The following is a 906088-nucleotide window of genomic DNA, read 5'->3' as shown; positions in this document are numbered from 1 at the left end:
GCGCGATTACCGCGTCTTCGTCTGCGAGGGCCGGGCCATCGCCGCCATGATCCGCGAAGGCGACGGCTGGATCACCAACGTCCATCGCGGGGGCCGGCCATTGCCCTGGGCGATGCCGGAGAAGGCTGCCGAGCTCGCCGAGCGGGCCGCCGCCGCCATCGGCGTCGACTATACCGGTATCGACCTCGTGGAAGACGGGGAGGGCGGATACCTCGTCCTCGAAGTCAATTCCATGCCGGCCTGGTCGGGCCTGCAGCAGGTCACCGAGGTCGACGTCGCGGCCGCCGTAGCCCGAGGCTTCCTCAACGCCGTACGGGCAGCGAGGCCCCCCCGGCTCCTCGCGGCATCGGGATGAGCGGGCTCTTGCCGGAGGCGATCGCCACGGCCTACCAGGCGTGCTGCTTGGCCGAGCTCGATGCCCTGAAACCCGGAAACGTCCACGTCTTCGGCGACGGCCACCGCATGGCGGTGGCCGATTTCGTCACGAGCGCCGAAATTTCCGCTCCCCATCTCGCGGAACCCGGCGCGCGGATCGGCCGGCGCGTCCGCACCGCCATGGAGGCGACCCTCGGCGCGGTGGGCCAGAACACCAATCTCGGCATCCTGCTCCTCTGCGCGCCCCTGGCGCTCGCCGCCGAACGCGGCGGCCCTCTGCGCGAGGCGTTGAGCCACGTTCTCGTTACCCTCGACGCTGCCGATGCGACCGACGTCTTCGCGGCGATTCGCGCCGCCAATCCGGGCGGCCTCGGCCGAGTCGAACGGCACGACGTGACCGAATCGGTAGCGCCCGCCAGCCTCGTCGCTGCCATGGCGGAAGCGGCCCCGCGCGATCGGATCGCCCGCGCCTACGTCACCGATTTCGCCGACATCTTCGGCATCGGCCTGCCCGCATTGGCGGCAGCGCGCGCCAAGGGTCTCACGCCCCCCTGGAGCACGACCGCGGTCTTCCTCGGCTACCTCGCGGCCGTCCCCGACAGCCATGTGGCGCGCAAGCACGGGACAGGCCGCGCCGACGCCCTGCGCGCCGAGGCAGCGGAGCTTCTCTCTCTCGATCTCGCCACGCACCCCGTCACCGAACTCCTGGCACGGGACCGCTCGTGGAAAGGCCAGAACCTCAATCCGGGCACCAGCGCGGACATGACGGTAGCCACCCTCTTCGCCGACCGATTGCTGGCGGCCGGGATGGAACAGCCGTGACACCGGCCACCCGGTGCCGGCGGAGTGCGCCATAATTCATGAAACGGCGCGTTCAACCCCCCGTTAGACAAAGATTTTGCTCGAATCCGCCCCCCCTGCAGGGTTGTTCCGGCAGAGCCCCCAGAGTAGGGTCCGCGCCGCGATCCGGGCAAACCGGTCCGGTCCTCATGGGACTGGACGCCGTGAACAAGGATGGCTTTCGGCCGCGCCAAACTACGGGGCGGTCATGCTTTTTCAAGACTCCTGGGAGAAACCCCACATGGCGAAGATCAACAAAGTTCTGGTCGGCGAGGCTCTCGTCGGCGATGGCAACGAGGTCGCCCACATCGATCTCATCATCGGACCGCGCGGTTCGCCGGCCGAGACGGCTTTCTGCAACGGCCTCGTGAACAACAAGCACGGCTTCACCAGCCTGCTCGCGGTCATCGCGCCGAACCTGCCCTGCAAGCCGAACACCCTGATGTTCAACAAGGTCACCATCAACGACGCCCGTCAGGCCGTCCAGATGTTCGGCCCCGCCCAGTACGGCGTTGCCAAGGCCGTGCAGGACGCCGTTGCCGAAGGCATCATCCCCGCTGACGAAGCCGACGACCTGTTCATCCTGGTCGGCGTGTTCATTCACTGGGAAGCTGCCGACGACGCCAAGATCCAGAAGTACAACTACGACGCCGTGAAGCTGTCGATCCAGCGCGCCGTCAAGGGCGAGCCCACCGCTGCCTACGCCACCGAGCAGCGCAACTCCGCTTCGCATCCCTTCGCGTCGAACGCTTAGATCGGGGACAGTCCTGGGCAGAGCGCGCCTCCGCCCGCACCGCGGGGCCTGCTCCAGCGACTGGCTTCCATCTTCCTCGGACGATGAAACATGAAACGAGGCGGCTCCGGCCGCCTCGTTTTTTTATGGCCTCGACACTCTTGGATCGCCCCTCTACCGCCGCAGCGTCCCGTCGTGGATCGCGGTGGCCACCAGGGCGCCCGTGACGCCGATCTCCTCTAACGCGGCGACATCCCCCGGTCCGCGCACGCCGCCCGCCGCGTAGAGCCGCGTCGCGGGGCTGGTCCTGCGGATCTCGGACAGGCGGTCGAGATCCGGCCCGGTCCCCGCGCCGACACGGCTCAGGGTCATCACGATGACCTCGGAAGGCCAGTGCGCCGGCTCGTCATGGAGTTCCGCCGGCCCCATCCTCTCGGCCCCCCGGCTATCGAGGGAGAAGACCGCGCGGTCTCCCAGCGCCTGCACCAAGCCGGCATCGTGCTGGCTCTCGCTGCCGATCACCGGGCGGCCCACCCCCTCCGCCAGGAACGCATCGACGCCGGCGGCCCCTGAGAATCCCGCATCGACCCAAAGCTGTACGCCCGGACAGGCGAGAGCGACCTGCGTGAGACTGCCGAGATCGGGAGGCCTGCCATCGATGATCGCATCGAGATCGGCGACATAGAGGATGCGCGCGGCGATCGCGTCCGAGAGACCCCGCGCGACCTCCCCGGGCGACGATCCCTTTGCCAAGGGCGTCACGATCGGGGCATAGGAGTCGCGATCCCCGGCCCTGGCCCGCACCACCTCTCCGTGGCGCAGGTCGATCACTGGAACGATCCGAAACCCATCCTTCATCGCGTTCCTCCCTGTACGGACTTGCCCGTGACATCTGCCGCATCCACGCACAACCCGGTGATCGGCTGGGATCTCGGAGGGGTCCATGTCAAGGCGGCCCTGGTTCGGGGCGGCCGGGTCGAGGCGGTGGTGCAGGCGCCCTGCCGTCTCTGGCGCGGCCTTCCCGCCCTCGACGAGACGTTTTCGCAGCTGCCGGATTGGGCGCGCGGCGAGGCCGAACACGTCGTCACCATGACGGGCGAACTCACCGACTGCTTCTCCGACCGCACCGATGGCGTGGCGCAGCTCTCCGCCTGGGCGAGCGCGAATCTCGCCGGTTCGGTGCGGATTTATGGTGGCCGGGCCGGGCTCCTCGCGCCCGGCGAGGCGACGGGCGCCGCCATCGACGTGGCCTCGGCGAACTGGCATGCCACGGCGGCCCTGGCTGGCCGCCACGCGGCGAACGCGCTCCTCGTCGATATCGGCTCCACCACGGCCGACCTGATCCCCATCGTGGACGGCCGCCCCGCCGCCACCGGTTACAGTGATGCCGAGCGCCTGGAGACGGGCGAGCTGGTCTATTCCGGCGTGGTGCGCACGCCCGTCCTCGCCTTCACTGCCTCCGCGCCGTTCAAGGGCCGACGCACCGGCCTGATGGCCGAGACCTTCGCCACCACGGCCGACGTCTACCGGCTCACCGGCGACCTACCCGAGGGGGCCGACCAGCAGCACAGCGCCGACATGAAGGGCAAATCGATCCCGGAGACCGAGATCCGCCTCGCCAGGATGATCGGCCGCGACCATGCGGAGGGAAGCTCAGCGGATTGGCGCGCTCTCGCGGCGCATTTCGCCGAATGCCAGTTGCGGCCCCTCCACGATGCGGCGGCGATCCTGCTCTCGCGCCCCGACATCGCGGCGGATGCGCCCCTGATCGTCTGCGGGGCGGGGCGATTCCTGGCAAAGCGGCTGGCCCGTCGCCTGGGACGCCCAGCCGTGGCGCTCACCGACCTCATCGCGCCGTCGCTCGCGGAGGAGGGCGCCGACTGGGCCTCCACCTGCGGCCCGGCCGTGGCGGTGGCCCTGCTGGCCGCCGAAACCATCCAACACTGAACCGAACGGGAGACCCGCATGAGCGCCACGCACAAACTCGCCCGTATCCTCGCCACGCGCTCCGGCGCGGGAATCGAGCTCGCCCTCGCCACCGAGAGCGGCCAGACCCTCAAGGTGCTGGCGAGCCAGGACCAGATCGACATGCTGGTGGACGAGTTGGAGGACATCCTCAATTCGCCGGTCGAGCCCGGAGACGACGAGCCGCCGGCGGCGGCGTGACGCGCCGCTCCCCTCAGTAGGCGTCGCGCTCCTCGCGCTCCTCGTCCCCTAGCAGACCCCGGATCTGGTCGAGGCAGCCCTGGAGGATGTAGGCGGCCGCCAGCATATCGACGACCTCGCCGCGCTTGGCCCGCGAGGCATCCGCCGCGATCAAGGCCCGCGTCACTGCCGCCGTGGACAGGCGCTCGTCGCAGAAGAGCACCGGCAGGTCGAGCAGGGGCTTCATGTTGCGCACGAAGGAGCGCGTGGCCTGGACGCGCGGCCCTTCGCTACCGTCCATGTTGAGGGGCAGCCCCATGACGAGGCCGCCGACCTGGTGAGCCTCGCACAGGAGGCGCAGGCGCGCGACGTCGGGGGTGAACTTCACCCGGCGGATGGTCTCGAGCGGCGAGGCGATCTGCCGGCCCACATCCGAGAGGGCGAGCCCGATCGTCTTGGTGCCGAGGTCGATCCCGATGAGGCGTCGGCCGCCTGCAGACGCCGCGACGAACGCCCGGACCTCGTCTTCCGTCACGAGACCTGGCCCAGGAAGGTGGAGGGCAGGGGCTCCGCGCCCATGCCGAGGATGCCGCGCACGGCGGGGCCCTGAACCCGTCGCATGAGGTCGGGAAGGTCGCTCCCCCCGAACCGCACCGATTCGAGATCGGCACCCATCACCCAGATCTCGTATTCCCGGAGCCCGGCCTCGTCGGCGCCGACGGCCACGTCCCAGAACAGGAACTCGCCCGCTTCGGTCTCACCGAAGAAACAGGCGCGCTCGACCACGCTCGGATCGTCCCCCTCGATATCGAAACGATGGCCCTCCCGCATCTCGATCACGGAGGCGATGCTGTGCGCGATCAGTTCCGAGCGGGTCACGAGGTCCGCGCTCTCGGTGGAACTCGGAATCGCGATGCGGATGGAACCGCAGGCGAGCCCTGCGCCGCATTCGAGGCAGAAGCTACGGTAGCTTTCCGGCAGCGGGAAACCGAGTTCGGCCTCGGCACGGTCGAGATCGGCCGGATCGGCTTTCGGCCCGGCAATGAATTCGGTGAACACCGTCTGCCACATGATGTCTGTCCTCGACGCGCTAGACCCTACTCCGGAGGGAATAGCCGCGTGGGACGCAAATGCGCCAGACGTCCACGAAGGATTCCTCGACGTGACGCCGCTGGGTTCGCTCGATCCCGTTCCCCGGCTCGACGCCATGCGTTGCCCGGGCCGCAACCGGGAACCCAGCGCGTCCTCTCATGCGCCCCGAGGCGAGATCGCGATAGTCAGCCACAGATTCCATCCCGCCGGGCGGTTCTCCGCTTCGAACTCGCGGTAGAATTTGAGGTTGAGGTACCCTTGGGCGTCGCCCACCGGAAACAGGTAGCCGGCCTGGGGTCCCGCCGCGAAGACCCTGCCCTTGAACGGGCCAAATGTAGCGCCGCGTCCGCGATCGCCGGTCACCTGCTGATAGACGTAGCCGACCAGCCCGAGCTGGTATTGGTCGCCGATGAACTTCGACGCCGAGAAGTCGATATGTGCGTCGATACCGTTCTGATACTGTGTCTTGGTATTCTCGAAATTATACGTCATGCCGGCGACGGCCGAGAGTTCGTAGCCCAAGTCCTTATCGTAATAGGTGTAGCCGAAACCTGCGTCCTGGCCCCAATGCCCGATGCCGAAATTGGCCAGGCGTGATGAGTTGTAGGTGCCGGACGGGACGTTCGTGAGGGTATAGACGAGGTAGTTGTGATTTCCGGCGCTCCAGCGCATCGAAGCGGCTGGCGTCAGGTCCATGATTCCAACCCGGGAATCGTTCCTCACATCGGTGATGGCGACGGCCATCCCGCCGAATGCGCCGAACAGGCTGAGGGACAATTGCCCGTCGAGCACCGGCGTTGGGAGGGAATAGGTGATCCCCGCATAGGCGAGGTCAGCCCTCTCGGAGACGTTCTGAACCCTTGCGGTCGAGTGGTAGTAGGTCAGGCTCGTCGACCATCCCGGCATGCCCGGCACCGCCGCCATGCTGGCGAAGGAGCCGGCCAGATACAGGTTCGCTCCCCCTTCATCCGCCCGTGCCGGAGCGGTGAGGAAGGTCGCCGTGATGGAGGCCAGCAACGCAGCCAGCGCGTGCATGGTCCCGATTCTGGTCGCTGACTTTGCCACGGCGCTCACTTTTTGGTTGTCCCGAAGCGAAAGAGTCGCCGGACGCACATCTCGGTCGGTCGGTTGTGGCGTCACGATGTGGGCAGCGAGACCGTGGGCAGAGTGGCCGTGGGCGGTTCGACCTGAAGGACCGTGCGATTGAACCTGAGAAGGTAGAGAAAATAGACGCCGCCCGTGACGAGCAGCCCCACCACGATCAAGTCGGGGACCAAAGCTGCATCGGGCGTGACCAGCACGAACAGCGCGCCCATCAGCCAGACGAGGGCGATGACGGCGACGGGTACCTCGAAAGCGCCCAGGTCGAAGGCGCCGACCCGTCGGTCGAGCTGCTTTCGCACGGCCAAATAGAGAATGACCGTGACGCCGTAGCTGAGGATCGGCAGGATCGTGGACGCCGTGATCAATTGCAGAAGCGCCTCGCCCGGAAGCGCAAGCATGAGAAGTATGCCCCCGACGAGGACCAGGATCGTCGCCGGAATCGGCGTCTGCGTCCGCGGGTGGACCTGGCTCATCAGACCCGACGCGGGAAAGCGGCCGTCCCGCGACATCGCGTAGACCAGCCGTGCCGCGGTCGCCATCACGACCATTCCGCAGGCGAAGAAGGCGAATGTCACCGCGGCCATCATGATCGTCTTCATCATGGGGCCGAACTGATCGTGGAGGATCTCGGCCACCGGCGAGTCGCTCAGGGTGATCCGCCGGACATCCGGAATGGCGACGGTGAGCGCGATCAGGAAAAGCAGCCCCAGTACTCCCGCGGCGACGACGGATCCGACGATGGCGCGAGGAACGCTGCGAAACGGGTCCTTGGCCTCCTCGGCGACATTGGCCGCGGCGTCGAAGCCCACGAGGGTGGAGAGGCCCATCAGCATGGCGAGCATCAGGCCCCCGCCGACCTTGAAATAATCGGGGTCGGCGGCGGCCGTCCCGCGGGAGGTCAAGTTGGCGAAGGAGCCCATCCCGTTCATTGCGATCGCGATCGGCAGAAGGATCACGAGCAGGATGACGATCATCACCTCGATGCCGACGGCGGTCCCGTTGATCAGGCCGACGAGGCGCGTGGACACGATGGTCAGCACGGCCTGGACCAGCAGGATAGCCAAGGTGATCCACCGGGCCGTCTGCTCGTCGGGCGCCATGCCGAGCAAGGGCATGAGCGCCTGACTGGCGAGTGCGTTGTCCACCGCCACCACGCCGATGCCGAGGTAACAGAAGCTCAAGAGACCGAACCACCAGCCGATTGCCGGATTGGCGAGCCGCGACGCCCATTGATAGGACGAGCCCGTCAGGGGAATGCGGGCCGCGAACTGTGCGATGACGAGGGCGACGAAGGTCTGCCCAATGGCCACGATCGCCCAGAGCCAGATCCCGACCGGGCCTGCACTGCGAAGGACGTCGTCGAAGGTACCGAAGATCCCGACGGCTACCGAAATGAAGGCAAAGGAAACGGCGAAGACTTGAAACGAACCCAAAGTTCGCTTCAGTTCCTGGCGGTAGCCCCCAAGCTCTGCGGAGGCTTCCTCCCCCCGCAGCCCATGCGGAAACTGTTTCATGATCACCTGCCGCCCCTCGCAGCGATGATTTGCCCCCACCGCATGCTTTGGCGTTAAGCGAAAAAGCGTCCCTCAACAATTGAGAAATTGGCGCGGTCACAGTGTTGGTGAGTGCTTCGCAGCCCACAGCTTTGATAGAAACGACAAACACGGCATTCGATCTCTGAATATTCAGACACACCGAATCTCAGAACGGCAGCTTTTCCCGATTAAATCGCCACCGCACAAAGACCATCCATGACTTACAGGACGGAGTCTGAGCTCTATCTGGCAGCACAGGTCGTCTGGTTCTCACCAGAAGAGTCATATCCGACCGGATATGGTCTGGCCCGATACGACTCCCGGTTGTTGTCGTGACGCGTCTTGTTTCGACGAGCCGGTTTCCGCGTCGTGGGAATGCGCTCTTGTTGGCAGAGGCTAGGAGGCTGTGCCGACCGTCCCATGAGACGGAGCGTCAAGACAATCCGATGGGCCGCGTATCGCCCGGCCTCGGCGACGGCATCGCCGGGGCGAACATGCAGTTGCTTGCCGGCTCGCTCATCCGACGATTCGTGTCGAGCCGGCACCCTCGTTCGAATCCGTTTGGATTGAATGTGCCGGGCGGCTCAAGCGGGGAAGCCGTTGGCGTGAGGAATATGTGCTGACAGCAGCAGGGCGCGACTTCCTCCCCGTCCTGATGATGGGAGCCTGGGCGCAGCGGAACCGCGGCGTCGATCTCGCTCGCTTCGTCGACGATACGACGGGCCTGGAGATCGAGCCCATTGCCGTCGATGCGCCGGGTCACGAAGCCGATCGATCTCCACGGTAAGTTTGGGCGGCACGCGGACGGCATCCGCAAGGCCATAGGTATAGCGCTCCTGCTACGGCCCCCGCCTATTGGCTCAGGGATGTCGAGCGCCGCTTGGTATTCGCAACACCAATGGGTGTTCGTTTAACGATTTCCAATGATGATCCCTACACGGCTGCCTATGGATTCTTGAGTGGCAGCGTTCGGAGATCATCGTGTCTTTCCAAAATCTTTCCATCCGCACGAAGCTGGTTGCGGCTTTCTTGATCCTGACCCTCCTTACCGTCGGGCTGGGCGTGCTTGGCCTGCTCGGGACACAACGCATGCGCGAGCAGGCGCTCAAGATCGAGACCAACTGGCTGCCGAGCGTACGTATTCTCGGTGAGATCGATACGCTCACAGCGCGGACGAGCGCGCTCGTTCTCCGGCACACGCAGGCCACCGACCCGGCACTGGTCGCCAGTATCGAGAAGGATATGGAGCGTTTCGGCAAGAAGCTCGACGAGAAGAAGGCCGCCTACGAACCGATGATCGCCTCACCGGAGGAGAAGACCCTTTACGAAACGTTCACCCGTGAAGCCGGAAACTTCGAGGCGGTGCGCCGGTCCATTCTCGATCTCTCGCGCGCCGGTCAGAAGGCACAGGCCTACGACCTGTATGAGCAGAAAGGCATCATTCCGCGCCGCGCGGCCTCGGCGGCTCTCGATAAGCTGGTCGCGATGAATAACGAAGGGGCCAGCGCCGCCGAGACGGACAGCAAGGCCGTGTTCGAGACGACGCGTGCCTGGGGGATCGGTGCCATCGCGCTCAGTCTCGTCATCTCCGCGCTCTCGGCGGCATTGATCGTTCGCGGGGTCACGCGCGGCATCGGATCGGTGGTTCAGCCGATGCAGGCCCTCGCGGCCGGCGACCTCTCGGTGACGATCCCGCATCAGGGCGCCCGGACCGAGATCGGCACCATCGCCGACGCGGTGCAGGTGTTCAAGGACGGGTTGATCAGGATGCGGGCCCTCGAGGAGGAGACGGTCCTGGCGCGGGCCGGAGCGGAGGCACAGCGCAAGGCGGCCATGAAGGCCATGGCCGACGGTTTCGAGGACGCGGTCGGGGGCATCATCTCCATGGTCACGAGTTCGGCCACCGAGTTGCAGGCAACCGCGCAGAGCATGGCCGGCACCGCGACCCAGACCGCCAACCAGACCACGAGCGTCGCGGCGGCGGCGGAAGAGGCCGCCTCCAACGTCAACACCGTCGCGGCGGCGGCCGAGGAACTCGGCTCGTCTGTTCTCGAGATCGGGCGCCAGGTGAGCACCTCCGCCACGATGGCGCAGAGTGCCGTTCAGGAAGCGGCCGAGACCGCGGAACTGGTCCAGCAACTGAACACGGCGGTGTCCCGCATCGGCGACGTCGTGACGATGATCACCTCGATCGCCGGCCAGACCAACCTGCTGGCGCTCAACGCCACCATCGAAGCAGCACGAGCCGGCGAGGCGGGGCGAGGGTTCGCGGTCGTGGCGGCCGAGGTCAAGGAACTGGCCAACCAGACGGCGCGGGCTACGCAGGAGATCGGGGAGCACATCAACCAGATCCAGGGCTCCACTGACCGTGCCGTGTCGGCGATCGGCAGCATCGCCGCACGCATCCAGGACATCAGCGGCGTCGCGACGACGATTGCGGCCGCGGTCGAGGAACAAGGAGCGGCGACCCAGGAGATCGTGCGCAATGTGGCCCAGGCCGCGATGGGCACGAGCGAGGTGACGAGCAACATCTCGGGCGTGGCGGGAGCGGCCGAAGAGACAGGAGCGGCAGCAAGCCAGGTTCTCGGCGCCGCTTCGGATCTGTCGCGTCAATCCGAACACCTGAACGCCGAGGTCGACAGGTTCCTGGCCACCGTGCGCGCGGCCTGACGCAACCGATCACGAGGGTGGGGCGACGTTCCGGAGCCCCACCCGGAGAGCGGGGTACCCAGGCGGACTTCAAGTCCACCTCTGCATCAGGTGGCCATCCGAACTGCCGGACGAAGAGGAGGCATCGCCTCGACCAGCACCACCTGCGCTGCGGTTTGTAACCGCACCGGCCCCGAACCGCATCGTCGTTCCGCCGACAGGCCACCGCAAGACGAACCGGCAACGGGTGGTAACCCGCTTTGGCAATTGCAACGCGTTCATGCCCTCCGTAGTTAAGGATTTCTTTAGGCTAAGTCCTTGATTTCGTAGGCAGTCGTTCCCGCGTGCGACTCGCCTCCAGGGTGATGCGTTCCTGGCACCGAGAACAAAAAAGCCCGGCACGCCATGACGGCGGCCGGGCTTGAGGTGCCAACCGAGATCGCCCTCGAGCTACAGCGCCCGCTGCCGGACGCCATGATGAGGATAGTCGCGACCGGGGCGCGGCAGGACCCTGCAGAATGAGGATCGCATCGCGGCCGGCCTGGTGCTGAAACCAAGCTGGCCGGGAAGCTGTCTTATCTGGCCGAGGCGTCAGCGTCGGCAACTAGGCGCCGGGTCGCGGGGGCACGCGGGGTCAGGGACGGCGTGGTCGTCAGCTCGGAGGCCGGACGAACCGATGCCGTAACGCGAGCCTGCTCACGGTAGAGCGTCGGCGTGATGTTGACGCGATCCTCAGCCATCGCTGTACCGGTCAGGGTGGCGGCGGCGAGAGCGGCGAGCACGATTTTACAAACGGTCATGGTACTTATCCCACTGGTATTTCGGGGACTGCGCCCCGGCTGATGAGAGGGATATGCGCTGCGGTGCACCATCATTCCAACAGATCAAATCGATAGCCGGTATTGATGAAATCGATGTGCTTTCCCGCCCTGGTCTTCGTCGGCGTTCTGTCGCTGGCTCCTGCGTTTGCCGCCGAGCCGATCACCGGCCGGGCTACGGTGGTCGACGGCGACACCCTCGACATCGGCGGCACCCGTATCCGGCTCCACGGGATCGATGCGCCAGAGAGCGGTCAGCTTTGCCATAGAAGGGCAGGGGAGGCCTTCCGATGCGGACAGGCCGCTGCTCTAGCGTTAGCCGACCGGATCGGCTCTGCGCCTGTCTCCTGCGATCCTAGGGATACCGACAAATACGGGCGCACCGTCGCGGTCTGCCGGAAGGGCGTGGAGGACCTGAACGGCTGGCTGGTGGCGCAGGGGCATGCCATCGCCTACCGCCGATACTCCGAGGACTATGTCCCGGCCGAGGACACCGCGAAGGCAGGGAAGCTCGGGATATGGGCCGGCTCCTTCACGGCGCCGGGCGACTGGCGCAAGGGCGAACGGGCGATGACGATGGGGTTTGCGGCGCCGGGCGGCCCGGATGGCCCCAGACCCTCGCCAGCGCCTCCGAAGCCGGCCATCCAGGCCGGCGGTTGCGTGATCAAGGGCAACATCAGTCAGAAGGGCGAGAAAGTCTTCCACGTCCCTGGATCGCGCGACTACGACCGGACCCGGATCAGCGAGCAGGACGGCGAGCGCATGTTCTGCTCTGAGGACGAAGCGAAGGCGGCTGGGAGGCGTGCGCCTCGCTAGTCCCTTCCGTTGCAGGCTACGACCCGCCCGAGCGATGCGCGGCTAGATATGGCTGCTGGCCGGGGCGGTTAAGTCAACGTTAGGGATGCGCGATGTGGTGGCGCGTGAGGCGCGGGGCGCTATGGACGCTCTCGGTGCTGATGGTATCGGCCGGCGGTGCAATGCTGCACTCAGCCTGCGAATTGGCCGGGCGGGGACCAGCTTCCTAAGAGTGCCCTAGATGTCCCCCTAGAGATCTTCAGGAAGAAGCCGTCTGGCCATGCCGGCTCACCGCCGAAAGCCTGCTTTGGTGACGTTCTGCTAGGCGCTCTTAGGCGTTGGCCCGCATCCGGATAGAGATCGACCCGCAAGCATATTCGAATGCCTCGACACGCGGTCCAGTCGTCCGTGCCTGGTCCTCCCACTCATCGAGGGCGACGTTCACGCGGTCGCGCCAATCGCCAATTGGGAGGAGGTGCACGACGGCAGCAAGCCGGTGGGTGAGGTAATTGATAAGAATACGCTGGCCAGCCTCGGATATCGCTGGAACGGCGGCTGCAGCGTAGCGCTTGGCGACATGTTCTGCCCAGGGCTGAGCGGCGGCTTCAAGCTGATCCTGGCTCACCCCCCCCGCTCCTTTTCGAGCCTTTCAGGCCAGGTTGGCCGCACATCCATCAATGCGTGCTCTGATGGATGCACCGTGGATGCCCTTCTCGTGCATCCGAATGTTGGTGCTCTGTCCCAGCAAACTGCCTCTTCAGCAACCTGGACATCAGCTTCCCCTCCCGGCGCGTGGATCACGCGAAAACATGAGCGCGGTCGTGCCCGAGCTAGCCAGTATCGCGAGAGCACTAAAAGGAATGAGGTCCGTCTCCCATTCCAGCACAAGTTCGTTCGCCGTCATTACCGGCCAGAGCTGAGTAACGAAGCCTCCGTAGACGGGCAGGAAAATCAGCGTGCAGAGAACAAATTGGATTGGGCGGGCCATTCAGAGGTCGTCAAGCTTGGCAGTAGATACGGGTTCAGTACCACCACCGCGCGCACTTGCAACCGCAACTGGCGCATAGCTGCCCTCGCTTCTCACCGTCCTCAGTTCGTCGATCTCGGCATCGAGCACGCGCAAATTTGTGCATGCATTCACTTCACCGAAGCTTGGCTGTATGATATCATACAAATGTTCCGGCCGCTGGGTGATGGATCCAGGGCTCACGTCAGTGAGCATGCTGAGTCAGATTTTCATTGAGGTACCCATCAATGGAACATAATATTGTTAGTTTTGTGAAGCCTATATCACTCGCTGCAATATGCTTTGTTGCAACGATCTATCTGACAAAGAGCATTGGAACCGCCTTAATTATAAGTTTAATTCCGTTATTTCTTGGCTGGTTGGGCATTATGCAGTCCTTTGCCTATAGCTTTGCTGCTATAGCATTCCTGACTGCAGTTAGTTGGGCGGTGATCCCCCCTAGTATTAAGCAAATCATCGCTGAGAAAACCGATGAGGCGGCCCTCGAAGTCAATCAGCAAATGAAGACGCCCTAAGGGCTAGCCCCGTTGACCGAATGGGCAATCCGCTGCTGAAGGGCTTGCGAGTGTTTTTCTATCTGCTCTCGCTAAGCTGTACATGACATAGCCGTGGTTGCTTCGGCTCGCATCACAAGATTTGAACGGCGTGCAGCCTAATTGCACTATAGGCACTCCCTAGTCCACAGAGAAGATGCTATGACCGATGTCACTCAAGACATTAAGCCAAATTACATCGAACTCACGGCTGACATCGTCGCCGCCTACGTCTCCAATAACTCGGTTCCAGTAAGCGCCTTGGGCGAGTTGCTGAGCAACGTGCATGCTGCCTTCAGCACCCTTAGCAACGGGGGATCTGGTGCGCCGAAGGCGGACAAGGTCGAGAAGCTTACGCCGGCCCAGATCAGAAAATCGATCACCCCGGACGGGCTGATCAGCTTCGAGGACGGCAGGTCCTACAAGACGATGCGTCGGCACCTGACCACCCACGGTCTAACTCCGGAGGCCTATCGCACGAAGCATGGCCTGCCTGCCGACTACCCCATGGTTTCCGCAAGCTACTCAGCTCAGCGCTCGGAGCTTGCCCGAGCTATCGGCCTTGGGCAGGCACGGAGTAAGACCGCACGGGCGGCATCGGCTGCTCCGAAGGAGACGGTTGCAGAAGAGGCTCCCCAGGCTCCTGCGAAACCCAAAAAGGCCGGTCGGCCGCGGAAGCCTGCATCAGCCGCCTGACCGGCGCCGAGCGCCTTCAAGACGCCACTACGGTCTGTACGGTGGCGAGCTCAGCCCTGCCGCCCCGATCTGATCACGGAGCCGGCGGGGTGGGTCGTGTCGTGTCCACACGACGAGAGCCGGTACGCAACTTGGCTCGACCGGAGGATGCGGGCGAGGCGGTTAGCGGAGAGAAAACCGGCCAAACAGCCATCGCCTCTCGAGGCGACAAAACGATTTAGTTCCAGTCTCCGCTATCGAGCGTGCAGGCGCCCGCAGTGACGCGGGCAATGGCTGACATGGCGTCGCCTAGGGAGGCATGCTCCCTCTTCACACTCTTCAATATGCTCGAAGCGTCCGGCTGAATTTGAACTTCAGGAGTGTCACCGGTCTTTGAGATGTTGCCGAGGCTTCGCCCAAGGCGATCTTTCAAGACCCATGCTTGGCCGACAGATCCTACAGGAGTGAGGACGACGTCCATGGCTGGATGACCTTCAAGGAAGAATAGGCGTCACCATAACACGGATCCTGAGCCTGCAGCGTGCCGGAAGCGGCGCGAGGGCAATTGGCCTGCTTACGTTCCAACGGGAGCGAGCCGGCATTGTTGAGGATTGGCCAGCGTGGCATGACATGAACATGCACATTCCCTCGTTGCCCGATCATAGCGTGGCCGTCTCGGCCTGCCGGCGCGAAAGGGGCCGGTTCCGATGGTCGGTCACGACAGCCGGCTACCACCCGTACCGATCCACGGGTTCCTACCCCTCCGCCTCCGTAGCACTCGCCGCTGGGATAGCCCACGCTCATGTTCTAGCGGAGCGGCAAACAATTAGGAGACGGATCAACGAAGGGAGTTGGATGTAAGCCCGGTTCTGGGGTCGCTTCCCGATCTGCGAGGCAATCCGCAGGTATTAGCTTAGTTTGAAATCTGAAGGAATTTATCTGGCCTAGGAGCAGTCACGCGGCCGTGGCATGGTGCGACGATGAACGAGACGTCGATCCACCCATACACTATCGAGATCCTTCCACCGAAGGCGGAGGATGGTTCGTATCAATGGGCACTTCGCAAGAATGGGAAGCTTGTCCAACGCTCAGATCGCAGCCTGCCAACGGAAGCCAAGGCTCACGAGAACGCCCTGGCAACTGTCGAGAAATTGCTCTTAGGAATCAGCGATCGATGACCCCGTCGGCCTTATCGAGCGCAATGCTAAAAGGGCCGGCAAAAACCTCTGTGCAAAATCATACGGTACGGCTAAGGTTGGTCATCGTCGGCCACGACCCTATGGCGCCGATGACTGAGAGAGACGTGCGCTCCCGCCTCCAAGAGGAGAGCGCAGCCGTGCCCAGTCGCCCGCCCGTCTTGCTGATGTCGGAACCACGTTTTTATAGCGCTCGGTTGCTCGACCACGGCGGGAGGACCCTTCGCACTCGGGTCTTCTCTGCCATCAACGATCAGAAAGCGTCTGTCCTCGCACGTCATATGGTAGATGGACGGGAAGTCGAGTTGTGGGAAGGCCTGCGCTTCATCGAACGCTTCTTGCCGGTTGATTGAGGCTGGCGCTAGTCGAAGTTCGGCCTTCGATCCGGCATTTTGCGGAGGCTTTACTTCGTTTCGCTCAGAAGGGCACGGCTTCGGGCGACCTCAGCCCGCATTTCCAGAACCAGTCGAACCGAATGACGGACGTGCTCGGGATCTCGCGGGAGAACATGCTCCCTGTTTGGGCTAATAATCTTTGTCATCAACTTGGCATGACCAAGTAAAGGCGAGGGCTGCTGCCTTCTGGGCAGCGAGAGCCGGCTACAAGGATCAGTCTTATGGGACGGCTTTAGAAAAGCCGCACTCACTTGAGTTGCATTTTTCAAAACTTCCGTAGCCCTAACCGAAACGGCGGCAGATGAAATGCCGCCGTGCCAAGAATTTTCAAACTGACCCGCTGCCCTCTACGCCGAGGCCTTGCGCACTGTCCGAGAAGCGGGAGAGGGAGGGCAAGTAGCCATTCGCCGCATGCGTCATCCCGGTCGTAGCGACTCGGGTTGCTCTCCCCTATCCCGCGCCGATGTCATCCTCACCCGTTCGCGGTCGTGCCCTTGAAGCTCTCCGCTCCGTCGGCCTGTCCCCACGTGGCCTCCGGCTCTCGGCCTATCCCAAAGCCATGCCGGCGCTGATCGAACTCGGATACGTCGAGAAGCGTCAAGTCCGATGGGAAGGGGCGAAGGAAGGCGACATGGGGTTGTTCCTCACGCCATCCGGTAGCGATCTGCTGAACGTGCTGGGGCGTGGAGACTTTAGGGAACGCTGAAACAAGAGATGCGGTTGGCGAGCCCTAACGCGAGCCATCAGCCCAGGTGACGGACGAGCCTGGCGCAGCGCGCTCCATGGCGTTGAGCAGGTCAACGAGGTCTTCAGCTTCGTCCAGTGGCAGCTGTGTCTGGCGGACACCCTTCCAAAGCGCAGGCACTCCGGTTGCCACGTTGTAGACGGTCCAACCGTCCGGTTCAGGACGCATGTCGTACTCAATGACAACGCCATCATCTTCCATGGCCTAGCCCTCCGAGTCGGGAGGGCAGCATAGACCTGCGCTGGCGGTTGCCTACCCCTCCGCACCGGGCTTCGGCTTGCGCTCGCGAACTCAGCAAAAAGCCCCGCGTTAAAGTGAACCGCGTCGGGCCAAGACAGGAACCTCCATTTTCCTGGAAGTCTCACGTATGACCACGGGGGAGTGCAACAATCACCCGTAGGCCAGGGTGTCCATCCAATAGCGCGACACGGCCTCCGTGAAGATCTGCAACCGCTGCCACTAAGCTCAGGCCTAGGCCGTGCCCCGGACTCGTTCGGCTCCGTTCCAGCCTGTAGAAGCGGCGGAACACCTTTTGTATCTCCTGCGCGGGAATACCTGGGCCGTCGTCGCTGATCGAAGCGACCGCCATCTCACCCTGGACTTCAAGTTCAAGGCTAACGATGCTGCCCTCTTGCGTATGCTGCAATGCATTCTCGACAAGATTAACAAAGAGCTGAGAGAGTAGGTCTTGGTCGGCTTCGATCCAGACGCCCGGACAGATATGAGAATGTAGCAGGCGGCCAGTATCAGCCGCGGGAGCGGCATAGGCATCAGCCACGGTCTGTAGGAGTTCTGACAGGTCGACGGTGCGAAATTTTGATCGGAGTGAGGTCGCCTCGATTTGCGCGATGCGCAGCAGCGCGGAGAAGATGTCTAAGATCCTATCCGTCTCCTCGACAGATCGATCCACGGCCACTCTATAATGCTCTATCGTCATCGCACGACGGTTCGTTGCCTCAAGGCCCTGTCGCAAGCGTGAAAGTGGCGTGCGCAAATCGTGCGCGATGTCGGTCGAGACTTGGCGGAGATTGACCATGAGCCCGTCGATCCGATCCAGCATCCGGTTGAGGGTCGAAGCGAGGCGATCGAACTCATCCTCGGACCCAGTCCGCGTGATGCGCTGCGTGAGATCTCCCCCGACCACCGCCTCGGCGGTACGCGTGATGGCGTCGAGGCGACGCAGCAGGGCGCTGGAGAGCAGAATGCCTATGCCGAGCCCTAGCGCGCCGGCCGTCGCAAGCGCAGCCAGGAAGGCCCGCATCAGCACACGTTCAACATCTCGAACATCAACAAGGTCGTCGGCGACTACAACACGGCGCCCATCGTCCAGCTTGCGCATTGCGGTGCGGGGACCGACACCGTTCGACGTCCCGTCCCGCGCAGGGTCGCTCGCGTATGGTAGAAGCGATGCGTCTCCCAGGCCGACGCGGCCGTCGGGTCTCGATGACGGCATAGCGGGTGTGGACCATACGGTTGGCGAAGCGCCCCGCTAGCGCAGCCTCAAAGTCATGCCGCCCGCCTACCTTGAACTCGTCCAACAGGGCGGAAGCTTCGTTTTCGACACCCCGTTGCGCCTGCTGCTCCAGTGCGGTCGAAACTGTTAGGACGGTGATCGCCCCAATGATGCAGACCGAGACCATGAACGCGGAAGTGTACAGCAGTGCGAAGCGCGGCCCTATGCTTCGCAAGAGGTTACTAGGCGTCCGCATGCAGGATGTACCCTGCGCCGCGCACCGTCTCGATCGGGTCTGCATCAGCGTTCTTGTTGAGTTTGGCTCTCAGACGGCTCATGTGTGTCTCGACAATGTTCGTTCTCGGTTCGAAGTGGAAGCCCCAGACGTTCTCCAGCAGTTGCCGACGGGTCACTACCTGTCCTGCATTGCGCATCAGGAATTCAAGCAGCCTGAACTCTCGCGGCTGTAAATCTACGCTTTGTTCAGCGCGGCGCACGCGCCGCGCGACTAGATCAAGTTCGATACCTGCGACCCGAAGGACCGTCTCGACGCGGCCAAGCGGTGGGCGGCGCGCAAGCGCGTGCAAGCGGGCGAGCAGTTCGGCAAATGCGAAAGGCTTGACGAGGTAGTCGTCGCCTCCCGCTTCCAAGCCATCCACCCTATCGCTGATGCCGCCCATCGTTGTGAGGACCAAGACAGGTGTCTGAACGCCGGATCTGCGCAGCATCCGCACAAGTTCAAGACCGTCAAGGCCCGGCAGCATACGGTCGATGATCGCCACGTCGTAGGCCGCTTCACGGGCAAGCAGAAGCCCTGCAGGTCCGCTCACCGCCTGCTCAACTTCATGCCCGGCGTCCAAAAGGCTCGACACGAGCAACGCGAGGGTCACGGCGTCGTCCTCCACGGCTAATATCTTCATGCGGGTTCGGTCCTTCGGGCCGAGGTGGGCGGAGCATGTCAGCCAACCACATTGGGAAATCGTAATTTGACGTGTGGCGCGTGATCCCGCTTGCTCATCAACAGACGATTAGGCGGTTGATATTCGCAGAAGTCATGTGGCACTTGAAGATGCATATAGCCTAAAGCGAGCACTTATTTGCAAGATCTTGTCAGTATAAACGCTCCATCCGTTGGGGCGTTAAAAGCTATGCCTTGGCTGCATTTATCTGGGCGCCCAGCCTCGCCTGGTCGTTGGCCGCAAACTAGGAGGCGGATATTGGTCGCAAGCGACACTCGAATGGAATCGTCGCGCCAGGGGGGCGATGCCCGCGGGCTGGGTGTGGAGGGGGCCCCGGGCCGGGTGATGCCGGAAACCGTTCGCGCACATCTCGGGGCGGAACTCGCGGCCTTCTATGGCGCGATCCTCGCTGAGACTCCGCCGACAGCGCTGCTCGACCTGATCGCCCGACTGCAGGGCCGTCCGCCCGCTGCCGCGGCCTTCCGCACTGACCTGCTCGACGCCCTTCCCGGCGTTCGGGCCTTCGCATTATCACTTGCCGTCAACCAATCCGTTGCCGACGACCTCGTGCAGGAGACGCTGCTGAAGGCTTGGCAGAACCAGCATCGCTTTGAGCCCGGTAGCAATCTGATGGCCTGGCTCTGCACCATCCTGCGAAACCACTTCTACACGGAGTGTCGCAAGCGGAAGCGGGAGGTGGAGGACGCGGATGGAGCCATGGCCGCGCAGGTGGTCGCGCCAGCGTCGCAGGAGGCGAGCAGCGACCTCAAGCGTGTCTGGCAGCATCTCGGCAAGCTACCCCCATCCCAGCGGGAGGCCCTGATTCTCGTCGCTGCGCAGGGCATGACCTACGAGGCGGCGGCCGAACTCATCGGCTGTCAGGTCGGTACCATGAAGAGCCGTGTGAGCCGGGCGCGCACGTTCTTGGCGAACGTGCTTGGCTTAGACGACGATCGCAGCATAGCCTGATGGCCCGGATAAACGAAAAACCCGCCTCGGCGCGAGCCGGGCGGGCAAGGTTGATTTCCAGGGCCAGTCGCCCTGTAAGGACACGCTTCGCATGGGCCGCCCGAAATGAAAAGGCCCCGCCCAGCCGAAGCTGAACGAGGCCCTATCGTGCTATTGATGGGCCGTTAGATTATCCTTAAACGACGATTTCGGGCTTACTCGGAACCACCCTCACTCGATTTCAGCAATTCGTGTTGAGCCTTACGATCAGCCTTTCGAGCTTCGACCTTAGTCTCCCGACGGGCTGCAATACGCGCCTGGCGCTTTGCTTCGGCCTTTTCGGCTCGAACGGCCGCACTTGGTTCGCTCATTGGATAACTCCTGGTTTGACGCAGGACGGTGAGCCCTTTTGGGGCGCGCCGCCAAAATACTCGGCAGAAAGGAGAGATGCAAGGCGCGTGCTGCAGTGCAAGAAATGATCGCCGCAGCGAGAGCCGGGCGGGTGAGGTGCCCAGAGTTTCTCGAAATGGCGTACAATATCGGGTCATTTCAGGCGGCCAATCCGCAACAGTATTAGGTTCTACGGTTTCGCTTTAACTTCGGCGCTCACTTCAGCGATCGCCCTGTCGGTGTGCGTTTTAAGTATATTCTTAATATCTTCTGGAGTCGCCGCCCACGCGACTGCGGCAAGAAAAACAATCGCTGCGACTCCATACGCGAACGACTGCATCATACCTAACCAACCAAGCAATAATGGGACTAACGAAATAACCGTAGCCATAGGAACTGATTTTGTTAGGTACAGAAGCGAAACGAAACAGATCGTTGCCAGAGCAAGTGGCTTCACAAATCGCGCGATATTCTGCTCCATAACGTTTACCTCTCCGCTGGAGATGTCACGCGTATCCCGCGACTCGCCGCGCTGCAGCACGAAGCTGGGCAGTAAACTGAGTGCATTTTTATGAGGACGCAACCTTTTGATTGTTGCTATTTTGCAGACCACCCATGCCCAGGTGGAAGGGAATGCCCTCTGCTCGCTTTAAAACGGCGCCCCTTCTCCCCTGAACCAGATCACGGTCTCGTCCCGCGTCAACGGTCGCGGGTAACGATTGACGAGGTTGCAGGCGTAGGCCGGCACGGCGCGGTAACTTGCGTCACCGGTCTCGCAACAAGAAAACCCGCCGCGGCGCGAGCCGGGCGGGTGGAGTTTAATCAACGATGATCCCGAGGGTACGGGCCACCTATCGGGAGGCTGGGCTTGAACGGCCAACAAGTCGATGCGGCACAACCGCTTCTTTCGACAGGGATCACTCACGAAAAGACCCCGCACCAGCTTTCGCCCCGGGCGGGGTCAGTTGTTCAGACGAGCATCAGGGAGGACAAGCTCCCCTATGGCCACGCACGAAGCGTGCCGGGCTAGGCTCCGAAGGTGAACAGGTCGCTCGGACCCGTTTGAAGTTCGGCCATAGTCACGTCGTGCAGGATGATCTTGTTGGTGCCTTCGACGCCTACGAACGTGACGATGGTGTCCTGGCCCCCGTGGAACTCCTTGAGCGTCACGCCGGTGGCGCCCGCGATGTCGACCGTGATGTGATCGGTCGCGACATCGAAGCCGATGACGTTGTCGCGACCGAAACCGGTCTGGAAGTGGAAGGTGTCGGCGCCCGAGCCGGCCAGGAGCCTGTCGCCGCCGGTCCCGCCCTCAATCACATCACCCCCCTTCCCGGCCACGATGCGATCGGCGCCGGCCGTGCCGATGATCTCTACGCCATGACCCGCAGTGGATTGAGACGCGATCCTTGTTCCGGTGTCGACGGCGGACATATCAAGGCGCGTGTCGTTGCGGACGTAGACGGCCTCGATTTCCCTGAAGGTACTTTCGGTCAGGCTGACCGACCCACCTCCGGCAACGAACAGAAAATCCTTATCGCCGCCACCTGAGACGAACCCCGGAGTTTCCTCGATTACGAGCCGATCATTGCCGAGGTCACCGCTAAGGCTGTCGGCACCCGTGCCGCCGTAAAGGGTATCATTTCCCTCACGGCCATAAAGCTCGTCGCTGCCAGCTCCTCCATTCAGAATGTTGTTCCCGCTAGAACCAAGAATTGCATCGTCATATGAACTTCCAATCAGGTTATTGATGTTCGAGAACAAATCTTGCAAATCTCGCGCAAAAGACTGAGCGATGCCCACATCAAAATTGGCAATTATTCCGCGGTTGTCTAAACTTACATAGCTCTCGTAAGTAAGCGTGTTTAACCCCAACCCTCCGTCAATCGAGTTCAAGCCAAGGCCGCCTTCCAGCACATCGTTGCCGCCACCACCATTCAGGATGTCGTCACCTGAGCCAGCACGAAGGATGTCACCGAAGTTGCTGCCAACTAAAGTAACTAGACCAACATTATCAGATAAATCAATATTTACTGAATAAGATCCCCCAACTATGGTGCGCTCGTAAAGATCGCCTAATATCGGATCTTGGTCGAAACGATCGGCATCTGTAAAAAACGTTCCACCGTCTGATAGATTTCCTGTACTATTAATGATAAATTTATCCCCTCCTTGCGGTCCAAAAGCATGCGGATTATTTAGATTATTATGGTAAATTAGGCCATTCTGCGCTAGACGTACAATGTTATTTTCATCAAAGTCGCCGTTGTATGTAAAAGAAACTGACGCCATTGCCGATGCTCCATGGTAAGATTTTTGTAAGACTCATCGAGTCCGTACGAAACCTGCATGAACTTAGCTAGCGATTTAGCAAACAAACCATAATCAGCATTAAAAAAACGCCGCGTCAGCTTTCCCCGAGGGGGGCAAGGCGGTGTCTCACAGGACGACCGAGAGGCGCGGTAGCGCGTCGGCGTAGGTGAGGCTTGTCAACCAGCGCAACGTATATCCTTCGCGCTCCGGGTGAGGTTCTGGATCGCCTCGACCATCTCCCGGTGCTCTCGGTGCCGATCCTCTGCAAGACGCTGCTCGTGCTGGCGCCGCTCCTCCAGAAGTCGCCGCTCGTGCTCCCGGTGCTCCTCGGCTTCCTTCTTGCGGAAGGCCATTTCCGTCTCGCGCATGAGGGTGCAGCGGTCGTGCGAGGCTGACACACCACGCAGCCCATCGATGATATCTTTCAGGTCGTTCTGGCCCATGACCATGCCGGCGATCTGAGCAAGGCCATTCCCGCCCACGGTTGGGCGCTCAATGTGCGGCTTCTCCACCTTGGCCCGCATGTAGCCGATGACTGCGAGAAGAATGCCGCCCCCGCCGCCTGCCGCCAGAAGCGTGCTGAGGATATCGACCCACTGCTTGACGTCTTCAGGTGACATTGCGCGGCGCAGCTCCAGCGGACAGGGAACCGTTCTTGAACATATCGTAGCCGGTCGCGAGGACACACCAGCCCTCGAAGCAGAAACAGACCGGGTACCAGCCGAAACCCGCCGGTAGCCGCGTGTTGAAGGCGTATGCGCCGACCAACATGAGAAAGCCGATGGCGAGCCAGCACAGGCCGCCCGTCAAAGCACCGATGAACCGGATCACGGGGGTTCGCCGCCACCAGCCGTTGATGCCAAGCCCGACGGCGCGGAGGATTGCTACGACGACGGCGAGCATCCCCCAGCGGGTCTCCGTCATCACCTCGCCCATGATCCGATAGACCGGCATGTCGAAGTAGGCTTCGGGTCGCAGCATGCTCGCACCCCAGACCAGGAGCATGCAGGACAGCATCCACTCCAGAGGGCGCGTCATGTGCATTGAGGTTGGGGTGTGCGGGTTCATGGCTGCGCCTCCGATAGATGCCCTCACTTCGCGAACGGCAGGGTCGGCAGATCGCGGATCAAAGGCGACAGGGTGTTGGCATCGGTCACGGTCTCATCGAACTTGAAGACCCTGAACAAGCGCTCGGAGATGCCCTTTGCGCCGCCCGCCTCCTTCAACAGCCAGCTGGGGGTCGACCCCATGATGCGCTCCAGGGCGACCTTCAACACGGTGTAGCCGACATCGACTGACAGGCTTTTGTCGGCGGTAGCGCCTTCAACGGCATTGATCGCGTAATCGGCACCGGTCTTGAGCATGCGGTCGACACGTTGGGTCGTGAACCACATGGCGGCCCACCAGGGCAGACGGCCTGCTGCGTAGGTGATGGCCGCCATCAGCACGGGCGCCAGCACCTCCAGCGCCGTCTTAGAGAACTCGCCGAGCATGTTGCCCCACGGGATGACGAGGACGGTCGGTGAGGGCGTAGCACCCTGCGCGAACGCAACAGCGACGGCACAGGCGAACGCCAGCGCCGCGAGGAAGAAGCGGGTCATGGAATTTTCCTTAGGAGGGGAGCTTAGGAGGGGAGCTTCAGCCGCCGCGCAGGCGCTGGATGAAGGCCCAGATGGCCCGGCCCAACCATGCGGTGGGCGACGGGTTGTCGGGATAGCGAACCGGAGGAAAAGGCTGGGCGACCACGGCGGGCGCGGGCAGGGGTTTCGGTGTCAGCCCGGGGTCGGGCACCGCCGGCGGGATCACGACGGGGGCGGGCACGGCAGGCGCTACCGGCGGCACGTCGAGCGGCACCAGCGTGGAGAGCGGCGCACTGACCGGCTTCGCGTCGGTGCTCCGGGCCTTCGGTGCCGCCTTCGTGTAGGGCGTGAGGAACTGGTCACGCTCGGCCGTCCGGCGGGAGATCAGCTCCTTGTTCTTCGTCCACGACATGATCGCCGTGGCGCAGCCGGCGCGGTCGCCCGCGTTCAGGCGACGGAGGAAGGTCGAGCCGGTGAAGCCACCCACGCCGATGTTGAAGGCGATGGAGATCAGGGCGTCCCGCTCGTGGTCCGCGACCGGGGCTTTGATGGCCGACAGGATCGGCAGCGCGTGCGAGGCGAGATCCTCGAGGAAGAAGGCATCGGCCTGGGCCTGCGTGATGACCTGTCCGAGCTTCACACCCTTGATGTGGCCGTAGCCGATCGTCGGCACTCCGACGCTGTCGAGGTAGGCTTTCAGCCGCACGCCTTCCCGCGATTTAAGCGCGGCAAGGCCAAGCGGCGTCATAATGGCAGACGCGCCCATTTCAGTTCTCACAATGTGGGAGGAGTGCGCGGCAACCGGCCGGCTCGGGTGTGGTAGTGTTCGCGGATCAGGAACGGAGACCAGCGATGCTCTATGAAGGACGAGCGGCTGAGGTGGCGGCTCTGCTAGGAGGCACAGCCGTGGTTGCGGCGATGTCTTGCCTGCTCATACTCTGGCTTTTAGCGAAGCTTGCGCGTCGGTAGCTCCCTCCCGCCGGCCTTAGGGTCCGACTGGGGTGCGTGTTCAGGTCGTGAACGGCTTGCCCCAATAGGAGGCGGCCAGAACTTCTGATCCAGAGCCGGGCACAGCGTACAAAGTTCCTGCCGCCCCTGAGGTATGGCTATCTCTCGAATACATCTGGTCCCTGAGCAGATGGCTGTTCCGCTCCATCTCCGCCTTGTACTCAGGCGTATCACGCTCAGCCTTCTCACGCTCGTAGCGCTCATTCGACTCTTTCAGCCGTCGAATGCCATCTTCGCCTTTGTTGGGTTCATCAGCGAGAGAGAGGCGGCGGCGAACCATTTCCATCACAGCCGAGCCGAAGCTGGTCAGCAGTTCGCCGTGGCCACCGCAGGTTTCGCAGGCGGTATAGCCGATATGGCCTTGGCCGTAGCAGTTGTAGCAGCTTTCTTCCAAATTGATGTCGATATCGGACATGTCATTATCACCAATAAATTAGCAGTCGGCACATTCATCATTTGGCTTACGTCTGCGTGTACGCCCCGCTTTCCTTGAGAACCTCTACGGTTTCACCCGCCTCGTTCTCGACGGTGATCACGGAGGCGAGTCCCCACCGGCCGCTGTTGAGCCCGTAGTCGGCACGCGATGAGACGGGACGATCCCGGAGCACGACATGCATCCGCTTGCCGGCGTCCGTGATGCTCGCATTGGTGAACTCGGGATGGAGATCCTGGCTCTTGATCTCGTCCTCGGTCACCCGAGTCAGGCTGCTCGTATCGATGCTCATGATGCATCTCCCCGGTCAGCTTGTGCGGGCGCGTCGACCGGTGGCTTCAGGCCGTCCGCCTCACTCCACGTCCAGCCGACCTCGCCCTCGTCCGAGGCGATGATGGCGTGCCTGGTCGTGTCCGAGTGGATCGTCTCGTACTCCGGCGAGGCCGTGTCATTATCGAAGGTGATCTCGTAGGCGACCACATGCGGGATCTGGGTGACGTCTATGATGAGATGACGGGTCTGGGCCATGAACTGCGCCTTTCCTAGAACACTTCGACCTGTCGGATCAGGCGCCGGAACACGACGATGTTGATCCGCATCGCCTCGGTGACGGTGGGTTTCCAGAGCAGGCGCGGATACCGGGCGACGCGCTTCTGAATCACGGGAACCTCGAGAACCGCGTCATCGGCGTTGAGCCCCGCGAAGCTCTGCGAGGCGTCCACGAGGATCGTGCGGTTCGTGCTGTCGCCGCCGTAGAGATTGGCGCGCAGCGTGCTCGGCTGCTTCGTCGCGCCCCAGAACAGCACCGTGTCAATGACATAGGTGTCCTGGCCGTCCTGCGTCGCCATGCCGAGCTCGATCTCGTTCGTGGTCGAGCAGTCCACGCCCTCCACGGCCATGAGCACGCCGTCTGGCCGCTGCCAGATGGTGAGCGGGCCATCAACGCCATCATTGTTCTCGATGGTGATGCCGCCCCGGCCGTGAATCGGCATGCCCATGAGGAGCGGGTTGTCCTTGGTCCCGCCCAACTGGAACACGACGCCCCGGCCTGGGATGCTCGGCAGTCCGCCGCCGCCACCGGAGCCGGTGCTGAACCCTCCGCCGATGAAGCTCATATCTTCAATCCCAAGCTGGATGCGATCTCGGCAATCTTCGCATAAGGGACTTCCGTCACCGGGATCCCATCGCGGATTGCGATGTAGAAGGCGATTGCGGAGGCCTCGCCGATGCTCATCCAGGTCGGCTCCATGCGCAGCGAGCACATGACGATCTCGCTGACCGCCGGGCACCCGATTTCGAGCATGTTTCGGATGATGCCGGCCGGAGGCTTGATCGCGGCGAACGGCAGACCCCAGTACGAGCGACCGTCCTGTACGTCGTCGATCATGTCGCCGTCTTGCATGTAGCCGCCGCCGGGCAGCGTCGCATGGCATTTCGCGTGGCTGTCGGCGTGGTATCCGCCCTGCCCCATGGATTCGAGGACGAGGCCGCGCGCGGCTCGCCCGATGTTCTCGAACGTGATCTTTCCCGCGCACATCATCCGGTGGCTGGTCCGGACGTAGAGGTGCGAGGACCATCCACGCTGCCCGAACCATTCGGTGACGTTGTGGTTCGCCGGGAGGCCCCAGAGCGCCATGTTCGCCTTGAGCGCCGGGTTCACGCGGTTGGAAGTCTGCGCGAGGTAATACCAGCCGGCGGTGTAGTAGTAGTGCCACGCCCAGAACAGTCGACGCTGCGCCTTCGTCTTGCAGCGGATATACTCCATCGGCGAGCCCCACTGAGAGCCGCCGTTCGTCGTCATGCAGTACTGGTCTACGAACTGACCCGAAGAAATCTGCTCGATGTTGGTGTAGACGCTGCCGCGCTTCGCGATCCAATCCTCGAAGTCGGCCTCACGGAAAGGCAGGCCGTCGGGCCGGGTCGGTGCCTGGAAAGGCAGACGATCCGCCCGCTGCGAGAACGTCGAGCGCCAGTTGAACGCCATGTTACGGAGTTCACCGATACCGGGCGCCACGATGGTGTAGCCCTGGTTGCCCCGGATGATGTCGCCCTTGGGGTTCAGCAGGGCCGCCGGCTGGATGTTCCGATTGTTGCTGTAGGCGCCGGCCAGTTCCTCGTTGTAGGTCGCACGGTTCTCGGAGCGCCCGGCGGTGTAAGGCACGCGCGCCGAACGGCCGAGCTGGGCCTCGTAGGAGGCGGAGCAGAACTGCTTCGCCCGCACCTGCCGGCCGTCGGAGAAGGTGACGACGCTACCGATTTTGTTGGTCGGATCGATCTGGAAATCGACGATCTCGATATCCCAGAACGTCTGGATGCCGGCGAGCATCCGGTCTCGGGCGAAGCGGCCCCATTCCGGCAGGTAGCGCCGCGGCAGGTCGGCGTACTGCCGACCATACCCGCGAACCTCCGGCGTTGGAGGCGTGGTGGTGCTGTCCGCAGGCGACCCAACCACGGCGCCGTCCGCAATGGCGGCGGTCTCGCAGTCGATGAAGAACTGCCGGCCGACACCGGTCAACGTGTCGGTGCTGGCCCCGACCCCGACATAGTCAGGCAGACCGAGGCCGCCCGTCAGCAGGCCGCCTGGCCATTGCGCCTCGTCCCCCATGGCGACGGAGAGGCCGAACTTGCGCATGCGAGCGCCAACCGCGAGCCCGGCACCACCCGAGCCCATGACGAACACATCGACGTCTGCAACGATCGCCATGGCTTAGGCCCCCAGCGCAGCGTGAAAGGCCGTGAAGGCGTTCGAGAGCTTGGCAACCTGATCGTCGGTCGGCACGCCCACGCAGAAGCCCGCCATCCGCATAGGAGTGGTTTCGCCGAACTGAAGGCCGGATGAGGTATTGAGCGCGCCGATTGCGATGGACTGCGCACCGCCGGTGACTTCGTTCACCGTCTTGGCGACGTCCTGCCGGTAGTCGGCGCCGCTGTAGTAGCGGAAGTTGTCGACGTCCCGTCGGACATAGCCCTTCAGGCCGCCGTAGCGAGGGATGCCGCTGATGATGCTCGACCCGGCGCCGGTATAGACCGAATCCGCCCCGCTGGACCGGTCGGGGTTCAGGCGCAGCACCGTGTTGCCCATCGACACCTTGGCCGCGCTCTTCAGCGTCGGATCGGTCCACGAGAACATGCCGTGGGCCGGCAGCGTCGGAACGGTCGGTTTGACCAAGCTGTCGATGGCGTTGAGCCCGTTGAACAGCGTGCCGGCGAACGACGTGTCCGGATAGACGTTGTTGGGGTCCTGCAGGATGCGCGCGAAATTGTTCGTTCCGGTCCAGTTGATGAGACCATCGAAGTTGCCGGGGGCCGAGCCGACCCAGAGGAACCCGCCCTTGCTCGCAGCGAAGAGGTCGAGCCAACCGGCGTCGAACAGCGCATTGTAGAGGTTGCCGACGGCTGTGCTCTGCGGAGCGGTCATCGCCGTGCCGTAGCGCGCCAGATGCTTCGCGGCCCGGTCGGCCGAGTTCGGATCCAGGTTGACCGTGGACGTGAACGTACAGGTGATCGGAGACCCCTCGGTATCCGACAGGAAGCTGACGCGTCCCTGTTGCAGAGTGTCCAGGAACAGGGGCATTCCAGGCCCAAGGACGTAGGAGCCGCCATCGGTGAGACTGGCCGCGACCCCGCCGACGCCAACGGCGATGTATGCCGTCTTTGAGGTGTTCTGGACGCGAAGGTTCTGAATAATCGCGCCGACGCCCGGAGCGGCAACCAGCGTTTGCTCGGCCTTGGAGGCGACCTTTGCCCCCTTGAACCAATAGACAGGGGGTGGTGCCAAGTAAGCCTCCACGTATTGTGCAAGGGTGAGGGGGGCGAGCTTTTTGATGAGCTTCGCGCTGTCGTCGAAGATGAAGAGGCGGTCTTCCGGCGCGATGGCGTCGAGCATCTCCGGGGCGCTGGAGAGGCTTTGCGTCGAGCGATCGGCGGAGGTGAGCTCAAGGGCGCCGTTGCCGCGCTCACCGAAGAGCGGGCTGATGAACCGGGTGTTGGCGGGCAGGTCGACCGAGCCGACGCCAGGGGTCAGGCAAGCGCGATAGGTGACGGTGCGGAGCCCGTCGGCGGCCAGAAGCGCCGTAGCCGGAAGGCTCGCCGTGCCGTTGTCGCTGCCGTCGGGCTTGTAGCTGCGGAACTCCAGGACCGGGATGTTGTTCGCCGCGGCGTTGGCGCCGGTGTTGTCGATCCGACGGGCGATGCGGAACGTGAACTCGACGATCTCGCCATCGTCCAGGTGCGTCTTGGCGATGGAGGTCGCGTAGGCGTTGCCAGTGATGCGCAGGGCCGGCCCCTTGCCAGGGCCATCGGTGGTGATGCTGTAGGCCCCGCCAACGGTCAGCGGGGTGGCCGCCTGAGCCGTTGCGTTTGCGACGGCGGTCCACGTGCGGATTGCTTCGCCCGGGCGCGGCCAGTATCGCGTCGAGCGAACCGCCGTTCCGTCAGCTGCGAGGTCGGTGCCGTTGCCGATACCGGCCAGAGCCTCCAGCGCCGCGACCTTGCTGGCGAGCCCCGTGATCTGGTTGGTAAAACTCTCGGCCGTGGCGAGCCGGTTTTCGATGTTTGCGATTCGCGCGCCGACGAGGCTCGTCGAACCGAGAAAGATCGCCTGTAGGCGATCCAGGCCCATCCGACCCGTAGTCGGAGGCCCGTCTCCATTCAGCCGAAAATCGCCGATGAACTCGAAGAGGTCACCGACCGGCAGGTCCGTCGTAATCGGCATGCACAGGGTCTCCCGCGCGCCATCGCTCGCGATAGCGAGGCGGCGTCAGGTTGCTCGGATGGGTTGGGGTCGGATCAGGTGCGCCGAGGCGCTCAGGGCACCGGGGCGAAGGAGCAGGCCCAGGCCAGAAGGCCCTTGGTGGTGTCGCCGGCGTAGGAGATGGTCGTGCCACCCGTGCCGAGGTTGAGGCGGTTCTCGACGGCCAGGGCGCCCGACGTGCCGGCCGAGGCCGATGTGTTCGCGGTGATGACGAGCAGCCAGAAGTCGGCCGACACCTTCTGGATGGTTGCCGTGGCGCCGCTGAAGGTGGTCCCGCTGGGAGTTCCTACGCTGATCGTCCCAGCGGTGAGATCGAAGGTGGTCCGGACGTAGTCGCCGTTGCCGGTGCCACCGCTGTTGATGAGATCAATACGACCCGCCGAGCGGCCAGAGGCTTTCAGGCCCCAGACAGCGCGGAGCTTGGCGCCAGAGGCGAGGCCTGTGGCCTTGTAGGCGACCGTGTGCGTGCCGGTGGTCGCCGTCTCCGAGATCATCGTGGCGGCGGCGCCATCTGGCCCAGCGCCGTTGAGCGCTGCCGTTGCGGCCGTCTTCGTCCAGACGGCGTTCGTCAGATCATTCGGGAACTGCGTGACGTTGCCCGGCTGGGTCACGTAGAGCAGCGACTGCGAAGCGCTCGGCACGCTCGAGACGCCCGACCCGTTCTGCGCCGTCAGCCACCAGGTGATGTAGCCGAGCGAGATCGTATCGGTGAGGGTGTCGGTCTGGTTCGCGTCGACCGGCTTGCTGGTGCTGAGGCCGGCGTCTGCGAACGCCTTGCCGAAGCCGGTGGCGCGGAAAAGCTGGACGCCACGGGCATTGCCGCCGGACTGCTTGACCGCGTGGGTGACCGTCGTTCCGCTGAGCGTCGCGGAGGTGTAGTTCGGCGCGTTCGGTGCGGTGGGGTCGGAGACGGCGCGGATCGGCGAGCCGGTGGCCGGCACGTAGGCGCTGATATCCGCCCCAGAATCCGTCGAGAGCGCGCCCTGGACCTCGTAATCCGTGCTGTCGGCCAGCGTGCCGGATGCGATGGACGTCCGGCTGGACGTGTTGAGCGGGATCGGGGTCCAAGCCGTTGATCCGACCGGGCGGTAGCGTCCAGCGAGGGACAGGTCGGTTCGGGTCGGCGCCGAGCAGGTGAGCCGCAGGAAGGCGACGGAGGTACCGCCGTTCACCGTGGCGCGCTCGATTGCGACGACGAGGTTGGCCGGAGACGGCGCATCGGTGGCGCCGACGGTGTGAGTGGCGAGGCCCGTCAGATCGCCGGCTGTGCCGCGCGTGGAGACGCCACGGGCCTGATACTCGATGACGTCGCCCTTCGCGTACCCGGCAAGAAGCACGCTGCCGGCGCCGGCCAGCCCGGAACTGGTGAGCCATGTAGTAGTGCCGACCTTGCGGCTGAGCACCTGGAAGGTCGCGAGCGGCGTCGTGCCGGACGGGTTCGGGCGAAGGTTGACCACCACCGGATAGGGGTTTTCGGTCGTCGCGAGCCCCGAGGCGGACGTTCCGGAATCCACACTGACGATGATCGGCGCGACGGGAATGCTGACGGGCTGGTCCACCGGAGCGCCAGCGCGGCCACTCCAGGCCGGCGGCACATCGTTGGCGACCAACGTCTCAATCTCCGGGGCGTGCGGGATCAGGGTAAGCGCCGCGGTGAAGTCCTTCTGCGGCTGGATGCCCTTCACGGTGCATGCCTGTGAGATCCGGGTGGCCTTCCCGAACATGACGAGGTCGTCCATCGCCGGCAGTCGGCCGGGCCCGTCGAGGATGATGACGTTCGACGTGCCAGCCATTGTCCGGACCGGAAACACGTTCGAGGTGCCGTCCGAGTAGCGGACCCGGGCCGCGTATGCCTGTCCCGCCTCCATGGTCAGCATCTCGTCGACGATGATAGACGACAGGCTTTCGGGCTTCAGGATGACGCGGGCGGCGATCTGGTCGCGGTCGAGAACGTCATGCGAGAGCTCGACCCGGTCGCCCCGGGTCGGCACCAAGCTCTCGAAGTCCTGCGTGACCGTGAAGGTGTCGAGCCGAAGCATGATCTCGTACTGGCGCTTCCGGGTCTCCTTCCAGACCTGAGCCGGGTTGGTGATGCCCGGCAGCTCGAGCTTCTCGATGACCCTCGGCTGGCCGACGAAGCCCGGCCACGGCACGATCCGGTCGGCCTTGATGTAGCTGTTCGTCTCGTCGAGGAAGCTGACGCGGAAGGCGTCGGGGAAGGTCAGGTAGGACCGCTCGCCCTTGAAGCCCCAGCTGTTGCGCGGCGTGATGTGCGCGGCCACGGTGTCGAGGGCGCGATCGATAACGACGCCCCAACGGTCGCCCTTGTCGTGCGGGCTGGCGCGGCCGGCGGCGGCGATATCGGACAGCACATCGAGGACGGACGCCTCGTAATCGTGGATCCGGTTGTAGGTCAGGCCGTTCGCGACGCAGTAGGCATGCCAGTCGCCCAGCGCGTCGACCTCATCGACCGTGAGTGGATAGGCCCCGGCTGGTCCCGTCAGGACGTGCCGGAACAGCGAGGCCGGGTTCTGCGTCTCGCGCTCGATCCAGGTCTTCGAGGTCGCATCCCAATCCGGACAGATGCAGAAGGCGTCGCAATTGTATTCGTCGAGGGTGCCGTTCAGCTGACCCGTCGCACGGATGCGGATGGCGGTGACCGCCAACGGCGAGCCGAAGTTCAGCGGGTATTCGGGTCGGAACGAGCGCAGGGCCGACCATTGCGAGCGGCCGGTACGCTGGATCTCCTTGCGCGACAGATCCTGGTCCGGGCGGTCGAAGTCGCCGCTGTTGCGCGTGATCTCGACCTCGTACAGGCCGCGCTCGGGCACGTCGTAGGGGAACGTGCGCGTGAACGCCTTGCCGGACAGCTTGGCGTAGACCGAGATCGGCTGCGAGGTCCACGCCTCCGTGCCGACCTTGCGGTAGCGCAGGGTGAACGTCGCCTCGACGCCGACCTTCTTGCCGTCCTTGTCGATGCCGCCGAGCCCGCCCGGAAAGCCGATATCGACCGAGAACGAGGAGATGTCGGCCTTCGTGAACCGGGTTTGCGGGCCAGCGCCTGGGCCGCCGTTGAGAAGCTCGATCGACAGCGCGCGCTCGACGACCTGACGCGGTGTTAGCGTCAGCGGCGCGTCGCCAACCCGGCCCTCGCGGTGCTCGGCCGTGACTTCCTGGTACTTCTCGATCGGTGTCTCACCGATGCGATGGTTACGCGTGGCGATCGGGCCGTAGCCGTGGATGAAGTTCGCGATGACGTAGCGGTCATCGCCGACCGATTCCGTGTAGGGCAGCATCCCGTAGGGCGGGGTCGAACGGTGGAAGCCGAGAAGGGCCGGCACCACCCCGTCGGGCTGCGCCTGGTTGCGCAGGCCCTGGATGCCGTAGGTGGCCGTATCCTTCTTGTCGCTACGGACCGGGATCAGCGCGTTGATGAGGAGCGTGCCGGCGAGCAGCGTCGTCGCCGTGATAACGCCGGCCAGGGCCGTGCCGAGCGAGCCGGTGCCGATGCCGCCCAGGCCGCCGAACAGCAACTCGCCCGCCAGCATTGGTCCGTAGAACTGACCGGCGGCGATGGCTGCGACCGTCAGCGCGATGGTCAGCACGTTCTTGAGGATGTCGCCCTGCGGAACGACGCGGATCAGAACCTGAGTGCCTGGCTTCGGCTTCACCGCATGCCAGAGCGCCTCAACGATCGGATGGCCGTTCAGAGTGACCCGGAAGTAGGCGCCGCCCAGCCTGCGCCCTGTCGGCATCGCCTCCGCGACCATCTGGGCGATGGTCTGTCCGGGCGCGACCGTGAACGCGACCCGGTCGCGGGTGGCGTCGAGCAGGTGGGGCTGTGCGAGAACGCGGACGGGTGCGTTCATCAGGCAGCCATGGCCGTGTCGAGGATCCGCGCCTTGTGACGGTACGCCCCGACGAGGCGCGGGGCCCAGCGACCGTTCGTGTAGTCGACGAGGCAGCTGTCCTCCGCCTTACCGCTGATGTGGAGCATCCGGCCGGGCTCGACGACGACGCCGGCATGATAGGTGAGACCGGCCCGCTGGAAGGTGACGATGTCGAATTCGGAGATCTCGCTCGCTGGCACCTCGACCCATGGGCCCGCGGCGGACGTGCCGTCGTCGAATATCGAGGCGACCTCGGCGCGCTCCGTCAGCGACGACACTGATGCGGCATAGTCCGGCACCTCGATACCGAGCTGCTCGGCATAGACGAGGCGCGCGAGCCCCCAGCACGCAATACCATCGCGCGTGAGACCGCCGACCTGCCAGGGCAGGCCGATATAGTCGGCAGACCAATGCATGAGGAGCCTACGGAAAGAGGCCGGGAAACCGGGCCGGCGAGAACCGGCCGGAGGGCCATGGTTCGGAGGTGTAGGGTTCGCGCGAGATGTCGAGCGACACGGCGTCGGCATCGTAGGATGCCTTCACGCCGCGTAGGTTGGTGTAGCGGGCCTCGACGACATCCGGCGACAAGGCCATGACAACCGTCAGGTCGATGCGTGCCGGTGAGGAGATCGCCCGCAACGGCGCGGCCATGTCCGGTGCCACGTTCTCGAACGCCAGCGTCGTCTTCGGTGGCGTGTCCTTCTCGTCGTCGGGCATGATCGCGCCCATGATGACGAAATCGTAGTCCTGCCCCTGGTGGCGGGTGCCGTAGCGAAGCGGGTCCATCGAGAACATCATCGTCGGATCGCTCGACAGGTAGACCGGCGCCGGCAGGGTGGCGTGCGTGATCTTGATCAGCATCACCGGCCCGTCGTCGGTCGCCGAGGCATTCATCGCCTGGCGGGCGTTCAGCGAGATCAGGCGGCCCATGAGTAGAGCACCGTCATGGGGACAGGGACGACGTAGGACATGCCGCGAGAGCGGGTTCCGGCGCTGGGAGCGGTGCCGCCGAACTGGACAAGCCACCACTTCGCGTTCAGCAACGCCGCGCCGTAGGGCGTCAGGATCGGCTCGCCTGCGGTCGTCAGGATCGGGATGCCACCTCGCGTCTGGTCGGGAAACCAGAACGGCAGGGCGCCGCCGCCAGTGTCCTTCTCCCAGAAGCGTTCGAGGATGGTGAACTGCTCGGCGTCGATCTTGATCGACTGCAGGATCGGCTTACCGACGGCCGACGAGCCGCGGCGCAGCTTCGGGGCGCCCCGCTCGGGCGGGGTCTGCAACCGGCCTTCGCGGAGCCCCTCGTTGAACCCCTCAGCAAGGACGCGCTGTGGCAGACTCGCGGGCCAGACGGGGATCATCGAGTAGCGACCCTCGGCTGGTTCATGGCCTGCTGCCCCTGACGGGTACCTGCGCCCCGGACGAAAGCCTCACGGATGAGGATCTCCTCCCGCTTGCCGCCGCGCCCATCGGGGACTTCGCGGGTCGCGATCTCGGTGTTCGGCGCCTGGTTGATGATGTTCGGGGAGAACACGACAGCAGGCTGGTTGAAGTTTGCTGGCGCCATCGGCTGGACCCGGGGCACCCGCAATTCGACCGGGATGGACCGGCCACGCGACAGCGGCACCGCCGCCTCCGGTCCGGCCTCACCGAAAATGGATGGCCCGTTGCTGACACCGCCCTCGGCGAACTTCGGAAGCGAGGCGGATCCGAAGAAGCTGGCGATGCCGGAGAGAAATCCGCCGCCATCCTTACCGCCGCCAGCGAACATCGCCGAGATGGCCCGGTCAGAGGCCGTGCTCAACAGCCTGTCTGCGAGACGGTTGGTGATGTTCCCGAGGAGCGTGGCCGCGCTGACACCCTGGCGCAGGTCGGTTAGCATGCCGCTGAACACGCCGTTGGCCAGATCCCTGGTCTGACGGAGGTTATCGTTCAGGCGCAACGCGTCAGCCTCGGCGGAATCCATACCGAGACCGGTCCCGCGCAGGCGGGAGGCAACGTTCTGCTCTGACTGGCTCCGGTCGATCTGCGCCCGGTCGAACATGATGTCCCGGCCAAGCCGGCTGCTCTCCAGGCCGGACTGGGCCTTGCCATACGCGTCGGCTGTCTCGAGGAAGACCTTCCGCTGGGCCTCCAACTCGGGCGTGAGCTGCGAGGCCGACGCCTTCAGCAGATCCTGCGCCGTCGCATACGTCCGACCCAGCGCTCCGCCGCGCTGAAGGTCGTCGTTGAGCAGCTCTTGGACCTTCTGCCGACGCGCTTCGGCCTCGGTGGTCTGATCCGTCAGGGTGATCTGCGTGCGGATGCTCGCCACCTCACGATCAGATGCACGGACAGCCGGCGCACCCTTGGTTATCACGCGTCCGGCGTAGTCGATGACGTCCCCCGCCGTGCGGCCGCCGCCAACGATCGTCGGATTGGCGATAGCTGCCCTGCGTCCAAGGATCGATTCCGCGCTCGCGCCTCGATCTGCCTTCAGAAGGTCCACCGCGCCCTGAGCACCCGCGAAGTGCGCGAGATAGAGGTTGCGGTCGGTGGTCGCGATCTGCTGCTTCTCTAGGAAACGCGAGTTCTGCTCGGTGAAGACGCGGAGCACCTGAACGCTATCGTCGCGATCAGTCCGGCGGGCGAGGATCTCACGGTCCGACATACCCGCAGCGCGGTCAGGAAAGACCTTCTTGAACAGCGGGATCCACGTCCCTTCGAGGAACTGGCCTAGGCCAGTTGCTGTCGACATAGTGTTCTTCGCGTCAGTCCTGCCGCCGCTCTCCACGAACATGGCGCGCTCCATGTAGGAGCTGACGTTCTGCGAGCGACTGGCGCGGCTTTCCGCCTCCTTCTTGATCGTGTCGATCTCGGTGTTGAGAGTCCTGGTCAGGCCCTCTCGCTCGGTGATCCCGCGCAGCGCCACCTCGCGAGCCGCCGCGATTGCGGACGTTTCGCGAGAGTCGAGGTTCGGGTCGTTGATCCGGTCGTTGTAGGGCTTGGCGACGCTTTCTCGGGTCGCCGTAGGATCGATGCCGCGCTCGCGGAGCTTGATCTCAAATTGAGAGCGAAGCTCGGCAATCTGCCGATCCACCGGGTTAGTATCGTCGGTCGCGAGCTTATTCCGAAACTCGGCCTGCCGATTGGCCGCAGCAATCGTCGGATCGCCGAATTTCTCGATGTCCTCGCGGGCGTTGCGAGCCAGGACGCCTAGGCGCTCGAAGACCGACTGCGTCTGAGCGAGCAGTACGGTGTCGAGACCGAACTTGAGCGGGTCCGAGATGGCCTTCCGCAGGCGCTCGACTCGCCCTTGCGTCTCGCTGACAGCAGACCCCACCGGGTCAAGCTGGCGAACGATATCGCCGATCTCGCGTGAGTTCTGAGCAGCAGAAGACCGCGCGGCGCGCTGGGTACGCTCTTCCTGCTGACGCAAGAGCGCGTCCAACGCGGCCCGATCCTTGGCGGGGTCCTGACCGAAGACGCCGGCAGCCACGCGGCCGATACCACTCTGTTGCAGCGCCTCGGACTCGGCGAGCACCTTGCGCGCGGCTTCGATCCTGTCCTCAAGGCTGCCGCCGGTAACGACGCGGTCGACATGCTGGCCGAGCCGGTCCCAGGCGTCGCTCACCGAACTGGTGACGGCCTCGCTAACGCGCCCCCAGCCGCTTGTGACCTCCGAAGCCTTGCTCAACCCGGCTGAATAGGCATCGAACAGGATGCGCTGCGCGCCGAGGCGATCGCCCTGTTCCTGCAGCCGACGGATCGTCTGAGCCGTGCGGTCGTCGAGGAAGCCGAGGCGCTCATTGAGGAGGTCGGCGCCCTTTGCGGGGTCGGCGAACGCCTTGGCGAGGTCCTGCGACGCAGCGGCGGTCTCCTGACCGGTGGTCTTGGCATAATCCTTCAGGCTGCCGACCAGCTTGGCGACCATCTCGCCCCCGACGCGGCCGGTCGAGGCGATCTCGCCACCAGCCTCGCGAGCGGACCGCGTGCTGATGCCTGTCGCGTCCGACGCAGCCCGGGCATAGGCGCCGATCTGTGCAGCCGTGACGCCAGAGGCGCGGCCGACACCCGAGACCATCCGCTCGGTCTCGCGCATGGAGTTCTGGTAGGACACCATCGCCGTCACGCCGACGACGGCAGCGGTGGTCACCGCGCCAAACGAACCGCCGACCACACCGACGCGGCGGGCGAAGCTGCCCATCGCCTCGCCGGCCTGCGTAACAGCCCCCTTTACGGAAGCTCCGCCCGGACCAGCGAAGATCTGAGCGATCTGCGGGCCCTGCTGCATGGCGATCATGCTGAGCGGGCTACCACTGCCCAGCTGAGCGACGATATCACCGCCCTGATACATCAGGTTGGTGGCTTCGTCGGAACGTAGGCGGCGGCCGGCGGCGGCCGAGCCTGTTCCGGTGCTCATGTTCCCAAGCCGTCGTGCGGCCTCGGTGTTATCTAGCTGTCGGCGCCCGGCTTGCGCGAGTTGGTCCCATCCGGAGGCCGCATTCCGCTCTGAGGAAGCCCGCAAGTCGACCAAACGCTTCTGCTGCTGCTCTTCCTGGCGGAACTGCTCCTCGAATACCGCAGCCGACGCACGCGCACTTCCGCTGGCGCCCACAGTCACGCCGAGCCGTTGGTTGATCTCAAGCTGAGAGGTCAACATCGTCTGCTGAGCGCGCGCATCGGCGATGATCCGAGCGCGGGTCGTCGTCAGCACCTCCGCTGCTTCGCTCTCTCGAGCCGCCTCCTCGAAGATTACCGCCGACAGGCGCGCCGACCCGCTGGACACGGTCGATCCGACGCCCAGCAAGCTATTGATGTTCGCCTGCGCGCGCGACTGAGCCTCGGCATCGCGAGCGGTTTTAGCCAGACGCTCCCATTTAGCGGTCTGACGATCGACAGCCGCCCCAGACGCATCAGCTGCAGCGCCAACGCCCTGAAACGCGGACTGTCCGGCCTTGCCGGCCTCTTCGAGGGTGCGCTTGACCTCGGCTCCGCCCTCGACGCCGAGGCGGATCGCGATGTTATTCGCCATTCTCGCTGTCCTCTCGGTAGGCTTGGACGATCACCGCCTCCATGGACGGCAGCACGTCGGCGAGCAGTGCGGTATTGGCGCCCATAGCGTTCGCCATGAGCAGCACAGCCGTGAAATCGAGTGCATAGGGAGCGCCCATGCCGGCCCGGACCTGACCGCCGCAGCGCTCAATCACCGCCCAGGTCACGAGACCTTCTTCGGTCTTGGCCTCGTGCGTCAGGTAGGGGCATTCAGGGCATTGCTCTCCGCAGGCGTCGCAGTAGCTGGCGCCGCCTCCAAAGTGCCACCGGGCGAGCTCGATGAGACGTTTTTTTCCGTCCCCCGCTCCAGTGCCGGCGCGACATAACGGACATCGATCTCGTTGTAAGCCGGCCAGTGGTTCAGCAACGCGTCGATGGTCTCTCGATTCACGGGTGCCGGGTTGCCATCGGCATCGCCGACGCCTTCCCATTCCACGATCCCGCGCTGGGCGATCTCTCGTACCAGGGCGATGTTGCCGCGGACCGCGACGTCTTCCTGGTCCTCGTCCCGGTAGACCTTGCCCACGGCATCGCGGGCGATCAGCATGGATGCGATGGTGATAGGACGGACCTTGATCCAGACGTCGGGTAACAGGTCGAGCCAGTAGGGTTTGGCGCTTGTCGAGAGCTTCAACATGAGATCTTTTCTGCCTTCATTGGTCGCAGCGGCATTAAGTTTCTGGGCAATTTCACCAAGTTCACATGCTGAAACGCCGGATGAATTGCTTAACAAGACGGCTAAGGCCGCAGCAAGAGTTGGCGGCATCGACCTATTTTGCCGGTCTTTTTACTTGATTGATCGCGTGAAGGTGGCGGAGCTTGGAGACTCCATCGTTCAGGATGGAATTCGGAGGTTCGGCAAGCAGGCGTTCTCTTCCAAATACAAGCGGACACTTCTCGAATATAACGCCGAAGTCTCTCAGGTCGGCGCAGCTATCTGGTGTCCCAAGCAGAGGGAGCACTTCCAGCGGATCGGAGTAACCGGCCTCATAGGCGGAAACCTAGAATAGGGCTCGATCCTATAGGCGACGTCAGCCGGTGTAGGCGGTGACGTTGTTCACCAGCGTCGCGGTGACGGACTTGCCGAGCGTCATGTCCTTGGCCGCCTGGAAGGCGAAGGTGGCCTGGACGCCGGCTGGACCGGTGACGGGGGTCTTCGCCCGCGGCAGGTAGACGGCGTGCGCCTTGAACACGAGCGACCGGGCGGCGTCCGTGACCCAGCCGAAGGTCAGCTCCACCGGTGCACCGGAGGTGGCCTGATCCAGCAAGAGGGTGTTGGCAAATCGGGTCACGATGGACCCGGTCATGCCAACCATGCCGGTGTCCGCGTCCTCGATGCGGCCGTCGCCACGAATGACCTCTACCTTGTCGAGGTTGTTCGAATAGGTGAACTCGGCGGAAACGACGGAGCCGAGGGCGACGCCGCCGCGCGTGATGGCACCCTGGAACGGGCTGAACCGCTCGACCGAGGCTTCCAGCGGCGTGCCGGAGCCGGAGGCGGCGAGCTTGTTCTCGCCCTGAGCGATGAGGCCGAGGGTCGCCGTCAGCAAGCCGGAGCGCTGCATCTGGACCCGCATAGTGTTGCCGCGGACGCCGTAATTCTGGCCGTAGCTCGGCACCTCGGGCAGGCCGATCTCGACCGTTGCCGACGGCAGATCGCGCGCGCCGGAGCTGAAGACGTGGGTGTTGACCGCACCCGCAGCGGTCGTGACCGGCGGGCCGAAGTAGAGGCGGAGCCAGTTGCCGAAGTTGCGCAGATCGATCGGCACGACGACGTCGCCGTCGTTGTTGATGACGTCGCGCGAGGGCGGCAGCATCTCGCGACCGTAGCCGAGCAGGTCGTCCGGGATCAGGCCCTGCTCTTCGCCGAGGTTCGACGAGACGAAGGGCAGCTTGCGGTAGCCCGTGGTCGGCGGGGTTCCGTATGTCGTTTCGAACGCAGCGGTCATGATCGCGTTCGCACCTCTGGCGCGGGCCATGGTCGTCTCCTCGGTTCAGTTCAGGGGATCGGTGGTGCCGTAGACGGCGACGAGGCCGACGAGGGCGGACCGGGAGACGGGCGCGCCGTCTGCGGTAAGGGGTTCGGTGACGGCCGCCTGGACCATCACGTAGTCGCAGAGGCCGCCAAGCGTCCGGTCCGCGGCGACGGCCGCGCCGACCGCCTGCAGCATCCGGTCGAGGCGGACCTCGGCGGAGACGGTGGCGGTCGCGTTGGCCGCGAACTCGAGCGGGATCTCGTGCTCGTAGATCCAAGTGGTCGGATTGAGCGTCACGTCGGGCTCGCCCGGGTCGCCGTCATCGACGTTGGCGTAGCCGCCAGTCGGGATCGTCTGCTGCTTGACCTCGTTACGATAGTGGGCGGCCTTTGGAAGGGCCGCCTTCACCAGCGTCGCGACGGCCTGGATCACTTGTTCGCGCTTGCTCGGCATGAGACCCGCCTCGTTGCAGATAAGGCGACCGGCAGCGTTCAGCGTTGGCCCGTCCAGCTTTTGAAGGATGCAAATGCCGACGATGAATGTGCTGAAGACGTCCCTCGTTGAGAAAGTCGAGGGTGGATACCGGATCACGCTGGAGACTGACGAAGGGAAGAAGACGGAGATTTTTGCCACCGTCACGCAGATTAGTTTCTTGATCGATGAACTTGAGATCGCCATCGACCACGAGCTGCCTGCATCGAGCGAAGAGCAGGAAGATTAGGCCTGCCAGTTGCTGGCGATGGCGCTCGGGATCCGGTCGGCCCAGCGCTTGGCAGTGGCGTCGATGTCGAAGCGCTTCCGAAGCTTGACCTGCTTCACCAGCACGAAGATCACGACGAACTTGCGTCCCTTCTCGGGGCCGCTCTCTTTGATGGAGCGGAAGGACTTGCGGCCCTGGTAGCGTCGCGCATGGCGACGGTAGAAGGCGTCGGCGACGAGCACGCCACCGGTTTTTGTCGGGATGAACCGCAGCTTGACGCCGGTCTCCCTCTCCCAGGATGCCGGGCTCAGGGTGTTATCGGTCGACCCCTTACTGCGGCGCTTCGAAATTTGGCGGACGCCGGCTTCGGGCGTCGGAATGGCGAGGTATTTTCGGCCGCTGGCGACGATGGTTGCGCCACGGTCGAAGGCGTCGATCAGCTTCGGGGCGTTCGTGCTGACATAGGCGGCGGCATCGACGCTATCACCGGTCTTCGGGAAGGTCTGCCCGCGCCAAGTGTTCGCAAGGCGCTGGCCGAGACCGGAGGACGTGACGTCGTCGCGCAGGTCTTGCTTCAGGCCCTCGGTGACCTGCTTCATGCCGGCGGTGACCGACTTGGCGATCTGGACCTCCGCGCCGGAAAGTGCCTGCCGGATGTCGGGGACGGTGGCACGGTATCTCATGGCTCGTCCGGATCCTCGTCCGGGTCGTCAGGCTGAACAGCCGACACCTCGCAGGTGCGGACGAGCCGCCGGGTGTCGATCTTGGCCATGCCGATGACGGTCAGGGTCTCGACGACCTCGCCGTCGTCATCGAGGAGGTCGACCATGTCGCCCTTCGCCGGCACAGCCACATCCGAAAGGCGGATATCGAGCAGCATGGCGTCGAGGTCGAACTGGTTACCAGCCAAGCCCACGACGGCCTCTGGCGTCTTCCTGATCACGCGGACGGGAACCCCATCGGAGCCGCCGCTCGCGCGCCAGATCGCATCGATCGCAAGGTTCGGGTCGTCGAAGATGGCATCGACGCCTATTGCGAACGCGTCCATCACCGCGCCGGCTTGGCCGCCGTCGCGCGACCGGCTGCGGTCTCCACCGCCTCCGGCTCGTCCTCGCCCTCGGACATGGCGCGGTCCATCCTCGTCGGCCGACGGGCGGCGCCGGCCTTCTCGAAGACCTTGAAGTCCTCGTCCGAGATGTCCGCGATCTTACCCGCCGGAACGATCTCGATAGCGGCGAGTGTCACCACCTTTCCGTCCTTCACCTCCGCCGGTTTACGGCAGACATGAAGGGTCGCGATTGCGAAGGCCTGTGCCATCGTCGTGTCCTCTCTCGAATGTGGGGATCAGGCGACGACGGTCGCCTTCAGGGTAGCGTTCGGGTTCACCGGCACCATGAGCGGCGCCGACTGGGTCACGATCTGCTCGATCGCGACGTCACCCGGGATGATGTAGTTGCGCGGGAAGATCGGCAGCGCCTGGAACTGGGCGTTGACGTCGACGATCGCGCCGAAGCACCGGTAGCCCTGAACGTTGGGCCCGGTGAGGACGATGTCCTTCGGGGACATGAAGGGCGTCACCGTTCCGCCGAGGCTGTAGTAATCGTTGTAGACCCACACCTCGAGGCCTGCGCCGAGCGTGCCGACGTAGCGGGCCTCGCCCGTGCCGTAGAGGCCGGTGCGGATGTCCACGTCGTTGCCACGGCGGGTGGTGTCCATCTCCTTCATGAGGGCCTCGTCCTTGCGGGCTACTGCCCAGGCCGCGGTCCCCACGGTGATGCGGTTCGGCGCGCCACCGAACTCGGCGCCATGCATCAGGTCCATCCAGCCCTGGACGGAATCCAGGACCGACACACCTGCATCACCCCAGCGGGTTCCGGCGCCAAGCACGATGGTATGACCGGCGGCGCGGCCGAAGTTGATGCTCACCGAGGGGTAGTCGTCCCCGTCGATGGTCACGGCGCCGTCGATTGCAGCCTTAGCAGCCAGCCACTCCCACCGGCGCTCGATGGCATTCCGGTGGTAGGCGAGGATATCCGCCTTGATGGCGTCATACCGCGCCTGGGGGCCGACATCGCCGGGAGAGAGCAACGCCCCCGGACGACGCGTGAGGGCCCGCGAGGGTGTCACGGGATCGGAAGGCTTGACGTAGGCCGGCTTGAAGCGAGCGACGCGGCCGCCCTCCTCGTAGATCGGCCGGCCCTGAGCCAGCGGCGCGATGAAGGGCGCCAGCTTCCGCCCGGCCCGCGGGATCTTCTCAAAGTCGATGTACTCGTCGGTGGACGAGATTTCATTCGGGAAGAGGAGGTCGAGCCAGTAATTGGCCGGCGAGTCGGTCTCCCGATACACACCGAGGAGCGTGTGGGTGTTCCAGATTTCGTAGCGGTCGAACGCCATGACGAGTTCCTTTCCTGGGTCCTGGCGTCAGAGACGCTTGCGGATGACGATGTTGGTGGGGGACGGGGCACCGCGGAACGCGGCGGCACGCTTGGCATCGGTGTTGAAGTCCGAATGCCAGGTCAGCGCGTCCGGATTGAAGTTGCCGGCGCGGTAGATTGCGATGCGCTCGGTCTGTCCGGCGCCGGTCAGGGCCGGCGCGGTGGTGACGCCGATTGGCACGACGGCCGTGGCGCTGGTCTGTGCCAGCACAAGGTTGCCCGTGGCGTTGAGGCCCACGACCGAGAAGGCGGGGAGCGTCGTGCTCTCACCGACGGGGAAGTCCTCGGTGACGGGAAGCGGGATCGCCGAGTTGAACAGCTCGACCTGACCGAAGCCGTCATTGGTCTCGAAGCCCGCGATGCCGACATTGGAATAGGGGATGTTGGTGATGGCCATCACGGGCCTCCTGAATCAGGGATTGAGGGTAGCGGCCGGGTCAGGCCGCCTTGGTCTTGGTGCCGGTGGCCGCCCGGTAGTTCGCGACGATGCGGGAGGCGGGATCGCCCTCGCCGTCCGTTGGGACATGGGAGGAGACGGCGGTGCGCTCCTCGCCTGCGACGAGCTTGTCGAAGAGGGCGGCGCGCGCTTGCTCGACGGTCTTGCCGTCGGCCAGCATCGTGGCGGCGAGATCTTCGGGAATGGTCGGGTCCTTGCGGCGAGCCAGCGCCACAAGGTTCTTCACCTCGCCAGCGGCGCCGATGCGCTCCTTTGCCTGGGCGACGGTGACGCCTTCGGCGAGGAGGGTCGCGGCCATCGCCGGAACGCCGCCATCGACGCAGAGCTTCGCGATCTCCGAAGCATCGGAGCGTGTCACGGTCGCCACGGGCGCGGGAGCCGGCGGCGTCGGGGCGGCGTCGGGCTTCGGCGCGGGGGCGACGTCCTGTTTCTCATTGGCCATGGGTGTCTCCTTCTGGCGGGCGGGGGCGGCAGGCGCGGCCGCGGTGGGGCGAACGCGCTTCGTCCAGGCGCGCTGATCGGCCAGGGCGACAAGGCGCTCCGGCGAATGGCTGAAAAGGCGGTAGTCGAAGGCGGTCGGCTCGGGCTCGACGTCGTCGTTGGCTGCACGTGCCAGTGTCCGGTCGGCGTAGCCGGCGGCGACGGCTTCCTCGGGCGTCATCCAGACCTCGGCCTGCATGTCGGCCCGCGCCTCGGCGACGCTCTTGCCGGTGCGCTCCGAGTAAATGCCGGCCATGGCCGTCGCGAGCGCAGTCAGCGCGCGGATCTGGAGCTGGTGGTCCTCGATCGTGCCGAAGGTGAAGCCCGAGGGGTCGTGCACCATCATCAGTGCCCCGAGCGACATGACGATCTCGTCGCCGGCCATGGCAATGACGGAGGCGGCCGAGGCCGCGATTCCCTCGATCACGATGACCTTTCGGCCCTTGTGGCCGGCGATGGCCGCGTGGATGGCCGCGCCCTCGGTAGCGATACCGCCGCCGCTGTTCAGGCGGATCGTGACGTCCTGATCGCGACCGACCTGCGCCAACGCGAAGATGACGTCTGCCGATGTGAAGCAGTCGTCCCAATAGAGATCGCCGACCGTCCCCGTGAGGATGATCTCGTTCCCATTGACCAGAGTGGCCATGGTGCCTCCGTGATGGTGGGTCAGTCGCCGGCAGCGGCCGGGGGCTCTTCGGTCGACGCCTCGGTGGGCTCGCCCTTCGCGGCGACAGCCTTCTGGCGACCGTCGCTGGTGTAGGTCAGGCTCAGGCTGTCAGCGCGCTCGTTGTCGCTTGCCTGCTCGGCGTCGACCGTCTCGGCGTCATAGCCGCCCTCAGCGACCTTGCGGGTGCGCGTCGAGAGGCCGGCCTGGATCTCCATGGTCTTGCCCTGGACGTCCTGAACTGGGTGGATGTACGGCCAGGCCTGCGGGATCCAGTTGACGGCGTAGGCATCCTGTCGGGTCATCCCCTCCGGTAGCCGAAGCGCACCGGAGAGCAGCGCGAGGTCCATCCACCGGATCCAGATCGGCCGGCACAGCTGGAATACGACCAGATGATGCTGCCACTGCTCGACGGCGCGGCGGAAATCGTTGAGGGCGGCGCGCAGCGTCCGATCGTTGAGCTGGCTGTAGTCGCCGCTCAGGATTTCGTAGAGCAGCCCGCAGGCAGCCGCGACGCTGCGCTTCGACTCTCGGACGAACATCTCGAAGTTGGGACCGACGTCCTTCGGGTCGCTGAAGGTTACGTCTTCGCCGTCGGCCAGCACCTGGATCGTGCCGGGCTCGAAGTCGAGGGTGGCCACGCCGTCATCGTCACCGGGCTCGGTACCAAGCGGCCCCTCAGTGCCGTCGGCAAGAATACGCTTTACGAAGCCGACGAGGCGGGCAGCGTTCTTCTTCCGGACCAGCTCGGCGTCGAGGTAGCCGTCGAGGTCGTAGAGGGTGCGCAGGGCGCGTGCGAGCCACGGCTCCCCGCGATCCTGCCCCGGCCGCATCGCGCGATAGAGGTGGCAGATGTCGACCGCTGGAACGAGCGTCGTATCAGCGATCCCCGCCAAGACGCCGCCATCGCCGGGATGCTCACGGTAGAGGTGATACCCGGTGCGCTTGCCGATGGCATCGTATTGGATGCCGCTGCGAACTCGGTTCGCCGTCTCGTTCTTGGTGTGCGGGCAGTGGTCGCCCTCGAGGAGCTGCAGTTGCAGCGGGACGGTGAGGCCGTCCTTCAGCAAGCGAGTGCGCAGACGGGTGAATGTCTCGCCCCCCTCGACCATGCCGCGGACCGCCAGGGCCTGCAGTCCGTAGAAGTCGTGCGCGCCGATGCTATCGGCCTCGTCGGTCCAGGCCAGGAATAGCTTCTGAATCTGCGCCCGGAAGGCCGCATCCTCGGCTTTCCGCTTCTTGGCGGCGGGCTTGGACAGCCCCTCGGCGGGCCGGGCCGCCATGGAGCGCGGTACGATGCCCGTTCCGATGATGTTGGTAACGAGCCGATCCACGGCCGCGCCGGCATAGGGGTTCTTTCTAGCCTGATCGCGCGACTTCCGGCGCAGCTCGTCGAGCGCATAGACGATGGCCGCGTTCGGTCCGTAGCTGCCGACCCGCCACGCTCGCGACCGGCGCCCGGTGCCACCGGCTACGTCGTAGGGCGTCGCGTCGGACGCGCCGGCAAAGCCAGCGGGCAGGTCCATCGCCACCGGCTGAAGCTGACCACCGCCTTTCGCGCGGATCGTGATGTTGCCGTAGCTGTTCACGCTACCACCCGCTACGGCTCGTCGTGACGATCTGGCGGGTGCGGCGACGGCCGCCTGTCGTCGATCCAAGCAGCCCTTCAAGGCTCGCAGCAAGCCTCGAGCGCTCGCGCCGTAGGTCGTCGTACTTCCGATAGCTCACGCTTCCTGTGTCGGCGCTTTCCACGCGCTCGACGCCGCTCGCCATCGTCCGATCGATGTCCGCGATCTGCTTGCGCAGACCGGCGATCTGCTTGTCGAGGTCGTCGGCCATTCGCTACCTCGTCGTTCTGCTTCGGACCTTGCTACGGCGGCCGGCGGCGCGCTGAAGGTTCCGGGCCGCCAGCGAGCCGGCGGCGACTGTCGGTTGCTCGATCTCGCTCGGGACAATGACCCCACCCCGCTCGACACCGAGCGAAGCCTCCAGATCCCGCCAATGCACCTCGCGCCACCGGTCCCAACCACGCATGGCGGCGAGGCCGCGGGCGTAGTTGGCGCAGTCGAGCACCTCGTTGCGCCGTCCGCCGATCGGCACCCACTCGCGCCGGGTCCGGCCCCGGGTGACGTGCGTGACGAGCTCCTCGGCCGTCAGCTGCTTCACCTGGTCCTCGGTCACGTCTTCTGGAAGGTGGACGAAACCGGCCGGGAAGGGCCGCCCATCCGGCGGGCGCTGCAGGGACAAGCACCCCATCAGCTCCTGCTTGGCGAACGAGGCCCCGACCCGGATTGTTTTCAGACCGCGGCGCAGCTTTTTCCCCGCTGGCGTCGCATCCTTCGCGCCGACACCGAGGAATGCTGCCGCGTAGCTGTCCTGACCGTCGACGGCATGGACCGGACGGCCTGCCTGGCGCCGGACGAAGGCATAGACCTCGGCGGTGAAGCCGCTGGAATCCACGCCCCAATCCCGAACGGTCATCTCCGCGCCGCCCTCGTGCGGCCACGTCTCCGAAAACAGGGCTTCGAGCTCGGTCCAAACCTCAGCGCGGTTCGTGTCGCCCGGGAGCACCCGGTGTTCGATGAGCCAGCGCTCACGGTTGCGCCCGAAGGCCCAGATGCTTGCCTCGAGGCGGTCTTTCTGGACGTCGACGCCGCCGAACAGGATCAGGCCGCCGAAAGGCACCGTCCCGCTGCGGTATCGACCCTTGCGGGTGTAGACATCCTGCCAGTCCGGCGCGTCGGCGCCTTCCTTCCACGTCCTGGCAAGCTGCGTGTTGAAGAAGGTCCGCAAGGCCTCCGGTCCCCGCCGTAGCGCGCGGGCGAATTTCGCCACCGTCTCGCGAATGGTCTGCTTCGGGGCGTAGAGCTTCGACGCCTGAAACCCTGCATGGTCGTTCGGCACCGCCTCGGTGCCGCAATGGATGCACAGGGCCCTTCGGACGCCGTATGCCTCGGGCGCCCAGCGCTCCGGAGACTGGTTTTCACCGCAGCATGTGAACGAGCGGGTCTGCCGCCACTCGATCTTGCGCAGCGCGACGAGCCGCTGGGGCTCGGTCATCGCATGTTCGCAGGTCACACATTCGTAGCTGGCAGTTTCCGCCCGGATCTTGCCGTCCGCATCCTTATCGAAGCGAACCTGCTCCCACTCCAAGGGGTGCCAGCCGTGACAGCCAGGGCACTCGACGAAGGCTTTGCGCTGATCGCTCTCCTCATAGGAGGCTTCGATCGCGCTGCGGCCCGCCACCGTGGGTGAGCAGGCCCGTACCGACAGGCTGTTGGCCTTGAACTCGGCTTGGCGCTCCTCGGCAAGGTCGATGGGTGGCCCCTCGCCGCCGGCCGATAGTGGAAACTTATCGATCTCGTCGCCGCAGAGCAGCCGGATCGGTCGCATCGCGAGGTTGGTCGGGCTGTTCGCCCCGACGAGGGTGATGTGCCCGCCGGGGAACTGCTTGTGCGTAAGGGTCGCGCCGGCGTCCTTGGCCTTGGCGTCGCCGAACAGCTCGCGCAACACCCTCGTGTCGCGGATCATCGGTGCCAGCCGGTCCTTCGAGAAGGTCTCGGCTGCGTCGTCCTTCGGCTGGACGACCAGGATCGGGCACGGATCAATGTGCATGAACCGGCCGAGGATATTCTCGATCACGGTCGTCTTGAGGAGCTGCGTACATGCCATCAGGGTGATGACGCTGACGCCCGGTTCGGTCGCCGCGAGCATCGGACCGCGGGCCACCTCGACCCGGGAGACGATGAAGCGACCGCCGTTTGACGATTCCTTGCTCAGCCTGCGGTAACGCTCGGCCCACTCGACGACGTCGAGGTTCGGGGTCGGGGTTGCCCCCTTCCGCCAAGCCTTCGCGAGGCTCTCGGTATCAAGCGAACTCGGCCGAGGGTTCTCCGAGCTCGGAGAGATGCTGTTTGACATGCGCGTTCAGGATCGTCGTCAGCGCACGGGGGTCGACCTTCAGCTCGTCTGCCATCACCACCGCGATCCGCGCCGGCCAGGACTGCCAGGCGTCGCGGTAATCACGGGCGGTGTCGAAGAACAGCTTCTCGGCCGCCTCGCGATCGACGAGCTTCTTGTCGTTCTTCTCGACCTCCTGCTTGCGCTGGAGGCCCAGGAAATTCTCCTTGCGCCGGATCGCGTCCGGCAGCGGTAGGTTCGTCGGGTCGAGCGGCCCGATGTCCTCGGCCTCGTCGTCACCATCCGAAAGCGCTGCCGGTCTCGGCATCGCCTCGCCAAGCTTCTGCCAAGTGTCGGGCTTGGGCTTCGCTGGCGCAGTCGGCTCACGCGCCGAAGTGTTACCGGTAACAGCTCGGATCGGGCGGTGGGTAACACCTCCCCGGTAGCTCGCCGGGCGCTGATCCAGGTTCCACTCCGACGCCTCGACGTCGATCAAACCTACATCAGAAACTACCAGTAAGCCCTTCTGTTTCCAGCCAGTTACGGCTTTGCGGGACACGCCGCGCCGACGGGCGAAGTCGGCTTGGTTGAGGAACTTTGGTCCGCTCGCGTCGCTCATCCCGGCTGTTACCTGTTACCCTGTTACCGGGTTTTTGGACCCTGGCGCTAGGAACATTGGGGGCCCCGACCACCCGTATAGATCCAGACCCTCCAGGGTCCCCCGACCTCTAGGACGCCGGTCCCATCGCTCGGGCAGCTTGGTCGAGGGTCACCTTGAAGGCCAGGGACTGGGCTCGGGCGCGCAGGTCATCGGGGCAGTGACCAACAGCGAGGATCGCGCGCATCCTGTCGGTGAGCGCGTCGCACTGGGTCTCGGTCATGGCTACCTATCCGAGAGAGGCATAGCTGTGCCGATGGAAGGATGTGGAACCAAGAGCGGGGGCTTTTCGCTTCATCGTCGCTAAAGGAGAGCGCGATGTGGATCTTGCAGTGGGGCGACAACACAAACCGCGCGAGCGGACATTGGAACCATGAGGAGCACGAGAGCTCCGAGAAGGCGCTCGAAGCCGCCCGGACAAAGGTCGGAATGGGTCTGGTTGCCCATGCCATACACTCGCCAGCCGGGGTTCATTGGATGACGGGCGACGAACTGATGGCTGCCCTGAGCACGGACGAAGCGCCAGCGGATATATGATCCGTGTGCGTGGACTGCTTGATAAGGCAGGGAAACCTGCGTCGCTCCGAGGTGGAACACCGTGCCGTCTAAGGTCCTTGGTTAGGACACGTAGGTGCTCAGGTACGCAGCTGAGCTTCCTTTACGCCGACACAGGAGCTGATCCATGAACGCACCCATCACGTCAAACCCCAACCAGACCCAGCGCGGAGGCGCCGCTAATAATCCCGAGCATCTGATCGGCAACACCATCGATAAGGTCGATCAGGTGAGCAGCATCACCCTTCTTGGGATGGCAGTGGCTGGCGCGATTGCGATCGACCTGATCCTGGCTGTGATAATCTAGCGAGTTACAGCGGCTTCTGGGGCGGGACGCCCGTCCCAGCCGACGCAGATTCGGCGTCCGGATCAGGGCTTGAGGATACGGGCTTCATCCGTATCCGCACGGACGGACCAAACTTCGGCGCCACCGGCATCAGCGTCGATCACGCGGGCGAAATCGGCCTTGTGTGTGACCAAGCCCTGCCTGGCATGCTCCCGGGCCTCTTCTTCGGAGCCCGGCGACGGGGTCTCGCCGATCTTGTTTCCCTGCTCATAAAACTCGATCCAATAGGCCATCTGCGCGGTTCCCTCCGGTGTGATGTGTGACAGGTAGGGCGTGGTTGAGAAGTAGCACCTGCGCAGGCCGATAGGTGATGATGGTTGCGGCGCTCGGTCGTGGACCTAGGACGGCGGGGAGGATGCGGCGCGCTCAGTCGCCGCCACCGCCACACGAGCCGCCATCGCTGGACGACGAACCGCTGTCGGAAGGTGAGCAATCGGCAGAGTGAGCGACATGACCGCCAGCGCCTGAGATGCCAAGGGGCCAGGGGTAGCTACCACCGATGCCGGCCGAGTCGTTCTCGAAGCGGGCGCGCCGGGCGCGATCCTCAGCCTCACGCTTGCGCTTCTGTTCGTCCTCGCTGCGTCGGGTGAACCTGCCGAACATGCGGCCTTACGAAGATGTAGCGTTCACTTTTATACTTAAGTATCACGCGGTGATCGTGGCATTATTACTACGCGACGGTAAAACTCCAGCACCAGGAACGCGCTCGCCCTACGAATTTCCGGTGCTCATTCCTGACGACTGGATAGAGTACGGCGGATGCGTTCTAGGAACGTGCGGGAATTTGTGGCAATCCTCGAATGCTGTGACCAAGCGGTGATTCGCTACATACAGCAGGTAAACAGGCGCAAAAGACTGTAAGCCTCGCTGCTTTCAAAGGGGGGATAAAAATATGGCGACAGTGGTTTCTTATATCGCGGCCGACGCCAGGACGTTTAATCTATACGAATTTATTGACGAGAATCCGATCTTCTCGGCTCAGAAATCAACAAGCTATAAAATTGCTTTCGGCGAGAGCCAGCAATCCGTCGTAACTGGCGTGGGCTTTGAGTTCGATCCCACCTTTGGCTATCCCACTGCAGGTACCACTACAGCTGCATCGACTTATGTGGGAGGCAAAATCGCGGCCAAACTCACCGGCTTAAGCATAACGACCGAGCAGGCGAACCAGTACATTGCCTCCAACAATTCTGCTGCCGTCAACAAGGATTTGTTTAAGGGCGCCGATACAATTGTTGGGTCGAAGTTCAACGACTATCTCGATGGCTTCGGTGGCAATGACTCCATCTCGGGCGGCCTGGGGCGTGATTCTTTGAAGGGCGGAACCGGCGCCGATACGTTCATCTTCAAGACCCTGGCCGATAGCACCGTGTCGAGCACCGGACGCGATACCATCCTCGACTTTCGTCAAAGCCAAGGCGATAAGATAAGCGTCAAATCTATCGACGCGATGTCCAGCTCCACTATCAATGAGGCTTTTCACTTCATTGGCGACAATGGTTTCACGAAGCACGCTGGCGAGCTGCGGGCTGTGATCTCGGGTACCAATACAATCGTCAGCGGCGACGTCGATGGCAACGGCCAAGCTGATTTCTCAGTTCTGGTTAAGGGTATTGCGGAGCTTCACGCGGCCGACTTCATCCTGTAAGGAAAAGCTGCTTCGCCTAAGCTTAATGAGCTGTCCATGCTGTCTACAGCGTGGACAGCTTCGCGAGCTTAGTGAACTACCCGAATGCTCCACTCCGCTTAACGCTCCGATCTCCCTCGGCCTTGGGACTGGGGAGTCAGGGTGGAACCGACCTCGACATATTTAAGCAACGCTTACCGGCTATCGAAGACGCGAACTCACTCCTGATTGGATGCATGAGTTGCGAACGATGGCCCATCCCTTCCGATGGCTGCTGGCGCTAATCGCCCTGATGATGTCGCCAACGATGGCGGACAATCAGAACGCAGCCGATGATTCAGAAACGAGCGCTATCGAAGAGACCGTGGGCGAGGTCGTTTTCCGCCATTACATCTGAGGCAGCCGGCGCTTCCGCATCGAACTCTGATGATTGCCAGAGCGGCGTTCCTGCGGGCGCAGTGCGTGCCGGCATGATGGTTGCTGCGCTCGAACCTTGTTCGAATTCGAGTAGTACCCCAATGGGGTCAGAGATTTTGAACCAGCCTCCAAAGTGGAGAAGCGGCCTCACCCGTCTCCGTCGCGGCTTAACGTCGACCCCAAAGCGGGAGAGTACAGCGGCGATTATTCAGAAGCTTGAGTTACTACAACGGCTGGACTTGCGCAATGTTCAATACGATGGGCGAGGCCCGCCCAAACAGCGAAACTGACACAGCAATCCGGTCATCCGGTAGGATCCGCTCAACAGTGGCGGGGAACGAGGCGAACGGCCCGTCGGTCACCATCACGCCCTGTCCGATCTTGATCCCAACAGGCTCGACGATCTCGCCCTTAGCGATCCTGTCTACGAACCGCTGCAGCCCTTCCGCATTGAGCCGAGCAGGCTTCAGAACTGGCCCGGAGATGTTGCCCTCCAGCGACTTGTCCTCGACCGGGTAGCAAACGATCTCGGCAACGCCTGGCCGCTCTCTGGCGATCGCGAGGTGAGGCTCATCTTTCACTCCAATAAACACCGTGCGGATCAGCATCGGCGTGCGTCGGACGACACGACGGCCGCGGCGTACGACGACCTCTGAGGCACGAGGCTGGTAGGTCACCACATCGGCCGCCTGCAACGCCTCCAAGGCACGCACGCCCATCCGAGGCGTAGTCTTGGCGATGTACCAGCACAGGCTCGGATCGATCGTGGGCGAGGCCACACCGCAGATCGGATCGGCCGCGCTGCGTGCGCTGGCTGCGGAAGATCCCATGCCCAGGCCTGCTCCGGTTCCAGCTGACGCACGGCGTTCAGCTCTCCGTTCCTGTCGAAGCTGCCGGCGCTGCCTCTCACGCTGCCGCTTTCCCTTGGTGCGAGCCATGGAGTTCTCCCTTGGAATCGGATGGGGTGCGTTTGTGGCTCAGGCCACGAACTGGCGGAGCTCGTCGTCGAACATCAGGGACACGTCCCCGATCTTGCCGGTCTCGTGGAACTTGACCTTGCGGATGCCGACATTGGCGATGCGGTCGTGCGGCGAGGCCCGGTGGATCACCACACCGATCTCGGCCTTGTTCGCCCAGGTCGCACCGTCGGCGATGTCGTAGAGAGACATCGGTTCTCCGCTCCGGACCGAGAGGCCGGCAGACTTGGTTGGGTGAGCCACCACGACGGTGCAAACGTCGTAGCTATGCGCGAACCGCTTCAGCAGACGGATGGCTCTGTTGGTGTAATCGGCGACGTTCTCGCCGGGCCGGCGCTTGTGCTCGACCTCGTTCCAGGGATCGAGGAGGAGCATGGAGATGCCTTCGCGGACGACGGCGTCGGCAGCCCTATCGATTACCCACTGAACGTCGGCCTCGGTGTCCTCATCGTCCGGAGCAAGGGCGATGAACACAAAGTGCTCATCGATGAACCGGCGGCAGCCATCGCATTCAGGCTTGGTCCAGAGGCTGCGCGGCTTCTGCAGCATGAAACCGAGCAGCATGTTCTCCAGGATCGGCCGGACATGCATCTCGAAGGAGGCGATGGCGATCCGCCAGTTGTGGCCAGTCGCCATATTCATCGCGATCTGGGTCATCAGGGCGGTCTTGCCGCCGCCAGGAAGGCCGCTGACCACGACGAAGGCTCCGCGGTAGAGCCGCATGTGATGGTCGAGTTCGCGGAATCCGGTGGTCAGGGCAAGGAGGGGAGGGCGCTCCGGAAAGTCGGATAGCTTGTAGAGGCCTTTCACCGGGAAGGGCTTCGCCTGCTCGATGCAGGCCATCACGGCGTCGGCCCCGAAGTGCTGGAGCACCTCGTTCAGATCCTTCACCGGCCGGAGCACGCCGTCTGCATCCGCCACGCAGGGCTCGGCTGGATAGCTGACGAGGCAGCAACGGGAGCGGCCGAGCCGGCGGGCCAGTTCCTGTCCGAGGCGGCGGCCCGGCTCATCGTTGTCGACGGCAAGGACGAACCGCTTCACCCGCTTCAGGCGGTCCCAGTTGTTGAAGACGTAGCGGTACTTGTCGTCGTGTTCGGGCACGACGTCGTCGGCATTGTCCGGCACCTCGACGAGGTTGCCCTGCTCGTCCCGTGCTGGAGGGGCGCCGTCGGGCACGGAGACGCTGAAAGGGTGACCAGACTGAACGGCGGCGACCGTGTCCAGTTCGCCCTCGGTGATGACCACCGGTGCCTGACCGTTCTGAACGGCCGGGTCGTCGAGTACGGCGACGTTGAAAAACGTCTTTCGAGCACCGGCACGCTGCCAGAACCGTTTCTTGCCAGCAGTGTCCCGCCCCCGGTACTTGGCGTTCACCTCCTCGCCGCCGTCGAGGTACGGGAAGACCAAGATGTTGCCGGAGGCGTCAGGAACCGGATCGCCACCCTGAGCGCGCTTGGCGCTGTAGATCCCCAAACGTGAGGCGATCTCGCTGTCGAGGGCCCGGCTTTCGAGCCAGGCGATTGCCGTTGGATTGAGGGTCATCGCTGAAATACTTCCCGCCGCTCAGATCGCAGTTGAGGCATCGAAACCCGACGCCACCGGCGTCGATCGTGACGCCCAGGGAACGGCGTCGGCGGTTGGCGGCGTGCTTGGCGGTGACCGAGCATTGAGGGCAGATCGCGTAGTGCCGGCCGGGGGATGTCGACCGCAGGACGATCCCGAATTCGCGAAGGATCTCATCGACCGATCTCACGGCACGTAGCCGTAGGGCTTTGGCCGCGGCGCCTCGGCCTTCGCCTTGGCCTCAAGTCTGAACCGCTCTGCCGCGAGCCGCGCCTCCCGTTCTCGCTTGGCCAGGGCACCGGGGACGGCAAAGAACCAGTTGGCCTGCTCGCCGGCCCAACCGGTCAGCCCGGTGAGCTCGGATCGAAGGCTGATGTTGGGGAACGCCGCCTCCCATTTCAGGAAATCGGGCTGGGTCAGCCGGATGACGCCGCTCTCGAAAAAATACCGGCTCGCTCCCGGCACCGATCGCGAAGCGGCGGTGCGAGTGTCAGTCTTAGGTTTTTCAGGAAGAGGCTCAGGTGGTTCTACCAGAGCTAGTTCTGTATCTGCCTCTGTCTCTGTCTCTGTCTCTGTCTCTGGGGGCGTCACGCCGCCGTCGCGTGACGTCACAATATCGTCTCCGTGACGTTTCTTCTCTCGATAGCGACGTGTCCGTGACGCGGACGTATCGCTCTCAAACTGGCGGTCCGCCCATTTTCCTACCCTCGAGTCGGCGAGCAGTCCGCTTGCTTCCATCTGGTCGAGAATCGCTTGAACCTCGGCCGTCTCGCAGGACAGCACGTCGGCAATGCTATCTGCATCGATCGCGAACCGTCCGCCCTCGTTCACCTCCGCAGCGCTCTCCAGCAAACAGCACCAAACGAAGACAACACGTTCTCGGGAAGCCTTTGAGCGGCGCGCAACACCTCCGAACTTTGGATCGGTGGTTAGACCCGCGTAATGGCGAAACCAGCGGCTCATAGCGTGTCCTCACTGTCGCTAGAGTTGCCGTCGTCGCCGCTGCCAAAGCCATAATCGAAGAGGATCACCCCCTGCCGCCCTTCCCGAGCGATTAAAGACGCCGTTTCCAGCTCAACCAATTCTGCAGCCGCGTTCGGCATCGCCAATGCGCTTACGATGACGTCCTCGTTCCACGGGAACCGCTTCGCTTCGTCCGCTAAGGTACCGAGCCCAAGAAGCAGAACACGTGCGGAGGCAGAGACCGACACGAAGGCTTCGTTTGTGAAAATGCCCGGGTGGATTAATTGGCTGCGGCGCATGGAAAGTTGTCTCTCCCGCTCCGTCCGCGTCAGGAACCATTCGCGGGCTACGCGGAGCTGATCATCTTTGATTTCGAGGAAGGGCAAGAGCGCCGGTTTAATCTTCGAGAGCCACAGGCTGCGGCTCACTCCTACCGCGCGAGCTAGCCCTTCATCGCCGGCATGGACCCACCCTCCAGGTTCCGGGGCGGTGTATGTCCAGGCTCGCGCGGCGGCACAGAGCCGAACAAGGTTCATCAAGCAGCGAAACGAGCGATCATCCAGAATCTGCACTTCAAAATCCCGCAGCATCGCGCTGTGCAGAAAGATGTCGTCCAAGCCCGGCGTAAAATCTGGATCCGAATCATCGAACGTGAATGTCATGATGGTCCTCCTCCGCGAACACGGGCTCGCAGTCTGCCATTCTCGACGGTGAGCCGCGCAAGCTCATCCTCGAGTTCGAGCTGCGTTCGTTCGTCGGATGCCAGATGCGCCCGCATGAAGGCGGTGTAGGCGTCGACCGCCGCGCGATGGTCGGCGATGTCCTCGCTCTGATGAGCGCGCCGCTTGGCGTCGACCCAGCGATCGAAAAGGGCGCTCCGATACGCCTTCACGCGCTCGGGTATGGGGGGTGACGAGACAGCAAGGGGCATCGGCCAAAGCTCCAAGGTTCGGGAGCGCCGTGTTCGGGCGTGAGGGATGAGGATGGCGAAGCGCTACGAGCGGGTCAGGCCGGCGGCGGCTGGGCGTGGGTCAGTGGGATCACCGCTCAGTGTCCCTGATCCAGGGGGCGATCATGATCGCCAGGCCCGAAGCCCAGCGCAGGATCATCCGAGCGATCCACGTCCGGGCCCGGAAGGCCCAGGGCCGCGTCGGCGGTGGCGAGGAGGGAAAGGACGGACCTGTGCTCATTGCGCGCCTGCTCCGTTGCACGAGCGTCTCGCGCTGCTTCTCTGAGGCGATCCATCTCTTCGGAGCGGATCGAGCGGGCTTCGTTGTGCCAGATGCCGCGCACCCGGCGGTCGTTCAGTCCCGTGGTGCGGGCCACACGGGAGAGCGCAGCCTTCACGTTCTCGCCGAGCCGCATGGGGCCCGCGATCAACTCCACCAGATACCGGGCTTCGGCCTGAGAGCTCATGGCGACAGCCTCGCGGCCCTTGGGTGATTTACCCGCGTTCTCGGGTGACTTGCCCAACATCTCGGGTGGCTCCTCTGGTCTTGTGATGTTCGACCACGACGGGAGACCAGAGGATGAGAAATGACGTTGGGGGTCGGAACGAAGGACTGGCTGACGGACGCGGCGCCTTGGCGGGAGAGCGCGGACGGCAGGAACAGGATGGGACGAACGGAAACGATCACGACATGGCCTCCGCGGGTGCGCGGCGGTTCGTCAGCGGCTGCAGGTCAGCGGATCTGACCCTGCCGCCGGTAACCTCCTCGATACGGGCGGCAACCCGCACCGAGGGGCCACGGGTACGGAAGCGCAGCTTCCTCACGCCGTACTCGGAGATGTCGCCGATCTTCTCGGCCATCTCCGAGTCGGACAGGTCCTCGGACCGCATGAAGTCCTTGAGCAGCATCAGGCAGCGAGCCTCCCTGCAGGGGGACGGGACAATCGACACGGACGTCCAAGCGACGAGGAAGGAAGGCCCCGATGGGCACGCCGGAAGAAGACATGTTCGATATCCAGCTGGAGAGTATCGAACGGGAGTTGGACGTCGATCTCGGTGGGGAGACGCTGGAGATCGAGTTCGCGTTCGGCCGTACTGGCTGCCGGGGGCATGCGAGGGTCAGCATCGAGGCGGATTCGGTGACCACCACCGAGATCGTCCCGTTCGGCATGAGCGACCTCCATCTGGCCTTCGCTGCCTTGGCGGAACAGACGAAGGCGTGGCGAATCGAACCGATCACACGTGGCTAATCCGGGCGAACGCCTGTGTTGTTGCGTTCCGAATCCCGCCCCCTCCGCCAGGACAATGACGCCATGGATGCTTTGAGCGAACGGCCGGCTGCCTATCGCACCGGAGATCCTGGAACGGGAGGCGCCGGCTCCGCCCCCGTGACGCGAGAAACCCTTGCGGACGCCCTGGCGGTACTGATGCTGGACTTGGCCAGTGCACTGCCCAGAGTGGATCGACGGGAGGTGCTGGAGCAACTGGCGAACCGGCTCGATGACCGGGGGCGAACACCGGACGGCAACGATGCGGCGCGCTTGCTCCACAGCGTGGGCGGCGCTCTGATGCGGATGGGATGCTGAGAGACAATAAGCCCTGAGAGACCCGGCAACGGCATGGACATTCAGCCGGTGGAACGCCGCCAGCGGGTCACGAACCGAAGCGAGGGAGCGACGAATGGACGAGGCCCGGTTCCGCGCCCTGGAGGCACGTATCGCCAATTTGGAAGGCGAGATGAAGAGCGCCCGGAACGAGATCCAGTGGGCGATCGGCCTGATGTGCGTCGTCCCGGTGGGGCTGCTCATCATTGTGAGGGCTTGGTCGTGAAGGGTTACCACCCGTGCGTTCACGTTGACCGCGGCCAAGTCGCCAATGACATACCGGCCGCAGCCTTGCTTGGGCAAGTGAGCGTATCGCTGATGCGAATGGGACCGTGAGGCCGGCATCATGCCTGAGCCTCTGCAGGCCCGCAGTCGTGCTGTCGACGCCTTCTGGGCCGCGCGCTGTTTTCGAGGTCGGCGTAGGTGATGTTCCCGAGCCGGAGCCGACCAGCCTCCTTCTCGATCTGTCGCCAATATGGCTGCGGTATCGCATTGCGCGTTTTCCAGGCGCTTACTGTACCTGCCGGGCATCCGAGCAAGTTCGCTAGCAACGCATAACCGAAGGCGTCAATGATTTCGCGAGCAGACATCATAATCGATAATCTGCGATATGCAGAATTCTCCGTCAAGCGCCATTCTGCGACTTGCAGACCACAATCTGCTTTATGAAGCCATGGAAATTTTCGATCGCCTAAAAATGGCCCGCCAGAATGCCGGGCATGCCACTGCCAAGGACGCTGCGCAGCGCCTTGGCGTTCCATATGGGACATATAGCGGCCACGAAAGCGGGACGCGTGGCATCAAGAAGGAAGACATCGAACGCTATGCGAAAGCTTTCGACGTCTCATTGTCTTGGCTAGCCTTTGGTCTGGACCTGCAGACTGGGGATCTAGCAAGGCCCGCACGGTTTGTTGGTACTGTAAAAGCTGATGGTGTGTTTTACCCAGTATCCCCAGACACCAGGGGAGATGACTTAGAAAAATTTCCACCGCTGCCATTAAGGCGTACGGTACAAGGTGTAGTATTAGTAGATGGACACGGATTAAAGGGCTTCGCAGAAGACAAATCATTGATATATCTTGATCTTCTGGATAACGAAATGACAGAAAATAAAATAGGCACTCCTTGTTTTATGACATATATTACCGATCAAACAGATTATCCTGCCATGGGATATCCATATCCCGGCGCATCTTCCGGTAAGTATAATATTGAGCGACTATTGCTGCCAACGATGCGAGATATGATTATCCACACTGCTGTACCAGTCATGGCAATAGTTCCACATTATACGGCACTTAAGCTGAAGGAGTTTTACAAACCTAAGGATCAAACCTCGTTAAACTTGAAAAATAAATTCGATATCCCGCGGTACTAACAGTCTGCAAAAAAGGGTTGGGTCTCCAAAAATCTGCAAAACGCAGTTGACCATCGTTCTGCCTTATGCAGAATATGCTTCATCACCTCACGCGGTGGAGCCGAACTATGCTCGCGAACGCCTACCCCTTCATTCCTCTCTGCGCCTTCGTGCTGCTCTGGGCGATCGGCAATGCCTTCACTCGTATGGAAGGCTGAACCATGGTCAAAGATGGAGCTTCAGACCTTCGGACGCTGCCACCAAGCAGGCACCCTGGCAGCAGCCTGCGCGTCACCAACGCGTGGGAACTGTACGCCTTCGTAGCGTCTCCAGTTTCGCCAAATCCTCTGCGAGGGCGTCACCACAATCATGGAAGCGGTAGGACGATCGAGAGCGGTCATCGCGGCGTTGTAAGCCAGTTTGTCGACGGCATGGAACGTCGGCGGCTCGTCGCCGAACAGGGCACGCATACGGCGCCCCGTATCTTTGGCGTTTTCGGCATCAAGGTCGGCGAGAAGCGCGAGAAAGCGGCGCCTCAAATCAGCATGCAGCGCTTCACGTCGGCCGAGCGCAAAGACAAGCTGAACCGCTCCCACAACGCTGGTTGCTGCGGCGATCCATCGCCCATCTACCCGTGCCCAGGGAGGCAGCAAGTCCGAGAGCGCAACGACGGTGCCCAGTCCGCTCACGAGGACAAAGAGATCCAAGGCTCGATTGATCCAGGCAAAGTGCCCCTCACGATCCTCGTGATAGCGAACGTTCTTGAGAAGACTGAAACGGCATCTCTGCTCGTCGGTCAGCGGCGGCGCGGGCTTTTCGGATCGTCCCAATCTGTCGGGCTCTTGTCCTGTTGGTTGCGTTTCCGTTCCTCCTCTATCCGCTGCCGTCGCTCCTGCTCCAGTTCCTCTCTGCGACGACGCTCCTCCTCCCGGATTCTGCGCTCCGCCTCCTCCCTGTCCCGCTCCGACATCAGCAGGAATGGGCTCGGAATCATCCGTCCGCTGGTCCATGGGGCCGGCCTCTCCATTCGTAGTCTCCAATCGGTCCAGTCGGTTGGTTGCTGCGAGGCCTGGGTTGGTTCACGGCCATCCCAGGCCACACTATTAACAACTCAGAACCTTTTGATGCGCCAGCGTAAATCGAGGGTTGTCCTCAATGCGATCAGAACTCCCGCCCGTACGGGAGGTCGCCATGCATAAGCGCAATCCTCGCATTGTTGATTTGGGCCAACCCGAATCGCGTGCGGCCCTGCTCGCTGAAGCGATCCGGCACACGGCCCACCTCGCCGGCCCGATCAGCCCCTTCGCCTTGTTCAAGCACCTGCAGGACTGGCTTGGCCTGTCCGAGGAAGAGTGCGGTGGCGAGATCAACACCATCCTTTTCCTGATGGTCCGCAGCGGCCTCTACACGTCGAACACGCACGACGTGGAGACCGGCACCGTCACCCTTGCCGCGCACACGCTTCTCACCCCTTCGGTCATGCTCACGCTGTGCATGCACGACGACCACGAGAGCGTGCCCGAAGCACCCGAGATTTAAGAGGTCACGGACGCGCTCACCGAGGCGTACGTTTCAAGCGGCCCACGCAGGTCTGAATAGCCGGCGAGGGCCTTCACCCAACCCACGGAGATGAAGTCATGGAACAGCGCCTTTGCGTTGATCGCACCCCTGTGTCTGAAGCCAAGGCAGATGGCTGCAGTACCGCCGACGATCACAACATAGACGACGCCGCCACGCGGCTGCTCACCGAGCCCTCGAAGCGGCTCTCCCTGGCCCAGGCCATTCAGGCTCACCGCAAAGCACGTGCCGCACTGGATGCTGCTGCGAAGAATACCGATACGGTAGCTATGCGGCGTGCGGGTACCGTCTTGTCTCCTACCACCTTGAAGCAACTAGAGCAGACCTACGAGACGGCCTCCGACGCTGAACAGTACGCCTCAGATATGGTCGTGCACTATCGGCCTACGGACGCGACGGAAGCGGCTTTGCAATTGCGCTACCTGGCAGATGAGCCACACGCAATTGATCAGGACGAAATCTGTACGGTCCTGAGGAACGTCGCAGATGTGCTGTATGCTCTTCCCAACGCAGCATTGGAATTGAGCTCGCGTTCTAGCATTCCAACTCCTTTCTCTGCTTTTAGTGATCTCGCTGAAGCCTGCGATTGGGCGGTGAAGCACGTAGTATGGATCAATAGTGAATGCAGCGGAAAAGGCTGGGGCGACGAGCGGTTCAACGTCGAGATCGCGAAGCACTCTGAAATTTGGGAACGTGCCATCGCGGAACCCGCTGCGTCGCTCTCGGATCTCGCAGCTAAGGCTAGACTGTTCGGTGAAGATTGGGAGCGGCACAATCCGGATGACGGGAGCCGCGACGGCCTCGACAGGATGATGGCATCCATCCTCCGTGACGTGGCGGCCCTGGAGAAAGCCCCTCTCCCGCTTGTGGATGAGCTGCTGAACGCATGGGGCGAGTGGACGAAGACATGCACGAATGGCTCAAACTCAGATGACGAGGAATCCTGGAAGTGCAACGCTGACATCCGGGATAGCCTGATCGACAGAGCGGCTGCGCTTCGTGCCACTCGCGAGAACGCACCAGCTAAGGCCATTGCGCAGGCTTGGTTAGAGTACGTCGCCGTCTGGCATGCGGATACACCTCGCGAAGGCTATGGGATTGCCGGACGCCTCTGTTTAGACATTCACGACGCTGTCGCCGGCCTCACCGAAAGTAGGCTCATCTCAGGTCGAGCCTCTAAGCCAATGCCGGGCCCACCGGATTTTGACATCGCGGGCATGAAGATCCGTCAGCTCGAAGGGCTGCATGACGTCGTGCAATTCGTTCGTGAACTTTGCTCGGCCGTAGGCTGCCAGCCACGCTGCTCGAACGAAAAGCAAGAAATCCAGCCCGCTGGTGAATTCGTCGCTTGGATCGCCGATGCCTGCGACCGCCTCGCCGACGCTATCCATTCAGAGGCACTATCGCGTCCGGACTGTGCCGACGATCCACGGCTAACTCGCCTCTCAATCCTCGCCCGTTTCATTGTCGAGAACGACGACGCCAATCAGCGGGCCGCCTTCGTTCGCGACCTCTCGGCGGTGGCCTGATCATGGCCGAGTTTCGCACTTCCACCACCACCGATATCCGTGGGGTAAATACCATCCTCCTCCGCGACGGCTCCGAGATCCGGCTGGAGGACATCCAATCCTCCGCGCAGGGCCGGGCCATCCTCGACGAGATCGATGGCGCTATCCTCGCGATCGAGGACCAGATCACCCTCGGATTCGAGAGCGATGACCCATCGTGGAAGACCCGAGCCGAGATCGCTCTCAAGAGGAAGCGTCGGAGCCGGCCAGTGCTTCAAGCCCGCATCGGCGAACTCCGGCGCGCTGAGAAGGCGTTGGCGATCAAGGACACCCACGCCAACGCGACGACGAAGGTTGATGCCAAGCGGCAAGCCTTTGTCCACGCGGCCTACGAACTCCTCGGGCACGAAACCTGTGTCGAGGTCTGGGCCCTGGCGCAGGAAAAGCAGCCCGCGCTGTTCACGGAAGGGGGAACGTCATGATCCCCCATTCCATCCAGCCGAAGCTCATCAAGCTGCTCCCGCTCCTCGGCAGCGACAACGACGGGGAGGTGGTCTCGACGGTGCGGGCGATCGGCCGGACGCTCGCCTCGGCAGACGCCGACTTCCACGACCTCACCGAATCCCTGGTGAAGGCTAAGATCGTCAACAAGCCGCTCTCCTCCGGCGAAGGGTTCAATTACGCCGACACTTACCGTGAGGCGGCCTTCGACGGTCGTGACGACACCCATCCGAGATCACCCTCCCGACGTTTCGGACTGACCGTCTGGCACCCGGAACAAGTGATTCCGTGGTGGGAGGTGGCAAAGCATTGCATCGCCGAGAGCAAGGCCCTGCCGAGGAAGGTCGGCGGCAAATTCCTGCGGCCCGATGAGGTCGTGCTGCTCAAGCGCATCGAGGCGCACGAATTCTGGCCGACCAACCAGGACGCCTCATGGATGGAGACCATTGTCGCTCGGCTTCATCAAGCCAGGGACTTCGCCAAACGCGAGAGGGCGAAGCCATGAGCGCAGCCGGCAACGCCTACAACGAGGGCTTCAAAGCCGGTGTGTCCGCGATGATCGACATGGCGCTCATCGCGGCCATCTCCATCGAAGTGCGTGACGATGCGAGCGAGGTCCGGCAACGGGCCGCTGTCGCCGCGCTGCAAGGGCTCGCCGAGGGGGCCAAGGCTACCTTCATCGATCCGCCGAACCCGCTGATCCAGATCTTCAAGATGATTGCCGACGACCCTGCGTCGTCCGGTATCCTGCCCTGCCCAACCTGTGCCGGCCGTCTGGTCTGGGCGCGCGATAGTCTTAACGGTCATCTTCACGGCCGCTGCGAATCCACGGGGTGCCTCCGATGGATGCAGTAGCGGATCCAATCCTGTCGGTGATCTCGGATCACCGCGCCGCCGACGACGCCCTGACCCTCATTCTCGAAACCCTGGATGAGGACGACGAGGAGGCGATGCGGGCCCATAATCTGGCAGTGGACCGCTGCCTCGACGCCCGCCGGGCCATGAACACCATGGTGCCAGTGACGATGGGGGGCCTCCAGGCTCTCGTCGCGCACTACGTCCGATACGAGGAATACACCGACGGCTTCGAGCGTATCGGGGCAGCCCTGGAGGGCTGTGATTCCACCTTGCGACTTTCGATGCTGTGGGTCGAAATTATCAAGCCAGAACAGGATGTTGAGGTCGCGAATCGACCCACCGTTTCTGACGTGATTTTAGCTCACCGCGCGGCATGGGACGCCTTCCAGATCGCGCCTCACGAGGATGTCGATCTTGATGCGGCCTACGAGGCGCAGGGCGACATGCAAGCCGCCTTCGACCGGGTGCTCACCACACCATGCACGACCCGTATCGAGGCTCTCGCCCTGCGCGCTCACCTTCAATGGTCGCTGGAGGAGGAAGCCGACCTCGCAGCCGACTACCAGCCGAAATACGCCATCGCAGAAGCCCGTGCGGCGGAACTCAGCATGCTCCTCAACGGAGGCGTTCCATGATGGTGCCGACCCTCGACGACGTCCGCGCCGCGTGGATGCGACTGCCAGCGAGCCAGCGCGACGAGATCGGCCTGCTCGTGGTCGACCTTGCCTTTCAGGGATACCTCTACGGCGATCTGGTACCCGAGAAAGATCAGGTTCTGCCTGACCAAGACGCGCGGGATGCGGCCGGCGATCGTGAGAACGACCGCCTCAACGAAATCCACCGCACCGTGACAGCCGCCCTGCCTGACCTATTCGGGCCTGAGGGCGAGCACCCCCTATGGGCCACCTATTCGCGCACAGCCGCGGCCTCAAGAAATCGCCCAACATCAGGCATCTGAAAAAGGCCCTTTGGTACATTGACGACGAAATCAGGCAGCTGGGGCGGTGGTAATACTGCTTACGGCGACCGTGCCAGGGCCGACTCAGCGCATTTATGAGCGGCGATACTAATTGAGGGCATCAAACATGGATCATCGCAGATACGCCGAGAATATGGGCAAGGGTATCGGATACCGGAAGGTATCTGCTGTCGATGCTGCCGGAAAAACTTACGATACGAACGACATCAATGCTCTCCTGCGTGCCATGTGCCCCGAGCGCATGGACGAGTTCAAGGCTTTGTTCCCTAGCATGAAAAGCAATTGCCTCGTCTATCGTCTCTATGCATTGGGCATCACAGGATATGCAGCTCCGTCAGCGGCCGACAGAAATGGACGAGAATATAGCGTCGAAGACATGAGGCTGGTCTTCCAGAAGCTGTACCCAAAAAAAGCCGATGCTATCGCGCTCATGTTCCCCGGCCTTACAGCCAGGGCGATCAAGGGTAGGGCGGCATATTATGGGATCATAGAAACTAGCAGGCGGGGGAAAAGGGAGTCGTGGACCATTACTGAGCTACAGGTGCTTCGTGAAAAGGCGCCGGATTATCGTGCGATCCGAAAGAGTCTTCCGCACCGCACGTTAACGGCCATTGCGGCAAAATGCAGAAAGCTCGGGCTTCAATCAACGAACCAAGGTCACTTCACATCCAAAGAAGATGACATGATCCGTCGAGGGATTGTGCCTCCGGGTAGAACAAGGGAGAGCGCGGCAATTAGGATGGGCCGGCTCGGCCTGAATGCAAACACGATCCGAAGCGTCGTATCCACTCCGGCCGAAGAACTACTTCGGAGGATCAGCTACTGTGTGCCCTGCGGCTATCCAGAGGATCGGCGGCAAGATGCTATTTATACAGTCTATCAGGAGTGCATGGAAGGTCGCTGCTCCGCTGAAATGGATGACCTGAAGAAGGCTGCCCGCAAAGCTGTAACGGCAACCTACAAGCTCCACCCAGATCGAGGCGCGCCCGTAAGCATGGACGCCAAGCTCTTCGATGACGGCAGCGCCACTGTAGGCGATCGGATCTCGTCCGACACCTTCCACTTCTAGCACCGTTCGCGTCGATGACCGGCTGACCGCAAGAAGAGCTCGGCTAACAACGTTGGCTCCTCAGGTCATCGGCGCGAATACCTCTTCCCGTTAATAGGTTCAGCCATGCCTAGAGGCCGCATCACCTTCGATCAGCTCCCCTTGTTCGCGAGTGACCGTGAGATCGCCGAGGCGGTGGTCGGGCGCGACATCGAAAAGGTCGAGCGACTGCTTCTGAGCCTGCCGAAGCTGGAAGCCTGCGGATTCCCGAAGCGGACTCCCGATGGGCGCTACACCCCAGCGGTACGAGATTTCTACGACCGCGTTCATCGTGCCCGCCCGTCCGAGACGGCCACGGCGCCACGGCAACCTCAGGAGGACGGACAATGGAACCCGAAGAAGAAGGGCAGGGCGCTGCACCGGGTCTGAAATGGCGACCGCGACGAGGGGGGCGAACGCCTTACTGGATCGCGCGAGCCGATATCGTGGCGGCCGGATACAGCCCGAAGAGCGTGAACCTTCAGAGATACGCTGCTGACCCCACCATCCTGGCCTCGAAGTGCCGCGCGCTGCAGGCCGATATGCTGACTTGGTTCGGCGGGTATCGGGTGGACCCCACGGTCTTCAACGGGACGATTGCGGACGTCCTGCGGATCTACGAGACCCACGAGGAAAGCCCGTTCCACAAGCTGAAGCCTGGTTCGCGGCACCCCTATGAGACTTACCTGCGCCTCCTCCCACCGCACATCGGACAGCACCACGTGGATGCCGTCACCGCGCTCAATGTGAAGCGATGGCATGCGGTGTGGTCGAAGGACGGGAAGCACCCGGCGGCCGGCGCAATGGCCCTCGCTGTGCTCAAGGCTGCGCTGACGTTCTGCATCGTGGCGGGACACCGCCAGTGCCGACAGCTCCGCGACGACATCAGCGAGCTTCGCGTTTCCGGGCCACGCCCGAGGAAGGCGTTCGCAACGGCCGATCAGGTCGTAGCAGCCCGGCGAGCGGCCCACGCGATGGGGCGCCCCTCTGGGGCTCTCTGCTACGCTCTACAGTTCGAGACGACCCTTCGTCTGTGGGACGTAGCGGGCCAGTGGTTCCCAATCAATGCCCCGGTGATGAGCACTGTAATCGACGGGACCTCAAAGTGGGCCGGCCTCGAATGGCGCCACATCGACGAAAACCTGATCCTCCGCCTCGCGCCGAGCAAGACAATGGGGACGAGCGGAGCGGAGATCGCGGTCGACCTGAAGCTGTGTCCGATGGTGATGGAAGAGATCAGCTACTTGCCAGAGGAAAAGCGGATCGGCCCTATCATTGTTCACGACCAGAAGGGCCGGCCGTATCGAGCGTATGAGCTGAGCAGGTTATGGCAGCTCGTGCGGACGGCCGCGGGCCTCCCACTCAATCTCTGGTGCCGAGATCTGCGCGCAAGCGCCATTACGGAGGCTAGGGACAACGGCGCATTGACCGACGACGCGAGCAAGGTAGCAGGGCACTCGAAGCCTCGTATCACCGCTGCGGTTTATGACCGCTCCAGCCTCGAAGCCCACCGTCGTTTTGCCGTCGCGCGCGTCGCGAAACGGGGCGGGAACGACATAGGGAACGAGTAGGAACGACTGATAGCAATCGCAACTAGTTCGTGCTCTTCGTAGTTAAGGATTTCTTAACGATACGGAGACACCATGCGTCGGCTCGGCCGAATATCCCTATGCCTCGACATGGTGCGACCGGCGCCCACGGGTCCGCGAACCGGACCTGCCGACGGCGAGGGCCGGTTGTCGTTCCGGCACAAACTCATGCTCGCCTTGGCTCTCGAAATTCTGGTCCTTGGCTTCCGACAGTCGGAAATCGTCCGGCAGGACAAAGGCATCGTCGTCGAGACTCCCTCTCATCCCGGCAATGCCATCGTCTGAGTTGGGGCTTCCGCCCGCCCCCGGCGTTGCGGCGCCGCGAAGCCCGGTGCTATAGCCCGGCCTCTGACGCGCGTTCCGGCGCAGGTCCCGAGGTCCGAAGGCAGCATGTCGGTCGACGCAACCACAGTGAGGCGCATCGCGCATCTGGCGCGTATCGCAGTGAGTGACGACGAGGTCGCGCCGCTGCAGGGCGAACTCAACGCCATTCTCGCCTTCGTCGAGCAACTCTCCGAAGTCGATGTGAGCGGCGTAGAGCCGATGACCTCGGTCACCCCGATGGCGATGAAGAAACGGACCGACGTGGTCACCGATGGTGGTCACGCTCGAGACATCGTCTTCAACGCTCCCGAGACCGAGGACCATTATTTCCTCGTCCCGAAGGTGGTCGAGTAGCTCCGTCGATTTCGTGATTCTTGCCCGCTGAGAGGGACCGCGCGGCGCCGGAAACGGGCGACGGGGTCCGGCGGGCTTTGGAGGACAGGCCCCATGACCCAGATCAACGAACTCACCCTGGCCGAGGCCCGCGACGGGCTGAAGGCCAAGGACTTCTCCGCCACGGATCTCGCCAAGGCGCATCTGGCCGCCATGGAGAAAGCGCGGGGCCTCAACGCCTATCTGCTGGAGACGCCGGAACGCGCCCTGCAGATGGCGGAGGTCTCAGACGCCAAGATCGCCTCCGGCGAGGCACGGCCCCTCGAAGGCCTGCCGCTCGGCGTCAAGGACCTGTTCTGCACCCACGGCGTCGCCACCACGGCCGGCTCCAAGATCCTCGAAGGGTTCCAGCCGCATTACGAATCCGCCGTGACCCACAATCTGTGGCGCGACGGCGCGGTGATGCTGGGCAAGCTCAACCTCGACGAATTCGCCATGGGCTCGTCGAACGAGACGTCCGCCTATGGCGACGTGGTCTCGCCCTGGCGCCGGAGCGGCTCCGAGACCAAGCTGGTTCCGGGCGGCTCGTCCGGCGGTTCGGCGGCGGCGGTGGCGGCCCATCTCTGTCTCGGAGCCACCGCCACCGATACCGGCGGCTCGATCCGTCAGCCCGCCGCCTTCACCGGCACCGTGGGCATCAAGCCGACCTATGGCCGCTGCTCGCGCTGGGGCACCGTCGCCTACGCTTCGTCGCTCGACCAGGCCGGCCCCATCGCCCGCACGGTGCGCGATTGCGCGATCCTGCTCGGCTCCATGTCCGGGCCGGATGCCCGCGACACCACCTGCGCCGACCTGCCCGTTCCCGTTTTCGAAGCGGCGGTGGCGCGGGGCGTGAAGGGGCTCACCATCGGCATTCCGAAGGAATACCGGGTGGAGGGCATGTCCGCCGAGATCCAGGCCCTCTGGGACCAGGGCGCCGCGATGCTGAAGGATGCGGGCGCCACGATCCGTGAGATCTCGCTGCCGCATACCCGCTACGCGCTCCCGGCCTATTACATCGTCGCCCCGGCCGAGGCCTCCTCGAATCTCGCCCGTTATGACGGCGTTCGCTACGGCCTGCGCGTGCCCGGCAAGGACATCGCCGGGATGTACGAGAACACCCGTGCGGCGGGCTTCGGCCGCGAGGTGAAGCGGCGCATCATGATCGGCACCTACGTGCTCTCGGCGGGCTATTACGACGCCTATTACGTCCGCGCGCAGAAGATCCGCACCCTGATCAAACGCGATTTCGAAGAGGCCTACGCCTCCGGGATCGACGCGATCCTGACGCCCGCCACCCCGTCCGCCGCTTTCGGCATCGGCGAGAAGGGCTCTGGCGACCCCGTCGAGATGTACCTCCAGGACGTCTTCACCATCACGGTGAACATGGCGGGTCTGCCTGGCATCTCTGTGCCGGCCGGCCTCGACGCGCAGGGGCTGCCGCTGGGCCTCCAGCTCATCGGCCGTCCCTTCGACGAGGAGACGCTGTTCGCCGCCGCCCAGGTGATCGAGGAAGCCGCAGGCCGGACCAAGCTGCCCGCCGCGTGGTGGGCATGAAAGCGCGACCATGACCGTCCCGGTCTATCCTTTCGACGTCTGGATCTGGGCCGCGTTCGATCCCGTCCTGATCGCCATCGCGCTGGTCATGGGCTGGAAGTCGGATCAGTTCGTGAAGGTCATCCTGGTCTCGCTGATGGCTTTCGCCATCTCGGTGCTGGTGTCCTGGGCCGTTACCGCCATCGGCATTCCCTGGCCGGCGCCGGTGAGCCATGACGGGCCGACCTTCTTCCCCATCCGCTGGATGGCGGGCTTCCTGTGGGGCACCCTGGGCTTCCTCGCCCACCAGCTCTACCGCCTGCGCGCTTGACCGCGCCGGCCGGTCCTTCCACCTTTCCGGCGCGCCTTCGCGCCGCGCAACACTGAATCCGGGCCATCATGACCGCTGCCGTGAACCCCAAGAAACTCATCAAGGGCGGCCTGCACGACTGGGAGGTCGTGATCGGCATGGAGATCCATGCTCAGGTCACGAGCCGCTCCAAGCTGTTCTCCGGCGCCTCCACCGAGTTCGGCGGTGAGCCGAACGACCACGTCTCCCTGGTGGACGCGGCGATGCCCGGCATGCTGCCCGTCATCAACGAGGAATGCGTGGCCCAGGCCGTGCGCACCGGCCTCGGGCTGAAGGCGCAGATCAACCATCGCTCCGTGTTCGACCGGAAGAACTACTTCTATCCGGACCTGCCACAGGGCTACCAGATCAGCCAGTTCAAGGACCCCATCGTCGGCGAGGGCGAGGTGCTGGTGGACCTGCCCGAGGGCGAGACCATCACGGTGGGCATCGAGCGCCTGCATCTCGAGCAGGATGCCGGCAAGTCCCTGCACGACCAGAACCCGACCCAGAGCTTCGTCGACCTCAACCGCTCGGGCGTCGCCCTGATGGAGATTGTCTCGCGGCCGGATCTCCGCTCGTCGGAGGAGGCGCGCGCCTACGTGACCAAGCTGCGCACCATCCTGCGTTATCTCGGCACCTGTGACGGCGACATGGAGAAAGGCTCCCTCCGGGCCGACGTGAACGTCTCGGTGCGCAAGCCCGGTGACCCGCTCGGCACCCGCTGCGAGATCAAGAACGTCAACTCGATCCGCTTCATCGGGCAGGCCATCGAGGTCGAGGCCCGTCGCCAGATCGCGATCATCGAGGATGGCGGCACGATCAGCCAGGAAACCCGGCTGTTCGATCCGGGCAAGGGCGAGACCCGCTCCATGCGCTCTAAGGAAGAGGCGCACGATTACCGCTACTTCCCCGACCCAGACCTGCTGCCGCTGGAATTCGACCAGGCCTATGTCGACGCGCTGGCCGAGGGACTGCCGGAACTGCCGGACGCGAAGAAGGCCCGCTTCATCGAATCCTACGGCCTCTCGCCCTACGATGCCGGTGTGCTCATCGCCGAGCGGTCCTCGGCCGATTATTTCGAGGCGGTGGCCAAGGGCCGGGACGGCAAGGCCGCGGCGAACTGGGTGATCAACGAGCTGTTCGGGCGCCTCAACAAGGAAGGCCACAGCATCGAGACGAGCCCGGTCTCGGCGGACCAGCTCGGCGCCATCGTCGATCTCATCGGCGAGGGCGTGATCTCGGGCAAGATCGCCAAGGACCTGTTCGAGATCGTCTGGTCCGAGGGTGGCGACCCGCGTCAGGTCGTCGAAGCGCGCGGCATGAAGCAGGTGACGGATACCGGCGCCATCGAGGCGGCGGTGGACGAGATCATCGCCAAGAACCCCGACAAGGTGCAGCAGGCCAAGGAAAAGCCGACCCTGCTCGGCTGGTTCGTCGGCCAGACCATGAAAGCCACCGGCGGCAAGGCCAACCCGGCGGCCGTGAACGCATTGCTGAAGGCGAAGCTCGGAATCGAATAAGGCTGGGCCGATCCTGGACGCGGACCGGCTTCGTCCCCAGGAGGGACATGGCGGCGGCCGCGCCCTACACCGACCTCCGGCATGTGGGTGCCAGCGCCATTCCGGGGTGTCTCACGAAAAGCTACCTCGATCTTGTCGTGCGGGTGGATGCGGCGGAGCTTGACCGCGCCGAGGCTGCCCTCGCGGCCTCGTTCCGGATGATGAAGCCCGGCTCGATCCAAACGGACGATTTCGCAGCCTTCGCGGACGAGACGCGCGCGATTCCGCTGGGCCTCCAACTCACCGTCGAGAATGGCCGCTATTGGCGCAGTCCAACGCGTTCAAGATGGGGTGCGACGGGCTTTCCATGGCGGCGTATCGCGCCGGAGAAGGCGGCCTTCATCGACGCGGTGTTGACCACGCGGGCGCGACGAGGGTTATCGTATTGAAGAGAGCGAACGCCTAACGCGCTCGGTCATCGTGAGACCGTGCAGCCGAGCCACGGCCGACAGCTTCCGGCACGACGCTTAGATCTGCGAACGCCCTGCATGGAAGAAGAGGGGAGCTGCGCCAGCCGAAAGCGATGCTCTCATGGATTATCCCGCTCGCGCGGATCGCGCAGCGGGTGGGCCCCGAAACCAGACGATCCGCCACGAACCATGGCCGATCCTGCAACGACATAGGCGGCGGAAGCGGTCGAGTTGGGGCATTCTGCGTATTCGAAGTCGTGCCGTGTCGGCCGCTTCTGCACCCCGGAGACCGCCTCCGTCCCGTAATTCGTGTTTGTGCTGCTCAACGTCCGGACCGAATTAAACCCGGATGATCGTCACAGCATCCTGCTGGGGTGGAGTCATTCCCGTCTCCTGCGGCTAAGTTGGTCGCGATCGACAAACGATCAGCGCCTCCTCGTTGCTTGAGATGTGCTTTGCTTCGAAGCACATGATCAAGGTGCGACTGGATTTGACTCGCGTCAAGTCCCTATCTCCACTTTCTCGAACCTGTATTCATTCCCATCTGGACGGTTCGGGAAAAGCTATGGACCTTCAGGCGCTTGGCGCCTCGCGGCCGCCGCGAAGGACCGCCTCAGGCGACGTTTCGCAGGGCGCCGCTCCCGGTCGAGGGGGAAAGTCTCGGCGCCTTGCCCGTCGCAGCCTCGTAATCGGCGGCCAGATCCGCGGCGCCGCGCAGACGCCCCGGCTCGTCGCGGTAGCTGCCAGTTCCGGCCACGGGTGCCCCCTGCCATTGCCTCTCGATCGCCAGACGCTCGGGCGTGCCGGCGAAGGCAGCGATGAAAGCATCCGCCGCCATGAGCAGGCGGCAGGCGCTCGGATGGTCGGCGACGGCGGCGGTGTAGTACCAGGGTGCGGGTGCGATGTTGCCGGGCACGATCTCGATGCGGCCGCGCCACGGGCTGTCGGCGCCGGTGCAGGCCCAGTGCATGATCGGCGCGTCCACGGCGAAGGCATCCACCACGCCCTCGGCCAGAGCGTCGTGGATGCGGCCCTGGTCGGTGATTGGCACGAGGCTGCCAAGGGTCGCTACCCGCCTTCCCTTCGCCTGGAGGTTCTCGGCCCAGCGCAGTCCGGCGGCCTCCAGCGTGGCATAGGCGCTCGGATCGTTGATGATGCCCAGGGTCCGCCCTTCGAGGTCGGACAGACTGCGGATGCGCGTGTCGCCGGTGCGGCGGGCCAGCACGTAATGGAGGTGGGTATAGGCCTGCGAATAGGCGATGGCGCCGAATCCCGGGCTCGGCGGCAGGGCCGACCAGACGATGTCGGCGGGTGCCTCGGCGGCGGTCCGGCCCGCATCGAGCAGTTCCGTGCACTGGTCCCAGGGGCATTCGACGAAGACCGGCGCGACGCCGAGGGAGCGAGCGAAGGCCGTGGCATAGGCGATGTCGAGGCCGAGCAGGGCGCCGCCGGCAGCCTTGCGGAAGGACAACCCCTTGAAATCGGGCTCCACGGCGATCCGCAGGGTACCGCGCGCCCGGATGTCGTCGAGGAGATCGAAGCCCTTCGGACGGCGGGCGAGACCGTGTCGGGCCATGTCCGGCGCGGGCAGGCCCGAGACGGCCGCCTGCAGCGTGGCGTCGGCCAGGGCCAGGGCGCGGACGGCCTTGGCCTCCGTCCGGTCGATACTGCTCTGCATGGCGCCGAGAGCCTCGCCGATGGAGGCGTTGCTGGCGCTGATCGCGGACAATTCGACGCCGACACCGCCGAGCAGGGTCTCGATCCGGTCGGCGGTGGACCGCACGGAACCGGCGAGTCCGTCCAGGGCATGGTCGGTCGAGACGCGCAGGGCGGAGAGATCGGCGCGGACATCGGAGAAATCGATGATGCCGGCCGCGTTGCGTGCACTCTCCCGGGTCTGGTCGGCCAGGGCGCGGACCTCGGCGGCAACGACGGCGAAGCCGCGCCCATGCTCGCCGGCCCTCGCCGCCTCGATCGTCGCGTTCAACGACAGCATCCGGATCGTCGCGCCGATCCCATCGATGGCGGCGACGATCCGGCTCGCCTCGGCAGCCTTGGTGTCGATGCGCGCGCCGATGCGGGCGATCTCGGCGTTGATCGCGCGCATGGCCTGCCCGACCGCATCCACGAGTTCCCCGCGAAGGCGATCGGCCGTCCCCGCCGCCGTGTCACGCCCGACGCTGCCGAGCGTCGCCGCCAGGGAACGGTCGACGCCTGTCGATTGGCGACGGATCTCGCGGGTGAAGCTGGCGGCCTGTCCATTGGCGCGGGCGGCGTGGCACATGAGTGTCGCCATGCCGGCCACAGCGTCGGTGACGCCCCCGCCTTCGGGCGCCGCGGTCGGGTCGTTCTCAAAGGCGTCGATGGATTTCAGCACGTGACCCGACCCAGCCGAGAAGATGCCGGAAGAATCGCTCATGGCCCTTAAGCGCTGTTGAAACCTCTTCGCGATCCGTGCTCAACTTCGCGCCAATACTGAAGAAGTTTTCACCTCTTCATCGCCGGGGCATGCTGCCCCGAGGCATTCGGCGAAGCGCGACGTCTTCCCGGCCAGGGCTTCAGCGGGCCGCCGCCCCCGGAACACGCTCCTGCCCGGAGGAGGCGGAGGGTCCCGTGAAGCGGTCGCGCAGGGTCTTCCAGAACGTGCCGCCATGGGCACCGGGCTCGCCCACGGAGACGGTGGCGTTCATGCCGGCCACCAGGGTGACGCCGTCGGGAACCCGCTCGATGCGGATGCGCACGGGGACGCGCTGGGCGAGGCGTACCCACGTATAGACCGGGTCGACATTGGGCAGGCCCTGCGTGCTCGGCGAGGCGTTGGCGTTGCTGATGCCAAGCGTGATGCTCTCCACCCGGCCATCGATGAGGGCCGAGTAACCGAGGAGTTCGGCCCTCGCCACGTCACCCACACGGATATGGGCCAGCTTCGTCTCCTCGAAATAGCCGTCGATCCAGAACGAATCGGTGTCGATCACCGCGACGTTGACGGTGCCGGCGGTGGCGTAGTCGCCCGCACGCAGAAGGAGGTTGGTGACACGCCCGTTCACCGGCGAGCGTACTTCCGTGCGCCCTCGGTTGACCCTGGCCTGATGCAGCTGCGCCTTCGCGGAAGCCAGCGCCGCCTCCGCGATCTTGGCGGTGCCCGCATATTGCTGCTTCTCCTCCACCGAGGTGGAGAGGGTGGTCAGGGCCTCACGCCGGGCCGCCTGGGTCCGCTTCACCTGAAGGTCGGCCTCGCGGTTCTCCAGTTCGGCCTGGGCGGTGGCGATGGAAATGTCGAAATCCACCGGATCGATGACGTAGAGCACATCGCCCTTGGCGACGTTCTGGTTGTCGGCCACGCGAAGATCGACGATCTGGCCGGAGACCTGGGGCGCTACGCTGGCCACCTGCACGCGGACGCGCCCGTCGCGGGTCCAGGGCGCGGTGACGTAGAATTGCCAGACCAGGGCGGCGGCCAGGCAGGCGCAGGCCAGGATCACAACGGTCGCCAGGAGCCGCACCACGCGCCAACGCCGGCGCCGGGCGAGGGACGGCGCGCGCTCGCGGGACGGGCGAGCATCGGAGAGATCGTCGTCGGCCATTGTCAGGCAAGATCCATGTCGGCGGTACACATTGCTCAGAAGAGAACGATGAGAAGCGCGAGGATGCAGACGAAGATCCCCGCCTCGGCCAGCGGCGGGTTGGCGACGTAGCGGCTAAAGCGGATGCGGCTGAAGCCGAACCGCAGGAGCACCATGATGGCCAGGGCCGCCACCACATAGGCGACGAAGGGCGAGATCAGGACGCCGCCGAGATCGATGTCATGCCGCACGGGGCGCCTCCATCAGGCCGGTCGCAGGATGCCGAGGCGGCGCAGGAGGCGGTGCTGGCTCTCCATGATGCCGCCCGCCGTCACCAGGTCGCTGACGAGGCGAGCGATGTCGAGCCGCGTCGGGGCGCCCACGGATCGGCCGTGCCGGAGGAACGCACGAACGGACCGGGCGAGCGTGGCCGCGTCCGCCGCCTCCAGTCCCTCCCGCGCCTGCCTCGCGGCATCGTTCAGGGAAGGCTCGTCGGGGAGGCGGCACAGCTGGGCATGGGCGCGGGCGGCGGCCGATTCGAGGCGGGCCAGCTCGAAGGCACGGTCCAGGCTCGCCGCGCGGACGGCGCCGCTGCCCGAACTCCATTGCGAGAATTGCAGCAGCCGATCGCTGTTGAGGCTGGTGCGGGTGGTGGCGTCGCCGCCATCGCCAGCCAGCGCGTCCAGCACCGAATCCCGAGCCGAATCGAGGGCGAAGGCGCGGCGCTGGGCGGGCGAGATCGGCAGTACGATCCGCACCGCGACGAAGAGGATACAAGCCGCCATCGTCACCAGGAACGCGTTCGCGAGGAAGGTCTGCGCGTCGTAGGTCTGCGGGTTGGACGGCGACAGGAGGACCATGAAGAACACGAGCAGGATGAAGCCGATTCCGAATGTCGGCGGGTTCAGGCTGAGAAAGCACGCCACGAAGATCACCGGCGCGATGGCGATGGCGAGCAGCGGGAAGCCCTGCTCGCCCCCCAGCACGCCGAAGAGCACGATTCCGGCGCAGAGCGCCGCGATAGGCATGCCGATGAGGACGCCGCGGGCGAAAGCCTTCGAATCCGGCGCGATGGCCGAGAGCGAACAGGTCGCCGCCACCTGTACCAAGGCGAAGGAGGTGGCGGGCCAGCCGGCGGCGATGAGGAGGAGGGCGGTGGCGCCAAAGGCGATTCCCACCCGCGCCGCGCCGCGAAGGGCCACGGGCAGGTCGCGATGCGTCGGCAGGGCGACGTCGCGCTTCGGTCGGCAGCCGGTGGAGAGGGCGTTCAATCCATCCTCGGCAAAGGAGGAGGCGCGCGCGAAATCGAGGCCGCGCTGCAGCGCCAGGATCTCCAGGGGCGCGCTCGTCTCACTCTGGATCGCCTCATCCACCAGGGCACCGAGACGATGCGAAGCCGCGTCGGCATCGGGCTTCCCGTCGTCGGTCAGGCCCAGGCAGATCCGGCGGGCCTCGGCGACAGCCTCACTCTCGCGGTCCAGCAAGGCGGCGGCGGCCGTGAAGGCACGGCTCGCCGCCGCCATGGCGTAGAGCGCGGCGATGGTGCTGCGCGCCCCGGCGGCCCGGCGGGCGCCGTCGTCGAGTTCGCCGCCGATGGCGCTCGCATCGGCGCGCATCACCGCGATCTGCCGGATCAGGGCCGCCGCGCGCTCCGAGCCTGGATCCGCCCGGGACAGGGTCTCGCGGGCGAAAGCCCTGGTGGCCGACAGGGCCTCCGAGAGCGGCTTGCGCAGGGTGCGCCACGTGCTGGGCGAGGCCAGCGCGTCGTTGATGAAGGTGATGGCGACGATGCCGATGGTGATCGCCGCGACACGGTCGATGGCGGCCTCGAAGACCACCTGCGGCGTGTCGATATGGGCGACGGCGACGATGGCGACAGTGAAGCCCGCGAGCATGGCGCCATAGGCCCGCGTGTCCTGCAGGAAGTGGGCGACGAAGACGCAGAGGCCGAGCCAGGTCGCCACAGAGACCAGGAGGAGAACCCTGTCCTGTCCGAACGCACCGATCAGCAGAATCGATATCGCGCCCCCCGCCAGGGTGCCGAGAAAGCGGTACAGCGCCTTGGACAGGGCTTGGCCGCGTTTGGGCTGGGCCAGGATCGCCACGCAGACGGCGGCCGACGAGGCGCCGGAGAGTTGAAGCCAGAACCCGGCGTAGAGGGCCAGCACCATGGCGAGCCAGATCCGCAGGGCGAAGGCCCAGGCGGAGAGCGGAGGAACGATGCGCTCGACGAACGAGAGCACGCGGTCGGCCGGGGAGGGGCGTGTTTCGGCGGACAGCCCGCTCATCGGCAGGCTCCGCTCACAGGGAAAGCCCCGTTCACAGGGAAGGCTCCGTTCACAGTGAAGGCTCGCCCGCCGCCGCATCCGCGGCCTTGCCGGCGACCCGCATCTGCCAGAGGCAGAGGAGGGGCGTCACCACCAGCTCCATGATCAGCGCCCCCAGCATGACCGCCGAAGGCAGCCCGGTAAGATAGAGACCGAGCAGCCGCGCCAGACCGCCGAGCGCGACGACGAGGGTCAGGAAGCGGAACAGGCGCGATTTCGCCTCGATGGCCGGGACGCAGCTCCAGAACAGGATGCCGATGCCCATCAGAAGACCCGACAGGTAGCGGAAATGACTGTCGGCGGAGATCTGGGCCAGGCTGTTGCCGCCGACTCCTCCAAGCCCGAACAGGATTCCGAAGAGGCCGGACGCCACCGGTATGATCGCGGCCACCGCCACGACTCGTTGCAGCGCCTCGCGCTCCCGCATGCGTCCGTTCCCCGTTCAGGCCCGGCTGATCCCGCGCCCGCGAGCCGGCTCCCAGCCGAACTAGATCAGGCCTTGATCTCCTTCAAGCGCTTGACGCATTTACTATAATATTGCGGCCATTTCGGTCCTTGCGCGGCCTTGTCGGCGACCGAGAGGGCGCGCCATTCGGCACCGCACTTCTTCTGCCGCTCCCTGGCAGCGTTCTGCCCCACGCTCAATTCCTTCGCGGCGGCATCCGGGGAAGCGGCCACAGGGGCCTGGGCGGACGCGGCCGTGGCGAAGCCCAGAACCATGGACACCGCGATCACCATGGCTGGAAAACAACAAACCCGCATGATTGCAACCCCAGATCGTTACCCTGCACTCACGAAACGGAGGCAGAGCCGACCTCATCACAGCCAGAAGTCGGGGGTAGAGCAAGTCTCTTCGTCGCGCCGCCCCATGCCGTCCACCGTTGGATGTCGGCGTGAAACCTGCAACCATCCGCTTTCTCGTCCGGTTTGAATCGGCGATATGACGCGACCCTGACAGGAGCGGGACGTTTCCCATGGCCGCCGCCACCCAGAACCCCATCGACGTCCATACCTGGGGCACGCCCAACGGTTGGAAAATTCCCATCATGCTGGAAGAGTGCGGCCTGCCCTATCGGGTGGTGCCGGTGAATATCGGCAAGGGCGACCAGCTGGCCCCGGACTTTTTGACGATCTCTCCCAACAACAAGATTCCGGCCATCGTCGATCCGGACGGCCCCGGCGGGATGCCGATCTCGATCTTCGAATCGGGGGCGATTCTGCAATATCTCGGTCGCAAGACCGGGTGCCTCTACCCGGCCGACGAACGCGCCAGAGCGGCGGTGGACGAATGGCTGTTCTGGCAGGTTGGCGGCTTCGGGCCGATGCTTGGCCAGACGCATCATTTCCGCATCTACGCGCAGGAGAAGATCCCCTACGCCATCGAGCGGTTCACCACCGAATCGCATCGGCTCTACGGCGTGCTGGATCGCCGCCTCGCGGATCGCGACTACGTGGCCGGCGAATATTCCATCGCCGACATCGCGATCCTCACCTGGGCCAAGCATCACGAGAAGCAGGATATCGACCTGTCGAGCCTGCCGAATGTCCGGCGCTGGCTCGATCTGGTTCTGGCGAGACCCGCCGTGAAGCGAGGCTTCGCGGCGATCTGATCCGCTACTTCTTGGCTTCGGCCTGAGCGGCGGCCGGCTTGGCGGCCGCCTTCGTAGCGGGCTTCGGCGCGGCCTCGGAAGCCGGAGCGACAGCGGCCTGCTGGTTCACGTCGGGCACGCGAGTCCAGGTCTCCGAACCGCACAGGACCTTGAGCAGGCATCCCGACACGCTGAGCTCGGAGCCGGATTCGCGCTCCAGGCTGACCTGATAGATCTTGCCCTCGTCGATATTGTAGATGTCGCCCGAAAACTTCTCCTCGTCGGGGGCGAGCCCCTCGATGAGTTGCAGGCCGATCACGGGACGCGAGCGCTTCTTCGGGTCGGGGTTCTTGGCGTCGGTGCGCGGCGCACCCGTCTCGGTGGTCGGCGTCTTCAGCCACACGACCTTGCCGCAGATGTTCGCACTGTTCGGGCCGCAATGATCGATCCGGATCTTGGCGCGGCCATCCTTCGTGAGCCAGGTGCCGGACGGGTCCTTCGACGGGGCCGCAGCGGCGGCGACGAGTCCGGAAAGCAGGAAGGCGGAGGTCAGGGCAACGCGCATGGCTTTTGGTCTCCTGGTGCCTGTGAAGGGCCGCGGCGCATCGGCGGGAGCGTCGCGAAGGGTCGTGAGCCTGAGGTCGAGAGCTTGGCCTTGGCCGTGCCGGACGTCGAGGACGGTCCGGGCCGGCGTCTTCTGGTGCGAGAAGACACCAGCAATCGGGCGAATTTCCGGCACTGTTGCGCCGAAGCCATGGCCAAGGGAATTCCGCTGTGGATGCGCCGTCTTCGTCCTTCGGGTTGAGAGGACGGGGCGTGCCCGCTATAAGCCGGCCGCCGAAGCCGTTTTCGGCTGAGCGAACATAACCGGACTGAACATGGCCACCGAGCGCACTTTCTCCATCCTGAAGCCCGACGCGACCAAGCGGAACCTCACCGGCGCCGTGAATGCCGTGATCGAGAAGGCGGGCCTGCGCATCGTCGGCCAGCGTCGCATCCAGATGACCCAGGCCCAGGCCGAAAAGTTCTACGAGATTCACAAGGAGCGCCCGTTCTTCGGTGAACTCGTCTCCTTCATGACCTCGGGCCCCGTGGTCGTGCAGGTGCTCGAGGGCGAGAACGCCGTCGCCGCCTACCGCACCGTGATGGGCGCCACCAACCCGGCCAATGCCGACGAGGGCACCATCCGCAAGACCTTCTCCGAGTCGGTCGGCGAGAACACCGTGCACGGCTCTGACAGCGCCGAGAACGCGAAGATCGAGATCGCGCAGTTCTTCCAGGATTCCGACATCGTCGGCTGAGCCCGACCGGCTTTCGCGCCGCCAACGGGTTCGTGATCGCATCGTCGTCCGGTGAACCGGAAGCGTGGCGCGGAACGATGCCGGGTGTGGCGCGAACGCCCTTGCGCGCGAGTCCTGCCGGGCGTGAAAGGAATTCCCTCATTGAATCCCTTTCACGGACCCCACATTCCATGCGCTCCATCGCTTCGCGCACCGGCCGGATCCTGCTCGCCGCCGGCCTCGTGTCCCTGCTCGCCGCCTGCAATGCGAACAAGGGTGCGCCCACGGCCTCCCTCGAAGGCTACACGCCCGACCCCGCGTTGAAGACGGCCTCCGCCAGCAACCTCACCGGACGCGTGCGCCACGCCTGCACGGTGACGCAGTCCCGCCTGCAGAGCGTCCCCGAAGCGTCGCTCGCCCGCCCATGCGGCTGCTACGCCAAGCAGACCCTGGCGAGCCTCAACCCGGCCGAGCTCGAATCCTACCGCACCACCGGTTATTTCAACGATTCCGCCCGCGCGAAGGCTCTCTCGGCCCTCGACAGCTGCAGCCTGCCGCGCCCGGCGTAAGCCGTCATCATCGCCGATCTCGATGTTTCGGGATCGGCGATTCGGGCCTCAGCCTTGCGCGGACAGGCTGAGCAAGGCCCCCTCGGCCGGCCTGATGTCGCCGGCGAACACCACGCGGCCGCTCTCCAGCCTGGCCCGTCCGCCGGCGATCAGCGCCAGGGCACGCGGGTAGAGGAGGTGTTCCTGCACGAGAATGCGCGCGGCGAGACTGTCGGCATCGTCGCCCGGCAGGACCGGGACGGCGGCCTGGGCCACGATCGGCCCGGCATCGAGTTCCGGCACCACGTAATGCACCGTGCAGCCATGCAAGCAGACACCGGCCGCCAAGGCCTGCTCGTGGGTATGGACGCCGCGAAATAGCGGCAGCAGCGACGGATGGATGTTGATCATCCGCCCGGCCCAAGCCTCGACGAAGCCCGCGGAGAGGATCCGCATGAAGCCGGCCAGCACGACGAGTTCGATCCCGGCCGCTTCGAGTTCCGCATTCAGGGCGGCATCGAAGCTCGCCCGGTCGGGATAGGCGCGGTGATCGAGCGCCTTCGTGGCGATCCCGACACTCGCCGCATGGGCGAGACCACCGGCGTCGGGCCGGTTGGAGGCGACCAGAACGATCTCGGCCGGATAGTCCGGTGCCCGAGCGGCCTCGATCAGCGAGACCATGTTCGAGCCGCGTCCCGAGATGAGGATCGCGACCCGCATCTTGGGCCGGGGAGCCATCACAGGGCGAGCTTACCCTGGAAAGTCACCGGCTCGGGTCCGCGCTCGGTGATGAGCCCGAGGCGGATCGGCGAGGCCCCGGCAGTGTCGAGCGCACGGGTCACCGCCGACACGCTCTCCGGCGAGACCACCGCCACCATGCCGATACCGCAATTGAAGGTGCGCAGCATTTCGGATTCCGCGACCCCGCCGACCTTCGAGATCCATCCGAAGACGGGCGGCGGAATGATCGCGTCGAGGTCGATGCTGATACCGACGCCGTCGGGAAGGACGCGAGGCAAGTTGTCGGGAAAGCCGCCGCCGGTGATGTGTGCGAGGGCCTTGATCCCGTCGGTGGCCCTCAGTGCGGCCAGCAGCGGCTTCACGTAGATCCGAGTCGGCTCCAGCAGGGCGTCGCCGAGCGAGCGCGACGGCTCGAACGGGGCCGGGTCGTCGTAGGAGAGGCCGCTTGCCTCGACGATCCGGCGGACCAGCGAGAAGCCGTTGGAATGCACCCCGGAGGAGGGCAGGCCGAGGACGACGTCGCCGGGCGCGATGCCGGGACGCGGCAGGAGCTTTCCACGCTCGGCGGCGCCGACGCTGAAGCCGGCCAGATCGTAATCCGAGCCGTCGTAGAGGCCCGGCATCTCTGCGGTCTCACCGCCGATGAGGGCGCAGCCCGCGATGCGGCAGCCCGCCGCGATCCCGCGGACGATATCGGTGCCGACACCCGGCACCAGCTTGCCGGTGGCGTAATAATCGAGGAAGAACAGCGGCTCGGCGCCCTGGACGATGATGTCGTTCACGCACATCGCCACGAGATCGACGCCGATCGTGTCGTGGCGGCCGGTCTCGATGGCGATCTTGACCTTGGTGCCGACGCCGTCATTGGCCGCCACCAGGATCGGGTCGGAGAAGCCGGCGGCCTTCAGGTCGAACAATCCGCCGAACCCGCCGATCTCGGCATCCGCCCCGGGCCGGCGGGTGGAGCGCACCAGCGGCTTGATCGTCTCGACCATGGCGTTGCCGGCATCGATATCGACGCCCGCATCCGCGTAGGTCATTCCGTTCCGGCTTTCGCCGTTCTTGCTCTCGGCCGTCATCGGCGCCCCGTCTCGCAATCCACGTCCTGCATGGCCGGCATCGGGATGTCGGCCAAAGTCATTCCGCTCCTCTAGCCGCTTGCACCAATCTCGGCGAGTCGTGATCGGGAAATTAGCGATTCGCACAGATCCTGCCCTCCAGGGAGAATGCCATGAGGGATACGACCGGCCACCGCCATGCCTTGACCGTAGGCGCTGCCGTTCCCACTCTCCGCAACGGCGGACATGACGAGGGGGGACGGCCGATGCGCGGCAGGGCGGTGATCGGACTGGCGGGCCTCGGCATCGTCGCGTTGCTGCTCTACCTGCTTTCGGGGGTGATGCTGCCCTTCGTGGCAGGGCTGGCCCTCGCCTATCTTCTCGACCCCATGGCCGACAGGCTCCAGCGCCTGGGTCTCGGACGGCTCTCCGCCTCGCTCCTGATCCTCGCCATGTTCGTCGTTGGGCTCGTGGTGATCCTGCTGATCGTGGTGCCCCTGGCCGCCAATCAGATCTCGGCGCTTGTGACGACGTTCCCCGGCATGGTGTCACGGCTGCAGGGTATCATTGTCGAGCGGGTCGGGCCGATCCTGACGCGGGTCGGCGGGGCGGACGTTCTCAACGACCTGCAATCGTCCGTCGGAACCCTGGTGGGGCAGGGCGGCACGTGGTTCCTGGCTTTCCTGAAGTCGCTGTGGTCGGGCAGCCAGGCGCTGGTCTCCATCGCCTCGCTCCTCGTCGTCACCCCCGTCGTGGCCTTCTACCTCCTCGTCGACTGGGATCGGATGGTCGCCACCGTCGACGGCTGGACCCCTCCGCGCCACCGCACCACCGTGCGGCGTCTGGCCGGCGAGATCGACCGGGCGATCATCGGCTTCGTCCGCGGACAGACCCTGGTCTGCCTGATCCTTGGGACGTTCTATGCCGTCGGCCTATTCTTCGTCGGGGTGAATTTCGGCGTGCTGATCGGGATGATCGCGGGTTTCCTCACCTTCATCCCCTATGTCGGCACCCTCGTCGGCTTCCTTCTCTCGGTGGGCGTCGCCCTGGTCCAGTTCTGGCCGACATCGGATTGGCTCCATATCGGGCTGACCGTCGCCGTGTTCGTGGTCGGCCAGTTCTTCGAAGGCAACGTCATCTCGCCCAAGCTCGTCGGTGACTCGGTCGGCCTGCACCCGGTCTGGCTGATGTTCGCGCTCCTGGCCTTCGGCTCCCTGTTCGGGTTCCTCGGCCTCCTTCTCGCCGTGCCGGTGGCCGCCTCCATCGGCGTCATCGTGCGGTTCGCGATCTCGCGTTATCTTCAAAGTCCACTCTATTATGCGGAAGAACCGATCCTGATTCAGAAGCGCGAGGGATGAAGACACCGATGCGCGTGGCCGCGCCTCCGAAGCAACTCGCCTTCGACCTCCCCCTCGACCCGCGCTACGGTCGCGAGGATTTCCTGGTGGGGCCGGCGAACGAGGCCGCCTATGGGCTGATCGAGGCCTGGCCGCGCTGGCCCGATACGGTCTGTCTCATCACCGGCCCGTCGGGCAGCGGCAAGAGCCATCTGGCCTCGATCTGGGCGACGCGTTCCCACGCCTGGACCGTCCCCGCCTCGGGCGTCACCGCCGACTCAGTCACCCATCTCGTCTCGAACGGTGCCCTGGTCATCGAAGATCTCGACCGGCCCGAGGGGCGCGACGAGGCGGCCCTGTTCCACCTCCTCAACCTCGCCCGGGAGAACGGCAGCCCCGTCCTCATCACGGCGGCGGCGCCTGTTGAGGCGTTAGGGCTTGTCACAGCCGATCTGCGCTCGCGCCTCAGGCTGGCGCCGGGCGCCACGATTCTGCCCCCCGACGATGCGCTGATGCGAGCGGTGCTGGTAAAGCTTTTCGTGGACCGCCAGCTCGTCGTCGATCTCAGCGTCGTCGAGGCCATCGCCTTGCGGATCGACCGTTCCCTTGCCAGGGCAAGGGCAGTAGTGGCCGAACTCGACCGCGACGCCCTGCGCCGGGGTCGACGCATCACGAGGCCGCTGGCCATGTCGGTCCTGGCCGATCTGGGAGTACCGGACGACGAGGCCGGCGACGACGAGACCGAAGAGGACGGTCCGCCGACCTGATGAAAGGTCCGGCCCGATTGTCATCGAAATGTCAGACGCGGCGACCCTATCGTATGTTACGAAGCAGATCGTTTTATCAGAGTTGAGGAGAAGACCCGTTGCCGGAAGTCGAGTCGGACGCGATCGCCAAGGGTACGGATGCCGAGGAGCAGGAAGCGGCTCTGGCCGCCGAGGACTCGCACGGCGAGAACGGCCCCGGCGAGGACGACCTGGATTCCCGGACGCCGAACGCGGCGCCAGCGAAGGGGCCTGCGCCCCGACGCCGGCCCGCGGGCGCCGGCACCGTCCGGGCCCCCGCCGCGCATGCACGGGTGACGAAGCCCGCCTCGACGGCCTCGAAGTCCCGGCCCGGAGCAACGGCGCAGGATTCCGCATCGGCGGACGACGCGGAGACCGATTCCATCCTGGTCGAGACGGTCATCGCCGACACGGTGCCCGAACGGGCCGCCGCCGAGCCCCCGGCGCGGGAGAGCGTTCTGGCGGCCGGTAGGGCCCTTCGCGAATCGCCGGAGCGTTTCGTGAACCGGGAATTGTCCTGGCTGCAATTCAACCGCCGGGTGCTGGAGGAAGCCTCCAACACCAGCCATCCGCTGCTGGAACAGCTGCGCTTCCTCTCGATCTCGGCCAACAACCTCGACGAGTTTTTCATGGTTCGCGTGGCGGGCCTGCACGATCAGGTCCGCGCCGGGCTGATCCAGCCGTCGCAGGATGGGCTGAGCCCGGCCGAACAGCTTGCCCGCATCGGTTCGGAAGTCTCGCGGCTGGCCCTCGACCAGCAACGGCGCTGGCGTGAATTGCGTGACGATCTGCATGGAGTCGGTATCGACTTGGTAGAGCCCGGTGACCTGACCCCGGAGCACAAGGCCTGGCTGGAGGAGTACTTCCTCAGTCACGTCTTCCCGGTCCTGACGCCGCTCGCCATCGATCCGGCCCATCCCTTCCCGTTCCTGTCCAACCTCGGCTCCAGCATCGCACTGATGATGGTCCGCCCGCGCGACGGGCGGACGCTGCGCGCCCTCATCCGTCTGCCCTCGGTCCTTGGCCGCTTCGTGCGCCTGCCCGACATGGCCGGGGACACCACCGCGCGCTTCATCGCCATCGAGCAGCTGATCGTGCTGTTCACGGGCCGCCTGTTCCCCGGATATTTCGTGAAGGGGCAGGGGGCGTTCCGCGTCATCCGCGATTCCGACCTCGAGATCGAGGAAGAGGCGGAGGACCTCGTCCTGCATTTCGAGACCGCATTGAAACAGCGCCGGCGCGGCGTCGTCATCCGGCTCGAGGTCGAGGCCGGGATGCCTGAGGACCTTCGGGCCTTCGTCGCCGACGAACTCGAGATCGGCTACGACGCCATCTTCGTGGTGGAGGGCATGCTTGCCCTCAATGAGTTGGCGCAGATCGTCGGAATCGACCGGCCGGACCTGAAGTTCAAATCCTACAACCCACGCTTCCCCGAGCGCATCCGCGAGAGCGGCGGCGATGTCTTCGCCGCCATCCGGCAGAAGGACTTCATCGTCCACCACCCCTACGAATCGTTCGATTCGGTGGTTCAGTTCCTGGCCCAGGCTGCCCGTGACCCGAACGTGGTGGCGATCAAGCAGACCCTCTACCGCACCTCGTCGAACTCACCGATCGTGGCTGCGCTGGCCGAGGCCGCGGAACTCGGCAAGTCCGTCACAGCCCTTGTGGAGTTGAAGGCGCGGTTCGACGAGGAAGCCAATATTCGCTGGGCCCGTGACCTGGAGAAGGCCGGCGCGCAGGTGGTGTTCGGCTTCATCGAACTGAAGACCCATGCCAAGCTGTCGATGGTGGTGCGCCGCGAGGGCGACAAGCTCGTCACCTACTGCCATGTCGGCACCGGCAACTACCATCCGATCACCGCGCGGGTTTACACGGACCAGTCGTTCTTCACCGCCGATCCGGCGGTGGCGCGGGACGTCTCGCGCATCTTCAACTACATCACCGGCTATGCCGAGCCCGCCGAACTCGAGCGGATGTCGGTCTCGCCGCTGACGTTGAAGCCACGCCTGATCGAGAGCATCGCCGCCGAGGTGGCGCATGCCAAGGCCGGGCGTCCGGCCGCGATCTGGATCAAGTGCAATTCCCTCGTCGACGCGCAGATCATCGACGCGCTCTACGACGCCTCACAGGCGGGTGTGCAGATCGACTGCGTGGTGCGCGGAATCTGCTGCCTGAGGCCCGGCATTCCCGGCCTCTCGGAGACGATCCGGGTCAAGTCCATCGTCGGGCGCTTCCTCGAACACGGTCGGATCTACGCCTTCGGCAACGGATTCGGCCTGCCCCATCCCAAGGCCACGGTCTCGATCTCTTCCGCCGACCTGATGAGCCGTAACCTCGACCGCCGGGTCGAGGCGCTCCTGCCCATCACCAACCAGACTGTGCACCAGCAGGTGCTGGACCAGATCATGCTCGCCAACCTTCTCGACAACCAGCAGAGCTGGCGTGTACTGGCGTCTGGTGCGAGTGAACGGGTCCAGCCTGCGGAGGGTGAGGAGCCGTTCAACGCGCACAAGTACTTCATGACGAACCCGAGCCTGTCCGGTCGGGGCAAGTCCTCGAAGAAGTCGAGTCCGCGGGCGCTGAGCCGCAGGGCCCAACGTTCGTGAGCGGACGATTCCAGCAGGAGCTGGTCATGGGACTTCCTCGTGACGGCAGGTCGGGTCTAGGCTTCACGACTCAAGGAGATCCCGGCGTGCAGGACCGCGTGGAACCGGTGGCGATCATCGACATCGGCTCGAATTCCGTGCGGCTCGTGGCCTATGACGGTCTGAACCGCGCGCCGACGCCGCTCTACAACGAAAAAGTCCTGTGTGGGCTGGGCCGCAACGTGTTCAGCACGGGCCGGCTCAACGAGGAGGCGGTCCGGCGCGCGCTCAGCGCGCTCGCGCGCTTCCGCATCCTCTGCGAGACGATGAAGGTCGGCCGTGTCTTCGTGCTGGCCACGGCCGCCGCGCGCGACGCGCAGAACGGCCCGGAATTCCTCGCCGCGGCGGAGGCCGCCTGCGGCCACAGGATCGAACTCCTGTCCGGTCGGCGGGAGGCCGAGCTCTCGGCCCTCGGCGTGATTTCCGGGTTCCACACGCCGGACGGGGTCGTCGGCGATCTCGGCGGCGGCTCCCTCGAACTCGTGGATGTACGGGGCGCCACAGTAGGGCAGGGCGTGACCATGCCGCTGGGCGGCCTCGCCCTTCAGGACCTGTCCGGCGGCTCGGTGAAGAAGGCCCTCAAGATCGCCCGCGAGAACCTCGCCAAGGCGGCCCCCCAGTTGGAAACCCTGCGCGGTCGCAGCTTCTACGCGGTCGGCGGCACGTGGCGGGCGCTGGCCCGCCTGCACCAGGCAGCGCGGGGCTACCCGCTCCACGTCATGCACGGCTACAGCATCGAGCCGTCGGACGAGCTGAGCTTCCTCGAAGTGGTCGAACGCACCGACGCCGCCCTGCTGCAGGACGTGGAAGCGGTCTCCGAGGCGCGCAGGCCCCTTCTCGCCTACGGTGCCGTGGTGCTGGAGGAGATCATCCGCGTCGGCCGTCCGCGTGAACTCGCCATCTCGGCGAGCGGCGTCCGCGAGGGCCTGCTCTACGAGCAGCTCGACCGCGACACGCGCCTGACCGACCCGCTTCTCGCGGCGGCGGCGGAACTCAACCGGCTCCGCGCCCGCTCGCCGGGCCATGGCGCCGATCTCATCACCTGGACCGACCGCTTCGTCGCCACCCTCGACGGGCCGGAAACCGCCGACGAGCGCCGCCTGCGCCACGCCGCCTGTCTCCTGTCGGATATCGGCTGGCGCGCGCATCCCGATTACCGGGGCGAGCAGAGCATCAACATCATCACCCATGCCGCCTTCGTGGGCATCGACCATCCGGGCCGGGCCTATCTCGCGCTGGCAGTGTATTTCCGTCACGAGGGCGTCGCTGCCGAGAAGGCGAGCCCGATGCTGCGCAGCCTCGCCGGACCACGCCTGTTCGAGCGCGCCCGGCTCCTCGGCGCGCTCCTGCGCATCGCCTTCCCGGTCTCGGCGGGGATGGAGGGAGCCCTGGCGCGCCTGCCCCTCCTCTTGGACGATCGACGGGTGACCCTGACCCTGCCGGCGGACCTGGCCGCGCTCCCCGGAGACCGCCTCCTCAACCGCGTCCGCGGTCTCGGTCGGATTCTGGGGATGGAGGGGCGGATCGCCTGTCCCTGACGTTTTGAAAACAAGCGCCGCCGGGCAGGCCTCTCGACACGAGGGGTTCTCAGGACAACGGCCGTGAACGGCGCGGGCTCACGTGCGAGACCTGTCACCGCACAAGGCGAGTAGTCCCCTTATAGACGTTGTTGCTGCAATTCGCGTTCGGATTCGAGGCGCGATACTTCGAGTCGTTGTCGAGTTCGAGGCGGGACACGATGATACGAATGCAATTAGCCTCCCATACGACGTCGTTCTCGAACTCGACCTGACTGCTGGGGGCATAGATAGTCCCTTCGGCCGAGGCACCGAACTTCGAGTAGATATCGTGATCGTGGGTATTTCTTTTGTCCGACCAGAGAACGATCCCCGCGTAAGGTCCCGTCGTCGGGGCCTTCAGCTCGAAGCTCGTCTTGCTGTGGAAGAAGATATCGCTCCCCAGCCCATCCATATAGATGATTACGTCATTGCCTTTGATCGAAGCCCCGTTCTTCAGCGTGAGCGGTCCCTTGATGACATAGACTCCTGGTGATAAAGTCACAGACGCATCGTCGATCGTTAAGCCTTTGCAGAAAGCAAAGCTTGGTTCGATCGTTTTTGCTGCCGTATCTTTATTGATCAACTTGGCACCCCCGCAAGTCTCGTTGACCGGAGGAGCCAGCGACGCATAAGGATCTGCGACCGGTACGGCTCCCATCATGGGAGCGGGTCGTACAGTTGCCGTGCTGTGCATGCCGACCCCGCCGACGACGCGGATGTTGCTGACGTTGACGTAAGACGAGCTTCCGATCTCCAACGCGGAATGATGCTTCGAGTTGACCTGCACGCCACAATCCGGCGCATCGATCTGTGCTCCGGGATCGATGTCGAAAGCATTGGAATGATCCGGATGGAGGATCAGGATGCACATCGGATTGGCGAGTGCGATCGCGCTCGCGGAGATCTCCCAGAAATCAGAGCTGAAGAGCTTCGCGAACGAGGTCTTGAACTGTTTCCCTTGGCCGTCGTTCGCGATGCCGTGACGCGTACGGCATTGGCGTTCTCGTCGACGGTGAAGGCGCCGTTTTCCCACTTTCCGAACTCCAGATCGGCATTGGTGACGAGTTGATCGACGGTCGGCCGGTTCTGCCGCGCATAGAGCTGCGCCGTCGCCAGGGCCGCGCTCCGGTCCGCCGCCCCGATGTAGCTGGCCGTGGCGAGAGCCGCGGCCTCGGCGCTGGTCATGAGAGTATTCTTCTCGAGGACCGCCGCTCCGAAATCGATGACGAGCCCCCCGACCCCCACCATCACCGGTAGGACGAAGGCAAAGATCAGGGCGACGTTTCCGCCGCGGCCTGCCGAAAAGGCGCGGATATGGGAGGGACGGAGTTTCATCATTCCGCCAGACTCCGCATGACGGCCCGCGACGTGACGCCGGCCGAAAAACCGCCGAACGGTGTGATCTTGGCCATTTCGGCCTTAGTGATCTCAATGGTGACGACGACATCCCGGTCGGCTTCGTCCCCTTTGGTGGCGGGATCGATATTGGCCGTTGCGACGACGCCGGGATCGTCCAGAGAATGAGATTCAGCGAACTGCTTTGCCTCCGCAGCGGTCATGTATCCCACCGCCACGCCACGTGCGGCCTCCCGCGCATAGGTCGAGATTGTGGTGTGGGTCCGTATAAAGATTGCGACGGTAAAGAACGCCCCCAGCATCAGAAGCAGAACGGGTGCGATCAAGGCGAATTCGACCGCCGATACACCTTGGCGATCCATGATGAGGGATCGAGTTTGCCGAAAAAATCCGCCAACTCCGCCAGTCCATACCATGCTAAGATACGCTCTGCTATCGAGTATCAAACTGATCCAGCATAAACACAGAATTGTTAATTGATTTATCTTGATTAAGAGATACTTTGTAGGCAAAATCAGAATCTATTATGTAGTCAGCCGCCGTGGTGGGAGCCGAAATTCCGCTATGCCGATGCGGTCAGGCGATCGCGTCGCAAGGGAGCCGGCGCCGAACGGGCCTGTCAGGGGAGCCCTGTCGGGACACAAGCTGGCCGAACGGCCTAGTCACCCCCCCCGGAGAGGTCCAATACGGGCAGCCTCCGTCATTGCCGTCGTCTTCACGAGGCGACGACCGGAAATTCCGGCCGCTGCCTCGGTGTCTTCACGCCGGCCTGTCCGCGAAGATCGACTTCTTGACGATGGCGTGGACGCCCCAATTGCCGTCCACCACCTGGGTGATGCCAAAATCGACGGCGATGGACATGAGCGAGATCGCCTCGTCCTCGGTGAGCCCCTTCGCCTGCATCAGGAAGGATCGCATCTTACGGAAGGCGTCGCGCATGGCGAGGTCGATGGAGGATTTGGCGAAGATCTCGCTCTGCGCCTCAGGGCCGAGATCGGCGAGGTAGTTCGGGTAACTGAAGCCGGACAGCACCCAATCCTCTGACGTCTCGATCATCGGGAAATCGAGGGATTCGAGCGCGGTACCGGCCAAGTCGGCCTTCTTGTGCAGGATGAACTGGAACGTGCCGGTGAGCGAGCATTCGATGGCCGTGCCGCAAAGCTCGGAATCGCCCTGGCTCGCATGCGGGTCGCCCACCGAGAAAAGGGCGCCCGGCACTGCCACCGGGTAATACATCGTCGCGCCCTTGCCGATGCGCCAATTGTCGATATTGCCGCCGGTGTAGCTCGGTGGAATCGAGTTCACCATGTCGGCTTCCTTGGGCGCGAGGCCCATCGTGCCGAAATGCGGGCGGATCGGCACGCGCACGCCCTTAAGCACGTCGAAGTTGCGCTGTGTCTTGGTGTGGTCGACGGGGATGCCTGGATAATCGATGGTCGGATGCGCTACGCCGAATGGATCGGTGACGCCGGGCCAGCGAAAATTGTAGACCGCCTTCGCCCAATCGCGCGCGCCGGTAGCGTCGACCTCGTAGATGGTGACGACCTCGCGCGACCGGTCGCCGGTGATCATGTCCTTGTAATGGTAGCCCCACCAGGCGGCGGCGTTGCTGCCGAAGCTGCGCCCTTTGAAGGCGGGGTTGGCGCAGGGGCGCGGCACCACGTCGAGGATGCGGACCTCCAGCACATCGCCGGGCTCGGCGCCTCGGATCGCCACCGGGCCAGTGCAGATATGCACGCCGAGCCCTCCGCCCGGTCCGAGCGGGCCGGTCTCCGGTCCGGCGCCCCGGCGGGCCACGCCCTTCTTCTCCTTGGTCCAGAGGAATACGCTCTCGGCACCGGGATCTCCCGTCACCATGCGCTCGGCATCGTCGTTGGCGTGGTGGGTCAGGGTCTCGATCGTGACGTAGTCGCCGGAGGCGATCTCGACTTGGGGCTTCAGCAGCTTCGAGAAATAACCCCAATGCACCGTCTCGGCCGTTGCCGGCAGGTGGTAATGCGCCGTTTGTTTGATGCCCTTGGCACTGGCTTGCGCCAGGGCGGGGCCGACGAGGGACAAGCCGCCTGCGGCCAGTGCCGCGGCACCTCCAGTCGCGACGAATCCGCTCTTGAGAAAGGCACGCCGCTCGGGTGCGAGATCGCCGAGGAACCGCTGCCGATGTTCGGCGAAATGCGCGCAGTTGGGATCGTCACCGAGGCACATGGACTTCTCCGATGGGAAGGCTCGTCCTGAGTCCTGTATGCAATCCGTCGGCCAAGGAGTTTCCTCCGGATTGGGCGGCTGCTTCGGCGCCATGGGCCCGGCCATCGCCTACGGCGAGCGACAAGCCTGATTCTATCCCCAAGCGACAGGGACACGACAAAAAGGCCCCCGGACCATTCGATCCGGGGGCCTTTGCGATGACGATGCCGGAAGGTTCGAGACGACCGGCCAGGGCGTCCTATTCCGAGAGCGGGGTCACTCCCGGCTCGGCCGCGGCCGCCCTCGATTCCACGGAGGTCGCTTGCGCTTCCACCACCGCTGCAGCCGTGACGTTGACGATGCCCCTCGCCGTCACGGAGGGCGACAGGATGTGAGCGGGCTTCGCCGGTCCGATCAGGAGCGGCCCCACCGGGAGAGCATCGGCGAGAACCTTCGAGAACTGGAAGGCGATGTTGGCCGCATCGAGATTGGGGAAGATCAGCACGTTGGCCGCACCCTTGAGGGGTGAACCCGGCAGCACCCGGTCGCGGATCAGGTCGGACAGGGCACTATCGGCCTGCATCTCGCCATCCACCTGAAGTTCGGGCTTGCGAGCCTGGATCAGGCCCAGCGCGGTGCGCATCTTGATGGCCGAGCGGGAATCGGACTGGCCGAAATCCGAATGGCTCAGAAGAGCGATCTTCGGCGTCATGCCGAACCGCGAGACATGCCCGGCGCAGGCCACCGCGACATCGGCGATTTCCTCGGCGGTCGGATCCGGACGGACATGGGTATCGGCCAGGAAGAACGCGCCCTTCTTCGTGATGACGAGGCTCATGGCGGCAAAGTCGAGCACGCCCGGCGCGAGACCGATCACGTCGCGGATCACCCGCAGACGTGTCTCGAACCGGCCCTCCAGGCCGCAGATCAGCGCATCCGCCTCGCCCCGGCGCACGGCGACCGCACCGATCACCGTGGAATTCGTCCGCACCAGGGTGCGGGCGGCGTCCGGGGTGATGCCGCGCCGGCCCGCCGCCTCGAGATAGGTGGCGACATAGTCCCGGTAGCGCGGATCGTCTTCGGGATCGATCAGGTCGAAATCGGTGCCCTGCTTGATCGAGAGCCCGAAGCGCTTGATCCGGGTCTCGATGACACGCGGGCGGCCGACCAGAATGGGCCGCGCCACCTGATCCTCGACGATGGCCTGGGCGGCGCGGAGCACACGCTCATCCTCGCCTTCGGCGTAGATGACGCGCTTGGGCGCTTCCTTGGCCTTGGAGAAGATCGGCTTCATGATGAAGCCCGAGCGGTGGACGAACCGGTCGAGGCTGTCGGCATAGGCCTGGATGTTCTCGAGCGGACGGCCGGCGACGCCGGAATCCATCGCGGCCTTGGCCACGGCCGGCGCGATCCGCAGGATCAGGCGCGGATCGAACGGGCTCGGGATCAGCGAATGCCGGCCGAAGGGCCGGGCCTCGCCGCCATAGGCGCGGGCGACCACGTCGGACGGGGTCTCGCGAGCGAGCGCCGCGATGGCCTTTACGGCGGCCTGCTTCATTTCCTCGTTGATCGAGGTGGCGCCGACATCGAGGGCGCCCCGGAAGATGTAGGGGAAGCAGAGGACGTTGTTGACCTGATTGGGGAAGTCCGAACGCCCGGTGCAGATCATCGCGTCGGGGCGCTTCTCCTGCGCAAGGTCCGGCATGATCTCAGGGTAGGGGTTGGCCAGCGCCATGATCAGCGGCTTCTCGGCCATCTTCTCCAGGTATTCGGGCTTCAGCACGCCACCGGCCGAGAGGCCGATGAACACGTCGGCACCCGGAATGACCTCGGCCAGGGTCCGGGCCTCGGTCTCCTGCGCGTAGACGTCCTTCCAGCGATCCATCAACTCGGTGCGGCCCTTGTAGACCACGCCCTTGATGTCGGTGACCGTGATGTTCTCGACACGGGCCCCGAGCGACACGAGCAAGTTCAGGCAGGCCAAAGCCGCCGCGCCCGCGCCCGAGGTCACGATCCGGACATCCGGAAGCTGCTTGCCGGCGAGTTCGAGGGCGTTGAGCACACCCGCCGCGACGATGATCGCCGTGCCGTGCTGGTCGTCGTGGAAGACGGGGATGTTCATCCGCGCCCGACACTGCTCCTCGACCTCGAAACACTCGGGAGCCTTGATGTCCTCGAGGTTGATGCCGCCGAAGGTCGGCTCGAGGGAGCAGACCACGTCCACGAGCTTCGACACGTCGGTCTGGTCGACCTCGATATCGAACACGTCGATATCGGCGAACTTCTTGAACAGGACGGCCTTGCCCTCCATCACCGGCTTCGAGGCCAGCGGGCCGATATTGCCGAGGCCGAGCACGGCGGTCCCGTTGGTCAGCACGGCGACCAGGTTCTGGCGGATGGTGAGGTTGGCCGCCTCCTGCGGATCCTCGTAGATCGCCATGCAGGCGGCGGCGACGCCGGGCGAGTAGGCCAGCGCCAGATCTCGCTGGTTGCCCAGCGGCTTCGTCGCCTGGATCTCGAGCTTTCCGGGCCGGGGTAGACGATGGTAGACGAGGGCTCCGGACTTGAGATCGTCAGACATATTGTCGCCCATGAGCCTCACTCCCTCACTGACGGGCCTTTTCGGCTCCGCCGGACTCTCCCGCCGGACGTCGGGATGCGTTGGTTGACGTCCCTGTTGCACCGCCTGCGGAGTGGGCGCAACCCGCACAACCAAACCCGAATCCACCTCGAGAAATTGGTGAAAACTTACGGTTTCTCCATCGGGGAATACTCCTATGGCCGTCCCAAAGTGCGGTTCCCGGAAGCTGGGCGGCACCTTACGATCGGGCGGTATTGTTCCATCGCCGACAAGGTCGAGATCCTTCTCGGGGGCGGGCATCGCCTCGACTGGGCGACCACCTATCCTTTCGCGGCCATGGCGGGGCTGTGGCCGGGGGTGGACGCGTCGGTCGATGACCAGGCATCACGCGGCGACGTGACGATCGGCAGCGACGTCTGGCTCGGCTCCGGTTGCCTGATCCTGTCGGGCGTCACCATCGGACATGGAGCGGTGATCGGGGCCCATGCCGTCGTCTCCCGCGACGTGCCGCCCTATGCGGTGGTCGTCGGCAATCCCGGCCGGGTGGTGCGCTCCCGCTTCGATCCGGGTCTGGTGGCGGGCCTGTTGGAGACGGCTTGGTGGGAGCTCGATCCCGCAACGATCCGCCCGCTCGTGCCGCTGCTCCAGAGCGATCGTGTCGCCGAGTTGATCGCGGCCGCGCGCGCGGCGCGGGCGGCCGGCGTTGCGGGCGCCGCCTGAATCCCTTACCCGGACTGTTTCATACCCACACTGACGATCGATCGACTTCAAGGCACAGACGATGTCCGACACGCCTCCCGACCGCCTCGCGGTGAACCCCAACAGCCCGTTCTACAACGAGGCCATCCTCGAACGCGGCATCGGCATCCGTTTCAAGGGCGTCGAGAAAACCAATGTCGAGGAATACTGCGTCAGCGAGGGCTGGGTCCGCCTGTCGGCCGGCAAGACCCTGGATCGGGCCGGCAACCCGATGACGGTGAAGCTGAAGGGCCCGGTGGAGCCCTATTTCCGGGACGACGCAGCGGAAGGCTGAAGGCGGTCAACCCGACGCCGTGTCCAATGGGAACGGCACCGGCTCCCTGATCGCGGAACCTTCACCGCGATCCGGCGGGCCTTAGCCCTCCCGCTTCCGGTATTCTCCCGCGTAATTCCGCAGGGCCTCCGTCACCAGAGCGTCGATCTGACTTTCTGTCTTCGGCTGGCGGATGACGAGGCTCGTCACCGAATCCGGATGGTTCGCCCGCTGCTTCGGGGTTCGCGCATGGTTCGAGACGCGCAGGGCGAAGACGCTGCCCTCCGGCTTGAGATAGACGCTGTCGCCGCGCGTGTTGCGGGCGACAATCAGGAAGCCATGTGACGCGACGCCGGCCACGGCGCGGGCCAGGGCGTCCGTTGGATTGAGCAGGGTCATGCCAGCCCTTCCTGCGCGAGAGCCGTGCGGCCACGGATAGCGGCGAGGGCGCCCGCGGCCGAACCGGCATAGCGTTCGAGCAATTGCCGGCGGAAGCTCAAGGAGGCCAAAGCCGCCTTCGGGGCGTTCACGGCAAGCATCCGGGAGCTCGGATCGGGCAGACCATATTTGCGTGAAACGTAGGCCCGTGACCAGGCCTGGTGCCAGCGGGTGCGGAAGACCCGGCCCGGCTCAGACGCGGATGAACGCCCACGCCCATGCAGGGCGACCGCCCCGTGAACATGGACCAGGGAGCGACCGGCATCGGCGACCCGGCGACACAAGTCGTCATCTTCATAGAACAGGAAGATGTTCGGGTCGAACCCACCCAGGTCGAGGAACAGGTCGCGCCGGATCATCAGGCAGGCGCCCGACAGGAAGGGCGCACAGGCATCGCCCTCGGGCAAGGCGCGGTTGCCCGGCGGATTGGTCAGATAGGGCGCGAGCAGCGAGCGCGGCTGGTAGAAGAAGCGCCCGTCCGGCTCCATCAGGCGCGGCGCCAGCAGCCCCGCATCGGGATACGCGGCGGCGGCCCGCAGCAGGGCATCGACCGCTCCTGCCTGAACCACGATGTCCGGGTTGAGAATGAGCACGCGCTCGGCGCGCTCGGCGGCCCGGATCCCGATGGTATTGGCCCGACCGTAGCCCTCGTTGCGGAGGTTGCGGACCACTTTTGCGCCGGCCGCCTCGGCGACGCTCGCCGAGGCATCACGGCTCGCATTGTCGACCACGACGGCAGGCACATGCTCCGCCGCCAGGGCCGCGAGGCACGACGGAAGCGCATGGGCGCTGTCATGGGCGACGACGATGGCGACGAGGGAAGGCATCGTGGCCGGACGCGCAGAGGTTCCTCAGCCCTGCTTCTCCGGCAGGTTGAGACGGATGTGGAGCTCGCGCAGCTGCTTCGGAGTCGCCTCGGCAGGGGCCCCCATCATCAGATCCTCGGCGCGCTGGTTCATCGGGAACAGCACCACCTCACGCAGGTTCTGCTCGCCGCAGAGCAGCATGACGATGCGGTCGATTCCCGGTGCGATGCCGCCGTGCGGCGGGGCGCCGAGTTTCAGGGCATTGAGCATGCCGCCGAACTTCTCCTCCAGCACCTCCTGGCCGTAACCGGCCAGACCGAAGGCCTTCTCCATCACCTCGGGGCGGTGGTTACGGATCGCGCCGGAGGACAGCTCCGTGCCGTTGCAGACGATGTCGTACTGGAACGCCTTGATGCCGAGGATCTTCTCGGACTCGCTCGGATCGAGGGCGAGGAACTCCTCGCGGTCGAAATTCGGCATCGAGAACGGGTTGTGGGAGAAGTCGATCCGCTTCTCGTCCTCGTTCCACTCGTACATCGGGAAGTCGGTGATCCAGCAGAACGCGTACTGATCCTTGTCGGAGAGGTTCAGCTCGTCCGCGATGCGGATGCGGGCCTTACCGGCCAGAGCCGCGGCCTTCGCCTCGGTGCCGGCGGAGAAGAACACGGCGTCGCCGGCCTTCGTGCCGGTCTTTTCGCGGATGAGGGCCTGGATCTCCGAAGGGATGAACTTGGCGATCGGGCCCTTGCCGGTGACAGTGCCGTTGTCGTCCTCGAAGATGATGTAGCCGAGGCCCGGCGCGCCCTCGGCGCGGGCGAAGTCGTTGAGCTTGTCGAAGAACGAGCGCGACTGCGTCGCCGCCCCCGTCGCCGGGATGGCGCGAACGACCCCGCCGGACTTGATCACGCCCTTGAAGGCCTTGAACTCGACCTCGTCGCGAGCGAATTCGTCCGTCACGTCGGCGATGATCAGCGGATTGCGAAGATCGGGCTTGTCGACGCCGTATTTCAGCATCGCCTCGGCATAGGGGATGCGCGGGAAGGTCTCGGTGACCCGCTTGCCTTCGGCGAATTCCTTGAAGACGTCGCGCAGGACCGGCTCCACCGACTGGAACACGTCCTCCTGGGTGACGAAGCTCATCTCGATGTCGAGCTGGTAGAACTCGCCCGGCGAGCGATCGGCGCGGGCATCCTCATCGCGAAAACACGGTGCGATCTGAAAGTAGCGGTCGAAGCCGGCGATCATCGTCAGCTGCTTGAACTGCTGCGGCGCCTGCGGCAGCGCGTAGAACTTGCCAGGGTGCACGCGGGACGGCACCAGATAGTCACGCGCGCCTTCCGGGCTGGAGGCGGTGAGGATGGGTGTCTGGAACTCGAAGAAGCCGCCCTCGCGCATGCGGCGGCGGAGCGAATCGATGATCGCGCCGCGCTTCATGATGTTGGCGTGCAGCTTGTCACGGCGAAGATCGAGGAAGCGATACTTGAGCCGCGTCTCCTCCGGGTATTCCTGGTCGCCGAAGACCGGCACCGGCAATTCGCCGGCGGGGCCGAGAACCTCGATGTCGTCGATATAGACCTCCACCGTTCCGGTGGGCAGGTCGGCATTCTCGGTTCCCGCAGGGCGCGTGCGCACGCGGCCGTCGATGCGGATCACCCATTCCGAGCGGGCGAGGTTAGCGGTCTTGAACGCCTTCGAATCGGAGTCGACCACGCATTGGGTGCGACCGTAATGGTCGCGCAGATCGATGAAGAGCACGCCGCCATGATCGCGGATGCGATGGCACCAGCCGGAAAGGCGAACGGTCTCGCCGACGTCGGACGGGCGGAGCGCCCCGCAGGTATGGGTACGATAACGGTGCATGACGGGCTCTTCAGATTGAGCGGCGCACCATTCACGCGAGGGCGGGCAAGTCAAGGCGAAGGCGATCTTACGCCACGCGGCGGAGCCCGTAGGCGGGAGCGGGGACGAGCCCGGAACGGGCATCGTCGAGGCCCTGGAGACGAGGGCGGGACCTTTCGGAAACGAGGGTGAATCCCCATATCAGCTCCATGAATGCAAACGCATTTTTCGATATTCTGAACGCGGCTGCCGCCGCTCCTGCCGAACGCCGGAAGACTGCCGAACAGGGCGAACACAAGCCCGGCGCGTGGCAGGTTCTGCCGCTCGAAGGTCGCTACGAGATCGTCTACGAGGATTCCCGTGGCCTCTGGAGCACGCGGAGCCTGAGCGCGCGAGAGTTGAGGCTCGGACCCGGCCGGACGCTGCTGGGCGGTATCGACCGCGCACGCGGCGGCTATCGCGGCTTTCGGGTGGACCGGATCCGGCGCCTGTCCGAGGAAGGCGGCCCCCGGATGAATGCCGGCATCCTCGACTGGCTTCTCGCCCGTGCCGAGGCCCAGAGGCGCGAGCGTGCCGAACTGGTGCGCAGCCTCGCTCGCCGGAACCGGTCCCGCAAGCGTGCCGCCTGACGAGGCAAGTGCAGCACGGGATGTCGGGGATAGGCGCGCGCGGCGCGAGATACGATCTCGCCTCACGCGTCAACCTCCGATATAGCCGGCTCTCATGGACCTCATAGCTACCACGCCGGCCCTCGCCAAGGCTTGCAGCCGTTTCGCCGGACAGCCGTTCGTTACCGTCGACACGGAGTTCATGCGGGAGACGACCTACTACCCCAAGCTCTGCCTCATCCAGATGGCGGGGCCGGACGGGTCGGGCGTGCTCGTCGACCCGTTGTCTCCCGATATCGACCTCGCGCCATTCTTCGCGCTGATGGCCGACGAGAGCGTGGTCAAGGTGTTCCACTCGGCACGCCAGGATCTCGAGATCATCTGGCTGCTCGGCGGGCTGCTGCCGCAGCCGTTCTTCGATACGCAGGTCGCCGCCATGGTCTGCGGCTACGGCGACTCGGTCTCCTACGAGCAGCTGGTCAACGACGTCGCCAAGGCCAAGATCGACAAGTCGTCCCGCTTCACCGACTGGTCGCGCCGTCCGCTCTCGGACGCCCAGTCGAGCTACGCCCTCTCCGACGTGACCCATCTCGTGACGATCTACGAGGTGCTGGCCGGCAAGCTTCTCTCCACCGATCGCGGCGAGTGGCTCGACGAGGAGATGAGCGTCCTGACCTCGCCGGAAACCTACAAGGCCGACCCGGCCCAGGCCTGGCGCCGGCTCTCCGGCCGCATGCGCAAGCCGCGCGAAATCGCGGTTCTGGCCGAGGTGGCGGCCTGGCGCGAACGCGAGGCCCAGACCCGCAACGTGCCGCGCGGGCGAATCCTCAAGGACGAGGCGGTGATCGACATCGCCACCTCCGCGCCTCGCAGCGTCGAGGCCCTGGGACGCCTCCGCTCGATCCCGGCGGGTTTCGAACGCTCGCGCACCGGAGCCGACATCCTGGCCGCCGTGGAGCGCGGCTTTCAGCGTGATCTCTCCGAGATCGCCTTGCCCGAGCGCAGCCGGGGCCGGGGCGGCAACGGCGCGGTGGTCGAATTGCTGAAGGTGCTGCTCAAGGCGGTCTGCGAGGCCGAGGACGTGGCGCCCAAGATCGTCGCCACGATGGATGACCTCGAAGCCATCGCGGAAGACGACGAAGCCGACATCGCGGTGCTGCAGGGTTGGCGCCGGACGCTGTTCGGCGAGAAGGCGCTTGCCCTCAAGGCAGGCCGCCTGGCCCTCTCGGCCCAGGGTGGGCGGATCGTGGTGCGCGCGCTGGATTGATCCACGCCTCGTGTTTCCCCACCCCGCGACGGGGGAGGGGAAGCTGCAGGCGCGGCTCGCCCGTCCTCAATTCGCCTTCGCGCTGACGTCCAACCTGTCGAGCACGGCACCCGGCGTCGGGGCCGCGCTGAATTCGAGCATGCCGATGCCACCGGCATTCTTTGCCTTGGCGCTGAGGAGAAACGTACCCGGCCGGGTCACGAACTGGCCCAGAGCCGCGCCGATGGCCTTGGCGCCGGCGGAATTGCCGAGGATCGCCGGAACGCCGAACGTGGTCGCGGTCACGTATTCCTGGGTCAGTTCCTCCGGCTTGAGGCTCAGGCTCTTCGACTGCGAAGCGATGAAGCGCTCGAACAGGCCGCTATTCTCGATCCGCAGGTCGAGGGTCTTGGCAGTCGCCCCCAGCATGGCGAAGGTCGAGACGCTCGGATCCGGGTCGAACACCGCCGGGCCGATACCGCCCAGGATGCCGTTGACCTTCACGCTGCCCATGTCCTTGCCCGACACCGACACCTCGCTGAAGGAGAGTTCCTTGGCGGCCTCGTTCCAGGCCGTGTCGGCGACGACGTTCAGGTCGAGGTCGCGATAGCCGTAAGCGCCGAGGGAGCCGAGCCCCGGAATTCCGGCCACCGCCGTAGCGGGCAGGGTGAGTCCCGAGAGGGTGGCCCGGCCGGTGGTCGGCAGGCCGTCGCGCAGCGGCCCGAAGGCGAAGGCACCGTCACGCAGGCCGATCTGCGTGGGAGCCGCCGCGACGGGGGGGAGCGCGGGAGCAGCAGCGGGCTTGCCAGCAGAATTGCCGGGGGGCTTCGGCGCCGCGGGTGCCCCGTCCGGCGGCAGGTCGAGGCGCAGGTCCTTCACTGCCAGGGTGCCGAGCACCGGCGTCATCTGCCGCAAATCCGCCTCGGTCGGCTCTCCGGCCTGAGCCGAGAGCTTCCGCATGGCCGCCACGGTCGGAGCGAAGGAGAAGCCCGCGAAGGACATACGCGAGAGCTTGCCACTGGCTTCGCCCGCCGTGAAGCCGAGATCCTCGAAGGTCAGGTTTCCGGAGGTGAAGGCCATGCGTCCCATGGTCATCGCCATGGGTTCACCGTCATGGGTCTGATTGACCGTGAGCCCGCTGGCGTGGAACGAGCCGACGGAGAACCCGTCCATCAGGTCCGCCACGGTTCCGAGGATCCGCGCCTTGTCGGCGGAGGCGGGCTGTGTCGGGTCCACACGGGACATCGCCTCCAGCGCGCCCATCCATGTCGCGGGAATCTGTCGGCCGCTGACGTCGCTACCCTCGAGACGGGCGATCTTCAACAGAGTGCCCTCGGCCTCCATCACAATGTCGGCGGCCGAGAAATTGCCGTAGATCCGGAGCATCGGGCTCTTGGCGTCGCCTGCCTCGCCGTAAAGCCGCGCCATCGCGGCGAGATCGACGTCCTTCATGTCGATGCGGCCGTAACTGGCGCTGTGTCTCGCCTCACCCCCATCCTCCGCCGCCGTCACCCCAGCGGCACTCGCCTGGGCGATACGGCCGCCGCGCACGTCCTTGGCCGTCACGTCGCGATAGGTCGCTGTCTGGGCCTTGGTACCGATCCGGGTCTCGGAACGAAGCTCCGGGATCACGATGCTGGCAGCATCGAACTTGGCCAGACGCGCGGCCAGAGGCTCGGGGCCGGATTTCAGGAGAGCGAGCAGATCGTCCTTCGTCAGACGCGTACCGCTGACGATGACCTGCGGTGCGGTGAGGGTCGTACCACCGAACGTCATCGTCACGTTCTGGAGCGTGACGTCCTGCACGGCGGACGCCGCCTCCTGAGCCGTGGCCGGCAATGGGCCCATCGGGCCACCTCCGCCAAGGGCAAGGAGGGCACAGACCGAAAGGCCGGCCGCCCGCATGAGGAAGGGACGGCCTTGTGGGACGTTCATGAGCAGATCCGGGGCGCTGCGGAAAAGGCGCTTCGTGCAACGGTGCCGCGCCGAACCGCATCCGTGCCGCAGTTTCCGCGGCGAGGCAATCGCGCTGCCGCACGCCGCGATGTGACGGAAAGACGATGGCTCAGAGCGAGAACGACGTACCGCAGCCGCAGGAGGCCGTGACCTGAGGGTTCTCGATCTTGAAGGACTGGCCGATGAGGTCGTTGGCGAAATCGATGGTCGAACCGCTCATGTATTCGAGGGACACGGGGTCGACGAGGACGGTCGCGCCATCCCGTTCGATCACCATGTCGTCATCGGCGCGGGAGCGCTCGATGTCGAAGGCATAGGAGAAGCCCGAGCAGCCGCCACCATTGACGCTGATCCGCAGGGACGCACCGGGAGGCTCGGTCCCCATGATCTCGTTGATGCGCTTGGCCGCGCGGGGGGTCAGGGTGATGTCGGCCATCGTGATGCTCTTGGGTTCTCGTCGATTGCCAGAAGCGCTAGCCCACACAAGATATGCGCCGTAGAGACGCGCTGCAACGCGGTAGGAGCGTGGCGCAGCGGGAACGTTGAGCGAAATGACGGGTTCGGGAGGTGACGTGCGGCACAGGGGCGAACGCTGGCGGGCGCGCTACGCCACCGATCCGGCAGCCACGCGTGGGCGGCTGATCCCGGAGGCGGTCTCGCCCACCCGCAGCGACTTCCAGCGCGACCGCGACCGGATCATCCATTCGGCCGCCTTCCGGCGCCTGAAGCACAAGACCCAGGTCTTCGTCCATCACGAGGGCGACCATTACCGGACCCGCCTCACCCATACGCTCGAAGTCAGCCAGATCGCACGGGCCCTCGCCCGTGCCCTCGGCCTCGACGAGGATCTCGCGGAGGCGCTGGCGCTGTCCCACGACCTCGGCCACACCTGTTTCGGGCATACCGGCGAGGACGCCCTCGATGCGCTGACGAAAGGCCATGGCGGGTTCGACCACAACGCCCAGGCGCTGCGCATCGTGACCCGGCTCGAGCGGCGCTATGCCAGATTCGACGGGCTCAATCTCGCCTGGGAGACCCTGGAGGGCCTCGTCAAGCACAACGGGCCTCTGCTGACGCCCGAGGGAGACTCCGACCGCGCGCTGGGCCGAACGGGGGATTCCCGCCGCGATCCTCGAATACGACGCCGTTCACGGTCTCGAACTCGGCCGCTTCGCCGGACCGGAAGCGCAGGCGGCGGCGCTGGCCGACGACATCGCCTATGACAGCCACGACCTCGATGACGGCCTGCGCGCCGGTCTGTTCGAACTCTCCGACCTTCAAGAGGTGCCGTTCCTCGCCAGGCTGATGGAGGAGATCGACGCTCTGCATCCCGGGCTGGAACCCTCGCGAAAGATCCACGAACTGGCGCGTCGCGTCATTACTCGCTTCGTCGAGGACGTGATCGCGGAGAGCACGCGCCGGATCGAGGTCCTGGCGCCGATGTCGGTAGAGGACATTCGTGGGGCATCGGCACCGGTCGTCGCCTTCTCACCGGCACTGGCGGAGGCGGACACGACGATCAAGCGCTTCCTCTACGCGCGGATGTACCGCCACCCGAGCGTGCTGGCGGTGCGGGCGCAGGCCGACATCATCGTCGCGGATCTGTTCGGCGCCTTCACGGCGAACCCGGCAGCCATGCCCGAGGAATGGCGGGTCGGGCTCGATGGCGCAGGGGAGGGGCGCATCGCCCGCCGGGTCGCCGACTACATCGCCGGCATGACCGACACTTACGCCGTGCTCGCCCACAAGCGCCTGTTCGCGACGACGCCGGACCTGCACTGGAGCCCGGAGAGCCGGGGCCTGCCGCTGGCGGAAGGATAGCGGCCGAGATTTCGGGACGATTCATGCGCATCTGCTTCATCGGCGACAGTTTCGTGAACGGGGTCGGTGACGACACCTGTCTCGGATGGACGGGCCGTCTCTGTGCCGCGGCCCGCCGCGCCGGCTGGGACGTCACGTATTACAATCTGGGAATTCGCCGCGACACCAGCCTCGACATCCACCGCCGCTGGAGAAGCGAGGCCGAAGCCCGGCTGCCCGAGGGGCTGGACGGCCGGCTTGTCTTTTCGTTCGGCGCAAACGACTGCACGCGCGTCGATGGCCGAATCCGCGTCCCTCATGACCGCTCCCTCGACACGGCGGAGAGGATTCTCGGAGACGCCGCCGGTTGGCGAAGAACCCTGATGATCGGTCCGCTTCCCGTCTGCGACGATCCAGCGACGGATGCGCGAATTCAGGCTCTGTCGCGCGACATCACTCCTCTTTGCGCCCGACTCGATGTCCCGTTCCTGCCGGTCTTCGGCATGGCGACAGAATCCGACGCATGGACCAGCGAGGCTGCAGCGGGGGACGGAACGCACCCCAATGCCAAAGGCTACGCGGCTCTGGCCAGCGCCGTGTCCGACTGGGAAGCTTGGCGCGCCTGGTTCTGAATGTCCCTCACGGAACGTCCGATGTGCCGTTTTGAGCTGAGCGAGATCCGGCCGTGACGGGAGTTTGGCGACGCCTCGTGAAGCGCCGGGTCGATGAGGAGCCAGGAAGTGCGATGGGCGGCCTCCCGTGACACCTGCCTCCCGTGACACCTGCCCCCCGCGTTGGTATGCCGCCGCATTGAGGCGCAAGCCGTCGTGACGATGCGGCATGGCGCGAGCGGAATAGATATCCCATGAACATCTTCGCCACCTTCGAGGCGCGCGTGCGCGAAGCGCTCGAGAGCCTGACCCGGTCCGGGACGCTGCCCGAGGGGCTCGATCTCTCCCGCGTGGTGGTCGAGCCGCCGCGCGACGCCACGCACGGCGACCTCGCCACCAATGCGGCCCTGGTCCTCGCCAAGGAGGCCCGGACCAATCCGAAGGCGCTCGGCGAAGCGCTGGCGGCGGAGCTTCGGCAGGATCCCCGCGTGGTCGAGGCGAGCGTGGCCGGACCGGGCTTCATCAACCTGCGCCTGACGCCCGAGACCTATCACGAGGTCGTGCGTGCCGCGCTCGGCGAGGGCACCGAGTACGGCCGCGCCCGGATGGGCGGCGGCAAGGTCAACATCGAATACGTCTCGGCCAACCCCACCGGACCGATGCATGTGGGCCATGGTCGCGGGGCGGTATTCGGCGACGCGCTGGCGAACCTGCTCGTGGCGGCCGGCCGCGACGTGACGCGCGAGTACTACATCAACGATGCCGGCGCGCAGGTCGACGTGCTCGCCCGGTCCGCGTTCCTGCGCTACCGCGAGGCCCTGGGCGAAGAGGTCGGCCCTGTGCCCGAAGGCCTCTATCCCGGCGACTATCTCGTGCCGGTGGGCAAGGCGCTCGCCGAGAAGCACGGACGCGCGCTCCTCGACGCGCCGGAATCCGACTGGCTGCCGCAGGTACGGGCGGATGCCATCGCCGCGATGATGGACCTGATCCGGGGCGATCTCGCCCGGCTCGGCATCCACCATGACGTGTTCTTCTCCGAGGCCACGCTGAAGGAGGCGGTGCCCGTCCTCCTGGCGGAACTCCGCGCAAAAGGTCTCGTCTACGAGGGTCGGCTTCCGCCGCCGAAGGGCCAGCTTCCCGAGGATTGGGAGGACCGCGAGCAAACCCTGTTCCGCACGGTGGAGTTCGGCGACGACGTTGACCGGCCGCTGCTGAAATCGGACGGCTCGTTCACCTATTTCGCCTCCGACATCGCCTATCACCGCGACAAGATCCGGCGCGGCGCCACCGACCTGATCGACGTCCTCGGGGCCGATCACGGCGGCTACGTCAAGCGCATGCAGGCGGCGGTGAAGGCGGTGAGCGACGGCCACGCCACTCTCGACGTCAAGCTGTGCCAGCTCGTGCGTCTCCTGCGGGCCGGCGAGCCGGTGAAGATGTCGAAGCGCGCGGGCGAGTTCATCACCCTCGCCGAGGTGGTCGACGAAGTCGGCCGCGACGCGATCCGTTTCATGATGCTCTACCGCAAGAACGACGCGACCCTAGATTTCGACCTCGCCAAGGTGGTGGAGCAATCCAAGGACAACCCGGTCTTCTACGTCCAGTACGCCCATGCCCGCTGCGCCTCGGTGTTCCGGCAGGCAGGCGAGGCCATGCCGGACGAGGATTTTTCCGTCGCCGGCCTAGCCGACGCGGACCTGACGCTCCTTGCCGATTCCGCGGAAATCGAGATCATGCGGTTGATCGCCCAGTACCCCCGGGTGATCGAAGCGGCGGCTGCGGCGCACGAGCCACATCGTGTGGCATTCTACCTCTACGAGCTCGCAAGTTCCCTGCATGGTTTCTGGAACAAAGGCAAAGACCTGCCGCAATTACGGTTTATTAATCCAAACGACCGAAACTCGACACGGGCAAGACTGGCCCTCGTGGAGGCTTTGAGGGGCGTCGTCGCCTCCGGCCTCACGGTCTTGGGTGTCACCGCGCCGGATGAAATGCGGTGAGGTGATCTCGGCGTGAAGAGGAATGCTGCCATGACGACGAACGCTTCGCGAGCGCCTGTCGATTTCGACGCCTTCGCGCGTGACTTGCAGCCCACGACGCCGCCCCAGTCGCAGGCCCAGCCTGCGGCCAAGCCCGATCCGTTGGCCGAACTCGCCCGCATCGTCGGCCAGGACGATCCTTTCCGCGCGTTGCTGGAAGCGCGTGATTCCCGTGCCACCGCCGAGCCGCGAGCCCAGGGAGGACGCAGGGAACCGAGCTTCCACGACGAGGCACCGGCGGCTCCCGCAGGCTACGCCGCCGCGCCTTCGGGATACGCGCAGCATGCCCAGCATCAGGTCGAGCCCGAGCCGCAGGCCGCACACTCGGCACATCCGGCCGACGCGTTCGATCAGTATCTCGCCTCCGTCGACCACAGTGCCTATGTCGCCGGTCCTCAGGATCCGCACGGGTCCGAGGCTTACGCGCCGGAGCAGGACGACCGCCTCAATCGCGCGGCCGAGCGGCCCCGCCAGCGCAGCCGCCTCGTTTCCGTGGGCGCCGGCCTCGGCGTGCTGGTGGTCTGCGTCACCGGTGCGCTCACCTGGCGCAGCATGAATTCGAGCCACAGCGACGGCACCGTGCCGACGATCCTCGCCGACAAGGCTCCGCTGAAGATCGCACCGCAGAAAGCGGACGGCGTCGAGATCCCCGACCAGAACAAGCGGATCTACGACCGTAACGCCAAGGACGACCAGATCCACATCGTCAACCGCGAGGAGCAGCCGGTCGACGTGGCGCAGGCCGCCCGCTCGGCCCAGCGCGCCGGGGAGGGCGGCGCCACGCCGTCCACCGGACAGCAGGGCGGCAATACGGGTCCCCTCACCGAAACCCTCGGCGAGCCTCGCCGGGTGCGGACCGTGTCGGTGAAGCCGGATACGCCTCCGCCGCCGCCTCAGCGCGAAGCGCCCGTCGCCCAATCGGTGATCCCCACCATGACCCTTCCGGGTGATGGCGGTGGTTCGACCAATGCCTCGATGCATTCACGCGTCGGGAAGCTGCCGGCGATGACGCCCGCTCCCACCGAGGAAGCTTCGGCCCCCGAGCCGACCGCTTCCGCCTCTCGCGCGAAGGCCCCGCAGCGGGTAGCCGCCGTCGCCCCCGACGCGACCTCCGCCCTGCCGACGCCTGCGCCCGCCGCCTCGGCCTCCACCGCACCCGTGAGCGGTTACTCGGTCCAGCTCGGCGTACGCACCAGCGAAGCCGAAGCGCAGGCCGCGTTCAAGCAGATGCAGAGCAAGTTCAGCCAGCTCTCTGGCAAGCCCGCCCTGATCCGTCAGGCCGAGGTCAGCGGCAAGACGATCTACCGCGTTCGCGTCGGGCCCCTGGCCAAGGCCGAGGCGACCACCCTCTGCACCGAGTTGCAGGGCGCCGGCGGCCAGTGCTTCGTCGCCAAGAACTGAGCCTCGGGAACTGAGGGTCACGGCGGCGCTCAGGCGAGTGCCGCGAAGACGGCGAGAGACAGTGCCGGCTTGTCGCGGGTCCGTGACGCCTCGTTCGAGTACCGCCAGCGCGGGCGGAGCCGCCATCGTGAAGTGCAGGGACGGATGCCCCTCGGACAGTCCGTCCATCATCAAGCCGAGCAGCACATCCCATGACAACTCGCGCCCTGATCCTCGGCTGTGCCGGCCGGACTCTCTCGGACGAGGAGGCCGCGTTCTTTCGCGACGCGCAGCCCTGGGGCTTCATCCTGTTCAAGCGCAATATCGGCTCGCCGGACGAGGTGAGGGCGCTGACCGATGCGCTGCGCGCTACGACGGGCCGGGCCGATACGCCGATTCTGATCGACCAGGAAGGCGGACGGGTGCAGCGCATGGGACCGCCGCACTGGCCGTCTTATCCGGCCGGCGCCCGTTTCGGCCGCCTCAATGGATCGGGCACCGCCATGGCGCGCCTCGGCGCGCGGCTCATGGCGCATGATCTCGCCGCGGTGGGAATCAACGTCGATTGCGCGCCCGTCCTCGACGTGCCGGTGGCGGGAGCTCATGACATCATCGGCGATCGCGCCTACGGCACCGATCCGCACATTGTCATCGCTCTCGGACGGGCGGTGGCCGAAGGGTTGATGGAAGGCGGGGTCCTTCCGGTGATCAAGCACATTCCCGGTCACGGTCGCGCCGCCTGCGATAGCCACAAGGACCTGCCCGTGGTCGAGGCCGAGGGCGTCAGCCTAGCCTCGCACGATTTCGTGCCCTTCCGCGCCCTGGCCGACCTGCCGATGGCGATGAGCGCCCATGTGGTCTACGCAGCCCTCGATCCGCATCACCCCGCGACCCAGTCCAGCGCCGTCATCGGCCAGGTGATCCGTGGCCTCATCGGCTTCGACGGCCTGCTCATGACGGACGACCTTTCGATGAAGGCCCTCGACGGCAGCTTTCGCGAGAAGGCCGAGAAGGCCTTCACCGCCGGTATCGATGTCGCCCTCCATTGCAACGGCGAGCGGCACGAGATGCAGGCCGTCCTGGAAGGTACGCCGATCCTGTCCGGCGAGGCTTTGCGCCGGGCCGAGGCCGCCCTGGCCCGGCTCGCGCCGCGCGTGGAGTTCGATGTGGCCGAGGCCCGTTCGCGTTTCGAGGCTGGTCTTTCCGCCCACGCGTGAGGCCCGGACTGCCCCAGCGTTTCGGGCGAGTGCCGCCATGACGCGCTGCACAATTGTCTCAGATGCCTCAAATGCCTCAGCGCGAGACCGTGCGGTTCTTGTGTTCGCTCCCCGCCATCCTTAGGTTCCCGACAATCCGTCGTGAGAGGGCGTCGCTGGGCTGGCGACAGCATGGGCGCAGGAGTTTGCCATGGGCAGCATGAGTATCTGGCACTGGATCATCGTCGCGGGCATCGTGATGCTGCTGTTCGGGCGCGGCAAGATCTCGGACCTGATGGGCGACGTCGCCAAGGGCATCAAGGCCTTCAAGAAGGGCATGGCCGAGGACGAGACCCCGACCGGACAGGCCCCGGCCGTTCCGCCGCCGAGCGCGGGCGAGCCCGTGCGTACGCTGCCTCCCCAGGGCGAGCCGGCCACGGCGAGCCATGTCACGGCCGACCGCAAGGTCGTCTGAAGCAAACCGTACGGACAGGCATCGGCCTTGCGCAAACTATGCTAGGCCGCCGGCCGTGACGAGGCAAAGGCCATCGGCCGCGGGACGAGCGACGCCATGTTCGACATGAGTTGGGGTGAGGTGATGCTGATCGGCGGTGTCGCCCTCATCGTCATCGGACCCAAGGATCTGCCCAAGGCCCTGCGCACGGTCGGTCAAGTCACGGGCAAGATGCGCCGCATGGCCGGCGAATTCCATGCCCAGTTCAACGAGGCGATCCGCGAGGCGGAATTCGACGAGGTCCGCCGCGAGGTCGACGGCATCAAGCGCTCCGCGAGCACGATGGGGCCGAGCTTCAACCCCGTCCAGACGATACGCGATGAGATTAGCGGTGCGGTCGGCGGCCGGTCCCAGTCGAGCACCCAGCCCCTCGCCAACGTGGCCGCCAAGCTCGCCGAGAACGATCCGCAGTCCGAACCCGAAGCGCCGTCACCCGAGATAGCCTCGCCGGAGCCGCCGCCGCCCGTGCACGCCTTGCCGGATCTTCCACCGCGTACGACCGCGCCGGAGGCATCCTCCACCAAACCTACCGAGACCGGCGCAAGCACATGATCGATTCGGTCGACGAATCCGAGGTCGAGGCTTCGCGCGCGCCACTCCTCGATCATCTGATCGAATTGCGCTCGCGGCTGATCAAGTCGCTGGCCGCGTTCATCGTGATGTTCTTCGCGTGTTTCTTCGTCTCGCGGCACATCTACAACATCCTGCTCTACCCTTACGTCTCTGTAGTAGGGGCGGAGAAGGCGCAGCTCATCGCGACGCACTTCCTCGAGCAGGTCTTCACCAACATCAAGCTCAGCGTGTTCGGCGCGGCCTTCCTCGCCTTCCCGGTCATCGCGACGCAGATCTACGCCTTCGTCGCGCCGGGCCTCTATCGCAACGAGCGCCAGGCCTTCCTGCCCTATCTCGTGGCGACGCCGATTTTCTTCGTTCTCGGCGCGCTGGTGGTGTTCTTCCTGGCGATGCCGCTTCTCATCCAGTTCTCGGTGAGCCTGCAGCAGGTCGGCCAGCCGGGTGAAGCGACGATTTCGCTTCTGCCGAAGGTGGACGAGTATCTCTCGCTCATCATGACGCTGATCTTCGCCTTCGGATTGGCGTTCCAGCTACCCGTGATCCTTACCCTGCTCGGCCAGATCGGCGTCATCGACACGGTCTTCCTGCGCGAGAAGCGGCGCTACGCCATCGTCCTCGTCTTCGTGGCGGCGGCGATCCTGACGCCGCCCGACGTGATCTCGCAGCTCTCCCTCGCCCTGCCGATGCTCCTCCTCTACGAGGCCTCGATCTTCTCGGTCGCCCGCGTCGAACGCCGCCGCAAGGCCAAGCGGGTCGCGGAAGGTCTGGAGCCTTAGGCGCCACAAAAGCCCCATCCACCACCTCATCCCGAGGCGGCGCGTAAGCGGCCTCGAAGGAGGCCTCCAGTCCGCACCTTGGTGTCTGGAGGCCTCCTTCGAGGGCTGCACTGCGCTGCGCCGCCTCAGGATAAGGGGGTATCGGGGATGCTCCGTCGACTCATGCCCGGCCTTGTCGGGGTCGCCCCGATGCTGCAAAGCGTCGGCGACTCATAGCGAACCGAGCCGCCCATGCACGACATCCGCGCCATCCGCGAGAATCCGCAAGCGTTCGACGAAGCCCTGCGCCGTCGCGGCCTCGACGCGCTCTCGGCCGAGCTGATCGGCCTCGATGACGCCCGCAAAGCCGCGACCTCGGCGGCCCAGGCCAACCAGGAGCGGCGCAATGCTCTGGCCAAGGAGATCGGCGGCGCGAAGAAGGCGAAGGACGAGGCGCGCGCCGCCGAACTCATGGCGGAGGTGGCACGGCTGAAGGAGGAGGGGCCCACCCTCGAGGCCGCGCAGGCGGAAGCCGGCAGGATTCTCGACGACCGACTCGCGGCGATCCCGAACCGTCCGAACCCGGATGTGCCCGAGGGCGCCGACGAGCACGGCAATGTCGAGCACCGCGCCTTCTCCGGAAGCGGTACCAAGCTCGCCACCGGCCGCCAGCATTTCGAACTCGGTGAGGCCTTCGGCCTGATGGATTTCGAGGCGGCCTCACGCATGTCTGGCTCCCGCTTCGTGGTGCTGAAGGGGCAGCTGGCCCGGCTCGAACGCGCGCTCGGCCAGTTCATGCTCGATCTCCACACCGGCGAGCACGGCTACACCGAGGTGGCCCCACCGATCCTCGTGCGCGACGAGGCGATGTTCGGCACGGCGCAGTTGCCGAAGTTCCGCGACGACCAGTTCCGGGCCGGTGAGGAACACTGGCTCATCCCCACGGCCGAAGTCCCGCTCACCAACCTCGTGCGCGAGAGCATCCTCTCCGAGGACGAGCTACCCTTACGCTTCACCGCGCTGACCCCCTGCTTCCGCGCCGAGGCCGGGTCGGCTGGGCGCGACACGCGGGGCATGCTGCGCCAGCACCAGTTCAACAAGGTCGAGCTCGTCTCGATCACCACGCCCGATCAATCGGCGGCGGAGCACGAGCGCATGCTCGGCTCGGCGGAAGCCGTGCTGAAGAAGCTCGACCTGACCTACCGGGTCATGACGCTCTGCACGGGCGATATGGGCTTCGCCTCCCAGAAGACCTACGACATTGAGGTCTGGATGCCGGGGCAGGAGACCTATCGCGAGATCTCGTCCTGCTCGGTCTGCGGCGACTTCCAGGCGCGGCGGATGAACGCGCGCTATCGGCCGAAGGAAGGCAAGGGCGCACAATTCGTGCATACCCTCAACGGGTCCGGCGTCGCCGTGGGCCGCGCCCTCATCGCCGTGATGGAAAATTATCAGAACCCGGACGGCAGCGTCACCATCCCGTCGGTTCTCAAGCCCTACATGGGCGGCATCGAGAAGATCGAAGGGCTGAAGAGCTGATGCGCATCCTGGTCACCAACGACGACGGCATCCACGCGCCGGGCCTCGAAACCCTAGAGGGCATCGCCCGGACCCTGTCCGACGACGTCTGGGTCGTGGCGCCCGAGAGTGACCAGTCCGGCGTCTCGCACTCGCTGTCGCTCAACGATCCCCTGCGCCTGCGCCAGGTCTCCGAGAAGCGCTTCGCCGTGAAGGGCACGCCCTCGGATTGCGTCATCATGGGCGTGCGCCACATCCTCAAGGACCACGGGCCGGATCTCGTCCTGTCCGGGGTCAATCGCGGCCAGAACGTCGCCGAGGACGTGACCTATTCGGGCACCATCGCGGCGGCCATGGAAGGCACGATCCTCAACGTGCGCTCCATCGCCCTGAGCCAGGCCTACGGCGCCGGTGGGCGTGGGGCGATCAAATGGGGTTGCGCTGCCCATCACGGGCCGGGCGTGGTCAAGAAGATCCTCGAAATCGGGATCGAGCCCGGCATCGTCGTCAACGTCAACTTCCCCGATTGCGAACCCGAGGAGGTGGTCGGCACCTCCGTCGCAGCGCAGGGTATGCGCAATCAGGCGCTGCTCGCCATCGATGCCCGGCAGGACGGTCGCGGCAACCCGTATTTCTGGCTCGCATTCGCCAAGGCGCAGTTCGAGCCGGGCCATGGCACCGACCTCAAGGCCATTGCGGAGAACCGCATCTCCGTGACGCCGCTGCGCCTGGATCTCACCGACGAACCGAGCCTGACCCGCTTCGCACAAGCCTTTGCCGAGTGAGGAATCCCGGTCTTCGCACGGCGCAAGCGCTATCGCGCCCCAGCACCCCTGTGCGGGACCGCGGACGATCCAAGCCACGGAACGATCGAACACGGCCATGAGGCACAGCTGGTGACGATGGAGGGCTCGGTCGAGGATGCCGCCTTCGTCATGGCCCTGCGCGGTCTTGGCGTGCGCGACACCGACACGTTGCGCGCCATGGAGCGCGTGCCCCGCGCCCGATTCGCCCCTGAAGGGCACCGGGATCTGGCCCGGCGCGACATCGCCCTGCCGCTGCCCTGCGGCCAGACCATGTCGGCGCCCACCGTCGTCGCCGCCATGCTGACCGCGTTGAAGGTGAAGCCCGGCACCCGCATTCTCGAAATCGGCACCGGCTCCGGCTACGTCACCGCTCTGCTGATCCGTCTCGGCGCCGCCGCGATCCTGAGCGTCGAGCGCTATGCGACGCTGGCCGAGGACGCCGTCTCCGCCCTCGACCCGGAGGACAGGGTGATCGCCCGTATCGAGACGGGTGACGGCCTCGATCCCGCATCGGCCGGGGAGGGCGGCTTCGACCGTATCCTCGTCAACGGGACCCTGCCAGCCTTCCCCGAGCATCTCGCGGCCGCCCTGCTGCCCGGCGGCCGTCTCGTCGGCGCCCTCGGCTACGGGAGCGGTAGCCGGCTGGCCTTCATCGACCGGGATCGGGACGGACGCATCAGCGAAGGGTTCGGCAGCGGATTAAGGCTGGCGCCCCTGACAGACGGCAGGGCGTTCATTCTTTGACGAAAGACCTCGCTTCGCCAAAGCGAGGAGCAGGGTCTACGAGGGGAGGCGCCAAACCTTTGATCTGGCACGATCTTATCGCTCCCCAAGGCCATTCGAACCGGAATCGGCCATGGAACTCCCGCCCTCGGAAAGTTCCTTCGGTGTCGAAAACGTGGTGAACGGGAACGGTTGTTTAACCTGAATCCCGTTTGAATGACGTCATCAAGTTGCGTCAGGCAAACAGGTGCGTCGATGCGGGTTCGCGGGACTGGTCTAGGGTTGAGGACGCTGTCGCGTTTCGCGCTCATCGGTGTGATCGGCGGCAGTGCTGCCGGATGCTCCACCGATGCGTCGCGGTTGGGCGACCCCTTCGGGAACCCCTTCGCCTCCAACATTTCAAGTGAGCCCAGCGCCACGGGCAGCTTGCCCGAGGAGGGCGAGATGCCTGCCGCCCCGGCGGTGCGCACCTCCAGGATCCAGTCGCAGTCACTCGGCGCGCCGATGTCGCCGCGTCCGCTGGCGGCGACGCCTCCCATGGCCACGGGCCGTGTCGCTTCCACCGCGCCGAATTCCGGGATGGTGTCCGGCATGAACCCCTCGGGAATGAATCCCGCGGGCATGAATCCGGATGCCGGCCGCGGCATGGTCGCGACCCCGCGCACCGTGCCTGCCGCACCCCCGGCCCGTCTTCCGCTCAATGCCGGCGCCAAGGCAGCGGAAGCGAAGGCTGCCGAGGCAAAAGCCGCCGAAGCCAAGGCTCGTGCAGAGGCTGCCCGTGCGGAGGCCGCTCGCCAGGACAGCGTCCGTCAGGAAGCGGCCCGCAAGGAAGCCGCCGCCAAGGCGGTAGCCGAAGCCAGGACGGCTACGGAAGCCAGGAAGATCGCCGAGGCGAACAAGGTGTCCGAGGCCAAGCGGGCCGTGGAGACCAAGAAACTCGCCGACGCCAAGCTCGCGGCCGATGCCAAGCATGCGGCCGAAGCCAAGAAGCTCGCCGATGCGAAGAAGCTCGCGGAGACCAAGAAACTCGCCGAGGTGAAGAAGCCCGTCGAGGTGGCCAAGGCCGAGACACCGAAGGTCGATCCCGCCAAGGCGAAGGCCGAGGCCGCCCGCAAGGCTGCGGAAGCCGAAGCCAAGCTCGCCAAGGCGGAAGCCGCAAAGGATGCGGCCAAGAAGGTCGCCGAAGCCAAGGCCGCCGAGAAGGCCAAGGCCGCGCCCGTCAAGGTCGCTTCCCTGACGCCCGTGCCCGAGAAGGCCGAGCCCGCCAGCACCGGCTCCGTCGCACCTGCGGCTCCCGCCGCCGAGCCCGACCAGTCGTTCCGCTGGCCTGCCAAGGGCCGGGTGATCTCGGGCTACGGCACCAGCGGCAACGAGGGCATCAACATCTCTGTGCCCGAGGGTACGGCCGTGAAGGCCGCCGAGGACGGCACGGTCGCCTATGCCGGCTCGGACGTGAAGGGCTACGGCAAGCTGGTGCTGGTTCGCCACACCAACGGCTACGTCTCGGCCTACGCCCATAACGGCGAACTCGACGTTCGCCCCGGCGAGAAGGTCAAGCGCGGCCAGACCATCGCCAAGTCCGGCGCCTCGGGCAACGTGACCTCGCCCCAGCTGCACTTCGAGATCCGCAAGGGCGCGACCCCGGTCGACCCGATGCCGCACCTCGCCAGCAACTGAGCGCATTCAAGACCCAAAGAGAAACGGCGGCTCGCAGGAGCCGCCGTTTTCGTTTGTAGATCCGTTTGATACCCCGTCCATCCATCCCGAGGCACACACTTCAACTCGGTCTGGGCGAGCCTCACTCCAGCCGCTGGCCCAACCGCCCCGCCAGATCCTGGATGAACTGGAACGCCGTGCGACCCGAGCGGGAGCCGCGGGTAGTGGCCCATTCCAGCGCCTCGGCCCGCACCGTATCCAGGTCGGCCTTCAGTCCGTACCGCTCGACATAGGCACGGATCATGGCGAGGTACTCGTCCTGGCTGCACTTGTGGAAGCCGAGCCAGAGGCCGAACCGGTCGGAGAGGGAAACCTTTTCCTCCACCGCCTCGCCGGGATTGATCGCCGTGGAGCGCTCGTTCTCCACCATGTCGCGGGCGAGCAGGTGGCGCCGGTTCGAGGTCGCGTAGAACAGCACGTTCTCCGGCCGGCCCTCGATGCCACCATCGAGGGCAGTCTTGAGGGACTTGTACGAGGTGTCGTCGCCGTCGAAGGACAGGTCGTCACAGAACACGATCCAGCGGTGCCGGTCCGCCCGCAAAGTCGCCATCAGGTCGGGGAGGGTCTCGATATCCTCGCGGTGGATCTCCACCAGTTTCATCGGCAGTTCGCCCTCCGCCCGCTCGGCGTTGATGCGGGCATGGGCCGCCTTCACCAGCGACGACTTACCCATGCCGCGTGCCCCCCAGAGCAAGGCGTTGTTGGCGGGCAGCCCCTTGGCGAAGCGCGCGGTGTTGTCGACGAGGATGTCACGAGCCCGGTCGATGCCGGTGAGGAGATCGATCTCCACCCTGTTCACCCGCGGCACCGGGATGAGGCGGCACTCGGCGCCCCAGAGGAAAGCGTCGGCGGAATTCATGTCGATGACGGGTTTCGCGGCCGGGGCGGAACGCTCCAGCGCGGCGGCGATCCGCTCGAGGACGGGCAGGATCGCCTCGATCATCTCCCGGTCTGCAGGTTGGGTCGCGGTCATGGCGTCTCGAAGCTCCTGGAATACGCGCTTGAGCGCGTCATTACGGACATCGGGCACGAAAATCACGGGTGCGGCATCGGGCGCCTGCGATCCGCACCTTGCCGGCTGCAGACGCGCCGTTGCTTTCACCTAGTGCATGGCTATAGTCCGCGCGCTTTTAGACCGGTCCAGACGCGCCGAGATCGGCCCGTGCGCGACGATGTGAGGACCGGTTCAGCCTAAGGAGTCACCCGCTTGATTACCCCCGCCTTCGCGCAAGGGGCCACCTCGGCCGCTGGCGGAGCGGACATCGCCTTGCAGGTGGTGCCGTTCGTCCTCATCTTCGTCATCATGTACTTCCTGATCCTCCGCCCGCAGCAGCGCCGCGTGAAGGAGCATCAGGCCCTCGTGAAGAACGTGCGCCGCGACGACACCATCGTCACCACCGGCGGCCTCGTCGGGCGCGTCACCAAGGTGGCCGACGAAGCGTCCGAGATCGAGGTCGAGATCGCCCCGAACGTGCGGGTGAAGATCGTCCGGACGATGATTTCGGAAGTGCGCGTCAAGGGCGGGCCGGTCAAAGCGGCGTGAGCCGAATGCCGTGTGCCGGGGTGCGGAACCGATGGTCCGCGCCCCGGCACACGGCTTGTGACTCCGCTTGAAGGGGCCGATGCAAGCATCGGCACCATAAGAAGAAACGGGACTGGCGGATGCTGCGCTTTTCGAGAACCAAGATCGTCGCGACGCTGGCCGTCATCCTGATCGGCCTGAGTCTCGCCGTGCCGAGCTTCTTCTCGGCCGAGCAGCGCAAGGGATTCATGGCCTCGCTGCCGGGCTGGTTCCCGAGCTGGATCGTACCCCAGCGGGCCATCGTGCTGGGTCTCGACCTCCAGGGCGGTTCGCAGATCCTCCTCGAGATCGACCAGACCGATCTGATCCGCTCGCAGACGACGGGTCTGCGCGACGACGTTCGTCGCACCCTGCGTGAAGCCAACGTCACCCCCGAAGGCGGCATCCAGGTGATCCCGCGCGGCGTCCAGGTCCGCATCTCCGATCCGGCCAACCGCGCCAAGGCTTTGCCCAAGCTGCGCGAACTGTCCCAGCCGATCTCCAACGCCATGGTGGCGCAGGCCGGCGGCCAGACCCTCGACGTGGCGGAGCGGCCGGACGGCACGATCCAGCTCACGCTCACCGATGCCGGCCTCACCGACCGTACCCGCCGGGCCGTGACCCAGGCCATCGAGGTCATTCGCCGCCGCATCGATTTCGGCGGCACCAAGGAACCCTCGATCCAGCAGCAGGGCGCCGACCGCGTCCTCGTCCAGGTTCCCGGCTTGCAGGACCCGCAGCAGCTCGAGGATCAGCTCGGCAAGACCGCCAAGCTCGAATTCCGCATGCTCGCCGATTCACCCTCCGGCGACGTGGACATGCTGACCAACAAGGACGAAGGCGGCGGCAAGGTACCGGTCGAACGCCGGGTCATGGCCGATGGCGGCGATCTCACCGATGCGCAGCCGGCCTTCGACCAGCAGAGCCATGAGCCTATGGTGAGCTTCAAGTTCAACCTGAAGGGCGCCCAGCGCTTCGGCCAGGCGACCTCGGAGAATGTGGGCCGCCGCATGGCCATCGTCCTCGACAACGAGGTCGTCTCGGCACCGCGCATCAACACGCCGATCACCGGTGGTTCGGGCCAGATCACCGGCAACTTCACCGTCAAGCAGGCCAACGACCTTTCGATCCTGCTGCGCGCCGGTGCGCTTCCCGCCAAGCTCACCGTCGTCGAGCGCCGCGTGGTCGGCCCCGGCCTCGGCAACGATTCCATCGAGGCCGGCAAGAAGGCGACCCTGGTCGCGGGCGCCCTCGTCATCATCTTCATGTTCGCCACCTACGGGGTGTTCGGTTTCTTCGCCAACATCGCGCTCCTCGTCCATGTGGGCCTCATCCTCGGCCTGATGTCGGTGCTGGAGGCGACCATGACCCTGCCGGGCATCGCCGGCGTCGTGCTCACCATCGGCACGGCGGTGGATTCCAACGTGCTGATCTACGAGCGCGTGCGCGAAGAGGTGAGGGCGGGGCGCTCCATCGTCTCGGCCCTGCAGGCCGGCTTCGACAAGGCCTTCGCCACCATCATCGATTCGAACTCGACCATGGCCATCGCCGCCGTGATCCTGTTCTTCCTCGGCTCCGGCCCGGTGAAGGGCTTCGCCGTGGTGTTCATCCTCGGCATCCTCACCACCGTCATCACGGCGGTGACGCTGACCCGCATGATGATCGCCCTGTGGTACAACTACGCCCGACCCAAGGCTTTGCCGTTCTGAAGTCCGTCCGAGCATTCACAGTTTGCGAGAGGAGCCCGATCCGGTTTTCGAGTGATCCGTCCATCCGAAACACAATCCCGTCATCCCGGGGCCGCGAAGCGGAGCCCGGGATCCAGACACGCGGGATTGCCAGGCTAGTGATCCACCTGAGTGTCTGGATTCCGGGCTCGCCCTGCGGACGCCCCGGAATGACGGACGTGCGGTGGAACCGGACGGGTTCTCTTCGACGACCAGATCGACCTCATTGCTGAAAGACCGAGACCGATCATGCGCCTGCTCCGCCTCTGGCCCGATGAGTCGCACGTCGACTTCATGCGCTTCCGGCGCTTCACCTTCCCGCTCTCGGCCTTGCTGTCGGTCGGGACGGTGATCCTGTTCCTGACGGTCGGCCTGAATTTCGGCATCGACTTCAAGGGCGGCACCCTGGTGGAGCTCCAGGCCAAGTCCGGCACCGCCGATGTCGGAACCGTGCGCCATACCGCCAACGGGTTCGGCTTCGGTGAGACCGAGGTGCAGGAGCTCGGCGGCCAGGGCCAGATCCTGGTGCGCTTCCCGCTCCAGCCCGGCGAGCAGGGCCAGACGGCCGTGATGCAGAAGGCGCATGGCGCCTTCGACGCGGAGTACGAGTTCCGCCGCACCGAGACGGTGGGTCCGCGCGTGTCGGGCGAACTCGTCCAGTCGGGCACGCTCGGCGTCGTGCTCTCGGTGCTCGCCGTGCTGTTCTACCTCTGGTTCCGCTTCGAGCGGGAACTGGCGCTCGGAGCCATCGTCGGCACCCTGCACGACATCGTGCTCACCATCGGCATCTTCGTCATCAGCCGGATCGAGTTCAACATGACCTCGATCGCCGCCATCCTCACCATCGTGGGCTACTCGCTCAACGAGACGGTGGTGGTGTTCGACCGGACCCGCGAGTTGATGCGACGCTACAAGACCATCCCCACGGTGGAACTCCTCAACCTGTCGATCAATTCCACCATGTCACGCACGGTGATGACGGCCACCTCCGCCTTCCTCTCCCTGCTGGCCCTCGTCCTGTTCGGCGGCGAGGCGATCCAGGGCTTCGCAGTGGTGATGCTGGCGGGCGTGGTCATCTGCACCTACTCGGCGATCTTCGTTTCGACGCCGGTCCTGATCTATCTCGGCCTGATGCTGTCGGGCGTGAAATCCCAGAACCGCCCCACCGGCGGTCGCGTGCCCCAGGCGGCGGAGTAACGATGGCGGACGGCAGCCTGCACGACGGTTTCGTTCCAGGGCGCCATCTCATCGACGCCTACGGCAATGGCGGCTTCCGCTTTGCCGACATGTCGCATCGTGGCTCGATCCTGGTGACGCCGAGCGGCATCAGGGCCTGGGACGTCACGCAGGCGAAAGAGATCGACCGGGACGCCCTTCGTCCCGTCGTTGCCGAGGCGGGGGCGGTGGAGTTCCTCCTCATCGGCACCGGCCTCGACATCGCCCCCTTTCCCGATACGCTGCGGCGATGGCTCAAGGATAACGGCATTGGCCTCGATGTGATGCAGACGGGAGCGGCCGCGCGGACCTACAACATCCTGATGGCGGAGAACCGCAAGGTCGCCACTGCCCTGATCGCGGTCGCGTGACGAAGACCGAGACCAGCCCCGGAACGGCCGACCCTCTCGCCTTCGCGTTCGAGCATTGCGAGGCACTGGTCCGGGAGGGCGATCCCGACCGCTATTTCGCGACGTTGTTCGCCCCCGTGGCGTACCGGCCGCATCTCTTCGCGCTCGCCGCCTTCAGCCTCACCATTGCGCGCGTGCGCGACGCCGTCACCAATCCGGTGGCGGGCGAGATCCGCCTGCAATGGTGGCGCGATGCACTCCAGGGAGAGGCGAGGGGGGATGTGAAGGCCAACCCCGTCGCCGCCGCCCTCGACGATGCCATCGTCAAGCGCCGGCTCGGGCGCCAGCCCTTCGTCGACCTGATCGATGCCCGCGTCTTCGATCTCTATGACGACCCGATGCCCCGGATAAACGATCTCGAAGGCTATTGCGGCGAGACCGCCTCCTCGCTCATCCGCCTTGGCGGGCTCGTCCTGTGCGATGGCGCCGAGCCGGGCGGAGCTGCCGCAGCGGGGCATGCGGGCGTTGCCTATGGCGTCGCCGGCCTCTTGCGGGCCCTGCCCTGGCACGCCCGCAACGGACAGGTCTATCTACCGGCCGACATCTTGAAGGACCATGGCGTCACCCGCGAGGACATCGTCACGGGACGGGGAGGCCCGGGCCTTCTCGGCGCGACGGCCGACCTTCGGGCTCTGGCGCGCCGACATCTCGAGGCTTTCGAGACAGCGCGCACGACCATTGCGCCCGCCGCCTTGCCGGCCTTCCTGCCCACTGCATTGGTCGAACCCAGCCTCGCGATGATGGAGCGGCCGGGCTACGACCCGCTCAACACCGTCATCGCGCTGCCGCGCTGGCGTCGCTTGTGGCGGCTGTGGCGGGGATCGCGGCGGGGTTGAACCCAGGGCTCCCGAAGAACGCTGGGTATTCTTCCTCGTAGAGCCGGGACGCGGCGAACATCGTCCCGGTCATTCCGGGGGTACTGCAGGCTCTCCAAAAGCAGAGAACTGCTCCAGAACCGTGCAATCCAGAGCTCTGCCAGAGTCCGATGTCTAACGACCTGGAGTTCTGCATCCCGGGCTCCGCTGAGCGGCCCCGGGATGCAGAAGAGGCGGTTGATCGAGTTTGACCTCAGCGAGCCTTCTTGGTCAGCTTCTCGGCGATCTCGAACATCTCCTCCGGAGCATAATCCGGTGTGAAGGCCGAGGGGACACCGGTGAGCTGGTGGATCTTGCCGCCCTCGGGCATGCCCTCGACGACGCTGAGTTCGCCCGGCGGGTCGCCCGGCAGAGCCATCTCGCCATTGCCCCAGATGCCGGCCATCTCGGTGTAGTCACCCGGGCTGAACGTGTAGAGCCGGCGGTGCGAACCCTCCTGCAGGTACTTCTGACACTCGGGGATCTTGTCGAGGTTGATGTTCGGTGTCGGCAGGAACTTCTCGATCTCCACGCCGGTGATCTTCTTCAGTGCCAAGGCGTAGGCATGGGCGTGAACGGAACCGCGCACCAGCAGGTAGCCGCAGACCTCACGGCCCGTCGGGTCGGTCAGGGTCTCGTAGACGCGGAGCTTGTGCAGGCGAGCGCCGCATTCCAGATGGAAATTGTGGAGCAGGTCGACGACGACGTTGCCGGTCGTCGTAATGAAGTCGTTGTTCCAGGATGCGCCGTTGCTGTTGACCGGCGTCACGCCGCCGCCATTCGACAGGAACGCGGCCGCGAGCCGGATATCCTTCATGTCCTCGAACGGCGCCTTGGAGATGTCGCCACCATCCTTCTCGTCGCCGTCATTATCGGGGCCGTTATTGAGCATCGCAACGCCGTTGCTCACGAGCTCCACATGGCCCAATTCCTCGGCGGTGATGGCCGCCACCAAGCTATAGAATGGCTTCAGCTTAGATTTGCTGCGAAAATTGAAACTCTGGAACATGTAGTTCCCAAGAGTCGACATCTCACCATATTTGCCGCCTAGCAGTTCCTGCAGGGCAGCGGCGGCGTTCGGATCTTTCCTTTTGGGTGCGGGAAGCTCGGCTTGTAGCTTGTCGACGCGCATAAACATAGGTTGATCTCCGTATCGCCGGTATGGAGGATACCAACGGGAACGGTCTCCCCACCCTCATGTTCCGAGGCTGCGCCAAATCGCACGGCCGCTTCGCTTACGTTTTTGAACGGCTCCGCTTGCGTTTCGAAAGAGACGTCCTGCCGTTTCCGAGTGTCTTCGGTCTTGGCGGACAGAAAGCGAAGCACGCGCGCAACATGATCTGAATACAAGATTCTTCGCGTTGAGCCCGCTCCACTGCTCTGCTAGCTACGATGTCAAGGGCCCGACGAGAGATCGGGCTCACCGAGGAGCGCGACGCCCGTGAATACGTGGAACCAGGTCTACGATCCCTTTGGGAGCCCATGGCTCTCGACGCTTGCCGCATCCCTACCGGTCATCGCCCTGCTCGGGATGATCGCCAGCGGCAAAGTGAAGGCCCATATCGCGGCCGTTCTGTCCCTGGTCCTGGCCTTCTGCGTCGCCGTCTTCCTCTTCGGCATGCCGGCGGATCTGGCCACCCGCGCTTCCGCCTATGGCGTGGCGCTCGGGCTGTTCCCGATCGGCTGGATCATCCTCAACGTCATCTTCCTCTACCGTCTCACGGTGGAGAAGGGCTGGTTCGCCACGCTGCAGCAATCGGTGGCCGGCATCACCACCGACCGGCGGCTTCAGCTCCTCCTCGTCGCCTTCGCCTTCGGCGCGTTCTTCGAGGGAGCCGGCGGCTTCGGCACCCCGGTGGCCGTCACCGGCGCGATCCTGATCGGCCTCGGCTTCTCGCCGCTCGCCGCCTCGGGCCTGTCGCTCATCGCCAACACCGCGCCCGTGGCTTATGGCGCCCTCGGCGCCCCGATCCAGGGCCTCGCCTCGGTGACCGGCTATGATCCCTACATCCTCGGCGCCATGATCGGCCGCCAGCTGCCGTTCTTCTCGGTGCTGGTGCCGTTCTGGCTGATCTGGGTGTTCGCGGGCTTCCGCGGCATGGTCCAGATCTGGCCCGCCATCCTGGTCTGCGGCGGCTCGTTCGCGCTGGCCCAGTTCGGCATCTCGAACTACGTCAACCCGTGGATCGTCGATATCGGTGCCGCCCTCGTCTCCATGGGCGCCCTGGTCCTGTTCCTGAAGTTCTGGCGCCCGGCCACGATCTGGACCTCGCCGGCACTGCGCGGCAACGATCCCTCGATCGGCTTCGTCACCGCCGAGGGTGGCGCCAAAGTGGCCCCCACGGGCGCCGGTGCCCGCACCGCCTCCTCCTCCGAGATCCTGATGGCCTGGGTGCCGTGGATCATCCTCTCGGTGATCGTCGCGATCTGGGGCACGGGCTGGTTCAAGGCCATCGTCAACCCGATCTTCACCTGGCGCTACGAGGTGCCTGGCCTGCACAACGTCATCATGAAGGTGCCGCCGGTCGTGGCGACCGCCCATCCGGAAGCCGCCGTCTTCGCCTTCACCTACATGTCCTATACCGGCACCGGCGTGCTGTTCGCCGCCATCCTGTCGGGCCTGCTCATGCGGTTCTCGCCGTGGCGTCTGGTGACGGCCTACATCGAGACCATCTGGGTGCTGCGCTACTCGCTCATCACCATCTCGGCGATGCTGGCTCTGGGCGTCCTCACCCGCTACGCCGGCGTGGACGCGACCCTGGGCCTGGCTTTCGCCGGAACCGGCATCCTCTACCCGTTCTTCGGCACCCTGCTGGGCTGGCTCGGCGTGGCGCTGACGGGATCGGACACGGCCTCGAACGTGCTGTTCGGCGGCCTGCAGAAGATCACCTCGGAGCAGCTCGGTCTGTCGGGCATCCTCATGGCTTCGGCGAACTCGTCGGGCGGCGTCATGGGCAAGATGATCGACGCCCAGTCCATCGTCGTCGCCTCCACCGCCACCGGCTATTTCGGCCAGGAGGGCAAGATCCTGCGCTTCGTGTTCTGGCACTCGATCGTGCTGGCCTGCCTCGTCGGCGGCCTCGTGATGCTACAGGCCTACGTCTATCCGTTCACCGCGATGGTCATCCATCCGTAGGACCGGCGAGAGGCCGATCTCGACGGAACCCGTCCCGGTCATGCCGGGGCGGGTTTCTTTTTTTGGTAGCGATCCCCTGCCAAAGGCGTTCTCCGGCATCGTCGCGTCTTGCTCTTGGCGCGTCGTGGCCCCACGTCGAATCCATGTTCTTTCGCACGCTCGCCTCGCGCTACTCCCTGTCGAACCTGCCCGCGCAGGCGACGGAGCGCCTGCGGATCGCACCGCTGGTCCAGGCGGATGCAGAAGCGGTCCGCGCGCTGACCGACGACCCGGCCATCACCGGAGTGGTGGATTTCCTCCCAACCCCCTTCACTCTCGACCACGCCCGCCGCCTCATCGGCAGCGGCAAGCCGGTGAAGGATTGCTTTCTCGGGGCCAAGGCCGATGGCGTTCTCGTGGCGGTGATCGGCGTCCATCTGCGCGGAGAACACGCGGTCGAAATCGGATATTGGGTCGGCGGCGCCGCCCGCGGCCGAGGCTACGGCAGCGAAGCAGTCGCCGGCGTCGTCGCGATTCTGCGCAAGCGCTTCCCCCACCGCTTCATCGTCGCCGAATGCCGGCCCGAGAACGCAGCCTCTCGCGGGCTGCTGCTCAAGACCGGCTTTCGCGATACCGGCGACGAGGGGCATCGGCCGGGCCGGCGGATCTTCTCGCTGGATCCGGTCTGAACGGGTCGGACGGCCTACGAGCCTCAGCGGCTCCGACAATCCTTGCCGTACCAGTACCCCGTCCGGGCATCGAAGCCGCCGCCGGAAGCGGCATTGCAGACCGACAAGGTTTTGTCGCCGACGCGCTGCTGGCTGAGAGCCTTGTAGAGATCCGCGCGGGCTTCGCGCTCGCGGTTCTGCGCGGCGAGATCTGCCTGAATCTGGAGATTCCGCTCGGCCCGCATGTGCTGGCGGTCCCGGTCGATGTTCATCATGCAGGTCGCGAATCCTTCGGAATCAGGGGCGAACCCGTAACCGGAGCACTGACCGAGATCGAGCTTCCGCTGCTCCTCCGCAGACACGCATCCGGCAAGGCCGATCGCACAGGCGGCGATCAGGAGCGCACTCCGACCGAACGATCCCGAACGAGACACGGTGCCGGGAATCCGGCCAAACTCCGCCTGGGCGACCAGTGCTGGATGCGTGGCAAGGTGAGGCGAGGATTCGAAAGACATGACACCGGAACGAAAGGAGGGATCGATTAGGTATCGATAGCTCCCCTCAGACTAATTTTTGGTTCTTCGTCATTATGGATGGATCCTTAAATCGATCCCGTTCCCCTAAGTGTATTCTCGCAATATGCCTGGATTTGGCAGCTTGGATAAGAATGAATTTGTCGGTCGTCGAAACGAATCGCTTACCGCAAAGGCCTTGCAAGTTTGCCTAAGAAACATCCCGAGCCGCGGATCATGGGACCAGCGTGCCGGATCATGGCCTATTCCGCTGCGATCTGCCCGGTGTCATGTCCCATCCAGGCGGCCAAATCGGCCCGCGCCCGGTCGGTATAGGCGCGCTTCTTCGCCACCGCCTTTTCCGGCCCCTTCAAGCGCTTGCCGCCCTCTCCCTTCGGAGAATGGGCGAGCGGTGGAAACAGGCCGAAATTGACGTTCATCGGCTGGAACGAGCGCGGCGCGCCGGCATCCTCGGCCGCGATGTGGCCGCCGGTGATATGGCCGATGAGGGCACCCAGCGCCGTCGTGGCAGGCAGCGGCTCCAGCGTGTCACCGCGGGCCTCGGCCACGGCGAAGCGCCCGGCCATGAGGCCGATGGCGGCGCTCTCGACATACCCCTCGCAACCGGTGATCTGGCCGGCGAAGCGCAAGCTCGGGCGTGCCTTCAGGCGGAGCGTCGCGTCGAGGAGACGGGGCGAGTCGAGATAGGTGTTGCGGTGCAGCCCACCGAGACGCGCGAATTCCGCGTTCTCCAGGCCGGGAATCGTGCGGAACACCCGGACCTGTTCGGAATAGGTCAGCTTCGTCTGGAAGCCGACCATGTTGTAGAGCGTGCCCAACGCGTTGTCCTGACGCAGCTGGACGATGGCGCAGGCCTTCACGGTGGGGTCGTGCGGGTTGGTGAGGCCGACGGGCTTCATCGGGCCGTGACGCAGCGTCTCGGGGCCGCGCTCGGCCATGACCTCGATCGGCAGGCAGCCATCGAAATAGGGGGTGGTCGCCTCCCATTCCTTGAAACCGATCTTGTCGCCCTCGATCAACGCCTGGATGAAGGCGTCGTACTGTTCGCGGTTCATCGGGCAGTTGATGTAGTCCGCCCCCGTGCCCCCGGGGCCGACCTTGTCGTAACGCGACTGGAACCACGCCTTGTCCATGTCGATGGAGTCGCGGTGGACGATGGGCGCGATGGCATCGAAAAAGGCGAGGGCCTCGGCGCCGGTGAGCGCGCGGATCGCCTGCGCCAGGGCTGGCGAAGTGAGGGGGCCGGTGGCGATGATGGTCCGGCCCCATTCCTCCGGCGGCAGGCCCTCGATCTCCTCGCGTTCGATCGTGACGAGGGGATGCGCCTCCAGGGCGGCGGTGACGGCAGCGGCGAACCCGTCGCGGTCCACGGCCAGCGCACCCCCGGCCGGGACCTGGTTGGCATCGGCCGCGCGCAGGATCAGCGACCCGAGCGTCCGCATTTCCTGGTGCAACAGGCCGACGGCGTTGCCGTTGGCATCGTCCGAGCGGAACGAATTCGAGCAGACGAGCTCGGCGAGATCCCGGCTCTTATGCGCCTCCGTGCCGCGCACGGGCCGCATCTCGTGGAGAATGACAGGATGGCCGCTCTCGGCGATCTGCCAGGCGGCCTCCGACCCGGCGAGGCCGCCGCCGACGATATGGATGGGGGAAGTGTCTGCTCGGTCCGTCATGGTCACGGGATAGACCCGTGACCCGCCCCGATCAATGCAGCTGCGGCGAGACGAGAAAGCGTTCGCGGTCGCTCGACGTCACGGTCAGCTTGATCGGGCGTCCCTCCCGCTCGATCGTGAGAGGAACCCGCACCCCGGCCTCGCCCAGCGCCCAGATCTGGCGGAAGAACCCGGCGAGATCCTCCACCGGCTCGCCTGCGACAGCGGCGAGCACGTCGCCCACGCGCAGGTCCGCGCTCTCGGCCGGCCCGTCATCGGCCAAGCCCATCACCACCACCGCGCCGTCATTGTCGCTGGCATAGAGGCCGAGCCAGGGCCGGGTCGGCCGGTCCGCCCGCCCGCGTGTGGTCAGGTCCTCGAGGATCGGAGGCAGGAGGTCGATGGGAACGACGAGGTTGATCGCCTTCGGACCCTCGGTCCCGCCCTGCTGGAGCTGCAGGGAGCCGATGCCGAGGAGGTCGCCCGCCGGGCCGATCAAGGCCGTACCGCCCCAATGCGGGTGAGACGGCGCGGTGAACAGGGCCTCGTCGAGGACGTACTCCCAGTAGCCGGCGAATTCCTGCCGGGCGATCAGCTTGGCGGCGACGCTGCGCGTGCGCCCCCCGGCTCCGGCCACCACGGCCTTGTCGCCGATCTTCAGGCTCTCCGAGCGCCCGATGGGAAGCGGCGGCAGCCGCAGATCGCCCAATGCCTGGACGAGGCCGAACCCGGTCACGGCATCGAAGCCGACCACGTGGCCCGGGACCGAGCGCCCGTCATGGGTGGTCATCCAGACGCTCTCCGCCTCGGTGACGAGGTACCCGATGGTGAGGACGAGGCCGTCCTCGCGGATCACCACGCCGTTCCCGGCGCGCTCCGTCCCCAGGGTTTCCGCCGTGAACGCCTCGGGCGGGATGCGCGTGGAGAGCGACACCATGGCCGAGAGGGCCCTGTCGAGATCGTACGCGTAATCGCCGGCCTTGGGCTGCACGGCGGAGGGAATCTTCCAGTCTCCGTGCGACGTCATCAATCCCGTATCCCTGTCCTGCGCCTCGGACCCATGAGCTCTGGCGGATCCGCAGAGCGTGGGGGTCATCGGTTCCATCCGGGAGATAGGTCGCCGGCTCGCCGTCGAACACCCTGCGCAGGTCGGGCGCGTGACAGAGGTGCGCCGATCCACATCGATCGCCCGCAACACAGTAGCCTAGGCCCGTGCGCTCGATTAAGACTTGGGTTAACGTTCACGCCAGATGGAACGGCTGCGCCATGTCCTGTCGAGTCTTGTCTTGTCGAGAGGACGCCTGACCCTTGCGTGACGATGCGGCACTGGCGCGCCTGATCTCGGCGGTCGCATCCGGCAACGAGCAGGCTTTGCGCGCGCTCTACGATCTGACCGCCCCGAAACTTTTCGGCATCGTGCTCCGTATCCAGCGAGATCGCGGCATGGCGGAAGACGTGCTCCAGGATGTCTTCCTGCGGATATGGCAAAGTGCCGGCTCGTTCTCTCCGGAGGCGGGTCGCCCCTTGCCCTGGCTCTGCGCCATCGCCCGTAACCGGGCGATCGACGGGGTCCGCCGCAAGGGAGAGGTCCAGGGGCCGGTGACCGAGGACGGGGAGGATTGGGTGGAACGGCTCGCCGATCCCCACGACAGCGAGGAGGCGATTCTCGGGCGCGATGCCCTGCGCGCCTGCCTGTCCCGCCTGGAGGCGACGCAGCGCGACTGCATCGTACTCGCCTATTGCGAGGGGCATTCCCGGGAAGAACTGGCAGAACGGTTCGCGCGTCCCGTCAACACCATCAAGACGTGGCTGCATCGCGGGCTAGCGGCCCTGCGGGGCTGCCTGGAGGGGCCGGCATGACCGAAGACCCCACCGAGCGCGATCTTCGCGCCGCCGAATACGTCATCGGTACGCTCGACGCCACCGAGCGCGCCGCCATGGACCTGGAGCTCGCCGTCGACCCCGCCGCTCGCGCCGCCGTGCGGGAGTGGGAGCGTCGCCTGGCCCCTCTCGCCGCCGTCATTCCCGAGATCGAACCGGGCGAGGGCGTATGGCCGGCAATCCTGCGCGCGCTGCCCAACCGGGCCTCCCCGTCTCCGGCGGCGAACGACAACCGCGTGGCCGCCCTATCGCGCAAGCTCGGCCTGTGGCGGGCCGCAGCGGCGGGCGCAGGGGTGCTGGCTGCCGGGCTCGCCCTGTTCATCGCCGTCGGCCCCCGCCCCGGCGGAGAGGGCGAGACACGCTACGTCGCCGTGGTCTCCAGCGGCGGCGAGGCTCCGGCCCTCATCGTCAGCATCGATACGGTGGCGGGAACCGCACGAGTGCGCCCGGTCGGCGCCGAGGCGCCGGCGGGAAGCAGCCTCGAATTGTGGTATGTGGGAGCCGACAAGACGCCGAAATCCCTCGGGCTGATCGGCAAGGACGCGGCACGCGTGGCCCTGCCCGCCGGGTCCGATGCCGCGCGGCGCGGCGAGGGTGTCTTCGCCGTCTCGGTGGAGCCGCCGAACGGTTCTGCCACCGGCCTGCCTACCGGCCCCGTCGTCTATACTGGCAAGCCCATCCGCGATTGAGGGCGGCCCGGATTGGGGCCCGTCACGATGGAGCCCTCCCATGCCGCGCTTTGCCGCGAACCTGACGCTGCTCTTCACCGAGCATGCCTTCCTCGACCGGTTCGAGGCCGCGTCCCGTGCCGGGTTCACGGCGGTGGAGTTCCTGTTCCCCTACGAGCATTCTCCGGACGACATCGCCGGGCGTCTCGCCGCGAATGGCCTGGACCTCGTCCTGTTCAACATGCCGCCGGGGGATTGGGCAACCGGCGACCGAGGGCTCGCCGCCTTGCCGGAACGGTTCGACGAGATGCAGGCCGGGGTCGAGACAGCGCTCGCCTACGCGCTCGCCGCGGGCTGCCCCCGCCTGCACCTGATGGCGGGCATGGCCGACCGGCAGGATGACCACGCCATGGAAGCGTATCGCCGGTCCGTGCGGTATGCAGCGGGACGCCTTGCCCGGCATGGCATCGACCTCCTGATCGAGCCGATCAACCGCCGCTCCATGCCCGGCTACTTCCTCGACGATGTCGACGCCGCCGCAGAACTCGTCGCGGCGTTGCGCGCGGAGGGGTTCGACAACCTCAAGCTCCAGTTCGACATCTTCCATTCCCAGATCCTGCATGGCGACGTCACCACGCGTCTGGCCCGCCTCCTGCCCATCGTCGGCCATGTCCAGGTCGCGAGCGTACCGGCGCGCCACGAGCCCGGTACGGGGGAGGTGAACGACGCCTTCGTCTTCGCCGAACTCGACCGGCTCGGATATTCGGGCTCGGTCGGGTGCGAGTACAATCCGCGTGGCCGAACCGAGGATGGGCTCGGCTGGCTGAGCACCCGTGCGGGCGGACGAGCCCGGATTTAGCGCCGTGAGGTCGGTTCCCCCTCGGAGCCGATAAAGCATACCGCTTCCACCTGGCATGGTTGACCACGGAGGAGTGGGACCATCAATTGTTTATGACGCGGCATCGTGGTTAGGGACTGCCCCGGCCGGCTCGAACGGCCAAGCTTCGAGAAGCTTTTCCCCAGGGGCAGATCAATCGATGGCCGACCTCTTCAAACCCGTTGCCCTGACGGGGAATGCCGTCGTGGACAGCCTCATCCTCGGCGGCGCCTGGAACGCCGCGACCCTAACCTACGGGTTCAAGGCGCAGGACATCGATGCGAACGGGATCGACGATTTCTCCGAGGGCGACTGGAAGGCGTTCTACAGGGAGATCTACGACACCGTCAGCAGCGTCGCGAATGTCGATTTCGTCGAAGGCAGCGTGGCGCGGGCCCAGTTGATCCAGCGGCTCGATGTCGGCGGAGGCGGCGAATCCGGCACGCCCGCCCCGGGCGTCACCTCGCTGGAAACCGCGGTGGGCATCGACCCGACGAGCGTGAAAGGGGCCGCCGACGTGGTCCGCCTCGGCACCTATTCCGAAACCTGGATCCACGAGATCGGCCACAGCCTTGGCCTCGGCCACCCCCATGACGGGGAGAACGGCAAGTTGCCGGGTGTCGTCGAGCCGGGCGATTTCGGCACCGGCAACCTCAACTTCCAGATCTATACGGTGATGGGCTACACCTTCCCGTTCTGGGGCGAGGACAACCCGTTCACGCCCGAGCGCGACGAGAACACCGCGCTCAATGCCCAGCCGGGCTCCTTCGGGGCCATCGACATCGCAGCCCTGCAGCATCTCTACGGAGCCCGCGCCCACAACGCCGGCAACGACGTCTATCGCTTCAGCGACGATGTCGATGCCAATCGCGGTTACACCACGATCTGGGATACGGGCGGCTCCGATACGATCGTCTATGAGGGGTCGAGCGCGGCCAAGATCGACCTGCGCGCGGCGACCCTGAAAGCCGAGATCGGCGGGGGCGGCTGGCTCTCGACGTCGGAAACCCTGACCGGCGGCGTGACCATCGCCAATGGCGTCTCCATCGAGAAGGCGAAGGGCGGGGCGGGCGACGACATCCTCATCGGCAACGACGGCGCCAACCGACTCGACGGCGGACGGGGGGCCGACCGCATGAGCGGTGGGCTCGGAAACGACACCTATGTCACGGACGGCCGCGACACGATCGAGGAGGCGGCCCGGAGCGGTACGGATCAGGTGCTGAGTTCGGCCAGCCACCGCCTCGGCACGAATCTCGAAACTCTGAGGCTCCTCGGCTCGAAGGCGATCGATGGCATCGGCAACGCCGTCGCCAATACGATCACCGGCAACGGCGCCGGCAACATGCTGACGGGCGGAGCCGGAAACGACGTTCTCACCGGCGGGGAGGGGGCGGATACCTTCCTGTTCCGCACGCGGCCCGGAACCGGCAACACCGATCACATCCGCGATTTCTCCGTCGCCGAGGATGTCGTCGCGCTCTCGAGCAAGGTCTTCGCGGCCCTTCGCGCCGGCCCCCTCGCGGAGAAAGCTTTCAAGGACCTCTCGTCGGGACCGGCCGATGCGGATGACCGCGTTCTCTACGACGCCACGACCGGCATCCTCTCTTACGATGCCGACGGGAGCGGAGCCGGCACCGCCCACACCTTCGCCGTCATCGATACGAAAGTGCATTTGAGCTTCGCGGATATGCTCGTCGTCTAGGGTTCCCACCGTCGACAAGGCGACTGGTCCGGCGTCGAGAGGGCAAGCGGTGCCGCCCCTGAGCGATAGTGTCCAGGGGCGATGCGGAAGCCTCACTTCCTGGCGGGATCGGTCCGTTTCAGGATCGCCTCCATCTGCGCGATCTCGGTCTCCTGAGTCTTGACGATGGATTCGGCCAGGGACCGGACTTCCGGATCCTTCGAGTATTGGAGGGCGACCTTGGCCATGGCCAATGCGCCCTTGTGGTGCGGGATCATGCCGGCGGCGAAGTCGCGGTCGACGTCGCCGGAATAGCGGATCTCCATGTCGCCGTGCATGCGCATGCTCGCCTCTTTGAAGGCGCGGGTCGCCGGGGTGTCGGCGGCCTTGCCCTTCGCGGCGGGCTTCGACCCGTGGTCATGGCTGTGCGAATGGGTGGTGCCGTCCTCATGGCGGTGCTCTTCGGCCGCGAGGACCGGGGAGGCGAGGGGCAGAGCCAGGATCGCGGCCAGGATCGCGGGGAGGGCTGTCTTCGTCATGGGAGTTCCCTGTCGTCAAAAGGTTGCGGGCGGGGAGGGCATGGTCCCCGCCACCGGGGAGGGGGCTTCATCGCCGGGCGCTTCGCGAAGTCGGGCGAAGGCGGGGCCGCCGAAGTGCAGCATCAGAACCGGCGTCAGCACGGCGTCGAGGAGCGTCGCGCTGATGAGGCCACCGAAGATCGTCACGGCCACGGGGTGCAGGATCTCCTTGCCGGGCGCGGTCCCGTCCAGGAGCAGCGGGACCAGGGCGATGCCGGCGGCGAGCGCCGTCATCAGCACCGGCACGAGGCGCTCGTTGCTCGCCCGAAGCACCAGAGCCGGGCCGAAGGGCAGCCCTTCGTTCAACCCGAGATTCAGCACGTGGCTGATCTTCAGGATGCCGTTGCGGGCGACGATGCCGGTGAGCGTTACGAAGCCGATCATCGAGGCCACGGAGAGGGGCAGCCCGGCGATGGTGAGGGCGACGACGCTGCCGATGAGGGCGAGCGGCACGTTGCCCATGACGATGAGAGCCAGCACGCCGGAGCGGTAGCGGCTCGCCAGCAGCGCGAAGACCAGCGCGAAGGAGACGAGGCCGAGGAGGCCGATGCGGCGGGTCGCTTCCCCTTGCGCCTCGAACGCACCTTCGAGGCGCGCACTGATTCCCTCCGGCAGGGTCGTCCGGGCCAGGGCCTGTCCGATGGCGGCGGCAACCTTCGAGCCGTCCGAGCCCGGCACGGTGTTGGCCTGGACCACGATGCGGCGACGGCCGTTCTCGCGCTGGATCTGGTTGGGACCGTCCCGCTCGGCGATGTCGGCCAGGGCGTGGGCGGGCACCCAGCCCGACGGCGTCTCGATGAGGAGGTCGCGCAAGGCGGCCATGGAGCGGCCGCTTTCGGGCAGACGCAGCACCACATCGAAGCGGCGCAGGCCCTCGACCAGGGTGGAGACAACGCGTCCGTTGGCGAGCTGCCCCACCGTATCCACCACCGTCGCGGGGGAGACGCTGTAGAGGGCGGCCTTCGCCGGATCGACCCGCACCTCGATCTGCGGAACGCGCACCTGCCGCTCGACCTGGAGGTCGGCGACGCCCGGAATCGCGGACAGGGTTTCACGCAGGGATTCGGCGGTGCGGCGCAACGCGTCGAGATCCTCGCCGAACAGCTTGAGGGCGATCTCGGCCCGGACGCCGGAGAGCATGTGGTCGAGCCGGTGCGAGATCGGCTGGCCGACATTCACCGTGACAGGAAGAACGGAAAGCCGCCCCCGGATCTCGGCGGTGATGGCGTCGCGCTCGCGTCCGCCGGGCTTCAGGCGGATCTCCAGATCGGTGGAATGGACCCCTTCGGCATGCTCGTCGAGCTCGGCGCGGCCCGTGCGGCGACCGACCTTGTCGACCTCGGGGATCTCCATCAGCAGGCGCTCGGCGATGGTGCCGACGCGGGCGGATTCGGCGAGCGAGATGCCGGGGGTGAAGGTGGTGGTGACCGTGAACGAGCCTTCGTTGAAGGTTGGCAGGAAGGCGCGGGGCAAGCGTCCCGCGCCATAGCCGGCGGCGGCCACCGCGACGATCGCACAGACGATGGCGAGACGCTGATGGGCGAAGGCCGTCTCCACGAGGCGCCCATTGGCGCGCTTGAGGCAGCGGATCAGCCGGCTCTCGGGATGGTCGAGGCTCTTCAGGCCGGGGAGCAGCCAGGAGGAGAGGACGGGCGTCAGGGTCAGCGAGACAACGAGGCTCGACAGGATGGCGATGATGTAGGCTTGGCCGAGCGGCGCGAAGAGCCGGCCTTCGATCCCCGACAGGGCGAAGAGCGGCACGAAGACGAGACAGATGATGATCGTGGCGTAGACGATGCCGGAGCGCACCTCGTTCGAGGCGTCGACGATCACCGCGAAGGACGTGCGGGGCGAGCCTTCCGCCCGGTTGTCGCGCAGGCGCCGCAGGATGTTCTCCACATCGACGACGGCGTCGTCCACCAGCTCTCCGATGGCGATGGCGAGGCCGCCGAGCGTCATCGTGTTGATGGAGAGGCCCAGCAGAGAGAACACCGTGGCGGTGGCGAGGATCGAGACGGGAATGGCGGCGAGCGAGATCAGCGTGGTGCGCATGTTCATCAGGAAGGCGAACAGCACCACGGCCACAACGGCCACGGCTTCGATCAGTACCGTGATCACGTTGCGAAGCGATGTCTCGATGAAATCCGCCTGCCGGAACAAGACGTTGCCGGCCTCGATTCCGTGCGGCAGGGAGGGGCCGATCTCCTTGAGCGCCGCCTCGACCTCGCGGGTCAGGCGCACGGTGTCGATCCCCGGCTGCTTCTCGATGGAGACCACCACGGCGGGATTGCCCATGAAGCCGCCGTCGCCGCGCTTGGGCCGCGCTCCGAAGGCGATCTCGGCGACCTGCCGCAGGTAGACCGGACCGCCCGGCGTCGTGACGACGAGATTGCGAAGGTCGTCGAGATCGGTGGTGCGGCCGAGCGCGCGGATCAGGACCTCGCGGCCGCCGGCCTCGGAATAGCCGCCACCGGCATTGCCGCCGTAATTCTGCAGGGCTCGGGTGAGGGCCTCGTCGGTGACGCCCAGCGCCCGCATGGCGGCGGGATTGGGGGCGACCCGGAACTGGCGCACCTCGCCGCCGATGGGGATCACCTGCGCCACGCCCGGGATCGAGAGCAGGCGCGGGCGCAAGGTGAAGTCGGCGGTCTCGCGCACCTGCATCGGGGTCGCGGTCTTCGAGGTGACGGCGACGAGCAGGATGCCGCCCATGATCGAGGAGACCGGCCCCATCTGCGGGACCACGTTCGGCGGCAGTTCCGAGCGCGCCAGCGCCAGCCTTTCATTGACGAACTGCCTGTCGCGGAACAGGTCGGTGTCCCACTCGAACTCCACCGTGACGATGGACAGGCCGATGCCCGAGACCGAGCGCACCCGGCTGACACCGGGCAGGCCATTCATGCGGGTCTCGATCGGGTAGGTCACCCGTTGCTCGACTTCCGTGGGGGCGAGCCCCTCGGCCTCGGTCAGGATCGTGACCGTGGGCCGGTTGAGGTCGGGGAGTACGTCGACGGGCAGGCGCGCGAGGGAGAGCGCGCCGGTCAGGACCAGGGCGAAGGCGAGGGCCAGCACGAGCAGGCGGTTGCGCAGGGATTGCGCGACGATGAGGCCGAACATGGGTCTGCCTCCTCAGCGGATCTGGTCGAGGAGTTCGGCACCCTGGACGACGACGCGCCGTCCCGGCTCCAAACCGCCGGCGATGAGCGTACGGTCGGCATCGAGGGAATCGGTGCGGACGGTGCGTGCCACGAAACGCTCGGCGCCGACATGCTCGTAGACGACGCTCCCGCCCTCGGCGCGGAGGATGCCGGACCGTGGGACGGCGAGACCGGTCCGCTCCCCCGTCAGGGGGGCGTGGACGGTGACGAACTGGCCGAGACGAAGACCGGTCGTGTCGTCTTCCACCGCGAACTGCACGGGAACGGCCTGATTGCGATCGGCCAGGCCGGCACCGCGATAGGCCAGCGCCATGCTGCGCCCGTCCCCGAGCCGGGCCGTCGCCGCACCCTCAGGGGACAGGGCCTCGAAGCTCAGCGCCTCGATCCAAAGCTTCTTCGGATCGAGGATGCGGAAGACGACGGTGCCGGGGGCGGCCATGGCACCGGCAGTGGCGCTGGCCTCGGCGATGACTCCGTCCACGGGTGCGACCAGTGCCTCGGGCGAGCCACGGACCGCATCGAGGGCGGCGCGGCGGTCCTTCAGCCCGTCGCGCTCGGAGCGGGCATCGTCGAGCTGGGTCTGCGCCACGGCGCCGGTCCCCGCCAGACGCTCGAACCGGACCACGCGCCGGTCGAGGATCGCGATCTGCTGGTCGAGTTCGCCCTGGCGCTGGCGCATGTCGGAGACGTCCACCGCCTGGACGGGCGGGGTGACGGTGGCGAGCACCTCGCCGCGCGTCACACGGGTTCCGAGGCGAGGAAATCCGTTTGCCGGAGGGGCCAGGCGGCCGCCCACGGAGGATTGCACCACGCCGCTGGCATTGGGATCGGCGATGACCCGGCCGGGCAGGGCCACGGTGCGGGCCACGTTCTCCGTCGCCGTCAGGGCGGTGCGCAGGACGAGGAGCCGCTGCAGGGATTTGGGTACGAAGATCGACCCGTCGCCCAGGCGTTTGGCCCGGTCGGCGCCGCCGGAGGGCGGGCTCACCATCATCCCCCCCTCGGCCGGCGCGGCATCGTGGCCTTCATGGGCGAGGGCGGCGCTGCCCAGCACGATCGTCGCCGTGACCGCCAGGACGACGACGATGGGAATCGTGCGCCGACGCCGGATCAGGACGACGGCCCCGAGGCCGAGGAGGAAGCCCCCGGCGGCGGTGACGGAGGGCGGCTGGTGCGTCAGGCGCTCGACCAGGGAGGCGGCGGTCGCCGTCTCGGACGCCGCAGCCGCGGCTTTGGGGGCGGGCAGGTCGAGATCGAGGGAGAGGATGTCGGTGCTGCCCTCCGCCGTCACCGCGACGAGGAGATCGTGATGCTCCGCCTCCTCGAGCCAGGGCGCCGAAAGCCGGTAGGTGCCGTCGGCCTGGAGTTCGGCCTTCCTGCGCCCGTCCGGCGTCGAGAGGGCGAGGGTGGCGTCGGTGACCGGCGCGTTGGTCTCGAACGCGTCGAGATAGAAGACGAGATCGTGCCCCTGCACGGTGGTGACGAGTTCGTAGCGCTCCGACTTCGCCTCGGCTCGCGGTGCTGCCGCCGCGACGGGCAGGGTAGGGGCCTCGTCTCCGTGGGAATGGCCCTCATGGGACAGGACCGCGCCGGTCAGGGCCGCCCAGGCGATGGCGCACCCTGCGACACGGCGCAGGGCAGCCGGAAAAACGATGGACATGATGCGAGAAACCTTGGCGCCGTTGAAGCAGGAGACGGCGATCCACGCGAGGCCGGAAGGCAGCCGCGCGGGAACGCCGTCGTTACGTCAGGCGAAGGATCTCGGGGGTTCGGACGGGGAATCCGGGGCGGCATCCGTCCGTGCGGAGGCGGCACCTGCGGGAACGGGTCCGGTCAGTCTGGCGGAGGATGCGACGTCGCCCTCGGTGGGAGCGAGGCCGAGGGCGCAACAGGGAGCGCCACAGCCGCCGGCGCAGCAGGGACCGGCACAGCCAAGATGAGGCTCGGCCCGCAGGACCGAGACTACGGCACGCATGCCGCTATCGGACGTGATCCCCTGGACCGCTTTCGTCTCGCGGGCGTTCTGAACTTGGACGCGCTCGACTTGGACCCGCTCGACCTGGGCCCCGGTTCCGTGCCCATGCCCGGTATGGGCGCTCGCGGGCGACGACATGGCAAAGCCGGCGATCGCGAGGATCACCGTCATCAGCCAGAGCGCGAGGCTCCGGTCCAGATTGCGCCGGATGGGTTTCATGTCGGCGCAGAGCGTAGCATAGGGCATGCGCCCGCGACAGGGCCGATCGCAACTCGGAAGGCTAGACGCGTGAGACAGATCCTCGTGATCGGCATCGGCACCGGCAATCCGGAGCACGTCACGATCCAGGCGATCCGGGCCTTGAACACGGTGGATGTGGTCTTCGTCCTCGACAAGGGAGGAGATAAGGCCGACCTCGTCGCCCTGCGGCGGGAGATCTGCGAGCGCTACATCGAGGAGCGGCACTACCGCATCGTCGAGGCCCAGGATCCGGAGCGGGACCGGAATCCGGCCGATTACGGCGTCGCCGTGGAGGATTGGCACAGCGCTCGCGCGGCTCTCTACGAAGCAATGATCGCGCGCGAGCTTCCCGAGGACGGCACCGGTGCCTTCCTGGTCTGGGGTGACCCGTCGCTCTACGACAGCACCCTACGGATCATCGACCGGATCGTGGCGCGGGGCCGCCTCGCCTTCGAGTACCGGGTGATCCCGGGCATCACCAGCATCCAAGCCCTGGCGGCCAGTCACCGCATCGCCCTCAACCGCATCGGCGCGCCGGTGCAGATCACCACCGGGCGCCAGATCGCCGGCGGCCTCTCCGAGGAGGCCGACACCACCGTGGTGATGCTCGACGGCGACCCGACCTTCGCCCATCTCGACCCGGAGCTGACGATCTATTGGGGCGCCTATCTCGGGAGCGACGACGAGATCACCCTCTCGGGCCGCCTCGGCGACGTCGCCGCCGAGATCCGGCGCATCCGGGCGGAGGCGAGGGCACGCCACGGCTGGATCATGGACATCTACCTGCTACGGAAGCCGGCCGATTAGGCCAGGATCACGTCTCTCGACGCCTACCCCGCCCTCAATGATCGCGGCGTCGCTCGCCCCTCTCGATGTGACCGGCCAGCGTGAAGCCGATTTCTCGCATCAGGGCATCGAGGAGTGCCGTCAGCTTCGGCTGGTGGAAGCCGGTCGCGAGGTCTTGCAGGGCGATGGCGTGTTCCGCCATGCGGTTGGCCGCCGCCTGGGCCTGCATGTCGGGCTGATGAGGGAGGGCGCCATCCTCGGTGTGATCGATGACGATGCCGAGCCCCCTTGCGCACTCGCCAGACCCGTCCCGCTCAACCCGTCCGCGCAGGCCGAGCCGGCGCTCGCCTCGAACCGTCCTGAAGACGATCTCGAACAGACCGCCCCCCTCGGTGGCGGCATGTAGGGCATTCTCCACGCGAGACCGGTCCTCATCGTGGATCGCAGTCAGGAAGGCGTCGAGACTCACGACCTCCGTCTCCGGAGCGAAGCCGAGAATCTCCGCGAGCAAACCGGAGACGGCGATGCGGCCAGCCCAGACGTCGTGGGACCAGACGCCAACGATTCCCGATGCGTCGAGCGCATCCCGAAGGCTATCCGAGTCGTCGGGGAAAAAGCTGGTGCGCGCAGGCATGGATCTCCTGGGCCGCAGGGGCCGGGGCACTGACAGCGAAACAGTGACCGCGGAGCATACCGAAGCCAGGTCGGACCTCCATTGGGTCATTACCTGAGGTTGAGAAATGCTTCGCTATCCGGCGACAGAGGCCGCATTCTACCCCTAAAACTGCATCACCGAAAGCGCTCAACACGTCAAACGTGCATTAAAGGCAACCTGAGATTGCTACCAAGTGCATGTTCGCCGGGGGACGGGGAGATCGATCGTGGCGCACGATCCTCAGCCAACGGAACCCTCCGAGCCCCGGCGTCGATCTTAACCACTGATTAACCATGACCCGCCAAAAACCGGGATCAAGGCATCCTGGTGTCACGGGACGACGGCTTCGAGCGCGTCCGGTGTCGATCCGAGGCCGGGAATTCGATCGGCCTCCGGGCCGATATTCGCCCCGGCACGGCAGGAATGCGACATCTCAAGCCGCGAGAAGGGCTCCCGTATGAAAGCCATCACCTTCGTCACCCAGAAGGGAGGCAGTGGAAAGAGCACCCTGTGCATCTCACTGGCGGTGGCGGCGCAGGAGCGCGGCCTGTCGGTCTGCATCCTGGAAATGGACCGCCAGGCGACGATCAGCGACTGGCTCGACCACCGCACGGCGGATGGCCCGGAAGTGGCGCAGATCGACGCGACGCAGATCGAAGCCGTCATGACCCAGCTGCGTGAATCCTCCTACGATTACGTCTTCATCGATACGCCGGGCGTCGACTCCACCGGCACGCTCTCGGCGATCCGCGCGGCCGATCTCTGCATCATCCCCTGCCGCCCCACCCCGGCGGACCTGCGCGCGTTCAAGCCGACCCTGGCCGCCATCTACCGCCTGGAGAAGAAGTTCGCCTTCGTGCTGAACCAGACCCCGCCGCGCTCCTACCGGATCCGCGACGCAGCCGATGGCCTCGCCGTGCTGGGCATCCTGCCGGACGTGAACATCGTCGCGCGGACCGATCACCAGGACGCGATCGGCGTCGGTCAGGGCGTCACCGAATTCAACCCCAAGGGCCAGGCCGCCGGCGAAGTCCGCAAGCTCTGGACGTGGATCGAGAAGCGGATGCAGGTCGTCAAACATGCCAAAGCCGCCTAGGCCGAGCCTCGCCTCCATCGTCGCGGGAGCCGCCTCCCCAGGGAGGAGCGCCGACATCGTCCAGCTCGATACGGGCCACACGCCCGTCCGCAAGGCGCCGGGCACCCTGAAGGAGCGTGCCAGGCAGATGTCGGTCTATCTGGAGCCGCCGGTCTACGACCAGCTGCGCGACCTCGCCCATACCGAGCGCACGAAGATGCATGCGCTCATGCTGGAAGCCCTCGATCTGCTGTTCAAACAGCGCGGGACCATGCCGATCGAGCGGCTGAACGAGACGAGCCACCGCTGATATCCCGTCTCCTGTCGATGCCAGGCATCGACAGGAGAAAATCATTTTTTGCCAAATACTTATTTACACACCCTCAACTGACACATCCGCATTTGGCGGCACCGACCTCCTGACCTTCGGGGCGGAATTTCGAGACGATGTCCACAACCGCGAGAACGTGATTCTCTTCACTCTGACAGGGTTTTGTAGCGCGCTCTTCACTGGATGAATGAGCGGATAAGGCCGGCCCCGCCCTCGACCCGCAGCGTTCAGCTTTCCTTTACGTCAACCCGACAATTGTCTGTGCAATCGAAGCCCGCTCTTTCCGGGCGGCCTTCGACGGCCGGACCGGATCGCTCTTCCGTTCCCCGAGCCCTGTATGGCGTTTCGAGAGCGTAGAGTGCTGGGCGGTTCGGTATGGCGCGTTCGACGAAGGCCGGATCGGCTCCAACGGCGGGCGTACCGCTGCTGCGCCTCCTCGCCGTGTCCGTGGTGGCATTGACCACCGCCAATTGCGCGCAGAACACCCAGAAGCTCGCTGGCCCGGCCGGGTCCTCCGGATCGTCCTACGATCCGAAATACGGTGTGAAGGCCAGTCCTCGCCTCTATAACGAGGGCGACACGATCCCCAAGGGCGGCGGCCGCCGCTTCTCGGGAAAGCCCTACGTGGTGGCGGGCCGCACCTACGTGCCCCGCGACGATGCCAAGGGCTATGTCCGCGAGGGACTGGCCTCCTGGTACGGCAGCGCGTTCCACGGCCGGATGACCGCCAACGGCGAGGTATTCGACCGTCACTCCATCGCAGCCGCCCACCCGACGCTGCCCCTGCCGAGCTACGTCCGGGTCACCAACCTCGCCAACCGCCATTCGATGATCGTGCGCGTCAACGATCGCGGCCCTTATCATGCCAACCGGCTCATGGACGTGTCGGAGGAGGTGGCCCAGGCCCTGGAATTCCACCGCAGCGGCACCGCCAAGGTCCGGGTGGAGTATGTGGGCAAGGCCTCCACTGCCGGCAGCGACGACCGCAAGCTGATGGCGACCTTGCGCACCGATGGCGCGCCTGCCCGCGTCGGCGGCGCTTCACCGGTGATGATGGCCGATCTCGGCCCCGATGCCGAAACGGAGCGTCTGTCGCGCGCGCAACGTCCCGCCATGGCCTTCAAGCCGGCCCCTGACGAGGACGATGCAGCTCCCGCGCCGCGTCCTGCCCGGCCCGCGCCGGTCCTGGTGGCAGGCGGCTCCAGCGTCGCCGTACCGGCGGCCCTGCAGCCCACCGCGTCCCGGTCGCATGCGTTCCGGCCGACCATGCCGGATCGCCCGGCACCGGCCCTGCAGATGGCTCATGCCGCGCCGAAGGCGAAGGGATCGCCGCCCCACGCCGTGGCAGCGATGCGCCTCGCTTCGAGCGCCGGCCCAGCCCAGAACCTTGCCCAAGCCCCTGCCCAGGCATCGAAGCACGGCGCCACGACGACCAAGGACGCGAAGACGCTCCAGGCCAAGCTGGAATCCTCCGCTCCGAAGACGAAACTCGCCCACGTGCCGGTCCCGGCGGCACCGCAGAGGATGGCGGCCGCCCCTGCTCCCTCGCGCGGCCCGGTGGTGAAGACGGGGAGCACCGCGACCCTGGCACGCTCCGCGACAGGCCATGCCGCGGTGGCGAACCTGCGTCCGGCTGCGCCGCCCTCGAGCCCGCTGGGAACGGCCAAGGCCAGCGTCGCCAAGCTGTCCGTGCCTCCGGCCGGTTCGCAGCCCGTCGGCGCACAGGCCGGACGCGGCAAGTCGTCCGCCCCGGCAGTCGCCACCGCCGCAGCGAAACCGGCCCAGCCACGCCGCTCGCGCATCGCCGAGGTCAACTGACCGTCGAACGACCGAGACCGGCGGTATCGTCTCGTCCACCGTGTCGCGACATCATCGGCAAAGTTGCGTTCGATTTCGCGGGCGATCCGCTATACCATCTGGCAAGGGCGAGAACGGACCGGGCTTATCAGCCAAGCCTCGGGGCCGACGGGCATGAGGCGAACGATGCGTGCGACGACGAACCGGACGAATCTGGCCGCCGGCTTTCGGGCCGGACTGGCCGGCTTGAGCCTGTCGGCGATCGGCTGGTTCGCCGCCCTCCCGGCCCTCGCCCAGAGCTTTCAGACAGCCGCTCCCCACGCCATCCTGATCGATGCGGATTCGGGCTCCGTGTTGTTCGAAAAAGCGGCCGACGAGCTGTTCTCGCCGGCCAGCATGGCCAAGCTGATGACCACGGAGATCGTGTTCAACGAGATCCGGCAGGGCCGGCTCAGCATGGACAGCGAATTCCAGATCACCGAGGACGCCTGGCGCCGGGGCGGTGCCGGGGGAGGCGGCTCCTCGATGTTCGCCCAGCTCAACAGCCGCATCAAGCTGTCCGATCTGCTGCGCGGCCTGATCGTGCAATCGGGCAACGACGCGGCCATCGCCATCGGCGAGGGCATCGCCGGCTCGGAGGAGAATTTCGGTCGGATGATGACCGCGCGAGCCAAGGAAATCGGCCTGACGCGCTCCACGTTCCGCAATGCCACCGGCTATTCCGCGCCGGACCAGAAGGTCACCGCACGCGATCTCGCCAAGCTGGCGATCCACCTCATCGACACCTATCCCGATCTCTACAAGATCTTCGCCGAGCGCGAGTTCACCTGGAACAAGATCAAGCAGCAGAACCGCAATCCGCTGCTGACCCTCGATATCGGGGCCGACGGGCTCAAGACCGGATATCTCGAGGAATCGGGCTACGGCCTCACGGGCTCGGCGGTCCAGAACGGCCAGCGCCTCATCATGGTGGTCAGCGGCCTCAAGACGGCGCGCGACCGCGCCGCCGAGTCGCGCAAGCTGGTGGAATGGGGATTCCGCGCCTTCGAGCCGCGCCAGATCTTCGCCAGCGGTGAGACCGTGGCCGATGCCTCCGTCTTCGGCGGGGCGCAGGGTAGCGTCCCGCTGGTGGCCAAGAAGCCGGTCCGGGTGCTCCTGCCCCGTGGCAACGGCGACCGCATCAGCGCCCGCGTCGTCTATCAGGGTCCCCTGACCGCGCCGGTGGAACAGGGCAAGGAGGTGGGCCGCCTGCGCATCACCCGCGGCGACACCCAGGCCCTCGACCTGCCGGTCTATGCCGGAGAAGACGTGCCAGCCGGCACGATCCCGCAGCGCGCCCTCGACGGGGCCTGGGAGTTCGGGACCGGCCTGTTCCGGCGCGCCTTCGACAAGGCCGGTGCCAGTGACAAGGCCAGCGCGACCGATAAGGCCGGCGCCAAGTCGTGACCGGCCGAAACCGCGGGCGGGGAGGGGTCTTCATCACCTTCGAGGGCGGGGAGGGGGCCGGGAAATCGACCCAGATCGCCCGTCTCGCGGCGCGCCTGCGCGGTGCGTCCTCCATGCCGGTGGTGACGACGCGCGAGCCCGGCGGCTCGGTCAAGGCCGAAGAAATCCGTGAGGCGTTGCTGGCTGGAACGGTGAAGCGGCACGGCCCCTTCGCCGAGGCGCTGCTCTTCTCAGCCGCCCGGATCGACCATCTCGACACGCTGATCCGCCCGGCCCTCGACCGCGGCGAGACTGTGCTGTGCGACCGCTTCTCGGATTCGACCCGTGCCTATCAGGGAGCGGCGGGAGGCCTCGAACCGACCCTTCTCTCGGCCCTGGAGCGGGTCGTCGTCGGCGACACGAAGCCCGACCTCACCCTGATCCTCGACCTCGACCCCGTCATCGGCCTCGCCAGGGCGAAGGCCCGCGCCGGGGAGGGGGAGGCGGCCGACCGGTTCGAGGCGGAGGCCCTCGCCTTCCACACCCGCCTGCGGCAGGCGTTCCTCGCCATCGCCGCAACGGAGCCGGAGCGCTGCGTCGTCATCGATGCCGGCCTCCCCCCGGATGCGGTGGAAGAGGCGATCGCAGCCGCCCTCGCGGCCCGCCTGCCTAGCCTTTTCTCCAGCCCGGAGGCCGCCGACGATGCGGCCTGACCGTGCTCCGGAGGATGTCGAACCCGGCGACCTCGCCGATATTCCACGGCCACGCGAGCAGGCCGGCCTCGTCGGCCATGCGGAGGCGGAAGCCGCCTTCATCGAAGGGATCGGCTCGGGACGCCTGCACCATGCCTGGCTCATCGGCGGCCCGCGCGGCATCGGCAAGGCGACCCTGGCCTATCGGGTGGCGCGCTGGCTCATCGCCAACCCGCGCCCCGGCCGCATCCCGGATACCCTCGCGGTCGATCCCTCGCATCCGGCGGCGCGGCAGATGGCGGCCCTGTCGCATCCCAACCTCGTGGCCCTGCGCCGGACGCGGCCGCACAATGCCAAGACGCTCGCGACCAAGATCTCGGTCGATGCCGCGCGCCATGCCCTCGACCTGTTCGGCTCGACGGCGGGCAATGACGGCTACCGCATCTGCATCGTCGACAGCGCCGAGGATCTCAACGCCAACAGCGCCAATGCCCTGCTCAAGATGGTGGAGGAGCCGCCGCCGCGCTGCCTCTTCCTGATCGTCAGCCACGCGCCGGGCCGGCTCCTGCCGACGATCCGCTCACGCTGCCGTGCCCTCAACCTGCGGCCCCTGGGGGAGGGGGAGGTGGCCGAGGTCCTGGGAAGCTTCCCTCCCCCTTTCGTCCGGCCCGACCCGGAGGTCCTGGCCCGTGCCGCCGCCCTCTCCGAGGGCTCGGTGGCGCAGGGCTTCGCTATGCTCGACCCGGCGACATCCAACCTCGTCGGCGAGGTCGAGACCCTGCTCTCGCGCCTCGACCATCCCGACTGGCGCCGCATCCTGGCACTGGCCGACAAGCTTTCGGGGCGGGACGCGGACGAGCATTTCGCCGCGAGCCTCGAGGCGGTGTTCCGCTTCGTCTCCGCCGAACTCGACAGACGGCGCCACGAGCCCCCCGCTCGCCTTGCGGCCCTGGTGGAGGTGTGTGACAAGATCGCCCGCGCCGCCCGGGAGGCCGCGATCTACAACCTCGACCGCCGGCCGCTGATCCTCTCGCTGTTCGGCGACCTCGCGGGCGCCGTACGCTGAAGGGACGTGAGCCGGTTCGGCCCGTGCTCCCGGAGCCGTCCCGTGAACCCATGAACCCTGTATCCGGGGATACCGCTACGCGATGGCCAACGATCCAGGCCCCACCCTTTCCGATGCCAAGGCCCTTTCCGGTGCGAAAACCTTCGGCATCAGCACGGCGATCTCCTATCCCAACGGCGCGCCGCATATCGGCCACGCCTACGAGGTGATCGCCACGGACGCGATCGCGCGGTTCAAGCGCCTCGACGGTTACGACGTGCTGTTCTCCACCGGCACCGACGAGCACGGGCTCAAGATCCAGCAGACCGCCTCCAAGGCCGGGATCAGCCCGAAGGCCCTGGTCGACGACATGGCCGCGCGCTTCAAGGCCATGGCCGAGGCGCTGAACTGCAGCCACGACCGCTTCATCCGCACCACGGAGCCGGATCATTATGCCGCCGCCCAGGAACTCTGGCGGCGCATGGAGGCCAATGGCGACATCTACCTGTCGAAATACGCCGGCTGGTACTCGGTGCGCGACGAGGCCTATTACAATGAGGACGAGACCGAGACCGCCCCCGACGGGACACGCCGCGCGCGGGAGACCGGCACGGCCGTGACCTGGATGGAGGAGGAGAACTTCCTCTTCCGTCTCTCCGCCTACCAGGATCGGCTGCTCGCCCTCTACGAGGCCCAGCCCGACTTCATCGGCCCCGAGACACGGCGCAACGAAGTGGCGAGCTTCGTCCGCTCCGGCCTCAAGGACCTCTCCGTCAGCCGCACCACCTTCGACTGGGGCGTGCCGGTGCCGGGGCACCCGGACCACGTCATGTACGTCTGGGTGGATGCGCTGACGAACTACCTCACGGTCACCGGCTTCCCCGACGATGCGGATCCACGAAAAAGCTTCTGGCCGATGGACCTGCACGTCATCGGCAAGGACATCGTGCGCTTCCACGCGGTCTACTGGCCGGCCTTCCTGATGTCGGCGGGCCTGCCGCTGCCGAAGCGCGTCTTCGGCCACGGCTTCCTCCTCTCCAAGGGCGAGAAGATGTCGAAGTCGCTCGGCAACGTGGTCGATCCGATGGACCTCATCGCGACCTACGGGGTCGATGCGTTGCGCCAGTTCGTCCTGCGCGAAGTCCCCTTCGGCGGCGATGGCAATTACAGCCACGAGGCCATCATCACCCGCTACACGGCGGACCTCTCGAACGGTCTCGGCAACCTCGCCCAGCGCTCTCTCTCCATGATCGCGAAGAATTGCGGTGGCCTCGTCCCCGAGCACGGCGACTTCACGGAGGACGACCGGGCACTCCTGGCGCTGGCGGACGCCCTGCCGGGCTCCGTGCGGGTGGCGATGGACAAGCTCGCCCTCCACACGGCGCTCGCCGACATCTGGGCCGTGGTGACGGCCTCGGACCGCTATTTCGACGCGCAGAAGCCCTGGGTCCTGCGCAAGACCGACCCTTCCCGCATGGCCGCCTCGCTCTACGTGGTGGCCGAGACCTTGCGGGCCATCGGCATCCTGGTGCAGCCCTTCATGCCGGATTCGGGCGCCAAGCTCCTCGACCTCCTGGCCGTGCCCGCCGACAGGCGGCAGCTCGCGGATATCGGGGAGGAGGGTCGGCTGGTGTCGGGCACGGCGCTCCCGGCGCCGAGCGGGCTGTTCCCGCGCTTCGTCGAGCCGGAGGCTCCCGCCGTCTGAGGCGGGGTCCGCAGCGTCACCGAGAATCCCGAGTTTTGTCCATGCTGGTCGACAGCCACTGCCATCTCGACTTCCCGAACTTCGTCGAGGATCTTCCCGGCGTCATCGCCCGTGCCGAGGCGGCGGGCGTGACGGGGATGCTCACCATCTCGACGCGAATCGCCAAGGCGCGGGTCTACGAGGCCCTGTCCGAGGCTCATCCGCAGATCTGGCACACCGTAGGGACCCATCCGAACGGGGCAGTGGACGAGCCCGACGTGCCCACGGAAGAGATCGTCGCCCTCACCCATCATCCGCGCTGCGTCGGGATCGGCGAGGCGGGGCTCGACTACCATTACGAGGACGCCGCCCCGGAAGCGGTGCAGGAGCGGGTGTTCCGCCGGCATATCGCGGCCTCCCGCGAGACCGGCCTCCCCCTCGTCATCCATGCCCGCGATGCCGACGAGCACATGGAATCGGTGCTCGTCGACGAGATGAAGCGCGGGGCCTTCAAGGCGGTGCTGCACTGCTTCTCCTCGGGCCGGCGCCTGGCCGAGGTCGGGGTCGAACTCGGCTTGTTCGTCTCCTTCTCGGGCATCGTCACGTTCCGGCGCTCGCACGAGCTCCGCGACATCGCCCTCGCCGTCCCCCGCGACCGCATCCTGGTGGAGACGGACGCGCCGTTCCTGGCGCCCGAGCCGCATCGTGGGCGCAGCAACGAGCCGGCCTATACCGCCGACACCGCCCGCTCCCTGGCCAAGACCCTCGACATGGAGTTCGAGGCCTTCGCGAGCCTGACGACGGCCAATTTCCACCGCCTGTTCGACAAGGCGACCCCATCCGGCGGCCGGGCGGCATGACAGAGGCCCGCGCGCTCCGCTACCAACGGACCGGGAGGTGCGGATGGGTTCTCTGACGTTGACGATCCTCGGCTGCGGCTCGTCCGGCGGCGTTCCCCGTGTGGGTTACGGCTGGGGCGCTTGCGATCCGTCCGATTCGAGGAACCGGCGGCGGCGCTGCTCGATCCTGGTGGAGCGGCGAGGGCAGGCGGGGTCCACGACCCTTCTGGTCGATACCTCGCCGGATTTGCGGGAGCAGCTTCTGGCGGCGCGGGTCCAGAGCCTCGACGCGGTGCTGTTCACCCATGCCCATGCGGACCATACCCACGGGATCGACGACGTCCGGCCGCTGGTGATCCACATGCACCGGCGCATCCCGGTCTATGCCGATGCCGAGACTCGCGCCCTGCTGACGATGCGCTTCGGTTATTGCTTCGAGACGCCGCCCGGCAGCGCCTATCCACCGATCCTCGACATGAACGATCTCGTGGCGGGCGAGCCGGTGACGATTCCGGGTGAGGGCGGTGCGATCGAGGCCGTGGCCTTCGGTATGGAGCATGGCACCGAGAGCGCCCATGGCTTTCGCTTCGGCCCGGCGGCTTACGCGCCAGATGTCAGCCTGATGCCGGAAGCGGCCAAGGCGCAACTCCGCGGCCTCGATCTCCTCATCATCGATGCCCTGCGCGACACCCCTCACCCGACCCATTACTCTGTCTCGGATGCGCTCGCGCTGATCGAGGAGGTGCGCCCGCGCCGCGCGATTCTCACCAACCTCCACACCGATCTCGACTACGCCACGCTCGCGGCCAAGCTGCCGCCGGGCGTGGTTCCGGCCTATGACGGATTGTCGGTGAGCGTGGACCTCTAGACGCGCAGGCAGAGTGCCGGGGAGGGCGCGCGTCAGTTACGCATGGGGTCGGCCGGGATCAGGCCGGCATTGACCAGGATCTGCGCCGTGGCCGCCTTGGCGAGGCGGTCATAGCCCGCATCGGTCATGTGCAGCCCGTCGGGGCCGATCATCTGCGCCGGGCTGAGCAGGCCGCTGGCGGCCCAGGTCCGCATCAGGGCGTGACGGCGGATCACCGGCACGTCGAGCTCGGCCGCGAGGCTGTGCAACGCGTCGCCGTAGCGCTCGGCACCGTTGGTCGTCGTCAGGCGGCGGCACCATTGCTGGTCCATGAGGATGACGTCGGAGCCGGCGGCGCGCATCGCCGTGATGCCCTGACGGGTCAATTCGGTGAAACGCTCCACCGTGACGCCGGTCATCGGGTCGTTACTGCCGGTCTGCCAGATCACGAGGTCGGGCCGCTCGGCCAGAACGTCCCGGTCGAGGCGGCGGGCCATGGCCTCGGCGTCATCACCACCCTTGCCGCGGTTGAGGACCGTGACGATGGGATGCTTGGCGCCAGCGACGTCGAGACGTCCCTGCAGGTCTTCTTGCAATTGGGCGGGGTAGGCGGTGGCGGGGGAGGAGGCCCCCGACCCTTCCGTGGACGAGGAGCCGAAGGCGACGATGCGGATGTCGGATCCCGCCTTCACCAGGGCGGCCACGTGGGAGAGCTTGGCCAGCGCCCGGGCGGGAATGGCCGGCTTCGATGCCACGGGCTCCGCCCATGCCGGAGCGCCGAGGCCCAAAGCCACGAGGGCCAGGCCGAGGAACGGGGCGGCGCAGGGTTTGAGAAGGGTCAGCATCGGATCCGCTTCGAGAACGATCGGGGCGAGCGGTCGCGAAGACCGGTCCCACTCCGTCACGGGTTAGACACGCGGTTTGAGATAGGATTGTGACGATTGCCCCTGAAACTGGCGGATCGCTTAAGGAAGCTGGTGAGCAAGGCGTAAAGCCGCCATCTCTCGGCGACACTTCATGGAATGGTGAATCCCAGCTTCGTGTCAAGTTGGTCCTGTAAGCCCCCCTCACCCCGTTCTCCAGGGCTTCATGTTCCATAATATATCTTATGCGAATGGCAGATACGGGTTCTGAAAGGGCCTGATTCGCCATCTGGGTTCGCCGTACCGTACGGTACCGACCGGCGGCTCGCTCCGAATCTCCCTAGGATGCCCGCACCGTGTCCGGCGCCCTGCCCTCGCCGGTCGTGAACAGGCCGTAGCGCAGGGCCAGGGTCGGCAGGATCAGGAGGTTCAGGACCGTCGAGGTCACGAGGCCGCCGAGGATGACGATGGCCATCGGCCCCTCGATCTCGCGGCCGGGCTCGCCGGCTCCCAGCGCCAGAGGCAACAGGCCGAGGCCGGTGACGAGGGAGGTCATCAGGATCGGCACCAGACGGTCGGCGGCCCCCTCCACCGCCGTGTCGCGGTCCCACGCCCGGCCGTCGATGGCGACGAGATGCTCGTAATGCGAGATCATCATGATGGTGTTGCGCAGCGAGATGCCGAACAGCGTCACGAAGCCGACGATGGAGCCGAGCGACAGCACGGCCCCGGTGGCGAAGACCGCCAGTACCCCGCCGACGAAGGCGAAGGGCAGGTTGACCAGGACCAGCATGAGGTTGCGCGCACTGCCCGTGACCATGGCCAGCAGCAGCACGATGCCGAGGCCCGCGAGCCCGGAGAACAGCAGCAGGTCGCGCTTGGCCCGCGCCTGGGCCTCCGCCGAGCCTGAGAAACTCACATAGACGCCGCTCGGCAGGGCCACTTCCTTGGCGATCTTGCGCCGCGCCGCCTCGACGAAGGAGGCGACGTCGCGCCCCGTGACGTTGGCGGTGATGGCCTGGACGCGCTGGGCGCCCTGATGCTGGACCTGGTAGCGCCCCGAGGTCTCGTAGATGTCCGCCACCTGGGCGAGGCGGATGAAGCGGCCGTTCGAGGAGCGCAAGGGGAGGTCGCCCAAAGCGGTGAGACGTCCCCTCGCCCCGGAATCGAGGATGACGAGGACGTTGAAGACCGCGTTGCCCTCATAGGTCTGGCCGACCACGTCGCCCTGATAGGCGGTGCGCACCACCTCCATCACCTCGACGGCCGAGAGCCCCCAATGGCGCAGGTCGTTGGGCCGGAGCCCCACATTGATCTGCGGCAGCCCCGCCGGGGAGGCCTGCTGGATGTCGGTGGCGCCGCGCACCTCGGCGAGTTCGCGGGCGATGTCGCGGGCGGCGGCCTCGATCCGGGCGAGGTCGTTGCCGAAGACGTTGATGACGACCGGCGCGGTGTAGCCTGAAACCGTCTCCTCGATGCGCTCGGTGAGGAAGGTCTTGAGCGAGAAGGCGGCGCCGGGAAACCCCGCCATCAGGGTGCGGATATCGGCCTCGGCCCTGCCCTGCCCCGCGCCGTCGAGCCCCGGTTCGAGGTCGATATGGATCTCGCTGTAATGGGTGCCGGCGGTGTCCTGCCCCGCCTCGGCGCGGCCGATCTGAGAAGCCACGGCGCGGATGCCGGGGATCTTCCGTAGTTCGGTGGTGATGCGGCCGCCGAGGCGCATGGATTCCCCGAGCGACGTGCCGGGCGCCGCTGCCATGTGCAGGATCAGGTGACCCTCCTTCAGGTCGGGCAGGAAGGTGCTGCCGAAGAACGGCGTCGCGGCGGCGCCCGCCAGGGTCACGAGGATGCCGAAGGCGATGACGATGCGCGGTGCGCGGTTGATCCCCTGGAGGAGGCGGGTGTAGCCGCCGCGCGACCAGCGCATCACCGGCGGGTCGCGCATGTCCGTCTCGCGCCGCCCGGTGAGGAGCATCATCGACAGGGCGGGGGTGACGGTGAGCGCCACGGCGAGCGAAGCCACCACCGCGAGGATGTAGGCGAGGGCGAGGGGGGCGAACAGCTTGCCGGCGATGCCGGACAGGACCAGCACCGGCAGGAACACCAGCAGCACCGCGAAGGTGGCGTAGGCGACCGCGGTGCGGACTTCCAGGATGGCGTCGATGACCACCCTCCCCTCCGGGACGGGCGAAGCGAGGCGCCGGTTCTCGCGCAGGCGTCGCACCACGTTCTCGACGCCGATCACCGCGTCGTCCACCACCTCGCCGATGGCGATGGCGAGGCCGCCCAGCGTCATGGTGTTGAGGCTCTCGCCCATGGCCTGGAGCGCCACCACGGCGGCGATGAGCGAGAGCGGGATCGCCACCGACGAGATCACGCAGGTGCGCCAATCGTACAGGAAGGCGAACAGCACGACGACGACGAGAATGCCGCCGAGCCCGAGCGCCTGGAGCACGTTGGCATTGGCGATGGTGATGAAGTTCGCCGGCCGGAACAGATCCGGCCGCAAAGCCACGCCTTCCCGGTCGAGGGCCGGGCGCAGGTCTTCGAGGGCGGCCTCCACCCGGGCGGTGACCTCGCGGGTATTGGCGCCGTATTGCGCACCGACCATGAGGAGCACGCCGCGCTTGCCGTCCACCAGGGCGGCGCTGATCGGCGGCTCGCCGGCGGCGACCACGGTGGCGACGTCGCCGAGGGTCACGCTGGCGCCGCCCTCGTTGATGAGGACCGTGCGGGCCAGTTCCTCCGGGGTGAGCGACTGCCCCTCGGTCTGGAGGGTGACGCGCTGGTTGATCGTGTCGACGAAGCCCGCCCCGCGCACGCCGGTGGCCTTGCGGGCGGCGGCGAGCACGTCGTTCATGCCGATATTGTAGCGGATGAGATCCGCCGGCCGGATCTGGACCTGGAGCGAGCGCACGGCGCCGCCATAGACCGAGACCTGACTGACGCCCGGGACGGCCAGAAGCCGGAGGCGCACGGTCCAGTCGGCGATGGTGCGCAGGTCGAGGTCGGAGCGTCGCTCCGAGGTCAGGCCGACGAGGAGCACGGTGCTGGTGGCCGAGGTGAGAGCGGTCATCGCCGGAGGCAGCACGCCCTGCGGCAGACGGCCGGCGAGCGCCGTCAGCCGTTCGGTGACGAGCTGGCGGACGCGATAGACGTCGCTGCCGGTGCCGAAGGTGACGGTGATGACCGACAGGCCCTGGATCGAGCTCGACCGCAGGGATTCGATCCCCGGCAAGCCGTTCACCGCCACCTCGATCGGTTGGGTGACCAGCACCTCCACCTGTTCGGGATTGAGGCCGGGCGCCTCGGTCTGGACGACCACGGAGGGCGGGGCGAATTCCGGGAACACGTCGTATTTCGCGTCCCCCAGCACGTAGATGCCGTAGCCGGCGAGCGCGAGGCTGAGCGCCAGGACGATGCCGCGAAAGCGCACCGCGAAGGCGACGAGAGCCGCCTGGGGGCCGCTCGGGGAAGCGTTCGGAACGTCGCTCACGTCAATCGTCGTCCACGCCGCCGGAGACGGAGAGCAGGCTCTTCATCTCCTCGGACAAGAGCGCCTGCGCGCCCGTCAGCACGATCTCGGTCTCACCGGGCAGGTCCTCCACCACATAGGCATCGGCCGACATGGGCGGGTCGGCCTTGAGGGCGTGGCGGGCGAAGGCGTCGGGCGCCACCGCGCGGTAGATCCAGGTTCCGCCCTGCCAATGCACCACCGCATCCTCGGGCACGCTGATGCCGGTGACGCTCCGGTCGGAGGCGAGGAAGGCGAGCATGCTCATGCCGGGCAGGAAGCCGCTATCGCCCGGCACGGTGTAGAAGTAGCTGAGGCCCTGGATGCGCTGGTCGGTGCGGGTGGCCGGCGAGACGTAGCGCAGCGCGATCCGCGCGCTCTGCGGCGGCACCTCGGCGAAGGCGGCGGCGGGTTGGCCCTTGATGATCTCGCCCGGCGGCAGGGTCACCTGGACCAGGAAGTCGACGCGCTCGATCAGCCGGGTGATGGCCGGCGAGCGCTCGACGATGGCCCGTCCGATCACCGGCCCCCATTCCTGCTGCGCCGTGGCGGTGAGGGTGCGGACCTGCGATTCCGCCGCCGCCAGAGCGGCCTGATCGGTCTGGAACGTGCCCTCGGTGGTCTCGACCTGGACTGTCGTGGCGTAGGGGCCGAGATTCTTGGCGCGCTGGAAGGCGTTGCGCGAGACCTCGACCCGGGCCTGGGCGGTCTGGAGCTGCGCCCTGGCGCTGGCGTAGGAATTGGTCAGGTCGGTGACCCTGGCGACGTCGAGGACGCTGCCATAGGCCTGGAGTTCCTCACGGTGCGGCGCGTAAGGGCGGACCTGCGTTGCGATGCCGAGGCGTTCCCGCTCCTCCGGCTTGAGCCGGACCACGGTGCGCCCGTCCTCGATGGCGGTGCGCTGGGCCGGAAGATGGCGCGGGGCAGGGGGACCGGGGGCGACCCGCTCCCGCAGTTCGGCGATGAGGGCCGTGCCGGCTTCGCTCACCGCGAAGGCGGCGATTCCCGCGAAGAGGAGACCACGCACCCACGACACCAGAACCGCCCTCCCCGGCCTCGCGATCGATACGCCGCGTTGTCCCTCGTGAACGGATACAGCGTCGCCCCGCAACCCGATACGGGCGATGCCGGATTTTCCCGTCCTGCCTCACCTCCTGCCTCGCACCGTTGCGCCGGCCTGCGCGCGGTTTCGCGATTCCCGCGGCCGTGAGATGGTGGAGGCGGCCGGAGAGCGTCGTGACCCACATCATCCCGCTGCCCTACAGGCCGCCCTACGACTGGCCCGCGATCCTGGCCTATTTCGGCGGCCGGGCCATTCCGGGTGTCGAGGTGGTGACGTCGGACGCCTATGCCCGGACCGTCTTCATCGGCGGGCTCCCCGGCACGATCTCCGTCATGCAGGGCGGGGACGATGCCCTCGTCGCGACGGTGGATCATCCCGATCCGGCGATTCTGCCGGACGTTCTGGCACGGCTGAGGCCGATGTTCGATCTCGATGCCGACCCGGCCGTCATCGCGGCCGCGCTCTCACGCCACCCCGACCTCGCACCCCTCGTGGCCGAACGGCCGGGCCTGCGGGTTCCGGGCGCCTGGGACGGGTTCGAGATCGCGGTACGCGCCATTCTCGGACAGCAGGTCTCGGTGAATGCGGCGACCCGGCTCGCCGGCCGACTGGTTGCCGCCTTCGGTGAAGCGATGGCGCCGGAATACGCCGGAACGGGGCTGACCCACCTGTTCCCGACGCCGGATCGCCTGCTCGATGCAGACGTGGCCGCGACCCTCGGCATGCCGGGGGCACGCGGCAGAGCGATCAGCGCCCTTGCGGCGGAGGCCCATGCAAATCCCGCTCTGTTCGCACGGGGACGCGGGCTCGATCCGGCGGTGGCCGCCCTGAGGGCGTTGAGCGGAATCGGCGAGTGGACGGCGCAGTACATCGCCCTCAGGGCGTTGCGCGAACCGGATGCGCTGCCGGCGAGCGACCTCGCCCTGCTCCGGTCCCTCGATACCGGGGCGGGGCGTCCGACACCGGCGCAATTGCTTGTCCGCGCCGAAGCCTGGCGGCCCTGGCGGGCCTACGCCGCAGTGCATCTCTGGACGAGCGACGCCGCGCGGATCGCCGCCGCCCTGCCTGTCCCCAAACCCGCCGCCAAGCGCCGCCCTCCCCGGCTCGTCTCCGGGCAGGATCCGTAATGTCAGCCCTGCTTCCGGCGGCCTTGCTCAGCCCATCATGGGCGGGACAGAAGGGGATGGCGGTACCGCCAGCGAAGAAACATCTCCGAGCAAAGCCCCCGAAGGGATCATGACCTCTCCGTCCGCCTCCCCCGGCCCGGCCGTCGAGACCCTTGGCGCCGGGGCCGCCTACCCGCTCCTCCTGTTCACGACCCTGCTGTGGGGCGGCAACGTGGTCGCGGGCAAATGGGCCGTCGGGGAAGTCTCGCCTCAGGTGCTCACCTGCCTGCGCTGGGCCTTCGCCTGCCTCGCGCTGGCCTGGCCGGCCTGGCGCGGGATCGTGGCCGAGCGCCACCTGATCGCACGTCACTGGCGCTACGTCCTCCTGATGGGGGCCTGCGGCTACACCGCCTATGCGAGCCTGTTCTACGCCGCCGGCATCTACACCACCGGCGTCAACGTCGCCCTGTTCCAGGGAGCGATCCCGGTCCTCGTCATCCTGCTGAACTACGTCGTGCACCGCGTCGCCGTCACCGGGGCGCAGCTCCTCGGCGTCGTCATCACCCTCGGCGGCGCGGGCGTCGCGGCGACCCACGGCGACTGGCACATCCTGTCGACGCTTTCCTTCAACATCGGCGACATGCTGATGCTCGGCGCCTGCGTGCTCTATGCCGGCTACACCGTCGCCCTCGCCGACCGGCCCAAGATGTCCGGCCTGACCTTCTTCTCGGCGATGGCGCTGGCGGCCCTCGTGACCTCCCTGCCCGCCCTCGTCCTCGAACAGGCTGCCGGAACCCTGATCTGGCCGACACCGAAGGGGTGGGCCATCGTCGCTTTCGTGGCCCTCGGCCCGTCCCTGATCGCCCAGCTCTCGTTCATGCGGGGCGTCGAATTGATCGGCCCGAACCGCGCGGGGGTGTTCGTGAACCTCGTGCCGATCTTCGGCTCGGGCCTCGCCATCCTCGTCGTCGGCGAAGCGTTCCAATGGTACCAGGCCGCGGCCTTGACCCTCGTGCTCGGCGGCATCGTCATCGCCGAGCGCTTCGGCCGCCGCGAACGCCCGGGCGGCGGGTGAGGCGAGACGTCCGGTTCAGCCGGCGGCCGCGCGCTCGAGGGCGGCGATGTCGAGCTTGACCATGTGCTGCATGGCGGAGAAGGCGCGGCTCGCCACGGCCGGATCGGGGTCGGCCAGCAGCCGAGGGAGGATCGTGGGTACGATCTGCCAGGGCACTCCCCACTTGTCCCTGAGCCAGCCGCATATGATCTCGGCCCCGCCATCCGCGATGAGCGCCGCCCATAACCGGTCGACCTCGTCCTGGTCGGCGCAGGCCACCGAGATCGAAGCGGCGGTGCCGTAATCGGCCGTGGCGCCTCCGTTCAGGGCCTGAAAGCTCTGTCCGCCAAGGGTGAAGGCCACCAGCAGCGCATCACCCGCCTCCCCGCCCGGCCAGGGTCCAGGCGAGCGCTGGACATGGTCGATCCGCGAATCGGGGACGAGGGAGACGTAGAGGCCGACCGCCGCCTCGATATCCCTCCCGAACCACAGGCAGGTGCTGACCTTGGGCATCGTCGACTCCTCTCGCGAGGTTGAGCTCGCGCGAGACTATCGAATGTCCGGCCTCGAGCCCATCAGATGATGAGCCCCCGCCGCAGGGCGATGGCGACGGCCTGGGTGCGGTTAGCGGTGCCGAGCTTGGCGCGGGCGGAGCGCAGGTGGAAATCGACGCCATGGGCGGAGATCCCCATGACCTCGCCGATCTCCCAATCGGTCTTGCCTTCAGCCGCCCATTGCAGGGCCTCGCGCTCGCGCGGGGCGAGGCGCGCGGAGGCCGCCGAGCTCTGCCCGTGCAGCAGCAGCAGGTGGCCGAACGCGTAGGTGGCGATCAGTTGGAGCATGCCGCGATCCGCCGGATCGATGGCGAGGCGCTCGCCCGAGACGCTGAACCCGGCGGTCTCGCCGTCGAGGGTCATCAGCGGGATCGTCAGGCCGTCGCGCAGATGGAAATCCGCAGCCTCGTCCATCACCCTGCGCGCCAGGGGATCGTCGGCATGCTCATCGGTGGCGTCGCTCCAGGCGAAAGGCGCGGTCGAGTAGCCGAGGCGCTGCACCGTGGGGTCGTGGAAGGCATAGCCGCGCGTCAGGTAGCGCCGGCCCCATTCCATCGGGAAGGTGTTGAGCAGGACGTGGCTGCGCTGCTGGCGGACGGACGTGCCCCGTACCGGCACCGTGGCCGCCATGATATGAGCGACGCCGAGATCCGCCAGTTCCGCCGCCAGAACCCGGGCGACGTCCTCGCCGCTCGCCGTCCGGTCGAGGGAACGGAGGAAGCCGAGGGTCTGATCGAGGGATTTGCGCGTCACCCGCGTTCTCGCCGGAGAATCCGACCACCATTCATGGTCGAGAAACATGTGGGCAACAGAACTCTAGATTGTCAACGACTCCGCTCGGTCGGAACCGGCCTTACGCGGGCAAGTCATGGGACGGTGTTATCCGAACAGGTCGACCGTCCTGAAACCGTTCGCTTCCAGTCGTTCGGCCAGGACACGGCGGTGGCATCGCTCCGGGTCGCGCTCGAAGCAGAGGAGGCAGGTCGGCGCCCGCGAGGCGACCTCGCACAGAGCGGCGAGGGCGAGCCCGCCATCGGCGGTGTCGAGCACCTCTTCGCAGTAGATCCGGCGCATCAGCGCGGCATCATGGGCCCTCGCAGCCTCTCTCCCGGCCTTCGGCGTGCCGAGTTCCCGCGCATGCGCATAGGTGAGGCCCGCCTCTTCCAGGCTCGTCTTCAGCGCGTTCTTCGAGAAGCCCCGCTTGCGCGAATTGGCCACCGCGCGAACGTCGGCCAGCGTCGCGACGCCGGCATCCTTCAAAGTCGCCACGAAACGCTCGGAATCCAGCCCTTCGTAACCGATGGTGAACAAAACCTTGCCCAGACTCCCCTCCCCTCGAAATGCCTGATCGGCTCGGGACTTAGCATCCGCGACCGGCCTGCGGCGAAAGCGCCTGAATCCACCCTATGTGGTTCGCCCGCAACGAGTTCCGGAATTCCGCCGCATTGCCGTCAAAGCTCTGTTAACCGCACGGGGCCATCCCTTACCCATGAGTGTAGCGCGTGAGAACGGTGGACCGGGCATCAATGTCGCTTGAGAACGGGATCGCCCCGACAGACTTGGCCGTGATGCCACGCAACGCCGCGATGCGCTGGGCCAAACGCTCGCTGACCGCCGCCCTGCTCGCGACGCTCGCGGCCTGCGCCGGCAACCAGAGCGATTTCTATCCCACAAAGGGTGACGTGAAGCCCCATCCGGGGGTCGCCCGTGCCAAGCAGCACCCGATCCAGGGTATCGACATCTCGAAATGGCAGGGGCCGATCGACTGGGCCTCGGTGCGCGGAGCCGGCACGCAGTTCGCCTTCATCAAGGCGACGGAGGGCGGCGACCACGTGGACGAACGCTTCCGCGCCAATTGGGAGGGAGCCGCCAAGGCCGGCGTGCCGCGCGGAGCCTACCATTTCGTGTTCTGGTGCCGCTCGGCCCAGGATCAGGTGGAGTGGTTCAAGAAGAACGTCCCCAACGATCCCACCGCCCTGCCCCCCGTCCTCGACGTGGAATGGAACGGCCATTCGCAGCTCTGCCCGAAGAAGCTGCCGAAGGCCCAGGCGCTGGCGATGATGCGCTACATGCTCGACGAGATGGAGCGCTACACCGGCAAGCGGCCGATCATCTATACCGACATCACCTTCCATAAGGACGTGCTCGAGGACGAGTTGCTCGACTATCCGCACTGGGTCCGCTCCACGGCGGCCGAGCCCGAGCAGCGCTTCGCCAAGCGGAAATGGATGCTGTGGCAGTTCACCTCCACCGGCCGGGTTCCCGGCGTGCGCGGTGACGTGGACCGGAACGCTTTCTACGGCACCACCGCGGAATGGGCCTCGTTCCTGGCTACGGATTGCGATCCGCGCGAACACAACCGACTTTCCGGGCAGGGTCTCTGCAACGGGAAGTAGGCGAAGAACCGGGAAGTCGGGGGACGTGCCACGGAGCGTCGCCTAGGGAGCGGCGCTCATCACGCTGGTGAGGACGGTGCCGTAATGGCAGGCCGTGGCGGCGAGGACGAAGGCGTGCCAGATAGCGTTCTGGAACGGCAGGCTGCGCCAGACGTGGAAGATGACCCCGGCCGAGTAGAGTACGCCGCCGATCGCCAGAAGCCAGAGCGCCTCGGGGTTCAGTGCGCCGATCACCGATTCGTAGGTGGCGACGCCGCTCCATCCGAGGAGCAGGTAGAGGCCGATGGCGGCCCGGTCGAAACGACCGGGCATGAGAAGCTTCAGGGCGATGCCGATTCCCGCCAGGACCCAGATGAAGGCGAGCAGCATCCAGGCCGTCGATCCGCGCCCGACCAGGGCGACGAGAGGCGTGTAGGTGCCCGCGATCATCAGGTAGATGAGGGCGTGGTCGGCTCGGCGCAGGATCCACTTGCGGCGTCCTACGGGCCACATGTTGTAGGTGGCCGACACACCGAGCATCGACACCAGGGCGGCGGCATAGACCGCGACGGCCGCCCTCTCGGTCCAATCCAGCGGAGCCATCGCCGCCAGGATGACGATGGCGATCGAGCCCGCCACACCGAACGCGATGCCGGCGATATGCACGGCGGCATCTGCCATCAGCTCCCGGCGGGTGTAGTTCCAGGTCAGTCCGATGGGTCTACCGTCCTCAGCCAGGAACATCGCTGACTCCGAACTTTCCTAACCTAAGCTTAAGCGCCGAAGGGCCGGACTCGTTCCCTGTTCGAACTGCGTAGGCGGCGAGCATCGTGAACCGCCGCCTACTTGATTCCTGCATATTTTCCCAGTGGGAGGATTCCTAGAAGGAGAAGGTCGTGAAGCGGCTCGCGAGGACGACGGCCCAGGCCGCTCCGAGAAGTCCCGTGAGGCCGACGACGACCTTCCGGGTCCGCGCGTGGCGCGTCCCCTCCACGTCGGCACCTTCGCGTACCGTCTGGTCGCGCTCAACGAGTACCTGCTCTTCCGACACGAGGCGTTGGTCGTGCATGCTGGACGGCCTTTCGGTTGTGGCGTGACGCTGCCGGGCCCCGCTCTCACGGCGCCATCGACACATCGGCTAACGGCACAACCCCAAGCTTAGTTTCGCTGCAACGCAACAAAAAATGGCCGAGGGGGACGCTCGCCGATGGTGGCCGGCAGGGTGCAAGCATCCGGCCAATCCGCCTCTTCTTATCCTGCATCGCGGTGAAACGGTCTGTGCGATGCAGCAGCCTCCGCTCTGTAAACGTCCGGAAACAGGGTCGGGTCAGGTCCCCATCGTTCGCGGGTGAGAGGCCGGCGCGCCGAGCCGTCCGGCCTCCGCTACGACGCGTTCCGCGAGGGCCTAAGCGCCTCGGCCCGTCATGCCCTCGAAGCCGAAGGCGGTGGTCGCGCCGGCGGGAGATGCCAGGGTGCGCCGGGTTGCGCCGCGGCTCAGCCGTGCATGCACCGTCGCCATCATCAGGACCGCCATGGCGAAGACCTGATGGGCGAGGCCCGCCCAGAGCGGCACCGCCAGCAGGAGAGTGACGATGCCCAGTCCCGCCTGTGCCGCAGTCAAGCCCGCGATGCCGATGGCGCGGCGGGCCGTGCCACTCCCGGGAAGCCGCCTGCTTGCATCGACGGCATGGAACAGCGCTGCCGCCAGAAGGAGATAGGCCATCAGGCGGTGGTTGAACTGAACCAGGGTGACGTTGTCGACGAAGTTCTCGATCCACGGGCTGACGGCGAACAGTTCGGAGGCATTCGGCACCAGAACGCCGTCCATGTCGGGCCAGGTATTGTGCACGAGCCCGGCCTTCGACCCGGCGACGAGACCGCCGAGGCCGATCTGGACCAGGACGAGGACCGGCAGCAGGGCCGCAATGATCCTCAGGCGACCCGGTGCCGGCTCCGACGGGCCGGACCGCAACCCGGCCGCCAGCCAGACGAGGCCGGCCAGGATCAGGCTCGCGGTGGTCAGGTGCAGGGCGAGCTTCAGGGGCGCCACCGCCGTCATCCCCGGCTGGAGACCGGAGGCGACCATGATCCAGCCGATGGCGCCCTGAAGACCGCCGAGGGCGCCAAGGGCGAGGAGCCCGTATCCGAGGCGCCGGTCGACGAGGCCGCGCCACCAGAACACCAGGAGGGGGAGGAAGAAGGCGAGCCCGAGGATGCGCCCGAGCAGGCGGTGGCCCCATTCCCAGGCATAGATGACCTTGAAGTCCGACAACCCCATGCCCTGGTTGAGGATACGGTATTGCGGCGTGTCCTTGTACTTGTCGAACTCGGCCGCCCAGGCCTGTTCGGAGACCGGGGGGACCACGCCCGTCACCGGCCGCCATTCGGTGATCGACAAGCCCGATCCGGTCAGGCGGGTGGCGCCGCCGACGGCGACCATGGCCACGACGAGGATCGCCAGGGTGTAGAGCCAGACGCGGACCGGGTTCGTGGAACGGACCGGTGCGGTCGAGGTGGTTTCGCGTGTAGGCATCGCGGTAGGGGCTCGCGTGGTGTCGGGATCGGCGCGGGTGTCCCGTGCCTGCGCCCCTGCGTTACGCATGCGCGGCCACGGGGGCAACGGCGCCGAGGGCCGCAGAGGGCTTGGGCCGCAGAGGGCTTGGATGCGGCGCGAGCGGCAATTGCCTTGCCGGGGCGGTCGGCCTAACCCCGGCGGACCGATTGCACGACAGTCGATGGACGTCACCGCCGGACTTCCCTGCCGGGGAGAAGGCCCATGCCAGGAGAGCGCCCATGCGCCGCCGCACCCGCACGCTGCTCGGCACGATCGGCATGCTCACCTTCGTGGCGCTCTATGCGCCCCTCGCCATGGCGCTGGCCGACAGCCGCATCTCGCAAACGCCTCCGGCCGTGCAGGCCATCCTCTACGCCTTCCTCGGCATCGCCTGGATCTTCCCCCTGATGCCGCTGATCCGCTGGATGGAGCGAAAGGATGTCGATGGCGGGCGCTGAACCCTAAGCAGGTTTAGCAAAAGTGGTCACCGGTTTTGCGTCCTGAAACATGTGACACTTCAATGACTTAAGCGAGTCGAAGCGTTGGCTTGCCAACGCGAGCCCGCTGAGGATTTCCCCCGACGCCGGGATTTCGCCGCACTCGGCAGCCACAGGCTTGGGCAAGCTTCGACGTTTCGTCAGATCCAGGCCAAGATCCTCCGCCCCATGAACCGATTCCTCGCGTCTTTCCTGCTCGTAGGCTTCGGCTGCGCCGCTCTTCCGGCTCTCGGCACGCCAGCCTCGGCACAGAATGCGCCCCGCTCGATGGCGGAATGCGAGCGCCTCAAGAACGATCTCGCCTACAATCAGTGCCTCGCGATGTTCGGGCCGGCCGCCAAGAATGTCGGCGGCGGGGGCGGGGGCAGCGACGGTGGATCGGCCTCCTCGTCCGTCGCGACGGCGCTCGCCGCCGTCCCGCCGGTCAGCACCGAATCGCTCCCCATGGCCGACGAGCCGGCGCAGGAGACCCGCAAGGGCCAGCGCGGCAGGCGCGGACGCTACACCCGCCAGGGCCGCCAGAGCGCCAGCTTCACCGTCGGGGGAAGCGAGAGCCGCTCGTCCTATCGCCGCCGCCGGCGGCATTGACCGGCACCGCGCGGGATCGACCCGACCGGGCTCAGTCGATCGGTCTTACTCGACATTGAGCCGCCGCCCGCGATTCCAGGCGAGGAACGGGACACCCGACAGCAGCGCGGAGAGCGCCGCCCTCGACTGATGCAACCCGTTCACCGAAACCCTCGGCAGGGCGTGGAGATGGTCGGCATGGCCGGGGAAGAGATGGCCGGGGCGGGTCGTCACGGCCGTGTCGAAACCGGTCTCGCGGGCGATTGCGAATTCCCGCATCCCGGCCGAGGTCGGATCCCCCACCGGATAGGACAGGTGCCTGACCGGCCGGCCGATCTCCCGCTCGATCCGTGCCCTGCCCTCCCCGATCTCCCGACGTACCCGTGCCTCGCCGTGCTTCGCCAGCATCGGATGGGTGATGGTATGGGCCCCGATGGTCAGAAGTGGATCGGATGCGAGGCCGCGCAGCTCCTCCCAGGACAGGCAGAGCTCCTCCGCCATACGCCCGACCCCGATGCCGGCCTCGTCGCAGAGAACGGCGATGGTGGCGAGCAGGCGCTCCTCCGATCCTGCGCGCAGGCGGCGGTAGAGCGCGGCGAAGGCCGACGTCTTCTCCTCCGCCGTGGCGGCGGGCAGATCGAGGGCCGGCGCCTCGTCGGCAGGAACCCGCACCCGGTCGAGGCGGCCGATCGCCCGTTCGAGTTCGATCCACCACAGGCGCCCCCTCCCCTCGGCGAAGTCACTCGTGACGAAGAGCGTCCAGGGAACGCGATGCCGTCTCAGGAGGGGAACGGCGTACCGGGCGTTGTCGCGATAGCCGTCGTCGAAGGTCAGGACGACGAAGGGCCTGTCCCCGGCGGGCCGGACGAGCCTCTCGGCCACGGAATCGAGGCCGATCACGTCGAACCCCCGCGAGACCAGCGTGCCCAGCACCGCGTCGAGGAAATCCGGCGTGATCGAGAGCAGGCCGTTGGGGGCGTAAGCCCCCTTGGGGGCCGGATCGACATGATGGAAGGTGAGGATCAGACCGCGCCCTTGCGCGACGCGCTTCAGCCAACGGTCGGCCCCGGAAGCCACGATGGCGCGAAACCCCGCATCGAACAGGCGGTGACGAAACTCGGCCGAGGGCATGGACGTCACCGGAGCGGAGGCGTGGCGGGGATGACTTTTCGATCCTGAACCCGCAAGGTTTCGTTACCCACATCGCACAATGATGGCTTGCCGTTTCCCATCGTCACCAGCGCTTAAGAAGCCGGAGCGCTAGGTGCCGATGATGGGGAGGCGGTGATGAGGGTCCTTGTTCACGATCTCACCGGAGTCGGCATGATGCAGGAGCGCGTCCGCGGGCGGCTTGTTCCGGAGGTGTTTCGCGATCTGGCGAGCATCGAGGCTCTGTGGCGGAGTGTCGAGAGCGATCCCGCCGCGCTGTCGACTCCCTATCAGCGATTCGACTGGGTTTCGGCCTTCGTCTCGGCGAAGCTCGGCTGCACCCCGGAGGAACAGGACGCCTCCCTACGGGTCATCGTGCTGCGCGATCCCGGAGGACGGCCCCGCGTGATCCTGCCGCTCCAGGTCGCGCGCGAACGCGGGGTCCGCGTGGCGCGGGTGATCGGCTGCAAGCACGCGAACTATCACATGCCGATGTTCGCCTCCCGCGAGGCCGCGTCCATGCGCGCCGAGGATCTCGTCGAGCTCCTGCGCCGGGTCGGGCGCGAGGCCGGGATCGATGTCTATCTCCTCGGGCATCAGCCGCGCTTCTGGGACGGCGCGGCCAATCCCTTGAGCCTCCACGCCGCGCCGGCCGTCAGCGACGCCTATGGCCTGATCCTCGGCCCCGACGCGGAGACCACCGCCAAGCGCGTCTTCAGCGCCGACGCGCGCAAGAAGATGCGCTCGAAGGAGAAGAAGCTGATCGAGGCCTTCGGCCCGGTGGAGTACCGCGTAGCCTCGAATGCCGATGAGGTGAGGACGTACCTCTCCGCCTTTTTCGCCCAGAAGGCCTCGCGGTTCGCCGCCATGAACATCGCCGACCCCTATGCCGACGAGGGGATACGCCGCTTCATCGCCACCGGCGCCTGCCGGCAGGACGATCCGAACGAGGTGCGGGGCGCGGCGATCGAAGTCGCCGCCCTGGTGGCGTGCAACACCGGGCAGGTCTTCGCGACCTTCGCCGGTGCGGTGAGCGAGACGCGCTACAGCGGTATGATGACCTCCTTCGACCAGACACCCACGGTGGGGCGGTCGAGTCCCGGTGACATCCTGCTGCACCACCTCATCCGCGATCAGACCGAACGGGGCCGCCGCAGCTTCGATCTCGGAGTCGGGGAGGCCCGCTACAAGGCCAATATCTGCGACGAGACGATCCAGCTCGGTGAAGTGACCATCGCCGTCACCCTGCGCGGCCATCTCTTCGCCATTCCAGCCATGGCCGCCACCCGGCTCAAGCGCCGGATCAAGCGCAGCCAGCGCCTGGCGCGTCTGGCGAAGGCGGTTCGGAAGGCGCTCCACCGCCCGGCTCGCCACGGCAGCGCCGCCGGCGAGGCGAATCCTTAAGGGCATCGCCCGGGAACCCGGACGCGGCATCGGCGCTGGTCATCCGGGCCGAACCTGCGACCGCGCGGCAGCAGCCCATCCGCAAGATGTCGGTCTTACGCCGCCGAAAGCCTGAGGCCGCTTCCCGGCTTCCCCCCGGCGGCACCCTCGCTCTCGGTCTGCTCACCGGCGACGAGGATCGTGCCGGCCCCCGCCCGTTCGGCCAGGCCGTGGAGCGAGACGAGTTCGGGATCTTCGGGGGACTTGTCGGACGCGATGACGATGGCGTTCATCCGGCCCGCCATGGCCTCCAGCAGGTCTTGGGCCTCCTGCGACAGGGCCTCGCCGAGGCGATAGACGACCCAGTCGTAGCTCTGGGCCAGGGCGTCCAGGGCGATGGCCAGCGCTTCCGGCTCGTCCGTGAGAATGTCGCAATCGACGAAACCGCGCGGGATGGCGTGGAGCCTGCGCACCGAGGCCACCGATCGGATCACGTCGAGGAAGGCAGCCTCACCCGCAACGAGGTCGGTGAGGCCGGCATCGTCCGACGGTGAGGCCGGGCCGTTGACGTCCACGATCAGAACGCGCCCGCCCGCCGCCAGGGCCTCCGCCAGGATCGCGGCGAGTTGCCGGTCGGCGGCCGTATCGGTCTCCGCGACCAGGATGCTTCCGCCGTTGCGGCCGATCCGCTCGCGCAGGAGATGGATGAGGGCCTGGAGATCGTAGCTGGAGACGGGCGACCGAGCCGCCTCTTCGGCTGTTTCCTCACGCACCGGAATCGGCGCCGGCTCCGCGGCGGATGCGGTGGCGGCGGTGATGGGCACGGCAACGCGGGCGGTCAGCGGCGCTTCGTACAGGGAGGCGGCGGGACCGCTCCGCGACAGGGCCACGGAGGCTTCCGGGAAGGTGAAGGGAGTGGGCTCGGTGGCCCGATCGTCCGGTCCGGTCCGGCGGCGGGTGTCGCCGGGATCGCGGAGAAGATGACGCGCCGCCACCCCGCCGCTGGACAGCAGCATCGCCATCACGAGGGCGAGCGCCACGATGGGCAGCTTCTTCGGGAAGGACGGGACCTGCGGCACCACGGCGCGGGAGACCACGCGGGCATCGGCGGGCGCCGCGCTCTCGGCGTCCCGGGCCGAGGCCTCGCGATAGCGTGAGAGATAGGATTCGAGCTGGTCGCGCTGCGCCTTGGCCTCGCGCTCGAGGGCGCGAAGCTGGACCTCGCTGGAATTGCCCTTGGAGACGACCTCGCGCTGCGCGTCGACGGCGGCGTTCAGGCTGTCGACCCGGGCTTCGGCGATGCGGGCGTCGTTCTCCATCGTCCGCACCACCCGGTCGGCGGTGGCCTTGATCTGTGCGTCGAGGTCGCCGATCTGCGCCGTCAGCTCCTTGATGCGGGGATGAGCCGGCATCAGCGTCCGCGATTCGAGGGCGAGCTGCCCGCGCAGGGTGATGCGCTGCTCCACCGTGCGCCGGATGACCTCGTTGTTGGCCACGTCCGGGATTTCGAAGGCGCGGCCGTCCTTGATCATTTCGCGGATGAGCTTGGCCCGGCTCGTGAGGTCGGCCTTGACCGTGCGGGCCTGGGACAGCTGGGTCGACAATTCGCTGAGCTGCTGGGTGCCCAGGGGTTGGCTGGTGGTGCCACCGCCGCCGCTGATCAGGCCGTTGCGGGCTCGGAAGGTCTCGACCTTCGCCTCGGCCTCGGAGACGCGGGTGCGCAGGGTGTCGATGTTGCCGCCGAGCCAGGTCGAGGCGTAGCGGGCGGTGTCCACCTTCGCCGATTCCAGGGAGGCGATGTAGAGTTCTGCGATGGTGTTGGCGGCCTTGGCCGCGAGTTCCGGATCGCGCGAGCGGAACTCGACCGTCAGGATGCGGGACTTGCCGGCCGGGTAGACCAGGAGCCGGTCGAAATAGGTCTCCAGCACCCGGTCCTCGGGCGCCCGCTCCATCGGGTTCTTGGTGAGCCCGATCATCATCAGGACACGCTGGACCGGACCGATGCCGTCGACCTCGGGATCGAATTCGGCATTGCCCACGAGCTTCAGGCGGCGGATCGCCTCCCGGGCTATATCGCGGGACATCACCACCTGGACCTGGCTCGCCACCGCCTGTTCGTCGATGGCCAGGGGCTGTTCGCCGCGTTCCTGGGCGGTGCGGGCGAAGCTCGCGTCGCGGCTCTCCAGCAGGATCTTGGCCTCGCCGGTGTAGCGCGGCGGAACGACCTGCACGAAAACGATGGCCCCGATTCCCGCCGCCACGGTGGGAAGGACGATCCAGCGCCAGGACCGCGCCAGTACTCCGAACAGCTGGGACAGGCCGAGCCCCTCGTCCCGCTGGGGGATCGGCTCGATCGTGGAAACGGGCTGCTGCGAGCGAGGCATGAGAGGATCTTTACGCAAAGCAGGACGCCGCATCGGGCGCCTCCCGGAAGACTAGAACTCGTTAAGATTGATCGTCGGTTAAGATCGGCCACAACGCATCGCATTCCCTCCGCGATATCAGTTTTTGTTAACCATATGATCCTACAAATAGAGGCAGAAACTTGCTCTTAGCGGCTTGGATGATGAACCGGCGCTCCCTTCTCCTCGCTCTCACCTCCACTCTGGCACTGGGCGGATGCCTGCGTCCCGACTTCCGGACCGCGCAGCTCGACGCCACCGCCACCGGATCGATCGGCGGGCGCTATACGCTCGCCACCGGCGACCGGCTGCGCGTCATCGTCTTCGGCCAGGACAACCTGTCCAACATCTATGCGATCGACGGATCCGGCGGCATCGCCATGCCGCTCATCGGTCTCGTGAAGGTGGGAGGGCAATCGACGGCCCAGGCCGCACGGACCATCGAGGCCAAGCTCGCGGCGGGCTTCGTGCGCGAGCCGCATGTCACCGTGGAGGTGGATGCCTATCGGCCGTTCTACATCCTCGGCGAGGTCACGACCTCGGGGCAATATCCCTACGTCAACGGCATGGCCGTCGAGACGGCGGTGGCGATCGCGGCGGGCTTCGGACCGCGGGCGGCCCGCGACTACGCCGTCCTCACCCGCGAGGGACCAAGCGGTCTCGTCTCGGGCATCGTCCCGATGACTTATCTGGTGAGGCCCGGCGACACGATCGTCATCAAGGAGCGCTTCTTCTGAGGACGTCTCGTCTTCGATACGTCGTCGATCGACGAAGGCCCTGATCCATCGGATCCGGGCCTTCGTCGTTTCTTGCCCGGTCAGACGATGTCGAGATAATTCATGCTCGCAGCGCTGGCGGCATTGTTAATCACGACCACCGTGTCGAACATGTGGTCGGCGTTCTGGTCGGAAAGCAGGTAACCCGTCTTCGACGAGGCGTTGTAGAGGAACAGGTGCGTCATGTCGTCGTTCTTCAGGACGCCGTCATAGCGCGCATACGCCATCTCGGCGGAGGTAGCCGCGGTCCTGGTCTCGAAATAGTTGTCTCGCGTGCCGGCATATTTGAGGTCGATGCTGTCGTAGGTCGAATTCCAGTCCAGGATCGTATCCGAGCGTGAGATCGCGCCCGGGGTTTTGTCCAGTGCGAAGACGAACGTGTCGAGTCCCTTGCCACCGCCGCCGGACAGGAGGTCCTTGTCGGCGCCGCCATTCAGGATATCGGATCCTGCCCCACCCAGAAGATAGTCCGTTCCCTTGCCGCTGGTGAGAACGTCATCGCCATCCTGCCCCAGGAGCGTGTCGTTGCCGGAGCCGGCATCCAGCTTGTCATTGCCGTTCCCGCCTTCAAGCCGGTCGTTTCCATAACGCCCCATAAGCTTGTCGTTGCCGTTGCCGCCATAGAGTTTATCGTTGCCGACATAGTCGCTGTCGGAGCCGTTTCCGCCGTCGAGGCTGTCGTCTCCCCCGCCCCCCATAAAGCCTGTCGTTGCCGTCATACCCGATCAGGGAGTCGTTCCCGTTCGAGCCTGTGATCAAATCTTTTCCACCAAAGATCAGCTCTCGGTTTTCTTCGACGGAATTAAGCAATATATCAGAAAAAATCGACACTCAGGCCTGTGATTTTATAGCCCCCCGCTGAGATATTCGTCATAATATTCGCAATCTCCCCGTTTCTTCATCATAATATTCTTTATAGTCAATAAAATAGGCCGTATACTCTATTTGCGCAATCAATCCTTTAGCGATAAAACCGCCCTCGTCGTAAGTAAAGTTTGAACCATAGTACTCGATTAAATCACCCTCTTCGAATTACTCATATCCGATGCTCAGATAATTATCTTCATAGTAAAGATATTCCTAAAAATAATACTCGCCTGTAACGTAGATGCCCTCCATATTAAGGGTACCGTATGCGTTGAGCTCTGCCATGTGGGGTTCTCTCTGTCATGGGCTCATCGATCAATGGGCGAAGGCGGGGCCGATCCCGATTGCCGATTGTGGGGGCAATGATCGAGAAGACAGGACGACCCCGCCAAACGAGGAACGGGGGCACCGGATCGATGCCCCCGTTCTTCCCTGTCGCGTTCGGCGCTTACAGGATGAAGTCACCCGCATCGATGGCGGGCCGTCCGGCAATTCTGATCTCGAACTCGGCGGAGGCGTCCTTGTCGACGCTGCCTTCGATCACCGTATAGATGCCGTCACGGGACAAGCGGACCTGACCTGCACCGGTGAACCGCGCACCCTCGATATAGGTGAATGTCTCATTCGTCGTCGTCGAGGAAGCTACGGCGTCAATGATCGACAGATCGATCAGGTCACCGTCTGCAACGCGGAAATCGAGGATGGTATCGCTGGAAAAACCGCTGGAGGTCGCGCGATCGAAGACGAAGCTATCCGCACCTCCGCCACCTAAGAGGGTGTCCTCGCCGAGATTGCCGAACAGCCTGTCGGCGCCGTCGCCACCGCGCAGGATGTCGCTGCCGCCACCGCCATAGAGCGTGTCGTCGCCGGCACCGCCGTAGAGCAGATCGCTTCCGCCATCCGCCTCGGTAACGGCCTTGGTCGTGGCGCCTCCGTAAAGGATGTCACTCCCCTCTTCGCCGAACAGGCGATCGCCACCCTCTCCTCCCTTGAGGGTATCGTTGCCGCCGCCACCGAAGAGATCATCCGTGCTCGTCTTGCCCGTGACGCTGTTGTTCGCGGTCGATGCACTGAACACGAACGAGCTCACATCGAGTTCGTCGGGGGAAGCTCCGGCGATCACGAGGCGTTGGGCATATCCGTTGCTCGTAATCTCGATGACAGCATTGCCGTCCTCGTCGATGCTGAGGATCTCATCGAGCGCCTCGATCGACCCGATGCCGAAGGCCGATAGGTCGATCCGGTCGCCATGGGCCGTATTGGTCTCGCTATCGAAGCTCGGCGCCTCGAAGTCGAAGATCGTGTCCGTCTCCGATGCCGTCAGCTTCCGCATGACGAAGGTGTCATCGCCGGCGCCGCCATAGAGGGAGTCGTCGCCGTTCTGGCCGAAGAGCTTGTCGGCGCCGTCGCCGCCACGCAGGACGTCGTTGCCCCCGCCCCCATAGAGCGAGTCGTCGCCTGTGCCGCCGATGAGGATGTCGTCGCCGTCATAGAGTGACTTGTCCGCGACTGTCGTCCCGACGCCGCCCTGCAGGATGTCGTTGCCATCCTCACCATAGAGCCGGTCGTTGGCGTCGCCACCGGTCAGCGTATCGTTGCCGAGGGCACCGAACAGGTCGTCGTCATAATCCGATCCAGTGATGCGCTCGCTCTGGACCACAAGATCGAAGACGAAGTTGCTTGCCCCGAGTGTAGACCGATCGACGTTGGCCAGGATCAGGTCGGTGGAGATGCCGTCGCCTTCGATGGACAGCACGGTGTCGCCATCGGAATTGACGCTGAGAAGATCGTTGACCGTCGCCATCGACGAGATGTTGAACGCACGTAGGTCGATCTTGTCGCTCGCCACGTCGAAATCCCGGACGATATCGGTCTCGCCGTATTCGTGTGGCGCATAGACGACGGTATCAGAACCGGAACCGGTAACGAGCTTGTCGTCGTCGCTGCCGCCATCGAGGACGTCGTCACCGGAACCGCCGTTCAGACGATCGTAACCACCATTCCCGAAGAGCCGGTCATTCCCGACGCCACCGACCAGAAGATCGGCGGAATACGCTTCCGTGGCCTCGTCGGCATCGCCGATCAGCGTGTCGTTGCCGGCCTCGCCGAACAAGCGGTCGCTGCCCTCCAGGCCCGTCAGCGTGTCGTTGCCGAGCCCGCCGAACAGATCGTCGCTCGATGAAGTTCCGTCCAGGACATCGTCGGCCGCGACGTTTGACAGCACGAAGTTCGAGGCGCTGAGCCGGAAGGGAGCGACTCCGAGGAACGTCGTCTGCTCCACGTAGGAACCGAATGTGTACGACAGCGTCGCATCGCCACTACCGGTGGATGTCAGCAGGTGCCGAATCGTATCGAACGACGAGATATTCAGCGACGACACATCGATACGGTCGAATGCCCGCGAGAAATCGAGCACCGTGTCGTAATTGGAGTAATAAGGCTCCCCATCCGCAAAACGCTCGATGACGACGACGTCATTTCCGTCACCAGTCAAGAGGGTGTCGCCACCGTCGCCGCCGGTGAGCCTGTCATTGCCCGTTCCACCGACAAGCAGGTCGTCGCCTACGCCCCCGAATAGCTTGTCATCGCCGGCTCCTCCATCGAGATAGTCGTCACCGTCATCATCATCCTCCGGAGCAACGATGACAGATGTTCCTCCGTAGATGGTGTCATTGCCACCATTCCCATAGATTTCGTCCCCATATCCGAAACCTTTTATGACATCTGCCGATGAAGAACCATTCAACAGATCAGAATATTGAGTTCCGTTTATCGAAGCCATAGGGTTGAACGATCCAATTAATACAGAATTAAAACATCAATATAACCATATCCGCCGCTAAACTAAATACGAATCGGGTATATTGCTTGTCAAAATGACTATGGAGCGGACCGAATATTGGCAACCCCCATTTGAGGTAGGAAGCCGCAATAAATGGAGAACTCAGTATTTCTCGCGCGGTGTCCGGCGGTCGAGGTGAAGCCAAGCAGCGGGCGGGGTGGGCCAACCGGCCTGCGGCAAGACGGCACGTATCGGGTGTTCCTATCGCCCCGGCGGGCTTCTCCACACCTGGGCCAGCGCAGGGCTTCGGCGACGGTGCGTTAGGGGCTGCCTAACCGAACGGGAGGTTTCAGGGCGTTCGCCGGCCCGAATCGAGGCCAAGGCGGATGGCCCTTAACGATCGCACCATCTCTGGGGACCAGTGTCCGTCGACATCGTACCGCCATTCGGCTGGAATGGTCGTCGCGTGGAGCTTGTCCGTCGTGAGTGCGTCCGCCTCCGTTCTGTCCGTCGGCCCCGCCAGCAGCGCGGGCGAGGCCGTCCATCGCATCCTGCACGTGTTCCGTGCGCCGGTGGGAGGGCTGTTCCGCCACGTCTGCGACCTGATCAGGATCCAGTCCGCCGCCGGGCACGAAATCGGGCTCGTCTGCGATGCGTCCACCGGCGGCGAGCGTGCGGTCCAGGCTCTGGACGAGCTCCTGCCCCATCTCGCGCTCGGCATCGTCCGGGTTCCCATGCGGCGCAACCCGCATCTTTCGGACATCGTGGTGGTCCGGGCGGTCGCGAGGCGGGCCGCGGAGATCCGCGCCACGATCCTGCACGGACATGGCGCCAAGGGTGGCGCCTATGCGCGCATCGCCCGCCTGCCAGCGGGCGTAGCCTCGCCGATCAGGGCCTATACCCCCCATGGCGGCAGCTACAATTACAAGCCCGGCACGCTGCGCCACCGCCTGTATATGGGGGTCGAGCGCCTGCTCGCGACGCGGACCGACGTGTTCCTGTTCGAGAGCGAATATGTCGCCGGTCGGCATGGCCGCTTCGTGGGGAGCAGACCCCATACCGTGCGGATCGTCCATAACGGCATCGACGAGGTGGAGTTCGCACCGGTCCTGCACCGGGCGGACGCCTACGACCTCCTCTATATCGGCGAGTTGCGCGAGGCGAAGGGCATCCCGGTCCTGCTCGACACCCTGGTGGCGCTCCGCGCCGAGGGGCGCCCCACCCGCCTGCTGATGGTCGGTTCCGGCCCGGATGAAGACCAGCTCGTGGAGCGGGCCCGGAAGCTCGGCCTGTCGGGCGCGGTGGCGTTCGAGCCGCCCCAGCCGGTCCGGATCGCCCTGACGAAGGGACGGATCATGGTAGTCCCGTCGCTCGCCGAATCCCTGCCCTACGTGGTGCTGGAAGCCGCCGCCGCGCAGCAGCCCCTCGTCTCCACCAATGTCGGCGGCATCCCGGAAATCTTCGGAACGGCGGCAACGGATCTCGTCAGACCCGGAGATCCCGTTGCCCTCAAGAACGCCATTGTCCGCCTGCTCGACGAAGACACCGCCGAGGGCGCCGCCCGAGCCCGAGCTCTCAGTGACTCGGTGCGGGCACGCTTCTCCATGCGGCGGATGGGGGCGGATGTCCTGTCGGGCTACGCCGCCGCCCTGCTGCGGCGAGATAAATCTATGCACGAAGCATCGCCGCCTGCGATGAAGGAACCGCCACAGTGACGCTGACTTGCTCTTCGCCATGCTTTGGCGGCCAGAACCTCGTTAAACGTTCCGTGATGTCGGTCTGGCATCCTCTTCCATCGCATCGGCGGAAAGCTTGAACGAGAGCAAACGATGAGCGCCTTCGACGTTCGCGACCTTCTGAAGGCGGCGGGGCAACCCAGCCAGCCCAAAGCGGGAGATGCGTCCCAGTATGGCCCTGCCCCGTCGACCATTCCCCCCGCCGAAATCGGGGCGCCGCGCGATCATGGCGGCGTGCTGTCTCCCGTCGTGCTGTCGGGCAGCGTTCGGCTGGCGGATCTGCTCCTCATCGCCCTCTTCGGCTTTGCCGTGCATCGCGTTCAGATCGGCGGCACGGTCGGCCTGGGGTGGAGCTATTCCACGGCGATCCTGGCCGTGGCCGTGCTGGCGGTCGCGTCGTTCCAGATCTTCGGCAGTTACCGGATCGCCGCCTTCCGGACCTTCTTCAAACCGGCCTTGCGCCTGACCGCCGCCTGGTCGCTGACCTTCCTCGTCGTCGCCACGGCGATGGTCTTCGCCAAGGTCGCGGACCATTATTCCCGGATCTGGCTCGCGACGTTCTACGGCCTGGGGCTCGTCCTGCTCCTCGCAGGACGCTTCGCCCTCCTCCGCTTCGTCACGGCCCGCATGCTGCGCGGGCAGTTCGACAGGCGCACGGCCATCGTCGGCGGCGGTCCGCTGGCGGAAGAGCTCATCCGCTCCCTCGAGGCGGAAACCGAATCCGGCATCCGCATCGTCGGCGTCTTCGACGATCGGGGGGACAACCGGTCCTCCTCGGTCGTCGCCGGCTACCCGAAGCTCGGCACGGTGAGCGACCTCGTGGATTACGCGCGCTCGACCCGCCTCGACCTCGTGATCTTCACGCTTCCGATCGCGGCCGAGGATCGGCTGCTCCAGATGCTGGCCAAGCTATGGGTCCTGCCCATCGACATCCGCCTCTCCGCCAAGGCGACGAAGCTCAAGCTGCGCCCGAGGGCCTATTCCTATCTTGGCTCCGTCCCGGTCCTCGACGTGTTCGACAAGCCGATGGCCGATTGGGACATCGTCACCAAGGCCATCTTCGATCGCGTCGTCGGCGCAGCCATGCTGGTCGTGCTGGCGCCGGTCATGCTCGGTCTGGCGATCGCCGTCCGCGTCACCTCGCCGGGTCCGATCCTGTTCCGGCAGAAGCGTCTCGGCTTCAACAACGAGACGATCGAGGTCTACAAGTTCAGGTCGATGTATGCCGACCAGTCCGATTTCACCGCGTCGAAGCAGGTGACGCGCGGCGACCCTCGGGTCACGCCCCTCGGCCGCTTCATCCGCAGGACGTCGCTGGACGAGTTGCCGCAGCTGTTCAACGTCCTGAAGGGGGAACTGTCCCTGGTCGGGCCGCGCCCCCATGCGGTTCAGGCCAAGACCAGCACCACCCTCTACGACCAAGTGGTCGATGGGTATTTCGCCCGCCACAAGGTCAAGCCCGGCATCACCGGCTGGGCCCAGATCAACGGCTGGCGCGGCGAGACCGACACGGACGAGAAGATCCAGCGCCGCGTCGACCACGATCTCTACTACATCGAGAATTGGTCCATCCTGTTCGACGTGCAGATCATGCTGGCGACGCCTCTGTCCCTCGTCACCACCAAGAACGCCTATTGAACCCAGCCTCACTGCCCCTGACACATAGATCAGGAGCGGTGAGGTCCGGCGGATGACCGCCGCCGCGCGGCCGCACCTCGATAAGTCAGGCTCAGCGAGTCCAGAGTGGGACCCAACCACGAAAGAGGCCGCCCCTTGCATCGCGAAGGGCGGCCTCTTTCCATTCTTGCGCCGAAAGCCGGCGTGATCGGGCCTTGTGCTACGGCAGGGAGCCCGCTGCCTTCTTGGCCTCGGTCATCGTGTTCTCGCAGCCCTTGGCATCGCCGGCCGCTTCCTGCTTGCGCGCCTGCTCGATCAGGTGACGGGCGTGGTCGATGCTCTTGGCATTGGGAGTGGTCGAGGCGTCGGTGGGCTTTCCGCCGGGAGGCGCGTCGAGGCCCATCGACGGGTTGGTGGCGACCTTGCCGTCGGCCGAGGCGGTGCCGGTGACCGACACGGCGCCGGAACTGTTGAGGCGACGCTCGATCGTGGCGATCTGGTCGGAACAGGCCGAGGCGAAGGCCGGACCCGCAATGGCAGTGAAGACGAGGGCGGGCGCGAGGATGCGGATCAGCGGCGAGGCCGTAGTCGGCGAATGCGCCTTGGTCGAGGACGTCCTGGTCTCGCTGGGGGCCTTGGTCATGCGATGCTTTCCGATGATGTCGAACATGGCACGCCAACGCTCGAATCACCCCGCATGTTGCTGCGACATCGTCGAGCCGGGGCCGATCATCCCCTGGCGGGACACTCCGCCGCACATGGTGACCGAACGTGGCGACCGAATGTGGCGACCGACAAAAAAGGCCACCGCTCCGTCTCCGGAGCGGTGGCCCAACGTAGGGGCTCGAGGGCGCCTACCAGAAGATGCGCATTCCGCCATAGGCCGCGATCGGCGCGCCGGGTGCCAGGCTCCGGTTGGAGCTGGCATTGGGCAGGGCCAGGATCGGAACCTCGCCGACCGGCGAGAAGGTGCCGAAGGTCGCGTAATTCGCGTTCAGCGCGTTCTCGACATAGCCGTAGACCTCCAGATTCTCGCTCACCCGGTAGCTCGTGTTGAACCCGATGACCGCGTAGTTGCCGGTGGTCTTGTTGAGGTTCGATTCGTCACCGACGAGGAACTTGCCGGTGGCGACGCGGGCGAGCACGCCGACCTTCCATTCCGGCGTGACCATGTACTGGACACCGATCTTGACCTGATGCGGCGCGACGCCGGGAAGCTTGTCGCCGCGTCTCACGAAGATCTGGTTGGCTTCCGAATTGTCCGGCTGGGCCGGATTCGGGGTGGCGAACGGGTTGCCGCCGGAGGCCAGGGTCAGCGGCGACTGGAAGGTCGCGTCGACGAAGGCGTAATCGACGAAGGCGTTCCAGACCGGGGTGGTGATGGCGAGACTCGCCTCGACGCCCTGGCGGCGGGTGGAACCGACATTCTGGAAATAGGCGCGGCCGATGGTGATGTCGGACGGCACGAAGGTAATGTCATCCTCGTTGCGGGCGCGGAAGACGCCGGCCTTCCAGCTCAGCACCCCGAGCTCGATCGGTGAGGGCAGCTTGCCGCGGAAACCCGCCTCGACCGTGCGCGAGATGACCTGCTTCAAGGGCGGATCGCCGACGAAGAAGTTGGTGAGCGAGCACGGGGCGAGAGGATCGGCGCAGGAGAGCTCGGCCGGGGTGGGCGCGCGGTTCGCCTCGACATACCCGCCATAGACGGTGAGGAAGTCGGGCACGATCTTGTAGCTCGCGCCGATGCCTGGGTTGAACCGCTGGAAATAGTGGTTGCCGTTCAGCGCCGTGCCGAGCTGATCCTCCAGCACGATCTTGGCCATGTTGAAGCGGCCCTGCAGCGTCAGGGTCAGGCGGTCGGTCAGGTCCGTGTTGTTCGACAGGAAGATGCCGCCGTAATCGTTGCTCGACTTCACGCTCACCGGGGTGATCGAGTTGTCGTCGCTGCGCACGACAACGCCGGGCCCGTAGAAGCCGCGGTCGAAGGTCAGGCCGCCAACGGCATTGTCGGCGGTGAAGGCCGTGCGACCGCCATCGTACGAACCGCCGAGGACGAAGCGGTTGGGCAGGCCGAACAGCGTCTCACGCACGGTGGTCTGGACCGAGACACCGAAATTCTCGGTGTTGGTCCGGGTGGAATTGAGGAAGGCGTAGGGGCCGCCTTCGTCGAACCGCTCGGCGAAGGCCGGAAGCCGGGCGAAGTTCGCCGTGCGGATGCTGCTCGCCTGGACGCGGCGGTTCAACCGGTCGCGCAGGAAGAACTGTTCCTCGTTGGCGCCTTCCGAGCAGAGGAATCGCTCGTTCTCCTCGCAGCGCTCCACCTCGGCGGCGTCGCCATTGGCGGTGTTCTGCTCGAAGCGGCCGTAATAGGCGTTGCCGGAGAGGGTGACCGTGGGCGAGATGTCGTAGTTGCCCGAGATCCCGATCCGCCCGAAGGCGTTCAGCGTCTTGTCCGGATAGGTGAAGACTTCGCTGCGACGGAAATCGAGCAGGTCGACCGGCAGGGTACCGTTGCCGGTCAGGCTGTTGACCGCGCCCATGAAGTTGAGGTGGAACTCACCCTTCTCCGCCTGCACGCCGAGATCGCCGTAGAACTGGCGCAGACGCGAGGGCGAGTGCTTGCGCCATCCGTTCTCGGACAGCGCGGTGCCGGCGATGTAGAGGCCGACATTGTCCGAGCGCTGCCCGTGCTGGAACGAGCCGCCGAAGCGCCCGAACGAGCCGCCCGAGAGGTTCAATTCGGTGCCCTGATAGGTGAAGCCGTTCTTGAGCTGCACGCTCAGGGCGCCGCCGAGGGCGTTGAGGCCGTAGGCCGGGTTCGAGCCTTCGAGCTCGATGCGGTCGACGGCGATGTCGGGGATGAGGTCCCACTGCACGGTGTCGCCGAACGAGGTATTGAAGCGGTTGCCGTTCACGTAGACGGCGACGCCCTGCGGGCTTCCGCCCAGCGGCGAGGCTTCGAAGCCGCGATAGGTGATGGTCGGCTGGAAGGGGTTGCCCTGTGCGTTGTTGATGCTGATCGAGCCGATCCGCTCGTCGAGGGCGCGCAGCACACTCGGAGTGCCGACCCGGTTCACGTCAGCAGATGTCAGGACGCTGGTGTTCTGTGGAAGCTTGTCACGCTCCTGGCCGAGCAGGACGCCCTGGGCGCTGCGCACGCTCGCCGATGGGGTGGTGGCGACGACATCGAGCTCCTGCAGCGTCACGGCCTGCTGGCCGCCGACGATCGTGCCCTGCGCGTAGGCGACGCCCGGCAGCAGCGCTACCGAAACGAGGAGGCTGCTCCGCAGCGTCCGCTTCTTCATGTCCCAAGACCCTTCGGTTTCCACAGCGTGGCCGGTTTTCCCGGCTCGTTGATCAATGTTGCGGAGCGTATCGGGCTTGGACAATCCGGTGACGAGGGGTTTCACCGATTCTCATAAGGGTCTTACGGAGATGGTGTCTTCGCGTGACCTCCGCGCAACATAATTCACCTGAGAATTCAGAGGCTTCGGGACCAATAGGAACGACAAACGGGATCATTCGGCAATCTACGGTGCCGGAATGTTTTCGGTGAATTCTTGGATTGAGCAGGCCCCTCGAACGTGGCGGCCTCACGTCAGGCCGGACGAATCGAACGTGGTGGGACCCGCCCGGCCGCATGGATCGAAGACCGGGCCTGCGTGAACGTGACCCATGGGTCGGGCTTACGGAGAACCTCGTAGAAGACATGAAAAAGGCCCGCCGGGAGATTCGGCGGGACTGACGAGGATGCGGGTTTGCGGGCGTCGAGGCCGTCGGGTCAGAGGCGCGCCTGGATCTTGCGGGCGACCTCGCCGAGACGCTGCTCCAGCAGGGTCGGCACTTCACAGACATAATTGAGGGATTGGCTGCGCTCCTGGAAGATGCGCCGGTCCCAGGCGAATTTCGTCTCCAGTTCCGAGGCCTCCTTGGGCATCTCGCGGGCGTCGTTGGCGCTCGGGCCGTCCTTCACCGCGCTGATCTGGTCGGCCTCCTGGCGGATGCGCTCGGCCATGCGCCGCTGTCCCTGGGCATAGCGCGCGATGCCGCCGATGACCCGGCTGCGCTCGTTGTTGACGACCTCGAACACGCCGGCGAAGACCCGCGTCAGGCGCTTGGCCTTCTCGTCACCGGCCTTGGCGACGAACTCGTCGAGCAGCGGATCGACCTCGCTCAGGTCGGTGCGGCGCGAGGCGATCTTCTGGGCGAGCGAGGCCGCCTCGTAATCGTCGCCCCACGGGCCGGCGGCCTCCAGATCCGGTCCCGTCCAGACGGTGCCCGGACTCAGGGTCGAGACCTTGCGCTGGACGCAGGGCCAGTCCGGATCGGCTTTGGGCTGAGCGAGGGCCGGCCCACAGAGGAGAGCGCCGGCCGCCATGGCCAGCACGAATGTCCGCGAAAAAATCATGAATTGTCTCCGGCCGGTCCGCCGCGCCGGGCCATGATGCCGCGACCGGGATCGTAGGCGATGACGGCGAGGGTGAAGAAGGCGATGGTCGTGCCCAGGACGACGGCGCAGGCCACGGGTTCGAACTGCCCGTAGAGGGCGAAGCGCACGAGTTGGACGGCATGGGTGAAGGGATTGGCCATGCAGATCAGGTAGAGCGTCTCGCTCGACTCGCGGATGCGCCAGAGCGGGTAGAGGGCCGATGAAGCAAAGAACATCGGGAAGATCACGAAGTTCATCACGCTGGCGAAATTCTCGAGCTGCTTGACCATCGAGGACAGGAGCAGACCGATGGCGCCGAGCATCAACCCCGAGGCGATGAAGGCCGGCAGCGCCGCCACGTAACCGATGGCCGGGATGTCGAGCTCCCAGAACCAGGCGATGGCGAGGAAGGCATAGGCCTGGACCACCGAGACGGTGACGCCGGCGATCAGCTTGGCCAGCAGCAGCAGCCAGCGCGGATAGGGGCTCGTCAGCAGCACCTTCATCGAGCCGACCTCGCGGTCGTAGACCATGGAGAGCGAGGATTGCATGCCGTTGAACAGCTGGATCATCACGGCCAGCCCCGGCACCACGTAGACCTCGTAGAGGACGTAGGTCTGGTAGGGCGGCTCGATCGAGACCCCGAGCGTGTTGCGGAAGCCCGCCGCGAAGATGAACAGCCAGACCAGCGGCCGCACGAGCGCGGAGAAGAACCGCTCCTTCTGGTTGAAGAACCGCAGAAGCTCGCGACGGACGATGCCGCCGAGGCAAATCAGGTAGCCGACCGCGTCGAGGCGGCCGAGATGGGGCACCGGTTTTTCGGTGACGTTCGCAGCCGTCGAAGCGGTGGTGGCGACGGTCTTCGTCATGCGGCCTGCCTCGGCGGTTCGGCGACGAGGCGCCGGAAGGCGGCTTCCAAAGTCTCGTCGCCTTCAGCGATGGACGCCGCCGTCCCCCGGGCGACGATGCGACCCTTGTGAAGGACGACCGCGTCGTCGGTCCCGTCGATCTCCTCGAAGATATGGGTCGCCCAGAGGACCGACAGTCCCTCTTCCCGCACCAGGGCACGGACGATGGCGACGATGTCGGCACGCGATTCGAGATCGAGCCCCACGGTGGGCTCGTCGAGGAGGAGGAGTTTCGGCTCATGCACCAGGGAGCGGGCGATTTCGATGCGCCGCGACTGGCCGCCGGAGAGGGTGCGCACCTTGTCGTCGCGCCGGTCGCTCAGGCCCACGCGGGCGAGCAGCGCAGCGATGCGGGCCTTCGCGGCCCGGCGCGCGATGCCATGCAGGCTGGCATGGTAGAGGAGGTTCTGCTCGACGGTGAGGTCGGTATCGAGGGTCCGGGCCTGGAACACCACGCCGAGGCGGGCGAGCGCCCGGGACGGTTCGCGGTCGAGGCCGTGGCCGAAGATCGAGACCCGCCCGTCCTGGTTGGCGTAGAGCCGGGTGATCACCGAGAACAGGGTGGTCTTGCCGGCGCCGTTGGGGCCGAGCAGGGCCATGAACCGGCCCCGCTCCACCCGGATCGAGACGTCGGACAGGGCCGCGCGCGCGCCGAAGCGATGGCTCACGCCGGCCACGTCGAGGGCCGCACTCTCCACTGCCCCGTCGCTCACGGCTTCATCGCCCGCTTGGCGTCACCGACGGCATCGAGGCATTCGTCGAACTCGCCCTCGCCCTGCTCGCGCTCGGCCACGCGGAGCGCCTTCTTGAGCTTCGGCGCGGCGGTCTCGGACGGCCCCTTGGCGAGGGCGTCCTTGATCATGGCGATGCCCTCGGCACAGGCGGCCTTGTCGTCGGCGAGCACCGGGCCGGAGGCGAGGAGGAGGGCGAAGGTCGGGATGAGGAGACGCATGCGGAGGCCCTGCCTTACTTGACGATGAATTTGCCGGTCATGCCCTTGGATTCGAGCCCATGGATCGACCAGGGATATTCGCCCGGCTTGATCGTGACGAACTCGATGGCGATCTCGCCCGGATCGTCGAATTCGAGGTGGTCCGGCGGGCCGCTGCCGTGGATCTCGAGATGCTGGATCACGATCTGGTTGAACCAGATGTTGCGGAAGAACTCGGTGGCGTAGAACTTATATTCCTGCCGGCCTTTGGCGACGATGCGCAGGCGATAGGCCTTGCCGGATTCGAGTTCGATCTCCCGGTTCTCGACCACGAAATCGTTGCCCTCCTCATTACCGAGGACGAGATCCGGCAGGGTGGAGCGCTTCTTCGTGAGATCGAGGGCCGAGGCCGGCCCGGTGGCGAGCAGGGCCGCCAGGGCGAGGGTGATCGTCCGCATCGTCCCCGTCATGTGATCGTCCTCCCGTTGGCCGCCTTGAGGCGGTCCGTCCTTCGGCATATCCGCGCGTCCCTCCTCCCCCTTGTGGGGAGGGAAAGTGCACCTCAATTCGGCGACACCGTCACCCCCCAGGGCAGCAATCCCACCGGGATGCTCTTGATCACCTTGTCCGCTTCCACATCCACCACCGAGACGTCGTTGGAGGAGCCGTTGGTGGAGAACAGAAACTTCTGGTCCGGGGTGAAGGCGAGCTGCCAGACCCGCTGTCCCACGGGCAGGTACTTCTGAACCTCGTAGGTCTTGGCGTCGATCACCGCGATGCGGTTGGCGGGGCCGAGCGCCGCGAAGGCCTTGGTCCCGTCCTTGGTGATGCGGATACCCACGGGCTGGATCGCCTCGTCGTTCACGCCCGGGATCTTGAAGGTGATCTTCTTGATGACCCGCCGCGCGGCGACGTCGATGATGCTGATCGTGCCGCCGACCTCGGCCGAGACCCAGAGGAACTTCCCGTCCGAGGTGAATTCGGCGAAGCGCGGCCGCGCATCCACCAGCACGTTGTCGATCACCTGGAACGTGGTGGTGTCGATGAAATGCGCCATGTTGGTGGTCTCGGAGGTGTTCACCAGGATCTTGCCGTCCGGCGACAGACCCATTCCCTCCGGCTCCACACCGACGGGCACCTCGGCCAGGACCTTGTTCTTCTCGATGTCGATGACCGTGACCTGGCTGTCATCCTCGTTGGCGACGTAGAGCGGGTTGCCGCCGGGGCCGAGGATGAACTGCTCCGGATCGGGTCCGGAGCGGAGCGAGCGCACCACCTTGCCGGTGGCGGTGTCGAGCACGTCGATGCGGTCGTCGTCGCTGGCGCAGACGAACAGCTCCTTGCCGTCCTTGCTCGTCGTCACCCCGCGCGGGCGCCGACCGACCTTCCAGGTTCCGGTCACGGCCATCGTCGCCGTGTCGATGACGCTGACGGTGTTGCCCTTCTCGTTGGTCACGTAGACCGTGTAGGCCTGCGCGGTGGCGGTCAGAGCCATCGTCGCACCGACGAGGGCGGCCACACACACGCCTGCCTTGAAGCCGAGGCTCATTCCGTCTTCTCCCTGGGCATCGCTTCTTTGCGCGATTGACAGTGATTATAGTGCAGTTTGTCCTGACGGGGAGCGCATGCCTGCACGCGGAACGCAAGCGCGTTGCCGCAGGACGGGCGCGAAAATTCGCAGATCCCCGAACATTCGCGGACCGTCAGAACTTACACGCCGTCTCGGGAAGGTCGACACCGAGGGTATCGAGTGGCGTGCGCTGATGGGTGAACCCCTGTTCGGGCGCCACGGTCACCATGGCCTTGGGCTGCACCACGATGATCGGCTGGCGCAGCTGATGGTCCCAGGGACGGTAGGTCAGCGAGACGCCCTTGTAGGCGGGCAGGCTGAAGGCCGGGTCGGCGAAGTAGGGTGCGAGCACGGCCGGATCGGCGGTCTTCTTCTGCGTCGCCGCCTCCCCCACCGAGCGCACGGCCGCCCAGACCTGGTAATCGAGGGGCCGCATCAGCCGGCCGGCGAGACGCCGGAAGCGGTTCTGCGCCTGCGCCGCCCCCCAGGTCTCCAGAGTCGGGTGCCAGGTGGCCGCGATGAGCCCCTGCGTTCCCGCGACCGGCCGGGGGTCCACCGTGCGGAAAGGGACGTAGTCGCCCCAATCATTGGCCTCGTCGGCGACGATGGCGAGGTCGTAATCGACGCCTCGGGTGAAGACCATCGCCTCGGAGCGGGTCGGCGTGTCGCCCCGCGCCTTGGCGAGCGGGCCGAAAGTCCAGGGCTTCTCGGCGGTGATCTTCAGGGAGAACTTCTTGGCCGAGGCCCGGAACGCGTCGGCATAGAGCTTGTCGTTGTCGTTGGGGCCGACGATCAAGAACATCTTGCGCCAGCGCATCAGCGTGAAGAACTGCGCCAGCGCGTCGGTCTGCATCGCCCGGCTCGGGATCACGTGGAAGACGTTTTTGCGGCACTCGGCGCCGCGCAGGCGGTCGTCGGGCGCGGCGGTGTTGAACACGGTCACGCCCTCCCCCTTGACCGCGTCGGCGACCGCCAGAACCTCGTCGGCCGGCAGCGCCAGGACGAGATAGCGGATCCCCTTGCCAACGAGGTCGCGGGCGGCGTCGACGGCGCTCCTGCCTTCCGTCAGAGCGACCTCGTCGAGGGCGTAGGTCTGCTTGGTGAAACGGCCGGTGGTGTTGTTGTCCTTCACCGCCATGCGGGCGCCGGCGACGCCCTCATCCTCCGGCGCGGCCTCGGCATCGTAGGAGGACGGCGCGATCTCGGGCCGGTAGATCAGGCCGATATGGGTGTCACCCGGAGCGGCCTCCGCCGCCTGCGCGGAGGCCGCCGGTTCCTGCGCCACCGCGAGGGACGCCGTGCCGCCGAGGCCGAGCGTGAGGACGAGGGCGGCGGATCGGGAGAGGAGCGATGCGTTCATACGGTCGGCACGCTAACAACATTGCGCGGATACGCTCAATCGCGGAAGCATAAGGAAACCCTAAGGCGCGGCGGAGCGTCGCTTGCGTGCCGATGGGCGCGAATACACGCGAGATCGCTCGGAGCGGGCGAGCCGATTTGCACGACTTGTCAAATCCGGTCACTGCTCGACTTTCAAGGCACGGGCGCGGTGTCCGCCGCAGGCCGCATCGATCGTGACACAGGTTCGCCATGTCCCCATTCGTCAGGTCTCGTCGCGCCAAGCCTATGGTTTCGTTACCACTCCCCAGCCCCGGATACGCGGTGGCGCGGGCCTCCGTGCTCGCGATCCTGGCCGGATCGGTCCTGGCAGGACCGGCCCTCGCCGCCCCCGACAAGGCGGCGATCTTCGGGATCGAACTCAACGATCCGGGTGTGGTCGGCGGCCGCAAGGCGCGTCCCGACGAAGCTCGACGCCTCGCCCTGGTCACGGACGAGCTCCGCAAGGCGCTCACCGCCGGCAATGCGGTGGAGGTCGTGGACGTGGCGCCCCAGGCCGCCGAGATCGCCAAACAGGCTCCCCTCTTCAAATGCGAGGGCTGCGCCGCCACCATCGCCAAGAGCCTCGGGGCCGATCTTGCCGTCAACGGTTTCGTGGAGAAGGGCTCCAACCAGATCTTCAATCTCTACGTCCTTATCTCGGACGCCGCTTCCGGCAAGGTCGTGCGGGCTGGACAGGTGGTGATCCGGGCCGATACCGACGACACATGGGCCCATGCCATGCGATGGGTGGTCAAGAACCGTCTCCTGGCCGAACCCTTGCCCAACCGATCCTGAGTCTCCCGTTGCCCCATCATTCCGTGTCGAAGCCGATGTCATCCGATCTGCGCGCGCGTCCCCGCCTCCTCGTCAGCGTCCGCGACGCCGACGAGGCCGTGATGGCGGCACGGGCGGGCGCCGACCTCGTCGATGCCAAGGACCCCGTCCGGGGCGCGCTCGGGGCGCTCCCGGTCGAGACGGTCAGGGCGATCGTCGCGTCCATCGCGGACGAGGCCGTCAGCAGTGCGGTGGCCGGCGAGCCGCAGGACGCCGCTTCCCTGCCCGGATCGGTCGCAGCGATGGCCGGGACCGGGATCGGCTACGTCAAGGTCGCCGTGCGGGCCGATTTCGACGACGACGCCCTCGCCGCCGCGGCGCGGGCCGCCCCCGGCCGCCTGATCGCGGTTCTCTTCGCCGGAGCACCGATGCCGGACGACCTCGTCGGCCGCCTCGCCGGGGCGGGCTTTGCCGGGGTGATGATCGACACCGCCGCCAAAGACGGCCGGCGCCTCGGCGACCTCCTGCCCGCCCCTCGCCTCTCGGCCTTCACCGCCGACGCCCGCCTCCATGGCCTGCTCTCCGGTCTCGCGGGATCGCTGACGATCGCCGACATCGCCGTCCTCGCCGTGCACCGGCCGGATTATCTCGGCTTTCGCGGCGGCCTCTGCTTCGGCAGCGACCGGACGCGCGGCCTCGACGCGGAGCGCGTGGCCCTGGCCGTGCAGACTCTTCGCGGGCTCGACCGGCGGAACGCGGCGTGACGGGCGCGCCTCCCACCATCGTGAAGCTCGGCGGCAGCCTCGTCTCGGACGCGGCGCGGCTCGGACGGCTTCTCGGCGTCCTGGCGGATGGCGGCGAGGGCCGCTGCATCGTCGTGCCGGGCGGCGGTCCGTTCGCCGACGCGGTGCGTCAGGCCCAGGGACAACTGGGCTTCTCGGACGCCCTCGCCCACCGCCTCGCCCTCGATGCCATGGGCCGGATGGCGGAGGTGCTTTCGGAGGGCGAGCCGCGCCTCGCCATCGTGCGCAGCGTAATGGAAGCCCGCTCGGCCGAGGCGTCCGTCATCTGGGACCCCGTCGCGCTGAAAGACGGACACCCTTCCATCCCCGAGACCTGGGACGTCACCTCGGACAGCCTCGCCCTCTGGCTCGCCACCGAACTCGAGGCGCCCCGCTGCATCCTGGTGAAATCCATCGATCGCCCGGCGGGCGCCAGCCTGTCCGACCTCGTCCGGATGGGCGTGGTCGATGCGGCCTTCCCCGCTTTCGCCGCGTCCTACGCTGGCGAGATCGTGATCCGGGGTCCGGGCGCCGATATCGTAAGGGCCGCCGCGTGAGCGCGCCCGAACATCTCGTCTTCATCACCGGCCGGATGGCGAAAGCTCGCCTGGAGAAGGTCGCCGCGACCCTGCCGGCCGAGCGCTTCACCTGGAGCATCGCCGATGCCGGTGTGAAGGTCGCCGCGCTGATGACCGAGGAGATCATCCGCCGCCGCGTGACGATCCCCGACGGTGCCACGCGCATCGTCCTGCCGGGCCGCTGCCGCGCCAATCCGGAGGCGCTGTCCGCTCATTTCGGCCTGCCGGTGGAGCGCGGGCCGGACGAGGTGGTCGACCTTCCGGCCTATCTCGGCCTCGCGGGACGCAACGTCGATCTCTCGCGGCACGATCTGCGCATCTTCTCCGAGATCGTCGACGCCTCGAAGATGAATCCCGAGCAGATCCTGGCCAAGGGCCTCGACCTGGCGCGACGCGGCGCCGACGTGATCGATCTCGGCGGCCTCCCCGACACCGAGTTCCCGCATCTCGAAGAGTGCGTTCGCCTGCTGAAAGGGGCGGGGCTGAAGGTCAGCGTCGATTCCTTCTCCCTCGACGAGCTGACGCGCGGGGCGAAGGCCGGGGCCGACTTTCTTCTCAGCCTCAACGAGGAGACCCTGGACCTCGCCTTCGAGACCGATGCGGTGCCGATCCTGGTGCCGATGCGGCCCGACGACCTGCCCTCCCTCGACCGCGCCATCGAGCGCATGGAGAAGGCCGGCCGGCCCTACATGGCCGACCCGATCCTGGAGCCGATCCATTTCGGCTTCGTCGAATCGATCACGCGCTATCACGAGACGCGCAAACGCTGGCCCGGCATCGAGATGATGATGGGCACCGGCAACCTCACCGAACTCACCGAGGCCGACAGTCTCGGCGTCACCGCCCTCCTCGTCGGCATGTGCTCGGAACTGTCGATCCGCAACGTCCTGATCGTGCAGGTCTCCAACCACACCCGGCGCACGGTGGAGGAGCACGACGCCGCCCGCCGGGTGATGTTCGCCGCAAAGGCCGATTCCGCCCTGCCCAAGGGCTACGGACGCCAATTGCTGGCCGTGCACGACAAGCGCCCCTTCGTGCAGACCCCGGAGGAGATCGCCGCCCAGGCGGCGGAGGTGCGCGACCCGAACTACCGCATCGCGGTGGCCGAGGACGGCATCCACGCCTTCAACCGCGACGTCCACACGATCGGCACCGACGCGATGGCGTTCTTTCCCGATCTCGATGTCGCCGCCGACGGGGCCCACGCCTTCTATCTCGGCGGCGAGCTGACCAAGGCCGAGACGGCCTGGCGCCTCGGCAAGCGCTACGTCCAGGACGAGCCCCTGCGCTGGGGCGTCGCCGCCGACGAGGAGGTCGAGGACACCACTGCTTTCAAGAAGGCCGGGCATACCAAGCATTCCGGCCCCGGCGGCGCGGAGCGCACCACCCGCGATGCCGTGCCCCCGGAAGCGGGTGCGGCCAGGCCGGAGACGATCGAGCCAGCCCCGAACGAGCCCCGCCGGTCGCGGACCGGCGATGCGCTCTCGGACGAGGGCGGCCGCATCGTCTGCGGAAAATTCGTCCCGAACGACCGGCCCGACCAGAGCGGCGAGTCCTGATCCGATGCCGTTGATCCTCGAGACCATCGTCACCACCACCTCGCCCTCCGGCGACCTGCATCTCGTACCCTTCGGCCTCATCCGCGAGGGCGAGGATTGGGTGCTGGCCCCGTTCCGGCCCTCCCCCACCATCCTCAACCTCGAGGCCAACCCGGTCTTCGCCGCGTCGAGCCCGAGCGACGTGCGGGTGATCGCCGGGGCGGTCACCGGGCGGCGCGACTGGGCCACCCTGCCCTGCGACCGCATCCCGGGCCGGCGCCTCGCCGAGAGCTTCGGCCATGCCGAGTTCGAGGTGATCTCTGTGGAGGACGATGCGACGCGCCCGCGCTATCGTGCCCGCATGGTACACAGCGCCAGCCATATGCCGTTCTTCGGCTACAACCGGGCTCAAGGTGCGGTGCTGGAGGCGGCGATCCTGTCGACGCGCCTGCACATGCTGGAGCCGGACAAGATCCTGACGGAGATGCGCTACCACGCCATCGCGATATCCAAGACAGCCGGGCCCGCCGAGCGCGAGGCCTGGGACTGGATCGAGGACAAGGTCGCCGCTGCCCTCGGGCGCGACGAACCGGTTCTCGCACGAGCCCCCCAAGCACCCTAGAAGGTGCGTTCCCGAGGAGACAGGGTTGATGAGATTCAAGACGCTGGCCGCCGTGGCGGCGCTCGCCACGGTATCCTACGCGGCGCAGGCCCATGGCCCGACCCGCCAGAAGGTCTCGCAGACCATCGAGATCAACGCCCCGGCCGACAAGGTCTGGGCCGTGCTCGGCAACTTCCAGGATGGCAGCTGGATTCCCGTGGTCGAAAAGACCGAGGGCAAGGGCGGCAACGAGGTCAAGGCCACCCGCGTCCTGACCCTCAAGGGCGGCGCCACGGTCGAGGAAGAGCTCGCCAAGTACGATGCCGAGAAGAAGACCTACATGTACCGGATCACCAAGGTGGACGTGAAGACGCTGCCGGTGAACGACTATTCCTCGACCATCGAGGTCGAGGGCGACGGCGCCAAGTCCAAGGTGACATGGCGCGGCGCGTTCTACCGCGGCTACATGAACAACGATCCGCCGCCGGACCTGAACGACGAAGCCTCCAAGGCGGCCGTCCTCGGCCTCTACAAGGCCGGCCTGGATAACGTGAAGGCTAAGGCCGAGAAGGGCTCTTGATCCTATTTTACCCTAGGGCCTCGGATCCGGTGGCTTGCACCGAACCGAGTGGCGACGCGCTCCTCCCTCCCCCTTGTGGGGAGGGACCGAGGGTGGGGGTGCTTCCGCCAGCCTCCGCAGCAGGAGGGTCCCCCAACCACCCCCACCTCCAACTCCTCCCCACAAGGGGGAGGAGAGTGGCGCAGGTCGTCGGCCTGCTCCTCACCCTGACCACCGCCCCCGCCCTCGCCGACGAGGCCCTGATCACGGCGCAGGGGGCCAACATCCTCGCCCTGGTCGATCTCGACACGCAGGTCGTCACCGCCCAGATCCCGGTGGACGGGGCGCCGGCCGGCATCGCCCTGTCGCCCGATCGCAAGACCGCCTACGTCACCCGCCCCGAGGGCCACGGCCTCGCCATCGTCGATCTCGACGCCCGCGCGGTGACGGGCACGCTCGCCCTGCCCGGCGGCCCGCTCGGCGTCGCCGTCAATCCGAAATCCGGGGCAGTCTACGTGGCCGACTGGTACGGCAGCCGGATATTCGTGGTCTCGGCCGACGGTTCCAAGATCGAGACGGAGATCCAGGTGGGCGCCTCGCCCTCGGGCATCGCGGTGACGCCGGACGGCGCCATGATCCTGGTGGCCAACCGCGAGGGCAATTCCGTCTCCGTGGTCGATGCGGCCACCGCCACCGAGACGGTGAAGATCCCGGTCGGCGAGCACCCGTTCGGCATCACCCTCGATGAGACCGGCACCCGCGCCTACACCGCCAACGTCATGTCGAACGACGTCTCCGTCATCGATGTGGCCGGACGGCGGGAATTCGGCCGGGTCACCACCGGCGAGCGACCCTATGTGGTGGCCCTCACCGCCACGCGCGGCTTCGTCACCGACCAGTATTCGAACACCGTGACGGTGTTCAACCTGAAGACCCTCACCAACGTGGCGGCCATCGAGGTGGGCGACCATCCGGAAGGCATCGCCGCCTCCCGCGACGGCAGCCGCCTCTACGTGACCAACTGGGGCTCCAACACCCTCGGCGTCATCGACGCGACGACGCTGAAGGTGATCAAGGACATCCCGGTGCCGGACGGCCCACGCTCGTTCGGGGACTTTTTGCGGTAGCGCGCGCATCCGAGCGGGCGGTGCTATGGCATTCCCACACCTGCTTTTTCAGGCAGAACGCGTCCCTCTCCCCCTTGTGGGGAGAGGTTAGGAGTGGGGGTGGCTCCGCCAGCCTCCGAAGGATCAGGGTCGCCCAACCACCCCCACCTCCAACTCCTCCCCACAAGCTCGATGAATCTCGGGCAGGTCCGCGATCCGCTGGGGAGGAGGGCAGGACAGCGCATCCCGCGAGATGGGAGAACCAGTAGGCAGGCGGCGAGAGAGACGGACACTCGTCCTCCCTATGACACCAGCGACACGGCTCCGCTGCCATGCCGTTCGATCCGGCCGTCGAGTTCGAGTTCCAGCAGCGTCGTCTGGACGATGCGCACGCTGAGACCCGTCACGCGGGCGAGGTCGTCGGTGCCGATGGGGGTCGGGCTGAGATAGGCGATGAGGCGGGCGCGGTCGTCGGCGGGTTCCGCCTCCTCGGGCTCCAGCCCCTCAAGTTTCTCCTCCGCCTCGGGGGCCGGGCCGCCGATCACGTCGAGCTCGTCCCAGAAGATCGGGGCGTCGGCGAGGTCGGGCCGGTCGAGGGCGAGTTGCCCACTCTCCTGCTCGAAATCCCCGCGCCCGAGCAGCGGCGCGATGGCGGAAGTGACGTGCTCCACCTCCGAGACCAGGGTCGCGCCCTGGCGGATGAGGTCGTTGGTGCCCTCGGCGCGCGGGTCGAGGGGCGAGCCGGGCACGGCGAAGACCTCCCTGCCCTGTTCGAGGGCGAAGCGCGCGGTGATGAGCGAGCCCGAGCGCCGCGCGGCCTCCACCACCACGGTCCCATAGGCGAGGCCGGAGATGATGCGGTTGCGCCGGGGAAAGTCCCGGCCGCGGGGCTCCCAGCCCATGGGCATCTCGGCCAGCACCGCGCCGCCGGAATCGAGAATGCTTTCCACCAAGGCCTGATGATTGGCCGGATAGATCCGGTCATGGCCCCCGGCGAGCACCGCCACCGTCCCCGAGGCCAGGGACGCCTTGTGCGCGCGGGCATCGATGCCGCGCGCCAGCCCCGAGACCACCACGAGGCCGGCCTCGCCGAGGCCCCGCGCCAGACGCTCGGTGAAGCCGAGGCCGGCGGCCGACGCGTTGCGGGAGCCGACGATGGCGATGGCGGGCCGGGAGAGGATCGCCGCCTGCCCCCGGATCGCGATCAGGGGCGGCGCCGAATCGGCGGCCTGGAGCAGCTTAGGGTAATCGTCCTCGCCCATGGCCACGAGGCGGGCCCCGATCCTGGCCGCCGCCTCCAATTCGGCTTCCGCCTGCGCCCGCGTCACCGGCACGACGCGCTTGGCCCCGCGCTTCGCGAGGTCCGGCAGGGCTTCCAACGCCGCGCCGGCGCCGCCGAAGCGGTTGATCAGGGTGCGGAAGGTGCGCGGGCCGACGCCTTCCGTGCGGATCAGCCGGAGCCAGTCGAGGCGCTGGGCGGCGTTGAGTTGCATGCCCATGCCCCGGACCTCCCTCGACGGAAGGTCAGCCCTTCTGCCCGATCCGCCCCTCGGAGCCGTCGAGCAGTCGGCGGATGTTGGGAGCGTGCTTCCACCATAGCAGGATCGCGAGCATGAGGAAGAGCAGCGCAACCGCAGGCTGTCCCGCCACCCACAGGACGATGGGTGTCGCGGCCGAGGCGGCAAGCGCGGCGAGCGACGAGTATTTCAATGTGAAGGCGAGGCCGAGCCAGATTGCCGCGAAGGCGGCGAGCCCGACAGGGCTGAAGGCGAGGAGCACGCCGAGGAAGGTGGCGACGCCCTTGCCGCCCTTGAACCCGAGCCAGACCGGGAAGAGGTGGCCGAGGAAGGCGCCGAGCCCGGCCGCCAGGGCCGCGCCCTCGCCGAATTGTTTCGCCGCCAGCACGGCGAGGGTACCCTTCAGCGCATCGCCGAGCAGGGTCGCGGCGGCGAGCCCCTTGCGGCCGGTGCGCAGCACGTTGGTGGCACCGATATTCCCCGAGCCGATGGCGCGGACGTCGCCGAGGCCGGCAAAACGCGTGACGATCAGCCCGAACGGGATCGAGCCGGCGAGATAGCCGCCGGCGAGGCTCGCGAGCAGGAGAGGCCAGCCGGCATCGAGCAGGGGGTTCACGCCGCCGCCTCCGTACCCTGCGCGGCCCGGTAGACGACGTGCCCGCCGACCATGGTCAGGATTGCAGCACCTTGCAGCCGCGCCTCGTCGAAGGGCGAGTTCTTGGAGCGCGACTTCAGGGTCCGCTTGTCGAGCACGTAGGGCAGGTCGGGATCGATCAGCACGAGATCGGCCGGCGCGCCGACGGCGAGACGCCCGGCCTCGCGCCGCAGGATCGCCGCCGGGGTGACGGTGAGGGCCTCCAGCAGGCGAGGCAGCGCCACGTCGCCGGTATGGACGAGGCGGAGCGCCGCGCCGAGCAGGGTCTCGATGCCGAGCGCCCCATCGGCGGCCTCGGCGAAGGGCAGGCGCTTGGTCTCGACATCCTGCGGGTTGTGGTCTGAGACGATGACGTCGATCACGCCCTCCTTCAGGGCCTCCACCAAAGCGAGGCGGTCGGTCTCGTGCCGCAGCGGCGGCGAGAGCCGGCAGAAGGTGCGGTAATGGCCGATATCGCCCTCGTTGAGGACGAGGTTGTTCACCGAGGCGCCGCAGGTGACGGGCAGGCCGTCGTGCTTGGCCCGCCGCACGATCTCCACCGAATCGGCACAGGAGATCATGGCGGCGTGGTAGCGGCCCCCGGTAAGGCGCACGAGGCGGATGTCGCGCTCCAGCATCACCGTCTCGGCCTCCCGCGGGATGCCGACGAGGCCCAGCCGCGAGGCCATCTCGCCCTCGTTCATCACGCCCTCGCCGACGAGGTCGGGCTCCTCCACATGCTGCATCAGCAGGGCGTCGAAATCGCGGGCATAGGTGAGCGCGCGGCGCATCACCTGGGCGTTGCGAACGGCCTTGAGACCGTCGGTGAAGGCGACGGCTCCCGCCTCCTGCAACAGGCCGAACTCGGTCATCTCCTGGCCAGCCAGCCCCTTGGTGATGGCGGCGGCGGGCAGGACGGTGACGCAGGCCGTGTCGCGGGCGCGGCGCAGGACGAAGTCGACGATGGCCGGCCCGTCGATGACCGGGTTGGTGTCGGGCATGCAGACAAGGGTGGTGACCCCGCCGGCCGCCGCCGCCGCGCTGGCGCTGGCCAGGGTCTCACGGTGCTCGGCGCCGGGCTCGCCGACGAAGGCTCGGAGATCCATGAGGCCGGGGCTCAGGACATGCCCGCCGCAATCGACGATCTCGGCGCCCTCGGGGGCAGCGGGCGCCGCGCCCCAGGCGATATCGGCGATGCGGCCGTCATGGACGAGGACATGGCCCGGCCCCTCGCGGCTCGTGGCGGGATCGAGGAGGCTGGCATGGGTGAGGAGGACGTGTCCGGTCATGACCATCAGGCGTTCGGCAGATGCGTCGCGAGGGCTTCGAGGACCGCCATGCGGACGGCGACCCCCATCTCCACCTGCTCGCGGATCAGGGATTGCGCCCCGTCGGCGATCTCGGACGAGATCTCGACGCCGCGGTTCATGGGTCCCGGATGCATCACCAGGGCGTCGGGCGCGGCCAGCGCCAGCTTCTCGGCATCGAGGCCGAAATAACGAAAATACTCCTTCACCGAGGGCACGAAGGAGCCGTTCATGCGCTCGCGCTGGAGCCGCAGCATCATCACGATGTCGCAGCCGTCCAATCCCTTGCGCATGTCGGTGAAGACCTCGACGCCGAAGCGCTCGATCCCGGTGGGGAGCAGCGTCGAGGGGCCGATGACCCGCACGCGGGCGCCGAGCGCCTGGAGCAGGATGATGTTGGAGCGGGCGACGCGGCTGTGCAGGACGTCGCCGCAGATCGCGACCCGCAGCCCCTCGATCCGCCCCTTGTTGCGGCGGATGGTGAGCGCGTCGAGGAGGGCCTGGGTCGGGTGCTCGTGGGCGCCGTCGCCGGCATTGACCACCGAACAATCCACCTTGCGGGCCAGGAGATGCACGGCCCCGGCGGAGTGGTGGCGCACGACGATGATGTCGGGCCGCATGGCGTTGAGGGTGGCGGCCGTGTCGATGAGGGTCTCGCCCTTCTTCACCGAGGAGGAGGCCACCGACATGTTCATCACATCGGCGCCGAGACGCTTGCCCGCGAGTTCGAACGAACTCTGGGTGCGGGTCGAGGGCTCGAAGAACAGGTTGATCTGGGTGCGGCCACGCAGGGTGGTGCGCTTCTTCTCCACCTGGCGGGAGAGGGCCACGGCATCCTCCGCCCGGTCGAGGAGGGCCTCGATATCGGGGCGCGACAGCCCCTCGATGCCGAGAAGGTGCCGATGGGGGAAGGAGGCGGGTGCGACGGTCATTCTGAGACCATGGCTATAGGGAGGCGGACGGGGAGCGGCAAGGAGCCCGGCAAGAAGTCCGGGACGTGTAACCTTTCCACCCCCTGGCTCGTAGTCTCGCCGAGCATGCGCGCACCCGGTGATTCGGGATGGGCGCGAGACGTGATTGAGGCCGGAGTCCGCCCCTTGGCAGCCAGCACGACGAGACGGCCCGACGAGCGGATCGAAACGATTCAACGCCGCTGGGTCTTCCGCCACCCCGCGGTGATCCGGGCCGCGCACTGGATCAACCTCGTCTGCCTCGCCGTGCTGCTGATGAGCGGGCTGCAGATCTTCAACGCCCATCCGGCTTTGTACTGGGGCTCGGCCTCGACCTTCGACGCGCCGCTCCTCGCCATCACGAACGACGAGACGGCGGAGGGAGCGGCGCGCGGGATCGTGAGGATCGCCGGTCACGCGATCGACACGACCGGCTGGCTCGGCCTCTCCACCGTGCAGGGACAGGCCACGGGCCGGGCCTTCCCCGCCTGGATCACCCTGCCGGCGCAGCAGGACCTCGCCACCGGGCGCCGCTGGCACTTCCTGTTCGCCTGGGCTTTCGTGATCAACGGGCTGATCTATCTCATCTACGGCCTCGAGAGCGGCCAGTTGCGCCGCCGGATCGTGCCTCAGAGAGACCAGTTGCGGAATTTCGGCGGCTCGGTCCGCGAGCACCTCACCCTGACCTTCCCGAAAGGCGACGAGGCCCGGCGCTACAACACGCTGCAGAAACTGAGCTATTTCGTCGTCATCGTCCTCCTCCTGCCGCTGATGCTGCTCACGGGCCTCGCCATGTCGCCGGGTTTCAATGCCGTGCTGCCCCTGCCCGCCCTGTTCGGCGGCCGGCAATCGGCGCGGACAGTCCATTTCATCGTCACGAACCTGCTCGTGCTCTTCACCCTCGTCCATGTGGCGCTGGTGCTGGTCTCGGGGGCCTGGAACAACCTGCGCGGCATGGTCACCGGCTGGTTCGTGATCGAGACCACCAAGACCTCCGATCTGGGCAGGACTTCCTATCCGGGCAAGACCTCCGATCCGAGGAAGGGCCGATGACGCGCGCTCCCAACCGTCGCGGCATCCTCACCGGCGCAGCCGGCCTGCTGGGTGCTGCCCTCCTCGGCGGCTGCGACCGCATCGCCGGCACCGGTTGGGGACGGCGCACGCTGAAGCTCGGGGAGGATGCCAACCTGTTCGTGCAGCGCCTGCTGCTGACGCCCACCTCCCTTGCCCACGAGTTTTACGAAGGTGACATCTCGCCCTGGTTCAAGCCGAACGGGACGATCGACCCTCCGGACGACGACTACAAGACCCTGGCCAAGGCCGGGTTCGCGACCTTCAGGCTGAAAATCGACGGCCTCGTCGAACAACCGCAGGACCTGTCCCTCGCGGATCTGCGCGCCCTGCCCTCCCGGACCCAGATCACCCGGCACGATTGCGTCGAGGGGTGGAGCGCCATCGGCAAGTGGACGGGCGTTCCGCTCGGCGAAGTCCTGACCCGGGCGAGGCTGAAACCGAATGCGCGCTACGTCGTGTTCCATTGCGCCGACACGATGGAGATGGCCGGTGGCGGTCTCGAGGGTGGGGACGTGGCGGAGATAGAGGCCGGCGATGGCGGTCCGAACGGTCGTCCGATCCGGTACTACGAGAGCATCGACTTCACCGACGCCTTCCATCCGCAGACGATCCTGGCCTACGACATGAACGGCAAGGCCCTGCCCGTCTCGAACGGCGCGCCCCTGCGCCTGCGGGTCGAGCGGCAGCTCGGCTACAAACACGCCAAATACGTCATGCGGATCGAGGTCGTGGACAGCCTGTCCGGGATCGGAGACGGCCAGGGCGGTTATTGGGAGGATCGCGGCTACGAATGGTATGCGGGGATCTGACAGGTACCGGATCTTGCAAAGGCCCGGGCTCCTTCCGATTTGACAACCCCGCGCCCTTGACCCACTTGTCCCCCGCCAAGCGCCGGGCCGGCCATGGTGCCAGGCCATGTTTTACGTCTTGCACACAATTTGTGAGTCCCGACGGGTGTGAACCCCGCCGGCTGCGAGCCCCGGCGGCAGCTCGGGCGCTGACGAGAGGCTGATCCGCACATGAAAGTCGTCGTCGTCGAGTCGCCGGCCAAGGCCAAGACGATCAACAAATATCTCGGCCGCGACTACGAGGTGCTCGCCTCGTTCGGCCATATCCGCGACCTTCCGGCGAAAGACGGCTCCGTCGACCCGGAGGCGGATTTCCGCATGCTTTGGGAGCTCGACGACCGCGGCTCGAAGCGCGTTTCGGAGATCGTCAGGGCACTGAAAGGTGCCGACGGCCTGATCCTCGCCACCGATCCGGATCGCGAGGGCGAGGCCATCTCATGGCACGTCGTCGAGGCTCTGAACGCCCGCAAGGCGATCAAGGGCATGCCGATCGAGCGCGTGACCTTCAACGCCATCACCAAGGCGGCGGTGGACACCGCCATGCGCAACCCGCGCCAGATCGACCAGGCCCTGGTCGACGCCTATCTGGCGCGCCGGGCACTGGATTATCTCGTCGGCTTCAACCTCTCGCCGGTCCTGTGGCGTAAGCTGCCCGGAGCCCGCTCAGCCGGCCGCGTCCAGTCCGTGGCCCTGCGCCTCGTCTGCGAGCGCGAGCGTGAAATCGAGACGTTCAAGCCCCGCGAATACTGGTCTCTGGTCGCGACCCTGGTGACCCAGGAGGGCGCGGTGTTCGAGGCCCGTCTCGTCGGTGCCGACGGCAAGCGCATCCAGCGTCTCGACGTCGGCAACGGCGAGGACGCCGCCGCGTTCAAGCGCGACCTCGAACTCGCCACGTTCGAGGTCGGCAGCGTGGAGGCGAAGCCCGCCAAGCGCCACCCCGCCCCGCCCTTCACTACCTCGACACTCCAGCAGGAGGCCTCGCGCAAGCTCGGCCTCGCTCCCGCCCAGACCATGCGCGCCGCGCAGAAGCTCTACGAGGGTATCGAGATCGGCGGCGAGACGGTGGGTCTCATCACCTACATGCGGACCGACGGCGTCGACATGGCGCCGGAGGCCATCGCCGATGCCCGTCGCGTCATCGGCAAAGAATACGGCGAGCGCTACCTCCCCACCGCGCCGCGCCGCTACAGCGCCAAGGCGAAGAACGCCCAGGAGGCCCACGAGGCCGTACGTCCTACGGACATGAGCCGGCTACCGAAGTCGGTAGCCCGCTACGTGGATGCCGAACAGGCCAAGCTCTACGAGTTGATCTGGACCCGCACGGTGGCGAGCCAGATGGAATCGGCCGAGCTCGAACGCACCACGGTGGATATCGTCGCCTCCGTCGGCCCGCGCAGGATCGAGCTGCGGGCCACCGGTCAAGTGGTGAAGTTCGAAGGCTTCCTGACCCTCTACCAGGAGGGCAAGGACGACGAGGAGGACGAGGACGGCAAGCGCCTGCCGCCGATGAAGGCGGGCGACGCGCTGAAGCGCGAGCGCATCGTCTCGACTCAGCACTTCACCGAGCCGCCGCCGCGCTATTCCGAGGCCAGCCTCGTCAAGCGCATGGAGGAACTCGGCATCGGCCGGCCCTCGACCTACGCCGCCGTGCTGCAGACCCTGCGCGACCGCGAATACGTGAAGATCGAGAAGAAGCGTCTGGTGGCCGAGGACAAGGGCCGCCTCGTCACCGGCTTCCTCGAGAGCTTCTTCAAGCGCTACGTCGAGTACGATTTCACCGCCGACCTCGAGACCCAGCTCGACCGGGTCTCGAATGCCGAGATCGACTGGCGTGAAGTGCTACGAGACTTCTGGCGGGATTTCTCGGCCGCGATCTCCGGAACCAAGGAGCTCCGCGTCACCGAGGTGCTGGACGCGCTGAACGATCTCCTCGGGGCGCATATCTTCCCCGAAAAGGCGGACGGCTCGAACCCGCGCACCTGCCCGACCTGCGGCTCAGGCCAGCTGTCGCTCAAGCTCGGCAAGTTCGGCGCCTTCGTCGGCTGCTCGAACTACCCGGAGTGCAAGTACACCCGCCAGCTCGCCGCCTCCGGCGTCGAGGGCGAGGGCGATGGCTCGTCCGAGAACGGCGGTCAGCCGGGCACCCGCGTGCTCGGCAACGATCCCGTCAGCGGCCTGCCGGTAACTTTGCGCGATGGCCGCTTCGGCCCCTTCGTACAGCTCGGCGAGGCGTCGACGGAGAAGGGCGCGGAGAAGCCGAAGCGCTCCTCTCTGCCCAAGGGGCTCAGCCCCTCCGCGGTGGATCTGGAGAAGGCCCTGCGCCTGCTCTCCCTCCCCCGCGAAGTCGCCAAGCACCCCGAGACCGGTGAGCCGATCCTGGCCAATCTCGGGCGGTTCGGACCTTACGTCCAGCACGGGAAGATGTACGCCAATCTCGGCCGCGACGACGACGTGCTGGAGATCGGCGCCAACCGCGCCATCGATCTCATCGTTGCCAAAGAGCAGGGTGGCGGTCGTCGGGGTCCAGCCTCCGATCCCGGCCGCTCCCTCGGTGCGCATCCCGAGACGGGCAAGGCCATCGTGGTGAAATCGGGCAAGTACGGCCCCTACGTTACCGACGGCACCACCAACGCGACCCTGCCCAAGACCATGGCCGCCGAGGACATCGCCCTGCCCCAGGCGCTTGAACTGATCGCCGCCCGCGAAGCGGCGGGCGGCAGCAAGAAGAAGGCTCCGGCCCGCAAGACCGCGACCAAGACGGCGGCCAAGACCACGACCAAGGCGGGGACGGCGAAAGCTCCCGCCAAGAAGGCGGCGACCAAGGCGACGGCGGCCAAGGAACCGGCCGGGACGGCCGCGAAAAGCACGGCGACGGCAGCAAAGACGAGTGCTGCCAAAACCACCACGGCGAAGAAGCCGGCCACGCGCAAGAAGGCCTGATCCATCGGCTCGCCTCTCCTCTCCGAGGGCGAGACCGACGCAACGACGGTGCGCATCCCCCCTCTCTCTCTCCGCACTCGGCGAGAGGGGGGATGCTCCCGACGGCCCTGTCGTCCGCGACAACCCTACGCGTGCGAACGCCCTCATCCGCCCTTGCGTCCGCCCGCCGGTCTGGCGGACCATTGCCGGATTGTCATTCGCGGCTCGAGGCTTTCGCCCCATGCTGATCCTGCTCTCCATCTGCCTCGCGGCGCAGCCCTCCCAGTGCAAGGAGGACAGGATCTCCCTGTCCTACGAGGCGACGAATCCGTTCATCTGCCTGCGCACCGCTCAGAGCGCGCTCGCCACCTGGCAGGAGAGCCACCCCGAATGGCACGTGACGCGGTGGCGCTGCGCAGCGCGGGAGAGCCTGCCGAAAGACCTGTGACCCGGTCCCATCTGTGATGGGTCTGGACGCCCTGGCGGATTGCGCTATCGCTCACCCTCCGGGGAACGGTGAGACACGGGCGGCCATAAGCGATGCGCTCTCTGAAGGTGAGGTTCGCGCTGCTGCTCGGGGGCGCAGCGCTTCTGGTCGTCCTGGCGGCATTGGGGGTGCTGGGCTCCATCGGCGCGGCCGAACGCACCATTGATCGGACGCTCGCGGCACAGGGCCGGCTCGAATTGCTGGTGGAACTGTCCGGGCGAATGACCCAGTACGGGCTCGCGGCCCTGGAGGCGGTGAGCAATCCCGATGCACAGCCGGAAGGGCTCGCCATCGCCCGGGCCAATGTCGACCGGGCATTGGTGGCCGTCGACGAGGCTCTCGGCAAGAGCATCGCCGTCAGTGACGATCCCCTCGACCGGATGCAATATGCGGCGCGCACGCGTCCCCTCGCTCAGCTCCGTTCTGCCCGGGCCATCCTCGACCGGCAGGTCTCCCAGGTCCTGCGCCAGTCGGAGGAAGAGCAGCGGCGCAACACCATTCGCGGCGCGCTGAACGGATTCGGGGCCATGACCGGCCAGCCGCTCTCGTTTCTCATCGAGGTCGAGCGCCGCTCGATGATCGCGGGTTCGGACGAGGCGCGCCACCTGTCCTCGACCCTGCGGATCGCGTCGCTTGCCGCCGTCGTTCTGGCGCTGGCCCTCGTCTTCGTCCTGTACCGGGCCGTGACCCGGCCGACCCTGGCACGGATCGAAGCGGTGCGGCGGGCGGCGGGCGCCGTCGGGCGCGGCGAGCTCGATACGCGGCTGTCGGTGGCGACGCGGGACGAGCTCGGCCTGCTGGTGGCGAACTTCAACCGCATGGCCGCACGCCTCGCCCGGCGCGAGGGGCGGCTCGCCGCCGACCGCGCTGCCCTCGAGGATACGGTGGAGGCGAGGACCACCGACCTGCGGGCGGCCAACGAGCGCCTGGAGGCGGTGGACCGGTCGCGCCGGCGCTTCTTCGCCGATGTCAGCCATGAACTGCGCACGCCGCTCACGGTCATCCTCGGCGAATGCGACATCGCCGCCCGCTCGGCCGGCAGGCCGGGGGTCGATTACGCGCCGGTCTTCGCCACGATCCGCAAGCGGGCACTCCGCCTGCAGCGCCGCGTCGAGGATCTCCTGCGGGTCGCGCGCTCCGAATCCGGCCAGATCGAGCTCGACCGGCGCGCCACCAGCGCCGTGGCCATCCTCACCGATGCGGTGGACAGCGCGGCCTCTGAGGCGGCGCGCCGGCGGGTGGCCCTGACCCTCGAACCGGGCCGCCGCGACGTCACGCTCCTGGCGGACAGGGAATGGCTGCGGCAGGTGGTGGAGAGCCTCATCGACAACGCCTTGCGGCACGCGACGGGCCTGACGCGCGTGGTCGTGGGACTCACCGTCGACGAGGCGCGTTCCGCCACGATCACGGTGACGGATGACGGCGCGGGCTTCCCGGCGGCGGGTGCGGATCTGTTCGAGCGCTTCCGGCGGGAGGGCCATTCCGGGGAATCGGGCTTTGGCATCGGCTTGGCACTGGCGCGCTGGGTGACGGAGCGCCATGATGGGGCGATCAGCCTCGGTGCGGGCGAGGATGGGAAGGGCGCGCGCGTGACGCTCGTCCTGCCCATCCTCGACCTCGATCCCGGGGACGGACAGGAAACGAAGCGGAAGGACAGCGCCGCATGACGCGAGTGCTCATCGTCGAGGACGACAGCGACATCAGGGCCATGCTGGCGCGGGGCCTGGAGGCCGAAGGGTTCTCCGTGGGCGTAGCCGGTTGCGTGGACGACGCACTCACCTCCGCCCGTGACGAGGCGCCCGGCGCCGTCGTCCTCGACATCACCCTGCCAGACGGGTCCGGCCACGATGTCTGCCGCTCCCTGCGCGAAGGCGGCTATCCCGGCCCGATCCTGTTCCTCTCGGCGCGCGACGAGGTCCGTGACCGGGCGGAAGGATTGGCGCTCGGGGCCGACGACTACATCGTCAAGCCCTTCGTCTTCGACGAACTCCTCGCCCGGCTGCAGACGCATCTCCTGCGCCGCAAGGAATCGGACCAGCCGCGCACCATCGTCACCGCAGGCAAGCTCGTCCTCGATCTCAACATTCGTCAGGTCTCCCTCGGGGATGCGACGGCGCGCCTCACGCCGCGCGAGGCGGAGCTCCTCGCTCTCCTCATGGACAAGGCCAACCAGCCGGTGTCGCGCGGCGACATCTTCGACAAATTATGGGCGGGCCAGGGCGGCCTGTCGCTGAATGTCGTCGATGTCTACGTGGGTTACCTACGTACCAAGCTGTCCGATTTCGTGCGGTTCGGCGGGCCGGTCATCGTTACCGTGCGGGGCCGGGGCTTCATGCTCGACCTGCGGGGCCAGGATTTCCGCCACTGAGCACGATGCGCTTTCTCGGCCTGTTCCGGGACGATCCGGCAATTTATCGCTTGAAGAGTCCGGCGGAATTGTCGATATAGCTCCCGCGACAGAAATGACTGCGCCGTCAGTGTCTTAGGATCTTCTTAAGCGAGATCTGGACGCTGCTGACGTTCAAGAAACCATCTAGGAGAAACACCATGACCTGGGCTGCCCCCGTCGTTTCCGAGATCTGTGTCGGCATGGAAGTCACCAGCTACGAGTCGGCTGAGATCGACACCTTCAACTAAGACATCATGTCGTGCTTGAGGATCGAGGCAGCGCCGGTTCAGCCATGCATGTCGTGATCCTCGGCTCGGCCGCGGGCGGCGGCCTTCCCCAGTGGAATTGCCGCTGCCCCATCTGCTCGCTCGCCCGCGAGGATTCCTCGAAGGTGCGCCCTCGAACCCAGTCGAGCATCGCCGTGTCGCCCGATGGCGAGCGCTGGCTCCTGGTGAACGCCTCGCCGGACATCCGGCAGCAACTCTTCGACAATCCGGCCATGCATCCGCGCGAAGGCCTGCGCCATTCGCCGATCCATGCCGTGCTTCTGACGAATGGCGATGTCGACCACGTGGCGGGGTTGCTCACCCTGCGCGAAGGCCAGCCCTACACGCTCTACGCCACCTCCGGCATCCTCGATTCGGTCAACGCCAACCGGGTCTTCGACGTGATGGCCGCCGACGTGGTGTCGCGCGAGAAGATCGCCCTCGACCATGCCTTCGAGCCAGTTCCCGGCCTGACCGTCACACTGTTCTCGGTGCCGGGAAAGGTGCCGCTCTGGCTCGAGGACGAGACCATGGAGATCGGCGCAGAGACCGAGACCACCGTGGGTGCGATGATCGAGTCCGGTGGGCGTCGCCTCGCCTATATTCCCGGCTGCGCCCGCGTCACGGATGGGCTGAAGCGACGCATATCGGGTGTCGACGCGCTTCTGTTCGACGGGACCGTGCTGCTCGACGACGACATGATCCGCGCCGGGGTCGGCGTGAAGACCGGATGGCGCATGGGCCACGTGCCGATGACGGGACAGGGCGGATCGATCGCCGCGCTCGCCGATGTGGAAATCGGTCGCCGCGTCTTCGTTCACATCAACAACACCAATCCTGTGCTGGTGGAAGAATCGGACGAACGCCGATCGGTGGAGGCGGAAGGCTGGACCGTCGCCCATGACGGGCTGACCCTGGCGCTCTAGATCGGCGCCCGGCTGGCATTTTAATGCCGCCACCTTATATTGCGTCCAATGGGATTGTGCGGTCCATGTCCGTGGCCTTCACGGAAATCGGCGCCATCTATAAGAAAAGTTCTCTTCGCCGCCCTTCGTCGAAACGCTGAGCTACGCCATGACCGCGCCTTTCCCCACCCCCAAGACCGACGAGTCCCAGCGCCTGCTCAGCCCCGAAGAACTCGAAGCGGCGCTTCGAGACATCGGCGCGAGGCGCTATCACAACCTGCATCCGTTCCACCGCCTGCTTCACGACGGCAAGCTGAACAAGGATCAGGTCCGGGCCTGGGCCCTCAACCGCTACTATTACCAGGCCATGATCCCGGTGAAGGACGCCGCCGTGCTCGCCCGCATGGAGGATGCGAGCCTGCGTCGCGTCTGGCGTCAGCGCATCGTCGATCATGATGGCGACGCACCCGGCGATGGCGGCATCGAGCGCTGGCTCAAGCTCGCCGAGGGCGTCGGCTTCCGTCGCGATTACGTGGAATCGACGCAAGGCATCCTGTCGGCGACGCGCTTCTCGGTGGATGCCTACGTGCATTTCGTGAAGGAGCGCTCGCTGCTGGAGGCCATCGCCTCCTCGCTCACCGAGATGTTCTCGCCGACGATCATCTCCGAGCGCGTGGCCGGGATGCTGAAGAACTACGATTTCATCACCAAGGACACGCTGGCCTATTTCGACAAGCGCCTGACCCAGGCCCCGCGCGATGCGGAATTCGCCATCGATTACGTCAAGCAGCACGCCACAACGCCCGAGCTGCAGCGTCAGGCCATGGCCGCGCTGACCTTCAAGTGCAACGTGCTCTGGACGCAGCTCGACGCGCTCTACTTCTCCTATGTGGCTCCGGGCATGACCCCGCCGGATGCCTGGACGCCCGGCACCGGCCTCGTGCCCGAGGTGGCGCAGGCGGCCGGCACCGGCACGATCCGGTCGGGCGACGTGCCTCGTCTGCCTCGCGGCGTGCGCCTGCGCCACGACGAGGTCCGCGGCCAGCACGTACTGCTGGCGCCCGAGCGCACCTTCGACCTCGACGCCAATGCCGTGGCGGTCCTGTCCCTCGTGGATGGGCAGCGCAGCGTGCGAGACATTGCGGTGAAGCTCGCCGAGACCTTCACCGCCGACCCGGACGTGATCGAGGTCGACGTCCTGGCCATGCTCAACGACCTCGCCACGAAACGGGTTCTGGAGCGATGAACGCCATCACGCCGAATACCCCTTCCCTGCCGGCTCCGGTCGGGCTCCTCGCGGAGCTGACCCATCGCTGTCCCCTGCGCTGTCCCTATTGCTCGAACCCGCTCGAACTCGACCGGCGCTCGGGCGAGCTCGACACGGCGACATGGCAGCGCGTGCTGACGGAGGCGGCGGCTCTCGGCGTGCTGCATGTCCACCTCTCCGGCGGCGAGCCCACGGCCCGCAGCGACATCGTCGAGATCACCCAGACCTGCGCCAAGCTGGGCCTGTATTCCAATCTCATCACGTCGGGCGTCGGCGGTGCCCTGGCCAAGCTCGACGCCCTCTACGACGCGGGCCTCGACCATGTGCAGTTGTCGGTGCAAGGCGTCGACGCGGCCAACGCGGAGAAAATCGGCGGCCTGAAGAACGCTCAGCCGCAGAAATTCGCCTTTGCCGAACGCGTGACGCAGCTCGGCCTTCCACTGACGCTGAATTCCGTGATCCATCGGGGCAACATCCACGAGGTCGAGGGCTTCATCGACCTGGCCGTCAAGCTCGGCGCCAAGCGCCTGGAGGTCGCCCACACCCAGTATTACGGCTGGGCCTATGTGAACCGCGCCGCTCTGATGCCGGACAAGGCCCAGGTCGATCAGTCGATCCGTATCGTCGAGGCGGCGCGCGAGCGTCTGAAAGGCCAGCTCGTCATCGATCTGGTCGTGCCCGATTATTACGCGAAATACCCCAAGGCCTGCGCCGGCGGCTGGGGCCGCAAGCTGATGAACGTGACGCCAGCCGGTAAGGTGCTCCCCTGCCACGCCGCCGAGACCATCAAGCATCTCGAATTCTGGTACGTCTCCGACCATTCGCTCGCCGATATCTGGGCGAATTCCCCGGCCTTCACCGCCTATCGCGGGACGGATTGGATGAAGGAGCCGTGCCGCTCCTGCGACCGGCGTGAGAAGGATTGGGGCGGCTGCCGCTGTCAGGCGCTGGCTCTGGCCGGCGATGCCGCCGCCACCGACCCAGCCTGCTCGCTCTCCCCCCTCCATTCGAAGGTGCGGGAACTCGCCAAGGAAGAGGCGGCCGAGACACCGCCCGATTATGTCTACCGGACGATCGGCAGCAACGTGGACCGTGTTGCGCCGCCGCCCCTGAAAGAGGATGCTCCCCTGTGAAGCCCGTTCTCGTCGCGTTCGCTCTTTCGTTTGCCGGCCTGCCCGCCCTGGCGCAGGGTACGCCCCCGGCCGATGCGCCCGCTGTCACCAAGGCCAACACCGCCACCCCGCCCAACGCCTCGGACCTGCTCTTCGAAGAGCCGCAGATGAAGAACGTGCCGCCGGGCTCGACCCTCACCTACGCCTATCTCCGGCGCAGCGGCATCTCCAAGGGTCCGTTCGGCCCGACCATGGACGACCAGATCAAGCTCACCATCGAGCCCGGTGCGGCCCCGGAAAACCGGACGATCCGCGTACAGATGTTTTCGGGCGCGAACCGCTTCCCCGCCGGCCCGTTCAACGACATGCCCGGCAACCCGGTGATGACCCTTTTTCTGGAACATCACCTCATCGACCTCGCCAAGGTGCTCTCGGCCAACCCACGCTACATCAAGAACGGGATCCGCAAGGCCCTGCGAGACAACGCGACGGTGACCGCGACGACGGCGACCGTGAAGGGGCAGACCGTGGATGCCTGGCGCGTTGAGGTGCAGCCCTTCATCGACGACAAGATGAAGGACCGCATGCGCGGCCTCGAGAACCTGAAATACACCTTCGTGACGTCGTCTGCCGTGCCCGGCGAGCTGCTCTCCATCGAAGCGCAGTCGAAGTCCAAGGATGGCGGCGAGCTTCTCCAGGAGAACCTGACTTATGATCCGAATGCTGGCTAAAGGCGGTCTTATCGCTCTCGCGCTCGGCGTCGCCTCCGCACCGGCCCAGGCCGTGGAGAGCGAGAACGACTACCCTACCGAGGCACGGGCCGATTACGTGTTCGGCTGCATGGCGGCCAACGGACAATCGCGGGAAGCGCTCTCTCGCTGCTCCTGCTCCATCGACGCCCTCGCGTCGATCCTGACCTATGACAAATACGTCCAGGCGAGCACGGTCCTGTCCATGCGCCAAGGCATCGGCGCCCGCTCGAACGAATTCAAATCGACCAAAGTGTTCGACGACAAGGTCGCGGATCTTCGCCGCGCCCAGGCCGAAGCCGAGATCCGCTGCTATCGCGGCGGAGTGTAACCGGCGGGATCCACCCCAGATACGGCGCCCCTATCCACCCACCTCATCCTGAGGCTCCGCGAAGTGGCCTCGAAGGCGCCCTCCAATGCTCGCGACGCGACCTGGAGGCCTCCTTCGAGGCCTTCGCTTTGCTTCGGGCACCTCAGGATGAGGTGGAAGAATGGGACCATCCTGGTCTACAGCATAGAGATCGATCCCTCGTCGAAGAGCTCCCGTGACGTCTTCTCCTCCGATCCTGAAAACCCTTCTGCCCGGTCTCGGAGAGCGCGTGCTCGTCATGGGCATCCTCAACGTCACCCCGGATTCCTTCTCCGATGGCGGACGTTTCGAGGATGTCGAGGCGGCACGCTCCCAGGCCGGCGCGCTCGTGGCGGAAGGGGCGGCCCTCATCGATATCGGCGGAGAATCGACGCGGCCGGGCCATACGCCCGTGTCGGCCGAGGAGGAGCAGGCCCGCATCCTGCCCGTCATCCGCGATCTCGCCCCGCGCCTTGCGGTCCCCATCTCGGTGGACACCTACAAGGCTTCCACCGCCGATGCGGCGCTGGAGGCCGGCGCGCGCATCGTCAACGATGTCTGGGGCCTGCAGCGCGAGCCCGACATCGCCCGCGTGGCGGCTGCCCATGGCGCGCCCGTCATGGTGATGCACAATCGCGAGACCATCGATCCCGCGATCGACATCATCGCCGACATGCTGCGCTTCTTCGAGCGATCCCTCGACATCGCCCGCCGCGCCGGCATCTCGGATAGGGACATCGTACTCGATCCGGGGATCGGTTTCGGCAAGAGCTGGGCCCAGCATCTCGAAGCCATGCGGCGCCTGCCCGAGATCAAGGCGCTGGGCTTTCCCGTCCTCGTCGGCGTCTCGCGCAAGTCGATGCTCGGGCGCCTGCACAATGCCGAGACGAAGCCGGTGGATCGCCTGTTCGGCTCGCTCTCGAGCCACGTCCTCGCCGCCACGCTGGGGGCCGACATCGTCCGCGTCCACGATGTGGCGCCCCATGTCGACGCCCTTCGCGTGGTCGACGCCGTGATGCGGACAGCTCCATGACCGACCGCATCCTGGTCGAACGCATCGCCGTCTTCGCCTATCACGGCCTCCTCGAGGAGGAAGCGCGGATAGGGCAGCGCTTCTACATTTCCCTCGACTGCCGGATCGACCTGCGGCCGGCCGGTCTGTCGGACGACGTGGCGAAGACCGTGAGCTATGCCGACCTCACCGAGATCGTCGTGCGCATCGCCACCACCCGGCGCTTCGCCCTCATCGAAGCTCTGGCCGAGGCCATCGCCGCCGAGATCCTCGAACGGTTCGAGGGCGTGGACAGCATCGTCGTGCGCGTCGACAAGCCGAGCGCGCCGGTACCGGCGGTGATCGACGGCGTCGCCATCTCGATCCTGCGCAGCCGGGCCGGACTCCCGCGATGAGTGCCGCCTATCTCGGTCTCGGCAGCAATATCGGCGACAAGGCCGCGACCATCGCCGAAGCCATCCGGCGGCTCGAAGCCAGCCCGGGCATCCGTCTCACGGCACGGTCAAGCGATTACCGCACGCCCCCCTGGGGCGATACCGATCAGGACTGGTTCCTCAACGCGGCCATCGCCGTCGAGACCGACCTGACTCCCCACGACCTGCTGGAGACAGGTCTCACCATCGAGACCGCGATGGGTCGCGTGCGCGAGCGGCGCTGGGGGCCACGCGTCATCGATATCGATGTGCTCTCGTATGAGGGGGCGGCGATCTCCGACGAGCGTCTCGTCCTACCGCATCGTTTCGTGCGGGAGCGCGCCTTCGTCCTCGTTCCGCTCGCCGAGATCGCGCCGGATCTGGTCATCGGGCCGGAGACCGTGAGCCAAGCCCTGTCGAAGCTCGACACTACCGGTATCGTGCGGGACTGAGATCCCCCCACTCACGGACGCAGTTCGACAGGCGTTCCCACATCCACCCGCGCGTAGATGGCTGCCATCTCGTCATTGGCCACGCCGACGCAGCCGCTGGTCCAGTCCTTCAGCCGATGGAGCCGGCCGAGCCAGGAAAAGCCGTTCATGATCCCGTGGATCATGATGTCGCCGCCCGGCTCGTAGCCGCCGTCATGGGCGGCCAGCGTATCGGCCTCGTTCGGATAGGACACTTTCAGGGAAAGATGGGCGACGCTGAGCGGGTTGCGGTAGGCGATGGAATACAGCCCCTCAGGCGTACGCCCGTCGCCCTCCCGCTGCTTGTGACCGATGGGCGAGAATCCGAGAGAGACGGGATAGGTCGCCAGAACGCGGCCCTCACGCAGAAGAGTCAGGCGGCGGGCCGACTTCTCGACGAGAACACGGTCGGCCCGTTCAGGCTCTGCGACGAGCTCGGGTGCGACGCGGCCGATCTGGGCGCGATCGACCGCGACGATCCCCACCGCGCCCAAGGCGAAGAGAGCTCCGACCGCAAGGCCGATCCGCCATCGTCGCATTGCCGCTCTCTCCGCTCGAACCTGGGGGGCTCATACCAAACCCCGCGAGTCCTGACGACCTGTCAGGGCGCGGCCGGTTCGAGCAGCTTGTTGCCTTCGTCCTCCAGCAACGGGACGTCGTAGTCACGCAGAACCTTCTCGATATCGGCCCGGCGCTTGCGCAGGATCGTGTTGAGGCTGCGCTTCCAATCGTTCTCCTCCATCCGCACGCCCATGGCGATGCGGAAGGTGAGTGCAGGACGATCAGGCTCCTGCAGCAGCGGCACGACCTTCATGGCGACACCGCTCTGCTTGGCGAGCCAACCCGCGGCCGGCCCCCACAGGATCGCGGCGTCGATTGTCTTCTCGGCGAGATCACCGATGACCTCGGCAGAGACCGTCTGGTACTTGCGCGAAGGATCGAGCTGGTAGGGAGCGTAGGCCTTCATCGACGCGATCAAGCCGAGCTCACCCATCCGGTTCACGGGTGGCGTCCCCCCGATGACACCGATGGACTTGCCCTTGAGCTCCGGATCGTCGAGCCGGGTCACGTCGTCGAACTCGCCGCTGCGGACGACCAGGGCATAACTGGAGCGGTAGTAGGGATTGGTGTGCTGGACCAGCTCACCGCCGGCAGCCGAGCCGATGATCAGGTCGCACAACCCGGTCCCGAGCGTATTGCGAACGAATCCGGGCCCCTGCGTCAGCCAGTAATAGCGGAGCTTGACCTTGAGCTCGTCGGCGAGGATCGCCGCGATCTTATTCTCGAATCCATTCTCCTTGCGTTCGGAGAACGGCATGTTGCCCGGGTCGCCGCAGACGCGCAGGACATCCGTGGTGACGAGGTCGGGAAGCGACTGCGCCAACGCGGGACGCGCCCCTGCCGAGATCAGCAGGAGCGCACAAACCGTCGTGGTAAAGGAGCCAAAGCGTGCCATTAGCCGCCCAGGCACTCCTTCTCGGCCTTCTTGGCCGCTTCCGGCTTGTCTTCCTTGTCGGTCGGACGCACGCGCGGCATGGCACCGGAGGCGCGGGCCTTCAGGTAGACGTAGAGGTCGTCGGCGTAGCACATCACGTTCTTGTTATCGCCGAAGGCGGGCATCACGTTGGTGCCGCTCGAACTGATGTCCTGCTTGCCACCGGCGATGATGCCGACGAACTCCTCATAAGACAGGCGCTTCAGCGAGTCCTTGAGGGCGGGCGCGTAGGTCGAACCCATGGCGTCGGGGCCGTGGCAGACGTGGCACTCGGCGTGGTAGCGGCGGTAGCCGGAATAGGCGTACCAGTCGAACTTCTTGCCGTCGTTGGTGATGTGGTAGGTCGGGGCGCCATCCCCGTCGGAATACTTTCCGTCTTCGACCTTCACCGCCTGATACTTGTCGATCAGCTTGGCGTCCTTTTCAGGAGCATTCGGATCGAGCTGGTTCGCAACGGCAGGATCAGCGGCGGGCTTGGCATCCTGGGCCTGAACGGCGCCGGCGGAAGCGAATGCGAAAACGAGGGCGGCCACGAGCGGACGGATGGCGGCTTTGCTTTGATACTGCAACGACGTTTCTCCCAGGAGCAACCGTCGGCCCGTTCGACCGACGTTCGAAGTGTTCTTAATAACGATCTAATCATAAAGGTGCCGGCGCGGAAACCCGCGCCGGCACCCTATTGTCTCAGACTTCGTGCGACCGATTAGTTCGGCAGCGAGAAGACGGTCAGCTGACCACCGAGGTTGGTGTAGTTCGAGAGGGCAGCGTAACCACCCACCGCGCCGAGACCGGCGTTCGGGTCGGTCAGGCCGGCCGCGAGGCCGATGCCGGCCCAGCCACCGACACCCGACAGGATGCCGACGAACTGCTTGCCCTTGTGCTGGTAGGTCATCACGTTACCGATGATGCCCGACGGGGTCTTGAACTTGTAGAGTTCCTTGCCGGTCTTGGAGTCAACGGCCTTCAGGTAACCTTCGAGGGTACCGTAGAACACGATGTCGCCAGCGGTGGCGAGGGCGCCCGACCACACCGAGAACTGCTCCTGGTTCGACCACTTGATCTTACCAGCGACGCCGTCCCAGGCGATGAAGTTACCCATGCCGCCGTGGCTGTTGGGGGCCGGGTACATGGCCAGCGTCGCGCCGACATAGGGCTGACCCGGGGTGTAGGAGACCCGGAACGGCTCGTAGTCCATGCAGACGTGGTTGGTGGGCACGTAGAACAGGTTGGTCTTCGGCGAGAACGCAGCAGGCTGCTGGTCCTTGGTGCCGAGAGCCGCGGGGCAGATACCCTTAGAGTTGGTATCTTCGCCGTTCTGCTCGGTGGAGTACTTGGCCTGGACCAGGGGGCGACCGTAGGTCTTGGAGCCCTTGTCCATGTCGACCTTGGAAGCCCAGTTCACCACCGGATCGAACTTCTCGGCGACCAGGAGCTCGCCGGTGGCGCGATCGAGGGTGTAGCCGAAGCCGTTACGATCGAAGTGGGTGAGGAGCGGACGATCCTTACCGTCGATCTTCTGATCCGTGAGGATCATCTCGTTGATGCCGTCGTAATCCCACTCGTCGTGCGGGGTCATCTGGTAGACCCACTTGGCCGCACCCGTGTCGGGGTTACGTGCCCAGATGGTCATCGACCACTTGTTGTCGCCCGGACGCTGCTTGGGGTTCCAGGTCGAGGGGTTGCCCGAGCCGTAGTACATCAGGTCGAGCTTGGGGTCGTAGGAGAACCAGCCCCAGGTGCAGCCGCCGCCCGTCTTCCACTGATCGCCTTCCCAGGTCTTCAGCGAGGAATCCTTGCCGACCGGCTTGCCGAGAGACGTCGTCTTCTCCGGGTCCATGATCATGTCGGCATCGGGGCCCTGCGAGTAGCCGCGCCACACCTTCTTGCCCGACTTCGAGTCGTAGGCGGTGACGTGGCAGTTCACGCCGAACTCGCCGCCGGAGATGCCGACAATGATCTTGTCCTTGACCGGCAGAACCGTCGCGGTGTTGGTCTCACCCTTCTTCGGGTCGCCGTTGACGACGGACCAGTTCACCTTGCCGGACTTGGCGTCGAGCGAGACGACGGTGGTGTCGGCCTGGTGCAGGATGATCGCGCCGTCGGCATAGGCCAGACCACGGTTGACCGTGTCACAGCACATCACCGGGATGACGCTCGGGTCCTGCTTGGGCTCGTACTTCCAGACGATCACGCCGTCCTTGTCGAGGTCCAGGGCGTAGACGATGTTCGGGAAGGGGGTGTGCACGTACATCATGTTGCCGATGACGAGCGGCGAGCCTTCGTGGCCGCGCAGGACGCCGGTCGAGAACGTCCAGGCCACCTGCAGCTGCTTCACGTTGCTGGCATTGATCTGGTCGAGCTTCGAATAGCGCGTATTGGCGTAATCGACCGTCTGCAGAACCTGCTGGGCCGGATCGGCCGAGCGCTTCAGGACGTCGTCGTTGGCGAAGGCGGGGGCCGAAGCCACCAGACCAGCGCCGAGTGCGAGAAGATGGACCGCTCTCATGCATTCCTCCGACAAGTCTTTGACACAACTGGAGAGCAGTTCGACCTGCTTCCGTTTGCGCGACCTGTTATTTGCGACAGGGATAGTTCACTTCGATAGAGTCTCCTAAGCGGTTGTTTCCGCGAAACTTTCGCCTCAACCACCGCCTGCTCTCCCGGTCGCCGCTACCCCTTTGCGGCGCCCCTCCGAACCGAAGCTTGAATGAACTCTAAGAAAAATCTCGGCGGCGTCAACTCGATTGAGCAAGCTTGAGCATGGTCTGCATCAAGTCCTGGTGAACGAATGTCTTCCCCGGCAGGCATTTCATGCACCTGCACAAGGAAATGCTGCGTTGCAAAATCGCCAAGTTCAAAGACAAAAGCATTTGTAAGACGCAGGCGCTTCTTATGCACTCCATGCATGAGCTCGGCCTGGCATGCCAGATTCTCTCTCTTGCAGCAGAGACCATTGGTGGAAACGACCGCTTCGTCCCACGGAAGGGCAAGTTTCACCATTCGAAATAAGCATTATTTTGCCTGCTCGCAAAATAGATCGAGTACCCCCGGCATGTACGGAAACATCGATTGGGCGCCATTGGATCGGGCGCTGCGTTGTCTCGCCGCATGAGTACGTAGCGCGCCGCGCATGCGCCTTACGTCTTGTGCGCATGTGCATAATGTTGCGTCGGCGATATCTTGCGCCTCATGCAGGACGGTAAACGCCGCTCAAGCGGCGATGACGCCCGGAAAGCGATTCGCCAAATCCTCGCGCATGGCCTCCGACCAGGCCCGGTCGCGTCTGTTGCGCGGCCGGTCGAGGGTCACGTCGGCGAGCAGGCTCGCTGGGCGCGCGGAGACGAGCAGGAGCCGGTCGGCGATCTCGATCGCCTCCGCGACGTTATGGGTGACCATGAGCACGCTCATCCCCTCGCGCCCCACCGTCTCCACCACGATCTCCCGCAGGGACGCGGCGGCCCTGTCATCCAGGGACACGAAGGGCTCGTCGAGCACCAGGATGCGGGGACGTAGGGCCAGGGCGCGGGCGAGGGCCACGCGACGCGCCATGCCCAAGGAGAGCTTTCCCGGATAGCGGCTGCGCCACGGCGTCAGCCCGAGGGATTCGAACAGGCCGTCGAGATCACGCCCCCGCTCCGGGCGGGGCAGGCCGAGGCGGACGTTCTGCTCGACGCTGCGCCAGGGGAGGAGGCGAGGCTCCTGGAAGACCATGGCGATCCCCGCCTCGCGCGGATCGGGGGTCACCGCGCCCTCGTATGCGTCGTCGAGGCCGAGCAGGATGCGCAAGGTGGTGGTCTTGCCCGCCCCGGAAGGGCCGATGAGGCAGGCGATCTCCGAGCGGCGGATGGTGAAGGAGAGGTCGCGCACCGCCTCCACCGGCTCCGGCCCATCGGCGCCGTAGACTTTGCGGAGGATGGAGACGGAGAGAGCGTCCGCCATCTCAGCGCCAGCGCCGGACATACGCTTCGAGGCGCTGGAGGATGAGGATGTCGATGGCGATCATGACACTCATGAAGACGACGCTGTAGCCGATGATGGCCGCCACGTTCAGGCTCTGAACGAAGTAGAAGTTGATGGCGAAACCGACGCCGTTCGGCCGCCCGAGCAGCTCGATCACCAGCACGATCTTCCAGGCCAGCGACAGGCCGGACCGAGCCGCGGCCACGACGAACGGCTGCAGTTGCGGCACCAGGACGTGGGCGATCCAGGTGCGGCGATCGAACCGGTAGGTCCGCGCCATTTCCTCGAGCCCCGGATCGAGGCCCCGCGCGCCCTCCCGCACGATCACCGCCACGTTGGGCAGCTTGTTGAGCACCACGGCCAGCACCGCGGCCCCTTCGTTGAGACCGACCCAGATATAGGCCAGCACGGTGATGACGAGGGCGGGCGTATTGAGCAGGATGAGGAGCGGTGTGTCGAGGGCGAGGTTCAAGCCCTTGAGGCGTCCGAGGGCAATCCCGAGGAGCACGCCGAGCCCCATGGCGATCATGAAGGAGACGCCCACCCGCGTGAGGGTGATGCCGACATTGCGCCAGAGGTCGCCGCTGGCCGATTCACTGACGATGAAATCGAGGATCGCGAGCGGTGCGGGCAGGAGCCGCGATCCCGCCAGGCTCGCCGCCGCCTGCCAAGCCGCCAGCAGCAGCAGGACGGAGACGAGCCGGGTCGCCACCCCCATGGCGTTGGAGCCGGGCCGGATCAATGTCCGCCGTACCGATCGGAGAGGCCGCAGCGGCTCAACCGTTTCCGGCCCCGTCGAAATACAGGCCGGGGGGCAGGGTCGTCCCCGCCCCGACGAGGCGCTCGCCGCCGAGCTTGGACAGAACGCCGAACAGGCGCTCGCCGTCGCCGCGCTCGGTGGCGATGGGCCGGCGCGGAATGCCGGCGAGGAAGTCCCGCTTCAGGGCCTCGAAGGTCGGCTCGTCATCGGCCGACATCAGCGGTCGCACCACCTCCCAGGCGGACGGGTCGTTGGCGAGCATCTCCTTGGCGGTGCGCGAGGCGCGGGCGAAGCCGGCGATCGCCTCGGCCTTGCCCGAGACCGTGCTCCCTTCGAACAGGTAGCCGATGAGGGCGATGGAGCCGGTGGCGCCGAAGGCGCGCATGATGTCGTCGGAGCCGATGATGCGACGAAACCCCTTGGGCTCGAGCCGTGCGCAATAGGTCCAGTAGAGCAGGGCTGCGTCGAGTTCTCCCTGTTCCAGCTTCAGTGCCAGGAGGGGCGGCGCGCCATAGGCGATCTGCGCCTGAGATTCGAGATCGATCCCGGCGGCATCCTTGGCCTGAGCCTTGAGCAGCAGCCAGTTCTTGTCGAGGGGCCCTCCGGCGATTCCGAGGCGTTTCCCGACGAGATCCTTGAGGCCTGCGATGGAACTGCCGGGCGGCACCATCAGGGATCCCTCGGTGGTGGAATAGGGGATGAAGCGCATCGCCCTGCCCTCGTTGCCGAGGCGGGCGGCCCAGAGCAGGTCCCCCACGATGGTGTCGACCTGACCGCCGAGAAAGGCGATGCGGGCGGCGTCGTTACCGGCGAGCTTGACCACGTCGAGGGTGAAGCCGTTGGCCGTGTCGAGGCCGCGCGCCTTGATGATGGCGGCCTCCCAGGACACGGTGCCGAAGGGCAGGCTGCCGACGCGCACGCTCGCCGATGCGGCCGCCACCGCGCCGGCCATGGGCCAGAGCGCCGCCGTCGCGAGCAATCCGCGCCGTGACAGCATGAGCATCGTCTCCCTGGAACCGGATTTTGAAAGCCCGGATTTTGCCGTTCGACGGCCTCATCACTGAGACTGCCCGGCGGTTCTTATATTTAATAGGGTCTCACATCTCCGTCGTCCACCGACGCGCGCCATGGTCGAGTGGCCGCAGGTGACGAGCTCGGACGACCGGGGGCGAGAAATCCGAAAAACCCGAGCTCCGGAAAACTTGCCGGACTACGCTGCTCGGGGCAGGGTCCAGACTTGGAATGCCTCCGGTACCAATCACGACATCCAGTCGTCGGATGACATCCACCTCACCCAACAGGAATGCAGGCCATGGCCGGATCACGCGAAGACGTTATCGACGACGCCACCATCGCGGAGCGTTTGAGCGCCGAGCTGCCCGCCTGGACCTACGAGGATGGCTGGATCCGGCGGACCTACAAGACAGCGAGCTGGAAGAGCACGCTGATGGTCATCAACACGGTGGGACACCTCGCCGAGGCCGCCTGGCACCATCCGGATCTCACCGCTTCCTATGCCTGGGTCGAAGTGCGGCTGATGAACCATGCCGCCAAGGGCATCACCGACAAGGATTTTGCCCTGGCGAAGAAGATCGAGGAGGTCGTGGGCTGGCAGCCTGGAACGGAAGGCCAAGGCCTGGAGGGCACGCCCGGCGACGCGCGCTTCGCTTATATCAAGTACGACAAGTAGGGCTCACCGCGCCTCCTTCACTCTCCGGCACTCGGTCTTGAGATAGGCGGTCTTACCGATCTCCTCGTTGAGATCCGTACGGGAGATGATCTCCTGCCAGCCGTTGGTGCAGCCGAGTTCGTTGGAAACGCGGACCTTGCGCACCTCGCTCGCCTTGTCGTCCGAACAGGCCTCGATCGGGATCGCGTTGGCGCAGACGAGCACGACGGCGATGAAAGTGTTCATGACAGGCTCCGGTGCGAGGCGGGGCCGTGCCCCCCTCGGCCCTCTACGTCGGACGAAGGGCTTCGGTTTCGCGTGAGCCCGCTCTCTCGAAGACGATCGGAGAGTCGAGGCCTGCCCTTCACCCCAGATCGACGAACCTCTCGGCCGAGTAAGTCGCCCCCTCCACCGGGTTGGCGACCCAGCGGGTACGGCCGACGCGCAGGTCGTGGCCGGAGTGGAAATGGCCGGAGACCCAGAGATCGGGCCGGCTCGCCTCGGGGAGATCGTCGAGAGCGGTGGTGGCGTAGAAGGCCGGCACCCACCAGGGCACGCCGGGCGTGGTCCGGAACGCGTCGGCCGCCAGTGGACTGGCCGGATGGTGGGTGACGACCACGGTAGGGCCGGGATGCGGCACGGCGAGGGCGCCGGTCAGCTCGGCCTTCTGGGCCAGATGCGCCGCCATGGCGTCGGCGGGTGACCAGACCGTGCCGTCACCCTTGCGGATCGAACCGCGAAACTCTCGCGAACCGGTCACCGGATCGGTCATCCGCGCGGCGGCGAAGGCGACGGGGTCGGCCGGGTGGCCGGCGATGGTCTCGTCGAGCCAGCGACCGGCCAGCGACCAGTCACTCCAGAGCGTAGTGCCGACGAAGCGGATTCCATAGAGGACGACGCTGGCACCGTGGTTGAGGAGGTGGACCGGACCGCCCTCCCCCGACGTGTTGATCCGCGCCACCTCGGCCTCCAGGGCGGCGATCAGTTCGGGCGCGGTGCGCGGGTCACCCGTCGGCGCATAATGTTCGTGGTTGCCCGGCACGAGCACGATGGGACGGCCCTGCGCGATCTGTCGCAGGGCGGCGAGGCCGAGTTCGGGCCGGCCCTCGTAAAGATCGCCGGGACAGACCAGCACGTCGAACGCTTCTGCCGGCCGCGCGATCGTCTCCGGACGCCGGCGCTCGAGATGCAGGTCGGAGATCGGGAACAGGCGCATCTTTCAGAACCTCATCGTCTTGGCGATGCCGGGCATCGGCGCGGCCGGGCGGCGGGGCACGTTCTCACGCGACGGGATGCGCCGCGCGCCATTCGGCACGGGCGGCCTTGAGGATGTCCACGGCCGAATCCGCGTTGAGCACGGCGATGCCGGCCGCCGCCACGAGATCGGGCCAGGGCGAGAGGGTGAGCGCCGTGACGAGGCCTGCGCCGATGATGGCGAGATTGGCAAAGGCATCGTTGCGGGCCGAGAGATAGGCTGCCCGGGTCAGGCTTCCCCCGCCCTCGCGGTGACGCGCCAGCATCATGGCGCAGACGAGGTTCACGCCGAGGGCACCGAGGCCGGCAAGGGTGAGCGGCAGCGGCGCGGGGGGCGCCATGTCGGAGACCTTCTCCAAGGCGGCATAGGCGGTGGCGAGTGCTGGCAGCAGCAGGATGCCGGCCAGCGCCATGCCGAGCCGCGCCCGGTTTCGCAGGCTCCAGCCGATCCCGGCGAAGATCAGCAGGTTGAGCGCCGCATCCTCCAGGAAATCCAGGCTGTCGGCGATGAGCGCAAGGGAGCCGATCGCCAAAGCCACGGCAATCTCGATGCTGAAATAGGCGAGGTTCAGTCCCGCCACCCGCAGGACGACCGGGCGCAGGGTGGCGTGACCTGCCGGGGTGGATGCGTCGGTCATCGGCTCTCAGGATCGGCTCTCGAAAAAGTCTTTGCCTCTTGGACCGACGACGACAGGCCTGTCGAGCCGCGATTTTCGGCGTGCTTGCGCTGGATTTGCAGCAGCGCTTGTGCGACGCGACACGTCGGATGCGGGGCCAAGTCCCGTGAGTACGACGTGAGACGGGGGGAGACCGACCGATGATGCCAGAGCTGCGCGTCCTGTATTTCGAGGATCTCGAGGTCGGATTGTCCGAAACCTTGAACAAGGTCATCGCCTCCTCCGACGTGGTGGGCTTCGCCGAGATCACCGGCGATCGCAACCCAATCCACCTGTCCGAGCACTTCGCGGCCCGCACGCCTTTCGGCACCCGCATCGCCCACGGCCTGTATACGGCCGGGCTGATCTCGGCCGTGCTCGGCACCCGCCTGCCCGGCCCCGGCGCCATCTACATCAGCCAGACCCTGAACTTTCGCGCGCCGGTCCGCATCGGCGACACCGTCCAGGTGACGGTGGAAGTGGCTGAGCTCGTCCCCGAGCGCCGCCGCGCCCGGCTCAAATGCACCTGCTCGGTGGCGGGTGAAGTCGTCCTCGACGGAGAGGCCCTGGTGAAGGTCCCGACCAAGGAGGAGGCCGACCCGCTCGCCATCCGCATGGGCGGCCGCCCCGCGAACACATAGCGCCGCGCATACCCCTCTTTCCGCATGTGGGAAGAGGGCAGCCCCAGCCATGCGCTTCGTCTGCCAGGGCATAGGATGCGGCCAGCGGTGACACCCATCCCCATCGACGACCCCTCCGACCCCCGCATCGCGGCCTATGCCGCCATGCGGGAGCGCGATCTGATCGGTCGCGAGGGCCGGTTCATCGTGGAGGGGGAGGTGACCCTGCGGGTCCTGCTCTCGGGTGCCGCGCGTTTCCCGGCCGAATCACTGCTCCTCAGCCACGAGCGCTTGGCGCCCCTTTCCGATGCGCTCGCCGCCCTGCCCGCTTCGGTGCCGGTCTATACGGCCTCGAAGGCGGTGATGAGCGCCATCGCCGGCTTCCCCATCCACCGGGGCGTGATGGCGGTGGCCTCGTGCGGAGCGCCCCCACCTCTCGTCCTGCCTCCGTCCCCGGCGCCCGTCACGATGGTCGGGCTCGTCGGCTTGACCAACCATGACAATGTCGGCGGCCTGTTCCGCAACGCCGCCGCGTTTGGAGCCACCGGCATCCTTCTCGATTCCGCCACCTGCGACCCGCTCTATCGCAAGGCGATCCGTGTTTCGGCGGGCGCGGCGCTGATCGTGCCGTTCGCGCGGCTGGAGGCGGAGGCCATGCTGCACTTCGCGCAGGCCAACGACCTCGTCCCCCTGGCATTCAGCCCGCGCGGGGAGGCGGTGCTCGCGGACCTGCCGCCCTCGCCGCGCACGCTTCTGCTCCTCGGCACCGAGGGGCCGGGGCTGTCGCACGGCCTGATGGCGCGCGCCCGAACAGTGCGCATTCCCATGGCACCGGGATTCGACTCGCTGAACGTGGCGACAGCGGGAGCATTGGCGCTCCACCATCTGGCGATGCAGGCACGCGACAATCCGCACCCATTGTCCCGCTGGTGATGCCGGTCGAGATTAGGCGGCAAGCTAGGCCGGTGCGTCGGGGATTCCGGACGCCGCGACCTTGAGCTTGGAATGAATCTCGATACCCCTTACGGGAGGAACGATCCGCCGTAGGGGGCCTGTCGCCGAAGGAGTTCAACGCGTTGCTTCAGTCTCGGGATGGCATGCGGACCTTGTCCGGACGCCGCGTCATCATCGTCGGCGCCGGCCCCGGGGGATTGGCAACGGCGCTGCTCCTCGCACGAGCGGGCATCCACGTCACGGTGGTCGAGAAGGACCCTGCCGTCGGCGGCCGGACCAAGACGGTGGAGGCGCCCGGCGGCTACCGCTTCGATATCGGCCCGACCTTCTTCCTCTATCCACAGATCCTCGCCGACATCTTCGAGACATGCGGCGAGCGTCTCGAGGATCACGTCAAGCTGGAGCGGCTCGATCCGCAATATCACCTCGTGTTCGAGGGTAAGGATGCGGAGGGCAGGAACGGGGTCTCGGGCGAGATCCGTGCCACCGGTGACATGGAGCGCCTCGAGGCGGAGATCGCCCGCATCGCCCCGGACGACGCCAAGAACGTCCGCAAGTTCTTCGCCGACAACCGGGTGAAGCTGAAATTCTTCAAGCCCGTGCTGGAACAGGCCTTCCACACCCTGCGCGCCATGGCCTCGCCGGCCATGATCGCCGCTCTCCCCCACCTCCATCCCGGCCGCAGCGTCGACAAGGACCTGCAGCGCTACTTCAAGGACCCGCGGGTCCGCCTCGCCTTCGCGTTCCAGACCAAATATCTCGGGATGTCGCCGTTCCGGTGCCCGAGCCTGTTCACGATCCTGTCGTTCCTCGAATACGAACACGGGGTCTACCATCCCGTCGGCGGCTGCGGCGCGGTGTCGGAGGCGATGGCCGGGCTCGCCCGCCGCATGGGCGTGGACATCCGCCTCGACACTTCGGTCGACCGGGTGATCTTCGATGGCAAGAAGGCCACCGGGGTGGTCTGCGGGACAGAGACCCTGAAGGCCGACGCGGTGGTCATCAACGGCGATTTCGCCAAGGTCATCAAGGATTTGGTGCCGCAGACACATCGCCCACGCTGGCGCGACGCCAAGATCGGCAAGGCCCGCCTCTCCTGCTCGACCTTCATGATGTATCTCGGGATCGAGGGGAAAGTGCCGGCGGCGCTGGGCCACCACACGATCTTCCTGTCGGAGGAATACGCCCGCAACATCCGGGAAATCACCGAGGGCACCCTGCCGATGCAGCCCTCCCTCTACGTCCAGCACGCGGGCTACACCGATGGCGGCATGGCGCCGGCCGGCCATACCAGCCTCTACGTCCTCGTGCCGGTGCCGAACCTGAAGTCGGGGATCGACTGGCCCTCCACCCGTGAGAGCTACCGCCGCCTCGTCCTCGACCGGCTGAAGCTGCTCGGCCTCGACGATATCGAGGATCGCATCCGCTACGAGCGTATCGTCGACCCGTCGCAATGGCGGGACGATTTCTTCGTGTATGAGGGCGCCACCTTCAACCTCGCCCACGACCTGATGCAGATGTTGTATTTCCGCCCTCACAACCGCTTCGGGCCAGGGCTCTACCTCGTGGGCGGCGGCACTCATCCGGGTTCGGGCCTGCCGGTGATCTACGAGGGCGCGCGCATCACCGCCCGCCTCCTCATCGAGGAGCTCTCCGCCGGGCGCGTCGGCGCGGAGGCCGCCGGCATCCCCACCACCCAGCCGCTCGCCACGTCGGGCGAAGCTTCGTGAGGCGTTTCTTCGCGACCGCTTTGGCGCTGGCCTTCGTCATGCCTCTCGATCCCGCGCGGGCAGCCACCGTCGAGGTCGTGGTGGAGGGAATCGAGCCGGGGGCCGGCACGGTCTACGTCGCCCTTTGCCAGGGCGGCCTGTCGGAGACCGAGTGTCGCAATGGGCAGGACGTTCCCGCCGACGGCAGGAGCCAGCGGGTGATCCTCACGGGGATCGAACCCGGCGCCTACGCGGTGGCGGCCTATCAGGATCTCAACGGCAATCGTCGCCTCGACCGGACGGGCCTTGGCCTTCCCCTCGAACCCTATGGCTTTTCCGGCGAGGCGGCGCGCGCGCGACCGGATTTCGCCCGTGCGCGCGTCGTCGTGCGCGAACCGGGTCTCGCCCTGCGGGTGCGCCTCGTCCGCGCCCTGCCACCCCGCTGACCCCGCCACTCATGAATCCGGGACAGGAGCCCCTGGTCGTGGTTCGGGGCGCCGTCCTCGCCTATCGCGGGCATCGGGTCCTGCGGGGCGTCGATTGCCGGATCGAGGCTGGCGAAACCCTCGCCCTGCTCGGCCCGAACGGCGCCGGCAAGAGTTCGCTCATGCGCATCGTGGCCGGACGATTGCCGCTGGAGAGCGGCACCGTGCGGATCGCCGGTGCCGATCCGTTCCGTGAGCGCGAGGCACGGCGCGCCATCGGCTGGGTTCCTCAGGAAATCGCCCTCTATCCACGCCTCACCGTGGCGGAGAACCTTTCCGTCTTCGCGCAGCTCTCGGGGATCGGCCGGCGCGAGCGCAAGGCGGCGGTCCAGGCCGCCATCGATCTGGCCGATCTCGGCGAGGTGGCGCGGCGTCCGGTGGGCCACCTGTCCGGCGGCTACCAGCGCCGGGCCAATATCGCCGCGAGCCTGATGGCGCGGCCGCGCCTCGTCCTCCTCGACGAGCCGACCCAGGGGGTGGACCTGCACGCGCGCGCCGCGATTCATGCGGTGCTCGCGCGCCTGCGGGAGCAGGGCGCCGCGATCCTCATCGCCACCCATGATTTCGCCGAGGCCGAACGCCTCGCCGACCGGGTCGCCATCCTGGCGGACGGGCGGCTCATCCATGAAGGCCGGCTCGCCCTCCTCCTCGAACGCATCCGCGCGGAAGTGCCCGAGCACGAGGTGGCGCTCACCAATCCCGCCGGCCCGGACGCCGTGGCCGCTCTGCGCCGGGCGGGATTCACCCCTATCGATACCGGACTGACCTGGAGGGCGAGCCACAGGGCCGGGCTCGACGGGACCGCGCTCCTCGGCAGCCTGCGGGCGGAAGGCGTGCCGGTGGGGGAAATCCGCATCCGCGCACCGGGCCTGGACGCGATCTATCGCGAGGCCCTCGACCGGGCCGGGCCGGGCCGGGCCATGCCCCTCCACGCGGGACACGAGGCATGATCACCGCCGCCTTCCGGGTGATGCTGATCAGCCTGCGGCGCGACCGCGCCGCCCTGGTCATGGCCTTCGTCCTGCCGACCGTGATCTTCATGATCTTCGCGGCGATCTTCTCGGGCGCCATCGGCGACCGGATCCGCATCCATCTCGGTCTCGTCGACCTCGCCCGCACGGCGACCACCGAGCGGCTGATGACGGCCCTGGAGGCCGACACCTCCCTGCGCATCGAGCGTCTGAAGGTCACCGATCTCGCCGGTGCGACGAGCGCGGTCCGGCGCGGGGACGTGGACGCCGCCCTGGTCCTTCGGGGCGACCTCGACGCGCCCGTGGCCGGAGCCCCGCCCGAGGCCGCCCAGCCGGTGATCCTCATCGAGAACCCCGCCCGGGCCCTGGCCACGCCGATCGCGCTCGGCCAGTTGCAGCGCATCCTCAACGAGGCCCTGCCCGACGTGGTCCTCGCCCGGATCGTCGCCGACGTGGAACGGTCGGGCAAGATCGGGCCGGACGAACGCGCCTTCCTCAACTCGGCCTTCGCCGAGCAGCGCGCCCGCAAGGAGCCGTTCTCCTTCGCCTCGCTGGTGGAACGCCAGAGCACCGCCTCGGGCAGCACCAACGAGCGGGTGAGCTATTATGCCGGCGCCATCACCGCCGTATTCCTGCTGTTTGCGGCCATGCAGGGAGCGATGTCCCTGGTGGAGGAGCGGCAATCGGGCCTCGCCGACAGGCTCATGGCCGGGCCCGGAGGGCTCGCTGTGGTGGTGGTGGGGAAGTTCCTGTTCCTGGTGATCCAGGGCGTGGTCCAGGCCGGGCTGATCTTCGCCGCCGCCGCCCTGGTCTACGGGGTCGAGATCGGCCCGCACTGGCCGGCCTGGATCGTCACCTCGTTCCTCGTCTCGGCCATGGCGGCGGGGTTGGCGCTCGCCGCCTGCGCGGCGGCCAATACCCGCCAGCAGGCACATCTCGCCTCCACCTTCGGCGTTCTACTGCTCTCGGCGGTGGGCGGCAGCATGGTCCCACGCTTCCTGATGCCGCCCTGGCTGCAGCAGGTCGGCTGGCTCACCCCCAACGCCTGGGCGATCGAAGCCTATCAGACGGCGCTCGGCGAAGGCATGGCCGCGGCCATGCCGGCCTGGGGGGTGATGATCACCGTGGCGGCCTTGGGCCTCGTGGCCGCCGTGGGGTTGGTGGCGCGCCGGGTGGTGTGAGCCTGCGGACGTCACTCCAGCCTAGAACTGGCCGACCCGGACCTGCAATCCCCGCTCTCGGCCTTGAAATGGGCGATAACTCCGGCGGCGCGACCGGTTAGCGCGTTGACCGCGCGGCGATCCGGTCTAGCTTCACCCGTGAGGCACGGCATCGGCCGGGCCCAGGGAGTGACGATGAACATGCGGGTCGGGTCTTCGGTCGCCGTGGTCGGCGCAGGGTTGGGCGGCCTCGCGGCGGCCTGCGTCAGCGCGGCGCGCGGCCACACGGTCACTCTCTACGACAAGAACGATTGGCTCGGCGGCAAAGCGGCGGTGCTGCACGAAGGCGGATTCCGCTTCGACATGGGCCCGACCATCCTCACGGTGCCGAAGGTGCTGGAGCGCATCTTCCAGGAGGCCGGCCGCAACATCCACGACTATCTCGACCTGCGCCGCCTCGATCCGCAATGGCGCTGTTTCTTCGACGACAACACCCATCTCGACCTCATGGCCGACGTGCCCACCATGGCGGCCGACATGGAGCGTTTCGCGCCCAATACGGGCGCCGGTGAGGGCTACAAGAAGTTCCTCGAAATCTCCGAGCACCTGCACGACGTCTCGAACAAGTTCTTCTTCTGGAAGCCGGTGGAAGATCTGTTCGACACGATCAACATCCGCGCCAACATGAATCCCGGCACCCTGCGGGACGTGCTCTCCCTCCGCATGGGCTCGTCGGTGGCCGGCACCATCCGCTCGAAGGTCAAGGATGCGCGCCTCGCGCAGATGCTCGACCATTTCGTGCAATATGTCGGCTCGTCCCCCTACGGCGCGCCGGCCGTGCTCTGCGCCATCGCCCACATGCAGACCGCCGAGGGCGTCTGGTACCCGATGGGCGGCACCCGCGCGGTGGCCGAGGCGCTGACGAAGCTGGCCTCCGAACTCGGTGCCACCCTGCGGCCTGGCGACGAGGTCACCGGGCTCGCCATCGAGAAGGGCACGGTGAAGGGCGTGAAGACCGCCGCCGGCATCACCCCGTTCGACGCGGTGATCTCCAACATGGATTCGGTGCGGACCTACCGCGAGCTCGTCGGCGGCGATGTCGGCAAGGCCTACGAGAAGAAAAACTTCGAGCCGGCCTGTTCGGGCGTGGTGCTCTATCTCGGTCTGAACAAGCGCTACGAGCACCTGAACCACCACGATTTCGTCTTCTCCCGCGATCCGGAGGAGGAGTTCGACTACATCTACCGCAAGGGCGAGCCGGCCCCGGACCCGACCGCCTATCTCGCCGCCCCCTCCTCCACCGACCCATCGGTGGCTCCCGAAGGCGGCGAGGCCCTCTACGTCCTCGTCCACACGCCCTACCTGAGGCCGCACCACGACTGGTCCAAGATGTTCCCGGCCTACCGCCAGGTCATCCTCGACAAGCTCAAGCGCACGGGCAACATGCCGGATCTCGAAGAGCGCATCGTCGTCGAGCGCCATCTGACGCCGCAGGACATCCACGAGCGCTACAAGGTGCTCAACGGGGCGATCTACGGCCTCGCCTCGCACGGCAAGTTCATGGGCGCGTTCAAGCCGGGCAACCGCTCGCGGCAGGTACGCGGCCTGTATCTCGCCGGCGGCGCGGCCCATCCCGGCCCCGGCATGCCCATGGTGATGATGTCGGGCTGGATCGCCGCCGACGCGCTCGATTCCGACGCTCGGCAGGGTGGGGCGACCGGTAGCGAGGTACGGCAGAGCGCGTGAGGCCAGCGGCGTCCCCGGCCCGACCGGCTCCCCGTCATTCGCCGCTGATCTGGCGGTTCATGGTCGGGTATTTCGACCGCTTCCTGCGCCGGCACATGAACGCGCTCCGGCTCGCCCGCTGGGGCGCGCCGGATTGTGCCGGTCATGCCGGCCCCATCGTCGTCGTCCTCAACCATCCGTCCTGGTGGGACGCGGCCGTGGTGATCCTCCTGGCCGGCCGCCTGTTTCCCGAGCGGACGAGCCACGCCCCGTTCGATGCGGCGGCGCTGGAGAAATACGCGGTCTTCGGGCGAATCGGCGCGTTTCCGGTGGATCTCGAGTCACTGCGTGGAGCGGCGCAGTTCCTTGCCCATTCCCGCGCGATCCTCGGCGCGCCCGGACAGATGCTCTGGATCACGGCGCAGGGACGCTTCGTCGATGTACGCGCCCGCCCGCTCGACCTGCGCGCGGGTGTGGCGAGACTCCCCGAGATCGCCCCGGACGCGCTGTTCGTGCCCCTGGCCCTGGACTACGCCTTCTGGGAAGAGCGAGGCGCTGAAGCCTTCGCGGCCTTCGGCACGCCGGTGCGGGGTGCCGACCTCCTCGCCCTGCCCCGGCCGGAGCGGCTGGCCCGGATGGAGGCCGACCTGACCGCCACCCTCGACCGGCTCTCCGCGGACGTCGTCGCCCGCGAGCCCGACCGCTTCACGACCCTGACCTCCGGCGGCAAGGGTATCGGCGGAATCTATGACGGCTGGCGCCGGATGCGGGCTATCCTCACCGGTCGCCGCTTCGACCCCGCCCATCGCCCCGAGGGAGACAGAGCCCCGTGACCCTCGTCCTGGCGCTCGTCGCCCTCGCCTTCGCCCTCCTCCCCGCCATCCTGGCCTGCGCGAACCTCATCGCCCTGCGCACGCCGGAGCCGGAAGCGGCGCAGGACGGGCTGGTCTCGATCCTGATCCCCGCCCGCGACGAGGAAGGCACCATCGTCGACACGGTGCGGGCCGCCCTGGCGAGCACCGGCATCGCCGTGGAGGTGCTGGTGGGGGACGACCATTCCACCGATGGCACGGCCGGCCTCGTCCGCGCCCTGGCGGAGACCGATCCCCGGCTCCGGCTGGTCCCCGTGCCCGCCCTGCCCGAGGGCTGGACGGGGAAGAACCACGCCTGCGCTGCCCTCGCGGCCGAGGCGAGGGGCGGGCAGCTCCTCTTCATCGACGCGGACGTCTCCCTCGCGCCCAGTGCCGCGGCAGGGCTCGTCGCCCATGCCCGTGCCACCGGGGCCGCCCTGGTGAGCGCCGTGCCGCGTCAGATCATGCGCAGCCTGGGCGAGCGGCTCACCGTGCCGATGATCAATTTCCTCCTCGTCGGCTACCTCCCCGTGCCGATGATGCGCGCCTCGCTCCGTCCGGCTCTCGGCGCCGCCTGCGGCCAGCTCGTCCTCATAGACCGCTCCGTCTACGGTGAGACCGGCGGCCACGGCGCCATCCGCGGACTCCTGCATGACGGCGTGTTCCTGCCCCGGATCCTGCGCCATGCCGGGCATCGGACCGACCTCGTGGCCGGGCACGCGCTCGCCACCTGCCGGATGTACCGGAACCTCGCCGAATCCTGGGCCGGCTTCTCGAAGAACGCCCATGAGGGTATGGCCACGCCCCGTGCCCTCCCCGTCTGGACGCTGCTCCTGCTCGCGGGTCATGTCCTGCCGCTGCTGCTCGTTCTCGCCGCCGCCTTCGGCCTCGCGACTCCGACGGCCGGGCTGGTGGCGCTCGCTGCCCTCGTCGTGTCGCTCGCCACCCGCGCGGCGATCACCCTCATCACCCACGAGCCGGCCGCGACCATCCTCCTCCACCCGCTCGGGGTGGTAGTGGCCCTGGCGATCCAGTGGAACGTGCTGCTGCACCCCAAGCGCGCCGGAGCGGCGGTGTGGAAGGGGCGGAGCTATCCGGTGAAGGGGACGAAGACGCCCCATTCCCAGCCGTAGGCGAGGCCGGGTTTTCAAGCGGTACCGTCGCCTGCCGGCTGTTCCCCGGCTGGCCGGCCGCGCACAGGATTTCTATCCCGGCGACCAAAGGATCGGCCCGGCATCACGACGACGCGTCGGCTGAACCGGAGACCGCCGGAGCGTGGAACGAAGTATACCAAGTGTTTGTTTTTTTTGACGTAAATATCAAAAAACTCTTGGTTTTATAATTTATGCAGATCGAATACTCGGATCTACGCGGCACGACATTGTCTACCCCGACAGGGATCCGATCATAGCCTGCCCGTGCCGGTCAAACAGCTCGGAATGCGATGGCTTCGATCTTCTGCCTTCCCGTCATCGTCGCGGCCAAGCCGGTGAAATTATTTTTCCCGACTGTGGTGGATGAAAAATCCTGCTCATCCGTGAGGCGTTTCGGAGCAAAATTTCGCGAATTCTGGATGAATCCTTTTCGGCTCATGCATTATGGTGCTTGCAAGCCAATCTGATATGCCAAATACTGAATACCAGCCAGCGACCTCTGATCTCGACGATCACTTGCCGCGGCCAAGGAAGCCGATGCGCTGGGGTGCCTCGACCACCAAGCCTTCAAGTATCCATGTCCATGATCAGGGAGAAAGCTCATGGCGACGTCCGTGACCGCGCCCATAGCGGTGCAACCTTCAAAGCGGTGGCTCCAACTTATTCTCGGCGTTGCCTGTATGGTCGCCGCGGCGAACATCCAGTACGCCTGGACTCTGTTCGTCCCGGAAATTCAGAAGACGTTCGGCTGGGACCGCGCCGCGATCCAGGTCGCGTTCACGATCTTCGTCGTGGTGCAGACATGGCTGACCCCGATTGAAGGCTATTTCATCGATAAGTACGGCCCGAGCCGGGTCGTGATGTTCGGTGGTCTGATGACCGGCCTCGCCTGGGTCATCAACTCCTACGCCACCTCGCTCACCGGCTTCTATCTCGGCTCCGTGGCGGGCGGTATCGGTGTGGGCTGTGTCTACGCCACCTGCATCAACAACGCCCTGAAATGGTTCCCGGACAAGCGCGGCCTCGCGGTCGGCCTGACGGCGGGCGGCTACGGCGCCGGCTCGGCCCTCACCATCCTGCCGATCGCCAGCATGATCTCGCACGGCAGCTACGCCCAGGCCTTCTTCATCTTCGGCCTGATCCAGGGCGCGGTCATCATGCTGGCCGCCATCGGCCTGCGCTCCCCGGCCAAGGACCAGGTCATCTTCTCGACCAAGGTCCTGCAGACCCGGCGCGACTACACCCTCGGGGAAGCCCTGCGCACGCCGGTCTTCTACGTGATGCTGCTCATGTTCACCTGCACGGTCACCGGCGGCCTGATGGCCGTGGCCCAGCTCGGCGTCATCGCGCAGGATCTCGGCGTGAAGGAGTTCCAGGTCAACCTGTACTTCTTCGCCATGGCGGCCCTGCCTTTCGCACTGATGCTCGACCGGATCATGAACGGCATCTCGCGGCCGCTCTTCGGCTACATCTCCGACCGGATCGGGCGTGAGAAGACGATGTTCATCGCCTTCACCATGGAGGGCATCGGAATCGTCGCCCTGGGTTACTTCGGGTCGAACCCCTGGGCCTTCGTGATCCTGTCGGGCATCGTGTTCCTGGCCTGGGGCGAGGTCTACTCGCTGTTCAGCGCCACGGCCGCCGACACGTTCGGCTCCAAGCATATCGGCAAGATCTACGGCGTGCTCTACTGCGCCAAGGGTTTCGCCGCCCTGTTCGTCCCGGTGGGCAACCTGCTGATGCAGGCCACCGGCACCTGGGCGACGGTGCTGTACACCGTGGCGGTCATGGATCTCTTCGCCGCCTTCCTGGCCGTGGCCGTCCTCCGGCCAATGCTCAAGCGCCACCACGTCGCCAACGGCTCGGTCACTCCGGCGGGCGCCCTGGCCCACGCCTGATCCCCGGCTCGTCCCGCCCGACCGGCGGGGCGAGCCCGGCACGACCGAAGGAGCCAATGACCGGCTCCTTCAGCGACCGGCCCCGATGGCGCCCCTCCGAGGAGCGCCATCTCCGGCCCGGCACACGGTGCGCCATCCTGTCCGCCGCCCCCGTGTTGCCCCATGCGCCGTCATGTCCAACTCTGCTCGGCTATCGCCGGAGTGCCCGAGATGAACATCGCCGCCATCCTCGCCCTGCAGAGCATTCCGTTCGCGGCCCTGGTGCTCGCCACGGCCGGTGCCAACCGCGACCTCTTCGCGGTGCTGTATGTAGCGGCCTTAGGCCTGACCTTATCGATCATCATCTTCGGCGACGGCTATCATGCACTTCCGCTGATGCCCGGCGTGTCCGGCGGCAACCATCGCTGAGACGCCCTCAGCCAGGTTACAGGCACCGGAACGGCGCCCCCCGTCCCAATCCCGACACTCACGCCCCCTTCCGATGACCGGCTGGCCCCTCGTGCGACCGCAGAGTGGACTTCATCCGCAGATCCGCGTCCGGAACATAACCGTCATACGGAATGTGATATACCAAACACCATTGTGCGGTGCGATATAGGCTTCATTGCAGCTGCAAGAGAGGCTCCTTTCATGATCGCTCTGTTCATCCTCGGCCTCGCCGCCGTCGCCGTCGGCCCTGCTTTGGCGCTGCTCACGGACCGCCCCGAATCGGCTGAGCCGGTCTCCAACACGACTTCGGCCGGCATGTTCGTCGCCATCAACGACAACGCCCAGGCCTCCTACCGTCTGGCCGCCTGAGCCGACGCCGATCGATCGGCACCCGTCCAGTACCGTTTCCCCCCGCCAGGCTGAGCCGAGGCGGGGTTTTTCATGCCCGGCGGGATGGTGACCGCACGCGCCTCAACCGCTGGTCTCGCTCAGGATCCACGCCGCAGTGCCGGCATCCGCCCCGCTCGTCGCCAGATGCAGGATGATCGGCGTCTCGTACGGGTGGCGCTGTTTCAGCGCGGCGGCGAGGTCGTCTGCGAGCCCCTCCCGGGTCTTGAGGATGGCGACGACCTCGTCACCCCGCTCCACCGCGCCCTTCCAGGCATAGACCGACCGCATTCCCGGCAGGACGTTGACGCAGGCGGCGAGCCGCGCGCGCACCAGTTCCTCACCGATGGCGAGCGCCGTCTCGGCATCGGGAAAGGTGGTGTAGACGAGAAGCGGACGCTCCATGCTATGGGTCTCCCGGTCTGCGGCCTGTTCCGAGGGGAATGAGGCGCGCGGTCGAGCCCGGCGTCAACACGAGCGGACGATCACCCATGGCGCGGCGCTTCCAGAGGATCGCCTTCATCGCGAGCCCCACCGCCGATGCGCGCGGTGCGGCGGATACGCTGATGCGGCGCTACGACAGCGTCGCCCCCGAAGAAGCCGACGTGATCGTGGCGCTCGGCGGCGACGGGCTGATGCTGCAGGCGCTGCACCGCTTCATGCTGGCCGGCATACCGATCTACGGCATGAACCGCGGCACCGTCGGCTTCCTGATGAACGAGTACCGTGAGGACAACCTCCTCGAACGGCTGGAGAGCACCAAGCGCAGCACCATCCACCCGCTGCTCATGGAAGCCGTGGACGTGGAAGGGCGCCGGCACACGGCGCGGGCCATCAACGAAGTCTACATGCTGCGCCAGACGCACCAGACCGCCAAGCTCAAGATCTCGGTGGACGGACATGTGCGCCTGCCCGAGCTCATCGCCGACGGCGTGCTCTGCGCGACGCCCGCCGGCTCCACCGCCTACAACCTCTCGGTGGGCGGTCCGATCCTGCCCCTGAATTCTCGGCTTCTGGCGCTGACACCGATCTCGGCCTTTCGCCCCCGGCGCTGGCACGGAGCCCTGCTACCGGATCACGCCCGCATCCATGTGGAAGTGCTCGACGCGGCGCATCGCCCGGTGGCGGCGGTAGCTGACCACACCGAGTTCCGCCGGGTCTGCACCGTGGAGACCTGGCTCGACCTCAAGACCGACCTCACCCTCCTCCACGATCCCGGCCACAGCCTGGACGAGCGGATTCTTCGCGAACAGTTCGGCTGATACGCCGGCGGCATATACAGGAACGCCCGCAAGAGCTCGGGGACGGGACACGGCCTTTCCTGCCGCGATCGGTGCGTCTCGCGTGAGCGTACCTGTCACGACCAGCAGCTTTTCCGGTCGCCTGGAATGTCAGCGGCTCATCTCATCATCAGCCGCAAGAACAACCGCTCGCAAATCTCCGTATCACATACGTTTTCTCGTTCATGCCGATCGGTTGGGATCCGCCCGCTTCGCCTGGTAGGCGCCAATCGTACTGCCCACCGACGCCGTCATGATGCAGGCGATGGCCGCTCCCTGCAGGAACGTGAGACGCTCCCCGAGGATGAGGTAACCGGCGAGCGCGCCGCAGACCGGCTCGAGACTGAGCAGGATGCCGAAGGTCTGGCGCGGCAGGCCCCGCAGCGCCACCATCTCCAGGGAATACGGGATCGCGCTCGACAGGATCGCCACGGCGAGTCCGGCCACGACGATGGAGGGCGAAAGCAGCGCCGTACCCGCGCCGGCAATGCCGAAGGGCAGGATGACCAGGGCCGCCACGCTCATGCCGAGGGCGACCGCCTGCCCGCCGGGCAGGTGCCCCGCCCTCTGGCCGACGAGGATGTAGAGCGCCCAGCACAGGGCGGCGCCCAGCGCAAAGGCGACGCCGAGGGGATCGAGGCCGGCGCTCGCCCGATCCAGGGGCAGCAACAGGCACAGGCCGAGCAGAGCAAGCGCCACCCAGACCAGATCGACGGCGCGCCGTGACGAGGCCACCGCCACCGTGAGAGGCCCGACGAACTCGATGGCGATGGCGAGCCCCAGCGGGATCGTCCGCAGGGAGAGGTAGAACAGCAGGTTCATGCAGCCGAGCACGAACCCGTAGAGCACCACCACACCGGCATCGCGACGGCTGAGCGACCGGCGCCAGGGCCGCCATACGGCGAGCAGCAGCACCGCCGCCAGGGTGACGCGGTAGGCCGAGGTGCCCTCTGCGCCGATGACCGGGAACAGCTGTTTGGCGAAGGAGGTGCCGATCACGAGGGAGAGGATCGAGCCCACCAGGGCAGCCACGGGGGCGAGGCCGGAAAGAAGGGCTCTGGTGTCGGTGCCTGTCATGCCGCCCTCATAGCCGGATGAGGGCGAAGGAGCGACGGCCGTTGAAGGCCGGTCGCACCCCGTCAGGTCAGGCTGCCAGACGCATTCGGTCGCGGTCGGCGCGGTAGCTGGCGATCAGGGCGCCGGGAATCGCATCCAGGATCGCATCGGCCTCGTGGGTCGGCGATACGCCGATTTCGATCCGCACGGCGTCGGGTACGATGTCGAATTCCGGCTGGAACACGACGATGGAGGGCACGTCGATCGTCACGAGGTCGTGGCCAGTCAGATCGATCGGCGCGGCGGCGAGCGGGCGGACCTGCGCCCTCGCCTCGCGCACACTCGCCCTGAGCCCGTCGGACAGGGCATCGAGCACGGATTCCATCGCCTGCCCCTGCTCGATGGTGACGGCGTCGATGCGGACGGGCTGGAGAACCAGCGGTGTGGGTTGGGCCGGCCGGGGAGAGACGAGCTGCTGCGCCAGGCGCCATTCGGCGTCGAGGATCTGCATCCGTGTCCGGGTCTCCCGGCTCTCCTTCTCTTCCATGGCCTTGGCAGTGACGCGAACCTCCTCGCGGGCGGCCTCGGCTTCGTAGCGGGCGAGAAGAGCCATGACGCTCTGCGCCTCCGCAAGCGGCATGGTCTCGCAGGCGGTGAGCGCGCGCTCGATCATCCGGCGCGACAGGGTGGCATTGCCGGGCTTGGCTTGGCTGGTTTTGGCTTGGCCCGGCTCGGCCTGGAAACCGGCCTCGCGCCAGGCCGAGAGCGCGGCGGCGAAGGCGGGCAGCAGGACGGGCGGCAATCCGGCGCGGCGGTGGAGGGCGGCGAAACCCGAGGCGGAAGGGTCGTGCATCAGCCCAGCCACGCGGTCGGCCTTCAGGCCGGTGAGGTCGGACAGCGCCGCCTCCGCGAAGGCCATGCGGCCCGACAGGATCGCCCGCAGGATCAGGCCGGCATTGAGCTGTCCCCGGATGCGGAGATGGCTCACGAGGCGCGCGAGATCCGCCCCGTCGGCACCGGCGCTCACCTCCAGGGTGCTGCGCTCCAGGGCCTCGCGGCTCGCCCGCTCCCCACGAGCAGGGGTGAGCCAGCCCGAGGCGATGGCGAAGGCCGAGAGCGATGCCGCCACACGGGCGGTGACGGCCTGCCGCACTTCGAGGGGCAGGTCGGCCCGTAGCGTCAGGGCGTTCCTGAGGCCGGCATCGTCGCCGTGCCGCTCCACCATGCGCAGCAGGCTGCCGGTGGTGATGCGGGCGCTGCGGTTGCGCACCAGGGTGGTGAGCGAAGGGACGCCGCCGATCTCGGCCATGGCGCCGGCCACCGCGTGGGAGAGGCCGAGCCGGCCGGCGATGGCGGTGCGGGTGGTCTCGCAGCCGACGGCGATGCCGTCGACGAGATCCGCATCGGTCAGGACGGACGAGCGCCGCAGGACCAGGGCGGCGATGTCGGGATGGTCGCCCGCCAAAGCCACGACCAGCGATCGGGGCGCGGTGGCGCAACCGGCGCAGGCTTGCGCCAGGGCCCGACGCACGGCGAGGGCCGGGTCGTCGAGAAGCGCCAGGATCGCCGATTGCGCGTCGCGCGCCGCCCCGGCATCGAGCCCGCCATAGAGATAGGCCCGGGTCAGCGCCGCCGCGGCCTCCGCGCGACGGTCGATGGAAGCGTCACGGGTCCAGGACAGGAATTGGCGGATGATCATTGACCGCTCCGGGTCGCGAAGAGTGAGAGATCGAGAGGTTTGGAGGCGAAGTGTCCGGCCGACCGGGCGGCGGCCGTGAACTCGGCGGGTCGGCGCGGGGGCAGCGGTGCGCCGACGAGGGCGGTGGCCGTGGCGGCGGTGGGCGAGGCCGTCGCCACGACCTTCGCCGGCTCCGCGGGGATTGCGGCCGTCACGGAGGCCGTCTCTCCCGTCCCGTCCGAGCGCGGGAAATAGGTCGGCGCGCTGCGCACCGGCTCCGGCGATGGTGACGTGGCCCTGCCCTGCCAGAGGCGGGCGACCCCCTCGGACATCGCCCCCTGGCGCTTGTCGGTCTGGAACAGGGCCCGCAATCCGCCGCCATCGATGGCCGCATAGGCGGAGACGGGATCGGTGGTGGAGGCCGGCTCGACAGCTGCACCCGTCAGGGCCGTGGGGGCGGGCCGCGACGCGGATTGGCTGGCGGACAGGAGCGCGTAGAGTTCGGCGGCGCCGCGGGGCCGGCCGGTCTTGTCGTAGAACAGGCTCCTATTGGCGGCGGCCGCCTCCGGCATGTCGAGGGCGGCGGCGCGCGCCGGGCTCGCCTGGGCGGTGCCGATCAGCGTCGCCGCCCCCCGTGCGCCGAGAACGTGGGCGGCGTAGAGATCGCCGCCGGTCGGCTCGCGCCCGAGGGCGGCGGTGAGCGCCTCGCCGTTGCGCTGGGTCAGGGCGCCCGCCATGGTGGCCGCCACCGCAGGGTCACGGCGCAGATCCAGGATGGTCTGGCGAGTGGTGGCGTCCTCGACCGCATAGGTGCCGTTGGGCCGGGCGGTGATGGCGTCGGCATAGGCCGAGAGGCCGAGCTTTGGCCCCGCATTCTTCATCGTCCCGAGCCAGGTCTGTTCGATGAATTGGAACAGCCCGGTGGCCGAGGACGTGGCGGCCTTGGCCGACGGGTCGAGGGAGGATTCGCGCTTGGCCGTGGCGAGAAGGTAGTCGAATTCGGTGCCGGTGCTGCGCGCGCCGCTGCGGATCGCATCGACCACGCCCGCCGAAGCCGATCCGGCGGCCGTTCCCGTGGTCGCCCCGTTCCGTGTGCCCGCGTCCCGGCCGAGGCCGGTCTCGCGAGTGCTGGCGGGGGGCGTCGTGAAGAGGAACATGACCGTCCGGCTGCAGGCGGACCTGACGATGTCGGCCTAAGCCTTAATCTGTTCCGGTTATGGTAAATAAAGGTTAAAGGAACCGCCACTCGCGCCGTCCCGAACCTGTATAAGTTTCAGGACGATACGGGTTCCGCCAACCCGCGCCGCCCCCGGCGCAGGGCCACCAGCATCGCGAGGCCGGCAGCGGCCATGGCAGCCCCGGCGAGGGGGACGGCCGGATAGCCGAGGCCCGCATCGATCACGCCTCCGCCGAGGGCGGCACCGATGGCGTTGCCGAGGTTGAATGCGCCGACATTCATGGCCGAGGCGAGGTTGGGCGCGTCCTGTGCCCTCTCCATCACCCGCATCTGCAGCGGCGGCACCAGGGCGAAGCTGGCGACGCCCCAGAGGAAGATCAGGATGGCGGCCGGGATCTCCCAGCGCATGCCCCAGGCGAAAAGGACCAACACCGCCACCAAGCCGGCCAGGGAGGCCACGAGTGTGCCGTCCACCGAGCGATCGGCGAAGCGCCCGCCGGCCCAGTTGCCCACGGTGAGGCCGATTCCGTAGAGCACCAGCATCGCCGTCACGAACGGCGTCGCGGCTCCCGTCTCGATCCGCAGGATCGGCACGATGTAGGTGAACACCGTGAACATCGCGCTCGCCCCCAGCACGGTGAGGGCGAGGGCGGCAAGCACCGGCCCACGCATCAGGACGCGGAGTTCGGCCCGCATGTCGCCACCGGCCTCGGCCTCGAGAGGCGGCAGAGCCAGGCGCAGCGACAGCATGGCCACGGCCCCCACCGCGGCGATACCCCAGAAAGCCGCGCGCCAGCCCAGCATCTCCCCGACCCAGGCCGCCAGCGGCACGCCGCCGATGGTGGCGATGGTGAGCCCCGAGAACATCGCGGCGACGGCAGCGGCGCGGCGCTCGGGCGGCACGATGCCCGCCGCCACCACCGCCCCGACCCCGAAGAACGCGCCATGGTTCAGGGACGTGACGAGGCGGGCGACGATCAACATCGTATAGCTGTCGGCCACCGCCGAGAGGAGGTTGCCGAGGGTGAAGATGCCCATCAATCCGACGAGCAGGCGGCGGCGCTGCATTCGGGCGAAGGCCAACGTCATCAACGGTGCGCCGATGAGCACGCCCATCGCATAAGCGCTGACGACGAGACCCGCCGCCGGGATCGAGACCTGCAGGTCGTTCGCTATCAGCGGCAGCATGCCCATCGGCGTGAATTCGGTGACGCCGATGCCGAAGGCACCGGCCGACAGCGCCAGCAGGGGAAGGTTGAGTCTCATGATTCGTACTTTCCGTCTGTTCCGGAACAGCACATGGCGGATACCACCTCTCCCTGGTAGTATCGTGCTGGGACCAACATCCGTGCGCCGGAGGCATCAATGCTGCGCGACAAGGTCGACCGGGCCGGAGACATGGCGGTCTTCCTCGCCGTGGCTCAGGAGGGTAGCCTGTCGGCGGCCGCGCGCCGGTTCGGCCTCACCCCCTCGGCCGTGAGCCGGGTGGTGGCACGCATCGAATCCCGGCTCGGCGTCCGGCTCCTCGTGCGTACCACGCGCTCCCTGCACCTGACCGCCGAGGGCGAGACCTATGCCCGGGCGGCGCGGCGGATCCTCGCCGATCTCGACGAGACCGAAGCACAGATCGCCGACCAGGGCTGCCCGCGCGGCCGGGTCCGCGTCAGCGCTTCGATGGCCCATGGCAGGCGTGTGGTGGTTCCCCTCATCGGCGATTTCGTCGCCCGCCATCCGGGGATCGTGGTAGAGATCGACCTCAGCGACGAGATCGCCGATGTGAGCGGCGGGCGGACCGATCTCGCGATCCGGTTCGGGCCGCTGGCCGACAGCCCCCTTACCGCCCGGCGCCTCGGCGAGACCGGGCGAATGGTCGTGGCGTCGCCCGCCTATCTCGCCCGGGCCGGCACGCCACGGGTTCCGGGGGATCTAGCCGGCCACAACTGCCTCGACTTCAACTTTCGCCGGATCGAGCCGGGCTGGCCGTTCCGCGAGGACGGGCGCGACCACCTCCTGGCGGTGCGCGGCAACATCGCGGCGAATAACGGCGAGACCCTGGTGCAACTCGCCCTACAGGGCATCGGCGTCACCCGTGTCGGCACCTTCCATATCTCGGAGGATCTCGCGGCGGGCCGCCTCGTGCCGCTTCTGGAGGCGTACAATCCCCAGGATCGCGAAGTGATCCATGCGGTGTTCGTCGGCGGCCCGGCCATGCCCGCCCGCATCCGGGTCCTGGTGGACTTCCTCGCCGAGCGCATGGGCCGTAGCCAGGGACCGGTTTCATGAAGGTGATCGGCAGCGATCGGACGTCCCGCGCCGGAATACGGGAGAGGCCGTCATGCGCGCATTCCTGATCGTCCCTGGCGACGCACGAGCCGTCGCGGCGGCGATGGCGAGCGACGCGCATGCGCTGATCGTGGACGTGACGGGCCTCGCATCGCCGGCTTTCTTCCCCGAGCGCCGGCAGGGCGCGCCGCTGTTCTACCTGCGCTCATGCGAACTGGAACGCGATCTCTCGGCGATGATGGCCGTGGCACCGGACGGCATCGTGCTGTCCCGCTGCGAAGGCGCCCGAGATGTCACGCGCCTCGGTGCGCGGCTCGCCGTCGAGGAGGCGATACATGGGTTGGCCGACGGGTCGACGCAGATCCTCGCCTTCATCGACACGGCAAGGGGCGCGCTGGCCCTGCACACCCTCGCGGATGCAGGGGAGCGCCTCGTCGGCATCGCCTGGGACGCAGCGGCCATGAAGGCGGAAATCGCAGCGCCCACCACCCGTGATGGCGGCGGCGCGCTGAGACCGCCCCTCGCTCAGGTCCGCGCCCTGGTTCGCCTCGCCGCCGCGGCGGCGAGGGTCACGGCGATCGATACGCCATGCCTGCCCGGGGGCGACTTCGCCGGTGAGGTCGCGGCGGCATGGGAGGACGGGTTCGAGGCCAAACTCGTCTTCGAGCCGGATCAGGCAGGGTTCGTCAAGGCATTCAGCTTTTTATCCCCGGCATCGTCCGCCGACAGCTGACGCGGCGGCGGACGATGCCGGGGAAGTGGCGCTTCAGCGTGAAAGCGCTTCGGAGCCGACCTATTCGGCGTCCTCGCCGTCCTCGACCGCCGACACGGCCCGAGCATCCGGCCCGCGCTGGCCCTCGGGCGAGACGACGTCGTGGCTGACGGGGGTCGCCGTAGTGGCGGGGGTGGAACGCGGTGCCGTATCCGCCAGCATCATCGAGGCGGTCACCGAGATCAGGCCGGCGAGCGAGCGGAGATCGTCGGACTGGCGCACGTCGCGTGACACCAGCGCGGCCTCGCGCTGGAGACGCAGGTTACAGGCCTTGCTGGGTAGCCCGCCATCCGGCGTGCAGGCGTCGTGCCGGGCGCAGGCCGCGTCGAGGGCGTCGATGGGCGGGAGTGGGGCATTGTTGCCGGGCCCGCAGTAATTGCCATGGATCAGCATGGTCGGCGGGCGGTTCGTGGCTTGTGCCAGGGCGGGAGTCGCAAGACCGGCGACGATGAGGAGCGGTACAGTGAGCTTGACGATCATACGATGCAGACCTCTGCGAGCGCCCCCTCAGGCGGTTCGCGGAAATGAGCTGCCCCACGGCGGCTCGGGCCATTAAGCATTCGGCCCCGGCCTTGGTTCCCTTTTTGGCACGGAGCACTCCCCGGCCGCCCTCGTCCATGGCTGAGCTTGCACCTCTCGCGGGATAGAGGCTGAGACGAGGCTACTGACCCGCTCCGGGAGGGCGCTTCAACTCGAAACGTGCCTCGTCGGTGACGCTGAAATAGTCGAAATAGCCACCGCGCAGGAGCGGGTGCATCGCGCCAGTATCGACCCGGCCATCCTTGACGAAGGCATCGTCGACATAGATCGACACGACCTGGCCGATCACCAGGAAGTGACTGGCCTCGCTGCCGTCGAGAGGTGTCAGGGGCACGGTCTGGAGCCACCGGCATTCCAGGGCGGCGGGGGATTCCGCCACCCGTGGCGGACGCACCTTGCGCGAGGGCACCGGCGTCAGACCGGCCGCGACGAACTCGCTGTCGCCCCGGGCGAGGGGGGCCGAGGTGGCGTTCATGGCGTCGCGCAGCCCGAAGGTGGCGAAGTTGCAGACAAACTCCCCGCCCTCCTCCGCGAAGGTCATCGCGTCCTTGCGACCGAAGGAGGAGAACATCACCATGTCGGGGCCGGTGGCGACGGCGTTGAAGTAGGAATAGGGGGAAAGGTTGACGTGGCCCTGCTTGTTCATCGCGCTGATCCAGCCGATGGGCCGGGGCGCCACCAGGGCCTTCAGCGGGTTGTGCGGCAGGGTGCGGTTCTCGGAATCGTAATGCATGGCGCCGCTCAGACTCGTGTGACGATGTCGGACAGGACGGGTCTCGGGCGGTCGCTCGGGACCTCGCGGGCGTGGCCGACATGGATGAAGCCGGCCAGTTTCTCGCGCGGGTCGAGACCCAGCGCGTCGAGGATGCGGCGGTCGTAGGCGAACCACTCGGTCAGCCAGGCGGTGGAAAAGCCCGCCGCATTGGCCGCGACGACGAGGTTCATGCAGACGGCGCCCGCCGACAGCACCTGCTCCCATTCCGGGATCTTGACGTGGGGGGCGGCGCTGGAGACGACGGCCACCACCAGGGGGGCGTGGGCGAGGCGGTGGCGCTCCAGGTCGAGGCGCTTGGCATCGGCGTCGGGATGATCCGCCGCATAGGCCTCAGCGATGGTGTCGCCCACGCGCAGGCGGGCCTCACCCTCGATCACCAGGAAGCGCCAGGGGCTGAGCTTGCCGTGGTCCGGTACGCGGGACGCGATGGTGAGAATCGCATCGAGCTCCTCGGTGTTCGGACCCGGGCCCTCGAGATTGACCGGCGGAACCGAACGGCGGACGCGAAGGAGGTCGATCGTGTCGTTCCGCGGAATGTCGGATATGGTGTCCATGGAACCTGTTCGGCGCGAATGAGGGACGTGGGGGCACCGCCGGGCGGCTGGTCTGAGGCGAGCCGCTTCGGCGATCGATAGGAAGCTTCGGCCTTGGAGCCGCCACGGTCCGGATACAAAGCGGGATGTCGCATTCGGCACGGTGACGGTCGACAAGCGAAAACATGCCGTGCGGTCCGCAGCTTGGCAATCGCCGACATGCATGGCGGCCCCGTGCATGGTGGCGCCGTGAAGGAGATAGCGGATGGGACCGGTAATGCGCGCGCTCGCGGTGACGGGAGCCATGGCGATGGCGGCGTTTCCGACGCAGGCGCAGGAGCGCGACCCGTTCGGCGGTCGCAACGGTCCGGCCCTGCCCTCCCCCTCGATCACGGGACCGCAATTGCCGAGCCCACCTGTCGAGGGCGAGGCACCGCTCGCCCTCACCGCCCTGTTCGCGGGCAGCAACCAGCCTGTACGGTCCGGCCTCGCCTGGCGCATCTACGAGGACCGGTCCGACGGGGTGCGGCCGAACATCGTCGCGCGGTCCGAGGCGGCGGATCCGAGCTTCACCCTGGCACCCGGCACCTACGTCGCCACCGTCACCTACGGCTTCGCCAGCGCCTCGAAGCGCATCACCATGGCGGGCGCGGCACTCAGCGACCGCCTGACGATCACCGCGGGGGCGCTCAAGCTCTCTGGTGCCATCGGCGACATGAAGATCGCCCCCGCCGAACTCGCCTTTTCGGTCTTCGTGCCCATCGGCACCAATTCGGAAGGGCGCCTCGTGCGCAGCGGCGTGAAGGCGGGCGAGCTGATCCGCCTGCCGGAGGGGACCTACCACGTGGTCTCGAACTATGGGGAATCGAACGCGATCCAGCGTGCCGACCTCAAGGTGGAGAACGGCAAGGTCACCGACGCCACCCTCAACCACCGGGCCGCCACGGTGACCCTCAAGCTCGTGGCCGCGCCCGGGGCAGAGGCCTTCGCCGGCACCGCCTTCAGCGTCCTGACGCCGGGCGGCGACACGATCCGCGAAGCGATCGGCGCCTTCCCGCAGGTGACCCTGGCCGAGGGGGACTACGTCCTCATCGCCCGCCATGACGGGCAGGTCTACACCCGCGAGTTCAAGGTCGAGAGCGGGATGGACCGCGACATCGAAGTGGTGGCGAAGGCGTCATGATCCGGACCGTCTGCGTGTCCGTCGTCCTTCTCGCCGCCGTGCCCGCCACGGCGCAGACCATCACCGACGGGTCCGACGCGACGGTGGGAGCGGAGGTCGCCGCCGCCACGACGGCGCTGCTGGGCAAGGGGCTCAAGAGCCCGGCCGAGGCACGCTATTCCCGGCTGCGACCGGGCAAGGCGGGCGCCGTCTGCGGCGAGGTCGACGTGACCAACCGGATGGGCGTCCATGTCGGCCCGCGCCCCTTCGTCGCCGATACCGGATCGGGATTTGCCGGCATTCTCCCCGACGCGGCGGAAATCCGGCACCCGTCCAGCATGGAGCAGTATCAGGGTTTCCAGCGCATTCTGGCGCTGCTCGCCGCGAATTGCGAGGGATGACTTTTTCTCGGCTCCATCCTGCGGCCTCCTCCTGAATCGATCGGATGGGACGGAGGGGTCTGAGCCTCACCCTCCGAGAACCGCGAAGCCCGCCCCCGCGACGGCCGTGAGCACGACGACGATCCAAGGCGGGGCCGCGCCGATCGTCAGGAGCAGGAACGCGCCGGCGGCGAGGGCGAAATCGCGCGGGCCGAGGACGGCGCCTGTCCAGAGCGGATCGTAGAGGGCGGCGGCGAGGATCCCGACCACTGCCGCGTTGGCGCCCCGCATGGCCGCCTGCGCCAAAGGCTTCGCGCGGAACGCATCCCAGAACGGCAGCGCGCCGTAGACCAGGAGCAGGCCTGGCAGGAAGACCGCAACCAGGGCGATGACGGCCCCGGCCAGACCGTTCGGCTCAGGCCCGAGGGCAGCGCCGAGATAGGCCGCGACGGTGAAAAGCGGCCCCGGCACGGCCTGGGCCGCGCCGTAGCCGGCCAGGAACGCGTCCGGGCCGATCCAGCCGGTCTCGACCAGAGCCGTGCGCAGGAGCGGCAGCACCACATGGCCTCCGCCGAAGACGAGGGCGCCTGCGCGGTAGAACGCATCGAACATGGCGAGCCCCTGCGAGGCCAGAACTTCGGCCAGGAGCGAAGGTAGAACGAGGAACAGGCCGAACAGGAGGAGGGCCACCGTGCCGGCCCGGCGCGAGACCGGGAAGCGGAGCGGCTGGCCCGGCACTCCGGCCGCCTGCCGGCACAGGACGAGGCCGGCCATGGCTCCCGCCGCGATGGCAACGACCTGCCCCGCCGATCCAGCGAGTGCCGTGACGAGGCAGAGGGCGGAAAAGGCGATGGACGCGCGGGTGACATCGGGCGCGAGGCTGCGGCCCATGCCCCAGACCGCCTGCGCCACCACCGCCACGGCGACGAGCTTCAGCCCATGGACGAGGCCCGATCCGACCGGGCCGCCGAGGGCACCGGCGCCATAGGCGAAGGCCACGAGAAGGAGCGCCGAGGGCAGGGTGAAGGCGGTCCAGGCCGCCAACCCACCGGCCAATCCCCCTCCCCGCATCAGGCCGAGGGAAAACCCGACCTGGCTCGATGCCGGGCCGGGCAGGAACTGGCACAGGGCCACGAGATCCGCATAGGCTGCCTCGTCGAGCCAGCGCCGACGGTGCACGAACTCCTCGCGAAAGTAGCCGAGATGGGCGATCGGGCCGCCGAAGGCGGTGAGCCCGAGCTTGAGGAAGGCGAGGAAGACTTCCCGGACGGAACCCTCGCGGGCGAAAAGGGGTGTCGTCACGTGGGAGGACCTCGAGGGGACGGGGGCGGGCTCGCTCCCGCGACGTCTTCCTACCCGAATTCCTCATCCTGAGGTGCCGCGAAGCCGCCTCGAAGGAGGGCTCCAGCCTGACTGGCGCTCCCTGGACACCTCCTTCGAGGGCTCCGCTGCGCTGCGCCGCCTCAGGATGAGGTCGTGGGTGGGATGGCTCCCGGAACCTATCCCAGCCCGCCGGCCTCGACGATGAAGCGGGCGACCGTGTCGGCGCCGTGCCCCTCGCGCAGGGAGGAGAACACGTAGGGCCGCGTGCCCCGCATGCGCCTGGTATCCGCCTCCATCACCCCGAGATCGGCGCCGACCATGGGGGCGAGGTCGGTCTTGTTGACGATGAGGAGATCGGACCGGGTGATGCCGGGGCCGCCCTTGCGTGGGATCTTCTCGCCGCCGGCGACATCGATGACGTAGAGGGTGAGGTCGGCGAGTTCCGGCGAGAAGGTCGCCGCGAGGTTGTCGCCGCCGGATTCGATCAGGATCAGGTCGAGCTTCGGGAAGCGTCGGCGCATCTCGGCCACGGCCGCGAGGTTGATCGAGGCGTCCTCGCGGATCGCCGTATGCGGGCAGCCGCCGGTCTCGACGCCCATGATCCGCTCCTCGGGCAAGGCGCCGGCCACGGTGAGGATACGGGCATCCTCCTTGGTGTAGATGTCGTTGGTGATGGCGCAGATCTCGAAGCGATCGCGGAAGCGCTTGCAGAGCTGTTCCATCAGGGCGGTCTTGCCGGAGCCGACAGGGCCGCCGATGCCGACGCGCAAGGGGCCGTTCGGTGAGTGGCCGTTCAGTGAGGTCATGACGGGGTCTTTCACGAGCGGAAGATCCGAGAATACTGGGTCTCGTGCCGGGCCGAGCCGAGATCGAGGCGCAGTGTCGCGCTGCCGATCTCGTCCAGGCTCAGGGGCGGGATGGTTGCGGCCAAACCCGCCACCCGAGGGGTGAGGGACGCGATCACCCGCGTGCCGGCGCTCTGGCCGATGGGCGCGCAACGGAGCGCCGCCGAGACGAGGTTCTGCAGGAAGGCGAGGCCGAACCCGGCGAGCACCGGGGCGAGCGCCATGCGATGGGCGCCGGCCGAGAGCCCGACCGCCACCGGATAGGCGACGGAGCCGGGCAGCGCCTCGCTCAACCGATCGAGTTCCGGCAGCCCCCAGGCGGCGCGGGTGGCGTCGAGGAAGCTGCGGCCTTGCTGGGTCGTCTCGAGGTGGAGTTCGCGCGTGGGCGCCAGGGCGACGGCGAGGTCGTTGACCTCCATCAGCACCGGGACGTCCCCCGCCTCGGCGGCGGCATGGGAATGGGCCAGAAGAATCAGGTCGTTTCGCACAGCGCCCCGTTCGAGCACGTCGCCGAGCCATGCCAGCAGCGAGGCCTCGCCGCCGACATCGCCGCATTCCACGGCCCATTCGAGCCCATGCGAATACGCATAGGCCCCGACCGGATAGCCCGGCGAGAGCCAGGCCATGAGCCGAACGGTGTCGATCATCGAGGGTTCGCCCCTCATCGTACCGGGCGCCCTTCCCTGGAAGCCCGGACCGCCAGCGGCCCATGGGGCAGAGGATGGGGGCAGAGGACGAGGCTCAACCGGACACCGTGCCGTGGCTGTGCGGATGAGGGTGGTCGTGAGCATGATCGTGTTCGTGGGCATGGCCATGCCCGTGGTGGTGCCCGGCAGCCTCGCCGGCATAGGCCCCGCCCTCGGGCCTGAACGGACGCTCCACCGGCTCGGCCGTTCCCCCTAAACCCCGCACCATCTCGGCCAGCACGTGGTCGTAGGCGATATGGACCGCGTCCGCGCCGATCTCGGCCGGGATGTGCCGGTTGCCGATGTGCCAGATCAGGCGCTTGAGGGCGAGGTCGTCGGCGGCCCGGATCTCGAGCAAGCGCTCGGGCGCGGCCTCGACCCAGACGAGGCGGCCATCCTGCAGCACCAGGGCGTCGCCGTCGTCGAGGACCGTAGGCTCGGGCAGGTCGAGCAGGAAGGACAGTCCGCCGATCCCGCGCATGGCCATGCGGCGGCGATGCCGGTCACCATGGTCGAGGACGATGCGGTCGACGATCTCGCCGGAGAGCGCGTCTCGGCGGATCACTTTCGTGGCGCGGATCAGGGAAGAGCTCAAAACAGGAAATACCGCTGGGCCATCGGCAGCACCTCGGCCGGCTCGCAGACCAGGAGCTCGCCATCGGCGCGCACGTCGTAGGTCTCCGCGTCGATCTCGATGTTCGGCGTGGCGTCGTTGAGGATCATGCTCTTCTTCGAAATGCCGCCGCGCACGTTCTCCACGGCGACGAAGAGCTTCTGCGCGCCGAGCCGTTCGCGAAGACCGTCCTCGATGGCGGCCTTCGAGACGAAGGTGAGCGCTGTGGCGAAGGGCGACCGGCCGATCGCCCCGAACATCGGGCGGTAATGCACCGGCTGGGGCGTGGGGATCGAGGCGTTGGGGTCGCCCATCGGCGCAGTGGCGATCATGCCGCCCTTGATGACGAGGTCGGGCTTCACCCCGAAGAAGGCTGGGGTCCACAGTACGAGATCGGCGAGCTTGCCCGCCTCCACCGAGCCGACATGGGCCGAGACGCCATGCGCGATGGCCGGATTGATCGTGTATTTCGCGATGTAGCGGCGGGCGCGCAGGTTGTCGTTGCCGGAAGCGTCGCCCGGCAGGCTCCCGCGCTGGCGCTTCATCTTGTCCGCCGTCTGCCAGGTCCGGATGACGACCTCGCCGACCCGGCCCATGGCCTGGCTGTCCGACGACATCATCGAGAGCGCACCGATATCGTGCAGGATGTCCTCGGCCGCGATGGTCTCCTTGCGGATGCGGCTCTCGGCGAAGGCGAGATCCTCGGGAATCGCCGGGTCGAGGTGGTGGCAGACCATGAGCATGTCGAGATGCTCGTCGATGGTGTTTTTCGTATACGGGCGCGTCGGGTTGGTGGAGGACGGGAGCACGTTCATCAGCCCCGCCACCTTCATGATGTCCGGCGCGTGGCCGCCCCCCGCCCCTTCCGTGTGGAAGGCATGGATGGTCCGCCCCGCGAAGGCGCGGATCGTGTCCTCGACGAAGCCGGATTCGTTGAGCGTGTCGGAATGGATCATCACCTGCACGTCATGCAGGTCGGCCACCGTGAGGCAGGTGTCGATGGCCTGGGGCGTGGTGCCCCAATCCTCGTGGAGTTTCAGGGCGCAGGCGCCGGCGCGGACCATCTCGACGAGGCTCTCGGGCCGCGAGGCGTTGCCCTTGCCGGCGAAGGCGAGGTTCATGGGGAAGCTATCCGCCGCCTCGATCATCCGGGCGAGATGCCAGGGGCCGGGGGTGCAGGTGGTGGCGAAGGTGCCGTGCGCCGGGCCGGTGCCGCCGCCGAGCATGGTGGTGACGCCCGAGCACAGGGCCTCCTCGATCTGCTGCGGGCAGATGTAGTGGATATGGCTGTCGAACCCGCCGGCCGTGAGGATCTTGCCTTCGCCGGCGATCACTTCGGTGCCGGGGCCGACGATGATGTCGACGCCGGGCTGGATGTCCGGGTTGCCGGCCTTGCCGAGCTTGAAGATCCGCCCCTTCACGATGCCGACATCGCATTTCACCACGCCCCAATGGTCGAGGACCACGGCGTTGGTGATGACGGTGTCCACCGCGCCATCGGCATTCGTCACCTGCGACTGCCCCATCCCGTCGCGGATGACCTTGCCGCCGCCGAACTTCACCTCCTCGCCATAGGTGGTGTGGTCGCGCTCCACCTCGATGACGAGGGAGGTGTCGGCGAGACGGATTTTATCACCCGTGGTGGGGCCGAACATGTCGGCATAGGCCGAGCGGGCGAGGGAGGCGGGGCGGGGTGTGTTGGACATCAGGCGGCCTCTCGTGCCTCTGCGACGGCGCGGTCGAAAAGCGCATCCAGCGCCGCGTTGACGCCGCGACAGCCGGCGACGACCTCTTTCGCCCAATCGATGTAGTTCGCCACCCGCTCCGCGCCCCAATCGTCCGGGGGGCTCGCCACGAGCGAATGCAGGTTGCTGATCTTGTCCGCGATCTTGAGGGTGCGGGCGCCGCGCGACTTGTGCGGCGCCTGCTCGACCTGGAGCCGCTTGCGCTCGGCCTTGGGCAGAGATTTGTCGTCCGTGACCTCGGCCACGAGTTCGGCGACGCGCCGACCGAACAATTGCTCGATCTCCTCGCGGCTCGTCCCGGTATCCTCCACCGTGTCGTGGAGCCAGCCCGCCGCCACTAGATCGGCATCGGGCGCTTCGGCCGTCGCGGCCAGGAGCGAGGCCACCTCGGCGAGGTGGTTCACGTAAGGCTCGCGCGCCGCGCCCTTCCGGGTCTGCCCCACGTGACGCCGCGCGGCGAACTCGGCGGCACGGGTGACGAGGAGGATGCCATCGCGCAGGCGGAACGTCTCGTCGGTCATAGGGACCCCATCACGTCACCGCGGAACCCGTAGACCGTCCGCGCGCCGAGCAGCGGCACCAGGGAGACCTCCCGGGTGGCGCCTGGCTCGAACCGCACCGCCGTGCCCGGCGCGATGTCGAGGCGCTGGCCCCTCGCCTTCTCGCGCTCGAAGGTCAGGCCCGGATTCACCTCGTAGAAATGGTAATGCGAGCCGACCTGGATCGGCCGATCGCCGACATTGGCCACGGTGAGCAGGGTGCGCGGTGCGCCGTCGTTGAAGACGATCTCGCCGGAAAGCGTCGTCACAATGCCCGGCACGTCCGACGAGGGCGCGCCGCGGATCGGGTGGTGGACGGTGACGAGCTTGGTGCCGTCGGGAAAGGTCGCCTCCACTTGGATGTCGTGGATCATCTCGGCGATGCCCTCCATCACCTGGTCGGCGGTGAGGACATGGGCGCCCGCCTGCATCAATTCGGAGACCGAGCGGCCATCCCGCGCGCCCTCCACCACCGCATCGGTGATGAGCGCGATCGCTTCGGGATAGTTCAGCTTGACGCCGCGGGCGAGCCGGTTACGGGCGACCTGGGCGGCCATGGCGACCAGGAGCTTGTCCTTTTCGCGCGGGGTCAGGAGCACGGGAAACCTCGGGTGTTGGTCGCGGGGTGCGACGGTCGGCAGGCAAGGACCATGCGCGGGCCGGAGCGCATCGATACATCGAGAGTGTCGAGGTGCAAGCGGCGACACCGTCATATCCGGAAGACGCTCTCGATGAGACGCGTGGACTCGCTTCCCCCATGGCCGGACGTAGCGACCTCCTGTTGGAAAAGCTCTATCACCCAAGCTGCACCGTCCTCCGATTCAGCACCGCTGCCCCCATGTCTCCAGGCCGGATTGCCCGGGGCTTGCGCAAGGGGTGGGCTCCGGGTTCGAATGCGGCGGGCGGCTCTTCGCGCTCCAGATCATTCCCGAACCTTATCGGCAGGCCCCGTGACCTATCCCCGCGACCTCGTCGGCTACGGCCGCAACCCGCCCCATCCGCGCTGGCCGAACGGCGCGCGGATCGCGGTGCAGATCGTGCTCAACTACGAGGAGGGTGGCGAGAACTGCATCCTGCATGGCGATGCTGCTTCGGAGGCGTTCCTGTCGGAGATCGTCGGCGCCCAACCCTGGCCGGGCCAGCGGCACATGAACATGGAATCGATGTTCGAATACGGCTCGCGTGCGGGCTTCTGGCGGATCTGGCGACTGTTGCAGGCGCGGAACGTTCCCGTCACCGTGTTCAGCGTCGCCACGGCGCTCGCCCGCCATCCCGATATCGCCGCGGCCATGAAGGAGGCCGATTGGGAGATCGCCTGCCACGGCCTGAAATGGATCGACTACCGCGACTTCACCCGCGAGGAGGAGAAGGCGCATATGGACGAGGCGATCCGCATCCACACGGAGATCACCGGCGAGCGGCCGTTGGGCTGGTACACGGGCCGCTCCTCGGTGCACACCCTCGATCTCGGCGTGGAAGCCGGCTTCACCTGGCTCGCCGATTCCTACGCCGACGACCTGCCCTACTGGATCGAGGAACCGAGCGGACGCGGCCTCGTGGTGCCCTACACGCTGGACGCCAACGACATGAAATGCGTCGCCCTCCAGGGGTTCAACACCGGCGACCACTTCTTCACCTACCTGCGCGACACGTTCGACGCGCTCTACGCGGAGGGCGAGACCGCGCCGAAAATGATGTCGGTGGGCCTGCATTGCCGCCTCGTCGGGCGGCCGGGACGGATCGCGGCGCTGGCCCGCTTCCTCGACCATATCGCCGCCCATGAGGACGTCTGGGTCGCGCGGCGGATCGATATCGCCGAGCATTGGATGAACACTCATCCGCCGGGCTGATCCCCCGCCCGCTGGACGGAACGGGCGTTCCTACTCCATCCTCGAAGCGGTGGCCCCGACGGGACGAGGGGAACGCGTGAGGCCGTGAAGTTCCCAGCCGCTTCTTCGAAACCCGACAGGACCGCATATCCGTGCCAACGACCGTCGAAAAGCCCCCCGAACGCCGTCGCCGCAAGGACGGCGCGGCGCGGCGCGAGGCGATCCTCGATGCCGGACTAGAGGTGTTCTCGGGGCTCGGCCTGCACGGGGCGAGCGTCGACCGGCTCGCCGAGCGGGCCGGCCTGTCGAAGGCCAACCTCCTCTACTACTTCCCCTCCAAGGAAGAGCTCTACGTGGCGGTGCTGCGCCGCGTCCTCGACGTCTGGCTCGATCCCCTGCAATCCTTCGACGCGGACAGCGAGCCCGCCGACGCGATCCGGGCCTATATCCGCGCCAAGCTGACCCTGTCGCGGGATGCGCCGCAGGCCTCGCGGCTGTTCTGCCTGGAGATCGTCCAGGGCGCACCGCTCCTGCGGGCCGAGCTCGAAGGCCCCCTGCGCGGGCTGGTGGAGAGCAAGGCGGCGATCCTGCGCGGCTGGATCGACCAGGGCCGCATCGGTGCCCACGACCCGCACCACCTCATCTTTTCGATCTGGGCGATCACCCAGCACTACGCCGATTTCGCGGTCCAGGTGGATGCGGTCACCGGCCGGAGCCTCGACGAATCCGACTTCTTCGAGAGCACCGTGATGAGCACGCAGGCCCTGATCCTCACCGGGCTGGGCCTGCGATAGGCACTCGGCAGGTTTCGCGTCCCGGGACCCGCTCGGGAAGCGAGCCCCATCGGCGAGATCCCCGAAAAACCTATTTCTTCGAGGCGAGATACGCGATCACGTCATCGATCTTCTTGTCGTCGGGATAGCCGGCGAACACCATCTTCGTCCCCGGCACCTTGGCCTTCGGGTTCTTCAGCCATTCGTGCAGGCTCGCCTCGTCCCAGGTGAGGCCGGACACCTTGAGCGGGGCCGAGTAGGAATACCCGTCGAGGGAGGCCGCCTTGCGGCCGACAACCCCCGTCAGATCCGGGCCGACGCCGTTCTTGCCGAAGGCATGGCAGGCCTTGCAGGGCGCGAACGCCTTCTCGCCGGCGGCGGCATCGCCCTCGGCGTGGGCCGCCATCGGAAGCAGCATCGCGACGAGAGCACCGAGCATCGGGTACCGCATGGGGTTTCCTCTCCGTGGTTGTTTTGAATACCTCCAGATTACTGACCGCATGCTTCCCGAAGGCAATGTCCGAGAGGGAGGACTCACGAGAACGTGTCACGTCGCGAGGATGGCCAGAGAAGATTCGCGTATCCGCCCCGCAATTCAGCAGACGCCGCCTCCCCACCGGGCAAATCGGAGAGAGTTTGGGCAAACACCTATATCTGTTGGATTTAGAGTTTGATCATATGGTCCAAACAGCTACCGTTCACCATCGGACGGGGCGAACACGGTACACTCCGTTCGCAACCTTGACCGGCATTGGATCCCATCGTCCAATCTCTGCCAGCTCAGCGAGGTTGTCATGAATGTCGGCGTCTTCATTCCTATCGGAAACAACGGCTGGCTCCTCTCGGAGAATGCGCCGCAATACAAGCCGAGCTTCGAACTGAACAAGCAGGTCGTCCTCAAGGCCGAAGGCTACGGGCTCGATTTCGCCCTGTCGATGATCAAGCTGCGGGGCTTCGGCGGCAAGACCGAGTTCTGGGACCACAACCTCGAATCCTTCACGCTGATGGCGGGCCTCGCCGCCGTGACGAGCCGGATCAAGCTCTTCGCCACCGCCGCCACCCTGTGCATGCCCCCCGCCATCACCGCCCGGATGGCCTCCACCATCGATTCCATCTCCGGCGGCCGCTTCGGGCTGAACCTCGTGACGGGATGGCAGCGGCCTGAATACTCGCAGATGGGTCTGTGGCCCGGCGACGAGTACTTTTCGCGGCGCTACGAATACCTCTCCGAATACGCCCAGGTGCTGCGCGATTTGTGGGAGACGGGGTCCTGCGACCTCAAGGGCGAGTTCTTCCAGATGGACGATTGCCGGCTCTCGCCCCGGCCGCAAGCGGAGATGAAGATCATCTGCGCCGGCCAATCGGCCGCCGGCATGGCGTTCACGGCGAAATATGCCGACTACAATTTCTGCTTCGGCAAGGGCGTGAACACGCCCACCGCCTTCGCCCCCACGGTGGAGCGACTGGAACTCGCCAAGGCCGAGACGGGCCGGGACGTCTCCTCCTACGTGCTGTTCATGATCATCGCCGCCGAGACCGACGAGGAGGCCCGCGCCACCTGGGAGCATTACAAGGCGGGAGCGGATCAGGAGGCCATCGCCTGGCTCGGGGTCCAGGGCGCGGCCGATACAAAATCCGGGGCCGACACCAACGTGCGCCAGATGGCCGACCCGACCTCGGCGGTGAACATCAACATGGGCACCCTCGTCGGCTCCTACGCGGAGGTGGCGCGCATGCTCGACGAGGTCGCTACCGTGCCCGGCACCGAGGGCGTGCTCCTGGTCTTCGACGATTTCCTCGAAGGGCTCGATGCCTACGGCACCCGCATCCAGCCGCTGATGCGCTCGCGGGCGCATGTCACCACCGATGCAGTCCCGATGGCGAAGGTGGCGTGATGGTCGCCGGCTATCACGATCCGGCCGGGCGCCATGGCGGCATCACCCTCCCCGCCCGGCCGGAGCCCATCGCCTTCGACGCCGAGGCCACGGCCCTCATCGTCGTCGACATGCAGAACGCCTATGCCACGAAGGGCGGCTATCTCGATCTCGCCGGGTTCGACGTCTCGGCGACCGGGCCGGTGATCGGACGGATCGCGACGGCCGTCGCTGCCGCCCGCAAGGCCGGGATCAGGATCGTCTGGTTCCAGAACGGCTGGGACCCGGACTATGTCGAGGCCGGAGGGCCGGGCTCGCCGAACTGGCACAAGTCGAACGCCCTCAAGACCATGCGCAGCCGCCCCGACATGAACGAGCGGCTGCTCGCCAAGGGCACCTGGGACTACGCCCTGGTGGATGCGCTGAGCCCCGAGCCCGGCGACATCGTGCTGGGCAAGCCGCGCTACAGCGGCTTCTACAATACCCAACTCGACAGCCTGCTGCGCTCGGCCGGCATCCGCACCCTGGTCTTCACCGGCATCGCCACCAATGTCTGCGTGGAATCGACCCTGCGTGACGGGTTCTTCCTCGAATACTTTGGCATCGTCCTCGCCGACGCGACGCATCAGGCGGGGCCGGACAGCCTGCAGGCCGGTGCGCTCACCAATATCGAGACCTTCTTCGGCTGGGTCTCGGATGTCGCGAGCTTCGAGGCGGCCCTGGGCGAGCGGGACGCCGCGGCGGCGGAGTGACACCCTCCCTCGCGCCCTCGACCTCATCTTGAGGTGCCGCAGCGTAGCGGAGGCCTCGAAGGAGGCTTTCAGTTCGCTCCCAGGGGCCTGGAAGCCTCCTTCGAGGCCCGCTGACGCGGGCACCTCAGGATGAGGTCACGGGTGGGCAAGACGACACAGACGACGAAGACGGCCATTTCGACGATCGAACGGGAGCACCGCGAACCATGCCCAAAACCGTGATCATTCCCCCAGGCACCGGCAAGCCGTTGGCCCCCTACGTGCCGGGCACCCTCGCCGACGGCGTGCTCTACGTCTCGGGCACCCTGCCGCTGGATGCGGATGCCAACGTCGTCCATGTGGGCGATGCCGGCGCGCAGACGAGACACGTGCTGGAGACGATCAAGGGCGTCGTGACCGCCGCCGGCGGCACCATGGACGACGTCACCTTCAACCACATCTTCCTGAAGGACTGGGCCGATTACGCCGCGATCAACGCGGTCTATGCCAGCTACTTCCCCGGGGAGAAGCCGGCGCGCTACTGCATCCAGTGCGGCCTGGTAAAACCGGACGCCCTGGTGGAGATCGCCTCCGTCGCGCATGTGGGCAAACCGTGAGCGCGACCATCCATCACGAGATCCACGGGGACGGGGAACGGACGGTCCTGCTTTCGCCGGGCCTCGGCGGATCGTGCGGCTATTTCGCACCGCAGATTTCGGCCCTGGCCGAGCGGTTCCGGGTGGTCGGCTACGATCATCGCGGCACCGGGCGCTCGCCCGATGCGCTGGAACAGGGCCACAGCATCGCCGCCATGGCCGCCGACGCCCTTCGGGTGATGGACGATCTCGGCATCGCCACGGCTGACATCGTCGGGCATGCGCTCGGCGGGCTCATCGGCCTCGAACTGGCGCGTGCCCATCCCACCCGGGTGGGGCGGCTCGTGGTCATCAACGGCTGGGCCAGGACCGATTCCGCGACGAAGCGGTGCTTTGCCGCCCGCAAGGCCCTGCTGGCCCATGCCGGCCCCGAAGCCTACGTGGCCGCGCAGGCGATCTTCCTCTATCCGGCGCCCTGGCTTTCGCTCAACGCGGAGCGCGTCGCGGCGGACGAGGCCCATGCCCTGGCGCATTTTCCCGGACCTGAGAACACGCTGCGGCGGATCGCGGCGCTGGAAGCCTTCGATCTCACCGCGCATCTGTCCGGTATCCCGCACGAAACCCTCGTGATGGCAGCGGCCGACGACGTGCTCGTGCCCTATCTGCGCTCGGAGGAACTCGCGGCGGCGTTGCCCAACGCCACGCTGGATCTGGCCAAGAGCGGCGGCCACGCGCATAGCGTGACGCAGGCGGAGGCGTTCAACCGCACCCTCGTCACCTTCCTCGACCGGCCCTGAGGAAGTTCGTCATGGCCCATCCGGCTCGACCGGTTCGTCTTGGCGAGCCAGCGCGCCATCTCGCTTGGATCCTCGAGGAGCTGCCGGTGTTCAGGCGCGAAACCGGTGACCACTTTTGCTGAACCTGCTTAGGATGAAAGCTCCGCCATGACCGAGACGACGTTGCCCACGGTCGAGGCCGGAGCTTTTCGCGAGGCGATGGCCCATCTGGCCAGTTCGGTCCATCTCGTCACCACCGACGGGCCGGGCGGACGGGCCGGTTTCACGGCCTCTTCCGTCTGCAGCGTCAGCGACGCGCCGCCGACGCTCCTCGTCTGCATCAACCGAACCTCCTCCGCCTATGCCGCAGTGAGCGCCAATGCGGCCCTGTGCGTGAACACGCTGTCGGGCGAGCAGGCCGCCATCGCCGGCGCCTTCGGCGGCCGCACCCCCATGGACGAGCGCTTCGCGGCGGGGGCCTGGGGAGTGCTCTCCACCGGGGCACCGGTGCTGGAGGGGGCGTTGACTGCCTTCGATTGCCGCATCGTGGCGCGCCACGCCGTCGGCAGCCACGACGTGCTGTTCTGCGAGGTGGTGGATCTCTCGGAGCCCGCCGGCCAACAGGGTCTCGTCTATGCCGGCCGGCGCTACCACACCTTGCCCGTGGCGGTCGCTCCGCCGCACCCCGCCGCCGTCTGACCGTCCGGCCTCGCCCCGAGCATCCCGTCACGCTCCTCGCCTCACGCGATCCACCGCCCGGAGACGCCCCCATGGCAGCCGAACCCTATTTCCCCGTCTGGCGCGCCAGAGATGCGACGGCCGAGGCCGCGGACGTCATGCCCGACGAGCGCCTGCCGGCGGGCCAGACCGTGCTCCTCGGCTTCCAACACGTGGTGGCGATGTTCGGCGCCACCGCCCTGATGCCGATCCTGATGGGATTCGACCCCAACCTGGCGATCTTCTTCTCCGGCATCGGCACACTCATCTTCTTTCTCGCCACCGGCGGCCGGGTGCCGAGCTATCTCGGCTCGTCGGCGGCCTTCGTCGGGGTGGTGATCGCGGCCACGGGCTATGCCGGGGCGGGGCCTAACCCCAACATCGCCGTCGCGCTCGGCGGCATCATCGCGGCGGGTCTGCTCTACGGCCTCGTCGGCGCCGTCATCGGCCTCGTCGGCTATGCCTGGGTGGAGCGGGTGATGCCACCGGTGGTGACCGGAGCGGTGGTGGCCGCCATCGGCCTCAACCTCGCGCCGATCGCGACGCGGATCATCTCGGCCTCCGCCTTCGACACCTGGTTCGGCCTCCTGACGGTGGTCATCGTCAGCGTCATCACCATCTACGCGCCCGGCCTCGCCCGGCGCCTGCCGATCCTGATCGGGGCGGCCCTCGCCTACCTGCTCTATCTCCTCCTCGCCAACGGGTTCGGTCTCGCCAAGCCCATCGATTTCTCCGCCGTCATGGCCGCCCCCTGGATCGGCGTGCCGGGCTTCGTCGCGCCGGTGTTCGAGCCTAAGGCGATCGCCCTCATCGCCCCGGTCTTCGTGGTGCTGATCGCCGAGAATCTCGGCCATATCAAAGCCATCGGCGCGATGACGAGCCGCAACCTCGACCCCTACATCGCCCGCGCCTTCCTCGGCGACGGCCTCGCCACTATGCTGTCGGGCGGGCTCGGCGGCACCGGGGTCACGACCTATGCGGAGAATATGGGCGTCATGGCCATGACCCGGATCTACTCGACCCTGGTCTTCGTGGTGGCCGGCTTCACCGCGATCCTGTTCGGCCTATGCCCGAAATTCGGAGCGCTGATCCTGACCCTGCCGGTGCCGGTCATCGGCGGATTGTCGGTGGTGGTGTTCGGGCTGATCGCGGCCACCGCCGGGCGGATCTGGGTGGAGAACAGGGTCGATTTCGCCAATGCCCGCAATCTCCTCACCGTCGGGATCGCGGTGGTCCTCGGCGCCGGCGACCTGACCCTGAAATTCGGCTCCTTCGCCTTCGGCGGCATCGGCACCGCCACGTTCGGGGCGATCCTCATCTATCATCTGCTCGGGCTGACGAGGCTCGGACGCGCACCGGCCGATCCGGCCAGCGTGCGGGCCTGAGCGGACCCCGTCTCAGGACGCCCGCGGATCCGAGCCTCACTCGGGCCTCAGCGGGATCTGTACCCGCCGCGACGGGCGGAGCCGGTGGTGATGTCGCGCTCATCCCCGCGGCGGGGCGCGGAGGCGGCGTATCTGCCGCGAGCATCCAAGGCGGCCTGACCTACGAGGCCGCCGGGCGCCACGACCGCCGGGAGGCCGGCCGGCGCGGTATAGCTCTGGGCCGAGGCAGCGGAGGCTGCCAGGAGCGAGGCAAGGGCGAGAAGACCGGTGGACAAACGTGCCGTCATGGGTGTCGTCCTCATCGTCGATTCCGATGCCGACCCACCGGCATCATCGATTCGAGGTCCCAATCCTTGAGCAGGACTGCCCAACCAAGCAACAGAAATTGCCGCCGCACTGTGCAGCATGCTGCCGACAGGCAGAGGACGATCGGCCCCTATCCGGCAGGAATCGAGCGGGCCAAGCGTGGTTCGGTGCCGGGAGCGCGGCTCATTCGGCCGCGAACAGCCCCGGCATCTCGGGCTCGACGCTGCCCGGCAGGCTCGCCTTCGGGTCGCCGGGGCCGGTCTCACAGCCGAGCGACGGCAAAGCGATGACGCGGTTGCCGCGAAAATCCATGCGGCAGACGATGGTGCCACGGGTCTCGACATAGGCGAGCAGACGCCGTGCCCGGCCCGGCGAACGGCTGCCGATGGCGCGGGCCAGGGCCTCGTCGCCGGGGCAGGGCTCTCCCGCCAGAGCGGCGCGAGCGAGCAGCAGGAACAGGCCCTGGACCTCGTCGGGCAGGGCGGCGGCAGCGCTTTGCGCCTCCTCCCAGCGCCCGTCGCTGTCGGCCGGGGCGCCTTGCCCGTCGATTCCCGCACGGGCGACGCCGAGGCGTCGGCGGAAGGCGGCGAGGGTGAGGGACTCACCATCGAGCCCACGCATGCGGCAGCGGACGAGGAAGTCCTGGTAGATCACCGCCACCGGCTGACGCCCGGCATCCGGGTCGGTGGCGATGCCCCGCAGGATCTCGTCGAGCCCGGCCCGCAGATCCTCCTCGCTCAGGGGCTCGGGCGCCTCGGCGGGTTCGGGCCGGTAGGCACTGAGCTCACGCAGCAGATCGGCCGGGCTGGCGCGCGGTGTCGGAGGGGTGCGCGGTGCCGGGGCCCAGGAGGCCGGGCCATCCTCGGCCGAGCGGGTGAGAATGAGGGCGCGCAGATCCGCATCGGCGGGAGCGGGCAGCGGCACGAGCTTCGGGGAGCCCGAGCGCGCCGAGGTGGAGACCGGACCGATGCGCAGGGCCAACGGCCGACGGCTCAACGCGGGCCCGAGGGCCACGAATTCGCCGCGCGAGAGGTCGCGGAACCGCTCGGCGCCGCGGCGGTCGAGGCCCAGCAGGTCGGCGGCGCGGGCCATGTCGATGTCGAGGAAGGTGCGGCCCATCAGGAAGTTGGTGGCCTCGGCCGCCACGTTCTTGGCAAGCTTGGCAAGGCGCTGCGTGGCGATGATGCCCGCGAGCCCGCGCTTGCGGCCGCGGCACATCAGGTTGGTCATGGCGCCGAGGGAGGCCTTGCGCGCCTCGTCGGAGACGTCGCCGGCCGCGGCCGGTGCGAAGATCTGCGCCTCGTCGACGACGACGAGAACGGGGTGCCAATGGCTGCGCTCGGCCTCGAACAAACCGCCGAGGAAGGCGGCGGCCGCGCGCATCTGTGCCTCCATGTCGAGGCTCTCCAGGGTGAGCACCACGGAGACCCGGTGGGCGCGCACTCGCGCCGCGATGGCCTGGAGATCGCCCTCCCCATGGGCGCCATCCACCACCACGTGGCCGTAAGCCTCTGCCAGGGTGACGAAATCGCCTTCGGGATCGATGATGACCTGCTGGACCGAGCCGGCGCTCTGTTCGAGCAACCGCCGCAACAGATGCGACTTGCCCGAGCCGGAATTGCCCTGGACCAGGAGACGGGTGGCCAGCAGCTCCTCGAGATCGAGCCGGGCGGGCTCTTCGCCCGGGCCCATGCTCAGCCCCATCTCGATCCCGACCGTCATTCCCGCTCCGCTGTCCCGCAACCCGTCCGCGACGATGGCGACCCTAGCACGGATGGGCTCAGGCGACCTCCCCTGCCCTTCCCACATCCACAGGGACGCTCCAGGAGAAGAATAGGCCCATCATCCTAGGACAACTAGCGCAGGTCTTTTGTCCTAGGAGCATCACCCTTCCCGAGAGGAAAGCCTTGAATGAGCAGTGGGGCGGATGCGTTGCGTTTTCCTGCCGGACTCCCTTGCCGGCTCGCCCGGGGCATCTAGTTCGCTTGTGATGAACACCATCCTCGTCGTCGCCCTCGTCTGCGCCTCCACCGTCCAGGCCCCGGATTGCACGCGGGAGACCGCCCTCGACGTGATCACCGGGCAGGCTCACACCCTGCAGGAATGCCTGATGCAGGGGCCGGTCCTCGCGGCCAATGCCGGCCACGGCGCCGACAAGGACAGCTACGTGAAGACCCGCTGCGACCAGCGGCGCTGACATCCGGGAGCGCGACCCTCATGAGCGACGACGTCAGCCCGGACCGGGCGGTGATGATCCGCTTGCGCGCCCGCCTTGCGGTGGTGGAGCGGGCAGCGTGGTTCGGCTTCGCCGAGGCGATGCGCCGGCAGCCGGAGGAGACCGAGGCCTATATCGCGGCAGAGCGCGCCAAATGCTCCGCCGGCTTCGCCGGGCCGAAATGGGCACGCGACCTCAGCGATGCCGAGCGGGCGATGCTCGGCGCCGAGGTCGATGCCGGGCTGGCGCAGCTGGTGGAGGACGCCAAGGAGGCGTGAGCCTTACGGGCCTCCCTCCTCGCGCATCTTCGGGCGCTGCTCATCGCGACCAAATCACATTGTCGGTCGATTTGCGGCAAAATCGCAACAGATCGTCGATTTTAAGAGTGTTGCGGAAGAGAATCTCGACTTCCACCTGAAAACCCATGATTGCTCCCCTGATCGACTGGGGAACATCCATGGCCACCGTTCAAGTTGAAGATAACTACTTCGATATTGAAGCAATCCATGGCGCATGGTCCGCAGGATTTCTCAGAAAGACATCGGCCACCAAATATACGCTCTCGCGCGACGATGGCACCTCCTATGGAATGGAACTAGTAGGATCCGGGTTCCAATACACAAAAAGCGGAGACATCAAAGCCGGGACGATCAAGTCGATCAGCCTGATCCACGTCGATGGATCAACGCAATGGACGATGTCGGGACTTTCGCTCAACGCGAATGCCTTTCGTATTGCACTGACCGATTCGAGTTTCGATGATAAGGGGCCGCTCCTCAAGCTGTTCGCCCCCATTGCACTGACCGTCTACGGTGCGTCTCTAGACGATAAGTTCTTCGGCGGCCAAAAGGCCGATACCTTTCTCGGCAGTTTCGGTTCGGATACCTTCGTGGGTGGCTCCGGCAAGGATGCGATCGACGGAGGGATCGGGGATTACGATGTCGTAGACTACAGTCGCGAGTCCGGTGGCAGGGCCATCAAGGTCGATCTCGAGAAGGGCACGGCGACCGATACCTACGGATTCGTGGATTCGATCAAGAACGTCGAGTTGATCATCGGTACGGGCAAGGCCGATTCCTTCATGGGATCGAAGACGGCGTCCTACGAAGCGTTCAGCGGCGGTGCCGGCGCGGACATCATCAACGGCGGCGGCGGAACCCACAACACGGTCCGGTACGACATCACGGCCTCGACGGGTGTGATCGTCGAACTGGCGGGCAATCCAGATGGGAGCGGCTTTGGACGCTCCCTCTCCCCGCTTGAGGATGACAGGTTGATCGGCATTCAAGACGTCGTGGGAACGAGAAGCGACGATACGATCATCGGCTCCAATGAAAACAACATCCTCTCCGGCCTCGCGGGCGCCGATCATCTCGACGGCGGACGAGGGATCGATACGGTGGATTATTCTCTCGAAACCGGATGGGGCACCGGCATTAGGGTAAACTTGGAGCAATTGTCCGGCTACGACTTGATGGGAAAAAAGGATGATCTGATTTCCATCGAGAACGTCACTGGATCGGGGTCGAGAGATTTCATCACGGGCTCCCAGCTCAAGAATACGCTCCTCGGGCTCGACGGCAACGATACGCTTCGAGGTCTTGCGGGAAACGACCGCCTGTCGGGTGGCGATGGAGCCGACATTCTCTTCGGAGGTCTCGGCAAAGACATTCTGACGGGCGGTTCGGGCCACGACACCTTTGTCTTCGATAGCACGCCGAATGCCGTGTCGAACGTCGACCGGATCGTCGACTTTTCCGTGTCCGACGACAGGATCAGGCTCGATCACCCTGTCTTTGCCGCCCTCGCGAAGGGCCATCTCACCTCCGACGCCTTCATCATCGGCGCCAAGGCCACCGATGCCGATCATCGGATCCTCTACAATTCCAAGACCGGCGCCGTGTCGTACGATGCCGACGGCAACGGCGGTGCGAGTGCCGTGCAATTCGCCACACTCGACGCGAACCTCAAGCTGACGGCGGACGATTTCTACGTTCTGTAGGAGCGTCGAGAACCACCTCCGGGGACCTCACCCGCCCCACAGGTCCTGCCAGGCGGGCGGCATCGCCAGCCCCGGCAGGCTCGTCGCTGCGTGAATTCCGATCGCCACCGCACGGGCGAGCGTGTCGGCCGCCGCCGCGCCGATGCGGGCGAGGTCCGTGATGGGGTCGGAGAGCGCGATCCGGCCGGTGGAGACCGCGAAGACCGCATCACCGTCGAGCGGGGTATGAACCGGGTGGATCGCCCGCGACAGGCCGTCCTGTGCCATCACCGCGAGGCGGCGGGCCTGAGCCTTGGTCAGGTCCGCGTCGGTGGCGACGATGGCCAGGGTCGTGCTGCTGCCGGGCAGAGCCTCGCGCGGCCAGGTGAAGGCGTCGGCCGGTATCGGATCGGGGAAGCCGAGACCGCCGAACTCCCCCTCCCGCTCGAAGGGTGCGGCCCAGAAATGCCGCCCCTCCCCCACCGTGACCCGGCCGAAGGCGTTCACCGCCACCAGCGCCCCGACCCGCGCGGGCGTGCCGTGCACCAGGGAGGAAGCCGAGCCGAGGCCGCCCTTGAGGTTGGCCGTGCGCGCGCCGTAGCCCACGCCGACGGTGCCGAGGGCGACATCCTCGGACGCAGCGGCGGCGGCGGCGTAGCCGAGGTCGCGATAAGGCGAGACGCGGCCCCACTCCTTGTCGCCTCCGTTGAGGAGATCGAACAGGATCGCGCCGGGCACGATGGGGACGCGGATGTCGCCAATGGGAAACCCCCTCCCCCTCTCGGCGAGCCAGGCCACGACGCCGGCGCCCGCATCGAGGCCGAAAGTCGAGCCGCCGGAGAGGACCAGAGCGTCGATGCGTTCCACCGTGCGCTCGGGGTCGAGGAGGTCGGTCTCGCGGGTGCCCGGCCCACCGCCGCGCACGTCCACCCCGGCCACCACCGGGGCGTCGAACAGGATCGCGGTGGTGCCGCTCGCCACCCGCGCGTCATGGGCGTGGCCGACCCTGATACCGGCGATGTCGGTGATGCGGTTGCGCATCGGAATCCTCCGAATCTCGTGGATCCTCCAAATTTCTCTCAGAACGATCTCATGCCGGGGCGGTCGGGGCCAGCGGCGACGGGTTCCGGCGGCGTCTTGGCCCGCCGCGCGGCGCGGAGGGAATCGGCGGCATAGAGGGCGAGCGCCAGCCAGATCAGGATGAACAGGACCAGTCGATGCGGCTCCAGCCGCTCGCCATAGACGAGGACGCTGAGCCCCAACAGGCAGGAAGGGGCGAGGTATTGCATCAGCCCGAGGGTGGAGAGGGTGAGGCGCTGGGCGGCGGCGGCGAACCAGATCAGTGGCAGGGCGGTGGTGACGCCGGTGAGGAGCAGCAGCGCGAGCCGGACGGGATCGCCCTTCACCACAGGCTCGGCGAGGCCGACGAGGTAGATTCCCGCGAGGGGCAGGAGCAGGAAGGTCTCGGCGGCAAAGCCCACCATGGCGTCGACCCCCACGACCTTGCGCACCAGCCCGTAGAGCGAGAAGCTGGCGGCGAGGCACAGGGACAACCAGGGCAGGTGCCCGGCCAGCACCACTGCGAGCACGACCCCGGCGGCGGCGAGCCCCACTGCCACGGCCTGGACCGGCCGCAGCCGCTCGCCGAGGACGAGGGCGCCCAGCGCCACGCTCATCAGCGGGTTGATGAAATAGCCCAGACTCGCATCGAGCATGTGCCCGGACTGGACCGCCACGAGGTAGAGCAGCCAGTTGACGGCGATGAGCCCGGCCGAGACGACAAGGAGGAGATGGCGCCGCCTCAGGGGAAACGGGTTGCGCACCCGCCGGCGCAGAATCGCCAGCAGGGCGACCACGAGCACGCTCGACCAGACGATGCGATGAGCCAGGATGCTGCCGGCCGGCACGGCATCGAGCAGCCGGAAATGCACCGGGACGACGAGGCCCCAGCTCAGATAGGCACCGAGCGCGTAGATCAGACCCACGACGTTCCTCCCCTCCCTTGCGAGGTTGGAACGGGGGTTACACCAAGTCTCGCGGGACGGCTCCGGTCGGGAATCGGGGAGCCGATCTGGATGGAGAGGCCGTTCGGTTCCGCGACGGGATGACCGTGATCGGGAGCGGCAGGGCGGCGGTTTCTTGCTCGAAACCTGTCGCCTGTCATCGACCGCTTTGCCCCTTAGCGGCCCCGGGGAAGGTCAGCTTCGGGGCAAAGACCCCTGGAAGCCTTCAGTTGCCGAACGCACGAGACCGTCACTTCCTCAGCGGCACGCCCTTCGTGGTGAAACGCGGCGCGCCCGGATGGCGCATGGGGCGCGGCTGGCCCTGTCCCTTGCCGGCACCGAGCCCCGTTCCCGGCGGCTGCGAGGACGGAATCAGCTGGTCCGGCCTCGGCCCGATGAGATCGGCGCGGCCCATGGCCCGCAGCGCCTCGCGCAAGATGGGCCAGTTCTCGGGGTCGTGATAGCGCAGGAACGCCTTGTGCAGCCGGCGCTGCCGCATCCCCTTGATCGCGTCGACCGGCTCGCTGCCGCCGCGCCGCACGCCCTGCAGCGGATTGATCTCGGTGTGATACATGGTCGTGGCCGTCGCCATGGGCGAGGGCAGGAACGTCTGGACCTGATCGGCGCGATAGTCGTTCTTCTTGAGCCAGACGGCGAGGTTCATCATGTCCTCGTCGGTCGTGCCCGGATGCGCCGCGATGAAATACGGGATCAGGTAGTATTTCTTGCCGGCCTTCTTGGCGGCGGCGTCGAACATCTCCTTGAAGCGGTCGTAGGTGCCGATCCCCGGCTTCATCATCAGGTCGAGGGGGCCGCGCTCGGTGTGCTCGGGCGCGATCTTGAGACGGCCGCCGACGTGATGGGTCACGAGCTCCTCGACGTATTCGGGGCTTCGGACCGCGAGGTCGTAGCGCACGCCGGAAGCGACCATCACCTTCTTCACGCCCTCCACCTCGCGGACCTTGCGATAGAGGCGGATCAGGTCGTCGTGCGAGGTGTTGAGGTTCGGGCAGATGTCCGGGAAGACGCAGGACGGCAGGCGGCACGCCGCCTCGATCTTCGGGTCCTTGCACGCCATCCGGTACATGTTGGCCGTGGGTCCACCAACGTCCGAGATCACGCCCGTGAAGCCCGGCGTCTTGTCGCGGATCAGCTCGATCTCGCGCAGGATCGAGCCTTCCGAACGGTTCTGGATGACGCGGCCCTCGTGCTCGGTGATGGAGCAGAAGGTGCAGCCGCCAAAGCAGCCGCGCATGATCGTCACCGAGAACTTGATCATGTCCCAGGCGGGGATCTTCGCATCGCCGTAGGAGGGATGGGGGGCGCGGGCGTAGGGCAGGTCGTAGACCGCATCCATTTCGTCGCTGGAGAGCGGGATCGGCGGCGGGTTCAGCCACAGGTCACGGTCGCCGTGGCGCTGGACGAGGGGGCGGGCGTTGCCGGGATTGGCCTCCCGGTGCAGCACCCGCGAGGCGCGGGCATAGGCCTCCTTGTCGTCCTTGACCTCGTCATAGGCGGGGAGCCGGATCACGGTCTCGCCGGGGCGGCGGGAGGCGGCCTCGTCGGCCGAATCGAGATCGTCGGCGGGCAGCTCGGTGTAATGCTCGGGCACGCGGCGGAACAGGGCGACGCCCCGGACGGAGTCGAGTTCGTGCGGTGCCGCGCCGGCCGCGAGGCGGTTCGCCACCTCGACCACGGCGCGCTCGGCATTGCCGTAGAGCAGAAGGTCGGCCTTCGCGTCCGCCAGGATCGAGCGGCGCACCTTGTCGGACCAGTAATCGTAATGGGCGATGCGGCGCAGGGACGCCTCAATGCCGCCGAGGACGATCGGCACGTCCTTGTAGGCCTCGCGGCAGCGCTGCGTGTAGACGATGGTCGAGCGGTCCGGGCGGGCGCCGCCTTGTCCGCCCGCCGTGTAGGCGTCGTCGCTTCGCAGGCGACGGTCCGCCGTGTAGCGGTTCACCATCGAATCGAGATTGCCGCCGGTGACGCCGAAGAACACATTCGGCCGACCGAGCGCCCTGAACGGCTCCGCCGATTGCCAGTCGGGCTGCGCGATGATGCCGACCCGGAACCCTTGCGATTCGAGGAGCCGGCCGATGATCGCCATACCAAAGCTCGGATGATCGACATAGGCGTCCCCCGTCACCAGGACGATGTCGCAGGCATCCCACCCGAGCGCGTCCATCTCGGCGCGGCTCATGGGCAGGAACGGCGCCGCCTTCCGGAGAGGCTGCAGGTTGCAGGCGAGGGGAGCCACGGATCGACTCGGGGAAGCTTGAAGGTCCATGGGGTCCGTGCATAGACCGCCCGGACCGCAAGCTCAACGAAAGGTCGAATTCGAATAAGAGGCCTTCCAAAAACCATCGGCGGCTCGAGATGGGTGGCGAGCCGCTTAACCGACCCGAATTGCTGCCGGCCGCTTCACACCTCGCTCCGCCTCCCGAGGAACGGGCGGCCCCCGATCACCGCCGTGGCGGGGTGATCGGGTCGCCGCGCAGGAGGGCGTTGAGGCGTTCGGTGTCGAAGCCGTCCGTGGCCTTCGGCTTGGCCGGGACGGGTTTCGCGGAAGCGGTCTTGGTCACCGGGGGCTTGCCCGCCGAGGAGGCGGAGGGCTTCGCCGAGGCGGGCTTCGCGCCCGTCGGACGGGGGGCCACCGGGCCTGTGGTGGAGAGGACGCCCGGCTGGAGCAGGGTCGGGATCGAGCCGGTATCCTGAGGCTCGCTCACGATCGGAGCCTGCACCATCTGTGGCGCGGGCGCCGCCGGAAGATGGGCCAGCCGGTCGGCGCTGACGAATCCGATCGCCAGGATGCTCAGCCCAAAGACGCTGCCGATGACGAGGAAGCGCAAGATACGCACGCGATACGCTTTCTACAAATACTCAACACCTTGATCACCGGTTTTAAACCAAGGCCGTTAACGAACCCGAGCATCGGCGGGCGGCCGGACCGTGCCATTTTCTGACCCTTTCTCATGTCGCTGGCGGAAGGCGGTCACAGGATCTGGCTGAGGAAGGCTTGTGTCCGGGAATGCCGGGGCCTGTCGAAGAAATCGGCCGGCGGAGCGGTCTCGATGATCTGGCCCTCGTCCATGAACACCACGCGGTCGGCGATCTCGCGGGCGAAGCCCATCTCGTGGGTGACGCAGAGCATGGTCATGCCGCCGCGCGCCAGCTCGGCCATGGTGTCGAGGACCTCCTTCACCATTTCCGGGTCGAGGGCCGAGGTCGGCTCGTCGAACAGCATCACCTTCGGGCTCATGCACAAAGCGCGGGCGATCGCCACCCGCTGCTGCTGCCCGCCCGAGAGCTGGCCGGGAAACTTCCCCGCCAGCTGCGGGATGCGGACGCGTTCGAGATAGCCCATCGCCAGTTTCTCGGCCGCCGCCCGGCCCATCCGCTTCACGTGGATGGGGGCCAGGGTGCAGTTCTCCAGCACGGTGAGATGGGCGAACAGGTTGAAGTGCTGGAACACCATGCCGACCTCGCGGCGCACGGCGTCCACGCTCGCCTGCGCGCCGGTGAGTTCGATCCCGTCCACCCGGATCGTGCCCTGCTGATGCGCCTCGAGCCCGTTGACGCAGCGGATCAGGGTCGATTTGCCCGAGCCCGAGGGGCCGCAGATCACGATCTTCTCGGCCTTCGCCACCGTGAGGTCGACGTCGCGCAGGACGTGGTGGGCGCCGAACCACTTGTTGACGCCGGAGAGCGCGACGGCGGGGGAGGTCTGCGGTGCCTTCAAGGATTCACTCGTCATCGTCTCTCCCCCGCCGCGAGGCGGCGCTCGATGAATCCGGCATAGCGCGCCATGCCGAAGCAGACGGCGAAATAGACGAGGGCGGCGAAGATGTAGGCGGTGGCCGGGATGGTGGCAGCCGACCAGCGCGGATCGGCGCGCGAGGCTTCCAGCACGCGGATGAAATCGCTGATGCCGACGATGGAGACCAGGGTGGTGTCCTTGAACAGGCCGATCATCGTGTTGACGATGCCGGGCAGAGCCACCTTCAGGGCCTGGGGCAGGATGACGAGGCGCAGCGCCTGGCCCCGGCCGAGGCCGAGCGCCGCCGCCGCTTCGGCCTGCCCCTTCGGCACGGTCTGCAGCCCGCCGCGCACCACCTCGGCCATGTAGGCGGAGGCGAAGAGCGCGATGCCGACGAGCGGCCGCAGCAAGCGGTCCACGGTGATGTCGCCGGGCAGGAACAGCGGCAGCATCACGTTGGCCATGAACAGCACCGTGATCAGCGGCACGCCACGCCAGAACTCGATGAAGGCGGTGGAGAGCACGCGCACCACCGGCATGGTCGAGCGCCGCCCCAGCGCCAGCAGGATGCCGAGCGGCAGGGAGACGACGATGCCCACCGTAGCCACCACCACGGTGACGAGGAAGCCGCCCCACAACCCCGTCGCGACGGTCTTCAGCCCGAGGGACGGTGCGCCGGAGAGGAGCAGGTAGGCCAGGACCGGGAAGATCAGGAAGGCGAAGAGCGCGCCGAGATCGCGCCGGGGCGCCCCGAGCCAGAGCATCCATCCGGCGGCGAAGGCCAGCAGCGCGACGGCGAAGTTCGGGCGCCAGCGCTCGGCGGCGGGGTAGGAGCCATAGGCGAGGTAGTTGATCTTGTCGGCGATGAAGGCCCAGCAGGCCCCGACTGGCCGCCCCGCCACTTCCGGCCGGCAGGCATCGCCCGATGCGCCGGTCCAGACCGCATCGATGACGAGGAAGCGGATCGCGATGGGCAGCAGCCAGGCGAGCAATCCCAGGATCACCAGGGTGGTGAGCCCGTTGGCGAAGCTCGAGAACAGGTTCCGGCGCAGCCAGCCCAGCGGTCCGCCGACGGTGGCGGGCGGCGGGCGCGAGGCGACGAGATCGGCGCGGACGAATCGCTCCATCCTCAGCGCTCCACCCTGGTCACGCGGCGATTGTAGAGGTTCATCAGGAAGGCCGTGGCGAGGCTGAGCGTGAGGTAGACCGCCATGGTGATCGCCACCACCTCCACCGCCTGGTTGGTCTGGTTGAGCACGGTGCCCATGAAGACGTGGACGAGGTCGGGATAGCCGATCAGCACCGCCAGCGACGAGTTCTTGGTGACGTTGAGATACTGGCTGGTGAGCGGCGGCACGATCGCCCGCATCGCCTGCGGGACCACCACGAGACGCAAGCTCTGGCCCCGGTTCAATCCCAGGGCGGAGGCCGCCTCCCCCTGCCCCCGCGCCACGCTGGAGAGGCCGGCCCGCACGATCTCGGCGATGAAGGCGGCGGTATAGGTGGAGAGCCCGAGGACCAGGGCGGCGAATTCCGGCAGGATCGGTAACCCGCCCTCGACATCGTAGGGGCCGCGCGCCGGCCAATCGACCGCGACCGGATGGCCGGCCAGCGCCAGCCCGATCCAGGCGAGACCCGGCAGGAGGATCGTGAGGGCGAGCCCCGGCAGCCAGGCCCGGACCGGAGGCAGGCCGGTCTCGGCTGCGCGGCGCGCCCGCCGTCGCAGGAGCGACAGGGCGGCAATGCCGGCGAGGAAAGCGATCGGCACCAGCCAGGCGGCGCCTGAGAATTCGGGGCTCGGCAGAACGAGACCACGCTGCGAGACGAAGGCGCCCCCCAGGCTCGCGGGAGCCTCGGCCGAGGGCAGGGCCACCCGCACGGCCACGTACCAGACGAGGAGTTGCAGCAGCAGCGGCACGTTGCGGACCGCCTCCACATAGGCGGAGGCCAGCCCGCGCGCGAGGAGGTTCGGCGACAGCCGGGCGATGCCCACCACGAAGCCGATCAGCGTGGCGAGGACGATGCCCAGCGCCGCGGCGAGCAGCGTGTTGCAGAGCCCGACGAAGAACGCATCGAGATAGGTCGAGGTCGCCGCCGCGTAGGGGATCAGCCGCTGGCTGATGTCGAACCCGGCATTGCGCGACAGGAAGCCGAACCCGGCGACGATGCCCTGTTTCGCGAGCTTCTGCGCGGCATTGCCGGCAGCGAGATAGACGAGGCCGGCGACGGCGAGCGCCAGGAGGATCTGGAGCGCGAGGGCACGCAGGGAGGTCTTTCGGGATTCAAGCATGGAGCCGCCCCCCGTTGAACGAGGAAACCGCGCGCCATCCCCTCTCCCCGCTGGGCGGGGAGAGGGCCGCGGGGACCTCGTCGTCCCTGCGGCAAGCGAAGGCGTCAGCCGCAGCGAGGGTGAGGGGGAGCCCCCGGAAGAGGCTCGTCCGAAGCCCCCCCCTCACCCTCGGCTGCCGCCTCGTTTCGGCCCCTGCGAGGGGGCCGAAACCCTCTCCCCGCAAGCGGGGAGAGGAGGACTGCTTCACGCCCCTCACCGGATCGGAGGCCCGTATTGCAGGCCGCCCTGGTTCCAGAGGCCATTCAGGCCGCGCGGGATCTTCAGCGGTGTCTGCGCGCCGACATTGCGCTCGAAGGAATCGCCGTAATTGCCCACATGGCGGACGATCCGGTAGGCCCAATCGGTGGTGAGACCGAGGCCCTCGCCGTATTTGCCCTCGAGGCCGAGAATGCGCTTCGCGTCGGGGCTGAGCGCCGATCGGCGCATCTCCTCGACATTGGCCTGACCGATCCCCGCCTCCTCGGCGTCGATCATGGCGTAATGGGTCCAGGCGACGAGATCGCGCCACTGATCGTCGCCCTGACGCACGCCGGGGGCGAACGGCTCCTTCGAGATCGCCTCGTCGAGGATGACGTGCTCGTCCGGATGCGCCGTCTTCAGGCGCTCGCCGTAGAGGGAGGATTTGTCGGTGGAATAGGCGTCGCAGCGGCCGGATTCGTAGGCGCCCAGCGTCTGCTCGCTATTGGCGAAGGTGACGACCTTGTAGGTCAGCCCCCGCGTGCGGAACCAATCGGCGAGGTTGAGCTCGGTGGTGGTGCCCTGCTGCAGGCAGATCGTCGCCCGGTCGAGCTGTTTCACCGACGTGATGGCGAGGGACTTTCGCACCAGGAACCCCTGCCCGTCATAGAAGGTGATGACCGGAAAGTTCATGGCGGCGGTGTCGCGGGACAGGGTCCAGGTGGTGTTGCGCGACAGGACGTCGATCTCGCCCGATTGCAGGGCGGTGAAGCGCGCGGCCGAGGATTGCGGGATGAACCGCACCTTGGCCGGATCGTCGAAGATCGCCGCCGCCAGCGCCCGGCAGAAATCCACGTCGAGCCCGCGCCACTGGCCCTGGCTGTCCGGAATGCTGAACCCCGCGACCCCGCCGCTGACGCCGCAGACGAGATGCCCCCGCGCCTTGACCTGAGCGAGGGTGCCTTGGGCGGAACCGTTCTGGGCGAGGGCGGGAGTAAGGCAGAACAGCATGATCCCCCCGACCCAAAACCTCATCCTGAGGTGCTGCGAAGCGGCCTCGAAGGAGGCCTCCAGCCAGCATCGCGCGATCTGGAGGCCTCCTTCGAGGCCGCCGCTGCGCGGCGTCACCTCAGGATGAGGTGAACGGGTCGGATGAGGCGTCGACGATGCCGGGAGACCGTTGATCATACCCGCGCATTGCAAAGGATCGGCAGGCCCGGTCAAGGGCTTCCGCTTGACGCCATTGCACAGGCGAGGCTGAGGTTGCGGCGCAACCGCCCTCCCCGCATACGGGTTTCCATGTCGAACACCCCTCCCCGCGATCCCGCCCGCTTCGGCCCGGCCACACGCCTCGTCCATGCGGGGCGCGATCCGTCCGCGCAGCATGGCTTCGTCAACACGCCGATCTATCGCGGCTCGACGGTGCTGTTCCCGACCTATGACGACCTGCAGCACCGGCGCGGGCGCTATGATTACGGCACCAGCGGCTCGCCGACGATGGATTCGCTCACCCAGGCCTGGAGCGAGCTCGCCGGGGCGGCGGGTACGGTGCTGACACCCTCGGGCCTGGCCGCCCTCACGGTCGCCCTGATGAGCGTGGTGAGCGCGGGCGACCATCTCCTCGTCACCGACAGTGCCTACCGCCCCACCCGCATCTTCTGCGACGGCGTGCTGAAGCGCTTCGGCGTGGAGGTGACCTATTACGATCCCCTCGTCGGCGCCGGCATCGGCGCTCTGATGCAAACGAACACCAAGGCGGTGCTGGTGGAGGCGCCGGGCTCGCAGAGCTTCGAGATGCAGGACGTGCCGGCCATCGCGGAGGTCGCCCATGCGCATGGCGCTGCCGTCATCATGGACAATACCTGGGCGACGCCGCTGTTCTTCCCGCCGCATGAGCGGGGCGTCGACATCGCCGTGGAGGCGGGAACCAAATATCTCAGCGGCGGCTCGGACCTGCTCCTCGGCCTCACCTCGGCCAACGAACGATACTGGCCGGCGCTCCACCGCACCTTCGAGCATTTCGCCATGTGCGCCGGGCCGGAGGATGCGTTCCTGGCGCTGCGCGGCCTGCGCACCATGAACCTGCGCCTGCGCGAGCACGAGCGCCAGGGCCTCGCCATGGCGCGCTGGCTGCAGGCGCGGCCGGAAGTGCTGCGGGTGCTCCATCCGGCCCTGCCGGAGGATCCCGGCCACGCCATCTGGAAGCGGGACTTCTCCGGGTCGTCCGGCCTGTTCGGCGTGGTCCTCAAACCGGCGCCGGCGAACGCCGTGGCGGCGATGCTCGACGGGCTCGAATTGTTCGGGATGGGCTTTTCCTGGGGCGGCTTCGAGAGCCTCGTCATCCCGTTCGATTGCCGGACCTACCGCACCGCCACGCGCTGGGAGCCGGGCGGACCGGGTTTGCGCTTCCATATCGGCCTCGAGGAGATTTCGGATTTGCAGGCCGATCTCGATGCCGGGTTTTCGCGGTTACGCGCAGCGATGTGAGGCGCTCTTCGTAAGACACGGCGCACCGTCATCCCGGGTCGCCAAAGGCGAGCCCGGGATCCAGAGCCGCTGCCGGTGCATCGCCTTGCGCTGTCGTCGCTTCTGGATTCCGGGCTCCGCTACGCGGCCCCGGAATGACGGCGGATGACGATCGTGAGGGGGTTTCCAAAACAGAAAAAGGGGCTTTCACGGCGCCAGCCAGGTCCCCGCCCAGCCGTCGCCGTCCCGCTTCCAGGCGGCGCGCCGGTGTCCCCGCCGGTCGAGGAACAGGAATTCGAGCCGGGTGGCGCTCACCTGAACCGCGCAGAAATTCGGCCGGCCGAGTGCGATGGCCGCGTCGGTCTCCGGCAGGGAATAGCCCTCGCCCGAGGCGAGTTCGGTGCCGGGCCCCGGTGCCACGCCGTAGCAGACCCGGCTCATCGCCATCGATCCGTCCCAGGCGGCATCCGCCAGGGCATCGTCGGTATGGAGCGTGGCCGGGCCCGAGACCCGGATCTGGACCTTGCTCGCCGAATCGTAACCGTGCAGCGCGGCCCGGCCGGAGGCGGCGATCTCGGCGGCCTTACGGGACCGGCGGTCGCAATGGAAGCGCAGGATCCCGGTCCGCCGGTCGGCCTCGCGCAGGACGATGGTGCGGACCTGCGGGCAGCCGTCGGAATCCACCGTGGCGAGGGCCGGCATGTGGAAGGCGTTGCGGCGCAGCCTCGGCCCGTCCTCCAGAAGCTGCCAGAGATGCGCCAGGCTGGCGTCGAGATCGTCGAAGAAATCCGGCAGCGGAATCGTCGGGGGAGTCATGCCGAGAACGTCACGGAACGGGATCCGCCCCGGACTTCCGGCGCTTTTCCTTCAGGATCAGCGCGACGTTGCGGAGATAGATGCCCGTCGAGAGGGCCTGTCCGAAGATGATGACCGGCTCGCGCCGCACCAGCCCGTAGACCAGGGTCATCAGCCCGCCCGCGATGGAGAGGAACCAGAACGAGAGCGGCATGACGCTGCGGCCAGCCTTCTCGCTCGCCAGCCATTGCAGGATGAAGCGGGCACCGAACACGACCTGGGCCAGGATGCCGAAGACGAGCCAGCCGTCGAACTTGGTGACGAAGATGTCGTAGGCGTAGCCGCTCAGGTCTTCCGAAAGCTGCATCAGCATGGGTTCAGGCCTCCCCACCGGTCACGAGAGCGCCCTGCGCCGAAGTGGATGCCGGTTCGGCGAAAAAAGAGCTTGGCACGACAAAGGTCTAGATCTCCACCGCCTCGGGCGAGGGCCGCTTGCGGCGGATCAGCCACCACACCCCCGCGAGATCGAGGAGGCCCACCCAGAGCCGGTCGAACAGGCCGTAATTGGAACGCCCGGTGAAGCGCGGCCGGTCGACCACGTCGGCATGGACCACGCGGTAGCCCTCGCGGGCGACGAGGGCCGGCATGAAGCGGTGCAGCGCATCGAAATAGGGCAGCGCCCGGTAGACCTCGCGCCGGAACACCTTCATGCCGCAGCCGGTATCGCGGGTGTCGTCCTTGAGGATGCGGCCGCGCACGCCGTTGGCGATGCGCGATTGGAGGGTCTTCAGGCGCCCGTCCTTGCGGCCGACGCGCTGGCCCTGGGCCAGGCCCGTGCTCCGGCCGCCCTCCTCCAACGCTGCCACCAGGGCGGGGATGAAGGCCGGATCGTTCTGGCCGTCGCCATCGAGGGTGGCAATGAGGGCGCCCCGCGCCACGGCGACGCCGCTGCGGATCGCGGCCGATTGCCCGCCGCTGCGGGCATGGCGGACCACGCGCAGCCAGGGCCGGGTACGGCGCAGATCGCCAAGGACCGCCCCGGTGGAGTCGGTGGAGCCGTCATCCACATAGATCACCTCGAACGGGACCAGGGCCGAGCAGGCGCGCTCGATCTCGGTGACGAGGCTCTCGACATTGCCGGCCTCGTTCTTCACCGGGACGACGATGGACAGGCGGGTAGAGGGGGCTGTGTCGGTTTGGGTCACGGGGTCACCGCATAGGCCGAGAGGTCGATCCGCCGGCCGCTGTTGATGTTGAAGCCGGAGACCCGGCCGACCGGGGCAGCCTTGACGGGGGTATCCTTAGCGCGTGTCTCCGCCCGCCGGAACTCGTCCAGGAACGGCTCGGTGACGAAGACGAGGCGGCAGCCGCCCCCTGCCAGGAACTCCGCCGCCTCGGCCCCGGTATTCAGCATGGCGAGGTCCGTCCCGATGAGGAAGACGAGGCTCGGCTCGCGGTAGCCGAGGCTGGCGACCTTCGGGGCGGCGCAGGGCAGCCCGTCGCGGAGGGCGGCAAGGCGCGGCGAGACCTTCAGCGCCGCGAGCACCGGCTGGGTCAGGCCGAATACCGCCGGCGAGAGCAGGGCCGAGGCCAGGATGGCGCAGGCCAGCGCCCGTTCGGGCAGGCGGCGGGCGAACAGCACGACAGCGAGGATCGCGGCGGCGCAGGAGGCCAGCAGCAGCGGCAGCCCGGCGACGGGGATCACGTGGTCGAAGGTCCAGGCCACGCCGACGAGGCCGAGGGTCAGGCCGACCGGGATCAGCACCACCAGGGCGGCCACGGCCCTGGCTCCCCGCCGGCCCGGATCGAGGGCGCCGCGCCCCACGGCCAGGAGGGTGAGGATCGCCACGGCCGGCATCAGCGGCAGGACGTAATGCGGCAGCTTGGTCGGCACCGCCTCGAACAGGATCCAGGCGGGCACGATCCAGGCGAGGAGGAACGCGATCGCATCGTCGCGCCGGTTGGCGAAGGCGAAGGGCGCGCTCAGCGCCGCGAAGGCGGCTCCCGGCCAGAAGGTAGCGAAGAACACCGCCAGATAGGTGCCGGGCGGCGCGCCGTGCTTCTCGGCGGCTCCCCCCACCTTGCCGAGCATGTCGCGACCCACCGCCTCGCCGAAGAACGCGCCGCCGCTCTTCCACGCGATGGCGACGAACCAGGGGGCGACGATGGCCAGGGTCAGCCCGAGGCCGAGGCCGGGACGCAGGTCCATGAGCCAGCGGCCGGACCGCTCCTTCAGCGACAGCGCGAGCGCGGCGAGCCCGACGAAGAGCGGCACCATCGGCCCCTTGATCAGGATGCCGATCGCCATGGCCAGCCAGAACACCAGCACGGTCGTGAGATCGGGCCGGCCCCGCATCCGTCTGGGCGTGATCCGGCCGAGCCAGACCCGCGCCAGCGCGCCCATCGCGGCGACCGAGCAGGCGGTGAGGAGGGCGTCCGTCTTGGCGAGGCGCGCCTCCGCCGAGATCATGATGCAGGCCGAGAACAGGGCGGCGGCGACGAGCGCGCCCCGGCGCGACAGGAAGGCGAGGGCCGCCCAATAGGTGAACAGGCTCGCCAGCAGCGCGCCGATCAGCGAGGGCACGCGGTAGAGCGCGATGGTGGTGCGGGCGCGGTCGACCCCCAGGGCCTCGGCCCCCTTCACCACCGCGGCCTGCACCCAGTAGATCCCCACCGGCTTCTTGTGGCGCGCCTCGCCCTGGAAGCGGATGTCGACGATGTCGCCGGTCTCGATCATCTGCTTCGAGGCCTGGGCGAAGCGCGGCTCGTCGCGGTCCATCGGCTGGAGCGAGACGAAGCCCGGCAGGAAACAGACGAGGCAGAGAGCCAGGAGCAGGGCGCAGGCGCGGGCATGGCTCGCCGAGGCCGCCTCGATCAGCCTGTCGAGGGCGCCCGCTTCGGCGCCGGGCGGGACGGCATGTCCGGCATCGGCGGTTCTCATGAGACGGAACGCAGTGGGGCGGACATGGGGCGGCTCCGGGCCGACGGGCAGCCCTTGACGATCGGTCGATGCCGCGACGGGCGGCGGTGTCGATGATGCGGCCGGGAAAGTCAAATTCGCCCACATCGGAGGAGCGCTGCCAGGATCACGCAAAAGCAGCGAAACGACGGCGGTAATCGCCGGGCGTCGTCGCGATCCGGCGCAGGAAGACCCGGCGCAGGGTCTCCTCCGCGCCGAAACCACAGCGTTCGGCGATGCGCTTCAGCGGCAGGTCGGTCTCCTCCAGCAGCCGGCGGGCGGCCTCGAAACGGATGCCCTCCATCGCCTCGGCCGGGCTGCGGCCCGTCGCGGCGCGGTAATGTCGGGCGAAACTGCGCGGGCTCATCCCGGCCCGGTCGGCCAAGGCGGGAATCGTCAGATCGGCGGCGAGGTTCTCGCCGATCCAGGCATGGAGGCGGCCGAACCGATCGTCGCCGCCCTGGAGCGAAAGGGCGGCGCTGAACTGGGCCTGCCCGCCGGGGCGCTTGAGGAACACGACGAGGTGCCGCGCCACGGCCAGGGACGTCTCCCGCCCGAGATCGGCCTCCACCAGGGCCAGGGCGAGATCGATGCCGGCGGTGACCCCGGCCGAGGTCCAGAGCGCGCCGTCGCGGATGAAGATCGGGTCGGCCTCGACCCTTGCCGCCGGATAGAGAGCCCGCAGGGCGTCGCAACGGGTCCAGTGGGTGACCACGCGGCGGCCGTCGAGGAGGCCCGCCGCCCCGAGGAGGAAGGCCCCGGTGCAGACCGAGGCGACGCGACGCGACCGGGCGGCCCGCTCGCTCAGCCAGCCCCGAAGCTCGGCATTGTCGATCTGGGCCTGGACCCCTCGCCCGCCGGCGACGATCAGCGTGTCGATGGAGGCGGAATCCGGGACCAGACCCTCGGCGGTCAGTACGAGACCCGAGGAGGTGGCGACGGAGCCGGCACGCTCGGCGACGACGCCGACGCGATAAGGGGATGGCCGGCCGGCGTCGACGAAAAGGTCGTTGGCGGTGGCGAAGACCTGGAGCGGACCGGCGACATCGAGGAGCTGCACCCCGGGATAGGCCAGGATCGCCACGGTGATGATCGCCCCGGCGAGGGGCGGCTCCAGAAGCGGGTGGTTTGGCAGGATACGAGGGGTTTTGGTCATGTCGGCCGGCAGCCTGCGCCGGTATCGTCGGTCCTGTCCAGCCGCGGCCTTTCCGTCGCCGCCCCCTCCCGGAGACCCCTGCCATGCCCCAGACCAAGATCCGCTTCGAGATCGGCCTCCTGACCTTCGAGGGCGTGCAGCAGCTCGACCTCACCGCACCCTATGAGGTCTTCGCCTCGCTGCCCGGCGCGCGCGTCCACCTCGTCGGCCTCGACCGCGCCACCGTGGTCAGCGCCACCGGGTTGCCGCTGACGCCCACGACGGATCTTACCGCCTGCCCGCCCCTCGACCTCCTGTGCATTCCGGGCGGGATCGGCGTGAACGCCCTGATGACGCACGCGCCCGTGCTCGATTTCGTGCGCGCCCAAGCCGAGCGGCCGATCCTCGTCACCTCGGTCTGCACCGGCGCCCTCATTCTCGGGGCGGCAGGGCTGCTGAGGGGAAAGCGCGCGACGACCCATTGGGGCGCCCTCGACCTCTTGGCGGCCTTCGGGGCGATTCCCGTCGACGAGCGGATCGTGCGCGACGGACGGATCATCACCGGGGGCGGCGTCACCGCCGGCCTCGATTTCGCCCTCGCGGCGGTGGCCGAGCTCGCGGGCCGGACGGAAGCCGAGACGATCCAGCTGGCCCTCGAATACGCGCCGGCCCCGCCCTTCTCGGCGGGCCATCCCGGCACGGCCTCGCCGGAGGTGGTCGCGGCCGCCGGCGCGCGATTCGCCGCCTCGCGCGCCGCCCGCGAAACGATCATCGCGGGGATCACCCGGAACGGGGGGTTCTGAGCCTCATGCGTCGTCAGGCCCGGCGGCGAGGGCATAGACCGCGTCGCCAAGGCGCTGGAACGGACCGTCGGGTCCCGAGCGCTTCCAAAGCCGGGTGTTGAGGGCCGCCACCGGGTCGATGCCGGGGACCGACAGGCCGCGCAGGGTCAGGCCCTCCAGGATCTCGGCGGCATGGAGGGGCCGGCCCGCCTCCTCGAGGATCTCGGAAGCCGCCTCCATGAGGAGACGGCCCTCGCGCCGGGCCTGCGACCGGTCGCCGCCGGATTCGCCCGCAGGCTCCTCGCTTGCCGAATCCGGCGACGGGGCGACCGGGGCCGGATCCCGCCGCTCATCCCCTGCCCCTCGGGCGGGCACGGATATCCGGCGGCCGATATCGAGGAAGAGCGTGAGGTCGGCGATGGCCCGCTCGATCCGGGAGCGTTCACGATAAAGGTCGGAGAGGCGCGCCTCGGCCTCGGCTTCCGTCAGGAACATGGTGGCACCTCTGGAATATTCCAACTGTGGAATATCTAGCAGAAGGCGTACCGGAATGGAATATTCCTCAGCCCGCGAGGGCGCGCCGTGCCGCACCGGCCTTGGATGCGCCCGCCTTCGCCCCGCCGAGCCTGGGCGGCACCAGCAGGGCGCTCGGATGGGCGGGCTGGAGCATCATGCCGGCCTCGTCGAGGGAGACGGGCAGTTTCGGGAAGACCTCCTGCATATGGGCGAGATCGGCCTTGAACGCCTGCCGGAAGCTGCGGATGCTGGCATTGTCGGCACCGAACTGGCTGTGCAGGTTGGCCCAGGTCAGCCGCAGCGGGCGCTGCAGGACGCGCAGGCGGTAGCCGAGCCAGAACAGGAGATCGAGCTTGCGGGCCGAGCCGGCGAAGGCGCGGGCGGCGCGGATATCCACCGGCAGAGCGTGCTGGATCAAGTTGTCGTAGAAATCCTGGTGGAACTGGACGGTCTTCGACCAGACCTGCCCCTCCCCCGATCCGTGCGAGAGCCAGAGGTCGAGCTGGCGGAAGGGCGGCACGTTGAGGGTGCTGGCCTTGTCGCTGCCGTCCCAGAGGCCGATCTGCAGGGTGCAGGCGGCGAGCCGGTTGAGCTGTTCCTTGAACTGACGGATCGTGCCGCGCTCGCCGCCTGTGACGGAAAATCCCATCTCCTTCATGAAGCCCGACAGGCTGTCCGCCACCGTGATGGTGGGGCTGCGCTGGCGCACCGCCTCGGTGCAGAGATGCAGCAGGACGAGGCGGGCCTTGGGGCCGTAGGGCAGGCCCTGGAACTCCATCTCGCCATTGACCGGGTTCTTGAGGCGGCCGGCCAGCAGGCTGAGGGAATTGCGGCCGTATTCCCGGAAGAACTCGCGGGCATCGCCCGGATCGCGATAGGGCAGGCCGCACAGGGCCAGCACGCTGTGGATGTGCTGCAGGTTCTCCGGCAGGGTCGGTTCGTTCTCGATGACCTCGCGCACCATGTCGCGCCGGCGCCGGTCGCGGGGCATGGCGCCGCGCATGTCGGCGGCCTCGCGCAGGCTCGCCGCCTCGGCGTCGCGGGCACGCTGCCGATGGAGGATATGCTCGACGATGCTTCCGAACAGGAAGCTGCCGCGGCCGGCCTCGACCTCCTCCAGGAAGTCGGGATCACGGATCTGGGCGAGCTTCTCCTCGATCCCCATGGCTGTCATCGATACCGGCGGCTCTGGTCACTGAACTCCCGCCATCGCACGATTTCGAGGCCAGGAGTCGCCGGGGCCGGATCTTATCCCGACAATCCACGGAGTCGGCCCAAGGGCTCGGCCACGGAACCGCGCCGCCGGGGGATGGGCCGCATCCGTGCGGCGATCCCGTCGCCGGAAGAGACCGCACCTCAAGCCCTTCCGAGGTCTACGCAGAGTTCGATACGGGCCGGAATTCCGTTCTATCCCCATACTTCACCGGCAAACCCCGTTCTCCCCGCAGAATTCCATACGGATCGGCGCAGAATCCCATACGGACCGGGGCCGCGACAGCGCAGAATCCGATACGCAGCCACGCAGAGTTCGATACGTCCGCGCGCAGAGTTCGATACGCGAAAGGGTCTCAAACTACGGGGAAACCACGCGAATTCGCCGCTCCATATAACTTGCTGAACTGACTCTCTAAAAAGAAGTCACTGATATCTTTCCTAAGGGGTCTGCGGGTCGTTCGCTTTAGCGGACGGCACGGTTTTTTGATCGATATCTTGGAATTTCCAGAATTCCTCCTCTCCCGGTCCACAGGTACGGCACAGACGAGGGTGGATCGTGCCTCCTGCGACACCGGCTTGAGAGGACGCCACCGGTTGGCCTAACCGTGGCCTAGAGCGCTCTCCGCCGAAGTGGATGCCGGTTCGGCGAATAACAGCGCGGCACAACAAAGGCCTAGAGGTGTGCCCCGACCCAACGTGGTCGGGCGCAGCTCTAGCTCGGACCTACGCCCTTCCCCCTTCCTGACTTTCTCCAGCATGGTGAACCCGTGACATCCGAAGCCCCGATCGAGACCCTGCTGCGATTGATGGCGGCCTTGCGCGATCCCGAACGGGGCTGCGCCTGGGACCAGGTCCAGACCCTCGAAACCCTTGCGCCTTACACGCTGGAGGAAGCCTACGAGGTGGTGGACGCCATCGAACGCGGCGATCTCGCCGATCTCCAGGGGGAACTCGGCGACCTCCTGCTTCAAGTCGTGTTCCAGGCGCGGGTCGCCGAGGAGGCCGGGAGCTTCGCCTTCGACGACGTGGTCCGGACGATCTGCGCCAAGCTGATCCGGCGGCATCCGCATGTGTTCGAGGCGGATGGGTCGTTGCTGGCGGACGGTCCCGAGCGCCTGAACCTCGCGCAGCTCGACGCCAACTGGAATGCGGCGAAAGCGGCGGAACGGTCGGAGAAGACGGGGCTGTCCGAACAGGCCGGGGGCGACCTCCTCGGCTCCGTCGCCAAGGCCCTGCCCGCCCTCACCCGCGCCGAGAAGATCAGCCGCAACGCGGCGCTTCACGGATTCGACTGGCCGGACGCGGCCTCGGTCGTCGCCAAAATCCGCGAGGAGGTGGACGAGGTGGCCGACGCGCTCGGGCGGAACGACCCGGATCACCTCGCCGAGGAGATCGGCGACCTGCTCTTCGCGGTGGTGAATCTCGCCCGGCATTCCGGAATAGATCCGGAATATTCCTTGAAAAGAGGGAATATAAAGTTCGAGCGGCGCTTCCACGCCATGGCGGCTTTGATCGCGGAGGATGGGGCGAGCCTGGACGAGGCCGATCTTCCCGCCATGGAGGCGGCCTGGCAGCGGGTGAAGCGTTCGGAAGCGTGATCGCTCGCTGTGGTCCGTTCGGCCGCCCGCGCTCTATCGCCGCCCGAACGGCCAATCGACGATCCGCGTGGCGTGGAGCGCCCACCAGACCAGAACCGGCTGCAGGGCGAGGCGGGGCCCGTGATACCACCAGCTGTCGGGCAGGCCGGGAACGGAGATCCCCTCGACCGCGTGCTTGATATTGGCCGGAAACACGCAGATCGCGTAGGCGGCCAGGGCGTAGCCGGCAGCGCGGCGGGTGCGCGCGACGAACAGGCCCGCCACGCAGGCGAGTTCGTAGAGACCCGTCAGGATGACGACCTGCCTCGGCCAGGGCACCCAATCGGGCATGATCGGCAGGAACCTGTCGGCGGCCGCGAGGTGGAGGAGGCCGATGCCGCCATAGAGCGCGGCGAGGCCGAGCCGCGAGAGCAGGCGGCTGTGCGTTGGGGCCTCCGGCGTGGTGATCTCCGGCCTCACGCCACCTCCGGCGCGACGCCGCATTCCTCGGCGATGAGGCGGCGGAGCGCGTGGCTCAACGCGGCGACGGTCTCGTGCCCGCCGGGGAACGCCGTCGTCCCGATCGCCGTAACAGGGGAGAGGCCCCGCAGGGAATTCGTCATGACCACCGCCTCGGCGGCCAGGACCTCCTCGAGGGCGAGGGAGCGTTCCGTGGTCCCGATGCCGAGGGAGCGCGCCAAGCCGAGAACCTGCGCGCGGACGATGCCGGGTAGTACGCCGTCCGACAGGGGCGGGGTGACGAGGCGCCCGTCCAGGATCGCGAACAGGTTGCCGGTCCCGGCGCAGGCGAGGTGGCCTTTGGTGTTGAGGAACAGGGCCTCGTCGAAGCCCCGCGTCCTCGCCTCCCGGGCGGCGAGGATGGCGTCGAGATAGCCCAGCGTCTTGATCCTCGCGGTCGGCGAGGTCTCGTTGCGGCGGATCGTGCTCGGATGCAGCGAGACCGGCGCGAAACCCGACCCCGCCCGGCGCGGCGTGGCGGCGATCCACCAGACCGGCCGGGCCGGCTCCGGCGGGGCGAGACCGCGCGGGCCGGAGCCGCGGGTGATCGTGGTGCGGAGCGCGCCGTCGCCGATGGCAGCGGCGACGCGGCGCATCGCCTCCCCCACTGCCTCCCGGTCGATGGAAAAGCCCAGATCGTCGGCCGAGGCGGCGAGCCGGGCGAGATGCGCCTCCCGGAAGGCGAGGCGGCCGCCGAGGCAGAGGGCCGTGTCGAAGAGGCCGTCCCCGAGGGTCAGGCCCCGGTCGGCGAGGTCGAAACCGTGACGGCTGCCCTCGCGGAGGGCACCGTCAAACCACAGCATCGCGGCTCTCCCGCCACCGGCGCGCCAGATCGAGGAAGTTGCCGAACACCGCGTGGCCGTTCTCGGTCAGCACCGATTCCGGGTGGAACTGCACGCCCATCGTCGGGTGGCGCCGGTGCGACAGGGCCATCACCTCGCCCTCCCCCGACACGGCGTCGACGACGAGGGATTCGTCCATGCCCGGCTGCGGCGTGACGATGAGGGAATGGTAGCGGCCCACCTGCATCGGGTCGGGCAGGCCCGCGAACAGGCCGGACCCGTCATGCCGGATCGCCGTCGCCTGGCCGTGGAGCGGCCGCGCCGCCCGCTCGACCCTTCCGCCGAAGGCCGCGCCGATGGCCTGGTGGCCGAGGCAGACGCCGAGGATCGGGATCTCGCCGGACAGGGCCTCGATGGCGGGTAGGGTCACGCCGGCCTCGTTGGGGGTGCAGGGGCCGGGGGAGAGGATCAGCGCCTCGGGGGCGAGTGCGCGGATGCCGGCGACGTCGACGGCGTCGTTGCGCAGCACCTTCACCTCCTGGCCGAGCTCCTCCACGTAGCGCACCACGTTGAAGACGAAGGAATCGTAATTGTCGACGACGAGGATCATGACGCCTCGCCCTCGTTCCGGTCGGTCTCGAAGGCGGCGAAGACCCGCGCCGCCTTGGTCAGGGTCTCCTCGTATTCGGCGGCAGGGTCGGAGAGGAGCGTCACCCCTCCCCCGGCCTGGAGCACGGCGCGGGCCTCGTCCATGAACACGGTTCGGATGGCGATGGAGGTGTCGAGCGACCCGTCGAAACCGATGGCGCCGATGGCGCCGCAATAGAGCTCGCGGGCATCGCCCTCGATCTCGGTGATGATGTCCATGGCGCGCAGTTTCGGGGCCCCGGTGATCGAGCCGCCGGGGAAGGTGGCGGCGATCAGGTCGATGGCGTCGAGCCCCTGGCGCAGGGTCCCGGTCACCACGGAGACGAGGTGGTGGACAGAGGCGTAGGATTCGAGCCCGCACAGGACCGGCACCTTGACGCTGTGCGGCTCGCAGATCCGCGAGAGGTCGTTGCGCAGGAGATCGACGATCATGATGTTCTCGGCCCGCTCCTTGACGTTGGCCTGGAGCGCCTCGCCCAGAGCCCGGTCCTCGGCGGGGTCCTCCACCCGGCGCACGGTGCCCTTGATCGGCCGGGTCTCCACCGCCCTGCCCTGCAGCTTCATGAAGCGCTCGGGACTGCTCGAGGCGATGGTGAGAGCGTCGAAGGACAGATAGGCGCCGAAGGTCGCCGGGTTGGTCTCGCGCAGGCGGTGATAGAGCGCGAAGGGATCGTATCCCGCCGGCAGCGCCGCCTCGAAGCGCTGGGCGATATTGGCCTGGTAGATGTCGCCGGCCCGGATGTAGTCGCGGACCGTCTCCACCGCCGCCTCGTAGGAAGCCCTGGTGAAGTTGGAGCGCCAGGCGAGGGGCGCGGCCTCTGCTCTCGTCCGGGCGCCGCCGCCGCCCGCGAGCAACTCCGCGAAACGGTCGAGCCGCGCCCGCGCCCGGTTGGCGCGGGCGGAATCCGTCAGCTCCGGAAAGCCGTTGGCGACGAGCCGGCAGGTGCGGCTGTCATGGTCGATGGAGAGGATCGTGTCGTAGAGATTGAAGGCGATGTCGTCGGTGAGGCCGGCGCGGCGGGCCGGCGGCGTCACCCGCTCCAGGCAGGCGCCGAGATCGTAAGCGAAATAGCCGATGGCCCCGCCGGGAAAGCCGAATCCCTCGTCGCCCGCCATCCGGTAGGGCGCGAGGCAGGCGCGCAGGGCCTCCAGGCCGGACCCCTCGAGCGGGCGTCCGTCGAGCGTCGCGCGGCCGTTCGCGTAGCGGAACCGCCCGAACGGATCGGCGGCCACGATCGAGACGCGCCCCAGGGTCTCGTGGCGCATGGCGCTGTCGAGGAAGGCCAGTCCCGGCAGGGACGAGAACGCCTCGGCCGCCGCGACGGGATCGATGAAGGGGATCTCGCGGGTCCACATGATGCTGTCGGACTTAAGAGCTTGACGCGGGCTGGGACACGGGCCCCTCCTGCGGCATGGTTTCCTGATGACGCGCCACAGGTGACACGGGTCGCGGTCCGACGGAAGCCGCGCGGGCTGCATGGGCCGTGGAGATTGGCGGCATGGTGCCCGGAACCGCCGCCCTCGCAACCGCGCGAGGATGGGCGTATAGGAAGGCTGCAACCCGGCACCCTCCGCCCCGAGAATCACGGCCGGTCGAGTTTTCCTCGGCCGCGACCGACGAGCGACCATGACCGTATCCGTCACCGTTCCGACCCCGGCGAAAGCCGCGCCCAAGATCTCCTTCGTCTCCCTCGGCTGCCCCAAGGCGCTGGTGGATTCCGAGCGCATCCTCACGCATCTGCGGGCGGAAGGCTATGAGCTCGCACGCCGACATGACGGGGCTGACGTCGTCATCGTCAACACCTGCGGCTTCCTCGATTCGGCCAAGGCCGAATCGCTCTCGGCCATCGGCGAGGCCATGGCCGAGAACGGCCGCGTCATCGTCACCGGTTGCATGGGCGCGCAGCCCGAGGAAATTCGCGAGAAATATCCGAACCTCCTCGCGGTGACCGGGCCCCAGGCCTACGAATCGGTGGTCGCCGCCGTGCACGAGGCGGTGCCCCCGGCCCATGACCCGTTCCTCGATCTGGTGCCGCCGCAGGGGGTGAAGCTCACCCCGCGTCATTACGCCTATCTGAAGATCTCCGAGGGCTGCAACAACCGCTGCACCTTCTGCATCATCCCGTCCTTGCGCGGCGACCTCGTCAGCAGGCCGGCGGGTGACGTGCTGCGCGAGGCCGAGAAGCTGGTGAAGGCCGGCGTCAAGGAATTGCTGGTGGTCTCGCAGGACACTAGCGCCTACGGCGTCGATATTCGATACACCACGAGCCCCTGGCGCGACCGCGAGGTGCGGGCGAAATTCTACGATCTCTCCGCCGAACTCGGCGAACTCGGCGCCTGGGTGCGGATGCACTACGTCTATCCCTACCCGCACGTGGACGACGTCATCCCGCTGATGGCCGAGGGCAAGATCCTGCCCTATCTCGACATGCCGCTCCAGCACGCCAGCCCGTCCGTGCTCAAGCGCATGCGCCGGCCGGGCAACCAGGAGAAACAGCTCGAGCGCATTCGGCGCTGGCGCGAGATCTGCCCGGACCTCGCCATCCGCTCGACCTTCATCGTCGGCTTCCCCGGCGAGACCGAGGCCGAGTTCGAGGAATTGCTGACCTGGATCCGGGAAGCCAAGCTCGAGCGCGTCGGCTGTTTCGAATACGAGCCCGTGGGCGGCGCGGTAGCCAACGGGCTCGGCGATCTCGTCCCGCCGGAACTCAAGGCCGAGCGCAAGCGCCGCTTCATGGAGGCGCAGCAGGGCGTCTCGGCCCGCCTGCAGAGGGCGCGCGTGGGCAAGCGCTTGCCGGTCATCATCGATGCCGTCGAGGGCGGTATCGCCAAGGGCCGCTCGAAATACGACGCGCCCGAGATCGACGGCAACGTCCATGTCACCTCACGCCGGCCGCTGCGGGTCGGCGACATCGTCACAGTGAAGATCGAGCGGGCCGACGCCTACGACCTCTACGGCAGCGCGGTCTGACACCGCCCACCAAGGAGCCCCACCGGCCGCGACCGGCGGGGCCTTCCTCGTTAGCCGGGGTGTACCTGACCCGTCAGGAATTCTTGCTCGTCAGGAATTCTTGCGCGGGCGGTGGTTCGGATCGATGCCGCCTTCCGGCGTGGTCTCGTTGTCGACGTCGCCTTCGAAGGTCGACTCGCCTTCGAGATCGCGGGGGTCGCCCCCCGACATCGTCATCCCCTTCGAGGTGCCGATTCCGGGATTGCCCTTGAGGTCCGCATCGGTCGGGACGTCGGTTTTCATGTGCTTGTTGGACATGAGCGCTCCATCACAGCTGCGATGACCCGTCAACGCGGCACCCGCCGGCCAAGTTACCGGGTATCGTGCCGCATCAGGAATCGATGGACGCGCTGTCGATCCGGGTGATCCCGGCGCGGTCCATCTCGTCCCAGGCGCGGGCGAGCGAGCCGCTCTGGTCGATCGCCCTCACGGCGTCCTCCACCACGACGATGCCGAACCCCGCGCGCCGTCCGTGGAGGGCGCTCCAGGCGACGCAGAAATCCGTGGCGAGGCCACAGAGGAACAGGCGGGTGATGCCGCGTTCGCGCAGGTATCCCGTGAGCCCCGTGGGCGTGACGCCATCGGCTTCGAGGAAGGCCGAGTAGCTGTCCGTATGCGCATGGTAGCCCTTGCGGATCACCAGCTCGGCTTGGTCGGCATGCAACTCGTCGGAGAGCCGCGCGCCGGGCGAGCCCTGGATGCAATGGTCCGGCCACAGGATCTGTGGGCCGTAGGACAGATCCATGGTCTCGAACGGGTGTCGCCCGGCATGGCTGGACGCGAAGGAGACATGCCCGGCCGGATGCCAGTCCTGAGTCAGGACCACATGCGGGAACAGGGCGGCGAGGCGGTTGATCGGCGCGATCACCGCATGGCCGTCCGGCACCGCGAGGGCTCCGCCGGGCAGGAAGTCGTTCTGGACGTCGACCACCAGGAGAAGGTCGCGCTCACCTGGGGTCATCATTCGCTTCGTCCTGTCGTCGGGTGATCCCAGGATCGCGGTATCCTTGAATCACGGGATACTCGGATCACGAGACGCCTGAATCAGGGGATGCTCGGATCCGGAGTTTCTTGGATCCGGAGTTTCTTGGATCCGGAGTTTTTTGGATCACGGGGTCATGATCGTGGCGCCGGTGGTCTGGCGTCCGGCCAGATCCTTGTGCACCTGCACCGCCTCGGCGAGTTTCGCTCGCGCATGGACGGGGATCTTCACCGCGCCGCTCGCCACCACGCCGAACAGGTTCTCGGCCATGGAATCGAGGGTGGACCGCGTCCCCGCATGGGCGAACAGGGAGGGACGCGTCGCGAAGAGCGAGCCCTTCTGGCCCAGCACCGCCAGGTTGAAGTTCTCCACCGGGCCCGAGGCGGAGCCGAAGCTCACGAACATCCCCAGCGGGGCGATGCAGTCGAGGGAGGCCGGGAACGTGTCCTTGCCGACGCCGTCATAGACGACGCGAACGCCCTTGCCGTCGGTGATCTCCCTGACCCGCGCGGCGAAATCCTCGTCGCGGTAGAGGATGACGTGATCGCAGCCATTGGCCCGCGCCAGTTCCGCCTTCTCGGCCGAGCCCACCGTGCCGATGACGGTGGCGCCGATATGCTTGGCCCATTGGCAGGCGATGAGGCCGACGCCGCCGGCGGCGGCGTGGAACAGGATCGTGTCGCCGGGCTTCACCGGGCAGGTGCGGTGCAGGAGATACTCGGCGGTGAGGCCCTTCAGCATCATGGCCGCGGCGGTGTCGTCGTCGACCCCGTCGGCGAGATGCACGGCGGCGCTGGCATTGATCACCACCTCCTCCGCATAGGTGCCCTCGGCCGAACCGTAGGCCACGCGCTCACCCACCCGGAACCCAGTGACGCCCTCGCCGATGGCGGTGACGACGCCCGCCCCCTCCTTGCCGGGGGTGAAGGGCAGCTGCGCCGCCTTGTAGGCGCCCGAGCGAAAGTAGATGTCGATGAAGTTGACGCCGATGGCCGTCTGGCGGACGCGGATCTGGCCGGGGCCGGGCTCGCCGACCGCCACCTCCTCGTAGCGCATCACTTCGGGTTCGCCATACTCGTAGACCCGGATCGCCTTGGGCATCGTCGTCACTCCTCGTCTGTCCGATGGACGCGACATAAGCTGCCGGTATTAAGGGGCAAGTCCGGCGCTGCCGATTGAGGTGCCCGGCCGGAGGCGCGGGCGGCATGGCCATTGCGAAACATCGCCCGCCTCGTGTGAGAGAGGCCGGGCGGCGGCGTTCCCCGGCAACCGCGACGGAGGGTGGCAGCGTTCCATGGAAGAGATCGTCTGGATCAGGCCCGCCGATTACGATCCCGCCGTCGTCGCGGGGCTCGTGTTCCAGCCGGAGCCGGGCCTTCCCGCCTTCGAGGTCATGGACCGCTGCCGGGTGGTGATGATGTTCAAGGCCGGGATCGCCTGGGAAATCAGGCCGTTCACGCAACTCACCTTGAAGATCGTCGAGGAGCCGGAAGGCTGAAGTCTTTCACGGGATCCGCGACAGTTCCAAGTCGCGGCGGATCGCCAGGAGGTCGAGGACGGCGAGAACCAGCCAGGGACCTGCGATCCCGATGAAGAATGCCATGTGACCTCTCCTGTCCCGGCGATGATCCGGCATCGCCGAATCGGACGATAGGACAGGTCCCGGCGGTCGGCAAACGGCAGGGCGCGGGTCTCGATCCGCCCTGCCCCCGGACGATGGTCAGGGTCGGCCGGCGGCGTCCAGGATCAGCTTCGCGATCGCGTCGGGCTGGGAGATCAGCGACAGGTGGCTCGCCGTCACCTCGATCGTGGTCGCGCTCATCCTCTTCGCCATGAAGCGTTGAAGATCGGGGTCGATCGTCCGGTCCTCCGTCGAGACCGCGTAGAAGCTCGGCTTCGATCGCCAGGCCGCCTGGGTGGTCCTGCCCGCCAGCAGCGCTTTGGCGAAGGGCTGCTGCACCGCGTAGAGCACCTTCGCCTTCGCCTCGGGAAGGTCGCCGGCGAAATCCCGCAGGAAGGCCGCTTCGCCGAGACGTCCGTACTCGCCGTCGAAGACGATGCCGGCCGTGGCGGGCGGTGTCGGAAACGTCCTGGCCAGGGCGGCGTAATCCTCTCCCGCATCGGGGGCGCGCGCCGCCACGTAGACGAGGGCCGACACGTTGGGGGCGATGCCGGCTTCCGTGATGATCATTCCGGCGAAGGAATGCCCGACGAGCACGGTCGGCCCGTCCTGCCGCTCCAGCACCCGCCGCACCGAGGCCACCGCCTCGTCGAGGGTGGTCAGCGGGTTCTGCACCGAGGTGACATCGAGCCCCGCCGCCTGCAGCCGCCCAATCACCTCCGACCAGCACGACCCGTCGGCGAACAGGCCGTGGACGAGGACCACGTTGCGCGCCGGCGGGACCGATGCGGCCAGAGCTGGGCCGTGCAGAAGCGGGACGACTGACGCGGCGGCGGACAGCCTCAGGAAAGAGCGGCGATCCATCGGGGGCTCCTCTGACGGCGACAGATTCGGTATTGACCGCGCCTTCGCGGGGAAAGTCCAGGCGCGGCTCGAAACTCTGCCCGCCGGGATGATCGCCCTCCGGCCCGCCTCAGACCAGCCCGGTCAGGTAATAGACCCCGATGACCAGGAAGACCGCGCTCGTCTTCAGCAGCGTGATCGCGAAGATGTCGGCATAGGCCTGCCGGTGGGTCAGCCCCGTCACCGCGAGCAGGGTGATGACCGCGCCGTTATGGGGCAGCGTGTCCATGCCGCCGCTCGCCATGGCGGCGACCCGGTGCAGCACCTCCATGGGGATGCCGGTGGCCTGGGCCGCCGCGATGAAGGTGGAGGACATGGCGGCGAGCGCGATGCTGAGCCCTCCGGAGGCCGAGCCGGTGATGCCGGCGAGCGCCGTCACCGTCACCGCCTCGTTCACCAGCGGATTGGGGATCGCGGAGAGTGCCTCGCGGATGACGATGAAGCCCGGCAGCGCCGCGATGACCGCGCCGAACCCGTATTCGGAGGCGGTGTTCATGGCGGCGAGCAGCGAGCCCGCCACCGCCGCGCGGCTGCCCTCGGCGAAGCTCTTCGAGACCGGCTTCCAGGCGAAGGCGAAGACCGTGAGGATGCCGGCCAGCAGCGCCAGTTCCACCGCCCAGATCGCCGTGACGGAGGACAGGGTCGTGACGATCGGCTTGTCGAGCCCCGCAAGCATGGTCTCGGTCTTCGCCCCGTAGAGGCGCGGGATGAGCGCGGTGAAGGCGAGGTTCGAGAGGCCGACCACGACGAGCGGCAGAAGCGCCACCAGGGGATGCGCCAGGGCTTCGTCGGAGACGGGCGTCGGCTCATTGCTGTGGCCGCTGCCGTAGCCCTCTCCCCTGGCCTTGGCCGAGGCGATGCGCCGGTCGAGATAGGCGACGCCCGCGACGAGGATGAAGGCGGCGCCGATCAGCCCGAGCCAGGGGGCCGCCCAGGTGTTGGTGCCGAAGAAGGTGGTGGGAATGATGTTCTGGATCTGCGGCGTGCCGGGCAGCGCGTCCATCGTGTAGGAGAAGGCGCCGAGCGCGATGGTGCCGGGGATGAGGCGCTTCGGGATCTCGCTCAGCCGGAAGGCTTCCGCCGCGAACGGATAGACCGCGAACACCACGACGAAGAGCGAGACGCCGCCATAGGTGAGCAGATTGCAGACCAGCACGATGGAGAGCACCGCCCGGCGCGGGCCGACGAGATCGATCACTGCCGTGACGATGGAGCGCGAAAAACCCGACAGTTCGATGACCTTGCCGAACACCGCGCCGAGGAGGAAGACCGGCAGGTACAGCTTCACGAAGCCGACCATCTTCTCCATGAACAGGCCGGAAAAGACCGGCAGCACGGCGGACGGGTCGGTGAGGAGCACGGCAAGCAGTGCCGCCACCGGGGCGAACAGGATGACGCTGAAGCCGCGATAGGCGACGAGCATCAGGAAGCCGAGCGCCAGCAGCGCGATGGCGAGATTCATGACGATGCACTCATGGGGGAGCTTCCGCGCAGGCCCTCTGACGGGGCTCGCTGCTGATGCTAGAAGCCGCAGTGCCGCAATGCCACAGCGACGTGAACCCGAATGGGGCGCGGCCTAGATGAAGCGGTTGAAATCCGGGGCGGTCTCGTTCCGGCAGGTCGGGCGGGGGACACCTCGCCGAGGAGCGATGACATGAAGCCGTCCTCTCCCCGTTTCGACGTGGCCGTCGTCGGCGCAGGTGCGGCCGGGCTCGGTCTGGCCCTAGCCCTGGCGCGCGAGGGCATCGCCACGGCCCTCGTCGGCCGCCACGCCCCCGTCGCCGACGGACGCACGGTCGCTCTTCTCGACGGCTCGGTGCGTTTCCTCCGTGCGCTGGGGGCCTGGGCGGAGGTGGCGCCACACGCAGCACCCCTGGCCGAACTCCACATCGTCGACGATACCGGTAGCCTGTTCCGTCCGCCGCCGGCCCGGTTCGTCTCCACCGAAATCGGCCTCGACGCCTTCGGCTGGAACGTGGAGAGCGCCCGCCTCGTGGAATCGTTGCGAGCGCAGGCCCGGTCGGCTCCCGGCCTGACCCTGTTCGAGAGCGACGCGGTGGGGCTGGAGCGGGATGCCGACGAAGCCCGGATCGGTCTGGAGGAAGGCCCAGCCGTCGCCGCGCGCCTCGTCGTCGGTGCGGACGGAGCCCGCTCGCGTATGCGGGAGCAGGCCGGCATCGCCACCAAGGACTGGTCCTACCCGCAGGCCGCCATCACCACCTTGCTCGCCCATGAACGTCCCCACCGGGACGTCTCCACCGAGTTCCATACCCGGCAGGGGCCGTTCACCCTGGTCCCCCTCCCCGGCGGGCATCGTTCCAGCCTCGTCTGGGTCACCGGCGCGGGACCGGCGCGGCGCCTCTCCGAACTGGAGGATGCCGACCTCGCGCGCGCCATCGAGAATCAGGCCCAAGCCATGCTCGGTGCCATGCGCATCGACGGGCCGCGCGGGCTCGTGCCGATGCGCGGCCTCTCCGTCGCCTCCCCGGTCGGGCCTCGCATCGCGCTCATCGGCGAGGCGGCCCACGCCTTTCCGCCTATCGGAGCGCAGGGGCTCAATCTAGGCTTGCGCGATGCCGCGGCGCTACGCGACAGCGTCCTGGCCGTGACCTCGGACGGCCGCGATCCGGGCTCGCGCGAGGCTTTGTCCGGGTTCGCCCGTTCGCGGGCACTGGATGCCCGCCTGCGCACGGCTGCGGTGGATACGCTCAACCGCAGCCTGCTCAGCTCTCTGATCCCCGTCGATGCCCTGCGCGGGCTCGGCCTGCTGGCCATGACCACGATCGGGCCGCTGCGCCGCGTCGTCATGCGCGAGGGTGTGCTGCCGCGCCTCGGCGCCCCCGCTCTGATGCGGTGACGGTCAGCGTCGGGCGAGGCTCGTCGGCGCGTCCGCCGCACCGAAACGGTCGCCGGTCGATCCGGTGGGGATCGAGGCGGCGGGCGTTCCGCGGCTGAAAGCGGTGCCGTCCCGCCCGAGGCGCTCGCCATGGGCGAACAGGGCCTTCATGTAATCCTGGTCGAACGGCGCCGAGGTGGTGCGCGTGAACCGGTTGTCGATCTGGGCCACGTCGAGATCGAGGCCGTTACGCTCGGCGAAGCTCTCCGTCAGGGCGAGCGCCGCACGGGTCTGCGCCTTGATCGCGGCCGACATTGCGCGGCCGAGCACGCTCAGGGTCGTGCGTGTGGCCATCTGGAAGTCCGGCGTCACCGTGTTGTTGACGACGAGATAGACCGTGCTCGTGGGAAGCCTCACCTTGGCCTTGCCGAGGATCGCGGCTTCCGGCGCCAGGTAGAACGGCGCGGTGGTGCCGCCATCCGCATGCATCTCTTGGAAATGCTTCCCGTCCGTACCGACCACGTCGATCATCACCGGCGGGAACACGCCCGGCACCGCCGAGGAGGCGAGGATGATCGCGCGGAACAGGTCGAGCGCCTTCGGGCTGCCCTCGGAGGCAATGGCGCCCATGTCCCACAGGACGGGGCGTTCGCTGTCCACCGCCGTGGTCGCCACCAACAGGCGACGTCCCTTTGCGTGCTCGGCAGCGATGTCGGTGAGGAGCTTGCCCGTCACCATCCGTTCGATCCGGCGCTTGAGCGGCCAGGTATCGGTCAGGGCTTCGTTGGTACCGCCGAATTCGAAGACGTCGGCGGCCGAGATCTCCGTATAGGCGTGCGCCAATGTCGCATCGGCGCTGGATCCGAGGAAGGCGAAGGGCGCGATCATCGCCCCCGTACTGACCCCGGTGATGATTCCGAAAGCGGGCCGGTTGCCGGCCTTCGACCAGCCGTTGAGGAGACCGGCGGCGAAGGCTCCGTTCTCGCCGCCGCCGGACAGGACCAGCCACGGATCGGACGCGGCACTCGCGCCGTCGATGAGATGCTGGAAGGCCTTGGTGTCGTCGGCTGGTATCCGGAGAAGGCCCTTCAGGCCGTCGGGCCTGGCATCGGCCGCATCACCGGCCGTGAACGCGACCCGTTCGGATGATCTCGCTGGCGATGACTTCGAGGATTCTTTGAGGGGAGCGGATCTCGCCGGTGCGCCCGCATGGGCCGGAGCGGCCTCGACCGGTCCGGCGATGCCGAGCATGGCCACCATGCTGGCCGCATAGAAGAGACCGTGTCGGCTGGATGATCCGGACATGAGAGAGTGTCCTTGGTAAGTCTCGAAACGCCCGCCTCTGCTGCGAGAACCCGGCGTCGACCGGCCGGTTCCGGTCCGTGGACCCTCCCCTTGCGTCGAACATGCGCCAGCGCACGTCGTTGGGAAAGCGGTCTTCTCCCAAAACCCGCCTTTACGCGGGGGGTAACCTTGACTAACCGCTTCGAGGCTAGAGCATCATCCGGAAAGTCAGATCTGGTTTTCGGTAAAGATGATGCGGTGCCAACACCCTAGGTCGACGACCTGAATACGATATGCAGGTCGTCGACCTGGTCCAACGACTATCCATAGCCGGAGCCCGAGTCCCGATGAAACTACCGCGCCGCTTCTTTCAGCCGCTCGCCACAGGCGCGCCGGCCCCGTTCCGTGACCTGCCGGTGAAGCTCGAGCGGATGATCCATTTCGTGCCGCCGCACAACGACAAGGTCCGTTCCCGGGTGCCGGAACTCGCCGCCACCGTGGACGTGGTGCTCGGCAATCTCGAGGACGCCGTGCCGGTCGATCAGAAGGAGGCGGCCCGCAAGGGCTTCGTCGCCATGGCGCAGGCCACCGATTTCGCCGCCTCCGGCACCGGATTGTGGACCCGCATCAACGCCCTCAACAGCCCCTGGATTCTCGACGACCTGTTCGAGATCGTGTCCCAGGTCGGGGACAAGCTCGACGTGGTGATGGTGCCCAAGGTCGAGGGACCGTGGGACATCCACTATATCGACCAACTCTTGGCGCAGCTCGAGGCGAAGCACGGCGTCTCGAAGCCGATCCTCGTCCACGCCATCCTGGAGACCGCCGAAGGCGTCGCCAATGTCGACGCCATCGCCTCCGCCTCCCCGCGCATGCACGGCATGAGCCTCGGCCCCGCCGATCTCGCCGCCTCGCGCGGCATGAAGACCACCCGCGTCGGCGGCGGCCACCCGGATTACCGGGTCATCGCCGACCCGACGAGCGACGGCGCCGCCCGCGCGTCGGCCCAGCAGGACCTCTGGCACTACACCATCGCGAAGATGGTCGATGCCTGCATGGCCAACGGCCTCAAGGCCTTCTACGGCCCGTTCGGCGACTTCTCGGACGGGGATGCATGCGAGGCCCAGTTCCGCAACGCCTTCCTCATGGGCTGCGCCGGCGCCTGGACCCTGCATCCGAACCAGGTCGCCATCGCCAAGCGCGTCTTCGCCCCCGATCCGGCGGAAGTCGCCTTCGCGGTGCGGATCGTCGAGGCGATGCCGGACGGGACCGGCGCGGTGATGCTCGACGGCAAGATGCAGGACGACGCCACCTGGAAACAGGCCAAGGTCATCGTCGATCTGGCTCGGCTGGTGGCCGAGAAGGACCCGGAGCTCGCCAAGACCTACGGCCTGAAGTGACCTCTGGCCCGAACTGAGATGGCCTTCCCTCTCCCCGCACGCGGGGAGAGGGCTTCATGCCTCCTCGTCGGGGCATGAAGCGAGGCGGCAGCCGAAGGTGAGGGGGCGGCTCAGGCACAGCCTCGTTCGTTCGCCCCCCCTCACCGCCGCTCCGGCTTCGCCTCCGCTTCCCGCAGCCACGGATCCCGAAGCGATCGGCCGGATGCCGTCCGAGATCTGCAGACCGAGACGGCTCCTTGCGATGCGGCGTGGCAACGCCGACGATGACAACCTGTCCGACGCATCCTATTTTGGCGTCATGACCGATTTCTCTCCCACCGGAATCCAGACGCGCACCGCCAAGTTCGGCCTCGGCGCCGTGGTGCGCCACCGGATCTACCCGTTTCGCGGCGTCGTCTTCGACGTGGACCCGATCTTCGACAACACCGAGGAATGGTGGCTGGCGATTCCCGAAGAGGTACGGCCGCGCAAGGACCAGCCGTTCTACCACCTTCTCGCCGAGAACGCGGAGAGCGAGTACGTGGCCTATGTCTCCGAACAGAACCTCATTCCCGACACGTCCGGCGAGGCCCTGCGTCATGCCGGGATTCCGGAGGTGTTCGAGCGGGATTCGGACGGCGCCTACCGCCTTCGGGGCGCGCACGCGAACTGAGTCCCGGACGGGACCCCACATTGCGGAGCCCTCTCATCGACGGTGCGCATGAAAAAGGCCGGGCTCGCTGCCCGGCCTTTTCCTATTGTCATGAAGCGGGTTCGAGGCCCGGTCTCAGGGCTTCGGAGCGGTACCCACGGCGGCAGCGCCGGCGGCATTCTGCTTCTCGAGATTCTTGCGCATGTCTTCGCTGCGCTTCTCGAGCTCGGCCTGGAGCTTCTTCTGCTGCTCTTCCAGCACCTTCGGATCGACGGCCGGGCCGTCGAAGGCCTTGCCGAAGCCGGTCAGCGGCACGGCGAAGGTCACCTCGCGCTGGGCCTGGTTCTGGACGCTGATGTTGAGGGTGGTGCCCTTCTTGAGCGCGTTCACGAGGTCGTTACCGACATTGCCGGCCTCGGCGAAGCAGCCGTTGGGGAAGCACACGGCGAACTTACCCGGCGTCGCCTGCTGGCCATCGACGGTGAAGCGGATGCCGGGGCCGAGGAGCAGGCCGAGCGGCAGCAGGTAGCGCACCACGCGCACGCTCTGCTGGGCGTTCTTCATGTCGTAGACCGCCACGGCGAGGACCGGTTGGCCCTGGTCGGAGACGAAGTCGCGGGTGGTGTAGCAGACGTCGGTGCTGGTGTTCTGGTCCTTGCCGCAGACCTTGGTCCAATCGGCCTGGGACGGCTCGGACTTCACGTTGACGATCTGCGGGCCGGCCGGCTGCTGGGCGGCCGGGGTCTGGGTGGCCGGCGCTGCCGGGGCCGGTGCGGTCGGAGCGGGGGCCTTGCCCTTCGGAGCCTGGGCGAAGGCCGGTGCCGCCAAGCCCGCATTGCCCATCATGCCGGCCAGGGCGAGAATCGCGGCGGCGCGCATCGGGCGCGCGGGACGGTTGGCAAAGAACATCAGCTCTGACCCCTTGGATATCGCGAATGACGAAGACATGCTGCGGCGCTTGAACCCAGCAGGACGTTTCCTGAACTCGATGATGCGGATCGAAACCCGCGGACGGCGTTCGGCCGAGCCCTCGCCGCCCTGGTTCGCGCGGTCAAGCCCTCGGCGCGCGCAAATCACCCGCTCCTGAACCCTGGATGGCCAATATGGGCCCGCCAGGGTGCCGAACGGGGCGTTCAACGCCTCGAACCCGCTCGAACGACCGGGCCGCCTGCTTCCCTGCGGAATGCGGCGAAGACATGACACCTGCGCTGTCCGCCAGATCGCGGACGACCTGTCGGTTGCCCTTTCCAAAGGGCGTTTTAAGCAAAGTTTAACCCTAACCGTTCATCACCGCAGGGCACGGAAAGTCGATGCACGCGGGGAGTTGAGGCGGAGGTGTCGGCGCAGCCAGCGATCATACCCTTTGGCGACGCTCCTCCCGTCGCCCTTCCGGCGGACAGGCCCGTCGTGCCGAGCCCGCATTCGGATGTGGTCAGGCCCGGCCTCTGCACGTTGCTGGCGGCGACCGCCCATGCCGATCCGAGCCGTGTCGCCTTCATCGATCCCAAGGACAAGGTCGGGTGGTCCGGGCGCAGCCCCATCACCTGGACCTATGGGTCCGCCGCCGAGATCGTCGCGCGCCTCGCCAGCGGGATGAGGCAATGGCGGCTGGCCCCGGCGAGCCGTGTGGGCCTGATCGCCGCCGCGGGGTCGGAGACCGTGCTCTCCTACCTGGCCATTGAGGCCGCGGGCCACATTCCCTGCCTCCTACCCCTGACATGGGACGAAGACGCCCTCGTGGCCGGCATCCAGGCCGCCGGTATCCAGGCCGTGCTCACCCAATCCCGTATCGCCGGAATGCTGCCGGCCGAAGGCCTGCGCCGTGTCGCCCTGCGCTATTTCGGCCTGCGCTACCTCGCGGCCTTCGGGCCGGAGGTGCCCGACGGGGTCATCAGTCTCGACGGCATGGTCCTCGATGGACATGGCGGCCCGTTCGCGCCGTCGAGCGCCGGGCTCGTCACTTTCGCCGCTGCCGATCCCACGCAGCCGGTCTATCGCCCGGCGGACGCGCTGATCGCCTCGATCGCGGTCCATCTCGCCACGATCCGGATCGCACCACGCGACCGAATCCTGACCCTTCTCGCGCCAGCCGACCTGAGGGGCCTCGTCACCGGCCTCGGCGCCGCCCTCGTGGCGGGGGCCGGGCTCGAAACATGTGGGCCGTTCGACGCCGCCCACCTCGCCGAGGCGCTGGCTCGACCGGGACCGACGCATCTTGTCGTGCCCGCTGCCCTGGAGCGCAATCTCGCGGCGAGCCGTTGCCCTCGCAGCCTCGAATCCGTCACCCTTGCTCACCGGTTGCCGACCCGCCTGACCACACGGCTGCTGGCACCGGGCGCCGTGCATGGTCCGCGACGGGTGATCGATGTCCTCGCCTTCGACGAGGCGGCCCTCCTCACCGCCTCGCGGGCCGATGGGGACGTCGCCCACTTCCTCGCGGATGCTCATCCGTTGGCACCGTTCCCGGCTCTTCTGGATATCGCCCGTGACGAGGACGGGCGATTCGCTTTCCGGGGCCGTGCCTCAAAAGCCAGCCCCCTGCAACGCGGCATCCCGCCGGAAAAAGCCGCCGATCTGTGGAGGGCCGTCCCATTCGCGGCAAAAATATTTGCCGGACGAGCAACCGAGATCCTTCGCTGCTGACCATCCGGCGGCATCGTCGTGCCCGAAATTCACCGCTTTCGACGCGTGGCACGGCGGCCGTGCCAAAGACGGTGATTCAGCTGTTTTATGAAACGAATTTCCTATTTCGGAACAGCCGTCTGGAGTGAGTTCCGGATGTCTTGCGCGATGCAGCGTGAGGCTAGGGCGCTACGGGTCGCGAGCGGGCTCTTCGCCGGATAGCAAGAGGATTTTCACCCTGCAGCCGGCGAACCAACTGGGTTCACGTGTGTTATCGCACGGGTCCCTTCCCAAGGGGCGATGGATGAGCTAACCCTGACAGTCATGAGTGCGCTGCAACAAGTGTTGGTCGTCGATGATGGTCACCGCGCCATCGATCACTCCCTCGCCGCCGAGCTTGCCGAGCTGGGTTATGCGAGCGTTACCGCATCCCTCGAGGCCGCCGACGACGTTCTCGCCGTCATCGCCCGCCCCGCGGCCATCCTGCTTCAGACCTCGAGCCGGCTCGACCCGGCCTATGCCATGCTTTCCGAGCGCCTGCGTGAGCAGATGCAGCATGCGGGCATCCCCGTCATCGTCATCGATGGCCGTACGGGACGTGGCAGCGGCGCCTCGGTCGATCTGCAGAGCCGGATCGGTCCTTACGTCCTGAACGAACCGGACCTCTAATCCTGCCTATGAGGACAGCACCGCAGGTGCTTGTTTGAGAAAAGGTTTTTCGATGGAGGCGGGCCGGTGAGCCCGCCTTTTTCATGAGTTCTTCGCCGAATGCGCCGGGGTGATCGACCCGGCGTGATGTCCCTCACGCCGCCTTCTTGACGCGGGCGATCTTGGACAATTCGCGCAGGATCGAGGTCGTGATCTTCAGGCGCTCGGGGATGGAATCGAGCTCGCGGATGAACACGATGCTCATGTCCGGGCGCACCTTGGCGAAGGAGGCCTGACCGCCGACGAAGGCCACCAGCCCCTGCGGATTGGCGAAGGACTTGTCGCGGAAATGGACGACGACGCCCTTCGGCCCGGCCTCGACCTTCTCCACGTTGGTGTCGCGGCACAGGATCTTGATCGTGACGATCTTGAGGAGCTGCTCCACCTCCGGCGGCAGCGGCCCGAACCGGTCGATCAGCTCGGCCCCGAAGCTCTCCATCTCGGCGTCGTTCTCCAGGGTGGAGAGCCGGCGATAGAGGCCGAGGCGGACGGTGAGATCCTCGACGTAATCCTCCGGGATCGTGACCGGTGCTCCCAGCGCGATGGTGGGTGACCACGCCTCCTCCACCGGCTCCTCGATGCCGGCCTTGAGGGCGGTGACGGCATCCTCCAGCATCTGCTGGTAGAGTTCGTAGCCGACCTCCTTGATATGGCCTGACTGGGCGTCACCGAGCAGGTTGCCGGCGCCGCGGATGTCGAGATCGTGGGAGGCGAGCTGGAAGCCCGCGCCCAGGGTGTCGAGGGTCTGGAGCACTTGGAGACGCTTCTCCGCCTGCACGGTGAGCTGCTTGTTGGCCGGGGTCGTGAACAGGGCGTAGGCGCGGGCCTTGGCGCGCCCGACACGGCCGCGCAGCTGGTAGAGCTGGGCGAGGCCGAACATGTCGGCCCGGTGCACGATGAGGGTGTTGGCGGTGGGGATGTCGAGGCCGGATTCGACGATGGTGGTGGAGAGCAGCACGTCGAACTTGCCCTCGTAGAACGCGGTCATCACGTCCTCGAGCTGGCCCGCCGCCATCTGGCCATGGGCCACCGCCACCTTGGTCTCGGGCATCTCGGTATCGAGGAAGCGCTTCACCTCCGCCAGATCCTCGATCCGCGGCACCACATAGAAGGACTGGCCGCCGCGATAGCGCTCGCGCAGCAGGGCCTCTCGGATCATCAGCGCATCGAACGGGATCACGAAGGTGCGCACCGCGAGGCGGTCCACCGGTGGCGTCGCGATGATCGAGAGTTCGCGGACCCCGGTCATGGCGAGCTGGAGCGTGCGCGGGATCGGGGTCGCCGAGAGGGTCAACACGTGGACATCGGCCTGGAGCGCCTTGAGGCGCTCCTTGTGGGCCACGCCGAAATGCTGCTCCTCGTCGACGATGATGAGGCCGAGATCCTTGAAGGCCACGTTCTTGGCGAGCAGCGCATGGGTGCCGACCACGATGTCGACGGTCCCGGCGGCGAGGCCCGCGCGGTTCTGCTTCATCTCGGCGGCGGAGACGAAGCGCGAGAGCTGCGCCACCTGCACCGGCAGCCCTTTGAAGCGCTCGGCGAAGGTCCGGTAATGCTGGCGCGCCAGCAGGGTGGTGGGCACCACCACCGCCACCTGCTTGCCGCCCATGGCCCCCGCGAAGGCGGCGCGCAACGCCACCTCGGTCTTGCCGAAGCCGACATCGCCGCAGACGAGGCGGTCCATGGGACGACCGGCATTGAGATCGGACAGGACGGCGTCGATGGCGGTGGCCTGGTCCTCGGTCTCCTCGAATGCGAAGCGGGCGGCGAACTCGCCGTAGAGGCCGTCCGGAGCCTGGAGGCGGGGCGCCTGGCGCACGAAGCGCTCGGCCGCGATCTTGATGAGCTGGCCGGCCATCTCCAGGATGCGCTTCTTCATCTTGGCCTTGCGGGCCTGCCAGGCACCGCCGCCGAGACGATCGAGGGCAACCTCCGCATCTTCCGAGCCGTAGCGGGTCAGAAGCTCGATATTCTCCACCGGCAGCAGCAGCAGTCCGCCGGCATACTGGATCTCCAGGCAATCGTGCGGCGCGCCCGCCGCCGTCACCGTCTTGAGGCCGACGAACCGGCCGATGCCGTGATCGGCATGGACCACGAGATCGCCGGGCTGCAGCGCCTGCACCTCCAGGATGATGTCCTGTGGCCGTTTAGACTTGCGCTTCTGGCGCACCAGCCGGTCGCCGAGGATGTCGCCTTCCGAGATGACCGCGAGCTTGTCGACGACGAAGCCGGAATCGAGCCCCCACACCGCCACCGCCATGTCGGTGCCGCGCTTCAGGGCGTTCACCGCCGTGAGGGTGTTGATGGAGACCGGCTTCTTCAGGCCGTGATCGGTGAGCACGCCACAGAGCCGGTCACGCGAGCCGTCGGACCAGGATGCGAGGATCACATGATGACCCGATCCCTGGAGTTCCTTCACATGGGCGACGGCGGCGTCGAACACGCTGGCCGTCTCGTCCGCCCGCTCGGCCGCGAAGCTGCGGCCCGCCTTGCCCTCGCAATCGATGGTGAGGCGGTCCGGGCTCTCGGGCATTGCGAAGGGCGAGAGCCGCGCGACGGAGGCGGCGGCGACCCGCTCCTTCCAGTCGTTCTGCGTCAGGTAGAGGGAGGACGGCCTGAGCGGCTTGTAGGGCGCGACGCCGGTGGACGGCGTCTTCATCGCCTCGGCGCGGGCGTCGTAATAATCGCGGATCAGGGTGAGGCGCTCGGCGACCGCCTCCTCCGCCTGTGCGTCGAAGACCAGCGGCACGCCCGGCACGTAGTCGAACAGGGTGTCGAGATGGTCGTAGAACAGCGGCATCCAGTGCTCGAGGCCGGCATAGCGCCGTCCCTCGCTGATGGTCTCGTAGAGCCGATCGTCGCGGGTCGCCGCGCCGAAGGTGGAGATATAGCCCTGGCGGAAGCGCCGGATCGTCTCCGTGGTCAATTGCACCTCGCTCATCGGAACGAGGTCGAGGGAGCGGAGCGAGCCGACCGTGCGCTGGGTCTCCGGATCGAAGGCGCGGATGGATTCCAGGGTGTCGCCGAAGAAGTCGAGGCGGATCGGGTTCGGCAGGCCCGGCGGCGACAGGTCGAGGATGCCGCCGCGCACGGCGTATTCACCCGTCTCGCGCACCGTCCCCGTGCGCAGGAAGCCGTTGGCCTCGACCCAGGCGGTAACGGTATCCATCGGCACCACGTTGCCGATCGCCGCCGAGAAGGTCTCCACCGCGATCTTCTCTCGGGGAGGCACTCTCTGGATCAAGGCGTTGACGGTGGTGCAGAGGATGCGCGGCTGTTCCTCTGACGAACGCGAGCGTGAGAGCCGCGACAGCGCGGTCATCCGCTGGGCGGCGATGGCGGCGTTCGGAGAGACCCGGTCGTAGGGCTGGCAGTCCCAGGCCGGAACGCTCATCACCTCGATCTCGGGGGCGACGAATTTCAGCCCGGTCTGGAACGCGTTCGAGCGCCCGGAATCACGGGCCACATGCACCAGAACCGCCGGCCCCTCGAAACTCCGCGACAGGGCGCGGGCGAGATCGGCCACCACCACCGCGTCGAACCCTTCGGGCACGTTGGCGAGCGTCGGGCTGTCGCCGCGCTTCAGCGCCTCCAGCGCACGGGCGAGCGCACCGGATTTCGGCAGGGCGAACCGCGCCGTCTGGGGCTTCGGGGCGGGAGCGGGCGCTTTGGGCTGGGGTTTGGCCATCGGGTCGGGGTTTTCGAACTCATGGGAAAGTGAGACGCGACGCGCCTCCCTCCCCCCTGTGGGGAGGGACCGAGGGTGGGGGTGGTTGGGCGACCCTCCCACTGCGGAGGCGAGCGGCGCTACCCCCACCTCCAACTCCTCCCCACAGGGGGAGGAGAGCCTCGCATCGCCTAGACCGCTAATGAATCGGCGCGTCGTGCTTATGGAACGCCTGGAGGCGGCGGTATACCGGCGTGTCGTAATTCTGCGGCGTCTCGTCCTCGCCGGTGAGCCAGCGGAACAGGTCGCGGTCGGGCAGCTCGATCAGGGCTTCGAAGGTCGTCAATTCCTCATCGCTCAGCGTACCGATCTCCGCATCGGCGAAACGGCCCATGATCAGGTCCATCTCGCGCATGCCGCGATGCCAGGCGCGGAAGAGGGTGCGGCGGCGGCGCGGATCGAGATCCGCGCTGGTGCGGGTGGTTCCGGACATGGGGTCAGCCTGTCATGCTGCGATCCTGGGATCCGGTGATCCCGGGACAGGGGAAACTGTGCGCGGCCCGGTGCCGCGTTAGCGGCGTAGGGCCCTGCTGTCGTCTATATAGACCCGCGCGGCGGCATCACCATCTCCGTTCGCGCGGCTCAACCGGCTTTGCATGACAGACGAACCCCGCCCGACGAACCTGCGCCCCAGCATCCTCGATCCGCTCTTCGCCCAGGCCCGGACCCTCCCCGGCGTCGGGCCGAAGTTGGCGCCGCTGATCGAGCGGCTCCTCGGCACGCCCGAACAGCCAGCGCGGATCGTCGATCTTCTGTTCCACCTGCCCCAGGGCGGGGTGGCGCGCACGATGATGGGCTCCATCGCCGAGGCGCCGCCGGGCGAGCCCGTGACGTTGGGTGTCACCGTGACCGGCTATCGCCCGCCGCAGCCCGGGGCGGGGCGGCGTCCCTTCCGGGTTCTGGTGGAGGACGGCACCGGCGACATCACCCTGGTGTTCTTCGGCATGCCGCAGGCCCGCGTGGAGAAGATGCTGCCGCTGGGCGCCCATCGCTACATTTCCGGCCGCATCGACCTGTGGGACGGGCACCGGCAGATGGTGCATCCGTCGCGGATCGTGGACGAGGCGGGGCTCGCTGCCCTCCCCGCCGTCGAGCTCGTCTACGGCGCGACCGAGGGGCTGACCTCGCGGGCGATCTCGAAACTGGCGCATTCCGCCCTCGACCGGCTGCCGACCCTGCCCGAATGGCAGGACCCGGCCTGGCTCGCGCGGGAAGGGCTGCCGGGTTTCGCCGATGCGCTCAGGGCCGAGCACCGGCCCGAGAACGCGCCGCCGGCACCGGCGAGCGATGGCGTCACGCCCCGCACCCCGGCGCGCCGTCGCCTCGCCTATGACGAACTCCTCGCCTCGCAGCTGGCGCTGGCCCTGATGCGGGCCCGCAACCGCAGGGCGCCCGGCCGCGCCAATGCCGGCGACGGTCATCTCAAGGACCGGATCGAGGCCGCCCTGCCCTTCGCGCTCACCGGCGCCCAGGCCCGGGCCGTCGAGGATATCCGCGCCGATCTCGCCTCCGACCGGCGCATGCTGCGCCTGCTCCAGGGCGATGTCGGCTCGGGCAAGACGGCGGTGGCGCTGCTGGCCATGGCCTCGGCGGTGGAGGTCGGCCGGCAGGCGGCTCTGATGGCGCCCACCGAGATCCTGGCGCGCCAGCATTTCGAGCGCCTGACGGAGCTCGTCGGTTCGCTGCGCCTGCGCCTCCTCACCGGGCGCGACAAGGTCTCGGAGCGCCGCGCCACCCTGGCCGACCTCGCCGACGGCCATATCGATATCGTGGTCGGCACCCACGCCCTGTTCCAGGACAGTGTGATCTTCAAGGATCTCGGCGTCGCCGTGGTGGACGAGCAGCATCGGTTCGGCGTCCATCAGCGCCTCGCGCTCGGCGCCAAGGGGGCGGCGGTGGACATCCTGGTGATGACCGCGACGCCGATCCCCCGCACCCTGGCGCTGACCTGTTTCGGCGACATGGACGTCTCGGTCCTCGACGAGAAGCCCGCCGGCCGCCAGGCCATCGCCACCCGCCTCGTCTCCATCGACCGGCTCGACGAGGTGGTAATGGGGCTCGGCCGGGCGCTTGCCTCCGGGGACAGGGTCTACTGGATCTGCCCGCTGGTGGCGGAATCCGAATATGTCGACCTCGCCGCCGCCGAGGATCGCTTCGCCGACCTGCGGCAGGAATTCGGCGACGCCGTCGGGCTGATCCACGGCAAGATGCCGGGGCCGGACAAGGATGCCGCCATGGAGCGGTTCGCCGCCGGCGAGACGAAGATCCTGGTCTCTACAACGGTGGTGGAGGTGGGCGTCGACGTGCCCGAGGCGACGATCATGGTGATCGAGCATGCCGAGCGGTTCGGCCTCGCGCAGCTGCACCAGCTGCGCGGACGGGTCGGGCGCGGGGCCAAGGCCTCCACCTGCCTGCTGCTCTATCGCGGGCCGCTGGGACAGGTCTCCCGCGCCCGCCTCGAAATGATGCGCGAGACCGAGGACGGTTTCCGCATCGCCGAGGAGGATCTGCGCCTGCGCGGCGAGGGCGAGGTGCTGGGCACGCGCCAATCGGGCGCGGCCGCCTTCCGCCTCGCGAGCCTCGAGAGCGACGCCAGCCTGCTGGAGGTCGCCCGCGATGATGCGCGGCTCATCGTCGAGCGCGATCCCGGCCTCAGATCCGAGCGTGGCAGGGCGCTCCGGGTGCTACTGTACCTGTTCGAAAGGGACGCGGCGATTCGGTTGCTCGGAGCCGGTTGAGCCGATTCGCCGGCCGTCAGGAACCCACGCCAAACCTGAACGCATCGCCACAAAAGCGACGAATCGACCACCGATGACGTCTGCGCAGTTCAGCTTCGAGAACCATGGCACCGCAGCCACATGGCGCCTGAAAAAGCTTGTTTTTCAAAGACAAGCTGATTTCCGGATCTCGTTTCCCGAGCCGTTGTGCGGTGCCGCACGGACTTCCTGAACTTGAAATGAACGTATTCTCCCCTTAACTAAACATGAACGAACAGCCCGCCAGACTGGGCTGCCACAACGAATTCAGGAGGATGGATATGTCTGCCGGACTGTTCCAAAACCTACCGGGTGCCCACGAAATGGGGAGCGTCCACGCCCTTCCGAGCGAACCGTGGCTGCTTCCGATCTCGGATGGCAAGGAGCCCGCGCTGAAGACGACGGACGATGTCCTCCTCGCGGTTCGTCAATCCGCCCGCCCCTTCCAGATCGCCGCGAATGCGCTGATGGTCCTGCTTTTGGTGGCCGTCACCGCCCAGATCGCCATGGGCTGGGGTGGTTCCACCGTTGCCCCGCACGCCAACAGCCATGTCGCCGATGCCTCGCCGCCGATGCTGCCCATCGAGAAGGCCTCGATGACGGTTCACAACTAGGCGCGTTCCAGCGAGGCTCCCGAAAGGCGGGTTCGCTTTTCGGGAGGTGTGCGTCGGGTCATGTACCGGCCCGGAGACTTGGACCGGCAGCCCTGCGAGGGCGAGCTTTTCACTCCGTGCTGATGAGCTTCTCCTGGCGACGGGACGAGGCTTCGAGCACCGCCTCCGGCCCGGCCGCCTGCCCGTTCTGAGCCGCGCGGATCGATGCCGCCATGGCCTGCAGCCTGACCTGCGGATCTTCCGGCTGGATCACCCCCGCCGACATCACCAGCTTGGCTGCGTCGTCGATGCTCATGGGCACTTCGATGATATCGGCCCGTGGCAGGTAGAAGAAGAAGCCCGTGGTGGGGTTGGGCGCGCAGGGCAGGAACACGCCCACATGGTCGTTTTCCTCCCCCAAAGCCGTCTGGACGTCCGGTCCGGCCGGCGCCGAGACGAACACCACCGACCACGTTCCCTTCACCGGGAATTCGACCAGGCCGACGGTGCGGAACGACGTGCCGTTGGCCGAGAACAGTGTCTCGAAGATCTGCCGCAGGCCCTTGTAGAGGCCCGAGATCACCGGGGTGCGTGCGAGCAGCACCTCCCCGAACTCCACCACGCTGCGGCCGACGAGGTTGGCGGTGAGGAAGCCGAGCAGCGTCACCGCGACGAAGGCGATGACGAGGCCGATGCCCGGAAGCGAGAAGGGCAGGTAATGGTCCGGCAGATAGCTCGCCGGCACCAGGGGCTTCACCCAGCCGTCGATGAGGCTGATGAACCACCACGTGATGTAGATGGTGATCGCCAACGGCCCGGCGACGATGATGCCGGTGAGGAAGTAGGTCCGCAGGCGGCTCTTCTTGCTCACCCGAGGCGGCGGCCGTGCGACGGCGGGGTCTGGTTCCGGCAACGGGGTGAGCGTTTCGCGCACGGGCGGCCTGTCTCGTGGGAGGCTGGTCTTCAGCCTGCATGACAAGGGTTAGCGGGTCGGGCGTGCCACCTCAAGCGCGGGGAAGCCACGCCCCTGGCCTGACGAGCGCAGGCGTGGATCACGGCTTGGTTTCGCCGAGCGCCGCCTCTGCCGCCAGCGCCCTCTCCTTCCAAGCATCCCGTTCCGCGAGGGCCTCCTTGAGGGCGAGTTCGGCGCGCTGTGCCCGCGTGGCGCTGGCCGAGGCCAGGGCCTGCGCCCGTTCGCGGGCGCGGGTCTCGCCGGCCATCTGGACCTTGAGGTCGCGCGGCGTTGCCATGGTCGTGTCCGTTCTCGTCGGGGAGGGAAGTGGCAGGATGCCTCGCCGGCGCCGGTTGTGCCAGATCCATGACGTGACGCGAAGGCGCGGAAATCCTGTGCCTGCACCCCGTGGCCGCGTAGCGGAGCCCGGGATCCAGAAACGCAGGAAGTTCAGAACTTTGCCCTGCCGGCGGCGGCATGTCATGGCGGTCGCCCTGCCCCGTTTGGGGGTGGGGTGTCCTCAGGGCGACGGATGCGGGTCGTTGGCCAGCCGGATCGGTTCGCCGTGCGGGGTCGCGGCGGCGGCACGCAGGAAGGCGTCGCTGCGGGCCTGGACGCTCGCGGAATCGGTGACACCGCGTTCGGCGAGCAGGGCTTCCAGAGTCGCGAGCCAGCGTCCGTAATCGGCGGCCGCCTCCGGCCCGCCTTCCGGGCGGATGCTGCGTCCGAGGGCGTGCGCCCACTCCTCCTGCGTGAACAGGCCCCGCTCCTGCAGGGCGACCACCAGGGCGAAGACCTGCGCCTCCCACGGTTCTGCGAACGGTCCCGGATCGTCGGGCCGGCAAATCGGGCTCATGACGCCGCTCCCGGCAGGAGATACCCCTCGAAGGCGGCCACGGTGACGCGCCCGCCCGGGTCGGCGCTCGCCCCCCATAGTTCGGTGGCCTCGAACCCCACCGTGTAGAGCCATTGCGGCGGGGCCTCCCGGCCCTGCGCGCTGGCATCGGGCAGGACGAAGGCGCCGTGGACCCGCTCGATGACGCCACGCCGGCCCCGGACGTAACGCGGCAGGCGGGTGTGGCCAATGGGGTGGTCGTTGCGGGTCAAGACGGGGTCGCGTACCGCATATAGAGCCGGCGCATCCGGCGGCCGGTCGCTGGGAAATCCCGCGGAGAAGCGGGGCGGGATCTCCTCGGCGCGCAGCACCCGTTTCACCGGGCTCGCCGGCCCGGCGCTGGCGCCCGCGGCGATTTCCTCTTGCGTGGCAAGGCCATGGGCGACGACCTGCGCTTCGAGGGCGGCGAGCCAGATCTCGTAATAGCTCGACGACAGGTACTCCGCCGGGGGCAGCGATTCCCGCGCGGCGCGGCTGCCGTCCAGGGTCCAGGTACCGGTATAGCCCACCGCCAGAGCCAAGGCGAAGACGCGCCGTTCCCATTCCGCATGAAAAACCGGCTCGTTCGCCTCCGGCATGACGGTGCCGAATCCGTGGGCGCCGCCGAGATCCTGCGCTCCGTTCATTGGGCCGTCTCCGGGGCGAGCGGCAGCCCGGTGCCGATCATGCAATCGCGCGTGACCAGGGCGGCGAGCTCGGCCTCGGTCAGGGATTCGGTGCCGGCGGGCCGCAGGGGCAGGACCATGAACCGGGTCTCGGCGGTGGAATCCCACACGGTGATGCGGGTCGCCTCGGGAAGGGTGAGGCCGAACTCGGCGAGGACCCCGCGCGGGTCGAGGACGGCGCGGGCGCGGTAGGGCGGCGCCTTGTACCAGACCGGCGGCAGCCCGAGCACCGGCCAGGGATAGCAGGAACACAGGGTGCAGACGACGAGGTTGTGGCTGTCGGCCGTGTTCTCGACCACCACCATATGCTCGCCCCCGCGCCCCCCGATGCCGAGTTCCGCGATGGCCGGGGTCCCGTCGGCGAGGAGCCGGTCGCGATAGGCCGGATCGGTCCAGGCGCGGGCGACGACGCGGGCGCCGTTATGGGGGCCGATGCGGGTCTCGTACATTTCGACCAGCGCGTCGAGGGCGTCGGCCTGGACGTAGCCCTTCTCCAGAAGCAGCGATTCCAGCGCCCTCACCCGCGCCTCGATGGGGGTGAGGCTGCTGCCATCCGCGTGGTCCGGATGGTCATGGTGATGGTCGTGATCGTGCGCCATGGCGTCTCGTCCTGTGCCCGGAACGGCTTTCAAGTCGGTTGTCCGGCCCGGAGGCGAGCAAGCACGGGGCGCGCCGGGCATTGTGCGAGGGCCAGTCTGATACCGGAGAGGCACCGTGTCGACACCACTTCGCAGTTCGTCAGCGCACGGCTTCGATGGCCTCCTGGGCATCGCGGTGATCCTCCGCGGTGGCCTCGGGCTTCTCCTGCCGGGCGGGGGCCTGTGGCGCGGCGCAGAGGCTGACCGTGATCGGGAAATGGTCCGAGCCGACGCCGGGCAGCCGTTCCATGTGGCCGAGCAGGAAGTGCTCGCTGAAGAAGACATGGTCGAGGGGCCAGCGCATCACAGGCCATTGCGCGTGGAAGGTCGCGAACAGGCCGCGGCCCCGGCGCGGATCGAGCAAGCCGCTGATACTCTGGAACAATTGGGTCGTGCGGGACCAGGCCACGTCGTTGAGATCGCCGGCGACGATGGTGGGACCCGGCGCCTCCGCCACTTCGCGGGCGACGATCACCAGTTCGGCGTCGCGCGGCGCGCTGCTGTGGCCGGGATGCGGGGGGCGCGGATGCAGGCCATGGAGCCTCACCGTCTCGCCGTCCGGCAGCACAACCTGGGTGCGCAGCGACGGCACGTCGTCCTGGAGCAGGAAGCGGATTTCGGGGCCGCGCAGGGGCAGGCGCGAATAGAACAACAGGCCGTAGGTGTTGTCCTGCGGCTGCTCGACCCGGTTCGGGTAGAGCGCGCGCAATGGAGACATGGCCTCCTGCCAGGCGGAATCGGTCTCCAGCAGCAGGACGAGATCGGGCGAGCGACGCGTGACGAGATCGAGGGCCGCGCCGTAATTCCTGTTCGTTTGCAATACGTTGAGCACCACGAGGCTGAGCCGGGCTCCCGGCTCGCAGGCCGTGGCCGCCTTCGCCTGGGTGGCGGCGAGCGGCGTGAAGGGCAGGATGTAGCGGACCTGCATGACCAAAGCCGCCGCCATGGCGAGGGCGAGGATGAGGGAGGTCGTGTCCCTGGAGACCGGAAGGAGGCCGGCGAGGCAGGCCGCCAGCGCCACCGCGATCTGCAGCCGGGGGAAGTCCAGGCTGCGGACGAAGCCGAGATTGGTCTCGATCAGGGGCAGCACCGTCGCGGCCACCAGCAGACCGGCGATGCCCTGCAGGGCGAGCGTGAGATACGTCAAACCTGGTCTCCGCCGCCGTGCGCCCGTCAGGGAGCCGCCCAACCGGGCCATTCAATGGGCCATGCCGCGTCGTCTCGCGCGACCGCCAAGCGGCCCCGTATGACCGCCATGCGACCCCCGTTTCGACCGCCACGCGACCCGGTTTCGAGGGGCGCCTGACAATCGACGGATTCCGGTGGCGGTTCCGGCCTATTCCACCGTCACGGATTTGGCGAGGTTGCGCGGCTGGTCCACGTCTTTGCCCATGAAAACGGCCGTGTGGTAGGCGATGAGCTGGATCGGCACCGCGTAGACGATGGGAGACACGACCGGGTCGAGGTCGGGCATGGTCACCGTCGCCATGGTGTCGAGGCCGGCCGCCGCCGCGCCCTTGGCGTCGCCGATGAGGATGATGCGGCCGCCGCGCGCGGCGACCTCCTGCATGTTCGACACCGTCTTCTCGAAGATCGCGTCGTGCGGCGCGATGACGATGACCGGCACGCTCTCGTCGATGAGGGCGATGGGGCCGTGCTTGAGCTCGCCGGCGGCGTAGCCCTCGGCGTGGATGTAGCTGATCTCCTTGAGCTTCAGCGCGCCTTCCATCGCCATCGGGTAGCTCGTGCCGCGGCCGAGATAGAGCACGTCGCGGGCCTTCGAGACCTCACGGGCGAGAAGCTCGATCTCGCCTTCCAGCTTGGTCGCGTCCGCCATCAGGCCCGGCACGGTGATGAGCGCGTCGACGAGTTCGCGCTCGCGCTCGGCGCTTAGGGTGCCCCGCGCCCGGCCCGCCGCGATGGCGAGGCACAGGAGCACCGTGAGCTGGCAGGAGAAGGCCTTGGTGGAGGCCACGCCGATCTCGGGGCCGGCGAGCGTCGGCACCACGGCCGAAGCCTCGCGGGCAATGGTGGAGGTCGGCACGTTGACCACCGCCAGGGTGTGCTGGCCTTGGCTCTTGGCGTAGCGCAGGGAGGCCAGGGTGTCGGCGGTCTCGCCCGATTGCGAGATGACGAGGGTCAGGCCGGCCTTATCGAGGGGCGGCTCGCGGTAGCGCGCCTCGGAGGCGACGTCGATCTCCACGGGTAGCCGCGCCAGGGATTCGAACCAGTATTTCGCCACCAGCCCGGCATAATAGGCGGTGCCGCAGGCGGTGATCGAGAGCCGCGAGAGATCCTTGAAATCGAACGGCAGCGCCTCGGGCAGGGCGACCCGGCCATTGGCGAGGTCGACGTAATGGGCCAGCGTGCGGCCCACCACCTCGGGCTGCTCGTGGATTTCCTTGGCCATGAAGTGGCGGTGATTACCTTTCTCGACCCGGTAGGCCTGGGCGACGATGCGCTGGCGCTGGCGCGAGACCGGATTGCCGTCGATGTCGCGGATCGCGGCGCCCTCGCGGGTCAGCACCGCCCAGTCGCCCTCCTCCAGATAGGTGATCTCCTCGGTGAAGGGGGCGAGGGCGAGGGCGTCCGAGCCCAGATAGGTCTCGCCATCGCCGAAGCCGATGGCCAGGGGCGCACCGTGGCGGGCGCCGATGAGGAGATCGTCGTGGCCGGTGAAGATGAAGGCCAGGGCGAAGGCACCGCGCAGGCGCGGCAGGGCGGCGGCCACGGCCTCCACCGGGCCCAGGCCCTTGTCCATCTCGGCGCTGACGAGCTGGGCCACGACCTCCGTGTCGGTCTCGCTCTCGAAGCGCACGCCGCTGGCCTGCAACTCGGCCTTCAGCTCGCGGAAATTCTCGATGATGCCGTTATGGACGACGGCCAGCCGCGCCGTGGCATGGGGGTGGGCATTGGTCTCGTTCGGCCGGCCATGGGTGGCCCAGCGGGTATGGCCGATGCCGATGGCGCCGGGCAGGGGCTCGTCGCGCAGCCTGAGTTCGAGGTTGGAGAGCTTGCCCTCGGCGCGGCGGCGATCTAGCTGGCCATTGGCCAGGGTGGCGACGCCGGCCGAATCGTAGCCGCGATATTCGAGGCGGCGCAGGGCTTCGACCACCTGTCCCGCCACCGCCTCATGCCCGACGATGCCAACGATTCCACACATGGTCGCTACTTCTCATACGAGTGGGCTTGGCCGGGGAGCGGAAGGCTCGTGCCTCCGGTAGTCCCGGACCGGGATCGTGGCGGCGGCCACGCAAGGCGTGGCCCACACCTTCCAGAACCGCCTTGTATCGGATCGGGACGCCTCGCCGCCAGCCATCCCGTCACTGTGCCGCTTGGGCAGCATGGCCTATCCTCATTCTCACCATCAAGAATGTAAGACAAAATCATGATAAAAAAGAGGTTTATGACTCTGGTGAGGCGTTCTGCAGGTGCAGCATGCGCCGGATGTCTTGTTGCAAAGCGATGCCGGTCAGCGTCATGGACGGTCAGGGCGCGAGCTCGCCCATGCTCGTGAGGTGAATCACGCCTTTGCCGGGCAACTCCACACGCAGTTCCAGCTTGCCTCCCGCCGCTTCCACGAACCGACGCAGCGTCGAGAGGTAGAGGTCGGTCTGACGCTCCATCTTGAGAACGGCGGGCTGCGTGATGCCCAGCTCCCGTGCGATGTCTTCCTGACTGCGGTCAGCGAGCAGACGCAGCGCCTTGAGCCCGTCGATCTCGGCCTTCATCTCGTCGGCGCGAGCCTGAATTCGCGCATGACGGTCGGGCGGCATTGCGGCGATCACCTGTTCCATCGTCCGTGCCATTCTATCGCTCCCGCGCTGCCAGGTGGTCCTCGAACCGATCGTCCGCCCTGGCGATGAGTCCCTTGTAGAAACGCTTTTGCGCCACCCCGGCCTTGTCACCCGCGATCAGGAGGATGGCTTGCCGCTCCGGATCGAAGGCGAAGGCGACCCGCCATACTCCATCCTCGGCCCGGAACCGCAATTCCTTCATATTGGCATGCCGGGACCCCGAAAGCGTGTCGACATGCGGGCGCCCGAGCGCAGGTCCGTACTCCATGAGAAGCAGCGATAAGGCTGCAATCGTGTCTTGGACCGGCCCAGGCAACGCTTCGTATTCAGGATCGAATGCATCGTGCAGCACCACGGTCCAGGACATCTGGAACTATAACCTCCAGGTTATGGAAAAGCCAGATTATGCGATGAAGCCAGCTTCAGTTCAGCGCCTCGTGCAGGCACCGGCGACGGAGCGGAGTCGTCCTCAGAGTCCCGAGGATCGCTTGGCGGCCTTCATCGCCTGCAATGCCGCCCGCATCCCGCTGGCCATACCCTCGATGATGCGTTGGCGGCTACGGGCGATGGCGAGGGCATCGGCCGGCACCGAATGCGTAATGACCGAGCCCGCGCCGACGATGGCGCCGGCCCCGACGCTCACGGGCGCCACCAGGGCGGTGTTCGAGCCGATGAAGGCGCCGGCCCCGATCTCGGTCCGGTGCTTGTTCACCCCGTCGTAATTGCAGGTGATGGTGCCGGCCCCGACATTCGCGCCCGGCCCGATCTCGGCATCGCCGAGATAGGTCAGGTGGTTGGCCTTGGCGCCCTCGCCGAGGCGGGCGTTCTTCATCTCGACGAAATTGCCGATACGCGAGCCGGTCTCCAGCACCGCGCCGGGGCGAAGCCTCGCATAGGGGCCGATGCTGACGCCCTCTGCCAGGGTCGCGCCTTCGAGATGCGAGAAGGCATGAATCACGCAACGGTCGCCGACCGTCACGTGGGGGCCGAACACCACATGAGGTTCCACGAGAACGTCCCGGCCCAACACCGTGTCGACGCTGAAGAAAACCGTTTCCGGCGCCACCAGGGTGGCCCCGCTGATCTGGGCCGCGCGGCGCAGCCGCGCCTGGATCGTCGCCTCGGCGACGCTGAGCTGGACCCGGTCGTTGACGCCCTGCGCCTCGGCCTCGTCCACGGGCACCACCGCCACGGCGAGCCCGTCGTCCACGGCGAGGGCGACCGCGTCCGGCAGGTAGTACTCGCCCGCCGCGTTGGCGTTGCCGATCCGCGTGAGCAGGGCGAGGGCATGGGGGCCGGACAGTGCCATAAGTCCGGCATTGCACAGGGTGACGGCGCGTTCCTCCGCGCTCGCATCCTTCTCCTCGCGGATGGCGAGTACGCGCCCGCCCTCCGTCAGCACCCGTCCGTAGCCGATGGGATTCTCCGCCGTGAAAGCCAGCACCGCCACCGCCGCCCCATCGGCCAGGGGCGCGCGCAGGCGGGTGAGGGTGGCCCCCGTGACGAGGGGAGTGTCGCCGAACGCGATCACCACGTCGTCGGAGCCCGCCTCCAGGGCCTCGCGGGCGGCCAGAACCGCATGGGCGGTGCCGAGGCGCTCCACCTGCGGATGGACCGAGGCTCCGGGTGCGGCCCGCGCGATCTCGGCGGCCACCGCCTCCTGCCCCGGCTCAACCACCACGGCGATGCGGGTCGCTCCGGCTTCGCGAGCGGCGGCGAGAACATGGCCGAGCATGGTCCGCCCGGCCACCGCGTGCAGCACCTTGGGCAGGTCGGACCGCATCCGCGTGCCCTTACCGGCGGCGAGCACGATGGCCGTGAGGCTGCGTCCGCCCGTCCGGGCGGGCTCGGTCGAATGGGGGGTCTGCGCCGTCATCGTCGCTCCGCCGCTGTCGGGCCGGGGGCCGGCTCGCGTCCTATCCGGCTGCGCTACTGCGTGGCTTGTTGGGTAGCAAGCCTGCGCGGCCGGTGAGCCGGAGGCGCGGACGGAGATCCGGTCCGAACCGTCTGGGTCATCAGCTCTTGCATCAGCTCTTGAGGATCAGGGTGATCAGCACGGCGGCCACGCATACGAACATGACGACCCCAAGGACCAGGCTCGCCAGGGTGGTGGTGGAGATATAGGTGCCGGCGACGGTTCCCAGCATGCGCGTGACACCGCCTCCCGCCGGGGAGGCGGCGTCACCGGGGTGGCCGCATCCCGGACAGGCCACGGCTTGCGCGGAGACCTGTCGCGAGCAGGCAGGGCATGGGATGAGCGCCATGAGGTGCCTCGTAAGAGGTGAACGACCCCTGGAATCTGTCACAAGCGCGGCTATTCGGCCAGTCCGGCACCCTTATCGCCCCTCGCCGCCCCTCGCCGCCGTTCCCGGCCGAACTGCTTGCCTGCCGGGAAAATCCGCGTTCCGTTGAACGGTTTCGGTTCCTTCCGGCTTAAGGTTGGGTTCGGGCCGTGCCGTGGTAAAGCCGGGACATACTGCATCGCACCCCGCGCCTTCCCGCGCCGACATTACAGGTCCAATGACGCCGACGATTCCGGGACTTCGCCGCGCCGTGACAGAACCCTCCTCCGATGATCCCGTGGTGACGGGACCGCAGGACCGGAGCCGCCGGGAGCTTTTCTTGCAGGCGAGCGCCGCCGCGCTGGCTCTCTCCCTCCCCGGCACCGCCTCGACCGCCTGGGCGGACGATGCCCCCGCCCTCCCCGCCGAGGGCGCGCCGTTCCTCGGCCATACGGTGCCCGACCTCGCCCGCGAGCTTGCCAAACGCCCCTATGCCGCCCCCCGCACCGACGACCTGCCCGGCGCCCTGACCGGGCTCAACCGCGAGCAGTACAACGCCATCCGGACCGTGCCGGGCAGCGCGATTTGGGCGAACGAGGCCTTCGGCTTCACCCTCGAGCCCCTGCATCGCGGCTCGGTCTTCACCGGCCGCGTGGCCCTGGCCCTGGTGGAGGACGGCACGGTGCGGCCGCTGGCCTACGACCGCGCCCGGTTCGAGGCGGAGGGCATCGCCCTGCCCGAGTTCAAGGACGATCCCGGCTATTCGGGCCTGCGCATCCGCGCCCGGTTCGATGGCGGCGAACTCACCGATTTCGCCACCTTCCAGGGGGCGTCGTTCTTCCGCCTCGTCGCCACCGGCCAGGGCTTCGGCGTCACCGCGCGCGCCCTCACCCTGCGCCCCGCCGATTCACGCGGCGAGGAGTTCCCCGAACTCCGTGCCATCTGGGTCGAGCGGCCGGGCCCCGGCGGCCCGCTGGTGCTGCATTGCCTCGTCGATTCCCCCTCGGCCACCGCTTCCCTGAGGATGAGCCTGCGGCCCGGCGGCGATTCGCTCTGCGATGTCGAGGGCACGGTGTTCGCGCGCGCGGCTATCGACCATCTCGGTCTCGGCGGCATGACTACGAGCTACCTCTTCGGCCCCTACGACCGGCGCGGTGCCGACGATGCCCGCGCCGGCGCCTATGCCTCCACCGGCCTGCAGATCCGCACCGGTGCCAATGAGGCGATCTGGCGTCCCGCGCGCAACCCGGAGACGCTGCAGGTCTCGTCCTTCGTCGACGAGAACCCCAAAGGGTTCGGCCTGATGCAGCGGGCGCGCAGCTACGCCGATTTCGAGGACGACGTGCAGCATTGGGAGTGGCGCCCGTCGCTCTGGCTCGAGCCGTTCGGCAATTGGGGGCCGGGGGCGGTGACGCTCCTCGAGATCCCGAGCGATTCCGAGTTCAACGAGAACATCCTGGCCTATTGGCGGCCGAAGGCGACGCTGGCGGCGGGCACCGAGCATGCGTTCAGCTATCGCCAGCACTGGTGCTGGCAGCCGCCGGAGGCGCCGCCCGTGGCGCTCGTCTCCGGCACCCGCAGCGGCAAGGCGCCGGGGAGCAACCGCCGCCTCTTCCTGGTGGATTTCACCGGTGACATCCTGTTCGCCGATCCCGACCTGCAGCCGACGCTCCTGACCTCGCCCGGCACGGTGGCGGCCCCGACCCTCTATCGCTATCCCGACCGTAAGACGGTGCGGGTCTCCTTCGAGCTCGACACGGGCGGCGGGAAGTCCTGCGAACTGCGCCTCGTGCTCAAGCGCGGGGAGGCCTCCGTCACCGAAACCTGGCTCTACCGGTGGACACCCTGAACACGCACGCGCTTCCCCCCACCGCCCCGGCTTCCTTCCGGCCCGCGATGCCGCCCGAAGCCCCGCTGCCCATGCCGGTGCAGGCGCTCGACCGCTGGGACCCCGCATCTGGGCACCGTCCGGCCAAGCCCGCACGGCGGCCCTGGGCCGCCCGCGCCTTCGTCTTCGGCGGGGCGGCGCTGCTCACCGCCTATGGCGCCCTGGAGATGTACGAGGTCGTGGCCGTCTCGGGCGGGACGACGGCGCTGCAATATGTGCTGCTCGTGCTCTTCACCCTGAACTTCTCTTGGATCGCCCTCTCCTTCATGAGCGCGATCCTGGGCTTCGCCACGCTCCTGCGCCGGCCGAAGGCGCCGCTTCCGCCGACCCGGCTCGCCACGAAGACCGCCATCGTCATGCCGGTCTACAACGAGGCCACCGCCCGCACCTTCGCGGCCGTGGAAGCCATGCGGGCGGAGATCGACGCCACCGGCCTCGGCGAGGCCTTCGACTATTTCGTCCTGTCGGACTCGACGGTGGGCGATGCCTGGATCGCCGAGGAGCGCGCCTTCCTCGATCTGCGCGAGCGCTGGGGCGAGGATGCGCGGCTCTATTACCGGCACCGGGCGAAGAACCACCACCGCAAGGCCGGCAATATCGGCGACTTCGTCTCGCGCTGGGGCGGGGCCTACGACCACATGCTGGTGCTCGACGCCGACAGCCTGATGACCGGTCCTTGCGTGGTCCATCTCGCCGCCGCCATGGAGGCGGACCCGGATTCCGGCATCATCCAGTCGCTGCCGCTCATCATCAACCGCAACACCCTGTTCGCCCGCGTCCAGCAATTCGCCGCCCGCATCTACGGCCCGGTCATCGCCACGGGCCTCTCCGTCTGGTCGGGCCGCGACGGCAATTACTGGGGCCACAACGCCATCATCCGCACCCGCGCCTTCGCGGAGGCCTGCGGCCTGCCCGACCTCAAGGGCAAACCGCCCTTCGGCGGCCACATCCTCAGCCACGATTTCGTCGAGGCGGCGCTGATCCGGCGGGCCGGCTGGAGCGTGACCATGCTGCCCGCCCTGCCCGGCTCCTACGAGGAGAGCCCGCCCTCCCTCATCGACGTCGCGGTGCGCGACCGGCGCTGGGCGCAAGGCAACCTCCAGCACAGCCGCGTCATCGGGGCGGCGGGCCTGACGCTGGCTTCGCGCCAGCATTTCGCCACCGGCATCGCCGGCTACGTCGCCTCACCGCTCTGGCTCGGCCAGCTCGTGGTCGGTATCGCCCTGGTGCTCCAGACCGCCTATGTGCGGCCGGAATACTTTACCTCCGAATTCGGGCTCTACCCGGTCTGGCCGCGCTTCGATCCCGTGCGCGCGCTCCAGCTGTTCGGGCTCACCATGGGCATCCTGCTGGCGCCGAAGCTCCTGGGGCTGATCCTCGCCCTCATCGACGGGCCGGTGCGCCGGGCCTCGGGCGGCGCCATCCGCCTCGTCCTGTCGAGCCTGATCGAGACGATCCTCTCCGCCCTCATCGCCCCCATCGCCATGCTGATCCAATCCGGCTCGGTGTTCGAGATCCTGGTCGGGCGCGATACCGGCTGGAACCCGCAGCGGCGCGACGACGGCTCGATACCCTTGCGCGACATCGTCCGCCGCCACCGCTGGCACATGGTGCTGGGACTGGTGACTGGCATCGCCGCCTTCGCCATCGCCACCTCGCTGTTCCTCTGGATGTCGCCCACCATCCTCGGCCTTGTCCTGGCGATCCCGATCTCCTGGGCGAGCGGCCAGCTCTCCTGGGGCCTCGCCCTCAAGCGCCTTGGCCTGCTGATGACCCCGGAGGAGCGCGACCCGCCCGCCATCGCCGTCACCGCCGGGACGCTCGCCGCCCGCAACGCCGAGGCCGGCCTCGACGACTCGGATGCGATCCGCGCCCTCCACGCCGATGCGGGCTTCGCCGAGGCCCATGCCCTGATGCTGCCCGAGATGCCCCAACGCCCCCGCGGCGTGATCGACACCGACCGCGCCCTCGCCCAGGCCAAGGTGGTGGAGGCCGAGACCGTCGCCGAGGCCGCCGAGTGGCTCAGCCCCAAGGAGCGCATGGCCCTCCTCCACGACCGCGCCCTCCTCGACCGCCTCACCCGCCTCGCGCCCGCGTGAGCTACGATCGTCACGCCTGTCGCGGGATGCGCTGACGAGCCCTCCTCCCCAGCGGATCTCGGGCCTGCCCGAGATCCGTCGAGCTTGTGGGGAGGAGTTGGAGGTGGGGGTGGTCGGGCGACCCTCAAGCTGCGGAGGCTGGCGGAGCCACCCCCACTCCTAACCTCTCCCCACAAGGGGGAGAGGGACGCGGTCTGCCAACGAGGGCAGATGTGTGAATCCGGTAGCCCGCGTGAGACGGGGGGATCGACCGTGCCCGGAGCTCGTTTCCACGAGAGCCCGCGGATCCGGGCGGCCGATGCCGGCCCCCTGCCCGCTCGGCGGCCGATCCGGAAGGTCAGTCGGCGCTTCCCGAATCGGGTGCCTTGGCGAGACGGTCCGCCAGGGAGGCCTCGTACTGGATGAGGTCCTTGCCCCGCTTCATCGCCCGGTAGAAGTCCCGCGCCGCCACGTGGGCGTTGATGTCCCGGACATAGGGAGCCGTGGTCGGTACCGCCTCGAGCAATTCGCTCGCCTGGGCCACGAACAGGTTCTCGATCTCCGACACGTCGTCGGAGAGATAGAGCACCGTGAGAGTCAGGTAGAGGCGCTTGCAGGCCGTATCGGCCTCGCTCTCCGTGATGATGTCGGATTCGCGCAGGAACTTCGTCATCGTCTCGATGACGAAACTCGACCGCCGGGACCCGTTGCGGATCGCGGCCCCGCCGATCAGCAACCGCTCGAACGGCTTGAGTTCGATCTTCAGGGGCATGACCGGTCCTTCGGGCTCGGGCGGGATCATCGCTCCGGACGGTTAACAATACGTCACCGCTTTGGCCGGGGTTGCTTCGCGGAATCCGGCATCGCCCGGAGGTCGCGAAGATGAGGAGAATGCAGCGGATCTCCCACATGTTTCGTTGACTGTCCGCCTTAAGACCTTCGCAACGTCCTCGTGGTTTGGTGACGCTGCATCCAAAAAAGGGGTGCTTCCAGATCAGAATGGATCAGACCTCATGTCTTCAGGCATCACCCTCACCTCTGCGACCCGCCAGAACCTGCTCTCGCTGCAGGGCACCGCCGATCTGCTGACCCAGACCCAGAACCGTCTGTCGACCGGCAAGAAGGTCAACTCGGCCCTCGACGATCCGACGAGCTTCTTCACCTCGCAGTCCCTGTCCGGCCGCTCGGGCGATCTCGGCTCGCTCCTCAACGGCATCTCGAACGGCGTCCAGACGATCCAGGCCGCCAACCAGGGCATCACCTCGATCCAGAAGCTGGTCGACTCGGCCAAGTCCACCGCCAACCAGGCGCTGGCCGACAAGAGCTCCGTTTCGAATGGAACCCCGGCGACCGCTGCCGCGCTCACCGCCAGTGTTGGTTACCAGGGCAGCACCACCGCCGCAGTCGATGGCACCCAGAATTTCTCGGGTAGCAATAGCCTGGTGTTCACGGTCTCTGGCGGAAGCGCTGCGAGCGTCGCGACGCCATCGACGATTACTCTCAATGCCTCCACCCTCGGCGGCCTGACCAGCGACCTGACGAAGGTGACCGCCGACACCATCGTGACGGCGATCAACAACCAGCTCGCCAACGATGCCGTGCCGTCGGGCGTCACCGCATCGAAAACGACCGACGGCCGTATCGTGTTCACCACGACCGACACGGGTGCCGATTCCGCGGTGACCCTCACCAATACGTCCGGCGCCGTCGACATCGGTTTCGGCGTCGGAACGACGGCCCAGACGGCAACAGGCGCTGATGCCAAGAACAGCGCGAAAGCCGCCGTCGTTTCCGGCGAAGTGCTTGCGACGACGATCGATCTATCCGGCACTGCCGTTGCGCCGAGCTTCGAAATCCAGCTCGGCTCGGGTGCCAAGAAGTCCATCACCGTCGCCGACGGTGCGACGGCAAACGCCACCACGCAGGCTGAAATCGCGACCTCGATCAACGCTCAGCTCAATGCCGACACCGGTTTCGCCGGAAAAGTCACCGCCAGCTTCGTGGACAACCGGCTTACCTTCACGTCGACGGGAACCGGTACCTCGGAGAAGATCACCCTCAGCAACGCGGCCGGCACCAACATCGGCTTCGGCACCGCCGGTGCAACGGGCACGCCGGTCGTCGGCTCAGGCTCGGGCTCTGCCAGCGGCACCAACGCGACCCGCACCTCGCTCGCCAAGCAGTTCAACACCCTGCTCGATCAGATCACCCAGCAGGCGAAGGACTCGAGCTACAACGGCATCAACCTGCTGTACCGCTCGGGCACCGACAAGGCCGAGAACTCGCTGAAGGTCACCTTCAACGAGACGGGTTCTTCGAACCTGAACATCGAAGGCGCCAAGCTCGATTCCGATGGTCTGGGCCTTGCCTCGGCCACCGGCGGCTTCCAGTCCGACGATGAGATCAATACGGCTCTGACGGCCCTGACCGCTGCCACCAGCCAGCTTCGCGCCCAGTCCTCGACCTTCGGCTCCAACCTCTCGGTGGTGCAGAACCGTCAGGACTTCTCGAAGAACCTGATCAACATCCTCGACACCGGCTCGGCCAACCTGACGAACGCGGACCTCAACGAGGAAGCCGCCAACTCCCAGGCCCTGTCGACCCGCCAGTCGATCGGCATCTCGGCCCTCTCGCTCGCCAACACGGCGCAGCAGGGCATCCTGCAGCTTCTCCGCTAAGCGGATCAGCCATCACGACACTAAGCGGCCGGGGGAAACCCCGGCCGTTTTCGTTCGCGCCACGTCCCGGCCCCGGCCGGATGGAGATTCTCGCGGGACGACCGCGCGGACCGTCACGATCCGACAGATAAGGGCGGTTCGGTCTCGCTGCCGCCGCCGCCACGGGCGACGCTGCCCCGCATGCGGCCGGGGACAAGGCCGCCGGATGACGGGATCGAGCCCGTTCAGCGACGGACGACAGCCCAGGCGTCGGCGAAGGCACGCCATCGCGCCTTCCCAACGGCTTGGAAGGATGGCCGAGTGGTTCGAGGAAGCGGACTTCAGATTCGCTCCCGGCCATTCCCCACAGTCCCTCGAGATCAGCGACAGTATTGCCCGGGCTCGGTCTTTCGATCCGAAGGCGTTCGCTCGCCGTTCTCTGCCCCTGCCCGTATCGAGGCGTTGGGCGGGCCAAAGGCGGTAGCACTCGTCCGGCCTCTGGCCCGCCGCCGAACGGCCGCCGGAGCGGAGCTCAGTTCGGCTCTGTCCCACCCGCGGGTGGCTTCTGCTCCGTGCAGACGATGGGGTGCTTGGACTGGTCGGTCCACGTGACTTCCTGGCCCTTGCCGCGCAGTTCGTGGGTGTCGTCGCCGTAGCGAAACCCTGAGCCCGAAGGCTGCGCCGGCAGAGTGATCTCCGGCCCTTCGGGAGGCCGGACGATCGCAGGCTGTGCCGGGTCGGAGGTGACGAACTCGACCGTGAGCAAGACGTCCTTCGGGCACGAGAAGATCACCCGCTTCGTCGTTGCCCCCTCGCTGGCGGTCGCCCGGGACAGCGTCTTGTCGGGGGCCTCTGCGTGAGCCTGGATCGACATGCCGAGCATGACGGCGGCAACGAGAAACGGCGACACGGTGTGAAGGCGCATCATCTAGAGCATCTCCGAGTTCAGCCTGATCGGCCGGAGGGCTGAGGACGCGCCCGACCGGAGGTCCCGTCAAGGATACGACCGCTCGGGATCATGATGATGGGCCAAAGCTCAGGGGCTCCTCCAGATCCCGATCACCGCTCCTCGCCCATGACGATCCGACACGGGCCGCCAAGAGGGCCTCCATCGACGTCTCTCCATCCGCGTCCGGCTCAACGTCAGTATCGGTCTCCCGATCGGCATCCACTTCGGCTGAGAGCGCTCCGGCGTGGCTGGCCCGCCCGTTCGAGGGGGCGAAAGACCGGAGTGGAACCAGCCTGCGAGCCATTACTGTTGTTCCGTCGAGGACGCCTCAGGTGAGGGCGACCGCAGGAGGCATGTCCATGCAGAGCAAGCTCACGAAGACGATCATCGGGGCTGTCATCGCCGTGGCTCTCGCGGCTGCCGTATCCTATGGGCTCATCAACCAGCAGACGGCGGATCAGCTGCAGACCAAGGCGAACCAGACGCTGTCGGACGACCAGGCTGCCCCCGGCACGGCGCCTCGGCAGCCGGCCCCGGCGCCGCAGGGTCCCAACCAGCAAGCGCCGGCGCAGCCGACCCCCACGCCCGCACCTCGGCAGTGAGGGGGGGGCGGCACGGACATCCGCACGCCGTCTCGGTTCGCCGGCTGAAACCGCCCGGTAACCCTCCGGCTTTAGGCCTCGTTAGGCACGAAACCGCCGAACCGAGATGGATACCGATGACCAGGGACCAGCTTTCCGCCGAACTGTCGCGCATGGCGAAGATGCAGATCAGCGACATCACCCGGGCGGTGAAGAGCGGCGATAAAGCCATCGCCTTGAACGAGGTGAGCGACCTCGCGCTACGCTTGAATTTCCTCGCCGACGCCATCGCCGGCGTACCGGTCCCGGCACCGGCACCGGCGGTTTCCCCCGCTCGCGTCCTCGATCCGGCGTGACCGCTGCATCGGAGTGGCGCGCGGAGCGCAATGGACGCTCCCGCGCCCGGCTTGAACGCTCGCTTCCCGCCCTCTTCCCGGTGCCGGTCCTGCAGCATGCGCTGTCACGTCCGCTGACGCCGCCCACGCCGCGCCTCGCCGTCGAGAGCTATTGGCGCAACCACGTCCTCCGGGCCGATCGCCTGGCGCGGGCACTGGCCGCACGCTCAGGCCAGCCGGAGGGATGGACGTGGCGTCTCGGCTCGGAGAAGGGTTCGGGCCTCGCCGCGACCTTCCGGATGCCCCCTTCGCCCTATCGCGAGCCTGCGCACGCGCGAGGGCCCGGCCATTGCTGCATCTGCGGACAGCCGGTCTTCCGCTTCGGCTGGCACAAGGATCTGTGGGGCACCGGCACGCCGAACAAGAACGCCCGCTGGCATTCGGCCTGCGTCACGGCCTGGAAGTTCTGGGTGGCGCCGAGCGACCAGGTGAAGGTTTTGAAGGCGCATCAGCGCCATCGCTGCGCCGCCTCCGGGAAGCGCCTGCTGAAGACGGCCGAGGTCGACCATCGCACGCCGCTCTATCGCGTCTGGCGCGAAGACCGCGACGCTGCTTGGCCGACCTTGCTGGCCTATTGGGGCGCTCCGAACCTTCAGGTCGTGAACCGCGTTGTCCACGTGGAGAAATGCGGTGCGGAGGCAAGCGAGCGAGCGCTCCAGCGGCGGTCTTTCGTCTCGGACAATCCTCTCGATACGGAGGCTGACGCCATGATGCTTTTCTCGACATCGGCGTGAACCACTCGCCGTCGAAGCCTTTCCTCGGACCTGCTTCCCGCGCGCGATGGGTCATCACGCTACCGCTTCCGGAATTGGAGACGATCGAATGACGGATGACAAAGTCGGCCGGCAGGACCGTAAGGACACGAGGGCTGCCAAGGCCGCCGAACGTGCGGATACGGCAGGTCAGGTCTGGGAAGAAGTCAAAGTCCGTGAGACGGCGCGTGACGACCAGATCGTTCGGCTGAAGGCCCAGCGGCTCGAGCGCGATGCCGCGGATGCCGCTGCAGAGAAGCCTCCCACGAAGCGCTCGTCGTGAGTGAGCTTCGTGGCACTGACCGAAGCTGTCGGCTGCGGAATCCTCGGCCGAGCGGTGCGGGCCGATCGCAGCGCATCTGGTTTGGGACCGGGGGGCCATCGAAGCCGCCCTCCCCGGCGGCCACATGGAGCCGATGCACGGGGGACCGGGGATAGTTAGTGAGCGCTCGCGAGTTTCATGGTCACGAGTCCTGAGACGATGAGGACAGCCGCGATCATGCGGGTGAGGCTGGCTTCCTCTCCGAGGACCGTAACGCCGACCACGAAAGCGCCGATCGCGCCGATACCCGTCCAGATCGTGTAGGCAGTCCCCAGCGGCAGCGTTCGCATGGCCATGGCCAACAGCCCGAAGCTTCCGACCATCGCCACCAAGGTGATGACCGTCGGCCAGAGGCGGGTGAAGCCGTCCGACTGCTTCATCATGGATGCCCAGACGATCTCGAGGACACCGGCAATTCCGAGATAGACCCAAGCCATATCGGCCCTCTGCTTCAAGGGCCGGGCCGTCCCGGACTTCGACCCTGCAGGAGGGGGAGGACGTGGCCTCGCGAGTGCCTAATTAGCGAGCAGAATGCTTATTTTCAAGGCGGAAAGTGCCGGTCATCCCGAAACGGGAATGGCGGCCCCTGAGATGCCGCCGCGCAGGAACACGCCTGTTCCATCCTTTCGACTGGACGATGGAGACCCCTCGCTCGCGCGTCGTCATTTTGCCGACCGCATCCGCGTAGGCTGTCGCGCCAGGAACGAACCGCGCTCCGCGATCTTCTCTGAAAGACAGCAGCCCGTGGGAGAGCACAATGGACGACGATCGCGTCTGGTCCTTCGAGAAGAGTCTCTGGACCGGTGGGACGGACCATTACCGTGAACTGGTCGACGACGAATGCCTGATGGTGCTGCCGCAACCCCCCTTCGTGCTGAGCGGCTCGCAGGCCATCGAGGCCGTCGCGAACACGCCCCGCTGGTCGGAGGTCGAGCTTTCCGGGGGACAAATCTCTCGTCCGCAGGAAGGGCTGATCGTCATCGCCTATCATGCGAAGGCCTCAAGGGACGGCGAGACCTATCTGGCGCATTGCACCTCGACCTATCGCCGGCTGTCACACGAGGTCTGGCGCGTGGTTCAGCACCAGCAGACGCCGCCGCTGGTCGGCTCCACGGCCGAGAAGGCCGCCGGATAGGGACGGCCATCCTCGACATCCGGACCCTGCGCTCGACGCCCGAGAGCGGCGAGTCAGGCTTCCAGCGCAGCGCCCTGTCGCTCGAAACTGGCGAGGTCGAAATAATCGCGCCATTCCGTAATCGCGCCGTTGCCAACGCGCATGCTGCCCATGGTGGGAAGGGTGATGCGGCCGCCGTTCCGGTCGGTGAAGAGATCGAGCCTCTCGGTCAGAACCGTATCGCCATCGTTTGCAATGTGCAGGAGCTGCCACTCGACACGAATGCGACTGCCGACCCCGAAGGTCTTATGGAAGCTCCGCGCGTTCTCCCGACCACGGATCTCCGGCAGCGGGATGTTGTGGTAGACGACGTCCTCGGCAAGGAGATCGATCGCGTCATCGAAGCGATCTGCGTTGATGCGTTCGAAGAACAGACGCACCAGGGCGACCTCGGGGGTGTCTTCGATCATTGCGTGCCTCGTTGTCCCTCAATCGGCGTCGCCGGTCGGCGACCGAGCTTTGAACGAGACCGCGCATGGCGCCGGCAGCCGATCGACGCTGCCGGACGATCCTCACGGTCGGCGGACCACGTCACCGCAGCCCTCGTGCAGGGGAGAACCTACCCCCTCACGAAGGCGAGAATGTCGGCGTTGAGCGTGTCGGCATTGACGGTCAGCATGCCGTGGCTGAAGCCGGGATAGGTCTTCAGGGTCCCGTTCCGGAGGAGCTTGATCGATTCCCGCGCCGCCGCCCCGATCGGCACGATCTGGTCGTCCTCGCCGTGCAGAACGAGGGTCGGGACGGTGATCGACGTCAGGTCGTCGCGCTGGTCGGTTTCCGAGAAGGCCGCAATGCCGTCGTAATGTGCCTTGGCACTGCCCATCATGCCTTGGCGCCACCAATTCGTGATCACGCCGGGCTGCACCGTCGCGCCATCGCGATTGAAGCCGTAGAAGGGCCCTGTCGGCACGTCGATGAAGAATTGCGCCCGGTTGGCGGCGAGCGCCTGACGGAAACCGTCGAAGACCTCGACCGGCAGGCCGCTCGGATTGTCGGCGGTCTCGAGCATGAGCGGCGTCACGGCGCTGACGAGCACGACCTTGGCGACGCGGCCGTCCGGTTGACCGTGCCGGGCGACATAGCGGGCGACCTCACCGCCCCCGGTGGAATGGCCGACATGGACGGCGTCGCGCAGGTCGAGGTGCCGGACGACGGCGGCCGCATCCGCGGCGTAAGCGTCCATCGTGTGCCCATCAGAGACCTGCGCCGAGCGACCGTGACCGCGCCTGTCATGTGCGACCACCCGGAAACCCTTCGCGAGGAAGAAGAGCATCTGCGTGTCCCAATCGTCGGAGGAGAGCGGCCAGCCATGGTGGAAGACGATGGCTGGCGCATCTCTCGGCCCCCAATCCTTGAAGAAGATGTCGACGCCGTCGGATGTAGAGACGTAGGGCATGGTCGTGTTCCTGCTGTTTGCCGAAGCAGTACGGATCGATGGAGCGTAGAGCGGGGGTCGTTTCAGGGGTGTGACAAGGCTGTTGTGCTTGGCCGCATCGTCATCAAGCGAACCTGACGAGGTTGAGGGCCGGCAATGGCCCCCCTGGGAACTGTGCAAGACGGCCGCCATCCGCGAGAGAACCGAGGTCGATGCCGAAGAAGCCGAGCCGGTCGATGAGCGTACGAACCGTCGCTTTCGCCTCGGCATCGTCGCCTGAATAGAAGAGGACGCGCCGACCGCCTTCGCTGGCCGGATCGCCTGCCAGGAGCGGTGGCCGGACATGGTTGAACGCCTTCACCACCCGGGCGCCGGGGACCAGGGTGGCGACGATCTCGGAGGACGAAACGCCCCCGAGATCCACCGGCTCGAACGACGGTGTCTCGATCGGATTGTTGGCGTCCACCACGATCCGGCCGCCGAAATCCGGCAGGCCGCCCAGCGCAGTCGGCAGCTTCGACCAATTGACCGCGACGATGATCATGTCCCGGGCGGCGGCGTCCTCGCGCGTGCCGGGCGTGATCGTCGGGCCTAACGAAGCAATGGCCTCGGCGAGGCTGTCTGGACCGCGACTGTTCGCGAGGATCGCCGGAATCCCGTGCCGAGCGAGGGCGCTGGCAATGGCACGGCCGATCTGGCCGGCGCCGATGATGCCGATGGAGGGCATGGAGAGGTGTCCTTGCGAGGGAGGTCGAGAGGAGGCGTCAGGCGGATTGGCCACCGTCGACATTCAGTGTGGCGCCCGTGACGTACCCGGCGTCGGGACCGACGAGGAACGCGACCGCTCCGGCGATATCCTCCGGACGGCCGTAGCGGCCGAGGGCCGCGAGGCCCTTCAGTGTCGTGGCGAAGGGGCCGTCCTCGGGGTTCATCTCGGTGTCGATCGCACCCGGCTGGACGAGGTTGACGGTGATGTCGCGGGGACCGAGATCCCGTGCCCAGCCCCGCGTGTAAGCCGCCACGGCCGCCTTCGTGGCGACGTAGTCCGCCGCACCCGCGAAGGGGACATGCACGGCCCCTGTCGTGCCGATCGAGACGATGCGTCCCCCATGCGTCATCAGCGGAACGGCAGCGCGGACCGCGGCGGCGACGCCCTTCACGTTGATATCGAGTTGCCGATCGAACGCGGCACGGTCGGCTTCCGGATCGTCCACCATGCCGGTGACGAAGACGCCGGCCGAATTGACCAGGATGTCGAGCCGACCGAACGTGGCATGCGTCTGGCGGACCAGGCCGGCGACCTCGGATGCGTCAGCCTGGTCGGCCCTGATGGCGATGGCGCGGCGTCCCGATGCCGTCAATTCGGCGACGATCCGGTCGGCCCGCTCCCGCGATGCGGAATAGCTGAAGGCCAGATCGGCGCCGTCACGCGCGAGACGACGAACGATGGCGGCGCCGATGCCACGCGATCCGCCGGTGACAAGGGCCACCTTGCCGGCGAGCGGTTGCGGGTCCTGGCCCATGATGCTGCTCCTGTCCTCTTGGTTGGAGCGAATATGGCCGAGGTATTGCGCTTGGTTTAGCCGGGATCGGGTTGCTACACCTTCAATCATCCCTTGAAGGTGGCATCGTGGAAACCCTGGCGAACCTGGAATCCTTCATCCGCAGCGCGGAGCACGGCAGCTTCTCCGAGGCCGCCCGGCGCTTGTCGCTGACTCCGGCCGCCGTCAGCCGGAACGTCGCCGTGCTGGAGCGGAACCTCGGTGTGCGGCTGTTTCATCGTTCGACGCGGAAGCTGAGTCTGACGGAAGCGGGCGAAACCTTCCGCCTCGCCGTCGCGGACAATCTGGAAGGCATCCAGGCGGCCATCGCCGGGATCGCCACCGCCGGCGGCGAACCGGCCGGTACCCTGAAAGTCAGCATGGCCCTGACATTCGGCACGATGCACATCCTGCCGCTCTTGCCGCCGTTCCTCGAACGCTATCCTCTGATCCGCCCGGAATGGCATTTCGAGAACCGTCGGGTCGATCTCGTCACGGAGGGCTACGACGCCGCGATCGGTGCCGGGTTCGACCTGGCGCCCGGTCTCATCGCTCATGCTCTGGCCCCCGCGCACGTCATCGCGGTCGCCTCGCCGGCCTACATGGAAGGCCGCCCACGTCCCGACGATCCGACCGGGCTTCAACCGCTCCAAGGCATCGTCCAGCGTTCGCTCCGGACCGGCCGCCTCCAGCAATGGACCATGCGCAATCCCGCAGGCGAGGACATGCCAGCGCACCTGTCTGCGACCATGGTCGTCAACGACCCGGCGGCGATGCAGGAAGCGGCTCTTCTCGGGCTGGGCGTCACCATGCTGGCGGTGCCCGACGTCCTGCCGGCATTGGAGGCGGGCCGCCTGATCCAGCTGGTGCCGGGGTGGTATGCCGATGCGGGAGCGATCTCGCTCTATTACGCCAGCCGAACCCTGCTGCCTGCCAAGACCCGCGCATTCGTCGACTGGGTCATCGAGGCGTTCAGGAATCGGCGTCTCGCCGAGCGCTTCGCGGGGCACCGTCTCTAGGTTCGTGTGTCCTGCACCAGGCCGGTGTCCTGTACTAGGCAGATGTCCTGGCACCGACGTCCGACGTGGCATGGCGCCCGATCCGGCCGGATACGGACGCCATGGGCCGGCATGGCCCTAGAGCTGCGCCCGGCCACCTTGGGTCGGGTGCGGCTCTAGGGCTTTGTTTTGCCGCGCTCTTTTTCGCCGAACCGGCAGCCATTTCGGCGGTGAGCGCTCTAGTTCGGGATCAGCTCGCGGGCCGGGCCGCCCGTCTCCTGGCCACGGGCCTGGGCATAGCCCGGCAGAGCCGGGTTCTTGGCGTTTCCGCTGTCGGTGTCCGGCCCGCCGAGCCAATACGCGAATTGCGCCGGCGCCGGGATCGAGCCGGTGATCGTCGGGCTCTCCATCCGATGCGGGGTGGGCCGGGCCTCAGAGGCCCCGGTCAGGGCGGCGAGCGTGCAGGCGGACGCGAAAACGACGGCCGAAAAGGTCTTGATCATCGTCATGTCAGGTCTCCGGTGATTCCTGCTCGATCCGATCTCGTCGAGCAGTGATGCCGGACAGACGACGTCTTCGTCTGCTTATTCCATGACCCTATCGAAAAATTCCAACGCTATGATCGGGACCATATCCCGTGAACGAATACTCGGTGCCGGGTGCGAAGTTTTTCGTGCAGACGTGGAATAAACACGATTTCGCGGCGTCCATGCCCCTGTCGCCGGCCCCGAAATCCGTTCGGTCCGGCCAGCGTGCCGACTGGAGCCCCGCCCATGCCAGGAGACAGGAGATGATGGACATGATGCGCCTCATCGAGCCGCTGATCCCGGCCCTGCGCCGCTACGCGCACGCCCTCCTGCGCAACCCGACCGATGCCGACGATCTGGTGCAGGATTGCCTCGAGCGGGCCGTCACCCGCTGGCACCAGCGCCAGGCCGACGGCGACGCGCGGACCTGGCTCTTCGCCATCCTCCACAATCTCGCCGTGACGCAGATGCGCCAGCGCGCCCGCCGCGGCGCCCACATGCCGATCGAGGACACGGCGGAGGCGAACCTCGCGGTGGCGCCGACGCAGGAGAGCGGCCTGCGCCACCGGGACCTGATGACGGCGCTCGACGCGCTGCCGGAAGAGCAGCGCAGCGTGCTCCTTCTGGTGACGGTGGAGGGCCTGTCCTACGCCGAGACCGCCGACATCCTCGCGATTCCGACCGGGACCGTGATGTCCCGCCTGTCCCGAGCCCGGGACCGGATGATCCAGTCGATGGACGGCACCGAAGCCTCCGTCCCCGCCAAGCGCCCGCTCCTGCGGAGGGTGAAATGAGCATGCGTCCGATCGGTGACGACGATCTCCAGGGCCTCGTGGACGAGCGGCTCGATACGGCGCGGAAGCGTGAGGTCGAGGCCTATCTCGACTCCCATCCCGAGGCGCGGATCCGGGTCGAGCGCATGGTCGCCCTGCGTGAGGACATGCGGTCCGCCTTCGCGCCCATCGCCGCCGAGCCGGTGCCGGCCCGGCTGAACCTGGCGCGCATCGTCGAGGCGCGCCGCCGGCCGGCACATCCGATCTGGCAGGCTTCTCCGATCTGGCAGGCGATGGCGGCGGGGCTGCTGCTCCTCGTCGGAGGCGCCGGTGGCTGGGGCCTGCGTGAGGTGGTCTCGCCCGTGCCCACCGGCATCGAGGCGCTGGCCCAGTCCGCGAGCGTGAACTACGCGGTCTATGCGCCCGACCACACCCGCCCCGTCGAGCTCGCCGCTGCCGACCGCGACGAACTCGCCGGCTGGTTTTCCGCCCGGATGAAGCGGCCGGTGGCCGTGCCGGACCTGAGCGGCTCCGGCTACCGCCTCATGGGCGGGCGTCTCGTCGCCACGCAGCAGGGACCCGCCGGGCTGCTGATGTACGACGATGGGCACGGCGCGCGCTTCGTCATGTTGATGCGGCCCATGAGCGTTCCCGGCGACGCGCCGATGCGCGCCCACACGACGGAGACGTCGAACGGCTACGCCTGGGCCCAGGACGGGCTCGGCTACAGCCTCGTGGGTGCGGCCGACCCCACGATCCTGCACCCCCTCGCCAACGAGATCCGCCGCGCCACCGCGAAAGCCATCTGAAGGCCCGACATGTCCCTCCTGAACGACCTCACCGGGGCCGATCCGGCCTTGAGCCCGCGTGCCGCTGGTCTCCGCCTCGCCGCCATCGGGGCGCTCGTCGCCGGCACGACGGGGGCCTTCGCCTATGCGGGCGGCTGGCTCTCTCCGGGGGACCTGACCCAGGCGCGGATCGTCGACCGCTTCGAGCAGGTGAATGGCCCCCATCCGGGCTTTCGGCGCAACCACGCCAAAGGGCTCTGCCTCGCCGGGCGCTTCGAGAGCAGCGGCCGGGGCGCGCATGTGTCGACGGCGTCGCTCTTCACTGCGGGACAGGTCACGCCCGTCACCGGCCGCATCGCGCTGGCGGGCGGCCAGCCCTATGCGGCGGACGCGGCCACGACGGTGCGCAGCCTCGCGCTGCGTTTCCACCTTCCCGACGGCGAGGAATGGCGCACCGGCAACAACGACATTCCGGTCTTCCCGGTCCGCAGCCCGGAGGGGTTCTACGCGCAGCTTCTCGCCGCCAAGCCCGATCCGGCGACAGGCAAGCCCGATCCCGAGGCGCTCAAGGCGTTCTTCGCCGCGCATCCCGAGAGCGCGAAAGCGTCTTCCCTGATCAAGGCGCGAACCATCACCTCAGGCTTTGCCGACGACACCTTCCGGAGCCTGAACGCCTTCCGGTTCATCGCCGCGGACGGGACCCGGACGCCGGTGCGCTGGGCGTTCGTGCCGGAACGGGCCGCGACGGCGGAGAACCCGGCCCAGAGGGCTCGCGCGGACAAGAACGTTCTGTTCGACGACTTCGACTCTGCCGTCCGCCGGGCGCCCGTGCGGTGGCATCTCGTCGTCACCCTGGGGCAGCCCGGCGACCCCACGGCGGATGCGACGCTTCCCTGGCCGGTCGAGCGGCAGAGCCTGGACGTCGGGACCGTGATCGTCGCGGACACGCAGCCGGAAGCGGACGGCAATTGCCGCGACGTCAATTTCGATCCTCTCGTCCTGCCCGCAGGCATCGTGGGATCGGACGATCCACTGCTCAGCGCCCGTTCGGCGGCCTATTCGCAATCCTTCACGCGCCGCGCCGGCGAACCGAAAACGCCGAGCGCCGTCCAGAACACGCCAGCATCGGGAGCCGGATTGTGAGCCACACCGCGCGCTTCAACCTGCCGGCCCGGCTGCTGCACTGGACCATGGCGGCCCTGATCCTCGCCATGCTGTTCATCGGCGTGGCGATGGTGACCTCGCTGGCGCATTACCACACCCTGGTCGCGCTGCACCGCCCACTCGGGATCGGCATCCTGGTCCTCGCGCTGCTGCGCCTGCTCAACCGCTGGCGCCATCCCCCGCCCGACCTGCCGTCGGACCTTCCGGGCTGGCAGCGGCGGGCGGCTCATGTCTCGCACGTCTTGCTCTATGGATTGATGCTCGCTCTGCCGCTGGTCGGCTGGGCGATGCTGTCGGCGGCCGGCTATCCAATCGGGCTCGCCGGCTCCCTCGTCCTGCCGCCGATCCTGCCGCGCGATTCAAGCCTCTATGCGTGGCTCCGTCCGCTTCACACACTCCTGGCCTACACCCTGTTCGGTCTCGTCCTCGCCCATCTGGGGGCGGCCCTGATGCACGGTTTGATCCGCCGGGATGGCGTCTTCTCCAGCATGGTCGCGCGCCCGACGGCGTCCCGGTCCCAGTAACGTCGAGGCAGGCTGCAAGGCGAAACACGGTGAACGATCGCGCAACGGGCAGGGTGCTCATCGCCGGCGGCGGCATCGAGGGCCTGGCCATCAACCTGCCGGGCAACGCGGTCCAGGCTCTCGGCCAACTCGGCCTGGAAGACGCGCTCCGCTCGCGCAGCGGGCGGAGTGGGGCACGGTCGATCCGCGCTACGAAGCGCTGCGCCGGCCCCGCGTGGCCCATGTCCAGGCCATGACCGATCGCCTGTCCCGCACCGCGCGGATGCCGGGCTGGGCCGGAAACCTCCTGCTTCCCGTGATCGGCCCGCGCAGCTACCGCGCGACTTACTCGCCGTTCCGCACGCCGGTCTCGGTCTGAGCTTGGCTGCGGCGATTGCTCGGCCTCCTCGCGGTCGAGGTTCTCGGCCTTGGTGCGGCGCAGGCCGGTCCGGCCCATGAGAACCGCGGCAGGATCGGTTCTTTGGCCCGGCGGCACATAAAAGCGCCTCCAGCAAAAAATGGAGCGCACCCTCTAGACGACCGGTCTAATTCAGGCTAGTTATGGGTCATGGCACGCGTCACCGCACATACCGACACACGACAGGGCATCCTCGATACCGCCTACGGCCTCGTGGGCGCGAAGGGTTTCTCAGGGGTCGGTCTCAATGAGATCCTGGCCACGGCCGGCGTGCCCAAGGGGTCGTTCTACCACTATTTCGGCTCGAAGGAGGCCTTCGGCGAGGCTCTTCTGGCGGATTACTTCGAAAGCTACCTCGCCGATCTCGACACAACCCTCGCTGAGCCCGGCTTGAGCCATGCCGAGCGACTGATGAACTACTGGCGGAAATGGCAGGCAACGCAGGGAAGCATCGACGACCAGCGCAAGTGCCTCGCGGTGAAGCTCGCGGCGGAGGTCTCGGACCTGTCCGAGGCCATGCGCCTTGCCCTCAAGAGCGGGACCACCGGGATCATCGAACGCCTGTCGGGAGCGATCGCGGCGGGCGTGGCGGAGGGCTCGCTCACAGTCGAGGGCGAGCCGCGGACGATCGCCGAGATGCTCTACCACGTCTGGCTGGGTGCGAGCCTGATGGCCAAGATCGTCCGGACCGACGCACCGTTCGAGGCTGCCATGGGGACGACCCGGCGCATCCTCGGCCTCAGCTTCGCATTGACCCCCCCCCCCCCCCTCATTCCGACGTTGCCGAGAACCACCTTTTACCAGGCCCAAAAACGAGACGACCGGTCTATTTTTTTACCGGCAGACAATCACCTTCCTCGGGCCGGCCGGCGAACAGAACCCAGATGGAGAAAACCCATGCCCCACCACACGAAGACATCTGTTGCCGCGACCCTCCCCTTTGCCGGGCTGATGGCGTTCCTGACCATGCCGGAAGCAACTGCGCAGGAACGGATCACCCTGGAGACGATCGGCGCCGTCCGCATGGCCCGGTTCGAGGAGGTCCGTGGCGCGAGCCCGGAACTCCGCCCCTCGCAGGCGGCGCCGGTGCGAGATCCGGCCACGGGACGCACCGCAAAGGCGCGATAGCGCCGGTCCACCTTCCCCGAGCCGCCACAGTGCGGACCCGGCGAAAGGCCCGATAACCCAAGACGTCCTGCTCACCCCAAGCGAAAGATCCGGAGAACAACGATGAAGATCCTCATGGTGCTGACCTCGCACGACCGCCTCGGCGATACCGGCCGGAAGACCGGCTTCTGGCTGGAGGAACTCGCGGCCCCCTACTACGTGTTCAAGGATGCGGGTGCGGAGGTGGTCCTGGTGTCGCCCGAGGGCGGCCGCCCACCGCTCGATCCGAAGAGCGCCGAGCCGAGCTTCCAGACCGACACGACGCGCCGCTTCGAAGCCGACGCGGCGGCCATGGCGGTCCTCGCCGAGACGGGCAGGCTCGACGCCGTCGGCCACGAGGGCTTCGACGCCGTCTTCTATCCCGGCGGTCACGGGCCCCTCTGGGACCTCGCAGAGGACCCGGCCTCGATCAGGCTCATCGAAACGACGCTCGGCGCCGGCAAGCCCGTAGCCCTGGTCTGTCACGCCCCCGGCGTCCTGCGCCATGCCAAGGCGGAAGGCGGGAAGCCCCTCGTCGAAGGCCGGAACGTCACCGGCTTCACGAACACCGAGGAGGAGGCCGTCGGTCTCACCCAGGTGGTTCCATTCCTGGTCGAGGACGAGCTCAAGCGGAACGGAGGCCTCTACGCCAAGGGAGCCGATTGGGGACCCTTCGTCGTCACGGACGGCCTGCTCGTCACCGGCCAGAACCCGGCCTCCTCCGGCCCAGCCGCCGAGCGCCTCGTCGCCCACCTCGCGAACCGCTGAGGATGTGGGCGCCCGAGGTGGCGCCCGCACCCGACCACCCGCTCGAACCATGATCGTCGCTTGGCCGAGCCAGCGCGATCCGGCCGCACCGGCGGTCTCGAAGGATCTCATCCCATGGCCACCGACATCCTCTTCTCGGACGCGACCCGTCTCGCAGAGCTGATCCGCACCCGGCAGGTCTCGCCTGTCGAGGTGGTGCAGGCCCATCTCGACCGCATCGCGGCGGTCGATTCCAAGATCAACGCGATCGTTACCATCGCGGAGAATGCGCTTTCCGTCGCGAAGGAGGCCGAGGCAGCGGTCATGGCTGGCAGGGAACTCGGCCCCCTGCACGGCGTGCCGTTCACCGTCAAGGATTCCATCGACACCGCCGGCGTGATGACCCAGCGCGGCTCACCCATCTTCAAGGGCCGCACCCCCGACACCGACGCGACCAGCGTCGCCCGCATGAAGAAGGCCGGCGGCATCCTGCTCGCCAAGACCAACCTGCCGGAGTTCTCCTACTGGATCGAGAGCGACAACCTGCTCTCCGGCCGCTCGAACAATCCTTGGGATCTCACCCGCACACCGGGCGGATCGAGCGGCGGCGAGTCGGCGGCCATCGCGGCGGGCATGTCGCCGCTGGGCCTCGGCACCGACCTCGCCATCTCGGTACGCGGACCGGCGGCGCAGACCGGCATCGTCTCCCTGAAGGGGACCCATGGGCGCGTGCCGATGACCGGCATCTGGCCACGGGCGCCCCGCCGCTTCTGGCATGTCGGGCCGATGGCGCGCAGCATCCGCGACCTCGCGCTCGCCTTCTCGCAACTGGCCGGCCCCGATGGACTGGACGCCTTCGCGACCGGCGCCGTCCCGTTCGACGCCGGTATCGGCGCCGCGCCGGACCGCAAGCTTCGCGTCGGCTGGATGGTCGGGCCGGGCTTTGGTCCCATCGACACGGAGGTGGTGGCGACCGTCAAGGCGGCGGCCGAGGCGCTCAAGGGCGAGGGGCACCCCGTCGAGGAGGTCCACATCCCGGCACTGGAGCGCGACTTCGCCCTCGACGTGTTCAACAAGCTCCACGTCATGGAGATGAAGCCGGCCTTCCGGGAGGCGACCGCCGGGCACGAGGACCAGATGTACACGATGGCCAAGACCATGCTGTCGCTGCCCGACACCTCGATGGAGGACTACATCGCGGCCGAGCAGGCGGCGGAGCGTCTCCGGGACGGCTATGCGACCTACTTCCGAGATTACGACGTCCTTCTCACCCCGGTGCTGCCGGTGCCGGCGCACGAACACGGCATCACCGAACTCGTCGTCAACGGCGAGACGGTCGACCTGACCTACCTGCAGGGCGCGACGGTGCCCCTGAACGTGACGGGCTTGCCCGGGCTGTCGATGCGCTTCGGGACCAGCCGGGAGGGTCTGCCCATCAACGTGCAGTTGGTGGGGCGCTGGCAGGCAGAGACCACGATCCTGCACGCCGCCGCGGTACTGGAGAGCGTCAGCACAGTCCGCGGCCTGCACCCGAGCCTTTGACGGGCGGGAACCTGCCGGAGAGCGCTTCGGGGTCCCCGGCCATGACCGGAGGTCGAACGGCGGAAATGCCTGCTCGAAAAGGGCATGGGCGGGGCTAGGGGCGACGGGGCACGAGGTATCCGGTCCCCGGGAAGCTGGAGATCATCCGGCTGGTCGAGCCGTCTCACCTGCCGGTACGGGCCACCCTGGAGAAACCCGGTATCTCGCGTGCCACCTTCTACCGCCGGTACGCGGCCCACCGGAGCGGCAGCCCCGAGGCCCTGCCAACCGCCCTGCCCTCACATCTGCTTCCACGACCTGCAGCACAGCCACGCGACGCAGATGTCGACGAGCGGCATCCACCCCAAGATCGCGCAGGAGCGCCTCGGCCATTCCAGCATCGGCATCGCCCTCGATCTGTACTCCCGCGTGATGCCCGGAATGCAGAAGGATGCCGCCGCGAAGGTTGACGCTGCCATGCGCGCCGCCATAGACAAGGCGGCCGGATGATTGGGTATAAATCCGGCTGCGACGGACGAAGAATCCAAGCATCCGCGAAGGCAAATGATCTAGCCTGCGCAACGGCTTGGAAGGGTGGCCGAGTGGTTTAAGGCAGCGGTCTTGAAAACCGCCGTGGGGGCAACTCCACCGTGGGTTCGAATCCCACCCCTTCCGCCAGATGGCTCTGAATACTAAGGGAAATTCGGTTCGGGGTGTCTCCCACCCTACCAGTTACCCCACCGGCGAACATAATCCGGGATTAGAAGACCTAGCTCAGGTTCTGCGAGCGGACCTCGACACCGGTCAATTCCACTGGCTGGTAGGGCAGCGTGCCGGCCATGTCGCTGGGTTCGCGAACGATAGAGGCTATGTCCTCGTCCGCCTATGGAAGCGCAATTACCGCGCTCACCGTCTCATGTGGCTGTTTGCCCATGAGCAATGGCCCGCTCAAGGCATCGACCATATCAACGGCGACCGCGGCGACAACCGCATCGCGAACCTTCGCGAATGCGATCAATCGCAAAACATGGAGAACGTCCACAAGCGGAAGCGTTCTGCCTGCGGCTTCGCAGGCACGGTTTATGACCCTGTCAGAAAGCGGTTCAAGGCCACGATCACGGTTCGCGGCAAGAGGCACCGGCTCGGGTATTTCAAGACGGGCGAGGCGGCGGCCGAAGCTTACGAGCGAGCGAAGGCCGACCTGCATCAGTTTGCCAACGAGACGGCCCTTCGCACCGGAGGGACGGTCTGATGGGCATCCGCATCGCCGCCCTCTACGTTCAGCCCGACGGCTGCTATGCGAACCTTCCCGGCGTCGATGTCTGGGACCAAGCGCGTGACGCTCGGACCTATGCCGGCCCGCATCCCGTCGTCTGCCATTCACCGTGCCAGCGCTGGGGGCGGTTTTGGCACGGCAGCACCCGCAAGCCGCACCAGTATGAGAAGGGCGCGGACGACGGCTGCTTTGCCGCGGCCCTGGCTTCGGTGCGTCGGTGGGGCGGAGTTCTGGAGCACCCGGCCGAGAGCCACGCCTGGGCTGCGTTCAATCTGAACCGGCCGCCGCGGGCGGGTGGATGGGTCTCCGCCGACATGTACGGCGGATGGACCTGCTACGTCGAACAGGGTCACTACGGGCACTTCTCGCGCAAGCCGACATGGCTCTACGCGGTCGGCACCGTTCTGCCCGACCTGACATGGGGACCGGCCGAACAGCGCCTGCATCCGATTGCCCTGGAGCGATACGGCTACGCGAAGGCCCGTCGGATCGGCATGGCCGCAATGATCGGCGGCAAGGACAAGACGAAGATCCGTGAAGCGACGCCGCTCCCGTTCCGGGACGTGATGCTGTCGATCGCTCGCTCCGCTGTCATCACCTCGGAGGCCGCAGCATGACCCCCCTCTCTCTCCTCCTCGCCGCAGGCTTGCCCACGCCTTCGACGTCCTCGGATTTGATCGTCACGTCCCGACCCGACATGGACGCAGCGACACCCACAAGCTGGATCACAGCGCGCTCGATATCGGCCGGCAGATCCTCGGCAAGGACGGCGACGCCATTGACCTCTTTCGGCTCACCCGGAAGCAGCCAACCGGCCTCGTAGTCGATCGCCAGCCGAGAGCCGCGCCAGCACGTGCGCTCACCAGCTAGTGGTTGAGCCCTGACGGTTGAGTCCGCGTAGGGTTTTGGTTTGTGGCCCATCCTGCGAGTCTGGCGGGATGCGCAGTGGCATCTCTTTCACGCTCTCCACCTCGGATCGTCTTCGGCTCGAAGCACTCGTTGCGGATCGAAACACGTCGCAGAAGCACGTCTGGCGCGCCCGCATCGTGCTGCTGAGCGCCGATGGGTTGGGGACGCATGCGATCATGCGTGAGGCGGGCGTGTCCAAGACGGTGGTCTGGCGCTGGCAGGACCGCTTCGCGCAGGAGGGCGTCGATGGGCTCCTTCGGGACAAGACGCGGCCGGCGCGCATCCCGCCGCTGGGGCCGGAGGTGGCGGCGCGCGTGGTGGCTCTAACGCAAGGAGAACCACCCGGCGAGACCACGCATTGGACGGCCGCCGCCATGAGCAAGGCCACGGCCATCAGCGTCTCGTCGGTGCAGCGGATCTGGCGGGGGCACGGCCTACAGCCGCATCGAGTCCGGCAATTCAAGCTCTCCACCGACCCGGCCTTCGCCGCCAAACTGCGCGACGTCGTCGGGCTCTACGTCGATCCGCCCGCGCATGCCGTTGTCCTCTCGGTCGACGAGAAGAGCCAGATCCAGGCGCTCGCCCGCACGCAGGCCCCGTTGCCGATGAAGCCGGGCCAGCCAACGACGCGCACCCACGATTACAAGCGCCACGGCACGACGACCCTGTTTGCCGCCCTGGACGTGCTGGAGGGCAAGGTGATCGGCCGCTGCATGCAGCGCCACCGGCATCAGGAGTTCATCCGCTTCCTCAACGCGGTCGAGGCGGCGGTTCCGGCGGGCAAGATCGTCCACGCGATCCTGGACAACTATGCCGTCCACAAGCACCCGAAGGTCCGTGCCTGGCTCGACCGCCACCCGCGATGGACCTTCCACTTCACCCCGACCTCAGCCTCGTGGCTCAATGCCGTCGAGGGCTTCTTCGCCAAGCTCGCAAAACGCCGGCTCCGACGTGGCGTGTTCGGATCGCTCATCGAGGTGCAGGCCGCCATCAAACGCTTCATCGCCGAGAGCAACGGCGACCCGAAGCCCTTCGTCTGGACCGCCGACCCAGATCGCATCATCCAGGCCGCAAAGCGCGGGCACCAAGTGTTAGACTCGCACCACTAGGGTCAGGAAAACTTCGCGCCCGCCAACGACCTCAAAGGCCTCTGGGGCATAGGTGGTGCCGTCGATGAAGGCGCCGAGAATGCGAACGATCGGCCCGCGGTCGAGGAGGATGCCGCCATCGTCCGTGCGATAGCCGCAGAGATCAATCCGCTCGCGCACGGTCTCCCGACCGAACACGCGGCGGCAGTAGGAAGCGGCTTGCTGCGAGGCTTGGTCGATGAACCGATCCACTTGGCGATCAGCAACGGACCCAATCGTGAGTCCGAGGTCAGACGTCGCGTTCTCCAGCGTGGTCAACCGCTTCGAACTCGATGGAATCAAGGCAGTGACACTCATGGCTAGGCTTTCGCGAAGGCCTGCCAAGCGGCTGCCTATTTTGGAGAGGATTGCAGACCTATCTGCCACAAAAACAGGCTTCGCAGGATCGCTGCTCTATTTAGACAACGACCCAGTACAAGATTTGGTCGGCTGCCCTGACGCGATCCCTTTGATGCAGGCATCAATAGCCTGAGCCCAGATCGCATAGCCTGCGCTTGTCAGATGCAGGCCGTCCCTCGTCATCTCGTCCGCGAGTTGGCCTTTAGGTGCAAGCTCTCGGTTCAAGTCATAGAAGGGTGCCTGACCCTGTTGCGCTAACACCTGGATGCGCGAGTTAAGGTCGAAGATCATCGCATTGATGTCGGGGCGACGCGCCGGGTTAACAGAAACCGTACTTTGGAAGACCACTGGGATTCCTGCGTCACGCAGTCGGGAAGATATCGCGCTGATGGCCTGCATCGTGGCCTCTGGCGATGCCCCCGACTTCAAGTCGTTCACTCCTACCATGAGGAAAACGGCAGCCGGGCGCTCCTCAATGACACGATCCAGGCGACGTAATAAATCTCCGGCACCTTCACCGCCCACGCCGCGATTGCGCACATCAAGTGGGAAAAACCGACGCGCCCAGTTGCCTTGCTCGGTGAGCGAGTCGCCAAGCATGATGATCGCGCGGCCTCTATCAAATAGCTCCGGCCCAACTGCCCATATGATGCCTGCCACAGCAATCGCCGCGCTCGTGATCAGGAGCCATTGACCCAGAGCGAGACGAATCACGGTTGAACGACCGCCAATCTCGACTGCCTCACGTTCCGGCCCCATGCGAGAGCGGGTCGCTCGATCCACCGTGAAGCGACAGCCGCTGGCCTGCCCCCTGAAAAGTGGTCCTCCCTGAGGTATGGCTGTGAGCCATGTGGAGGATGTCATCATGGGACGGAAGAAGCATACGGCTGAAGAGATTGTTGCCAAGCTGCGCCAAGTGGATGTTCTGGTCTCACAGGGTCGCAAGGTGGCGGAAGCGATCCGGTCCATCGAGGTGACCGAGGTTACGTATTATCGCTGGCGCTCTGAGTACGGCGGCCTGAAGGGTGACCAGGTCAAGCGGCTGAAGTCCCTGGAGACGGAGAACCAACGCCTTCGTCGGGCGATCTCCGACCTGACCTTGGAGAAGCTCATCCTCAAGGAGGCCGCATCGGGAAACTTCTGAGCCCGGCTCGCCGCCGGGCTTGTGTCGACTACGTCGTTGCCGAGCATGGCGTGTCGCAACGCTTTGCCTGCCGTGTCCTGGGACAGCATCGTTCGACCCAACGCAAGTGTGCTGTGGCGGTCGAGGACGAGGCCACTCTGACGGCCGCCATCATCGCCCTGGCTCTGCAGTATGGGCGCTACGGCTACCGTCGGATCACGGCTTTGCTGCAGCGTGACGGCTGGACGGTAAACGTGAAGCGGGTCGAACGGATCTGGCGACGAGAGGGGCTCAAGGTCCCGGCTCGGCAACCGAAGCGAGCGCGTCTCTGGCTCAACGACGGTTCCTGTCTGCGACTACGGCCGGAGCACCCCGACCACGTCTGGTCCTACGACTTTGTCGAGCACCGCACGCACAACGGGCGCAAGTACCGAATGCTGAATGTGATCGACGAGTTCACCCGCGAGTGCTTGGCAATCCGGGTCGCTCGTAAGCTCAAGGCGCTGGATGTGATCGACGTGCTCTCAGACCTGTTCAGTCTTCGCAGGGTGCCCGGTCACATCCGCTCGGACAACGGGCCGGAGTTCATCGCCAAGGCTGTTCAGGACTGGATCGCGGCGGTTGGATCAGTGACCGCCTACATCGAGCCGGGCAGTCCATGGGAGAACGGGTACTGCGAGAGCTTCAACGCGAAGCTCCGCGACGAACTCCTCAACGGCGAGGTGTTCTACACCCTCAAGGAAGCCAGTGTCGTCATCGAGCAGTGGCGGAAAGACTACAATACTATCCGACCGCACTCGTCGCTGGGCTACCAGCCACCTGCAACAGAGGTTGTTATCTGGCCAGCGGAACCAAGTGGCTCAGCGCCGCTCGCTCACCCCGCCATCGTCACGCGACCGACGATGCACTAACTTCGAACTTGGGCCACCGCATGGGGGCAGGCCAGATATTGCAGTCGATGGCGTCGAAATCGGCTTTTGGCACAGAACACTCGCGATCGTGACCCCGGCAGCCGATCTGAGCCACAATCCTTGCATCCGGCAAGTGGGTTTGGTCCCTTTTCGCCCCACGTCGTGGCTACGATTGGCCCATGAGCGATCCGCGATTACCCCACCTGACCGCGCTGGCCCGGAAGAGCCTCTGGCTCTCGACCTGGATCATCCACAACGCCAACCACCTCCGCGCCTCGGCGGACGGGTTGAAGGTGGGCGGCCACCAGGCCTCCTCGGCCTCGCTCTGCGCGATCATGACGACGCTCTACGGCGCCGTGCTGCACCCGGAAGACCGGGTCGCGGTGAAGCCCCATGCGAGCCCGGTCTTCCACGCCCTGCAATACCTGTTCGGCCAGCAGACCCGTGAGAAGCTGGAGAACTTCCGCGGCTTCGGCGGCGCCCAGTCCTATCCGTCGCGCACCAAGGACGTGGACGACGTCGACTTCTCCACGGGCTCGGTCGGCCTCGGCGTGGCGCAGACGCTCTTCGCGTCGCTGACGCAGGATTACGTACGGGCGAAGGGGTGGGGCAGCGAGCGGCCCGAGGGCAAGATGGTCGCCCTCATCGGCGATGCCGAGATGGACGAAGGCAACATCTTCGAGGCCCTGCTGGAGGGCTGGAAGCACGGCCTGCGCAACACCTGGTGGATCGTCGACTACAACCACCAGAGCCTCGACGCGGTGGTGCGCGAGGGATTGTGGTCGAAGTTCGAGGCGATGTTCCGCAATTTCGGCTGGGACGTCGTCGTGCTCCGCCACGGCACGCTCCAGCGCGCCGCCTTCGCGGAACCGGGCGGCGGGCGCCTGAAGGACTGGATCGAGTCCTGCCCGAACCAGACCTATTCGGCGCTGGCCTTCCAGGGCGGCGCGGCCTGGCGTCGGCGCCTCACGGAGGAACTCGGCGACCAGGGCGACGTTTCGGCCCTGATCGACCGGCGCTCGGATGCGGAACTCGCCGCACTGATGGGCAATCTCGGCGGCCACGACCTGCCCATGCTGCTGGAGGCCTTCGAGGCGGCCCGCACCCATGACCGTCCGGTCTGCTTCATCGCCTACACGATCAAGGGCCACGGCCTGCCGCTCGCCGGCCACAAGGACAACCATGCGGGCCTGCTGACCCCGACCCAGGTCGAGGGCTTCCGGGCCGAGATGGGCATCCGGCCCGGCCGCGAATGGGACCCTTTCGAGGGCCTCGACATCGCGCCGGAGGCCATGCGGCGCTTCCTCGCCGAGGTGCCCTTCGTCCAGCGGGGGCGCCGCCGCTACGAGGCCCCGGCGATCCCGGTGCCGGAGCGCTTCGCGACTCCGAGGCAGGCCTCGCTCTCGACCCAAGCCGGGTTCGGCCTGCTGATGCACGAGATCGCCAAGACCGACGGCGCCTTCGCGGCGCGCATCGTCACCACCTCGCCCGACGTCACGGTCTCGACCAATCTCGGTGCCTGGGTGAACCGGCGTGGCCTCTTCGCCAAGCAAGCCATGGCCGACCTCTTCCGCCAGGAGCGCATTCCCTCGACCTTCAACTGGACCTTCTCGCCCACCGGCCAGCACCTCGAACTCGGCATCGCCGAATCGAACCTGTTCACCGCGCTCTCGGCGCTCGGCCTGTCGCACGCGATCTTCGGCGAGCGCCTGCTGCCGGTGGGCACCCTCTACGATCCCTTCATCGAGCGCGGCTTGGACGCCCTGAACTACGCCTGCTACCAGGATGCGCGCTTCATCCTGGTGGCGACGCCGGCCGGCATCACCCTCGCCCCCGAGGGCGGCGCCCATCAGTCGATCAAGACGCCGCTGATCGGCATGGGCCAGGACGGGCTCTCCGCCTTCGAGCCGGCCTTCGTGGACGAACTCGCCGTGCTGCTGCGCTTCGCCTTCGCGCATATGCAGCGGAGCGGCGCGCCCGAGCCCGACCCGGTCACCTGCCTGCCCGATGCGGCCGGCGGCTCGGCCTATTTCCGGCTCTCGACGCGGGCCGTGGAGCAGCCGGTCCGAGTGATCGATTCGGATCTTGCCGCCGACATGGTGGCGGGGGCCTACTGGCTGCGCCGGCCCGGCCCGAACGCGGAGGTCGTCGTCGCCTATCAGGGCGCCATTGCCCCCGAGGCGATCGCCGCCACGGGCCTGATGGCCGAGGATCGGCGCGATGTCGGCCTCCTCGCCGTTACCTCCGCCGACCGGCTGCAGGCCGGCTGGACCGCTGCGCAAGGGCTGCGCGAGCGGGGGGCGCCGGGCGCGTCGAGCCATATCGAGCGACTGCTCGCCGACGTGCCCAGCCATTGCGGCCTCGTCACCGTCCTCGACGGCCACCCCGCCACCCTCGGCTGGCTCGGCTCGGTGCTGGGTCACCGCACCCGCGCCCTCGGCGTCTCGCATTTTGGGCAGACCGGCACGATCGCCGACCTCCACCGGCATTTCGGCATCGATGCACGGGGCATCGCCACGGCGGCCCAGGCCATCGCCCCAGGTCGCCGGATCCGGCACCTCCAACTCGCTTGAGCCTGACGCCCTCTGCATCCGCATCCGCTTCCTCGCGCTGCACGCCGTTGGCGTGAGCGGTGCCGATGTGGTGCATCTGTCACCGCGTACTCCGGCACCGGTGCCATGCTGGGTTGGCTCGGTGTTGCCCTTGCGGCCTCGAACGTGTTGTTCGGCGGCCTGCAGAAGATCACGGCGGTGCAACTCGGGCTGTCGCCGGTCCTGATGGCGGCATCCAATTCCTCCGGGGGCGTAATAGGCAAGATGATCGACGCGCAGTCCATCGTCGTCGCCTCCACTGCGACGCAGTGGTACGGCACTGAGGCGAGGATATTGCGCTACGACATCTTCCAATCGATCGCGCTTGCCTGCCTCGTCGGTGTGCTGGTGATGCCGCAAACCTATCTGCCGTCCTTCACAGCCATGGTCCCGGCGCATTGAAACCTGCTAGAGCGCTCACCGCCGAAGTGGATGCCGGTTCGGCGATAAGAGAGCGCAGATCTTGGCAGGGGGCGCAGGAGCGCCCCCGCTTCTTTCCTTCATTCGGCGATGGCGCGACGCGCCCGCGGAGACCCACGATGCGTCTGAGCGACTGTCACAGCTTCCACGATTTCCGCCGCATGGCGCAGGCGCGCCTGCCGGGACCGATCTTCGACTACATCGACGGGGCAGCGGACGACGAAGTGACCTACCGGCGCAACACCGCCGCATTCGAGACTTGCCAACTCGTCCCCAACGTCCTGCGTGGCGTGGGCGAGATCGACATGTCCGTGACGGTGATGGGCCAGAAGCTCGCCATGCCGGTCTATTGCTCGCCGACCGCCTTGCAGCGGCTGTTCCACCACGAGGGCGAGCGGGCCGTCGCCGCTGCGGCCGGCAAGCATGGAACGATGTTCGGCGTATCCTCCCTCGGGACGGTGAGCCTGGAAGAGGCACGCCGGATCAGCAGCGGTCCGCAGGTCTATCAGTTTTATTTCCACAAGGACCGCGGCCTGAACCGCGCGATGATGGAACGGGCCAAGCAGGCGGGTATCGAGGTGATGATGCTGACGGTCGACAGCATCACGGGCGGCAACCGCGAACGCGACAAGCGGACGGGCTTCTCCATCCCGTTTCGCCTGACCCTCGCCGGGATGATGCAGTTCGCGGTGAAGCCGGCCTGGGCGATCAACTACCTGACCCACGAGAGCTTCAAGCTGCCTCAGCTCGACGGCCATGTGGACATGGGTGGGGGGGCGCTCTCGATCAGCCGCTACTTCACCGAGATGCTCGATCCCTGCCTGTCATGGGACGACGTGGCCGCCATGGTTCGGGAATGGGGCGGCCAGTTCTGCCTGAAAGGCGTGATGTCGGTGGATGATGCCAAGCGCGCGGTCGAGATCGGCTGCACCGGTATCGTGCTGTCGAATCACGGCGGACGCCAGCTCGATGGCTCCTGCTCGGCATTCGATCAGCTCGCGGAGATCGTGGACGCGGTCGGCGACCGGATCGACGTGATCATGGATGGGGGCGTTCAGCGCGGTACCCACGTGTTGAAGGCCCTGTCACTCGGCGCGAAGGCGGTCGGCCTGGGTCGGTACTACCTGTTCCCTCTCGCCGCAGCCGGTCAGCCGGGTGTCGAGCGCGCCCTGGACCTGATGCGGTCCGAGATCGAACGCGACATGAGGTTGATGGGCTGCGCGTCCATCGACCAGCTGACGCGCAGCAACCTGCGGTTTGTCTGAGAGGGATACCGTCCCTTCCCGATGCCCGATTTCCGAGAACGTTGGGGATCGGGTGTCATGGGATCCGTTCGCGTAAGATGGACGGGGCGGTGTCGTAGGAGCCCGCGAGTGCGTCTTCCGGTCGGTCCTTGCATTTGCGGGGAATCCTGATGGGATAGTCATGCGGAAGCCGCCGTCTTGACCCTGACCCACCAAACTGGTCCGCGCTGAGCGCAAGTTTTTCGGGCATCCTGAACCCTGAAGGAGGGTGGATGCCATGCCTCGCAAACGCTTCACGAATGAACAGATCGCCTTCGCCCTGCGGCAGGCGGAGAACGGCGCTTCGGTGGACGAAGTCTGCCGGAAGATGGGCGTCTCCGAGCCGACCTTCTACCGCTGGAAGAAGCAATTCGTCGGCATGGGCGTGCCGGAGATCCGACGGCTCAAGCAGCTGGAGGACGAGAACAGCAAGCTCAAGCGGCTGGTCGCCGATCTGACGCTGGACCGCTCGATGCTGCAGGACGTGCTCAAACGAAAGTGGTGAGGCCCGCCGTTCGCCGTGAAGTCGCCGGTCACTTGCAGGTGACCTACGACATCAGTGAGCGTCGGGCCTGCCAGGCCACCGGCTTCGGCCGCTCGTCCCAGCGTTACAGGAAGCGAGCCGACCCGCAAGTCGCTCTGCGGATGCGGTTGAAGGAGCTGGCCGCCGCACGGGTCCGTTACGGCTACCGGCGGCTGCACATCCTGCTGCGACGGGAGGGCTGGGAGGTGAACCACAAGCGCACCTACCGGATCTACCGCGACGAGGGGCTATCGATCCGGTCAAAGCTGCCTAAGCGTAAGCGAGCTTGGCGTTATCGTCAGGGTCGACCAGGGATCGGTGGGCCCAATGAGGTGTGGGCGATGGACTTCGTATCCGACCGCATCTTCGACGGACGTCCATTCCGGATCTTGACCGTCGTCGATTGCCACACGCGAGAGGCGCTCTCACTCACACCAAGAGCCAACTTCCGCGCCTACCAAGTGACCGAGGCGCTCGACACCTTGGTTAAGCTGAGGGGACGGCCCAAGAGCTTACGGGTCGACAATGGGCCGGAGTTCGCCGGTCGCATGCTCGACCAGTGGGCCTACCTGAACGGAGTTGAGATCGACTTCTCCCGACCGGGCAAGCCGACCGACAACGCCTACATCGAGTCGTTCAACGGCCGCCTACGGGCGGAATGCCTGAACGCTTCGTGGTTCCTGTCGCTAGCGGATGCTCGCGAGCGCATTGAGGACTGGAGGTGCCACTACAACGAAGATCGCCCCCACACGGCCCTGGGCGGCTTGACGCCCCGAGCCTTCGCCGACCAAGCTGTCACAGCCCGAGAGCTTGCATAGGCCGTGGACCACAAACGGGGTCAACTCCAGTCTCCCGCTCGAACCTTTATGCGCCCGGATCCAACTTATGGGGGCGGTCCACCGATGGATCGCGCGAACCCCAGCCGTTCCATGCCTGTCCCCATTCCGGCCGCCGCCCTCGCCTCGAAAGCGGCCGAGCTTCCCTCCAGACGCTTCATCGTTGGACAGGACCCGCAGGGGAACTGGGTCGCCATGGAAGTCCACGGCCTCGGCGGCGGTCTGTTCCGCACACGGCACGATGCGCTGCACTATGCGACCGACATCACCGGCCATCGTCCGGATGCGGTGGTGATGTCGGCCGACCGCATCGAACTTCTTCTATGAGATCGGCGCCGTTCGGCATGCGACCGGCCCGGAGCCGGCGGGCGCGGTGTATCCGTCATCCGGCTGCGCGCGCCCCCTCGCCTCTCGACGCGCCGGGCGCGTACGGCCTCGAAGCCACGGGGCTTCGGCGTGAGCCACCTGGAACGCCCATCCCGAGGCCTGTCCGTCACGAGAGGCGGACAGGAATGCTGGCTCTGAGCCGCGTTGAGGATCTGCGAGAGCCACACGATGAAGTCCCGACCCGGATTGGTCCCGAATTCGAACCGCTCCTGGTTAGACTGCGAACATCAGGTCCCACCGCCTGCGCGAGCGTGCCAGATCGGCGGCCGCCAGTGCTTCGGGCAGGTCTGCCAGGGTCACCGCGGCGCAGGAGCAGGTTTTCAAGTCGCGTATTCCCAGGGTTCGCTTTGGCCGTTCTCAGTTGTCGGAATGCACCGAGCGGTTCATGGCGATGATCTCGGCATGGCTGGGGTTGGGACCGAGCTTTCCCATGAGGCCGTAGACCCGGTTCAAGGTCTTCAGAGCCTCTCCCTTCACCGCGGCGAGCAGGGCCTTGTGCATCGTCTCCGCGTCGTAGTCGCAGCAATAACTCGGGGTGGCGGGCTGCTGACGCCAGGATTCCGCCAGCATTCCGGCATCCACCGGGTCGAAGCCGATCTGGTCCACGATGCCCATGACGGTCCGCTTCGCGGCATCGTCATCGCCGGCCACGGCGACGGCGATCCGGTCGGGCGCACCCGCCGGACGACCGAGTTCGGCGAGGGAATGGGCGAGGATGTTGTTGAACGCCTTGATGATGGGGCGGCCGATCTGCTCCGACACCCAGACGCTCTCCGTCTTCCCGGCGTCGAGTTCGGCGATCTGCGGATCGCGCAGGCCGGGATAGTAATTGCCCGTATCGACGATCGGAGTGGCCGCGGGCAAGCCGTCGAACAGGTCCTTCGGCAGCGTCGCCACGGCGGGGAACGGGATCGACAGGATCACGAGGTCCGCGCCCTCGACGGCGCCACGGATATCGACCGGAGTCGCGCGGATCTCCTGGGCGAAGGCGCGGACGCCGTCGGGCCCCTTGGAATTCGCGACGCGGACCTCGTGCCTTGCCGCGCTGAGCTTGCGGGCGAGCGTGCCGCCGATATTGCCGGTGCCGATGACGCCGATCTTCATGCCTGGTTCCTTTGCAGTTGGATGGATGGCCCCTTCAGGGGGCGGTGGTCGGGCGCGCGAGAGCGTCCAGCGTGCGCCGTAGCGATTCGAGGCCGTCCGGGGTCAGCTGGCACGCCGTCCGGATCTTGTCGGGAATGCCGCGAAGCGCGTCTTCCATGGCCCGGCCATGCGGGGTGAGATCGATCAGAACCCGGCGTTCGTCGGACGCGTCACGCGTCCGCGTGACCACGCCAGCGGCTTCCAGCCGCTTGAGCAACGGCGTCAGGGTGCCGGTCTCCATGTCGAGGCGGGCACACAACTCGCCAACGGATTGCGGCGAGCCGTTCATCAATTCGAGGGCCACGAGGTACTGCGAGAACGTCAGACCCAGCGGCTCCAGGAACGGCTTGTGCAGCCGCACCATGCGGTTGGCGGCCGCGTTGAGCGCGAAGGAGAATTCCGCGGCCGTGCTTTGTCGATCGTCGGTATTTGTGAAGCTTGCTATCATATAGTGTGCTATATAAATGGCCGAAGACAGCGCCTCGTCAACCCCCGCGATGCCGACATTCCAGCGGAGCAGGCGTGCCGACGAGGGGCCGGAACAGGGCGAGAGCGGCGGAGGAGATCGGTACGGCATCCCGAAGCCATGGACGCAGCCAAGCCGATCCTGACGACGAAGCAGCGCCTTGACGAAGCTAACGGAATCTCATCGGGTCGTAGCGCCGGGACGCCGGCATTCTCCGACGCCCACCCTGCCCCTGCCCCGCCGGGTGACCGGACGTTTCCGCCTCCGTCCGAGCGACCCGCTAACGCCCGCTTCCACCCAGCGCGCGAACCGGGGCACCGGCGAGGTCGACCGTGGAGCCCACGGTGTCGCGGAGGCCCGAGCCCATGTTCGACAGGTGCTCGCCATATGTTTCACGGGTCTGCGGGTCGACGAGCGCGACCGGGGCCGCAACCGCCAACGCTGCCCCCGTCGCCACCGTCGATGCGGCACCCGCGGCCGTACTCACCAGCCGGTCGCCGATGCCGATCTGCCCGTCCGAGATCGGCTGGCCGTCGGCAAGCCGTCTACCCAGCAGGGCGACGACTTCACCGGACGCGAACTTGCCGTGGTTGAGCGCATCGTCCGACTTCACTGTCGACAGGTTCAGGACTGCGACGTTCTCCCGTTCCAGCTCGGAACGATAGGGCTCGGCAGCAGGGTCGATGGCCCCCAATCGTACGCTGTCACCCCAGACCAAGCGGGAGACGGCGAGAGCCTGGTCGTCCCCGGACACCATCAGCGTCAGGCGTGGGCGATCCTTGCCCATGTCGTGGAACGCAGCGCGGGCGAGGTCCATATCGACGTCGGGTGCCGCCAGGATCACGTTTCGGATCTTGGGGGCCACGCGCTTGTCGCGGATGGCCATCTGACGGAGGCTTTCCAGGGCGAGCCAGTTGCCCATCGAGTGGGCCAGGACGGTGATCTCACCGACATTCGGGTCCCGCGCGAGGTCGCGCAACAGCGTCTCCAGGGCGTTGCGGGAGAAGTTGGTACTCTCCCGGTCGTACCCATAGGCGAGCACACTGCCGCGCGACGGCCATGTGAACAGGACGGGTGCGACCTCGGCGCCGGAATCATGCACGATCTGCGCGAACCGAAAGACGGCGTCCTCGAACTTGTTGTTGAAGCCGTGCACGAAGACGAGAGCGTGGCGCTTCGCCCCGCGCCGGACCGACCGACCTGTCCAGCTGGCGACCTTCGACCGCTCGACCGGGTCGGCGCGCAGTGCCACGAAGTCGGTGGCCGGATTGCCCGGAACGGATTTCGGCCATTGAACCGAGCCGGGCTGTCGCGTGGCGTCCGGCGGGATAGAGACCGCGAGGTCGGTATAGGTCACGGCCTCGCCCCGCTCGCCGGAGAACAGAACGCCCTTGTCCGCCGCGGATTTGCGGGTCGTCGCAACGAGCATGTCGACACGCGAGGTCCCGGGCACCGCCCCCGCATCGGCGATGGGCAGGAGCACGCCGGACGGGCGGCCGGCGCAGGCCGGCAGGGCGAGTAGTACCGTCAGGACGAGCGCCGCACGCCCATCCCGTTCAATTCGTCCGAACACTCGTGCCCCCGAAAACTGCCGTCCCATGCAACCTGGACGACCGGCCGGTTAACGGGCTGTCAAGGTCGGTACGGGCTATCGCAGGATTGAGGCGGGACCCAGGCTCGGCTCGGATTGCGATCGCCTCATGCGCCGGTCTTTTCCAGCGCCGATGCGCCGTGCTTTTCTGACGCCGATGCGCCGTCCCGGCGGATGCCATAAGGTGAGATGGCGCCCATCGTCGGGTTCCCGGTTTCGCCGGTTCCGAGGCTTGCCGGTTCTGAGGCTTGCAGCCCGATGACGCGACCCGGCCCTCACAGAGATGCAGCCATGGTCCAGGACGTTGACGAGGGAGACGACTGGCGCTCGGTCGGCACGCGGTCGCAGGATTCCGCCGCCCTCGAGACGGCGCGGCAGCGGGCGCGGGAGCCGGACCGGGGCCGCGATGCCAGCCGTCCCTCCGACATTCCTGGGGCCGGATGGAAGGACATCCTCTGGCGTGTCCTGTGGGCCCTGCCGCAGGATCGCGTGCTGACCACCGCCGGCGGCGTCGCCTTCTTCGCCCTGCTCGCCGTGTTTCCCGGTCTCGTCGCCGTGGTTTCGATCTACGGGGTGTTTTCCGATCCCGCCGTGATCAGCCAGCATGTCGGGCTCCTGACCTACATCCTCCCCACCGCGGCCCTCGATCTTTTGGCCGAGCAGCTGGTGCGGATCGCCGAACGCAGCACGGGGTCGCTCGGTCTCACCTCGACGATCAGCCTGCTCATCGCCCTGTGGAGCGCGAATTCCGGCGTCAGCGCCCTCTTCGATGCCCTCAACGTCATCTACCGGGAGCGGGAGGACCGGACCCTGGTCCGGTTCTATGCCACGACCTTCCTGTTCACCCTCGGCGGGGCCGCGTTTCTCCTCCTGACGATCAGCGTGGTCGTCCTCCTTCCCGCGATCCTGGAGCGGGTCGGGTTCGGGGGATTGGCCGACACGCTCCTGTCCGTGGCGCGGTGGCCGGTCATCCTGGTCGTGGTGAGCCTGAGCCTGTCACTGATCTATCGCTACGGCCCGAGCCGGCGCCGGGCGAAATGGCGCTGGGTGACCTGGGGCAGTGCGCTGGCGGCGTTTCTCTGGGTCTGCACCTCCGGGGTGTTCTCCTGGTACGTCGCCAGCTTCGACAGCTACAACCGCATCTACGGGTCGCTCGGCGCCGGCATCGGCTTGATGTCGTGGATGTGGCTGTCGATCGTGGTCGTCCTACTCGGCGCCGAGATCAACTCGGAGATGGAACGCCAGACCGCCCGCGACAGCACGGAGGGTCGGCCGAAACCCCTCGGCGGCCGGGACGCCTTCGCCGCCGATAACGTCGGACCGGGGCGCTGATGGACCACCTCCATCGCGATCGGCGGCCGGAAAGCCCGGTTTCATTGAGCTGTGTAAGGCCGGATAGACCTGAGTTCCCAATCCGGCGGGCGCGACTGTGGCCTGAGGGGCGCCGAATGCATGGTTGTGCTCCCGAGACTTGAATGCGAACCGCAAGAACCGTCGCGGAGCAGCAGGGGGCCGGTTATCTCCAGCGCTCTCGTGTCGCTTCCTCGATGGCTGTCTCGACGATGTCGAGGGCGTCCGTCATCTGCTCCGGCGTGACGGTCAGCGGCGGCGTCAGGGTCAGGACGTTGCCCATGGTGGTCTTGAACGACAGGCCGGCATCGAGCGCCCGGTAGAGCACCGCCTCGGCGAGGTCGGAATCGGGCTCGCGGCTGGCGCGGTCGCGCACGAGTTCGATGCCGATGAGGCAGCCCCGGCCGCGCACGTCGCCGATGGACGGGCAACGGTCCATCATGGCGCCGAGGCGGGCAACGGCCAGCGCCCCGACCCGCGCGGCGTTGGCGACGAGATCCTCGTCCTCGATGATCCGGATCGTCTCCAGGGCGGCCCGCGTCGTCACCGGGTTCTTCTCGTGGGTATAGTGGCCGAACGCCCAGGCGCCGCCGACATCGAGGCTCGGGTCGGCGATCACCGCCGCGATGGGCAGGATGCCGCCGCCGAGCCCCTTGCCGATCACCAGGATGTCGGGGGCGACGCCGTCATGCTCGCAGGAGAACATCCGCCCGGTCTTGCCCAGGCCGGTGGGGATCTCGTCGAAGATCAGCAATACGCCGTGCCGGTCGCAGATGCGCCGGACCTCCGCCCAGAAGCCCGGCGGCGGGATGTAGGGCACCGCCCGCGTCGGCTCGGCGACGAGGGCCGCCACGTCGGGGTCGCGGGTGAGGACGTAATCGATCATCCGGGCGCAGGCCCGGCCGCTCGCCTCGGCGCTGTCGGTGCCGTAGGGGCAGCGATAGCCGCCGAAGGGGGCGACGTGCAGGGCACCGGCCACCAGGGGCCCGGCGGGGCCGGAGCGGAACAGCATCTCGCCCGACATCGCCGCCGAGCCGGTGCCGGCGCCGTGGAAGGCATCCCAGAACGACAAGGTCTTGTGCCGGCCGGTGGCCGCGCGGGCGACCTTCACCGCCACCTCGACCGCGTCTGAGCCGCCGGTGGTGAACAGCACCTTCGCGAGATTGCCCGGTGTGATCGCCGCGAGCTTCTCGGCGAGAGCCACGGCAGGCTCGCAGGCGTAGCGCCTGGGCGCGAAGGGCAGCGCGTCCATCTGCTCGGCGATGGCGCGCTTGAGGCGCGGATGACCATAGCCGATATGGTGGACGTTGTTGCCGTGGAAATCCATGTAGCGGCGCCCGGCCGCGTCCTCGATCCAGATGCCCTCCGCCCGCACGATCGCGTTGAGGCAGGGCGTCGAGACCGACTGGTGCAGGAAGGCGTCCGAATCCCGCGCCAGCAGCCCGCGCGTCGCCGTGTCGAGGCTCCGCGCCTGCCACGCGGCGCGCCGGTCGGTGCGGTTGGTGTCGCCCTCGGATTCGGCGATCCGTGCGTCCCGGCTCATGCGGTCGCCTCACGGCGGCGCCAGCCCTGGGCGCGGGCGATCACGAAGCGGTTGACCAGCGCCAGAGCGAGGCGGGCACCGAGGGCGGTCGCCATGATCACGCTCGCCATCGCGGCGGCGGCGGCCGTGGTGCCGGCCTCGTCCATGTGGACGATGGCGATGGCGGCGAGCTTGGTGCTCGGCCCGTAGAGGAAGATCACCGCCGAGACCGTCGTCATGGCGTTGACGAACAGGTAGACGAACAGTTCGAGCACGGTCGGCAGGCAGATCGGCAGGCTGACCCGGCGGAAGGTCTGCCAGAACGGTACCTTCAGGGAGGCCGACACCGCTTCGAATTCCGGGTCGATCTGCTTGAGGGCCGTCGTCGCCGTGACGTGGGCGACCGTGTAGTAATGCGCCAGCGTGTTGATCACGAGGAGCGCCAGGGTCCCGTAGAGGACGTTCAGCGGGTTCCAGGGCGCGTTGAAGAAGAACACGTAGCCGAGGCCGAGCACGAGGCCCGGCACCGCGAGCGGCAGCATAGCCAGCAACTGCGCGAAGGCCCGACCGGCGGGAAACAGCCTCAGCTTCTCGATGAGGTAGGCCCCGCAGAAGATCGTCATCGTGCCGATGGCCGCGACCGAGAGCGCCATGGCGAGCGAGTTCCAATAGGGCGACCAGCCATCGGAATCGGCCGCCGCGAAGTCGTAATGGTCCAGGGTCAGGCCGAGGTTGTAGGGCCAGTAGCGGATGAACGAGGCCCAGACCGCGACCCCGTAGGTGCCCACGATCACGCCGGCCACGAGCATGGCGTAGACCAGGACGAGGCGGTCGCGGACCGGATGGGGCTTCGGCTCGTAGGGTACGGAGCGGGCCGAGAGCAGGGACGATTGCCGTCGCTGGATGAGCCGATCGACGATGAAGGCCAGCACCGCCGGCACCAGCATCAGGAGGCCGACCACGGCGCCCATGGGGAAGTTCTGCTGGCCGACTACCTGGCGGTAGGCGTCGGTGGCGAGCACCGGGTACTGGCCGCCGATCACCTTCGGGATGCCGAAATCCGTGACCACGAGGGTGAAGACCACGAAGGCCGCGCTGACGAGGCCGTAGCGGGCGCCCGGCAGCGTCACGGTCACGAAGGTGCGCAGGCGGCTCGTGCCCATGGCGGAGGCGGCCTCGTAGAGGCGTCCGTCCGAGAGGCCGAGGGCGGTGACGAGGATGATGAGGGCGTGTGGGAAGGCGTAGAGGCATTCGGCGAGGGTGATGCCGATCGGCCCGTAGACGCTGTGGCCGAACAGGAGCCCGCGCAGGAAGCCCTGGTTGCCGAGGATGTAGGTGAGCGCGATCCCCGAGAGCAGCGAGGGCGCGAACAGCGGCAGCAGGGCCAGGGCCAGGAACAGGCCCTTGAACGGCATCGCCGTACGGGTGAGCGCGTAGGCGTAGCCGAAGGCCAGGGGCACCACGAGTGCCACGACGATGCCGGCCACGGTGAGGCTGTTGAGCAGCGCATCGACCAGGGTCGGCGTCGCGAAGTAGGTGCGGAAGTTGGACAGGCCCGCCATCCCGCCATCCGGCGCCTCCAGGCTCTTGATCAGCAGCGTGCCCAGCGGCAGCGCGATGATGAGCAGAAGGAACAGGCACAGCACCGCGATCAGGGCGGTGCCGATGGCGGCTTCGGGCACGGTGCGGCGCTTGGCGGGCAAGGCTTCCGACAGGGACAGGGCCGCCTCCGGCAGGGACAGGGCCACCTCCGGCAGGGAGACGACGAGGGGGGATGTCCCCAGGACGGACTCGGCCATGGCGCGGCTCACGGGCGGGCGGCCACGGGGAAGGCCCGCAGGGCCGCCGGCGGCAGGGAGACGTAGAGGTACTGGCCTTCCATCAGGGCGAGGTCGCCGTGGAGATTGGCCGAGACGTCGGCGACCAGGGAGCCGCCCAGGTCGAGGCTCGGTTCCAGGCGGGCGCGGGTGAAGGCTCCGAGGAATTCGATGCTGCGCACCCGCACCTGGAAGGCGTTGACGTCGGTGGGACGCACGTTGCCGACCCGGATCTCCTCCGGGCGGAAGCCGAGGCGCACGGGACTGCCGGGGACGAAGCCGCGCCCGTCCTCGCAGACGAGATCGACGGCACCGACCCGGATCTGCCGGGCCGATCCCACCCGGGCGTCGAGGAACGTCATGGCGCCGATGAAGTCGGCCACGAAGGCGCTAGCCGGGTTCCGGTAGATCTCCGCCGGGGTGCCGACCTGCTCGATCGCGCCGCGATTCATCACCACGACCCGGTCGGCCATGGCGAGCGCCTCCCCCTGGTCGTGCGTGACCATGATGGTGGTGATCCCGAGGCGCTTCTGAAGCTGGCGGATCTCGTCGCGCAGCCGGGTACGGACCTTGGCGTCGAGGGCCGAGAGCGGTTCGTCGAGGAGGAGCAGGGAGGGCGAGGTCGCCAGCGCCCGGGCGAGGGCCACCCGCTGCTGCTGGCCCCCCGAGAGCTGGACCGGGTATTTAGGCCCCTGTTCGGGCAGCCCGACCAGGGCCAGGAGTTCGGCGACCCGCGCCGCGACCTGCGCCTTCGGCATTCGCCCGTTGACGAGGCCGTAGGCGACGTTGGCCGCCACCGTCAGGTTCGGAAACAGCGCGTAGGATTGGAACATGATCCCGAAGTCGCGCGCCGCCGGCGGCGCCGTCGAGACGTCGGCGCCGCCGATCACGATACGTCCCGAATCCTGCCGGTCGAGCCCGGCGATCAGGCGCAGCAGGGTGGTCTTGCCGCAGCCGGAGGGACCGAGGAAGCAGACGAACTCGCCCCGGCCGATTTCCAGGTCGATCCCGTCGAGGGCGGTGAAGGCCCCGTAACGCTTCGACAATCCCGAAACCCTGAGGAACGGCGTCGCATCGCGAAGCGTCATGGCGGTGCCCCCTGCTCTTTCGTGTGGTCGTTCAGGCTCGCTTTGCGTCGTCGCGGCTACTTCTTGGCAGCCTTCGCCTCGTAGCGGCGCGACCATTCGGCGAGCACCCGCTCGCGGTTGTCGGCCATCCAGCCGAGATCGTTCTTGATCATCGCGGCCTCGGCATTGGCGGGGTAGTTCGCCGGCACGTTGGCGACGCCCGGATAGGCCACCACCGCGTAGCTCTTGGCGTAGAGTTCGTTGGCGGCCTTGGTGGTGCCCCAGTCGGCGACCTTGCGGGCCAGATCCAGGTGCTTGGTGGTGCCGACGATGGCGTAGGCCTCTTCGTCCCAGCCCGTGCCGTCGGCGGGGACGACGACGGCCAGAGGTGCGCCCTTCGTCTTCTCCGAGGCGCCGCGCATGTCCAGCGACAGGCCGGCGGTGCGCTCGCCGCGCGCGGCCTGGACGCAGGGGGCCGAGCCCGAATGCAGGTAGGCGGCGATGTTCTCGTGGAGTTTGTCCATGTAGGCCCAGCCGGCCTCCTCGCCCATGCCCTGGAGCCAGCCGGCGACCAGCAGGTAACCGGTGCCCGAGGAGGCGGGATGCGGCATCACCACCTTGCCCTTGAGTGCGGGCACCAGGAGATCGGCCCAGCGCACGGGGGTCTTCACCCCGTCCTTCTCGGCTTCCGCCGTATTGAAACAGACCACGCCGATGGAGGCGTCGGTTCCGGTCCAGCTGTAGGGGCCGATGGAATCGCGGAAGGCGGGCTTCAGCGCATCGGCGCCCTTCGGCTCGTAGGTGGCGAGCAGGCCCTGCTTCTCGAACAGCAGCAGGCTGGAGGCGGCCAGCCCCATCACCATGTCGGCGCGGGGATTATCCTTCTCGGCCAGGAACCGTGCGGTGATGACGCCCGTCGAATCGCGCACCCAGACCACCTCGACCTCCGGCACCGCCCGCTCGATCCCGGCTTTGAAGGGAACGAGCTGATCGTTCTCGAGGGCCGTGTAGATCGTGAGCTTTGTGCGCTCGGCGGCCATGGCCAGGGTCGACGACGTCAGGGCGAGGGTCAGAGCGAGGAGGCCGAGGATCTTCATCGATAATGCTCCGGAGTCTTGTCGTTCCGACGTTTAAAGCCTGATGCATGACAGGAAGAAGACAAAACCCCGTGCAATCAAGTCCAGGCTTTTTGCATATGCTGCCTATTTCAATATCATGGCGCAGAATTACTTACGTTTATTGCGGGCGGCCGAAATCGACCCCCGGCGCTTGGCCGCGGGTCGATGTTGAAACCTTTCGATTGCTCCCGTGAACCGGTCTCCAGCCGTGACGCGGTGTCCCTTAGAGCGCTCTCCGCCGAAGCGGATGCCGGTTCGGCGAAAAGGAGCGCGGCAAAACAGAGGTCTGGAGCTGCACCCGGCCCAACGTGGTCGGGTGCAGCTCTAGCAGGCCTGTGGCATGCGTCCGGCGGCCAGCAATCCGTTGATATCGGCGACGACGCCCGGCAGGTCGGCGATCGTGTCGACGAGGAAGTGGGGCTTGGATTCCGCGAACAGGGTGGCGATCCGCGTCCGCTCGGAGGCGAGGCGATCGGCGGACAGCGCCCGGAACGCGTCGTAGGTCAGCCCCAGCGCGTTGCCCGAGCAGGTGAGCGCCACCGTCCACATGCCGGCTTTGCGGCCTTCGAGGATGCCCGGCACCGTGTCGTCCACCTTCACGCAGGCGGCGACGTCGTCGATGCCGAGCGCGATGACGTTCGCCAGCGCCTGGGCCGGAAAGGGGCGCCCGTTCGGAACTTCGTCCGTGGCCACCACATGGTCGGCGACGTAGCCGTTGGTGGCGGCGAGCGCGACCACGCGTTCCATGACGCGTGCCGGGTAACCGGAGCAGGAGCCGATCTTGAGCCCCCCTGCCCTGAGGTCGGCGATGGCGTCGAGGGCGCCGGGGATCACGGCCGAGTGCTCGGCGATCTTCTCGATCTGCAACGGCATGAAGCGCTCGTAGATCGCGGTGACGTCGGTGTCGGTGGCCGGATGCCCGTGGGCGGCCGCGTAGCGCGCCGCGATCTCGGGCTGGTTCAGAAGCGTGCGGATGTGGTCCCACTTGCCCATGCCCATCGGGCCGCGCGCTTCGGGCAGGCTGACGGCGACGCCGAATTCCGCGAAGGCCTCGACGAAGATCTGGGTCGGCGCGAAGGAGCCGAAATCGACGACGGTCCCGGCCCAGTCGAGGATCGCGGCCTGGAGTTTCTTCGGGGGGGTGTAGGACATGGCTGGACTTTCCGGGTGACCCGCGGAACGCGCGGGAGGCCGAGGAACGGGCGGTCAGACGGTCGTGATGTTCAGTTCGGTGAACACCGCCGCCACGGCCTCGACCGCGCGCTCCATGTCGGCGGATTCGACGTGGCCGATGCAGCCCACGCGAAACGTCTCCAGCTGCGTGAGCTTGCCCGGATAGAGGATGAAGCCCCGTGCGCGGACGGCGGCGTAGAAATCGGCGAAGCGGTACTTCGGGTCGCGCGGAGCGTGGAAGGTCACGATGATCGGCGCCTGGATCTCGGGCGCCAGGAAGGATTTGAGGCCGAGGCGCTCCATGCCGCGGATCAGCACGTCGCAATTGCGCGCGTACTTGGCGTGGCGGGCCGGCAGGCCGCCCTCCTCGTCGTATTGCAGCAGCGCCTCGTGGAGCGCCGCGACCACGTGGGTCGGCGGGGTGAAGCGCCACTGCCCGGTGCGCTGCATGTAATCGTGCTGGTCGCTGAGGTTCAGAGCCAATGAGGTCGAGTTGCCCTCGGCCCGCGCCAGGGCATCCGCCCGCGCGATCACGAAGCCCATGCCGGGCACGCCTTCGAGGCACTTGCCCGAGGCGGCGATCAACGCCTCGAACGGAACCGTGGCCGCGTCGATGGGGAGCGCCCCGAAGGAGCTCATCGCATCGACGATGAGGCCGCGCCCGTGGCGGGCGACCATTGCGGCGATCTCCGGCAGGGGGTTGAGGATGCCGGTGCTGGTCTCGCAATGGATCAGCCCGACATGGCTGATCGTGGGATCGGCCGCGAGCAGGCCGTCGACGGCCTCGGGCGTCGTGGGCACGTCGTCGGCGGTCTCGTAGACGCTATGATCGCGGCCCAGAGCTTCGCAGATCTTGGCGAGGCGCTTGCCGTAGGCGCCATTGACGAGGACCAGGACCTTGCCGGTGCGCGGCACCAGGGTGCCGATCGCCGCCTCGACCGCGAAGGTGCCGCTGCCCTGGAGTGGCACGCAGACATGGCTGCCAGTGCCGTTGGCGATGGCGACGAGGCGCTCGCAGACGCTGGCCGTCAGGGCGTTGAAGCTGCCGTCCCAGGAGCCCCAATCGGTCATCATCGCCGCGCGGGTGCGCTCCGACGTCGTCAGCGGGCCGGGAGTCAGGAGAATGGGAGCGGCTGTCATGGTGATCCTGCCCGATCTGCCGTGAGCGCCGTGAGCGCTTCGGGACAGGTAGATCTTGCGTTCGGGCAAGCCATCAGATCAAATCGTTTCTTGTGATGCCCGCCATCAGTCTCGCCGATAGGTCGCCATGAACCTGTTCCAGCTGCGCGCCTTCGACGCCGTCGCGCGGGAGGGCAGCTTTACGCGCGCCGCCCAGCGCCTCTGCATCAGCCAGCCGGCGGTGACCGGGCACATCAAGGCTCTGGAGGAGCGCTACGACCTCGTTCTGTTCCGGCGCACGGCACGGGCGGCGGAACTGACTCCGCAGGGCCGGGCGCTGTCCGAACTCACCGGCCCGCTCTTCGGCCTCGTGGAGCAGGCGGAGGATCTCCTGGAGGCCAACCGGACGCTGGTTTCGGGGCGGGTCGAGATCGCGGTGGATTCGCCCCATATCGTGATGCCGCTGCTCGCCCGCCTGCGGGCCCGCCATCCCGGCATCGTCGTCGGGCTGATCCTCGGCAACGCCGCCGATACCCGCGAGGCCCTGCTGTCGGAGCGGGCGAGCGTCGCCGTGCTCACCGAGGCCGAGGCGCATCCGGACCTCCACCTCGCGGAGATCGCGGTCTCGCGCATCTGCGCCGTGGTCCCGCGCGACCATCCCCTGGCGGGTCGCGCGGCGCTGGATCTGGCCGAACTCGACGGCGCCGCCATGGTGCTGCGCGAGCCCACCTCCGTGACCCGCCGAACCTTCGATCGTGCCTGCCGGCGCATCGGCATCGCGCCCGCCGTGCTGATGGAACTCGACAGCCGCGAGGCGGTGATCGAGGCCGCCGCTGCCGGAATCGGCATCGGCATCGTCTCGTCCCTGGAATGCGGCGAGGACGCCCGGATCGCCGCGATCCCGATCGACGGGCTGGACCTCGTCAATCGCCACGCGATCGCCTGTCTGGCGCGACGCCGGAACCTGCGCCTGATCCGTGTCGTGTTCGAACTGGCGGTCGATGCGGCGGAGGCGACGCGATGAGCCGGAAGCCCTCCGCACCGGAGAACCGGGCGCTGGCCGCCTCCCGCCACGACGCGATTCTGGCACGGCTCGGCCAGGACGGCAGCGTCAGCGTCGAGGCGATGGCGGACCGTTTCGGCGTCTCCCGCGAGACGATCCGGCGCGACCTGAAGGCCCTGGCCGAGCAGGGCCGGCTCGCCATCGTGCACGGAGGCGCGACCCGGCGCGCGGACGAGCCCGTCCTGGCCATCCGCGAGCGCGACAATCCGGCGGGCAAGGCTGCGATCGGACGGGTCGCAGCGGGGCTCGTCGAGGACGGCATGGTGGTGGTGCTCGATTCCGGCGCCACCACCCTGGCGGTGGCGAACGCGCTGGCCGGTCGCGACCCGCTCTTTTCCCGCCCCATGCCCAAGGGGCTGACGATCTGCACCAACAGCCTGCCGGTGGGGCTCCTGCTCTGCCGTGTCGCCGGCGTGCGGGTCCACTTCCTCGGGGGCGAGATCGAGGGCGCGGACGAGGCGGCTTTCGGCACCGAGGCGCTCACCGCCCTGGCGCGCTTTCGCGCCGACCTCGCCTTCGTGGGTGCCGGCGGCATTTCACCAAGCGGCGAGATCACCGACTTCGCGCCGCTCCCCACCGAGTTGCGCACCCACATGCTGGCGGCGGCGGAGCAGGGCTACGTGGTGGCCGACAGCACCAAGTTCGGTCGCCTGACCCCGATCCGCCTCGCGCCGATCCCGGCGGGGACCGGTCTCATCGTCGATGTCGAGCCCCCGCCCCTTCTCCGGAACGCCCTGACCCGACGCGGCCTCGACCTGATCGTCGCGCCCTGATGTGGTTTTTTGTGGCTTTTTGATTTCTTTTGCAGCGGGCCTGCATTAGGAACGGACGACGTTTTCGGCCGCTCGTCGACGTGGCGTTGCCCTCACAGGACGCGAGATCTCATGATGGCCACCGGCATGAGCCTGCCCGTCTTCTGCGCGGTGCTTGCCGCCGCCTTCATGCATGCGGGCTGGAACGCGGTGGCGAAGCTGCGCCTCGAGCCGATTCTCACCATGGCGCTGATCTCGGCCTCGGCCGGGCTGTTCGCGCTTCCGGCCTCGCTTTGGTTCGGATGGCCCCAAGCCGCCGCCTGGCCCTGGCTGGCGGGTTCGATCCTGCTGCATCTCGGCTATTACATCGCCCTGGCCGAGGCCTACCGGCACGGGGATATGGGGCAGGTCTACCCGATCGCGCGCGGCAGCGCCCCGCTGCTGACCGCCTGCGCCTCGCTCCTGGTGCTGCAGGAGGCGCTGCCCCCCCTCGCCGCCCTCGGGATCGGCATTCTCTGCGCCGGGGTCGCCCTGATGGCGTTCGCCAAGGCCGGCGGCCAGCGGCTGAGCCGGGCGGCCCTGGTGCACGCGCTTCTCACCGGCGGCCTGATCTCCGGCTACACGCTGGTGGACGGGCTCGGCGCGCGGGCGGCGGGCGACCCCCACGCCTATGCCGCCGCACTTTTCGTGATCGACGCGATCCCGCTGCCGGTTTTCGTGCTCTGGACGCGGGGCCGCGACGTGCTGCGCTCCGTGCGGGGCCTCATGGTGCCAGGACTCGGGGGCGGAGCCCTGGCCCTTGGCTCCTACTGGATCGCGATCTGGGCGATGACGGTCGCGCCCATTCCCCTGGTCGCGGCGACGCGCGAGACCAGCGTCCTGTTCGCAATGCTGATCTCCGTCATAGTGCTGAAGGAGCCGCTTCTCCTGTCGCGAACGGCGGCGGTGGTCATCATCGTGGCGGGGGTCGTGGCCATGCGCCTGGCCTAGAGGCTCGATCCCGCGGCGCGCTCCGACGATCGAGCACCATGCCGCGAGGGATACGCGAAGCGCGGCAAAGCGGAGCTCCCGATGCGAGGGAATGGATCGTCAGAGCCGCCGGGCCGGGCGACCGTCTCTGACGACGAGCACTTGATTGCGTGCAGGCTGCGAATACCCACTCATGAAGCAAAGCCGGTCCCCGCGACGATGACGCGGAAGTACCGCTCCGGGCGTGTTCCTGCGCGTTTGCTTACGCCGGCAGGATAACCACCTTGGTTTTGACCGGTGTCCGCGAATAGAGGTGGATCATGTCCTGGCTGAGCAGACCGACGCAGCCGCTCGTGATGCCCGTGCCGATCGTGTCGGGCTCGCTGCTGGCATAGATCGTGTAGAGCGTATAGGCGCCGTTCTGGTAGAGATGAAGGGTGCGGGCGCCGAGCGGATTGTCCAGGCCGCCCGGCATGCCGCGGGCATATTTGGCGGCCTCGGGCTGACGCCGGATCATCTCCTTCGGCGGTGTCCAGGTCGCCCATTCGGACTTGCGGCCGACATAGGCGTCGCCACTCCAGAGGAAGCCATCGCGGCCGACATTCGCGCCGTAGCGGGTGGCGGAGCCGTCGCCCTCGATGCGGTAGACGTAGAAATTGCCGGGATCGACCACGATCGTGCCGGGAGCTTCCTTGGTGTCGTAGCGAACCGTCCGGCGATAATATTTCGGGTCGACCTTGCTGATATCGGCGGCCGGGATCGGGAATTTCTCGTCCGGCATCGGCCCGTAGATCTTCGCCGCCTCGGCGAGGATCAGGCCGTCGGATGTCGCGCAGCCGGCGAGCCCCAAGGCGCTCAATCCAGCGGCCGAGCCGGCCAGGAAAGACCGGCGGGTGAGAGGCCGCGTTCCACGCCCGAGCGGATCGATAATCCCACCGTCCATGATCATGATCCCGGACCTTCCCTGCCCTGCGGACCGAAGAACGCGTGCTCCGGTCGCGCCTCAATGGCCAGCTGAGACTGGCAAGCTCGGCTTTTGCGTCGAGAGTATGGCGAAACTCTCTCGTTGCCGGGGATGGGGGGACGACAACCGCCTTCGAGCGTCTTCGGTGAGGACGATGACTTGCGATGCGAACGACCGGTGCCGCGCCGTCGCGCGAAGAGGCCTCGATGGATCAGGCTCAGCGACGCCCGATATCGGGTCGGCGCCAGCGAGGTGTCGCACCGGTCTTCGCCAAAGCTGGCCGTACGGGTTTCTTTACAGAATTCATCGATGACATGGAGCGATGTTGCAGGGGCTGTCGCCATGCTCCCGATCAATCTCGAGATCGGGAACGGCTCAGTCCGCCAGACGCGCGGGGGATGGGTCGATACAATGGCGGCGGGCGTTCAGAACTCTCAGGTCCTCATCCCTCTCTACACCTCGGTCGGGAAGCTGGCCTACAGCCCGCTGGACTCTGCCGGCCTGCAGAGCGGCATGTACGCGCATGTCTCCGTGGTCGGCATCGCCGGGGCCGACGGAAAGCCCGTTCCCGCGTCGCTGAGCCAGACCCTGCCCGCGGCACACTCGACCCCCGGTGCGACCCCCGAGGCGAACCACGGGACGGGGGTCGACGTGCCGCCCGCCACCGGCATCTTCCAGGTGGATACCGGATCCTGGGCGACCGTCCTTCCGCAAGAGCTCGTCGAGGCTGCGGTCGGGCCGATCGACTGGACGCAGTATCCGCAATATCGAGAGGGTAGCCTGAAATACAGCAGCGACGGCATCGTCGAAACCGGGCACTGGGTTCCGCTGATCCTCGCCTTCCCCGACGCGACCCTGCCGGATGGCAGCGTGCCGACGACCACGGTGACGGCCCTCGTCCGCGGCGACGGCACCACGACGTATATGCTCGGCGTCGGGTTCAACACCGGCTTCGCCACGGATGTGAAGGGGACCACGCTCACCTCCGCGAACAATGCCGTCCTGAACCTCGCCGAGATGAAGAGCGGGGAGATGGCCCATAGCTACATGATCGATCGCGAGGGCATGCATCTCGGCTGGTCCGGCGCCGACGAGGGGGCGGGCTGGACCGTGCAGAAGCTCGACGAGGCCCTTTCGGCGCCGTTGCCGGGCAGCCCGCAGGATTGGCTCTGGCCGACCGGCTCCGTCGTCATCGACGGCACGGTCCATAGCGGAATGGACCTGCTCTTCGACACCGGCACGCCGGAAGCCTTCGTCCATTACCCGGCATCACGAAGCCGGGCCATTTGATGCCGGATGGCAGCGCATTCACCGTGACCGTTCCCGGCTCGAACGGTGCGGCGACCAGTTACGGCTTCGTCCTCGGCGACGAGAGAGGGGATACGCCCTCGAACGTCTGGGAGAGCCGCGCTACCCATGGCTCGGCTTCGTTCATGAATACGGGAACCCATTTCTTCCGCGACCACACCTACGTCTACGATGCGGATAAAGGCCTGATCGGGTTCAAGACCAACGGCGCGCCAGTCTCTCCGACGATGGCCGAGGAGGTTTCGTTCATCAACGGGCTCTCGCCCGACGGAACGCTGACGGAGGCGAGCTTCGCCGGCTGGGAGGGTAGGACAGCGCATAAATGGGGGGCGCCCACCGCCGGAACCGGAGCGACGATCACCTATGCCTTCGATCCGGACTCGTCGTTCTCCGCGAACGAGCAGGCCACCGTCCTGCAGGCCTTCGCGACCTGGTCGGGCGTGGCGGATGTCCGTTTCGTGGCGGCTTCGTCGAGCACGGCCGCCGACGTCCTGATCCATCGCGGGAACGATGGCCGGGCCGACACGGGCAACACGAGTTCACGCGGCAGCGGAAGCACCCTGGGCACGCCTCAGAGTCAGGTCGTGGTCTCGATCGATACGAGCAAGCATGGGTTCGACCTGTTGGGCTCCCTCCACAAGGCCGCCGGATACGGGTTCGGGACCATCGTGCACGAGATCGGCCATGTGCTGGGTCTCGGAGATGATGGCCGCTACAACGGCAAGGTCGATCCGGCGACCCAGCAATTCAGTGCCTATGACGACCGCGAATGGTCGGTCATGTCCTATATCGACTGGACCAAGGCGCATGACGCCAAGTACCGCGCGAGCGATCCGGTCGCCGGCACGGATTGGGGCCATGCCGATGGCGAAACCCGCAAATCCAGCCAATCGCTGATGCAGCTCGACATCCTGGCGATCCAGCAGCTCTATGGCGCCGCGTCGCCGGCCGGCACGCCGTTCTCGGGCGGGCAGACCTACGGCTTCAACAGCTCGATCACCGGTCCCCTGGAGAAGATCTACGATTTCAGCCTCAACACGCAGCCGGTTCTGACCCTCTTCAACGAAGGCCGCCACAATATCCTGGACCTGTCGGGTTTCGCGAAGGCCGCCTTCGTCGATCTCCGCGCGGGGGCCTTCAGCAGCGTCGCCGGCCTGACGAACAACATCGCCATCGCGCAGGGCACGGTGATCGAGACCGCCATCGGTGGAAGCGGGCGCGATACCATCGTCGGCAACGATACCGCCAACCTTCTCGACGGCGGCGGCCGGTCCGACTTCCTCTACGGCCTGAAGGGCGGCGACACCTACATCGTCGATAGCAAAGCCGATCGAGTCTACGAACTCGCGCATCAGGGCTACGACCGGGTTCTCACGGATGTCGGCTACGCCCTCGGCACCGGCCAGTCCGTCGAGTTTCTGGCTGCCAGGGACGCCACCGCCACGGACGCCTTCAAGCTCGTGGGCAACGAGATCAACCAGGTGCTGCGCGGCAATGCCGGCGACAACGTCCTGAACGGCAAGGGCGGTACGGACAGCCTTTACGGCGGTGCCGGCAACGACACCTACATCGTCGACCGCCTCGCCGACCGTGTCTTCGAGACGGGCGACGAGGGCCGCTATACGGTCGTGGCGTCGACGAGCTATGCCCTGGCCGCCGGCCAGGAGATCGAGATACTGAAACTGGCGATCGCCACCGGAACGTCGCGTCTGCACCTCGTCGGGAACGAGTTCGACAACCTGTTGCGCGGCAACGAGGGCGCCAACACCCTTGATGGGGGATTGGGTTCCGATATCATGAGGGGGCTCGCCGGACGCGACGTCTTCGCGTTCTCGACCACACTCGGGACTAACAATATCGATCGCCTTACCGATTTTACCGTGGGCGAGGATCGCATCCGGCTCGACGACGCCATCTTCACGGCGCTGGCCCCCGGTCGCCTCGCCGCCGACGCGTTCAAGGATGTGAGCATGGCCAGGACCGATGCCGACGATCGCATCCTCTACGATCACGCCACCGGAAACCTGTTCTATGACGCGGATGGCAGCGGTGCGGGGCAGGCCATCCGGTTCGCCGTCCTGAACGACGGGGTCGATCTCAGTCACCACGACCTCTTCGTGGTGTGAGACCGAGCCGCGCCGGCTCTGCCGGATGGGGTTCTGTCACGCGCGATCAGGGCGCCAGTGACCGTCCATGCCTCAGCAAGGCGTCGATGAAGTTCTGGATTTCCGTCTGGCGCCGCTCGGAGTCGGTGACCTGATCGTCGAGTCCCAGCCGCCAGGCGAGGTCGCGCCGGTCCGGCTCGCGATGGAGGTTCTCGACCAGGGCGGCCTGCGCCTCGACCTCGGCGGGGGACAGGGCGAGCCCGCTCTCCACGAGATCGTCGGCCTGGCGGCGCAGGGCGCCCGCAGCCTCGTCGAGGCCGATTTCGGGGTGGTACTGCACGCCCCAGAAGACGCCCCCGTCATGGCGAATCTCGGCGGCCTGGACCGTGGTACCCCGGTTGCTCGCCAGGAGGGACGCGCCCGCCGGCAGAGTCTCCACCTCGTCGGTATGAATGCTCGGAGCGTCATAGGCGGCGGGTCGGCCGGCCAGCATGGGATGGGCACGGCCACTCTCGGTGGCGGTGATGCGGCGGGCAAAGCCAGCCTCCGGGCCGTGAAGGTTGCGTCGCACGGTTCCGCCGGCTGCGACGGTGGCGAGTTGCAGCCCGGCGCAGGAGCCGAAGGCGGGGGTGCCCGATGCGAAAGTGGCCTGCATGAAGGCGACCGCGCGCCGAACTTCCGGTGTCTCCTCGTATAGGGCGAGCGGCGAGCCGCTGAAGAAGACGGCATCGTAGCCGCCCGGCGATTCCCCCGGCGGCAGGGCGCTGTCCGCGTCGGCCGGCGTGACCCGGTGACAGGTCGCGCCAGGTGCCATTCGAGCCAGGAGATCGAGATAGGTTTCTCCGGATGACCGCCCAACGCTTTTCCGGCGTTCGTCGCGCGCTTGGGGAGGCTCGCTTTCGGCGATCAGGAAGCGCAAACCGGCTGTGGTGACCTTCAAGGAAACGCGTGCTCCGGAGAGTTATTCTCCGGTACCCGAACCGGTGGCGGCGATCCGCGTTCCAGCCTCGGCGAACCTGCCGCAGGGGGCTCTACGGTCCGCGCCACCAGCGTCGCGCTCATGACGCGTGGGAGGATCGGCGCATCATGGCTACGGTTCCGAAGTCCAGTCCCGGATGTTCCGCCGAGCCGGAGAGTCGGCTTCGTTTAAGATTTTCTCCGGGTCCGACACATCCAAAACGAAGGTCCGAGAGTTTTCAGGGCAAGCTGTCTTCGGGCGGCGTGTCTCGTGACTGAAGGAGAAGACGATGAGACTGCTCGCCTTGGGCGCACTCTCTGCGCTGACCCTGGGAGCTTGCTTGAGCGTCGGTTCGGTGACTGCACAGGCCGGCGATTACGGCTATGGCGGCTACGATGAGCCCGCGACCGTGGTCACTCGGCGCACGGTTGTCGAGCGCCAGGTCGTTCGCCCGCAACGGTTCGTGCGTGAGGAGATCATCGAGCGACCGCCGGTCTATGCGCCGCGCCGCGTCGTCCGCGAGGTGATCGAGGAAAGGCCGGCCGTCTATCGGCCGCGTCCGGTGGTTCGGGAGGTCATCGTGGACCGGGAGCGCGTCTACGACCATCGCCCTTATGGTCCTCGTCCGGTCGGGTTTCGGCACCCTGGGCCCGATTTCGAGCCTTACGATTGACAGTGGCCGACAGGGTGTAAGCCCGTGGGACAGTGCGAGGGGCCTGTGAGGCCCCTCGTCACGCTCAGACGGGGCCTCGCTGAGGCTGACAATATCGAGGCTGACTTGCCGAGACCTTGCCGCTTCAGGCCTTCGCACTTCAAGCTTTGCCGCCCTCGCCTTCCCTGACCGCCGCATCATATCCGGCGATCCATTCCGCCTGCGCCTCGGTGCCCTCGGCATAGGGGCAATCCTCGCGCCTCAATCCCTTGCCGGGGGCGTAGTAGCCGAGGGCGCGGTGGTCGAGGTTGTCGTCGGGCGGCTGTGTCATTGCCGCAAGGTAGGGCGCCATGAGCCCGGTCCAAGAGGGCGAAGCCCGATGAAGGGCTGCGGCGGAAAGCTTGAGCGCAACAATCGCTGTATCAGGCTATTTGATCCGGGACCCCAAATATCGTGCGATGATTGATATTTGCTATAAACCTTCTATAATTGACCCGATGTCGCCATTTATTCTTGGAACATTGCTTGATCAGCATGGTTTTTGGCTGAGCACCTAAAGCTAAGCTACATCGGCGAGGTGCCCCCTCAAGCACTCGGAGCACTGCAATGCATCGTCGCGCCTTCGTACTTGGCATGCTCACGGCCACCGCTTCCCTTGCCGTCACCCGCACCGCGGTGGCCCAGCCCGTTCCCGGTGGTGGCATGCCCACGCCGGTCTACCTCAACATGGCAACCAAGGGCGGCTTGTTTCTCGAGAACTCGGCGCGTGATGCGTTCGACAAGACGACGAACCCTCGGGTGAAGAAGTTCTCCCGCGCGGAGGTAGTCGAGCAGGTAAGCCTGTCCCGCAAGTTGGCTCCCTATTCGGAGGGGTTGGCCTCCGCGGCGGCAGGCGGCCCTCCCGGCCCCGGAGGTCTCATCGGGGGACTCGTCGCGGCGCCTCTGGCTGTCGCGGGTGGGGTGGCCGGCGCCGCTGTCGGTGTCGCCGGCGGTGCGCTGGGGGCCCCTCCGCCCGGCGGCATGACCACGGACGAGCAGAAGGCTCAGCTCCTCTCGCAGCTTGCCGCGACTCAGCCCGGCCCGCAATATGATGCGGCCTTCGTGAGCGCCTCGCTGCAAGGCCACCAGGAAGCCTATGCCATTCATGGCTCCTACGCTGAGAGCGGCGAAGATCCCCAGCTCCGCCGCATTGCCCAGGGCGCCATCCCGCTCATCCGGCTCCACATTTCCCAGCTGACCAAGATGCAGGCGATGATGGGCGGCCAACGCGGCTGACCGTCCCGGCGTTGCGGCGCGTGAAGGGCTCGGCGGGGTTCCGCCGGGCCCTCTCCGTTTCAGGAACGGCGGCGCCCTCGTCTGACCCACGCAACGAGCGCGGCGACGCCGACAAGGGCCGCGCCGGCGAGGACGGCCCGGGGCCATGGAGCGACGGAAGATGGGCCGCTCGGCCGGGACAGAAGCCGCCCGCCGCCGCTGTCGGGTCCCAGAAGCCATGAGAGCGAGCGGCGCAGTTTCGCGGCCGCGTCACGGTCGAACCATTCGCCGTGCGTGAAGATCACTCTCTCCGGCTCGAATCCCACCAGACGTTCGGCCGCTCGCGCGACCTCGCTACGGTTCGCGCGCAGAAGAAGCCTGAGATAGAGCGGCGCCTTTCCGTCGGGGGAGACGATCCCGAGCATGCGGGCCAGGGACCGCGGCACGGTGGACAGATCATCCGCCCGCAGGTTGATGATGAGGTCGGTGAGGAGAAGCGTGCAGCTCGGTCGGTGAAAGAGGCAGACCTCTTTGAACACGGGGCCGGCGACCAGCACCTGGTCGATCTCGTCGGCCCAGAGGCGGGGCGGTCTGTTCCCGAGCTCGGCGTCGATCCGGACACCGGAGCGGCGAACCTGACCACGATCCTCGAGTCCCGGGACCGCCCAGGTGATCGCGTTCGGACAGGCCGCCTGCCAATCCCGGAGGAACATCCAATGGCCGACGCTCGGGGCCACGAGATGACCGATGCGGCCGAGTTCCTCCAAGCCGCGCTGAAGGCCTGGATTGTACGGAATGGGCGAGTGCAGGAGCAGTTCGCCGCCCGCCAACCGTAGAACCGTCATGCGGATCGGCAACGGTATCCCGCCCGCAGGGATGGGGGCCGCGTCCACGATCCAGACGCCGTCAGCAACCTGTTTCAGGGTATTCAGAGGTGGATAGCCGGTTTCGTACGCCACGCCATGGATCTCCGGGTTCGCTGTCCATCAGAGGGTGAAACGTAGGAACTGGGCGCGAGGGTCCCATCTTGGGCGTTACTCGACGCTCGAAGGCTCTGTCTTCGAACCTGCGGCATGAGATGCCTTCTGTAGCGTCGGGAGCACCGGCTATAGCCGGTGGCCTGGGAAGCGGGCCACTAAGTCGCACACGAAAAGCCCCCGAAACCCGGCGGGCGCCGGGGCTTTTCCGCGCATTGATGCGTTGGCCGCTGCCGAACAAGGAGACCCTCATGGCAGCGAATGACAAGGCCACGACCTACACCCTGAAACAGGCCCTCGCGGCGAAGGTTGGCGACCACGTCGAGATCGCAGTGGAAGCCGAGGACGGGACCAAGTTCAAGATCGTTGCGACCGCCGAGCAGCTGGACGCGCTCACTGGCGATTTGGAAAGCATCCTCGACGAGGACGACGCAAAGGTCGAGGCCGCGGAGTAACCGCGATCCGGCACGGTGATCATTGATTATTAACTATATTGCCCCCATCTAGGGGACATACCGATCGCGACCTCGTCGCTTCATCGGAGACGGCCACGATGCCGGGACAGGGTGACGCCGGATGTACGCGCACTTTGGCCCGGCCTTCGTGGCCGTTGGCTTTGACAGGAGCCGGGAACTCTTCGCTGAGCTTCCAACGCTACGTCTCTTCTGTCCGACATCATGTCATCCACGGGCGGGAAAGCATGCGCCGCCGCACGGTCGAACCGGGCCGTGAGAGAGGTGGAGTGACGGGCGGCCCATCCGCCCGCCTCGGGCTTTCCCATCGCTGATGTCTTCTCCTCGCATCTCTTCGAGGCTGTTCGCGATGATGTGTTTCGTGAGATGTCGAATGAATGCAAAAGCTGCCGGCATCGTGTTGCCCGCGATCCACCCCCGTTCTAATCCATCGCTTTGAGAAGGATCGCGACTTGGATCGATCGACGGATGTTTCCGACGTCATACACGCCGAGCCGAACGATGCCGTCGAGACTGGGCCGGACGCTGTCCTGGAACCGTTGGCGGACTTCCCCCACATCGATCTCCGCACCGGGGTAGAGCCCTGGGAGAAGCGCCGGGCCGCCGGCAAGACCTTGCGGGGGAAAGTGCCTCACGCGGTCCATGCCTCTCTCGACATCGGCTCCGACCGTCCCGATCCGGTCTCGCTGATCGAGGCCGCTCATGATGGCAGGCAGGCCCATCTGATCCCGCTCAGGGTCGCCCGCATGGCGAGCTCCCCGTTCGCCTTCCTGCGCGGCGCGGCGCATGTGATGGCCTGGGACCTGGCGCAAGGACCCCACGGGACGATCGACGTCGTGATGAACGGCGACGCCCACATCTCGAATTTCGGATTGTTCGGGACACCGCAGGGCGAGGTGGTGTTCGATCTCAACGATTTCGACGAGGTGACGATCGGGCCCTGGGAATGGGACCTGAAACGGCTCTGCGCCAGCATCGAGGTGGCGGCGCGCGACGATGGCGTACGGGCCGTGGAGCGGCGGGCAGCCGTGCTCGCGGCCGTTGCCGGGTATCAGCACACCATGGACGATCTGGCGCCCCGTGGCTCCCTCGACGTGTGGCAGCGGGCGGCGCGGGCCGACCAGCTCGAATTTTCCGGTATCGAGATCGACGCGCAATCCCAGACGGTGGTGCGCAAGGCCGTCGAGAAGGCGCGCCGCAAGAACAACAAGAGCCTGCTCGACCGGGTCGGCGAGCGACGCACGGATGGCAGCTGGCGCTTCAGCGAGGAGCCGCCGATCCTCATGCGCGTCGACGAGGAGACGCGCCAGAACGTGACCTCGGGCCTCGAACGCTATGCCGAGACCTTGCCGCGCGAGCGCCGCTTCATGCTCAACCGCTATCACGTCGTCGATGTGGCCCATCGCGTGGTCGGGGTCGGGAGTGTCGGAACCCGTGCCTACGTCGCCCTGCTCTGCGGCAATTCCGATCAGGACGCGCTCTTCCTTCAGGTCAAGGAGGCCGTTCGCCCGGCCCATGCGCCCTATCTGACCGGCATGCCCGAACCCTATGCGAGCCACGAGGGCGAGCGCGTCATCTACGGGCAGAAGCTCCTGCAGGCGGTGGGAGACCCCCTGCTCGGTTGGACGTCGATCGACGACCGGCCGTTCTATGTCCGCCAGATGAAGAACATGAAGGGGGAGATTCCCATAGCCAGGATGGCAGGGCAGCCCTTGCTGTACTTCTCCCACGCCTACGGCGCCCTCCTCGCTCGGGCGCATGCCCGTACGGGTGATGCGGCCGCCATCGCCGGCTATTGCGGTCATGATGGCCGCGCGGATCTGCGCGAGGCCTTCGCGGACTGGGCGCACGCTTACGGAGATCAGAACGAGGCGGATTACCGGGCGTTCCTGTCCGCGATTTCTGATGGCAGGCTCGAGGCCGCGCCGGATTCCTGCCTCTGATCGGTGAGGCGGGAGGGATGGGCGCCTCGGCCCATTGCCCTATCTCGCCATGGTCGCCGAGCAGAGAACCGACCATGAGCACCGAACGCGCCGAGGGCTACCATGAGGCATTGTCGAGCGTCAGAAGCACGATCCAGCGACGCGTGAAGGCCGCCGACATATCGCATGAGGGGAAGCTGGAACTCCTCGACCTCCTCTCGATGCTGGACGATATGCTGAATTCGGGCAAGCGGGACGAGGATGCCGACCGGTCCCCACCCGTGCCCCTGAGCGGCAGCTTCTGACCACCCGTCGTCACCGCGGGGAGGTTTGATAGCGGACGCGGTCCGATCCTCCGGACGGTGCCGGGCAGGCATCGTCAAGACGGCATCGATTCCCTGCTAAGGGTGCCCATCCTTCTTCTCGGGGAGCGAAAGGGGGACGGCGTCCCCCTGCAGGGTCCGGCTGGTGAGGGGCATCGCCATACGGTAGCGCAAGCCGTCGGGCGTGAAGGTGAAGCTCGCCTCGGCCTTCAGGTTGTGCGCCAGCATCTCGCCCAGAACCACCGTGCCAAAGCCCTTGCGGCGGGGCTCGCGCTCGTCCAGCGGGACGCCACGCTCCACCCAGTCGAACACGAGGTAGGGGCCGCCATCCCGCTCCTCGATTTTCCGCTCCTCGACCCGCCATGTCACGGCCAGGCCGCCCCCTGGCGTGGACAGGGCCCCGAACTTGAGGGCGTTCGTCGAAAGCTCATGCAGCGCGAGCGCGAGGGGTTCGGCCGCGCGCAGATGCAGCCGCAGGTCCGGTCCGTCGACCTGCGTGCGTCCATCCTGGTAGGCGAGCGCGCTGGTGAGTTCGTCAGTGACGAGGCGGTCGAGATCGACCCCGGCCAAGGGGTTCTGGATGATGACGTTCTGCACCCGGGCCATGGCGGCCAACCGCCCGTCGAGATGCGCGGTGTAATCCTCCAGGCTCTCGCTGAATTCGGCCGAACGCCGCGCGATCATGCGCATCGTCGCCAGCGTGTTGCGCACTCGGTGCTGCAATTCGGCCAGCAGCACCACCTGCTCTTCGGTGTCCGTCGGGTTGGATCCCATCGTCATCGCAGCTCCACGGCATGCTTGAGGCAGAACCGGTTCAGGATCACATCGATCCGTTGGCATCGAAATGATGGCCTTCGTGGTCGAGGTGAAGATAACTCGGATTGAACAAGGATGCCCTCTGCAGGGCAAGAAAGTCGGGAATGGTCAGGCGCCCACCCTTCAGCACGATCAGGCCGGCGCGTCGCAATTCCTGCAGCGTGCGGTTGATGTGCACGTTCGAGAGCCCGAGCGCATCCGCCAGTTCCACCTGCGTCAGCGGCAGGTCACAGGTGGTGCCCTCCGTCAGGCCGACGCTCTGCAAGCGCAGGAAGAGTTCGCAGAGGAGATGACCGACGCGCTCGAAGGCCGTGCGCTGGCCGAGATTGACCGTCCATTCGCGCTGGACCGCGACCGTCACCAGGGTGTCCCACCAGAGTGCCTTGGTGAGCCGCACATTGTCGTTGGCGATCTGTTCCAGCGCGGCGCGCGAGATCTCCGCCAGTTTGACGGGGGTGAGGGCAACGATGGAATGGTCCATCTCGCGCAAGAGATAGACGTGGCTGTCGCAGAGATCGCCGGGCACGAAGAAGGAGATGATCTGACGCCGGCCATCGTCGAGCTGCTTGTAGCGACAGGCCCACCCTTCCAAGATCAGGTTGACGTGATGAGGATCGTCACCTTCGCTGATGATATCGGAGTGTTTTGCAAAAATCCGCTGCTTGCTGGCCGCGATTTCCAAGGCCTGCCGGTCGTCATGCGAGAGCTTGGTGAAGTGCTCAAGCTTGCGAAGGAGATGTTGCGGCATGCTTTCCTCGTCGTGCGCAGAGCACGAATAGAGAATTGCCCACACACAATAATTTACTTGTGTTAAGTTTTCGGGGAGCTTCTCATTGACCCCCCTGGAAATGAAAGCAAGACCTTGCACGGGTGCCGCCGTCAAGCCTTGAAGAGCGTCTCGATCGCGGCAAGCACCGTTTCGGGCTCGACCGGCTTTTCCAGGCGGAGAACATGGGCGTAGGCGTCCGGGATGACGCCTTGGTCGTAGCCCGTCGTGAAGACGAACGGCACGGATCGGGCGATCAGAACGTCCGCGAGCGGGTAGACGCACTCGCCCCCGAGATTCACGTCCAGACTTGCTGCATCCGGCTTCGTACGTGCCTCCAGGATCTGGAGGCCGCTCCGCACGGAGGCGACCGGGCCCAGCATTTCAGCTCCGGCATCCTGCAATTCGCGCCGCAACTCGTCCGCCAGAAAATACTCATCCTCCGCGACGAGGATGCGTCGGCCTTGGAATATGCTGTGCGGCATCGGTGTCCTTCTGGCGGATCGTGCGTTCCGATACGGGAAGTGCAATGGTGCAGTGAATGCCGTCGGCTTCCATCACGTAGGTTGTTCTGGCCCCGAGTTGGTAGGGCAATGCCCGTTCGATCAGTTCGCGGCCGGAGCCGCCTCCCTGCGGCTGATCATCCCGCGATGGCATCCGCACGCCGTGCTCACGCCAGTCCACATGCAGCCATGGGCCATCTTCCGGTCTGGGATACTCCACGTGCCAGCGAATTTCGAGGCGTGCCTGCCGCTGCGCGAGCGCCCCGTATTTCAGCGCATTCGTCGCCAGTTCGTGCAGGGCCAGGGCGAAGATCTGGACCGTCGAGGAGCGCAGCGCGATCGCCGCCGGCCCGATCATGCTGACGCGGGAGGCCCCGCCGTCGAGCGCGGCCACTTCGCTCCGGATCAACTCGTCGAAACTGACTCTCTCACCCTCGGCGAGGCGGGACAGTAATCCCTGCACACGGGCGAGGGCCGCCAGGCGCGGGCCGTAGCGCGCCCGGAAATCGGCGAGATCCGTGCTGTTGCGCAGGGTCTTGTCGACGGTGGCGCGCACCACGCCCATGAGATTGCGGGTGCGGTGCTGCAGCTCCGCCACGAGCACGCTCATATGCTCGGCCGTCTCCTTCTCCTCGGTGATGTCCCGGCCGACGCCGCCGATCCAGCATACGGCACCGGCCGCGTCGCGCATGGGAAAATCGGTGTCCCGCAGCCAGCGGATGCCGCCGTCACTGGGCCGCCTGACGCGATACTCGAAGGTGACGCTCTCGCCCGTCCGGACCCGTTGCAGGCTCTCGACCGCACGCTCGCGGTCTTCCGGCACGATCAGCTCGACCCAGCTGGTCATGTGGTCGCCGGCGACTGCCGTCGCACGGTCGAGACCGTAGATCGTCTCGAAGGCAGGCGTGAGATAGACCCACTGGAAGGTCGAGGCGTCGCGCATCCAGAGCACGTTGGAAGAGGCTTCGCCGAATTGGCTGAGGCGCTCCTCGCTCTCGCGCAACGCCGTCTCGGCTTTCCTGCGCGCCGTCACATCGCTGGCCGTTCCCAGCCATTCCTTGATCTCGCCCCACTCCGTGAGCGTCGGCACGGCACGGGACAGGCTCCAGCCGAGCGACCCGTCGCTGCGGATCACCGCATGTTCCAGCTCGAAGATTGATCGCGTCGCGATTGCCCGGTCGATGGCGGCGCGGACCTCCGCTTGGTCGCCGGGGCGGATGTAGCGGTCGAGCCAGGTCTTGTTCGGCTGGTCCGTGGCGCTCCGGAAGGCGCGTCCCTCCAGCCGTTGCAGCTCGGACCAGTCCGGGCTCATCCGGTAGACGACGTCCGAACTGGCGGTGACGAAGGCACGGAAGCGCTCCTCGCTCTCCCGCAGGGCCGCCTCGGTGCGCTTGCGAGGTTGGATGTCCTTGAACAGGATGGCGACCCGCTGCTGTTCGGTGGTGCCGACGCGAAAGGCATAGACGTCGTACCAGCGCCCGATGGCGCTCGACCGGCGTTCGAACCGTTCCGCCACGCCGTTCAGGGCGATCCGGCCGAACGTCTCGAACCAGTTCGCCTCGAGCCCGGGGAGCAACTCCCGCATCGTCCGGCCGACGGCGTCGCCGAGCCCGGTCTGGTGACCGAATGCAGGATTGACGGAGAGGAACCGGTAATCGACCGGACGCTGCCGGTCGTCGAAGATCATCTCGACGATGCAGAAGCCCTCGTCGATGGAGTTGAACAGATGGCGGTACATCGCCTCGCTCTCCTCCAGTTTCGTTTGCGCGACCTCGTCTTGCAGACGCAGGATCTCCTCCTGAGCCGCCTTCCAGGCGGTGATCTCCTTGGCAGTGGTCGCGACGCCGTCGCCGAGTTTCACCACCGATTGGTAGAGCCAGCCGTCTCCCCGCTCGTGTGCGTAGCGGCGTTCGGCGACCGAGGACCGGCCTGTCTGCACGACCTGCCGAAAAGCCTCGAAGGTCCCTTCCTGAACCACGCCTGGACTGCGTTCGAGGAGGCTTTGTCCCCTCACCTCGCCGAGGTGCCGTTCCGACGTGTGGTTGTTCAACCGCCAGCGGAAATCGACGATCTCGCCCGAAGCGTCCCGGACAGCCTCGAAGACCTGGATCATGTCCATGGAACTGTCCAGCGTAGCCTGCAGCAGGTCACGGCTCAGCTTCAGCTCGGCCGTGTGCTCCCTCACCTCCCGTTCCAGTTCGGCACGATGCCACGCTTCGGTTTTGCGTAGTGCGTCATGGGCTTCCGTCAGGGCGCGGGTACGGTCCATGACCCGCTGCTCCAGTTCGCTCCTGCCGGCCCGTGCCTCATTGAGGGCGCCGGTCATGGCGTAAGCGGCGGAGGCGAAGTGCGTCAGCCGAGTGAGGAGCCTGAGATCCTCGCCGTCGAAGCCGCGATCGGGGTCATGCATGCCGGCCCAGAGCGTACCGACCGGCTCATCGCAGGCACGGAACGGCACCAGCAGGAGTTCCCGGATCAGCGGCTCGACACGGGCGGCCGGGAAGCGGGTATGGGGGCGGGAAAGCAGCAGGGGAATATTGCGGCTCACCACGAGTCCGCAGGGGCTCTCGTCGAAGGAGATCGAGCCGCCCATATGGGCGGCCCATGGTCCTGCGATTGCCGGCCAGTGGAAGGTTTTCGTCGGCTCTCCCGACCCGAGAATGCTGATGCCGGCCGACTCGGCCATGCCCATCTCGACGACGAGATCCGCCAGACGCTGCAGGACCGTGTCCGGCCGGACGGCCAGCGCCTGGGCCAGTTCGGCCAGCGCATGAGCTTCCGCCTCGTAGTCGGGAGGCCGTACGGGACGCCTCAGCAACGCGTCGGTGATCAGGACCTCTTCGAGGCCGGCCAGCGCATCCGGTGACTCCGTGAGGGTCATCTCTCTTGGGTGCTCGTCGTTCGTTCGAGGTCGAAGCAGCCAGGAACACCGCCAGCGTACTCAATTTCGCTCTCCAGCGCGAATGTCATCAATCTTTCCGCGATAGGGCGCGCTGAATCAATTTAAACTTGTGCCGAACGCCGAATACGCATTGGTCCAATCTCCAAGGTGCCGCTTTCGCTCGAGACGGACCGATCGACGTCGAGGGGACGAGCCGGCGGTGCACGCCCTATCCGTCCGCGTCCGTCCGGGATGCCCGGTCGCCGAGGATGAGGTCGAGCTCCCGAAAGACGGCCGCATTGCTCACCGGTTTCTCCAGCCGCCGAGCGGATGCGTATCGGTTCGGGATCGTCGCCAGATCGTAGCCGGTGGTGAACAGGAACGGTACGTCGAGGGCACGGAGGGCGTCGGCCACCGGGTAAACCTCGTCACCCCCGAGATTCACGTCCAGGATGGCGGCGTCGGGCGGCATCGGGCCTTTGAGGAGGGCGAGGGCACCCTCGAGGGTGGCGATGGGACCGAGCACCTCGGCGCCGGCATCGGACAAACCGCGCGACAGTTCGTCGGCCAGGAAGTACTCGTCCTCCACCACTAGGATACGCCGGCTGCAGAGCGTCCGCTTCGGCATCATGTCTACTCCCTTCCCCCCGTAGTGAAACGGATGGAACCATGATGCCGTCAACGTCATCTTCTTCCATCACGTAGATTGCTTATGCGTCGAACCAGTCAGGCGGAGGGCGATTACTCAGCCCACCGGCCGGATCATCCCGTTTATAACGATGCGCTCCTGCGTGGGAGCGGACCCTGCGGGCGGACGAAACACGTCATGCGTCTTGAAAGCGGTTCGGTTCGATGGCTCGCCGGCAAAAGCCGGATCCTCGTCGCCGGTTGACCCGAGGGCTGAAAATCGCGAGGAACAAAGGCCGAACGCGTTGCCTGCCTGCTGCCCCGTGCACCGATGTGACAGCCCGATCCGATGTCGAGCCCTGCCGACACTGCCCCCGTCCGCAAGATCATCCATATCGACATGGATGCGTTCTACGCATCCGTCGAGCAGCGCGACGATCCGGCTCTACGAGGGCGGCCCCTGGCGGTCGGCGGGTCGCGCGAGCGCGGCGTGGTGGCGGCCGCCAGCTATGAGGCGCGAGCCTTCGGCGTGCGCTCGGCCATGCCCTCCGTCACGGCCCGGCGCCTGTGCCCCGACCTCGTCTTCGTCAAGCCGCGCTTCGAGGTCTATCGGGCGATCTCCGAAGAGATCCGCGCGGTCTTTGCCCAGCATACTGCGATCATCGAACCGGTGGCCCTCGACGAGGCCTATCTCGACGTCACCGAGAATCTGCAGGGGCTGGCCACCGCCACCGAAGTGGCGCGGGCGATCCGGGCCGAGATCCTCGCGCGGACCGGCCTCGTGGCCTCGGCCGGCGTCTCCTACAACAAGTTCCTCGCCAAGGTCGCCTCGGACTTCCGCAAACCCGACGCGCTGTTCGTGATCACGCCCGTGATGGGCCCTGGCTTCGTCGAGGATCTGGCCATCGGCCGGTTCCACGGCGTCGGCCCCGTCACCGAGGCGAAGATGAAGCGGCTCGGCATCCTCACCGGCCGCGATCTGAAGGCCCGCTCGCTGGAAGAGCTGCAGGCGGCCTTCGGGAGCTCGGCGGCCTACTATCATTCGGTGGCGCGCGGCATCGACGAGCGGCAGGTGCGTGCCCATCGGATTCGGAAGTCGGTGGGGGCGGAGACCACCTTCTCGGAGGACCTCACCGAGTTCGATGCCATGGAGGCGCGACTGGCGCCGCTCATCGACAAGGTCTGGGCGTCCTGCAGCGCCAAGGGCGTCGCCGGCCGCACCGTCACGCTGAAGGTGAAATTCTCGGATTTCGTCCAGATCACTCGGGCGCAGTCCTTCGAGGCCCCGGTCGCCGGCCGCGATACGATGATGCACACGGCGCTGGGATTGCTGCGCACGGTGTTCCCGCTCCGCCGCAGCGTTCGCCTGCTCGGCGTCTCCCTGTCGGGCCTGCAGCAGGGCGAGACGGAGGGACCGCGCCAGCTCGGGCTCGCGATCTGATCCCGGCAGCGGGCAACGGCGGATGACGATTGCCGCGCGACACCGGCGCACTATCTGAATTGTGCAGCTCATGGATCGATCGGGTCCGGACCAGGACGTGCGGATAAGAGGGAATGCATGAGCAGCCGGAATGACAAGGGACTCCTGCTCCTCCTCGGCGATGCCATCGGCGAAACCCAGATCCTGGTCTCCAAGCAACTCGCCCTGTTCCAGGCCGAGATCGGGTCGGCGGTCAATCAGGTGGCGCGTCCGCTTGCCCTGTTCCTGTTGGCGGCACTCTTCGTCCTGATCGGATTGTTCGTGCTCCTGGTCGCCTTCGTCAAAGGGCTGGCGCTCCTGATCGGTTCGGAGGCGATCGCGTCGCTGATCGTCGGCGGTGCCTTTGCCGCCGTGACGCTCGGTCTCTTCGCCTTCGGGTATCGGTTGATGTCCCTCTCGAACCTGGAGCCGATGCGGACGCGGCGCCAACTCGCACGGGACCGGGACGCCCTGAGAGCCCGCTGACGCCGAGCCAGCAGCCGCCTTCCGGTCTCCTCGCCGATCGACCTCCGGGCTCAGGCGGGGATCGCCTGTTTGTCGACCACCCTGCCCCGCTCGTCGAAGCGGTAGGCCAGCATCTGGGCCGTGGCGAGATGCACCTCGGCCACCTCGGCGGCACTGATCCCGTCGAGATGCATGATCAGCGCCCGCAGCGAATTGCCATGCGCCACGAGAAGAACCCGCCTGCCCTCCCGGACCCGGGATTCGATCTCGTCCCGGTAATACGGCAGCATCCGGTCGGCGGTCATCGCCAGGCTTTCGCCGCCCGGCGGTATCGCATCGAAGGATTTGCGCCAGGCACGGACTTGCTCGACCCCCCAGCGTTCCTGGGATTCGCGCTTGTTCAACCCGGCGAGCTCGCCGTAATCGCGCTCGTTCAGCGCGGCGCTCCGGTGGACGGTGAGTTCGGGTTGCCCGAGGCCCGCCAGGATGAGGGCCATCGTGCGCCGGGCCCGCGTCAACTCGCTGGTGAAGGCGAGATCAACGACGGATCCGAGCTCTTTCAGCCGGCGCCCGGCGCTCTGCGCCTCGCTGACGCCGCGTTCCGTCAGATCGGGATCTCGGATGCCGGAGAAGAGGTCACGCTCGTTGTCGTGGCTCTGCCCGTGGCGGACGATGACGAGAGTTCGTTCGGGAAGGAGCATTCGGGGAGGGGCGTCCGCAGGAGGTCGGGCGAAGTTGGGGTGTGCGAAGTCAGGCGGCGGGTCAACGCCTGCGGCTGCCGGTCAACGCCTACGGCTGCCGCGCGGGCCGGTGACCACCGGGGTGTTGGCCCGGTTCTCGTCGAGGAGCTTGCGCCACCGGGTCAGACGTTCGGGATCGAGCGTGCCCTCCGCGACGGCGGCCTGCACGGCGCAGCCCGGCTCGTGGGCATGGGTGCAGTCCCGGAAGCGGCAGGAGGGGGCCAGCTCGACGATCTCGGCGAACAGCGTATCAATGCCCTCCGCGGCGTCGCTCACATGCAGCGTGCGCATCCCCGGCGTATCGATGACCCAGCCGCCGCCCGCGATGGCATGGAGAGAGCGCGAGGTGGTGGTGTGGCGCCCCTTGGCGTCGTGTTCGCGGATCCCGCCGGTCTCCTGGGGGAGGTCCTGGTCCGGGCCGGCGAGCGTATTGACCAGGGTCGATTTCCCCACCCCCGATGAGCCGACGACCGCTACGGTCAGACCTTCGCCGCACCAGGGGGCGAGGAGCGTCACGGCGTCCGGAAGGCGCGGATTGACCGTGACGACGGCGAGGTCGCGCTGCAGGCCGGCGGCCTGCCGCCGGTAGCTCTCGGCATCGGGCGCCATATCGGCTTTGGTGAGGACGATCACTGGGTTCGTCCCGCCCTGATTGGCGAGCGCCAGGTAGCGCTCCAGCCGGGCGATGTTGAAATCGGCGTTGCACGACGTGACGACGAAGAGGGTATCGACATTGGCCGCCGCCAGCTGCAGCGGGCCTCCGCCTTCGTTGCGCCGTTGCAGCACGCTCCTGCGTGACAGACGGCGCTGCATCGTCCCGGTCTCGGGCTCGACCAGCACCCAATCGCCCACGGCGAAATCGCCGGTCTGGGTATGGACCGGAAGCACGAGCCCCACCGGCCCCGTGAGGGATAGGGCGGTCAGCCGGGAGCGGTGGACCGTCGCGATCCGCATGGGCACGAGACCGGCCTCGGCCGGTTCACGTTGCTCCTCGAAGAAGTCGGACCATCCGAGACGGGAGGGCCGCAGGGGATGGGAGTTGCTGAGATCATCGGTCACCGGTCAGCCATGACAGGGCCTTGGCGGATTGACCAGCGCCCCATCCGTCTTCCGGCGCCCTCCCCTTGCTCCGCGGCGGTAAGGTGACCGATCATCGAGGCAACGGATTAGGAAGAATGGATTCCAGGGATGGGTCAGACGATGTCGAAGCTCGAGGAGAAGCGCGAGGAGATCGCGGCCCTGATCGCATCGGAACTCGGTCTCGGCGATCTGACCGGATTGAGCGAGGCCGACCGCGCGGCCGTCGATCGCCAGACCTCGGAGGTGATCGAGGGCTGCGCCCTCGACACAGATGAGCCGGCCGATTGCGAGGAGGCGGGCACGCAGCTTCAGCAGCGGCTGCGAGAGTACCGCGCCCTGCTGGAGTTGCGGACGGACGAGGCGGATGCCTGGCTGGCCGAAGAGGGCGAGGTGTTCGGCCGCGAAGACGATGCGTAAATCCGGCCCCGGCGGAATCGGAAGGCTGCCCTTCGCCTATGTCCTCGAGGGAAGTCCGTTCGCGAAGGCCCCGCCCGACGTGTCGAGCTTGGCCCGACACCCGACCGCGTAGACATTGGGCGGCCTGCTGCCGACCTCACGCTGCCAGCGGCAGGTTTGCGTGAGCCTCACATAGACGTCCAGAACCGAGGCGTGATCGCCGAATTGCTGGCGGAGGCGGGCGACCCGGTAGACGCCCCGGCGCTCGCAGGGGCCGCAGGCGATGACAAGGTGCGAGGCCCTCACGTCGCAGAGGCGCTCCATGTCAGGCCACCGAACCGGGAGATAAGCCCTGGATCCTGCTCTGCGCCGGTGCGACGTTGCTGGTAGCTGCCTCCCCGCCGGCCATGTTCGTCGCTTCGGACGTAGCTAGGGCCGCAAGCCGCAGCAAAGGATCGGCCAGCATGGTGGACACTCCGCGCATAAGAACATATAGAGAACATAGGGTTCAAGCGCGGAGGTCAAGATGCAGACGGCCGACCTGTGGATATCGGGAAATCTCTCTCTCGCCGGCCTGCCCTCGGGCATGGCGAAGCGTGCGAATGCCGGTTCGGCGGCACGCGTGCCGTCACCCCGCACGAGCGGAGACCGGGCCATGCATTTCGACGTGCTGGAGGAGCGGGTCGGGCGCTGGGGCTGGTCACTGCGTGACGCTTACGGCCAGGAGGTCGCCCATTCTCCGATGCCGTATCCGAGCCGTGTCCAGGCCTCGGCAGCGGCCTTGGCCTTTTCCCAGCTCGTGGCTTACGCCGGCAAGCAGATGCGCCGGCCCTGAGGCCGGACGGCGAGTGTCTGCCGGGTGTGGGTTCCCTCGCGCCTCGTGCGAGCGAATGACGGATCGACCCGTTCCCCTAACGGATACTGCCGCAGGGGAGCGAACCGATCCTGCCGGGGATCTCGAAGATCGTCCCGGATTGTAGTCCGGGACGACGTGTTACGAATTTATCAGTATATTGGCGGAGCCCACGATGGTCGCGGCCAGCATCACCGATGCAACGCCGACCATGATGTAGGAAAAGACTTTCAGCATCGATGCCAATGAACTGTCCTGACTGGGTTAGCAGCGGCTTCCGCCGGACGTCTGGCCGTATTGCATGACGTCGCGGGTCTGCTGGTTTGCGTTGCCCTCCGCGGCCGAACTCATCGGACAACCGAAGGACGCGGGGGCTCGACGATCGGCTCGGATCGCGTTGGTGGTCTCGACGTCGTAGGGAGCGAACGCCGTGTAACGCGAGGGACGCTCCATCGCCATCGTAGGCGAGATCGATGTCAGTCCCACGACGAGAGCAGTCGAGAGGGCGGCGATGTAAGACTTCATATGGGCAATGGCTTTCTTTTCTTGTGAAGCCTCCGTATCCCGGCTGCTTCTTCTGTGTGAAGCCAATATGAAGTAATAATTTCCTTTGTGGCGTGTCGGCACGCACGTGGTGCAGCGGATTAAAGATCCTGATCAAGCCTATGTCATCGATGTATGTGGCATTCCGGCATCGAATTATTTGATGGGACAATCAAGTACAAAAGTGTTGGTTATATAATCCCTGAATAGTTTGGGAATGAGTGTCGCAGGGCCTGCGATGGCGGAAGTGGCTGTGACCAGGGCCTGATTTCTAGAATGGCCGTTCCGATCTCGTCCATGCGAGTGCCGTTCGGACGAGTTGTGCCGACGGCGTGTGGGCGGCTCTCCTCCCCCCCTCACGCCATCGTCCGCATCGGTTCGCGCGCCGGATCATCCCCGGTCGATCATCGGCGAAGAGCATCGCCTCGCTCGTCGATGATCCTCTGCCGGCCTGTGTCAGGTCGAGGGTGCGATACGGTCGAGCGCCGCCATCGTGTTGTCGGACAGGTCGAGTTCCACCGCGGCCATGTTCTCGCGCAGGTGCTCGACCGACGACGTGCCGGGGATCAGCAGGATGTTGGGAGAGCGGCGCAGGAGCCAGGCCAGCGCGACCTGCATGGGCGTCGCGCCGAGCCCCTCGGCAATCTCGTTCAGGGCCGCCGACTGGATCGGGCTGAAGCCGCCGAGCGGGAAGAACGGGACATAGGCGGTGCCGGATGCGGCGAGATCGTCGATTAGCGCATCATCCGCCCGATGGACCAGATTGTACTGGTTCTGGACGCAGACGATCGTCGCGAGGGATCGGCTCTCCGCCACCTGCCGCGCCGTTACGTTGCTCAGCCCAATCCGGCGGACGAGGCCCTGTCGCTGGAGATCGGCGAGGATGGAGAGCGGCGCCTCGATGGAGCCATCGGCCGGTCCATGCACGTCGAGCATGATGCGCAGGTTGACCACGTCGAGGGCGTCGACGCCGAGGTTGCGCAGGTTGTCATGGACGGCGCTCGTGAGCTCCGCTGCGGAGAAAGCGGGGTTCCAGGAGGCGTCCGCACCGCGCCTGGCTCCGATCTTGGTGACGATCACGAGGTCGTCCGGATAGGGGTGGAGCGCTTCGCGGATGATCTGGTTGGTAACGTGCGGTCCGTAGAAATCGCTGGTGTCGATGTGGTTGACGCCGCGCTCGACCGCTTCGCGTAGCACTGCGATCGCGGCGGCCCGGTCCTTCGGAGGACCGAAAACGCCCGGCCCCGCCAATTGCATCGCGCCGTAGCCCAGGCGCTTCACGGTGCGGTCTCCGAGGGCGTAGGTCCCGGCCTGTCCGATCTTGGTCATGCGACTCTCCTGTAGGATGACCAGGACTGTAATGCCTCATGGATTGCGTGATAATGCGCCCTTATCCGCACGGGATGTGCGAAAAGGCGAACAATGGCGACCGATCTCGGGGATTTGGCGGCGTTCGTCGCCGTTGCGGAAGCCGGCGGGTTTCGCGACGGCGCACGGGCGAGCGGCGCGAGCGCATCCGGCTTGAGCGAGGCGGTCCGCCGGCTGGAAGCCAGGCTGGGCGTCCGGCTCCTCAACCGGACGACCCGCAGTGTCGCGCCGACCGAAGCGGGCGCACGCCTCCTCGAACGATTGATGCCGGCCTTGGGCGAGGTTGATGCCGCGCTGGACGTCGTCAACGGCTTTCGCGATCGTCCGGCCGGCACACTCAGGCTCAACGTGCCGGTCAGCGCGGCGCGGCTCGTGCTGCCGCGGATCGTGCCGCCTTTCCTCGAAGCCTATCCCGATATCAGGCTCGACATCGTGGCCGAGGACGGTTTCGTGGATGTGCTGGCCGCTGGATGTGACGCCGGGATCCGCTACGACGAGCGGCTCGAACAGGACATGATCGCGGTTCCGATCGGGCCGCGCCGGCAGCGCTTCGCCACGGCCGCCTCCCCGTCCTATCTCGATCGTCACGGGCGTCCCGCCCATCCGAGAGACTTGCTGAGCCACGCCTGCCTCGGCGGCCGTTTCGCGAGCGGCGCGACGACGGCGTGGGAATTCGAGCGTGAGGGCGAGGTCGTTCGCATCGACCCCAGCGGTCCCCTCATCGTCCGGGTCGGGGCCGCCACCGACCTCGCGGTGGATGCCGCCATTGCGGGGACCGGGATCATTACCCTGTTCGAGGATTGGCTACGCCCGCATCTCGAGAGCGGGGTTCTGGAGCCCGTGCTGGAGCCATGGTGGCAATCGTTCTCCGGCCCGTTCCTGTATTATCCGGGCCGGCGCTACCTTCCCGCGCCGCTGAGGGCCTTCGTCGACTTCATCGGCGCGCATCGCGATCCTCGCTGATCTCGCCGCGCGACCGAGCGCCTCGTCGTCTGCTCAGAGGCCGAAGTTTCGGCTCAGGACGATCATCAGTTCCGTCTGGCTCGCCGTATCCGTCTTGACGAAGATCTTCTTCAGATGGGTCCGGGTGGTATGGATCGATATGCCGAGCCTGTCCGCGCATTCGCCGGTGCTGTGGCCGGCCAGCAGGCTGTGGCAGAGCTCGGCCTCCCGTGGCGTCAGCCCGTACAACGTTTTCAGGATGTCACCGGCGAGTTCCCGGCTGTCAGCGAGGTCCGTGATCGTCAGAATGGCGCGGCAGCCGTCGAAATACTCCAGCCCCGCCTTGCGCAGGGGCTGAACCCGGAGAGTGAGAGGCCGCTTGGCCTCCCGGCGGATGACGATCGGCGCGGAGGCGAGTGAGACAGCTTGCGGATCGGACCAGATGGCGGCGGTGATATGCGCGCGAAGCCGGGCCGTGGCCTGAGCATCGGAGGGAACGACGAGTTCCCCGAGCCGCACAGCCAGATCGGGGCCGAACAGGCGTTCCGCGCCGCTGCTCACCCGCAGAACCCGTCCCGTCCTGTCGAGGAGCACGCTAGGATTGCGGACCGTTTCCAGGGCGTCGGCGATGCCCGTGAGACGCGCCTCGCCGAGGCTGTGGGCCAGTTGGGCGGCCCGGTTGAGGGGGGCGATGAGGCGCCGCAAGGCGATCTGCTCATCCAAGTTGTAGGGCCCCTGTTGGATGGTCCGCTGCATCATCATCACCCAAGCATCATCGCCCGCCTGGACCATCAGTCCGGCGGACCATTGAAAGCCGTGGCTGCGCAAGTAGTCGGCGTAGAACGCTTCGGATCGCATGGCCTCCGGCGTCGCGTAGTCCTGATCGACGAACATGCCTGTCTTGAGAAGCTTGGGGACGCCTCTCACGCGGTAATCGTTCTTCGACCAGCCGTCGCGAAAATAGCCGTCGGCCACCGCTTCGAGACTGGCGCTCATCGGCAGGCCGGGTACGCGTCCCTTCAACGGGATGGCGACGACCCCTCTCGCGCCCGTGGAAGTCGCGATTTTGGCGACTGCTTTGTCCCAGTCATGAGACTGAAGCGCGGATGTGACGAGCGAGTTTTCGATGTCCTGCAAAGTCTCGTCGTCGAGGAGCATCTTGATCCTTCAGCGGCGTGGAACGCTCCCGCGTAAAGCGATGCACTCTCGGCTGAGGAAAAATAACCCGGCTGAACTAAATTGAAAAGACCTTGATATGTTTTTGTTGGATGAGGTGCCTATTTTATAAATAAGCCTTACTGTGATTGCACTTTCTAGAAATATTATAATATTTTCTAATAGTTATAAATATATAGAGCGTTTGCAGAGCTATCGGTTGGTCACAGATTCTGTCCTGCATAGAACAATCGGCGGTCAATAGTTGCAAGCACGCTGCAAGGCGGGGGAGCTGGATCCCTTCGATCATCGCCACGCCGCTCGCTTCGCCGCGCCTGGGCTTGCCGCTCCATCGCCGGCATCAGGCCGGCTCGTAGGCAGGCGCCGACAATCGAGTGCTGTCCGAAGCCGTTTCCTGTGAAAGCGCACCCAGGGGGCCGGCATGAAGCCGGGCGATCAGCCGTGTCATGTCCTCGGGCAGGTCGGCAGCGCTCTCGAGGCCAAAGGCGAGATCGAGGCCGGGTATCATGCTACGTAGGAAGGCCTGGGACGCCTCCGCGCCGGGGCGGGGAAGCTCCGACCCCCTGGGCGGGATGTGCAGGGCGGGCGTGCCGAGGGTCGTTGTGGGGAGAGCGAGCATGGCTTCCACGGGGTGCGCGACGCGCCTTGCGCAATCCCGCCGCCACCGGACCGGGGCGGCCTATCTCGTAAGGCTGCCCAAGCTAGACCATACTGGTTGAACCGTAGCTGAAGGGAGCCGGTGGCCTTGCCGCTCCATCGTGGTTCTGCCGTCCAACGAGGGCGAGCGGCTGAGATGAGGGGATGCCATTCCGGAATTCCGGGAACAGGACGACGGATTCCGCGAAGCTGCCGCCGATCCGGGATCAGGATCAGATGTAGTGGCGGAAGACGACCTGGCTCTGAGCGTCCTTCGCCTTGCCGCGTTCACATCCGTCGACCGGAGGCCGAGCCTGGATCAGCGATGCCGGCAGGACCAGCGTGACGAGGGCGAGCAGCCAGCGGAAGGGACGTGCAACTGTCATGTCGGATTCCTGGGACTGGGTCGCGGTCGGATCGTCACCTTGAGATCATGCGCCTATGGCGGCTGAATGGTTCATGGCTGGCCGCGATCCGTTTCGCTGTGCCGGCGCGCACATCGGCTTGGCCGTTCTAAGACAGAAACGGCTTCAGCAGCGGTGCGGTCGCCGCGCCCAAGGCGCCGAGCGCGATGAAGAGCCGCCAGACGTGAAGATCCGTGATCATGGAAGCCTCGATCTTGCCGCCGTTCGGCGCGTGAATGCCACATCATGGCGGCGATACGTTGCGGCGTGGTTTCGAGACAGGGTGAACGATGTCTTCTACCCTTCCGAGGCCATGGCGCCTCGGTCCCCGCCTCCCCGGGGAGCCCGGGGCGATCCCCAGACCGGGCGGTTTCATGCCGCCGGGTGTCGGCGCGTGGCTCTTATGAAATCGGGCTCCCGCCCCGTTCCGCGTGACCCCGATCGTCAGCGGGAGGCCCGTCAGGTGTCCTAGACCACGAGGATATCTTGGAATGTCAGGACTGGACGCGAGGTGAGGAGGGCGAACTGGAGGGCGTCGGCCGATCCGCTGCCGTCCGCGTCGTAGGAGACGGCGCCCGTCCGCTAATCGTAGAGGATCCGGTCGTCCGCATCGAGGATGGCACCGGCCGCGCCGAGATCCTTGAAGGCACCCGTCGCCAGGGTTCCGGTCTTGGTCAGTGCCGTGAAGATTCCGTTCTCGAGTCGGAGCGTGTCGTCGATGGCGGCGAAGTCGACGATGCTGTCGACATTGCCTGAGCCGAGCGCCGTCTTGAAGAAGAAGATGTCGGCCCCGGCTCCGCCCTTCAGGATGTCGTCGCCCAGACCGCCATTGAGCATGTTGGCACCGCTATTGCCGGTGAGCGTGTTGGCGAGGGCGTTGCCGTTGCCGTTGATGTCCGCGCTGCCGGTGAGGAGAAGGTTCTCGAGCTCGTTGCCGAGGCTGAACGCCACCGAACTCCGCACGAGATCGATGCCGCCCCCCGCCACCTCGAAGATCTTGTCGCCACCATCGGTGATGTAGGTGTCGTTGCCCAATCCACCGGTGAGCCTGTCGGTACCGGTCCCGCCATTGAGGACGTTGGCGGCATCGTTGCCCAGGAGCACGTTGTCGAGGGCGTTGCCTGTCGCCTTGATCGCCCCCGTTCCGGTGAGGGTGAGGTTCTCCAGATTTCCGCCAAGGGTCAGGGTCGCCGAACTCCGGACGAGGTCGGTTCCGGCGCCGAGCGCCTCGACGATCGTGTCGCCGCCATCGGTGACGTAGGTGTCGTTGCCGAGGCCACCGATGAGGGTGTCGTTCCTGGCCGATCCGATAATGGTGACACCAGCGGTCAGGCCGGCATTGGAAACCAGCACCGAATCCGTGCCGGTGACGCGGCTGGTGAAGTCGATCGTACCGCCCGCACCCCGTAGGGAGATTTCGAGCCGTGTGGTGGTCGCCGTGCTGTCGATGAGGCTGGCGAAGGACGAAAGCTGGGCTGTCGTGGCGAAGACTGACGTGGTGTCCAGCGTCTCGACCCCTGTGAAGCTGGCATCTCCCAGGTCGAAGGCGTCTGTCACAATGTCCGTTCCGATGCCTCCTTCAACGGTCACGCCGCCGCCATAACCGGTCATGAGCCGGAACGTGTCGTTACCGGCTCCGCCATCGAGTCTGTCCACGCTGCCGTTATCATAAAGTGTGATCGTATCGTCACCCTCACCGCCAAAGACGATATCGTTGCCCTCGCCGCCGTCGAGGATGTCGTTGCCGGCTCCGCCACTGAGGGTGTCGTCGCCCGAACCGCCGGTGAGAGTGTTGGCGCCTGTATTGCCGATGAGGATCTCGTTACCTGCAGTCCCTGAAATCGAGATCGGCGATGCGCCGAGGGCGGTGATCTTCGTGGTCACCCCGTCTGCGAGGAGGGTGATGCCGGTAACGCTGGAGGGGGCGCTGAAACGAAGGTCGTCGACCGTCACGGTAGCCGTCTCATTCCCGCCATATGCAGCGGAGACCGCGATCGTATCTCCGGGATCCGAAGCCGCGATGGCATCGGCGATCGTTGCGTAGGTGCCCGGAACGTTGCGCGTCGCCGTGATGGTCATCTTCCCCTGGAAAGGCGTCGTGACCGTCTCGAATCTCGAACATCACGGCGGTCATTCGTTTGCCCGGCGCGGTTAGAGCACCTGATTGCATGCCGCACATCCCCCAAACGGAGTATGTCGAGTCAACGATTCGCTTGTGGACTGTGCTGGTGGGCTCAAGCCATGATAAGCCATGCCTTAAAATCAAGCATTTCGGCATTCATGCGGAGTCCGCCGCGGCCGGCCCATCGATGCGGACTACATAATGATGTCGATCTTCGTCATAACGTGTGCTGGATCTGGTTTAGATGATGCCAATGACCGTCAGTTCCGAAGTCCTGATCGACCATATCTACGAAGCCGCCGTCATTCCGGAGATGTGGCCCAGTGTACTGGCCGAACTGGTGCGGGTCGGTGAGGGACAAGGCGCGCTTTTGTTCACGACGGTGGGCAGCGAGTTCCGCTACGTCACGTCCCCGGGCTTCGAGGCGGGGATCGCCGAATATGTCGCCGGGGGCTGGCCGGCGCGGACCGACAGGCCGGCGCGGTTGTTCGCCAAGGAACATGCCGGCTTCCTCACCGACCTCGACGTCTACACCGCCGCCGAGATGGAGGCGGAGCCGGTCTTCCGGGACTTTCTGCGGCCGAGGGGCCTGGGTTGGGGCGTCGCCAGCGCCATCGCGGTGCCGAGCGGGGATCGGCTCATCTTCAACGTAGAGCGGGAATTCGCGCGCGGTCCCGTCCCCGGCGAGATCGTGGCCCGCCTCGATGCCCTGCGCCCTCACCTCGCCCGGGCAGCCACCATGTCGGCGAGGCTGCGGCTGCAGACCGTCAGGGTGGCGGCGCAGGTGCTCGATGTGGTCGACATTCCCGCCGCGATCCTCGGCAGGCACTCCCAGATCCTGGCCATCAATGCCGGCTGCGCGGCGTTCCTCGGAAGCACCATCCGGGAGGCGCATCGCCTGACCCTGTCCAACCCGGAGGCGGACCGCCTGCTGGAGCGGGCCCTCGAAGGACTGGCGACGGAGCGGCGGACCTCGACCCGGTCCATCCCGGCCACGGACGAGCGCGGCCCGGTGATCCTGCATCTCCTGCCGATCCGGCGGGCGGCGGCGGACCTGTTCAACGCCGCCTCCGCCATCGCGATCTTCACGCCCGTGGCACAAGGCGCCGCGCCCGACCTCACTGTCCTCTCGGGCCTCTTCGACCTGACTGTTGCCGAAGCGCGGGTGGCGCGCGAGATCGCCCTGTGCAGGACGGTGGAGGACATCGCCCTGCGGACCGGCGTCGCCACCAGCACGGTCCGGACGCAGCTGCGATCCGTCCTGTCCAAGACCGGAACCAACCGCCAAGCCGAACTCGTCGGGCTCCTCGCGGGAACGACCCCGCGGGACTGGCGGACATCGTAAGACGATCGGACGAGCCGATCCGTGTCCTGTTGTCCCGTGGAGTTGCCTGTATGAAAAGCGCCGCCCGCTCGGGTTCGTCGGATCGCCATGACCAATCCTGACCCGCTGCGTCTCGTCGATGCCTGCTACGCGGCCGCCCTCGATGCCTCGCTCTGGCCGGGTGTTCTCGAGCAGGTGAGCGCCTGCCTCGGAGCGCGGGGGACGGTGATCGTCTCCTACGATCCTCGCCGGACGGCGGACACACTCCATTCGGACAGCCTGCGGGAGGTGCACGACGCGTATAGCGGCGGGTGGTGGGAGCATGACAGCCGTATCGCCCGCGCGCGGGGGCTCGGGATGCGGCCCGGCCTCGTCGTGGCGGATGCGATGCTGTTCACGCCGGAGGACAAGCGCAAGGATCCCTTCTTTCAGGATTTCTGCGCCAAGCACGGGCTCGACGAACTCGTGGCCTTCTTCGCCCCCGATCCCGGCGGCGGGCTGATGACGGTGAGCGCCCTGCGCGAGGCCGGCAAAGGGTATTTCGAAGCCGGGGAGATCGCCCTGCTCACGCTGTTGGGGCCGCATGTCGCGCGGGCCTTCGACCTCACGGCGCGGCTCGGCGTCGCCCACCGGCAGGCGGCCGATCTCGGCTCGGCCCTGGCTCGGGCAGAGATCGGCGTCGTCCTGCTCGATCGGGGTGGCGCCGTGCGGTTCGTCAATCCCGGCTCCGAGAGGATGGTTGCCGGCTGTCTCAAGATCGCCCCGGGCCAGCCCGTGAGGACCGTCGTGGCGGCCGATGGCCCGCGACTCGACCGTCTCGTCGCCTCCGCCCTGGCCGAGGGCAGGTTCTGCGCCGCCGAGCCCATCATCCTGCGTTCGTCGGACGGGTCCCCCTGGCTGCTGGCGGAGGCGATGCCCCTGCGCACCGGTGAGCCCGGTCTCGAATTGATCGGCTCGGCCAAGGGCGGGGTCCTGCTCCTGCTCCATCCCGTCACGCCGCCAGTGTTGGTTTCCGTCGCCCCGCAGCTCGAGCAACTGGGCCTGACGCGGATGCAGGCTCTTGTGGCGATGGAGATCGGCCGGGGAAGCTCGCCCCGGAAGGCGGCGGAATTGCTCGCGGTCCGGGAGGGCACGGTGCGGGTTCACCTGAAAGCGATCTTCGGCAAGCTCGGCGTCAGGCGTCAGAGCGAACTCGCCATCATCGTCGCGCGCCTCGATGCCATCCTGAGCCGACGGCGCGAGCGCGAAGCCGATACCAAACCCTGAACGGTGCAGGCGTCACCCAGTATCATGAACGCAAAAAGCCGCCCGAAGGCGGCTTCTCGCAGAGACCTTGGTCTCGCTCTATCGGTGGGAAGCGTAGACGCTTCCGGCCGACTTAGTTGAAGGTGTCGATCTCAGCCGACTCGTAGCTGGTGACTTCCATGCCGACACACACTTCCTGAACGACGGGGGCAGTCCAAGCCATGATGTTTCTCCTGCGTTGCAAGTCTTCTTTAGAAGACATCTCAGATGCGCGGCACGACCGCGCTTGAGCAATACCTATTGTCCGCCCTGCCCCATAGCAAGCAGAAAGACGGAAATATTCTGCAGGATTCCCTTAGTTTTCTCTCATGGAACAGAGGGGGAAGCCGCATGCGGACGGACCGCTTCCGTCATGTCCGGGCGAAGGCCGCGGCCTCTTTCACCTGATTCTCGTCGGGAGTTCGGCCCGTATAGAGAACGAACTGCTCGAGAGCCTGCAGTACCACCACGTCGTGGCCGGTGATGACGCGCTTTCCCATGCTTTCGGCCGCCCGTAGGAAGGGCGTCGTCGAGGGCAGCGCCACCACGTCGAAGGCGACGGCGCAGGCAGCGATCTGAGGGGGCGGAAAGGCGAGGGTTTCGGCTTCCGGCCCTTCCATACCGAGGGGTGTGACGTTGACGAGGAGCGGGGCCTGCGCCTCGCCGATCTCGGGACGCCAGCCATAGCCATGGCTTTCCGCCAGGGCGCGCCCGGCCGGTTCATTACGGGCGACGACCGTACCATCCACGAAGCCTGCATCGCGCAGGGCCGCGACGACGGCCTTGGCCATCCCGCCGGACCCGCGCAGGAGGAACGGTGTCTGCGGATCGATGCCGTGCTTCTCGATGAGCAGGCGGACCGCGATGTAATCGGTATTGTAGCCGGTGAGGCAGCCGGCCTCGTTCACCACCGTGTTGACGCTGTCGATGGCCGCGGCCGAAGCTTCGAGGCGATCGAGAAGCGGGATCACGGTCTCCTTGAACGGCATCGAGACGGCGCAGCCACGAATGCCCAGAGCCCGTATGCCGCCGATCGCAGCCGGCAGGTCGGTCGTGGTGAAGGCCTTGTAGACGTAGTCGAGCCCCATGAGCTCGTAGAGCCGGTTGTGGAAACGCGACCCGAAATGACCCGGCCGTCCCGACAGGGACATGCAGAGCGTGGTCTCGCGTCCGATCGGGGGCTTCATCGCGGTCTCCGGTCGCTCGGAGACGCGGCATGCCCCGCACTCCGGCACCGGAGCGATATCACGTCCCGCGATACGTCGCGCCCGTCAGGCCTTGCGGTTGCGCCCGTCGTCCAGAATCGCCTCGGCGTGGTACCAGCCGTCGCAGAAATCCATCCTCGGCAGTTCCATGGGGCGCGAGATGCGTGAAGCGAGGTCCACCACGGCGTTGCTGCCCATGCGTGTGCCTGTCGAATGGGCACGAGCCGATGCTGCAACCTTCCTGGGCACGAAAGCAAAGATTTCGGCTGAATTCCGGGGTGAGCTCAAAGTCATGATCCAACGTCTCCAAAAGCTGCTGGGCCTTCATGCCCCCGACGTCTCGTTATGATATGAGCGGTATCTGATATTTGCACTGGCTAAACGTGAGAAAGGCACCCCATGCCGGTAATTCGAGCATGCCTGAATTTGTTTCATGCGTGAATGTATGGTGCGCTGCCGCCGCCGGACTCCTCTTTCGCTCCTGCTCATGCCGATGACGGACGGCTTTGTGGCGATTGTGCTTCGTCATCGGCGCGCTGCCCTTGAGCAGCCGAGCGTATCGTCTTGCTCCCATGTGAGGCCGGATCAAATCCAGACCTCCCGCGCATCAGGTCGTTCGGAACCATGACGGCGTAAATATCTTGATCAAGCCTAGCAAGCGCACGCCGATATCATCGCTTAACTTGGGTCAAGCTTTGCCGTGTGCGTATGGATGCGGGAGAACGATCCGGTCCATATTGTGTCCGCCGGATCGATCCCGTTTGGCCTGTCACGACGTCATTCAAACTAAGGAGGAACGAGCCATGGGTCTTTTCAGCAAGGACATCCAGACTCTCGACGATCTGTTCGTCCATACCCTGCAGGACATTTATTACGCCGAGAACCAGATCACCAAGGCGCTGCCGAAGATGATCGCCAAGGCGACCGATCCCGAACTCAAGAGCGGGTTCGAGAAGCACCTTTCGGAGACCGAGGGTCAGATCAAGCGCCTGGAGCAGGTGTTTCAGATGCATGGTCATACGCCGAAGGCGGTGACTTGCCCGGCCATCGACGGGATCATCAAGGAGACCAACGAGGTCTCCGGAGAGATCGGCGACAAGCAGGTCCTCGATGCCGCCCTCATCGCCTCCGCGCAGGCGGTGGAGCATTATGAGATCACGCGCTATGGCACCCTCGTGGCCTGGGCCAAGCAGCTCGGCCGGGACGATTGCGCCAGCGTGCTGCAGCAGACCCTGGACGAGGAGCGCGCCACCGACGAGCGCCTGACGCGGATGGCCGAGAGCCAGGTCAACCGCCGCGCCGCCTGACCCGAGAAAGCCGCCCTCCCCGGTCGGAGGGCGGCCCGTTCGTCAGGTTGGGAAGAATTGGTTGGCCGGGCGCGGCAGGCCGAGATGGTCGCGCAGGGTCGTGCCTTCGTACTCGGTGCGGAACAGGCCCCGACGCTGGAGTTCCGGCACCAGGGTGTCGACCACGTCGTCGAGACCTTCCGGCACGAAGGGGAACATGACGTTGAACCCGTCGCAGGCCCGCGTCACGAGCCATTCCTCCATCTGGTCGGCCACCTCGGCCGGCGTCCCCACCATGGTGAGCCCGCCATAGCCGCCGACACGCTGGGCGAGTTCGCGCACCGTGGCCCCGGTCTTCCGGGCATAGCCGACGATCTGGGCTTGGGCGCTCTTGCTGGCATTGGTCTCCGGGAGATCGGGCAGGGGTGCGTCGAGGTCGAACTCCGAAGCATCGACGCCGAGGCGCACCGAGAGGTTGGCGATGCCGCTGTCGGTGGGCACGAGCGCATCGAGCCGGACCTTCTTGGCCTCGGCTTCGTCGCGTGTCTCGCCGAGGACGATGAAGGCGCCGGGCAGGATCTTGAGATGGTCGGGATCGCGGCCGGCGGCGGGCATCCTGCCTTTCACGTCGGCGTAGAATTCCTGGGCGGCGGCGAGTTTCGAGCCGGCGCCGAACACCATTTCGGCGGTCTCGGCGGCGATCTGGCGTCCGGCTTCCGATGCCCCCGCCTGCACGATCACCGGCCAGCCCTGGACGGGGCGGGCGATGTTGAGCGGCCCCTTCACTTTCAGGAACTCGCCGGCATGGTCGAGGACATGGAGCTTGTCGGGGTCGAAATAGACCCCCTCCTCCACGTCGCGGATGAAGGCGTCGTCGGCCCAGGAATCCCATAGGCCGGTGACCACGTCGAAGAATTCTCGGGCACGGGCATACCGGACCGCATGGTCGAGATGGGCGTCGCGGCCGAAATTCAGGGCCTCGTCCGGGTTGCCGGATGTGACGAGGTTCCAGCCGGCCCGGCCGTTCGAGATATGGTCGAGGGAGGCGAACTTCCGGGCCACATGGTACGGCTCGTTATAGGTCGTGGAGGCCGTGGCGATGAGCCCGATCCGTTCGGTGACGGCAGCGAGCGCCGGCAGCAGGGTCATCGGGTCGAAGGACGTCACGGTGGCGCTGCGCTTCAGCGCGGCCATGGGCATGTTCATCACCGCCAGATGGTCGGCCATGAAGAATGCATCGAACTTGGCCGCCTCCAGTCGCTGGGCGAAGCGCTTGAGATGGGGAAAGCTGAAATTCGCATCCGGATATCCACCGGGATAGCGCCACCAGGCGGTGTGGATGCCGATCGGCCGCATGAAGGCGCCGAGATGGAGGCGACGAGGCTGGGTCATCCGAGGCTATCTCCGTCCGGTGCGTGAAAGCACGACTTCGGAATAGAGCAGCGGGCAGAAAAAAGGCTCCCGGATTTCGAGGGAAATGGCCGGGAAAATCTCAGAGACGGCTCGCCGTCACGGGCGTCGTTCCCGCCACAGGATGGCGGCCCGGCGTGCGACGTCCCGCACCCGCCTGTCAAGGGCGGGATAGCGGCGGAGGGTCGAGACCAGCCGCGCCCGCGCCGCGCCCTTCAGGCCGCGCCAGCCGAGGGAAACGGTGAAATCGACCAACGGCAGGGGTTCGACGTTGAAACGGCGTTTGTAATCGTAATCGCCGATGCTGAAGTCGAACGAGCGGCAACCCTCTTCATGGAGCGCTTCCATGGTCTTGTCGATGACGAGGCGCCCGGGCGAACAATGGGACCATTCCCCCCCGGCATTGCTGATGCGGATCATGACGTAGGTGTCGGCATTGCGGATGCCGAGCAACGCCGCGACAACCTCGTCGCCCGATGTCAGGGCGCTGACGACGGCGTAGCCGTGGCCGAGGCCCCGTCCGACGAGGCGACGGTAGAAGGCGTCGAACTCGGCCTCGTCGAGGCGGTAATCGGCGCCGATGCTGCGCATGCGCGCCTCCTGCTGGCGCGCCATCACCTCGAGAACCCGCTGGGCCTCGCCCTGGTCGGTGACGATGCGGAAGGCCGTCTCGGACTCGCGGGAAAACACCCTCCAGCTTCGCTCCAGCTCCTTGCGCACGGTCTTGGCGAGGCTGCGATGATAGGCCTCCCAATCCTCGCCCGTCCTGACCTCGTTGCCGTTGAGCGGGCACGGGGACACACCTCTGAGGAGGGACAGCGGATTGGGCCCGTCGGCGAAGGTCGCCGGCATCTTGCGCAGGGAGAGAAGGTCGGCGCGGGGCAGCGCAGAGCGGATCGCCTGCCATAGCTCCAGGGCGCCGGCATGGTCTCTCGGAGCCGCTGGGCCGAGGAGCGGCGCGTTGTAATCGGTGAGGCCGAGATCGGCGAAGGCGATGATGCGGCGGGGCCCCGTCTCGTCGACCACGAGGGGAAGATGCAGCGCGAGCACCCCCGTTGCCCTGTCCCGCGCCGTCACCAGGAGGGGCGTCAGCCCCGCGCGGTCTTGGAGCGATTCATACCAGGTCTCGATCCAGACCGGATCCTGAAACGGCGTTGGCGCACCCGTCCATCCGGACACGCACTCCGTCCAGTCGGATGCGATCGCCACATCGTAGCTCCGCGCTCCGGAGGCTCCCTTTCCCGATGGCGCGATGCTCCGGCGATGGGCCGGCAGCGCCGTCCCGCTCACGCCGGAGCGGAGAGTTCGAGGATCTGGCCCGGTCGGGCCGCATCGAGGCGGAAATCGACGGCACGGCGGGCCGCGCGCTCCTTCTTCACCCAATCACTGTTGCGCAGCAGCTTCTGCATCACCGCCTTGGACCAGTAGCCCGGCCCGGTGATGGCGTGGCTCGCCGGCTCGCGGCCGAAGCGATGGCGCAGCATGCCGTTGGCGAGATTGACGATCTGCTTGCGGCGGATCGGCTCGTCCACGAAGGAGACCGTCATCGACACGTTGAGGCAGTCGAGATTCTCGACCCGGTGCGGCGCGTTGAGGGGCCAGCTCAGCATCTGGCCGGGCGACAGCTCCATCACCTGGGCATGAGAATCGTACCAGGGCGCATAGGGCATATCGACCTCCACATCGAAGAGGGCGATGTCCTCGAGATGCTTCGGCGTCACGAAGGGCGGGGTCGAGGGATAGACGTAGACCCGCTTGGCGCCGATGATCTGCCACAGGTGCTGCCCCGGCAGGTCGGCATGATAATAGACCTGGGCGTTGGGCGACGAGATCAGGATGCCGCAGGTGGATTTCGCCGGAGAGAAGCCGGATACTCGCTGGGCCAACTCCTCGAACATGGCGTCGAGCGTGTCGCGGTAGCGCCGGTCCACGGTCTCGACATTGCGCAGGTTGAGCCACATCCGCCCCTGGGCGATGGACTCGATCACCTGCGCGCCGGGAAGTCCCCCGGTCTCGCCCTCGCGCCAGAACTTGCGCTGTCCGGCGGCGCCCATATGGACGAGGCTGTACTGGCCGCTTGGATAGGTGTCGATCAGATCGGCCAAGGCCTCCCGCGAGAACAGGGGAGACTGGTGCAGCCGATGCTCGAGCCGCAGCGGCTGATGCCCCCAAAGGGCGCTGTCGGGCTCGTCCCAGGAGGTGAAGATCGGGTCGTTCATGGCTACGGTCAATCCGTATCGTGTCCCGCTGTTCTTCAGATGAGGTGGGTCGGTCCCCCTGCGGGACAGGGCCGATCCATTTCCGGACATCATATCCGACGGTGATGAAATCTTTGCATTCGCGGTGCCGACTGAAAAAGATTCCTGCGTGGGCCGGGTGAATACGGTGTCATGCTCCTCGTAGAAGGGCCGTCGGCGGGTGGATCGAACGTTTCAAACTGCTCGGCCGAAAGTCTTTCGCAAGCGACGGCCTGCTAGGACAGGCCGGTCACGTCCTTCTCCGGAACCTCACCGCATGACGCAACGCCCTGGACCGGGAGAGACGAAGGCGCCCTCCCCCTGGCTGCATCTCGTCGGTACGGGGCATCCGCCCTGCGGGGTCGGCGATTTCGCCGGACAGTTGATCGAGGCCCTCAGGCGTCAGGGTCAGCCACAGGAGACCCTCCCCTTGGAGCCGGGCCGCGTGCCGCTCGGCGAAATCTGGCGCGCCGTGGGGAATGCCCGCGCCGTCATCGCCAATCTGCCGCTGGTGCCCTGGAAGCGGGCGCTGATCGGCCCCCCTTCGGCCTTCGCCATCGCGTTCCTGCGGCGTCGGCGACGGGTCGCGATCCTGCATGAATGGGGCAGCATGCACCGCCTGCGCCGGCTCGTCCTCCGGCCGCTTCTCCTCTTCGCGGACACGATCGTCCTCCTGTCGCCCCAGGTCCGGGACGAGCTCGCCGCCGATCCTGTGATCGGCCGTCTCGCGCGGCGGGCGGTGATGATGCCCCTGCCCCCGAACATCACGCGGCCCGAAACCACCGTGCCGAGCGCCCTGTCCGCGCGGATGCGCGCCGCCCGGGAGGGAGGGCGTCTGGTGGTCGGTCATTTCGGCTCGATCTATCCGGGCAAGCAGCCGGAGGCGATCCTCGACATTGCCGCCACCCTGAAGGCGCGCGGCGCCGACCCGCTCGTCGTCTTCATCGGTTCGTTCATCCGCGCCTCCGACGGGATCGAAGAGATATTCCGGGCCAAGGTCGCGGCGCTCGACCTCTCCGAGACGGTGGTGGTCTCCGGCTATGTCGCCTCGCCGGAGGAGCTGTTCGGCCTGTTCGACGAAGTGGACGCCTTCGTCTACGTCCTCCCCGAGGGGCTCACCGCGCGCCGCGCCAGCATCCTGGCCTGCGTCCAGGCCGGCCGGCCGGTCATCGTTACCGAGCCGGTGCGCGCGGACGAATTCGATCACCATCCGCGCTTCCAGGCGCTCCTGTCCGGTGGGGCCATCGTCCTCGCCCCGGGCGGAGCCGGACCCGAGGCCTATGTCGACCTCGCCCTTGCAGCGTCGACACGGCCGACGCTGCCCCCCGCCATCGATCGCCAAGTCTGGTTCGCCGATGCCGCCGGCAGCCTGAGGGACGCCCTCGGCCGAGGCGCGACCAAGCTTGGGAGGTGTGAATCTTGGGAGGTGTGAACTTTGCCCTCTCCCTGGGATCGACGGGCTGAAGAGGCATGCCATGACCCAATCTGATCCAGGCACCGTGCCGTATGAGAACAAGACCGGCTGGTCCGCGCATTGGGCGGTCGGAGGGCTGGTCGTCGGCTGCGTCGCGACCCTGCTCTGGTTCGGCGCGCTGATGACTCTCGGCGGCTGGGCCGTCGGCATCATCGAGTTCTGAGACTGCCGGACAGGGCGTCCAACTTTCGGGATGAGACGCCCCCGGGCGTTTCACGCGCTGCGGAAACGGGCGAGGTAGCGCAGACCGAAGACGGAGATCAGGAAGGTGACCCAGACCGGGTCTCCTCCATCGAAGAAGAAGCTCTCCATGCAGGAGAGCAGCAGGCCGAAGAGCCAGACCTGCACGAACATCGTCACCAGCGGGTCGGCCCGGCCGTTCGCCTCGATCCTCATCACGTCCCGCAGGGGGGCGGCGACGAAGATCGCGAGTACCAGGACCAGCCCGGGCAGGCCCAGGGTGACGGCGGTGTCGAGGTAGCTGTTGTGGCTGTGCGAGGCGTATCCGGCCCAGCTCGACCCGTCATCGGACGCGGCGCGCACGGTGACGTTGTTCCAGAATGCCGAGAAGCCGTAGCCGGTGAGCGGACGTGCCGTGAGGGCCTCGATGGCGAACTGCCACACATCGGTCCGGCCGGTGAAGGTGGAATCCACGGGCAGAGTCCGCACGATGGCGGCCAGGGGCTCGCTCACCACCGTGCCGACGCTGAATAAGTTGATCGTGAAGAGCGGAACCAGCGTGAGGAGGATTCGGCCCGCGAGCGAACGGATGACGCCGAACAGGCCCGTGATCGCCAGCGAAGCCACCAGGAGCGCCGTCGCGCTCTTGCCTTCCGAGCCGAGGAGGAACAGCCCCGACAGGGCGACGATGACGAGGCCCACCGTCACGAGCCCCGAACGCGCCACGGCGATGCCGATGAAGACCAGCATGGCCATGACCGCCGCCGCACTGTTCTTATGGCCGAACACGCCGCGCCAATTGCCCGCGAGCATGGGCTCGCCCACGTCCTTCGCCTGATGGATGGCAAGGTCCGGCGCGAGCAGCATGCCGAGATAGCAGGCGCCCAGCAGCAGCAGGGAAGCGATGGCGAGGAGGTTGCGCAGATCGTTCCGCGACCGCGCCAGCAAGGGCAGGCAGGCGGCCGCCAGCATCACGGAGCCCGCCAGGGTCAGGCGCTTGACCGACGTCATGGGATCCTGTGACAGAACGACATTGACGGCGAGCCAGGCTCCGAGCGCCAGGAACCAGGGCGAGGCGAAGCCGCGCAAGGCTTTGGCGTGAGCTGGGAGAGTCAGGGCGAGGCACAGCAGCGCGAAAAGGCCGAAGCTCGCATAGGTGAGCCCCTCCCGCCCCGTGGCGAGTTCCAGAACGTCCGGATTGCTGAGATCCTGGAACGGTTTGAGAGAGATCCAGCTGAGCAGCAGGACAGCGAGGAAGACGACCTTCCGCGCGATGAGGATGGCGGGCGTGTCGGCGAGTACCGCCTGCAGGCGGCGCCATCCCCCGGGCGCTGCCTCCGATGCCGGCACTCCGATCGCCCCCGTCTTCATCGATCCGCCTCCTTCATCTCCCGCGAGTCCGCAGGCGCGGGGTGCTGGCGCGGTAGGGCTGCGGTTCGATGCCCAGGGCCGCGAAGCAGCGCCCGAGGGCCACGAGGATGGGGTGAAGGGCGATGGTGGGTTCCCATGTCCGGACCAGATTGAGGATGGCGCGTCCGAACGAGACCCCGAGGATGGCGAAGGATTTGCCGGCCAGGGTCACGAGACCAAGACTGCCCTGCGCATGCTTGCGCTCGATCCGGTAATTGACGGCCCCGATCCGCAGGCCGCGTGCGGCGAGCCATCCCGTCCGCGTGCGGGCGAGAGGCACCGTCTCGGTGATGACCGCATCCGCCTCCCAGTAGAAGGTCACACCGGAGCGGCGGGCACGGGTGAAGAAGTCGGTGTCGCCGCCGCCGAGGAAATTGTAGCTCGTGTCGAAGGGTGGAGCTCCCATCAGCGCGAAGGTGCGCCGCGTAATCAGGCAATTGCCGCTGCCGTAGATCACCGGAACCGGCCCGCTCTTGTCGTAGGCGGGGGCGAAGGCGGGGTGGTTGTCGAGGCCGGGCCGTGTTCCCGGTTCGAAGCGCGGGATCACCGGGCCGCCGACGATGCCGACCCCCGTGCGCTGCGCCGTGGCCACCATGCGCTCCAGCCAGTCGGGCTGTGCCAGCTCGTCGTCGTCGATCATCAGGAAATAACGGGTGTCGGGATAGGCCGCGAGGGCAGTGGTGAAGGCCCGGTTGATCGCCGAGCAATTGCCCTGGCGCTGCTCGACCACGCATTGGCCCTGGAGCGGTCCCTTCGCGAACACCGCCTCGGCGGCCGCCAAGCCGGCCTGCGACGCGCCGTCGTTGTCCACCACCACGACGGCGAAGCGGAGGGCGGTCCGCTGGCGCGCCAGGGAGGCGAGGGTCTGGACGAGGTGCTCCGGCCGTTTGAAGGTCGGGACGCAGACCACCGCGTCGAATGGATTGGCGCGCGCTTTCACAACGCGCTTCCGGTGAAGCGCTCAATCACGGTCATCAGCGGCTTGGGCCTCAGGTCGGAATCCAGGGGGAGCGGCCGGTTCGCCGTGCCGTCGGGTCGGGTGAAGTATATCGGTACCCAGGTATAACGATCCGTAATACCCCAGGTAAGGACCGCGCTCGGCGGCGTCACCTCGTTCACCGCTTGGAGGAAATCGGCCGCCTTGCGCGCGATCATCGCATCTCGGGTGGCGGCGTCGGTCGGCAGTCCCACGTCGATCACATCGAGTTCGGTGATCAGAACGTCGAGCTTCAGCGCCTTGATCTCCCGCAGGAAAGCCTGGAGGCCGTCGCGGTCGATCTCCCGATCCGCGAACAGATGGGCCTGCAATCCGATGGCATGAATCGGGATGCCTCGATCGACGAGGGAGCGTGCGATGGCGAGGATGCCGGCTTGTCGCATGGCGAAGCGCGGTCCGACGAATTCGATGTCGTATTCGTTGAGGACGAGCTGGGCGGCCGGATCGGCGGCATGAGCCGCCTTGAAGGCGATGGGGATGTACTCGGCGCCGAGGGTTTTCGTCCAGACGAAGGAGCGCAAGTCCCGTGGCGAGACCGGATTTTCGGGCATCGGCTCGTTCACCACATCCCAGGATCCGATGAAGCCGCGATAGCGGGAGACCACCGCTTCGATATGGCTGGTCAGCACCCATTCGGCCTCGACGGGGCTCGTGATCGCCTCCGCCCAGGCGGGCATGCCGCCGTACCAGGCCAGGGTGTGACCCCGCAGGCCGAGCCCGTTGCTACGGGCGAAGGCGGCGATCGTGTCGGCATCCCCGAAATCGAACGTTTCCCGGTTGGGCCGCAGGACCGGCCATTTCAGGCTGCCCTCCGGGACCAGCAAGCGGCACCTCTCCGCCAGGGCGGCACGATAGCCCGCATCCGCCGCGAGAGCGTCCCCGCGAACCGCCGCCCCGAACGGGATCTTGCGCGGAGAGGCGACGGCGGCGCGATGGGCGAGCGCGCCTTCCAACCCAAGGATGCTGCCCAGCGCTCCCTTGAGGACGGACCGGCGATGGGGAGGGCCCTGTTTCATGCCGAGATCCTGGGAAGAGTGAGAAGTCGCCCAAAACGGCACATCCCGCCGGGAGATGGTGGGGAGTTCTGCAAGTTCAGGTCCGTACACAGGTTCTGAGCCGAACAGGGAATGGTATCCGTCACGGATGACCCTGCGATGCATCCATCCTTGTGGGATGCCACCCGCGATCGGACAGCCGAGACCTATGGGTCCATCAGGACGTCGTGTTCACCAGGACTTGTGCCCTCGGCAGGAATACGCCGATCACCAGGGCATGACGGCGCCCCGTTCTCGAGGATAGGACATCGCTCCGACCCGACCGCTCCGGACGGAGCCTGCCCTTCTCTTTCCCGCGCCATGGCACGGGCCCTGCGGAAGCCTCGGCCATGACCGCCCAACTGTCCCGAAATCCGACGCCCGTCGCGCCGGCGCTCCCTGCCGGGCGACCCGGTGTGGGACGTCGCATCGGAGAGTTGCATCGCACGCCCATGCGTCTCGTCGCCGGGGCGTGGGCGACCCACCGCACCGTGCTGATCGGTTACGGCCAGCTTCTGGCCGGGGCGGGTGGGCGCCTCGTGCTTCAGATGGTCTATTTCCTGGTTCTCGCCAACATCTTGAGCCTCGCCGAAATGGGGGTCTTCGCCTCCGTCTCGGCGGCGGGCGTGATGATCGGCTGTCTAGCGGGGTTCGGCTTCCAATCTTTCGTGATGCGGTCGGCCGCCGGAAGGCGTTCGTCGATGGGGGGATATCTCGCCGTCTACTATGCTTGTTTCGGACTCGCCCTGCCGATCATGTTCGGCCTCTCGCTGGCTCTCTACGCGTTTCTGTTCCGGGACGTGATCGCCCTGCCCGGCTACCTGGCGATCATCGTGGTCGAGGTGGCGCTCTGGCGCCAGATCGAGCTCCTGGTCCAGGTCAATAACGGGCTCGGCCGCTACGCCGCGGCGGCGACGGTGATGTCGCTTCCCATCGGCTTCCGCGCCGCCGCCGCCGTGGCGTTCTGGGCTGCGGGCGGCGGCAACGCCGAAACCTGGGCCGTATACTATCTCGTCGGTAACGCGGTCTCGGTCGTCGTCCTCGCCATCCGCTTCCATCCGCGCACGCGGATGCGGTTCCGCGCGGCGCTGCTCAAGGGCCGGCTGCGCGACGGGCTGCTCTTTGCCGCCTCCTATTTCATGTTCCTCGCTCAGGGCGAGATCGACAAACTCATCGTCCTGACGCTGGCCGGCGAGCGCATGGCGGGTATCTACGCGATCTCGATGCGGCTCATCGATTTCACCGGTGTGCCATTGCGGCCGATGTTCATGATGTATTCGCGTAAGCTCATCCAGGCCGGCCGCGCCACCCGGGCGAGCCTGCGCGAATCTCTGAAGGTGGAAGCGATGGTGGCGGTCGTCTCGACCGGTGCCCTCGTCTTCATGGTCGCGGTCCTGCACATCCGCCCCGACCTTCTCGGTCCTAACGTATCGGCGGCCTACGGCATGCTCGCCGTCATCGTCGCCGTGCCGGCGGTGCGCAATCTTCTGGAATTTCATGGCGAGTTGTTCTTCGCCTTCGGTCGGATGGGGTTGCGCGCGGGCGTCACCGCGACCCTCATCGCCCTCAAGGCCCTGGGCTTCGCCCTGCTTCTCACGGCACTTCCCGATCCGGCGCAGTGGAGCCTGTGGCTGAACGCGATCTATGTCGCGATCTACGCGTTCTCCTTCTTTACCCTCTACGGTCTTTTGTGGCGGAACACGGTACCGTGATCGCGACATCGCATGACAGGCGCGGTCCGATGACGGAAGCCTTCACCCTTCCCGGCGCAGGGTCCCCCCGATGAAGGGCGGCGGATCGGAGGAGGTGCGCATGAAGGCCGAGACCGGAGATCGTGCCTTCGCAGCCGCGGAGCAGGGCCGGGCCGAGCAGGACCGAGCCGAGACGGTGGGCCTGATCACCCTTAGCCACCGGGGCGATCTGGAACGATGCGCCCTGCTGTTCGAGAGCATCGATCGGCACGCGGCGTCGCGCGGCTGCCATTACGTCCTCGTCGACGACCGGGACGTGGCGCTGTTTGCGCACTTTGCCCGTCCCGACCGGCTGATCCTGCCGCAGTCGCAGTTCCTGCCCTGGTGGATCAGGCCGATCCCGTTCCTGCGTCGGCGCCGGCTCCGCTACTGGCTCACGCCGTTCGGCAAGCCGGTCAGCGGCTGGCACATCCAGCAGTTCGTCAAAATCGAGGCCACGCGCAGGCTGCCGGAGGCACGCTACTGCCTGATCGATTCCGACGTCTGCTTCTTCCGGGACTTCGACCTCGCCGCCTTGGCCGAGCCCAATCCGACGCCGTTCCACGTCCATCCCGGCGGTGTCGGAGCCAACCGGCCACGCCACATCCAATGGCTCGGCACGGCGAGCCGGCTCCTCGCCACCAAGCCGCAAAGCGTACCCGCCGACGATTACATCGACCAGATCATCATCTGGGACCAGGCAACGACACGGGCGATGACCGACCGGATCGAGGCGGTGACCGGCCGTGGCTGGGTCGCCGCCCTGTGCCGGGACCGCCACTTTTCAGAATACATGATCTACGGCACCTTCGTCACCAACACCCCCTCGGTGATGGCGCGGCATGCGGTGACGACGCAGAGCTTCTGCCGGACCCATTGGGATGACGACGCCCTGAGCGAGGCCGATATCCTGGCGATGCTGGACGTCGCCACGCCGACGGAGCGGGCCTTCTGCATCCAATCCTTCGGATCGACGCCGCTCTCCACCATCCGCGCCAGTATCGACGCGTTCCGTGCCGAGGGTGGAGAAGAGCGTTCCAAGCTGCGGACGGAAGCGGCCTGAGGCCTCATTCCGCCTGCGCCTCGACTTGCTGAGGCATATCGCACGCCGAGGCAAATCCCTCGCGGGTGATGAATGATGAAAGGGACCGACAGGCGCGCGAACACGTTTCCCCGCGCCCGGTACTTGGAAAAGTAAGATTTGCCGTGTCATGTGCGAGAGCACGGTCGACGCACTTTCCGGAAGGCGTATTCTCTCCCATGCCCTCGCAGAAGTCTTCGCTTCCGTCTCGCCCCATCACGACGGAATAGAGACGGAGCATGAAGGCCACGGCACAGGACGACACCGCCTCCATGGCGGGGCAGGTCGGGCGGGAGGACCTCCACCAGGACACGGAGATGCCGGCGGGCGAGGCCGGGTTCAGCCTCGCGAAGGTCCACGAAATTCTCGAGGAACTGCTTCCGGCGGGCGAGGTCTCGGTCTACGAGGCCGGCGGCGGAGCATCCTCCTATCTTCCGGTCTCGGTGCTGCGCCGCTCCCGCGTGACCGTGGTCGATATCGACCCGACCCAGGTGAGCAACAACGGCTATGCCGATACGGTGATCTGCGGCGACGTCCAGACCCACCGTTTCACGCCCCTGACCTTCGACCTCGTGACGAGCTACAACGTCATCGAGCATCTGCCCGATGTCGGCGCGGCGATGGAGCGCTTCGCCGAATGCCTGAAGCCCGGCGGTCTCCTGCTGATCGGCGCACCGCATCCGCGGTCGCTCTCCGGCCTCGTGACGAAATATTCGCCGCATTGGTTCCACGTCTGGTTCTACCGCCATATCCGCGGCCACGAGCGGGCGGGCGAGCCGGGCGAACCTCCATTTCCAGTCCATTATCACCCGCTCGTCCTGCCGGCCCGGCTGAAGCCGTTCCTCGATCGCCTCGGGCTCGAGCCGATCTACGAACATGTCTACGAGAGCCCGCGCTATGCGGAGATGCGGATATGCCGTCCGCGCCTCGCCGCCTTCACCGACGGCGTGACCGATGTGGTGAACAGGGTGACGGGGCGGCGCTTCAACCTGCAGCGCGGTGATTATCACCTGGTGCTGCGCAAGCGGTCCGGGCATCCGACCCCGCAATGACCCCCGACGCCATCCTCGATCGCGACGTGACCGAACTCAAGGCGCAGCTCTCCTTCCGGGCGCGGCTCTCGCATCGTCTGTCGCGGCATATCCCGTCCGCGCCCTTACTTCCCCGCCTGTTTGGCCCGATGGTAAGCGTCACGTTCGACGATGTGCCGGACAGTGCCTGCGAGACGGGCGCTGCCCTCCTCAACGCGCATGGCGTGAAAGGCACGTTCTACGTCTCCCGCACCCTCCTCGGCACCGCCACCGAGCATTGGCGGGTCGCAGGCGTCGAGGCCTTGGCGGAGATCCATCGCCGCGGGCACGAGATCGGCTGCCATACCCATGATCACCGTCTTGTGCCCACCCTCGACGCAAAGCGATTCGCCGCGGATCTCCGGCGTAACCGGGATGCGCTCGCTTCCCTCGTGCCGGGACTGGTGCTGGAGAATTTCGCCTTTCCCTACGGCTATGCGTCGCTGGCCGCAAAGGGCGTGCTGAGCCGGACCTATGGATCCGGCCGCAGCATCATGCCGGGCCTGAATGCCGGACGCATCGACCGCTATTTCCTGCGCGCCAACCCGCTCTTCGACCGCTGCCTCGACGCCGTTCTCCTCGCGCGTCTGATGGACGAGGCGGTGGCCCGTAACGGCTGGGTGATCTTTTTCGGCCATGACGTGACCGAGGGGGCAAGCCCCTACGGCTGCTCCCCCGCCTTGCTCGAGGCCACTCTCCTGGCCGCGAACCGGCGCGGCATCCCGGTGGTCTCGATGGCGGAGGGGATGGCGCGGGCCCTTGGCGTCGCTGGGGAACGGCGCCCCGTGGAAGAGGCATCCCGCCTTTCGGGCTAGACCTCGATGCAGCTCTCGAAGAACGGCCCACGCGACGCGTGAGCCCGCCCGCATCCGAGGCTTCTTGTCCTGTCCGGTGCCATGACGAAGGCGTGTCTTCAGGCGTCCCATCCAATTCCGGCGGGAGGTGTAAAGACGTGATTCATCATCGTTCCGCGTTGTTGCGCATTCGTTGAGGGCCGCCTGAGAATTTAATCTAATTTGGACTCGCAGTTGCTATTCCCTCGTGCATTCGGCCGCGCGCTCTACGGACTGTGCCGGCTCGGGACACGAACGGACCGAAGCGGGATCGTCACACCAGCAATCCCGGGGCGCGCCGGGGCTCGTGTCTTCTCGGAACTCCGTGATGGTGGGAGGCGATTGATGTTGGTCTACGACGATCCCCCTGCATCCGGCAGGCCCGGCCCGGCCGAGCCGGTACGCGACGGCTATCGCCTCTCCGTCGGGGGTGCCTTCTCGGCCTTGCGCCGACGCATCGTCTGGATCTTCGCCTGCGCGCTCGTCCTGGCCGGGATCGGCCTCGTCGGGGGAAAGCTGCTGAGCCCGCGCTACACCGCCGAGGCGCAGATCTATATCGACCCGCGCGACCTGAACCTCGTCTCCCGCGAACTGACCACCGGCGGCCAGGATTCCAACGCCTATCAGAGCGTGGTGGAGAGCCAGACCCGTCTCATCACCTCGAGCAGCGTGCTGCGCCGGGTCGTCGATGCCACCGGCCTCACCAGGGACGACGAATTCACGGCCGCGTCGGGCGGGATGGTCTCGAAGGTCGTCGCTGCCCTGGGGTTCGGAAGTCAGGATGCGCCTTCGGATGACGAGGGCGACGCGAATGCGGCGGTCGGGCTCCTGCAGCAGCGCATCTCCGTGCGCCGAACCGGGCGAACCTACGTGATCGACGTCTCGGTCTGGGCGCGGGATGCGGCGAAGGCTGCGCGCCTCGCCAACGCGGTGGTGGCCGCCTATCTCGCCGAGGATGCCGCCGCCCGGACGGAGGCCGCCAACCGCGCCAATTCCGGACTCACGGCGCGGCTCGGCGAATTGCGCACCGCGCTCAACGCCGCGGAGAATCGGGTTCAGGCCTATCGTGCCGAGACCGGGCTCGTCGGCACCCGCGACGCCCTCGTGAGCGATCAGCAGCTGACGCAGATCAACGCGCAACTCGCCGCCGCCCGCGCTCGGGTGGTCGAGGCGCAGGCCCGCGTCGAACAGAGCCAGCGCATTGCCCGCGCCGGGCTGGATGCCGGGGCGACGGACGATATCCTCTCCTCGCAGACCGTGGCTGCCCTGCGCAGCCAATACGCGGACCTCACCCGGCGTCAGGCCGAGCTCACCAACGAGCTCGGGCCGCGCCATCCTTCCGTCTCCTCCATGGTCAAGCAGGTCGCCCAGGCACGCCGCTCCATCGATCAGGAGGTCTCCCGTTTCGCGCAGGCGGCGCAGACCGACCTGGCCAAGGCGCGCGCCACCGCATCGGCCCTGGAGAAGAACTTCGATCAGGCCAAGGGCCGAACGGTCGGTCTCGCCCAGGCGTCGATCCGCCTGCGTGAACTCGAACGGGAGGCCGAGGCCAGCCGCTCGGTCTACGAAGCCTTCCTCACCCGCTCGCGCGAGACCGGCCAGCAGGCCTATCTCGACATGGGCAATGCCCGGGTCGTCTCCCCGGCGACGAAGCCGATCATGCGCAGCTTCCCGCCCCCGGCGCGGACGCTGATGGCGATGGGACTCCTGGCGGGGCTCGGCCTCGGCATTCTCCTCGCCCTGCTCGACGATTGGGCCCGGTTCGGCCGGTCGGACCCTGTCCGTGGGCCCAGGGTCGCTGAGTCCCCCATGGCGGTGAAGGCCGCCAGTCCGGCACGAGAGCCGGAGCCGTCTCCCAAGATGGCCCAGGCTTTCAAGCGGGCTCCCGTGTCGGAGCCGGTCCAAGCCTTCAATCCGGCGCAGGTTGCGGGGCCAGCCCCCGCTCCCATTCCCGCCCGGCCGCCCGAGCCGCGCCGCGAAACCGAGCCGCGCCGCGAATCCAAGCCGGTCGAGATGCCCCGTTCGGCCGAGGCACCGGTTCCGGCGGGTATTCCGAAGGATAGACGCATCCCGGTGAGCCCGCCCGCCTTCCGCGCGCCCGATCTGCCAGATCCGCGGCGGTCGGCGATGGCTTTCATCCGTGGCAACGCCAAGGACCCGGAGACCAGGCCGGCCATTGAGCCCCCCGTCCGAGTGGAGCCAAGGCGTCCGTCGGAGCCGGTACACGTGCCTAGAGCCGTCTCCCGTCCCGAGCCCGAGCAGGCCCCGAAGAAGCCTTTCGACAAACCCGATCCGGGACAGCGTTCATCGGTCAAGCGTGCCTCTGCCGCATCGTTCAGCGTGTCCGGCGCTGCCGCGCTGATCGGAGGGGCACGATGACGACACCGTCTCCGGTTCTGCCCGAACCGGTTCCCCTGACCTCTCTCGGCGGCGTATCGATCGCGGCTCTGGGAATGCGGGAGACCGTGAATCTGATGACCGAGGCCGTGCGCCGTCATCCGCGCCCCGGAACGCCCCTCTACTTCACCTCGGCCAATGGCGAGGTGATGTCACGGCACGCACGCGACATTGAGTTCGCCCGGCTGATGGACATGGCGGATGTCATCAGCGCCGACGGACAGCCGATGGTGACCATGTCCCGCTTCGTCGGGGACCGGGCCCTGCCCGAACGGGTCGCCACCACCGACCTCTATCACGAGGTCGCCCGCAAGGCCCTGGCGGAAGGCGTGACCTTCTATCTCTATGGCGCCACCGAGAACGAGAACCGCGCGGCGGTGGCGACGACACAGCGCCTGTATCCAGGGCTGCGCATCGTCGGTCACCACCATGGCTACCTCGTGGGCGACGCGTTGGCCGCAAAGGTCGCCGAAATCGACGCCCTGGCGCCGGACATTCTCTGGATCGCCCTGGGGGTGCCGCGCGAGCAGGCCTTCGTGCGCGATCACGGTCCGCTCCTGCGGAACGTTGCCCTCATCAAGACGTCGGGCGGCCTGTTCAACTTTCTCTCCGGAAGCCGCAGCCGGGCGCCGGCCTGGGTCCAGCGGATCGGTTTCGAATGGCTCTGGCGGCTGCTGCAGGAGCCCCGGCGCCTGTTCTGGCGCTACTTCCTCACCAATCCGCACTCGCTCTACCTCATGCTCACACGCAGCGGCGACCGCTGGCGGACGCGTCGAGACAAGGCACGAGACAGCCGGGCGAGTGATGGCCAAGTCGATCACGGCCAGACGATCGTCCGGACTGCGACCGATGACGGCGATCGTGTCGCGACACGGGTGAAGGGGTCCTGACCCCCTTCGAGGTTCACTGCTGGGCGAAGCCCGCGGCCATGTTCACCGCCAGAGCCAGGACGCTGGTGTTGAACAGGTAGGCGTAAATCGTCTGCGCCGTCACGATCCGGCGGAACGCCTTGCTGGTGATGTCGGTATCGGAGGTCTGTGAGGTCGCCCCGATGGTGACGGAGAAGTAGAGGAAGTCCCAGAAATCCGGCTCCTCTCCGCCGGGAAAGTCGATTCCGCCACGGTTCCGACCCTCGTCGACCTCGCCGTAATAGAGATGGGCGTAATGCACGGTGAAGATCACCTGCACGAAGACCCAGGCGCAGAGCATCGTCATGATCGCCAGGGCAAGGTGGGCGAGGCGCGGCGCATCCGGCTCCCGTCCTCCGATCACCAGCATCGCCACGGCGCCGCAACTCGCGAGCCCCGCCAGGATGGCGAAGAGCGAGATCACCGGTGCGCTGTCGTCGAGCCGCGACGCTTCCCGGCGCAGGGCGTCCCGCGACAGGGACGAGGTCCGCCAGATGACGAGGGCGGTGTAGACGACGACGCCGACGCACCAACCGACGAGGAGGCGCGTCCAGAGCGACGCGAAGGGCAGGGCCACCGACAGCACCACTGCGAACACGATCGCCCCGAGAAGCCGCGGGCGCAGCAGGAAGGCCTGGATGGGGTTCTGCATCGATGGGACTCGCGCTCCGGCACCCGGCTATAACGCCGGATCGCGCCAAGCGGTCATCGCATCCCCGTGAAGAGAGTTGCGCTCACCGAGGCCCGGCGGACGGCCGGGTATCACGCCTTGGGTGGGCGGCAGGCGGTGTCGCAGGAGGTCCCCGAGAACCGGGAGAACAGCCTGGCGAGACGAGGGCGCAGGGGCAGGAACCCGCGATAGGCGGCCTCGGCCAGGATCGGCATGCCGGGCAGACTCGCGAAGGCTGCGAGCCAGCCCCAGCCGGGCAACTCGCGCCAGAGCCGGATGAAGCCCGACGCCCCGGAGGCGAGACGGCCCTGATCGTCCCGGACATGGAAACGTGCTTGCGCGGCTTCGCGGCTGAGATCGGGGCCGAGCGTGGCGGGGGCGTCGTCGCCGCTGACGTCGACGAAGGTGAGGCGTTCGGCCCCGCGACTACGCCGGTAGGTCCGGATCTCGGCGGAACAGAGCGGACAGGCCCCGTCGTAATAGACGGTCAGTGCGGCGGGTGGGGTCATGGTGGGCGGTACCGTCCCTCTTCATCGGCTCCGGAGAGGGAGGCCGTGTCCGGGGACAACGCCGATACAAGCGAAACGGCCACACCCTCGATGGAAGTGGAGGTGTGGCCGTCTTTCAATGTGATGACGGAGGAGCACCCGTGTTTCGGGACGCCCCCGCGCGTCAGCGGGCGGCGAAGGCCTTGAGGGCGGCCTTGCCGGCGTAGCGGCCCTGAGCGCCGAGGCCTTCCTCGATGCGGATGAGCTGGTTGTACTTGGCCAATCTGTCCGAGCGGGCGAGCGAGCCGGTCTTGATCTGCCCGCAATTGGTGGCGACGGCGAGATCCGCGATGGTGGAATCCTCGGTCTCGCCTGAACGATGCGACATCACGGCGGTGTAGCCGGCGCGTTGCGCCATATCGACGGCGGCCAGCGTCTCGGTGAGGGTGCCGATCTGGTTGACCTTCACGAGGATCGAGTTGGCGGTGTTCTCGGCGATGCCGCGCGACAGGCGGGTGACGTTGGTGACGAAGAGATCGTCGCCGACGAGCTGGCAGCGGTTGCCGACCTTCTCGGTCAGAAGCTTCCAGCCGGCCCAGTCGTCCTCCGACATCCCGTCCTCGATGGAGAGGATCGGATAGGAATCCACGAGCTTGGCGAGGTAATCGACCTGGGCCTCGATCGAGCGGGTCTGGCCCTCGCCCTCGTAATGGTAGGCGCCGTCCTTGAAGAACTCCGTGGCGGCGCAGTCCAGGGCGAGCACGATGTCGGTGCCGGGCTTGAAGCCCGCCGCGGCGATCGATTCCATCACGAAGTCGAGCCCGGCCTCGGCCGAGGGGAGGTTGGGGGCAAAACCGCCCTCGTCGCCGACATTGGTGTTGTGACCGGCCTTCTTGAGGGCGCTCTTAAGGGTGTGGAACACTTCGGCGCCCATGCGGACGGCCTCGGCCAGGGAGGACGCACCCACCGGCATGATCATGAATTCTTGGAAGTCGATCGGGTTGTCGGCATGCGCGCCGCCGTTGATGATGTTCATCATCGGCACCGGCAGCACCCGCCCCTGGGTTCCGCCGACATAGCGGTAGAGCGGCAGGCCGGCGGTCTCGGCCGCTGCCTTGGCGACCGCCAGGGATACGCCGAGGATGGCGTTGGCACCCAGCCGCGCCTTGTTGGGGGTACCGTCGAGCTCGATCATCGCCTCGTCGACGGCGATCTGATCCTCGGCATCCATGCCGCCGATGGCGTCGAGGATATCGCCACGGACCGCGGCCACCGCCTTGCGCACGCCCTTGCCGCTGTAGCGACCCTTGTCACCGTCACGCAGCTCCACCGCCTCGTGGGCACCGGTGGAGGCGCCGGACGGCACGGCGGCTCGGCCGAAGGAGCCGTCTTCGAGGAGGACGTCCACTTCGACGGTCGGGTTGCCCCGGCTATCGAGGATCTCGCGGGCGGCGATGTTGGTGATCGCGGTCATGCGTGCCCCTGCTCTCAAGATGTTGCGGCCGGTATCCGGCCATGTCGTCATCGTCCCGCGGGCGTGCGCCGTCGGCGAGCGCGCCCTATGGACCGGTCTGATACAGGGCAGGCTTATCCGTCAACGTGCCGCATCCGGCAAGCGCCCCTCGCCGATGAAGCTCGCCGGTCGGTCAGAAATCTTTGCTTAGGTTACGAGACGTTCCGCTTCACGGGTTGTGGTCCCCCACCCCGCTTCTCTCACCGAGATCGGGGCGGACCCTGCAGCCAGGAGACTAGGCCGTTGATTTAATGAAGCATTCCGGGGTGGAGGTTTCCCTGGCACGCAGCCTGCGCTATAGCGGCGGACATGACCAACCCACCCTCCTCCGACGAATCTCTTCAGCTCGGCCAGCCGACCCCCCTGCCCGCCTCCCCCGAGACGGCGCGCCTGGACCGGGTGCCGAACCCTCATCCGGGAACGGATTATCTGGCACGGTTCACCGCCCCCGAATTCACCTCGATCTGTCCCGTGACCGGCCAGCCCGATTTCGGCATCCTGATGATCGACTACGTGCCGGATCTTTGGCTCGTGGAATCCAAATCTCTGAAGCTCTATCTCGGCTCGTTTCGCAATCACGGCGCATTCCATGAGGATTGCACGGTCGGGATCGGCATGACGCTCGTCGATCTCCTCAAGCCCCGGTATTTCCGTATCGGTGGCTATTGGAATGCGCGGGGCGGTATCCCCATCGACGTGTTCTGGCAGACCGGCGAGCCGCCGAAAACGCTCTGGCTTCCGGACCAGGGGATCGCGCCCTATCGCGGGCGCGGCTGATTAGCCCGTAGCCCGTTTCGACGATCTTCCGGCTGTAGCGTGAACATCGTAGCAGCTTCTTACGCTGACGTGGCATCGTAGCGGCCAAGAAAAAAGGCGGCCGGTCAAAACCGGCCACCCTTCGAGAACGCGTGACTTAGCTCGGTTCAGTAGCCGTAGCCGTAAGCGGGTCGCCCATAGGCCGGACGGCCATAGCCATTGTTGTAGTAGGAATCGCGGGCGGCGCCGGCTGCGATGGCGCCAGCCGCCAAGCCAGCGATGCCAAGGCCGACGGCAGCGCCGGTCCCGATGCCACGGCGATGCCCGCCACCGTAGGCGTAGCCGCGATTGCCGTATCCACGGTTGCCGTAGCCGCCGTGGGCATAACCGCCATGGCCGCCGCGACCGTAGCCGTGACCATGTCCGGGGCGGGCTTCCGCTGCCGTCCCGGCAGCCATGGCGCCGAGGGAAAGGGTGACGGCTGTGATCAGTGCGAACTTGCGCATGGAGTTCCTCAAATCGTCGCTGTGCTTAAGCCAAAACAACGAAGTCTGGGCGGGTCGGTTCCATTGTCACGTCTGATCGAACGATTCCGAGGGGCGTGACTCGGTCAGCCGCTCGACTTTGCCAAGCGATCGAAAGCCTGCAGGGTCTCCAGTAACGCCGGCATCGCCCGGAGAGGGACCATGTTGGGACCGTCCGACGGGGCATGATCCGGATCGGGATGCGTCTCGATGAACAGGCCAGCGACGCCCACCGCCACGGCGGCACGGGCCAGCACCGCCACGAACTCGCGCTGCCCGCCGGAAGTGGCGCCCTGCCCGCCCGGCTGCTGCACCGAATGGGTCGCGTCGAACACCACCGGCGCACCGTGCGTCACCTGGGCCATGATCGGCAGGCTGCGCATGTCGGAGACGAGGGTGTTGTAGCCGAACGAGGCTCCCCGTTCGGTGACCAGCACGTTGGGATTACCGGCATTCGTGACCTTGGCGGCGACATGAGCCATGTCCCAGGGGGCGAGGAACTGGCCCTTCTTCACGTTCACCACGCGGCCGGTGGCTGCGGCCGCCAGGAGCAGGTCGGTCTGCCTGCACAGGAAGGCCGGGATCTGGAGGACGTCGATGATCTCCGCCGCCGGCGCGCATTGCGATGCTTCGTGGACGTCGGTGAGGACCGGGAGACCGAACCTTTCCTTGATGTCGGCGAAGATCGGCAATGCCCCGGCGAGGCCGAGACCGCGCGCGGTGGAGCCGGAGGTCCGGTTGGCCTTGTCGAACGAGCCCTTGAAGACGAGGCCGATCCCGAGACGGTCGGTCATGCCCTTGAGCGCGTCGGCAATTTCGATGGCGTGGTCGCGGCTCTCGAGCTGGCATGGGCCGGCAATGAGCGCGAAGGGCAGGTGGTTGGCGAAGGCGGTGGACCCCGCCATCACGACGGGACCGGCGGGTGAGCGAGCGGGTTCGGACATGGCGCCCGGTCTAGCCCAACTGAGCCCCGTCGAAAAGGCCTGCGCGACGGCGAAGGATCGTCCGACGATGCCGGGTGAGCATGCAGCGCGTGAGGTCGGGCGCCGGGCCGCCCAGGCCGAGGGTATCGGCGAGCCCCTGCCCGCTCGTCTCGCATCGCAGGGCCGCATTCCCCGCCTGTCCCGCCTGCGCCAGCCCCGTGAGGCGGGCGTCCCGATGGAGGGTGCGGGCCAGGGCCTCGACCTTGCCGGCCTTCGTACCCACCAGGCCTTCCGCCGCCAGGCCGATCAGGACGAAAAAGGCTCCGGCCGGCGCCTGATCCCGTGACCCGAACGCCATCCGCGTCGGCGCCCGGCAATCGAGGCTCATGCGATCGGCATCCTCGGCGCGGAACACGGCGAGAGACGCCTCGCGCCCGGCCAGAGACGCCCCGGTGACCCTGATCATCCGTGCGGTGAGTCGATCGCAGGAATCGCCCGCTGTCGCCGGATCCGGCGTCGAGGACAAGGCGATGGCGGTCAGGAGGCAGGCGATGGATGGGAAGGATCGGGCTTTCATGGGCCCGATCCTAAAGCAGGCCGCCGCTCGAGCCCAACGATCTCAGCGTCGCGTTCCGATCGATCCCGTGACATCGGCGGGACAGGGCTCGTGGGCGTGCGAGCGAAGGACCCGGCGCAGTCGCAACGGATAGGCGCCGGTCTCGTCTTCCACCGTGCCCACCAGCGCATCCGTCGCCAGGGTTCCGTGGAAGGCGACATGGCCTCGTTCGCCACCGACCAGAAACGACAAGCCCTTGGTGCCGTCATCGAGGGTGAGGCTCTCGGCCTGCGCCGATTGGAATGGGGTTTCGTAAACCAGCACGTTGCCGGTGGGAGAACGCTTGAGCGTGATCCGCCGCCCTGCCCGCTCGCCACTTTCGGGCGTCGTGCAGAGATCCGCGAAAACGAAGGTGCCCGTGGCCCAGACCGGCTTCGCCGCCACCGACTTGGCATGGGCAGGCCCTGTCGGAGCGATCGTCGAGGAGAGAGCGACGAGGGGCAGGCCAGCCACCAGGATCCGCTTCAGAACAGGCATCGGATTCTCCCTCCTTCCATGTTCGCAACAGCAGACCCGTAGCTTCGCTTCGTCATGTCTCTGGATTGCGACAGGATCCGGCATCGGCGTGCGCGAAGGCACCTTCGTGACCGAGGCAAGATTCGGTCCTGTCGGCTGAGGGGACAGTCACGCGAAGAGCCGGCCCGAAGGAACGGGCCGGCTCTGGTCGAGACCTCGTCTGCGAAGAGGCCGGGGGCTCATCGCGCCCCCGGCTGGGTGTTCAGCCGGCCTTGTTGAGGGCCACGGCGACGAACCGGGTCACGCCCTTGGTGCTCTTGACCCGCATCAGCACCGCCTTGCGGCCACTAGCCTCGGCCGCCTTGATGCGCTCGGCGATCTCCGAGGGCTTCGAGACGCTGGAGCCGGCCACATCGAGGATGATGTCTCCCTGCTCGATGCCCTTGGCGGCGGCCGGACCATCGGGATCGACATCCATCACCGCGACGCCCTCATCACCGGCACCGACCTGCGAGGCCGGGGCGAGGCTGAGGCCGAGGCGCGGCTGGCCGTCGCTCGTCGAGCTGCTGCGGTTGTCGTTGCCTGCCTTCGGGTCGTTCGGCAGGGCGCCGAGCTCCACCGTGGCGGTGTCGGACTTGCCGCCGCGCAGATAGGCGAGCTCCACCTTGGCGCCGGGCTTCAGGCCGGCGATGCGGCGGGACAATTCGCGGGCATCGTTCACCGGCGCGCCATTGACCGATTCGATCACGTCGCCGGATTTGAGGCCGGCCTTGGCAGCCGGGGTGCCGGGTTCGGCGTGGTCGACGAGGGCGCCCTTGGCCTTGTCGAGGCCGAGGCCGTCGGCGATGTCCTTCGTCACCGGCTGGACCTGCACGCCAAGATAGCCGCGGGCCACCTTGCCGTCCGCCCGGAGCTGGTCGACCACCGCCTGCACGGTCTCGGCCGGGATAGCGAAGGCCAGGCCCACGCTGCCGCCCGAGGGGGAGGCGATGGCGGTGTTCACGCCCACCACTTCGCCGCCGACATTGAAGGTCGGGCCGCCGGAATTGCCCTTGTTGATGGGCGCATCGATCTGCAGGAAGTCGTCATAGGGGCCGGCGCCGATATCGCGGCCACGGGCCGAGACGATGCCGGCCGTCACCGTGCCGCCGAGGCCGAACGGGTTGCCGATGGCCACCACCCAATCGCCGACACGGGGTGCGGTCTTGCCCAGCGAGACGTAGGGGAAAGTGCCGCCTTCGGTGATTTTGAGCAGCGCCAGATCGGTCTTGGGGTCCTTGCCGATGACCTTGGCGTCGAGGGTGCGGTTGTCGTCGAGCGTGACCTGCACGGTCTTGGCCTTGTCGACCACGTGATTGTTGGTGACGACGTAGCCATCGGCCGAGATGATGAAGCCTGAACCCATGGCGCCACGCTGGCCCTGGCGCTTGGGCGACGGGCCGCCGAAGCCCTGGCCCTGCCCCGGGCCGCCCTGGCCGAAGCGCTTGAAGAACTCGCGCAGCTGCGGCGGAACCTGCTGGCCCTGGCCCTGCCCGGGGCCGTCATCGTCGTCCATGCCGGCGCTGTCGTCGAGCTTCACCTTCACGGCGACCACGCCGGGCTTCACCTTGTCGACCACGCTGGCGAAGGAGCCGGGCGGATGGTCCGGCACGTCGATGGGGTTCTTGGACAGGGCCTGGGCATAGGCCGGGGTGGAGGGCTGAGTCAGGCTGATGCCCGCGGCTCCCGTCGCAGCGATGGCGATGGCGGCGACGGAGGCGAGGGCGTTGCGGCGCAGGCGAGAGGTGGACGACGTCATGGACAGGTCTCTCCGGAAAGGTCGTGTCCCCGCTGAGCGGGGCCATGACCCTCCATGTAGAGACCTCAGCCTGACCCGGCCGTGTCGCCGAGATTACGGTTTGGACAGGTTGGGAGCCGGGAGCGCCCTCACCCCCGCCCGCCATCTCAGATCCAGCAGCAATCCCGCCGGGTGCGTGTCGAGGACGGGCGTGATCGGCAGGCCGGCGGCGTGGAGGAGGCGGGCGGCCCAGTGGTTGCAGACGTTGGCGGCGCTGAAGCGGCCCTGCCCTTCGTAGAACAGGCTCGGCCCGTAGAGGCCGGGACCGCCCTCGATGGGGACGTTGTCGGCGAGGCGGAAGCTCGCGTCGAGGCGGGCGAGCAGACGGGCGAGGCCGGCCTTCGAGACCCGGATGGGGACGATGTCCGAATGCGGGAAGCTCGTCCGGGTATCGTCTTCGAGGCCCACCACCTGGACGACGCCGTCGCGGCCGCCGGGGGTGAACAGGGCTTCGAGGGCGAGGCGCAGGTCGAACTGAGCCAGTGTCGGCGTCGCCCGGTAGAAGCGGGCCTCGCCCCAGCCGAACTCGATCCCCGGATAGGCCCGGAAGCGCGTGGCGATGTGGCGGAGCGCCGTACCGGCGCCCTCCCCGGTGAGGGCCTCGCGCGGGATCACGAGACCCGAATGCCAGCCGTGGCTGACGAGTTCGATGTTCTGTGAGCCGTCGTCGGGAGCGGGATAGAGCGCCGGGTCGCCAGACCTCGCCGTGACGATCGCGGCGAGGACGAGGAGGACCAACAGGCCGGCGAGGCCCTGGCCCAGCCGGCGCAGGATCACGCGTCGGACAACCGCGCCAGGGCTTCCCGGATCTTTTCCAGACGTGCCGCTTCCGCGTCGCGGCGCTCGCGCTGCTCGTCCACCACCTCGTCGGGCGCGCGGGCGAGGAAGTCGGCATTGCCGAGCTTGGCCTCGATCTTTCCGATCTCGGAGGCCGCCTTCACCGCCTCCTTGTTCAGGCGGGCGACCTCGGCCTTGAGGTCGACGATGCCCTCCAGGGGCAGCGCCGCCACCGAGCCGCGCACCAGCAGCTGGACCGCGTTCTTCGGCGCGGTCTCGGCGAAGGAAATCTCCGACAGGCGGGCGAGGCGCAGGAGCGTGTCCTGCCACTGCGCTGCCCGCGCCAGCAGGGCCTCGTCGGCGCCGACGATGACCAGGGGAATCTGGGCACCGGCCGGCACGTTGGTCTCCGAACGGGCGGAGCGGATCTCGGAGACGAGGTCCACCACCCAGCCGATCTCGGCTTCGGCCCGAGCATCCGCCAGCCCCGACAGGTCGGGCCACGGCGCCAGCGCCAGGAGCCCACGCTCGGCGATGCCCTCGCCCTTGATCGCCCAGAGTTCCTCGGTGAGGAACGGCATGAACGGGTGCAGCAGCTTGGCGATCTGGTCGATCAGGAACGCCACCGTGGCCTGCGTCTCGGCCTTGAGGCCGGCATCGACGCTCTCGCCCTGAAGCACCGGCTTGGCGAGTTCGAGATACCAATCACAAAAAATATTCCAGACGAAGCGGTAGGCGGCCGCCGCCGCGTCGTTGAAGCGGTAGGCGTCGAGCGCCGTCGACACCTCGGCCACGGCGCGCGCGGCCTCGCCCAGCGCCCAGCGGTTCAGGGTCTCGGTGGCGGCTTCCGGGCGGTAATCGGCGCGGAGCACGCAGCCGTTCATCTCGGCGAAGCGCGAGGCGTTCCAGAGCTTGGTCGCGAAGTTGCGGTAGCCTTCGACGCGGTTCACCGCGAGCTTGATGTCCCTGCCCTGCGCGGCCATGGCGGCCAGGGTGAAGCGGAGGGCATCGGCGCCGTACTGGTCGATGAGGCCGAGCGGATCGACGACATTACCCTTCGACTTCGACATCTTGGCGCCCGAGGCGTCGCGCACCAGGGTGTGGAGATAGACCGTATCGAACGGCACCCTGTCGGTGACGTGGAGGCCGAGCATCATCATCCGAGCGACCCAGAAGAAGATGATGTCCTTGCCAGTAACCAAGGTGTTGGTCGGATAGTAGCGGTCGAGCTCCGGCGTCGCGTCGGGCCAGCCGAGCGTCGAGAACGGCCACAGGGCTGAGGAGAACCACGTGTCGAGGACATCCTCGTCGCGACGCAGGGCCACGGCGCGGCCGTGCTTGGCCGTCGCCTGCTCCAGGGCTTCCGTCTCGCTGGAGGCCACGAAGATGCCGCCCTCGTCATCGTACCAGACCGGGATCTGGTGGCCCCACCAGAGCTGGCGCGAGATGCACCAGGGCTCGATATTCTCAAGCCACTGGAAGAAGGTCCGCTCGTAATTCTCCGGAACGAAACGGGTTTTCCCATCGCGCACGGCCTGTAGCGCACGCTCGGCCAGAGGCTTCACGTTCACGTACCACTGGTCGGTGAGGTAGGGCTCGATGACCACGTTCGAACGGTCGCCATGCGGGACCGCATGGGTGTTGGGCTCGGTGAGCCGCAGGCGCTCGCGCGCCTCCATCAGGGCGACGACGCGCTTCCGCGCCTCGAACCGGTCGAGGCCGTGCAGAGCCAGAGCCTCGGGCTCAGGGTTCGAGTCCTTCAGGAAAGCCGCGTTTCCGTCGAGGGTTATGCGCGCTTCCGGATCCAGGATGTTAATCGGCGTGCAGCCGGCTCGCTTGCCCACCTCGAAATCGTTGAAGTCGTGCGCCGGGGTAATCTTGACGGCGCCGGTGCCCTTCTCCGGGTCCGAATAGGTATCGGCGACGATGGGGATCAGACGGCCGACCAGCGGCAGGCGCACATGCTTGCCGACGAGATGCGTATAGCGCTCGTCGTCGGGATGGACCGCGACCGCCGTGTCGCCGAGCATGGTCTCGGGGCGGGTGGTGGCCACGGTGATGACCTCGCCGGTCTCGGAGCCCGCCTCGTCGACGATCGGATAATCGAAGTGCCAGAGATGGCCTTTCACCTCGACCTGCAGGACTTCGAGATCCGAGATCGCGGTCTGGAACTTCGGATCCCAGTTCACGAGGCGCTTGTCGCGGTAGATCAGCCCCTGAGCGTGGAGATCGACGAAGGTCTTGGTGACAGCACGGACCATCTGGTCGTCGGGCTGGCCGGACAGGCCCATGGTGAAGCGCTCGCGCGACCAGTCGCAGGAGGCGCCCAGCCGCTTCAGCTGGTTGACGATGGCCCCGCCGGACTCGGCCTTCCAGGCCCAGACCTTCTCGACGAAGGCCTCGCGGCCGAGCTCCCGCCGGCCCGGCTGCTTCGCCTCGGCGAGGCGGCGCTCCACCACCATCTGGGTCGCGATGCCGGCATGGTCCGTGCCTGGTTGCCACAGCACGTCGCGTCCGCGCATGCGTTCGAAGCGGCAGAGGATGTCCTGCAGAGTGTTGTTGAGGGCGTGACCCATATGTAGGCTGCCGGTGACGTTCGGCGGCGGGATCACCATAGTGAAGGGCTTGGCGCCCGCGCGCTCCGGCCGTCCGGCCTTGAATGCGTCACCCGCCTCCCAGGCGGACGCGATGCGCGCCTCGACGGCGGCGGGATCGAAGGTCTTGTCCATCATGGGCTTGCGTCGGGCCAGTTCGTGCGAGGCGGCCGTCAGACCGCGTATTGGCCCGCTTTCACCCCGTCACGTCCTCCGCGTCAACATCGGAGGGCGGTCAGCGGCCCCGCGCCACGCGCTCGATCTCGGCGCGGACGAGGCGTTCGACCATGCCCGGCAGGTTGTCGTCGAGCCAGGATTGCAGCATCGGCCGGAGCATGTCCTGCACCATGTCCTCGATGGTCCGGGCATTCTGGCTCACCCTCGTGCCGGCAAGAAGCTGGAACGCATGGCCGACGCTGGCATCGGTCAGGTCGGAAACGAGGCGCTGCTTCAGGCTCTCGCGCGGGGCCTCCACCGGTTCCTGGCGGGGGGCGGCGCGGGGCGGCTCGGGCTGACGCACCACCGGTGGCGGCAGGGGCTCCGGTTCGGGCTCGTCGTCGTCGAAGGAAATCGAGTCGAAGTCGATCTGCCCGCTCTCGGCGAAGTCGATCTCCGGCTCCTCCATGGGGGCGGGCTGGGGCTTGCGGGGCTGCGCGACCTCGGCGAGGTCGAGCACGTCGTCGTTCTCCGGCAGCGGCGGAGTGGAGCGAACCGGCGAGACCACCTCCGCCTTGGCGTTCTGGTCGTCGGCGATGATCCGGCGAATGGATGCCAGGATCTCCTCCATGGAGGGTTCCTGGCCCTTTTCCGGCGTCTTGGGGCTCGCTGCACTCATCCGGACGACGCTCGGGTCACATGGTTAAAGAAATATTTCGATCACTCTGAGTATTTCACCACGGGCGCCGGAAACAAGGACCGGCAGGGCGCAAGGCACAGGATAACACCGGCGCCCTGCGAGTTCCTCGCGACCCTCAGCGTCCGTCAGGCGTACGCACGCCGTACCAGAGATCCTTGATCTGGTCGAAATGCTCCTTCGGGCTGTAAGCCACCACCGGGATCGACGTGAAGCGCACGGTGAGGCGGCCTACCGCCTGGACCACGCCGTAGGAATTCACCACGCGGTCGCGCTGGGCGAGAATGAGGTTCACACGCGAGTTCAGCAGTTCCTGCTGAGCGTTCAGCACGTCGAGCGTGGTGCGCTGGCCGACACGGGCCTCCTCGCGCACGCCGTTCAGCGCCACTTCGTTGGCCTGCACCTGGGCCTGCGATGCGATGACCTGGGCCTTAGCTGCCTCGAGACGACCCCAGGCCGTGACGATGGCCGACCGGACCTGGTCGCGGATATCCTCGACGTTGATCCGCGCCTGACCCACCAGTTCCTTGGCCTGGCGGATCTGCGAATAGGTCTGGCCGCCCTCGTAGAGAGGGACCGAGATGCGGCCGACGATGGAGGCGGTCACGCCGTTATCGCCCGGGAACTGCGTATCGTAGCGCTGCTGGACGCTGCCTTGCAGGGCGGCGGTCGGATAGAGCGCGCCTTCGAAAATCTTCACCTGCGCTTCGGCCACATCCACCGCATGAAGCGAGGACATGATCTGCGGATGCTCCTTCAGGCCGATGGAGATGGCGTTGTCGAGGTTCGGCGGCACGAACCGGTCGAGGGGACGTCCCGGCGCCAGCTGCCGCGGCTCGACGCCGATGATGCGCCGGTACGTGCCGATGCTGGCGCGCAGGTTCGCCTCCGCGCCGCTGACGTCGGAGCGCGCGCCGGCGAGACGGGCCTCGGCCTGGGCGACGTCGGTCCGGGTGACCTCACCGACATTGAAGCGGTCGCGGGTCTGGCGCAGCTGCTCCTCGAGCACCTCGACGTTGTTGCGGCGCAGTTCCAGGGTCGCCGTGTCGCTGAGGACCGACATGTAGATCTGGGCGGCGTTGAACAGGGTCGTCATCTCGGTGGCGCGCAGCGATTCGCGCGTGCCGAGCACGTCCGACTGGGCCCGACGGGTCTGGTTGTCGGTCTGAAAGCCGTTGAACAGGGTCTGGTTGATCGTCAGCCCGGCGCCGCCGGGCTTCGTCACCTGATTGAGAGAGATGCCGCTCACACGGCCCTGACTCTGGGTGAGGCCGATATCGGCGTCGAGACTCACGGTGGGGCGGTAGCCGGACTTGGCCTGCGCGACGTTCTCATCGGTAGCGCGCAATCCCGCACGCGAGGCGTTCAGCGCCGGGTTGGCGCCATAGGCACGGGCCAGCGCGCTATCCAGCGTCTCGGCCACGGCCGGAGAGGCGGCGGCGAGCGTCAGCGCGGCGAAGCCACCCAGCCGTAGCCGGAAGCTTTTCGCAAGTTTGCGTTGTCTCACGTCCATCTGCCCTTGCGGTTTCTCGATGAACCGGTCGGCTGTTCGTCACAGCCATAGCGCCTAGGGTGCCATCCGGATTGCCCGCCTCACAGGTCAGCTTAGCGGAGGTTGTGCTTCAGGGCATCGGCGGAGAGGGATTAGGCGCGAGATTGATGGCGCAGTGCCGCATAAAAGCGACACCTGCTCCCGCGGCTAGAACGAAAAATGCGAATCCGCGCTGAACGCCGAGAGGGCCGGAAGCGAGGCGTCGAAGAGCGGCCGCGCTCCGAAAGCATCCCCGGTCCTGATGAACAGGGTGGCCTTCGCGGCCCTGTCGCGACCCATCACGCAGACGAGGCGTCCGCCATCCTTCAACTGGTCGAGGAGGGATTGAGGCCTCGTCTCGACGCGGCCGTTCACGAGGATCGCGTCGAACGGCCCCGCCTTCGCCGCCCCCTCCTGCAAAGGACCGTGAACGATCTCGATACCGTCCGTGCCCGACAGGCGGCTCTCGGCCTCGGCGGCGAGGGTCTCGTCGGATTCGAGGGCGACGACCCGCACTCCGAGCTGCCGCATGATGGCGGCGGCGTAACCGTAGCCGGTGGCGACATCGAGGGCGACCTGGCCCGGCGCGAACTGCAGCGCCTGAATCATGCGGGCCAGAATCATCGGGGCCGGGACGGCGCGATCCGATGTCGCCGGATCCTGTCCGGTGATGCGGAGGGATTGGTCGATATAGGCGAAGTCCTCACGGCCCTGCGGCACGAAGCGCTCGCGCGGCACGGCTTCGAAAGCGTCGAGGACGGGGATGTCGTTGACATCGAAAGTCCGCAACTGACAATCCACCATGAGGCGTCGCGCCTGCGCGTAATCGAGCATGGGTTTCGTCTTCCCTCGCCGCATCGACCGTAGGCGCCCCTCCGCCTCATCCGGATATTCGGAAGGGGCCGGACGCCAGCGCCGAAGCTTGCCGGGTTGTCGTGGATCGGCCCTCAAAACGCAAGGTTCGAGGCGTGGTCGGGTCGACGGAAGACAGCTTCGCTTCCGGTCTGATGGAATGGGCGGAGGTTTCAGCAGCCGGTGGCGTCGAGCAGCGTCTCGACCATGGAGCGGTAACCCGATCCGAACAGGCGCAGATGCACCAGCGCCGGCCACAACTGATAGATCGCCCGACGCTCGGGCATGCCCGATTCGGCCGCACCATACGCCTCCCGGAAGGCCGGGCCGGGCGCACCGAACAGCGACAGCATCGCGAGGTTCACTTCGGCATGGCCGTGGTAGCAGGCGGGGTCGATGAGCCCGGAGACGCGGTCGCCGTCGATCAGGACGTTGCCCCTCCACGGGTCGCCATGCAGCAGGGACGGACGCGGACGGGCCGGAAGACGCTCGGGGAGCGCCCTCGCCAGAGCCTCGATCCTTCGCCTGAGCGTGGGGTCGAGATGAAGAGCGTGGCAGAGCAGCCGGTGCTCGCTCCAGAAGTCGGGCCAATTCTCGCTCCGGCGATTGTCGATCCGCACCGTCCCGAAGGCGTAATCACGGGTCCAGCCGTAATTGTCGCCGGTCACGGCATGGAGGAGCGCCACCACGTGGCCGAGATCCGCATCCGCGTTGCCGCCGCGGGCCGGCAGGGGCTCGATCACGAGGGTCCGGGCATCGGCCGCGAACACCTCCGGCGCGGGAATTCCGGCGGCGCGGATCGCGCGGAGCATCCCGGCTTCCGCCAGTGGATCGGGTCCATCCTTGACGATCGCCGCGCTGCCGTCGTCGAGCAGGATCCGCACGAGGCCGGAGAGGTTGCCGCCGCTCATGGGCTCAACCCGCACGAGACGGCGCCCGAGCAGCGCCGCTCCACGCTCTGCCAGAGGCGTCATGCCATGAGCGCGCGCACGAGGTGACGGGCGCCGAGGGTCACGTCGGCCCAGGTGGCGTCGAACCCCGTATCGGCGCCGTAATAGGGGTCGGCGACCGCCTCTCCCCTGCGCCCGGGTACATGGTCGAGGAGAAGCGACAATGCGGCGCCCTCTTTCGGTCGAAGCCGACGCAGCACGGCGAGATTGTCGCCATCGAGGGCGACGATGTGGCTGAAGCGGGCAAAATCCGCCGGCTCGACCTGACGGGCGCGGTAGCCGGAGATGTCGACGCCGTTGCGCCGGGCGACGGCCAGGGCACGCGGGTCGGGCGGTTCGCCCGCATGCCAGCCGCCGGTGCCGGCCGAATCGACCTCCACGTCGAGACCCGCCCGCTCGGCCTCGACGCGGAACGCCGCCTCCGCCAGGGGCGAACGACAGATGTTGCCCAGGCACACGAACAGGACGGCTGGCTTGCCTGCGGACATAACGGCTCCTCGAATGTCGGTGTCAGCGGTCGCGCGACGGCCCGGTCGTCCGATCCTTGCCGGAGCCTTCCGCTTCTTCCATCGCGACCCGCCTCGCCTCCTGCCGACGGCCGAGCCAGAGGCTGTTCAGGAGCCAGGCGACCGAGAGCGGAACCGCTGCGATGGCCACGGCCGTCGAACCGAGGCCCAGCGCTCCGATTCCCTGGAAGGACCAAGCGCCAATCTGGTCGCCGGTGCGGTAGACCACGGTGTCGATGAAGTTCTTCGCCTTGTAGCGGTCCTCGCGCGGCACGACCGTGAACAGCACCTCGCGGATCGGCCGGGCGATGGCGAAGTTGCCGGCCCGCCGGAAAACCTGGAACGCCACGATGGCCGTGATCGTGGGAGAGAGGGCGAGCGCCGCGAATCCCAGGATGCTGGCCGCCGGCAGAAGCGCGAGGGCGGGGCCGACCCCGATGCGCCGCACGATCCGGCCGGTGAGGAAGAATTGCACGCCGAGGGTAAGCAGGTTCACCAGCAGATCGACGCTGGCGAAGAAGGCCGTCTGCGAGCCGCGATCGGGGAAGCTGCGCTTGGCGATGCCCGCCTGCTCGAAATACAGGAAGGTCGAGGTCACCGAGAACAGCAGCAGGAACAGCCCGATATTGAGCAGGTAGGGCGACTGGAACGTGCGGGTGATGCCCGCGAAGGCACTGCCGCCGATGGCCTCCGACGGGGCGGCGTCGCCCGTGGCGGGAGCCCGGTTCAGGCGGTCGGACAGGCGCGCGAGGCCGCGCATGCTGAACACCGCCACCTCGAGGAGCAGGGCCGCGCCGATGGGGAGCACCCAGGTCGGCACGTCGCGGGCGAGGATCGCCGTCGTCGCCGATCCGGCGATCGCCCCGAGAGTCGCGCCGGCGGCGATGAAGCCGAACAGGCGCTTGCCCTGCTCGGTGGAGAACACATCGACGATGGTGGCCCAGAACACCGAGACCACGAACAGGTTGAAGATCGAGAGCCAGACGAAGAAGGCCCGGCCGATCCAGACGTCGCCCTCCGGCCCGGCGAAATAGAGCGCCCCGGCGAAGAGCAGGATGTTGGCGGCGAAGAACCGATAGGTCAGCGGCACGAACCGGGCGCGCGGCAACGTCTTCACCAGCCAGGCGAAGGGGACGTTGAGGGCCAGCATGCCCACGAGGGTGCCGGTGAACAACCAGGGCAGGTTCTCGATCCCGCCGGCGACACCCATCTGGTCGCGGATCGGCCGGAGGACGTAATAGGCCGCCAGGATCGAGAAGATGTAGGCCCAGGACCATGCAAGGGCTGGCACCTCCTCCGCCCGCACGTCGATGAGCCGCCGCAGCCAGGGCGGGACGGAGCCGCCGCTACCGGCGGTAAGCGGCTTTGCCAGCCCTGGCCCGTCGCTCAACGGGTGACCCCGAAGCGCGCCCGCGATTCCTCCGCATTCAGGTCGAGGCCGAAGCCGGGGGAGCCCATGGCGAAGCTGTCCGCCTTGGCCAGCGGCCCGACCTCCACCGGATCGAAGCCCGCATCCTTGACGAGTTGAGAAGCGATCGCGAGCGCTGCGGGATCGTCGCCGGCGATGGGGATTGCCATGCGTCCGCCTTGGCGATGAGCGTTCTTGGCGAAGACCTTGTAATTGGCCGCGTTGAAGGCCCGGACGATCTTCGCCCCGTTCAGATATTTGGCCGAGACCGCCGCGATGCCGTTGGCCTGGACCTCGCCGTAGACCTCACCGTCACGGGCCTGGGTCGCGTTGCCGGCATCGATCACCACCTTGCCCTTGAGCGCTGCGGCATGGTCCTGCGCCAGCTGCGGATAAGCCTTGTAGGGCACCGCGATGAGGATGACGTCGCCGAACGCGATGGCCTCGGCCGGGCTGCCCTCCCTCGCCTTCTGTCCGAGCGCCTCGACGAGACCCTTCAGCTCCTCGGGGTGGCGCGACGACAGCATCACCTCGTGGCCGGCCTTGGCCCAGAGGCCGCCGATGGTGCCGCCGATATTGCCGGCCCCGACAATGCCGATGCGGACCGGCTGCGGTGCAGCCTGGGCCGAGGCGGGACAGGATGATGCCAGCAGGCCCGAAGCGGCGAGAAAGCCGCCTACAAGAGCGATGACGGCACGGCGGTTGAGGACATCAGAGCGCGTCGACATAGGCCTCCATTCGGGTTCGCTGGGCGGCATCGGGCAAACGGCCGCGGGCCGCGCCGAGATTGTCCTCGACATAGGCCGCCTTGGCCATGCCGGGGATCGGGCAGGTGACGGCCTCGTGGGCGAGAGCGTATTTCAGGAAGAATTGCGGCCAGCTCGCGCAGTCGAACTCCGCCGTCCAGGGCGGCAGGTCTCGTCCCTGCACGGCCTTGAACAGGCGGTCGCGCCCGAAGGGCACGTTCACCATCACCGCCATGCCGCGCTCTTTCGCCAGCGGCAGGATGCGTTCGGCGGCGCGGCGGTCGTCGAGGGCGTAATTGACCTGGATGAAATCCATCCTTTCGCGGCGCATCACCGCCTCGAGATCCGCGAACTGGCTGTCTCGCCAGACCGTGACGCCGATGTAGCGGATCTTCTTTTCGGCCTTGAGCTCACGCAACGTGGCGAGGTTCATTGCCGTATCGCTGAGGTTGTGGACCGCCACGAGGTCGATCCTGTCGGTCGCCATGCGGCGGAAGGATCGTGCGATCTCGGCCGCGCCGGCCTCGCGGCCCGGTGTCCCGACCTTGCTGCAGAGGAACACCTTCTCGCGCAGACCGTCCTGGGACAGGATCTTGCCGAGGACGTCCTCGGCCGTGCCGTAGCTCGGCGCCGTGTCGATGACCGAGCCGCCGAGCGCCACGAACCGCTGCACCGCCTCACGCAGGGGCGCGATCTTTTCGGGGACCGGCTCAACCTCGTAGCGGCGCGAGGTGCCGATCCCCATGGCGGGGAGCGTTTCGCCGGAGGACGGGATGGCGCGGCGGATGAGACCGCCCTCCTCCGCATGGGCCGGGGACGTGGCGCGCTGCAGCAGCGGCACGATCAGGGGAGCCAGGCCGGCACCGGCCAGGAACGCACGTCGGGATGGATGCATGCGGGCTCGGTCCTCATCCGGGGAACGGGGAGGGTCAACTCCGCTGCGCCGCCAAGGTGCCAACGGATCAGGAAACAGCCGTCAGCTTGTCGGCCATGGACTGTTCCTTGTCCCGCCGCGACGAGAAGGCCATGGTAAAGAAGACCCGCTGAACGCCGAGCTGGCTCAGCTTCTCTTCGCAGAGTTCGATGAGCCGGCAGATGTCGGCGAGCTCGCCCTCGATATTCGTGCCGTTGGCATGCATCTCGGCGTTGAGGTGGCTGGTCTCGAGGATGGTCTTGATCTCCTTCACGTAGGAGGAGACCGAGGGTCCGACCCCCATGGGGACGATGCACAGATCCGCGACGACTTTCATGACGGTTCTCCTTGGCAATGCGGGCAAACGGGATGGCCGATCCCAATGGTCCTAGAGGCGTCTCGACGGCCTGCGTCGCCAGCGCCCAGGGGGCGATGGGAACGGCCGGGCGCCCGGTCCGTTGATGGGCATACCTCACAACAGGATGTTTCGAATGCGCAAGCTCGCACTCCTCTCGGCCGCGGCCGTCAGCCTCGGTGCCCTCCTCGCGGCGGCACCTGCGGAAGCCCGTGGCTGGGGCCATGGCGGCGGATACGGTCATGGTGGCTTCGGCGGCCACGGTGGATACGGTCATCGCGGCGGTTATGGCCGTTACAGCGGTGGTTACGGTCGCTACGGCGGCGGCTACGGTCGTGGTTACGGATATGGCCGTCGCGGCATCGGTCCTGGTGCCGCCATCGGCCTCGGCGTCGCTGGCTTGGCTGCCGGAGCCATCGCGGCCGGAGCCTATAACGGTGGTTACGGCTACGACGGTTACGGTTATGGCCGCCCCGTCGGCTATTACGGCGGTTACGCTCCCGCGCCGGCCTATGGCTACGGATACGGTGGTTACTACGGCTACTGAGCCGAAACCGTATGAGGAAACGAAGGGGTCGCCGCGAGGCGGCCCTTTTTGCATGCGCTTATCGCTGTCGCATGTTCCGAGCCATTCCGGCTCATGAAACAGCGACGGATCTGAAGCACACCGTCTCCGCCCCGATGCGGCGCGATCAGGGTGGTGCGAAGATCGTGATGTTGCTGTTGATCTGGTAGGCCGCCGTCGGCGGCGTATTGACGAAGCGCAGGCGGATGGGGCTTTCGCCCAGGATGGCTCCGAAGGACGGCGTCACCGTCATGGGAAAACAACGGTTCACGGCATCCCTCGCTGCCTCCTCGAACCGTTTTCTGGCGTCCTGATCGCCCTGGAGGCGGCGCGCCGTGACGAGAGGTGCACCACGTAGCTCACCCGTCTTGCTGATGCCGAACAGGAACGCAATCAGCGATCCCCTGGTATCCGGCGGGACCGACCAGCAGGACGCAAGCGTCGCGCGAAGGTCCGCCCAGTTGTTTACCGCAACTGCCGGTGACGGAGACTGAGCGAAGACGGTGGTCGTCATCGTCATGGACAATCCGCCGAGCATCGCCGCGCCGAAACGGCACGCGATGACAAACCGGCGGATCGGTTCATGTTTCATGGTGGTCAGTCTAACCGCCACTTCGGCCCGGAGCAAAACGACGCCCATCTGCCCGCTTTGCGACTACCGGGCTCGCCCTTTCGTCGGCGCGTTCGGCCTCGGCTTCACCGCCTCTTCGAGACGTGGAAGATGGCAAAGCCCGCCAGTGCCGCGAGGCCCAGCGCGAGCGGCCGGTTGTCGTGGAAGGCGCCGAGCGCACGTGAGCCCGCATCGCGAAGATCGCCGACCACGGGGTTGCCCTGAAGGATGTTCTGAGCGCGCTCCAGATTCTCAGTCCTCGTGCTGATGGACACTTCGAATTCGTCGCCGTGGCGTTCGATATCCACGCTGTTGCGGGCGAACCCGGCACGTGCCAACCGCTCCCTCGCCGAGCGAGCCGCCCGGAGAGACGGGACGATAACCGAAGCTAAAGCGCTGTCAGACATTCATTTCCTCCAATTTGGATGGACGAACATCTTTGAAGGCTCATCGGTTCCTTTACGAAGACCGCATTCGTTTTGCGCTCCCGGCGTACGACGTCAGTGCACTGCTTGCCACGAGGGCAAGTTCAGGCGGCGACCGTCGTGCCGGCACAGATTCCGAGGCCGTTTCCGAGGCCGTGGGCGAAGCCGGACACAGGGGCCCGGCCCGCTGTCGACGGCGTCAGGCCATAGTCCAAGTGAGGAGCATGATCCCACTGAGAAAGATTCCGTAGGTGATCGCGATGGCGGCGATCTCGCGGTGTTCGTTGACGATGTTGCGGGAAGCGAGGATCATGGCAATGACCGGCAAGGGTTGGATGCCGGCTCTATAGTCGAAGGATTTCTAACGTGTGGTCGTCATGAATGGTTAATATGATTTTAACCATTCGGTGTCGCCCGCCGGACACACCCTTCGATGTGCCGGTTCGCATCGATGACTTAGATCGGCCATGCAGGACGCATCGCCCCGGTTACGACGGGATCGACGGCTTCACCGGAGCCAGCCGGAGCAGAGCCTCCTTGTCGACCAGAAGGGCGGCGGCGATTTCATCGAGAGCGATGTGCTCGACGTCGCTGATCCCCTCGTGATCGGCGGCATCGGCCGCGATCAGGAACACCCCGTTTCGTTGATCGATGGACCTGTCGGCGATGGCGGCCACGCGGCTCAGATTGTCCGCCCGCCCCACGCGGGTCCGGGCCCGCGCGATCCCGTCGAACAGTTCCGCCTCCAGCATCAGCGTATCGTATCCCTTCTCGATGATGGGATTCGCCCGCATGGCCGCGAGTGCGACCTCGACCTCCGCCTCGTCCACCTCACTGTCGGCCACGATGACGTTCGAGGCTGCGGATACGGCCGCATACATCAGCGTCTTGTCGCCGACATAGGCGGTGACGCGTTCGAGCAGGTTCTGAAAAATGCCCATCAGGGACTCCTTGGGGCGGTCCGGCCGAGGGCCGCGAACGGGCAACGCTCGAACCTGCCATTCGGAATCGTATGCAAAGTTCGCACGCCGAACGCACGAGCTTTCTTGGGCCGGCAGGCAGTGACGTCACCGCATGGCAGAGCCTGTGTCATCGGTGCCGCCACTCATCGTTGGTGTCGTGGCACGGCAATGCGAGCGGTCGAGGGAATTCGCGACGTCGGTCGGTCTCGCCGAACCCGGCCCTCAGCCCCGACAGGCCATGTCGGGCGATCCACGGCGTCGCCCGCAGTTGAGGTTTAGGCGAGGTTCGATCGACGGATGGGGATGATGCGGAATCGGAACCAACCTCCATCCGACCTCCGAACCGGCGGAGGCCATCCCCTTCGGTGAACGGCGCTCTACATTCCGCATCGCCGGCTCGGAACGCGCGGGAAGGCAAGGGCGGGACTCCGGGCATTTGGCCCTGGGCACCACGGCTTCGATATGTGCTCGCTGAACCGTCGAAGAAACGGATGGAGAAGAGATGAGTTTACAAGGCCAAGCGATCGCTGATCTCTGGGATCAGACCTTCAATAAGGGCGACACCGCCGCATTGGGAAAGCTCTACAGCGACGAGGGAAAGGTGATCCCGGCGGGGGGCTCGCCCGTCCAGGGAGCGGACAAGATTTCCGCTTTCTTCGCCGACCTGCAGGCGAAGGGATTCAAGGACCATAAGATCACGGTCCAGGACACCACGCAGAAGGGCGAGACCGTCATCCTCACCGGGCTCTGGCAGCTGACCGGACCGGGAGAGGGGGGGCAGTCCCAGAGCTATGGGGGCAATTGGGTGAATGTTCTGGAGCCTCATGGCGATGGTTGGCGCGCTCTGCTCCACACTTGGAACTGAGTGACACTTGGAACTGAGCGACATCTGGAACTGAACCATCCTCGGTTCGCCGGGCCAGCATCCCGGCCCGGCCCACATCCCGTTTCGAGGGATGAGCCTATCCGGACCCGCCGGGTCATAACCGGTCCCATCGCCTCTATCGGGGCAAAACGGAGGAACACGTCATGGACGAGGATCGCTTCAACATCGAACTGCGCAAGTTCCTGAAGGAAGTCGGAGTGACGTCGCAGCGTGAGATTGAGCGTGTGGCCCGTGAGGGTCAGGTGCCGGGCGGGTCTTTGAAGCTTCGCATGACTCTCACGGCCGAGAACGCGCCGCTGGAGCACGTGGTCGAGCGCACGATCTCACTGGGCGAAGATCCGGGCACGACACGCTGACCTGTCACGATCAGCGGCCTGCCTCCTTCGACACCTCCGTGAACAGGCGGGTCGCGAGGTAGAGCCGCGGCGTGATGCTGGCGAGGACCGCGAACTCGTCCGTGCTGTGATAGCGGCCCCCGACGATGCCGAGGGATTCGAGGATAGCGGGTTTCGCCGGGCTGTCCGGCTGGAAGGCGTAGCCCGCATCCGTCCCCCCGCCGATCTCCGCCAGCATGAGCTCGGCACCCATCTCGGCATAGATGGCGCGTGCGCGTTCCCCGAGGGCCTTCGTCCCCGGATTGCTCGGCAGCGGCGGGCGGCCTTTGGCGAGATCGAAGGTCACCTGCGTATCGGGAACGCGATGCGATTCGGCGATCTTCCGTCCCTCGGACAGGACGCGGTCGTACTCGCTCGGCACGAAGTAGCGCATGTCGCCCTCCGCCTTGGCGTCATCGGGAATGATGTTCGGCTTGGTGCCGCCGTGGACCACGGTCCAGTGCAGGCTCGTCCCCTTGGCTGGGTCTCCGAGATCCTGAAGCTGGAGGATCTGGTGGGAGAGTTCGACCACCGCGTTGCGTCCGGCTTCCGGCGCGCCGCCGGCATGGGAGGCACGGCCTTTCACGGTGAGGCTCGCGTAGTTGATGCCCTTCGTCGCCACGGTGACGGCATCGACGCCGGCTTCGGCGAAGGAGGGTTCGAACGACAGGACTACGTCCTGATCGCGGGCGATCCTGGCGATCTCGTCGCGCGACCCACGCGAGCCGCGCTCCTCATCGGGATTGAAGACCACCGTGAGGGTACCGTAACCGTCGAACCGCAAGGTCTCCAGGATGGAAAGGAGGTGCAGGATCATCGCGATGCCGCCCTTCGCATCGGCGACACCCGGTCCATAAGCGCGGCCTTCGCGCTCGGTATAGGGGCGCTTGGCAGCGTCGCCCGTGCCGAACACGGTGTCGTAATGCACCAGCAGCATGATCTTGCGCGTGCCGCTGCCCGATCGCGTGCCGATCACCGTGTTTCCGCCGAAGACGGGGGCGTTGCGGGTGCTGACTACGAGTCCCGAGGCTTCGAGGCGAGCCTTCAGGAGCGCCTCGACCTTGGACAGGCCGGACACGTCGCCGGTGCCGCTATCGAGATCGACCAACCCCTTCAGCGTCTCGCGATACGGGCCGTCCTGCGCCCTCACCGCTGCAAGCACGGTGTCGTCCGGAGCGGACCGGGCGGCGAGCGGCGCCAGCGCCATGAGGACGGCGAGGGCCAGAGACGCGGTCGTACGCATGGAAATCCTTCTCGTCGGAGGCCGACGCAGCGAGCCACGATCTATCCGGCTCGTAGGCTGCCCGTCCCGGAGTTTCTCGCATCGATCGTCACAGAACCGTAGAGACCGCTCCGACGCAAGGATCGCGCGGCTTGCGGGCGAACCGGCCGGGTTTGGGCCGGGTCGCCAGGCGTGCCCCTTGTTCGGACCGTCGTCGCGCACCGGCTGATACGGCCTATGCGGGCGGCACGTGAGCGATGCGGACGTTGTTCGTCGTACCCGCCACGGCGAAAGGGATGCCGGCGGTGATGACGACGAGATCCGTGGGCTTGGCGAAGCCCTCTTTCACGGCTTGGTCGATGGCGCCCGCCACCATCTCCTCGTAGGTGGTGACCTCCGCGGCCTGGACGCTGTGCGCGCCCCAGAGCAGGCAGAGCCGGCGCGAGGTCTCGAGGTCCGGCGTGAGCGCCAGGATCGGCACCTCCGGGCGCCGGCGTGCGATGCGCGCGGCGGTGGTTCCGCTGAGCGTGTAGGCCACGATGGCGGCGGCGTTCACCGCATCGGCGAGGCTGGCCGTCGCGGAGGCGATGGCGTGCGGTGGCGTTTCCTCCTCGTCGGGGTCCGAGGCGGTGATGAGCGAGCGGTAGAGCTTGTGCGTCTCGGTGCGATGGATGATCCGGGCCATCATTTCCACGGTCTCCACGGGAAATTTTCCCGTGGCGGATTCCGCCGAGAGCATCACCGCATCCGCCCCGTCATAGATCGCGGTGGCGACGTCCGAGGCTTCGGCCCGGGTCGGTGTCGGGGCCGAGACCATCGAATCGAGCATCTGGGTCGCCACCACCACGGGCTTCACCGCGAGGCGGCAGGCGCGGATCAGCTCCTTCTGGCGCCCCGGAACGTCCTCCTGCGGGATCTCCACGCCGAGGTCGCCGCGCGCCACCATCACGGCGTCCGAGAGGCGGATGATGTCGTCGATGCGCTCCAGGGCCTGGGGCTTCTCCACCTTGGTCATGATGCCGGCCCGGTCGCCGATCAGCCCGCGCGCCTCGATCACGTCGGAGGGCTTCTGCACGAAGGAGAGCGCGACCCAGTCGACGCCGAGCTCCAGCCCGAAGGCGAGGTCGGCCCGGTCCTTGGCGGTGAGCGGCGAGACGTCCAGCAGCGTGCCGGGGAGGTTGACGCCCTTGCGGTTCGAGAGGGTGCCGCCGATCACCACCTCGGCGATGATGCTGTCGCGGGTGAGGCCGGTGACACGCACCCGCACGCGACCGTCGTCGATGAGCAGGTCCTGCCCCGGCGCGACGGCGGCGAAGATCTCCGGGTGCGGAAGGGGGATGGCGTCGCGCCCGCCTTCGGCGCCATCGAGGACGAAGCGGAGGCTCTCACCCGGGACCACGTCGAGGCGGCCGCCGGCGAGTGTTCCGAGGCGGATCTTGGGGCCCTGGAGATCCTGCAGAATGCCGATGGGCCGGCCCACCTCGTGCTCGAGCACGCGGATCGCGGCATGGACCACCGCGTGGTCGGCCTGCGTGCCGTGGCTGAAATTGAGGCGGAAGGTGTCGACGCCCGCCAGGAACAGCCGGCGCAGCATCTCGGGCGACGCGCTGGCGGGGCCGACGGTGGCGACGATCTTGGCGTGACGGAAGCGGCGCATGAACGATTCGGCCGCGAGCGACCGCCTTCTCGGAACGGGGTTCGGACGCTCAGGATCGCATGGAAACCGCCTGGGTCGAGAGGGGGGCCGGGCCATTGCCTCGGCAGACGGTGGACCTCATGCGGCCAGCCCCATGAAGGCGCGCATCGGCGAGGGGTCGCGGCGAAGGTCGGCCGCCGATCCTTCATAGACGACGTGGCCGTTGTTGAAGCCGTAGACCCGCTGGGCGAAGCTGAGCACCGCGGCCACGTTCTGCTCCACCACGACGATCGTCCGGCCCTCCTGGGCGAGGCGGCGCGTGAGGGCGATCAGGTCCTGCACGATCAGCGGCGCGAGGCCCTCGAACGGTTCGTCGAGGAGGATGATCCGGGGGTCGCGGATGAGTGCTCGGGCGATCGACAGCATCTGCTGCTCGCCGCCCGACAAGGTCCGGCCCCGCGACGTCCGGCGCTCCTTCAGGCGCGGGAAGACTTCCCAGACCCGGTCGAGGGACCAGCCCTTCGGTGCGGTGAGGCGGGCGACGCGCAGGTTCTCCTCCACCGTGAGGGTGCCGAAGATGGCGCGTTCTTCGGGCACGAGCTGCATGCCGACCCGCGCGATCTTCTCGGGTGGTAATCCCTGGATTTGTTTGCCGTCGAGGCGGATCGTGCCGCTACGTGGGGAGAGGGCGCCCATCAGGGTCCGGAGCGTCGTGGTCTTGCCGGCCCCGTTGCGGCCGAGCAGGGCCACGACCTCGTTCTCCTCGACCCGGAGCGAGACGTCGAAGAGGACGTGCGAATCCCCATAGAGGGTGTTGATGCCCTCGACCTCAAGCAGGCTCATGCGTGGCTCCCAGGATCGTGGTCCCCTCGCCGGAGGCTTCATCCGGGGCAGCACCCAGATAGGCCTTCTGCACCGCCGGGTCGCGGCGCACGGTCTCGGCGGGCCCGTCCGCGAGAAGGCGCCCTTCGCTCAGGACGGTGATTCGCTCGGCGAGATCGAAGACGGCATCGAGGTCGTGCTCGACGAGGAGGATCGTGCAGGAACGACCGATCCGCCTGATGAGTGCGCAGGTCGCGACGCGTTCCGAGGGGCTCATGCCGGCCAGTGGCTCGTCGAGGAGGAGAACGTTGGGGCTGGTGGCCAAGGCCATGCCGATCTCGAGCCGGCGCTTCTCGCCATAGGCGAGGATGCCGACACGCGTCTCGGCCCGCATCCCGAGGTCGAGGATGCTCAGCATGGTCTCGACCTGCGCCTCCACCTCCGCCCGGCCCGTGGCTGGGGCGAGAAGGTCGAGACGGAATCGCCCGCGAGCCCTGGCGAGGGCCGCCACCCGCAGGTTCTCCCGTACGGAGAGGTTGAGAAAGAGCTGGTTGAGCTGGTTGCTCTTGGCGACGCCGCGCTGCGTCGCCTCCGTCACGCCCGCCCCCGTGAGCCGCTCGCCGAATAGCAGGACCGATCCCGCGCTTGGGGTCACCTCGTCGGAGAGCATCTTGAAGAGCGTGCTCTTGCCGGCGCCGTTCGGGCCGATCACCGCATGGATCGAGCCGCGCCGGACCTGGAAACTCACGCCGTCCACGGCCTTGAGGCCCCCGTAATGTCGGGCGAGCCCTCGAGCTTCCAATGCGATCTCCGCATGGGCGGTGCGACAGTTCACTGCCGGTCGTGGCATGGGCAGCGCGACCTCGGCCGGGATTTCCGGCGCGACGATACCTCCCGAAGCGATGGCGTCCTCGATCGCCTCCGTGCGTACCTTCGCGGCGCGGAGGCGGATCGCCTCGCCGCGCTGTTGCCAGCGATGCAGGATCTCTCCGCAGATGCCGCGCCGCAGGCCCATCACCAAGCCGATGAAGGCTACGCCTAGGATCAGCTTCCAGAGGGAGCCGAAGCCCGGAATGAGCTGGAGGTTGTCGCGCAGCCACAGCCAGAGCACGGCGCCCACGAGGGGCCCCACGAGCGTTCCGACCCCGCCCACGATGGTCTGCACCACCAGCTGGCCCGAGGTCTCCAGCGCGAAGGCGTCCGGCGGCATGTAGCTCTGGAAGGAACCCAGCATCGCGCCGGCGAGGCCCGCATAGAGGGCCGCGATGGTGAAGGCCGCGAGCTTGTAGCCCGGCACGTCGTGGCCGAGCATGGCCACGCGCGGGGTGTTCTCCTTGATCGCTTTCAGGATGAGCCCGACCGGCGAGTGCACGATGCGCCGGGCCAGCACGAAGCCGAGGAAGAAGGTCGCTGCGAGGAGCGCGTACATGGGGAGGCCGGCGGTGATCCGCACGGCCCACGTCCCGAAGCCGATCACCGGCACCGGAACCCCCGCGATGCCGTTCTCGCCGCCGGTATAGTCGGAGAGCGGAGAGTTCTGGATGAAATAGGCCATCTGCCCGAAGGCCAGGGTGATCATGGCGAAGTAGATGCCGATGCGTCGCACGGCGAGCCAGCCGACCGCGAGGCCGAACAGGCCGGCCGCCAGGGTGCCGATCAGGAAGGCGAGCCAGACACTCTGGATCAGACCCGAGACCAGCAAATAGGCGGCGACGAACCCGCCTGCCCCGTAGAAGGCCGCCTGGCCGAAGGAGAGCAGGCCGGCGAGCCCGAACAGGATGTCGAGGCCGAGGCCGAACAGCGCCCAGTTGAGCGCCCGCGACAGCAGGTCGTGCGAGAAGCCGAGCGGCGGCAGGAGGATCGGCGCGGTGAGGAGGACGACGAGGAGGGCGAGTTCGGGCCAGGCTCTCTGCAGCGGACGGACGCCCATCAGACCCGGCCCTCCGTACCGAACAGCCCTTGCGGCCGCGCCACCAGGACGAGGGCCATCAGGCCGTAGAGCATCACCTCCGAATAGGCGGAGTTGAAGGCACTGGTCAGGCTGATGATCTCGCCCGCGATCAGGCCACCGACGATGGCGCCGGGGAAGGAGCCGAGGCCCCCCAGCACGATCACCACGAAGGACTGAACCATGAAGCTCGCGCCCATGTCGGGCGTGACCGCGACGACGGGGGCGTAGAGCATGCCGGCGAGGCCGACGGCGACGATGCCCACCGCGAAGACGAAGAGGAAGGTGCGTCGCACGTCGATGCCGAGGATGCCGACCATGCCGGCATTCTCGATGCCGGCCCGCACGACCAGTCCCACCGAGGTTCGGTACAGAACGAGGTAGAGGCCCACCAGCAGCGCCGCGATGATGCCGATCAGCTGGAGACGGTAGGTCGGGTAGACCAGAAAGCCGAGCTTCGTCGCGCCGGTACCCCAGGAGGGGACCGGCACCCGCTGGCTGTTGCCGCCGAACCAGGTCCGCAAGGCTTCCACCAGCACCATGCCGATCCCGTAGGTGACGAGGATCTGGTCCTCGTCCGGCCGGGCATAGAAATGGCGGATGATGAGCCGCTCCATGGCAAAGCCGATGATGAGCATCACGGCGCAGCCGCCGAGCAGGGCGAGCACGAAGGAGTGCGTCGCCTGCATCATCACGAAGGCGGTGTAGGCGCCCACCGCGAACAATGCGCCATGGGCGAAGTTGAGCACGCCCAGCGTGCCCAGGATGATGGTGAGCCCGCTGGAGACCAGCGCCAGCAGGCTGCCGAGGGCGAGGCCGTTGAAGGCCTGGGAAAGGAGGACGGCGGTGCTCGGCATGGTCGTGTGCCTCAGGTGTAGGGGCCGAGCTTGCACCCGAACAGGTCGGGCGGGTTCATCACCGTCTCGCCGTCGACGAGATCGACGACTTCGTAGAAATCTTCCGGGCCCTTCATGGCCGAAGGCGCCTTGCCGCGCAGGATCGGGATCGGCCGGACCATCTGGTGGTCCTCTGCCCTGTAATAGACGCGGCCGATCGTGGTCTCGTAGGGCTGGGACTTCGAGCCCTCCATCACCTTGATGATGTCGACAGGGTTGAACCCCCCTGCCCGCTCCACCGAGAGTGCCCAGAGGTAGGTCTGCATGTAGGCGATGTGGGCGCCCCAGCGCGGACGGTACTTGTTTCGGGCAAAGAACGCCTCCACGAAGGTCTTGGCCAGGGGATAGCGGTCCTCCAGCGTCCACCAGAAGTCGCAGGAACCGTAGACGCCCTGCATCAGCTCGGGCCCCACCTCCTTGTCCTGGAAGGAGGAGAGGTTGGGCACCACGAGCTTCATGCTGGAGAGGACGCCGAACTGTTCGGCCTGCTTCGTGGAGGCCACCGCGTCGGACCCGAAGCAGATGTTGACGAAGACATCGGCGCCGCTGTTGGCGATGTTGAGAAGCGCCGAGCTGTAATCGGCCGTGCCCAGGGGCACCGTCTCCTTCAGCACCTGTGTCCAGCCCTGCTCCTTCGAGAATTTTGAGAAGGAATCGTAGACCGTCTGGCCATAGGTATAGTCGGGGACGAGGAAGGCGGCCTTGAGGTTCTTGCCCAATGCCTTCGCGACGACGGGCGCGAGGGCCTTGGCGGCCATGTAGGCGTTCTGCTGCGAGCGGAAGCCGTAGCGTTGGCAGTTCTTGCCGGTGACGTCGTTCGAGCCGGCGATGCCGACCATGTAGAGGACCTTGTCGCGGCTCGCGAGCTCTTCCAGGGCGATGGCCTCGGCGCTGCTGACGGAGCCCTGAAACATGATGGCTTTGTCGCGCTGGATGAACTGGGTCGCGGCCTGGACCGCGACGTTGGGCTTGCCCTCGGTGTCGGCGATCTTGTGGCGGATCTGGCGCCCGAGGACGCCCTTGCCCTTGAGGCCCCAGGCAGCGGGGATCTCGCCGCCCGCGTTGATCTGCGCGATGGCCAGCTCATAGCCGAGCTTGAGGTCGCTGCCGTCGCCGGAGAACACCCCGGTCAACGGCATGTTGAGGCCCACGAACACCGAATCCGTGCCCACCCCCTCCGGAAAGGTGCCGATCTGGGCGGGGCTCTGGGCGCGGGCACCGCGCAGGTCCGGCAGCATCAGGCCGGCGGCACCGGCGAGGAGGAGCGTGCGACGATCGAGCATCAGGGGTCTCTCCGGTCTGGCTTCGAGGGGGCTGTTCGGGTGCTCTAAGGTTTCTGTGCTTGGGACTCGGTCGGGATCAGGAATGCAGGGGCGTGTCGGCTTGGCGTCAGCAAGTCACGCGCCGGTCGCCACAGGCGGCAGCGGCTCGGGCGCAAGCGCCGGACCGTCCCGGAACTGTGCGGGCGCGAGCCGCTGGCGGTTCACGGCGAGGTCGAAGACGTCGAAGCGGTTGTAGTAGCCCACCACGTCGTGGAACTGCTTGGGCTCGACGCAGGCGTCGAGGTCGATCTCAGCGTAGAGAATCCCCTCCTCCTGCAGCGCCTCGCCGATCTGCGTGCCGGTCGGATCGACGAAGAACGAGGCGGCGCGCGGCGTTCCGTCGAGCACCTCGGCGGCGCCCGGATCGCGCGCCGCCAGGAAGTCGTAGGCGTCCCGGTCCAGCACGCCGGCCGTGACCAGTCCGAAGGCCTTGGCCTCGAAGCAATGGGCACTGGCGCGCAGGCGGTTGGCGGCGAGGTTGTCGTAATTGCCGCCGCCCTGCGGCCGACGTGTCGGCCAGACCGGAGGCCAGGACGAGATGTGGAACTGCTCGCCCTGCGCCATCAGGGCATAGCGGGCGAGCGGGTTGGTGTTTTCGCCGCAGATGAGCTGGCCGATGCGGCCGATCCCCGTCTCCACCACTTTAAGCCCAGCCCCGTCGCCCGAGGCCCAGATGAGCTTCTCGTAATAGGTCGGCATCAGCTTGCGGTGGTGGTTGAGGATCGTGCCATCCTCCCCGATGAAAAGGTTTGCGTTCCAAAGGCAGCCCACGCTGGCGGGCGAGCGCTCGCTGATGCCGATCGATACGAAGATGCCCGCTGCCCGCGCCGCCTGCCGGATCCGCGCGATCTCCGGTCCGTCGACGAGGACTGATTGCTCCGCCATGCGGGCGAACAGATCGTGGTTGTCGATGGGAGCCGAGAGGGCGGCCCAGACCGGAAAGGCCGGGATGAAGGTCTCGGGAAAGGCGACCAGCGCGGCGCCGGCCCGGGCCGCTTCTTCGATCAGGGCGACCGCCTTGGCGGTGGTCGCGGCGGCATCGAGGAAGACGGGTGCTGCGTGAATTGCTGCGGCCTTGAACCGTGGAAGCATCGGGGTTTCCCTTTCCACGCCGAAGTTACGTGGTGGAATCGGCTTGCGAAGCGGGCAATTCTGCAAGGCGCCTTGCAGGATGTCTCCGGGATGATGTCCGGGCCGGCGCACAGGGGCGACTGGCGCACATCTTGCGCCCGCTTCGACCATGCAGACCTTCGATCTCCTGGACTGGAACGACATCAAGGTCTTCCTGGGAGCGGCCCGTGGCGGGAGTCTCGCCGCCGCGGCCAAGCGCCTGAAGGTCGACCAATCCACTGTGAGCCGGAGGCTGGCGAACCTGGAGAGTGTCCTCGGCCTCGCACTCTTCGAGCGCGTGCCGTCGGGGCTCCGTCTCAGCGATATGGGGCAGCGCATGCTCCAGCATGCCGAGCAGGTCGAGAGCGCGGTCATCTCCCTCCGGCACGAGGATCATTCCGGCGATGGCCGTATCGGGGGGCGCGTACGGCTCGCCACGATGGAAGGCATTGCCTCCCTGTACCTCGCCGAGCGCCTCTCGAGCTTGAGAGACCGCCACCCCGACTTGATGATCGACCTCGTGACCTCGGCTCAGACCGTCTACGTCAACCGTCGCGAGGCCGACCTCTTCCTCAGCTTCTTCAAGCCACCGGGGAGAGGGTTGGTCTCGGAGCAGATCGGAGCGTTCCGGCTTGGCCTGTATGCGGCGCCGAGCTACCTCGCGCGGCATGGATGCCCCGTCGATCTATGGGCGCTGAAGGAGCACCGCTTCGTCTCTTACGTCGAGGATCTCATACAGGTCGATTGCGTCCGCTGGCTGGACGACGTGCTCGACGAGCCCCGGACGGTGTTCCGCTCCACCAGCATGATCGCGCAGAAGAGCGCGGCACTCGGAGGGCTCGGCCTCGTTCTGCTGCCGAGCTTTGCGGTGACGGCCCGTGACGACCTCGTTCCGGTTCTGCACGGGAGCGCCTTCACGACCCGGGAACTCTGGCTGAACGTTCACGCAGATCTTCAATTCGTGCCCCGCATCCGGGCCGTCATGGCCTTCCTGAAGAGCACGATTACAGCGGATGCGCAGTTTCGGGTGTCGGCGGACGATGCCGCTCCACCGGCGGTTCGCCATGTCGGGGAACCGCCGCGGAAGCGCGTTCCAAGTGTTCAACCGCGATGCGAGACAGTGCATTCTGCATGATCGTCGGGCGGTCACCCGCCTGCGCGCTGGAGGCCTGCGGGCGCTTCTCTGCGGGGCCGCTCAATTCACGAGCCCGTCCGCGTCCCGACGTTGCTGATGGGCGGCGGTGATCTTCTTCATGAGCCGGATCAGTGTCGCCTGCTCCTCTTCCGAAAGGGGTTCGAGCGTCGCGTCATGGGCCTGACGCGCGGCCGTCTCCATCTGCCCCAGCAGGGCACGGCCTGCCTGGGTCAGGCGACAGCGTTGAGAACGCCGGTCGGTCGGCGAAGCAGAGCGTTCGACGTATCCGCGAAGTTCCAGGCGTTTGAGGGCGCCGGTCGTCGTCGTCCTGTCGAGGGCGACCGCATTGGCCAAGGTTGTCTGGTCGGCTTCCTCACGCTCTGCCAGTAGAGAGAGCAGGCTGTACTGCAGGGGAGTGACGCGGAAAGCGCCACAACGCTCTGAAAATAGGCTAACATGGATCTGATGTAGCCGCCGCATCAGAAAACCCGGCCGTTCCGGCAGGAGCCAAGGCGTTCCGAGGGGCTGAAGAGCCTCCGGTGATGGCGCCGCATCCGCTTCAGCCAGCCCGCCTTCGTTCATCTGCGTCCCGTCTCCCGCTCCCGATCCGAAGCCCGGACGGTTCCTGGCACGTAACATGCCTAGGCAGATATACGAAGCATACTTCGCATTTCCTTGGTCACGTCCGTGCGAGGCAAGGCGAAGGCCGACGCGCGACGATGGAGGAGACGGAATGGACGCTGGTCGCTACGACATGCTGCTGCGCGGCGGACGGGTCATCTGCCCGGCCTCTAGCATCGATGGCATCAAGGACGTCGCCATCCGCGACGGGCGGATCGCCGCCGTCGAGGACAGCATCATACCGTCCGCCGCCACCGAGGTGGTGAACGTCTCAGGCAAGCTCGTCCTGCCGGGGATGATCGACACCCACGGGCACGTCTACCAATACGTTACCGGCCGGTTCGGACTGCCGCCGGACATGGTCGGTGTGCGCTCGGGCGTGACCACGGTGATCGATCAGGGCGGCGCGTCCTGCATGACCCTGCCGGGCTTCCGCCACTTCATCGCGGAGAAGGCCGAAACCCGGATCTACGCCTTCCTCTCCGCCTATCTGGTCGGGGGCCTCGAAGGTCACTTCTACCCGAACCTCTACAGCCCGGACGGGGTCGACATCGACGCCACGGTGAAGTCGGCGGTGGCGAACCGCGACCTCGTGCGCGGCATCAAGGGCCATGCGGAGATCGGGGGCTTCGCCCGCTGGGGCATCAAGGTGATGGAGATGGCGGCCGAGATCAGCCGCCGGGCCGACCTGCCGCTCTACGTGCATTTCGGCCAGCTCTGGGGCCTGCCCGAGAACGGCGCCAATGGCGAGGACGCCAACACCATCATGGAGCGGGTGATCCCGCTGCTGCGTCCCGGGGATTTCCTCGCCCACCCGTTCACCCGGCATCCCGGCGGCTTCATCAACGAGGAGGGCGTCGTCCACCCGATCATCCGGGCGGCGATGGATGCGGGCCTCCGGGTCGATGTCGGGCATGGCAGCCACTTCTCCTATCGGGTGGCCCGCGCCTCCCTGCCGGCGGGCGTCGTGCCCTACACGCTGGGCGCCGACATGCACGGCTACAACACCGAGGTGCCTCGGCCGGCGGGCACGCCCGACGAGCACCACGACGACGAGAACCACCCCTTCCTGGGCCAAGCCCGCTTCAGCCTGACCCAGGCCATGAGTTCGATGATGGCTTTGGGCCTCAGCCTCGAACAGGTCGTCCCCATGGTGACGAAGCATCCGGCGGAGATGCTGGGCCTGTCCGACCGGATCGGTGCCCTGACGCCGGGCTTCGCCGCCGACGTCTCGGTGCTGCACGACCATCGCGGCCGGTTCCTCCTGCGCGACAACGAGGACACCCAGGTCATCGCCCAGCGCCTGCTGCAGCCGGCCTTCTGCCTGCGCGCCGGCCGCCGCTTCGACGCCGACTCGCCGATCCTGCCCAGCGCCATCGCGGCCTGACCCTGGCACCCAAGGAGACGACCGTATGAGGGCCGATCCGTCCCCGCTGCCGCCCGACCCCCGGCACGATTGGTCCCGCCTCGACCGGGCAGCGCGCGATGCCGCCTACGACAACAACGCGGCGGTGCCCGATGCCGCCGCCCAGGCCGCGGCGCGCAACGCGGCCTCCGCCGCCTACCGCGCTGCGCATCCGGGCGCCCTCGACATCCCCTATGCGTCGGCGCCCCGCACGGCCCTCGACCTCTATCCGGCGACAAACCCGGCGGCGCCCTGCCTCGTCTTCATCCATGGCGGCTATTGGCAGCGCAATTCCCCTGACTTGTTCGCCTGCTTCGCCGAAGGCCCCGCCGCCGCCGGCTGGTCCGTGGCGATGCCCGGCCACACCCTCGCCCCCGAGGCGAGCCTGACGCAAATCGTCGAGGAGATCGGCCTGGCCATCGACTGGCTGGCCGAGCACGGGCCGGCGCACGGCCTCAGTGGTCCGCTGGTCCTCGCCGGCTGGTCGGCGGGGGCGCATCTCGCGGCGATGCAGCTCCATCACCCGGCCGTGGTGGCGGGGCTCGCGATTTCGGGCGTCTACGAACTCGGGCCCATCCGTGACACCGGGCTGAACCAGGCCCTCTCCCTTACCGACGCTGAGGTCGCGGCCTTGTCGCCGCTGCGCCTGCCGGTGGTGGGGAAACCCCTGGCCATCGCCTACGGCACGGCCGAGCGCCCGGCCCTCGTCCACGACGCCCGCGACTTCCACGCCCTGCGCAGCGCCCACCACGCGCCGGGGCCGCTCGTCCCCGCGGCGGGGGCCGAGCACTTCTCGATCTTGAACGAACTGCGTCGTCCCGGCGGCATGCTGGTGCGCGCCGCCATCGATCTCATCGAGGGGAGACACGCATGAGCGACGCGATCCTGCTCACCGAGGGCGTCGGCGCACGCCTGCCCCGCAAGGAAGACGACCGCCTGATGCGCGGGCGCGGACACTATGTCGGCGACCTGCGCCTACCCGGCCTGCAGGACGTCGCCTTCGTGCGCAGCCCCCTGGCGCATGCCCGCATCCGGGCGATCCACGTACCGGAGGCGTTTCGCCACCACGTGTTCACGGCGGCCGACCTCGCGGACGTGCAGCCGATCCGGTCCGTCTCGGGGCTCGCCGGCTTCAAGGTCTCCGAGCAGCCGGTCCTCGCCAAGGACAAGGTCCGGCAGGTCGGCGAATTGCTGGCGATCTGCCTCGCGCCGACGCGAGCGCAAGCCGAGGACATCGCCGCCGCCATCGTCCTCGACCTCGAAGAGCTTCCGGCCGTGCACGACATGCTTGCCGCCCGCGAGCCCGGCTCCGCCCTGGTCCACGAGCATTGGGGCGACAACGTTTACCTGGAGACCCTGGTCGACGTGAACTTCGCCGCGGCGCTCGATGCCCCGATCAAGGTCTCGCGGACCATCTCCACCGGACGCCAGTGCATGGCGCCCATCGAGGGGCGGGGCACGGTGGTGCATCTCGACCACCGCATGGACCAGCTCGTGGTCCACACGGCGAGCCAGATGCCGCATATCGTGCGCAACGGCCTCTCCGAATGTCTCGGGATCGAGCAGGGGCGCCTGCGCATCGTCTCGCCCGATGTCGGCGGCGGCTTTGGCTACAAGGCGATCCTGCTCGCCGAGGATGTCTGCCTCGCCTGGCTGGCGCTCCGCGTCGGCCACCCCGTGCGCTGGCTGGAGGACCGGCGCGAACACCTCACCGCAAACGCCAATTGCCGCGAGCACCATTACCGCATCACCGCCTATGCGGAGCGGGACGGCACCCTCCGGGGCATCGATTGCGAGGCCACCGTCGATTCCGGGGCCTATTCGGCCTACCCGTTCTCCGCCTGTCTGGAGGCGGCGCAGGTGGCCAGCATCCTGCCCGGCCCTTACGACTTCCCGGCCTATCGCTGCCGGACCTGGTCGGTCGCCACCAACAAGTGCCCGATCCTGCCCTATCGCGGCGTCGCCCGGACCGGCGTGTGTTTCGCCATGGAGCTCATCCTCGACGCGGTGGCGGCCGAGGCCGGCCTCGAGCCCTGGACGGTGCGCGAGAAGAACCTCGTGCGGGCCGAGCAGATGCCCTTCGACAACATCACCGCCAAGCATTTCGACAGCGGCGACTACCCGCAGGCGCTGAGACGCGCCCTGAAAGCCATCGATGTCGACGCCGTACGGGCGCGCCAGCGGATTCCCGAGCCCGACGGGCGCCGCATCGGCCTGGGGCTTTCGATCTATTGCGAGCAGGCGGCCCACGGCACCTCGGTCTATTCCGGCTGGGGCATCCCCATGGTGCCGGGCCACGAGCAGGCGGGTGCGCGCCTCACCCCCGATGGCGGCCTCGAACTCCGGATCGGTGCCCATTCGCACGGGCAGGGATTGGAGACGACCCTGGCGCAGGTGGCGCACGAGATCCTCGGCGTTCCGGTGGCCCGCACGCGCCTCGTCCATGGCGACACTGCCATGACGCCGTATTCCACCGGCTCCTGGGGCTCGCGCGTGATGGTGATGGCGGGCGGCGCCGTGGCGGCGGCCTGCCGCGAACTCAGCTTGCGGGCGCTCCGCATCGGGGCGCACCTGCTCCAGGCCGACCCGGCGGACTGCCGTTTCGAGGCGGGCCGCGTCGTCGCTCCCTCGGGCGATGTCGGCCTCGCGCAGATCGCCCACACCTGGTACCGGCGCCCGCAGGATTTGAGCCTGGACGTGAATCCGGGCGGCCTCGAAGTCACCGCCGGTTATAAGCCGCAACGCGATTCCGGCACCTTCTCGTACGCGGCCCACGCGGCCCTCGTCGCCGTGGACCCCGATCTCGGGGCGGTGGAAATCCTCGACTACGTCATCGTCGAGGATGGCGGCACCCTCGTGAACCCGCTGGTGGTGGACGGCCAGATCTATGGCGGCCTCGCGCAGGGCATCGGCACGGCCCTCTACGAGGAAATGCGCTTCGATTCCCGGGGCCAGCCCCTCGCCTCCACTTTCGCCGACTACCTCCTGCCGGGGCCGGCGGAGGTGCCCGAACCCCGCATCGACCACATGGAGACCCCCTCCCCCTACACGCAGTTCGGCGTGAAGGGGATCGGCGAGGGCGGGGCCATCGCGCCCCCGGCTGCGCTCGCCAACGCCATCAACGACGCCCTGCGTCCCCTCGGTGTGGCGATGCTGCATGCGCCGGTGAGCCAGCACCGCATCGTCGAGGCCGTGCTGGAGGCTCGCGACGCGGCCTCTGCCCGCAGCCGGGAGGCCGCATGAAACCCGCCCGCTTCGCCTATGAGCGCCCCGGCGATCTGTCCGCCCTGCTCGCCCGGCTCGCCACCGCCGAGGGCAGCGTGAAGCTGATGGCCGGGGGGCAATCCCTCGGACCGATGCTGAACCTGCGCCTCGTCGAACCCGACCTCGTCCTCGACATCACGGGCATCCCCGAGCTGCGTCGGGCCTCGGTCGAAGGCGAGACCCTGGTGCTCGGCGCCTGCATCACCCATGCGGATATCGAGGACGGGCGCGTCCCCGACCTCACGGGCGGCGTCATGGCGCGGGTGGCGATGGCCATCGCCTACCGGCCGGTGCGCAATCGCGGCACCATTGGCGGCTCCCTCGTCCATGCCGATCCGGCCGCCGACTGGGTCACGTCGCTGATCGCGCTCGGCGCCGAAGTCGAGCTGGCCTCGACATCCGGTCGCCGCCGGCTGGCCCTGGAGGACTTCGTCACCGGCGCCCTCGACGTGGCCCTGGCGCCCGGCGAGATGCTGGTCGCCGTGCGGATTTCCGCCCTCCCTCCCGGCACTGCCTGGGGCTACGTCAAGCATTGCTCCAAGATCGGCGAGTTCGCCCACGCCATCGGGGCCGTACGGATCGAGCCCCATGCCGGGCGCGGCCGTGTGGTGATCGGCGCCATCGAGCGTGCGCCCCTCGTGATCCCGGACGCATCCGACCTGTTCGGCGGCCGGATCGGTCCCGACTTCGCCGAACGCTTCGATGCCCGGGCCGCCGATGCGCGCCTGCGCGAGGCCGGGATGACCGACGCCGTCGACCGTTACGTCCACGTCACCGTGCTGGGCCGCGCCATTGCCCAGGCGGCCGCCGCGCCGCCCTCCCTCACACCTACTGTCAGCGAGGCCGCATGAGCACCGCCGCGTCAGCCCTTCGCGACGACCGCCTGCCGCTAAACTTCACCGTAAACGGTCGTGCGCGCAGCCTGCGGGCCGAGCCGCGCACGCATCTCGGCGACGTCCTGCGCGACACCCTCGACCTGACCGGGACCCATCTCGGCTGCGAGCACGGAATCTGCGGGGCCTGCACGGTGCTGCTCGACGGCGAGCCGGCCCGCGCCTGCCTGACCGTTTCGGGGGCCTGCGCGGGGGCCGACATCACCACCATCGAAGGCCTCGACGACGACCCGGTCGCCGGTGAATTGCGCGCCGCCTTCAACCGTGAGCACGCCCTCCAGTGCGGCTACTGCACGCCCGGCATGCTCATCGCCGCCCGTGATCTCGTCCTGCGCCTGCCGGACGCCGACGAGCGCCGCATCCGCGCCGGCCTCTCGGGCAACCTGTGCCGCTGCACCGGTTATGTCGGCATCGTCCGGGCGGTCCGTAGCGTCATCGCCGAGCGCCGCGCCCGCGGTATCGGGCCGACGACCGGCGGACAGCGCGGCCTCGGCCCCGTCGGCGCGCGCCTCGGCACGTCGTCCGGCACTGCATCGGATGCGGCCCGCACGCCCCTGCGCCCCGTCGCACAGGCCGAGACCGCGCCGTCGATCGCCGATCTCGACGGCGATTTCGTGCCGGCCCACCGGTTCGACCAGTCCTTCACCGTGGCGCACCCGCCCGACACCGTCTTCGCTCTGTTCGGCGACGTCGAGGCCGTGGCCGCCTGCCTGCCCGGCGCCATGCTGACGGGCCAGCCGAACCCGGACGCGGTCGAGGGCGCGCTTCAGGTGCGGATCGGGCCGATCGCCGCGCGCTTTCGCGGCCGCGCCCGGATCTTTCGCGATGAGGCGGCCCGCACGGGACGCATCCTCGGCGCGGGCAGCGACGCGGGGGGCCGCTCCGCCACCCAGGGCGAGATCCGCTACCGCGTCGGACCGGGCGAGACCCCCGGTACCGCCCGGATCGATCTCGCCGTCGGCTACACCCTCAAGGGGCCGCTGGCGCAGTTCGGGCGGCCGGGGCTCGTGCGCGACCTCGCCGGACGCCTCGGGGCCGACTTCGCCGCGAACCTCGAAGCCCGCCTCTCCGGTGCGCCGGCCCCGGCTGCCACGGGCCTCAACCCCCTGCGCCTGCTCCTCACGATGCTGACGACCTCCCTGCGCCGGCGTCTCGCCGCATGGGGCCGCCGTCCCTGACCGTCGCCTCCCCCCGCGATCCTGCTCAAGACCGGAGACCACCATGACGCGCAGCCACACGATTCCCGCCTTGACCCTCGCCTTCGTCCTGTCGGCGGGGGTAGCCCACGCGCAGGCGATCCGGATCGGCGTCAACGAGCCCCTCACCGGGCCGTTCGCGGCGTCGGGCACCTACGTGGTCAACGGCGCCCGGATCGCCGCCGACGAAATCAACGCCAAGGGCGGTGTCTTGGGAAAGAAGCTCGAACTCGTCGTCGAGGACAACAAGAGCAACCCCACCGAGGCAGCGGCGGTGGCTGAAAAACTCATCACCAGCGACAAGACCCCGGTGCTCATGGGGGCCTGGGGTTCGAGCCTGACGCTCGCGGTGATGCCCAAGCTCGCCGATTACGAGACCGCGATGCTGGTGGAGACGTCGTCGTCGGGCAAGATCACCACCTCGGGCAATCCGTACGTCTTCCGCATCTCGCCGCCCTCGGCCCTGGAAGCCGAGGCCTTCGCGCCGATGGTGGAGAAGCTCGGGCTGAAGAAGGTCGATTTCCTGGCCATCAACAACGACTGGGGCCGGGGGGCGGCGGCCGATTTCGGCAAGATGCTCAAGGGCAAGGGCGTCACGGTCGGCCTCGTGGAGACCATGGACCAGGGCGCGCAGGACATGAGCGCTCAATTGTCCAAGCTGAAGGGCTCGGATGCCGACACGATCATGATCACGGCCGCCGTCGACCAGCTGACGCTTCTGTTCAAGCAGATGGCGGCGCTCGGCCTCAAGAAGCGGATCATCACCACCGGCGGCTCCCAGAACCCCGACCAGATCATCGCCCAGGCGGGCAACGCCGCCGAGGGGACGATGCATCTCACCACCTTCCTGCCCTGGTACCCGGACAAAACCCCGAACCCGGCGGCCACCGCCTATTTCATCGGCGAATGGAAGAAGCGCGGCTTCGAGTTCGCCGGCGTCACCGAGAGCTTCCGGGGCTACGACGGCATCCGCGCCATCGCGGCGGCCATCGAAAAGGGCGGCGCCGCCGATGCGGCCTCGATCAAGAAGGGGTTCTGGTCGGTCGATTTCACCGGCCTCAACGGACAGATCCGCTTCGCCAAGGCCGGCCCCGCCGGGTCCGAGAGCGGCCAGAGCAAGCCCGACGTCTACCTCGTCAAGATCGACGGCGGGAAGGTCGTGGTGCCCGAACTCTAGCCGCGCGCAAGCCTCCCGGCTCGCACCCCTCGGGTAACACATGCGGAACAGGCTCTTCTCCTTAGGGCTACTGGATTCCCCCATCTGTTTTTGCAGGCAGAGCGCGTCCCTCTCCCCCTTGTGGGGAGAGGTTAGGAGTGGGGGTGGCTCCGCTAGCCCCCGCGAGCTGAGGGTCGCTCAACCACCCCCACCTCCAACTCCTCCCCACAAGGGGGAGGAGGGCCGCCCATCCCGCGCAATTGCCGTCACGCTGACGGACAGGGACCCGCGCCAAGCTCGCTGACTCTGCACTGACGCTCAGCCGACGACCGTATCACCTGCTTACAGGCGAGGCCTCGATGACCGAATTCCTGCAGCACCTCCTCAACACCCTGGTCCTGGGGGGAACCTATGCCCTGCTCGGCATCGGGTTGACCCTGATCTTCGGCATCATGAACGTGGTGAACTTCACCCACGGCGCCCTCTACACGGTGGGCGCCTACGTCATGTACCTCGCCGTCACCGCCCTCGGGCTCGGCTTCTTCGCCGCTCTGCCGACCGCGATCCTCGGCGGCCTCCTGCTCGGCGCAATCCTCGACCTCGTGCTGCTGCGGCCCTTACGCAGCGCCGACATGGACACGACCATGCTGGTGATGATCGGCGCCGGCATCGTCCTGCAATCGGGCACGCTCTGGCTGTTCGGCGGCGTCGCGAAATCGATCCCGACGCCGTTCCCGGATGCGCCCCTCCAACTCGGACCCGTCTCGGTGTCGTGGCTGCGGCTGTTCGTACTAGGCGCGGCTCTCGCGCTGATCGGGCTGACCTACTGGCTCATCAACCGGACCCGCCTCGGGCTGGCCATGCGGGCGACCTTCCAGGACCATGACACCGCCTCGCTGATGGGAGTCAACGTGCGGCTCGTCTACACCGCGACCTTCGCCGTCGGCTCCAGCCTCGCGGCAGCGGCCGGCGCGCTCCTTGGGCCGGTCTATGTGGTGTTCCCGCAGATGGGCGGCATGGCCGAGCTGAAGGCTTTCGCCATCGTGATTCTCGGCGGGCTCGGCAACGTCACCGGGGCGGCCATCGGCGGCTTCATCCTGGCGCTGGCCGAGGAACTGGGCGCCGGCTACATCTCGTCTGGCTATCGGGACGCCATGGGCTTCCTGATCATCATCGCGGTGCTGATCTTCAAGCCGACCGGCCTCTTCGCCAAGGCGGAGCGTATCGGATGACCCGGCACCTCCCCGCTCTCGCCCTCCTGGCGGCGCTGGCCGCCCTGCCCTTCGCGCTGGGCCACAACCCCTACCTGCTGAACGCGCTGATCACGACGGGCATCGTCACCATCGCGGCCATGAGCCTGAACCTGCTGCTCGGCTTCACCGGGCAGCTCAGCCTCGGGCACATCGCCTTCTTCGGCATCGGCGCCTATGTCAGCGCCCTTACGAGCCTCGGCTTCGACGTGGAGCTGCTCTGGGGCCTTCGCATCGTACACGAGCCGTGGCCGCCTGTGGTGGGCTTCGGCCTCGCCGTGCTGGCGACGGCCGCCTGCGGCTACCTCGTCGGCCGCCTCTCCTTCCGGGTGCGGGGTGCCTATTTCGTCATCGTGACGATCTCCTTCGCCGAGGTGGTGCGGCTCGTCGCCCTCAACTGGGTGGAGCTGACGCAGGGCCCCCTGGCGCTGACGGGCATCCCACCCTTCAGCCTCGCCCTGCCCGGCCTCGGCTCCGTCACCCTGCGCACGAAGCTGCAGAACTACTACCTCGTCCTCGTGGTTGGCACGCTCTGCTACGCCCTCATCGCCCGCCTCGTGCGTTCGCGCTTCGGACGGGCCATGCGGGGCCTGAAGGAGAACGAGTCCCTGGCCCTCTCGGTCGGCATCAACGCCACCCGGACCCTGACCCTCGCGGCGGTGATCTCGGCGGCGATGGCGGGGGCGGCCGGCAGCCTCTACGCCCATTACCTGCGCATCATCGATCCCGACGTGTTCCTGTTCTCCACCACGGTGACCATGGTCATCATGGTGGTGGGCGGCGGCAAGGGCACGCTGCTCGGCCCCGTCGTCGGCGGCCTGATCTTCGGCCTGCTTCCCGTCGCCCTGCGGCCGGTCATGGTGCCGGAGGCGCAATGGATGGTGTTCGGCCTCGTGCTGATCGTGATCCAGTTCGTCATGCCCCGGGGTATCGTGCCGGGCCTCGCCCGTCTCGCCACGCGCCGTCACGCGCCCGGTGGTGCAACCGCCCGGATGCCCGTGGAGGCCAGGCCATGAGCGAGATCCGCGCTCCCATCCTGTCGGTGGACCATGTCGGCGTGCGCTTCGGCGGCCTCGTCGCCATCGCCGACCTGCATTTCGACGTCCATCCCGGCGAGATCGTCAGCCTGATCGGCCCGAACGGGGCCGGCAAGACGACGGCCTTCAACGTGATGACGGGCTTCCTGAAGCCCAGCCAGGGTCAGGTCCGGTTCCGCGGCACCAGCCTCCAGGGGTTGCAGCCGCACGAGATCGTCCGTCTCGGCCTGAGTCGGACGTTCCAGCGTACGAGCGTGTTCCCCGACGACACCGTGTTCGACAATGTGATGATCGGCCTGCATCGGCGGGGCCGCGCGCGACTGGTCGACACGCTGCTCGGGCGGGACCGCACCGGCGAGGCGGCTCTGCGAGACCGGGCCCGTGAACTCCTCGACTGGGTCGGGCTCTCCGGCCGGGCCCAGGAGAAAGCCGGGTCCCTGGCCTATGGCGAACAACGCCTCGTCGGGGTCGCGCTGGCGCTGGCCACCGAGCCTGCCATGCTGCTCCTCGACGAGCCGGTCTCGGGCATGAACGCCTCCGAGACCCAGGTCTTCGTGCGTCTGATCCGCTCGATCCGCGAGCGCGGCGTCACCATCCTCCTCGTCGAGCACGACATGCCGATGGTCATGGAAGTGTCCGACCGGATCGTGGTGCTGAATTACGGCCGCCTCATCGCCGAGGGGCCGCCGGCGGCGATCCGATCCGATCCGGCCGTGATCGAGGCCTATCTCGGCCAGGGAAGTGCCGCCCGCGAAGCCGCACAGGCCGCCAGGGAGACGATCGATGCTTGAGATCCGCGATCTCGTCTGCGGCTATGGCACGGTGACGGCCCTGAAGGGGCTCTCGCTCAAGGTCGAGGAGGGACAGCTCGTGGCGTTGGTCGGCGCCAACGGCGCCGGCAAGTCGACGACGCTCCGGGCCGTCTCGGGACTGATCCCAGCGCGCTCGGGCAGCATTCATTTTGCCGGCCGGGACATCACCGGCACCGACCCGCGCAAGGTGCTGGCCCAGGGCATCGCCCATTGCCCGGAGGGGCGGCGGGTGTTCCCGCAGATGAGCGTCGCGGAGAACCTCGCCATGGGCGCCTACCTGCGGCGCGATCCGCCCGGGGTGTCCGCCGATCTCGCGCGCATCTACGGCGAGTTCCCGCGCCTCGCCGAGCGCAAGCACCAGGCTGCCGGCACCCTTTCGGGGGGCGAGCAGCAGATGCTGGCCATCGGCCGTGCGCTGATGTCCCGCCCCCGGCTCGTCCTGTTCGACGAGCCTTCGCTGGGGCTCGCCCCCAACATCGTCGAGCGCATGTTCGCCGTCATCCGGGCGATCTGCGACACTGGCACCACGGTCCTCCTCGTGGAGCAGAACGCCTTCGCGGCTCTCGAACTCTGCGACTACGCCTACCTGCTGGAGACCGGCCGCATCGTACTGGCGGGGCCGGGCTCTACGCTGATCGCGGACCCGCATGTGCGCCAAGCCTATCTCGGCGGTTGAAGGCGGGGCCTGGATCCATGCCTGCCGGATCGGGGCCCTGGACGGCCGGGCCATTCTCCCCGTCTTCGTCGCCGGGCGCCATCTCGTGCTCGTGCGGGACGGTGACGGCATCTTCGCGGCGGAACGGGCCTGCCCGCATGAAGGGGCGGATCTCGCCCTCGGCCATTGCTCCGGGGGACGCCTGTTCTGCCCAAGGCACGCGGCATGGTTCGCGCTGACGGATGGTGCCGTCTCGCCGGGATGGTTCTTTCGCGACCTCCGCACCTACCCGACCCGCAGGAAGGGGGGCGATATCCAGGTACGGATCGAATCCGACGCATGAGGTCGCATGGCATCGCCGGGTTCGCTCGCCGAGACGATCGTCTCGGCGCTGCGGCGATGAAGCCCAGTGATCAGAGCGCCTTCAGAAAGATCGGCCAGCGCGGATCGTTCATGATCGAGCGGGCCCGCATGTGTTTCCAGATTCCGTATTTGTAGAAGTCGAAATCGAGGGTGGAAATGGTGTTCTGCACCATCGCCCAGGTCGACCATTTCACGTCGGCAAGTGCTTTGTGCACCATCAGGCGGGCGAACGATGCCTCGTCGTAGCGCCCGAAATACGCCTCGATCAGCTCGCGATCGACGCTCTCGGGGAAGAACATCTCTCCGCTCCAGATCGCGAGGTCGTAGAGGCGATCGTTGTTGGAGGCGTATTCGAAGTCGATCAGCAGGATGGAGCCATCCTCGCCAATGAGGAAGTTGCCCGGCATCGGATCGTTGAAACAGGGTACGAGATCGAGACCGGAGGCTTCGAGCGCCGACTGCGCCAAGCGCGTCTGGCGCGTCAGCCACACATGATCGGGCGGCATCGGCGCCTGGAGTTCGGCCACCTGCCGGTCATGTTCGGCGATCATGTCGAACACGGTCTTGGTGAGGGGCAGCAGCGGCGCTGCGTGGAATCGGCGATAGACGCCCATCGCCTCGGCCCGCAGGGCGGGGTCGGCGAAGTCGCGGTGGGTCGAGGGACGTCGGCCATCGACGAACTCGGCGATCTCGATGTCCTGTGCGTCGAGATGATCGAAGGTACGGGGCCCGAGTCCGATCGCTTCGGCCTGCCGGCTGGCGGCGCGGGCGGCGGCGCGATCGATGAACATTTCCGTTCCGCGACCGGGCATCTTCACGAAATAGGCATGCGGTTCGCCATCGATCTCGACGCGCCAATTCATGTTGCTGATGCCGCCCAGGACCTGGCGATAGCGCATGGGGCGTCCCTGCCATGGCGCGACCGAGCGGAGAATGGCCTCGAAGGCGCGTTCGGTATCGGTGGTGCCGCCGCCCAGGGATATCATGCTCGCCTCGTCACAGGGATCTCAGGCTTTCCTCGAAACCCGGTCCACAGACCCGCATCCGGCACCGCAGGAAGCGCCAGGCCGCATATTTGCGGAATTCCAGGGCGCGACGGGGTGACAGGCGGTCCATAGCCAGGGCCCGGAGGCCCCAATGGAGATCGTCGGCGGCGGCATAGGCCCGGCAACGGTGGAAGATGGCGTCGCGGTAAGCCCCTTCCGCCATCTCGATCGCAGGCTTCATCTGGGCGTCGAACTGGCAGGCCTCGTTGAGAAAGGCGCCGAGCTGGTAATGGGGGTCGGTGTCACAGGCCATGTCGAAATCCACGAGCCGGAGCGCGCTGTCCGGGGAGAACAGCAGGTTCGAGGCATGGGGGTCGGCATGGGCCGGACGGATCTCGGTTCCGGCGGCTGTCAGCGCCGCCTCGATGGCGTCGACCCAATCGAACAGGAACCAGGAATCCTGCGGCAGGGTGTCGGCCTCCTCGCCGAGGAATGCGCGAAGCCCGCGGATCGCCTCGAAGACGCTCCAGCGACGTTCGAACGGTTCGCCGGCACCGATGCGCCGGAAGGCCTCGAAGACCGTGATCATGCGCTCGGGCCGGCGCAACGCGTCGAGGGTAGCGGGACGCCATTCGGGGCCGAGAGACTCGAACAGGATCGCGCCCTCCGCCTCGGCCAAGTGGAGGGGGCGAGGCGCAAGACCCAGGGAGGCGATCCGTTGCGCTGCCCGGAAGGCAGCGGAGGGATCGAGCAAGGCCGCGGCCGCTCGCTCCCCCACCTTCAGGAAGTAGCGAGGTGCCGCATCCACGGCCTCGCCGACGAGGTACGAGGTCGATTCGACGCCGTGATAGGACGGCGAGGCGACCCCCGGCACGGCCTCCCGATAATGGACCGCCCTCCCCGCCAGCATCGGCGCGGCGGCAAGGGCCGCTTCGGCAAGGCGTTCCTGCGTATCCGCCGGCATGCCGAGCGCTTTCACCGACGCTCCTTCTCCACTTCGAGGACCGATAGGCCCTCGTTGGCCAGGATAAGGAGCATATCCGCCAGGACTTGCGTGCCGAAGGCATGATCCTCCGGCGTGGTGAACTCGGTCGGGTGGTGGATCACGCCGCCGACACTGGGGACGGCCAGCACGATGGAGGGACACACCGCCGCGAGGCTGATCGCATCATGGCCGCCGATCGTGTCGAGGGATCGGGCCGGGGCGCCGTTGGCGTCGCTCGCGCGCTCGGCGAGGTGGACGAGACCGGGCGACATCCGTCCGGCCGCGCGGCGGTCGATGGAGCGGATCTCATGCCCGACTTCGGCCCGTGCGGCTGCCGCCTCGATGCTCGCCAGCAGCCGCGTCTCCGCTTCGGCCAGGATCGCCTGCGATCCGGAACGGAGCTCGATGAACAGCACGGCCTCGCTCGGAACGGTATTGGGCGAGTTCGGATACACCTCCATCCGGCCGACGGAGGTGTGCAGGTCGAGCCCGAATTCCCCGGCCAGCGCCTTGAGGTCGGTGATGACATAGGCCCCGGCCAGGAGAGCGTCGTGGCGCGCCGCCATCGGGGTCGGCCCGGTATGGGCCTGCCGCCCAAGGAAGGCGAGGCGATACTTCACGGCTCCCCAGAACCGCGTGAAGGCACCGAACCGCAGCCCTTCCCGCTCGAGGACCGACTCGCCTTCGATGTGCAACTCGAGATAGGCGTCTGGAATCGGAACGGTGTCGGTCCCGGCATAGCCGATGCTCTCCAAAGCTTCGCCGACCGAGATCCCCGCCCCGTCCCGCCGGTCGAGGGCCCAGGCCAGGTCCGCCGCTCCCGTGAAGACGCTGCTGCCGAGGAGACTCGGCTGGAAGCGAGCCCCTTCCTCGTTGGTCCAGTTGGCGACCACGAAGTTGCAGGCGGACCGGCCGCCGCTCTTTTCCAGACTCTCGCGGACCGCCAGGATGGCCTCGCAGGCGGAGATCACACCGAGTGCGCCGTCGAAACGGCCGCCATTGGGCTGGCTGTCGATATGGGAGCCGACCATCACCACGGGGGCGTTGGCGCCGGCCAGATCGAGGCGACCGAACTGATTGCCGATAGGATCGACCTTCCTCGTGAAGCCGTTCTCGCGGAACCACGTGGCGAGCCAGTCGCGCGCCTGTCCGTCTTCGGGCGAGAGGGTCAGGCGGGTCATGGAGCCGTCCGCTCCGCCGCCGAAAACGGAGACAGCCTCCATCATGGCCTGGAGGCGCGCGGGGTCGATCCGTACGGAAGAGGGTGAGGTCGTCTCAGGCATGGATCACATCCACTCGTGTGCGCTGAAAGGCCCGCGCGATATCGCGCGTGAGAGGGGCGTTGGTGACGAGGGTGTCGACGGCGTCGAGGCCGAAGGTGCGGATCGTGCCGAGCCGGCCGAACTTGGAGGAATCGGCCAGGATGACGGAGTGGCGCGTGCGCTCCACGGCGAAACGGCGCAGGACCGCCTCGTCCTCGCCCAGATCCATGAACCCATGCGCGTGATGCACGGTGACGATGCCCATGATCGCCACGTCGTAGATGTGCTCGCGCAGGACGGCGTGCGTGCGATGGCCGAACAGGGCCCTGTAGTCCGGCTTCATGTCTCCGCCCAGCACGGTGACCTGCGCCTGGGGATCGCCCGCCAGAATCGCTGCGATGTCGATGGAGTTGGTGTGGACCCGGATGCGCCGGCCCAGCAACTTGCGGGCGAAGGCCAGTGTCGTGGTGCCCGCATCGATGAAGACGGTCATGCCGTCCTCGACGAGTGGCAGGGCGGCCTCTGCGATCCGCGCCTTCTCCCGGGCGGCGACCCGGACACGTTCATCGAAGGGCCTGTCGCTCTCTCTCCGGTCGAGGACGGCCCCGCCATAGACCCGCCGCGCATGGCCACGCAGTTCGAGGTCGCGCAGGTCGCGCCGCACGGTCTCGGTGCTGATGGCGAGCCGGGTCGCGAGGTCTTTCACGGTCACCCGCCCGTCGCGTTCGAGCGCATCGAGGACGAGATCGAGGCGACGCCCGGTGATCCCCATCGCATGCATTCCCTCCTTTGCCGCCGATCCGGGGCCATGTGCCCCGGTCCCGACGCCGACCGGGAGATGGACCCGCCGAAGGAACAAGCCGTGCATCAGACGAGTCCGGCGACACGGTTCGGGGCGGGATCCGTCTCGAGATGGCAGGCGGCGAGATCGCGCGATCCGCGCACGCCGAGGTGCGGGCTCAGGGTGACGCAGGTCTCGAATGCCTGCGGGCAGCGTGACCGGAACGAGCAGCCGGTCGGCAGGTCGATCGGGCTCGGGGGCTCGCCCTCGAGGAGGCAATCCTCCGGCCGGTAGCGCCGCTCCTCCAGGGTCGGCATCGCCGACAGCAGGGTCCGCGTATAGGGATGGCCGGGATCGAAGAAGAGGCGCTCGTTATCGGCGAGTTCCACGACCTCGCCGAGATACATCACGGCGATACGGTTGCAGGCTTTGCGCACCATGGCGAGGTCGTGGCTGATGTAGATGTAGGTGAGGCCGTGCGCGCGCTGGAGCGTGTCGAACAAGGCCAGCAATTTGAACTGTTCCGTCTGGTCGAGGGCCGAGAGGGTCTCGTCCATGAGCAGGATCTCCGGGTCGAGCACCATGGCGCGGGCGACGTTGATGCGCTGGCGCTGCCCGGCGGAAAGCCCGAGCGGCAACTGGTCGTAGAGCGAGACGGGCAACCCCACATCGTTCATGACGTCCCGTACCTTGTCGCGGATACGCCGGCCGTCGCGCCAGCCATGAGTGCGCAGGGGCGCTTCGAGCATCGCACCGATGCCCGTGCGCGGAGGCAGCGAGTCGAACGGATCCTGGAGCACGAGCTGAAGCTTGCGCCGGAAGGCGAGAAGCTCGGACCCGGAAAGCCCTGCAATGTCCCTCCCCTCACACAGGACCTCGCCGCTGCTGGGCCGCTCCAGGCGGCTGAGCAGGCGCATCAGGGTGGACTTGCCGCAGCCGGATTCGCCGACCACCGCGAAGCTGTCGCCCTTGTGGATGTCGAAGGTGACGTGGCGAACCGCGCGCAGCGCGCTCGTCCCGGCAAAGCTGCCGCGCTTCTTCACCCGGTAGGTCTGCGACACGTCCCGCAGGCTGACGATGGCGGAGCCCGGCATTACGGCCTTCCGCGGGATGGCCGGCACCGTCGGCCGCGCGCTCCAGATCGCAGGGATCTGCGCCACGAGTTCGCGGGTATAGGGATGGCGGGGCGCGGCGATCAGCGCTTCGGTCGGCTGCTCCTCCACCAGCCTGCCCTCATCAATGACGAGGATACGGCTCGCCGCCTCGCGGGCGACGGGAAGCGAGGACGAGACGAACAGGATCGCGGTGTCGAACCCCTCGGTCAGCTCGCGCATCAGGCGGATCACCTGGGCGGCGACGGTGACGTCAAGGGGCTGGGTCACGTTGTCGGCGACCAGAAGCGCCGGGTTCGAGATCATGGCGTCGACGATCAGGGCCCGCTGCATCATCCCGCCGGAGAATTGCGACGGGTAATCGTGAAAGCGCGCGCTCGCCGAGGGAATGCGCACCGCGTCGAGCATCGCGATCACGCGGTCCTGTGCTTCGGCCGCATTCACCTCCGGCGCCACCGCCCGGATCTTCTCCACGATCTGGCGCCCGACCGGGAGGGTCGGATCGAGCGCACCCATGGGATTGGCACCGACATAGGCGATGTCACGGCGTAGCCGCCGCATCTCGCGCGCGGGCAGCGTGAGAAGGTTGCGGTCGCGGAACCGAACCTCGCCGGCGTCGATGACCAGGGGTGGCGCGATCCAGTTGACCACCGCCCGGGACAGCACCGTCTTGCCGGCGCCGGAAGCGCCGACCACGCCGACGATCTCACGCGGCGCGACGTCGAACGAGATGCCGTCGAGGATACGGCGCTCGCGACCCGGAAGGCTCAGGTCGATCCGCAGATCGCGGACGGAGAGGACGGGGCCCATCAGGCGCCTCCGTGAATCGTGTTGCGCGCGCGCTCGAAGGCGGCGCCGATCAGGTTGATGCTGGTCAGCGTAAGGCACAGGAAGACTCCCGGCATGGTGGCGATCCACCAGGCGTTCAGGAGGTACTTGCGGCCATCGGCGATGATGTTGCCGAAGGTCGGTGTCGGCGGTTGCACGCCGAGACCGAGGAATCCGAGCGTCGACTCGAAGATCATCATCCGGGCGACGTCGAGCACCGAGGTGAAGAGCAGCGGCGGCACCAGTAGGGGCACCAGCAGGGTGAGGATGATGCGCGGGTGCGTCGCCCCGGAGACCTGCGCGGCCCGCACGTATTCACGGCCACGCTCGGCCATGACCATCGACCGCATCACCCGGGCATAGACCGGCCAGTTCGACAGACCGAGTACTAGGATGATTGCCGGGATCGTCGGACGCGAGACGCCGAGCACCGCGATGGCCAAGATGATCATCGGGATCGAGAGTTGCGCGTCGGTGATGCGCATCACCACCGTATCCGTGCGACCGCCGAAATAACCCGCGATCGTGCCGAGGGCACAACCGATCAGGAGAGTGACGGCGACCGAGGCAACGCCGATCAGGAAGGAGTAGCGCAGGCCGACGAGGCTGCGCACCAGCATGTCGCGGCCGATCTGGTCGGTGCCGAGCGGGTGGGCCCAGCTCCAGGTCTCACCGACGAACAGCGGCGGCAGCAGGCGCGCGCGCACGTTCATCTTCAAGGGATCGATGCCGCTGAGCTCGGGGTAGAAGGCAGCGGCGAGGGCGAGGAGCGTGAACAGCGCGAAGCCGATGCGGAACTCGGTGGAGCGGCCGGCATGCGAGAGGATGCGCCGGCCGATCGAGCGGGAGGCGGCGACGTCGACCCGCAATGGCTGGGCGACCAGGGTGGCGTCGAGGGCGCTCATCAGTATTCGAGCCTCGGATCGATGGAGGTGGCGGCGAGATCGACGAGGATATTGATGAGGACGAAGATCGCGCTGGTGACGATCGCGATGCCCTGGATCAGCGGGAAGTCGCGCTGCAGCACCGCATTGATGGTGAGTAGCCCCAGACCGGGATAATCGAAGATGTATTCGACGATGATCACGCCGCCGAGCAGGCTGGAGAACTGCACCCCGAGCAGGTTGAGCAGCGGGACGGAGGCGTTGCGCAGGGCATGGGCGGCGACGATCCGGCTCGGCGACAATCCGCGGACATGGCCGACGGCGACGTAGGATTCGCTCATCTGCGCGGCGACGGCCCCCGACAAAGTCCGGATCAGCACCGGCGACAGTTCCACCGCGAGCACCAGGGCCGGCAGCACGGTGTAGGAGAAGCCGCCATAGCCGATCGCCGGCAGCCAGCCGAGCTTCACCGACAACAACAGCGCCAGGACGATGCCGAGCCAGAAATTCGGCAGTGAGACGAAGACCGACGAGACGGTGAAAGCCAGCTTATCGGCGATGCCGCCCGGGCGCAGGCCCGCCGCGATCCCGAGAAGGCTGGAGAAAACGAGGGCGAAGAGCAGGGCCAATGCCGCCAGTTGCAGGGTCATCGGCAGGGCATCGAGAATGAGGTCCAGGACCTTCGCCCGCTCGCCGCGGGTGGTGTCGTTGAAGGTCGCGCCGCCGGTCGACGCGCCGTTGGCCGGCCGCACGAAGCTCTGGCCAAGATCGCCCTGGACGACGCGCACCATGTAGCGTCCGAACTGGACCGGGATGGGATCGCGCAGACCCATCTGGGTGGCGATCTGCTCGATCAGGGCTTCGGGCGCCATGCCGCCGGCCATGAGCCGCACGGGATCGCCCGGCACGACCCGAAGCAGCGTGAAGATCAGCAGCGAGACCAGGAAGATGATGACCGCACCCTGCGCGAGGCGCCGGGCGAGGAAACTGAGAACGAACATCGGGTGCAGGTCCGGTGACGGGTTCGGCAGGGCGCGACACGGCTCCCGCCGGAGCGGACCGTGTCGCGCGCCCGACGCGCATGGGATCGGGCTGGTCGATCAGACCGTCTTGGAGGCGTCGATGGAGCCGTCGGGATAGACATAGAGACCCTGCAGCTCCTTCTGCATCGCGTGGATCATCACGGAGGTGAACAGCGACAAAGCCGGCACCTTCGCCGCGAGGAGCGGCATGGTCTCGTCTTGAAGGATCGCCTTGCGTGCTTCCAGCGTGGGCGCGGCCCGCTCCTTGTCGAGGCTCGCGTCGATCGCGGCGTCCTCGATGCCGGTGATCCGGTGCGAGGACGAGTGGAAATGGGTGCGCAGCACCAGATCCGGCTCCGGCGAGCCCGTGGACCAGCCGCAATCGACCATGTGGCCCGGGCCGCCGCCGGGGCGATGGTAGAGGCGCTCGTTCCATGCCGCCGGTTCCAGGACGGTGAGGCTCACCGGGAACCCCTGCTCGTTGAGCATCGCGGTGATGACCTCGCCGTATTCCTTGGTCTTCGGGTAGAAACCCACCGACGTGATGTATTCGAGCGGCGGCAGCCCCTTCCCCTTCGGGAAGCCGGCCTCGGCCAGCAGCGCCTGCGCCTTGGCGGGGTCGTAGGCCGGATAGTTCTCGAGATCGACGTAGCCGAATTTCACGGGCGAGACGTAGTTCGCGGATGCGTGGCCGGCCGCACCCAGAAGCTCGACGATCATTGCCCGGTCGATGGAGTGGCAGGCCGCCATCCGGACGCGCACGTCGTTGAAGGGCGGTTTGGAGCAGCGGAACCAGAGATACTTGTTCTCGACGGAGACGACCTGATTGATCGCGATCTTCGGGTTGGCCTTCACGGTCTCGACCTGCTCGGGCTCGAGCCGTTCGACGATCGAGGCCTGCCCGTTCATCAGCGAGAGCATCCGGGTGGTTGAGTCGCCGGTGAAGGTGAAGTCGATGCCCGGGATCGCCGGCTTGCCCTTGAAGTAGCCGTCGAAGGCGGCGAGGACGGTGCTGTTGCCGCGCTGTTCGACGAAGCGGAACGGACCCGTGCCGTTGAGCCGGCGGGTCAGGGCGCCGCCCGGCCCTTCCGCGATGTCCTTGGCCGACATGATCGGCAGGAACGACGCCAGGAAGATGAAGAGATGGGCGGGATAGCCGCCCTTCGACGTGTCGACGATGACGGTCTCGTCGTCGGGCGTCGTGATGGTCAGCGTGTCGGTCGGGCCGGGATACCATTGCGCCGGCCGGTCCTTGCCCGAGCCGTATTCCAAGGTAGCCTTGACGTCCTCGGCCTTGAACGGTTTGCCGTCGTGGAAGTGGATGCCCTTGCGCAGCTTGATCTGCAGGCGGGTGGGCTCGATCAGCTGGATATCGGTGGCGAGCTCGTAGACCACCTTGCTCGGGTCATCGAGCGTCATCGGCGTGCGGGTGAGGAAGCCCATCACGAATCCCTCGATGTTCTTCTGCGAGAGCGTGGTGTGAGCGGTTGGATCCCAGTTGCCGGTGATGTTCTCGGCGGACAGGAATACCAGCGGCTTTCCCCCTTGCGCGAAAGCGGAGGAGATCAGGAAGTCCGGATTGATCTGGCTGACACCGGCCAGTGCCGCACTGCCTTGCAGAAAACGCCTGCGATCCATCCCGTCGGCCATCCCGAAACTCCCAAAGCCACGTATCCGTCAAAGTGGTCAAAAACCACAAAGCACGGCGCGTGCCAGAGCGCTCGAATCGGTCAAAACGGGCATGGGGCGGATGGTGGCGGGGTCGGGGCGAGAGGAAGACTCCCGATCGACGATCCACTTCTCTCGTGCCGTCGATGGGCGGGGATCAGCGAAGGGTCGAGCGTCGCGACGAAGGGGCGATGTGAGCAGGGCTCTGGCCCGGTTACGGGCCTGCGCTGCATCGGCGCGTCGGTGGAGGACAACGCCAGCCTTTCTCATCTGCCGGTTCGACGAAGCGCCATGAGGCAGCCTCGCTGCATATCGTCACCGCGTCGCGGCAACCGGTCAGGCCGATGCTCCGTTCCGGGAATTCCTGCATCGGGCCGCCGCGCTACAAGCGAGAGGTTGTGCCGTGACGGCCGGCATGAGGGAGCTTGGCCACGCGGCACCCTTATCGATCACGCGGCCTCGGAAAGGCTCCGCTCGGCGACCACGAGGGCACGGCCCAGCTTGATCGCTCCGTGGTGGCGGCGGTCCGCGATCGCATCGTGGATCGCGAGCAGGTGGGGGGCGAGCGACGGGCTCGTCCGCATGATCTCGGTGGCCTGGCGGGCGAAGAGGTCCTCGGCCTCGGCCGGGTCGTCGGCGAGGTAGAGGATCTGCAAGGTGACGCAGAGCATCTTCGCGGGCGTATCGGCCTCGCTCTCCTTGATGACCTCGGATTCGCGCAGGAACTTGCAGTGGGTCTCGATGAGGAAGTCGGAGCGCCGCGATCCGTTGCGGATGAGCGCGCCGTTGATGAGGAAACCCTCGTAGGGCTTGAGGTCGAGGCGCAGGGCCATAGCGGTGAATCCCTTCTGGAAACGGGCCTGGATCGATCGTCGGATGGGGCGGGGACCGGCGCTGACCGCCGGTCCCCGTAAGTGCGCGCGCTTAGCGGAGGAGCTGGAGGATGCCCTGCTGGGCCGTGTTGGCCAGCGAGAGCGCCGAGGTGGCGATGGAGTTGCGGGTCGACAGGGCCTGCGAGTTGGCGGCTTCCTCGTTGAGGTCCGCGTTCACGAGGTTGGCGGCGCCGGTGTCGAGGATGTTGATCAGGTTCTTCGAGAAGTCCTGACGGTTCTGCACGATCGACAGGTTGGCGCCGAAGGTCGAGGACTGGGTCCGCAGCTGGGTGGTGGCTTCGGACAGCTGCTCGATGGCGGCGTTGATATCGGTGTCCGACTGGAACCCGCCCTCGACGGCGTCGAGGCCGAGGCCGGCGGCATCGAACTTCACGCCCTGGATGTCCAGCGCCGAGGTGTTCTTCTCGTTGAAGGCGATGTGCAGGGTGTTGTCGGCGGCGCTGTTGCTGTTGCGGAACAGCAGGTTGACGCCGTTATAGCCGGAATCCTGGGCCTGCTGGGTGATCTTCTCGAGGATCAGGTTGAACTGCTGCGCCAGGGCCGAGCGCACCGAACTGGTGCCCTTGCTGCCGCCCACATCCGTGCCCGACCCCGTCTGGGAGGTGGCACCCGATCCGGAGACGCCGAAGCCGATATCGACGCCCGTGGTACCGCCGGTCGTGACCTGGGCCGCCTGGATGGTCAGCTTCTGGTCGGAGCCGGAGGACTTCGTCGAGATGACGAGCTTGCTGTTGACGTAGCTCGCCTCGACCTTACCGGCGAGGCCGGTATCGGCGTTGATCTGGTCGTTGATCGCCTTGGCGATGGCGGTCTGGCTGGTGGCGGCCGAAGTGCCGAGGTTCGTGTTGTTGAGCGTGATCAGCTTGAGCGGGCCGGTGCCGAGCTTCAGGGTGAAGGACGCGTCCTTCGTGCCGCTGAAATCCTTGGTCACGGTCTGCTCGGTGCCGACGATGGAGGCCTTTGACGAGCCGTCCGTCGCCTCGGTGCCGGAGGCCGTGACGCCGGTGGCGGCGGTGCCTCCGCCCGCGGCGGGGGTGCTGCTGGCGGTGGTGGTGGTGCCGAGGCCGAGGCCGGCGGTGTCGCGCGTCGCGGTCAGGGTCGGGGCGGCGGCGCCGGCACCGACGGCGTTCGACGTCACCTGGAGCTTGTCGTCCACGAAGGAGACGGTGGCCTTGATGCCACCCGTGTCGAGCTGGACCTGGATGGCTTCGGCGACCTTGGCCTGCGTTGCCGATTCGCCGATGGCGTTGCCATCCTTGTCGAGGCTGGTCGACGAGACCGTGACGGCCTTGGCGGGGGTGGCGGGGGTGGTGATGATGCCGTCATGGATGGTGAAGGCGCTCGACTTGCCGCCGGAGAGGTCGATGGAACCGGCTGGGATGCCGGTCGCGGTCACGGGCTCCTCGCCGGCAACCGCCGAGCCGATGCCGAGCCCCGCAGCACCCGTGCCGTCGACACCGCGCGTCAGCGTGACGGTGCCGCTGGTGCCAACCCCCTTCGAGGTAAATTCCAGTTTGTTGGCATTGAAGGCGGCGGTGACGTTGACGCCGGCCTCGTCGAGCTGCGCCTGGATGGCGGCCTTGATGTCATTCTGGCTCGGCGTTGTGCCGAGTGTCCCACCGCCGACCTTCGCCGTGTCGGAAGCGATCGAGATCTCGACCGTCGTGATGCCGTCGCCGATCGAGAACGTGTTCGCGGTCGTGGTCAGGGCAAAGGGGTCACCACCCGTTCCTGTTACTCCGGAGACTGCCGTACCGGTCGCAGTCACCTTCGCGGCGGTACTGGCGGACGGCGTGGTCGCCTCGTTGGTGGCCGTCAGCGTGTTGGCTGTGCCGAGGCCGAGGCCGATCGTATCGGAGGCGTTGGTGATCTGCGGTGCTGCGGCCGTATCGTTCGGCCCGACGAAGGTCAGCTTGTTGGAGCTATCGATGTAGGCGGAGTATTCCGAGCCGCTGAGCTGGTTGTTGATGGCCTCGACCAGCGATTGCTGGTTCGGGTTGGTACCGATCGCGGTGCCGGATGCGTCGAGCTTCGCCGCATCGATGGTGATGGTCTTCGGCGTCGTGCCGTCGGTGACGGTGAACGTGGCGGATTTGCCACCCGTCAGGTCGGTATTGGCCGCGATCGTCCCAGCCACTGTCTTGAAGGGCGCGCTGAACAGGCCGATCTGATCGGTGAGGTTGTTGCCCTGGGTCGTGAGAACAGGGTCGCTACCAGCGCCGACGGCTGCATTTTCGAACTTCAGTGAACCGGTCGCGCCTCCGGACAAGGTCGCGACGATTCCCGATCCGGCAGCCGTGAGTTGCCGCTGAACAGCTTCCTTGATCTTCTCTGCAGTGACTGCCGTCGTTCCAAGAGCAGCCCCGTTCGCGTCGAGCGAGTCCTTGTTGATCGTGATGTTGATGGTCTTGTTGGCGACTGCGTCGGTGACCGAAAAGGTCGTGCTCTGACCGGCGCCGAGGGTGGATGTGGCGGGTACAGTGGCAGTGGAAGCAACGGCACCCTTGACAGCGGCCGCGCCAACGGTCGGGGTCTGAGCGGCGACCGCACCACCGGCTGGTGTCGTCGTGGAATTTACGGCCGCCGTGCCCGCGACCGGCGTGCTCGCTGTGAAGGTGCTGAAGCCGATGCCGGCCGCGCCGTTGCCGCCCGTGGTGTCGATGCCGCCGATCACGGAGATCTGCGCGTCGGGGCCGACATCGGCCGACTTGAACACGAGGCTGTTGGTGCTGGACAGTTCGACCGTCGCGGTGGAGCCGCTATCCTTGAGCTGCTTGTTGATGGCCTTCGCGACATCCTCCCGCGTGGCCGAGGCGCCGAGCGTGCCGCCGAGCTCGTCGGTGGCCGAGTTCTTGTCGAGCTGCACCTGGACCGAGGTGTTGCCGTCGCTCACCACCAGGGAGGCGCTGCCGGTGGAGAAATCCGTGGCGACGGCCAGTTCGGCATTGGCGGTGACGGTGGCGGAGGTCGGCGTAGTGGTGGACTTGCCGTAGCCGATATCCATGGTGGAATTGGCCGAACCCGCCACGGTCAGGCTGGCGGATGCTCCCGTCGTGGTGGTCGCGAAGGTGATGCGGCCGTCGGGGCTGGTGCCGGCCGTGACCTTGCCGGCCAGCGCGCTGTTGTTGGCGATCTGGCCGTTGATGGCGGTGAGGAGCTGGTCCGACGTGATCTTGGAGAGGTCGGTGCCGGACGAGGCGAGGGTCGCGGAATCGATGCGGATGGTCGACTTGGTGCCGCCCAGGGTGATCTCGAGAGAGGCGTCCTTGGTCGGGCCGGAGAAGTCGAACGTGGTTTCGCCGGTGGCGTCGGTGGTGCCGAGGGAGGCCAAGGTCGAGGTGCCCGTCACCTTGGCAGCCTGCTCCGTCGCGCCGCCGCTGATGCCGCTGCTGCCGCCGGTCTTGTCGGCGAGCGCCTGACTGGCCGTGGACTTGGCGGTTTCGAGAAGCTTGGTGATCGAGGTGATGCCCTGGCTCGCCGCCTGGATCGCCTGGACGCCGTTGGAGATGCCGTCGAGCAGCGAGCTGATGTCGCTGGAGCGCGCCGACAGGCTCTGCGCCGTGAAGAAGTTGGTGGGGTTGTCCAGTGCCGAGTTCACCTTCTTGCCGGTGGAGAGCCGGTTCTGGGTGGTCGAGAGCAGGTTTGCCGTGTCCTGGAGCGAGAGCAGGTTTTGGCGCGTTGCGGATGTGAGGGTGATGCTGCCGGACATCGGGCGGATCCTGTTGATCGAGACATCGCCCTGTTGGCGACGCCCCAGACAGGGGGTGATCCACTTATCGACATCTTAATTGATGCTCGAATTGTGTTTGTATTGAGGGGCAATGCGTCTCATCTAAGTAGCATAGTGTCTCAAAGCGTCTTTAGGTTACTTCGTATCTCAAACATAGTCGTTTTTGTCTCATAATCGAGCCCCCATGCGGATTGGCCTGCTTGCCTTGGTCGCCGGCCCGTTTCAAATGACCCTGACGGCAGGCCGGATCACAATCGGCCGATAAGACTGTTCATCGCGACCCGATCACGTTGAAATCCAAGTCTCCGTAAATTAAAGATTTATTAAAATATGATGTTATGCTGGTGATGTTGTACGTAAGTACTTCTCTATCGATAGGATGTGGTCTGTTTGTACAAAGTCATGGTCGAGATGAATTCTCTTTCGAGTATCGGTTGATGATGCTGCCATTAGAAAATCTGTCTCAGGGCGAAGCTTCCATAAGACATCAGGTTCCGTGCTGCGGCGTGACGACCATGGGCCTTCACCGTTTTGAAGGCCTTGATTTATGACGGGCATTCTCTGCGACCGTTTCATCGCTCCCACCGATCCGGCTTTGCTGGCTCAGTCCTGGTGCAATCATCTTGCGCCGGTCTTCGAGGCCGAGCTCGCGTCGGATGCCGATCTGGCCTCGCCGATCGCCCTGACCACGTATCATTTCGGGGAAGCCCTGATCGGCTCCGTGACCGCGCCGGCCCAGCGCCTGAAGCGCTCGGCCCGGACCATCGCCCGGCAGGGCGTCGACCACATCCTGATCCAGTTCTACACCGCCGGCCAAAGCCGGATGGGCGCCGCTCGACGCTCAGTGGAGATCAAGGCTTCCCAGCTCGTGGTCTTCGACCTCACCCAGCCGATCGTCAGCGAGGCCGGGCCGGTCTCTGCCACCAACGTGATGCTGCCGCGCAAGCTCCTCGGCGACCAGATCGCCACCATCGAGAATTTGCACGGGCAACCCCTCGATTACCGCTCGGCCCCCGTGCGGCACCTCTCCTACACGTACCTGTCCGGCCTGGTGGCCAGCGCCGCCTCCGCCGAGGCGCACCAGCTGCGCTACCTGTCGAGCGCGGCCGCCGATCTCTGCGCCGCCTGTTTCCAGCCCGACGTGAACCAGGCGCCGGCCCTCGACCGGCTCAACAAGATCGCCATCTGCCAGTTCATCGAGTAGGAACTGGCCTCGGAATCCCTCGGGATCGATACGCTGATCACCCAGTTCGGGCTCTCGCGGGCCACGCTCTACCGGCTCTTCGAGCATGAGGGCGGGGTCGCCAGCTACATCCGCGAGCGGCGCCTGCTGCGGGCGATGAAGCTCCTCGGCGCGGCGGGCGGGCGCCCGCGCATCTCGTCGGTGGCCTACGCCACGGGCTTCTCCGACGAGAAGACCTTCAGCCGTGCCTTTCGCAGACGCTTCGGATTCCTTCCGAGCGAGGCACTGGAGGAGCGGCTGGTCGCGCACCGTAGCCAAGATAGCATTCCGGTGCTGCTCGGCTGGATGCGGAGCCTCAGCGCCTGAGCGCCACACGAGATCGGCAGAGACGTCGCCCGTCCGATCGTGAGGAGCGTTATCGTAATTGCGGCCCGTTCGGCCGTTGAACCGCTCCGTGTTTCCCAGAGGCTCCCACTCTCGAGAGGGCAGAGCGAGGGCGAAGTGAATCCCACCGTATTCCCCTGAGGTTCGTGCCGGCGCGGTGCGGATGGTCCTGGACCACCAGGGCGAGCATGCCTCGCAATGGACGGCGATCACCTCGATCTCGGCCAAGATCGACGGTTCGGGCGGTCTTTTTCGAAAACGGTCACAGCGTCCTGAACGGCACGGCCGTGGACCTCCGTGGGCACGACGGCATCGAGGCGTTTTATCTCGGATTGAATGCCAGGACCGCCGGTATCACGACGTCAGCAATCGTATTTTCAAATGTGGTCCCAGGAGGAAATCATCTTCCGAGATAGTCGATAAATTAGGCAACACCGTTCATTGACGTTCGTTTCGATATCATTGCATATTTATTCATAAGCTAAGCTCGTTCAGAAGCGGGAATTTTCCACTTCGAGACAGGGCTACAACAGCGGGAACATTGCGCGATACATGCTTTGTCTTGTGCCGGCCTGCACTCCATTCCGTTTCGACTTCACGAACGCGTGCTTGCGCCCGCCGATGGCACCCGCCTGCCCGCGAGAGACGAGCCTTGATGACCGATTTCGCGAATTCCCCGTCTCATAGCCGCCGCCTTCAGAGTGCCCTGGTGGGAACGTGCCTCGCCTGCACCCTGCCGCTCGGTCTGACGGGCGCATGGGCTCAGTCGCCGAGCGCGATCGAGACCTTTACCGGAGAGGCCGGCCCCCGTACCGATCCGAGCGCGATCGGCGTCGCACCGGACGGCACCGAGAAATGGCATGGGCCGCTGGCGCCCTATGCGGCCAGCCTCGCCGCCCATGGCCTCAGCTTCGACGTCAATGCTTACGAATACTTCTTCTCCAATCCGAGCGCCGGACTTCGTCCGGGACAATTATCCAATTCGACCTATTATCTGCTGAGCCTCGACGCCGATCTCGACAGGATCGCCGGCATCAAGGGCGGCTGGTTCCACTACACGCAGACCTTCTTCGGCTTGCGTTGGAACAACCGCAACATGGGCGGAGACATCGGCGATACCACGATCGGTTATCAGCCGACCTTCAACCGCGACTTCGCCCGCCTCTCGGTGCTGACCTACGAGCAGCGCCTGTTCGACGATCGGCTGGCCATAGAGGTCGGACGCACCCATCCCAATCGCTATTATGCGCTGCCGCCCTGCCAATCGAGCGTCAGCTGCTTTCAGGACATCCTCCAGATCAATGCCGGCCTGAGTTCACCGCTTTACGGCGTGTGGGGCGGCAACGTCGCCTACAAGCTGTCGGCGCAGGATTACGTTCAGGCCGGCGCTTTCGCGGTCACGAGCGGCGCCAACTTCCTGTCGGGCTACGACTGGAACTACGAGCCGCTCAATGGCGCATTGGTCCTCGCGGAGATCGGGCACGCCACGACCTTCGTGACGGATCCCTATCCGAGCCGGGTGGCGCTGACCGGTTTCTACAACACGGCGGACCACGCCGATAATTTCAAGACGGTGTTCGGCACCTCGAAGGGACTCGATCCCGGCGCCCTGGTGCTGCAGAAATCGGGCACTTCGGGCGTGATCCTCACCGCGAGCCAGGTTGTCTGGCGAGCCGATGGCGGTGCCGACGCGGCCAACCTGAACCCGACCTCCATCCAGGCCTATACCAGCCTCGCCTACGCGCCCGACCCGACCATTCCGATCCGCTGGAACGCGTTCGCGGGCGTCACCCTCCAGGCCCCCGACCAATCGCGTCCCTTCGACCGTTACGGGGTCAAGGTGAACTGGCAGCGGATCGCGGGTGACTACGCGCAGTTCCTCTCGGATGCCAACTTCATCTCGGGCGGGACCGGCGCACCGTATTCCCGCGACAAGCTTGTCTTCGAGGCCAACGCCCATCTGGCGCTCGGCCAGGGCATCTTCTTCGAGCCGGTGGTTCAATACTTGGTCAACGGGAGTTCCTACTGGAACCCCTACACCGCCAACCGCAGCAAGGACGGCTTCTACGTCGGTGCGACATTGATCGTGCCGCTGGGAGCGATCTTCGGTCTGTCTCCGGGCTGAAGCCCCGGATCGTCGCACAGTCACCATCATTCAGAAGGAGGGCCATCGTGGGTTCCCTGACCGAGACCAGCATCGACTATACCGTGCACCCCCGGGTCAATTCACACGACCCGATCCCGCCGCGGCCACGGCCGGACCGACCTGCGGACGTGGTCCGGACGGATGAGGACGCCATCGCCACCGCGACGCGGCTCGCGGCGGACTTCGCGGTGGGAGCCGCGCTGAGGGACCGGGAAGGACTCCTGCCCCTGCCGGAACTCGACGCTTATTCCCAGAGCGGCCTGTGGGCGATCAACGTGCCGAAAGCCTATGGCGGCCCCGGGCTCTCCTATGCGACGCTCGCGAAGGTGATCGCGATCATCGCGGCGGCCGACAGTTCCCTCGCGCAAATCACCCAGAACCATCTTGCGATCAATGCGCATATCGACATCGACGGGACCGACGCCCAGAAAGCCGAATTCTTCGGTTGGGTCCTGGCGGGACTGCGCTTCGGCAACGCCTTCTCCGAACTCAACAGCAAGACCGTCGCCGCCTTCGAGACCACCATCCGCTATGAGGGCGACGAGGCGGTCATCAACGGCCAGAAATTCTACAGCACCGGTGCGCTTCTCGCGCATATCATTCCCATCGTCGCCATAGACCCGGACGGGCAAGGCTTCCTGTCCTTCGCCGACCGGGACGCGCCCGGGATCAGCATCAGCAACGACTGGTCGAGCTTCGGGCAACGCACGACGGCATCGGGAAGCGTGAACATCGACAATGTGCGCCTCCCGCGCCGCTGCCTCCTGCCGGTCAAGGCGTTCGACCGTCCCACCATCGCCGGACCGGTCTCGCAGATCATCCAGTCGGCGATCGATGCCGGCATCGCCAGGGGCGCCATCGAGGACACCATCGCGTTCGTGCGGACGAAGAGCCGGCCCTGGGTCGATAGCGGCCAGGACCGGGCGTCGGAGGACGTGTTCACCATCGCGGCAATCGGCGACCTCTCCATCCGGTTGCACGCCGCCGAAGCCCTTCTGGACATTGCCGGCAAGGCCATCGACCGCGCCCATACCGATCCGTCCGAAGCCAATGTTGGCGAGGCCACCGTGCGGACCGCCGAATCCAAGGTGTTGACCACCGATATCGCGATCCTGGCGACGAACAAGCTGTTCGAACTGGCGGGAACCCGCTCGACCCTGGCCCAGCACGGTCTCGACCGCCATTGGCGCAACGCCCGCACCCACACGCTCCACGACCCGGTTCGCTGGAAGCTGTTCCACGTGGGCAACCACTACCTCAACGGTATTCACCCGCCGCGCCATCCCTGGAGCTGACGCAACCGCGCTTCGGAGCCGACCGCCCGCCTCAACGGACTTGATCCATGACCCGCCAGATCCGCTTCAACGCCTTCGACATGAATTGTGTCGGCCACCAGTCGCCGGGCCTCTGGGCGCATCCGCGCGACCGGTCCTGGCAGTACAAGGACCTGGAATACTGGACAGATCTCGCCAAGACCTTGGAGCGGGGCATCTTCGACGGGATCTTCATCGCCGACGTCGTGGGCTATTACGACGTCTACAAGGGATCGAACTGGCACGCGCTGCATCAGGCGGCGCAGATCCCTGTGAACGACCCGATCCAGCTCGCGGCGCCGATCGCGCTCGCCACCGAGCATCTCGGCATCGGCATCACCGCCTCGACCTCGTTCGAGCACCCCTACACCTTCGCCCGCCGCCTCTCGACAGCCGACCACCACACCAAGGGCCGGGTCGGCTGGAACATCGTCACCTCCTATTTGGAGAGTGGGGCGAAGAATATCGGCGAAGGCGGACTCAAGCGGCACGATAACCGCTACGAGGTCGCGGCCGAGTATGTCGAGGTTCTCTACAAGCTGTTCGAGGGCAGCTGGGAGGACGGCGCCGTCCAGCGCGACCGCGACAGGCGTATCTTCACCGACCCGGCCAAGGTCCACGAGATCGCGCATCAGGGCCGTCACTTCACCGTGCCGGGCTATCATCTCTGCGAGCCGTCGCCCCAGCGCACGCCTGTACTCTATCAGGCCGGCGCGTCAGGCCCCGGCAAGGCATTCGCCGCGGGACATGCCGAATGCGTGTTCGTGGCGTCCCCGATCAAGGCGACCCTCAAGGCTTATGTGGCTGACGTGCGCGCCAAAGCGGCGGCCTCGGGCCGCGATCCGCGCGACGTCCTCGTCTACAACCTCACCACCGTCATCGTGGCCGAGACCGACGAGAAGGCGCAAGCGAAGTTCGAGGAATACCAGAGCTATACGTCCTATGACGGTGCTTTGGTCTTCATGTCGGGCTGGAGCGGGATCGATTTCGGGCAATACGCGCCCACCGATCAGATCCGAAAGGTCGAGACCAACGCCATCGTCTCGATGGTGGAGAATTTTGCCGGCTCGGAGAAGCCCTGGTCCATCGAGGAGCTGGCCCGCTGGGGCGGGATCGGCGGCCTGGGGCCGGTCTTCGTCGGCTCTCCCTCGACGGTGGCCGACATCCTCCAGGAATGGGCCGAGGAGACGGACGTCGACGGTTTCAACCTCGCCTATGCGGTCACGCCGGAGACATTCGAGGACGCAGTGAACCTGCTCGTGCCCGAGCTCCAGAAGCGTGGCGCCTATCCGAAAGCCTATCGCCCCGGAACGCTGCGCGAGAAGTTGTTCGGTCGCGGGCCGCTCCTGCCCGAGACCCACCCGGCCCATGCCTATCGCGATATCGAGGCGGTGAAGGCACGGGAGGCCGCGCTCCGCCCCGCCGCGGCGGCCGAGTGAGACCGGCCATGCCCGATCCGATCCTCACACTCACCGATGTCTCCCTGGCCTTCAAGGGCATCAAGGCGATCAACGCCCTGAGCTTCACGGTGGAGCGCGGCGAGATCTGCGCGCTCATCGGGCCGAACGGAGCCGGCAAGAGTTCGCTGCTGAACATCCTCAACGGCGTCTACAGGGCGGATTCCGGAGAGGTCGTGTTCGAGGGCGAGCGCTTCACCCGTATCCGTCCCCTGCAGGCGGCGCGACGCGGCATCGGACGCACTTTCCAGCATGCGGCCCTGTTCGGGAAACTCAGCGTCCTCGACAACGTCCTGGCGGGTCTGACGCGCCATAGCCGCACAACCCTCGTCGAGCATGCCTTCGGAGTATTCCGCGACGCATCCGAGACCGCGGATTTCCGCGACCGCGCCGAGGCCATCCTGGCCTTTCTCGATCTGTCGGCCCATCGCGACGCCATCGTCTCCACCCTGTCCTACGGGGTCCAGAAGCGCGTCGACCTGGCCCGCGCCCTCGTCGGCCGGCCGACGCTCCTCCTGCTCGATGAGCCGATGGCGGGCATGAACCAGGGCGAGAAGCGTGCCATGAGCGCCTTCATCGCGGATGCGAGAGCCGAGTTCGGCACCACCATCGTCCTGATCGAGCACGATATCGGGGTGATCATGGACCTCTCGGACCACGTCGTCGTGCTGGATTACGGCCGCAAGGTCGGGGACGGCACGCCGGAGGCCATCCGCACCGACCCGGCCGTCATCGCCGCCTATCTCGGCACGTCCCATTGAGGCCTTCCCAGCCATGAGCTTCTTCCTCGAGACCTTGGCCGGCGGCCTGCTGGCGGGGGTGATGTATGCCCTCGTCGCGATCGGCTTCGTGCTGGTCTACAAAGCGTCGGGCGTCTTCAACTTCGCGCAAGGCGCGATGGTACTCTGCGCTGCGCTCACCTTCGTCACCCTGCGGGAGAAGGGGATCGAACTCTGGCTCTCGGGCCTGATCACCCTGGCGATCCTGGTGGCGGTGGCGGTGGCGGTGGAGCGGGTCGTGCTTCGCCCCCTGGCCAACCGGCCTCAGATCACCCTGTTCATGGCGACCCTCGGGCTCTCCTACGTGATCGAGGGGACGTCGCAGCTCCTGATGGGAGCGAGCGTGCATGAGCTCGATCTCGGCATTCCCGACACGCCGATCGCATTCGGGCCGATCCAGCTCAGCCAGTTCGATCTCGCCGCAGCAGCCAGCGCGGGCGCGCTCGTCATCGCCCTGTCGCTCTTCTTCGACCGGACGCGGATCGGCCTGTCCCTGCGCGCCGTCGCCGACGATCCGGGTGCGGCCCTCTCCATCGGCATCCGGCTGCAGACCCTGTGGGCGGTGGTCTGGGCCGCCGCCGGCTTCGTCGCCCTCGTGGCGGGCCTACTCTGGGGCGCACGCCAGGGCGTCCAGTTCTCCCTCACCTTCGTGGTCCTGAAGGCGTTGCCGGTCCTCATCATCGGCGGCTTCACCTCGATCGCCGGCGCCATCGTCGGCGGTCTCATCGTCGGGGCGAGCGACAGTCTCGCCGAGATCTATCTCGGCCCGCTGCTCGGCGGCAGCGTCTCCACCTGGTTCGCCTACGTGCTCGCCGTCGCCTTCCTGCTCGCCCGGCCCGCCGGCCTGTTCGGCGAGCGCACCATCGAGAGGGTCTGACCAGATGCCCCCCGCCTCGGCCTCAATGATGCCCGCCCCCGCATTCCTGCGCCGCGTCATCGTCCCGATCCTGCCGGCCCGGGCCGTGATGCTGGCGCTCCTCGTCGCCACCGCCTTCGCGGTACCGGCCATTGCCAGCGACTACTGGCTCAACGCGATCCTGATCCCGTTCCTGATCATGGCGCTCGCGGGCCTCGGCCTCAACCTGACCATGGGCTATGCGGGCCAAGCCTCGCTCGGCACCGGCGCCTTCATGGCGGCGGGGGCCTACGCCTCCTACAACCTGCTCCTGCGGGTGCCCGAACTGCCGTTGCCGGTGAGCCTCGTCCTCGGCGGCCTCATCGCCGGTATGGTCGGGCTCGTCGTCGGCCTGCCGTCTCTTCGCATCAAAGGCTTCTACCTCGTAGCGACGACACTGGCCGCGCAGTTCCTGATCGAGTGGGTGCTGAACCAGTATCCGTGGTTCTCCAACTACGCCTCATCGAGCACGATCTCGGCGCCACGGTTAGCCATCGCCGGGTATGACCTGTCGCGGCCGGGTGGGCGCTACCTCCTCACCCTCGGCACCGTGGTGCTGGTGACGGCCGTGGCGTGGCGCCTGGTGCGAAGCCAGACCGGCCGCATCTGGATGGCCGTGCGCGACATGGACACCGCCGCCGCGGTGATCGGCATCCCGGTTGCGCAGGCCAAGCTCAAGGCCTTCTTCGTCGGCGCCACCGTCTGCGGCATCGCCGGTGCGCTCTGGGCCTTCGCCTATCTCGGCACGGTGGATGCGCGCAGCTTCGATCTCGACCGTTCGTTCCAGGTGATGTTCGTCATCATCATCGGCGGGATGGGCAGCCTCGCCGGCTCGTTCATCGGCGCGGCCTTCATCGTCCTGCTGCCGATCCTCCTCAGCCACGTGGCCGGGATCGCGTTCGGAGGCGCCATCGATGGCGGCCAATTGCAGAACCTCCAGCACATCCTCTTCGGCGGCCTGATCGTCTGGCTGCTGATCCACGAGCCGGACGGCCTGTCGGCCCTCGCCAGCCGCCTTTGGCGCCGCCTCGCCGCGCGCGCCTGATCCCCTCGCCCCTACACTCCCGGAGTTTCCCGATGACGATCCTCACCCGTGCGATCCGCGCCGCCGCGGTCGCGGCCTCCTTCGCCCTGGCGGCGCCTGTCTCGGCCGGGGAGGCGAAGGAGCAGTACTTCCCGCTGGCGACCTTCCGGGTCGGCGCCTACGCGTCCTCCGGCATCCCCTCCTGGGCGGGGGGGATCGACTACCTGCGCTACATCAACGAGGTCGAAGGCGGCATCAACGGCGTGAAGCTGTTCTGGGACGAGTGCGAGACCGAATGGGCGGTGGAGAAGGGGGTCGAGTGCTACGAACGGGTGAAGGGCGGCAAGAACGGGTCGCCGGTGGCGGTCTTCCTACCGCATGGCGACCCGGTCTCGAAGGCGCTGACCGAGAAATCGGTGGCCGACAAGATCCCGCTGATCACCACCGGCTACGGCCGCACCGAGGCCACCGACGGACGGGTCTTCCCCTATAGCTTCACGGTGCTCTTCAGTTTCTGGAGCGAGGCCTCCTCGGTGGTGAACTACATCGCCGAGCAGGTGGGCGGAAAGGACAAGCTCAACGGCGTCAAGATCGCCACGATCTATCACGATAGCCCCTACGGCAAGGAAACCCAGACGCCCCTCGACATCCTCTCGAAAGAATACGGGTTCGAGAACATCCAGATCCCGGTGCCCCATCCCGGCAACGACCAGTCCGCGCAATGGGCGCGTGTCCGTCAGATCAAGCCGGACTGGGTGTTCCTGCGCGGTTGGGGCGTGATGACGCCGGTGGCGATCAAGACCGCGGCCAAGACCGGCTTTCCCGTCAGCCGGATCATCGGTGGGATCTGGTCGGGATCGGAAGAGGACGTCCGGCCCGCCGGGAGCGTCGGCAAGGGCTATCTGGCGATCACGCCCTTTCCCGCAGGCCAGGATTTCGAGATCCTCAAGAAGATCAAGACGGAGATCGTCGACAAGAACCGCAGCGACCTGCGGGATGCGAAGAGCTTCGGCTCGGTCTACTACAATTCGGGAATCATCGAGACGATCATCGCCGTCGAGGCGATCCGGACGGCGCAGGCGCGCTTCGGCTACCGGCCCATCACCGGCGAGGAGGCTCAATGGGGCCTCGAACATCTCGTCCTCGACGAAGCCCGCCTGAAGCAGATCGGCGCCGAGGGGCTGGTGCAGCCCCTCAAGCTCTCGATCAAGGATCACGAGGGCGGCGGCGCCGGCAAGGTGCTGCAATGGGACGGCGCCAAATGGGCCGTCGTCAGCAACGGCTGGGTGAAGTCGGACCGCGAACTCCTGCTGCCGCTGATCTACGAGCGCGCCGCGGCCTACGCGAAGGAGAAGGGCATCGTCCCCCGCACGGCCGAATCTTCCGAGGCCAGCGCACGCTGATAGGGGGCGTCATGACGCGGTCGCACGATTTCCTCGCCGTCGAGTCCATCGAGGCCTCCTATGGGCAGGCGGGGCCCGCCCTGCGCGGTGTCTCGCTCACCGTCGAGGAAGGCTCCATCGTGGCGCTGCTGGGCTCCAACGGCGCCGGCAAATCTACGACGCTGCGGGCGATCTCGAACCTGCTCGGACCGCAGCGTGGCGCCCTGCGGGGCGGCAGTATCCGCTGGCGGGGCGAGTCGACGGCCGGCCTCGATCCGGCCGATCTGGTGCGGCGGGGCATCGTGCAGGTGCTCGAGGGCCGCCACGTCTTCGGGCAGCTCACCGTCGAGGAGAATCTCAGAACGGGTGGCTTCCTGCGCCGCCCGAGCCGGCGGCAGCTCGCGGACGACCTGGAGCGGGTCTATGCGTGGTTCCCCCGCCTGCGCGACCGGCGCTCGGCCAAGGCCGGACTCACGTCCGGCGGCGAGCAGCAGATGGTGGCGATCGGCCGGGCGCTGATGACCCGCCCGACCCTGGTCCTCCTCGACGAGCCGTCGATGGGGTTCGCGCCGATCATCGTCGGAGAGATCTTCGAGATCATCCGTCGCCTCAACCGTGAGGAGGGCGTGAGCTTCCTCCTCGCCGAGCAGAGCGCCAACCTCGTTCTGGCCTATGCCGACCGTGCCTACGTGTTGGAGAGCGGTCGCGTCGTCGAAGCCGGCCCGGCTGCGGACCTCGCCGCGAGCGGCCGCCTCGGCGAGATCTACCTCGGGGGTGCTGCGACGGCGACGCGGCACTGACCATTTCCCATTCTCGATCAAGGACAGGCGATGAGCGAGCCGAACACGACCGCTTGGGGTGCCGCCATTGTCTCGTACTGAACGACACGGCGCTCACGGATGTCGTTCGGGATTGCACCGCGCGTCAGACGCCCCAGGTTCTCTCGATTGAGAATCTGCCCGTAAAAATCCTGTACGAGACGGGCGAGTTAGGCGTCGGTCAGCATCGGAGTCGCGTTCAGCGTCGAGAATATATTCTCTGACGCGACGTATAGCTGACAGGCCCTTAGCTTGGCAGTCCGCGCGTCCGATGTCCCGAGGCTGCGGACCATCTCGGTGAGGCGCAATTTCGGCTGCAGGCCGGTCGGTATACGTCGGCGGAAATGAAAGGTGCGTCCACGCAGGACGACATTCGCGATCGGTGCCACTCCGCTCCTTCGGCACCTGGCTGGGTGCCTTGTGTAGCAGCGGTGTGTAGCAACGGGCTCACACCGCAGGGCGACTTCGCGAGGAGCTCAATGATCTGAATGACTTAGGTGTGGCAGTGGCTGGGGGACGAGGATTCGAACCTCGACTAGAGGAGTCAGAGACCCGCAGCGAGCATTGATTTTATTGAGCTATTTTCACCGGTGTTGCAGCCGTGTTGCTCACAGGTGCGAAAATGCGTTCCTCGATCGTTCGCATCGCAGCCTGGTCCGCCTCGTCGTCTTCGAACAAATGGCCGTAGATGTCGAACGTCACCGTGATCGAGGAATGGCCCATAATCGTCTGCACGCGCTTCGGCGTCATCCGACTTTCGATAAACATCGAGGCAGCTGCATGCCGAAGGGCGTGGAAGTTGTAGCGGGCCTTCGGGACCTTCGTCGGCCGGCCTTCTTCGTCCTTCCCATCGACCATGATCAGGACGCCAGCGGCCACCTGCGTCGGATACCAGCCGCGGCTCAGGATGTTCGCGTGGTACTCGACCTGCCCGGCACCTGAGGGAAAGATGAGATCGAGCTCGCCCTTGGGGCAGGCTAGGCGCCACTCCTTCAACGTGTTGATGACCAGCGGCGACAAGGGGACGTCCCGTGCTCCCGACTCGCTCTTCGGAGGGCCGATCGCCTTCCAGGCATCGGCGCGCTGGCAGACCGTAAGCAGGCGCCGCCGCATATCGATGTCAGCCCATCGCAGGCCGCGAAGCTCTGAGATCCGCAGCCCGGTGAACATTGCGGTCACGATCAGGGGACGCCACCGGCCTTCCGCTGCGGCGAGGATAGCGCGCAACTCCTCTCTCGTCGGAATCTCAACGCGGCCGGCCTCCCGCTTCGAGCGCCGAAGCTTCACGTCCGCAACCGGGTTTTGACCTGCGAGCCCCCTGCCCTTCGCGAAGCGGAAGATCCGGCCGAGCGACTGGACCGATCGGCGGATTGTCTCCTGGGAACGCCCCTGAGCCTTCAACTCGTCGGTGAAAGCGTAGACCCGCGGGGTAGTCACCTGAGACAGCTTCAGCGACCCTATGAGCGGGCGGATATGTTCGTTCACATGGGCTCGATAGTGCACCAGCGTCGAACGCTCTAGGCCGCTTCCCTCCGCCGATCGCAGCCATTCGTCGGCAACCCGGCCGACGGTCATGGACTGCGAGTCCGCAACGTGCACACCCTGTGTGACCTCAGACCGGGCTCGCGTCAGGAATGCATCCGCCTCCCTCCGAGTCGGGAATTGCTTGAAGCGCCGCCTCCCTCCCCCGTCTAGGTATGCCGCCAGCCAAGCAGTTTTGCCGCTTGGTAGTACCCTTTTTCGTATACTGGCCATTCGACCCCCTCCTAGACCGCATGGTAGCCCGGCACGGAAGGTAGCGAATTTTATCGGAGTGTCACTCATAAAAAGGGTTGACGCTTCATCTGAGTTCAGCTCTTAAGATGTGACGGAAGCGATGGCACTCCTAAGCACCCTGGTGAAAGCGATCGCAGACGTTGAAGGCCTGGATGAAGTTCAGGTTGGATGGATCGCCCGGTATCTTCGTGAAGCAGGGTTGATCACGCAGGCGGGAAGGGGCCGAGGAGCGGCGCATATGAAGGTTGTCGATGCGGTACATCTACTCATAGGTGTCAACGGATCATCCAGTGCAAAGCAGGCTGTGGAAGCAGTTCATAGATTTTCCAGACTGCAATTGAGAAGCAATGCGGCGTATATGGACGAGTATTCGTGGGGGTCCGAAATCGATCGACAGGATGCCATTGAAAAAGCATTCGTCAAAGATACTCTCCTATCAGATGCACTGGGGTATATTATTCAGGCCCATATACCTGATGCAAATGGTCTATGCGCTACCGCTCACGCCGCGGATATTCTAATTGTCTTTACTAGACCGAATGCCAAGTGCTCCATCTGCTTGGGTGATAACAGTAATCCGGATGATCCTGAGCTATACCAACAAGGAACGTTTTCAAATACACTATTTGATTTAGAACCAGAGGAATTACCAGATAAAACAGACAGTACAATGATCTCAAGCAGAACGCTTAGGGCCATTGGCAAAGTCCTAGCTACTTAAACAAGGAAATCACTATGTCTGAATCTCAACCGCGCCCGTTTGGCGCGATCGGGAGCGGCTGGCCTCTTGCCGACGAAGTCCGCCCAAGAGTCGTTAGACTATCAACACACCTCGAGTGCATTCCGCTCGCCGACGACCTCCTTCACGGCGCAGACGAGATCGCGCGCTTTGTCTACGGCAAAGCTGCTGATGAAAGGGCCGCTGAGAGCAATCGCCGCCGTGTCTATCATGCTGCGGACAAACACAGGCTACCCGCATTCAAGCTTGGGGGAACTCTGACGGCCAGGAAGAGCACGATCCTGAAGTGGATCGAAGCTCAAGAGCATGCTAATTAGAGGAGAACGGCATGAGCACCACACAGAACGATAGGCGAAATCGGGTTATTGCTCAAATCGCTAATGTTATGGAAAACGCGATGGCAAAGGGTTGCGACGCTCATGTCGCGGCTCGAAGTGCTTTTCCAGGAGTTCCCGAAGAAGTCCTGTGGAAAGCATTCTATGAGGCTGAGGACCCTCGCATCGAAGCTTGGTGGGGCGAGACTGAGCTCCTGATTAATGTCAATGAGGGGGAGAAATCAACTAACGTGCTGACCTTTGAGCCGATTTCGCCTAGTCCTAGGGAGGCGGAGCTTGATGCTGCATTCGAAGCTCTGCTTGCAGGCCGGGAGGACGCGCAATGAACGGCTCCGTCGACCTGCGGGTTTCGGGTAGGGAGCCGCCTGCCGAGGTGTACACGGCACAAGTTGAAACGTTTTCACCCCGGCAAGGTGGAAGGCTCGCGTTCGCAACCGAAGCTCTCGGACAGGGTCCTGAAAAGGCTCCTAGGGGCCGAAGCCTAGCGTCCTTCAAGCTGGATTGGCTTGATCAGGTTTCTTCCGACGATGAAGTTGCAGACGCTGCTTTTCGTGTTGGTTACATCATTGCACAGCACGTCAATGATAAAACACGGGTTGCTTGGCCAAAGATCGAGACAATATCTAAGCTGCTCAATAAGTGCGAAAGGTCAGTCCGTGCTAGCGTGCATTCTCTTTCCGGTCGAAAGCACATCAGGTGCTCTAAGCGTGGATCAGGAAACCTCAATCAATATGAGCTACTGCTAAACGACCTCTCCGTTGAGGACAGGAGCCGCGCTAGTTCTGTGGCCGCTGAGATCAGAAGAATTACATCTAGGGTCTCAGCGCTCAGCAATTCCAAGAGTAGAAGCACGTTTTCGAGCCAATTCGAGCGTTTCATGGAAGCTTTTCCTCACAAGCCAGACGGTCATGATCTGAGCGCTGCGCGTTACGTCTACGGATTGAACTTACAGTACGGCACGACCGCGGACGAAATGCTCGCAGGGGCGAAGGCCTACGCCAAGTTCTGTTCCTTGCGTGGCTACACCGGAACTAGCCGCGTCTACGAGGCTGAAGATTGGCTCGACATCTCAGCTTGGCGCACAATTGATCCTGACGGCATACCGCTAGACGAGAGGAGCGGGTTGTGATTTCCGAGCTGAGAGGCGCATTCTGGTTTAGGCAGCGTTCTAATAGCCGCCCAAACTGGCAGCTTTCGTCCGATTTGAACCGGAAGTTTCACGGCAATGCCGTAAAGGCTCGAACCGGAAAATCTGTGTTGGCGAACAGGAAAATCTACGTAGCCGAACCGGCAACCTTCTACCGCTTTCATAAGAACACCTGTTATATAGGCACCACATAACACCTCGACCCGTTGCATGGCATGTTCAGCTACTAACGGAAGCGTCGGCGTGCGGCATTCCTAATGCCGTGCGACCGTCACGCCTTATCCTGGCGCAGTAGAGTAGTGCGCTCAGTTCTGTGAGCTTGTTGGCTCACCCTGCGCAGGCGCACCAACACAGGGCGGGCCGTCGCGCTCGCTTTCTCCCCTTGCGGGTCGCGAGCGCGCCGCCCCTCGCGTTGGTTGGTTGCATAGGCTTACACGACATCGCGTTTGATCCATCCTGCCCCCGATGCCCTCGCCACCGTTTCAGGAGGCAGCGAATGGAGCGTGGAGGACAGAGATAGCGATGTCCCCCGATCTGATGTGGTTCTTCCGACCTGGTCCTCGCTGACCCCCTGCCCCTCTCGCCGACGTTTAATGATGGCGACTGCGCAGGCTGGCCGGGCCGCGGGGGCCAGCCATCGGTCTATCCTAACGGTTGGTGCGAACGGCTTGTCCGTACGCTGGCGTGGCCGTGGGCGGGCGCGACATACTTGGCCGGCGCAGAGGAGCCGGGCGATGGCCGCGGGCGCTGGTGAGGTTCTAAATCGAAAAAAAGATCGTAGGGACCGTACGACCGCACAGACGGGCCGCAGTGCTGGCGCAGCCCCGGTTCTGCGCGTTTTTGGTCCACTCGAACTCGTAATTTCGTTTCATAAGACGGGATGTCGCCTGGGGGGGCGGAATGGTCCCCGAAATACGAACCCAGGCGATACTTGGACTAACTACATCATTCGCATACGCAGATTGAGCAACCGGATCTTGCGACGGCTCGTGATCGAGGTCGCCCACAGCCGACCGAAGGCGATCGTCGTGGGCCTGCATGCGGGCACGGTCGCCTCCGGCCTGTCGCGGCCCTTCCAGCCGGACCCAACTGCCGACGGCGTCTTTTCGCCCGAGGAGAGCGCGGCTCATCTCCTGCGCGTGCTGAACGGCCTCAGCACGGACGATACTGGTGGCGTCTTCGCCTGGGATGGGTCGCCGATCCCCGCCTTAGCGTGATCTTGGCCCAACGAATGCCCCATGGCGAAGCCATGCGATCGTTTGGAGCCGGGATCTCTTACAACATGCGCCAAGAGCCAAAGTTGTCCACCTGCCTGGAAGCGGACGTTCCGCATCCGACCCAACTGCGCCGTACGAGCAACCCTACACAATTCCCAGAAGCGGTCGTTCGTAGAGACCATGAGCCTGCGCAGAGCCCCGACTGTCAGGAACCTGCTTACGAAACTCCGGCTCTGGCGGAAGCTTGGTCCAGTTCGAGGCGTGGCTGAGAGGCTAGAAGCGCTTTCGTGTAGGCATCTGTCGGATGTGTCAGGATCTCGCCCACCGGACCCTGTTCCACCAGCTTCCCGTGGTGGAAGACGAGTACGCGGTCCGCGAGATGCTGAATGACCCCAAGGTCGTGTGAGATAAATAGGAGCGCCGTTCCGAGGCGCGCCCGCAGATCCGCGAGTAGATCGAGTACCTGGGCCTGGATGCCGATGTCGAGGGCCGAGACCGGCTCGTCGCAGACGATGAGGGCCGGCTCGGCTGCCAGCGCCCGGGCTATCGAGACGCGCTGGCGTTGACCTCCCGATAAGGAGGACGGGTTGCGCGCGGCAATGTCGGCGGCCAGGCCGACCTGCTCGAGAAGTTCGACCACGCGCGCGGCCCTGTCCGCGCGTGCATGACTTGCGAGGTTCTCCCCGATGATGTCGAGAACGCGGTATCGCGGGTCAAAGCTGCTCAGAGCGTCCTGCGGGACGTATTGCAGGCGCGGGCGAAGGCCGCGCCGCTGCGTTTCCGGGATGCCGCTCCAGGGCTGCCCAAGGAGGCGGACGCTGCCACGATCCGGCGCCAGCAAACCGAGGACGATTTTGGCGCAGGTCGACTTTCCCGAGCCGGATTCACCCACGAGGCCCACGACCTCGCCGGCCTTCACCACGAAGCTCACATCATCGAGGGCCTTCGTGGCGAAGGCCGGGCGGCCATAACCCGCGGCCCCCGCGTAATGCTTTGCGATCCCGCGCACCTCCAGGACGACCTCCTGGCGGGGAGCGGGTCTCGGATCGCCACCATCCCAGTGAATTGCCTGAGCCGCCCCGGTGAGCCGGCGACCCCGCGAGGCGGAGGAAGGAATCGCCGCGATCAGAACCTTGGTATAGGGGTGGCGCGGCCGCGTTAGGACCTCCGCCGTTGGCCCGCTATCGACCACCCGGCCGTGCCGCATGACCAGTACCCAGTCCGCGATCCCGGCAACCACCGCGAGATCGTGGCTGATGAGCAGGAGCCCCGCACCCGCCCGCACCCGCCCCGCGAGCACCTGCAGAACCTGCGCCTGTACCGTTACGTCGAGAGAGGTGGTCGGCTCGTCGGCGATGATCAGGTCGGGTTCGCCCGCGATGGCCGAGGCGATGAGGGCGCGCTGGCGCAGCCCCCCGGAGAGCTGGTGAGCATATTGGCGGGCGCGGTGCTCCGGGTCCGGAATTCCCACCCGGGCCAGTACGTCGAGGACGCGCGCGCCGATGGCTTTCCGTCCCGCCAGGAGGCGATGCTCGGACAGGACCTCCGCCACCTCCTGCCCGATGGTGCGCAGCGGATCGAGCGAGACCAGGGCGTCCTGCATCACGAGGCCCGTCACTGTGCCGCGCAGGCGGCGCCAGTCGGCGGCCCCGAAGGCTTTCGCATCGCGACCCTGGAGGCGGAAGCGGTGGGCCTCCACCGTCGCGCCCGCGCCCGCGAGGTTGAGGAGGCTGCGCGCCGTCAAGCTCTTGCCGGACCCGGACTCGCCGACGAGCGCGACGCACTCTCCGGCCCGGACGACGAGATCGACCCCCTGGACGATGGGCGGCCCACCGAAGCCAATGGACAGGCTGCGGATGTCGACCAGCGGCGGAAGCGCGCCGGTGGCAGGGGCCTCGGCCGCGCCCCTCATGCGATGCGTCCCTCAAAGAGCTTTTGTAGGAAGACCCCGACGGTGCTGAAGGCGATGACCGTGAGGGTGATGGCGGCGCCCGGAAACACCGCCGGCCACCAGGCGACGCGCAGAACATCGCGGCTCTCGGCCAGCATGACGCCCCATTCGGGGATCGGCGGCTGAGGGCCGAGGCCGAGGAAGCTAAGGCCCGACACAGTCAGGATGGTGCTGCCGATATACACGGTGGCGATCACCGGGACCGCCACCAGAACGTTCGGCAGCACGTGTCGGAGGAAGATCTGGCGCCGGCCGAGCCCGTAGATGGCCGCCTGCGTCACGTAATCGGCATCGCGGACCAGTTGGGTCTGGGCGCGCACGATGCGGCCGAACTTCGGAATGCCCGCGATGCCCACCGCGAGGGCGATGTTGAGCATGCCCTGGCCGAGGAAGGTGACGACCAACATGGCGAGGAGAACGCCGGGAAACGACGAGAGCACGTCGAAGAGGCGCGAGGTCACCTCATCCAGAAAGCGGTTGCGCTGGCCGGCCAGGATCCCGAGGAAGACGCCCGCCAGCACCGAGACCGTCATGCCGCCGAGGCCGATCAGCAGGGAGTAGCGGGCCCCGTACAAGGTGCGGGCAAGGACATCCCGGCCGAGCCGGTCGGTGCCGAAGGGATGGGCCCAGTCCGGCGCCCTCAGGCCCTCCAGGACATCGCCAACCAGCGGGTCGTGGGCCGTGAAGAGGCCGGGCGCCGCCGCCACAGCGAAAAGGGCGGCGAGGAACAGGGCAGAGCCCAGGACGGGAAGCGGATAGGCGCGGTGCCGATTCAACGCGACACTGGCGGGATCATGTCCGGCCCGCGCCGGCGCGCCGGGATCTTGGAGCAAGCCAGAGGGAGGAGCAATGCGAGCGGAAGCAGTCATGCGGTCCTCAATCTCGGGTCGATCAGTAGGTACAGGATGTCGAGGAGCGTCGAGGCCGCGACGTGAATGAAGGCGGCGAGGAGCACGACCGCGAGCACCACCGGAACGTCATGGGTCAGCACCGCGCCAAGGGTGACGCTGCCGAGTCCCGGCCGGCCGAACACCTTTTCGGTGATGACCGCGCCGCCCAGCAGCCCACCGATCAGCCAGCCGCCGAGTGTGACGGCCGGCAGTGAGGCATGACGCAGAAGGTGGCGGGTCCGGATCGTGAGTTCGCCGACCCCACGGGCGCGGATCGTGGTGACGAAGGGCTGGTCGAGGGCCTTCTCGATGGCCTCCCGGAGCACCTGCGCCAGAAGGCCGGCGGTGGGCAGCGCCAGGGCGATCGCGGGTAGGACCATGGATTGCCAGCCATTCGCTCCCGAGACCGGAAACCACCGCAGGGTGAAAGAGAACAGCATCAGCAGCAGGATGCCGATCCAGAAGACCGGGGTGGAGGCCAGGACGAGTTCAATGGCGGAGGCGACCTTCCGGGACAGCCGGCCCCGCCCGGCGGTGAGAAGCGCCACCGCCACGGCGAGCGCCACCGCCAGCACGCCTGCCGTCAGTGCGAGCTGAACCGTGGGCCAGAGTTGCGAGCCAACGATCTCGCGTACGGGCTGGCGCAGGACGTAGGAAGTGCCGAGGTCGCCGCCGGCGATGCGGGATAGGAAGGCCCAATATTGCGCGAGCAGGCTCTGATCGAGCCCCCATTCGGCGGCGATGGCCTCGCGCAGCCCCGGGGTATCGATGTCGCCCGCCAGGATGTCCTCGATCCGGCCCGGGAGCGCATGGAGGGCGAGGAAGGCCGCCGTGACGCTGGCCCAGGCGACGATGATGCTCGTGCCCAGGCGTGCGACGACGCGGGACCAGAGGGCGCGCGAACCCATGGGGGCTACTCCTTTGCGAGCCAGACGTCGTAGGCGTTCGACGGCGAGTCGAGCCCCGCCTCGAAGCCCAGCCCGCGCACGGCCGTCTTCGTAGCCAGGAACCAGCTCGGCGCGAACAGGGGGACGATGAACGCCTTCTCGACGCCCAGGACCTGGATGCGGTCCGTGAGCGCGCGCTTGGCGACCGGGTCCGTCGCCTGGAGGGCCTGATCGATCAGGCCGGTGATCTCCGGGTCGGGATTGGGCACCTTCGTGTAGAGGAAGCCCTTCGAGCCGAGCATGTCCCATAATTCGCGGGCCGGGTCGGCGGGGTTGTCGGTGTTGGGATAGATCGACCAAGTGCCGGTGGCGTTGCCCTTGGCGTACTCGCCCGCCGTGACGATGCGCAGGTTGAGGTCCAACCCGATGTTCTTACGCAAGGCCGCCTGGATGCCCTGGATGAGGATCTCCCGGTTGTCGCGCACGTAGGGTTGCGGATACCCGACATCGAGGGTGAGGCGCCGGCCCTCCCGGGTGCGGACCCCCTGCGCGTCGCGCTGCGTCCACCCGGCCTCGTCGAGCAGCCGATTCGCGCCCGCGATGTCGTTGCCCCAGGCCCCCACCAGAGCCTTGTTGTAGGCCGGGTTTGCCGGCCCGATGATCGACCAGGCCCGCTTCACGTGGCTGAGATAGACCTGACGCACGATCGGCTCAGGATCGAACCCGTCGCGCAGGGCGCGTCGAACCCGGATGTCGTCGGCCGGCGCCCGGGTGTAGTTGATGTTGAGGGTGAAGGACGTGCTGGCACCCGACGGGCCGATGAGGAGCCGGTACTGCGGATCGTCCGCGAACAGGGACACGTCGGTGGCCTGAACGCCCTCGATGACGTCTACCTGCCCCGACGTGAGGGCGCCGGTGCGCACGGCGTATTCGGGCAGGAACCGGAAGCTGAACCCGTCGAGATGGGCCGGTCCCTGATGGGCCGCGTAGCCGGGGGGCCAGGCGTAGCGCGGATTACGCACGAAGCTCGCCGACTGGCCGCGCACGTAGCGCTCGAAGACGAACGGGCCGGTGCCGGCCAGGGACGGACCGCCGCCGCAGAGATCGCCCTTGGCCAGGGACTTGGGCGAGATCAGGCCGAGTTTGACGTTGGAAACCGATTCAAGAAACGTCGAATCCGGCTTCGAGAGCGTGAGCCTGACCACGTGCGGTGAGATCACCTCGGCCGAGCTGAAATATTCGAGCAGCGCGACGGCGTTCGCTGCGTTGGCGGGGTTTTTCACGAAGTCGAAATTCGCTTTCACAGCCGCCGCATCGAACACCTCACCGTCGTGGAAGAAGACGTCCTCGCGCAAGGTGAAGGTATAGACCTGTCCGTCCGGCGATATCGTCCATTCCGTGGCGAGCCAGGGCGCGAAGGTCCCGTCCGCCCTCTTGCCGACCAGCGAGTCGATGTAGTTGCGCGCCACGAAGAAGGCGGCCTGCTGCGACGAGCGATGCGGATCGAAGCACGACGGCTCCGTCGTCACGCCCCAGGTAAGGGTGCCGCCGGGCCGAGGCTGCGGTTCCGCAGCATCGACGGGTGACAGAGGAGCGAGCCCGGTCGCGGAGATCGTGGCCAGCGCAAGCAAGGAAACGAATTTTTTCATCAATCTCAGCTCGGGATATGCTTTGTCTACGACCAGACTCTACGCGAGCAAAACATTCCCTAATTGATGCTGGGGGAATTTTTTGACTTCATCTCTGATCTTGATCGGTCTAGTTGTTGCTGGCGTGATCTAGTGCGACGCAGAAGCCAAAATCAACTAGGAAATACCAGGCAACTGACAGCATCGCGCTATTTGGAAACTTACCAACGCCGAGCCGGCGTTGCGGAGACGAAAACTTCGACTCGCATCGGCGCGAAGAACCGGATCGTCTCCCGGACATGACCGCACCGCGCCACGCTCGCCCCGACACGTCCCACCCCGCGATCGACGGATCACCTTCCCGATGTCTCCACGCCAGCTGCATCTCAACGTGAACCTGCTGCATTCGGGCGTGTACCCGTCGGCCTGGCGCTTGCCCGGCAGTCAGCCCGACGCCTTCGTCGACATCGCCCATTACGTACGGGTCGCCCAGGTCGCCGAGCGGGGCTTGTTCGACGCGATCTTCCTCGCCGACACCCCCTCGATCTCGGACCGCCTCGATTACCGCCCGTTCAATGCCCTGGAGCCCACCATCGTGCTGGCCAGCATCGCCGCGGCCACGGCGCGGATCGGGCTGATCGCGACGGCCTCGACCAGCTATAACGAGCCCTACAACCTCGCCCGCCGCTTCGCATCACTGGACCACGCGAGCGGCGGACGGGTCGGTTGGAACGTGGTCACCACGGCCGATGCCGCCGCGAGCCGGAACTTCGGGCTGACCGCCGCCGTCGAGCACGGGACGCGCTACGCGCGCGCCCGGGAATTCGTCGAGGTCGCTCACGCCCTGTGGGACAGTTGGGAGGACGATGCCCTCATCGGCGACAAAGCCAGCGGCCGCTTCGTCGACCCGGGGAAGGTGCATGCCATCCGCCACCGGGGCACTCACTTCTCCGTCGACGGGCCCCTCAACGTACCGCGCTCACCCCAGGGCCGCCCGGTGACGGTTCAGGCCGGCGGCTCGCAGGATGGACGTGATCTGGCGGCGGCCACCGCCGAGGCGGTTTTCACCCTGTCGCAGACCATCCCGGATGGAGTGTCCTATGCGCAAGATCTGCGCGCCCGGGCCGCCAGCTTCGGGCGCCCGGCGGATTCCCTCGTCATCCTGCCGGGGCTCACCACCATCCTGGGCAGCACCGAGGCGGAGGCGCGCCGCCGCCAGGATGAGTTATGGGATCTGGTTCCCCTCGAATACAGCTTGGCGCGTCTCGCCGGCACGCTCCAGATCGCACCTGATCGCCTCGCCCTCGACAAGCCGCTGCCGGACGCGCTGCCACTGCCCGCCAATGCCAACCACACCATGTTCCTCGGAACCGTGGCGCTCGCCCGTCGCGACAACCTCACGGTGCGTGAATTGCTGCGGGCCCTCGGAGGCGGTGTCGGCCACCGCATCATCGTAGGCACGCCGGAGGCCGTGGCCGACGACATCGAGGTGTGGTTCCGGGCCGGAGCGGCGGACGGCTTCAACCTGATGCCCGACGTGCTGCCCGACGGTCTGGAGACCTTCGTAGACGCCGTTGTGCCGATCCTCCAGAAGCGCGGCCTGTTCCGCACCGCCTATTCGGGAACCACTCTGCGGGACCATCTCGGTCTCGCCCGGCCGCCGAGCCGTTTCGCGGATAGCCCGGAGGTTCGAGTTACGGCCTGAACCCAGCGATCTATCCCCCAACTCGCTACCGGCGCGGGCTTACGGCACGATCGAGGTCAGAACCTCGGCAAGAGGAGGCTTTCGTTAGCCTGCTGACTTTCAAGCTGAACGGAACAGACCGTGACCTCGATGTTCGGTCCTCCTCGGGCTATCGAGATCGTCAGGCCGCCGGGATATGGGAAGGCGCCGAGGCGCATGCGGTCGCGGCGGGTCGGTATCGCATGCCTGCCTCAGGCCGTGCCGACGCGGTACTCGCGTGGCGGGCCGTGCTGTTGACTGCGAAGGCGCCGACGATGCGGTCGCGGTAGATCGACGAAGAACCTGGCTTCAGACATGCGATGTTCCCAGGAGCGATTTCGCCTTGGGCTCGTCCTTGTAGGCCTACCATAGCGCCAGCATCTTCACACAAGGACCCAAGTGGCCTTTCCTTTGGAAGTGCATCGGCTGCTTCACGGCCGCGGTTGTCGCAGAATTCAATTCGACCGCCGTCGAGGCCAGATCGTCGAGTTCGTGGGCCTTCCGGAGCGCATCCAACTCGATGAAGCGCGGCCCACGCGAACTCTGACGATATCGGTCACGGTCGACCTCGCACCGGTGCCGAATGAAACTCGATCGCGTCTCCAGCTGTGAAAGGCTTCCGTCGTAGGCGTGCTGGGTATCATGCAGCCAATAGGGAGAGGTTTTTCTTCGTTACTCTGAATCTAAGGAAGTCGCCTTCTACATCGCCGTCGATTTTTATTATATTAATCTATAGCCTTAGCTCGCCGAGGCCTTCATGTTCTTGAGACGAGACTTAATGGTCTTGGCTCGATGAAAAACTCTCGGTTCGGCGTACCATTCCCTGTGCCTGAAAATCTTGTGCCATCGCCACAACTCGTCTTCGATGCCGTTGGTTTCCAGCGCGGCGGCCGACCGATCCTCAATGGGATCTCGCTGAGGATCGCCCCCGGTGAACGGATCGGCATCGTCGGGCGGTCGGGCGTCGGGAAGTCGACGCTGCTGCAGATCGCCGCCGGCCTCGTCCCGCCATCCTCCGGTGACCTGACGATCAACGGTGCGCGCGTGAAGGGCCCCGTCCCGGGGGCCACGATGATGTTCCAGCGGCCCGCCTTGCTGCCCTGGGCGAGCGTCCTCGACAACGTGCTGCTGCCGGCCCGCCTGTCCGGCCGACCCCTGGGAAGCCCCGGCGGCGACCGCGCGGACGCACTGCGCATTCTCGGAGAAGTCGGCCTGGCCGACAGGGTCGATGCCAAGCCACATGAGCTCTCGGGCGGCCAGCAGCAGCGCGTGGCCCTGGCGCGGGCGCTCGCGAGCCGGCCGCGCCTCCTCCTCCTCGACGAGCCGTTCTCCGCCCTCGATCCGGAGATGCGGACCGCCCTGCGCGCGGACGTGAAGCGCCTTGCGAGCGTGCGTGGCCTAACGCTCGTGATCGTGACCCACGATCCGGCCGACGTCGCAGCTCTGGCCGAACGTGCCCTCGTTCTTGCAGGCACTCCCGCCGTGATCGTCGCGGATTTCCCCGTCCGATCCGAGGTCGAACTGAGGGCGCGGCTCGGCGCATCACCCCTCCCCGTCGACCGCGAAGCGGCGTGAACCGGACCCTCCTGATGACCGCTCCCGACGACCTCTCCGCCCTTTGGACGCATGAATGGGCGCGCGCGGACTGGACCCGCCGCGACACCCTCGACAGCCTCGCGCGCGGCGGCCTCGCCGCCCTGCTGGGTGGTGCCGGCCTCGGCCTGTCGAGCCGGGCAGTGCACGCGGCCGACGACGATGTGGTGCGCATCGGCTACCTTCCGATCACCGACGCCACCGCCCTCCTGGTCGCCCACGCCAAGGGCTATTTCGAGGAGGCAGGACTCAAGGTGGCAGAGCCCACCCCCGTGCGGTCCTGGTCGGCTCTGGTCGAAGGCTTCGCCGCCGGCAAGTTCAACCTCGCCCACCTGCTCAAGCCCATCCCGGTCTGGATGCGCTACAACAACAAGTTCCCGGTCAAGGTTCTGGCCTGGGCCCACACCAACGGCTCCGGCATCGTCGTCGGGGGTAAGGGCGGCATCACCGACTTCAGGGGGCTCGCCGGCAAGCGGGTCGCGGTTCCGTACTGGTACTCGATGCACAACGTGGTGCTGCAGTACGCGCTGCGTGAATCCGGCATCACGCCGGTGATCCGGGGCGAGGCGGGCCCAGGTGAATGCGCCCTCCAGATCCTGCCGCCACCCGAGATGCCGGCGGCGCTGGCGGCCGGCAAGGTCGACGGCTACATCGTGGCCGAGCCGTTCAATGCGCTCGGCGAGATCAAGGCCGGCGCCCGGATGCTGCGCTTCACCGGGGACATCTGGAAAAATCACCCCTGCTGCGTGGTCGTCGCCCATGAGCGGACAACGGTGGAGCGCCCCGAATGGACGGGCAAGGCCATCGACGCCATCGTGCGCGCGCAGGCCTATGCGTCCGCCAACAAGGAGGCCGTGGCCCGGCTCATCTCGAAGGACGGACGCGGTTACCTGCCGATGGCCGCCGACGTGGTGGTCAAGGCAATGACCGATTACGGTCCCGCCTATGCGGCGAGCGGTGCCATCCGCCACGCGGACTGGGCGGCGAGCCGCATCGACTTCCAGCCCTGGCCCTACCCGTCCGCGACCCGCCTGATCGTCGAGGCCATGGGCCGGACCGTGGTGGAGGGTGACGCAACCTTCCTGAACGGGCTCGATCCGGATTTCGTCGCGCGCGACCTCGTCGACGACCGCTTCGTGGCCGCATCCCTCAAGCGCTTCCCGGATGCGTTCCCCGGGTCCGGCACCGACCGCACCGAGACGCTGTCGCTATGACCGGGGGCCTCCTGAAGTCCGCACCATCGGACATCGGCGGCCCCACGTCCGCGCGCGCCTGGCCGGAGAGCCGATCCTTTGCCGACGTGCTGCATTGGACAGCGCCGATTCTCGGTGTCGGCACCATCCTGTTGCTGTGGTTCGCGGCCGGCCGCCTCCTCGCGAACGATCCGGCCTATACCGCCTTCGCGGGCTTCGCTCCCGGACCGGCCATCGCGTCGTTCGCCGATCTTCTCACCTCCGGCGAGGCCTGGCGGGCCGCGCTGCCGAGCCTTGCCAGGATCGGCCAAGGCCTCGCCTACGCCTTCGTGCTCGGGGTGCCATTCGGATTGCTCGTCGGGGCCTCGCCGCTGGCCGAACGCGCCCTGCAGCCCCCCTTCCAGCTCCTGCGCATGGTCTCGCCGCTGGCCTGGATGCCGGTGGCGGTGCTGGCCTTCCCGACCTGGGAGGGCGCCATCGTGTTTCTTATCGCGGCCGCCGCGATCTGGCCGATCCTGTTCTCGACCGCGGCCGGCGTGAAGCGGATCGATCCGATCTGGCTCACCCTCGCGCGCAACCTCGGCGGCGGCCGGATCGCCACCCTGCACCGGATCGTGGTTCCGGCGGTGCTGCAGGACATCCTCACGGGCCTGCGCCTGGCGCTCGGCGTCGCCTGGATCGTGCTCGTGCCGGCCGAGTATCTCGGGGTCACTAGCGGCCTCGGCTATGCCATCAACGATGCGCGCGACACCCTCTCGTACGACCGCTTGGCGGCCCTCGTCCTGCTGATCGGACTGATCGGCTACGCCCTCGACGCCGGCCTCGGACGGCTCGCTGCCCGCGCCCGCTGGATTCCCGCGACCTGAAAGGAACGCCCATGTCGTCCGCCTCCGTGAGAGAGATCGTCCAGACCTTCGAGACCATCGACCGTGATGCCCTGGCGGCCCTGTCGGAGAAGGGCCGCGCCGATCCGATGGCCGTTCGCACGGTGCGCGCACGGACCATCGCCGAGGGTCGGCGCTTCCGCCATCTCAACTACGTGCGCAACCTCGACGCCCACGTGGTGGACGAGCCGCCCGGCCTGCTCGGCGACGACACCGCCCCGAACCCCACCGAGGCGCTGCTCGCAGCCCTCGGCACCTGCGTGGCGGTCGGCCTCCAAGCCAACGCGGTCGCGCGCGGCTGGACCGTGCGCGGCATCGAGATCCAGAGCGAGGGTGACATCAACATCACCTCGGTCTGGGGGACGGGCGACCTGTCGCCGAAGACCGTTGGCCTCACCGCCGTGCGCCTGACTGCGCATCTCGACATCGAGGGCGCCAGCCAGGCCGAACTCGACGACCTCGTAGCCCATGCGGGTGACTGGTCGCCGGTGCTCAACACGGTCAGGAATCCCGTCGCCGTCAGCCTCGTCCGCAATCGATGAGCGCGGCCCTCGCCCGCCCCGCGGCGCTTCCCGAAGTCCCTCGGGACGTCGCCAGCGTCGTGCGTGACGAACTCGCGCCGATCGTCGGTGCGATCGACGGGGGGCTCTATCCGGACGGCGTGCTGCGCGGCCTCGGCGCAGCCGGTGCCTATGCCCACCACACGCAGGGTACACCCGAGGGACTGATCCGAGCCGTGGGAGCGATGGCGGCGGTGGGGGCCGCCTGCCTGTCGACGGCCTTCTGCGTCTGGTGCCAGGACGCCCTTGCCTGGTACCTCGCCCATGGCGATGCGCCTGCCCGCGACCGCCATCTGGCCGACATCGCCAACGGCGTACGCCTCGGCGGCACCGGACTGTCCAATCCGATGAAGGCGTTCGCCGGCATCGAGCCCCTCGCCCTCACGGGTCGACGGGTGCCGGGCGGCTACAGGGTGCGCGGGCGCTTGCCCTGGGTCTCCAATCTCGGCCCCGGCCACCCGTTCGCCAGCATCTTCGCCCTCGACGACGACCGCCGTGTCATGGCGGTGTTCGCGGCAGGCCAGGAAGGGGTCGCCATCGCGGCCAATGCCCGTTTCGTAGCCCTCGAAGGCACCGGGACCTACACGGTGATGGTCCGCGACGCGTTCGTGCCTGACGACGACGTGATCGCCCCTGACGCCGCGGCCTTCGTCCCCCGCATCCGCAACGGCTTCGTGCTACTCCAGGCCGGCATGGGACTGGGGCTCGCCCGTGGCGTCGCCGCGCTGATGCGCGCGGATGGCCGGGGCAGCCGGGACGGCGCGGCGCTTCCCCTCGGGGCCGAGGCGATCGACGCGCGGGCGGCCCACCTGTGGACGCGGCTCGTGCACGCGGCCGAACGCCACGCCGACCCGGCGGCGGGCGCCTTCCGCGAGACCCTGCGCCTACGCCTCGATATTTCCTGGCTCGCCCTGGAGGCAGCGCAAGCCGCCATGCTTCAGTTCGGCGCGCGCGGGTATCTCGAAGGCTCCGAACCCTTCCGGCGACTGCGTGAGGCGCAGTTCGTGGCCATCGTCACGCCCTCGGTGAAGCACATCACGCTGGAACTCGCGGGCGGGTGACAGCCGCTTGTCAGCGCGCGGTGCTCGACCGGTTCCCTAAGCAGACATCCTGCGGCTACGCTTGCAAGACGAATGGCCGTAGCCTTAGGCCTGCAGCACGGGCAGGTCGTGATGCCGGCGCCGGATCTCGCGGGCGAGGTCGATCCCGTTCATGCCAGGCATCAGCAGCATGCGCGGCTCAGAGATCCAAGCCCGCGCGATGGCCGCCCGCTGCCGCATGCCGCCGGATAGCTCGTGGGGCGCATGGCTCTCGAACCCGGCGAGGCCCATGAGCGCGATCAGGCGATCCGCTCGGGGACGATAGATGGCAGCCGGTACACCGGCGAGGCGGGGCGCGAAGGTGATGTTGTCCAGGACCGTGAGCCAGGGGAAGAGCAGCGCTTCTTGAAAGACGATGCCCCGGTCGCCCGGGCGCTTTTACCGGGGCGCCCTCGACCCGGATGTGCCCCTCGGAAGGGGGCTCGAACCCGCAGAGCAGATCGAGGACGCTGGACTTGCCGCACCCGCTTGGCCCGAGCAGGCAGACGAACTCGCCCTCCCGGACCGAGAAGGTGAGATGCTCCAGCGCCGTCGTCACGCGTCCCGAGCGCCCGTCGATGAAGCGCTTCGCGACGCCCTCCAAGACGATCAGAGGCTCGGTCAGACAAGATGGCAGGCCACCCGGTGCCCTGTTTGCGCCGTCGTGCGGAGTGTCGGTGCCTCGGAGCGGCAGCGTTCGACCGCGATCGGGCAGCGGGGATGGAAGTTGCAACCCGCCGGAGGAGCGTAGTGACTGGGCAATTCGTCGGGTTGCCCCGAACCCCTCTCGATCCGGTCCCGCCTGCGCTCCTGTGCCGGTACAGCCGCGAGGAGCCTGCGGGTGTAGGGATGGGCCGGCGCGCGCCACAGCGCCTCGCGCGACGCGATCTCGACGATCCGGCCGAGATACATCACGGCGACCCGATCGGAGACGTACTCGACCACGGACAGGTCATGGCTGATGAACAGAAGAGCGACGCCGCGCTCCACCTGACAATCGTGCAGCAGGTTGAGGATCTGCGCCTGCACCGAAACGTCGAGGGCCGAGACCGGCTCGTCACAGACGACGAGCTCGGGCTCGAGCGCCAGCGCGCGGGCAATGCCGATTCGCTGGCGCTGGCCACCGGAGAAGGCGTGCGGATAGCGGTCCGCGGCATCTGCCGCCAGCCCGACATCGGCCAGTAGCCGCACCACCCGCGCCCGGCGCTCGACGGTCGAGCCGCGCCCGTGGATGCGAAGCGGCTCCTCAATCAGCCGGCCGACGGTCCAGCGCGGGTCCAGCGCCGCCCCACTGTCCTGGAACACCATCTGGAGGCGGCCTCGCTCCCTCCTCATGTCGCTGGCGGACAAACCGACGAGGTCGCGCCCACCGAGGCGGATCGCTCCTCGGGTCGGCTCCACGAGGCGCAGGATGGCGCGGCCGAGAGTTGACTTGCCGCACCCCGATTCGCCGACGAGGCCGAGGGTCTCGCCGGGGTGGATCTCGAACGTGACGCCATCCACCGCCCGCACCGTGCCGCGCCCAGTCCGATAATGGACCGCGAGGTCGTCGACGGCCAGCAGCGGAGGGGCATCGATCTCAGGCGCCGAGTGGTGCAGCGGATTGCTCTGGAGCACGGATTTCCTTCCAACGGAGGCAGGCGACCCGCTCGGTGGCGGACCCGGCCGCATCCAGGGACGGCAGGATCTCGCGGCAGAGCGAGTCTGCGGACGAACAACGGGGCGCGAAGGCGCAGCCGGGCGGCATGGCGCCCAGTTGCGGAACTTGGCCGGGAATCTCGGCGAGGCGTCGCCGCGGACCCGTCCCGAGGCGGGGACGCGCAGCGAGAAGGCCGCGCGTGTAAGGGTGAAGAGGCGTTGCGATCATAGTCTCGGCGGAGCGCGTCTCGACCACGCGGCCGGCATACATCACCAGGACCCGGTCGGCATGTTCGGCGACGAGGCCGAGATCGTGGGTGATCAGCACCACCCCCATCCCGGTCTCCCGGCGCAGGTCGTCGAGCAGATCGAGGATCTCCGCCTGCACCGTGACGTCGAGGGCCGTGGTCGGCTCGTCGGCAATGAGAACGGCCGGTTCGCAGGCGAGCGCCATGGCGATCATCACCCGCTGGCGCATGCCGCCCGACAGGCGATGGGGATACTCGCCGAACCGACGCTCCGGATCGGAGATGCGGACGCGCGCGAGGAGACCGAGTGCGCGGGCACGGGCCTCGGCGCGGCTCACGGTTTCATGCTCGCGGATCGCCTCGACGATCTGCGCGCCGACGGTCAGAACCGGATTGAGGGCCGTCATCGGCTCCTGGAAGATCATGGCGATGCGTGCGCCCCGCAGGCGCCGCATCGCCTCGCCCTCCAGGCCGAGGATATCGCGTCCCTCGAGACGGACGCGGCCCCTGGCGCGGGCGTTGCCGGGCAGCAGGCCGAGCAGGGCGTAGGCGGTGAGCGACTTGCCGCAACCGGATTCGCCGACGAGCGCCAGGATCTCGCCCGGCGCCAGCGCGAATCCGACGCCTCGCACGGCGGCGAGTTCGCCGCCCCGGTCGTGGAAGGCGACGGACAGGTCCTCCACCTCTAGAACCGGCCGTCCACCGTGCGCGCTCACCGGGCCGCCCGCTTCAGGTCGAGGGCGTCGTTGAGCCCGTCGCCCAGGAGATTGAGGCCGAGGACGGCGCTCACCATGGCGAACCCAGGCACGGCGGCCACGAACCAGTCGGTGCGGATCACCTCTCGGCCGGCCCCGACCATGCCACCCCAGCTGACGACGTTGGGATCGCCAAGGCCGAGGAAGGCGAGGCTCGACTCGGCCAGGATCGCGTTCGCCACCAGGATCGAGGCGGAGACGATCACGGGCGACAGCACGTTCGGGAGGATGTGCAGACCGATGATGCGCGCATCCGAGGCGCCGATCACGATGGAGGACTGAACGAGTTCGCCGTCCCGCAGGCGTAGGACCTCGGCGCGTACCAGCCGGGCGAGCGCCGGCCAGCCGGTGAGCCCGATCGCCAGCACGATGGTCGAAAGCGAGGGCTGCAGCACCGCCACGATGGCGAGGGTGAACAGGAAGGGCGGGATGGTCTGGAACAGCTCGGTGAGCCGCATCAGGGCGGCATCGGTGCGGCCCCCGTAATAGCCCGCCACCGCGCCGATCCCGACACCGATGACGAGAGCGACCAGGGTCGCGACGGTGCCGATCAGAAGCGAGATGCGGGCCCCGTGAGCGATGCCGGCGGCGAGATCGCGGCCGAGCATGTCGGTTCCGAGGGGAAAGTCCGGATCGGCGCCGGGCCATTGCAGGGGCACGGCCACCATGTCGAGGGGATCGCCGGGATAGAGGACGGGCGCGGCGAGGCCCACCCCGGCGACGAGACCGAGGAGAACGAGGCCGAGAAGCGCCGACGGACGTCGCACCAGACGGGTGAACAGCCCGGCCGGATTCCGCCGGGACGCGGCCAGGGGAAGGGCGACAGCCATCGGCTCAGGACCGCGTCGTGCGCGGGTCGAGCACCCCGTAGAGCAGGTCGACCGCGAGGTTGGCGAGGACGACCACCACCGAGCTGCAGAGCAGGATACCGAGCAGCAGGTTGAGATCGCGCTGGAACAGGGCCTCGAAGGCCAGGCGGCCGAGGCCCGGCCAGGCGAAGACCGTCTCCACCAGTACGGCGCCGCCGAGGATCGAACCGAGTTGAAGTCCGAGTTGCGTCACCACCGGCAGGAGCGCGTTTCGCAAGACGTGGCGGCGGGCGATGCGGCGCGGCCGCACGCCCTTCGCCACCGCCGTGCGCACGTAATCCTGCCCGTAGGCCTCCAGCATCGCAGCGCGGGTCAGGCGGGTATAGACCGCGAGGTAGTACAGGCCGAGGGTGAGAGCCGGGAGCACGAGATGCCGTGCGACGTCGGCCGCGTAGCCGAGCCCGGTAAGGCCGGCCTCCACCTGCGCCATGCCGCCCACCGGAAGCCAGTCGAGCCACACCGAGAACACCACGATCAGCATCACCCCGATCCAGAACACCGGCGTGGCGTAGAACAGGAGCGCGAGGATCGAGATCGCGGTGTCGAGGGGACGCCCCGCGTGGCGCGCGGCGGCAAAGCCCAGCGCCCCGCCGACGAGGACGGAGAAGCCGATGCTGGTGCCCATCAGGAGCAGCGTCGGCCCGACCCGCTGGAGAATGAGGGTCGCGACAGGTAGGCCCTGTCGGAACGAGAATCCGAGATCGAGGGTGAGCACGTTGCCGAGGTATTTGGCGAACTGAACGGCCATCGGCTGATCGAGGCCGAATTGCGCGCGAAGTGCCGCGATGTATTCGGGCGTGGCCGACCCGGCCTCACCGGCCAGGACCTGGACGGCGTCGCCGGGCGCCAGGTGGAGCAGGCAGAAGTTGATGACGGCGATGCCGACCACGACCGACGCCATCTGGAGGAAGCGCCGCCCGAGGGTGCCCAGATTCGCTGTCATCTCGCTCATTGGGCGCTGGCGCGCGTTTGGCCGGGTGCCGGTCCGTCGAAGCGGAAATCGCGGAGAGTGCCGTAGACCTGATCGCCACGGGCGTCGTGGCGCAGGTTGGACGCCTCGACGGTGAAGAACTTCAGTTCGAGCAGCGGCAGGGTCGGCAGATCCTCAAGGACGATCTGCTGGAAGCGCCGGAACAGGTCGCGGCGCTTGCCCGCATCCGCCTCGCCCTGGACGGCCGCGATCAACCCATCGACCTCCGGGTTGCGGTAACCCGAGCCATTCGTCCAGGGAATGTTCTTGCCGATCGACGCCGACCAATAGGCCCGGGTGACGCCGACCTGGGGATCCGAGAAAGCGGCAAACCACGTAATCGCGATGTCGAAGTCACGATCGCCGTAGATCCGGCGGGTGTAGCTCGGCGTGTCCTGGCTGCGAATGTTGGCCTCGACGCCGACGCGGCGGAGGGAGGCCTTGAGGAATTCCGCTGTCCGCTTGAAGTCGTCGCCATAGGGAATGTAGTCGATGTCGAGACTGAAGCGCGTCGCGTTCGCATCGCGCTTGAGCCCGGCCTCGTCGAGGAGCGCCTCGGCCCGCTTTGGGTCGAATGGATGGGCCGGAACGTCCTTGGCGTGGAAATCCGTGAGCGTCGACGGCACCGGGCTCGTTGCCGGCTGGCCGAAGCCGAACCAGACGACCTTGGCCAGAGCAGCACGATCGATCGCCAGGGCCAGGGCACGGCGTACCCGCACGTCCTTGAGGGGGCCGCGCTCGACGTTGAAATCTGCAAACAGCCATGGCGAGAGCCATTCATAGCCGGTGGTGGCGACGCGGAGGTTCGGCAGCGCGCCAAGGCGGGCGGCGTCTCGCAGGGGCACAGGGCTCAAGGGTGCGTATTGCGTCTCGCCCTTCTCTAGCGCCGCTGCGCGGGCGGCGGCATCCGGCAGGACGCGAAAGACGACTTTGTCCAGATACGGCTTGCCCTTGTCCCAGTAGCTCGGGTTGCGCTCCAGGACGATGTGATTGCCCCGGTTCCATTCCTTGAAGACGAAGGGGCCCGTGCCGACCGGCTTGTTATTGTAAGGGTTCGAGAGCACGTCCGTGCCCTCATAGAGGTGCTTGGGAAGCACCTGCGCGCCGTTGCTGTTGAGGGACGACAGGATCGCAGGCGAGGGCTGGCTGAGGCGCAGGATCACGGTGAGCGGATCGGGCGTCTCGACGGTCGTCACCTTGCCGAAGGTGATCTGGTTGCGCGGATGGATCTTGGTCCAGACGTTCTCGAGGGTCCACTTCACGTCCGCCGCCGTGAAAGGCTGGCCGTCGTGCCAGCTCACGCCGGAGCGCAGGTGGAGGGTTAGGCTGAGTCCGTCGGGTGCAGTCTCCCAGGCAGTGGCGAGTGCCGGAATCGGCCTGAGGTCGCGGTCGTAATCCACAAGCCCGTCGAAAATCGTCCCGCTCACCACCCCGGTTGGAGCGGCCGAACTGACCGCCGCGGTCAGGATCACGGGCTCCGGCTGGACGATCGCGGTCAGGGTCCCACCGTGCCGCTCGGGCTCGGCGCATACCGGACTTACCGCGAGCGCCAGCGCAAGCATCACCCCTGCGACGCCTCGCATATTCCTTGTTACCATCCCGCCGCCCCCCGTCACACACGCCGAAGACCAAGACAGCCGAGCTGTCCCGCCAAGCCACGATGGCCGTGTGTTGAATAATACCCTCGTCAGTAACGCTACAATAAGATCGGTTCAATACTATATTAATTCGATTTAATAGACGATTGTTCTACGGTGAAGCAGGATCGATACCGAAATCTGTTCGTCTACTGCCGGGCGGTTCTTCCGGCAACTTAGTTTTCGGACGAAAGCCGCACGACGTCGTATTCGTCTCATCGGGCGTTCTAAAGGCGATTGAACTCTGCAACAGACCGAGGCCGCCGCGCTCAGGTGCGAGGCGGTGTCCATACGGCGTCGCGGACCTGGATGGCGCGGGGGATCAGGCCGAGGCGATGGAACCGGTCCGCTGTCGCCTGTTGGTTCGCGAGGATCGGGTCGGAAAGTGGCCGCACGCCGAACTGCGTTCGGTCCGCAGCCGTCTTCTGGATCGCAAGGGGAATACCGGTCACGTTCGCTAGCGCTTGGGCCACTTCGTCGCGATGTGCTTCGGCCCAGGCCGCCGCCTCGGAGAGTGCCGACAGGGCGCTGACTACGACGCCCGGATGCTTGTCGGCGAAGGTCTTGTTCGCCAGGAAATAGGCGGACAGGTCGAGGGTCTGGCCCGAGGTGGCAAGAACCCGTGTCTTGCTCCGCGCCTGCGCGACAGCAAAGTAAGGGTCCCAGATCGACCAGGCGTCGACGCTGTCGTTGGCGAAGGCCGAGCCGGCATCTGCCGGCGTCAGGTAGGCCGGCGTGATGTCGGCGAAGGTCAGGCCAGCTTTCTCAAGAGCGGCGATGAGAAGGTTGTGCGCAGAGGTGCCACGTCCGAACGCGATCTTCTTGCCCTTGAGGTCGGCAACCGAGCGGATCGGTGAGTCCTCCTTGACCAGGATCGCCTCTCCGTCTCCCGAGGGCGCCGAGGCGGCGACATAAACGAGATTGCCGCCCGCAGCCTGATTGAAGATCGGTGGCGCGTCGCCGGTATAGCCGAAGTCGATGCTGCCTGCGCTCAAAGCTTCGAGCAGGGGTGGTCCCGCCTGAAACTCGACCCACTGTACCTTTGTGCCCTGGGACGCCAAGCGCTTCTCGATCACGCCCTGCTGGCGTGCGACGACGATAAGGCCGATCTTCTGATAGCCGATGCGGAAGTCCTTGGGTGCAATCTCCTCGGCGACCGCCCCGGTAAAGGCCGCGAGGCCCGTTCCGAGGGCAAGAAGCAAGGCCGGCACACGGCGTCGGGTCATCGTCACGGGTTCGTCTCCTGTAAAGTGGCATCCGCCCCGTGGCCGGGCGCGGTTTGGGTGAAGCGGCCGCTCACGGATTGTGGCAGGCGAAGCAGATTGAGGATGGGGCAGACCTTCTCGACCCGGGCCTGAAACGCCTGGACCGTCGACGGTTCGGCCGGTGAATCGAGGCGTACCTCGTAGGTCAGGTCCCGCGGATGCACGGGGATATCCTCGAAGCCCTCCGTGCCCGCCCGCGGGTCGAACGTCCCCGCGACCTCGACCTCCAGGGAGGTGATCGGCAGATCGTGTAAGGCGGCCTGGATCAGGATCGTATGGGCGAGGCAGGAGCCGAGGACGCCGAGCTGAAGCTCCGGGGAGCTCGGCCCGAGGTCGAACCCCGCGAAGTCGGGCTGGCTGTCGGACACGATCGCGTGCCGGCGAATTCCGATGCGGCGCACGCCGCTACGGCCTTCCACCGACGCGCGCGCCGTCAGGGGCACCGCGGAGGCCTTACCCTGCCGGACGCGCTCTTGGCGAGAATCAAGCGCACGACGTTTGTCTTCGAGATACAAATCTATTTCGCTCATCGGCCGGCCGCTACAGTGCTTGCATCCGCGGATGAACGCAGAGACGTGTTGCGCATACCCCGGTATAGCCTTCATGCGGCAGAAGGAGCGTTCGTTGTTGTGACGAATATGGGAACGATAATCTGGAAAATCCTGGTGTCAGGGTTTCCCTATGCCGCCGACTCTGACTAGCGGGACCTGGAACCGCCCGTCGGACAGCGTTCGGTTTGACGGCATGGCCCGCATGCTCAACCGCTCGAAAAGGGGGATGTTTGCAACGTCAGCGCTCGCGTTGCCGGCACGGACAGGCTCCGGGCGGCAAACCGCCTTACAAGGCTTGGCGTGATGGCTTGGCTTTAAGGCCCGGCTCGCCGCCGAGGCAATTAGTTTCTTAACAACCGGGCGCGCCCTCCGCTCTAACCGTTCCGAGCCGCCGGTCTCCCTGGCCTTCAGCTCGACGGGAAGGAGGCGATGGTGGACATCCCACGCGAGATCAGACTGACGAAAGGGGCCACACGCCTCGACGTCCGGTGGGAGGACGGCACCCTCTCGTCCCTGTCGGCCGCGACCCTCAGGGCGGGAAATCGGAGCGCAGGCTCGGTGCGGGCATCCGTGGATGCGGTCCCCTCGGTCCCAACGGCGGATCTGGTGATCCGCGATGTCCTGCCGGTGGGCGCCTATGCGGTGAACCTCGTCTTCTCCGACGGTCACGACCGGGGGATTTTCCCGTGGTCCTACCTGCGCACGCTGGCCGAGGGCGCCAGCACCACATCCGAGGCCGGCCATGGATGAGATTCACGATGCCACGTCGGAGATCGCGTGCGACGTGCTGGTCATCGGCGGCGGCACGGCGGGCCCAATGGCAGCCCTGAAGGCCAAGCTGCGCAACCCGAAAGCCAGGGTCGTGCTCCTGGAGAAAGCAAATGTGAAGCGTTCGGGCGCGATCGCAATGGGAATGGACGGGCTGAACAACGCCGTCATCCCAGGCTACGCCACTCCCGAGCAGTACACCAAGGAAATCACCATCGCGAATGACGGCATCTGTGATCAGGCGCCGGTCTACAAATACGCTGAGCGTTGCTACGAGATCATTCAGGAACTCGACCGTTTCGGCATCCGCTTCCAGCGCGACGGTAACGGCGATTACGACGTCAAGAAGGTGCATCATCTCGGCACCTACGTCCTGCCGATGCCCAATGGCGAGACGGTGAAGAAGGCGCTCTACCGGCAATTGCGCAAGGCGCAGGTGCTGATCTCGAACCGCTTCATGGCAACCCGGCTCCTCAATGCGCCGGATGGGCGTATTGCAGGGGCCGTGGCGGTCAACACCCGCAGTGCCGAATTTCTGGTCATCCGCGCCAAGGCGGTGATCCTGTGCTTGGGAGCCGCCGGACGCCTCGGTCTGCCGCAATCGGGCTATCTCTGGGGAACCTACGAAAACGCCACCAATTCGGGCGACGGCTACAGCATGGCCTACCATGCCGGCGCCGGTCTCGCGAACCTCGAATGCTACCAGATCAATCCCTTGATCAAGGACTATAACGGCCCGGCCTGCGCCTACGTGGCGGGTCCGTTCGGCGCCTACACGGCCAATAGCGAGGGCAAGCGCTTCATCGAGTGCGATTACTGGTCCGGCCAGATGATGCAGGAATTCTATAACGAGTTGCAGAGCGGGAAGGGCCCGGTCTTCCTCAAGCTCGACCATCTGCATGCAGACACGGTGGGCGAGATCGAGACGATCCTGCATAAGGTCGAGCGGCCCTCGCGCGGACGCTTCCACGAGAACCGGGGCACGAATTACCGCCAGCGGATGATCGAGATGCATATCTCGGAGGTCGGCTTCTGCTCGGGCCACAGCGCGTCCGGAGTCTTCGTCGACGAATTCGCCCGCACGACCGTGCCGGGGCTCTACGCGGCCGGCGACATGGCCAATGTGCCTCACAGCTACATGCTTGGTGCCTTCACCAACGGTGCCATCGCGGGCGAGCATGCCGTCGACCGTGCGGCGGAGATCGACTGGCCGGAGGTCTCGGCCGAGGACATCGCCCGCGAGCGCGACCGGGTGCTGGCTCCGACACGGCGGGAGGACGGCATTCCGCCTAACCAGATCGAATACAAGACCCGGCGCTTCGTGAACGACTACCTGCAGCCGCCCAAGGTGACGGCCAAAATGGAGATTGGCCAGCGCCGCTTCGCCGAGATCCGCGAAGACCTGGAGACCCGCATGGTCGCCCGCGACAGCCATGAATTGATGCGAGCCCTGGAGGCTTCCTCGATCCTCGACTGCGCCGACATGGCGGCGGCCGCCTCACTCTACCGGACCGAGAGCCGCTGGGGCCTCTATCACAACCGCACAGACCATCCGGACAAGAACGATTCCGACTGGTTCTGCCACACTATCCTGCGCAAGGAGGCCGGTCGCATGATTAGCGAGAAGCGGCCCATCACCCCTTACATCGTGGCCATCGCGGACGAGGAGCGTGGTGCTTACGACCACCAGCGCGTCCGTAAGCAGGCCTGAGCAAACACCTCGACGCGACGTCAGTCCAGAAGGATACCGATGCCCCTCGCCCACGCCCCGAGTACGGTGCCCGTCACCGTGGATGCCGCCAAGTGCATCGCCGACAAGGGCTGCACAGTCTGCGTCGATGTCTGCCCCCTCGATGTGCTGCGGATCAGCGATCTCACCGGCAAGGCCTACATGAAGTACGACGAGTGCTGGTATTGCATGCCCTGCGAGACCGACTGCCCGACCGGCGCCGTGAGCGTCCAGATCCCCTACCTGCTGCGGTGACCATGATGGCGGTGACCGATCCTTTCGAAGAGTTCGGCGATGTCGCCGAACTCGCCCTCAGGCTGACCGATCCCGATCCGGCCGTGCGTCGCGTCGCGGTTCTGGACCTCGCCGAGACGGCGGATCCCAACGCGGTCCCGCATCTCGCCGGCATCGCCGCCGATCCAGATGCCGGAGTGCGCCGGCAGGTCGCCGAAGCCTTCGGCGGCTTCGACGGTCCGGCGGTGGCGTCCGCCCTCGCCGAAGCCCTGACCGATCCCGATCGCGACGTGGCCAAGGCGGCGGCGGAAAGCCTGACCGAGCTGAAAGATCCAGCCGCCGGCGCGCCGCTGCTGCCCTTCGTCCGGCATGCGGATGCCTTCGTGCGCGCCGCCTCCCTGAGAGGCCTGCGCAACCTTCGTCTTGAAACGTCCCTCGGCCCTGCGGTCGCAGCCCTCGGTGACCCGGAACCGGCGGTGCGGGCGGAAGCGGTCGGCGTCATCGCCTATCTGAAGAGGGAAGAGGCGCTGCCTTCCCTCATCGGTTCCACCCGTGATCCGGATGCCGAAGTACGGCGGGCCGGAGTCGGTGCGCTCGCCTTTTCCCGGCACGGCCACGCCGTGGATGCGATTGCGGATGCGCTCGGCGACGCCGATTGGAGCGTGAGGGAAATCGCCGCAGAGGCGTTGGGGCGGACCGGACCGGGCGTGCGCTCTGCCGCCCTGCTCGATGCGCTGGGAGACTCCTACTGGCAGGTGCGCCAGAAGGCCCTGCGCAGTCTCGGTAAGCTGAAGGAGCGGAGCGCCGTATCCGCGATCCTGGCCGCCCTTGATGACGAACGACCGGCTTTGCGCAAGGAGGCCGCTGCAGCTTTGGGTGAAATTGCCGATCCTGCTGCACGGTCGGGACTCACGGCGGTCGCGGACGATTCCGATCCGGACGTCCGCAAGACCGCGCGCTGGGCCTTGGAGCAATTGTCCGCCTGAATGCCTTAGCAGAGTGCCGGGGGAGCCTTCGAAGAGGCGCCCCACGGCCTCGCTCGATCCCCGGGCGGAACCGGCCAGCTCCGTAGATCAGCCCTCGGTCTGCACGATTTCCTGCAGCCGTCCTGGACGGAGCAGGCGGATATGTGCCTTGTCGATCGCGACGATCCCATCGTGCTGGAATCGCTTGAGCATCATCGTTACCCATTGGCGGGTCGAGCCGACCAGGGCGGCGATCTCATCATGGGTGATGCGCCTATGAATAACCACGACGCCACCCTCTCGGCCGCCCTCCGGAGTTCCGTAGAGTTCGCCGAGATTAAGCAGAAGCTGAGCTAGGCGCTCGATCACCGAGCGCGTTCCCAGCATCTGCGCCATCGCGGTGTAGCAACGGCCTTTCGCCTCGAGCGCCGCGATGAGGCAGAGGGCGAAGCCCGGCATCTGGCGGATCAGGCTACGCAGGGTCGCGCTCGACAGGACGGTGACGCGCACCCGCTCGATTGCGACCCCCGACCATTGGTGCGAACCACCGCCATAGATGCTTGGGCCACCGATGAAATGGCCGGGCGTCCAATAGGCGAGCGTCACCTCCCTGCCGGACGGCCCGGAGTAGAATACCCTGACGCGTCCTTCCTCGATCAGGAAGATGCCCGCATGCGGCTCGCCCTGAGTGAACACACTCTCGCCGGGGGCAAGCGTCAGGACACGTCCGGCGGCGCGGACACGAGCGATCTCCGACGGCGTCAGGCCGTCGAGGAAGCTTGCACCGTCATCGAGGCCATCCGTCCTCTCGCTGAGGAACAGGGCACTCGCGATGAGGGGCGCGGGCCTGCGGAATTCCGTGTGTGCGAGCGTTGCCGAAGACATGATGGGACTCGTTCTCGAGCAGCCCACGCGCTGGGGAACCGACACCGGCACCAAGGATGGGCTGCGCGTCGATTATCGGGCGAAGGCCGCCTGGAGCAATTCTAAATTCAGACGTTGGAAGGCTACGATCTTCCAATAGTTGGCCCCGCAAGAGACATTGCTTCCAAAGCAACAGATCATCCGCAAATCATGTCAAGTGTTCGCTTGTCGATGAAATTAATTGCTCGCCCAGCGGGATCGCTTCTCGCCTAATGGTCCCGGTGCATGGCTTCGAATTCCTGGCGGTTGAACCGTCGCTGCACTGAATTTTCCGCGATCCGCCAGTTCGATGGAGACCAACGCGTGATCAATCCTCGTCCGCTTGCCCGGGGCCTCGGCCGCACGGTCGCAGCGCTTCTTCTCATGGGCACGGCCCTCGGCGCCGCTCGTGCTGAAACGATCCGCATTGCAGTCGGCACGCAGGACACCACGATCAACTGCGCCACGGGCGGCCTGCTGATCCGTGAGCTGAAGCTCCTTGAGAAGTATCTGCCTCGTGACGGAAAGTATAAGGACGCGACCTACGCCATTGAATGGCGGAACTTCACCAGCGGGGCGCCACTCACCAACGAGATGGTGGCGGGCAAGCTCGATCTCGGTGCTATGGCTGATTTCCCGGGCTCACTCAATGGTTACGCCTTCGCCAAGGCCGGACGCCGCAGCCTGTTCATCAGCGTGCTCTCCGGCAGCGTGAAGGGAAGCGGCAACGGCATCGTGGTGCCGAAAGATTCGCCGGTCCAGTCTCTCTCTGATCTGAAGGGCAAGACCATCTCCGTCCCCTTCGCCTCCACCGCGCACGGATTGCTGCTGCGGGCCGTGAAGGCCCAGGGCTGGGACCCGGCGCACGATGTCACCATCATCACTCAGGCTCCCGAAGTGGCGGGCTCGGCGTTGCTCGCCAACAAAATCGACGCCCATGCCGACTTCGTACCCTTCGCGGAGTTGTTTCCGTGGCGTGGCTTCGCCCGCAAGATCTATGACGGCTCGCAGGCGGGCGCCCCGACCTTCCACGGCGCCCTCGCCGACGCGGATTACGCGGAGAAATATCCCGAGATCGTCACGGCCTATCTGCGGGCCGGAATCGAAGCGGATCGGCTTGTCGCCGCCGAGCCCGAACGTTACGCCGAACTGATCGAGAAGGTCACCGGGATCGAGGCGGAGGTCGCCTATCTGTTCCATGGCCCCCTCGGGCTTCAGACCCGCGACATCACTTGGAAGCCGGAATACCGCCAGGCGGTGAAGACCTCCTTCGAGACCTTGAAACTCCTGAAGAAGGCGGATTCCGACATCGATCTCGATCGCTTCGTCGATGACCGCTTCATCCGTGCCGCGTCGGTGCAGGCCGGCCTCGATTACGAGACCCGATTAAAGGATTACGCACAATCGCCGCTGGTAGCGAACGATGCCGGAACCGGCCTGCCGATCACCGATGTTACGCGTGTCGCTCAGATCTGGGTGCGCGGTGAGCCAAAGGTCCGGCATTACGCTACCCCCGAAGGGGCTTTGCTGGGACTTGCCGCCCTGAGCCGCGAGGAACGTGAGGCCCGCGCCTTCTACGCCCAGGATCGGCAATCGGGAATCAAGCTCCTGGCAACGCAGGCTTGGTTCGTCCGGGACGCGAGCAAGCGCCTCGACGCCTTCTTACTCAAGGGTGACGCCGAAGCCCATGCCGCGCGGAATGGCGGCGAGGTCATCGATTTCGCGACCGCCCGCAGCGGTGGCGGTGCGCAGTTGAGCGCCCGGTGAGCGCCTCGGTCACGGCCGCCTTTGCCCCAGCGGGAACGCGAAGCCGGGGGCCGGCATGGCTCGGCGTCCTGCGTCGCCTGCCCGAGCGGCGCCTCGTCCTGCGCGGGACCTCGCTCCTCGCCAGTCTCGCCGCCTGGCATCTCCTCGCGAACGGCAAGGTCGATCTCGGCATCGTCAGCTTCCGCAACGTGCCGACCCCGATCGAGGCCGCGCAGGCGGCCCTCGCCCTCTTCCGATCCCCGATTCTCTGGCCCCATCTCGGCGCCAGCCTCGTGCGGGTCATGCTGGGCTTTCTGGCAGCGCTAGCCGTCGGAATTGGTCTCGGTGTCGCCATCGGCCGTTTCCGCCTGGCCCGGGACCTCCTGCTGCCGCCCCTGGAGGTGGTTCGGCCCATCCCCGCCGTCGCCTGGATTCCCTTGGCGATCCTGATGTTTCCGTCCTCCGAACTGTCGATGGCGTTCATCACCTTCACGGGCGCGGTGTTTCCGATCCTCCTCAACACCGTGCATGGGGTCGAGACGGTGAGTCCGCGCCTCGTCGCCTCCGCCCGCAGCCTCGGCGCGGGACGGGGCGCGATCCTCCGTGAGGTGATCCTGCCCGGCGCGACCCCGAGCATCGTCACGGGGGCCGCCATCGGGATGGGCACGGCCTGGTTCTGTCTTGTGACCGCCGAAATGATCTCCGGCCAGTACGGGATCGGTTACTTCACCTGGGAATCCTACACGCTGCAGAACTACGACAACATCGTCGTCGGCATGCTGTTGATCGGGCTGCTCGGGATGGGATCGAGCCTGCTGGTGCGCGGGATCGGATCCCTGCTGACCCCCTGGGCCGCCCTGGGAGGCGCACGATGACCAAGCCCGCGCGCTCCATCGGCGGCCACGTCGCCCTGGAGGGTGGCGTGATCCGGCTCGGCCGAGGAGCCGCCGCCTTCGACGTCGTCGAGGACATCGACCTCGACATCGCGCCCGAGCAGTTCGTCTGCCTCCTCGGCCCCTCGGGATGCGGCAAGTCGACGTTGCTGGGGGCGGTCGCGGGACATCTATCCCTCCGCTCCGGCCGCGTCAGCCTCGACGGCCGTGAAATCGCCGGCCCGCATCCCGATCGGGGCATCGTGTTTCAGCACCACACGCTGTTTCCCTGGCGCAGCGTCATCGACAATGTCGCCTTCGGCCTCAAGATGAAGGGCGTGGCCAAGCGCGAGCGCCTGGCCCAGGCGCGCGATTTCCTGGCCCAGGTCGGCCTCTCGGGCTTCGAGGATCGCTACCCGGCGGAACTGTCGGGCGGCATGCAGCAACGCGTCGAGATCGCTCGCGCGCTGATCAACCGGCCTCGCGTTCTGCTGATGGACGAGCCCTTCGGGGCCCTCGACGCGCAAACGCGCCTGACGATGCAGGAACTCCTCCTCAGGGTGTGGGGCCAGAACAGGACGACGATCCTATTCGTCACCCACGACATCGACGAGGCGCTCTTCCTGGCCGACCGCATCGTCGTGATGACCCCGCGCCCCGGGCGTATTCTCGACGATCTCACGATCGACTTTACACGCCCGCGCCAGCGGGACCTGATCTCCTCCACCCACTTCACGACCCTTAAACGACATTGCTTGACTCTCCTTCACACAGACCTTGCCGGCCTGCCCCTTCCACGCCTCACCCCTATCGGAGTCTCCCGGCGCGCTCGGGCCTGCTTGAGTTCACGGCGCTGACGGCGTGCCATGCGAATGGACAGGTAATCCTTCCTTGGTTTCTTGGGCGGGGGTTACGCGTGTTTCAACGTAGAGAGGACATGCTCCATGGAACCGCATGACGATGGCCATAGATGGCGCATCGCGCACACGCCGAATGGCCTAGAGCCTTCCACAAACTGAGAGGGAACACCGCGGGTGAATGTCTTACCGCCACGTTGCCCTTTGGCATGAATGTGCCGCGGACTAGCACCATGTGGGTGACTATCGCGCCAGCACAGAGCAACGTGGTATCAACGGTGCTCTCCACCGGCGGCGTGAAGAGAGGAACGAACTAGTGACAGAGCCTACGCAACGGAACGTGATCACCTATTATTTCAGTTTCATTTCGTTGTGGTCTTACGTTGGCAGCGGGGCTTTCCAGGCGCTTACCCAACGCCACGCCGCTGAGATTATATATAAACCCGTCAACCTGCTGGAAGTTTTTGCGGCGGGCGGCGGCAAGCCTGTCAAAGAACGGCCTTTGCAACGCCAAGCCTACCGGCTTGTCGAAATGCAGCGCTGGCGAAAGATCCGCGACATCCCGCTGGTCTTTCACCCAAAATTCTACCCTGCAGACCCCTCGCTTGCGCACCGCGTACTGCTCGGTGCAATCGAGGAAGGCGCCGACGTCGCCGATTACGTCCATGCAGGTTTGTCGGCGGTTTGGGCAGACGAACTCGATATTGCCGATCCGGATACTATCGTACGGCTCGCCAATGCGTCCGGGCTCGATGGTTTACGTCTTCTGGAAGGTGCATCTGCGCAGGGCTTGCTCGCGCGAGAGCAAGCCCTGACGCACGAAGCGATTTCCCGGCAGGCCTTCGGGGCGCCGTTTTACTTCTACCGCGAAGAGCCGTTCTGGGGTCAGGATCGACTCGATCTGCTTGATGCGGCGATATCGGAAGGTCGCAAACCAATCCCGCTGCCCAAACTGTCCGTCCCGGCCTGATCAGCGATAGCGCGCTTACCCGCGCCGTTGAATAAGGCATTGAGAGCTAGTGGTGCGAGTCTAACACTTGGTGCCCGCGCTTTGCGGCCTGGATGATGCGATCTGGGTCGGCGGTCCAGACGAAGGGCTTCGGGTCGCCGTTGCTCTCGGCGATGAAGCGTTTGATGGCGGCCTGCACCTCGATGAGCGATCCGAACACGCCACGTCGGAGCCGGCGTTTTGCGAGCTTGGCGAAGAAGCCCTCGACGGCATTGAGCCACGAGGCTGAGGTCGGGGTGAAGTGGAAGGTCCATCGCGGGTGGCGGTCGAGCCAGGCACGGACCTTCGGGTGCTTGTGGACGGCATAGTTGTCCAGGATCGCGTGGACGATCTTGCCCGCCGGAACCGCCGCCTCGACCGCGTTGAGGAAGCGGATGAACTCCTGATGCCGGTGGCGCTGCATGCAGCGGCCGATCACCTTGCCCTCCAGCACGTCCAGGGCGGCAAACAGGGTCGTCGTGCCGTGGCGCTTGTAATCGTGGGTGCGCGTCGTTGGCTGGCCCGGCTTCATCGGCAACGGGGCCTGCGTGCGGGCGAGCGCCTGGATCTGGCTCTTCTCGTCGACCGAGAGGACAACGGCATGCGCGGGCGGATCGACGTAGAGCCCGACGACGTCGCGCAGTTTGGCGGCGAAGGCCGGGTCGGTGGAGAGCTTGAATTGCCGGACTCGATGCGGCTGTAGGCCGTGCCCCCGCCAGATCCGCTGCACCGACGAGACGCTGATGGCCGTGGCCTTGCTCATGGCGGCGGCCGTCCAATGCGTGGTCTCGCCGGGTGGTTCTCCTTGCGTTAGAGCCACCACGCGCGCCGCCACCTCCGGCCCCAGCGGCGGGATGCGCGCCGGCCGCGTCTTGTCCCGAAGGAGCCCATCGACGCCCTCCTGCGCGAAGCGGTCCTGCCAGCGCCAGACCACCGTCTTGGACACGCCCGCCTCACGCATGATCGCATGCGTCCCCAACCCATCGGCGCTCAGCAGCACGATGCGGGCGCGCCAGACGTGCTTCTGCGACGTGTTTCGATCCGCAACGAGTGCTTCGAGCCGAAGACGATCCGAGGTGGAGAGCGTGAAAGAGATGCCACTGCGCATCCCGCCAGACTCGCAGGATGGGCCACAAACCAAAACCCTACGCGGACTCAACCGTCAGGGCTCAACCACTAGGACCGCGAGTGCGGTCAGCAGGATCGGGTCCTTGACGATAGGGTTCCACGCCTCGGGCACCAGCTTGAAGAACTGCGGCTGCACGATGGGGATCAATCCAATCCCGAGTGAGACCGCGATGATAAGCGCATCTCGGCTGCCTGGCCGGCCGAAGTCGACCTGCCCGAGGATGCGAATGCCGGTCGCGGCAACCATCCCGAACATGACGAGCGCAGCGCCGCCCAAGACGGGTTGGGGGATCGAGGCCGCGACGAAGGCCACCTTGGGCACGAGCCCGAGCAATAGCATGATTCCGCCGGCCGCCGCACAGACCCAGCGACTGTGGACGCCCGTGAGACCAACCAATCCGACATTCTGCGAATAGGACAGGTAGGGAAAGGTGTTGAACACACCACCGATCAATGTCCCGAGCGCGTCCGCACGCAAGCCCCGGGCGATATCGCGTGTCCCAACGGGGCGGCCCGTCATGACCGAGAGGGCCAGGAACATGCCGGTTGCCTCTATGAAGACGATCGTCATCACGAGGCAGAGGGTTAGTGACGGCACAAGGTGAAAGGTCGGAAGGCCGAATGCGAAGGGCAAGACGACGCGTAGCCACGGTTCGGCACCCAGCCCGTCGAGATTTGTCCAACCCATCGCCGCGGTCACAGTATAGCCGACGAGAATGCCAATCAGCACAGCGACATTGGCGACGAAGCCGCGAGCAAACCGAGCGAGTAAGAGGATGACGCTGAGCACGAGGCCAGCGACGAGGATATGACCGGTCGCACCAAACTCGGGCGTGCCCGCGCCGCCGCCCGCCCACCCGACGGCTACGCGCGTGAGCGCAATGCCAATCATCGTTAAAATCGTTCCCGTTACGACGGGCGGGAAGAAAGGCATCAGACGGCCGATAAAGGGCACGATGGCCAGCCCGAAGAGGCCGGCAACAATCACCGCCCCATAAATCCCATCAAGGCCAACTCCAGGCATCGCGGCGATCGCTAGGAGCGGCTGGATCGCGACCGCGGTGACGCCCATGATGACAGGCAGACGGATGCCGAATGGACCGATTCCAATAGTCTGGATCAACGTCGCGATTCCGCAGGCAAAAAGATCGGCATTAACTAGCAATGCAATCTGATCCTTTGGCAATTTGAGTGCCCCGCCAACGATCAGCGGCACGGCAATAGCATTGGCGTACATGACAAGGACGTGCTGAAGGCCGAAAGCAGCAAGGCGCGGCGCTGGAACAAGCTCGTCTACTCTGTCGGTAACGGCCGCAGATTGTGCGACGATGGGGGGCTGATCATCCATTTATTGGGCCACTTACTAGTATGCCGCACGAGTACCTCGTTTCCTTTTTTGTATTGCTACAGTCAATAGTAAAAAATTACAAAATACTAGGGGAAAAGAGATAGCCTTTTCATGGTGATCCATTTCATCGCTGCCAGTTCATGCAATGTCCTTTGTGAATGAGCTCTCCGTTGCGCAAGCAAAATTTGACGGTGTCTCAGTTTGAAATCAGGTGACAAATTTCGCCCTAAATTTCCACCCCTTTCTGGACACGGGCCGAATACGGCCCGGTGCAACTTACGCCGCTTCCGCCAACAGCATCTGCCGCGCGCGCTCACGGATATTGAGTGCTCAGAATTACGCTCGTTGCGGCGGCTGGCTGAAAAGGAGCAGCGCTGTTGCAGTGTCCGCTTTTCTAGCCAGGTTGCTTGTAAGCAGTCGAGCCGCTTCCCACCCTTCCTGGTCATAGAGCGGACCACCGGGACCCGACCCAAGTCTGACGTCGGGATCGTCATCGACGCTTCCCGTAAGCGGTCATTCGTTAGTCGTCCGGCAACTTCGGCTCGGAGTAGGAATAGAGAGCGAACCTTAGCTTTTGGACGAGAAGCGATCGCTCCACATCTGACCAACTACGCCATCCAGACCCTTTGTCCCGTCCGCACACAAGCGGACGTTACAGCGAATCCCCCGTTACCACTTAAATTTACCGATAACGACCGTTTCGCTCCGGGATTCAAGTTGTGGGTTAGCAGATGTTACGCGCTGCTTAGGTGGCCGCCTCAAATAACTCTTCTCGGTCTTTAGGCGTCCACAACAGGGGGACCGCAATGGCGGCCCAGGGCATGCGGTGAAATTCAACGCCTCGGAAAATCTCTGTCGATTGACGCAAAGATCGTCGGCTAAGAGACTGAGGGTTCGCCTAGGCCTGGATCTGATAAACCAGTGCCAGCGAAGCTGGTCTGTCCCCACCCATCGCTCAATTCGCCCCGGTTCCACGAGGTAGCCCGCTGTATATACTCGGCTGATGCTTTGATGAAGGGAAGTTTTTCGGAAGGATAGCCCGGTCTAATTTTGTGTTACTTGTTGTGAGCATGCAGGGGCGACGACATCCCGACTGGTCGGCTAAATCGTCCCCCTCCGGGCGTTCTCCCCTGGCCGCGTCCGTGAAGCGGACGTTTCGTGATAAATTCATCAATGCTGCCGATTCGAGCTTCCTCGCGCCGAGGAGCGCGAGGAAGCGGATCGTGTCACGACAGGTGGAAGTCGGTCTGCGTGACGGTGGTGGCGTTGACGCCGAGGAGCAGGATCGTGTCGACGCCGATCACGACGGTGGTGTTGGCACCGGCCTGAGTGATCGAAACCCCGGTTGCGAAGTCGGCCTCCGTGATCCCGAGGCCCGTCAGGTCCATGACATCCTGGCCACCAGTCGGGTCGGCATCGAAGCCGACGATCCGGTCCGATCCGAACCCGGACGCGAACACGAACGTGTCGTTTCCGGCGCCCCCTTTCAGAGTATCGTTCCCGAGGCCGCCGTTCAGACGATCAGCGCCGCTACTCCCGAAGAGCGTGTTGGCGAGTTCGTTGCCGGTGAGGCTAAGGCCGCCGACCTTGATGATGAGGCTTTCGATCGATTCACCCGCCCCCAGTGTGAAATTGCTGCTGGCGTAGATCTTGTCGGTTCCGCCACCTGCCACCTCGTGCACGACGTCGTTCATGCCGTTGACGTAGTAGATGTCGTTGCCGGCAAAGCCGCTGAGAGTATCGGCGCCGGCACCGCTGTAGAGCGTATTGACGAGCTCGTTGCCGCCGAGGCTGATGCCGAGAGGTCCTCTGGCGACCAGGGTCTCGACCGATTCACCCGCCCCCAGGGTGAAATTGCCGCTCGCGTAGATCTTGTCTGTCCCAGCCCCAGCCGCCTCGTGGACGACGTCGCTTGCGCCGTTGATGTAGTAGATGTCGTTGCCGGAAAAGCCGCTGAGAGTATCGGCGCCGGCACCGCTATGGAGCGTGTTCGCGAGATCATTGCCGCCGAGGCTGATGCCGAGGTTTCCTGCCCTGGCGACCAGGATCTCGACGGCCTCACCGGCCCCCAGGGTGAAATTGCCGCTCGCGTAAATCTTGTCTGTCCCAGCCCCAGCCGCCTCGTGGACGACATCGCCCAGCTGATCGACGTAGTAGATGTCGTTCCCCGACCCTCCGGAGAGGGCATCCGCACCGCCAAGACCGTCGAGGACGTCGTTGCCGAGGGCCGAGGTGATCGTGTTCGCCAGATTGGTTCCCGTGAGCCGGTCGGCGTAGTCGCTGCCGAAGAGGTTCTCGAAGCCGTGGATCTGGTCGCCTTGCGCATGGCCGCCGCTGGCAGTCAGGGTGAGAAGATTGACCGTGACGCCGGCATTGGAACGCGCGTAGCTCAGGGTATCGATGCCGCCCCCGCCCTCCAGGTTGTCGCCAGCCCCTCCGCCCTCGATCATGTTGGCGAGGTTATCGCCGGTAATCCGGTCCGCGAGCGCGGAACCGACCACGTTCTCGACATTAACGATCACATCCCGTTCGGCGTCGCCCCCCGATGCCTCGTCGGGTAATAAGCGCCCGCTGCGGACCTGTATGTTGATCCTCACGCCCGCCGCGGAGGCGCTGTAATCCACCGTATCGATGCCGTCGCCGCCATCCACCGCATCGCGGCCCGCTCCCGGAGTGAGCCAGTCGTCACCGCCCCCCCCCTTGAGAAAATCCTTGCCGGCTCCGCCGCGGAGTGTGTCGGAACCCTCGCCGCCGTCCAGCACGTCATCGCCGCGACCGCCGTTCAGCGTATCGTTCCCGTCCTCCCCGTAGAGGTAATCGTCCCTCGTATCGGGGCCTGAACTCAGCGTGTCGTTTCCACCCTCGCCGTGGAGGGCGTCGCTGCCTCCCGTTCCTCCGTTCAGAATGTCGTTCCCGGCACCGCCATAGAGCGTATTGTCGCCCGACGTTCCGATGATACGGTTGTCGAGATCGTTGCCAACGAGGACGAGTGCGACGCCCGCCGCCACGCCCGCTCCGGTGAAATCGCGATTCTCCTCGCCGGCTGCCAAGTTCCGCTGCTCCGACACTTTAAACGTGTCCCAGTGGCCATGCGCGATACCGGAATTCCGGGCGATCAGGTCCGAGAAATGCTGCGCGTTGATATCGTTGACGAGCATCGTGCCATCGAGTTGTTCCAGGTAGTAGAAGCGGTCGCCTTCCTGCAGCCGGTCCAGCTGCTCCTGGAAGATCCACGTGAAGGTGGGGCCCATCTGGCTGCCACCGCTGGGCGCTTCGGCGAGACCGCCGATCCACAGGTCGACGTCGTTCACATGGCTGATGCCGGTGCCGTTGATCTTGCCGTTGGCCGGATCGATCACGTCCTCGCCATAGACGGCCTTGAACTGCGCCAGAAGCTCGGCTCTTTGAGCAGCGTTGCCGCGAAGGTGGGCCCCGAATTCGTTCCAGTTCTGGTAGGCCGCAAGGCTTGGCACACCCGGCCCCCCCGCATAATCGGACGCTTGGCCGAGAGCGTCGAGACTCGTGCCCGCGCTGCTCACTTCGGCCCTGAACTCGTTCAGCGAAGAGAGCCCGAGTTCGCGCCCGCGCATGATGTTGGCCGCACCGAGATCGAGCGGAAGCCCGAGAAGCTGGCTGCGCACGGCCTCGACCAGCTTCTCGTCGATCTGGTCGTGTGCCACCTGCATCGTCCCGGCCAGGAACGCCGCCGTCCCTCCCGTCACGCCCGGATGAGCCGAATCCTTGCCGGCGAACATGGCCGGGTTCAGGAAGGCCTGGATGAGGGGAACGTCCTTCAGTTCGCCGTTGGCATCGACGTAGGGAATCGTTTCGTTGATCATCGAGTGACCGACGCGATACATCGCACCAGCGAACTCCTCGGAGATCGCAGCGTTGACGTTCGCGCGATAGCCGCTGAATCCGTGGTCACCGGCACCGGGAATCTCACCCGACATCGCGGTAGCGAACTCGTCGAAGACGATCCTCTGATATTCCGCCGAGGTGATGACCTTTGCGGCCTGGAAGACCTCCTCCGCGCTCCATTCGGGGTGAAGAGCGCGGATCTGGTCGGCCTGATAATTATGCTCCCGATGAAATACGGTATGCACGGAGGTCAGCGCCACGTTCTCGTTCGCCCGGTGATCACCGGCGATGTGGTAGGACAGCAGCGTTTCCAAGCTGAAGTTCGGATCCGGCTGACCATCACGGCCGAGCGGGGACGTGTCGAAATCGTTTTTGTCGCCGAGCAGGATCGTGTGCTTGCCGTCGCCGATATCGGCGAAGTCGACGAAATTGGCCGCGTTCTTCAGGTAGGTCCAGGCGGCGTAGTCTCCTCCCGATGCGCTCGCCAGATCCAGGGCATGGACCATATCGGCATCGCTAACTCCGTTGTTTAGCAGCACGTCCTTGTAGGTCGCGAGGGTGCCGCGGGCGACGCCGTCCGGGCCGACCTCCTCCACGCCGTCGAGGAGATGATGCGTCTTGACGAGATGGCCGCCTGCATCGCGGATGACCGCGCCGTTGGCATCTCTCGCGGTTTCGCGAAGCAGCCAGGTCATGCCGGGCTCTGACCCGTAGGTCTGGTTCTGGTCCACGAAGGGCGAGACCTTGTTCAGGTGCTCGGTTCCATTCACGTTATCCAGGACGGCATTGCCGTCCGTGTCGATCGTGTATCGGGCCGCGCGGCCGCCGATGAGGAACTGCAGTTGGGGTGGAACACCCTGGGCGATGATGTTGTCCGTCGTGTCGATGGTCAGACCGGGATTGGCGGCCGCGATCTGCGCGAGCTTCGCGTCGACGCCGCTCATATCGACGAATTGCGATCCGCCGCCACGGTCGTAGAAATCAAGGCCGTGATCGAAGAACTGACCGAACGACATCAAGAGGAGATTGGTGCCGTAGCTATTCGGCGTCTCGACGGATTGGCCGTTCTGATCGATGGATTCGGAGACGACGTTGCTGATGACCCTCTCGTTGGGGAGCAGAGCGCCGCTGGCTCCAGTCACCCGAACGCCATTGATGCTCCCCGGTTCATAATGAGCAGCCGTCAGGCGAACGAAGGGCTGGTCCGCGTTGCCCCAAGAGGGGTGCGCGAGGTTGTTGCCCTCGCCATTGACCGCCCTGAAATCGCCCTCGTCGAACAACGTATCAATGAAGGCCAAATCTTGTGATCGAAGTGAAATCGTCATTGGAACACTCCTTATCGATCGAGTAACCGGGGGTGTTCGCCGACTTTCGTCGGCGTTCATCGGTCTAAAACAAGTCGCCGATACTGGTCGTGTACGCGACGGGTTCGACCGGCTGCGGCTAAAGCAGGTGGAAGTCGGTCTGCGTGACGGTGGTGGCGTTGACGCCGAGGAGCAGGATCGTGTCGGCCCCGATCACGACGGCGGTGTTGGCACCGGCCTGAGTGATCGCAACTTCGCTGGCGAAGCTGGCCCCCGTGATGCCGAGGCCCGTCAGGTCCATGACATCCTGGCCACCGGCCGAGTCGGCATCGAAGCCAACGATCCGGTCCGATCCGAACCCGGATGCGAACACGAAGGTGTCGTTTCCGGCGCCCCCTTTCAGGGTATCGTTCCCGAGGTCACCGTTCAGGCGATCTCCGCCGCTGCTCCCGACGAGCGTGTTGGCGAGCTCGTTGCCGGTGAGGCTCAGGCCGCCGACCTTGGCGATGAGGGTCTCGATCGATTCACCCGCCCCCAGGGTGAAATTGCTGCTGGCATAGATCTTGTCGGTTCCAGCCCCGCCCGCCTCGTGGACGACGTCGTTCACGCCGTTGACGTAGTAGATGTCGTTGCCGCCAAAGCCACTCAGAGTATCGGAACCGGCACCGCTGTAGAGCGTGTTGACGAGCTCGTTGCCGCCGAGGTTGATGCCGAGGTTTCCTGCCTTGGCGATCAGGGTCTCGACCGATTCACCCGCCCCCAGGGTGAAATTGCTGCTGGCGTAGATCTTGTCGGTTCCAGCCCCGCCCGCCTCGTGGACGACGTCGTTCACGCCGTTGACGTAGTAGATGTCGTTGCCGCCAAAGCCGCTCAGAGTATCAGAACCGGCACCGCTGTAGAGCCTGTTAACGAGCTCGTTGCCGCCGAGGTTGATGCCGAGGTTTCCTGCCTTGGCGATCAGGGTCTCGACCGCTTCACCCGCCCCCAGGGTAAAATTACTGCTGGCGTAAATCTTGTCGGTTCCGCCCCCCGCCACTTCGTGCACGACGTCGCTTGCGCCGTTGACGTAGTAGATGTCGTTGCCGGAAAGGCCGCTGAGAGTATCGGCACCGGCACCGCTATGGAGCGTGTTCGCAAGACCATTACCGCCGAGGCTGATGCCCAGCGTGCCGGCCCTGACGATGAGGGTCTCGACGGCTTCACCAGCCCCCAGGGTGTAATTGCCGCTCGCGTAGATCTTGTCGGCCCCAGCCCCGGCCACCTCGTGGACGACATCGCCCAGCTGATCGACGTAGTAGATGTCGTTCCCCGACCCTCCAGAGAGGGTATCCGCTCCTCCGAGACCGTCGAGGACGTCGTTGCCCGTGCCCGCCCGGATGATGTTGGCCCGGCCATCGCCCGTCACGGATTCCGGGGCGACATCATTGATCGTGATCGTGAAGGTTTTTGTGATGGTGAATGACCCATCACTGACGGACACCGTGATGTCGTGGCTCGGCGTCTGCTCGAAATCGATCAGCGTCCGGTCGGCGATGACGATCCTCCCCGTATTGTCGATCGCGAAGCGGCCGCCGGCATCGTCCAGCAGGGCATAGGTCAGGACGGCCGTATCGGCGTCGACACCGACGACGCTTCCGATGACGGAGCTATTGACCCGGTTCTCGTCGGATGAAAGCGGTCCGCCGACAATGTCGGTTGGTGTATCGTTGATGGCGATGACAGGCGCGGTCGGGTCCGATATGAGCCGTTCGGGAACACCGAGACCATCCATGAAACTCGCGACAACGCGCAGAGACTGACCTGCCTGGAGGTCGCCGGGCGTGAAGGTCGCGCCGGTTGCGCCGGGGATGTCGCGCCAGTCGGTCCCGTCGAAGGACTGCCATGTCAGCACCAGGGTGCCCGGCCTGATCCCATTGAGATCGTTAAGGCTCAGAACCGCCGCGGTGAGGACCTGCTTCTCGGTGGGCGTCGCATCGTTGATCGTCACCGCCCCGGTCGCGATGGCGTTGGTCCCGCTGATCGTGATGGTCTGATCGGCGAATTGCAGCCGCTCGATGTTGCGGATCGTATCGGTGCCATCCGTACCGACGTTGTCGGTCACGGTGCGGCGTCCGCCGCCATCGGGTCCGCTGATCGTGTAATCCGCGACATCGCCCGAGAAGACGGCGGTGTCGACGTCGTTGACGCCCACGCCCGTGGCGACGATCTCGCGGACGATGCCGAGCTGACCGGGATTGATCGCCCCGGACAACATCTGCGCCTTGATCTCGTTCAGGCTGTCCACCGAGCGAATGACGGCGCCGCTGCCGTCCTTGTTCGCATGAACCGCGATCCGGACGTTGAGCCAGGCATCGCCGTCGATGAAATCGCTGCCGAGATTGCCGCGGATCAGGTCGCTGCCCGCGCCGCCGAGAAGGATCTCGCCGCCCGTGCTGCCGATACCGGCCCCTCCGCTCGGGTCGAAGACCACAGCGTTCGGCAGGCCCGGCGCCACGTCGAGAAGGCCGCGCAGGCCGGTGATCCTGTCGACGCCCGCCTGGGTGAGCACGTTGACGAAATTCTCACCGATCACGAGCTTGGAAGCACCGGTCAGGGTGTCGTTGAACTTCCATCCCGACAGGCCTTCGACGGAATCGAAGCGGTCTCGCAGGATGATGTTCTCCCGGTTGTCGAAGACGCGGATGCCGAGATCGGAATCCGCCGCGTTCGGATCGCCCTTGTGGATCGACCAGTCGAACCCCTCCATACCGTTGTTGCGCTGGATGCCCGGCCCTTCGACCATGATGTCGTCGCCGTTCTCGCCATCGTAATCCGTATCGTTCCCCTGACCGTTCAGGACGTCGTGGCCCACGATGGTACTGTTGAAGAAGAGCTGCGAGTTCTCCCCCGAGAGCCCGTCGAAGCCTTCGCCGCCCTCGATCCAGTCGTCGCCTTCGTTGCCCATCAGGTTGTCGGGGGCGCTGCCGCCGAGGATGAAATCGTTGCCCAGCCCGGCAAACACCTCCTTGGTGTCGCTGGTACCCATGATGAAATCCTGACCGGCATCGCCGAACAGCAGATCGAGGCCCGTGCCGCCGTTGATAACGTCGTTGCCGAGGTTGCCCCGCAGCACGTCGTCACCGAATGGATCCTCGATGATATCGTCGCCATCGCCGCCGAAGACGTTGTCGGATTCCATGCCGGCATTGAGGTAATCGTCGCCGCCGTCGCCCCAGAGGGTGTCGATGCCCTTGTCGCCGTAGAGCTTGTCGTTGCCCTCGGTGCCTCCGAGGACGAAATGCTCGCCGCCGCTCACCTTGAGCGTGCCGCCGACGTCATGCACCTTACCGTCGACGGTGATCGTGGCGCCGGTGTAACTGCGCACGACCTTGGGATCGATCGCCTGTTGCGATGCCCTGTCCCAGGTCGGATCCGTGCCCTCCTGAGCGATGCCGCGGTCGAGTTCGAGGATGTGATCCGGCGTGGTGAAAAGCGAGCCGTTGAGGTGGGTGGAGTAGAGCCCGCCCAGATCAGTGTTGCGCATCACCAGATCGGTGAAGGTATTCGGCTCGAGATTGTTGAGCAGGTTCAATCCCTGTGTGCGGCTTAGGTAGTAGAGCCGGTCGCCGTTCTGCAGATGCTCCATCTGGTATTCGAAGACGAAGTTGAAGGTCGAGCCCAGCATGCCGCCGAACTCGTTCAGCTCCTCGGCCAGGCCGCCAATCCAGAGATCGACCGTGTTGAGACCCCCGAGGTTGCCGCCTGCATAGTCGCCGGTCGCGTTCAGGAAATCGAGTCGATCGCCCGCGACGCCGCTACCATTCTCGTCCACCCCCAGGACCAGTTCCATGGCCGCAACGCGCTTGGCATCGACCGTCGTCGCGCCGGTGATGGTCGCATGGGTCCCGTAGGCGGCGATGAAGTTGATGATCGAGGTGGGATTCTTGATGTGCTGTGCGAAGTCTGCCCAGCTCGTATAAGGTTTGAGATCGGGGTCGCCGAAATCAGTATAGAGCTGCTTGCGGGTCTCGTTGAGCGAAGGCACACCGGTGTCGCGGGCGCGGGCGATATTCAGCGCCGCCAGATCGAGCGGCAGGCCGAGCAGGTTGCTGCGCACGTCCTGGACGATGAACTCGTCCATCTCGTTTCCCACGTCGCGGGTCAGGCCCCGGATGATGGCACCGTTCGTCGCGGCGAGATCATGGGCCGTACCGACATACATCTGCGGATTGAGGAACGCTTCGATCAACGTTGCCTGGGCGTTGTCGCCGTTGACGGAGTTCAGGTCGTTGTCGAGCCGGTCCACCGTCCCGGTGAGCATCGAATGGCCGAAGCGGTAGACCACATGCGCGAACTCGGCCATGATCGATGGGTCGATGTCCGCGCTGTTGGTGAAGACGAACGGATCGACGTTCGGCTGAACGCGGCGCGCAAATTCCTCGAAGACGAGATGCTGGTACTGCATTTCGGTGACGAAGCGCGCGGTTTGGAAGAGGCGTTCACCGTCCCATTCGAGTCCTGAGGCGGACGGAGGGATCTGCGTGATGTCCTTCGTCAGCCATTCGTTGATGAAATCGATGTCGCCGGTGGCGAGAATCGTGGCCTTGTTCTCCTCGACCAGACGGTTGTGCTCCGAATGGAAGACGGAATGCACTGCGGTGAGGGCGACGTTCTCGTTGCCGCGCCCGTCGCCGGTCACAAAATGCGCGTCGAGCATTTCGTTGTCGTAGGTCAGCGGATTCCGGTCGTCGGCCACGAGATCGGCCGCATCGATCCTGCCGTCGAGATTGAGGTCCTTCAGATCGTCGAGATCGATGCCACCGCTCTGGTTCGCATCCCGGATGACGCCCGCTCCGGCAGCGAGGTCGGCCGCGTTGCTGACGCCGTCGCCATTGAAATCGAGGCGGTCGACATCGGCGACCTGTTGCAGCTTCGGAGTTCCCAGATTGTGGTCGTGATCGACGAAGACCGGCTCGGCGTGATGCGCGATGTCGTTGAGGAAGGCGTGGTTGGTGCCGATGGACCCCGCCGTGGCGATGCCCGCGGCGGTTCCTTCCTTGAACCAGGGGGTGTCGTGCGTGGCGTCCGGCGCCATGACCAGCTGAGCGTAGCCGTTCTCGCCGGGAATGAAGCGACCATACTGGTCGGTCTTGAGGAGCGGCACGTTGTGGACGTCGAAATCGCCGAGCCGGATGCCCAGCATCTCGAGCGCCTGGGCCTTGACCTCGGCCCAGTTCCCGATTGCGCCGTCGAGGGATCCGTTGCTCGTCTTGCCGTCGAGGAGGCGCCCGGTCGAGACCGCATGGCCGAGCGTATTCTTCTCGTATTCGCGCAGGAAGACCTGATGAGAAGCATGTGATGTATAGGTCTGGTTCTGGTCGACGAACGATGTCGTCGTGTTCTCATGCTGCGGGACGCCGTTCGCATCGAGCGTCACGGTCGCCCGCGTCAGCGCCATGAAGTTGGTTGGGCTGCCCGGTACGTAAAGCGGGTCGTCGGGCTGCAACGGAATATAGACTGTACCGTTATTGCCCTTGGTGACGAGATCCAGCCCATGGTCGAAGAACTGGCCGAAGAAAGTCATCCAAGAATTGAAGCCCGGGGACAGACCGATATCGGGTGACTGGTTCGGGATCTGGGCGATGTCAGCGTTGGTGACGACCCGCTGGTTGCCCGTCGGTGTCTCCCCGGGGCGGATCGGAACCTTTCCGGGATGATCCGCCTCGAAGGCCGCGAGCGAGAGGGGATTGTTGAACCAGGCGTCGAGGGCCGCCGGGTTGTCGACCGTCATGTTGGCGATGAGATTGGAGATGATGCGCGGATCCGCGTCGGCGACGCTGCTGGAGATACCATAATCTGTGTTAGTTATCGTAGGGGCGCCCGATCCAGGAGGACCGAGAGGCATCGTGTCCCCGTCGTCGTCATTCATGAAGACCGGGTCGAGCAGGCGCGGGAACGGATTATCGCCGGCACCGTATTCGGGCTGTAGGAGGTTGTTGTCCTGACCATCGACCGTGCGCAGGCCGTAGGGCGTTAAGGCGGCATCGGCGTCAGACAGGCCGACATAGACAGACTGAATCGCTGCCGTCATCGTCTTGCCGTCGGCATGCGCCTCCGCGATCTTGATCTGCTTGAGTATGAAGCTGAGATCATCTTGATTGACAATGAAACTTGTAGTCATTGCTCCCTCCCCTGATCGAAAGTATTCGATTTTTACGCGATTATATTTGACCTTCGAGTCTTTCAACCGCTCGAGCTTTTTAAATATTACGCTCTATGCATCTTTGATATATTCAAGAAATATGAGTTCAATGCTTATAAGCGCGCAGATGAATCGCTCAATTGAAGAGCCATCAGCGCAACAAGTGAAAATAAATATAGAAATCGCGGCAATCAAATGCCTATGTCGGTATTACTTCATGCTTCAGGGCGATAATCTAGCGCATATTTCGGCATATAGTCCGAAATAGGTGGTCGACAGAGCATTTTGCCTAGTACCGACCATGCCGAAGGGGCGGCAACGGCTCGCCCTCCGGGAGAGTAATGCTGGCGATTTCCCTGCACGAGCCAGCCACCAACGCGGCCATGCTTGTGGTGCGATCGGTTGTTAATACCGAATTGATCTAACGGCTGAGCCCGCACGCGAGCATCATCGTAGAGGCACCGAAAGAATCCGTCACTGAACACTGCATGAGGGCCGACGCCGCGAGGGTAACCAAAGATGGACAGGGTAATAGGCGACTGGCAGCCGATCGACACAGCCAAACCCAAGACATGCAAAGATTTTCTTGTTTCCTGCCCAAATGGATTGGTTACCTTGGCGTGGCTGGCAGACGATGGATGGAACGACTCCACTGTGCCGGACAACCTCGATCCGCGGCTGGATCCTCAGCCAACGCATTGGATGCCGTTGCCTCAACCGTTTCAGACCGGAGATCCCCCGCCTCGTCTACGCCGGAAAAGGGAGAAAGATGGAGGAAGGTGAGAAATCGAAGATCCATCCTTTGTGCTCATTTTTGCAGCGACAATTTTCGACTGTATTGATCTGCTATTTTCGAATCTATTATAAATTAAAAACGACGAGTAAATTACAGCGAATGCAGAGTGAATATTAATTCAAAATTTGAGGATGTTTTGGAAGACATTCTAGATCAATAATAATCAATCTATATATCGCATAGCAATATATGAAAATAAACGTGTTAACGACAAGTTTGAGTCTATTCAAATTATTTCTGCGTGATTCGGCGGCAGGAAAGACTGTATGGTTAGTGTGCGGAAGGGTGGACGCCTTCTCCCGTCAGAACTGCTTTATGAAACAGCTTACCCTGGCTATCATCATTCTTAAAAGTGACACCGAACGTCCGTCTGTGGGTAGCCGACCTACTTCCGTTCACGGCACGATCCGGATCCAAAGCTCTCACTCCCGCAGCGTCCGCTATCGAGGTGCTGCCAGCGTCGGCTGGACAGCGGCTATATGCGCTAAGCTGTCGATTCGCGGCCTGGTTCGAACGTCCGTTTCTTAGATCTCGTCGCTTCAAACCGGACCGTCGCAAACCCACCTAACCCGGTCGTAGGTCTCTGCCTCACAGAGTAGCCTGCAAGCGGACGTTCCCGGCTTCCGCTAAGGGGCAGATTCGGCCGATCAAAAAGGTTCGCTTCACCGATGGCAGTCTGGAAGCGGACGACTGTTGCCGACCCAACTATGCCGAAGAAGTCATTTCGTCGCGTGCTCTAAAGCAGACCTAGACCGTGCCTTCGCCGCGGTCTGCTTGCCCAAGCAATATCTGCTGCAACTCGCCGACTGCTGTCTCGATCTGCGTCTCGTTGAGCGATGAGTATCCGAAGACCAACATGTCGTCCCGTGCCCCGGGGTCGAAATCGTAGGCGGCCCCGCTCGAAAGGGCATAGACCCCGATGCCCTGCTCGCGCGCGAGCAGCTGGATCTGCCGTGCGGGCGGAAAGCCGAGCGGGAGGCGCCAGACCAGATGGAGGCCGCTCTCGCCGCCGAGGACGACGGCCCCGTCGAACGTCTTGCGCAGCGCCCCGACGAGGCAGTCCCGCCGCGCCTTGTAGACCTGCCTCAGGCGGCGCAGGTGCCGGTCGAAGTGCCCCTCGTCGATGAAGGCGGCGAGCGCGGCCTGCTCAAGCCAGGCCTGGCCGTTGCTCATCCGTGCCTTCAGCATCCGCGCCTCGTCCCAGAACATGCGCGGGACCGTGGCGAAGCCGATGCGCAGGCCGGCGCCTACGGACTTCGAGAACGTCCCGGCGTAGAAGACGCGTCGGCCGCCGTCGAGACCGGCCAGGGCCGTCAGTGGCGGCCCGTCGTACCGGAAGTCGCTGTCGTAATCGTCCTCGACGATGTAGCTGTCGGTTTCCTCCGCCCATCGCAGCAGGGCCAGGCGCCGCGTCAGAGGCATGGTGGCTCCGGTGGGGAACTGGTGCGACGGCGTCACGTAGAGCAGGCTGCCCTTGGCCGTGGGCAAAAGGTCCGTGCGCAGGCCCTCGCCGTCGACCGGCACAGGATGGATCTCCAAGCCGACGTTCCTAAAGATCAGCGAGGCTCCGAGGTAGCAGGGGTTCTCGATGCAGAGCTGCCGGGTATGTCCCTTCAGCAGGTTGAACACGAGGTTGAGGGCGTCCTGCCCACCCGTGGTCACGATGACCTGATCCTCGGTCACAGCCACCGCTCTGGCGCGCCGTAGGTGCGTGCTGATGGCCATGCGCAAATCCGGGAGGCCGGCCGGATCGCAGTAATCGGTAAGGTAGGCCGTCTCCCGCGCCAGGAGCCGCGTTACGATCCGGCGCCAGATGGCCAGCGGGAACCCCGCCGGATCGGACCGCCCAACCCAGAAATCGAGTTCGGGCCGGTCGCCGCCCCCGCCGGGCGAACCTGCGAAGCAAAGCAGGGGCTCGCTCGACACGTCCGGCACCGGGCCGTTCGTGAACGACCGACTGCCCTGTTGGATCAGTAGAAGACTGTCCGGTGAGATCGGCTCGACGAATAGGCCCGCCGTGCCGCGCGCCTTGACGTAGCCCTCCGCCGCAAGGCGTTCGTAGGCCAACATCACCGTGTTGCGGGATACCCGGAGTCGCTCCGCCAGTAGGCGACTCGGAGGCAGTGCCATGCCGGCCTTGATCTGACCGTCCAGGATGATCTCCCGAACCTGGTCGAAAACCTGCGCTTGGAGCGGCTTATCGGACTTGGCGTCCAGCGTGAGCGTCAGTTCCACACGTTCCATCCTGCCCGATATCGCCTGCTTGCTGTGGCGTAACCCGTCCCTGCGGCAACGAACCAAATCTCAGGCGCACGGCCCCGATCCGCAACAAAACAGTTGGCACCATGGTCCAACGCTCTTTTGGCCCTTCCACCGGACCAAAATTTGGAATTGTTTGCACTTGAGTGCATTCTGCTGACGCACTGGGCCGGCCTGCCAGAAAAATAAGGCAGGACGCTCGGCCGTGGAGGAAACATGAACGAGATCGTCAAGCCCGACTCCCTGATAGTCGCCCAGGCCGAGAGCCTGACCGAGACCTTCTTCGGCGGCTGCCCGCACGACTGCCCGGACACCTGCTCAATGATCTTCGAGGTCAAGGACGGGGAGCTGCTCGGTGCGCGGGGCAACCCGGATCATCCGATGACCCGCGGCGGCCTTTGCGTGAAGCTGAAGGACTACGAGAAGCGCCACTACCACCCGGACCGGCTGCTCTACCCGATGAAGCGGGTCGGGCCGAAGGGCTCCAAGCAGTTCGAGCGCATCACCTGGGACGAGGCGCTGGACACCATCGTGACGCGCTGGAAGGCGATCATCGACCAGTACGGCCCCGAGGCCATCGCGCCCTACAGCTACCTCGGCAACCAGGGCCTCGTGCACGGGCTGAACGGCGGCGATGCCTTCTTCAACCGCATGGGCGCCACCGTGATGGAGCGAACCTTCTGCGGCGAAGGCTCCTGCACGGCCTGGCTGCTCACGGTCGGCCCGACCGCCGGCCTCGATCCGGACAGCTACATCCACTCCAAGTACATCGTGATCTGGGCCTGCAACTCCGTCAGCACGAACCTGCATCACTGGGCCATCGTCAAGGACGCCCAGAAGAAGGGTGCCAAGGTCGTCGTCATCGACACCTACGCCTCGCGCACGGCCAAGGCGGCCGACTGGCACATCGCCCCGAAGCCCGGCACGGACGGCGCGCTCGCCATGGCGCTGATCAACTCGATCATCGAACAGGGCCTCGTCGACCAGGACTACGTCGACAACTACACGGTCGGCTTCGAGGAACTGAAGGAGCGGGCCAGCACCCGCACGCCCGAATGGGCCGCCGAGATCACCGGCGTCCCGGCCGAGGACATCCGCAAGCTCGCCCGCGAGATGGCGACCGAGCAACCGGTGGGCATCCGCATGGGCGTAGCGCTGGAGCGGCACTACGGCGGCGGCCAGACCATCCGGGCGGTGTCGTCCATCCCGGCGCTGACGGGCGCCTGGCGCCATGTCGGAGGCGGCGTCACGCAGTTCGGCGTGTGGGAGCACCCCTACAAGTTCGACGTGATGTGCCGGCCCGACCTGATCCCGGAGGGCACCCGCGTGGTCAGCAATCTCCAGATCGGACGCGCGCTCACCGGCGAGCTGAAGCTCGACCCGCCGATCATGTCGATGATGTGCTGGAACTCGAACCCCGTCACGCAGGCGCCCGAGACCGACAAGATCGTCGCCGGGTTGATGCGCGAGGACCTGTTTATGGTCTCCGCCGAGCACTTCATCTCCGACACGGCATCCTACGCCGACATCGTGCTTCCCGCCACGATGGGGGCGGAGATGGAGGACATGATCCTGTCGTGGGGCCACCTCTACCTGACCTACAACACCAAGTGCGCGGATGCGCCCGGCGAGGCTATCCCGAACAACGAGATCTTCCGCCAGCTCGCCGCCCGGCTCGGCTTCGAGGAAGAGAACTTCAAGTGGACCGACACGGAGTGCCTGGCGCACTACGTCGACTGGAACGCCCCGGCCTGCGAGGGCATCGACCTCCAGTACATGCGTGAGCATGGCTTTGCCCGCTTGAAAGTCGGCACGCCCGACGACCGGGCTCCGCACCGGGAGGGCAACTTCCCGACGCCGACCGGCAAGTGCATGTTCATGGTCGAGGGAGCCACCAACTTCGTCGCGCCACCGTTCCGGCAGATGTACGAGGGCTTCCAGCCCGGCGAAGCGCTCGATCCGCTACCCGACTACCTCGGCCCGCGCGAGTCCCACACCAACGACCCGGCACTGGCCAAGCGCTTCCCGCTCAACATCGTCTCGCCCAAGAGCCACTATTTCCTGAACTCGTGCTACGCGAACATGGAAGACAAGCAGAAGGGCCAGGGCGAGCAGTTCGTGATGATCAGTCAGCACGACGCCGATGCGCGCGGCATCCGGGAGGGCGACCGAGTGCAGGTCGCCAACGACCGCGGCGCCTTCAAGGGCGTGGCGCGCATCACCGAGGACGTGAAGGCCGGCATCGTGGTCGCGACGCTCGGCTACTGGCGTCAGCTCAACGAGGGCACGGTCAATAGCATCTCGTCGGGCGCCTTCACCGACATGGGCCACGCCCCGTCCTTCTCTGACAACCTCGTCGAGGTCGCCCGGGCGAACTAGCCGAGCGACGTTCCACGCAGGCACCCTCCAGAGGGTGCCTGCGCCTACGAACTTGCTTCGTTCGATGAGGGCTTACGAGGCTAGGCTTTATGCAGCCTGCCCCCGGACGGGCATCCACGACAGGCCGCCTCCGAAGCGACGGCAAAGGAATGACCCCGACATGAGCGACATCGCCACGGTTGCAAAAGCTTTCTTCGACGCCTGCGAGACGGGTGGTGGCTGGGAGGCTTGCGAGCGCTATTGCAGCCCTAACGCGACCTTCTCGGCCCAGGCCGACGCCTTGGCTGGCGTCACCTCGCTACGGGACTATACGGAGTGGATGAAAGGGCTTCTGACCTTCATCCCTGACGGTCGGTACGAAGTGAAATCCTTCGCCACGGACGAGGAGCGTCGGAACGTGGCTGCTTACGGTATCTTCCGCGGAACCCATATCGGGGAAGGCGGTCCGTGCCCACCGACCGGCAAGAGCACGTCGACCGATTACGTCCACATCATGCAGTTCGAGGGCGGCAGGATCGTCGGTATGACGAAGATCTGGAACGACGCCCAGGCCGTAAGGGAGCTTGGTTGGGCATAGCCCTCAAGGTGGCGGCCTCCTCTTCCAACGAGCTGTATGACGAGGTCGCCATCCGTTACCGCTCAATCCGGGTGAGCGAGCGGCAGCTTTCCTTGTGGCTGGTTCCGTAAGCGGGAGGGCCGAAAATCACCCGGCTTGGTCGTAGAGCGGACGATCGGGACCCGACCCAGACCAGTCATGCAGCGGACGGGCTGGACCCGACCCAAAGCGAACCCTTAGGCCTCGTGCCTGTTCATCAGGCCCCTGAGCGTCTCAGTTACGTGCTAACGGCTCGGGTAACGGACTGGTCGTGACGGAACGGAGATTACGTCTTGTCCGGCTCGGTCGAGGGAGCGGCAATGGCGCCCACGCCGTGGCCCAGGTCTAATCCCCTATGGGGCGGTACGCCGCTCGGCACTACGGGAGCGGCCGAGGCCTCGTCCCGCGCCTGTACGAGGCCGGCTTCTACCTCTTGGACGAGGTCTGCAAACTTGTACGGCTTACGGAGCAAGCGCGTACCCGGTGGCAACTCGTGCTGAAGCTCAGATCCAGCTCCCGAGGTGACAATGATGGCAACACTTGGCCAACGGTGGCGAACTAGGTGGGCGAGGGCAACACCATCGCCCACAATCCTGCGCCCCGTGATCAGCATGCGCACGGTGGCTGGTCCTTGAAGCACCTCCAATGCCTCGGTGGCGGTGCGGACCTCTATGGCCTGATAACCAATGTCCGTCAGCATGTCGGCGGTGACCATACGGACGAGCGGGTCAGTCTCTGCAATGAGGATAGCTAAAGGCCTGCTGTCAGACACAGACGTGCTCCGCGAGATCAGGGCGGGAGCGCTCGCTGCTCTCAGGCACTGGCGGCCGGGACCGAAGCCAGCGATACTTTCTTATGCACCAATTATCTACTGGACGCGATGGCCCTGCGTCGTGGCAGTTCGCCACCCAAAGAGTGCACCCGGGTACGGCCGCTTTCCACCCATCCTGATCGTAGAGCCGACCGACGGGTCCCGACCCAACCTCGCCGTTCAGATCACATTCGGCCTGGGCTGGAAGCGGCCGTTGATGCTTCTGTCTTGGCCTTCCTCGTCTGCACATGCCCTATCCCCCATGAGGTGCGTGCAGATCGCATAGATTGAAGCTCTGCCTTTAAGTGGCGAGGGCGTTCCTCTTCGTTTTGACGCCAGGGCTACCGAGATAGGCAATGATGCTGTCAGATACCGCTCGAGGGGCCTCGCGGGCTGGGAAATGGCCCACACCATCCAAAACGACCCGCTTATAGCCGTTCGCGAAATAGCGCTCTTGGCCTTCCGATTCACCCGGCGGGTCGCATCGATCCGCACCGCCCTGAATCATCAGCGTGGGCACATTGAGGAGTTCCGTCGCGTCGACCGCTTCGCGCAGGGACGTGTAGCGTGGATCTAGTTCCTCCGGCTTCCAGCGGCTCCGATAGCCATGGAGCGTGATTGTAGCCCAATCTGGATTCCGGAAGCTGCCCGCCACGGACGCGAACACCGCTTCGTCGAACCAATCCGTCGGTCCCCAAGTGTCCCACTGGATGCGCGCGAAGCTTTCCGGATCATCCCGGACCGCCGCTGCGCCTACGTCGGTCGTCATGAACCACTGGTACCACCAGCGTCGGCTCTGCTCGAACGAGGGCGTGGCGAAGCGCCCGCGCGGTGCGTAACCGATCGCAAGCGATGTGATCGAGGATACCCGCTCCGGTGCGAGTGCCGCTAGGATGTAGGCAGCCCGACCGCCCCAGTCGTGGCCGACAACCGCGCAGCGGTTCCAGCCAAGCGCGTCCATTAAATCGAGAGCGTCCCGGGCGATCGCCACGCCGGTCCCGTCGCGGGGAGTTTGGTCGGAAAGAAAGCGTGTCGGCCCGAACCCACGAAGCCAGGGGGCCACCCAACGATAGCCTTCCTCCTCCAGTGGGGGTGCGACGCCTCGCCAGCCGGTGGCATCATCCGGCCATCCGTGCAGAAGCAGAACCGGTTGACCATCCCGAGGGCCTCCGCTCTCGAAAGCGATGTCGAGAAGTTCGGTCTGGATATGGTCCACTGCAGTGCTCCGTCTTCTGCACAAGTGAATTGCCCAGGCGGCCGTGGGCCGCTGGAAGCAGGCATCGTTTAGTCATCCCGCGGATCAGAAATGCGAGAGACCTCCGCTGACGACGTTTCCGTCCCGGTCACGACGGTGTGCCACCGAGATCGGGGTGACCAGCGAAGGCGGCCGCCAACATGGTCACAAAGCTGCGCACCTTGCTGGCGATGTTGCGGTTGGCCGGATAGGCAGCGTGCAGCGGTATGACCGGCAGACGCCAGTCTGTCAGAACCGGTACGAGTGTGCCCGCGCGTATGGCTGGACCGACTACGAAGGCGGGCTCCAGCGCTATGCCCGCCCCTGCAAGGGCGGCGGCCAGCAGCGTCGGTCCGTTGTTGCATTCCAGCCGGGGCAGGATCGACACGTCGGCCACCTCACCGTCCCGCTCGAAACGCCAGTTGCGGCCCCAGCGCAGCTCGGAGAAATGAAGGCAGGCATGTGTCGCCAGTACCTGCGGGGTCGCCGGCGCGCCGCAGCGGGCAAGGTAGGACGGGGATGCGCACACGATCAGCGGGGACGCACCGATCTGCCGCGTGACGAGCGTAGGCTCGACAGCAAGCGCACCGCGGATCGCCAAATCAAAGCTCCCCCCGATCAGGTCTACCGCGTCGGTGGAAAGCTGAAGGTCGATGGAGACGGCCGCGTTCTCGGTCAGGAAGCGCGCGACCACCGGGGCGACGTGATCAGGTCCCAGGTCCGGAGGGGCCGCGATCCGCAGACGGCCCACCGCCTCGGTCTGGAAGGCCGTTGCCGCTTGCCCGGCATCCCGCACAAGATCTTGGAGGTCGGCGAGAGCCTCCCTGTAGACCGCGCCGGCTTCAGTCAGCCGCACGGCGCGCGTGGAGCGTTGCAGCAGCTGGACGCCTAGCCGCGCCTCTAAGGCGCGGATCTGCGCACCAACTGCGGAACGACCCATCTCAAGGTCTTCGGCTGCCGCCGTGAAGCTCGCCCGCTCGGCGACGGCAAGGAACGCCATGATGCCAGCCAGCGGGTCGGTGTTCTTCATGTGTCCGCTCATGCGCCAAGCGATGTACGATCATCGATCTTATCGCAGCGGATCGCAATCGGTAGCTCTGGGGAACCGCAACCACACCGACAGGAAGTTTACATGGCCGATGCCCTTTGGTTTACCACCGCCCGCCTGACCATCCATTTGTCGCAGAAAGACAATGCCGATGGGCTCACGCTGATCGAGCACCACATGGCGGAAGGCTTTGCCGTGCCGCTTCATGTCCATCGCGACGAGGATGAAAGCTTCTACATCCTGCAGGGTGAAGTGCGCATGCAGATTGAAGATGAGGTTCGCCAGCTGACACCGGGCGACGCGTTGACAGTCTCGGGTGGGACGCCGCACTCGTTCCGTGTGGTCTCGCCCGAAGCCCGGTTCCTGTCGATGACGACAGGTCGGTTCGAAGAAATGATCCGCAGCCTAGCCCAACCAGCAGAGGACGAGGGCCTGCCACCCCAAGCCGCGCCAACCGACGAGGGGGTCGCGGCGCTGGTTGCAGCCTGCGCTGCGCACGGCATCGAATTCCGGGGACCCGCGGTCGCCTGAAGCGCGGGGTGGCAGCTTTTGCAAATCGCCCTTCCAAAAGCTGCAAGTCTGAAAGCCACCCGAACTTGTCGTAGGTCCGACGGTACAGACTCTACCCAACCTTTCCTTCCTGATCGAGGCATGTGCGCTACCGTGGCTGGGAATGGTAGATCCGAATATTTAGTTGAGGTCGAACGGGTCCGTTAACACATGCGAAGAAGCAATGTACGTTTTCGTAGATGACGCTTACGGGAGGGCGGGCGCCAAGGCTGCGGGGCAACTTCGATGGGAAAGGTCTCAGTGACATCGGGGTCCCACGGCTGTGATGCACGCGGCAGCACGCCTTCATGGCGACGATGCAGGGCAACAGCTTAGTACTGACGGCGAGCACTGCGTCTCGCCGCATCCGAGGCCGGGACGACCCGATCTGTCACTTAGTATCCGAGAACCCGATAAGGCTTCGGAAGGCCCCCGGGATTGCGATGCCGAGTGGGGCCAAAGTGCACAGCCGCTGATGCGACGAACGCGAGACTGAGCACGTCCGACCGTTTCCTGGACTGGCATGCCTGCGTCGGGAAATCTGAAGGCCTAGCTGGCGTCCGGCGCCTTCAGGCTAACTTGCACCTGTATGGCTTCACGCCGCCTTCCGAGGCGTTTGCTCCCTCATAAATGCCAGGGCCTGCTCCGGTGTCATCGGCCTACCGAAGAGGAAGCCTTGGACCTCCGTGCACCCCGTCTGGGTTACAAGGGCGAGCTGATCCTCCGTCTCGACCCCCTCGGCGGTGATCGCGGTCCCGAGACGCTCGCCGATGCTGACCACGGCGCGGACGATGGCCTGCGCGTCAGGGTCATCGATCTCGCGTACGAACGACCGGTCGATCTTGATCTTGTCGAACGGGAAGCGCCGAAGATAACTTAGGCTGGAGTACCCTGTCCCGAAATCATCCAGCGCGATCCGCACGCCGATGGACCTCAGCCTGTGCAGGCAGGCGATGACCGCGTCGCTGTCCTGGATCATCAGGCTCTCCGTGATCTCCAGTTCGAGCCTGTCGGCCGCCAGACCGGCGACAGCAAGGGCGTTCGCGACCGCCGCTTCGAGGCCGGGTCTCTGGAACTGGACCGCCGAGACGTTGACGGCGATGCGCGCCTGGATCGGCCACGACGCGGCGAAGCGGCAAGCCTCCTCCAGGGCCCAGGCTCCGAGGGGAACCACCAGGCCGGTCTCCTCGGCGATTGGGATGAACTCGGCCGGCGAGACCATCCCGCGGGTCGGATGCGGCCAGCGCATCAGAGCCTCGAAGGCACGGACGTGCCCGTCCGCCAGCGCGACGACGGGCTGGTAATGCAGCCGGAACTCACCCTTCCGATGGGCCAGGTGCATGTCGAACTCAAGCTTGTTCCGGTCCTCCAGCGCTTCGTCCATTCCCTGGGTGTAGACTTGCAAGCTGTTCCGTCCGGCGGCCTTCGCCCGGTAGAGGGCCAGGTCGGCGTGGTGATGCAGGAGCTCCACCTCCAGTCCATGCTCCGGTGCGTGCGCGATCCCGACGCTTGCGCCGATGGTCACGACCTGGCTGCCAAGATGGATGGGTTGGCCGATGGCGTCGATGACGGTCCGTGCGAGCGCTTGCGCGTCCTCAACCCCGGTCTCCGGCAGGATGATCGCGAACTCGTCCCCACCGAGGCGGGCGATGACGCCGTCATTCCCGACCGAGTCCCTCAAACGGTCTGCGACGACCCGCAGGAGCCCGTCCCCGGCATGGTGTCCGAGGGTATCGTTGACGGTCTTGAAGCGGTCAAGATCCAGGCAGAGCAACGCGGCTGGACCGTTTCCGATATCCGCGAGGCATCTTTCGAGGGTGGCGTGGAAGACCATACGATTGGGCAGGTCGGTGAGGTTGTCGTGGCTCGCGACGTGGGCGATGCGTGCCTCGGAGACCTTTCGATCCGTAATGTCGATCTGGAGGCCGACGCAGCGGGCGGGCTCGCCGGTCTCGTCGTCGAGCATGCGTCCGAAAGACTGCATCCATCGTGGCTCGGCCGGGACGGCAGGGTTGGCGACGCGGAACTCGCAGCTGTACGTGGACCGGTCCGCGATGGCTCGCTTGACCTCGTCCCAGACCCCCGGAAGGTCCTCGGGATGGACCTGCGCCTTCCAATCGGCCAGCGGGATCTCCATAGCGTCCTGGCCGACCGGGATCGGAAGGTTGTGCATGCGGGCGCTCATAGGCGAGAGCCGGACGACGTCGTCGCGCATGTCCCACTCCCAGATGCCCGCCTCGGCCGCCTCCTGGGCGAGACGCAGGAGGTCTCCGGTCGCCTTCAGCGCGTTCTGTGCCGCGATGATGTGGTCGATATCGAGCGCCGTACCGAGCCACTCGATCACCTCTCCGCTGCGCTGGATGGGGATCATGACGATGCGGTGCCAGCGGTAGTCCCCGTCATGCCGCCTGAGGCGACCTTCGAGCTCGAAAGCCTGCTTGCTTGAAACCGCGGCCTCCCAGGCGTTCGACATGCGCTCGACGTCGCCCGGATGGTTGCGGCTGTGAGTTCGCCCGCCCGACCTTTCGGTCTCGCCGTAGTAGGTGCGGAAGCTTGCGTTCCTGTAGGCGGTGACGCGTTTTTCGGGCGAGACGGTCCAGACCATCTGCGGCAGGGCATCGGCGAGCGAGGCGTAGCGGCTTTTTGCGTCGCGCAGGGCATCATCGGTATCCGCCAGCGTCGACGCCACGCGGCGATGCTCGGTCCGATCCTGGTAGACGCGCAGGTTCGCGGTGACGACCTCGGCCAGGTCGCGAAGTTGGTTGGCCTGCTCTGTCGAGAAGCGTCGTGGTTTGGTGTCGATGATGCAAAGCGATCCGACCCGGATGCCGGACCTCAGGATCAGCGGTGCACCGGCATAGAAACGGATGCGTGGCTCTCCCATGACAAGGGGGTTCGTCCTGAACCGGGCATCCTCCCGCGCATCCTCGACGACGAGGACCTCGTCAGCCAGAATGGTATGGTTGCAGAACGCGATGTCCCGGGACGTCCCGTCGTCGCTCATTCCGCAGCGTGCCTTGAACCACTGCCGGTCCTCGTCGAGTAGCGAGACCAGCGCGATTGGCGTTCCGAACAGGACCTTGGCCGTTCGGCAGATCGCGTCGAACTGGGTCTCCGGTGCGGTATCGAGGATGTTCAGGTCGCGCAGGGCGGCGAGGCGCTCGGTTTCGTTGGCGGGGCGCGACAAGGAGATGTCCCTCGGCGTAGACTCCAGGATCGGGCGATCCACGATCTTCGAAAAACTAAAAGTGATGTCTCGCCGATGGCGAGTTAATCGATCCTTGATACTGCCGGCATCGCTGCCGAAGATCGTAGGCTGGGAATGGACGTCCCCACGCGCGGCCGGCCAATTTACGCCCGGCGTCGCGAACGGCCGATCCCGCGGCAGTGCATGACTTCCCGCTTAAAGCCGTTCGCGGTGTCATCGTCGTGCGAACAGGGCGTCGTTTCGATTGCGCCAGACATCGTCGGCGAGCCACTTGTAATCCTGATCCGGCATGAGGGGGATGCTCTTGATCTCGGAATCCGGAAGGGGAAGGAAGAAGCTATCCCACTCCTGCGTCACCCTGAGGGAGCGGATCGGCACGACGATGCTGTCCTTGCCGGGAGTGAAGAAGCCACCTGAGGCAACGATGGCGTAGTCCCGGCGGTCCTTGCTCCCGAAGATGACGTTCCTGACCTCTCCGACGATCCTGTCGTCGGAACTGCGAACCTCCGCGCCAACGATCTGGTCCGTCCTCAGTCCAAGCACGAGATCTTCGACATCGACGAGCGGCATGGCCCCTTTCCGGTCGCGCCGGCCTTCCATCGCCCCCCGACGGACCTTCGGGGCGCGCGCCGCCATCTGCTCCTCGGCCGCATCCTCGTCGTTGTCGCCTAGGCCTGTCATGGCAGGTCCGGCGACCAGTTCGCGGATGTTCCCCATCAGGCGCTCGCAATCCGCATGGCGCCCGTAGGACCACAGCGTGAAAGCCGCATCCCGTAGACTCCGAAGATCTTTTACGGTCTGCCGATTGGCAGGTCCGTGAAGGTCGGGCCGTTGCAGGATGGCCTCCTCAAGCTTCGCATCCGCAATTTGACATTCGGCAAGGGCGGCACCACCCCCAAGCGTGCAAAGGAGTGAAGCGGCGGCCACGAATTGGAGGGGGTTCATCAAGAGCCTAATTTATAAACGTGGCGAAATATGTAATATTATATAGCTGTGTTTTATTAAAGAAATTTATTGAATGAGAAAAGGCTTTTCAACGTAGGGCGTGCTTCCAGCGTGGAATTAAAGCTGCCCAAAGAGAGCGCTTGATTGTCCCTGGCCTCGTCCTTGCAGCTGATTGCCGGCCGTTCTTCGCCGCGATGCCTGGGGGCAGTATGTCGGCCACTGCGTGGATACGCCGGCGTTATCCTCTCGACTGAGACTCGTTTTCCGGTGATTGGATCCAGTATGGCCACGATTTGCCTCGCTACCGTAAATCGAGCGGAGCTCTGCTACGGTCAAGGTTAAGATGTTAAGCCTTGATATGTTCCAGCCTCAATTTAGAAATACGATTTTTATTTTGGCACGGAACGTCGGTTTGGACTAAATCAGGACGCGGTTATTGTTCTTCGCAGATTGCAGCGTATATCGATTGTATCGCTGGCCACTGGTTTTGGGCGTCGGCGCCTGAGAGTTCGATGTGCTCCCGCCTGATCCACGCGGGGAGCGACATGGCGCGCAATACCTTCGATCCACACGACGAGCGGCTTACCATCGTCCAGGGTTCGGTCGGGGGGACCGGCCTCTCCACCGTGCGTTGCGATGTCCGGCGCTCTCACTTGTCGATCTCCGGGGAGCCACCTCTCGCGGTCGAGCCGGCCATCATCGTGCGGGATGCCTCCGTAACGACGGGGAGCGCCTTTTCCTTCCGGGGAGAGGCGCCTGGGTCCACGAATGAGGACGCCGTGCTATCAGCTCCCCTCGATCAGACTCCGTCGACTCGCGTGGCGCCGGATCTATCTCTTAATCTCGCATCGACGGGAGCTCTGGCTTGAGGGGGTCCGAGGGTTCGGAGCCTTCACTCGAAAGCCGGAACGCCGCGCTCGAAGCGGAGATCGCCCGACTGAGGCGAGCCCTCGACGAAGCCGTCCGGCGCGGGGGCGCCGGGTCGTCTTCCAGCGTCATGGAGCAAGAACGTGAAATCGCCGAGGGCCGGGCTGCCCTTGCGCTTGCGGAGACACGCCTGGCCGAATGCGAGCTATCACTCGTCGACATGATGGCACGCCTCGCATCGCTTGGACTGAGCGAGGCCCGCTATCGCCTCGCCGTCGAGAGTGCCAGGGACTACGCAATCTTCACCTTAGATCTCTCCGGGCGCATCACCGGATGGAACACCGGAGCGGAAAACCTGCTCGGGTGGGACGAGGAGGAGGCTATCGGCCGGCCCGTCAACCTCATCTTCACGCCCGACGACAATGACGACGCCATCGCCGAGGAGGAGATGCGCTTGGCCGTCACCGAGGGCCGGGCCGACGACGACCGCTGGCATCTGCGCAAGGACGGCGGACGGTTCTGGGCCAACGGCCTCATGATGCCGATGCGCGACGACGCAGGCGGCCTGACGGGCTTCCTGAAGATCCTGCGGGACCTCACCGAGGCGCAGCTAGCCAGCGAGCACCAGCAGATCCTCATCCACGAGCTCAATCATCGGGTAAAGAACACGCTCGCCACGGTGCAGGCCTTCACGACGCAAACGCTACGGTCGGCGGTATCCCTGCAGGAGGCACGGGATGCGATCACAGCGCGCTTGATTGCCCTTGCCAAGGCGCACGACGTGCTCACCGCCGATAAGTGGGAAAGCGCCGACCTGGGCCGACTGGTGCAGGACGCGCTGAGCCCCCATCACGCCCTTGCGCAACGTTGCCGCTGGGACGGCGAGCCCGTGCGCGTGGTGCCGCGGTGTGCGCTGGCGCTGTCGATGATGATGCATGAACTCGTGACGAACGCGACCAAGTACGGGGCCCTGTCGAATGAGACGGGGACCGTGACGGTATCCTGGGCAGCGTTTGACGCCGTCGGAGCTTCGCCCGAGGCTATGCAACGCCTCAGGCTGCGCTGGCAGGAGGCGGGCGGGCCACCGGTGCTGCCCCCGACCCGGCGGGGCTTCGGCAGCCGGATGATCGAGAGGGGCGTGGCCAACGAGCTTGGGGGAGAGGCGCGCATCCTCTTCGAGTCGGACGGCCTCGTTTGCACCCTGGACATTCCGCTCGAACCAATTTGAGGCGCATGCACGGGCGCAGGACGTCTCACGGAACTGGCGGGAGCGGCCCGTGTGCTCTGCAGGGCACCTCGCCGCCACGAGGCGGCCGGCCAGCTTCGAGGATGCACATGGGTCCACGGTCCTTCGTGTCGGTTTTCGTCCTCGCGTGCGCCATCGGGCCGTCGTAAGCTGAAGATCACCCAGGAGGTCGGGGCCGATGGCTGATAGACGGGAACTCTACCAAAGCCCCAATGGGGATTCCTGGCACCTGGGCCGCGAACCGACGAACGGCCGGGCATTCGTCATCCATCAGCCAAACGGCCCGTCAGGCGGACGGCTTCGCCACATCGAACTCGGTACCTTTCTGAGCGACGGTACGGGTAAGCCCGAACAGCTGGCGCTGCTGCGCTTGATCGGAACGCTCGTGGACGTTCCCCCTTACGCCGGCCGGGCGGACGGCGTGGAGCCGACGGTCATGCCGCCACCCACGTCATAGAAGCGAAGTCGGATCCACCCAGGAACGTGGACGGTCTTCGTGCATGGTGCAATGCAACAGATGCATGTCGCGCACGTTGAAGCCTCGCTACCCTCGCATCGCCGCGTGAGGGACGGCATCGGGTCCATTCGCTCGTCGGGCGAAGCCGCTGTGCTACTATCACGCCGGAAGTCGTCCCGATGCACCCCGCTCGCCACCCTCGTGCTTGCCATTCTCCCGCTGCCCGCCCTGGCTTCGTCCTGCGCTAAGCAGATCGGCACCATCGAGCGTCGTCTTTACAGTGCCGGTTCCGTCGAAGTCATCAGCCTGCAGGAGGGCCACGCCCGCCGCACGGGCTCCCCGTGTGCTGTTACCGGCGTACGGCTCGGTGCCCCGAGTGACCCCAAGTTCGTCTCGACGGCTGACTAAGTCGCCGCAGCCAAAAGGTTCATCGTCCGGGCGGCCGACGAGGGCCGGCGCGGCGACAAGCGCGCCTGCTAGAACACGATGAGCGAGGCAAAGGGCATCATCGGTGACTTGCCGTAAGCCGAAGGTCCCACGTGGTTTCAATATGGGAACGCAAAGCGATGCTCGGCCCCGCCGAATTCGAGGACATGAGACTGGACATCGTGGCCGCCGAGCAGGCGCGCCTGTACGACGTCGCCTACGCAAGCCTGAACCGGCATTGGACCAGCCGGGGGGCGACGTCCGTCGGTAGTATCACCCGTATCTGCGAACTGGTCTATGCAAGGGCTGCCGAGCGCCCTCAATCGGACTGGAAGGCCGTCGTCTCGGAAGCCACTGCCGAAGCCGGCTTCCACGTGCGATGGAACGGTGACGAAGTGATCGCGCTTGACGCGCGGTCGTGACAACGACCAGGGGTTCGATCTGGCGCGCAGGGCCAATTTGGCCGGGGATGTCATGCATCAAGACGGCACTCGGCTGACGAGATGTTTCGATCTGCGGCCGGTTATGGCTAGATGCGCGTCCTGACGAGATCGAACCGGTAGCCGTCGTCAGACGTCCCGCAAGCATCTGTTATCGTTCGGCAGATCCACACCGTCTTTATCAGGCCGCCTCAGGCACGACTCTCAGCGCGAGAATTGCCTCGGCCTCGAAGAGGGCCGCTACGGCCCTACCAAGCCTGTTCAGCACGACCTCATCCATCATGACCGGGAATGCCATCTCCAACGCCCGTGTCGCTCCGACGATGGCCGCCCGCGCTGCCGGCGAGCGCGGCGTACGTCGAATTTCGATGATGGGCATGGAGCATCCTTTGGGGCTTCGAGTATGCGCTCTGATTGGCTATTTGCCTAAGCATATTGCGGATTGCCCCGGTGGGCTGCCCGCCGGTCAGACGGACTCCGTCACATCCAACTCCCGTTGTTGATCCGTCCCCTGATCGGCTGCCGCTCCGCTAGGGTATGGGCTTGGGCGATCCCGGCCGCGAGGGCGACGGAGGCGGAGGGGTAAGAGCCCGTGGACCGGTACGGGTGGTAGCCCGCCGTCGTGATCGACCATCGGAAGCGGCCCTTCTCGCTCCGGCAGGCCGAGACGGCCACGCTGTGGTCGGGCAACGAGGGAATGCGCATCGTTCCGTCATCCCACATGGGACGGCCACGACCAAGCGGTATCGGTTCTCGCGTAGGCTACTTGGCAAAGGCTGTCGGAGAGCCGCGGTGCGCTCATTGACACGGCCGAGCTCGGGGACCTTATGACCCTAGCCTGCAGGATGCATCCCGTGACGATAGAGACCCCGAGCCCAGCCGCGTGGACGGCGGATCACCTGCGCCTCGCCGTCGACGCGGCGGGAGTGGCGCTGTGGTCCTGGAACGTCGACAACGACTCCTTCACGATGGACGCGCGCGGCTACGGCCTTTGGGGGGCCCCCCTCGACCGGACGGTGACCTTCGAGGACCTATCGGCGTTCATCCACCCGGCGGACCGCGACCGGGTTCGCGCGGCCTTCTCGGCGACCCGGGCCCTCATGGGCACCTACGAGATCGATTTCCGCATCATGCACGGGAAGGACGTGCGCTGGGTCTCGGCCCGGGGCCAGGGCAACGACCATAACATCGTCGGTCGGACCATGTTCGGCGTTTTCCTCGACGTGACCGGCCGCAAGCAGGCCGAGGAGGGCCATGAGCTTCTCGCCGGCGAGATGAGCCACCGGGTCAAGAACCTGCTCGCTATCGCTTCCGGCCTGACCGCCATCACCTCGCGTTCGACGACGACCTCCGTCGACATGGCCCGCGAGCTGACGCAGCGCCTCACCGCCCTGGACCGGGCCCACGACCTCGTCCGGCCGCTGCCCGGCAGCGAGGGCAAGGCCGCGCTCCTCGGCGACCTGATCGCGATCCTCCTGGCGCCCTACGACGACATGGGTGCCTTCAGCGGCCGCATCCGCGTATCGGTGCCGCGGATGGGCGTCGGCGAGGCCGCGGCGACGACCCTGGCGCTCGTCGTGCACGAGCTCGCCACCAACTCCCTCAAATACGGCGCGCTCTCGGTTCCGACGGGCACTCTCGACGTTTCCTGCTCCTCGCAGGCGGACGTAGTCGTAATCGCATGGACGGAGAGGGGTGGGCCCGAAGTGGCCGAGCCTTCTGGGCCCGGGGGATACGGAAGCAAGCTTCTCGAACGTGCCATGACCCGACAACTTGATGGCTCGATCCACCGGGAATGGAATACGGCCGGCGTCGTCGCCACCCTCACGATGAACAAGGCCTATCTCTCTTCCTGAGACGTGCGGTCCAGCCAGCCGGCAGACCCGCATCGAGCTGGAGTCGGTGTAAAGGACGGCCTTGCCTTCAGCACCTGCATCCTACTTGGTTTCCGACACGCCAATGGTGCGTCGCTCGCTCGACGCTAGAGCAGCATCCATTGCCTGGGGGTATCAGGTGTAATTCATCGTGCATCACGGCAACACTTCACGGTAGTTCCCGACCGAACTTCGGTCGGGAACTCAAAGGTACTGATCGAACAGGGACGGTTCCGGCCCTCATCCTGCCGGTCAGGCCGCGGAGAGAGTTTGACCCGAGCCCTTCCGGAACGAGGTGAAACGGTCCTGCTCGTCGAGCGGCACATCCATGACGCAGCTCAGCCCAGCGGCGTCGAAGTCGAGATGCACCGTTCCTCCGAGCTCATGGCTGATGCCCCCGTTGATCAGGCGCGTGCCGAACCCCCTGCGGTGGGGCACTGTGACAGCCGGCCCGCCACTCTCGCGCCATTCCATCACGAGCCGGCGCGCGCCGCCCTCCGTCGTCGCCACGCGCCACGCGATGTCCACGCGCCCCGCCTCATCGGAGAGGGCCCCGTACTTGGCGGCGTTCGTGGTGAGTTCGTGCAGCGTCATGCCGAGAGCCAGAACGTAGCGCGGCGGCAGGTCGAGGTCGGGACCATCGATCCGGAACCGGTTTTCACTGCCATGGAGAAAGGGGGCGAGCTCGTTCTCCAGCACCGTCCGGAGCGACGCCCCAGTCCAGTCGTCGCGCGAGAGCAGGTCGTGGGTCTTCGAGAGTGAGATGATGCGTCCCTCAAGCCGCTCGCCGGTCTCGTCGGTCCGACGCGACTGGCGGGCCAGGGACTGAACAGTTGTAAGCGTGTTGCGGACCCGGTGGTTGAGCTCGTGCAGCATCATGGTCTGACGCTCCTGTAGGAGGTGGCTCCGCGAGATCTCGGAACGTAGCTCGCCTTCGTGCTTCTGCAGCGAGATTGCCATGGCGTCGAAGGCCTCCCCGAGTTGGCCGAACTCCGAGGGACCCGAGAGTCCAGACCGCGCGCCTAGGTCGCCGAGCCGCCAGGCAGAGGCAGCCTGCAGCAGTCGCTGAACGGGACGGCGTATGAAGGCGCGCCCGGCAAGGAACGCAGCCAAGAGTGCAGCGAGTGCACCGAGGATGATGAGGATCACCCCCCGTTGCGTCGCCGCGTCGATGTCGGCGAAGGCCGCTTCTGGCGAGAGACCCACCGCGACCGTAATGGCATCGAGATCGTCCGGCGTCGCAGCGGCGATGCCCGTGATTCGCATGTTTCCGCGCAGGCCAGGCAAATCGATGACCTTGCCGCGGCTCTGCGAGACTGCCGACCAGAACTCGGGTGTAAGAGGCTTGCCGACCCAATCGGTGTGATCGGGTAGTCGAAGTAGGATGGAGCCGTTCCGGTCCGCGACGGTCAGCGTGGCATTCGGGGGGAGCCCGGCCCGTGCCTGGTGTCCAGCAAGATGATCCAGGTCGATGCTGGCCACGACGACTCCGACCGGCTGACCATCGGGTCCTGGTATGGCCTGGGCGAACTGCCAGGTTGGCCGCTTGGTGATCCGTCCGGTCACGAACCCTCCGACGGTGAATCCGCCCGTCCGCATCGCGTCCTGGAAGTAGCCACGGTCGGCTAGGTTGTACGCTCCGCGCGCCGTGCCCAGGGTGTTGCAGACGATGCTCCCATCCGTGTCCGCCACCCCGAAGAAGAAAGCGCCGGGCACCTTTCCGAGCAGGGTCCTCAGGTAGGCCGTGCAGCTGAGTGGGTCCTTACCCTGGATCTCCGGCACCTCGGCAAGGATGCCGAGAACCTGCCGGGTGCCGCGTCCGAACTGGCCTAGGTCGGCGGCGACGCTGCGGGCGGCGCGCATCGCCTCGCCTCGCACGGCCTCGCCTCGCGCAGAGCGGAGCGCGTACTCATTGTAACCTTGGATGGCGAGGGCGGGCATGAGCGCGAGCGCCACAAGCCCGACGATGCGTTTGGTCAGAGGCATGAGGAAATCAACTCAGCGCCCAGGGCTCGAGCAGGCATAGAGGTTCGGCGCCCCAGTACATGGGCCTGGGTCCGCCTCCGGCGAGGGCCATGCATTCCACGTCCATAGGGATCCGAGCTTCAGGCAGCAGCGACATCGAGGACCTCCTGCATGGAAGCAAGGGGAGCCTCCAGTCGGCAGACGAGGCCTGTGGGCGCGTAGGTGAGCTTGACCTCCCCGCCGACCTCGGCCGCGAAGCTCCGCTCGATCAGACGCGAGCCGAAACCTTTTCGCGATGGCTGGGCGAGGATGGGCGGCCCCCCGTGCTCGGACCAGGTCAGGCAGAAGCGCGGGGCGTCGCCCTCGTGCACTACGTGCCAGCGCAGGTCCACGAAGCCTGTATCGTTAGAAAGCGACCCATACTTGGCCGCGTTAGTGGCGAGCTCGTGCAGGGACAGGGCGAGCGACAGGGCGGCCTTGGCCGCCAGGAGGACGTTGGGTCCACTCGTACGGAGGCGTCCGCCCGCGGCCCCGACATGCACGCCGAGCGCCCCATCCACCACTTCTGAAATGGGAGCGGCCGTCCAGCTAGCCGCGGTAAGGATGTCGTGCGCACGGCCGAGCGAGATCAGTCGGGCGGCAAAGGCCTCCCGCATCTCGTTGACGTCCGTCGATCCGCGTAGGGTCTGGCTGGCGATGGCCTGCACTAGGGCGAGCGTATTCTTGACCCGGTGCTGTAATTCGCCGGTGAGGAGCCGCTGGTACTCCTCGGCCTTCCTACGCTCCGAGATGTCCAGCATGGCGCCGATCATCCGAACCGCTTGCCCGGTTCCGTTGCGGATGACGTAGCCCCGGTCGAGGACGTAAGCGTAGGTATCGTCCGCGCGCAGGAAGCGGTACTCGTCGGTCCAGGCCGTTCCGATGCCGTCGATGACGGTATGGATCGAGGCGTCGATGCGGCCACGGTCCTCGGGATGGATGTGCCCGATCCACCAGTCGCCGGTCGGGTCCACAGCCTCAGGCGAATGGCCGTAGGCGGCCTGCAGCGCGTCGTTCCAAAGCACCTCGTTGGTGGCGAGGTTCCAGTCCCAAATCGCGTCGTTGGTGGCCCGAGAGGCTAGTCGGTAGCGTTCCTCGGTCTCGCGCAGAGTCTGCTCGGCCCGCCGGGCCTGGGTGATGTCGCGTGCTGTTCCGATGAGCCGAAGCGGTCGCCCGTCCTCGAATAGGGTCTGCCCCTTAGCGGAGACCCAGCGTTCGATCCCGTCCTCCGGAGAGATGGTGCGGTAGATGATGTCGTACGTGCCGTCGCCCTTCGGATCGATGGCGGCGGTGACCGCCGCGTCCGCCCTCTCGCGGTCGTCCGGGTGCAGGCGGGCGAGGTAGACATCGAGGTCGACGTTAGCATCGGGGCCCAGGCCAAAGAAGGAGCGCGTGCGCAGGTCCCACTTCAGCACGTTAGACACGAGGTCGAAGTCGAAGATGCCGGTGCCCGTCGCCTCTACCGCGAGTCGCAACTGCTCTCGTGTCTCGCGAAGGTCTTCTTCGACCTGGCGTCGGTCATGGATGTCGCTCGTATTCCCGAGCCACCCCACAACGGCGCCGGCGCCGTCCCGCATGGGCTCCGCCCGGATCAGGAACCAGCGATAGGCGCCATCGGCATGACGGAGGCGGGCCTCGGTGTCGTAGACGACCTCGCGCGAGCGAGCGTTATCCCAAGCCCTCGTCAGCCCAGGTAAGTCGTCGGGGTGAATGACGTCGGTCCAGCCGGACGGCAACGCCTGCTCCAGCGTCTGTCCGGTGTAGGCGTACCAACGGTCGTTGAGGTAGCTGAGGCTGCCGTCGGGCTTGCCGAACCAAACCACGGTTGGCGCAAGCTCGGTCAGGGTCTGGAAGCGCTCTTCTGCGACCTTGCGCTCGTGGATGTCGAACGAGGTACCAATCCAGCTGCGCACATTCCCGTCGGCATCATGGACCGGGCGCGCCCGCGATAGGAACCAGCGATACTGGCCATCGGCACCCCGCAGCGGGAACTCGACCTCGTAAGGCTGACCCGATCCCGCCGCCGCCAGCCAGGCCCGGCGCGTCGGTTCACGGTGGTCAGGATGGATCACACCCATCCAGCTCGTCTCCCCGGTCTCGTCCGTGGGCAGGCCGGTATAGTCGTACCAATAGGCGTTGCAGTAGGTGACGTTGCCGTCCGCATCGCCGAACCAGACCACCTGGGGACTGACCTCGACAAGGGAGCGGTAGCGCAACTCGCTGGCCTGCAGGGCTGCGCCGGCGTCACGCTGCTCGGTGCGGTCACGCAGAATCTTCAGGAAACCGACGGTTCGACCGTCTTTCGACCTCAGGGGCATCATCTCGCCGGAGGCCCAAAACCGAGTGCCGTTCTTACGCATGTGCCAGCGCTCGTCGGGTGCGCTGCCGTTCTCCTCGGCCAGACGCATCTCGGTCGCGGGCCGTCCGCTCAAGCGGTCATCGGGCGTGAAGACCGCATCCAACCCCTGGCCAAGCATCTCGGCCTGCGTCCAGCAAAGGATCCGCTCCGCACCCGTGTTCCATCTGGTCACACGCCCCTCGATGTCGGTGGCCACGATGACGTAGTCCGTGGCGCTGTCGAGGATGCGCTCGTGCAGGAGGCGTTCCTCCTCCTGGGCACGCAACGACTGGCGCAGCTCCATCTGCGCCATGGTCTGACGCGCGAGGCGGGCAAGGCCCTTGCGCTGGCGCTCCGTCAGGTCGTGCGGCTTGGTATCGAGGACGCAGACCGTGCCGATGGGATGGCCTTCGGCGGTCTTGAGAAGGGCACCGGCGTAAAAGCGCAGGCCAGGGTTTCCGGTGACGAGCGGGTTGCCCTCGAAGCGCGGATCGCGGGTCGCATCGGGAACATACAGGAAGTCCTCCTGCAGGATCGCCTGCCGGCAGAACGACGTCTCCAGCGGCGTCTCGCGCACGCCAAGACCCACCTCGGCCTTGAAGAACTGGCGCCCGTCTCCGATCAAATTCACCACGCCGATGGGCACGTCGCAGAGTTCGGCGGCGGCTTCCGCGATCTCGTCGAAGTCCTGCTCCCGCGGCGTATCCAGCAAACGGTAGCGGTCGAGTGCACGAAGGCGTTCGGCCTCCTCGTCACTCATTGTTGCGCGATCCATGAGAGGGTTAGGCACAAGCAGCCTGGATCGTTCCGATCAATGAGGATTCCGACGGCGGAGGCAACCACATTCGAGCTTTCCTGTTCGACGCAAGCCGGGACACCCTCATCGGCTTCGAAGCGGTATCGCGATGCTGATGCGAAGGCCGTCGTAATCCGCCGCAACGTCGACCTTGGCGCCTGTCTGCGCCGCAAGTATTCGATTGATCAGCCGCATGCCGAACCCTTCACGGGTGGGCAGCGCTGGCGGTGGACCGTCGTGTTCGTTCCAGACCCATGCCAGCCACCTGCCCTCCGTACGATCCTCCACCGTCCAGGTCGCCGTGACCCGGCCATCCGGATGTGCCAGTGCCCCGTGACGGAGGGCGTTGGTGGTCAGCTCGTGCAGGGCCATGCCAACAGGCACTGCGAGTTCGGACGGAAGCCTCACGGACGGTCCCCCAAGCGTGATGCGCCCGTTCTCGTTGTACGGATCGAGCTCCGCCCTCAGCAGGCCCTCGAATGAGACGACCTGTGCTTGATTTTCGGTAATCAGGGCATGGGTCCGGGCAAGCGAGACGATGCGGTTTGTAAAGGCACGGCCGAACTCCGCCATTGTCATAGACGACCGCATGGTTGCGTTCAGGACAGCCTGGACGGTCGCGAGGGTGTTCTTTACGCGATGGTGGAGCTCGCGGACCATCATGGCCTGCCGGTCCTCGAAGGCACGGCGGTCGGTGACGTCGCGCTGGGCCGAGACCCAATGCGTGATACGGCCCTCGCCCTCCCTGACGGGGGTAATTAGCCATTCGACAATGTAGGTCGAGCCATCCTTGCGGTAGTTCAGCGCCTCGCCCTGAAAGGCCTCCCCGCACTCAAGCGATGCGCGAGCGCGGTCGAGCTCGGCGCGTTCGGTCCTGAGTCCTTGCAGAAAACGCGGGCTCCGGCCGATGACCTCGTCCAGTTGGTAGCCGCTTAGGCGAACGAAGGCGCCGTTCGCGTACTCGATCCGCGGACCGGGTTCGTCGAGGTCCGCCGTAGTGATCAATATGGCTTCCCCGGTCGCCTCAACCGCGGCCTTCAACAGCCTGAGATCGATATCGCCCGGCCCACTCGCTTCACCCAACGGCACCGCATACTCTCCCGCGGCCACGGAAACGCCGTGGCCCTGTCTACAGACCGGACGGGACGTAGGACCCGACCACAGGAATGGAACCCAAGTTAAACGACTCGGTTGCCGCGACGTACCATGTGTCACGTCCCCGCCTGTAATCTCGTGGATTGGAAGTGAAATCATCACGCTTGGTAGGTGTCGGGAGGGCTTGCGAAGTGTGGTATGCGGACCCTGTCCGTTCGCTCCAGAGCGGACCTTCACCCTCTGACCCGACTTGGTCGTACGAGTTGCCTCTAGGTCTGCTGGAAAGTGGACGTGGGTCCCGGTCAGCCCCGACCAAGCGGGTCGAGCGCGCCCGCATCCAGTTGTTCGAGAATGCGCATCAGCGCCAGGCGGTTGTTTTTGTCTTCCGCGTTGTCGAGCGCATCCTGTAGCACCAAGCGGATATCCTCGGCTTCGACCTTCTCCATGTCCCAGTCCGGATAAAGACGCTCGCGCTCTTCCTCGCTCTGGCTCAGCGAAACGATGTCATAATGCCGCTTGTCGCGATGCAGGGTCGCGATCAGTTTCTGTATCTCGGCGGCCGGCCCCTCGATCCACTGGAAGAAGACGCCGCTGCCGAAAACCAGCACCCCGGTGATGCCGTGTGCGAGATTGTTGCGCTGGGCCGCCTCGACGATGCGGGAGACTTCGGCATCGTCAACGCCTTCGGCAGCACGACTACAGTAGACAAAGTGGTAGAGTGGAATGAGCGCATCGTCGTCAGAATCGACGCCGCGCGGGATGCCGTATTCGTCGAACATGAGTGAGCTCGCTTCATTTATGCCAGGGAGACCACGACGTCGCATGAAGGCGGCCATGGGGCGGATCTCCCCTGGGGCGTCGGTCACATCCGGCTAGCCGTCATCTATTTCTTGCAGCTTTTCGAGCCGCCCATTAGGCGCATGAAGCCTCATCGTGTTCGGGTTCAGATGCAAGGCGCTCGAATATTCTGAGAGCTTGCAAATGAGTGGCTTGGTCTAGTGCTCCGTTCGCAACTTCAGCCTGTGACCACATCCAAGATCGGGCTGGATCGTCACGCATAGCCCAGCGGGGAAACAATCGGTCCGTCACGGTGTGATAAGACAACCGCCTGATCTCCAAATGCCGGTCGTCCCTCACGATCCGGGCATAGGTGGCATCGAGTGCTTCGGCCGAGCCCTCCAACAACTGCATGTAAACATCCGCCCTGCAGATGAGAGCGCCAGTGATCCCATCGCGTGCGTTGCATCGCCGCGATTGCGTCAGGATGCCATTGAGCATCGCTTGATCGAAACCAAACGGTCGTGAGGCATAGATGAGCTGAATGACGGACATTTCTGCTGGATCCTATCAGGCCGTCGGATCGGTAGCGGTATCTACATTCGGTCGGCCGAAGGCTCGAAGGATGAGACATCGCTTCGGCGATTGCAGATTGTTCAGGGCCTCTTCGAGCGCTCGGAGCTTGTAGACGAGAGCAGTCTCTGTGCGAGCAGTACGGCGGTTGCGGCATCGACCGCTGAGGCATCGGCACCGACGCGTTCGACATATTCGGGATGCTCAAGGAAGACGGGCCCCCCGACGATGACGCCGATAGAAGGGTTGAGTGACGCGCGTCTCACCGCCTGGATCGAGGCCGCGAGGTGATCGAGGTGGCTCTCCCGGCTCAGCGTCAGACCCACAATGCCAAACGGTTCAGAACCGACGAGATCGGCGATCTCCCTGGGGCTGGAGGCAAGGCCACTCGCCACATGCCATCCGGCCTTGCGCATGAACTGCTCGACAATTGCCAAGCCGAAGGTGTGGAGTTCGCCGGGTGCTCCCATCAGGAGGATACGGCGCTCGCTATCGTAGGGCGCGATGTCTCCGTCCGAGCGGAACGCGGCCAACAGGAACTGGAGTTGGGCGAGGCCGGCCGTGACCTCGATAAAGTCGCACAGATCGTCGTCCCACATGCGTCCCAACAAGGCCGCAGAAGGTGCCAGCAGGTCGAGGAACAGGTCGTCGACGCAATAGCCCTTGGCCATTAGGACTGAGAACGCGTTCATGACGGCCGTCACGTCGTGCCCGAGGATCAGATCGGTGAAGCCAGCGACCGTTTCCGTATTTAGCTTCGGCAAAACGTCCGACCGGACATGCCTCTCGCCACGATCGAGTAAGATCAGCCGGGGGATGATGTCCGTCTGAACGATGCGGCTGAGCGCCAGGGTTCGCTGGCGTGCCCCATCGACGGATCGTCGTCGTGCATAGTCCTCCCGGACATACGCCGCTTCAGCGATCCCCGCCGAGATCAGACCCGCCCACTCCCGGTGCGTCGATCCTGGATCCAGCATTGCCTCATCCCTATGGTCCGGGGTTCGAGTCCCCGTTTGTTATTGACCGTCGTCCGGCGAGTACGGGACGCAAGAGAGACGCAAATGTACCAATTGTAAAGGAGGTAACTTTCCAACTGCAGCCAACCGATATCCGCAGTTTACGACGGGCAGAGAAATACGGTCTCATTCGCGTAGATACAGGGTTTCGACCGTCCGCCTCTCGTCGACTGCGGCCTAAAGCGGCCCGACCGCTCCCCACCCAACCTAGTCGTAGACCAGACCGGCGGGTCCCGACCCAACCTTGCCGTAGCAGTCCCCTTACGCGAGACCTAAAAGCGGTCATTCTGCGTGCCGTTTTACTAGCCTATGGGAATAGCTCGCATCAGCGATGGTGTTCATGCATCACCGTCTCCGCGAAGTGTGCGGCCGTGAGGGCCCGGGCATCGTCGCCAAGGCGGGCAATTATCTGCACGCCGAGCGGCAACCCGGCCGGGGTGCTTCCCACCGGCACGGTCACGCAAGGAACCCCCATCAGCGTCCAGAGGCGGTTGAAGCGGGAATCGCCCGTGCTGGCATAGCCTTCCGGCGCCGGGCCGGGCGCCGAGAGCGTCAGGATCACGTCCACGTCGTGCTCTGCAAACAGATCGGGCAATTGCCGCCGGGCGCGATTCGCCACCTTCAAGGACGCATCGTAGGACTTGGGCGACACGCCTTGCGCGGCATCGAGATGCGCGCCCAGGAGTGGTCCGAGGTCCGCGCGATGCGTGGTGTATTCCCAATCCAGCGCCTGGGCCGCCTCAAAATCCTGGATCGTGCCATGAAGCCCGAAGGCTTCGGCGAAGACCGCTGGCAGGCCGACATCGCGCAGGCGGGCTCCGGCGGCTTCGGCGGCAGCCCGCACGCGTTCGAGGGCATCCAGCGCTTCGGGCTCCGCAGCGGTGCAGAAATCCTGCAGGACGACGCCGATGCGCGGCGTGCCTAGCTCTGTTGCTGGAAGGTCGAGACCCGGACGCCCCGTCATTAGCGCGAGGGCGTGGGCGGCATCGGCGACGCCCGCGGTGAATAGGCCCAGCGTGTCGAGCGTCCAGGAGAAGCATTTCATGCCCACCGTGGGCAGGAGCCCGAAGGACGGTTTCATCCCCACCACTCCGCAATAGGCGGCCGGGCGGATCACTGAGCCCCCGGTCTGTGTGCCCAGCGCCAGCGGCAGCATCCCCGCTGATACAGCGGCGGCCGAACCCGCCGACGAACCGCCCGGCGTATGGCCAAGGTGGCGCGGATTTCGGGTTTGTGTCGGGTCCAGGAAGGCGAAGGCCGTTGTGGTGGTCTTAGCCAGCGGTACGGCGCCGAGCCGCCTCAGGCGTGCCACGATGGCCGCATCTGCGCGCGGGCGCCAGCCTTCGTAAATCGGCGACCCCATCTGCGTTGGCAGGTCCGCAGTGTCGAGGATATCCTTCACTCCTACGGCGATGCCCGCGAGGGAACCTCGCTCTGGTACGACCGGATCGGGATTTCGGCTGACCAGCGCCTGGATCTCAGGCTCGTGCTCGGCAATCGCGGCCTCGGAGAGGGAAATGGCCTCGCGCGGCGTGAGTGAGCCGGCATCGATCTGCTTGCGCAGCGAGAGGAGGGACAGCATGGGGCAGCGTTCCGATGATCGCGATGTGCGGGTTTTCAGGAGGCGGGGCCGAAGACGGGAAAGGTGATGGGACGGGCCAGGACCGTCTCGCACCAGCGAGCTGTGCGCAGAAGCGCAAGATCATTGCGGTAGGTGCCCACAAGCTGGATCCCGAGCGGAAGCCCTTGGCTTTCCCCAGCCGGAAGCGCGACGGCCGGAACGCCGAGGCAGGTCCAAGGCACGCAGAAGGCGGGGTCGCCAGTCCAGACCAGCCCTTCTGGGGCAGGGCCGGAGGCCGGCAGGGTGAGGACCGCATCGGTGCCTGCCAGCACCGCATTGAGGTCCGCCCGCAGATCGGCCTGCCGTCGTAGGGCTTCAACGTAGGTAATTGCCGGGATCTGCGCACCTTCCGCGACGAGATCCTTGAGCGGCTGGCTCGTCCGGCCGGGGAAACGTTCCACCAGAGCTCCGAAGCAGGCGCTGGCCTCGACGGCGAGAATGGTGCGCGCGCATTCCCACAAGCCTTCGAAGGCGGCCGGGAGCACGAGGTCGGACACATGGGCTCCGGCCGCTCGGAAAGCTGCCGTCGTGGATTCGAGCAGTGCGCGCTGTTCCGGTTCGGCCCTGTCCCAGATCGTGGTCCGAAGCAGCGCGAGGCGCGGCGACTCACGGGGCGCCAATCCCGTGTCGAGGTCGACGGAAAAGCTCGGCAGCGAGCGGCCGTGCAGGTCCTCTTCGTCCTGGCCGATCAGATGCGCTAGGGCGAAGGCGGCGTCCGTCACCGAGCGGGTGAACAGGCCGACATGGTCGAGTGAGGGGGCAAGGGGATGAACGCCGACCCGTGGAATGGCGCCGTAGCTCGGCTTGAGACCGACGACCCCGCAATAGGCGGCCGGCCGGATCACCGATCCGAAGGTCTGGGTACCGAGGGCCAGGGGAACAATACCGGCCGCTACGGCAGCTGCTGATCCGCTCGATGAGCCACCCGGCGTATGTCCGCGCTTCCAGGGATTGTGCGTCGGTCCCGGATGGCGCCAAGCGAACTCGGTGGAGACCGTCTTGCCGAGCACCGAGGCGCCGAGGGTTTTCAGGCGGGCAACGATCCAGGCATCCGCGGCGGGCACGTGGTCCGCATAGACCGGTGAGCCGTTCGTGGTCGGCATGTATGCAGTGGCGATGATGTCCTTCACCCCAACGGGGATGCCAGCCCAGGCTCCGTCTCCCGGCGCGGGATCCGCCGAGAGAACAGTGAAGGCGGCAAGATCCGAGCGGGCAAGGGCTGCATCATGGCTGGCCGCGAGGTAATCGCCGGGCGAAACGCGCCCATCACGAAACGCCCACAGGGCATCGACGAGACCGAGTTGGTTGAGCATCGAGGTTCCGTTGTCTTGCGCAGCCGAATGCCGCGCCGACGCGGCGCGGCATTCGGAAAACGCGGCTTCAGTTCGCCGCGAGGCTCTTCTCGATGAAGTCGCGGCGCACGAAGGTGGCGTAGTCAGGCAGGCCTGAGAGATTGCCGAGCGCGACCTGCGTCTCCATGCCGGTTTTGAGGGCCTCAGCGGTGATGTCGACGCTATCCGGATAGACCTTCTCACGCATCATGCGCTTGACCGCGGCCTCGACCACGGCGGGGTCAAGGTTCGGGAACTGCTTCTTGGCGATGGCAATCGTCTTCTCGGGCTCGGCGTGCATGAAGCGGATCGCCTTCTGCATCCCAGTCACGACCTTCTGAGTGATGGCGGGATCGACGTCCTTGCGGGCGCTTACGGCCGAGAAGGCGTAGGGGCCATAGCGCTCAGGAAAGCTCAGCACGACCTTCATGCCCTTGGCGGCCACCTGGTCGAGCCCCGGCTCGTACATCACGGCAATCTTGGCCTGTCCGGCCAGAAGCGGGCCTGGCTCGGAGCCGAGTTGGACCTGGGTCATCTCAACATCCTCGGGCTTGAGACCGTTCTCCTTCAGGAGCTTCAGGAACAGCGATGTGCTAGTGGTCGGCATCAGCCCGGTGACGATCTTCTGACCCTTCAGATCCTTCACGTCGTTGAAAGTCACATCCGGGGTGGTGGCAATCCACACCGCGGCCCCGTTGACCACGTTCGCCACGACGTTCACAGGCGCGCCCTTCGAAGCAGCGATGGCTGTCCATTCGGGGCCGTGAATCGAATACTGCGCGCTCTTCGAGATCACGGCCGAGAGCGCGACGGCTGGGGCGCCCGCCGTTTCCTTCGTCACTTCGACGCCTTCGCCCGCGAAGAAGCCGCCATCCATGGCGACGTAGAAGGGCAGGTAGAGCATTGATTGGAAAGCTTGCGACACCGTGACCTTGTCCGCTGCGCGGGCCGGCAATGCCACGAGGCTGGCGAATCCCACGGTCACTGCCAGGGAGGTTGAGAGACGCAGACGCTTGGAACGGATCGTCCGTGAGGCCCTTCTTCGACAAATCTTCGGTAAGCAGGAGTTTGGAAAGCCTGTGCCCCGCGTCGATCACGCAGTGCGGCCGACGACAGCAGGCCCATCGGCGCGGGTGGTCAGAGATCAGACCTGAACTTGGCCGGCAGTGATGATCTGCCGCCAGGGCAGAATGCGACGCTCGGCGAAATCGATCACGTGGTAGAGGAGGAAGCCCACGAACATCAGCACGAACAATCCGACCCAGACGGTATTGAGGTCGTAGAGGCTCGAGGCCGAGTAGATTAGGTGTCCGAGGCCGCGCTGTGACGAGATGAACTCGCCGACCACCGCGCCCACGAGGGCGAAGCCGATGTTGATGCGGAACATCCCGATGATGGCCGGAAGGGTCGAAGGCACGATCACGCTCTTGAAAATGCGGTTCTTCGAGGCGCCCATTGAGGCCAGGAGGGCCTGCAGGTCGGGGTCGGCGTCGCGCGCGGCCTGATACGCGGCGATCAGGGCCACGAGGGCAGTGAGCGAAACTGCGAGCGCCACCTTCGAGACGAAGCCTGTGCCGAACCACAGGATGACGATCGGGGCCAGCGCGATCTTCGGCACCGAGTTGATCGCCACGATGAAGGGCTCGACGAGTCGCGCCACGAAGGCCGAGTACCAGAGGCCGAGGCCGGCCAGCGACCCCAGGAGCGTGCCGATCAGGAACCCGATGATCGCTTCGATCACGGTGTACCAGGTGTCAACCGGCAGCGATCCGTCCAGCATCGAGGCGAGGAAGACCCGCCAGATGCCCGACGGGGCACCGACCAGGAATTCCGTGAGCCAGCCGGCTCGGACCGCGATCTCCCATGCAAGAAAGAACACGGCGACCGCCAGCAGTTGGATGATGCCGCGCCCGAGTGTCGTATCCGCCGCCCGCGCTAGGGCGCCCGGCTTCGCGCGGGGCCGGGCAACAGGTTTTTTGGCGGACCGGACTGATGCTGGGGAGGAAGATTTTAGGTTCTGGGACGTCTTCAAGGCTTCCGACGTTTCCAAGGTGTGCGTCGCCATCAGGCCGCCCTCTGACGGGTCTGGATCTCTAGTTCGCCACACAGGGTCTGGAAGTAGTCGGAGAAGCGCGGATCGCTGCGCGCGCCGATGGGCGAACGGGCATCGAGTCCGATCTCGTGGACGGACTTCACCTTGGTGGGACGATTGCCCAGGACGACGACGCGCTTGGAGAGGGCGACGGCCTCGTCGATGTCGTGCGTCACGAGCACCACGGTCTTGTGGAAGGTCTCCACCGCGTCGAGGAGCACGCCTTCGAGGTAAAGCCGCGTCTGGTAGTCGAGGGCCGAGAAGGGTTCGTCCAGGAGCAGGATGTCGGGATCCATGATCAGGGTCCGGATCAGCGCCGTCCGCTGCCGCATGCCTCCGGACAGCATCTTGGGGTAGGCGTTCTCGAAGCCCGACAGACCGAAGGTCGAGAGATATTCACGGGCCGTGTCGAGGGCCTGGGCCCGGTCGACGCCCTTCATCTCCAGGCCGAGCATCACGTTCTGCAGGACTGTCCGCCAGGGAAACAGCAGGTCCTTCTGCATCATGTAGCCGACCCGGCCCTGGAGCCCGAGCACCACCTCCCCGCGAAACGTCATCGTTCCGCTGTCGGGTTCGAGAAGTCCGGCGATGACGTTGAACACCGTCGTCTTGCCGCAGCCGCTGGGGCCGATGATGCTGACAAAGTCGCGCTCGTAGATATCGAAGCTGAGACCGTCGAGGACCGGGACCGGACCGCCCTTGCCGGGAAAGGACTTGCGGATGCCGTCCAGGCTGAGTTGGACCTCGGGAACCGTCATGAACCCTCCATGTGTGAGGGGCGGCTCCAGCAAACCTCAGGCCAACGTAATTATGGATGCAAAAAATCTCGCCGAGCGCCGGTCTATGGACTGATGAGCAAGGCGCCGCCAAAGCGACGCTCTTCCGCAGCAACGTGGGCCTCCACGACGTCATCGAGCGTGAAGCGGCACCCGATGTCGACGTTGACATGACCCTGGGCGATGGCCTCGAACAAGTCGGCTGCATTGGCACGGAAGGTCGCCGGGTCGGCGTTGTGGGGAAAGACGGAGGGGCGCGTCAGGAAGAGGCATCCCTTCTTGTTGAGTAGCTCCGGGTCGACCGCTGGGGCCTTGCCGGACGAGGCACCGTAACAAACAACGAGACCGAACGGTGCCGCACAATCGAGCGACTTGATCAGGGTGTCCTTGCCGATCGCGTCGTAAACGACACGAGCCTTTCGACCGCCGCTCGCTGCCAGGAAGGCTTCAGGCCATTCCGGATCGTTGAGGTCGATGACATCCACGCACCCAGCGGCGAGCGCGGCCTCCCGCTTGCGGGGTGAGCCTGTGGTGCCGATGACCGTGGCGCCCAGCGCCGTCGCCCACCGCGTCAGGATCTGCCCAACGCCGCCGGCGGCCGAATGCACGAGCAGAAGGTCGCCAGCCTGCACGGCATGTGTCTTCCGCAACAGGTACTGGGCCGTCATCCCCTTGAACAGCAGGGTTGCCGCAGCCTCGTCGCTCACCGTGTCCGGCAATGCGACGAGCTTGTCGGCAGAGACGTTTCGAAGGTTTGCATAGGCGCCGACGCCAGCGTTCATGTAGGCGACCCTATCGCCGATCCGGATGCTCGTGACACCCGAACCAACGCCATCGACGACCCCCGCCGCCTCGAAGCCAAGGCCCGTTGGTAGGGGAAGCGGATAGATGCCCTTGCGTTGGTAGATGTCGATGAAGTTAAAGCCGATGGCCGTCTGCCGAATCCGCACCTCATCCGCCATCGGCGGTGGAAGCTCCTCCGTCGCGATCGATAGCACCTGGGGCGAGCCGAACTCGGTGAGCTTGACGACGCGTCTCGTGACCATGCGAATGCGACTCCGTGACAGCCTGATGCGGTAAAGGGGTGATAAGCCTCGTCGAAGGCTGTCGCACACGTTGGATCCAGCCGCCACGGCCAAGGTGTTATTCCCCGGCGCCCCCAGCTCCGTTGGGGCAACCACGGATCATTGAGGACATACCATCGCTCAGCTGGAAGCGATGTCCGGTTAATGACCTTACGCTGTCAAAAGCAGATAGTCCGCTTGCCACCCATCCCAGCCGTTCGTTATCGCTGCTGTGCGCCATAAGCGGAAGTTCGCCGCCTGCCCAAAAGCAGACGTTCCGCATGCTGATCGGATTGATTCTGCGGTCCGCCGAACGGCGCCAGGAGTTATGGCTGAACGCGGGCGGGCTTCAGCGGACCCGCAAGCCGACCTAGCGATTCGACCTGTCGACACGGCGTTGCCGACGCAACGGCGGCGCCAGACCGGTGGATAGCGACCCGCTCACGTCCAATCTGGCCGCCGCGTAAGGCGGAGCGGAATAGGCGGGTTGCCCTTGCATTGCACCGCTGGTGACTAGAGCAAACCGTGTTGCTCTCATGTTGCATAGACCAGCCGACCACCAGTCGTAACCCGTTGTAAAATCAAGAACCGTGATGCGAGCCGTTGCAATACATTTCCGGGCAGCCATGGGCACTAAAAAGCCCGCTAAGTCATTGACCTAACAGGCTGAATTAGTGGCTGGGGGACGAGGATTCGAACCTCGACTAGAGGAGTCAGAGTCCACTGTTCTACCGTTAAACTATCCCCCAACGAACCCTTTGAAGACAAGGCGTTTTTTTACCGCCGCTCTTCGAACTGGGCCGGAAGCTTCGTGAGCGCCTCCGAACGAGGTTGTTCGCATAAGCCACTGCTCCCGTCCGGTCAACCACCCCGATGACGCCAAAATCACCGAGGATGGATTTCCACGGTCGGCGTCTCGCGGGCGGCGGAGTCGACTTCCCCGCCCAGCCTAGACCGGCCTTGCCGAGGGAGATGCAACCCGCCGACATCCATGTCACGCATTCCCGACGCGACGCACGCGCGCCCCCGCTCCTGACTGGCCGTATGTGCTGCGGCCGTGGGGCCATTCGTCCGATGGGAAAATCGTGCGTAAATGTCAGCTCACCGAAACATCCATACTTGTCCGGGGTTGGCGAAGAGAGCGTGAGGCCCGATTCATTCCGGCGGCGTTTTGGGCAGGGACCGTCAGTGTTCGAGGAACGTCACAGGGTCCGCGTGGAATGAGCCCCGCCGGACAAGAGCGCTCCCGCCATGGGGCGAGGGAGGTCGCGGGTTGAGCGCGCGCGAATACGATCTTCTCGTCATTGGCGGCGGCATCAACGGCGCGGGTATCGCTCGCGACGCGGCCGGGCGCGGCCTCGGGGTGCTGCTCTGCGAGAAGGGCGATCTGTCCGAGTTCACTTCGTCCGCCTCGACGAAACTCATTCATGGCGGTCTTCGCTACCTTGAACATTACGAGTTCCGACTGGTGCGGGAGGCACTGGCCGAGCGCGAGCGCCTATTGCGGCTCGCTCCCCACATCATCTGGCCGCTGCGCTTCGTCCTGCCACACGACGAGGGCTTACGCCCTGCCTGGATGCTGAGGCTCGGTCTGTTTCTCTACGACCACCTCGCCCGCCTGCAGACCCTGCCCGGCTCGGCCTCCCTGCGCCTGCAAGGCACGGATCTGGGCGCGCCGTTGCAGCCGCGCCTGACGCGCGGGTTCGCTTATTCGGATTGCTGGGTCGAGGATAGCCGCCTCGTGGTGCTCAACGCCATGGATGCGCGCGAGCGCGGCGCCGAAATCCGGACGCGCACCGCCGTCGAATCCGCCCATCGCGATGAGACATCCTGGGTCGCCACAATCCGCGACGTTGTATCCGGCCGCCGCGAGACCGTACGTGCGGGCATGGTCGTCAACGCCGCTGGTCCCTGGGTCAGTGAGACCCTGGGGCGCACGCTCGGCCTCGCAAGCCGTGCGACGGTCAGGCTCGTCAAGGGTAGCCATATCGTCGTGAAGAGGCTCTATGACGGCGCGCAGGCCTATATCCTGCAACAGCCGGACGGGCGGATCGTCTTCGCGATCCCCTACGAGCGCGACTTCACCCTCATCGGTACCACGGATGTGCCCCATGGGGAGGAGCCGGGCCCGGTCCGAATCTCCGAGGACGAGACCCGCTATCTCTGCGACTGCATCAACCGGTCGTTCCGGGCTCGGGTCAGCCCCAACGACGTGGTGTGGAGCTTCTCGGGCGTGCGCCCGCTCTTCGACGATGCCGCCACGAATGTCTCTTCGGTCACTCGCGACTACGTCCTCGATGTCTCGGACCGCGATGGCCGCCTGCCCGTGCTCTCGGTCTATGGCGGCAAGATCACCACCTACCGGCGCCTCGCCGAACACGCGATCGGTAAGCTCGCCCCCTATCGACCGGGGTTGAAGCCCGCCTGGACCGCCACTGGGATTCTTCCCGGCGGCGACTTGCCGAATGCCGATATCACGAGGTTCCTCGGCGATCTCATGGCGCGACGGCCCTTCCTACCGCCGATGATGGCGCGGCGCCTGGCCCGTGCCTATGGCACCTGCACGGACGAGCTACTGGGCCCGGCACGGAGCCTCGCCGATCTCGGCACCGATTTCGGAGAGGGACTCACGGCGGCGGAGGTGGATTACCTGATCGATCGCGAATGGGCACGCAGCGCGCAGGACATCCTCTGGCGCCGCTCGAAACTCGGCCTGCATCTGTCACCCGAGGGACAGGCCCGGCTCGAAGACTATATGACCGGCAAGGCCAGCGCAGCCTGAGAGCCGATGGACTCGCGCCCGGCCTCGCGAGCCGTACAGGAACGACACGCTCCAAGGATGGGAGGCGGCCATGACCCGTTATGTCGGTGCCCTCGATCAGGGCACGAGCAGCACGCGCTTCATCGTCTTCGATCGCGGCGGCGCAATCGTCGCGTCGGCCCAGCGTGAGCACGAGCAGATCTATCCCTGCCCCGGCCATGTGGAGCACGACGCGAACGAGATCTGGCGCAACACCCGCATCGTCATGCGCGAGGCCCTGGCGATGGCGGGGCTGGTCGCTTCCGACCTCGTCTCCATCGGCATCACCAACCAGCGCGAGACGACGTTGATCTGGGATCGCGCCACCGGGCGCCCGCTTCACAACGCCCTGGTCTGGCAGGATACGCGAGTGGACGGGCTCGTGAGCGAGTTCGCGCGCGATGGCGGCAAGGACCGCTTCCGGACGGTCACGGGGCTACCCTTGGCGAGCTACTTCTCCGGCCTCAAACTCGCCTGGCTCCTCGACCGGGTACCCGGCGCCCGCGTAGCGGCGGAGGCCGGGGATGTCCTGTTCGGCACCATCGATAGCTGGCTCGTCTGGAACCTCACGGGCGGACCCGCGGGCGGTCTGCACGTCACCGACGCAACCAATGCCAGCCGAACCCAGCTCATGGCTCTCGATACCCTCGATTGGGATCCCGGCATGATCTCGGCCTTCGGCATCCCGCGGGCGATGCTGCCGAAGATCGTCTCCTCGAGCATGGTCTATGGCGAGACGCGCGGCGCCCTCCCCGGGGTTCCCATCGCCGGCATCCTCGGCGACCAGCAGGCGGCCCTGTTCGGCCAGGCCTGCTTCTTTCCCGGCGAGGCCAAGAACACCTACGGCACCGGCTGTTTCGTGCTGATGAATACCGGCACGGCGCCGGTACCCTCCACCTGCGGCCTCGTCACCACCCTCGCCTACCGGCTCGGTGATCAGGCGCCGGTCTATGCGCTGGAAGGGTCCATCGCCATTACGGGGGCCCTGGTGCAATGGCTGCGCGACAATCTCGGCCTCATTCGGGACAGTGCCGAGATCGAGCCCCTCGCCCGCACCGTGGAGGACAATGGCGACGTGTATTTCGTGCCGGCCTTTTCCGGGCTCTACGCGCCGCATTGGCGCGAGAGTGCGCGCGGCATCATCGCGGGCCTCACCCGCTACGCCAACAAGGGCCACATCGCCCGCGCCGCTTTGGAGGCCACCGCCTACCAGACCCGGGAGGTCATCGAGGCGATGGAGACGGATTCGGGGATCGCCATCAAGGAATTACGGGCCGATGGCGGCATGGTCCGCAATGACCTCCTCATGCAGTTCCAGGCGAACCTCCTCGCGGTGCCGGTGCTGCGCCCGAAGGTGACCGAGACCACGGCACTGGGCGCCGCATACGCGGCAGGCCTCGCCACGAGCTACTGGGCCGGCACGGGCGACCTCGTCGCCAATTGGGGCGTCGACCATCGCTGGCACCCACGAATGGACGAGGACCGGCGCAACCGGCTCTACGCCGCCTGGGGCAAGGCGGTGACGCGTTCGTTCGGGTGGACGGAAGCGACGGGATGAGGAAGGTCGGCCATTGCCGGGCTTCTTCGCCTCACCGTGACCCATCGAGAGAGAAATTGGAGGCCTCGCCCGGAATCGAACCGGGGTGCAAGGATTTGCAGTCCTCTGCGTAACCACTCCGCCACGAGGCCTCTCGCACATCCCATCGATGAGGGAATGGCGCCTCCGGATCGGACGGTCGATCCGGGGTGACCGGTCTCTTACAGAGCCCGGGCCCCGTCCGCAACGGGGATTCCGCGACAGGAGGCCAAACGGAGGCGAGGCCGTAAACAAAGCCGACAAATATGCGAAGAGGCCTTGCGTCCCGCCAAAGCCGTGTGTAGAGACCCCGCCGTGGTCCCCGATAGCTCAGTTGGTAGAGCAAGCGACTGTTAATCGCTTTGTCGTAGGTTCGAGTCCTACTCGGGGAGCCAATTTCCTCTTCGGTCGATTGTGACGCCGAACGAGGTATGGGTGTGAGGCCGAGCGGTCTCCTCATTTCAAACCTATTCCTGTTCAACCTCGGCCATCCATGACCGCTTCGTTCCGCCGGACCGGCTATGCGTGGGTAGTGCAATGCGGTAGCGTCACTCGGTGCGGGGGACGTCATATTTTCGGCGTGTAGTGCTCGCATTGAGCTTCTATGTTCTCGAGCGGACGGGGCCTTCCTAACGATGGCAAAGATCGCTGACTCCGGGGGCAGTCAGAGACGGGGGCATGTCATGCTGCGGTCTATCTCCATCGTCGGAACCGCATTGCACGTTCGATGAAGTCTGCAAACATCCTGATGGACTACACGGATCTGGTGTCCTTCTTCAAAAGAGGGTTGCCGATCACCGGGATCCAACGCGTCGTCTATGAGATCACCAGCGCTATACAGGCGGACGATCTCGACTGCGTCATCACTCCCATCGGCATCACCCCCTTCAAACGGCGGCTCGCGCCCATCAGTGCCCCGATGTTGGAGCTCATCGAGGCCTATGGCCGGACCAATACCGTCAAGGGGCGCTCCCTCGTCGCCAAGGCGGTGGAGGAGCTGAGTTATGTCCGCATCTTCAAGAACCAGCCGGCGGCGGCTGCCGACAGTTCCATGCCCCGGTCCGCCCCGTGGCTCGTCATGCTCGGGGCGAGCTGGTCGCGCTCGAATTATGCCGGCATCGTCAGCGCGCTGAAATCCGCCAACATCTCCTGCCGCAAGGCGATCCTGGTCCACGACATGCTGCCGATCGAGCAGCCGAAGCTCACCTTCCGTTCAGCCCATGAGACGTTCAAGCGCTGGATTGATCTCGTGCTCGAGACGGCGGACGTGATCTTCACGCCATCTCGCGCCACCGCGGAAGCCTTGATCGCCTATCAGGGGTTCGATTGCGGGCGGATCGTGACCCTCGATTTCGGTGTGTCGCAGATCGGTGACAACACCCCACCGAAGCCGTTGAAGGTGAAGGGGCCCTACATCCTCTATGTCTCTTCGGTGCATCCGCGGAAGAATCACCGGGTCGCCATCAAGGCTTGGTCATTGGCCTTCAAGGGCAATGAGGAGGCTGCCCCGAGCCTGGTCTGCGTCGGGCATAGCAAGCGCAGGAAGCGCATGATGCTGCGTGCAATCATCAGGCGGACGCCATTGCTGGCGCGGAAGCTCCACTTCCTCGCAAAGGTCGATGATCTGGCCCTGCGGACCCTCTACAAGAATTGCCAGATGTTCGTGTTTCCCTCTCGCTACGAGGGTTGGGGGCTACCGGTGGCCGAGGCCCTGAGCTTTGGTAAGTTCGGCATCGTCTCGAAGACCACGTCCCTGCCCGAGGTTGGTCGGCACTTCGTCGACTATGCCCCTCCCCATATGACGAGGGAATGGGCCGACAAGATCAAGGCCTATGCCACCGATCCCGAGTTGCTCCGAGAGAAGGAGCGCGAGATTGACAGGAACTATCGCCCCGCCACCTGGACTGATACGGGCCGGCAGATCATGGCGGCCCTTCGCCGTGTGGACGAGGAGGCCAAGACCGCTCGGGCTGCCAAACGTCCCACCCCGTCCCACGGGACCCCGGCGCCGGAGGACACCGCCAGGCAGCGCGTCTCTCAGACGACATCGTGATGCTGGTCGCTCCCTCGCTGCCTTCCCATTAACGTGAACTCCTGCCCTGGACACCCCGCAGGAACCGCCTTAATCAGGCGCACCAATGACTTGAAGAGGATCCATGGATTCGGGATCGAGGCAATCAAATGCGAGATGACCTTGCTGTCTGTCGGCGGGATAAGATCTTTGGTCGCGCTGGATTGCTGGGTTTATAGTCACCTAAGCATCGATATGACTTTGTTTGGCTCCTAAATATTGATTGCCGTGGGACGAAAGCTAGAGCGTCAATCGTGTTGATGGTTGTGGGTCTAGGTTGTGCAGTGACGATGAGATCGTCGTTTTCGTTTAGATAATCCAAGAATTGAGGACGTGATCTATGGCGACATCCATCACCCGGTACGTGCGTGAAAAAGGCGAGATTCCGCTGGCCTGGGCCGGTTCGACCCTGGACATGAACTATCTCAACTTCGGCGACGCCTTGAGCCCGGTGATGATCGCGCTGCTCTCGGGCAAGCCGATCCGCAGAACGCCGATGAAGTCCTTCGCGCCTCGCCTGTCCTGCGTCGGTACGATCGGACACGGCTTCGCCAATGGTGAGGTCTGGTTCTGGGGAACGGGCTGCTCGAACTGGGCCAACCCCTCGGCGCCGGCGAACGAAAAGAAGCCGTTCGTTCCTTCGGCGGATTCGCACTTTACCGTGACCGCCACACGTGGGCCGGTCTCAGAATCGCTCCTCTCGGCCAAGACCCTCTCGCATGCCGTTCCCTACGGTGACCCAGTCTGGCTGCTGCCGCTTTTCTACAAGCCGACCGTCAAGAAGCGCTACAAGCTCGGTGTCATCCTACACCTGTCGGAGCTCGCAAATCGCGAGATGGAGGCGGTGCCGCGCAAGGAGATCGCGCGCTTCAGAATTCCGGCCGAACTCGCCGACGACGTCCATCTCATCACGACCGTCACCGAACTGCATGTCGGCGCGCTTCAGTCGAAGATCGACGAGATCCTGTCCTGCGAGCGTATCGTTTCCACCAGCCTCCACGGGATGGTGATCGCGGAATCCTACGGCATTCCCTGCCTGTATTTCGCGCCGAGCCTGAGCAAAGACGGGCTGCAATCGGTGGAACTCACCCCCGAGGGGGATGTCGACCTGCGCATCGTCGATCTCTACACTGGCCTCGGCCTGCCGAAGATCGATGTCTACAACCAGCCGCGGCCCAAGCCGAGCGACTGGCCCGCCATCATGAAGGCCATCGACAAGAGCTGGTCGCCGAAGAGCTTTGATGGCGATGCCCTGATCAACGCCTTCCCTGTCGATCTGAGCCCGATCTCCGCCGCGCCCGGCGAGACGATCTGGGAGCACAAGGCGCTGACTGACCTGAAACTACGTCACGATGTCAGCGAGCTGAACCGCCTGGACCGCAAGGAATTTCCGGGAGGTGCCAAAGTGGCAGCCGCCCGATTTCCTGACGAATCTCCCAAAGGCGCTCCCAAAGCCGCTGCGAGAGCTGTGGCCGAAAAGACTGTCTCCGAGCCAGCTGGCGAAAATGCTGCGGCGAAGCTAGAAAAAAAAAAGAGCTCCGTCGCTCTCCTGAAGCGCATTAAATCGACCCTGCCGCCCGGTTCGGTCCCCCTGGCCTGGGCGGCCAGTTCGCAGAAATTTCCCTACGCCAATTTCGGTGACGCGCTGAGCGCCGTCATGGTCGCCGTCATCTCCGGGCGCGTCGTGCGGCATGCGGCCTTCGACAGCAATTCCGAGCGTCTCGTCGCGGTCGGAACCATCGGCCATGCCATCACCAACGGGACGGTCCACATGTGGGGCACCGGTCTCGATGCCCAGCGCAGGCCGGGCAGTCCGAACCCGGCGCCCTATCAGCGCCCGGCGGGGACCGAGTTCCACGTCCATGCCGTGCGCGGCCCCAAGACCGGCGCCGTACTGAGGGCGCAGGGCATCACGGTGCCGGAGATCTACGGCGATCCGGTCTACCTGCTGCCCAAGTTCTGGCCCATGGACCATGTGGCGAAGACCCATGAGATCGGCGTCATCGTCCACCTGACCGAGCTCGCCTCCCAGGATCCCGCCGCCACCGTCCTCGACGTGATGACGCGCTACGGTATCCCCCGCGAGCGCAAGGGCGATATCCGGATCATCAATACGATCACCGAACGTGACGCCCCGTCGCTGCGCGCCAAGGTCGAGGAAATCGTGTCCTGCCGGCACATCCTCTCCACCTCGCTCCACGGCCTCGTGATCGCGGAATGCTACGGTATTCCGAGCGCCTGGTTCGCCACCTATGGCCAGGGCGAGGGCCGTGAACTCAAGCTCGACGACGATGAGGAGAAGGTCGATCACCGGGTGCGGGATTTCTATCTCGGCGCCGGTGTGACCCGCCTCAACGCCTTCTGCCTGGAGCGGCGCGCCAAGCCCGAATGGGACAAGGCCCTCGACTGGATCAAGGCCACATGGCGTCCCTTGGCCTACTCGCCCCAGGCCCTGTTCGAGGCCTTCCCCCTGCCGAAGGCGGTCGAGTTCGATGCGACGCCCTGGCCGGTGGAGCCGAAGGTGCTCAAAGCGCTCAAGTTCTAGGCTTCCGGCTCCGCGGAACGCGTCATATCGTCGAGTCCACGCGCCGATCTGGGAGAACTGAACTCCGTCCCTTTCGGAGACGTCACCGCCCGGGGAGCAGGAACGGAATGCTTCCGTCATGGACCCGGGCCGCCGACGCGAAGACGGCACTTGATCCAAATCTTTCATTTGGTCCGAGTCTTCTATCCTAGTCGCCAACGACCCATCGCAGAACCATCCAAGGAAGTCTGGAATGCCTAAAAGTGTGATGCTGGATGGGTACAATCTCGGCCTGGAGAAAGGGACCGGTGTCGCCACCTACGCCCGCAACCTGAGCTACGAGTTGCACGAGCTCGGCTACCGGACCGACGTCCTCTACGGGACCCGCGCATCGCCGGGCATCGATCCACTCCTGCGCGAGATCTCCTTCTTCGATCCGGCGGTGGGCGTCCCGCCGCAATGGCTGGTGATCCTGCGCTATCTTCGCGACCAGCTCACCTCGCCCCTGGGGCGGCGTGCGGTGAAAGTGCCGATCACCGGCACCGTCATCAGCAAGACATTCGAAGCGCGGATGCCGTATTTCGACCAGATCTGGAACAGCGTGAACCTGTTTGACGTCGCGCTCGCCTATTTCAAGACCTACAACCGCACCCTGCGCGTCAGCGGCCTGCGTACGCCCGACATCATGCACTGGACCTATCCTCTGCCGATCCGGATTCCGGGCGCCAAAAACATCTACACCCTGCACGACCTCGTGCCCCTGCGTCTGCCCTTCACCACCGGCGACATCAAGCGGCGCTACCTACGCCTGATGCGGCGTATCGTGAAGGATGCCGATCACATCGTCACCGTGTCCGAGACCTCGCGCCGCGACATCATCAACCTGCTCGGCTGCCCCGAGCACCGGATCACCAACACCTACCAGTCGGTGGAAATCCCGAAGAAGTTCGCCGAGAAGCCCGAAGACGTGGTCCGCCGCGAGATCGAGGGCGCGTTCGGCTTGCCCTATAAGGGCTATTTCCTGTTCTTTGGCGCCATCGAGCCCAAGAAGAATGTCGGCCGCCTCGTCGAAGCCTATCTCGCCAGCCAGGTCTCGGCACCTCTCGTCATCGTCGGCGGCGCGGCCTGGAAATCGGATGTCGAGTTCAAGTTCATCAATCCGACGACGAACTCGTATCTCGAACAGATCGACAACATGACCTACCAGCGCGACCGCATCCGGCGGTTCGACTACGCGCCGTTCTCCCTTCTCGTCAGTCTCATCCGCGGCGCCAAAGGCGTGGTGTTCCCCTCCCTCTACGAAGGCTTCGGCCTGCCGGTGTTGGAGAGCATGCTGCTCGGCACTCCGGTCATCACCTCCAAGGAGGGCTCGACGCCGGAGGTCGCCGGCGATGCCGCGCTGCTGATCAACCCCTACGATGCACGCGACATCGCCGACGCGATCCGCGCCGTGGATTCGGATGCGGATCTGCGCGGGCGCCTCTCCGAGATGGGCAAGGTTCAGGCGGCGAAGTATAGCCCCGAGATCTATCGCGGCCGCCTCAAGGAACTCTACGAGCGACTCTGAACGACCCTTTCCGGACCGCCGCCGGCCTCGTCGGCAGGCGGTTCGGACCACGATGAGGCCTCGACCCGAAATGGCGATTCTCGTGACCGGAGCGGCGGGCTTCATCGGTTACCATGTGGCCGATCACTTGCTCGCGCGTGGCGAGACGGTCATCGGAATCGACAATCTCAATGATTATTATTCGGTCGCACTCAAGCGTGACCGGATCGCCGATATCGCGACGCGCCGGGGCGACTCGTTCCACTTCCTTCCCCTCGACTTCTCGGATCACGAGGCCCTGGACAGGGGGCTGGACGGGCATGGGATCGACAGGATCGTCCATCTCGGGGCGCAGGCCGGGGTGCGCTACTCCATCGAGAACCCGCGCGCCTACGTTCAGGCCAACGTGGTCGGTCACCTCAACATTCTGGAATTCGCGCGCCACCGGGGTGTGGCGCATCTCGCCTATGCCTCGTCCTCCTCGGTCTATGGCGGCAATACCTCCCTGCCCTTCCGGGTCGAGGACCGTGTCGACCATCCGGTCTCGCTCTATGCCGCCACCAAGAAAGCGGACGAGTTGATGAGCGAGACCTACGCCCATCTTTATCGTCTGCCCCAGACGGGCCTGCGCTTCTTCACCGTCTACGGGCCGTGGGGACGGCCCGACATGGCCTTGTGGCTGTTCGCCAAAGCCATCTTCGCGGGCGAGCCGATCCGTGTGTTCAACGACGGTGCGATGCGGCGGGATTTCACCTATATCGATGACATCGTCGCCGGCATCCTCGCCTGCCTCGACAATCCGCCGCCCGATGACGGCGCGGAGAAGGCGGGCGGCAGTCATGCGCCGCACCGGCTCTACAACATCGGCAACAACACGTCGGTGCCGCTTCTGCGCATGATCGACGTGCTGGAGGAAGCTTGCGGGCGTCCGGCGATCCGTCGGTCCGAGCCGATGCAGTCCGGCGACGTGAGGGAGACCTATGCCGATCTCAGCGCCATCTCCCGTGACCTCGGCTATGTCCCGACGACGCCGATCGAAATCGGCATCCCGGCCTTCGTGCGCTGGTTCAAGGCCTATCACCGGCTCGGCTGATACGAACCAGACACCCCCGCGGCGACGGCATTGCAGATGGACAGCGTCCTGTCGGGGATCCGGCTGCTAGCGGGAGGTCCCTCATCCCCCAAATGGGGGATGGCAGCAATGGGCGGGATGCTAGTGTTCCCAGGACCAACGGGCTCGACCTAACCCGGGATTCCTATGGAACAGAGATGTTCATCGATTGCCGTATCACCTACGACCTCCGATCAGATGATCGGAGCCTCGACCTTTGGACAGTGTTCGACACCAAGACCGGCCGCCCGGCATTGGTGAATGGTGTCCGGCAGGTCGGGCTTGCCTTCGCTGCGGCCGACGCACTGGTCGACGTCCTGAACGCCATGGAGCGCGCCGCGCCTGGCTCGTCCGTAACCTGGTGAAGCAGGGCGCAGCGCCCTGGATCGTCGGTCTTTTCGCCCTCATGGCCGGGAGCGTTCGCGCCGTGAGCCGATCACGGGCGTGAACGACTTTAGCCCCTTCGGCGCCCCGTCCTTAAGACAACGCTAACCCTGTTCTTTTACCACGTTGGGGTCGGCGAGGAGCCGTCCCGATGTAAGGGCCGTGCGTCTTGGACGTGGGCGATCCTCTGGGACGATCTTTGGCCGCCGCGTCCATCGCGCCGGTCCGGGATGCGCGAAGGGACGTCCGAGAAACATCCCGGGCAGTGGTCTTGTCGCGCGAGACGTTCGACGCCAGGGCCGCGGAGAGACAGTCGTCCGGGATGCGTGCAGGGCCGACCGCAGGATGGCACAGGACGGGGCTTCGTAGCCTGATCCTGACGGCCGCCGTCGCCTTGCCGGGGGTGCAGGCGCAGGCCCAGTCGCGCCCGGCGACACAGCTTGCTACCCCGACTTTCGGCAGCACGAATCCCTCCTCCGCCACGGGTGCCGGTACCACGGGTGGTCCGACCCTGCGTGGGAGCGGCGCGTCCGGCGATGCATTGACGGGTGCCGCCTCCCCAAGCGACGGCGCTTCTTCGCAGACGGACGATGGTTCGGCCGGCACCGCTGCCCGGCGGCGCTCCCCTTCGCCCGTTCCGCCTGTGGCTTCGAGCGCCGGCAACAACCGCAATCCCACCGATCTCTTGCGCCTGCGCGCGATCCCACCTCGTCGTTTCGGCGTGGCGACGACGCGGCCGGTCCGTTCCATCGTGCGGACACCGTCGCCGGACCTGCGCCTGACCCCGGTGATCCGCAACGCCGTCGTCGGCGCGCCGCTGCCGACCCCGTCACCCGCCCCGCCCCTGGCGCCGTCCCTGACCCTGCTACCGCTCGCCGGGATCAGCACGCCGGGTGCTTTCCTCGGCTCGGCCCTGCGCAGGCCGCTGGTGGTGGACGAGGCCTATGCCCCCCTCGGCATCAAGCTCGGGACCTTCACCTTCCTGCCGGTGTTCCAGCAGAGCGTGGGCTACGACACCAATCCGGACCAGGTCACGCCCAACCGCGCCAAGGGGTCGCTCGCCCTGCGCACCGAGGGCGAACTCGCCTTCCGCAGCGACTGGTCCTCGCACGAACTCGCGGGCGAACTCCGCGGCGGCTATCTCGACTTCCCTGACAACCAGGCCGCCAGCCGGCCCAACGGCGCGGGTACCGTTCGCCTGCGCCTCGACGCCAACCGCAGCACCACCGTCGATGTGGAGACCCGCTTCCTCGTCGACACGCAGCGGCCGGGCTCGCCCGACATCAATGCCACGCTCTCGAACCGCCCGATCGTGGCGAGTTACGGCACGACGATCGGTGTCACCGAGACGTTCAACCGTCTCCAGGTCTCCCTGCGGGGCCTCATCGACCGGTCGGAGTTCGAGAGCGCGACGCTCTCCAACGGGGCGATCCTGAACCAGAGCGACCGCAACCTGAACCAGTACGGGCTGAGGCTGCGCGCCTCCTACGAGATCTCGCCCGTCATCTCGCCCTTCGTCGATGTCCTGGCCGATACCCGCGTCTATGACCTGCGCACGGATTCCAACGGGATCCGCCGGAATTCCGATGGCATCACGGTCACGGGCGGCGCGCGCGTGGCGCTCACCCGTTTCATCAACGGCGAGGTCTCGGCGGGTCTCCAGCATCGGACCTATGTCGATCCGGGCCTGAAGGACCTCACCGCGCCGATCATCAATGCGGCCCTGATCTGGACGGCGAGCCCGCTCACCACGGTGCGGCTCAACGCGGCCACCGGCATCATCGAAACCGCCGTCCCGGGATCGAGCGGCGTGCTGACCAAGGCGGTGACGCTGGAGGTGCAGCACGACCTCCTGCGCAACCTGTCGATCACGCTGGGCGGCGGTTACCTCGCCAGCGACTACGACCGGGTCAACATCACCGAGCGTGGTTTCTCAGCCACCGCACGGCTCGACTACCGCTTCAACCGCTGGCTCTCCCTGCGCGGCAGCTACATCTACCAGCAGATCGACAGCAGTTCCGCTGGGTCGAGCTTCAGTGCCAATACTTGGCTGCTGGGGCTACGGGTCACGCCTTGAGGGGGCTCGGGCCGCCTCCCGAAACCTGTGCATCCGCAGGGCTTTAGGTGGCCTCTGTCGAGTGCCGGATAAGGCCCTACCGCGCCAATGCCAGCGACGCGCCGGACTTGGAAAGCGCACCGTCCAGCGCCCCGCCGCCCTGGCGCAGGCGGGCCGTCACGGTGCCGCCTGGCTGGTAGAGATAGACCTCGCCGTCGCGGTAATCCCAGGCGGTGACCTTCGCCAGATCCTTGTTGGCGCAACCGGACGCATTCGCCTTGTAGAGGTCGAGGGCGGGGGCGCTCGACAGGGAGACCTTGCAAGTCGAGCCCGTGGCGTCCCTGGCGTTCCAGCTTCCCACCACCGAGGAGCGACCGCTCGACACGACCGGCGGAGCCGGCGGTGGCACGTAGACCGGCTCGGCAACGACCGGGGCAGGCGCGACGGCCACGTCCGTGCCGACCGGAGGCGGGGCGTCGACAGGGGCGGCGCTGGCGCCTGGTGGAGGAGCAAGGGGGGAAGAGGTCACCGGACCGGCGGGCATGGCCGGTGCGGCCGGCTCGAGAGCGGCCTGGGCACCGAGACCGGCACGGCTGCCGCGGCTCGGCCCATCGAGGCGCGACGAGCTGCAGGCGCCGAGGCCTGCGGCAAGGGCGACGAGGGCAACGGTCGACAGGAACTGACGCGGCATCGATCTCTCTTCCCGGCGGGGACATCGGCAATAGACCGCTGCGTCACCGCCAATTGCGCTGACGGCAAGGCAATGCGGGACGACCGAGAGGGGAAAGGCGCATCGCTCTGGCTTTTCGGACACGGTGTGGCGGCAAGGCCTCAATCGCCCCCGCGCATGCTCGCGGCCTCAGCGCCGAGGTGCCACTCCATCGATGGCAAGCCGAAGATGCATGGGGCCGCGCAAGGCAGCGCCCGAGCGATAGGGAGGCGGATCATCGATCAGACGCGGATGGACGAGGCGTTGCGCCAGCGCCACCAGGGCCGCCTCGGCCTCGAACCGGGCCAGCGGGGCGCCCGCGCAATAATGGAGTCCGCCGCCGAAGCCGAAATGACGGATATCGGGGCGATCCGGATCGAACCGGTCCGGATCGCAGAACACCGCCGGGTCGCGATTTCCGGAGGCGAAGAGGAGGACAATGTCGGCACCCTCCGGGATGGTGATGCCGGCGATGTCGATGGCGCTCAATGCCCGCCTTGTCCGAAAATGCACCGGTGGGTCGTAGCGCAGCATCTCTTCGATGAGACGCGGGGCGAGGTCCGGCTCGCCGGCGAGCCGCGCGAGGATATCGGGGTGGCGCACCAGAGCCAGCGTGCTGTTGGCGATGAGGTTCACAGTGGTTTCGTGCCCGGCCACCAGCAGCAGGATGGCGCTGGCGATTAGGTCGACTTCGCCCATCCCCGGTTCGCCGCCTGGCCCGGAACCGGCACTCAGGCCCGACAGCATGTCGTCTTGCGGATGTCGGCGCTTTTCCTTGATGAGGCCACGCATGTAGGTGGAGATCTCGTCGAAGGTGGTGATGTTCTTCGCTCGTGCCTCTTCGTTGCCGAGGTTGTCCGGTTCGAGGGCCGAGGCGAGCTGCGTCGCCCAGCCGTGGAATTGCGGCTCGTCCTCCGGCGGCACGCCGAGCATCTCGCAGATGACCGTGACGGGAAGCGGATAGGCGAGGTCGCAGACGAGGTCGAAGCTCGTCGCATCGCTCTGCTTGTCCAGGAGGTCGGCCACGAGGTCATGCGAGCGCCCGCGCATGGCATGAACGCGCTGATGGGTGAATTGCCCCATCACGGCCATCCGCAGCCTGTCGTGGTCCGGCGGATCGCGGAAGATGAAGGGGCGATGGGTGTTGGTGAGGTGGTCCTTGACCGGGTTGACGATCCAGTCCGAGAACGGATTACCGGTCCGGGGGCGCTCGCTCGGCGGCAGGGTCTCCGAACTGATCCGCGGATCGTGCAGGAGACTCGTGATTGCCGTATGGGTCGAGACCACATAGATGCCGTCGTCCTGGCGCGAGACGGGCGTCTCGCGCAGTCGGGCATAGAGCGGATAGGGATCGGCCCGGTTCGCCTCGTCCTTGACCGCCTCGAACAGCTGTCCGGTCTTCATGGCGATGTCCGTTTCTCGGGAAAGCCCGGCGACAGCACCGTCAGATTGTGTTCGTCGGTTCCACCGCAGATCGGAGGGAATGGTGCGCGGGCGGCGATCTGCTCGGCATAGGCGGGAAGCCACCGGGCGGAATCGAACGACACGGCTGCGATGCAGCGGCCTTTCGCGCCGTAGACGACGACGAAGCGGCCCTCCTTCGGGCTCCCCTGCGCGAAGACCATGGAATCCGCCCCTTCGGTGAGGCCGACCGACTTGATCGTGATCCCGCCCTGGGACGACCAGAAGGCGGGCATCTCGGCATAGTCCGTTTCATTGGCTTCGCCTGCGAGAAGGCGCCCGGCGTGCTCACCCTGCGCCACGGCGTGTCCCCAATGTTCGAGGGCGACGGGACGTCCGTCAAAGAGCGGATGGGGGAACCGCGCCACGTCGCCGGCCGCGGCGATGGCCCTGTCAGGACGCCCCTCGGTGTCGAGGGCGTGGCCGGCCTCGTTGCAGACGACGCCGCCCGGCCCGGCATCGAGCCCCGATCCGCTCAGCCATTCGGTGTTGCGCACCGCGCCCAACGCCACCACCACGAGGTCGGTTTCGACCACATTGCCGTCCTCGAGAATGGCGCGGACCACCCGGCCTGCCTCATTGCCTTCGAGCCGCGCGACCTTGGTCCGGCTGCGCAGGTCGACGCCGAGAGCTCGGTGCAGGGCAGCGACGATCTCGCCCACCGGCTGCCCGAGGATCCGGGCGAGGGGCGCCGGCCCCGGATCGATCAGCGTGACGGCGCGGTCGAGGGCCCGGCAGGAGGCCGCGACCTCGCAGCCGATGAAACCCGCGCCGATGATGAGGACGCGCTTGGGGCCGGCGGCGAGCGCCTGACGCAGGGCGGCGGCATCGTCGCGCCCGCGCAGGGTATGGACCCCGGCAAGGCCTGCCTCGGTCGGGTTCGGCCATGATCGTGCGCGCGAACCCGTGGCGATGAGAAGCCGGTCATACGACAAGGTCGTACCGTCGGCGAGGCGGACCTCGCGCGCCTGCCTGTCGAGACCGGTGGCGGCGACGCCGAGCCGCCAATCGGCAGCGAGGGCGTGGAGGTTCGGCAGGACCGTCGCTTCGGGCGCCACCTCGCCCGTAAGAGCGGATTTGGAGAGCGGCGGCCGGTCGTAGGGGCGATGTGGCTCATCGCCGACAAGGGTGAGGCGGCCGGCAAAGCCCGCGCGGCGCAGGGCCTCGGCCCCGCGCAGGCCCGCCAGGGACGCGCCGACCACCACCGTATGTCCCCCGGTGTTCTTCCTTTCGGCGTCCATGCTTCTCATCGGCCCTGTCGCTCCGGATCCTCGACGCGGATCGCCTGGACCGGGCAGGACACCCGAGCGCGCTCGATGGCGAGACGGGCGGAGGAAGAGGGAGCGGGGTCGTAGAACAAAGCCTCTCGCCCATGCAGCACGAAATGTCCCGGCGCCGCGTAGCAGCACTGAGCATAGGCTTGGCAACGGTTGAGATCGACGGTGACGCGCAAGGGTGGCGTCGCGTCGGGTGGCAAGGAAGAATCTGGCATGAGGCTCGCTGCAGGAATCACCCGACAAGGTTTCCGGCGAGCCGAGGTTCCGTCGCGAGCGCAAAGGTCGCGTGAGCGCTTCACGATTCGACGTCGGTCCCGAGCTTCCGGTGCATCACCAGGGCATCGACCAATCCGAGGGTCGGATGCCGGAACGCGTCGGGCAGGCGCGCAAGTTCCGAGAAGCCGAGGCTCTTCCACAGGGCTACCGCGCGGGTATTGCTGGCGACGACGAAGTTGAACTGCATTGCCAGGAAGCCCTGCCGGGCGGCATCGTCGATGGCGTGTCGTCCCATGGCGCGGGCGATGCCGCGGCCGACCGCGTCGGGATGCGTCATGAAACCGGCATTGGCCACATGGGCCCCGCCACCCTGCTGGTTCGCCTTGAGCATGAAGGTACCGAGCACCCTGCCCTCGTCCACGGCGATGAAGACCTGGTTTGCCGGGGCGAACCAATAGTCCAGCATGGCCTTGCGGGATCCGTCACGCGGAAGCGCATAGGTCTCGCCCGCCCGGATCACCGGCTCGAGGATGGACCAGATCGCATCGGAATCGTCGGGTTCGGCGGCACGAATAAGAAGGGACGTCATCGTTCGATCCGGGCTCATGCCACTCCGATTCTTCCCCAACCGGGAAGTTTGATCGCCGGGCGGCGCAGGTCGAGTCCTGCGACGAGGCCGAGCAGGTTGATCTCGACCCCCTCGACCCAGCCGACAGTGATACCGGCATAGCCGCCGACGGTCAGCCTGATTCCGGTGCCGCTCGGCGTGCGCTCGACGATGCGTCCGGGAGGCGCCCAATCCTTCCCCAGCGCCGTCGGCGGAAGAGTGACCTGCGGCTCCGGCAGGCGGGCCAGCACATGCGCCGCGAAGCTGTTCGAGTTCGGGCCTGGCCAAGCCCGGTAGGTTCCGAGCGCCCGGTAGGGGTAGTCGGCCACGGCCGCGCGGATCGCCGGGATAGCGCGGGCGGCATCGTCCCCGTCGAGGGCGAGAATGGTTTGCGGATCGTTGCCGAACCAGCGGCCGTCTGCGGCCCAGCCATCCGTGCGGACCGGCATCCCCCAGCCGACCACGTCGTAGCGGGTGTAGCGGGCGGCACCGGCCGGTTTCACCACGATCCAGCTGTGATGGGCAAAGATCCCGCGCCAGCGCCCGACACGCGCCGCATAGACCCTGACGAGGGCCGGATCGGTCGCTTTGGGCGGGCGCAACAGCCCGGCGCTCGACCAGTCGGCCACTGCCCAATCCGCTGCGCCGCCGCCCCGCGCCGTCCACCACAGCGCATGGGTGCCGAGCGGCAGAAGGAACAGACCGAGCAGAAGGAGGCCGAGCATTCGGACGGTGGTGCCAAGGAGGGAGAGGGAGATCACGAGGAAGGATGTTTGCCTGCGCCAAGCCTCCCGCAAGCGCCGCTTTCGTCGCAGCGGCGCATGCCGTTGATGCCGTTGATGCAGTTCGGCAACAGGCGGGGCTCCAACCGTCCATCTGCGCCCTCCCCCCTTGCGGAAATAGACGCTCTCGCGGATGAAACATTATAACATAATTCTTGAGGGGCGTGATGCGGACGAGACGATCGAGGATCTGGCTGGCCGGGACGATGCTATCCGGCGCGGGCCTGACATCCGGCGCGATGGTCGCTCCCGTGGCGGCCCAGCAGGCCGAGGCGACGCTCTCCGAACTCAGCGTGACCTCCGCGAGCCCGATCCTTCCCGCCCCCGGCTCTTCCGCCGTGGGTGGGTTTCCCACCGGCGTGCTGCCGGTCGTCGGCGACAGCTTTTCCCCCGTCACGGTGGTGACCCGCTCCGAGATTCAGCGCAACCAGCCCCGCACCCTCGGCGACGCCCTATCCGACCGCCCCGGTATCTCGTCCTCGACCTATGCGCCGGGCGCGGCTTCGCGGCCGATCATTCGCGGCCTCGACAATGCGCGGGTGCGAATTCAGGAGAACGGAATCGTCAATGGCGGCGTATCCGATCTCGGCGAGGACCATGCGGTGCCGGTCAACCCGCTCACCGCCGATCGGATCGAGGTGATCCGGGGCCCGGCGACCCTGCGCTACGGCTCGGGCGCTATCGGCGGCGTGGTCTCGTCCGAGAATAACCAAGTGCCGACCTTCATTCCGGCCCGGGGTGTCTCCGGCCAGGTCACCACCGGCTATTCCAGTGTCGATAACGGTCGGCTCGGCGCGGCGAGCGTCGATGCCGGGGCCAACGGCATCGCGGTCCATGCCGACGGGTTCAAGACGGCAACCGATTCCTACGCGATTCCCGGCGGCATCCAGCGCAATTCGGCCACCGAGACGCAGGGCGGCTCCATCGGAATCTCGGCGATCGGCGATCGCGGCTTCCTCGGCGTGTCGTTCAGCCATTACGAGGCGATGTACCAGATCCCCGGTGGCGAGTCGGAAGAGACCCGCTCAAGTCTGAACCCGAAGCAGGGCCGGGTGCTCGCACGTGGCGAGTACCGACCGCTCCAAGGGCCGTTCGAGGTTCTGCGGTTCTGGGCCGGCGGCTCGGTCTACCGCCACGAAGAGATCGGTCTGGCGCATCACGACCATGAGCATGAGCACGACCATGAGGAGGTGGCCGGCCCCGAGGGCGTGCAGGCCATCTTCAAGAACCGCGAGGTCGAGGCCAGGTTCGAGGCGCAGCACGTGCCGGTCGTCACCGCGCTCGGCACCCTGACCGGCGCGGTCGGCGTGCAGACTAGCCGGCGCGTCCTCAATTCGCAGCTCGAGAGCTTCCTGCCGCCCACGGAATCGCGCTCCCTGGCCGCTTATCTGTTCGAGGAACTCGCAGTGGGGGGCGGCCTGCGCTTCCAGGCGGCCGGCCGGATCGGGAACGACCGGCTCAACAGCATCGCCACGCTGTTCCCGGCCGACTATCTGCCCGGCGGCATCGATCCGTCGAGCTACGCACTGACCCGCCGCTTCGCCCCCAAGAGTCTGAGCTTCGGCGCTCTGCAGGACCTCCCCTACGGGTTCGTGGCGAGCATCAACGGCTCCTATGTCGAGCGCGCGCCCACCAGCTACGAGCTGTTCTCGCAGGGACCGCACCACGCCTCCGCGACCTTCGAGATCGGTGATCCGACCCTGAAGCTGGAACGCGCCCGCACGATGGAGCTCAGTCTGCGCCGGGCCGAAGGTCCCCTGCGCCTCGACGCGACCGGATATGTCACGCGCTATACCGGCTTCATCTACCGCCGGGATACGGGCAACCGCTGCGATGACGATTTCGCCTCTTGCGGCAGCGGCGACGAATTGCGCCAGATCGTCTACTCCCAGGCCAACACGACCTTCTACGGGGCCGAGATCGGCGCGCAGCTTGACATCGTTCCCGTTGGCGACGGCTGGGCAGGGATCGAGGCGCAATACGATTTCGTACGGGCGCAGTTCGACGACGGTTCCTACGTTCCGCGCATTCCTCCCCATCGTCTGGGTGGTGGCGCCTTCCTACGGGCGAATGGCTGGTTCGGCCGTGTGAACCTCCTTCACGCCTTCGACCATACGGAGATCGCGCCGTTCGAGACGCTGACCCGGGGCTGGAACGACCTGCGCGCCGAACTGGCCTACACGCAGTCCCTCGACCCGGCGATCTACGGTGCCACCGAGGTCACGGTGGGGCTCCAGGGGCGCAACCTCCTCGACGACGATATCCGCAACTCCGCCTCGTTCAAGAAGGACGAGATCCTGCTGCCAGGTCGCAACGTTCGGCTGTTCCTGACGGCCCGGTTCTGAAGCCGGAGCCCTCCTCAAAACGGGCCGCACCGGCCCGTTTCGGGACCGATGAGACCGAAGTCGGACAGTTAGCTGCCCGCGGCGTGACAAACCGTGCTATAAGGTGAGCAACCCCGCACGAACCCGTGCCCTGGGCAACTCCATGAGGCCCAAGTGGCGAATGCGTTTAAAAGTGGTGCGTCCCAGTCGCGCACCACTAACGATTTCAACGAACGGGCCAAGCAGCTCTCCGAGCGTCTCGGCGCTATCGAGAAGCCGGCGCAGATGAAGCGCGGCAACGCCCCGCGCCGCTCGTTCAAGGCCGGCCCCCGCCCCGAGGCCGATACCGAGCCGAAGGGCGAGGTCGAGACGACCTCCGAGAAAGACGAAGGCGAAGCTGAGGGCGAGGCTTAAACTTCGGCCTCCTGTCGCTAGTCCTGATGCGGCATTGAACCGGCGCGCCGAATCTCGCGTTCCGAGCATCTGTTCAATGCCTGTCATCGTGCTCCATTCTCGGCGCGTGTGCCGCGAAGAAACGCGAAGGGCCCGGAGCGCCGCAGCGGATGCGAAATCCGGTACGACGTTCCGAGCCCTTGTCTCATCCAGCGTCCGGCGCCCCCCGGAGCGACGAGGCTAACCCTTCCCCGGGAAGGGCTTCCTCTGTGGGTGTCAGCGGCGAGCCTTGGCCTTGCGAGCCGCGTAGCGCGCATCGCGCTGGGCCTTCTTCTCGGCGAGTTCGATCGCCTTGCGTTCGGCGGCGAGACGCGTCTCTTCCTCTTCGCGGGCGATCTGTGCGGCGAGCTCCGCCTCCTCGCGAGCGCGCTTCTCTTCAGCGGCCTTCTTTTCGGCCGCGATGCGGGCGGCTTCGCGTTCGCGAGCCCTCTCGTCCCGGGCGCGGGCAACCGCGGCGCGGGCCTGGGCCTTGGCAACCATTTCCGGGTCATCCGCCGGAGGACGGGCCTTGAATTTTTCCAGCAGCATCTGCTTGGCGCTGGCGGAGTTCTTACGGCGGTCGTCGAAATTCCTGTAGTCGAAGGCGCTCATCTGACCTTTCTCGGGTGGTGCGTCTCGGCCCGTTCCGCGAGCGGAAGCGCGCGGCGCTGAGCCTTGCTGTGAATCATCGGAAGACGGGATCGAATCGAAAAGCCCAATGCCTCACGATTCGGCCGGAATCAACAGAAGCCGCCCATGACAGGGCGGCTTCCTACGCATGTGTTGAACGAAGGCCTCACTGAGCAGCCCTCGCCCTTAGCAGTTCAGGCCGCCTGAAGGTTGCCGGCGGACTGCTTGCCGGTGCGACGGTCGTTCTCGATCTCGTAGGACAGCTTCTGTCCCTCGATGAGATTGCGCATACCCGCGCGTTCCACGGCCGAGATATGGACGAACACGTCCTTGCCGCCGTCATCGGGCTGAATGAAGCCGTAGCCCTTGGTTTCGTTGAACCATTTCACGGTGCCCGTGCTCATGGTGATGTCCTTCTCGTCGTCGGGAGGAACGCGATTGCAGTCTTCGCGCCCTCGTCTCGAATTGTGTGGGGAGGGGCCTCTCGGGCCGCAGAAAACGACGTGCGGCCGACAGGGCGCAGGGTTTCGGAGATGCGATGAGATCGAAGCGACAGACCGCGGCAGTTCTGCAATGACTGCTGGGCGTGCGACCCGGATTGAACCGGCGGGGGATCGTGGAAGACAAGGTCCGATAGGTGAAAGTTAGGGTGCCTGCGATGTTCAGACAAGGCTCCCGGCCGTTCCGGGTTCCCGTCGAGATGCGCGATTTCCATCCTTCCCCGGAGCCGACTGAACGAAGGGCTGCGGCACCGGCCGAGATTGCCCTCGTTGGTGGTGCGGTCTAGGCTTGCCACTCTGCGACATGAGGCGAGGAACGACCTTAACGACCCGGTGAGGGGTCGTCACGGAAGGTTGACCGGCATCGAAGCGGGGGCGGGATGACGGAATCGACGGCTGACAGACGAACCTTTGCGGGCATGCCGTTGCAAGGGGCGAGAGCGGACCGGTCCGAATCACGGGCGGGCCGTGTTTCGTGACGTCGAACACGCGTGACCTAAAGGGCAGAGGCCTGAAACACGGCTGCGCGGGCGTGGCCATGGCCGTCCTCGGCGGCGTGTCGATGAGCACCTTAGCCGCTTCCCCCGCCATCGCCTTCGACCTGTTCGGCATGTTCGGTTCCGAAGAAGAGCCGCCGGCACCGAGCGGCGACACGCTGCCCTATTCGGTGAAGTTTCAGGGGCTCGAGGATGACGACGTGCTGCAGGCTCTGCAGGACACCTCCACGCTCTATCGCCTTCGCCAGGACGCTCCGCCCGACGGCGAGGGCATCGTGCGGCGGGCGGAGGCGGACCTTCGCCGCCTGTCCGACGTGCTCTCCGGCTACGGCTATTACCAGGGCAAGGTCGCCATCCGCATCGATGGCGTCGAACTGACGGGCGAGGCCTCGGTGGCGGCTGCGGCGCGTGCCGCCGAGGGCGGCCGGAACCGGGCCTTGGTGCCCGTGAAGATCGTCGTCGATGCCGGACCGCTCTATAAGCTCCGCACGGTGACGGCTTCCGATCCGCGCGGCAACGATTTCCCGTCCGAAGTGCTGCCCGAGCGTTTCACCCGGGTGGGTGACGACGTCCCCGCTCGTTCCGCCACCGTTCTCGCCCGCGAGGCGAAGATCGTCGACCGCTTCCGGGCGCTGGGCCATCCCTTCGCCAAGGCGGTTTCGCGCGATCCTGTGGTGGATGACGAGGCCCACGTCATGGATGTGCGCTTCACCATCGATCCCGGGCCGATCGCGGGGCTGGGCCAGGTCGCCGTGCGCGGTACCACCGGCATCGACCCGGCGGTGGTGCGCTCCTTCATCTATAGCGAGCCGGGCGATCCCTATTCACCCAAGGCCGTGGCCGACATTCGCCGGTCCGTCGCCAAGGTGGAGGCCCTGGGTTCCGTCCGGGTACGCGAGGGCGAGGCGCTCGACGCGCAGGGCAACCTGCCGATCTTCGTCGACGTGACCGAGCGCGACCGTAACCTGATCGGGGTCGCGGCCCGCTTCTCCACGGTCGATGGCCCGGGCATCCGTGCCTATTATGCCAACCGCAACCTGTTCGGCGGCGGCGAGACTCTGCGGCTCGACGCCGACATCTACTATCTCGGCAACGACCTCTACGCTGCGCAGCGCAAGGCCGCCGGGATCGATTCGAACGGGCTGGGCGGCCGGATCTCCGCGACCTTCGTCAAGCCGGCTCTATGGGGCACGCGCAACGATCTCGTGGCCAATGTCTTCGCGGGCCGCGAGGCCCAGCAATCCTACGTCTCGGACGCGGCCGGCGGTACGATCGGCATCCGGCACCGGTTCTCCGACACGTTCTACGCGCAGATCGGCGTCGACGGTCAGGCGGGCCGCTCGCAGGACGCGCTCGGCAAGGTCGATTACCGCCTCGTCGGCGTGCCGCTGTCGGTGGCCTACGATTCCACCGACAATCTGCTCGATCCGACGCAGGGGTTCCGTGCCACCGCCTCGGTGACACCCTATGCCGGGTTCCTGGGCTCGGATCCGTCGATCTTCGTCGCCAAGGCGCAGGGCTCTACTTATTACGCCCTCGACGACGAGGCCCGCTACATCCTCGCCGGCCGCGTCGGATTCGGCTCCATCTCGGGCGCGAGCCTGGAGGACATCCCGGCCAATATCCGCTTCTTCGCCGGCGGTGGCGGCTCGGTGCGTGGCTTCCCCTATCGGACCTTGGGCCCACGCGGGCCGTTCAACCTGCCGGTGGGCGGGCGTAGCCTGCTCGAAGCTTCGGTGGAGGCGCGGGTCAAGATCACCGACACAATCGGAATCGTGCCGTTCTTCGACGCCGGCACAGCCTTCGAGGGCAGCCTGCCCGATTTCGAAGAGCGCATCCGCTACGCGGCGGGCCTCGGTCTTCGCTATTATACCGGCATCGGCCCGATCCGCGTCGACGTGGCGTTCCCCCTCGACCGCATCAAGGGGAACCGCGAACGTCCCGTGGCCCTGTACATCAGCCTGGGGCAGTCGTTCTGATGGAATTTTTCGGACGGGTTATGGTTCGGTGCGCATCGACCCTCCCCCCTCTGCGGGGGAGGGTGCCTGCGGAGCAGGCGGGAGAGGGGCCGACCTCTCCGGACATGGCGCTCCCCTCTCCCGACCCGCTTCGCGGGCCACCCTCCCCCGCAAAGGGGGAAGGGAGAACGCGCGTCATCGTAGCGATCGTCTCTCTGACCGTCTGCATCGCCGTTCCCGCGACCTACACCCGCGCCGATGACGGCGAGAAGACCGTACTCGGCGGACTCCTGTCGAAGGCTTTGTCCACGCCGGGCTCCCAGGTGTCCATCGGCGCGGTGGACGGGGCGCTCTCGTCGAACGCCACGATCCGCGACGTGGTGATCAGCGATCGCAACGGTCCCTGGCTGAAGCTCGACAAGGCGCGCCTTGTCTGGAGCCGCCTCGCCCTCCTCTCCGGCCGGCTGCAGGTGGACAGCCTGGAGATCGGCCGCCTCGAAGTGCTGCGCCGTCCCCTCCCCGCCCCGGTCTCGGCGACTCCGGAGCCCGATGGCTCGCTGCTTCCCGAGTTGCCCGTGAAGGTGGAGATCACCGCCTTCAAGCTCGCCGAACTCGTCCTCGGCGAGACCGTCGCCGGTCAGCCGGCGCGCCTGTCCGCCGAGGGGAAGGCCAAGCTCGGCGCCCCGTCCGAAGGGCTCGACCTCGACCTGTCCGTGCGCCGCCTCGACGCCACCGGGCAGTTCGTCGCCCGCCTGCTCTTCGTGCCCAAGGGCGAGAAGCTCGAGGTGAAGACCACCCTGGTGGAGGCCGCCGGTGGCCTCCTCTCCAAATTCGCCAATCTCCCCGGCGAGCCGCCGATCAACCTCGATCTCGACGGGCGCGGCACCCTCGATGCCTGGAACGCCCGGCTCGATTTCGATGCCGGCCCCGATCTCGGCGCCAAGGGCACGGCCCGCATCGCCCGGGCCGGCGCCGACCGCTCCCTCACCCTCGACCTCTCCTCGCGGATCGAGGGGCTGCTGCCCGGCCCGGCGGCTGCGATCTTCTCCGGCACCACCAAGCTCGACGGCGCCCTGCGCTTTGCCGATAACGGCGCGTTCGGCATCGACCGTCTCGCGCTCGCCTCCCGCACCGCCCGCCTCGACGCGTCGGGCGGCCTCACGCCGGAGCGGGTCGCCGACTTCACGATCTCCGCCCGCGCCGTCCCCACCGAGGGCAGCGTCACCAAGGCGGCCAATGCCGAGCTCGACACCCTCGACTTCGATGGGACCGTGAAGGGGCCGATCGCACGGCCACGGGTGAACGGCGACCTCAAGGCGGCGGGCCTGCGCGCGGACGGCAACGTCCTCGAACGGATCGCCGCCAGCCTCGCCATGGAGCCCACGGGCGGCGATCCCAGCGCCACCCGCTTCGCGCTCCGTGCGGATGCCAATGTGGAGGGGTTGAAGCTCGCCGACCCGGCCCTGCGCCGGGCGGTCGGATCGCGCGGTGCCTTCACCTTCCGTGGCACGCTCCAGCCCGATGGCGTGGTCGATGTGGCGGCGTTCGATCTCGACGCGCCCACCGCCACGCTCTCCTATGCCGGCCGGGTCGGCCAGAACACGCTCACGGGCACGCTGAAGGCGGGTCTCGCCGATCTTTCGGCCTTCTCCGATGTCGCCGACCGGACCCTGGCCGGCAGCGTCGCCGTTAAGGCGAACTTGAGCGGGGACCCCGCCCGCAAGGCCGTGACCGCCGATGTGGATGCGACGACACAGGGGCTCGTTCTCGGCCTGCCGGCCCTCGACCGGCTCCTGGGCCGCGAGCCGCATTTCTCGGGCAGGCTCTCGCAGGTCTTCGACGGCTACAGCTTCGATGGTGTGAAGCTCGACGGAGCCGAGATGGTGGCCCGGCTGGAGGGCAAGGCCACGGCACGCCTCGCCGACGCCAAGCTCCTCGTGGACGTGAAGACCCTCTCGGCCGTCGATCCGCGCCTTGCCGGCCGCGCCCTCCTCGACGGGCGGCTCTCCGGAACCCTGGAAAAGCCGGACCTCACCGCCACCCTCACCGCTGCCGACGGACGGGCGCTCGGCCGCCCGATCCGGGACGTGCGCGTAGCCGCGGCGCTCAAGGACCTCACCGGGGCGCTCGATGGAACGGTGGCGCTGGGCGGCGAGATCGGCGGCAAGACCCTGCGCGGGGACGTGCATCTCGCCCGCTCGGGCGCAGATTGGTCCCTCGACCGGCTCGCGGTGAATCTCGGCTCGGCCACCCTCGCCGGCAAGGCGGCCGTCGATGCGGCCACCCTCCTCACGCAGGGCAGCGTCACGCTCTCGGCCGCCAATCTCGACGATCTGTCGCCGCTCGCCCTCACGCCGCTGGCCGGAAGCCTCGACGCGACCGTCGCCCTCTCGCGCGATGGGGGACGCCAGGACGCGTCGGTGAAGGCCAAGGGCGCCTCCCTGCGCTCGGGTGAGATCGGCCTCGCGCAGCTCGACGCCGACCTCACCGGCCGCGATCTCCTCGCCCATCCCGTCGTGGACGGGCGAATCAATGCCGACCGGGTCATCGCCGCCGGCGAGTCCATCGACACCGTGCGCCTCCTGGCCGTGGGGTCGCCCAATGCCAGCGACATCACCCTCACCGCCAAGGCGCGAGGTTTCGATCTCGACGGGGCTGCCCGGCTGGTTCCGGCCGAGGCCACGCGGATCGAGCTGTCGCGCTTCTCCGCGTCACGCGGCAAGGACCGTCTGGCGCTGGCTGGTCCCGCCACGATCACCCTCGACCGGGGCTCGGCCGTCATCGACGGTCTCGTCATCGCCGCCGGTACCGGGCGGGTCAGCCTCGCCGGCCGCGCCGGATCGAATCTCGACCTGAAACTCGGCATCCGGGCGCTGCCGTTGGCTCTTGCCCGCATTGCCTCGCCGAGCCTCGCCCTCACCGGCACCCTCGACGGGGACGCCGATATCCGCGGTACCAGCGCACGGCCAGAGGGGCGCTATGCCCTGTCGGTGGCGAAGCTGGTGACCCCGGAGACACGCAAGGCCGGCCTGCCGCCCATCGACGCCAAGGCGAGTGGCACACTGGGCGACGGCCGCGCCGGGATCGAGGGCCGGGTCTCGGCCGGTCGCGGCGCCGAGCTGACCCTTGCCGGCTTCCTGCCCGTCTCGGCGGGCGGACCCATCGCGCTGAAACTGCGCGGCACCCTCGACGCGGCCATGGCCAACAGCCTGCTCAGCGTCGGCGGTCAGCGGGTCGCCGGCCGGATCGCCCTCGACGGGGGCGTCTCGGGCACGCTCGACGCGCCTCGTGCCGAGGGTGCCGCCACCCTCTCCGGCGGCAGCTTCACCGATCCGCTCCAGGGCATCGCCCTCAAGCAGATCGAGGGCCGCGTCACCGGGCGAGGCGATACCCTCGTGGTGGAGCGCCTGACAGCGCAGACCCGGAACGGCGGCGGCCTTCAGGCCAGCGGGCGCGTGGCCCTGGACCCGAATGGCGGGTTCCCCGGCGCGTTCAAGATCACCGCCGAGCGGGCCGAGCTCGTCTCCAGCCCCATCGTCACCGCCACCGCGAGCCTCAACCTCGCCCTGAGCGGTCCTTTGGCGCGGACGCCGAAAGTGTCGGGACGGGTCGACCTCGTCTCCGTCGATGTGACGGTCCCCGATCGGCTGCCCGCGACCGTGCAGCCCCTGCCCGGCGTGCGCCGGGTCAATACGCCCGCCGACGTACGGGTGCGCCTCGATGCGAAGGCCGACCGCAAGGCGAAGGTCGCCGCATTGGGCAAGCGCAGGAAGGCGCCCCCGCCCTTCGACGCCACGCTGGACGTGGCCGTCCATGCGCCGAACCGCATCTTCGTACGTGGGCGCGGAATCGACGCGGAACTCGGCGGTGACCTGCGCCTCACCGGCACCTCGCGCGACCCCGTGGCGGTGGGTGATTTCGCCATGCGCCGCGGGCGCCTCAGCATCATCGGCCAGCGCCTCGACTTCACCCGCGGCCGCCTGGCCTTCAACGGCGAACTCGCGATCCCCGATCTCGACTTCCAGGCCGAGACCAAGGCCGCCGAGGTCACCGCCCGCGTCGCCGTGACCGGCCCCGCCAACCAGCCCGACTTCGTCCTCACCTCCGACCCGTCCCTGCCGCAGGACGAGGTGCTGTCGCGGCTGCTCTTCAAGAAGGCGGCCGGGGGACTTTCGCCCTTCCAGGCGTTGCAGCTCGCTCAGGCCGTGTCGCAGCTCTCGGGCGGGGCCGGCGGCCCGGACGTGTTCGAACAGGCCCGCAAAGGCCTCGGCCTCGACAGCCTGGACGTTTCCACCGGAGCCAGCGGCGGTCCGGCCCTGGGTGCCTCGCGCTATCTCAGCGACCGTCTCAGTGTCGGCGTCAAGGCGGGCGCCAAGCCCCAGGATACCGCTGCCACCGTGGATTACGACGTGACCCGTCGCATCAAGATCCAGGGCGAGGCCGGCAGCGACGGTCGCACCGCCGTGGGGGTGGGCGCCGAATGGGAATATTGATGGGGTCGGAGCGAATGACCGGCACCGGAGCGGCCTCGAAGACGTTATCGGCCGGCAGGACTCTCAGGGCCACGGTCACCTGACGGCTGACATAGCCTGCGGCGCCGAGCGGAGAGTGCCCGCCACATCGGGAAGGGGCACGCCGAATGATGGGCTGGTTTCGGGCCTTGATGCCGCGGGAGGATCGCTTCTTCGACCTGTTCGAGCGCCATTCTCAGACCCTCGTCGCGGGAGCGGAGGCGCTCCAGGGTGTCCTGAAGGGCGGCGACGGCGTGCCGGGCTATTGCCAGGTGATCGTTGATCGCGAGCACGAGGCGGACGCGATCACCGCCGAGGTTCTGCTCGCGGTCCGGCGCAGCTTCATTACCCCGTTCGACCGCGGCGACATCAAGGACCTGATCCAGTCGATGGACGACGCCATCGACCAGATGAACAAGACCGTGAAGACCATCGCCCTCTACGAGATCCGCTCCTTCGAGCCTCTGATGCGCGAGATGGGCGACACCGTGCTCGAGGCGGCGCGTCTCACGGCCGAGACGATCCCCCTGCTCAACGCCGTCGGCACCCATGCGGGACGCATCAACACCCTCACGGAGCGCATCACCCGGGTCGAGGGCCGCTCGGACGAGTTGCAGGAGCGTGGCCTCAAGGCCCTCTACCGGGCCCATCGCAAGGATGGCGGCGACGGCGACACCATGGCCTACATCATCGGCGCCGAGATCTACGGGCACCTGGAGGATGTGGTCGACCGGTTCGAGGACGTCGCCAACGAGATCAGCGGCATCGTGATCGAGAACGTGTGACGGGCATGGACGCCGCCTCCCTCGCGCTGCCGGCGCTGGCCGGCCTCATCGCCGTCGCCCTGTTCTTCGACTTCCTCAACGGCCTGCACGACGCGGCCAATTCCATCGCCACCATCGTCTCGACGCGGGTGCTGCGCCCGCAATACGCGGTGCTCTGGGCGGCGTTCTTCAACTTCATCGCGTTCCTGTTCTTCGGCCTTCATGTGGCGCAGACCCTGGGGACCGGGATCGTCGATGCCGGGATCGTCGATCCGCGCGTCATCCTGAGCGCGCTGGTGGGCGCCATCGCCTGGAACATCGCCACCTGGGTGTTCGGCATCCCGTCGAGTTCATCGCACGCCCTGGTCGGTGGCCTCGTCGGGGCGGGCATCACCAAGGCGGGGTTCGACGTCGTGGTCTGGTCCGGCCTGTCGAAGACGATCGCGGCCATCGTGCTGTCTCCGCTCGTCGGATTCCTCCTCGCCCTCCTCCTCGTGCTGATCGTGTCCTGGACCTGCCGGCGCGCCACGCCCTTCGGGGTCGATCGGAGCTTCCGGCTCCTGCAATTCGTCTCGGCCTCGCTCTATTCCCTCGGCCATGGCGGCAACGATGCCCAGAAGACCATGGGGATCATCGCGGTGCTGCTCTACTCGCAGGGGCATCTGGGGAGCAGCTTCCACGTTCCGCTCTGGGTGGTCCTGGCCTGCCAATCGGCGATGGCGCTCGGGACCCTCTTCGGCGGCTGGCGCATCGTCCACACGATGGGTTCGAAGATCACCCGCCTGAACCCGATGCAGGGCTTCTGCGCCGAGACGGGTGGCGCAATCACCCTGTTCCTGGCGACATGGCTCGGTGTCCCGGTCTCGACCACGCACACCATCACCGGCGCCATCGTCGGCGTGGGCGCGGCCCGCCGGACCTCGGCGGTCCGTTGGGGCATTGCCGGGAACATCGTCGTCGCCTGGGTCCTGACCCTGCCCGCCGCCGCCCTCATCGCCGCATGCTGCTACGTCCTGACGGGCTGGCTCGGCTGAGCGATCTTGCCCGGCTCGCCTGGAGCCATGATGCCGCGAACCTCCGCGCGAGACCCTTCTACTCGTGGTCGAGGGAAATCAGGCACGCCTCACACTACCGCTGCTGCGCCGATATTGGTGGTCAGTTGTGATGCTCGAGAATACTGAAATAAGTTTCGCGGTAAGGGTTTCGCGAGTTGGACGTGACAATACATGTTTTGTCGTTATTCAAGTCATCGGTGGGGCGGGCAGAGTTTTTATTTACGTAAATTTGAATACGCGATCGTTCAGGCGGAGCGAATATAAATCAAATATCGATGAACTATAATTCATACAAGTAGTTATAAAATATTAAATAAGACTCTTTATTCGGTTATTATCATTGTATCGTTGGGGGAGTATAAGTCGTGCGATTGTCGATCAAGGCCGTACTGATCGGCTTGTTCAGCATCGTCGTTTCGATTTCGGCAGCGCAGGGCTTGGTGGCCCTATACAAGCTTCAGGACATCGGCACGAAGATTGCTGTTCTGGTCGACAATGCCGTGCCGTCGGTGACTCAGGCCGACAAGATCAATCGTCTGGTGCTCCGGGTCCGCACGTCCCAGCTGCGCTACCTGACCGCTCCCAACAGCACCATCGAGCAGGCCGATCTCAAGCTCGCGAACGAAATGATGCTGGAGCGCAATAAGTCCATCGAAGACTACAAGTCCCTGATCACCGAAGCGGAAGAAAAGGCGATCTATGAGGATCTGATCGCCAAGATGGAGATTCTGAAGGCCGATTGGGGAAAGCTTCGTTCCATGCGCGAGAGCGACAGAGAGCAGGCGCTGAGCTTCTTCCGCGAAGGCAACCACGCGAATTATCGGGCGGTCGCCGACGCGGCCACCCGTCTGGTGGAGATCAATGTGGCGGCGGCCAACGCCGCCGGAGAGGCGGCGCGCAGCCAGCAGGCCGAAGCGATCCGGATCTCGATCATCATGCTCACGGTTTGCATCGTGATGGCCGTCTCGGCCATGATCTTCTCGTTCCTCGGCGTTGCCCGCCCGATCGAGCGCATGACCCAGGCCATGCGTCACATCGCCGGCGGTGACGAGACGACCGCCGTTCCCTCCATGGGCCGCCGCGACGAGATCGGCGAGATGGCCCAGGCGGTGGAAGTGTTCCGGACCAACCTGATCCGCACGCGTCAGCTCGAAGAGGACACGGTCCTCGCTCGGGCTTCCGCCGAGGAGCAGCGCCGTGCTGGAATGCGCAAGATGGCCGAGGATTTCGAGACGGCTGTCGGCGGCATCATCGGCATGGTCTCCTCCTCGGCCACCGAGCTTCAGGCCACGGCGCAGGCCATGACGGTGACGGCGACACAGACCGCGTCGCAATCCACCACCGTGGCTGCCGCAGCCGAGGAGGCCGCCGTCAACGTGAACACCGTCGCTGCCGCCGCCGAGGAACTCGGCACGTCCGTGCAGGAAATCGGCCGACAGGTCTCGAGCTCCGCCACTCTCGCACAATCCGCCGTCACGGAGGCCGACATCACGGCCGGCCTCGTGCAGGAACTCAGCGGCGCCGTGAGCCGGATCGGGGATGTGGTGAGCCTGATCTCGACCATCGCCAGCCAGACCAACCTGCTCGCCCTCAACGCCACCATCGAAGCCGCGCGCGCCGGTGAAGCGGGCCGGGGCTTCGCGGTGGTCGCCGCCGAGGTGAAGGAACTGGCCAACCAGACGGCCCGCGCCACGGAGGAGATCTCCCAGCAGATCGGCCACATCCAGGGCGCAACCGGCCAGGCGGTCTCGGCCATCGGTTCGATCACGATGCGGATCCGGGACATCAATGCCGTGGCGACTGCCATCGCGGCGGCGGTCGAGCAGCAGAGCGCGGCGACGCAGGAGATCGTGCGCAACGTCTCGCAGGCCTCGGCCGGTACCAACGAGGTGACGAGCAACATTGCCGGCGTGGCCAGTGCTGCCGAAGAGACCGGAGCGGCCGCGAGCCAGGTGCTCGGCGCCGCTGGCGAACTCTCCCAGCAATCCGAACATCTCACCGGAGAAGTGCACCGCTTCCTTGCCACGGTGCGGGCCGCCTGACCCGATTCCACCGCGCGGACCTACAAACGGGTCGGGCTCGCGGGAGCCTGGCCCGTTCTCATGTCGACCGTCCGGGTTCACCCCCGGTGGGCGAAACCCTCACCGTCCGTCGGTCACCCTCTGTCCCGTCTCGCCGTAGCCGAGCTTGGCTCCCTGGCGGTTGACGCTTCCGAAGCGCAGGACGGCCTGTTCGAGGTAGTCGATCGCAACGATAAGGGCATCCCGCGCGGCCCCGACCGCCTCCTCGCCGTCCTCGTCCGGTGTCTCGGCGAAATTGACGGCGGCGATGAGAACCCGGTCGCGTTCCTCTTCGATCCGGCGGTCGCGCTCCACATGTCCACGCACATCGGCATCGAAGGCCTCGATCACCGCCAAGGGCAACGCGTCCTTCGACGACGATCCGTCGAAGGCGCGGACCTTGCGCCGGGCCTGTGCCGCCGCCGCCCTGACGATGTCAGCGAGTTTGGCATCCATGGTCGGTCTCCTGGGGTGATCGGGTTCGAGGCGCTTTCGTTACCGTGCATCCCCTCGCCCCGCCCGCGGGGAGAGGGGGAAACCAGCCGCTCAGCTCCTCAGCCCCGGTGCCTCCTGGCCGGTGCGCGCGACGTATTCGGTGTAGCCGCCGCCATATTGATGGATGCCGTCGGCGGTGAGTTCGAGGACGCGGTTCGACAGGGCGGCGAGGAAGTGCCGGTCGTGGCTCACGAACAGCATCGTGCCCTCGTAGTTCGCCAGCGCCGTGATGAGCATCTCCTTGGTGCCCATGTCGAGGTGGTTGGTCGGCTCGTCGAGGACGAGGAAGTTCGGCGGGTCGAACAGCATCTTGGCCATGACCAGCCGGGCCTTCTCGCCGCCCGAGAGCACGCGGCATCGCTTCTCGACATCGTCGCCGGAGAAGCCGAAGCAGCCGGCCAGCGCCCGCAGGCTCCCCTGGCCCGCCTGCGGGAACGAGCGCTCCAGGTCCTGGAACACGGTGAGCTCGCCGTCGAGGAGGTCCATGGCGTGCTGGGCGAAGTAGCCGAGCTTGACGCTTCCCCCCACGGCGATGCTGCCGTCGTCGGGCGGGGTCGAGCCGGTCACGAGCTTGAGCAGGGTCGACTTGCCGGCGCCGTTGATGCCCATGACGCACCAGCGCTCCCGGCGGCGGATCGAGAAGTCGAGTCCCTCGTAGATGGTGCGGCTGCCGTAGCGTTTGTGCACGTTCTTGATGATGACGACGTCGTCGCCCGAACGCGGCGCCGGCTGGAACTCGAACGCCACCGATTGCCGGCGCTTGGGGGGCTCCACCCGCTCGATCTTGTCGAGCTTCTTCACCCGGCTCTGCACCTGTGCGGCGTGGCTGGCGCGGGCCTTAAACCGCTCGATGAACTTGATCTCCTTGGCGAGCATCGCCTGCTGGCGCTCGAACTGAGCCTGCTGGTGCGTCTCGTTCAGGGCCCGCTGCTGCTCGTAGAAGCCGTAGTCGCCTGAATAGGTGGTGAGTGTGCCGCCGTCGATCTCGATGACCTTGGAGACGATGCGGTTCATGAACTCGCGGTCGTGCGAGGTCATCAGCAGGGCGCCCTCGTAGTTCTTGAGGAACGCCTCGAGCCAGATCAGGCTTTCGAGGTCGAGATGGTTGGAGGGCTCGTCGAGGAGCATCACGTCCGGGTTCATCAGGAGGATGCGGGCCAAAGCCACACGCATCTTCCAGCCGCCCGAGAGCTTGCCGACGTCGCCGTCCATCATCTCCTGGGAGAAGCTCAGGCCCGCCAGCACCTCATAGGCCCGGCCTTCGAGGGCGTAGCCGTCGAGCTCTTCGAACCGGGCCTGGACCTCGCCGTAGCGCTCCACGAGCGCATCCATCTCGTCCATCCGGTCGGGATCGGCGAGGCCGGCTTCGATCTGCTTCAGTTCTGTGGCGACCACGCTCACCGGGCCGGCCCCGTCCATCACGGCGGAGACGACGGAGCAGCCCGACATCTCGCCGACATCCTGGCTGAAATAGCCGATGGTGATGCCCCGGTCGGTGGCGACTTGGCCCTCGTCGGGCTCCTCCTCGCCGGTGATCATCCGGAACAGGGTGGTCTTGCCGGCGCCGTTCGGCCCCACGAGGCCGACCTTCTCGCCCTTCTGGAGCGCGGCCGACGCCTCGATGAAGACGATCTGCCGTCCGTTCTGCTTGCCGATTTTCTCGAGGCGGATCATGCGCGCATCGGTGTCCTGAGATGTGTCCCGCGGGCCTTACTGCATGGCGCGCGGAAGCGGAAGGCGGGGCACCACGGGCACGATCCGCGAGGCACGGCCTCGCTGTCGCGGATGGGTGCCCCGGCCAGACCCGAGCCTAGATACCGCGAGGGCCTTGCTTGGACAGCGCCGGGCCGATCGCGTATCCACGCATCGCCTCATTCAAAGGGTATTTGCCGAAGCTTCTCTGCCGAAGGTCCCCTACCCCGTGCCGGTCCAGTCGCTGATCCTCTACCCCGATCCACGGCTGCGTCTGCGTGCCGAACCGGTAAGCGTGTTCGACGAGGACCTTCGCCGCGATGCCGCGGATCTTGTCGCCGCCCTCGCCCGGGTTTCGGCCATCGGCCTCGCCGGGCCACATGTGGGGTGGCTCGCCCGGGTTGTGGCGCTTCGGCTCGAGCCCGGTACGCCGGCGACGATCTACGTCAATCCGGAGATCGTCTTCGCCTCACCCGAGACGGAGCCTCAGACCGAGGGTAGCGTCTCGATGCCGGGCGTCTCCGACACCGTGGAGCGGGCCGCGCGGATACGCCTGCGCTATTCCGATCTCGACGGGGTCTCACATGAGGTTGAATCGGTGGGGTTCGAAGCGGCCTGCCTGCAGCACGAGATCGACCAGCTCGACGGCATTTTCTGGATCGAGCGCCTGTCGCGGCTTCGTCGGGACCGTGCGGTGAAGCGCTACGCGAAGGCGAGGCGCGCGGCATGAGGCGTGGATCCCGTTCCCGCCCACTGGCGGCCTTGTTCCTCGCAGCGATAGGGGCGGCGCGCGCCGAAGCGCAGCCGGCCAAAGCTCCGACGCCCCTGCCGTCGTCCGCGGCCCTGCCCTCCGCGCCGGCGATTGGCTGCCCGTCATTGGCCAATCTGCGTCTTCTCCTGCGCCAGTCGGAAGGTGACCTCAAGAAAGCGGCCGCGACCCTGGCCGATCCGAAGGCCGACCACCTGAGTTGCAATCTTCTCGGACGTGATACGGTCAATGCCATCACGGACCATGCCGCCCTCAACGGCAACGAGTACGACTGCGTTGGCATCACCGGAACCAGCATCTGTTCCTGGACCATCGCCGGAACGGTCGTCCCGGCCGATCCGGCGCGAGCGGTCAAAAAGGCGCCGCCCCCCAAATCCAAGCGCTGACGGCGCGGCATGGCGGCGGGCGATGCCGCAGCGCGCCCTATATCGCCTCCGGTAGAGCCAAGCCGGAGATCCACACCATGAAGCTGTCGCAACGCCGGGGAATCGCTCTCCTGTCGATCATGACGGGAGTGGGCATGGCGGGAACGACCCTGGCCGGCGCCGGCTCGATGTCGGCGAGCGAGGTGGTCGCCTGCGATACCTTGGTCAACCTGCGGGTCTTGATGGGGCAGGCTCAGGCCGATCTCGGCGACCATCCCGGCTGCCGCCGAATCGCCCGCGATCGTGTCGGCGCACCGGAACACCGCGCCATGATCGGCGGCGCTCCGTTCGAATGCCTCGCGGTGAGGGACGAGCCCTCCTGCCTCTGGATCAAACCATAGGGAGTCGTGCCGGAGGGAAGCGGATATTCGGCACCTAATACCGATGCGCTTTTCCGACGAACCGCCCTACCTTAGCCGCAACGAAGGGGGGTAAACTCATGGGTGAAACTACCGGATCATGCGGTGGAGAATCGGCTGGCCGTCGAGGACGCCGCATCGCCTGCATGGTCGCTGTGGGATTGTTGGGATTGGTCTCGCAGGCTCGAGCAGAGGCTCCGATCAAGAGCCCGCAGGATGCAGCCTGCCGTAACGAGGCGCGTGCGAAGGTGTTCGTCACGCCCGATCCGGGTGGGATTGGGCTCTACGCGGTCGGCCGGCAGATCTACATGACTTGCATGGCGCGTTCCCAGCCACGCTCCGCACGTCGGCGGCGATAGGCTACGTCTGCCGACGATCAGACGCTGCGCGGTGCGCCGATACGCGCCCGCAGGCGCAGGCGCAGGTTCTCGTTGGCCGTTGCATCCGCATCGACGGCGAACATCAGCCGCAGAAGCCGGCTGATCGGGGTCGTGCCGTCTTGAACTGCGGCCTCGACCTGGTCCTGGAGCGCCATCCGCTCATAAGGACGCTGAGAATCGAAGCTCGACTGGGCCTGATGCGCCATGGTCTGCGTTCCGTCGCTCGGGATCACTTTTCCCCGGGCGGTTCGCTACGCGAAGACGTCCGCCTCCGCCAGTCCCTTTCGCCGACTATTCATAGCCGGCAGCCGGTTCTGACGCATTTGTGTCATGTGTGGCTTGCAGAGCGGTTCCAGACTGGACCCTCAGCGCGGGACAATGTGGAGACCGTCATCGGGCAAGAGGTTGCGTGCCGGCCCGCCGGTCTGCTGGCCACGGCCCTGCTGATAATAGGGCAGTTCCGGCCGGCGGTCGTTATCGCTGCCGGAATCGTATTCCCAGGCCTGGTTCCACGGCGCCCGGCCACCCACCGTGATGCCACCGGTGGAGTCGATGTCCCGCACCACCGGACGATCCCGATAGGGACCGGAACCGGCCTCGGCGGCAAAGGGAGCCGCCATCATCGTCAGGGCGAGCAAGGCGGAAAAGGCGGTCTTCATCACAGGCCTCGGAAGCACTGGCCGGGATCCGGCGCGAATCGATCACGTGATCCTATAACAGCAAAGGTTGTCGCGACGTTCCGCCCATCCCATCGCTGCGCCATGGGAAGGGCGGACCAGAACGGAGAGGATCTCCATTGGTTCTGCCCGACCTGTCCCTACGCTCTCAGCATTTCCCCGACCCAGATGCCGCGCTCGACATGGTCCGTTTCATCAGGCGTTCGGGCATCAACACGGCCTACCATCTGGGAGCCTGGGCCTGTCACCTGCGTCATCCCGGCCTGCCGCTGCTCTTCGCCACCGGGTTCCTTGTTCTCGGCGTCTTCGTCGCGACTTTCAACGACCTGACGTTCCGGCTGAGTGCCCTGCCCTACGGCCTCAACCAGGCCCAGATCAGTCTGGTCTTCGCCGTCTTCCTGTTCGGTGTGATGTCATCCTCGACGGCAGGCTCCCGGACGGACCTGTTCGGTCGTGGTTCCGTCCTCGCCTCGGGGATCCTGATCATGGCGGTGGGCATCGCCCTCACGCTGCTGCCCTCGCTTCCCGGCATGATCGTCGGCGTTGCGGCGGTCACGGTCGGGTTCTTCGTGGCGCGTTCGGTGGCGAGCGGCTGGGTCGGTCGGATGGCGGCCGAGTCCAAGGGCCATGCAGCGTCCCTGTACCTTCACGCTGACTATCTCGGTTCGAGCTGCCTTGGTTTGGCCGGCGGATGGTTCTGGACAGCCCAGGCTTGGCCGGCTGTGGCAGTGTTCAACGTTGTCCTGCTCGCCCTCACCATGGTGGCGGCCGCGCTCTTGTGCTGGAGCAAGCGACGGCGCGCCGCTTGAATCACAAGGTACAAAAAAGAAGCCCGACGCCCGGCGAGGGGCGGCGGGCTTGAGCGGATCCGCTTGCCGTCAATGCACGGTCGCGGCGGATTCCATCGGCGCCACGGCGCGCGGCTTCGTGGCGCGGAGCGGTTTCGTCGCCGTGGAGCTCGATGCAGTTTTGGTCGAGGCGGCCTTGGGCGCGGCCGGTGTTTTGGCAGAAGCAGCCTTGGCCGAAGACGATTTAGCGCTGGCCGTCCTGGTCTGGCGCGGCGCGGTCTCGGACGCCTGGACCACGGCCTTCTCGGCGACGGCCTTGGCGGCGGTGCTCCGCGAGGCGCGGGGTTTCAGGGTCTTGGCCGGGCTCGGTGCCAGGCTGAGATCGGCGGTCACGGGCTGAACGTAGACCGGTGCGGAAAGGCTCGCCGCGCGCAACTCGGCCTCGGCCGTCAGCCAGTGATCCTCGGCGCGGCCGAACACTCGGCCCTCGCTTTCCCAAATGTCATAGGCGCGCTCGCGCACCAGCTGCTCGAAGGGATTCATTCGCGCTCTCCTCGTGGGTGGTGGCCCCGATGGAAGCGGAGGTTGGTTAACGCTCGGTTAATGTCGCCCCGCGGCCAGGGCGTCTCAGGCTTGCGAGAGGCGTCGCGCGTTGGCGCGGACCTTTCGGCGGTATCCCGTGACCACCTTCTGCGTGGAGACCCCGGTCGCGATCATCATGGCCGCCTCGCCGGCCGCCATGATCTTCTCGCTGACCATACGCTGAGCCTCGATCTGCGCGGCCGGACCGCCCAGGGAGAGCTTCGCGAGACGAAGGCCGATCACCTGCTGCGATTCCATCGCGAGCAGGGTCGCGTCCATACCGAGCTTCCACCACGCACCGAACATGTCAGTCCTCTCCACGCCGACGGGCGCAATGCCCGCGCTTATGCCACGCGGCTCGCCATGGTCGAAACGGGCGGCTCGGTCGAACCGACGTCACGGATGCACGATTCCGTGAGCGCGTCTCAATCGAAGGAGCGCGACTTCGCGGAGGACCCGCCGAGGCTGATCTTCTTCGGGGCCGAACCGCCGCCGAGGCTGATCTTGCGGGGCGGCGGCGGGGCGGCGGGGTTCGGAGCCGCGGGCCGTGCGGATTTCATCTGCGCCTGGCCATGGACCACCGAGCCGATTTCACCCGCGACACGCACGAGGTCGTCCCGCTCGCAGGCTCGGGCGACAGAGAGGCCGAGCTGATGCATGTGGCTCTTGCCGTAGAGATAGACGGCGAGCTTGGCGCGAGTGGTGGGGGGGATTTCGGCGAGGATCTCTAGCAGGTCCTCGGGCTCGGCACGGTAGACCGCTCCGAGCAGGTCGAGGGAGACCGGGCAGGCGGGATCCGGCTCGGCGCCGCTGGTGGGGTGCGACTGGGTCATGGAATACCTGTCTGGCTCGTGGATGTCTGGGCGAGTGTGTGGGCCGGAGCCGTGTCGGCGGCGGGCGGTGTCGTCTGCGTCCGGACGACGGCGTCCTCCGGGCGCGGTTGAGGATTGGGCCGCGCCGGCCGCTCCGGCTGCAGACAGCCGCTGCAGACGGAGGCGATCGCGATGCGGGCGCGGCGGTCAGCTCGCTCCCACACCGCTTCGCGAGCGGCCCGGGCCCGTGCCACTTCCTCCGCCGATGGCATTCCCCCGCTGGCGCCGATCTCGGCCGGAGCGGCGTCGGGCGGCCTGATTCTCAGGAGGAGCGGTTCCTGGGCCAGAACGGGCGATCCTGCAAGGGCGCAGGCGAAAGATGAAGCGGCGAGCCGGCAAGCGAGGATCGTGCGGCCCATCGGCTCCTCAATCGGATCGGCAGACCCCTGGTCCGTCGGGGAACGATCGTCGGCCTAGGGTTAACATGACCTTAACGCGAAGACGACCTTGCCCCATGGGAGTCTCCATTCTCACCCAACACCGCTGTGCCCCGTATTCGACCCGACAGCCCGAAGCGCATCGCTGCGCATATGTCGGAGGGCTTGCCGGTTGCCGAGGGATGAATCTCGACCAGCGACGGTCGGCGTCTGGAGCTTCGCTGACAGGACGACAAAAGCCGATCCGGCTCTACACCACCCGTCAAGATCTGAACCGTCCGGCATAAACAGGCTGCCCGGAACGGATACCGCACGCCTCGATCGCGCAATGACAGGAGAGGGCCAACCAGCGAAAATCCGTGATCTTCGGACTCCCCACGGCTGGACGAAGCCCCCTCTTTCCTTTTACGGGATAGGCGTGGGGCCTGTAGCTCAATGGTTAGAGCCGACCGCTCATAACGGTCTGGTTGCAGGTTCGAGTCCTGCCGGGCCCACCACTCACTCCCCGCGAACGACGGACGTTCGCGTTTTGCGAGAGACGTGCGGCGTCTCAAGGGCATAGCGAAAAGCTGCCGTTTTGAGGCCTCTTCTCCGGGGCGGTCCTGCGGCCCTGATTCCTGGCGATTTAGGCCGGTTTCTCGCCTGCCGCAGGTGCAGCTTCCGCTACACGCCTGCTCATCGCGCTGGAGACCGGTTCGCAGGCCAGCGGAGCCGAGGTTCGTTGGCGGTCGTGCACTGGCGTGCGAGCAATTACTGCCACTTCGGACTGGACTTGCGCTGCGAATGGAGCGGAACTGTCAGCGTCCTTGAGGCCGCCGACGCGGTGCGCCTTCGACCCCCTGCCGATCCCTCGCGATCGGTGGGGTTGCGCTGGTGGCAGCAGACCCGCTGCCCAACCCTCGCAAGGCCCACCTCATGATCGACGAAACGCAACAGGCGCTGCTCAAGGCAGCCGCCGAATCACCAGACCAGTTGATCGCCCGGCCCTCTGGGCTGAACGCCCGAGCTGCCAAGGTGCTGTCCGCCAAGCTCTGCAAGACGATGTTAGTGATCGAGGTCGTCGTTTCAAAGGATCAGCCGCACTGGCGTACCGATGAGCGCGGTCCGATCGGACTGTGCCTCACGCCAGTCGGCGGGGAAAGCCTTGGCCTTTCTCCTGATGCACACGGTTCCGACGCCTCGCTGCCGGTTGCGGATGCCAGATCGGGTAGAGCCGAGACGAAAGCGCGATCCGGCACGAAGCAGGCGCTGATCATCGCGATGCTGCGGCGTGACGAGGGCGCCACCCTCGCCGACCTGATGGGGGCCACCGGCTGGCTCGCCCATTCGACGCGCGCCGCCCTGACTGGCCTGCGCAAGCGAGGGATGATCCTCACGAAGGGATGCGATGCCGAGGGCCGGACCGCCTATCGCCTGACCGACGATGCCACGACGGAGGCCCGGTGATGGCTGGCGTGATCAGCCCCGAGCTCAAGCGTGAGATCGAGGGGCTCGTCTCTCTCGATCTGGGCGACCTGCGCATCCGCTGGCGGCAGCATCTGCGAACGGCCCCTCCCCCGCATCTGTCCCGCGCCCTGATGGTGCGGCTCCTCGCCTATCGTATCCAGGCCAAGGTACTCGGTGACCTCGATCGCGACAGTGCCCGGCTGCTCGATCGGATTGCGAAGGAGCGCCTGCGCCGCCGCGCCGCCGCCGAACGCGCGGCTAAGCCGAAGGCACCGCCCCTCGTCCCGCCGATCCCGACGCCTGGGCTTCGGCCCGGCACGCTGCTGGTGCGGGAGTTCGGGGGTGAGGTCCACACCGTCACCGTGGAGGCGGGTGGGTTTGCCTGGAGGGAGACGACTTATGCCAGCCTGTCGGAGGTCGCCCGCGCGATCACCGGCACCCGCTGGAACGGTCCCCGCTTCTTCGGGCTTCGGGACAAGGGAGCCACCAGGGCGCCAAGCAGCGGCGACGAGTCCTTTTCGGCTGTGGCCACGGGAGGGATCGCGTGATGGCATCGCCCTCCAAGTCGCTGCATGCCAAGGCCGTGCCGTCGAAAACCCACACCCCCAAGGCTCTGCGCTGCGCGATCTACACCCGCAAATCCACCGAGCACGGGCTCGATCAGGCCTTCACCTCCCTCGACAACCAGCGCGAGGCCGCCGAAGCCTACATCAAGAGCCAGGCCCATGAGGGCTGGCGCCTGCTTCCCGAGGCCTACGACGATGGCGGTGTCTCAGGTGGCAGCCTCGAGCGTCCGGCCTTGCAGCGGCTCCTCGCTGAAGTCGAGGCAGGACGCATCGATGTGGTGGTGGTCTACAAGGTCGATCGACTCACCCGCGCGCTCTCGGACTTTGCCAAGCTCGTCGAGCTGTTCGACGCGCACGGCGTCTCCTTCGTTTCGGTGACCCAGGCCTTCAACACCACCAACAGCATGGGCAGGCTGACGCTCAACGTCCTGCTGTCGTTCGCCCAGTTCGAGCGCGAGGTCACGGCCGAGCGCATCCGAGACAAGATAGCAGCCTCGAAGCGCAAGGGCATGCGCATGGGCGGTCCCGTGCCACTGGGCTACCGCGTCCATGACAAGAAGCTAGTTCCCTGCCCCGATGAGGCCGCCCAGGTACGAACGATCTTCGAGCGCTACCTCGCGCTCAGCTGCCTGAACGGCTTGGCGGCCGACCTGCAGAGCCGGGGTATTCTGACGAAGCGATCCCCTCGCCGGGATGGCACGGTCCGGGGCGGAATTGCCTTCACCAAGGGTCCGCTGGCCTATCTGCTGCGCAACCGGGTCTATATCGGCGAGGTGATCCACAAGGACCGGCATTACCCAGGAGAGCACGAGGGCATCGTCCCACGTGAGCTGTTCGATGCGGTCCAGGCGGCGCTGAGTGAGAAGGCGCAGGCGCAAGGTTCCGTCCGGGGCAACACCGGCTCGTGGCTGACGGGGCTGCTCTACGATGACCGCGGCAATCGGATGACGCCAAGCTCGGCCAAGAAGGGCACTCTCCACTACCGCTACTACGTCTCACGTGCGCTCGAGACTGGGCAGCGCAGCGAGGCCGGCTCGGTCTCCCGCGTGTCGGCACCCGAGATCGAGCAGGCGGTGCGGGAGGCGCTTACACCACCCTCCCCTGACCTCCCCTTCCCGAACGATGAGACGCACGTGTTCGCCCAGGTTGGCCGCATCGTTGTTCACCCGAGCCATCTTGCTATCAGCTTCGTCCCGCCGGATGGGGCAGAGCACGACCACAGAGCGGGCGAAGCAGGGGCAATCGAGCCTCCCTCCCTCCGTGTACCGTGGTCAGCCCGGCCGAGCCGTCGTCGGTGCAAGGTCATCCGCGCTGAAGGCGATGAAGGGCCAGCGCCGCCGCGGCCGATGCGGGTCGAGACCCGAGCCCGCCTCGTCGACGGGATCGCCAAGGCTCGCTTCTGGCTCGATGACCTTGTGGCCGGCCGTGTCGCCGATACCCATGCCATCGCCGTAGCCGAAGGCTGCAGCGAGCGCTCAGTGCGCATGACCCTCAACCTCGCCTTCCTGGCTCCATCCGTCATCCAGGCGGCGATCGCTGGCACCTTGCCGGAAGGGTTCGGTATCTCCGCGCTCATGAACGCACCCATGGTCTGGAGCAAGCATCCTGACGCTTGCGGCGGCAGCGCAAAGTGAAAGAGCACTTGCTAGGCTTCACCGACTATCCATGCAGTCCTATTAGATGGACGCTCGCCGCCATTTTGTTCCGTCGGCAAGGCGCCAAGAGCGGAAGTTGGCCTCCGGCCCAAAAACAGACATTTAGTTGCAGGTATGCGACCGTCCGGTGTCGACCCTTCACAGACCCTCGGAAGGTCCGCTTCGGGGCAGCTTGGTGGCGGATGACCTACGTCCGGGTTGGGTGGATTTGCGACCGGCCGCTCTACGGCTTGGATGGGCGCGAAGCAGACATTCAAAGACCTGCATCTCGGCCGATGGGATCTAGATAGTTGGACGTCGGCGCTGCCCCCGCATCGCAACCTTTCTGAGGGTGCGCGAGAGCTGCTCGACCGAATAAGGTTTGTGAAGAAGCTCGAAGCCGTCGGTGCCTTTTCGGGCCAGGACGTGACTGTACCCGCTCGCAAGGAGCACAGGCAGGTCGTTATACATGCGACGGATCTCATTGGCGAGGTCGATGCCATTCATGCCCGGCATCACAACGTCCGAGAAAACGGCATCGAATTGTGAAGCATTCCGGTCCAACTCAGCGAGTGCCTCCTCGGCATTGGTCGCCCACACGGTGACATACCCAAGCTCGGTCAGGGTCTGGTTGGCAAAGGTCCCGACATCCAGGTTGTCCTCTACCACCAAGACCCGCATACCATGGCCATCAGCCGATGGTTCAAGATCCTCTGGGAGCTGCTCGGTTTCGCCGACGTATGGAGACTGGGGAAGGTAGAGAGTAAACGTAGTACCGACGCCTACCGTGCTCTCTACATCGATCTCGCCGCCGGATTGCTTCGCGAAGCCGAACACCTGCGAGAGACCGAGGCCCGTACCTTGGCCAACACCCTTTGTCGTGAAGAACGGCTCGAAAATGCGTTCGAGATTGTCAGGAGCGATGCCGGAGCCGGTATCCGTAATCGTCACGGCAACGAAGTCGCCCAACCTCTCGGAATGGGATCGCATAGGCGGTACATTTGGTGTGGCTGAAACGGAGATCGTCAGAACACCTTCACCCTCCATGGCGTCACGAGCGTTGACTGCCATGTTCACGATGGCCGTATCGAACTGGCTCGGGTCTGCATCGATGTAACAGGCGGTCTCCGCAAGTGTGGTGACGATGCGGATCCGTGCCCCCGTCAGGGTGGCGACCATGTCGGCGACCGCCGTGACGCTCCGACCGACATCGAAAACCTCGGGCTTGAGGGCCTGACGTCTGGCAAAGGCAAGGAGCTGCCCCGTGAGCTTGGCTGCCCTGGCGACCGTATCGGAGATCGCGCCGACGTAGCGCTGGCGGCGTTCCTCGGGGAGGTCAGGCCGTTTCAGAAGGTCAGTGGACGACTTGATCACCGTCAGGAGGTTGTTGAAGTCGTGCGCGACCCCTCCGGTCAATTGCCCGACCGCTTCCATTTTCTGCGCCTGGCGTAGGGCGTCCTCGGCCAGTTGAAGCTCTCGCGTGCGTTCCTCGACGCGTTGTTCCAGCGTCTCGTTAAGCAGTCGCAGTTCGGCCGAGATGCGCTTCTGATCCTCGATGTCCGTATTGGTGCCGACCCAGCGAACGACCTCGCCGGTATCACCAAGAATTGGCTCGGCGCGAACAAGGAACCAATGGTCCGCCCCGTCGAACCGGCGGATACGGAACTCGGCCTCGTAGACCTCCCCGGTCGCGACCGAACGCGCCCAGGCCAAGCCAGCCGCATCGATATCTTCGGGATGAACGATGCTCGTCCACGCCGTCCCGTCCAGCTCGCCAGGTGCGGCGGCGCAATAGGCGTAGACCTGATCGTTGAACCAATAAAGGTGTCCGTCCGCGGAGGCGGCCCAGACATGGTTTGGCATGACCTGAGCGAAGACTCGGAATTGCTCCTCGCTCTCGCGCCTGGCAGCGTCGGCGCGCGCGCGCTCGACTGCATCCCAAACACGTGAGGCCACCTCCTCGACGGTTTCGACCTCCTCCTGCGTCCAGGTCCGTGGTTGATCCTGATTGACGTAAACCGCTGAACGCAGTGCTCCGTGGCACACGAGCGGGACGGCAATGAGAGCGCCGATGCCGCGACTTGCAAGACCGAGCCCGGCCATCCCCGGATCGGTCTCCACGTCGGCGTAGACCGAGGTTCGACCCGCTTGGAGATTGGCGATGTTGCTTGGACCGAACACAGCCAGGGGGTAGCTGCCCACCAATGGGCTGACCCCATCGAGGTACTCGATATCGAGCGTGACGGTCTCACCATCCGGCTCGATCAGACCATATCCGACCCGACTCGCCCCGATGTGACGGCCGAGGGCGTCGACGGCCGTCCGCATGGCTTCGCGCGGGTCGGCCAGGGGGCGTAGGCTGTCGCCGAGAGCGAGCACGAAGGCTTGCCGCCGTTCGGTGACGCGCAGCGCCTCCTCGGCCCGGACGCGCTCGGTGATGTCGTACCCGCCCGCGAAGATGCCCGTGACCGTTCCGTCATCCCCGCGGATCGGCTGGTACAGGAAGTCGATGAAGCGCTTTCCGGGTTCACCCGCGAGCTGGATCGGCATGGCCCGGGCGGCGAACGGCGTACCGGTCCGATAGACGTCGTCGAGCAACTCGAAGAAGCCCTGCTCGACGACTTCGGGGAAGACGTCGCGGACCTTGCGTCCGACGAAGGCGCGCGGTCCCGAGAGCGCGACGTAGGCGTCGTTGACGTGCTCGAAGACGTGGTCCGGGCCGGTGAGGACGGCAACGAACCCTGGCATCTGTTGGAGAAGCTGATGCTGCCGTCGGCGCTCACCTGCCGCTCGCCGCTCGGCCTGGATCTGGAACGTGGTCTCCGTGCAGGCACAGAACAAACCTTCGATGACGCCATCGCCGTTCGGTACCGGAGTGTAGGAGAACGCGAAGTGGGTCTCCTCGGGATACCCGTGGCGATGAAGCGTAAGTTCGAGGTTGTCCATGTGGACGGGCTCGCCGGCGAACACCCGGTCCATCAAGCCGCCTACGGTGTCGCGCACCTCCGGCCACACCTCGAAGAATGGACGTGCCATGGCTTGGGGATGCCGAGCTCCGAGCATGGGCGCGTAGGCATCGTTGTAGAGGAGGATGCGGTCGTCGCTCCAAGCCACGAACATCGGCTGACGCGAGCTCAAAAGCACCGTGACCAAGGTCATCAACGGCTGGGGCCAAGCCCCGGGATCTCCGAGTTTGGTCGAAGTCCAATCGCAGGCTCGCATTAGCGCGCCCATCTCGCCACCGCCCGGGAAGGTGGAAGCCCAAGGCTGAGCGCGGTCACCAGGCAACGGAACGGGACCGTCGGCTAAGATACGCGCCTGAGGTTGCCTTCGGCATCGCCTGGCGGGAAATCGTCGTCACGCGCCTCATGTCACCTCTAAAAAGGACTCTGTTGGAATTGCAGGCTGGTTTTCAAACCAACACGGAATGAAACGATGAATGCGACCGCCCTCATCACGGAAGACAAAGTCAGGCTCAGGTCCATCGAGATCTGGGAAGAGCGGGGTCGACCGGAAGGCTACGATGTCGAATTCTGGCTTCAGGCCGAACGCGAGTTGATGGGTGAGGACGCTGGCGGCCGCGAGAGTGCGAATGCCTCGTCCGCCAAGAGTGGAGGCGGCTCCGACGTCCCTGCCTAGGTCGGCCAGGGGCCCTGTGAGGCAGGGGGTCCCGACCTTGATCAGAGCCTGGCTCCTCGTCCCTGGATGGAATGGCGATCTCCGGTCGCTGACAGCCTAAAACAGCATCGGGACATGGATGAGGCTAACGTTTCCAGCCGGTTTGTCGAAGCATTTTGACCTTCCCGCTGGAGCGTCCGGCGACAGGCATCGTTTTTCCAGGCAATGATTCAACCGCTATACGACGAGATAGGATTTGTTCATGGTCAGGTTCACGATGACCCCGGCCTCGTCCCAGATACGCTCCAACCAGCCGTCGAGTTGTTGGGTCATCGCTCGGTTAAGGAGCCTGCTGCCATAGCCTCCCGGCCCTTCCGGTGCGGTCACCGGAGGGCCTCCCCTTTCCGTCCAGGTTATTACGATGGAGTCTTCCTGGACGGGACATGACACGTCGAGTGTTCCCGTCGCGACGGAGAGCGCACCGTGCTTCAGCGAGTTGGTTGCCAACTCATGGACCACGAGTGCCAGCGTCGTCGCTGCAGCCTCGCCCACACCCATCCGCGGGACCGAGACTCGGATGCGACCACTGAAGGCTCCCATGTCGTCGTAGGGCGCCAGGAGAATCGAGAGTAGGTCGCCGAGTAAGGCAGCCTTTCCTTGCTCCCCGGGTAGGGGGCGAACGAGATCGTGAGCCCGTCCGAGTGCGGTCAGGCGTTGGGTCAGTTCACGGGCCATGTCCGCGGTCGTGGTCGTCGAACGTGAGGTGATGGCTGTGAGGGAGGTGGCGATGGTCAGCAGGTTCTTGACGCGATGGCTCATCTCGCCAGCGAGTAATTCCTGACCTTCCTCGGCCTGCTTGCGGCCGGTGGCGTCGAGAAAGATGCCGTACATCACCGCGCCATCGATACCCTCGTCGTCACCCTGGCCCCGGGCGGAGACCCAGCGGATGTCGGTTCCATGCGTGATGCGAAAGTCAGTCTCGTAGGGCCCTAGGATGGCACGTGTGGCCGAGAAGGCCGCTCTGACCCGATCCTTATCGGCGGGGTGGATGCGGGACGAAAGGTCTTCGAACGAGACGGTTCCTTGCTGGGGCAGATCCCAAAGGTCATGTCCACGCCTGTCCATGGTGAACGTGTCGTCGTTGACGTTCCAGGACCACAGGGCGACCCCAGCGGCATCGATGGCCAAACGAAGCTGTCGCGCGGTCCATTCCGCGGACGTCGGTGGATCGGTTCTCATTGCGATGATTTTCCTAGACACCGGCTCACGGGAGGCCCCTCATTTTGATTCCATAGGACGCATCCTATCAGCTTTGCATCTTAGCCCGGACAAAAACAGGTTCGTTTCTTAGGTTGAATATGTGCATCTGCCCATGAATTTCTACGTTTTTATCGATATAGCACAGAACATCTTTTAATCTAAAGATGCAGGATCTTTTCGGAACGATTGCGCCTCTGAGCCGTTAGATGAATGGCGCGCTGCAGCAGGTCATGAATCCTGCTGATTGATTGCCTTTTCTTCCAGATTGAAGAATGCAATGCCGATAGTCGCGTCGCGATGGCATGTCGTGTCCACCGTATCAGCCGGTGCGGCCTTTCTATTTCTTGTTTGGCATCTGGCAAAATGCATTCGACCGCGTTCAGCGGCCGTGAAGACGTTCGCAGTCGTCGATCTAGGCAAACTCAAAGTCCTGGCCGCTGGTTTGGAGAAGACGAGCGCGTACGCTGCGCCTCCCACTATTGATGTCCAGGATAGCCTGTTGGAAGACCGAATGACCGTCAGCACACCCATGTTGGTACCAACCACCCGCGAAGGACGTCGCATCACCCTGGCCCTACAAGGGGGCGGCTCGTTCGGGGCGTTCACCTGGGGCGTGCTCGACCGCCTCCTTGAAGAGGACGACCTCGTCGTCGATGCCGTCAGTGGCGCAAGTGCCGGTGCGGTCAATGCGGCCGTCATGGCAGCCGGTTTGATCAAAGGTGGCAAGCCCGAGGCACGTCGACATCTCGACCGGTTCTGGAAGCGCTCCAGCGAGACCGCGCCGCCGGACTTCGGAACCGCGGCCACGGTAATGAGCGACATCACCTCCCGCTGGATGTCACCCTACCAGTCCAATCCGTTCAATCACGATGTGCTGGGCAAGCTCCTCAAGGAAGCCGTCGACTTCCACGCGCTGCGTGCCGATCCGCCGTTCAGGCTCCTGATCGCTGCGACGTCCGTCAACGATGGTACGAGCCACATCTTCCGAGAGACCGAGTTGGTGCGCGAGATGTTGCTGGCCTCGGGCTGCCTCCCGATGAAGGCACAAGCCGTCGAGGTCGCAGGGACCCGGTACTGGGATGGCGGCTACTCTGCGAACCCACCTCTTTTGCCATTGGTCGAGGCATCGGACGCCAAGGAGATGCTCGTCGTGCAGATCGTGCCGACGCAGGGGCAGGAACAGCCTCGGACCGCCCCCGACATCATCCGCCGCCTCGAGCAGGTAACCTTCAACGGGGTGCTCCAACGCGACATGGCCACCCTCTCGACGATGATGGAACTTTCCGCGAACGCCTCCGCCGGGTCTGGTCTGAGCGAACGGCTCCGGGATCTCCAGCTCCACCACGTGTCCGCTGAGGACCATTACCCGTCGCTGAAGGACGAGAGCACCACGGATCTTGGGTGGCGCTTCCTCCTGCGCTTGCGATCGGCCGGCCGTGAAGCGGCGGGAACATGGCTTGCAGGTGGTTCACGAGGATCGATGCGCAACGGCGCCGAGCTTCGGTCGGCAAGCTGACAAAGGCTCCGAAACCGCCTGCCATCCAGCCGCAATCGACGTGCTGCTCCCGCGGCTTTGCAGAGGTCAGGAGCCTCGCGACGCCTTCCAACACCGAACGACGATCGACTCGGAGCCAACATGCCCAAGACGATTTCAGCGGAGTTCAAGTCCCGGCGGGACGCCGAGATGGCCGTCGAGCACATCGTGCAGGATCACGGACTGGATCGAAGCGCAGTCGAAGTGGGCCCTGCCGCGAGCGAGAATACCGCCGGGACCGAAGCGGCCCGGGCCGACGTAGAGGACGGGCACCTGAAATCCGGCACCGAGGGCGAGCCTGCACTAGCCGGCAAGGTGAAGGTCTCAGTCCAGGTCGACGAAGCCATCGTCGAGAAGGTGCTTTCCTCCTTCAGGACCTTTGACGGCGACATCACCGCCTGATCCCGGACACGAGCATGAAACCAGATGCTCGACGTGAACCGAAGTCATGAGCCGATCCAGCGAATGACAGTCAGTCCTTTCCATACGGATGCTCCGATGGCGAATCCACTGCATGATCTCGCATCAGCCGGCGTCGCCGTCTGGCTCGACGACCTCAGCCGTCCGATGATCGAGTCCGGGGCACTGGCGGGGTCGGTCGAGCGCGACGGCGTTATCGGCATCACCACCAACCCGACTATCTTCGCAAAAGCCATCGGGGCCGGCGAGGGCTACGACGGCCACCTGCGCGACCTCGCCTTGCGCGGCACCGCCATCGGCGAGACGGTTCGGCTGCTGACCGCCTGGGATGTCCGCACTGCCTGCGACGTCCTCCGACCGGTGTACGAGCGAACCGGCGGCTGTGACGGTCGAGTGTCCATCGAGGTCGATCCGCGCATCTCCGGCGATACCGAACGTACCGTCGCCGAGGCCCGGGGGCTGTGGTGGCTGGTCGATAGGCCGAACCTCTACATCAAGATACCCGCCACCGACGCGGGTTTGCCGGCCATCTCGACGTGCCTGGCCGAAGGCATTTCGGTCAACGTCACCCTGATCTTCTCGGTGGCCCGCTACGAGGCGGTGCTGGACGCCTTCCTCACGGGGCTGGAGCGCCGGGCGGCCGCGGGCGAAAGCCTTTCCGGAGTGGAGAGCGTCGCCTCGTTCTTCCTCAGCCGCGTCGACATCGAGGTGGACCGCCGGCTTGCTGACGGTGAACGGAAGGGGGGTGAAATCGACCGGGTCCGTGGCCAGGCAGCCATCGCCAATGCTCGTCTGGCCTACCGGGTGTGGGAAGACAGCATCGTCTCGGCACGCTGGCAGGCCCTCAAGGGAGCACGGCCGCAGCGCCTCCTGTGGGCATCCACCGGCGTCAAGGACAAAGCGCTCGACGACACTCGCTACGTCGTTGAGCTCGTCGGACCAGACACCGTGAACACCATGACGCAGGGGACGCTTCGCGCCGTGGCCGATCATGCCAGGATCCGGCCAGACACGATCCACGCTTCCGCCGGATCGTCGCAGGCCGTCCTCGACGAACTGGAACGGCTCGGCATCGACATGGCGGACGTCGCCGCCACCCTCGAAGCCAAGGCTGTCGCCTCGTTCGAGGCGAGCTGGGACGATCTGATCGCCTCGGTGACGGAGCAGCTTAAGCGCGCCGGGGCGCAGGTCATGCCGGCCGGAGCAGTAAGCCCGGCATCAGGGCAGGATGCCTCCGGCGGGGCCCCGGCATCCGCGGCACCGGAGCGCTCACGGAATGGCGCTCGAACCTGAGTGCACGGACACGAGTATTTGGAAGATCGACCCGAACGGGATGACCGATGGAGCGGCTGAGATGAGCGACACGATCCCGAGCGTCCCCGATGGCCCGCACCTGCGCACAATCGCGATGCCACGCGACACTAACGCGGCCGGTGCCATCTTCGGCGGATGGACGGTATCGCAGATGGATCTGGCGGGTGGCACCTTTGCCGCCCAGCGAACGAAGGGCCGCGTCGCGACCATCAGCATCGACGCGATGCGCTTCCTTCGGCCAATTGCGGTCGGCGATGAGGTGAGTTGCTACTGCACCCTGCAGGACGAAGGCGAGACATCGCTCGGCGTGAAGATCGAGGTCTGGACCCGAGATCGGACCGGCGGCGATCCGGAAAAGGTCACGGAGGGGATCTTCACCTACGTGGCTCTCGACGACGACGGGAAGCCGCGCAATCGGACCGAAGATCGGACGGACACGGCCTAGATGCGTTTCCCGACTGCATAGCCGCAAGCCCTGGGCGGATCGCGTCGGCACACGGGTGCGTCCCCGTCGCCATCGTCGCGGACGCGTCGATTCAATGAACCGCACATTCCGGAATCACTAGAATCCTTATGGAAACCTACGTCCTCGTCGTCGCCGGGTTCGGTGTCCTGGTGCTTCTGACGGCATGGTTGCCGATGGTGCTCCGGGCATTGCCGCTATCCCTTCCCATCTGTTGCGTCGGGATCGGCGCGGCCCTCTCGCTCATTCCAGCAGTCGCGGACCTCACCCCCCCATCCAGGTTCGCACATCGGCATCGCCGAACACGCGACCGAGGCCGTGGTCGTGATCTCCCTGATGGGCGCGGTCCTCAAGATCGACCGCCTGTTCGGTTGGCGGAGCTGGTCGGTGACCTGGCGCCTCCTTGGCATCGGCATGCCCCTCACCATCCTAGCGCTGACCGCGCTGGGGTCGGTTCTGCTCGGGCTCGGTCTCGCGTCGGCGCTGCTCCTGGCGTCGTCGCTCGCCCCGACAGATCCTGTCCTGGCTTCGGATGTCCAGGTCGGTCACCCCGACGAGGACCATGAGGACGAGCCGCGCTTTGCCCTGACCTCCGAGGCCGGCCTCAACGACGGCCTGGCCTTTCCCTTCGTGAACCTCGCCATCGCCCTCGCCGGTACCGGAGGTCTGGCCGGCCTGTCGTGGTCGCACTGGCTTACGGTCGATGACCTCTGGAAGATCGTCGTCGGCGCCGTACTCGGGGCGGTGATCGGTCGAGCTTTGGGGTGGTGATGTTCCACCTGCCCAACCTGTCGAAGCCCTCCCGCACTGGCGACGGTTTCGTGGCGCTCGGCGTGACCTGCATCGCCTACGGATGTGTTCAGGCCGTAGACGGGTACGGCTTCGTCGGAGTTTTCGCCGCGGCCCTCGCGCTACGCTCCTCAAGCCGAGGACATGACTATCATCGCAAGATGCACGACTACGCCGAGGAGTTAGAACGCCTCTTTATGATGGTACTCCTCCTGGGGTTCGGTGCCGTGCTCGTGGGTGGCGGGCTGCTCCAGGCACTCACCTGGGAGGCCGTGGCCTTTGCCCTGGTCGCCCTATTGGTTGTCCGGCCTTTGGGCTGCTGGATCGGCCTAATCGGGAGCGGCCGGTCCCCCGAGGATCGCGCCGTCGTCAGCTTCTTCGGCATCCGTGGGCTTGGGACGATCTACTACCTGGCATTCGCGACCGGACACGCGTCCTTTGAGAAAACGGATGTCCTGTGGTCCACAGCCGGCTTGACCGTGCTGATCTCGATCCTCCTTCACGGCGTCACAGTCACGCCAATGCTGCGCGCCCTCGACCGCAGGATGGGGCGAGACACGGAGAACGCTAAGCTGGACCTGACCCTTCAAAGCCCAACGCCATAAGAACCCGGGACAGCGGCCTTATGCCGGGATGTCGGAGAGGATGGATGCCGGCAAGCGCACCGTGAACGTGGTGCCCTGGCCGTTCGTTGCGGTCGCCAGGATGCCGTCGATCTGACGCACGAAAGCTTCAACGAAGCGCGAGCCAAGCCCTGAGCCAGATGGTCCACCGCCGGTGACAGCGAGGCCCGCGCCGTTGTCGCTGACAGTCAGGGCAACCTCGCCCTCACGCCGGTCGAAACCCAGTACAATCTGGCCCTTGCCGTCGGGGAAGGCGTACTTGACGGCGTTCGTCGCGAGCTCGTTGACAATCAGTCCAATTGTGACCGCGTGATCGGGATTGATCGCCAGGGGCTCCGCCAAGACAGAGATCGTGACCTGCGAGTTCTCACCAAGGAGACTGGCGGCCAAGCTGTCGGCGATGCCGTCGAGATAGGTATCCATCGGTACCGGCCCAAGCGCCGCCGAACGTGCGATGACATCGTAGAGCTGGGCGACCGCTCCGATCCGGGCCTGCATGGCCCGGTAGCCTTCCTGACATGGTTCGGCCGCCCGGCGGATCTCGTATGCAACGAAAGCGGTGATCACCGTCAGGCTGTTTTTGATGCGATGGGCTAACTCAGTCGAGAGCATTTCACGATGCCGTTCGAGCAGGCGCGCCGCGGTCACGTCCTCGAAGACCACCAGCATCCGGGTGAGGTTATCGTCGGGCCTGAGCACCTTGCGGGCGTTCAGCTTGAAGATCCTTCGACCGAGGCCGGGAAACTCGTCCTCGATCTCGAAGCCGTCGAATGCTTCCTCGTCCGGAACCACCCGCGCCAGTAGTGCCTGCAGCTTGCCGACCTTCCATTGACCCTGGGACAGGTCGTGAAGCTTGTGCCCGACGACGGCCTTTGCGGGCACGTCGAAGAGATGCAGGAATGCGCGGCTTGCCGTGATCACCCGCATGTCGCCGTCGAGGATCAGAAGCGGGTCGCGGATGGTGTCGACGACGTTCTGAGCCAGTTGCCAAGTCCGTTCGCTTTCGCGTTGCGCCTCCCGCGCCGCGGTCACGTCCTCGATGGCAAGCAGCAGGCGCTCGGTGCCGTCGCCAGGGCGGAAGACTTTGCGCGCGTTGAGAAGCATCACCTTGCGCCCGATGCTGGGGAAGTCGTGCTCGACCTCGTAGCCCTCGATGACCTCGTTATTCGGAATGATGGTACCAAGCATTTCACGTAGGGCCGGGACGTCCCACTGATCGTTGCCGAGCTCGAACAACCGCTGCCCGATGGTGTCCTCCACGGTGACGCCGAAGGTCCGGCAGAAAGCGCGATTGGCCGACTGGACCCGAAGATCCCTGTCGAGCACGAGCAGGCTTGTCGGGATGGTTTCGACAATGTCTCCGGCGCCGATGGCGTTCATGCCCGCCCATCCATTCGGATCCCCGCCGTCGTCATTCATGGCGGTCGTCCTTCGATCCTGATGGCTCTGCAGGAAAAGAGCATTAGCAGGACCTACATCATAGATCTTCCGACAAACAGGCCCACCGCTATTGAGCCTCGTGACGACTCGCCAGAACGTCCATCGTTGCGCGAAAAAATGGATGCTCAGATCAAAGCAGGTCCTGTTCCGCCGGGTGTTACTGGTTTGAGCGGTCTGTCTTGTTGACGCCCGCTTCCGGCAACCGGACGTGGACGGCAAAGCCGGTCGGGTCACCGCCGAGCGCCTCGGGGCGAAGCTCCATCGACGGAATCATGTAATCCCCCCCGTTCTGGCGCCGGAATGGTATGGCCGAGGTCTCGAACAGGGTTCGCATCCTACGTTTCAGTGCAATCTCGGTCATGGCGAACGTCGCCGCGTCCATCCGGTCGGCCCGGTACACAACGAACGGCGGTAGCACGTCGTAGCCCGGATAGAACAGCACCCCGTGGTGGATGGGGAAGAGAAGGTCGTCCATCGGTCCGTTGATCCCACGAGGTCCGTAGTGCGAAGGCCAACCGCCGGCCAGCACGATGAGCATCGCGCGCTTGCCCGCGAGCGTCCCCTCACCGTAGCGATCTCCCCAGCGCGTTTCGCTGTGCTCACCGACGCCGTAGGCGAAGCCGAACGCGTAGACCCGGTCGATCCAGCCCTTCAGGATCGCCGGCATGGAGAACCACCAGAGGGGAAACGCCAGGATGAGGGTGTCCGCCCAGAGCAGATCTGCTTGCGCGGAGACGACGTCCTGCGTGAGGCTTCCGGTCGCGAACGCTTCGCCGGAGGCAGCTGGTACCCGTAACGGCGAAGCGGCCGACCACACGGGGAAATCGAGGCGGTCGACCGCGCACTTCCACCCGACCGCGTAGAGGTCGGTTATGCGGACCTCGTGTCCGGCGGCTTGGAGTTCGGCCACCGCTACGTCGCGCAGTGCGTTCGTGAGCGATGCAGGATCGGGATGGGCGGAGACGACGAGGATCTTCATGCTTGCGGCTCACTAGAGGAAGGAGGCGCGAAGCTAGGCGTGGCGCGATCCATCCGGTAGCTGTCGTTAACGGATAGGATCATGCCGAAGAATGGATAAGTCGAGCGTTACCCTGGAGCGAATGCGTAGCTTCGTTCGCGTCGCGGAGCGCGGCAGCCTATCCGCGGTCGCCCGCGACCTGCGAATGGGACAATCGACGATTTCGCGGCACGTGGCAGAGTTGGAAGGCGCGCTTGGAGTCACGCTGCTCAATCGGACGACTCGGCGCATCACCCTCACCGACGAGGGGCGGCACTACCACGAAGAGGCGCGCACCATTCTGCGGCTGGTAGATGAGGCGACGGACGGTGCGCGGAGCGCCGGAGGTGGCCTGACAGGGACCATCCGCGTGTCCTGCACCGCGGCCTTGGGCGTCCGGCACGTTTGCCGAATGCTTTTCGCCATCCAGGATTGCCACCCGGAGATCGTCGTCGACCTCAGCCTCTCCGATACGCGCATCGACCTCGTCCAGGAGGCGGTCGATGTTGCGATCCGCCTCGGACCATTGACCGATAGTACGATGCAGTGCCGAACCATCGGTCATTCGCGCCGCATCCTGGTAGCATCCCGCAGCTATCTTGCGACGCGTGAGAGGCCGGTGACGCCCACGGACCTTACACGGCACGCATCGATCCGTATGAGCAACGTCGCAGGAAGTGCGATGCTCCCACTGCGCGGACCGGATGGCGCACCGCTCCTCGTTCCCTTCGATGGCAGCCTGCTGGTCGATCACGGCTTGGCCGCCCGCGAGGCGCTGATCCAGGGGCGCGGCATTGCGGCAGCGCACATCTGGCTCGTCGACGACCTGCTGGCAGCCGGAACAGTGGAGCAGGTCCTACCGGACTTTGTGCTCGAACCCGTTCCCCTCTCGCTCCTGATCGTACCCGGCCGCACACGCATCAAACGCATCCGCATGCTGGTCGACGTGCTCGCGGCTTCATTGATGACCCTACCTGGCCTCAATCTGGAGTGACGTCCGCTTCCAGGCTCCAGGGAAGGCATGCCTAACGGCGAGGTTGGGTCGACATCTGCCGGCCTCGTATACGGCCGACATGGGGAGAGAGCAGCCGCTCTTTCAGTGAACCTGATTCAGTCATAACCTTATGGGCTACCCGGCCTTGATCGTCAGCGACCCAGGAGCTTGCCGGTGTGCAGTAGGTGGCGGACATCCTCAGCAACCTGGTTCCGGGCACCGAGCTTCTCGATGAGCTGGGCTGGACGGCTGCCCCGCAAACCGGCAAGCGTCAGCTTCTTGTCGCGGACATACGTATAGACCCCGCTCACGGCGAACGGGGAGGCATGGGCCACGTCCCGGCCTAGGCCCTCGGCGGCCTGGATGAAGGCATCAGATGCGTAAAAGATGCTCCGATCCAGGGGCGAGGCGAACGCGATGTCGATGACGGCGAGGAGGCGGCGTTCGGCAGGGACCTCGTGCCCCACGTTGGGCGCCGGGGGGGCCGGGTCGGCATTGTCGTAGGGCTCAGGAAGGTGAAGGCGGACCCGCAGCACCGGCTCCTCGGCAACGAGCGCCCGGGCGAGACGGCCAACGCGGTCTCCGAACGCTACAGCATCGTCGTGGGCGGCGCCGAGATGAAGGTGGATGCGGTCGAGACCGTCGGTGGCGTTCGGGGAGGGTTCGGCGACCCGGTCAACCAACGTGGTCGACCCGTTCGGCAGCGCGTAGGCGACGGTGGCGGCGAACATGTTCTGCTCGTCCGCGAAAAGGATCGGGCATGCCTCGTTGAACGCGGCCTGATCCTCGGCGGAGTGGAAGCCGATCTCGACGCCGCCATCCAGTTCGTAGTCCGGGAAGGGCTTGATACCCTTCATCTCGGGCCAGAGGCGGGCGTCCTGCTCGCGCGCGAGGTGGGTCTGCACGTACCAGCCGAGCCCGGGGATCCGCGAGCACAGGGGGCCGTGAACGTCCCGCCAGTAGGCAGCGAACAGCTCATGCGGCACCTTCGGATGTCGAAGGACCGTGGTGTAGGAGTTGATAGCGATGGCGGCGTCGCGATCGGAATAGTCGACGCAAGTCGTGAGCTTGGGCAAGGTCATGTCCTGGGTGAGCGGCAACACGCGGGACGTGGCGTCGTGCGATCTCAGGGGATGACGCGCGAAACGTGCCACCGGGTGCAATGTGACGTTTTGTGACAAAGGACTTTTTCACGTTGTCGGGCCGGCCGGCCTTCGTACTTTCGGGGCATGAGCGAAGGCCCGACCATCTTAATCGTGGAGGATGACCACGCCGTCGACCGGCACGCAATCACCGCCCTGTGGCCCGAGAGCCGCCGGGGAAACCCGCACGTAAAGGCGTTCCTCGGGTTCCTCAGAGAAATCTTCCCGACGCCCACGCCTTGGGACGTGACCGTGGCCAATCGTGCGGCCGAAACCTCATTGGGGACGTGAGGCGCCGGTGCCGAACCGCACGGGGGCGAAGGCGTACCGCCCCTGGACGACTGGTTTTGTGTCCGGCGCCCAGCAATCCCATTGCCCTGATCGGGATACCCAGCCTAGCTGGCTTCCATGAGCACCAGCATGCACGACGTCAGCGTTCCGATCTTCGTCAACGGACTGCGCAACATGAGCGCCTGGCTCGACAAGGCGGCGTCCGAAAAGCCGGAGGCCGAGCTTCTCGCCGGCCGCCTCGCGCCCGACATGCGGGCCTTGCCGGCCCAATATCAGATGGCCTCCGACAGTGCGAAGAACGCGGTGGCTCGGCTCGCCGGCATCGTAGCGCCTTCCATGCCGGACACCGAGGCCAGCTTCGCCCAACTCAAAGAGCGTTGCGCCAGGACGATCAGCTTCGTCGAAAGCGTTGATCCGGCCGCGCTAGCATCGAGCGCCAAGCGCGAGGTGGTGCTCAACTTTCCCAACAACACCGGCTATCGCTTTACGGGACAAGCCTACCTGACCGGTTTTGCGTTGCCGAACTTCTTTTTCCACGTCACGACCGCCTACGCGATCCTTCGGGCAGCTGGCGTGACCCTCAGCAAGCCGGATTTCCTCCGCCACCTCGGGCCGCCCACCTTCGGACCCGACCAGTAGGCTACAAATGGGGGGACGGTCGAAATGACCGCCCCTGGGAAATGACGCCGATCAGAGGACGGGCATCCTGCCCGCCACGGTGACCAGAGACCTGGGGTATTGCTGCTCTTGTCCAACGCTAGCATCAGGTAGGCTGAGGCAAGCTCGGCCGGCTGGCCCGGGCGTCCGAACGGCACCTTCCAACCGAACGACTTCACCGAGTCCTGGTCTATCCCGGAGGGGATGAAGGGCGTCCAGATCGGCCCCGGTAGGACGCCGTTCACGCGGGTGCCTCTATCGGACAGCAACTGGGCGAGGCTCGCACCATGTTGCTCGAGGCGCCCTTCGTGGCGCTGTAGGCGAGCGGCAACGGCATCGGATGTTTCGACTGCGATCTAAACGTCTGCTTCAGAGCTAAGCTCCGTTTGGGTTCTACAGCAAGGTTGGGTCGGAGGCGGAGCGTCAACTTCAGGGCCGGGGGCCAGGGTGTGCTCCCCACCCTTAGGGCGTGTCATCGCTTGAGCCAATCGAGGGCGGCTGCGAGGAAGAGGACGCCTATGAAGCTGACGGCGGTCTTCTCGTAGCGGGTGGCGATGGCGCGCCACTCTTTGAGCCTGGCCCAGAGGCGCTCGACCTGATTGCGGTTGTTGTAGATCCAATCCGGGCAGGCCACGGGCGCTTCGTGGCGCTGAGGCGGGATCGCAGCCCGAGCGCCCATACCCCAGATGTGCTCGCGAAAGACGTGGCTGGTGTAGCCGCGGTCCCCCACGACCCATTTGGGCACCCCCGGCAGTTGGTCGAGCAGGGGAACAGCGTGAGGGAGTTCATGGGCCTGACCGGGCGCCAGCCGGAAGGCGGTGGCGCGGCCCCGCCCGTCGGCGATCACGCAAGCCTTGGTGCCATAGCCGCCACGCGAGCGGCCAAGAGCTTCACGAGCGTCTCGCTCGGCCGCAGATCCCCCTTTTTGGCGGCTCCCCCCGCATTTTTGGTGCGCCCGCACGTTCGTGCCGTCGAGGAACACCATGCCGAGTTGGACGCCGCGTTCCTGTACGAGGTGAAGAAGCCGCTCCCAGACGCCGGCACGCGACCAGCGGATGAATATCTGGGCGGCCCGCCACCAGGGTCCCAATTCCTCGGGAATGGCCCGCCACTTGGCCCCGTTCTGATGCCGCCAAAGGATGCCCGAGAGCGTGCGCTGCAGATCCTGCGGAGGCGTTTTGGCCTTGGGCCGGCAGGCTTCAACCAGAGGCTCCAGATCAGCCCATTGCGCGTCGCTCAGCATCGTCCCTCCTCCATCAGAGAGACGAAAACGCAAGCCCAGCCAATCTGTTCAGGCGACGACAGGCCCTAGTAGGCGCTACCTCGCGTACACGAGGGGGCCGCCATTCGCATAATCGCATGTATGAGGCTGCTGTTCGGGAGGCGGGCGGACCTCATAAAATCTAATGTCAGCGTGCGATCAATTATGACTGCGAGCGCATAGCCTCACTGCATCAGCTCCGCGTGGCGGAAAACTTGCTAGGCTCGCTATATGCGGCTTCGGAATGACGCAGCATCTCCTCCCGGCGGGCTTCCCGTTGAGCGAGTTCCTGTCCAATCTGCCACAATAGGGCACGCGTCATAGCAAACATCGCTGGAGTGCCAACGTCGGCCACCGCTTCATGAGCAGTAAGGCAAGCCTCAGCCATGGCATTGAAACGTTCGTTGTCTTCCATTTCTGCCCGGCCTCCCCCCTGCCCAAACCAATTAGATTTTATGGGATAACCTAAGTAGTCAATGCTGGTTAAACGCCGGTGTTCATTTGTGGTTGCAGTTTGACCGGTCTCAATAGGATGAGGTAATCCGATTGCGCGCAATCGGAGTTACCCATGTGTAAGCGGGATGCCGCTGAGTACGATGCAGATCGAACGGAATCGCTATTGAACAGGATCGCTGAGGCGCTCGATTGCCCAGTCGAAGCGTTCGGAGATCCGTCAACGCTTGACCGAAACCAGACGGTCGAGCTTCTGCGGCTTTGGGCCAGGATCGAGCATAATCAGGGCCGTCTGAAAGTGCTCAGCTTCATCCGCACCGTTGCATCGTAGTTTCATCCATCATCTTGGAAGCCCCACTTGCGGGAGCGGGCGAGCCTCAACCTAATGTCACGAGTTGAGCCTTACCGTGTTGGTGAGTTGCCGCTCGATCCAGTCCTGCGCCACGTCGAGGTTCGCGAACTTGGGCGCGTTCTGATGATGAACGCGGCCGAACCCAGCCTCGAGAAACCACTTCCCTGCCTCGTGTTCGTGCTGCTCGGAGAGTTGCACGAGGATCGCCACGAGGAAGCCATCGGCAAAAACCAGATGGCTTTCCGTGTCATTGCTGTCCGTCGCGACCTGCACAGGCTGGAGGTGTAGGCGCATCTTTCAAGCCGTTTTTGCGAGATGGAGGTAGGCGGGATCGAACTCTGAGGACTGGCACAGCTCCTTCCAAGCGTGGACGACGAGGGTGCTGCCCCGCAGGGTGATCAGGCCCTGGCCCCGCATCGCCCGTAGGGTTCGGTTCACATGAACGGTCGTGAGCCCCAGCGCATCGCCAAGTTCGGCTTGCGTGATCGGCAAGGGACAGCGGTTGTCTCCCGCAAGACCGACCGCCTCCAGCTTCACGTACATCTCGCAGAACAGGTGCGCGATCCGACCGAAAGCCGATTTCCGGCCTATTCCAGCCATCCACTCGCGGAAAACGGCCGCGTCGATCAGCGTGTCCCGCCAGAGCAGCGCCCCGACACGCGGGAAGTGCATTGTCAGATCCATCATTTGATCGTGCGGAATGAGGACCACTGTGGCCTCGGTTATCGTCCCGAGGCTGTGATCCATGGTGTGCAGGTGCAAGCTCTGTAGATCGGGAATGTCGCCTGGGATGTGGAATGAGAAGATCTGACGGCGCCCCTCTCCAAGGATCTTGAAGCGGCAGGCCCAGCCTTCAACGATGAGGCAGCACTGTGAAGGCTTGTCGCCTTCGTGCACGATGGTCTGGCCAGCCTGAAGAGCACGGATCTTGGTAGGCAAACTGTGAATGGCCTCCCGTTCCTCGTCGGACAGGGGCGCGATGCTCTCCAGTTTGCGGATGAGCATGGTCAAAGGCTTGTCGTTGGAAGCTGAGTGCATGGCCGCTTCACACTGCGTTGCAGGTGGAAGCGCACGTCTCTCCCAGATGCCGGCCCCTGTCTTCGAATTACCGACAATGTCATGAAACTAAACATGTGTGATGCCGACACATTCACACAGGATAGCCTGTCGCGCTGGGTAGTCTATCGGACATTCCCGCCAACCAGGACCCGTTGGGGACGTCGGTCGGCGGCCGGGTTAGCCACGTCCCTGTGTAGGCTAAGCGCAGCCATGTAGACCGATTGATCTACAAAAATATCGGCTACCACATCTCAAGTGATCGCGGAAATTCAAGAGGCAGTCGCATAAGAGTGGGTCTGAGACTGGCCCCTGCAACCTTGCGATCGGCACATCGTGCCATGGCTTCTACTTCGCTTCGGCAAGTGAATGTCAAGCGTTATCGGCCCGGCTAGCAAGTATGTGCCCCCCAATATCACGGATACGTTCCTCATTCGGTTCATTTATTTGGGAATTGCGAATAGAAATCGCCCGAAGCTGGGCTCTCTTCAGCGAAACGAAGGAGATCCTCCGCAAAATCCCGCCCTTCCGGCAGAACCTCGAATAGCTCCAGGCCGTAGAGCCTTCGGCACTCAGCCTTCTAATCGACGGGCGGGAAATGCTCGATGAAGCGTACGCCGTCCCATAACTCGACAGCGTCACCGTCCACCATCGCCTTGGCTCGTTCGCGAGCTTCGTCGTCGTTTTCCGCGACAAGCCGCGCCGCATTCACGACGGTGCCGCTCGGAGCAACCATGATCGCACGGTAGATCGGTGGCTTTGGTTCGCTAAGGACATTCGTATTGATTTGAGATGTGTCGGCCATCGCACGGCACTCCCTGGCAAAAGCGGGAGCGCACGCATCTCTCATTCGTCGACTCGCTGATTCAGTATCGACGATGACCAAACATAGCCGCTGCCTGGCCTAATGTCCTTCGCATAGGATGATTTGCTTCGTATGGCCCGAAGAAGCGAGTCAGCAAACTGATAAGTCCGCCGGGCGGTCGCGCCGGTCTCGGGGACAGGCGCTAGCCTCATACTAGAGAAGGCAGGCTCCTTTGGTGGTTGAGCCTCAACACATCCAGGGGCAGACCGTCATGCGAATTGTCCGTCGTCAGATGATTTGGGACAGTCTGCGGTGTTCAGGAGCGGAGGTTCTGGTCCATCTGGGGTGAGAGGTTAGGCGGCCTGCGCGTGGTGGCGCAAGCGGCGATCCATCAGGGTCTGGCGCTTGATGCGTTCGCGCTCGGCCAGGATCCCTTCGCCGCGTCCAAAGTAGACGTCAGCGGGCGTGAGGTTGCTCAGGCTCTCATGGGCTCGGGCATGGTTGTAGTGTTCGACGAAGTCGGCAACCTGCGTCTCCAGCTCGCCGGGCAAGTAGGCGTGTTCGAGCAGGATGCGGTTCTTGAGCGTCTGATGCCAACGCTCGATCTTGCCCTGCGTTTGAGGATGGCATGGCGCACCGCGGATGTGGGTCATGCCCCGAATGCCGAGCCAGTCAGCCAGGTCGCTGGCGACGTAACTCGGCCCGTTGTCGGAGAGCAGGCGTGGCCGCTGCATCACCCGCGCCTGATCGAGTCCAGCCGCACCCAGCGCCAGGTCGAGCGTGGCGGTGACGTCGCTGGGCTGCATCGTCGTGCACAGCTTCCAGGCGACGATGTAGCGCGAGAAGTCGCTACGCGGTCCTTCGGTTCGTCTAATACGGTCGACAAGTAGTACCAGCCCCAGCCAACGACCTTCAGATAGGTGAAGTCCGTCTGCCAAAGCTGGTTGGGAGCGGTGGTCTTATCGTGGAACTCGTCGGCGGCCTTGATGACGATATAGGCCGGGCTGGTGATCAGGTCCTGAGCCTTGAGCAGCCGGCAGACGGTCGCTTCCGAGACGAAGTAGCCCCGCTCGTCGGCGAAGCGTACCGCCAGTTCACGCGGGCTGAGTTCAGGCTGCTCCAAGGCCAGGGCAACGATCTGCTCGCGGATCTCCGCAGGTAGGCGGTTCCAGACCCGGCTCGGCCGCGAGGGATGGTCGCTCAACGCCTCGGGGCCGCCGCGCTGGTAAGCGTCGTACCAGCGGTAAAACGTCGAGCGCGTGATGCCGAGCTTGTCCAGGGTGGCACGCACCGGCAGGTGGGATTGCTCGACGAGTCGGATGATCTCCAGCTTCTCGGGGGCCGGGTACCTTATGCCTCGTCGCCCCCAGCCCCGCTCATGCTTTTTTTAAGCAGACGGTTCTCCAGGACGAGATCAGCTACGACCTCCTTCAGCGCCCCCGTTTCGCGACGTAGATCCCGCACCTCATCCGTGGTGGCCGCACGAGCCGTATCGCCCGACAGGCGCTTCTTGCCAGCCTCCAGGAACTCCTTGGACCAGCCGTAGTACATCGAGGCGGCGATCCCCTCACGTCGGCATAACTCGGCGATGCTGTCCTCGCCACGCAAGCCTTCCAGAACCACGCGGATCTTCTCCTCGGACGAGAACTGCCGACGTGTGGCCCGACGGATGTCCTTGATCACCGCTTCTGCCGGCTTCTTGGCCGGTCCGGATGTCTGCTTCGTCTTCGCTCCTCAGGGGCTACGATGAACCAGCCATCCTCCGTTCGTGAAGACCCTCAATCTGTCCCACAGGTGCTGACGTCGGACAGTCGGTTCGGGTCGAACAACTACCGTAACCGCACTGCATTCAGGTTTCATCTTCAACAATTGCGCGGAGGGCTTGAAGGGCGCGGTAGCGCCCTTCCTGCGTCCTTATCTTGAACCACAGGCTCAAGCACTCGCTTGCATCCAAAGGCGTGCTGTCATGGTAGAACTGCTGCACAGGCACACCAATTTCGTGAGCGATTCGCTGGAGGAGTGCTGCAACACGCTTATCTGATTCTTCCATATCGAATTCTAAATCGTATCCAGAAAAAATTGTTCCCTGGAAAAATAACTCCGGCCTGTCCGTAGAGTGCTTGCACGAAGTCTGTTCGACTTTCTAAATAAAATCGTGATATAATTCCTCTTTGGCGCAGAGGCTTCAGCGTCGCATTGGAACTGAAGCTAAGGAGCGTCATATGATCTTCGTAACAAATTTTGACGGCGGCGTAAGCTACGTAAGTTACGAATGGACTGTGTTCACTGGGCAAGCAGCAACCGAGGTTGTTGGGCATGGATGGTTCAGCTGTGTCCATCCTGATGATTATGAGATCGCAGTTGGCTTTCTTCGCAAGGCGCACGAGCAGCAGAGCGAGTTCAGCATTCGCCTCCGGCTACAGCGCCCTGATAAGAGCTATACGTGGGTGATGATCGGAGCTGTCCCGTCCTTTGGACCACCGGGGAGCACCTTTTTAGGCTATCTCGGCTCTATGACCGAACTCAGTGCTGGTACCTTTGATCCTCTGACCGCCTACGGCACACTTGCGCGCTTCGTTCCACCGCCTTCGCACCCCTCGACGCCGTCAGGCTCTGCATTGGAACTCGTGGCCAACTACTTACTAGTCGCACACGGGCTCATTGAGCAGGATCATGCAAAGGAAATGCTGCCTGTATTGCGGAATGCACTGCTTACGGCGGGCATATTGCTCGCTCAAAGCACCACATCACCTGCGCAAGGTAATAGCGTCCATTGAAAGGCGCAGGACAGAATGTCCGCTTCGGACCGCCGGGCTGAGGTCTGCTCCCCACCCGACCCGGTCGTAGAGCGGACGGCCGGGTCCCAACCTAAATCGGTCAGTCCTCGCCATCCAAACCTGCCCGTAAGCAGCCATATGTCGAGCCGCGGTGGTGATGGGCCTACCATCGGTGATGGCACTAAGATCCGTATTCGCCAGAAAGCGGCTAGCCACGCCAAAGAGCGATCCACAGGCCACCGAAACGACCGTCACGCACTTGGTCGCGATACGGCGGAACAAGGGATGACAAGCCTATCCTGAAAATGGACTTCGCCGGACCATCATCAGAAGTGGCCTTCGGCTCGGATTGGTAGGCGCCTGAAGCGACGGCCGCATGCATGAAAGAGGGCGTTCGCGATGGCGGTGTTGTCACCAATGTTGCCGAGTTCGCCCAAGCTCTTCAGGCCAAGTGCATTCACCTCGGTATCCTCATCCGGCACCTGGATTGCCTCGACTTCCGGAGCATCGGCCGCCGTCGCGACAAGGTACTCGGCCAGATCGTCGTTGCAATACGCGCCATGATTGAGCACCGTTTCCTTCAGGAGAGCCGACCCCAAGCCATCCGGTCCTGTCGCAAACGCGAACTCGCTGACGTTCATGGGTCGTTAGCCATACCCGCCCAGCTTGCTGCCTCCGTTCCGGAGCCAGTCCATGATCCTCAACGCCCTCAAGCTAAAGCGCCAAGCGCGTGACGACTTCACCAAGGCGCTGATCAAAGAAACAAGGGTGATGCTGGACGAGCCAGAGGCCGAACCCAAGCGTCCATCCAAGCTCGGCGCTCAGAAGCTGACGCCTGAGGAGCAGAAGCGCAGGTTCGTCGAAGGGGCGCGTGAGGCCGGGGCCAGCGAGGATGAAGCGGACTTCGATGCAGCGTTTAAGCGGATCGCGAAGCCAAAAGTCCCGACAACTCCAAAGTAGACGCTACCGGATCAGCCACGTGCCTGTATAGGTCACGGCGGCTGAGTAGACAGGGTGCCCCTCTTCGTCAGTCACCAGCACAGAGAAAGCTTGGTGTTCGCCGTCCTTGCACACTTCATCGGCCGCTATCTCAGGTAGAACCTTCTTGGCATGCCGCGCCACTGCATTGAGATCGGTAAGTTCAATCCCCTCTTCATCACGAAGCGATACGCCGTCGTGGATGTCGAAGTAATAACGTGGCACAGCGGCTCTCCACACATAAAAGGCGGGAGCGCAATTTGTCTCTCAAGCGCGGGGCGCCAATCAGAGGGCCGCGATTGTTCTATCCTACACGAGGAGCATCGCAACCGCACTAACATCTAATGCGGCAAATGGCGATTTCAACTCGTTACTGGCCACTTCGCACGTCGTATATGTCAACGATATAATCGCCAAAACAAACGCGATTACGCTGGGGCCTAGCGAGAGCTACCCCCCCCCGCTCGAAACGCGCCGGCTGGAAAAATCTTTTTCTTAGCCATCTTTTTTCACGCGGAAACAGGAGCTTGGGGCCCTTCTCCCTCCGGCGTGCCGATCCGTGTCGGTTCCAACATCATAGGACCGGCAATGGCACTGAGTGAGCGCGAAGCGGGTGTCGCGACGGCAAGCACCCGGCGCAGCAATGTCCGGCATCGCCTTGTCGCTCAGGTTGGTCTCGTCGTGGTCATGATCACGATCGTGCTCTCAGGCTTCTTTTACACCAACCGGCACCAGCAGGCTCTCATCGATCTGCGCGAAGGCGGGCGGCAGATGCGCATCGCCCAGGAAGCGCTCATGGACGCGGAAGCCTACGTCCTCAACAGAGCCCTCAGCGACCGGGACAGCGAATACAGCGAGTACAGCCGCGCCTTCGAAGCGTTGCATAGCCGTCGCGATACGTATCTGGCTCGCCTCGATCCTTTCCTAAAGATGCCCGACGGGACCAGCGCCTCCGCCGACGCCAGCATCAAGTCGCTCGAAGCCATCTGGACGGATACACTCGAACTCGTCCGTGCCGGAAAGCTGGAGGCGGCTCAGGCCCTGCTCAGGGAGCGCAGGAGTGCGGCTCTGATCGGCACCATGCGTCGCGCGTTCGATGCCTTCCTGGCCGACTGGAACTCGCACTTCGCCGATCACGAGACGCGCATTGAGATCGGCAAAAGCATCGTGTTGCTCTCGCAGATCCTTATTGCCGGAGTGATGATCTTCGCATTCCGATCAAGTGCGCGAGATGCCCAGGCCCGGGCGACGGCCATCACGGACATGGACGCTTCCAGAACACAGATCGGCCATCTGTTCGAGATGACGGATATGCTCCAGAGCGCTGCCGATCATCACGATGCAAACGCAGTCCTCCGCGCCACCGCTGGCGAGTTGATCGGCGGGTTCAGCGGCGCGCTCTATGTCTTCAACAATTCGCGCGACCGCCTCGTCCTCTCGACCTCCTGGGCATGCGAAGATGGATCGCCCCCGCCGGAGGTGATCGCGATCAACCAGTGCTGGGCCATGAAGCGCGGCAAGCCGCACATCAACCGTGGCGGCTCCAGAGCCCTTTGCTGTGAGCATCATGTCTCCGGTCTCGCCGCCCTCGAAATACCGATGGTCGCGCGGGGTGAGAACCTTGGTCTTCTTCAGATCTTTGCGCATGGTTTGGACGCAGAGAAACGCCTCGCTGACATCCTGCCGCTGAGTTCGGCGCTCGGGGACGCGATGTCGCTCGCCCTGTCCAACATCGCTCTGCGCGAGAAGCTGCGCAACCAGGCGCTCCGCGATCCACTGACGGGCCTCTATAACCGACGCTACATGGAGGACAGTCTCGATCGATATGTCCGCATCGCTGAGCGCGAGGGGCGGATGGTTTCGGTGATCATGATCGACCTCGACCACTTCAAGCGCCTCAATGACGAGCACGGTCATGCGACAGGTGACGCTGTTCTGAGGGAAGCGGCGGCTGCGATCGTCGGAGCGCTCCGTGAGACCGATGTGGCCTGTCGCTACGGTGGCGAAGAACTGATCGTGTTTCTCCCCGACTGCAGCCTCGAGGATGCAGCGCTCAAGGCAGAACAAATCCGAGAGCGGATCGAGGCTCTGTCCGGGGCCCATGGTGCGAAGGTCTCGGCGTCGCTAGGGGTGTCCTCTCTGCCGAGCACATCAAGCAACAGCGCTGACCTCGTCAAGGCAGCCGACACGGCACTCTATCGAGCCAAACATAGCGGAAGAAACCAGGTCGCGACCGCTCCGGTTCAATCGGGCTGGCGTGCCGAAAGCGAAGCCCCGGCTAGCCCACAGGGGCGCCTTCGTGTCGCGGGCAAATAGCTTAACGGCACTTAAGAAGAAGTAAAACAACAACCGCGGGGCTGCCTGTCAGCAGCCTGACGACGAGACCGCCCTTCGACTGATTGATGGCCGGGGTCCGCTTCGGCCGCTATGCCGAAAAGGCCCTGGTGCCGGCCATGAAGCACGGTAGCACGGTCGTGCTCGACAACTTGTCCGCCCACAACGTCAGCGGCATCCGCGAGCGCATCGCTTCTGCAGGTGCCCGCCTGCTCTACCTCTCGGTCTATTCGCCCTAAACGAAAGACCGCTAAGAGATTTCAATCTGACCGAACTCGCCTGTGCCAAGCTCAAGGCCAATTTGGGTGCCCAGGCCGCCTGCACGGTCGCAGAACTCTGCAACACGCTCGCGCAGGTCCATGGACGCTTCACGCCGAATGAGTGCCGCAATTACCTGATAGCCGCAGGGTACGATGCCTTTGACCCAACCTGACTGGAAGCGGCTCTATAAAGTTTCAGAGTTAGTTCATCGAGCCGCGACGTCGGGCATCCGTAAGCTTCGACAACGCTCGTCCGACTTCAAGCAGCAGCATATCGCTCATCCGGTGCAGGAGAGGCTCAGGAAGCTCGTGGATTGCCTCCTGCGCCGCGAGGCAATGCTCGGCAGCCCGTTCCAAGGGGTGCTGATGCTTAAAGTCTGGAACGGGATTCGCCTCATGGTCACGAACACGCGATTGTGTGATGTCGATTAGCACACCGCTTCCACGCTGAGGCCGCCCTGCCTCGTCCAAGGTGATACGCCCACGATCCAGAACCCAACGTACAACGCCGTCAGCAGAGCAAACTCGGTACTCGAACGTGCAGCAAATTCCCGTCATCATACTGCGCACTATCTCGTCGGCAAAACGCTCACGATCCTCGGGATGCACCCCGGCAAGGAACACATCGAGCGCCACGCCGGCAGCCATCGCTGTGGGGTCGATATTGAACACGAGTGCAACGAGTGCGTCCGCATACGCGAGATCCTTCGCAACGTCGTATTCCCATCGTCCAATCAGGTCTGAAGCGTCGAGCGCCTGTTGCAACATGATCTGCGAGACCTGCGTCCCGCGCGTTTGAATACGCCCCACACGCGTCTCCAGAATCTGATAAGGTTCGATCCAATACGACAATATAAGCGAAACCTAAGTAAATCTATACCGGTAGAAAATTACTACGAGATGGTGCAAAATACATCGCTAAACGTGATTCAATCAAAAGTTGCGCTGGAGGGCCGCATGGGCCGGAAGTTGAGTTCGGCTGAAGCCGATGTGTTTGCCAAAGACAGTACAAGTTTGCCGAATCAGACCGCTGAAGTCACCTCGTCATATGGCTCAGTGCTTCAATCAAGAATTGCAAAGGCGCTGGATCTTTCCGTAGCGGACTTCCTCCATCCAGCTGAATCCGAGAAACATACCCAAGAAGCCAATCATGACGGCCATGCGCCGGAGACTGGGCTGACGCGAGACTGCGTGGATCTCATTGAGGCTTTTGTACGTGTGGTAGATCCTAAAGAGCGTGAACGCATTCTTAATATGGTTCGAAACGCGGCTCGCGTGAGCGAGCACGAGGAGCCGCAAGGTTGACGGCCCGATCTGTAGGCTAAGGCGGATTATCAGTATTTAACCGAAACTAATGCAGTTTCAAATAGAACAATACAGAACTATTTGCAGTCGCGGTTTTGGCGTCATCTGATCTGTATATATTTATCTTTATATTCGATGGTTTTCTTAATTTGCCCTGTGCGAGGCACGCTGGCTAGATCAGGGGTCTGTGGCTGGGTGAAAGGCCAAATACATGCCTGAAGCTCAGAAAATTTCGACCATCAGCCGTATTCAATCACTACTGGATGATGACTGCGCTGAAATTTCATCAGCCCTTAGTCGATTACAGGAATTATTACAACTAGAGGCCGCATCGCGATTGATAGCAGATCGGGGGGCACAAGTTAAGGATGGCGCGGTGATAGGCTGGTTAGCATGGCACTCCTTAATCTGATTGTTAACGGCGCATACGAAGCGTAGCCGATAGCAGATCGTGTCTATGTGCTACGTTGTTGCTATTTAGCATCACTTAAGCGAACAATTTCATTTCGCCGTTCCTCTCTTTGTGAAAGTTCCTGGCCGACCTGCCACAAGAGAGCACGTGTCAAAGCAATCATCGTAGGGGTGCCTGCTTCGATGACGGCCTCATGCGCCGACAAACAAGCCTCTGCCATCTCGTTGAAACGCTCGTCGTCTTCCATTTCTGCACCGTCCATTCTGTCCGAAACTGGTTGGATACTGGCAGGATAGCTTAAGTAATCAACGTGGATCAAACGCGAAATGTTCTAACTCAGGTTGTATTTTGCATGGCCTCCAAAAGATGCGATAAACCGGTTGCGCACAATCGGAGTTACACATGTGTAAGCGGGATGCCGCTGAGTACGAGTCAGACCAATCGGAAGCGCTATTGAACCGGATCGCTGTAGCACTCGATTGCCCGGTTGAAGTGTTCTCAGATCTGTCATTGCCTGATCGAAACCCTACGGCGGAGCTTCTGCAACTTTGGGCCATGATTGAGGTCGAGCAGGACCGATTGAAGGTGCTGAGCTTCATCCGCGGCTTGGCTCCCAGAACCGACGTTCCACAGAGCCGCTGACGTTTAAGCGCCATCCGCAGCCTGCTGTGGGAATGGCGAGCCGATCTACAGAAAGCTGCTGCAGCAGAAGGGCTGCTTCCATGCTGTAAAGGCTTGCGGTTTCCGGCGCAAGTAGCGAAGGAATGCTGTAGTGACCTGATGATTGATAGTATAACCAAGGTGGTCTCAGCCATATCAATTGCTTTTTTGCCTTGAATCGCCGATTTTGCGCCCTCGGTTTTCTACTACTTAAGGCTCTCTAATGAAGGTCATTTTCGTTTCGATAGGTAGCCATGGGGACGTCTTGCCGTTCATAGGCCTTGCCATCGAAATGCGCCGACGCTCCTTCAATGTCCTCCTCGCTGCGCCAGGACATTTTGAGAGGCTGGCGAAGCAAGCGCGACTGCCGTTTCACCCCCTTGGCAGCCAAGCTGATTACGATGAGGCCATCGCCGACCCGAACCTTTGGCATCCTCGCAAGGGAGCGGCCCTTCTGCTTGGGTACGCGCTGAAACTGATGCCGGTCGTTGACGCCTTCCTAGGCCAGGAGGCAGAACGGGGCCCGATCCTGGTCGTCGCCTCAACACTCAGCTTAGGCGCACGTATCGCTCAGGATCGCCTTGGGCTCGACGTGATCACGGTTCACCTCGCTCCTTTCATCTTTCGGAGCCGGCATGCACCTCCAATCATCCCAGGACTGCCGCTTCCCCGTTGGCTCCCGAATCGTCTCACGCACTCGATCCAGCTTGGAGCCGAAAAATACGTGCTCAATCCCGTCTCTCTTCCCGCGGTCAACGCATATAGGGCTGAGTTCAATCTGTCTGCCGTGGATCGATTAAGGACATGGTGGCACTCGCCTCAGCGCATCATCCTCATGGTCCCGAGCTGGTTCGCCCCGCCACAGGATGACTGGCCACATCGCACAGTCCAGACCGGATTTCCTCGCGTCGATACCTTCGGCGATGCCGGTACGCTGTCACCATCGCTTGCTGCGTTCGTTGAAGGCGGTGAGCCTCCCTTGGTCTTCACCTACGGCTCCGCGATGAGACAGGCAGGGCGTTTTTTCGAGACGGCCGTCGCCATCTGTAGGCGGATGGAACGTCGCGGGGTTCTCCTGGCGCCTCAGAACGGCCAGATCCCCGACGATCTTCCAGCCAGCGTGTTCAGAGCGGCCTACGCCCCTCTCAGTGCACTGCTCCCATATTCCGCCGCGCTGATCCATCATGGCGGGATTGGCACTGTCGCGGAGGGGCTGGCTGCTGGCGTTCCGCAGCTCATCGTACCGGTCGCCTTCGACCATTTCGACGAGGGTGAGCGTCTTCGTCGTCTTGGGGTAGGTATGACGCTCTCACGCAGACGCTTCACACCCTCTCGCGCCAGCCGATGCCTCAATACGCTTCTCCATTCTCCAACCGTTGCGGAGGCTTGCAAAGCGGCCAAGGAACGAACTGTTCAAGAGAATGGCATAAAGGTCTGCTGCGGCATTATTGAGCGGTTCTCGAAACGGATGCGTCCCGGTTACTGAAAAATCTGGGCTTAATGCATTTGTATTTCTACGGGCGTTTTATCTAGCCATCGGTTGTGGTCCTCCTGGCGTTATGGCTCCGAGCTATATGCAGAATGTTGTCACGGCACGAAAAAAGCTTCAGTCTGAAGAGATTATCGCCAAGCTTAGCTGAGGGGATGTTTTGGTCTTGTAAGTACGCAAGGTCGCCGAAGGGATACGATCTATCTAGCTGGCCGAGTTCACGTATTGCCGTTAGCGTTCCGGATATGGTTTTAAAGGTCATCAGGTCAAGCGCCTGGATTAACTGAAGACGGAGAGCCTATTACTTTGCTGTGCATCCACGCCGTTGGGGCGTGAAATGCTTCCTCGGCTGGATTAGCCGCAACTGCCGCCTTCGGGGAAAATTTTGAGGCGACCTTCGCTTTGGCTCAGGCATTCCTCTACGCTGCCGCCTTCATGATCCTCATGCGAAGGCTGGGCCGAGCGTCATAACTTATCGGACAAAAATCAAGCAAAATATTATAGTCAGAAGTATTTCCTTAATGCAATGTGGTGCTTCGCGAAGCAACGGCTCTGAAGGTACATGGCTTACCGAACCTGTTGCTATCCGAAGCCAGCAATCTTTGTGATAATAAATGAGCGGAATTCTCCCTAGGATGAGTAAGCATTCCGGCTGTGGCTGATTGAGTCTGTTGCCGTACAAAAAGTTGAGCGGCGCTCAACCTAATCTATCAAGGGACCCGTTCGACTTTATGACTACTTATACGGGTGACCTAACCGGCTGGCTTGGAATGGGCTGCTTTACAGTCTCAGGCAGTATCGAACCGGCTAGTGGTTGAGCCCTGACGGTTGAGTCCGCGTAGGGTTTTGGTTTGTGGCCCATCCTGCGAGTCTGGCGGGATGCGCAGTGGCATCTCTTTCACGCTCTCCACCTCGGATCGTCTTCGGCTCGAAGCACTCGTTGCGGATCGAAACACGTCGCAGAAGCACGTCTGGCGCGCCCGCATCGTGCTGCTGAGCGCCGATGGGTTGGGGACGCATGCGATCATGCGTGAGGCGGGCGTGTCCAAGACGGTGGTCTGGCGCTGGCAGGACCGCTTCGCGCAGGAGGGCGTCGATGGGCTCCTTCGGGACAAGACGCGGCCGGCGCGCATCCCGCCGCTGGGGCCGGAGGTGGCGGCGCGCGTGGTGGCTCTAACGCAAGGAGAACCACCCGGCGAGACCACGCATTGGACGGCCGCCGCCATGAGCAAGGCCACGGCCATCAGCGTCTCGTCGGTGCAGCGGATCTGGCGGGGGCACGGCCTACAGCCGCATCGAGTCCGGCAATTCAAGCTCTCCACCGACCCGGCCTTCGCCGCCAAACTGCGCGACGTCGTCGGGCTCTACGTCGATCCGCCCGCGCATGCCGTTGTCCTCTCGGTCGACGAGAAGAGCCAGATCCAGGCGCTCGCCCGCACGCAGGCCCCGTTGCCGATGAAGCCGGGCCAGCCAACGACGCGCACCCACGATTACAAGCGCCACGGCACGACGACCCTGTTTGCCGCCCTGGACGTGCTGGAGGGCAAGGTGATCGGCCGCTGCATGCAGCGCCACCGGCATCAGGAGTTCATCCGCTTCCTCAACGCGGTCGAGGCGGCGGTTCCGGCGGGCAAGATCGTCCACGCGATCCTGGACAACTATGCCGTCCACAAGCACCCGAAGGTCCGTGCCTGGCTCGACCGCCACCCGCGATGGACCTTCCACTTCACCCCGACCTCAGCCTCGTGGCTCAATGCCGTCGAGGGCTTCTTCGCCAAGCTCGCAAAACGCCGGCTCCGACGTGGCGTGTTCGGATCGCTCATCGAGGTGCAGGCCGCCATCAAACGCTTCATCGCCGAGAGCAACGGCGACCCGAAGCCCTTCGTCTGGACCGCCGACCCAGATCGCATCATCCAGGCCGCAAAGCGCGGGCACCAAGTGTTAGACTCGCACCACTAGATTTGAAGCGAAGACAGAAGACGGATATTGAGCACGTAGCGCTGAAATTGCGACAGGTAGAGGTTTGAACGGCGCTGAGCAAGAATTTGTCGCTGAGTTGTGCTATAAATTTGCTGACTTTCTGAGGGCCGCACGTGGCCTTACACAGTACAATTGCAACTGCATAATTTGGTAGCGGATTTTAGGGGATTTAAGACAACTTCGTTCGATAAAGTGGGAGGTAAATATCTGAATGCACACGTGATTTATTCGCTTAGAGCCGTATATTCTGCGTTCGCTCAGAGTGATTGTTAATTTTGAATGCCCCGTATGCACATGTGTAAGTCGCGCGGCTCAACGCGTTAAAAGGATTTACTGACTAGCTTTCTAATGCTGAGGCTTTAACTGACAGTCCGAGCTATTTCTATCAATGGAGTTGCAATTTGATCAGTGCGTCAGTTCATGCGCGTCCGACGCTGGTGATTTGCAGTTTTCGAAAGACGACGTCCGATCTCAAGTAGCAACATGTCGGTCATGTTCTTAAGTAATGGCTCGGAAAGTTTCTGTATTGCGTGTCGGGCAGCAAGGCAATGTTCGGCAGCCTCCTCCAACGGGTTTGCTAAGCTATCAGCCCCTTTGGTTGAATGATCGGCCTCATCAGCCCGGTTCGGCGTAATATCAATCAGCAAACCGGTGCCCCGCAGGGGGCGACCTGTCTTGTCCAGATGTATAAGGCCGCGTGCTAAGACCCACCTCATAGCTCCGTCCGCCGAGTAGACTCGATATTCCTGTACGTAAGAGCGGCCCGCCCTTGCGCTTATCGCAATAACCTCCGCCGTTTTTGCCCTGTCCTCCGGATGAATTCCTGCAAGAAACAGGCTTAACGGAACGCCACCTTGCGCCGTCGCAGGATCAACGCTAAAGAGCAGGGCAACCGTCGCATCTGCGTATAGCAGATCGTTGGGGATGTCCCAGTCCCAACGCCCGATGACATCCGACGCGTCGATCGAAGCCTGCAATTGGATCTGCGAGCCTTTCGCCACATCTGTCCCGACCCTTCCCACCAAAACCTCCAAAGCAGCGTTAGATTGCTTCGTTCACTTCAATGTGAGACTTTTTATGATCCGTTAACATGCGATAGATTTTGCAGCGATATGGCCACGCTTTCGCATGCAATCCGCTGTACGCGTGCGGGCTTCAACTTCGGAATGCTGATTTCATATGACAGGACGTTAGCCGAACCTGATTGAAGCTGCTTCGTCCGCTTCCTCCGACGCAATGAGGAATCTAAGCTCTCTTCTACCAAGCCGCAGTGAAATGCTCCAGCATCAGATTGCGGCGCAGCTTGGACTTTCGTCGGAAGAATTTGGCAAGGCGAATCGGCTGGCGTCTGTTTCACACCGGAAGGATGCTTTTCTGGGAAGCTCCGATGCTGGTCTCGTCTGCAAGTGTCTGGAAATGCTCGTAACGTACTGCCGCATCACTGGTATTTGGCATTGCATTCGGTTCCTTTCGGTAGTCCATGATGTGTCGAATAACTCACTTCTCGTCACAGAGCGCTTGACAAAGTGCATCTGCGCTGCACCGGATCCGCGTTCCGGTCACAACAGTGGCAGAGGGGCTCAGTATCTTATGGTAAGTTTCTAACAAAAAAGCGTTTCTCGCCTATTTGGCTCATATCCTGCTGGAACAGAAAACTGGAGGCCCTCGTCTGGCGTGACGGTGTCGACGAGGTGTCCGATTGTCGACCAGAGTCCCTCGACGGCGCGTTCGGCAGCTTTGCGCGGCGGGTCCTTCAGTTTCGAGAACGCCATCTTGGTGGTGTTGAAGTGGGTACTACGGAGGGGGAACAGCCGTCGAGCGTCGACCGCTTTGATTGCTGCCCGCACGGCCGTACCCTCGTGGCTGCCGAGTTAGTCCATGACCGCGCTGTCACTGGGGGTGAGTTCGGGCACCAAGACACGATCGACGTGATCCTGGAAGGCGTCGCGTTTGATTGGCCCGTCGAGCACGAACGGCGCGGCGCTCTCGGACAGGCGCAGCCCTGCGGTGACGGTCGTGGTTTTCCAATAATGGGGTGGACGTCTCTCGGCGGCATAGATGAGCCAAGTTGGTTGTGTTGAGAGCCACCACGGGGAGGAGTCCGTGATAGAGGTTAATATCATCGGCCTGGATTTGGCTAGGAACGTTTTCCAGGCGCATGGGGCAAATGCCTCCAGTGTTCCGGCCTTCAGCAAGCAGCTGCGGCGCGATCAAATATTGGCATACTTCGCCATTCAGCTTCCTGCCTCGCAGCAACGGAGGTTTGCCCCAGCGCGCATCACTGGGGTCGAGAGACCGGCAAGCTTGGCCACAGGGTAAAGCTGATGGCGCCGGCTTAGGTGAAGCCGGTCGCTAAGCGGCAGAAGAACGATGCCGCCGATGCCGAGGCGATCTTCGAGGCGGCAAAGCGCCCGACCATGCTGTTAGTGGCCGTGAAATGCGAGGCCATGTAGGCCGCCGCAGGGATCTTCCGGGCTCGCGACCTCCCGATGGGCCAGCGCGCCCATCTTATCAACGCGATCCGTGATCACCTGCCTGAGTACGGCCTGATTGCGCTGCAGGATCCCTTCCACATTGAGCGCCTGATCGGGCAGATCGAGGATCCCGCCTCGGACATCCCGCAAGCCGCTCGCTGCTGATGGTGTCTTTTGTTTGGTTTGGGTGGATATCACGCAAGTCAGCTTGCGTGCCTGTGAAAAGGTTCTCTCTAATGAAAGCCTTGGTGTCGTCTGCTGGCATTGGGCAGCTGATAAAGTAACCCTGTATATCCGTACAGCCCTCTAAACATACCTGCTCAAGCTGATGCTCGGTCTCAACGCCTTCCGCCGTAACGGTTGCTCCAAGTTGCTTCGCGATACCCACCACAGCTCGGACAATCGCTGCAGCAGCGGGATCGTCGATCTCGCTGACGAAGGATCGGTCAATCTTGATGCTGTCGAAGGGGAAGCGACGTAGATAGCTCAGCGATGAGTATCCGGTACCAAAGTCGTCGAGCGCGATGCGAACGCCAAAGCTTTTCAAGCGGTGCAGGCACGCGATCACCGCCTCCGCATCCTGGACGAGAACGCTCTCTGTGACCTCCAATACGAGACGATGGGGTGGGAGGCCTGAGGTACACAGAGCCGAGATGACACTCTCTTCAAGCCCCGGCTGCTGGAACTGAACGGCAGAGACGTTGACGGCGATCCGTAGATGGCCAGGCCAGGCTGCCGCTTCCCGGCATGCCTCCTGCAGCGCCCAGGAACCGAGCGTGACAATCAGTCCGGTTTCCTCGGCCAATGGGATGAATGCACCAGGCGCAATCATTCCACGTGTCGGGTGAGGCCAACGCATCAGCGCCTCGAAACCGACGATCCGGTGGTCAGACAGACGCAGCACAGGCTGATAATGCATCGCAAAGCTGCCACACATGATGGCCTCACGCATCTCCAACTCAAGCTGCATGCGGGCCTCGATAGCCGCATCCATACCGGGTTCGTAGAAGCGGTAGCTGTCGCGTGCTGCCTCCTTGGCTCGATAAAGCGCGAGGTCCGCGTTCTTGAACAGGGTTTCGGCTGTGTCGCCGTTGGACGGAGACAGAGCGATCCCAATGCTGACGCCGACGGTCACAAGATGCCCGCCAAGATCGAGTGGTTGGCCTACCGCATCGATCATACGCTGTGCTAGCGAGCTGACTTGGTGAACGTGGTCTACGTGCGAGACGATGATCGCGAACTCGTCGCCGCCGAGCCGTACCACGACATCGCCGTCGCGAATGTTTGCGCGCAAGCGCGTGGCGATCTGGCAGAGCAGTTGGTCGCCCGCAGGGTGGCCAAGTGTGTCGTTGACGGACTTGAACCGATCGAGGTCAAGGCATAGCAGCGCTGCCTGGCCTCGGCCGCGGCGAACCTCGGCCAGTCGGTGCTCTAGATGCTCGTAAAAAACGGTTCGGTTGGGCAAGCCCGTGAGCGCATCGTGGCGTGCCATGTAGGCGATGCGGTGCTCAGATGCTTTGCGCTCCGAGATGTCGATGTAAGTGCCAACCATACGAAGAGGTGTGCCTTGCGGGTCCCGCGACACTACTCTGCCACGTGATAGAACCCAGGTGTAGTCGCCAGACTTGGTGCGCATGCGGCGCTCGGAGGAGTACATGGCAGATCGCTGTTCGAAATGCTCCGCCACAAGCGCCAGCGTCTGCTTCAGGTCGTCGGGGTGAGTGAGCCCCATGCAGGTGTTGATGTGAGCTTCGACCTCTCCTGGCTCGTAGCCGAACATGGTGTACCAGCGGTCGGAGTACCAAACCTGCCCCGTGGTGATGTTCCAGTCCCATAAGCCATCGCTGCCACTGTCGAGGGCGAAGGCAAGGCGCTCCTCGCTCGTGCGTAGACGCCTTTCGCTTTGAATGAGAGCGTCCTGGGTCGTACGTCGCTCGGTTACATCGAGATCAAGGCCGACGATCTGCAGCGGCTCGCCCGTTGCCTCATCGCGGATGATGCGGCCGAAGCTCATGAGCCAGCGGTACCCAGCACTGCCCTCGGGTCTCCTCACCCGATACTCGACCTTGTAGTTCGAGCCATCACGAAGCGCTGCTGCGTGAGCCGCATGGACGAGTGGAAGGTCGTCCGGGTGTACCCTTGCGGCCCATTCGGCGATGCCGATGTCGATCCAGTCCGTTGAGCCCCGCTTGCAATCGAACCCAAGCATGTGGGCGCTCTCAGGAGAGTTTTGCACCACATCTCCATCCAAGCTCCACTGCCAAATTCCCGCTCCGGCAGCTTCCTGAGCGAGCCGGAGGAGATCGGCTGTCTGCTCTAGTTTCGCATGTGCGGTTCGGTAGCGCTCCTCGCTCGCTTTGATCAGCGTCTCCGATTGTATGCGCTCCTCCAGCGCAGATTCAGCTGCAATCCGTGCACGATGCAGTTCGATGTGAGCGACAACAATCCGAGCGAGGCTTTCAAGCTGGGCTATCTGCAGATCGGAAAACGTTCGCGGCTTGGTGTCGACGAGGCACAGTGTGCCAAGTCGAATGCCTGAGCGAAGAACAAGAGGGGCGCCTACATAGAAGCGAACAGCATGCTCGCCCGTTACTAAGGGGCTGTGGGCAAAGCGTGGGTCCGTCGTTGCGTCCTCCACGATGAGAACATCGTCCGACAGGATGGCATATGCACAGAATGCGATATCACGCGGTGTGCCATCTGCAGCGATCCCACACTTGGCCTTAAACCACTGCCGGTCGCTGTCGATGAGCGTGATCAGTGCAATAGGCACAGCGAACAGCGCGGCCGCAGTGCTGCACACCGCATCGAAATGGGCCTCAGGCGCCGTATCGAGGATGCGCAGATCGCGCAGAGCCGCGAGACGCTCGCTCTCATTTGGCGGAAGCGGCGGCATGGTTATTCTATCGCTGAAGGTTGGTCATACCAAGCGGGTCAACGCACGCTACGCATCAAAGGATGAATAACTTTCACGCATGCGTAATCGATTGCGCAGCTTGCAGAGACAGCGGCGTCATTTGCGAGCTTTCGCTGCTGATTGAACATTTTGCTACCAAGAAGAAGGGGCTGCCTAATGGCAACCCCTTCGTGATGTGGAAGCGCGTCAGACGACGAACGATCCGTTGTCGAGGACGTGATGGCCCTGGAGGATGACGGCGAAGTCCGCCCCTCCATCGCCGTTGGTGTCACCCTGTATCAGGGTGTTGCCGCCACCGAACTTCATTCGCAGTTCACCCGCCTCGCCCGAGAAGGCATCGGTTCCAACGAAGTCGAAGCCCTGGTCCCCGGCTTGCTCGAAATTCGCATCGATCGCACTGAGATCGATGCGGTCGCCCGCGGCGAAATCGAAGTCCTTGATGATGTCGCGTCCGCCGACAGCGACGTCGCTGTCGGTGACGTCCTTGAACACGAACGTGTCGGCACCGCCGCGGCCATAGAGAAGGTCACGGCCGTCACCGCCGTAGATCTCGGTGTCGCCGGCATTGCCGTAGATCTGGTTGTTGCCGGCATTGCCGTTGGCTATGAGATCCGCGGTTCCACTGAGAACCATCTTCTCGGTGTTGGCTTCCATCGTGTGGCTGACGGTCGAGCGGATCGTGTCGAAGCCTTCGCCCGGCTGCTCGGTGGCGCGATCCCCGGCATTGTCGATGACGTAGGTGTCGTTGCCGGTGCCCCCGCGCATCGTGTCGGCGCCGCTGCCGCCGAGCAGGGTGTCGTTGCCGCCGTTACCTGTCAGTACGTCGTCGCCAGCACCGCCGCTCAGACGGTTGCTGCCGTTGTTGCCGGTGATGTCGTTGTCGAGGTCGTTGCCAGTGCCGCTGAAGTTGCGAGAGCCCGTCAGCACGAGGTTCTCGACATTAGCGGAGAGGCTGTAGGTCACCGAGGAGTAGACCGTGTCGTTGCCTCCGCCCGGGAGCTCCACGATCTTATCGCCGACCCTGTCAACGAAGTAGGTGTCGTCGCCGAGACCGCCATGCATCGTGTCGTTGCCGGTTCCTCCGTCTAGGCTGTCGCTCCCGCCGTTGCCGAACAGGGTGTCGTTGCCGCCGCCACCATTGAGCACGTTGTCCCCGCCAGTGCCGAAGATAGCGTTGCTCAGGGAGTTGCCGGTCCCATCGAGATCCCCGGCCCCTGTCAGCACGAGGCGCTCGAGATTGGCCCCTAGGGTGTAGTCGATCGAGGAGCGAACGGTATCGTTGCCTTCTTGGGTCAGCTCGATGACTCGATCGCCGGCATCGTCGACCACGTAGGTATCGCTGCCGGTGCCCCCGCGCATCGTGTCCGCGCCGGTGCCGCCGAGAAGGGTGTCATTGCCCCCGAGTCCGGAGAGCGTGTCGCCGCCGCTGCCCCCGTCGAGACGGTTGTCACCGGTATTGCCGGTCAGGCCGTCGGCGCCGCCGGTTCCGGTGGCGTCGATGGCGGCGGAGCCGGTCAGGATGACGTTCTCCACGTTGGCGCCGAGGCTGTAGGTCACCGAGGAGCGGACGGTGTCGTTGCCCTCGTCGGCGTCCTCGATGACCTGATCGCCCGTGGAATCCACGACGTAGACGTCGTCACCGGCCCCCCCGCGCATGATGTCTTCGCCGGTGCCGCCAGCCAGAATATCGTCGCCGCCACGCCCGGTAAGGCGGTCGTTGCCGGCCCCGCCATCGAGGCGATTGTCGCCGTCATTTCCGACGATGCTGTTGTCGAGGGCGTTGCCCGTCCCGTCGATGTCGCCGGTGCCGGTGAGGACGAGGTTCTCGACGTTGTCGGGAAGCGTATAGGTCACCGAGGAGCGGACGGTGTCCTCGCCTTCGCCGGCATCCTCCACCACGGTGTCGCCGGATGAATCGACGATGTAAGTATCGTCGCCGGCGCCGCCGATCATGGTGTCGTTGCCGGCGCCGCCGTCGAGGGCATCGCCGCCGCTACCGCCGCGCAGCGTGTCGTCGCCGTCGCCGCCCGTCTGGGTGCCGCCGGCATCGATGACGATGTCGATGAGATCGGGCGTGGCGTCGAGGTTGAGCCCGACCAGGGAGACGGTCTCGTCCAGGGTTCCGAGGAGGAGATCCACGGTCTCGCCCACGAGATTCGTGGCGAGGTTCACAACGTTCGAGAGAATGCCGGCATTGGTTTCCGTCCCGAGGTCGACCGGCTGGAATGGCAGGTCGAGCGTCGCCAGGACCGTATCGCCGAGCTTCACCTCGACGCCGTCATAGCCGCCGCTGGCCGAGACCGTCCCCGTGGAGAGGCCAGTCGAGGCTTCGATCTCCCAATTGCCGGTATAATTGTACGTGAGTCCGTTCGCTTCGACGGTGAGAACCTCGAACGTATCCGTGCGGTTGCCGCCGAGGATGAGGTTGCCGACGCTGCCGACCAGACCCGTGAACGTGACGCTGTCGGCATCGCCGAGATTGGGCAGGAAGAAATCGCGGACGTCGAAACCAGCGTTGGTAAGGATCGATACCGTAGCCATTGTGTTCTCCAAGCGGCAGCGCCGGTTAATCACAGCGCGATCGAGTGATGGCGCAGAAAAGTTCCCAATGGGTGAATAATTCGCATCACAGTTGTTTTAATCGCCTCCCGAGGGGGGGGCTCGTTGCCCCCTCTTGTGATAATTTGCCAGGGATAGATGGGCGGGTTAGATCCCCGGGCGGCTCCGTAAGATTAGGTTTCTATTATACAGGACGTATGAAATAATAAGCGAAATTGTATTGAAGTAGAGATCTGTACCTGCAAATAATCATACAGAAGGAGTGATTAAAAAAACTCGACCGTTCACACGGTTAAATTTCCTGTCCGGGGAGAAGATCCGAGCGGTGCCCGAAAGCGTGCGTGCGCCGAGGACAGTATCACCAAGCTCTGCCGGCGTGAGGGGATCGCCGTATAAATCTACTATGGCTGGTCCAAGGAGTTCATGAAGCCTGGCATGAAACGCTTGTTGAAAGTCGCGGCTTTGCAGCGCCCGTCGATGAGGTGCGGGGTCTATGCCGCGAGACGGACGGGTTTAAGGAAGTTGTAGTTGATCTCGTCCCGGAGAGCCATCCGCTCCAAAAAACATGGGCGGTGATGTAAACGACGAAGCGCGAAGTACCGCGCAGGCATATGGCATCGGCCACCGCCTCGATCACGCACAGGTTGCGGATCCGCCGTGCCCCCTGAAACGCCAAGTAGGACTGGATGTGCTCGTCGATTAGCGTCAGATGCGAAAACTTCGCCTTTAGTGTGTCTGCGTGTGCACGAAGTTGGAAGCGAAAAAAATGGTTGAGCTGGAGCGACCACAGCGGGACGCATGAGCGGTCGTTCAGCCACGCCGAAGGGCTCAAGACGCACGCGGTCATGCATGAGGCGGCCGTGCCCAGGGTGGCGGTCTGTGGTTGCCGGGCTCGCTTCGCAAGAGAGAGCGTAGATGAGGGCCGCCGGAAGGAAAACGGGATCAGCTCCATCCCGCCGCTGAGAATGGAGGTGGAGGCGCGCGTGGTGATTCTGAGGCGAGCAGATGATTCTCCCCCGATTTCACGGACACGGGTGTTAGCTCGCGTTCCGGTCGGCCCGCTCGGGCGTAATGTAGCCGAGGGACGAGTGGATGCGCTGCCGATTGATGTCGCTCGATGTAGGCGAACAAGTCGCGTCGGGCTTCGTCCAGGGTCGCCCATCGTCGCTGATGGGCAAGCTCCACCTTGAGCGCGCGGAAGAAGTTCTCCACCGAGGCGTTGTCGTAGCAGCAGCTGGTTCAGCTCATGGAGGGCGTCGCCTTCATGTCGGCGAGCTGTTTGCGATAGGCTTAGGCGGCATATTGGATGCCGCGATCCGAGTGACAGATGAGCCCAGCGGCCGGTTTCTGCCGTTGGGTGGCCATCATCAGGGCAGCCGACGTCAGCTCTGTCCGCATGGGATCACGCATGGACCAGCTGATCGGAAGGACATCGATCGCGTTGATCTGCTTCTTATGGCTTCAGCATGCTAAAAGAATGAGCGCTCGTTGCAAATCAACGTACCATGTCAAGAGCATAAGTGCTTTCCGTGACCGCTACCAATGTCGACTGGATATATTATCATCATTGAACCTGGGGCCTTTTGAAACGACGCGGGATGCAGTATACCAAATTTCTACCCCAATTGGCGCTAACGCGGCTTGAAAATTGAGCTACGCAGGAAACTATGTCGGAGGATAACAAAGATGGAAGCGCGGGTGCGATCGGCCTTCGCATTAAGTCCTTGCGACGTTCAGCTGGTTTGAGCCAAGCTAGCCTAGGAAGCGCTTTGGGCGTGACTTTTCAACAGGTGCAGAAATACGAGAGCGGTCAGAGTAAGATCGCCGCCGATAAGCTTCAACGGATAGCTCAGGCTTTGGGGGTAGACGTCGGTTACTTTTATGATTTCCAATCCGGAAGGAGTTCGACTGCTGGAGTGGAGGAACTTAAAGACGCTGCTGCACCGTTGGAGAGTTTATATTTCAAGGATGCATTTGATAAAATTAGGGATCCGCGCGCAAGGTACTTGCTGGCAGAGCTTGCTCGGGTGTTCTGCGAAATAGAAGCAAAAAAATAATAACCCTTTAAGCAAGAGGGACTTGCTTCGATTGCTGAGATTCAGTTTAGATTCGGTGGTTCCTTCTTTGCTAAAACCGTCGGACCGTGAACCTTTCTGACGGGCAACACCCTGTTGCCCGGATACATGGATGCTGACTTGACACCCGACGGGTAAACTGCGCATTTTCGCTAGGTCGAAGTTTCTGTGTTCGTAGCGGACCAGCTTCGACTTACACTCAATCGTAAGCCTTTCCGAACGGCGCGCCTGATCGGCTCGCTGCGCGATTGCATGTCCCCTCGCCCCGCGGCACCCGCCCCGGGGCGTTTCTGTCTCCGGGCCTGAGCGGCCCTTCTCTCACAGCACTGCGCCGACTTTGACCCTGCTGTCGTCCGGCACGCGGGCTCGTCGTCGTGCGCGCTTTTCCAAGGACATCCCCATCATGACGACGAACGCACTGGCCTTCCCCACGGCCGGGTTGACCATCCTCGACCAAGCTCCGACCTCCCTCAGAGCCAACCCGCGCAATGCCCGCACCCATTCGAAGAAGCAGATCGCCAAGATCGCCGACAGCATCAGGGCGTTCGGCTTCACCGTGCCGCTCGTCGTCGACGAGACTGGGCTCGTGCTCGCCGGGCACGGACGCTTGTTGGCAGCAAAGCAACTCGGCCTGCCCACCGTCCCGACCGTCCGGCTCGATCACCTGACCGACACGCAGAAGCGCGCCTATGCGATTGCCGACAACAAGATCGCGACCCTGGCCGGCTGGGATCGGGCGACCCTCGCCCTCGAACTCGGCGAACTTGCCATCCACCTGCCCGAGATCGGGCTGGATCTCTCCGTCACCGGCTTCGAGATCGCCGAGCTCGATCTGCTGACGGGGGATCTCGAAGAGGAGCGCCTCGCCTCGCGCGAGGACGAGCAGCATGAGCCAGAAGCACCGGTCTCGCAGCTAGGCGACCTCTGGCAGCTTGGCCCGCACCGGATCCTGTGCGGCAGCGCCTGCAGCCACGATGACGTGGTGCGTCTGATGGGCGGACGTGAGGCCGACATGGTTTTCACCGATCCACCCTACAACGTGCCCGTCAACGGTCACGTCATGGGCCGCGGCCGGGTCCAGCACCGTGAGTTCGTCATGGGCTCTGGCGAGATGACGGAGGACGCTTTCACGGCCTTCCTGAGCGAGAGCCTCGGCCATGCCGTCTCGGTCTCGCGTGATGGGGCCCTGCACTACGTCTGCATGGATTGGCGTCACCTACCGGAGCTGCATGCCGCGACCCGCCCGCTCTACGGCGAGCAGAAGAACCTCATCGTGTGGAGCAAGACCAATCCGGGGCAGGGCTCGCTCTACCGCTCGCAGCACGAACTGATCGCGCTCTACAAGGTCGGCACAGCCAGCCACACCAACAACGTCGAGCTTGCCTCAACGGGCTGGCGGCCGATCTGCAGGCCCAGGACATCCTGACCAAGCGATCCCCGCGCCGGGATGGCACGATCAGGGGCGGTATCCCCTTCACCAAAGGTCCGCTGGCCTATCTCCTGCGCAACCGGGTCTATATCGGCGAGGTGATCCACAAGGACCGGCACTATCCCGGAGAGCACGAGGGCATCGTCCCGCGCGAGCTGTTCGATGCGGTCCAGGCGGCGCTGAGCGAGAAGGCGCAGGCGCAAGGTTCCGTCCGGGGCAACACCGGCTCGTGGCTGATGGGTCTGCTCTACGATGATCGCGGCAACCGGATGACGCCGAGCTCGGCCAGGAAGGGTGCTCTCCGCTACCGCTACTACGTCTCGCGCGCCCTCGAGACGGGGCAGCGCAGCGAGGCCGGCTCGGTCTCCCGGGTGTCGGCGCCCGAGATCGAGCAGGCCGTGCGGGAGGCGCTTACACCACCCTCCCCTGACCAACCTTCCCCATCCAACGAGATGCCCCTGCTGGCCCAGGTCAGCCGCATCGTTGTTCACCCGAGCCATCTTGCCATCAGCTTTGTCGGGCCGGACGAGGCTGAGCGCGATGACAGAGCGTGCGGAGCAGAAGCCATCGAGCTGGCCCCGCTCAACGTGCCCTGGTCAGCCCGATCGAGCCGTCGTCGGCGCCAGATCATCCGTACTGACGGTGATGACGGAGCAGCGCCGTTGCGGCCGATGCGGGTCGAGACCCGAGCCCGCCTCGTCGACGGGATCGCCAAGGCGCGCTTCTGGCTCGATGACCTTGTCAGCGGCCGCGTGGCGGACACCCATGCCATCGCCACAGCGGAAGGCTGCAGCGAGCGCTCGGTGCGCATGACCCTCAACCTCGCCTTCCTGGCTCCATCCGTCATCCAGGCGGCGATCGCTGGCACCTTGCCGGAAGGGGCCGGCATCTCCCTGCTCATGAATGCGCCAATAGCCTGGAGCGAATATCCTGACGCTTGCGGCGGCAATGCAGCGTGAAGGAGCACGTGCTGCGATTGACTGGCAGCGCATGGTCATACTGGCAGTCGGACGCTCGTTGTCATATTGCTGCGGAAGTAATGCGCCATAAGCGGAAGTTTACCGCCTGCCCGGAAGCGGACGTTCCGCATGCGACCCAACCCGGGCGTTCAACGGACATTTTGGCGTTCTCGGAAGTGGACCTAGGCCACACGGCTCCTTGCGCAGGACTACACCTGCTCTGGAGCCATTGAGCTGTTTCCGAAACATGACGCGGTAAGCTCTATCCCGCGCGCTTAAGTGGTTCCTTCCCAGGACTGGAACGCACGGTAAAAGGAGTTCGTGTCCTCATAACCCAGTACTGGCTTTTGGTTGTTTTGAACGGTGCCTCAGTTGATGATCGACTGCGAGTCGACGACGCCAGTGAAGGTATATCGCTACAGGCGCCGACGGGTCAGCCCCCAGAAGAAGCCCTGGATATTGTTAAGGAAGAGGTTGAGCGTGCCGTGGCGATGATGCTGCGTGCAGTGGCCGAGCAAGGTGTCGTCGAGGGCGTTAAAGGCGGCAAATAGCGCTGCTGTGTATGCGCTTCTCTTCATGAAGGAAGTCGCTGTGATGGCTGACTCACTTCCTCGAATGCATGGGCTATGCAGAGCAGCGCCCTGTCCTGTCCCGGCCTTCCGATGAGCTGCAGTCCCGATGATCGTCCGTCCGGTGCCCATGGACCTAACGGTAGGCAGATCGTGGGGCATACGGACAAGGTCGCTGGCACCACCACTTCCATCCAGCGATGATACGTATCCATGGACGTGCCGGCGATGATCGTGGGCCAGGGCTCGGCCTGAGCAAACGGAAAGACCTGAGCGCTCGGGAGGGCCAGCGCGTCGAAATCGGCGAAGAGCGCAAGGAAGCGCTGGTAGAGGCGCGTCCGCGTCGCCGACGCTCGATAGAGATCGTCGGCGGAAAGACCGAGGCTGCCTTCGATCTCCCAGATCAGTTCCGGCTTCATCTGCCCACGTTTGATCAGATCGTCGTAGAGCGGCCGGTAGCGGCTGCCGACCAGGACGTGGCGCCAGACCAGCCAGCACGCCCAGATCTCGTCCCGACTGATCCCAAGACAGGCCTCGTCGATGCGGCAGCCCGAGGCCTCCAGGGCAGAGAGGCCTGTTTGAGACAGGGGCAGGATACCGTCTTCCAGGGGGAGAGCACTGACAAAATCGCCGAGCCAGCCGATGCGGGCAGGAGCTGCTCTACCCGGCGGCATGTCGGCAGCCAGGCCGGGCTCCGCAAGGGAAAGGGGTGCACGGGGATCGGGCCCACTCATCACCGATAAGAGGAGCGCGAGATCGGTGACGTTCCGCGCCATGGGACCATCAGTGGCAAGTTGCTGGATATAGCCCTCCGGACCCGGCAGCGACGGGACCCTGCCCATAGAGGGCCGGAACCCAAAGATACCGTTCCAGCCGGCAGGGTTGCGGAGGGAGCCGGCAAAGTCGCTGCCATCGGCCATGGGCACCATGCGCAGGGCCGTTGCGACAGCGGCACCGCCTGAACTTCCTCCAGCGCTTAAAGCGGGATCATAAGCGTTGAGCGTAGTGCCCCAGACGGGGTTGTAGCTATGCGAGCCAAGGCCGAACTCGGAGACGTTCGTCGTGCCGATGAGAATCGCCCCCGCCGTGCGCAGGCGTTCTACGAATAGCGCATCCTCCTTTGGAACATGCTTCGCGAAGATCGGCGAGCCGAAGGTGGTGCGAAGCCCGCTCGTCGGCGCCAAGTCTTTCACCGCGTGGGGCAATCCATGCATCGGTCCACGCCACAGCCCGCGCCGAAGGTCGGCATCGGCCGCGTCGGGCTCGGTTAGAATGTTCCTCCCGGTCGCGCAGGGACACGATGGCGTTCACACGCCCCTTCACCAGCGCGATGCGATCGAGATAAGTCTCCATCACCTCCCGGCAGGAGATCTGCCGGTTGTGGATCGCCGCCGCCATCCGCGTCGCGTCGAGGCTGACGATCCCGCCATCCGGCAGGCTCGGCATCGTAGAAATCCCGCTCATCCCATCACTCTTGGGTTGGCGCACGGCTTGCCAGAACGCCGAATACAGGATGGAACTGCATACATGATACGTGCCGCAGGCCGACAACACCGTCCGAAGCCGCGCCGATGGAATCCGCGCTGATGGCGGCGATCCCGGGCCTGGACGGCCCTGCCTTCATCATCGAGGGGTTGGCTGCGCCCGCCGAGATCCGCCTCGACAGATGGGGTGTCGCCCATATCCGGGCAGAATCGCAGGACGACGCGTTCCTCGTGCAGGGGTTCAACGCGGGTCGCGACCGCCTCTGGCAGCTTGACCTGTGGCGCAAGCGCGGATTGGGCCTGCTCGCCGCCGACTTCGGGCCGGGCTACCTGGCTCAAGATCGGGCCGCGCGGTTGTTCCTGTATCGCGGGGACATGGATGCCGAATGGGCGGCCTATGGCCATCCCCGCGCAAAGGGCATCGTCGAGGCCTTCGTCCGTGGGCTCAACGCGTTCATCGTCCTGACGCGTGACAGGGACGATCTGCTGCCGCCGGAATTCGCATCCATGGGCACGCGGCCCGCCTTTTGGGATGCGGAGGACGTGGTGCGGATCCGCAGCCATGCCCTCGTGCGCAACGTCGCCTCGGAGGTCGCCCGCGCCCGTGTCCTGGCGCGTTGCGGCCTTGCGACGGATGTCCTGCGCAAGTCGTTGAGCCCGGACCACGATCCCGTGATTCCCGAAGGTTTGGCGCCCGAGCGGTTGCCCCAAGACCTCCTCACGGTTTTCCGTCTCGCCACTGCGCCGGTGAGCTTCGATGCGGCCCGACTCGCCGCCCAACGCGCCGATGCCTGGGTATGGAGTGAGGTCGATGCGTTCGGCGCCGTCCATCGCTCGGATCGCCAACCTGTCGTGGCGCTGGCAGAGGCCAACGAAGGTTCGAACAACTGGGCGGTCTCGGGGGCACGGACCGCCTCCGGCCGTCCGATCCTGGCGAGCGACCCGCATCGCGCCTACCAGTCTCCCCTCCCTGCGCTACGTCGTTCACCTCACCGCGCCGGGGCTCGACGTGATCGGAGCCGGAGAACCGGCGCTGCCGGGCATCTCCATCGGCCATAACGGCACCGCCGCCTTCAGCCTCACCATCGCGCCGATCGATCAGGAAGACCTGTTCGTCTACGAGACCCATCCGGATGATCCCGGCCTCTACCACTATGGAACGGGCTGGGAGGCAATGGCGCGGGTCGTCGAGCGCATTCCCGTGCGCGACGGCCCCGACGAGGAGGTCACCCTCGCTTTCACCCGTCACGGGCCGGTGGTCTGTGAGGATGTGTCCGGGCGCCAGGCCTTCGCCGTGCGGACGGTCTGGTCCGAGCCGGGGACAGCCGCCTATCTCGGCAGCCTCGCCTATCTCGGCGCCACCACGGTGACGGAATTTCGTGAGGCGTTGCGCGATTGGTCGGCACCCTCCACGAACCAGGTCTATGCGGATACCGGTGGCACCATCGCATGGTTCATGGCCGGCAAGGCGCCCGTGCGCTCGAACTGGGACGGGCTGCTCCCGGTGCCCGGTGACGGGCGTTACGAATGGGCGGGTTTCCACGATCCGTTCGTGCTGCCGCACCATGTGGACCCCGAATGCGGCTTCGTCTTCAGCGCGAACGAGATGAACCTGCCCGCGGATTATCCCGCTGAAACGCGCAAGCTGAGCTTCGAGTGGCTTGAACCCTGGAGGGCCCGGCGCATCCGCTCCGTCCTCGATGACGATGCCGGGCATACAGTCGACGCCTCGACCCGCCTGCAGGCCGACGTGTTCTCGGAACCCGCCCTCCGCCTCGGCCGACTCGTAGCCGCCCTGCCCCCGGCCGACGATGCTGCGTCCCGCGCCGCCATCCACCTGCTCCTCGGTTTCGACGGATACTTGCATGCGGAGAGCGCCGCCGCCTGCCTCATCGAGACGCTCTGGGTCTGTCACCTGCGTCCGGCCCTCGTGACCGCCCTGGCGCCCGAGCCGGCCGATGCAGACCTGTTCCGGCCCGGTGACACGGAGACCCTGCTCGACGCCCTCGACCATGGTCACCCGCACCTCGACGAAGCGACGCGCACGGCGCTCGTCACCCGCGCCCTCGCCTCGGCCTGGCTCGATTGCGAGGCGCGGTTCGGCACCGATCCTGCCGGATGGGAATGGGGCCGGTTCCATCATGGATTCTTCCGGCATCCCCTCTCCGGCATCGGCGGCACGGCCAGCGAGAATGTCGGTCCGCTGCCTGTCGGCGGGTCGGCCGCCTCCGTGATGCATGCGGATTACCGCCCCCATGACGGTGCCCTCACCACGGGTGCTTCGTTCCGCATGGTCGTCGATGTGGGCGACTGGGACGCCAGCGTGTTCGTGAATGCGCCGGGCCAGTCAGGCCGCACCGACAGCCGCTATTACGCCGACCACGCCGTGTCCTGGGCGGCGGGCGAGACCGTGCCCTTGCTCTATTCCCGCGAGGCCGTGGACGCGGCCACCGAGAGCATCATCACCCTTCGACCCAGCCAGTCCCTTCGACCCAGCCAGCCCCTTCGACCTAGCCAGGAGTTGCCGCGCACGTGAAAATCTTCATCGCCGGCCTCGCCACCGAGACGAACACCTTCGCTCCCCTGCCCACGGGCAGGGCCGCCTTCCTCGCCGATTACGCCCGCCGCGATGGGAGCCTGGGCCCGCCGAGCCTGAGCAATATCGGCCTCAAGGCCTGGCGCGAGATGGCCGAGAGAGACGGGCACATAGTGGTCGAAAGCCTGTCCACCTTCGCCCAGCCCGGTGGCATCACCCTGCGCGCGGTCTACGAAGACTTGCGCGACACGCTGCTGTCTGATCTCGAAGCGGCGCTACCCGTCGATGCGGTGCTGCTGTTCATGCATGGCGCCATGGTCGCGCAGGGCTACGACGATTGCGAGGGCGACACGCTGGAGCGGGTCCGCGCCCTGGTCGGGCCGAAAGTGGCGGTCGGCGTCGAACTCGACCTGCATTGCCATCTGACCGAGACGATCCGCCGGGCGGCCGACGTCGTCGTGATCTATAAGGAATACCCGCATACGGACATCGTGGCGCGGGCGCGCGACCTCTATCCGCTCGTCATCGGCACGGCCGAGGGGACGATCCGCCCGGTCATGGCGATCCAGGATTGCCGCATGGTCAATATGTGGCGCACCACGGCGGAGCCGGTCGCTGGGTTCGTGCGGCGGATGGAGGCGCTGGAGGGCAGGGATGGCATCCTGTCCGTCTCGTTCGGACACGGTTTTCCATGGGGGGACGTCGCCGAGGTCGGCGCCCGGATGCTCGTGGTGGCCAACGGCGATACGGCCAAGGCCGCGTCCCTCGCCCGAATTCTCGCCGCCGAGATCTGGGCGATGCGCGGGGAGGCCGCGACACGGGTCGATACGGTCGACGCCGCTCTCGACGCGGCGCTAGCCTCCACCGATCCGCGCCCGATGGTGCTCGCGGACATCGCGGACAATGCCGGGGCGGGCGCTCCCTCCGACAACACCGCTCTCCTCGCCCGGATGGTCGAGCGCGGCATCCGCGACGCCGTCACCGGCCTGTACTGGGATCCGGGCGCGGTAGGCATCTGTCACGAGGCCGGAATCGGCGCCACGTTCGATCTGCGCATCGCTGGCAAGTGCGGTGTCACCTCCGGCGATCCCCTCGACCTGCGCATCACCGTGCGCGGACTCTCCGAGGCTCATAGCCAGGGCGGCCTCAGCGGCGGCCGCGCGCAACTCGGTCCCTGCGCCTGGATCGAGGCGGACGGCACCCATATCGTTCTGGCCTCGCAGCGCCAGCAGCCCTTCGCCCCGGATGCCTATACTGGCCTCGGCCTCACCCTCGACGACAAGCGCATCGTCGTGGTGAAATCGATGCAGCACTTCCACGCGGCCTTCGCGCCCATCGCCAGCGAGATTCGCTACGTCGCCGCCCCCGGCGCGGTTCCACCGGATTACGGAGCGATCCCCTACACCAAACGCGACTCGGCCTATTGGCCCCGCATCGCCGACCCGTTCGCACAGGATTGATCGATGGCTCTTGAGGATCTCGCTCTGAACGACCTTCCGTTCGAACTCGGCGACCTGCTCGCCGGCCTTCGCCCCTGGATCGAGTGCGAGAGCCCGACCCATGACAGGGCGGCGGTGAACCGGATGATGAGCCTTGCCGCGCGCGACCTCGCCATGGCCGGTGCGTCGGTGGAGTCGATCCCCGGACGCATGGATTTCGGCGATTGCGTCCGCGCCCGGTTCCCGCATCCGCGCCGGGACGAGCCGGGCATCCTCGTCCTCGGCCATCTGGACACGGTCCATCCCCTCGGCACCCTGGCCGCCCTCCCCTGGCGGGTGGAAGGCGATCGCTGCTACGGCCCGGGCATCCTCGATATGAAGGGGGGCAACTTCATCGCCCTCGAGGCCGTGAAGGCGCTGCGCAAAGCTGCCGTCGAGACACCGCTCCCGGTCACTTTCCTGCTCACGAGCGACGAAGAGGTCGGCAGCCCTTCGACCCGCGACCTGATCGAGGCGGAGGCCCAGCGCCATCGCTACGTTCTGGTGCCCGAGCCCGGCCAGCCGGGGGACGGAGTGCTCACGGGGCGCTACGCCATCGCCCGCTTCGATCTCACCGCCACCGGCCGTCCGAGCCATGCGGGAGCGCGACTGGGTGACGGACGCTCGGCCATCCGGGCCATGGCGCAGCAGATCATCGCCATCGAGGCGATGTCGGATGCCGATTGCACCTTCAGCGTCGGCATCGTCCAGGGCGGGCAATGGGTGAACTGCGTCGCCACCACATGCCGGGCCGAGGTGCTGAGCATGGCCAAGCGCCAGGGCGATCTCGACCGCGGCGTCCAGCGGATGCTCGCCCTATCCGGAGAGGCGGACGGCGTCGCCCTCACGGTAACGCGCGGTGTCACTCGCCCGGTCTGGAAGCCCGATGCCGGCACCATGGCGCTCTACGAGACCGCTCGGACGATCGCTGCCGGCCTTGGCTCGGCCCTCCCGCATGAGAGCTTCGGCGGCGGCTCCGACGGTAATTTCACGGCCAATCTGGGCATTCCGACCCTCGACGGACTCGGTCCCTGCGGGGCGGGCTACCATACCCTGGAAGAGTACGTGGGCATCGCGTCGCTGACCCATCGCGCGCGGTTGCTTGCTGGCCTCATGACGAAGCTCGGCCGGCCATAACGGCCCGCATCCTGCATACACTTTCGCAAGAGAGCCGCATCGCGGCAGGGGGAATGAGTTCATGGACAAGGCGATCAGGACAGGTTTCCAGGCGGCACTCGCCCTTGCCGCCGCCACGGTCGGCGTGATGCCGGGCGCGGCGATGGCACAGGCCAAGCCCGTCACCATCCGCGCCGTGATGCATTCGGGCCTGCGGATCACCGATCCGATCATCACCACGGCCTACATCGCCCGTAACCACGGCTACATGATCTACGACACGCTGTTCGCCACGGACGCGAACTTCAAGGTCCAGCCGCAGATGGTGAAGGAGTACAGCGTCAGCGACGACAAGCTCACCTACACCTTCACCTTGCGCGACGGGCTCAAGTTCCATGACGGCGCGCCGGTCACCTCGGCCGATTGCATCGCGTCGATTCACCGTTGGGGCAAGCGCGACAGCATGGGCCAGAAGCTCATGGAATACACCGTCTCCCTGGATGCAGTGGACGACAAGACCTTCACGCTCAAGCTCAAGCAGCCCTACGGGCTTGTCCTGACTTCGCTCGGCAAGCCCTCGTCCAACGTGCCGTTCATCATGCCGAAGCGCATCGCCGAGACCCCGGCGGACAAGAACGTTCCGGAGGAGATCGGCTCCGGCCCGTTCCGCTTCGTGAAGGGCGAGTTCCAGCCCGGCCTGAAGGTCGTCTACGAGAAGAACACCGATTACGTACCGCGTAGCGAAGCGCCGAGCTGGGCCGCTGGTGCCAAGGTGGTGAAGGTCGACCGGGTCGAGTGGCTCAACATTCCCGATTACCAGACCGCCGTGAACGCGCTCATCAACGGCGAGATCGATTATATCGAGCAGCCGCCGCACGACTTCCTGCCGATCCTGAAGGCCGCGTCCGGCATCCAGATCGTCAATTACAACACCTTGGGCGTGTCCGGCATGCTGCGCATGAATTGGCTCAACCCGCCCTTCGACAACGAGAAGATCCGCCAAGCGGCGCTGCTGGCGGTCAACCAGCAGGATTATCTCGACGCCCAGATCGGCGACCCGGACTACATGGTGCCCTGTCTGGCCATGTTCGTCTGCAACACCCCCAACGCGACAGATGCGGGGGCACCCAAGACCGACCTCGCCCGCGCGAAGCAGCTCCTCAAGGAGGGCGGCTATGACGGGAAGCCCGTCGTCGTGATGCAGCCGACGGATCTTGCCATCGCCGCACCGCTCGGGCCGGTGACGGCGCAGGCCCTGCGCAAGATCGGCATGAACGTCGATCTGCAATCGATGGACTGGCAGACCCTGGTGGGACGCCGCGCGAAGCAGGACCCGGTGGATCAAGGCGGCTGGAACATCTTCCACACCTTCTGGGTCAACGCGGACATGCTCAACCCGGTGAGCAATGTCGGCATCAATGCGAAGGGCCGGAAAGGCGGGTTCTTCGGCTGGGCGGCGGACGCCGAGATCGAGACGATGCGCAATGCCTATGCGCTGGAATCCGATCCCGTCAAGCAGGCCGCCATCGCCAAGGCAGTGCAGGAGCGGGCCTACGCAGTCGGCATGTATTATCCGACGGGCCAGTTCATCAGCCCGCTCGCGGTCAGCCCCAAGCTGAAGGGCATCCTTGAAGCCCCGGCGCCGGTATTCTGGAACATCGAGAAGAAGTGAGCGGGCGCTTCGTCTCCTGTCTCCTTTCGATCCCCCCGATTGGGTTCGGGGGGAGCCGGAGGGGAAGGGAAGCGCCGGACGGCAACGGGCTCTCATCATCCGCCGGAGATCTGAATGGGTCGCTTTCTCGCCGGACGTCTCGCCGCCACCCTCCCCGTCATGGGCATCGTGGCCGTCATCGTGTTCCTGTTGCTGCGGCTCGCACCGGGAGATCCCGCGGCCATCCTGGCTGGCGATGCCGCGAGCCCTGAACAGATCGCGGCGATCCGCGCCAATCTGGGCCTCGACAAGCCGATCCTGACCCAGTTCCTGTCCTGGAGCGGACGCCTCCTCCAGGGGGATCTCGGCTCCTCGATCATCTCGAACCAGCCCGTCGCGAAACTCATCTTCGAGCGGATCGAGCCGACCCTGGCTCTCGCCACCACCACCATCGTGTTCGCCGTCGTGGTGGCGGTCCCCCTCGGGGTGCTGGCCGCCTGGTGGCACGGCACCTGGATCGATCGGGCCATCATGGCCGTCTCGGTGCTGGGCTTCTCGGTGCCGGTCTTCGTGCTCGGCTACCTGCTGATCTTCGGTTTCGCCATGCAGCTCCGGTTCTTGCCGGTGCAGGGGTATGTCAGCATCACAGAAGGGGTCTGGCCTTTCCTGTCGCGGCTGATCCTGCCGACCCTCACCCTGTCGGTGATCTACGTCGCCCTTATCGCCCGCACGACCCGCTCGAGCGTGCTGGAGGTTCTGGGCGAGGATTACATCCGCACCGCCCGCGCCAAGGGAATCGGCGAGAGCCAGGTGCTGTGGCGCCATGCGTTGCGCAATGCAGCCGTCCCGGTGGTCTCGGTGATCGGCCTCGGCATCGCCCTGCTCATCAGCGGCGTCGTCGTCACCGAGAGCGTGTTCAACCTGCCGGGTCTCGGCCGACTCACCGTCGATGCCGTGCTGGCGCACGATTACCCCGTCATTCAGGGCGTGATCCTGCTCTTTTCCGCCCTCTACGTGGTGGTGAACCTCGCCATCGACCTGTCCTACCTGCTGTTTGACCCGAGGATACGCTATTGAGCCGGCAGGAACGGACGATGTCTTCCCCCGCTGTCGCGCGGTTCACGACCCTGCCTCCGGTCCTACGCCATCCGGGCGTGCTCTTCGGCCTCGCGGTCCTGCTGATCGTCGGAGGAGCGGCGCTGCTCGCGCCGTACCTCTGGACCGGCGATCCGATCCTGCTGCGCCCGCGCCTGCGCCACAGGCCACCCTCGGCACCGGCATGGCTCGGCACCGACGCGTATGGCCGCGACGTCTGGAGCCGGGTCGTCTACGGTGCCCGCGTCTCGCTCGCCATCGGCTTCTCGGTGGCCGCCGCCGCGGTGCTCATCGGTCTCGTCATCGGCCTCGTCGCCGGTTACTTGCGCCGGCTCGACGCGGTGGTGATGCGGATCATGGATGGACTCATGGCCATCCCCTCGATTCTGCTCGCCATTGCCATGGTGACCCTATCGGGAGCCGGGATCGCCACGGTGATCGTCGCCATCACCATCCCGGAGATCCCGCGCGTGGCCCGTCTGGTGCGCAGCGTCGTGCTATCGGTCCGCTCGGAGCCCTATGTCGAGGCCGCCATCGGCGCTGGGACGCGCCTGCCGATGCTGCTGACGCGGCACGTCCTCCCCAACACCATCGCGCCCCTCATCGTCCAGGGCACCTATGTTTGCGCTTCGGCGATCCTCACCGAGGCGATCCTGAGCTTCCTCGGGGCCGGGATCCCCACCGAGATCCCGAGCTGGGGCAACATCATGGCCGAGGGCCGGCAGGCCTTTCAGATCGCGCCTTGGGTGATCCTGTTCCCGGGCCTCTGCGTCGCCGCCACGGTGCTCGCCGTCAACATCATCGGCGACGGCCTGCGCGATGCCCTCGACCCGCGCACTGCCCGGCGCGTGGGAGCCCTGCGATGATACGATCCCCGGCAATGAACGAGCCCGTCCTGTCCATCACCGGCCTCACCGTTCCGCTTCCGCTTGGCGCCGACCGGGCCAATGCCATCGAGGGCCTGTCGCTCAGCGTAGGTCCGAACGAGATCGTCTGCGTCGTTGGTGAATCCGGCTCGGGCAAATCCGTCACCGCCAGCGCGGTGATGGGGCTCCTGCCGCCGGGTCTGACCCCATCGGCCGGGCGGATCCTGTTGCAGGGCGAGGACGTGCTGACGGTCGGTCCCGCGCGCCTGCGCGCCCTGCGCGGCAGCCGCATGGCGATGGTGTTCCAGGAGCCGATGACGGCCTTGAACCCGGTTCTGAAGGTCGGCGACCAAATCGCCGAGATGCTGGAAGCCCATTCCGGCCGGGGCGACCGCGAGACACGGCGTCGTCGCGTTCTCGACCTTCTCGCCGATGTCCACCTGCCCGATCCACCGAGCTTGGCGAAGGCCTACCCGCACCAACTGTCCGGCGGCCAGCGCCAGCGGGTGATGATCGCCATGGCCCTTGCCAACGACCCGGCCCTGATCATCGCCGACGAGCCGACCACCGCCCTCGATGTCACCACCCAGGCGCAGATCCTGAAGCTGCTGAAGGAACTCCAAGCTCGGCGCAACGCCGGCATCCTGTTCATCACCCATGATTTCGGCGTGGTCTCCCAGATCGCCGACCGGGTGGTGGTGATGCAGAAGGGGCGGCTCGTAGAGGAAGGCAGCGTCGAGGACGCGCTCACCCGGCCGCGCGACCCCTATACCCGCATGCTCATCGCGGCGGTTCCCCGTGCCGAGCCTCCACCGCCCAGGCCGCGCCCTCAGCCTTCGGCGCCGATCCTCACCGTGCGCGACCTCACCAAGACTTATGGCGGGCGCGGCCTCTTCGGTGGCGGCCGCGCCGTGACGGCCTTGGACAGTGTCAGCCTCGCGTTGCAACCAGGGGAAACCCTTGGCATCGTCGGGGAATCGGGCTCCGGCAAATCGACCCTGGCGCGCTGCGTCGCCCGCTTCGTCGATCCGTCCGCCGGTCATATCCGTATCGGTGGCGACGACATCGCCCTGTTGCCGACGCGGGAACTTCGCCCCTATCGGCGTCGCGTCCAGATGGTGTTCCAAGATCCCTACCGCTCGCTCAATCCACGCCGGACGGTGGGGCAGTCGATCATCGAGGGGCCGATGAATTACGGTCTGTCGAAAGATGCAGCTTGGGCGCGCGCGACGCGCCTCCTCGATCTCGTCCATCTCGATACCGGCGCGCTCGACCGCTATCCGCACGAATTCTCCGGCGGCCAGCGCCAGCGCATCGCCATTGCGCGGGCGTTGGCCATGGAACCCGATGTACTCATCGCGGATGAGGCCGTATCGGCACTGGACGTCTCGGTGCAGCGCCAGGTGCTGGAATTGCTGGAGGATATCCGCGAGCGTCTCAACCTCTCGATCCTTTTCATCACGCACGACCTGCGCGTGGCTGCACGCCTCTGCGACCGCCTCGTGGTCATGCTCGGCGGACGGATCGTCGAGGAAGGGGCGACCGCCGCACTTTTCGCCAACCCGCGCCACGCCTATACGCAGGCACTGTTCGCAGCGGCTCCAAAGCTTCGTCTTGCCCAGGAGTGATCGGACATGTCCTCCCTGAGGATTCAGCTGCGCCATCACAGCTCAGACGAAGATTCCTCAGGGTACAAAGAGGAAGTTTGCTACGGCGCCTAGTTCGTGCCGGAGAGCGGAGAGCAAGAGGAGTGGCTCGTCGTCGACACGGCGAGGGACACAACGGACTTGACCGTTCTCCACGTATACGTTTGAGGCGCCGCCCATCGCCATGGACGAGTTGGGGCACCGGATGCCGCCAAGGATGCCACGGAAACCGGTTTCCGAACCATGAGGCCGAATGACGATCTCCAGTGACGCGGACGCCGACGCGCGCGTTCACGTGCCGCAGAATGTCCGGTAGTCCGCCCCGCCGCCCTCGGGCGCCTCGGCATAGCGGGCGTGGGCGGGCTGGTCGTCGTAGGGCTGCGACAGCACCGCCAATAGCTCCTCAAACGGGCCGAAGTCGCCTTGCTCGACCGCCGCCGCGATCATCGCTTCGACGTGGTGGTTGCGCGGGATGAAGGCCGGGTTGATGGCGCGCATCGCTGACGCCGTCGCCGCGGGGGTCCGTCCCTCTTCATCCAACAGCTTCCGCCAGCGTACGGCCCAGGCGTCGTACTCGGTCGGGTCGACGAACAGGTCGCGCACCCCGGCGTCCGCCTCCGGCCGCTCGGCCGCGTCGCACAGGCGGCGGAAGGTCAGAGTAAAATCCGCCCGGTTCTCCGCCATCCGCGCCAGCAAGTCGTCCGCGAGCGCGACGGCTCCGTCCCGATCCGCGGACAGCCCGAGCTTGTGCGCCAGGCCATCGTGATACGCTTTCTCGAAGCGCGGGCCGAACCCGGCGAGCAGCGCCTCGGCCGCTTCGACCGCCGCCTCGTCGTCGGCCAGCAGCGGCAAGAGGGCCTCGGCCAGACGGGTGAGGTTCCAAAGGGCGATCCCGGGCTGCTGGCCGTAGGCGTAGCGCCCGTGCGCGTCGATCGAGCTAAAGCTCGTGCGCGGATCGTAGGCGTCGAGGAAGGCGCAGGGACCGTAGTCGATCGTCTCGCCGGCCACCGACATGTTGTCGGTGTTCATCACCCCGTGGACGAAGCCGACCAGCAGCCAGCTCGCCACGAGCTCGGCTTGGCGGGCCACGACGCCGTCGAGCAGCGCTCGGTAGGGATGTTCCGCGGAGGATGCCTCGGGATAGTGCCGGGCGAGAGCATGATCGGCGAGCGTCCGCACCGCCTCCGCGTCGCCCCGGGCGGCGAAGTATTGGAAGGTGCCAACTCTGATGTGGCTAGCCGCCACGCGAGCGAGCACCGCCCCAGGTAGCCGGGTCTCACGCACGACCAACTCGCCGGTGGCAACCGCCGCCAGCGCCCGTGTGGTGGGGATGCCGAGCGCGGCCATGGCCTCGCTCACGAGATACTCGCGCAGCACCGGCCCAAGCGCCGCGCGCCCGTCGCCACGGCGGGAGAACGGGGTCGGGCCCGCGCCCTTGAGCTGGATGTCGCGGCGCTGCCCGTCACGGTCGATGACCTCGCCAAGCAGAACGGCGCGCCCGTCACCGAGCTGCGGCACGAAGTTGCCGAACTGGTGCCCGGCGTAAGCTGCCGCGATCGGCTCGGCGCCTTCAGGGACGCTGTTCCCCGCGAGCATCCTCACCCCAGCGGATCCGGCGAGCCAATCCGGGTCCATGCCAAGGTTCGCCGCCAGCGCGCGGTTCAAACGGATCAGGCGCGGGGCTGCGACAGGTGTCGGGGCGCGGCGGACGAAGAAGCTGTCCGGTAAGCGGACGTAGCTGTTGTCGAAAGGGATCTTGGTCATAGTCGAGAGCTATGAGCGATCGCGCCGGTGGACAAGCGCCTTCCGGGAACCCAGTGGGGCAGTGCGCGCGAGAAGGCGCGTGTCCGTGTCGCCTCCTCTACTTCACGGCCAATGCCAGCATGGTCGAGCGACAGTCATGGGCTTTATCCGGCCCAGCGGCTTCGGAGGCCCTCTCCGCATTGCCGTCGAGATGGCTCGCTCTATGATTTCGGTTCCTTCTGCTAGAGCGAACGCGTCTTCGACGTCCATATCAAGGTAGCGTACCGTACTTTCGATCTTCGAATGCCCGAGCAGAATCTGCACCGCGCAGGTTGCCAGTTCCCTTGTCGATCAACGATGCCTCTGTTCGGCGCAGCGACGGAACTCCTCGTGCGCTTCGTCCAGGCAAAGGCCGACGGCGATCCGTCAGAGGTCGCGGATACTACGGCGCTGGCGCGATTGCTGTCGACGGTGGCCTCCGCCATGGGCGTCATCGCGTCGTCCGAGGCCAATCGCGAGGCCCTGCGAGAGGTGGCGCGCGTCTCGCTCGGCCCCTTCGCCAGGAGCGGTAGGGACCGAACGCTCGGACAATCAGGGCTGCAGGCAGGCGCGGTCGCGCTCAGCCCAAACCGCCGTTGGCCCGTAGAATCGGGCCGTTCACCCAACCGCCGTCCGGTCCGACCAAAAACGCGATAGCGGCGGCGATGTCGCCGGGTTCACTCGGGCGACCGAGCGGGATCATTCTCGTCCCTTGTACAACCTGCTCCTCGGTCCGCCGCTGAGGAACAGTTCGATCGCCTCCGACCCAGGGTCTAGCGCGTTGGCCGCGACTCTCCTCGGGTCTGGCTCCTTGGCAAGGGCATGCGTCATCGCTGAGAGCACTCACCTGCCCCCGTCGAGTGGCTGCGATTGGAGCGTTGCGCCCCCCTTGTGGCCCGAGCCACCGTCTGTTTCTTGTGTTTTGCTCTCCGAGACCGGACAGGCGGAAAACCACCCAGGGCGGAAGGGCTGGGTTCGCTCGAGAACGCCTATGTCCGGGACGGCATTATGTTGGGGTAACCGACTGCATCAAACGCGCTGCATTCCTGAAGCATGCATGGCCTCCTCAACTTTGCCGCCGAGGAGGCCGGGCTTCAGATTTCGGTCCCTTCGGCCAGAGCGAGCGCGTCTTCAACGTCCACGCCGAGGTAGCGTACCGTGCTCACGATTTTCGTATGCCCGAGTAGAAGCTGCACAGCGCGCAAGTTGCCTGTTCGCTTGTAGATCAACGCCGCCTTTGTTCGACGTAGGGAATGTGTTCCGTAGTCCTCGCGCCGTAGCCCTATGCCCGTCACCCATTCATCTACCAGACGGGCGTACTGTCGGGTGCTTATGTGCTTCATGGTCGATCCGGCTGGGAAAAGCGTAATCATCAAGCCCGCCTCCTCGACACCCCAGCCAAGTCAGAATGCTGGTACGTGCTGGTTCAAGCAGTTCGAACTGTACAGGCCCTCCTGTCTTTCGCTGAACGACGATGACTCGCGCCCGCACCTGCTCACCGCTGACAAGCTCACCGATCTTCAATTTGACGATGTCACAACCGCGCAGCTTGCTGTCGATGGCGAGGTCAAACATGGCGCGGTCGCGTACGCGCCGCTCTCCATCAGGCCAGAAACGGATGGCCCAAACCTGCTGAGGCTTGAGAGCGCGCTTGGCGCCGAGCTTCCGTCCTGCGTTCCACGGACGGCGGTTCTTGAAGGCTGGGTCGTGCTCTGAATGTCCCATCTCTCATCTCCCAACCGGCAGATGCCGGCAGAGAGAGAAGGGGTGCTGCGAACGTAGCCTGCGCATTACCGGTCAGACGTTCGGGATGTGTGCAACGCAGCTGCCAGGCTTGAAATGCAGCCCTGCTGCGTCCGACACAACTAAGCCGTTTGAGCCAGTTGCCCCACCGTCCAGAGGCGGACATTCGATCTTTCGCGCAGGTGGAAACGTAGAGGTTGTGAAAGCGCTCTTGCCATCGCAGCCATGCATCAACTTAGAATTACTTCAGATTTGAAGTGCTCTAAGTGTGCGATTTCTATCACGTTTTCGCCTTGCCTCGCAACGCAACAAAAGCAATGGAACGGTCAATGCGCCGCTTGAGGCGCCTACCAGCGTGCTCCATGTCCCATCGCCCCCCGCTCTTCGCTCTGCTTCTTGCCACGACCGCCCTCACGGGACCTGTGACGGCACAGGAAGTGAGCGTGCAGCTCAACCAATTGACGGTCGAGGGTACGGCACCTGCGCCCGTGCTGGGGGGCGGGGCCAATCTCACCGGTAGGGATGGCGGTACGGCCGCGACCAGTGGCGGCGGGGGTGGCCCTTCCGGGGTCACCGGTTACACCGCCCGCATCAGCCCCACGGCGACCAAGACTAACACGCCGCTGCTCGAGACGCCCCAATCGGTCACGGTGCTCACCCGCGAGGCGCTCAACGACCGCAACGTCCAGACCCTCAACGAGGCCATCGGCTACGTGGCCGGCGTCTCCTCGAACGTCTTCGGCTTCGATCCCCGCTTCGATTCGTTCTTTGTGCGCGGCTTCAGTCTGACCTATGACGGCATCTTCCGCGACGGCCTGCGCCAGGTGGCGTCGGGTCTGACGGTGCCCCGCATCGAGCCCTACGGTATCGAGGCGGCAACGATCCTGCGCGGACCGGCCTCCGGACTCTACGGCCTCGGCTCGCCCGGCGGCATCCTCGATGTCACCACGAAGCGGCCGGTCTTCACGCCCTTCGGCGAGGTCCAGTTGCAGGTTGGCAACTACGACCGCTACCAGGGCAATTTCGATATTGGCGGCCCGGTCGAAGGCACGGGTGGCAAGCTCGCCTACCGCGTCACGGGCATCAAGCGGCAGTCCGAAACTTTCATCCCCGGGGGCTCCGATGATCGGGGCTACATTGCGCCGTCGTTTACCTGGAAGCCCTCGGCCGACACGACCTTCACGTTCCTAAGCGAGTACCAGGAAACCAAGCTTCCGGGCTCGACGACGTTCTTCAACCAGAACCTGCGACCGACCCGCATCTATTCGGGCGATCCGGCCTTCAACGACTTCAAGCAGCAGCAGGGCCGCGTCGGCTACGCGTTCGAGCACCGCTTCGATCCTGATCTGGTCTTCCGGCAGAACTTCCGCTTCTACGACATCAGCAACGACTATCGCTATGCGTCGATCGCCATGCTCAGCCCCGACGGCCTGAGCGCGAGCCGGTCGACCGGATATTCCCGGCAGTTCCTCAGCCAGTTCACCCTCGACAACCAGATCGAGGCACATGTCACCACCGGGCTGGTCCAGCACACGCTGGTGGCGGGGCTCGACTACGCGCATTCCGACTTCAACTACCGCTTCGGCTTCGGCGCGGCCCCCGATCTCAACCTCGTCACGCGCAATTACGGTCAGCAGCCGATCCTGGCGCCGGTGCTGGGGCCCCGCACCGCGCAGAGCCAGGATCAGGTCGGGCTGTACCTGCAGGAGCAGGCCAAATTCGACCGCTTCGTGCTTACCCTGACCGGCCGCTACGATTGGGTGTCCCAGAACACGACCACAGCCGCCGCCGCAACCGAGCAGAACGACCAGGCCTTCACCGGCCGCGTCGGCCTTAACTATCTCCTGGCCCCCGGGCTGGTGCCCTATGCCAGCTACGCGACCACCTTCGCGCCGCAGCCGGGCGTCGATGTCGCCGGGCGCGCCTTTAAGCCGGCGACCGGCGATCAGATCGAGGCGGGCATCAAGTACCTGATTCCGGGCACGAACATACAGGCGGGATTTGCCGGCTTCGACATCGTCCAGAGCAGCGTGCTGCTCACGGACCCGAACAACGTCGCCTTCCAGGTGGCGACGGGCGCCGTCGAGTCGCGAGGCTTCGAGATGGAGGCGATCGCCAACTTCGCGCCCGGGACCAACCTAACCCTCGCCTACACCCATCTCGACCTGCGCTATCTCCGCCAGACCTCGTTCGCGGGCCAGTCCCTGGACGGCAACGCGCTCTCCGGCATTCCGGGAGATACGTTCACCGGCTTCCTGACCTACCTGTTCCCGCCGGGCTCGGCTTTGCGCGGACTGACGCTCGGAGGCGGCCTCCGCTTCAACGCCAACAGCTTCGCCAATGACGAGAACACGGTCCGTAACCCGACCGTGACGCTGTTCGACGCGCTGCTCGCCTACGACTTTGCCGCCCTCGATCCCAAGTACAAGGGCTTCCGTGCCCAGGTGAACGCCAACAATGTCCTCGACCGCGACTACTTCACCTGCCAAGCCGGCTTCTGCTATCGGGGCGCACCGGCCACTGTCATCGGCAGCCTGATCTACCGGTGGTGACGTAAGCTTCCGTGACGCCGTTGCAGGACCCGTGTGAATGATGATCCAGGCTTTCCCGGACCATGTCCGGTGACGACGCTCATCTCGCGGCGTACGCTTGCGGGCCTCCTGGCGGCAGCCTCGCTGATGCTTGAGCAGGGTTCGGTGATGGCAACCGCCGGCCCGGACGAGCCGGCACGGCTCACCGGCGCGGTCAGCTTCGATCTCGGGGGCGACAAAGGGCAGGCCCCGTGGCGGATCACGCTTTACATCCCACCCGGCGAGCCGCCGGCCGCCGGCTGGCCCGTCCTGTATCTCCTCGACGGTAACGCGGTGACGGCCACCGCGATCGATATCGAGCGCGTGCAGGCCCCTTACCCGGATGCGACGGGGATCGGGTCTCGATTCGTCATCGTGGGAATCGGATACCCTGGCGACGAGGCCTATGACAGCCTGCGCCGCTCCTGGGATTACACGCCTCCGCCGGGCCGGTCCTACCCGACGTCGAGGCCCGACGGGCCGGTGCTGAGAACGGGGGGCGCCGATGGGTTCCTGCGTTTCGTCGTCGACGACCTCAAGCCTGTGATCGCGCAGCGCTGCCGGATCGACCCGTCACGGCAGGGCTTGTTCGGACATTCCTTCGGCGGGCTCTTCGTCCTCTACGCTTTGGCCCATAGGCCCACAGTGTTCTCGCACTGGGTCGCGGCGAGCCCGTCCATTTATTGGGAGGATCTCGTCTTGCTGAAGAGCATCGAGCGCCTCGAAGCCGGTCCCTCCGTCCACGCCCGCACGCTTCTCCTCGCGGGGGCTTTCGAGGAGGAACTCGCCCCGTTTCAGCGCGAGGCGCCCGATCGCGAGGCACGCCTCGACCGCTTGAAGTCGGCGCGGACGGTCGAGCTTACCCGTGCCATGGCAGACCGGCTTAGTCAGATCCCTGGTTTAACAAGCCAGTTCCGGCTGATTTCCAGACGAACGCACATGACCGTTTTGCCCGATGCCGTGAACGAGGCCGTCGCCTTCGTTATGCAACGAGATGGATAGGCTGGTGATAAGGAAAGCCGCCTTACACAGACGGTGGCCCCATCGCGAGTTGACTGGCCACAAAGCCGTCGATCGCTCTCGCTCGTTCGAATATCTGCCTTTCTTATTCCGCGCCATGTAAGCAGTCCGTGTGAAAGCCATTCATCATCGCAGCTGCGCGCCATGAACGGACATCAGCTGACCGCCCGGTAGCGGACATTCAGTTTCGGATGACCGTCGCCGTGTCGGCCCCTGGAGCGGGCCGCTCCTATGCGATCAGTTCAATCAAGCTATCAGCCGAACTGCGGGGACACGGAGTGTCCTCTCCTCCCCTGGCGCTTCTGACAGCGCAAACCACTTACGGCTGCGGGTGGGCCTGTGGCGTGGGAGCCATTTTCGGCTTGGCGGGCGTTGACCGAGCCGGATCGGGTGGCGGGCTTGGCTTAGGCGGTGACGCGTTCGTCCGTGTGTTGGCTGGCGAGACAGGCGACGGAGGCGCCGGAGCCGGTGCGACAGGCGTCACAGCCGGCGGGATCGGTGTTGGTGCCGACGCCGAGACCTAACCCGACCAACAGCTCATGTACGGGACGTTGGTCACTCGATACGCGACGAACGTGGCCACCGCTGCCCCGACGACTGCGAGCACGCCAACAGACCCCAGAAACCTTCGCTGCCATTTGATCCGACCGGCGAGGGTGACGAAAATCGTATCGAACTGATCGCTGAGCGCCGCAAAGTCCCGCTGAAACTTGGTTTTTTGGCGCGCGATATCGTCGGATATGGACGCCAGCGTCGCCCATTGGTTTCCGATGGCAATCGCCAAGAGCGCGACGAAGATCCACGCTCCCACGACGACGGCGAAGTTGGTCCAGAACTCGACGCCGCAGGCGGATGTGACTTTCAGCTGCGAGGCGACGATGACCGTCGCGACAGAGATACCGAGCAACTGCGTCTGGATATCGATAATCGTTTTATGGATCTTGTTGAGATAATCGATGCGTGCGGCTTCGATCTCGTTGCGGATCTTTGAGTAAGAGAAGCTGGACGCGAACAGCTGATAGCCGTTGCGAACTTCCTCGTTCGCCGAACCGAGGTTTGCGGTGAGGTGGCGAAACCGGACTGCGACCGGCTGAGACGCGCAGATCCCGATGACGGCTTCGGCGAGGATCGCGCGCTTCTGGTCTCGGTGAATCTCGTCGGCGCACGCGCTGAGAATGGCGTCGGCGTCGGAGACGCTCACACGGTCCAAGCCGGCGGCCTTATACGCCAGCGGAACGCTGAACTTGCCATCCTTGATGAAGATCAATTCCCTTTTGGATTGATCGACATAGGCCGCTGCTTCGCCGACGAGCTTCGTGAACTCGAGGACCTTGCGATAGGTCGCTAGATGTTTGGTCCCGGCATTTGGTGGAGCGGGTTTGACCGGAAGCGGCCGGGCTCGGCGGACCATGCCTTGCAGATGGCCTCGTAGGGCGTGAGACCACGCAGAGTCTTCAGGCGGCGAGCGAAGTTGTAGGCGCTGACGAAGTCGGCCAGATGGTCGCGAAGCTGCGCGTGGCTGTCGTAATGATAGCGTTTGACCGTCGCATCTTTGATCGTGCGGTTCATCCGCTCGACCTGTCCGTTCGTCCAGGGGTGTCGCGGCTTGGTCAGGCGATGGTCGATATCGTTGCGGGCACAAGCAAGCTCGAAGCTGTGAGCTCGGAAGGTCTCGCCGGCCGCAATCGCCTCCTGGATGATGGAGGCGGCCGAGGCGACGTTGCCGGGCGTGGTGAAGTGGGTGCCGTTGTCGGTGAGCACCGTGTGCACCCGGTAGGGCACGGCCTCGATGAGATGCCGGAGGAAATCGCCCGCGACCCGCCGCGTCGCTCGTCCATGGAGTTCGACGAAGGCGAACTTGGTCGTGCGGTCGATGGCGACGAGCAGGTAGAGCCGCCCTTCCGCCGTGTGAACCTCGGCCAGATCGATGTGGAAGTAGCCGAGCGGGTAAGCCTTGAAGCGCGACCGCTTGGGTTTGTCACCGTCGACCTCCGGCAGTCGGCTGATGCCGTGGCGTTGCAGGCAGCGGTGCAGCGACGAGCGGGTCAGGTGCGGGATCGTGGCCTGCAGCGCGTAAAGGCAGTCGTCGAGCGGCAGGAGCGTGTGGCGACGAAAGGCGACCACGACCGCCTCATCTTCAGGTGAAAGCACCGTCGAACGCGGATCCTTCGGACCCGTGCGCTGGTCGGCGACCGAGGTCCGCTGCCTCCACTTGGCGACGGTCTTCTGGTTGATCCCGTAGCGTTTCGAGAGAGCCCTCAGGCTCGCTTGACTATGCTGGATCGCTCGACGAACCGCCTCAGTCGTCGTGGCGCTGCCGTGAAGAACCTGGCCCATAGCGCGTCCTTCCACCCCAACGTGAAGATTGCACCATCAAACCCTGGGATCAAACATCTAAGCGCTCTGGACAGGGATCTATGTCCGGTGTGATACCGCCGTCGATGACGAAGTAGGCGCGCGGTTCTTTGACCCGCGCTTCCGGGGTATCGAGCAACCCGTCGAAGTCGCGAACGAGGGAGCCGAGCGCAGTCCGGGGTGGGCCGACGCGGACTGATACGATCTGACCGACTTGAAGCGCGTCGTCGTCGAGCACCACGATGTCTGCGTCAACAGCGACATCCTGGTCATCTTCGATGAGTTGGATGACCTCCAGGACTTCTGGGGTCGTAATCGACAGCCTTCCCTGATCGCCGTTCTGATCGAAGGCGATATGACGATACAGCAGGATCAGCTGGTCGAATGTGATCTTAGCCATCTTGGCTGTACTCAGTGCGCAGCTGCGCTGTGAGATCCTCGGGCAGGCCGGTCAACGTGAGGGTGTTGTCCTCAGCGTTGAACCGCACATTTCCGCGGGTGATCGCGTCGCGGTTGAACTCGATGCTCCAGGTCGGGGTCTTGCCCTTGAATTTGATCAGCGGTCCGAGGGCGCGGCGATCAGGCACGAAGCCGTCGTTGAGGCGTAGATCAGGATCGGCCAGAACGCTCATCAGCCTCTCGGGATCCTGCGGGCTCAGTTCGTTGGCCAGCGCCTCGAAGCTAAGTTCCTCCTGAGCCTTGGCCGAACGCTCGCAGATGGTTTTCGCGCGGGCGAGGAAATCGTCCTTACTTGGGGTGTCCATGCCATCATCGGTGGCGAATGCCATCAGCGCCTGGACTAGCTCGGCTGTGTCGCGGCGGTTCTGGACCGTGGTGTCACAGCCGAGGAATTCCTTGAAGTACTCGGAGACCTCCCGCTTGCCCTTCAAGAAGCCAATGTAGCGCTCCTCGCCGTTGGTCCAGCCGGTCATGTTGATGCGGCCCGCGAACCGAAAACCGTCCATGTCGAGATGGCGGACATCCTGGACATCGAGGTCGCTCGTCATCGACGCGCCGAGCTTCTCGTTGACGATCGCGATGAGGAGGTACTGCCGTTCTTCGCGCTCGAAGTGAGCGAAGAAGACGTGGCCGCCCGTGGCAGCACCCTTGTAGCCCGCCTGGGCTTTCAGCGTTTCCATCATCTTGTGCGTCAGCGTCGTGAAGTCATTGGGCTGGACGTTGAGGTAGGCGCGGAGGTGCTTCTCGGTCGGAAATCGATCTTCATCGACCGCGAATTTCCCGTAAGATTTCGAGGTCCGCTTGGCGTAGAGAGCGGTGAGGTCGTCGATCACGCGTTGCATCGTCTGAGTCACTTTCAGATCGCTTTTTCCGTGCTTAACGACGAAGGCCCCCTGGGTTTTGGTCAGGTCGTGGATCGCGACGCGGATAATGGTGTTTGTCACCTGCCCTCCCAGCGGCGAATGCAACGACCTCAGGTGTCGTTCACTGCGGCCGAGACTGGCTTGGCGCAAGGACGCTGACGACCCAACCGGTCGCGCCGAGGCGGTGCGAAACGGCGTCGAAGGTTTTGCCGTCGCGACCCGCGAACCCTGAAGGAGGGTGGATGCCATGCCTCGCAATGCTTCACGAATGAACAGATCGCCTTTGCCCTGCGGCAGGCGGAGAATGGCGCCACGGTGGACCAGGTCTGCCGGAAGATGGGCGTCTCTGAGCCGACCTTTTATCGCTGGAAGAAACAGTTCGTCGGCATGGGTGTGCCGGAGATCCGACGGCTCAAGCAGCTGCAGGACGAGAACGGCAAGCTCAAACGGCTGGTCGCCGACCTGACGCTGGACCGCTCCATGCTGCAGGACGTCCTTAAGCGACCCGAAGGGCGGCGTCAGCAAAAGTGGTGAGGCTCGCCGCTCGTCCCAGCGCTACAGGAAGCGATCCGACCCTCAGGTCGCGCTGCGGATGCGTTTGAAGGAGTTGGCCGCCGCGCGGGTACGCTATGGCTATCGGCGGCTGCACATCCTGTTGCGACGGGAGGGCTGGGCCGTGAACCACAAGCGAACCTGCCGGATATACCGGGATGAGGGGCTGTCGATCCGGTCCAAGCTGCCCAATCGCAAGCGAGCCTGGCGCTACCGTCAGGGTCGACCGGCGATCGGTGGACCCAATGAGGTCTGGGCGATGGAGTTCATGTCCGATCGCCTCTTCGACAGGCGTCCGTTCCGGATCCTGACCGTCATCGATTGCCACACGCGAGAGGCGCTCTCGCTCACCCCGAGAGCCAACTTCCGCGCCTACCAGGTGACCGGGGCCCTGGACGCCTTGGTCCGGCTGCGAAGTCGACCCAAAAGCCTGCGGGTGGACAACGGACCGGAGTTCGCCGGGCGCATGCTCGACCAGTGGGCCTATCTGAACGGGGTCGAGATCGACTTCTCCCGACCGGGCAAGCCGACCGACAACGCCTACATCGAGTCGTTCAACGGCCGTCTGCGGGCGGAATGATGCCGTTCGCCCCGCCGGGCATGATCGCGTCCGTGAAGACAAGCTTGAACCCGTCTCCCCTTCGCGACGGACACGCAGCCCCCTCACGAAGCACGATCCACTCGGAATTATTGCAACGGGAAGTCAGGAATTTTCTCTTCCGGCTATGATTTTTTTGAAACTTCACCTCTCGCAGGGCCGTAACGAGCGATGATCCCACATAACGGGTTCGGAACTTGGAGATACGTATGACCAGCATGTTTAAGGTCGCCAGCTTCACCCTCGCCATGGCGCTTACCGGCGCAGGCGCGTTTGGCACGGCGGTCCAGGCGGCGGAAGAGAAGACGGTGATGGTCGGCGGGGCGCCGATGTACCCGTCCAAGACCATCGTCGAGAACGCGGTCAACTCGAAAGACCACACTACCCTGGTTGCCGCTGTGAAGGCCGCCGGCCTCGTCGAGACGCTCTCCGGGAAGGGCCCGTTCACGGTGTTCGCGCCGACCAACGCCGCCTTCGCCAAGCTTCCAGCCGGCACCGTCGACACCTTGGTGAAGCCTGAGAGCAAGGCGACGCTGACCAAGATCCTGACCTACCATGTGGTGTCCGGCACCATGACGGCGGCCGATCTCCAGAAGGCGATTAAGGCCGGTGGTGGCAAGGCCATGCTGAAGACGGTCGAGGGCGGTAGCCTGACTGCTGAGGAGAAGGGCGGTAAGATTGAGCTCGTCGACGGCAAGGGCGGCAAGTCGACCGTCACTATCGCCGACGTGATGCAGTCGAACGGCGTGATCCACGTCGTCGACACGGTCCTGATGCCAAAGTAGGTTCCGAATTTAGAGCGAAGCAAGGCTGTCCGGGCACGGTCCGGGCAGCTTTTTGTTATCCTGATCGTACGTCGGTGGAAGTTATAATGGGGGCCCTTGGTCCCGCTCAAAGGTACGCCCGGCGGTTATTTTGGATGTAATGTGAGATTGATCGCATCCTTGCGCTCAATGAGAGCTTAAGTTCGGTAAAACATCTTATTTCGGGCGATACGCCTCATGCTCTCATTATCGACGATGAAACCCATCATCGTGATGGGTGACGACCAGCATTCTGGAGGACGCGGGTTCCAGGCGCTGGAGGCCATGCACGTCGCCAATTGTAGCACCCTAGGCTGAAAGGCACGTCCGCTTCGCTAAGCGTCTGTCACTGAGCAGGAAGACTGAAAACCACCTGTTGCAGACCTCGGGAAGGTCCGCTTTCGGGCGACCTCGGGGACAAAGAACTACGACTAGATCGGGTGGATTTTTGCCCATCCGCTTTTAGAGGCCGTAGCCACAAGACCGGACTTTCACCTAGGCCAAGCTGTTCGATGGAGTTGCGCCCGACCCAGTTATTCGCTGGCTTGCAGCGGTATTTTCGGAACGGACCTGGGCTGGCTCTTAGGCGCAGTGTGAAGCAACCGCGCAAGCGCTGACGCCAGGCCTACCGGACGGCGGCAGCGGCGTCGGCCAATGCGCCTCATCCCGCGCGGTCGCAGCACATGCGGAGCATCAAGTCCCTATAGATGGCCTGCGCCTCCTCGATCCGGTCGACGAGGCAGTACTCGTCCGTCTTATGGCACTGCGCCGGCTCGCCGGGTCCTACGATCACCGTGGCGACTCCGTCGAAGGCCGGCACAAGAGCCGACGCATCGGTGAAGTAGGGTGCCCCAGCTGGTTCCGCCGACGCCCCAGTCCGCTCGCGAAGCAGCGTCAGGAGCAGGGCGGCGGACGGATCGTCCGGCTCGGTAGCGAACCCAGGGAAGCTCGTGACAACCCGGATCTCAGCCTCCGGTCCGAACAGGCGGCCGAGTTCGGCGATCAGCGTTTCGTGCTTCTGCTCCGGCAGGGTCCGGATATCCACGGTGAACTCGACGAAGTCAGGGACGGAGTTGATGTTTTCTCCGCCGCGGATGGTGGTGACGCAGGCCGTGGCGCTGCCGAGCAGTGGGTGGCGGGCGCCGAACTCGTGGTCCTTAAGTCTCCGGATCCACTCCGCCGCCTTGCTGATGGCGTTTTCGCCCTCATGCGGCATGGAGGAATGCGCTGTCCTCCCACGCGCGGTTACGATGACGCGGAGAGAACCCTTATGGGCGAATATGGGGGCATTAGACGTCGGCTCGGCCACGATCAGGAGTTCGGCTGGCCCGAGGACTTTCTCACGGCCGACATGGAATGCGCCTTCACATCCCGTCTCTTCTCCGGCGGTGATCACGAGCGTGACACCGCGGTGGAAGCTAAGCCCGTCCCCGATCAGGTTGCATGCAGCCGCGATGAACGCCGCTACGCCGGCCTTCATGTCGCTGGAACCGCGGCCGTACAACCGGCCATCTTGCACGACCCCTTCGAAGGGTGGGAATTGCCACTCGTTCGACCCAAGTGGCACGACGTCGATGTGCCCAGTGAAGCAGAGCGGCTTGCCACCGGCCGTCCCAGGGATGCGCGCGACCAGTGTTGGTCGGTCCTTGGCAAATTCGTAGCTGGCGACGTCGAACCCGTGTTCGGTCAGTAGCCGGGCAATGAACTCGGAACATTCCTTCTCATCGCCTGGAGGATTGATTGATCGAAACCGGATGAGCTGCTTCGAGAGTTCGAGACCGTTCAGGGGCATTGGTGCTTCCACGTGAAGTTTCGCGTCGTTGCCGGCCGCGAGTTCGAGGTACCCAAGTTAGATCATGAAGATCCTGCGTCTTCGTCAAGAATAACCGCTATCGATAAGGACCCAAGTCCGGTCTGACGACCAGCGAGGGTCGCAAGTAGCTGGTCCGTTTCCGAACAGGTAGTTGGGCGATACTCGCAGCTCGCCTGAATTGACTTGAATCGGTTCCTACAGAACCTGGGACAGAAACCGTCGCGTGCGCGGATCGACGGCGGACGAGAACAAAGTCTCGGGCGGCCCGTGCTCGACGATGACACCGCGATCGGTGAAGTAGACGTGGCCGGCGACCTCGCGCGCGAAATTCATCTCGTGGGTGACGAGAAGGCAGGTCATGCCCTCCTCTGCCAATTCGCGAATGGTGACGAGAACCTCCTTGACCGTCTCGGGATCGAGCGCGGCGGTGACTTCGTCGAACAGCATCACGTCCGGCCGCATCGCGAGCGAGCGGGCGATGGCCACGCGTTGCTGCTGCCCGCCCGACATCTCGCCGGGATAAGCCGCTTCCTTGCCGGCGAGACGCACCTTGGCAAGGAGAGTGCGTGCCCGGACCTCGACCTCGCGTCTGTCCTGGCCCAGCACGTGGATCGGCGCCATCATGACGTTTTCCAACGCCGTCTTGTGCGGGAACAGGTTGTACTGCTGGAATACCATGCCGACCTTGCGTCGCAAGGCCAGCTTGTCGAGCTTCGGGTCGACTACTTCGATCCCGTCGACCCGGATGGTGCCGGACGTGACCGGAACGAGGGCGTTGATGCAGCGGATCAGCGTCGACTTGCCCGATCCCGACGGGCCGATGATGCAGACGACCTCGCCCCGGCGTACGTCGAAGCTGATCCCCTTGAGGACCTCCACCTCACCGAAGGACTTGTGCACGTCGAGCAGCTGCACGATCGGTGGGCCGGAGGAGGAGACACCCACCATCAGAAAAGCACCATCAGAAACGCACCATCGGACACCCGGGCCTCACGCTGTCTCGAAGCGCCGCTCCAGGCGCGCGGTCAGCCGGTCGATCGGGTAGCAGTATAGGAAGAAGCAAAGCAGGGCGAAGCCGTAGAGGGGGGCGAACAGCTCGGGCCGCCCGCCTTCGGCGGCGTGAACCTGCGCCGTCAATGTCAGCATCTCGGTGACACCGACGATGGAGGCCTGCACCGTTGCCATGGCGATCAGAGCGTAGACGTTCATCCACGGTGGCAGCATCCGCTTGAGGCATTGGGGCAGGATGATGCGGAACAGGGCCTGGCGCCGGGTGAAAGCCAGGGATTCGGCCGCCTCCCACTGTGTGGCCGGCACCGAGCTCACGGCGCCGCGTACGATCTCGGCGACGTTGGCCATAACCGGCAGCGCGAACCCCACCGTCGCCTTGACCCAGTCGGGCAGCGGCACGCGCAGGCCGAACACCGTGACCTGAAACGGCACGAGAAACATCACAAAGAACAGCAGTACCAGCCAGGGCACGTTGCGGAAGAACTGTGTCACGCCCCAGGCGATACGGCGCAGGACTGGCCCCTCGCTCACTAGGGCGAGCCCCAGCCCAAGACCCGCCCCCGTGCCGAGGAGCATCGCCACAAGCGAGATCGCGACGTTGAAGGCAAAGCCCGTCAGCAGGAGCGGCGCCCAGCGCAGGACGACCTGGAGCGGCGACAGCACGGCGTCCGGCTCTTGCGCGAAGGCTGGTACCATGAGGACGAGGCCGGCGAGCCACGCCCCGAGAAGCCACCCTTGAGCCGGGCGGAGGGTGAACCGGGTCCGCGTACGCGAGACCCGGAACGGCAGTAGGACCGGCAGGTCGCTTGCAGGCGGCTCAAGCGCCCTCACCGGCTGTAGCCCGGGATCCGCAAGGCCCGCTCCCAGCGATGCATGATCCAGACGAGGACGCCGACGAGGACCGCGTAAGTGACGAGCAGTACGATCATCATCTCGAACACGTTCTGCGATTCCGACCAGATCTGCTTCACCGCATAGAGCGTCTCGGGCACCGCGATGGCGTAGGCCAGGGTGGTGGTCTTGAGCAGGTTGATGAGGTTGTTGTTGAGGGCCGGCAGGCAGACGCGGAGCGCGAGCGGCAGCACGATGTAGAGATAGGCCTTCAGGCGGGTATAGCCGAGGGCCTCGGCCGCCTCGATGGTGGTGCGCGGCACCGCTTCGATTCCGGAGCGGAAGATTTCGACGTTGAAGGCGCCGGCGAACAGGGACAGCGAGACGATGGCCCATTGCACGTTGTCGAGGATCGGCACGCGCAACCCGTCTGCGGTCTGGGTGGCCGGCAGCAGGGTGCCCAGCCCAAAGTAGAAGAAGAAGATCTGCACCAGGGGCGGCGTGTTGCGGAACACCACGACGAAGCCGTTGACGAATCCGCGCATGAGCCGCGACGGGCCTCCTTGGAGAAGTGCCCCGACTGCGCCGATGACGAGGCTCGCCAGGATCGTCGTCACCGCCAGCAGCAGCGTCGTCTTCAGGCCGTTGACGTAGCGGTCCCAATCATAGGGGTCGTAGAAGACCGTGAAGTTGAAACCCGTCGTGTCGTAAAGGGTCCGGAACCAGTTTGGGACGGCGTCCATCGTGTTCCTCAAGACGGCGGGTCATTCGGCCCGGCGCGGCTCAGTTGGTCGCGTTCTTGTACTTCTCGTGCATCGCCTTCGAGTATTCCGTCGGCTCGATGCCCCACTTCTTCTCTGATTCGACGATGAAGCCGGACTTCATCCAGTCCTTGGTCGTAGCTTCCATCATGGTTTGGAGGGAGCCATTGCCGGGCGCCACCGCCATCATCCAGGGGGCGTCGAGGATACCCTTCAGCGGCAGGGCGTAATCCGCCTTCCAGTCGGCGTCGAGGAGCTTCCCCTGCAGCATGCTCTGATCGTAGACGTAGCCGAGGCAGTTGCCCTGCTTGAGGGCGAAGAGCGGCTTCTCCGAGCCATCGAAGGCGACGATTTCGACACCGTAGGTGCGGGCCACGTCCTTGTTGTACCAAGCGCCGGAGGTGGCGCAGAGGGGCTTGCCCTTCAGCTGCGCCCAGTCGGTGATATTGGCCTTCTTGGGCAGCATCACGTTGACGAAGTCGGAATAATATTGCGGGTCGATAGCCTGCACCACGCGGCGGCGCTCCGGCTTGTCCGAGATCGTGGCGATGAGGAGGTCGACCTTGCCCTGCTGCAGGAACTCGATCCGGTTGGAGGAGACCACCGGCACGAGTTCGAGCTTCACGCCGAGGCGCTTGGCGACGTCGGCGGCAAGGTCCGGTTCCATCCCGATGATCGCTCCGCTCGGATCGCGAAAGCCGAAGGGACGGTAATCCGCCTTCACGCCGACGATGAGCGTCCCGCGCTGTTTGATGGCCTCGATCCCATCCGCAGCCGAGGCCAAGGAGGCAGGGAGCAATGCGGTGGCGGCGAGCAGGCTGCAGCCGAGGAACGCCTGAGTCAGCTTACGCATCGCACCACATCCCTGCTTGGTTCATGCCGATCGACCGGAAATCAAGACCGAGACCCGACGATCCCTCTTCGAGCAGATTGCCTTGTCCGGTCCGAACGGGTCAAGCAATCGGCAGGCCATCACTGGGGGGATCAGCCGAACCGTCCGAGCGAATACGGTGCGAGATCGATCCGCCCGCTGGCCTGCACCATCTCGTTCGCCACGGCCTCGCCGATCCCGGCAGAGTGCTTGAAGCCGTGCCCCGAACAGGCCGAGACGACGAGAACCCGGTTCATCTGCGGATGGCGGTCGATGATGAAGCCGCGGTCGGGGGTCACGGTGTAGAGGCAGGCGGCGGACTTGGTCACTCGCCCCGTCGCGCCGGCGAGCCGGCCCGCCACGTGGTGCCGGTACATGGCGGTGGATTCCTCGGGGCTCACGGCGCGGTCAAAGGCCTCGGCCCGCGTGGCGGTCTCGTATTGTTCGGTGGCGACCTTCACCTGGACCTCCCCCGGCAGGGGCGGGAAGCCATAGAGGTAGTCCGTGTCGCCGGAACCGTGCATCCAGATGAAGACCGGCGCCTCGAGGCCGTAGGCCGAGGCGTCGTCGAGGGCGTACCAGTGCAGGAGTTGGCGACTGACCGTCAGCAGCTCCGTGAACGGCGCGCCGAGAAGAGGCGCGGTCCAGGCCCCGGCCGAGACCACCACCTGATCGGCCAGGACGGCGCCGTTTTCGGTCTCGATGCGGACCCCGCCCGGCCCCTGTTGGATCGACAGCACCGTCGTCCCGGTGCGGATGTCGGCGCCGAGCTCGCCGGCTCGGCGCAGCTGAGCGGCGATGCAGCGTTCGGGGCGTACGTAGCCGCCGCCCGGCTCGTAATAGGCCCTCTCGCCGCCGCCGAGATTCAGGAATTGCGGGAAGCGGCGCGCGACATCGCCTCCGTCGAGGACCTCGTGCTGGATCGCGAAGGCCCGTGCGGCATCGATCGAACGCCCGACGAAATCCGGCTTGCCGTGATGGGAGGTGTCACCGCTGCCCGGCCCCATCACCAAAGCGCCGCATGCCGTCAGTAGCGTCTCGCCGGTCTCCGCCTCCAGGGTTCGCCAGATCCGGTGCGAAGCCAGGACGAAGGGGACGTAGTCGCGGCCCTCCCCGACAGCCTGCCGGGTGATGCGGCTCTCTCCGTGGCTCGACCCCAGAATGTGCGGCGGGGCAAAGCGATCGAGGCCAACCGCTTTCGCGCCCCGCAGCCCCAGTTGATAGAGGGCCGCGCTTCCCATGGCGCCAAGGCCGACGACGGCGATGTCAAAACGGTCTTCCATCGCAGGATGCGCTCCGGTTCGTTCTCAAGCCCATTCTCTGCAACGGATGCGAAACCCCGAGCTTCCGACGGAAGATCGCTACCGAGCGCGGGAGGGATCGATCACCAGGATATACTCGCACGGGTCCGTGCCGAGATTCGTGAACGCGTGCCCGGCATCGGCTTCGAAGTACAGGCTGTCCCCCGTCTCCGCGACGACGGTCCGGTCGCCGATCACGGCGCGCAGGCGGCCGCGCAGGATGTAGATGTATTCCGAGACGCCAGGGCGATGGGCCGTGAATTCGCCCGTGCTGCCACCGGGCGGCAAGGTGTTCAGCACCAGATCGATGCCTCGGCCCGGTAGGACCGGTGACAGGCAGCGACGCAGGAAGCCCGATTCTTCGTCCCGAAGGATGGGTTGGCGACGCGCCGGGATCAGCAGGACTTCGAGTTCGGTCGCCGGGGCCATCAAGCGCGAGAAGGTCACGCCGAGCGCTTCCGCCAGGCGGGAGAGTACAGCGGTCGAGGGCACCGCCTCGGCGCGCTCGATCTTCGAGATCATCGAGCGGCTCACGCCGGAGCGCGTCGCCAGCGCCTCTAGGGACAGGTGGAGTTCCCTGCGGCGGCGACGGATCTCCTCGGACACGTAGGCCTGGGAACTCGTTTCGACCGTTGTCTGCGCCGGGGCAACCATCTCCCTCACCGACATGCCGTCATCCACTCCCATCCTCCCGGTAGACCGGCAAGTAGGGCCGTGCGGGTCAGCTTCGCCCCTGAATAGGGGATCGTCCCGTGGTTTGCACGCGCCCCATCCCGCGACGTCCCGGCTTTCGCCGTACGGCCGGGCGCCGTCGTGCGCGCCCGGGGCGCGCCAAACGATCGCTACCGCATCTGGCACGGCGATTGCCTCCACATCAGTGGAATTTTCTCCAGTTCGGTGGAGGGTCGAAGGCCATGGCGAGTACGGCGATTGTGATGGAGACCGAAGGCGGTCTCGACCGGCATGAGGTCTCGCTCGCGGACCGACGACAGATTGTCTGGTCGAGCGTGATCGGCACGACAGTCGAATGGTACGACTTCCTGATCTACGGCACCGCCAGTGCCCTGGTGTTCAACAAGCTCTTCTTTCCGAGCATCGACCCCGTCGTCGGGACGATAGCCGCCTTCGGTTCCTACGCTGTCGGATTCCTGGCACGCCCCCTAGGCGGCATCGTCTTCGGCCATTTCGGCGACAAAATCGGTCGAAAGGCCATGCTCTCCCTGACGATCATGATCATGGGCCTCGGCACCTTCCTGATCGGCTGCCTGCCGACCTATGCGCAGATCGGCGTCTGGGCACCGATCCTGCTCGTCACCCTGCGACTGGTCCAGGGCATCGGTATCGGTGGGGAGTGGGGCGGCGCGGTCCTGATGGTGGTCGAAAGCGTACCGGCCCATCGGCGGGGCTTCTTCGGAAGCATCGTCCAGCTCGGCTATCCTTTGGGCGTCATTCTCTCCATCGGAGCCTTCGCTTTGGCCGGGCTGATGCCCGAGGCCGAGTTCCTCGCTTGGGGCTGGCGCCTTCCATTCCTAGCGAGCGCCTTCCTCGTCGGTGTCGGGCTCTTCATCCGGCTTCGCCTGCACGAAACACCCTCCTTTCAGCGCGTGAAGCAGCGCGCTGCCGTGGCCAAGATCCCGGTCGTCGAGATCCTCACGGAGCATCCCCGCACTTTCCTGAAGGCTGTCGGCCTGAAGGTGTCGGAGATCGCCTATGTCAGTATCGTCACGGTGTTCTCGATCTCCTACGTGACGGGGCAGCTCGGTTTGCCGCGAAGCGTCATCCTCAACGGCATCCTGATTGCAGCAATCATCGAGCTCTTCACGATTCCCGTCTTCGGATGGCTCTCGGACCGCTATGGCCGACGCACCCTATTCGTCGTCGCCTGCCTGTTCTCCATCGTCTTCGCCTTCCCGCTGTTCCAGCTTCTCGACACCCGCGATCCGACCGTCATCACGCTGACCGTCGCGGTGGCCCTGAGCTTCGGCCAGGGCATCATGTTCGGGACGGGCGCGGCCTGGATGTCGGAGCTGTTCGATGCGCGCCTGCGCTACAGCGGCGCCTCGCTCGGATTCCAGGTCGGAGCAGCCCTGAGCGGAGGCTTCACGCCGCTCATCGCCGCCGCACTGTTGACCTGGAGCAGCGGCGCGACATGGCCGATCTCGGTCTACCTAATTGTGCTGGCCTGCGTGACGCTGGTCGCTGCGTTCCTGTCGCCCGAAACCGCTCGACGACAGATCGACTGAGCCGCTGGACCGCCCGAGCTCGGCGCATGATTGGGAACTTCGATGCCGCTGATCCTTCACAGTGGATATTTTTCTAGTATCGTAGATTGATCCCGACAGCCCCGCTCACACCGAGGAACACGAATGAACCGAACCATCATCAAGACGGACAAGGCCGCACCGGCCGCCGGACCCTATGCGCAGGCAACCCGTGTCGGCGATCTCGTCTTCGCCTCGGGGCAACTCCCGATCGACCCGGAGACCGGCGCATTTCCCGACGGGATTGCGGCGCAGACCAAGGCCTCGCTCGCCAATCTCGCGGCGGTCCTTGAGGCGGGTGGCGCGAGCCTGGCGACGGTCGCCAAGACGACCGTGTTCCTCAAGGACATGAACGACTTCGCCGCCATGAATGCCGTCTATGCGGAGCATTTCCCCGGTGATGCCCCGGCGCGATCGACGATCGAGGTCGCCCGGCTGCCCCGCGACGCCATGGTCGAGATCGAAGCCATCGCTCTGGCGACACAGTCGGAGGCCACGCGATGACGGACGTAACAGCACCCCGCATGGTCGAGGCGTTCGCACATCCGGCCGGTTCGATAGCGGTCGGCGTTCCGGGAGGCGCAGTGGGCTGGCGGGGCAGCCTGCTCAACATCCATACGGCCTCGGCGGCGAGCTACGAGATGGAAGAACGCACCGAGGCCCGGTGTGTCGCCGGACGCGGCATCGAGGGGGACCGCTACTTTCTCGGTTTGGGCACTTATTCGCCCAAGCCCGACACCCGCGAGGTGACCCTGATCGAGCAGGAGGCGCTGGATGCGATCAACCGCAACGACCCGCCGCTTCAAAGCGGTCCTCTGCACATCGCGCCGATCGACCACCGCCGCAATCTCACGGTTCGGGGCGTCCCACTGAACCACCTCGTGGGGCGTCGATTTCGCATCGGCGAGGTGATCCTGCGCGGCGGACGGCTCAACTTTCCTTGCAAGTACCTAGAGGAACTCCTGGGCCAGCCGGTCTACCTGCCTCTCTACAACCGCTCGGGCCTCAATTGCGGGATCGAGCGCGGCGGAATCATCCGGGTCGGCGATACGATCGAGATGGTGGACTAGGTCGTGAGCGCACGTCTGGTCATGAGGCTGCAGGTCTCGGCGGCTATGGCGACAACGTCCGAAGTACTGCATCTAACCCTGGTCCATCCGCGGCGGCCGGAGCTCCCATCTTGGACAGCCGGCGCCCACGTGGATCTTCGGCTGCCGGATGGACGCGTGCGCCAGTACTCCCTTTGCGGCGACCCTGCAGATCGCACGCGATACGAGATCGCGATCAAGCGCGAGGAGGCGGGACGCGGGGGTTCGACTTGGGTGCACGGCAACCTCACCGTCGGCGCGGTCGTCGATGTCTCAGCGCCCCGCAACAACTTCCCCCTCGCACCCGCCGCACGTCGGCACATCCTTGTGGCGGGCGGCATCGGCGTGACGCCGCTCCTCGCTATGGCACGCACGCTTTCGGCGGAAGGAGCGGACTTCGTGCTCCATTTCTGTGCGTCGTCGGCCACCCATGCGCCTCTCCTCGCGGACGTCCGCGCGATCTGCGGTGACCGACTTCAGGGTTGGTTCGCCGATGAAGGTCGACGCTTCGATCCGATGCGTCTCGGCGACGTCGAGGTGGACACGCATGTCTATGCCTGTGGCCCGCAGCGTCTCACCGACGCCGTCCAAGCTGCCCTCGACTCGCAGGGCTGGCCACCGGAGCAGGTCCATGTCGAGCATTTCGCCCCACTGTCGGACGAAACCTTCAAACCCGAGCCGTTCGAAGTTCGCATCGCATCCACAGGCGCCCAGCTCCACGTAGCTGCGAACCGTTCGCTCCTCGACGTCCTGCGGGAGCACGGCTTCTCCCAACCCTCCTCATGCGAACTCGGAGTCTGCGGCGCCTGTGAGTGCGGCTATCACGATGGCACAGTGATCCATCGTGATGCCGTGCTCTCGGTCGGGAAACGCCGGGACCGGATGACGCCATGCGTCTCGCGCGCTCAGGGCAGCGTGACCCTCGAACTCTGAAAGAGGGTGGGGGGTGACTACCGAACGCGATCAACCGCCTGGACCCAGCATGACCGAAATCGAGACCGACACCTTCCTCCACGACCTGTACGCCTTGCGCGAGATCGGGCGGTTCCGCACCGGCGTCCACCGGCCGACCTTTTCGCCTGAAGATATGCAGGCGCGTCGCTGGCTGATGGGCCGGATCGAGGCTTGCGGTCTCGAGACGTCGATCGACGGCATCGGCAACGTGATTGGGCGGCATCGTGGCCCGGGGCCCCACCTCCTGGTCGGCAGCCACATTGAGACCCAGAACGAGGCCGGCTGGCTCGACGGGGCGCTCGGCGTCGTCGCCGGACTGGCGCTGGCCCGGGCCGAGCTTCCCGTCGACGTCGTCGCCTTCGCAGATGAGGAGGGACATTTTTCCGGCGGCTTCCTGGGTAGCCGCTCGGCGATCGGTGACCTGACCGAGGCCGAGATCGACGCCGCCCGCAACCGCACCGACGGCACCCCCCTGCGCGTGGCGCTCGAATCGGCCGGACTGGCCGGAAAACCTCGGATGCAGTTGGATCCCGCGCGCTACCGGGGTTTTCTGGAACTGCATATCGAGCAGGGCACGCAACTCGAATCCGCAGGTCTGCATCTCGGTGTCGTCAGCGGCATCGTGGCGATCTGGCAGTTTCAGATCGTCTTCGAAGGCAAGCAGGACCATGCCGGAGGCACCACCATGGCCGAGCGCAGGGATGCGGGCCTCTCCGCGGTACGCCTGCTCGCGGCCATCGATCGGGAATTTCCGAAGGTCTGCGGCCCGCGTAGCACCTGGACGACAGGGCGGATCACGCTCGATCCCGGCGGCTACAGCATCATTCCGGGCCGCGCAGAGGTGGCCTTCCAGTTCCGCGACGTGTCGGTCCCGGTGCTGGAGCGAATGGAAGCTTGCCTCGAAGCACTGGTGCAAGAGTCGAACCGGCGTGAGCGCTGCACTGCCACGCTCATACCCTTGTCGAAGGCGATCCCCGCCCGGTGTGATCCGAACCTGATGCGGGCCCTCTCGGAGGCTGCCGAGCAGGTCTGCCCCGGCCGTTGGCAGGTGATGCCCTCAGGCGCCGGCCACGACGCCCAGAACATCGCCCGTATCCTGCCGGCCGCCATGCTGTTCGTCCCGTCGGTCGGCGGCATCAGCCATCACTGGACAGAGGATACCAGCGATGCAGATCTCGCCTTTGGCGTGCGCGCGCTCGGAGTGGCGGCGCGGGTGTTGTCCAGATAGTTCGGGCACATGTTTCCGGAGCCCCTATCAACGCTTCAGCCGCGAATCCGTCGCGATTTGCAATGAACACGACCTAGGATGTCGGCGATGGCACCGACCCACACCAACGGAATGCCGCGGTAAGATTCCGCTTTCGAGCGTCGGCCGAATCCCTCGCTACGTCATGTTTGGGTCGGAGGCGGAACGTCCGCTTCAGGATGAAGGGTCAGGGTCCGCTCCCCACCCAACCCGGTCGTACAGCAGGCCGGCGGATTTCAACCCATGACGGCCGAAGGACGGGAACTTCACAGCTGATAAGTCCTATCGGCGTGCCATAATAAGATGGAAAAGTGGTTCAGGTCGCCGATGGGTAGTTTCCATTGATGTCAAGATCTCGCGAAGGAGCGTCTTGACACCCGACGGGTAAACTGCGCATTTTCATTAAGTCGAAGTTTTCGTGTCCGCAGCGGACCAGCTTCGACCTACCTGCAATCGTGATCCTTTCCGAACGGCGCGCCTGACCGGCCCGCCGCGCGATTGCACGTCCCCTCGCCCCGCGGCACCCGCCCCGGGGCGTTTCTGTCTCTAGGCCTGAGCGGCCCTTCTCTCACAGCACTGCGCCGACTTTGACCCTGCTGCCGTCCGGCACGCGGGCTCGTCGTCGTGCGTGCTTTTCCAAGGACATCCCCATCATGACGACGAATACGCCTGCCTTCCCCACGGCCGGGTTGACCATCCTCGACCAGGTTCCGGCTGCTCTCAGGGCCAACCCGCGCAACGCCCGCACTCATTCGAAGAAGCAGATCACCAAGATCGCCGACAGCATCAGGGCGTTCGGCTTCACCGTGCCGCTCGTCGTCGACGAGACCGGGCTCGTGCTCGCCGGGCACGGACGGTTGTTGGCAGCAAAGCAGCTCGGCCTGCCCACCGTCCCGACCGTCCGGCTCGATCACCTGAGCGACACGCAGAAGCGCGCCTATGCGATTGCCGACAACAAGATCGCGACCCTCGCCGGTTGGGATCGGGCGGCCCTCGCCCTCGAACTCGGCGAACTCGCCATCCACCTGCCCGAGATCGGCCTGGATCTCTCCGTCACCGGCTTCGAGATCGCCGAGCTCGATCTGCTGACGGGAGATCTCGAAGAGGAGCGCCTCGCCTCGCGCGAGGACGAGCTCGGTGAGCCGGAAGCACCGGTCTCGCAGCTCGGTGACCTCTGGCAACTCGGCCCGCACCGGATCCTGTGCGGCAGCGCCTGCAGTAGCGATGACGTCGAGCGTCTGATGGGCGGACGAGAGGCTGACATGGTCTTCACCGATCCGCCCTACAACGTGCCCGTCAACGGTCACGTCATGGGCCGCGGCCGGGTCCAGCACCGTGAGTTCGTCATGGGCTCTGGCGAGATGACGGAGGACGCCTTCACCGCCTTCCTGAGCGAGAGCCTCGGCCATGCCGTCTCGGTCTCGTGTGACGGGGCTCTGCACTACGTCTGCATGGATTGGCGTCACCTACCGGAGCTGCATGCCGCGACCCGACCGCTCTACGGCGAGCAGAAGAACCTCATCGTGTGGAGCAAGACCAATCCGGGGCAGGGCTCGCTCTACCGCTCGCAGCACGAGCTGATCGCGCTCTACAAGGTCGGCACGGCGAGCCACACTAACAACGTCGAGCTCGGCCGGCACGGCCGCAACCGTTCGAACGTGTGGACCTATTCCGGGGTCAACACCTTCAAGGGCGCGGGCGATCTGGCGCTGCATCCCACGGTCAAGCCGGTGGCTCTGGTCGTCGATGCGATCAAGGACGTGACGCGCCGCGGCGCGATCGTCCTCGATCCGTTCTCCGGCAGCGGTACGACCCTGCTGGCTGCGGAGAAGACGGGACGCGAGGCGCGGGTGCTCGAACTCGACCCGGTCTATGTCGATGTCGCTATCCGGCGCTGGCAGACCTTCACGGGACGGGACGCCATCCTCGACGGTACGGACGAGACCTGGGACGAGGTCCAGTCGGCTCGTACGGCCCCTGCCCTGCTCGAGGAGGCTGCGTGATGGCGGACGCTGCGAACACCACTGTGACCAAACCGAAGCGACGCACCGCGTATGAGATCGGGTACGGCAAACCGCCAGCCGACCGTCGCTTCCGGAAGGGCCAGTCCGGCAACCCACGCGGCCGGCCCCGAGGCCACTCGGCACCGCTCGGCCGACGCGATCTTCTGGACGCGTTTACCCAGGCCGCGCGTGAGCCGATTGCCATCACCAAGGATGGCCGCACGATTCGGACGACCCAGATCGAGGCACTCGCCCAGCAACTCACCCGGAAGGCACTGCAGGGCGACATGAAAGCCGCCAAGCTCCTCTTCGATACCATCAAGGCTCTGGCGCCGGCGGATGAGCCCGATGGCATGTCCCATGAGGAACGGCTGAAGACCCTCGACGATCGACCGAAGTATGCTCCCAGCATCGAGGTCAGGTTCGTCGACGCTGGCGATATGCGCTCGAGGCTCGGAGAGACCTTAGCCCCCTCCACCGATGCTTCATAATCCCAATCAACCGGGGAGCCTCATGGCTCTCCGGCCCTTTTTGCATTTGCCCGAAAGCGATCCCTGTTCCCGCTGATCGGCTTGCCTGTTTCGCCAATACGCGCTCCCTGATGACCAAACTCAATTCCCTGTTCCGCCGCGTAGGGGATTGATCATTAAGTTATTAAATCTGCTGCACTTTTGCTGGGCTAAGACGTGCCTGGGAGCTGCACCACGCCGTTTTCCCTGTTGTTTTCCCTGTTAGCAAGGAAACGGCGCCAGAGACCGGTTCCGACGGGATGCGTGCTCCACCACCTTTTTCCCTTTATGATGCCTCGAAGTTGACTCGACGCGAGGACCATTCGAGGGCTACCGGAACCGGAAACGTATTTTGACCCCGCTTGGGTGGGTCGCGGCAAGGGGCGGTCGGAAACGAAACCAACCCACTGTTTGAACCGCGCCGGCCCCGGCGCGCCAGCTTCCGGAGAAACGCCGTCCAGAACGTCGCGGCCTCCGACGAGCCGACGTCCATGCCGAGGACCTCGCGCCGGCCGTCACTGTTGACGCCGACCGTCACAATGACGGCGGCCGAGACGATCCGGTCGTTCTCCAGCCGCTCGGCGCTCTTCTCGTCGTGGGCCGCGCCGGTCAGGCCGCCCACTTCCAACTCCATAAGTCGCTCGGCGGCAAAGCCGATCATTTCGCGTAGCAGATCGGTGTCGGCGCTCTCCTCCATCAGCCCACGCAGGGCCATGATCTCGTCGGTCATCGGAGGGCTCCCCGGTTCGGGGCTGGAAGTCGCAACCCGACCCTACCCGGCAACCGCCGATGACCACCCGTCAGCTACACCACTGCTGGGGACACAGCCATGTCGGGCCATGTTCGGGAAGATCGGGCTCTCGTAATCGCTATCGGTGGTCGTGACATAGCGGCGCCGAACGCGTGGCTGCAGGTCATGGGCGCGCATGAGGCGGCGGACCTTTTTGTGATTCACCCGCCATCCCTGCTGGCGCAGAGCTGCCTGGACGCGGCGCCAGCCGTAGGCTTCGAACGCGTCGCCGACCGCAGCCATAGCCTCGACTCGGGCGGTGTCGTCGGTAGCACGCATCGGAGCGTTGTAGTAGGTGGAGTGCGCCAGACTCATCCGTCGGCATCCCTCCGCAACGGAGAGGCTGCCGGGCCGGTGATTACGGACGTAGGCTCGCTTCTCGGCAACGGTCCGTTGCGCAGAGCTCCCTTTAAAAACTCAAGCTCAAGCGCCTGCCGGCCGACGAGCCGTTCGAGCGCGGCGATGCGCGCCTCGTAGGCTTGGATCGTGTCGTCGGCGGCCGCGTCATCATCGAACGCGCCGGCCTCGTACTTCTGCACTCAGACGCGCACGAGGTTGCGCAAGAGATCGTGGCGCTTGGCCAAGCCGTGCAGCGTCTCGCCGGACAGGTACTCCTGCGCAACCTGACGCTCGAACGCGACGCTATGGGAACGGTGTCGTGCCATGGTCTTCATCCTTCGAAGATCCAACAATCCGGTCAATCAGCCTTGCCCAATCCGTCCACCCCCAGGGCCCCACTCCAAGTATGTCGGCGCAGTTCAGCATGTCGCGATAGGACGTCGTTGTCCGGTGCGTAACGTAGGAAGCGTTCGTCCAGCACCTACTCGGTGAAAAGGACGATGACGGAGCGTGTGCCCTGTCGTCCCGTCGAACCGTTCAGTCGTTTTCTTCATCGCATCGATCAGAATTACGCGCTTACCGAATTGTAGATCGGACGGCATTCTGAGGGGGCGCTGTCGATGAGGATTCGCGCCGCGAACCCCGCAACCGGACGCGACCGAACCGAGATGCCTGTCCCGGAAGACGCCAATCATGGCCGCCTCAGCGACGACTCCTGCCCCACGTGCCGCTGCCCGCCCTGCCCGTCGCGATGGGCCGGTTTCGGCCGGGCCCGCACGCGCTCGCCCGATGGGGGATGTCGTGCGGCCGCTCGCTGCAGCGATCCTGACACCGCTGGCCTATGCTGCCGAATGGCCTTTCACCGGTGACGGCAATGCCACCTTCTGGACCTGCCTCGCCTTCGTCGGTCCCGTCCCACGGCCTTCTGCTTCTGCGCCGTCAACGCCGCGAGCGCGCGATCTTCGGCGAGGGCGATCTCGAACCTCATGGTCGCGGTGCCAGTCACCGGTCTCGCGCTCTCCATCACAGCCCTGCACGTGGCCCCGAGCTCCGACCTGATCGTCGGTCCTTTGCCATCGTGCTGGGCATCGCCGCGAGCACGTACCGATCCCGTCCCTGACTTCCCCCCGAAACGAGGAGCACTCTTAATGAAGGCCGTCGGTTTTTACACATCCCTGCCGATCGAGAACGAAGTGTCTCTGGTCGATCTCGACCTGCCAGCCCCGACGCCCGGTCCGCGCGATCTGCTCGTCCGCGTGCAGGCCGTCTCGGTGAACCCCGTCGACACAAAGGTCCGCGCCCGCGTCACCCCGGCCGAGGGCCAGCCGCACATCCTCGGCTACGACGCGGTCGGAATCGTCGAGGCGGTCGGCGAAGAGGCCCGACTGTTCCGAACCGGGGATGCCGTGTTCTACGCCGGAGCGCTGGGGCGGCCCGGGACGAATGCCGAGCTCCACTGCGTCGATGAACGCATCGTCGGCCACAAGCCCGCTTCGCTCTCGGCGGCCGAGGCCGCAGCGATGCCGCTGACCGCGATCACCGCCTGGGAAGCTTTGTTCGACCGGCTCGACGTCGGCAAGCCGGTGCCGGGTGCCGCCCGGTCGATCCTCATCATCGGCGGGGCGGGCGGCGTCGGATCCATCGCGACGCAGCTCGCCCGTCAGCTCACGAATCTGACCGTCATCACCACCGCCTCGCGGCCCGAGACCGTCGCCTGGAGCCGCGAGCTCGGTGCCCATCATATCATCGATCACACCCAATCGATCGCTGCCGAGATCGCGGCACTGGGATTGGGCGCACCGGGCTTCGTGTTCTCGACCACCAACACCGATCAGCACGTGGCCGAGATCGCCGAACTGATCGCGCCGCAGGGTCGCTTCGCGCTGATCGACGATCCGGAGAGCCTCAACGTGGTACCCTTCAAGCGCAAGAGCGTGTCGACCCACTGGGAGTTCATGTTCACGCGCTCGATGTTCGAGACCGCCGACATGGAAGCACAGGGGCGGCTCCTCGACGAGGTTGCGCGCCTCGTGGATGCGGGCACGCTGAAAACCACCTTCGCCGAGAGCTTCGGCCCGATCTCGGGCGGCAACCTTCGGCGTGCGCATGCGCTGATCGAGAGCGGGCGGGCCAAGGGCAAGATCGTCCTGGAGGGCTGGGCATGAGCGGGGCATCGGCCCCGGACAGGCGTCGCGTGTTGGCGGGCGCCGGTGCGGCGATGTTGTTCGCGTCTGGGCCAGCCCACGCGGACACGCTCAACCTCACGGTGACTTTCACCCTGCAGCTGGGAGCCCAACCTGCTCCCAGCGATCATCGCTGAAGAGGGACCATGTCGGACATGTTCCAGACCAGCGCTTCGACCTCACGGCCATCGCGGCGGCTTCGCCCGAGACCGCCGAGACCGCTACTGGCCGACATCTATCTGACGCACCGCGAGGCGGCGAGCGCGCAGGTGTTCCGAGTCTATCTCCCCACGCCGCCGCATTACCACCCGACCTGCAACGAATACCTCATTGCGCTGTCGGGGTGCGGAACATTCTGAATGGGGGATGCGAGTACGGCGGCCGCGTTCGGCCCTGGCGAACTCCTGTCCTTCGAGCGCGGCACCGTTCACGCCCTGCCGACGATCACGCAGGGGCCGATGATCCTCCTCTCGATCGACACGCCGCGCCGCGCGCCCACCGATATCATCTTCGTCGATCCCGCCGACGGGGCGCCCGAGACCTTCATGGCCCGCAACGCCCCGGAGGCTTGAGCACCGCTCGCGGTCGGTGGAATGTCGAGGCCGAAAGGGGGCCCGAACGTCCGGCGAGCGCTGTGAAGTTCGACGATCAGGCGATCCTGTTCAGGATTTCGATCGCGAGCGGCTCGCTCAGGAGTTCGTCGAAGCGGGCGGCGAGCGTACGGAAATTCACGCCATCGGCATGGATGTCGAGGGCGGCCTGACTTTCCCAGACCTCGTACATCACGATCGTGCCGGGCCGCTCACGACTTTCGTGAGCCACATAGGCGAGACAGCCGGGTTCCGCGAGCACGGCGGGCACCAGCGCCGCCATGGCCTGAACTAGCGCTGCCTCCTGTCCTTCGCGGGCCACAAGGCGGGCGATCAGATGGACGTGCTCGGACATGATCTGCTTATCCCTGCTTCTGTACCGGCCCCGCCGGACCCCATCATGGTGCGCAACGCCCCAGACGTGCTGATCGTCCGCCGGCGCTCAGGCCGCGATGGTGAGCCCGTCATGGCCGGCGAGGCTCTGGCTGAGGAAGGTGATCAGTGGCTCCACGAGGTCGGGTGCCCGGTCTTCGCCGAGTACGCTGACCTCGGTCATGGGCAGGGCCGGCCAGAGCTCGGGCGCCCGCAGGATCTGTATGCCCTCCTGCACGAAGGAGCGCCCGAGCAACGTCACCCCGAGCCCGCCCGCCACCGCTGCCTGGACGCCCATCAGGCTGCTCGCCGTGCACGCGGCGACCCAGTCGCGCCGCACGGAATCGAGGGCCGCGATCATCTGCTCGCGATAGCTGCAGGGGGCCGCCAGCATCACCAGGCGCGCGGGCTTCGTAAAATCGAGCTGATAATCGGCGGAGGCGAGCCAGACGAGGGGCTCGCGCCAGATCACGCGCCCCCGCCCGTTCGCACCACTGCGCTTGACGATGACCGCATCGACCCGGTCCGCGTCGTAGGCTTCGAGGAGGTTGCAGCTTAACCCCGTCATCAGCGCGATATGGACGTCGGGATAGAGGCGGCCGAACCGGGCGAGGAGCTTCGGCAACTGACCGGGGATGAAGTCCTCCGACACACCGAGCCGCAGGGTGCCGCTCGCCGGCGGCTCCCGCCATCCGCGCAGGAACCGGTCGTTGAACTCCAGCATCTGGCGGGCCGCCACGAGCAGACGCTCGCCGTCCGGCGTCAGTCCAAGCATGCGGCTGGTCCGGTCGAAGACCCGCCGGCGCAGGATCTCCTCGAGGCGCAGGACTTTCTGGCTCACCGCCGATTGCGAGCGATGCACGACGTCGGCGGCGGCCGTGAAACTCCCCGTCTCGGCCACCGCCACGAAGGCCCGCAGCAGGTCGAGTTCCAGATCCGGGTGTCGCATCGCTCCGCCGTCTCCCATGTTCGCAGGCGCGCCAGCTTCGAGACCTGCCTCGCGCAGACCGCCCGCCGGTGCGATGCCCTCAGCCACGCACCGAGGAAGATGCAGACCGGGCGACGGGGCCTTCAAATGTCTCGACATGCTCGTTCGCCGGAAGCACGACAACCCGCGTCTCGACCGGAACGCGGCCGTAGAGATCGATGATGTCTTGGTTGAACATCCGGATACAGCCGGAGGAGACATCGGTGCCGATGGATTGCGGTTCTGTGGTGCCGTGGATGCGGTAGAGCGTATCGCGCGGACCTTCGAACAGGTAGAGCGCGCGCGGTCCTAGCGGGTTGCCGGGACCCCCGGCCATGCCGTTGCGCCACGGCCCGTTGCGGTCGGGTTCCCGTGCGATCATGTCCGCCGTCGGGGTCCAGCGTGGCCACTCGGCCTTGCGTCCCACCCGCGCCGACCCGCTCCAGGCCAGACCGGCCCTGCCGACGCCGACACCATAACGCAGGGCTCGGCCGTTCTCGCGTACGAGATAGAGAAACTTGTTACCCGGATCGACGACCAGCGTACCCGGCGTTTCGGCGCGCGGATACGCGACCTCCTGGCGAAAGTAGCGGGGATCGATGCTGCCAATTTCGGTCGCCGGAAGGGGGAAGCGTTCGTCGGGACGCGCACCATACATGGCGGTGAACGCCGCGTTCGGTGACGGTACCACGGCCTCGCGCCGGGCCTCCATGGTCACGCAGCCACCGCCGGCAAGGCTCACCCAGGCCAGCCGGACGAGGATCGGAAGCATAGGGCCGCCTCTACGCCGGAGGGAGGCAGCCGATCCCGACTTAGTCATGAGGCGTGCTACCTTTCCAGAGACGTTCGGCGCCGAAGGCATCGGATGGCCGTCAGACGCTCAGGAAAGATGCCTTTCGTCTAGGCCTGAGGGAAACGCATAGTTCTGATGGGTTTCAGATGACGATCGAATAGACGGCGCGCACCGGTAACGCGTCATCGCCCTCGATGCCGGCTTTCTGAACCTCTGCCGCAAGATAGCGACGCCCGACGATCAGGCAGGCACGAGAGTTTTGCTCAACCTGGCCCGTGCTTCGTTGGCCAGGCGGTGCAGGACATCCGCGTAGCGCGTGAGCAAGCGCGCGAGAGGCGAGCGCCACAGGCCGTGTCCGTCATCACAGAGCGGATCGTTCACCACGGGACTGCCATCGGCGCCCACCAGGACGTTGCCGATGTTCGGATCGAGGCCTTGCGGCGATACCGCACGCAAGGACGCGACATAGGCTTCGTATCCGGGCCACGCGGCCCTGAAGTCTTCGCGGATCCCGTCGAAGCTCGCGTGATCGATCCGTGGCTCGTGGGCCGGCCATTCCACCTTGAACCGGTCTCGGACGCCCTCGTCCATCGCGACGCCCGGATGGTCCGCGATGACGGCATGGGCATAGGCCAGCCACCAGGCATCCCGCGCCGGATTCGTGAGCCGTGAGCCCACGGTCATCAGCGCGCCGCAGCGGCTGACCTGCAGGTCGTGGATACGCGGCGCGTGCGGGCCATCGGAGCCTGCGAACCCCTTGCGAAGCAGGGCCGCATAATCGCCGAACCCATCGGCCTTGCGTGCGAAGCGCACGACGACGTCCGGATGGTCCGGATGCGCATGGACGGTACCATGGTACCCGAATCCGATCTCCGACCAGCCTGTGGCGATGAGCGCGGCATAGGCTTCCGCGGCCGACCGTTCGGCAATGCCCAGGACCGCGAGCGAAGGACTGGACGTCCTTCCGTGAGTTCTGAACCCGAACATCGCAGCCACTCCTTCCTGCCGAACGACGATCCGACGCGACGCGCTCTCAGCAGCCGCACGGGTGCGGCGTCGAGGCGGGACCGGACGGGCAGGTCCGGCAAAGGTCCAGGAGACCCTGTCGATGTCGGGGGCAGCGTGACGCGGGTGTCACTCCACTGTCATGGAATGACCGGTGCTTTCGAAAAGTTCAATCCCTATGGGGAAGTAAATCGGCGGTGCGTGGGAATGAGCCAATCTGACCCATCATTGCTCGAGGGGCCGCCATCCCGCCAGCAGGTCGCGGGCCAGGATCCCCTCCGCCTCGCTTAGTCCAAGCTCTGCAACGGGACGAACGTGCCGACCCGCATGGGCCGGGCCGACCTCTACGTCGTCGAGGACGAGATAGTGCGTGATGTGGTTCCGGCTCGCGTGCTCGGTGATCTCATCGCCGCGCCCGGCTTGCTCGGCGGGAAGCATCGCGCCCGTTTCGGCATTCCGGCTCGTCGGCAGGATGGCCGTCCGCCAGTCCGGGTGAAAGCAGTCCTCGGATAGGCCGGCTTCCACCAGTGTCGGGCGGCAATCGTCGACGCGCCATGTGGACGACACGACCACCTTCGCGTCGAACTCCCGTACCAGGGCGGCAACGAGGGCAACCTGGGTCGGGTTGAGCCTGTCCTTCCCGGCTTGCCGTTGAAAGTCCACCGTCGTGACGACGCCGTCCACGTCGAGGTAGATCGTCAGCGCTCCCGCCCCTGTTCGTTCGCTCAAGGGGCCAGTCCCGTTTCGTGAAGCAACCCTGCTTCGGCCGCGGACGCCTACCGCGGGACGCTGCGATCGTCCAGCATCGGGTCCCCGGCCGGCGACGTCGAGGTGCCGCTAGAACACGTGCCGTAGGATGAAGAAGAGGACGCCCGCCAGGGTGATGGCGGCTGGCAGGGTCAGGACCCAGGCCAGCGCCATGTTGCGGACGGTCGACATCTGCAGGCCCGAACCGTTGGCGGCCATGGTACCGGCGACGCCGCTCGACAGGATGTGCGTGGTCGAGACTGGCAGACCGTAGAGTTCGGCGAGACCGATGGTGCCGGCGGCGACCATCTCGGCGGAAGCGCCCTGCGCGTAGGTGAGATGGGTCTTCCCGATTCTCTCGCCCACGGTGACGACGATGCGCTTCCAGCCGACCATCGTGCCGAGGCCGAGAGCCAGCGCGACGCAGACCTTGACCCAAGTCGGGATGTAGCGTGTCCCATCGTTGAGGAGGCCGGTATAGGCCTTCAGGGTACCGGCCTCGGCTTCCGAGAATGTCGCGCCGTTCTTCGGCAGGAGCCGGATCGCGTCGGCGGCGAGATACATGTCGTTGCGCAGGTTCGACGTCGCCGCAGCCGGCACCTGCTTGATGGCGCCGTAGGCCTTCACGTTATCGGCGATGTCGGTGGAGAGCGCGGCGAGGGCCCCGTACACGGCAGGCTGGTTCAGGTCCTTGGACTTGAGAGCTTCCGAGACCTGCTTGCGGGCCTCGGCGGCGTCAGGCTTCGGCGCGTTCCCGGCATGGCTGGCGAATACCGTGCTGGCGTTCTGGGAGGTCTGGATGAAGGCCGGGGTGGTGTCGTCCGCCATCGTGCGGTTGAGGGCGTAGGCGGTGGGGGCGGCGCCGATGAGGATGAGCATGATCAGGCCCATGCCCTTCTGGCCGTCATTGCCGCCATGGAAGAACGACACGAGCGTGCAGGTCAGGATCAGAAGGCTGCGAATCCACAAAGGCGGCGGGGTTTCGCCCTTGGGGGCCTCGTAGAGATCCTTGCGCCGCACGGTGAATTTGAGGGCCAGCAGCAGCAGGGCGGCGGCGACGAACCCGATGACGGGGCTGAACAGCAGCGCCTTGAACACGCCCAGGGCCTGCGCCCAGTCGACGCCCGAAGTTGCCTGCCCCTCGGGGGCCATCATCTGGTTGGCGAGGCCGACGCCGATGACCGATCCGATCAGGGCATGGGACGACGAGTTCGGCAGGCCGAAAGCCCAGGTGCCCAGGTTCCAGAGGATCGCGGCGATGAGCAGCGCGAAGATCATTGCGTAACCGGCCGATGACCCGACCTGCAGGATCAGTTCCACCGGCAGCAGGGTGACGATGGCATAGGCGACCGCACCGGAGGACAGCATCACACCGAGGAAGTTGAAGGCGCCCGACCAGATGACCGCGACGAGCGGCGGCATCGAGTGGGTATAGATCACGGTGGCCACGGCATTAGCGGTGTCGTGGAACCCGTTCACGAACTCGAAGGCCAGAGCTATGAGCAGAGCCAGTCCGAGCAGCACGAAGGCGCCGATGGCGAGAGGCGACCGGCCCACCGCGTTCATGTCGGTCACGAGGCTGTAGAGCGCGTAGCCCAGTCCGGCGACCAGCACGAGCAGGAAGGCGATGACGCCGCCCGGATGAATGCCGTGGTCGAGCTTTGGCCCCGTGGCGGGCGCCTTGGCGCCCTGCGGCAGGCCGGTCGGAGCAGCAACGGCGTCGGACATGATGGCCTCAGGACCCGGGGGATCAACGATCCTGCCAGTAGGTCGCGCTCATAACAGTCCTGTGACATGCATTCAAAAAGCACCGATGGCGCTGGATTAAAGTCATCGACACGAACGTACGACGCGAACTCGCTCCTTGAAGCGTGCCAAGTGCAGGCGCTGCTAAGCGTTGTCCGAATCCGTCCGGCCCTGTCGGATGGAACGACCACCTTTTTTCGATTCTGACCTCGACCACTCTGTCGGCGCGGTGGCGTTCGTCGCTCATCATGGTTGGCGTCACTGGCCCGTGTCGGCGCAACGCAATTGGGCAATGAGCCAGCGCCCGGCCGGTCCCGGAGGCCGCTCCATCGGGTATACGGCCCACATCGGCAGGAAGAGGCCACCCTTCGGCAACGCGGCGATGTCGAGGCGCACGAGGTGTCCGACGGCGAGGTCATCCGCCACGACCTCCAGGGGCATCCCGCCCCATCCGAGCCCCGAGCGCAGGAAAGCATGCTTGGCTCCGAGATCGGCCAGCCGCCAGGTCCTCGGCGAGAACACGCCGAACTCGCGCCCCTTCGTCAGCTCGCTGCGGTCGGTCAGGACGAGTTGGACATGCTCGGCCAAGTCGGCGGTCGGGATCGTCCCCGTCCTGCGCGCGAGGGGATGGGCGGGCGAGGCGACCATGACCAGTTCGATCTGGCGCAACGGCTCGCGCGCAAGCTCGGGCGGCAGCAGGGGCGTGGCACCCGCGACCGCGAAAGCGCAGCGCCCGTCGAGGACCGGCGCGATCACCGCCCCCAGGGTCTCGACCTGGATGCGCAGGGGCGTGGAGGGAAAGGTCGGCTGGAACGCGGCCACGGCTTGCGTGAGCACTTGGAACGGGAACAGGACGTCCAGCACGATGCTGACTTCCGCCTCCAGGCCGCCGGCAAGGTCCCGGGCCTGGGCCTTGAACGTCTCGGCGGCCGCTACCGTCGCGCGTGCATGGGCGAGCAGCACGCGGCCCGCCTCAGTCAGGACCGGATAACGGTTCGAGCGGTCGAAGAGCTTGATGCCGGATTGCGTCTCCAGGTTTGCCAGAGACTGGCTGACCAGCGACTGCGCCCGCCCGAGCTTGCGTGCGGCTGCGGAGAAGCTGCCGGTATCAACCGCGGCGACGAAAGTCCGGAGTTGATCGAGGGTGAGTTGGTCGAGCATCCATCTGTCCAGGTGATGGTATGCATCGAAAGATATAGGCTTCGATGGGGGATGGAAGGGGCCTACGGCTTAGCGCACAGCCGAGCCGGTCCAGAGTTCGGCGACATCGAACTGGATGTTCATCATGTCACAGACCCTCACGGCCCCGTCCGCTCCGTCGCGCAAACTCACCATCGCGACATGGTCGTTGCAGATCCTGCTCGCTCTCGTGTTCCTGGCGGCGGGCGGCGCCAAACTCGCCGGGGTGCCGATGATGGTGCAGGTCTATGATCTCATCGGTGTCGGCCAATGGTTCCGCATCGTCACCGGCCTCGTGGAAGTCGCAGGCGCCATCACCCTCCTGATCCCCGGCTACGCGGCCTTTGCCGCCCTCTGGCTGGCCTGCACCATGGTCGGCGCCATCATCGCCCATCTGGTCGTTCTACCCACGCCGGTGGCCCCGGCTGCCGTGCTGCTTGCCCTCACCGGAACCCTGACCTGGCTGCGCCGAGACCAGATCCTCTCGGTCCTGGGGCGCCGTCGCTGAGTAAGGGGCCGTTGCCCGGGATGGCCGCGGCCGACGCGAACGGATGCGGCGCCATCGCAAAGGGGCCGCGCTCCCATTCTCGCCTCATCGATCTGCACGCTTCTTCCATCTGATCGCACCAGAGAGACCGTCCGCCATGGAACTCGGCATCGACAGCTTCGCCGTCACCCTTCCCGATCCGGAAACGGGCCGGTCCCTTCCGGCGGCCGAGCGCATGGCGCGTCTGCTCGCGGAAGTGGAGGTGGCCGACCGGGCCGGGCTCGACGTCTTCGGTATCGGTGAGCACCACCGCGCCGAATTCCTCGATGCGGCTCCGGCCGTCATCCTCGCGGCCGCGGCGGCACGCACGAGCCGGATCCGATTGACAAGCGCCGTCACGGTGTTGAGCGCGGCCGACCCGGTCCGCGTCTTTCAGGAGTTCGCTACCCTCGACCTGATCGCCAAGGGCCGGGCGGAGATCGTGGTCGGGCGCGGCTCCTTCGGCGAGGCCTACCCGCTCTTCGGGTTCGCCGCCGAGGATTACGACGCCCTCTTCGCGGAGAAGCTCGACCTGCTTCTAACGCTGCGCGAGCGGACCCATATCACCTGGCGCGGCCGGTTCCGCCCGCCGCTCACCGGCCAAGGCGTCTATCCGCGTCCGCACCAGGAGACGCTTCCGATCTGGATCGGTGTGGGTGGAACACCGGCCTCCTTCGCGCGCGCCGGCACCCTCGGCCTGCCGCTGATGGTCGCCATCATCGGCGGTAGCTTCCAACGCTTTCGCCCCCTGGTCGACCTTTACCGCGAAGCCGGCCGCCAGGCGGGCCATGCACCGGAGAGACTCAAGGTCGGGGTGCATGCCGTCGGTTTCGTCGCCGACACCGACGGGGCCGCGCAGGAGGCGTTCTATCCCGGCTGGGCTCAGCTGTTCGGGAAGATCGGGGCGGAGCGGGGATGGCCGAAGACGAACCAGCGTGAGCAATTCGAAGCCATGTGCGGCCCCTACGGCGCCTACCTGATCGGAGCGCCGGACACGGTTGCGGCGAAGGTGGTGACGGCCAGCGCCGCGCTCGGTGGCATATCCCGTCTGACCTTCCAGATGAGTTCGGCGATGCAGGAGCCGGATGCCATGCAGCGATCCATCTCATTGCTCGGCACCGAGGTGATACCGCGGGTGAAAGCGTTGTTGCCGGCCTCGTGACGGCGCCCTTCCCCAGGCGCAGGGTCCCGTTCTTGGAACGACACCGTTCAGGCCGGCACGTGGGTGGGCGCCGTCCCGAGGCCGAGATAGAACGTCTTGATGTCGTCGCGCCCACGAAGTTCGGCGGCGGTGCCAGTGAGGACGCTGCGTCCATTCTCCAGCACGACCGCCCGGTCCGCATGGCGCAGGGCGACGGTGACGTTCTGCTCGGCGACCAGGATCGTCAGTCCCTCGTCGCGGTTGAGGCGTGCGAGGGTGCGAAAGATCTCGGCCACCACCTGCGGAGCGAGGCCCATGGAGGGTTCGTCGAGGACGAGCAGGCGCGGACGGCCCATCAGGGCACGCCCGATCGCCACCATCTGTTGTTCGCCGCCGGAGATCAGCCCGGCCAGAATCCGGCGCTTCCGCAGCAGGCGCGGGAAGATCGCGTAGATCCGCTCCAGGTCGGACCGGATGGCGGATCGGTTCGAGCCGCGCCCGAGCCCACCGGTGACGAGGTTCTCCTCCACGCTGAGCCCTCGGAAGCAGTGGCGGCCTTCGAGCACCCCGACGAGGCCCGCCCGCACCAGGGCGTCGGTGGGTGTCCGGGACACGTCCTGTCCGTCATAGACGATGCGGCCCGCCGTCACCTGCCCGTGCTCGGCCGGCAGGAGGTTCGAGACCGCCTTGAGGACGGTGGTCTTGCCGGCGCCGTTGGAGCCCACGAGGGCGACGATCTCGCCCGCTGCGACGGTGAGGTCGACTCCCGAGAGGGCGCGGACGGCGCCGCCATAGCGGGCCTCCAGCGCCTCGACGCGTAGCAGCGGCGTGCCGGTCACGGAGTGGCCGCCGCGGCGTGGGTCGCATTCTCCTCGGCGGCACAGTTGCGCGGCGTGATGCCGTGCTCCTTGGCGTAGGTCGCCGAGGAGGCCTCGATGATCGGGCGCAGGGTCGCCCAGTCGGGGGCGATCCAGTCGGAGACCACCTTCCATTTCGCCCCGTCCCATTGCTGGAAGGTGACGCGGCCATCGCCCTCGTGGTTGGCGCAGGTGACGTTGATGGAGTGGAACAGGCCCTTGGCGCCCAAAGCCGCGACGCGGGCTTCGTCGAGACGCAGGTGCTCGAAGCCCCAGCGGACCTCGTCTCCGGTGAGCGTCCGCTTGCCGAACTTCGCTTGCGCCGCCCGCACCGCCTCGACGTTGAGGATGCCGTTCACGATGCCGAGGTTGTGGTAGACGCTGCCGATGCGCTTCTTGTCGGCGAGATTGCCGGTATTGCCGTCGTAGACGGTCTTGATGATGTCCTTCAGCACCGGATATTCGGCGCCCGACGCCTGCGTGGTGATGGCGACGTAGCCCTTGGCGGCCTCTCCTGCCGGGATCACGTCCTCCTCCGAGTTGGACCAGACGTTGCCGACGATGCGGTTGGCGGGAAAGCCCGTCTTCTGAGCGGTCTTCAACGCCACCGGGTTCATCACGCCCCAGCCGCGCAGGACCACGTAATCCGGCTTGAGGCGGCGGATGGTCAGCCATTGCGATTGCTGCTCGTTGCCGGGATGCGGCACCTCGATCTGCTCGACCTTGAAGCCGTGCTTCTTGGCGAGGAGCTCATAGATCGGGATCGTCTCCTTGCCGTACGGCGAGCCATGATAGAGCACCGCGATGGTCTTGCCCTTGAGCCTGTCGAGTTCACCCTCGCGGCTCCCGAGATATTCGACGATGCCGGATGTCTCGCTGTAGGGGTTGAGGAGGAGCGGGAAGACGTAGGGGAAGAGCCGGCCATCGGTGGAATCGGTGCGGCCGTGATTGATCGTGATCAGCGGCACCTTGTCCTTGGTGATCCGGTCGACCATCGCATAGGCGATTCCCACAGAGAGCGGGTTCCAGGCTGCGATGCCGGGACGGGATTTGAGCCGCTCATAGACCTCGACGCCGCGCTCGACCTCATACTGGGTCTCGCCCTCGCTCCAGGTCAGCTTGACCCCGTTCACGCCGCCGTCGCGGGTGTTGATCAGGTTCAGGTAATCGATGAAGCCACCGAAGAACCCGGTGCCGCCGGCCGCATAGGGCCCGACCCGGTAACTCTGCAGGGGGAAATGCTGTTCGTCGGCGCCGGCCGAACCGGTGAGCGCGACGAGGGCGGTCCCGGCGACGAGCACGGAACGCAGGGCGGTTTTGAATGCGGGCATGGGAAGTCCTTAGTTCACTGGTCTCAGGAGTTTGAACGGTCAGGCCGAGGGGCGTAGGCGGCGCACGGCGCGGTCGAGGAGCGCACTGAGCCCGGCGGGTTCGCGGATCAGGAAGGCGACGATCAGGATTCCGAGGACGATGCGCTGACACATCTCCAGCGTGCCGGAATCGAACCCGTCGCCGAGTAAGGCTGCGCCGAACCGTGACAACAGCAACGGCAGGACGACGATGAGCCCCGCGCCCAGGAAGGCGCCGCGCAGGGTGCCGAGGCCGCCGATGATGACGATGAACAGGATCTGGAAGGAGCGGTCGAGGTTGAACCCTGCCGGCTCCACCGTGCGCAGGTAGGCGAAGGCCCAGAGCACACCCGCTACGCCGATGATGAAGGAGGACAGCCCGAAAGCGAGGAGCTTGGTGCGCGCCACCTTCACGCCGATGACGCGGGCGGCGGTCTCGTTGTCACGCACGGCGACGAAGTTGCGTCCGGTGGGCGAGGTAACCAGGCGCCAGGCCAGGACCGTCAGCAGCGTCACCACGGTGAGCGAGAACAGGTAGCGGCCACGGGCATCCTCGAAGGACAGGCCGGCGACGACGAGCGGTGGCGCGCTGATGACTCCGGATGGGCTGTCGTTGGAGAGCCAGCTGAAGCGGTTCAGCACCCAGGCCACGAAGAACTGCACCGCCAGCGTCGAGACGGCGAGGTAGAAGCCGCGCAGCCGCAGGGCGGGCAAACCGGCCACCAGCCCCGCCAGGGCGGCGACGAGCCCGGCCAGCACGATGGTCGCCGGCAGCGGCAGGAAGGGCAATCGCAGCGACAGGTTGAAGGCGGCATAGGCCCCCACCGCCATGAAGGCAGAGGACCCGAGCGAGAGCTGGCCGGCATAGCCGGTGAGCAGGTTGAGTCCGAGGGCCGCCAGCGACAGGGCCAGGAACGGCGTCAGGATCGCCTCGTAGAGGTAGCTGCTGCCGACGAGCGGAACGATCCCATAGGCGATCGTCAGAAGAAGAACGACGCCGATGCCCTTGGCGGATAGGCACGGCAGGGACTTGTCCAGCGGAGTAGAGGTGGCGGCCATGGCGCTCAGACCCGCTCGACGCTGCGCATGCCGAACAGCCCCGAGGGCTTCAGCAGCAGGAAGCCCAAAGCCGCGACATAAGCGATCCAGCCCTCAATGCCGCTGCCGATGACCGGCCCGAGATAGACTTCCGACAGCTTCTCCACCGCGCCGACGATGAGGCCGGCGACGATGGCGCCGAGGATCGAATCGAAACCGCCGAGCACGAGGACCGGCAGGGCCTTCAGCACCACCAGGGAGAGCGAGAATTGCACGCCGAGGCGCGCTCCCCAGAGTAGTCCAGCCACCAGGGCGACGATGCCCGACGCGATCCAGACCGCGGCCCAGATCCGGGGCAGGCGCAGGCCGGTGTTCAGAGCCGCCAGCGGATCGTCCGCCACCGCACGGAAGGCGAGGCCGGTGCGGGTGTAGCGAAAGAACAGGCTCAGAGCGGCTACCATCAGCCCGGCGACGGCTGCGGCGAACAGGTCGAAGCGGCTGACGAGGATGCCGGCGAGGTCGATCGGCGTATCGTCGATGCCGAGATCGAGCCCGTGTACCTGCGTGCCCCAGGCGAGCTGGGCGACTCCCTCGATGACGTAGGCGACGCCGAGCGTCGCCATGAAGAGAGTGATCGGCGGCTGGTTGACCAGGGGCCGCAGGACGGCGCGTTCGATGGCGAGCCCGAGGAGGGCCATGACCGCCAGGGTCGCGGCAAAGGCGCCGATGAAGGGCACGCCCCGTTCCGTAAGGCTGACGAAGGTCAGTGCCGCGAACAGCAGCATCGCGCCTTGCGCGAAGTTGAGCACGCCGGAGGTCTTGTAGATCAGCACGAAGCCGATCGCGACCAGCGCATACATGACCCCGGACAGCAGACCGCCGACCAGCACCTCGACGAAGAAGGCGAGATCGGGATTCATGCGCCGGCCTCGAAGGCGAGGCCGAGATAGGCGGCGATGACGGCGGGATCGGCCTGGACCTCGGCCGGCGTCCCGGAGGCGATGCGCCGCCCGTGATCGAGGACGGTGACGCGATCCGACAGGCCCATCACCACGCCGACATCGTGCTCGATCAGTACGATGGTGGTGCCGGTGGAGTCCCGCGTGGCGCGAATATCACCGCTCATCCGCTGTTTCTCGGTGGCCGTCATGCCGGCCATGGGCTCGTCGAGCAGCAGGAGGCGCGGTCTGGCTACCAGGGCGCGGGCGAGCTCGACCCGCTTCTGCACACCATAGGGGAGCGTGCCGACGAGCCGGTCGCGTATGTCGGCGAGGTCGAGCGCGGCGATGACGGCCTCGGCCCGCTCCCGGTGCTCGCACGCTTCGCGTCGCGCATGGGGAAGTCCGAGGACCTACGCACCAAGCCCGGCGGACTGGCGGTCGACCAGCCCGATCGTCACCGTATCGAGGACGGTGAGACCCCGGAACAGCGCCAGGTTCTGGAAGGTGCGGGCCACACCGAGGCGGGCGAGGTGCCGCGTCGGCACGCGGGAAAAGCGGTCGTCGCCGATCCGGATCGCTCCGGAATCCGGCGCGTAAAGCCCGCTGATCGCGTTGATCAGGGAGGATTTACCGGCTCCGTTCGGGCCGATGACCGCATGGATCTCCCCCTCCCCGACCGACAGATCCACGGCATCGAGCGCCACGGTCCCACCGAACCCGAGCGACACGCCTTCGACTACAAGGAAGGGAGGATCCTCCTCGACGATCCTGGGGTGGAGCCGTTGGCGGGAAGCGGGAAGGCTCACGGATCGTGGCCGATCGACGAGATGCGGCCGGACAGCAACATTCATGATGAGAGAAGCGTTTCCGGGGGCGAGGTGACGCATTCGCGTCAATGAATCGAGATCATGACGCGATAAAGCCAGCCTCATGGGATAGATGATACACCTGACGGATCATCGATAGGCCCAGATTCATCTATAAATCTAAATCTGTCAAAAGGATAAGGAGCTATATTTATGGCGCTTTTACCGCATTCGTTCCATGCGAACCGTGATCGGGAGATTGATTCTGCTCAGGTTATCCGTGCGCTGTCTTATTCTTGAAGCGCACCTGTCGGCACCGCGCCGGTTGATCAGGGGGCGCGATCGATAGACGATCCGAGCACAAAGCGGATTCTTGACGTTGCGCGTGTCCCTCCGGCCTCAGGAGTTCGGTATTCCCCACCGAACTCCTGGAACCTGACGGCCGGTGTCCCAAATGGTGTCAAGCGGACGCCGCGATCCGGGCGGCAAAATCGCGATAGGACCGCAACGGACGGCCCAGAAATGCCGTGAGGCGATCGATGTCGCCGGTCTCCGGCCGCATCCCGATGTCGAGAAAGCGTTCGCACATCAGGCGCATGTCGAAGGCCATCCAGCTCGGCGCGTGCTGCTGCCGCAGGTTCTGCTCGAAGGCGCCGGTGTCGTCACCGCCATACGCGACCGGGCGGCCCAGGATTTCGGACCAGATGGCGGCGACGTCCGCACCGGTCAGCGTCTCGGGACCGACGAGATTGATCCGGTCGAAGGGGAGCGGTGTGCTGGACCGCTCGCGGCGGATGAGTTCGAGGGCGGCGATCTCGCCGATATCGGCCGCATCGATCATCGCGAGACCCTTGGCCCCGATCGGCATCGGGTAGACGCCGTAGCCGAGCACGACGTCCTTGATCAGGGCATCGTTGTTCATGAAGTAGGCCGGGCGCAGGATCGTGGCGTTGAAGCCCATTCCCTCGATCATCCGCTCGACGCCGAACTTGCCCGCGAAATGCGGCACGTTCACGTAGAGGTCGCTATGGATCACCGACAGGTAGACGATCCGCTCGATCCCGGCCTCGCGGGCGAGGTTGAGGGCGATCAGGGCCTGGGTGAATTCGTCCGGCACCACGGCGTTCAGCAGGAACAGGGTGGAGATTCCCGACAGGGCGTTCCGCAAGGTGTCGACATCGAGGAGGTCGCCCTGGACCACGGTCACGCCTGCGGGAAGCTCCGCTTTTACGGGGTCGCGGACGAGTGCGCGGACGTCGCCGCCACGCTGGACGAGGTGGTTGATGACGTGGCGGCCGACGGTGCCGGTCGCGCCGGTGACGAGGATGGTCATGGGGGTCACTCCAAGGTTGTTTCAAACGACACCCGGAGAATGAGGGGCCCACTCGTGGTTCGATAGACTGTCTGTTAGGACGGTCCGTCTCACAGGTGGAACGTATGGACCTCCTCGCCCTCGCCGATTTCAACCTCGTCGCCCGGCACGGGGGGTTCGGCCGGGCTGCCCGCGCTTCTGGACGCCCGAAGGCGACCCTGTCCCGCCGGGTCGGGGAGCTGGAGGCCAGCCTCGCCCTGCGCCTGTTCGAACGGGGCGCGCGCAGCCTGAAGCTGACGGAGGAAGGCCGCGCCCTCTACGAGCGGACGCGGGTGCTGCTCACCGAACTCGACGAAGCGGCGTCGGCCATCGCCACGGGCGGAGACAGGCCCCGCGGACGCTTGCGCATCAGCGCGCCCGTGCTGTTCTCACAGACCGCGATGGGCAGGCTCGCGGTCGATTTCGGGTTGAAATATCCCGACATCCGGCTGGAGATCACCACGGAGGACCGGGCCGTCGATATGGTGGAAGAGGGCTACGACCTGGCGATCCGGGTCAACCCGGAGCCGGACGAGACTCTGGTCGGCCGTATCTTCTTGCGGGACCGGCTAGTGGTCGTGGCGAGCCCGGGCCTGGACCGGCCGGGAGAAGGGGCGACCGTGCCCGGTGTCATCCGCGGTCCGATCGGAGGACCGCTGACCTGGGACATGCGATCGTCCGGCGGTAAGTCGAGCGTCACCGTCGATCCGGTGCTCGGCCTGTCATCGCTCATGATGGTCCGCGATGCGGTCCGCGCCGGGCTCGGCGCCGGACGCCTGCCGATCTCGCTCGTCAGCCGCGATCTGGCGGCCGGCAGGATGGTTCTCTGGGGCGATCTCGACCGGCCGGAGATCGCCCTCTGGACGCTCTACCCGTCGCGACGGCTGCTGAGCGCACGCGTCTCCGCCTTCCTCGTCCATCTGAAGGAGGCCTTCCCGATAGGGACCGCCGATGAGCTCGCGGCGCATATCGATGGATAGCAGCGAGGCCCCTGCCCCGGCGACGGAGCCCGACGGTCTGTCATCCGGCGCCCATGCCGAATGCTTCAGCGGATGAGCGCTTCGGCGATCTTCTCAGGCTCGACCGGCGCTTCGATCCTGACCACATCCGCGAAGCGTGCCGGTAAGCCGGCTCCCTCGCAGTCACGGCGCAACGCATCGACCCGGGCATACTCGTCCTCGACCACGAGGATCACGCGGCTTGCCCAGGGGCTCGATTCCATCGTCACCCCAGATCTTGTGCCTGGGCATGATCGATGAGTGGCAAATCGATGGTGCAGTGCAGGTCCGTCGAGGAGAGGTCGTAGGTGGTGCGTGCCTGCATGACGTAGGGCAATGCCCGCTCGATCAATTCGCGGCCGTAGCCGCCGGCCTTCGCGATCGGACCCTCTTCCTCCAGCACATGTTCGAGCCCGGTCTCCCGCCACTCCAACACGAGGCGCTCGCCTTCCTCGCCCGCATAGGTCCGCCACGTCACCTCCAGGCGGCCCGCCTCGGTGGTGAGCGCCCCGTATTTGCGGGCATTCGTGGCGAGTTCGTGCAAGGCCAGCGCGAAGATTTCCACCGTGCGTTTGCGCAGGCGTACCTTCGGACCCGACAACAGGACGCGCTCGGGCATGTTGGCGGCGCCGAGGGCGTCGAGCTCCGCACGGAGCACCGCGTCCATGGTGATCGGCTCGTTATCCGCGCGGGATAGAACGCCTTGCACACGCGAGAGCGCGGACAGCCGGTTCGTGAAGGCCACCTCGAAATCCTCGAGCGTCTCGCTGGAGCGCAGCGTCTGTCCAGCGATGGACCGGACCACGCCGAGCAGGTTCCGGGTGCGGTGCTGCAATTCGGCGACCATGACCTTCTGGCGTTCCTGGTAGGTGCGCAGGTCGTCCACATCGGTGGAGGTGCCGAGCCACTCGACGATCCTCCCCCTTTCGTCATGGACCGGGGTCGCGCGCGTCTGGAACCAGGAATAACGGTCCTCCGCCGCATTGCGGATCCGATAATTGACCACGAGCGTGCCCAAACGCTCCGCCTCCTCCCAGCGCGCGAGGGTCTCATCACGGTCGTCAGGGTGGAGAGCGGCGATCCAGCCGTGACCGAGGCTGTCCGCCTCGGACTGCCCCGTATAGGCGCCCCATTGCGGGCTGGCCCAGGTCCATTGGCCGCCATCGACCGCCCGCCAGACCAGCTGTGGGACGCCCTCGATCAACGCGCGCTGGCGGGCCTCGCTCTCACGCAGGGCATCCTCGGCGCGTTTGCGCGTGGTGACATCCGTCGCCGAGCCGAACCATTCGATGATGTTGCCGTCGCCGTCGAAGACCGGGATGGCCCGCGAATGCGTCCATCCCACAGTGCCGTCGAGACGTCGGACCCGGTGCTCCAGGTCGAAGGAACGCTTCGCGGCGTTGGCCGCCTCGATCTCGGCACGGACCTGCGCCTGATCTTCTTCCGGGATGTACCGGGTGAGCCAGCTCTGGTCGGGATCGTCCGTATCGGACAGGAACCCTCCCCCGGAGAGTTCGTGCATCATGTCCCAGGCCGGACTCATTCGGTAGAGTACCTGCGAACTGGCCTGTACGAGCGCCCGCAACTGCTGTTCCGAGCGGCTCTGTGCCGCCTCGGCTTTGCGACGCGCGGTAATGTCGACGAAGGTCATGACGGTGCCGTCGATGCGATCCTCCACGGTGCGGTAGGGTCTGAGGCGCATCATGAACCATTGCCCGGCCCGGCTGCGGACCTCGTTCTCCACCGGCACGAGGTCCTTCAGCACCCGGTTGGTATCCGCCTCGATCCCGTCATACTCCAGGCGGTGCGTGAAATCGGTGATCGTACGCCCGATATCTGCTTTCGTGATGTTGAAGAGTTCCGCGATGGGTGGCGTGAACATCTTGATGCGCAGGTTGGCATCGAGGAACAAAGTGCCGATTTCCGTCGCGTAGGTGAGATTTTGCAAGTCGCTATGCGCCACCGAGATGCTGGCCAGCTTGCTCTTCATCTCGGCATTGACGGTGTGAAGCTCCTCGTTGATCGATTGGAGCTCCTCTTTCGAGGTCTCGAGCTCCTCTGCCGTCGAGCGATACTCCTCGTTGATCGATTGCAGCTCCTCGTTGGTGGCACGAAGATCCTGGATCGACGCTTCGTGCCCGCTTCGGCTGGCGATCAGGGCTTCCTGGGCCGCCCTCAACTCGGCATGAAGGCGGCGAACCTCGTCGGGCTGGGTGTCGGTTGCGGCCTCTGACGTGTCATCGCCGCGCACGCGGCCGCCATCCAGGAAGAACACGAGCGCGCGCGTCCCCATATGCGCCTCGCTGGGAACGGGGACGACGTGCATGGCGATCCTGCGCCGCTCGCTGTCGAACGCGACCACGGTCGGATGGGTGAGCGTCGGTTCTTTCTGGTCGAGGGCGCGGGTCAGCGCCAGCCTGAGATCGAGCCGCAGCTCCGGCCGCACCACCGTGGGGAGTTGGTTGGAGACCGGCCCGGCCGAGTGGAGGAGGAAGCGCCCCGCATTCGCCGAGAGGTGCAGGATGTGCTGAACGTCGTCGACGAGCACGCTCGCGGGCGCGCTCTGTTCCAGAGCGGACAGGTGCAGCGTGGCCGACCTGTCCCCACTCTCGTTGCGCGCGGGAGCAGCGTGATTCATCGGCATGAGCCGTTCGGGCACGGCGAATTGCGGCAAGATCGGCAGCGTGCGGGCCGCATTCGGCCGGGAGCAGTAGATGCGCGCTTCCCGGTCCAGGGGGGCGAACTGATCCGTTGCCGCGTCCACGGTCTCGGCCGACCCCAAGAACAGGTAGCGTCCCGGCTTGAGGCCGTAATGGAAGATCGCGCAGAGCTGCTGCTGCAGGCTGCGCTCGAGGTAGATCAGGAGGTTGCGGCAGGTGATGAGATCGAGCCGCATGAAGGGCGGCTCCTTGATGACGCTGTGCGTGGCGAACATGACGCTGTCGCGCAGCTCCTTGCGCACACGGTAATGCGAGCCTTCGTCGACGAAGAACTGAGTGAGGCGCTCATTGGAGACGTCGGCCTCGATCGAGCGCGGGTAGCGCCCCTCCCGCGCGATCCCGAGCGCGGTATCATCCAGATCCGTGGCGAAGATCTGGATCTGCGGATGGAGCTTCCGCCGCGCAGCCTCCTCATGCAGCAGGATCGCGAGGCTGTACGCCTCCTCTCCGGTGGCACAACCCACGACCCAGGCGCGGAGGTTCTCCCCCTTTTCGGGCCCGAGATCGTCGAAGAGCGGTCGGATCGTCTGGTGCCTCAAGGCCTCGAAAGCCTGCGGATCGCGGAAGAATTGCGTCACCGAGATCAGAAGATCGGTGAAGAGTTCTTTCGCCTCCTCGGGAGTGGCCAGAAGGTGATTGGCATAGTCCGCGAGCGTATCCGTGCGGCAGACTTGCATGCGTCGGATCACGCGCCGCATCACGGTGGCCCGCTTGTAGCCTGAAAAATCGTGGCCCAGGCGGGCGCGAAGGAACGCCACGATGCGCCGAAGCTCGTTGGCGCTGGCGTCCATGTCGAGAGAGCGGACGGCCTCCTTGCTATGGGCCAACTCCACCACGCGCTCGGCCAGGCGGGCGAGCGGCGCGACGAAATCGGCCGTCCCCGTGGCGATGGCGTTCTGCGGCATGGAGGCGAAGCTTGCTTCCGCCGGCTCCTGCACCATGACGACGCCCCCGCCCTCCCTGATGGCTTGGATACCCACCGACCCATCGGCGCCGGCGCCCGACAGGATGATGGCGATGCCATCGCCACGGGCGGCGGCGACGGAGCGGAAGAACATGTCGATGGGCGAGCGCCGGCCGCGCGGCTCGCTGAACTCCCGTGCCGTGACGCTGTCGCCATCGATGACGAGTTCGCGGTCGGGCGGGATCACGTAGACGCAATTGGGCTTGAGGGTCGGCCTGTCCTGGATCTGGTTGACGGGCATCCGGGTGCAGCCCGACAGGATGTCGGCGAGCATGCTCGGGTGGTCGGGTGCGAGGTGAAGAATGACGACGTAGGCGAGGCCGAGATCCGGCGGGAGTTGCCGGAACAGGCCCTGCAGCGCCGCGATGCCGCCCGCCGAGGCGCCGATGGCGCAAACGGGTACGAATTTCGGAGAGGGAAATGCGTGAGATTCGGGGTCGTACATGTGGCCCTATCCGTGGCGGCTGACCGATCTCTTAGCGAGAACTCGGGCAGATACCCAACGGTCGAGTCCGCTTCTGTTTTCCCCACACCGGTGAAAAACCGGCTCGCCGGCCCGTCCTGCACCGCGTCGGGTCGTCCACGTTGGGGCGTCCACGGGCCCGAACCCTTGCGAGGAGGGAGCCTCGATGGAACCGAGCGCCCGCTATCCGGCCGGAACCGATGAGCACATGGGCCGGATGATCTTCGATGATCAGGGCGGACGTGGCTCGCAGGCAGGGGCGAGCGGGCCCAAAGCAGGCCCGGCGGCGGAGGGTCGTGAGAGCACCATATCGCCCCCGGTCTACGGACCGGGGGCTTCGCGGCGAGAACCCTGCTCTCAGCGAGGAAGGCGTCCGCGTCTGCGGAGGGAGGGCGGCTCGACCGATACCGGACCGTCGAGGCGGGTTGCGTCGGCGCTTCGCAGACGCCGAACTCTGCCGAACTCTTATGCGGCGGACCGCTCGCCGAGATGCAGATAGTCCGCATCGAATTCGGCGAGACGCTTCAGGCGCGGCCAGTCGAGGATCCTCAGGGTCCGGCCCTTGAGCTCGATCAGCCCGCGCCGTCGAAGCTCCTGTAGCGAACGGTTGACGTGGACGGTGGTCATTCCCGTCGTATCCGCGAGCTGGTTCTGTGTGACGGGCAGGTCGCAGCTTTGGTTGGTTCCGACACCCGCGGCCTGAAAGCGGGTGATCAGTTCGCAGAACAGATGGGCGATCCGCTCCAGCGCCGTTCGCTGACCGACATTGACCAGCCACTCGTGCAGGGTCGCCTCATCCACGAGGCTCGCCATGCGCAAGGCTCGCGCGATGGCCGGATGATGCTCCATGAGATCCTTCACGACAGTCACCGGGATCCGCACCACCTCGCAGGCGGAGAGCGTGGCGAGGGTGTGATCCATGCGGTTCATGAGCGCCACATCGAGATCGCAGGTGTCGCCGGGCACGAGATAGGCGGTGATCTGGCGGGCGCCGCTGGAGCGCTGCTTGTAGCGGCAGGCGATCCCACTCATCACGAGATGGACGCCATCCGGTGGGTCGCCCGCCCGGACGAAATCGGTATGCGGCGCGATGGGGCGAGGATTGGCGCTGATCCGTTCCAGGATCTCCCGGTCGGCCTGGGAGAGCGTCACGAACCCCTCCAGCTTGCGGATGAAGGGGTTGCTCCGGCCCTCGACCGGTTGAAGCCTCCGAATAGGCGTCACGACCTCGGCGCTCATCGGTGGGGGCGCTTTGGCGAGGCTGTCCAGCAGCGCGATGATATCGTTGGGCAGAGCCGGTTTGGTCAGCCAGGGCAGGTTCTGGAAGTCCGAGGCACGAGGCTCGTCCTGCTGGAAACCCGAATGGACGAGGATGGGAATTCTGCGTTGGCGCAATTCGCGGCCCAATACGGTGCAGAAGCCGTCCCTGAGCTTGACGTCCACCACCGCGAGGGCGGGACTGGCCAGGTCGATGGCGGCCAGTGCCTCGGGCGTCGTCGCGAATGGCCCCAGCACGCGGTAGCCCGCCCCCATTAGAGCGTCGCTGAGGTCCTCCGCTATGAGAAAATCCGGTTCGGCTAGGAGCACCGTCGGTTGTCGGGCTGCAAGGTCCATGTCCGGGCTCCAAAAATAAAGGCCACCTGTCATCTGACGGGCAAAATCGTATACCCAGGTTTAAACATGATCTGAATTGACAGTAAATAAAACAAAGCGTCCGGTGCGGTATCGAACTTACGTCGGATATGCTGGTCAGTTTCGGTTAATCTATGACAGTTTGCCAAATGTTATTGAGATAATCTGTTATCCGTGCCATGACTTAGCGATCGCCTGCAACGATGTCCGAGCGTAGGCGGCTAAGAGACGCCGAGCTCTTGCTCCGACGAGGAGGCAAGGGCCCATGGCTCACATCCAGCAATCTGCCGTGCGCAATCGCCTGCTGAAGGTCATGACCGGTGAGGATTTCGCCCGGCTTCAGCCTCATCTGGAACCCGTTGACTTGCTGGTCGATCAGACGCTGATCGAAGCCAATATCCGAACCGAGTACCTGTACTTCCTGGAGAGTGGTCTCGGTTCGATTACGGCCGACGGTACCAACGGCCGGGTCGAGATCGGGATCATCGGCCGAGAGGGCCTGGTCGGTGCGTCGCATGTGCTGCTCGGCTCGGACCGTGTCCCCTACCGGCACTTCGTGCAGATGGCGGGTCACGCCTTGTCGATCCGCGCCGGGATCGTCAGCGCGGCGGTGGACGAGAGCCCGACCCTCCGCAAGCTGCTCCTCCGCTACGTTCTGACCGAGATGATCCAGGTGCGGCAGACGGCGATCGTCAACGCCACCTTTGAGATCGAGGTGCGCCTCGCACGCTGGCTGCTCATGTGCCACGATCGTGCAGAAGGCGATGAACTGCTGCTCAAGCACGAGTTCCTGTCGATGATGCTGGGCGTGCGGCGCTCAGGCGTCACCCTGGCCATGCAGCAGCTCGAAGGGGCCGGTCGTATCCGGGCTCGGCGCGGGCGCATCACCGTGCTGGATCGGGAGCTCTTGGAGGAGATGGCCAATGGCAGCTACGGCACGCCCGAGGCCGAATATGCCCGCCTGATCGAAGGCGCCTGACATGCCCCGGTACTTCTTCAACCTTCGCTATGGTGCGGGCCTCGGCAAGCTGGCAGTCGATCCGGAGGGAGATGAACTGGCCGATCTGGACGCCGCGCGCCAGCATGCGTTGCAATGTGCCCGCGAGCTGGTCGCTGGATCTCGCTCGTTTGCCGTGCGGGATTGGTTCGCCTGCTCCTTCGAGGTCGAGGACGCGAATGCGCGCCGCGTGCTGACCGTGCCGTTCAGCGACATCGTTCCGGAGGACGATGACGAAGATTGAACGGCGCCGTCCCCAGGATGCCCTGAGGTAACCCCTTGGGCTCCGGCGGTCACGGCATCGTGGCGTGCCGCGCCTCCGGTTCCATCAGGCGACGCCAGCGTCCCGGAGTCGTGCCCTGGTTTTTTGCGAAGGCGCGCGTGAAGTGGCTCTGATCGGCGAAGCCGCAGGCCAGGACGATGTCGGCCAGCGTCCGATCCTTCCTCCGCATCATGACCTTGGCGCGGGCGATGCGCTCCCCCGTCAACCAGGAATGGGGCGCGATGCCGGTGGATTGGCGAAAGGCGCGCGCGAAGTGGCTGACAGACAGGCCGCAGGATTCCGAGACCGCCCGGAGGTCGATGGCCTGGGCGAGATCGGCACGGATCCGGTCCTGAGCGCGACGAAGCTGCCAGGGAGCCAGGCCGCCGCGAACGGTCTCGGGCGCGGGTTTGAGCCGCGTATAGGTTCCCAGGAGATGGGCCGCCACCGCATGGGTCAACTGGCGGCGGATGGCCCCGGCCCAGCGATCGCCCCGATCCAGGGTTTCTCCGACACTGACGGCGAGATGATACAAGGCGGGGTCCGCCAGCACCATTCCGTAGACCGGTAGGAATTCCTCGACGGGATCGGCATCGTGGATGTTCAGATCCTCGGCCACCTGCGTCAGGATCTGGCGATCGAGCCCGATCTGGAGGGTTCGCGCCGGTGCCCGCAACAGGCGGGGCTGACGCAGGTCATGAAGGATCGCCTCACCTGCGCGCAGTTCTATCTGTGGCTGACCATCCGCACGGTCCCGGAGCGCGACGTGGTTCCATGGCGTCGGTGGCTCGTCGAGCCGGATCTGGAGAACGAGCGCATCGACCCGGTCGATCCGGACCGCGCTTGCGACGCCGTCCCCGGACATCAGCACGATGGCCCCCTCGGACCAGTCGCCGAGCCGAATTCTCGATGGGCCAACCGGATCGCATGGAGTTCGCTCGAAACGAAAATGCTGCCTTGCGCGAGGGCGGGCGGATGCCGGGGCCGGGCGCGCGAGAGCTTGCTTTGCCGGTTCGTGGACAGGCGTCACGTGCATGTCTGTTTCCCCATTCACCATGGAGATCACTTAAATCGCTGAAGCCGCTCTCGTATTTCGCCGAATTGCCGTGGACTTCGCATATCCTGCTGTCCGGATTGCGAGGGGTTATGAATAATGCTGCCTATACTCGCCGGGTGTCCGACCGACAGCGCGCTTGAATGCCGTGTTGAACGAGCCCTGACTGGAAAACCCGGAGGACAGGGCGACGTCGATCAGGGATATTTTACGCTCGGTCAGTAATCGGCGTGCGCGCTTCAGTCTTTCTTCGCTGACGAAGGCATAGGGCGTTTTCCCGGTGACGCGCTTGAACATGCGGGTGAAGTGGAAGGGGCTGAGACAAGCCACGGCGGCGATCTCGGCTACGGACAGGTCCCGTTCGAGATTGTCGCGGATGAAGGCGACGGCGCGGTTGATCCGGTCCGGGGATGCGGCGTCCGTGGCGGGGCGCGCTCGCGTTTCCGGTCGGTCGTGACCGTAGGCCTGCGCGATCCGGGCCGTCAGGGCGAGGGCGGCAGCCTCGACCATCATGCGGCCCGCCGAGCTTTCCCGGATCAGTTCCTGATGGATCGACAGGCCGATCTGGACGAGCAACGGATCCTCGACGCCGGCGAGATAGCGCACGGCATCGGCACGGATGCGCGCGTCGCCATACAGGGCGGCGAGATGGTCGAAACGCTCCGCCGGCAGATAGATGTGGAGGATCTCGTCCAGGGGTGCCGAGATGTTGATGTCGTCCTCCCCGACCCCGATGGGACAGAGCCAGATCGTTCCGCTCTCCACCGGCGTCCGCTGCCGAATCCCGGCGCCCTTGCGGCTGACATGAGCATCGGGGCTGCGCCGGACCGCGAGCGTGATCTCCATCTGGGTCGGGACGATGGCGGGCAGGTCGCCGGCCGGATGAGACCGCAACTCCGCGGCGACGCCGTTCCATTGCCGGCCCGCCGAGGAGGCGAAGAGACCCGCTTTCGGGAACTTGTGTGCGCCGTGACGGTGAAAATCCATGCCGGCAACGTGCAAGCCGCGCGCGAACTCGGCTATTATACAGGTGTATCGGATACCAGACGAGCAGTGCCCGACATCGCGGCGAAGCCAGGCGGACGAGCGAATGCGGCAGGTCTTCTCGCGGTGGCGGAGCCGGGCGTCCGCCTCGCCCGGAGCGGATCGACCGACCTCGGGAGACCCACCCGCCTGGATGCGAGCCGGTCCGGCCCGTCGCCGGAAGCTGCACCCCGCCGGGCTCGGCTTTGCCGCCGGAGTGACGCTCCCGCCCGTCATCCTGGCGGGGCTCGCCGGTTGGGCGGCCGGGGCGGCGTCCACGATGGCGTCCTTCGTCATCGGAGCGGGCGGGGCGCTGGCGCTTGCGGCCGCAATGTTGAGCATCGCGCGAATGCGAGCCACGTCCGAACGCAGTGAGGCGCGCTTCGCTGCCATCTTCGAGCGGGCCGGGATCTCGATGTGGCGCGAGGATTGGACGGAGGCGGCCCGGGCGGTCATGGAACTGCGCCATGCGGGCGTGACCGATATCGAGTGCTATTACGCCAGCCGTCCGGACGAACTCCGCGCTTTGTGTGCCAAGGTGATCGTCACGGACGTGAACGCCTTCACCCTCGAGGAGACGGGGGCCACTGACAAGAGCGCCTATCTCGGCCCGCTCGATCGGCTGCTGCCCTCGACAGACCAGACCTTCGTCCAGTGGCTCGTCGCGTTCGGCCGCGGCGATCGGTTCTTCCGCTCGGAAGCGCATGTGGTCCGGGCCGATGGAAGCGAGGGGGACACGCTCTTCACCGCGATGCTGCCGCAGGATCTCGACGGGTTCGCCGAGATCATCGTCACCTCCCTCGATGTCACGGCGTTCAAGCAGGCGCAGGCGAACGTCGCCGTGGCCGATAGCGAGCTCGCACGATCATCGCGGATCACCACGGTGGGAGCTTTGAGCGCGTCGATCGCCCACGAGGTCAATTCCCCGCTCGCGGTGATCGTCGCCAATGCCGAAGCCGCCCTGCGCTGGTTGAAACGGCCCCAGCCTGATGTCGAGGCGGCGTCCGCAGCCCTCGACGACGTGGTCGGCGCCGCGATCCGCGCCCGAGACGTGATCTCCCGCACACGATCCTATCTCGGCAACGCGCCCCGCCTGTTCACCCCCGTCGATCCGCTACAGGCGGCGCGGGACGCCAATCTGCTGATCGAGCGCGAGATCCGTGTCCACGGCGCGACGGTCCACATTGCCGCCGACGGCGAGATCCCGCTCATCGCGGCCGATCCGATCCAGATCCAGCAGGTCTTCGTGAACCTGCTCCTCAATGCGGCGCAGGCGATGACGGACAGCGCCGGACGCCGGGATATCCTGGTCGCCATCCGCCGCGAGGCCGCCTTCGTCGCCGTTACCGTCAGCGATACGGGCCCCGGCATCGCGCAGGAGCGGCGCGCGCGGATCTTCGAGCCGTTTCATTCGACCAAAGCGAATGGCATGGGCATGGGCCTCGCGATCTGCCGCAACCTCATCGATGCCCATGGGGGCGACATCCGTGTCGATGCCGCGCCGGGTGGAGGCGCCGCGTTCCACATCACGCTCCCCATCTCCGATGCGTGATCCTTTCTCAGGCGGTGAGGTGGTCGCCCTGGGATTGCGGTGCGGCGCACGATAATTATGGGTCGGTGCGAAGCTTGCAGTCGAGGCGCTACGCAATTCGTGTATGAGACGAGCGTATTCGCGCCCGCGAGACCAATGCCCGAAGCGACCATTCATATCGTCGACGATGACCCTGTGCTGCGTGAAGCGCTGGTCCGCCTCTGTATGTCTGATGGGCTGGCAGCAGTCGGTCACGCGGATCCGAGCGGATTGTCGGGCTCGCTCCTGCGTCAATCACCCGAATGTATCCTGCTCGACGTGCGGCTCGCCGAACAGAGCGGACTGGCCGTCCAGGAAATGTTGCGCGCGGACGGCAATACGGTGCCGATCATCTTCCTGACCGGCTATGGCACGATCCCCATGTCGGTCCGTGCCATGCGGGGCGGCGCCGTCGAGTTCCTGACCAAGCCCTTCATCGCGGACGTGCTGCTCGCCGCGATCCGCAAGGCGCTCGAAGCCGATGCCGCCGCCCTCGCCGATCGGCGCGCACAGGGCGAACTCGCAGCCAGGTTCTCCACGCTGACCCCACGGGAAAACGACGTGATGCGATGCGCCATCGGGGGGCTGATGAACAAGCAGATCGCCGCCGATCTCGGCATCACGGAGATCACCGCCAAGGTTCACAAGAGGCGGGTCATGGAGAAGATGCAGGCCCGGTCCCTCGCCGACCTCGTCCGCATGGCGGATCAACTCGGCATCGTGGCCACGCGCCAGCGTTGAGCGGCCGAGCCCTTATGGCGGTGAACACCGTTCTGCCGGAGCCGGTGCAAGCCGAAACCTTCGTATGAGACGGTTTAACCAACGCATCGATCGGATGATCTGCCGTATAGTATTCAGGTTGCTTGAACGGATTAAGATCTGGACATGAACTCAGGGCCGCGGCGAAGACATCGAGCGGCTCCGTTCTGACCCGAAACCAGTCTGACATCCGGAGACGTACCATGATCAAGCATCTCGCTTCCGTCGCCCTCCTGCAGCTTGGCCTGATGGCCCCTGCCCTCGCCATGCCGGATCGTCATCCGGCTCGCAGCACCGTCGAGCAGGTGGACCTGGACGGGACCGGTTCCCTGCAATCGCGTCATGAGCCGCAGGCGTCCCGGACCATCGACAGCTCGGCCAAGGGCGGCAACGCCGACGAGACGAACCACGCGGTGCCGAATTTCGGCACGACGTCGGGCGGTCCCGCCGACTGAGCTTTCATCGCCTCGCGGCAACGCGATCATTTCCGGGGAGAGCGGCCATGAACCTTCTGATCAGACCCTGTCTCGCAGCCATCCTCGCGCTGGCATCGACCGTGCCCTTCGCGCAATCCCACACGCCTCCGGCGGGGCTCGACGCCGCCGGAGCGCGGGACCGGATCGACGCCTTGGGGAAGGCGACGGCGCCGGTGGCCGTCGAGGCCGATCGCCAGCAGGTCGGCCGTAAGACGGATCTGCAGGCGAAATGAGATCCGAGGCCGAGTGAAATTCAGGGCGGAGGACCGAATGGCCAGCAAGTGGTCCATTCGGTCCTCCGCTCCGTTTTCCCTGACGGCGGCCATGCATCCGGCGTCCAGAGTGGGAAACGTTCTGTCCGAACGCGCTGAAGCCGGCCCAAATCCAGCCAAAGCCTGTCGGCCATAGCCCTCCCCCGCCGGTCTCGGGCTTGGCGTTTCGCCTCTGTGCCTTCAGGGCTCCGGGTGCAGGAAACCGTGGACCGCCTGGACCACCACCGATCCCTCGCCCACCCCGGATGCGACGCGCTTCACCGAGCCCGCGCGAACGTCGCCGACGGCGTAAAGACCCGGGACCGTTGTGGCATAGGGAGACGCGGCCGGCATCCCGTCGCTCCGCAGGCCGGTCGGAACGAATCCCTTTGGATCGAGACCGAGGCAGTCCGAGAGCCATCCGGTATTCGGCACGGCACCGATCATGACGAAGACGTTGCCGATGGCCTTCGTTTCACTGATCCTGCTCGACCGGTCGGTCCATGTCACCGATGTCAGGGTGTCTTCACCGAGAAGCGCGGTGATCTCGGTCTGCGTATGCAGGGTGATGCGCGGTGACGACGCGATCCGCTGCACGAGATAATCGGACATCGTCGCGGCGAGACCGGTGGCCCGCACGAGAAGGTGGACATGCGCCACCGTGCGGGACAGGAACATTGCGGCCTGACCGGCCGAATTACCGCCACCCACGACGATCACCGCTTCACCGGTGCAGAGTTGCGCTTCCATGGCTGTGGCGGCGTAATGGATGCCCTGCCCTTCGAAATGCGCGTAGCGTGGCAGATCCAGGCGGCGGTAGCGGGCGCCGGTGGCGGCGATGACGGCGCGCGCCGGTACGGCTGTGCCATCTTCGAGGATCACCCGGAAGGGTGACCCGTCGCAATCGAGCCCCGTCGCCATGCGGGAGATCGCGAGACGCGCCCCGAATTTCTGGGCCTGGACCTGTGCGCGGCCGGCGAGCGCCTGACCGGAGATCCCGGTCGGAAAGCCGAGATAGTTCTCGATCTTCGAGGAGGTGCCGGCCTGACCGCCGGGTGCCAGCCCTTCGATGACGATGGTGTCGAGCCCTTCCGAGGCGGCATAGACCGCAGCGGCGAGGCCCGCCGGTCCGGCGCCGATCACCGCGACATCGTAGATGCGGCCGGGGTCGATCGCTTCCGTCAGCCCCAGCGCGTCCGCCAGTGCCGCGTTCGTAGGATTGCGCATCACCGCAGCGCCCGGAGCGATCACCACCGGCAGGTCGGCCTCGGTCAGGCCGAATCCGTCCAGGGCGTGGCGGGAGGCTGGGTCGCCCGCTGTGTCGAGGATGCGGTGCGGATAGGCGTTCCGGACGAGGAAGCGCTCCAGGCGAAGGGTCTCACGCTGGTGACCGGGACCGATCAGCACGACACCTCCCCGCCCGTGGCGGATCAGGCCGACCCGGCGCAGGATGAAGGCCCGCATGATGATCTCGCCGATATCCGGCTCGGCGGTGACCAGGCGGCGAAAGGCGGCGCGATCGATCCGCACCACACGCGTCTCCACCACGGTGCGCCCCGAGACCAGGATCTCCCGGTCGTTGAACAGGTCGAGTTCGCCCGTGAACTGCCCCTCGGTGTGCACCACGAAGACCCGGTCGACCCCGTCATGGTCGGTCTCGAACATCTCGATCCGGCCGGCGAGGACGAGGAAGAAATCCACCCGCCGCTGCCCTCTGGTGAAGATGAGGCTACCCTCCGGCAGGATCTCCTCTGTGCCGTAGCCGGCCACCCGGCGCTCCATTTCATCGCTGAGGCGGGGAAAGGTCTGCGCCGTGCGCTCGTCGCCGTCGGTGCCCGCCGCGAGGTTGGTGTCGGTCATCTCGGATCACTCCGTGCCGTCGAATCCGGAGGGGCCATTCCTGCCCCGGATAGTGTCTCGTCCCGTCGTCACTGCCGTAGCTGCAGGACGGCATGCCACCTGGCTTGTCCGATCGCGCGATGTTTTGGACGGGCCGGTGCCAATTCCCGGCGACCGCCCACTCGCCGACGATCGGGAATGGTGTCTGGCCGAACGACCGGAATCAGCACGAGGTCTCATTGATTCGCGTCCGGCGATCCATGGTGAGCGCGGTTGGAGAGGTGTTCTCGAGGTGAACGCGGATCGTTCAAAACACGGACCATACGTGCAAGACGAGCGGGGCGACTTATGGCGACTTGGATGCCGGACGGATGCGCAGCCGTCCGGCGGCGCGCGGCATCAGGGACGGGCATGCGCCGGGCCACGCTCCGTCATGGCCCGTATGAGCGCCGCGCGGTGACCCCTTAGTAAACGACAGTATAGTTCACAGGCATCCGGTCACGCTTCATGGTTCGCTCGAACGGCCGAGGCTTCATCCGCCGTCCAGGCCACCGGGAATGGGGAGATGACGATGCTTCAGGCCGTTCATGTGCAGAGCCCGGCGGGACGGGCGGAGGCCGGTATGAGCGCCGAGACGGCCTGTGCCGCCATGTCCCGTCTCCTCGCCGTGGCTGGGCACGACCTGAAGCAGCCGCTCCAGGTCGCCGTCATGGCCATTGAGCGCGCGCTGCAGCGCAGCTCCGACCCGGAGGTCGCCGCTCGCCTCGGCATAGCAACGGGCGCGCTTCACCGGCTGGGACACGAGCTCGACGACCTCGCGCGCTCATCGCAACTCCGCAACGGGCCGGTGATTCAACGCGGAGCCGTATGCCTGCGCCACATGTTCGAGGAACTGCAGGCGGAGTGGGGCGGTCATGCTCGTGCCTGCGGGATCACGCTTCGCTTCCGGCCATCGGCGAGGATGGTCGACACCGATCCGACGATGCTCATGGCGATCCTGCGCAACCTCATCGGCAATGCGATCAAATATTCCCGCTGCGACGGGACCGTTCTGATCGGATGCCGCAGGCGTGGGCAGCATCTGGCGATCGCGGTGTACGACCAGGGCGAGGGGATTCCGTCGTCCCGGTGCGGAACGATCTTCGACGCCTTCGACCGTGGCGGGCGCGAGCATACCCAGCCGGGTCTCGGCCTCGGCCTGGCGATCGTGCGCCAGACGGCATTGGCCTTGGATCACAGGATCACGGTTCGGTCCGTGGAGGGTACGGGATCGCTATTCTCCGTGACGGTGCCGTTAGCCGGGCGACCGGACGACAGGGTGGGTCGGGGCGCCGTCGATGCCGCGGAGGGGCGATGGACGCGCCTGTCGTAGCGGCCCCCTCGCCTTTCCGCCCCGCCGCCCCGCCGGAGGGCCGGCGACCGGGCGGAATCCTGGGCATCGTCGCCCTCGGCCTCGCCCTGGTCATCTTCCTCGTCGACGCGTTCACGCCGCTCGAAGGCGCGGTGGCCGTGCTTTACGTGGTCGTCGTGCTCATCGCCGCGCGAGCATTCCAGCGGAACGGGGTGATCCTGACGGCGTCCGGGTGTCTCATCCTAACGGCCGTCGCCTATTTCCTATCGCATCGCCTGTTCGACAGTGACTCGGCGCTGCTGCGCGCCCTGGTCAGCCTCGCGGCCATCGCGATCAGCGCGCTCCTGGTGCTTCGCAATCAATCCGCGGCCCGCATCCTCGCGGAGCAGGCCGAACTGCTCGAACTCACCCACGATCCGATCTTCGTGCGTACGCCCACCGACACGGTGACGTTCTGGAATTGCGCCGCGGAAGACCTCTATGGCTGGCGCCGGGACGAGGTTCGGGGGCGCAACGTGCACGTCCTCCTGCGTACGGCCTTTCCGGATGGGGAGGCGGCGATCCGGGACGCGTTGATGCGGAACGGGCGGTGGGAGGGTGAGCTCGTCCAGACGGTGCGGTCGGGCGCCAGGGTCGTCGTCGAGAGCCGCTGGTCGCTCCAGCGCAATGCGGATGGTCAGCCGCTCGCTGTCCTGGAGACCAATACCGACATCACGGAGCGCAAGCGCGCCCACGCCGCCCTGGCGGAAAGCGAGCGGCGCTACCGTACCATCTTCGACACGGCCCGCGTGGCGATCCTGCAGCAGGATTGGCGCGAGGTGAAGGCGGTCCTCGACGCGGTCCCGCGCGATTCGGGGATGTCCCTCGGCACCTATCTCGACGATCATCCGGAGGTTGTCCGCGACCTGCGCCGCAGCGTCACCATCGTCGACGCCAATGCCGAATTGCGGCGCTTGATCGGAGCCGATACGGGCGCCGCAGCGCCGCAATCCCTCGACGCCTTCCTGTTCGAGGACGAGCCGACCTTCGTCGAGTCGTTGCTGGCGCTGGCGCGGGGCGAGACCTTCTTCGAGGGGGAGACCCTGATCCGCTCGCTTTCGGGGGAGCGGGTGCCGATCCTCTTCGGCATCACCTTTCCGTCCCATGCGGATGGGTTCGAGTGCGTGCTGGTCTTCGCCCTCGACATCACCGAGCGTAAGCAGGCGCAGGAAGCGCTGTTGGCGCTGCAGTCCGAGCTCGCCCATACGGCGCGCGTGACGACGCTGGGCGAACTCACCGCCTCCATCGCCCATGAGGTCAATCAGCCCCTCGCGGCCATCGTGACCAATGGCGAGGCGGCGTTGCGCTGGCTGAAGCGGAGCCCGCCGGATCTCGGCGAAGTCTCGGCCGCGGTGACGCGGGTCGTGGCGAGCGGCACCCGCGCCGGCGAGATCGTCTCGCGGATCCGCACTTTCCTCGCCAAGGCGCCGCCCCCGCGCGACTGGCTCGATCTACGCGAGATGATCGGGGAAGCGGTACTTCTCGTCGAACGCGAGATGGTACGCCATGACGTGCGATTGGTGCGTGACGTGGCGGCCGACATGACGCCGGTCCATGGCGACCGGGTTCAGCTGCAGCAGGTGCTCATCAACCTGATGGTGAATGCCATCCAGGCCATGGCGACGGTCATCGGGCGGCCCCGTCTCCTGATCATCCGCGTCGCCCCGGACGGGACCGAGCATGTCCGCGTCACCGTCGCCGATAGCGGCGGGGGAATCGCGGCGGAGGCCGTCGAACGGATCTTCCAGCCGTTCTTCACCACCAAGGCGGACGGGATGGGCATGGGACTGGCGATCTGCCGCTCGATCGTCGAAGCGCATGGCGGTCGCCTCTGGATCGGTGGCCATGACGATAGCGACGATGGTCCGGGCGCCGCCTTCCACTTCACCATACCGATGACGGCCGAGAGGGGATCATGATCCGAGGTAATGCGGCAGGGCCGGCACGCGCATCGATCGCGAGACAGACCGTGTTCGTCGTCGATGACGACCCGGATATCCGGGATGCCCTATCGGGTCTTCTCCGCTCCATCGATCTTACCTGCGCTGCCTTCGCGTCGGTGGCGGAGTTCCTCGCCGCGCCGCGTCCCCTGGGCGCCGGATGCCTCGTCGTCGATGTCCGCCTGCCGGGCGTGAGCGGCCTCGAGTTCCAGACTCAGCTCGGCGCCCTGGGGATCGATCTGCCGATGATCCTGATGACGGGGCACGGCGATATTCCAATGACGGTGAAAGCGATGAAGGCCGGAGCGGTCGATTTCCTCGCCAAGCCGTTCCGCGAGCAAGATCTTCTCGACGCGATCGGCACGGCGCTGGCGCGCGACGCGGTCCAGCGCAGCGCGCATGCGGCCCTCGACGATCTCAGGGCCGATTACGAGACCCTCACTGCGCGGGAGCGGGAGGTGATGGCGCAGGTCACCGCCGGCCTGATGAACAAGCAGGTCGCTGGCAATCTCGGCCTCAGCGAGATCACGGTGAAGATCCACCGGGGCCACGTCATGCGCAAGATGAAGGCGCGCTCCCTGGCCGATCTGGTTCGGAGTGCCGAGTCCCTCGGGATCTCCCATGCCGGCGGTGCGCCGACGCGGTGACCGATCTGCCGGCCTTTGCCGAAAGGTGGGGCCCGGCAAACCTCCGTATGATTCCAACCCACGGCGCGAGGGGCCATATCTCGGCCTGGGCCAACCCTCCCCGATCACGGGGACCGGGCGGTGAACCCTTAGGTCAGTGGAATGCCAGCTCCGCCTGTGATCGCGATCGTCGACGACGACGAGGACGTGCGCGTGGCGACCGGAAGCCTCGTCCGCTCCCTCGGCTACACCGCCCGCATCTATGCGTCGGCCCGCGACTTCCTGGCTACCTGTTCCTCGGACGCGCCCGACTGTGTCATTACTGACGTGCAGATGCCCGGCATGACCGGCGTTGAGATGCAGAAGGGTCTGCGCGCCCTGGGATCGCGGGTGCCGGTGATCTTCGTGACGGCGTTCCCGACCGAGGCCCTGCGCGAAACCCTTCTGGCGGCGGGCGCCAGTGACTTCCTGGGCAAGCCCTGTGACGGCGCCACGATCATCCGCTCGCTGGAGCAGGCGCTGACGGGGCGGTCGACGAGGGACGCGACGGCGTGACCGCCGTCGCGAAAACCCGGATCAGCCTTTTACGAAGGCGAGGAGGTCGGGGTTGATGACGTCGTGGTGGGTGGTGAGCATCCCGTGCGGAAAGCCGGGATAGGTCTTGAGCGTGCCATTGGTCAGGAGTTCGACCGATTTCAGCGCAGAATCGGCGATGGGAACGATCTGGTCGTCGTCCCCATGCAGGACCAGCGTCGGCACGGTGATGGCTTTCAGATCGTCCGTCTGGTCGGTCTCTGAGAACGCCGCGATGCCGTCGTAATGGGCCTTCGTGCTGCCCATCATGCCCTGGCGCCACCAATTCTGGATCACGCCCTGTTGCACCGTCGCGCCGTCGCGGTTGAACCCGTAGAAGGGCCCGCTCGCCACATCGAGGAAGAACTGCGCGCGGTTCGCGGCGGTGGCCGCGCGGAACCCGTCGAACACCTCGATCGGCAGGCCTTCGGGATTGGCTTCCGTCTTGACCATCAGCGGCGGCACCGCGGAGACCAGCACGGCCTTGGCCACGCGTCCGGCCGGCTCTCCGTGCCTCGCTACATAGCGGGCGACCTCGCCGCCGCCGGTGGAATGACCGATATGCACGGCGTTCCGCAGGTCCAGCGCTTCCGTCACCGCGAAGGCGTCGGCGGCGTAGTGATCCATGTCATGGCCGCTATCGACCTGGGCCGAGCGGCCATGACCGCGCCGGTCATGCGCCACGACGCGGTAGCCGTGCTGCAGGAAGAACAGGATCTGCGCGTCCCAATCGTCTGAGGAGAGCGGCCAGCCATGGTGAAACATGATCGGCTGGGCGCTCTTGGAACCCCAATCCTTGTAGAAGATCTCGACGCCGTCCTTGGTCGTGACGAAGGGCATGGAAGGCTATCCTGTTCGGGAGGGAGATGGTCCGAGCTATGGAAGCAAGGCGCCGAGTCGGCTTGACGATTCGCGTCACCGCTTGGACGAACGCGCCATTGCCGATGCCTTCGGTCGGACGGCCCTACTCGGCGAGCAGGCTTTCCAGGAAGAACACCCGCCGCGCCGTCTCATCGAGATTGCAGCTCGAGGCGGCGATCAGGTCCATGGTTCCGCCTCCTCCGAAGATCATCGTCAGCTTGCAGGAGGCGGTCCTGTAGGCCAGCCAACCCCGCTGAGAATCGCGGAGCGCGGTCTTCTCCTCGTCCGTCGATTTGCGCATGAGCGTCTGGTAGGCGGCGTTCAGCTTCTTGTCCTGCAGCGACAGTTCAGCGGACGCACAATCCAGCATCTCGGCTGTGACGCCACCGGATTTGTCCATGCATTTATCGTAGTCCGGGGAATATGTCTGCGTATTCATGCCGGCGGCGTAGGACGGCTCGACGACGATGCTGCCGAGCAGGCTGACCATCACGGCGACGGGAAAGGCGAATGTGCGATTCATCGGGACCTTCAGTTCTCCAGACAAGAACAGCCATGATTTGACCGGTGTGAAGCCGGCTCTGAGGGGCCGTCGGAGCCGGACGGCATGGTGCCCGGTTCTAAGCAATGATCCCGCTCCGCAAGGCGCTGCCGGTCATCCCCCCGTCAGCGCATCAGCCACGACACCAGCCAGATGCCGCCTGCAAGGACGGCCCCGAAGATCAGTGTCAGGACGAGGATGTAGACCAGCAGGATTCGTCGCGGAAAATGCGCACGCGTGGCGGCATTCAGCATCTGCCGCACGCGTGCGCCATAGAGGATCGCGCCGAGGGCGACGATCGCCCCGATGAGAAGCTGCGTCATGGCCTCACTGCACCGCTCCGCAGGTCATCGTCGGCGGTGCCGCGGCAGCGCTCGCTCGGACCACCGGATTCCGAGACGGGACACCTCATAGCTGTGGCATGGGAGCCGGACGGGGCCGGGGCGCGGGCGCCATTTCCCGCGGGGCGGGCGGAGGCGCTGGGGCTTCGATCCGCGCGGGCGGCGGGGCTTCGACGCGGGCGGGAGGTGCCGCCTCGCCGGCGGCGGCGGTGGCGCCCGGCGCATTCGCCGCCTTCGCAGGGGGAGATTCCGGGGCCTGCCGGGTAGCGGGCGTCGCCTCTCGGACCGTGTCGCGCAGGAAGTCGCCGGTGCTGGCGGCCCGCGCCGCCGGTGCCGTCGCGGTGGTCCCGGCGGCCTGGCCCGCGCCGTTGCCGCGCGGGGCCGGCGCCTGCGAGACTGCGGGAGCCTGGCGGCGTTCGCCCTCCGGCACCGTGATCCGGAAGGTGTAGGGCACCGTCGTCCCGTCGCCGAAGGTCACGGCGACGGACAGGGTATCGAGACCGGAAAAATCGGGCCGTGCGGTGTAGAAGATCGACATCGAATCCTTCTTCACGTCCTCGCAGCCATCCACCTGCGGAATTGTGGCGCCTCGCTCGTCGATCTTGCTGCCGAGTACTCTCAGCTCCCGCCGGGTTTCGACGCGCCCGCCGCGCGGCGGTGAGACGAGGCTGATCAAGGCCGCCTTGGAACGGCACCCTTGCTGGGGAAAATGATGGGTGAAGCCCTGGAGGAAGATCCGCTGGCCCGGACGGGCGGTCTTGTTCTCCGTCTCCGCGAGCGCCGGCAGCACGAGGCCATGCCCGAGGAGGCCGGCGAGCGCCAAGGATCGGAGGGTCAAGGATCGGAGGGTCAAGGATCGGAAATCCGAGCATCGCAGCGGCGCGGTGGACCGGAGGGCCGCGTTCGGGAGGCGGTGTGTCATGGGCTTCTCCTCGGCTTCGGGATGGAACGGGCGAGTCGTGGCGGGCGCTCAGCCGGGGCTGGACCGCTCCAGGACCGGCTTGCCGCCATCCGTGCGGAAGCGGACGGTGTAGGTGCTGTTGGACGTCTGGGCGCTGCACGTGATCACCACGGGGCCGCCCATGGGGTTGGGCATCTCGCAGACGCCCTTGGCCTTCACGAGGAGGCTCTGGCCGCGCTCCTCGTACATCACTTCGTCGATGGGCTGACGCAGGGTGCCGCTCTCGACCCATCCCTTCGCCGATGCGAGGAAGCTGACCTCCCGGTCGTCGGAGGTTCCGAACACGAACTCGGCACGCGCCGACCCGGTGGTGGAGGAATTCCTGGCGGTGGGGGCGCAGGACGCGGTGATGTCCTCGCCATCGATCACCAGCGATTCGCAGCGGCCCTTGAAGGTCAACTTCAGGACCATCCCCGGCGGCGTCTCCCCCGTCTCCGCCCCCGTCCCCGCATTGTCCCGGGGCACGGGCGGCGAGGCCGGGCGCGCGGTCTCGGTCGGCGGCACGCGGCCCGGATCGGTACCGGCGGTGGGCCGGTCCGACGGGCCGCGAGACTGTCCGGCCTGCCAGACACAGAGACGCGCGCCCGCACCCTCCCAGCACGGCCCCTTGGGCGCCAGGGTGCCGAGGGGAGCCGTCGCCTGCGGTGCGCCGGGGCGCTCGTTCCACGAGGCGGTGGCCTTCTGCGGGTCCCGTGGATCGCGGGTGAGCCGCGCGATGAAGTCCAGCCCTCCCCTGGCATAGGACCGGACCTCGAATCCGCCCGCCCCGTCCTGTCCGGCATCCGCCCGGAACTGGCAGGGGCCGTCGATCCGCGCCGCGCCCCCGACCTCGATGAGGCAATCGGCGGTGCGGGGCGCGCCGATCCCGGGTGCCGGCGCGACGCCGCCCCCGGCGAAACCGGGACGGCCCTCGCCGATCTTCCAGGCGCAGGTCCGGGTGCGTGGCCCCGTCCAGCAGGCCCCGCCGGAAGTGACGGCCTCGGAGGGGCCCTCGTCGGGCTTGCCGCCAGGCATCTCGTTCCATGTCGCCGTGCCGCTTCCGGGGCTCGTCACCGCCACCACCACCCCGTAGCGGAGGTAGCCGTTCTCGTAAGTGGCGAGACGGAAGCCGCCCGTCCCGTAGCTGCGCGCGTCGGTCAGGAACTCGCAGACGCCGTTGATGGCGATCCTGCCATCGGCCTCGACGTAGCAATCGGCCTTGCGGACCTTGATCTGCGCCTCGGCGGCGCCGGGCAGGACGAGGCCGAGCCCGACGATCCCCGCCAGGAGGGCGAGGCAGCACCGGGCCAGCCGCACCGGGCACCGCCGTCTGCGGCCAGCGTGTAGGCCTCGTCGATGAACAGGATGCCGTCCAGGGCCTCCTTGCAGCGCTCCAGGGTCCGCGCCGCGGTCTGCCCGACATAGCCCGCCACTAGCCCGGCGCGGTCGACCTCCACCACATGGCCCTTCCGCAGGACGCCCAAAGCCTTGAAGATGTCGCCCATGATGCGCGCCACCTCGGTCTTGCCGACGCCGGGAGGACCGGTGAACACCATGTGCTGGCTCACCGCGCCGACCTCGATGCCCTCCGCGCGCCGCTTGGCATCCACCAGGACCCGCGCCACCACGGTCTTCACCTGCTGCTTGACCGGGGCGAGCCCGATCATCGCCTCGAGGCGGCCGATGACCCTGCGCGCCTCCTCCATGTCGATCGCGCCGGCGCCCTGGCTGCCGAGGGCGGCGGCGATGTCCGAGGGCTCGAACCGGTTGATGTCGCCGCCGGGATGGGCGGAGAGCCGCATCGCCTGGGCCTGTCGGGCCTTCTCCAGCACCGTGCGCATCTCGCGGGCATTGGCCCAATCTTCGGCGCGGGAGCGGGCGCTCACATAGGGGATCAGCTCCTTCTGGAAGCCCTCCGGCAGGACGAAGCCCTGGTTGGCCGCCATGCGCTGCAGGATCTCGGCGAGTTCCGGCGGGCTGTAGGGCGGGAACTCGATCGTCTTGGTGAAACGGCTGGCGAGACCCGGATTGGTGTCGATGAACCGACGCATGTCGTTGGTGTAGCCGGCCACGATCACGATGATCCGGTCGCGGTTGTCCTCCATGAACTTCAGCAGGGTGTCGATCGCTTCCTTGCCGAAATCGCCGCCGCCTGACCCGCCGGGTGCCAGCGCATAGGCCTCATCGATGAACAGGATGCCGTCGAGGGCCTCCTTGCAACGCTCCAGGGTCTTGATCGCGGTCTGGCCGGCATAGCCGGCCACCAGCCCGGCCCGGTCGACCTCGACGAGATGTCCCTTGCGCAGCACCTTCAGCGCCTTGAAGACGCTGCCGAGCACCCGCGCCACCTCGGTCTTGCCGACGCCGGGGGGACCGGTGAAGACCATGTGCTGGCTCATGGCCGCCACGGGCAGGTTCTGGGCGCGGCGCTGCTGCTCCACCTGCATCCGGGCGATGACGCCCTTCACCTCTGCCTTCACCGGCGCGAGGCCGACCATGCCGTCCAGGGTCGCCAGCGCCGTGGCGAGGAGGTCCTTCTTCTCCACCGCCGCACCGTCATCCTCGAACTGGATCGGACGGATCTTCCGGTTCGCCCTCTCCTGATCCATCGCGCGCCGCATGCCGGCGATCCGGGCCGGAATGTAGGTGGCGGCGAGCAGGCCGCCGACGATTCCCCCGAGGATCAGGACGTTGCGCAGCAGGGCCGAGGGTGTCGCCGCCAGGGGGGCGAGCACGTCCGGCCGCAGGGCGACCACCAGGGCGGTCGCGCCGAGCACGATGGCCAGGAAGAGGGCGGCGGGATGCTTGTCGAGGCGTTCCATGGATGTGACGTGCCTTGATGCGGGTCGGGCGCGGTGCGTGTCGCGGTCCGGAAGGGGCGCTGGCCCTCAGGCGTCCTCGCCGATCGCGAAGAGCAGGTCGACGATCTCCAAGCGGCGCATGTCGCCGCCCTCCAGGGCGACGCGGGCGGCCTGCGCTTCGCGGGCCTTCTCCAGGAGGGTGCGCATCTCGCGGGCGTTCGACCAGTCGTCGGAGCGGGAACGCTGGGCGAGCCATGGGGTCAGCGCCGCCTCGAACCCCTCGGGCAGCGTGAATTGCTGGCGGGCGGCCATGCGCCGGAGGATCTCGCACAGCTCCTTCGGCTTGTAGGGCGGGAACTCGATGGTCTTGGTGAAGCGCCCGGCGAGCCCCGGATTGGTGTCGATGAACCGGCGCATGTCGTTGGTGTAGCCGGCCACGATCACGATGATCCGGTCGCGGTTGTCCTCCATGAACTTCAGCAGGGTGTCGATCGCCTCCTTGCCGAAATCGCCGCCGGACCCGCCCGCGAGGGTGTAGGCCTCGTCGATGAAGAGCACCCCGTCGAGGGCCTCTTGGCACTTCTCCAGGGTCTTGGCGGCGGTCTGCCCGACATAGCCCGCCACCAGCCCGGCGCGGTCGACCTCCACGAGATGGCCTCGACGCAGGACGTTCAGGGCGCGGAAGATTTCGCCGATCGCCCGCGCCACCTCGGTCTTGCCGACGCCGGGCGGGCCGGTGAAGATCATGTGCTGGCTGATCGCCGAGACCGGGAGGCCTTCCGCGCGGCGGCGCTGCTCCAGTTCGAGCCGGGCGATGAGGGCGTTGACCTCGCGCTTGACCGGCGCGAGGCCGACCATCCCCTCGAGCGTGGCGATGACCTCGTCGGGTGAACGTGCCTCGACGATGCGGCGCGGGGCGAAGAGCAGGCGCGGCAGGCTCAAGCCCCCGGCCGGTTGCCCCAGGCCCGCCTCGGCCCGCCGCGCGGCCGTGGCCGTCACCACGAGGCCGAGGGCGGCGAAGAGGGCGGCGGCCGACCCGATGGCGGCCTGCCACCGCAACTCGCTTCCGGCGGCGTTCCACCATGCCACCGGCCCGTATTCCGTGCTCATCAGCAAAGGCGTCAGGATCGCGACGAGAAGTCCCGAGATGACGAGCGGGATGATGGCGGATTTCGACATCGGTCAGCCTCCGCAGGGCTTGCTGGTGTTCCAGATGACGGGGATCCGCTGGACGCCGCCCGTCGTGTCGATCTTCAGGCCCGGCGTCAGCTCGAAGAAGACGTCCTTGGCCGCGCCCTCGACGACGATCTCTCCCCTGCCGACCTCGTAGGGGGCGGGGAACGGGACCGCGATGTTGATCGGTCCTTCGGCGACGTTGAAGGCCGGCGAGAGGTAGTTGCCCGCCCGGATACGCACTACGCCGCCGGCATTCGCCGTCATCTTCGACAGGCGCATGTTGCCGAGCGGCGCGGTGCAGGCCTTGGCCTGCGTGACGAGCTTCTCCTTCTCCTCCGGCACCAGGGTCTCGGCGGCCTTGTCGATCTCGCTCGTCTTGACGAGGTTCAGGGCCGGGCGTTCGGCCGTCCCCGCCATCTCTCCGCCACCCATGAGCAGGAAGGCCGCGATAGCGCCCGCCGCCACGATGCCACCCGCCAGGGCGATGATGCTCGGTGAAACGGCCGGCTTTGCCTGAACCGGTCCCGCAGGAGCCGCTTTGAGATCGGCGCTCCTGTCCTGAGCTTGCGTTTGATGCTCAGTATTCGACATCTTTCCAGCTCCATATTCTGGCTAAAATAATTGAAACTCCTAGTATAAGTCGACATTTTTATAAATAAATATTATTCCGTACATTAAATATCAAAATTATTCTAAAAAATCCTGGCAATTTCTCGTTTCTTAATCGGTCAAGCTTCTATGCACCTGTTAAAAATCGGTCTACTAGTACACATGACCTATGGCGTCCGCCTTGACCTTTCCTGTCTCTGTCCAGGCAGTAAGCCACCAGCTCGGTCCCATGCGGGATGAATCCGATGCCCTGGTCGGGAGTGGAGTGATCGGGACGTTAAAAGAGACGATCATCGTCGCCGATGACCATCCGCTGTTCCGCGCGGGGATGATCCACATCGCCGAACGGCTCTACCCGGAAGCCCTCGTTCGAGAAGCCGCCTCGATGGAGCAGGTTCTGGCACTGTCGCGCGCCGGGCCGCCACCGCAGACCTTTCTCCTCGATCCGGATTTTCCCGGGATCGATCCCCATCGCTCCATCGGTGCGCTGCGCGAGAAATTCCGGAAGGCCTCGATCATCGTCGTCTCCAGAATCGAGGACGAAGCCGTGATCCGCGCCGTCTTGGCCGAGGGCGCCGACGGGTTCATTGGGAAATCCCTGCCCGCGAAGGAGATCTCGCAGGCGATCGCGGCGCTGCGCGATGGCGAGAGCGTGATGAGGCGAAGCACCGCCTCGGGCCTCGCCACCCCGCGCCTCACCCTTCCGCCGCTCACGCAGCGCCAGCGCGACGTCCTGCGTCTCGTCGCCATGGGGCACACCAACAAGGAGATCGCCCGGGAACTGGATATCTCCCCGTTCACGGTCCGGATCCACGTCTCGGCGCTTCTGCGGGCCCTCGACGTCACCTCCCGCTCCGCCGCTGCTGCGAAGGCGGCCAATGCCGGTGTGTTCGAATGATCCGGATTGCCGGGGCGGGTGCTCGGGCATTGCCCTCTGGGGCCGATCTCTCACTGTCCGGCATGCCGGATGCCGGCGAGGCTTCACCGTCCATGTGTTCCATCCCGTATCGGCCCCGTGGGGGCCATCCCCGGTCTGGCCCCGTGAAGAGATCCAGTGATCGTCATGGGTGTTCGAGGCGCGTGAGCGTGTGGGCGATGCTGGTCCTGGCCGGTTCGGTTGTCGGCGGGCTCTCGCCCGCCTCGGCCGATCCGGACGTCGTTCAGCCGCCGAAGGAGACCGTTCTGGCGGCGATCTGCGGGATTCCAGCGCGCGCCGAGACCGGAACCTGCCGGATGAAGGACGGCCGCCCGGCGGAGTTCTGGTACGGGACAACGATCTCCACCCCGACCGGAACTTGGTTCACAGGCTTTGCGACGATGGCGGCGCCAGGGGAAAATGCAGAGACGCCCAACCGGCGGACTATCGCCGCCGCAACCTTCGCCCTGGAGGAAATGCACTGGCGCCTTAAGGGCGTGCAGGCCGATATCGGGCAGATCGGGACCGGCAACCGCAACGGGGACGCTCCTCAAGTGGATGAGGCGCTCGGCGCCGTGACGAGGCCGGTGAACCGGATTCGTCTGGTGATGGGCCTGCGCCTGACATCCTATGGAGCGGCGGGCGCGCACAGCCTCAGCTTCCTCCTGCTGCATTTCAGCAAGGTGCCGCTTCGCTGGAGGGTGGTCGGCGAGGTCCCCGCCGGGTACGACGACACCGCCGCCTGTGATTCCGATGACGGGCAACCCTGCGGGATGGGCAAGAGCCTGGGTCAGCTCGAGATCCTAGCGGAGGATTCGTTCAAGCCCCTCGCATGGCCTCCCATCCGGGTGACCCTCACCGGCACGGTCAGTGGCGAGGATGGAAAGGTGCGCCCTGCGACGGGCCGGGATGCCCGGACCTACGCGTTCGACGAAGTCAGCGGCACATATCGCTGAGGCGGGCCGCCATCCCCAACCCGGCCGGGTCATGGGGCCTCCATCGGGGGCGGGTAGGCGCAGAGGAATTCCGCCACCTCACCTGGATCCGGCAGTGCGTCGAGGACGCCGCTTCGTGTCACCGCGAGGGCGCCGCAGGCGGCTGCCATCCGTCCGCACTCACTCCAGGATCTGCCCGTCAGGAGGCCCGCCGCCAGGCCTGCGATGAAGGCGTCGCCGGCACCGATCGTGTCGATCGCCGTCACCGGGAAGGCCGGCTGGTCCAGGACGGTCGAGCCGCCGAGGACGATCCGCGCGCCGGCCGCGCCGAAGGTGATCACCAGTGCCTCCACGCCGCGTGCATGCAGCGCCTCCGCGAGCTTCCCGGCCACGGCGCGCAGGTCGTTGCCGCCGGCCCGCCCAGGGTACAGGAATCCGAGGAGAGCCTCCGCCTCGGTCTGGTTCACCACGAGGATCGTGGTGGATGCCAGAATCCCCGACAAGATCTCCGGCTGCGTCATCCGGAACGGCGACGGATTGAGCAGGGTCGGGACGCCGGCCACGCGCGCCGTCGCGAAGGCTTCGGCGATGGCGTCGTCGCCGATCTCGAACTGCGCGATCACCATCGCGGAGGAGGTGAGGCTCGCCGCCGCCGAGCGCACGGTCTCCCGCGACAGGAGCAGGTTGGCGCCGGGATGGACTGCGAGGCAATTCTCGCCATCGGCCCCGACGAAACCGACGCCGATGCCGGTGGAGCCTGGATGGTGCCGTATCATGGCGGCGGGCAGGCCCATCCGCCGAAGCGCGGGATCCGCCAGCGCCGCGAGATGGTCAGTACCCACCGGGATCAGCCCATCGACCTCCACACCGAGCCTGCGCAGGCCGGCGGCGACATTGAACCCCTTGCCTCCTGGCTCCCAGGCGACGGCGGAGGCCAGGAGGGATTCGCCGGGATGGGGAAGCCGGTCGACCCGGAACGTGCCGGCCGCGACGAAACTCCCGAGCACGAAGGCGCTTCCCATGTAGCGAGCCCGCCGCAAGATCCTGTAAGGAAGGGACAGTGACACGCTGCCCGCACGCTCTTCGCACGATGCCGCCGCATTGACCAAAACACCAAGCGTTTTCGCGAACCTCCGCATCCAGAACGACACGGCTCTTCCGATGTATCGGCAGCTGGAGCATCAGTTCCGGGCCATGATTACGGACGGTGTTCTTGGTCCCGGAGCCACGCTGCCAGCCGAACGGAAGCTTGCGCAGGATCTCGGCATCAGCAGGAAGACCGTCCAGCAATGCTACGACGCTCTGCGCCAGCAGCGGCTGGTGAGCGCGCATGGCCGCAACGGCTACATCGTGGAAGACGGCTTCCGGCGCATCAAGCCCGGGATGGAGCGTCTCAAGGGCTTCACCGAGGAGATGCACGAGTTGGGTCGCGTCCCCTCCTCCCGCATTCTCGAACGGACGATCGGCGAGGACCGCTCCATCGCCTCGATCTTCGGTCTCTCGTCCACCGCCCGGTTCCTCCGACTCGTGCGTGTGCGCATGGGGGACGGCATTCCCCTCTCCGTGGAGAAGGCCTGGTACGATCTCGGTCTCGCGCCCGGCCTCGCCGAGGTCGACCTGTCGGGGTCCATCTATGCCCGCCTCGCCGAGTGCGGCGTTCCCCTGGTCGATTGCGAGCAAACCATCGAGGCCGCCTCCCCCGAGGCGCAGGAATGCGCGATCTTCGGCTTTTCCGAGCCGCTTCCCTGCCTGCTGATCAAGCGCCGCTCCTACGGCACCGATTCCCGCTTGATCGAGTATGTCGAAGGGCTCTTCCGCGGCGATGCCTACGCCTACCGGCTGCGCCTGCGCACATAAGGACGATGGCAACGACCGGACCGACAGGCATCTCCCGTTTTGGTACCAGTCAAGGGTACCATTCTCTTTCCAAATTATGCGAATACTGTGGAATTGCTGCTTTTGGACCCATTTTGGTAGCGGCAATTACTTTTGCGTGATAGCCGTGGAGGCAATCGGAGCAGCCGATTCGAGGCCGATGTCCCCAAGGCATGGGCGTGATCGTCTTCATCGCTATGTGCCGCTTGGAAATGCTGAGTGGCCGAACAGGTCATTCTCCGAGAGATACAGGTTTCGGAAGATTAGAAACGACGAGTGATTGTTTGGTTGCCGCCTTGTCGGAAGGGTTTCGATGAAATCCAGTTCTTGTCGCGATGGCTCGGAGTTTCGGTATGGCTAACCATTACTGCCTTGATCCCCTCGACCCTTCTGGGGAGGCGGAAGTGTTCGTTGTTTTCGAAGGCAAGTATCCGAATGTGCGTCTGCTCTCGGTCATCAGCCGGGATCACGATGACATCCTCTCGGATCTGGTGGAGGAGCAGCGGCGCGATCTGATCCGCGAAATCGGAGCCTTCTACCGTCCTCCCCTGACTGCGGGGGCAGCGGCGCCGTAGCGCCACGAGTTCGCCCCGGCATCAGGGCCCGTCCTGCGTCTTACCGCCTGAATGGGAAAAGATGGCTGCAGGCGATTGCAGTGGACGCGTTTCGATATACGCTCGCCCGAAAGCTGGCTGCCCGGAACGACTGAGCCTGATCTCGTCTCCCGGACCTTGCGGGAAAGCGGATACCGAATGCACGTCATCGACCGTATCGTAGGCAGCAGGCTCGATCCAGAGATCGCGCACCGCCTGCATCATCTCGATCACCGCCATGCCGTCGACATCCTGGCGATCGACAGCGCCGACATGGCCCGGCGGCGGTTACGGGCGACGACGAGGGGCGGTGAGGAGATCGCCATCGCCCTGCCTCGCGAGGAAACCCTGTTCGACGGCGCCGTTCTGATCCTGGATGCGGACCGCGCCGTGGTGGTGCGGGTCGGGGCGGAACGCTGGCTTCGGCTCGCGCCCAGGGACAAGATCGCCGCCCTCGAACTTGGCTACCACGCCGGCAACCTGCATTGGCGCGTCCGGTTCGATGGTGACGATCTTCTCGTCGCGCTCGAAGGTCCTCCGGAAGATTATCTGGCGCGCCTCGGCGATCTCGTCTCTGGCGGACGCGTGACGCATGGACTCGACGCTCGGAACGAGGCCGCCTGATGCTGCAGCGGCTCATTGCCCTGCAGCAGGCGGATTCGGCCTTTCCAAGCGGCAGCTTCGCTTTCTCGAATGGGATCGAGGGGCTTGCGGCGCTACTCGACGGCCTCGGCGGGGCCGAACTGGGCCATGCGGTCGAGGCCGTTCTACGTCACCGCTGGGCCGGCAGCGACCGGGTCGCCTTGGTTCTGGCGCACCGGGCGGCGGGGGATCTCGCGCGGCTCGCCCAGATCGATGCCGCCATGGAGGCGGCCTGCCTGCCCGAGCCGATGCGCACGGGCAGCCGCCGCAACGGTGGTGCGCTGCTCGCCGCCCATACCCGCATCGGGACGGCGGGGGCCGACGGATTGCAACGCGCCGTGCGCGACGGCCGCCTTCTCGGGCATCTGGCGGTGATGCAGGGCGCGCTGTGGCGATCCCTCGGTCTGGACGAAACGGCGATCACCGAGATCGCCGGCTATCAATGTGCCACTGCCCTCGTCACCGCGTCCGTCAGGCTCGGGCTGGTCGGCGCCATCGAGGCTCAGCGCATCCTGACCGCCCTGATGCCGGTTCTGGCGGAGATTGCGGCCCAACCTATGCAGGGGGCGGCCCGGGACGACAGGGAAAGCCCGGACATCATGCTCGTTGCCTTCACACCGCTGATCGAGATCGCCACCATGCGCCATGCGCGGGCCGATCTGCGCTTGTTCGCGAATTGAGGTGCGGTTCCGGAAGGCGGGCCCCGATTGTCACCTTCGAGCCCGCAGCGCCCCGATCGATCTGTGGTTTGCCGACCCGCGGTTTTTTGATCCGCGGTTTCTTGATTCACGTCTTGCCGCATGGCGGCTCGGAAGACCCGCCTCCTTCTGCCGCGTCATGCGTTGAGGATTGCCCATGCTGCTGACACCGACCGAACTCGAACGGCTGACAATCTTCACGGCGGCGGAGCTGGCACGGAAGCGCCGCGCGCGCGGCCTCAAGCTCAATTATCCGGAGGCCGTCGCCATCATCACCGACGAGATCCTCGAAGGCGCCCGCGACGGGCGCAGCGTCGCCGATCTGATCGGGTGGGGCTCGACCATCCTGACCACCGGGGACGTCATGCCCGGCATCGCCGCCATGCTGCCGATCCTGCAGGTCGAGGGCGTGTTCCCCGACGGGACCAAGCTCGTCACCGTGCACGAGCCGATCCGGCCCGCCGAAGGGGCGCCGGCCGATACGCTGGAGCCCGGCGCCATCCTGCCCGCCGAGGGGGAGATCGAGCTGTCCGCAGGGCGTCCCCGCACGACTATCGAGGTGGTCAATACCGGCGACCGTCCGGTGCAGATCGGGTCGCATTACCACTTCTTCGAGGTCAACCGCGCCCTCGACTTCGATCGTGAAGCGGCGCTCGGCCTGCGCCTCGATATCCCGGCCGGCACTGCGGTGCGGTTCGAGCCGGGCCAGCGCAAGACCGTGACCCTGGTGGGGTTCGGCGGCGAACGCCGGCTCACCGGGCTGAACGACCTGACCCAGGGGACGATCGATACGCCGGCGGACCGCGCCGCCGCCCTGGCGCGGGCCAAAGCCGGCGGCTTCAAGGGTGCCTAGAAGTCCGGGCGTGTCAGACCGGACGACGATGAGGAGACCTCATCGTCGTCTGCCCGCGCGACGGCGCGGCGGCGGGCGTCCGCCGAACGCACTGATCCCGGCCATCGGTCAAGATCAGTGCCGCTTGGTATCAAGGAGACGATCATGGTGACGATCCCCCGCCGCGACTACGCCGCCCTCTACGGTCCCACCACGGGGGACGGCGTGCGCCTCGCCGACACCTCCCTCGTCGCCGTCGTGGAGAAGGATTACGCCGTCTACGGCGACGAATGCCTGCATGGCGGCGGCAAGACCCTGCGCGACGGGATCGGCATGGCGCCCGGCATCACCTCGGCCGAGGGCGCCCTCGATTTTCTGCTCTGCAACGTCCTCGTCATCGATCCCGTGCTCGGCATCGTGAAGGGCGATCTCGGCATCCGCCACGGCAAGATCGTCGGCATCGGCAAGGCCGGCAACCCGGCGATCATGGACGGGGTCGATCCGCGGCTCATCGTGTCCGCCGGCACCACGGTGCGCGATTGCGAGGGGCTGATCGCGACGCCGGGCGCCATCGACGTCCATGTCCATTTCGATTCCGCGGGCTTGCCTGACCACGCCATCGCGTCGGGCATCACCACCCTGCTCGGCGGCTCGCTCGGGCCGATCACCGTGGGCATCGATTCCGGGGGGCCGTTCAACACGGGCAAGATGCTCCAGGCGGCCGAGCATTGGCCGGTGAATTTCGGCTTCCTCGGCCGTGGCAACACCCACAAGCCGGCGGCCCTCAAGGAGCAGTTGGAGACCGGTGTGCTCGGCCTGAAGATCCACGAGGATTGGGGGGCGATGCCCTCGGCCATCGATGCCTGCCTGGGATTCGCCGACGAGCACGATTTCCAGGTTCAGCTCCACACCGACACGCTCAACGAATCCGGCTTCGTGGAGGACACGCTCGCCGCCATCGGCGGCCGGGTGATCCACATGTATCACACGGAAGGGGCCGGCGGCGGGCACGCGCCGGACATCATCCGCGTCGCCGGCCTGCCCCATTGCCTGCCCTCCTCGACGAACCCCACCAATCCCTACACGGTGAACACGTTCGACGAGCACCTCGACATGACGATGGTGTGCCACCACCTCAACCCGGCCCTGCCGGAGGACGTGGCCTTCGCCGAGAGCCGCATCCGCGCCCAGACCATCGCGGCCGAGGACGTGCTGCACGATATCGGCGCGATCTCGATGCTCGGCTCCGACAGCCAGGGCATGGGCCGCATCCACGAGGTGATCTGCCGGACCTGGCAGCTCGCTTCCAAGATGAAGGACCAGCGCGGCAGCCTGCCCGAGGACCGGGCCGGCTTCGGCGACAATGCCCGGATCAAGCGCTACATCGCCAAATACACGATCAATGCGGCGCGCACCTTCGGCATTGCCGATCACATCGGCTCTCTCGAAGAAGGCAAGATGGCCGACATCGTTCTGTGGCGGCCCGCCTTCTTCGGCATCAAGCCCGAACTCGTCATCAAGGGCGGCTTCATCGCCTGGGGCGCCATGGGCGATTCCGCTGCGTCGCTGATGACCTGCGAACCGATGCTGCTGCGCCCGCAATGGGGCGCGTTCGGCCTCGCCAAGCAAGGGCTCTCGGCCTGTTTCGTCCATCCGCTGGCGATCGAGCGCGGCCTGCGCGACGAGCTCGGCCTGCGCAAGGCGCTGCTGCCAGCCCATGGCACCCGGACGCTCAGCAAGGCCGACATGCTCTGGAACGACGCCTGCCCCGATATCCGCGTCGATCCCCAGACCTTCGACGTCTTCGTCGACGGGGCCATCGCGACCTGCGAACCGGCCAAGGTCCTCCCCCTCGCCCAACGCTACATGCTGCGCTGATGCTCAATACCGCAATGACTCTCACCCCATCTCCTGCCCGCGCCAGTGCCGCGCGGATCGGCATCGGCGGACCGGTCGGCTCGGGGAAGACGGCGTTGATCGAGCGTCTGATCCCGGTCCTGGCGGGGCGCGGCGTCGATCTCGCCATCGTCACCAACGACCTCGTCACCAAGGAGGACGCGGAGCGCCTGCGCCGGTCCGGGCTGATCGACCCGGCCCGGGTCTCGGCCGTGGAGGCCGGCGCCTGCCCGCACACGGTGATCCGCGAGGACCCGACCCTCAACATCGCCGCCGGCGACGCCCTGGAGGCGGCCTTTCCCGGCCTCGACCTCCTGATCTTCGAATCCGGGGGCGACAACCTCGCCTCCACTTTCTCCCTCGATCTGGTGGATTGGTGGATCTTCGTCATCGACGTGGCGGGGGGCGACGATATCCCGAGGAAGCGTGGCCCCGGCGTGCTGCGTTGCGACCTTCTCGTGGTGAACAAGACCGATCTCGCCCCCCATGTGGGGATAGACCTCCCCGCCATGCTCAGCGAGGCCACTGCCGTGCGCGGCGGCAAGGCGATGATCGCCACCAATGCACGCTCGGGTGACGGAATCGACGCCGTGGCGGATGCGATCTGCCGCGCCGTGCTCTTCGCGCCTTGAGTGACGTGGGAGAGGAGGTCCGGGGCGCCTCGCCGGAGGGAGCGGGCCGCTCGCGCCATTCTCAGGCGCGACTCGTCTTCGTGCGCGGCGGCGGCACCACGGTGCTGTCGCGGCAGGTCGTGCCCTATCCGTTCCACATCACCCGGCCGTTCCGGATGTATCCGGACCATCCCGACATCGCGACGCTGTATCTCCAATCGGCCTCCGGCGGGCTCTACCGGGCCGACCGCCTCGGCCTCGACATCACGGCGAGGCCCGGGAGCCGGGCCCATGTCACCACCCAATCGGCCACCGTCGTGCATGATACCGGCGCCTTCGCGGCACGCCAGGACACGCGTCTGGCCATCGCCAGCGACGCGAGCCTGGCGCTGCATCCCGATCCGATGATCCTGTTTCCCGGCTCGGCGCTGGATCTCGACACCCGCATCGTCGTCGGCCCGGATGCCCGCGCCATCGTCAGCGAAGGCTTCGCCAGCCACGATCCGACCGGCATGGGCCGGCCCTTCTCCCGGATCGCCCTGTCCCTACGGGTCGAGACCGAGGATGGACGCATCCTCGTCAACGAGCGCTCCACCCTCGACGGCGCGACCCTGGCAAGCCCCGCCTCCCCCATGGGCGCCTACGCGGCCTATGGTTCGATGGTGATCCTCGGGAGCGTCGATTGCCGTCCCGATATCGGCGTGCTCCAGGTCGCCGCCGAAGGAATCGGCTGCTTGTGCGGAGCGAGCCCGCTTCCGAACGCCGCCGGATTGGCCGTGCGGGTCCTCGCGCGCAATGGCGGCGTGCTGTCGACGGGCATGGATGCGGTCTTCGCGGTCGCTTTCGCCGCGCTGTTCGGCTGCGCCCCTGCACGCCGTCGCAAATGAGGACGGGACTGGACTGGACTGGATCGGCGGGCGCGGGCTCCGCTCGGCGGTCGTGAAGGAAAGGCGCTCAGCCTGCCCAGCAATGATGCACCATGCAGCCAATTTGCCCTTTAAGAAACGAAGTTTCTTACCGACAGTGTGCCTCGGTCGAGTTGGAGTGATCCTGCTCCAGGGAGCAACCGTGGGTGGACAAAGGCATGTCCTCCGCAATGAAAAGTGGGGAACGAACCGATGGCGTCGAAAGACGAAGGCACCGCTTATCTTCAACTTCGTCGCCGGTTGTTACTCGGCCTGGCAGCAGCCCCCTTCATTGCCGCTACGAGAAGCTCGTCCGTCTTCGCGGCCGATACCGTGAACACGACGGGACTCGCCGTCACCGACACTGAAGTGACCGTCGGCATCCTCCACTCCGTCACCGGCACGATGGCGATCTCCGAGACCGGTGCCACGCAGGCCGAAAAGCTCGCCTTCGAGCAGATCAACGCCTCCGGCGGCATCCTCGGCCGCAAGATCAAGGTGATCCAGGAGGACGGCGCTTCCGACTGGCCGACCTTCGCCGAAAAGGCCAAGAAGCTCCTCGTCAATGACCATTGCGCGGCGATCTTCGGCTGCTTCACCTCGGCTTCGCGCAAGGCGGCGCTGCCGGTGATCGAGCAGTATAACGGCCTGCTCTACTACCCGACTTTCTACGAGGGATTGGAGCAGTCCAAGAACGTCATCTATACTGGGCAAGAGGCGACGCAGCAGATCCTGGCCAGCCTCGACTGGGTCCACAAGGAGAAAGGCGGCGACAGCTTCTTCTTCATCGGCTCGGATTACATCTGGCCGCGCACCTCGAACAAGATCGCCCGCAAGCATATCGAGAGCGTGCTTAAAGGAAAGGTCGTCGGCGAGGAGTACTTCCCCTTCGGCCACACCCAGTTCAACTCGGTGATCAACAAGATCAAGCTCACCAAGCCGAAGGTGATTTTCGTCACCGTGGTCGGCGGCTCGAACGTGGCGTTCTACAAGCAACTCAAGGCCTCCGGCATCGACCTGTCGAAACAGACCCTGCTCACCCTGTCCGTCACGGAGGACGAGGTCGAGGGCATCGGCGGCGACAACATCGCGGGCGCCTATTCCTGCATGAAGTACTTCCAGTCCATCGAGAACGAGAACAACAAGGCCTTCGTCGGCGCCTTTCACAAGATGTGGGGCGAGAAGACCGTCATCGGCGACGTGACCCAGGCCGCCTATCTCGGCCCGTTCCTGTGGAAGATGGCCTGCGAGAAGGCTGGCTCGTTCGATGTCGACAAAGTGGTCGCGGCGTCCCCGGGCCTGGAATTCAAGGACGCGCCGGAAGGCTATGTGCGCGTCGATCCGAACCACCACCTCTGGTCCAAGACCCGCGTCGGCAAGGCCAAGGCCGATGGCCAGTTCGAGATCGTCTATACGAGCCCCGAACTGATCAAGCCGGACCCATTCCCCAAAGGGTATCAGTAGACCCTATCGAAGGCGGTCCGAAGCCCGGATCGCCGTGTCGTGTCGATCGACAGGACTGCCGTCCACCCGTGAACGGGTGAGACGGCAGTCCTTCACAAGGGATTTATGCGGCCCGGACATTGGCCAGGAATTGCCGTACTTCGGAACCGAGATGTTCCGACTGGCGTGACAGTTCCGATGCCGAGATCAGCACCTGATCCGCCGCGGCGCCGGTATGCACGGCGGCATCGGCCACACCCGTAACGTTCGAGGTCACCTCACCGGTGCCGACAGCCGCCAGGGAGACGTTGCGGACGATCTCCTGCGTCGCCGCACCCTGCTGCTCCACGGCCACCGCGATCGTGGTCGCCACCGTGCTGATCTCCTTGATGCGGTTGGTGATGGTGCCTATCGCCGTCACGGCCTGGTCGGTGGAACCCTGGATCACGGCGATCTGGCCCGCGATGTCCTGGGTGACGCGCGCGGTCTGGTTGGCGAGTTCCTTGACCTCCGAGGCGACCACGGCGAATCCGCGGCCGGCATCGCCGGCGCGCGCCGCCTCGATGGTCGCGTTGAGGGCGAGCAGGTTGGTTTGCGCGGCGATGGCGTTGATCATCGTCACCATGTCGCCGATCTTCGCCACTGCCCCGCTCAGGGCCTCCACGAAACCGAAGGTCTGCAGGGCTTCGTCGACGGCCTCCTGCGCCAGTTGGCTCGAACCGCTCACCTGCCGGGCGATCTCCTGAACGGAGCTCCCCAGTTCCTCCACCGCCGTCGCGACGGCGGTCACGTTCGCCGCCGCGTCACGGGCCGCGTTGGCGACCGTGTCGGACTGGCCGGCCGTGCGGGCGGCGGTGTCGGCCATCTCGCGCGCGGTGGCCTGCAATTCTGTGGCGGCCGAGGCGACGAGGCCGACGATGCCGCCCACGGCGTTCTCGAACCCATCGGCCAGGCCCCGCGTGCCGGCCCGGCGCTGCTCGTCCGCCATCACCCGGGCCGCTTCCTTCCGGCGCTCCTCCGCCTCCGCGCTCTGCCGCAGGGAATCGCGCAGCCCGACGACGGCCTTGCCCACGAGCCCCACTTCGTCCCGGCGGTCCGCCTGCGGCACAGGCGCATTGTAATCGCCCGCGGCCATGTCGCCGATGGTGGTGCCGAGCGCCCGGATCGGCACGCCGACGAGACGCCGGATGAGGGCGAAGAGAATGGCGAAGCTCGCCAGGACGCACAGGGCCGAGATGCCGATGAGGATCCATTGCGCCCTGTCGGCCGCGGCCGTCAGCGTCGCCACGGGAACGGCAGTGACGATCGCCCAGCGATCCTTCGTCGCCCCGGCCTGGATCGGCTCGGCCATGTAGCGCCAGGATCGGGAATCGGGTCCGATCACGACCTCCTGCACGCGCTCCCCGGTCTCGATCGCCCGTCGCGCCGCCATGGCGGCCGCGGGATCCAGCTTGTCGAGGGATTTGCCGACGGCCTTCGCATCCGGATACGCCACCGCTCCGCCCCGAGCAGAGACGAGGGTGACGTAGATGTTTGATCCCAGGGTTTGATGGTGCAATCTTCACGTTGGGGTGGAAGGACGCGCTATGGGCCAGGTTCTTCACGGCAGCGCCACGACGACTGAGGCGGTTCGTCGAGCGATCCAGCATAGTCAAGCGAGCCTGAGGGCTCTCTCGAAACGCTACGGGATCAACCAGAAGACCGTCGCCAAGTGGAGGCAGCGGACCTCGGTCGCCGACCAGCGCACGGGTCCGAAGGATCCGCGTTCGACGGTGCTTTCACCTGAAGATGAGGCGGTCGTGGTCGCCTTTCGTCGCCACACGCTCCTGCCGCTCGACGACTGCCTTTACGCGCTGCAGGCCACGATCCCGCACCTGACCCGCTCGTCGCTGCACCGCTGCCTGCAACGCCACGGCATCAGCCGACTGCCGGAGGTCGACGGTGACAAACCCAAGCGGTCGCGCTTCAAGGCTTACCCGCTCGGCTACTTCCACATCGATCTGGCCGAGGTTCACACGGCGGAAGGGCGGCTCTACCTGCTCGTCGCCATCGACCGCACGACCAAGTTCGCCTTCGTCGAACTCCATGGACGAGCGACGCGGCGGGTCGCGGGCGATTTCCTCCGGCATCTCATCGAGGCCGTGCCCTACCGGGTGCACACGGTGCTCACCGACAACGGCACCCACTTCACCACGCCCGGCAACGTCGCCTCGGCCGCCTCCATCATCCAGGAGGCGATTGCGGCCGGCGAGACCTTCCGAGCTCACAGCTTCGAGCTTGCTTGTGCCCGCAACGATATCGACCATCGCCTGACCAAGCCGCGACACCCCTGGACGAACGGACAGGTCGAGCGGATGAACCGCACGATCAAAGATGCGACGGTCAAACGCTATCATTACGACAGCCACGCGCAGCTTCGCGACCATCTGGCCGACTTCGTCAGCGCCTACAACTTCGCTCGCCGCCTGAAGACTCTGCGTGGTCTCACGCCCTACGAGGCCATCTGCAAGGCATGGTCCGCCGAGCCCGGCCGCTTCCGGTCAAACCCGCTCCACCAAATGCCGGGACCAAACACGTAGCCGGTGCCGAAGGGCCGGACCGACGCCACGGCCTGGCTCATGGCGGACAGATCGATGTCGATCCCTCCGACGCCGAGGAACTTGCCGTCCACCGTGATCGGTGCCCCGAAGGACATGATCATCGTGTCCTTCCCCGCCACGGGGTAGATGTACGGTTCGATGGCGGCGGGCCGGCTCAGCGATTTGGGCTGCTGATAATAGGCCCCTTCCACGGGGTCCTCGTAGCCGGTCAGCACTTCGCGCACGATGGCGCCGCTTCCACGGTTCCAGTACGGCAGGAAGCGCCCGGTGGCGTCGGAGGTGGAACCACCGGCGAACTCGGTGTCGCGCGCGTCGAGGGCGTTGGCCTCCCACCCGGTCCACGTGCCGAGGATGGCGGGGTTCTCCTCCAGCAGCCGCTTGAGCGCCGCATCGTAAGCTGCACGATCCGTGACGCCGTTGCTCCGCATGGCGCCAGCGACCAAGGCGATGTTCTTGGCGATCTGGGCGAGCTCGTCCAGGCTACCGCGCACGGCGCGCGCCTCGTTCGACAGCGTCTCCCGCTGCAACGCCTCGGCCTGGGTGGCGAACGAGTCGCCGATCTGCCTGGTCAGAAAGACCGTTCCGACGGCGAAGATCGCCGCCAGCGACGCGCTGCCGGCACTCGCGGCCTTGAAGGAGAGTGTGGCCATTGCAGGATCGGTTCCGCCTGGAAGATATGCTGGTCGGCAATATCTAATCGACAGGTTAACAAAAGTTCTAGCAATAGCTTGCTTTATATATCCGTATCCTCGGAACGGACTCTGGAATGTACGGAGCGAAATTTGGTGAGTGGTCTAACGAAGACGGGGTGCGGAGTTCACGCGCTTCTCTCGTGTCTCGGTAAGCTCCGACGTCTTGCGATTGGTTGTCTCGTCGATTTTTGTTGAAGCGGCGGTGGCGGTGAAGCCTCGCCGTAGTCTCTCGCGCATTAAGTGTCTCTCACAAAACTCCTGCTGCACCGTCATGCCCGGAGCGGGAACCGACCGTGATCGGGAGTTGTGTGAGGCACTTCAAGCGGGGATTCCGGCCGTTGCCACGCTCTCCGGCGAGGGCTCGGCGAGGCTGGCCTGTCCCAGATCGCCGCGTGTGGGCGCTTCCGCCCGGACGCGGGTCTTCTTGGGATCGAAGTGGGGAAAGGCCACGATGGTCGCGGGAAGCCGCTTCTGATGGCCGTCGAGCTTGCCGATCTCCACCGACCCACCGATGGCCGCCGCCGAGACGTCGAGGCGCGCCAGGGCGATGGTCTTGCCGAGGATCGGCGATTTCGTGGCGCTGGTGACGATCCCGACCTGGGTCCGGCCGTCATAGACGGGATCTCCGTGCCCGACGGGCTCGTTGCCCGTGACGTCGAGGCCGACCATCCGCTTGTGCGGGTTGTCCCGCCGCCGCGCCACGGCCTCCGACCCGATATAGGCGTCCGGCTTGTCCTTGGGCACCGTGAAGCCGATGCCCGCCTCGAACGGGTCGGTCTGGTCGCAGAAATCGTAACCGGCGAAGACGAGGCCGGCCTCGATCCGCAGCATGTCGAGGGCGGCGAGCCCCATCGGCGTGAGACCCTGCGGCTTGCCGGCCGTCACGATCGAGTCCCAGATCGCGGTCGCCTGGCTCGGGTGGCACCAGACCTCGTAGCCGAGCTCGCCGGTATAGCCCGTCCGCGACACCAGGACTGGCACGCCGTCGATGCGCCCGACGGTGAAGCGGAACCATTTCAACTCATCGATCGTGGGTTCCTGGGGCGGGCTGACCACGAGGCCGGACAGGATCGCCCGCGATCTCGGCCCCTGGACGGAGACGTTGTGGAGCTGGTCGGTGGAGCTCTTCACCCAGACCTTCAGCTTGTGGTCCTCGGCGAGCCTACGCAGCCAGATGCCGGAATATTCGTCCCCGCAGATCCAGCGGAAATTGTTCTGGCCGAGACGGAACAGCGTGCCGTCGTCGATCATCCCGCCATGCGGGTTGCACATGGCGGTATAGACGATCTGGTTGACGGCGAGCTTGCGCACGTTGCGGGTCACCGCCAACTGCATCAGGTCCTCGGCATCGGGCCCGATCACCTCGAACTTGCGCAGCACCGAGAGGTCCATGATCGTGGCCCGCTCGCGGCAGGCCCAGTATTCCTCCAGCGGGCCCGCCGCGTTGAAGCAGGTCGGCACCCAGAACCCGCGATAATCTTCCATCTTCCGTGTCAAGGCGGCGGTGCGTGGGTGAAACCCGGATTCGCGGGTGAGGCGCGGTTCGGCATCGGGGGTCATGCGGTGGCTCATACCCTTGGAGAAGGCGCTCTCAGAATTATAGACCCGGACGTGGATGTCGGTGGGGCACCAGCCATTGGCGGGATCGATGTCGTCGGCGCAGGACGAGGTGGCGCAGACGAGGTCGGTCAGCGCCCGCAACAGAACGTAATCGCCCGCGCGTGACCAGGGCTCGTCCATGGTGATCTTATCGTCCGGCCCGGCGACGGTGTTGTAGAAGAAATTGATCGCCGGCCAACCCTTCTTCGGCTGAACCCCATGCGGTCGCAGGACAGCATTGAAGTTGTCGGTGCAGTTCGAATGACCGGGATACCCCATATCCTCGTAATACTTGGCCGAGCAGGCGAGCATGAACGTATCGTGGCGCCCGACCGTGTCCTGCACGATCTCGACTAGGGGGACCATGCGCGCGTCGAAATACTTCGACAGCAGGCCGGGTTTCGGCGCCGTCGATCCCATCAGGGTATGCGTGGTGGTGGCGTCGAGGCCGTATTCGTCACCCGCTTCGAGGGCGACGGCATCGAAGGCGAGGAAATCCGCACATTGGCGCCCGTCCACGTCGATGATCTGGATGTACTGACCGGCCTTGACCGTGAAGGCCTCCGCCGTCGCGGCCCTCACGCGCAGGTCGAGAAGGGGCGGAGCGAGGGGCGGCGGCGCCCTCCCCTCGAGGGACGTGGCAGGCTCGATCTCCACCCGCAGATCGGTCGGCGGATCCTGCGCGTCCGGCGCCATCGGGCCGCCGGGGACGATGAGCACGCAGACCGAGGCGGCGGCCGCCGTCACCTCGAAGGCCGAGCCCGGTTGGGACTCGCCGTGAAACAGCGCGTGCGCTTCGAGATCGGACGCTGCGAGGCCATGCCGCGCGAGAGCGGCGCTTTCCGCCTCTCCGCCCATCCCCTCGCCCCGCCGGCGCAAGAGATCCCCCACATTCGAGGCGACGCGCCCGTCCGCGGCCGCCGCTCCGAACGCATCGGGGCGAGCATAGAGAAAGGCAGGCTGGCACCCTTCCGGATCGACGATGCGCAGACGATCCCCGGCCTCGACCTCGAAGAAGGCTGAGGCTCCACCCCTCGCCGAGAACGAGAGCGTGCGCGGCGACGTTGCCCCCCGCGCGGGCTCGGGCTGCATCCAGATCTGGTTCATTCGGCGATCCCTGGTGAACTGGCCGCGATGCGGCCGGGCCGACGCGAGAGTGTTACGCGATCATTCCGCGGCTTGGGGCAGGCCCATAAAGGCATCGAGCGAGTCGTCCATCGCTTTCATCCATGTGGTGTGATGGGCCGGTGAGAGCGTGCCGGTGATGGTCGAGCGGTAGGATCTGTCGCGATAGGTGAGGATGCCCTCCATCTTGTGGTGCTCCCATTCCTTGAACAGCTCGGCAACTTTGTCGACGTCGAGGGGAGGATAGTCGGTCGCCGCCAGGAGCTCGCGGACATACTCCGTCTGAAAGTCGATCGCCTCGAACGGGTTGGTGAGCGTGTCCTGATAGGCCAGCCACTTGGTGATGTCGGCGTTCCGCTCTTCCGCGCCGGGCAGGGTGAGCTTGCCCATCATGTAGTCGCGGGCATACCAGGCCTGGGCATCGAACATGTTGAAGGTGTAATACTGATCCTGCATCCCGATATAGATTAGCTTCGGGTTCGACTGCCAGAAGATACCCTTGTAGATCCCGGCCGGATACAGACAATTGTGTGACTTGAGGCGCAGCTCGTCCGGCAGGAACGGATAGGTGTGCTGATAGCCCGTGCACAGGATGATCGCATCCACTTCCTTGGTGCTGCCGTCCTTGAAATGCGCTGTCTTCCCCGAGAGTTTCAGTAGAAGCGGTTTCTCCACAAAGCCTTCGGGCCAATCGAAGCCCATCGGCTTGGTGCGGTAGCTGAAGGTGATCGATTTCGCGCCGTACTTGATGCACTGGGTGCCAATGTCTTCTGCGGAATAGCTTGCGCCGATCATCAGGAGATGCTTGCCGGCGAACTCGTCGGCGACGCGGAAGTCGTGGGCGTGCATCACACGGCCTGGGAACTGCTCCAGTCCCTCGAAACTCGGGACGTTGGGCACAGAGAAGTGCCCGTTGGCCACGACCACGTAATCGAACTCTTCGACCTGATGCTCATCGGCGATCAGATCCTTCGCCGTCACGGTAAACCTGCCGGTTTCCTCCGAATAGCTGACCCAGCGGACGGGCGTGCAGAAGCGGATATACTTGCGAACATCGCTGCGCTCGACGCGGCCGGCGATGTAATCGTGCAGCACCGCCCGCGGTGGATAGGACGGAATCGGGCGGCCAAAATGCTCCTCGAAGGAGTAATCCGCGAATTCGAGGCATTCCTTCGGACCGTTCGACCAGAGGTAGCGATACATGCTGCTGTGGACGGGTTCGCCGTTTCCGTCGAGGCCGGTGCGCCAGGAATAATTCCACTGGCCGCCCCAATCGGATTGCTTCTCGAAACAGACGAGTTCGGGGATCTCCTCGCCTCGGCGTCTCGCGGACTCGAAGGCCCGCAACTGAGCTAATCCGCTCGGACCCGCGCCGATGATCGCAACCCGTTTCCGCATGATGAGATCTCCGAGAAACATCGTGTGAGGCGAGACGGCCCCCGATTGAGCCATCCGCTCCAACAGCGAGGATCGCCCCGCGCGTTCATTCTTCTTGGGAAAATTTTATGCCGGGATGAAATGACGATGCAATAGTGACTGTTGGCACTACTGTGTGGGTCAGCCTCTGCATTGAAAAAACGAAGGGCGTCTGGGTTTGCGAGGATCGTGCCAAATGGTCGTTTCGAGCAGATAATGTGCCATTACCTTGCATCCGCATTCTCTCTGTACGACCGTGGAAGAAGGACCCGGGGGGGTAAAGAAGGCCTTGGGTGGTGGGGCTGCCGACGATACTGTGCGGGACGTGCGCATGGGCGAGGCCGGCCGACTCGCGACGAGCGCGTGAGATGCAGTGGATGGCACCGTTTCCAAGATGACCGTTTTAGGATGAGTGACGAACCGATCCGGAACGGTGGCATCGGGTTGACCGACGCCGAATGGTACAGACGGTTCGGCGAGGTCGCGGCTTCGATCGGAACCGAGGGTTTTCACCGGAACTTACTGTCCCTGTTCGCCCTCTCCATCAAGAGCGATTCGGGATGGATCATCCGTTACTCGCGCGTGGCCCCGCCGGACGTGCTCTACACCACCGGGGTTCCAAGCGAGATCGTGGATTTCTACAACAGGAAATGCCTTCGGATCGATCCGTTCTCCCTCTATTGGAAAACGTTCGGCAAGCCGGGCATCCTGACATTGTCGGAGATCGGGCATACCAGCCCAGAATCGATCCTCTATGCGAAGATCTTCCGCCCCGCCGCCAATATTTCCGACGAATTGGGGATGTTCTTCTCGACGGTGGGGCATTGCTGCTTCGGCTTGTTCCTCGAACGCGAGCGGGGGGAGTTCTCGCAGGAGGATGTCCGTCGGGCGGAGTTGATCTTTCCGGCCCTAGAGGGATGTCACCGGAGCCATCTTGGCCACCTTTTCAGCAATCTGCGCTATACGAACGGGAAGCAGGCGGAGGGATTGCTCAACCGCCCGACCCTGATCCGAGACCGCCACGACGTGGAGGTGTTTGCCAACGAGACCTGGAAGCAGGCGGTCCTGGCTGATGTCTCCATCGAACCGATGCTGGAGACGCTGGCTCGCGCGGACGCCATCCAGACCGTCCACGCGCGGGATCATGTGATCACGTCGGAGACCTTCGATCGCGACTTCGCCCTGGCGCCCGGCGGCCGGATCTTCATGCTGGGTCCGAAAGTCTCGGCGCAGGACGATCTGGCCAGTTATCAGGCTGCGGCGGACATCCTGACAGCCCTGACGCCGCGGGAGCGGGACATCCTGACCCTGACCATGAAAGGCCAGGCCACGGGCGACATCGCGCAGATTCTGAAGATCAGCAAGGGCACGATCAAGAACTGCAAGATCCGAATCTATCGCAAGGTGGATGTCACGTCGGAACGGGATCTCATCAAGAAGTTCAGTCCGTTCTTTCCCTCGGCCTGACACGGGCCGCATAGCTCCGCGGCTTCCCAGTGAGGCCGACCCGCAGGCCGGTCTCACCGGGGCCCGGCGGCATGCCGCCGGCTCGCGGTCTGGTATCAGGCGGTCCGTTCGTCGGCCGGATGGGTGCGCAGGCGCATCGGGTCGTAGAAGGGCGTCCGCACCACGTTGGCGACCAGCGGGCCGGTCTCGGTTTGGACCTCGACCTCGGTTCCGAGGGCGGAGAGCTCCGGTGGCAGGTGGGCGAGGCCGAGGGACTTCATCAGGTGGCGGCTGTAGGTGGTGCTGTTGACGGTGCCGACCTCGATTCCATCCTTGAAGATCTTGGCGCCGGGCGTCACCGCCTCATGGTGCAGGATCTCGAGGCCGGCCTGGCTGAAACGCTCGGTGCCCCTCCTCGCCAGCAGGGCGGCCTTGCCGCGAAAATCCGGCTTGTCGAGGTCGACGGTCCAGGCCAGGCCCATTTCCCACGGCGTAGTGTCGGGCTTCGGCATGTCGAAGGGGAAGAACAGCAGGCCGCCCTCCACGCGCACGATGTCGAGGCAGTCCCAGGAGGCCGCCACGATGCCGAAGGGTTCGCCCGCCTGCATGATCGCGTCCCAGAGGGCGACGGCGTCCTTGGCGGCGCAGAACACCTCGTAGCCGCGCTCGGCCGAGTAGCCGCCCCGCGCCAGGGACACATCGCGGCCGAACAGCGTCGTGCGGACATGCTCGAAATACTTCAGAGTCGCCAGATCGAAGGGCGTGTGCGGCGCGAGGATCGCGAGGGCCAGCGGTCCCTGCAGCGACAGAATGTGGACGTCGTCGTCGCGGGCCGCTTCCACGGCGCGGCCTTCGGTGAATTCGGGAAGAACGTCTTCGAGGCTGCCGCCGCCATGCGAGACGCGGAAGGCCTGCGGCCCGTCGCGGTAGACCAGCACGTCGTCGATCAGGGAGCCGTTCTCGTCGACGATGTTGCTGATGGCCGACTTACCTTGCGCGATCTTGCCGACGTCGCTGGTGAGCATCGCGTTCAGCATCGCTTCCGCGTCCGGACCGGAGACGTTGACGATGCGAAGGCCGGAGACGTCGAACAGGCCCGCCCGCGAGCGGACGATGGTGGTCTCCTCGTAGCGGTCGGTGCTGTAGGATTGGGGGATGGGCATCCCGTTCCACTCGGCGTCGAGTGACGAGCCCAGGGCCAGATGGCGTTCGTTGAGGGCCGACTGGCGGGGAAGGTCTTTGTAGCTCATGGCGGCTGTCCCTTAGAGCGCTCTCCGCCGAAGTGGATGCCGGTTCGGCGAAAAAGAGCGCGGCAAAACAAAGGCCTAGAGATGTGCCCAGACCCAACGTGGTCGGGCGCAGCTCTAGCGTTCCGTTTTTTGATTGGGCGGGCTCTGTCTCGTCCCGCGCGCGGGCTGCCGGAGCCGACGGTCCCGGCAGCCCGGTTCGATCAGAGCTGGAAGAACCAGTTCGAGAGGAGGAGCACCACGACGCCAGCGGCCAGCGTCAGGTAGGGCAGGATTCCCGCCCGGCGGCGGCTCACCGCACCGTCGGGGCCGACATGCAGGTCCTCGTACATCTCGGCCGGGAACTTGCCGCCGTCCTGGACATAGTGGCGGTAGCAGAAGACCGGGATGATCATGGCGGCGGTGATCAGGCCGGCCCAGAGGGCGACCGGGTTCCAGACCTTTGCGCCCGCGCCCATGAAGATCACGTTCACGAAGGCGAAGACGCCGGCGAGCACCAGGATGACAGTCGGTGCGCGGTAGGGGCGCGGGATGTGCGCCGAGTCGATCCGGTGGATCCAGGCCGAGTTGAGGTTGAGGAAGTTGAAGATAATGTAGCCGCAATTCGACACGGCCAGGATGAAGAAGAAGCTCGTCGCGTCGGCACAGGCGATCGCCAGGATCGCGAGGTTGAAGACGAGATCGGTCCACATCGCCCGCGTCGGCGCGCCGTGCTCGTTCACATGGCTGAGGTAGCGCGGCAGCCAACCGTCGGCCGAGCCCTGGTAGAGGGTGCGCGAGGACCCCGCCATCGCCGTCATGATGCAGAGCACGAGGGCCAGGATCATCAGCATGACGAGGAAGTTCTCGACGATGGGACCGCCGCCGACCATGTGCGCGAGTGCTGCCGCCACACCCGACCCGTCCACGATGGAGGCCTCCAGCATCCCCTCGACGCCGAGCATGCTTTGGAAGGTGAAGGGCACGAGGGTGAACAGCAGGAGGCAGAGCAGGCCCGAATAGAAGATCGCCTTGAACGTATCCTTGGCGGGATCACGGAACTCGCTGGTGTAGCAGATCGCCGTTTCGAACCCGTAGGTCGACCAGGCCGCGATGAACATGCTGCCGAGGACCAGTGTCCAGCCCGTGACGTTCCAGGCGCCAGGCGCGGGAGCGGCCGGCGCCGCGAGGGGGACGAGCGGAGAGAAGTTCTCCCAGTTCACGCCGTGGATGAGCAGCGGAACCACGCCGACGATGAACATCGGGATGATGACGAGGAGACCGATATACTTCTGGACGTTCGCCGTTCCGAGGATACCGCGGTGCTGCACGGCGAAGACCGCGAGCATGAGGGCGGCGCCGATGAAGAAGGCCAGGTTCAGGGAGAGCGAGACCGGGCCGAGGGTGGTGGTGAACAGGGTCCAGCTGCGGATGCCGGGCGCCACGGCCGCGATGGCCGCCGTCACCTTGTCGGCATCGGCCATCTGCAGGGCGGCACCGTTGGCGGCGAGCCATTGCACCACGGCCGGCGACGTGGCCGTCGGCTGCGGCGCCACCGCGTTGATGATGTAGGAGGCCGCGATGGAACAGCCCAGCGACAGGACCGGCGACCAGGCGAACCAGTTGCACCAGACCGAGAGGGGCGCCACCAGCTTGGTGTAGCGGACCCAGGCCGCGGCCCCGTAGACCGACGCGCCCCCCGACTTGTTCGGGAACAGGCCGGCGATCTCCGCATAGGTGAAGGACTGGATGAAGCCCATGATCATGGAGAGCGTCCAGATCAGGAAGGCGAGCTTGCCCGTATTGCCGGCAATGCCGCCCACCGAGAACAGGACGAGGGCGGGCACGCCGCTCGCGACCCAGAACGCGCCCGTCCAGTTGATGCTGCGATGGAGTTTGCCGTCTCCGGCGGCTTCGATGGCGGGGGAAGTGTAGCCCGCCAGAGGCTTTGCCGCGGATGTCAGTCCGGTGCTCATGGTTGAATGCTCCATTTGTCTTGGCGAGGGATCAGTTCGGATCGAGACGTGCCCTCCGCGGAGTTGCGATCCCAGGGCCGTTCGTTTCGATGAGGTTTGGGAAGAACCGAGGAGCACCCGGAGCCTCGTCTTTTCCATGAGGCACGCTCCCGTGCGCACTCGCCACGCCAGTGAGAAGCGCTGAGAGACATGTCTTCGAGATATCTTATCGTTTGATCAGAAAAAACCAGCTTGCTCACCGCCGTCTATGATGGTGAGAAGCGTACCTTTAGTAGTTTGTTGTTCGCTATTTATTTAGGTTGGCGGGGTTGTCGATGGACTTGCTTTGGACATGTCACCGTCGAATTGGCGCGAGGGCCAAAATTTTGGGTGAAATGCCGGTATCGTCGCTACCCTGATGTTTGGTGGCTGCTACAAAGGTCCTGTCGGCACACGGGATGAAGATCTGTTTGGTGTTGTCCGGCTGATGGATGTCAGCCGGACGGTCGGGCCGTGCCGGGCAGGAGTGACCGGCAAATCACGTGAGCGAGACCGTCGACGATCGCCTGGGTTCTCTACGGGAACAATCATTTCTCCTCGGGCTAAGGGCTGTCAAGCGCTATTGCAGGTCACCGCCGAGTAAGGACGGAAATTGAACTGAAATGCACCGCAATTGGCCGTTTTTATCCACTCATGCTCAGTATATAAGCAATCTGCTCAGGCAGAATCATTCGCTGCCGATGATCGCAACGCGCTGACATCCTTCATGGCCCGCACATTGTGTTGCCCTGAGGGGATCAATCGCCGAGGATCCCCGAATCAACCGTGGATTCATGGGCTTTGGCTCTGCTGGGCACTTTCAATTTATCAGGATCGCCCCTGCTTTTTCGAGAATTTGACGAAGGCAGTCGATGAAACGATCGTCCGGCACTTGCCTGATCGACATCGGGCCAACGTGCCGGACGAAATCGGCGATTGACATTTTTATTCTCTTGGAGAAAGTTAAATTCTCTCGGAGATCGGTTATCGCCCTATGGTTGGGGCACGGAGAGTCATGCTCCTTGAATCAAATCCTGCTTCGAGGGTTCGCACGGTCCGTGCCGACGACTGAGACCGTGAATGGGAATGATGAGCCGGGCGATTACCATATCGTCCGTTGTCGAGATGAGGCCGATGTCAGATCAGTTCATCAAGAGCCGGCCGGTCTATCAGTCGCTGGCGGTGGATTCCTCCGGATTACGACACCTGCTGGTTTCAGACTCTCCGGCCTTCAGTTTCGCGGCATTGCCCGGACAGGAAGCGGAGATCTGGTTCGTCGCGGCCCCTGACCAGGAGGGCCGTACGAGACCGCCCGAGGCCGGTGGTGGGCGATGCTTTCGTTCGCCACGGCACCTCATCGATCGCCTCGACCACCGTCTCGCGCGGGAGCGCATGGGGCTGCGGCTCTATGCAAGCGGGACCGAGGATTTCCTTTGGGACGTCTTCAACACGGCGCAACGCGCCGGAATGAACAAGCAGGAGATCTTCCAGTGTCATTCCGGCACCAAGGCGCGTCGCGTCGCCTGCGTCCATTGCCGGACCTTCAACCACGCAGTGACGACCACCATCGTCCGATGCGAGGGCTGCGGCGCGAACCTTTTCGTCCGGGATCATTTCTCCCGGCGCCTCTCGGCTTTCATGGGGGTCAAGGTCGATGCCGAGGTCGCCGGCGACGTTCCTCCCGCAGAGCAGGCCTATTCATGATCGTCGAAGGCAAGCTGTCGGCGCGCGTCGCCGAGATCGAACTCCTGAACCCGACCCTCAAGCGCTTCCGCTTCGTTCCGGAAGGCGGCGGAACATTCCCCACCTCACCGCCAGGGGCGCATGTGCTCGTCACTCTGCGGGATACGGACCGTGTCTGGCAGAACGCCTATTCGCTGGTGACACCACCCGATCACCGTGATCACTACGCGATCATCGTCCGCCGTGTTGCGGAATCACGCGGCGGCTCGCATTTCCTGCATGACATGTTCAAGGCTGGTGATGCCGTGGAACTCGGCGTACCTGCGAGCCTGTTCCCCATCGCGTCCCGGGCCCGAAAGCATATCCTGATCTCCGGCGGCATCGGTGTGACGCCGTTCCTGTCCTACTTGCCGGTCCTCGCGCTTCGTGGCGCCAAGTATGAACTGCATCAATTCTGCGCCGGCGACGAGGTCGAGACCTTTCGGGACCTGCTCGGAACCGATGCGGCGGGCGTTCACGTCCACAGTGCGGGCCTGGGTGCGCGACCGGATCTCGCCGCCCTCCTCGCCGACCAGCCTCTGGGCACGCATGTCTATACCTGCGGGCCGGAGGGCCTCATGGATGCGGTCGAGGAGACTGCGCGCGGCCTCGGATGGACGCCGCATGCGATCCATCGCGAGAGTTTCGGCGGGGCCAAGGGCGGCGAGCCGTTCGTCGTCACCCTGGCGCGGTCCGGCCGGTCGATCGAGGTCGGGGCGTCGCAGACTCTTCTCGAGGCGCTGGAGGGGTCTGGCATCGAGGCCCCCTGCCTCTGCAGGGGGGGCGCCTGCGGCGTCTGCCTCCTTCCCGTGGTGGAGGGCCTCCCCGACCATCGCGATCACGTCCTGTCCGATGCCGAGAAGTCGGAGGGACGCCTCATCGCGACCTGCGTCTCCCGGGCCAGATCCGAGACCCTCGTGCTCGATTTCTAAGATTAGTCGACGACGAGGAGAACCGATCGTCGTCTGTTGTTGCGACCGCGCGGCGGCGGGCGTCCGCCTAACGCGCTGAGACCGGCCATCGGTCGGTATCAGTGCCGCTTGGGAAAAGGTGGCTGAAATGGGTATTCACTTCAAGACGGACGAGACGTTCCGGGACGACTTTTCCTATCGGAACAGCGACGCTGCGGTCCTGCGCTTTCCGTTTCCGTTCGGCGAAGATACATACAGGTACTCGGTCAATATCGAGCCTCATGTGAAAGGAGGCCCGTCGCCGGCCTTCGAACACGCGTTCGATGTGGACGAACATTACGTCGCGGAATGCAGGGAGCGCGCGATCGTCCTCGATCACGATCCGAAACGGTGTCAGGTGCTGCCGCACATGATGCCCGCGCAATGGGACACGCTCGAACTTTTGATGGAGAGCCTGTCCACGGATTACCCCGAGCATTTCAGCCTGAAGCGGGACGGGACCGCGTGGCATTGGATCAACCGTCCCCTGAACCTCGACCAACGCTTCGTCTTCGGCGATGCGTCCACGCTGCCCTGCGAGCCGTTCGAATACATCACTCGTCAGGCGCAAGGCGATTTCACCCTACAGGACCAGCGGGACAACAATCTCTACGTCGATGGCGGTATGGTCACGACGCAGGCGGATTGGTCGCTGGAATTCGATATCGGGATGAGCTTTCACGAATGGCACGGGCCGGTACCGCTGGCACATGAGATCGGCGTATTCGACCGGGCGCTGCAATATCTCCTGCGTCTGCAATACGGGCATCCCGTCCGCCGGTTGAACTGGACGATGACGATCAACCCCCGTCTCGATACCTCGCCCGAGAATTATCCCGACTGGGGCCCCGACCGCACCACCCTCACGGCGGAGAACATCGCGGGCAAGCTTCACCTGCGCGTCGAGTTACAGACCCTGTTCCGCCTGCCCCGCTCCAACGCGATCCTGTTCGGAATCCGCTGCTACCTGATCAGCCTGCAGGATATCGAGCGGGTGAAAAAGTGGCACAAGCGCCTCCATCGCGTACTGGCGACGCTCCCGCCCGAACTCGTGGAGTACAAGGGCCTGATCCGCTTCTACGACCTGCTGGTGTCCCGTCTGGCCGCTATGGACGACGGCACACCCCTGTCCCTCGGCATCCAGCCCGACCAGACCCAGTTGCCGGCCTGAGCTGCCTGTAAGATTTTGAGGCGGTGGTGTAGAGGCGGGCCGCCCGAACTATCGAGGGTCGGAGGCCTTGGAAATGGCAGTTGCAGACTTGCTGATGATGCCGCAAAGACCGGCAATCGCTGGTTTAATCAATAAAGTAAGTGGTGAGCGCGCTGGGACTCGAACCCAGGACCTACAGATTAAAAGTTTGCGGTTTGTTAATCCCGCCAATGCTTTGACGTCCCTTAAGTCACTGATTTTAATCACTTTCTGTCCGGATGGTATCCTTGCAGATCCCTGGCGATCCCGCTATGATGGTCGCTAGTTGAGGTGCTAGCAACCAGCCATGTCTCAAGCCCCCCGTCGTATCACAAAGGCAATGGTCGAGGCCCTGGCCCCAGGCGAGACAATCTGGGATGCCGAGATCAAGGGCTTTGCCGCTCGCTGTCAGCGGCGCGATCGCGTCTATGTCCTGAAGTACAGAAGCAAGGGCCAGCAGCGCTGGTTCACCATCGGGAAGCACGGGTCCCCCTGGACAACCGAACTAGCTCGGCGGGAGGCAAAGCGTCTTCTAGGCCTTGTCGCCGAGGGCAAGGACCCTGCGAAGGTCAAAAGTTCGGATCGAACAGCTCCAATGATTTCTGAACTCGCCGATCGCTTTCTCAGTGAGCACGTCGAAGCTAAAAACAAGGCAAGCACGTACGCAGAGTACCAGCGGCAGGTGGAACGACTTGTGAAGCCGGAGCTTGGCCGTCGTCGAGTCGACGACGTGACTCACCAGGAGATACGCAAGCTGCACGTCAAATACCGAGCGACCCCATATCAGGCGAATCGGCTGATCGCCCTTTTGTCAAAGATGTTCAACTGGTCCGGCCTACGTGGAGAGCGCAATCCTTGCACCGGTATTGAACGTTTCGCGGAGCATAAGCGGCGGCGCTACCTCAGCCATGCCGAGTTAGGACGGCTCGGCGCCACGTTGAGTGAACTTGAGGCGGGTCCGACTGCCTCGCCGTATGTCATCGGGGCCATTCGTCTTCTGATCTTAACAGGTGCGCGACTGTCCGAAATTTTGACGTTGCGCTGGAGCTATGTTGACGAAGAGCGCTCTTGTCTCAATCTGCCGGATAGCAAAACTGGTGCAAAATCCATCCAGCTTAGTGGGCCTGCCCTGCGGGTTTTGTACGCCCTCCCCCGATCCTCAGGTAACCCGTTTGTCATCGCGGGCCAAAAGGAGGGGGCCCATCTGGTCAATTTGGAGAAGCCGTGGAGGCATATCCGAGCGCTTGCAAAGCTTGAAGACGTACGTCTACACGATCTTCGGCATTCTTTTGCGTCCATAGGCGCAGGAGCAGGTCTCGGTCTGCCGCTTATTGGCGGCCTACTCGGACATACTCAGGCCGCAACAACCGCGCGATACGCACATCTTGCGGCAGACCCCCTCAAGCAAGCCAACGAACTCATTGGTCGGAGCATCGCTGCGCTCATGACGCCCCCCCCCCCCTGAGACCTCCAGAGTAGCACTACCGTTGCCCGGCCATCGACACATTTCCGGTTGAACTGAGCAACCGAGTTCAATGTGGTGGCAATGGCCGCAATCTTAGCCCAGCGTCTCCATCCAGTCGAATCGCTCAAGCGCCCAGGCGAGGCAGGTGGTGGAATCCTGTCCTCCCGAGAACAGGACCAGGGCGCCACCCGGCCTCATGGTCTCTGCTTACCTTCGTACTCAGCCCAGGACATTGGCGTCTCGTACACCTTCACGGAGGAAAGCGCTGGCAAGGCGGCCTTGGTGCGCTCCCATATCCAGAGCGCGATATGCTCAGCGGTAGGGTTCTCCAGACCCTCGATCTCATTGAGGCAATAATGATCGAGACGGGCCAGTACGGGCGCGAAGGTGTGCTCCACGTCGAAGAAATCTACGACCCATCCGGTGGCGGGATCGACTGCGCCCGAGAGGGTGAGTTCGACCCGGTAGGAATGCCCGTGCATGCGATGGCAGCGATGGGTTTCGGGCACATTCGGCAAGCGGTGCGCTGCCTCGAAGGTAAAGGCTTGGGTGATCTTCATGACAAAAACCTGTGTGCTCGACCGGGTTAGTACCTGAGGGTGGCGCCATTGCACGTGATGGGCTTCATGGTATCCCAATGGTCTTGTGCGTCTGCAAGGAGAGGCGCCAGCGTGCGTCGCGCATGCAATAGGCGACCGCCGAGGCGGTGTTGGCGAGCCGATCCGGCCCGTCCATTGGCTGGAGCCAGTGATGGCTGAAGTTGAGATCTGCCAAAGCGTCCAGGTCAACCTCGACCTGTGGGAAAACAAGCTTCAGTTCGTGGCCGCTGCGCTGCACCAAAGGATTGCCGGCCTTGGGACTGACGCAGATCCAGTCGATACCCTCAGGTGCGGCCAGCGTGCCATTGGTCTCGACAGCAATCTCGAAGCCCTGTGCGTGGACCGCCGCGATCAAGGCTAAGTCGAGTTGGAGCAGGGGTTCACCCCCGGTGAACACCACGTAGCGATGGCCCAAGCCGATCGCCCAGGTTTCAGTGATGGCCTGCGCCAGATCCTCCGATGTGGTGAAACGCCCGCCGCCCTCGCCATCCATCCCGACGAAGGCAGTGTCGCAGAAGGAACAGGCGGCCGTGGCCCGATCCTCCTCGCGGCCGGACCAGAGATTGCAACCGGCAAAGCGGCAGAACACTGCCGCTCGCCCTGTCTGCGCGCCCTCCCCCTGCAGCGTCTTGAAGATCTCCTTTACCGCGTAGCTCATGATGCATTGCCCGCGCCCTCTAGGAGCGGTGCTGGCGCGGGGCGAGAGCGCCGTCGAAAGTCGGCCTTCACTATGGTCACGAGATGGTGTTTCAGCAGCGCGACGTCACGGTTGACGTTCTGGAGGCTGTTCCACCGCCGTACCTCGCCATCGATCTCCCACTGCCCCTCTGTCCAAGCGGTTTTTCCCTTGAGGCATTCAAGGCCAGATTGAAAATCATCTGTGGTCCTTGCATCGCCGCGCTTGGCGAGAACCTCCATTACGTCGCCCATTGCTTGAATGCCGGCGCCGTGAACCAGGCGGGATGTAGACGGCTTGTGGCCATGCCAAGCCTCAGGAAACACCTTCTTTACAGCGTCAAAAAAGTTCGAAACGAGCCGGACGCAGCGATCCCTACCTCGCGGCGTGTCAATTATTTCTCGCATAACTCCGTTGCTCAGCGACTCCAGGATGATCTTCTGGATCACCGTGTCAGCGATGATTCCGTCGGGTTGTGTATGTTGCTTGATATAACCCTGAAGCGCCGTAGCCTCGAAATTCAATCGCGCAGTAAGGTCGGCGGCGACAGATCGCCTACTCAAACGAGGCGGTAAATCGCTAACAGCAGGCAGGAGTTCATAAATCAACGACTTTGGAAGTGGCTTTGTATTATTAATGAGCACGAATTGCCTGCGAAGCTCAGCTTCATCTTTGCAGATTAGCACGGAGACGAAAACTTGGAAGTCTCGGTTGACATCAGCAAGGGCCGAAAGCCGTTGCTGACCGTCGACCACTAAGCCAGGAACGCCATTGCTCATGTCAATCGTAAGCCGAACCGTCCCCGTCCCCAAATCTTCGATAGACGCGCGGTTTGTGAACGCTACAACGATGGGATTTGGAAGCACGGCGTTGGGCTTTTCAAGATAGTCGCGGATCTCGCGAATGTGTGCCGCTACTTGGGGCCTCTGGAACCCGAAGAGATCACCTTGCGCGTCGCGGCCGATGCGCTCGATCGACGCGAAGCGCAGGACGTCCGCGGCGCTCGCTACTAAGCTGAGCACGGTGTGCTCGCTGCTTTGATGCGCTCGTACGGCCAGATAACTCATCGGTTCACTAAACGGCACGCTTCAGATCCAATCGTTCGATATGGTCTTGGTAGACTGCAAGGTTGTGAATGCCGCGCCGCTTGTTACGATTGCTGCCGCGGAAAATGATTACGTCGATTGCCGCCTCCTGACAGATTTTACATTTGCATTGCTTCCACGGTCGTTCGCCAAGGGTTGCACGATAGAGTTGCTCCAGGCGAGTGAGTGAGACGCTACCCTTGCAATCCTCGTAAGGCTTCTCTTCGACGAGTGGCGCGCTGTAGGCCATTACATTGTGAAGGACATCTTCAAGATTAGCTTCTCCCTGGTCAAACGCGCGCAGTGAGTTCAGTGCCAGTGCTTCCAGTCGGACTAGTTCCTCGGCTCGAAATATACCCTTCTTGACGCCGCGCTGAAGTTTGGGATTCTCGATAGCTTGAGGGACTCGGATTGAGGTGAAGTAGCGAAGACCGGTGCCGTTGCTGGGAAGGTAGTAATTTTGTTTGGCATCTTTGAACGCTCGAATCAGGGGCGATGTTGTATCAAAACTAGCAATATCGAAGCCATGAAAGCTATCGATGTCTTCCGCCTTGGCGAAACCTAGAATGTGGAGCCGCGTCGACGACGGAACTACTTCCCTAATTGCGCTAAGACAGAGTTTGATCTCTGGGGATTTGAGCGGGACCATGCCTCCCAGAGCTAGATAGTCATAGCCCATGGAAACGAGCCTCCGCGCGGCCTCCGCCATACTGCCCGGTGACCAACCCTGAACGACGCCAAGCGGAGTGAAAACAGCATCGATCTCTTTGGCCTCCCGGCGGAAAGCATCCGCATTCTCGAGCGTGATCTCGAACCGGGCCTTGGCGTCTGCGGAGCCTCCTTTCAAGCCGAGGCATCTCGCATTAAAGTCAAAAATGATGTGATCGACCGAGCAACCATGAGTGAAACCGCACTCGTCGTAGAACTCGGCCATCTCGGCGGCGGTGTAGGGTGGACGCTCCTCTTGAACGTAGGTGAAAGCTCCGCAATCACCGAAGATGTCAAGATGCGCGAACTCGGGCTTGTCGAGTCTTAAGAACTTACGGACACCAACAAGGTGGAACCTCCGTGCTTGGCTGGTTGTATATTTACCCTTGACTCGGTGGTCACCAACAATCCCACGCGAAACGAGTACCCCGTCATAGGGTGCGTAGCCTAGGATCTCGTGAGGGTAGGCATCGTCCCAATATGGCTGCCGCCCAGCTGAACTCCTATCTGCAATGAAGTCAAACGCAGGGTCGACATAGTCAAGGCTGTCGGCAAAAATGAACTTCATGCTGGAACCCGCGCCAACTCGCGCTCGATGTGCATTAGATGATCACTCAGCTTTGTAATATGCTGGGATGTAGACTGCAGTTCGCTCCAAGCGAGCCCGAGACTTTCCCAGGTCCCGTTCGTCCAGCGGCATTTTGGAGCAATTCGGCTTAGCGTGTCACGAACGGCGGAGGCCTTATTGCTGGCGCCGTCTGCACGCAGCATGATCGTGTCCATTAGCGCGCCCATCGCGCGGATGCCGACAGAGTGCATCAGGCGACTATGTGTAGGCGGCTTGCCCCAAGCTTGTGGGAAGGTATCACGCACTGCTGACCAATAGAGCACCAGTGCGTCGTACATAGCGGTGCTGTCATGTCCGTCCCCATTACGCTTGAACTGCCCCAGCGCGCCTGCGGGCGTTTTTAGACTTACTTTCATTGTTTCGATCAGCGCGTTGTCACTGACAATGCCTCCCTGATTCTTAGGGTCCGACTCACGTTTGATAAGGCGGTAAAAAGGCGAGCTTGGATTATTGTTTAATGCGCTACACAACTCACTCGGCAGTTGCCGCGCGGCAAGATTGCGGGGCAAGAAGATACTCACTTCAGGCAGCAACTCGTCGATGAGGCTGGTCGGAAGTTTTCTCGACTTGTTCACTAGGATGAACTGCTCTCGCTGGATCGATATTTCGTCCGACACGAAACCAATCACCGGGACTGCGATGGTCTTGTTTTTGGTGGCAGCAAGCGCGAGTGACCGCTGCTGACCATCAACAATCCAGGCCGCCCTATGGTGTTCAGGATAGAATGGAATCGAGAGGGTGCCGGCATCACCGACCTCACATATGTTCCCAGGCGATCGACCGCGTGCGGATGCAAACTCGACCTCGGCTGACATCGCGAGGATGATCGCGTTTGGGAAGAGGACTGGGCCACTGTCCAAGAAAGCAGTAATGTCCTTCACATGGTCTCGAATCTCGCGCCGCTGAAAGCCTTTCAGTTCCTGTTCTTGCCGACGGATGCGGCTGATATCTGCGATACGATCAATGTCGGCTCCATAGAGGAAAAACGCAAAGATACTCGTTCCGCTGCCCTGCTCTGTGCGAACCGCGCGGACTTTTAACCACTCACGCATGCTCATGCCGTTCACCCCGGATGATGCGAGCAAGCGTAGCGTAACGTCCTTGCTCACAGGCCAAGTTGAATTCGTGACGCAGTCGCTTGAGCGAGCATCCGCGTTCGCTGTCCCAATGCTTTCGCATCAACGCGAGCAGCGCCTCATCGTTGGATCGTACCCTGGAGACTTTGATTGGATATTGCCATCCAGTGAGGGCGGAAGTGACTGCTGAAGCATGCTCGGCCGCGGAGCGATTGCCGCCACCAGAAAGGCGGTCGGCAAAATGTCGGAGCGCTCGGCCTGGGAAGTCACTGATTGTACCGGGAATTGGACTGTCTGGGCCATCGAGCCGGTCATCGTAAGGCATCACATAGGGCCGGAGATCCGCTGGAATGCGATTTAGCGGAGCACGCGTAAATAAACGGACTCGCTCGAGGTCATCATCGGAAAGCGACAGAAAATCTGCGGCAACCAACTCGATATAGGCGTCCGAGAAAGCCCCTAAGATCAAGCCGTCCTGCTCCCGTGTCGCATCACTTAAAGCAACCCCGAATGGAGACTCTTTTTTCACAGCAGTCCACCAGGCGGACGCTGAGAAGGCACCCTCGACCCGTGAGGAAACGCTGTCTTCCGCATCCGTCACGGTAGTACAAGCGTAGGGCGGCACTTCCGTGATAGCATAGATTAGGCCTAATCCGGCTGAGACAACCATTAGTGTGGCGCTCAGCTTTTCGGCGGCATCCACGGCTTCCTTGAAACCTCTTCCACCGTAGATTTCCTTGGCTGGGAAGCGCTTCGGCGCGCCCCTCAAACGTGAAGCCCATTCGGCAGCAAGTGCGGGCATGGCCGCCGAAGTCAGCGCGCTCACATGGAGGCAATCGGTAACCGGCTTGCGTTTACGATTGGTGCAGGCGGTAATCACAAGCGTCACAATCTGGAGCCTTCCCTCGCATTTATGCATACAGCTGACGTTTCTAATTGGCTACATATAATCGGGTGAAGCCGGCTCGACATCGGTGGATTAAATTCGACGTTGATCCCTGCGGAATGGCTTAAATTGTGGAACCCAGAGCGGCATTCGATCAAGTTGCATCGCATCCTGCAGCGGCGAGATAGTTACGGCACTCGGTTGGTTGGAAGGTGTCAGCTCACTTTTGATGGCGTCCTACAAGTTCGGGATGGTCCGAGCTCGCCTGCTGCCGGTTTCGTGGACACCGAGATTGGGTGTTTCCTGAAGCCGGAGGTGGGGGATGCAGCGACGGAAGTTTGAGCAAGAGTTCAAGTTCGAGGCGGTTCGCCTGATCAAGGACGGTGGGGTGATCCGCGCGGGCTATGACGATGATCTCGCTTCGCTTGAGACAATGCCATTTGGGGCGTTCCTCCAACGAACAGCGTGATTGCCGAAGGAGTGTCAGACCGTCCGAATCTGCCAGCCACAAGGTCCCTGGCGTCATTCTGCGGACCACCGTCCAATGCTGGTGGACGCCGGAGAGGCCGATGATGATGACCTGACCCATGAGCAATCTCGCTTCAAGCTCGCTCCAGAGAGAGCCGAGTGTCTCGTGCTCCCCAGCAGGGGGCAGGGTTTGGACGCCGATGCCGTGAGCTTTCTGGATGTGTCTGATTGCCGAACGCAGCAGCTTCCGAAGCTTGCTGACACCGCACCCCTTCCACATCGATGCTGCCGTTGCGGAGTGGGTATCGAGAGTCTTGCGAAGCAGCCGCCGGAACAGGCATCGGCAATCTCCATGGGTCAGTTCGGGGATCAGGATGGAGAGTGCATTGACCGCCGCATAGATCCCGCACAACCCGTCGAAGGCCCCTTGTCGATAGGGGCGTAGCGGTCTTCGGGCAGCACGCACCGGTGTAATGCAGTGGCGACCAGCGAGATCGTGACCCACCATTTTCAATACTCCTCGGCGAGCATGAGGGTGAGGACGCGGCAGGTGACCGCCGGATCAGAGGCATCTGGCGAGCCACCGATGAGATCGAGATCGTAGTAGTCGATCTTGAACATGATGCTGTGCCCATCGACCGTCAGGAGGCCGAAGTCGTGGTCGTCGTGCGGATCGTTGTCGGGTCCGAAGGCATCGAAGGTGGTCAGCGCTGCATCGAGGCGTTGGATTGTCGCCTGAGGCAGAAATCGAACACCCGGCGTCACCAGGATACGACCCCCCTGATAAGTGCGGCGGAGACAGTCGTTGAGAGCGCGCACACGTGCGTGCCACGCGAGAGGCATGGTCATGGTGTTGATCCTGATGTGAGTGAAGAGGGTCGGACAAACCGCTTTCTCAGGCGGCAGGAGCACAGCGGCTGGGAAACTGCGGGCAACGCCGCAATGGCGCCTGGCGGCAAACTCACAGGAAGGCTGGAGACCTCAGCAGAGTGGATGATGTCGACAAGGAAAGGCTGCGGCGCTTAACGCTCGCCTTTCATGCAAAAGCTCATGATGTTTCGGGTTGAGGGTACTGGCGCTCCGTCAATAGTGCGCACCGGCTCAGCACGATGCACGATGGTGTAGGTGATCTCACCGCCGGCAACCCGGAGCGAATCGGCATTGTCCTGTTTGCCCTCAGCGGTCGACGAGACAGAGGCTGAAGGAACACCAGTTCGCCGATGGTATGGCCTAGCGCGGCCACGGCGAGAGTCGCGATAAGGTGCTGTCACAGCAGTGGTTCGAAATGGCCGAAACGCTAGGTAAGGGAGGGCGTTCCTGGTCGAAGGGCACGGCAAACTTCATGGTCTGAAGTTAAGCGTGCACGTGGAAGGTTGCGATGACAGACAGCCGTCTCGGCAGGCGGCCGACCGGTGAGGCAAGGCGGTTGAGCGTATCGCTGAGCAATACAAACGTACACGTCATGAGCATACCGCCTCAGTGCACAAATGTCAATTTATTCCTATTTCGAATTCACGCAGACGCGTGTTTGCGTTGAGGACCGTGCACTAACTTTACCCTCGGACCACCCCGTGGGGGCCGATCAGCTATGAGTGGTCGCCGCAGGCGGTGGTGCACCAACGGCTTAGACGAAAGTGGCCGGCGTGCCACACTGCTTGCGGATACCGAGAGACAAGGTCTGACGAAGAAACCTCGCTTCCGCGAAGCGTCACTTCGGTATAGGCTCGCCGGATCCATACCTGCCGACCCAAGTACCGGGGCGCATCCGCTACTGGAGAGACATGATGGACCTACTCCCGAACCACGGCCGCGTCTCTTGCACCGTCTGCCACTCCGCTCCGGCGGAGTTCGATGCGGTCGGAGCCTGTACGCCGGAGTGGCGCATACGGGCCAATCCGCTGTCATGGGGCTCCGCAAGTCCGGAGATTCTGGTGTTGGGCTTCTCAAAGGGGCCGACTCAGGCAGGCGATCTGGCCCGGACTCCGCACGACGCAGTGGCCTTTAAAGGGCAGCGCGTCTGGGTCGGTCGAATTCTTGCCCGCCTCGGCCTGCTGGATGGTCCAGCCGATACGGCCGGGATGACTAGGGTCGCCGACGGATTGATCTCCGACAGACAGGGTCGGTTCGCATTCGGATCTTTGGTTCGTTGCACTGTGGAGCGGTTCAATGGCAGTATCTGGAAGGGCACGGGCGGCGATATGCTCGGCGGCTTCGTCTCCAGTGCTTTCGGGCGCGTCGTGGGAGGCAACTGCACCCGCCGGCATCTCGGTCGACTGCCCGACAAGACCCGTCTAGTCGTCATGATGGGCACGGGATCCAAAGGGAACTACGTGGACGAGGCAGAGCGCCTCATCTATGACGCCAGGGGCAGGCCGGCCTCGTGGCGTCGCATCAACGCGGTCGCCTACGGAGACGGCAGCACAACATTCGTTCATACCGTCCACTTCGCTGCGCAGGGACGCCTCCGGGGTGATTGGTTCGGTCAAACTAGGAACGATGGGTCGCCACCGGACCCCACCGCCGTCGAATGGGCGCAGCTCGCTGCCGACGCCGCTCTCGACGCTATGACGCGTCCCCGGATCGCGAAAGCTGCTTGAAAGACTTCCCACTGGCTAGAGGCTGTTATGAACCGGTTGCCAGTTGAGCGGCCTGTTTGAGCATGAAGCAGACGAAGGCGACGATGTGGAGATCGGCGAGTGTGCTGGGATAGCGCTCGTAATCCTTGACGAGGCGGCGGAAGCGCGTCGCCCAGGCGAAGGAACGCTCCACGACCCAGCGGCGCGGCAGCAGGACGAAGCCGCGCTTGGCCTCTGGGAGTTTGACGACCTCCAGTTCGATGCCGTGTTCGCGGGCGGCCCTGGCTGGCTTTTCCCCGGTATAGCCCTGGTCGACATAGGCCAGATCGACGCTATCCCCGGTGGCGGCCTGCACGGCCTCGGCCAGATGCCCGACCTGGGTACGGTCGTCGGCATCGGCGGGGGTGACGTGCAGGGCCAGGAGGTGGCCCAAGGTGTCGACGGCCAAGTGGACCTTCGACCCCTTTTTGCGCTTGGCGCCATCGTAGCCGGCCCGCTCGCCGCTTTCGGGCGTCGAGCGCAAGGTTCGACTGTCGAGGATCGCCGCGCTCGGCTCAGGAGAACGCCCGGAAGCCAGGCGCAGCAGCGCCCGCAGATCGTCGGCGAGTTGCTCGAAGCAGCCTGCCGCTAGCCAGCGCTGCGCCTGCTGGTAGACGGCTTCCCAGGGCGGGAGGTCGTGGGGCATCCATCGCCAGGGTGCCCCCGTCTTCACCACGTAGCGCAGTCCGTTGAACGCCTCGCGAAGCGAATACTCACGCTGCCCCGCATCCTCGCGCAGCAGCGTCAGGTACGACGCGACCAGCGCCCATTCATCATCGAAAACGTCGGACGGGTAGGCTTGGCGCGAAGAGGTCATGCCTCCTCATCTGGGTTCCAGACCGCTCAGGTCCACAACAGCCTCTAGGAACGCCCCCCTGAACCAATCTCCGCGTCTCAGAGCGCCTTAACAAACCGTCTGATCTGGTTGAGGGTGATGAGGCTCGCGGCGAGGTTTGGGATCAGCTTGTAGATATCGGCGCGCTAATACGATGAAGCCGAGTCCGCTTCGCCAACGAGTCTTATCAAAGTTCGGCGGGAGGCAGAATACCTCGGTAGTTCTCGCCCTTCACATCCATCCTTCGCTTCGGCTTGACGGCAATGCCCCTTCAACCATCCCGGAGCACCGTTTGTTAACCGCCACGCCATCGAGTGGAGGCGGCAATTACCTTGGTGCGCCACAGGAGCGGAATTCTGAAGATCGTAACGGTTTCGGCCCCGGCATGCCCGACGGTCATCGCAATGACAGGGCAATGGGGATCGGATGTCGGGACGCAACTTCTACAAGTTTTTCGCGGGCGGCGGCATGGCGCGAGCCGGTCTGGGATCGGAATGCATTGTCTGTTTGCCAACGACATCGATCAGATGAAGGCTGCGACCTACGAGGCCAGTTGGACCGGATCCAACTTCTACAAGGGCGACATCGCCGCTCTGCAGGCATCAAACATTCCGGGATTCGCGGATCTCGCCTAGGCTTCCTCCCCCTGTCAAGACCTGTCGCTAGCCGAACACGGGCTTGGTCTCGGCAGCAAGGCATACGCATGCAGGACGCGGTCAGGCAGCTTCTGGGCGTTCACGCGCGTCATCCGAGATTTGTTCCAGGACGAGCGCGCACCCGGGATGATCGTCCTCGAGAACGTCGTCGGTCTGCTGACGGGAAACGGAGATAGGGACTTCGCGACGGTCGGTCAGGCGTTGAGCGAACTCGGGTATCGGTTCGGTGCGATTGTCCTCGACGCGAGCCACTGTGTTCCGCAGTCGCGCCCGCGAGTATTTGTGATCGTGGTCCGGCGGTTCGGCCGCATCCGTCAGGAACTCAAGCTCGACGTCCCGGTCCAACCCAGGCATCCGAATTTACTCGTGCGCGCGGTCTACGGTTTCGACCGGCGTACGGTTGAACGTTGGATTTGGTAGAATCCGGGCGAGGCTCCCGTTCGCAGATCGACCGTCGCCAACATGGTGTCGGACACGCCGTGCGGGGCTGTCTGAAACCCCGAGGCAGCGATCACGAAGCTCATCGGCAAGATGTCCGGCCTGAACCTCAAGAAGCTCGATGCCGCGAAGCGTTCGGGCCTCTGAACGGTCGGCAGCCTCCATCTCCGCACAAGTCCAATGTCTCAGGGTCATAAGCTCCGGGCTGAGATTAAGAGCGCCTAACAGAACCGGGTGCGAGACCAGCTCGTCGGCGAACGCACGGCCCTGATGAACCAGATCCGCGCCATCCTTCTGGAGCGCGGTCACATCGTCCCACAGGGACGCGCCAAGCTCGCCGCCAGCTTGGAAAGTCTGCTCGATACCGAGGCGATCTCAGACCTCACACCACGGATGAGTAGCCTGGTGGCGGATGTACGTGAACGCTGGCAGTCCGTCGATGGGCGCATTGCAGCACTCGACGCAGAGTTCGCCGAACAGGCTCGGACTGACGAGAGCGCTCGCCGGCTCACCACCATCCCGGGCATCGGTGCACTCAATGCTACAGCGCTGGTCGCGGCGATCGGCGATGTCGGCACTTTCGCCCGCGGACGTGATCTGGCGGCCTGGCTCGGCCTCGTCCCGCGTCAGGTCACCACTGGTGGACGACCACGCCTCCTCGGGATCACGAAACGCGGCAGTAAGTACCTGCGCAAAATGCTGATCCAGGGTGCACGGGCCGCGATGCCGATCCTCCGCAAGAGCGAGACGCGGATCGGCCAGTGGCTACGGGGCCTGTTGGCGCGGGCGCACGCCAACACCGCCGTTGTGGCGCTGGCGGCTAAAATGGCCCAGACCGTCTAGGCGCTGCTGCGCCACGAACGCGTCTATGAGCCGGCGGCGGTGGCTGCCTGAATTGAGCTTGGTCGGCGAAGCCTTCGTCGGCCTTCCGATGTCTGCGAGCGGTGAGAGGAAGATGGCCTGACAGTCGATCGGTGTTCTGGAACCCTCTGGCGTAAAATGGCGCTCGACGCCGGCCCCTTTATGAGGACCAGGACGCGCGGATCTCCATCTTGGCCAACGGCAGCGCCGGAAGGCCGGATACGTTTATGCAGACTGCTCAGACCAGCGGATCATAAGCCACTTGCGGACGGGGCGGGCCATACGTTTGGCACCTCCCGCCGCCTTCTAGTGTGCCCGCACGTTCGTGCCGTCGAGGAACACCATCCCGAGGTGGATGCCCCGCTCCTGCACGAGACCGAGTAATCGCTCCCAAACGCCGGCACGGGACCAGCGGATGAAGATCTGCGCCGCGCGCCACCACGGACCCAATTCCTCAAGAATAGCCCGCCATTTGGCACCATTCTGATGCCGCCAAAAGATCGCCGAGAGCGTGCGCTGCAGATTCTGCGGTGGCGTCTTGGCCTTGGGCCGTCAGGCCTCAACCAGGGGCTCCAATTCAGACCACTGCGCATCGTTTAGCATCGTCCCTCCTTGATCTGAAAAGACAAAACGCAAGCCCCGCCAATCGGTTCAGGCGACGACAGGCCCTAGTGGTGCCGGCGGTCGTCTTCCTTCGCGAACGCATCCAGTTGCCGTCGCGGTGGCAGCGGGATGTCGCCTGGATCTGTTACCGTCCGACCGAGCCGTTTGCACAACCGGTTCCAAAGGCGGCCGGAAAGGATCCGCATGGCGCAGCAACTCCTGGCCAACCTGATCGAATGGAAACGTGTCTTGTGTGCACGTTTCCTTCGCGTCGTAATCTGCTTGCGGTACGCTGTGAGCAAGACAAGCGGGAAGTAATCTAGATTTGTCGAGTCCTGGCTCCATTAATCAGGGTTCTTAATAAAAAGGCATGCGGCCGTCGGACGTGCCAAGTTCCAGCGCGCATTACGATAGGCAAGGAAGCGAACGCCTAGCCGAACTTGCTCTTACTGCGCGCAGCCCGGCTCCAATCGGCCTTGCAGAAGGCCAGGATCATTTAGAGATGGAGGGGACGCTCGCGATCAGACAGCGCTACTTCTTGTTCATAAATACTTTTCGACAGAGATCTATCCTATTCTGGATTTTGTGCTTCATCCCTACCCAGACCGGGTCAGTACAAGGACTCCAAGGGGATGGAGGCGGGGCCTGTAACCGCAGAGTCGCAGGATGCAGCAAGAGCGTGGCAGCAGACTCAATCCGTCCAAGTCGACGAGCCAGAAGAAGAACTCCCGCTGCCTGCCACTCCGTGCTAGCCCATGCCTAATACGGCTCGGTCCCTGCATGCGTTACGTACGCAGGGGCGACGGGCTTTTACGGTAGGGGGCGACCGTGAGGGGATTCCTCGTGGCACACGCGCTGTTAGGATACGGCAAAGTTGCCGAGGTTTCGGCGCGGGGCCTAGCTGTGAACTTTCCGGAACGGGGGGGATCCGTTGTATTCTCTATGGAGGCCTTCCGCTCTGGCGTCCTGCGCCGCGCCTCACTTACCACAGACGAACTGGCCTTAGGCCCACAAGGACTGTGCGTCGTGCAGTCGACCGTACCCGTTGAAAATTCTTCCGGGCCGCGGCGGTACTCGGTGTGTTACGAGGACGGACTGACCGAGCACGCAAGCGAAGTTGACCTGACCCCGGTGGGCTCGGCGCGAGTCCGGACGCCGCTAGGGGCGCTCGGGAGCTACGAGGCTGGCCCATTTGAGGCTTTTGCGGCCCGCGAGAAATTGGCTGCTGCCTTGAATCGTCAAGCCGCCCAGGTCGGGGGCTTGCGGGCACTACTATCTGGCCGCGTGGATTTACATCCCCACCAGGCGTTCGTTGCAGGAACGGTCGTGTTGGACCACCGACGACGGTACATTCTTGCGGACGAGGTTGGTCTGGGCAAGACTGTCGAGGCCGGCGTCGTTATCCACGACCTCCTCTCTCGCAATCCCCGGGCCCGGGTCCTCGTGCTGGCGCCTGGGCCGCTGGTGCGGCAGTGGCTCACGGAAATGGCGACGTCGTTCGGGGGGCAGGACTTTCGCCTCGCTGACCTCCACCCGCCGGAGTCCGTCGACGTATCGGGTTGGACCCGCCTCATCGCCTCGACAGGCCTTGCAGTGGGGTCCTTGCGCGACGCACTGCTTGACGGCCGCTGGGATATGGTGGTGGTCGACGAGGCCCACCACCTCGTCGACGCGCCCGTCCTATACAGCATGGTTCGCGCGTTGGCCGAGGGGGCCCGCGATCTCCTTCTCCTCAGTGCCATCCCGGCGCGGAGGCGTGAGACCGAGTTCCTTAAGCTGTTGGCCCTGCTCGAACCGACCCGGTACGGTCTCGCAGCAGACGCCGACTTGGGCGCTTCGGCGAACGCGAGGGACGCGCACGAACGCTTCGTCCAGCTTTACGCAAATCAGGAGATAATCGGTCGCCGCCTAAACCGGCTCGGAGCGGAACTCGACGCCTTGGCGGCGGGCGAAGCAAAGCCCGCCGATGTGCTCGAAAAAGCCAAGCGTCTCGCGGACCTACCGTTATTGCGTGACGACCGGCGTGTGCGGTCCGCCCTTGAGGCGATAGCGACCGCCGCTGAAACCGCCCCACCGGCTCTGAAAACGGGGTCTGACGACCCGCCTACTCCGACGCCACCTACGATGGCCGAGGCTGCGGCGTACTTGCGCAACCTTGTCGTCGATCGCTATCGCATTCACCGCCGCATCCTGCGCAACCGACGTCAACGCCTCGTGGCCGAGAACCGTCTCGCAGTCGTGACGCGCAGCCTCCGAACTCACATATACAAGCCGGATCAGGTGGAGCTTGAGGCGGTCGAGGCTGTGGAGAAACTGGTGGGAGACGCGGTCGCCAGAGGCCTCCCTCTCAACGTCGCCCGTCCCCTGGCCCGAACGCTTTTCCAAGCGCTTGCCTCACCTGCAGGCGTAGCCCTGCTATTGCGCGACCTCTTAGGCACGCCTGTTGATCCTGCCAACGTGGCGCCTCACGAGATCGAGTTGCTTAACGCGGCCCTTGGCCCCGGCTATGCGGCATGGTCGCGCCTCGGCAGGATTATGCACGCGCTGTCGGGACCGTTCCTCGACCGCGATAGCCTGGCGCGAGCCGAGAGCGCAGTCGGAACTTGGGCCCGCTCCGACGCGTCCTGGGGACGAGAAAGGGCCGTAGCGGACTTGGTGCGCGGACGCCTCGCCGCTGACGTCGGCAAGATCTTGGTCTTTGCCGGGTATCCTGGACTGGCGGCTACGATCACCCAGTCCCTGAAAGTCGCTGTAGGCGCCTCCGTCGTGGCAGACTTCCGCTATGACATGGACGACGGAGCCAAGGAGGAAGCCGCTCGTCTTTTCCGCGTGGAGGCCGGCGTGCGCGTGCTCGTCTGTGATGAGAGCGGAGGCGAGGGCCGCAATTTCCAATTCGTTGATGAGATCGTACATGTCGACCTGCCCTGGCAGGCTGGGCTAGTTGAGCAACGCATCGGCCGCCTCGACCGGCTTGGCCGAACGCATCCAGAGGTGGTCTCGCACGTCGTGGCAAACGAGGCAGGCCTCGAAGCCGGGCTCCTGCACTGCCTCGGTCCAGCGGGAATCGGGGTGCTTACGCATTCGGTCAGCGGCGCAGAGTTCGCCCTACGCGGCCTGCACGACGAGATGGTCGACGCCGCAATTGCGGCCGGGGCCGAGGGAACCGGAGCGGGAACGCTTAGCGCGCTTGCCCGATCGCTTCGGCTCCGCGTCGAGGAAGAGCGTGCCCGCGATGAGAGCGAGGCCCTTCTTGATGAAGCCTCGTTTCAAGCCGATGCGGCCTCGGCATTCCTTAAGCCCGCGGACGAGGGCGTTGACGCCGAAGTCGAAGCAGCTTTCGTAGCTTACTTTCGCCAGATCGCCACTCCTAAGTCTGTCGGTGCCCACGGCGACCAGCGTACGCCGCAGGGGCTATGGCGCTTCCAGCCCGACGACGTCCGCGGGGGCGGTCTCCCCTACCTGCGACGAACTAGGGACGGTGACGCCCTCGCGCGCCGCGTCGGCACGTTCCGGCGCGACATTGCTCGCGCCCGGCGCGACGTAGAGTTCTTTGCCCCCGGCAACCCCCTATTCGACGCAGTGGCGGGTTTCCTGCGCATTGAGTCCGTCGGGTGCAGCTACGCAGTGGGGTGCCTGGTGCCGCGCCTGCCGGCGGCAGTAGTAGTAGAGTTCGCAATGACCCTAAGGGCCAACAGCGAGGGACTTTCAAAGGTCCCCGGGCTCGCGAACCGCGCGGAGACGGTAATTGGGGCTAGGCGGCGGTCGGTGGTCTTCCCGCTTGGAGCCCTAAAGCCAGTCAATGAGGCGACCTACCTCGCGCTGCGGGCAGCCTGCCGGCCCGAGACCCGGGGCAGGACCTGGGACGACCTCCGTCCCGAGCGATTGGAGGGCGTCATCGCAGGCAGCGTGCCTGATTGGCCCAAGTACCTGCGCGCTGCAGAGGAGCGGGCCAAGCTCTACCTACGCGCTGCGCTCCAGCCCCGCCTTGCCCCCCTCGTGCAGGCAGAGGATAGACGAGTGGCGGAGCAACTGCGCCAGATTCGGACGGAGATGTCACAGGACGGCCCGAACGAGGTGACGACCGCAGAGGTCGAAGCCTTGTCGAACTACCGCAGGGCCCTCGCGGACTGGGTCGTCGAACTCGACGGTATCGGCGTCCTCGCCGTGAATCCTTGAGGAGGCCACTATGGGCGTTAGCCATATTAACGAGAATCAGGTCGTCCTAGTCGGAGCCGGTGTTGCAGAGGACGCCGCCCAACCGGTCGACCTGCATAATGCCTTTCTCGCCGGTGTGAGGACGGGCCAAATAGGCAGGCCCCTGCCGAACCGGCCTGACGAATCGTGGTCCGCGGCCACCGCGCAGTGGCGCTTTCTAGTCGCGCTGGCAGACACGCCCGCCGGCGAGGACCCCCCTCTCGACGTCGGCGTCCTTCTACGTCAGGTGGTGCGCTGGAGTGAGCACTCCCCGGATGTAGGCGCTGTCGCGCCCGCGCTGCTTCCCGCCATGGCCGCGGCTGGGGTGCGGGTCACGCCCTCAGGACGCCTTGTCGCCGAGGCGTTCGCTCCGGCTTGGCTTGCCGAGAATGCTGTCGACGCTGATCGCGGCCTTGACGGGCCGCCCCTAGTACGCCGTCCCGATGAAGGAGTGCCGGGCGAGCCCTGGCTCGAATCGCTCGTAGGGCACCGGGACTGGCACTCCCTCGCCCAGAAGGAAGCAGCATGGGCGGCCCTAGCTGCGCCGGACGGGTCGACCACCCTCGTAGGCCTGCCCACGGGGGCTGGTAAGAGCCTCGTATTTCAGTTGCTAGCGCGCTTCTCCAAGGGGCTGACCGTAGTGATTGTGCCGACCGTGGCGCTCGCCATTGACCATTGGCACAGTGCTCGCCGGGTATTCGGCCCGGCTTCGGCGGCACTGGATCCCCGCTACTTCGCTGCCGGCGACGCGGACCAGGACGCGGATGCCCTCGTCGCCGCTGCCCGGGCCGGCACCTGCCGACTCGTGTTTACTTCGCCGGAGGCCTGTGTGTCCGGCCGCCTGCGCGGCGCGCTTGAGGAGGGTGCCCGCGCAGGCTGGTTCGAACATCTCGTGATTGACGAGGCTCACATTGTCGACGCTTGGGGTGGGAGCTTCCGGGTGGACTTCCAGATGCTTGGCGCCTTGCGACGGCGCTGGCTCGCGGCATCCGAGGGGAGGCTGCGCACCTACCTGCTCTCCGCGACTTTCACCCCCGAGTGCCGCCTTGCTCTACGCGACCTGTTCGGGCCGGAGCGATCCTACCCAAAGGCGCCCCAATCCTCTCCTGTAGAGCCTCAGGCATGGCGCGAGTTCGTGTCCCAGCGTTTGCGCCCTGAGATGGATTACTATGCCAGGCTTTTCGAGGAGAATGACCGCCGCGACGAAGCCGTCGTTGAAGCGTTGGGCCGACTGCCCCGCCCGGCCATCCTCTACGTCACCGAGCGCGCCGAAGCCGAACGGTTCCTCGCGCGCTTGAGCGAGGCCGGCTATAGGCGATTAGCTTGCTTCCACGGCGATACCCCGGGCCGCCGTCGGCGGGAACTCGTCGATGCGTGGCGAAATGATCGGGTCGACCTCATGGTAGCTACGAGCGCCTTCGGCATGGGGGTGGACAAGCCTGATGTCCGCACCGTGATCCATGCCTGCCACCCCGAAAATCTCCATCGCTATTATCAAGAGGTCGGCCGCGGCGGGCGAGACGGTGCCTCCTCGGTGTGTCTCCTCATGCCCACCCCGCACGACCGCCGTGTGGCGCGGGAACTCGCTCCCACCTTGCTTGGGGACGAAAAATTACAGCTGCGCTGGCGAGCAATGTGGGAGGGCGCCAGACCTGTTCCCGAGGTGGCAGGACACGTGTTCGACCTGCCTACCGAGGCTAAGCACGCTGAGTTGATGGGGCGGCGCTCGTTCAAAGAGAACGTGCGTTGGAACAAGCGTCTGTTGCTCTTACTCTTACGGTCAGGAGCCCTAAACCTGCTCGACTTGGTCTACGAGCGGGTGACCGATGCTGCGGGCGAGCCCCGAACAGCGGAATGGGTACGCGCCGAGTTGCGGTTCCCGGGCTGGTCCCACAACGTGGCGGAACTAGTACACGATCAGCGCGAGGCTGAGCTCTCCTTGGGGAGGCGCGGCCTCGACCACATGGCCGCCCACCTCGACGTCGGAGGAGGCGGCCTTGCTGCCTGCCGCGTACTGCGCCGCCAGTACGGCCAGGGCGTCCAACCCGCCTGCGGTGGATGCCGGGTCTGCCGCAAGGACGGCGGGCGCACCCCTGCTGTCGCGCCGAGGCTTGACTCGCCGGTGGCGCAGCAGGACCACTTGCCGACGCTCAGCGTGGTGCTAGACGCCCCCGCCTTCGGGACACCCGGTGGCGACGAGGAACTAGTGCGCCTCTTGCGGCGTGTCGCTATTGAGCGGGGCATCCGGCGTTTCGCCTGCCCTGCCGCAGCGCATTCTCGCTTTAAGGCGCTTCTGGGCCGGGCGTTCGCTCCCAATGGACCGGCATTTTATCGACTTGATGCCCCGGGCGCGATCGAGGGGCCCGAAGGGGAACTGTCGCAGGTGTTCGGAATCGAACCGAATGAGCACCTAATCTGCATCCATCCGCAGGTGCCGGACCCGACCCTCCTGAGAATCCGCCGCGGCCGCGCGGTGTCGCACCTCTTTTGCGAAGCCTCCTCAGTTCGCGATTCGAATGGACGCATCCCGCTCACTTCTGAAGGCGCGCGCCCGTTTCCAAGCCCTGATGCCTGGTACCAAGGTCTTTAGCCCCATACCATTCTGCACGGACCCCAGCGATGTTCACCGACCAGCCTGTCACGCCCGCCCGCCTCGAAGCCGTCATCGATCTGGTGCGGCACATGGGCGATCGAAAGGTTACCCTGGAGGTGCTCGATCGTCTCGTCCAGCCCCGGTCCCTGCCGGGCGTGACCCCCAGCAGCCGCCAAGGCCGCGTTGCAATAAACGCCGCCCGCTCCTTAGGTCTCCTGGTGGACGACAAGGAGGGCGGCCTCCGCCTAGACGTCCCCTCACGCGACCGCCGGCCTGTTCACGATTTGCTGCTCGATACTCTCGACACCAAAGTGCTGACGAACCTCGACCTAGAGCCCTACCTCGCTCTATTCTACTCCTACCTGATCACGCGCGGTGGAGAAGCGAAGAGCGGCGGTGGCGCATTTTGGGAGGCAGAATTCGGGCGCGACGTGTTCGGCGGCGAGAATATTCCCGACCGCTTCAACGCCACCAAGTACACAGGCTTGCGGCGTTGGCTTCGCTACCTGGGCTTGGGCTGGCACGACAGCCAAGACAGCTTCCAGCCGAATCCTTACGAGAGGCTGCGGCGACGGCTGCCGGCGATCTTCGGGGCCGGGGCGGGCGAGCGGCGCTTCAGAGTGGTGCGACTCGACGCGGCAGCGTTCATGGCCCGGCTAGCGCAGGAATGCCCCGAACTCGACGGGGGCTGGATTTTCCTACGCGCTGCGAACGGCCGCAGCGTCGGCGAGCAGCGCTGCACATCTGCCCTCGCCCACGCGCTGGTGGATTTGCACCTCGACGGAGTTATTCAACTCGACTGCCCCGCCGATACCCCCGGTTGGAGCCTGAGCCACGCCCAACCTCCACGGGACGGGGACCGCTTGCGCTCCGATCGGTTCCACGCGATCGAGTGGCCCGGCCCCCAAGCGGACCAGGAGAACCGCGATGCAGCATGATCTTCCCCGAGCGTCGCAGGTACAATCGCCGCAACGCCTCGGTGCTCCGTGTTGGACGCCGAGTAGCAGCGCCGCGGCCATAGCCGGCACCGCCCTGGTTGACCGTGCCCGCACGCACTATTTTCTGGCTAGCCATGCTCCGGTGCGCCATCTGACAGACGCAATCACGCGTCGAGCTATGTCGGAAGAGGAGGTGTTCCTACGCTTGGCGTCCTCTGCCCGGCCTGAAAGCATGGTTCTGGTTCAAGGCGGGCCGGGGACTGGCAAGTCGCACCTAGTGAACTGGCTCAAGCTTCGCTTCGACGCCGCCGCGACCACGAATGAGGCGGGCCTCGGCACTGCCCTTCCGGTGCTGGTGCAACGCCGGTCTGGGTCCCTCCGCGATGCCCTAGAGCAGGTTGTCGCGCAGTTGCCCGAAGCCTATCAGAGTTACCTCGACCCTGTACGTAACGCCATCGAGCGTATCACAGAGGCGGAGGCACGTCAGAAGCTTGCCGGGGCGATGCACCTTGAACTAGGCGTGCGCTGGAGCGACGAGCGGCGCGCAAAGGAGTTACCCCGCGATCTTCGGCACCTGCCAGAAGCGTTCCGGTCCGAGGGATTCGCGACATGGCTTTGCCGCAACGGTGGCGCCGTCGACAGATCCATCCAGCGTCTCACCGATCCGAGCGACGTTCGCGATCGCGAAGAAGCCCCGGCCTTCGGGCCGGAGGACTTCATCGTCGGGGATGTCCGCTTACGGGCAGTGGATCGTAACAGCCGCAACGTAGTCAACCTGATTGACAGTCTCCTCGATGATCCGAGCTACCCGCCCCAGGCAGCGGAGATTTGCAACGGGGTGCTCCGTTCGGCGCTGAGCGAAGTCACGGGACTCGGCGACGCCAAGCTTGCACAGATCTTCAACCGCATCCGTGCAGAACTGAAGGCAGAGGGGCGACGTCTCGCAGTATTCATTGAGGACGTCTCGACCTTGTCGGTGCTCGACCGGGAAGTGGTTAATGCGTTCGAGCCGCAGAACGATGCAGGCCTCTGCCCGCTGACCTCAGTTATTGGGATGACGGAGGGCGTATTCGATGCTCTTCCAGCCAATCAGAAGCAGCGCGCTTATATGATCTTATCCCTAGGCAACGCTCAGACGACGACATGGCGCGACGACGGAGACGAGATAGACCGGTTCGTGGCCCGCTACCTTAACACAGCCCGCCTTGCTGAGCCTTCAGTAACGGCGGTGGCTGTGGCCCGCCGCCAGCCCGGAACGGACGTTCCCCTTAGTGCCTGTTCCGAGTGTCCGGTCCAGCGAGAGTGCCACCAGACGTTCGGTGCCGTCGACCTCTCAGAAAGGGGAGAGGAAAAGCGGGCTGAGGGTCCGGTGATGGTCGGGCTGTTCCCGTTCGCGCCGGCCGTCGCACACCGCCTCCTGTCTAATCTTGATGACTTAGGCGGTGCCCGTGTTGAAAAGACCCCTCGTGGACTCCTCGACTTCGTGGTGGACCCTGTGCTGCGCGCTATAGATACTTTGGACGCGAGCCTACCCGCACGCCCGAACCTACCGCTGAAGGTCCACGAACCGGTATATTGGACTGGCTTCCGTCAGACCTACACTGGAGGTTGGGCAGGCGACGAAGTCGCTCGCCTCAAGCTCCTCGCAGAGGCTTGGGTGAGTGCCGACACCGCCGGCGAGGCAGCCGGGCGCCTTCAGCCCTTCCTGGGGCCATTCCGCTTGCCGGCCTTCACAGCCAAAGTAGCCACCCCCCCGCCGCCGAGGAAGAAGACTGAGCCGAACTCGGTCGAGCCCGCGGCCTTGACCGTCGAACCACGCATCGCGGCCCTCGCCTCCAAACTCGAGGGATGGCTCGGCCGCGGGGAGGTGCTTCAGGCGCCACAGGAGGCGCAGCGCCTGCTCCTAAACCTGGTCCGCGGCGCCGTGCCCTTTGAGGAAGCCCGCACTCCGCCAGCGCGCGCTCGGGCAGCAGTTGTGGTCGACAACATCCGCATCATCGACATCGATGGCATGGCTGGTCGAGCCGCGACACGGAGCTTCTTTGTCACCTTCCCGCGGAGCGAGGAAACGCGCGACCTCCTCGTCGCGCTGGCACACTTCGAGTACCAGGGCCGAAAGTCCTGGGACTTTGAGCCTGACGCTGAGATCCACAAGCGCACCGTCGCGCGCTGGCTGCGCCGAAACCAGGGCCGGGTGCTCGCCTCGATTGACCCGCCTGACCTTGACATAGGCGCGCCGGTCGCGGCGGCCCTGCGCCTGCTCAGCGTCGCTGCGGTAGTGGAGCGAGGTTCCGACCTTCCCAAGGACACGCCGGCGGCGCTCGAAGCACTGCTGCAAACCAGCGATCTCCCGGTCCCCCGACCACTGTCAAGCGAACTCGGGCGCCTTTATAACGATCTGAGGGAGCGCCGCCGGTTGGCCCGGGAGTTCCTATTTGAGGAACTCGACATCCCGCAGGGTGGGGGCCGCTGCAACTTTATCGACCCATGGCCGGTGGTGGAAGCGCTTCCTCGATTGCGCGAGGCGGCGACCGTCGAATCATTGCCTGCTGGGTATCACGGGGGACATTGGCAAACTCGCTACGTCGGGTTGAACGGTCTGAAGAATTGGGAAGGCTTGGGTGCTGCGCTCGCGGCCGAGCGCAGCGCGCTCGAGGACTGTCTGGGTGACATCCAACGCGGACTCGCGTTGGAGGGATATCTTGCAAACGGAACGATCGGCGGCTTGAGCGTGGCCTACCTTACCTTCTTCCGCGACGTAGGCGTGCTGCTACAAGCGCAGAAGGCTACCCGGCAGGTGCTACCGTCCCCTGAGTTCGATCGCTTGTTCCGGGAAGACCTCGCCCTTAAGGACAGCCTCCTGCCCAACAATGGCATGGTTGGAACAACCCTGCCTGACGACAGTACCGGCGCCACGTCGATGCCCGGCCGATTAGCGGCCTCTAATCGCAAGGCGACGCTCGCCGCCGCTGTGCGCCAAGCAGAGGCCCTGGTCGCTGCGGAGGTCGACCGGACAATTCTCACTTTCGACGCTGAGGTACTCGCGGACGCTCGCCACGCCCTCAAGGTCACTTCAGGCTACCTCCTGGCTGTCCGAAGAGCAGTAGAAGCGAAGCTCAAAAGCATCGCCGCCACCGGCGATCCAGACGAACTGTTGGACCGCCTAAAGCGCGGCCTCGACGACCTCGCGGCCGTGGCCACCCCCGCGGTGGCGGCTGAGGCCGAGATGGACGAACCGGAAAGTGATGAAGATGTCGAAGCTGCTTGACCTCGTTGCCAAGCTGGAGAGCATCCCCACCAAGGAGAGACACGCCGACGTGGTCGGCGGCCTTACCAAGCTTTGTGAAGCGGTTGAGCGCGGCGCCGCTGATGCCACGGACCTACTTTCAGCGGCCCGCAACGCCACGGCGGTGACCGGCCGCGACGAGTATGCCGCCGTCGGGATTGCCGCCCAAAGAGTAGTTGGTCCGGCGCGGCGCATGCGCCGAAACGTGGAGCGCAAGCCCGAGGAGGCGTGGTCGAAGCGCGGCGACGATCTCATGATTACTATCGGCGACGGTGTGCGGGCTGCCCGCAAGGCCCTGCGTGACCGGTGGCAAGCGTTTGTCGATACAACCAAGCGGGACTACGGTGTCTTGGCCGGCGTCGGCCACGAGGCCCGTCTCGCGGGTGCCGCGGGGCTGTCGAGTGCCCTTCAGGCCTTTGACACCGCTGCAACTTCGCCCCCGACCACGGCGGCAGCCGCCCAAAAGGTGCGCGAGCGCCTCGAAGCCCTGCGTACGGCGGTGCGCGACCTCGGTCTTGAGGGCGAGGCGGGCCGCTTCATGGTCGCGGCCGCGGAGGGCCGGGCTGACCCGCGCGACCTTTACAAGCCTGCCGTGATAGCGTTTCTCGACTCCCATCCGGGCGTCTGGGACCTTCTCCGGGTCAAACTCTAAGGACCGGCACGTCAGCATGACACGAGACTGGTTCGTCGCGGAGTTCTTGAGCTTCCTCGAGCGCCGCGAGGCCCGCCTGCTGGGATGGGGCTTTTTCGACATCGCCTTCGACGTCGCCGACGTCGAAACGCTGCTTGAGGACGAGGGCCCAGACAGCCTCGTCGCGGGTTGGTGCGAGTTGCGGGCCGCGTCCGGGATGAGCATGGCGGGACTTCTTGACGACATGGCGCAGGAGGGACTGCTCTACGTATTGCCGGAGGACGTGGAGCGCTTCCGGACCCGGTTCGCCGAAGGGGTGCGGCTCACGGCGCGCCTGCGGCAGTTGTTTCGCCCAGGCGACTGGCCAACGGCCCCACGTCTCGTCTCTGACGTCAAGCTGCACCTCGCCCCGCGCCGCTACCCGAAACGGGACCAGAGCATTGCGGTGTGCTGGGGCGACCTAGCTGCCGGCGCCACCAGTGCTGCACTTCAGAGCAGCCTTTTCGACGCCCTCGGGCGCGATTCGGCCGGACGACACTACGGCGGGTTCGCGGGATTCCAGCGCCGCGCCTTCGTCCGTATCCTGGAGCGCTACGGGCGGGACGGGGTCACCGGCGCCGTCGTGAGCGCTGGCACGGGGTCAGGCAAGACCAAGGCGGTCTACGTGCCAGCCTACCTCGGCATTGCCGCAGACATCGAACGGGACCCCACTCCCTTCACAAAGATAATCGCAGTCTACCCTCGCAACGTGTTGCTGGGCGATCAACTGCGGGAGGCGGTGGCGGAGGCCGCTAAAGTCGCGCCCGTACTTGCTGCCCGCGGCCTTAGGCCGATCAGCTTCGGTGCGCTCACCGGTGATACCCCACCCGCGGGCGCCTTCGGACAGACCGGGAGCCTCTTCCTGCGCAATTGGGAGCGTCAGGGGAACGCGTGGCGCTTGCCGCTGCTCAAGTCACCCCGCGACGGCACCGTCGACCTCCTTTGGCGCGACGACGACCGCGCGGCGGGCGTCACCAGCCTGCGCGCGGCAAATGATCCTCATGGCGGCGCCCACGTGGCGGACGGGGTCATGCGTCTCACGCGGGACGCAATCTGCTCGCACCCACCTGATGTCCTGATGCTCTCCATCGAGATGCTGCACCGGGAACTCGGCAACCCGGCCTACGGGGGTGCGTTGGGCACAAGCGTGGATCCCGCTCGGACGCCGCGTCTGCTTTTGCTCGACGAGATCCACACCTATGAGGGGCTCGCAGGGGCGCAGATCCCCTGGGTGTTGCGGCGCTGGCGCGCGGCCGTGCGCCCGAGGGCCCTCCAGGTGTTGGGCCTCTCTGCGACGCTGCATGACGCGCGAGGCCACCTCGCCGCCGTCGCGAGTCTAGCGGCCGCGCACGTTGAAGAATTCCGCCCAGAGGAGCATTCCAATCCCCAGTTGAGCGAGTTCGAGATCGAGGGGCAGGAATACAACTTGGCGGTCAAGGGCAATGCGGCGTCCGGCACTTCGCTGCTGACCACATCGATCCAGTGCGGAATGCTCCTGAGTCGCCTTTTGACGCCCCGCCATCTCGCACTTGGCTCCGGCGGGACTGGCAGCACGCTCTATGCCCGCAAGGTGTTCGGCTTCACCGACAGTCTCGACGGCCTTAATCGCTGGTACGCAGACCTAAGCGACGCCGAGAACAACAAGCACCTGGCGCGGTTGCGCCTGCCCGATCCGGCGGCGCAAGCCAACCCAGCCGTCCGCGCCGCGGAGCGCCTGCGCCGCGACGAGGGGCAGATCTGGGACATGCCAGTCGCGCTCGGGCACAACCTCGTGCGGGACGCCCGGGTTGACCGATGCTCGTCTCAGGATGCCGGCGTCAACGCTGGAGCGGACATTGTTCTCGCCACCAGCAGCTTGGAGGTGGGCTACGACGACCCTGAGGTCGGCGTCGTGCTGCACCACAAGACGCCCCGCAGCAATGCATCGTTCATCCAGCGCAAAGGGCGCGCCGGGCGCCGCCGCGGCACGCGCCCGGCCACCGTGGTGGTGCTCTCCGACTACGGGGCCGACCGCTGGAGCTTTCAGAATAGCGAGCGCCTGTTTGAACCTACCCTCGACCGGATTGCCTTGCCCGTGCTCAACCCGCACGTAATGCGCGTGCAAGCCACCGCATTCCTATTGGATTGGCTCGGGCGCAGGGTGGGCCGACGCGAACCGTTCACGTATCTGCGTCGCCGGAGCAGTGACCTCACGGCGCAGGCTCGCGCGCGGGCCCTCTTGAACGAGATCCTCGACGGCGGCCCCGCCTTCGACAGGTTTAGGGCCGACCTTCTCTCCCTCGCTCGGCCCATGATCGCCGCCGTGGGCCCGGCCGACCGCGTGGAGGCGGTGGTGGATGGGGTCCTCTGGGACGAGCCTCGCCCGGTCCTGCGGCACGCCGTTCCCGCGCTGCTGCGCAAGCTAGAGGCAGAGTGGACCTTTGCCGAGCCCGGACGGCAGGGAATGGAGGATGAAGGGAAGACCCGCCCTGTTCCGGACTACTTGCCCTCGGCCTCCTTCGCGCCGCTCGACGGGATTGAGGTCGTTCTTCGCTTCCCGGACCACCCTAATAAGGACGAGGAGACCATGAGCGCAGCCCGTGCGCTCTTTGAGACGTGCCCATGCCGTGTTTCAAAACGCTTCTCGGTTAGGAAGACCGAACTGGGCTACTGGCTCGTGGCCTCCGTGAACGCCGTGCTTGCCCCCCGCGCTGCAGGGGGCGGCGAGGATGTTGTAGAGGCTGTGGCCGCACTGTATCCCGAGAGCGTGCTGGTGGGCATCGTCGACGGCGTCCCGATATACCAGCCCCTGGCTGTCGACCTCCGAGAGAGGCCGGTGGAGGTCTCTGATTCAAGCAACGCCCGTTGGGAGTGGCACTCCCGTCTTGAGCAACTCGGAGCGGGCTCGTCGCTGCCGGTGTTCCTCGACCCCTCCTTCTCTGGGGCGCTGGGGCCAGTGACAGCCCACCTTCACCGCGAGGGCGGGGGCCTGCGCGTGCTCCGCTGGGCGTCCAGCGCCCGCTTTGACATCACCTTCCGCGACGGGCGCGCCTGTCGCGGCCGCCTGCGTCTTGAGGACCCCGGTACCTCCAATGCGGGGGGGACCGCCGAGGCCGTTGGGTTCGAGCAGACCGTTGATGGGATCCGGATAGGCCTAACTCCTGAGCGCCTGCAGGCGGTGCCGCCGCTAGACGGGGACGCAACTGCTCGCCTTCGCCCCGAGTTCTTCCTCGATATTCTTCAGGACGACGACCTGATCGCAAACCGCGCTGGTCCGTTCATGGCCGGGTGGCTCTGGCAGACAAGCTTGGCGATGCTAGCGGCAACCGCGGTGGTTCAGCGGTGCTCTCTACATGAAGCGCAAAGACGTCTGCACAACCGGCGTCCGCAGGCCGCCGCTCGCGTGCTCGATCGCATTTTCGGGGGTCTGCCGGCGGATGACGACGACGAAGCGGGCGGCTTCGCCGCAGCACCGGCGGGTGCTCCGGCCAAGGCTCGCCAGCGCGATCGACTCCTTTCACTATGGAGCGACCCACAGGTCCTCGCCCGCGTGGAAGCCGCAGAGGTCGTGCTTTGGCAGGACCCACCGCAACCGTCCTTCGACGCTTGGCTGGGTAGGCGCCATCTTGCCACCGTGGCCCAGGCGGTTCGCGCCGCCGCTTTGAGCCTAGTGCCCGAAATCGCGGAGGATGATCTCGTCGTCGACCTGGCAACGGAGCCAGTGGTTGTCGGAACCGGCGATGCTGGGGCTTTCGAGACCGCTATCCTGCTCACGGAGACGGGACCGGGTGGCCTCGGGCAAATAGAGGCTATCGTCGCCAGGATGCGAGCCGAACCCGAGGCTTTCGAGGACGCTTTTCGCCACGCCCTCGACCATTGTCCTCGCGAGACCACCGCCGCGACACTGCTGCATACCCTTGAGGCAGCGAGGCGCCCACGTGGGGGACTGCATCCGACGGCGATTGCTACAGCGCTCGGCGAGGTACGACGTGCCCGCGGCCACGCCGAAGCGGAGGACGCCCGCACAGCTCTAACGGCGGCGTTGGACCACGAGGGTGTCGAGCCCACACGCAACGCCCTCGTCGCGATCGCCGGGCGGCTTGCCCGGCCCGGATCTGGCAAGTCAACGGACGCCTTCGCGCACGGCCTCAACCGCGCATGGCGGCGCCATGAGCGTGCTCTCGGCACGAGCATCGATCCTCGGGTGTTCGCCTATCTCTGCCTGGAGAACCGTGGCCTGCGCCGTCGCCTTGCTCGGTTCTTGCGCGACCTCGCGGGGACGACCCCCGTGGACCACCAACTCTACGCAGCCGCGCGGGACATGCTGCTGCCGGGCTGCGAGGACAGCTGCCCCGAATGCCTCGACGGCGGACATCCGTTTGGAGGCCTCGCTCGGCCCTCGCGCGACCTAACACGGCGCTGGCTAGGCTTGAGTGTAGCGCGCGTGGACGTTGATGCAGGATTCGCCTGGCTCGAGCGCGTCCGCGTACTGCTCCGATCCGAGGGCCGAGTGTTGGTGCAGGCGACTCGACCTCTCGGAGCCCATGCCGGGCGTGGCCTTCAGATGCTGTTGGCTGAGGAGGTGGAGCGGGAATTCGTGATGGCACCCGTCAGCCTCGCCAGTGTCGCCCGTACGTCAGAGGGGTGGGCCATACTTCTACGGTTAAGGGCTGCCGGGCATGTGTGACCCCCGAAACTTTACTGCGGAAGCTTCAGCAACCGGCCTAAGCCGCGACGTCTGGTCCAGTGGAGGCGGTTGGCAACTGCCGGACCTAATCGCCTCGGCGCTGAGCACTCTTCTGCTGCTCGGGAATTCCGGGAGGCCTGCCTACTTTTCCAGCCCTTGGATGTCCGACTTCGCTCTGTTCGACAACCGTTGTGGAGCCTACCGCAGTCTATTCCCCATGTTCGCGGATCAAGAGCGAATTATGTTCAGCGATTTCCTGGCGCGGCTTGCAGCTTCCGGTGTTGAAGTGCGCATCATCACCACGCGCACGGAAACTTCTGCACGCTTCCTAGGCAGCCCGCGCCTGAAGGAGCCGATTGCCGCGGAAGCGGGCCTGGGTCGGATCGCGGCACGGTACGCGGAGGAGAGCTACCACGAGAAAGGTATCCTTGCGCCAAGCTTCTACATCGAGGGTTCGATGAACATCACGCACATGGGCGTGTTCATCCGGGGCGAAAAGGTCAGCTACCATACAGTGGGCGAACCGGGACACCATCCGAAGATCGCAGCAGCCTACCTCGAATTCGAGCGTCGTTGGGGCCAACTCCGATGAGGGATACGGCGATCCCACCCAAGATGAATGTCGACCTTTTGCTGGAAGAACTGGGCCGCCGCCTTACTGGCGCTCTTGCCTTCGACGCCAGCCCCGGCACCTCGCCGCTGGCGGCGTCGCACCCATTAGCTCTGGAGATTGAGGCCCTGCGGGCGGGCGAGGCTGCATCCCTGCCTTACCCCCTCGGTGCCAAGGTCGCCTGGTTCACGCTCGCCCCCTCGCACGACGGCCTCCGGCGCGCCATTGGAGACCTGCGCGCTTGGCTCATGCCGAGCCTCGCCTGGGAGCACCCCGGCTCGCCCGTAGTACTGCCGAATGCCGCCCGTCCTCCCTTGGGAATCCTTATTTCCGCTGCGTCGCCCAGTGGCTACTATCGCTGGTACACCACCCGGGACGGTCTTACCCCCGCGCTCGCGCGCCTGAGTCAGATGCGCCGCCTCGACGGCCGTCGTCCGCGGCACGTGGCAGTATCGCGGCCGAGCTTGTTCGAACTCAGGCACCGTTTCCAGGTAGCCCTCGGGATTGGCGACAGGCCAGCCGCCGTTGAGGCTTTGGCCGTGATCGACGCCGACCGGCTCGACAGCGCCGTCAACACCGGCTTCATGCGCTTACGTCTGCACGCGGCGTTCGCCGACGAAACGGCCTTGGTGGCGGACCCTGGCCTGCCCCTGCTGCTGCAGATGCGCCTGCCCTCGCGTATCCGGTCCGAGGTCCTTGGCGCCCACCACCGCTTCTTCCTGGAGAAGTTAGAGGCCGCGGGCGACGTGGACGCAGCCGTCGCTCGCTACGAGGCAGGTTTACACGACCTATTAGTGACCCAGATCGCAGCCGTTACCTCGGCCGAGACCGATCTTGACACTCCCAAGGCGCGGCTGAAGGGGTATCGCCACCTTGTTTGCGGGGAAGTGGAAGCGCTCGCTGCCCTCGCCATCGCTTACCCCGCCGACCAAGTTCTCCAGTCCCTCCAGGCGCGGGTTCCGTCGCGAAGGAGCACGGCCGAGGTCGCGATCTCACTGACGACTCCGCCCGAGGCGGTAGACGCCTCCACAGAGGCTTTTTCCACTGCAGAAGCACTGTCTACTGGTCATGCCGACCCGTATCTTGTCACCGCATTGCAAAGCACCGGGGCGCCTGCGGAGAAGGCTGCTGTCCTTGGCTGGCCAGATTTGCCAGACGCCTTTCAACAGGGTCGTTGGTCGCAGGTCGACGCATTCGTATCCGGGCTCCTCGGCGCGGTGTACGCGAAGGCTCCGCCGCCCGCTACGTCGGCCGTGATAGGCAACACACTGCTTGACCTAGCAATGCTGCCCCGAGTGCAGAGTGATCCGGAAGCTGACGAGCGCTTTGACCAAGTGCTGCTCGCAGCCGTTGACTTGACCGACCCTGGCAGGTCCTTGCCAGCGCATCGCGCCGTCTACGGCGCGCTCCTCCCAATCTGGTCTGAGCGCCGAAGGCAATCGTCCTTCGCGCCCGACGGCCTGCTCCTACTCGCTCTGGCGCAGGCCGTGCTACTCCACAATGGCCCGACGGCCGCGGGCGAGGCCGTCACCGCCATTCGGTCGTGGTGGGAGGCCTCGCCCGTTCGGGTGCGCTTACCCTGGCTACTAGACGCCCTCGAAACCCTCGACGAGATGGCTGCCCCCGGAACTACCGCTCACGACGCTGCTGCGTCGCTTTGGGCTGACGGGGCTGAGTTGATCCGCCGCAACTCGGGCGGGCTTTCGACTGGCGAGCGCGCCTTGTGGCGGCGCATTGGTGCAAGACTTGGCTTTGAGCTTTCGACATTGAACGAATACCTCGGGGTGCCAGCGACGCTAAACGAGGCAGCCGCAGTCGACCCCTTGCAGGATCTGCCGGCGAACCGCGTAGCTATCGTCTCGCTGAACGAGCGCGCGGCTAAGGTCGCCCGCGATGAGTTGCGGGAGCGCACCTCCGCGGAGGTCCTTATCGTGTGCGAGGAGGTTGCGGGAGCGGCCACCGACGCGGCGCGCACGGCGGATGTAATTCTGTTCGCGTGGGCCGTAAACAAGCACGCGGTATTCCACGCATTCAACGGAGTGCGCGAGCGAATCGAGTACGTGTCAGGCCGGGGCGCTAGCAGCATGGTGACGGCCCTGGAGCGGTGGGCCGAGCGGTCCCGAGGCGGACAGGGAATTTGAACTATCGGTGCGTCGACCAACGAGCCCACACCCTGTGCTGAGGCAGCTATCTTAGCGTAGGAACAAATCGGTATCATTTTTCGGCTTCAGATAATTTAGCGGGAAAGCTTCACAAGACAGCTATACTTTCGCCTGAGTGCCGAAGCCTCAATGCAATGGCTCGCCGCTCACCGTTCTGCGCTGCTACGTTTGCGGGTGGCTCACATGAGGGAAGGAGCAGAACGATGGCCAACGCGATACTCGGGATCGATCTGTGTAAGAACAGCCTGCTGGCAATGATTAGAATTTCTAGTTAATAAGCAAATACTACCTGCTTGATTCGGATGTGCCGCCAAATTTATGACCGCTACCGCCAGTCTGCAGCCTTCGATTTACCGTTTTGATTGTCAAGATATTGAGCGTATTTATTTAGGAAATCTATGAATCCTGTTTTGAGGCCCCATTCTCGAAACTTGAGAAGGTCGAGTTCGACTTTTTTTGTTGACTTAAACCGAACTAAGATCCTTTTTACTGTAGAAAGTTTCAGGCTGGGAATCAGTGGAAGCAAGGCATCAAGAGTGTCCTGGCGACTTAAACGAAAGCATCGGTGGAAAGATTTTACTAGATCTCGCTCCTCTTTTGTAAGGACGCGCGGGGGATTTCGGGGTCCAAGGGGCAATGCCTCCACCGTTCCACGCTTCCTCCATTTTTGAATGGTCGTGGGGCTAACGTCATATTTTTCCGCAGCTTGACGAACTGTAAGTGACCGATCCTGCCATTGTCGCCGATGACGGATCTGGTCGCGCTTCAAATCCCTGCGGAAGATCGCTCGCCTTCTAGCTTTATCGTCAAAATCTTTCGGCATTCGGCACCCTCCAGGTTGCCCTCTTGTAACACCACTTGCTGGACCATTTGTAACAGGTCTTTTGAGCTGTCAGGCGTTTTTGGAGGGTGCGTCATTTTGTTCGTGTACGCTAAAAAACTCCTTATATCTCAGCATTTTACGATCAACCAGTATCCTTAGTAAGACGGCTGATTCCGTCAAAACGATGAATCCATACTGTCAATATTTAGTGCACCAAATGGAGCACAAAATGACAGTCTTCCCGACGAATCCAGAGCCATTGCTCGTTCATGAGCATCACGACATCCCGTTTCCTCGAGAGAGAACAAGCAAACTACTTAATGAGCATCAGGCCGCGGCCCTTCTCAACGTGGCGGTGAAGACCCTACGTAATTGGAGGTGCCGTGGTGACGGCCCGGTCTTCGTAAAGTTGGGTGCAAAAAGCATCCGCTACCGCGATCACGATCTTGCAGATTTCATTGATCGCGACGTTCGCACGTCCACCAGCAATAGGGGGCTGTGATGGGCCTGTTCGAGAACTTTCAGCCGCGGAAGCCGGACATCATTTGTGAGGCGATCCGAGATGGGCGTTGGCATGGGGACAATGGGCCGAAGTGGAACGAAGGTAAGAACCCATGCCCTTCCGCCGCTGATGCCGAGGTCGCTCGTCAGAAGGTCGTGAAGCAACTCAAGCGCCCCGGTCGGCGTCTTCCGTTGGCGAAGGCTCTCAGGCGGCGGATCATGCGCTGCAGGCCTAAAAGCCCCTGTCGTTCGCCCGCGTGTCCGGCATGCATGAGGGCTGGTCAGCGCTTCTTTGTGAGACAGGTGAAGCGATTCATTCGTGCTCACAGCGGGGAGTTGGTGAACGCCACTGTCATTCCCGACCTACGGTTCGAGGAAGGCCAGCTACCGTCCAGCCCCTTCCAGTACCTCAACCACCGCCTTAACAACGTGATGCAGACCGCCGGCTTCCAGTGGGCGATCTGGGGATTTGATCTGTCGTTCAATTATCAGCCAGGGAAAGCATGCCAGGCGCAACCACACGCATGGGGCATCGCAGAGGCTGAATCCATGAGGGGGGCGGAGGAAGTCATGCGTGACGTTTTCCGTCGAGACTCTGTTACCAATCCAAAGCCGGTTCACCTTCAGCAATTCGACGGTTCCCGGCGCGGGATCGCCTATGGCTTGAAGCGTGATTTCCATCGTCGCCAAACCATTCTGGCAGGGGCGTCAAAAAACGGGACGCCTAGGCGTCGGAATACCCGTGAGCGTCACCTCCTAGCACACCAAAAGATCGAGGTGATGCTGGCGATGGATGCCCTTGGATTCGGAGGTCGTATCCTGCTTCACGGCCTTGAGTTCCGTCGTGCCGAAAAGGGATGGCGACTCGTGATGCTCGACGCGAGACCAAGCTGATTGCGATCAGCCTCCAATGACGACAGGCAGACCTTGGCGCAGTGAAATTCCTTGGTCTGCCTGTTGGCCCTTGCACCACCCATTTCTCAAGGGAATGCGGTGGATCCCTTTAGAAACTGAGTGAACTGCACTGGCCTGCGCTCTTAGTCGGCACACCCCGTCAAACCGCATCATGTCAATTCGATCTGCAGTGCTGAGGCGCTGAGGCAATGAGGCATCTGTGCCTCATTGCCTCAGCGAAACCGCCGACGTCGCTGCCCCGAACGCCCACACTCCTGGAGCCCGAATGATGACTTCTCAGAAAAAGCTTGCGCGCCATCCGTCCGATGCAACCAACCCGATGCCAGCCTCCCACCACTCAACGGCTCGTCAAGAAATGACACATTGGCGGTCTCAAACTGTACGTCATGCTCTCACAGGAGGGGTTGTCATCCGAATCCAATATCCAACCAGGTCGGACGAAAAACGTACTGTGATGATTGGAAATGAAGACCGAGCCGATACCCGGAGAATCGTTCGATTGCTCGACAGCTACGATGCGGCCTATCCTACCTCAGACAGTTACTCATTTGTTGCCGAACTCATTCGCCAGGCCGAAAAGCGGCGTCTCATTGCGACAAGCTGCCCGGGGTTCGTTGAAGAAGGGCGCGGCTTCGTAATGCCGACTAAGCAATTTGGAAGAGCAAAAAAGAGGTATACTTGGGATGAGACGACGTCGAGCGACTTTTTTGATCAACGCGCTGGATGCTTAGCAAATTATCAAAAATACGTCCTTAAGCCAGCTCTGCATTCTCCGGTTGCGACACTTGCGGTTCTGCTCCCGCTTGCATCTTCCCTGTTGAGTTATACTCGCGAACGCTCTAAAATTCAGCTTATTCCGGAAACTGGGATATTTCATATCGTCGGTCCTACAACCTGCGGCAAGACGACCTGCGCACGTATTTGTGCATCTGTGTTTGGCTCCCCGGATGCTATATTTGACTGGGAAATTACCCTTCCTGCCGTCCCTGAAGCAGCTTATACGCGGAACAGTCTTGTTTTAGTTCTCGATGATATGGAAAACTCTGGTCTAAGCGAAGCTGAGCTTCTGAATAAGGCGGCCGCAATCGGAACGCGCGTCCCAGCAGGCGCGTCGAAATCGCTTACGATAGCTGTTCAAAGGGGCGGACGACCACAGCTAACATATTCCTGCTTCGGCCTTAGCTCAGGCCCTGAGTGCATGGCAGACCTTGCGAAACGCGCGGGGAAACGTCGCAATGGTCAGGACGTTCGTTTTATAGAGTTTATGTGCCCGAGCTCCGAAAAAGGAGGGGTGTTTGGGTTCTCTGTACGCGGTACGCAAGAAAAAATACTGGACTCAAAATCTCTTGCCGACGGGATTTCAGATGCAATACGTTCTAATCATGGCGTGCTTTTTCCGGCCTGGATCGATGCACTTCTCCAGCTTGAAGACCCGAAGAAAGTAAGAAGGGATATTTCTCGATTTGTTGAGAAGGTTGCCCGCTACTCTATTCCCAAGGATAGACGAGTCGCCGAGAAATTTGGTCTCCTCTACGCGGCGGGGCGTCTCGGGATCGCGAACGGACTTTTGCCGTGGCCTAAAGACTGGCCTCTCCGATCGTTGCGCTGTCTCTACAGGGAAGCGGCGCGAGCGCGAGACCCTGAATCCTACAATCTTGATGCTGCTTTGCGGAATTTGAGTCGGAAAGCACGTCGACGCCGAGCATTTCCAGACATAAAAATGGTCGGTTGTGATGGGAAACTGCCTGGTGATGCCGTTGGTGTTCGGAAGCGCCACCGGCGCCAGGCAATTCACTTGATCGACCTAGAGCATGCTGCAGCTTTGATCCAGCCGAGCGTTGATCCTGGCGCTTTGCGTTCCAAGATGCATGCCCTTAAACTTTTGTTGGTGAGCGGTAATGCTACGAGGTCGCATCAAATACGCATAGGAAACTCTGCTACCTCATCGAAGGTGCGTATGTGGGCGGTTGACCGTGCCGCACTTCGGGAATTTTCGCGAAATAAGAAGGGTCGTTCATTCAAGTAAACTCGTGGAATGAGCCTACATTGCTCGTCCCCATCAGGTCGCAGAACCTGATGGGGCCCTTTACATGATATTTCCCTATTTGGGGTATGCCTCAAATTATATAATATTAATTTCGCCCTCAGCGTTGAGTGTATGTGATGTCATCATATAGAAGATCAGGTTCGATCCATAATGCTTGGAATTGTCGCTAGTTTTTCGATCTGCCAAAATAAAATATAGGGTGATGGACTATTATACGTTAAGCGGGGCACGCTTAAATGCTTCAGATGGCAAGTGTCAGGTTTCGGTAAGGTCCGCTGCAGGGCACCCTGTCGAGTAGTATCAGCGGCCGGTGGTAGTCGGAAGCGACTTTTCCGCTTCGAGGCTTGGTATACGATAAGCGGACCTTCGATGTGATATAGGCAGATGTCTCGAATTGACCCTTTGCGGAAGAAGGGAAGGTCCGCTTTAGGGCTCTCCACATAACTGGACGACCAGGATGGGTGGGATGCGGAACGCCCGCTTTCCGCCGAACGATCGAGGTCCGTTCCTATTTTTACGGATGCGCGCTTGAACGGCATGCATCGCTGGAGGGAATCTAGTCTGTCCGCTCGATCGCGCGGGTCGTCGGGGTCTTCATCGACTCACCCGCGTTCATTACAGCTAGGTCGTCCCGCCCGCCAACACGCTTAGGCATCAGCGGTGCCGAGAGCGTCACGCGCCTCAGAAAGGCACGCGCGATAGCGGACCTTGAGCGCCTCGGGCGCAATGACTTCGACGTGGGCTCCCCATGTGAAGAGGTGCCACGCCATCTCTGTCAAACCAGATGCCGTGAACGAGACGGTTACCCGCCCGGCCGCGTCCTCGCTGACCCGCTGATCGCGATGAAACCGGAAGCCGCGCACGTCGGCGGCGACTGCCGCCGAAAAGCGCCAAACCACGTCGAAGCGCTCGCCGTCCCAGAACGCACCGAACGAGCGGGCGGCGAAGGCCTGGAGGTCGAACCCCTCGTCGCGCACGAACCCGATCTCCATTGGGGTGAGACGTTCGATGTTGCCGATCGCGTACAACCGATGCTCACACACCTCCGGGTGCGGATTGAAGCCGACGAGGTAGGCGCGTGACCCGGTGAGGAAACCGTAGGGGTGCAGTAGCGGGAAGGAGCGCTCGGCCGTGTCGCGGCGGCGGTAGACGAGCCGAACCACGCGGTTGGCGAGAAACGCGTCCCGCAGCCCCGCGACGATGGCCGGTTCGAGGCTCTCCTCCGGACCCGGTCTCACGACCGCGCCCGTCCCCCGCAGCAAGTCAGAGAGATCTCCCTCAACCGGACGCCACGCCCCACGCGTCTGCGCCGCCTCAAGCTTCAACGCGAGGCTAGTCAGTCGCTCGGCCTCAAGGCGCAGACCCTGATGCCGGGCGCGCTCCGCGGCGAGGCGTAGTTCCAAGAGTTCGTCGCGACTCGGTGGTTGCAGCGTCGCCAACCGCCCCGCGGGTACACGCCAGCGCTTGGTGCCGTCGTCAAGGACCTCCTCTCGCATCGCGTCCGGCATGAGCCGGTGCAGGGCGTCGCGCAGGCGCTCGGCTGTGCGCCGGCCAACGCCCAGCAGGGTGGCCATCTCGTCGAGCGTCAAACCAACCCGTGCATCGGCCAGTGCCAGGCCGAGTGTCAGCAGCCGCTCGGCTGGGGCGTACCGCCTGCTCATCTCGTCTCCCCGCGCGTGCCGGCCCGATGTCCCAGATCGAAGGATAACAGGTTCGCCAACGGCTGGTGGTCCCGCGCGTGCTTTTCGAGCGCGAGCGCCATGAGTTGGGCGGTTTTGCCGATCGCGGACTGGTGACGGGGCGCACCTTCGATCAAGCTAGTAAAGCTCTCCGCACGGGGGCACGGGAGCAACCGAGATGCGCGTGAGACTTCTCGGCGAGTGGATCCTCCTCCTGATCTCCGCACTCGCTCTCGTCGGGAGTGGCCTGCCCCTTGTGCCGCGCGCACGGACGGCCGCGCGGTTGCTCGCCGTGGCCGAGAATCCCCCGGCGATTGCCGCTATTCGGCTGCCGCAAGTGCTCACCCTCGAACGGGTCGAGGCCGAAATCGATGCGGCGATCGCCGCCGAGGACGACGACCTTGCTCAGAGCTTTCTTGATCTTGCCGACGCACATGGGGTCGCGGTCGACCCAGACCGCCGTGCGCAAGTCGCCGCGATGCGGAGTGAGGGGACCTATCGCGCGGCCCGGGCCTTTGCAACGGGGGTGGCCACCGGCGAGGCCAAGACCGCCGCCGGACTCGCGGGCGTGCTTGTGGCCGACCTCTCGGGGCTCGGCGACATCCGGGACATCGCGCGCGAGGGACCGATCTGCGCACGGGGCGAGGCTTGCGACACCCTAGTGTTGGGGCTGGCCATTGCGGGGCTAGCGACGAACGCGGCGACTATCGCGAGCGCAGGCGCCGCCACACCGCTGCGCGCCGGCGTGACCATTCTAAAGACGGCACGCAAACTTGGGCGCCTCCCCGCGCCGCTCGCGGCCGCGCTGATACGCATGGTACGCGCTGCCGTCGACCCAGAGGCGGTACGTGTCCTGGTCCGGGCGGGGGGACGCCTTGATGCTGCGGGCTTGACCGCGGGAGCTCGGTCAGCGGTCCGACCCGATGCGCTGCGGGGCCTGCGCGACCTCGGCGGCAACGTCTACGGCCTCTACACTGCGGCGGGTCCCCGGGGCGTGCTGCAGGTCCTCGGGATTGCCCACACCCCCGGGGAGATCGCACGGGCGGAGCGCTTGGCACTGCGCTTCGGCTCACGGACGCGCGCGACGCTCAAGCTTCTCGACCGCGCCGCCCTCGTCCTAGGCCGTGAAGTGGCGGCGCTCATGCGAACGGCTCTTTTCGCGCTCGCCTGGGTGTTCGGGCTGGCTCTGTTCTGCCGGCAACTGGGCACAGCCCTGGGACGGCGGCTGTGGCAGCGCCCTACCTCAATCCGTCTCAAGCCCATGTCCGGTTCTGTCGTAAGCACTGCCCAAAGTCGGCCCGGACGGAATGCATTGGATCCCCCAGAGGCCGGCCGCGCCGAACCGGTGGGCATCGGGGGCCCATAGTTACCCGTTGCGCTGGACCCACCCGGATCACGACACATGCCCGACATCGACCCAGCTTTGCACATGATATCGGCTGGCCCGATCATCGGACGCTACGGACCGACCCGGGCGTGGGAGGCGTCGGGTCCTTGCAACGCTCACAATGCGGGGGTCCGGATCGTGGCGATCGGCGGGCCCCTGCCAGATTGGGCCGCGCCGACGACCACGCCTGTCGCGGAGGACAAGACCGAACTGATGGTGGTGCACGGGCCGCTATCGCGTGGCGCCGCGAGGGCGGACGGGCATCGCTCTGATGCACCCGCGCCCAAGCTGCTGCTCATCGTGTGTGATGAGACGCTCGTGGACTGTTCCCTCGACGCGCAAGAGTGCACGACGGCGGTCGTGCGCGTGTCCACGAGCCCGCACGACCGTGATACCGTGGCACAGGCCCTTGCCGCCTGCGCCCACGGCAACGGGCTGCTTATCGGGACGGATGCCAGGGATCTGCAGCGCGTGGCGGGCGTCGAGCCAGGCTTGCCGGGACGCGGGCGCGCAATCGTTATTCCCGGCCGCGCGGACGCCGAGCGCAGGATCGGCGGTGGCCAAGCTGACCGCCGCGGGATTTGATGGCGGCCGCCTGATGGTCCAGCTCGTCGCCGCGCCGGACGCTGCCGCCATCGATCTCGCCGCGCTCGACGCCTGCGCAGCCGCCGTCATCCAGTGGGATGCCGATTGTGACTGGATCCTCTCATGCGCCATGACCGACCGCACCGCGATGGTGATCGTCGCCTTCAACCAGCCTGCCCCGGTCCAAGCCTACCCGTCCGCGGGACCACTGCCGGATCGCTCCCCGTGAGCCGTGCCATGGCCGAGGATCCTAGCCGATGTGCGCGGAACAGGCTTCCTGAGCAGGACTTTTCCGCTTTCGTCGAGGAACTCTACCTCACGTACCTGCGCCGCCACTGCGCCTGGGGGAATCCAGCGCGCATCTCGCACGACGTGTGGGCGTGGAGGCCCGATCCGTGCCGCGCGCAGATCGGTGCAGCCGCGGTACAAGTCTTTAAGGAGCGGGTCGAGGCTGCTGCGCGTGCGATCCCGCTCGAGCGCAAGCGGGGCGGGATGACCTATGCGGCCGAGGCCCGGCGCCTTTATGATGCGCTCGCGGCGGTGCTGGCCGGCGAGGCCCACGCGCCCGCGGATTTAGGGCCGTGCTCCACGTTCGCGCTGGCTCGTGTCGAGGGGATCTGGAAGATCGGTTTGGTCAAACCGCACACTGATGCTGCGGATCTTGCAACCGCGACGGAGCCTCCCGCGATCCGGTCCATGCCCGCCCGGCAGACCAGCCGGCGCGAGGCCCTAGGCTTTGCCGCCTTCGTGCCCGGTGCGCTTCTCGCCCAATATATTCCTACCACCGCAGCATCAGGTGAGCCAACCAGTGCCGTTGCTGTTCCGGATTCGGTGGCTCGAATGGCCGGCATCCTGCGCGATCTCGAGGGTCTCCCGTGGCGGGACCGATACCCGCTGCAGCGCGTGCTGGGACGGGATGCACGGGAGCATTACGTGGCCAACAGCGATGCCGACGCGCGCCTACGCGAACTCGGCATCGGACCGTTCACAAGCGCCGGTGCTCTCATCCGCCGGCTGGTCGGGACACTGACAGTCGCGGACGATCGGCTCGTACGCGAGGCGTGTGCCTGGGAGGACATCGCCCAAGCGGACCATGCCGATCACATCCGCTACCACGCCACGACAGCGGATCAGCTGATTGCACGCCTGCAACGGTACGCGGCGACGGGGACGCACTGGGCCGGTCTCCATGCTGGTTCGGGCTGGACTTGGAACGCCCTGGTGTCCTGCGCGTGCTTCGATCTACTCAACTTCGCGAAATCGCTGGATCAGCGCGAGGCGTGCGTCCGCGAGGCCGGTGATCCGCTCACGTTCCCAGCTGAGCGGCAGGTGGCGCTCGACCCTTTCCTGTTCCGCCAGTGCTGGTTCGGTTCGGCCCTGATCCGCCCAACGTTGTGTGCGTGGCTTGCGCCACACGCGGGCAAGCAGATCCCGGCATCCACAAGGCTAACCTACGTCTGCCTACTCGACCAAGGGCCCGATCCTCCGTCATGAGCCATTTCGATCAGCTCAGACATCCCGCAAGAAGGCGTCACCCCAAGGCCGGTGCACACGATTAAGCGCGCCTTCCGGAGCTTCGTCCGATTTTGTCGTGCGTTGAGTTGGTCGTCTGCGTTGCCAACCGGCGCGACCGCGTTTCGGTATCTCCCCTCCAAAGCAGCAAGGTTGTTATGACCGATCGCCTATTCGATGGAACCTCCGTGCAAGGCCTGAACCTCCTTGCATTTCTCGACTGGGCGCGCAGCTCAAACGCCGTCCTGCGCGCTGGCCTCGGCGGGGGCGGTGCGGCGGATGGAGGCACGGACGAGTCCATCCAACGCTTTGGGCTCCTCGCTCTGCCGCCGGTCCAGCGCAGCGCGGTCTGGCGCCCTAAACAGGTGGTCGACCTCTGGGACTCGCTGTTGCGCGGCCTGCCGATCGGCAGCTTCTTCTTGATGGCTCGCGGCTCGGATGATGTCGCGCACGGCCGGGACTTCGGCAGCGACGGCCGGATCGCGCCGATTGCGCGGGCGGGTTTCGACCTGTTTGACGGGCAGCAGCGGACGCGGGCCATGCTGCTTGGCGTCTGCGGCCCCGACCTCGACCGCCGCTGCCTCTGGATAGACCTAGCGCCGGGGGCCAAGCACAGGCTCCATCTGACCTCCGCGAGCCAACCGTTCGGGTACGAACCGTCCACCGGGCAGAAGCTCTCCCGTTCGGATCGGGCGAAGGCGAGGGCTAACTTCGAAGGTGATGTCGCTCTCACGGTCGCGCCCGGCGGGGTTGGCGAGACTCGAGCCGCCTACGATCACGAGATCTTCGACCTCCTCCTTGCCGAACCGGACGGCCAGCGGGATCTGCCCCGGCCATACAAGGCATCCGGCTGCACCTATCGTCTCGACGAGTTGCTCGCCGCCTGGCGCGCTGCTCACGTCTCGACCGGCACGGGCGCGGACGGGCTTGCGAGGCTCATCGCAGCGCGGGCACTGGGCGAGGACACCCGGCCGGCGCTGGCGGAGCTCGCTACCGAGTTCGAGCGCGTCGCGGATGGCGAAGTCGCGCTGATGCACATCGATCCGCGCCGCTTCGCCGGCGGCGGGGAGGCTGCCCATGAGAGCCTGCTGATGCTCTTCGATCGGATCGGTGCGGGCGGGACGCCGCTAACGAACGACGAGCGGCTGTTCTCCATCCTCAAGCACCACGACCCGCGCGTACACAATGCGGTGCTCGAGATTCACGCGGCGGTCGGTCGGGTCATGGCCCCGACGAAGATTGTCGTCACGGCCCTGCGCATCGCGAACGCGCTGAGTTCCGCCAGCGCGACTGGCCTCCCGGACGTCGCTGGGTTCGCACGCACGATGAGCGAGCGGGCCCTGGAGACGGCGCCGTTTCGGGACGCGCTGTCGCAGCTAATCCCGACGAACGGCGAGGCGGCGCGGTTGGCCGACTCGGCGCTCCTAACCCAGGCGTTCCGCGCAGCGTGCACGCTGCTTGAATACGCGCCCGTCTCCAACGCGACCGTCGCCGGATCGAACCAGAACGGTTTGCCGCGTGCCGCCCTCGTCGAATTGCCGACGGAGTTGTGGCAGGTTATCCTGTTCTGGGTAGTGCGTGGGCTACGCGCCGGGCGAACCGCTGCGGACCTTGGCTCGGCGCGCTCGGAGTTGCTCCGCTTTGCACTCTTCTGGCGCCAGTGCGTCTATAACGACGGGCGGGCGGCCGCTTGGTCGCTCAAGGTGCTGCAAGAGCACCAGCAAACCTGCGAATTTCCCGGTCGGCATCTCTACCGGCTGTTCATCGGCGACGTCGACGGGGAGCGCTGCGCAAACCGCCTGCTCCCCGCCGACGTGATGACACGCTTCCTCGTCGCGGACCCGCCGGTGCCGGCCTGGCGCTCGGCGCAGGAGCGCTTCGCGCGCGATGAGGCGCCAGTCGGCTACGAGGCACTTGCATCTGCTTGGTGGTGGTCCGCACGAAAGATGCTGCCCTGGCTGCAGCGCGACTACGTAGCGTCCGCATTCCCGCACTACGATCCGCTCTCGGACCGGGACGACGATCTCCCTTACGATCTCGACCACCTGTGCCCCCAGGCCGATTGGGGCGCGCACTGGGCCGGGCTGAGCGGCCGGATCGAAGCCTCGGCGGGCATCGCGAGGGCGATGTGGGGATGGCGCAGCCTTCTCGGCAACGGGATCGGCAACATGCGGATCGTTGACGCCTCGATAAACCGGGGCGATGGCGACGCCCCGCTGCCGTCTAAGGTGCCGTACCTCGCCGATGCCGCCCTCACGGCGGAGGGCGCGGCAGCCATGGCGGCGATGGCGCTGGTTCCAGCTGAGCGCGGGCTGTGGCTCGCCGCGTCGACGCCCGGTGACCGCTGGGACGAAACGCGTCTCGCCGCGTTCCAGAGCGCCGTCGAACGGCGGTCCGCTGAGCTGTATCGTCGGTATTTCGAAGAGCTTGAATTCGCCATCTGGCTGCAAGGGAACGGGATAGAGCAGAACGTCTCACCGAACACAAAGCCTAACGCATGAGTGTGGGATACGGGCAAAATGCTGGCGCGACCCATGGCAAGCGCTTGACGTCATATCAGTGAGGCATGCCGCGCAGCGGGGGGGACGAACCCCTTCGCACACGCTTCATTGTCCGTTCGGTGACACGTCGGAGTTCTCGTCGAGTGACCAGCCATCCCTCACGAGAGCTTCGACGCTATCGTAGGCGCTGACCTCACCGAACTGCTCGCTCACAAGGCGCATCCGGCCGTTCAGGTTGTCCTCAGCCGACAGTGTGCCGATCTGACCCGACGTATGTTTGAACGCGAGCGAGCCGCCGCCGTCGACATCGAAGGCCATGATAGCGGCGGTGGTACCCCATAAACGTGCTTCCTCGCCCTGTTCGGTCGGCTGCGGCTTGGCTCGCTCGCCGGTCCCGCTCATGGCCTGCGCCCCAGCGCCGCCTGTTCGCGCCCCTGTTCGAGATCAAGGCATCCGAACCCGCGCCCCCAGGGCTCTTCCCAAGTCGGCTTCGTTGCGGGGGGAGCGTGGTCCAACAGCTTCTTTGCGATGAGTTCGCCAACCGCCTCGAAGCCCGAGGGTTCCATGGCACCGGAGAGCTGCTCCTCGAATTCGTCGGAATCAAGATAAACCGTCACCCCGTAGGCCGCCTCCAGCGCCGCCTTGATCTTACCGGACAGGACCGCGCCGTCGGTCCCGTCCGGGGCGTCCCAGTACGGTCTGCAGATGCGATCGACCTCTGCCTGGATCGTCTTCCGCTTGTCCCGGAGGACAAACTCACGCGCTCTGGCAACACCCATCCTGATGTTCTCCTTAATCAAAAAACCCGATCGGGCGACGCACCGTTCCGGGCTTGACCGCTACCTCCGCGGCCAGGAGCCGGAGGAGGGGTTCTGGCTCACGCTCCCCCAGCACCGCCGCCTTGCGCGCCACCAGCGCGAAATCCCCCGCCGTCAGAAGATCGAGGCGGTCGAGCCCGCCAGGCGGCTCGGCCCCGAAAAAACGCTGGAATGCGGCTCGCGCCTGATTCCGGTCCATCGGCTGGAACGCCACCTTGAACAGGAAGCGCCGCATGGTCGCGGGGTCAAGGCTCTCGATGAGGTTCGTCGTGCAGGCGAACGGGTGCTGGGCAGCCTCCATATGCGCGAGCATCTCGTTGACCTGGCTAACCTCCCAGCTGGTCCGGGCCCCGGTGCGGTCGCGCAGCAGCGAGTCGGCCTCGTCGATTATGAGCATCGCGCCACGCTCGGCAGCCTCACTAAAGGCCGCTGCAATCGCCTGCTCGGTGCCCCCGACCCACATCGACAGGAGATCGGAGGCCTTGCGCTCGATCACGTCGACCCCAAGGCACCGGGCCAGGTGGCGGGCGTAGGCGCTCTTGCCCGTGCCGGGCAGGCCGTGAAAGCAGAAGGACAGCGCCTGGCCTGGGCAGGCTGCCACACGCTCGGCTAGGTGCGCGAGGTCGAGGTTGGCCGAGGACAAGGTGGGATCGAACTGCGCGGCGGTGCCCGGCGGCCGAGCCGCGCGCCCGGCCAGGGTCTGCTGGACCGAGCGCGCGGCGAGGCTCGCCGCCTGCACCCCGCCGCCGGTGAGCTGCGCCACCCGCAGGCCGCCGTCGAGGATGGCCGGGGCGGCCTCGATGGCAGCGAGGTCGTCGAGGTCGCTAGGAGGGAGCGCCAAGCCGCGCCGCTCGGCGAGGCGCCCGAGCATGACCCGGCGCCGCGCACGGCCGGGCTCCGGCATTTGGATCGCTAGGGCCATCCGCCGCATCACTGCCGGCCCGAGACGCTCGGGGTGGTTGGTAATCCACAGCGTCGGCGCCTCGGTGGTCTCGACAAGGCGGTTCATGAACACTTTGGACCCCCGGCGCTTTCCAGCGTCGTCCTCGTCAACGCCCGTGAAGATGTCGTCGGCTTCATCCACCACAAGCACCATGCGGCCGGCGTGGGTAGCGAGTGCGCGAGCAACCGCGAAGGCCGCGATGCGGTCCTGGCGGTTAGGTTCGGCGTCGAGCTCGTCAGCCTCCCCCACGAAGCAGGCCCGTGCGCCTAGGCGCTCGGAGAGCGCGCGGGCGAACTCGGTCTTGCCAGTGCCTGGCGCGCCGTGCACGAGCACGTTCACGCCCCTGCGACGGCGGGAAAGGGCGGCGCCGACGAGTGACTGGGCAAGCCCACACAGCTCACCGAGGTGCGCGAAGTCCTCCCAGGCAAGACCGGCCGGCGTAGAGCGCCCCAGCAGCGCGTTGCGCAGCGCCTCGTCGCCGCTCGCGCTGAGCCGCGCGATGTGCATCACCGTGCGTGATGGCGCGAAATCGCCCCCGTTGCGGTCCTCGATGAGGCCGAGCAGGCGCAGAGGGCGCGACGGCTTTAGTCGCTGGCGCACTCTCTCGACGGGATCTGCCAGCAGCGCCGAGAGGCCGGCAACGTTGATTTCGTCCCGAGCCGCATGCGATCCACTCGCGGCGCAAGCCAAGCTGTGAACAGCGCGAAACAGCGCCGCGCGGACTGCGAGCTTGAGGATTGCGCCGTCGGGGGCCGGTAGGCAAAGTGTGCGACACAGCCACGCCAAGCGTCGCTCGAGCCCTGACGGGGTCATGCTGCGGCGGGCGCCTAGGGTCGCGACCGCGGGTCTTAGCGCAGTCCATGTGCGCGCCTCGATTTCGCCCAGGCCAAGCTCGACGTCAACGCGGTCCAGCGGCGGCAGTGGGGGGCATTCAAGGCGTCCGGCATTGTCGACGAACCAAGCGACGATGGCACGGCTCGGGGTCGCCCTAGTTCGCCACGAGCGCTCCGGCTGCAGCAGGGCGGTGTGGGCGTACAGGCGCAGTTGAAGCAGATCGTGGCGGGTCATCGGGGCCTCTCGAACCGTGTGAGAGAGCAACACCATGCCTACGTCAAAACCGGGCGCATGAACCGCGCCGAACGTCCGCTCTTCCGCTTCGCAAGCCACAGAGCGGACAAACTGCTTTCGGCTAGATGTTTGATCCCAGGGTTTGATGGTGCATTCTTCACGTTGGAGTGGAGGGACGCGCTATGGGCCAGGTTCTTCACGGCAGCGCCACGACGACTGAGGCAGTCCGTCGAGCGATCCAGCATAGTCAAGCGAGCCTGAGGGCGCTCTCGTAGCGTTACGGGATCAACCAGAAGACAGTTGCCAAGTGGAGGCAGCGGACCTCGGTCGCCGACCAGCGCACGGGTCCGAAGGATCCGCGTTCGACGGTGCTGTCACCCGAGGACGAGGCGGTCGTCGTAGCCTTTCGCCGTCATACACTCCTACCGCTTGACGATTGCTTCTACGCGCTCCAGGCCACGATCCCGCACCTGACCCGCTCGTCGCTTCACCGCTGCCTGCAGCGCCACGGCATCAGCCGATTGTCTGAGGTTGACGGCGACAAGCCGAAGCGGTCGCGCTTCAAGGCCTACCCGCTCGGCTACTTCCACATCGACCTGGCTGAGGTTCACACAGCCGAAGGGCGGCTCTACCTGCTCGTCGCCATCGACCGCACGACCAAGTTCGCCTTCGCGGAACTGCATGGACGAGCAACGCGGAGGGTGGCAGGCGACTTCCTCCGCCATCTCATTGAGGCCGTGCCCTACAAGGTGCACACCGTACTCACCGACAACGGCACCCACTTCACCACGCCCGGCAACATCGCCTCGGCCGCTTCCATCATCAAGGAGGCGATTGCAGCCGGCGAGACATTCCGGGCCCACAGCTTCGAGTCCGCCTGCGCCCGTAACGATATCGACCATCGTCTGACCAAGCCGCGGCACCCCTGGACCAACGGTCAGGTCGAGCGGATGAACCGCACGATCAAGGACGCGACGGTCAAACGCTATCATTAGGACAGCCACACGCAGTTGCGCGCTCATTTGGCCGACTTCGTCAGCGCCTACAACTTCGCTCGCCGCCTGAAGACGCTGCGTGGCCTCACGCCCTACGAGGCCATCTGCAAGGCATGGTCCGCCGAACCCGGCAGATTCAGGTCAAATCCGCCCCACCAAATGCCGGGACCAAACATCTAATTTAAGCTGTGTAGGTGCGGCTTACTCAACGTTTGCTCTCAGAAATCTCGGCGAAAAATGCGAATGACCGGGTCGGATGCGGAACGTCCGCTTCTGGGCAGGCGGCCAACTTCTACTTATGACGCAATTCAGTCGCGAGTCGCTGAGTCCCGAAGCGTCCACTTACAGAATGCTGCCGAGTTCGATCGGTTGGCGGCATTGAGTCCGAACCGCGAAAGATCACCTAAAAGTCATTGGTCAACAACCGATGATGTTACATAGCGTAGCTTTTTTGTCCCGCGACGCGGCCGCAGCAGGGCCGTAGCGAACGCTAATTTGAGAAGGCTGCGGAAGTAGAGGATATCGCGACGGGATGGTAGCTATATGGTTGCTAGTGCGTTTATCAAAACTAGCGACCAGCAACTAAGCCGTTGAAAAGATTGGTGAGCGCGCTGGGACTCGAACCCAGGACCTACAGATTAAAAGTCCGTTGCTCTACCAGCTGAGCTACGCGCTCGCTTGCTCGGTGGGCCGGTCCCGATGGGGATCGGGCTGCCCGTTGGTGCAAGCGTGGCTCGCAATAGGGGGTTGGAGTGGAGGGGTCAACCGGTGCCGCGCTTGGCAATGTCATCGCGACGGTTTGGCTCGGGCTGCGCCGGAGGGGTGTTTGGCTTTTGCTGGGTAGGCCTTCCGTCTTGGATCGCCCTGAACGCGGGAATGCCCGTGTCATGATCCTCTCGGCGGTCTGGTAAACGGACAGCGCGGCCGGGGGGCGTCCTGCCGCCCTCGATGGCGACCGTCCCGCCACTCCCGCGGAAATGGTGTCGACTTCGCCCGGGGCCCTACCAAACCGCGTGCCGGCACCCTTGAAGGTGATATCAGCGGGAGACGGTTTCGTCGGCGCGCTCGGCCTCGGCGCGCGCCCAGCCCTCGCGGGTCTCATCGCAGAAATCGGCGAGACGACCCGCGGCGATCGCCGCACGCATCCCTGCCATCAAGTCTTGGTAATAGGACAGGTTGTTCCATGTCAGCAGCATCATGCCCAGGATCTCGTCGGTGCGGACGAGGTGGTGGAGATAGGCACGGGAATAGTCCCTCGCGGCGGGGCATGACGACGTTTCGTCCAGCGGTCGCGTATCCTCGCCGTGCCGGGCGTTGCGCAGGTTTATCCGGCCATGGCGTGTATAGGCTAGGCCATGGCGGCCGGCGCGGGTGGGCATCACGCAGTCGAACATGTCGATGCCGCGCATCACCGAGCGCATCAGGTCGTCGGGCGTGCCGACTCCCATGAGGTAGCGCGGCTTGCCAACCGGGAGATGCGGCTCCACCGTCTCGATCATGGCCAGCATCACGGCCTGCGGCTCGCCCACCGCCAGGCCACCGATGGCGTAGCCCTTGAGATCGAGATCGGCCAGGGCCCTGGCGCTCTCCACCCGCAGGTCGGGCAGGTCGCCGCCCTGGACGATGCCGAACATTGCCTTGCCCGGCTTTTCGCCGAAGGCGATCCGGCAACGCTCGGCCCAGCGTAGGGAGAGGCGCATGGCGCTCTCGATGGCCGCTCGCTCTGCGGGAAGCCGAACGCATTCGTCGAGCTGCATCTGGATGTCGGAGCCGAGCAGCCCCTGAATCTCGATGGAGCGCTCCGGGCTCATATGGTGGCTCGACCCGTCCACATGCGAGCGGAAGGTCACGCCCTGCTCGTCGAGCTTTCTCAGGGCGGAGAGCGACATCACCTGGAAACCGCCCGAATCGGTGAGGATCGGGTGCGGCCAGTTCATGAAACGGTGGAGGCCGCCGAGCCGCTCCATCCGCTCCGGGCCGGGACGCAGCATCAGGTGATAGGTGTTGCCGAGCACCACGTCGGCGCCGAGATCCCGGACCTGGCCCGGATACATCGCCTTGACCGTCGCCGCGGTCCCCACGGGCATGAAGGCCGGGGTACGGATCGTCCCCCTCGGCATCGAGATTGCACCGGTGCGGGCCTGTCCGTCGGTGGCGTCGACGCGGAAGCCGAAGTGGTCGGATGTAGCGTTTCGGAGGGAGGCAGTGTCGGACATGGGCCAGGTCTTTAAAGCTCCGCGCCGCAAAACGGAAACATGCGAGCCTCCTACAGGCGGTCGGTCATCAGCACAGTCCGGAAGCTGACCGCGCCTCTGGTCGCCACTGCCGACCGGCGCTATCGCATCCTCCCATTATCCGGAGATTCCGAGCGGGATTTGTCCGTCCCGGCCGACTCACCAAACGACCGCGAGGGATAGCGATGCTCATGGGGATCTGGCTCGATCAGCCGCTAGCACTGATCATCGGCATACTCGCAAGCCTGTTCGCCGGCATCTCGATCGTCTTGATCGTCCTGACGAACGTGCCCGCCACGCGGGCGCATCTGTTGAACAATGTCGGCGGCATCGTCGCGTCGTTCTTCAGTTCGATCGGCATCCTGCTCGCCCTGCTCACCGGCTTCGTGGCGAACGATGCCTGGGAGCGGCAGGGCAAGGCATCGCGGATCGTCCAGACCGAGCGGGCGAACCTGATCGCCGCCTACGACCTCAGCGAGGCCACCGTCTCGGACATGTCGGACATCCAGAAGGCGCTCCTCGCCTACGCGAATGCGGTGATCACCGACGAATTTCCGAAGATGGGAACGGGGACGGCGTATTCCAGCCAGGCGGGCGCGGCCCTCAGCGCGCTCATGAAGATGGTCGCCGACCCGGTGCACACCACGGCGTCCGGTGCCGTCGCTCACACCGCGCTGATGACCACGATCATGAATCTTCGCGAAGCTCGGGGCGAGCGGCTCGCCCTGAGCGCCAGCAAGAACGACGATTCGAAATGGCTGACGTTGCTGTTCCTCTGCACGCTGACGCTGATCTCCATCGGTATCGTCCATGTGGACAAGCCGCGCGCCCAGGTGATCACGCTCGCCATCTTCTCCACGGCGATGGTGGGAACGCTCTGTGTCATCGCGCTCCACGAGCGGCCCTTCGATGGTCCCTTCGCCATCGGGCCCGAAGCGTTCGAGCGGGCTAAAAGCATGATGACGACGCACCAGGAATGACCGGCCTGCCGGGGCCGCGCCGCCGTCCCGCTCCTCTCCGCGAGCGTGACACTGCGGGCATCCGCGGGAGGGAGATTATCGCGTCACTCGGATCGGGCTGGAAACAGCAGGCTCGAATCCCCGTACGAATAGAAGCGATAGCCGGCCGCGATGGCATGTGCGTAGGCCGCCCGCATGGTCTCCAGCCCGGAAAAGGCCGAGACCAGCATGAAGAGGGTCGAACGCGGCAGGTGGAAATTGGTCATCAAGGCGTCCACCGCGCGGATGCGGGTGCCAGGCGTGATGAAGATCTCGGTCGGACCGGAGAAGGCATGAAGCCTACCATTCTCGTCCGCCGCGCTCTCGAGCAGGCGCAGCGCCGTGGTCCCCACCGCGACGATGCGGCCTCCCCCGTCTCGCGTCCGGTTGAGAGCATCCGCGGTTTCCTCATCGAGAAAGCCGATCTCGGCATGCATGCGATGGTGGTCGGTATCGTCGGCCTTGACCGGCAGGAATGTGCCCGCCCCCACATGCAGCGTCACGCAATGGCGCAGGATGCCGGCGGCGTCGATCCGTGCCAGGAGCTCGTCGGAGAAATGCAGGCCCGCGGTGGGGGCGGCAACGGCGCCGGCCTGCCGGGCATAGACCGTCTGGTAATCCACCGCGTCCTGCGCGTCAGTGCTGCGCTTGCCCGCGATGTAGGGCGGGAGCGGCAATTCGCCAGCCAGCACGATGGCCTCGTCGAGGGCGGGGCCGGCGAGATCGAAGCGCAGGACGATCTCGCCGCCCTCCCCCTTCTCCGTGATGGTGGCATCGAGAACGCCCAGGGAGCAGGCTGCGCCCTGCTCGCTCTGCCCGAAGCTCACCCTGTCACCGATGGCGAGACGCTTGCCCGGCCGGGCAAAGGCGCGCCATCGGTCGGTTGCCTCGCGCAGGTGCAGCATGGCCTCCATCCGCAGCCCCGGCGATTCCGAGCGGTGACGGATGCCGTGAAGGCGGGCCGGAATCACACGGGTGTCGTTGAAGACGAGGGCGTCGCCCGGCCGCAGCAGGTCGGCGAGATCGCGCACCGCGCGGTCCTCTAGCGCATCGCCCGGCCGGACCACCAGCATTCGCCCGGCATCGCGGGGCTGGGGTGGCCTGAGGGCGATGCTGGATTCGGGCAGATCGAAATCGAAGAGGTCGACGCGCATCGGGCGCCAACAGCACGGTTCAGGGCTCGGGATCAATGGCCGGCGGATCTCCGTCTGGAAAAGTGGGAAGCGGCCGTCGCGCATTGTGGATGCGGGACATAGACATGCAGGACATAGACATGCAGATGACGGCCAAGTCGCCGGAAGGGCCTGACAGGCGAAACCCATATCATCGCCGCTTTTCATGTACCCGCCTTCCTCCACCGGGCCGCACGATTACAGGTCTACGTTGAAAACAACCTTGACCGCGTCGGCGCGAGTCTGCGTTGTGGCCGGCCAAATTGGCTTAGATTCGGTTCGTGCGATGACTGACACCTTCAAGACCGCCCTCCCCAAGGCCAAGGTTCCTCGCCGGCGGATCACGCTGGACTCGCAGTTGATGTCCTACTGGGACCGGGAGGCCCAGCGTCTCGATGTCATGGCGGCCAATGCCCGGTGGGGTTGGATGGCCCGAAGCTACGCGCGCAAGGCCGAGCGCGCGCGCGCGCAGAGCGCCCGCTCTGCCCAGCGAGAGGCGGATCGCGGCGTGGGGGCCGCGCCGGCATCGCAAGAGATCGAACCCCAGACATAGCAGCGACTAAACCCTTCACCGGCGGGTTCAACCTTTGCCGTGGCCTTGTGGATGGGGATGATCGTATGGGCAGGGCGCGCCACGCCCTGCCCCGCCATTCGCCGGGCCCGTCACGGATTCTCACCGGAAATGGACCGCACACAGAAAGCCGCCCTCGCGAGCGCCGGAATCGGCCTTCTCGTGATGGCGATCAAATTCACCGCCTACTGGCTCACAGGCAGTCTCGCGCTCTATTCGGACGCGCTGGAGAGCATCATCAACGTGGCGGCGGCGGCCTTCGCCTTCATCGCCTTGCGCGTGGCTGCCGCGCCCGCCGACGAGGACCACCAGTTCGGGCACCACAAGGCCGAGTATTTCTCGGCGGTGATCGAAGGGGCCCTCATCATCGTGGCCGCCATCCTCATCCTGCGTGAATCCTATTACGGCCTCCTCGACCCGAAACCCCTTGATGCGCCGATGCTGGGCCTTGCCGTCAGCGCGGTGGGGACGGCGATCAATGCCGCCTGGTCCATGGCGCTCCTGAGTCGCGGCAAGGTCTGGCGCTCGCCCGCCCTGGTGGCCGATGCCCGCCATGTGATGGCGGATGTCTTCACATCCGGTGGCGTTCTGGTCGGCGTCGCCCTGGTGGCCCTCACCGGAACCCTGATCCTCGATCCGCTCATCGCCGGCCTCGTCGCCCTCAACATCCTGTGGTCGGGCTGGACCATGGTGCGCGATTCCGTGAGCGGCCTTCTCGACAAGGCGGCTCCGGCCGAGATGGTGACCCAGATCCGCGCCCTGATCTCGGAGCATGGCGAGGGGGCGCTGGAGGCGCATGACGTGCGCACACGGCATGCCGGACAGGCGACCTTCATCGATTTCCACCTCGTGGTGCCCGGCGAGATGACCGTGAAGGACTCGCACGACATCTGCGACCGGCTCGAGAGTGCCATCGAGGGCGCCATCGCGGGGGCCGTCGTCGTCATCCATGTGGAGCCGGCCGAGCATGCCAAGGGCCGCGGCGTGCCGGTGGTGTAGGGGCGCGCCTCCCCCGGAATGCGCGAAAATCCACCGCCACGCGCACCGTCGTTCGAGCGTCATCCGACCCCCCTAATGTCCGCCACGGCCGGTGATTTGACGTCCGCTCGTCCGCGGACGCGTCCGGCCGAGGATGAGACCGCATGACCGCCTATTCCGTCGCGAACGGCACGACGCAGACCGCTCGCTTCACCCTTGCGGGCGCCGACACGCTGCAGGTGGACGGAACCCTGTCTGTCTCCGCCAATGCTCAGTCCGTGCGCTTCCAGGTCGCCCCGGACGGCGCCGAGATCCACAATGACGGCCTGATCGAGAACACCGCCGGGGGGCGCGCGATCCGCTTCGAGAGCGAAATCGGCGCGACCCTGACCGCGACGATCGACAATGGCGGCGCCATCCGCGCCGGGGACGATGCCGTTCAGATCCAGGACGGCACCGTCGCCGCCGGCACGCTCACCATCACCACGGATAGCGGCTCGACCATCGTCTCCAGCACAGGCCAGGCCCTCGACCTCGCCTCGACCACGGGCGGGTTCCTCGCCGAGATCGACAATGCCGGCTCGCTGCTGTCCCTGGTCTCGGACGGCGTGCGGATCGGCGCGACGCTGGATCTCGTCAATAGCGGCACCATCCGGGGCGGTTCCGCCACCGGCTACGTTCAGGGTGCCGACGGCATCCAGTTCGAGGACGGGGCGAGCGGGACGATCCGCAACGATGCCGGCGGCGCCATCCTCGGCGACCGCCACGGCGTCAATATGGGCGAGGGCAGCGTCGCCACGGTAACGAACGAGGCCGGCGCCCGCATCCTCGGCGGCAACGGTTCCGGCATCGGCTCGGACGGCACCGCGACCGTGATCAATCACGGAATCATCACGGGCACCTTCGCGGATGCGGCCGGCTCCGATGTCAACGGCGCGACGCCCGGTTCCGAAGACGGCGGCGGCCCGGACGGCATCAATGACGGCGACGGCGACGGGATCGACATCGATTTCCGTGCAACAATCGAGAATCATGGCACCATTCGCGGCCTCGGCGCCGGCGGCACGGGGTCCGACAGGCTGCCCAACACCGCCGAAGGCATCGCGGCGGGCGGCGGCGACATCGTCAATCTCGCTGGCGCGCGGATCTACGGCGCCGGCCTCGGAATCCTGATCGACGACTCGTCGCAGGGGGATGCGCCGTTCCTCACGAGCATCGACAATGCGGGGCTCATCCACGGCGGGTCGGGCATTGCCATCAAGATCGTCAGTGCCCTCGACGACGTGGTGGTCAATGCCGGCCGCATCATCGGCTCGGGCGGCACCGCGATCCAGTTCGGCTCCGGCGACAACACGCTAGCCATCGAGACGGGCTCGGCCATCCGTGGCCTCAGCCTCGGCGGCGACGGCACCGACACGCTCGACTACTCGGAGTTCGGCGCATCGGCGCGCGTGCTGTTCGAAACCGGCCGGGCCACGGGCACGGGGGGCGTCTCCGGCTTCGAGATCGTCAAGGGCTCGGCCTTCGCCGATTCCATGCGGGGCGATGCCGGGGCGAACCAGTTCCTCGGCGGCGCGGGCGACGACCGGCTGTTCGGCGGCGCCGGGGACGACATCCTGACAGGCGGCGCGGGAACGGATGTCATGCGCGGCGACGCCGGTGCCGACACCTTCGTGTTCGATACGCTACCCGCCGGCAAGAAGGACCGGATCGTCGATTTCACCCACGGCGAAGACAGGCTCGCCCTCGATGCCAGCGTCTTCACGGCGCTGACCCCCGGCTCCCTATCGGACGAGGCCTTCGCCGTCGGCGCCGCGACCACGGAAGACCACCGCATCCTCTACGACGCGGCCAAGGGCCATCTCTTCTACGACGCGGACGGCTCCGGCACCGACCACGATGCGGTGCTGCTCGCGACCCTTCTCGGCAAGCCCGACTTGACCGCCTCGGACCTGCTGGTGGTCTGATCCGGGCAATTTTCGGCGCGGGGGCCGAGATGCCCCCCGCCGGGACATGGTATGGCCGCGGACCCACCTGCCCTTCCCGGCGACGGGATGTGTTGGTCTTCGCTGTCGTCAAAATCTGACGTTTGGCGCCTGATAAACCGTCGCAATGCGGGGCGGACGTTCTGCCTTAGGCTTTGACGCGTTTCTGCATCTCCACATTCTCAACAGGGCTCCCGCACTCCATGCCGGCATAGCTGCGCACCTCTCTCCAACCATGACGTGCGTAGAAGGCGCGTGCTCGGGAATTGAACGCACGCACCTCTAGACGCACGACGTGATGAATGCGTGCGGCTTGCCGCTCGGCGGCGTCGAGCAGCTTCGAGCCAGCACCTTCGTTCCAAAAGGCAGGATCGACGTGCAAGTCGGCGATCTGATCGTCCTCGACCTGCATCATCCCGATCAGCACGTCGTCCCGGATGGCGACGATGAAGCTTCGCCACTGTTTCTCGGCGTGAAGCCGTGCAGGGTCGAACGAAGCGAAGGTTTGAACCACCGCCTCGAACGGAAGTTCAGGGGCCCAGGTGACAAGCCAGGAGCGCCGCAGCAGGCGCACGAGAGCGGGCACATCACTCTCTTCGGCTGGACGAAGGATCATCCGCTCAGACGCCACTTGCGCTCCATGGGATGGCCCCGGTGCTGCAAGAGCCTCACCCGACCATGACACTCATTCAATCTGGCGGCCAGAATGCCCAAAAGGGTGGAAAGCGAACCATGCTGCTCGTCGGCTCAGAGGTTTGACAGCGTTCGTCCGCGTGCGGCCTTGATGACTTCGTGGGCGGGGATGTTGACCCAGGTTTCACCACCGGTGTCCGCCCCCGCTTCCAGCCAGTCGCCCACGATCCGGTAGCCGAGGGTGTAGCCGAGCCATCGCGGGTACCGTCCCTCGAAGCCGAAGAACCACGCGCGGTGGTCGTGACCGTCGCCGGCGAGCGTCGCATTGTCCGGCAGGTGAGCCGCGAGCACCTCATCGGTCACGGCGCATTCCCACGGCGCGGGTGGCGAGCCGAACAGGCGGCTCACAAACTGGCCTGCCAAGCCCTCACTGACCAGGGCCTCGCCGAGGGTCCAGCCGTAGCCGGGACCGGCCATACGCATGCAGTGGTGGGCCTCGTGCGCCACGGTCTGGCGCAGGTCCCCATTTTGCAGCGAGTGCGCGAAGTTCGGGTTGTCGGGGTCGATGGCGAGAGAGAACAGACCAGGGCGCATGGCTTGTCCCGTCGTGCCGGTCTCCGGGATCACCGCGCCGGGCAGGCGCTGCACGAGGATGTCGAGCGGCGGCACAGGTAGCACGCCCGCTACGGCCTTTCGAGCGATCTCGACCTCATCAGCGATGGTGCTACGCCAGGGCCCCAGATCGCCGGATGCCTCAAGCCAATGGAGTCGCCACGTCATCCGATACTCCGTGTGCTTCACATCCCCACCCTGCCGTGGAGGGCAAGATGGGGCAACTTCGCCTGCGGGTGGCTTCCGGACTCTGGCCTTTCGGCCAGAAGCGGACGTTTCGCCTCCGACCTGACGGAGACGTTCAGGATGCTGTTTGTCGAGCCTGATAGCGGACATCCGCCGCTACGATAGGTCCGGCATGATGTTGGCCGATACAGCGTCCTTTCTGGCCGATCAGGCGACGCCGGCCATCCGACGAAGCGGCATAGATGATCCTTTCTCAAGTGGGGATCCCAGATGCGTCGCGATGTCGAGTTTCATTCCGAAGGCCGTAACTTGCGCGGCTGGCTCTACGAACCAGAAGGCGAGGCGCAGAGCCATCCCTGCATTGTCATGGCGCACGGCCTGTCAGGGGTGAAGGAGCAATATCTCGACCACTACGCGGAGGTTTTTGCTGCCGCTGGTCTCGGCGCGCTGGTGTACGATCACGCCAACTTCGGTTCCAGCGACGGGCTGCCCCGGCAGGAAGCCGATCCCGTCCTGCAGCGACGCGGATATCGCGATGCGATCAGCTTTGCCGAGACCCAGGCTTGGGTCGATCCCGCCCGCATCGGCCTATGGGGGACAAGTTACAGCGGAGGCCATGTGCTGGAGGTTGCTGCCCTCGATCGGCGCGTCCGCTGTGTCGTCAGTCAAGTGCCGACGATAAGCGGCTACTGCTCAGCACTTCGACGCACGCGTGCTGATCTCGTGCCGGCGTTGCTCTCCCGGCTCGACGCAGATCGTGCCACGCGTTTCAGGGGTGAGGAGCCTGCGACCTTCCCGGCCGTCTCGAACGATCCGCATGAAGGGTGTGCGATGGCCGGCAGCGACGCCTATGTCTTCTTCACCGAGACCCGAGATTTTGCGCCAACTTGGCGTAACACACTCACCCTCCGCAGCGCTGAACTGGCGCGCGAGAACGAACCCGCCATCCATATCGCCCGTATCAGCCCCACCCCACTCTTGATGATCGTAGCCGACCACGACCTGTTGACGGCCACGGAACTCTGCCTGGAAGCTTACCAGCGGGCGCTCCCACCCAAGCATCTGATGTTGCTCGCCGGAGGCCATTTCGATCCCTATGTCAAGCTCTTCGAGCAAACCAGTGCTGCCGCTCGTGACTGGTTCCGTACTCATCTCGTCGATGGCCACGCGTGACGAGCCGTCAGCGATGTCCCTCCACGCCATTGCGCGCGACTATGTGGATGGCTCGGTCGTCGGCGAGCATTGCCATGTCGGCGGGCAGCTTATTCATGCCACCGCCGGCGTCATGCAGATCCGGGCGGCTCAGCGCCTGTGGCTCGTCCCGCCTCAGCGAGCCCTCTGGATCCCGCCGCGGCTGGCGCATGCACTCCGAGCACGGGGAGACGTGTCGCTCCGGACGCTCTACATCGAAACGGCTTGCGCCCAGCGGCTCTTGGGCGATGTGCCTCGCGGCTTCGTGGTCCCAACGCTGGTACGGGAGTTGATCCTGCGCATGCTCGATCCATGCGCCGCAAGCGATGGAGAACGTAATGGCCGCCTGACCGCCGTGCTGGTCGATGAACTCGCCGATCTCGACCCGGAAGGTGTCGCCCTCTCGATGCCCTCAGACCCCCGCCTAGCGCGCGTTTGTGCCGGCATACTGGCCCGGCCTGGAGAAGAGCACCGGATCGACGAGTTGGCGCGTCGCGCCGGCGCATCAGTTCGGACTCTGAGACGCCTCGCTCTTCATGAACTCGGCTGCCCCCTCTCGACGTGGCGTCAGCAAGCCCGGATTCTCTCGGCCGTGCCGATGCTGATTGCTGGAGAGTCCGTGACCGGGACTGCCCAAGCCCTGGGCTATGAAACCACCGGTGCTTTTGCAGCCATGTTTCGACGATTCGTAGGGATGTCACCGCGCGAGTACTCTACGTCTTGCGGATGATATGCCCATTGTTTGAGTGCGGAAGTCGTCATCAAGTCTATTTTTTCTCCTATCTGACTGATTGCGGACTGGCCGAGATCCCTCAACCCAGTCGTAGTCATCGTCCGCCCAGGTGCCGCGAAGCGGACCTTCCCGATGCCTGCCAAGGGTCATGAACAGACGGAATAAGCCGTCAGATCGGGACCGCCGGAGGAGATCGTTACTCGGAAGCCGGCCTGGATCGCCGGGTGCCGGGTGGATCGCTGCCTGAGGGGCATCATGGGCGGACGCCCGATCAGGCGCGGATCGTCCCCGCGCCGGCAGGGGCTGCCGCCATCAGCCTGCGGCGGCGGGCGCCGCGGCGGAGGACGTAGAGGGTGAGGCCGGTCGCCGCGAAGAGCGGCATCGCCAGGGAGGCGGCGAAGAACAGGAAGGCGACGAACCCGCCGAAGAAGCGGCCGCGATGCACTTCGAGCATGTTCTCGGCCATCTGCCGGCCGAGGGGCTTGTCGGCAAAGCGGGTCTGCGAGAGGCGGGCGCCGGTGGCGGGGTCGAAGGTCGCCTCGTCGCGGGCTTTCGGCAGGTCCGACGCGCTGGCGAGGAATCGGATGCGGATCGCCGCCTGTTCCGGCCCCGGCAGCGCGATGAGGGCCATGTGCGCGCCGGCGCCCTCCCCGGCGCTGAACGTCGCCCAGGCGGTATCGAGGGCCGAGCCGGTGGTCTGAGGCGGCGCGCCGGGTCCGCGTGCCGCCCGGGGCGCACGGGTCTCACCGGTGAGGAGCCAGGTCGCGGCGTTCCTGTAGCTGTCGAAGGACCACCACAGCCCGGTCAGGGCGATGGCGGCGTAGAAGGGCACGAGCCAGGTCCCCGCGATGGTGTGGAGCGACCACCAGCGCGGCCGTCCGGGCCGTTTGAGGGAGGGTTTCAGCCAGATCTCCCACGTATGGAGTTTGGGCCAGCGCAGGTAGAGCCCGGTGGCCAGGAAGACCAGGAGGGCGATGGCGCAGATGCCGGTGATGCTGCGGCCCCAGCCCTTGCCGTCGCCCGGAAGCAGCAGCCAGCGATGCAGCTTGCGGATGGTGGCGAACGTGTCTTCGAGGCGCATCTCCCCGAGGGTCCGGCCGTCGACGGGGTCGAGATAGAGGGTCGGCGGCCGCGCGCCCATGGCCGGGTCGTTGGCGAACCGGATGCGCGGGCTCCGCTCGGGATCGCCCCAGAGGGCCAGGGAGCTCACCACCCTCCCCGGCTGCTGCGCTTCGACCCGCGCCTTGAGGGCGGCGGGCGAGAGGCGGGGCGCATCGCTCGCGGTGACGAAGGCGCGGTCGGCATTCGCCCATTCCGTCAGCGCCTCTTCATAGCTCAGCAGCGCGCCCGTCACGCCCACGAGGGCCAGGACGAGCCCCGCCGTGAGGCCGAGCAGCCAATGCAGGCGGAACAGAACGGTGCGGGTCGTCATATGCGCTCGCCTACCAGAATAACCCTGCGGTCCCGATTGCCCGGAACGGATCTCCCGCCGTAACGTCGAGATATGTGCCGACTATGCGCGCCCTCGGGGAAGTGCAGTGCTGCGTGAGACAGACCATCTCTCTGTCGAACGTCGATAAGTGCCGAACTACGAACGCGAAGCCGGGCGTGTCAATTGTTCAATGATGGATAGATGAATCTCATCGAATAGATTGGAATGACTATAAACCGCTATGGCGGAATAATGTTTACTTATTCAGATTTGTGCCTTCGAGATAGACATGGAATATTGATATATAATTCCAATTTATAGGTCTACTCTTTCGTGCCGAAGCGATGACGCGCCGCCATATCCGTCCGGCGCCAGCCTTCATTCGTCCTGTGTCTCGCCGAAAATCTCTTCGAACGCCGCGCGCAGGGCCATGTCCAGTTCGGGCAGGGTGACGATCTGGCCGAGATCGACGAGGCTGGTCACGCCGTGGCCGGAGATGCCGCAGGGCACGATGCCGGAGAAATGCGACAGGTCGGGTTCCACGTTCAGGCTGATGCCGTGGAAACTCACCCAGCGGCGCACCCGGATGCCGATCGCCGCGATCTTGTCCTCCACCCCCTCCCCCTTGTCGGGGCGGCGCACCCAGACGCCGACGCGGTCCTCGCGCCGTTCGCCACGCACGTTGAAGGCGTCGAGCGTGGCGATGATCCAGGCCTCCAGGGCGGAGACGTAGGCGCGCAGGTCCGGCCTGCGCCGGTTGAGATCGAGCATCACATAGGCCACCCGCTGGCCCGGCCCGTGATAGGTGTACTGGCCGCCCCGCCCGGTGGCATGGACCGGGAACCGGTCCGGCTCGACGAGGTCCCCGGTCTTCGCCGAGGTTCCGGCGGTGTAGAGCGGTGGGTGTTCGAGCAGCCAGACCATCTCCGGCGCCTCCCCGCCGGCGATCCGCCCCGCATGCGCTTCCATTGCGGCCACCGCCTCTTCGTAGGGGACGGGAGTGTCGCTGATCCGCCACAGGACCGGCCGCATGCCGGAGCGCGGCCGAAAATCGACCGTCGAGACGGAGAGACGGTTTTTGCCGGCGGGTTCGTTTACCAAGGCTTCACCATATCTCAGGAACACTCCGGCATGGCAGGCCCGGTGCGGGCCGACGGAGTTCGTGGCGCGTGGCAGTTCTCGAAGACCTCAAGGTCGATCTCTCGGTGGTGCTCGGGCGCAGCCACATGCCGCTCCATATGCTGCTGCGCATGGGCCGCGGCGCCGTGATCGAACTCGAATCCACCGAGACCGATATGGTCGAGATTCTCGCCAACGACCACCCGATCGCGCGCGGCCAGATCGTCGTGACCGGAAACCGGATTTCGGTGGAGATCACCGAGCTCATCCGCAAGGCGGACGTGGTCCGCATTCCGGGCGTCACCATCGGCGATGGGGCGGTTCAGATCCTCGATGGACCGGTCGATCTCATCTGAGACGCATGACGGCGCTTGTCGTGGCAGATTCGATCTGTTATCCGCTGCGCCGCGCCACACGAAACGCCTCGCACCGCCCTCCAGCGGAGAGCGCGGCGGAACGGGTGGCACCGATGCGGCCATGGCGGAATTGGTAGACGCGCTAGCTTGAGGTGCTAGTCCTGCAAGGGGTGGAGGTTCGAGTCCTCTTGGCCGCACCAACTCAATCGAGTTGTTGTACCCCGAAGCGTCTGATCCCGGAGACGGCCACGAGGCCGGATGGGATCGTCGAGCGATCATCAAGAAGAGTGTCGTCGGGTTCGGATCTCGGGTTCAGGCCGGAGGTCTGGAATGCGCATCCGGCCGCAAGCTCCGCATCCCAGGTTCGATGCGGGCGATCGCGGCCGCTCCCGAACCACGCGCCCGGCATGCCTCCTCACTCCGCCTTCTGCGTCGGGTAGGTGAAGACCGGCGCGGCTTGCAATTCCGCTTTCGTCTGGCGGATCTCCGCCTCGATCGGCTCGCCGACATGGACGCTCGCCCGGCCCTTCGTGGCTTCGGTCGTGGTGGCGGCGCCCGCGGGGCCGGTGGCCTGGTCGGTATCGCCGGTATTCTCCGCCTTGAGGACGGCATCGCCGGATTTCGCGCCCGGCATGGTCTCGGGTGTCACTTTGGCGGCTCGAGCCTCGGAGGGGGCGTCCTTCGGCTTGACGATGGACGGGTCCGGAAGCTCTCCGGCCTTGGCGTTGGTGTTCCACGCCATCTGGTCGAAGGCCACCGCGACTCGCTTTCCGCCCACACCGAGGAAGCCGCCGACATCGATCACCACCGCCTGGATGCGGCCATTCCCATCCACCAGCACATCCTCGATGGTGCCGACCTTGACATGATCCTGGCCCACCACGCGCAGGCCGATGACCTTGGACGCCTTGAAGCTCCCCAGCGGGGCCTGGGTGAGGAAGGCGGATTGTCCCGTCTGGCCGTCCCGTGCGAGCGCCGGAACCGCCGAGGCGGCGACGATGAGGAGCGCGAGGGTACGGACGTATGCCGGCATGTCGGTTCTTCCAGACGATCGGGAGCGATCTGATGAACCCTCAACACATGCGGCCGGGTCCTGGTTCACCCCGGCCCGCGCCGTCCGATCGGCGCGGAGGTCCCGTGGTCGACGGGTTCAGTGGCCGAGCACCGATTGCTGCCCGGTCTGGGTCTCGGCCTCGGTCGCCTTCGCCATGGCGACGCCGATCTCGAAGAGCAGGAGATCGACCAATTGGCGCATCACCAGCGTGCCCGACGTTTCGATGATCTCCCGTGCCGCGATGCAATGTCCTGCCAGCGTCTGGAGGTGATCCTCCCGGTTCATTGCCGAAGAGTACATGGGGAGCGCCCTTTTGTTCTGTTGTCGAAGACCCTCGTCTTCGAGGTGTCGTCTGCTGTCTGCCGAGTGGCCGCCGCTCAGGCGGCGAGATAGGCGTAGGAAGAGGGTACGAGCACGGAATCCGGGTTGCCGCTGACGCTGCGCAGGCGCGCGAGGGTGCGCTCGTCGAATTCCGCCGTCGCCGCGATGATGTCCTCGCCGCTGATCGTGTGGGGCAGCCCGAGCGGGCGGGCGCGGAAGTGCAGCTGCACCACGTGCAGCAGGTAGAGCGTCGGCATCTGCAGTACGAGGCGGTTCACGCCGTGGTGCATGCCCCATTCGATGATGCCCGTGAGCAGAGCGAGGGAGACCGGGTTGACCACCTTGCCGCGGGCCCTGTGCGAGCGCGCCACGGCCTGCCGCGTCCATTCCCAGGTCCGGGTGCCGCACGGACGTTCGCCCTCGCAGAGCTGTGGCATGATTTCGGACAGAAGGTGCGGCCGCGTCGTCGGCAGAAGCCGGCTATAACCGATCACCCTGCCGTCCTCGATCGCCAGGAAATGGATGGCGTGGGGCGTATCGAACTGATCGATCTCGCGGCCATCCGGCCTGGCGAGGTCCGACCAGCCTTTCTCGGTCACGAAAATCTCGTGGCGCAGGCGCCAGGCCTGCTCCATCTCGTCGCGGTAATCGCCCTCGTTGGCGGGGGTGATGATGTGGATCATGCCAGCAACTCCGTCCTCGGCGCATGTCTGGCAGTGCCCGGAAAGGTTGCGTACTACGGGAAACCGTAGGGTCGACGATGGCTCGTCTGGGATGGCCGCGTTGGCGGAGAGCGTTCTTCTTCCCGCATCGAGCATCCGACCTCCGAGAGCGGCGTCATGACGCTGACTGACAATCCCTTCGGACGAGAACGATTCTTGGATTGACCCCGGGGCGTTCTTGCGGACACTCCCCACGCCCGCGCCGATCTCCACGAAGGATGGCGGCGGGCGGCCATCTGGCATGCCATTCGCGCATCTGGCATGCCATTCGCGAAAGCCCATCGATGGAATTCTTCGCCCAGCAATTCATCAACGGCCTGACCCTCGGGTCGATCTACGGCCTGATCGCCATCGGCTACACGATGGTGTTCGGCATCATCGGCATGGTGAATTTCGCGCATGGGGACGTCTTCATGGTCTCGGCCTTCATCGCGCTCATCGCGTTTCTCATCCTCACCACCTGGCTCGGCCTCTCGTCCGTCGCCCTGGTCTTCCTCATCGTCCTCGTCATCGCCATGGCGCTGACTTCCCTGTGGGGATGGGCGATCGAGCGGATGGCCTACCGGCCCTTGCGCGGGTCGTTTCGCCTCGCGCCGCTGATCTCGGCGATCGGCGTGTCGATCTTCCTGTCGAACTTCGTCCAGGTGGTGCAGGGCGCCCGCAACAAGCCGGTGCCGCCCCTCGTGCGCGACGTGGTCGTGCTCTACCAGAACGAGCAATACACCGTGACCCTGTCCTACAAGCAGGCGATCATCATGATCACCACGGCCGTGCTGCTCGCGGGGTTCTGGTACCTCGTGCAGAAGACGCCGTTCGGCCGGGCGCAGCGCGCCGTGGAGCAGGACCGGCGCATGGCGGCGCTGCTCGGCATCAATGTCGACCGCACCATCTCCCTGACCTTCGTGCTCGGCGCGGCCTTGGCCGCCGTCGCGGGCACGCTCTACCTGCTCTATTACGGCGTGGTCTCGTTCTCGGACGGGTTCGTACCCGGCGTGAAGGCCTTCACGGCCGCCGTGCTCGGCGGCATCGGTTCGCTTCCCGGCGCGGTCATCGGCGGGATCATCATCGGCCTGATCGAGACCTTCTGGTCGGCCTATTTCACCATCGAGTACAAGGATGTGGCAGCGTTCCTCATCCTCATCGTCGTGCTCATCTTCAAGCCTTCGGGCATCCTCGGCCGGCCCGAAGTGGAGAAGGTCTGACGTGGCAACCGGTTCGACCACCCCCATCGCCGCGACCGCCCGCGCCGAGGCGTCTCCCCTGCCCGGCCTGATCAAGGATGCGGGGCTGTTCGCCCTGGTGACGCTGGGCCTGTGCGTGCCCATCGTCAGCTACCGCACCGATCTCGGCCAAGGCATCGGCCTCGTCATCACCACGCGCTGGGGCACCGTGCTCGCCCTCTGCGCCGCCATCTTCGTCCTGCGCCTCGTGCAGCAGCTCTACCTCACCGGGCGGGCGCGGCGGCGGGCCGCCCGTGCGCCGGTGGTGGAAGGGGCGAGCCGCCTCGCCGCGATCCTCGCGCCGATCACCCTCGTGATCGCCCTCACCCTGCCGCTCCTCGCCACCCTCCTCACAGGGTCCCTCGGCGAGGGCCGCTACTGGATCGATCTCGGCATCCTGATCCTGACCTATGTCATGCTCGGATGGGGGCTCAACATCGTGGTCGGCCTCGCGGGCCTGCTCGACCTCGGCTACGTCGCCTTCTACGCGGTGGGGGCCTATTCCTACGCCCTGCTCTCCACCGTGTTCGGCCTGTCCTTCTGGATCTGCCTGCCCCTGGCCGGCCTGTTCGCCGCCGCCTTCGGTGTGCTGCTGGGCTTTCCCGTCCTCAGGCTCCGGGGCGATTACCTCGCCATCGTGACCCTGGCCTTCGGCGAGATCATCCGCCTCGTCCTCATCAACTGGACCGACTTCTCGGGGGGCGCGGCCGGCATTTCCTCGATCCCGCGCGTCAGCTTCTTCGGCCTGCCCTTCACGGCGGGAGAGAACGGCTTCGCCGCCACGTTCGGGCTCAGCTTCAACGCCATGCACAGGCTGGTCTTCCTGTATTACCTGATCCTGGTCCTGGCGCTCGTCACCAACCTCGTGACCCTGCGCATGCGGCGCCTGCCCCTCGGGCGGGCCTGGGAGGCGCTGCGCGAGGACGAGATCGCCTGCCGCTCGCTCGGCATCGACACCACCATCACCAAGCTCACCGCCTTCGCCCTCGGGGCGATGTTCGCGGGCTTCGCCGGATCGTTCTTCGCCGTGCGGCAGGCCTTCGTCTCGCCGGAGAGCTTCAACTTCCTGGAGAGCGCCATCATCCTGGCCATCGTCGTGCTCGGCGGTATGGGCAGCCAGATCGGCGTCGCCATCGCCGCCATCGTCATGATCGGCGGCCCCGAACTCCTGCGCAATCTCGGCTTCCTCAAGGCCGTGTTCGGCGAGGGGTTCGACCCCAACGAGTACCGCCTGCTGCTGTTCGGCCTCGCCATGGTGGCGATGATGGTGTTCCGCCCGCGCGGCCTCATCTCCGAGCGAACACCCTCCGTCACCATCGCGGAGCGCGGCCGATGACCCTCGCCACAGGCATCAACCGGCTCGCGACGTTGCAGGACGAGCCCCCCGCCGCCATTCCCGGCGGCCCCGCCGATCCGGTGCTGATCGTCGACCACCTGACCATGCGGTTCGGCGGCCTCACCGCCGTCAACGACCTCTCGTTCAAGGTCGGGCGCGGCGACATCACGGCCCTGATCGGCCCCAACGGCGCGGGCAAGACCACGGTCTTCAACTGCATCACGGGCTTCTACAAGCCGAGCGAGGGCATGATCCGCCTGGTGCAGAAGGGCGGCGAGACCTACCTTCTCGAGCGCCTGCCCGGCCATGACGTGAACCGGCTCGCCCGCGTCGCCCGCACCTTCCAGAACATCCGCCTGTTCCCGCGCATGACCGTGCTGGAGAACCTGCTGGTGGCCATGCACAAGCCGCTGATGCGCGCCTCGGGTTTCTCGATCCTCGGTATTCTCGGCCTGCCGGCCTATCGCAGCGCCGAGAAGGCGGGAATCGAGAAAGCCGCCGCCTGGCTCGACCGGATCGGCCTGACGGCGCGGGCCGACGATGCCGCCGGCGACCTGCCCTACGGCGATCAGCGCCGGCTTGAGATCGCCAGGGCCATGTGCACCGATCCGGTGCTGCTCTGCCTCGACGAGCCCGCCGCCGGCCTCAACCCGCGCGAATCCTCGGAACTCAACACCCTGCTACGACTGATCCGGGACGAGTACGACACCTCCGTCCTCCTCATCGAACACGACATGTCGGTGGTGATGCAGATCTCCGACCGGATCGTCGTGCTCGATTACGGCATCAAGATCGCCGACGGCACGCCCGACGACATCCGCACCGATACCCGCGTCATCGCCGCCTATCTGGGCGTCGACGACGAGGAGGTGGCGGCGGTGGAGGCCGAGGTCGGCCTGACGGGAACGCAAGCATGAGTGTCGCCGGCATCAACGTCCTCGTGGAGGAGACCCGCGCGCTTCAGGCGCCCCTCCTCGATGTGCGTGGCGTCTCTGCCTATTACGGCAGCATCCAGGCCCTGAAAGGCGTCGATCTGCACGTCAAAGAGGGCGAGATCGTCGCCCTGATCGGCGCCAACGGGGCCGGCAAGTCGACCCTGATGATGACGATCTTCGGCCAGCCGCAGGCACGGACCGGCAGCATCACCTATGCGGGCCGTGACATCACCCGCATGGCGACCCATGAGATCGCGCGCCTCAACATCGCCCAGTCGCCGGAGGGGCGGCGCATCTTCTCTCGCATGAGCGTGCGCGAGAACCTGCAGATGGGCGCGGCCCTGCATGGCGGGCGCTACTTCGCCGAGGATTTGGAGCGCATGTGCGTCCTGTTCCCGCGCCTGAAGGAGCGGCTCGACCAGCGCGGCGGCACCATGTCCGGCGGCGAACAGCAGATGCTCGCCATCGCCCGCGCCCTGATGAGCCGCCCGCGCCTGCTCATGCTCGACGAGCCGTCGCTCGGCCTCGCCCCGCTCATCGTCAAGCAGATCTTCTCGGCCGTGCGGGACCTCAACGAGCGCGAGGGTCTCACCGTCTTCATCGTCGAGCAGAACGCCTATCACGCCCTCAAGCTGGCCCATCGCGGCTACGTCATGGTGACGGGCGCGGTGACGATGAGTGGCACGGGCCGCGAGCTCCTCGACAACCCGCAGGTGAAGGCCGCCTATCTCGAAGGGGGCCAGCATTGAGCGGGTTGGCAATGACGCCCTCACCCTCTCCCCCATGCGGGAGAGGGTGCCTGCGGAGCAGGCGGGAAAGGGGGAGACCTCTCCGGAGCCGTCGCTCCCCTCTCCCGACCCGCTTCGCGGGCCACCCTCCCCCGCTTCGGGGGGAGGGAAGGCGCGTCCCGCTTCGGATGGCATTGCCAGGCAAGACATCATGACCGAGACCCTGTCCCTCGACACGCCCAATCTCGGCATCTTCCTCCTCGTCACGCTGGCGATGGGCGGGGGCGCGGCCTGGATGGCGGGCAGCAGCTTCGCCCGGGGATGGCGTCCGTTCTGGCAGTGCGTGCTGGCGGGGCTCGCCATCGCGGCGGTCTCGCGCTTCCTGCATTATGCCCTGTTCTCGGGCACGCTGCTCTCGCCGGCCGGCTACGCCCTCGACGCGGTGGTGATCCTCGCCATCGGCGCGCTCGGCTACCGGGTCACCCGCACCCGGCAGATGACCACCCAGTATCGCTGGCTCTACGAGCGCACCGGCCCCCTGACCTGGCGGGACCGGCAAGGGGCGTGAATCCGCACCATCTTCATGCAACCATGCGCCATGCGGAGACGGTTCGATCCGCCGCGCTGATCGAGGGGAAATGACCATGAAAACACTGATGGCGATGAGCGTGGCGCTGGGCGCGCTGATGCTGGCGGGCACCGCGCAGGCCGAGATCAAGATCGGCGTCATCGCGCCGATCACGGGGCCGAGCGCCGCGTTCGGCGCGCAGATCCGGAACGGCGCGGTTCAGGCGGTCGAGGACATCAACAAGGCCGGCGGCGTCAACGGCGAAAAACTCGTCGTCTCGGTCGGTGACGACGCCTCCGACCCGAAGCAGGGCGTGTCGGTCGCCAACAAGTTCGCCGGCGAGGGCGTGAAGATGGTGGTCGGCGACTTCAATTCCAGCGTCTCGATTCCTGTCTCCGAAGCGCTGATCGAGGCCGGCATCATCCAGATCACCCCCGCCTCCACGGCGATCAAGTTCACCGAACGCGGCAACTGGAACACGTTTCGCACCTGTGGCCGTGACGACCAGCAGGGCGCGGTCGCGGCGGCGTATCTCGCCGACAAGTTCAAGGGCAAGAAGGTCGCCTTCATCCACGACAAGAGCACTTACGGTAAGGGGCTGGCCGAAGAGACGTTGAAAGCACTGAAGGCCAAGGGAGGGTCCGCTGCGATCTCCGAGAGCCTCACGCCCGGCGAGAAGGATTTTTCCGCCCTCGTCTCGAAGCTCAAACAGGCCAATGTCGATGTGATCTACTTCGGCGGCTACTACACCGAGGCCGGGCTGCTGATCCGCCAGATGCGCGACCAGGGCCTTCAGGCTCCCCTCATGGGTGGAGATGCTCTCGCCGACCGTGAGTTCGCGCAGGTCGGCGGCCCCGGCTCCGAAGGCACCTTCATGACCTTCTCGCCCGACGCCCGCAAGAACCCCAAGGCCAAGGCCACCATCGATTCCTTCAAGGCGATCAAGTTCGAGCCGGAAGGCTACACGCTCTATTCCTACGCCGCCGTTCAGATCCTGAAACAGGCGATTGAGGCGACGAAATCGACGGATGGGCAGAAGCTCGCCGCACATCTGCACCAGGGCAAGCCGTTCGACACCGTGATCGGCGACATCTCCTACGACAAGAAGGGCGACATCACCCGGCCCGACTACGTCATGTACATGTGGAAGAAGGGCGCCGACGGCTCCATCAACTACGCCGGCAACGAGGTCCCGTAGGACGACGCCTACCCCTCTCCCCGCCGGGCGGGGAGAGGGAATGCTCACCGAGACCGGATCACGGCGTCGGGCTTTCCCCGTGCTGGCCGTCGAGCGCGACTTCGGCGCTCGGCACGCTTTCGTCCACGGCCTGCGCCCGGCGGATATCCGGTGAGGTCGCTTCCGCGAGGAGGTCGGCGAGAGCCGTGTCGAGGGCGGCGGTGCGGGTCTGCTGGCTGCCCAGCCGGCGGATCGAGACGGTGCGCTCCTCGCCTTCCTTGCGGCCGACCACGAGCATGACCGGCACCTTGGCCAGCGAATGCTCGCGGACCTTGTAGTTGATCTTCTCGTTGCGCAGGTCCGACTCGACCCGGAGCCCGGCGCGGTTCAGCGCCGCTACCACCTCGCGGGCGTAACCGTCCGCCTCCTGGGTGATCGTCGCCACCACCACCTGAACCGGCGCGAGCCAGAGCGGGAAATGGCCGGCGAAATGCTCGATCAGGATGCCGGTGAAACGCTCCAGCGAGCCGCAGATCGCCCGGTGCACCATGACCGGTGCCTTCTTCTGGCTGTCGCCATCGACGTAGAACGCCCCGAAGCGCTCCGGCAGATTGAAATCCACCTGGGTCGTGCCGCATTGCCAGTCGCGGCCGATGGCGTCGCGGAGCACGTATTCGAATTTCGGCCCGTAGAAGGCGCCCTCGCCCGGGTTGATCTCGGTCTTGATCCGGCCGCCCGACTGCTCCTCGATCTGCGCCAGGACGCGGGTCATCACCTCCTCGGCATGGTCCCAGAGGGCGTCCGAACCGACCCGTTTCTCGGGCCGGGTCGAGAGCTTCACCACGATGTCGCCGAAGCCGAAATCGCTATAGGTCGAGAGGATCAGGTCGTTGATCTTGAGGCATTCGTCGGCGAGCTGGTCCTCGGTGCAGAAGACGTGGGCGTCGTCCTGGGTGAAGCCGCGCACGCGCATCAGCCCGTGCATGGCGCCCGACGCCTCGTAGCGGTGGACGATGCCGAACTCGGCCATGCGCAGGGGCAGGTCGCGGTAGGATTTCAGGCCGTGCTTGAAGATCATCACATGGCCGGGGCAGTTCATGGGTTTCAGCGCGAACCAGCGCTTGTCCTCGGCCTCGTCGCCGGCGCTTTGCGCGGCGAACATGTTCTCGCGGTACCAGTCCCAGTGGCCCGAAGTCTCCCAGAGCGACTTGTCGAGGATCTGCGGCGCGTTCACCTCGGCGTAATCGCCCTTCAGGCGGCGACGCATATAGGCGATGAGCTCCTGGAAGATGGTCCAGCCCTTGGCGTGCCAGAATACGACGCCCGGCCCCTCCTCCTGGAAATGGAACAGGTCCATCTCGCGGCCGAGGCGGCGATGGTCGCGGCGCTCGGCCTCCTCCAGCCGGTGGAGATAGGCGTCGAGGTCTTCCTTTGTGGCCCAGGCGGTGCCGTAGATGCGGGTCAGCATCGGGTTGTTGGAATCGCCGCGCCAATAGGCGCCCGCCACCTTCATCAGCTTGAAGGCGGTGCCGACCTTGCCCGTGGAGGTCATGTGCGGGCCGCGGCACAGGTCGAACCACTCGCCCTGGCGGTAGATGTTCAGGTCCTCGCCGGGCGGGATCGCGTCGACGAGCTCGACCTTGTATTTCTCGGCTTTCGACTCGAACAGCGCCCGCACGTCGTCGCGCTTCCACACCTCCTTGGTGAAGGGGGCGTCGCGGGCGATGAGCTCGCGCATCTTCGCCTCGATCTTGGGGAAGTCCTCGGGGGTGAACGGCTGGTCGCGGGCGAAGTCGTAGTAGAACCCGTTCTCGATCACCGGGCCGATGGTGACCTGGGTCTCCGGCCAGAGGGATTGCACGGCCTCCGCCAGGACGTGGGCGCAATCGTGCCGGATCAGTTCGAGGCTGCGCGGGTCGGCGCGGTCGAGGAATTCGATGCGCACATCCGCATCGATCAGGTCGTCGAGGTCGCGGACCCGCCCGTCGAGGGCCATCGCCACGGTGCGCTTGGCGAGGCTTTTGGCGATGCCCTCCACGACGGTACGGCCGGTCACCGCGGCGTCGTAGCTGCGGGTATTGCCGTCGGGGAATGTCAGAATGGGCATCGCGAACGAGTCTCCGGGGGCTCACTCCTGCGAACGAGGCAGGTAAGCGGATCTGGGTTTGAGGTGGCGCGCGGCGTCAGCGCGTGCGGCGCGGTTTAGACCGTTTCGCAGGAGGAAGAAATCCGCGCGGGGCCTCGGCCGGCCTTTTCCGGGCTCTCGCGGACGTGAACGAACTTCCGAGACGATCCGGATCGGTTGATACGAGCTGCGATTGACAAGCTTCCGGCCCGATCCGCCCATGCACGCACCAGGGAGCCGCGGCGGGCCGGTGGCGGGTCACACTCTTGCCGGTACGCCGTAGAAGCTCCGATCAATCAGGCCGGCCCGAAAGGCGACCGGCCGATGGGAGAGTATCGATGGCGAACCCAGCTTCCGCCGCTGCCGCCGAGCCCGTCCCGGCGGCGGAGATGCCCGCGCGCCGGTTCTGGCCGGAGGGCTGGTGGCGGCTCGTCGACATCAAGATCGGCATCATTCCTCTGCCGGTCTATCTCATCCTGGCGATCCTGCTGGCGGTCCTGACCTCGGAGGGCGAGATCAAGCCCGATGCGCCGACGATGATCGCGGTGCTGGCGCTCGGCGGTTTCACCTGCGCCGAGATCGGCAAGCGGCTGCCGGTCCTCAAGACCATCGGGGCGGGCGCGATCTTCGCGACCTTCATCCCCTCGGCCCTGGTCTATTACATGCTGATCCCGACGCCGCTGGTGAAGGCGATCACGGATTTCACCAAGTTCACCAACTTCCTCTACCTGTATATCGCCACGATCATCGTCGGCAGCATCCTGGGCATGGACCGCGAGGTGCTGATCAAGGGCTTCCTGAAGATCTTCGTGCCCCTGGCGGCCGGCTCCGTTGCGGCGGCCTGCATGGGCACGCTGGTCGGCACCCTGCTCGGCCTCGGCGCCTATCACACGTTCTTTTTCCTGGTCGTCCCGATCATGGCCGGCGGCGTCGGCGAAGGGGCGATCCCGCTCTCCATCGGCTACGCGGCCATCCTCGGCCAAGGCCAGGGCGATGTGTTCGCGCAGTTGCTGCCTCCCGTCATGCTCGGCAGCCTGACGGCGATCGTGCTGGCGGGCACCCTCAATGCCGTGGGCAAGCGGCTGCCGCATCTCACTGGCGAGGGCCGCCTGCAGCCGGACCGGGACAACGACGTCACTGCCGCCAAGGTCGAGGACGCGCCGGTGGACGCGGCGACGGTGGGCGCGGCCGCGCTCACCGCCGTGACGCTCTACCTCCTCGGCGTGATGACGCACCACCTCACCGGGCTCCCCGCCCCCGTGGCGATGCTGTTCCTCGCGGTGCTCGCCAAGCTCGCCAGCGCCGTCTCCCCGCGCCTCCAGGCCGGCGGTTTCGTCGCCTACAAGTTCGTGCAGATCAGCATGACCTATCCGCTGCTCTTCGCCATCGGCGTGTCGATGACCCCCTGGGACAAGCTGGTGGCGGCGTTCACGCTGGCCAACCTCGTCACCATCGTCTCGACGGTGGTGACGCTGATGGGCACCGGATTCCTGGTGGGGCGCCGCCTCGGCATGTACCCGATCGAGACCGCCATCGTGAATGCCTGCCATAGCGGCCAGGGCGGCACCGGGGACGTGGCGATCCTCACCGCCGCCAACCGCATGGCGCTGATGCCCTTCGCCCAGATCGCCACCCGCATCGGCGGCGCGCTGATGGTGACGGGGACGCTGGTGGTGATGCGGTGGGTCAGCGGGGGCTGAGGGGAGCGGCCACGACGACCTCCGTCCTCACCGAATTCGCGATGAAGCACTCCTCATGCGCGGCCTCGTGGAGCGCCGCGAGTTGGTCGGCATCCGGCGTGGCGCCGGCCCAGTCGATCTCCGGGCGTAGCGTGACCCGCGTCACCGCGCGACGTCCGGGCCTCGTCTCCTCCAGCACGCCCTCGGCATGGTCCCGATAGGCGGTGACGCTAAAGCCCGCGTGGCGCGCGAGGTGGAGGAAGGTCAGCATGTGGCAGCTCGACAGCGCCGCGACCAGCATCTCCTCCGGGTCGACGGCCTCGCGAGCGGCCCATTTCCCGACCACGTGCTCCGATGCGGTTCCGGCGAGCGTCACGCCGCCGTCGAACTTGACCGTGTGCCCCCGGCCGTAGCGCCCGGCGGCGAAATCCTCCCCGGGCTTCAGGGCCCAGGCGACATCCGCGATATGGGTCGACATGGTCGGTCTCTCCGGTTGTCGACGGCGCGCGTCATACGCCGTGGGCCGCATTGCTGTCGGCCGGTGCCTCGTCCCGGTCGATCATGCCGTAATCGCGCAGGACATGGGCGATCCGCAGACGATAATCGCGAAACACTCCGCCACGTCCTTCCGCCTGGGTCGCCCGATGATGCGGGCGTTCACGCCAGGCGCGTACCGCCGCCTCGTCCCGGAAGAACGACAGCGACAGGACTTTGTCAGGCTCGGTGAGGCTGCGGAAACGTTCCACCGACAGGAATCCGTCGATTTCGGCAAGCTCTTCCTTGAGGGAGGCGGCGAGATCGAGATAGCGGTCGGCGCGATCCGGTGCCGGCCAGACCTCGAAGATGACCGCGATCATGCCGGCTCTCCGGTCACGCGGTGCGGGGGCACTCTGTTCCAGGCGCGCATAGATGGCTCGACGGCCTCCGTCCGCGACTTCTCGCTCCCCTCTCGAAGGACACATGCGATCATGAACGCCTCGTCTCCTGCCTTGGCCGAGGCAGGATCATAGGCGATGGCCCGCCGACGATGCTTCGGTTAAGATCGAACGATGCAGGATGGCCCCGTCATCGCCGCCGTCGCCGCGCTTCTCGGCGACCCCGCCCGCGCCAACATGCTCACGGCGCTGATGGACGGGCGCGCCCTCACGGTGAGCGAACTCTCCGAGGTGGCCGGCATCGCCTTGCCGACGGCGAGCGGGCATCTCTCCAAGCTCGAAGCGGCGGCCCTTCTCACCGTCGAGCGGCAGGGACGGCATCGGTATTATCGCTTGTCCGGGTCGGACGTCGCCGTCGTCCTGGAGCACCTGATGGGCTTGGCCCAGCGCACCGGGGCGGTCCGCACCCGAACCGGACCGCGCGACGCGGCCCTGCGCGAGGCCCGTATCTGCTACGACCATCTGGCCGGCGAGCGCGGCGTCCTGCTCCTGCAGGGCCTCATCGCGCGGGGGTGGATCGACGAGGCGGAGACGAATCTCACCGCCTCCGGCCGTGAGGGCCTGACGGATCGGGGACTCGACGTCGCGTCGCTGGAGCGGGGACGCAGGCCCGTCTGCCGCTATTGTCTCGACTGGAGCGAACGCCGGAATCATCTCGGCGGCGCGCTCGGCGCGGCTCTGCTGCACCATGTCCTCGACCGGGCTTGGGCCTCCCGCGCGGACGGCCGCGTGATCGCCTTCACGACGGAAGGCGCGCGCGCCCTGTCAGCCGCCTTCGGTCCTCCCGCCTGAAACGCCCCGATCCGTCTCCTCCACCGCCTCGCACGCAAACGGCGAAGGCGGGGCGTTCACCCCGCGCCAGCGCCCATAGGTCCAGGGGGCGTACCAGGCCGAGCGCGGCGGTAGGGTCTCGGGCACTATGTCGATGCCATGCGTGCCGAACGGGCCGCAGCGGCAGATGCGCGAAAACCCGATCCAGCCGCCCGGCCAGATTCCGTGCCGGCGGATGGCCTCGTCGGTGTAGTCCGAACAGGACGGCCAGTGCCGGCATTGCCGGCCGATCAGGCCCGACAGGGTGAGCTGGTAGCCCCGGATCGCCCAATGGGCCGCGCGCCGGACCATTGCTCTATTCGGCGGCCTGCGTGTCGGGGGAGGCCTGGGCCTTGGCGGCGACCTGATCGAGGGCATTCACCACGGCGTCGAAGGTGAGGAGGGTCGAGGCGTGGCGCGCTTTGAAATCCCGCACCGGCTCCAGCACGGCGAGGTCGGCCCACTCGCCCTGCGGTGCCGGCCCGTTCTCCTTGAGCATGCGGCGCACCGTATCGCGCACCTCCCGAAGCTCGTCCGCCTTGGCGCCGACCACGTGTCGGGCCATCAAAGAGGACGAGGCCTGGCCCAGGGCGCAGGCCTTCACGTCATGGGCGAAGTCCGTCACCGTGCCGTCCTTCACCGAGAGATCGACGGTGACGGTGGAGCCGCAGAGCTTGGAATGGGCGGTGGCGCTGGCATCCGGAGCGTGGAGCCGGCCGAGACGCGGGATGTCGGCGGCGAGTTCGAGAATGCGGCGATTGTAGATGTCGTCGAGCATATGGGAGGTCCCGTCGGGGCGCCGACAGACAGCCGGCTTCCGATCACGATGGTCTGATCCGCATTCCCCGCATTGCGCGGCGGCGCGATAACGACGATATAGGCGCCAGCGTACCGTTTCGCGAGGAGGCGGTTCGTCGACCAGGGTCGCGCCCACGGCCAAGGAGACCTTAACGTTCGGGCGCCGGCCTGCGGTAACGCGGCTGAAAACGCGACCGAGATGGTTCGACGATGTACGCAAAACCAGATAGTTCGACGATGAACGCACGTGTCGCCCGTGCGGGAGATGCCATGGATGCCGCGCTCAAATCCCTCTCCTATCGCCTGACCGACACGGATCATCAGGGAATGGACCCGATTGCCACGGCTGCGCCGGCCACCCTGAACGGCATGCGCAACGACAATTCCCGCCCCGTCGAGGCCCCCGCCGAGGTCGCCCCCCTGCCCGCTTCGGCCAAGCGCGTACCCGATGCCGTGGCCACCGGCCGTCCGAGCCGGGAGGAGGCCGAGGCCGCCGTGCGCACCCTGCTGCGCTGGGCCGGCGACGACCCGAATCGCGAAGGCCTCAAGGATACGCCCGCCCGTGTGGCGAAGGCCTATGGCCAGCTCTTCGGCGGCTACGAGCAGGATGCCGACGCCCTGCTCGAGCGCGTGTTCGAGGAGGTGGAGGGTTATTCCGACATCGTGCTCGTGCGCGACATCCCGTTCTACTCCCATTGCGAGCACCACATGGTGCCGTTCATGGGCCTTGCCCATATCGCCTATTACCCGACCAAGGGCGTGGTCGGCCTGTCGAAGCTCGCCCGCGTGGTCGACACCTTCGCCCGCCGCCTGCAGACGCAGGAGACCATGACGGCCCAGATCGCCGACGTGATCGAGAGCATTCTCAAGCCGCGCGGCATCGCCGTGATGGTGGAGGCCGAGCATCTCTGCATGGCCATGCGCGGCGTGCAGAAGGCCGGCGTCTCCACCCTGACCACGCAGTTTCGCGGCGTGTTCAAGGACGATGCCAACGAGCAGGTCCGGTTCCTGACCCTCGTCCGCAACAACAAGAACTGACGCGGGCATTCCACGCGATGACGGTGAGCCAAGCTACCGCCGCGCCCGGTGGGTTCTCCCCGCCCGGTTCGCGCAAGGATGTGGAGGAAGGCGCAACGCTGACCCCGCGCTTCGACGCGAACGGTCTCGTCGCCTGCATCGCCGTCGATGCCCATGACGGCCGGGTCCTGATGCTTGCCCATATGAACGCCGAATCCCTGCGGCTCACCCTGGAGACCGGCGAGGCCTGGTACTGGTCGCGCTCGCGGAGCGAGCTCTGGCACAAGGGCGCCACCAGCGGGCAGGTCCAGCGCGTCGTCGAGATGCGGGTCGATTGCGACCAGGACGCGCTCCTGATCTCGGTGGAGGTCGGAGGCGATGGCGGATGTTGCCATACCGGGCGACGCTCCTGCTTCTACCGCGCCGTCTCCCTCGATCCGGTATCCGGCGAGGCCCTGCTCGGACCCGCCGGGCCGTGACCTGGGATGGGCTGTCCTTTCGCGGGGTCGCCCTCTACCGCCAGGGCATGCTGTCCACCCTGTCGCAGAAGCCGGTCTTTCCACGGGGCAGTGTCGAGCCCGTGGCCGAACCGAAGCCGTCGGGACCGCGAATCGGTCTGGCTCTGGGCGGCGGTTCCGCGCGGGGCTGGGCGCATATCGGCGTCATCGAGGTGCTGGAAGAGGCCGGCATCCACCCCGATATGGTGGCGGGCTGCTCCATCGGTGCCGTCGTGGGGGGCTGCTACGCCGCCGGCAAGCTCGATCTGCTCAAGGATTTCGCCCTGTCGCTGACGAGGCGGCGGGTCATGGGGCTCCTCGACCTGCGCCTGGGGTCTGGCCTCATCGCCGGCGAGCGGTTGAAGCGCCGCCTCGAAGGCGATCTCGGCACGCGGCGGGTGGAGAACCTGCCGATCCGCTTCGCCAGCGTCGCGACGGATCTCGGCTCGGGCGACGAGGTCTGGCTGACCCGTGGCTCCCTGGTGGAGGCGATCCGGGCCTCTTACGCCCTCCCCGGCCTGTTTCCCCCGGTGCGCCTCGACGGGCGCCTGATGATGGACGGAACGCTGGTAAATCCGGTGCCGGTCAAGCTCGCGCGCGGGCTCGGGGCCGAACTGGTGATCTGCGTGAACCTCAACGGCGATCCGCGGGCCGAGCCCGGTCTGGTGATCGGGCCTGACGGCGACGGTGCCGCCTCGCCGGCCCTGCCCCTCACCACGTCGCGCCGGGGATGGAACCTGCTGAACCGCATGCGCGGCACCGGTCGGCGCGGGCCGGCGCCACGCCCTGCCCCGCCCCGCGAGCCCGGCCCTCCCGGCATGGGGCGCGTGATGTTCGACGCGTTCAACATCACCCAGGACCGGATCTCGCGGGCGAGGCTGGAGCGCGACCCGCCGGATCTCATGCTGTCCCCGCGCCTCGCGGAGATGGGCTTGTTCGAGTTCCACCGCGCCGAAGAGGCGATCCTCCTCGGGCGGGAAGCGGCCAAGGCCGCCCTGCCGCGCATCAGGGAACTCGTCACCCTGGCGGCCGAGCGGGTCTGACCCTGACGAAGCCCCTCCGCTCCGCGTGAGGGATCCCCGACGCCGTGTCAGGCCATGGTGATGTAGTCGCGCATGGCCTGATGCTCCGCCTCCACGGCGGCGATCCGGCGCTTGACCACGTCACCGATGGAGACGAGGCCGGCGAGCCGCCCGTCCTCGACCACCGGCACGTGGCGGAAGCGCCCATCGGTCATCAGCTGCATGACCTCCTCGACGGTGCTCGACCGGGTGCAGGTGGTCACCGACGCCGTCATGTGCTGCGAGATCGGCGCATCGAACGCCCCCGCTCCCTGGCGGGACAGGGCCCGGATGATGTCCCGCTCGGACAGGATGCCGAGGACGGCACCCTCGTCATTGCTCACCACGATGGCGCCGATCCGCTTCTCGGCGAGGAGATGGATGGCGTCGTCCAGGGTCCGGTTCGGCTCCACAGTGACGACTGAGCCGCCCTTCTCGGAAAGGATGCGTGCGACGGTCATGACCATGATCTCCCATAGGCTGTTACGCGGGCCGGGTTGATCCCGGCGCATCACGGAATTGTGTGACGTCATGTCTGACGTGACAACCCACGGGACCGTCCTTCCGATGCCAAAACATGCGGAAAAATTACGCTTTTGCGCCTCCTAAGCGGTCAAACATCGGAAAGAGGAAAAATCCTGCCAGGAACCCGCCCAGATGGGCGTCCCATGCCACGGTCGAGGATTCCGCGCCCAGCGGCAGCGAGATGATCCCGAAGACGAAGTTGGTAACGAGCCAGATGCCGAGGAACATCACCGCCGTGCGGTTGCGCAGAAGCTCGGGGATGGTCTGGAGCGGCGGCTGGGCGGCGTGCTGCCAGGGCTGGCTGGCATGGAAGGACGGCGGCGGCTGGAACACGAAGCGCGCGGCGGCGGCCATCAGCGCCGAGACAGCGGCCGAGGCGCCGATCAGCGGGGCCGTGCTCAACGGGTCGATCGCCACGTGGAGAACGCCTCCCGCCACCGCGCCGATGAGGCCGAGGAGGCCATAGCGCCAGGGGCCGCATCGCCGCGCCACGGGGGAGCCGAAGGCGGCGAGCCAGACCACGTTGAAAATGACATGCGTCCACGAGCCGTGCAGCAACGCATAGGTGGCGAAGGTCCAGAGGCTCGCGGACGGGTTGGCCACCACGTATTGCGCGAAGGCCGCACGGGCCTGGACCACATCCGTGTCGCCTATTGCCGAGGAGGCGGCCGACAGGATCTCCGCGGCCCGGTCCGGGTCCACCGAGGCGAGCCAGCGGCCCGGGATCAGGGCCAGGTTCAGCAGAAGCGTGATGTCCCATTCGTCCGGCAGGACGAATTCCCGCAGGGCATGGAGGCCGAGCAGGAGGGCGATCGAGGCCGTCACCGCGCCGGGCATGTTGAAGACGGGGACGCGGCTTTGGCGCGGCAGATCGGGCATGGCATCCATGGCGCCACCATGTCGGCGCGGATGCCGCCGCCGCAAGCCCCCGGCCCATGCAAATTCAGGCGAGCGATGCGCGATTCAGGCGCAGTCCTCCACGACCCGAAAGGTCCGACGATGCAGGACATCGCCGCGATGGGTGCCGTGCGGCAGCGTTTCCCCCGCCGCGTTAACCCTAATCAGAGCTTAAGCGAGCGTACCGCCTTGGACGGGCATAGAGTGTGCGGCAGGCTTGTTAACCGAACCGGCAGCTGTGTCCAGCGCCGGATGGATCGGGCCGATTTCGAACAGGTCCCAGCGGGACCGTGCCACGACGGGACGCCATGAAGCATCCGACCAGCCGTATGCTCTATCATTACTGGGACCGGCTTCGTGGTACGCGGGCCGCGCCCGAGAGAAGTGAGATCGAGCCCGGCGAGATCCGCAACCTCCTCTCCGAGAGCCTCATCCTCGAACTCGACATGGCGCGCTCGGCCGCGACGGTCCGGCTCGCGGGGACCCGCGTCTGCGCCCTGTTCGGGCGCGAATTGCGCGGCAGCGCCTTCAGCGACATCTGGGGTGCGGGACAGGCCGATCCCTGGCGCCTCGTGGAGACGGTGGCGGTCGATACGGTGGGGATCGTCGCGGGGCTGCGCGGGATGACCCAGAGGGACGAACAGATCGATCTCGAACTCCTGCTTCTCCCCCTGCGCCATCGTGGGCAGACCCAGGTCCGCATGTTCGGGGCGCTGAGCCCGAAAGTCGTTCCGCAATGGCTGGGGCTTCGGCCCGTGACGCGGCTCGAATCCATCTCCCTCCGCGTCCTCGACCCGACCTACGACGTCATCGATCTCGCCAGGAACGATGCCGCCTCCAGCCTCAGGAACCTGCCCGAACCGGCCAATGACAGCGTTCCGGTGCGGCGCGGACATCTCATGGTGCATCCCGGCGGACGGGCCTGATCGATACTTCAATGGACCGATCGCGAGACTGATCTGTCTTCGGCAAAGATTTTCGTAACGAGCCGACCTGTAGGATTGTGCTGACGACGATCGAACCCGAGTGCGGATTTCGCGATGATCGAGGCTTTCGCGCCCGCTGAAACCAAGTTCGCGCCCGCTGAAACCAAGTTCGCGCCCGCTGAAACCAAGCCGGTCCGCCTGTTGCGGCCGTCGGATCTGCGTCGTCATCAGCGCGTCCAAGTCTCCCTCCTCGGCCGCTACATGCTTGCCGACCGGCGTGAATATCCTTGCCAGACGGTCGACATGTCTCCGGGCGGCGTGCGCCTGACCTGCGCGGTCCTGGGCGAACTCGACGAGCGCGTCGTGCTGTATCTCGAGCGTATCGGGCGGATCGAAGGGACCATCGCCCGGTTTCCCAGCGGGGGCATGGCCGTCCGCCTGAGCGCGACCCAGCGCAAGCGCGACAAGATCGCGTCTCAACTCACCTGGATCTCCAACCGTGAGGCGCTCGGCCTGCCCGAAGGCCGCAACCACGAACGTCTCACGCCACAGGAGACAGGCGTGCTCCTGAAGCTCGAGAACGGGCGCGAGGTCGCGGCCCGCATCATCGACGTCTCCCTGTCCGGCGTCGCCCTCTCGACCCAGGCCCAGCCGCCCGTTGGCATGAGCGTCACGGTCGGGCGGACACCGGGGCGCGTGGTGCGCTATTTCGAGGGCGGCATCGGCGTGGGCTTCATGCTGCCGATCTCGCCCGACCTGTTCCATGAAGGCCTGACGCTCTGAGAGCGTCGTCCCGCCTCTCCGGTTGAGGGTGTTCCGTCTGCGCGTTCTGCCGGCATGGCGCTCGCCCGAAGGTCGGAGGCGTCGCGACAGGACCTCCCCAACGCGTCCCGCGCCGGCTGGCCGTTTCGGCCTGTCTCCCCCCTCCGTCGTGACAGCCACGGCGTCCGGCGAGAGCGGGGCCGCAATCGTCGCCGGTCGATCCCGCCTCACCATGGTTACGACTTCCTGATCGTCATCGCGCGAATGCGAGTCTTCGATTCAGCGGGTGATTGGCTCTGACCCGCAGGAGCTCCGTCCCGGGGCCGAATCGATAAAATTGCGCGTATCCGCTTCAGCGCGGCTCAGGAAGCGTGGCGGCATCGTGTTCCTCGTTGGACGAGGTGGTCGCGATGGCACGGACGAAATCATTCTTGCTGGGGATGCTCGCGGCATTGGCGCTGTTCGGCGCCGGCGCGTCGCAGGCCCAGACCATGGCCGCCCTGCCCTCGCCCTCCCCCTCCGCCGATGTTCTCGGTGTCGCCCGCCCCATCGTTGGCTGGGTCTCGTTCTGCCAGCGTTACCCGGCCGAGTGCGCCATCGACGCGAACGAGCCGCCCCGTATCGCCCTCACCCCCGCCACCTGGAGCCTGATCGTCTCGGTCAATCGCCGGGTGAATACCGGTCTGCGGGCCGTCACCGACACGGAGCATTGGGGGGAAGCCGACCGCTGGGACCTCGCCGAGGACGGAATGGGAGATTGCGAGGATTTCCAGCTGGTCAAGCGCAAGCGTCTCGCCGATGCCGGCCTCTCCCGCCGCGCCATGCGGATGACCGTGGTCATCGACGAGAAGGGCGAAGGGCATGCCGTACTGACGCTCCTCACCGACCGGGGCGAGTTCATCCTCGACAATAAGACCAGCGAGATCGTGCCCTGGTATCGGACCGGTTACGTCTTCATCAAGCGCGAGAGCCAGGATTCAGTGGCCTGGGTTTCGCTAGGCGGTGTCACGTCTCCGGTGACCACTGCGAACCGCTGAACCGGATTCTCTCGGGTTGCACGAAAACATCACGTCTGTGCCATGGAACCCATGGCGATGTGGGAAGTTAATTTGAGTTTAACTTTTGAATTGAGCCCTGGCCCTGGCCGTGCCAGTTTCTTGCCTTCGGCAACGAATGGCAGGGCGACCGGAATGCGGCACGCGGTTCTGCGAGGCGTCGACGGCGGAAGCTACTCGGCAAGTGGGCTCTCATACGGAGTTACTTGCGGGGTTACTTGCGGGCTTTCTTGGCGACGCATTGGACGTGCGGCCAAGCTGTCCCTGGTCGGCTCCATCCTGCTCCTCGGTGGGGCCGCGACGCAAGCGCGCCCGGTCGCCGCCCTGCCGGATGCGCCGGCGGTGAACGAGAGTGGCGGCGCCCGCCCGGTGGCGGCCTGGAACGGGTTCTGCGCCAAACACCCTGCCGAATGCATCGTCGACACGTCGCAGCCCGCGATCATCGCCCTCAATCCGGCGATCTGGCGCACGCTCACCAGCGTCAACCGTCGCGTCAACGCGCGCATCCATCCGATCACCGACATGGCCCATTGGGGCGTCGTAGACCGCTGGGACTTTCCCGATGACGGCTTCGGCGATTGCGAGGATTTCCAGCTTCTGAAGCGTCGGATGCTGGTGGAGCGGGGGCTCCCCCGTCGCGCCCTGCGGATGACCGTGGTCATCGACGATATTGGCGAAGGCCATGCGGTCCTGATGGTCCGCACCGACAAGGGCGATCTCATCCTCGACAACAAGACCACCGCGATCCTGTCCGCGCCGCGCACCGGCTACACCTACGTCAAGCGCGAGGGCCAGGACGGCATGGCCTGGGTCTCGCTCAACGGCGTCGCCTCGCCGGTGGCCACCGCCAACCGCTGAGAAGGGCGGTGCCGATCCGTCCGCGCCGGACGGGCCATGGCGCGAGGCGATGCGATGTCCCGTATCGTCATCCGGCCGCCGCTGCGGCTCGCCCTGATCAGCCGGTGATGAAATGGGCGAGATCGAGCGCGACCCGGCCCGAGAGCAGGCTCCAGCCGCAGGCGACGATCGTGGCAATCATGACGAAGGGGATCGGGCGGCGCTCGATCCGCCGGCCTCGTACGGTGTTGCGCAGGATGATGAAGGGCGCGCCGAAGGCCAGGATCGGCAGGGCCGCCACCGCTCCGACGCCGCCGCGTTCCAGCAGGCTGAAGCTCGCGCGACGGTCCGAGACGAGTTCGAAGGCGCTGGCGAGGAGGCCCGACAGGGCGAGGCCGACGCACAGGGTCTTGATCGATTCGATGGCGGAGGGGCTGATATCCATGGCGCGCTCGACCGTTGATGACGGATTGAGCACGCACTCTGCCAGAGCGTTTACGAGTTGTTAAGGATGTCCCGGCGTCGGGACGAGCCGACGCACAGGGAGGACTACGCGCATTCGGGCATTGTGCTGGTCGCGGCTTGCGAACGTCCGCGACCGGCTTGCGCGATTCTATGGCTGCTTCGGCTTTAGTCTTCGAGATCGATGTCGAGGATCGCCATGGCGAAGTTGAACGAGCGATCGCCGTCCTCGTCATCGACTGAGACCACGCCGAGGAATTCCTCGCCGAGATAGACCTCGGCGGAATCGTCCTTCTTGGGGCGCGCGACGAGACGGATATTCGTGTTGGCGAATGTCCGGCGCATATAGTCCTGGACCTTCGTGATGTCGGTCTTGTTCACGCGTTCGCCTCTTGATTCGTCGATGGTCGGTGGAGGCCGGGCTCGCTTCGAGCGACCGAGTCCCTCCGGATGGGCACCGCTTGCCACGCCGCTTCGCCATGGGCAAGTCGCTGCGGGCACGCGCGGGCCGCCGGTTCAGATGCCCTCGGCCATGTGGATGAACTGGTCGATATTGACGAACTGGTCCATGGCGCGCGCCGGCTCGGCGCAGCCGGCGGTGCCGACCACGCGGGCGGGCACGCCCACCACCGTGGTGTGGGCCGGCACCGGGCGCAGGACCACGGAACCGGCCGCGACGCGGGCATATTCGCCGACTTCGATGTTGCCCAGGATCTTGGCGCCGGCACCGATCATGACGCCGCGGCGGATCTTGGGGTGGCGATCGCTGCCTTGCTTGCCGGTGCCGCCCAGGGTCACGGCGTGCAGGATCGAGACGTCGTCCTCGATCACGGCGGTGGAGCCGACGACGACGCCGGTGGCATGGTCGAGGAAGATACCGCGTCCGATGCGGGCGGCGGGATGGATGTCGGTCTGGAAGACCTCGGACGAGCGGCTCTGCAGGTAGAGCGCCAGGTCTCGCCGGCCGCTGGTCCAGTACCAATGCGCCAGCCGGTGCGCCTGGATGGCGTGAAATCCCTTGAAGTACAGCACGGGTTCGATGGCGCGGCCCGCCGCCGGGTCACGGTCCAGCACGGCCCCGATATCGGCGCGGAAGCTGTCGCCGATACGCGGGTCGGCGGCGATGGCCTCGTGAAATCCATGCGCCACGAGCTCGGCCGGAAGCGACGGATGGCCGAGGCGCGCAGCCACGCGGTGGGACACGGCGGCTTCGAGCGTCGCCTGGTTGAGGATCGTCGCCACGATGAAGGAGGCGAGTTGAGGTTCCTCGCGAACCACGGCTTCGGCCTCGCCGCGCAGGCGCGACCAGACCGGATCGACGGTGCCGGCGATGGCTTCGTTCCCGATCGCGGGATTCGAGAAGGGGCTGGCGGACATGGATTCCTCCGCGATGCGAGGTCTATGGCGGGCGGGGCCTATGCGGCCGGATCGCCATGTCAGGGGCCGGACGGCCGTGCCGGGAGCCGATACGGGAGAACACTCTCCCCGGGGTCAAGGGAGAACGGAGCACTCCGTTCCCCTTGGGTGCGTCCCATAGCGTGGGGAAAGGCCGCCCCCGTATCAAGGGGGCTTCCTGAGCTACCTTCCCGAACCACCTCTCGGTGTTACTCAGCGTGTCAGGCGCTGCGCCGGAAATCGACCGATCCGAAACGCGCATCGATCACGGCGGCGAGCCGGTCGATCATCTCTTCCAGGGGAACGTCGGACGTATCCACCACCGCCGGAGCGCGGGCATAGAGCGGCTCGCGGCTGAGCAGCACGGCACGCAGTTCCTGCATGGCGGAGGCATGGTCGCCCGTGGTGGCGAGCTTGCCCTGGTCGCGCACGCGCTGCATGTGCTCCTCGGGCTTCGCCCTGAGCCAGACGGTGAAGAAGGCCTGGAGAAGCAGGTCGTAAGTCAGGGGCTCGGCGACGATGCCGCCGCTGGTGGCCAGGATCATCGGGCCGGGATGTTCGGTGAGCCGGCGCAAGGCAGCCTGTTCGAGGCGGCGATACCCTTCCTGGCCGTAGATCGCGAAGATCTCCTTCACCGAGAGCGCGTTCTCACGCTCGATCTCGGCGTTGAGCTCGATGAAGGTCCAGCCCAGGCGTTCCGCCACCCGGCGGCCGAGGGTCGATTTGCCCGCTCCGCGCAGGCCGACCAGGGCCACCCGCGGCATCGGGGTGTCACCGTTGGACATGGCGTGGCCGGACAGGATGCCCTTCGCCAGGGTGATCTGTTCCGCCGATGCCGAACCGAGAAGGTCGCGGATCACGTGCCAGTCAGGCGGGGTGTCCTGCACGGCGATCATGTCGTCGAGCCGCACGCCCATGGCATCCGCCACGCGACGAAGCAGGATGATCGACACGTTGCCCTGCCCGCTTTCGAGCTGTGCAATGTAGCGCTCCGACAGACCCGAGGTCTGGGAGAGGAGTTTCCGCGAAAGGCCGCGCACTGTCCGCGCATGCCTCACACGCCGACCGAGTTCGGCCAGAAAAATCGATTCTTGTTCAGCCGCGCCGGCCATGCCGTCGTCCGTCTTCCGTGTTCGCGTCCCGGACCTGACCGTCCCGGAGGCTGATGGCCTCACCATATCCCGCCACGCGATCTTGGCTCGGCACGAAATTCGTGCCGGCGAGATCGATTGCAGCAGGCTCCCAAGCGCCGGTCGCGATCCTTCATTCCATGGTCGTTTGACCAAGATCAGGCTCGTGACGAGGCTTCACAATCGTCAGTTTGGGGCCCGATGTACAAGACTTGCACTTCAAGCTCCGTGTTGGAAGCCTGATCTTGCAACCTCATGCGCTCTCGATGCCGCACTGCACCATGTGATGTCGAAAGAGAGCATACGCAAGCGAAACATGCGTGTCCCCGCCGCAATCGGCATGACAGGAGAACATTCACGTATGTTTGTTTCTGAATGGTTTCAGCTTTGTCCCGATCAGGGACAGACGGGGCACTTGCCGCCTTTCGGGTAAGGCGCTCGACGCGGTGACGGGGCTTTCGAGGGCCTACTGGCTGGGCGGAAGCGCCGAGGCTTCCATGATGGTGCCGGGTGTCGGTGCCTTCTTCGCGACGATCGGGCGGCCCACCGAGGCCAGAACGACCGCCGAAGGACGACGCGGCGGCAGCGGCACTTCCACTTTCTCCGTCACGGAGAACTCGGCGGCGCCCGCGACGGCGGCCGGCTGGGGCATTGCCGGATTCACCGACAGGGCGGCCAAAGCCGTGGCCTGAGGGGTGGCGGCCGGCGCATGGGCGGGGCCGATCTCCGCCACGGCCGGAGCGAGGCCGGACAAGGCGGCCGGCCGGCGCGGCGGCAGCGGGACTTCCACCAGCTCGGTCGGCACGGGCGGAGTGGTCAGGCTCGGAGCATAGGCCAGGGCCGTTCCGGCGGCGGTGACGTTCGCATCGGGCTGCGCCTTGCGCTGCGCGCCGAAGCCACGGGTGAACACGTCGCTGAAGGCCGCGCTCGATTGCGGCGAGGCGGCCGTGGTGTCCTCGATGCCGGCGACCAGGGTGCCCTGACGCTTGCCGGCGTAGTAATAGCCCCGATTGTAATAAGTATAGGCTTGGTGGGTGTTGCCCTTGGCGGTGCGATAGGCGCCGGCGAGATAGGCAATGCCATAACGAAGATTGATCTTCGGATCGTAGAGACCCGCCGCATCCCCGCGATATCCCATGCCGCGTGCGGTGGCATGCTTGATCTGCATCAGGCCGAGGGCGCTGCCGCCCTTCGCGTTGGGATTGTAGTTGCTTTCGCGCTTGACGACCTGGTGGACGAAGCTCGCCGGAACGCCGTTTGCCTTTGCCTGCTCCTCGATCAGCGCATCAATGTTGTCGCGGGCCGGGGTGCCTTGGCCGAGAACCGGGCCCGGCAGGACGGCCGCAGCCACGGCGAGGAGCAGGAGGCGCTGATTCATTCGGAGACCCGGTGGCGTCGTTCTTGATCTGAGGCCAAGGGTCGAGGCCAAATGAGGCCGGAAGGCGGCTCCACTGTCATGATTGCGGGAAAGCGGAGCCGTTTCTCCGCGTGCTGTGGCGCACATGGCACAGGCCTGAACGCGACCCCGGCCAGTGGCCCGGCGGATTCGCCAGCATTGCCAAGGAGCTGAGCCGTACGGGGCAAGGATCGGCGGGGTTTGCGCGTCAGCGCGTCAAGAGAATTTCATCCACCGCTTTTGCGAACCCGTCCTCGTCATTTGCCGACGTCACCGCCGACGCGGCCCGTTTCACCGCCTCATCGGCATTGCCCATGGCCACCGAGAACCCGCTGCGTGCGAACATCGCCACGTCGTTGGCGGCATCGCCGAGGGTCGCGATCCGTGCATGAGGAATCCCGAGGCGGCGCGCGATCTCGTCGACGAATGTCCCCTTGCCCTGCCCGTACGGCGTCACGTCAAGATAATAGGCCTGGGAGCGATGGACGTCGGCGCCGTGTCCCAGAGCCTCGGCGACCCGGCTCTCGCATGCGGCCAGATGATCGGGATCGGCGCTGACGCCGACGATCTTGGATGCGCCCACGAGAAGGGGACCGAGATCCTCGACGCGGGTGGGTTCGGCCTGGAGGGTCCGGCGTTCGAGATCGGTATAGGGCCCATGGGGGTTGCGCAGGTTCCACTGCCCCCTCGCGAACACCCAGATATCGAGGCCGAGCCCGTCGAGGAGCCGCACGGCCTGGCGGGCCGTCTCCTCCGGGAGGAGATGTTCGGCGAGGATCTGCCCATCCGGGGCGAGCAGGGTGCTGCCGTTGAAGGCGCCGATCGGATGACGCAGGCCGAGGTCGGCGATCAGCGAGGTGAGCCCCATCGGCGGCCGGGCGGAGGCGATGGTGAAACCGATGCCCGCCGCGTCGAGCCGCCGGACGGCGTCCCGGCTGCGCTGGGTCAGGCTCTTGTCGGAGGTGACGAGGGTTCCGTCCACGTCGGAGATCACGAAGGCGATCGCCCGGTCGCCGGAGGGAGGGCCCGACATCATGCTGTGTCCTGTCTGATGGGATCGTCGGGCTGCAAACCCGATCGGTCCAGGATCGTTGCCACGATGGCCTCCGCACTGCCGACGATCGGCACCGCCAGCGCGCCCTCCTCCGGGCGCGGCGGTTCGAGCGCGGCGAATTGGCTGTCGAGGAGGGCACCCGGCATGAAGTGGCCGGTGCGGCGGGCGATGCGGGCCGCGATCAGGTCGCGGTCGCCGTCGAGATAGACGATGCGAATGCCCGCCCGCCCCTGGACGAGCGCATCGCGATAGGCCCGCTTCAGGGCCGAGCAGGCGAGAACGCCCGGTTTACCGGTCTCCAGGCGTGTGCCGATCCAGGCCGACATCGCCGCCAGCCATGGGGCGCGGTCGGCATCGTCGAGGGCGTGGCCATCCCGCATCCTGGCCACGTGTTCCGCGCTGTGGAAGGCGTCACCATCGACGAAATCCCACCCGAGGCGCTCGGCCAATAGCCCGGCGATCGTGCTCTTGCCCGAGCCCGAGACGCCCATCACGATGAAAATTCGAGGCGGGCCCTGATCCGGTTCGATGCTCAAGACCCGGTCGCCGTGCCGGTGTCGATCCGGGGGCCTTTCACCCGGTCCCGCAGGCGCTGCGGGCCGAGCGCCATGGCGAAGAAGTCGTATTCGCCGCGACGATCGTTGGCAAAGAGAAACTGGAAATGCATCCGGAACGGCCGCCATCGCACTTTGAGGTAGGTTTCCGGGTCGATGATCTCACGGAACTTGGCCGAGCGCACCAGCGGGTTGCGCGGGGGGCGGCCGCCGAGGTCGAGGGGCAGGCGCTCCACCGGATCGAAATCGGGGAAGTTCATCCAGTCCTGGGGGGCATAATAATCGACCCAGACGATCCTTTCCGAGACGACGAGGCTCGCGATGTCCGATTGCACCCGGCGCGCCTCCTTCTGCAGGGCGACGATGGGCAGGCCCGAGCCGAGGGTCAGCAAGGAAAAGGCCGTCGTTCCCGTGCCGATCGCCGGATCGGCGGCGAGCACGCGGGCGGCGACTTCCACCGCCGTGAGCGCGCCGGTCGAATGGCCGAGGATGAGCACTTCGTCGAGCTCCGTACCCTCCGCCCGGAATGCCGCGAGGCGGTCCACGACCAGGGCGGCGAAAGCGTCGACGCGGGTTTCGTAGTCGCGCCGCCGTCCCTGGCCGTGCTGCCAGTTGAAGACCCAGTCGTTGAGTAATTGCCAGAAGAACGCGCGTTCCAGCAGGGCATCGAGGGATTTGATCCAGACGAGGCCGGCCGCGAGGCCCAGCGGCACCGTCACCCAGGCCGGCCATTGCAGGCTGTGCCCGAATCCGTCTCCCAGATGAGCATGGATCTGATGTGCGATCAGGCCGCTCACGAGGGTGAGGAGGAGGATCAGGCCGAGCGGATAGAGGATGACGTTGCCGTATTTCCAGTTCAGCCGGTAGAACTTCACCGCCATGCCGGTGACGATGGCCTGGAGGCTGCCCGCGAACAGCAGGAGGACGCTGACGATGCGCCAGCGGGCGAAATCCTTGAGCACGATGTCGTCCCAGAGCAGGACGTCGTAGCTCGTCTCCGCTCCGCCGACCTCCGGTTCGGCGGCCACGGTCCAGCGCTGGGAAAGCCCGTCCGCCCCCATGACCGCGCGTCCGGGGCGGCGCTTGGCCTCACCGAACCTCTTGGCATGGAGAGTCAGCTCGCGCACGAACAGCATGCGGTAGCGGGTACGCCCTTCCGGATCGTAGCCCGGCACATAGAAGACGTGCCGGCGCCGCACGGGGCTTCGTGCGCCGTCACCGTGGGTCCGCTCGGCGCGCGTGCCGGGAGGGCGGTCGGGGATCGTGTCAGACAAAGGCATCCTGCTCGGCTGTCCTCGCAGGTGCCCCCTGCTCGTAGGTCGGGAAATTCGCACGCCGATCCGCCCACCGTCGAGCGATTTCGGCAGTAAGACGAGACAGATGCGGCCAAGTAGCCCCGTACGTCGTCCGTTGCGAAGCGCCGACGGCAAGTCCAGGAGCTCGGCATGTGGGTATCGGGGACGATCCGTTGCACGCGTCCCGACGGGACGGCACTGTGTCCAACCCGCCACGGACAGTGACAAGGCTTTGGTTTAGGCAGCGGATGAGAGAAACCGACAGGCGAAACTGCATGCGCACTCTGCCTATCGTCCTTATCACCACGCTTTCGGTGTCGGGATGCGGCGCTTTCCTGCCCGCCGCCGGTCCGTCGACCACGGCCGTGGTGGACGGCGCGGATCAGGCGACGAGCGAAGGGACCTTCGCCCGCTACGAACTCATCGACATGAACTCCGCCGTGGTGGAGGCCCTGCGCGGACGCTCCCTCGATAGCCTGTTCGCATCCTTCGGCGATCGTCGCGCTCCGGCGGAATCCGTGATCGGCATCGGCGACGCCGTGGCTGTCTCGGTGTTCGAAGCAGGTTCGGGCGGCCTGTTCTCGGGCCCGCTCACGGTCAATTCATTCTCCGCCGGCTCGAAGGCGGCGCAGCTGCCCGAGCAGGTCGTCTCGCGCGACGGCGCGATCTCGATCCCCTATGCCGGCCGGATCCAGGTGGCCGGACGGCGGACGCAGGACGTCCAGGCGTTGATCGAGACGGAGCTCGCCGGCAAGGCGATCCAGCCTCAGGTGATCGTCACCGTGACCCGGCCGGTCTCGCAATCGGTGACGGTCGGTGGTGAATCCATCGGCGGCGCCCGCGTCCCGCTCGGTACCCAGGGCGATCGCATCCTCGACGTCATCGCCACCGCAGGCGGGGTCAAGACGCCCGTCAACGAGACCTTCGTGCGCCTGTCGCGGGGCGGTACGACGGCGACGGTGCCGCTGACGACCGTGGTGTCGAACCCCAAGGAAAACATCTACCTGCGCCCCAACGACAACCTCACCCTGGTGCGCGATCCCCAGACCTTCCTGGCGGTCGGCGCGCTGGGTCAGGCCACGGAAATCCCGTTCCAGGCCGAGGGCATCACGTTGGCGCAGGCGCTGGCCAAGGCACGCGGTCAGCGCGATGCCGATGCCGATCCGACCGGGACCTTCATCTTCCGCTTCGAGCCGGCGGCGGTGGTCCGTCGCCTGAAGCCCGGAAGCCCGCTTCTCGGGACACCTCTCGTTCCCGTGGTCTATCGCGTCGACATGCGCGACCCGAACAGCCTGTTCCTCACCCAGGCCTTCCGCATGCGCAACCGCGACATGGTCTACGTCTCGAACGCGCCGTTCACCGAGATCAAGAAGGTCCTCTCCGTCTTCTCGGCGGCGGCCCAGCCGGTCATGACCGGCGTACGCGTCGGCGGTTCCTTCGACTGAGGCCGGCCGGATCGTCATGGGTCGGATCGTCATGCGCCGGGGCGGTTCGGTTCCGCACCGACCACGCGGGGGCTTGCACGCACTTGCGTTATGGACCGCCTTGCCTCACGGCTCGACGATGCCATGGGTGCCGGGGGGCAACTCGTAGGGCCCGCTCGTCTTAGAGTGGACCGGACGGGTTTTGGGGCGGGGCGACATGAGGATGAGACGGGTGGCCTGCTTTTTCGGGCTGGCGAGCGTGGCCCGCCATCTGGCCTCGCGGCGCAAGGCCGCCGCAACGTTACGGAAGGCCGCCGCCACGTCACGGAAGGCCGCCGCCACGCGACCGAACACCGCCGCCACGCTGCTGAGATCCGCTGTCACCACGCGAAGCGCCGCGTGCGGAAGTCTCGCCGTGTTCCTGGCCGTCGCTCCCGCCCATGCCGACGTGACCGTCGGCGTGGCGGTTCCGCAATCGGGTGCCTATGTCGCCGTCGGCGAGCAGGTTCTTCGTGGGGTTCGCGCCGCGGTGCGGGACGCCAACGCCAAGGGCGGCCTCGCCGGGCAGACGATCCAGCTCGACGTCCAGGACGATGCCTGCGATTCCAACAAGGCCGTGGGAGTCGCCAAGCATTATGCCGCGAGCGATGTGCGCCTCGTCGTGGGTCATGTCTGTTCCAACGCCTCGCTGGCGGCGTCCGAAGTCTATGCCGCCAACGGCATCGCCATGGTCACGGCGGCGTCCGTCGCCGCCAAGCTCACCGATCGCGGCCTCCAGAACGTGTTCCGGGTATGCGGGCGCGACGACGATCAGGCCAAGCTCTCGGCCACGGTTCTGGCGGAGCGTTTCCGCGACAAGAAGATCGCCATCCTCAACGACCAGAGCCCCGGCTCCCGGGCGCTCGCCGCCGCCACCAAGGACAACCTCAACCGGATCGGCATCAACGAGGCCCTGGCGACCGCCTTCGTCGCCAGCGACGCGGACGATGCGGCCCTGGCCGATCGGCTGAAGGAGGCGGGGATCTCGGTGGCCTATTACGGGGGCGACGCTCTCGAAATGGGCCGCCTCGTGCGGATCTCGGCGGAACGGGGCTTCCGGCCACAATGGTTCGGCACCTCCGCCATCGCCACGCAGGATTTCGCCACCGCGGCCGGGCCGGCCAGCAACGGCGTGCTGATGACCTTCTACCTCGATCCGCGCCGCAAGCCGGAGGCGGCTGCCGTGGTCCAGGCGCTCAAGGCGCAGGGCGGCGACGTGGAGGGCTCGACGATCTATGGCTACGCCGCCCTTCAGGCCCTGGTGGAGGCGGGGAACTTCGCCCGCAGCACGGATGCACGCCGCATCGTCTCCGCGCTCCATACGGAGCGGTTCGATCTCGTCCTCGGTTCGGTCGGTTTCGACGGCAAGGGCGACGTCACCGCCCAGGGCTACGTGCTCTATGTCTGGAAGGACGGGACCTTCACTTACGCGCCCCCTCCCTGACGGAGTTCGGCCGGTGAGGCCGAAGGAAGGGCGCGCGCGAAGGAATATCGGATCGATTTGCCTCCTGCCCCGTTCGTGAACGGACCGAGAGACGGGGGAAGCGAGTTTTTGAAGCGAGTTGTCATGGCCTCACACCCTGCGCGCCGCAGCCTGCTCGCCGCCGGATTGGGCGGTGCCGCCGCCCTGTCGATGGGGGGAGCCCGGGCCGAGACGATGCCCGAGACGCGCTGGCGGCTGGCCTCCCACTATCCGAAATCCCTCGATGTCCTGTTCGGCGCGCCGGAGACGCTCGCGCGCCTCGTGGCCGAGGCGACGGACGGTCGTTTCCAGATTCAGGTGCTTGCGCCGGGTGAGCCGGTACCGGCCGAGGGGGTGATCGATGCGGTGTCCGCCGCGACGGTGGAGATGGGACACGCGCCGGCCACCCTCGGCAGCGGGAAGGACCCGACCTTCGCTCTCGCCTCCGCCCTGCCCTTCGGTCTCAATGCCCGCGGCCAGAATGCATGGTGGCTCCAGGGCGGCGCGGCCGACCTGTTCGCGGAGGTCTTCGCCAAGCATGGGTTGGTGAGCCTCCCCGGCGGGAATACCGGGGCGCAGATGGGTGGCTGGTTCCGCCGGGAGGTGAAGAGCGCGTCCGATCTCCAGGGCATGAAGATCCGCATCGCGGGTCTCGGTGGTCAGGTGCTGGCGAAGTTCGGCGCGGTGCCCCAGACGACGCCGGGGCCGGAGATCTATGCCGGCCTCGAATCGAAGGCCCTCGATGCGGCGGAGTGGATCGGCCCCTACGACGACGAGAAGCTCGGATTGCAGAAGGTGGCGCCCACCTACCATTACCCCGGCTTCTGGGAAGGGAGCGCGATGCTGCATTTCTGGATCGGCGCCGAGGCCTGGAAAGCCTTGCCGAAGGCCTATCGCGCCATTCTCCAGGCCGCCGCCGCCCAGGCCCATGCCGAAGTTCTGGCAAAATACGATGCGCGCAACCCCCGCGCTCTGCGCCGTCTGGTGGCCGCCGGCGCACAGCTCCGGCCCTTCCCCCAGGACGTCATGGAGACGGCCCTGAAGCATTCCAACGACGTCTATGCCGAGATTTCTGCCAAGAACGCCGATTTCAAGCGCATCTACGAGGCGATGAAGACCTTCCGGAACGAGGAATATCTCTGGTTCCAGGTGGCGGAATACACCTACGACAATTTCATGATCCGGGCCCGCGCTCGCGGATGAGCACCCCGTGCTGACGGGCGCTGCGCGGCTGCGGACAGAAAAAAGGCCGCTCCGAAGAGCGGCCCGAAGTCTAGGGAGGAAACGCCCAAGAAGGGCAGCGGGAGCGCGACGCCATCGCGTTCCCGCAATGCACAATCTGAGCGTCCTGGGCGGAAATGCAAGGCCGTTCGTGCAACGGAGCCATCTGTTTTCGTGTGGCGTCGCACTTCCTAATCCCGCTGTAACGAAAATGTCGCAGGCCAAGATCAGCCCCAGTCTTCCTGGTCATCCGTGTGATGCAAGCCGATGAGTGCATTCGGAAACCCGGCCTCTGCATTGGGTGGAACGCTACGAATTCTGGCGTTTCCATCTCCCTGACCCGCACCTCGCGAGATCATTCATCTTCACCTTCCGCTTGGCGGGAGAGCAAACTTCGACGGAAACGGGGCGGTGACACACGATGGCGATCCAGGCGAAGCGAATACGGGACTTGAACGACGCCGAACCCGATGCGGACGGCTCCTACGTCCTCTACCTGCTGCAGCAGGCCAACCGCGCCCATTGCAACCCGGCCCTGGAACTCGCCATCGAGGAGGCCAACCGGCTCGGCCTTCCCGTCGTCGTCTGTTTCGGACTTCTCGACGGCGCCAACGGGTTTCCCGAAGCCAATGCGCGCCACTACGCCTTCCTGCTGCAGGGGCTCGCCGACGCGAAGGCAGGGCTGGAGGCGCGCGGCATCGATTTCGTGATGCGCAAGGCCTCGCCGGCCGAGATCGCCATCGACCTTTCAGCCAAGGCGGCCCTCCTCGTCCTCGACCGGGGCTATCTCGCCATCCAGAAGCGCTGGTACGGCGAGATCGCGAAAGCCGTGACGATCCGCGTCGTCCAGGTGGAGGGGGACGTAGTGGTGCCGGTGGAGGTCGCCTCCCCGAAGCATGAATTCGCGGCCCGCACCCTGCGTCCCAAGATCCTGAAGCTCCTCGACGAGTATGTGGAGGAGCTCAAACCCCGCACCGTGAAACACAAGGCCGGGCGCGAGCTGCCGAAGAGTGAGATCGACGTGTCGGACCCGGAGGCGGTGCTGGCGGGAATGAGCCTCGACCGCGAGGTCGCTCCGGTGACGCGCTTCACCGGCGGCGAGACGGAGGCGCGCCGGCGCCTGAAGGCCTATCTCGCCGGGCCGTTCGGCTCCTACGGCACCGACCGCAACCGGCCCGAAGCGGGGGCCGCCTCGCATATGAGCCCCTACCTGCATTTCGGGCAGATCTCTCCGGTGGAGATCGCCCTGGCGGTACGGGCCTCGAAGGCGGGTGCGTCGGAGGACAAGGCCTCCTATCTCGAGGAACTCGTGGTGCGGCGGGAGCTCGCCATGAACCATGTGAACTACACGGAGCGCTACGACAGTTTCGAGCACGCGGTGCCGGACTGGGCGCGCAAGGCCCTGGCCGAACACGCCGATGACGAGCGGCCCATCCTCTACACCGAGGCCGAACTCGCCGAGGGCAAGACCCACGACGAATACTGGAACGCCGCCCAGGCCGAGATGCGGGTGACCGGCTATATGCACAACCACCTGCGCATGTACTGGGGCAAGAAGATCCTCGAATGGTCTCCGAGCGCGGAGGAAGGGTTCCGGCGGACCCTGCGCCTCAACAACCGCTACTTCCTCGACGGGCGCGACGCCAATTCCTTCACCAACGTCGCCTGGGTCTACGGCCTGCACGACCGCCCCTGGGCGCGCCGTCCAATCTTCGGGACGGTGCGCTACCAGAGCGAGAACTCGCTCCGGAAATTCGACGCCAAGGCCTATCTCAAGACCGTCGGCGAACTCTGCCAAGCTGAGGAGAAGGCGGGAAAGACACCGCGCAGGACGAGCTGAGGGGCGGTACACGCCTTGCGTCGCGGGCTTCGCCTGGCAAGTGTCCTTGCTTCGTGAGGGGGCTTGCTTGGCGAGAGTCCTCGGGCCTTCGGTTCGTGCCGGACAAGCGCTGTACACGCTCGTGATCCTTCCCGTCTTTCCGGGGCGCCAGAGGCGAGCCCGGAATCCAGAACCACCGGTGGAGCAGAATGAAGATCGACCTCTGGTCCTGGATTCCGGGCTCCGCTCTGCAGCCCCGGAAAGACGGGGTCGGTTCACGAACGTGTCGCCCATCCGACGATCGATCGCCCACGCAGGCCGGCGATCATGCTTGAGCCCGCTCCCGCCTCCCCTCCGCCGCGCAGGCGACTGGACCGCTGGCGTGGGGCGGCCTCCGATGCGGCGCCCCTGTGGCGGCAGCGCCTGCTGTTCCTGTTCGGAGGCCTCTGTGTCGGGCTCGCTGCCGTTGGGATGGCCAAGCTCGCGGATTGGGCGCACGAAGTATTCCGCTGGATCGTCTCGCCCTCCCCCCTCGTCGCCCTGGTGCTGACGCCGCTCGGCTTCGCCATCGCGATCCTGCTCGCCATTCGGGTGTTCCCGAACTCGCAAGGCTCGGGGATTCCCCAGGTGATCGCCGCGCGCCATACGGAGGACCCGGCGATCCGCAACGCCCTGGTCTCCCTCAAGACGGCGTTCGGCAAGATCCTGGTCATGACGCTGGGCCTCGTCTGCGGCGCCTCGACGGGGCGCGAGGGACCGACGGTCCAGGTGGGGGCCGCGATCATGGCGGCATTCGGCCGGCTCGACGCGGAACGCCTGCCGGGTGTCCTCCTCGCCGGTGGCGCGGCGGGAGTCGCCGCCGCCTTCAACACGCCCATCGCCGGCATCGTCTTCGGCATCGAGGAGTTGAGCCGGACCTACGAGGCCCGCACCAGCGGTCTCATCGTCGCCACCGTCATCGCGGCCGGTCTGACCGCGCTGGCGATCCAGGGCGACTACACGTATTTCGGCACCACCAAAGCCGCCCTGCCCTTCGGGCCGGGTTGGATCGCCGTGGCGATCCTCGGCGTGTTCGGGGGGATCGCGGGGGGCCTGTTCGGCCGCGTCACCCTCCTCTTCGCAAGGGGGCTGCCCGGTCGGATCGGCGGTGCCATCCGCCGCCACCCCATCGTGTTCGGCGCCCTCTGCGGGCTCGGCGTCGCCCTGTGCGGCCTCGCCTCCGGCGGCACGGTCTACGGCACCGGCTACGAGGAGGCCCGCGCCATGCTGCACGGCACCGATACCGGGCATCCGGCCTATGCCCCGCTGAAATTCCTCGCGACGGTGTTCTCCTCCATCAGCGGCATTCCCGGCGGCCTGTTCGCTCCCTCCCTCAGCGTCGGTGCTGGGATGGGCGTCTGGCTGCACGGCCTGTTCGCGGACGTGCCCATCGGCGCGCTCGTGCTCATCGGCATGGTCGCCTACCTCACCGGCACGCTCCAGGCGCCGATCACCGCCTTCGTCATCGTCACCGAGATGACCCAGGACCACGCGATGATGATCCCGCTCATGGTCACCGCCCTCATCGCCGACGCGGTCTCGAAGCTGATCTGCCGCGAAGGGCTCTATCACGCGCTGGCCGCCACGATCCTGGAGAAGGCGGAATCCGGTGCCGCGCCCGTCATCGCGACGCCGCACAAGCTTGAGCGGAACGCTTGACCCGACAGGAGGGTTATCGGTCGTTCCGCACGCTGGAGTTTTGCGCGTATGACCCTTCTCAAATGGGCCCTCATCTGTTTCGTCATCTCGCTCCTGGCGGGCGGCCTCGGCTTCACCGGCATCGCCTCGGGCGCGCGCTCCCTGTCGCGCATCCTGTTCGGTGTGTTCCTGGTGATCGCCATCGTGATCGTGGTGCTCGCTTTGGCTGTCGGTCACGCGGTCTTCTAAGCGGTCATCCGATCGGTAACCGGGCCGGCGGGAGTTCGTGACGTCCATGGCGAACGCCGTACCCATTCCCGGAAAGATCTGTCTCGTGACCGGTGCCACCTCGGGCATCGGCTACGAGACGGCCCTGGGGCTGGCACGGGCGGGCGCCCGTGTCGGGATCGTCGGCCGTGATGCCGGCCGAACCGACGAGGCGGCGTCCCGCATCCGCGACGCGGTGCCGGGCGCCGTCATCGACGTATTTCTCGCCGACCTGTCTTCGCAGGCGGAGATCCGGCGTCTCTCCGCCGAGGTGCGGGCGCTCTATCCACGCCTCGACGTGCTCGTGAACAATGCCGGCGCCATCTTCGATGCCCGGCACGTGACAGTGGATGGCCTGGAGCGGACCTGGGCGCTCGACCATCTGGCCTACATGCAACTGACCCTGGACCTCCTCGACCTGATGAAGGCGAGCGCGCCCGCTCGCATCGTGAACGTCGCCTCGAGGGCGCATACGCGCGGCCTGATCGATCTCGAGGATCTCGACGGGGCGCGCCGCTACGGCACGTGGAAGGCCTATTCCCAGGCCAAGCTCGGCAACGTGCTGTTCACCGCCGCCCTGTCCCGTCGCCTCGCCGGCACAGGTGTCACCGTGAATTCGCTCCATCCCGGCGTGATCGCCAGCGGTTTCGCCGGCGGCACCGGGGGATGGTTCGGCATCAGTTGGTCGCTGATCCGGCCCTTCCTCAGCAATCCGGCCGATGGGGCGGCGACCTCCCTGCATCTGGCGACCTCGCCGGACGTGGACGGCGTCAGCGGCCTGTACTTCTCGAAATGCAACCCCGTCTCGACCTCTCGCCACGGTCGCGATCAGGCGCTTCAGGAACGGGTCTGGGCGTTGAGCCTGCGGCAGCTCGGACGAGCGGAATAGGGCGACGGCCCCGTTGGTGGAGACGCGCCGGTGGATACGCCTGATTCCGGCCCCTTCTCAATCCGCTCCCATATCAAAAAATGCACCGTTTATGATATTCTTCGCATCGATTGAGAGGCGAGGACGGCATGAACGTATCTGTTGGCGACCGGTGGGAGAGGTTTATCTCCCGCATCGTGCAGGATGGCCGCTATGGCTCGGCGAGTGAGGTGGTTCGCGAAGGCCTTCGCCTCGTCGAAGAGCGCGAGGCGAAACTCCAGGCCCTGCGTCGGACCTTGAGCGAGGCCGTCGAGGCGGGCGGCGACGCGAGCGAGGATGAGATCGATGCCGCGCTTGCGGCGAAGAGCGCGGAACTCAAGGCTCTGGGCTATGGGGAGTGAGCAAGGTTCGGTTCCTCGCCTTCGCGCGAACCAACCTCGTCGATATCCTCGGCCACGTCACTGAAATCAGTGGCAGCCTCACCACCGCACAGGGGTTCGTTGCGCGACTTCGCCGGCAATGCCATCGATTGGCGACGCTCCCGGGACGGCTCGGCCGGGCACGTCCGGAATTGCCGAGCGACCTACGTAGCTTTCCTTGCGAAAGCTACGTGATCTTCTTCCGCTATGAGGCCGGGACTGTAGAGATCGTGGGATGCTGCATGCCAGCCGGGATCCCGGTCCTCACCTCAGCGATCATCCGTCCAGCGAATAATCGGTGAGGTCGAGGGTCACGCCAGTGAGGTCGTCTCGGACGAGGCCGGCACGAACGCGCCGGACAGGGCCTTCTCGATCAGCGCCTGCGTTTCCGCCACGCCGTAGAGCGCGATGAACGAGCCGAAGCGCGGTCCGCGCGCCTCGCCGAACAGCACGTTGTAGATGGTGGTGAACCAGGCCTGCGACACGCCGGGCCGTCCGTCCGGGCTCTTGGCCTTGCCGGACAGGTCGGGGAAGTGCCGCCGCCCGACCTCGTAGACCACGGCCTGCAGCCCTTCCGGATCGGTAGAGCCCTTGTGGGCCTCCAGCGTCTGCGACAGGTCGGCAAGGGCCGCCCTCTCCTCCTCCGTCGCCGTGCGGTAGGTCTTGGCCGGACGCACAAGGTCGCGGAAATACGCGAGCGCATGGCCGACCAGCTTGTCGAGGACCGGATGGGTCTGCGGCCCGATCTCCGGGTCGTAGCGGCGGATGAAGCCCCACAGCACCGCTGGGTCCTCGGTATTGGCGACAGCCGCGAGGTTGAGCAACATGGCGAAGTTCAGCGAGCCGCCCTTGCCCACGGCTTCGGCCGCCGGCGGATGGCCGGCATGCAGGTGCCAGACCGGGTTGCCGAGCTGCTGCGCCGGCTCCTGGCCGGGGAACTTCTCGAGGAAGTTCAGGTAATCGTCGACCTGACGCGGGATCATCTCCACGAACAGGCGCTTGGCCTCGCGCGGCTTGTTGTACATGAACAGGGCAAGACTGTCGGCGGTGCCGTAGACGAGCCAATCGTCGATGGACAGGCCGTTGCCCTTCGACTTCGAGATCTTCTTGCCTTCCTTGTCGAGGAAGAGCTCGTAGTTGAATCCCTCCGGCGGCTCGCCGCCGAGGGCACGGGCGATCTCGCCGGAGAGCTTCACCGAATCGATCAGATCCTTGCCGGCCATCTCGTAATCGACGCCGAGCGCCACCCAGCGCATGGCCCAATCCGGCTTCCACTGCAGCTTGGCGTGGCCGCCGGTGACCGGGGTCTCGTAGGCAGTGCCGGTCTTGGGGTCGCGCCAGACCAGGGTGCCGGCGGAGACCCGGACCTCGTCGATGGAGACCTGCATCACCTCCCCGGTCTCCGGGTGCAGCGGCAGGAACGGCGAATAGCTCGCCGAACGCTCGGCCCGGAGCGACGGCAGCATGATCGCCATCACGGCCTCGTAGCGGTCGAGCACCGTCAGCAGGGCCGTGTCGAACAGGCCGGCCTTGTAGCATTCGGTGGCCGAGCGGAACTCGTAGTCGAAGCCGAAGGCGTCGAGGAAGCGGCGCAGCTCGGCATTGTTGTGCGCGCCGAAGCTGTCATGCGTGCCGAACGGGTCGGGCACGCGGGTGAGCGGCTGGTTCAGCGCCGGGATCAGGATCTGCTTGTTCGGAACGTTGTCCGGCACCTTGCGCAGGCCGTCCATGTCGTCCGAGAAGGCGATGAGCCGCGTGGGCACGCTGTCGTTGGTGAGCACGCGGAAGGCGTGGCGCACCATGGAGGTGCGGGCCACCTCGCCGAACGTCCCGATATGCGGCAGGCCCGACGGCCCGTATCCGGTCTCGAACAGCACTTCCGATTTCGGCTTGCGCTCCAGCCGCGCCACGAGCTTGCGCGCCTCCTCGAAGGGCCAGGCAGCCGCATGGGCGGCGGCCTCCACCAAGGCGGGGTCGAGGGCGAGCGGAGACGAGACGGGCGGGGCGGACATGGAATGGGCGTCAGTTCTGCGAGAAGACACGGGACGGCCGGAACCGGCCGGATGCGGCCGGGCACCCTAGGGAGCGGGCCGGGGAGGGTCAACGCGGAGGTGCGATGCGAGTCTCCGGCGAGGCCGGGGCCGAGGTCGCTCGAAGCCAGGCTTTGATGCTTGGTACGTCGAACAGGCGGGCATTCCCGACCCTTGCGGGGGCCGAGCGCGAACGCTCTCAGTCGCCCGCCCCCGAGATCAGCATGTCCAGCCGCATCCGCGTGATCGCGCCGATCTCGTCGAGGGCGGTGGCCTCCTCCTCGGCCTGTCCCCGTCCGAGGCGGGCCTCGAACACCGCGAGGATCTCGGCCCGGCTGCGGCCCCGTACGGCGATGATGAAGGGGAAGCCGAACCTCTCCCGGTAGGCGGCGTTCAGGCGGTCGAAGGCCGCCGCATCCTCCGGCGGCAGGTGGTCGAGGCCGGCGCTGCCCTGCTCGCTCGCCGAGTCGGCCGTCATGGCCCGCGCCCGTGCCTCGGGCCCGGCGAGTTCCGGATGCCCCTTGAGGAAGGCGAGGCGCTGCGCCTCGGGCGCATGGCGCACCGCGTCCATCATCGCGGCGTGCAGGTCGGCCACGCTGGAGAAGGGGCGGGCCGGCGCCACCGCTTCGGCGACCCAGGCCGCGTGTTCGAACACCCCGCCGAGCAGAGCGACGAAGGCGTCCCGGTCGAGACGGTGGATGGCGGCCAGATCCGACAAAGGCTTCAACTCCCGCGATAATCCGTACGACGACCCGGCGTGAACGGCATCGGCACGGGATCATGCTCCCTGGCTTCGACCATGGCGAACCGTGCCACCCTTTGTCCACGGCGATCTCCGCCTCGCTCACGGGGGCAGCCTCTTCGGGGCGCGGTCGACGCTCCCGCCCCGGGCACGGCCGTGGCGGTTCAGGCCGGCTCGGGCGCGGCGCCGGTGGTGCCTCGGCGCTCGCCGGCCGGGGTGGCGGGCGGGACGAAGGCGAGGATCAGCACGATCGTTGCGAGTTCGAAGACCGCGATCAGCCACAGGCCGGCGGAGGCCGAGCCGGTATGCTCGCGTAGATAGCCCATCACCGCCGGAGCGCCGAAGCCCGCCAGGTTGGCCACCGAGTTGATCAGCGCGAAGCCGGCCGCGGCGGCGGAGCCTGCCAGGAACCGTCCGGGAATCTGCCAGAAGACGGGGATCGCGCTCATCGTACCGGCGATCGCCACGGCGAGTGCGACCATGGCCAGAACCGGGTTCGACGGGATCAGGAACCCGACGAGGGCGATGGCCAGTGCCCCGATCATGGCGGGCACACCGCAATGCAGGCGCACTTCTCCGGTGTGATCGGAATGGCGCCCGTTGAGCACCATGCCGATGCCGCCGAACAGGAAGGCGGCGGCCATGATCCAGCCGATGGTGAGCGGGTCGGTGAAGCCTGCATCATGCACCACGCTCGGCCCGAAGAAGATCAGCGCCGAGTACCCCGTGACGAGGCAGAAATAGATCGCGATGCACTGCCAGACCCGGACATCCTTCAGGGAGGCGAGGACGCCGTGCTCGCGGGGCCCCAAGGCTTCCGCGTCGCGGGCGAGGTCGGCTTCGATCAATGCCCGCTGCTCCGGTGTCAGCCAGTTGGCCTTGGCGGGGCGGTCGGTAAGAACGTTGCCGAGGAAGAAGATGGTAACGAGCCCTGCAAGGATCGAAGGAATACCCTCCAGCAAGAACACCCATTGCCAGCCGTCCCAGCCGTTCACGCCGTCCAGGCCGGTGAGGATCGCCCCGGCCAGCGGCCCGCCGATCACCCCGGCGATGGCCGCAGCCGACATGAAGAGGCCGAGCACCCTCGCCCGCCGCGCGCTCGGATACCAGTAGGTGAGGTACAGGACCACGCCCGGGAAGAAACCGGCTTCGAACACTCCGAGCAGGAAGCGGAGCACGTAGAAGAAGGCCGGCGTGGTGACGAACATCATCGCCACGCAGCAGGCGCCCCAGAGGAGCGTGATCCGCGCGATGGTCTTGCGGGCGCCGACATGTTCCAGAAGCAGGTTGCTCGGCACTTCGCACAGGAAGTAGCCGATGAAGAAGATGCCCGCGCCGATGCCGTAGACCGTCTCGCTGAATTTGAGATCGGACAGCATCTGCAGCTTGGCGAAGCCGATATTGACCCGGTCGATCCAGGACAGGATCCAGAGCATCATCAGGAACGGCAGCAGGCGCCAGGTGATCCGGCGGTAGGCCGCGTCGAGTGACGGGTTCTGTCCGACCGATGACGTAGGATGAGTTGATATGACCGGATCGCCATGGATCGCCCCGAAGATGGTCGCGTCATCGGCGGCGATGAAACTCTCACCGAAGTGCCGAGACGAGATGGACCCTCCCCTTATGCAATCCAAATCCTGATCGGGCCGTAAATCTCGACCCGTTCCGGCATGGTCAGCTTCCGCGATAAGTGGTGCAATTGCCGGGCGTGCACAGCATCGGCACGTGGTAATGCTGCTTGGCGTCGAACACCGCGAACCGCACCACCGGGTTGTCCACGAAGATGTCCGCCTCGCTCACGCCGGGCCGGCTCTTCAGATAGCCGTCGATGAAGAATTCGAGCTGGTACTGGCCGATCTTCGCCTCGGCCGCCGGCAGGATCGGTGTGTCGGTGCGCCCGTCGGCATTGGTGACGACGCTCTTCACGAGGCGCCAGCGCCCCTCCTCCATCACCGAAAAGTCGATGCGTACGCCGGGCGCGGGGCGCCCGCGCTCCGAGTCGAGGATATGTGTCGTGATGCCGGCCATCGGGTCTCTCGGATCGTGTCGTGGGGAAGCGGTTGCGGACGGTCGGGGCGCTCAGCTGCCGCGATAATACGAGTAGCCCCAGGGCGTGAACAGGATCGGCAGATGGTAGCGCTGGCTCGCGTCGCGGATGTGGAAGCGGATCGGGACGAGGCTCAGGAAGTTCGGGCTCGGCAGCGCCACGCCGATCCGGGCGAAGTATTCCTCGACATGCATCAGCAATTCGTAGCGCCCGGTCTTCAGGGCGTCGTCGATGAGGAGCGGCTCGGGCGAGCGGCCGTTGGCTCCCGTCGTGATCGTCTTGATCGGCCGGTAGGTGTCGCCATCGCGCACGGAGAGGTCGCAGACCATGCCCGCGCCCGGTGTGCCGTGGAAATTGTCGATGGCGTGCATGGTGAGGCGCGGGCCGAGGCCGGATTGCATCGTCGGGCCGGTGGTTAGGGCGCCCGGCTGCACAGGAGCCGGGGCGGGCGCGCCCTGCGCCAGCACGGTGCCGGTGGCGGCGACCGTGCCGCCGAGACCGATTCCGGCAAGGCCGGCGCTGACCAGGCTGCGGCGCGTGAGGTCGGGTCGCTCAGGGGGGTGGTTCAAATGTGTCTCCTGCAGAGGGCCGGTTCCGGCGCGGCCGGGGGCGGGGTCAGGCCGGCTCATGGGCGGCACGGGCGGCGGCCCGGCGCTCCAGCGCCGGGGTTGAGGGTGGGACGAAGGCGAGGATCAGCACGATCGTCGCGAGTTCGAAGGCCGCGACCAGCCACAGGCCGGCGGAGGCCGAGCCGGTATGCTCGCGCAGGTAACCCATGAGGGCGGGGGCGCCGAAGCCTGCGAGGTTGGCCACCGAATTGATCAGGGCGATGCCGGCCGCGGCGGCCGAGCCCGCCAGGAACCGCCCGGGGATCTGCCAGAAGACGGGGATCGCGCTCATCGTACCGACGATCGCCACGGCGAGCGCCAGCATGGCCAGAACCGGGCTCCACGGGACCAGGAACCCGACGAGGGCGATGGCCAGCGCCCCGATCGTCGCCGGGATCCCGCAATGCAGGCGCGCCTCGCCGGTCCGGTCGGAATGGCGCCCGTTGAGGATCATCCCGATGCCACCGCACAGATAGGCCGCCGACATGATCCAGCCGACGGTGAGCGGGTCGGTGAAGCCGGCATCGCGCACCACGCTCGGCCCGAAGAAGGTCAGGGCCGAGTTCGCCATGATGATGCAGAAGAAGATCGCGATGCACTGCCAGACCCGGACATCCTTCAGGGAGGCGAGGATGCGATGTTCGCGTGGACCCAAGGCCTCGGCATCGCGGGCGAGATCCGCCTCGATCAGCGCCCGCTGTTCCGGTGTCAACCAAGTGGCCTTGGCGGGGCGGTCGGTCAGGTAGAGGAGCGTGACGAACCCTGCGAGGATCGAGGGGATGCCCTCCAGCAGGAACACCCATTGCCAGCCGGCCCAGCCGTTGACGCCGTTCATGCCGGTGAGGATCGCGCCGGCCAGCGGCCCGCCGATCACCCCGGCGATCGCCGAGGCCGACATGAAGAGGCCGAACACCTTCGCCCGCCGCTCACTCGGGTACCAGTAGGTGAGGTACAGGATCACGCCCGGATAGAAGCCGGCTTCGAACACTCCGAGCAGGAAGCGGAGCACGTAGAAGAAGGCCGGTGTGGTGACGAACATCATCGCCACGCAGCAGGCGCCCCAGAGGAGCGTGATCCGCGCGATGGTCCTGCGGGCGCCGATATATTCCAGCAGCAGGTTGCTCGGCACCTCGCACAGGAAATACCCGATGAAGAAGATGCCCGCGCCGATTCCGTAGACCGTCTCGCTGAATTTGAGATCGGACAGCATCTGCAGCTTGGCGAAGCCGATATTGACCCGGTCGATCCAGGACAGGATCCAGAGCATCATCAGGAACGGCAGCAGGCGCCAGGTAATCCGGCGGTAGGCCGCGTCGAGCGACGGACGAGGTCCTGCCGATGACGCATCGGAAACTGGATATGACCGGATCGCCATGGATCGCCTCAGGGTCCGTCACACCATCGGCGCCGATGCAAACCACGCCGAAACATTAGCAATAGTTGGACCATGTTCCCGCGCGATCCGACATCCGACCGGGCCGTGAAACTCGCCTGCGCGCGAGGTTATCCACGCCGGGCGAGGCTTTTCATTGCGTTCCTCAGGGCTGCGGAGCCAACCGGAAACCTTCGCGCTTCGATGGTGTAGACAGACGGTGATCGACGCCTTGCCAAGGAGACCATGCCATGTGGCCCGACAGACGCTTCCTCGATCTCGTCGGTCTGGATCATCCCATCGTCCAGGCCCCGATGGTCGGGCCTCGGGGCCAGCTCACGGCCGCCGTCTCCACCACCGGCGCCCTCGGGTCGCTGGCCTGTGCCGCCCTGAACGCCGAACAGGTGCGCAATGAGGTCGCGGCGATCCGCCTGAACACGGATCGTCCGTTCAATCTGAATTTCTTCTGCCACGCTCCGGCCGCCGCCGATCCGGCCCGCGAGGCCGCATGGCTCCAGCGCGTGACACCCTATTACCGCGAGCTCGGCCTCGACCCCGCCGCGCCCGTCGCCATGGCCAACCGTGCGCCTTTCGACGAGGCGATGTGCGCCGTCGTGGAGGATCTGCGCCCGGCGGTGGTCAGCTTCCATTTCGGGCTCCCCGAGGCCGCCCTCCTCCGCCGCGTCAGGGAAGCGGGCTGCCTCGTCGTCTCGTCCGCCACCACGGTGCGTGAGGCATGCTGGCTCGATGAGCGCGGCGTGGACGCGATCATCGCCCAAGGGGCCGATGCCGGGGGCCATCGCGGCATGTTCCTCACCGATGCGGTGGAGTCCCAGGTCGGCACCTTCTCTCTGGTGCCGCAGGTGGTGGACGCGGTGCGCGTCCCGGTCATCGCGGCGGGCGGCATCGCCGATGCGCGCGGGATCGCCGCGGCGCTCATGCTCGGCGCGTCCGCCGTCCAGATCGGCACGGCCTATCTCCTCTGCCTAGAGGCCGGCACCTCCGCCGTCCATCTCGCCGCCCTGCGGGCGGCCCGCGACGAGGATACGGCGCTCACCAACGTGTTCACGGGCCGTCCCGCCCGGGGGCTCGTCAACCGTGCTTTGGCGGAGCTCGGCCCGGTGAACGCCGACGCTCCGGCCTTTCCCTCCGCCGCCGTGGCGCTCCAGCCCCTGCGCCAGCGCGCGGAGGCGAGAGGCTCGGGCGATTTCTCGCCGCTCTGGTCCGGTCAGGCGGCGTCCCTGGCACGGGAAACGGGGGCTGCGGACCTTACCTTGCGGCTGGCGGACGAGGCGCGCGGGATGCTGAGGATGTAAGGCCAGCCCGGCGCCCTGAGGGGGATGGGCCGGCGAGTCAGAACGGACTGACGGGGAAGAACCGCAGGTACAACTCTGCGTATTTCCCTTCGTCCCAGAGCCTTTGCAGGGCTTCGTCGAGGGCGCGGGAGAGGGCCGTATCCTCTCGGCGGGTGACGAGGCCGATGCCTTCGCCGAAATAGTGGTTTTCGAGGTAGTCGCCGCCCACCAGCGCGCAGCAATTCGAGGAATCGATGCCGCCGATCCACAAGGCGAGGTTGAGCCCGTCGGCGAAGACGTAATCCACGTCGCCGCGCCGCAGCGCGCCTTCGGCGGTGGCGAGGTCGGTGAACTCGCGCGCCTCCGCCTGGGGGAAGAACGCCTTGAGATAGGCCGCATGCGCGCTTGCCGCGACGATTCCGACGGACTTGCCCGCGAGGGCCTTCGCCGATGGGGCGGGAAGGCCCTTGTCGGTGCGGGCGGCGAAGCGCGCCGGCCAGCGAAAATACGGACGGGTGGCGAGGAACCGGCTGCGCAGGGTCGGCGTCAGCGGGATGGCGGCGGCGACCACGTCGCCCTGCCGGTCGGCCAGCCCGTCGAGCAGCGTATCGAACCGGCGCGCCTGGATGGTGCAGCTGAGCGTCAAGCGTTCGCAGACCGCCCGGACGAGTTCCACCACGAAGCCGGTCGGCGCGCCGTCAGGGCCGGCGAAATGCAGGGGCGGGAACTCGTCGTCGGTGAGGAAGCGGATGGCGCGCGCCGTCTGCGGCGCTTCGATCCGTTCGAGCCGGCTGCGTGGGTTCCAGAAATTCGGGATCGTCACGCCCGGCGAGGTGGCTTCCTGCGCCGACGCCGGCGAAACGGCGAGGAGCGCCGTCACCAGCAAAGCGGCGGCGGACCGCCTGCCTCGGGTTGACGGTCTGGTTGTATCTGTGTCGCACTGGTTGTGCGCGGGAATCGTCTGGCTCACGGCTCTCCCCCTATCACGTTCCCGGGCCTCGGGGAGCCGGTTCCGGTGTCGATCGTCGGTTTCAGGAACCTGCGCGGCAAAACGGTGGCACTGCCCCCGGAGATCGCGTTTCTCCTCAGCCACGCCACGTCCCCGCTGATGCTGGCGAAAGCCGCGGCCCTGGCCCGGGCGAGCGGCACCGATGCCGCCACCACCCTGATCCAGGCCGGGTTGATGGAAGAGGAGCGCTTCTACCGCGCCCTCGCGCTCACCCTCGGGGCGCGGTTCCTCGGCGGGACCCTGCCCCTCGGCGCCGGAGCGCGGTTTCCCGACAGTCTGATCGCGGGCGTCGCCCCCCTCGCACCGGGAATGGGGGCCGCGTTCGTCTATGCCCCTCGGGGGCGCGCGATCGCCGAATTGCTGCAGGGGCGCAGCCCGACGGGGCTGATGCCGGCGATCACCACGCCGACGGCCCTGCGCCACGCGATCTTTGCCCAACGCGCTGCGGGAATCGCTGCCCATGCCTCGGACGACCTTCTCAGGAGGAGGCCGGACTGGGCCTACAATGCCGCCCCCGTGGCGCCGCTCCTCGCTCTGGCCGGTCTCATCTTCGGGGCGCTCGTTCTCGCCATGGCCAGCCTGCCGGCGCTCCTCGTCACGGCGGCCTGGGTCCTGGTGCAGGTCGGGTTCCTCGCCCTCCTCACCTTTCGCGTGGCGGCCATCGGACCCACCGGCGAGGCTGCGCCGGAAGACCCACCCGGACCCGGGCTGCCGGAGGGCGACCTGCCGGTCTACACGGTGTTCGTGGCGCTCTACCGGGAGGCGGCGGTGGTGCCGCGCTTGCTGGAGGCGCTGACGCGGTTCGATTACCCGGTCTTATGCAGCAACCTCACCCAAAAGCGTTGAGGTGGTGGGTTAATTTCGATTGTGGAACGTCGACCTGATAGTTACGTTCCCCCACCAGCGTTCCAGTTTTTGTGCCCACGGCCGGCTTGGCCGATCAGCCCCATTAACGGGTTAGACAACCTTTATGGACACCCTCTTCCCTAGCGCCAAGTTTCATGTGGCGTCGGTTCGGGACGATGATCCTATTGCGTCTGAGCCAAGCTCAAATTGGCGTGCGGGTGTGATGGCTTTCAAATGGCTTTTGGCCTCCTCTGCGAAAAGCAACGAACTCCAGGTTAAGCTTCCTGGCGCCGGAACGGTGCGCGTTAATATCGGCAAGCATGTCGATAGGGCATTGAAGAGCCAAAAGAATGAGTTCGACAGCAAGTCCCAGCGCTCCGGAACAAGCGGCAAGTTCAAGCCGAAGGGATGAAGACGAAGCAACTCTCCCTGGCATCATAAGCGATGAATATAATACGGTGTTTGAGCGGATTATGGCTCGCACCATTGGCGAAAACGGAGTTGCTCCCGTAGTCGCGTGCGTCGCTTATAGTCTTTATAAGACGGAGAAGCGCGATTGGATCGTTCAGCGTCGTCAGTTGTTGGGTCGCAGGGCTAGACCTGACGAAATAGAGCATTATGTGAGTGGTGTTACAGAACTCCGTATTGAGTCACTATTCACTCAAGCCCGAGAGTTAATCAATAGCTTTGCATCTGATGTCTTGGAATCGTCAAAAACTGAGATAAACGACGAGATTTATCGACGCCAGTTTGGTGCAATTCACGATCAACTTAGTTCTTCTGTGCGCGTTTCAGAAACGATGCACGAAAGTCTAAAAGAACATATTACTAGCAAGACTAAGCCTGCGTGGGGGACAGGACTTGGGCAAAACTTGGTTGCAAATTTTATATGGACAGCAATCGTTGTAATTGTTCTGATAAGCCTAAACCTCGGATTCGATTTCAACAACTTTTCAAATAGGATAAAGGCGTTCTTTAACCCCCCTGCAGAAGCGACCCAGAGTAATACTGGCGTCAAATAAGCTTCCAAACCCTCACATTCTTCCGCCTGCCTGCATCTCCTATCCGCCCCTGAACGACCGCACGGCTGAGGTTTTGAATGAGCCGGTAGGCCACGGCCTTCCGTAACATCACGTCGTTCTCATCCCAGCCCTTCGCGCGGATCACGGCCAGGGCGATCTCTCGTGTAGTAAGCGGCCTGCCTGCCTCTTCAAGCGCTGCCTTGCACAGCTTGAACATCTCCCCGTAGACGAACAACCGGTTGAGATGGGCATAGGCCGGGAAGCGAAGCTCCGTGGCCGGGGTTAGCTCATAGAGCGCTAGGACCGCCGTCACCGACGAGAGGTCGCGCTCTGCCACAGCAAGCTGAGCCCGCAGCGCCTTGATATGCGCTTCGATCTCGTTGCGCTTAGCAGTGAGAGTGCTGACGACGTGAAGGAGAGCCATCTCAGGCCACCTTTGCCGTGTGGCGCTGCCAGTAGCCCTTCCACACCTTGGACGGGGCGTGAGTGAGGGCCGCACCTGTGATGAGAGCGTACTGCTCCCCGTTGCTCACCCGGCGGTGGTTCTCACGCCAAGCCATCTCACCAGCGTAGGAGGCGAGGTAGGCGCCGCTGATGTGGTGGTGGATACCCATTTCGGCGCGACGGAGGCGGGAGAAGAACGATTCCGCCTGATTGGTGCAAGCCTCGTCGAAGCTGTAGCCTTCCTGGTGGTTGATGCGGTGGGTCTTGAACGAGCCATGGAGGGCGTTCCAGCCCTTTGCCTCGTCAGCGTGCACAACGCTACCGGCCTCGACGCGCTGCTTAATCGTCGGGATCGACTCAGCTTCCGAACGGAAGGCGAAGGTGAGCGCCTTGCCGCCGCGCTCGCGGATCACGACGACGACGCGACGCTTGCCAGTCTGGTTCTCGGCAAGGCGACGGTCGATCCGGTCCGCCTTCATGTTCGCGGGGCGAACGTGACCGCCAAAATAGGCGCCATCCACCTCGACCGTGCCGGACACAGTGGCGTCGGCTACCTCAGCCGAAACGGCCTCGCGGAGCTTGTGAGCCATGACGAACGCCGTCCGGTACTGGCAATCGAGGTCGCGGGAAAGCTGGAGGGCGCTATGGCCCTTCGCGCCGTTGGCGAAGATCGCGATGGCGAGGAGATGGTCACGGATCGGGAGCTTGCGGGAAGCGAAGATGGTGCCCGAGGTGACGCTGTACTGATGGCGGCAACCGGCGCACTTAAAGAGCTTGCGGGTGGCGATGAAGGAGTGCTTAAGGCAGCCGCAACGCGGGCAGAACGGAGCGCCTTCGGTAGCCTCCCAGCGGATCGCCTTGAACGTCTCCCAAGCCTGATCGTCGGAGAGACGGGCGACCTTGGCGAGGCTGAGGGACCGGGCCGCTTTGGAGAGAAGGAAGTGCTGGGCTACGGCGTCACCTGAACGTTTTGCGTTGAGGTGATTGATATGAGTTGAATTGAGTTAGGTCAACGCTTTAAATCGCCCTTGACGCAAAAATTGTCATGCCCTAGCTCTCAATGACGATGAGCCCTGAGCAATGCCGCGCCGCCCGAGGATGGTTGAACTGGTCGCAGCCCGACCTCTCTAAGCGCGCCAACATTGGCCTGAGTACGATTCGCCAGTTTGAGAACGGGCTCAGAAAACCTATCGTCAACAACCTCTTGGCAATGCGGCGGTCGTTTGAGGAAGCGGGCGTCACGTTCCTTGAAGAGCCGGCCGGGATCACCGTTGCTGGCAATCCCGGCGCGATAGATCAGAACGGCAGCGGCGCAGCGCCGTGATGCGACAGGCCGCGCACGATCTTTGAGACCGTGCCGCCGTTTACGCAGAAGTAGTGGGAAGCGCGCTGCTGGCTCCACCGTTCGACAAGAACGGCATGGAGGATGTGGCAGGCGGTGAGATGGTCACAAGGGAACTCTGCAGACATGACGGGTCCTTTACCGAAATCGGTGTGAGGGGTGCCGTCCGGCTTGTAAGATTGGACCAGAGATGCAATTTTGATGGCGTGACGCCTTGCATCGCTTGGCCCTTCTCGCAAGTCGGAAGGCTCTAGCGCTTGTGTGGTCCTGGCCGGCCCGGCTGCTCCCCTGGCGGGGGGAGCGCCGGCCCGACTAGCTTCTCTCCCGGCTCGGACCTATGCCAGAGAGCAAGCGTGTAACTTCCTCATTCAGTCTCCGTGTTATCGGCCAAAGCGTCGTCGCCGATGGGCAAGCGATGCTGTTCATAATAGCGGATGAAGTTGCTGGCCTGCGCCTCGCGCACAGATGCGCTTGTGTAGCTCTCAAGTGACTCGCGGCCCGCTGGCGTCAGGGTCCAGTAGGTCTCAATCAAATCCACCTCGCCTGCCGCCCTCATGCGACTGAGTTGCGGACTAAAGCTGGTGCGATCCAGATTGCCGTTAAAGTACAGATCGCTCACCGAGCGGTGAAGCTCGCTTGAGGTCAGCCCGTCCTTAGTCGCAGACAGTACGAGCCGAATGGCCTGCTTGATCGGCACGTTCTTAAGGGTGACGCTTTCCTTCGATTTGTCAGGGATCGTGAGGTCAAGGCCAAGGGCTGCCGCTGCTTTCTCGGCATCGCTCACATGGTTCATCAGCTTATCGAGTTCCTGTTGAACGCTGCGCAACTCAGCCTTCAGCGTGGCCTCGCGGGCGCGCAACGGCGCAACCCGAGCATCTAGCTCCAGCCAGGATCTCTTAATCACTTCCCTCAGGTCGGCCATCACATGCTCGCCCGCCGAATCACTTCCGGCGAGTCAGATGATAGACGTCAATTGTCAGACTGCAATGGATGTTGTCGGTCTATCCATGGGGCATCGGTGGAGCGACAAATTATGGATTGCCAACGCGGCACTCGATGTCCGTGGCTTAGACGCGGTTGGCTCTGCATACGGAGATGGGCTTCACGTCGCTGCGTCATTCTGGCATCTCCCCGGCCATGCCGAAGAAGCCCGCCCTTACCGCCTACCTTGTGGCGATCCAACAGCCGGACGGCACTGACAACGTGTGGGCGATCCTAGCAAAGACGGCGGCGGACGCGCTTGAGATAGCGGAAGCGCAGGAGCCCGGCAGGGCGGAGCCTCGCATCGTCGGCACACTCGGCGCCATGAGTGTAAAGCGCATGCGGCTCAAGCCGGGTGAGGCGCGGATTATCTGAAAGCAGACACCAGGGAACACTGTTTCTGATTTGACCAAAAATAATATTGGTGATCACAATTAATGTGATCGCAGATAATCAGGAAAGGCCGCATAAAGCCGACTTCGAATGCGAAGAATTTACGCACCGGTGATTAGATCGCTGCGGATTTATCCCGCACTAATCTGGTAAGCTTATGTTCCGTCTATCCAATCTGGGAAAAGACCATTTTCCAGAGTCACCCCAAGACATCCGCTGCTACGTAGTCAAACTACGTTGCGACATTCGTGCAGAAGTAGCGCTGAGCCGCGCGCTCCTAAGAGAGTCGAGGGAAATCCTTCGCAAAATCTCGTCTCTCAGGCCGAACTACGAATACCCTTCGGTAGCGCTGCCCGACAGGACCGCCCCCCTAATCGACGGGCGGGAACTGCTCAATGAACCGCAGGCCGTCCCATAGCTCGACTGCGTGACCGTCAACCATCGCCTTAGCGCGTTCGATGGCTTCGTCATCATCCTGAACGGAGATGCGAACCATGCCGATGACAGATCCGGACTTCGCAAGCAGAAGCACGCGATAGGCGGAGGGGCGTCGCTCGTTTAGGGCATCCATGCGGGATCCAGGTGTGTCGGGCATCGCATCGCTCTCCTAGTGGAGGCGGGAGCGCACGACTCTCTCAGTCATCGGAGCCAAGGGTAGAGGCCGATGATGCGCGACCGTAGCCGAGCTATTAGATTGTACACAATGGGTACCGCACAGCCCTTGGTACATCTGCACCGCGAGACCGGATCTTTTGGCAGCTAATCGCCTTGAGTTGCCCTCAACGCTTTTGGGTGAGGTTGCTGCATAAGACCGCGATTACCCGGTGGCGAAGCTCGACATCAAGCTCCTCACCGAGGCCGACGATGCCGCCACGGCGGGGGCGCTCGCCTGCCTCGCCCTGCCGGCACATGTGGAGGTCGTCGTCGTGCCGCCGGGGCTGCCAAAGACCAAGCCGCGCGCCCTCAACGCCGCCCTGCCCCTGGCGCGGGGAAGCTGCCTCGTGGTCTACGACGCGGAAGACGTGCCCGATCCCGGCCAGTTGCGGGCGGCGGCCGCAGCCTTCGCCCGCGCCTCCCCACGCACGGCCTGCCTGCAGGGCCGCCTCGTCATCGACAATGCCCGCGATTCCTGGCTCACCCGGTGCTTCGCCCTCGAATACACGGCCCTGTTCGACGTGCTCGGCCCGGCACTGGCGGCGTGGCGGCTGCCGACGCCGCTCGGCGGCACCTCCACCCATTTCCGGACCCATATCCTGCGCGCCGTCCATGGCTGGAATGCCTGGAACGTCACCGAGGATGCCGATCTCGGTCTGCGGCTGGCGCGGGCCGGCTACGATGTGGGTGACCTGCCGAGCAGCACGATCGAGGAGGCGCCGGCCCGCTACAAGGCCTGGCTCAACCAGCGCACCCGCTGGATGAAGGGCTTCCTCCAGACCAGCCTCACCCATGGCCGCACCCCCATGGCGACATTCCGCGAACTCGGCCCGCTGGCGAGCCTCTGCGCGCTGGCCCTCATCCCCGGTACGGTGGTCTCGGCCCTGGCCTACCCGTTCCTGATGCTGCCGGCCGTGATCTCCCTGTGGCCGGGCCGGATCGAGGCGGGGAGCGACTTCTGGGCGAATCTGCCCACCGGCACGGCGATCACGGTCCTCGTCTCCGGCTTCGTGGCGATGCTGCTGCCCGCCTATATCGGCTGCCGGCGACGGGGCTGGGACGATCTCGTCCCCTTCGTGCCCCTGCTGCCGGCCTATTTCCTGCTCGTCAGCCTCGCCGCCTGGCGCGGGGTGATCGAGCTGATCCTGGCGCCAGACCGCTGGAACAAGACCGAACACGGCCTGTCCCGCACCTCGCGCAGCGGGGCGCTGACACCGCACCCACCGCGATGACCGGGCACAGCACCATGACGCGTTACAGCGCCTTGGCGAGTTCCGCCGCCGTCTGGTCGGCGGGTTTCGTCAGGTTGAGGGCGTTCACGAAGCGGTTCCGGCCGTCCATGATGTAGACCAAAGCCGTGTGCTCCATCGTGTAGTCGTCCCCCTTGGTCGGCACCTTGCGGACGTAGGCACGGTAGGCCTTCACGGCGGCGTTGACCTCCTCCTGCGAGCCGGTGAGGCCGACGATGCGGGGATCGAAACTGGCGAGGTAGGTCTTCAGGGCCTCGGGCGTGTCGCGCTCGGGATCGACCGCGATGAACAGCGCCTTCGTGTCCTTGCCCTTGGGCCCGAGCGCCTGGAGCACATCACCGATCTGCTGCAGCGTCGTCGGGCAGACATCGGGGCAATGCGTGAATCCGAAGAAGACCAGATGGGTCGCCCCGGCGAAATCCCGCTCGGTGACGCGCCGTCCGTTCTGGTCGGTGAGGGTGAAGGGGCCGCCGACGCTGCTGGTCGCCACCTGCCCCGCCTTCGGCACGAGCATCACGGTGGCCGCGACGCCGAGCGCCACGAGGCCGAGGGCGAAGAGGATGAGGGGAAGGGCGCGACGCATGGGGAGCCTTCAAGCCGGTTCCGGGGGGACGCTGCGGCAAGAGCATGGGCCGGGGATGCGGGCAACCGTCAATGTGTCGCCGGGGGGCTCCGTGGACCCGGCTTCCCTACCCGGGTCAGCGGGTCGCGAGGGCGGCGATCAGCTTGTGGGTCGTGCTGGTCAAGGCGGAGAACGCCGCGAAATCGATGCTGTTGATGACGACGAAGACCCCGACATCGCGCCCCGGCGCGAAGGCGACGTAGCTCATGAAGCCGGCGCCTCCCCCGCTCTTGGCCAGCATCGCCGGTTCGTTCCCCTTGGCCGCCAGGGCCACCCAGCCGAGGGCCAGACCCGCCATGGGCGACGCTTCGTCGAAGCCGATCGCCGCCGGCATCGATTGGCGCTGGCGGTAGACCGCGTGGCTCAGGGCGAGCGCGCCGCTCGTGGCGGTGACGTTGTGCCGGAGCCAGCGGGCCATGTCGTTGCCGGTGCTGTAGAGGCCGCCGCTTCCCCCCGTCGCCTGGGTGTCGACGCAGGTGGCCGGGCCGCCGAGGCCCGAGCCGATCATCAGCCGGGCGCATTGCTCCGGTGTCGGCGAGAGAACCGTATCCGGCATTCCGAGGGGCGCGGTGACGTGGCCGCGCAGCACGTTCGCATAGGACGCGCCGCCTGCCGTCCCGACCGCATCGGCCAGGAGGTCGAACCCCACATTCGAGTAGGACGTGACGGTGCCGGGGGCCCAAGGCAGCGAGTATTGGCCGAGCCAGGACCAGCGGTCGTCGCGGGTCGGCCAGGCGCGGGGATTCGTGCCTTCGGGAGCGTGTCCCATCTCGCGCGGTAGGGCGCCCGAATAGGTCGCGAGGTCGAGGAGGGTGATGGGGCGCCCTTCGAAGGCGGGAACCTTCGCCTGCGGCGCGAAGCTCTGCAGCGGATCGGCGAGGGAGAGCTTCCTCTCCGTGGCGAGGGAGGCCAGGACTTCCGTCGTGAAGACCTTGGTGATGGAATTGAGCCGCACCAGGCTCGTTCCGTCGGGCGTGATGCCGTTGCCCTTCTCGGTCTCGCCGTAGCCGCGGATGAAGGTCCCGTCCCCACGCACGACCACCAGGATCATACCGGGCGCGCCGGATTCGAGGAACAGGACGTCACCGGTCAAGTCCGTCGCCGCCGCGATCACCGGATCGTCGGCGCTAAATGCTCGTGTCGTCGTCGCGAGCGACAGGGCGAGGGCGAGGACAGCGAATCGCTTGTTCACGGCGTGGCTCCGATTCTGGTCGGAACTCTACACGTATGGCGCGAGACACGAGCCTATCGGATCCGCGGAGACGCCGCAGGATACACAGGTGTTTGATCGTTCACGCCGTCCGGAGGCAAGTCACCGCGACGGGACGCCCGATCTCAGCTTTCCCCGCCCTTACCTCGGTCGCTGGTGAGGGTGGCGCTCTCGCGCCGGAGCGGGCGACCGACGGGGCAGACCTCCTGCACGAACCCGGCGAGGGTGTTGGCGAGATTGTCCTCCACCTGCCGGTAAAACACGAACTGGCCCCGCTTCTCGCTCGCCACCAGACCGGCATTCTCCAGGATCGACAGGTGCTGCGAGATCGACGGTTTCGACATCTCGAAGCGTGAGGCGATGTCGCCCGCGCTCAACTCGGCATGCGCCAGATAGGCGAGGATTTTTCGGCGCACTGGGGATGCCAGGGCCTCGAAGACGCGCTGCATGGGATCGGTGCCTCACTTCATCGGACATTTAGGCGATGAGCTAACGATTGACAAATCGGTCGCTAGCGTAATTAGGTAATCACCTAATTGTAGGAGGCCGACATGACGCTTCTCTCGACACACCGCCTCATTGCGGGACCGGACACCTCCGCCACGGAAGGGAGGGTCCGCTGGGCGCCGTCCCGCTCGCTCTGGACCGGTGGCATGACGTTGGCGGCCGTCTCCCTGGCGCCGATCTTCGTCACGCCCGGTGCGGTGCTGCTGTTCCTGGCGACGAGCGCGGTCACTCTTTGTCTCGGGCACTCCATCGGCCTGCACCGGCTCCTGATCCATCGCAGCCTGTCGGCGCCGCTCTGGGTGGAGCGCGTGCTGGTCTATCTCGGCACGCTGGTCGGCATGGCGGGACCCCTCGGCATGGTACGGCTCCACGACACCCGGGACTGGGCGCAGCGCCAGGCCTCGTGCCACGATCTCCATGCCCACCGCGCACCGTTTCTGCGCGACGCGTGGTGGCAGATGCATTGCCGCTTCGATCTCGCCCAGCCGCCCCGCTTCGTGCCGGAGGACAGGATCGCCCGCGATGGGTTCCTGCGCTGGTTGGAGGCGACCTGGATGGCGCAGCAGATCCCGTGGGCGATCCTGTTCTACGCGCTCGGCGGCATGCCGTGGCTGGTCTGGGGCGTCCCCGTGCGGATCGCCGTGAGCCTCACCGGGCACTGGCTCGTCGGCCATCTCACCCACCGGCGCGGGCCGCAGGGCTGGGCGGTGGATGGTGTCGCGGTGCAGGGCCACGACCTGCCGGCGGCCTCCCTCGTCACCTTCGGAGAGGCGTGGCACGGCAACCATCATGCCTGGCCGGAATCCGCCCGCCTCGGCATCGAGCCGGGCCAGCACGATCCAGGCTGGTGGGTGCTGCTGGCGATGCGCCGGCTCGGGCTGGTGTGGGGGCTGAAGCAGCCGCGCGACCTGACGCCGAGGGAGGGATTGCGCCGTGTCGGTAGGGTGGAGGCACGGACATGATTGGCTCCTCTGCATCCTGGCCCATCTCCGCGCGTGTCGCCGTGTGTGGGTTCACCGGCGTTGTTGCGTCGGTGCTCCTGTTCCTCGGCGAGAGCGTTGCCGCCGGTCGAGCGAAAGCGACCGGTTCGCTGGTCCTCGACTCCTTGCAGGTCTTCGCGGCGATGATCATTCTCGTGCCGCTCAGTTTGATTATCGCAAGTCCGCTGATCTTTATCGCCATCGTCAGCGGCATGCTGCTCAAGCGCGCGATCGAACGGTACGTCTTGGCATGGAGCGTCGCCGCGCCCATCATCGTCTGGCTGTTCGTGTCCGTGACGAGCGTGGTGATGCGGCGCGGCTCAGTGCTCACGGTCGGCGATATTCCCGGCCGGCTCGCCGGGGCGATGCAGAATGCGGAGAACCTACTGATGTTCTTCGGCGCGGCCATTGCGGGCGTGGCCTTCTACGTCCTCTCGGCGAAACGAAGGCCGCCCCCTGTCCAATGAACGCCGAGCGACGGTCAGATCGCCAGCTTGTCCGGCTCTGGCGTTGCCGCGACCGCTTCAAGCCTGTGCAGCCGCAGAGCCTCGCCCACCATCAGCAGGGCCGGCCCATCGAAGCCCGATGCCTCCACCCGGTCCGCCAGGTCGGCGGCTGTGCCCGACACGACGGCTTGGTTGGGGCGCGTGGCGTTGAAGACGAGGAGCCCGGGGGTGGCCGGGGCCAGACCCTCGGCGACGGCGCGTTCGAGAAGCTCGCGCAGGGTCTTTTTCGGCATGTAGACCACGGTGGTGACGCTCGGATCGGCGAGCGCCCCCCAGTTCAGGTCCGCCGGCAGGGCACCGCGCCGGTCGTGGCCGGTGACGAATTGCAGGCGTCGCGCCGAGTCGCGGTTGGTCAACGAGACGCCCAGCGATGCGGCCGCCCCCTGTGCCGCCGAGATGCCCGGCACCACGCTCACGGGGATTCCCGCCTGATGGCAGGCGTCGATCTCCTCGCCGGCCCGGCCGAAGACGAGGGGATCGCCGGATTTCAGGCGCACCACCTGCTTGCCGGATTTGGCGAGCTGCACCATCAGCGCGTTGATGTCGTCCTGGCGGCAGGAGGGCCCGTGCCCGGTCTTGCCGACCAGCATGGTGCGCGCCTCGCGGCGGGCATAATCGAGGATCTCGGGCGCCACGAGATCGTCGTAGAGGATCACGTCGGCGTTGCGGAGCGCCCGCAGGGCCTTCAGCGTCAGGAGCTCGGCATCGCCCGGCCCCGAGCCGACGAGGGTCACCGCCCCACCCTTCGGTGCGGCGTCCGTCTGGCCGAGAAGCTCGGCGAGGTCCGCCTCGGTGGGAGCCCGGTCCGGCTCGGCGAAGGCGCGATCCGTGAACCGCTCCCAGAAGGCGCGGCGGTCGGAGAAGGCGTGGAAGCGGCTCGTGACCTCCTCGCGCCAGTCGCGGGCGGCACCAATCCAGGCCTTGAACCCGCGCGGGAGCATGCCCTCGATCCGGGCGCGCACCGTCTGCCCGAAGACAGGAGCCGCGCCCTCCGTCGAGATGCCCACCACCATGGGCGAGCGGTTGACGATGGCACCGAACTTCACGTCGCAGAGATGCGGCCGGTCGACGGCGTTGACGATGGCGCCGGTCGCCCGCGCCGCGGCCACGAAGGCGATGCAATCGGCCTCGTCCTCCATGGCGCCGATGCAGAAGGCCGCGCCCTGGAGGTCGGAGGGTTGCCACTGGCGCTCATGCAGGGTCACGCTGCCGGCGACGATCTCGCCCGGCACTGCGCGCAACTCGTCGCTGGGCTCCGGCGCGTAGACGTCGACATCGGCCCCGGCGGCGGCGAGCAGCTTCACCTTCCACGGCGCGCCGCCATTGGACCCGGCCAGCACCGCGCGTTTGCCCTGCAGCGGCACGAAGACCGGCAAGACCGCCAGCGGTTCGAGGCCGGCATGTCCGGCGCCCTCACGGGCGGCGATTCCGGCGGGTCGGGTTTCCCGGGGCTGGCGGGGCGTGCTCATGGCGTGAAAATGAGCTTATGCGGCGTCGCGCGCAAGCGCCTGCGGCAGCAGCTTGCGGATCTCTGGGATGCACGAGCCGCAATTCGTGCCGGCCTTGCAGGCGGCACCCACCGCCTCGACGCTGTGAGCGCCGGCCGCGATGGTGGCGGTGATGACGTCGAGGCCGACCCCGTGGCAGGCGCAGACGGTCGGACCGGCGGAGGCCGTCTCGGCCCGGCCTGAGAGCAGGGCGCGTCGGGCGGAGGGTTCGAGATCGGGAGCGGCGAAATAGGCCTTCTCCGATTCCCAGCCCGGCTTCGCGTCGCCGGGCGTCAGGGCCAGACAGGCGACGAGACGCTCCCCGTCATAGGCGGCGAAACGGTAGCGGCCACGGGCGTGGTCTGCGTATTCCGCGATCTCGAGGCCTTGGAACATCCCCCTCAGCATCAGCGCGACTTCGCGCGAGCTCTCCTGGGTGGCGAAGTGCAGCCCGGATCCGCCCTGGATCGTCGCGCGCGCCCACCACCAGCCGGCGGGGAGAGACTTCTGGTCGCGGGTGAGCAGGAAGCCTCGGCTGCGATAGACCGCCGGCGCAATGGTGGCCGGCGTTGCCTTTAACTCGGGCTGGCCGGAGACCGGATCGGGGATGCCGCGCGCGAGGGCGCCGACGCGGCCCTCCGACGCGGTGGCCCCGCTCCAGTGGAAGGCCGCGAAGAGGTCGCCCCGGCGCATACCCTCCCCCACCATCACCTCCAGCACCGCCGCACCATGCGCGGTGGAGACCGTGGCGAGGCCGCCATGGACCACGCCCATCGCGGTTGCGTCATCGGGGTGGATCTCGACGAAGGGCACGTCGCGATGGGCCGACAGGCGCTGGCTCTTCCCCGTGCGCGTCATCGTGTGCCAGTGATCGCGGACCCGTCCGGTATTGAGCACGAAGGGGAAGTCCGCGCTCACGGCCTGGGCCAGCGCCGGGGGCTGCACGGCGACGAAACGGGCGCGCTTGTCGAAGGTGAAGAACTGCCCGTCGGCGAAGAGCCGCTGCCGGCCCTGCTTTCCCCCACGCTTCGTCAGGGGCCATTGCACGGGCGCCGCCCCGGCATAGGCGATATCGGAGATGTCGCTCACCGCGCCGATGTCGAAGTTGCGGCTGCCGTTATTCTCGAAGGCCGAGAGCGAGGCATGTTCGCGGAAGATCGCGGCGGCGTTCGGATAGGCGAAGGCCTCGCCGTGGCCGAGGCGCTTGGCCACGTCGCTGATGATCGCCCAATCCGCCCGCGCCTCGCCGGGAGCCTTCAGGAAGCTGCGCTGGCGCGAGATGCGCCGCTCGGAATTGGTGACGGTGCCGTCCTTCTCGCCCCAGGCCTGGGCCGGCAGCAGCACGGTCTTCCGGCCCGTCGCCATGGCGGTGTCGCTGTCGGCGACAGCCTCGGAGACGACGTAGAGATCGAGTCCCTTGATCGCATCGCGGATCGCGTCGGCACGGGGCATCGACACGACGGGGTTGGTGCCCATCACCCAGAGGGCCTTGATCTTGCCGCGCTCCACCGCCTCGAACAGGGCGACGGCCTTCATGCCCTCGCCGGTGATGATGTTGGGCGCCGACCAGAACCGGCGGACCCGGTCCACTTCCTCGGGCGCGAAATGCATGTGGGCGGCGAGCATGTTGGCGAGCCCGCCGACCTCGCGGCCACCCATGGCGTTGGGCTGGCCGGTGAGGGAGAGCGGCCCCGCGCCGGGCTGGCCGATGCGGCCGGTGGCGAGGTGGCAATTGATGATGGCATTGCCCTTGTCGGTCCCCTGCGCCGACTGGTTGACCCCTTGCGAGAAGCCGGTGACGACGCGCTTCGTGCGCGCGAACTGGGTGAAGAATTGCCCGACATCGGCCTCCGACAACCCGGTTGCGGCGGCCGTGGCGGCGATGTCCGGGGCGATCGAACGGGCGCGCTCCAGGGCCCCGTCGAGGCCGGTCGTGTGGTCGAGAACGAAGCGGTAGTCGAAAGCACCTGCGCTCGCGAGATGGACCAGGAGGCCGGAGAACAGGGCGGTGTCGGTGCCCGGCTTCAGGCCGAGGAAGAGGTCTGCCTCCTCCCCCGTCTGGGTTCGGCGCGGGTCGATCACCACGAGCTTGGTGCCGCGCTTGGCGCGGGCATCGACCATGCGGCGGAACAGGATCGGGTGGCACCAGGCGGTGTTGGACCCCACCAGCACGATGAGGTCGGCCTCGTCGAGATCCTCGTAGCAGCCCGGCACCGTGTCCGAACCGAAGGCACGGCGGTGGGCCGCCACCGCGCTCGACATGCAGAGGCGCGAGTTGGTGTCCACATGGGGCGTGCCGAGGAAGCCCTTCGCGAGCTTGTTGGCGACGTAGTAATCCTCGGTGAGAAGCTGGCCGGACAGGTAGAACGCGATCGAATCCGGGCCGTGCTGCTCGGCGACCTTCCGCAAACCACCGGCCACGGTGCCGAGCGCCGATTCCCAACTCGACCGCACGCCGTCGACGACGGGATGCAGCAGGCGGTTGTCGAGGGACAGGGTCTCGCCGAGGGCGGAGCCCTTGGAGCAGAGGCGGCCGAAATTGGCCGGGTGCTCGGTATCGCCGGCGATCCCCGCGCCGCCCTGCCCGTCCGGCGTGGCGATCACGCCGCAGCCGACGCCGCAATACGGGCAGGTGGTCTTCACGGCGGCGGCGGGTGCCTGGACGTGCGCGTTCATGGCGAAATCCTCGGCGGGTTCCAGGGTTCGAAGGGCAGCAAGAGTCGGGCCGGCTGTGCGCATCTCCCTCCCCCCTTGTGGGGAGGAGTTGGAGGTGGGGGTGGTTGGGCGACCCTCAGAGGGCAGAGGCCAGCGGCGCCACCCCCACTCCTAGCCTCTCCCCACAAGGGGGAGAGGGACATGCTCTGCCAGCGCGATCAGGTGTTTGAGTTCGGTAGCCCGCAAAGGAGGGCTCTTCCCGTTTTCAGTACACGTCGGCCTGATACCGCCCGGTCTTCTTCAGATGGGCGAGGTAGGCCACGGCCTCGTCGGGATTCTTGCCCCCGAACTGACCGGCGACGTCGATGATCGCTCGCTCCACATCCTTGGCCATGCGCTTGGCATCGCCGCAGACGTAGAAATGGGCGCCGCCTTCGAGCCATTTCCACAGGTCAGCGCCGTTCTCGCGCATGCGGTCCTGCACATAGGTCTTCTCGGTCCCGTCCCGCGACCAGGCGAGGGACAGGCGGGTGAGCACCTTGCCGTCCTTCAGCGCGTTCAGCTCGTCCTTGTAGAAGAAGTCGCTGGCCTGGCGCTGATGGCCGTAGAACAGCCAGTTGCGTCCCGGCGCCTGGGTCGCGGCGCGCTCGCGCAGGAAGGCGCGGAACGGTGCGATGCCGGTGCCCGGCCCGCACATGATGACGTCTTTCGACAAATCCTCCGGCAAGGCGAAGCCGTGCGCCTTCTGCAGGTAGACCTTGACCGTGGTCTTCTCGGCAATGCGTTCGCCGAGATGGGTCGAGGCGACACCCAGACGGAGCCGTGAGCGGTGGTTGTAGCGCACCGCGTCGACCGTGAGCGAGACCCGGCCCGGATCGGCCTTCGGCGATGAGGAGATCGAGTAAAGGCGGGGCTGCAGCTCGTCGAGGGCTTCCAGGAAGACCTCCGCGTCGGGCCGGGCGCCGGGAAACTTGTGAAGCGCGCCGAGCACGTCGAGATAGGCGGCGTCGCCGTCCGGGTCCTCGCCCGCCGAGAGCGCCCGCGCCTTCTTGCGCGCCTCCCCCGAAGTGAGGAGCGAGAGAAGCTGGTAGAGCCCGTCCGGCGCGGCGCCCAGGGAGTAATCCTTGATCAGCCGGTTCCGCAGGGTCTGGCCGCCGATCATGCGCTCGGGCCGGGTGCCGAGCTCGGCGATGATCGCATCCACCAGGGCCGGCGGGTTCGAGGGGAGGAGCCCGAGCGAATCGCCGACCACATACTCGATGGGCGTGCCCGTGAGATCGATCTCGACATGCCAGGTCTCCTTCTCGCCGCCCGGCTCGTTGAGGCGGGTGCGGGACAGGAACACGGCCTCCACCGGGTTCTCGCGGCAATAGCCGAGCGGTCCGAGGGGCGCCTCCGCCTTGGCCTCGCCCTCCCCCGCTTCGGCCGCTTTCGCGCCGCCGCTCGCGCCGAATTCCTCATCCAGCTTCTTGAGCATGCGGAGGGTGTCCTTGCCCCCCGGCTGGCACAGGTTCAGGCGCTCTTCCTTCTTCAGGAACAGGGCGTTGGCATAATCCGCGCAATTGTAGCCGCACTGGCCGCAATCCTGCTGCGCCATGGCGGCCATGAGCTTCTGCGCCTCCGGCCGCTCCTTGGCGAGCTCCATCCGGTCGGGCAGCGGCATCGACGGATCGTGCCAGGGCGCGTCGTCGTTGTCGGCGAGCTTCGGCCCGCCACCCGTATCGCCGGGGGCGAGGGCCGTCGCGCCTTCCACGGCGGGGCCGAGCAGGGCGGCGAAATAGCCGGACAGCCAGGAACGCTGGTCCGGGTTGAACGGGGCGTTCTCGGGGATGAGAACGAGCGGGGGGATGACGTGCTCGCTCATGCTGCGGCCTTCAGGACGGGTTGATCTTCGGCGAGGCTGCGGAGGCTCTCCGGGCCGGTGCGGGCGGTGAAGGCCTGGAAGCTCTCGGCCTGGCTCTCGCGGCGGGCGAGGTAGCTGCGCAGCAGCGCCTCGATCCGGGACGGACAATCCTCCGCCTTCACCGCCTTCCAGATCTCGGTGCCGATCTTCGGGCTGTCGCCGAAACCGCCGCCGACGACGATGTCGTAGCCCTCGACGGTGTCGCCCTCCTCCGAGACGACGACCTTCGCGCCGATGAGGCCGATATCGCCGATGTAATGCTGGGCGCAGCTATGATGGCAGCCGGTGACGTGCACGTTCACGGGCACGTCGAGTTCCGGCAGGTGGGCCTCCATGTAATCGGCGATGACGAGCGCGTGGCCCTTCGTGTCCGAGGCGGCGAACTTGCAGCCCTTGTTGCCGGTGCAGGCCACGAGGCCGGCGCGGATGCTGGAGGCTTCCGTGGTGAGGCCGAGCGCTGCCACGCGGGCCTGGACCTCGGCCACCTTGGCGTCGGGCACGCCGGAGAACAGGAAGTTCTGCCACACCGTCATGCGGATGGCGCCGTCGCCGCATTCCGACGAGATCTTTGCCAATTCCCGCATCTGGTCGGAGGTCATCTTGCCCACGGGCAGGATCACGCCGATCCAGTTCAGGCCCGGCTGGACCTGTTTGTGGACGCCCACATGGGAGAAGCGGTCCATGGGCCTGCGCGGGGCGAGATGCGCGGGGTCCACCCGGTCGAGCGTGTAGCCGAGTTCCTCCTCGACGGCGGCGAGGTACTTGTCGAAGCCCCAGGCATCGAGGACGTATTTCATCCGGCTCTTGTTGCGGTTGGTCCGGTCGCCGTTCTTGATGAAGACCCGCAGGATCGCGTCGGCGACCTTGTTGCAGGCCTCGGGCTTCAGCACCACGCCGGTATCGCGGGCGAGATCGCGGTGGCCGGAGATGCCACCGAGCACGAGGCGCATCCACACGCCGGGCTCCACGGCCGCGCCGTCGAGGACCCTCACCGCCTGGAAGCCGATATCGTTGGTCTCTTCCAGCACAGGCATCACGCCGCCGCCGTCGAAAGCGACGTTGAACTTGCGCGGCAGGCCGTAGAGCGAACGGTCGTTGATGATCCAGTTGTGCCAGGACTTGGCCAAGGGCCGGGTGTCGAGGAGTTCCTGGGCGTCGATCCCGGCCACCGGCGAGCCGGTGACGTTGCGGATGTTGTCCGCGCCCGAGCCGCGCGCGGTGAGGCCGAGGTCGATCAGCCCGTCGAGGAAGGGCTGGCCGTGCTCCGCCGTGATCTCGCGAACCTGGAGGTTCGCACGGGTGGTGACGTGGCTGTAGCCGCCGCCATGGGCATCGGCCAGATCCGCGATGCCGGCGAACTGCCAGTGCTGCAGGATGCCGTTGGGGATGCGCAGGCGGCACATGAAGTCGCCGCTGGCTGGGGCGAGCCAGAACAGGCCGTGATATCGCCAGCGGAAATTGTCCTCCGGCTTCGGGGCCTTGCCGGTGGCGGCCTCGGCGATCAGGCGGTTATGGCCGTCGAAAGGGTTCTCCGCCCGCTTCCACTTCTCCTGGTCGCAGAGCTTGCCGCCGGCCTTCACCGTGGCGTCCTGGGCCTTGATGTGGATCGCGTCCGGGCCGGTCGGCTCGGAGGGCGCGGCGACACCCTGCCCAAGGGCGAGGCCGCCGGTGATGCGCGCGGCGGCGATGCCCGAGGCGAAGCCTTCGAGGTAGCGCTTCTGCTCGGCGTTGAAATCGTCGGCCATGGAAGCCTCCATCATGCTGCCAGGGATTGGGAATCGGGGGCGTGGACGCGCCCGAACATCAGGTCGTCACGGTGATCGGCGATGGGTTCGCCGGTGCGGATCAGCGTCTTGCACCAGCCCTGTTCGGCAATGTCGCCGACGAAGACGGCGCCGAGGAGCTTGCCGTCGCCGATGATCAGCTTGCGGTAGAGGCCGAGGCCGGGATCCGACATCACCACCGTCTCGGCATGTTCGGGCGCCTCGATCTCGCCGGCCGAGAAGACCGGCAGGCCCGAGACCTTGAGGCTGGTGGCCAGCGAGGTGCCAAGATAGGCGGCTTCCTCGCCGACGAGGTGGCGGCTCAGCACTTCGGCCTGGTCGTAGGCGGGCTCGACGAGGCCGTAGACCATGCCGCGATGCTCGGCGCATTCGCCGAGAGCGAAGATGCGCGGATCGGAGCTCGTCATCCGGTCGTCGACCTTGATGCCGCGCCCGACTTCGAGCCCGGCGCCCTGGGCGAGGACGGCATTGGGGCGTACCCCCACCGACATCACCACGAGGTCGGCCGGCAGCACCGTGCCGTCCGACAGGACGAGGCGCTCGACCCGGCCGTCGCCCTCGACATGGGCGGTATCGGCCTTGAGGAGGACGCGGATTCCGCGGGATTCCATGGCGCGCTTCACCAGGCCGGCGGCGTGGTGGTCGAGCTGGCGCTCCATCAGCCGGTCCATGACGTGGAGCAGGGTCGTGTCGACCCCGAGCCGCGCGAGGCCGACGGCGGCCTCCAGCCCGAGCAGGCCGCCGCCGATGACGATGGCTTTTGCGCCGGTGACCGCGGCTTTCCGGATGGCCGCCACGTCCGCGAGATCGCGAAACGTGATGATGCCGGGCAGGTCCATGCCGGGCTTCGGTAGCCGGATCGGGAGCGAGCCCACCGCGAGGACGAGCTTGTCGAAGGGCAGGACATGGGTCTCGCCGACCATGACGAGGGCGTTCTCCCGGTCGACCTGCGTCACCGGCGCGCCGGTGATGAGGCGGATGCCGTGCGCCTCGTACCAGTCGAGGCCACGGAACGCGCAGGCCGCTTCGTCGACCTCGCCGCCCAGCAGCGACGAGAGCAGCACGCGGTTATAGGCCGCCTGCGGCTCGGCACCCACGACGGTGACGTCGTAGCGACCGGGCGCGCGCTCGGTCAGCCGCTCCAGAAAGCGCAACGACGCCATGCCGTTGCCGATCACCACCAGACGCTCCTTCATGACCTGCGTCCGATCCTCACGCCGCCATGGCGGGTTTGGCGTGGCGGGCATAGAGGAACTCGAGCACGGCGGCGCGGGCATGGGTGTAGGT

At 65.9% G+C, this 906088-nt stretch carries 850 protein-coding genes, 7 tRNA genes and 27 pseudogenes (2 of these 884 running past the window's edge); 425 read left to right on the top strand and 459 right to left on the bottom strand.

All coding sequences use genetic code 11. The features are described 5' to 3' along the window. The 3 genes from ACYQML_RS19075 to fae form a co-directional block, all read left to right on the top strand. Window positions 1–355: the end of an ATP-grasp domain-containing protein gene (locus ACYQML_RS19075; RefSeq protein ID WP_461233717.1), read on the top strand. It extends 560 nt beyond the left edge of the window; the window shows 355 of its 915 coding nt (coding positions 561–915); its start codon lies off the left edge, out of view; the stop codon is at window positions 353–355. Next, entirely contained in the window at window positions 352–1197 is an 846-nt protein-coding gene (locus tag ACYQML_RS19070) for a triphosphoribosyl-dephospho-CoA synthase (protein WP_461233716.1), read from the top strand. The genes ACYQML_RS19075 and ACYQML_RS19070 overlap by 4 nt, the downstream gene beginning before the upstream one ends. Window positions 1198–1456: 259 nt before the next feature. Beyond that, on the top strand, window positions 1457–1969 hold the full coding sequence (gene fae / locus ACYQML_RS19065; protein ID WP_018043473.1) for a formaldehyde-activating enzyme: 513 nt from the start codon (window positions 1457–1459) through the stop codon (window positions 1967–1969). Window positions 1970–2122: 153 nt separating this feature from the next. Here the strand turns inward: fae and ACYQML_RS19060 are convergent, their stop codons facing one another. After that, window positions 2123–2806, bottom strand: coding sequence for a HisA/HisF-related TIM barrel protein (locus ACYQML_RS19060; RefSeq protein ID WP_461233715.1), 684 nt, complete (start codon window positions 2804–2806; stop codon window positions 2123–2125). 27 nt (window positions 2807–2833) lie between these two features. On the opposite strand from ACYQML_RS19060, the gene ACYQML_RS19055 reads away from it, so the two are divergent. Both ACYQML_RS19055 and ACYQML_RS19050 read left to right on the top strand, forming a co-directional pair. Then, window positions 2834–3895: a hydantoinase/oxoprolinase family protein gene (locus tag ACYQML_RS19055; RefSeq protein WP_461233714.1), complete on the top strand. Its 1062-nt coding sequence runs from the start codon at window positions 2834–2836 to the stop codon at window positions 3893–3895. Between the two features lie 18 nt (window positions 3896–3913). Then, complete coding sequence (locus tag ACYQML_RS19050) at window positions 3914–4114, top strand: hypothetical protein (RefSeq protein ID WP_018043476.1); 201 nt, start codon at window positions 3914–3916, stop codon at window positions 4112–4114. Window positions 4115–4127: 13 nt separating this feature from the next. On the opposite strand, the gene ruvX is transcribed toward ACYQML_RS19050, so the two are convergent. From ruvX to ACYQML_RS19030, 4 genes are all read right to left on the bottom strand, one after another. Then, the gene (gene ruvX, locus ACYQML_RS19045; protein WP_018043477.1) at window positions 4128–4628 is read right to left on the bottom strand and encodes a Holliday junction resolvase RuvX; all 501 of its coding nucleotides are present in this window, start codon (window positions 4626–4628) and stop codon (window positions 4128–4130) included. Then, on the bottom strand, window positions 4625–5164 hold the full coding sequence (locus tag ACYQML_RS19040) for an SMI1/KNR4 family protein (protein ID WP_461233713.1): 540 nt from the start codon (window positions 5162–5164) through the stop codon (window positions 4625–4627). The genes ruvX and ACYQML_RS19040 overlap by 4 nt, the downstream gene beginning before the upstream one ends. A gap of 177 nt (window positions 5165–5341) precedes the next feature. Further along, complete coding sequence (locus ACYQML_RS19035) at window positions 5342–6250, bottom strand: SphA family protein (protein ID WP_461233712.1); 909 nt, start codon at window positions 6248–6250, stop codon at window positions 5342–5344. A gap of 71 nt (window positions 6251–6321) precedes the next feature. Then, on the bottom strand, window positions 6322–7803 hold the full coding sequence (locus ACYQML_RS19030) for an APC family permease (RefSeq protein ID WP_311275242.1): 1482 nt from the start codon (window positions 7801–7803) through the stop codon (window positions 6322–6324). A 625-nt stretch (window positions 7804–8428) separates the two neighbouring features. Between ACYQML_RS19030 and ACYQML_RS19025 the strand changes: the two are divergent. Together ACYQML_RS19025 and ACYQML_RS19020 are read left to right on the top strand one after the other, a co-directional pair. After that, window positions 8429–8611 (top strand): annotated as a pseudogene (locus ACYQML_RS19025) (hypothetical protein); the annotation flags it as partial. Window positions 8612–8805: 194 nt separating this feature from the next. After that, window positions 8806–10494: a methyl-accepting chemotaxis protein gene (locus ACYQML_RS19020; protein ID WP_461233711.1), complete on the top strand. Its 1689-nt coding sequence runs from the start codon at window positions 8806–8808 to the stop codon at window positions 10492–10494. 554 nt (window positions 10495–11048) lie between these two features. Here the strand turns inward: ACYQML_RS19020 and ACYQML_RS19015 are convergent. Next, window positions 11049–11273, bottom strand: a complete 225-nt coding sequence (locus ACYQML_RS19015; protein ID WP_461233710.1) for a hypothetical protein — start codon at window positions 11271–11273, stop codon at window positions 11049–11051. A 114-nt stretch (window positions 11274–11387) separates the two neighbouring features. On the opposite strand from ACYQML_RS19015, the gene ACYQML_RS19010 reads away from it, so the two are divergent. From ACYQML_RS19010 to ACYQML_RS18990, 5 genes are all read left to right on the top strand, one after another. Next, window positions 11388–12107 carry a thermonuclease family protein gene (locus ACYQML_RS19010; RefSeq protein ID WP_461233709.1) on the top strand — a complete coding sequence of 240 codons (720 nt, stop codon included), beginning with the start codon at window positions 11388–11390 and terminating at the stop codon, window positions 12105–12107. Window positions 12108–12561: 454 nt separating this feature from the next. Continuing rightward, window positions 12562–13329, top strand: coding sequence for a hypothetical protein (locus tag ACYQML_RS19005; protein WP_461233708.1), 768 nt, complete (start codon window positions 12562–12564; stop codon window positions 13327–13329). 11 nt (window positions 13330–13340) lie between these two features. Further along, on the top strand, window positions 13341–13628 hold the full coding sequence (locus tag ACYQML_RS19000) for a hypothetical protein (RefSeq protein WP_461233707.1): 288 nt from the start codon (window positions 13341–13343) through the stop codon (window positions 13626–13628). Window positions 13629–13808: 180 nt separating this feature from the next. Continuing rightward, window positions 13809–14342, top strand: a complete 534-nt coding sequence (locus ACYQML_RS18995; protein ID WP_461233706.1) for a Ros/MucR family transcriptional regulator — start codon at window positions 13809–13811, stop codon at window positions 14340–14342. Window positions 14343–16471: 2129 nt separating this feature from the next. After that, the gene (locus tag ACYQML_RS18990) at window positions 16472–16618 is read left to right on the top strand and encodes a hypothetical protein (RefSeq protein WP_461233705.1); all 147 of its coding nucleotides are present in this window, start codon (window positions 16472–16474) and stop codon (window positions 16616–16618) included. A 24-nt stretch (window positions 16619–16642) separates the two neighbouring features. On the opposite strand, the gene ACYQML_RS18985 is transcribed toward ACYQML_RS18990, so the two are convergent. From ACYQML_RS18985 to ACYQML_RS18975, 3 genes are all read right to left on the bottom strand, one after another. Then, a complete protein-coding gene (locus ACYQML_RS18985) occupies window positions 16643–16858 on the bottom strand; it encodes a hypothetical protein (RefSeq protein WP_461233704.1) in 216 nt (71 codons plus the stop codon). Between the two features lie 160 nt (window positions 16859–17018). Then, entirely contained in the window at window positions 17019–17996 is a 978-nt protein-coding gene (locus ACYQML_RS18980; protein WP_461233703.1) for a HAMP domain-containing sensor histidine kinase, read from the bottom strand. 356 nt (window positions 17997–18352) lie between these two features. After that, window positions 18353–19030 carry a response regulator transcription factor gene (locus ACYQML_RS18975; protein WP_461233702.1) on the bottom strand — a complete coding sequence of 226 codons (678 nt, stop codon included), beginning with the start codon at window positions 19028–19030 and terminating at the stop codon, window positions 18353–18355. A 318-nt stretch (window positions 19031–19348) separates the two neighbouring features. Between ACYQML_RS18975 and ACYQML_RS18970 the strand changes: the two genes are divergently transcribed. Continuing rightward, on the top strand, window positions 19349–20038 hold the full coding sequence (locus ACYQML_RS18970; RefSeq protein ID WP_461233701.1) for a sigma-70 family RNA polymerase sigma factor: 690 nt from the start codon (window positions 19349–19351) through the stop codon (window positions 20036–20038). 559 nt (window positions 20039–20597) lie between these two features. Here the strand turns inward: ACYQML_RS18970 and ACYQML_RS18965 are convergent. From ACYQML_RS18965 to ACYQML_RS18875, 19 genes are all read right to left on the bottom strand, one after another. Continuing rightward, entirely contained in the window at window positions 20598–20888 is a 291-nt protein-coding gene (locus ACYQML_RS18965) for a hypothetical protein (protein ID WP_461233700.1), read from the bottom strand. Between the two features lie 545 nt (window positions 20889–21433). Beyond that, window positions 21434–22699: a calcium-binding protein gene (locus tag ACYQML_RS18960; RefSeq protein ID WP_461233699.1), complete on the bottom strand. Its 1266-nt coding sequence runs from the start codon at window positions 22697–22699 to the stop codon at window positions 21434–21436. Window positions 22700–22896: 197 nt separating this feature from the next. Next, window positions 22897–23340, bottom strand: coding sequence for a hypothetical protein (locus ACYQML_RS18955; RefSeq protein WP_461233698.1), 444 nt, complete (start codon window positions 23338–23340; stop codon window positions 22897–22899). Next, window positions 23330–23758, bottom strand: a complete 429-nt coding sequence (locus ACYQML_RS18950; RefSeq protein ID WP_461233697.1) for a hypothetical protein — start codon at window positions 23756–23758, stop codon at window positions 23330–23332. Before ACYQML_RS18950 ends, ACYQML_RS18955 begins: the two co-directional genes overlap by 11 nt. 53 nt (window positions 23759–23811) lie before the next feature. Continuing rightward, entirely contained in the window at window positions 23812–24321 is a 510-nt protein-coding gene (locus ACYQML_RS18945; RefSeq protein WP_461233696.1) for a hypothetical protein, read from the bottom strand. Window positions 24322–24358: 37 nt separating this feature from the next. Beyond that, window positions 24359–25066, bottom strand: a complete 708-nt coding sequence (locus ACYQML_RS18940) for a lysozyme (RefSeq protein ID WP_461233695.1) — start codon at window positions 25064–25066, stop codon at window positions 24359–24361. 243 nt (window positions 25067–25309) lie between these two features. Beyond that, on the bottom strand, window positions 25310–25723 hold the full coding sequence (locus ACYQML_RS18935; RefSeq protein ID WP_461233694.1) for a hypothetical protein: 414 nt from the start codon (window positions 25721–25723) through the stop codon (window positions 25310–25312). Between the two features lie 46 nt (window positions 25724–25769). Next, on the bottom strand, window positions 25770–26033 hold the full coding sequence (locus ACYQML_RS18930) for a hypothetical protein (protein ID WP_461233693.1): 264 nt from the start codon (window positions 26031–26033) through the stop codon (window positions 25770–25772). Continuing rightward, window positions 26030–26269 carry a hypothetical protein gene (locus tag ACYQML_RS18925; protein WP_461233692.1) on the bottom strand — a complete coding sequence of 80 codons (240 nt, stop codon included), beginning with the start codon at window positions 26267–26269 and terminating at the stop codon, window positions 26030–26032. The genes ACYQML_RS18930 and ACYQML_RS18925 overlap by 4 nt, the downstream gene beginning before the upstream one ends. A gap of 14 nt (window positions 26270–26283) precedes the next feature. Beyond that, window positions 26284–26856 carry a hypothetical protein gene (locus ACYQML_RS18920; protein ID WP_461233691.1) on the bottom strand — a complete coding sequence of 191 codons (573 nt, stop codon included), beginning with the start codon at window positions 26854–26856 and terminating at the stop codon, window positions 26284–26286. Next, the gene (locus ACYQML_RS18915; protein WP_461233690.1) at window positions 26853–28445 is read right to left on the bottom strand and encodes an FAD-dependent oxidoreductase; all 1593 of its coding nucleotides are present in this window, start codon (window positions 28443–28445) and stop codon (window positions 26853–26855) included. Before ACYQML_RS18915 ends, ACYQML_RS18920 begins: the two co-directional genes overlap by 4 nt. A 3-nt stretch (window positions 28446–28448) precedes the next feature. Further along, window positions 28449–30455, bottom strand: coding sequence for a hypothetical protein (locus ACYQML_RS18910; protein ID WP_461233689.1), 2007 nt, complete (start codon window positions 30453–30455; stop codon window positions 28449–28451). A gap of 92 nt (window positions 30456–30547) precedes the next feature. Continuing rightward, the gene (gpJ, locus tag ACYQML_RS18905) at window positions 30548–34363 is read right to left on the bottom strand and encodes a TipJ family phage tail tip protein (protein WP_461233688.1); all 3816 of its coding nucleotides are present in this window, start codon (window positions 34361–34363) and stop codon (window positions 30548–30550) included. Continuing rightward, window positions 34363–34800 (bottom strand): C40 family peptidase, encoded by a 438-nt coding sequence (locus ACYQML_RS18900; protein ID WP_461233687.1) that lies wholly within the window; start codon window positions 34798–34800, stop codon window positions 34363–34365. Before ACYQML_RS18900 ends, gpJ begins: the two co-directional genes overlap by 1 nt. 7 nt (window positions 34801–34807) lie before the next feature. Further along, window positions 34808–35314, bottom strand: coding sequence for a hypothetical protein (locus tag ACYQML_RS18895; protein WP_461233686.1), 507 nt, complete (start codon window positions 35312–35314; stop codon window positions 34808–34810). Next, on the bottom strand, window positions 35302–35742 hold the full coding sequence (locus ACYQML_RS18890) for a hypothetical protein (protein WP_461233685.1): 441 nt from the start codon (window positions 35740–35742) through the stop codon (window positions 35302–35304). Before ACYQML_RS18890 ends, ACYQML_RS18895 begins: the two co-directional genes overlap by 13 nt. After that, on the bottom strand, window positions 35739–39395 hold the full coding sequence (locus tag ACYQML_RS18885; protein ID WP_461233684.1) for a phage tail length tape measure family protein: 3657 nt from the start codon (window positions 39393–39395) through the stop codon (window positions 35739–35741). Before ACYQML_RS18885 ends, ACYQML_RS18890 begins: the two co-directional genes overlap by 4 nt. Then, window positions 39385–39582, bottom strand: coding sequence for a DUF7697 family protein (locus ACYQML_RS18880; protein WP_461233683.1), 198 nt, complete (start codon window positions 39580–39582; stop codon window positions 39385–39387). Before ACYQML_RS18880 ends, ACYQML_RS18885 begins: the two co-directional genes overlap by 11 nt. Window positions 39583–39611: 29 nt before the next feature. Then, complete coding sequence (locus ACYQML_RS18875; protein ID WP_461233682.1) at window positions 39612–40052, bottom strand: hypothetical protein; 441 nt, start codon at window positions 40050–40052, stop codon at window positions 39612–39614. Between ACYQML_RS18875 and ACYQML_RS18870 the strand changes: the two genes are divergently transcribed. Further along, the gene (locus tag ACYQML_RS18870; RefSeq protein WP_461233681.1) at window positions 40051–40425 is read left to right on the top strand and encodes a hypothetical protein; all 375 of its coding nucleotides are present in this window, start codon (window positions 40051–40053) and stop codon (window positions 40423–40425) included. The genes ACYQML_RS18875 and ACYQML_RS18870 overlap by 2 nt on opposite strands. 21 nt (window positions 40426–40446) lie before the next feature. On the opposite strand, the gene ACYQML_RS18865 is transcribed toward ACYQML_RS18870, so the two are convergent. Together ACYQML_RS18865 and ACYQML_RS18860 are read right to left on the bottom strand one after the other, a co-directional pair. After that, complete coding sequence (locus ACYQML_RS18865) at window positions 40447–41394, bottom strand: phage tail tube protein (protein ID WP_461233680.1); 948 nt, start codon at window positions 41392–41394, stop codon at window positions 40447–40449. Between the two features lie 15 nt (window positions 41395–41409). After that, complete coding sequence (locus tag ACYQML_RS18860; RefSeq protein ID WP_461233679.1) at window positions 41410–41844, bottom strand: hypothetical protein; 435 nt, start codon at window positions 41842–41844, stop codon at window positions 41410–41412. Between the two features lie 82 nt (window positions 41845–41926). On the opposite strand from ACYQML_RS18860, the gene ACYQML_RS18855 reads away from it, so the two are divergent. Continuing rightward, on the top strand, window positions 41927–42112 hold the full coding sequence (locus tag ACYQML_RS18855) for a hypothetical protein (RefSeq protein ID WP_461233678.1): 186 nt from the start codon (window positions 41927–41929) through the stop codon (window positions 42110–42112). On the opposite strand, the gene ACYQML_RS18850 is transcribed toward ACYQML_RS18855, so the two are convergent. From ACYQML_RS18850 to ACYQML_RS18800, 11 genes are all read right to left on the bottom strand, one after another. Next, window positions 42109–42774 (bottom strand): DUF6441 family protein, encoded by a 666-nt coding sequence (locus ACYQML_RS18850; protein ID WP_461233677.1) that lies wholly within the window; start codon window positions 42772–42774, stop codon window positions 42109–42111. The two genes, ACYQML_RS18855 and ACYQML_RS18850, sit on opposite strands and share 4 nt — an antisense overlap. After that, window positions 42771–43139 (bottom strand): head-tail joining protein, encoded by a 369-nt coding sequence (locus ACYQML_RS18845; RefSeq protein WP_461233676.1) that lies wholly within the window; start codon window positions 43137–43139, stop codon window positions 42771–42773. The genes ACYQML_RS18850 and ACYQML_RS18845 overlap by 4 nt, the downstream gene beginning before the upstream one ends. Then, on the bottom strand, window positions 43139–43408 hold the full coding sequence (locus ACYQML_RS18840; RefSeq protein ID WP_461233675.1) for a hypothetical protein: 270 nt from the start codon (window positions 43406–43408) through the stop codon (window positions 43139–43141). Before ACYQML_RS18840 ends, ACYQML_RS18845 begins: the two co-directional genes overlap by 1 nt. Window positions 43409–43435: 27 nt before the next feature. Next, window positions 43436–44485 (bottom strand): major capsid protein, encoded by a 1050-nt coding sequence (locus ACYQML_RS18835; protein ID WP_227440228.1) that lies wholly within the window; start codon window positions 44483–44485, stop codon window positions 43436–43438. A gap of 27 nt (window positions 44486–44512) precedes the next feature. Continuing rightward, window positions 44513–44923 carry a head decoration protein gene (locus ACYQML_RS18830; RefSeq protein ID WP_461233674.1) on the bottom strand — a complete coding sequence of 137 codons (411 nt, stop codon included), beginning with the start codon at window positions 44921–44923 and terminating at the stop codon, window positions 44513–44515. Between the two features lie 40 nt (window positions 44924–44963). Continuing rightward, window positions 44964–46109, bottom strand: a complete 1146-nt coding sequence (locus ACYQML_RS18825; RefSeq protein ID WP_461233673.1) for a head maturation protease, ClpP-related — start codon at window positions 46107–46109, stop codon at window positions 44964–44966. A 20-nt stretch (window positions 46110–46129) separates the two neighbouring features. After that, window positions 46130–47653: a phage portal protein gene (locus tag ACYQML_RS18820; RefSeq protein WP_461235752.1), complete on the bottom strand. Its 1524-nt coding sequence runs from the start codon at window positions 47651–47653 to the stop codon at window positions 46130–46132. Window positions 47654–47717: 64 nt separating this feature from the next. Then, on the bottom strand, window positions 47718–47966 hold the full coding sequence (locus ACYQML_RS18815) for a phage head-tail joining protein (RefSeq protein WP_461233672.1): 249 nt from the start codon (window positions 47964–47966) through the stop codon (window positions 47718–47720). Between the two features lie 3 nt (window positions 47967–47969). Further along, window positions 47970–50048: a phage terminase large subunit family protein gene (locus tag ACYQML_RS18810; RefSeq protein WP_461233671.1), complete on the bottom strand. Its 2079-nt coding sequence runs from the start codon at window positions 50046–50048 to the stop codon at window positions 47970–47972. After that, entirely contained in the window at window positions 49996–50646 is a 651-nt protein-coding gene (locus tag ACYQML_RS18805; RefSeq protein ID WP_461233670.1) for a hypothetical protein, read from the bottom strand. The genes ACYQML_RS18810 and ACYQML_RS18805 overlap by 53 nt, the downstream gene beginning before the upstream one ends. A gap of 109 nt (window positions 50647–50755) precedes the next feature. Beyond that, window positions 50756–50908: a hypothetical protein gene (locus ACYQML_RS18800; RefSeq protein ID WP_461233669.1), complete on the bottom strand. Its 153-nt coding sequence runs from the start codon at window positions 50906–50908 to the stop codon at window positions 50756–50758. Window positions 50909–51367: 459 nt separating this feature from the next. Between ACYQML_RS18800 and ACYQML_RS18795 the strand changes: the two genes are divergently transcribed. After that, entirely contained in the window at window positions 51368–51547 is a 180-nt protein-coding gene (locus tag ACYQML_RS18795) for a hypothetical protein (protein WP_461233668.1), read from the top strand. 62 nt (window positions 51548–51609) lie between these two features. Here ACYQML_RS18795 and ACYQML_RS18790 read toward each other — a convergent pair whose 3' ends face one another. Continuing rightward, complete coding sequence (locus ACYQML_RS18790) at window positions 51610–51819, bottom strand: hypothetical protein (RefSeq protein WP_461233667.1); 210 nt, start codon at window positions 51817–51819, stop codon at window positions 51610–51612. Window positions 51820–52478: 659 nt separating this feature from the next. Between ACYQML_RS18790 and ACYQML_RS18785 the strand changes: the two genes are divergently transcribed. Then, window positions 52479–53234 (top strand): calcium-binding protein, encoded by a 756-nt coding sequence (locus ACYQML_RS18785; RefSeq protein ID WP_461233666.1) that lies wholly within the window; start codon window positions 52479–52481, stop codon window positions 53232–53234. 229 nt (window positions 53235–53463) lie between these two features. Continuing rightward, window positions 53464–53610 (top strand): hypothetical protein, encoded by a 147-nt coding sequence (locus ACYQML_RS18780; RefSeq protein ID WP_461233665.1) that lies wholly within the window; start codon window positions 53464–53466, stop codon window positions 53608–53610. A 244-nt stretch (window positions 53611–53854) separates the two neighbouring features. Here ACYQML_RS18780 and nusG read toward each other — a convergent pair whose 3' ends face one another. The 7 genes from nusG to ACYQML_RS18745 all read right to left on the bottom strand — a co-directional run bounded on the left by nusG (window position 53855) and on the right by ACYQML_RS18745 (window position 58991). Beyond that, the gene (gene nusG, locus ACYQML_RS18775; RefSeq protein WP_461233664.1) at window positions 53855–54460 is read right to left on the bottom strand and encodes a transcription termination/antitermination protein NusG; all 606 of its coding nucleotides are present in this window, start codon (window positions 54458–54460) and stop codon (window positions 53855–53857) included. A 147-nt stretch (window positions 54461–54607) separates the two neighbouring features. Then, a complete protein-coding gene (locus tag ACYQML_RS18770) occupies window positions 54608–56149 on the bottom strand; it encodes a DnaB-like helicase C-terminal domain-containing protein (RefSeq protein WP_461233663.1) in 1542 nt (513 codons plus the stop codon). Window positions 56150–56356: 207 nt separating this feature from the next. Further along, entirely contained in the window at window positions 56357–57133 is a 777-nt protein-coding gene (locus tag ACYQML_RS18765) for a hypothetical protein (RefSeq protein ID WP_461233662.1), read from the bottom strand. Then, a complete protein-coding gene (locus tag ACYQML_RS18760; protein WP_461233661.1) occupies window positions 57130–57795 on the bottom strand; it encodes a hypothetical protein in 666 nt (221 codons plus the stop codon). Before ACYQML_RS18760 ends, ACYQML_RS18765 begins: the two co-directional genes overlap by 4 nt. Continuing rightward, on the bottom strand, window positions 57792–58064 hold the full coding sequence (locus ACYQML_RS18755) for a DUF837 domain-containing protein (RefSeq protein WP_461233660.1): 273 nt from the start codon (window positions 58062–58064) through the stop codon (window positions 57792–57794). The genes ACYQML_RS18760 and ACYQML_RS18755 overlap by 4 nt, the downstream gene beginning before the upstream one ends. A gap of 116 nt (window positions 58065–58180) precedes the next feature. Next, window positions 58181–58606: a hypothetical protein gene (locus tag ACYQML_RS18750; protein WP_461233659.1), complete on the bottom strand. Its 426-nt coding sequence runs from the start codon at window positions 58604–58606 to the stop codon at window positions 58181–58183. A gap of 160 nt (window positions 58607–58766) precedes the next feature. Beyond that, window positions 58767–58991, bottom strand: a complete 225-nt coding sequence (locus ACYQML_RS18745; protein WP_056258444.1) for a helix-turn-helix domain-containing protein — start codon at window positions 58989–58991, stop codon at window positions 58767–58769. Between the two features lie 74 nt (window positions 58992–59065). On the opposite strand from ACYQML_RS18745, the gene ACYQML_RS18740 reads away from it, so the two are divergent. From ACYQML_RS18740 to ACYQML_RS18725, 4 genes are all read left to right on the top strand, one after another. Continuing rightward, window positions 59066–59332 carry a hypothetical protein gene (locus ACYQML_RS18740; RefSeq protein WP_461233658.1) on the top strand — a complete coding sequence of 89 codons (267 nt, stop codon included), beginning with the start codon at window positions 59066–59068 and terminating at the stop codon, window positions 59330–59332. Between the two features lie 63 nt (window positions 59333–59395). Then, on the top strand, window positions 59396–59668 hold the full coding sequence (locus ACYQML_RS18735; RefSeq protein WP_461233657.1) for a hypothetical protein: 273 nt from the start codon (window positions 59396–59398) through the stop codon (window positions 59666–59668). Window positions 59669–59762: 94 nt separating this feature from the next. Next, window positions 59763–59912 (top strand): hypothetical protein, encoded by a 150-nt coding sequence (locus tag ACYQML_RS18730; RefSeq protein WP_461233656.1) that lies wholly within the window; start codon window positions 59763–59765, stop codon window positions 59910–59912. Between the two features lie 384 nt (window positions 59913–60296). Next, window positions 60297–61064, top strand: coding sequence for a helix-turn-helix domain-containing protein (locus ACYQML_RS18725; RefSeq protein ID WP_461233655.1), 768 nt, complete (start codon window positions 60297–60299; stop codon window positions 61062–61064). A gap of 218 nt (window positions 61065–61282) precedes the next feature. Here ACYQML_RS18725 and ACYQML_RS18720 read toward each other — a convergent pair whose 3' ends face one another. Further along, the gene (locus ACYQML_RS18720; RefSeq protein ID WP_461233654.1) at window positions 61283–61873 is read right to left on the bottom strand and encodes a hypothetical protein; all 591 of its coding nucleotides are present in this window, start codon (window positions 61871–61873) and stop codon (window positions 61283–61285) included. Window positions 61874–62234: 361 nt separating this feature from the next. On the opposite strand from ACYQML_RS18720, the gene ACYQML_RS18715 reads away from it, so the two are divergent. The 15 genes from ACYQML_RS18715 to ACYQML_RS18645 all read left to right on the top strand — a co-directional run bounded on the left by ACYQML_RS18715 (window position 62235) and on the right by ACYQML_RS18645 (window position 73675). Next, window positions 62235–62582, top strand: a complete 348-nt coding sequence (locus ACYQML_RS18715) for a hypothetical protein (protein ID WP_461233653.1) — start codon at window positions 62235–62237, stop codon at window positions 62580–62582. A gap of 98 nt (window positions 62583–62680) precedes the next feature. Next, window positions 62681–64150, top strand: a complete 1470-nt coding sequence (locus tag ACYQML_RS18710) for a hypothetical protein (protein ID WP_461233652.1) — start codon at window positions 62681–62683, stop codon at window positions 64148–64150. 2 nt (window positions 64151–64152) lie between these two features. After that, the gene (locus tag ACYQML_RS18705; protein WP_461233651.1) at window positions 64153–64611 is read left to right on the top strand and encodes a hypothetical protein; all 459 of its coding nucleotides are present in this window, start codon (window positions 64153–64155) and stop codon (window positions 64609–64611) included. Then, a complete protein-coding gene (locus ACYQML_RS18700; RefSeq protein WP_461233650.1) occupies window positions 64608–65135 on the top strand; it encodes a hypothetical protein in 528 nt (175 codons plus the stop codon). Before ACYQML_RS18705 ends, ACYQML_RS18700 begins: the two co-directional genes overlap by 4 nt. Further along, on the top strand, window positions 65132–65485 hold the full coding sequence (locus ACYQML_RS18695; RefSeq protein ID WP_461233649.1) for a hypothetical protein: 354 nt from the start codon (window positions 65132–65134) through the stop codon (window positions 65483–65485). The genes ACYQML_RS18700 and ACYQML_RS18695 overlap by 4 nt, the downstream gene beginning before the upstream one ends. Further along, window positions 65473–66123: a hypothetical protein gene (locus ACYQML_RS18690; RefSeq protein ID WP_461233648.1), complete on the top strand. Its 651-nt coding sequence runs from the start codon at window positions 65473–65475 to the stop codon at window positions 66121–66123. Before ACYQML_RS18695 ends, ACYQML_RS18690 begins: the two co-directional genes overlap by 13 nt. After that, window positions 66120–66446, top strand: a complete 327-nt coding sequence (locus ACYQML_RS18685) for a hypothetical protein (protein ID WP_461233647.1) — start codon at window positions 66120–66122, stop codon at window positions 66444–66446. Before ACYQML_RS18690 ends, ACYQML_RS18685 begins: the two co-directional genes overlap by 4 nt. Before the next feature lie 154 nt (window positions 66447–66600). Further along, a complete protein-coding gene (locus tag ACYQML_RS18680; RefSeq protein WP_461233646.1) occupies window positions 66601–67536 on the top strand; it encodes a hypothetical protein in 936 nt (311 codons plus the stop codon). Window positions 67537–67641: 105 nt separating this feature from the next. Beyond that, window positions 67642–67944 (top strand): hypothetical protein, encoded by a 303-nt coding sequence (locus tag ACYQML_RS18675; RefSeq protein WP_056424136.1) that lies wholly within the window; start codon window positions 67642–67644, stop codon window positions 67942–67944. Next, window positions 67902–69125, top strand: a complete 1224-nt coding sequence (locus ACYQML_RS18670; protein WP_461233645.1) for an integrase — start codon at window positions 67902–67904, stop codon at window positions 69123–69125. The genes ACYQML_RS18675 and ACYQML_RS18670 overlap by 43 nt, the downstream gene beginning before the upstream one ends. Window positions 69126–69533: 408 nt before the next feature. Next, window positions 69534–69821, top strand: a complete 288-nt coding sequence (gene gatC, locus ACYQML_RS18665) for an Asp-tRNA(Asn)/Glu-tRNA(Gln) amidotransferase subunit GatC (protein WP_056424141.1) — start codon at window positions 69534–69536, stop codon at window positions 69819–69821. Between the two features lie 93 nt (window positions 69822–69914). After that, window positions 69915–71396, top strand: a complete 1482-nt coding sequence (gene gatA, locus ACYQML_RS18660; RefSeq protein WP_461233644.1) for an Asp-tRNA(Asn)/Glu-tRNA(Gln) amidotransferase subunit GatA — start codon at window positions 69915–69917, stop codon at window positions 71394–71396. A gap of 10 nt (window positions 71397–71406) precedes the next feature. Continuing rightward, the gene (locus tag ACYQML_RS18655; protein ID WP_461223311.1) at window positions 71407–71706 is read left to right on the top strand and encodes a hypothetical protein; all 300 of its coding nucleotides are present in this window, start codon (window positions 71407–71409) and stop codon (window positions 71704–71706) included. Between the two features lie 68 nt (window positions 71707–71774). After that, entirely contained in the window at window positions 71775–73247 is a 1473-nt protein-coding gene (gene gatB, locus ACYQML_RS18650) for an Asp-tRNA(Asn)/Glu-tRNA(Gln) amidotransferase subunit GatB (protein ID WP_056424146.1), read from the top strand. A gap of 47 nt (window positions 73248–73294) precedes the next feature. Continuing rightward, window positions 73295–73675 (top strand): hypothetical protein, encoded by a 381-nt coding sequence (locus tag ACYQML_RS18645; protein ID WP_461233643.1) that lies wholly within the window; start codon window positions 73295–73297, stop codon window positions 73673–73675. 634 nt (window positions 73676–74309) lie between these two features. Here ACYQML_RS18645 and ACYQML_RS18640 read toward each other — a convergent pair. From ACYQML_RS18640 to ACYQML_RS18615, 6 genes are all read right to left on the bottom strand, one after another. After that, on the bottom strand, window positions 74310–76115 hold the full coding sequence (locus ACYQML_RS18640) for a methyl-accepting chemotaxis protein (RefSeq protein ID WP_461233642.1): 1806 nt from the start codon (window positions 76113–76115) through the stop codon (window positions 74310–74312). A 139-nt stretch (window positions 76116–76254) separates the two neighbouring features. Next, window positions 76255–77280: an efflux RND transporter periplasmic adaptor subunit gene (locus ACYQML_RS18635; RefSeq protein WP_461233641.1), complete on the bottom strand. Its 1026-nt coding sequence runs from the start codon at window positions 77278–77280 to the stop codon at window positions 76255–76257. Window positions 77281–77315: 35 nt separating this feature from the next. After that, window positions 77316–77510, bottom strand: coding sequence for a DUF1656 domain-containing protein (locus tag ACYQML_RS18630; RefSeq protein ID WP_056424155.1), 195 nt, complete (start codon window positions 77508–77510; stop codon window positions 77316–77318). Window positions 77511–77522: 12 nt separating this feature from the next. After that, the gene (locus ACYQML_RS18625) at window positions 77523–79547 is read right to left on the bottom strand and encodes an FUSC family protein (RefSeq protein WP_461233640.1); all 2025 of its coding nucleotides are present in this window, start codon (window positions 79545–79547) and stop codon (window positions 77523–77525) included. A 49-nt stretch (window positions 79548–79596) separates the two neighbouring features. Then, on the bottom strand, window positions 79597–80013 hold the full coding sequence (locus tag ACYQML_RS18620; protein ID WP_207412021.1) for a DUF4345 domain-containing protein: 417 nt from the start codon (window positions 80011–80013) through the stop codon (window positions 79597–79599). Between the two features lie 65 nt (window positions 80014–80078). Then, complete coding sequence (locus tag ACYQML_RS18615; RefSeq protein WP_348271046.1) at window positions 80079–80306, bottom strand: hypothetical protein; 228 nt, start codon at window positions 80304–80306, stop codon at window positions 80079–80081. Between the two features lie 254 nt (window positions 80307–80560). On the opposite strand from ACYQML_RS18615, the gene ACYQML_RS18610 reads away from it, so the two are divergent. After that, complete coding sequence (locus ACYQML_RS18610) at window positions 80561–81196, top strand: glutathione S-transferase N-terminal domain-containing protein (RefSeq protein ID WP_461233639.1); 636 nt, start codon at window positions 80561–80563, stop codon at window positions 81194–81196. Window positions 81197–81200: 4 nt separating this feature from the next. Here the strand turns inward: ACYQML_RS18610 and ACYQML_RS18605 are convergent, their stop codons facing one another. Next, window positions 81201–81740, bottom strand: coding sequence for a DUF2147 domain-containing protein (locus ACYQML_RS18605; protein ID WP_461233638.1), 540 nt, complete (start codon window positions 81738–81740; stop codon window positions 81201–81203). A 313-nt stretch (window positions 81741–82053) separates the two neighbouring features. Between ACYQML_RS18605 and ndk the strand changes: the two genes are divergently transcribed. Together ndk and ACYQML_RS18595 are read left to right on the top strand one after the other, a co-directional pair. Further along, window positions 82054–82476: a nucleoside-diphosphate kinase gene (gene ndk / locus ACYQML_RS18600; protein WP_018043493.1), complete on the top strand. Its 423-nt coding sequence runs from the start codon at window positions 82054–82056 to the stop codon at window positions 82474–82476. Between the two features lie 170 nt (window positions 82477–82646). Continuing rightward, window positions 82647–83024 carry a hypothetical protein gene (locus ACYQML_RS18595; protein WP_056424165.1) on the top strand — a complete coding sequence of 126 codons (378 nt, stop codon included), beginning with the start codon at window positions 82647–82649 and terminating at the stop codon, window positions 83022–83024. A gap of 48 nt (window positions 83025–83072) precedes the next feature. Here the strand turns inward: ACYQML_RS18595 and purN are convergent, their stop codons facing one another. Further along, window positions 83073–83741 (bottom strand): phosphoribosylglycinamide formyltransferase, encoded by a 669-nt coding sequence (gene purN / locus ACYQML_RS18590; protein ID WP_461233637.1) that lies wholly within the window; start codon window positions 83739–83741, stop codon window positions 83073–83075. Beyond that, window positions 83741–84823, bottom strand: coding sequence for a phosphoribosylformylglycinamidine cyclo-ligase (gene purM, locus ACYQML_RS18585; RefSeq protein ID WP_207412016.1), 1083 nt, complete (start codon window positions 84821–84823; stop codon window positions 83741–83743). Before purM ends, purN begins: the two co-directional genes overlap by 1 nt. Window positions 84824–85068: 245 nt before the next feature. On the opposite strand from purM, the gene ACYQML_RS18580 reads away from it, so the two are divergent. The 4 genes from ACYQML_RS18580 (at window position 85069) to ppx (ending at window position 91107) form a co-directional block, all read left to right on the top strand. Beyond that, window positions 85069–86160, top strand: a complete 1092-nt coding sequence (locus ACYQML_RS18580; protein ID WP_207412065.1) for an AI-2E family transporter — start codon at window positions 85069–85071, stop codon at window positions 86158–86160. 8 nt (window positions 86161–86168) lie between these two features. After that, complete coding sequence (locus ACYQML_RS18575) at window positions 86169–86906, top strand: P-loop NTPase family protein (protein WP_207412064.1); 738 nt, start codon at window positions 86169–86171, stop codon at window positions 86904–86906. 98 nt (window positions 86907–87004) lie between these two features. Further along, window positions 87005–89530 (top strand): RNA degradosome polyphosphate kinase, encoded by a 2526-nt coding sequence (locus tag ACYQML_RS18570; RefSeq protein WP_461233636.1) that lies wholly within the window; start codon window positions 87005–87007, stop codon window positions 89528–89530. A gap of 26 nt (window positions 89531–89556) precedes the next feature. Beyond that, a complete protein-coding gene (gene ppx, locus ACYQML_RS18565) occupies window positions 89557–91107 on the top strand; it encodes an exopolyphosphatase (protein WP_210348393.1) in 1551 nt (516 codons plus the stop codon). Between the two features lie 94 nt (window positions 91108–91201). Here ppx and ACYQML_RS18560 read toward each other — a convergent pair whose 3' ends face one another. From ACYQML_RS18560 to ACYQML_RS18540, 5 genes are all read right to left on the bottom strand, one after another. Further along, on the bottom strand, window positions 91202–91999 hold the full coding sequence (locus ACYQML_RS18560) for a hypothetical protein (protein WP_461233635.1): 798 nt from the start codon (window positions 91997–91999) through the stop codon (window positions 91202–91204). Then, entirely contained in the window at window positions 91987–92466 is a 480-nt protein-coding gene (locus tag ACYQML_RS18555) for a pilus assembly protein TadG-related protein (protein WP_461233634.1), read from the bottom strand. Before ACYQML_RS18555 ends, ACYQML_RS18560 begins: the two co-directional genes overlap by 13 nt. Next, on the bottom strand, window positions 92463–92846 hold the full coding sequence (locus ACYQML_RS18550) for a TadE/TadG family type IV pilus assembly protein (RefSeq protein WP_207412012.1): 384 nt from the start codon (window positions 92844–92846) through the stop codon (window positions 92463–92465). Before ACYQML_RS18550 ends, ACYQML_RS18555 begins: the two co-directional genes overlap by 4 nt. Window positions 92847–93243: 397 nt before the next feature. After that, the gene (locus ACYQML_RS18545) at window positions 93244–94686 is read right to left on the bottom strand and encodes an acetamidase/formamidase family protein (RefSeq protein ID WP_461233633.1); all 1443 of its coding nucleotides are present in this window, start codon (window positions 94684–94686) and stop codon (window positions 93244–93246) included. A gap of 238 nt (window positions 94687–94924) precedes the next feature. After that, complete coding sequence (locus ACYQML_RS18540) at window positions 94925–97258, bottom strand: NADP-dependent malic enzyme (protein ID WP_056424185.1); 2334 nt, start codon at window positions 97256–97258, stop codon at window positions 94925–94927. An 84-nt stretch (window positions 97259–97342) separates the two neighbouring features. Between ACYQML_RS18540 and ACYQML_RS18535 the strand changes: the two genes are divergently transcribed. Together ACYQML_RS18535 and ACYQML_RS18530 are read left to right on the top strand one after the other, a co-directional pair. Next, window positions 97343–97966 (top strand): CatB-related O-acetyltransferase, encoded by a 624-nt coding sequence (locus ACYQML_RS18535; RefSeq protein ID WP_056424519.1) that lies wholly within the window; start codon window positions 97343–97345, stop codon window positions 97964–97966. Window positions 97967–98027: 61 nt separating this feature from the next. Further along, the gene (locus ACYQML_RS18530) at window positions 98028–98279 is read left to right on the top strand and encodes a DUF3297 family protein (protein WP_056424187.1); all 252 of its coding nucleotides are present in this window, start codon (window positions 98028–98030) and stop codon (window positions 98277–98279) included. A gap of 81 nt (window positions 98280–98360) precedes the next feature. Here the strand turns inward: ACYQML_RS18530 and ACYQML_RS18525 are convergent, their stop codons facing one another. Genes ACYQML_RS18525 through aspS form a run of 3 tightly spaced genes read right to left on the bottom strand, consistent with a single transcriptional unit; the run spans window position 98361 to window position 101362 of the window. After that, on the bottom strand, window positions 98361–98657 hold the full coding sequence (locus tag ACYQML_RS18525; RefSeq protein WP_461233632.1) for a hypothetical protein: 297 nt from the start codon (window positions 98655–98657) through the stop codon (window positions 98361–98363). After that, the gene (locus ACYQML_RS18520) at window positions 98654–99523 is read right to left on the bottom strand and encodes a glycosyltransferase family 2 protein (protein ID WP_461233631.1); all 870 of its coding nucleotides are present in this window, start codon (window positions 99521–99523) and stop codon (window positions 98654–98656) included. The genes ACYQML_RS18525 and ACYQML_RS18520 overlap by 4 nt, the downstream gene beginning before the upstream one ends. A 24-nt stretch (window positions 99524–99547) precedes the next feature. Then, entirely contained in the window at window positions 99548–101362 is a 1815-nt protein-coding gene (gene aspS, locus ACYQML_RS18515) for an aspartate--tRNA ligase (protein WP_419952486.1), read from the bottom strand. 188 nt (window positions 101363–101550) lie between these two features. On the opposite strand from aspS, the gene ACYQML_RS18510 reads away from it, so the two are divergent. Both ACYQML_RS18510 and rnd read left to right on the top strand, forming a co-directional pair. Beyond that, on the top strand, window positions 101551–101970 hold the full coding sequence (locus ACYQML_RS18510) for a hypothetical protein (RefSeq protein WP_461233630.1): 420 nt from the start codon (window positions 101551–101553) through the stop codon (window positions 101968–101970). Between the two features lie 94 nt (window positions 101971–102064). Continuing rightward, window positions 102065–103216 carry a ribonuclease D gene (rnd, locus tag ACYQML_RS18505; RefSeq protein ID WP_461233629.1) on the top strand — a complete coding sequence of 384 codons (1152 nt, stop codon included), beginning with the start codon at window positions 102065–102067 and terminating at the stop codon, window positions 103214–103216. A gap of 66 nt (window positions 103217–103282) precedes the next feature. Here rnd and ACYQML_RS18500 read toward each other — a convergent pair whose 3' ends face one another. Both ACYQML_RS18500 and ACYQML_RS18495 read right to left on the bottom strand, forming a co-directional pair. Continuing rightward, a complete protein-coding gene (locus ACYQML_RS18500) occupies window positions 103283–105130 on the bottom strand; it encodes a hypothetical protein (RefSeq protein WP_461233628.1) in 1848 nt (615 codons plus the stop codon). A gap of 130 nt (window positions 105131–105260) precedes the next feature. After that, window positions 105261–105587 (bottom strand): HesB/IscA family protein, encoded by a 327-nt coding sequence (locus ACYQML_RS18495; RefSeq protein ID WP_056424199.1) that lies wholly within the window; start codon window positions 105585–105587, stop codon window positions 105261–105263. Window positions 105588–105702: 115 nt separating this feature from the next. Between ACYQML_RS18495 and ACYQML_RS18490 the strand changes: the two are divergent. From ACYQML_RS18490 to ACYQML_RS18435, 12 genes and pseudogenes are all read left to right on the top strand, one after another. Beyond that, window positions 105703–106972 (top strand): annotated as a pseudogene (locus ACYQML_RS18490) (deoxyguanosinetriphosphate triphosphohydrolase). A gap of 23 nt (window positions 106973–106995) precedes the next feature. Further along, on the top strand, window positions 106996–107583 hold the full coding sequence (locus ACYQML_RS18485; RefSeq protein WP_461233627.1) for a GDSL-type esterase/lipase family protein: 588 nt from the start codon (window positions 106996–106998) through the stop codon (window positions 107581–107583). Window positions 107584–107816: 233 nt separating this feature from the next. Beyond that, window positions 107817–109562: an arginine--tRNA ligase gene (gene argS / locus ACYQML_RS18480; RefSeq protein WP_461233626.1), complete on the top strand. Its 1746-nt coding sequence runs from the start codon at window positions 107817–107819 to the stop codon at window positions 109560–109562. Between the two features lie 30 nt (window positions 109563–109592). Next, window positions 109593–111002: an SPOR domain-containing protein gene (locus ACYQML_RS18475; protein WP_461233625.1), complete on the top strand. Its 1410-nt coding sequence runs from the start codon at window positions 109593–109595 to the stop codon at window positions 111000–111002. A 191-nt stretch (window positions 111003–111193) separates the two neighbouring features. Then, window positions 111194–112198, top strand: coding sequence for a beta-N-acetylhexosaminidase (nagZ, locus tag ACYQML_RS18470; protein WP_461233624.1), 1005 nt, complete (start codon window positions 111194–111196; stop codon window positions 112196–112198). A 190-nt stretch (window positions 112199–112388) separates the two neighbouring features. Continuing rightward, window positions 112389–112652, top strand: coding sequence for a twin-arginine translocase TatA/TatE family subunit (locus ACYQML_RS18465; protein ID WP_056424210.1), 264 nt, complete (start codon window positions 112389–112391; stop codon window positions 112650–112652). 96 nt (window positions 112653–112748) lie between these two features. Continuing rightward, entirely contained in the window at window positions 112749–113243 is a 495-nt protein-coding gene (gene tatB / locus ACYQML_RS18460) for a Sec-independent protein translocase protein TatB (RefSeq protein ID WP_461233623.1), read from the top strand. Further along, window positions 113240–114040: a twin-arginine translocase subunit TatC gene (gene tatC, locus ACYQML_RS18455; protein WP_056424215.1), complete on the top strand. Its 801-nt coding sequence runs from the start codon at window positions 113240–113242 to the stop codon at window positions 114038–114040. The genes tatB and tatC overlap by 4 nt, the downstream gene beginning before the upstream one ends. Window positions 114041–114271: 231 nt before the next feature. Continuing rightward, a complete protein-coding gene (gene serS, locus ACYQML_RS18450; protein WP_056424217.1) occupies window positions 114272–115558 on the top strand; it encodes a serine--tRNA ligase in 1287 nt (428 codons plus the stop codon). Beyond that, window positions 115558–116322, top strand: a complete 765-nt coding sequence (gene surE / locus ACYQML_RS18445) for a 5'/3'-nucleotidase SurE (protein ID WP_056424219.1) — start codon at window positions 115558–115560, stop codon at window positions 116320–116322. Before serS ends, surE begins: the two co-directional genes overlap by 1 nt. A 117-nt stretch (window positions 116323–116439) precedes the next feature. Then, window positions 116440–117087: a protein-L-isoaspartate O-methyltransferase family protein gene (locus ACYQML_RS18440; RefSeq protein ID WP_311275286.1), complete on the top strand. Its 648-nt coding sequence runs from the start codon at window positions 116440–116442 to the stop codon at window positions 117085–117087. Between the two features lie 234 nt (window positions 117088–117321). Further along, window positions 117322–118743 (top strand): murein hydrolase activator EnvC family protein, encoded by a 1422-nt coding sequence (locus ACYQML_RS18435; protein ID WP_056424223.1) that lies wholly within the window; start codon window positions 117322–117324, stop codon window positions 118741–118743. Window positions 118744–118864: 121 nt separating this feature from the next. Here ACYQML_RS18435 and ACYQML_RS18430 read toward each other — a convergent pair whose 3' ends face one another. Then, the gene (locus tag ACYQML_RS18430) at window positions 118865–119755 is read right to left on the bottom strand and encodes an ATP-binding protein (protein ID WP_461227548.1); all 891 of its coding nucleotides are present in this window, start codon (window positions 119753–119755) and stop codon (window positions 118865–118867) included. A gap of 234 nt (window positions 119756–119989) precedes the next feature. On the opposite strand from ACYQML_RS18430, the gene yajC reads away from it, so the two are divergent. The 5 genes from yajC (at window position 119990) to ACYQML_RS18405 (ending at window position 124531) form a co-directional block, all read left to right on the top strand. Further along, the gene (gene yajC / locus ACYQML_RS18425) at window positions 119990–120325 is read left to right on the top strand and encodes a preprotein translocase subunit YajC (protein WP_056424225.1); all 336 of its coding nucleotides are present in this window, start codon (window positions 119990–119992) and stop codon (window positions 120323–120325) included. Between the two features lie 119 nt (window positions 120326–120444). After that, entirely contained in the window at window positions 120445–122052 is a 1608-nt protein-coding gene (gene secD, locus ACYQML_RS18420; RefSeq protein ID WP_461233622.1) for a protein translocase subunit SecD, read from the top strand. A 267-nt stretch (window positions 122053–122319) separates the two neighbouring features. Beyond that, window positions 122320–123267 carry a protein translocase subunit SecF gene (gene secF, locus ACYQML_RS18415; RefSeq protein WP_056424229.1) on the top strand — a complete coding sequence of 316 codons (948 nt, stop codon included), beginning with the start codon at window positions 122320–122322 and terminating at the stop codon, window positions 123265–123267. 2 nt (window positions 123268–123269) lie between these two features. After that, window positions 123270–123656 (top strand): Mth938-like domain-containing protein, encoded by a 387-nt coding sequence (locus tag ACYQML_RS18410; protein WP_461233621.1) that lies wholly within the window; start codon window positions 123270–123272, stop codon window positions 123654–123656. Further along, window positions 123653–124531 (top strand): squalene/phytoene synthase family protein, encoded by an 879-nt coding sequence (locus tag ACYQML_RS18405; protein WP_207411995.1) that lies wholly within the window; start codon window positions 123653–123655, stop codon window positions 124529–124531. Before ACYQML_RS18410 ends, ACYQML_RS18405 begins: the two co-directional genes overlap by 4 nt. Window positions 124532–124763: 232 nt before the next feature. On the opposite strand, the gene ACYQML_RS18400 is transcribed toward ACYQML_RS18405, so the two are convergent. Continuing rightward, window positions 124764–125687, bottom strand: coding sequence for a manganese catalase family protein (locus ACYQML_RS18400; RefSeq protein WP_056424235.1), 924 nt, complete (start codon window positions 125685–125687; stop codon window positions 124764–124766). 303 nt (window positions 125688–125990) lie between these two features. Here ACYQML_RS18400 and ACYQML_RS18395 point away from each other — a divergent pair, with 303 nt between their 5' ends. Together ACYQML_RS18395 and ACYQML_RS18390 are read left to right on the top strand one after the other, a co-directional pair. Then, on the top strand, window positions 125991–127685 hold the full coding sequence (locus ACYQML_RS18395; RefSeq protein WP_056424236.1) for an L-lactate permease: 1695 nt from the start codon (window positions 125991–125993) through the stop codon (window positions 127683–127685). Between the two features lie 143 nt (window positions 127686–127828). Then, on the top strand, window positions 127829–128353 hold the full coding sequence (locus ACYQML_RS18390; protein WP_461223335.1) for a GNAT family N-acetyltransferase: 525 nt from the start codon (window positions 127829–127831) through the stop codon (window positions 128351–128353). 23 nt (window positions 128354–128376) lie between these two features. Here the strand turns inward: ACYQML_RS18390 and ACYQML_RS18385 are convergent, their stop codons facing one another. The 3 genes from ACYQML_RS18385 to ACYQML_RS18375 all read right to left on the bottom strand — a co-directional run bounded on the left by ACYQML_RS18385 (window position 128377) and on the right by ACYQML_RS18375 (window position 131544). Beyond that, a complete protein-coding gene (locus ACYQML_RS18385; protein WP_461233620.1) occupies window positions 128377–128847 on the bottom strand; it encodes a hypothetical protein in 471 nt (156 codons plus the stop codon). Window positions 128848–129107: 260 nt separating this feature from the next. Next, entirely contained in the window at window positions 129108–130538 is a 1431-nt protein-coding gene (gene trmFO, locus ACYQML_RS18380; RefSeq protein WP_461233619.1) for a methylenetetrahydrofolate--tRNA-(uracil(54)-C(5))-methyltransferase (FADH(2)-oxidizing) TrmFO, read from the bottom strand. A 31-nt stretch (window positions 130539–130569) separates the two neighbouring features. Further along, window positions 130570–131544, bottom strand: a complete 975-nt coding sequence (locus tag ACYQML_RS18375) for a S1C family serine protease (RefSeq protein ID WP_207411991.1) — start codon at window positions 131542–131544, stop codon at window positions 130570–130572. A gap of 281 nt (window positions 131545–131825) precedes the next feature. On the opposite strand from ACYQML_RS18375, the gene ACYQML_RS18370 reads away from it, so the two are divergent. The 4 genes from ACYQML_RS18370 (at window position 131826) to ACYQML_RS18355 (ending at window position 135648) form a co-directional block, all read left to right on the top strand. After that, window positions 131826–132377: a sigma-70 family RNA polymerase sigma factor gene (locus ACYQML_RS18370; RefSeq protein WP_207411990.1), complete on the top strand. Its 552-nt coding sequence runs from the start codon at window positions 131826–131828 to the stop codon at window positions 132375–132377. Continuing rightward, entirely contained in the window at window positions 132374–133087 is a 714-nt protein-coding gene (locus tag ACYQML_RS18365) for an anti-sigma factor (RefSeq protein WP_461233618.1), read from the top strand. The genes ACYQML_RS18370 and ACYQML_RS18365 overlap by 4 nt, the downstream gene beginning before the upstream one ends. A 40-nt stretch (window positions 133088–133127) precedes the next feature. Beyond that, complete coding sequence (gene otnI / locus ACYQML_RS18360) at window positions 133128–133925, top strand: 2-oxo-tetronate isomerase (RefSeq protein WP_461233617.1); 798 nt, start codon at window positions 133128–133130, stop codon at window positions 133923–133925. A gap of 178 nt (window positions 133926–134103) precedes the next feature. After that, window positions 134104–135648, top strand: coding sequence for a M10 family metallopeptidase C-terminal domain-containing protein (locus tag ACYQML_RS18355; RefSeq protein ID WP_461233616.1), 1545 nt, complete (start codon window positions 134104–134106; stop codon window positions 135646–135648). Window positions 135649–135740: 92 nt separating this feature from the next. Here the strand turns inward: ACYQML_RS18355 and copM are convergent, their stop codons facing one another. From copM to ACYQML_RS18335, 4 genes are all read right to left on the bottom strand, one after another. Next, window positions 135741–136166, bottom strand: a complete 426-nt coding sequence (gene copM / locus ACYQML_RS18350; RefSeq protein ID WP_311275187.1) for a CopM family metallochaperone — start codon at window positions 136164–136166, stop codon at window positions 135741–135743. A 15-nt stretch (window positions 136167–136181) separates the two neighbouring features. Then, the gene (locus ACYQML_RS18345) at window positions 136182–139322 is read right to left on the bottom strand and encodes an efflux RND transporter permease subunit (RefSeq protein ID WP_461233615.1); all 3141 of its coding nucleotides are present in this window, start codon (window positions 139320–139322) and stop codon (window positions 136182–136184) included. Between the two features lie 12 nt (window positions 139323–139334). Then, complete coding sequence (locus ACYQML_RS18340; protein ID WP_461233614.1) at window positions 139335–141023, bottom strand: efflux RND transporter periplasmic adaptor subunit; 1689 nt, start codon at window positions 141021–141023, stop codon at window positions 139335–139337. Between the two features lie 87 nt (window positions 141024–141110). After that, the gene (locus ACYQML_RS18335) at window positions 141111–141584 is read right to left on the bottom strand and encodes a hypothetical protein (protein ID WP_461233613.1); all 474 of its coding nucleotides are present in this window, start codon (window positions 141582–141584) and stop codon (window positions 141111–141113) included. A gap of 42 nt (window positions 141585–141626) precedes the next feature. Here ACYQML_RS18335 and cobF point away from each other — a divergent pair, with 42 nt between their 5' ends. Then, complete coding sequence (cobF, locus tag ACYQML_RS18330) at window positions 141627–142385, top strand: precorrin-6A synthase (deacetylating) (protein WP_461233612.1); 759 nt, start codon at window positions 141627–141629, stop codon at window positions 142383–142385. Between the two features lie 34 nt (window positions 142386–142419). Here cobF and ACYQML_RS18325 read toward each other — a convergent pair whose 3' ends face one another. Continuing rightward, window positions 142420–142998: a PAS domain-containing protein gene (locus ACYQML_RS18325; RefSeq protein WP_461233611.1), complete on the bottom strand. Its 579-nt coding sequence runs from the start codon at window positions 142996–142998 to the stop codon at window positions 142420–142422. 478 nt (window positions 142999–143476) lie between these two features. Here ACYQML_RS18325 and ACYQML_RS18320 point away from each other — a divergent pair, with 478 nt between their 5' ends. The 9 genes from ACYQML_RS18320 to ACYQML_RS18280 all read left to right on the top strand — a co-directional run bounded on the left by ACYQML_RS18320 (window position 143477) and on the right by ACYQML_RS18280 (window position 152775). Beyond that, complete coding sequence (locus ACYQML_RS18320; RefSeq protein ID WP_056424260.1) at window positions 143477–144115, top strand: ParA family protein; 639 nt, start codon at window positions 143477–143479, stop codon at window positions 144113–144115. After that, on the top strand, window positions 144099–144404 hold the full coding sequence (locus ACYQML_RS18315) for a ribbon-helix-helix domain-containing protein (RefSeq protein ID WP_056424261.1): 306 nt from the start codon (window positions 144099–144101) through the stop codon (window positions 144402–144404). The genes ACYQML_RS18320 and ACYQML_RS18315 overlap by 17 nt, the downstream gene beginning before the upstream one ends. 396 nt (window positions 144405–144800) lie before the next feature. Next, the gene (locus tag ACYQML_RS18310; protein ID WP_461233610.1) at window positions 144801–146243 is read left to right on the top strand and encodes a septal ring lytic transglycosylase RlpA family protein; all 1443 of its coding nucleotides are present in this window, start codon (window positions 144801–144803) and stop codon (window positions 146241–146243) included. Window positions 146244–146408: 165 nt separating this feature from the next. Further along, window positions 146409–147668: a D-alanyl-D-alanine carboxypeptidase family protein gene (locus ACYQML_RS18305; protein WP_311275180.1), complete on the top strand. Its 1260-nt coding sequence runs from the start codon at window positions 146409–146411 to the stop codon at window positions 147666–147668. Further along, a complete protein-coding gene (tmk, locus tag ACYQML_RS18300; RefSeq protein ID WP_461233609.1) occupies window positions 147665–148360 on the top strand; it encodes a dTMP kinase in 696 nt (231 codons plus the stop codon). The genes ACYQML_RS18305 and tmk overlap by 4 nt, the downstream gene beginning before the upstream one ends. After that, on the top strand, window positions 148350–149405 hold the full coding sequence (locus ACYQML_RS18295; protein ID WP_461233608.1) for a DNA polymerase III subunit delta': 1056 nt from the start codon (window positions 148350–148352) through the stop codon (window positions 149403–149405). Before tmk ends, ACYQML_RS18295 begins: the two co-directional genes overlap by 11 nt. Before the next feature lie 82 nt (window positions 149406–149487). Continuing rightward, complete coding sequence (metG, locus tag ACYQML_RS18290) at window positions 149488–151089, top strand: methionine--tRNA ligase (RefSeq protein WP_461233607.1); 1602 nt, start codon at window positions 149488–149490, stop codon at window positions 151087–151089. 41 nt (window positions 151090–151130) lie between these two features. Then, window positions 151131–151928, top strand: a complete 798-nt coding sequence (locus ACYQML_RS18285) for a TatD family hydrolase (protein WP_461233606.1) — start codon at window positions 151131–151133, stop codon at window positions 151926–151928. A 43-nt stretch (window positions 151929–151971) separates the two neighbouring features. Further along, complete coding sequence (locus tag ACYQML_RS18280; RefSeq protein WP_056424277.1) at window positions 151972–152775, top strand: MBL fold metallo-hydrolase; 804 nt, start codon at window positions 151972–151974, stop codon at window positions 152773–152775. Window positions 152776–152807: 32 nt separating this feature from the next. Here the strand turns inward: ACYQML_RS18280 and ACYQML_RS18275 are convergent, their stop codons facing one another. The 3 genes from ACYQML_RS18275 to ACYQML_RS18265 all read right to left on the bottom strand — a co-directional run bounded on the left by ACYQML_RS18275 (window position 152808) and on the right by ACYQML_RS18265 (window position 158158). Then, a complete protein-coding gene (locus ACYQML_RS18275; RefSeq protein ID WP_461233605.1) occupies window positions 152808–153599 on the bottom strand; it encodes an SGNH/GDSL hydrolase family protein in 792 nt (263 codons plus the stop codon). Between the two features lie 358 nt (window positions 153600–153957). After that, window positions 153958–157113 carry an efflux RND transporter permease subunit gene (locus ACYQML_RS18270; RefSeq protein ID WP_311275177.1) on the bottom strand — a complete coding sequence of 1052 codons (3156 nt, stop codon included), beginning with the start codon at window positions 157111–157113 and terminating at the stop codon, window positions 153958–153960. 1 nt (window position 157114) lies between these two features. Then, entirely contained in the window at window positions 157115–158158 is a 1044-nt protein-coding gene (locus ACYQML_RS18265; RefSeq protein WP_461233604.1) for an efflux RND transporter periplasmic adaptor subunit, read from the bottom strand. Window positions 158159–158367: 209 nt separating this feature from the next. Here ACYQML_RS18265 and ACYQML_RS18260 point away from each other — a divergent pair, with 209 nt between their 5' ends. Together ACYQML_RS18260 and ACYQML_RS18255 are read left to right on the top strand one after the other, a co-directional pair. Next, the gene (locus ACYQML_RS18260) at window positions 158368–159321 is read left to right on the top strand and encodes a DNA-3-methyladenine glycosylase family protein (RefSeq protein WP_461233603.1); all 954 of its coding nucleotides are present in this window, start codon (window positions 158368–158370) and stop codon (window positions 159319–159321) included. A gap of 109 nt (window positions 159322–159430) precedes the next feature. Further along, on the top strand, window positions 159431–160375 hold the full coding sequence (locus ACYQML_RS18255; protein ID WP_461233602.1) for a DMT family transporter: 945 nt from the start codon (window positions 159431–159433) through the stop codon (window positions 160373–160375). Between the two features lie 15 nt (window positions 160376–160390). On the opposite strand, the gene ACYQML_RS18250 is transcribed toward ACYQML_RS18255, so the two are convergent. The 3 genes from ACYQML_RS18250 to ACYQML_RS18240 all read right to left on the bottom strand — a co-directional run bounded on the left by ACYQML_RS18250 (window position 160391) and on the right by ACYQML_RS18240 (window position 162231). Next, the gene (locus ACYQML_RS18250) at window positions 160391–160867 is read right to left on the bottom strand and encodes a VOC family protein (protein WP_461233601.1); all 477 of its coding nucleotides are present in this window, start codon (window positions 160865–160867) and stop codon (window positions 160391–160393) included. Between the two features lie 62 nt (window positions 160868–160929). Then, window positions 160930–161661 carry an autoinducer binding domain-containing protein gene (locus ACYQML_RS18245; protein WP_461233600.1) on the bottom strand — a complete coding sequence of 244 codons (732 nt, stop codon included), beginning with the start codon at window positions 161659–161661 and terminating at the stop codon, window positions 160930–160932. Between the two features lie 126 nt (window positions 161662–161787). After that, on the bottom strand, window positions 161788–162231 hold the full coding sequence (locus ACYQML_RS18240; RefSeq protein WP_419952605.1) for a DUF488 domain-containing protein: 444 nt from the start codon (window positions 162229–162231) through the stop codon (window positions 161788–161790). Between the two features lie 245 nt (window positions 162232–162476). On the opposite strand from ACYQML_RS18240, the gene ACYQML_RS18235 reads away from it, so the two are divergent. Further along, window positions 162477–163304 (top strand): glycoside hydrolase family 25 protein, encoded by an 828-nt coding sequence (locus ACYQML_RS18235; RefSeq protein WP_405030603.1) that lies wholly within the window; start codon window positions 162477–162479, stop codon window positions 163302–163304. A gap of 42 nt (window positions 163305–163346) precedes the next feature. Here ACYQML_RS18235 and trhA read toward each other — a convergent pair whose 3' ends face one another. The 3 genes from trhA to ACYQML_RS18220 all read right to left on the bottom strand — a co-directional run bounded on the left by trhA (window position 163347) and on the right by ACYQML_RS18220 (window position 165816). Further along, a complete protein-coding gene (gene trhA, locus ACYQML_RS18230) occupies window positions 163347–164027 on the bottom strand; it encodes a PAQR family membrane homeostasis protein TrhA (protein WP_207413097.1) in 681 nt (226 codons plus the stop codon). Window positions 164028–164163: 136 nt separating this feature from the next. After that, window positions 164164–164352, bottom strand: coding sequence for a hypothetical protein (locus ACYQML_RS18225; protein WP_056424310.1), 189 nt, complete (start codon window positions 164350–164352; stop codon window positions 164164–164166). A gap of 336 nt (window positions 164353–164688) precedes the next feature. Continuing rightward, complete coding sequence (locus ACYQML_RS18220; protein WP_056424313.1) at window positions 164689–165816, bottom strand: COX15/CtaA family protein; 1128 nt, start codon at window positions 165814–165816, stop codon at window positions 164689–164691. 260 nt (window positions 165817–166076) lie between these two features. Here ACYQML_RS18220 and ACYQML_RS18215 point away from each other — a divergent pair, with 260 nt between their 5' ends. Together ACYQML_RS18215 and ACYQML_RS18210 are read left to right on the top strand one after the other, a co-directional pair. Beyond that, window positions 166077–166295, top strand: coding sequence for a DUF2842 domain-containing protein (locus ACYQML_RS18215; RefSeq protein ID WP_056424315.1), 219 nt, complete (start codon window positions 166077–166079; stop codon window positions 166293–166295). Window positions 166296–166502: 207 nt separating this feature from the next. Beyond that, window positions 166503–166922, top strand: coding sequence for a hypothetical protein (locus ACYQML_RS18210; RefSeq protein WP_207413100.1), 420 nt, complete (start codon window positions 166503–166505; stop codon window positions 166920–166922). Between the two features lie 45 nt (window positions 166923–166967). On the opposite strand, the gene ACYQML_RS18205 is transcribed toward ACYQML_RS18210, so the two are convergent. Next, entirely contained in the window at window positions 166968–168032 is a 1065-nt protein-coding gene (locus tag ACYQML_RS18205) for a polysaccharide deacetylase family protein (protein WP_461233599.1), read from the bottom strand. Window positions 168033–168188: 156 nt separating this feature from the next. Between ACYQML_RS18205 and ACYQML_RS18200 the strand changes: the two genes are divergently transcribed. Beyond that, on the top strand, window positions 168189–169454 hold the full coding sequence (locus ACYQML_RS18200) for a GNAT family N-acetyltransferase (protein ID WP_461233598.1): 1266 nt from the start codon (window positions 168189–168191) through the stop codon (window positions 169452–169454). 95 nt (window positions 169455–169549) lie between these two features. On the opposite strand, the gene ACYQML_RS18195 is transcribed toward ACYQML_RS18200, so the two are convergent. Beyond that, window positions 169550–171817, bottom strand: coding sequence for a GumC family protein (locus ACYQML_RS18195; protein WP_461233597.1), 2268 nt, complete (start codon window positions 171815–171817; stop codon window positions 169550–169552). Window positions 171818–171999: 182 nt separating this feature from the next. Here ACYQML_RS18195 and ACYQML_RS18190 point away from each other — a divergent pair, with 182 nt between their 5' ends. Next, the gene (locus ACYQML_RS18190; protein WP_207413133.1) at window positions 172000–172572 is read left to right on the top strand and encodes a polysaccharide biosynthesis/export family protein; all 573 of its coding nucleotides are present in this window, start codon (window positions 172000–172002) and stop codon (window positions 172570–172572) included. 80 nt (window positions 172573–172652) lie between these two features. Here ACYQML_RS18190 and ACYQML_RS18185 read toward each other — a convergent pair whose 3' ends face one another. From ACYQML_RS18185 to ACYQML_RS18175, 3 genes are all read right to left on the bottom strand, one after another. Continuing rightward, on the bottom strand, window positions 172653–173330 hold the full coding sequence (locus ACYQML_RS18185) for a calcium-binding protein (RefSeq protein ID WP_461233596.1): 678 nt from the start codon (window positions 173328–173330) through the stop codon (window positions 172653–172655). Next, window positions 173239–173442, bottom strand: coding sequence for a hypothetical protein (locus ACYQML_RS18180; protein ID WP_461233595.1), 204 nt, complete (start codon window positions 173440–173442; stop codon window positions 173239–173241). The genes ACYQML_RS18185 and ACYQML_RS18180 overlap by 92 nt, the downstream gene beginning before the upstream one ends. A gap of 484 nt (window positions 173443–173926) precedes the next feature. Then, entirely contained in the window at window positions 173927–176260 is a 2334-nt protein-coding gene (locus ACYQML_RS18175; protein ID WP_461233594.1) for a calcium-binding protein, read from the bottom strand. Window positions 176261–176742: 482 nt separating this feature from the next. On the opposite strand from ACYQML_RS18175, the gene ACYQML_RS18170 reads away from it, so the two are divergent. Next, complete coding sequence (locus ACYQML_RS18170; RefSeq protein WP_461233593.1) at window positions 176743–177975, top strand: glycosyltransferase family 4 protein; 1233 nt, start codon at window positions 176743–176745, stop codon at window positions 177973–177975. A gap of 114 nt (window positions 177976–178089) precedes the next feature. Next, a complete protein-coding gene (locus ACYQML_RS18165; protein WP_461233592.1) occupies window positions 178090–179634 on the top strand; it encodes an undecaprenyl-phosphate glucose phosphotransferase in 1545 nt (514 codons plus the stop codon). Window positions 179635–179833: 199 nt separating this feature from the next. Here ACYQML_RS18165 and ACYQML_RS18160 read toward each other — a convergent pair whose 3' ends face one another. The 9 genes from ACYQML_RS18160 to ACYQML_RS18120 all read right to left on the bottom strand — a co-directional run bounded on the left by ACYQML_RS18160 (window position 179834) and on the right by ACYQML_RS18120 (window position 188811). Then, window positions 179834–180256, bottom strand: coding sequence for a hypothetical protein (locus ACYQML_RS18160; RefSeq protein ID WP_244478121.1), 423 nt, complete (start codon window positions 180254–180256; stop codon window positions 179834–179836). A gap of 211 nt (window positions 180257–180467) precedes the next feature. Further along, window positions 180468–182918: a TonB-dependent receptor gene (locus ACYQML_RS18155; RefSeq protein WP_311275166.1), complete on the bottom strand. Its 2451-nt coding sequence runs from the start codon at window positions 182916–182918 to the stop codon at window positions 180468–180470. Between the two features lie 476 nt (window positions 182919–183394). Continuing rightward, the gene (locus ACYQML_RS18150) at window positions 183395–184021 is read right to left on the bottom strand and encodes a hypothetical protein (RefSeq protein ID WP_056424346.1); all 627 of its coding nucleotides are present in this window, start codon (window positions 184019–184021) and stop codon (window positions 183395–183397) included. Continuing rightward, window positions 184018–184911 carry an ABC transporter permease gene (locus ACYQML_RS18145; protein ID WP_311275164.1) on the bottom strand — a complete coding sequence of 298 codons (894 nt, stop codon included), beginning with the start codon at window positions 184909–184911 and terminating at the stop codon, window positions 184018–184020. Before ACYQML_RS18145 ends, ACYQML_RS18150 begins: the two co-directional genes overlap by 4 nt. Beyond that, window positions 184908–185663, bottom strand: a complete 756-nt coding sequence (locus ACYQML_RS18140) for an ABC transporter ATP-binding protein (protein ID WP_461233591.1) — start codon at window positions 185661–185663, stop codon at window positions 184908–184910. The genes ACYQML_RS18145 and ACYQML_RS18140 overlap by 4 nt, the downstream gene beginning before the upstream one ends. After that, window positions 185660–185902 (bottom strand): hypothetical protein, encoded by a 243-nt coding sequence (locus tag ACYQML_RS18135; protein ID WP_461233590.1) that lies wholly within the window; start codon window positions 185900–185902, stop codon window positions 185660–185662. Before ACYQML_RS18135 ends, ACYQML_RS18140 begins: the two co-directional genes overlap by 4 nt. Window positions 185903–185916: 14 nt before the next feature. Further along, window positions 185917–186351, bottom strand: coding sequence for a cupredoxin domain-containing protein (locus tag ACYQML_RS18130; RefSeq protein WP_461233589.1), 435 nt, complete (start codon window positions 186349–186351; stop codon window positions 185917–185919). Window positions 186352–186443: 92 nt separating this feature from the next. After that, window positions 186444–187430 (bottom strand): YVTN family beta-propeller repeat protein, encoded by a 987-nt coding sequence (locus ACYQML_RS18125; protein WP_207413109.1) that lies wholly within the window; start codon window positions 187428–187430, stop codon window positions 186444–186446. A gap of 154 nt (window positions 187431–187584) precedes the next feature. Continuing rightward, complete coding sequence (locus tag ACYQML_RS18120) at window positions 187585–188811, bottom strand: ABC transporter substrate-binding protein (protein ID WP_461223403.1); 1227 nt, start codon at window positions 188809–188811, stop codon at window positions 187585–187587. A gap of 266 nt (window positions 188812–189077) precedes the next feature. On the opposite strand from ACYQML_RS18120, the gene ACYQML_RS18115 reads away from it, so the two are divergent. The 7 genes from ACYQML_RS18115 to ACYQML_RS18085 all read left to right on the top strand — a co-directional run bounded on the left by ACYQML_RS18115 (window position 189078) and on the right by ACYQML_RS18085 (window position 194790). After that, window positions 189078–189626 (top strand): DUF3280 domain-containing protein, encoded by a 549-nt coding sequence (locus ACYQML_RS18115; RefSeq protein ID WP_405030599.1) that lies wholly within the window; start codon window positions 189078–189080, stop codon window positions 189624–189626. A 35-nt stretch (window positions 189627–189661) separates the two neighbouring features. Further along, a complete protein-coding gene (locus ACYQML_RS18110; protein WP_311275160.1) occupies window positions 189662–190369 on the top strand; it encodes a (5-formylfuran-3-yl)methyl phosphate synthase in 708 nt (235 codons plus the stop codon). Next, window positions 190366–190944, top strand: coding sequence for an amino acid kinase family protein (locus ACYQML_RS18105; protein WP_311275159.1), 579 nt, complete (start codon window positions 190366–190368; stop codon window positions 190942–190944). The genes ACYQML_RS18110 and ACYQML_RS18105 overlap by 4 nt, the downstream gene beginning before the upstream one ends. Then, the gene (locus tag ACYQML_RS18100) at window positions 190941–192524 is read left to right on the top strand and encodes a DUF6513 domain-containing protein (RefSeq protein WP_311275158.1); all 1584 of its coding nucleotides are present in this window, start codon (window positions 190941–190943) and stop codon (window positions 192522–192524) included. The genes ACYQML_RS18105 and ACYQML_RS18100 overlap by 4 nt, the downstream gene beginning before the upstream one ends. 4 nt (window positions 192525–192528) lie before the next feature. Beyond that, entirely contained in the window at window positions 192529–193125 is a 597-nt protein-coding gene (locus ACYQML_RS18095; RefSeq protein WP_056454114.1) for a DUF447 domain-containing protein, read from the top strand. Window positions 193126–193153: 28 nt separating this feature from the next. Then, the gene (locus ACYQML_RS18090) at window positions 193154–193684 is read left to right on the top strand and encodes an SRPBCC family protein (RefSeq protein ID WP_056424374.1); all 531 of its coding nucleotides are present in this window, start codon (window positions 193154–193156) and stop codon (window positions 193682–193684) included. 176 nt (window positions 193685–193860) lie between these two features. Then, window positions 193861–194790 (top strand): virginiamycin B lyase family protein, encoded by a 930-nt coding sequence (locus ACYQML_RS18085; protein WP_461233588.1) that lies wholly within the window; start codon window positions 193861–193863, stop codon window positions 194788–194790. Between the two features lie 281 nt (window positions 194791–195071). On the opposite strand, the gene dprA is transcribed toward ACYQML_RS18085, so the two are convergent. From dprA to ACYQML_RS18065, 4 genes are read right to left on the bottom strand one after another with little or no spacing between them, the layout of a single operon-like run. Beyond that, on the bottom strand, window positions 195072–196262 hold the full coding sequence (gene dprA / locus ACYQML_RS18080) for a DNA-processing protein DprA (RefSeq protein WP_461235751.1): 1191 nt from the start codon (window positions 196260–196262) through the stop codon (window positions 195072–195074). A 31-nt stretch (window positions 196263–196293) separates the two neighbouring features. Then, window positions 196294–196902, bottom strand: coding sequence for a glycerol-3-phosphate 1-O-acyltransferase PlsY (plsY, locus tag ACYQML_RS18075; protein WP_056424380.1), 609 nt, complete (start codon window positions 196900–196902; stop codon window positions 196294–196296). Continuing rightward, entirely contained in the window at window positions 196899–198215 is a 1317-nt protein-coding gene (locus ACYQML_RS18070; RefSeq protein WP_461233587.1) for a dihydroorotase, read from the bottom strand. The genes plsY and ACYQML_RS18070 overlap by 4 nt, the downstream gene beginning before the upstream one ends. Continuing rightward, window positions 198215–199159, bottom strand: coding sequence for an aspartate carbamoyltransferase catalytic subunit (locus ACYQML_RS18065; RefSeq protein WP_056424383.1), 945 nt, complete (start codon window positions 199157–199159; stop codon window positions 198215–198217). Before ACYQML_RS18065 ends, ACYQML_RS18070 begins: the two co-directional genes overlap by 1 nt. A gap of 165 nt (window positions 199160–199324) precedes the next feature. Here ACYQML_RS18065 and ACYQML_RS18060 point away from each other — a divergent pair, with 165 nt between their 5' ends. From ACYQML_RS18060 to folK, 15 genes are all read left to right on the top strand, one after another. Then, the gene (locus tag ACYQML_RS18060; protein ID WP_461233586.1) at window positions 199325–200230 is read left to right on the top strand and encodes a cytochrome b/b6 domain-containing protein; all 906 of its coding nucleotides are present in this window, start codon (window positions 199325–199327) and stop codon (window positions 200228–200230) included. After that, window positions 200227–201060 carry a molybdopterin-binding protein gene (locus ACYQML_RS18055; protein WP_461233585.1) on the top strand — a complete coding sequence of 278 codons (834 nt, stop codon included), beginning with the start codon at window positions 200227–200229 and terminating at the stop codon, window positions 201058–201060. Before ACYQML_RS18060 ends, ACYQML_RS18055 begins: the two co-directional genes overlap by 4 nt. A gap of 210 nt (window positions 201061–201270) precedes the next feature. Continuing rightward, the gene (gene topA, locus ACYQML_RS18050) at window positions 201271–204039 is read left to right on the top strand and encodes a type I DNA topoisomerase (protein ID WP_461233584.1); all 2769 of its coding nucleotides are present in this window, start codon (window positions 201271–201273) and stop codon (window positions 204037–204039) included. A gap of 220 nt (window positions 204040–204259) precedes the next feature. Next, entirely contained in the window at window positions 204260–204466 is a 207-nt protein-coding gene (locus ACYQML_RS18045; protein ID WP_056424393.1) for a hypothetical protein, read from the top strand. Between the two features lie 92 nt (window positions 204467–204558). After that, window positions 204559–206172: a sensor histidine kinase gene (locus ACYQML_RS18040; protein ID WP_311275150.1), complete on the top strand. Its 1614-nt coding sequence runs from the start codon at window positions 204559–204561 to the stop codon at window positions 206170–206172. Continuing rightward, window positions 206169–206873 carry a response regulator transcription factor gene (locus ACYQML_RS18035; RefSeq protein WP_056424399.1) on the top strand — a complete coding sequence of 235 codons (705 nt, stop codon included), beginning with the start codon at window positions 206169–206171 and terminating at the stop codon, window positions 206871–206873. The genes ACYQML_RS18040 and ACYQML_RS18035 overlap by 4 nt, the downstream gene beginning before the upstream one ends. A 179-nt stretch (window positions 206874–207052) precedes the next feature. Beyond that, entirely contained in the window at window positions 207053–207142 is a 90-nt protein-coding gene (pqqA, locus tag ACYQML_RS18030; protein ID WP_018043604.1) for a pyrroloquinoline quinone precursor peptide PqqA, read from the top strand. 44 nt (window positions 207143–207186) lie between these two features. Beyond that, complete coding sequence (pqqB, locus tag ACYQML_RS18025; protein ID WP_056424402.1) at window positions 207187–208086, top strand: pyrroloquinoline quinone biosynthesis protein PqqB; 900 nt, start codon at window positions 207187–207189, stop codon at window positions 208084–208086. Between the two features lie 148 nt (window positions 208087–208234). Beyond that, on the top strand, window positions 208235–209311 hold the full coding sequence (pqqC, locus tag ACYQML_RS18020; RefSeq protein WP_056424405.1) for a pyrroloquinoline-quinone synthase PqqC: 1077 nt from the start codon (window positions 208235–208237) through the stop codon (window positions 209309–209311). Next, window positions 209308–210465: a pyrroloquinoline quinone biosynthesis protein PqqE gene (gene pqqE / locus ACYQML_RS18015; protein ID WP_461223414.1), complete on the top strand. Its 1158-nt coding sequence runs from the start codon at window positions 209308–209310 to the stop codon at window positions 210463–210465. Before pqqC ends, pqqE begins: the two co-directional genes overlap by 4 nt. Continuing rightward, window positions 210462–211175 carry a hypothetical protein gene (locus ACYQML_RS18010; RefSeq protein ID WP_461233583.1) on the top strand — a complete coding sequence of 238 codons (714 nt, stop codon included), beginning with the start codon at window positions 210462–210464 and terminating at the stop codon, window positions 211173–211175. The genes pqqE and ACYQML_RS18010 overlap by 4 nt, the downstream gene beginning before the upstream one ends. Beyond that, on the top strand, window positions 211156–211524 hold the full coding sequence (locus ACYQML_RS18005; protein WP_207413125.1) for a hypothetical protein: 369 nt from the start codon (window positions 211156–211158) through the stop codon (window positions 211522–211524). Before ACYQML_RS18010 ends, ACYQML_RS18005 begins: the two co-directional genes overlap by 20 nt. A 214-nt stretch (window positions 211525–211738) precedes the next feature. Further along, window positions 211739–212575 (top strand): dihydropteroate synthase, encoded by an 837-nt coding sequence (gene folP / locus ACYQML_RS18000; protein WP_461233582.1) that lies wholly within the window; start codon window positions 211739–211741, stop codon window positions 212573–212575. Further along, a complete protein-coding gene (gene folB, locus ACYQML_RS17995) occupies window positions 212572–212949 on the top strand; it encodes a dihydroneopterin aldolase (RefSeq protein ID WP_056256306.1) in 378 nt (125 codons plus the stop codon). Before folP ends, folB begins: the two co-directional genes overlap by 4 nt. Beyond that, window positions 212946–213419: a 2-amino-4-hydroxy-6-hydroxymethyldihydropteridine diphosphokinase gene (gene folK / locus ACYQML_RS17990; RefSeq protein ID WP_311275146.1), complete on the top strand. Its 474-nt coding sequence runs from the start codon at window positions 212946–212948 to the stop codon at window positions 213417–213419. The genes folB and folK overlap by 4 nt, the downstream gene beginning before the upstream one ends. 11 nt (window positions 213420–213430) lie before the next feature. Here folK and ACYQML_RS17985 read toward each other — a convergent pair whose 3' ends face one another. From ACYQML_RS17985 to ACYQML_RS17950, 8 genes are all read right to left on the bottom strand, one after another. After that, the gene (locus ACYQML_RS17985; protein ID WP_207413129.1) at window positions 213431–213976 is read right to left on the bottom strand and encodes a L,D-transpeptidase family protein; all 546 of its coding nucleotides are present in this window, start codon (window positions 213974–213976) and stop codon (window positions 213431–213433) included. A gap of 62 nt (window positions 213977–214038) precedes the next feature. Next, window positions 214039–214893, bottom strand: a complete 855-nt coding sequence (xoxJ, locus tag ACYQML_RS17980; RefSeq protein WP_461233581.1) for a rare earth element methanol dehydrogenase accessory protein XoxJ — start codon at window positions 214891–214893, stop codon at window positions 214039–214041. Beyond that, window positions 214893–215501: a c-type cytochrome, methanol metabolism-related gene (locus ACYQML_RS17975; RefSeq protein ID WP_056424425.1), complete on the bottom strand. Its 609-nt coding sequence runs from the start codon at window positions 215499–215501 to the stop codon at window positions 214893–214895. The genes xoxJ and ACYQML_RS17975 overlap by 1 nt, the downstream gene beginning before the upstream one ends. Before the next feature lie 134 nt (window positions 215502–215635). Next, window positions 215636–217438 carry a lanthanide-dependent methanol dehydrogenase XoxF1 gene (gene xoxF1, locus ACYQML_RS17970; RefSeq protein WP_419952660.1) on the bottom strand — a complete coding sequence of 601 codons (1803 nt, stop codon included), beginning with the start codon at window positions 217436–217438 and terminating at the stop codon, window positions 215636–215638. A 164-nt stretch (window positions 217439–217602) separates the two neighbouring features. Further along, on the bottom strand, window positions 217603–217932 hold the full coding sequence (locus ACYQML_RS17965) for a hypothetical protein (RefSeq protein WP_311274603.1): 330 nt from the start codon (window positions 217930–217932) through the stop codon (window positions 217603–217605). Between the two features lie 210 nt (window positions 217933–218142). After that, window positions 218143–218892, bottom strand: coding sequence for an ABC transporter ATP-binding protein (locus tag ACYQML_RS17960; RefSeq protein WP_207411183.1), 750 nt, complete (start codon window positions 218890–218892; stop codon window positions 218143–218145). Next, on the bottom strand, window positions 218873–219610 hold the full coding sequence (locus ACYQML_RS17955) for an ABC transporter permease (RefSeq protein ID WP_419952672.1): 738 nt from the start codon (window positions 219608–219610) through the stop codon (window positions 218873–218875). Before ACYQML_RS17955 ends, ACYQML_RS17960 begins: the two co-directional genes overlap by 20 nt. Before the next feature lie 58 nt (window positions 219611–219668). Then, window positions 219669–220649, bottom strand: coding sequence for an ABC transporter substrate-binding protein (locus ACYQML_RS17950; protein WP_056425909.1), 981 nt, complete (start codon window positions 220647–220649; stop codon window positions 219669–219671). Window positions 220650–220964: 315 nt separating this feature from the next. Between ACYQML_RS17950 and ACYQML_RS17945 the strand changes: the two genes are divergently transcribed. Next, a complete protein-coding gene (locus ACYQML_RS17945; protein ID WP_207411184.1) occupies window positions 220965–221342 on the top strand; it encodes a 4a-hydroxytetrahydrobiopterin dehydratase in 378 nt (125 codons plus the stop codon). A gap of 3 nt (window positions 221343–221345) precedes the next feature. On the opposite strand, the gene ACYQML_RS17940 is transcribed toward ACYQML_RS17945, so the two are convergent. The 3 genes from ACYQML_RS17940 to ACYQML_RS17930 form a co-directional block, all read right to left on the bottom strand. Further along, entirely contained in the window at window positions 221346–221567 is a 222-nt protein-coding gene (locus ACYQML_RS17940) for a hypothetical protein (protein WP_056425532.1), read from the bottom strand. A 118-nt stretch (window positions 221568–221685) separates the two neighbouring features. After that, entirely contained in the window at window positions 221686–222537 is an 852-nt protein-coding gene (locus tag ACYQML_RS17935) for a metallophosphoesterase (protein WP_311274601.1), read from the bottom strand. Window positions 222538–222601: 64 nt separating this feature from the next. Beyond that, on the bottom strand, window positions 222602–223213 hold the full coding sequence (locus tag ACYQML_RS17930) for a cation transporter (protein WP_207411186.1): 612 nt from the start codon (window positions 223211–223213) through the stop codon (window positions 222602–222604). A gap of 179 nt (window positions 223214–223392) precedes the next feature. On the opposite strand from ACYQML_RS17930, the gene croR reads away from it, so the two are divergent. The 13 genes from croR to ACYQML_RS17865 all read left to right on the top strand — a co-directional run bounded on the left by croR (window position 223393) and on the right by ACYQML_RS17865 (window position 235556). Then, the gene (croR, locus tag ACYQML_RS17925; RefSeq protein ID WP_461233580.1) at window positions 223393–223872 is read left to right on the top strand and encodes a 3-hydroxybutyryl-CoA dehydratase; all 480 of its coding nucleotides are present in this window, start codon (window positions 223393–223395) and stop codon (window positions 223870–223872) included. Between the two features lie 75 nt (window positions 223873–223947). After that, window positions 223948–224784: a TrmH family RNA methyltransferase gene (locus ACYQML_RS17920; RefSeq protein ID WP_461227500.1), complete on the top strand. Its 837-nt coding sequence runs from the start codon at window positions 223948–223950 to the stop codon at window positions 224782–224784. 143 nt (window positions 224785–224927) lie between these two features. Continuing rightward, on the top strand, window positions 224928–226535 hold the full coding sequence (gene crtI, locus ACYQML_RS17915; protein ID WP_056425549.1) for a phytoene desaturase family protein: 1608 nt from the start codon (window positions 224928–224930) through the stop codon (window positions 226533–226535). A gap of 38 nt (window positions 226536–226573) precedes the next feature. Further along, window positions 226574–226960 carry a DUF2141 domain-containing protein gene (locus tag ACYQML_RS17910; RefSeq protein ID WP_461235750.1) on the top strand — a complete coding sequence of 129 codons (387 nt, stop codon included), beginning with the start codon at window positions 226574–226576 and terminating at the stop codon, window positions 226958–226960. Between the two features lie 11 nt (window positions 226961–226971). After that, a complete protein-coding gene (locus ACYQML_RS17905) occupies window positions 226972–227949 on the top strand; it encodes an ABC transporter ATP-binding protein (protein WP_419952655.1) in 978 nt (325 codons plus the stop codon). Continuing rightward, on the top strand, window positions 227946–229151 hold the full coding sequence (locus ACYQML_RS17900) for an ABC transporter permease (RefSeq protein WP_056425560.1): 1206 nt from the start codon (window positions 227946–227948) through the stop codon (window positions 229149–229151). Before ACYQML_RS17905 ends, ACYQML_RS17900 begins: the two co-directional genes overlap by 4 nt. A 180-nt stretch (window positions 229152–229331) precedes the next feature. Beyond that, window positions 229332–230876, top strand: a complete 1545-nt coding sequence (locus tag ACYQML_RS17895) for a phytoene desaturase family protein (RefSeq protein ID WP_461235749.1) — start codon at window positions 229332–229334, stop codon at window positions 230874–230876. A 59-nt stretch (window positions 230877–230935) separates the two neighbouring features. Beyond that, window positions 230936–231688, top strand: a complete 753-nt coding sequence (locus ACYQML_RS17890) for a lysophospholipid acyltransferase family protein (protein ID WP_461235748.1) — start codon at window positions 230936–230938, stop codon at window positions 231686–231688. After that, entirely contained in the window at window positions 231685–232839 is a 1155-nt protein-coding gene (locus ACYQML_RS17885; RefSeq protein WP_311274598.1) for a glycosyltransferase family 2 protein, read from the top strand. The genes ACYQML_RS17890 and ACYQML_RS17885 overlap by 4 nt, the downstream gene beginning before the upstream one ends. A gap of 311 nt (window positions 232840–233150) precedes the next feature. Next, window positions 233151–233327, top strand: a complete 177-nt coding sequence (locus tag ACYQML_RS17880) for a hypothetical protein (RefSeq protein WP_461233579.1) — start codon at window positions 233151–233153, stop codon at window positions 233325–233327. A 135-nt stretch (window positions 233328–233462) separates the two neighbouring features. Further along, complete coding sequence (gene oxlT / locus ACYQML_RS17875; protein WP_056425573.1) at window positions 233463–234758, top strand: oxalate/formate MFS antiporter; 1296 nt, start codon at window positions 233463–233465, stop codon at window positions 234756–234758. A 210-nt stretch (window positions 234759–234968) separates the two neighbouring features. After that, complete coding sequence (locus ACYQML_RS17870) at window positions 234969–235166, top strand: hypothetical protein (RefSeq protein ID WP_056425576.1); 198 nt, start codon at window positions 234969–234971, stop codon at window positions 235164–235166. Between the two features lie 222 nt (window positions 235167–235388). Then, window positions 235389–235556: a hypothetical protein gene (locus ACYQML_RS17865; RefSeq protein WP_156467719.1), complete on the top strand. Its 168-nt coding sequence runs from the start codon at window positions 235389–235391 to the stop codon at window positions 235554–235556. Window positions 235557–235658: 102 nt separating this feature from the next. On the opposite strand, the gene cutA is transcribed toward ACYQML_RS17865, so the two are convergent. Next, window positions 235659–235979: a divalent-cation tolerance protein CutA gene (cutA, locus tag ACYQML_RS17860; RefSeq protein WP_461233578.1), complete on the bottom strand. Its 321-nt coding sequence runs from the start codon at window positions 235977–235979 to the stop codon at window positions 235659–235661. An 86-nt stretch (window positions 235980–236065) separates the two neighbouring features. Between cutA and ACYQML_RS17855 the strand changes: the two genes are divergently transcribed. After that, a complete protein-coding gene (locus ACYQML_RS17855) occupies window positions 236066–236836 on the top strand; it encodes an NAD kinase (RefSeq protein ID WP_207411194.1) in 771 nt (256 codons plus the stop codon). A gap of 201 nt (window positions 236837–237037) precedes the next feature. On the opposite strand, the gene ACYQML_RS17850 is transcribed toward ACYQML_RS17855, so the two are convergent. From ACYQML_RS17850 to ACYQML_RS17835, 4 genes are all read right to left on the bottom strand, one after another. Next, window positions 237038–237931, bottom strand: a complete 894-nt coding sequence (locus ACYQML_RS17850) for an EamA family transporter (RefSeq protein WP_461233577.1) — start codon at window positions 237929–237931, stop codon at window positions 237038–237040. Window positions 237932–237998: 67 nt separating this feature from the next. Continuing rightward, complete coding sequence (locus ACYQML_RS17845) at window positions 237999–239609, bottom strand: DUF2336 domain-containing protein (RefSeq protein ID WP_461233576.1); 1611 nt, start codon at window positions 239607–239609, stop codon at window positions 237999–238001. Beyond that, the gene (locus ACYQML_RS17840; protein WP_056425593.1) at window positions 239606–240745 is read right to left on the bottom strand and encodes a lytic transglycosylase; all 1140 of its coding nucleotides are present in this window, start codon (window positions 240743–240745) and stop codon (window positions 239606–239608) included. Before ACYQML_RS17840 ends, ACYQML_RS17845 begins: the two co-directional genes overlap by 4 nt. Window positions 240746–240861: 116 nt before the next feature. Continuing rightward, the gene (locus tag ACYQML_RS17835; RefSeq protein ID WP_056425596.1) at window positions 240862–242031 is read right to left on the bottom strand and encodes an MFS transporter; all 1170 of its coding nucleotides are present in this window, start codon (window positions 242029–242031) and stop codon (window positions 240862–240864) included. Between the two features lie 99 nt (window positions 242032–242130). On the opposite strand from ACYQML_RS17835, the gene ACYQML_RS17830 reads away from it, so the two are divergent. Then, window positions 242131–243048, top strand: a complete 918-nt coding sequence (locus ACYQML_RS17830) for a LysR family transcriptional regulator (protein WP_461233575.1) — start codon at window positions 242131–242133, stop codon at window positions 243046–243048. Between the two features lie 52 nt (window positions 243049–243100). Next, on the top strand, window positions 243101–243781 hold the full coding sequence (locus ACYQML_RS17825) for an aldolase/citrate lyase family protein (RefSeq protein ID WP_461233574.1): 681 nt from the start codon (window positions 243101–243103) through the stop codon (window positions 243779–243781). Window positions 243782–243841: 60 nt separating this feature from the next. Here ACYQML_RS17825 and ACYQML_RS17820 read toward each other — a convergent pair whose 3' ends face one another. From ACYQML_RS17820 to ACYQML_RS17810, 3 genes are all read right to left on the bottom strand, one after another. Beyond that, window positions 243842–244300: a hypothetical protein gene (locus ACYQML_RS17820; RefSeq protein ID WP_461233573.1), complete on the bottom strand. Its 459-nt coding sequence runs from the start codon at window positions 244298–244300 to the stop codon at window positions 243842–243844. A 181-nt stretch (window positions 244301–244481) separates the two neighbouring features. After that, complete coding sequence (locus ACYQML_RS17815; protein ID WP_461233572.1) at window positions 244482–245093, bottom strand: flavin reductase family protein; 612 nt, start codon at window positions 245091–245093, stop codon at window positions 244482–244484. Window positions 245094–245101: 8 nt separating this feature from the next. Next, the gene (locus tag ACYQML_RS17810) at window positions 245102–245689 is read right to left on the bottom strand and encodes a nitroreductase family protein (RefSeq protein ID WP_461233571.1); all 588 of its coding nucleotides are present in this window, start codon (window positions 245687–245689) and stop codon (window positions 245102–245104) included. Between the two features lie 244 nt (window positions 245690–245933). Between ACYQML_RS17810 and ACYQML_RS17805 the strand changes: the two genes are divergently transcribed. Together ACYQML_RS17805 and ACYQML_RS17800 are read left to right on the top strand one after the other, a co-directional pair. Beyond that, window positions 245934–246851 carry a hypothetical protein gene (locus tag ACYQML_RS17805; RefSeq protein WP_056453735.1) on the top strand — a complete coding sequence of 306 codons (918 nt, stop codon included), beginning with the start codon at window positions 245934–245936 and terminating at the stop codon, window positions 246849–246851. After that, on the top strand, window positions 246848–247231 hold the full coding sequence (locus tag ACYQML_RS17800; protein WP_461233570.1) for a hypothetical protein: 384 nt from the start codon (window positions 246848–246850) through the stop codon (window positions 247229–247231). Before ACYQML_RS17805 ends, ACYQML_RS17800 begins: the two co-directional genes overlap by 4 nt. Before the next feature lie 66 nt (window positions 247232–247297). On the opposite strand, the gene chrA is transcribed toward ACYQML_RS17800, so the two are convergent. The 7 genes from chrA to ACYQML_RS17765 all read right to left on the bottom strand — a co-directional run bounded on the left by chrA (window position 247298) and on the right by ACYQML_RS17765 (window position 253560). Continuing rightward, complete coding sequence (gene chrA / locus ACYQML_RS17795; protein ID WP_461233569.1) at window positions 247298–248512, bottom strand: chromate efflux transporter; 1215 nt, start codon at window positions 248510–248512, stop codon at window positions 247298–247300. A 197-nt stretch (window positions 248513–248709) separates the two neighbouring features. Beyond that, window positions 248710–249339: an urease accessory protein UreG gene (gene ureG, locus ACYQML_RS17790; protein ID WP_056256188.1), complete on the bottom strand. Its 630-nt coding sequence runs from the start codon at window positions 249337–249339 to the stop codon at window positions 248710–248712. Window positions 249340–249350: 11 nt separating this feature from the next. After that, window positions 249351–250025, bottom strand: a complete 675-nt coding sequence (locus tag ACYQML_RS17785; RefSeq protein ID WP_461227486.1) for an urease accessory protein UreF — start codon at window positions 250023–250025, stop codon at window positions 249351–249353. 94 nt (window positions 250026–250119) lie between these two features. Beyond that, entirely contained in the window at window positions 250120–250647 is a 528-nt protein-coding gene (locus tag ACYQML_RS17780) for an urease accessory protein UreE (RefSeq protein WP_461229826.1), read from the bottom strand. Between the two features lie 8 nt (window positions 250648–250655). Beyond that, window positions 250656–252383: an urease subunit alpha gene (gene ureC / locus ACYQML_RS17775; protein WP_461233568.1), complete on the bottom strand. Its 1728-nt coding sequence runs from the start codon at window positions 252381–252383 to the stop codon at window positions 250656–250658. Beyond that, window positions 252383–252943 (bottom strand): HD domain-containing protein, encoded by a 561-nt coding sequence (locus ACYQML_RS17770; RefSeq protein ID WP_461233567.1) that lies wholly within the window; start codon window positions 252941–252943, stop codon window positions 252383–252385. The genes ureC (ACYQML_RS17775) and ACYQML_RS17770 overlap by 1 nt, the downstream gene beginning before the upstream one ends. Further along, the gene (locus ACYQML_RS17765) at window positions 252940–253560 is read right to left on the bottom strand and encodes an urease subunit gamma (RefSeq protein WP_461233566.1); all 621 of its coding nucleotides are present in this window, start codon (window positions 253558–253560) and stop codon (window positions 252940–252942) included. The genes ACYQML_RS17770 and ACYQML_RS17765 overlap by 4 nt, the downstream gene beginning before the upstream one ends. Window positions 253561–253854: 294 nt before the next feature. On the opposite strand from ACYQML_RS17765, the pseudogene puuE reads away from it, so the two are divergent. After that, window positions 253855–254802 (top strand): annotated as a pseudogene (puuE, locus tag ACYQML_RS17760) (allantoinase PuuE); the annotation flags it as partial. A gap of 140 nt (window positions 254803–254942) precedes the next feature. After that, entirely contained in the window at window positions 254943–255584 is a 642-nt protein-coding gene (gene rutR / locus ACYQML_RS17755; protein WP_311274588.1) for an HTH-type transcriptional regulator RutR, read from the top strand. A gap of 70 nt (window positions 255585–255654) precedes the next feature. On the opposite strand, the gene ACYQML_RS17750 is transcribed toward rutR, so the two are convergent. Next, the gene (locus ACYQML_RS17750; protein ID WP_461233565.1) at window positions 255655–256014 is read right to left on the bottom strand and encodes a c-type cytochrome; all 360 of its coding nucleotides are present in this window, start codon (window positions 256012–256014) and stop codon (window positions 255655–255657) included. Window positions 256015–256357: 343 nt separating this feature from the next. On the opposite strand from ACYQML_RS17750, the gene rutA reads away from it, so the two are divergent. The 6 genes from rutA to ACYQML_RS17720 all read left to right on the top strand — a co-directional run bounded on the left by rutA (window position 256358) and on the right by ACYQML_RS17720 (window position 261642). Beyond that, window positions 256358–257458, top strand: coding sequence for a pyrimidine utilization protein A (gene rutA / locus ACYQML_RS17745; RefSeq protein ID WP_461233564.1), 1101 nt, complete (start codon window positions 256358–256360; stop codon window positions 257456–257458). After that, the gene (gene rutB, locus ACYQML_RS17740; RefSeq protein WP_461233563.1) at window positions 257458–258189 is read left to right on the top strand and encodes a pyrimidine utilization protein B; all 732 of its coding nucleotides are present in this window, start codon (window positions 257458–257460) and stop codon (window positions 258187–258189) included. The genes rutA and rutB overlap by 1 nt, the downstream gene beginning before the upstream one ends. Before the next feature lie 206 nt (window positions 258190–258395). Then, entirely contained in the window at window positions 258396–258785 is a 390-nt protein-coding gene (rutC, locus tag ACYQML_RS17735) for a pyrimidine utilization protein C (protein ID WP_056425656.1), read from the top strand. Continuing rightward, the gene (gene rutD / locus ACYQML_RS17730; RefSeq protein ID WP_461233562.1) at window positions 258782–259561 is read left to right on the top strand and encodes a pyrimidine utilization protein D; all 780 of its coding nucleotides are present in this window, start codon (window positions 258782–258784) and stop codon (window positions 259559–259561) included. Before rutC ends, rutD begins: the two co-directional genes overlap by 4 nt. A 147-nt stretch (window positions 259562–259708) precedes the next feature. Beyond that, window positions 259709–260239, top strand: coding sequence for a flavin reductase (locus ACYQML_RS17725; protein WP_461233561.1), 531 nt, complete (start codon window positions 259709–259711; stop codon window positions 260237–260239). Window positions 260240–260310: 71 nt separating this feature from the next. Beyond that, window positions 260311–261642 carry a solute carrier family 23 protein gene (locus tag ACYQML_RS17720; RefSeq protein WP_461233560.1) on the top strand — a complete coding sequence of 444 codons (1332 nt, stop codon included), beginning with the start codon at window positions 260311–260313 and terminating at the stop codon, window positions 261640–261642. A 47-nt stretch (window positions 261643–261689) separates the two neighbouring features. Here ACYQML_RS17720 and ACYQML_RS17715 read toward each other — a convergent pair whose 3' ends face one another. Together ACYQML_RS17715 and ACYQML_RS17710 are read right to left on the bottom strand one after the other, a co-directional pair. Further along, window positions 261690–261929, bottom strand: a complete 240-nt coding sequence (locus ACYQML_RS17715) for a hypothetical protein (RefSeq protein WP_311274582.1) — start codon at window positions 261927–261929, stop codon at window positions 261690–261692. A gap of 202 nt (window positions 261930–262131) precedes the next feature. Beyond that, window positions 262132–263670, bottom strand: a complete 1539-nt coding sequence (locus ACYQML_RS17710) for an ATP-binding protein (protein ID WP_207411216.1) — start codon at window positions 263668–263670, stop codon at window positions 262132–262134. A 268-nt stretch (window positions 263671–263938) separates the two neighbouring features. On the opposite strand from ACYQML_RS17710, the gene ACYQML_RS17705 reads away from it, so the two are divergent. The 3 genes from ACYQML_RS17705 (at window position 263939) to ACYQML_RS17695 (ending at window position 266165) form a co-directional block, all read left to right on the top strand. Beyond that, on the top strand, window positions 263939–264145 hold the full coding sequence (locus ACYQML_RS17705; protein ID WP_056425674.1) for a hypothetical protein: 207 nt from the start codon (window positions 263939–263941) through the stop codon (window positions 264143–264145). Window positions 264146–264165: 20 nt separating this feature from the next. Continuing rightward, on the top strand, window positions 264166–264441 hold the full coding sequence (locus tag ACYQML_RS17700; RefSeq protein WP_461233559.1) for a hypothetical protein: 276 nt from the start codon (window positions 264166–264168) through the stop codon (window positions 264439–264441). A gap of 146 nt (window positions 264442–264587) precedes the next feature. After that, entirely contained in the window at window positions 264588–266165 is a 1578-nt protein-coding gene (locus tag ACYQML_RS17695) for a calcium-binding protein (RefSeq protein WP_461233558.1), read from the top strand. Window positions 266166–266192: 27 nt separating this feature from the next. Here the strand turns inward: ACYQML_RS17695 and ACYQML_RS17690 are convergent, their stop codons facing one another. From ACYQML_RS17690 to ACYQML_RS17655, 8 genes are all read right to left on the bottom strand, one after another. Beyond that, window positions 266193–267185 carry a P1 family peptidase gene (locus tag ACYQML_RS17690; RefSeq protein ID WP_461233557.1) on the bottom strand — a complete coding sequence of 331 codons (993 nt, stop codon included), beginning with the start codon at window positions 267183–267185 and terminating at the stop codon, window positions 266193–266195. 38 nt (window positions 267186–267223) lie between these two features. Next, entirely contained in the window at window positions 267224–268129 is a 906-nt protein-coding gene (gene rarD, locus ACYQML_RS17685; protein ID WP_461233556.1) for an EamA family transporter RarD, read from the bottom strand. 268 nt (window positions 268130–268397) lie between these two features. Further along, a complete protein-coding gene (locus ACYQML_RS17680; RefSeq protein WP_461233555.1) occupies window positions 268398–270437 on the bottom strand; it encodes a YgiQ family radical SAM protein in 2040 nt (679 codons plus the stop codon). Window positions 270438–270612: 175 nt separating this feature from the next. Further along, window positions 270613–271008 carry a hypothetical protein gene (locus ACYQML_RS17675; RefSeq protein ID WP_056425689.1) on the bottom strand — a complete coding sequence of 132 codons (396 nt, stop codon included), beginning with the start codon at window positions 271006–271008 and terminating at the stop codon, window positions 270613–270615. A gap of 134 nt (window positions 271009–271142) precedes the next feature. Continuing rightward, entirely contained in the window at window positions 271143–271904 is a 762-nt protein-coding gene (locus ACYQML_RS17670; protein WP_461233554.1) for an amino acid ABC transporter ATP-binding protein, read from the bottom strand. Beyond that, complete coding sequence (locus ACYQML_RS17665) at window positions 271901–273034, bottom strand: amino acid ABC transporter permease (RefSeq protein ID WP_461233553.1); 1134 nt, start codon at window positions 273032–273034, stop codon at window positions 271901–271903. The genes ACYQML_RS17670 and ACYQML_RS17665 overlap by 4 nt, the downstream gene beginning before the upstream one ends. Before the next feature lie 2 nt (window positions 273035–273036). Next, the gene (locus tag ACYQML_RS17660; protein WP_461233552.1) at window positions 273037–274197 is read right to left on the bottom strand and encodes an amino acid ABC transporter permease; all 1161 of its coding nucleotides are present in this window, start codon (window positions 274195–274197) and stop codon (window positions 273037–273039) included. Between the two features lie 252 nt (window positions 274198–274449). Further along, on the bottom strand, window positions 274450–275445 hold the full coding sequence (locus ACYQML_RS17655) for an amino acid ABC transporter substrate-binding protein (protein WP_207411340.1): 996 nt from the start codon (window positions 275443–275445) through the stop codon (window positions 274450–274452). 288 nt (window positions 275446–275733) lie between these two features. On the opposite strand from ACYQML_RS17655, the gene metC reads away from it, so the two are divergent. Then, complete coding sequence (metC, locus tag ACYQML_RS17650; protein ID WP_207411225.1) at window positions 275734–276921, top strand: cystathionine beta-lyase; 1188 nt, start codon at window positions 275734–275736, stop codon at window positions 276919–276921. A 186-nt stretch (window positions 276922–277107) separates the two neighbouring features. Here metC and ACYQML_RS17645 read toward each other — a convergent pair whose 3' ends face one another. From ACYQML_RS17645 to ACYQML_RS17625, 5 genes are all read right to left on the bottom strand, one after another. Further along, complete coding sequence (locus ACYQML_RS17645; RefSeq protein WP_461233551.1) at window positions 277108–277716, bottom strand: pyridoxamine 5'-phosphate oxidase family protein; 609 nt, start codon at window positions 277714–277716, stop codon at window positions 277108–277110. A 10-nt stretch (window positions 277717–277726) separates the two neighbouring features. Further along, window positions 277727–278068: a lipid-A-disaccharide synthase N-terminal domain-containing protein gene (locus ACYQML_RS17640; RefSeq protein WP_056425711.1), complete on the bottom strand. Its 342-nt coding sequence runs from the start codon at window positions 278066–278068 to the stop codon at window positions 277727–277729. Window positions 278069–278156: 88 nt separating this feature from the next. Continuing rightward, the gene (locus tag ACYQML_RS17635; protein ID WP_461223459.1) at window positions 278157–278900 is read right to left on the bottom strand and encodes a glycosyltransferase family 2 protein; all 744 of its coding nucleotides are present in this window, start codon (window positions 278898–278900) and stop codon (window positions 278157–278159) included. Continuing rightward, window positions 278897–280636: an ArnT family glycosyltransferase gene (locus ACYQML_RS17630; protein WP_461233550.1), complete on the bottom strand. Its 1740-nt coding sequence runs from the start codon at window positions 280634–280636 to the stop codon at window positions 278897–278899. Before ACYQML_RS17630 ends, ACYQML_RS17635 begins: the two co-directional genes overlap by 4 nt. Window positions 280637–280781: 145 nt before the next feature. Next, window positions 280782–281810, bottom strand: a complete 1029-nt coding sequence (locus tag ACYQML_RS17625) for a GlxA family transcriptional regulator (RefSeq protein WP_461233549.1) — start codon at window positions 281808–281810, stop codon at window positions 280782–280784. 83 nt (window positions 281811–281893) lie between these two features. Between ACYQML_RS17625 and ACYQML_RS17620 the strand changes: the two genes are divergently transcribed. Continuing rightward, a complete protein-coding gene (locus ACYQML_RS17620) occupies window positions 281894–282592 on the top strand; it encodes a DJ-1/PfpI family protein (RefSeq protein WP_461233548.1) in 699 nt (232 codons plus the stop codon). Window positions 282593–282595: 3 nt separating this feature from the next. On the opposite strand, the gene ACYQML_RS17615 is transcribed toward ACYQML_RS17620, so the two are convergent. Both ACYQML_RS17615 and ACYQML_RS17610 read right to left on the bottom strand, forming a co-directional pair. Then, window positions 282596–283066 carry a winged helix-turn-helix domain-containing protein gene (locus ACYQML_RS17615; RefSeq protein ID WP_461233547.1) on the bottom strand — a complete coding sequence of 157 codons (471 nt, stop codon included), beginning with the start codon at window positions 283064–283066 and terminating at the stop codon, window positions 282596–282598. Between the two features lie 67 nt (window positions 283067–283133). Beyond that, window positions 283134–284252 (bottom strand): replication protein RepA, encoded by a 1119-nt coding sequence (locus tag ACYQML_RS17610; RefSeq protein WP_461235747.1) that lies wholly within the window; start codon window positions 284250–284252, stop codon window positions 283134–283136. A gap of 817 nt (window positions 284253–285069) precedes the next feature. Between ACYQML_RS17610 and mazG the strand changes: the two genes are divergently transcribed. Beyond that, a complete protein-coding gene (gene mazG, locus ACYQML_RS17605; RefSeq protein WP_461233546.1) occupies window positions 285070–285900 on the top strand; it encodes a nucleoside triphosphate pyrophosphohydrolase in 831 nt (276 codons plus the stop codon). Window positions 285901–285933: 33 nt separating this feature from the next. On the opposite strand, the gene ACYQML_RS17600 is transcribed toward mazG, so the two are convergent. From ACYQML_RS17600 to pabB, 4 genes are read right to left on the bottom strand one after another with little or no spacing between them, the layout of a single operon-like run. Further along, window positions 285934–286383, bottom strand: a complete 450-nt coding sequence (locus tag ACYQML_RS17600) for a DoxX family protein (RefSeq protein ID WP_244478068.1) — start codon at window positions 286381–286383, stop codon at window positions 285934–285936. Beyond that, window positions 286356–287201, bottom strand: coding sequence for an aminotransferase class IV (locus ACYQML_RS17595; RefSeq protein WP_461233545.1), 846 nt, complete (start codon window positions 287199–287201; stop codon window positions 286356–286358). The genes ACYQML_RS17600 and ACYQML_RS17595 overlap by 28 nt, the downstream gene beginning before the upstream one ends. Beyond that, complete coding sequence (locus ACYQML_RS17590; RefSeq protein ID WP_056425731.1) at window positions 287188–287790, bottom strand: anthranilate synthase component II; 603 nt, start codon at window positions 287788–287790, stop codon at window positions 287188–287190. The genes ACYQML_RS17595 and ACYQML_RS17590 overlap by 14 nt, the downstream gene beginning before the upstream one ends. Next, window positions 287787–289184 (bottom strand): aminodeoxychorismate synthase component I, encoded by a 1398-nt coding sequence (gene pabB / locus ACYQML_RS17585; RefSeq protein ID WP_461233544.1) that lies wholly within the window; start codon window positions 289182–289184, stop codon window positions 287787–287789. The genes ACYQML_RS17590 and pabB overlap by 4 nt, the downstream gene beginning before the upstream one ends. Window positions 289185–289455: 271 nt before the next feature. Here pabB and rimO point away from each other — a divergent pair, with 271 nt between their 5' ends. After that, on the top strand, window positions 289456–290799 hold the full coding sequence (gene rimO / locus ACYQML_RS17580; protein ID WP_461233543.1) for a 30S ribosomal protein S12 methylthiotransferase RimO: 1344 nt from the start codon (window positions 289456–289458) through the stop codon (window positions 290797–290799). Window positions 290800–290889: 90 nt separating this feature from the next. Here rimO and ACYQML_RS17575 read toward each other — a convergent pair whose 3' ends face one another. From ACYQML_RS17575 to ACYQML_RS17565, 3 genes are all read right to left on the bottom strand, one after another. Further along, window positions 290890–291096, bottom strand: coding sequence for a hypothetical protein (locus ACYQML_RS17575; protein WP_056425741.1), 207 nt, complete (start codon window positions 291094–291096; stop codon window positions 290890–290892). Between the two features lie 73 nt (window positions 291097–291169). Further along, window positions 291170–291802: a bifunctional nicotinamidase/pyrazinamidase gene (gene pncA, locus ACYQML_RS17570; RefSeq protein WP_419952615.1), complete on the bottom strand. Its 633-nt coding sequence runs from the start codon at window positions 291800–291802 to the stop codon at window positions 291170–291172. A 144-nt stretch (window positions 291803–291946) separates the two neighbouring features. After that, complete coding sequence (locus tag ACYQML_RS17565; protein WP_419952614.1) at window positions 291947–292921, bottom strand: quinone oxidoreductase family protein; 975 nt, start codon at window positions 292919–292921, stop codon at window positions 291947–291949. 193 nt (window positions 292922–293114) lie between these two features. Between ACYQML_RS17565 and ACYQML_RS17560 the strand changes: the two genes are divergently transcribed. Beyond that, window positions 293115–293318, top strand: a complete 204-nt coding sequence (locus tag ACYQML_RS17560) for a hypothetical protein (protein WP_018043697.1) — start codon at window positions 293115–293117, stop codon at window positions 293316–293318. A gap of 222 nt (window positions 293319–293540) precedes the next feature. Here ACYQML_RS17560 and ACYQML_RS17555 read toward each other — a convergent pair whose 3' ends face one another. Further along, window positions 293541–294305, bottom strand: coding sequence for an alpha/beta fold hydrolase (locus ACYQML_RS17555; protein ID WP_461233542.1), 765 nt, complete (start codon window positions 294303–294305; stop codon window positions 293541–293543). Between the two features lie 109 nt (window positions 294306–294414). Beyond that, window positions 294415–295806 carry a GntP family permease gene (locus ACYQML_RS17550; protein WP_461233541.1) on the bottom strand — a complete coding sequence of 464 codons (1392 nt, stop codon included), beginning with the start codon at window positions 295804–295806 and terminating at the stop codon, window positions 294415–294417. A gap of 192 nt (window positions 295807–295998) precedes the next feature. Between ACYQML_RS17550 and ACYQML_RS17545 the strand changes: the two genes are divergently transcribed. After that, a complete protein-coding gene (locus ACYQML_RS17545; protein ID WP_461233540.1) occupies window positions 295999–297201 on the top strand; it encodes an FAD-dependent monooxygenase in 1203 nt (400 codons plus the stop codon). A 3-nt stretch (window positions 297202–297204) separates the two neighbouring features. Here the strand turns inward: ACYQML_RS17545 and ACYQML_RS17540 are convergent, their stop codons facing one another. Continuing rightward, entirely contained in the window at window positions 297205–298485 is a 1281-nt protein-coding gene (locus ACYQML_RS17540) for a patatin-like phospholipase family protein (protein ID WP_461233539.1), read from the bottom strand. A 326-nt stretch (window positions 298486–298811) separates the two neighbouring features. Here ACYQML_RS17540 and ACYQML_RS17535 point away from each other — a divergent pair, with 326 nt between their 5' ends. Together ACYQML_RS17535 and hspQ are read left to right on the top strand one after the other, a co-directional pair. Further along, window positions 298812–299864 (top strand): HpcH/HpaI aldolase/citrate lyase family protein, encoded by a 1053-nt coding sequence (locus ACYQML_RS17535; protein ID WP_056425762.1) that lies wholly within the window; start codon window positions 298812–298814, stop codon window positions 299862–299864. 298 nt (window positions 299865–300162) lie between these two features. Beyond that, entirely contained in the window at window positions 300163–300516 is a 354-nt protein-coding gene (hspQ, locus tag ACYQML_RS17530; protein ID WP_056453784.1) for a heat shock protein HspQ, read from the top strand. Between the two features lie 114 nt (window positions 300517–300630). On the opposite strand, the gene ACYQML_RS17525 is transcribed toward hspQ, so the two are convergent. After that, window positions 300631–301404 (bottom strand): invasion associated locus B family protein, encoded by a 774-nt coding sequence (locus tag ACYQML_RS17525; protein WP_056425765.1) that lies wholly within the window; start codon window positions 301402–301404, stop codon window positions 300631–300633. Between the two features lie 498 nt (window positions 301405–301902). On the opposite strand from ACYQML_RS17525, the gene ACYQML_RS17520 reads away from it, so the two are divergent. Both ACYQML_RS17520 and ACYQML_RS17515 read left to right on the top strand, forming a co-directional pair. Then, complete coding sequence (locus ACYQML_RS17520; RefSeq protein WP_461233538.1) at window positions 301903–303138, top strand: AMP-binding protein; 1236 nt, start codon at window positions 301903–301905, stop codon at window positions 303136–303138. Between the two features lie 303 nt (window positions 303139–303441). Beyond that, window positions 303442–303786 carry a hypothetical protein gene (locus tag ACYQML_RS17515; protein ID WP_056425767.1) on the top strand — a complete coding sequence of 115 codons (345 nt, stop codon included), beginning with the start codon at window positions 303442–303444 and terminating at the stop codon, window positions 303784–303786. Window positions 303787–303919: 133 nt separating this feature from the next. Here ACYQML_RS17515 and mfd read toward each other — a convergent pair whose 3' ends face one another. Together mfd and ACYQML_RS17505 are read right to left on the bottom strand one after the other, a co-directional pair. Next, window positions 303920–307513 (bottom strand): transcription-repair coupling factor, encoded by a 3594-nt coding sequence (mfd, locus tag ACYQML_RS17510; RefSeq protein ID WP_461233537.1) that lies wholly within the window; start codon window positions 307511–307513, stop codon window positions 303920–303922. A gap of 178 nt (window positions 307514–307691) precedes the next feature. Beyond that, entirely contained in the window at window positions 307692–307985 is a 294-nt protein-coding gene (locus ACYQML_RS17505) for an FAD assembly factor SdhE (protein ID WP_056425773.1), read from the bottom strand. A gap of 163 nt (window positions 307986–308148) precedes the next feature. Here ACYQML_RS17505 and recG point away from each other — a divergent pair, with 163 nt between their 5' ends. Next, complete coding sequence (gene recG / locus ACYQML_RS17500; protein ID WP_056425776.1) at window positions 308149–310290, top strand: ATP-dependent DNA helicase RecG; 2142 nt, start codon at window positions 308149–308151, stop codon at window positions 310288–310290. Between the two features lie 299 nt (window positions 310291–310589). Further along, window positions 310590–310922, top strand: coding sequence for a hypothetical protein (locus tag ACYQML_RS17495; protein WP_056425778.1), 333 nt, complete (start codon window positions 310590–310592; stop codon window positions 310920–310922). Window positions 310923–311031: 109 nt separating this feature from the next. On the opposite strand, the gene ACYQML_RS17490 is transcribed toward ACYQML_RS17495, so the two are convergent. From ACYQML_RS17490 to ACYQML_RS17440, 11 genes are all read right to left on the bottom strand, one after another. Next, window positions 311032–311835, bottom strand: a complete 804-nt coding sequence (locus ACYQML_RS17490; protein ID WP_156467721.1) for a DUF502 domain-containing protein — start codon at window positions 311833–311835, stop codon at window positions 311032–311034. Between the two features lie 118 nt (window positions 311836–311953). Beyond that, window positions 311954–312151, bottom strand: coding sequence for a hypothetical protein (locus ACYQML_RS17485; protein ID WP_056425783.1), 198 nt, complete (start codon window positions 312149–312151; stop codon window positions 311954–311956). A gap of 222 nt (window positions 312152–312373) precedes the next feature. Further along, window positions 312374–312709, bottom strand: coding sequence for a nitrile hydratase accessory protein (locus tag ACYQML_RS17480; protein ID WP_056425786.1), 336 nt, complete (start codon window positions 312707–312709; stop codon window positions 312374–312376). Then, on the bottom strand, window positions 312706–313374 hold the full coding sequence (gene nthB / locus ACYQML_RS17475; protein WP_056425789.1) for a nitrile hydratase subunit beta: 669 nt from the start codon (window positions 313372–313374) through the stop codon (window positions 312706–312708). The genes ACYQML_RS17480 and nthB overlap by 4 nt, the downstream gene beginning before the upstream one ends. Beyond that, window positions 313371–314012 (bottom strand): nitrile hydratase subunit alpha, encoded by a 642-nt coding sequence (gene nthA, locus ACYQML_RS17470; protein WP_056425793.1) that lies wholly within the window; start codon window positions 314010–314012, stop codon window positions 313371–313373. Before nthA ends, nthB begins: the two co-directional genes overlap by 4 nt. A gap of 139 nt (window positions 314013–314151) precedes the next feature. After that, entirely contained in the window at window positions 314152–315198 is a 1047-nt protein-coding gene (locus ACYQML_RS17465) for an endonuclease/exonuclease/phosphatase family protein (RefSeq protein WP_082490380.1), read from the bottom strand. Window positions 315199–315387: 189 nt separating this feature from the next. Further along, the gene (gene glmS / locus ACYQML_RS17460; RefSeq protein WP_056425799.1) at window positions 315388–317214 is read right to left on the bottom strand and encodes a glutamine--fructose-6-phosphate transaminase (isomerizing); all 1827 of its coding nucleotides are present in this window, start codon (window positions 317212–317214) and stop codon (window positions 315388–315390) included. 325 nt (window positions 317215–317539) lie between these two features. After that, the gene (locus ACYQML_RS17455) at window positions 317540–317848 is read right to left on the bottom strand and encodes an XRE family transcriptional regulator (protein WP_082490385.1); all 309 of its coding nucleotides are present in this window, start codon (window positions 317846–317848) and stop codon (window positions 317540–317542) included. Window positions 317849–317861: 13 nt separating this feature from the next. Further along, window positions 317862–318215 (bottom strand): type II toxin-antitoxin system RelE/ParE family toxin, encoded by a 354-nt coding sequence (locus tag ACYQML_RS17450; RefSeq protein WP_420604378.1) that lies wholly within the window; start codon window positions 318213–318215, stop codon window positions 317862–317864. Window positions 318216–318317: 102 nt separating this feature from the next. Beyond that, window positions 318318–319724 carry a bifunctional UDP-N-acetylglucosamine diphosphorylase/glucosamine-1-phosphate N-acetyltransferase GlmU gene (gene glmU, locus ACYQML_RS17445; protein ID WP_056425804.1) on the bottom strand — a complete coding sequence of 469 codons (1407 nt, stop codon included), beginning with the start codon at window positions 319722–319724 and terminating at the stop codon, window positions 318318–318320. Window positions 319725–319875: 151 nt separating this feature from the next. Continuing rightward, complete coding sequence (locus tag ACYQML_RS17440) at window positions 319876–320112, bottom strand: hypothetical protein (protein ID WP_056425806.1); 237 nt, start codon at window positions 320110–320112, stop codon at window positions 319876–319878. Window positions 320113–320368: 256 nt separating this feature from the next. Between ACYQML_RS17440 and ACYQML_RS17435 the strand changes: the two genes are divergently transcribed. Both ACYQML_RS17435 and mdoH read left to right on the top strand, forming a co-directional pair. Further along, window positions 320369–321979 (top strand): OpgD/OpgG family glucan biosynthesis protein, encoded by a 1611-nt coding sequence (locus tag ACYQML_RS17435; protein WP_056425808.1) that lies wholly within the window; start codon window positions 320369–320371, stop codon window positions 321977–321979. Beyond that, the gene (mdoH, locus tag ACYQML_RS17430; RefSeq protein WP_056425810.1) at window positions 321967–324117 is read left to right on the top strand and encodes a glucans biosynthesis glucosyltransferase MdoH; all 2151 of its coding nucleotides are present in this window, start codon (window positions 321967–321969) and stop codon (window positions 324115–324117) included. Before ACYQML_RS17435 ends, mdoH begins: the two co-directional genes overlap by 13 nt. 337 nt (window positions 324118–324454) lie before the next feature. On the opposite strand, the gene ACYQML_RS17425 is transcribed toward mdoH, so the two are convergent. Next, the gene (locus ACYQML_RS17425; protein WP_056425938.1) at window positions 324455–324868 is read right to left on the bottom strand and encodes a flagellar biosynthesis repressor FlbT; all 414 of its coding nucleotides are present in this window, start codon (window positions 324866–324868) and stop codon (window positions 324455–324457) included. 241 nt (window positions 324869–325109) lie between these two features. On the opposite strand from ACYQML_RS17425, the gene ACYQML_RS17420 reads away from it, so the two are divergent. Continuing rightward, the gene (locus ACYQML_RS17420) at window positions 325110–326774 is read left to right on the top strand and encodes a flagellin N-terminal helical domain-containing protein (RefSeq protein WP_056425813.1); all 1665 of its coding nucleotides are present in this window, start codon (window positions 325110–325112) and stop codon (window positions 326772–326774) included. A 511-nt stretch (window positions 326775–327285) separates the two neighbouring features. On the opposite strand, the gene ACYQML_RS17415 is transcribed toward ACYQML_RS17420, so the two are convergent. Beyond that, window positions 327286–327681, bottom strand: coding sequence for an MliC family protein (locus ACYQML_RS17415; RefSeq protein WP_244483604.1), 396 nt, complete (start codon window positions 327679–327681; stop codon window positions 327286–327288). Between the two features lie 380 nt (window positions 327682–328061). On the opposite strand from ACYQML_RS17415, the gene ACYQML_RS17410 reads away from it, so the two are divergent. From ACYQML_RS17410 to ACYQML_RS17395, 4 genes are all read left to right on the top strand, one after another. Beyond that, a complete protein-coding gene (locus ACYQML_RS17410; protein WP_056425941.1) occupies window positions 328062–328304 on the top strand; it encodes a hypothetical protein in 243 nt (80 codons plus the stop codon). A gap of 116 nt (window positions 328305–328420) precedes the next feature. Next, window positions 328421–328639, top strand: coding sequence for a hypothetical protein (locus ACYQML_RS17405; protein WP_056425820.1), 219 nt, complete (start codon window positions 328421–328423; stop codon window positions 328637–328639). Next, window positions 328636–329412, top strand: coding sequence for a hypothetical protein (locus ACYQML_RS17400; protein WP_056425823.1), 777 nt, complete (start codon window positions 328636–328638; stop codon window positions 329410–329412). Before ACYQML_RS17405 ends, ACYQML_RS17400 begins: the two co-directional genes overlap by 4 nt. 88 nt (window positions 329413–329500) lie before the next feature. After that, a complete protein-coding gene (locus tag ACYQML_RS17395) occupies window positions 329501–329713 on the top strand; it encodes a hypothetical protein (RefSeq protein WP_056425826.1) in 213 nt (70 codons plus the stop codon). 155 nt (window positions 329714–329868) lie between these two features. On the opposite strand, the gene ACYQML_RS17390 is transcribed toward ACYQML_RS17395, so the two are convergent. Next, the gene (locus ACYQML_RS17390; protein WP_207411260.1) at window positions 329869–330189 is read right to left on the bottom strand and encodes a DMT family transporter; all 321 of its coding nucleotides are present in this window, start codon (window positions 330187–330189) and stop codon (window positions 329869–329871) included. A gap of 320 nt (window positions 330190–330509) precedes the next feature. Between ACYQML_RS17390 and ACYQML_RS17385 the strand changes: the two genes are divergently transcribed. Continuing rightward, window positions 330510–330887, top strand: coding sequence for a hypothetical protein (locus ACYQML_RS17385; protein ID WP_056425830.1), 378 nt, complete (start codon window positions 330510–330512; stop codon window positions 330885–330887). Between the two features lie 53 nt (window positions 330888–330940). On the opposite strand, the gene ACYQML_RS17380 is transcribed toward ACYQML_RS17385, so the two are convergent. From ACYQML_RS17380 to ACYQML_RS17365, 4 genes are all read right to left on the bottom strand, one after another. After that, on the bottom strand, window positions 330941–331336 hold the full coding sequence (locus ACYQML_RS17380) for a limonene-1,2-epoxide hydrolase family protein (protein ID WP_056425833.1): 396 nt from the start codon (window positions 331334–331336) through the stop codon (window positions 330941–330943). Between the two features lie 149 nt (window positions 331337–331485). Next, window positions 331486–332322: an alpha/beta fold hydrolase gene (locus ACYQML_RS17375; protein WP_056425836.1), complete on the bottom strand. Its 837-nt coding sequence runs from the start codon at window positions 332320–332322 to the stop codon at window positions 331486–331488. Window positions 332323–332425: 103 nt separating this feature from the next. Next, entirely contained in the window at window positions 332426–333028 is a 603-nt protein-coding gene (locus ACYQML_RS17370; RefSeq protein WP_056425840.1) for an NADPH-dependent F420 reductase, read from the bottom strand. A gap of 37 nt (window positions 333029–333065) precedes the next feature. After that, window positions 333066–333824, bottom strand: a complete 759-nt coding sequence (locus tag ACYQML_RS17365) for an SDR family oxidoreductase (RefSeq protein WP_056425843.1) — start codon at window positions 333822–333824, stop codon at window positions 333066–333068. Window positions 333825–333931: 107 nt separating this feature from the next. Between ACYQML_RS17365 and ACYQML_RS17360 the strand changes: the two genes are divergently transcribed. After that, window positions 333932–334861, top strand: coding sequence for a LysR family transcriptional regulator (locus tag ACYQML_RS17360; RefSeq protein WP_056425846.1), 930 nt, complete (start codon window positions 333932–333934; stop codon window positions 334859–334861). Between the two features lie 218 nt (window positions 334862–335079). On the opposite strand, the gene ACYQML_RS17355 is transcribed toward ACYQML_RS17360, so the two are convergent. Further along, window positions 335080–335349: a hypothetical protein gene (locus ACYQML_RS17355; RefSeq protein ID WP_056425849.1), complete on the bottom strand. Its 270-nt coding sequence runs from the start codon at window positions 335347–335349 to the stop codon at window positions 335080–335082. A gap of 281 nt (window positions 335350–335630) precedes the next feature. Here ACYQML_RS17355 and ACYQML_RS17350 point away from each other — a divergent pair, with 281 nt between their 5' ends. The 14 genes and pseudogenes from ACYQML_RS17350 (at window position 335631) to ACYQML_RS17285 (ending at window position 344320) form a co-directional block, all read left to right on the top strand. Beyond that, window positions 335631–336161: a sigma-70 family RNA polymerase sigma factor gene (locus ACYQML_RS17350; protein WP_056425944.1), complete on the top strand. Its 531-nt coding sequence runs from the start codon at window positions 335631–335633 to the stop codon at window positions 336159–336161. After that, the gene (locus ACYQML_RS17345) at window positions 336158–336949 is read left to right on the top strand and encodes an anti-sigma factor family protein (RefSeq protein ID WP_056425855.1); all 792 of its coding nucleotides are present in this window, start codon (window positions 336158–336160) and stop codon (window positions 336947–336949) included. The genes ACYQML_RS17350 and ACYQML_RS17345 overlap by 4 nt, the downstream gene beginning before the upstream one ends. 9 nt (window positions 336950–336958) lie before the next feature. After that, complete coding sequence (locus ACYQML_RS17340; RefSeq protein ID WP_056425858.1) at window positions 336959–338071, top strand: catalase family peroxidase; 1113 nt, start codon at window positions 336959–336961, stop codon at window positions 338069–338071. After that, complete coding sequence (locus ACYQML_RS17335; protein ID WP_056425861.1) at window positions 338068–338616, top strand: cytochrome b; 549 nt, start codon at window positions 338068–338070, stop codon at window positions 338614–338616. The genes ACYQML_RS17340 and ACYQML_RS17335 overlap by 4 nt, the downstream gene beginning before the upstream one ends. A gap of 29 nt (window positions 338617–338645) precedes the next feature. Then, entirely contained in the window at window positions 338646–338852 is a 207-nt protein-coding gene (locus ACYQML_RS17330; RefSeq protein ID WP_162239892.1) for a hypothetical protein, read from the top strand. Next, a complete protein-coding gene (locus tag ACYQML_RS17325) occupies window positions 338849–338974 on the top strand; it encodes a hypothetical protein (RefSeq protein WP_280136547.1) in 126 nt (41 codons plus the stop codon). The genes ACYQML_RS17330 and ACYQML_RS17325 overlap by 4 nt, the downstream gene beginning before the upstream one ends. A gap of 189 nt (window positions 338975–339163) precedes the next feature. Continuing rightward, window positions 339164–339757, top strand: a pseudogene (locus ACYQML_RS17320) (TetR/AcrR family transcriptional regulator); the annotation flags it as partial. Window positions 339758–340243: 486 nt separating this feature from the next. After that, complete coding sequence (locus ACYQML_RS17315; protein ID WP_056425876.1) at window positions 340244–340927, top strand: type 1 glutamine amidotransferase domain-containing protein; 684 nt, start codon at window positions 340244–340246, stop codon at window positions 340925–340927. Window positions 340928–341041: 114 nt separating this feature from the next. Then, window positions 341042–342448, top strand: coding sequence for an amidase (locus ACYQML_RS17310; RefSeq protein WP_056425879.1), 1407 nt, complete (start codon window positions 341042–341044; stop codon window positions 342446–342448). Between the two features lie 98 nt (window positions 342449–342546). Further along, a pseudogene (locus ACYQML_RS17305) lies at window positions 342547–342711 on the top strand (IS3 family transposase); the annotation flags it as partial. Between the two features lie 58 nt (window positions 342712–342769). After that, window positions 342770–342937, top strand: a complete 168-nt coding sequence (locus tag ACYQML_RS17300; protein ID WP_210348250.1) for a hypothetical protein — start codon at window positions 342770–342772, stop codon at window positions 342935–342937. 78 nt (window positions 342938–343015) lie between these two features. Beyond that, a tRNA-Ser gene (locus tag ACYQML_RS17295) sits at window positions 343016–343105 on the top strand. 1 nt (window position 343106) lies between these two features. Beyond that, window positions 343107–343679 (top strand): HNH endonuclease signature motif containing protein, encoded by a 573-nt coding sequence (locus ACYQML_RS17290; protein ID WP_461233536.1) that lies wholly within the window; start codon window positions 343107–343109, stop codon window positions 343677–343679. After that, on the top strand, window positions 343679–344320 hold the full coding sequence (locus ACYQML_RS17285; RefSeq protein WP_056425886.1) for a hypothetical protein: 642 nt from the start codon (window positions 343679–343681) through the stop codon (window positions 344318–344320). The genes ACYQML_RS17290 and ACYQML_RS17285 overlap by 1 nt, the downstream gene beginning before the upstream one ends. On the opposite strand, the gene ACYQML_RS17280 is transcribed toward ACYQML_RS17285, so the two are convergent. Continuing rightward, window positions 344298–344624, bottom strand: coding sequence for a hypothetical protein (locus tag ACYQML_RS17280; protein WP_461233535.1), 327 nt, complete (start codon window positions 344622–344624; stop codon window positions 344298–344300). The genes ACYQML_RS17285 and ACYQML_RS17280 overlap by 23 nt on opposite strands. 17 nt (window positions 344625–344641) lie before the next feature. On the opposite strand from ACYQML_RS17280, the gene ACYQML_RS17275 reads away from it, so the two are divergent. Then, on the top strand, window positions 344642–345721 hold the full coding sequence (locus tag ACYQML_RS17275) for an IS630 family transposase (protein WP_056425902.1): 1080 nt from the start codon (window positions 344642–344644) through the stop codon (window positions 345719–345721). Here the strand turns inward: ACYQML_RS17275 and ACYQML_RS17270 are convergent. Both ACYQML_RS17270 and ACYQML_RS17265 read right to left on the bottom strand, forming a co-directional pair. Beyond that, window positions 345704–346018: a hypothetical protein gene (locus tag ACYQML_RS17270; RefSeq protein ID WP_461233534.1), complete on the bottom strand. Its 315-nt coding sequence runs from the start codon at window positions 346016–346018 to the stop codon at window positions 345704–345706. The two genes, ACYQML_RS17275 and ACYQML_RS17270, sit on opposite strands and share 18 nt — an antisense overlap. 135 nt (window positions 346019–346153) lie before the next feature. Beyond that, window positions 346154–346858 carry a GDSL-type esterase/lipase family protein gene (locus tag ACYQML_RS17265; RefSeq protein ID WP_461233533.1) on the bottom strand — a complete coding sequence of 235 codons (705 nt, stop codon included), beginning with the start codon at window positions 346856–346858 and terminating at the stop codon, window positions 346154–346156. Between the two features lie 106 nt (window positions 346859–346964). Here ACYQML_RS17265 and ACYQML_RS17260 point away from each other — a divergent pair. The 6 genes and pseudogenes from ACYQML_RS17260 (at window position 346965) to ACYQML_RS17235 (ending at window position 354113) form a co-directional block, all read left to right on the top strand. Next, window positions 346965–348133 (top strand): IS3 family transposase gene (locus ACYQML_RS17260; RefSeq protein WP_461233532.1). Its coding sequence is split into 2 segments (ribosomal slippage): window positions 346965–347229 and window positions 347229–348133, totalling 1170 coding nucleotides; the frame shifts between segments, so codons are not numbered across the junction. Window positions 348134–348312: 179 nt separating this feature from the next. Continuing rightward, a complete protein-coding gene (locus tag ACYQML_RS17255) occupies window positions 348313–350706 on the top strand; it encodes a transketolase (RefSeq protein WP_461233531.1) in 2394 nt (797 codons plus the stop codon). 87 nt (window positions 350707–350793) lie between these two features. Further along, window positions 350794–351126: pseudogene (locus ACYQML_RS17250) on the top strand (L-lactate permease); the annotation flags it as partial. Between the two features lie 137 nt (window positions 351127–351263). Then, window positions 351264–352409: an alpha-hydroxy acid oxidase gene (locus tag ACYQML_RS17245; RefSeq protein ID WP_056434198.1), complete on the top strand. Its 1146-nt coding sequence runs from the start codon at window positions 351264–351266 to the stop codon at window positions 352407–352409. 256 nt (window positions 352410–352665) lie between these two features. After that, window positions 352666–353768 (top strand): IS3 family transposase gene (locus tag ACYQML_RS17240; protein ID WP_156629548.1). Its coding sequence is split into 2 segments (ribosomal slippage): window positions 352666–352927 and window positions 352927–353768, totalling 1104 coding nucleotides; the frame shifts between segments, so codons are not numbered across the junction. 111 nt (window positions 353769–353879) lie between these two features. Then, window positions 353880–354113, top strand: a complete 234-nt coding sequence (locus ACYQML_RS17235; RefSeq protein WP_461233530.1) for a hypothetical protein — start codon at window positions 353880–353882, stop codon at window positions 354111–354113. A gap of 417 nt (window positions 354114–354530) precedes the next feature. Here ACYQML_RS17235 and ACYQML_RS17230 read toward each other — a convergent pair whose 3' ends face one another. From ACYQML_RS17230 to ACYQML_RS17220, 3 genes are all read right to left on the bottom strand, one after another. Further along, complete coding sequence (locus ACYQML_RS17230; RefSeq protein ID WP_461233529.1) at window positions 354531–355277, bottom strand: NADPH-dependent F420 reductase; 747 nt, start codon at window positions 355275–355277, stop codon at window positions 354531–354533. A gap of 34 nt (window positions 355278–355311) precedes the next feature. Then, on the bottom strand, window positions 355312–355764 hold the full coding sequence (locus tag ACYQML_RS17225) for a MarR family winged helix-turn-helix transcriptional regulator (protein ID WP_461233528.1): 453 nt from the start codon (window positions 355762–355764) through the stop codon (window positions 355312–355314). Between the two features lie 298 nt (window positions 355765–356062). After that, entirely contained in the window at window positions 356063–357355 is a 1293-nt protein-coding gene (locus tag ACYQML_RS17220) for an alpha/beta hydrolase (protein ID WP_461233527.1), read from the bottom strand. Between the two features lie 309 nt (window positions 357356–357664). Between ACYQML_RS17220 and ACYQML_RS17215 the strand changes: the two genes are divergently transcribed. After that, on the top strand, window positions 357665–358705 hold the full coding sequence (locus tag ACYQML_RS17215) for a YihY/virulence factor BrkB family protein (protein WP_056434187.1): 1041 nt from the start codon (window positions 357665–357667) through the stop codon (window positions 358703–358705). Between the two features lie 184 nt (window positions 358706–358889). On the opposite strand, the gene pbfA is transcribed toward ACYQML_RS17215, so the two are convergent. From pbfA to ACYQML_RS17185, 6 genes are all read right to left on the bottom strand, one after another. Beyond that, the gene (gene pbfA / locus ACYQML_RS17210) at window positions 358890–360266 is read right to left on the bottom strand and encodes a (R)-1-hydroxy-2-aminoethylphosphonate ammonia-lyase (protein WP_461233526.1); all 1377 of its coding nucleotides are present in this window, start codon (window positions 360264–360266) and stop codon (window positions 358890–358892) included. Beyond that, window positions 360263–362044, bottom strand: a complete 1782-nt coding sequence (locus tag ACYQML_RS17205) for a putative 2-aminoethylphosphonate ABC transporter permease subunit (RefSeq protein WP_461233525.1) — start codon at window positions 362042–362044, stop codon at window positions 360263–360265. Before ACYQML_RS17205 ends, pbfA begins: the two co-directional genes overlap by 4 nt. Before the next feature lie 8 nt (window positions 362045–362052). After that, the gene (locus ACYQML_RS17200) at window positions 362053–363150 is read right to left on the bottom strand and encodes a putative 2-aminoethylphosphonate ABC transporter ATP-binding protein (RefSeq protein ID WP_461233524.1); all 1098 of its coding nucleotides are present in this window, start codon (window positions 363148–363150) and stop codon (window positions 362053–362055) included. A 56-nt stretch (window positions 363151–363206) separates the two neighbouring features. After that, a complete protein-coding gene (locus ACYQML_RS17195) occupies window positions 363207–364226 on the bottom strand; it encodes a putative 2-aminoethylphosphonate ABC transporter substrate-binding protein (protein WP_461233523.1) in 1020 nt (339 codons plus the stop codon). Window positions 364227–364571: 345 nt separating this feature from the next. Continuing rightward, window positions 364572–365399 carry a phosphonoacetaldehyde hydrolase gene (gene phnX / locus ACYQML_RS17190; protein WP_461233522.1) on the bottom strand — a complete coding sequence of 276 codons (828 nt, stop codon included), beginning with the start codon at window positions 365397–365399 and terminating at the stop codon, window positions 364572–364574. A gap of 54 nt (window positions 365400–365453) precedes the next feature. Beyond that, window positions 365454–366560: a 2-aminoethylphosphonate--pyruvate transaminase gene (locus ACYQML_RS17185; protein WP_461233521.1), complete on the bottom strand. Its 1107-nt coding sequence runs from the start codon at window positions 366558–366560 to the stop codon at window positions 365454–365456. Between the two features lie 127 nt (window positions 366561–366687). On the opposite strand from ACYQML_RS17185, the gene ACYQML_RS17180 reads away from it, so the two are divergent. From ACYQML_RS17180 to ACYQML_RS17170, 3 genes are all read left to right on the top strand, one after another. Further along, window positions 366688–367563, top strand: a complete 876-nt coding sequence (locus tag ACYQML_RS17180) for a LysR substrate-binding domain-containing protein (RefSeq protein WP_461233520.1) — start codon at window positions 366688–366690, stop codon at window positions 367561–367563. Next, complete coding sequence (locus ACYQML_RS17175) at window positions 367560–368375, top strand: DeoR/GlpR family DNA-binding transcription regulator (protein ID WP_461233519.1); 816 nt, start codon at window positions 367560–367562, stop codon at window positions 368373–368375. The genes ACYQML_RS17180 and ACYQML_RS17175 overlap by 4 nt, the downstream gene beginning before the upstream one ends. Before the next feature lie 111 nt (window positions 368376–368486). Then, window positions 368487–369344 carry an EamA family transporter gene (locus tag ACYQML_RS17170; protein ID WP_461223639.1) on the top strand — a complete coding sequence of 286 codons (858 nt, stop codon included), beginning with the start codon at window positions 368487–368489 and terminating at the stop codon, window positions 369342–369344. A 241-nt stretch (window positions 369345–369585) separates the two neighbouring features. Here the strand turns inward: ACYQML_RS17170 and ACYQML_RS17165 are convergent, their stop codons facing one another. Continuing rightward, complete coding sequence (locus ACYQML_RS17165) at window positions 369586–370272, bottom strand: L,D-transpeptidase family protein (RefSeq protein ID WP_461227317.1); 687 nt, start codon at window positions 370270–370272, stop codon at window positions 369586–369588. Between the two features lie 357 nt (window positions 370273–370629). Between ACYQML_RS17165 and ACYQML_RS17160 the strand changes: the two genes are divergently transcribed. Both ACYQML_RS17160 and ACYQML_RS17155 read left to right on the top strand, forming a co-directional pair. Further along, window positions 370630–371577 carry a hypothetical protein gene (locus tag ACYQML_RS17160; RefSeq protein WP_461233518.1) on the top strand — a complete coding sequence of 316 codons (948 nt, stop codon included), beginning with the start codon at window positions 370630–370632 and terminating at the stop codon, window positions 371575–371577. Further along, window positions 371577–373721, top strand: a complete 2145-nt coding sequence (locus ACYQML_RS17155) for a M10 family metallopeptidase C-terminal domain-containing protein (RefSeq protein ID WP_461233517.1) — start codon at window positions 371577–371579, stop codon at window positions 373719–373721. The genes ACYQML_RS17160 and ACYQML_RS17155 overlap by 1 nt, the downstream gene beginning before the upstream one ends. Window positions 373722–373767: 46 nt before the next feature. On the opposite strand, the gene ACYQML_RS17150 is transcribed toward ACYQML_RS17155, so the two are convergent. After that, window positions 373768–374640: a type 1 glutamine amidotransferase gene (locus ACYQML_RS17150; protein WP_461233516.1), complete on the bottom strand. Its 873-nt coding sequence runs from the start codon at window positions 374638–374640 to the stop codon at window positions 373768–373770. Window positions 374641–374947: 307 nt separating this feature from the next. Between ACYQML_RS17150 and ACYQML_RS17145 the strand changes: the two genes are divergently transcribed. Next, window positions 374948–375331 (top strand): hypothetical protein, encoded by a 384-nt coding sequence (locus ACYQML_RS17145; protein WP_056434164.1) that lies wholly within the window; start codon window positions 374948–374950, stop codon window positions 375329–375331. Window positions 375332–375470: 139 nt separating this feature from the next. On the opposite strand, the gene ACYQML_RS17140 is transcribed toward ACYQML_RS17145, so the two are convergent. After that, window positions 375471–375662 (bottom strand): ribosome modulation factor, encoded by a 192-nt coding sequence (locus tag ACYQML_RS17140; RefSeq protein ID WP_461233515.1) that lies wholly within the window; start codon window positions 375660–375662, stop codon window positions 375471–375473. Between the two features lie 254 nt (window positions 375663–375916). Between ACYQML_RS17140 and ACYQML_RS17135 the strand changes: the two genes are divergently transcribed. Further along, a complete protein-coding gene (locus ACYQML_RS17135) occupies window positions 375917–376585 on the top strand; it encodes a DUF4142 domain-containing protein (protein ID WP_461233514.1) in 669 nt (222 codons plus the stop codon). A 59-nt stretch (window positions 376586–376644) separates the two neighbouring features. On the opposite strand, the gene ACYQML_RS17130 is transcribed toward ACYQML_RS17135, so the two are convergent. Continuing rightward, window positions 376645–377523: a DUF4336 domain-containing protein gene (locus ACYQML_RS17130; RefSeq protein WP_461233513.1), complete on the bottom strand. Its 879-nt coding sequence runs from the start codon at window positions 377521–377523 to the stop codon at window positions 376645–376647. Window positions 377524–377792: 269 nt separating this feature from the next. On the opposite strand from ACYQML_RS17130, the gene ACYQML_RS17125 reads away from it, so the two are divergent. From ACYQML_RS17125 to ACYQML_RS17115, 3 genes are all read left to right on the top strand, one after another. After that, window positions 377793–377996: a hypothetical protein gene (locus ACYQML_RS17125; protein ID WP_056434273.1), complete on the top strand. Its 204-nt coding sequence runs from the start codon at window positions 377793–377795 to the stop codon at window positions 377994–377996. A 500-nt stretch (window positions 377997–378496) separates the two neighbouring features. Beyond that, window positions 378497–379957, top strand: coding sequence for a DUF2252 domain-containing protein (locus ACYQML_RS17120; protein ID WP_461235746.1), 1461 nt, complete (start codon window positions 378497–378499; stop codon window positions 379955–379957). A 74-nt stretch (window positions 379958–380031) separates the two neighbouring features. Then, window positions 380032–380241 (top strand): hypothetical protein, encoded by a 210-nt coding sequence (locus tag ACYQML_RS17115; protein WP_419951224.1) that lies wholly within the window; start codon window positions 380032–380034, stop codon window positions 380239–380241. 96 nt (window positions 380242–380337) lie between these two features. Here ACYQML_RS17115 and ACYQML_RS17110 read toward each other — a convergent pair whose 3' ends face one another. The 5 genes from ACYQML_RS17110 to ACYQML_RS17090 form a co-directional block, all read right to left on the bottom strand. After that, window positions 380338–381039, bottom strand: a complete 702-nt coding sequence (locus ACYQML_RS17110) for a sensor histidine kinase (RefSeq protein ID WP_461233512.1) — start codon at window positions 381037–381039, stop codon at window positions 380338–380340. Window positions 381040–381079: 40 nt separating this feature from the next. Further along, window positions 381080–381823 (bottom strand): Crp/Fnr family transcriptional regulator, encoded by a 744-nt coding sequence (locus ACYQML_RS17105; protein ID WP_207411347.1) that lies wholly within the window; start codon window positions 381821–381823, stop codon window positions 381080–381082. A 131-nt stretch (window positions 381824–381954) separates the two neighbouring features. Beyond that, entirely contained in the window at window positions 381955–382326 is a 372-nt protein-coding gene (locus ACYQML_RS17100; RefSeq protein ID WP_461233511.1) for a response regulator, read from the bottom strand. Next, entirely contained in the window at window positions 382277–385225 is a 2949-nt protein-coding gene (locus ACYQML_RS17095; RefSeq protein ID WP_461233510.1) for a PAS domain S-box protein, read from the bottom strand. Before ACYQML_RS17095 ends, ACYQML_RS17100 begins: the two co-directional genes overlap by 50 nt. Before the next feature lie 229 nt (window positions 385226–385454). Continuing rightward, window positions 385455–385853: a response regulator gene (locus tag ACYQML_RS17090; protein WP_207411348.1), complete on the bottom strand. Its 399-nt coding sequence runs from the start codon at window positions 385851–385853 to the stop codon at window positions 385455–385457. A 348-nt stretch (window positions 385854–386201) separates the two neighbouring features. On the opposite strand from ACYQML_RS17090, the gene dinB reads away from it, so the two are divergent. Beyond that, complete coding sequence (dinB, locus tag ACYQML_RS17085) at window positions 386202–387293, top strand: DNA polymerase IV (RefSeq protein ID WP_461233509.1); 1092 nt, start codon at window positions 386202–386204, stop codon at window positions 387291–387293. Window positions 387294–387410: 117 nt separating this feature from the next. Further along, entirely contained in the window at window positions 387411–387797 is a 387-nt protein-coding gene (locus ACYQML_RS17080) for a phage holin family protein (RefSeq protein WP_461233508.1), read from the top strand. Between the two features lie 50 nt (window positions 387798–387847). On the opposite strand, the gene ACYQML_RS17075 is transcribed toward ACYQML_RS17080, so the two are convergent. Both ACYQML_RS17075 and rsgA read right to left on the bottom strand, forming a co-directional pair. Further along, window positions 387848–388477 carry a 2,3-bisphosphoglycerate-dependent phosphoglycerate mutase gene (locus ACYQML_RS17075; RefSeq protein WP_461233507.1) on the bottom strand — a complete coding sequence of 210 codons (630 nt, stop codon included), beginning with the start codon at window positions 388475–388477 and terminating at the stop codon, window positions 387848–387850. 81 nt (window positions 388478–388558) lie between these two features. Further along, the gene (rsgA, locus tag ACYQML_RS17070) at window positions 388559–389575 is read right to left on the bottom strand and encodes a ribosome small subunit-dependent GTPase A (RefSeq protein WP_311274486.1); all 1017 of its coding nucleotides are present in this window, start codon (window positions 389573–389575) and stop codon (window positions 388559–388561) included. Window positions 389576–389716: 141 nt separating this feature from the next. Between rsgA and ACYQML_RS17065 the strand changes: the two genes are divergently transcribed. Further along, window positions 389717–390013, top strand: a complete 297-nt coding sequence (locus tag ACYQML_RS17065) for a hypothetical protein (protein ID WP_461233506.1) — start codon at window positions 389717–389719, stop codon at window positions 390011–390013. 36 nt (window positions 390014–390049) lie between these two features. On the opposite strand, the gene ACYQML_RS17060 is transcribed toward ACYQML_RS17065, so the two are convergent. Next, the gene (locus ACYQML_RS17060; protein WP_461233505.1) at window positions 390050–390316 is read right to left on the bottom strand and encodes a hypothetical protein; all 267 of its coding nucleotides are present in this window, start codon (window positions 390314–390316) and stop codon (window positions 390050–390052) included. A gap of 202 nt (window positions 390317–390518) precedes the next feature. On the opposite strand from ACYQML_RS17060, the gene ACYQML_RS17055 reads away from it, so the two are divergent. After that, entirely contained in the window at window positions 390519–390827 is a 309-nt protein-coding gene (locus ACYQML_RS17055; RefSeq protein ID WP_244477940.1) for a hypothetical protein, read from the top strand. 282 nt (window positions 390828–391109) lie between these two features. Here ACYQML_RS17055 and ACYQML_RS17050 read toward each other — a convergent pair whose 3' ends face one another. Next, the gene (locus ACYQML_RS17050) at window positions 391110–391370 is read right to left on the bottom strand and encodes a hypothetical protein (RefSeq protein ID WP_056434137.1); all 261 of its coding nucleotides are present in this window, start codon (window positions 391368–391370) and stop codon (window positions 391110–391112) included. A gap of 474 nt (window positions 391371–391844) precedes the next feature. Beyond that, a complete protein-coding gene (locus tag ACYQML_RS17045) occupies window positions 391845–392717 on the bottom strand; it encodes an aldo/keto reductase family oxidoreductase (protein ID WP_461233504.1) in 873 nt (290 codons plus the stop codon). Window positions 392718–392810: 93 nt separating this feature from the next. Here ACYQML_RS17045 and ACYQML_RS17040 point away from each other — a divergent pair, with 93 nt between their 5' ends. Continuing rightward, entirely contained in the window at window positions 392811–393719 is a 909-nt protein-coding gene (locus tag ACYQML_RS17040) for a LysR family transcriptional regulator (protein ID WP_056434133.1), read from the top strand. 33 nt (window positions 393720–393752) lie between these two features. Here the strand turns inward: ACYQML_RS17040 and ACYQML_RS17035 are convergent, their stop codons facing one another. The 4 genes from ACYQML_RS17035 to ACYQML_RS17020 all read right to left on the bottom strand — a co-directional run bounded on the left by ACYQML_RS17035 (window position 393753) and on the right by ACYQML_RS17020 (window position 397993). Next, window positions 393753–394694 (bottom strand): helix-turn-helix transcriptional regulator, encoded by a 942-nt coding sequence (locus ACYQML_RS17035; RefSeq protein ID WP_461233503.1) that lies wholly within the window; start codon window positions 394692–394694, stop codon window positions 393753–393755. 520 nt (window positions 394695–395214) lie between these two features. Continuing rightward, window positions 395215–395493, bottom strand: a complete 279-nt coding sequence (locus tag ACYQML_RS17030) for a hypothetical protein (protein ID WP_461233502.1) — start codon at window positions 395491–395493, stop codon at window positions 395215–395217. A gap of 250 nt (window positions 395494–395743) precedes the next feature. After that, window positions 395744–395896 carry a hypothetical protein gene (locus tag ACYQML_RS17025; RefSeq protein WP_200919237.1) on the bottom strand — a complete coding sequence of 51 codons (153 nt, stop codon included), beginning with the start codon at window positions 395894–395896 and terminating at the stop codon, window positions 395744–395746. A 600-nt stretch (window positions 395897–396496) separates the two neighbouring features. After that, a complete protein-coding gene (locus ACYQML_RS17020) occupies window positions 396497–397993 on the bottom strand; it encodes a calcium-binding protein (protein ID WP_461233501.1) in 1497 nt (498 codons plus the stop codon). 296 nt (window positions 397994–398289) lie between these two features. Between ACYQML_RS17020 and ACYQML_RS17015 the strand changes: the two genes are divergently transcribed. Both ACYQML_RS17015 and ACYQML_RS17010 read left to right on the top strand, forming a co-directional pair. Beyond that, the gene (locus tag ACYQML_RS17015) at window positions 398290–399381 is read left to right on the top strand and encodes a helix-turn-helix transcriptional regulator (RefSeq protein WP_461233500.1); all 1092 of its coding nucleotides are present in this window, start codon (window positions 398290–398292) and stop codon (window positions 399379–399381) included. An 87-nt stretch (window positions 399382–399468) separates the two neighbouring features. Further along, entirely contained in the window at window positions 399469–400626 is a 1158-nt protein-coding gene (locus ACYQML_RS17010; protein WP_461233499.1) for a helix-turn-helix transcriptional regulator, read from the top strand. A 112-nt stretch (window positions 400627–400738) separates the two neighbouring features. Here the strand turns inward: ACYQML_RS17010 and pqqA (ACYQML_RS17005) are convergent, their stop codons facing one another. The 3 genes from pqqA (ACYQML_RS17005) to ACYQML_RS16995 all read right to left on the bottom strand — a co-directional run bounded on the left by pqqA (ACYQML_RS17005) (window position 400739) and on the right by ACYQML_RS16995 (window position 402047). Beyond that, a complete protein-coding gene (pqqA, locus tag ACYQML_RS17005; RefSeq protein ID WP_018043773.1) occupies window positions 400739–400828 on the bottom strand; it encodes a pyrroloquinoline quinone precursor peptide PqqA in 90 nt (29 codons plus the stop codon). Window positions 400829–401015: 187 nt separating this feature from the next. Beyond that, a complete protein-coding gene (locus ACYQML_RS17000; RefSeq protein ID WP_461233498.1) occupies window positions 401016–401831 on the bottom strand; it encodes a shikimate 5-dehydrogenase in 816 nt (271 codons plus the stop codon). A gap of 84 nt (window positions 401832–401915) precedes the next feature. After that, window positions 401916–402047, bottom strand: a complete 132-nt coding sequence (locus tag ACYQML_RS16995) for a DUF2735 domain-containing protein (RefSeq protein ID WP_244477938.1) — start codon at window positions 402045–402047, stop codon at window positions 401916–401918. A 605-nt stretch (window positions 402048–402652) separates the two neighbouring features. Here ACYQML_RS16995 and ACYQML_RS16990 point away from each other — a divergent pair. Next, window positions 402653–403156, top strand: coding sequence for a YciE/YciF ferroxidase family protein (locus ACYQML_RS16990; protein WP_419951210.1), 504 nt, complete (start codon window positions 402653–402655; stop codon window positions 403154–403156). Window positions 403157–403198: 42 nt separating this feature from the next. Here the strand turns inward: ACYQML_RS16990 and ACYQML_RS16985 are convergent, their stop codons facing one another. The 3 genes from ACYQML_RS16985 to ACYQML_RS16975 form a co-directional block, all read right to left on the bottom strand. Next, entirely contained in the window at window positions 403199–404527 is a 1329-nt protein-coding gene (locus ACYQML_RS16985; RefSeq protein WP_461233497.1) for an LLM class flavin-dependent oxidoreductase, read from the bottom strand. Between the two features lie 117 nt (window positions 404528–404644). Continuing rightward, on the bottom strand, window positions 404645–405754 hold the full coding sequence (locus ACYQML_RS16980; protein ID WP_461233496.1) for a GNAT family N-acetyltransferase: 1110 nt from the start codon (window positions 405752–405754) through the stop codon (window positions 404645–404647). 77 nt (window positions 405755–405831) lie between these two features. Next, the gene (locus ACYQML_RS16975; RefSeq protein WP_461233495.1) at window positions 405832–406764 is read right to left on the bottom strand and encodes a hypothetical protein; all 933 of its coding nucleotides are present in this window, start codon (window positions 406762–406764) and stop codon (window positions 405832–405834) included. 295 nt (window positions 406765–407059) lie between these two features. Here ACYQML_RS16975 and ACYQML_RS16970 point away from each other — a divergent pair, with 295 nt between their 5' ends. Both ACYQML_RS16970 and ACYQML_RS16965 read left to right on the top strand, forming a co-directional pair. Continuing rightward, window positions 407060–408214, top strand: a complete 1155-nt coding sequence (locus ACYQML_RS16970; protein ID WP_461233494.1) for a glycosyltransferase family protein — start codon at window positions 407060–407062, stop codon at window positions 408212–408214. Between the two features lie 43 nt (window positions 408215–408257). Continuing rightward, complete coding sequence (locus ACYQML_RS16965) at window positions 408258–408419, top strand: hypothetical protein (RefSeq protein WP_207411328.1); 162 nt, start codon at window positions 408258–408260, stop codon at window positions 408417–408419. Window positions 408420–408469: 50 nt separating this feature from the next. Here the strand turns inward: ACYQML_RS16965 and ACYQML_RS16960 are convergent, their stop codons facing one another. From ACYQML_RS16960 to ACYQML_RS16950, 3 genes are read right to left on the bottom strand one after another with little or no spacing between them, the layout of a single operon-like run. Then, window positions 408470–409807: an O-antigen ligase family protein gene (locus tag ACYQML_RS16960; protein ID WP_461233493.1), complete on the bottom strand. Its 1338-nt coding sequence runs from the start codon at window positions 409805–409807 to the stop codon at window positions 408470–408472. A gap of 13 nt (window positions 409808–409820) precedes the next feature. Continuing rightward, window positions 409821–410786: a glycosyltransferase family 2 protein gene (locus tag ACYQML_RS16955; protein WP_461233492.1), complete on the bottom strand. Its 966-nt coding sequence runs from the start codon at window positions 410784–410786 to the stop codon at window positions 409821–409823. Next, window positions 410783–411859 (bottom strand): endo-1,4-beta-xylanase, encoded by a 1077-nt coding sequence (locus ACYQML_RS16950; protein WP_461233491.1) that lies wholly within the window; start codon window positions 411857–411859, stop codon window positions 410783–410785. The genes ACYQML_RS16955 and ACYQML_RS16950 overlap by 4 nt, the downstream gene beginning before the upstream one ends. 368 nt (window positions 411860–412227) lie before the next feature. Here ACYQML_RS16950 and ACYQML_RS16945 point away from each other — a divergent pair, with 368 nt between their 5' ends. The 6 genes from ACYQML_RS16945 to ACYQML_RS16920 all read left to right on the top strand — a co-directional run bounded on the left by ACYQML_RS16945 (window position 412228) and on the right by ACYQML_RS16920 (window position 419878). Beyond that, a complete protein-coding gene (locus ACYQML_RS16945) occupies window positions 412228–413589 on the top strand; it encodes a lipopolysaccharide biosynthesis protein (RefSeq protein ID WP_461233490.1) in 1362 nt (453 codons plus the stop codon). Between the two features lie 100 nt (window positions 413590–413689). Next, window positions 413690–414670 (top strand): DUF6492 family protein, encoded by a 981-nt coding sequence (locus tag ACYQML_RS16940; RefSeq protein WP_461233489.1) that lies wholly within the window; start codon window positions 413690–413692, stop codon window positions 414668–414670. Window positions 414671–414927: 257 nt separating this feature from the next. Next, window positions 414928–415740 carry a class I SAM-dependent methyltransferase gene (locus ACYQML_RS16935; protein WP_056434102.1) on the top strand — a complete coding sequence of 271 codons (813 nt, stop codon included), beginning with the start codon at window positions 414928–414930 and terminating at the stop codon, window positions 415738–415740. Continuing rightward, the gene (locus ACYQML_RS16930) at window positions 415737–416573 is read left to right on the top strand and encodes a polysaccharide deacetylase family protein (RefSeq protein WP_461233488.1); all 837 of its coding nucleotides are present in this window, start codon (window positions 415737–415739) and stop codon (window positions 416571–416573) included. Before ACYQML_RS16935 ends, ACYQML_RS16930 begins: the two co-directional genes overlap by 4 nt. Window positions 416574–416936: 363 nt before the next feature. After that, window positions 416937–418970: a GumC family protein gene (locus ACYQML_RS16925; RefSeq protein ID WP_461233487.1), complete on the top strand. Its 2034-nt coding sequence runs from the start codon at window positions 416937–416939 to the stop codon at window positions 418968–418970. Further along, on the top strand, window positions 418967–419878 hold the full coding sequence (locus tag ACYQML_RS16920) for a WecB/TagA/CpsF family glycosyltransferase (RefSeq protein ID WP_311274463.1): 912 nt from the start codon (window positions 418967–418969) through the stop codon (window positions 419876–419878). Before ACYQML_RS16925 ends, ACYQML_RS16920 begins: the two co-directional genes overlap by 4 nt. Window positions 419879–419891: 13 nt before the next feature. On the opposite strand, the gene ACYQML_RS16915 is transcribed toward ACYQML_RS16920, so the two are convergent. The 3 genes from ACYQML_RS16915 to eno all read right to left on the bottom strand — a co-directional run bounded on the left by ACYQML_RS16915 (window position 419892) and on the right by eno (window position 422528). Further along, window positions 419892–420548 carry a DUF1345 domain-containing protein gene (locus ACYQML_RS16915; RefSeq protein WP_056434093.1) on the bottom strand — a complete coding sequence of 219 codons (657 nt, stop codon included), beginning with the start codon at window positions 420546–420548 and terminating at the stop codon, window positions 419892–419894. Between the two features lie 110 nt (window positions 420549–420658). Next, window positions 420659–421075 (bottom strand): thiol-disulfide oxidoreductase DCC family protein, encoded by a 417-nt coding sequence (locus ACYQML_RS16910; RefSeq protein WP_461233486.1) that lies wholly within the window; start codon window positions 421073–421075, stop codon window positions 420659–420661. Window positions 421076–421238: 163 nt separating this feature from the next. After that, window positions 421239–422528, bottom strand: coding sequence for a phosphopyruvate hydratase (gene eno, locus ACYQML_RS16905; RefSeq protein ID WP_311274460.1), 1290 nt, complete (start codon window positions 422526–422528; stop codon window positions 421239–421241). Window positions 422529–422876: 348 nt separating this feature from the next. Between eno and queF the strand changes: the two genes are divergently transcribed. Continuing rightward, window positions 422877–423344 carry a preQ(1) synthase gene (gene queF, locus ACYQML_RS16900; protein WP_056434087.1) on the top strand — a complete coding sequence of 156 codons (468 nt, stop codon included), beginning with the start codon at window positions 422877–422879 and terminating at the stop codon, window positions 423342–423344. A 146-nt stretch (window positions 423345–423490) separates the two neighbouring features. On the opposite strand, the gene ACYQML_RS16895 is transcribed toward queF, so the two are convergent. The 16 genes from ACYQML_RS16895 to ACYQML_RS16820 form a co-directional block, all read right to left on the bottom strand. Further along, window positions 423491–423829, bottom strand: a complete 339-nt coding sequence (locus tag ACYQML_RS16895; protein ID WP_461233485.1) for a hypothetical protein — start codon at window positions 423827–423829, stop codon at window positions 423491–423493. 104 nt (window positions 423830–423933) lie between these two features. Further along, window positions 423934–424791, bottom strand: a complete 858-nt coding sequence (kdsA, locus tag ACYQML_RS16890) for a 3-deoxy-8-phosphooctulonate synthase (RefSeq protein ID WP_311274458.1) — start codon at window positions 424789–424791, stop codon at window positions 423934–423936. Window positions 424792–424801: 10 nt separating this feature from the next. Continuing rightward, window positions 424802–425347, bottom strand: coding sequence for a hypothetical protein (locus tag ACYQML_RS16885; protein WP_461233484.1), 546 nt, complete (start codon window positions 425345–425347; stop codon window positions 424802–424804). Window positions 425348–425389: 42 nt separating this feature from the next. Continuing rightward, window positions 425390–425863: a hypothetical protein gene (locus tag ACYQML_RS16880; RefSeq protein ID WP_461233483.1), complete on the bottom strand. Its 474-nt coding sequence runs from the start codon at window positions 425861–425863 to the stop codon at window positions 425390–425392. A gap of 241 nt (window positions 425864–426104) precedes the next feature. Continuing rightward, on the bottom strand, window positions 426105–427640 hold the full coding sequence (locus tag ACYQML_RS16875; RefSeq protein WP_311274455.1) for a Do family serine endopeptidase: 1536 nt from the start codon (window positions 427638–427640) through the stop codon (window positions 426105–426107). Window positions 427641–427733: 93 nt separating this feature from the next. Beyond that, entirely contained in the window at window positions 427734–428456 is a 723-nt protein-coding gene (locus ACYQML_RS16870) for a DUF2459 domain-containing protein (RefSeq protein WP_419951197.1), read from the bottom strand. Next, window positions 428453–431188, bottom strand: coding sequence for a valine--tRNA ligase (locus tag ACYQML_RS16865; RefSeq protein WP_461233482.1), 2736 nt, complete (start codon window positions 431186–431188; stop codon window positions 428453–428455). Before ACYQML_RS16865 ends, ACYQML_RS16870 begins: the two co-directional genes overlap by 4 nt. A gap of 97 nt (window positions 431189–431285) precedes the next feature. Continuing rightward, complete coding sequence (locus ACYQML_RS16860; RefSeq protein ID WP_056434069.1) at window positions 431286–431837, bottom strand: PopZ family protein; 552 nt, start codon at window positions 431835–431837, stop codon at window positions 431286–431288. 184 nt (window positions 431838–432021) lie between these two features. Continuing rightward, window positions 432022–433416 carry a TolC family outer membrane protein gene (locus tag ACYQML_RS16855; protein WP_056434067.1) on the bottom strand — a complete coding sequence of 465 codons (1395 nt, stop codon included), beginning with the start codon at window positions 433414–433416 and terminating at the stop codon, window positions 432022–432024. Between the two features lie 186 nt (window positions 433417–433602). After that, window positions 433603–434268 carry a protein-L-isoaspartate O-methyltransferase family protein gene (locus tag ACYQML_RS16850; protein WP_461233481.1) on the bottom strand — a complete coding sequence of 222 codons (666 nt, stop codon included), beginning with the start codon at window positions 434266–434268 and terminating at the stop codon, window positions 433603–433605. Between the two features lie 191 nt (window positions 434269–434459). Further along, on the bottom strand, window positions 434460–435260 hold the full coding sequence (locus ACYQML_RS16845; RefSeq protein WP_461233480.1) for a fructosamine kinase family protein: 801 nt from the start codon (window positions 435258–435260) through the stop codon (window positions 434460–434462). After that, window positions 435257–435724, bottom strand: coding sequence for a low molecular weight protein-tyrosine-phosphatase (locus ACYQML_RS16840; protein WP_311274451.1), 468 nt, complete (start codon window positions 435722–435724; stop codon window positions 435257–435259). The genes ACYQML_RS16845 and ACYQML_RS16840 overlap by 4 nt, the downstream gene beginning before the upstream one ends. Window positions 435725–435746: 22 nt before the next feature. Then, complete coding sequence (locus ACYQML_RS16835) at window positions 435747–437132, bottom strand: NTP/NDP exchange transporter (protein ID WP_461233479.1); 1386 nt, start codon at window positions 437130–437132, stop codon at window positions 435747–435749. Beyond that, entirely contained in the window at window positions 437129–437878 is a 750-nt protein-coding gene (locus ACYQML_RS16830) for an NADPH-dependent F420 reductase (RefSeq protein WP_461233478.1), read from the bottom strand. Before ACYQML_RS16830 ends, ACYQML_RS16835 begins: the two co-directional genes overlap by 4 nt. Then, complete coding sequence (locus tag ACYQML_RS16825) at window positions 437862–438791, bottom strand: aldo/keto reductase (RefSeq protein WP_461233477.1); 930 nt, start codon at window positions 438789–438791, stop codon at window positions 437862–437864. The genes ACYQML_RS16830 and ACYQML_RS16825 overlap by 17 nt, the downstream gene beginning before the upstream one ends. A 67-nt stretch (window positions 438792–438858) precedes the next feature. Further along, window positions 438859–439146: an MTH1187 family thiamine-binding protein gene (locus ACYQML_RS16820; protein ID WP_056434053.1), complete on the bottom strand. Its 288-nt coding sequence runs from the start codon at window positions 439144–439146 to the stop codon at window positions 438859–438861. A gap of 154 nt (window positions 439147–439300) precedes the next feature. Here ACYQML_RS16820 and ACYQML_RS16815 point away from each other — a divergent pair, with 154 nt between their 5' ends. Then, window positions 439301–439711 carry a hypothetical protein gene (locus ACYQML_RS16815; RefSeq protein WP_056434050.1) on the top strand — a complete coding sequence of 137 codons (411 nt, stop codon included), beginning with the start codon at window positions 439301–439303 and terminating at the stop codon, window positions 439709–439711. Window positions 439712–439856: 145 nt separating this feature from the next. Here the strand turns inward: ACYQML_RS16815 and ACYQML_RS16810 are convergent, their stop codons facing one another. The 3 genes from ACYQML_RS16810 to ACYQML_RS16800 all read right to left on the bottom strand — a co-directional run bounded on the left by ACYQML_RS16810 (window position 439857) and on the right by ACYQML_RS16800 (window position 441705). Next, entirely contained in the window at window positions 439857–440321 is a 465-nt protein-coding gene (locus ACYQML_RS16810; RefSeq protein WP_461235745.1) for a hypothetical protein, read from the bottom strand. A gap of 104 nt (window positions 440322–440425) precedes the next feature. Then, window positions 440426–440677: a hypothetical protein gene (locus ACYQML_RS16805; protein WP_244477934.1), complete on the bottom strand. Its 252-nt coding sequence runs from the start codon at window positions 440675–440677 to the stop codon at window positions 440426–440428. Window positions 440678–441252: 575 nt separating this feature from the next. Further along, window positions 441253–441705 carry a tellurite resistance TerB family protein gene (locus tag ACYQML_RS16800; RefSeq protein ID WP_056434039.1) on the bottom strand — a complete coding sequence of 151 codons (453 nt, stop codon included), beginning with the start codon at window positions 441703–441705 and terminating at the stop codon, window positions 441253–441255. A 523-nt stretch (window positions 441706–442228) separates the two neighbouring features. Here ACYQML_RS16800 and ACYQML_RS16795 point away from each other — a divergent pair. Together ACYQML_RS16795 and ACYQML_RS16790 are read left to right on the top strand one after the other, a co-directional pair. Next, window positions 442229–442591, top strand: a complete 363-nt coding sequence (locus tag ACYQML_RS16795; protein WP_461233476.1) for a YybH family protein — start codon at window positions 442229–442231, stop codon at window positions 442589–442591. 164 nt (window positions 442592–442755) lie between these two features. Beyond that, window positions 442756–442968: a DUF6494 family protein gene (locus ACYQML_RS16790; RefSeq protein ID WP_056434031.1), complete on the top strand. Its 213-nt coding sequence runs from the start codon at window positions 442756–442758 to the stop codon at window positions 442966–442968. 10 nt (window positions 442969–442978) lie between these two features. Here ACYQML_RS16790 and ACYQML_RS16785 read toward each other — a convergent pair whose 3' ends face one another. From ACYQML_RS16785 to ACYQML_RS16755, 7 genes are all read right to left on the bottom strand, one after another. Beyond that, window positions 442979–444229, bottom strand: coding sequence for a glutamate carboxypeptidase (locus ACYQML_RS16785; RefSeq protein ID WP_461233475.1), 1251 nt, complete (start codon window positions 444227–444229; stop codon window positions 442979–442981). 214 nt (window positions 444230–444443) lie between these two features. Further along, the gene (gene pyk / locus ACYQML_RS16780; RefSeq protein WP_461233474.1) at window positions 444444–445865 is read right to left on the bottom strand and encodes a pyruvate kinase; all 1422 of its coding nucleotides are present in this window, start codon (window positions 445863–445865) and stop codon (window positions 444444–444446) included. Window positions 445866–445982: 117 nt separating this feature from the next. Further along, window positions 445983–446687 carry an ABC transporter ATP-binding protein gene (locus ACYQML_RS16775; protein ID WP_056434019.1) on the bottom strand — a complete coding sequence of 235 codons (705 nt, stop codon included), beginning with the start codon at window positions 446685–446687 and terminating at the stop codon, window positions 445983–445985. Further along, window positions 446674–448596 carry a branched-chain amino acid ABC transporter ATP-binding protein/permease gene (locus ACYQML_RS16770; protein ID WP_461233473.1) on the bottom strand — a complete coding sequence of 641 codons (1923 nt, stop codon included), beginning with the start codon at window positions 448594–448596 and terminating at the stop codon, window positions 446674–446676. The genes ACYQML_RS16775 and ACYQML_RS16770 overlap by 14 nt, the downstream gene beginning before the upstream one ends. Then, a complete protein-coding gene (locus ACYQML_RS16765) occupies window positions 448596–449471 on the bottom strand; it encodes a branched-chain amino acid ABC transporter permease (protein WP_056434011.1) in 876 nt (291 codons plus the stop codon). Before ACYQML_RS16765 ends, ACYQML_RS16770 begins: the two co-directional genes overlap by 1 nt. Window positions 449472–449482: 11 nt before the next feature. Further along, the gene (locus tag ACYQML_RS16760) at window positions 449483–450796 is read right to left on the bottom strand and encodes a substrate-binding protein (protein WP_156467937.1); all 1314 of its coding nucleotides are present in this window, start codon (window positions 450794–450796) and stop codon (window positions 449483–449485) included. A 111-nt stretch (window positions 450797–450907) separates the two neighbouring features. Next, window positions 450908–451924, bottom strand: coding sequence for a carbon-nitrogen hydrolase family protein (locus tag ACYQML_RS16755; RefSeq protein WP_461233472.1), 1017 nt, complete (start codon window positions 451922–451924; stop codon window positions 450908–450910). 148 nt (window positions 451925–452072) lie between these two features. Between ACYQML_RS16755 and ACYQML_RS16750 the strand changes: the two genes are divergently transcribed. Then, on the top strand, window positions 452073–453077 hold the full coding sequence (locus tag ACYQML_RS16750) for a LysR family transcriptional regulator (RefSeq protein ID WP_082470081.1): 1005 nt from the start codon (window positions 452073–452075) through the stop codon (window positions 453075–453077). 60 nt (window positions 453078–453137) lie between these two features. On the opposite strand, the gene ACYQML_RS16745 is transcribed toward ACYQML_RS16750, so the two are convergent. Continuing rightward, window positions 453138–453659, bottom strand: coding sequence for a MarR family winged helix-turn-helix transcriptional regulator (locus ACYQML_RS16745; protein ID WP_461233471.1), 522 nt, complete (start codon window positions 453657–453659; stop codon window positions 453138–453140). 151 nt (window positions 453660–453810) lie between these two features. On the opposite strand from ACYQML_RS16745, the gene ACYQML_RS16740 reads away from it, so the two are divergent. The 11 genes from ACYQML_RS16740 to ACYQML_RS16690 all read left to right on the top strand — a co-directional run bounded on the left by ACYQML_RS16740 (window position 453811) and on the right by ACYQML_RS16690 (window position 465709). Next, the gene (locus ACYQML_RS16740) at window positions 453811–455085 is read left to right on the top strand and encodes an amidohydrolase/deacetylase family metallohydrolase (RefSeq protein ID WP_461233470.1); all 1275 of its coding nucleotides are present in this window, start codon (window positions 453811–453813) and stop codon (window positions 455083–455085) included. Between the two features lie 25 nt (window positions 455086–455110). Then, window positions 455111–455977, top strand: a complete 867-nt coding sequence (locus ACYQML_RS16735; RefSeq protein WP_461233469.1) for an alpha/beta hydrolase — start codon at window positions 455111–455113, stop codon at window positions 455975–455977. Next, the gene (locus ACYQML_RS16730; RefSeq protein WP_461233468.1) at window positions 455974–458346 is read left to right on the top strand and encodes a xanthine dehydrogenase family protein molybdopterin-binding subunit; all 2373 of its coding nucleotides are present in this window, start codon (window positions 455974–455976) and stop codon (window positions 458344–458346) included. The genes ACYQML_RS16735 and ACYQML_RS16730 overlap by 4 nt, the downstream gene beginning before the upstream one ends. Next, entirely contained in the window at window positions 458343–459218 is an 876-nt protein-coding gene (locus ACYQML_RS16725; RefSeq protein ID WP_056433992.1) for an FAD binding domain-containing protein, read from the top strand. The genes ACYQML_RS16730 and ACYQML_RS16725 overlap by 4 nt, the downstream gene beginning before the upstream one ends. Next, window positions 459215–460438 carry a xanthine dehydrogenase family Fe-S subunit gene (locus tag ACYQML_RS16720; protein ID WP_056433989.1) on the top strand — a complete coding sequence of 408 codons (1224 nt, stop codon included), beginning with the start codon at window positions 459215–459217 and terminating at the stop codon, window positions 460436–460438. Before ACYQML_RS16725 ends, ACYQML_RS16720 begins: the two co-directional genes overlap by 4 nt. Window positions 460439–460481: 43 nt before the next feature. Then, complete coding sequence (locus tag ACYQML_RS16715; protein ID WP_461233467.1) at window positions 460482–461633, top strand: ABC transporter substrate-binding protein; 1152 nt, start codon at window positions 460482–460484, stop codon at window positions 461631–461633. 338 nt (window positions 461634–461971) lie between these two features. After that, window positions 461972–462844: a branched-chain amino acid ABC transporter permease gene (locus tag ACYQML_RS16710; RefSeq protein WP_461233466.1), complete on the top strand. Its 873-nt coding sequence runs from the start codon at window positions 461972–461974 to the stop codon at window positions 462842–462844. Then, entirely contained in the window at window positions 462841–463878 is a 1038-nt protein-coding gene (locus ACYQML_RS16705; RefSeq protein WP_461233465.1) for a branched-chain amino acid ABC transporter permease, read from the top strand. The genes ACYQML_RS16710 and ACYQML_RS16705 overlap by 4 nt, the downstream gene beginning before the upstream one ends. Next, window positions 463875–464690 carry an ABC transporter ATP-binding protein gene (locus ACYQML_RS16700; protein WP_200919231.1) on the top strand — a complete coding sequence of 272 codons (816 nt, stop codon included), beginning with the start codon at window positions 463875–463877 and terminating at the stop codon, window positions 464688–464690. The genes ACYQML_RS16705 and ACYQML_RS16700 overlap by 4 nt, the downstream gene beginning before the upstream one ends. Next, window positions 464683–465387, top strand: coding sequence for an ABC transporter ATP-binding protein (locus tag ACYQML_RS16695; RefSeq protein WP_207412490.1), 705 nt, complete (start codon window positions 464683–464685; stop codon window positions 465385–465387). The genes ACYQML_RS16700 and ACYQML_RS16695 overlap by 8 nt, the downstream gene beginning before the upstream one ends. Continuing rightward, a complete protein-coding gene (locus ACYQML_RS16690; protein WP_461233464.1) occupies window positions 465359–465709 on the top strand; it encodes a Rieske (2Fe-2S) protein in 351 nt (116 codons plus the stop codon). Before ACYQML_RS16695 ends, ACYQML_RS16690 begins: the two co-directional genes overlap by 29 nt. A gap of 70 nt (window positions 465710–465779) precedes the next feature. Here the strand turns inward: ACYQML_RS16690 and ACYQML_RS16685 are convergent, their stop codons facing one another. The 10 genes from ACYQML_RS16685 to ACYQML_RS16640 all read right to left on the bottom strand — a co-directional run bounded on the left by ACYQML_RS16685 (window position 465780) and on the right by ACYQML_RS16640 (window position 479859). Beyond that, entirely contained in the window at window positions 465780–466715 is a 936-nt protein-coding gene (locus ACYQML_RS16685; RefSeq protein ID WP_461233463.1) for a phosphotransferase, read from the bottom strand. A gap of 10 nt (window positions 466716–466725) precedes the next feature. Continuing rightward, on the bottom strand, window positions 466726–467694 hold the full coding sequence (locus ACYQML_RS16680) for a phosphotransferase (RefSeq protein ID WP_461233462.1): 969 nt from the start codon (window positions 467692–467694) through the stop codon (window positions 466726–466728). Further along, the gene (locus tag ACYQML_RS16675; protein ID WP_461233461.1) at window positions 467691–468983 is read right to left on the bottom strand and encodes an allantoate amidohydrolase; all 1293 of its coding nucleotides are present in this window, start codon (window positions 468981–468983) and stop codon (window positions 467691–467693) included. The genes ACYQML_RS16680 and ACYQML_RS16675 overlap by 4 nt, the downstream gene beginning before the upstream one ends. Beyond that, on the bottom strand, window positions 468976–469830 hold the full coding sequence (locus ACYQML_RS16670; protein WP_461233460.1) for a DeoR/GlpR family DNA-binding transcription regulator: 855 nt from the start codon (window positions 469828–469830) through the stop codon (window positions 468976–468978). The genes ACYQML_RS16675 and ACYQML_RS16670 overlap by 8 nt, the downstream gene beginning before the upstream one ends. Then, window positions 469830–471665, bottom strand: coding sequence for an ABC transporter ATP-binding protein (locus ACYQML_RS16665; RefSeq protein ID WP_461233459.1), 1836 nt, complete (start codon window positions 471663–471665; stop codon window positions 469830–469832). The genes ACYQML_RS16670 and ACYQML_RS16665 overlap by 1 nt, the downstream gene beginning before the upstream one ends. Further along, window positions 471665–472588, bottom strand: coding sequence for an ABC transporter permease (locus ACYQML_RS16660; protein ID WP_056433956.1), 924 nt, complete (start codon window positions 472586–472588; stop codon window positions 471665–471667). Before ACYQML_RS16660 ends, ACYQML_RS16665 begins: the two co-directional genes overlap by 1 nt. After that, window positions 472588–473568 carry an ABC transporter permease gene (locus ACYQML_RS16655; protein WP_461233458.1) on the bottom strand — a complete coding sequence of 327 codons (981 nt, stop codon included), beginning with the start codon at window positions 473566–473568 and terminating at the stop codon, window positions 472588–472590. Before ACYQML_RS16655 ends, ACYQML_RS16660 begins: the two co-directional genes overlap by 1 nt. A 99-nt stretch (window positions 473569–473667) precedes the next feature. After that, complete coding sequence (locus tag ACYQML_RS16650) at window positions 473668–475239, bottom strand: ABC transporter substrate-binding protein (RefSeq protein ID WP_424753573.1); 1572 nt, start codon at window positions 475237–475239, stop codon at window positions 473668–473670. A gap of 467 nt (window positions 475240–475706) precedes the next feature. Then, window positions 475707–476090 (bottom strand): flagellar biosynthesis repressor FlbT, encoded by a 384-nt coding sequence (locus ACYQML_RS16645; protein WP_056433946.1) that lies wholly within the window; start codon window positions 476088–476090, stop codon window positions 475707–475709. Between the two features lie 91 nt (window positions 476091–476181). Beyond that, window positions 476182–479859: a flagellin N-terminal helical domain-containing protein gene (locus tag ACYQML_RS16640; protein ID WP_461233457.1), complete on the bottom strand. Its 3678-nt coding sequence runs from the start codon at window positions 479857–479859 to the stop codon at window positions 476182–476184. Window positions 479860–480427: 568 nt separating this feature from the next. On the opposite strand from ACYQML_RS16640, the gene ACYQML_RS16635 reads away from it, so the two are divergent. The 10 genes from ACYQML_RS16635 to ACYQML_RS16590 all read left to right on the top strand — a co-directional run bounded on the left by ACYQML_RS16635 (window position 480428) and on the right by ACYQML_RS16590 (window position 491243). Then, window positions 480428–481084, top strand: coding sequence for an AraC-like ligand-binding domain-containing protein (locus ACYQML_RS16635; protein WP_461233456.1), 657 nt, complete (start codon window positions 480428–480430; stop codon window positions 481082–481084). Between the two features lie 3 nt (window positions 481085–481087). Next, window positions 481088–481429, top strand: a complete 342-nt coding sequence (locus ACYQML_RS16630; protein WP_461235744.1) for a helix-turn-helix transcriptional regulator — start codon at window positions 481088–481090, stop codon at window positions 481427–481429. A 673-nt stretch (window positions 481430–482102) separates the two neighbouring features. Continuing rightward, window positions 482103–483572: a carbohydrate porin gene (locus tag ACYQML_RS16625; protein ID WP_461233455.1), complete on the top strand. Its 1470-nt coding sequence runs from the start codon at window positions 482103–482105 to the stop codon at window positions 483570–483572. Window positions 483573–483619: 47 nt separating this feature from the next. Beyond that, on the top strand, window positions 483620–484888 hold the full coding sequence (locus tag ACYQML_RS16620; protein WP_461233454.1) for an SfnB family sulfur acquisition oxidoreductase: 1269 nt from the start codon (window positions 483620–483622) through the stop codon (window positions 484886–484888). Between the two features lie 47 nt (window positions 484889–484935). Beyond that, window positions 484936–486345 carry an LLM class flavin-dependent oxidoreductase gene (locus ACYQML_RS16615; RefSeq protein ID WP_461233453.1) on the top strand — a complete coding sequence of 470 codons (1410 nt, stop codon included), beginning with the start codon at window positions 484936–484938 and terminating at the stop codon, window positions 486343–486345. A gap of 8 nt (window positions 486346–486353) precedes the next feature. Beyond that, window positions 486354–487124 (top strand): ABC transporter ATP-binding protein, encoded by a 771-nt coding sequence (locus tag ACYQML_RS16610; RefSeq protein ID WP_461233452.1) that lies wholly within the window; start codon window positions 486354–486356, stop codon window positions 487122–487124. A 13-nt stretch (window positions 487125–487137) separates the two neighbouring features. After that, entirely contained in the window at window positions 487138–488019 is an 882-nt protein-coding gene (locus ACYQML_RS16605) for a branched-chain amino acid ABC transporter permease (RefSeq protein WP_461233451.1), read from the top strand. A gap of 4 nt (window positions 488020–488023) precedes the next feature. Further along, entirely contained in the window at window positions 488024–489082 is a 1059-nt protein-coding gene (locus ACYQML_RS16600; RefSeq protein ID WP_461233450.1) for a branched-chain amino acid ABC transporter permease, read from the top strand. A gap of 32 nt (window positions 489083–489114) precedes the next feature. Then, window positions 489115–490464: an ABC transporter substrate-binding protein gene (locus ACYQML_RS16595; RefSeq protein WP_461233449.1), complete on the top strand. Its 1350-nt coding sequence runs from the start codon at window positions 489115–489117 to the stop codon at window positions 490462–490464. A gap of 11 nt (window positions 490465–490475) precedes the next feature. Further along, window positions 490476–491243 carry an ABC transporter ATP-binding protein gene (locus ACYQML_RS16590; RefSeq protein ID WP_461233448.1) on the top strand — a complete coding sequence of 256 codons (768 nt, stop codon included), beginning with the start codon at window positions 490476–490478 and terminating at the stop codon, window positions 491241–491243. A gap of 188 nt (window positions 491244–491431) precedes the next feature. Here ACYQML_RS16590 and ACYQML_RS16585 read toward each other — a convergent pair whose 3' ends face one another. Both ACYQML_RS16585 and ACYQML_RS16580 read right to left on the bottom strand, forming a co-directional pair. Further along, the gene (locus tag ACYQML_RS16585) at window positions 491432–491650 is read right to left on the bottom strand and encodes a DUF6538 domain-containing protein (protein WP_461233447.1); all 219 of its coding nucleotides are present in this window, start codon (window positions 491648–491650) and stop codon (window positions 491432–491434) included. 181 nt (window positions 491651–491831) lie between these two features. Further along, on the bottom strand, window positions 491832–492836 hold the full coding sequence (locus tag ACYQML_RS16580; RefSeq protein WP_461233446.1) for a tyrosine-type recombinase/integrase: 1005 nt from the start codon (window positions 492834–492836) through the stop codon (window positions 491832–491834). Window positions 492837–493137: 301 nt separating this feature from the next. On the opposite strand from ACYQML_RS16580, the gene ACYQML_RS16575 reads away from it, so the two are divergent. The 4 genes from ACYQML_RS16575 to ACYQML_RS16560 all read left to right on the top strand — a co-directional run bounded on the left by ACYQML_RS16575 (window position 493138) and on the right by ACYQML_RS16560 (window position 496475). Next, entirely contained in the window at window positions 493138–493758 is a 621-nt protein-coding gene (locus tag ACYQML_RS16575) for a hypothetical protein (protein WP_461233445.1), read from the top strand. Window positions 493759–494104: 346 nt separating this feature from the next. Then, window positions 494105–494437 carry a hypothetical protein gene (locus tag ACYQML_RS16570; protein ID WP_461233444.1) on the top strand — a complete coding sequence of 111 codons (333 nt, stop codon included), beginning with the start codon at window positions 494105–494107 and terminating at the stop codon, window positions 494435–494437. Then, the gene (locus ACYQML_RS16565) at window positions 494434–495240 is read left to right on the top strand and encodes a helix-turn-helix domain-containing protein (protein ID WP_461233443.1); all 807 of its coding nucleotides are present in this window, start codon (window positions 494434–494436) and stop codon (window positions 495238–495240) included. The genes ACYQML_RS16570 and ACYQML_RS16565 overlap by 4 nt, the downstream gene beginning before the upstream one ends. Window positions 495241–496220: 980 nt before the next feature. Next, the gene (locus tag ACYQML_RS16560) at window positions 496221–496475 is read left to right on the top strand and encodes a hypothetical protein (protein ID WP_461233442.1); all 255 of its coding nucleotides are present in this window, start codon (window positions 496221–496223) and stop codon (window positions 496473–496475) included. A 217-nt stretch (window positions 496476–496692) separates the two neighbouring features. Here the strand turns inward: ACYQML_RS16560 and ACYQML_RS16555 are convergent, their stop codons facing one another. From ACYQML_RS16555 to ACYQML_RS16540, 4 genes are read right to left on the bottom strand one after another with little or no spacing between them, the layout of a single operon-like run. After that, window positions 496693–498387, bottom strand: coding sequence for a dipeptide ABC transporter ATP-binding protein (locus tag ACYQML_RS16555; protein WP_461233441.1), 1695 nt, complete (start codon window positions 498385–498387; stop codon window positions 496693–496695). After that, complete coding sequence (locus tag ACYQML_RS16550) at window positions 498384–499295, bottom strand: ABC transporter permease (RefSeq protein ID WP_461233440.1); 912 nt, start codon at window positions 499293–499295, stop codon at window positions 498384–498386. Before ACYQML_RS16550 ends, ACYQML_RS16555 begins: the two co-directional genes overlap by 4 nt. Continuing rightward, entirely contained in the window at window positions 499292–500224 is a 933-nt protein-coding gene (locus ACYQML_RS16545; RefSeq protein WP_461233439.1) for an ABC transporter permease, read from the bottom strand. Before ACYQML_RS16545 ends, ACYQML_RS16550 begins: the two co-directional genes overlap by 4 nt. Before the next feature lie 5 nt (window positions 500225–500229). Beyond that, a complete protein-coding gene (locus ACYQML_RS16540; protein WP_461233438.1) occupies window positions 500230–501852 on the bottom strand; it encodes an ABC transporter substrate-binding protein in 1623 nt (540 codons plus the stop codon). A gap of 343 nt (window positions 501853–502195) precedes the next feature. Between ACYQML_RS16540 and ACYQML_RS16535 the strand changes: the two genes are divergently transcribed. From ACYQML_RS16535 to ACYQML_RS16510, 6 genes are all read left to right on the top strand, one after another. Then, on the top strand, window positions 502196–503536 hold the full coding sequence (locus ACYQML_RS16535; RefSeq protein ID WP_461233437.1) for an LLM class flavin-dependent oxidoreductase: 1341 nt from the start codon (window positions 502196–502198) through the stop codon (window positions 503534–503536). An 858-nt stretch (window positions 503537–504394) separates the two neighbouring features. Beyond that, entirely contained in the window at window positions 504395–505129 is a 735-nt protein-coding gene (locus ACYQML_RS16530) for an ABC transporter ATP-binding protein (protein ID WP_461233436.1), read from the top strand. A gap of 14 nt (window positions 505130–505143) precedes the next feature. Continuing rightward, window positions 505144–506361: an ABC transporter substrate-binding protein gene (locus tag ACYQML_RS16525; RefSeq protein ID WP_056434293.1), complete on the top strand. Its 1218-nt coding sequence runs from the start codon at window positions 505144–505146 to the stop codon at window positions 506359–506361. Beyond that, on the top strand, window positions 506358–507206 hold the full coding sequence (locus tag ACYQML_RS16520) for an ABC transporter permease (RefSeq protein ID WP_461233435.1): 849 nt from the start codon (window positions 506358–506360) through the stop codon (window positions 507204–507206). The genes ACYQML_RS16525 and ACYQML_RS16520 overlap by 4 nt, the downstream gene beginning before the upstream one ends. Before the next feature lie 11 nt (window positions 507207–507217). After that, window positions 507218–507766: an OsmC family protein gene (locus tag ACYQML_RS16515; RefSeq protein WP_461233434.1), complete on the top strand. Its 549-nt coding sequence runs from the start codon at window positions 507218–507220 to the stop codon at window positions 507764–507766. Further along, window positions 507763–508845 carry an acyl-CoA dehydrogenase family protein gene (locus ACYQML_RS16510; RefSeq protein ID WP_461233433.1) on the top strand — a complete coding sequence of 361 codons (1083 nt, stop codon included), beginning with the start codon at window positions 507763–507765 and terminating at the stop codon, window positions 508843–508845. Before ACYQML_RS16515 ends, ACYQML_RS16510 begins: the two co-directional genes overlap by 4 nt. Before the next feature lie 84 nt (window positions 508846–508929). On the opposite strand, the gene ACYQML_RS16505 is transcribed toward ACYQML_RS16510, so the two are convergent. From ACYQML_RS16505 to ACYQML_RS16465, 9 genes and pseudogenes are all read right to left on the bottom strand, one after another. Beyond that, complete coding sequence (locus ACYQML_RS16505) at window positions 508930–509241, bottom strand: ATP-binding cassette domain-containing protein (RefSeq protein ID WP_461235743.1); 312 nt, start codon at window positions 509239–509241, stop codon at window positions 508930–508932. A gap of 28 nt (window positions 509242–509269) precedes the next feature. Further along, a pseudogene (locus ACYQML_RS16500) lies at window positions 509270–509422 on the bottom strand (ATP-binding cassette domain-containing protein); the annotation flags it as partial. 62 nt (window positions 509423–509484) lie between these two features. Beyond that, entirely contained in the window at window positions 509485–510480 is a 996-nt protein-coding gene (locus ACYQML_RS16495; RefSeq protein WP_461233432.1) for an ABC transporter ATP-binding protein, read from the bottom strand. Next, window positions 510443–511465, bottom strand: a complete 1023-nt coding sequence (locus ACYQML_RS16490; RefSeq protein ID WP_461233431.1) for an ABC transporter ATP-binding protein — start codon at window positions 511463–511465, stop codon at window positions 510443–510445. Before ACYQML_RS16490 ends, ACYQML_RS16495 begins: the two co-directional genes overlap by 38 nt. Then, window positions 511462–512334, bottom strand: coding sequence for an ABC transporter permease (locus ACYQML_RS16485; protein WP_461233430.1), 873 nt, complete (start codon window positions 512332–512334; stop codon window positions 511462–511464). The genes ACYQML_RS16490 and ACYQML_RS16485 overlap by 4 nt, the downstream gene beginning before the upstream one ends. A gap of 4 nt (window positions 512335–512338) precedes the next feature. After that, window positions 512339–513325: an ABC transporter permease gene (locus ACYQML_RS16480; RefSeq protein ID WP_461233429.1), complete on the bottom strand. Its 987-nt coding sequence runs from the start codon at window positions 513323–513325 to the stop codon at window positions 512339–512341. Next, complete coding sequence (locus ACYQML_RS16475; protein WP_461233428.1) at window positions 513322–514926, bottom strand: ABC transporter substrate-binding protein; 1605 nt, start codon at window positions 514924–514926, stop codon at window positions 513322–513324. Before ACYQML_RS16475 ends, ACYQML_RS16480 begins: the two co-directional genes overlap by 4 nt. 323 nt (window positions 514927–515249) lie before the next feature. Beyond that, window positions 515250–516206 carry a sulfonate ABC transporter substrate-binding protein gene (locus ACYQML_RS16470; RefSeq protein WP_461235742.1) on the bottom strand — a complete coding sequence of 319 codons (957 nt, stop codon included), beginning with the start codon at window positions 516204–516206 and terminating at the stop codon, window positions 515250–515252. Between the two features lie 2 nt (window positions 516207–516208). Then, window positions 516209–516688, bottom strand: coding sequence for an OsmC family protein (locus tag ACYQML_RS16465; RefSeq protein WP_461233427.1), 480 nt, complete (start codon window positions 516686–516688; stop codon window positions 516209–516211). 537 nt (window positions 516689–517225) lie between these two features. Here ACYQML_RS16465 and ACYQML_RS16460 point away from each other — a divergent pair. The 4 genes from ACYQML_RS16460 to ACYQML_RS16445 are packed head-to-tail and all read left to right on the top strand — an operon-like array spanning window position 517226 to window position 520513. Next, complete coding sequence (locus ACYQML_RS16460) at window positions 517226–517546, top strand: gamma-butyrobetaine hydroxylase-like domain-containing protein (protein WP_461233426.1); 321 nt, start codon at window positions 517226–517228, stop codon at window positions 517544–517546. Beyond that, on the top strand, window positions 517539–519275 hold the full coding sequence (locus ACYQML_RS16455) for a fumarate reductase/succinate dehydrogenase flavoprotein subunit (RefSeq protein WP_461227361.1): 1737 nt from the start codon (window positions 517539–517541) through the stop codon (window positions 519273–519275). Before ACYQML_RS16460 ends, ACYQML_RS16455 begins: the two co-directional genes overlap by 8 nt. Window positions 519276–519314: 39 nt before the next feature. Continuing rightward, window positions 519315–519548 carry a 4Fe-4S dicluster domain-containing protein gene (locus ACYQML_RS16450; RefSeq protein WP_461223594.1) on the top strand — a complete coding sequence of 78 codons (234 nt, stop codon included), beginning with the start codon at window positions 519315–519317 and terminating at the stop codon, window positions 519546–519548. A 5-nt stretch (window positions 519549–519553) separates the two neighbouring features. Beyond that, window positions 519554–520513: a HEAT repeat domain-containing protein gene (locus ACYQML_RS16445; protein WP_461233425.1), complete on the top strand. Its 960-nt coding sequence runs from the start codon at window positions 519554–519556 to the stop codon at window positions 520511–520513. A gap of 87 nt (window positions 520514–520600) precedes the next feature. Here ACYQML_RS16445 and ACYQML_RS16440 read toward each other — a convergent pair whose 3' ends face one another. After that, window positions 520601–521377, bottom strand: a complete 777-nt coding sequence (locus tag ACYQML_RS16440; protein WP_461233424.1) for a Crp/Fnr family transcriptional regulator — start codon at window positions 521375–521377, stop codon at window positions 520601–520603. Window positions 521378–521779: 402 nt separating this feature from the next. Between ACYQML_RS16440 and ACYQML_RS16435 the strand changes: the two genes are divergently transcribed. The 4 genes from ACYQML_RS16435 (at window position 521780) to ACYQML_RS16420 (ending at window position 525840) form a co-directional block, all read left to right on the top strand. Further along, window positions 521780–523162 carry an ABC transporter substrate-binding protein gene (locus tag ACYQML_RS16435; protein ID WP_461235741.1) on the top strand — a complete coding sequence of 461 codons (1383 nt, stop codon included), beginning with the start codon at window positions 521780–521782 and terminating at the stop codon, window positions 523160–523162. A gap of 68 nt (window positions 523163–523230) precedes the next feature. Beyond that, window positions 523231–524016: an ABC transporter permease gene (locus ACYQML_RS16430; protein ID WP_461235740.1), complete on the top strand. Its 786-nt coding sequence runs from the start codon at window positions 523231–523233 to the stop codon at window positions 524014–524016. After that, a complete protein-coding gene (locus ACYQML_RS16425) occupies window positions 524013–524870 on the top strand; it encodes an ABC transporter ATP-binding protein (RefSeq protein WP_461233423.1) in 858 nt (285 codons plus the stop codon). Before ACYQML_RS16430 ends, ACYQML_RS16425 begins: the two co-directional genes overlap by 4 nt. 340 nt (window positions 524871–525210) lie before the next feature. Continuing rightward, on the top strand, window positions 525211–525840 hold the full coding sequence (locus ACYQML_RS16420) for a 2-hydroxychromene-2-carboxylate isomerase (protein WP_461233422.1): 630 nt from the start codon (window positions 525211–525213) through the stop codon (window positions 525838–525840). Window positions 525841–525886: 46 nt separating this feature from the next. On the opposite strand, the gene ACYQML_RS16415 is transcribed toward ACYQML_RS16420, so the two are convergent. From ACYQML_RS16415 to ACYQML_RS16400, 4 genes are all read right to left on the bottom strand, one after another. Further along, on the bottom strand, window positions 525887–526966 hold the full coding sequence (locus ACYQML_RS16415; protein WP_056425902.1) for an IS630 family transposase: 1080 nt from the start codon (window positions 526964–526966) through the stop codon (window positions 525887–525889). A gap of 54 nt (window positions 526967–527020) precedes the next feature. Beyond that, window positions 527021–528334 (bottom strand): nucleobase:cation symporter-2 family protein, encoded by a 1314-nt coding sequence (locus tag ACYQML_RS16410; protein ID WP_461233421.1) that lies wholly within the window; start codon window positions 528332–528334, stop codon window positions 527021–527023. A 1226-nt stretch (window positions 528335–529560) separates the two neighbouring features. Further along, on the bottom strand, window positions 529561–533520 hold the full coding sequence (locus tag ACYQML_RS16405) for a peroxidase family protein (protein WP_461233420.1): 3960 nt from the start codon (window positions 533518–533520) through the stop codon (window positions 529561–529563). A 118-nt stretch (window positions 533521–533638) separates the two neighbouring features. Then, a complete protein-coding gene (locus tag ACYQML_RS16400; protein WP_461233419.1) occupies window positions 533639–539659 on the bottom strand; it encodes a peroxidase family protein in 6021 nt (2006 codons plus the stop codon). A gap of 540 nt (window positions 539660–540199) precedes the next feature. Between ACYQML_RS16400 and ACYQML_RS16395 the strand changes: the two genes are divergently transcribed. After that, the gene (locus ACYQML_RS16395) at window positions 540200–540463 is read left to right on the top strand and encodes a DUF551 domain-containing protein (protein ID WP_461233418.1); all 264 of its coding nucleotides are present in this window, start codon (window positions 540200–540202) and stop codon (window positions 540461–540463) included. 760 nt (window positions 540464–541223) lie between these two features. Here the strand turns inward: ACYQML_RS16395 and pdxR are convergent. Beyond that, window positions 541224–542711: a MocR-like pyridoxine biosynthesis transcription factor PdxR gene (gene pdxR, locus ACYQML_RS16390; RefSeq protein ID WP_461233417.1), complete on the bottom strand. Its 1488-nt coding sequence runs from the start codon at window positions 542709–542711 to the stop codon at window positions 541224–541226. A 240-nt stretch (window positions 542712–542951) separates the two neighbouring features. Between pdxR and ACYQML_RS16385 the strand changes: the two genes are divergently transcribed. Together ACYQML_RS16385 and ACYQML_RS16380 are read left to right on the top strand one after the other, a co-directional pair. Beyond that, a complete protein-coding gene (locus ACYQML_RS16385; protein ID WP_461233416.1) occupies window positions 542952–545114 on the top strand; it encodes a molybdopterin-containing oxidoreductase family protein in 2163 nt (720 codons plus the stop codon). 160 nt (window positions 545115–545274) lie between these two features. After that, on the top strand, window positions 545275–545691 hold the full coding sequence (locus ACYQML_RS16380) for an ester cyclase (RefSeq protein WP_461233415.1): 417 nt from the start codon (window positions 545275–545277) through the stop codon (window positions 545689–545691). Between the two features lie 1130 nt (window positions 545692–546821). On the opposite strand, the gene ACYQML_RS16375 is transcribed toward ACYQML_RS16380, so the two are convergent. Then, window positions 546822–547736: an alpha/beta fold hydrolase gene (locus ACYQML_RS16375; protein ID WP_461233414.1), complete on the bottom strand. Its 915-nt coding sequence runs from the start codon at window positions 547734–547736 to the stop codon at window positions 546822–546824. 127 nt (window positions 547737–547863) lie between these two features. Continuing rightward, on the bottom strand, window positions 547864–548784 hold the full coding sequence (locus ACYQML_RS16370) for a LysR family transcriptional regulator (protein WP_461233413.1): 921 nt from the start codon (window positions 548782–548784) through the stop codon (window positions 547864–547866). Between the two features lie 102 nt (window positions 548785–548886). Between ACYQML_RS16370 and ACYQML_RS16365 the strand changes: the two genes are divergently transcribed. Continuing rightward, window positions 548887–549333: a cupin domain-containing protein gene (locus ACYQML_RS16365; protein ID WP_461233412.1), complete on the top strand. Its 447-nt coding sequence runs from the start codon at window positions 548887–548889 to the stop codon at window positions 549331–549333. Between the two features lie 613 nt (window positions 549334–549946). Here ACYQML_RS16365 and ACYQML_RS16360 read toward each other — a convergent pair. Both ACYQML_RS16360 and ACYQML_RS16355 read right to left on the bottom strand, forming a co-directional pair. Beyond that, complete coding sequence (locus tag ACYQML_RS16360) at window positions 549947–552538, bottom strand: sensor domain-containing phosphodiesterase (RefSeq protein ID WP_461233411.1); 2592 nt, start codon at window positions 552536–552538, stop codon at window positions 549947–549949. Window positions 552539–552772: 234 nt separating this feature from the next. Beyond that, a complete protein-coding gene (locus ACYQML_RS16355; RefSeq protein ID WP_461233410.1) occupies window positions 552773–553504 on the bottom strand; it encodes a PRC-barrel domain-containing protein in 732 nt (243 codons plus the stop codon). A gap of 997 nt (window positions 553505–554501) precedes the next feature. On the opposite strand from ACYQML_RS16355, the gene ACYQML_RS16350 reads away from it, so the two are divergent. The 4 genes from ACYQML_RS16350 (at window position 554502) to ACYQML_RS16335 (ending at window position 556922) form a co-directional block, all read left to right on the top strand. Continuing rightward, on the top strand, window positions 554502–555599 hold the full coding sequence (locus ACYQML_RS16350; protein WP_461233409.1) for an HWE histidine kinase domain-containing protein: 1098 nt from the start codon (window positions 554502–554504) through the stop codon (window positions 555597–555599). Window positions 555600–555795: 196 nt separating this feature from the next. Then, complete coding sequence (locus tag ACYQML_RS16345) at window positions 555796–556074, top strand: hypothetical protein (RefSeq protein ID WP_461233408.1); 279 nt, start codon at window positions 555796–555798, stop codon at window positions 556072–556074. A gap of 201 nt (window positions 556075–556275) precedes the next feature. Then, complete coding sequence (locus ACYQML_RS16340) at window positions 556276–556482, top strand: hypothetical protein (protein ID WP_461233407.1); 207 nt, start codon at window positions 556276–556278, stop codon at window positions 556480–556482. Between the two features lie 158 nt (window positions 556483–556640). Beyond that, a complete protein-coding gene (locus ACYQML_RS16335; RefSeq protein ID WP_461233406.1) occupies window positions 556641–556922 on the top strand; it encodes a hypothetical protein in 282 nt (93 codons plus the stop codon). Between the two features lie 199 nt (window positions 556923–557121). Here ACYQML_RS16335 and ACYQML_RS16330 read toward each other — a convergent pair whose 3' ends face one another. Beyond that, entirely contained in the window at window positions 557122–557319 is a 198-nt protein-coding gene (locus ACYQML_RS16330; RefSeq protein WP_461227927.1) for a hypothetical protein, read from the bottom strand. A 101-nt stretch (window positions 557320–557420) separates the two neighbouring features. Further along, the gene (locus tag ACYQML_RS16325) at window positions 557421–557645 is read right to left on the bottom strand and encodes a hypothetical protein (protein WP_461227926.1); all 225 of its coding nucleotides are present in this window, start codon (window positions 557643–557645) and stop codon (window positions 557421–557423) included. A gap of 149 nt (window positions 557646–557794) precedes the next feature. Between ACYQML_RS16325 and ACYQML_RS16320 the strand changes: the two genes are divergently transcribed. Further along, window positions 557795–558796 (top strand): sensor histidine kinase, encoded by a 1002-nt coding sequence (locus ACYQML_RS16320; RefSeq protein WP_461233405.1) that lies wholly within the window; start codon window positions 557795–557797, stop codon window positions 558794–558796. 270 nt (window positions 558797–559066) lie between these two features. On the opposite strand, the gene ACYQML_RS16315 is transcribed toward ACYQML_RS16320, so the two are convergent. The 13 genes from ACYQML_RS16315 to ACYQML_RS16255 form a co-directional block, all read right to left on the bottom strand. Next, window positions 559067–560800: an HWE histidine kinase domain-containing protein gene (locus tag ACYQML_RS16315; protein ID WP_461233404.1), complete on the bottom strand. Its 1734-nt coding sequence runs from the start codon at window positions 560798–560800 to the stop codon at window positions 559067–559069. Window positions 560801–560919: 119 nt separating this feature from the next. After that, a complete protein-coding gene (locus tag ACYQML_RS16310) occupies window positions 560920–563916 on the bottom strand; it encodes a PAS domain-containing protein (RefSeq protein ID WP_461233403.1) in 2997 nt (998 codons plus the stop codon). Between the two features lie 120 nt (window positions 563917–564036). After that, the gene (locus ACYQML_RS16305; protein ID WP_461233402.1) at window positions 564037–565041 is read right to left on the bottom strand and encodes an HWE histidine kinase domain-containing protein; all 1005 of its coding nucleotides are present in this window, start codon (window positions 565039–565041) and stop codon (window positions 564037–564039) included. Window positions 565042–565349: 308 nt separating this feature from the next. Beyond that, on the bottom strand, window positions 565350–565883 hold the full coding sequence (locus ACYQML_RS16300; RefSeq protein WP_461233401.1) for a BLUF domain-containing protein: 534 nt from the start codon (window positions 565881–565883) through the stop codon (window positions 565350–565352). A 76-nt stretch (window positions 565884–565959) separates the two neighbouring features. Beyond that, window positions 565960–566379, bottom strand: coding sequence for a BLUF domain-containing protein (locus ACYQML_RS16295; protein WP_461233400.1), 420 nt, complete (start codon window positions 566377–566379; stop codon window positions 565960–565962). Between the two features lie 101 nt (window positions 566380–566480). Beyond that, window positions 566481–567374 (bottom strand): cobalamin B12-binding domain-containing protein, encoded by an 894-nt coding sequence (locus ACYQML_RS16290; protein WP_461233399.1) that lies wholly within the window; start codon window positions 567372–567374, stop codon window positions 566481–566483. Between the two features lie 364 nt (window positions 567375–567738). Beyond that, window positions 567739–568995 (bottom strand): amidase, encoded by a 1257-nt coding sequence (locus ACYQML_RS16285; RefSeq protein ID WP_056453598.1) that lies wholly within the window; start codon window positions 568993–568995, stop codon window positions 567739–567741. A gap of 35 nt (window positions 568996–569030) precedes the next feature. Then, window positions 569031–570347 carry an amidase gene (locus ACYQML_RS16280; RefSeq protein WP_461233398.1) on the bottom strand — a complete coding sequence of 439 codons (1317 nt, stop codon included), beginning with the start codon at window positions 570345–570347 and terminating at the stop codon, window positions 569031–569033. A gap of 67 nt (window positions 570348–570414) precedes the next feature. After that, complete coding sequence (locus ACYQML_RS16275) at window positions 570415–571344, bottom strand: ABC transporter substrate-binding protein (protein WP_461233397.1); 930 nt, start codon at window positions 571342–571344, stop codon at window positions 570415–570417. A gap of 165 nt (window positions 571345–571509) precedes the next feature. Continuing rightward, on the bottom strand, window positions 571510–572430 hold the full coding sequence (locus tag ACYQML_RS16270) for an ABC transporter permease (RefSeq protein WP_056453607.1): 921 nt from the start codon (window positions 572428–572430) through the stop codon (window positions 571510–571512). Then, complete coding sequence (locus tag ACYQML_RS16265) at window positions 572430–573215, bottom strand: ABC transporter ATP-binding protein (RefSeq protein ID WP_056453610.1); 786 nt, start codon at window positions 573213–573215, stop codon at window positions 572430–572432. Before ACYQML_RS16265 ends, ACYQML_RS16270 begins: the two co-directional genes overlap by 1 nt. A gap of 83 nt (window positions 573216–573298) precedes the next feature. Next, window positions 573299–574195 carry a quinone oxidoreductase family protein gene (locus ACYQML_RS16260; RefSeq protein WP_461227066.1) on the bottom strand — a complete coding sequence of 299 codons (897 nt, stop codon included), beginning with the start codon at window positions 574193–574195 and terminating at the stop codon, window positions 573299–573301. Window positions 574196–574972: 777 nt separating this feature from the next. Further along, window positions 574973–575046: transfer RNA gene (locus tag ACYQML_RS16255), tRNA-Gln, on the bottom strand. Between the two features lie 524 nt (window positions 575047–575570). On the opposite strand from ACYQML_RS16255, the gene glpD reads away from it, so the two are divergent. Both glpD and glpK read left to right on the top strand, forming a co-directional pair. Beyond that, window positions 575571–577079 (top strand): glycerol-3-phosphate dehydrogenase, encoded by a 1509-nt coding sequence (gene glpD / locus ACYQML_RS16250; protein WP_461233396.1) that lies wholly within the window; start codon window positions 575571–575573, stop codon window positions 577077–577079. Window positions 577080–577149: 70 nt separating this feature from the next. After that, complete coding sequence (gene glpK, locus ACYQML_RS16245; protein ID WP_461233395.1) at window positions 577150–578655, top strand: glycerol kinase GlpK; 1506 nt, start codon at window positions 577150–577152, stop codon at window positions 578653–578655. A 57-nt stretch (window positions 578656–578712) separates the two neighbouring features. On the opposite strand, the gene ACYQML_RS16240 is transcribed toward glpK, so the two are convergent. After that, window positions 578713–578786 (bottom strand) — tRNA-Cys (locus tag ACYQML_RS16240). 206 nt (window positions 578787–578992) lie between these two features. On the opposite strand from ACYQML_RS16240, the gene ACYQML_RS16235 reads away from it, so the two are divergent. From ACYQML_RS16235 to ACYQML_RS16205, 7 genes are all read left to right on the top strand, one after another. Next, window positions 578993–579068, top strand: a tRNA-Asn gene (locus ACYQML_RS16235). 332 nt (window positions 579069–579400) lie between these two features. Then, window positions 579401–580726 carry a glycosyltransferase family 4 protein gene (locus ACYQML_RS16230; protein WP_461233394.1) on the top strand — a complete coding sequence of 442 codons (1326 nt, stop codon included), beginning with the start codon at window positions 579401–579403 and terminating at the stop codon, window positions 580724–580726. Between the two features lie 358 nt (window positions 580727–581084). After that, complete coding sequence (locus ACYQML_RS16225; protein WP_461233393.1) at window positions 581085–583289, top strand: polysaccharide pyruvyl transferase family protein; 2205 nt, start codon at window positions 581085–581087, stop codon at window positions 583287–583289. A gap of 232 nt (window positions 583290–583521) precedes the next feature. Further along, window positions 583522–584835: a glycosyltransferase gene (locus tag ACYQML_RS16220; protein ID WP_461223743.1), complete on the top strand. Its 1314-nt coding sequence runs from the start codon at window positions 583522–583524 to the stop codon at window positions 584833–584835. A gap of 70 nt (window positions 584836–584905) precedes the next feature. Beyond that, a complete protein-coding gene (locus tag ACYQML_RS16215) occupies window positions 584906–585907 on the top strand; it encodes an NAD-dependent epimerase/dehydratase family protein (RefSeq protein ID WP_461233392.1) in 1002 nt (333 codons plus the stop codon). A gap of 176 nt (window positions 585908–586083) precedes the next feature. Then, window positions 586084–586290 carry a hypothetical protein gene (locus ACYQML_RS16210; RefSeq protein WP_056433887.1) on the top strand — a complete coding sequence of 69 codons (207 nt, stop codon included), beginning with the start codon at window positions 586084–586086 and terminating at the stop codon, window positions 586288–586290. A gap of 341 nt (window positions 586291–586631) precedes the next feature. Next, window positions 586632–588386, top strand: a complete 1755-nt coding sequence (locus tag ACYQML_RS16205) for an outer membrane beta-barrel protein (protein ID WP_461233391.1) — start codon at window positions 586632–586634, stop codon at window positions 588384–588386. 76 nt (window positions 588387–588462) lie between these two features. On the opposite strand, the gene ACYQML_RS16200 is transcribed toward ACYQML_RS16205, so the two are convergent. The 6 genes from ACYQML_RS16200 to ACYQML_RS16175 form a co-directional block, all read right to left on the bottom strand. Then, complete coding sequence (locus ACYQML_RS16200) at window positions 588463–589056, bottom strand: AprI/Inh family metalloprotease inhibitor (RefSeq protein WP_056433882.1); 594 nt, start codon at window positions 589054–589056, stop codon at window positions 588463–588465. Between the two features lie 168 nt (window positions 589057–589224). Next, window positions 589225–590478: a cytochrome P450 gene (locus ACYQML_RS16195; protein WP_461233390.1), complete on the bottom strand. Its 1254-nt coding sequence runs from the start codon at window positions 590476–590478 to the stop codon at window positions 589225–589227. Continuing rightward, a complete protein-coding gene (locus tag ACYQML_RS16190) occupies window positions 590475–591776 on the bottom strand; it encodes an NAD(P)/FAD-dependent oxidoreductase (protein ID WP_424753562.1) in 1302 nt (433 codons plus the stop codon). Before ACYQML_RS16190 ends, ACYQML_RS16195 begins: the two co-directional genes overlap by 4 nt. A 5-nt stretch (window positions 591777–591781) precedes the next feature. Continuing rightward, a complete protein-coding gene (locus tag ACYQML_RS16185) occupies window positions 591782–592027 on the bottom strand; it encodes a ferredoxin (protein WP_200919226.1) in 246 nt (81 codons plus the stop codon). Between the two features lie 80 nt (window positions 592028–592107). Continuing rightward, a complete protein-coding gene (locus ACYQML_RS16180; protein ID WP_461233389.1) occupies window positions 592108–592617 on the bottom strand; it encodes a GNAT family N-acetyltransferase in 510 nt (169 codons plus the stop codon). A 14-nt stretch (window positions 592618–592631) separates the two neighbouring features. Further along, window positions 592632–593360 carry a DUF3750 domain-containing protein gene (locus ACYQML_RS16175; protein ID WP_056434251.1) on the bottom strand — a complete coding sequence of 243 codons (729 nt, stop codon included), beginning with the start codon at window positions 593358–593360 and terminating at the stop codon, window positions 592632–592634. Window positions 593361–593584: 224 nt separating this feature from the next. On the opposite strand from ACYQML_RS16175, the gene ACYQML_RS16170 reads away from it, so the two are divergent. After that, window positions 593585–595762 carry a TonB-dependent receptor gene (locus ACYQML_RS16170; RefSeq protein ID WP_461233388.1) on the top strand — a complete coding sequence of 726 codons (2178 nt, stop codon included), beginning with the start codon at window positions 593585–593587 and terminating at the stop codon, window positions 595760–595762. Between the two features lie 153 nt (window positions 595763–595915). Beyond that, window positions 595916–596155, top strand: a complete 240-nt coding sequence (locus tag ACYQML_RS16165; RefSeq protein WP_056433863.1) for a hypothetical protein — start codon at window positions 595916–595918, stop codon at window positions 596153–596155. Between the two features lie 255 nt (window positions 596156–596410). Here ACYQML_RS16165 and ACYQML_RS16160 read toward each other — a convergent pair whose 3' ends face one another. Together ACYQML_RS16160 and ACYQML_RS16155 are read right to left on the bottom strand one after the other, a co-directional pair. Further along, window positions 596411–596785 (bottom strand): DUF6481 family protein, encoded by a 375-nt coding sequence (locus tag ACYQML_RS16160; RefSeq protein ID WP_056433860.1) that lies wholly within the window; start codon window positions 596783–596785, stop codon window positions 596411–596413. 212 nt (window positions 596786–596997) lie between these two features. Next, a complete protein-coding gene (locus ACYQML_RS16155; RefSeq protein WP_018043862.1) occupies window positions 596998–597207 on the bottom strand; it encodes a cold-shock protein in 210 nt (69 codons plus the stop codon). A 658-nt stretch (window positions 597208–597865) separates the two neighbouring features. Between ACYQML_RS16155 and ACYQML_RS16150 the strand changes: the two genes are divergently transcribed. From ACYQML_RS16150 to ACYQML_RS16130, 5 genes are all read left to right on the top strand, one after another. Next, window positions 597866–599779 (top strand): autotransporter assembly complex protein TamA, encoded by a 1914-nt coding sequence (locus ACYQML_RS16150; RefSeq protein WP_461233387.1) that lies wholly within the window; start codon window positions 597866–597868, stop codon window positions 599777–599779. 104 nt (window positions 599780–599883) lie between these two features. Next, window positions 599884–604251 (top strand): translocation/assembly module TamB domain-containing protein, encoded by a 4368-nt coding sequence (locus tag ACYQML_RS16145; RefSeq protein ID WP_461233386.1) that lies wholly within the window; start codon window positions 599884–599886, stop codon window positions 604249–604251. Window positions 604252–604397: 146 nt separating this feature from the next. Continuing rightward, entirely contained in the window at window positions 604398–605054 is a 657-nt protein-coding gene (locus tag ACYQML_RS16140; protein ID WP_207412466.1) for a DUF47 domain-containing protein, read from the top strand. Window positions 605055–605059: 5 nt separating this feature from the next. Then, a complete protein-coding gene (locus tag ACYQML_RS16135) occupies window positions 605060–606067 on the top strand; it encodes an inorganic phosphate transporter (protein WP_311274389.1) in 1008 nt (335 codons plus the stop codon). A gap of 386 nt (window positions 606068–606453) precedes the next feature. Further along, window positions 606454–608130: a methyl-accepting chemotaxis protein gene (locus ACYQML_RS16130; RefSeq protein WP_461227158.1), complete on the top strand. Its 1677-nt coding sequence runs from the start codon at window positions 606454–606456 to the stop codon at window positions 608128–608130. 99 nt (window positions 608131–608229) lie between these two features. Here the strand turns inward: ACYQML_RS16130 and ACYQML_RS16125 are convergent, their stop codons facing one another. After that, complete coding sequence (locus tag ACYQML_RS16125) at window positions 608230–608604, bottom strand: hypothetical protein (protein ID WP_461233385.1); 375 nt, start codon at window positions 608602–608604, stop codon at window positions 608230–608232. A gap of 90 nt (window positions 608605–608694) precedes the next feature. Beyond that, on the bottom strand, window positions 608695–610317 hold the full coding sequence (locus ACYQML_RS16120) for an ABC-F family ATP-binding cassette domain-containing protein (RefSeq protein WP_461233384.1): 1623 nt from the start codon (window positions 610315–610317) through the stop codon (window positions 608695–608697). Window positions 610318–610564: 247 nt separating this feature from the next. Here ACYQML_RS16120 and ACYQML_RS16115 point away from each other — a divergent pair, with 247 nt between their 5' ends. The 3 genes from ACYQML_RS16115 (at window position 610565) to ACYQML_RS16105 (ending at window position 611870) form a co-directional block, all read left to right on the top strand. Then, window positions 610565–611065, top strand: a complete 501-nt coding sequence (locus ACYQML_RS16115; protein ID WP_311274386.1) for a peptide deformylase — start codon at window positions 610565–610567, stop codon at window positions 611063–611065. Then, window positions 611062–611490 carry a hypothetical protein gene (locus ACYQML_RS16110; protein WP_246747972.1) on the top strand — a complete coding sequence of 143 codons (429 nt, stop codon included), beginning with the start codon at window positions 611062–611064 and terminating at the stop codon, window positions 611488–611490. The genes ACYQML_RS16115 and ACYQML_RS16110 overlap by 4 nt, the downstream gene beginning before the upstream one ends. 77 nt (window positions 611491–611567) lie before the next feature. Next, complete coding sequence (locus tag ACYQML_RS16105) at window positions 611568–611870, top strand: hypothetical protein (protein WP_461233383.1); 303 nt, start codon at window positions 611568–611570, stop codon at window positions 611868–611870. A gap of 394 nt (window positions 611871–612264) precedes the next feature. On the opposite strand, the gene ACYQML_RS16100 is transcribed toward ACYQML_RS16105, so the two are convergent. Next, complete coding sequence (locus ACYQML_RS16100) at window positions 612265–612474, bottom strand: hypothetical protein (RefSeq protein WP_056433825.1); 210 nt, start codon at window positions 612472–612474, stop codon at window positions 612265–612267. A 159-nt stretch (window positions 612475–612633) separates the two neighbouring features. Beyond that, the gene (locus tag ACYQML_RS16095; RefSeq protein WP_461227144.1) at window positions 612634–612927 is read right to left on the bottom strand and encodes a hypothetical protein; all 294 of its coding nucleotides are present in this window, start codon (window positions 612925–612927) and stop codon (window positions 612634–612636) included. A gap of 137 nt (window positions 612928–613064) precedes the next feature. On the opposite strand from ACYQML_RS16095, the gene ACYQML_RS16090 reads away from it, so the two are divergent. Further along, window positions 613065–613754 (top strand): MFS transporter, encoded by a 690-nt coding sequence (locus ACYQML_RS16090; RefSeq protein WP_461233382.1) that lies wholly within the window; start codon window positions 613065–613067, stop codon window positions 613752–613754. 69 nt (window positions 613755–613823) lie between these two features. Here the strand turns inward: ACYQML_RS16090 and ACYQML_RS16085 are convergent, their stop codons facing one another. The 4 genes from ACYQML_RS16085 to ACYQML_RS16070 all read right to left on the bottom strand — a co-directional run bounded on the left by ACYQML_RS16085 (window position 613824) and on the right by ACYQML_RS16070 (window position 615546). Then, the gene (locus ACYQML_RS16085) at window positions 613824–614276 is read right to left on the bottom strand and encodes a DUF2934 domain-containing protein (protein WP_461233381.1); all 453 of its coding nucleotides are present in this window, start codon (window positions 614274–614276) and stop codon (window positions 613824–613826) included. A gap of 84 nt (window positions 614277–614360) precedes the next feature. Beyond that, window positions 614361–614621 carry a hypothetical protein gene (locus tag ACYQML_RS16080; protein ID WP_056433811.1) on the bottom strand — a complete coding sequence of 87 codons (261 nt, stop codon included), beginning with the start codon at window positions 614619–614621 and terminating at the stop codon, window positions 614361–614363. A 119-nt stretch (window positions 614622–614740) separates the two neighbouring features. Further along, on the bottom strand, window positions 614741–615148 hold the full coding sequence (locus tag ACYQML_RS16075) for a hypothetical protein (RefSeq protein WP_461233380.1): 408 nt from the start codon (window positions 615146–615148) through the stop codon (window positions 614741–614743). Continuing rightward, entirely contained in the window at window positions 615145–615546 is a 402-nt protein-coding gene (locus ACYQML_RS16070; RefSeq protein WP_461233379.1) for a hypothetical protein, read from the bottom strand. The genes ACYQML_RS16075 and ACYQML_RS16070 overlap by 4 nt, the downstream gene beginning before the upstream one ends. Before the next feature lie 439 nt (window positions 615547–615985). Between ACYQML_RS16070 and ACYQML_RS16065 the strand changes: the two genes are divergently transcribed. From ACYQML_RS16065 to ACYQML_RS16050, 4 genes are all read left to right on the top strand, one after another. Then, a tRNA-Ile gene (locus ACYQML_RS16065) sits at window positions 615986–616061 on the top strand. 418 nt (window positions 616062–616479) lie between these two features. Further along, a complete protein-coding gene (locus tag ACYQML_RS16060) occupies window positions 616480–617010 on the top strand; it encodes a DUF3489 domain-containing protein (RefSeq protein WP_461233378.1) in 531 nt (176 codons plus the stop codon). Next, window positions 617010–617558: a DUF2924 domain-containing protein gene (locus tag ACYQML_RS16055; RefSeq protein WP_461233377.1), complete on the top strand. Its 549-nt coding sequence runs from the start codon at window positions 617010–617012 to the stop codon at window positions 617556–617558. The genes ACYQML_RS16060 and ACYQML_RS16055 overlap by 1 nt, the downstream gene beginning before the upstream one ends. After that, window positions 617558–619210: a recombinase family protein gene (locus ACYQML_RS16050; RefSeq protein ID WP_461233376.1), complete on the top strand. Its 1653-nt coding sequence runs from the start codon at window positions 617558–617560 to the stop codon at window positions 619208–619210. The genes ACYQML_RS16055 and ACYQML_RS16050 overlap by 1 nt, the downstream gene beginning before the upstream one ends. 303 nt (window positions 619211–619513) lie before the next feature. On the opposite strand, the gene ACYQML_RS16045 is transcribed toward ACYQML_RS16050, so the two are convergent. Continuing rightward, a complete protein-coding gene (locus tag ACYQML_RS16045) occupies window positions 619514–622369 on the bottom strand; it encodes a PAS domain-containing protein (protein WP_461233375.1) in 2856 nt (951 codons plus the stop codon). 276 nt (window positions 622370–622645) lie between these two features. On the opposite strand from ACYQML_RS16045, the gene ACYQML_RS16040 reads away from it, so the two are divergent. Next, the gene (locus tag ACYQML_RS16040) at window positions 622646–622849 is read left to right on the top strand and encodes a DUF2934 domain-containing protein (protein ID WP_461233374.1); all 204 of its coding nucleotides are present in this window, start codon (window positions 622646–622648) and stop codon (window positions 622847–622849) included. A 216-nt stretch (window positions 622850–623065) separates the two neighbouring features. Here the strand turns inward: ACYQML_RS16040 and ACYQML_RS16035 are convergent, their stop codons facing one another. Continuing rightward, the gene (locus tag ACYQML_RS16035) at window positions 623066–624067 is read right to left on the bottom strand and encodes a sensor histidine kinase (protein ID WP_461233373.1); all 1002 of its coding nucleotides are present in this window, start codon (window positions 624065–624067) and stop codon (window positions 623066–623068) included. 409 nt (window positions 624068–624476) lie between these two features. Between ACYQML_RS16035 and ACYQML_RS16030 the strand changes: the two genes are divergently transcribed. The 6 genes from ACYQML_RS16030 to ACYQML_RS16005 all read left to right on the top strand — a co-directional run bounded on the left by ACYQML_RS16030 (window position 624477) and on the right by ACYQML_RS16005 (window position 629213). Further along, the gene (locus tag ACYQML_RS16030) at window positions 624477–625604 is read left to right on the top strand and encodes a patatin-like phospholipase family protein (protein WP_461233372.1); all 1128 of its coding nucleotides are present in this window, start codon (window positions 624477–624479) and stop codon (window positions 625602–625604) included. A gap of 120 nt (window positions 625605–625724) precedes the next feature. Beyond that, window positions 625725–626024, top strand: a complete 300-nt coding sequence (locus ACYQML_RS16025) for a hypothetical protein (RefSeq protein ID WP_461233371.1) — start codon at window positions 625725–625727, stop codon at window positions 626022–626024. A 96-nt stretch (window positions 626025–626120) separates the two neighbouring features. Further along, window positions 626121–627335 carry a transaldolase gene (gene tal / locus ACYQML_RS16020; protein WP_461233370.1) on the top strand — a complete coding sequence of 405 codons (1215 nt, stop codon included), beginning with the start codon at window positions 626121–626123 and terminating at the stop codon, window positions 627333–627335. A gap of 61 nt (window positions 627336–627396) precedes the next feature. Continuing rightward, entirely contained in the window at window positions 627397–627801 is a 405-nt protein-coding gene (locus tag ACYQML_RS16015; RefSeq protein WP_461233369.1) for an acyl-CoA thioesterase, read from the top strand. Window positions 627802–628137: 336 nt separating this feature from the next. Beyond that, entirely contained in the window at window positions 628138–628590 is a 453-nt protein-coding gene (locus ACYQML_RS16010) for a cation:proton antiporter domain-containing protein (RefSeq protein ID WP_461233368.1), read from the top strand. Continuing rightward, on the top strand, window positions 628590–629213 hold the full coding sequence (locus tag ACYQML_RS16005; RefSeq protein WP_461233367.1) for a cation:proton antiporter domain-containing protein: 624 nt from the start codon (window positions 628590–628592) through the stop codon (window positions 629211–629213). Before ACYQML_RS16010 ends, ACYQML_RS16005 begins: the two co-directional genes overlap by 1 nt. Window positions 629214–629231: 18 nt before the next feature. On the opposite strand, the gene ACYQML_RS16000 is transcribed toward ACYQML_RS16005, so the two are convergent. Continuing rightward, window positions 629232–630650 carry a sensor histidine kinase gene (locus ACYQML_RS16000; protein ID WP_461233366.1) on the bottom strand — a complete coding sequence of 473 codons (1419 nt, stop codon included), beginning with the start codon at window positions 630648–630650 and terminating at the stop codon, window positions 629232–629234. A 178-nt stretch (window positions 630651–630828) separates the two neighbouring features. Next, window positions 630829–631650, bottom strand: a complete 822-nt coding sequence (locus ACYQML_RS15995) for an NAD(P)H-dependent oxidoreductase (RefSeq protein WP_461233365.1) — start codon at window positions 631648–631650, stop codon at window positions 630829–630831. Between the two features lie 91 nt (window positions 631651–631741). On the opposite strand from ACYQML_RS15995, the gene ACYQML_RS15990 reads away from it, so the two are divergent. Further along, window positions 631742–632662 (top strand): LysR family transcriptional regulator, encoded by a 921-nt coding sequence (locus tag ACYQML_RS15990; protein ID WP_461233364.1) that lies wholly within the window; start codon window positions 631742–631744, stop codon window positions 632660–632662. Window positions 632663–632814: 152 nt separating this feature from the next. On the opposite strand, the gene ACYQML_RS15985 is transcribed toward ACYQML_RS15990, so the two are convergent. Next, complete coding sequence (locus tag ACYQML_RS15985) at window positions 632815–633744, bottom strand: EthD domain-containing protein (RefSeq protein ID WP_461235739.1); 930 nt, start codon at window positions 633742–633744, stop codon at window positions 632815–632817. A 147-nt stretch (window positions 633745–633891) separates the two neighbouring features. On the opposite strand from ACYQML_RS15985, the gene ACYQML_RS15980 reads away from it, so the two are divergent. After that, window positions 633892–634095, top strand: a complete 204-nt coding sequence (locus tag ACYQML_RS15980) for a hypothetical protein (protein ID WP_461233363.1) — start codon at window positions 633892–633894, stop codon at window positions 634093–634095. Window positions 634096–634212: 117 nt separating this feature from the next. Then, window positions 634213–634734 (top strand): DUF1993 domain-containing protein, encoded by a 522-nt coding sequence (locus ACYQML_RS15975; RefSeq protein WP_461233362.1) that lies wholly within the window; start codon window positions 634213–634215, stop codon window positions 634732–634734. Window positions 634735–634785: 51 nt separating this feature from the next. Here ACYQML_RS15975 and ACYQML_RS15970 read toward each other — a convergent pair. The 8 genes and pseudogenes from ACYQML_RS15970 to ACYQML_RS15935 all read right to left on the bottom strand — a co-directional run. Next, a pseudogene (locus tag ACYQML_RS15970) lies at window positions 634786–635101 on the bottom strand (SDR family oxidoreductase); the annotation flags it as partial. Window positions 635102–635224: 123 nt separating this feature from the next. Next, window positions 635225–635995, bottom strand: a complete 771-nt coding sequence (locus tag ACYQML_RS15965; RefSeq protein WP_461233361.1) for an IS5 family transposase — start codon at window positions 635993–635995, stop codon at window positions 635225–635227. A gap of 211 nt (window positions 635996–636206) precedes the next feature. Beyond that, window positions 636207–636428: a hypothetical protein gene (locus ACYQML_RS15960; protein ID WP_461233360.1), complete on the bottom strand. Its 222-nt coding sequence runs from the start codon at window positions 636426–636428 to the stop codon at window positions 636207–636209. 426 nt (window positions 636429–636854) lie between these two features. Further along, complete coding sequence (locus ACYQML_RS15955; protein ID WP_461233359.1) at window positions 636855–637091, bottom strand: hypothetical protein; 237 nt, start codon at window positions 637089–637091, stop codon at window positions 636855–636857. Between the two features lie 24 nt (window positions 637092–637115). Beyond that, the gene (locus ACYQML_RS15950; protein ID WP_461233358.1) at window positions 637116–637823 is read right to left on the bottom strand and encodes a Crp/Fnr family transcriptional regulator; all 708 of its coding nucleotides are present in this window, start codon (window positions 637821–637823) and stop codon (window positions 637116–637118) included. A 631-nt stretch (window positions 637824–638454) separates the two neighbouring features. Further along, entirely contained in the window at window positions 638455–638679 is a 225-nt protein-coding gene (locus tag ACYQML_RS15945; RefSeq protein WP_461233357.1) for a hypothetical protein, read from the bottom strand. A 353-nt stretch (window positions 638680–639032) separates the two neighbouring features. Then, a pseudogene (locus tag ACYQML_RS15940) lies at window positions 639033–640362 on the bottom strand (IS3 family transposase). Window positions 640363–640528: 166 nt separating this feature from the next. Next, window positions 640529–640729, bottom strand: a complete 201-nt coding sequence (locus tag ACYQML_RS15935; RefSeq protein WP_461226981.1) for a hypothetical protein — start codon at window positions 640727–640729, stop codon at window positions 640529–640531. A 172-nt stretch (window positions 640730–640901) separates the two neighbouring features. On the opposite strand from ACYQML_RS15935, the gene ACYQML_RS15930 reads away from it, so the two are divergent. Further along, the gene (locus ACYQML_RS15930) at window positions 640902–641456 is read left to right on the top strand and encodes a PAS domain-containing protein (RefSeq protein ID WP_461226979.1); all 555 of its coding nucleotides are present in this window, start codon (window positions 640902–640904) and stop codon (window positions 641454–641456) included. Between the two features lie 326 nt (window positions 641457–641782). Here ACYQML_RS15930 and ACYQML_RS15925 read toward each other — a convergent pair whose 3' ends face one another. Beyond that, window positions 641783–642097: a hypothetical protein gene (locus tag ACYQML_RS15925; RefSeq protein ID WP_461233356.1), complete on the bottom strand. Its 315-nt coding sequence runs from the start codon at window positions 642095–642097 to the stop codon at window positions 641783–641785. Window positions 642098–642149: 52 nt separating this feature from the next. Here ACYQML_RS15925 and ACYQML_RS15920 point away from each other — a divergent pair, with 52 nt between their 5' ends. Next, window positions 642150–642416, top strand: coding sequence for a hypothetical protein (locus tag ACYQML_RS15920; protein ID WP_461226975.1), 267 nt, complete (start codon window positions 642150–642152; stop codon window positions 642414–642416). Window positions 642417–642419: 3 nt separating this feature from the next. Here ACYQML_RS15920 and ACYQML_RS15915 read toward each other — a convergent pair whose 3' ends face one another. After that, window positions 642420–642659, bottom strand: coding sequence for a DUF6894 family protein (locus ACYQML_RS15915; protein ID WP_056432528.1), 240 nt, complete (start codon window positions 642657–642659; stop codon window positions 642420–642422). A gap of 324 nt (window positions 642660–642983) precedes the next feature. On the opposite strand from ACYQML_RS15915, the gene ACYQML_RS15910 reads away from it, so the two are divergent. Beyond that, window positions 642984–644750, top strand: a complete 1767-nt coding sequence (locus tag ACYQML_RS15910; RefSeq protein WP_461233355.1) for a diguanylate cyclase — start codon at window positions 642984–642986, stop codon at window positions 644748–644750. Between the two features lie 26 nt (window positions 644751–644776). After that, a pseudogene (locus ACYQML_RS15905) lies at window positions 644777–645201 on the top strand (IS630 family transposase); the annotation flags it as partial. Window positions 645202–645229: 28 nt separating this feature from the next. Here the strand turns inward: ACYQML_RS15905 and ACYQML_RS15900 are convergent. Next, on the bottom strand, window positions 645230–645880 hold the full coding sequence (locus ACYQML_RS15900) for a PAS domain-containing protein (protein ID WP_461226973.1): 651 nt from the start codon (window positions 645878–645880) through the stop codon (window positions 645230–645232). A 48-nt stretch (window positions 645881–645928) separates the two neighbouring features. On the opposite strand from ACYQML_RS15900, the gene ACYQML_RS15895 reads away from it, so the two are divergent. Continuing rightward, complete coding sequence (locus tag ACYQML_RS15895; protein ID WP_461233354.1) at window positions 645929–646333, top strand: hypothetical protein; 405 nt, start codon at window positions 645929–645931, stop codon at window positions 646331–646333. A 473-nt stretch (window positions 646334–646806) separates the two neighbouring features. Here the strand turns inward: ACYQML_RS15895 and ACYQML_RS15890 are convergent, their stop codons facing one another. Next, entirely contained in the window at window positions 646807–646992 is a 186-nt protein-coding gene (locus ACYQML_RS15890; protein ID WP_461233353.1) for a hypothetical protein, read from the bottom strand. Between the two features lie 636 nt (window positions 646993–647628). On the opposite strand from ACYQML_RS15890, the gene ACYQML_RS15885 reads away from it, so the two are divergent. The 3 genes and pseudogenes from ACYQML_RS15885 (at window position 647629) to ACYQML_RS15875 (ending at window position 650853) form a co-directional block, all read left to right on the top strand. Then, window positions 647629–648891: a glycosyltransferase gene (locus ACYQML_RS15885; protein ID WP_461233352.1), complete on the top strand. Its 1263-nt coding sequence runs from the start codon at window positions 647629–647631 to the stop codon at window positions 648889–648891. 308 nt (window positions 648892–649199) lie between these two features. Beyond that, window positions 649200–649365 (top strand): annotated as a pseudogene (locus ACYQML_RS15880) (IS5/IS1182 family transposase); the annotation flags it as partial. A 408-nt stretch (window positions 649366–649773) separates the two neighbouring features. Next, window positions 649774–650853, top strand: coding sequence for an IS630 family transposase (locus ACYQML_RS15875; protein ID WP_056425902.1), 1080 nt, complete (start codon window positions 649774–649776; stop codon window positions 650851–650853). Between the two features lie 434 nt (window positions 650854–651287). Here the strand turns inward: ACYQML_RS15875 and ACYQML_RS15870 are convergent, their stop codons facing one another. The 5 genes and pseudogenes from ACYQML_RS15870 to ACYQML_RS15850 all read right to left on the bottom strand — a co-directional run. Beyond that, a complete protein-coding gene (locus ACYQML_RS15870) occupies window positions 651288–651875 on the bottom strand; it encodes a PAS domain-containing protein (protein WP_461233351.1) in 588 nt (195 codons plus the stop codon). Between the two features lie 600 nt (window positions 651876–652475). Continuing rightward, window positions 652476–652910 (bottom strand): annotated as a pseudogene (locus ACYQML_RS15865) (transposase); the annotation flags it as partial. A 475-nt stretch (window positions 652911–653385) separates the two neighbouring features. Next, the gene (locus ACYQML_RS15860) at window positions 653386–656244 is read right to left on the bottom strand and encodes a sensor domain-containing phosphodiesterase (RefSeq protein ID WP_461233350.1); all 2859 of its coding nucleotides are present in this window, start codon (window positions 656242–656244) and stop codon (window positions 653386–653388) included. Window positions 656245–656451: 207 nt separating this feature from the next. Continuing rightward, complete coding sequence (locus tag ACYQML_RS15855) at window positions 656452–658806, bottom strand: calcium-binding protein (protein WP_461233349.1); 2355 nt, start codon at window positions 658804–658806, stop codon at window positions 656452–656454. 1055 nt (window positions 658807–659861) lie between these two features. After that, window positions 659862–660246 (bottom strand): annotated as a pseudogene (locus tag ACYQML_RS15850) (IS3 family transposase); the annotation flags it as partial. Window positions 660247–660491: 245 nt separating this feature from the next. Between ACYQML_RS15850 and ACYQML_RS15845 the strand changes: the two are divergent. From ACYQML_RS15845 to ACYQML_RS15835, 3 genes are all read left to right on the top strand, one after another. Beyond that, on the top strand, window positions 660492–660881 hold the full coding sequence (locus tag ACYQML_RS15845; protein WP_461233348.1) for a helix-turn-helix domain-containing protein: 390 nt from the start codon (window positions 660492–660494) through the stop codon (window positions 660879–660881). A gap of 421 nt (window positions 660882–661302) precedes the next feature. Next, the gene (locus tag ACYQML_RS15840) at window positions 661303–662325 is read left to right on the top strand and encodes a ParB N-terminal domain-containing protein (RefSeq protein WP_461233347.1); all 1023 of its coding nucleotides are present in this window, start codon (window positions 661303–661305) and stop codon (window positions 662323–662325) included. Beyond that, window positions 662292–663287 (top strand): recombinase family protein, encoded by a 996-nt coding sequence (locus ACYQML_RS15835; RefSeq protein WP_461235738.1) that lies wholly within the window; start codon window positions 662292–662294, stop codon window positions 663285–663287. The genes ACYQML_RS15840 and ACYQML_RS15835 overlap by 34 nt, the downstream gene beginning before the upstream one ends. A 416-nt stretch (window positions 663288–663703) precedes the next feature. Here the strand turns inward: ACYQML_RS15835 and ACYQML_RS15830 are convergent, their stop codons facing one another. Then, window positions 663704–663865 (bottom strand): hypothetical protein, encoded by a 162-nt coding sequence (locus ACYQML_RS15830; RefSeq protein ID WP_461233346.1) that lies wholly within the window; start codon window positions 663863–663865, stop codon window positions 663704–663706. Beyond that, window positions 663862–665085: an amidase gene (locus tag ACYQML_RS15825; RefSeq protein WP_461235737.1), complete on the bottom strand. Its 1224-nt coding sequence runs from the start codon at window positions 665083–665085 to the stop codon at window positions 663862–663864. Before ACYQML_RS15825 ends, ACYQML_RS15830 begins: the two co-directional genes overlap by 4 nt. Window positions 665086–665427: 342 nt before the next feature. On the opposite strand from ACYQML_RS15825, the gene ACYQML_RS15820 reads away from it, so the two are divergent. The 8 genes from ACYQML_RS15820 to ACYQML_RS15785 all read left to right on the top strand — a co-directional run bounded on the left by ACYQML_RS15820 (window position 665428) and on the right by ACYQML_RS15785 (window position 675710). After that, window positions 665428–666399, top strand: coding sequence for a penicillin acylase family protein (locus ACYQML_RS15820; protein ID WP_461233345.1), 972 nt, complete (start codon window positions 665428–665430; stop codon window positions 666397–666399). Further along, a complete protein-coding gene (locus tag ACYQML_RS15815) occupies window positions 666350–667876 on the top strand; it encodes a penicillin acylase family protein (RefSeq protein WP_461233344.1) in 1527 nt (508 codons plus the stop codon). Before ACYQML_RS15820 ends, ACYQML_RS15815 begins: the two co-directional genes overlap by 50 nt. Continuing rightward, entirely contained in the window at window positions 667873–669336 is a 1464-nt protein-coding gene (locus tag ACYQML_RS15810; RefSeq protein WP_461233343.1) for a M81 family metallopeptidase, read from the top strand. Before ACYQML_RS15815 ends, ACYQML_RS15810 begins: the two co-directional genes overlap by 4 nt. A gap of 3 nt (window positions 669337–669339) precedes the next feature. Then, window positions 669340–670491, top strand: coding sequence for a M20/M25/M40 family metallo-hydrolase (locus ACYQML_RS15805; protein ID WP_056429715.1), 1152 nt, complete (start codon window positions 669340–669342; stop codon window positions 670489–670491). A 61-nt stretch (window positions 670492–670552) separates the two neighbouring features. Further along, complete coding sequence (locus ACYQML_RS15800) at window positions 670553–672142, top strand: ABC transporter substrate-binding protein (RefSeq protein WP_461233342.1); 1590 nt, start codon at window positions 670553–670555, stop codon at window positions 672140–672142. Window positions 672143–672256: 114 nt separating this feature from the next. Next, the gene (locus ACYQML_RS15795) at window positions 672257–673198 is read left to right on the top strand and encodes an ABC transporter permease (protein ID WP_461233341.1); all 942 of its coding nucleotides are present in this window, start codon (window positions 672257–672259) and stop codon (window positions 673196–673198) included. Window positions 673199–673215: 17 nt separating this feature from the next. Next, window positions 673216–674082 carry an ABC transporter permease gene (locus tag ACYQML_RS15790; protein WP_461233340.1) on the top strand — a complete coding sequence of 289 codons (867 nt, stop codon included), beginning with the start codon at window positions 673216–673218 and terminating at the stop codon, window positions 674080–674082. A 14-nt stretch (window positions 674083–674096) separates the two neighbouring features. After that, window positions 674097–675710: a dipeptide ABC transporter ATP-binding protein gene (locus ACYQML_RS15785; protein ID WP_461233339.1), complete on the top strand. Its 1614-nt coding sequence runs from the start codon at window positions 674097–674099 to the stop codon at window positions 675708–675710. A 309-nt stretch (window positions 675711–676019) separates the two neighbouring features. Here ACYQML_RS15785 and ACYQML_RS15780 read toward each other — a convergent pair whose 3' ends face one another. Both ACYQML_RS15780 and ACYQML_RS15775 read right to left on the bottom strand, forming a co-directional pair. Then, on the bottom strand, window positions 676020–677492 hold the full coding sequence (locus ACYQML_RS15780) for a protein adenylyltransferase SelO (protein ID WP_461233338.1): 1473 nt from the start codon (window positions 677490–677492) through the stop codon (window positions 676020–676022). Between the two features lie 204 nt (window positions 677493–677696). Further along, window positions 677697–677859: pseudogene (locus ACYQML_RS15775) on the bottom strand (integrase); the annotation flags it as partial. On the opposite strand from ACYQML_RS15775, the pseudogene ACYQML_RS15770 reads away from it, so the two are divergent. Next, a pseudogene (locus ACYQML_RS15770) lies at window positions 677850–678167 on the top strand (hypothetical protein); the annotation flags it as partial. The pseudogenes ACYQML_RS15775 and ACYQML_RS15770 sit on opposite strands and share 10 nt — an antisense overlap. A 437-nt stretch (window positions 678168–678604) precedes the next feature. Here the strand turns inward: ACYQML_RS15770 and ACYQML_RS15765 are convergent. Further along, a pseudogene (locus tag ACYQML_RS15765) lies at window positions 678605–679235 on the bottom strand (tyrosine-type recombinase/integrase). Between the two features lie 380 nt (window positions 679236–679615). Here ACYQML_RS15765 and ACYQML_RS15760 point away from each other — a divergent pair. Further along, on the top strand, window positions 679616–681805 hold the full coding sequence (locus tag ACYQML_RS15760) for a TonB-dependent siderophore receptor (RefSeq protein ID WP_461233337.1): 2190 nt from the start codon (window positions 679616–679618) through the stop codon (window positions 681803–681805). A gap of 126 nt (window positions 681806–681931) precedes the next feature. Next, window positions 681932–682825, top strand: a complete 894-nt coding sequence (locus ACYQML_RS15755; RefSeq protein ID WP_461235736.1) for an alpha/beta hydrolase — start codon at window positions 681932–681934, stop codon at window positions 682823–682825. 538 nt (window positions 682826–683363) lie between these two features. Here ACYQML_RS15755 and ACYQML_RS15750 read toward each other — a convergent pair. The 4 genes from ACYQML_RS15750 to ACYQML_RS15735 are packed head-to-tail and all read right to left on the bottom strand — an operon-like array spanning window position 683364 to window position 686769. Then, complete coding sequence (locus ACYQML_RS15750) at window positions 683364–684254, bottom strand: hypothetical protein (RefSeq protein ID WP_461233336.1); 891 nt, start codon at window positions 684252–684254, stop codon at window positions 683364–683366. Beyond that, a complete protein-coding gene (locus tag ACYQML_RS15745; protein WP_461233335.1) occupies window positions 684188–685180 on the bottom strand; it encodes an IS481 family transposase in 993 nt (330 codons plus the stop codon). The genes ACYQML_RS15750 and ACYQML_RS15745 overlap by 67 nt, the downstream gene beginning before the upstream one ends. A 49-nt stretch (window positions 685181–685229) precedes the next feature. Further along, window positions 685230–685598 carry a hypothetical protein gene (locus ACYQML_RS15740; protein ID WP_461233334.1) on the bottom strand — a complete coding sequence of 123 codons (369 nt, stop codon included), beginning with the start codon at window positions 685596–685598 and terminating at the stop codon, window positions 685230–685232. Then, window positions 685591–686769, bottom strand: a complete 1179-nt coding sequence (locus tag ACYQML_RS15735; protein ID WP_461233333.1) for a nucleoid-associated protein — start codon at window positions 686767–686769, stop codon at window positions 685591–685593. The genes ACYQML_RS15740 and ACYQML_RS15735 overlap by 8 nt, the downstream gene beginning before the upstream one ends. Here ACYQML_RS15735 and ACYQML_RS15730 point away from each other — a divergent pair. The 3 genes and pseudogenes from ACYQML_RS15730 to ACYQML_RS15720 all read left to right on the top strand — a co-directional run. Then, window positions 686749–687021, top strand: a pseudogene (locus ACYQML_RS15730) (transposase); the annotation flags it as partial. The gene ACYQML_RS15735 and the pseudogene ACYQML_RS15730 overlap by 21 nt on opposite strands. 40 nt (window positions 687022–687061) lie before the next feature. Further along, a pseudogene (locus tag ACYQML_RS15725) lies at window positions 687062–687649 on the top strand (DDE-type integrase/transposase/recombinase); the annotation flags it as partial. A 239-nt stretch (window positions 687650–687888) separates the two neighbouring features. Continuing rightward, entirely contained in the window at window positions 687889–688455 is a 567-nt protein-coding gene (locus tag ACYQML_RS15720) for a fasciclin domain-containing protein (protein ID WP_056431732.1), read from the top strand. 679 nt (window positions 688456–689134) lie between these two features. On the opposite strand, the gene ACYQML_RS15715 is transcribed toward ACYQML_RS15720, so the two are convergent. The 7 genes from ACYQML_RS15715 to ACYQML_RS15685 all read right to left on the bottom strand — a co-directional run bounded on the left by ACYQML_RS15715 (window position 689135) and on the right by ACYQML_RS15685 (window position 695742). After that, the gene (locus ACYQML_RS15715) at window positions 689135–690265 is read right to left on the bottom strand and encodes a M20 family metallopeptidase (RefSeq protein WP_461233332.1); all 1131 of its coding nucleotides are present in this window, start codon (window positions 690263–690265) and stop codon (window positions 689135–689137) included. A 216-nt stretch (window positions 690266–690481) separates the two neighbouring features. Further along, window positions 690482–691234: an amino acid ABC transporter ATP-binding protein gene (locus ACYQML_RS15710; protein ID WP_311274360.1), complete on the bottom strand. Its 753-nt coding sequence runs from the start codon at window positions 691232–691234 to the stop codon at window positions 690482–690484. 42 nt (window positions 691235–691276) lie between these two features. Continuing rightward, the gene (locus ACYQML_RS15705; RefSeq protein WP_461233331.1) at window positions 691277–692128 is read right to left on the bottom strand and encodes an amino acid ABC transporter permease; all 852 of its coding nucleotides are present in this window, start codon (window positions 692126–692128) and stop codon (window positions 691277–691279) included. Continuing rightward, window positions 692125–692871, bottom strand: coding sequence for an amino acid ABC transporter permease (locus ACYQML_RS15700; protein ID WP_461233330.1), 747 nt, complete (start codon window positions 692869–692871; stop codon window positions 692125–692127). Before ACYQML_RS15700 ends, ACYQML_RS15705 begins: the two co-directional genes overlap by 4 nt. A 40-nt stretch (window positions 692872–692911) precedes the next feature. After that, window positions 692912–693742 carry a transporter substrate-binding domain-containing protein gene (locus ACYQML_RS15695; protein ID WP_056426279.1) on the bottom strand — a complete coding sequence of 277 codons (831 nt, stop codon included), beginning with the start codon at window positions 693740–693742 and terminating at the stop codon, window positions 692912–692914. 131 nt (window positions 693743–693873) lie between these two features. Then, window positions 693874–695043 (bottom strand): N-methyl-L-tryptophan oxidase, encoded by a 1170-nt coding sequence (gene solA / locus ACYQML_RS15690; protein ID WP_461233329.1) that lies wholly within the window; start codon window positions 695041–695043, stop codon window positions 693874–693876. Window positions 695044–695121: 78 nt separating this feature from the next. Continuing rightward, window positions 695122–695742 carry a helix-turn-helix domain-containing protein gene (locus tag ACYQML_RS15685; RefSeq protein ID WP_461233328.1) on the bottom strand — a complete coding sequence of 207 codons (621 nt, stop codon included), beginning with the start codon at window positions 695740–695742 and terminating at the stop codon, window positions 695122–695124. A gap of 254 nt (window positions 695743–695996) precedes the next feature. On the opposite strand from ACYQML_RS15685, the gene ACYQML_RS15680 reads away from it, so the two are divergent. The 7 genes from ACYQML_RS15680 to ACYQML_RS15650 all read left to right on the top strand — a co-directional run bounded on the left by ACYQML_RS15680 (window position 695997) and on the right by ACYQML_RS15650 (window position 703104). After that, window positions 695997–697304 (top strand): MFS transporter, encoded by a 1308-nt coding sequence (locus tag ACYQML_RS15680; RefSeq protein WP_461229707.1) that lies wholly within the window; start codon window positions 695997–695999, stop codon window positions 697302–697304. A gap of 123 nt (window positions 697305–697427) precedes the next feature. Continuing rightward, window positions 697428–697826, top strand: a complete 399-nt coding sequence (locus ACYQML_RS15675; RefSeq protein WP_461233327.1) for a Rid family detoxifying hydrolase — start codon at window positions 697428–697430, stop codon at window positions 697824–697826. Beyond that, window positions 697823–698392 (top strand): MOSC domain-containing protein, encoded by a 570-nt coding sequence (locus ACYQML_RS15670; protein WP_461233326.1) that lies wholly within the window; start codon window positions 697823–697825, stop codon window positions 698390–698392. The genes ACYQML_RS15675 and ACYQML_RS15670 overlap by 4 nt, the downstream gene beginning before the upstream one ends. A gap of 156 nt (window positions 698393–698548) precedes the next feature. Continuing rightward, window positions 698549–699343 carry a PDR/VanB family oxidoreductase gene (locus tag ACYQML_RS15665; protein WP_348271421.1) on the top strand — a complete coding sequence of 265 codons (795 nt, stop codon included), beginning with the start codon at window positions 698549–698551 and terminating at the stop codon, window positions 699341–699343. A 49-nt stretch (window positions 699344–699392) separates the two neighbouring features. Next, window positions 699393–700592, top strand: coding sequence for a hydantoinase/carbamoylase family amidase (locus ACYQML_RS15660; RefSeq protein WP_461233325.1), 1200 nt, complete (start codon window positions 699393–699395; stop codon window positions 700590–700592). A gap of 671 nt (window positions 700593–701263) precedes the next feature. Continuing rightward, window positions 701264–702613, top strand: a complete 1350-nt coding sequence (locus ACYQML_RS15655) for a site-specific DNA-methyltransferase (RefSeq protein ID WP_461233324.1) — start codon at window positions 701264–701266, stop codon at window positions 702611–702613. Continuing rightward, window positions 702613–703104 (top strand): DUF5681 domain-containing protein, encoded by a 492-nt coding sequence (locus ACYQML_RS15650; RefSeq protein WP_461233323.1) that lies wholly within the window; start codon window positions 702613–702615, stop codon window positions 703102–703104. The genes ACYQML_RS15655 and ACYQML_RS15650 overlap by 1 nt, the downstream gene beginning before the upstream one ends. 433 nt (window positions 703105–703537) lie before the next feature. Here the strand turns inward: ACYQML_RS15650 and ACYQML_RS15645 are convergent. From ACYQML_RS15645 to ACYQML_RS15630, 4 genes and pseudogenes are all read right to left on the bottom strand, one after another. Continuing rightward, a pseudogene (locus ACYQML_RS15645) lies at window positions 703538–703852 on the bottom strand (transposase); the annotation flags it as partial. A gap of 42 nt (window positions 703853–703894) precedes the next feature. Beyond that, window positions 703895–704227, bottom strand: coding sequence for an IS3 family transposase (locus tag ACYQML_RS15640; RefSeq protein WP_461233322.1), 333 nt, complete (start codon window positions 704225–704227; stop codon window positions 703895–703897). Then, the gene (locus ACYQML_RS15635; protein ID WP_311275574.1) at window positions 704224–704451 is read right to left on the bottom strand and encodes a hypothetical protein; all 228 of its coding nucleotides are present in this window, start codon (window positions 704449–704451) and stop codon (window positions 704224–704226) included. The genes ACYQML_RS15640 and ACYQML_RS15635 overlap by 4 nt, the downstream gene beginning before the upstream one ends. Further along, the gene (locus ACYQML_RS15630; RefSeq protein WP_280136549.1) at window positions 704452–704577 is read right to left on the bottom strand and encodes a hypothetical protein; all 126 of its coding nucleotides are present in this window, start codon (window positions 704575–704577) and stop codon (window positions 704452–704454) included. Between the two features lie 822 nt (window positions 704578–705399). Here ACYQML_RS15630 and ACYQML_RS15625 point away from each other — a divergent pair. Together ACYQML_RS15625 and ACYQML_RS15620 are read left to right on the top strand one after the other, a co-directional pair. After that, entirely contained in the window at window positions 705400–706416 is a 1017-nt protein-coding gene (locus ACYQML_RS15625) for a zinc-binding alcohol dehydrogenase family protein (protein ID WP_461233321.1), read from the top strand. A 151-nt stretch (window positions 706417–706567) separates the two neighbouring features. Next, a pseudogene (locus ACYQML_RS15620) lies at window positions 706568–707006 on the top strand (cupin domain-containing protein). A gap of 76 nt (window positions 707007–707082) precedes the next feature. Here ACYQML_RS15620 and ACYQML_RS15615 read toward each other — a convergent pair. The 7 genes from ACYQML_RS15615 to ACYQML_RS15585 all read right to left on the bottom strand — a co-directional run bounded on the left by ACYQML_RS15615 (window position 707083) and on the right by ACYQML_RS15585 (window position 713815). Then, window positions 707083–707379 (bottom strand): putative quinol monooxygenase, encoded by a 297-nt coding sequence (locus ACYQML_RS15615; RefSeq protein ID WP_311275572.1) that lies wholly within the window; start codon window positions 707377–707379, stop codon window positions 707083–707085. Between the two features lie 87 nt (window positions 707380–707466). After that, window positions 707467–708345 (bottom strand): LysR substrate-binding domain-containing protein, encoded by an 879-nt coding sequence (locus ACYQML_RS15610; protein ID WP_461233320.1) that lies wholly within the window; start codon window positions 708343–708345, stop codon window positions 707467–707469. A 79-nt stretch (window positions 708346–708424) separates the two neighbouring features. Beyond that, on the bottom strand, window positions 708425–709135 hold the full coding sequence (locus ACYQML_RS15605; protein WP_461233319.1) for a L,D-transpeptidase: 711 nt from the start codon (window positions 709133–709135) through the stop codon (window positions 708425–708427). A 261-nt stretch (window positions 709136–709396) separates the two neighbouring features. Next, window positions 709397–710143: a hypothetical protein gene (locus ACYQML_RS15600; protein WP_056426317.1), complete on the bottom strand. Its 747-nt coding sequence runs from the start codon at window positions 710141–710143 to the stop codon at window positions 709397–709399. Between the two features lie 243 nt (window positions 710144–710386). Beyond that, window positions 710387–710890 carry an HAD domain-containing protein gene (locus ACYQML_RS15595; protein ID WP_461233318.1) on the bottom strand — a complete coding sequence of 168 codons (504 nt, stop codon included), beginning with the start codon at window positions 710888–710890 and terminating at the stop codon, window positions 710387–710389. 108 nt (window positions 710891–710998) lie between these two features. Then, entirely contained in the window at window positions 710999–712636 is a 1638-nt protein-coding gene (locus ACYQML_RS15590; protein WP_461233317.1) for an inorganic phosphate transporter, read from the bottom strand. 276 nt (window positions 712637–712912) lie between these two features. Further along, the gene (locus tag ACYQML_RS15585; RefSeq protein WP_056453266.1) at window positions 712913–713815 is read right to left on the bottom strand and encodes a LysR family transcriptional regulator; all 903 of its coding nucleotides are present in this window, start codon (window positions 713813–713815) and stop codon (window positions 712913–712915) included. A 124-nt stretch (window positions 713816–713939) separates the two neighbouring features. Here ACYQML_RS15585 and ACYQML_RS15580 point away from each other — a divergent pair, with 124 nt between their 5' ends. Then, the gene (locus tag ACYQML_RS15580) at window positions 713940–714341 is read left to right on the top strand and encodes a DoxX family protein (RefSeq protein ID WP_461233316.1); all 402 of its coding nucleotides are present in this window, start codon (window positions 713940–713942) and stop codon (window positions 714339–714341) included. 136 nt (window positions 714342–714477) lie between these two features. Then, a complete protein-coding gene (locus ACYQML_RS15575; protein ID WP_461233315.1) occupies window positions 714478–715521 on the top strand; it encodes an LLM class flavin-dependent oxidoreductase in 1044 nt (347 codons plus the stop codon). 47 nt (window positions 715522–715568) lie between these two features. Here the strand turns inward: ACYQML_RS15575 and ACYQML_RS15570 are convergent, their stop codons facing one another. From ACYQML_RS15570 to ACYQML_RS15545, 6 genes and pseudogenes are all read right to left on the bottom strand, one after another. Next, window positions 715569–716339, bottom strand: a complete 771-nt coding sequence (locus ACYQML_RS15570; RefSeq protein ID WP_461233314.1) for an ABC transporter ATP-binding protein — start codon at window positions 716337–716339, stop codon at window positions 715569–715571. Next, window positions 716336–717688: an ABC transporter substrate-binding protein gene (locus ACYQML_RS15565; RefSeq protein WP_461233313.1), complete on the bottom strand. Its 1353-nt coding sequence runs from the start codon at window positions 717686–717688 to the stop codon at window positions 716336–716338. Before ACYQML_RS15565 ends, ACYQML_RS15570 begins: the two co-directional genes overlap by 4 nt. A 39-nt stretch (window positions 717689–717727) precedes the next feature. Further along, window positions 717728–718765, bottom strand: coding sequence for a branched-chain amino acid ABC transporter permease (locus ACYQML_RS15560; protein WP_461233312.1), 1038 nt, complete (start codon window positions 718763–718765; stop codon window positions 717728–717730). Window positions 718766–718770: 5 nt separating this feature from the next. Continuing rightward, window positions 718771–719664 (bottom strand): branched-chain amino acid ABC transporter permease, encoded by an 894-nt coding sequence (locus ACYQML_RS15555; RefSeq protein ID WP_424753513.1) that lies wholly within the window; start codon window positions 719662–719664, stop codon window positions 718771–718773. Beyond that, window positions 719661–720536 (bottom strand): annotated as a pseudogene (locus ACYQML_RS15550) (ABC transporter ATP-binding protein). Before ACYQML_RS15550 ends, ACYQML_RS15555 begins: the two are co-directional and overlap by 4 nt. A gap of 415 nt (window positions 720537–720951) precedes the next feature. Beyond that, a complete protein-coding gene (locus ACYQML_RS15545; RefSeq protein WP_461233311.1) occupies window positions 720952–721824 on the bottom strand; it encodes an NmrA/HSCARG family protein in 873 nt (290 codons plus the stop codon). Between the two features lie 104 nt (window positions 721825–721928). On the opposite strand from ACYQML_RS15545, the gene ACYQML_RS15540 reads away from it, so the two are divergent. After that, window positions 721929–722822, top strand: a complete 894-nt coding sequence (locus ACYQML_RS15540) for a LysR family transcriptional regulator (RefSeq protein ID WP_461233310.1) — start codon at window positions 721929–721931, stop codon at window positions 722820–722822. A 65-nt stretch (window positions 722823–722887) separates the two neighbouring features. On the opposite strand, the gene ACYQML_RS15535 is transcribed toward ACYQML_RS15540, so the two are convergent. The 3 genes from ACYQML_RS15535 to ACYQML_RS15525 all read right to left on the bottom strand — a co-directional run bounded on the left by ACYQML_RS15535 (window position 722888) and on the right by ACYQML_RS15525 (window position 728601). Beyond that, window positions 722888–723064 carry a hypothetical protein gene (locus ACYQML_RS15535; protein WP_461233309.1) on the bottom strand — a complete coding sequence of 59 codons (177 nt, stop codon included), beginning with the start codon at window positions 723062–723064 and terminating at the stop codon, window positions 722888–722890. Window positions 723065–723066: 2 nt separating this feature from the next. Then, a complete protein-coding gene (locus tag ACYQML_RS15530) occupies window positions 723067–726969 on the bottom strand; it encodes a chemotaxis protein CheB (protein ID WP_461233308.1) in 3903 nt (1300 codons plus the stop codon). A 483-nt stretch (window positions 726970–727452) separates the two neighbouring features. Next, window positions 727453–728601: a helix-turn-helix domain-containing protein gene (locus ACYQML_RS15525; RefSeq protein ID WP_424753507.1), complete on the bottom strand. Its 1149-nt coding sequence runs from the start codon at window positions 728599–728601 to the stop codon at window positions 727453–727455. A 283-nt stretch (window positions 728602–728884) separates the two neighbouring features. Between ACYQML_RS15525 and ACYQML_RS15520 the strand changes: the two genes are divergently transcribed. Together ACYQML_RS15520 and ACYQML_RS15515 are read left to right on the top strand one after the other, a co-directional pair. Next, entirely contained in the window at window positions 728885–729598 is a 714-nt protein-coding gene (locus tag ACYQML_RS15520; RefSeq protein WP_461233306.1) for a Crp/Fnr family transcriptional regulator, read from the top strand. Between the two features lies 1 nt (window position 729599). Beyond that, the gene (locus ACYQML_RS15515; RefSeq protein WP_056426362.1) at window positions 729600–729860 is read left to right on the top strand and encodes a DUF6894 family protein; all 261 of its coding nucleotides are present in this window, start codon (window positions 729600–729602) and stop codon (window positions 729858–729860) included. A gap of 49 nt (window positions 729861–729909) precedes the next feature. Here the strand turns inward: ACYQML_RS15515 and ACYQML_RS15510 are convergent, their stop codons facing one another. Then, entirely contained in the window at window positions 729910–730497 is a 588-nt protein-coding gene (locus ACYQML_RS15510) for a helix-turn-helix domain-containing protein (protein WP_461233305.1), read from the bottom strand. Between ACYQML_RS15510 and ACYQML_RS15505 the strand changes: the two genes are divergently transcribed. Next, the gene (locus tag ACYQML_RS15505) at window positions 730474–730956 is read left to right on the top strand and encodes a hypothetical protein (protein WP_461233304.1); all 483 of its coding nucleotides are present in this window, start codon (window positions 730474–730476) and stop codon (window positions 730954–730956) included. The two genes, ACYQML_RS15510 and ACYQML_RS15505, sit on opposite strands and share 24 nt — an antisense overlap. Before the next feature lie 66 nt (window positions 730957–731022). Here ACYQML_RS15505 and ACYQML_RS15500 read toward each other — a convergent pair whose 3' ends face one another. Continuing rightward, the gene (locus ACYQML_RS15500) at window positions 731023–731919 is read right to left on the bottom strand and encodes a helix-turn-helix domain-containing protein (RefSeq protein WP_461233303.1); all 897 of its coding nucleotides are present in this window, start codon (window positions 731917–731919) and stop codon (window positions 731023–731025) included. A 190-nt stretch (window positions 731920–732109) separates the two neighbouring features. On the opposite strand from ACYQML_RS15500, the gene ACYQML_RS15495 reads away from it, so the two are divergent. The 4 genes from ACYQML_RS15495 (at window position 732110) to ACYQML_RS15480 (ending at window position 734993) form a co-directional block, all read left to right on the top strand. Next, complete coding sequence (locus ACYQML_RS15495; RefSeq protein ID WP_461233302.1) at window positions 732110–733507, top strand: sensor histidine kinase; 1398 nt, start codon at window positions 732110–732112, stop codon at window positions 733505–733507. Between the two features lie 135 nt (window positions 733508–733642). Continuing rightward, window positions 733643–734266: a response regulator transcription factor gene (locus ACYQML_RS15490; protein ID WP_207413723.1), complete on the top strand. Its 624-nt coding sequence runs from the start codon at window positions 733643–733645 to the stop codon at window positions 734264–734266. Between the two features lie 221 nt (window positions 734267–734487). Beyond that, window positions 734488–734739, top strand: coding sequence for a hypothetical protein (locus ACYQML_RS15485; protein WP_056426378.1), 252 nt, complete (start codon window positions 734488–734490; stop codon window positions 734737–734739). 47 nt (window positions 734740–734786) lie between these two features. After that, entirely contained in the window at window positions 734787–734993 is a 207-nt protein-coding gene (locus ACYQML_RS15480; RefSeq protein ID WP_461223983.1) for a hypothetical protein, read from the top strand. 219 nt (window positions 734994–735212) lie between these two features. On the opposite strand, the gene ACYQML_RS15475 is transcribed toward ACYQML_RS15480, so the two are convergent. Further along, entirely contained in the window at window positions 735213–736871 is a 1659-nt protein-coding gene (locus tag ACYQML_RS15475) for an FAD-dependent oxidoreductase (RefSeq protein ID WP_461233301.1), read from the bottom strand. Window positions 736872–737421: 550 nt separating this feature from the next. Here ACYQML_RS15475 and ACYQML_RS15470 point away from each other — a divergent pair. The 4 genes from ACYQML_RS15470 (at window position 737422) to ACYQML_RS15455 (ending at window position 741361) form a co-directional block, all read left to right on the top strand. Continuing rightward, a complete protein-coding gene (locus tag ACYQML_RS15470; protein ID WP_461233300.1) occupies window positions 737422–738222 on the top strand; it encodes a sensor histidine kinase in 801 nt (266 codons plus the stop codon). After that, complete coding sequence (locus ACYQML_RS15465; RefSeq protein WP_461233299.1) at window positions 738204–740159, top strand: PAS domain-containing sensor histidine kinase; 1956 nt, start codon at window positions 738204–738206, stop codon at window positions 740157–740159. Before ACYQML_RS15470 ends, ACYQML_RS15465 begins: the two co-directional genes overlap by 19 nt. Beyond that, window positions 740156–740827, top strand: a complete 672-nt coding sequence (locus ACYQML_RS15460) for a response regulator transcription factor (RefSeq protein WP_207413733.1) — start codon at window positions 740156–740158, stop codon at window positions 740825–740827. The genes ACYQML_RS15465 and ACYQML_RS15460 overlap by 4 nt, the downstream gene beginning before the upstream one ends. Before the next feature lie 141 nt (window positions 740828–740968). Further along, the gene (locus tag ACYQML_RS15455; protein ID WP_056426393.1) at window positions 740969–741361 is read left to right on the top strand and encodes a response regulator transcription factor; all 393 of its coding nucleotides are present in this window, start codon (window positions 740969–740971) and stop codon (window positions 741359–741361) included. A gap of 21 nt (window positions 741362–741382) precedes the next feature. Here ACYQML_RS15455 and ACYQML_RS15450 read toward each other — a convergent pair whose 3' ends face one another. The 8 genes from ACYQML_RS15450 to ACYQML_RS15415 all read right to left on the bottom strand — a co-directional run bounded on the left by ACYQML_RS15450 (window position 741383) and on the right by ACYQML_RS15415 (window position 748630). After that, window positions 741383–742219 carry an alpha/beta fold hydrolase gene (locus tag ACYQML_RS15450; protein ID WP_056426397.1) on the bottom strand — a complete coding sequence of 279 codons (837 nt, stop codon included), beginning with the start codon at window positions 742217–742219 and terminating at the stop codon, window positions 741383–741385. Between the two features lie 124 nt (window positions 742220–742343). Continuing rightward, window positions 742344–742763 carry a lysozyme inhibitor LprI family protein gene (locus tag ACYQML_RS15445; protein ID WP_207413736.1) on the bottom strand — a complete coding sequence of 140 codons (420 nt, stop codon included), beginning with the start codon at window positions 742761–742763 and terminating at the stop codon, window positions 742344–742346. A gap of 143 nt (window positions 742764–742906) precedes the next feature. After that, entirely contained in the window at window positions 742907–743104 is a 198-nt protein-coding gene (locus tag ACYQML_RS15440) for a hypothetical protein (RefSeq protein WP_461233298.1), read from the bottom strand. An 85-nt stretch (window positions 743105–743189) separates the two neighbouring features. After that, window positions 743190–743960: a hypothetical protein gene (locus ACYQML_RS15435; RefSeq protein ID WP_461233297.1), complete on the bottom strand. Its 771-nt coding sequence runs from the start codon at window positions 743958–743960 to the stop codon at window positions 743190–743192. Between the two features lie 132 nt (window positions 743961–744092). Further along, window positions 744093–745319, bottom strand: coding sequence for a hypothetical protein (locus ACYQML_RS15430; protein WP_461235735.1), 1227 nt, complete (start codon window positions 745317–745319; stop codon window positions 744093–744095). Next, the gene (locus ACYQML_RS15425; protein WP_461233295.1) at window positions 745220–746884 is read right to left on the bottom strand and encodes an AAA family ATPase; all 1665 of its coding nucleotides are present in this window, start codon (window positions 746882–746884) and stop codon (window positions 745220–745222) included. The genes ACYQML_RS15430 and ACYQML_RS15425 overlap by 100 nt, the downstream gene beginning before the upstream one ends. 66 nt (window positions 746885–746950) lie before the next feature. Further along, a complete protein-coding gene (locus ACYQML_RS15420; RefSeq protein WP_461233294.1) occupies window positions 746951–748042 on the bottom strand; it encodes an AAA family ATPase in 1092 nt (363 codons plus the stop codon). 3 nt (window positions 748043–748045) lie between these two features. Further along, window positions 748046–748630 (bottom strand): hypothetical protein, encoded by a 585-nt coding sequence (locus ACYQML_RS15415; protein ID WP_056426427.1) that lies wholly within the window; start codon window positions 748628–748630, stop codon window positions 748046–748048. Between the two features lie 247 nt (window positions 748631–748877). Between ACYQML_RS15415 and ACYQML_RS15410 the strand changes: the two genes are divergently transcribed. Together ACYQML_RS15410 and ACYQML_RS15405 are read left to right on the top strand one after the other, a co-directional pair. After that, window positions 748878–749546 carry a LuxR C-terminal-related transcriptional regulator gene (locus ACYQML_RS15410; RefSeq protein ID WP_461233293.1) on the top strand — a complete coding sequence of 223 codons (669 nt, stop codon included), beginning with the start codon at window positions 748878–748880 and terminating at the stop codon, window positions 749544–749546. Between the two features lie 182 nt (window positions 749547–749728). Beyond that, window positions 749729–750520, top strand: coding sequence for a hypothetical protein (locus ACYQML_RS15405; protein ID WP_461233292.1), 792 nt, complete (start codon window positions 749729–749731; stop codon window positions 750518–750520). Between the two features lie 29 nt (window positions 750521–750549). Here ACYQML_RS15405 and ACYQML_RS15400 read toward each other — a convergent pair whose 3' ends face one another. Further along, window positions 750550–751521, bottom strand: coding sequence for a ribokinase (locus ACYQML_RS15400; RefSeq protein WP_461233291.1), 972 nt, complete (start codon window positions 751519–751521; stop codon window positions 750550–750552). Window positions 751522–751660: 139 nt separating this feature from the next. On the opposite strand from ACYQML_RS15400, the gene ACYQML_RS15395 reads away from it, so the two are divergent. The 9 genes from ACYQML_RS15395 to urtA all read left to right on the top strand — a co-directional run bounded on the left by ACYQML_RS15395 (window position 751661) and on the right by urtA (window position 760015). Beyond that, complete coding sequence (locus ACYQML_RS15395; protein WP_200919077.1) at window positions 751661–752356, top strand: GntR family transcriptional regulator; 696 nt, start codon at window positions 751661–751663, stop codon at window positions 752354–752356. Window positions 752357–752727: 371 nt separating this feature from the next. After that, a complete protein-coding gene (locus tag ACYQML_RS15390; protein WP_207412753.1) occupies window positions 752728–752949 on the top strand; it encodes a hypothetical protein in 222 nt (73 codons plus the stop codon). A gap of 177 nt (window positions 752950–753126) precedes the next feature. Further along, window positions 753127–753591 carry an urease accessory protein UreE gene (gene ureE / locus ACYQML_RS15385; protein WP_461233290.1) on the top strand — a complete coding sequence of 155 codons (465 nt, stop codon included), beginning with the start codon at window positions 753127–753129 and terminating at the stop codon, window positions 753589–753591. Then, entirely contained in the window at window positions 753591–754289 is a 699-nt protein-coding gene (locus ACYQML_RS15380) for an urease accessory protein UreF (RefSeq protein ID WP_056426443.1), read from the top strand. The genes ureE and ACYQML_RS15380 overlap by 1 nt, the downstream gene beginning before the upstream one ends. Window positions 754290–754464: 175 nt before the next feature. Beyond that, on the top strand, window positions 754465–755160 hold the full coding sequence (locus tag ACYQML_RS15375; protein WP_056426446.1) for an urease subunit beta: 696 nt from the start codon (window positions 754465–754467) through the stop codon (window positions 755158–755160). Between the two features lie 144 nt (window positions 755161–755304). After that, entirely contained in the window at window positions 755305–757017 is a 1713-nt protein-coding gene (gene ureC / locus ACYQML_RS15370; RefSeq protein WP_056426688.1) for an urease subunit alpha, read from the top strand. Between the two features lie 14 nt (window positions 757018–757031). Beyond that, the gene (gene ureG, locus ACYQML_RS15365) at window positions 757032–757667 is read left to right on the top strand and encodes an urease accessory protein UreG (protein ID WP_056426691.1); all 636 of its coding nucleotides are present in this window, start codon (window positions 757032–757034) and stop codon (window positions 757665–757667) included. A 5-nt stretch (window positions 757668–757672) separates the two neighbouring features. Further along, window positions 757673–758533, top strand: coding sequence for an urease accessory protein UreD (locus ACYQML_RS15360; protein WP_311275587.1), 861 nt, complete (start codon window positions 757673–757675; stop codon window positions 758531–758533). Between the two features lie 231 nt (window positions 758534–758764). Further along, on the top strand, window positions 758765–760015 hold the full coding sequence (gene urtA, locus ACYQML_RS15355; RefSeq protein WP_419951996.1) for an urea ABC transporter substrate-binding protein: 1251 nt from the start codon (window positions 758765–758767) through the stop codon (window positions 760013–760015). Between the two features lie 103 nt (window positions 760016–760118). Here the strand turns inward: urtA and ACYQML_RS15350 are convergent, their stop codons facing one another. Beyond that, a complete protein-coding gene (locus tag ACYQML_RS15350) occupies window positions 760119–761552 on the bottom strand; it encodes a methyl-accepting chemotaxis protein (RefSeq protein WP_461233289.1) in 1434 nt (477 codons plus the stop codon). A gap of 28 nt (window positions 761553–761580) precedes the next feature. Here ACYQML_RS15350 and ACYQML_RS15345 point away from each other — a divergent pair, with 28 nt between their 5' ends. After that, the gene (locus ACYQML_RS15345; protein ID WP_461233288.1) at window positions 761581–762573 is read left to right on the top strand and encodes an IS481 family transposase; all 993 of its coding nucleotides are present in this window, start codon (window positions 761581–761583) and stop codon (window positions 762571–762573) included. On the opposite strand, the gene ACYQML_RS15340 is transcribed toward ACYQML_RS15345, so the two are convergent. The 3 genes from ACYQML_RS15340 to ACYQML_RS15330 all read right to left on the bottom strand — a co-directional run bounded on the left by ACYQML_RS15340 (window position 762486) and on the right by ACYQML_RS15330 (window position 767408). Next, window positions 762486–763244, bottom strand: coding sequence for a cache domain-containing protein (locus ACYQML_RS15340; RefSeq protein WP_461233287.1), 759 nt, complete (start codon window positions 763242–763244; stop codon window positions 762486–762488). The two genes, ACYQML_RS15345 and ACYQML_RS15340, sit on opposite strands and share 88 nt — an antisense overlap. A 360-nt stretch (window positions 763245–763604) precedes the next feature. After that, a complete protein-coding gene (locus ACYQML_RS15335; RefSeq protein ID WP_461233286.1) occupies window positions 763605–765992 on the bottom strand; it encodes a DUF1989 domain-containing protein in 2388 nt (795 codons plus the stop codon). A 60-nt stretch (window positions 765993–766052) separates the two neighbouring features. After that, entirely contained in the window at window positions 766053–767408 is a 1356-nt protein-coding gene (locus tag ACYQML_RS15330) for an NAD(P)-binding domain-containing protein (protein WP_056426694.1), read from the bottom strand. Between the two features lie 426 nt (window positions 767409–767834). Between ACYQML_RS15330 and ACYQML_RS15325 the strand changes: the two genes are divergently transcribed. Then, window positions 767835–768893, top strand: coding sequence for a helix-turn-helix transcriptional regulator (locus ACYQML_RS15325; protein WP_461233285.1), 1059 nt, complete (start codon window positions 767835–767837; stop codon window positions 768891–768893). A 95-nt stretch (window positions 768894–768988) separates the two neighbouring features. Here the strand turns inward: ACYQML_RS15325 and ACYQML_RS15320 are convergent, their stop codons facing one another. The 3 genes from ACYQML_RS15320 to ACYQML_RS15310 all read right to left on the bottom strand — a co-directional run bounded on the left by ACYQML_RS15320 (window position 768989) and on the right by ACYQML_RS15310 (window position 773035). Continuing rightward, entirely contained in the window at window positions 768989–770122 is a 1134-nt protein-coding gene (locus ACYQML_RS15320) for an aminomethyltransferase family protein (protein WP_461233284.1), read from the bottom strand. Between the two features lie 200 nt (window positions 770123–770322). Next, window positions 770323–772074 (bottom strand): APC family permease, encoded by a 1752-nt coding sequence (locus tag ACYQML_RS15315; protein ID WP_461233283.1) that lies wholly within the window; start codon window positions 772072–772074, stop codon window positions 770323–770325. Window positions 772075–772912: 838 nt separating this feature from the next. Further along, complete coding sequence (locus tag ACYQML_RS15310) at window positions 772913–773035, bottom strand: hypothetical protein (RefSeq protein ID WP_280136550.1); 123 nt, start codon at window positions 773033–773035, stop codon at window positions 772913–772915. A 191-nt stretch (window positions 773036–773226) separates the two neighbouring features. Between ACYQML_RS15310 and ACYQML_RS15305 the strand changes: the two genes are divergently transcribed. The 4 genes from ACYQML_RS15305 to ACYQML_RS15290 all read left to right on the top strand — a co-directional run bounded on the left by ACYQML_RS15305 (window position 773227) and on the right by ACYQML_RS15290 (window position 777418). After that, complete coding sequence (locus ACYQML_RS15305) at window positions 773227–773796, top strand: dimethylamine monooxygenase subunit DmmA family protein (protein WP_056426470.1); 570 nt, start codon at window positions 773227–773229, stop codon at window positions 773794–773796. Further along, on the top strand, window positions 773793–774746 hold the full coding sequence (locus tag ACYQML_RS15300) for a PDR/VanB family oxidoreductase (protein WP_461233282.1): 954 nt from the start codon (window positions 773793–773795) through the stop codon (window positions 774744–774746). Before ACYQML_RS15305 ends, ACYQML_RS15300 begins: the two co-directional genes overlap by 4 nt. Before the next feature lie 127 nt (window positions 774747–774873). Then, the gene (locus ACYQML_RS15295; RefSeq protein WP_461233281.1) at window positions 774874–775935 is read left to right on the top strand and encodes a heme-dependent oxidative N-demethylase family protein; all 1062 of its coding nucleotides are present in this window, start codon (window positions 774874–774876) and stop codon (window positions 775933–775935) included. Between the two features lie 358 nt (window positions 775936–776293). Beyond that, the gene (locus ACYQML_RS15290) at window positions 776294–777418 is read left to right on the top strand and encodes a tyrosine-type recombinase/integrase (protein ID WP_461233280.1); all 1125 of its coding nucleotides are present in this window, start codon (window positions 776294–776296) and stop codon (window positions 777416–777418) included. Window positions 777419–777514: 96 nt separating this feature from the next. Here the strand turns inward: ACYQML_RS15290 and ACYQML_RS15285 are convergent. From ACYQML_RS15285 to ACYQML_RS15245, 9 genes and pseudogenes are all read right to left on the bottom strand, one after another. Beyond that, window positions 777515–777616: pseudogene (locus ACYQML_RS15285) on the bottom strand (7-cyano-7-deazaguanine synthase); the annotation flags it as partial. Then, window positions 777613–777978, bottom strand: a complete 366-nt coding sequence (gene queD / locus ACYQML_RS15280) for a 6-carboxytetrahydropterin synthase QueD (protein WP_461233279.1) — start codon at window positions 777976–777978, stop codon at window positions 777613–777615. The gene queD and the pseudogene ACYQML_RS15285, both read right to left, overlap by 4 nt. Window positions 777979–778042: 64 nt before the next feature. Beyond that, window positions 778043–778675, bottom strand: a complete 633-nt coding sequence (queE, locus tag ACYQML_RS15275) for a 7-carboxy-7-deazaguanine synthase (protein WP_461233278.1) — start codon at window positions 778673–778675, stop codon at window positions 778043–778045. Then, the gene (gene dbpB, locus ACYQML_RS15270; protein WP_461233277.1) at window positions 778672–779760 is read right to left on the bottom strand and encodes a DGQHR domain-containing protein DpdB; all 1089 of its coding nucleotides are present in this window, start codon (window positions 779758–779760) and stop codon (window positions 778672–778674) included. The genes queE and dbpB (ACYQML_RS15270) overlap by 4 nt, the downstream gene beginning before the upstream one ends. Window positions 779761–779767: 7 nt before the next feature. Then, window positions 779768–781054, bottom strand: a complete 1287-nt coding sequence (gene dpdA / locus ACYQML_RS15265; RefSeq protein ID WP_461233276.1) for a tRNA-guanine transglycosylase DpdA — start codon at window positions 781052–781054, stop codon at window positions 779768–779770. Next, window positions 781051–782172: a DGQHR domain-containing protein DpdB gene (dbpB, locus tag ACYQML_RS15260; RefSeq protein ID WP_461233275.1), complete on the bottom strand. Its 1122-nt coding sequence runs from the start codon at window positions 782170–782172 to the stop codon at window positions 781051–781053. Before dbpB (ACYQML_RS15260) ends, dpdA begins: the two co-directional genes overlap by 4 nt. Continuing rightward, the gene (locus ACYQML_RS15255) at window positions 782159–783079 is read right to left on the bottom strand and encodes a hypothetical protein (RefSeq protein ID WP_461233274.1); all 921 of its coding nucleotides are present in this window, start codon (window positions 783077–783079) and stop codon (window positions 782159–782161) included. Before ACYQML_RS15255 ends, dbpB (ACYQML_RS15260) begins: the two co-directional genes overlap by 14 nt. Before the next feature lie 217 nt (window positions 783080–783296). Further along, window positions 783297–784052, bottom strand: a complete 756-nt coding sequence (locus ACYQML_RS15250) for a hypothetical protein (protein WP_461233272.1) — start codon at window positions 784050–784052, stop codon at window positions 783297–783299. 2 nt (window positions 784053–784054) lie between these two features. Continuing rightward, entirely contained in the window at window positions 784055–784393 is a 339-nt protein-coding gene (locus tag ACYQML_RS15245; RefSeq protein WP_461233271.1) for a DUF3768 domain-containing protein, read from the bottom strand. Between the two features lie 935 nt (window positions 784394–785328). Between ACYQML_RS15245 and ACYQML_RS15240 the strand changes: the two genes are divergently transcribed. Beyond that, window positions 785329–786141, top strand: coding sequence for a hypothetical protein (locus ACYQML_RS15240; RefSeq protein WP_461233270.1), 813 nt, complete (start codon window positions 785329–785331; stop codon window positions 786139–786141). Window positions 786142–786166: 25 nt separating this feature from the next. Here ACYQML_RS15240 and ACYQML_RS15235 read toward each other — a convergent pair whose 3' ends face one another. Further along, on the bottom strand, window positions 786167–786976 hold the full coding sequence (locus tag ACYQML_RS15235; RefSeq protein WP_461233269.1) for an IS5 family transposase: 810 nt from the start codon (window positions 786974–786976) through the stop codon (window positions 786167–786169). 512 nt (window positions 786977–787488) lie between these two features. On the opposite strand from ACYQML_RS15235, the gene ACYQML_RS15230 reads away from it, so the two are divergent. From ACYQML_RS15230 to ACYQML_RS15220, 3 genes and pseudogenes are all read left to right on the top strand, one after another. Continuing rightward, window positions 787489–787629 (top strand): hypothetical protein, encoded by a 141-nt coding sequence (locus tag ACYQML_RS15230; protein ID WP_461233268.1) that lies wholly within the window; start codon window positions 787489–787491, stop codon window positions 787627–787629. 12 nt (window positions 787630–787641) lie between these two features. Further along, window positions 787642–788070 (top strand): annotated as a pseudogene (locus tag ACYQML_RS15225) (DNA cytosine methyltransferase); the annotation flags it as partial. Between the two features lie 246 nt (window positions 788071–788316). After that, window positions 788317–788931 (top strand): annotated as a pseudogene (locus ACYQML_RS15220) (IS110 family RNA-guided transposase); the annotation flags it as partial. 327 nt (window positions 788932–789258) lie between these two features. Here the strand turns inward: ACYQML_RS15220 and ACYQML_RS15215 are convergent. Then, window positions 789259–789552, bottom strand: a pseudogene (locus ACYQML_RS15215) (transposase); the annotation flags it as partial. A gap of 1284 nt (window positions 789553–790836) precedes the next feature. On the opposite strand from ACYQML_RS15215, the gene ACYQML_RS15210 reads away from it, so the two are divergent. From ACYQML_RS15210 to ACYQML_RS15175, 8 genes are all read left to right on the top strand, one after another. Then, on the top strand, window positions 790837–793728 hold the full coding sequence (locus tag ACYQML_RS15210) for an SNF2-related protein (protein ID WP_461233267.1): 2892 nt from the start codon (window positions 790837–790839) through the stop codon (window positions 793726–793728). Between the two features lie 10 nt (window positions 793729–793738). Next, a complete protein-coding gene (gene dpdF / locus ACYQML_RS15205; protein WP_461233266.1) occupies window positions 793739–796336 on the top strand; it encodes a protein DpdF in 2598 nt (865 codons plus the stop codon). Window positions 796337–796365: 29 nt separating this feature from the next. Further along, window positions 796366–797277: a hypothetical protein gene (locus tag ACYQML_RS15200; RefSeq protein WP_461233265.1), complete on the top strand. Its 912-nt coding sequence runs from the start codon at window positions 796366–796368 to the stop codon at window positions 797275–797277. Between the two features lie 232 nt (window positions 797278–797509). Beyond that, window positions 797510–800545 carry a hypothetical protein gene (locus ACYQML_RS15195; RefSeq protein ID WP_461233264.1) on the top strand — a complete coding sequence of 1012 codons (3036 nt, stop codon included), beginning with the start codon at window positions 797510–797512 and terminating at the stop codon, window positions 800543–800545. After that, window positions 800529–801215, top strand: a complete 687-nt coding sequence (locus ACYQML_RS15190; RefSeq protein WP_461233263.1) for a hypothetical protein — start codon at window positions 800529–800531, stop codon at window positions 801213–801215. Before ACYQML_RS15195 ends, ACYQML_RS15190 begins: the two co-directional genes overlap by 17 nt. Before the next feature lie 16 nt (window positions 801216–801231). Beyond that, a complete protein-coding gene (dpdJ, locus tag ACYQML_RS15185; RefSeq protein ID WP_461233262.1) occupies window positions 801232–805899 on the top strand; it encodes a protein DpdJ in 4668 nt (1555 codons plus the stop codon). Next, window positions 805892–806491, top strand: a complete 600-nt coding sequence (gene dpdK, locus ACYQML_RS15180) for a phospholipase D-like domain-containing protein DpdK (protein WP_461233261.1) — start codon at window positions 805892–805894, stop codon at window positions 806489–806491. Before dpdJ ends, dpdK begins: the two co-directional genes overlap by 8 nt. A gap of 23 nt (window positions 806492–806514) precedes the next feature. Then, window positions 806515–808650 carry a hypothetical protein gene (locus tag ACYQML_RS15175; protein WP_461233260.1) on the top strand — a complete coding sequence of 712 codons (2136 nt, stop codon included), beginning with the start codon at window positions 806515–806517 and terminating at the stop codon, window positions 808648–808650. A 346-nt stretch (window positions 808651–808996) separates the two neighbouring features. Here the strand turns inward: ACYQML_RS15175 and ACYQML_RS15170 are convergent, their stop codons facing one another. Further along, complete coding sequence (locus ACYQML_RS15170; RefSeq protein WP_461233259.1) at window positions 808997–809494, bottom strand: helix-turn-helix domain-containing protein; 498 nt, start codon at window positions 809492–809494, stop codon at window positions 808997–808999. A 229-nt stretch (window positions 809495–809723) separates the two neighbouring features. Here ACYQML_RS15170 and ACYQML_RS15165 point away from each other — a divergent pair, with 229 nt between their 5' ends. The 3 genes from ACYQML_RS15165 (at window position 809724) to ACYQML_RS15155 (ending at window position 812936) form a co-directional block, all read left to right on the top strand. Next, window positions 809724–809996: a helix-turn-helix transcriptional regulator gene (locus ACYQML_RS15165; RefSeq protein ID WP_461233258.1), complete on the top strand. Its 273-nt coding sequence runs from the start codon at window positions 809724–809726 to the stop codon at window positions 809994–809996. A 338-nt stretch (window positions 809997–810334) separates the two neighbouring features. Further along, window positions 810335–810889, top strand: a complete 555-nt coding sequence (locus ACYQML_RS15160) for a hypothetical protein (protein ID WP_461233257.1) — start codon at window positions 810335–810337, stop codon at window positions 810887–810889. Window positions 810890–811409: 520 nt separating this feature from the next. Further along, window positions 811410–812936 carry a DUF927 domain-containing protein gene (locus ACYQML_RS15155; protein WP_461233256.1) on the top strand — a complete coding sequence of 509 codons (1527 nt, stop codon included), beginning with the start codon at window positions 811410–811412 and terminating at the stop codon, window positions 812934–812936. 668 nt (window positions 812937–813604) lie between these two features. Here the strand turns inward: ACYQML_RS15155 and ACYQML_RS15150 are convergent. Both ACYQML_RS15150 and ACYQML_RS15145 read right to left on the bottom strand, forming a co-directional pair. After that, window positions 813605–814618, bottom strand: a complete 1014-nt coding sequence (locus ACYQML_RS15150) for a helix-turn-helix transcriptional regulator (protein ID WP_461233255.1) — start codon at window positions 814616–814618, stop codon at window positions 813605–813607. Beyond that, window positions 814615–814773, bottom strand: a complete 159-nt coding sequence (locus ACYQML_RS15145; RefSeq protein WP_461233254.1) for a hypothetical protein — start codon at window positions 814771–814773, stop codon at window positions 814615–814617. The genes ACYQML_RS15150 and ACYQML_RS15145 overlap by 4 nt, the downstream gene beginning before the upstream one ends. A gap of 41 nt (window positions 814774–814814) precedes the next feature. Between ACYQML_RS15145 and ACYQML_RS15140 the strand changes: the two genes are divergently transcribed. The 5 genes from ACYQML_RS15140 to ACYQML_RS15120 all read left to right on the top strand — a co-directional run bounded on the left by ACYQML_RS15140 (window position 814815) and on the right by ACYQML_RS15120 (window position 820621). After that, window positions 814815–816002, top strand: coding sequence for a hypothetical protein (locus ACYQML_RS15140; RefSeq protein WP_461233253.1), 1188 nt, complete (start codon window positions 814815–814817; stop codon window positions 816000–816002). Between the two features lie 36 nt (window positions 816003–816038). Then, window positions 816039–816608 (top strand): hypothetical protein, encoded by a 570-nt coding sequence (locus ACYQML_RS15135; RefSeq protein ID WP_461233252.1) that lies wholly within the window; start codon window positions 816039–816041, stop codon window positions 816606–816608. Further along, window positions 816580–816837, top strand: coding sequence for a hypothetical protein (locus ACYQML_RS15130; RefSeq protein ID WP_461233251.1), 258 nt, complete (start codon window positions 816580–816582; stop codon window positions 816835–816837). Before ACYQML_RS15135 ends, ACYQML_RS15130 begins: the two co-directional genes overlap by 29 nt. Window positions 816838–816845: 8 nt before the next feature. Then, window positions 816846–818102: a hypothetical protein gene (locus tag ACYQML_RS15125; protein WP_461233250.1), complete on the top strand. Its 1257-nt coding sequence runs from the start codon at window positions 816846–816848 to the stop codon at window positions 818100–818102. Between the two features lie 176 nt (window positions 818103–818278). After that, the gene (locus ACYQML_RS15120) at window positions 818279–820621 is read left to right on the top strand and encodes a DUF262 domain-containing protein (RefSeq protein WP_461235734.1); all 2343 of its coding nucleotides are present in this window, start codon (window positions 818279–818281) and stop codon (window positions 820619–820621) included. 105 nt (window positions 820622–820726) lie between these two features. Here the strand turns inward: ACYQML_RS15120 and ACYQML_RS15115 are convergent, their stop codons facing one another. From ACYQML_RS15115 to ACYQML_RS15105, 3 genes are read right to left on the bottom strand one after another with little or no spacing between them, the layout of a single operon-like run. Continuing rightward, window positions 820727–821023: a hypothetical protein gene (locus ACYQML_RS15115; RefSeq protein ID WP_461233249.1), complete on the bottom strand. Its 297-nt coding sequence runs from the start codon at window positions 821021–821023 to the stop codon at window positions 820727–820729. After that, entirely contained in the window at window positions 821020–821400 is a 381-nt protein-coding gene (locus ACYQML_RS15110; protein ID WP_461233248.1) for a hypothetical protein, read from the bottom strand. Before ACYQML_RS15110 ends, ACYQML_RS15115 begins: the two co-directional genes overlap by 4 nt. A 13-nt stretch (window positions 821401–821413) precedes the next feature. Continuing rightward, window positions 821414–823450, bottom strand: a complete 2037-nt coding sequence (locus tag ACYQML_RS15105) for an AAA family ATPase (RefSeq protein ID WP_461233247.1) — start codon at window positions 823448–823450, stop codon at window positions 821414–821416. A gap of 182 nt (window positions 823451–823632) precedes the next feature. Here ACYQML_RS15105 and ACYQML_RS15100 point away from each other — a divergent pair. Next, window positions 823633–824625: pseudogene (locus tag ACYQML_RS15100) on the top strand (IS481 family transposase). 420 nt (window positions 824626–825045) lie between these two features. On the opposite strand, the gene ACYQML_RS15095 reads toward ACYQML_RS15100, so the two are convergent. After that, window positions 825046–825121, bottom strand: a tRNA-Lys gene (locus ACYQML_RS15095). A 361-nt stretch (window positions 825122–825482) separates the two neighbouring features. Continuing rightward, entirely contained in the window at window positions 825483–826661 is a 1179-nt protein-coding gene (gene tgt / locus ACYQML_RS15090; protein WP_461233246.1) for a tRNA guanosine(34) transglycosylase Tgt, read from the bottom strand. Window positions 826662–826864: 203 nt separating this feature from the next. Between tgt and ACYQML_RS15085 the strand changes: the two genes are divergently transcribed. After that, on the top strand, window positions 826865–827659 hold the full coding sequence (locus ACYQML_RS15085) for a bestrophin-like domain (protein ID WP_056426483.1): 795 nt from the start codon (window positions 826865–826867) through the stop codon (window positions 827657–827659). An 83-nt stretch (window positions 827660–827742) separates the two neighbouring features. Here the strand turns inward: ACYQML_RS15085 and queA are convergent, their stop codons facing one another. Beyond that, on the bottom strand, window positions 827743–828831 hold the full coding sequence (gene queA / locus ACYQML_RS15080; RefSeq protein ID WP_461233245.1) for a tRNA preQ1(34) S-adenosylmethionine ribosyltransferase-isomerase QueA: 1089 nt from the start codon (window positions 828829–828831) through the stop codon (window positions 827743–827745). A gap of 304 nt (window positions 828832–829135) precedes the next feature. On the opposite strand from queA, the gene ACYQML_RS15075 reads away from it, so the two are divergent. From ACYQML_RS15075 to ACYQML_RS15065, 3 genes are all read left to right on the top strand, one after another. Beyond that, a complete protein-coding gene (locus tag ACYQML_RS15075) occupies window positions 829136–829402 on the top strand; it encodes a hypothetical protein (protein WP_311275524.1) in 267 nt (88 codons plus the stop codon). Between the two features lie 129 nt (window positions 829403–829531). After that, window positions 829532–830419, top strand: coding sequence for a cation diffusion facilitator family transporter (locus tag ACYQML_RS15070; RefSeq protein ID WP_056426488.1), 888 nt, complete (start codon window positions 829532–829534; stop codon window positions 830417–830419). A gap of 143 nt (window positions 830420–830562) precedes the next feature. Continuing rightward, complete coding sequence (locus tag ACYQML_RS15065) at window positions 830563–832365, top strand: calcium-binding protein (protein WP_461233244.1); 1803 nt, start codon at window positions 830563–830565, stop codon at window positions 832363–832365. A 166-nt stretch (window positions 832366–832531) separates the two neighbouring features. Here the strand turns inward: ACYQML_RS15065 and ACYQML_RS15060 are convergent, their stop codons facing one another. Next, a complete protein-coding gene (locus ACYQML_RS15060; protein ID WP_461233243.1) occupies window positions 832532–832999 on the bottom strand; it encodes a GNAT family N-acetyltransferase in 468 nt (155 codons plus the stop codon). Window positions 833000–833130: 131 nt separating this feature from the next. Beyond that, window positions 833131–833796 (bottom strand): DUF2268 domain-containing putative Zn-dependent protease, encoded by a 666-nt coding sequence (locus ACYQML_RS15055; RefSeq protein WP_461233242.1) that lies wholly within the window; start codon window positions 833794–833796, stop codon window positions 833131–833133. Between the two features lie 288 nt (window positions 833797–834084). On the opposite strand from ACYQML_RS15055, the gene ACYQML_RS15050 reads away from it, so the two are divergent. Next, window positions 834085–834987 carry an alpha/beta hydrolase gene (locus ACYQML_RS15050; RefSeq protein WP_461233241.1) on the top strand — a complete coding sequence of 301 codons (903 nt, stop codon included), beginning with the start codon at window positions 834085–834087 and terminating at the stop codon, window positions 834985–834987. 13 nt (window positions 834988–835000) lie between these two features. Then, entirely contained in the window at window positions 835001–835735 is a 735-nt protein-coding gene (locus ACYQML_RS15045; protein WP_461233240.1) for an AraC family transcriptional regulator, read from the top strand. Between the two features lie 274 nt (window positions 835736–836009). Here the strand turns inward: ACYQML_RS15045 and ACYQML_RS15040 are convergent, their stop codons facing one another. Together ACYQML_RS15040 and lipB are read right to left on the bottom strand one after the other, a co-directional pair. Further along, window positions 836010–837170, bottom strand: coding sequence for a PepSY-associated TM helix domain-containing protein (locus ACYQML_RS15040; protein ID WP_461233239.1), 1161 nt, complete (start codon window positions 837168–837170; stop codon window positions 836010–836012). 378 nt (window positions 837171–837548) lie between these two features. Continuing rightward, a complete protein-coding gene (gene lipB / locus ACYQML_RS15035; RefSeq protein WP_207412762.1) occupies window positions 837549–838202 on the bottom strand; it encodes a lipoyl(octanoyl) transferase LipB in 654 nt (217 codons plus the stop codon). 137 nt (window positions 838203–838339) lie between these two features. Between lipB and ACYQML_RS15030 the strand changes: the two genes are divergently transcribed. Further along, window positions 838340–838645, top strand: coding sequence for a FliM/FliN family flagellar motor switch protein (locus ACYQML_RS15030; RefSeq protein WP_056426499.1), 306 nt, complete (start codon window positions 838340–838342; stop codon window positions 838643–838645). A 115-nt stretch (window positions 838646–838760) separates the two neighbouring features. Then, window positions 838761–838845, top strand: a tRNA-Leu gene (locus ACYQML_RS15025). 215 nt (window positions 838846–839060) lie between these two features. Here ACYQML_RS15025 and ACYQML_RS15020 read toward each other — a convergent pair. From ACYQML_RS15020 to ACYQML_RS15010, 3 genes are all read right to left on the bottom strand, one after another. Beyond that, window positions 839061–839678, bottom strand: coding sequence for a PRC-barrel domain-containing protein (locus ACYQML_RS15020; protein WP_461233238.1), 618 nt, complete (start codon window positions 839676–839678; stop codon window positions 839061–839063). A gap of 117 nt (window positions 839679–839795) precedes the next feature. Continuing rightward, window positions 839796–839999, bottom strand: coding sequence for a hypothetical protein (locus ACYQML_RS15015; RefSeq protein ID WP_207412692.1), 204 nt, complete (start codon window positions 839997–839999; stop codon window positions 839796–839798). Window positions 840000–840076: 77 nt separating this feature from the next. Continuing rightward, entirely contained in the window at window positions 840077–840703 is a 627-nt protein-coding gene (locus ACYQML_RS15010; RefSeq protein WP_461233237.1) for an acyl-homoserine-lactone synthase, read from the bottom strand. A 323-nt stretch (window positions 840704–841026) separates the two neighbouring features. Here ACYQML_RS15010 and ACYQML_RS15005 point away from each other — a divergent pair, with 323 nt between their 5' ends. The 6 genes from ACYQML_RS15005 to ACYQML_RS14980 all read left to right on the top strand — a co-directional run bounded on the left by ACYQML_RS15005 (window position 841027) and on the right by ACYQML_RS14980 (window position 846727). Further along, entirely contained in the window at window positions 841027–841944 is a 918-nt protein-coding gene (locus ACYQML_RS15005; RefSeq protein WP_056429449.1) for a branched-chain amino acid ABC transporter permease, read from the top strand. Window position 841945: 1 nt separating this feature from the next. Beyond that, a complete protein-coding gene (gene livM, locus ACYQML_RS15000; protein ID WP_405030622.1) occupies window positions 841946–843298 on the top strand; it encodes a high-affinity branched-chain amino acid ABC transporter permease LivM in 1353 nt (450 codons plus the stop codon). After that, window positions 843295–844215 (top strand): ABC transporter ATP-binding protein, encoded by a 921-nt coding sequence (locus ACYQML_RS14995; protein ID WP_405030621.1) that lies wholly within the window; start codon window positions 843295–843297, stop codon window positions 844213–844215. The genes livM and ACYQML_RS14995 overlap by 4 nt, the downstream gene beginning before the upstream one ends. Next, entirely contained in the window at window positions 844212–844982 is a 771-nt protein-coding gene (locus tag ACYQML_RS14990; RefSeq protein WP_056429401.1) for an ABC transporter ATP-binding protein, read from the top strand. Before ACYQML_RS14995 ends, ACYQML_RS14990 begins: the two co-directional genes overlap by 4 nt. Window positions 844983–845172: 190 nt before the next feature. Beyond that, window positions 845173–845529, top strand: coding sequence for a DUF6867 family protein (locus ACYQML_RS14985; protein ID WP_056429399.1), 357 nt, complete (start codon window positions 845173–845175; stop codon window positions 845527–845529). Window positions 845530–845599: 70 nt separating this feature from the next. After that, a complete protein-coding gene (locus tag ACYQML_RS14980) occupies window positions 845600–846727 on the top strand; it encodes a branched-chain amino acid ABC transporter substrate-binding protein (protein ID WP_461233236.1) in 1128 nt (375 codons plus the stop codon). 58 nt (window positions 846728–846785) lie between these two features. Here the strand turns inward: ACYQML_RS14980 and thrS are convergent, their stop codons facing one another. Further along, window positions 846786–848813, bottom strand: coding sequence for a threonine--tRNA ligase (gene thrS / locus ACYQML_RS14975; RefSeq protein WP_461226846.1), 2028 nt, complete (start codon window positions 848811–848813; stop codon window positions 846786–846788). A gap of 356 nt (window positions 848814–849169) precedes the next feature. On the opposite strand from thrS, the gene ACYQML_RS14970 reads away from it, so the two are divergent. Further along, window positions 849170–850531, top strand: coding sequence for a 2-hydroxycarboxylate transporter family protein (locus tag ACYQML_RS14970; protein WP_461233235.1), 1362 nt, complete (start codon window positions 849170–849172; stop codon window positions 850529–850531). Here the strand turns inward: ACYQML_RS14970 and ACYQML_RS14965 are convergent. Further along, window positions 850518–850988 (bottom strand): OsmC family protein, encoded by a 471-nt coding sequence (locus tag ACYQML_RS14965; RefSeq protein WP_461233234.1) that lies wholly within the window; start codon window positions 850986–850988, stop codon window positions 850518–850520. The two genes, ACYQML_RS14970 and ACYQML_RS14965, sit on opposite strands and share 14 nt — an antisense overlap. A gap of 31 nt (window positions 850989–851019) precedes the next feature. After that, a complete protein-coding gene (locus ACYQML_RS14960) occupies window positions 851020–851367 on the bottom strand; it encodes an antibiotic biosynthesis monooxygenase family protein (RefSeq protein ID WP_461233233.1) in 348 nt (115 codons plus the stop codon). 192 nt (window positions 851368–851559) lie between these two features. Here ACYQML_RS14960 and ACYQML_RS14955 point away from each other — a divergent pair, with 192 nt between their 5' ends. Further along, window positions 851560–852237 (top strand): ArsR/SmtB family transcription factor, encoded by a 678-nt coding sequence (locus ACYQML_RS14955; protein WP_461233232.1) that lies wholly within the window; start codon window positions 851560–851562, stop codon window positions 852235–852237. On the opposite strand, the gene yidD is transcribed toward ACYQML_RS14955, so the two are convergent. Both yidD and ACYQML_RS14945 read right to left on the bottom strand, forming a co-directional pair. Further along, on the bottom strand, window positions 852211–852567 hold the full coding sequence (gene yidD, locus ACYQML_RS14950) for a membrane protein insertion efficiency factor YidD (protein ID WP_461233231.1): 357 nt from the start codon (window positions 852565–852567) through the stop codon (window positions 852211–852213). The two genes, ACYQML_RS14955 and yidD, sit on opposite strands and share 27 nt — an antisense overlap. 4 nt (window positions 852568–852571) lie before the next feature. Continuing rightward, window positions 852572–853033: an iron-sulfur cluster assembly scaffold protein gene (locus ACYQML_RS14945; protein WP_207412683.1), complete on the bottom strand. Its 462-nt coding sequence runs from the start codon at window positions 853031–853033 to the stop codon at window positions 852572–852574. Window positions 853034–853263: 230 nt separating this feature from the next. On the opposite strand from ACYQML_RS14945, the gene folE reads away from it, so the two are divergent. Genes folE through ACYQML_RS14930 form a run of 3 tightly spaced genes read left to right on the top strand, consistent with a single transcriptional unit; the run spans window position 853264 to window position 855610 of the window. After that, window positions 853264–854091, top strand: a complete 828-nt coding sequence (folE, locus tag ACYQML_RS14940) for a GTP cyclohydrolase I FolE (RefSeq protein ID WP_419952816.1) — start codon at window positions 853264–853266, stop codon at window positions 854089–854091. A 17-nt stretch (window positions 854092–854108) separates the two neighbouring features. Next, the gene (gene hisI / locus ACYQML_RS14935; protein ID WP_311275511.1) at window positions 854109–854549 is read left to right on the top strand and encodes a phosphoribosyl-AMP cyclohydrolase; all 441 of its coding nucleotides are present in this window, start codon (window positions 854109–854111) and stop codon (window positions 854547–854549) included. Continuing rightward, window positions 854546–855610 carry a patatin-like phospholipase family protein gene (locus ACYQML_RS14930; protein ID WP_405030619.1) on the top strand — a complete coding sequence of 355 codons (1065 nt, stop codon included), beginning with the start codon at window positions 854546–854548 and terminating at the stop codon, window positions 855608–855610. Before hisI ends, ACYQML_RS14930 begins: the two co-directional genes overlap by 4 nt. Window positions 855611–855657: 47 nt before the next feature. On the opposite strand, the gene ACYQML_RS14925 is transcribed toward ACYQML_RS14930, so the two are convergent. After that, window positions 855658–856089 carry a CBS domain-containing protein gene (locus tag ACYQML_RS14925; RefSeq protein WP_026175981.1) on the bottom strand — a complete coding sequence of 144 codons (432 nt, stop codon included), beginning with the start codon at window positions 856087–856089 and terminating at the stop codon, window positions 855658–855660. 127 nt (window positions 856090–856216) lie between these two features. After that, the gene (locus tag ACYQML_RS14920) at window positions 856217–857041 is read right to left on the bottom strand and encodes a rhomboid family intramembrane serine protease (RefSeq protein WP_461224141.1); all 825 of its coding nucleotides are present in this window, start codon (window positions 857039–857041) and stop codon (window positions 856217–856219) included. 317 nt (window positions 857042–857358) lie between these two features. Between ACYQML_RS14920 and ACYQML_RS14915 the strand changes: the two genes are divergently transcribed. The 4 genes from ACYQML_RS14915 to ACYQML_RS14900 all read left to right on the top strand — a co-directional run bounded on the left by ACYQML_RS14915 (window position 857359) and on the right by ACYQML_RS14900 (window position 860651). Then, entirely contained in the window at window positions 857359–857976 is a 618-nt protein-coding gene (locus ACYQML_RS14915; RefSeq protein WP_056429377.1) for a PAS domain-containing protein, read from the top strand. Between the two features lie 114 nt (window positions 857977–858090). Further along, on the top strand, window positions 858091–858759 hold the full coding sequence (locus ACYQML_RS14910) for a PilZ domain-containing protein (RefSeq protein WP_461233230.1): 669 nt from the start codon (window positions 858091–858093) through the stop codon (window positions 858757–858759). A 419-nt stretch (window positions 858760–859178) separates the two neighbouring features. Beyond that, window positions 859179–859775 carry a transglutaminase-like cysteine peptidase gene (locus ACYQML_RS14905; RefSeq protein WP_419952893.1) on the top strand — a complete coding sequence of 199 codons (597 nt, stop codon included), beginning with the start codon at window positions 859179–859181 and terminating at the stop codon, window positions 859773–859775. A 153-nt stretch (window positions 859776–859928) separates the two neighbouring features. Further along, window positions 859929–860651 (top strand): transglutaminase-like cysteine peptidase, encoded by a 723-nt coding sequence (locus ACYQML_RS14900; protein ID WP_461233229.1) that lies wholly within the window; start codon window positions 859929–859931, stop codon window positions 860649–860651. A gap of 97 nt (window positions 860652–860748) precedes the next feature. On the opposite strand, the gene ACYQML_RS14895 is transcribed toward ACYQML_RS14900, so the two are convergent. The 8 genes from ACYQML_RS14895 to ACYQML_RS14860 form a co-directional block, all read right to left on the bottom strand. Continuing rightward, window positions 860749–861075, bottom strand: a complete 327-nt coding sequence (locus ACYQML_RS14895) for a DUF6949 family protein (protein WP_207413933.1) — start codon at window positions 861073–861075, stop codon at window positions 860749–860751. A gap of 185 nt (window positions 861076–861260) precedes the next feature. After that, window positions 861261–861473: a DUF3126 family protein gene (locus tag ACYQML_RS14890; protein ID WP_461233228.1), complete on the bottom strand. Its 213-nt coding sequence runs from the start codon at window positions 861471–861473 to the stop codon at window positions 861261–861263. A 135-nt stretch (window positions 861474–861608) separates the two neighbouring features. Beyond that, a complete protein-coding gene (cysE, locus tag ACYQML_RS14885; protein ID WP_056429370.1) occupies window positions 861609–862469 on the bottom strand; it encodes a serine O-acetyltransferase in 861 nt (286 codons plus the stop codon). 239 nt (window positions 862470–862708) lie between these two features. Further along, window positions 862709–863665 carry a helix-turn-helix transcriptional regulator gene (locus tag ACYQML_RS14880; RefSeq protein WP_082470531.1) on the bottom strand — a complete coding sequence of 319 codons (957 nt, stop codon included), beginning with the start codon at window positions 863663–863665 and terminating at the stop codon, window positions 862709–862711. Between the two features lie 418 nt (window positions 863666–864083). Beyond that, window positions 864084–864995 carry a transglycosylase SLT domain-containing protein gene (locus tag ACYQML_RS14875; protein WP_311275504.1) on the bottom strand — a complete coding sequence of 304 codons (912 nt, stop codon included), beginning with the start codon at window positions 864993–864995 and terminating at the stop codon, window positions 864084–864086. A gap of 226 nt (window positions 864996–865221) precedes the next feature. Beyond that, window positions 865222–866046: a Cof-type HAD-IIB family hydrolase gene (locus ACYQML_RS14870; protein ID WP_461233227.1), complete on the bottom strand. Its 825-nt coding sequence runs from the start codon at window positions 866044–866046 to the stop codon at window positions 865222–865224. Beyond that, window positions 866046–866558, bottom strand: a complete 513-nt coding sequence (locus tag ACYQML_RS14865) for a gluconokinase (protein WP_056429433.1) — start codon at window positions 866556–866558, stop codon at window positions 866046–866048. Before ACYQML_RS14865 ends, ACYQML_RS14870 begins: the two co-directional genes overlap by 1 nt. Window positions 866559–866599: 41 nt before the next feature. Further along, window positions 866600–867901, bottom strand: a complete 1302-nt coding sequence (locus ACYQML_RS14860; protein ID WP_461233226.1) for an alpha/beta hydrolase — start codon at window positions 867899–867901, stop codon at window positions 866600–866602. A 290-nt stretch (window positions 867902–868191) separates the two neighbouring features. On the opposite strand from ACYQML_RS14860, the gene ACYQML_RS14855 reads away from it, so the two are divergent. Further along, complete coding sequence (locus ACYQML_RS14855) at window positions 868192–869361, top strand: polysaccharide biosynthesis/export family protein (RefSeq protein WP_056429361.1); 1170 nt, start codon at window positions 868192–868194, stop codon at window positions 869359–869361. A gap of 105 nt (window positions 869362–869466) precedes the next feature. Here ACYQML_RS14855 and ACYQML_RS14850 read toward each other — a convergent pair whose 3' ends face one another. Beyond that, window positions 869467–869724, bottom strand: coding sequence for a hypothetical protein (locus ACYQML_RS14850; RefSeq protein WP_461226823.1), 258 nt, complete (start codon window positions 869722–869724; stop codon window positions 869467–869469). Between the two features lie 31 nt (window positions 869725–869755). Here ACYQML_RS14850 and ACYQML_RS14845 point away from each other — a divergent pair, with 31 nt between their 5' ends. The 8 genes from ACYQML_RS14845 to ACYQML_RS14810 all read left to right on the top strand — a co-directional run bounded on the left by ACYQML_RS14845 (window position 869756) and on the right by ACYQML_RS14810 (window position 877414). Beyond that, entirely contained in the window at window positions 869756–870823 is a 1068-nt protein-coding gene (locus ACYQML_RS14845) for a branched-chain amino acid ABC transporter substrate-binding protein (protein WP_348646177.1), read from the top strand. Window positions 870824–870946: 123 nt separating this feature from the next. Beyond that, a complete protein-coding gene (locus tag ACYQML_RS14840) occupies window positions 870947–872044 on the top strand; it encodes a TRAP transporter substrate-binding protein (protein ID WP_207413930.1) in 1098 nt (365 codons plus the stop codon). Between the two features lie 439 nt (window positions 872045–872483). Next, the gene (locus tag ACYQML_RS14835) at window positions 872484–873902 is read left to right on the top strand and encodes a deoxyribodipyrimidine photo-lyase (protein WP_461233225.1); all 1419 of its coding nucleotides are present in this window, start codon (window positions 872484–872486) and stop codon (window positions 873900–873902) included. A 306-nt stretch (window positions 873903–874208) separates the two neighbouring features. Further along, window positions 874209–875579, top strand: a complete 1371-nt coding sequence (locus ACYQML_RS14830) for a chloride channel protein (RefSeq protein ID WP_461233224.1) — start codon at window positions 874209–874211, stop codon at window positions 875577–875579. A gap of 48 nt (window positions 875580–875627) precedes the next feature. Next, complete coding sequence (locus ACYQML_RS14825; RefSeq protein ID WP_461233223.1) at window positions 875628–875807, top strand: DUF1328 domain-containing protein; 180 nt, start codon at window positions 875628–875630, stop codon at window positions 875805–875807. Window positions 875808–875853: 46 nt separating this feature from the next. After that, window positions 875854–876714: an SDR family oxidoreductase gene (locus ACYQML_RS14820; protein ID WP_461233221.1), complete on the top strand. Its 861-nt coding sequence runs from the start codon at window positions 875854–875856 to the stop codon at window positions 876712–876714. Window positions 876715–876842: 128 nt separating this feature from the next. Further along, window positions 876843–877094 (top strand): type II toxin-antitoxin system ParD family antitoxin, encoded by a 252-nt coding sequence (locus ACYQML_RS14815; RefSeq protein WP_207413922.1) that lies wholly within the window; start codon window positions 876843–876845, stop codon window positions 877092–877094. Next, window positions 877091–877414: a type II toxin-antitoxin system RelE/ParE family toxin gene (locus ACYQML_RS14810; protein WP_461233220.1), complete on the top strand. Its 324-nt coding sequence runs from the start codon at window positions 877091–877093 to the stop codon at window positions 877412–877414. The genes ACYQML_RS14815 and ACYQML_RS14810 overlap by 4 nt, the downstream gene beginning before the upstream one ends. A 9-nt stretch (window positions 877415–877423) precedes the next feature. On the opposite strand, the gene ACYQML_RS14805 is transcribed toward ACYQML_RS14810, so the two are convergent. From ACYQML_RS14805 to ACYQML_RS14780, 6 genes are all read right to left on the bottom strand, one after another. Continuing rightward, on the bottom strand, window positions 877424–879124 hold the full coding sequence (locus ACYQML_RS14805; protein ID WP_311275498.1) for a lysine--tRNA ligase: 1701 nt from the start codon (window positions 879122–879124) through the stop codon (window positions 877424–877426). Window positions 879125–879341: 217 nt separating this feature from the next. Continuing rightward, on the bottom strand, window positions 879342–879860 hold the full coding sequence (uraD, locus tag ACYQML_RS14800; RefSeq protein WP_461233219.1) for a 2-oxo-4-hydroxy-4-carboxy-5-ureidoimidazoline decarboxylase: 519 nt from the start codon (window positions 879858–879860) through the stop codon (window positions 879342–879344). A 188-nt stretch (window positions 879861–880048) separates the two neighbouring features. After that, a complete protein-coding gene (locus ACYQML_RS14795; protein ID WP_461233218.1) occupies window positions 880049–881518 on the bottom strand; it encodes an MFS transporter in 1470 nt (489 codons plus the stop codon). Between the two features lie 40 nt (window positions 881519–881558). After that, window positions 881559–881912, bottom strand: a complete 354-nt coding sequence (uraH, locus tag ACYQML_RS14790) for a hydroxyisourate hydrolase (protein WP_056429340.1) — start codon at window positions 881910–881912, stop codon at window positions 881559–881561. 51 nt (window positions 881913–881963) lie between these two features. After that, complete coding sequence (gene uraH / locus ACYQML_RS14785; RefSeq protein WP_461233217.1) at window positions 881964–882500, bottom strand: hydroxyisourate hydrolase; 537 nt, start codon at window positions 882498–882500, stop codon at window positions 881964–881966. 46 nt (window positions 882501–882546) lie between these two features. Next, a complete protein-coding gene (locus ACYQML_RS14780; RefSeq protein ID WP_461233216.1) occupies window positions 882547–883914 on the bottom strand; it encodes an MFS transporter in 1368 nt (455 codons plus the stop codon). A gap of 248 nt (window positions 883915–884162) precedes the next feature. Here ACYQML_RS14780 and ACYQML_RS14775 point away from each other — a divergent pair, with 248 nt between their 5' ends. Beyond that, the gene (locus ACYQML_RS14775) at window positions 884163–885227 is read left to right on the top strand and encodes an NAD(P)H-dependent flavin oxidoreductase (RefSeq protein ID WP_461233215.1); all 1065 of its coding nucleotides are present in this window, start codon (window positions 884163–884165) and stop codon (window positions 885225–885227) included. Between the two features lie 37 nt (window positions 885228–885264). Here the strand turns inward: ACYQML_RS14775 and ACYQML_RS14770 are convergent, their stop codons facing one another. Then, window positions 885265–886086 (bottom strand): transporter substrate-binding domain-containing protein, encoded by an 822-nt coding sequence (locus ACYQML_RS14770; protein WP_311275491.1) that lies wholly within the window; start codon window positions 886084–886086, stop codon window positions 885265–885267. 135 nt (window positions 886087–886221) lie between these two features. Between ACYQML_RS14770 and ACYQML_RS14765 the strand changes: the two genes are divergently transcribed. The 3 genes from ACYQML_RS14765 to ACYQML_RS14755 all read left to right on the top strand — a co-directional run bounded on the left by ACYQML_RS14765 (window position 886222) and on the right by ACYQML_RS14755 (window position 888083). Next, complete coding sequence (locus ACYQML_RS14765; RefSeq protein WP_461233214.1) at window positions 886222–887061, top strand: hypothetical protein; 840 nt, start codon at window positions 886222–886224, stop codon at window positions 887059–887061. A gap of 124 nt (window positions 887062–887185) precedes the next feature. Beyond that, window positions 887186–887473, top strand: coding sequence for a hypothetical protein (locus ACYQML_RS14760; RefSeq protein ID WP_461233213.1), 288 nt, complete (start codon window positions 887186–887188; stop codon window positions 887471–887473). Next, window positions 887412–888083, top strand: a complete 672-nt coding sequence (locus tag ACYQML_RS14755) for a hypothetical protein (RefSeq protein WP_461233212.1) — start codon at window positions 887412–887414, stop codon at window positions 888081–888083. The genes ACYQML_RS14760 and ACYQML_RS14755 overlap by 62 nt, the downstream gene beginning before the upstream one ends. On the opposite strand, the gene ACYQML_RS14750 is transcribed toward ACYQML_RS14755, so the two are convergent. Together ACYQML_RS14750 and ACYQML_RS14745 are read right to left on the bottom strand one after the other, a co-directional pair. After that, on the bottom strand, window positions 888076–888507 hold the full coding sequence (locus ACYQML_RS14750; RefSeq protein ID WP_461233211.1) for a hypothetical protein: 432 nt from the start codon (window positions 888505–888507) through the stop codon (window positions 888076–888078). The genes ACYQML_RS14755 and ACYQML_RS14750 overlap by 8 nt on opposite strands. Before the next feature lies 1 nt (window position 888508). Further along, the gene (locus ACYQML_RS14745) at window positions 888509–889516 is read right to left on the bottom strand and encodes an IS1595 family transposase (protein ID WP_461235733.1); all 1008 of its coding nucleotides are present in this window, start codon (window positions 889514–889516) and stop codon (window positions 888509–888511) included. Between the two features lie 77 nt (window positions 889517–889593). Here ACYQML_RS14745 and ACYQML_RS14740 point away from each other — a divergent pair, with 77 nt between their 5' ends. Then, window positions 889594–889851: a helix-turn-helix domain-containing protein gene (locus ACYQML_RS14740; protein ID WP_461233210.1), complete on the top strand. Its 258-nt coding sequence runs from the start codon at window positions 889594–889596 to the stop codon at window positions 889849–889851. On the opposite strand, the gene ACYQML_RS14735 is transcribed toward ACYQML_RS14740, so the two are convergent. Next, complete coding sequence (locus tag ACYQML_RS14735; protein WP_461233209.1) at window positions 889824–889997, bottom strand: hypothetical protein; 174 nt, start codon at window positions 889995–889997, stop codon at window positions 889824–889826. The genes ACYQML_RS14740 and ACYQML_RS14735 overlap by 28 nt on opposite strands. A 236-nt stretch (window positions 889998–890233) precedes the next feature. Next, the gene (locus ACYQML_RS14730; protein ID WP_461233208.1) at window positions 890234–890791 is read right to left on the bottom strand and encodes a hypothetical protein; all 558 of its coding nucleotides are present in this window, start codon (window positions 890789–890791) and stop codon (window positions 890234–890236) included. Window positions 890792–890946: 155 nt separating this feature from the next. Between ACYQML_RS14730 and ACYQML_RS14725 the strand changes: the two genes are divergently transcribed. Then, window positions 890947–891225 carry a hypothetical protein gene (locus ACYQML_RS14725; protein ID WP_461233207.1) on the top strand — a complete coding sequence of 93 codons (279 nt, stop codon included), beginning with the start codon at window positions 890947–890949 and terminating at the stop codon, window positions 891223–891225. Window positions 891226–891613: 388 nt separating this feature from the next. Here ACYQML_RS14725 and ACYQML_RS14720 read toward each other — a convergent pair whose 3' ends face one another. Next, window positions 891614–891838 carry a hypothetical protein gene (locus ACYQML_RS14720; protein ID WP_461233206.1) on the bottom strand — a complete coding sequence of 75 codons (225 nt, stop codon included), beginning with the start codon at window positions 891836–891838 and terminating at the stop codon, window positions 891614–891616. Between the two features lie 220 nt (window positions 891839–892058). Here ACYQML_RS14720 and ACYQML_RS14715 point away from each other — a divergent pair. Further along, window positions 892059–893129, top strand: a pseudogene (locus ACYQML_RS14715) (glycosyltransferase family 2 protein); the annotation flags it as partial. 22 nt (window positions 893130–893151) lie between these two features. Here ACYQML_RS14715 and ACYQML_RS14710 read toward each other — a convergent pair. From ACYQML_RS14710 to ACYQML_RS14700, 3 genes are all read right to left on the bottom strand, one after another. Further along, entirely contained in the window at window positions 893152–893730 is a 579-nt protein-coding gene (locus tag ACYQML_RS14710) for an SCO family protein (RefSeq protein WP_461233205.1), read from the bottom strand. A gap of 115 nt (window positions 893731–893845) precedes the next feature. Beyond that, complete coding sequence (gene ampH / locus ACYQML_RS14705) at window positions 893846–894961, bottom strand: D-alanyl-D-alanine-carboxypeptidase/endopeptidase AmpH (RefSeq protein ID WP_461233204.1); 1116 nt, start codon at window positions 894959–894961, stop codon at window positions 893846–893848. 143 nt (window positions 894962–895104) lie between these two features. Continuing rightward, window positions 895105–895428 (bottom strand): metalloregulator ArsR/SmtB family transcription factor, encoded by a 324-nt coding sequence (locus ACYQML_RS14700; RefSeq protein WP_461233203.1) that lies wholly within the window; start codon window positions 895426–895428, stop codon window positions 895105–895107. Window positions 895429–895530: 102 nt separating this feature from the next. Here ACYQML_RS14700 and ACYQML_RS14695 point away from each other — a divergent pair, with 102 nt between their 5' ends. Beyond that, the gene (locus ACYQML_RS14695) at window positions 895531–896448 is read left to right on the top strand and encodes an acyl-CoA desaturase (RefSeq protein ID WP_461233202.1); all 918 of its coding nucleotides are present in this window, start codon (window positions 895531–895533) and stop codon (window positions 896446–896448) included. Beyond that, window positions 896445–896933 (top strand): hypothetical protein, encoded by a 489-nt coding sequence (locus ACYQML_RS14690; RefSeq protein ID WP_461233201.1) that lies wholly within the window; start codon window positions 896445–896447, stop codon window positions 896931–896933. Before ACYQML_RS14695 ends, ACYQML_RS14690 begins: the two co-directional genes overlap by 4 nt. Before the next feature lie 14 nt (window positions 896934–896947). Here ACYQML_RS14690 and cysG read toward each other — a convergent pair whose 3' ends face one another. The 6 genes from cysG to ACYQML_RS14660 form a co-directional block, all read right to left on the bottom strand. Then, entirely contained in the window at window positions 896948–898441 is a 1494-nt protein-coding gene (gene cysG, locus ACYQML_RS14685) for a siroheme synthase CysG (protein WP_461233200.1), read from the bottom strand. A gap of 15 nt (window positions 898442–898456) precedes the next feature. Beyond that, window positions 898457–901135 (bottom strand): nitrate reductase, encoded by a 2679-nt coding sequence (locus ACYQML_RS14680; protein ID WP_461233199.1) that lies wholly within the window; start codon window positions 901133–901135, stop codon window positions 898457–898459. Between the two features lie 244 nt (window positions 901136–901379). Continuing rightward, window positions 901380–902978 (bottom strand): sulfite reductase subunit alpha, encoded by a 1599-nt coding sequence (locus ACYQML_RS14675; protein WP_461233198.1) that lies wholly within the window; start codon window positions 902976–902978, stop codon window positions 901380–901382. Continuing rightward, window positions 902975–904762, bottom strand: coding sequence for a NirA family protein (locus tag ACYQML_RS14670; RefSeq protein WP_311275485.1), 1788 nt, complete (start codon window positions 904760–904762; stop codon window positions 902975–902977). Before ACYQML_RS14670 ends, ACYQML_RS14675 begins: the two co-directional genes overlap by 4 nt. An 11-nt stretch (window positions 904763–904773) precedes the next feature. Further along, on the bottom strand, window positions 904774–905997 hold the full coding sequence (locus ACYQML_RS14665) for an NAD(P)/FAD-dependent oxidoreductase (RefSeq protein WP_056427663.1): 1224 nt from the start codon (window positions 905995–905997) through the stop codon (window positions 904774–904776). 16 nt (window positions 905998–906013) lie between these two features. Then, window positions 906014–906088, bottom strand: partial view of an ABC transporter ATP-binding protein gene (locus tag ACYQML_RS14660; protein WP_311275483.1) — the 3' end only. It continues 720 nt past the right edge of the window; only the last 75 of its 795 coding nucleotides appear in the window; its start codon lies beyond the right edge, outside the window; its stop codon occupies window positions 906014–906016.

Source organism: Methylobacterium sp. CM6244, from assembly GCF_054817885.1.
The sequence above is the reverse complement of the archived record's forward strand: the minus strand, read 5'-3'. Positions and strand labels throughout refer to the sequence as shown.

Coding starts and splice junctions, on each gene's coding strand:
- ACYQML_RS19070 (WP_461233716.1), top strand. CDS start 352: ATGAGCGGGCTCTTGCCGGAGGCGATCGCCACGGCCTACCAGGCGTGC.
- fae (WP_018043473.1), top strand. CDS start 1,457: ATGGCGAAGATCAACAAAGTTCTGGTCGGCGAGGCTCTCGTCGGCGAT.
- ACYQML_RS19060 (WP_461233715.1), bottom strand. CDS start 2,806: ATGAAGGATGGGTTTCGGATCGTTCCAGTGATCGACCTGCGCCACGGA.
- ACYQML_RS19050 (WP_018043476.1), top strand. CDS start 3,914: ATGAGCGCCACGCACAAACTCGCCCGTATCCTCGCCACGCGCTCCGGC.
- ACYQML_RS19040 (WP_461233713.1), bottom strand. CDS start 5,164: ATGTGGCAGACGGTGTTCACCGAATTCATTGCCGGGCCGAAAGCCGAT.
- ACYQML_RS19030 (WP_311275242.1), bottom strand. CDS start 7,803: ATGAAACAGTTTCCGCATGGGCTGCGGGGGGAGGAAGCCTCCGCAGAG.
- ACYQML_RS19015 (WP_461233710.1), bottom strand. CDS start 11,273: ATGACCGTTTGTAAAATCGTGCTCGCCGCTCTCGCCGCCGCCACCCTG.
- ACYQML_RS19010 (WP_461233709.1), top strand. CDS start 11,388: ATGTGCTTTCCCGCCCTGGTCTTCGTCGGCGTTCTGTCGCTGGCTCCT.
- ACYQML_RS19000 (WP_461233707.1), top strand. CDS start 13,341: ATGGAACATAATATTGTTAGTTTTGTGAAGCCTATATCACTCGCTGCA.
- ACYQML_RS18995 (WP_461233706.1), top strand. CDS start 13,809: ATGACCGATGTCACTCAAGACATTAAGCCAAATTACATCGAACTCACG.
- ACYQML_RS18990 (WP_461233705.1), top strand. CDS start 16,472: ATGCCGGCGCTGATCGAACTCGGATACGTCGAGAAGCGTCAAGTCCGA.
- ACYQML_RS18985 (WP_461233704.1), bottom strand. CDS start 16,858: ATGGAAGATGATGGCGTTGTCATTGAGTACGACATGCGTCCTGAACCG.
- ACYQML_RS18980 (WP_461233703.1), bottom strand. CDS start 17,996: ATGCGCAAGCTGGACGATGGGCGCCGTGTTGTAGTCGCCGACGACCTT.
- ACYQML_RS18975 (WP_461233702.1), bottom strand. CDS start 19,030: ATGAAGATATTAGCCGTGGAGGACGACGCCGTGACCCTCGCGTTGCTC.
- ACYQML_RS18970 (WP_461233701.1), top strand. CDS start 19,349: ATGGAATCGTCGCGCCAGGGGGGCGATGCCCGCGGGCTGGGTGTGGAG.
- ACYQML_RS18965 (WP_461233700.1), bottom strand. CDS start 20,888: ATGGAGCAGAATATCGCGCGATTTGTGAAGCCACTTGCTCTGGCAACG.
- ACYQML_RS18960 (WP_461233699.1), bottom strand. CDS start 22,699: ATGGCGTCAGTTTCTTTTACATACAACGGCGACTTTGATGAAAATAAC.
- ACYQML_RS18955 (WP_461233698.1), bottom strand. CDS start 23,340: ATGTCACCTGAAGACGTCAAGCAGTGGGTCGATATCCTCAGCACGCTT.
- ACYQML_RS18950 (WP_461233697.1), bottom strand. CDS start 23,758: ATGACGCGCCCTCTGGAGTGGATGCTGTCCTGCATGCTCCTGGTCTGG.
- ACYQML_RS18945 (WP_461233696.1), bottom strand. CDS start 24,321: ATGACCCGCTTCTTCCTCGCGGCGCTGGCGTTCGCCTGTGCCGTCGCT.
- ACYQML_RS18940 (WP_461233695.1), bottom strand. CDS start 25,066: ATGGGCGCGTCTGCCATTATGACGCCGCTTGGCCTTGCCGCGCTTAAA.
- ACYQML_RS18935 (WP_461233694.1), bottom strand. CDS start 25,723: ATGTCCGATATCGACATCAATTTGGAAGAAAGCTGCTACAACTGCTAC.
- ACYQML_RS18930 (WP_461233693.1), bottom strand. CDS start 26,033: ATGAGCATCGATACGAGCAGCCTGACTCGGGTGACCGAGGACGAGATC.
- ACYQML_RS18925 (WP_461233692.1), bottom strand. CDS start 26,269: ATGGCCCAGACCCGTCATCTCATCATAGACGTCACCCAGATCCCGCAT.
- ACYQML_RS18920 (WP_461233691.1), bottom strand. CDS start 26,856: ATGAGCTTCATCGGCGGAGGGTTCAGCACCGGCTCCGGTGGCGGCGGC.
- ACYQML_RS18915 (WP_461233690.1), bottom strand. CDS start 28,445: ATGGCGATCGTTGCAGACGTCGATGTGTTCGTCATGGGCTCGGGTGGT.
- ACYQML_RS18910 (WP_461233689.1), bottom strand. CDS start 30,455: ATGCCGATTACGACGGACCTGCCGGTCGGTGACCTCTTCGAGTTCATC.
- gpJ (WP_461233688.1), bottom strand. CDS start 34,363: ATGAACGCACCCGTCCGCGTTCTCGCACAGCCCCACCTGCTCGACGCC.
- ACYQML_RS18900 (WP_461233687.1), bottom strand. CDS start 34,800: ATGCATTGGTCTGCCGACTATATCGGCCTGCCCTGGCAGGTCGGCGGT.
- ACYQML_RS18895 (WP_461233686.1), bottom strand. CDS start 35,314: ATGGGCCGCCTGATCTCGCTGAACGCCCGCCAGGCGATGAATGCCTCG.
- ACYQML_RS18890 (WP_461233685.1), bottom strand. CDS start 35,742: ATGATCCCCGTCTGGCCCGCGAGTCTGCCACAGCGCGTCCTTGCTGAG.
- ACYQML_RS18885 (WP_461233684.1), bottom strand. CDS start 39,395: ATGGCGAATAACATCGCGATCCGCCTCGGCGTCGAGGGCGGAGCCGAG.
- ACYQML_RS18870 (WP_461233681.1), top strand. CDS start 40,051: ATGAGATCTTTTCTGCCTTCATTGGTCGCAGCGGCATTAAGTTTCTGG.
- ACYQML_RS18875 (WP_461233682.1), bottom strand. CDS start 40,052: ATGTTGAAGCTCTCGACAAGCGCCAAACCCTACTGGCTCGACCTGTTA.
- ACYQML_RS18865 (WP_461233680.1), bottom strand. CDS start 41,394: ATGGCCCGCGCCAGAGGTGCGAACGCGATCATGACCGCTGCGTTCGAA.
- ACYQML_RS18860 (WP_461233679.1), bottom strand. CDS start 41,844: ATGCCGAGCAAGCGCGAACAAGTGATCCAGGCCGTCGCGACGCTGGTG.
- ACYQML_RS18855 (WP_461233678.1), top strand. CDS start 41,927: ATGAATGTGCTGAAGACGTCCCTCGTTGAGAAAGTCGAGGGTGGATAC.
- ACYQML_RS18850 (WP_461233677.1), bottom strand. CDS start 42,774: ATGAGATACCGTGCCACCGTCCCCGACATCCGGCAGGCACTTTCCGGC.
- ACYQML_RS18845 (WP_461233676.1), bottom strand. CDS start 43,139: ATGGACGCGTTCGCAATAGGCGTCGATGCCATCTTCGACGACCCGAAC.
- ACYQML_RS18840 (WP_461233675.1), bottom strand. CDS start 43,408: ATGGCACAGGCCTTCGCAATCGCGACCCTTCATGTCTGCCGTAAACCG.
- ACYQML_RS18835 (WP_227440228.1), bottom strand. CDS start 44,485: ATGGCGTTCGACCGCTACGAAATCTGGAACACCCACACGCTCCTCGGT.
- ACYQML_RS18830 (WP_461233674.1), bottom strand. CDS start 44,923: ATGGCCATCACCAACATCCCCTATTCCAATGTCGGCATCGCGGGCTTC.
- ACYQML_RS18825 (WP_461233673.1), bottom strand. CDS start 46,109: ATGGCCACTCTGGTCAATGGGAACGAGATCATCCTCACGGGGACGGTC.
- ACYQML_RS18820 (WP_461235752.1), bottom strand. CDS start 47,653: ATGGACCTGCCCGCTGGCTTTGCCGGCGCGTCCGACGCGACGCCCTAC.
- ACYQML_RS18815 (WP_461233672.1), bottom strand. CDS start 47,966: ATGGCCGACGACCTCGACAAGCAGATCGCCGGTCTGCGCAAGCAGATC.
- ACYQML_RS18810 (WP_461233671.1), bottom strand. CDS start 50,048: ATGTCAAACAGCATCTCTCCGAGCTCGGAGAACCCTCGGCCGAGTTCG.
- ACYQML_RS18805 (WP_461233670.1), bottom strand. CDS start 50,646: ATGAGCGACGCGAGCGGACCAAAGTTCCTCAACCAAGCCGACTTCGCC.
- ACYQML_RS18800 (WP_461233669.1), bottom strand. CDS start 50,908: ATGACCGAGACCCAGTGCGACGCGCTCACCGACAGGATGCGCGCGATC.
- ACYQML_RS18795 (WP_461233668.1), top strand. CDS start 51,368: ATGAACGCACCCATCACGTCAAACCCCAACCAGACCCAGCGCGGAGGC.
- ACYQML_RS18790 (WP_461233667.1), bottom strand. CDS start 51,819: ATGGCCTATTGGATCGAGTTTTATGAGCAGGGAAACAAGATCGGCGAG.
- ACYQML_RS18785 (WP_461233666.1), top strand. CDS start 52,479: ATGGCGACAGTGGTTTCTTATATCGCGGCCGACGCCAGGACGTTTAAT.
- ACYQML_RS18780 (WP_461233665.1), top strand. CDS start 53,464: ATGGCCCATCCCTTCCGATGGCTGCTGGCGCTAATCGCCCTGATGATG.
- nusG (WP_461233664.1), bottom strand. CDS start 54,460: ATGGGATCTTCCGCAGCCAGCGCACGCAGCGCGGCCGATCCGATCTGC.
- ACYQML_RS18770 (WP_461233663.1), bottom strand. CDS start 56,149: ATGACCCTCAATCCAACGGCAATCGCCTGGCTCGAAAGCCGGGCCCTC.
- ACYQML_RS18765 (WP_461233662.1), bottom strand. CDS start 57,133: ATGAGCCGCTGGTTTCGCCATTACGCGGGTCTAACCACCGATCCAAAG.
- ACYQML_RS18760 (WP_461233661.1), bottom strand. CDS start 57,795: ATGACATTCACGTTCGATGATTCGGATCCAGATTTTACGCCGGGCTTG.
- ACYQML_RS18755 (WP_461233660.1), bottom strand. CDS start 58,064: ATGCCCCTTGCTGTCTCGTCACCCCCCATACCCGAGCGCGTGAAGGCG.
- ACYQML_RS18745 (WP_056258444.1), bottom strand. CDS start 58,991: ATGCTGCTCAAGGACTTCATGCGGTCCGAGGACCTGTCCGACTCGGAG.
- ACYQML_RS18740 (WP_461233658.1), top strand. CDS start 59,066: ATGGGCACGCCGGAAGAAGACATGTTCGATATCCAGCTGGAGAGTATC.
- ACYQML_RS18735 (WP_461233657.1), top strand. CDS start 59,396: ATGGATGCTTTGAGCGAACGGCCGGCTGCCTATCGCACCGGAGATCCT.
- ACYQML_RS18730 (WP_461233656.1), top strand. CDS start 59,763: ATGGACGAGGCCCGGTTCCGCGCCCTGGAGGCACGTATCGCCAATTTG.
- ACYQML_RS18725 (WP_461233655.1), top strand. CDS start 60,297: ATGCAGAATTCTCCGTCAAGCGCCATTCTGCGACTTGCAGACCACAAT.
- ACYQML_RS18715 (WP_461233653.1), top strand. CDS start 62,235: ATGCATAAGCGCAATCCTCGCATTGTTGATTTGGGCCAACCCGAATCG.
- ACYQML_RS18710 (WP_461233652.1), top strand. CDS start 62,681: ATGGAACAGCGCCTTTGCGTTGATCGCACCCCTGTGTCTGAAGCCAAG.
- ACYQML_RS18705 (WP_461233651.1), top strand. CDS start 64,153: ATGGCCGAGTTTCGCACTTCCACCACCACCGATATCCGTGGGGTAAAT.
- ACYQML_RS18700 (WP_461233650.1), top strand. CDS start 64,608: ATGATCCCCCATTCCATCCAGCCGAAGCTCATCAAGCTGCTCCCGCTC.
- ACYQML_RS18695 (WP_461233649.1), top strand. CDS start 65,132: ATGAGCGCAGCCGGCAACGCCTACAACGAGGGCTTCAAAGCCGGTGTG.
- ACYQML_RS18690 (WP_461233648.1), top strand. CDS start 65,473: ATGGATGCAGTAGCGGATCCAATCCTGTCGGTGATCTCGGATCACCGC.
- ACYQML_RS18685 (WP_461233647.1), top strand. CDS start 66,120: ATGATGGTGCCGACCCTCGACGACGTCCGCGCCGCGTGGATGCGACTG.
- ACYQML_RS18680 (WP_461233646.1), top strand. CDS start 66,601: ATGGGCAAGGGTATCGGATACCGGAAGGTATCTGCTGTCGATGCTGCC.
- ACYQML_RS18675 (WP_056424136.1), top strand. CDS start 67,642: ATGCCTAGAGGCCGCATCACCTTCGATCAGCTCCCCTTGTTCGCGAGT.
- ACYQML_RS18670 (WP_461233645.1), top strand. CDS start 67,902: ATGGAACCCGAAGAAGAAGGGCAGGGCGCTGCACCGGGTCTGAAATGG.
- gatC (WP_056424141.1), top strand. CDS start 69,534: ATGTCGGTCGACGCAACCACAGTGAGGCGCATCGCGCATCTGGCGCGT.
- gatA (WP_461233644.1), top strand. CDS start 69,915: ATGACCCAGATCAACGAACTCACCCTGGCCGAGGCCCGCGACGGGCTG.
- ACYQML_RS18655 (WP_461223311.1), top strand. CDS start 71,407: ATGACCGTCCCGGTCTATCCTTTCGACGTCTGGATCTGGGCCGCGTTC.
- gatB (WP_056424146.1), top strand. CDS start 71,775: ATGACCGCTGCCGTGAACCCCAAGAAACTCATCAAGGGCGGCCTGCAC.
- ACYQML_RS18645 (WP_461233643.1), top strand. CDS start 73,295: ATGGCGGCGGCCGCGCCCTACACCGACCTCCGGCATGTGGGTGCCAGC.
- ACYQML_RS18640 (WP_461233642.1), bottom strand. CDS start 76,115: ATGAGCGATTCTTCCGGCATCTTCTCGGCTGGGTCGGGTCACGTGCTG.
- ACYQML_RS18635 (WP_461233641.1), bottom strand. CDS start 77,280: ATGGCCGACGACGATCTCTCCGATGCTCGCCCGTCCCGCGAGCGCGCG.
- ACYQML_RS18625 (WP_461233640.1), bottom strand. CDS start 79,547: ATGAGCGGGCTGTCCGCCGAAACACGCCCCTCCCCGGCCGACCGCGTG.
- ACYQML_RS18620 (WP_207412021.1), bottom strand. CDS start 80,013: ATGCGGGAGCGCGAGGCGCTGCAACGAGTCGTGGCGGTGGCCGCGATC.
- ACYQML_RS18615 (WP_348271046.1), bottom strand. CDS start 80,306: ATGGTTCTGGGCTTCGCCACGGCCGCGTCCGCCCAGGCCCCTGTGGCC.
- ACYQML_RS18610 (WP_461233639.1), top strand. CDS start 80,561: ATGGCCGCCGCCACCCAGAACCCCATCGACGTCCATACCTGGGGCACG.
- ACYQML_RS18605 (WP_461233638.1), bottom strand. CDS start 81,740: ATGCGCGTTGCCCTGACCTCCGCCTTCCTGCTTTCCGGACTCGTCGCC.
- ndk (WP_018043493.1), top strand. CDS start 82,054: ATGGCCACCGAGCGCACTTTCTCCATCCTGAAGCCCGACGCGACCAAG.
- ACYQML_RS18595 (WP_056424165.1), top strand. CDS start 82,647: ATGCGCTCCATCGCTTCGCGCACCGGCCGGATCCTGCTCGCCGCCGGC.
- purN (WP_461233637.1), bottom strand. CDS start 83,741: ATGGCTCCCCGGCCCAAGATGCGGGTCGCGATCCTCATCTCGGGACGC.
- purM (WP_207412016.1), bottom strand. CDS start 84,823: ATGACGGCCGAGAGCAAGAACGGCGAAAGCCGGAACGGAATGACCTAC.
- ACYQML_RS18580 (WP_207412065.1), top strand. CDS start 85,069: ATGCGCGGCAGGGCGGTGATCGGACTGGCGGGCCTCGGCATCGTCGCG.
- ACYQML_RS18575 (WP_207412064.1), top strand. CDS start 86,169: ATGCGCGTGGCCGCGCCTCCGAAGCAACTCGCCTTCGACCTCCCCCTC.
- ppx (WP_210348393.1), top strand. CDS start 89,557: ATGGGACTTCCTCGTGACGGCAGGTCGGGTCTAGGCTTCACGACTCAA.
- ACYQML_RS18560 (WP_461233635.1), bottom strand. CDS start 91,999: ATGTGCATCCTGATCCTCCATCCGGATCATTCCAATGCTTTCGACATC.
- ACYQML_RS18555 (WP_461233634.1), bottom strand. CDS start 92,466: ATGATGAAACTCCGTCCCTCCCATATCCGCGCCTTTTCGGCAGGCCGC.
- ACYQML_RS18550 (WP_207412012.1), bottom strand. CDS start 92,846: ATGGATCGCCAAGGTGTATCGGCGGTCGAATTCGCCTTGATCGCACCC.
- ACYQML_RS18545 (WP_461233633.1), bottom strand. CDS start 94,686: ATGTGCCTCGGTGACGATCCCAACTGCGCGCATTTCGCCGAACATCGG.
- ACYQML_RS18540 (WP_056424185.1), bottom strand. CDS start 97,258: ATGGGCGACAATATGTCTGACGATCTCAAGTCCGGAGCCCTCGTCTAC.
- ACYQML_RS18530 (WP_056424187.1), top strand. CDS start 98,028: ATGTCCGACACGCCTCCCGACCGCCTCGCGGTGAACCCCAACAGCCCG.
- ACYQML_RS18525 (WP_461233632.1), bottom strand. CDS start 98,657: ATGACCCTGCTCAATCCAACGGACGCCCTGGCCCGCGCCGTGGCCGGC.
- ACYQML_RS18520 (WP_461233631.1), bottom strand. CDS start 99,523: ATGCCTTCCCTCGTCGCCATCGTCGTCGCCCATGACAGCGCCCATGCG.
- aspS (WP_419952486.1), bottom strand. CDS start 101,362: ATGCACCGTTATCGTACCCATACCTGCGGGGCGCTCCGCCCGTCCGAC.
- ACYQML_RS18510 (WP_461233630.1), top strand. CDS start 101,551: ATGAATGCAAACGCATTTTTCGATATTCTGAACGCGGCTGCCGCCGCT.
- rnd (WP_461233629.1), top strand. CDS start 102,065: ATGGACCTCATAGCTACCACGCCGGCCCTCGCCAAGGCTTGCAGCCGT.
- ACYQML_RS18500 (WP_461233628.1), bottom strand. CDS start 105,130: ATGAACGTCCCACAAGGCCGTCCCTTCCTCATGCGGGCGGCCGGCCTT.
- ACYQML_RS18495 (WP_056424199.1), bottom strand. CDS start 105,587: ATGGCCGACATCACCCTGACCCCCCGCGCGGCCAAGCGCATCAACGAG.
- ACYQML_RS18485 (WP_461233627.1), top strand. CDS start 106,996: ATGCGCATCTGCTTCATCGGCGACAGTTTCGTGAACGGGGTCGGTGAC.
- argS (WP_461233626.1), top strand. CDS start 107,817: ATGAACATCTTCGCCACCTTCGAGGCGCGCGTGCGCGAAGCGCTCGAG.
- ACYQML_RS18475 (WP_461233625.1), top strand. CDS start 109,593: ATGACGACGAACGCTTCGCGAGCGCCTGTCGATTTCGACGCCTTCGCG.
- nagZ (WP_461233624.1), top strand. CDS start 111,194: ATGACAACTCGCGCCCTGATCCTCGGCTGTGCCGGCCGGACTCTCTCG.
- ACYQML_RS18465 (WP_056424210.1), top strand. CDS start 112,389: ATGGGCAGCATGAGTATCTGGCACTGGATCATCGTCGCGGGCATCGTG.
- tatB (WP_461233623.1), top strand. CDS start 112,749: ATGTTCGACATGAGTTGGGGTGAGGTGATGCTGATCGGCGGTGTCGCC.
- tatC (WP_056424215.1), top strand. CDS start 113,240: ATGATCGATTCGGTCGACGAATCCGAGGTCGAGGCTTCGCGCGCGCCA.
- serS (WP_056424217.1), top strand. CDS start 114,272: ATGCACGACATCCGCGCCATCCGCGAGAATCCGCAAGCGTTCGACGAA.
- surE (WP_056424219.1), top strand. CDS start 115,558: ATGCGCATCCTGGTCACCAACGACGACGGCATCCACGCGCCGGGCCTC.
- ACYQML_RS18440 (WP_311275286.1), top strand. CDS start 116,440: ATGGAGGGCTCGGTCGAGGATGCCGCCTTCGTCATGGCCCTGCGCGGT.
- ACYQML_RS18435 (WP_056424223.1), top strand. CDS start 117,322: ATGCGGGTTCGCGGGACTGGTCTAGGGTTGAGGACGCTGTCGCGTTTC.
- ACYQML_RS18430 (WP_461227548.1), bottom strand. CDS start 119,755: ATGACCGCGACCCAACCTGCAGACCGGGAGATGATCGAGGCGATCCTG.
- secD (WP_461233622.1), top strand. CDS start 120,445: ATGCTGCGCTTTTCGAGAACCAAGATCGTCGCGACGCTGGCCGTCATC.
- secF (WP_056424229.1), top strand. CDS start 122,320: ATGCGCCTGCTCCGCCTCTGGCCCGATGAGTCGCACGTCGACTTCATG.
- ACYQML_RS18410 (WP_461233621.1), top strand. CDS start 123,270: ATGGCGGACGGCAGCCTGCACGACGGTTTCGTTCCAGGGCGCCATCTC.
- ACYQML_RS18400 (WP_056424235.1), bottom strand. CDS start 125,687: ATGTTTATGCGCGTCGACAAGCTACAAGCCGAGCTTCCCGCACCCAAA.
- ACYQML_RS18390 (WP_461223335.1), top strand. CDS start 127,829: ATGTTCTTTCGCACGCTCGCCTCGCGCTACTCCCTGTCGAACCTGCCC.
- ACYQML_RS18385 (WP_461233620.1), bottom strand. CDS start 128,847: ATGTCTTTCGAATCCTCGCCTCACCTTGCCACGCATCCAGCACTGGTC.
- trmFO (WP_461233619.1), bottom strand. CDS start 130,538: ATGACGGACCGAGCAGACACTTCCCCCATCCATATCGTCGGCGGCGGC.
- ACYQML_RS18375 (WP_207411991.1), bottom strand. CDS start 131,544: ATGACGTCGCACGGAGACTGGAAGATTCCCTCCGCCGTGCAGCCCAAG.
- ACYQML_RS18365 (WP_461233618.1), top strand. CDS start 132,374: ATGACCGAAGACCCCACCGAGCGCGATCTTCGCGCCGCCGAATACGTC.
- otnI (WP_461233617.1), top strand. CDS start 133,128: ATGCCGCGCTTTGCCGCGAACCTGACGCTGCTCTTCACCGAGCATGCC.
- ACYQML_RS18355 (WP_461233616.1), top strand. CDS start 134,104: ATGGCCGACCTCTTCAAACCCGTTGCCCTGACGGGGAATGCCGTCGTG.
- copM (WP_311275187.1), bottom strand. CDS start 136,166: ATGACGAAGACAGCCCTCCCCGCGATCCTGGCCGCGATCCTGGCTCTG.
- ACYQML_RS18345 (WP_461233615.1), bottom strand. CDS start 139,322: ATGTTCGGCCTCATCGTCGCGCAATCCCTGCGCAACCGCCTGCTCGTG.
- ACYQML_RS18340 (WP_461233614.1), bottom strand. CDS start 141,023: ATGTCCATCGTTTTTCCGGCTGCCCTGCGCCGTGTCGCAGGGTGCGCC.
- ACYQML_RS18335 (WP_461233613.1), bottom strand. CDS start 141,584: ATGCCCTATGCTACGCTCTGCGCCGACATGAAACCCATCCGGCGCAAT.
- ACYQML_RS18325 (WP_461233611.1), bottom strand. CDS start 142,998: ATGCCTGCGCGCACCAGCTTTTTCCCCGACGACTCGGATAGCCTTCGG.
- ACYQML_RS18320 (WP_056424260.1), top strand. CDS start 143,477: ATGAAAGCCATCACCTTCGTCACCCAGAAGGGAGGCAGTGGAAAGAGC.
- ACYQML_RS18315 (WP_056424261.1), top strand. CDS start 144,099: ATGCCAAAGCCGCCTAGGCCGAGCCTCGCCTCCATCGTCGCGGGAGCC.
- ACYQML_RS18310 (WP_461233610.1), top strand. CDS start 144,801: ATGGCGCGTTCGACGAAGGCCGGATCGGCTCCAACGGCGGGCGTACCG.
- ACYQML_RS18305 (WP_311275180.1), top strand. CDS start 146,409: ATGCGTGCGACGACGAACCGGACGAATCTGGCCGCCGGCTTTCGGGCC.
- ACYQML_RS18295 (WP_461233608.1), top strand. CDS start 148,350: ATGCGGCCTGACCGTGCTCCGGAGGATGTCGAACCCGGCGACCTCGCC.
- metG (WP_461233607.1), top strand. CDS start 149,488: ATGGCCAACGATCCAGGCCCCACCCTTTCCGATGCCAAGGCCCTTTCC.
- ACYQML_RS18285 (WP_461233606.1), top strand. CDS start 151,131: ATGCTGGTCGACAGCCACTGCCATCTCGACTTCCCGAACTTCGTCGAG.
- ACYQML_RS18280 (WP_056424277.1), top strand. CDS start 151,972: ATGGGTTCTCTGACGTTGACGATCCTCGGCTGCGGCTCGTCCGGCGGC.
- ACYQML_RS18275 (WP_461233605.1), bottom strand. CDS start 153,599: ATGCTGACCCTTCTCAAACCCTGCGCCGCCCCGTTCCTCGGCCTGGCC.
- ACYQML_RS18255 (WP_461233602.1), top strand. CDS start 159,431: ATGACCTCTCCGTCCGCCTCCCCCGGCCCGGCCGTCGAGACCCTTGGC.
- ACYQML_RS18250 (WP_461233601.1), bottom strand. CDS start 160,867: ATGCCCAAGGTCAGCACCTGCCTGTGGTTCGGGAGGGATATCGAGGCG.
- ACYQML_RS18235 (WP_405030603.1), top strand. CDS start 162,477: ATGCCACGCAACGCCGCGATGCGCTGGGCCAAACGCTCGCTGACCGCC.
- trhA (WP_207413097.1), bottom strand. CDS start 164,027: ATGTTCCTGGCTGAGGACGGTAGACCCATCGGACTGACCTGGAACTAC.
- ACYQML_RS18225 (WP_056424310.1), bottom strand. CDS start 164,352: ATGCACGACCAACGCCTCGTGTCGGAAGAGCAGGTACTCGTTGAGCGC.
- ACYQML_RS18220 (WP_056424313.1), bottom strand. CDS start 165,816: ATGCCTACACGCGAAACCACCTCGACCGCACCGGTCCGTTCCACGAAC.
- ACYQML_RS18215 (WP_056424315.1), top strand. CDS start 166,077: ATGCGCCGCCGCACCCGCACGCTGCTCGGCACGATCGGCATGCTCACC.
- ACYQML_RS18210 (WP_207413100.1), top strand. CDS start 166,503: ATGAACCGATTCCTCGCGTCTTTCCTGCTCGTAGGCTTCGGCTGCGCC.
- ACYQML_RS18205 (WP_461233599.1), bottom strand. CDS start 168,032: ATGCCCTCGGCCGAGTTTCGTCACCGCCTGTTCGATGCGGGGTTTCGC.
- ACYQML_RS18200 (WP_461233598.1), top strand. CDS start 168,189: ATGAGGGTCCTTGTTCACGATCTCACCGGAGTCGGCATGATGCAGGAG.
- ACYQML_RS18195 (WP_461233597.1), bottom strand. CDS start 171,817: ATGCCTCGCTCGCAGCAGCCCGTTTCCACGATCGAGCCGATCCCCCAG.
- ACYQML_RS18190 (WP_207413133.1), top strand. CDS start 172,000: ATGAACCGGCGCTCCCTTCTCCTCGCTCTCACCTCCACTCTGGCACTG.
- ACYQML_RS18185 (WP_461233596.1), bottom strand. CDS start 173,330: ATGACGGCAACGACAGGCTTTATGGGGGGCGGGGGAGACGACAGCCTC.
- ACYQML_RS18175 (WP_461233594.1), bottom strand. CDS start 176,260: ATGGCTTCGATAAACGGAACTCAATATTCTGATCTGTTGAATGGTTCT.
- ACYQML_RS18165 (WP_461233592.1), top strand. CDS start 178,090: ATGAGCGCCTTCGACGTTCGCGACCTTCTGAAGGCGGCGGGGCAACCC.
- ACYQML_RS18160 (WP_244478121.1), bottom strand. CDS start 180,256: ATGACCAAGGCCCCCAGCGAGACCAGGACGTCCTCGACCAAGGCGCAT.
- ACYQML_RS18155 (WP_311275166.1), bottom strand. CDS start 182,918: ATGAAGAAGCGGACGCTGCGGAGCAGCCTCCTCGTTTCGGTAGCGCTG.
- ACYQML_RS18150 (WP_056424346.1), bottom strand. CDS start 184,021: ATGATTTTTTCGCGGACATTCGTGCTGGCCATGGCGGCCGGCGCTCTC.
- ACYQML_RS18145 (WP_311275164.1), bottom strand. CDS start 184,911: ATGACGAAGACCGTCGCCACCACCGCTTCGACGGCTGCGAACGTCACC.
- ACYQML_RS18135 (WP_461233590.1), bottom strand. CDS start 185,902: ATGCGTCTCCTCATCCCGACCTTCGCCCTCCTCCTCGCCTCCGGCCCG.
- ACYQML_RS18130 (WP_461233589.1), bottom strand. CDS start 186,351: ATGACGGGGACGATGCGGACGATCACCCTCGCCCTGGCGGCCCTGCTC.
- ACYQML_RS18125 (WP_207413109.1), bottom strand. CDS start 187,430: ATGAGCCTCGGCTTCAAGGCAGGCGTGTGTGTGGCCGCCCTCGTCGGT.
- ACYQML_RS18120 (WP_461223403.1), bottom strand. CDS start 188,811: ATGAACGCATCGCTCCTCTCCCGATCCGCCGCCCTCGTCCTCACGCTC.
- ACYQML_RS18115 (WP_405030599.1), top strand. CDS start 189,078: ATGGTTTCGTTACCACTCCCCAGCCCCGGATACGCGGTGGCGCGGGCC.
- ACYQML_RS18110 (WP_311275160.1), top strand. CDS start 189,662: ATGTCATCCGATCTGCGCGCGCGTCCCCGCCTCCTCGTCAGCGTCCGC.
- ACYQML_RS18095 (WP_056454114.1), top strand. CDS start 192,529: ATGCCGTTGATCCTCGAGACCATCGTCACCACCACCTCGCCCTCCGGC.
- ACYQML_RS18090 (WP_056424374.1), top strand. CDS start 193,154: ATGAGATTCAAGACGCTGGCCGCCGTGGCGGCGCTCGCCACGGTATCC.
- dprA (WP_461235751.1), bottom strand. CDS start 196,262: ATGCAACTCAACGCCGCCCAGCGCCTCGACTGGCTCCGGCTGATCCGC.
- ACYQML_RS18070 (WP_461233587.1), bottom strand. CDS start 198,215: ATGGTCATGACCGGACACGTCCTCCTCACCCATGCCAGCCTCCTCGAT.
- ACYQML_RS18065 (WP_056424383.1), bottom strand. CDS start 199,159: ATGACCGTCGCACCCGCCTCCTTCCCCCATCGGCACCTTCTCGGCATC.
- ACYQML_RS18055 (WP_461233585.1), top strand. CDS start 200,227: ATGACGCGCGCTCCCAACCGTCGCGGCATCCTCACCGGCGCAGCCGGC.
- topA (WP_461233584.1), top strand. CDS start 201,271: ATGAAAGTCGTCGTCGTCGAGTCGCCGGCCAAGGCCAAGACGATCAAC.
- ACYQML_RS18045 (WP_056424393.1), top strand. CDS start 204,260: ATGCTGATCCTGCTCTCCATCTGCCTCGCGGCGCAGCCCTCCCAGTGC.
- ACYQML_RS18040 (WP_311275150.1), top strand. CDS start 204,559: ATGCGCTCTCTGAAGGTGAGGTTCGCGCTGCTGCTCGGGGGCGCAGCG.
- ACYQML_RS18035 (WP_056424399.1), top strand. CDS start 206,169: ATGACGCGAGTGCTCATCGTCGAGGACGACAGCGACATCAGGGCCATG.
- pqqA (WP_018043604.1), top strand. CDS start 207,053: ATGACCTGGGCTGCCCCCGTCGTTTCCGAGATCTGTGTCGGCATGGAA.
- pqqB (WP_056424402.1), top strand. CDS start 207,187: ATGCATGTCGTGATCCTCGGCTCGGCCGCGGGCGGCGGCCTTCCCCAG.
- pqqC (WP_056424405.1), top strand. CDS start 208,235: ATGACCGCGCCTTTCCCCACCCCCAAGACCGACGAGTCCCAGCGCCTG.
- pqqE (WP_461223414.1), top strand. CDS start 209,308: ATGAACGCCATCACGCCGAATACCCCTTCCCTGCCGGCTCCGGTCGGG.
- ACYQML_RS18005 (WP_207413125.1), top strand. CDS start 211,156: ATGATCCGAATGCTGGCTAAAGGCGGTCTTATCGCTCTCGCGCTCGGC.
- folB (WP_056256306.1), top strand. CDS start 212,572: ATGACCGACCGCATCCTGGTCGAACGCATCGCCGTCTTCGCCTATCAC.
- folK (WP_311275146.1), top strand. CDS start 212,946: ATGAGTGCCGCCTATCTCGGTCTCGGCAGCAATATCGGCGACAAGGCC.
- ACYQML_RS17985 (WP_207413129.1), bottom strand. CDS start 213,976: ATGCGACGATGGCGGATCGGCCTTGCGGTCGGAGCTCTCTTCGCCTTG.
- xoxJ (WP_461233581.1), bottom strand. CDS start 214,893: ATGGCACGCTTTGGCTCCTTTACCACGACGGTTTGTGCGCTCCTGCTG.
- xoxF1 (WP_419952660.1), bottom strand. CDS start 217,438: ATGAGAGCGGTCCATCTTCTCGCACTCGGCGCTGGTCTGGTGGCTTCG.
- ACYQML_RS17965 (WP_311274603.1), bottom strand. CDS start 217,932: ATGGTGAAACTTGCCCTTCCGTGGGACGAAGCGGTCGTTTCCACCAAT.
- ACYQML_RS17960 (WP_207411183.1), bottom strand. CDS start 218,892: ATGTCCGGCGCTGGCGCTGAGATGGCGGACGCTCTCTCCGTCTCCATC.
- ACYQML_RS17955 (WP_419952672.1), bottom strand. CDS start 219,610: ATGGGGGTGGCGACCCGGCTCGTCTCCGTCCTGCTGCTGCTGGCGGCT.
- ACYQML_RS17950 (WP_056425909.1), bottom strand. CDS start 220,649: ATGCTGTCACGGCGCGGATTGCTCGCGACGGCGGCGCTCTGGCCCATG.
- ACYQML_RS17945 (WP_207411184.1), top strand. CDS start 220,965: ATGGCCGGATCACGCGAAGACGTTATCGACGACGCCACCATCGCGGAG.
- ACYQML_RS17940 (WP_056425532.1), bottom strand. CDS start 221,567: ATGAACACTTTCATCGCCGTCGTGCTCGTCTGCGCCAACGCGATCCCG.
- ACYQML_RS17935 (WP_311274601.1), bottom strand. CDS start 222,537: ATGCGCCTGTTCCCGATCTCCGACCTGCATCTCGAGCGCCGGCGTCCG.
- ACYQML_RS17930 (WP_207411186.1), bottom strand. CDS start 223,213: ATGACCGACGCATCCACCCCGGCAGGTCACGCCACCCTGCGCCCGGTC.
- croR (WP_461233580.1), top strand. CDS start 223,393: ATGATGCCAGAGCTGCGCGTCCTGTATTTCGAGGATCTCGAGGTCGGA.
- ACYQML_RS17920 (WP_461227500.1), top strand. CDS start 223,948: ATGCGGCCAGCGGTGACACCCATCCCCATCGACGACCCCTCCGACCCC.
- ACYQML_RS17910 (WP_461235750.1), top strand. CDS start 226,574: ATGCCTCTCGATCCCGCGCGGGCAGCCACCGTCGAGGTCGTGGTGGAG.
- ACYQML_RS17905 (WP_419952655.1), top strand. CDS start 226,972: ATGAATCCGGGACAGGAGCCCCTGGTCGTGGTTCGGGGCGCCGTCCTC.
- ACYQML_RS17900 (WP_056425560.1), top strand. CDS start 227,946: ATGATCACCGCCGCCTTCCGGGTGATGCTGATCAGCCTGCGGCGCGAC.
- ACYQML_RS17895 (WP_461235749.1), top strand. CDS start 229,332: ATGCGGGTCGGGTCTTCGGTCGCCGTGGTCGGCGCAGGGTTGGGCGGC.
- ACYQML_RS17890 (WP_461235748.1), top strand. CDS start 230,936: ATGGTCGGGTATTTCGACCGCTTCCTGCGCCGGCACATGAACGCGCTC.
- ACYQML_RS17880 (WP_461233579.1), top strand. CDS start 233,151: ATGGCTTCGATCTTCTGCCTTCCCGTCATCGTCGCGGCCAAGCCGGTG.
- oxlT (WP_056425573.1), top strand. CDS start 233,463: ATGGCGACGTCCGTGACCGCGCCCATAGCGGTGCAACCTTCAAAGCGG.
- ACYQML_RS17870 (WP_056425576.1), top strand. CDS start 234,969: ATGAACATCGCCGCCATCCTCGCCCTGCAGAGCATTCCGTTCGCGGCC.
- ACYQML_RS17865 (WP_156467719.1), top strand. CDS start 235,389: ATGATCGCTCTGTTCATCCTCGGCCTCGCCGCCGTCGCCGTCGGCCCT.
- cutA (WP_461233578.1), bottom strand. CDS start 235,979: ATGGAGCGTCCGCTTCTCGTCTACACCACCTTTCCCGATGCCGAGACG.
- ACYQML_RS17855 (WP_207411194.1), top strand. CDS start 236,066: ATGGCGCGGCGCTTCCAGAGGATCGCCTTCATCGCGAGCCCCACCGCC.
- ACYQML_RS17850 (WP_461233577.1), bottom strand. CDS start 237,931: ATGACAGGCACCGACACCAGAGCCCTTCTTTCCGGCCTCGCCCCCGTG.
- ACYQML_RS17845 (WP_461233576.1), bottom strand. CDS start 239,609: ATGATCATCCGCCAATTCCTGTCCTGGACCCGTGACGCTTCCATCGAC.
- ACYQML_RS17840 (WP_056425593.1), bottom strand. CDS start 240,745: ATGTTCCTCTTCACGACGCCCCCCGCCAGCACTCGCGAGACCGGCCTC.
- ACYQML_RS17835 (WP_056425596.1), bottom strand. CDS start 242,031: ATGAGACTCAACCTTCCCCTGCTGGCGCTGTCGGCCGGTGCCTTCGGC.
- ACYQML_RS17830 (WP_461233575.1), top strand. CDS start 242,131: ATGCTGCGCGACAAGGTCGACCGGGCCGGAGACATGGCGGTCTTCCTC.
- ACYQML_RS17825 (WP_461233574.1), top strand. CDS start 243,101: ATGCGCGCATTCCTGATCGTCCCTGGCGACGCACGAGCCGTCGCGGCG.
- ACYQML_RS17820 (WP_461233573.1), bottom strand. CDS start 244,300: ATGATCGTCAAGCTCACTGTACCGCTCCTCATCGTCGCCGGTCTTGCG.
- ACYQML_RS17815 (WP_461233572.1), bottom strand. CDS start 245,093: ATGCATTACGATTCCGAGAACCGCACCCTGCCGCACAACCCGCTGAAG.
- ACYQML_RS17810 (WP_461233571.1), bottom strand. CDS start 245,689: ATGGACACCATATCCGACATTCCGCGGAACGACACGATCGACCTCCTT.
- ACYQML_RS17805 (WP_056453735.1), top strand. CDS start 245,934: ATGGGACCGGTAATGCGCGCGCTCGCGGTGACGGGAGCCATGGCGATG.
- ACYQML_RS17800 (WP_461233570.1), top strand. CDS start 246,848: ATGATCCGGACCGTCTGCGTGTCCGTCGTCCTTCTCGCCGCCGTGCCC.
- ureG (WP_056256188.1), bottom strand. CDS start 249,339: ATGACCTCACTGAACGGCCACTCACCGAACGGCCCCTTGCGCGTCGGC.
- ACYQML_RS17785 (WP_461227486.1), bottom strand. CDS start 250,025: ATGATCGACACCGTTCGGCTCATGGCCTGGCTCTCGCCGGGCTATCCG.
- ureC (WP_461233568.1), bottom strand. CDS start 252,383: ATGTCCAACACACCCCGCCCCGCCTCCCTCGCCCGCTCGGCCTATGCC.
- ACYQML_RS17770 (WP_461233567.1), bottom strand. CDS start 252,943: ATGACCGACGAGACGTTCCGCCTGCGCGATGGCATCCTCCTCGTCACC.
- ACYQML_RS17750 (WP_461233565.1), bottom strand. CDS start 256,014: ATGCGGTACCCGATGCTCGGTGCTCTCGTCGCGATGCTGCTTCCGATG.
- rutA (WP_461233564.1), top strand. CDS start 256,358: ATGAATGTCGGCGTCTTCATTCCTATCGGAAACAACGGCTGGCTCCTC.
- rutB (WP_461233563.1), top strand. CDS start 257,458: ATGGTCGCCGGCTATCACGATCCGGCCGGGCGCCATGGCGGCATCACC.
- rutC (WP_056425656.1), top strand. CDS start 258,396: ATGCCCAAAACCGTGATCATTCCCCCAGGCACCGGCAAGCCGTTGGCC.
- ACYQML_RS17725 (WP_461233561.1), top strand. CDS start 259,709: ATGACCGAGACGACGTTGCCCACGGTCGAGGCCGGAGCTTTTCGCGAG.
- ACYQML_RS17720 (WP_461233560.1), top strand. CDS start 260,311: ATGGCAGCCGAACCCTATTTCCCCGTCTGGCGCGCCAGAGATGCGACG.
- ACYQML_RS17715 (WP_311274582.1), bottom strand. CDS start 261,929: ATGACGGCACGTTTGTCCACCGGTCTTCTCGCCCTTGCCTCGCTCCTG.
- ACYQML_RS17710 (WP_207411216.1), bottom strand. CDS start 263,670: ATGACGGTCGGGATCGAGATGGGGCTGAGCATGGGCCCGGGCGAAGAG.
- ACYQML_RS17705 (WP_056425674.1), top strand. CDS start 263,939: ATGAACACCATCCTCGTCGTCGCCCTCGTCTGCGCCTCCACCGTCCAG.
- ACYQML_RS17700 (WP_461233559.1), top strand. CDS start 264,166: ATGAGCGACGACGTCAGCCCGGACCGGGCGGTGATGATCCGCTTGCGC.
- ACYQML_RS17695 (WP_461233558.1), top strand. CDS start 264,588: ATGATTGCTCCCCTGATCGACTGGGGAACATCCATGGCCACCGTTCAA.
- ACYQML_RS17690 (WP_461233557.1), bottom strand. CDS start 267,185: ATGCGCAACCGCATCACCGACATCGCCGGTATCAGGGTCGGCCACGCC.
- ACYQML_RS17680 (WP_461233555.1), bottom strand. CDS start 270,437: ATGGACCTTCAAGCTTCCCCGAGTCGATCCGTGGCTCCCCTCGCCTGC.
- ACYQML_RS17670 (WP_461233554.1), bottom strand. CDS start 271,904: ATGACGAGTGAATCCTTGAAGGCACCGCAGACCTCCCCCGCCGTCGCG.
- ACYQML_RS17665 (WP_461233553.1), bottom strand. CDS start 273,034: ATGGAGCGATTCGTCCGCGCCGATCTCGTCGCCTCGCGCCCGCCGCCC.
- ACYQML_RS17660 (WP_461233552.1), bottom strand. CDS start 274,197: ATGCTTGAATCCCGAAAGACCTCCCTGCGTGCCCTCGCGCTCCAGATC.
- ACYQML_RS17655 (WP_207411340.1), bottom strand. CDS start 275,445: ATGCTGTTCTGCCTTACTCCCGCCCTCGCCCAGAACGGTTCCGCCCAA.
- metC (WP_207411225.1), top strand. CDS start 275,734: ATGTCGAACACCCCTCCCCGCGATCCCGCCCGCTTCGGCCCGGCCACA.
- ACYQML_RS17645 (WP_461233551.1), bottom strand. CDS start 277,716: ATGACTCCCCCGACGATTCCGCTGCCGGATTTCTTCGACGATCTCGAC.
- ACYQML_RS17640 (WP_056425711.1), bottom strand. CDS start 278,068: ATGCTGATGCAGCTTTCGGAAGACCTGAGCGGCTACGCCTACGACATC.
- ACYQML_RS17630 (WP_461233550.1), bottom strand. CDS start 280,636: ATGAGAACCGCCGATGCCGGACATGCCGTCCCGCCCGGCGCCGAAGCG.
- ACYQML_RS17625 (WP_461233549.1), bottom strand. CDS start 281,810: ATGACCAAAACCCCTCGTATCCTGCCAAACCACCCGCTTCTGGAGCCG.
- ACYQML_RS17620 (WP_461233548.1), top strand. CDS start 281,894: ATGCCCCAGACCAAGATCCGCTTCGAGATCGGCCTCCTGACCTTCGAG.
- ACYQML_RS17615 (WP_461233547.1), bottom strand. CDS start 283,066: ATGTTCCTGACGGAAGCCGAGGCCGAGGCGCGCCTCTCCGACCTTTAT.
- ACYQML_RS17610 (WP_461235747.1), bottom strand. CDS start 284,252: ATGGGGATCGAGGAGAAGCTCGCCCAGATCCGTGATCCCGACTTCCTG.
- ACYQML_RS17600 (WP_244478068.1), bottom strand. CDS start 286,383: ATGCGGCGTCGCGCCGGAGGTGGCGTGAGGCCGGAGATCACCACGCCG.
- ACYQML_RS17595 (WP_461233545.1), bottom strand. CDS start 287,201: ATGCTGTGGTTTGACGGTGCCCTCCGCGAGGGCAGCCGTCACGGTTTC.
- ACYQML_RS17590 (WP_056425731.1), bottom strand. CDS start 287,790: ATGATCCTCGTCGTCGACAATTACGATTCCTTCGTCTTCAACGTGGTG.
- pabB (WP_461233544.1), bottom strand. CDS start 289,184: ATGTGGACCCGCGAGATCCCCTTCATCGATCCCGTCGCGGCGGCCGAG.
- rimO (WP_461233543.1), top strand. CDS start 289,456: ATGACCGTATCCGTCACCGTTCCGACCCCGGCGAAAGCCGCGCCCAAG.
- ACYQML_RS17575 (WP_056425741.1), bottom strand. CDS start 291,096: ATGTCCAACAAGCACATGAAAACCGACGTCCCGACCGATGCGGACCTC.
- pncA (WP_419952615.1), bottom strand. CDS start 291,802: ATGATGACCCCAGGTGAGCGCGACCTTCTCCTGGTGGTCGACGTCCAG.
- ACYQML_RS17565 (WP_419952614.1), bottom strand. CDS start 292,921: ATGCCCAAGGCGATCCGGGTCTACGAGTATGGCGAACCCGAAGTGATG.
- ACYQML_RS17560 (WP_018043697.1), top strand. CDS start 293,115: ATGGAAGAGATCGTCTGGATCAGGCCCGCCGATTACGATCCCGCCGTC.
- ACYQML_RS17555 (WP_461233542.1), bottom strand. CDS start 294,305: ATGGATCGCCGCTCTTTCCTGAGGCTGTCCGCCGCCGCGTCAGTCGTC.
- ACYQML_RS17550 (WP_461233541.1), bottom strand. CDS start 295,806: ATGAATCTCGCCATCGCGCTGCTGGCGCTCGGCTTCCTGATGCTCGTC.
- ACYQML_RS17545 (WP_461233540.1), top strand. CDS start 295,999: ATGAAGCCGTCCTCTCCCCGTTTCGACGTGGCCGTCGTCGGCGCAGGT.
- ACYQML_RS17540 (WP_461233539.1), bottom strand. CDS start 298,485: ATGTCCGGATCATCCAGCCGACACGGTCTCTTCTATGCGGCCAGCATG.
- ACYQML_RS17535 (WP_056425762.1), top strand. CDS start 298,812: ATGAAACTACCGCGCCGCTTCTTTCAGCCGCTCGCCACAGGCGCGCCG.
- hspQ (WP_056453784.1), top strand. CDS start 300,163: ATGACCGATTTCTCTCCCACCGGAATCCAGACGCGCACCGCCAAGTTC.
- ACYQML_RS17525 (WP_056425765.1), bottom strand. CDS start 301,404: ATGTTCTTTGCCAACCGTCCCGCGCGCCCGATGCGCGCCGCCGCGATT.
- ACYQML_RS17515 (WP_056425767.1), top strand. CDS start 303,442: ATGAGTGCGCTGCAACAAGTGTTGGTCGTCGATGATGGTCACCGCGCC.
- mfd (WP_461233537.1), bottom strand. CDS start 307,513: ATGGCCAAACCCCAGCCCAAAGCGCCCGCTCCCGCCCCGAAGCCCCAG.
- ACYQML_RS17505 (WP_056425773.1), bottom strand. CDS start 307,985: ATGTCCGGAACCACCCGCACCAGCGCGGATCTCGATCCGCGCCGCCGC.
- recG (WP_056425776.1), top strand. CDS start 308,149: ATGACAGACGAACCCCGCCCGACGAACCTGCGCCCCAGCATCCTCGAT.
- ACYQML_RS17495 (WP_056425778.1), top strand. CDS start 310,590: ATGTCTGCCGGACTGTTCCAAAACCTACCGGGTGCCCACGAAATGGGG.
- ACYQML_RS17485 (WP_056425783.1), bottom strand. CDS start 312,151: ATGGCAACGCCGCGCGACCTCAAGGTCCAGATGGCCGGCGAGACCCGC.
- ACYQML_RS17480 (WP_056425786.1), bottom strand. CDS start 312,709: ATGAGCCCGATTTGCCGGCCCGACGATCCGGGACCGTTCGCAGAACCG.
- nthB (WP_056425789.1), bottom strand. CDS start 313,374: ATGAACGGAGCGCAGGATCTCGGCGGCGCCCACGGATTCGGCACCGTC.
- nthA (WP_056425793.1), bottom strand. CDS start 314,012: ATGGCGCACGATCACGACCATCACCATGACCATCCGGACCACGCGGAT.
- glmS (WP_056425799.1), bottom strand. CDS start 317,214: ATGTGTGGAATCGTTGGCATCGTCGGGCATGAGGCGGTGGCGGGACAG.
- ACYQML_RS17455 (WP_082490385.1), bottom strand. CDS start 317,848: ATGGAACAGGTGATCGCCGCAATGCCGCCCGACCGTCATGCGCGAATT.
- ACYQML_RS17450 (WP_420604378.1), bottom strand. CDS start 318,215: ATGTCCTGGACCGTGGTGCTGCACGATGCATTCGATCCTGAATACGAA.
- glmU (WP_056425804.1), bottom strand. CDS start 319,724: ATGACGGCGCAGACCCCCCATTCGACCGAGCCCGCCCGGACGGGCGGA.
- ACYQML_RS17440 (WP_056425806.1), bottom strand. CDS start 320,112: ATGGCGCTCATCCCATGCCCTGCCTGCTCGCGACAGGTCTCCGCGCAA.
- ACYQML_RS17435 (WP_056425808.1), top strand. CDS start 320,369: ATGACGCCGACGATTCCGGGACTTCGCCGCGCCGTGACAGAACCCTCC.
- ACYQML_RS17425 (WP_056425938.1), bottom strand. CDS start 324,868: ATGCCCCTGAAGATCGAACTCAAGCCGTTCGAGCGGTTGCTGATCGGC.
- ACYQML_RS17420 (WP_056425813.1), top strand. CDS start 325,110: ATGTCTTCAGGCATCACCCTCACCTCTGCGACCCGCCAGAACCTGCTC.
- ACYQML_RS17415 (WP_244483604.1), bottom strand. CDS start 327,681: ATGATGCGCCTTCACACCGTGTCGCCGTTTCTCGTTGCCGCCGTCATG.
- ACYQML_RS17410 (WP_056425941.1), top strand. CDS start 328,062: ATGCAGAGCAAGCTCACGAAGACGATCATCGGGGCTGTCATCGCCGTG.
- ACYQML_RS17405 (WP_056425820.1), top strand. CDS start 328,421: ATGACCAGGGACCAGCTTTCCGCCGAACTGTCGCGCATGGCGAAGATG.
- ACYQML_RS17395 (WP_056425826.1), top strand. CDS start 329,501: ATGACGGATGACAAAGTCGGCCGGCAGGACCGTAAGGACACGAGGGCT.
- ACYQML_RS17390 (WP_207411260.1), bottom strand. CDS start 330,189: ATGGCTTGGGTCTATCTCGGAATTGCCGGTGTCCTCGAGATCGTCTGG.
- ACYQML_RS17385 (WP_056425830.1), top strand. CDS start 330,510: ATGGACGACGATCGCGTCTGGTCCTTCGAGAAGAGTCTCTGGACCGGT.
- ACYQML_RS17380 (WP_056425833.1), bottom strand. CDS start 331,336: ATGATCGAAGACACCCCCGAGGTCGCCCTGGTGCGTCTGTTCTTCGAA.
- ACYQML_RS17375 (WP_056425836.1), bottom strand. CDS start 332,322: ATGCCCTACGTCTCTACATCCGACGGCGTCGACATCTTCTTCAAGGAT.
- ACYQML_RS17370 (WP_056425840.1), bottom strand. CDS start 333,028: ATGCCCTCCATCGGCATCATCGGCGCCGGCCAGATCGGCCGTGCCATT.
- ACYQML_RS17365 (WP_056425843.1), bottom strand. CDS start 333,824: ATGGGCCAGGACCCGCAACCGCTCGCCGGCAAGGTGGCCCTTGTCACC.
- ACYQML_RS17355 (WP_056425849.1), bottom strand. CDS start 335,349: ATGACGATGATCAAGACCTTTTCGGCCGTCGTTTTCGCGTCCGCCTGC.
- ACYQML_RS17350 (WP_056425944.1), top strand. CDS start 335,631: ATGATGGACATGATGCGCCTCATCGAGCCGCTGATCCCGGCCCTGCGC.
- ACYQML_RS17345 (WP_056425855.1), top strand. CDS start 336,158: ATGAGCATGCGTCCGATCGGTGACGACGATCTCCAGGGCCTCGTGGAC.
- ACYQML_RS17340 (WP_056425858.1), top strand. CDS start 336,959: ATGTCCCTCCTGAACGACCTCACCGGGGCCGATCCGGCCTTGAGCCCG.
- ACYQML_RS17325 (WP_280136547.1), top strand. CDS start 338,849: ATGACCGATCGCCTGTCCCGCACCGCGCGGATGCCGGGCTGGGCCGGA.
- ACYQML_RS17315 (WP_056425876.1), top strand. CDS start 340,244: ATGAAGATCCTCATGGTGCTGACCTCGCACGACCGCCTCGGCGATACC.
- ACYQML_RS17310 (WP_056425879.1), top strand. CDS start 341,042: ATGGCCACCGACATCCTCTTCTCGGACGCGACCCGTCTCGCAGAGCTG.
- ACYQML_RS17300 (WP_210348250.1), top strand. CDS start 342,770: ATGTCGACGAGCGGCATCCACCCCAAGATCGCGCAGGAGCGCCTCGGC.
- ACYQML_RS17290 (WP_461233536.1), top strand. CDS start 343,107: ATGGCTCTGAATACTAAGGGAAATTCGGTTCGGGGTGTCTCCCACCCT.
- ACYQML_RS17285 (WP_056425886.1), top strand. CDS start 343,679: ATGGGCATCCGCATCGCCGCCCTCTACGTTCAGCCCGACGGCTGCTAT.
- ACYQML_RS17280 (WP_461233535.1), bottom strand. CDS start 344,624: ATGGGCCACAAACCAAAACCCTACGCGGACTCAACCGTCAGGGCTCAA.
- ACYQML_RS17275 (WP_056425902.1), top strand. CDS start 344,642: ATGCGCAGTGGCATCTCTTTCACGCTCTCCACCTCGGATCGTCTTCGG.
- ACYQML_RS17265 (WP_461233533.1), bottom strand. CDS start 346,858: ATGGGGCCGGAACGTGAGGCAGTCGAGATTGGCGGTCGTTCAACCGTG.
- ACYQML_RS17255 (WP_461233531.1), top strand. CDS start 348,313: ATGAGCGATCCGCGATTACCCCACCTGACCGCGCTGGCCCGGAAGAGC.
- ACYQML_RS17245 (WP_056434198.1), top strand. CDS start 351,264: ATGCGTCTGAGCGACTGTCACAGCTTCCACGATTTCCGCCGCATGGCG.
- ACYQML_RS17235 (WP_461233530.1), top strand. CDS start 353,880: ATGCCTGTCCCCATTCCGGCCGCCGCCCTCGCCTCGAAAGCGGCCGAG.
- ACYQML_RS17230 (WP_461233529.1), bottom strand. CDS start 355,277: ATGAAGATCGGCGTCATCGGCACCGGCAATATCGGCGGCACGCTCGCC.
- ACYQML_RS17225 (WP_461233528.1), bottom strand. CDS start 355,764: ATGATAGCAAGCTTCACAAATACCGACGATCGACAAAGCACGGCCGCG.
- ACYQML_RS17215 (WP_056434187.1), top strand. CDS start 357,665: ATGGTCCAGGACGTTGACGAGGGAGACGACTGGCGCTCGGTCGGCACG.
- pbfA (WP_461233526.1), bottom strand. CDS start 360,266: ATGAGCCGGGACGCACGGATCGCCGAATCCGAGGGCGACACCAACCGC.
- ACYQML_RS17205 (WP_461233525.1), bottom strand. CDS start 362,044: ATGGCCGAGTCCGTCCTGGGGACATCCCCCCTCGTCGTCTCCCTGCCG.
- ACYQML_RS17200 (WP_461233524.1), bottom strand. CDS start 363,150: ATGACGCTTCGCGATGCGACGCCGTTCCTCAGGGTTTCGGGATTGTCG.
- ACYQML_RS17195 (WP_461233523.1), bottom strand. CDS start 364,226: ATGAAGATCCTCGGCCTCCTCGCTCTGACCCTCGCCCTGACGTCGTCG.
- phnX (WP_461233522.1), bottom strand. CDS start 365,399: ATGTCCTACACCCCCCCGAAGAAACTCCAGGCCGCGATCCTCGACTGG.
- ACYQML_RS17185 (WP_461233521.1), bottom strand. CDS start 366,560: ATGACAGCCGCTCCCATTCTCCTGACTCCCGGCCCGCTGACGACGTCG.
- ACYQML_RS17180 (WP_461233520.1), top strand. CDS start 366,688: ATGAACCTGTTCCAGCTGCGCGCCTTCGACGCCGTCGCGCGGGAGGGC.
- ACYQML_RS17175 (WP_461233519.1), top strand. CDS start 367,560: ATGAGCCGGAAGCCCTCCGCACCGGAGAACCGGGCGCTGGCCGCCTCC.
- ACYQML_RS17170 (WP_461223639.1), top strand. CDS start 368,487: ATGATGGCCACCGGCATGAGCCTGCCCGTCTTCTGCGCGGTGCTTGCC.
- ACYQML_RS17165 (WP_461227317.1), bottom strand. CDS start 370,272: ATGATCATGGACGGTGGGATTATCGATCCGCTCGGGCGTGGAACGCGG.
- ACYQML_RS17160 (WP_461233518.1), top strand. CDS start 370,630: ATGCTCCCGATCAATCTCGAGATCGGGAACGGCTCAGTCCGCCAGACG.
- ACYQML_RS17155 (WP_461233517.1), top strand. CDS start 371,577: ATGCCGGATGGCAGCGCATTCACCGTGACCGTTCCCGGCTCGAACGGT.
- ACYQML_RS17145 (WP_056434164.1), top strand. CDS start 374,948: ATGAGACTGCTCGCCTTGGGCGCACTCTCTGCGCTGACCCTGGGAGCT.
- ACYQML_RS17140 (WP_461233515.1), bottom strand. CDS start 375,662: ATGGCGCCCTACCTTGCGGCAATGACACAGCCGCCCGACGACAACCTC.
- ACYQML_RS17135 (WP_461233514.1), top strand. CDS start 375,917: ATGCATCGTCGCGCCTTCGTACTTGGCATGCTCACGGCCACCGCTTCC.
- ACYQML_RS17125 (WP_056434273.1), top strand. CDS start 377,793: ATGGCAGCGAATGACAAGGCCACGACCTACACCCTGAAACAGGCCCTC.
- ACYQML_RS17115 (WP_419951224.1), top strand. CDS start 380,032: ATGAGCACCGAACGCGCCGAGGGCTACCATGAGGCATTGTCGAGCGTC.
- ACYQML_RS17110 (WP_461233512.1), bottom strand. CDS start 381,039: ATGACGATGGGATCCAACCCGACGGACACCGAAGAGCAGGTGGTGCTG.
- ACYQML_RS17105 (WP_207411347.1), bottom strand. CDS start 381,823: ATGCCGCAACATCTCCTTCGCAAGCTTGAGCACTTCACCAAGCTCTCG.
- ACYQML_RS17100 (WP_461233511.1), bottom strand. CDS start 382,326: ATGCCGCACAGCATATTCCAAGGCCGACGCATCCTCGTCGCGGAGGAT.
- ACYQML_RS17095 (WP_461233510.1), bottom strand. CDS start 385,225: ATGACCCTCACGGAGTCACCGGATGCGCTGGCCGGCCTCGAAGAGGTC.
- ACYQML_RS17090 (WP_207411348.1), bottom strand. CDS start 385,853: ATGCCGAAGCGGACGCTCTGCAGCCGGCGTATCCTAGTGGTGGAGGAC.
- dinB (WP_461233509.1), top strand. CDS start 386,202: ATGTCGAGCCCTGCCGACACTGCCCCCGTCCGCAAGATCATCCATATC.
- ACYQML_RS17080 (WP_461233508.1), top strand. CDS start 387,411: ATGAGCAGCCGGAATGACAAGGGACTCCTGCTCCTCCTCGGCGATGCC.
- ACYQML_RS17075 (WP_461233507.1), bottom strand. CDS start 388,477: ATGCTCCTTCCCGAACGAACTCTCGTCATCGTCCGCCACGGGCAGAGC.
- ACYQML_RS17065 (WP_461233506.1), top strand. CDS start 389,717: ATGTCGAAGCTCGAGGAGAAGCGCGAGGAGATCGCGGCCCTGATCGCA.
- ACYQML_RS17060 (WP_461233505.1), bottom strand. CDS start 390,316: ATGGAGCGCCTCTGCGACGTGAGGGCCTCGCACCTTGTCATCGCCTGC.
- ACYQML_RS17055 (WP_244477940.1), top strand. CDS start 390,519: ATGCAGACGGCCGACCTGTGGATATCGGGAAATCTCTCTCTCGCCGGC.
- ACYQML_RS17050 (WP_056434137.1), bottom strand. CDS start 391,370: ATGAAGTCTTACATCGCCGCCCTCTCGACTGCTCTCGTCGTGGGACTG.
- ACYQML_RS17045 (WP_461233504.1), bottom strand. CDS start 392,717: ATGACCAAGATCGGACAGGCCGGGACCTACGCCCTCGGAGACCGCACC.
- ACYQML_RS17040 (WP_056434133.1), top strand. CDS start 392,811: ATGGCGACCGATCTCGGGGATTTGGCGGCGTTCGTCGCCGTTGCGGAA.
- ACYQML_RS17035 (WP_461233503.1), bottom strand. CDS start 394,694: ATGAGCGCCAGTCTCGAAGCGGTGGCCGACGGCTATTTTCGCGACGGC.
- ACYQML_RS17030 (WP_461233502.1), bottom strand. CDS start 395,493: ATGCTCGCTCTCCCCACAACGACCCTCGGCACGCCCGCCCTGCACATC.
- ACYQML_RS17025 (WP_200919237.1), bottom strand. CDS start 395,896: ATGACAGTTGCACGTCCCTTCCGCTGGCTGCTCGCCCTCGTCACGCTG.
- ACYQML_RS17020 (WP_461233501.1), bottom strand. CDS start 397,993: ATGACCATCACGGCGACGCGCAACGTTCCGGGCACCTACGCAACGATC.
- ACYQML_RS17015 (WP_461233500.1), top strand. CDS start 398,290: ATGACCGTCAGTTCCGAAGTCCTGATCGACCATATCTACGAAGCCGCC.
- ACYQML_RS17010 (WP_461233499.1), top strand. CDS start 399,469: ATGACCAATCCTGACCCGCTGCGTCTCGTCGATGCCTGCTACGCGGCC.
- pqqA (WP_018043773.1), bottom strand. CDS start 400,828: ATGGCTTGGACTGCCCCCGTCGTTCAGGAAGTGTGTGTCGGCATGGAA.
- ACYQML_RS17000 (WP_461233498.1), bottom strand. CDS start 401,831: ATGAAGCCCCCGATCGGACGCGAGACCACGCTCTGCATGTCCCTGTCG.
- ACYQML_RS16995 (WP_244477938.1), bottom strand. CDS start 402,047: ATGGGCAGCAACGCCGTGGTGGACCTCGCTTCACGCATCTCGCGCCCC.
- ACYQML_RS16990 (WP_419951210.1), top strand. CDS start 402,653: ATGGGTCTTTTCAGCAAGGACATCCAGACTCTCGACGATCTGTTCGTC.
- ACYQML_RS16985 (WP_461233497.1), bottom strand. CDS start 404,527: ATGACCCAGCCTCGTCGCCTCCATCTCGGCGCCTTCATGCGGCCGATC.
- ACYQML_RS16975 (WP_461233495.1), bottom strand. CDS start 406,764: ATGAACGACCCGATCTTCACCTCCTGGGACGAGCCCGACAGCGCCCTT.
- ACYQML_RS16970 (WP_461233494.1), top strand. CDS start 407,060: ATGACGCAACGCCCTGGACCGGGAGAGACGAAGGCGCCCTCCCCCTGG.
- ACYQML_RS16965 (WP_207411328.1), top strand. CDS start 408,258: ATGACCCAATCTGATCCAGGCACCGTGCCGTATGAGAACAAGACCGGC.
- ACYQML_RS16960 (WP_461233493.1), bottom strand. CDS start 409,807: ATGAAGACGGGGGCGATCGGAGTGCCGGCATCGGAGGCAGCGCCCGGG.
- ACYQML_RS16950 (WP_461233491.1), bottom strand. CDS start 411,859: ATGAAACAGGGCCCTCCCCATCGCCGGTCCGTCCTCAAGGGAGCGCTG.
- ACYQML_RS16945 (WP_461233490.1), top strand. CDS start 412,228: ATGACCGCCCAACTGTCCCGAAATCCGACGCCCGTCGCGCCGGCGCTC.
- ACYQML_RS16940 (WP_461233489.1), top strand. CDS start 413,690: ATGAAGGCCGAGACCGGAGATCGTGCCTTCGCAGCCGCGGAGCAGGGC.
- ACYQML_RS16935 (WP_056434102.1), top strand. CDS start 414,928: ATGAAGGCCACGGCACAGGACGACACCGCCTCCATGGCGGGGCAGGTC.
- ACYQML_RS16930 (WP_461233488.1), top strand. CDS start 415,737: ATGACCCCCGACGCCATCCTCGATCGCGACGTGACCGAACTCAAGGCG.
- ACYQML_RS16925 (WP_461233487.1), top strand. CDS start 416,937: ATGTTGGTCTACGACGATCCCCCTGCATCCGGCAGGCCCGGCCCGGCC.
- ACYQML_RS16920 (WP_311274463.1), top strand. CDS start 418,967: ATGACGACACCGTCTCCGGTTCTGCCCGAACCGGTTCCCCTGACCTCT.
- ACYQML_RS16915 (WP_056434093.1), bottom strand. CDS start 420,548: ATGCAGAACCCCATCCAGGCCTTCCTGCTGCGCCCGCGGCTTCTCGGG.
- ACYQML_RS16910 (WP_461233486.1), bottom strand. CDS start 421,075: ATGACCCCACCCGCCGCACTGACCGTCTATTACGACGGGGCCTGTCCG.
- eno (WP_311274460.1), bottom strand. CDS start 422,528: ATGACCGCGATCACCAACATCGCCGCCCGCGAGATCCTCGATAGCCGG.
- queF (WP_056434087.1), top strand. CDS start 422,877: ATGACCAACCCACCCTCCTCCGACGAATCTCTTCAGCTCGGCCAGCCG.
- ACYQML_RS16895 (WP_461233485.1), bottom strand. CDS start 423,829: ATGCGCAAGTTCGCACTGATCACAGCCGTCACCCTTTCCCTCGGCGCC.
- kdsA (WP_311274458.1), bottom strand. CDS start 424,791: ATGTCCGAACCCGCTCGCTCACCCGCCGGTCCCGTCGTGATGGCGGGG.
- ACYQML_RS16885 (WP_461233484.1), bottom strand. CDS start 425,347: ATGAAAGCCCGATCCTTCCCATCCATCGCCTGCCTCCTGACCGCCATC.
- ACYQML_RS16880 (WP_461233483.1), bottom strand. CDS start 425,863: ATGCCTGTTCTGAAGCGGATCCTGGTGGCTGGCCTGCCCCTCGTCGCT.
- ACYQML_RS16875 (WP_311274455.1), bottom strand. CDS start 427,640: ATGACGTCGTCCACCTCTCGCCTGCGCCGCAACGCCCTCGCCTCCGTC.
- ACYQML_RS16865 (WP_461233482.1), bottom strand. CDS start 431,188: ATGATGGACAAGACCTTCGATCCCGCCGCCGTCGAGGCGCGCATCGCG.
- ACYQML_RS16860 (WP_056434069.1), bottom strand. CDS start 431,837: ATGGAGGAGATCCTGGCATCCATTCGCCGGATCATCGCCGACGACCAG.
- ACYQML_RS16855 (WP_056434067.1), bottom strand. CDS start 433,416: ATGGACGTGAGACAACGCAAACTTGCGAAAAGCTTCCGGCTACGGCTG.
- ACYQML_RS16850 (WP_461233481.1), bottom strand. CDS start 434,268: ATGCTCGATTACGCGCAGGCGCGACGCCTCATGGTGGATTGTCAGTTG.
- ACYQML_RS16845 (WP_461233480.1), bottom strand. CDS start 435,260: ATGACGCCTCTGGCAGAGCGTGGAGCGGCGCTGCTCGGGCGCCGTCTC.
- ACYQML_RS16840 (WP_311274451.1), bottom strand. CDS start 435,724: ATGTCCGCAGGCAAGCCAGCCGTCCTGTTCGTGTGCCTGGGCAACATC.
- ACYQML_RS16830 (WP_461233478.1), bottom strand. CDS start 437,878: ATGTCGACGCGCTCTGATGTCCTCAACCGCCGTGCCGTCATCGCTCTT.
- ACYQML_RS16825 (WP_461233477.1), bottom strand. CDS start 438,791: ATGCATCCATCCCGACGTGCGTTCCTGGCCGGTGCCGGCCTGGCTCCC.
- ACYQML_RS16820 (WP_056434053.1), bottom strand. CDS start 439,146: ATGAAAGTCGTCGCGGATCTGTGCATCGTCCCCATGGGGGTCGGACCC.
- ACYQML_RS16815 (WP_056434050.1), top strand. CDS start 439,301: ATGCGCAAGCTCGCACTCCTCTCGGCCGCGGCCGTCAGCCTCGGTGCC.
- ACYQML_RS16810 (WP_461235745.1), bottom strand. CDS start 440,321: ATGAAACATGAACCGATCCGCCGGTTTGTCATCGCGTGCCGTTTCGGC.
- ACYQML_RS16800 (WP_056434039.1), bottom strand. CDS start 441,705: ATGGGCATTTTTCAGAACCTGCTCGAACGCGTCACCGCCTATGTCGGC.
- ACYQML_RS16795 (WP_461233476.1), top strand. CDS start 442,229: ATGAGTTTACAAGGCCAAGCGATCGCTGATCTCTGGGATCAGACCTTC.
- ACYQML_RS16790 (WP_056434031.1), top strand. CDS start 442,756: ATGGACGAGGATCGCTTCAACATCGAACTGCGCAAGTTCCTGAAGGAA.
- ACYQML_RS16785 (WP_461233475.1), bottom strand. CDS start 444,229: ATGCGTACGACCGCGTCTCTGGCCCTCGCCGTCCTCATGGCGCTGGCG.
- pyk (WP_461233474.1), bottom strand. CDS start 445,865: ATGCGCCGCTTCCGTCACGCCAAGATCGTCGCCACCGTCGGCCCCGCC.
- ACYQML_RS16775 (WP_056434019.1), bottom strand. CDS start 446,687: ATGAGCCTGCTTGAGGTCGAGGGCATCAACACCCTCTATGGGGATTCG.
- ACYQML_RS16770 (WP_461233473.1), bottom strand. CDS start 448,596: ATGGGCGTCCGTCCGCTGCAGAGAGCCTGGCCCGAACTCGCCCTCCTC.
- ACYQML_RS16765 (WP_056434011.1), bottom strand. CDS start 449,471: ATGCCGAGCACCGCCGTCCTCCTTTCCCAGGCCTTCAACGGCCTCGCC.
- ACYQML_RS16755 (WP_461233472.1), bottom strand. CDS start 451,924: ATGCTTCCACGGTTCAAGGCCGCAGCAATTCACGCAGCACCCGTCTTC.
- ACYQML_RS16750 (WP_082470081.1), top strand. CDS start 452,073: ATGCAGACCTTCGATCTCCTGGACTGGAACGACATCAAGGTCTTCCTG.
- ACYQML_RS16745 (WP_461233471.1), bottom strand. CDS start 453,659: ATGAACGAAGGCGGGCTGGCTGAAGCGGATGCGGCGCCATCACCGGAG.
- ACYQML_RS16740 (WP_461233470.1), top strand. CDS start 453,811: ATGGACGCTGGTCGCTACGACATGCTGCTGCGCGGCGGACGGGTCATC.
- ACYQML_RS16735 (WP_461233469.1), top strand. CDS start 455,111: ATGAGGGCCGATCCGTCCCCGCTGCCGCCCGACCCCCGGCACGATTGG.
- ACYQML_RS16730 (WP_461233468.1), top strand. CDS start 455,974: ATGAGCGACGCGATCCTGCTCACCGAGGGCGTCGGCGCACGCCTGCCC.
- ACYQML_RS16725 (WP_056433992.1), top strand. CDS start 458,343: ATGAAACCCGCCCGCTTCGCCTATGAGCGCCCCGGCGATCTGTCCGCC.
- ACYQML_RS16720 (WP_056433989.1), top strand. CDS start 459,215: ATGAGCACCGCCGCGTCAGCCCTTCGCGACGACCGCCTGCCGCTAAAC.
- ACYQML_RS16715 (WP_461233467.1), top strand. CDS start 460,482: ATGACGCGCAGCCACACGATTCCCGCCTTGACCCTCGCCTTCGTCCTG.
- ACYQML_RS16710 (WP_461233466.1), top strand. CDS start 461,972: ATGACCGAATTCCTGCAGCACCTCCTCAACACCCTGGTCCTGGGGGGA.
- ACYQML_RS16705 (WP_461233465.1), top strand. CDS start 462,841: ATGACCCGGCACCTCCCCGCTCTCGCCCTCCTGGCGGCGCTGGCCGCC.
- ACYQML_RS16700 (WP_200919231.1), top strand. CDS start 463,875: ATGAGCGAGATCCGCGCTCCCATCCTGTCGGTGGACCATGTCGGCGTG.
- ACYQML_RS16695 (WP_207412490.1), top strand. CDS start 464,683: ATGCTTGAGATCCGCGATCTCGTCTGCGGCTATGGCACGGTGACGGCC.
- ACYQML_RS16690 (WP_461233464.1), top strand. CDS start 465,359: ATGTGCGCCAAGCCTATCTCGGCGGTTGAAGGCGGGGCCTGGATCCAT.
- ACYQML_RS16685 (WP_461233463.1), bottom strand. CDS start 466,715: ATGATATCCCTGGGCGGCGGCACCACCGATACCGAACGCGCCTTCGAG.
- ACYQML_RS16675 (WP_461233461.1), bottom strand. CDS start 468,983: ATGCCTGAGACGACCTCACCCTCTTCCGTACGGATCGACCCCGCGCGC.
- ACYQML_RS16670 (WP_461233460.1), bottom strand. CDS start 469,830: ATGCACGGCTTGTTCCTTCGGCGGGTCCATCTCCCGGTCGGCGTCGGG.
- ACYQML_RS16665 (WP_461233459.1), bottom strand. CDS start 471,665: ATGGGCCCCGTCCTCTCCGTCCGCGATCTGCGGATCGACCTGAGCCTT.
- ACYQML_RS16660 (WP_056433956.1), bottom strand. CDS start 472,588: ATGAGCGCCCTCGACGCCACCCTGGTCGCCCAGCCATTGCGGGTCGAC.
- ACYQML_RS16655 (WP_461233458.1), bottom strand. CDS start 473,568: ATGTTCGTTCTCAGTTTCCTCGCCCGGCGCCTCGCGCAGGGTGCGGTC.
- ACYQML_RS16650 (WP_424753573.1), bottom strand. CDS start 475,239: ATGGCCGACGGGATGGATCGCAGGCGTTTTCTGCAAGGCAGTGCGGCA.
- ACYQML_RS16645 (WP_056433946.1), bottom strand. CDS start 476,090: ATGGCCCTGCGCCTCGACCTCAAGCCCTACGAGGGTTTCCTCATCAAC.
- ACYQML_RS16640 (WP_461233457.1), bottom strand. CDS start 479,859: ATGTCCGGCAGCATCACCCTCACATCCGCAACGCGCCAAAACCTGCTC.
- ACYQML_RS16635 (WP_461233456.1), top strand. CDS start 480,428: ATGACGGGCATTCTCTGCGACCGTTTCATCGCTCCCACCGATCCGGCT.
- ACYQML_RS16625 (WP_461233455.1), top strand. CDS start 482,103: ATGACCGATTTCGCGAATTCCCCGTCTCATAGCCGCCGCCTTCAGAGT.
- ACYQML_RS16615 (WP_461233453.1), top strand. CDS start 484,936: ATGACCCGCCAGATCCGCTTCAACGCCTTCGACATGAATTGTGTCGGC.
- ACYQML_RS16610 (WP_461233452.1), top strand. CDS start 486,354: ATGCCCGATCCGATCCTCACACTCACCGATGTCTCCCTGGCCTTCAAG.
- ACYQML_RS16605 (WP_461233451.1), top strand. CDS start 487,138: ATGAGCTTCTTCCTCGAGACCTTGGCCGGCGGCCTGCTGGCGGGGGTG.
- ACYQML_RS16600 (WP_461233450.1), top strand. CDS start 488,024: ATGCCCCCCGCCTCGGCCTCAATGATGCCCGCCCCCGCATTCCTGCGC.
- ACYQML_RS16595 (WP_461233449.1), top strand. CDS start 489,115: ATGACGATCCTCACCCGTGCGATCCGCGCCGCCGCGGTCGCGGCCTCC.
- ACYQML_RS16590 (WP_461233448.1), top strand. CDS start 490,476: ATGACGCGGTCGCACGATTTCCTCGCCGTCGAGTCCATCGAGGCCTCC.
- ACYQML_RS16580 (WP_461233446.1), bottom strand. CDS start 492,836: ATGACCGTCGGCCGGGTTGCCGACGAATGGCTGCGATCGGCGGAGGGA.
- ACYQML_RS16575 (WP_461233445.1), top strand. CDS start 493,138: ATGGCACTCCTAAGCACCCTGGTGAAAGCGATCGCAGACGTTGAAGGC.
- ACYQML_RS16570 (WP_461233444.1), top strand. CDS start 494,105: ATGAGCACCACACAGAACGATAGGCGAAATCGGGTTATTGCTCAAATC.
- ACYQML_RS16565 (WP_461233443.1), top strand. CDS start 494,434: ATGAACGGCTCCGTCGACCTGCGGGTTTCGGGTAGGGAGCCGCCTGCC.
- ACYQML_RS16555 (WP_461233441.1), bottom strand. CDS start 498,387: ATGAGGGGCGCGGCCGAGGCCCCTGCCACCGGCGCGCTTCCGCCGCTG.
- ACYQML_RS16550 (WP_461233440.1), bottom strand. CDS start 499,295: ATGACTGCTTCCGCTCGCATTGCTCCTCCCTCTGGCTTGCTCCAAGAT.
- ACYQML_RS16545 (WP_461233439.1), bottom strand. CDS start 500,224: ATGGGTTCGCGCGCCCTCTGGTCCCGCGTCGTCGCACGCCTGGGCACG.
- ACYQML_RS16540 (WP_461233438.1), bottom strand. CDS start 501,852: ATGAAAAAATTCGTTTCCTTGCTTGCGCTGGCCACGATCTCCGCGACC.
- ACYQML_RS16535 (WP_461233437.1), top strand. CDS start 502,196: ATGTCTCCACGCCAGCTGCATCTCAACGTGAACCTGCTGCATTCGGGC.
- ACYQML_RS16525 (WP_056434293.1), top strand. CDS start 505,144: ATGACCGCTCCCGACGACCTCTCCGCCCTTTGGACGCATGAATGGGCG.
- ACYQML_RS16520 (WP_461233435.1), top strand. CDS start 506,358: ATGACCGGGGGCCTCCTGAAGTCCGCACCATCGGACATCGGCGGCCCC.
- ACYQML_RS16515 (WP_461233434.1), top strand. CDS start 507,218: ATGTCGTCCGCCTCCGTGAGAGAGATCGTCCAGACCTTCGAGACCATC.
- ACYQML_RS16510 (WP_461233433.1), top strand. CDS start 507,763: ATGAGCGCGGCCCTCGCCCGCCCCGCGGCGCTTCCCGAAGTCCCTCGG.
- ACYQML_RS16485 (WP_461233430.1), bottom strand. CDS start 512,334: ATGGCTGTCGCCCTTCCCCTGGCCGCGTCCCGGCGGAATCCGGCCGGG.
- ACYQML_RS16480 (WP_461233429.1), bottom strand. CDS start 513,325: ATGAGCGAGATGACAGCGAATCTGGGCACCCTCGGGCGGCGCTTCCTC.
- ACYQML_RS16475 (WP_461233428.1), bottom strand. CDS start 514,926: ATGCGAGGCGTCGCAGGGGTGATGCTTGCGCTGGCGCTCGCGGTAAGT.
- ACYQML_RS16470 (WP_461235742.1), bottom strand. CDS start 516,206: ATGACCCGACGCCGTGTGCCGGCCTTGCTTCTTGCCCTCGGAACGGGC.
- ACYQML_RS16460 (WP_461233426.1), top strand. CDS start 517,226: ATGGTGGACATCCCACGCGAGATCAGACTGACGAAAGGGGCCACACGC.
- ACYQML_RS16455 (WP_461227361.1), top strand. CDS start 517,539: ATGGATGAGATTCACGATGCCACGTCGGAGATCGCGTGCGACGTGCTG.
- ACYQML_RS16450 (WP_461223594.1), top strand. CDS start 519,315: ATGCCCCTCGCCCACGCCCCGAGTACGGTGCCCGTCACCGTGGATGCC.
- ACYQML_RS16445 (WP_461233425.1), top strand. CDS start 519,554: ATGGCGGTGACCGATCCTTTCGAAGAGTTCGGCGATGTCGCCGAACTC.
- ACYQML_RS16440 (WP_461233424.1), bottom strand. CDS start 521,377: ATGTCTTCGGCAACGCTCGCACACACGGAATTCCGCAGGCCCGCGCCC.
- ACYQML_RS16435 (WP_461235741.1), top strand. CDS start 521,780: ATGGGCACGGCCCTCGGCGCCGCTCGTGCTGAAACGATCCGCATTGCA.
- ACYQML_RS16425 (WP_461233423.1), top strand. CDS start 524,013: ATGACCAAGCCCGCGCGCTCCATCGGCGGCCACGTCGCCCTGGAGGGT.
- ACYQML_RS16415 (WP_056425902.1), bottom strand. CDS start 526,966: ATGCGCAGTGGCATCTCTTTCACGCTCTCCACCTCGGATCGTCTTCGG.
- ACYQML_RS16410 (WP_461233421.1), bottom strand. CDS start 528,334: ATGGATGATCAGCCCCCCATCGTCGCACAATCTGCGGCCGTTACCGAC.
- ACYQML_RS16405 (WP_461233420.1), bottom strand. CDS start 533,520: ATGACGATTTCACTTCGATCACAAGATTTGGCCTTCATTGATACGTTG.
- ACYQML_RS16400 (WP_461233419.1), bottom strand. CDS start 539,659: ATGACTACAAGTTTCATTGTCAATCAAGATGATCTCAGCTTCATACTC.
- ACYQML_RS16395 (WP_461233418.1), top strand. CDS start 540,200: ATGGACAGGGTAATAGGCGACTGGCAGCCGATCGACACAGCCAAACCC.
- ACYQML_RS16385 (WP_461233416.1), top strand. CDS start 542,952: ATGAACGAGATCGTCAAGCCCGACTCCCTGATAGTCGCCCAGGCCGAG.
- ACYQML_RS16380 (WP_461233415.1), top strand. CDS start 545,275: ATGAGCGACATCGCCACGGTTGCAAAAGCTTTCTTCGACGCCTGCGAG.
- ACYQML_RS16370 (WP_461233413.1), bottom strand. CDS start 548,784: ATGAAGAACACCGACCCGCTGGCTGGCATCATGGCGTTCCTTGCCGTC.
- ACYQML_RS16365 (WP_461233412.1), top strand. CDS start 548,887: ATGGCCGATGCCCTTTGGTTTACCACCGCCCGCCTGACCATCCATTTG.
- ACYQML_RS16355 (WP_461233410.1), bottom strand. CDS start 553,504: ATGAACCCCCTCCAATTCGTGGCCGCCGCTTCACTCCTTTGCACGCTT.
- ACYQML_RS16350 (WP_461233409.1), top strand. CDS start 554,502: ATGGAGCAAGAACGTGAAATCGCCGAGGGCCGGGCTGCCCTTGCGCTT.
- ACYQML_RS16345 (WP_461233408.1), top strand. CDS start 555,796: ATGGCTGATAGACGGGAACTCTACCAAAGCCCCAATGGGGATTCCTGG.
- ACYQML_RS16335 (WP_461233406.1), top strand. CDS start 556,641: ATGCTCGGCCCCGCCGAATTCGAGGACATGAGACTGGACATCGTGGCC.
- ACYQML_RS16330 (WP_461227927.1), bottom strand. CDS start 557,319: ATGCCCATCATCGAAATTCGACGTACGCCGCGCTCGCCGGCAGCGCGG.
- ACYQML_RS16325 (WP_461227926.1), bottom strand. CDS start 557,645: ATGCGCATTCCCTCGTTGCCCGACCACAGCGTGGCCGTCTCGGCCTGC.
- ACYQML_RS16315 (WP_461233404.1), bottom strand. CDS start 560,800: ATGCCTCTGACCAAACGCATCGTCGGGCTTGTGGCGCTCGCGCTCATG.
- ACYQML_RS16310 (WP_461233403.1), bottom strand. CDS start 563,916: ATGAGTGACGAGGAGGCCGAACGCCTTCGTGCACTCGACCGCTACCGT.
- ACYQML_RS16300 (WP_461233401.1), bottom strand. CDS start 565,883: ATGGCCGCCTTCATGCGACGTCGTGGTCTCCCTGGCATAAATGAAGCG.
- ACYQML_RS16295 (WP_461233400.1), bottom strand. CDS start 566,379: ATGTCCGTCATTCAGCTCATCTATGCCTCACGACCGTTTGGTTTCGAT.
- ACYQML_RS16290 (WP_461233399.1), bottom strand. CDS start 567,374: ATGCTGGATCCAGGATCGACGCACCGGGAGTGGGCGGGTCTGATCTCG.
- ACYQML_RS16285 (WP_056453598.1), bottom strand. CDS start 568,995: ATGCTGTCCCTCCTCTCGCTGCGCAAGCAGATCGATGCCGGCTCACTC.
- ACYQML_RS16280 (WP_461233398.1), bottom strand. CDS start 570,347: ATGCTCAACCAACTCGGTCTCGTCGATGCCCTGTGGGCGTTTCGTGAT.
- ACYQML_RS16270 (WP_056453607.1), bottom strand. CDS start 572,430: ATGGCGACGCACACCTTGGAAACGTCGGAAGCCTTGAAGACGTCCCAG.
- ACYQML_RS16265 (WP_056453610.1), bottom strand. CDS start 573,215: ATGACGGTTCCCGAGGTCCAACTCAGCCTGGACGGCATCCGCAAGTCC.
- ACYQML_RS16260 (WP_461227066.1), bottom strand. CDS start 574,195: ATGGCGGATGAGGTGCGGATTCGGCAGACGGCCATCGGCTTTAACTTC.
- glpK (WP_461233395.1), top strand. CDS start 577,150: ATGACCCGTTATGTCGGTGCCCTCGATCAGGGCACGAGCAGCACGCGC.
- ACYQML_RS16230 (WP_461233394.1), top strand. CDS start 579,401: ATGAAGTCTGCAAACATCCTGATGGACTACACGGATCTGGTGTCCTTC.
- ACYQML_RS16225 (WP_461233393.1), top strand. CDS start 581,085: ATGGCGACATCCATCACCCGGTACGTGCGTGAAAAAGGCGAGATTCCG.
- ACYQML_RS16220 (WP_461223743.1), top strand. CDS start 583,522: ATGCCTAAAAGTGTGATGCTGGATGGGTACAATCTCGGCCTGGAGAAA.
- ACYQML_RS16215 (WP_461233392.1), top strand. CDS start 584,906: ATGGCGATTCTCGTGACCGGAGCGGCGGGCTTCATCGGTTACCATGTG.
- ACYQML_RS16210 (WP_056433887.1), top strand. CDS start 586,084: ATGTTCATCGATTGCCGTATCACCTACGACCTCCGATCAGATGATCGG.
- ACYQML_RS16205 (WP_461233391.1), top strand. CDS start 586,632: ATGCGTGCAGGGCCGACCGCAGGATGGCACAGGACGGGGCTTCGTAGC.
- ACYQML_RS16200 (WP_056433882.1), bottom strand. CDS start 589,056: ATGCCGCGTCAGTTCCTGTCGACCGTTGCCCTCGTCGCCCTTGCCGCA.
- ACYQML_RS16195 (WP_461233390.1), bottom strand. CDS start 590,478: ATGAAGACCGGACAGCTGTTCGAGGCGGTCAAGGACGAGGCGAACCGG.
- ACYQML_RS16190 (WP_424753562.1), bottom strand. CDS start 591,776: ATGGACGCCGAAAGGAAGAACACCGGGGGACATACGGTGGTGGTCGGC.
- ACYQML_RS16185 (WP_200919226.1), bottom strand. CDS start 592,027: ATGCCAGATTCTTCCTTGCCACCCGACGCGACGCCACCCTTGCGCGTC.
- ACYQML_RS16180 (WP_461233389.1), bottom strand. CDS start 592,617: ATGACGTCCCTTCTTATTCGTGCCGCCGAACCCGACGATTCCGATGCG.
- ACYQML_RS16175 (WP_056434251.1), bottom strand. CDS start 593,360: ATGCTCGGCCTCCTTCTGCTCGGTCTGTTCCTTCTGCCGCTCGGCACC.
- ACYQML_RS16170 (WP_461233388.1), top strand. CDS start 593,585: ATGCGGACGAGACGATCGAGGATCTGGCTGGCCGGGACGATGCTATCC.
- ACYQML_RS16160 (WP_056433860.1), bottom strand. CDS start 596,785: ATGAGCGCCTTCGACTACAGGAATTTCGACGACCGCCGTAAGAACTCC.
- ACYQML_RS16155 (WP_018043862.1), bottom strand. CDS start 597,207: ATGAGCACGGGCACCGTGAAATGGTTCAACGAAACCAAGGGCTACGGC.
- ACYQML_RS16150 (WP_461233387.1), top strand. CDS start 597,866: ATGAGCACCTTAGCCGCTTCCCCCGCCATCGCCTTCGACCTGTTCGGC.
- ACYQML_RS16145 (WP_461233386.1), top strand. CDS start 599,884: ATGGCGCTCCCCTCTCCCGACCCGCTTCGCGGGCCACCCTCCCCCGCA.
- ACYQML_RS16140 (WP_207412466.1), top strand. CDS start 604,398: ATGATGGGCTGGTTTCGGGCCTTGATGCCGCGGGAGGATCGCTTCTTC.
- ACYQML_RS16135 (WP_311274389.1), top strand. CDS start 605,060: ATGGACGCCGCCTCCCTCGCGCTGCCGGCGCTGGCCGGCCTCATCGCC.
- ACYQML_RS16125 (WP_461233385.1), bottom strand. CDS start 608,604: ATGGATGCCAAACTCGCTGACATCGTCAGGGCGGCGGCGGCACAGGCC.
- ACYQML_RS16120 (WP_461233384.1), bottom strand. CDS start 610,317: ATGATCCGCCTCGAGAAAATCGGCAAGCAGAACGGACGGCAGATCGTC.
- ACYQML_RS16110 (WP_246747972.1), top strand. CDS start 611,062: ATGAGGCGTGGATCCCGTTCCCGCCCACTGGCGGCCTTGTTCCTCGCA.
- ACYQML_RS16105 (WP_461233383.1), top strand. CDS start 611,568: ATGAAGCTGTCGCAACGCCGGGGAATCGCTCTCCTGTCGATCATGACG.
- ACYQML_RS16100 (WP_056433825.1), bottom strand. CDS start 612,474: ATGGCGCATCAGGCCCAGTCGAGCTTCGATTCTCAGCGTCCTTATGAG.
- ACYQML_RS16095 (WP_461227144.1), bottom strand. CDS start 612,927: ATGAAGACCGCCTTTTCCGCCTTGCTCGCCCTGACGATGATGGCGGCT.
- ACYQML_RS16085 (WP_461233381.1), bottom strand. CDS start 614,276: ATGAATCCCTTCGAGCAGCTGGTGCGCGAGCGCGCCTATGACATTTGG.
- ACYQML_RS16080 (WP_056433811.1), bottom strand. CDS start 614,621: ATGTTCGGTGCGTGGTGGAAGCTCGGTATGGACGCGACCCTGCTCGCG.
- ACYQML_RS16075 (WP_461233380.1), bottom strand. CDS start 615,148: ATGACCCAGTCGCACCCCACCAGCGGCGCCGAGCCGGATCCCGCCTGC.
- ACYQML_RS16070 (WP_461233379.1), bottom strand. CDS start 615,546: ATGGGCCGCACGATCCTCGCTTGCCGGCTCGCCGCTTCATCTTTCGCC.
- ACYQML_RS16060 (WP_461233378.1), top strand. CDS start 616,480: ATGATCGACGAAACGCAACAGGCGCTGCTCAAGGCAGCCGCCGAATCA.
- ACYQML_RS16055 (WP_461233377.1), top strand. CDS start 617,010: ATGGCTGGCGTGATCAGCCCCGAGCTCAAGCGTGAGATCGAGGGGCTC.
- ACYQML_RS16050 (WP_461233376.1), top strand. CDS start 617,558: ATGGCATCGCCCTCCAAGTCGCTGCATGCCAAGGCCGTGCCGTCGAAA.
- ACYQML_RS16045 (WP_461233375.1), bottom strand. CDS start 622,369: ATGACCTTGGTCACGGTGCTTTTGAGCTCGCGTCAGCCGATGTTCGTG.
- ACYQML_RS16040 (WP_461233374.1), top strand. CDS start 622,646: ATGAATGCGACCGCCCTCATCACGGAAGACAAAGTCAGGCTCAGGTCC.
- ACYQML_RS16035 (WP_461233373.1), bottom strand. CDS start 624,067: ATGAGAACCGATCCACCGACGTCCGCGGAATGGACCGCGCGACAGCTT.
- ACYQML_RS16025 (WP_461233371.1), top strand. CDS start 625,725: ATGCCCAAGACGATTTCAGCGGAGTTCAAGTCCCGGCGGGACGCCGAG.
- tal (WP_461233370.1), top strand. CDS start 626,121: ATGGCGAATCCACTGCATGATCTCGCATCAGCCGGCGTCGCCGTCTGG.
- ACYQML_RS16015 (WP_461233369.1), top strand. CDS start 627,397: ATGAGCGACACGATCCCGAGCGTCCCCGATGGCCCGCACCTGCGCACA.
- ACYQML_RS16005 (WP_461233367.1), top strand. CDS start 628,590: ATGTTCCACCTGCCCAACCTGTCGAAGCCCTCCCGCACTGGCGACGGT.
- ACYQML_RS16000 (WP_461233366.1), bottom strand. CDS start 630,650: ATGAATGACGACGGCGGGGATCCGAATGGATGGGCGGGCATGAACGCC.
- ACYQML_RS15995 (WP_461233365.1), bottom strand. CDS start 631,650: ATGAAGATCCTCGTCGTCTCCGCCCATCCCGATCCTGCATCGCTCACG.
- ACYQML_RS15990 (WP_461233364.1), top strand. CDS start 631,742: ATGGATAAGTCGAGCGTTACCCTGGAGCGAATGCGTAGCTTCGTTCGC.
- ACYQML_RS15985 (WP_461235739.1), bottom strand. CDS start 633,744: ATGACCTTGCCCAAGCTCACGACTTGCGTCGACTATTCCGATCGCGAC.
- ACYQML_RS15980 (WP_461233363.1), top strand. CDS start 633,892: ATGAGCGAAGGCCCGACCATCTTAATCGTGGAGGATGACCACGCCGTC.
- ACYQML_RS15975 (WP_461233362.1), top strand. CDS start 634,213: ATGAGCACCAGCATGCACGACGTCAGCGTTCCGATCTTCGTCAACGGA.
- ACYQML_RS15965 (WP_461233361.1), bottom strand. CDS start 635,995: ATGCTGAGCGACGCGCAATGGGCTGATCTGGAGCCTCTGGTTGAAGCC.
- ACYQML_RS15960 (WP_461233360.1), bottom strand. CDS start 636,428: ATGGAAGACAACGAACGTTTCAATGCCATGGCTGAGGCTTGCCTTACT.
- ACYQML_RS15950 (WP_461233358.1), bottom strand. CDS start 637,823: ATGCTCATCCGCAAACTGGAGAGCATCGCGCCCCTGTCCGACGAGGAA.
- ACYQML_RS15945 (WP_461233357.1), bottom strand. CDS start 638,679: ATGGCCGACACATCTCAAATCAATACGAATGTCCTTAGCGAACCAAAG.
- ACYQML_RS15935 (WP_461226981.1), bottom strand. CDS start 640,729: ATGGAAGAATCAGATAAGCGTGTTGCAGCACTCCTCCAGCGAATCGCT.
- ACYQML_RS15930 (WP_461226979.1), top strand. CDS start 640,902: ATGATCTTCGTAACAAATTTTGACGGCGGCGTAAGCTACGTAAGTTAC.
- ACYQML_RS15925 (WP_461233356.1), bottom strand. CDS start 642,097: ATGAACGTCAGCGAGTTCGCGTTTGCGACAGGACCGGATGGCTTGGGG.
- ACYQML_RS15920 (WP_461226975.1), top strand. CDS start 642,150: ATGATCCTCAACGCCCTCAAGCTAAAGCGCCAAGCGCGTGACGACTTC.
- ACYQML_RS15895 (WP_461233354.1), top strand. CDS start 645,929: ATGGTGCAAAATACATCGCTAAACGTGATTCAATCAAAAGTTGCGCTG.
- ACYQML_RS15890 (WP_461233353.1), bottom strand. CDS start 646,992: ATGGAAGACGACGAGCGTTTCAACGAGATGGCAGAGGCTTGTTTGTCG.
- ACYQML_RS15885 (WP_461233352.1), top strand. CDS start 647,629: ATGAAGGTCATTTTCGTTTCGATAGGTAGCCATGGGGACGTCTTGCCG.
- ACYQML_RS15875 (WP_056425902.1), top strand. CDS start 649,774: ATGCGCAGTGGCATCTCTTTCACGCTCTCCACCTCGGATCGTCTTCGG.
- ACYQML_RS15860 (WP_461233350.1), bottom strand. CDS start 656,244: ATGCCGCCGCTTCCGCCAAATGAGAGCGAGCGTCTCGCGGCTCTGCGC.
- ACYQML_RS15855 (WP_461233349.1), bottom strand. CDS start 658,806: ATGGCTACGGTATCGATCCTTACCAACGCTGGTTTCGACGTCCGCGAT.
- ACYQML_RS15845 (WP_461233348.1), top strand. CDS start 660,492: ATGTCGGAGGATAACAAAGATGGAAGCGCGGGTGCGATCGGCCTTCGC.
- ACYQML_RS15840 (WP_461233347.1), top strand. CDS start 661,303: ATGACGACGAACGCACTGGCCTTCCCCACGGCCGGGTTGACCATCCTC.
- ACYQML_RS15830 (WP_461233346.1), bottom strand. CDS start 663,865: ATGAAGAGAAGCGCATACACAGCAGCGCTATTTGCCGCCTTTAACGCC.
- ACYQML_RS15820 (WP_461233345.1), top strand. CDS start 665,428: ATGGAATCCGCGCTGATGGCGGCGATCCCGGGCCTGGACGGCCCTGCC.
- ACYQML_RS15805 (WP_056429715.1), top strand. CDS start 669,340: ATGGCTCTTGAGGATCTCGCTCTGAACGACCTTCCGTTCGAACTCGGC.
- ACYQML_RS15800 (WP_461233342.1), top strand. CDS start 670,553: ATGGACAAGGCGATCAGGACAGGTTTCCAGGCGGCACTCGCCCTTGCC.
- ACYQML_RS15795 (WP_461233341.1), top strand. CDS start 672,257: ATGGGTCGCTTTCTCGCCGGACGTCTCGCCGCCACCCTCCCCGTCATG.
- ACYQML_RS15790 (WP_461233340.1), top strand. CDS start 673,216: ATGTCTTCCCCCGCTGTCGCGCGGTTCACGACCCTGCCTCCGGTCCTA.
- ACYQML_RS15785 (WP_461233339.1), top strand. CDS start 674,097: ATGAACGAGCCCGTCCTGTCCATCACCGGCCTCACCGTTCCGCTTCCG.
- ACYQML_RS15780 (WP_461233338.1), bottom strand. CDS start 677,492: ATGACCAAGATCCCTTTCGACAACAGCTACGTCCGCTTACCGGACAGC.
- ACYQML_RS15760 (WP_461233337.1), top strand. CDS start 679,616: ATGTCCCATCGCCCCCCGCTCTTCGCTCTGCTTCTTGCCACGACCGCC.
- ACYQML_RS15755 (WP_461235736.1), top strand. CDS start 681,932: ATGCTTGAGCAGGGTTCGGTGATGGCAACCGCCGGCCCGGACGAGCCG.
- ACYQML_RS15750 (WP_461233336.1), bottom strand. CDS start 684,254: ATGGTCCGCCGAGCCCGGCCGCTTCCGGTCAAACCCGCTCCACCAAAT.
- ACYQML_RS15745 (WP_461233335.1), bottom strand. CDS start 685,180: ATGGGCCAGGTTCTTCACGGCAGCGCCACGACGACTGAGGCGGTTCGT.
- ACYQML_RS15740 (WP_461233334.1), bottom strand. CDS start 685,598: ATGGCTAAGATCACATTCGACCAGCTGATCCTGCTGTATCGTCATATC.
- ACYQML_RS15735 (WP_461233333.1), bottom strand. CDS start 686,769: ATGGCATCCACCCTCCTTCAGGGTTCGCGGGTCGCGACGGCAAAACCT.
- ACYQML_RS15720 (WP_056431732.1), top strand. CDS start 687,889: ATGTTTAAGGTCGCCAGCTTCACCCTCGCCATGGCGCTTACCGGCGCA.
- ACYQML_RS15715 (WP_461233332.1), bottom strand. CDS start 690,265: ATGCCCCTGAACGGTCTCGAACTCTCGAAGCAGCTCATCCGGTTTCGA.
- ACYQML_RS15710 (WP_311274360.1), bottom strand. CDS start 691,234: ATGGTGGGTGTCTCCTCCTCCGGCCCACCGATCGTGCAGCTGCTCGAC.
- ACYQML_RS15700 (WP_461233330.1), bottom strand. CDS start 692,871: ATGGACGCCGTCCCAAACTGGTTCCGGACCCTTTACGACACGACGGGT.
- ACYQML_RS15695 (WP_056426279.1), bottom strand. CDS start 693,742: ATGCGTAAGCTGACTCAGGCGTTCCTCGGCTGCAGCCTGCTCGCCGCC.
- solA (WP_461233329.1), bottom strand. CDS start 695,043: ATGGAAGACCGTTTTGACATCGCCGTCGTCGGCCTTGGCGCCATGGGA.
- ACYQML_RS15680 (WP_461229707.1), top strand. CDS start 695,997: ATGGAGACCGAAGGCGGTCTCGACCGGCATGAGGTCTCGCTCGCGGAC.
- ACYQML_RS15675 (WP_461233327.1), top strand. CDS start 697,428: ATGAACCGAACCATCATCAAGACGGACAAGGCCGCACCGGCCGCCGGA.
- ACYQML_RS15670 (WP_461233326.1), top strand. CDS start 697,823: ATGACGGACGTAACAGCACCCCGCATGGTCGAGGCGTTCGCACATCCG.
- ACYQML_RS15660 (WP_461233325.1), top strand. CDS start 699,393: ATGACCGAAATCGAGACCGACACCTTCCTCCACGACCTGTACGCCTTG.
- ACYQML_RS15655 (WP_461233324.1), top strand. CDS start 701,264: ATGACGACGAATACGCCTGCCTTCCCCACGGCCGGGTTGACCATCCTC.
- ACYQML_RS15650 (WP_461233323.1), top strand. CDS start 702,613: ATGGCGGACGCTGCGAACACCACTGTGACCAAACCGAAGCGACGCACC.
- ACYQML_RS15640 (WP_461233322.1), bottom strand. CDS start 704,227: ATGAGTCTGGCGCACTCCACCTACTACAACGCTCCGATGCGTGCTACC.
- ACYQML_RS15630 (WP_280136549.1), bottom strand. CDS start 704,577: ATGGCACGACACCGTTCCCATAGCGTCGCGTTCGAGCGTCAGGTTGCG.
- ACYQML_RS15625 (WP_461233321.1), top strand. CDS start 705,400: ATGAAGGCCGTCGGTTTTTACACATCCCTGCCGATCGAGAACGAAGTG.
- ACYQML_RS15615 (WP_311275572.1), bottom strand. CDS start 707,379: ATGTCCGAGCACGTCCATCTGATCGCCCGCCTTGTGGCCCGCGAAGGA.
- ACYQML_RS15610 (WP_461233320.1), bottom strand. CDS start 708,345: ATGCGACACCCGGATCTGGAACTCGACCTGCTGCGGGCCTTCGTGGCG.
- ACYQML_RS15605 (WP_461233319.1), bottom strand. CDS start 709,135: ATGCTTCCGATCCTCGTCCGGCTGGCCTGGGTGAGCCTTGCCGGCGGT.
- ACYQML_RS15600 (WP_056426317.1), bottom strand. CDS start 710,143: ATGTTCGGGTTCAGAACTCACGGAAGGACGTCCAGTCCTTCGCTCGCG.
- ACYQML_RS15590 (WP_461233317.1), bottom strand. CDS start 712,636: ATGTCCGACGCCGTTGCTGCTCCGACCGGCCTGCCGCAGGGCGCCAAG.
- ACYQML_RS15585 (WP_056453266.1), bottom strand. CDS start 713,815: ATGCTCGACCAACTCACCCTCGATCAACTCCGGACTTTCGTCGCCGCG.
- ACYQML_RS15580 (WP_461233316.1), top strand. CDS start 713,940: ATGTCACAGACCCTCACGGCCCCGTCCGCTCCGTCGCGCAAACTCACC.
- ACYQML_RS15575 (WP_461233315.1), top strand. CDS start 714,478: ATGGAACTCGGCATCGACAGCTTCGCCGTCACCCTTCCCGATCCGGAA.
- ACYQML_RS15565 (WP_461233313.1), bottom strand. CDS start 717,688: ATGCCCGCATTCAAAACCGCCCTGCGTTCCGTGCTCGTCGCCGGGACC.
- ACYQML_RS15560 (WP_461233312.1), bottom strand. CDS start 718,765: ATGGCCGCCACCTCTACTCCGCTGGACAAGTCCCTGCCGTGCCTATCC.
- ACYQML_RS15555 (WP_424753513.1), bottom strand. CDS start 719,664: ATGAATCCCGATCTCGCCTTCTTCGTCGAGGTGCTGGTCGGCGGTCTG.
- ACYQML_RS15545 (WP_461233311.1), bottom strand. CDS start 721,824: ATGACCATCCTCGTCACCGGCGCGACCGGCACCGTCGGCCGCCACGTC.
- ACYQML_RS15540 (WP_461233310.1), top strand. CDS start 721,929: ATGGACCTCCTCGCCCTCGCCGATTTCAACCTCGTCGCCCGGCACGGG.
- ACYQML_RS15535 (WP_461233309.1), bottom strand. CDS start 723,064: ATGGAATCGAGCCCCTGGGCAAGCCGCGTGATCCTCGTGGTCGAGGAC.
- ACYQML_RS15530 (WP_461233308.1), bottom strand. CDS start 726,969: ATGTACGACCCCGAATCTCACGCATTTCCCTCTCCGAAATTCGTACCC.
- ACYQML_RS15525 (WP_424753507.1), bottom strand. CDS start 728,601: ATGGACCTTGCAGCCCGACAACCGACGGTGCTCCTAGCCGAACCGGAT.
- ACYQML_RS15520 (WP_461233306.1), top strand. CDS start 728,885: ATGGCTCACATCCAGCAATCTGCCGTGCGCAATCGCCTGCTGAAGGTC.
- ACYQML_RS15515 (WP_056426362.1), top strand. CDS start 729,600: ATGCCCCGGTACTTCTTCAACCTTCGCTATGGTGCGGGCCTCGGCAAG.
- ACYQML_RS15500 (WP_461233303.1), bottom strand. CDS start 731,919: ATGGATTTTCACCGTCACGGCGCACACAAGTTCCCGAAAGCGGGTCTC.
- ACYQML_RS15495 (WP_461233302.1), top strand. CDS start 732,110: ATGCGAGCCGGTCCGGCCCGTCGCCGGAAGCTGCACCCCGCCGGGCTC.
- ACYQML_RS15490 (WP_207413723.1), top strand. CDS start 733,643: ATGCCCGAAGCGACCATTCATATCGTCGACGATGACCCTGTGCTGCGT.
- ACYQML_RS15485 (WP_056426378.1), top strand. CDS start 734,488: ATGATCAAGCATCTCGCTTCCGTCGCCCTCCTGCAGCTTGGCCTGATG.
- ACYQML_RS15480 (WP_461223983.1), top strand. CDS start 734,787: ATGAACCTTCTGATCAGACCCTGTCTCGCAGCCATCCTCGCGCTGGCA.
- ACYQML_RS15475 (WP_461233301.1), bottom strand. CDS start 736,871: ATGACCGACACCAACCTCGCGGCGGGCACCGACGGCGACGAGCGCACG.
- ACYQML_RS15470 (WP_461233300.1), top strand. CDS start 737,422: ATGCTTCAGGCCGTTCATGTGCAGAGCCCGGCGGGACGGGCGGAGGCC.
- ACYQML_RS15465 (WP_461233299.1), top strand. CDS start 738,204: ATGGACGCGCCTGTCGTAGCGGCCCCCTCGCCTTTCCGCCCCGCCGCC.
- ACYQML_RS15460 (WP_207413733.1), top strand. CDS start 740,156: ATGATCCGAGGTAATGCGGCAGGGCCGGCACGCGCATCGATCGCGAGA.
- ACYQML_RS15455 (WP_056426393.1), top strand. CDS start 740,969: ATGCCAGCTCCGCCTGTGATCGCGATCGTCGACGACGACGAGGACGTG.
- ACYQML_RS15450 (WP_056426397.1), bottom strand. CDS start 742,219: ATGCCCTTCGTCACGACCAAGGACGGCGTCGAGATCTTCTACAAGGAT.
- ACYQML_RS15445 (WP_207413736.1), bottom strand. CDS start 742,763: ATGAATCGCACATTCGCCTTTCCCGTCGCCGTGATGGTCAGCCTGCTC.
- ACYQML_RS15440 (WP_461233298.1), bottom strand. CDS start 743,104: ATGACGCAGCTTCTCATCGGGGCGATCGTCGCCCTCGGCGCGATCCTC.
- ACYQML_RS15425 (WP_461233295.1), bottom strand. CDS start 746,884: ATGGAACGCCTCGACAAGCATCCCGCCGCCCTCTTCCTGGCCATCGTG.
- ACYQML_RS15420 (WP_461233294.1), bottom strand. CDS start 748,042: ATGTCGAAATCCGCCATCATCCCGCTCGTCATCTCGGGACTTCTCGTC.
- ACYQML_RS15415 (WP_056426427.1), bottom strand. CDS start 748,630: ATGTCGAATACTGAGCATCAAACGCAAGCTCAGGACAGGAGCGCCGAT.
- ACYQML_RS15410 (WP_461233293.1), top strand. CDS start 748,878: ATGCGGGATGAATCCGATGCCCTGGTCGGGAGTGGAGTGATCGGGACG.
- ACYQML_RS15400 (WP_461233291.1), bottom strand. CDS start 751,521: ATGGGAAGCGCCTTCGTGCTCGGGAGTTTCGTCGCGGCCGGCACGTTC.
- ACYQML_RS15395 (WP_200919077.1), top strand. CDS start 751,661: ATGTATCGGCAGCTGGAGCATCAGTTCCGGGCCATGATTACGGACGGT.
- ACYQML_RS15390 (WP_207412753.1), top strand. CDS start 752,728: ATGGCTAACCATTACTGCCTTGATCCCCTCGACCCTTCTGGGGAGGCG.
- ureE (WP_461233290.1), top strand. CDS start 753,127: ATGCACGTCATCGACCGTATCGTAGGCAGCAGGCTCGATCCAGAGATC.
- ACYQML_RS15380 (WP_056426443.1), top strand. CDS start 753,591: ATGCTGCAGCGGCTCATTGCCCTGCAGCAGGCGGATTCGGCCTTTCCA.
- ACYQML_RS15375 (WP_056426446.1), top strand. CDS start 754,465: ATGCTGCTGACACCGACCGAACTCGAACGGCTGACAATCTTCACGGCG.
- ureC (WP_056426688.1), top strand. CDS start 755,305: ATGGTGACGATCCCCCGCCGCGACTACGCCGCCCTCTACGGTCCCACC.
- ureG (WP_056426691.1), top strand. CDS start 757,032: ATGACTCTCACCCCATCTCCTGCCCGCGCCAGTGCCGCGCGGATCGGC.
- urtA (WP_419951996.1), top strand. CDS start 758,765: ATGGCGTCGAAAGACGAAGGCACCGCTTATCTTCAACTTCGTCGCCGG.
- ACYQML_RS15345 (WP_461233288.1), top strand. CDS start 761,581: ATGGGCCAGGTTCTTCACGGCAGCGCCACGACGACTGAGGCGGTTCGT.
- ACYQML_RS15340 (WP_461233287.1), bottom strand. CDS start 763,244: ATGGCCACACTCTCCTTCAAGGCCGCGAGTGCCGGCAGCGCGTCGCTG.
- ACYQML_RS15335 (WP_461233286.1), bottom strand. CDS start 765,992: ATGAACCAGATCTGGATGCAGCCCGAGCCCGCGCGGGGGGCAACGTCG.
- ACYQML_RS15330 (WP_056426694.1), bottom strand. CDS start 767,408: ATGCGGAAACGGGTTGCGATCATCGGCGCGGGTCCGAGCGGATTAGCT.
- ACYQML_RS15325 (WP_461233285.1), top strand. CDS start 767,835: ATGAGTGACGAACCGATCCGGAACGGTGGCATCGGGTTGACCGACGCC.
- ACYQML_RS15320 (WP_461233284.1), bottom strand. CDS start 770,122: ATGAGCTACAAAGACCTTCCCCGCCAGTCGGCCCTCAACGAACGCCAT.
- ACYQML_RS15315 (WP_461233283.1), bottom strand. CDS start 772,074: ATGAGCACCGGACTGACATCCGCGGCAAAGCCTCTGGCGGGCTACACT.
- ACYQML_RS15310 (WP_280136550.1), bottom strand. CDS start 773,035: ATGTCAATCGCCGATTTCGTCCGGCACGTTGGCCCGATGTCGATCAGG.
- ACYQML_RS15305 (WP_056426470.1), top strand. CDS start 773,227: ATGTCAGATCAGTTCATCAAGAGCCGGCCGGTCTATCAGTCGCTGGCG.
- ACYQML_RS15300 (WP_461233282.1), top strand. CDS start 773,793: ATGATCGTCGAAGGCAAGCTGTCGGCGCGCGTCGCCGAGATCGAACTC.
- ACYQML_RS15295 (WP_461233281.1), top strand. CDS start 774,874: ATGGGTATTCACTTCAAGACGGACGAGACGTTCCGGGACGACTTTTCC.
- ACYQML_RS15290 (WP_461233280.1), top strand. CDS start 776,294: ATGGTCGAGGCCCTGGCCCCAGGCGAGACAATCTGGGATGCCGAGATC.
- queD (WP_461233279.1), bottom strand. CDS start 777,978: ATGAAGATCACCCAAGCCTTTACCTTCGAGGCAGCGCACCGCTTGCCG.
- queE (WP_461233278.1), bottom strand. CDS start 778,675: ATGAGCTACGCGGTAAAGGAGATCTTCAAGACGCTGCAGGGGGAGGGC.
- dbpB (WP_461233277.1), bottom strand. CDS start 779,760: ATGAGTTATCTGGCCGTACGAGCGCATCAAAGCAGCGAGCACACCGTG.
- dpdA (WP_461233276.1), bottom strand. CDS start 781,054: ATGAAGTTCATTTTTGCCGACAGCCTTGACTATGTCGACCCTGCGTTT.
- dbpB (WP_461233275.1), bottom strand. CDS start 782,172: ATGAGCATGCGTGAGTGGTTAAAAGTCCGCGCGGTTCGCACAGAGCAG.
- ACYQML_RS15250 (WP_461233272.1), bottom strand. CDS start 784,052: ATGGTGGGTCACGATCTCGCTGGTCGCCACTGCATTACACCGGTGCGT.
- ACYQML_RS15245 (WP_461233271.1), bottom strand. CDS start 784,393: ATGACCATGCCTCTCGCGTGGCACGCACGTGTGCGCGCTCTCAACGAC.
- ACYQML_RS15240 (WP_461233270.1), top strand. CDS start 785,329: ATGGACCTACTCCCGAACCACGGCCGCGTCTCTTGCACCGTCTGCCAC.
- ACYQML_RS15235 (WP_461233269.1), bottom strand. CDS start 786,976: ATGACCTCTTCGCGCCAAGCCTACCCGTCCGACGTTTTCGATGATGAA.
- ACYQML_RS15230 (WP_461233268.1), top strand. CDS start 787,489: ATGCATTGTCTGTTTGCCAACGACATCGATCAGATGAAGGCTGCGACC.
- dpdF (WP_461233266.1), top strand. CDS start 793,739: ATGGGCGTTAGCCATATTAACGAGAATCAGGTCGTCCTAGTCGGAGCC.
- ACYQML_RS15200 (WP_461233265.1), top strand. CDS start 796,366: ATGTTCACCGACCAGCCTGTCACGCCCGCCCGCCTCGAAGCCGTCATC.
- ACYQML_RS15195 (WP_461233264.1), top strand. CDS start 797,510: ATGGTTCTGGTTCAAGGCGGGCCGGGGACTGGCAAGTCGCACCTAGTG.
- ACYQML_RS15190 (WP_461233263.1), top strand. CDS start 800,529: ATGTCGAAGCTGCTTGACCTCGTTGCCAAGCTGGAGAGCATCCCCACC.
- dpdJ (WP_461233262.1), top strand. CDS start 801,232: ATGACACGAGACTGGTTCGTCGCGGAGTTCTTGAGCTTCCTCGAGCGC.
- dpdK (WP_461233261.1), top strand. CDS start 805,892: ATGTGTGACCCCCGAAACTTTACTGCGGAAGCTTCAGCAACCGGCCTA.
- ACYQML_RS15175 (WP_461233260.1), top strand. CDS start 806,515: ATGAATGTCGACCTTTTGCTGGAAGAACTGGGCCGCCGCCTTACTGGC.
- ACYQML_RS15170 (WP_461233259.1), bottom strand. CDS start 809,494: ATGCCGAAAGATTTTGACGATAAAGCTAGAAGGCGAGCGATCTTCCGC.
- ACYQML_RS15165 (WP_461233258.1), top strand. CDS start 809,724: ATGACAGTCTTCCCGACGAATCCAGAGCCATTGCTCGTTCATGAGCAT.
- ACYQML_RS15150 (WP_461233255.1), bottom strand. CDS start 814,618: ATGAGCAGGCGGTACGCCCCAGCCGAGCGGCTGCTGACACTCGGCCTG.
- ACYQML_RS15140 (WP_461233253.1), top strand. CDS start 814,815: ATGCGCGTGAGACTTCTCGGCGAGTGGATCCTCCTCCTGATCTCCGCA.
- ACYQML_RS15135 (WP_461233252.1), top strand. CDS start 816,039: ATGCCCGACATCGACCCAGCTTTGCACATGATATCGGCTGGCCCGATC.
- ACYQML_RS15125 (WP_461233250.1), top strand. CDS start 816,846: ATGGCCGAGGATCCTAGCCGATGTGCGCGGAACAGGCTTCCTGAGCAG.
- ACYQML_RS15120 (WP_461235734.1), top strand. CDS start 818,279: ATGACCGATCGCCTATTCGATGGAACCTCCGTGCAAGGCCTGAACCTC.
- ACYQML_RS15115 (WP_461233249.1), bottom strand. CDS start 821,023: ATGAGCGGGACCGGCGAGCGAGCCAAGCCGCAGCCGACCGAACAGGGC.
- ACYQML_RS15110 (WP_461233248.1), bottom strand. CDS start 821,400: ATGGGTGTTGCCAGAGCGCGTGAGTTTGTCCTCCGGGACAAGCGGAAG.
- ACYQML_RS15105 (WP_461233247.1), bottom strand. CDS start 823,450: ATGACCCGCCACGATCTGCTTCAACTGCGCCTGTACGCCCACACCGCC.
- tgt (WP_461233246.1), bottom strand. CDS start 826,661: ATGTCCGACACTGCCTCCCTCCGAAACGCTACATCCGACCACTTCGGC.
- ACYQML_RS15085 (WP_056426483.1), top strand. CDS start 826,865: ATGCTCATGGGGATCTGGCTCGATCAGCCGCTAGCACTGATCATCGGC.
- queA (WP_461233245.1), bottom strand. CDS start 828,831: ATGCGCGTCGACCTCTTCGATTTCGATCTGCCCGAATCCAGCATCGCC.
- ACYQML_RS15075 (WP_311275524.1), top strand. CDS start 829,136: ATGACTGACACCTTCAAGACCGCCCTCCCCAAGGCCAAGGTTCCTCGC.
- ACYQML_RS15070 (WP_056426488.1), top strand. CDS start 829,532: ATGGACCGCACACAGAAAGCCGCCCTCGCGAGCGCCGGAATCGGCCTT.
- ACYQML_RS15065 (WP_461233244.1), top strand. CDS start 830,563: ATGACCGCCTATTCCGTCGCGAACGGCACGACGCAGACCGCTCGCTTC.
- ACYQML_RS15060 (WP_461233243.1), bottom strand. CDS start 832,999: ATGATCCTTCGTCCAGCCGAAGAGAGTGATGTGCCCGCTCTCGTGCGC.
- ACYQML_RS15055 (WP_461233242.1), bottom strand. CDS start 833,796: ATGACGTGGCGACTCCATTGGCTTGAGGCATCCGGCGATCTGGGGCCC.
- ACYQML_RS15050 (WP_461233241.1), top strand. CDS start 834,085: ATGCGTCGCGATGTCGAGTTTCATTCCGAAGGCCGTAACTTGCGCGGC.
- ACYQML_RS15045 (WP_461233240.1), top strand. CDS start 835,001: ATGTCCCTCCACGCCATTGCGCGCGACTATGTGGATGGCTCGGTCGTC.
- ACYQML_RS15040 (WP_461233239.1), bottom strand. CDS start 837,170: ATGACGACCCGCACCGTTCTGTTCCGCCTGCATTGGCTGCTCGGCCTC.
- lipB (WP_207412762.1), bottom strand. CDS start 838,202: ATGCGGCCGGTCCTGTGGCGGATCAGCGACACTCCCGTCCCCTACGAA.
- ACYQML_RS15020 (WP_461233238.1), bottom strand. CDS start 839,678: ATGCCGGCATACGTCCGTACCCTCGCGCTCCTCATCGTCGCCGCCTCG.
- ACYQML_RS15015 (WP_207412692.1), bottom strand. CDS start 839,999: ATGTACTCTTCGGCAATGAACCGGGAGGATCACCTCCAGACGCTGGCA.
- ACYQML_RS15010 (WP_461233237.1), bottom strand. CDS start 840,703: ATGATCCACATCATCACCCCCGCCAACGAGGGCGATTACCGCGACGAG.
- ACYQML_RS15005 (WP_056429449.1), top strand. CDS start 841,027: ATGGAATTCTTCGCCCAGCAATTCATCAACGGCCTGACCCTCGGGTCG.
- ACYQML_RS14995 (WP_405030621.1), top strand. CDS start 843,295: ATGACCCTCGCCACAGGCATCAACCGGCTCGCGACGTTGCAGGACGAG.
- ACYQML_RS14990 (WP_056429401.1), top strand. CDS start 844,212: ATGAGTGTCGCCGGCATCAACGTCCTCGTGGAGGAGACCCGCGCGCTT.
- ACYQML_RS14985 (WP_056429399.1), top strand. CDS start 845,173: ATGACCGAGACCCTGTCCCTCGACACGCCCAATCTCGGCATCTTCCTC.
- ACYQML_RS14980 (WP_461233236.1), top strand. CDS start 845,600: ATGACCATGAAAACACTGATGGCGATGAGCGTGGCGCTGGGCGCGCTG.
- thrS (WP_461226846.1), bottom strand. CDS start 848,813: ATGCCCATTCTGACATTCCCCGACGGCAATACCCGCAGCTACGACGCC.
- ACYQML_RS14970 (WP_461233235.1), top strand. CDS start 849,170: ATGGCGAACCCAGCTTCCGCCGCTGCCGCCGAGCCCGTCCCGGCGGCG.
- ACYQML_RS14965 (WP_461233234.1), bottom strand. CDS start 850,988: ATGTCGACCCATATCGCGGATGTCGCCTGGGCCCTGAAGCCCGGGGAG.
- ACYQML_RS14960 (WP_461233233.1), bottom strand. CDS start 851,367: ATGATCGCGGTCATCTTCGAGGTCTGGCCGGCACCGGATCGCGCCGAC.
- ACYQML_RS14955 (WP_461233232.1), top strand. CDS start 851,560: ATGCAGGATGGCCCCGTCATCGCCGCCGTCGCCGCGCTTCTCGGCGAC.
- yidD (WP_461233231.1), bottom strand. CDS start 852,567: ATGGTCCGGCGCGCGGCCCATTGGGCGATCCGGGGCTACCAGCTCACC.
- ACYQML_RS14945 (WP_207412683.1), bottom strand. CDS start 853,033: ATGCTCGACGACATCTACAATCGCCGCATTCTCGAACTCGCCGCCGAC.
- folE (WP_419952816.1), top strand. CDS start 853,264: ATGTACGCAAAACCAGATAGTTCGACGATGAACGCACGTGTCGCCCGT.
- hisI (WP_311275511.1), top strand. CDS start 854,109: ATGACGGTGAGCCAAGCTACCGCCGCGCCCGGTGGGTTCTCCCCGCCC.
- ACYQML_RS14925 (WP_026175981.1), bottom strand. CDS start 856,089: ATGACCGTCGCACGCATCCTTTCCGAGAAGGGCGGCTCAGTCGTCACT.
- ACYQML_RS14920 (WP_461224141.1), bottom strand. CDS start 857,041: ATGGATGCCATGCCCGATCTGCCGCGCCAAAGCCGCGTCCCCGTCTTC.
- ACYQML_RS14915 (WP_056429377.1), top strand. CDS start 857,359: ATGAAGCATCCGACCAGCCGTATGCTCTATCATTACTGGGACCGGCTT.
- ACYQML_RS14910 (WP_461233230.1), top strand. CDS start 858,091: ATGATCGAGGCTTTCGCGCCCGCTGAAACCAAGTTCGCGCCCGCTGAA.
- ACYQML_RS14905 (WP_419952893.1), top strand. CDS start 859,179: ATGCTCGCGGCATTGGCGCTGTTCGGCGCCGGCGCGTCGCAGGCCCAG.
- ACYQML_RS14900 (WP_461233229.1), top strand. CDS start 859,929: ATGCGGCACGCGGTTCTGCGAGGCGTCGACGGCGGAAGCTACTCGGCA.
- ACYQML_RS14895 (WP_207413933.1), bottom strand. CDS start 861,075: ATGGATATCAGCCCCTCCGCCATCGAATCGATCAAGACCCTGTGCGTC.
- cysE (WP_056429370.1), bottom strand. CDS start 862,469: ATGTCCGCCAGCCCCTTCTCGAATCCCGCGATCGGGAACGAAGCCATC.
- ACYQML_RS14880 (WP_082470531.1), bottom strand. CDS start 863,665: ATGGTGAGGCCATCAGCCTCCGGGACGGTCAGGTCCGGGACGCGAACA.
- ACYQML_RS14875 (WP_311275504.1), bottom strand. CDS start 864,995: ATGAATCAGCGCCTCCTGCTCCTCGCCGTGGCTGCGGCCGTCCTGCCG.
- ACYQML_RS14870 (WP_461233227.1), bottom strand. CDS start 866,046: ATGTCGGGCCCTCCCTCCGGCGACCGGGCGATCGCCTTCGTGATCTCC.
- ACYQML_RS14865 (WP_056429433.1), bottom strand. CDS start 866,558: ATGGGCGTCTCGGGCTCGGGCAAGAGCACGATCGCCGGGCTATTGGCC.
- ACYQML_RS14860 (WP_461233226.1), bottom strand. CDS start 867,901: ATGCCTTTGTCTGACACGATCCCCGACCGCCCTCCCGGCACGCGCGCC.
- ACYQML_RS14855 (WP_056429361.1), top strand. CDS start 868,192: ATGCGCACTCTGCCTATCGTCCTTATCACCACGCTTTCGGTGTCGGGA.
- ACYQML_RS14840 (WP_207413930.1), top strand. CDS start 870,947: ATGGCCTCACACCCTGCGCGCCGCAGCCTGCTCGCCGCCGGATTGGGC.
- ACYQML_RS14835 (WP_461233225.1), top strand. CDS start 872,484: ATGGCGATCCAGGCGAAGCGAATACGGGACTTGAACGACGCCGAACCC.
- ACYQML_RS14830 (WP_461233224.1), top strand. CDS start 874,209: ATGCTTGAGCCCGCTCCCGCCTCCCCTCCGCCGCGCAGGCGACTGGAC.
- ACYQML_RS14825 (WP_461233223.1), top strand. CDS start 875,628: ATGACCCTTCTCAAATGGGCCCTCATCTGTTTCGTCATCTCGCTCCTG.
- ACYQML_RS14820 (WP_461233221.1), top strand. CDS start 875,854: ATGGCGAACGCCGTACCCATTCCCGGAAAGATCTGTCTCGTGACCGGT.
- ACYQML_RS14815 (WP_207413922.1), top strand. CDS start 876,843: ATGAACGTATCTGTTGGCGACCGGTGGGAGAGGTTTATCTCCCGCATC.
- ACYQML_RS14805 (WP_311275498.1), bottom strand. CDS start 879,124: ATGTCCGCCCCGCCCGTCTCGTCTCCGCTCGCCCTCGACCCCGCCTTG.
- uraH (WP_056429340.1), bottom strand. CDS start 881,912: ATGGCCGGCATCACGACACATATCCTCGACTCGGAGCGCGGGCGCCCC.
- ACYQML_RS14780 (WP_461233216.1), bottom strand. CDS start 883,914: ATGGCGATCCGGTCATATCCAGTTTCCGATGCGTCATCGGCAGGACCT.
- ACYQML_RS14775 (WP_461233215.1), top strand. CDS start 884,163: ATGTGGCCCGACAGACGCTTCCTCGATCTCGTCGGTCTGGATCATCCC.
- ACYQML_RS14760 (WP_461233213.1), top strand. CDS start 887,186: ATGGACACCCTCTTCCCTAGCGCCAAGTTTCATGTGGCGTCGGTTCGG.
- ACYQML_RS14755 (WP_461233212.1), top strand. CDS start 887,412: ATGAGTTCGACAGCAAGTCCCAGCGCTCCGGAACAAGCGGCAAGTTCA.
- ACYQML_RS14750 (WP_461233211.1), bottom strand. CDS start 888,507: ATGGCTCTCCTTCACGTCGTCAGCACTCTCACTGCTAAGCGCAACGAG.
- ACYQML_RS14740 (WP_461233210.1), top strand. CDS start 889,594: ATGAGCCCTGAGCAATGCCGCGCCGCCCGAGGATGGTTGAACTGGTCG.
- ACYQML_RS14735 (WP_461233209.1), bottom strand. CDS start 889,997: ATGTCTGCAGAGTTCCCTTGTGACCATCTCACCGCCTGCCACATCCTC.
- ACYQML_RS14730 (WP_461233208.1), bottom strand. CDS start 890,791: ATGGCCGACCTGAGGGAAGTGATTAAGAGATCCTGGCTGGAGCTAGAT.
- ACYQML_RS14720 (WP_461233206.1), bottom strand. CDS start 891,838: ATGCCCGACACACCTGGATCCCGCATGGATGCCCTAAACGAGCGACGC.
- ACYQML_RS14710 (WP_461233205.1), bottom strand. CDS start 893,730: ATGCGTCGCGCCCTTCCCCTCATCCTCTTCGCCCTCGGCCTCGTGGCG.
- ACYQML_RS14700 (WP_461233203.1), bottom strand. CDS start 895,428: ATGCAGCGCGTCTTCGAGGCCCTGGCATCCCCAGTGCGCCGAAAAATC.
- ACYQML_RS14695 (WP_461233202.1), top strand. CDS start 895,531: ATGACGCTTCTCTCGACACACCGCCTCATTGCGGGACCGGACACCTCC.
- ACYQML_RS14690 (WP_461233201.1), top strand. CDS start 896,445: ATGATTGGCTCCTCTGCATCCTGGCCCATCTCCGCGCGTGTCGCCGTG.
- cysG (WP_461233200.1), bottom strand. CDS start 898,441: ATGAGCACGCCCCGCCAGCCCCGGGAAACCCGACCCGCCGGAATCGCC.
- ACYQML_RS14680 (WP_461233199.1), bottom strand. CDS start 901,135: ATGAACGCGCACGTCCAGGCACCCGCCGCCGCCGTGAAGACCACCTGC.
- ACYQML_RS14675 (WP_461233198.1), bottom strand. CDS start 902,978: ATGAGCGAGCACGTCATCCCCCCGCTCGTTCTCATCCCCGAGAACGCC.
- ACYQML_RS14670 (WP_311275485.1), bottom strand. CDS start 904,762: ATGGCCGACGATTTCAACGCCGAGCAGAAGCGCTACCTCGAAGGCTTC.
- ACYQML_RS14665 (WP_056427663.1), bottom strand. CDS start 905,997: ATGAAGGAGCGTCTGGTGGTGATCGGCAACGGCATGGCGTCGTTGCGC.